We start from the raw sequence: 908,548 nt of genomic DNA on the forward strand, positions 1-908,548 counted from the left end.
CCCGCCGCGCTACAACATCGCGCCGACCCAGCCGATCGCGATCGTCGCCGGCGAGGGCGGGACGCCGCACTTCCTCCTCGCCCGCTGGGGCTTCGTCCCGTCCTGGGTCGAGGACCCGAAGTCCTTCTCGCTGATCATCAACGCCCGCGCCGAGACGGCCCCGGAGAAGCCCTCCTTCCGGGCCGCCATGCGCCACCGGCGCTGCCTCGTGCCCGCCTCCGGCTTCTACGAGTGGCGGCGCACGCCGGCCGGCAAGCAGCCCTTCTTCATCCGCCCCCGCCACGGCGGCGCGGTCGCCTTCGCGGGGCTGTGGGAGACCTGGTCGGGCAAGGACGGGTCCGAGATCGACACCGCCGCCGTCCTGACCGTGCCCGCCAACCGCCTGGTCGGCCGCATCCATGACCGCATGCCCGCCGTCGTGCTGCCGGAGAATTTCGACCGCTGGCTCGATTGCCGCGGCGTCGACGTGCGCGAGGCCATGACCCTGATCGAGCCGGTTCCGGACGACTTCTTCGAATGCGTGCCGGTGTCCGAGCGGGTCAACAAGGTCGCCAACGACGACCTGCGCTGCATCGAAGGCCTCGCCGAGCCGCTGTCGCCGGACGAGCCGCAGACCGCCGAGGCGGTCGTCGAGGCGGCCGCGGAGCCCGCCCCCCGCCCCGCGCGTCCGCGCCGCGCGAAGGCCTCCAGCGGACAGATGGACCTCTTCTGACCGGCGGAGCCCCGCTCAGATGACCCGGCCCGGGTTCAGGATGCCGGCCGGGTCGAGCGTCGCCTTCAGCCGGCGCATCAGGGCGATCTCGACCGGGCTGCGCACCCCGGGCAGCAGGTCCCGCTTCAGCCGCCCGACCCCGTGCTCCGCCGCGATCGACCCGCCCATCCGGGTCGCGATGCCGTGCACGACGGCGTTCATCTCGTCCCAGCGCGCCAGGAACGCCGCCTTGTCGCCGCCGACGGGCTGGCTGACGTTGAAGTGGATGTTGCCGTCGCCGAGATGGCCGAAGGGCACCGGCCGGCAGCCCGGCACCAGCGCGCCGACCGCCGCCTCCGCCTCCGCGATGAAGGCCGGAACCGCGGCGAGCGGCACGGAGACGTCGTGCTTGATCGACCCGCCCTCGTATTTCTGCACCTCCGACAGCCCGTGCCGCAGCCGCCAGAAGTCGCGCGCCTGCGCCAGCGAGCCCGCGATCGTGGCGTCGAGCACCAGCCCGGCCGTGAGCCCGTCCTCCAGGATCGTCTCCATCAGGGCGCGCGCCTCCGCGTCCGTCGTCCCCACCGAGACCTCCACGAGGAGGTACCAGGGCGGCGCGGAGGGGAGGGGGTCGCGAGTGCCCGGCAGGTGCCTGAGGGCGAAGTCGACCAGCATCCGCGGCATGGCCTCGAAGGCGGTCAGTTGCGTCCCGGCCCGGCCCTTGGCGAGCGCCAGGAGGCTCAGCGCCGCCTCCGGCGCCTCGACCCCGACGACGGCCACCTCCTGCGCCTTCGGCTTGGCGAAGAGCTTCAGCACTGCCGCCGTGATGACGCCGAGCGTGCCCTCCGTGCCGAGGAACAGCCCCTTCATGTCGTAGCCGGCATTGTCCTTGCGCAGCGCCCGGAGCCCGTCCAGCACCTCCCCGGTCGGCAGCACGACCTCCAGCCCGAGCACGAGATCCTTGGCGTTGCCGTAGGCGAGCACGCCCGTGCCCCCCGCGTTGGTCGAGAGATTGCCGCCGATCGTGCAGCTTCCCTGGCTCCCGAGGCTCAGCGGGAACAGGCGGTCCGCCGCCTCGGCGGCGGCCTGCACGCGCTCCAGCACGACGCCGGCTTCCGCCACCAGCGTGTCGCTCGCCGGATCGACGGCCCGGATCCGGTCGAGACGGCCGAGCGACAGCACGATCTCGGCGCCGGACCGGTCCGGCACCTGCGCCCCGACCAGCCCCGTGTTCCCGCCCTGCGGCACCACCGCCGTCCCGGTCTCGCTGGCGAGCGCCAGGATGGCGGCCACCTCGGCGGTCGAGCCCGGCCGCAGCACCATGGGGGAGACGCCCTCGTAGAGGTCGCGCCACTCCACGAGATACGGCCTCATGGCGTCGGGCTCGGTCACCACGTGGCGAGGCCCGACGATCGCGGCGAAGCGCTCCAGGAGGGCGGGGGAGGGCGGGGTGCGGGTGGACTCGGTCATGGTCGGATCTTAGGAGGCCGGACCCGCCTCGTCGATGCCCGCACGGACTGCAAGATTTCGGTTACAAGACGTGATCCCGCCCTCGCCTTGCGAGGGAGCGCGGCCCTATGTCATAGGAACCCCTCGATCGGCGGCGTTGGAACGGGAACGGGGATCTGAATCGATGGCGGACGCGAAGGGTCTGATGGCGGGCAAGCGTGGCCTCGTGATGGGGGTCGCGAACAACCGTTCGATCGCCTGGGGCATCGCCAAGGCCGTCGCCAACGCGGGCGCCGAAGTGGCGCTGACCTACCAGGGGGATGCGCTCAGGAAGCGCGTCGAGCCGCTCGCCGACGAGATCGGCGCCATCGTGGTCGGCCATTGCGACGTCACGGATCCCGCGACGGTCGACGCCGTCTTCGCCGAGGTCGAGCGCCGCTGGGGCAAGCTCGACTTCGTGGTCCACGCCATCGCGTTCTCCGACAAGGACCAGCTGACCGGCCGCTACGTCGACACCACCGAGGACAACTTCGCCAAGACGATGCTGATCTCGGTCTACAGCTTCACGGCCGTCGCCCAGCGCGCCGAGCGGCTGATGACGGACGGCGGCTCGCTCCTGACGCTGACCTACTACGGCGCCGAGAAGGTCATGCCGCACTACAACGTGATGGGCGTCGCCAAGGCCGCGCTCGAGGCGTCCGTGCGCTACCTCGCGGTCGACCTCGGCAGCCGCAACATCCGCGTCAACGCCATCTCGGCCGGGCCGATCAAGACGCTCGCCGCCTCCGGCATCGGCGACTTCCGCTACATCCTGAAGTGGAACGAATACAACGCGCCGCTGAAGCGCACCGTGACCATCGAGGAGGTCGGCGACACCGGCCTCTACCTCCTCTCCGACCTCTCGCGCGGCATGACCGGCGAGATCTCCCATGTCGACGCCGGCTACCACGTGGTCGGCATGAAGGCGGTCGACGCCCCCGACATCTCGGTCGTCAAGGATTGACGGCCGCTCTCAGGCCGTCCCGCCGCCCTTGCGCGCGCTGGCGATCCGGAGCACGGGCGACTCCAGGCTGACCGCGTCCGCCCAGTCGATCTCGTCCGGCTGCACGATCTGGTCCGGCTGCAGCCCCGCGAAGGCGACCCGGTTGCGCCCCTCGCGCTTCGCCCGGTAGAGCGCCCGGTCGGCCCGCCCGTAGAGGCAGCGGAACGTCGTCTCGCCCGCCCGCGCCGTGGCGACCCCGGCGCTGACCGTGATCCGCAAGTCCGGGAAGGCCTCGAAGGCGAGGTCGGCCGCCGCCGCCCGGATCCGTTCGGCGAGATAGTCGGCAGCCACCGCGTTCGTCTCCGGCACGAAGACGAGGAACTCCTCCCCGCCGTACCGCCCCGCGATCACGCCCGCCTCCGCCAGGGCGGCGAGCATCTGCCCGACCGCCGCCAGGGCCGCGTCCCCGGCGAGGTGACCGTAGCCGTCGTTCACGCGCTTGAAGTGGTCGATGTCGACCACGATCAGCGCGATGTCGCTCTCCGGAGGACACCGCTCGAGCGTCCGCTCCAACGCCTCGTCGAAACCGCGGCGGTTGCGCAAGCCCGTCAGCGGATCGAGAATCGCCGCCTCCTCCTGGCGGATCAGCAGCCCCTCGACCGTGCGGGTCAGGGCGTCCACCGACCGGAGCAGCCGCCCCGCCTCGTCCCCGAAGCCGAGGGGGAGGGACGTCAACTCCCGCCCCGATTCGTAGGCCGCCAGGGCCTCGGTGGCCGCCGACACGGGCTTCAGGACCGCGCGGATGCCGGCGATGGTCAGGATGGTCGCGACCGCGGTGGCGGCGAGGACGACCGCCCCGAGGGTGGCGGGCGACGGGGTACCCTCGGTGTGGCCGAGGGTGGAGGCGAGCAGGGCGATGAAGGGCAGGTGCACGCCCACGAAGGCGACAGCGAAGAGCTTCAGCTTGAAGCTGCCGGGGAAGAACCGGTCCAAAAGCCCGTAGAACGTGAAATCCGCCATGTCGGCCCCGTGTCCCTGACCGCGCGATGAAACACGAAACGATTTGGAGAATCGTCAAGCGGCCGTCTAAAATTTTAGATGGCTGCCATGGGCCGGTGCCCCGACGAAATCGCGGGTGCGGGCGACGAAAGGCCGTCTGGCGGGGCGGCGCGCGTCCTGGCATACAAGGCCGATCGTCATTCGAGAAAGCCCGATGGCCGACCGCCACTTCGTTCATATCCGCCACGGCCAGACCGACTGGAACGCCGCCGGTCGCCTCCAGGGCTCCCAGGACATCCCGCTGAACGACCTCGGCCGCAGCCAGGCCGCCCGCAACGGCCGCACGCTCGCCGCCCACCTCGTCGAGATCGGCCGCGCCCCGGGGGACTACCGCTATGTGGCGAGCCCGCTCGGCCGGGCGCGCGCCACCATGGAGATCGTCCGCGCCGAACTCGGCCTCGATCCGGCCGGCTACGAGACCGACCCGCGCCTGAGCGAAGTCTCCTTCGGCAGCTACGAGGGCTACACCTACGACGACATCGCCGCCGAGGCGCCGGAGACCTACCGGTCGCTGCGCGCCGACAAGTGGCACTTCCTGCCGCCCGGCGGCGAGAGCTACGCCATGCTGCGCGTGCGGGTGGGCCGCTTCTTCGAGAGCCTCGACGGCGACGTCGTGGTGGTCTCGCACGGCGGGGTCTACCGGGCCCTGAAGTCGCTGCTCCTCGCCGTGCAGGACCCGGCGCTCGCGGAGGCCTTCGTGCCCCAGGACAGGATCTCGGTCTGGCGCAACGGCGCGGAGACCTGGATGTGAGCCGGGTACGATCCGCGGGCCTGTCAGGCATCCTTGCCCCTTGGCGCACCTGCGGCAAGGGCGATATGGTCGATCGGGGAAGAGGTCGGGAAGCGACCCGGAACGCGAAAAGGCGCGACTGAGATGTGCACCTTGGACGGATGCGGCAGCCACCGGCACATGCCGCCGATCATGGTACCCGACGATCTCCGCCGGGCGTTCCTGCGCGGCGTCGCGAGCCTGCCGCTCGCCGCCGTGCTGGCCGACCGCGCCCTCGCCCAGGCGGCCGCCCAGACTCTCGCGCCCATCTCGATTCCCGTCGCGCCGGGCAAGGCCCTCAACGGCGCCCTCGGCATCCCGGCGCAGCCGAAGGCGCCCGCCGTGATTCTGATCCACGAATGGTGGGGCCTGAACGACCAGATCAAGGCCGTGGCCGCCGAACTCACCGCCAAGGGCTACCTGACCTTCGCGGTCGATCTCCTGGGCAAGGTGGCCACCGACGCCGAGACCGCGCGCGCCCTCGTCCAGGCGATGGACCCGCAGGCTGCCACCGCCGGCCTCGCCGCCGCCGTCTCCTGGCTGCGCGGCCACGACCGCTCCAACGGCAAGGTCGCCGCCATGGGCTGGTGCTTCGGCGGCGGCTGGGCCCTCAACGCCGCCCTCGCCACCCCGGTCGATGCCACCGTGATCTACTACGGCAACGTCAAGAAGACCCCGGACCAGCTGAAGGCGCTTAAGGGGCCGGTGCTCGGCCACTTCGGCACGCTCGACAAATCCATCAACGGCGACATGGTCATGGGCTTCGAGAAGGCCATGAAGGACGCCGGCAAGGCCGACCTCCTGTCGGTCTACTGGTACGAGGCCGACCACGCCTTCGCCAATCCGACCGGCGCCCGCTACGATGCCGACGACGCCGCCCTCGCGTGGGAGCGTACCCTGTTCTTCCTGAAGAAGCATGTCGGCTGACGGGGCCGGGCCCAGGGCACGATCTTCGCGCTGACGCGTTTTCCTCTTCGTCCGGCATCCGGTGCGGCGCTCCGGTCCCGTGTCCGTCTCCCCGCTTCCGACCAGCGAATCCGGTCCCCCGCATGAGCACCGTCGACACCATCGCCGCTGAAGCCCTGGACATCCTCGGGTCCGGCCGCCAGGTCCCGCCCTTCACCGCCTCGATCGCCCCCGGGCTCGATCTCGACGCGGCCTATCGGGTCACCGCCGCCGTGAGAGCCCTCAGGGAGGCGCGCGGCGAGCGCGTGGTCGGCCGCAAGATCGGCTTCACCAACCGCACGATCTGGGCCGAGTACGGCGTCTATGCCCCGATCTGGGGCTATGTCTGGGACACCACCGTCACCGATCTCGCCGACACGCCAGTCCTGCCGCTCGCCGGCCTCGCCGAGCCGCGCTTCGAGCCGGAGATCATGTTCGGCATCGGCCGCGCCCCGCGCGTCGGCATGGACGAGGAGCAGCTGATCGGCTGCCTCGACTGGGTCGCGCACGGCTTCGAGATCGTCCAGTCGATCTTCCCCAACTGGAAGTTCGCCGCCGCCGACACGGTCGCCGCCTACGGCCTTCACGGCCGCCTCGTGGTCGGCCCGCGCGTGCCCCTGGCGCCCGGCACCGACTGGCTGCGCGCCCTTTCGGGCTTCCGCGTGGAGCTCTACCGCGACGGCGTACTCCAGGACACCGGCCACGCCCGCAACGTCCTCGACGGCCCCGTCTCCGCGCTGCGCCATCTGGTCGGCCTCCTGGCCCAGGACCCGCACAACCCTCCCCTGGCCGCCGGCGAGATCGTCTCGACCGGCACGCTCACCCGCGCCCTGCCGGTGGCGCCGGGCGAGGAATGGTCGACGCGGCTGGACGGCGTGCCCCTCGAGGGCGTCAAGGTCCGGTTCGCCTGAGCGGCGCGCGCGCCGGGACCGGGGCCCCTGGACCGAACATGTCCCTTGGACGCGCCGTCCAGACAGCTCCACGTATCCTGGAAGTCGGATCGGCAGTTACCGAACCAGCCGTCCGTGCCGTTGAGCAGCAGACCTGTTGTCTTGTTCGGATATTCAACTTCGGATAATTTCGGATGATTTAGCGTAACGCAAGCATCGATATTCATACTGACTGGATTGAATGTGATTGGGTGTGATCTTGTCCCGGGGATGAACTCGGGAGGTGACTTTCATGGCCCGCTTTTCAATTATTTCAATCACTGCTTCGTTGGTGCTATCGGTTGTCTCCGCGTTGCCCGCCGCGGCGCAGGATGTGGTGACGGTCAAGTCTGGCAAGGAAGAAGTCATCTTCAATGTCTATGTGTATGGCGAGGACTGCGCCTCGAGCGGCGGCGAGCGCATCACCATCCGCACCCCGCCGGCGAACGGCGTCGCCAGGGTGGCCCGGATCCCCATAAGGATCCCGCCCGGCAGAGCTTGTGCAGGCCAGACCGTCAAGATCGGCGTCGTCCTTTACCGGTCGCGTCCCGGCTTCCGCGGCACCGACCGCGTCGGCGTCGACGCCTACATGGACACCTACACGAACGGGATCGGCGAGACCTTCATTGGCGGAACGGTGACCGTGCAGGTGCAGTGAGGCTTTGACGGCCGCGTGGCGCTCGAGCGTAAGGGCGTCCGTCCGGGACGGTGGCCACGACGGGCTTGGCGCGGTGCGCCCGGCGTCGGCGACCCTGTCGGGGCAATCCATGGCCCGGCGAACTGGTAGTTGCTCCCGACCTGTGCTCTAGTTCGGATCGGGAGTTCCGGAGGGCGCTGGCGATGACCAGATCCGCGATCCTTGAGAAGTCTGCTTGGCTGGTCCTTGCAAGTATTTTCGCGATGCCCGCCGCGGCGCAGGATGTCTCGACCGTCAAGTCGGGCGTCGAAGGGGTCGTCTACAGCTTTTATGTGTACGGGGACGGCTGCGCCTCCAGCGGCGGTCAGCGCATGTCCATCCGCACCCCGCCGGCGAACGGCGTCGCCAAGGTCGCCCGGATCCCCGTGAAGATCCCGCCCGGCAAGCCTTGTGCGGGCCAGACGATCAAGGTCGGCGTCGTGACCTACAAGTCGCGTCCCGGCTTCCGGGGCACCGACCAGGTCGGCATCGACACCTACATGAATACCTACAGCAACGGGGTCGCCGAGACCTACTTCGGCAAGACCGTCACCGTGCAGGTGCAGTGAGGCTTTGACGGCGCCGCCGCTTTGGCCTAGGACCCGGATCCCGAACACGCCTCGACGGGCCGGCCCTCCATGTCCCACAACACCTTCGGCCATCTCTTCCGCGTCACCACCTGGGGCGAGAGCCACGGGCCGGCGCTCGGCTGCGTGGTCGACGGCTGCCCGCCGGGGCTGCCCCTGACCGCGGCGGACCTGCAGGTCTGGCTCGATCGCCGCAAGCCCGGCCAGTCCCGCTTCGTCACCCAGCGCAGGGAGCCCGACGAGGTCGAGATCCTGTCCGGCGTCTTCGAGGACGAGCGCACCGGCGGCCCGCGCACGACCGGCACGCCGATTTCACTGATGATCCGCAACGTCGATCAGCGCTCGAAGGACTACAACGACATCCGGGACAAATTCCGCCCAGGCCATGCCGACTACACCTACGACGCCAAGTACGGCATCCGCGACTACCGCGGCGGCGGCCGGTCCTCCGCGCGCGAGACGGCGGCGCGCGTCGCCGCCGGCGGGGTCGCCCGCAAGGTGCTGGACGCCGCCGTCCCAGGCGGGGTCGTAGTCCGCGGCGCTCTCGTCCAGATGGGCCCCCACAAGGTCGACCGGGCGCGCTGGGACTGGGCCGAGGTCGACCGCAATCCCTTCTTCTGCCCCGACGCCGAGGCCGCGGCGCTCTGGGAGGACTACCTGGACGGCATCCGCAAGGCCGGCTCTTCGATCGGTGCCGTCATCGAGGTGGTCGCCGAGAACGTGCCCGCCGGCTGGGGCGCGCCCATCTACGGCAAACTCGATCAGGACATCGCCGCCGCGCTCATGTCCATCAACGCCGTGAAGGGCGTCGAGATCGGTGCCGGCTTCGCCGCTGCGGAACTCTCCGGCGAGGAGAATGCCGACGAGATCTACCGGCGCCAGGACGGCACGCCCGAGTTCCGCTCCAACCACGCCGGCGGGATCCTGGGCGGCATCTCCTCCGGCCAGCCGGTCGTCGCCCGCTTCGCCGTCAAGCCGACCTCCTCGATCCTCACCCCGCGCCGCACCATCGACCGGGCCGGCAATCCGGCCGAGATCCTGACCAAGGGCCGCCACGACCCTTGCGTCGGCATTCGCGCCGTGCCGGTCGGCGAGGCCATGCTGGCGATCGTGCTCGCCGATCATTACCTTCGCCACCGCGGTCAGGTCGGCTGAGGTCTGCGCGGCGCGGATTTCAGTATTGCTGAAACGCAAGTGCTCCATTCATTGCGGCTGAATTTGCCCTGGGGTAGCCTCCGGGAATGCGTCTCGACGATTTCCTCAGCCGGACGAACGAGACCCGCTCGGCCTTCGCCCGCCGCGCCGGCCTGTCACCCGCGTCCGTGACGGCCCTCTGCAACGATCCGGACGTCTGGATCTCCCGCGAGATGGCCGCCCGGATCGCCGAGGCGACCGGCGGCGCCGTGACCCCCAACGACTTTCTCGGGCTCTCCCGGCGGGATGCCCAGACGGAGTTCTCCATGTTCCAGTCCCGTGTCGCCGAAGCCCTGCGTGCCTTCGAGAGGGGCGAGATCGTCGTGGTCACCGACGACGACGACCGCGAGAACGAGGGAGACCTGATCCTCGCCGCCGTCCACGCCACCCCGGAGAAGATGGCCTTCGTCATTCGCCACACTTCGGGCATCGTCTGCACGCCGATCACCCGCGACGAGGCGCGGCGGCTGCACCTGGAACCGATGGTGGCCGTCAACGACGCGCCCCATTCGACCGCATTCACGGTGTCGATCGACTATCGCCACGGCACGACCACCGGCATCTCGGCCGAGGAGCGCACCGCCACCGTGCGGGCGCTCGCCAACCCGAACGTCGGGGCCGGCGACTTCGTCCGCCCCGGCCACATCTTCCCCCTGGTCGCCAAGGACGGCGGCGTCCTCATGCGCTCCGGCCACACCGAGGCCGCCGTCGACCTCTGTCGCCTCGCCGGCCTGCCGCAGGTCGGCGTCATCTCCGAGCTCGTCAACGACGACGGCACGGTGAAGCGCGGCCCCCAGGTCGCCGAGTTCGCCCGCGCGCATGGCCTGAAGACCGTCTCGGTCGCCGACCTGATCGCCTACCGGCAGCGCAACGAACGCCTCGTCGAGCGCGTCGAGACCTTCGAGATCGACACCCCGGCTGGCCGCGCCCAGGCGGTCACCTTCCGCACGCCCTACGACCCCATGCACCACCTCGCCGTCGTCTTCGGCGACATCCGCGACGGCCGCGGCGTGCCGGTGCGCCTGCATCTCGAATCCGTGGTCGCCGACGTCTTCGGACCCGACCGGCGCCTGGAGGGCCTGATGCGCCGCTTCGCCGAGGGCGGCCGCGGCGTGGTCGTCTACCTGCGCGAGGGCGCCGTCGGCGTCGCCGCGAGCCCGAGCCGTCCGCGCGACGGCCTCAAGGGCGAGGGCGCCACACTCAGCCCGGAGGACCCGGAGCGCCACGGCTCCGCCGCCGCCCGGGCCGAGGAGTGGCGCGAGGTCGGCCTGGGCGCCCAGATCCTCAAGGCCCTCGGCGTCTCCTCCATCCACCTGCTCTCGTCGAAGCCGCGCCGCTACATCGGCCTGGAAGGCTTCGGCATCGAGATCGAGGGCACCGAGATGGCCTGAGCCCCGCGGGGCGGTCCGGGCGCGGCGCGGCCCTCGGCGAGCCTGGTCTCGGGGGCCCGCCGCCCGCCCGCCCACCAGTAATTCAAATTTCAGAATGTGATGGCAGTTTTGCCGGAGCTTCGTCGCGGACGGGCCCGGCGCGTTCGGCTGCGCCGGGGGATCGCCCGTTCGACGATCCCGTCCCGGAGACCGGATGTCCGCCGCCCCGTCCCGCGTCGCCTACCTGGACGGCCTGCGGGGCCTCGCCGCGCTGGGAGTAGCCCTCGGCTACCATGTCCACTACCTCTCGGCCGGCCACGGTCCCGGGTGGCTGCCGATGGCCTCCGTGCCCCTCCACGGCACCTGGATCGGCACGGCCCTCTACGAAAAGGGCTGGGCGCTCGTCGACGTCTTCTTCGTGCTCTCCGGCGTCGTCTTCTCGATCACCTACCGCGAGCGGATCGCCCGCCGGGAGATCTGCGCGGCGCGCTTCGCCGCCCTGCGCTTCAGCCGCCTCTACCCCGTGCATGCCGCCGCCTGGCTCCTGGTCCTGGCGCTCGCCTGCCTTCCCGGCACCGCGCCGGTCTATCCCGCGGGCTCGCCCCTCGACGCGCTCGCCGGCCTCCTCCTCTTGGTGCCCGTCGAGACGCTGAACTACCCGGCCTGGTCGATCACCGTGGAGGCCGTGATGTACGGCCTCTTCTTCGTCGCCGTCCGCTGGCCGCGGCGCCTGCCGACCGCCCTCCTCGCCGCGCTCGGCCTCGGCCTCATCGTGCTCGGCCCGCTGGGTGCGCTCGGCGCGGCGGGCACCCACCCCTACGTCCCCTTGATCGGTCGCGGGCTCCTGGGCTTCTTCGCCGCCGCGGCCTTCTGGCCCGCCTGGCAGGCCGGTGGCGAAGCCCGCCGCCGCGCCCTCGCGGTCCTCGCCGCCGCCGCGGTCGCCTCGCTGCCGCTCGCCCGGGCCGGGCTGATCTACCCGGCGGTCGCGGCCTGGACCCTGGCGCTGCTCGCCCTCCTCGACGCCGTGCCGCGCCTGCGCGCGCCCCTGGAGAGCCGGCCGCTCCTCCATCTCGGCCGCATCAGCCTGTCGCTCTACCTGATGCAGTTGGTCGTCTACACCCTGGCGCGCACCGCCTTCGCCGGCGCCGGGGCGACCCCTCCGATCGACGAGCCGTGGTTCCTGCTCGCGCTCGGGCTCGCCCTGGTCCTCGCCGGAGACCTTACCCACCGCCTTGTCGAGGAGCCCGCCCGCGCCTGGTTGCGCGGCCGTGACCGGCCCCCGGCGGTCACACCGGCAGCGACGTCGTCCGCTTGACAGTCCTGAGCGACATGGTCGACTGCACCCGGACGACACCGGGCAGCCGGGTCAGCACCTCCGAATGCAGGCGCTCCAGGTCCGCCATGTCGCGGAACACGACGCGCAGCAGATAGTCGGACTGGCCGGCCAGCAGGTAGCATTCCTGGATCTCGGCCACGTGCCGGACCTTCCCCTCGAAGGCGTCGAGCTTCTCCCGCTCCTGGCCGTCGAGCGTGATGGAGACATAGGCCGTGCCCTCGAACCCGGCCGTCTTCTGGTCGAGCACGAGGTGCGTTCCGGCGACGAGCCCGCTCTCCATCAGGAGCTGCACGCGCCTGAGGCAGGCCGAGGGTGACAGGTGCACCCGCTCGGCCAGCTCCGCGTTGGAGAGCCGGCCGTCCGCCTGGAGCTCCTTGAGGATCTTGCGATCCCGGTCGTCGACGTCGAGCTGTCGCATAGAATTCGAAGTTTACCCTTGGTCATCGAATTTTCAAGCACGACTAATCGTTTGAATCCCTCCGAAAGGCGGGAAATTGCGCTGATTTTGCCGGATACTTCGCACATCGTTCGAACGGGGCCGGGCCCCGAACCCGAGGAGGTTCCCATGCGCGTCGGTGTGCCGAAGGAGATCAAGGACCACGAGGATCGCGTCGGGCTGATCCCGTCGTCCGTGCGCGAGCTGGTGGCCCACGGCCACGAGGTCTGGGTCGAGAAAGGCGCCGGCAAGGGCGCCGGCATCGCCGACCGCGACTATGTCGCCGCGGGCGCGAAGATCGTCGCCGAGACGGACGCGATCTGGGCCGGCACCGACATGATCGTCAAGGTCAAGGAGCCGCTCGCGATCGAGCGCAAGAAGCTCCGCGCCGACCAGATCCTCTTCACCTATCTGCACCTCGCGCCCGATCCGGACCAGGCCCGCGACCTCATGGCCTCCGGCGCGACCTGCATCGCCTACGAGACCGTGACCAGCCCGCTGGGCACGCTGCCGCTGCTGACCCCGATGTCCGAGGTCGCCGGCCGCATGTCGGTCCAGGTCGGCGCCCACGCCCTCGAAAATCACTCGAAGGGCCGCGGCATCCTGCTCGGCGGCGTCCCGGGCGTGGCCCCCGCCAAGGTGCTGATCCTCGGCGGCGGCGTCTCCGGCACCCACGCGACCACCATCGCGGTGGGGATGGGCGCCGACGTGACGGTCGTCGACCGCTCCCCCGAGGCGCTGCGCCGCCTCGTCGCCCAGTTCGGCAGCCGCATCAAGACCGTCTTCTCCACCAGGGATTCGGTCGCCGACCTCGTCGCCAAGGCCGACCTCGTGATCGGCACGGTGCTGGTCCCCGGCGCCGCCGCGCCGAAGATGATCACCCGCCCGATGCTGAAGACCATGAAGCGTGGCTCGGTCATCGTCGACGTCTCGATCGACCAGGGCGGCTGCACCGAGACTTCGCGTCCGACCACCCACTCCCGGCCCACCTACGTGGTCGACGGCGTGGTCCACTACTGCGTCGCCAACATGCCCGGCGGCGTCGCCCGCACCTCGACCTTCGCGCTCAACAACGCGACGCTGCCCTTCACGCTCGCCCTCGCCGACAAGGGCTGGCGCAAGGCCCTCGCGGAGGATCCGCACCTCAAGAACGGCCTCAACGTCCACGCCGGCCGCATCACCCATCCGGCGGTCGCCGAGGCCCTCGGCTTCTCGCTGCTCGCCGCCGAGAAGGCGCTCGCCGCCTGACGGGACCGGGTCCGATTCCGGACCAAGCTCGAACGGAACCGGGAGGGCGGGACGGACGTTGTCCTGGCGATGGACGCGGCCGCTCTCCTCCCCGGCCGCAGCGAAATCCCACTGGCCCGGCCCGCGTAAGCGCGGCCGGGCCTTTTTCCGTCCGCCCGGTCCGCGCCGCGCCGCTTCTCAGATCCCCGCCGCCCGGAACGCCACCACGGCGGCGGCCCCCGCCGCCACGGTCGCGAGCAGGGGCAGCCGCGCCGCCGCCACGCAGGTGACGAGCGCCGCCAGCGTCTCGGCCGGGCCCGTCGCGAGGGCGGTCGGGGCGATGACGGCGGTCAGGACCGCGGCCGGGATGGCGTCGAAGGCCGCGCGGGCGCGACCCTCCAGGCGGAGCCGGGCAGCGAGCAGCAGCCCCGCCGTCCGCGTCGCGTAGGTGACGGCCGCCATCGCCAGGATGGCCGCCAGGGCGCCCGGGTCGAGTTTCATGCCCGCTGCCCGGCTTCCTGCGGCTCCGCGGCGAGGAACGCCGCCCCGATCCCCGCGAGCGCCCCCGCCGCCACGTGCCAGGGCGGGCCGACGAGGACATGGACCAGGGCCGCCGCCCCGGCGCTCGCCGCCACGGTGATCAGCGTCGCGCGACCCTTCCAGAAGCCGGCGACCAGGCCGATGAACAGCGCCGTGAAGGCGAAGTCGGCCCCGATCGCCTTCGGGTCGCCGAGGAACGACCCCGCATAGGCCCCGACCGTCGTCACGATCACCCAGTTCGCCCAGAACGGCGCACCCATGCCCGCGTAGTAGGCCCAGGTCAGCGGCCGGACGGCGGCGCGCCGCTCCGACAGCGCCCAGTTCTCGTCCGCCAGCACCGCGAAGCCGAGGAGGCGGCCGAGCCGCCCGAAGGCGCCGGTCTTCGGCCCGAGCGAGGCGCTCATCAGCACATGGCGGGCGTTGATGAGGAGCGTCGAGAAGGCGAGGGCGGCGACCGGCACCGGCCAGGTCCAGACCTCCACGGCCGCGAATTGCGCGCCGCCGGCGAAGACCAGCGCCGACATGAGGAAGACCTCGAGCGGGGAGAGCCCCTTGGCGGCGCAGAGCGCGCCGAAGAGGAGCCCGATCGGCATCGCGGCGATCAGCGGTGGCAGGATGTCGCGTAAGCCGTCGCGGGCCTCCCGCCAGGAACGATCTGTCATGGGGGTCTCTCGTCAGCGCCGGAACGCGGCCCGGAACGCGCCGGGCGTCACGCCGAGGCGGGCCTTGAAGGCGCGGGTGAGGTGGGCCTGGTCGGCGAAACCGACCGCGCCGGCCACGTCGGCCGGGCTCTCCCCACGGCGCAGCCGGTCGCGCGCGGCGCGTACGCGCCGGTCGATCAGGAAGGCGTGCGGGGTCAGTCCCGTCTCGCGCCGGAAGGCGCGGATGAAGTGATGCCGCGACAGCCCGGCCGCCGTCGCGAGGTCCGCGAGCGCGTGGTCCCGCGCCGGATCCCCCTCCATGATCACCCGCGCCCGGGCGACCCCCGCGCTTTCCCGACCGAGCGCGGCCGGCGGGATCGCGGCATGCCGGACGAGGCACCGGGCGAGCGCGCGCAGGTAGAGCTCCTCGGCGGCGAGCCGGTCGGCCCCGGCCTGCAGCGCCCGGTGCGCCGCGTCGAAGAGGGCCGCGCCTTCGGGGTCGCGCGCGGCCGGGGCGGGGAAGCAGGGCGTTCCCCGGGCCCGTCCGTCCGAGACCTCCTCGGCGATGGCCCGCACCGTCGCGACGCTCGGATAGGTCATGCGGTAGCTGTAGCCCTCGCCGAGCGGCGCGCCATCATGCACCACCTCCGGATCGTTGAAGGCGAAGTCCCCCGGCCCCGCATAGTGGCGCGCGCCTCGGGCGACCCAGGTTTCGCACCCCGCCGAGATGGTGCCGATGACGTAGGTCTCGTGCCGATGCGGCGGATAGGCGTGGGTCGTGAAGGTCGCGGTCAGGCATTCGAGCGCGTCGAAGCGGGGCGCGACGAAGAAGCGGGCGCGCTCGCCCTGGCCGAGGGGCATGTCGATGTCGCTCTGCGGGATCGCGTCCATGGCTGGTCTCTTGCCGATGCGCCGATCCAGGATTCTACCGATCCGGGTGGCTCCGTCTTGAAGAAAAATGCGATCCCGACCATCTCGGGGCCTTCACTAAGCGCGACAGGCCGGGCGCGACCCGGTAGGAGAGGTCCGGCGGGGGCCGGCGAGGGGACGTGTGGTGCAGGACGCGGCGATCGAGACGGTGACGGTCGGGACGATCGGGCACAAGGGCGACGGCGTCGCGGAGACGCCGGGGGGCAAGGTCTTCGTGCCGCTTTCGCTGCCCGGCGAGACTCTCAGCGTCGCCCGCGAGGGCGACCGCGCGCGCATCGTCGAGATCCTCGCGCCGAGCCCGGATCGCGTACCGGCGCCCTGTCCGCATTTCGGCCGCTGCGGCGGTTGCAGCCTGCAACACTGGGACCGCGCCGCCTACCTGGAGTTCAAGCGCCGTGCCGTCGCCGAGGCGCTCGCCGACCGCGGCCTCGCCGTCGAGGTCCTGCCCGCCCGCGCCCTCGAGCCCGGCACGCGCCGGCGGGCCGTGATCGCGGTCCAGCGCAGGGCCGACGGCAGCCTGGTGGCGGGCTTTCGCGAGCGGCTGTCCCACACGGTCGCGGATGCGACCGGCTGCCTGGTCGTCACCCCCGCGATCCGCGAAGCCATGCCCCGGCTGGTCCGCCTCGCCGACCTCCTGACCTTCGACCGCAAGGGCGCCGTCTTCACGATCATCGACACCGAGACCGGTCTGGACGTGTCGGTCCAGGACGGCAAGCTGCCGGACGCGCGCCGGCAGGACGCCATCGCCACGGCCCTGAAGCTCGGCTTCGGCCGCGTCTCGATCGGCGCCGAGACGCTGGTCGAGGCCCGCGCCCCGATCGTCCGTTTCGGCGGCGTGCCGGTCACGCTGCCGTCCGGCGGCTTCCTGCAGGCTGCCGCCGCCGCGGAGGCGACCCTGACGGATCTGGTCACGACGGCGGTCGCCGGGGCGAAGCGGATCGCCGACCTCTTCTCCGGTGCCGGCACCTTCACGCTGCCCATGGCCCGCTTCGCCCATGTCCACGCGGTCGAGGGAGAGGCGCGGGCGCTCGACGCGCTGACCCGCGCGGCCCGCCAGGCCAAGGGCCTGAAGCCCGTCTCGGTCGAGGTCCGCGATCTCAACCGTCGCCCGCTGATGGCGAAGGAACTGGCGCGCTTCGACGCCGTGGTGTTCGACCCGCCGCGGGAGGGCGCGGCCCCGCAGGCCAAGGAGCTCGCCAAATCGGCCGTGCCGCTGATCGTGGCCGTCTCGTGCAACCCCGCGACGCTCGCCCGCGACGCCCGCTATCTGGTCGATGCCGGCTGGCGCCTGGATCCCGTGACCCCCGTCGACCAGTTCCTGTGGTCCCATCACGTCGAGGCGGTGGCCGTCTTCCGCAGGCGCTGACCCGCGGCCGGGTCCTTGCCGGCGCGCGCCGGCCGGTGACAGATGGTGCCGACGACCGCCCTCCCGATTCTCCGGACCGCCCATGACCTTCGCCGCCCTTCTCGCCTCCGCGCTCGCGGGCGCCCTCTACATCCTCTCGCCCGGCCCGGCCGTGCTGGCCCTGATCGGCATCGGCGCCGCGGGCGGCCGCATGCCGGCCGCGAAATTCGTCATCGGCCATCTCGCCGGCGACACGCTCTGGTGCGGGCTCGCCATCTTCGCCCTGGTCGGCGCGCAGGTCATCGACCAGCGCGTCTTCGACGCCGTGGCGCTCGTCTGCGCCGGCTATCTCGGCTGGCTGGGACTGAAGGGCGTGACCGCCACCTCCGCCCGCGCCGCCGACGACGTGATCAGCACCCGCCCCTTGCGGCGTGGCGTCCTCTTCGGCCTCACCAACCCGAAGAGCTACCCGGTGGCGCTCGCCATGTTCACGGCGCTCTTCGCCGGCCAGGCCGGGTCGCTCTCCTTCGAGGCCCTGCCGGCCCTGCTCGCGGCAGCCTTCGCGGGGTTCCTCATCGCCGACGTGATCCTGGTCTGGATCGTCGGCACCAGGCTGCTGCGCGCGCTCTATCTGCGCCACGCGGTCTGGATCGTCCGCGCCACGGGGGCGCTGTTCCTGCTCTTCTCCGTGAGGACCGCCTGGGAGGCGCTGCCGCGTCTGGTCCGGCGCTGAGGGGCGGCCGCCGGCTCAGGCGCCCTTGCGGGCCGCCAGTAGGAATTCCCGGTTGCCGTCGCCCCCGAGCAGGGGAGACTCGGTGCGCCCGAGCACCGTCCAGCCGCTCGTCGCCAGCAGGGCCTCGATCCCCGCGACGGCCGCCTCGGCCGCCTCCGGGTCGCGGACGAGCCCGCCCTTGCCGAGCCCTTCGCGCCCGACCTCGAACTGCGGCTTGACCAGCAGCACGGCCTCGGCCCCAGGCGCCGCGAGCCGCAGGGCCGGCGGCAGGGCGAGCCTGAGCGAGATGAAGCTCACGTCGGCGGTGACGAACTCCGGCGCGACGGAGAGGTCGGCGACCGTCAGATCGCGGGCATTGAGCCCCTCCACGGCGCGTACGCGCGGGTCCGCCGCGAGCCGCGGATGCAACTGGCCGTGACCGACGTCGATCGCCTCGACGACCCGCGCGCCGCGCTCCAGGAGAACCTGCGTGAACCCGCCCGTGGACGCGCCGATGTCGAGGCACGCCTTGCCGGCCGGCGAGAGCCCAAAGGCGTCGAGCGCCGCCGCCAGCTTCAGGGCCGCGCGCGAGACGTAGCGGGCCGCCGGATCCGAGGAGGCCAGGGCCGCGTCCTCGGCGACGAGCGCCCCCGGCTTGGTCTCGACGCGGCCTTCCACCCGCACCTCGCCGCGACCGATCGCGTCGCGCGCCCGCGCCCGGGTCGGGTGCAGGCCGCGGGCGACGAGGAGCTGGTCGAGACGAACGCGCTGCGCCATGGAGGGGGGGAGGACGGGAACTCAGAGGCAGTTGGCGATCGCAGAGACCGCCGCATCGAAGTAGACGCCGAGCCCGAACTTCGCCCAGAGCCACAGGGAGGCGGCGAGGAGGGCGAGAGTCACGGGCGCGGCGACCGCGATCGCCTTCAGGGTCGATGCATCCTGCATAATCTTATTATAGCGACGGCCCGGGCCCGCCGGAAGGGCGGCTCAGCCATTGCCGATCAACTGGCGGAGCTTGGCGAGCGCCTTGTCGGTCGGCTCCTGGTAGTTGATCGTCCCGACGAAGCGCTGGTCGGCGTTCATGAGATAGACCGCGGCGGTATGGTCCATCACGTAGCTCGACCCGCTCTGCACCTTGCGGGCATAGACCCGGTAGGCCTTGATCACCCGGTCGACCGCCTCCTGGGAGCCGGTCAGCCCCCGGATCCGCTCGTCGAAGGCCGAAAGATACTGCTTCAGCGCCTCCGGCGTGTCGCGCTCCGGATCGACGCTGACGAACACGAACTGCAACTTTCCGGCGTCCGGCCCGAGCGCGGCGAGCCACTGCCCGGCCTCGGCGAGCGTCGTCGGACAGACGTCCGGGCAATGGGTGAAGCCGAAGAACATCGCCGCCGGCCGGCCCTTCAGGGCCTCGCGCGTAACCGGCTTGCCGTCCTGGTCGACGAGCGCGAAGTCGCCGCCGATCGCGTCGGACGGCGCCAGAAGGTCGCCGAGGGCGGCCACCTGCGGGCCGCGCAGGGTCGTCCAGGCAAAGAGGCCGCCGACCGCCACGACGGCGAGGCCGACGAGCGCCCAGAGCACGAGGCGGATGGTACTGATCGACATGAAGTCCCCGTTCAGGCCCGTAAGCCCGCAGCCACCGCCGCCTCGCTGCGGCCGAGCGCCTCGAACACCTTGCGGACGATCCCGGCCGCGTCGAGGCCGGCCGAGGCATAGAGCTTCTCCGGGCTGCCCTGGTCGATGAAGACGTCGGGCAGGCAGAGCGGCCGCACCTTCAGGCCCCGGTCGAGCAGCCCGTCCTCGGCGAGCGCGTGCAGGACATGACTCGCGAAGCCGCCGACGGAGCCCTCCTCGACGGTCACCAGCACCTCGTGTTCCCGGGCGAGCCGGCGGATGAGGTCGCGGTCGAGGGGCTTCATAAAGCGCGCGTCCGCCACCGTGGCGGAGAGGCCGTAGCCGTCGAGCGTCTCGGCCGCCTCCAGCGCCGCGGCGAGCCGGGTGCCGAGCGACAGGATCGCGATGGTGGTGCCTTCGCGCAGCACGCGCCCGCGCCCGATTTCCAGCGGCGTGCCGCGGACCGGCATCTCCACGCCGACGCCCTCGCCGCGCGGATACCGGAACGCCGAGGGGGCGTCGTCGATCGTCACCGAGGTCGCGATCATGTGGCGGAGCTCGGCCTCGTCGGCCGGCGCCATGATGACGAAATGCGGCAGGCAGCCGAGATAGGCGAGGTCGAAGCTGCCCGCATGGGTCGGGCCGTCGGCGCCAACGAGGCCCGCGCGGTCGATCGGGAAGCGAACCGGAAGCCGCTGGATCGCCACGTCGTGGACGACCTGGTCGTAGCCGCGCTGCAGGAAGGTCGAGTAGAGCGCGCAATAGGGCCGGAAGCCCTCGGCGGCGAGCCCCGCCGCGAAGGTGACCGCGTGCTGCTCGGCGATGCCGACGTCGAACATCCGCGTCGGATAGGCCTCGCCGAAGAGGTCGAGTCCCGTGCCCGACGGCATCGCGGCCGTGACGCCGACAATCCGCTCGTCCCGGCTCGCCTCGTCCACCAGCGTGTCGGCGAAGACGCGCGTGTAGCTCGGCGCGTTCGCCTTCGGCTTCGCCTGCTTGCCGGTGATGACGTCGAACTTGTTGACGCCGTGGTACTTGTCGGCCGACTGCTCGGCCGGCCCGTAGCCCTTGCCCTTCTGGGTCACCACGTGGATCAGGATCGGGCCCTGCCCGGCGTCGCGGACGTTCTTCAGGACCGGCAGCAGGTGGTCGAGATTGTGCCCGTCGATCGGGCCGACATAGTAGAAGCCGAGTTCCTCGAAGAGCGTGCCGCCCATCGCGAAGCCGCGGGCGAACTCCTCGGCCCGCTTGGCGCCGACCTCGACGAAGCGCGGCAGGTGCCGGACGATGCCCTTGCCGATGTCGCGCAGCGTCATGAACGTGCGGCTGGAGACGAGGCGGGCCAGATAGGCGCTCATCGCCCCGGTCGGCGGCGCGATCGACATGTCGTTATCGTTGAGGATGACGATCAGCCGCGAGCCGAGCGCCCCGGCGTTGTTCATCGCCTCGTAGGCCATGCCGGCCGACATCGAGCCGTCGCCGATCACCGCCACCACGTTATTGTCCGCGCCCTTCAGGTCGCGCCCGACCGCGAAGCCGAGCGCGGCCGAGATGGACGTGGAGGAGTGGGCCGCCCCGAAGGGATCGTAGGGGCTCTCCTCGCGCTTGGTGAAGCCCGAAAGCCCGCCCGCCTGCCGGAGCGTGCGAATGCGGTCGCGCCGGCCGGTCAGGATCTTGTGCGGATAGGCCTGGTGGCCGACGTCCCAGATCAGGATGTCGCGCGGCGTCTCGAACACGTGATGCAGCGCGACCGTCAGCTCGACCACGCCGAGGCCGGCGCCGAGATGGCCGCCCGTCACCGAGACCGCGTCGATCGTCTCGGTGCGGAGCTCGTCCGCCACCTGCCGGAGGCTCGTCTCCGGCAGCCGACGGAGATCCTCCGGGTTGCGGATCGTGTCGAGGAGCGGCGTTTTCGAGGTCAACTTGCGCGAGCCTGTCTGTCCGGCGGGAGCCGCCTGCGGTCTCCATATAGGTCGCCGGCGGCCAGTTTCGAACGGGAAGCCTTACAGGACCACCCCCGCCCGCGCAAATCTGCTTCGCCCGGGCGAGACCGTCGGCGGACGCGCCTCAGTCCACGTCCAGCGGCTCGGTCCCGGCCGGCTGGCCGTCCGCCCCGAGCCTGATCTTCTCCACCCGCGCCTCGGCCGCCGAGAGCAGCCGGCTGCAATGGGCCTTGAGGGCCTCCCCGCGCTCGTAGGCCGCGATCGACTCCTCGAGCGGCACGTCGCCGCGCTCGAGCTTGGTGACGATCTGCTCCAGTTCCGCGAGCGCCTTCTCGAAGGTGAGGCTCTTCACGTCGGCATGGGGGCTGGCGGGCTGGTCGGTCACGGGCGGTCCTCCTTCGGGGCCGAGAGGGAAGCGCGGGCCGGCGGGGGTGTCAACCTTGGCGATCGTGCGTTGGCCACGACCTCTGCTACACTGGAAACCACGAGCTGGATGGAGCTATTATGTCAGCATACGCGAAGCAGCTCGAGTTCCCGATGCTCATCGACGAGTTCGTCGAATGGATGAAGACCTGGACGGACACCGAGAAGTACGAGCTTCTCGACGGTGAACCTGTCGCCATGGCGGGCGGGACAGTCGACAATGAAATCGTGACCGCGAACATCGCCGGATTTCTGTACGCCCGCATGCGCGATCGTGGTTGCCGGCCTTACCGCGACCTCCTCCTGTGCAGCCCGGTCTCAGACCGCTTCGGCGTCTTCCCGGACGTCTACGTCCGCTGCGGGCCGCCCGGAGACGGCCGCCGGACCTGGGTCGACGACGCGGTGGCCGTCTTCGAGGTGCTCTCGCCGTCGACCATCGCGATCGATCGCGGCTACAAGCAGGAGCAGTACCTGCGCATGCCGACCCTGCAGCATTATGTGCTGGTCCACCCCCGCGAGTTCCGGGTGGAGGTCTGGTCGCGCGACGCCGAGGGCGGCTGGAGCGAGTTCCCGGCGTCGGCGAACCGCCTCGACGAGACGGTCGCCCTGCCGGCCCTCGACCTCACGATCCCGATGACGGACATCTACGCCGACACCGAGCTCGTCCGCGCCGCCTCCTGAGCCCTGCGCCCGGCGGGGCGCTCAGGCCTTCATGAGCGTCATCACATGGGCGGCGACCGACTTGGCGAGACCCTCCAGGTCGTAGCCGCCCTCGAGCACCGACACGACCCGGCCGTTGGCGCTCCGGTCCGCGATGTCCATCAGCTTGGCGGTCACCCAGGCATAGTCCGCCTCGACCAGGTTGATCTGCCCGAGCGGGTCGCGGTGATGCGCGTCGAAGCCGGCCGAGATGATGACGAGGTCCGGCCGGAAATCCTCGATGCGCGGCAGGATGGCGACCTCCATGGCTTCGCGGAACTCCGCCCCGCCGTCGCCGGCCCGCAGCGGCGCGTTGACGATGGTGTTGCCGGCCCCGGTCTCGTTGACGGCGCCCGTGCCGGGATAGAGCGGCATCTGGTGCGTCGACGTGTACATCACCGAGGTGTCGGACCAGAAGATGTCCTGCGTGCCGTTCCCGTGGTGGACGTCGAAGTCCATGATGGCGACGCGCTCGACGCCGTGCTGCTTCTTCGCCCAGCGCGCCGCGACGGCCACGTTGTTGAAGAGGCAGAAGCCCATCGCCCGGTCCTTCTCGGCATGGTGCCCGGGCGGCCGGATCGCGCAGAAGGCGTTCTTGACCTTGCCGGCCATCACCTCGTCGACAGCCTGGCAGACCCCGCCGACCCCGCGCATGGCCGCCTTCCAGGACCCGGGCGAGATCACCGTGTCGGCGTCGATGCGGGTCAGCCCCGTCTCCGGCACGGCGTCCTTGATCTCCTGCACGAAGGCCTCCGGATGGGCCAGCGCGGCCTGCTCGATCGTGCCGACCGGCGCCTGCTCGCGCTCCAGGGCCTGGAAGCGCTCGTGCTCGAGGATCCGGTCGATCGCCCGGATCCGGTCGGGGCGCTCCGGATGCCCGATCGGCGTGACGTGCTCCAGGAAGCTCGGGTGATGGATCAGCAGCGTCGACATGCGGCACGTCCTCCCATGGGCGACCGGCGCCCGGCGGAGGCCGCCGGCGCGGCTCTCCGCAGTGTTCTGATCCGCCCGCGGCCGGGCGGGACGGCGTTGCCGGCCATAGGACGGCTCCGACCGCACCCCTGTCAATCCCGACGTGGCATTACGCATGCCAACGCGGCGGTTATCGGAATTGTGAACCGATGGCCCGCGACCGCCGTGACGGAAATCAAAATGCGACTCAGCCCTTTGGCTAGGTCGCCGGCCGCGGCGCCGCCGCCCGCGCCAGCCGGTCCCGAATGGCCTCGCCCAGGCCCTCCGCCGGGATCGGGACGACCGCGATCCCGGCCGCTCCCGCGGCGTCGAGCTCGCGCAGGTGCCGGAACAGGTTGGCGGCCGCCTCCGCGAGGTCGCCCGACGGGCTGAGATTGCGCATCGCCACGGGCTCGCCCGGAGGCGGCGCCGGCCCGAACGCGAGGAGCGCCTCCCCGGGCTCGACCCCGGTCGCGTCGAGCCGCACCCTTGCGTGCGGGGCGTAGTGGGACGCCAGCAGCCCCGGCGCCAAGGGACGCTCCGGATCCGCTCCGGCGCTCCCCGACAAGAGCGGCATCCCGGCGACCCGCTCCAGGTCGGCCCGCGCCACGCCCCCGGGCCGGAGCAGCTGCAGGTCGTCCCCCAGGCAGGCCACGATGGCGGATTCCACCCCGACCGGCGTCGGCCCGTCGTCGAGCACCACGTCGACCCGCTCGCCGAGCTCGGCCACCACGTCCTCCGCCGAGGTCGGGCTGATGCGTCCGGATCGGTTGGCGCTCGGAGCCGCGACCGGCCGGCCGAAGCGGGCGAGGAGCGCCCGCGCGACCTGGTTCCCCGGCACCCGCAACCCCACCGTATCGAGCCCCGCGGTCGCCAGGTCCGCGATCGGCGAGCCCGGGCGCCGCGGCACCACCAGCGTCAGAGGCCCGGGCCAGAAGGCCTCCGCCAGCCGACGCGCCGCAGGGCCGAAGACGCCGTGCCGTTCGGCGGCCTCCAGGCTCTCCACATGCGAGATCAGCGGATTGAAGCTCGGCCGCCCCTTGGCGTCGTAAATCCGCGCCACCGCCCGCCCGCTGGTCGCGTCGGCGGCGAGGCCGTAGACCGTCTCGGTCGGCAGCCCGACGAGCCCGCCGGCGGCCAGCGCCGCCACGGCGGCTTCGATCCCCGCCTCCCGCTCGGCCGGCTCCCTCATCCGAAAGACGCGTGTCGCCATGCCGTCTCGGACCCTTCGGGCCATTGACCTGCCGGGGCCGACGCCTATCGTGCGGCCCGGGTCGGGGCGAGGCCTAGGGTTCCGGCCGCCCCGCGTCAAGCCGCAGCCCCGAGGAAGCCATGCCCTATCGCGCGCCGGTCGCCGACATCGCCTTCACGCTCCGCCATGTCGCGGGTCTCGGAACCGCCATCGGGGCGGGCCTCTTCGGCGACCTGACCCCCGATCTCGTCCAGCAGATCCTGGAGGAGGCGGGCCGCTTCGCCACGGAACGCGTCGCGCCGCTCTTGGCGGTCGGTGATCGCGAGGGAGCGAAGCTGGCGGATGGCGCCGTGACCATGCCGCCGGGCTGGCGCGACACCTACCGGGCCTGGTGCGAGGCGGGCTGGAACGGCTTGACCGGCCCGGCCGAATACGGCGGGCAGGCGCTGCCGACGATGCTCTCGGTCGCCACCCAGGAGATGTGGAACGGCGGGTCCATGGCCTTCGGCATCGGGCCGACCCTGACCATCGGCGCCATCGAGGCGATCTCGACCCATGGCTCGGACGACCTCAAGGCCCGCTACCTTGAAAAGCTCGTCACCGGCGAGTGGACCGGCACCATGAACCTGACCGAGCCCCAGGCCGGCTCGGACCTGAACGCCCTCAAGGCCCGGGCGGAGCGCCGGCCGGACGGCACCTACCGCATCTTCGGCCAGAAGATCTTCATCACCTACGGCGACCACGATCTGACCGACAACATCGTCCACCTCGTCCTCGCCCGCCTTCCAGACGCCCCGCCCGGCACCCGCGGCATCTCGCTCTTCCTGGTGCCGAAGATCCTCGTGAACGAAGACGGTACGCTCGGCGCCCGCAACGACGTCCGCTGCGCCGGCGTCGAACACAAGCTCGGCATCCACGCCTCGCCGACCTGCACCATGGTGTACGGCGACGAGGGCGGGGCCGTCGGCTACCTGGTCGGCGAGGAGAACCGCGGGCTGGCCTGCATGTTCACGATGATGAACAACGCCCGCCTGATGGTCGGCATCCAGGGTGTCGCGGTGGCCGAGGCCGCCTTCCAGCACGCGCTCGCCTACGCGCAGGAGCGCCGGCAGGGCAGGGCGCCGGGCTGGCGCGGCGAGGGCATGAGCCCGATCGCGGCCCACCCCGACGTCGCCCGCATGCTCCTGACCCAGAAGGCCCTGACCGCCGCGGCCCGCTCGATCTGCTACGCCTGTGCGGCCGCCATCGACATGGCGCATGTGACAGAGGGGGACGACGGCCGGCGCTGGCAGGAGCGCGCGGGCCTGATCACCCCGCTCGCCAAGGCCTTCTCCACCGACGTGGGCGTCGAGGTCGCCTCGCTGGGCATCCAGGTGCACGGCGGCATGGGCTACGTCGAGGAGACCGGCGCCGCCCGCTTCCTCCGCGACGCCCGCATCGCCCCGATCTACGAAGGCACGAACGGCATCCAGGCGATCGACCTCGTCGCCCGCAAGCTGCCGCTCTCCGGCGGCCGGGCCCTCGCCGACTACCTGGCCGAGCTGAGGGCGGACGCGGTCCGGGCCCGGGACGCGAACCGTCCCGACTTCGGCCGCATGGGCGAGGCCGTGCTGGCCGCCCTCGGCGACGTCGACGCCGCCACGGCCTGGATCGAGGCCAAGCGGGAGGCCGATCCCCAGGCCGTCCTGGCTGCCGCGGCGTCCTATCTCCGCCTTCTCAGCCTCGCCGCCGGCGGGGCCTACCTGGCGCGCGGCGCGGTCGCGGCCGCGGGCGAGGCGGACGGCGACGGCCGGGTCGCACTGGCGCGCTTCTACGCGGAGCACCTCCTCGGCGAGACCTCGTCCCTGCGGGCGCGCGTCGTGAACGGCTCGGAGGTCGTCGGCGCGGCGTCCGCAGCGCTCGCCTCCTGAGGCCGCGCGCGGTCCCTTGACCCGGAATTTACGCTAGGTCCGCATCATGGCCGGGCGTCGCCGGAGATCGTCCTCCCGCGGACGTGCCGACGGTTCTGCCTCGTTCCCGGGTGCGCCCGCGCCCGGCCCGGTTTCGGCGCCAATTCCGCCCGCATCGGCCGCTATCCCGGCCCGCGTCGAACGATCGGATCGCACCCTGCCGATGATCTCCCGCCGTCGCTTCCTCCAGGGCCTCGCCACCTCGACGACCGCCTTCCTGTCCCTCGGCGGCTATGCGGTCGGCTGGGAGCCGCGCCATCGACTCGAGGTCACCCGATACGACCTGCGCCTGCCGCGCTGGCCGGCCGACGCCCCGCCTCTGACCGTCGCCCTGATCGCCGACCTGCACGCCGTCGACCCCTGGATGCCGGTGTCCCGCATCGCCGAGATCGTCCGCGTCACCAACGAGCTGAAGCCCGACCTCATCCTGCTCCTCGGCGACTATGTCGGCACCATGCGCTTCGCCAACCGGGTCCTGGAGCCGCGCGAGTGGGCGGCACCGCTCGCCGCCCTCCGGGCCCCGCTCGGCGCCTACGCGATCCTGGGCAACCACGACTGGTGGTGGCTCGGCAATCCCGAGCCCGTCCGCCGCGCCCTCGAGCACGTGGGCATCCCGGTGCTGGTCAACCGGGCCCTGCGCCTCCGCAAGGGGCCGCACGACCTGTGGGTCTCCGGCACCGACAGCATGATCGCGGAGGTCGGCGCGGGCGGTTTCCTGTCGCGGGCTGATCTGGACAAGGCCCTCTCCGGCATCGACGGCGGCGCCCCCGTCATCCACATGGCGCACGAGCCGGATCTCTTCGTCGGCATACCGGACCGCGTCGCCCTGACGGTGTCGGGCCACACCCACGGCGGCCAGGTGCGGATGCCGGTCGTCGGCCCCCTCGTGGTCCCCTCGTCCTACGGCCGGCGCTTCGCCTACGGGCACGTGCGGGAAGGCGGGCGCCACCTCCTGGTCTCCGGCGGCCTCGGCTGCTCGACCCTTCCGATCCGCTTCCTCGCCCCGCCCGAGGTGGTGCTGGCGCGGCTTTCGTCGGACATAACGCCGCAGACACCGGTCGTTGGTTAACCGGTTGCTAAGATTGTAGGCTTAGCGCTCTTTTCATGGGCAAATTTTTCATGAACATTCCTGCATGCGGCCGACGAAAAAACACGAGAAGGCCCCATTCGGAGACGAACTCTAGGGAACCTGAGGTCAGCTGGCTGTCAGGTTGAGCCCGCCCGAGGAACGAGTTCGGGACCGGATGCGTAGGGAGAGAGGGTCCGCGGCTCGTGGCGGACCCGCGACAGACCGAGGATCATCATGTCTGGCAAGGAAGCACAGAGTCAGGATCGCCAATTCACCCAGGAGGTGCCGTCCCGACGGGAGACCGTCGTGCTCGACAAGCAGTACAAGTCGATCGGCATTTCCGCCGTGAGCGCGGCCGCGGCCTTCAAGGCGCGCAAGCCGAAGCGCCCGGCCTCCGACCAGATGTCCTGACGACGCCCCGGCCGCGCCCCGGCGGGCTTCCCGCCCGCGGGGCCGCGCCGTCCGCGAGGCCGCGTCCGGAGGTCCGCCCCGCGGCGCCTTCGCGCATCGTCGTCCTGCGCGTTTCCGGCTCGACAGCCGCGCCCCCGGCCGGCTACTGACGGGCGCATGCTGACGCTCTACACCGGCCGCGACACCTGCCTCGTCCACACCGAACCCGTCGCCGGGAGCGCATGCGACGGCGTGGTCTGGTTCGACCTCGTCTCCCCGACCGCCGAGGAGGACCGCTTCGTCGAGCGGCAGATGGGCGTCTCGATCCCGACCCGCGACGAGGCCCTGGAGATCGAGACCTCGAGCCGCCTCTACGAGGAGGGCGGCGCCCTCTACATGACCGCCGTCACGCTCTGCCAGGCGGACAGCGAGCGTCCGGGCACCACGACCGTCACCTTCATCCTCGCGGCCAACCGCCTCGCCACCGTCCGCTACGAGGACACCCGGCCCTTCTCCCATTTCGAAGGCCGCGCCCTCAAGCCCGGCTCGGGCGTCCTCGACGGCACCGACGTGCTGCTCGGCCTCACCGATTCGGTCGTCGACCGGGTCGCCGACGTCCTGGAGCGGGTCGGCGCCGAGGTCGACCAGATCTCCTCCCAGATCTTCGCCCACGACATCGGCTCGCGCGACGCCCGCTCGCGCGACTATGGCCGGCTCATCCGCGCCATCGCCCGCCAGGGCCATACGATCGGCAAGACGCAGGAGAGCCTGGTCTCCTTCAGCCGCCTCCTCGGCTTCTTCGCCGAGCAGGGTCCGCAGAGCGGCCTTACCGTCGAGGAGAAGGGCCACATCACGACGCTCCAGCAGGACATCAAGTCGATCAGCGACTACGCCACCGCCCTCGACAACAAGGTGGTGTTCCTGCTCGACGCCACGCTCGGCCTCGTCGGCCTGGAGCAGAACACCATCGTCAAGATCTTCTCGGTGCTCGCCGTCGTGTTCATGCCGCCGACCCTCATCGCCTCGATCTATGGCATGAACTTCCGCCTCATGCCCGAACTCGACTGGACCTTCGGCTACCCGATGGCCCTCGGCATGATGCTCGCCTCGGTGCTCGTCACCTACACGGTCTTCAAGTGGCGCGGCTGGCTCTGAGCCGGTCCCGCCTCACGGGTAGAGCCGGTCCTTCGCCCAGGCCTCGCCGGGAGCCGCCCGGCGGAACGTGATCCGGTCGTGCAGCCGGAACGGCCCGTCCTGCCAGAACTCGAAGGCCACCGGCACGATCCGGAACCCGGACCAGTAGGGCGGCCGCGGCACCTCCCCGATCGCGTATTTCAGGCCAAATTCGGCGACCGCCTTTTCCAGCGCGAAGCGGCTCTCCAGGGGGCGGGACTGCTTGGACGCCCAGGCGCCGATCCGGCTCGTCCGCGCCCGACTGGCGAAATAGGCATCCGCCTCCGCTTCCCCGACGAGCTCGACCGGTCCGCGCACCCGGACCTGCCGGCGCAGGCTCTTCCAGTGGAATAGCAGCGCCGCCTTCCGGCTCGCCAGGATCTCCCGTCCCTTCTGGCTCTCGTAGTTGGTGTAGAACACGAAGCCCTGCTCGTCGGCGCCCTTCAGCAGGACCATCCTCACGTTCGGCAGGCCGGTCTCGTCCACGGTCGCGAGCGCCATGGCGTTGGGATCGTTCGGCTCCTTCTCGGAGGCCTCCCGCATCCACTCGGCGAACAGCCGGAACGGCTCCTCGGCGCTCGTGAAGTCACCGGTCGTTAACGCAGGTCGGACATTGTCGGGGATATCGGTCATCGCGTGGAGGGTTCCGTGGCCGGGCTGGTCCGAAGTTTGTATCGCGTCGAGGGCCAGGTCCGCCAGCGGCACCCTGCATGGCCGGTCTTCTGGATGCTGGTCGCCTCCGCGAGCCTCGGCGCCTGCAGCAGCCTCGGCACCGTGGAGACCACCGGCTCCGTCCAGACCGCCGTTCCCGCCCCCGAGCCCGAGCCGAAATCGGCCGACGCGCAGGGTGCGGAGAGCGACTGGGCGACCGTCGGCAAGACGCTCGCCAGGGCGGCGCCGGTCCGCGAGACCCGGGTCGAGTGGTCGAACCGCGAGACCGGCAACTCCGGCACCATCTCGGACGTGATCGCCGCGGCCCCGCGCGCCGGCACGCCCTGCCGCTCCTTCGCCACCACCTTCGCGTCGCTCGACGGCGTCCGCCTCTACCACGGCGAGGCCTGCCGCTCCGGCCCCGACGCCTGGGAGGTTGTCACGGTCCGCCCCGCCGAAGCCAAGGGGCAGGCCGGCGGACGCACCTGACGGCCCCAAGTCCGGCTGCTTTTCGCGTCCCGCCCGCCGCCACCCCTGGCATCGTTCCCCTGCGCTCCCCACATCACGCCCGTGTTACAGTCCGGACGGCGGCCCGAATCGCGTCCGGGCAGGGGGTATGACCGACCATGCGTGATCCTTACGATGTGCTCGGCGTGGCGCGGGGCGCGAGCGAGGACGAGATCAAGAAGGCCTTCCGCAAGGCCGCCAAGAAGCATCATCCCGACCAGAACCGCGAGAACCCGAAGGCCAAGGACGCCTTCTCGGAGATCAACGCCGCCTACGAGATCCTGGGCGACAAGGAGAAGCGCGCCCAGTTCGACCGCGGCGAGATCGACGCGGAGGGCAAGCCCCGCTTCCAGGGCTTCGGCGGCCGCGGCTTCGAGGGGTTCGGCCGCGGCGCCGGCCCCGGCGCCGGGGCGCGCGGTGGCGGCCAGGGAATCTTCGACGACTTCCTGACCGACATCCTCGGCCAGGCCATGGGCGGCGGCCGGGGCACCGGCGGCTTCCGGCGCACGAGCTTCGACTTCGGTGGCGCCGGCCCAGGCTCCGAACATGGCACAGAGCGCCACCGGGGCGAGGACGTGGCCGCCACCGTCGAGGTCGCTCTGGAGGACCTGGTCGACGGCGAGAAGGTCCGCGTCACGCTGCCGAGCGGCAAGGTGCTCGACGTCTCGCTCCCCGAGGGCGTCACCAACGGCCACAAGATGCGCCTCAAGGGCCAGGGCCATCCCGGCTCCGGCGGCGCCGCGGCCGGCGACGCGATCCTGACCGTCCTGTTCCAGAAGCATCCGGTCTGGACCGTCGACGGCTTCGACCTGCGCGGCGACGTGCCCGTCGCCCTCGAGGACGCGGCGCTCGGTGGCAAGGTGCGGGTCAACACCCTCGACGGGCCTGTTGAGATGACGATCCCGCCGAAGTCCACGGGCGCCCGGGCGTTGCGCCTGCGCGGCAAGGGCCTCCCCAACAAGTCCGGCGGCCGCGGCGACCTCTACGTCTCGCCCCGCATCGTTCTGCCCGAGGGCGGCGATGCCGAGCTCGAGGGCTTCCTGCGCGCCCGCCGCAGCCGTTGATCCGCAAGGCCGGGCCGCGTCACCACGGTTTCGCCGCCAAGCGCGTCCATTCTGCCCTCGTTCATCTTGGATGCGCTAGACCGGTGCCGTCGGATACGACGAGCGTGATCCGGTCGGGCCGGCAGGCCCGGTCCGGATCTCGCGTTCCCCAGCCGGGGCGGTGGGCCCCGACCCGGGCCCCGACCCGTTCCTGAGCAGGCTCCGAGTGGAATGATGAAGAAGATCCTCGTGATGGCGATGATGTTCGTCGTGACCGGCACCACGCTCGCAGAGGCGCAGTTCCGCCCCCGCCCCTCCGCACCGCGTCCGCCCTGGCAGGACGTCTGCTGCGGCGGGCCCTGCTGTCCGAAGCCCATCCGTCCGGGACGCTGACCGACTCGATGACCTCCAGGCCCGCGGACATCAGCAAGACCGAGCAGCCGCTCCGTCCGGGGCGGGTGGCCGGTCTGAGGCGTCCCGCGGCCGTCCTCGGCCTGACCCTGTTCGCCACCGCCGGCTGGGGCTGGGCGGCCTACGAGCGCTTCGTCGAGGTCCCCCACGCCGCCGCCCGCCAGCGCGTCGCCACCAGCCTCGACCTCCTCGACAAGTGGGCCGACGGCGAGGCCCAGCGCGCCTACGTCAAGCTTTCCGAGGAGCTCAAGCCCTGGTGGACCATGATCCAGGACCAGCAGCGCCGCATCATGGCGGCCCGCTCGGACCAGGAGCGGGATGCCCTGATCGCGAGCCGGGACGATCTCCTTTTGGCCTTTATTCGTGAGCACGATCTCGCCGCCTCGGTCGAACTGCTCGTCGACGCCTTCGACCAGTTCGACCGCTGCATCACCCTCGACGCCTGCGACGAGGAGATCATCCGAAAGTCCATAGCCATCGACGTGAAGCGGATCTACCGCACCTTCAAGCCCTTCATCCAGGCCCGCCGGGATACCGACAACACCGGCGAGCGAGACAAGGATTTCGGCAAGGGTCTCGAGGATCTTTTCTTCCGCTTCCTGAGTTGACTGGTCCCCCTCTGCGCGGCGACCGACTCCCGCGTCGAATCGGCATGACGCTCAATCTGATTGGAACGGAGAACCCCATGGTCAGCACCAACGATAACGTTTCGGTAACTTTACTCAACCGTGAGCGGAGCCTTGTGGCTTACCGTGGCTGAGTGGTACCATCCGGCATCTGTGCGTCCAGCGAGAGTTGCCAGTCGATGAGAGAGCTGGATATGGTTGTGGCGGCCGATGCGTCGGCGGCCGAATCCCTGGCATTCGAGCCGCGGATCCGCTGGTCTCGGGAAGCCCTCATCGGCGGCATCCTGACGATCGACGTCCTCATCATCGCGATCTCGGCGCTCCTGGCCGACCTGTCCTACAAGTCGTTCCTCACGCAATCCGGCCCCGAACTCGGCGAGTCCATCCGGATCGGGCTGTTCGCCACGGCCATCTTCTCCGGGTTCGTGGCCTGGCGCGGCGGATTCGACGTCGAGGCCATCGCGGACGCGCGCCGGCAGAGCCGGCTGGCCGCCCAGGGCTGGATCTTCGTCTTCTTCATGATCGGCTGGGGCGCCTTCCTCACCAAGATGACGGCGAGCTACTCGCGCGGTGCGATCCTCACCTGGTTCGTGTTCGGCGGCCTCGCGCTGCAGGCCTTCCATTATTTCGGCAGCGTCTGGCTGTCGCGCCGCCTGTCCCGCCGCGAGCTCTCGCTCAGTCGCGTCCATGTCGTCGCGGTCGCCGAGGCCGACCGCTACCACGCCATGTCGGGCCGCCTGGCCGAACTCGGCATCGAGCCCGTCGGCGTCACCACCATTCCGACCTCGAAGCTCGGCCGGCCCGACTTCTACCGCGCCTGTGTCACGGCCGCCGACGACGCCCGCCGCTCGCTCGCCCAGTCCGGCGTCGACGCCGTCCATGTTTTCGTGCCCTGGAACAACCGGCGCGCCTTCGACGAGCTGCGCGCGGTCCTGTCGACCCTGCCCGTGCCGGTCCTGCTCTTCGCCGACGACAACGCCCAGCATCTTCTCGCCCATCGCCGCCAGACCTTCGGCGACCTGGACGCCTTCGAGGTGCAGCGCGCGCCGCTCTCCTTCGCGGAGCGCGCCGTCAAGCGTCTGCTCGACATCGCGGTCGCCGGGACGGCCCTCGTCCTCCTATCGCCGCTGATGCTCATGACCGCCCTGGCGATCATGGTCGAGACCGGGCGGCCCATCTTCTTCCTGCAGGATCGCAAGGGCTTCGGCGGCCGTCTCTTCCGCATCCTGAAGTTCCGCACCATGACGGTGCAGGAGAACGGCCCGCAGGTCGAACAGGCCCGCCGCGGCGACCCGCGCATCACCCCGCTTGGCCGCATCCTGCGCCGGACCAGCCTCGACGAGCTGCCCCAGCTCGTGAACGTCCTGCGGGGCGAGATGTCGATCGTCGGCCCGCGGCCGCATGCGGTCGCGCACGACAACCTGTACGACCGCCGGATCGGCACCTACGCGCTCCGCCATCACGTCAAGCCGGGCATCACCGGCTGGGCCCAGGTGCACGGCTTCCGCGGCGAGACCCGCGAGGACTCGCAGATGGAGGCCCGCGTCGAACTTGACCTCTGGTACATCAACAACTGGTCGTTCTGGCTCGACCTGCGCATCATCATGCGCACCGCCGTCATGGTCCTGGTCGACCGCAACGCCTACTGACGGGCGCCCGGCGGCTCACTCTACGGGAGGATACCGGCCGGGCCCGGCGTGGCGCGGGCCGGCCTGCGGCTCCGGACCGGCGATCTCGAGCACCAGCTTGCGCCGGACCGCCTCGGGAAAGCTCGTCGTCTCGTCCACCGTCACGATGAAGGCCCCGGGCCCGCCGATCACGTCACGGCGGAAATGCTCGGTCAGCGGCTCCCCCTGCACCCGCCGCACGACGCCGCCGGGGCGCGAGATCACCAGCCCGTTGATGGTGACTCCCTTCGCCACCGCGTCGTCCCGCGCCGCCGTGATCTCCCGCCCCCCGATGTTCGGCCCGTCGGCCGAGACGTCGATCACCTTCTGGGTGCCCTCGAAGGCGTTGCGCTCGATCAGGCCCACGGAGAAGTCGATCGCGTTGGAGATCGAGTTGTAGCCGTAGGCCGCGCGCGGCCGTGTCACGAGCTTCTCCCCGAAAGCCGCGGCGCTCGCCAGGTCGTGCACCACCGCCCAGTCGACGATCACGTGCTGCGACGTCGGCCCGCCCCACTCGATGTAGGTGAGCGCGATCTTCCCCGTCAGGCCGGACCGGATCGCCCGCTGCACCTCGGGGGAGACGAGCGCGTCCGCGTATCCCTTGCGCTGGAGCGCCAGTTCGTCGGCATCGATCGACCCCGACCCGTCCGCCGCGAGCACCAGCTCCAGGTCGACCTCCTCGGCCACGGCCGGCAGAGCAGGGACGGCGAGACAGGCGAGGACGGCAAGCATGCGGGCGACAGTCATCGAGGCACCTCCGCTCGGCTGCCATACGCCCGGGAGGATAGGGCGGATCTCCCCCGAGGTCTCCCCGTGCCTGCGCCGATCCGCCCTCCGCCGGAGCCGGGGAGAGCGCCCGGCCGGCGAGGCCTTCAGAGGCCGACGGCTGCGCCGTCGCTGCGCGGGTCCGCGGCGCCTTCGATCAGGCCGCCCGGATGGAGCACGATCGCGCCGGCATGCCCCATCATCTCCTCGAACGGCCCGACCACCTGGATCTCGTGGCCGGCCGCGCGCAGCCGCTCCACCAGCGCCGCGTCGAGCCGCGATTCGATCTTGAGGTTCGAGGTCGCCGCGCCCCAGGTCCGGCCGAGGAGCCAGCGCGGCGCGGTCACGGCCGCCTGAAGGTCGGAGCCGAACAGGGCGTAGCGGCTGAAGACCGCCGCCTGCGTCTGCGGCTGGCCCTCGCCGCCCATCGTCCCGTAGACCATCCGCCGCCCGTCGCCGAGCTCCGCGAAGGCGGGCTGGATGGTGTGGAACGGCCGCCGGAACGGCTTCAGCCCGTTGAAGTGCCCGGGCGTGAGCGAGAAGGAGGTGCCCCGGTTCTGCCAGGTGACCCCCGAGCCGGGCAGGACGAGGCCGGAGCCGAACTCCCAATAGACGCTCTGGATGAAGCTCACGGCGCGGCCCTCGCGGTCGATCGCGCCGAGCCAGACCGTGTCGCCCGGCGCCGCCGGCTGCGGCCAGGGCAGGGCGCGCCCGCGGTCGATGCGCGCCGCCGCGGCGTCGAGCACGTCGTCAGCCAGGAATTCGATGGCGGCGCGCGTCATGTAGGCGGGGTCGCAGACGTGCCGGTCGCGCACCAGGAAGGCCTGCTTGGTCGCCTCCACGAGCCCGTGCACATGCTCGATGCCCTCCGCGGTCGTGACGCCCAGCCGTGCGAAGATCCCGAGGATCATCAGCGAGGCGAGGCCCTGGGTGGGCGGCGGCAGGTTATAGGCCCGGTGCGGCCCGACCGCGACCGACAGCGGCTCGACGTCCAGCGCCCGGTGGCGCTCGAGGTCCGCGAGCCGCAGCGGCGAGCCGGCCGCCTCGAGGTCGCCGGCGAGGCTGCGGGCGAGGTCGCCGCGGTAGAAGTCGTCGAGGCCGGCCCGCGCCAGATGCTCCAGCGTATCGGCCACCTTGACCTGACGCAGACGGTCGCCGGCCGCCACGAGCCGCCCCTCCGGCGCGTAGGTCGCCCGGAAGCCCGGCACCGGGTCCAGCTCCGGCGCCTTCTCGGCCGCATTGCGCGCCAGCGTCCGCGTCACCGCGACGCCGTCCCGGGCGAGCCGGATCGCGTCCTCGAAGAGCCGCGCGAGCGGCATCGGCCGGCTCGTCAGGGTGGCGTTGAGGGCAAGCGCCCGCGCCCAGCCCGAGACGGCGCCCGCGACGGTGAGCGCCGCGCGCGCCCCGCGCGCCGGGATGGCGGTCTCGCCGGCATAGAAGTCCGGGCTCGCCAGCCCGGCGGCCGCCCCGCAGGCGTCGATGCCGGCGGGAGCCCGGCCCGGCACGGAGACGATCCAGAAATTGTCGCCGCCGAGCCCGTTCATGTGCGGATACGCCACCGCGATCGCGGCGGCCGCCGCCACCATGGCCTCGATGGCCGTGCCCCCATCCTCGAGCACCCGCGCCCCGGCGCGGGCCGCCAGATCGTGGGGTGCCGTCACCATGCCGCCGTGGCTACGCTTCGTCTCGAGCATGCGATGTCGCCCTCCGCTGCCCCGACCATAAGCCATTGCGCCCCCGCCTCCGCAAGGGATGGCCGCCCCCGCTCCGGCCCGGGAGGGGCCCGGCGGGCGGTTCGCACCGGCCTCCTGTGGCTCTACGGAACAGAAGCTCGTCATTATGCACAGTGACGGACAGATTACACATTCCGTATGGGTAATTTATGCAATAGGTTGCAGATAAAATCAGGTGGGGAGGCTGCGGTGGAGCGAGTGGCACTGGACGAATTCGTGGCCCGGCTGCGCAGCCTCGGCGTGCGTGAAGTCACCATAGAACACCACGATGTGGAGTCGGGCTCCCCGCAAAGCATCGCCTGCAAGTTCCACTTCATGACCGGCACGTTCAATGACAGCGGCGAGTGGGAGATGCAGATCATCGAGCCCGAGGGGTGGGCCGGCTCCGGGGACCCCGACTAGATCGAGATGGGGCGGCAGGATTCGAACCTGCGGATGGCGGAATCAAAATCCGCTGCCTTACCACTTGGCGACGCCCCAGCAATGCCGCTGACGGCGGCGCGGGGCCGCGGTCGGGCCGGGATGCTATAGCGGCTTCGCGGCGGGGTCGCAACCGACCGGAGGACCGGGGACGGCACGGTCCGGAGCCCCGGTGCAAACCGAAATTCACCGCTTGCGGTGCCGGATCGCGGTCGCTATAAGACCGGCCTGCGACGGCGGAGTGTAGCGCAGCCTGGTAGCGCACCTCGTTCGGGACGAGGGGGTCGTGTGTTCGAATCACACCACTCCGACCAATCGCATCAAGGACTTGGCGTCCCGGGCCAGGTCGACGGAAAGATGGACCCCGGCCGCGAGGCGGGGTTTTTTCATGTCCGTTCGACGCGCCGGCGGATGACCCCATGAGCCTCGGACCGCCCCGCTTCGACCGCGCCTTCGACCCCCGCCACGGCGAGGCCGTGCGCCTGTCACCGCTCGTCCGCCGCGTGACCGTCCGCAACCCCGGCCCCTTCACGTTCCACGGCACCAACACCTATCTGGTCGGCGACCGCGACCTCGCCGTAATCGACCCCGGGCCGGACTATCCCGCCCACCGGGAGGCCCTCCTCGACGCGATCGGGCCCGCCCGCGTCGCCGCGATCCTGGTCACCCATACCCACCGGGACCACTCCCCCGGCGCCCGCGCGCTCGCCGCCCTGACCGGCGCGCCGGTCTACGGGGAGGGGCCGCACCGGCCCGCCCGGCCGCTGAACCTCGGCGAGATCAACCCGCTCGACGCCTCCGGCGACAAGGACTTCGTGCCCGACCGCAAGCTCTCCGACGGCCAGTCCGTCGCCGGGCAGGGCTGGACGCTGACGGCTCTGGCCACGCCCGGCCACTGCGCCACCCACCTCGCCTTCGCATTCCCCGAGGAGGAGGCCCTCTTCTCCGGCGACCATGTAATGGCTTGGTCGACCTCCATTGTCGCCCCGCCGGACGGCGCCATGCGCGACTACATGGCCTCGCTGGAACGCCTCGTCGGCCGGTCCGAGACGGTCTACTGGCCGGGCCACGGCGGGCCGGTCCGCGACCCGCAGGACTTCGTCGCCGCGCTGAAGGCCCACCGGCTGGGCCGCGAGAAGGCCGTGCTCGACCGGGTGGCCGCCGGCGACGACACGATCCCCGCCATGGTCTCGGTCATCTATGCCGACGTCGACCGCGCCCTGCACGGCGCCGCCGCCCTGTCCGTGCTCGCCCATGTGGAGGACCTGGCCGAGCGCGGGCTGATCCGCGCCGACGGACCGGTCTCGCTCCAAGCCACCTACCGGCTCGCCCGCGACTGACCTCAGCCGAAACTCTCCGCCACCAGCGCATCGAGGTCGGAGAGGAAGCCGCGGATGCGCCGCACGTTGGCGCCGAAGTCGTGCTCGCCCCAGCGCGAGGAGGAGCGGATGTCGATCTTCGAGCCGCCGTTCCCCTCGGCGTAGATGCGGATGACCACGTCGTCCTCGAAGCCGAACACCAGGGTCCGGGCGACCGCCTCGATGCGCGCCCGGTCGCCCTCCTCGCGCGCCGGCAGATCCTCGGTGACCCGCCACCCGGCCTTCTCAACCACCCGCCGCGCCGCCGCGTAGAGCTGCTCGGAGCCGATGTCGAAGTGGCGCGTCTCGATGTCGGGAAACAGGATGCGCTGGCGCTCCAGCTCGGCCGGGGCCGGCGGCCGGGTCGGGTTCATGGCGCCGATCCGCGCGAAGGCGGCCGCCTTGTAGAGCGGCGGGTCGGCGGTGTCGGTCGAGACGTCGTTGATCCGCGGGTAGCTGTAGATGCCCCAGGCCGCATAGCCCGCCGGAACGAGCGCGATGAAGCCGTAGATCAGCCCCCGCGCGGCCTGGCTCGCGCCCAGGAAGCCCTTGTCCCAGATGATCTTGGCGCCCGCCGCCGAGAGCACCACGGCGATCCAGCCGAGGATCGTCGCCACACTCGTGATGCCGACCGCGTGGTCGGCGCGCAGGCCGAAGAAGCGGTGCCCGGCGACCGCGATGATCAGCACGGGGAGCGCCAGCGCGCCGAACCGGCGGCCCCACTCGGCGGCACGGGATCGACGCTGGATCGGACGGTAGAGCATGCGGATCGGGCGCTCGGCTCGGGGACCTCCCCTTCGCGATACCACAGCCCGCCCGATCCCGACAGCGATTCTCGGGCTGCCGCCGGGCCCCTCAGCTGCAGATCGCCCGGAGGCTCGCCCAGCCGGCCGCGTCGAGCAGGGCGGGGCCCTTCGCCCGGCCGGCGCCCGCCTTGCGCAAGGCCTCCGCGCGTGCCGCCGTGTCCGGATGGGTGGACAGCCAGGAGAGCGCGCCGTCGAGCTTCGGCCCGTCCGCGGTGATCCGCTCCAGTGCGGTGCCGAGCGCGCCGCCGTCGCGGCCGACCCGCCCCATGAGGTCGACCGCGAAGTCGTCCGCCATGGTCTCCGCGCCGCGCGAATAGCTCGCGTCGATCAGCGTCCGCCCGACCGCCACCGCGATGGTCGAGCCCGTGAAGTCGCCGACCACGACGCCGACCAGGATCGACAATCCGGCCGACTTCAGCACCCCGCGCATCGCGTCCCGGTGCACCACGTGGCCGAACTCGTGGGCCAGCACGCCGGCGAGCTCGTCCGGACCCTGCATCCGGTCGATCAGCCCGCGCATGACCAGGACATGGCCGCCCGGCAGCGCGAAGGCGTTCGGGACCGGCACGTCGACCACCTCGATCGTGATCGGCATCGGTGCGCGCGCCGCCGCGACGAGCGGCGCGGTCAGGCGCTCGAGCGCCGCCTTGCCGGCCGGCGCGGCGCAGAGGCGCGGGGCTTGGCCCCGGTTCAGCGCGGCGAGGATCTGCGGCTTGACGCTGCCGCCGAGCTTCTGCTCGACCGGCACCGGCACCAGCGGCGCAAGCTTGTCGGCCGCCGCCGGGATGCCGATCCACACCAGCCCCACCAGGGAAGCGACCGCCGCCGCGAACCAGGCCCCGACCTTCGCGACCCCGGCCCAGGAGGTGCCGTCCCGGTCAGGGAGGGCCCGGAGCGCGGGGCCGACGTCGCGGAGCGCATCGGCGTCGGAGATCTCCAGGCGGGCATCCTCCGCCGCCGTGCTGGCGAGCCGGAGCAGGCCTGGCCCCGAGTCCGCCCTCCGCACGCTGCCGAGCGGCCAGGCGGCGATCGCGCCACCCTCGGCCGACAGGATGGTGACGCCGGCGAGGTCGAGGACGAAGCGGACGGCGGAGCCGCGGGAGCTCCGTCCGTCGTAGTAGAGCGCGGGGCCCTCGATGCGCATCAGATTGCCCCGAAGTCGTAGGAGCTGGCGAAGTCGTCGCCGACGCCCGAGGCCTGGTCGCGCCGCGCCCCGATCCCCGACAGATGCTCGATACCGTCGACCACCACCGACGTCACCACCTTGCCCCACAGCGCGGCGGTGACCAGCCGGGTCTTGAGCGTGCCGATGAGCCAGACCGCGACGAGGTAGACCCCCGCGAAGGCCACGATGCCGGCGGGCGACATGTCGTCGAAGCCGCCGACCGCCGCGAGCACGCCCGCCGTGACGGCCGCCAGGCCCGCGAAGGTGAGGGCCGCGACCAGCATGAAGAGGAGATAGCTGCCGTAGATCGACAGTGCCGAGAAGTCGGAGCGGAACGTGGTGCCGCCGAGGGAGGTGCGGCCCATGAAGCTGCGGATCTCACGGGCGCGGTAGACCGGCCAGAGCAGGATGGGCGCCACAAAGAGCCACACGGCGGCCCCGATCGCCACGCCGATCGCCGCGGTGAGCGCCGCCGGGGCATTCGGGCCTAGCGTGAGCTTCGGCATGCCGTCCGCGCCGGCGGTCGTCTGGATGTAGCCCGCGAGCGTGTCGATCGGGGCGATCGAGAGGACGTGGACGACCGCGAAGACGAGCGGCAGCACGGCGGCGGCGATGAAGAGGATCCAGGGCAGCAGCATCGCGAGGCCGCTCGCCCGGCATTCGAACTTGCGGTCGCCATACCAGGTGTTGTTGACGCGATAGCGCTCCTGGCTCGCCCGGTAGAACGGGAAGGCGAGCGTCGCGGTCAGCATGGTGAGGAAGCCCCACCCCATGGCGCGCAGCGCATAGGCCGCGGCCGAGCCGGTCTGCCCGAAGCGGACGCCGCGCCACAGCGTGCGGGTCAGCCGGTAGCGGCGCGCCCGGAACATGGCGAAGCCGATGAAGAAGAAGAGGCCGAAGATGAAGACCAGGTTGGCGATCGTGCCGAACACGCCGCCGACGTCGAGCTGCGCCAGGAAGGACAGGAGGTAGAGCGGCGCCAGGATGGCGAGCATGATCAGGAAGCCGATGAAGATCTCCTTCGCGGTCCCCGTGTACTCGAAGTTCGACCCGCCGAGGGCGGAGCGGCGCCAGAGCTGGCGGCGCAGGTCGGTGATGTACCAGAAGCGGTAGATCCCGAGCGTCAGGATGGAGAAGAGCCCGCCCAGGAAGGCGAGGCGCATGATCCCCGGCGAGGTGGCGTCGTAGTAGGCGCGCACGGCGCCCGTGCCGAGGCGCGGCGTCTCGGCGCGCGGCGCGGCCGGTGCGGCGGCGGCGAAGCGGTCGTCGAAGGGGATGTCGGTCATGGGCTGGGCTCCCGTCGGCCCGGCGGGTCCGTCCCGCCGGCTTTGTGGCCCAATCAAGGCAGACCGAAGGTGAGCCCCCCGTGAACGGCGCGTCAAGCCGGCTGTCAGGAACGCGGCTTGTGTACCGGGACGCTCGCTGGATCGGCCGGCCGGCCGGCGCGGTCGTTGCTGGTGACCACTGGCTCTGCAGGCTTGCCATGATGGAGGAAGATGAGACGTAGAGTCAACAAATGAGCCACAAGGCTTGACGAAAGGTAATGTACTGCTAGTTTCTAGGTGTGGGATGATTCCGGAGGCTTCCATAATGAACCCCGATGCGTTATTCGAATATCAAGTGGATTTCCGAAACTACGTCGAGGCGGCCAGGGTACCATATAATATTCTTGCATCTAACGTTAAGGAGCATCTGGGCGGCTTCGGGGGGAAGCTAATTCTCGATCTAGGCGTTGGCTTCCAGCTAACGCACGGCGGCCTCACTCTCGCACTTGCTCTGCTGGATGGCGCGCGACAATGCTATGGCATCGACATCGCCCATCCCGACCTTCACGCGGCAGACCCGAACAAGGTCGCATTCTGGAAACAAGCAAGGGACTTGCTCGGGATCGAAGTACAAGGCCTCGAAGGGGGGCGAGTTGTATTTGCATCGACCGACATTTTACACTTTGACGATTTCTATTCGAAGATTACATTGCTACAGATGTCCGCATCAGAAATTTATTTTAAGGACAACATGTTTGATATAGTGATTTCCAATGCTGTGTTTGAGCATGTCCAAAATCCTAAGAGGGTGCTCACTGAACTTTATCGCGTGCTGAAGCCGGGTGGTGGAGCAGCGATCAATTGGAACCCCTACGCGGGCTTCCGGATGGGCGGGCACGATATCGGAATGCCATATCACTATCCTTGGGCGCACTTGCGGCTACCGGAAGACCGGCACGTAGAGATGCTAGGCCAAGTCTTCAGCAACCCTGCTCTCTATTCGACAGCCTTTCCGCCGCAGCACACTCCCACCCCTGAGAGGGCTGCAATCTATGCAAAAGATCCAGCCTTGTTCCGAAAGCAGATTTCATACGATCTGAACAAGATGCGAATCCCAGAGTTCTTGGACTACGCGCACTCGGCAGGTTTCGAGCTCCTTAGCTCCGTCCCCCATATCCCAGATGAGGATAGGAGATTCCTGACTCCGGAGATACTCGCGGAGCTTAGTCAGTACGGGGAGGATGAACTCCTTCAGCTCTTCCACACGGCGGTGTTGCGCAAGCCTGCTGGGTGACTATGCATTTCGAGCATACCAAGAATCAGACTGACCGGTTCCTCCGCTTGACGACGTCTGCGGCATACAGAGTCTGTGGGATGCCGGGCCTTCTTTCAGCGGCCCGTGCAAAGGAACCGGACGGACCAACTCCAGCGTGCCGGTATGAGGGAACGGCGACGGCCGCAGGGTCGTAACTCTGCGACCTTGCCTGCAATTCTTGTCGAAAGCCTCAGTAGGCCTCCTCGCCCGTCCCCACCAGGTTGCCCTCCGCGTCGAGGCCCATCTCGCAGACGAGCGCCACGAGTGCGACGGCCGAGGCGGTCGGCACGGGGGCGTCGGGACGGCCGGCCGCCGTGCCGGGCCGCTCCAGGAGGGCGCGCGGGTAGGTCTCGCCGCCGAAGCGCGAGGCGTAGCGCAGGAGGTCGTAGGCATGCGCGTAATAGGCGCGGCGGCGGTCGAGATACTCGAAGAGGATGACCGAGCGCGTCTCGATGAGGCACATGTGGATGATCTCGATCGCCTTCATCTCCTCGCGGCTGAGGCTCTCGAAGTCCGGCCACGGGTGGCTCTGGCTCGGGATGCCGTCGCTGCGCACCACCGCGACCGCATAGGGCATCAGGAAATTGAGCCCGCGCTCGGGCCCGCCGAGCGGGGCGCGCTCGTCGGGGCGGAACCAGCCGGGACGATAGAGGGCGTCGCTCCTCAGGTCGGCGAGGCCCAGGTCGTAGGCGGTCCGGATCAGGTCACGTTCGGCAGTCATCGTGGTTCTCCGTTCATGATACCGGCCCCCCGGTGGTGATGGCGTCCTCTCTGTCAACTCGTCCCCGGGAAGCGATAGTCCCGGAACTGCTCCCTCAGCGTGGTCTTCTGGATCTTCCCCGTCGCGGTGTGCGGGATCTCGGGCACGACCACGACGTCGTCCGGCATCCACCACCGGGCGATCTTGCCTTCCATGAAGCCGAGGATCGACTCCTTCGACGGCTCCCGGTCCTTGCGCGGCACCACCACCAGGAGCGGCCTTTCGTCCCACTTCGGATGGGCGATCCCGATCACCGCCGCCTCAGCGACGTCCGGATGGCCGACCGCCAGGTTCTCCAGGTCGATCGACGAGATCCACTCGCCGCCCGACTTGATGACGTCCTTCGCCCGGTCGGTGATCTGCATGTAGCCGTAGGGATCGATCGTCGCGACGTCGCCGGTATCGAACCAGTGCTCGGCATCGAAGGACTCCGCGCCCGTCCCCTTGAAGTAGGACTCCGCCACGGCCGGCCCGCGCACCTTCAGCCGCCCGAAGGTCTTGCCGTCGTGCGGCAGCGGGCGGTCCTCGTCGTCCGTGATCTTCATCTCCACGCCGAAGGGCGGCGACCCCTGCTTCACCTGCAGGTCGAGCCAGGCTTCGTCGTCCGCCGGCCGGGTCTCCGGCTTGGGCGTGCAGATGGTGCCGAGCGGGCTCATCTCCGTCATGCCCCACGCGTGCCGGACCTCCACCCCGTAGCGCTTCAGGAACTTCTCCGTGATGGCGCGCGGGCAGGCCGATCCCCCGATCACGACGCGCTTGAGGCTGGTCAGGTTCCCGCCGGTCGCCTCCAGGTGCTGCAGCAGCATCAGCCAGACGGTCGGCACCGCAGCCGTGAAGGTCACGCCGTAGGCCTCGAGCATCTCGTGCACGGCGGCGCCGTCGAGCCGCCCCCCGGGCAGCACCAGGCCGGCCCCGGTCAGCGGCGCCGTGAAGGCGAGGGACCAGCAGTTGGCGTGGAACATCGGAACCACGGGCATGACCACGTCGGCCGCCCCGATCCCCATCATGTCGGGCGTCGCGGCCATCCAGGCGTGCAGCACGTTGGAACGGTGCGAGTAGACGACGCCCTTGGGGTGGCCGGTCGTGCCGGAGGTGTAGCACATGCCCGCCGCGGTGTTCTCGTCGAACGCACGCCACGCGAAATCGCCGTCCGCCTCGGCCAGCCAGTCCTCGTACGCCACTGCGTTGGCAAGCGAGGTCGCCGGCATGTGGGCGGCGTCGGTCAGCACGACGATCCGCTCCACCGTCGGGAGGGCGGCGGCGATCTTCTCCACGATCGGCAAGAAGGTGAGGTCGACGAAGAGGAGCCGGTCGGCCGCGTCGTTGATGATCCAGGCGATCTGGTCGGGGAAGAGCCGCGGGTTGACCGTATGGTAGACGGCCCCGATCCCCAGGAGCCCGTACCAGACCTCCAGGTGCCGCCAGGTGTTCCAGGCCAGCGTCGCGCAGCGGTCGCCGAGGCGGATCCCGTGCCGGTCGAGGCGCTGGGCAGCCCGCAACGCGCGGGCCCGCAGGTCGGCGTAGGTCGTGTGGTGGATCGGCCCCTCGCAGGATCGGCTGACGATCGGCCTGCCCCCGTGCTGGAGCGCCGCGTGGTCCAGGATCTTGGTGCACAGGAGCGGCCAGTGCTGCATCGTGCCGAGCATTGGAGCGTTTCTCCGGTCGTTTCTTGGTTCGGGGTCCGGCCTTCGGGTGAGGATCGCGGGTCGAGGCCGCGCTGTCCAGTCGGCACCTTACGGGACGGCCGGCTCCCGGACGGCAGGCTCGGCCGAAGGACCCCGCGGGTCGGGGGCCGGGCGGGCCAGCGGCCCGCCAGGGCGATGAACGATCTCGGCAAGGGCCCCCGGGCCGCTCCCGCCGGCCGCGCCGCCTGCTGGCACGACCGTCCGGAGGCGAACCCGTATTGTTCCGAAACGGAACAACCGTACTCCATCCGCACAGCATACACCGGCGGCGCATGTCCGGTTGCGGGCCTGCGTTCCTTAACGAAAGATTGATGAGTACCCCCTCCCGCGGGCCGCCGTTTACGTCTGATCGGAAAACGCCTTTCCGATCAGAGCGGCGCGGTCTGGCACGGCGGGGGCGGGGGGCGCTGGCACGCGGGTTGCGATGGGAAGGCCAGACCGCCTTCCGAGGACCGACCCCATGACCCGCAGCCTCTTCCCCGCCCTCACCGACTTCGCCCGCGACGAGCGCGGCTCGATCGCGGCGACCTTCGGCGGCGCGCTCCTCGGCATCATGGTGACCACCGGAGTCGCCGTCGACTACAGCCGCGCCGCGGCGGTCCGCAGCGAAATGCAGGGCGCCGCGGACGCCGCCTCGCTCGCCACCGCCCGGGCGATCGCCGCCGGCGAGAGCGACACCAAGAAGCTCCAGGCCGTCGCCCGCTCCATCTTCGACGCCAACATGCGGGCCGACATCGCCGAGACCGTGAAGTCGGCGGACTTCAAGGTCGTCACCGACCTGAAGACCAAGACCGCGAGCGTCAAGGCGACCGCGCACATGAAGACGGTCCTCATCGGCATTGCCGGCGTCGACGTGGTCGACCTCGGCGTGTCCTCCGACTCGACCGTCGACGGCACGAAGTTCGAGATCGCCATGATGGTCGACATGACCGGCTCGATGGCGTCCAAGCCGAAGGCCGGCGGCCCGACCAAGATCGCCTCCCTGAAGTCCGCCTCGACGGACTTCATCAACACGCTCCTGCCGGCGAACGGCGCCAACAAGGAGGTGGTGCGGATCGGCGTCGTCCCCTTCGCGGCCTCCGTCAACGCCGGCGCCTACGCGGCCGCGGTGAGCGGCGGCAAGAGCACCGCCTGCGTCACCGAGCGCTACCTGTCCGGCGTCATCGACAGCTCGGACGCGAGCGGCAAGGTCTCCCCCGTCGGCGTGTCCGCCGCCGCCGACTGCCCGGCCAACAAGGTCCGTCCGCTCACCAACGACCGCACCGCCCTGCTCGCCGACGTCTCCGCCTTCACGGCGAGCGGCACCACCGCCGGCCACCTCGGCACGATCTGGGCCCGCTACGTCCTCTCCGCCAAGTGGAGCGACGTCTGGACCGGCGCGGCCGCCTCCGCCACCGGCGCCAAGGGCGTCCGGAAGGTGGCGATCCTCATGACCGACGGCCTCTACAACACCTCCTACGGCACGACCGGCAAGCAGACCGTCGTGGAGCCCAACCCGGCCTCCATGGACGCCGCGCTCGCCGCCTGCGGGGCCATGAACAAGGAAGGCATCACGGTCTACACCATCGGCTTCGACTTGACCGGCGCCTCCGGCACCTGGGCCAAGAAGATGCTCGAGGATTGCGCCTCGACCATCACGGACCAGAACGGCGTCAAGCGGAAGGCCTTCTACGACGCCGCCGACGGCGCCGCCCTCAAGGCCGCCTACGACGAGATCGCCGCCCAGATTCTCAAGATCCGCCTCTCCTCCTGATCGCGGCGGAGACGGAATTTAAGCAGACCTTTTCACCAGTGGTTCTTGCAGGAAAACCAGGGGAGCTCCCGATCAGGGGCTCCCCTTTTTCACGAGGACGGCCCGCCCGGCATGCCCGACGGGCATGACCGTCGTGCGGCCCCGCACCTGACGGGCGGCTCCGCCTCGGCTATGGTCCGCGCTTCCGCCGCGCACGGCGCGCCGCCTTCGTGAGAGACGACCATGACCCAGCTCACCAACATGCAGGTCCGCGACATCGAGGCCCTGGTGCATCCCTACACGCCGCAGCATCGGCTGCGCGAGATCGGGCCCCTGGTCCTGGAGCGCGGCCATGGTGTCTTCGTCGTCGACACGCAGGGCAAGGAATACATCGAGGGCATGTCCGGCCTCTGGTGCGCCGGGCTCGGCTTCTCGGACGAGGAGATGATCGAGGCGGGGACGGAGCAGCTGAAGAAGCTGCCCTACTACCACCTCTTCGGCGCCAAGGGCTACGAGGTCGCCATCGAGCTGGCCGAGAAGCTCAAGGAGATCGCGCCGGTGCCGATCTCCAAGGTGCTGTTCTCCTCCTCCGGCTCGGAGGCGAACGACACGCAGATCAAGCTGGCCTGGTACTACAACAACGCCCTCGGCCGCCCCGACAAGAAGAAGATCATCAGTCGCATCAAGGCCTACCACGGCGTCACCGTGATGACCGCCTCGCTCACCGGCCTGCCCAACAACCACATCGACTTCGACCTGCCGGTCGCGCGCGTCGTCCACGCCGACTGCCCGCAATACTACCGCTTCGCCCAGGAGGGCGAGACCGAGGCCGAGTTCGTCGCCCGCCTCGCCGCCAGCCTCGAGGCGCTCATCCTGCGCGAGGGTCCCGAGACCGTGGCGGCCTTCATCGCCGAGCCGATCATGGGGGCCGGCGGCGTGGTCGTGCCCCCCGACAGCTACTTCCCGGCCATCCAGCCGATCCTGGCGAAATACGACATCCTCTGCATCTCCGACGAGGTGATCTGCGGATTCGGTCGCACCGGAAACTGGTTCGGCTGCGAGACCATGGACTTCGTGCCGCACACGATCTCGGTGGCCAAGCAGCTCACCGCCTCCTACGCACCGCTCTCGGCCGTCCTCCTGCCCCAGTTCATGATCGACGCGCTGGAGAGCCAGTCCGCCAAGATCGGCACCTTCGGGCACGGCTTCACCTATGGCGGCCACCCGCTCGGCTGCGCCCTCGGCATCAAGGCGATCGAGATCTACAAGAAGCGCGACATCCTCGGCCGCGTGCGCGGGCTCGCGCCCCGCTTCGCCGAGCGCATCAAGCGCCTGGAGGACCATCCGCTCGTCGGCAACGGCCGCTCCAAGGGCCTCGTCGGCGGCGTCGAGCTCGTCGCCGACAAGGCGACCCGCCGGCCCTTCGACCCCAAGAAGGGCGTCGCGGCCCAGTGCGTCGCCTTCCTGCAGGCACGCGGCGCGATCCTGCGCGCGATCGGCGACACCATCGCGATCTGCCCGCCGATGATCATCGCCGAGGCCGAACTCGACGAGCTCTTCGACCGGCTCGAAAAGGCGCTCGACGACGGCGAGGCCTGGGTCCGCAAGGAGGGCCTGCGCGGCTGAGGGCAGGGGCCCCGGCGGGATCGCGGCAACCCCATGTGCCGCGGTCCCGGGTCACGGGCTCTTGCGTCTGCGGTGAATATGTCTATACATTATCCGGGTGCTTCCCGCTCCCGGATGATGCGTCATGGCGCCTTCACTCGAGCCCGCCCGCCTCTATACAGACTGCCGCCTCGCCACCATGCGCCCGGACCGCCCCGGGCTCGGGGTGGTCGAGGCCGCCGCCCTCCTGACGCGCGGCGGGCGCATCGTCTATGCCGGCCCGGCCGCCGACCTGCCGGCCGCCGAGGCCCGCGATGCCGAACGCGTCGTCTGCGACGGCCGCTGGATCACCCCCGGCCTGATCGACTGCCACACCCACCTGGTCCATGCCGGCGACCGCGCCCACGAGTTCGAACTGCGCCTGCAGGGCGCCAGCTACGAGGAGATTGCCCGCGCTGGTGGCGGCATCGTGTCGACCGTCCGGGCGACCCGAGCGGCGAGCGAGGACGACCTCGTCCGCCAGACCCTGCCGCGCCTCGACGCCCTGATCGCCGAAGGCGTCACGACCGTCGAGGTGAAATCGGGCTACGGCCTCGACCGCGAGACCGAGCTCCGGCAGCTCCGCGCCGCCCGCCGCCTCGGCCGCGAACGGGATGTCGACATCGTCACCACCTTCCTGGGCGCTCACGCGCTGCCGCCCGAGGCGCAGGGCGACAAGGCCGCCTACATCGCGCGCGTCGTCGACGACATGCTGCCGGCCGTCGCCGCCGAAGGCCTCGCCGATGCGGTCGATGGCTTCTGCGAGGGGATCGCCTTCTCGTCCGACGAGATCGCCCGCGTCTTCGAGGCCGCCCGCCGGCTGGGCCTGCCCGTCAAGCTCCACGCCGACCAGCTCTCGAACCTCGGCGGGGCCGCCCTGGCGGCGCGATACGGCGCTCTCTCGGCCGACCACCTCGAGCACACCGACGAGGCCGGCGCCGCCGCCATGGCGGCGGCCGGCACCGTCGCGGTGATCCTGCCCGGCGCCTTCTATTTCATCCGCGAGACGAAGCGCCCGCCGATCGACCTCTTCCGCGCCGCCGGGGTTCGGATGGCGGTCGCCACCGACTGCAACCCGGGCACCTCGCCGATGACGTCGCTGCTCCTCGCCTTGAACATGGCCGCGACGCTCTTCCGCATGACGGTCGACGAGTGCCTGCTGGGCGTCACCCGCGAGGCCGCCCGCGCCCTCGGCCGGCTGTCCGACGTGGGCACGCTGGAGCCCGGCAAGGCCGCCGACCTCGCGGTCTGGACCGTCGAGCGCCCGGCCGAACTCGTCTACCGTCTCGGCTTCAACCCGCTTCACGCCCGCATCCGGAGGGGTCGATGATCACGCTTGCGCCCGGCGACGTCCGCCTCGCCGACTGGCGCGCCGTCTGGCGCGGCGCCCCGGCCTCCCTCGACCCCGCCTGCCGCCCGCAGGTCGCCGCCGCCGCCGCCGCGGTCGCCCGCATCCTGGCGGCCGGCGAGCCGGTCTACGGCATCAACACCGGCTTCGGGAAGCTCGCCAGCGTCCGCATCGACACCGCCGACCTGGAGACCCTCCAGCGCAACATCGTCCTCTCCCATGCCGCCGGGGTCGGCGAGCCGATGCCGAAGCCGGTCGCCCGGCTGATGATGGCGCTGAAGCTCGCCAGCCTCGCGCAAGGGGCCTCGGGCGTGCGGCTGGAGACCCTCGACCTGCTCGAGGCCATGCTGGAGCGCGATCTCGTGCCCGTGGTGCCGGCGCAGGGCTCGGTCGGCGCCTCCGGCGACCTCGCCCCGCTCGCCCACATGACCGCCGCGATGATCGGGGTCGGCGAGATCCTCGTGCCGGAGGGCCGCGTCCCGGCCGCCGACGCCCTGGCGCGCGCCGGGCTGAAGCCGGTGGTCCTCGGCGCCAAGGAGGGCCTTGCGCTCCTGAACGGCACCCAGTTCTCGACCGCCCATGCGCTCGCCGGGCTCTTCGAGGCCGAGACGGTCTTCTGGGCGGCGCTGGTCGCCGGCGCCCTGTCGACCGACGCCGCGCGCGGCTCCGACACGCCGTTCGACCCGCGCATCCACCGCCTGCGCCGCCACCGCGGCCAGATCGAGACCGCCGACGCGCTCCGCGCCCTGATGGCCGGCAGCCCGATCCGCGCGTCCCACCGTACCGGCGACCCGCGCGTGCAGGATCCCTACTGCCTGCGCTGCCAGCCGCAGGTCATGGGCGCCGTGCTCGACCTCCTGCGCCAGGCCGCCGCCACGCTAGCCGCCGAGGCGAACGGCGTCTCCGACAATCCGCTGATCTTCCCCGAGGCGGACGAGGCCCTTTCGGGCGGCAACTTCCACGCCGAGCCGGTCGCCTTCGCGGCCGACATGATCGCGCTGGCGATCTGCGAGATCGGCTCGCTGGCCGAGCGCCGAATCGCCATGCTGGTCGACCCGGCGCTGTCCGGCCTGCCCGCGTTCCTGACCCCGAAGCCCGGCCTCAACTCCGGCTTCATGATCCCCCAGGTCACCGCCGCCGCGCTCGTCTCGGAGAACAAGCAGCGGGCGCACCCGGCAAGCGTCGATTCCATCCCGACCTCGGCCAACCAGGAGGACCACGTCTCCATGGCGGCCCACGGCGCCCGCCGGCTCCTGCCGATGGCGGCCAACGCCGCCGCCGTGGTTGCCATCGAACTCCTCGCCGCCGCCCAGGGCCTCGATTTCCACGCGCCCCTCGCGTCCAGCGAACCCCTGGAGCGCGCGCGCGCCGTCCTGCGCGGCGCCGTGCCCCATCTCGACGACGACCGCTACATGCACCCGGATATCGAGGCCGCCCTGACGCTGGTCCGATCGGGAGCCCTGGCGGAGGCCCCGGGCATCGCCCTGCCCGGCATCGCCGGGGAGGCGGCGTGATGACCCGCCCCTGCGCGAGCGCTCGCCGCACTGCGGGCAGCGCGGCTCGCCCCTTCCCTGACTGCACGCCTGGCCCGATGGTTCGGCCCTGCTCGGGCCAGTCCCCGGGTGTCATCCCGGCCACCGAGCCGGGACCCATTGGCCGTGCCGCGCTACACGAGTGTGCCCTTGAGAAAGGCCATCCCCATTGCCCCGCCGATAGGCCCCGGCGCGATGGCCGGGGTGACACCCGTGGGGTGGGCCTTGCCGCATCCGCCCCGCCGCCGCGGTGGTCCGGTCATGCTGCGGCCCTCCCTCCCGCACTCCCGGCCGGAGCGCAGCGGAGAGCCGGGATCCAGCGCCGTCCGCCTGCCGCACCGTTGCGGCCCGGGTCCGGCGCTGGCCCCAGGATCTGCGGCGCTCACGCGCCTTGGCCGGGGATGCGGGGCCTCGCCGGCATCCTCCCCCGCGGCGCCTCCGCATGCCCCGCGCCGGGGCCCGATCCCGCCCCCGGAGCCCGCGACCATGCCTGAGACGCCCTCCTGGCTGACGGTCACCCGCGGCGACGCTCCGCTGCTGGTCTCCATCCCGCACACCGGCACCGAGATCCCTGCCGCCGTTGAGGCCGGCCTCGTCTCCCCCTGGCTCGCCCGCAAGGACGCCGACTGGTGGATCGAGCGGCTTTACGATTTCGCCGCCGGCCTCGGGGCGACAGTCGTCCGCACCGCCGTCTCGCGCACCGTGATCGACGTCAACCGCGACCCGTCCGGCGCCTCGCTCTATCCCGGGCAGGCCACCACCGGGCTCTGCCCGACCACCACCTTCGACGGCGAGCCCCTCTACCGCCCCGGCGCCGAGCCCGGCCCCGCCGAGATCGCCGACCGCCGCCGCGCCTTCTTCGAGCCGTACCACGCGGCGCTCGAGGCCGAGATCGCGCGACTCGGCGCCGCCCACCCCCGGATCGTGCTCTACGACTGCCACTCCATCCGATCCGTCGTCCCGCGCCTCTTCGACGGCGTCCTGCCCCACTTCAACCTGGGCACCAATTCGGGCGCGAGCTGCGCCCCCGACCTCGCCGCCCGCATCGAGGCGATCTGCGACGCCACCGGCCTCTCGCGCGTGACCAACGGCCGCTTCAAGGGCGGCTGGATCACCCGCCGCCACGGCCGCCCCCGGGAGGGCGTCCACGCCGTCCAGATGGAGCTCGCCTGCCGCGGCTACATGGCCGACCCCGAGGGGCCGCTCGACGAGACCACCTGGCCGGCGCCCTACGACCCCGACTTCGCGGCCCCGATGCGCGCCGCACTCACCGCCATCCTGGAAGCCTGCAAGAACTTCGCCCTGGAGGGACCCCGCCCATGAACCGCCCCGCCGGCCGCCTCGACAACGCCCGCGTCATCCGCGCCCCGCGCGGACCCGAATTGACCGCCAGGAGCTGGATGACCGAAGCCCCGCTCCGCATGCTGATGAACAACCTCGACCCGGAGGTCGCCGAGAGGCCGGGCGAGCTCGTCGTCTACGGCGGCATCGGCCGGGCCGCGCGCGACTGGGAGAGCTTCGACCGCATCGTCGCCGCGCTGAAGCGGCTCGAGGAGGACCAGACCCTCCTGGTCCAGTCCGGCAAGCCGGTCGGCGTCTTCCGCACCCACGCCGACGCACCGCGCGTGCTTCTCGCCAATTCCAACCTGGTGCCCCACTGGGCGACCTGGGACCATTTCCACGAGCTCGACCGCAAGGGCCTCATGATGTACGGCCAGATGACGGCCGGCTCCTGGATCTACATCGGCAGCCAGGGCATCGTGCAGGGCACCTACGAGACCTTCGTGGAGGTCGGCCGGCGCCACTACGGCGGCAGCCTCGCGGGCCGCTGGATCCTGACCGCCGGCCTCGGCGGCATGGGCGGCGCCCAGCCGCTCGCCGCCACCCTGGCGGGCGCCTCCTGCCTGGCCGTCGAGTGCCAGCCCTCGCGCATCGAGATGCGGCTCAGGACCCGCTACCTCGACGTCCAGGCGAAGGACCTCGACGAGGCCCTGGCGATCATCGAGCGGTCCTGCCGGGAGCGGAAGCCCGTCTCCGTCGGCCTCCTCGGCAACGCCGCCGACATCTTCCCCGAACTCGTCCGCCGCGGCGTCCGCCCGGACGTCGTCACCGACCAGACCTCCGCGCACGATCCGGTCAACGGCTACCTGCCGAAGGGCTGGACGCTGGCCGAGTGGGAGGCGAAGCGCGAGGCCGACCCCAAGGCCGTGGACCGCGCCGCGCGCGCCTCCATGGCGACCCACGTCCGCGCCATGCTGGACTTCCACCATGCCGGCGTGCCGACCCTCGACTACGGCAACAACATCCGCCAGATGGCCAAGGAGGAGGGCGTCGCCGACGCCTTCGACTTCCCCGGCTTCGTCCCGGCCTACATCCGCCCGCTCTTCTGCCGCGGCATCGGCCCCTTCCGCTGGGCCGCTCTCTCCGGGGACCCGGAGGACATCTGGAGGACGGACGAGAAGGTGAAGGAGCTCCTGCCCGACAACCGGCACCTCCATCACTGGCTCGACATGGCGCGGGACCGGATCGCGTTCCAGGGCCTGCCCGCGCGCATCTGCTGGGTCGGCCTCGGCGACCGTCACCGGCTCGGCCTCGCCTTCAACGAGATGGTGGCCCGGGGCGAGCTGAAGGCGCCGGTCGTGATCGGCCGCGACCACCTGGACTCCGGCTCCGTCGCCTCGCCCAACCGCGAGACCGAGGCCATGCGCGACGGCTCGGACGCCGTCTCCGACTGGCCGCTCCTCAACGCGCTGCTCAACTGCGCCTCCGGGGCGACCTGGGTCTCGCTCCACCACGGCGGCGGCGTCGGCATGGGCTTCTCCCAGCACTCCGGCGTCGTGATCTGCTGCGACGGCTCCGAGGCAGCGGCCAGGCGCATCGCCCGCGTGCTCTGGAACGATCCGGCGACCGGCGTCATGCGCCATGCGGACGCGGGCTACGAGATCGCGCTCGACTGCGCCCGCGAGCAGGGCCTCGACCTGCCCGGCATCCTCGGATGATGCGCCTGCTGCGCGCCGCCGACCGGACGCCGCAGCCCTGGAGGAACGGCGGCGGGGTGACCGCCGACGTGTTCGTCTCCCCGGCCGGGGCCGGGCTCGACGCCTTTGCGGTCCGCCTGAGCCTCGCCCGCATCGAGGCCGCCGGGCCCTTCTCGCCCTTCCCGGGCATCGACCGGACGCTGACGGTGGTCGCCGGCGACCTCGAGCTGGCGGTCGGCGGGGCTCCGGCCGTCCTGCTCACGCCCGCTTCGGCGCCGTTCCGCTTCTCTGGCGACGCTCCCGTCGCCGCCCGGCCCACGGGGAGCCCCGTCCTCGCCTTCAACGTGATGACCCGCCGCGGCGAGGCATGCCACCGGGTCGAGCGCATCCGCCTCGCACCGGGCCAGGCGATGGCCCGCGACCTGCGCGGCGCGCTCCTGCTCTGGGTGGAGGGCGACGGGGTCGTCGAGGTCGGGGACGAAACGCTGGCCCCCGGCCCCCTCGACGCGCTCGCCTGCCCGGACCCGTGCCGCCTGACCTTGAGCGCTGGCGGGACCCTGCATCTGGTGCTCGCCGAGTTCGACGGAGCTTGCTGACCATTGCGGGCAGGACATCCTGTTGGCGGCCCGATCGCTCCACTCGTCTTCCTTGGCCTCTGCGTGCCGACACCGTCAGTCTAGCGCGTTGATGTTACGGCGGCGCGGCAGACGATTGACTGGACGCTATCGTCGGGCACCATTACAGTCCTGCGGTCAGTCGACCGATATGGACCGTAATTGAAGTATTTGAATGATTACGAAGCTCGCGATTTCTGGCTACCGATCACTTCGGAACATCACGTTAGGCCTTGGGCCGGTCAACGTCGTCACGGGACCGAACGGTTCCGGTAAGTCGAGTCTCTATCGCGCGCTCCGGCTCTTGGCAGATGTTGCACAGGGGCGGATCATCCAGGCGCTTGCCGCGGAGGGTGGTTTGGACTCGACCCTTTGGGCCGGTCCCGAGACCCTCTCCCGCGCCATGAAACGTGGCGAGCACCCCGTCCAAGGAACGGTTAGGAAGGGGCCGATTTCGCTGAAGCTCGGGTTCGCAGGCGAGGACTATGGCTATGCCATCGACCTCGGGCTGCCGATCCCTCAACATCGGCCGTCCGCCTTCAAAAGCGATCCGGCCATAAAGACGGAAACCATTTGGACCGCCGAAACACTTGGAAGATCGAACGCTTTCGCGATCCGGCAAGGTCCGGGTGTACGCATTCGCGACAGCAGCGGGTCATAGCGGCAGGCGTACGATAGTCTGGCTCCATTCGACAGCATGATGACGCACTGCAGTGATCCGAGAGATGGCCTCGAACTGCTGCTGTTGCGCGAACGTCTGCGCGGCTGGCGCTTCTACGATCACTTCAGGACGGACGTTGAAGCGCCCGCGCGGCGCCCGCAGGTAGGCACTTACACTCCTGTCCTTGCCAGCGATGGAGCCGATCTGGCGGCGGCAATTCAGACGATCAGGGAGATTGGGGACAGCGATGCCCTCGATGAAGCCGTCGCTGACGCCTTCGACGGCGCCCGTGTGGATGTCAGCGGTGACCGGGGCTATTTCGAAATCGAAGTGCGGCAGCATGGTCTGCTGCGACCGTTGAAGGCCGCTGAGTTGTCGGATGGAACACTGCGTTATTTGCTCCTGACTTCTGCTTTGCTATCGCCGCGCCCGCCGACATTGATGATTTTGAACGAGCCCGAGACTAGTCTCCATGCGGATCTGCTTGCCCCACTTGCTCGCCTCATCGCCGCAGTCGCGTCGACATCGCAGATTTTCGTGGTTACCCACTCGAAGCCGCTGGCCGAGGCATTGTTGGCCCAGTCGGACTGTCGCTCGTTCGAACTCGGCAAGGAACTCGGCGAGACCGTGGTCGCCGATAACGATCGGCCAGCCTGGACTTGGCCCTCCCGCTGACAGCACCGGCCGTCGTCGGACCGGCATTGCCGGACGGCACCGAAAGCCCGTCGTCTTCCGACGAAGTCCAGCTACCGTCCAGCCGTCATCGTCGGCGTGAACCGCGCCACGAGGCGCTGGCGGTCGCCCGGGTACCAGAGCTTCACCGCGGTGATCGGCAGGCCGGACTTCCAGGTGTGGCGTTCCACCACGAGGCAGGCCGTGCCGGAGGGCACGTCGAGGAGCGCCGCCGTCCGCGGGTCGGCGGCCGTCGCCCCGATGGCATGCTCGGCCTCGTGCCACGGAACGTGCTCGAGCAGCCAGGTGCCCGGCAGCGCGCGTTCGAAATCCACGGCCTCGGCATGGGGGGCCGCCTCCAGGGAGACCAGTCTCTGCTCCAGAGCATGCGGCCGGCCGTCCCCGAAATGGCGGCATTGCAGCGCGAGGACCGGCGTGCCCGGGGCGACCCCGAGCCAGCCCGCGTCCTCCGGCGTCGCCTTGCGGACCGTGCGCGCGAGGAGCTCGTACCGGTACGGTTCGCCGCGCGCCGTCACCTCCGCCTCGACGTCCGGGATCTCCAGCACGGCGGACAGGGCCGTCGGGCGCCGCACGAAGCTGCCGGCCCGCCGCCGCCGCTCGATCAGCCCCGCCTCGACCAGGGAGGAGAGCACCTTGCTGACCGTCATGCGCGCGCAACCGTACTCGTCCATGAGCTCGTGCTCGAACGGGATCCGGTGCCCGGGCGGCCATTCGCCCGACAGGATCTTGCCCTCGATATCCGATCGGATCCGCTGATTGAGCGAGGGAACGCCGGCCGTCCGGTGGCCGCGCCGCCGCTCGCCCGTCTTGCCGACTGCCAAGCCCGTCACTCCCGTCCAGCATGCGGGGAAGGGGTGGACTCGCCCGCATGCCCGGAATGCATAGCGCAGAACGGGCCGCCGCGCCCGTTCGGAAGGCGGCAGCCGCGCGGGAGGACGTCGGGTCTTCCCGCGGGCGGCCACCTTCCGGATGTAGCTCCCGCAACGGGAGAAGCTCCGATCGAAAAGGCCTGCTCAAATGACGTCGCGACCGCCGCGGCCCAATGGCCGGGCATCGACCCGTCCGGCTGCCCCCCAGGGACTGGAGCAAGGGCCGGCTGCCGTGGCTCCGCAGTGCGGGCGGACCAGGGCTCGACCGGCGAGCAGGCCGGAAATCCCAAAACCGGCGGCTCGCCGACCGGTTGGTTCCGGGCGACGTATCGCAGTCTGCGCATTCACCGTGAGTTCAGCGTGAGGCACGGCAGAATTGCGGCGAAGCGCGTGCGGTTGTATGCATGCAGAGCTGCACCGGAGCCGCACGGACGACCTGCCGCCCTCATGATCGAACCCATCCCCCTGGCCGCCGTTCCCGGAATGCTGGATGGTGCCGCCGTTCGGCTGGCCGCCGTCGCGGGCCACCTGGAGGACCTGTTCCGGATCGTGCCGCCGGCCGCGCCGCAAGCGTGGTTCTTCGGGGCACGGCTCCGGCCCGGGCCCGGGGTCCCCGCATTCGGCGTCGCAGGGCTCGGTACGAGCCCGGCCGAGGCGCTCGCCAAGTGCCTCGGCGAGGCCGTGGAGGTCGCATCCCTGTTCGAGCGGGGCGACGAGGCGCTCTCGGACGAGTTGGCCTCCCGTCTTCCGGACGCGGGGCTGGGAGCCGACGTCGCGCCGCCCGCGCGCCTCTGGGCGGCGGTGCGGCGTGAGCCCGACGGTGCGCCGTTCCGGATTCCGCTCGCGCTTCGGGTGCGCACATGTCCGCCGGACCGGCACGGCGTGCCGAGCGCGCCCCTCGGGCTCGGCACCGGAGCCGGCCCGACCGCCGGGGACGCACTCCGCCACGGCCTCCTGGAACTGATCGAGCGGGACGCCGTCGCCCTCTGGTGGCGGGCGGGGCGGCCCGCCCGCCGCCTGGCCGCCGATGCCGTCGAGGCCACGGCCGCCTTCGCCGAACTGGCGGCCCTGCGCGGCACGATGCCGCACCGGCCCGTCACCGTCGTCGACCTTGCCACCGACCTGCCCGTGACGGCGCTGGCCGTCTTCTCGACGGGGCCGGACGGCCGCGGCTTCGCGTTCGGCGCGGCGGCGCGGCCGACCTTCGCGGAGGCGCTGCGGGCGTCCCTCCTGGAACTCCTGCAGATGGAACTCGCCCAGGATCTCGCCGCCTGGAAGGCCGATACCCTCGGTGACGGCACCCTGACGGATCTCGATCGCCGCCACCTCGCCCGGCGACAAGGCCCCCCGCCCGCCGAGCTTCCCCAGGTCGCCGCCATGCCGCGCGCCGACATCGGCCCGGACGAAGATCTGGCCGGCAAGACGCTCCCGGCATCGGCAACTGAAATTTTAGAAGGTTGTGCAACCATGGGTCACACAATCTACTCGGCCGACTGTACCCGGGCGGACCTGCAGCTGCCTGTAATTCGAGTGTATGGACCAGAAATGCAACCGGAGCCTTGTCGTATCGTCAAATTTCGCATGGTTTCCTGGAGAGCAAGAACCGGGTTCACCTGGGATAGCCCCCTTTTCTAGTCTAGACTGAAACCGGCGGCCGCCTGGCTGCATGCCGTCACGGACCTTGGCCTTTGCAGACGATCGACGAACGCCTGGAGACGAGGCCTGGTAGCCCGGCCGCCCCTGGACAGGGCGGCATGCTGTTCTTCGACCTCGTCGGCGGCTGCCAGATCCACTTCGACGGCCGCCCCGTCGAGTTGCGCGGGCGCAAGGGGCGCGCGCTGCTCGCCTATCTGGCCCTGCACCCCGGGCAGCCGCAGCCCCGGGAGCGGATCGTCGGCCTGCTCTGGAGCGAGACCGAGGAGGAGAAGGCGCGGGCATCGCTGCGCCAGACCCTGAAGGAGGTCCGCCAGGCCTTCCTGGCCGTCGGCTACGACGGCTTCGCGGCCGAGCGCTTCGACGTGGCCCTCGGGACGGGCGGCGTGCGGCACGACCTGGGTGCCGTGGTCGAGGCGCTGGACGAGGGCAGGGTGCCGGCCGCACTGCTCGAACGCCGCCGCCTGGGCGAGGCCGTCCTGGCCGGCTACGAGGAGATCGATCCCGCCTTCCGGGTCTGGCTCCTCGCCTACAGGCAGCAGATCTCCGACCGGCTCACGCGGCTGCTCGAGGCGGGCATGACCGTCGCCGAGCGGCTCGACGACCGCGACCGGCTCAAGCTGCGCGCCGAGGCCCTCATCAACCTCGACCCGACCCATGAGGTGGCCTGCCGCCATCTGATGCGCCTCAAGGCCCAGGCCGGCGACGTTGCCGGTGCCCACAAGCACTACAAGACCCTCTGGGATCTGCTCGACGAGGACTACGGCACCGAGCCGGCCGACGAGACCCAGGCCCTCATGGTCGCCATCAAGATGGGGCAGGTCGGCGAGGCTCCCGCCCCCGCGGCCCGCCTGCCCGCCGCGCCGGAACCGCCCGAGGCGCTGCCGCGCCCGGTGATCGTGGTAGCCCAGCTCCGCGCCATCGAAGTCTCGGCGCTCAACGCCGACAAGCTCCTCTGCTTCCGGCACGAACTGGTCGCGAGCCTCGTCCGCTTCCGCGAATGGCGGGTGGGCGACCAGATCCCGGCCGGCAAGCCGCCCGCCACGGAGGGCAACCACTACCTGGTCGAGATGACAGCCTATGAGGCTGGCGACGAGACCAAGCTCGTCATGACACTCCAGGACCTCAGCGCCTCGGCGTATATCTGGAGCGAGCAGTACACCCTCTCGCCGTCCAACTGGTTCGCCGTCCAGCGCAACATCGTGCGCGCCATCGGCATGGCCCTGCGGGTGCATCTCTCGACGGAGCGCCTGAACCGCCTCGCCGGCCGCGCGCCCGTCTCCATGGCGCTGCACGACCGCTGGCTGCAGGGCCAGGTCTCCATCATCGGATTCCGCTCGGAGGAATGGCGGCAGGCGGAGGCCATCTTCCGCGAGATGACCGGGCTCGACGAGAATTTCTCGCCGGCCTTCTCGAGCCTCGCCCAGCTGCACAACGGCCGCCATCTCGCCTTCCCGGGGCTGACGCGCGACCCCGTCACCGAGGCCGAATCGCTTCGGGTCGCCCGCAGGGCCGTGCAGATCGACCCGATCGACTCGCGCGCCCACCTCTGCCTCGCCTGGTCGCAGGCGCTCGCGGGCCAGTACGCCCTGTCGGCGGAAAGCTTCCGCCTCGCCCATTCCCTGAACGATTCGGATCCCTGGACCTTGATCTCCGCCGCCCACGGCCTCGCCTTCATGGGCGAGATGGCCGAGGCCGCCCGGCTCGAGGCCCAGATGGTGGCCCTCGTCACGACCCCGACGCGCAGCCAGTGGGGCTACCTGGTCGGCACCCGCTTCCTTTGCGGCGACTACGAGGGATCGATTTCCGCAGGGATATCGGCGGTCGACGTCATCTCCAACCTCCCGGGCTGGATGGCCGCCGCCTACCACCATCTCGGCCGCCGACGCGAGGCCGAGGCCGAGATGACGCGCTTCCTCGACCTCGTGCGCGCGCACTGGTCCGGCGCCGATCCGCCGACGGACCTGGCCATCACCCGCTGGTTCCTGCACAATTTCCCGATCCGCCGCCGCGCGGACTGGGAACGGCTGCGCGACGGGGTCCACGGCGCGGGTGCCCCTCACGTGCCCTGGGCCGACCGCAGCCCCTCGCAGGTGGCCAGCGAGTGACCCTCCCGCCCGTGACGGCGCTTCTCTATGCCGCCGCAGCGGCCGCCGAGATCGCGGGGTGCTTCGCGGTCTGGTCGTGGTGGCGTCTCGGCCGGTCGGCCCTGTGGCTCGTCCCCGGCCTCGCGGCCCTGGCGCTCTTCGCCTGGCTGCTCGCCCTGGTGCCGGTCAGCCACGCCGGACGCGCCTTCGCGGCCTATGGCGGGGTCTATATCGCCGCCTCGCTGGTCTGGATGCGGCTCGTCGAGAACAAGGCGCCGGACGCGTTCGACCTCGGCGGCGCCGCGCTCTGCCTGCTGGGCGCCTTGGTGATCCTCATGGGCCCGCGCGGCTGAGCGGCCGCGGGGGCCTGATCGCCCCGCCGGACGTGCCGGGCACCTCCGGGGAGCGCGCGGCTCCCCGAAGCGAACCGCGGTCGGTCAGACGCACTGCGCGATGGTGTAGTCGCCGATCCGTTCCGCGTGGAGCCGCATGGCCTCGCCCGGTCCCTGCTTCGGCTCCTCCGGCGCGCCGTCGAAGAAGTCCGGCGAATAGAAGCCCGGGAGCTTGTAGTAGCCGCCCTCCTCGAGCCACTTCTCGGACTCCTTCAGCATGCGCGCCATGGGCAGCCGCACCACGAGCGTCGACTCGGTCGACTGGACGAAGCGGATCTTCTTCATCTTGCCCTGGAACGAGGCCAGCCACGCGTCGCAGTTGGCCTTCGTGGTCGCCCCGGCCTTCACCAGCATGGCGAGGAACTCCTCGAGCGTCTTCGGCTTCGGCAGGTAGACGCCGCCGTTCTGGACGCGGTCCTGCTTCAGGGCCCAGGTCTTGGTTAGCTTGCCGAGCTGTTCGTAGTTGGTGATCTCGAGTCTCTTCAAAGCCATGGTCGAACTCCAGCCCTTGCGCGGCGATCAAGAGGCCCCGCCGCTTGGCCATTTCGCGAGGACGGTCAGAGGAAGGAGGGTCCCGGGATCCCGCCCTTCACGAGGCGGGGCAGAGCCTGCAACAACTTGGGGACGCTGTCGATCTCATTTGCACCCGTGCCGGTGAGCTCCGGCAGGCACCCCGCCGCCCGGGCCCCGAGCCGCGCCACCAGCGCCGCCCGGATCGAGGTCGCGAGCGGCCCCCCCGCGGTCTCGCTCGGCGGAATCGTGGCGGCGAGGCCGCCGAAGATGGTCTCGGCGACGATCAGCGAGCCGAGGATGCCGAGGTGGCGGCCGTGGTCGCCGCCGCCCTCCGCGGCCCCGGCCATCCCGGCCTCGAAGCGCAGGAAGAAGGGCAGGGGCGGATCGTCCGCGAGCGCGCTGGCGATCGCGGCCGGCACCGGCCGCAGCGAATCGGCCAGGAAGGCGCCCACCAGGCCGGACCGGTAGGCCTTGTCGGCCAGCATCCGGTGGCCCGACACCCAGTCCGGCGCCAGGGCGGAGAGCCGGGCGACGAGCGGTTCGAGCCGCCATAGACGGGCGAGCCCGGCGCTGATCAGGTCCCGGTAGTCGAGCCCGACCGCCCCGGTGCCGTCCGTCGCCGGGAACAGGGAGGCGTCGAAGAGCGGGCCCGTGGAGGTCGGCCCGATGCGCCGCGCGAGGTCGGGCCGCCGCCTCGGGTCGACCTCGAAGAATCGCGACCAGGTCGCCAGCCAGTGAGCGTTGGGCGGGATCCGCACGCCGCCGGCCTCCGAGCTCTGGCTGAGGATGGCGGCGAGCGAGACGCTCTGCCCGGTCCGTGCGGCCGCGTCGCTGAACCCGTATTCGTCGCGCACCAGGCTGTGTCCGGTCCGGAACGCCGCATAGGCGAACTCGAAAACCGGCGGCGCCTCGGGCCGGCAGGAGAGCGGATCGAGAAAGGTCGGCTTGTCGCGGTCGTAGGCGGCGAGGACCGCCGGATGCAGCAGCCGCCCCATGGCGTCCCGGCGCAGGATGCGACGGTACACGAGCGTCACCACCTCGCGCGCCGCATGGTATTGGTCGAGCCGCATCTCGTCGTCCGTGGCGGCGTATTCCGTGCCGAGCCCGAGGCCGTCGAGCCGGTCCACGACCGCGTTGTGGAGGAGCGAGAAGGCGACGACGAGCTGCGAAAGCGTCGCGTTGTCGTCGTTGCGCGCGTCCGCGATCAGGACCTCGGTCGGACGGTTGATCTCGATCGGACCCGGGGCGGCCGGCGGCGCCTCGAACAGGCGCTGGCGCGGAATGTCGCGCGCCGGGGTGGAGCCGTCGTCGAGCAGAGCCGGTCCGATCCGCAGGTAGCGGCGCGGCCGGCCCAGCCGCTCGAACCGGTAGGCGCGGCTCCCCTGCACCGGGCCGTCGCCGTAGAGCGTCTCCAGCACCAGCGGCTGCCGGCGCAGGTTGCCCTGCGAGACCCCGCCGTCCCCGGCCTCCGAGAGCGGGACCGCGGACTGGACGAGATCGTGGGCGACGAACTGCAGGAGATAGGTGTAGCCGGCCGGGAAGCCGGGATTGTCATGCGGGTGCAGGCCGGGCGCGAGCGGCGTCGTGAAGCCGGGATCGGCCAGGAGCCGGTCCGAGAGGGCCTGCATGGCCCGCCGGAAGCGGTCCTCGGTCGGCCGCGACGCCTGCGGGGGCTGGCCGTCGAAAAGGGTCTTCTCGTCCGACCCCGGCTCCCCGAGGAAATGGCGGAACCCCGGGACCGACCCGGCCGCATGCGGGCAGACCGGCTGGACGCCTGCGCCCTTGCGCGAGCCGAATTGGGCGCCCGATCCGGGAATGCCGAGCCCGAGCCCGTTGGCGCCGGTGCCGACCGCGCTTCCGGCCGGCGTCGCCGACCTGCCGCGGCCGATCCTGTGTCCTCCCAAGCGCGCTCCTCCCGCTCCCGCCGGACCGGTCTCGCCACGGCCCGGGTCGCCGAAGGCGGCTCCGGCGCGGGTCGCACGTCGGAACCGAAGGGGGACGCGGTCTCGGCAGGAGCCGATCTTCGAACGGCTCGAGAGTGCCCGAGAAGCGTGAGACTATCGTGAAGCCGAACCCGCCGGAATGCGCCGTCCTGGCGCCCCGAAGGCGACCTGCGCCTCGGTCTTCAGAAGGTCGGCATAGCGGGCGAGGCGGCTCTCCATCATGGCCACAAGCCGGCCATAGACCTCGGCCGTGGTGAGGGCGCGGAACTTTCGGCCCTGCCGCGCGTAGAAGAGCGAGCGGTTCGCCCGCGCGGCGGCGGGGAAGCGGGCGTTCGCGGCCATCGTCGGCTTGTCCGCCTTGAGCTTCAGGAGCCGCTCGGCGCCCGCCGACCCGAGCAGGTGCGAGAAGTAGAATTCGCGCGTCTCCAGCGGACGGCCGAGTTCGGCCTCGAGCGCCGCACGGTCGCGCTTCAGGAGCGCGGCGGCGAGGAGACCGGACACATAGGGATCGCGCCGCAGCCCCAACACCCGCTCGCGCGCGGCCGGGTCCTTCACGGTCCAGCGGTCTCCGTCCCGTTCGACGAGCGCGGCCTCCGCGGCGAGCCCGTAGGCGGGCCCGTCCCGCCGGACGCTGTCCAGCCAGGTCTGGTCGATGAACTGGAAGAGGCCCTCCGCCGAGGAGGTCCGGGCCCGGATCGTCGGATCGAGGCTCGACTCCTTGTCGGCCAGCGCGACCAGGTAGACGGCATCGACCCCCGTCTCCGCCGCGACCCGCTGCAGGATGCGCGTGACCGCCTGCCGTCCCGGGTTCGGCTGGAAGCGCGTCGGAAGCGTGATCAGGTCCGCCGTCTCCTCGCCCTCCTCGGCCCGGCATGTCCGCTCCGGTTCCGCGGGGGGAACGGCTGCGCCGGAGCTTTCGGCCCCCGCAGCCTCCGGCGCCGGCAGCACGCTGCCCGGGATCATTGCTTCGGGCGGCAGGAAGAGCGGATCGACGCCGCCCAACCCTCCGGCCGGCTCCTCCCGGAGCGAAATCTGTTCGAACCTGACGACGGGAACCTCGTCGGTCTGTCCGTTCGCAGCGGGCGCCGTGGCGATCATCGAGCCGAACAGGACCGCCGCGGCGACCGGTGAAGCGCTCCGCGGAGCGCCGAAGACGAGTCGCGAAAAGCCATGAAGAACCGTTTCGCCCTTGGCGAGAATCGTGAGCGCCATCCAGTCCAGTCCGAGGCTATTGCCAAGCTTGTTTCCGCCCGGCAGTTGTCGTTGCCTCGTTCAATGGCCGGATGATGTGACCAAAATGAGCAAGCACGACCGTTGCCGTGCCGAAAAACTGCCAAGAGCCGCAGCATCATCTTTGAATTTCAACGCAGTTCCGGCTCGCGCCACACCTCTTAAAATTCCGTTGCCGCCGTCTTGCGGACGTCGCCGAGCCCCCTCGGAACGGTTCCGGACGACCTTCAGGGCATGACCGGGCCGGCCGTAGCCGGCGCGCTGACGGTCTGCGCCCGCGCCGGCGGTGCGCTGGCGCTCGCCTGGTGGAACGCCCTGTTCTTCTCGTAGCGTTCGCGATCCATGACCATCAGCGTGTAGGAGAGCACCTTCCCGTCCGCCACATCGAGCAGCATCAGCGCCGCGGTCCGCGCGGTGCCCTTCGACAGGAGGTCGATCTTGCCCGAATAGGTCTCGAGCTGGCCGGAGCCCTCCGGCACGCGCCCCCACAGGAGGCGGACCACCTGGCGGCTGCCCTTGCCCTTCTCGGCCGCTGCCGGCAACGCTTGGCGCTTCGTCTCCCGCCCGTACTGGCGCTTCACGGGATCGAGGACGCGCGACAGGGAGGTCGGCGTGGCGAAGCGCGTCCGGATCGTCAGGAGATAGGCCTCCTCGCCGAGCGCGGTGGCGGTGAAGTCCACGTCCGCCGAGCTGCAGATCCGGCCCTTGTCGCTGCAGGCGGTCGGGAACGAGAGTTCCGGGTCGCCGCCGGCGTTGCGGTCGGCCTCGCCGGAGGAGCCGAGACTGTCCAGTCCCACCTGCTCCATGTCGGCGAGCGTCAGGCCGAGCTTGAGGTCACCCAGGGCTTCCGGTCCGAACGCCGCCGCGGGCACGGGCGCGAGGGCGGCGGCGATCATCGCGGCGGCGGCCGCGGTGCGGCGGGTTCTGGTCATGACTCGTCTCCCGGAAGATCCCGCCGGGCTATCGCGGGACTCCACCAAGGACGATCGAGCGGCCGGATCGTTCCCGCCCGGCCGCGCATCCCTGTTCCGCGCCCGTGGAGTCCTCAGGCCTCCGGCACGAAGGTCAGCGCCACGCCGTTGATGCAGTAGCGCAGGTGCGTCGGCGGCGGACCGTCCGGGAAGACGTGGCCGAGATGGCTGCCGCAGCGGCTGCAGTGCACCTCCGTGCGGACCATGCCGTAGCTGCGGTCCTCTGTGGTCTCGATCGACCCGTCGACCGGGTCGTTGAAGCTCGGCCATCCCGTCCCGCTCTCGAACTTGCGCTGGGAGCGGAAGAGCGGCTGGTCGCAGCCCGCGCACACGAACGTGCCGGCCCGCTTTTCATGCAGGAGCGCGCAGCTCCCCGGCCGTTCCGTCCCATGGCCGCGCATGACGGCATACTGTTCGGGCGTCAGCCGCTCGCGCCATTCCTTGTCGGTGCGGGTCACGGGGAAATGGGTGCCGTGCATGGGCGGTCTCCTTCTGGTGCGGCGGCCTCCTATTGTGGGGGCGCGCCCGCCCGCAGGGTAGGGGGCGCGGCGATCACGATGCGGTGGCCGTCTTTGCCGCAAGGCGGGTACCGCTCCGGCGGGCTTGCCCCGGAGCCCTTGCCGGGGCACACGAGGCGTGACCAACGGAGATCCAGTCGTGAGCGCATCCTACGACCCCGCCGCAGACGGCTGGGACAGAATCGATCAAGGCGGCTTCGAGAGCTTCATCGGCCCCTTCTGGCAGAAGCGCGAGCCGGACGGCCGCATCGCCGTGGGGCTCATGACCCGGGCCGACCACATGAACCGCAACGGGGTCGTCCACGGCGGCGTCACCCTCGCCATGGCCGACCAGGCGCTCGGCCTCGCCGCCTACGACGACACCGGCGGCCTGAAGCAGGCGACGATCCAGCTCGACGTCCACTTCACCGCCCCCGTCCGCATCGGCAGCTTCCTGGAATGCCGCGCCGTCGTCACCCGGCGCGCCAAGGGGGTGATGTTCATGGCCGGCACCTTGACGGCCGGCGGTCGCCCGGTCGCCACCGCGCAGGGCATCTGGAAGATCGCCGAAGGCTGACGACGGTCAGAGCCGCTCGATCGGATGGGCCCGGATCACGATCGCCTCCTGGCGGAAGCGCCGCTCCAACTCGGTCCGGTAGCTGCTCCACCAGCCCCGGTCGAGGCTCCCGACCATCACCTCGATCACCACCACGTCCTCCGAGACCGTCGCATGCGCGCCCGCCCAGACCCCCTGGGCCGGCGCCCGCAGATGGGCCGTCACCCCACCATGGCGCGCCACCAGTTCGTCGCGGACACGCGCGAAGGCTTCCGCCGGAAAGGCCTGCCCCTCGTTGTCCGCGGTCGGCAGTAGAATTTCGACCAATTGCATCCCGGTCCGCCCTCCCTGGCGTCTCAACGCGGCGAGCGTGGTTGCAGTTCTGCCGATGTCGGCGACGCCACGTCCCGCCATCTCTTCCTGGGCTGCAAGTTCTTGCCAAGGCCCTGGCGATTAACCCATTTTCCGGACCTTTAACCTTCCTTTCGTCTTGCCGGATCCCCATCTCGGGCGTTAGGAGCGTGTCAGACCGCTTCCCGCCCTACGCCTTTTCAGGAGACCCTTCATGCCGCTCGTGTCCATGCGCCAGCTTCTCGACCACGCCGCCGAGAACGGCTACGGCCTGCCCGCGTTCAACGTGAACAACCTCGAGCAGGTCCGCGCCATCATGGAGGCGGCCGAGAAGACCAAGTCCCCCGTCATCCTGCAGGCTTCCGCGGGCGCCCGGAAGTATGCCGGCGACAACTTCCTGCGCCACATGATCCAGGGCGCCCTCGAGACCCATCCGACCATTCCGATCGTCATGCATCTCGACCACGGCGCCGCCCCGCCGGTCTGCTACTCGGCCATCGAGAACGGCTTCACCTCGGTGATGATGGACGGCTCGCTGCAGGCCGACGGCAAGACCGTGGCCGACTACGAGTACAACGTCGACGTGACCCGGTCCGTCGTCGAAAAGGCCCACGCGCTCGGCGTCTCGGTCGAGGGCGAACTCGGCGTGCTCGGCTCGCTCGAGACCATGAAGGGCGACAAGGAGGACGGTCACGGCGCCGAGGGCACCATGACCCGCGAGCAGCTCCTGACCGACGTCGACCAGGCCGCCGACTTCGTCGCCAAGACCCAGTGCGACGCCCTCGCCATCGCGATCGGCACCTCGCACGGCGCCTACAAGTTCACCCGCAAGCCGACGGGCGAGATCCTCGCCATCTCCCGCATCAAGGAGATCCACGCCCGCATCCCCAACACCCACCTCGTCATGCACGGCTCCTCCTCCGTGCCCCAGGAACTCCTCGCCGAGATCCGCCAGTATGGCGGCGAGCTCAAGGAGACCTACGGCGTGCCCGTGGAGGAGATCCAGGAAGGCATCAAGCACGGCGTCCGCAAGGTCAACATCGATACCGACCTGCGCCTCGCCATGACGGGCGCGATCCGCCGCGTGATGTTCACCAACAAGGGCGAGTTCGATCCCCGCAAGTATCTCGGCGAGGGCGTGAAGGCCATGTCGGCCGTCTGCGCCGCCCGCTTCGAGGCCTTTGGCACGGCCGGCCAGGCCGAGAAGATCAAGCCGCTGCCGCTCTCCGAGATGGCGAAGCGCTATGCGAGCGGCGAGCTGAAGCAGGTCGTCCGCTGACGCTGCGGGCCGCTCGGCACGGATGAGAGGGGGCGGGCTGGCGGGTCCCATGGGTGCAACATCCCCGGGGCGATGGCGTCCCGCCCCGACCTTGCCACGGGTGTCACCCCGGCCATCGAGCCGGGGCCCATTGGCGGTGCGCCGCGGCACGACCGCACGGTGAGGCTCCCGCAGGGCAGGAGGAGAGGCCAGTGGATCCCGGCTCGATGGCCGGGATGACAGTCGTGGAGAGGCCGTGGCGGGACAGCGGCGCCTCGACTGCTTTCCCGCGCCGCGTCGGCCTAGCCCCGACCCCACCGGACCGTTAGAACCGGTCCCGAGCCATCAACGCCTGCGAGTCTCCGCCATGCTCCCCGCCGTCATCGCCCCGTCGATCCTCTCCGCCGACTTCGCACGCCTCGGCGAGGAGGTGAGGGCCGTCATCGACGCCGGCGCGGACTGGATCCATTTCGACGTCATGGACAACCACTACGTCCCGAACCTCACCATCGGCCCGATGATCTGCAAGGCGATCCGCCCCGTGACGCCCGCGCCGATCGACGTCCACCTGATGGTGAAGCCGGTGGACGCCATGATCGAGGCCTTCGCGGATGCAGGGGCCGACTGGATCAGCTTCCACCCGGAAGCCTCCGAGCATGTCGACCGCTCGCTCGACCTGATCCGGCGCCGGGGCTGCAAGGCCGGCCTGGTCCTCAACCCGGCGACCCCGGTCGACTGCCTGGAATGGGTCATGGACCGCCTCGACCTGGTCCTCCTCATGTCGGTCAATCCGGGCTTCGGCGGGCAGGCCTTCATCCCCTCGGCGCTCAGGAAGGCCGAGCGCGTCCGCCGCCTGATCGAGGCCTCCGGACGCGAGATCCGGCTCGAGATCGACGGCGGCGTGAAGACCGACAACATCGCCGCGGTGGCGGCCGCCGGCGTCGACACCTTCGTGGCCGGCAGCGCCATCTACGGGGCGCCCGACTACCGGGCCGTGATCGACGCCATGCGTGCCGAGATCGCCAAGGCGCGCGACGGATTGCCGCGCTGAGCCGTTCCTAAGGACGAGGCACGGCCCACGGCCCCGCCCGCGCCGCCGAACCGGCCGCGCGACGCTATCTCTTAGAAAGAGCTTATCGTTTCGCCCGTGCAAGGTCCGCGAAAGCACGGCAATCTCCCTCCGACTGGAGCCGGTGCAACGGCCCGCCCGGCAGGCCTGTCCTCGCCCCCCGCAGGACGGCCCGCCGGTCTTTTCGCGAAAGGGAGACCGCCTTGAAGCGCTTCGCCGTCCCGTTCCTCGCCGCCGCCCTCGCCCTCGGAGCGGCCGCCCCGGCCTTCGCCGCCGGGGACCTCATGAAGGGCCGCACCCCCCTCGACGAGATCAAGCTCGGCGACGGCCAGCAGAACGACTATGCGGTCACCAATCCGGAGATCACGCTGGAGACCGGCAAGGGCTACCGCCTGCCGATCACCTCCTCGGGCGGCAAGGAGTACAAGTTCGTAGCCCCGAACTTCTTCCGCCACATCTGGGTCGACCAGATCGTCATCAACGACCTCGAGGTCCACATGGCCGGCCCGCCGGCCTGGCTCGAGTTCGACGCCGAGGGGACGATCGAGGTCCACTTCACGCCGGTGAAGACCGGCACCTACGAGTGGTACATCGAGGGCCTCGCCGACAAGGGCATGAAGGGCAAGTTCATCGTCAAGTGACGGGGGGAGGGGACGTCGTGAAACAGGCCATCATCACAGCCCTGGCGCTCGCGCTCTCGGCCGGCGCCGCAGCCGCCGACGACAGGGCCGAGTGCGAGAAGGGCATCGCCTTCATCAAGGCCGAGATCGGCAAGAACCCGGCCGAGCCGGTCATGACCAAGCTCAAGAAGGCGCTCAAGGACGCGAACCGCGAGCTCGGCGAGACCGAGTACGACGAGTGCATGGACGCCGTGAAGGACGCCCAGAAGGCCCTGGGGAAGAAGAGCTAGGCCGCGGGGCCTGACCCCAGGGACGCCTCACTGCCGACCCCGGGGGCAGTCGTCGCCCGACCTCTCCCCGGCAGGCCGCCCTCGCCACCCGCAACGGCCTCCCGCGGCCGATGCCGGGACCCACCCCTCCACCCGCAACCCCGGACAAGGCGCGGCACGCGCCGCCGATCCGGGGGCCAGCGCGGGCGGCGATCCGCAGCGCTGCGGCCGACGGAGGGCGCTGGCCCCCGGCTCTCCGCTTCGCTCCGGCCGGGGATGCGGGGAGGGGGTGACCGGGGCCTCTCTGCTGGGTGCCGTGCGAGGGCGCCGCCTTCCGGCGCCGGCCTTCCCACGGATGTCATCCCGGCCATCGAGCCGGGACCCATTGGCCTTTCCGCCTGCAGAGCGGGTACCTTCCAGCACGCTCGTGCCGCGCCGAGCCGCCAATAGGCCCCGGCTCGATGGCCGGGGTGACACTTGTGGGGGAGGCTTTCCCGCGACGGCACCGTGGCGGCGTTCGGCGCGGGCGGAGCAATGGCATAAGCGTAACGGTGCCGGGTCCCCGCAGCGCTCCGGCCGTGGATGCCGCAAGGGAGGCGCGGGTCTCGCGACGTGGGGCGTTTCCGCTACTGGCCCGGGAGCTTCACGCTCACCTCGATGGACGAGTACCAGGCGGCGAGGTCGGCGATGTCCTGGTCGCTCAGGGCCTTGGCGACCACGGTCATGTTCTCGTCCTTGCGCTCGCCGGCACGGAAGGCTTTCAACTGCTTGTCCAGGTAGAACACGGTCTCGCCCGCCAGGTTGGCCGCGTTGGGGAGCTTGGCGAGACCGTCGATGCCGTGGCACGGCGCGCAGGCCTGGGCCTTCTTGCGGCCGGCGGCGGCGTTGCCGTCCGCGAAGGCGGGGCCGGCGGCCACGGGCAGGACGAGCGATGCGGCAAGGCTCAGGGCGGCACCTCGGCGGAGCCGGGCTCGGAGGGTCATGGGCATGTCCGGGTCGTGTGCGACTGAGGGGAGGAGGGAGGCGGCCCGCCCCACGGGGGGCGGGCCGGTTCGGCAGGCTCAGCGGCCCTCGTACCAGATCCGGTAGAGAGCGCCGGCGAGGTCGTCGGAGACCAGGATCGAGCCGTCCTTGAGCTGGGCGACGTCGACCGGGCGGCCCCAGTACTCGCCGTTTTCCGTCAGCCAACCCGAGGCGAAGACCTCGGTCTTGTCCGCGGAGCCGTCGGGCTTCAGCGAGGTGAACATCACCCGGGCGCCGACCGGGTCGGTCCGGTTCCAGGACCCGTGCTGGGCGGAGAAGATGCCGCCCTGGTATTTCGCCGGGAACATGCGGCCCGAGTAGAAGCTGAGGCCGAGGTCGGCCGCGTGGGCGTCCATCTCGACTTCCGGGAAGACCACGTTGGCGGGCGGCGTGTCCTCCTTGTACTCGACGGTGCGGATCTTGCCGCCGCCGTACCAGGGGAAGCCGAAGTGCTGGCCGGCCTGCGTGGCGCGGTTCAGTTCGCCCGGCGGGATGGTGTCGCCCATGCCGTCGACCTGGTTGTCGGTGAACCAGAGCTGGCCGTTCTTCGGATTGAAGTCGATTCCGACCGAGTTGCGGATGCCGCGCGCGTAGACCTCGCGGCCCTTGCCCTCGCGGTCGACCCGGATGATGCCGCCGATGCCGAGCTTGTCGAACTCCTCGACCTTGTCCTTGGCCTGCACGTTGAAGGGCTGGCCGAGCGCGATATAGAGCTTGTTGTCCGGTCCGACGCGGCAGACGCGGGCGGTATGGTTGTAGCTCTCGTGCTCCTTCGGGATCAGGTCGCCCTTCTTCAGGACGTTGAAGGCGGCGACGTCCGGGCTCTCATAGAAGAACTCGGCCGCCGGGAAGGTCAGGACGCGGTTCTGTTCGGCGATGAACAGGAATCCGTCCTTCGAGAAGCACGGTCCGTTCGGGATCGAGAAGCTGATCGACGGCGCGAACTCCTTCACCTCCTCGGCGAATCCGGCCTTGCCGCGATCGGTGACCGCATAGACCTTGGTCTTGCGGGTGCCCACGAAGGTCACGATGCCCTGCGGCCCGACCGCCATGTGACGGGCGTCGGGGACGAGGGCATAGAGGCTGATCTTGAAGCCGTTCGGCATCTTGATCTTGGACAGGTTACGCTTGATCGCATCGGCCTTCGGGCCGGTCTGCGGCACCATCGGGATTTCCGTCATCCCGGTGGTCTTGAATTCTCCGAGGCGTTCCAGGTTGTCCACGGTGGGCTGCTGGGCCAGGGCGGCCGTCACCGACGCAGCGACCATCGCGGCGGCAGAAGCCGCGGCGAGCATGAGGCGTTTCATTAAATCCCTCCAAATTTATCGTTACTTGGCGTCTTCCCCCGCGCGCTCTCCGGCGCGTCCTCTCCCTCCCCCGAGGGACCGGGGACCGACACCTTTGCCGGAAACCCGCATTCGTTCAATCGATTTATTGAATGCACCGCAAAAGGCCGTCTGTCGCTCGGCCGGCGCCCCTGGATCAGAACTGCGCATCCCCCAAGGCGGCCGCAGCCCTCACGGAGCCGACCGGCCAGCGGTTTCGGTTGAGGAGGGCGGGCTCGACGAAGGGCCGCATCTCGGGGCTCTCCTCGAGGCCGAGCAGCCGTGCCGCGAGCGTGGCGAGAATCACCTCGGCGGCCCGCCCGGCACCGTCGTCGCACTTGACCGCGATGCCCAGGCCCTGCTCGGGCAGGGCCGCGCAGAAGACGCCTTCGGCCCCGGTCTTGGCGTAGAGGCGCCCGGGGAAGGCGGACATGAAGCGCGTGCAGAACCGGTTGGTGCCGGCCACCATGTAGGGCTCGGCCATGCCGGCCTCGAGGATGCGGCGGGCGGCGGCGGCGCGTCCGGGCGTCAGGCCGACCCCGGTGGCGAGCCGGGCAAAGCCGGCGGCGAGCCGCTCCAGCGGGATCGCCCAGGTCGGAATCGAGCAGCCGTCGATGCCCTGGACCTCGGGGCCCAGCGGCGTGCGGAAGACGTTCTCCATCGTGGTCCGGATCTCGCGCTGGACCGGGTGCTCGGGGGCGACGTAGCCGGCCGGGTCGAGGCCGGCGTGGCAGGCGAAGCAGACGAAGCCGGCATGCTTGCCCGAGCAGTTGTTGTGCAAGGCCCCCGGCTTCAGCCCGGCGATGTGCAGCCGGCCGATGTCGTCCTGCCGCTCGGGCCATTGCGGGCCGCATTCGAGGTCGGCCTCGGTGCGCCCGACCCTCGCCAGCATGGCCGCCGCGGTGGCCACGTGCCGGGGCTCGCCGTTGTGGGAGGCGCCCGCCAGCGCCAGTTCGGCCGGACCGAAGCCGAGCGCGTCGGCCGCGCCCGATTCGACCAGCGGGATCGCCTGCACGGCCTTGACGGCCGAGCGGGGGAAGATCGGCCGGGCGACGTCGCCGAGCGCCAGCAGGAGCTTTCCGTCGGCGTCCGAAATCGCCGCCGCGCCCCTGTGCCAGCTCTCGACCAGCGGCCCGCGCGTGACTTCGACCAGGACGGGATTGGCGGACATGGGAGTCTCCGGCGGAATTACGAAGGCGGATTGAGCCGCATCAAGGCGGCCCGGAGGAGAGAGGGAATAGATCCGGTTCTGTCAACAGGAGGCGCTCATGATCTCGAAGGAGGACATCATCGGTCTCTGCGGGCTGGAGCCGGAGGAGGTCGAGGCGATCGCCGAGCACGAGCACATCCCCGATGTGGCCGCGGCCGCGCTCGCCGACTACCTGCTGCACCGCGCGCACGGCACCGACCGGATCCGCGACATGATCGTGGAGGACCTGCGTGCGGCTCTCGGCCGCGGCGAGAGCGAGCACGCCTCCAGGCTCTTCATGGCGCTGAGGCACTTTCTGGCGGAGCACCCGGACGCGGCCTGATCACGGGGGACGTGGGTACCCTTGAAACGGAGGCCTTTTGCCGCCAAACAGGCGGCATCAGGGCAGGCCGCCGCGGACCTGCGCTTCAACCGGGACCCGGCGTTGCTCTCCCTCCTTCGTCGCCTCAGGCGCAACTTGGTGCTGGTCCACCTGCCGAAGACCGGCGGCACCTCCGCCCGGGTCGCCCTGATGAAGCACGAGCGGAAGCGCCAATTCATCCTGGATTACGGGCCTGACCAGAAGGACACGTCGAGCGCGTTCAGGGACATCCTGGCAGATCCCGTCCGGTTCGGGTCCCTCGGCGACCGGCTCGACCGCGAGCGCGGCACCTTCGTGCTCGGCCATTTCCGCGGCATCAAGTACAGGCGCTACTTCGCGCTCGAGGACTTTGCCACCTTCCTGCGCGAGCCCTATGCGAGGCTCCTGTCCGAGTACAACCATCACGTCGTGCGCGGCCGGATCGAATGCAGCTTCGGCGACTTCCTGGCGATGCCCCGCTTCCGCAACACCATGAGCCGCGGCCTGGACGGGCTCGACGTCGAGCGCTTCGGTTTCCTCGGCGTGACCGAATCCTTCGAACGGGACTTCCCGCGCTTCCTCGCCTTCGTCGGGATCGGCGGTGCCGTCGAGCGCGCCAACAGCGGCCGATACGGGCCGGAAATCGCCGCCCTGAGGCGGGATGCGGAGTTCCAGGCGCTGGCGCGCCGCCTGAACGAGGACGATTTCGCGCTGTACGACTTCGTGGCCGGCCGGCTCGCCGGCCGGGACCTCGCCACGCCCTCCTGGCTGGAGGCCGCGCGGGCCGGCATCCGCGGGGAGGCGGCCATCGCGCCGGACGGGACCGTGCACGGCTGGGTCGCGCGCGGGCAGGACGAGCCCCCGCGCCGCCTGCGCCTCGTCGCCGAGGGCCGGGAGATCGGATCGACCGAAGCCGCCATGGAGCGGGACGACATCCGCCGCCATTTCCTTAGCGAGCATCCGGACTGCGGATTCGGCTTCGCGCCAGACCTGCTGCGCGGTCCCGGCGTGGTTCCCTCGCGCGTCTGGGTGGTCGACGTCGAGACCGGGGCAACCATCCCCGGCTGCCCGCTCCACGTCCCGCCTCTCAGTCCGCCCGCGGCATGAAGTTGCCGTTGCCCCGGTCGAAGTGCCGCGAATAGAACGGGTCCGCCTCGAGCGCGGCTCCCCAGGTCCGCGCCATGTGGTCGACCTCCTTGAGGAACCGCGCCTTCTTGTCCGGCGCCATGTCGTCGCCGCGCGACACGGACTCGTGGTGGACCAGTTCGGCGTATGGGGTCCAGACCACGCGGTATCCCGCGCGCCGCAGCCGCAGGCAGAAGTCCACGTCGTTGAAGGCGACTGCCAGGTTCTCGGCGTCGAGGCCGCCGACTTCGGCGTAGACCGCCGACCGGACGGCCAGGCAGGCGGCCGTCACCGCACTGAGGTCCTGGGGGAGGAGCAGCCGATCCTGGTAGCCGCGGGCGTTCCCCGGTTCGCCGAGGTGCAGGTGCCCGGCGACGCCGCGGCGCGAAAGGAGGCCGACGCCCCCGTGCTGCACCGTTCCGCCCGGATAGAGGAGCTTGGCCCCGACCGCGCCGACATCGGGCTGCATGACCCAGCCGGCGAGCTCCCGAAGCCATTCCGGGTCGCGGACCTCGGTGTCGTTGTTCAGGAGGACCAGGATCTCTCCGCGCGCCGCCGCGGCTGCCGCATTGTTGATGGCCGAGAAGTTGAAGGCTCCGGGCCACTCAAGGATGCGGACCCGCGGATCCCTTGCGAGTTCGGCGAAGAGGTCCCGCGTCGCCGGCTCCACGGACCCGTTGTCGACGACGAGGATCTCGTAGGCCGGATAGTCTGTCTTGCCGAGCACCGACCCGATGCAGACGGCGAGGAGATCGGCGCGGTCGCGCGTCGGGACGACAAGCGTGACGAGGGGGACCGGATCGGGCAGCCGCCAACGGACCCGGTTCCCCTGTCGCACCGGATCGTAGGCGACGGTTGCCCGGCCCGACAGCGCCTCGGCGACCGCCGGCGTCCGCGCCGCCGGATCCTCCCAGGCAATCGGTTGCGCCCGCCCGGTCCGATGGACGAGCACGGAATCCACATGCACGATCGCGCCGGGCGTGCCGGCGTGGCGAAGCACCAGCCGCGTCAACGGGGCCGACCCCGGACCGGTCGGGCCGGCGTCCCGCAGGGCGGATGCGCGGACCGCCAGCACGGCGCCGAGATAGTCCCGGGCATGGTAGAGCGCCTCTGACCATGCGGGGCGGAACACCGGATCGCAGCGATGGCCGTCTTCTCCGATCCGATCCTCGTCGCAGTAGGCGAGGACCGCCTCCCGGTGGCCGGCGACGGCGTGCGCGAAGGCCACCAGCGCGTGGCGGGCGAAGCGGGCGTCCGGCGGGGCGAGGAGAACCCAGTCGCCTGCGTCCGCCGGCAGGGATCGCGCGGCGGCCAGCAGGGCGGCAGCCGGTGAGCCCCCCGATCCCGGATCCGCCTCGTGCAGACTCCAGTGAGGGTAGGGCTGGGCCTCCAGGGTCCCGCGCAGCGCCATTGCGGTCGCGGGGCCGCCGCCGGCCGTCGCCGGCAGGACGACGGCGAAGGAGGGCGGAGGACCGGCGATCCCGAGCCTGCCCTCTCGGTAGCCGGCGAGGAGGCGAACGGCCGAGACCTCCTCGATGCCCGCCCAGCGCCGGTAGCGTTCCTGGACCGTCAAGGGCGGGGGAGGGGCGCTGCCGCCCTCGTCGAAGCTGTCGAAATCCCTCTTCGCCAGAGTCCCGGCGGCCCCCGCCAGGAACCGGAGCAGCCCGGAGGGTCCCTTGCGGAGGCTCGCGCGCCCAGCCCGCAGGCCGGCGAGCGCCAGCTCGAGCGCGGATAGCCGCCGGAGCCGGCAGTTTTCGACCTGGAGCTCGAGGCGGACGCGGGAAAGCTGGAGCCGCAAGGCCAGCGCGGGACGCGGCAGGCGGAAGAAGGCCGAATAGGACCCGCGCGCGCCGGCCTTTAGGTTGAAGGCGTAGCGCTCCTCGAAACGTCCGTCGAGGTCGACATACAGGCGCGGCTTCACCGGGATCGGGGCCCTGATGCGCAGGTCCAGCGCATACCATCCCGGCGCCAGCCCCCGCTCCGACGCGAAGTCCAGGGCGGCGGCATCCTCGAGAAGCACGAGCCGCTCGTCCTCGGCGATCACCGCATCGGCGGCGCTGAGGCGCGCCGGCAGGTCCCAGCCGGCCACCAGCGCCGCCACGGCCGCCGGCACCGGCCCGGCACCCCCTGGCACCGGGGCAGCGCCCGGCGCCGGATGCGTGTCTTCCCGCAGTGCCATGGCCGAGCCCACCCCCTGTCGTCCCGACCTATACGATCGCTCCGGCCCGGGCAACCGGCCCGGCCCGCCCCTCCCATGAGGCTACCCCCGACAGCCCGAGCCACCGCGGCGGACACGCGGCGGTAGACCCGGTGCGGGAGTCCTGGCACGGTCCGGATCGAACGATTCCGGCCGGGAACAGGTCGGGCAGCGCCGCGACGGCGCGCTCGCCGGCCGTCTGTCGGCTGACCCCGATCGGCGGGGCGGAGACGCGGGAGTATCATGCGCAAGCGCAGGCAGGCCATCATCGTCCTCGGCATGCACCGGAGCGGCACGTCGGCCCTGACCCGCGTCGCCTCGCTGCTCGGCGGCGTCGCACCGCGCCACACCCTCGCCGCCAATCCCGCGAACGAGAAGGGCTACTGGGAGTCCGGCGTGCTCGTCGGGATCAACGACGAGATCCTGGCGTCCGCCGGGCTGTCCTGGTCCGACTGGAAGCCCTTTCCAGACGCCTGGTACGCGTCGCCGGTGGCCACCGAGGCGCGATCGAGGCTCGCGGAGGCCGTCACCGCCGAGTTCGGATCCGCTCGGAGCTTCGTCCTCAAGGACCCGCGGATGTGCCGGCTGATGCCGCTGTGGCTCGACGTGCTGGCCGAGTTGGAGATCGAGCCACGCATCCTCCTCTCGGTCCGCCATCCGCTCGAGGTCGTCGAGTCGCTCGGCAAGCGCGACGGCCTGTCGACCCAACACGCTCTTTCGCTCTGGCTCCGGTACAACCTCGACGCCGAACGCGGCAGTCGGGGGCAGCCCCGGGGCGTCGTCCGCTACGACAGGTTGATCGAGGACTGGCGCGACGAGGTGGCGCAGGCGGGGGCCGTGGCAGGCATTCCGTGGCCGCGGCTGGGGTCAGGTGTCGATCGCGAAGTGGACGAATTCCTGGTCGACGATCTGCGCCACCATAAGGCCGGTGCGAAGGCGGCGCGGAAGCTCGCCTCGCTGTCGCCCTGGGCCGCCGACCTCTACGGCGCCCTGCTGGACCTCCAGGCTGATCCGGCCCGGCGCGACCTTTGCGAAAGGGTCGATGCGGTCCGGCTCGCCTTCGACGAGGCCGACCGGCTGTTCGGGCGGGAACTCGGGCGGGTCCGGGCCGACCTCGAAGCCGAGAAGACCGCGAAGAGCGAGGCCGAACGGACGCTTTCGGCCGAATTGGAGTCCCTGCGCGCCGCGCTCCGTGACGTCGAGGCCACCTCCGCCGAGCAGCGCCGCGAAGCGGAGGCCCGGATCGCCGAGGCGCAGGCGGAACGGGAAAGGCAGGTGGAGGCCCGCCTCGTCAACAGCGCCGCGGCGCTCGCCGACGCCGAGGAGCGCGCCGGCCGAGCCGCGGAGGCCCTCGCGGAGGCGGAGGAGCGGGCCGCCCGTTCGGCGGCTGCGCTTTCGGAACTGCAGGCGCGGGCGGAGCGGTCGGCGACGGCGCTCGCGGTCGCCGAGGATCAGCACCGGGCGGCGACGGCGCGCGAAGCGGCCGTGCGGTTCCGGCTCGCCGAGGTGGAGCGGGATCTCGCGGTGGCGCGGGCCGAGAACGGGCGGGTTTCCGAGGTCAATGCCGCCTTGACCCGGAGCCTCGCGGACATCGGCGCCGCCATGGGGCAGAACCAGGCGGCCCTGGCGTCGCTCGAGCAGCGGCTCGGCCAGATGCAGGCGGAGGCGCGCGCCGCGGAGGCTCTGCCGACCCTCAAGGCCGAGCGGGACGAGGCGCGCGAGAAGGCCGCCGCCGCCGAACTGGCGATCACCCGGCTGCACCGCGACCTGGCCCAGCGTTCGTCCTCGATCGCCGTTCTGGAGGCGGAGGTCGCCGCGCTCCGTGCGGAGGTGGCGGCCGCCCTGGACCGGTCCGCGCGACTGGAGCAGGAATCGCGCGCAACCGCTCGGGTCGTCGACACGGACCGCACGGCGCTCGGCGAACTCCACGAGGAGGTGGCGACCCTGGGGCAGCAGGCGCTCCAGATCAGCGCCGCCGCCCAGAAGCGGGCCGCCGAGCAGGCCGCCTTGCGGGAGCAACTCCGAAACGCGGGAAAGACCTACGGATCGATCTTCGGGCTGCTCGGCGGCAAGCTCAGGGCCGACCTGTTCGGAAAGCGGGCGCCCCGCGCCGAGCCGCCCGCGAAGCCGCGCGTCTCGGAGACCAGCGTCGCGCTGGTCGGCGCCAGCCCCCTGTTCGACGCCGCCTACTACCTGACCCGCAACCCGGACGTGGCCAAGGCCGGCTGGGACCCCGCGCGCCACTACCTGGTTCACGGCTGGCGGGAGGGCCGAGATCCGCATCCGCTGTTCGCCACCCGCTGGTATCTCGCCGCCAACCCGGACGTGGCCTCGTCGGACCGCAATCCGCTGATCCACTTCCTGCGTGTCGGGGGGCGCGAGTTCCGCGACCCGAATCCGCTCTTCTCCTCCGGCGACTATGCCGCCCGGAAGGGCATGGCGCGGGACGGCGGCGAGATCCCGGTCCTGCACTACCTCGCAGCGCGGCCCGGCGCGGAACCGGAGATCCTCGCGCTGTTCGACGAGCCCGCCTATGTCGCCCTGTGCCCGGCAGCCGCCCACGACCGGCACGGCGCGCTGGGGCACTACCTGCGCGTCGGCAGGGCGTCGGGTGTCGCCGTGACGCTTTCCCCGGAGGCCGAGGACCGGCTGCGGGCGGCTGCCGGGCCCGTTCCCATATCCGATTGACGTAACGGAACGAATCGCAGCTTTGGATGGAGAATGACGAGCGGCGGGTATGGACGCGCGGGAGCTTTCGGGGAACGGCTTTTCATGGGGATCTGGCACGCCATCACGGGTCATAGCCGGCAGCGCCGGGCCGTGCTCGGCAGCGGGCTCTTCGACGCCGCCTACTACCTGTCGCAGTTCAAGGATTCCAGGGAGATCCCGGCGGATCCGCTCGCGCACTTCCTCGCTGCCGGGTGGAAGCAGGGCCGGCAGCCGAACCCAGTGTTCCACACCGCGTGGTACCGGTCCCGGCATCTCGGGACGCGGCGCAAGGTCAATCCACTCCTCCACTACATCGCGAGCGGCTGGAAGGCGGGCCTCGCGCCGCACCCGCTCTTCGACCCCCGCTGGTACCTAGCCCGTTACCCCGACCTCCAGAAGAAGCCCCTGGACCCGCTGCTGCACTTCCTGCGGCATGGCTCGGCGGAATTGCGCGACCCGAACCCGCTCTTCGATGCGGCACACTACGTCGCACGGCACCGGACCCCGGAGCCGACCTCCCTCTCGGCCTTGGCCCACTACATCTCGGCCAACGGCGACCCGGCGGCGGTGAGCCTGCCGCTCTTCGACGCGGGGGCCTATCTCTGGAACAACCCCGACGTCGAACAGAGCACGCTGACGCCGCTCGGACACTACCTGCAGCATGGGCGCCACGAGAACCGCCGCATGGTGCTGAACGGGGCCGCGCGATCCCGCATGGACCTGGCGGAGGGCCGCCCGACGGCGGGCCCGATTCCGCTCGCGATGGGGTTGCCCGCCGCGACTGCGGTGGCGCCTCCGCCGCCCGCCGGCGCGATAGCGGAACCGGCGCCCCCGGCCGCCGCGGCGCCGGCCGGCGCACCCGCGCCGTTCCGGTCGATCCTCGTGGTCAGCCAGTACTGCCCCTCTCGCGCGCATGCGGGCGGGCTGCGTATCCTGGACCTTTACCGCTTCATCAAGTCCCGCTGGCCGGGCCTGCGCGTCGACCTCTACACGCATCCCCGCCCGGGGATCGACTGGAGCTATGCGGACGCCGAGGCTCTGTTCGACGCGGTCCACTACGCCGCGACCGAGGACCTGACGGCCGCCGAGATCACGAGGCTCGCCGGCGGCCGCCACTACGACGTGGTCGACTACCAGTTCGTCCATGCCGGGCGCGATCACCGCGCCATGCGGGCGATCGGCGACCGGTTCCTCTTCACGCCCATGGAGGTCCTCACCCGGTCGCTCCACATCGCCGCCCAGTCGGCGGACCGACGCAAGGTGTTCAACCGCATACCCCATTTCGCCACCACGCTGGCGGCCGCGGCGGCCGAGGTGGACCTGACCCATGCGGTCGACTGGACCGTCTGCGTCAGCCGCTCGGATGCGGCGTTCCTCCGGGCCATAACGGGCCGTCGCACGATTCAGCCGATCGAGACGGGGCTCTCGGGTCTGGAGTTCGACCTCGACCGGCTGGCGCGCGAGACACCGCCGGCGCCCTCGGGCAAGCGGAACGTGATCGTCTACGTCGCCTATTTCGGCTCCGACACCAACGTGCAGGCCTTGGACTGGCTGCTCCGGGAGGTGCACCCGCGCATCCGCGACGCCGTTCCCGACTACCGACTGGACGTGGTCGGCCGCGGGGACCTGGAGCCGTTCCGGGCCCTGGCGGACGAGGCCGTCGAGCTCGTCGGCGAGGTGCCCGATCTCGCGCCCTTCATCGCACGCGCCAAGGTGGGCATCGCCCCCGCCCTCGGCGGCGCGGGGTTCCGGGGCAAGGTCAACCAGTATGCCCTCTTCGGCGTGCCGAGCGTGGTCTCCCGGCTCGCCGCCAAGGGCCTCGCCTATCGCGACGGGTCCGACATCCTCGTCGCCGATGGCCCGGAAGACTTCGCGCGGGGCTGCATCCGGCTTCTCCAGGACGGCCCCTATGCCGACCACATGGCGCGCCGCGCCAAGGAGACCTGCCTCGCCCGCTACACCTGGGCCGGACAGGCCGACCGCATCGCCAAGGTCTATGGGCTTCCCCGATGACGACGCAACCGCCCAAGGTGACCGTTGTGGTCCCCTCCTACAATCACGGCGCCTATATCGGGCAGCGTCTCGAATCGATCCTGAACCAGACCTACCGGGACTTCGAGCTCGTCGTCATCGACGACCGGTCGCCCGACCACTCGGACGACGTGATCCGGTCCTACCTGGACAGCCACCAGTTCCGATACATCCGCAACGAGAAGAACAGCGGGACACCCTTCGCGGCCTGGGAATATGCCGCGCGGACCGCACGCGGCACCTACCTGTGGATCTGCGAATCCGACGACGTCGCCGATCCGCAGTTCCTGTCGGTCGCCGTGCCGGCCATGGACGCCAACCCCGACGCCGCCCTGTTCTACACCGACAGCTGGATCATCGACGCGAAGGGCGAGCGCATCGATTCCACCGACAGCTACTTCCACGACATCTGGCAGGAATCGCGCTGGGACGCCGACTTCAAGGCGGACGGCTTGCAGGAGCTGAAGCACTTCCAATTGCGCGGCCAGACGGTGCCGAACATGAGCTCGGCCCTGATCCGCACCGACGCCTTCCGGGCCGCCTACACGCCCATCCTCAAGCGATTCCGGCTTTGCGGCGACTGGGTCTTCATCGGGCTCGTCATGCTGCAGGGGGCCGTCCTGTTCCGGAACGAGGCGCTGAGCCACTTCCGGCGGCACGAATCGACCGCGCGGGTCCGCGTCAAGTCGGCGCTGTCGCAGGCGGAGTTCGTGCTGACCAAGTACCTGCTCTACCGGGCCGGAGGCTACCCGCCGCGGGACTTCGCCCACGCGGTCCGCCTCGACGGCATCCGGTTCATCTACGAGCCGGCGAGCGCCTGGGACGTCGTCAAGGCGATGCTGTCGGTGTCGCCGGTCAAGACGATCGGGGCCGGATTGATGCTGGCCTACTCGCTCGCCCACCATCGGGACTACGTCGCCCGCTACCGCGCCCGGCGGCGCCAGCAGGCCCTCGCCGCCCGAGGATCGTGAAGCCGCGTCATGCCGGCCCCACGAAGATCCGACCTTTCGATCTGTCTTTTGCCGGGCTTGTCCCGGCAATCGACGCCACCAGGACCGAACGCCCGTCCTGGATGCCCGGCATGACAGAAGAAAAGACGCTACAAGGGGACTAGATCACTTCCTGGCGACGAACTGCAGCTGGTAGCCGCCGAGGTAGCCGAATTCCAGCGAGTACATGCAGAGCGCATAGACGTCGCGGAAGCCGAGGCGCCGGACGTCGTCGAGCATCTCCCAGCCGAAATGGGTGAAGCACAGGCAGCCTTCAGTGGTCAGCGGGTCGCCGTGATACTCGGGCGGCAGGATGTGCTCGATGCCGGTCTCGGTGAGGCGGGCCCGGATCGTGTTGCGCGGATTGCCGGACACGAACGGAACGGACCAGAAGAGGTGGCCGTCGGGCCGCAGGACCCGGTGGCATTCCCGGAAGGCTGCCATGAAGTCCGGAATGTGCTCGAGCACGTCGAGCGACACGACCGCATCGAAGCTGTCGTCCGCGAAGGTGAGCGCGGTAAGGTCCTCGTTGCGCACCCCGGCCGCGTTGGCGGCGCCCCGCGGGACCGCCGCGCCCAGATATTCGCTGCCGACCGTCGCCGGGTAGGCTCCCGCGAAATAGGCGTACATGGGGGTGACCTGTTCGGTCGCATAGATCGTGCTGTCGTCGTGCAGCCCGAGCTCCATGTCGACCGCGTGGATGGTCGCCCGCATGCGGTTGTTGAAGTAGGTCAGCGGGCAGAGCACCCGCTCCCGCCAGTTCACCACCGGCGGACCGGGCGAATGCTGGAAGTCGACCAGGAAATCGACCTGCCGGCCTGCCGTGTAGGAATAGCCGGGCACCGTGAAGGACCGGTTGTCCGGCGGGACAAGCGCCTGGATGGCGTCCATGTGCCGCGCCAGGTTGCCGGCCTCGCGCGCCGAATAGCGCAGGAAGTCCTCGTAGGTCCGCAGTCTCGCCACGCGCAGCGACATGCCCGTCTCCCTGCCGCGGGCAGGAGCGGGCCGATTTCGGCGCGCCTGCCCGAGCTCGATGATTCTGTCATTCCGGCACCGGCGGCACGGCCGCCCGGCGCCACGACCGCAGGCTCCGGATCGCTCCGGCCAGGTGATAGAGCGTGCTGGCCGGCATCGTCCGGCTGACGGGGCGGTCGACCTCGTCGAGCTGGTCGATCCAGCCGCCGCCGAGTTCCGCGACGGCATAGCAGCGCCTCAGCCGCTCCGCCATCGCTTCGACGAGGGCCGCCCGGGCCATGCCGCCGGCGGCGGCCTCGGCGACAAGGGCCTTGAGGGCTTCGCAGTGGGGCCAGAGGCGGCTCGATCGCTTGCGGACGGCCCCGTCCTCGCCCGTCTCGTCGACGACCCGCCCGGTCGCCGGATCGACGCCAGTCGCCAGCGCTGCGGCGACCAGCCGCCCCGGCAGGCCGGGGCACGCGCGCCCGGTGATCGCCGCATGGCGGTCCAGGAGCCAAGCCCACTCCATCTGGTGTCCCGGCTCCACGCTGCCCAGGCCCGGCGCGGGCGCGACGGTCCAATCTTCGTGGAACAGCTCCCGCACGGTGCCGGCCTCGGGGTCGACGAAGCGCGCGAGCGCCAGGTCGAGCACCTCGTCCCGGAGGCGGGCGATCCGCTCGTCGGGAAGGACCACCGAGAGCTCGAGGAGAGCCTCGAAGAGGTGCATGTGCGGGTTCTGCCGGCGCAACCCGTCGGGCCGCGGCAGGGCGTCCCAGAAGCCGCCGTGCCGCGGGTCCCGGAAGTCGCGCTCCAGATGGTCGAGGCTCCGATCGACGGCCGACCGGAAGGGCCCCGGCACGCCGAGGCGCAGGAGCCAGGCGAGGGCGTAGAGGACGAAGGCATGGGCGTAGAGATCGCTCGTGGCGACGCTGCGGCCGGGCTCGGGACCGATCGAGAAGAGCCACCCGGGGGCATCGCCCGCCGGCCGCCAACGGGCGAGCAAGGTGCGTCCGGCCAAGGCGGCCAGGTCGGCGCCGGGCGGAAACGTGCCGTCGAGCCCGGCCTCGGCGAAGACGCTGATCTGGCGCGCCTGCACCATGACGCGCCGCGGCGCCGTCGCGACGGGCAGGCGGTCGAACCCGAGCTGCTCGTGGAAGGCGCCGGTGTCCCGGTCGAAGCCGGCGCCGGCCCAGAGCGGCAGCGCCTCCGCGGCGTACCAGTCCAGAAGGGAGTCCACGGCCGCGGCGCTCATGCCTTTGCGTCCCGGTTCGGCGAGGGTCAGATGAACCCGACGGCGCGAAGGCCGTCCTCGATATGGGCGCAGAGCGCGTGTTCGAGGAACACATGCGCTTCCTGGATGACCGAGTTCGCGTCCGACGGCACCACCAGCGGTACCGTCGCCAGGCCGGCGGCCTGTCCGCCGCCCTTGCCGAGGAGACCGATGCTGGCGATGCCGAGCCGGGACGCGACCTCCAGCGCGCGCAGGATGTTCTCCGAGTTGCCGGAGGTGGAGACGGCGACCAGAACGTCGCCGCGCCGTCCGAGCGCCTCGACCTGTCGGGAGAAGATCTCCGCGAAGGAGAAGTCGTTGGCGATCAGCGTCAGGGCCGAGCTGTCCGTCGTCAGCGCCAGCGCCGCGAGCGGCCGCCGGTTGGTCGAGTAGCGGCCCGTGATCTCGGAGGCGAAATGCTGGCAGTCCCCGGCCGAGCCGCCGTTGCCGCAGATCATCAGCTTGCCCCCCGACGCCAGTGCCTCCACCGCGAGGCCGGCGGCACGGGCGAGATCCGGTCCGAGCCCGCGCATCGTCGCGAAGGCCTCGAGATGCCGGTTCAGCATGTCCTCGAACAGAGCCACGTCCCCTCCAGAGCCGATCAGGCGTTCAGGCGTTCAGGCCGTACCAATCCCAGGTCTCCCGGAGGCCGACCTCGATCGGGTAGACGCATTCAAATCCGATGGAGGCGAGCCGGCCGAGGTCGTAGGCGCGATAGTCCTGGCCGTTCGGCTTGCTCGCGTCCCAGACGATGCGGTCGGAAAGGCCCGAGATGCGGCCGAGCGCCTCCACGATCTCGGCGATTCTGTAGACGCGGCCGCTGCCGATGTTCACCGGCCCGCTCAGCCGCTCCATGATCGCCAGCCCGACCCGGGCGGCGTCCTTCACGTACATGAAGTCCCGCCGCGCCGAGCCGTCGCCCCAGACCACCACCTCTCCGCCGGTCCGGCCAGCGTCGTGGAACTTCTTGACGAGCGAGGGCACGACGTGGCCGCCGACCGTGTCGAACTTGTCCCGGGGACCGAAGAGGTTGCAGGAGACGATGTAGGCCCAGTCGAGCCCGTAGCTGTCCGTGTAGGCCTCCAGCATGGCCAGCATGGCCCGCTTGGCGTGCGCGTAGGCGTTCTCGGACGGGTGCGGGCGGCCCGCGAAGATGTCGTCCTCCTTGAGCGGCAGCGACGGCGGCGGATAGGGATAGACCGCTCCCGTGCCCATCACGGTGATCTTGCGCACCCCGGCGCGCCGGCTCGCCTCGACCACGTTGGTGTTGATGGTGACGTTGTCGAGGAACGACAGGCCCTGGTTCATCATGTTGCCGAGGATGCCGTAGACCCGCGCCGCCGCATGGAACACATAGGCCGGCCGATGCGCCTCGAAGAACGCGAAGGTCGCCGCCCGGTCGGTGAGGTCGCAGTCCTCCCGGCCCAGCGGGACCACGTGGCCGAAGCCTTCCCCGGCGAGGAGTTCCACGAGAGCTGAGCCGACCAGCCCCCTGGCTCCGGTGACGAGAATGACGGCGTCCCTATCCATGGTCTCGCTCCCGCGGGTTCAGCGCGTCAGGAAATACTCGTGCTTGTCGACGCGCTGGCGCCAGTAGTCGAGGAGGTCCCGCATGGTGGTCTCGAACGGGATCTCGGGCTGCCAGCCCGTGTGGTTGCGGAATTTGGTCGTGTCGGGGACCTGCAGGTCGGCGTCGATAGGGCGCAGGCGTGCCGGGTCGGTCTCGACCGCGATGGCGTCCATGGTGGAATAGCCGATGAGCGTGTCGAGCATCGTCCGGATGCTGCAAGTGTGCGAGCCGCCGATGTTGTAGTAGGCGCCCGCGGTCGGGTTGACGGTGACCAGCATGTGGTAGGCGCGCACAGCGTCGCGCACGTCCGCCCATGTGCGCAGGCTGTCGAGGTTGCCCACCTTCACGACGGGCGGAAGCTTGTTGCGCTCGATCATCGCGATCTGCTTGGCAAAGGTGGATTCGGCGAAGACGTCCCCCCGGCGGGGGCCCGTATGGGTGAACATGCGCGTCGTCATCACGCACATGCCGTAGGCCTCGGCGTAGTAGCGGCCGACCAGGTCCGTGCCGACCTTCGAGATGGCGTAGGGCGACGCCGGATGGAACGTGCATTCCTCGTCGATCGGCAGCTTCTCCTTCGGCACGCGGCCGAACACCTCCGAGGACGCGCAGACGTGGATGACCGCCTCGGGCGCATGGGTCCGCAAGGCGCCGAGCAGGCGTTCGGTGCCCTGGATGTTGGTGTCGAGCGTGTCCAGCGGCGCCGTGAAGGAGGTCTGCGGATAGCTTTGCGCGGCCAGATGGAAGACGTAGTGCGGCTTGGCGGCGGCGACGCAGGCCTGGATCGCCATCGTGTCGCGCAGGTCGGCATAGTGGAGCATGATCCGGTCGCCGCGGTTGATGCGGTCGAGGTGCGCGGCGATGTTGTCGAGCGGGCTGCGCCAGCGAAGCATGCCGTGGATCTCCCAGTCGGTCCGCTCCAGGAGGAAGTCCAGGAGGTGGGAGCCGACCATCCCGGTCACGCCGGTGATGAGTGCGCGTGTGGCCATCGCGTTCGCCTGTCCTTGGTGCCTGTTCGGGCCGAAGCCGTCCCGCCTTATCAGCGGGTGACGATCCGGGCGCCCTCGTCCTCGGTCTCGATCTTGACGAAATTCTGCGGCCCGAACGCCTCGGCCAGACGCTTCTGGCATTCGGGCGGAGCCAGGAACATGAAGAAGCCCCCGCCGCCGGCCCCGCACAGCTTGCCCCCGTAGGCGCCGAGCTTCATGCCGACCTCGTAGATCTCGTCGACCCGCGGCGTCGTGATGGCCGAGGAGAGCTTGCGCTTCGTCTCCCAGCCCTCGCTGAGCAGCCGGCCGAAATCGGCGAGGAGCCGCTCGGCGTCGTCGTTCTCCAGGATGCGCAGGCCCTCCCGGCAGAGGTCGACGAGGTGGCGCAGCTCGGTCCGGATCTTCCCCTCCGCGGTGCGCCGCACCTGCTCGTCCAGGGTCTGTGACGCCGAGCGCTGCAGGCCGGTATAGACGAGGCAGAGGCTCTCATTCAGCGCGTCCCGGTTCTCGGTCTTCATGCGGATCGGCTGGATCGCGAAATCGTCGCCCTGGAAGGTGTAGAGGCTGAGCCCGCCGAAGGCCGCATGGGTCTGGTCCTGGATCCCGACGTTTTCCTGCAGCAGGTCGTGCTCGATCCTGACCGCCTTCCGCATCAGGTCGTACTTGGTGATCTTGCGCCCCGACAGGTGCTCGATCAGCCGCACGAACCCCACCGTGAAGGCGGACGAGCTGCCCAGCCCGGAATTGCCCGGCAGGTCGGAGATGATGGCGATGTTGAGCGGCTCGTCGTAGCCGCAGTCCTGCAGGGTCGCCCGGATCGCGTTGTGCTTGATGTCCTCGATGCGGTCGACCGTCTCGACCATCCGGTAGGTGACCCGGAATCGCGTCTCGGCATAGCCGACCATCGGCAGCGTGACGATGTAGATGTATTTGTTGATCGACGAGCCCAGCACCGCGCCCGGGAACTCCCGGAAATAGGCCGGATAGTCGGTTCCGCCGCCGAAGAAGCTGACGCGGAGCGGGGATCGGGCGATGGTCAGCATGGCGCGGCGGCCCGTCGGTGTTGCGGGGAGGAGAGGATCCGGCCGACGACGGCGGCGAGATCGCCGACGTTCGGCTCGATGGCGAAGCCGGGGATGCCCGCGGCCTCGGCGGCCTGCAGGTCGGTCGGCCGGTCGCCGACGAGGAAGCTCGCGCTGCGGTCGAGCGGCCAGTCGGCGAAGGCCCGCTCGATCATGCCTGATCCGGGCTTGCGGTCCGGATGGTCGCCGATGTAGCCGGGGACCTTTCCTTCCGGATGGAAGGGGCAGTGGTAGAAGGCGTCGATCCGGGCGCCCGCCTCCAGAAGACGCGCCCGCATGGCCCTGTGGAAGTCGGCCACGTCGCCCTCGGTATAGTAGCCGTGGCTGACGCCGGCCTGGTTCGTGACCACGACGACCCGGTATCCGGCCCGGTTCAGGAGGCGGACGGCTTCGACGGCGGTCGGGGTGAAGCGCAGGTCGTCGACGCGGTGGGTGTAGCCGCCGTCAATATTGAGGACGCCGTCGCGGTCCAGGAAGGCGGCCGGGCGGCGAAGCGCCGCGTCCAGGCTGCGTTCGCCGCTCGCCAGGCTCTCCGGCGTTCCGATATCCAGGAAGAAGCCATCGGCGGTGATGCCGTCCAGCGCGCCGCAGCCGACCAGGGCCGGGAAGACGTCCTGCTCGATCGAGGACGGCGTCCGGTCGATCGTCGACAGGACGGCCTCGCGCCGCAGCAGATAGAGGCCGGCGTTGATGAGGCCGGGTCCCGCGACCGCGGCCTTTTCCCGAAAGGCCGCGATCCGGCCGTCGTCCGAGAGCTCCACGCGGCCATACCGGGCGGTGTCCTCGATCCGGCGCAGGAGCAGGCGCCCGGCCCGGCCGGCGACGAGCGGAGGGGCGAGCAGGGGCGCCAGATCGGCGAGAAAGAGGGAATCGCCGTTGGTCATCAGGAAGGTGTCGTCGAGCCGGTCCGCGACCTGCGTCAGGGCGCCGGCCGTCCCGAGCGGCGCCGGCTCCACGGAGACCTCCACGTCGACGCCGTGGACGGACCGCCCGCGGAAGTGCGCCTCCACGAGGTCGCCCCGGTATCCGGCGAGGAGGAGCACACGGTCGATGCCGTAGGCGCTGAGCTCCCGGATCACGTGCTCGACGAAAGGCCGGCCGGCGACCTCCAGCATGGGCTTCGGGCGGTCGATCCCGAGGGCCCGCAGACGCGTCCCCAGTCCTCCCACCAGAACGACGGCCTGCCTGGTCATCCCGCTCCATCCCATCCGGCAGTCGCACCTGAATCGGCCGCTCGGCCCCTGCCAATCGTGCAAGGCCGCCGACGGCCTGGTCGAATCGCCAGCCGGAGCGCTTGCCGTCCCGACGTTGATCGGCTGCGTATCACGTTACGTCAACAACCAGGGCACGCGCACGCGTCCCGCCATCACGAGACGAGAGCGAGCAGGTAGCGCCCATAGGCGGTCTTCTCGAGCACCCGCCCCCGCGCGCGCACCTGGTCGGCGCCGATGAAGCCGTTCACGTAGGCGATCTCCTCCAGGCAGGCGACCTGCAGGCCCTGGCGCTTCTGGATCACACGCACGAACTCGGACGCCTCCACCAGGCTGTCATGGGTGCCGGTGTCCAGCCAGGCATAGCCGCGGGACAGGACTTCGACGAAGAGTTCGCCGAGTTCCATGTAGATCCTGTTCAGGTCGGTGATCTCGAACTCCCCGCGTGCCGACGGCTTCAGGTTACGCGCAAAGTCGAGGACGCGGTTGTCGTAGAAGTAGAGCCCGGTCACCGCGAAGCTGGACTTGGGCCGCTCAGGCTTTTCCTCGATCGACAGGGCGCGCCCGGTCGGGTCGAGCTCCACCACGCCGTACCGCTGCGGGTCCTCGACATGATAGGCGAACACCGTGGCGCCGCGTCGTCGCTCGGTGGCCCGTCGCAGCAGCTCGCGCATGCCGGCGCCGAAGTAGATGTTGTCGCCCAGGATCAGCGCCGCCTGGTCGTCGCCCACGAAGTCGCGCCCGATCGTGAAGGCCTGCGCGAGCCCTTCCGGCCGCGGCTGCACCGCGTAGCGGATGTCCAGGCCGAGGTCCGACCCGTCGCCGAACAGGCGGCGGTAGTTGTCCAGGAACTCGGGCGAGGAGATGATCAGGATCTCCCGGATGTGGGCCAACATCAGGGTCGACAGCGGATAGTAGATCATCGGCTTGTCGTAGACCGGCAGAAGCTGCTTGTTGACCGCGAGGGTCGCCGGATGCAGCCGGGTCCCGGAGCCGCCCGCGAGCACGATGCCTTTCATGGGGAGGTCCCTTGCTGGCCCGGCTCCGCCAGCAGCCGCTCGACGAGCGAGTCGATGCCGGCCTGCCACGGGCGGGGCGTGATGCCATAGTCGTTGCGGAGGCGCTCGAGCGAGAGGCGGGAATTCGCCGGCCGCCGCGCCGGGGTCGGGTAGTCGGCCGTCGCGATCGCCTGCACGTCGGGCGCCGGCCCGCCGTGGCGTCGCGACGCCTCGAAGACGGCCCGGGCCAGTCCGCACCACGTGGTCTCGCCGCTGCTGGTGAAGTGGAAGGTCCCGGTCGGCGCCGCCGGGTCGCGGACGAGACGGATCATCATGGTCTGCAGCACCGCCGCCACGTCCGCCGCCAGGGCGGGGGCGCCCCACTGGTCGTCGACCACGCGCAGCACCGGCCGCTCGCGGCCGAGCCGGAGCATGGTCCGGACGAAGTTCGCGCCATGCGCGCCCACCACCCAGGATGTGCGCAGGATGGCGTGGCGCGCGCGCGCAGTGCGCACGGCCTGCTCACCCCCCTCCTTGGAGGCGCCGTAGACGCCGAGGGGACGCACCGGATCGTCGACGTCGTAGGGCCCGGCTTTCGACCCGTCGAAAACGTAGTCGGTCGAGACCTGCACGATCGGGATGCCGCGCCGGGCCGCATGGGCCGCCAGGACGGCCGGCGCGAGCGCGTTGACGCTCCAGGCCTCGGCGACCTCGCTCTCGGCTTTGTCGACCGCCGTGTAGGCGCCGACGGAGAGGATGCCGGCGAGATCTCGCGACATGAGCCAGTGCTCGATCGAGGCCCGGTCCGCGAGGTCGAGTTCGGCCCGCGCCGGCGCGATCGGCGTCAGGCCCTCCGGCCAGTCGAGCGCCGCCAGCTCCGCTCCGACCTGGCCCGTGCTGCCCGTGAGGAGGATGCCGGCCATCGGGTCAGGCCGACTTCAGGCCGAGGCGCTGGCCGACATAGCCCCGCTCCTGGACCGCCCGCCACCAGGCCTCGTTGTCGAGATACCAGCGCACCGTCCGCTCCAGTCCGCTCTCAAAGGTCTCGAGCGGCTGCCAGCCGAGCTCCCGGCGGATCTTCTCCGCGTCGATCGCATAGCGCGCGTCGTGCCCGGGACGGTCCGCCACGAAGGTCACCTGCTCGCCGTAGGACCGGCCGTCGGCCCTCGGGCGCAGGCGGTCCAGGATCCCGCAGACGGACGTCACCACGTCGATGTTGCGGCGCTCGGCGTTCCCGCCGATGTTGTAGGTCTCGCCCGGCCGCCCCGCCTCGAACACGCGCGTCAGGGCGCGCACGTGATCCTCCACGAAGAGCCAGTCCCGGACGTTCTCGCCCTTGCCGTAGACCGGCAGCGGCTCCCCGGACAGGCACTTGATGATCATCAGCGGAATGAGCTTCTCGGGAAAATGGTAGGGCCCGTAGTTGTTCGAGCAGTTGGTGACGAGGGTCGGCAGGCCGTAGGTGTGATGCCAGGCCCTGACGAGATGGTCGGACGAAGCCTTCGAGGCCGAGTAAGGCGAGCGCGGGTCGTAGGGGCTCGCTTCGGTGAAGAGCCCGTCTGGCCCGAGCGAACCGAAGACCTCGTCGGTCGAGACGTGATGGAAGCGGAACCCCACCGCTGCCTCCTGAGGCAGTCGGCGCCAGTAGTCGAGGGCCGCCGCCAGCATCGTGTAGGTGCCGACCACGTTGGTCTCGATGAAGGCGCCCGGGCCGTCGATCGAGCGGTCCACATGCGATTCGGCCGCCAGATGGGTCACGACATCCGGCCGGAACGCGTCCAGGATCTCGGCGACCTTGGCGGCGTCGCATACGTCGGCCCGGACGAATCGGTAGCGGGGCGACCCGGCCACCGGCTCCACGGAGGCGAGGCTGCCCGCATAGGTGAGCTTGTCGAGGTTGAGGACCTCGTGGCCGGTCTCCCGGATGAGGTGGCGCACCAGCGCCGATCCGATGAACCCGGCGCCACCCGTGACCAGCACCCGCATGCCCCGTCCTCCCTTCAGCTCTCGATCGGCGCGAGCGGCCGTCCGTCGTAGGGGAACGGACTCTCGAAGGCCCGCAGCCCCGGCAGGACGGCGTCCTTGGACGAGGTCACCGGGTCGATGCCGGCCGGGATGGGCCAGGGCAGCGCAAGGTCCGGATCGTTCCAGCGCAGGCCCCCGTCGCAGTCCGGGGCATAGAAGTCCGAGACCTTGTAGGTCACTTCCGTGTCCGGCTCCAGCGTCAGGAACCCGTGGGCGAAGCCGACCGGGATATAGAGCTGGCGGCCGTTCGCGGCGGACAGCTCGGCCGCCGCCCAGCGGCCGTAGGTCGGAGACCCGCGCCTGATGTCGACCGCCACGTCCCAGATCCGTCCGCGGATGCAGCGGACCAGCTTGGCCTGAGCCCGGGGCGGCCTCTGGAAATGCAGGCCCCGGAGGACGCCGGCCGGACGTGACAAGGAATGGTTGTCCTGCACGAAGCGGACGTCGATGCCCCGCCTGCTGAAGTCCGCCTCGCTGTAGACCTCGGTGAACCAGCCCCGGTCGTCGCCGAAACGCCGTGGTTCGATGAGAAGAACGGGCACGGTGAGCGGCTCCGAAATGCGTCGAGCCCGGGCATGGTGACGCTGGGACGCGTTAACAGATCCGGCCCCGGCTGACAATGCCGGCCTGGGTTCGGCCGCCCGCCGTCGACCTCGCCCTCGAAGCCTCGATTGACGGCGGCCGGGGCCTGTGCAATCCCGATCGGACACTCCCGCGAGCGCTCATGTTCCCCCGTCCCCGCCCCTTCCTCACGCCGAACACCTTCGCGTACGAGTCCGAGCCCATGGTCAAGCCGACCGGGTTCCGGGAGTACGATGCTCGGTGGCTGTTCGGGACGGAGCTCAACCTCATGGGCGTGCAGGCCCTGGGGATGGGCCTCGGGACGCTGCTGGGCGAACGCGGCGTGGCGCGCGAGATCGTCACCGGCCATGATTTCCGGAGCTACTCGGCCGCGATCAAGATGGCGCTCGTCTCCGGGCTGATGGCCGCGGGATGCCGCGTCCACGACATCGGGCTCGCGCTGACGCCGATGTGCTACTTCGCGCAGTTCGCGCTCGACGTCCCGGCCTGCGCCATGGTCACCGCCTCCCACAACGAGAACGGCTGGACCGGGGTGAAGATGGGCGCGGGCCGGCCGCTCACCTTCGGGCCGGACGAGATGGGCCGGCTGAAGGAGATCGTCCTGTCCGCCGCGTTCGACCTCTGCGGCGGCGGGTCCTACGTCTTCGTGCCGGATTTCGCCGAGGCCTACATCGCCGACCTGACCCGCCGGCCGCGCTTCGCCCGCCGGCTCAAGGTCGTCGCCGCCTGCGGCAACGGCACGGCCGGCGCCTTCGCGCCGCGGGTCCTGGAGGCGCTCGGCTGCGACGTGGTGCCGCTCGACGCGGAGCTCGACCACACCTTCCCGCGCTACAACCCCAATCCCGAAGACCTCCGGATGCTGCACGCGATCCGCGACGCCGTCCTGGAGCACGGGGCCGACGTGGGCCTCGGCTTCGACGGCGACGGCGACCGCTGCGGCGTCATCGACGACAGCGGCGAGGAGATCTTCGCCGACAAGGTCGGGGTCATGCTGGCGCGCGACCTTTCCGCGCTGCATCCGGGGGCGACCTTCGTGGTGGACGTCAAGTCGACCGGGCTCTACGCCACCGACCCGGTGCTGAAGGCCCGCGGCGCGGTGACCGACTACTGGAAGACCGGCCACTCCTATATCAAGCGGCGCGTGCAGGAGCTCGGGGCCGTCGCCGGATTCGAGAAGTCCGGACACTACTTCTTCAACCCCCCCGTGGGTCGCGGCTACGACGACGGGCTCGTGTCGGCCATCGCCGTGCTGGACATGCTCGACCGCAACCCGGGGCGGTCCATGTCCGATCTGAGGCGGACGCTGCCGCGCACATGGTCCTCGCCCACCATGTCGCCCCACTGCGCCGACGAGGTGAAATACGACGTCGTCGAGCGCGTCGTGGCGCGTTTCCGGGCGATGCGGGCCGCCGGGGACGCCGTGGCCGGCCAGCCGATCACCGAGCTCGTCACCGTGAACGGCGTCCGGGTCACGACCGCGGACGGGACCTGGGGCCTGGTCCGGGCCTCGTCCAACAAGCCGGAACTGGTCGTGGTCGTCGAGAGCCCGGTCTCCGAAGCACGCATGCACGAAATCTTCCGGGCCGTCGATACCGTGCTCCGGGAGAACCCGGAGGTCGGCGCCTACAACCAGTCGCTCTGAGGGCGGGGAGCCCACCCATGGCCGAGATCATTCCCGTGGTGCTCTGCGGCGGTTCGGGGTCGCGGCTCTGGCCGGCCTCGCGCGACAGCTATCCCAAGCAGTTCCTGGCGCTGTCGGGGCCGGACTCGCTTTTCCAGGCGACGCTCCGGCGCGTCGCCGGCGTGGGGTTCGGCCCGCCGGTCGTGGTGACCGGGGCCGACTACCGCTTCCTGGTCGCCGAGCAGATGCGCGCGATCGGCGCGGAGGGCGATATCGTGCTCGAGCCGCTCAGGCGGGATTCCTGTGCGGCCATCGCGGCGGCGGCCGAGATCGCCGCCCGTCGGGATCCGGCCGCCCTCGTGCTGGTCCTGGCTGCCGACCACGCCATCCCGGACCGGGACGCGTTCCTGGCCCATGTCGAGCGCGGCCGGGCGGCCGCGGAGGCGGGACGCATCGTGACCTTCGGCATCCGCCCCGACCGGCCCGCGACCGGATACGGCTACATCCGCCCGGGTGCGGAACTCGCCGGCGCGCCCGGCGTGCACGCGATCGCAGCCTTCGTCGAAAAGCCGGATGCGGCGACGGCCGAGCGCTACCTCGCCGACGGCTATCTCTGGAACTCCGGCAACTTCCTCTTCGCCGCCCGCGTCTTCCTCGACGAACTGGCGCGGCTCGCCCCCGGCATCGCCGGCCCGGTCGGCGAGGCGGTGGCCGGCGCGGCGCGCGACCTCGACTTCCTGCGGCTCGAGCCCGCGGCCTTCGCGCGCTCGGTCGCGAAGTCGGTCGACTACGCGGTGATGGAGAAGACCGAGCGGGCCGCCGTCGTGCCCTCCGACTTCGGCTGGTCCGACATCGGCTCGTGGTCGTCTCTCTGGGACCTCGCCGCCAAGGACGCCGACGGCAACGCGGCGGTCGGCGAGGCGGTCTTCGTCGGCGCGCGGAACTGCTACGTCTCCTCGCCCGACATGCTGACCGCGGTGATCGGTCTGGAGGACACCGTGGTGGTCACCACCAAGGACGCCGTGCTGGTCTCGGCGCGCGGCCGGGCCGAGGAGGTAAAGACCGTGGTGGCGCGGCTCGCGGCCGAGCACCGCGAGGAAGCGACGCAGCACCGGATGTCGTACCGGCCCTGGGGCTCCTTCGAGTCCATCGACCGCGGCCTGCGCTATCAGGTGAAGCGGATCACGGTCAGGCCGGGCGGCAAGCTGTCGCTGCAGAGCCACGTGCACCGGTCCGAGCACTGGGTCGTGGTTTCGGGAACGGCGCGCGTGACGGTCGGCGACGAGGTCCGGCTCCTGACCGAGAACCAGTCGATCTACATCCCGCTCGGCGCGCTGCACCGGCTCGAGAACCCGGGCCACATCCCGCTCGAGATCATCGAGGTGCAATCCGGCAGCTACCTTGCCGAGGACGACATCGTCCGCCACGAGGACATCTACCACCGGACCTGAGCAGATCAGGAATCCGCGGTCAGCTTCTGGCGGGCGAAGCGCTCCAGCGAGAAGGCGACGACCCCCAGCGCCAGCAGGCTCCCGTAGAAGTACGGGAGATCCATCGACTTGCTCTCATAGTAGGGATAGAAGCCGGAGCGAGCCAATTCGATCGGGTGCATCAGGGGGTTCCAGTAGATGACCTCCCGGACCGTCGTGGGCGCGTAGTCCACTACGAACATCTTGCCCGAAAAGATGTATTGGCCGCGGCGAACCCACGAGAAGATGTTCTCCCAAACCGGCCAGAACTGCTCGATGGAGGCATTCAGGATCCCCAGGACGAAGCCGTACATGGCTGCCATGATGATCGCTTCGTAGATCCTCAGGATATCCTCCGGCCAGAGCACCTGGTTCGGGTAGATGGCAATCATGATGAAGTTATGCGCCAGCAATATGAAATGATATAGGAAGAACATGCTGACGAACACATAGAGCATCTGTGAGAGGTAGAGGTCCATCGGGACGATGACTGAGAAGTTCAGCAGTTGCTGGTTTTTCCCCATCGTGTTGGAGACGTAGGCTTCGACCTTGTTGAAGACGTAGAACACCACCACGCCGTTGAGGAAGAACAAGGGCATGCTCGGGCCGAGCGGCGGGATCGGGTTCAACTCGTAGCGCAGCGCGGACAGCCCGACGACGAGGGCCAGGGGCTCGGCGATCAGCGCGAGATACCCCATGACGCCGCTGCCCTTGCGGGCCGCCTCGCGCTGGAGCAGGGCGTGGATCACGCGCACCCGGGTGGCGAGGATTCCGCCCCGATCTTGTTTCGCCTTGGCCATGGAATCTTGCACCCCGATGATCCGGCATTGCGGTCACCATGCTCCTATCCCGCAGGAAAATGTCCAGATGGTGTTGTGGCGCGGATCTGCCGATCGGGGGGTGACGCAGCGGCCGGCCCTGTTCGCTGGCGTACCCCCGGCCGGAGAGCGCGATGCGCGACGGGGCCTGCCCGGCCGGGTCGCGCCAGATCGCGAAGCCTCCTCGGTGTGATCTGGACGTCACCGGCCGGGACGATCGGGCCGCTTGCCCTTGCTGGCCGCCGCAGGATGCCGCTGGAGACGGCGCGGGTCGGATGGAAGAGGCAAGCCCGATCGACCTCGAAATTCTTGCAAGGACATCGGGTCAGTTCCGGCATTCACGAGAGATCCTATACGTAAATCGACCCGAAGTAGGCTCACGCTTTTGAGTATGACAGCTTCGAGCATTACTCGGAGAATTGTCTCGGTATCCGTGACAGAGCCAGAGCACGACACTATATTGGTGATCTCTATTGCATTCTGGCTGCTATAGGATTTGCACAAGGCCAGGAAGCTCAGGAACCATTTCATGTCCGCTCACGAAGACGGTACCCTCTCTCGCGTGAACGGGGCCGGACAGGCTCAGGCTGCCGTGCCGGAGCCGCCGGGCCGGTTCGAAGCGGATGGGACCGATCCCGCCTTGGCGGTGCTGCTCGCCGCCCTGCAGGCCATGAAGGGCGGCGACTTCTCGGTCCGCATGCCCGGGCACCTGACCGGCGTGATGGGCAAGATCGCCGACACCTTCAACGAGATCGTCGGCGCCAACGAACGCATGGCGAGCCAGCTCGAGGAGGTCGGCGACGTGGTCGGGCGGGAGGGCCGGACCCGCACGCGCGTCCGCCTGGCCCTCTCCAACGGCGCCTGGGGCGAGATGGAGGATTCCATCAACACCCTGATCGACGACCTCCTCTGGCCGACCACCGCGGTGACCCGCACCATCACGGCGGTCGCCCGCGGCGATCTCCTGCAGACGATGCCGCTCGACGTCGACGGGCGGCCGCTCAAGGGCGAGTTCCTGCGCTCCGCCAACATCGTCAACGCCATGATCGAGCAGCTCGGGGTGTTCACCTCCGAGGTGACTCGCGTCGCCCGCGAGGTCGGCACGGACGGCAAGCTCGGCGGCCAGGCGCAGGTGCGCGAAGTCACGGGCGTCTGGAAGGACCTGACCGAGTCGGTGAACTCGATGGCGTCCAACCTCACCGCCCAGGTCCGCAACATCGCCGAGGTGACCATCGCGGTCGCCAACGGCGACCTCTCCAAGAAGATCACGGTCGACGTGCGCGGCGAGATCCTTCAGCTGAAGGAAGCCATCAACACCATGGTGGACCAGCTCCGCTCCTTCGCCTCCGAGGTGACCCGCGTCGCCCGGGAGGTCGGCACGGAGGGCAAGCTCGGCGGCCAGGCCATCGTTCCCGGCGTCGCCGGCACCTGGAAGGACCTGACCGATTCGGTCAACGCCATGTGCGGCAATCTCACGGCCCAGGTCCGCAACATCGCGCAAGTGACGACCGCCGTCGCCCGCGGCGACCTCTCGCGCAAGATCACCGTCGACGTCTCGGGCGAGATCCTGGAACTGAAGGAGACCATCAACACGATGGTCGACCAGCTCAACGCCTTCGCGGGCGAGGTCACCCGCGTCGCCCGCGAGGTCGGCACCGAGGGCCGGCTCGGCGGCCAGGCCCAGGTGCCCGGCGTCGCCGGCACCTGGAAGGACCTGACCGATAACGTCAACTCGATGGCGTCGAACCTGACCGCCCAGGTCCGCAACATCGCCGACGTCTCGACCGCCATCGCGTCCGGCGACCTCTCCAAGAAGATCACCGTCAACGTCTCGGGCGAGATCCTGGAGCTGAAGAACACCATCAACACGATGGTCGACCAGCTGAACGCCTTCGCGGGCGAAGTCACCCGCGTCGCCCGCGAGGTCGGCACCGAGGGCAAGCTCGGCGGCCAGGCTCAGGTGCCGGGCGTCGCGGGCACCTGGAAGGACCTCACCGACTCGGTCAACTCCATGGCCGGCAACCTGACCGCCCAGGTCCGCAACATCGCCGAGGTGTCGACCGCTATCGCCAACGGCGACCTTTCCAAGAAGATCACCGTCAACGTCTCGGGCGAGATCCTGGAGCTGAAGGAGACCATCAACACGATGGTCGACCAGCTCAACGCTTTCGCGTCGGAGGTGACGCGTGTCGCCCGCGAGGTCGGTACCGAAGGCCGGCTCGGCGGCCAGGCGCAGCTGCGCGGCGTCGCCGGCACCTGGAAGGACTTGACCGACTCGGTCAACTCCATGGCCTCGAACCTCACCGGCCAGGTCCGCAACATCGCCGAGGTGGCGACCGCGGTCGCCCAGGGCGACCTCTCCAAGAAGATCACTGTCAACGTCTCGGGCGAGATCCTCCAGCTAAAGGAGACCATCAACACGATGGTCGACCAGTTGCGATCCTTCGCCGGCGAGGTGACGCGCGTCGCCCGAGAGGTCGGCACGGAAGGGCGGCTCGGCGGCCAGGCGCAGGTGCCCGGCGTCGCCGGCACCTGGAAGGACCTCACCGACAGCGTGAACTCGATGGCCGGCAACCTCACCGCCCAGGTGCGCAACATCGCGGAGGTCTCGACCGCCATCGCCAACGGCGACTTGAGCCGCAAGATCACCGTCGACGTGAAGGGCGAGATCCTGGAGCTGAAGGAGACCCTCAACACGATGGTCGACCAGCTCAACCGCTTCGCCTCGGAGGTGACCCGCGTCGCCCGCGAGGTCGGCACGGAGGGCAAGCTCGGCGGCCAGGCGCAGGTGCCCGGCGTCGCCGGCACCTGGAAGGACCTCACCGAGAACGTCAACTCGATGGCGTCGAACCTCACCGGCCAGGTGAGAAACATCGCCGAAGTGACGACCGCGGTGGCGCGCGGCGACCTGAGCCGCAAGATCACGGTGGACGTGAAGGGCGAGATCCTCGAGCTCAAGAACACCATCAACACCATGGTTGACCAGCTCAACGCCTTTGCGGGCGAGGTGACGCGCGTCGCCCGCGAGGTCGGCACGGAGGGCAAGCTCGGCGGCCAGGCCCAGGTCTCCGGCGTCGCGGGCACCTGGAAGGACCTGACCGACAGCGTCAACTCCATGGCCGGCAACCTGACCGCCCAGGTCCGCAACATCGCCGAGGTGGCGACCGCCATCGCCAACGGCGACCTCTCCCGCAAGATCACCGTCGACGTCCGCGGCGAGATCCTGCTCCTGAAGGAGACGCTCAACACCATGGTCGACCAGCTCCGCGCCTTCGCGGGCGAGGTCACGCGCGTGGCGCGCGAGGTCGGCACGGAAGGCAAGCTCGGCGGCCAGGCGGTCGTGCCCGGCGTGGCGGGCACCTGGAAGGACCTGACCGACAACGTCAACCTGCTCGCCGCCAACCTGACCACGCAGGTGCGCAACATCGCCGAGGTGACGACCGCCGTGGCGCGCGGCGACCTCAGCCGCAAGATCACCGTCGACGTGAAGGGCGAGATCCTCGAGCTCAAGAACACCATCAACACCATGGTGGACCAGCTCAACGCCTTTGCGGGCGAGGTGACGCGCGTCGCCCGCGAGGTCGGCACCGAGGGCAAGCTCGGCGGCCAGGCTCAGGTGCCGGGCGTCGCGGGCACCTGGAAGGACCTCACCGACACCGTCAACGTCATGGCCGCCAACCTGACCGAGCAGGTGCGCGGCATCGTCAAGGTGGTGACCGCGGTCGCCAACGGCGACCTCAAGCAGAACCTCACCGTCGCTTCGAAGGGCGAGGTCGCGGCGCTCGCCGAGACCATCAACAACATGACCAACACCTTGGCGACCTTCGCCGATCAGGTCACGACGGTGGCCCGCGAGGTCGGCGTCGAGGGCCGCCTCGGCGGCCAGGCCAACGTGCCCGGCGCCTCGGGGACCTGGAAGGACCTCACCGGCAACGTGAACCTGCTCGCCGCCAACCTGACCACCCAGGTGCGCGCCATCGCCGAGGTGGCGACCGCGGTGACCAAGGGCGACCTCACGCGCTTCATCCAGGTCGACGCGCGCGGCGAGGTGGCGGAGCTGAAGGACAACATCAACACGATGATCGGCAACCTCCGTCTGACGACGGACCGGAACACCGAGCAGGACTGGCTGAAGACCAACCTCGCCCGCTTCACCAACATGCTGCAGGGACAGCGCGATCTGTCGACCGTCGGCCGCACGCTGCTGTCCGAGCTCGCGCCGCTCGTCGAGGCCCAGCACGGGGTGATCTATCAGGTCGAGACGGACGAGCCGGGGGTGCTGTCGCTCCTGGCCGCCTATGCGGACGACGAGTCGAGCGGCCACCCGGCCCGCATCCGGACCGGGCAGGGCCTCGTCGGCCAGTGCGCCCGCGACGGCCGGCCGCTCTTCATCACCGACATGCCGGACAACGTCGTGCCGATCGGCTCGGGCCTCTTCCGGGCGATCCCGCGCAACGTCGTGGTGCTGCCGATCCTCTTCGAGGGACAGGTGAAGGCCGTCATCGAACTCGCCTCGCTCGGCGCCTTCACGGAACTCCAGCTCTCCTTCCTGGAGCAGCTCACCGCCTCGATCGGCATCGTCCTCAACTCCATCGAGGCGACCATGCAGACCGAGGGTCTGCTGAAGCAGTCCCAGCAGCTCGCCATCGAGCTGCAGACCCGCCAGCGCGAGCTGCAGCAGACCAACGAGCAGTTCGAGCAGAAGGCCCAGCAGCTGGCCGAGCGCAACGTCGAGGTGGAGGCCAAGAACCAGGAGCTGGAGCGGGCCCGCCGCGCGCTCGAGGAGAAGGCGACCGAGCTCGCACTCACCTCCAAGTACAAGTCCGAGTTCCTGGCCAACATGAGCCACGAGCTCAGGACGCCGCTCAACTCCATCCTGATCCTCGGGCAGCAGCTCGCCGACAACCCGGACGCCAACCTGACGCCCAAGCAGGTGGAGTTCGCCCGAACCATCCACGGCGCAGGCACGGACCTCCTGAACCTCATCTCCGACATCCTCGATCTTTCGAAGATCGAGTCCGGCACCGTCTCGGTGGAGGCGGAGGAACTCGCCTTCTCGAGCCTCCTCGACGTCATCGCGCGGCCGTTCCGCCACGAGGCGGAGAACCGCAAGATCGGCTTCGAGGTGGAGACCGGCCCCGAGCTTCCGCGCGCCATCACGACCGACGCCAAGCGCGTCCAGCAGATCCTCAAGAACCTTCTGTCGAACGCCTTCAAGTTCACCGAGAGCGGGTCGGTCCGGCTGCGCGTCGGCCCGGCGGCTTCGGGATGGAGCCCGGACCACCCGGTACTGAAGCACGCCCACGGGGTGATCGCCTTCGAGGTGCAGGACACCGGCATCGGCATCCCGCCCGACAAGCAGAAGATCATCTTCGAGGCCTTCCAGCAGGCGGACGCCTCCACGAGCCGCAAGTACGGCGGCACCGGCCTCGGCCTCGCCATCAGCCGCGAGCTCGCCAACCTGCTCGGCGGCGAGATCCAGCTGAGGTCGACCCCCGGCGTCGGCTCGACCTTCACGCTCTACCTGCCGCAGCACTACACGGGCCTGCCCGCCTCCGCGGCGCTGCCCGGCACCGACCATGTCGCCCGGCCGACCCTGCCCCAGCAGCGCATCCAGATCGCCCGGCTCGGCGCCGACCGGCCGGTCGAGATCGTGCCGGACGACCGCGAGACCATCGTGGACGGCGACCCGGTCCTGCTCGTGGTCGAGGACGATCCGCACTACGCCCGGGTGCTCGTCGACGTTGCGCACCAGAACGGCTTCAAGGTGCTGGCCGCCCCGCGCGGTGCCGACGCGCTGGCGCTGGCGCGCCGGTTCAAGCTCGCCGCCATCTCGCTCGACGTCTTCCTGCCCGACATGCTCGGCTGGAACGTGCTCGCCCAGTTGAAGCAGGATCCGGCGACCCGCCACATCCCGGTCCAGATCGTCACCATCGACGAGGACCGGCAGCACGGCCTCGCCCGCGGGGCCTTCGCGTTCCTCGACAAGACGACGAGCGCCGACCGGCTGTCGGACGCGATCGCGCGGATCAGGACCTACGCCGAGCCCCAGCGCCGGCGGCTGTTGATCGTGGAGGACAACCCGGCCGAGCAGATGAGCGTGCGCGAGCTCCTCGAGCACGACGACATCGACATCGTTGCGGTCGACACGGGCGCCGCGGCGCTCGCCCGGTTGCGCGTGGGCGGCATCGACTGCGTGGTGCTCGACCTCAAGCTCCCCGACATGTCCGGCTTCGACGTGCTGCAGGCCATGAAGACGGACCCGAAGATCGGCGACGTGCCCGTCGTCGTCTTCACCGGCCGGGAGCTCTCGCCGGAGGAGGATGCGCGGCTGCACACGATGGCGCGCAGCGTCGTCGTCAAGGGTGTGGAGAGTCCTGAACGGCTTCTCGACGAGACGGCGCTGTTTCTGCACCGGATCGTCACGGATCTGCCGGAGAAGAAGCGCCTGATGCTGGAGCGCCTGCACGGGTCGGACGAGGACCTTCAGGGCCGCACCGTGCTCATCGTCGACGATGACGCCCGAAACATCTTCGCGCTGTCGAGCGTTCTCGAACGCCGCGGCCTCGACGTTCTGACCGCGACCGCCGGCAACGAAGCCATCGCGGCGCTCGAGGCGAGGCCGGACGTCGCCATCGTGCTCATGGACATCATGATGCCGGGGATGGACGGCTACGAGACCATCGAGACCATCCGGCAGAACCCGGCCCACCGGCGCCTGCCGATCATCGCCCTGACCGCCAAGGCCATGAAGGGCGACCGGGAGAAGTGCCTGGAGGCCGGCGCGTCGGACTATCTCGCCAAGCCCGTCAACACCGAGCAGCTCCTGTCGGCACTCAGGATGTGGCTGCACCGCTGACGGGGTCTTCATTGGACAAGGAATCGACCCGCATGGCCGGGGACAAGGTCAATATCCTGCTCGTCGACGACCAGCCGGCGAAGCTGCTGTCCTACGAGGTGATCCTCGGCGAGCTCGGCGAGACGCTTGTGACGGCGTCCTCCGCCCGGGAGGCGCTCGAGCACCTGCTGAAGTCGGACTTCGCCGTCGTGCTCATCGACGTGTGCATGCCGGAGCTCGACGGCTTCGAGCTCGCCGCGATGATCCGCGAGCATCCCCGCTTCGAGCAGACCGCCATCATCTTCGTCTCGGCGATCATGATGACCGACCTCGACCGGCTGCGCGGCTATGCGGCCGGGGCGGTCGACTACGTCCCCGTGCCGGTCGTGCCGGAGGTGTTGCGCGCCAAGGTCCGGGTCTTCGCGGAACTGCACCGCAAGACCCGCCAGCTCGAACGGCTGAACGACGAGCTCGAACGGCGCGTCGCGGAGCGGACGGCGGAGCTCGAGGCGTCCAACGCCCGTCTTATCGACAGCGAGCGGCGGCGCACCCTGGCGCTCGCAGCGGGGCGGATGGGCTCCTGGGACTGGGACATCGCCGCCGGCGAGATGACCTGGGACGAAGGCCAGCACCGGATCTTCGGCACCTTCCCGCTCGGCTTCAAGCCGACGCCGCAGAGCGCCTGGCACTTCGTCCATCCCGACGACCGCCCGCACCTGGAGGCGTTCATCGAGCACGCGCTGCGGGACGCCACCCCCTTCGACGTGGAGGTGAGGATCCGGCTCCTGTCGGGAGAGACGCGCTGGATCATGATCTCGGCCGCGCCGACCTTCGACGGCGAGGGCCGGCCGCAGCGGCTCAGCGGTGTCATCCTCGACATCACCACGCGCAAGACCGCCGAGGAGGAGCTACAGCGGCTCAACGAGGATCTGGAGCACCGCATCGAGGAGCGCACGCGCGAACGCGAGGAGGCGCTCGCCAAGCTGTTCGAGGCGCAGAAGCTCGACACCATCGGCCAGCTCACCGGCGGCGTCGCGCACGATTTCAACAACCTGCTGATGGCGATCCTCGGCAGCCTCGAGCTGATGCGCAAGCGCACGCCGGAGGACTCGCCGATCTCCCGCCTGATCGAGAACGCCACCCGCGGCGCCGAGCGCGGGCGCACCCTGACCCAGCGGCTCCTCGCCTTCGCGCGCCGGCAGGAGCTGAAGCCGGAGGCGGTCGACCTCAAGGGCCTGATCCTCGGCATGGAGGAACTCCTGAAGCGCGCGCTTGGCCCTGTGATCACGGTTGATCGTCAGATCCCGGACGGCCTCGCCCCGGCGCGGGTCGACGCCAACCAGCTCGAACTCTCGCTCCTGAACCTCGCCCTCAACGCCCGCGACGCCATGCCGAACGGCGGCACCCTGACGATTCGGGCCGCCAGCGAGACCGTGTCCGGGCAGGACGGGCGGGACGGGCTGGCCCCGGGCGAATACCTGCGAATCTGCGTTCACGACACGGGGCTCGGCATGGACGAGGCGACGCTCGCCCGCGCCACCGAACCCTTCTTCACCACGAAGGGGCTCGGCAAGGGGACCGGCCTCGGTCTCTCCATGGTCCACGGGCTCGCCGCCCAGTCCGGCGGCAAGCTGGTGCTGTCGAGCCGGGCCGGCGAGGGCACGACCGTGAACCTGTGGCTTCCGCGGGCGGAGCCTGCCGCAGCGAGCCCGCGTCCGCAGGCGTCTACCGCCGCGGCTCCGAACTTCCAGGAGCGCCGGACCGTGCTTCTCGTCGACGACGACCCCCTGGTGCTGTCGGGCACCAGCGCCATGCTGGAGGACCTCGGCCACGAGGTGATCGAGAGCGAATCGGGTCAGTCGGCGCTGGCCATCCTGAGCGAGGGGCGCCCGGTCGACCTCGTCATCACCGACCATGCCATGCCGGGGATGACCGGGGTCGACCTGGCCCGCAGGATACGGCAGTCGCGGCCGGACCTCGCCATCGTGCTCGCCACCGGCTACGCGGAGATTCCAGCCGACTCCGGCGAGGACGCCTCCGACATCGCCAAGCTCGCCAAGCCCTACCGCCTCGAGGAACTGGCGGCCGCCATCGACGCCGCCTGGCGCGCCCGCGCCGAGATCCGCGCGGCCGTCTGAGAGGACGAGCGGGGCGGCCCCCGAGCGTCCCGTTCACGCCGCCAGTTCGGCGGCGCGCATCAGGTCCTCGGTGAAGCGGCGGCGCTCCGCCTCCTGGGCCATGTGGTCGGGAATGCGCAGGATGTAGGAGGGGTGCACGGTCGGCAGGAGCGGGACCCCGGCGGCCGTTTCGACGAGCCGCCCGCGGATCTGCGTGATCTTCACCGGCCGCTGCAGGATGGCCTGCACGGCGGACCCGCCGAGCCCGACCAGCAGCTTCGGGCCCACGATCCCGATCTCCTTGTCGAGCCACCAGCGGCAGGCCTCGATCTCCCCGGCCGTCGGGTTCTTGTGCAGCCGCCGCTTGCCGCGCGGCTCGAACTTGAAGTGCTTCACCGCATTGGTGACGTAGACGGACGAGCGGTCGATCCCGGCCTCGGCGAGCGCCGCGTCGAGCACCTGCCCGGCCGGCCCCACGAAAGGCTCGCCGGTGAGGTCCTCCCGGTCGCCCGGCTGCTCGCCGACGAACATGAGCCGCGCCGCCGCCGGACCTCGCCCCGGAACCGCCTGCGTGGCGTCGCGCCAGAGGGGGCAGCGCCGGCAGGCGGGCAACTCCGCCGCGACACTCGCGAGATCCTCCGCCATCGTGGCCCCTCCGCCCGCGCAAGCCGCCTCCGGCGTGCCGGCCCGCGCCTGTGAACGGAGATGCCGGACCGGCGGTTCCGTGGGCGCCGCCGCGATCATGGCACGCTCCCGGTCGACCGCGTCGGCGATGAGGTCCGGGATCAGCGCCGCCTCCGGCAGGTTGCGCCAGTAGCGCTTCGGCATCTCCGCCGACATCGCCTTCACCTTCAGCCGCGCCGGATTGAAGATCGAGGCGAAGTAGGTGAGCCACAGCGCTTCCTCGGCATCCTCCGCCGGCACGTCGCTCTTGCGTGCCCCGGGCCCGAAGGTCAGCCGCTCGGTGTCCCAATGGATCGAGCGGCGCGGCGTCAGGATCGACCAGCGCATCGGCGCGAAGCGGCGCTGGAAGAACCCGGCATTGCGCTCCTCGATGAAATGCTCCGGTTCGAACCACGCGGCGAAGTGCGGCCCGTCCGCCGTCGCCACCTCCCGGAAGCGCACGAAGGCGCGCATCTTATGGACGTCCCGGTCGACCGCCTTGGCGAGCCGGGCGGCGAGCGCCACGTCCGGATCGGACGCGACCTCCAGGAGCTTCGGCAGGGTACGCAGGCGGAACAGCAGCCGGTAGAGGAGATCGTAGCGCCCCGGGTCCCGGTGGCAGGCGACCCGCTCGGCGAGGTCCAGGAAAGCCCGCGGCACCCGCAGGGCACCGGCCGGCGGGGCTGAGCCTGCCGCGGACGGTCCCGGCGGCCGCACCAGCGCGGCGAAGAGCTCGTCCTGCCCGGCACCGACCGCGAAGCGCACCGCGGCGGGCTCGACGCCATCGGCCGCGAGCCCCCGCGCCGCGGCGCGGAAGCCGTCCAGGTCCGTCTCGTGCCCGAGTTCGATCCGGCGCATGGGGGTCAGAAGAGCGAGAGCTGCACCGGCCGGGCCGGCTTGGCGAGGGTGGGGCCGAGGGCGGAGCGGTCGAGGAGCCCGCCCGGATGCCAGTCCTCCGCCACCACGAAGGGCCTGACCGGCTCCAGGGACCGGCAGACCCGCGCGAGGTCGGCGAGCCTGAGCCGCGTATGCCGCCGCGCCCGGCAGATCCGGTCGACCGACTTCACCCCGAGCCCGGGCACGCGCAGGAGCCGCTCCCGGTCTGCCCGGTTGACGTCCACGGGGAACAGGTCCCGGTGCGCCAGCGCCCAGGCGAGCTTGGGGTCCATGTCGAGCGGCAGCATACCGTCCGGCAGGCCGGCGGCGATCTCGGACAACTCGAATCCGTAGAAGCGCATCAGCCAGTCGGCCTGGTAGAGCCGGTGCTCGCGCATGAGCGGGGGCTTCGTGGCCGGCAGAGCGGACGTCGTGTCGGGGATCGGGCTGAAGGCGGAGTAGTAGACACGCTTCAGACCGTAGCTGCCGTAGAGCGTCGCGCTCTTGGTGAGGATGGTGGCGTCCGTCGCCGCGTCCGCCCCGACGATCATCTGCGTCGACTGGCCCGCCGGCACGAAGGTCCGTTCCTTCGGGTCCGCGCCCCGGTCCTTGGCCTCTTCGATCCGCGCCCTGAGCGCCCCCATGGTGCGCCGGATGACGGCCGGCTTCTTCTCCGGCGCGAGCCGCTCCACGCTGGCGTCGACGGGCAGTTCGATGTTGACGGAGAGCCGGTCGGCATGGCGCCCGGCCTCCTCGATCAGCCGCTGGTCCGCCCCGGGGATCGCCTTGAGGTGGATGTAGCCGCGGAAGTCGTGCGTCTCCCGCAGGCTGCGCGCCACCCGCAGGATCTCCTCCATGGTGTGGTCCGGCGAGCGGATGATCCCCGAGGAGAGGAAGAGCCCCTCGATGTAGTTTCGGCGGTAGAAGGAGAGCGTGAGCCGCACCACCTCCTCGACCGTGAAGCGCGCCCGCTCGACGTTGCTGGAGGAGCGGTTCACGCAATAGGCGCAGTCGAAGACGCAGAAGTTGGTGAGCAGGATCTTCAGGAGCGAGATGCAGCGCCCATCCGGCGCATAGGCGTGGCAGATGCCCGACCCCTCGGTCGACCCGATGCCGGTCCCCTTGGCCGATTGCCGCCGTTTGGTGCCCGACGAGGCGCAGGACGCGTCGTATTTCGCCGCGTCGCTCAGCACCGCCAGTTTCTCGCCGATCGTCTTCGCCGCCATCGCGCCATGTTCCTGATCTGTTCTGAGATATGAGGTTGGCGGCCTCCCGACAATGCGCGCCGTGTTGATAATGGCCTTGCACCTTCACGGCCGAGCCCGAGCCACAGTCGGACCAGTTCGCGCTTGCGGGCGCGCCGCTCATTCCCGATGAAGGAGGAGAATCGAGGGGAGGGACGAGCGCATGTCGGCACTGGACGAAGCGGCCGGGCGGGCCCGGCGGTGGCTCGTCGGCGAGGCGGCGCCGCTCTGGTGGGCGAACGGTCGCGACCCGGCCGGCGGCTTCGTGGAGCGGATCGGCCTCGACGGCGTGGCGCTGCGGGAACGGCGTCGCGCCCGGGTGAGCGCCCGGCAGGTCTACGCCTTCGCGGTCGCCGCCCGGCTCGGCTGGGACGGCCCCGTCGCGGCGGCGCTCCGCCACGGGCTCGACTTCCTGCAGGGTCCGGCCGCCCGTTCCGACGGCGGCATCGTCGCCACCGTCGCCCCGGACGGCACCATCCCGGACGCCGGCCCGGACCTCTACGACCAGGCCTTCTGGCTGCTGGCGCTCGCCGAGGCGCGGGCGAGCCTCGACGACCCGGCGCTCGAGGACGCCGGCCTGCGGGTGCTCGACCTCATGGAGGCGCGCATGCGCCACCCCGTCGCCGGCTACGAGGAGCGCGACCGCCGCGTCCTGCCGCTCCGGGCCAATCCGCACATGCACCTGCTCGAGGCCGCGGCCGCTTGGGTGCCGCGCGGCCGCAGCCCGCGCTGGCGCGCGCTCGGCGCCGAGATGGCCGGCATGGCCCTTCGCTTCTTCCGCGATCCGGCGACCGGCGCGCTCCTGGAGTTCTTCGACGGCGACTGGCGCCCGCTGCCGGGCGCGGCGGGCGACGTGGTGGAGCCCGGGCACCTCTATGAATGGACGTGGCTGCTCTGGCGCTGGCAGACGCTGACCGGCGAGGACGTCCGTCCGGTGGCGCTGCGTTTCGCCGAGATCGCCCGCCAGCACGGCCTCGACCCGTCGCGCGGTGTCGCCATCGACGAGATCGGCCGCGACCTGGCCCCCCGGCGCCGCACGGCCCGTCTCTGGCCGCAGACGGAGCGACTCAAGGCCGGCCTGGCGCTCAGGGCCTGGGGTCCCCCCGGCTCGGACCTCGCCCGCATCGGCGAAGCCGAGGCGCTCGCCGCCTGGGAAGCGCTCGAGCGGTACCTGGACGTTCCCGTCCGCGGCCTCTGGCGCGACCGACTGGACGAGGACGGCCGCTTCGCCGAGGAACCCGCCCCCGCCTCGAGTTTCTACCATCTCGCCTGCGCGATCGGCGAACTCGCCGGCGCGGTCGCCTGACGCCGCCGCGCCGTCCTCCCACGCTCCGCGAACTCCCCGGCGCGGGCCGTCAGCCCGCCACCCGGTTCCGCTCGATGGTCAGGAACGGGAAGGCCTCGACCCCGCCGCGCGCGAGGTCCCCGGTCGCGGCGTCCGCGCCCCGGAAGCCGACGATCGCGCCCGAGCGGGCGCCCCGGATCAGGTTGTCGGCGACGAGCGCCGGGCCGGCTCCGTCCGCCACCGACACGGAGATCCCGATCCCCGCGTTGCGGACGACGTTCCCGGTCGCCGTGACGTCCCGCTGCCAGCGCCCGAACCCGATCGCGATTCCGACGAGCGGCGCACCCTCGACCACATTGCCCGTCACCGCCGTGTCGGCTTCCACCGCGATGCCGCTGCCGAAGCCGGGCGGATCGGCCCGGTAGGGCCCCTCCCGGCGGAGATTGCGGACGATGTTGCCGGACACCACCGCCAGCCGGCCCCCCTCGTTGAAGTTCGTCACCGAAATGCCGACCGCCGCGCCGTCCACCAGGTTGTTGGCGATCAGCGCGCCCTCGAAGGCGAACTCCGCGTAGAGCGCGGTCTCGCCCGAGCGCAGGCACTGGTTCCCGGTCATCTGCACATTGGAGGCGCTGTTGGCGCGGATGGCCGTGAAGGCGCAGTCGGCGATCCGGTTGTCGGCCGCGATCACCCCGCCGGCCCGGAAGAAGTTGATGCCGTTGCCGTTCTGGCCCGTGCCGCCGGCATCGGCGCGGATCCGCGCGATCCGGTTGCCGGACACGAGGGTGCCGTCCTCGCCGGGCGCCGAGCGCCAGACGAGGATCCCCCCGTTGCCGCAGTGCTCGACCCGATTGTCCCGCACCACGAGGCCGCTCGCGTCCAGGGAGAAGAGCCCCGCCTGCCCGGCGAGGGTGAAGGACGAGCGCTCGACCCGCCCCGCGCAGGCCTGGAGCCGCAACCCGTGCCCGGTCGTGCGCGTGAAGGCGCAACTGTCGACGTGGAGGTCGGCGACGCCCGCGAGCGCCACGATCCCCTCTGCGGCTCCGAGGGTCTGAAAGCCGCCGTCGAAGGTGAGGCCGGTGAGGTGGAGGGAGGCGGCGCCTTCGGCGATCGCGATCGGCCGCGGCGCCGCCGCCACGAGTCGCGTCCGGCCCGGCACGCCGACCAGCCGCGTCCCGTCGGGAAGTTTCAGCCCGGTCGCCGCGAAGGTACCCGGCCCGAGCGTCACGGGCTCCCCCGCTCGCGCCGCTCGATCGATCGCCTCCTGTAGGTCGCCCCCCGGCGCGAGGGCGGGGGTGGCTGCGCCGGCCGCAGGGCCGGCAGCCGCGACGGACAGCAGGTGGATGACGAACTGCCGCCTCTGCAGCATGGCGATGGTCGATCTCCGACGTGTGGAACCGGGCGAGCCGGATGCGACCCCGACCGCCCGCCCGCGCCCGAATCGGCGAGGGCCTTCACCGAGAAAGATACGTCCGCTGGATCCGCTTCGCGATCTGGGCGAAGACCTCGTCGATGTCCTTCTTCGCCGAGTAGTACGAATTGTCCGGATTGCCCGCACAGGTCTTCAAGGGCGGGTCTTTCTTGGTCTCTTCGTCATAGTTGATCGCATAGATGGTAATGCCATCGGCTCGCATCTTGTCGCAGATCTCGTTCAGGATCTTCTTTGCCTCGGCCTTGTTAATTTCGTCGAACCAGGCGCCGGAGCTGTCGGGGTTGCCCTTGTCTCTCGTGTTCATCTGGCCGTCGGTCATGATCACCATCAGCTTCGGAATGGCGTCCGATTTCTTGTGGGGCAGCGACGCGGTACCCCACTGGCCCTGCCACTTCTCCGAGAGGCTCATCCAGCCCCAGAAGGCTCCCTGGTCGATGCGGGTCGTGCCCTGCGACGTCAGCGCCTTGATGCTGTCGATCAGGAGCGTCCGCCGGTTCGTGAGCGGAACGACGGGCTTCGGGCAGTATTTCTTGAGTTTTGCCGCCTCGGGCCTCGTGTCGCTGGCGATGAACTTCACGAGGGGAGGGGGCGTGTCGCTCGTCGCGGCCGCACCTTCCTTGGGCTCCACGCAACCGGAGAAGCTCCCCGGATCGCTGTCCAGCCAGGATGTCCGGGTCGGCCCGATGTTGACCCGCGTGTCGAAGGGGACGAGCGCCATGTAGGTGGCGCCGGTCTCTCCCTTGACCAGGCTGTCGACGAAGGAGAGCGCCGCGGACCGCATCGGCTCCATGCGGCCCTCCTCGATCATGGACGAGGTCACGTCGAGGACGAGCGCGACTTCGAGACCCGGGGAACTGAGGCTGACCGAGTTGTCGACCACCGTGTCGAGCGTCTGGAGTCCCACCAGGGGCAGAAAGGCCGTCCTGACCTGCACCTTGGCGGTGCCGTCCAGGGCGCCGTTCCTGGATGTCAGCCGGTAGTCCTTCACCGCCATCGCGTCGGCTGCCTCCGAGGCGAAGTCGGTCATCAGCGTCTTGAACAGCTTTTGCTGCCCGTCCGCGTCGGTCAGCTTCGAGGCCGCGAGCACCGCCCTGTCGAGCGCGTCGGCGGTGCGGACCTTGGCGGTCGACAGGCGGGCGAAGTCGAGCGAACCTCCGACCAGAACCGCAAAGACGAAGATCAGTCCGCATACGATGAGGCTGACGTTTCCGCTCTCCGACTGTTTCAGGTCGCGCATGCTCGGGGTCCCGTTGGATCACGGGCACAAAGATTAGGTCTGAAGTATTAAACGAGATGGAAGAGGAACGACTTACATTCCCTTACGTCGGAAGGATAGTCGAAATTTCCTGAATGGCGAGCTCGGCGGCGCGCAGCAGGTCGGAGATCGTGAACGTCGGGCGCGGCGCCGGCCCCCGTGGCCGGCGGGGCATGCTCTCGACCGTCACCGGCAGGTGCAGGAACCCGGTCGGTCGGGCCGATCCGTCCCGGTCGGCGAGGGCCAGCGAGTGCCAGAGGCAGGCGTTGCAGAGATAGCGCCCGGCACTGCCGGAGAGCCGTGCGGGCAGCCCGGCTCCGGCGATTCGGTCGCGGATCCGCCGCACCGGGATGGTGGATCCGCGGAACCGTCCGGCTCCGGGCTCGATCATCCCCTGGTCGGGCGCGAGGCCTTCGGCATCGGGCAGGAAGGGGGCGGCGAAGTTGGTGGCCCGCGTTTCGATCCGCATGAAGCGCGACCGCGCCGCGATCCCGAGATGCAGGCAGGCGTCGGGCTCGAAGGCCGCCACCACGGCCGGCAAGTCGGCGAGCGCCCTGTAGGTGGTCGGGAACACGTGCGCGGCGATCCGGATGCCGAGCCGGCGCCCCAGCGACCCCTCGGCGAGCCGGCGGGCGACCACGGCGGACGGGTTGACGGGCGCCCCCGGGAAGGGACTGAAGCCGGTGACGAGAACCAGGGGAGGGCTAGCGAGGGTCACCGTCCCGGTCCCCCGGTCCGGGGCCGCCCGGCCCTCATCGCGGCGCGTGGTTGACTCCGCCGCCGCTCGCGGTCGCCCCGCACGCGAGCCTCTGCGCGAGCAACCCCTCCGGCGTCTCCGTCCGGCTGCGGACGCGATCCGGACCGTTGAGTTGGCGCTCCTGCAGCCATGGGTCGAAGAAGAACTCCGTCAGGGAGACCCAGAGGCTCCCGACGCCCCGCATCCGCAGGTAGAGACCGCGGCGGTCTGCATGCAGATCGAAGAGGCGGTCGGGTTCCAAGCGCAGTCTCCCCACGGCCCATCTTGCGCGACTCATGCAGGGTAAACCACTTGATTCCGCTATGGCAACCTGGAAGCACTGTTATTTTTCCCACCAAGCTCAAAGGCCCATCAGTCCGGCGATCTCCTCGACCGCCAGGGCCGCCGAGATCGTGCCCTCGCGCACGCCCGCCTCGAGCCCGCCCAGGCGCGCCTTGACCCTGGGGTTGCGCTCCAGGGCGCCGAGGAGCCGCTCCTCCAGGAGCGTCCACATCCACTTGACCTGCTGCTGGCGCCGGCGCTCCGCGAACTCCCCGGTGGCCGTGAGCTTGGCCCTGTGCAGTTCGACCTGCGCCCACATGGCCTCGAGCCCCTGGTTGGCGAGGCCGGAGACCAGCACCACCGGCGGCGTCCAGGTCGGGGTCTTCGGCGCCAGGATGTGGAGCGCGTGGCGGTACTCGGTGGCGGCGAGCCGGGCCCGCGTCGCATTGTCGCCGTCCGACTTGTTCACCGCGATGAGGTCGGCGATCTCCAGGACGCCCTTCTTGATGCCCTGCAGCTCGTCCCCCGCGCCGGGCAGCATCAGGACGAGGAAGAAGTCGACCATGTCGGCGACCGTCGTCTCCGACTGGCCGACCCCGACCGTCTCGACGAGGATCACGTCGAAGCCGGCGGCCTCGCAGAGCAGCATGGTCTCGCGCGTCTTGGCCGCGACCCCCCCGAGCGTGCCGGAGGACGGCGACGGGCGGATGAAGGCCCGCTCGTCGACGGCGAGGCGCGCCATGCGGGTCTTGTCGCCGAGGATCGACCCGCCCGTCCGCGTCGACGACGGGTCGACCGCCAGCACGGCGACCCGGTGTCCGGCCGCCGTCAGGTTGGAGCCGAGCGTGTCGATGGTGGTCGACTTGCCGACGCCGGGGACGCCCGTGATGCCGACCCTGTGCGCCCGCCCCGTGTCGGGAAGCAGCGCCTGGACCAGCCGGTGGGCCTTCTCCTGGTGCTCCGGCTTGCGCGATTCGACGAGCGTGATGGCCCGCGCCAGCGTCGCCCGGTCCCCGGCCCGGATCCGGTCGGCGAGGGCGTCGAGGGAGAGGTCGCGGGCGAGCGGAGCGGTCGGCGATGACATGCCCCCGGGATGGCCGAATTCGCCGCCCGGTTCAAGGGGTCGCCCGGCTTCAGGGGCCGAAGGCCGCGGCCCGCTCAGCCCGGCGGCGTCCAGATGATGCGCTGCAACTCGCCGGCCGCCAGCACCGCGCCGGTCGGCAACGTGGTGGAGGTCGCCGCCTCGCCCTTGAACGAGAAGGTGAGGAGAACGTTCGGCGCGCCTCGGGAGGTGCAGATCGCCATGCCGAGCCAGAGATTGCCGCCCATCCGGCACGACGACGGGGACACGCCCACCTGCGCGAAGGTCATGCCCGGCCGCTCCCCGGCGGGGCCGGAGACGTGGTGCGTGACCCCGTGGATCTGCCCGATCCGGCCTCCCGTCCCGGGCAGGATCTGCAGGGCCTGGACCTGCCCGCCGTAGATCTTGCGGAACAGAACGGTGGCGTTGGTGGTGTTGTTCTCCAGCCCGATCAGCACCGTGCCGGTCGTGTAGCCCGGCATCAGGCCCTCGATCGTCTTCGCGTCGTAGCGGGTCGAGCCGTCGAGCGGGCCGGCGCCGGCCGCGGTGATCTGCAGGAAGGTGTCGACCGAGGCCGTCGAACTGTCGAGCCGGTCCATCTGGGTCTCGCACCCGGCGAGGAGGACGGCGAGGATCGAGGAGGCGAGGGGGATCGCACGACGCGCTGGAAACAAATGGGAGATCCCGATTCGGAAGGCCGCGAGTGCCCGAGGCCTTACACCGGCTCCGCGGCGAAAGAAAGTTCCCGCCGCGAGGCCCGCGCTTCAGGCGGCCCGCCGACCCGCCCCCTGCCTCGCCCGCGCGACCGCCCAGGCGCCCACCGGCCAGAGCAGCGCCGCGAAGGTCATGAAGGCCAGGATGGAGGCGACGGGCCGGCTGAAGAAGGGCCAGATGCTGCCGTCCGACTTGATCAGCGAGGTGACGAAATTCTGCTCCACCATGGTGCCCATGACGATGCCCAGCACGAGCGCCGCCACCGGGTAGCCGTTCTCCTCCATGACGTAGCCGACCACCCCGAAACAGGCCACCGTCAGGACGAGGAAGAGGTTGTTGCCCGTCGCGAAGGAGCCGACCGCGCAGAGCAGCACGATGACCGGCATGATGGCGGACCGCGGCACGTGCAGGATGAAGGTGGCCAGCCGGATCATCGCGATGCCGAGCGGGATCATGATGATGTTGGCCAGGATGAAGATGATGTAGAGCGCGTACATGCTCGACGCCTTCTCGGTGAAGAGCGTCGGGCCCGGGTTGAGCCCCTTCATGTAGAGCACCCCGATGGCGATCGCCGTGATCGTGTCGCCCGGGATGCCGAAGAGGAGCGACGGCACCCAGCCAGAGGCGAGGCTGGCGTTGTTGCTGGCCCCCGCCTCGATCAGGCCCTCCGGGTGGCCCGTGCCGAACTTCTCCGGCGTCTTGGAGAAGCGCTTCGACATCGCGTAGGAGACCCAGGCGGCCATGTCGGCCCCGGCCCCGGGCAGCACCCCGATGATGATGCCGACGATGTTCCCGCGGATCTGCTGCTTGGGGTATTCCTTGGTGAGCCGCCACTGGCCCGCCATGATGCTCCCGAACTTGCGCCGGGCGAGCGGCGGCGGATCCGCGAGCGTCATCGCCCGCATCACCTCCGCGACCGCGAAGACCCCGACCAGCGCCGGGATGACCTCGATTCCGCCGAGCAGGTCCGTCGACCCGAAGGTGAAGCGCGGCGTGCCGGCCGGGTTCTCGATCCCGACGCAGGAGACCAGCAGGCCGAGAAACATGGACGCGACGGCTTTTACGGGGCTCGAGCGGGCCACGATCGTCGCGCACATAAGCCCCAGGAAGGCCAGCCAGAAATACTCGTAGGTGGAGAACTGGAAGGCCATCTCGGCGAGCGCCGGCGCCATCAGGATCAGCGACAGGGTGCCGATGATGCCGCCAAGCGCGCTGAACCAGACGCAGATGCCGAGCGCCAGCTCCGCCTGGCCCTTGCGCGTCATCGCGTAGGCCTCGTCCGTGTAGGCGGCCGAGGCCGGCGTGCCGGGGATGCGCAGGAGGCAGCCCGGGATGTCGCCCGAGAAGATCGCCATCGCGGAGGCCGAGATGATCGTCGCCACCGCGGCGATCGGCGAGAGGTAGAAGGTGACCGGCACCAGCAGCGCCGTCGCCATGGTGGCGGAGAGGCCCGGCAGCGAGCCGATCACCAGGCCGTAGATCGAGGAGGCCAGGATCGCCAGCAGGACCTCGGGCTGGAGGACGAGCAGCAGGGCGTCGACGAAGGTCTGCAAGGGCGTCACCACGGCATGGGGAGGAGCCCCGCCGGCAGCGGAACCCTGAGGAGCTTCAGGAAGATCAGGTGGACGCCGACCGGCGCCAGGAGCGCCACCCCGAGCGCCAGCCGCCACCGCGCCCCGAGCGCCAGCGCGGTCGTCAGCACCATGACGAAGCCGGTCGGCACGAAGCCGAGGCGGTCGACCATGAAGTAGTAAAAGAGCAGGAGCCCGGGCGGGATCAGGACCGACAGTCGCCGGGCGGGCGACATTCGCCGCTCGGCTTCCGCCTCGGATATGACCGTGCCGTCCTCCGCGGCGACCACCTCGTGCTCCTCCTCGAAGCTCGACCCGACCTTGAGCGCGATCAGGAGCCCGCAGACGACGAGCCCCGCGCCGATCACCATCGGAAACACGTTCGGCCCGACCTGCTGGCCGGGCACCGGCGGCAGTCTGGACCCGCCCGCGAAGGCGGCGGCGCCGAGCACGGCGAGCGCCGTCCCGGTCAGTCGGTCGGAGAGATGCATCCGGAAGGTCCCCAGGCGGTCGCGGGGCCGCCGCCGGACGGCGCCGGCGGGGCGGGTGCGGGGAGGGGGAACGCGCGGACCCGCCCGCGCGCCCCGGAGCTTCGGATGGGCGTCAGGTCTTGGCGAGACCCGCGGCCTTCATGCTCTCGCCCATCTGGGCGTCGCCCTCGGCCATGAACTTGGCGAAGGCCTGCGGATCGGCCCACACGGTGCCGAAGCCGCGGTTCTTCATGAAGTCCTGGAACTCGGCCGACTTGTAGGCCTTGTCGAGGGCGGCCACGAGCCGGGCCTGGACCGGCTGCGGCAGGCCCTTGGGCCCGGCGATGCCGCGCCAGGCGCCGATCGTGAAGTCGATCCCGAGCGCCTCCTTGAGCGTCGGCACGTCCGGGAACTGCGGATTGCGCGCGGGCGCCATGATGGCGAGGCTCCGGGCCTTGCCGGCGTCGATCATCGCGCGCCCTTCCGGCACCGAGCAGGTGACGATGTCGAGCCCGCCCGCCGCCAGGTCCTGCATGGCCGGCGCCGCCCCGTTCGAGGGCACCCACGGCACCGCGTTCGCGTCGAGGCCCATGGCCTTCAGCCAGCCGACCAGCGCCAGGTGCCAGATGCCGCCTTGGCCGGTGCCGGAGGCCTTGAGCTTGCCCGGGTTCGCCTTGATGTGGTCGGCGAGTTCCTTGACGGTCTTCCAGGGCGCGTCGCCCTTCACCTGGACGCCGGGCGGGTCCGAGTTCATCAGCGCCAGCGGCGTGTAGCTTTTCGGGTCGAGCTCCGTCAGCCCCTGCCAGTGCATCATGGAGATCTCGACCGTGATCATCCCGATCGTGTAGCCGTCCGGCGCCGCGGTGGCGATCGCCGAGTGCCCGACCACGCCCGACCCGCCGGTCCGGTTCACGACGTTGAAGGGCTGCCCGAGGTCCCTCTCCAGGAGCGAGGCGACGATCCGCGCCGTCGCGTCCGTGCCGCCCCCCGCGCCCCACGGCACCACCAGGGTGACCGGGCGGTTCGGGTAGGTCTCCTGTGCGCCGGCCGCGCGGAGCCCGAGCCCCGCGGTGGCACCGGTCGCGGCGGCGGTCGCCATGAAGCTGCGTCGGCTGATCCTGGACATGGATGACCTCTCCTCGTTTCGTTTCCTGCCGGCGGCGGGTCCGTGCCCGCCGCTCGTGTTGTGACCCGGGGAGGCTAAGCGCTCGCCAGTTGTCTGACAAGGACCTGAGCGAAGGGCGTCCGTTAGGCGGGGCTCGCTTTCGCTGCGTCGTCGTGGTCTTGTTTGTGTCGGCGGTGCGGCGTAGAACCACGCGCCCATCGAGCCGGGGTCGCCGGTGACCCCCGGTGCGGCAGCAGGTTTCGGATGACGGACGAAGCGACCTCCGAGAAGCCGGCGCTCCCGCCCGGCTCAGACCACCCCGCCGCGCCGGCTCCCGGCAAGGACGCCCACGGCGGCCAAGGGTCCCATGGCTCCCTCTTCACCCTGATGCTCGGCTCGATCGGCGTCGTCTACGGCGACATCGGCACCAGCCCGCTCTACGCGCTGCGCGAGTCCCTCGTCCATGCGGCGGCCGACGGGCTGACCCGGGAGGAGGTGCTCGGCGTCGTCTCGCTGCTCCTCTGGGCGCTGATCGTCATCGTGACGATCAAGTACGTCCTCTTCCTCATGCGCGCCGACAACAAGGGCGAGGGCGGCATCCTCTCGCTCCTCGCCCTGGTGCAGGGCGCGGTCGGACGCGACTCGATCTTCATCCTCGTTCTCGCCGCCCTCGGCGCCTCGCTGTTCTACGGCGATTCGATCATCACCCCGGCCATCTCGGTGCTCTCGGCCGTGGAGGGCCTGAAGCTCGTCACCCCGGTCTTCGAGCCCTACGTGCTGCCCATCACCATTGTGATCCTGGTCGGCCTCTTCGCCGTGCAGCCGCGCGGGACCGGCGCGGTCGCGGTCTTCTTCGGCCCGATCACCGCCGTCTGGTTCTTCGCGATGGCGGCGGCCGGCCTGTCGCACATCTCCGACGACCCGGCCATCTTCCTCGCCTTCGACCCGCGCCACGCCCTCTTCTTCCTGCTCGACCACGGCATCATCGGCTTCGTCGTCCTCGGCTCGGTCTTCCTGGCCGTCACGGGGGCCGAGGCGCTCTATGCCGACATGGGCCATTTCGGCCGCAAGCCGATCCAGTTCGCCTGGTTCGGCCTGGTCTTCCCGTCGCTCGCGCTCAACTACCTCGGCCAGGGCGCGCTCGTGCTCGCCCACCCGGAGGCGATGGAGAACCCGTTCTTCCTGCTCGTCCCCGGCTGGCTGACGTTGCCCTTCGTGATCCTGGCCACGGTGGCGACCGTCATCGCCAGCCAGGCCGTCATCTCCGGCGCCTTCTCGGTCACCCGGCAGGCCGTCCAGCTCGGCCTCCTGCCGCGCTTCGAGATCCGCCACACCTCGGAGACCCAGGCCGGCCAGATCTACATGCCGCGCGTCAACTGGATGCTCCTGACCGGCGTGCTCCTGCTCGTGGTCCTCTTCAAGAACTCGTCGAGCCTGGCCTCCGCCTACGGCATCGCCGTCACGGGGGACATGGTCATCACGAGCTGCCTCGCCACCTTCGTCCTCTGGAAGGTCTGGCGCTGGCCGCTGGCGATCGTCGGCGCGGTCGTGGCGCCCTTCCTCGTCATCGAGCTGACCTTCCTGGCCGCCAACCTGCTGAAGCTGTTCGACGGGGCCTGGCTCCCGCTCTGCCTGGCCGCCTTCCTGGTCACCTGCATGTGGACCTGGGTGCGCGGCACCCGCATCGTCTTCGAGAAGTCCCGCCGCGACAGCGTCCCCCTCACCAACGTAGTGCGCATGCTGGAGCGCTCGAAACCGTTCCGGCCGCCCGGCACCGCAGTGTTCCTGACGAGCGACCCGGAGACCGCCCCGCCGGCTCTCCTCCACAACCTGAAGCACAACAACGTGCTGCACGCCAAGAACATCATCCTGACGGTCAGGACCGCGACCACGCCGACGGTGCCCGACGAGGGCCGCATCACCATCGACAAGCTGACCGACGACTTCACGCGCCTCCTGCTCACCTACGGCTACATGGAGCAGCCCAACATCCCCAAGGCGCTCGCCCAGTGCCGCAAGCTCGGCCTGAAGTTCGACATCATGGCGACCACCTTCTTCGTCGCCCGCCGCACCTTCCGCATCTCGGCGACCTCCGGCATGCCCGTCTGGCAGGACCGGATCTTCATCTCCATGTCCAAGGACGCCGCCAACGCCACCGACTTCTACGCCATCCCGTCCGGCCGCGTCGTCGAGTTGGGCCAGCAGATCACCGTGTGAGCCCCGGCTCGCGAAGTCCCGACCTCTTTCACGACCTCGGTTTCTGTCATGCCCGGACTTGTTCCGGGCATCCACGGCGAGGGCTCGGCCTCGTGAAGCGGATTGCCGGAACAAGTCCGGCAATGACAGATCGAGAGGTGGGGACTTCTGGCGACGGGTATGACCGCCCCGCGCGTGCAGGCGTCCCGTCTACCGCTCGCCGCCGACGAAGAGGCCCCGCATCTCCGGCCGGATGAAGCGGACGAACGCCCCGGTCGGGACCACGACCGAGTAGGTGCCTTCCGCATAGGACCCGACGAGGTAGTGCTCGATGGCGAATCGCAGTCCGGTCGCCTTGCCGGCCTTACCAGCCGGCTCCAGCGTGAAGGGCGGGAGTTCCGAGGCGTCGGCCGGCAAGGCGGCCGCGATGTCCTCCTCCCGGCCGGCGGTCTCGACGCCGCGCTCGGCCTTCTCCGCCATCACCGCCTTGCGCAGCCCGGCCGCCAGCGCCGTGAGCGCGGGGCCGCCCGACCGGGTCTCGGTGAGGATCTCGCCGAGCCCGAAGCGCGTCTCCCGGGCCTTGTCCCAGTTTATGGCCTCAAAGGCGGTCGCGCCGTGCGCACCGCCCGTGTAGGCCTCCGTGGTGACGCCGACCGAAACCCAGCGGGTCGAGGCGAAGCGGAGGCGGTAGCTCTGCTCGAAGCTCCAGCGCCGGCCGTCCCGGAACGCCTCCGGGTTGTTCGCCCGCTCGGCCTCCGCCTCTGCCTTCCAGGCCGCGACGGACCGCGTCACCTCGCGACGGATGCGAGTCGAAAGCTTGGGGACCTGCAGGATCGCCGGGTCGACCTCGACCAGAATGGTGGCGGCCGCCGTCGCCTCCCGGATCGTTTCGGGGGCCTCGTCGCCGCGCGCCGGCGGCCCCACAACGGCTCCGGCGAGGAGGATGGCCCCCAGCCGGACCCGGTACGTCGTTGTCATAGGGCGCTCTTCACATCCGTCAGCCCGAAGTCGTCCCCCTTGTAGAGAAGAGGCTCGCCGGTCGCCTTGGCAAGAGCGTAGGCGAAACAGTCTCCGAAATTCAGACGAGCCGGGTGCTGCCCGCGGCCGTAGGTCAGGTAGGCGGAGCGGGCGAGCGCAGCCTGTTCCACCGTGACGGGCTCGATGACGAGGCGCAGGTCGTTCAGCACCCCGGCGACATGGTCCCAGGCGATCGGACGGTCTCGGCGCGTCACTGTGACGACAAGTTCGACGTGATTGCCGGCCGACATGCGGGGATGCGCATCGTTTGCCACCAGCTCCGCGAAGGCGACGGCCTCCTTCTCATTGAGCAGGATCGCCATGATCGCCGAGGTGTCGACGATCATCGGGGCAAGCCGTCCTCGTCATAGATCTGCGCATCGATCTCTTCGCGTGTCGGCAGGTCCGGCCCCATCGCCTCGCGCCACAGCCTCGCATGCTCGAGGAGACTCGCGACCCTTTTCTTGATGTCCCGCTCTTTGTCGTCTTCCAGGGTCTTCAGCTTGTCCCTCAGCGCCTCGGTGACGGCGTCGGTCAGCGACTGGCCGGTGCGTTCCGCGACCGCCTTCGCCAGTTCGTAGGTCTCGGGACGCTTGATGTTCAGCATGGTAGAGGCCTCGTTCGGTATCTACCATCATAGGCCCGCCGGCACCCACCGACAACGGCGAGCCGCCGCGGTCACTCCGCGGCCTGGCGCTCCGCATAGCCGAGCCGGGCGTTCAGCTCGTGCACCAGCTTCTCGGCGGCGTCTGCGACCACTGTCCCGGGGGGGAAGATTGCGCTCGCCCCGGCGGCCAGGAGCGTGTCGTAGTCCTGCGGCGGGATCACGCCGCCGACCACGATCATGATGTCGCCGCGCCCGCGCGCCTCCAGGGCCGCCTTAAGGGCCGGCACCAGCGTCAGGTGGCCGGCCGCGAGCGACGAGACGCCGACGATGTGGACGTCGTTCTCGACCGCCTGCCGCGCCGCCTCCTCGGGGGTGGCGAAGAGGGGCCCGATGTCGACGTCGAAGCCCAGGTCCGCGAACGCGGAGGCGATCACCTTCTGGCCGCGGTCGTGCCCGTCCTGGCCCATCTTGGCGACCAGGATGCGCGGCCGCCGTCCGTCGTTCTCCTCGAAGGCCTCGACCCGCTTCAGGACCCGATCGACCGCGTCGCTCATCTTGGCGACCTCCCGCTTGTAGACGCCCTGGATCGACCGGATCTCCGCCTTGTGCCGGCCGAAGACCTTCTCCATCGCCAGGCTGATCTCCCCGACGGTCGCCTTGGCGCGCGCCGCCTGGACCGAAAGATCGAGGAGGTTCCCGGTTCCCGATGCGGCCGCGGCCGTCAGGGCGTCGAGCGCCGCTTGCGTCCGCGCCTCGTCCCGCTCGGCCCTGAGCCGCTTCAGCTTTTCGATCTGAGTCGCCCGCACGGCGGAGTTGTCCACCTTGAGCACGTCGATCGGCTGCTCGGTGTCGGGCTTGTACTTGTTGACGCCGACCACGGTCTGCGCGCCGGAATCGATGCGCGCCTGCGTCTTCGCGGCCGCCTCCTCGATCCGCAGCTTCGGGATGCCGGCCTCGATGGCCTTCGCCATGCCGCCGAGCCCCTCGACCTCCTCGATGTGCTGGAGGGCCTTCAGGGCGAGTTCGCCGGTCAACCGCTCCACGTAGAAGGAGCCGCCCCACGGGTCGATCGTCCGCGTCGTCCCGCTCTCCTGCTGCAACACGATCTGCGTGTTGCGGGCGATCCGGGCCGAGAAGTCGGTCGGCAGCGCCAGGGCTTCGTCGAGTGCGTTGGTATGCAACGACTGGGTGTGGCCTTGTGTCGCTGCCATCGCCTCGACACAGGTGCGTACGACGTTGTTGTACACGTCCTGGGCGGTGAGCGACCAGCCGGACGTCTGCGAATGGGTCCTGAGCGACAGCGAGCGCTCGTCCTTCGGATCGAAATGCTGCTTCACGAGCTTCGCCCAGAGCAGGCGCGCGGCGCGCAGCTTGGCGACCTCCATGAAGAAGTTCATGCCGATCGCCCAGAAGAACGACAGGCGCGGCGCGAAGCTGTCGACCGGCATGCCGGCCGCGATGCCGGCGCGAATGTATTCGATTCCGTCCGCCAGCGTGTAGGCGAGCTCCAGGTCCGCCGTCGCCCCGGCCTCCTGCATGTGGTAGCCGGAGATCGAGATCGAGTTGAACTTCGGCATTGTCTTCGACGTGTAGGCGAAGATGTCCGAGATGATGCGCATCGAGGGCGCCGGCGGATAGATGTAGGTGTTGCGGACCATGAACTCCTTCAGGATGTCGTTCTGGATGGTCCCCGAAAGCTTCTCCTGCGGGACACCCTGTTCCTCAGCCGCCACGATGAAGAGCGCCAGGATCGGCAGCACCGCGCCGTTCATGGTCATCGACACGCTCATCTGGTCGAGCGGGATTCCCGAGAAGAGTGTGCGCATGTCGTAGATCGAGTCGATCGCCACGCCCGCCATGCCGACGTCGCCCGTCACCCGCGGGTGGTCGGAATCGTAGCCCCGGTGAGTGGCGAGGTCGAAGGCGACCGACAGTCCCTTCTGGCCGGCCGCCAGGTTGCGCCGGTAGAAGGCGTTGGAGTCCTCCGCCGTCGAGAAGCCGGCATACTGCCGGATCGTCCAGGGCTGGTTCACGTACATGGTCGGGTACGGCCCGCGCAGGAACGGCGGCAGCCCCGGCCAGGTGTCGACGAAGTCGAGCCCGGCGATGTCCTCCGGGCCGTACACGGGCGCCACGGGGATCCCTTCCGGCGTCATCCACGCCTCCGCGGAGCCGGCTCCGGCCGCGAGCGTGGCCGCGGCAGGGTCGAAGGGGATCTGGCTGAAGTCCGGGATCCGGCTCATGCGGACATCCTCGTGGATCGCGTTCTGAAGGGGCAGCGCCACCGGGCGGCCCACTCGACCAAGCCTGCATTCTAGCACCGCCGCCGCCGCGCCGGGACCGCCGGTTGCTCTAGCTCTTCGTCGCGGGGGCCGCGGCGGCGAGCCGCTCCTGGAGCGTGCCGAGCGCGGCGAGAACGTCCATCCCCGCCTGCACGAAGCCGTCGATCCCGGACGCCGCGTAGGCCGCCTCCGCGGCCGCGTCCGCTGGTCGTCCGGCGAGGAGCAGGGGACCGGCTCCTGCCGCCCGGAGCGCGGCGGCAGCCTCGGCGGCCGCTTGCCCGTAGACCGCGTCGGAGGAGCACAGGCAGGCGCCCGGCGTGCCCGCGGCACGGAACGCGGCCACAAGCTCGTCCAGGGATGCAAATCCGTCGTTCGTCACGGCCTCGATCCCCCCGGCCTCGAACAGGTTCCGCGCCCAGGTCGATCGCGTGTTGAAGTCGGCGATCCGCCCGAGGTTGGCGAGGAAGATGCGCGGCCGCCGCCCGGTCTCCGCGAGGGTCCGGTCGCTCGCCGCGCGCAAGGCCTCGAACGGTTCGGACAGCCGCCGGGGCGGAAGCGGACGGACGATCGCGGCCGGCGTCGCGACCGCCGGGGCCGCCGGGGCCGGCGCCTCCTCCAGGATCGGGACGGCCTGTTCGGCGATGTCGGGGAACTCGCTGGCGCCGGTCAGCGGCTGCTTGCGGCGCGCGACCGCCTTGGCGCGGTCGGCGGCCGCGGACGCGACCCGCTCCTGCCAGCGGCCGCTCGCGAGCGCCGCCGCCATGCCGCCCTCCGCCTCGATCTCCTGGAAGAGGCTCCAGGCCCGCGCCGCGAGACCGTCGGTTTCCGCCTCGACGAGGCCGGATCCGGCGGCCGGATCGGCGACGCGCGCGAGGTTGGATTCCTCCAGCAGGATCGACTGCGTGTTGCGCGCGAGCCGCCGGGCGAAGCCGTCCGGCAATCCGTTCGCCGACGTGAAGGGCAGGACGGTAACCGAATCGGCGCCGCCGATGCCGGCCGCGAATCCCGCGATGGTGCTCCTCAGCAGGTTCACGTGCGGTCCGACCCGGCTCATGGACCGCCACGACGTCTGGGCGTGGAGCCGCACGGGGGCGGGGTCGATGCCGGCGGCCTGCTGCAGGCGCGTCCAGAGCTTCCGCAGGGCCCGGAACTTAGCGATGGTCCGGAACTGGTCCTGATCGGCCGCGAGCGTCACGCCCACCAGCCGGATCGCCGCCTCCGGGGCGATCCCCTCGGCCTCCAGGCCGCGCCAATAGGCGGTCGCGGTGGCCAGCACGGCCGCGAGTTCCTGCGCCTCGGTGGCGCCGGCATCGTGCCAATGGCGTCCGTCCGCCTCCAGCACGGTCCCCCGTCCGCGGTTCGCGAGCCGAGCCGCGCCGATCCGCCCGGCGTGCCGAACATGCTCCGCCGGCGCGGTCGCGATCGCGCCCGAGGCCGCCAGGAAGCCGAGCGGGTCGAAGGCCAGGGCGAGGTCCAGGGCGCCGGCGCCGACGCCGCGTGCGGCCGCCACGGCCTCGATGCTTGCCGCGACCGCCGCCGTGCTTTCGCCGCTGTCGACGCGCAGGCTGACGATATCGAGGTAGACGCCGTCCAGGAGGGCGCCGAGGGAGTCCGCATCCGTCGCCGCGATGGCATGCGGGCGCGCCGTCGCGGAGCCGGCGAAGACCAGTTCGAGACCGCCCGCACCGCCCTCCAGGTCAGCGAGAATCACCGCATTCGCTTGGCCCGGGTCCGGAATCTCGATCCGCTGCACGATCGTCCAGGGGGCTCCGGCGGGTCGCCCTTCGAGGGCGAGGGCGTGGCGGGCTGACGCATAGAGGGGTTCCACGGATAGGCCATCCGGAGAAATGCTCCGCAATTTTTCTAATGATACATTCTTCAGGGTCCGGAGAACGGCGGAGTGCCAGGCCGCTTCGTCGCGCACCAAGAAGTCTTGAGCAAGAGGAGGGAACTGACGGGTCAAGGCGCTTCTCCGGTCACTGGCGGATGTGCAGGGGTGTGGATATGCCTATGGGTAGGTGGTCGTCAACAATACTTTGAGCCAATCCGCTATACACTAAGGTACGCTCCTCATTCCATTTTGCTGCCTGAGATTATTTGAGTTTTCTGAGTAACGTCAGATTGTGGCGAGCGAATACGCACTGGTTGAACCGAGTGCCGGGGGGGCTCCCCTCTGATGGCAGCACGGTTTTAGAGCTTTGAGTCGGAAGGCAAAACTGATCGATGGTCGCAGGCCCCCTCTCCAGCCTGACACCGTCACTTTCGACAATTGAACATCGCGAGAATGTAGCTTCAGTTGGGCGTGCGGCGGAAGACACGAGAACTGTGCGATATGAACGATATAGAACGATGTGAGGGTATCTTCGAAGAAGCGAGAACCCTCGCCGACATACGCGAGTCGGACAGGGTATTGGACCTGCTGGAACGCAGGCTCCGGCAGTTCGGCGCGACCCATGTGGTGCTCACCGGCCTCCCGCTGCCCCATCGTCCGGTGAACAAGCTCATTCTTCGGATATCCTGGCCCGATCTGCGCAACGACGGCTATCTGCTCGGACTCGAGTCGGGCGACGCCGTGCTGACACGGTGCCTGGCTGCGCGCCGCTCCTTCGTCATCCGCGGGGGGCTCGTCATCGACGACGACTCGGAAGGGACCGGCAGGCCGAATCGAATCGGTCCCTCCGAACTGATCGACGCGGCCGGCTCCGCCGCCACCGTCGTCGCGATCCCGATCCACGACCTTCACCCCTTCCAGGGCTGCATCGTCATCGCCGGTCCGGCGATCGAACTCACGGCGGTCGAGCGCATGGCCCTGGAGTATTATTGCGTGGCCGCCTTCAAGCGCCTGCAGGTTACCGGGCGCATCAACGGAGGCCGTCCGGGCGACCTGTCGGAGCGCGAGCGGCGGGTCCTCGAACTGACCGCCATCGGCAAGACGGCCAGCGAGATCGCCGAACTGCTCGAGATCTCCCAGCGGACCGTCCACGCCCACCTTCAGAACGCGAGCGAGAAGCTCAACGCCTCCAACAAGACGCATACGGTCGTCGAGGCGCTCCGCTACGGCCAGATCGCCATCTGATAGCCGGCTCACGAAATCTCAATCCCTTGCAGGGTCTGAGTGTCTGCCCTGTCCGGGCGTGCCCCGGGCATCCAGGACGGGCGTTCGGTCTTGGTGAAGTGGGGCGCCGGTACAAGCCCGGCGATGACAGATCCGAAAGTCGGGACCTTCGCGGGTCCGGTATGACGTCTACCGTTCCCGAACGCGTCGGGACTCTCGTCTCACGACGGCGGCCGACCGCGGCGGGCCGGCGCAACTGGTTATCTCCAGCCGAAGGCACAATCGCCCGGCATGCCCCGCGGCTTTTCGCGTTGGGCCATCTCCGAGCCGATCCCGATCTATCCGGTGTTTCGTCCGAGCGCGCGGACGGCACGCTCCTCTTCGCGACGGACCTTTCCGCCGCGACGTCGCGACCGCCGCGCCGCCAACTCTCGCCGCAGGCTCGACCGCTGCCTCGCCCCTGCGGGCGTCCGGGCGGTTGGCGGTCCGCCCGGAGGAACAACCGACAGCTTCAGTAGGTCATCATGGCCGGCAGGGACTTGGCCTGCTCGACCCAGTCGGCGACCTGCTTGGCGCTGGGCACCAGCCGGACGAGCTTCTTCGCCTCGTTCACCTCGACCATCTTGGCATGCAGGTTCTCGGGCTTGCGGGTCTTGAGTTCCTTGACCGTGTCCACGCCGGCGGCCTCGAGCAGCTCGGAATACTCCTCGGCCACGCCCTTGATCCGCATCAGGTCGCACATGTTGGCCCATTTCAGGATGCGGCTCTCGTCGATGCCGGTCTCGGCGGCGACGGTCTTGCGCCCCTTGGGATCCTTGGCGCGATCGAGCAGCGTCCCGGTGTTGGTGATTCCCGCGGTCTTCAGCTTCTCCGCGTAGGCCGGACCCACGCCCTCGATGCTCGCAATCGGATAGCTCGACATCGACATTCTCCCTCTCAGCCGAATCGGCGGAGGCTCCCGGCTCCGCTCGCCTATAACGTGCCGTCAACCGGCGAATTGCGCCAGTCCCGGGATCGACCCGAGCACCGCGTCCACCGGCGCGTCCCCGGCCCGCTCCCGCGCGAAGGCGATCACCTCGCGGGTCACCCCCTGCACCTGATCCATGTCCAGGCCCGCGTCCGTGAGCATCGTGAAGGCCGCCATGACGCCGCCCATCCCGCCGCCGACGAGGCCGCCGAGCAGCCCCCCGATCGTCGACAGCATCCCGCCGCGCCCGCCCTCCTCGGCGACCGCCGGCGCGGCCATCAGGGCGTCGGCCTCCGGGATCTTGGCGAGGATCTCGGCCATGACCTCCGGCGGCGCTTCCGCCCGCAGGAAGTTGAGGATGATCGAGACGGCGCGCGTCGCGGTGTCCTCGTCGAGCCCCACGCCGGTTCTGATCCGCTCGACGAGTTCCTGCACCGCACGCGACTCCGCTTCCATTTCGGCCGGGGTATGTGACATGGAGCGCGGGGCCGACTCAAGGTGCCCCGGCCACCGGCGTTTCCAGGGCCGTCCGGCTCCCCTATAAAGACCTCACGAGAGGGGCGGGCGCGCGTCGGCGGATGCGGCGGTCCCCAGCAGGCGAGGGATCGCGCATGGCGGCCGACGGCAAGATTTACCTGGGGCAGAGCGTCAAGCCCGAGTATCTGGAGTTGCGGCTCGCCAACCGGCACGGGCTCGTCACCGGAGCGACCGGCACCGGCAAGACGGTGTCGCTGCAGGTCATGGCCGAGGCCTTCTCGGAGGCCGGCGTCCCCGTCTTCGCGGCCGACATCAAGGGCGACCTGTCAGGCGTCGCTGCGCCCGGCGAGGCCAAGGACTGGGTGGTCAAGCGCTGCGAGCTGATCGGCCTCGCCGACTGGGAGCCGCGCAAGTACCCGGTCGTCTTCTGGGACCTCTTCGGCGAGCAGGGCCATCCGATTCGCGCCACCGTCACCGAGATGGGGCCGCTTCTGCTCGCCCGCCTGATGGGCCTCAACGAGACTCAGGAGGGCGTCCTCAACATCGCCTTCAAGCTCGCCGACGACGAGGGACTGCTGCTCCTCGACATGAAGGACCTGCGGGCGCTCCTCTCCCACGTGGCCGAGCGCGCCGGCGAGCTGACGACCGATTACGGCAACGTCTCCAAGGCGACCGTGGGCGCCATCCAGCGCCAGCTCCTCGTGCTCGAGCAGCAGGGCGGCGAGGCCTTCTTCGGCGAGCCCGCCCTCGCCATTGCCGACCTCATGCTGAAGGCGCCGGATGGCCGGGGCACCGTCAACGTCCTCGCCGCCGACAAGCTGATGGCGAACCCGCGCCTCTACGCCACCTTCCTGCTCTGGCTCCTCTCCGAGCTCTTCGAGGAACTGCCGGAGGTGGGCGACCTCGACAAGCCCAAGCTCGTCTTCTTCTTCGACGAGGCGCACCTGCTGTTCGACGAGGCGCCGCCGGTCCTGATCGACAAGGTCGAGCAGGTCGTCCGCCTGATCCGCTCCAAGGGCGTCGGGGTCTATTTCGTCACCCAGAACCCGCTCGACGTGCCCGACAAGGTCTCGGCCCAGCTCGGCAACCGCATCCAGCACGCGCTCCGCGCCTTCACGCCCCGCGAGCAGAAGGCCGTGCGCGCCGCTGCGGAGACTTTTCGACAGAACCCGAAGATCGACACGGCCCAGGCCATCACCGAACTCGGCGTCGGCGAGGCCCTGGTCTCCACGCTGGAGGGCCGCGGCACGCCCTCGATGGTCGAGCGCACCTTCATCCGCCCGCCCTCCGCGCGCGTCGGGCCTCTGAACCCGACCGAGCGCGCCACCGTGGTCAACACCGGGCCGCTCGCCGGCAAGTACGACGACGTCGTCGACCGCGTCTCCGCCTACGAGAAGCTGCGCGGCAAGGCGGAGGCCGGCGCCGGCCCGACCGCCTCCGCCGGCCCGGGCGGCGGCGGCCTCCTCGGCGGCATCCTGGACGGCATCTTCAACACGGGAGGCGGCGGCACCCCGGCGCCGCGGTCCGGCGGCCGCCAGCGCGACACCCTGGCCGAATCGGTCATCAAGTCCGCCGCCCGCTCCGCCGCCTCCTCGGCCGGCCGCCAGATCACCCAGGCGATCGTCCGCGGCGTCCTCGGCGGGTTGTTCAAGGGGCGTTAGGCAAGCGCGCGGTCAGGGGACGCCGAAGCGGGCCGAAGAACGGAAGAATTGGCCCGATGGATTGCACGGCGTCCCTCCGACTGACTAGGCTCGAAAGCCAGGATACCCATTGGAGGCCGACGGATGCCGAAAAGGCAACCGTGGTCGACTTTACATGATGTGAACATTTTCAGAGGTGACTCCCCGCATGAACACCGAATCCGTCCTCGCCCGCATCGATGCCGATTTCGAGGCCTCCCTGTCGCGGCTCTTCGACCTCGTGAAGATCCCCTCGATCTCCACCGACCCGGCCTTTTCGGGCGAGGTCCGCCGCGCCGCCGAATGGTGCCGGGCCGAGCTCGCCGCGATCGGCTTCGAGGCCTCGGTGCGCCCCACGCCCGGCCACCCGATGGTGGTCGCGCACTGGACCGGCAAGGTGGAGCGCGAGGGGCCGCACGTGCTGTTCTACGGCCACTACGACGTGCAGCCCGTCGACCCGCTGTCGTTGTGGGAGACACCGCCCTTCGAGCCGCGCATCGCCGAGAAGCCGGACGGCACGCGCATGATCGTCGGCCGCGGCGCCGCCGACGACAAGGGCCAGCTCCTCACCTTCCTGGAGGCCGCCCGCGCCACCGTGGCCGAGACCGGGGCGCTGCCCTGCCGGGTGACCGTCCTGCTCGAGGGCGAGGAGGAGTCCGGCTCGCCCTCGCTCGCCGGCTTCCTGGACGCCAACAGGGCCGAACTCGCCCGCGACCTTGCGCTCGTCTGCGACACCAACATGTGGAACCCCTCGACCCCGGCCATCACCGCCACCCTGCGCGGCCTGGTCGGCGAAGAGGTCGTCGTCCAGTGCGCCGACCGGGACCTGCATTCCGGCCTCTTCGGCGGGCCCGCCGCCAACCCGATCCGGATCCTGGCCCGCATTCTCGCCGGGCTTCACGACGACGCCGGAAGGGTCACGCTGCCGGGCTTCTACGACGGCGTCGCCGACCTGCCGGCCGACGTGGCCGCCCAGTGGAACGCCCTCGGGCTCACGGCGGAGAGCTTCCTCGGCCCGGTCGGGCTGTCCACGCCCGCCGGCGAGAAGGGGCGCTCCGTGCTCGAGCAGGTCTGGGCGCGGCCGACCTGCGAGTTCAACGGGATCGTCGGAGGCTATACGGGCGAGGGCTTCAAGACGGTGCTGCCTGCCCGGGCCTCCGCCAAGGTCTCGTTCCGCCTCGTGGTCGGCCAGGACCCGGCGCGGATCCGCGACGGTTTCCGCGCCTATGTCCGGTCCTGCCTGCCCCCGGACGCCAAGGTCGAATTCCACCCGCACGGCGGCAGCCCTGGCCTTGCCCTGAGCTTCGACAGCCCGGCCCTGGCCCGCGCCCGCGAGGCGCTCACCGCCGAATGGGGCAAGCCCGCCGTCCTGATCGGCGGCGGCGGCTCGATCCCGGTCGTCGGCAACTTCAAGCGCCAGCTCGGCATGGAAAGCCTGATGATCGGCTTCGGCCTCGACGACGACCGCATCCATTCGCCGAACGAGAAGTACGACGTCACCTCCTACCACAAGGGCATCCGCTCCTGGGCACGGGTCCTGGACTCGCTGGCGCGGGCCTGAAGGCGGGAAACAGCGGCCGCCCCCGGGGAGCGGCCGCGCCTGCATGGGATCGGGTGCCGGGGACTCGCCGCGGCGCCCCGACCCGATCAGATCGATTGCGACAGATGCAGCGCCAGATCGACGAAGGCCTCCTTGCGCGGATGCAGCTCGTCGTGCCATCGGCCCTTGACCATGCCCCTGAAGTCGACGTGGACGAGCTTCGGCCAGTAGCGGCGCAGGTCCGCCAGCCTCTCGTTGAAGTGGTCGATCATGTACTTCACGAGCGCGTCTTGCAGCTTGGGATGGTACTCGTCGATTCCCTGCATCGCCATCGGCTCCCCGATCCAGCCGAGCTTCATCGGCTTGGCGTAGTCGTAGCCGTGGACGATGACGGTCACGTCCCGGAATTCGGGACGGTCGTAGACGTCGTGCAGAATCAGCTTGTAAGTGTCCATGACATCGTCGAGGGCCTTGTAGAACCCGGGCTTGAAATAGTCCTCCGTCTTCCTGCCCTTTTCGTAGAGCCGCAGGAAAGTCTGCAGGCGGCCTTCGCCGAGAAGGTCGTTGCCGCCTCCGCCCAGGAGGAAATGCTTGGCGCCCGTGTCGCGCAGCGCCCTCCGGTAGTCCTTGATCCGCCAGATCTCCGCGATGGTGTCGCCCCAGTAGGCGATGTTCTCGACCGGGTAGCCGAGATCCTCCAGTCCGCGGCCCAGGTCGTAGCCGGTTCCGCCGACGATGGGCAGCGACTTGGCCCCGAAATTGGGCAGGCGCTCCCACGAATCTCCTTCGATCACGATCAGAGGTTTAGACATGAAGTATCTCCCGTTCAGCAATTGCAGATCGCAACGGAAGGTGACGACGCAACCAGAAATATAGATCCCCCGTCGCGCTGCACACCTGAGATTTTACCGGGCGCGACCAGACGTCAAGTCCGGGGGGCTGCCGACGCATGGCGGGCGCCCGCGCGAGTGCGTATAAGACCTCTGCGAGCCAGGAGAGAGACATGGCGACTGTCGTCCCCTTGAAGGCGGCCGATCGGCCGCAAGGTGCCCGGCCCGCCATCCGGCTGACGGACGTGCGCGTCGAGTTCCGGATGAAGGGCAAGCCGGCCTTCAAGGCGGTCGCGCCGACGAGCTTCGCGGTGGCCGAGAACGAGTTCGTCGCCATCGTGGGCCCGACCGGCTGCGGCAAGTCCACGCTTCTCAACGCCGTCGCGGGCCTGTTGAAGCCGGCCGGTGGCGCGGTCGAGGTCTTCGGCAAGCCGCTCGCGGGCCTCAACCCCGAGGCCGGCTATCTCTTCCAGCAGGACGCCGTCATGCCGTGGAAGACCGCGCTCGACAACGTCGCGCTCGGGCTGGAGATCCGCGGCGTCGCTCGCGCGGAGGCGCTCGCCGAAGCGAAGTCCTGGCTGACCCGGGTCGGGCTCGCCCGCTTCCTCGACCGCTATCCCCACGAGCTCTCGGGCGGTCAGCGCAAGCGCGTCGGCCTGGCGCAGGTTCTGATCCGCCACCCCAAGATCCTGCTCATGGACGAGCCCTTCGGCCCCCTCGACGCCCAGACCCGCCAGATCATGGGCAGCCTGCTCCTCGACCTCTGGGCTGCCGACCGCAAGGCCGTGCTCTTCGTCACCCACGACCTCGAGGAGGCGATCGCGCTCTCCGACCGGGTGCTCATCATGTCCGCCGGCCCCGAGGCGCGCGTGATCGGCGACCACCGGATCGATCTCGCCCGCCCCCGCGACGCCGCCGACATCCGCACGGATCCGCGGTTCCATCAGATCCACAAGGCGATCTGGTCCGAGCTCAAGGCCGAAGTCGTGAAGACCTACGGGGAGAACGCCTGATGACCCGAGAGAAGCTGCAACTCCTCGGCCTCCAGGTCCTGGTCGGCCTCGCCGGGCTCCTCGTCTGGCACGTCGGCTCCACGGTGAAGATCGGCGGCGTCCATCTCCTGCCGCCCTTCTTCTTCTCCACCCCGCTCGACGTGATCGGCCGGGTCTACACGATGTTCGCCTCCGGCAAGATCTGGGGCCACCTCTACATCACGCTCCTGGAGACCATCCTGGCCTTCGCCATCGGCGCGCTCGGCGGCATCATGGTCGGCTTCTGGTTCGCCCGGAAGCCGCTCGTCGCGGCCGTCTTCGACCCCTACCTCAAGATGGTCAACGCCCTGCCGCGCGTGGTCCTGGCCCCGATCTTCATGCTCTGGCTCGGCCTCGGCATCTGGTCCAAGGTGGCGCTCGGCGTCACGCTGGTCTTCTTCATCGTGTTCTTCAACGTCTACCAGGGCGTCAAGGAGGTGAGCCCGGTGGTGCTGTCGAACGCGCGCATGATGGGCATGTCGGAGCGCCAGCTCTTCCGGCATGTCTACTGGCCCTCGGCGCTGTCCTGGATGTTCTCCTCGCTCCACACCTCGGTCGGCTTCGCGCTGGTCGGCGCGGTGGTGGGCGAATATCTCGGCTCCTCGGCCGGCCTCGGCTACCTGATCCACCAGGCCGAGGGCGTCTTCGACACCACGGGTGTCTTCGCCGGCATGGTCGTGCTGGCCATCTTCGTCCTGGCGGTCGACTGGGTCGTCACGATCGTCGAGAACCGCCTCCTCGTCTGGCGCCCGCAGAGCGCCGCCGCGACCGCCTGACGGCGCCCCGCCCTCAGCCGAGCGCCAGCAGCCCGCCGAGGTTCGGCAGCACCGCGGCCGGCTTGAACTCGGCATACTCGTCCGGCAGCCCGTTGCGGTTCACCCACACGGTGCGGAACCCGAAGGCGGCCGCGCCCGCCGCGTCCCACCGGTTCGACGACTGGAACGACACCGCCTCGGGGAAGACCCGGTAGCGCGTCGTGATCAGGTCGTAGACTCGCGGATCGGGCTTGTAGACCCGGATCTCGTCGACCGAGACGACGTCGTCGAAGAGATCGCCGATCCCCGCCGACTGGCAGGCGGCGGCCAGCATCTTGGGCGAGCCGTTCGACAGGATCGCGAGCCGCGCCCCGCGCATCTTGAGCTGCTTCAGGAGCTCGGGCACTTCCGCATAGGTGTCGCAGGTCCAGTAGGCGTCGAGCAGCGCGGCGCGCGTCGCGCGGTTGGCGGTCGGGACCCGCTGCAGGGCATAGTCGAGCGCCTCCTCGGTCAGCGACCAGAAGTCGCGGTAGCGGCCCATCATGGTCAGCAGCCAGGAATATTCCAGCTGCTTGGCCCGCCAGAGCTCGGACAGGAACTGCGCCTCCGGCCCGACCTCGGCCGCATGCTTGCGCACCGCGGCGTGCACGTCGAACAGCGTCCCGTAGGCGTCGAACACGAAGGTGGAATAGGCCATCGCCGGAAAGTCCTGTGATTTTGCACTGCAGAATGACCCATCCCCGACCGGAAGGGAACCCGTTCCCGGCGAAGCGCCGCGGTACCCCTGGCCGGAAATCCCACTTCCCCTCCGCGCGCCGCTGGGGTCGAATGCACCGACCGCTTCGCGGCAACGAACAAGACGACGGAGGACGCCATGGCCGGCCCGCAATTCTCCCGCACCTGGACCTGGCTCGACGGCCAGTGGCTGGAAGGCAACCCGGGCATCATGGGCCCGCGCACCCATGCCGCCTGGCTCGGCTCCTGCGTCTTCGACGGCGCCCGCGCCTTCGAGGGCGTCGCCCCCGACCTCGATCGCCACTGCCGCCGGGTGAACGCCTCCGCGACCGCCCTCGGCCTGAAGCCGACCATGGCCGCCGAGGCGATCGAGGAACTGGCGCGCGAGGGCATGGCGCTCTTCGACGACGAGGCGGCGCTCTACATCCGGCCGATGTATTGGGCCGAGGAGGGCGGCTACATGGCGGTCCCGGCCGACCCGGAGTCGACCCGCTTCTGCCTTTGCCTCTACGAGACGCCCATGCCGGCCCCGACCGGCTTCACGGTCACGCTCTCCCGCTTCCGCCGTCCGACCCGCGAGACCATGCCGCTCGACGCCAAGGCCGGCTGCCTCTATCCGAACAACGCCCGCGCCCTGATGGAGGCCCGCAACAAGGGCTACGACAACGCGGTCGTCCTGGACATGCTCGGCAACGTGGCCGAACTCGCCACCGCCAACCTGTTCCACGTCAAGGACGGCGTGGTCCACACGCCGGCCCCGAACGGCACGTTCCTGAACGGCATCACCCGCCAGCGCACGATCGACCTCCTGCGCGGTGCCGGCGTGACGGTCGTCGAGGCGATGGTCTCCTACCAGGACCTGCTCGAGGCCGACGAACTCTTCTCCACCGGCAACTACTCCAAGGTCGTGCCGATCGTCGGCATCGACGGCCGCTCCCTGCAGCCCGGCCCGCTGTACCAGACCGCCCGCCGCCTCTACTGGGACTTCGCCCACGGCTGATCGCCGTCCGCCCCGGGCGGCTCGACCGTGCGTGTCGGATCGCCGCCCCGCGGACCCTCCGGCGGGCGCACCAGCCCGTCGCGCTTGTCGTCGGGCAGGTCCATCAGCCGCCAGCCCCCGTTCCACGCGCCGGCCACGGCCTCGCGCGCCTGCTCGGCGATCGCCTGGTAGGTTCCGCCGAGGCCCGGCTCGGGAAGGGCGAGGCCGGCGCGGATCTGGTGCGCGGCGATGTCCGTGCCGTTGACGAAGCACTGCGCCACGAGCGTGCCGTCGCCCGCGGTGCCGAGCGGGTGGCAGGTCACCGGGCTGGACCGGATCAGGTTGGCGAGCGAGGCCCGCCCCATGAGGCCGCAGGCGAACCGCAGCCCGTCCGCCCCGAAGCAGACGTCGCCCCGCCGCACCCCCTTGGCGAGGCCGAGCCGGATCCGCCGCTCGCCGGCCCGGAACGTCATGGAATCGACGATCTCGTAAGGCGCCGACAGGGTGAAAGGCGCCAGGAAGGCGCGATCCGTCTCCTCCGGCTCCGAAAGGACGTCGAAGGCGGCCGTCGACCAAGCGGAGGCCGGGACCCTGGCCGCCGGCCTCGGGTCCGGGCGGGCCGGGCGCGGCTCGCTGCCGATCACCACGCGCGGCGCTGGCATGCGGTTGTCGCCGAGCCGCCAGACCAGGACGGCGCCGATCGCAAGGACCACCGCGACCGTCCCGATGGCGACCCGCCTGGCCGAGCGCGCGCGCAACGCGGCCGTTTCGGCTTCGATCGTCCTCGGGATCTCTCTCGCCTGCTCTGTCACGGGTCCGTCGGTCGGCAAGGGGTCCGGGCGTGCTCCCGGGGCAACGTCCTATCCCGGCCCGGTGCCGCTGTCACGGGTGGTTGCCGGTCCGGGCGGCGGGGCCTATGTTCCACCGCGACACGGCGATTTCGCGGCGGCCCGCCTTCCGGTCCGGCCGACGCGCCCCACGAGAAGGAGCTCTCCCATGGCGTTCGAACTTCCCCCGCTCCCCTATGCGTACGATGCGCTCGGCCCCTACATGTCGAAGGAGACGCTCGAGTATCATCACGATAAGCACCATCAGGCCTATGTCACCAACGGCAACAACCTGCTGAAGGACTCCGGCCTGGAAGGCAAGTCGCTGGAGGAGGTCGTCAAGGAGAGCTACGGCAAGAATGCCGGCCTCTTCAACAACGCCGGCCAGCACTACAACCACATCCACTTCTGGAAGTGGATGAAGCCGAACGGCGGCGGCAAGAGCCTGCCCGGCAAGTTGCAGTCGAAGATCGACTCCGATCTCGGCGGCTACGACAAGTTCCGCACCGACTTCATCCAGGCCGGCGTGACGCAGTTCGGCTCCGGCTGGGCCTGGCTGGCGCTGAAGGACGGCAAGTTCGTCATCACCAAGACCCCGAACGGCGAGAACCCGCTGGTCCATGGCGGCGTGCCGCTGCTCGGCGTCGACGTGTGGGAACATTCCTACTACATCGACTACCGCAACCTGCGTCCGAAGTACCTGGAGGCCTTCGTCGACAGCCTCGTCAACTGGGACTACGTCCTGGAGCTCTACGAAGCCGCGGCCTGACCCCGGCCCCACCGCACGACCCGGCGGCCGTCCCGAAGGGGGCGGCCGTTTCCGTCTGGCGACCCGTGGGTTCGCCTGACGTAAAGGAACGGCTTCTTTACAAGTCCGCTCCAGTGTGGCGCCAGAGTGCCGCCCATGCCGACCCACCTCGACTTCTCCGCCTACCGCGTCCTCGTCATGGACGACAACCGGAACTTCCAGAACATGCTGCGCACCATGCTGCGCACGTTCGGGTTCCGCCGCGTGGACGTCCTCTCCGAGGCCGCCAAGGTGCTCCTTCACCTGGAGCAGAACGCGATCGACCTCGTCTTCCTGGATCTCGTCATGACCGGGACCGGCGGATCGCGCGAGAGCGGCCTCGATCTCATCGACGACATCCGCCACGACGGCTCCCTCGCCAATCCGATGATGCCGATCGTGCTGGTCACCGGCCATGCCAGCCGTCCGGTGGTCGAGCGCGCCATGTCGTCGGGTGCCGACTACGTCCTGGCCAAGCCGGTGAGCCCCCGGACCGTGCAGGCCGCCGTCACCGCCATGCTCGGCCGCAACCTCGGCTACGTGCGCGGCAGGAACGGCTACTTCGGGCCGGACCTGGAGGCCGTCCGGCGACGACTGAAGGGCGTTGCGGACGTATCGCTGCGTCGCCGGAAGGGACCCGCCCCGGGGCCGGCCCAGCCGGTGCGCACGCAATTGCCGGGCATGAACGTTCCCCGGCGCATGGACGATGTCAGCTTCCTCGATTGACGACGTGCGGCCCGACGACTTGGGTCGGTACACCGATGCCGCTATCGTGCCGGCAGGGCGGGGGAGATGCGCGATGGCCGACGGAACCTGGATGCGCGGCTTCGAGGGACTGCAGGACCTCGCGCCCGAGGACGCGGCCGCACTCGCCCGTCAGGTCCAGGCTGTGACGCTCGCCGCCGGCACGGTCGTGTTCCGCCCCGGCTCGCCCTGCACGGCCTATCTGCTCGTGGTGGACGGGTCCGTCCGCGTCCAGATGACGGCCGACACGGGCCGGGAGATCGTGCTCTACCGGGTGCGGGCGGGCGAAAGCTGCGTGCTGACCACATCCTGCCTGCTCGGCGGCGCGCTCTACGCGGCCGAGGGAATCGTCGAGACCGCCACCGCCGCCGTCGCGCTGCCGCTCGGAGCCTTCCAGGGTCTGGTGGCGCGGTCGGAGCCGTTCCGCCGATTCGTCTTCCACAATTTCGGCCGGCGCCTCGCCGACCTGCTGGCCACCATGCAGGACGCGGTCTTCCACCGGCTCGACGGGCGCCTCGCCCGCATTCTGCTCGACCGCGCGGAGGGCGGCGCCGTCGAGGCGACGCACCACGTCCTGGCGGTCGAGCTCGGCTCCGCCCGGGAGGTGGTCAGCCGTCAGCTCAAGGCGTTCGAGCGCGACGGCCTCGTCCGTCTCCAGCGCGGCGAGGTCCGTATCGTCGACCGGGCGGGCCTCCAGGCCGTGGCCGAGCGCGAAAGCTGAGCGCTCCCGCGCACCGGCTCCCTCCGCACGATTACGCATGAGGGGCGCCAGGGTGACCAAATCACCGACCCGCGCCCGCGTCCGCGCTTGAATGCATCATCGGATCGGTCCAGCCCGGGCCGGCTGCAACGAGGAGTGACGGACATGACGGCCAATGTCGGCGGAATGGACAAGATGCTGCGGATCGTGGTGGGCCTCGCCCTGCTGGCCTTCGCGCTCTTCGGCCCGGCCACGATCACCTGGAAGTGGGTCGGCTTCATCGGCATCATGCCGATCCTGACGGCCCTGATGGGCTGGTGCCCGGCCTACACCCTGGTCGGCGTGAACACCTGCCCGACCCGCAAGGCCTGACGACGGGGCCTCGCGCCCGGCGGCCGCCCGCCGTTCAAGGGGGCGTCCTGGTCTTCCGCCCCGCGGTCGAACATCGTGGCGAAGCCGACCGGGACGAGCCCCCGGGGGCCGGAGGGCCTTCCCGGTAAGCCCCCGAATTTGAGGCACCCCCTCTCCCCCGCATCCCCGGCCGGAGCGAAGCGGAGAGCCGGGGTCCAGCGCCGTCCACCGGCCGCAGCGCTGCGGATCGTCGCCCGCGCTGGATCCCGGATCTGCGGCGCGTGCCGCGCCTTGTCCGGGAATGCGGTGGAAGGGATGAGGGTCGAATGAGCCCCCGACCTTGAGGCACCCCCCACTCCCCCGCATCCCCGGCGGGAGCGCCGCGCGGATCCGGGAGGCTCAGGTCCCTGCCTTGCCGACCGCCAGAAGGGCGAAGGCCTGGATCAGCGCGACCTCCTTGAGCCTGTCGAACCGTCCCGCCGCGCCGCCGTGGCCGGCGTCCATGTTGGTCTTCAGGATCAGCAGGCTGTCGTTCGTCTTCGTCGCGCGCAGCCGGGCGACCCACTTGGCGGGCTCCCAGTAGGTGACGCGCGGATCGGTGAGGCCGCCGAGCGCCAGGATGGCGGGATAGGGCTTGGCCTCGACGTTGTCGTAGGGCGAATAGCTCCGGATCCGGTCGAAGGCCTCGGGGTCCTCGATCGGATTGCCCCATTCGGGCCATTCGGGCGGGGTGAGCGGTAGCGTGTCGTCCAGCATCGTGGCGAGCACGTCCACGAAGGGCACCTCCGCCACGATGGCCCCGAACAGGTCTGCGCTCCGGTTCGCGACGGCGCCCATCAGCATGCCGCCCGCCGAGCCGCCCTGGGCGACGATGCGGCCCTTGGCCGTGTAGCCGCGATCGACGAGCGCCCGCGCGGCCGCCGCGAAGTCGTCGAAGGTGTTGGTCTTGTATTCGCGCCGGCCGCGGGCGTACCAGCGGTAGCCCTTCTCCTTGCCGCCCCGGATATGCGCGATCGCGTAGACGAAGCCGCGGTCGACGAGCGACAGGGCGTTGGTCGAGAAGGCGGCCGGGATCGCGATGCCGTAGGCGCCGTAGCCGTAGAGCAGGCAGGGCGCCGACCCGTCGAGCGGCGTGTCGGCGCGGTAGAGCAGGGACACCGGCACCAGTTCCCCGTCGGCCGCCGGCGCCTGGATGCGGCGCGTCACGTAGGCCGCGGGGTCATGGCCGCTCGGCACCTCCTGCTCCTTGCGGAGCACCCTTGCGCGCGTCTCCATGTCGTAGTCGTAGACCCGCTGGGGTGTCGTCATCGAGGAATAGGTGAAGCGCAGCTCGTTCGTGTCGAACTCGTAGCCGCCCGACATGCCCAGCGAATAGGCTTCCTCCTCGAAGGCGATCGCGTGTTCGGCGCCGTCGGCCAGCCGCCGCACCACGATGCGCGGCAGCCCCTCCACGCGTTCGAGCCACACGAGGTGCCGCTTCAGAACGACATGCGAGATCATCAGCCGGCCGGGCACATGAGGCACGAGGTCGCGCCAGGTCTCCGGCCCGGACGCCGCCGCCGGCGCCGTCACGATTTTGAAGTCCTCGGCGCCGTCGCGGTTGGTCCGGATGTAGAGCGTGTCGCCGCCGTGGTCGACGTCGTACTCGACCGCCGTCTGCCGCGCCGCCACGAGCCGGGGCGCCGAGGTCGGCCGGTCGGCGTCGATCAGCCAGGCCTCGGACGTCTCGTGGTCGTGTGCGCCGATCAACACGAAGGCGTTCGATTGGGTCTTCGAGAGCCCGATGAAGAACCCGGGATCGGCTTCCTCGTAGACCACCGCGTCGTCGCTGCGCGGGGTGCCGACCACGTGCCGGAAAACTTTGGAAGGCCGGTGATTCTCGTCGAGCCAAACGTAGAAGAACGTGCGTCCGTCGTTCGCCCAGACGACTCCGCCCGATGTTTCCGGGATCTCGTCGGCGAGATCCGCCCCGCTCTCCAGGTCGATCAGGCGGACCGTGAAGAACTCGGAGCCCTTGTCGTCCGACGTCCAGGCCAGGAGCCTGTGGTCGGTCGAGTGCGCCGCGCCGGCGAGCCGGAAGTAGGCCTTGCCCTGCGCCCTCGCGTTGGCGTCGAGCAGGATCCGCTCCTCGCCGCCCTGGCGCGGCGTCCGCACCACCATCGGGTGCTGGGCCCCCTCGACGTAGCGGGTCGCATACGCGTAGGGCCCGTCCGCCGCCGGTACCGAGGAGTCGTCTTGCTTGATGCGCCCCTTCATCTCGGCGAAGAGCGTCTGCTGCAGGGCCGCCGTCGGGGCGAGCACCGCCTCCGCGTAGGCGTTCTCGGCCTCCAGGTAGGCGCGGATCTCCGGCGCCAGCACGGCCGGGTCGCGCATCACCTCCTGCCAGTTGTCCGCCCGGAGCCAGTGGTAGTCGTCGACGATCTCGCGCCCGTGGAAGCGCCTCGCCAGGGGCTTCGGGGCGGCGCGGGGAGGTGTGACGACTCCGGTTCCGTCGGCGGTCATGCGGGTCTGCTCCAGGACGATGCACCAAGCGGGCGGCCCGCCGGCTCGGCGGCAACCCGCCCTGACATAGGCGCCCGGGGCGGGGCGGGCAATCGCTTCGTTCAGGACTCCCTCGCGGAACCGCGCCGGTGTCCAGTCGAGCTACTTTCCGGCGCCTCGGCGGGCCGGCCGGCCGCGACGGCAGGCCGACCTGCGCGGATCGACGAGTGCCGCGCCCGGCCGGCCGGGCGCGGCGATGTCTTTTCCATATGCTTGCGATACAGCGGCGCGAGCCGAGGCCGACACCTGCAATCGACCGCTTTTTTGTGGTGACATCGCTCGAATGGCCGATTCTGACGGCCAGGACATCTTGTTTTTCTGCAAAAGAGGTCTTATACGAAGATCGAAACCGATCCGCCGGCCGATTCACTTTGGAGCGCCTCGGTTTGACGGAACGATAGCAAGCTCGGTTCAGCAAGATAGCTGGGGCGATGAAATCCAGGGCCGCACTCAACCGCCCGGGTTTCGGGTTCGATAGGTGAAAAATGAGCGACTCTTCTGCCAATTCCAATCTGATCGACTTGGCCGCCGATATCGTGTCGGCCTATGTCAGCAACAATACCGTGAATTCGACGGACCTTCCGAACCTGATCGGCGAGGTCTATGCCGCCCTGCAGAGGACCTCTTCGGGTGTCGCGCCCGAACCGCAGCCGGAGCCCCTGAAGCCTGCCGTGCCGGTGAAGAAGTCGGTCACCCCCGACTACATCATCTGTCTCGAGGACGGAAAGAAGTTCAAGTCGCTGAAGCGCCACCTGCGCACGCAGTACAACATGACCCCCGAGGAGTACCGCGAGAAGTGGGGCCTCCCGGCCGACTACCCGATGGTCGCCCCCAACTACGCGCAGGCCCGCTCGGACCTCGCCAAGAAGATGGGCCTCGGCCAGCAGCGTCGCCGCTCTCGCTGAGTCTTCCCGCCTTCCAAATCTTGCGAAAGCCGCCGCACGGCCCCGTGCGGCGGCTTTCGTCGTTCCGGAGCCGGCCCAGCCGGTCGCACCCGGAAGACGCCCCGGTTCGCACGCCAGAGCGGGTCCGATGAACTGCCGGCCGGCCTGGCCCGTCGCCCGCCGCCCGAAGCTCGTGGGCCGCAGCCTGCCGGCGATCGGCCGCCGCCCTGCACCTGTCGGCCCCTCTATGTGAATTCGGCCCCCGCCCTGTGTCCCCGGGCGAACGCACCGCCGCGGACGCCAGCTGTCGGCCCCGGTGCGATGCCGATCGAAGGGAACTCTAGGCCGTCGGGCAACGCCGGGGGCGAAGCGGCTCGCCCGCCTTCTGGACGAACCCCGCCGGTTCAGCGCAGAGGCCTCGCCCGCCGGCGCTCCGCCCTCTGGGCGTCCCGCTCGGCGCGGAAGGCCTGGAGCAGGCCGATATGCCGGTCGAGGCTGTAGGTCCAATGCCCGGCGCGGCCGCGGGCGCGCTCGCCCCGGAGCGCCCGCGCCAGCATGCGGATCACCCGGTCGCGCGCGTCCGCCTCCTTGGAGGCGATCAGCCCGGGATCGATCGGGATCAGCCGCGGCAGCATGACCTCGCGCCGGTAGAGCTCGGCCCCGCGCGCCACCATGATCCCGATCCCCGCCGAGACGGCAGTCCCCCGGAATTCCCGCTGACTTGCGATCATGACTGTCCTCCGCTCAAGGAGGATCAGCTTCGGTCCGCTGCGACAGGAGAGGACAAGTTTCCCACGATGCGAGCAGGTTTGGCAGGCATTCACCATAAGTAGCCCGAGTTATCCCCGCTCCGCGGCACCGTACAACAATGGAAAGGGAATAAGTTCCTAGTATGCACGGATCGGAGGTCACCCATTATGGCCACGTTCGAACATCGCGTCGGCACGGGCCCGGGCGGGCCGCGGCGCGCCGGATCGTCCACCCCGCTTCTCTGCCTCGTCGAGGCCGCCGTGACCGCCTCCTACGGCCTCCCGGCCCGCAGCCTGAGGCGGGCGACCCGAGGCTCCGCCCGCGTGGCGCTCGCCCGGCAGGTCGCCATGTATCTCTGCCATGTCCGGCTCGGCATGAGCCTGACCGACATCGGGTCCGCCTTCGGGCGCGACCGGACCACCGTGGCGCATGCCTGCCGCCTGATCGAGGATCGCCGCGACGACCCCTATACCGAGGCCGCCATCGGCGTGATCGAGGAGGCGATCGACGGCTTTCGCGACATCGTCCTCGCGGGCTGCGCGCCGTGACCCCGCCGCCCGTCCGCCACGCCGATCCGGCGACGAGCCGGGTCCTCGCCTTCCTGGGCCGCGGTCCCGCCGTGCGGGAGCCGGGCGCCGCCCCGGCCCTGCGGCGGATCGGCCCGGCCTCGATCGAACGCCTGCGCGTCGCCCGCGGGGTGCTCGAGGCGCTCGAGGGGGCCGGCCTGACGGCCCGCCTGCCGGGCGGCGAGATCGCCCTGACCCCGGCCGGACGCGCGGCCCTGGACGAGCCCGCCGACGCCGGCCGGCCCGACCGCCCGCTGGAGCGCGCCGCCGCCCGCACGCTGGATCCCCTCGACCCGTCCTCTCCCGTCGTCCTGGTCGACGAGGGCGAGAGCCCGCTCGCATGGCTGCGCCGACGGCGCGACCGGCATGGGGAGCCCTTCATCGGCGAGGCCGCCTTCGCGGCCGGCGAACGCCTGCGCCGGGATTTCACGCGCGGCGGCCTCATGCCCGGCCTCACCTCCAACTGGCGGCCGGGCTCGTCGGGCGGAGGGCGGCGGGGCGGCCCCGGCGATCTCGCCGACGCCGCCATCGCGGCCCGCGACCGCGTGTCCGGCGCCGTCCGCGCGGTCGGCCCGGACCTCGGCGGCCTGCTCCTCGACGTCTGCTGATTTCTGAAGGGGCTCGAAGCCGTGGAGACGGAGCGGCGCTGGCCCGCCCGCTCGGCCAAGGTGGTCCTGCGCATCGCCCTCGAACGCCTCGCCGTGCACTACGGTCTGGCGGAAGCCGCGCAGGGCCCGGCGAGCGCCGCCCTCCGGCACTGGGGAACGGAGGACTATCGCCCGCGGGTCGGAGCCGGATCTTGAGCGGCCGTCAGGCCGCGGCGGCGGCCCGCGCGTCCCGGCGGATCCGCTCCACCATGGAGTTGACCCCGTTCGAGCGTTGCGGGGTCAGGTGTTCCCGCAAGGAGAGCGCCCTGAAGACGGGCTCCGGGTCGAGGCCGGCGATCTCGGAGGCCGTGCGGCCGGAATAGAGCGCGACGATGATGGCGACGAGTCCCTTGACGATATGGGCGTCCGAATCGCCCCGGAAGTCGAGGATGGTCCGGCCCTCGGCGTCGCGGCCGATGCGCGTCTCCAGCCAGACCTGGCTCGCGCAGCCGCGCACCTTGTTGGCATCCGAGCGGGCCGCCTCCGGCAGGGGCTCGAGCGCACGGCCGAGCTCGATGAGGAAGCGGTAGCGCTCCTCCCAGTCGTCGATGAAGGCGAAGTCGGCCAGGATGTCGTCGATGCGCGCCACGAAGGATGCTCCGGATGCGGTCCGGTCCCCGATCCGCCGGCCGAGCCCGATATAGGGCGTCCGGCCGCCCGTGGGAATGCGGTCAGGCCGCATTCCAGCCGAGAGAAGCGGCGGCGCGAGGCCCGGCGTGAGAAAGCACCGCGGCCGGCGTGCATGGGGCACGCCGGCCGCGGCGGAGACCGGCGCAGGGGGTGGGCGCCGGGCGGCTTACGGTCCGGATGGGTCGCGACGGACCGGGGCCGCACTTCAGCTTGTCGTGACAGGCCGATCCGGCTTGGGTTTCGGCACGGGCACGACGATCTCCTTGGGTTCCGGCTTCGCCTTGACGGTCCCGGTCGCGATCGGGTCGCCGGCGATGGCGGCATGGGCGGTGGGCACCGGGGCGGCGCCGGCGGGGGGGACGGGCGCCGCCGGGGCGGGGGCCGGGGCTGAGGCCTGGCGGGTCGTCTCCGGGGCGAGCGTCGTGTAGACCCACTTGGCGGCCGTCCGGGCCTTGGCGTTGAAGCCGTCCGCAAGCGCCGAGCCCGTTTCGCAGGCGTCCGGGTTGCGCCCGCAGAAGCCGCGAAGGTCGTCGAGGGCGGCTTTCGCGAAGCTCAGCGTGGACAGCGCGGTCGCCTTCTGGGCGTCGCCCGAGCGGGCGATTTCATCTTGGTCGGCGGGAATGAGCAGGATCCCGATGCCGACCAGAAGCCCTGCGCGAATGAAAAATCCCATGAGCCCTCGTCCCCCGGCCCGATCCGGAGCTCCCGGCCCCGATGTCCGAGACACTAGCGCAAGCGCTTGAAAACACGGTTCGATCCGATCCGGACCTTTGAATCGAATTTGATGACAATTTGAACGATCGCCGCGCCGCACCCGAACCGGCCCGGTGTAAGGCTTGGTTAACGCTGATCGCAAAGTCAGCCGCCGCCGCAGCGGAACGCACCGGCCCGGACCCGGCGCAGGGGAGGCTTCCGGTCGATGCGCTTAGCCGTTCCTTAAACCCCGCCGTGACACGATCCCTCCGTCGGAGAGACCGACAGGGCCGCCTGCGGCCCCTGAGCTCTGGTGACGGTTTTGCGTAAGCTCGATCTCTTCCCGGCCTTCCGCCGGTTCATCGACGGTCTCGTCCATGCCTCGGCATCGGGCGATCCGATCGAGCTGCACCGGCACCGGTCCTTCATCGCCGTCAACCTGGTCGGCGGCCTGCTGGCCCTCGCCGCGCTGCCCATCCATCTGGTCGTCGTCGGTCCCACGGGGCTGGCCGAGGCGGGCTCCCTGCTCTGGCTCGCCGCCCCGGCGCCGATCGCGCTCGCCGTTTCGCAGACCGGCCGCCTCCAGCTCGGGCATCTCCTGCTGGCCGTCTCGATCGGGGCCCTCATCGCCTGGGTCGCGCTCTTCACCGGCGGCACGAAGTCCCTGGCCCTGATCTGGCTCGCCGTACTGCCCGTCGAGGCCGCGCTGTCGGGCTCGCGCCGGGTGGTCGAGGGCGTGCTGATGATCGGCCTCGCCGCCGTCGGCTGCGTGTCCCTCGCCGGCTCCATGGGGCTCCTGCCCACGCCGACCGAGCCCGCCAACGAGCGCCTCCTCTTCGCCCTCTCGGCCGCCGGAATCGCCTACATGGGCCTGCTCGCCTTTCGCCTGGACGCCCTGTCGCGGATTTCCAGCGAGGTCGCGCGCAATCGCGAAGCCCACTTCCGCCTGATGGCCGAGAACATCGGCGACATGGTCACCGGCCACGGCCCGAACGGCGACGTGATCTTCGTGTCGGCCGCCATCGAGCGGGTGATGGGCATGTCGCCCGGCGAGGCCCACGGTGACGGCCTGTTCCGGCGCGTGCACGTCGCCGACCGTCCGGCCTATCTGACCGCCATCCTGGACGCCGCCACCGTCGGCGGGGCGGGCACCGTCGAGTTCCGCGCCCGCGCCACCGCGCCGGACGGCAAGCCGCGCCACGTCTGGCTGGAGATGCGCTGCCGCCAGCTGAGCGAGGACGATCCGCTCGCCCGCGAGGCTCGCGTTTTTGCGGTGATGCGGGACGTCACCGAGCGCAAGACCCAGGAGGAGGAACTCCTGCGCGCCCGCGAGCAGGCCGAGATGGCCTCGGCCTCCAAGACCCGCTTCCTGGCGAACGTCAGCCACGAGCTGCGCACGCCCCTCAACGCCATCATCGGCTTCTCCGAGCTCCTGCGGACGGGCACGGTCGGAACGCTGCCGGATGCGCGCCAGCGCGAATACGTGCAGCTGATCCACGACTCCGGCTCGCACCTCCTGCAGGTCGTCAACGACATCCTGGACATGTCCAAGATCGAGTCCGGCGCCTTCGACATCTGCCCCGAGCCCTTCGACCTGCCCCAGCTTCTGGAGAACACCCGGCACATGATGGCCCATCAGGCCAACGAGCGCGGCCTCAGGATCAACGCGTCGATCGCCCCCGGCCTGCCCGAGGTCACGGCGGACCGGCGCGCCTGCCGCCAGATCCTCATCAACCTCCTGTCGAACGCGATCAAGTTCACCAACCCCGGCGGTTCCGTGACGCTGGGCGCCCGGCCGGAGGGCGACCGCGTCGCGATCTTTGTACGGGACACGGGCATCGGCATCTCGGAGCGCGACATCGCGCGGCTCGGCACCCCCTTCATGCAGGCCGACTCCGGCTATGACCGCAAGCACGAGGGAACCGGGCTGGGACTGTCGGTGGTCAAGGGTCTCGCGGCCCTGCACGGCGGCACCGTGGAGATCGAGAGCCGCCTGGGCGAGGGCACCTGCGTGACGGTGCGCATCCCCGTGGTGGCCGAGGCCGGCCACCTCGCCAAGTCGTCGCCGGTCCGGATCGTCCCGCTGACCGCCCCCGAGCGCGCCGCCGAGGCGCAGGAATCCAGGCAGAGGCGCGCATGAGCCGGGTCCAGGGTGCCGCATCCTACCAGTCCGCGCCGCGCGTCGGTGCGCCGGCCCGCCCCGGGCCCGCGCGCGGCGGCGACTCCACCATGCGCCGGCCGCCGGTGTCCGACCTCGAGGCACGGCTCGCTCTCGACCCGCCGGGCGGACTGCCGTACCGCATGGCCATGCTGGCGCTCCAGAATCCGGTCAAGTCCGGCGGCGTCCTGGTCTCCGCGCTCGCCGCGCTGATGATCGTCTCCAACGCGGTCGGCAGCCAGCCGCGCCGCCACCCCGCACCGCTTTTCGAGACGCGGCCCTTCGCGACCGCGCCGGCCCCCGGTCCGCGCACGCCCGACCGGTCCCAGGCCGGCGACGCCCCGGTGCGCCCGGCCACGCCCCCGCCGCCGCGGCCGGCGGCGAGCGCCGAGCCCCCGGTCCGCACCGCGGCCGCCCCGGAGCCCGCGCCCGCGGCCCCGCAGACCGCGGCGTCCGGCGCCAACCCCGCCGCGACCGCGAAGCCGAAGCCCCGGACCGAACCCTCCACCCTGGTCCACGACGTCCAGGTCGTCCTCAAGGACCGCGGCCTCTACACGGGGCCGCTCGACGGCATCGCCGGGCCCGCGACCGCGGATTCGATCCGGGTGCTGGAGCGCCAGCTCGGCCTGCAGCCGACCGGCGAGCCCAGCGAACGGCTGATCGCCGCCGTCCAGCCCCGCAGCCAGGCCCCGATCCCGGTACGGACCACGACGGTGATGCCGCCGCCCGCGCCCCTCGGCCGCTACAGCGGACCCGAGCCCCTCGCCGCGGGCGGCGACGAACGCCTGCAGAAGGTCCAGCGCGCCCTGCTGGCCACCGGGTTCGGCCCCGTCCGCACGGACGGCAAGATGGACGAGCGCACCCAGGACGCGATCCGCCGCTACGAGCTCGACCGCGGCTGGCCCGTGACCGGCAAGCTCTCCGACCGCCTGGTCCTCGACACCATGATGGCCGCCAACACCCGCTGAGGCGGGCAAAGGCGGCCGCCCGGGCGTCCGCAGCCGGTCCGCCGGGGCCTTCGGGCTTTACAGCCCCGCCCCCGCGCCATACCTCCGGGCACGGAGGATCCCGAATGCAGAGGCTCAAGTCCGGACTGTGGGTGGCCGCGTACATCCGCCGGCTCGCCCACGAGGGCGTCACCGCCGTCGTGCTCCGCCACGGGGCGGACGACGCCGGCGCCATCTTCGTGAAGGTCGCCCGGCTGGACGGGACGGCCGACCTCTACGGGCCGGCCCCGCAAGCCTTCTTCGACGCCGACGACAGCGGCGAGCGCCGCTTCGAGCGGATCTTCCAGGGTGTGCCGGAGTCCGACGCGGAGGCACGGATCGGGCGCGAGCGGGGCTTCGATCCCGATCTCTGGGCCGTGGAGGTGGAGGACCGGCACGGCCGGCATTTCCTCGAACTCGCCGGCGAGCCGCGCCCCGACCCCTTCGCGGGCCTGTTCCGCCGCTGACTCTCGGGGCCGTTCGGCGGCGGCTCAGCCCCGGCCGGACTTGCGGTCCCGCATCGCCGCGCGGCGGGGCGCCCGTTGGCGGGCCTCCGGCTCGCCGGTGTCCTGGAGCTGGCGGAGCGCCGTGCCCTTCCGGGCCGGACGGCCGCGCCAGTGATCGAGAAGCACCCCGGCCGTATCGGCGTCCAGGCTGCCGATGAGCAGCGTCAGGGCCCGGGTCTGCCAGTAGCTGCGCGAGGCGGCCCGATCGGCCAGGATGAGGAGCCCGGTCGCCGCGGCGGGCTCGAGGGCGAGCGCGGCCAGGCCGACCGCCAGGGCCTCGCCCGTCGGGTCCGCGCAGACGCGCGCCGCCAGGGGGGCGGGCAGGGCGAGGGCCTCGGCGACGAGCGCCTCGAACCCGGCGTGGTCCCGCGCCGCCAGGAGCTTGTGCGCCCGTGCCTCGAAACCGGACGGGGGCTCGTTCGGAGGTCTCGGGCGGGCCTTGAGCCGGCCCCGGGCGGCCTCGGCGGCGGCGGTCCGCAGCGCGATGGCGCGCCCGTCGGCGTCGAGGTCCAGAAAGGCTGCCATGGCGAGGTCGGCCGGCGCCTCCGGCCGGCGCGCCAGCCGGCGCAGGATCTCGGGCGACCCGGCCTCCCGCCGCAGGGCCTGCACCGCGCCCGGCTCCAGCACCACGCCGCGATTGTCCAGGAGGCGCGCCAGGACCTCCACGTCGCCGGTGTGGATCAGCGCCTCGACCACGCTCCCGTCGAGGCCGGGCCGGCCCGCCACGAGGGCGCGGATCTCCGGGCCGCTCCGCCCGACGATCCGGACCAGGTCCACCGGAGCGAGCGCCGGGCTCGTTCCGACGAAGCGCCCGGCGACGGCCGGCACGTCGAGCCCGATCGCGGCGGCGACGCGAACCGGCAGGTCGGGGCGCCCGGCGAGCCGGGCCGCCACCTCGGCGCGGTCCGCCTCCGGCGCGTCGGCCGAGATGGAGAGATAGAGCTCTTCGAACAGCGCCAGGTCGTCGCGGCGATGGGCCGGGTGGCTCAGGAACAGGTCCGCCAGCGCCCTCAGCAGCGTCGACGATCGATCCGCCTGACCGAGCGACGAGAAGCGCAGGAAGCCTTCGGACGGGAACATGGACAAGCCCGGACTCGAAACGCGGCACGGAAGGCGCCGCGGCCTTCGCCGCGGCCGGCACCCCGGCGCCGCTCCCCTTCGCGACGCCGCCCCGGAGCCCGGAAGACGGGTCTGGGTGGGCATCGAAGTCACAGGGGAACGGGCGCGAGATCCCGTAAGGGATCGTGCACCGAACTCGTTAAGGCTGCGTTAACCTCGAAAGGCGTCAGATCCGGTCGAAGGCGGTTCCGAACCGTCCGAGTGGTGAGGAATTCGTATCCGGGGCGTATCCTTCCGGCTCGGCCTTCGGGCGTACCGCAAGCATTGTGGAGAGCCCTCATGGGTACCATTCTCGTCTTCGATCCGGCGCGGCGCCGGACGGACCGCAAGGATCCGTCCACCGGTCCCGCCCAGTTGCTCTTCTTCACCGGCATCCGCTACGAACGTCACGCCGACGCGGCCGCCCCGGAGATCCGACCGGCGCGGGGACCGCGGGGCAACGGACGCACGGGCCGCAGGCGCCGGGCGTGAGCGGCCGCAAAGCCACGACCCTGGCGGCCTTCGCGCTCGCCGCGCTCGCTTCGGGCTGCGACCGGCCGCCCGGCGGCTGGGGGCGCACGACCGGAGACTTCGGTCGTGCCGAGCCGTCCGTCATGAACGATACGATCCTGCCCGCCGCCGGCAGCCTCGTCGCCGAATATGTCCGAGGCGAACCGGTCTCCGGCTTCAACCGCACTGACCGCGAGGACACGCTGCGCGACCGCGCCTGGACCCTCGTCGTCCCGCCCCACGCCAACGACTGGATCGGCGACCTGCTGGTCGAAGGCCAGCGCACCCGCCTGCTGCCGGAGATCGACCACCGCTACAACACGCAGGCCTACTACAATTTCCTCCGCTCCGAGCGTTTCGCCTCCAGCGAGGCGCGCTGGTCGCGGGTGCTGGACGACATGGGCAAGGACGGTGAGCTCGTCGGCCCCTTCTGGCGCCTCGCCTGCCGGGTCGCCGCCGACGACCGTGCCCGCATGGTCTCCCTGGACGGCCGGGCCGACCCCGCTGTCCGCGAGCTGGCCAACGCCACGGCCCGGGTCGACGAGAACGCCCGCGTGGTGGATTGGGTCTGGCGCGCCATGCGCTTCCGCCTCGCCTCCTACCGGTCCGCCATCGACCGCATGGCCGTCGAGACCCCGACGGACCGACTCTACCAGGTCAACGTCGGATGGAGCGGCCTGCAGGCCGCCATAGCGGCCGCCGAGGCGCAGGACTGCGTGCGCAAGGCCATGGCGGTGGCCGCACCGGTGCGGCCCTCGCGCCTGCGCGATCCGGCCTCGGTCAACGAAGTCGTGCCGCAGAAGTGACCGCGGCTCAGCCGAGCGGGTAGGGCGCGCAGGTCGCCTTCTGGATCGCCAGCTCCGCGTCGCGCGTGTCCGCCGGCGTCGGCGCGAAGACGCGGATGATGGCGAAGCCGCGCGCCGAGGCCCAGTCGACGATGATGGTGTCGTTGAAGTCGGCCGGCGGATTGTCCCGGATGTCGGCGATTTGGTCCTGGCTGGCGATCAGGATGTCGACCGGCTTCTGGCCGACCGACCGGTCGTTGAGGTTGTAGGCGTTCACACCGCGTCCGTTGAAGACCGCGATCGACCAGTAGAGGTCCGGCAGCGTCGCCCGGATCCGCACCGGGTTGTCGTCGAGGCGGAACCGGCAGGCGAATTCCGCGAAGGCCGGATCGATCAGCGGCAGCGTGTCGACGCCCGGCCCGGGGCGTGGGATCGGGTTGAACGCCTGGTCCGGCCCGAGCGCCGCGATGCGCGCCCAGGCGTCGTTCTCCGCGACGCGCGGCAGGCCGAGCACTGCCACGATGTGGATGACCCCGCCCAGCACGAGTCCGAACAGGATCGCGTAGAGCACGCGCGTCATCGGCAGCCCCGCGGCAGGACCCGGGGCATCTCGATCTGCCCGGCGGTCGCGGGAATCGCGGCCGGGCTGTCGTAGAGCCGCAGGATCAGGGTCAAGGCGCCGCTGTCCGGCAGCGGCAGCCAGTTGCCGGGCCGCGCCTGCGGGGAGAGTGCCACCTCGATGTGCCCGTCCGGCCGGCGCAGCACCTCGCGGCTGGTGAAGAAGGTCCGGCCCGACCGGTGCGCCGGCGGGTCCCCCTTGGCGTCGACCACCCCGAGCGTCCAAAGGCGCGCCGGCGGCGTCTCGCCCGAGAGGAGATACTCGCAGCCGCCGCGGATCGGCTGCCCGTTCGAATCGCGCGTGGCGAAGAACGCGATTCCCTCGCCGGCCCCGAGCGGTACCTGGGCCGTCCTGGCGATCAGGGCGCGCGCATAGGGATCCGGCGCCGTGCTCCCGCCCTCCGGCCACGCGGTCCATTCCCCGGCCCGGTAGGTGCGGAACAGCCATCCCTCGCCCACGGCCAGATAGGTCGAGCCGAGCCCGGCGACGACCGCCACGATGACCGCGAGGAGGATTTCGAGGGCGAAACGCAAGAGAACGATCCGGCTGCCGCATGGGGGTCGCGCGGGTCATCCTTCGGGGACGACTCGGCTGCCGTCAATGGGTCGCGCGCCGGGCCAAGGCCGATCGTCGCCGACCGCGACCCGCCTGCGACGGTCCCTTGCTCAGTTGACCGCGGCGAGCCGCCCGGCCGGGCCGCCGACCGGCGTCACCGACCCCGAGGCGCCGCCGACCGGCTGCAGCCCGCCGTCCCGGGCCGGGGCGGCCGGGGCCTTGCCGGGTTCGAGCGCACCCTGCCGGCCGACCGGAGCCAGTCCGCCCTGGCGTCCGACCGGCGGCGCCGACTTCATCAGGCTCTCGATGTCGGTCAGGACGCCGATCGTGCGCACCGAGAGCTGCCGGGGCCTCTCGGCCGGCTGCCCGCCAGCGACCTCGGTCAGCCCGGGCTTGCCCGGCTGTCCCGCCTGGCCCGGGGCGCCCGGCTTGGCACCCGCCACCGCGGCCGGCTCCGAACCCTTGCGCACCGGCGGCGGCGCGCCCGGCATCTGCTTCAGCTCGACGTTCTGATGCGCGAAGGCCATGATGTCCTTCCACATCTGCGCCGGGATGAGCCCGCCCGTGACCTTCTCCATCGGGCGGTAGTCGTCGTTGCCGACCCAGACCGCCGTCACGTAGTTGCCCGTGTAGCCGATGAACCACGCGTCCCGGTAGGACTGGGTCGTGCCGGTCTTGCCGGCCGCCGGGATGCCCTCCAGGATCGCCCGCCGGGCCGTGCCGTTCTCGACGACCTGCAGCATCATCTGGTTCATCTCCATCGCCTTGTCGACCGGCATGATCTGCTCCGGCGGCTTCACCTGGGTCTTGTGATCCCAGATCACGGTCCCGGACGTCGTCAGGATCTGATCGATCGCGTAGGGGTGCACCCGCCGGCCGCCGTTGGCGAAGGCGGCGTAGCCGGCCGCCTGGTCCAACACTGTCAGTTCCATCGCGCCGAGCACGAAGGGCCAGTCCGGCTTGTCGGGAAGGGTGATGCCGAAGCGCCGCGTGGTCGCCACGACCCGGTCGCGGCCGATGTCGCGGGCGAGCTGCACCGGGATCGAGTTGATCGACTTGGCGAGCGCGGTCGTCAGCGTCATCGCGCCCGAGAAGCCGCCCGAGTAGTTCTTCGGGCACCAGTCGCCGATGCAGGTCGGCTGGTCGACCACCCGCGAATTGGGGTTGCGGCCGGCCAGCAGTGCGGTCGCGTACACGTAGGGCTTGAACGACGAGCCCGGCTGCCGCTTCGCCCGGACCGCGCGATTGAACTGGCTGGCGCCGTAGTCTCGCCCGCCCACGATGCCGCGCACGGCGCCGTCGGGCTCCATCACCACGGTCGCGCTCTGACCGATGTCGAGCTCCTGGCCGAATTGCCGGAGCGTGTTCTCGGTCACCTCCTCGGCCTTCTTCTGGATGCCGATGTCGATCGTCGACTTCACCACGATGGTGTGGTCGGCCGGCGAGAGCGCCTGGACCTCGTCGAAGGCGTAGTCGAGGAAGTAGTCCGGCGTGTAGTCCCGCCGCCGGTCGACCGCCTTGGCGGGATTGCGCCGCGCCGCCAGCACCTGGCCCTCGGTCAGGAACCCGGCCTGGACCATGTTGGTCAGCACCTCGTTGGCGCGTGCCCGGGCGTTCGGCAGGTTGACGTGCGGCGCGTACTTGGTCGGGGCCTTGTAGAGCCCGGACAGCATCGCGGCCTCGGCGAGGTTGATGTCGCGCACGCTCTTGCCGAAGTAGAACTCGGACGCCGCCGCCACTCCGAACGTGCCGCCGCCCATGTAGGCGCGGTCGAGGTAGAGCTTCAGGATCTCGCGCTTCGTGAGGTTCGCCTCGAGCCAGAAGGCGAGATAGGCCTCCTTGATCTTGCGCTCGAGCGACCGCTCGTTGGTGAGGAAGAGGTTCTTGGCGAGCTGCTGGGTGAGCGACGAGCCGCCCTGCGTCACGCCCTTGTGGCGGATGTTCTCCACCAGCGCCCGGGCCGTGCCGAAGAAGTCGATGCCGAAATGGTCGAAGAACCGGCGATCCTCGGTGGCGAGCGTCGCCTTGATCAGGTGGTCCGGGATGTCGTCGAGCGGCACCGTGTCGTTGAGCAGGATGCCGCGCCGTCCGATCTCGACCCCGTTCCGGTCCAGGAAGGTCACCGAGTAGTCGACCTCCTTGCGCCAGTCCTTCTTGGTCGCCTCGAAGGCGGGCAGCGCGAAGGCGACGAGCAGCACGGTGCCGGCCGCCCCGAAGGTCATGCCGTCGTCCAGGATCTCGACCAGGCCCCGCTTCCAGCCGGTGACGGTGAACCGGCGCATGAAGGTGTTGAAGGCGATGTAGCTCTCGCCGAGTCCCTGGGTGAAGCGGTAGATGGAGGAATCGATCCAGGCGTCGACTTCCAGGAAGCCGAAGCGCCGCCGCCGGGGGGGCGGCGGGGCCTTGCCGGAGTCGCTCGCCGGGGTGTCGGGCCGTCTCGGATCGGTGTCGCTCACGCGTGGTCTGTCCTGTCGCGGCACGCCCCTGGGGCGGCATTGTCCCTGGTCGGGACCGGTTCGGTCCGTTAAGGAGAGTTTAATGCATGCCCCGTGCCGGGGTCGAGGGGCGCTGCTCCCGGTCCGGCAAACTGTCGACCGCCGAGCGAGTTCCATGACCGGACAGGACCGGCCCTTCTGGCGCGCCAAGCGCCTCGACGAGATGACGCCGGCGGAGTGGGAGTCCCTCTGCGACGGCTGCGGCCGCTGCTGCCTGCACAAGCTCGAGGAGGAGGAAACGGGCGACATCTACTGGACGGACGTCGCCTGCCGCCTGCTCGACAGCGGATCCTGCCGCTGTTCCTCCTACGAGGATCGCCACGACTTCGTCCCCGACTGCGTGGTGCTGGACCCCCGCGAGGTGGTCGAGCAGACCTACACCTGGCTCCCCCCGACCTGCGCCTACCGCCTGCTCGCCAACGGCGACGACCTCTATTGGTGGCACCCCCTCGTCAGCGGCGACCCGGAAACCGTGCACGCCGCCGGCATCTCGGTCCGCGACCGCGTCGTCAGCGAGGAGGACTACGGCGTCGAAGACCTCGAGGACCGCGTGGTCGACTGGCCCGGCGAGATCCCGGTGGTCCCGCCGCCGCCTCCCGTCGGCAAGCGGAGGAGGTAGGAAAATTTGTCTGTCACAGGAAAATCGTCTTGACAGCATGAGCTGCGTCAGTAGGGTTCAACTACGGTCCACGAGGTGTGGCCGGCACGCCTCCAGAGGCTCGCCCATGGCGAGTATCGGCGTTACCGGCCGCCCCGGACATCTACGCCGCCGAGCGATCCCGACACCCCGTTTCGACCCCTTCGCCCGCGCGGCTTCAGGCCGTCGCGGCGCATCCTCGTGACCGCGGGCTCCCTCGCATCCGCCCTGCGCCCCCGCCTTTCGTTCGGCGATCGAACGGCGGCGCCACCACACGATCGTCGTCGCCGGCCTGTCCGGATCGTCGCTCGCTCCGATCCCTCGCGGCTGCCGCCATGCCGCGCCGGCTTGCGGGGCGATGACGCGGCCCACCATGGTTCCGGTCCTGTCCGGCCCTTTCGCGCCGACCCCGACGACCCCGGAGTTCCGATGCCTCATTCGACCCAGCCGGCCGCCGGTGGCGGCCCCGATCCGCTGCCCTCGCCCACGGAGGTCGACTGGCCCGCCGTGCGCCTCGCCTACGAGGAGTCGGCGCTGGCGGTCGGCGAGATTCTCCAGCGCTTCCGCATCCCCGCGGGCGAGCTCTACCGCCGCGCCGGAGCCGAGGGCTGGCGCCTCCGCCAGCCCAGGACAGGGAAGCCCCGAGGCGGGCGCCGGACCGCGGCCGCCAAGCCCGGCCGCGCCCGGCCGATCGACCGGGCGGCGCTGGTCGACCGGCTCTTCCAGGTGGTCGAGCGCCAGATCGGCGACATCGAGGCCCGCCTCGCCCGCGCCCCAGACGCGGAGACGGCGCCGGCCGACGAGAAGGACGCCCGCACGCTCGCCGCCCTCGCCCGCACCCTGGAGCTGCTCATCGGGCTCGAGAAGATCGCGGTGCCCCCCGCCGAGACCGCGGAGGTCGACATCGATGCATTCCGTGCCGATATTGCGCGCCGCCTTGCGGGCCTGCGCGGGGAACCCTGACCAGCAGCGCTTTCTGGCCGGCCTCTCCCCCGAGGAGGCGGCCCGCCTCGGCGACGACTGGATCCTCTGGGCGCGCGACGACCAGCTGCCGCCGCCCGGGCCCTGGACCACATGGCTGATCCTGGGCGGCCGCGGCGCCGGCAAGACGCGGGCGGGCGCCGAGTGGGTGAAGGCCCTGGCCCTCGGGCGCCGGCCCTTCGCGGCCCTGCCGGTCGGCCGCATCGCCCTTGTCGGCGAGACCTTCGCGGACGTCCGCGACGTCATGATCGAGGGCGTGTCCGGTCTTCTGAGGGTCCACCGCCGCGCCGACCGGCCCGTGTGGAAGCCGTCGCTGCGCCGGCTCGAATGGCCGAACGGCGCGGTCGCGCAAGCCTTTTCGTCGGAGGACCCGGAGGCGCTCCGCGGTCCGCAATTCGAGGCCGCCTGGGGCGACGAGGTCGCCAAGTGGCGCCATGCCGAGGAGTCCTGGGACATGCTGCAATTCGGATTGCGCCTCGGCGAGACCCCGCGCCAGCTGGCGACGACCACGCCCCGCCCCGTGCCGCTCATGCGCCGGCTCCTCGCCGAGGCGGGCACCGTGGTCACCCGCGCCTCCACGCGCGCCAATGCCTTCCACCTGGCGCCGCGGTTCCTGGATGCTGTGGTCGGCCGCTATCGCGGCACGCGCCTCGGCCGCCAGGAGCTCGACGGCGAGATGATCGAGGATCGGGCCGACGCCCTCTTCCGCCGTGAGGACCTGGAGCGCCTTCGCGTCGAGCAGGCCCCGCCGCTCGCCCGCATCGTGGTCGCTATCGACCCGCCGGCCAGCGCGGCCAAGGGCGCCGACGCCTGCGGAATCGTGGCCGCCGGCCGCGCCGAGGACGGCACCGCCTACGTGCTCGCCGACCTCTCCGCCGCCGGCCTGCGCCCCGCCGACTGGGCCGCCCGCGCCATCGGCCTCTACCGCTCGCTCGACGCCGATGCCCTGGTGGCCGAGGTGAACCAGGGCGGCGACATGGTGGCGGCGGTCCTGCGCGAGGTCGATCCCGGCGTGCCCGTCAAGTCCGTGCGCGCCACCCGCGGCAAGTACGTCCGCGCCGAACCGGTCGCCGCCCTCTACGCCCAGAACCGGGTCCGCCACGCCGGCGTCTTCCCCGAACTGGAAGATGAGATGGCGGATTTCGGCCCGGGCGGCCTCTCCGACGGCCGCTCCCCCGACCGCCTCGACGCCCTCGTCTGGGCCCTCACCCACCTGATGCTGGAGGGCCGGGGAAGCCCGAAGGTGAGGGCCGTCTAGGACGGAGCCGAAATCCGGCGCCGTCCCGGCGAGGCGACGTCAGTTCGCCACGTTCCACGTGTGCGCCCGGCTCTTCCAGGAGCCGTCGGCTTGCTTCTCCAGCACGCTGATGAGGCTGCCCGTGTAGGTCGCGCGGGTGCCGCCCTGGGCGGGGCCGGTGGCGGTCCAGCGGCCGGCCTGGTAGGCGAGGTTGCCCTCGACCTTGAGGTCGACGATCTCGATCTTGTGGTCGGCGAAGCCGCCTTCGAGAATGCTCTTGAAGAACTTCTCGATCTCCGCGGGGCCGCTGACCACCACCTTGGCGGGTGGCAGCAGCTTGGCGTCGGCCGCATAGAGGGCCGCGATCCCGGCGGCGTCCTTCTTGTTGAACGCCGCATCCCACTTGGCGTTGCCGGCCTCGATGGTTGCTCGTATGTCTTGAGCATGAGCCAAAGACGTCCCCAGGCCGACGGCGAGCGCCGTGGCCATCAATACAATTCGATCCATGTGAAATACCTCCCGAACCCCGCCGCGGCGCTCCGGTCGTAAGGTGCCGGTCTGTGAACACTGCGGCAGGAGCCTGCATCATCTTGTCCAAAGTTCGTAATGTCAATGCCGCAGCAACGTCCGGACGTGCCGGCGCGAGCTGACACGGCCGTCCCGGCGCGCGCTCCGCCCCAAGTGCCTTTCCGGCTCGGGTGGAGACCTCCGAGCCCTGCGCGATGGTCCCGGATTGAGCAGGCGCGAGCGTGTCCCGATCGAAGGGAGAGCCACCCCATGCCCACAGTCCCCTGGTGGCGCGCCCTGGCGCGCCGGCCGCGCCCCACCATGCCCGAGGCCAAGGCCTCGCTGGCGGCGCCCCTGATCGCCTTCCAGTCGCACGGACGTCCCGTGTGGACCCCGCGCGACTACGCGGCGCTCGCCCGCGAGGGCTATGCCCGCAACCCGGTCGTGCACCGTGCCGTGCGGCTGATCTCCGAATGCGCCGCCTCTCTGCGCTGGCTCGCCTTCGAGAACGAGCGCGAGCTCGACCGGCATCCCCTGCTCGCCCTGCTGTCCGCCCCCGGCGCGGGCCGTTCGGGACGGGCCCTGATGGAGGCCGCCTACGGCCACCTGCTCGTCTCCGGCAATGCCTACCTGGAGCTCGTCCGGGTGGACGGGGTCCCGCGCGAACTCCACGTCCTGCGCCCGGACCGGATGAAGGTGGTGCCGGGTGCGGAGGGCTGGCCGGAGGGGTGGGACTACACGGTCGGGGACCGCACATTGCGGTTCCGCCCCGGCCCCGACGGCATCTCCCCGGTCCTGCAGCTGACGCTCTTCCACCCGCTCTCCGACCACTACGGCTTCTCCCCGCTCGAGGCCGCGCAGGTCTCGCTCGACGTCCACAACGCGGCCTCCGCCTGGTCGAAGGCCCTCCTCGACAACTCCGCCCGGCCCTCCGGCGCGCTGGTCTACCAGTCCAAGGAGGGCGGCAACCTCACGGACGATCAGTTCGAGCGGCTGAAGCGGGAGCTCGAGGACGGCTTCCAGGGCGCCCGCAACGCCGGCCGCCCCCTGCTCCTGGAGGGCGGGCTCGACTGGAAGAGCATGGGCTACTCGCCGAAGGACATGGACTTCATCGAGGCCAAGCGCGAGGCCGCCCGCGAGATCGCCCTCGCGTTCGGGGTGCCGCCGATGCTGCTCGGCATCCCGGGCGACAACACCTACGCCAACTACCAGGAGGCCAACCGCGCCTTCTGGCGCCAGACCGTGCTGCCCCTCGCCGAGCGCACCGCCGAGGCCCTGTCCGCCTGGCTCGGGCCCCTCTGGAACGCCGGCCTGCGGCTCTCGCTCGACACCGACCAGGCCCCCGCGCTCTCGGCCGACCGGGACGCCCTCTGGTCGCGCGTCGGGGCGGCCGAGTTCCTGAGCGAGGACGAGAAGCGCATCGCGGTCGGCTACGGCCCCCGCGAGGACCGGCCGTGACCGACCTCGTCCGCACCTTCGCCGACCGCGGCGACCTCGCCCATCTGGCGCTCTTCCTCTGGGCCTCCGGGGCGAGCGCGCTGCTCGTCTGGACCACCAAGGAACTCGCCGCCTCCAACCGCCGCTTCGAGGACTTCGTCTCCGAGATCGCCCGCCTGACCCGCCTTTTCGACGACGACTGAGGTTCACCGCCATGACCGCCCTGATCGCGCTCCTTCGCGCCACGGCTCCGCTCGCCCCGACGGGGACCGCCACGCCCGACCACCGCCGGGTCTTCGCCCGCTTCGCCGGCCGCCTCGCCGCGGCCGCGGTACGCCGCGGAGCACGCCGATGACCGCCCCCGCCGCCGCCCCGGAGATCAAGCGCGCCGCCGCCGCGCTCTCGTCGGTCGACGCCGACGGCACCTTCGTCGGCTACGCGAGCCTCTTCGGCGCCGTCGACCTCGCCCGCGACGTGGTCGAGCCCGGCGCCTTCGCGGCCTCGCTCGCCCGGCGCGGCGCGAGCGGCGTCAAGATGCTCTGGCATCACGATCCCGCCGAGCCGATCGGCCGCTGGCTCGAGATCCGCGAGGACGCCCGCGGCCTCAAGGTGCGCGGCCGGCTCCTGACCGAGGTGGCCCGCGCCCGCGAGGCGCTCGCCCTGATGCGAGCCGGTGTCCTCGACGGCCTGTCGATCGGCTTCAGGACCGTCAAGGGCCGCGCCGAGCCGAAGGCCGGCGTCCGCCGCCTGATCGAGATCGACCTCTGGGAGATCTCCCTGGTCACCTTCCCGATGCTCCCCGCCGCCCGGGTCTCCGCGGTCAAGACCGCGCCGGCCGCGCGCCGGCCCGAGCCGCCGCTCGCCGACCGGATCCGCCGGGCGGCCGCCCTTCTCGAACCCCGAACCCCGCGAGGTCTCCATGACCGCTGAGATCGCATCCGCCCCCGAACGGAAGTCCGCCGCCCGCCCTCTCCGGACCGACGCCGACGTCGCCTCCGCCTTCGAGGACCTCATGTCCACCTTCGCGGCGTTCCGCGAGGAGAACGACCGCCGTCTGGACGACCTCGAGCGCCGCGGCGCCGCCGACGTGCTCACCGTGGAGAAGCTCGACCGCATCGACCGGGCGCTCGAGGAGCAGAAGCGCCTGACCGACGACCTCGCCCTGAAGGCCGCCCGTCCCCGGCTCGGCGACCCGCGCGACCGCGGCGAGGCGCGCCCGAGCGAGCACAAGCGGGCCTTCGACGCCTATGTGCGCGGCGGGGTGGAAATGAACCTGAAGCGGCTGGAGGAGAAGGCCCTCTCGGTCGGCTCCGGCCAGGACGGCGGCTACCTCGTCCCGGCCGAGCTGGAGCGCGAGATCACCCGGCGCCTCTCCGACATCTCGCCGATCCGCGCCATCGCGGGCAACCGCCAGGTCTCCGCCTCCGTCTACAACAAGCCCTTCTCGGCGACCGGCCCGGCCGCCGGCTGGGTGGCCGAGACGGGCGCCCGGCCCGAGACCTCGAGCCCCGTCCTGCAACTCCTCGCCTTCCCGACCATGGAGCTCTACGCCATGCCGTCGGCGACGGGCGCGCTCCTGGACGACGCCGCGGTCGACATCGACCGCTGGATCGCCGAGGAGGTCGAGCAGGTCTTCGCCGAGCAGGAGGGCATCGCCTTCGTGACCGGCGACGGCATCAACAAGCCGAAGGGCTTCCTCGCCTACGCCAAGGTCGCCAACGCCTCCTGGTCCTGGAACAACCTCGGCTACCTGACGACCGGCGTCTCCGGCGCCTTCCCGGCCACCAACCCTTCCGACAAACTCGTCGACCTCGTCTACGCGCTGCGCGCCGGCTACCGGCAGAACGCCACCTGGGTGATGAGCCGGCGCACCCAGGCCGAGATCCGCAAGCTGAAGGACAGCCAGGGCAGCTATCTCTGGCAGCCCCCCGCCAGCCCGGGCGCGCAGGCGACCCTCATGAACTTCCCGGTCGCGGAGTCCGAGAGCATGCCGGCGATCGCGGCCGACAGCTACTCGATCGCCTTCGGCGACTTCCGCCGCGGCTACCTGGTCGTCGACCGGGTCGGCGTCCGCGTCCTGCGCGATCCCTACTCGGCCAAGCCCTACGTGCTCTTCTACACCACCAAGCGCGTCGGCGGCGGCATCCAGGACTTCGACGCCATCAAGCTCCTGAAGTTCGGCACCGTCTGACGCCGGCCCGCCCGGCTCGCCGGGCCCACCCTCCGACCCCCTCCGGGCCGGCCTGCCAACCCTTGCGGTCGGCATTCGACCGGCAGGTCGACACGTCCCCTCCTGCGTGTGCCGGCCCGCCGCGGCCCGCCGCCGCCGCCCGTCGCGCGGCGGGCCGCCCCCTTCCTTCCGCGAGGCCCCATGACCGTCGCCCTCATCACGCCGCCTGCGGCCGAGCCCGTGACGCTCGCCGAGGCCAAGGCGCACCTGCGCGTCGACGTCGCCGACGACGACGCCGCTATCGCCGCCCTCGTCGCCGCCGCCCGGCGGCATGTGGAGAGCCTGACCGGCCTCAAGCTGATCGACCAGGTCTGGCGGCTCTATCGCGACGGCTGGCCGGCCGACGGGCTCGTGCCGATCCCGCTCTTCCCCGTCTCCGCCATCGGCCCCGTGGTCGTCTACGACGCCGCCGGGACCCCGGCGACCCTTGCCCCGGCCGCCTACCGGCTCGACACCCGCAGCCGCCCGCCGCGGCTCCGCCTGGAGGCGGGCGCCGCGGGTCCGGGCATCGGCCTGAACGGCATCGAGATCGACGTCACCGCCGGCTTCGGCGCCTCGGCGGCGGCGGTGCCGGCCGGCCTGCGCCAGGCCGTCCTGATGCTGACGGCCCGCTGGTACGAGGATCGCGACGGCGCCGCGCTCGGCGTGGTGGCGCCCGAGGCCGCCGACCGGCTGAGCGATCTCCTCGCCCCCTTCCGCTCCCCGAGGCTCGCATGAGCGGCCCCCCGGTCCCCCTCGGGCGGCTGCGGCACCGCCTGGTGCTGCAATCGTCCTCGGTCGGCAGTGGCGGCGACACCGTCTGGACGACGGTCGCCACCCTCTGGGCCGCCGTCGTGCCCACCGGCGCCGAGGAGCGCGAGAGCGCCGGCCGCGGTGCCGGCGTCGTGACCCACCGCATCACCCTGCGCTTCCGCGCCGGCCTGTCCAGCGCCCACCGGCTCGTCCAGGGCAGCCGCGTCTTCCGCATCCTCGCCGTCCAGGACCACGACGAGCGGCACCGCTACCACCTGGTCCTGGCCGAGGAGGAGCCCGCATGAGCGACGCGGCCTCGCGGCTCCTGGCCGCCGTCAAGGCGTCCCTGGCCGCCGACCCGACCCTGGAGGCGCTTCTCGGCGGCCCAGGGCGGATCCACGACATGGCGCCCCGCAACGCGCCCCTGCCGTATCTCGCCGTCGACCCGGTCGCCTCCCGCCCGATCGGCGGCGTCGAGGCCGAGGTGGAGGAGCACGACCTCACCCTGACGGCCTGGTCGCGCGCCGGCGGCAAGCGCGAGGCCCTGGCCATCACGGACCGCGCCGACGCCCGGCTGGCCGCCGCCGCGCCGGCCCCCGTTGGCCACGCGCTCGCCTCCATGAGGCTCGTCCGCCGCGAGGCGCGTATCGCCCGCGACCGCATCACCGCGACCGCGACGCTCGTCTACCGGGCCGTCACCGAGCCGGTCTGATCCCTCTTGTTCGGAGTAACCCCATGGCCGTCCAGCGAGGCAAGGACCTCCTACTCAAGGTCGATTCCACCGGGTCCGGCGCCTACCTGAGCGTCGCCGGCCTGCGCACCCGCCGCCTGGCCTTCTCGACCGGCACCGTCGACGTCACCAATGCCGATTCGCCCGGCGAGTGGCGCGAGCTGCTGGCCGGCGCCGCGCCGAAGCGCGCCAGCATGTCCGGCACGGGCATCTTCCGGGACGTCCAGTCGGACACCATCGTGCGCCAGATCTTCTTCGACGCCGCGATCCGCAACTGGCAGGTGGTCATCCCGAGCTTCGGCATCGTGGAAGGCCCGTTCCAGATCGCGGCCCTGGAGTTCATCGGCGAGCACGACGGCGAGGTCGTCTACGATCTCGCCCTCGAATCCGCCGGCCTCCTCACCTTCACGGCGATCTGACATGGCGAACCCCCGCCGCGGCGAGGTCGAGGCCGTGATCGACGGCCGTCCGCGCACGCTCTGCCTCACCCTCGGCGCCCTCGCCGAGCTGGAGGCCGCCTTCGGGGTCGACGACCTCGCCGCCCTGGCGGCCCGCTTCGGCTCGGGCCGGCTCTCGGCCCGGGACATCATGCGCATCCTCGCCGCCGGCCTGCGCGGCGCCGGCGAGGCGGTCGGCGATGAGGACGCCGGGCGCCTGCGGGTCGAGGGCGGTCTTCTCGGCGCGGCCGATCTCGCCGGCCGCCTCCTGGTCGCCACCTTCGGCCGGGCGGAGGATCCGGCCCGCGGCCCTTTCGACCCGAGCCCTTCCCCTGGGACGCCGCCCTGACGCTCTGCGTCGCCCGCTTCGGCATGGCCCCGGCGGCCTTCTGGGCGCTGACCCCACGCGAACTCGCCGCGCTCCTCGCGCCCCTCGCCGTGCCGGGCGGCCCCGGCCGCGACGGCCTGGCGGCGCTGCTGCGCGACTATCCGGACGGCCGGCCGCCCGGGGATGCGCGCCCCGGGGCCGCCTCCCTGCCCAAGGAGATCCCATGACGGACGGCCTCGACCCGGGCTTCGACATGACGGCCCGCCTCTCCGGCTCGCTCGCCGAACTGACCCAGCTCTCGACCGGCTTCGGAACGGCGCTCACCTCCGCGTTCCGCGGCGCGGTGCTGCAGGGCCGGGAGCTCGATTCGGTGCTGCGCGGGATCGGCTACTCGATCTCCAGCGCCTCCCTCGACCGCGCCCTGGCGCCGATCTCCTCGGGCATCGCCTCGGGCCTGGAGACGGCGGTCGCGGGGGCCTTCAGGTCGGTGCTCGGCTTCCGGCTCGGCGGCGCCATCGGGGAGGGCAGGGTGATGCCCTTCGCGGACGGCGGCGTCGTCTCGCGTCCGACCTTCTTTCCGATGGCGGGCGGCCGGACGGGCCTGATGGGCGAGGCCGGCGCCGAGGCGATCCTGCCCTTGCGGCGCGGAGCAGACGGCAAGCTCGGCGTCGCCGCCGCCTCCGGCGGCCCGCAGACCGTCAACGTGACCTTCAACGTGACCACGCCGGACGCGGAGAGCTTCCGCCGCTCCGAGGCGCAGATCCAGACGAAGTTAGCCCGCGCCGTCGGACGGGGACGGCGCGGGCTTTGACACCGGGCCTAACGAGGAGGGGCTCAGGCTCCGGTGCGTTCGTCTCGGCGGACGGGGATCCTCACAGACCCTCTTCCGCCTTCCCGAACCTCGATGACGGGGCGCCCGGCCGGCGCCCGGATACTTCGGCCTCAGGCGGCCCTGGCCAGGATCGCGCGGATCTGGTCCAGCAGCCGGAGGCGAGTCTTCTTGGCGACTTCGATCGCCTCGTCGGAGGCGGGCTCGACGTTGGTCTCCATCCGGTGAACCTGCCGGTTGATCTCGTGGTACTCGTCGGCGAGCCGCGCGAAATGACTGTCCGACATCTTCAGCTTGTGAATGTCGTCTGCGTATTCGGGCATCAGCTCGGCGAGTTCGTGATGGGTATGCGTCATCGTCTCTCCCTTGCGGGCGACCGGACCCGACCCGGCCGATGCGCCCGCGGCTCTTCCCTGTGCCTCGGCTCCGTTCCGGCTCGCGCCTCTCCGGGCGGCACCCTTGCGATCTTGGATAAGGCAGGGGTCGGCAACCTTCGTTGAGACAGATCAAAACTCAGGGGAGTTCTTGCGATGCCGGCACTTGCTGCGTTCCACGAGGTTCTCTTTCCCGTCGAAGTGGCGTTCGGGGCAACCGGCGGCCCGGAGCGGCGGACCGAAATCGTCGCGCTCGGCTCCGGCCGCGAAGTCCGCAACGCCCGCTGGGCCGATTCGCGTCGGCGCTTCGATGCCGGCACGGGCCTGCGCACCCTCGACGACCTCGCCGCCGTCGTCGCCTTCTTCGAGGAGCGCCGAGGCCGGCTCCACGGCTTCCGCTACCGCGACCCCGCCGACCATCGATCCTGCCTGCCTTCCGGGACGCCCGGGCCGCTCGACCAGCCGATCGGCACGGGCGACGGCGTGACCGCGGCCTTCCAGCTCGTCCGCCGCTACGGCGCCGGCACAACGGCCTGGACGCGCACCATCGCCAAGCCGGTCGCCGGCACGGTCCGGGTGGCGGTCGCCGGGGTCGAGAAGGTCGCCGGCACCGACTTCACGGTCGACACGACCACGGGCCTCGTCACCTTCCTGCCCGGCCGCATCCCGCCGGCGGGTGCCGAAGTGACCGCCGGCTACCGCTTCGACGTTCCCGTCCGGTTCGACACCGACGAGATCCGCGTCGATCTCGCCGCTTTCCGGGCCGGCGAGATCCCGGCCGTTCCGCTCGTGGAGATCCGCCCGTGAAGACGCTTCCGCCCGGGCTCGCCGCCCATGTCGCCGGCCAGGCCACCACGCTTGCGACCTGCTGGATCCTGACCCGCCTGGACGGCGTGGTCCTCGGCTTCACGGACCACGACCGCCCGATCCTGCTCGACGGCGTCTCCTGCGAGGCGGCCTCCGGCCTTCGCGCCAGCGAGGACGTGGCCCAGGCCGGCCTGGCGGTCGGCGGGGTCGAGGTCGCCGGGGCCCTCGCCTCGGCTGCCGTGACCGCTGCCGACATCGCCGCGGGCCTCTATGACGGGGCTCGGATCGACGTCCACCTCGTCAACTGGTCCGACGTCTCTGAGCGTCTTCACCTCAGGAGCGGCACGATCGGCGAGGTCGTCGCGGCCGAGGGAGCCTTCCGGGCCGAGCTGCGCTCCGCCGCGCTCGCCCTCGACGAGGAGCGCGGCCGCCTGTTCCAGCACCGCTGCGACGCCGATCTCGGCGACGCCCGCTGCCGGGTCGACCTCGCCGCGCCGACCCGCCGCGGTCTCGGCACGGTCCTGTCGGGCAGCGACCGGCGGACCCTGCGGCTCTCCGGCCTCGCCGCCTTCGCGCCGGCCCTCTTCGAGCGCGGCCGGCTGCAGGTCACCTCCGGCGTCCTCGCCGGCCGCGCCTCGGAGGTGAAGAGCCACGTCCTCTCGGCGTCCGTCGCCGAGGTCGAGCTCTGGCAGGCGCTCCCCGCCGCCCCGGCCCCCGGCGACGTCGTCTCGGTGACCGCCGGCTGCGAAAAGCTCTTCGCCACCTGCCGCGACCGCTTCGCCAACGCGGAGAACTTCCGCGGCTTTCCCCATCTGCCGGGACCGGACTTCGTCCTCGCCCACCCGAGTCGCAGCCGCCACGAGAACGACGGATCGGCGGTGGTGCCGTGACGGGCGTCCGTGAGGCGGTCGTCGCCGAGGCGCGGGCCTGGATCGGCACGCCCTACCGCCACCAGGCGTCGTTGCGCGGCGCGGGCGCCGACTGCCTCGGCCTCCTGCGCGGCGTCTGGCGCGCGGTGCTCGGCCCCGAGCCGGAGGTCCCGCCGCCCTACACGCGCGACTGGGCCGAGGCTTCCCGCGTGGACGCCTTCGCGGCCGCCGCCGCCCGCCACTTGCGTCCCCTCGAGCCCGCCGCCGCGCAGCCCGGCGACGTCCTCCTCTTCCGCTGGCGCGACGGCCTGCCGGCCAAGCACGCCGGCATCCTCACGGCGCCCGGCCGGTTCGTCCACGCCTACGAGGGGTCGGGCGTGGTCGAAAGCCCGCTCGTGCCCGCCTGGCGCCGCCGCCTCGCCGGTGCCTACGCGTTTCCCGGAGCCGACGACTGATGGCCACCATCCTGCTCTCCGCCGCCGGAGCCGCCCTCGGCGGCGCGATCGGCGGCCCTGTCGGCGCGCTCGCCGGGCGCGCCGTCGGCGCCTCGGTCGGCTACATGATCGACCGCGCACTCATCCGCTCGACCCTGCCGGACACGAAGGGCCCGCGCCTCTCCGACCTCGACATCCAGACGGCCACCGAGGGCAAGGCGATTCCGCGCGTCTACGGCCGTGTCCGGCTCGCCGGCCAGGTGATCTGGGCGACCCGGCACGAGGAGACGGTCAAGAAGAAGGAGACCTCCGGCGGCAAGGGTGGGCCGACCACCTCCACCTACCGCTACCACGCCAACGTGGCGGTCGGGATCTGCGAGGGCCCCGTCGCCCGCATCGGGCGGATCTGGGCCGACGGCGTCGAGCTCGACCGGACCGACCATCAGATCCGCTTCCACCTCGGCGACGAGGACCAGGCGCCCGACCCGCTCATCCTCGCCCGCCAGCCCGGCGGCGCGCCGGCCTATCGCGGGCTCGCCTACGTGGTCTTCGAGCATTTCCCGCTGAAGGCCTACGGCAACCGCCTGCCGCAATTCTCCTTCGAGGTGATCCGGGTCGTCGACCGCCTGGAGCCGCTGGTTCGCGCCGTCACCCTGATCCCCGGGGCGACCGAGTTCGGCTACGCGACGGCGCCGGTCTCGGGCGGCTCCGCGGCCGGCGGCTGGAGGTCCGAGAACGTCCACCAGACCACGGCCCCGACCGACCTCGAGGCCTCGCTGGACGAGCTGCAGGCCCTCTGCCCGAACCTCGAGCGCGTGTCGCTGGTGGTCTCCTGGTTCGGCGACGACCTCAGGGCCGGCGTCTGCCGGCTGAGGCCCGGCGTCGAATCCAACGCCAAGACCACGACGCAGGACTGGTCGGTCGCCGGGGTCGACCGCGCCGCGGCGCGGGCCGTCAGCACGGCCTCCGGGTCGCCGGCCTATGGCGGCACGCCCTCGGACGCCACGGTGGCGGCCGCGATCCGGGCCATCCGGGCCCGCGGCCTGAAGGTGGTGCTCTATCCCTTCGTGATGATGGACGTGCCCGCGGGCAACGGCCTGCCCGACCCCTACGGCGCCGCCGAGCAGGCCGCCTATCCCTGGCGCGGCCGCATCACCTGCCACCCGGCACCCGGCCGCCCCGGCAGCCCGGACAAGTCCGCCGCCGCCGGCACCCAGGTGCAGGCCTTCGTCGGCACCGCCCTGCCGGCCCACTACACGGTCGACGTCGACCAGGTCGCCTATACGGGGCCGGCCGAGTGGACCTTCCGCCGCATGGTCCTCCACTATGCCGCGCTGGCCGCGGCGGCCGGCGGCGTCGACGGCTTCCTGATCGGGTCGGAGCTGCGCGGGCTGACCACCGTCCGGTCCTCCGCCTCGGCCTATCCCTTCGTGGCCGCGCTCGCGACGCTGGCGGCCGACGTCCGCAGCCTGGTCGGCCCGGCCGCGACCCTCACCTATGCGGCGGACTGGACGGAGTGGTTCGGCCACCAGCCGCAGGACGGCACCGGCGACGTCTTCTTCCACCTCGACCCGCTCTGGGCCCACCCGGCCGTCGACGTCGTCGGCATCGACGCCTACTGGCCGCTATCGGACTGGCGCTACGGCGACCATGCCGACCGCAGCCTGGCCGACGGCCCCTGGGACGTGGCGTATCTGCGCGCCAATCTGGAGGCCGGGGAGGGCTACGACTGGTTCTACGCGAACGCCGCCGCCCGCAGCGCCGGCCTGCGCAGCCCGATCACCGACGGCGCGCGCGCAAAGCCCTGGGTGTTCCGCAACAAAGACCTCCGCTCCTGGTGGTCGAACCAGCATTTCGATCGTCCGGGGGGCATCGAGAGCGCCACCCCGACCGCCTGGGTGCCGCAGTCCAAGCCCTTCTGGCTGACCGAGGCCGGCGCGCCCGCCGTCGACCTCGGCTCCAACCAGCCGAACCTCTTCCCGGACGCCAAGTCGTCGGAATCGGGCGTGCCCTGGTTCTCGCGCGGTGCCCGCGACGACCTCGTCCCGCGCCGCCACGCCGAGGCGGTGATCTCCCGTTTCGACCCGGCCGCTCCCGGGTTCCAGCCGGCCTGGAACCCGGTCTCCACGCTGACCGGCAAGCGCATGGTGGACCCCTCCGGGATTCATCTCTGGACCTGGGACGCCCGGCCCTTTCCGGCCTTTCCGGCCCTCGGCGCGACCTGGGCCGACGCCCCCGCCTGGTCGACCGGGCACTGGCTGACCGGCCGGCTCGGCGGCACCTCCCTGCAGGGCCTGCTGGCCGCGCTCCTCGCCGAGGCCGGTGTGGTGGCGGTCGCCTGGCGCGGCGTCGGCGGCCATCTCGACGGCTACGTGGTCGACGACCGCATGTCCGCCCGCCAGGCGATCGAGCCGCTTCTCGCGGCCTTCCAGGTCGACGCCCTCGACCTCGGCACCGGCATCGCCTTCGCGGGCCGCGGCCGGTCGCCCGGGCTGAGTCTCGGTCTCGACGATCTGGCCGAGGCCGGCGAGGACGCCCGTTTCGAGATCCGGCGCGCCGAGGAGGCCGAGCTGCCCCGTTCTGTCGCCGTGACGGTTTCCGACCCGCTGCGCGACTTCCGAAGGACCACGGTCGAATCCGCCCGCCTGGTCGGCTCGTCCCGACGGGAGACCCGCGCCGATCTGCCCGTGGTGGCGGCCATCGAGACCATGGCGTCGCGGGCGGAGATCTGGCTCCAGGACGTCTGGGCCGGCCGCGAGACCGTCGCCTTCTCGCTGCCGCCCTCGCGCCTCGCCGTCGAGCCCGGCGACGTCCTCGCCCTCGACCTCGGGAGCCGGGCCCTGACCGTGCAGGTCGAACGGGTCGAAGCGGCCGGCCGCCTCGCCGTGGAGGCCCGCAGCCTCGACCCGGACCTCTACGCCCCCGTCCGCGCCCGCGGCGGCCCGGCCACCGTCGCGGCGACCGCCGCGCTCGGCGCTCCCCTGGTCCACGTGCTCGACGTGGCACGCCCCGACGCCGGGGCGCCGCTGCACCGGCCCTGGATCGCCGCCCACGTGCGGCCCTGGCCGGGCGGCCTTGCGGTCTGGCAGCGGCAGCCCGACGGCAGCTACGATCTCGCCGCGACCCTCGACGGCAGCGCCGCCATGGGGGAACTCCTCGCCTCGATGCCTCCCGGACCGACCGCACGGTGGGACCGGGGCACGGCGGTCGACGTCCGCCTCTACGGCGGCCACCTGGTCTCGGCGACGCCCGACGCGGTGCTCGCCGGCGCCAACCTCGCGGCGGTGCGCCACACGGCCGGCCAGTGGGAGCTGTTCCGCTTCTGCGACGCGACCTTGACCGCGCCCTCCACCTACCGGCTGACCCGCCTCTTGCGGGCCGAGTCCGGCAGCGAGGACGCCTGGGCGGCGCCGGCCCCGGCCGGCAGTCCGTTCGTTCTGCTCGACGACGCGCTGGCCGACCTGCCGATCGGCATCGACGCGCTCGACCGTGCGCTCGATCTCCGGGTCGGGCCTGCGTCCAAGCCCTACGACCATCCCGCCTACGCCCCGGTCTCGGCGACGCCGGCGGGCAGGGGCCTCCTGCCCTGGAGCCCCGTCCACCCGCGCGCCCGGCGCGACCGGGCGACCGGCGCTGTCGCCCTCTCCTGGATCCGACGCAGCCGGGTGGAAGGGGGCGACGGCTGGGGCGCGGGCGACGTGCCCCTCGGCGAGGAGACCGAGGCCTACCGGCTCGAGATCCTGCTCGGCTCGACCGTCATGCGGCGGGTCGAGACGACCGCGCCCGGTCACCTCTATGCCGCACCCGACCAGATCGCCGACTTCGGCGCGCCACCCTCGAGCCTCACCGTCCGGATCGCGCAAGTGAGCGCGACCCGTGGCCCCGGCGTCCCGCGGACGGCGACGCTCGCCCTCTGACCCCGTTCCTTCGAGGTTCCCATGACCGTCACGCCGAGGCTGGCGCTGCCGCTGATCGAGGCTGCGCAGGCGCAGAAGCACGTCACCCACAACGAGGCGCTCGACGCCCTCGACGCGCTCGTCCAGGCGGTGGTGCAGGACCGCGACCTGGCGGCGCCGCCGTCGAGCCCGGCGGAGGGCAACGCCTGGATCGTCGCCGCCGCGCCGACGGGCGCCTGGGCGGGACGCGCCGGCCAGATCGCGGTCTGGCTCGCCGGCGCCTGGACCTTCCTTCCGCCCGGCACCGGCTGGCGCGTCTGGGTTGCCGACGAGGCACGCCTGTTCGTCTGGACCGGCAGCGTCTGGCAGGACCTGGTCGCCGCCGCGCTGGCCGCCACGACGGCCCTGCAGAACGTCGCCCTGCTCGGCATCGGCACCACCGCCGACGCCACCAATCCGCTCGCCGCCAAGATCAACAAGGCGCTCTTCAGCGCCCGGCGCATCGCCGAGGGCGGCACCGGCGACCTCCGCGCCACCATCGACAAGGAAGCGGCCACCCGGACCGGCTCGATCCTCTTCCAGACCAACTTCTCCGGACGGGGCGAGATCGGCCTCGTCGGGACCGACGACCTGAGCCTGCGCGTCAGCCCGGACGGCTCGACCTGGACGGAGGCGCTGCGCTGCGTCGCCGCGACCGGCGAGGCGGTCACCCGGATGCACCGGCCCGACACAGACAACGCCCGCACGCTGGGGACGGCCTCGTTCCGCTGGTCGCAGGTCTATGCCGCGACCGCCACCATCAACACCTCCGACGCGCGCGACAAGCTCGACGTCGCCGACCTCGCGCTCGGCCTCGACTTCGTCCGGCGGCTCCGCCCCGTCTCGTTCCGCTATCGCGTCGCCGAGACCGGTCCGGAGGGCCCCCGCGAGGGCCGGCGCCGCCACGCCGGCTTCCTGGCGCAGGAGGTCCGCGCGGCGCTCGGTCCCGAGGACAGCGCACTCTGGACGGAGGACGCCGCCAGCGGGCGCCAGGGGCTCCGCTACGAGGAGCTCGTCCCCGTCCTCGCCCGCGCCGTCCAGGAACTCGACGCCCGGCTGTCCGCACTCGCCCGCCGTCCCTGAGCCCGCCCTCCGTCATCGAGGAGACCCCCATGCCCACCGAATCCAACACCGTCACCGGCCAGCGCATGGTCGTCCTGGACGACGGCCGCAATGTTCCCGTCGTCGCCCTCGACGGGACCGTGGGGTTGCCCGGCTACGACGCCGACTTCGACAAGCTCGTCGTCGGCACCACGCGAGACAAGTTCCGCGACGAGTTCTTCAGCTTCGACACCGTGTCGGTCTGGGAGCTGGTGCAGACCGGTTCCGGCATGACCATCGCCCCTCAGGGCGCGAGCTTCGGATCCCGCTACCTCGCGGTCGCCACGGGCACCGACGCGAACAGCGAGACGATCATCCTGTCGCGTCGAAGCTTCAGGATGCCCTTCAAGCTCGGTTTCGGCCTGACGATGTCCCAGCGCATCGCCAACCAGGAGGTCGTGGTCGAACTCGTCTCCGTCAACGCCGCCGGCCAGGTGGAGACCGACGCGACCTTTGCGTCCCCCGCCTTCGCCAATGCCCTCAACGGCATGGCGTTCCGCTTCGACGGCACGACGCCGACCTCCGTGACCGCGCTGCACCGCGGCTTCGGCGTCACCGCCGGCTCGGTCTCGATGACGTCCCAGGCCACCACCGTCGGGGTCGGCTCGGGCGCGGCGGACCTGATGCCCGCCGGCGTCTACGAGATCCATGCCGACATGGAGAGCCTCTACTTCCAGTCCATGGCGATGGATGCTCTCACGGCGCCCAACACGCCCGCCGTGCGCCAGAACAGCCTGCCCGACCCCGCCAAGCTCTACAAGCTCCGCGTCCGGATCCGGAATCTCTCTACCGCCCCGGCCTCCTCGACCGATGTCGGCCTGCATTTCGTCCGCCTGCTCGACACGGCGCGGATGACCGTCGACTTCCGCCAGGCCGGCCGGCCGACCGACATCCGCAGCGCCGTCCCGGTTCTGGTCGCCGGGGGTCAGGCCGTGACGGTCCAGGGGATGACGGCCTCGGGCTCCACCCAGACCGGCAACGTGGTCCCCGCCGGGGTGCTCGCCAAGACGACGCAACCGAGCACCCGCAACGACAACGCGGCGACCGGGCTCGTGTCCGACAAGCTCGGTCGCCCCGTCGTGGTCCTCGGCCATATCCGCGAACTGGTCGACACGAACGCGGCCGTGACCCTTTCGGGCACGACCGAGACCACGATCGTCTCCGCCGCCGCCTCCACGTTCAACGACCTCCACGCCCTGGAGGCCTCCAACACCTCGACAACCGGTGTCCGGGTCGACGTGCGCGACAGCGTCGCCGGAACAGTCCGGCTGAGCTTCTGGCTCGCCGGCGGATCGAGCGCGGTCTTCGAATGGTCCGTGCCCAAGAAGCAGGCCTCGGCCAACGCGGCCTGGACCGCGCAGCTCTCCGCCGTCCCGACCGGCGGCGACGTCCGCATCTCCTCCACCACCGTCCGCAACATCTGAGGCCGAGCCCATGGCGACGCGCACCATCACCCTCGCCTACACCTGCGAGGAAACCGTCGAGACAGTCGAACGGGACGGGCAGGCGGCCGAGACCGGCAACCTCCTGGTCACAGTGCCGACGGCGGGCACCCCGCAGGGTTACACGGTCGCGGTTCCCGCGGGCATCACCGATTGGCAACTCGCCGCGACCATCGAGGGCCTCTGGGCGAACCTGGGCCGTCCGGACTGACGGGCCTGCCCCCGCCGCGCCCGCGCCGCTTCCCGTCCCGCCAGCCCCCGGAGGCTTCCCATGAGTCCCCTCGTGCCCTGGCACGACCGCCTGTCGGCCGAACTCGGCCTCGCCGAGATCCCCGGCCCCGGCTCCCGTCCCCGCATCCTGGAAATGGCGGCCGCCGTCGCCCGCTCGCATCCGCGTCTCGAATGGATCGCCGCCTTCTACGAGGACGACGACATCCCGTGGTGCGGGCTCGCCGTGGCCTGGGCGATGGTCGCCTCGGGGCTGACGCCGCCGCTGCCCAACCCCCTCTCGGCCCGCGCCTGGGCGGAGTGGGGGCGCCCCCTGTCCACCCCGGTCCCGGGCGCGGTCCTCGTCTTCGCCCGCCAGGGGGGCGGCCATGTCGGGCTCTACGAGGGCGAGGACAAGGCCCGCTACCTGGTGCTCGGCGGCAATCAGGGCAACCGGGTCGGCCGCGACCCCGTCGCCAGGTCCCGCCTCCTCGCCGACGCCGCCGGGCGGCCGATCGGCATCCGCTGGCCGGCGACGGTCCCCGTGCCGGCCGGGGCGGGGCCGGTTCGCCTCGACCTCTCGGCCGGCGCCGCCTCCCGCGACGAACGTTGACCCCGAACCCGAAGGATCAGCCATGGAACAGACCAAGACCCTCCTCGCCTCCCGCACCGTCTGGGGCGCCGCGATCGCGGTGCTCGCCGCCGTGGCGGGCCTCTTCGGCTACGTCGTCGCCCCCGACGACCAGGCCCGGGCCGCGGACCTCGCGGGCGAGATCCTCGGCCTCTGGGACCGCCTCGCGGTGGTGGCCGGCGGCGCCCTGGCGATCTGGGGCCGGGTGAAGGCCTCCAAGAGGATCGCCTGACCCCCATGGGCTGGTTCTCGCTCGCCCGCAGCCTCGTCGGCCTCGCCCTCGCCGTCCTGGCCTGGGCGAACCGGCGGGGCGCCCCGGAGGCCGCCGCCTCCGCCGCGGCCCGCTCGCGATTGAAGGAGGCGCTCGATGCCCTGGATCACGCCGAGGCGGCCCGCCGCCGTCTCGATCGCGATCTGTCTCGCGATCCCGGCCGGCTGCGCGCCGACGACGGCCATCGTCGCGACTGATCTGCCCGCCGACCCGATTCCGGCTCGCGGTGTCGTGTGCCGTGCGATGCGCCCGATCGACTGGTCGACGCGCGACACCGACGAGACGATCCGGGCTGTGAAGAGCCACAACGCCGCCTGGGCGGCCCTCTGCCCGTCGGCCCCCTGACCGAGCCGGCCTGGACCTTTCGATCACGGGCGTTCACATTGCCGTTCATCGGCGGTTCAGTGCCGCTCGGGTAAGGAGGGGCGATGGTCAGGAAGCTCGCCCCCCTCTGTCTGGCGTTCGCCACGACGGTCGCCGCCCTCGCGCCCGCGCTGGCGGCCCTTGCCCCACAGCCCTCGATCGCGCAGTCGGCGGCCGGGGAGTGCCTGACCTTCGGCGCCATGCAGGAGGCCCTCCTGGACGGCAGGGCCCGCCGCCTCGCCGAGATCCGTCGGATGCTGGAGGGCGACATCGTCAAGGCCGACCTCTGCCTCGACGAGGGCAAGCTCTCCTACCGGGTGACGGTGCTGACGCGCGACGGCCAGGTGAAGAAGGTCGTCCTCGATGCGAGCTCCGGCCAATTCATGTACGATAAGCGCTGACATCCATTTGAGTCCGGCGCACGAGGGGATTTGCGGTGAGACTGCTCGTTGTCGAAGACGATCCGAATTTGAACCAGCAGCTGGTCGATGCCCTGAAGGACGCGGGCTATGCCGTCGATACGGCCCGTGACGGCGAGGACGGCCACTTCCTCGGCGACACCGAGCCCTACGACGCCGTGATCCTCGACATCGGCCTGCCCAAGATGGACGGCATCTCGGTGCTCGAGCAGTGGCGGCGCGACGGGCGCAAGATGCCCGTTCTGCTGCTGACCGCCCGCGACCGCTGGAGCGACAAGGTGGCGGGCATCGACGCCGGCGCCGACGACTACGTGGCCAAGCCCTTCCACATGGAAGAGGTGCTCGCCCGTGTCCGCGCCCTGGTGCGTCGCTCCGCCGGGCACGCCTCCAACGAGATCGAATGCGGCCCCGTGCGCCTGGACGCCCGTTCCGGCCGCGTCACGGTCTCGGGCCACATGGTCAAGCTGACCTCCCACGAGTACCGGCTCCTCAGCTACATGATGCTGCACCAGGGCCGGGTCGTCTCGCGCACCGAGCTGGTCGAGCATCTCTACGACCAGGACTTCGACCGCGACTCCAACACCATCGAGGTCTTCATCGGGCGCCTCAGGAAGAAGCTGGGCGTCGACATCATCCAGACCATCCGCGGGCTCGGCTACACCGTGGGCATGACGGGCGATGCAGGGTAGTTCACTCGCCCTACGCCTCTTCGTCCTCGCCGCGATCTGGAGTGCCCTGTCCCTGGCGGCCGCCGGGCTGGTGCTGATTTCGGTCTACCGGACGTCGGTCGAACGCGGCTTCGACGAGCGTCTCGGGGTCTACCTCAAGACGCTGGTCGGCGCCATCGCGGCCCAGTCGGACAACGCGGGCAGCTTCCGCGAGCCCGACAACATCGGCGAACCCCGGTTCGAGCTGCCGCTCTCCGGCTGGTACTGGGTCGTGCGGCGCGTGTCGGACCACAAGGTCATGCTGACCTCCAACTCGCTGGTCGGCGACGTCCTGGTGCTGCCGAGCGACGTCGGCGTCGCCCCGGGGCCCGACAAGATCGCCAAGGCCTATATCCAGGGCCCGGACCGGCAGGACCTGCGCGTCATCGAGCGGGAGATCAGCTTCGACGACGTGACCGCCTACAAGCTTGCCGTCGCGGGCGACGCGGGCGACGTCAACGAGGACATCAACGTCTTCTCCACCCGCACGGCGCTGATCCTCGCGCTTGTCGGCTTCGGCCTCGTCATCACCACCTACTTCCAGGTGCGCCTCGGCCTCTTTCCGATCGAGCGCATGCGCCGCGCCCTCTTCGCGATCCGGGCCGGCGAGGCCGAGCGGCTGGAGGGGACCTTCCCGTCCGAGATCACCCCGCTCGCCCAGGAGCTGAACGCCCTGATCGAGTCCAACCGCGAGACCATGGAGCGCGCCCGGACCCACGTCGGCAACCTGGCCCACGCCCTGAAGACCCCGCTTTCGGTGATAACCAACGAGGCCCGCTCGGCCGACGGCCCCTTCGCGTCCCGGATCGCCGAGCAGTCCGCGCTGATGCGCGAGTACATCGACACCCATCTCGAACGCGCCCGCATGGCCGCCCAGCGGCGCGTAATCGGTGCGGTCACCGAGGTCGAGCCCGTGATCGACCGCCTCGCCCGGGCCATGCGCAAGATCCACGAGCGCAAGGGCGTCGTCGTCGACGTCGAGGTCCAGCCCGGGCTGCGCTTCCGCGGCGAACGGCAGGACCTGGAGGAGGCGCTCGGCAACCTCATGGACAACGCCGCCAAGTGGTCCGGCGGGCATGTCGTGGTCACCGCCAGGATCGAGGGCCAGCAGAAGTCCGACGAGCGCCGCTTCCTGAGCATCTGCGTCGACGACGACGGGCCCGGCCTCGCCCCCGAGGAGCGCTCCCAGGCCCTCAAGCGCGGGCAGCGGCTCGACGAGACCGTCCCGGGCACCGGGCTCGGCCTCGCCATCGTGGCGGACCTAGCCAAGCTCTACGGCGGCCGCTTCCAGCTTCTCGAAGCTCCTATCGGAGGCCTGCGGGCCGAACTGGTCCTGCCCGCCCTGTGACGGCGGCATGGCGCCTCCGTCGGATCGGAACACCTGCCGGTCTGGACCTCTCCCGCCTTCGCCGCTAGAACCTCACCCGGTCCGCCGGCCGAACGCCGGCGGCCGCGCGACGACCGAGGTTCAGCAGAAGACGAGGCGGCATGCCCCCTATCCGGATCGCAGTCCTGTGCGCCGCCGCCCTGGTCGCGGCCTGCACCACGACCGAGCCGGTGGAGACCGCCGGAACCCCGAAGAAGCCGGGCCTGACCGAGCGGATCGGCCTCGGGTCCACCCTCGGCGCCATTCTCGGCAGCGACGCCGGCCGGGGCCTGGACGAGCGGGACCGCTCCCTCTCGGCGGATGCCGAGTACGACGCCCTCCAGTACGGCGCCGCGGGCGCCGCCAAGGAATGGAAGAACACCCTGAGCGGCCATTCCGGCATCGTCACGCCGGGACCGGCCTACTCGGTCAACCAGTACACCTGCCGTGACTACACCCACCGGATCGTGGTCGGACCGAAGGAGGAGGTGGTCCGTTCCACCGCCTGCCGGCAGCCCGACGGCAGCTGGCGTCCGCTCGGCTGACCTCCTGGCGAGGCAGCGACGGATTCTTAACCAGCCCTGAGGGAAGATAGGGATAGCACCTATCGTTCCGGACGAGGCCGACTCATGCCCGACAGCGGGCACCTGAACGCCAAGATGAAGGCCTACATGGACGCGCTGTCGCCGGCGGCACGCGCGATGCTGGTCCGTACCGTCAAGGCCGCCGAGGCGCGGGGCGAGGGGCCGCCGCCCATGAAGGCCCTCATGGCCGCCGTCGCCAGGCTCGAGGCCGGCTCCTCGCTGTCCGACCTGAACCTGCTCGGCAGGAGCGATGAAGGCGCGCGCCCCCTTCGCACTGACCCCATGCCCGACCCGGCGCCCTGGTCGGACAGGCTGCGCCAGGCCGTGCTTCAGCCGGTCGGAGCCATCGCGGCCGACGGCGACGTGCCGGTCAAGCAGGTCGGCCGGATCCGCCGCGCCTCGCTCGCCCCCCTCTGGACCTGGATCACCCGCGATCTGCTGCCGGGCCCTCACGCCGAGGCCCTGCGAGCCGAGGGCGCAGGGGATCTCGCCGGCACTGCCCGCGCCTTCCGCCGCGAGATCGCGCGCGCCGTCGTCGAGGCGCTCCGGGCGGCCGAGACGGACCCCCGCGCCTGGCAGAAGCTCGCCCTGCACGCCGGTGGCGACATGGTCGCGCGGGACCTGCGGGACGTCGTCTACGTGCTGCAGCGCGACACGCAGTTCGCTGCCCTCGTCCAGCAGTTGCCGCGTCAGATCGGCCCCGCCGAAGTCGGCGACGCCGGCCTTCTCCAGATCCTGCGCGGCGTCGTCGAGCAATCCGTGATCTCCGCCGCCTTCGTGGGCGCGGTCCTTCTCCAGCGCACCGCCTCGCCCTGGCTCCTGGCCCAGCTCGCCGTCAAGCTCACCGGCACCTCCGACGCCCGCCTGCTGCACACCGGGCGCTACGGTGCCTTCATCGACGTCGTCATCTCCGAGGCCGAGCGGCAGGTGGAAATCCTCCGCCAGTCCACCGCGACCCGTCCGGAACGGGCCCAGGCGCGGGCGGCGCTCCGGGAGTTCCACGACATCCTGCGCAACCTGCGCTTCGGCATCGAGGTCGACGACGTACCGGTCTGGTTCAAGCGCATCGCGGCCGCGCGCCGGGACATCTCCGAGGTGGTCGGCCGCGAAGTCGAGAACACGTCCGGGCTGGTCCGCCGCGCCCTAAGGGTCGAGACGCTCAACGGCGGCTTCGGCGGCGGCTGGGATGCCGACGCCTTCGAGGACGCCGAGTTCGCCGTCAGGCTGCTGGTCGAGGCGCGCGCCTGCCAGGACAGCCTCGCCCTCAACGATCTCCTCGTCCGCACCCGCAAGCAGCTGGAACCGACCCTCCAGGTCCTGTCCGACAAGCTGATGGCCGATCTGAAGTCGAATGCCGCGCTCGATCGGGACGCCATGCTGGCCGCCGTCGATGGCTCGATCCGCCTGACCGCCATCGTGTTCGGCGAGGAACTGGCCGCGATCCAGCGCAAGAGCCGCGACCTGGCCCTGCAGCGTCCGGCCGGCCGGGCGCACGGCTGACGGCCTACGGCAGGCCGCGCGCCCCTTGACGGCGATCAAACCCTTGCCATCTTGGCCGGGCTAAGGAGGGTCCGCCATTGCGGTGGTGCCCCGGGAAGGATACCTGAGGCGGCAGGAGTCCGGTCCGTCGATCCGGCCGCAGGGCTCCCCCGGAAGATCTGGTCGCCCGAAAGCCCGGCAACATGCTCCTTTGGATCGTCTTCGCTGCCATGACTGCCCTTGCGGCGCTCGCCGTCCTGGCGCCCGCCTCGCGGGCCGCCCGGCGGGCCGCGGGGGCGGAGGCGAACGACGTCCACGTCTACAAGGACCAGCTCGCCGAAGTCGACCGCGACCTGGATCGTGGCCTGATCGCTCCGGCGGAGGCCGATGCCGCCCGTACCGAGATCGCCCGGCGGCTGCTGAAGTCGGCGCGCAACGCCGAGGAGACCGCCGGCGGTTCCGCCGGCCGACGCGGGTGGGTTGCCGCGGGCGCCGGGGTGGTGGCCGTCCCGGCCGTCGCCCTCGGCCTCTACCTCTCCCTCGGCCAGCCCGACCTGCCGGACCAGCCGCTCGCCACGCGGCTCGCGCGGGCCCCCGACCAGCAGACCATCGACGACCTGGTCGCCCGTGTCGAGGCGCACCTCGCCCAGAAGCCCGAGGACGGGCAGGGCTGGGAGGTGCTCGCCCCGGTCTACATGCGCCTGAACCGGCCAGCCGACGCCGCCCGCGCCTACGGCAACGCCATCCGGCTGCTCGGGTCCGATGCGCGCCGGCAGTTCGGCCACGGCATGGCCCTGACGGCCGCCGCCGGCGGCGTCGTCACCGCGGAGGCCCGCGACGCCTTCCAGAGGTCGGTCGAGGCCGACCCCGGCCAGGTCCCGTCCCGGATGTATCTCGCCCTCGCCCTCACCCAGGAAGGTCGCCACGCCGACGCGGTCGCGGCCTGGAAGGCGATCGTCGATGCCGCCAAGGGAGACGAGCCTTGGCTCGAACCCGCCCGGCGCGAGCTCGCTGCCGCGGAGAGCGCGGCCGGCCTGCCGCCCTCCGCGCCCAAGGCCCCGCCGTCCGCCCAGGCGCCGGGTCCCGGAGCCGACGAGGTCGCGGCCGCCGAGTCCATGCCGCCGGCCGACCGCAAGGCCATGATCGAGGGCATGGTCGCCCGCCTCGGCGAGCGGCTCGCCGCCGGCGGCGGCAGCGTCGAGGAATGGACCCGCCTGATCCGCTCGCTCGCCGTCCTCGGCCGTACCGAGGAGGCCCGCGACGCCGCCCGCAAGGCGCTGGCGGCCGTGGGGGCGAACGCCACGGACCGGGCGCGCATCGAGGAAGTGTCGAAGGGGCTGGGGCTGGCCCTGTGAGGAGCGGGACGGGTCCGGGCGTCGGCCCGGGCGGACGGTCCCGCATGGAGACGAGGGGAGGGGAGCCGCTGCCGGCGCCGCCGGACGGCCCCTGCGAGGAGCGATGACGAGGAAGCAGAGACGCCTGACCCTGATCGGAACCGCCGGCGCCGTCCTGACGCTCGCCGCGGGGCTCGTCGCCTACGCGCTGACCGACCGGATCGTGTTCTTCAACAGCCCGAGCGACGTGCTCGCCAAGACCCTGCCGCCCGACCAGCGCATCCGCCTTGGCGGCCTCGTCAAGGAAGGGTCGGTGAAGCGCGGAGACGGCACCACGGTCCGCTTCGAGGTGACCGACACGGTCGCCTCGATCCCGGTCACCTACACCGGCATCCTTCCGGACCTCTTCCGCGAGGGCCAGGGCGTGGTCACCGAGGGCAAGGTCGGGCCGGACGGCTTGTTCCGGGCCGACAGCGTGCTCGCCAAGCACGACGAGAACTACATGCCGAAGGAAGTCGCCGAGAGCCTCAAGAAACAGGGGCACTGGCAAGGCGAGACCCAGGCGAAGAAGTGAGGCGTCCTGGCGGCCGAGGGGGCCGCGGGACGCGCAAGGGGCCGCCGGCCCCGCTCGAGGACGGACGGAAGCCATGCTGGTCGAGATCGGACATTACGCCCTGGTGCTGGCCTTCGCGCTGGCCGTCGTCCAATCGGTCCTGCCGATCTGGGGGGCCCGCACCCGGGACGCTCAGCTGATGGCGGTCGCCGCGCCCGCCGCCCTGGCGCAATTCCTCTTCGTCGGCATCGCCTTCGGCCTGCTGACCCATGCCTACCTGGTCTCGGACTTCTCGGTCCTGAACGTCGCCGAGAATTCCCACTCCCTGAAGCCCTTGATCTTCAAGGTGAGCGGCGTCTGGGGGAACCACGAGGGCTCCATGCTCCTGTGGGTGCTGATCCTCGCCCTCTTCGGCGCCCTGGTCGCCGCCTTCGGCCGCAACCTGCCGGAGTCCCTGAAGGCCAATGTCCTCGCCGTCCAGGCCTGGGTGGCGAGCGCCTTCCTGCTCTTCATCCTGACGACGTCCAATCCCTTTGCCCGCCTCGACCCGGCGCCCCTCGAGGGCCGGGACCTCAATCCGATCCTGCAGGATTTCGGCCTCGCCGTTCACCCGCCGCTCCTCTACCTCGGCTATGTCGGCTTCTCGATCTCCTTCGCCTTCGCGGTCGCGGCCCTGATCGACGGGCGCATCGACGCCGCCTGGGCCCGCTGGGTCCGGCCCTGGACGCTCGCCGCCTGGATCTTCCTGACGCTCGGCATCGCGATGGGCTCCTACTGGGCCTACTACGAGCTCGGCTGGGGCGGCTGGTGGTTCTGGGACCCGGTCGAGAACGCCAGCTTCATGCCCTGGCTGGCCGGCACGGCGCTGCTGCACTCCGCCATCGTCATGGAGAAGCGCAACGCCCTGAAGGTCTGGACGATCCTGCTGGCGATCCTGACCTTCTCGCTCTCGCTGCTCGGAACCTTCCTGGTCCGCTCCGGCGTGCTCACCTCCGTGCATGCCTTCGCGACGGACCCGGCCCGGGGCGTCTTCATCCTCGCCATCCTGGTCCTCTTCATCGGCGGGTCGCTGGCGCTCTTCGCCTGGCGCGCCTCGACCCTGACGCAGGGCGGCATCTTCGCCCCGATCAGCCGCGAAGGCGCGCTCGTCTTCAACAACCTGTTCCTGACCGCCTCCTGCGCCGCCGTGCTGATCGGCACGCTCTACCCGCTCGCCCTCGAGGCCATCAACGGCGACAAGATCTCGGTCGGAGCGCCCTTCTTCAACCTGACCTTCGGGCCCCTGATCCTGCCGCTCCTGCTCGCCGTCCCGATCGGGCCCTTCCTGGCCTGGAAGCGCGGCGACCTGCTCGCCGCCGCCCAGCGGCTGTCCGTCGCCTTCGCGCTCGCCGCCGCCGCCATCGTGGCGACCTGGTGGGCGACGCGCGGCGGGCCGGTCCTGGCGGCCTTCGGGGTCGGTCTCGCAGTTTGGCTCATAGCCGGCGCGCTCGCCGAGACGGCCTATCGCGTCAAGCTCTTCGCCGAGCCGCTCGATGTCTCGCTCCGCCGGGCCAGGGGCCTGCCGGGCTCCGCCTGGGGCATGATGATCGCCCACATCGGCATCGGCCTCACCGTCCTCGGCGTCGTCGCCGAGAGCGCCTGGAAGGTGGAGAGCATCGTCGCCCTGAAGCCGGGCGAGACGGTCTCGATCGCCCGCTACCAGGTCACCTACGAGGGCACCAGCCCCCGCCAGATGGAGAACTACCAGGAGCAGAGCGGCCTCTTCACGGTCCGGGACGGCAACCGGGTCGTCGCCGTGATGCGCCCCGCCAAGCGCTTCTACCCGGCCCGCCAGATGCCGACGACCGAAGCCGCCATCGCCCAATTCGACCTCTACACCTCCAACCTCTACATCTCGCTCGGCGACGCCCAGCAGGACGGCGGCGTGGCAGTGCGCATATACTGGAAGCCGCTCGTCAATTTCATCTGGTACGGCTGCGTCGTGATGGCCTTCGGCGGCCTCCTGTCGCTCGCCGACCGCCGCCTGCGCGTCGGCGCCCCGACCCCGGCGCGGCCGGCGCCGAGGATCGCCGCCGGAGCCGCCGAATGACGGCCCTCCTCAGCCGCATCGTCCTCGCCGCCGCGCTCGCCGCCGCCGCGGCGGGGCCGGTCCGGGCCGTCCAGCCCGACGAAATCCTCCCCGATCCGGCCCTCGAGAGGCGGGCCCGCGAGATTTCGGCGGAACTCCGCTGCATGGTCTGCCAGAACCAGTCCATCGACGATTCGGACGCCCCGCTCGCCAAGGACCTGCGGGTGCTGGTGCGCGATCGCCTCAAGGCCGGCGACAGCAACGAGGCCGTCAAGGAGTTCCTGGTCGACCGCTACGGCCAGTTCGTGCTCCTGAAGCCCCGCTTCGAATGGGAGACCGCCGTCCTCTGGCTGACCCCCTTCGTCGTCCTCGGCCTCGGCGCCCTCGCGGTTGTGACCGCCTCCCGCCGCCGCCGTCCGGCCCAGGGGGCCGATGCGGTCCTATCGGAGGACGAGAGGAAGCGGCTCGACGATCTCCTGTCCGGATCCTGAGCTGTCGACCGCATACGGGACATTACGAAGATTTAATCCGCCCGACAGTGCACGTTAAGGCGGCGACCTCCATCTTGTCGGTCATCAGCGGCACGCCCAGGCCAAGAGGGCGCCGGCCGCGTCAGAGATGAACCCCGATTGGACGGAGTGACTCCGCAATGATCGACCAAGTGAAATCCGCCGCCGGCATTCTCGCCGGCAAGCGCAAGGCCCTCCTCGCCGGCGTGCTGTCGCTCGGCATGGTCGGCGCTCTCGCCGCCGAGGGCGTCCTCACCGCCGTTCCCCCGGCGAGCGCCCAGGCCGTCACGGCCCCGACCGCCCCGCAGAACGGGCACGCCATCAACACCTTCTCGTTCGCCGACGTGGTCGACCGGGTCGCCCCGGCCGTGGTCTCGATCCGCGTGCAGGGCGAGCAGGAGGCCCCCAACATGGTCCAGGGCCTGCCGGACCTCCCGGAGGGCAACCCGCTCGAGCGCTTCTTCCGCGAATACGGCGAGCGCAACATGCCCGGTCAGCGCGGCCGCAACGAGCGACCCCCGATGCAGCGCGTGATGTCCCAAGGCTCGGGCTTCATCATCGCCCCGGAGGGCAAGATCGTCACCAACTTCCACGTCGTGAAGGGCGCCAAGGAGGTGACCGTCGTCACCAACGACGGCAACGAGTACCGCGCCAAGGTGATCGGCTCCGACGAGAAGACCGACGTCGCGGTCGTCCAGATCGACGAGAAGGGCCGGACCTTCCCGACCGTCTCCTTCGCCCGTACCGACATCCGTGTCGGCGACTGGGTCCTCGCCGTCGGCAATCCCTTCGGGCTCGGCGGCAGCGTGACGGCCGGCATCGTCTCGGCCCGCGGACGCGAGATCGGCGCCGGTCCCTACGACGACTTCCTGCAGATCGACGCCCCGATCAACCGCGGCAACTCCGGCGGGCCGACCTTCAATCTCGCCGGCGAGGTGGTGGGCGTGAACACGGCCATCTTTTCGCCCTCCGGCGGTTCGGTCGGCATCGGCTTCGCCATCCCGACCGCGACGGTGGAGCGGGTGATCGCCCAGCTCGAGCGCAACGGCGAGGTGGTGCGCGGCTGGCTCGGCGTCCAGATCCAGCCGATCAACCGCGACATCGCGGACGGCCTGGGCCTGAAGGACGCCCGCGGCGCCCTCGTCTCCGAGCCGCAGCCGGACTCGCCCGCCGCCAAGGCCGGCATCCGCTCCGGCGACGCCATCCTGGCCGTCGACGGCAAGGCCGTGCGCAACCCGCGCGATCTCGCCCGCACCATCGCCGACTACGACCCGGGCGCCTCCGTGCGCATCACGGTCCTGCGCGGCGGCAAGGAGCAGGATGTCACCGTCGTGCTCGGCAAGCTGCCGGCCGAGACCCCGCGGGAGGCGAACAACCGCCGCGGCGGCGGCACGGACGGCGCCCCCGCGTCGCTCGCCGACCTCGGCCTCGCGGTCGCGCCGGCCGGCGACGTCGGCTCCGGCGACCGCGGCGTCGCGGTCGTCCGCGTCGACCCGAACGGGCCGGCGGCGAGCCGCGGCATCGAGGTGGGCGACGTCATCCTGGAGGTCCAGGGCCGCACCGTCGCGACGCCGCGCGACATGACGGATGCGATCCGCTCCGCCCGCACCGACGGCCGCAAGACGGTCCTCGCCCGGGTCAAGCGCGGCGAGCAGACCCGCTTCGTGCCGTTGCCGGTCGCCGGCTGATCTTCCGCTCCCGTCCCGCGGATGGCGCGGGACGGCACGCCCCCGGCGCTTTTCCGCCCCCACCCCCGGCGCCGGGGTCCGGCGCGGCGGCGGACACACCCGGTCCGCCGCCGCAGCCTTCCTCCCGCATGCCCTTGGAGGAGGGCGCCGGTCCGCCTAGAGTCTCCCCCATGCGGATTCTCATCATCGAAGACGACCGCGAGGCGGCCGCCTACCTGGTCAAGGCCCTGAAGGAGGCCGGCCACGTCGCCGACCATGCGGCGGACGGCGAGGACGGCTGGCACATGGCCCGCAACGAGGACTACGACGTCCTCGTCGTCGACCGCATGCTGCCGAAGCGGGACGGCCTCTCCATCGTGGAGGGCCTGCGGCGCGACGGGCGCGACACGCCGGTGCTCATCCTCTCCGCCCTCGGCCAGGTCGACGACCGCGTGAAGGGCCTGCGGGCCGGCGGCGACGACTACCTCGCCAAGCCCTACGCCTTCACCGAACTCCTCGCCCGCGTGGAGGCCCTCGGCCGCCGCCGCCGTCCCGGCGACGTGGAGACCACGCTGAAGGTCGCCGACCTCGTCCTCGACCGCCTGTCCCACGCCGTCACCCGCGCCGGCATCGAGGTGCCCCTCCAGCCCCGCGAGTTCAGGCTGCTCGAGTATCTGATGAAGCACGCCGGGCAGGTCGTCACCCGCACGATGCTGCTCGAGAACGTCTGGGACTACCATTTCGACCCGCAGACCAATGTCATCGACGTCCACATGTCCCGCCTGCGCGCGAAGGTCGACAAGGGCCAGGAGAGGACGCTGCTGCACACGGTGCGCGGCGCCGGCTACATGATCCGCGATCCCGGCCGATGACCCGCTTCGGCCCCCTCGGCCGCTTCCTCCGGACGACGGCCTTCCGGCTCTCGCTCGTCTATCTCGTCGTCTTCTCGGTCGCGACCGTCTTCCTGGTCGCCTACATCACCCGCTCGACCTCCGACCTGCTCACGCGACAGATCCGCGACACCATCGACGAGGAGATCCAGGAGCTCGACTACGAGTTCCAGGTCGGCGGCATCCGGCGGCTCCTGACCACGATCGACCAGAAGAGCCGCTCGCCCGGAGCCAGCCTGTACCTCCTCAGCGACTTCTCGGGCAACATCCTCGCCGGCAACATCGCCGACATTCCGCCCGCCATCCTGGACGACGCGTCCGCGGCCGCCCGGCCGATCCGCTACTCGCGCGTCGACGGCGACCGCGCGGGCCGGCACGTCGCCCTTGTGCGAGTGATGACGCTCGACGGCGGCTTCCGCGCCCTGGTCGGCCGCGACCTCGGCGAACGCGAGCAGTTCCGCGAGATCTTCGGCCGCGCCGTGCGGGCCATCATGATCGTCATGGTCGTGTTGGCGGTCGTCACCTGGTGGTTCGTCTCGCGCCGCGTCCTGCGCCGGATCGACCAGGTCTCGGCGACGAGCGCGAAGATCATCGCCGGCGACCTCTCCGGCCGCCTCGCCGTGACCGGCACGGGCGACGAGTTCGACCGCCTGGCCCAGAGCCTCAACGGCATGCTGGAGCGGATCGACGACCTCATGCGCGGCCTGAAGGAGGTCTCCGACAACATCGCGCACGACCTCAAGACCCCGCTGACACGGCTGCGCAACCGCGTCGAGGAGGCGCTCTCCGGCCCCGACGACCCCGCGCGTGCCCGCGCCGCCCTGGAGGCGACGATCGAGGAATCCGACGCCCTCATCCGCACCTTCAACGCCCTCCTGATGATTGCCCGCGTCGAGTCCGGCAGCCAGCAGGCCGAGATGGACCCGGTCGACCTGGCCGCCATCGCCCGCGAGGTCGCCGAACTCTACGAGCCTCTGGCCGACGAGCAGGGCTTCGCCCTCTCGGTTGCCGCTGACCGGCCCGCCATGGTGGTCGGCAATCGCGAACTCCTCGCGCAGGCACTCAGCAACCTGATCGATAACGCCCTGAAATACGGCCGCGCGGAAGGTCGCGCCCCAACCGTTCGCATCGCGGTGGAGGAGAGCGGCGGCACCGTGGTGGCGAGCGTGGCGGACAACGGCGAAGGAATCCCGGCGGCGGACCGGACCCGGGTGCTGGGCCGCTTCGTGCGCCTGGAGACCAGCCGATCCGCCCCCGGGTCCGGCCTGGGCCTGTCCCTCGTCGCGGCGATCACGAGACACCATCGCGGAACGCTGGCTCTCGCCGATGCGGGCCCGGGTCTCCGCGTCGAACTACGTTTTGGAACCACAAATTCCTAAAACGTAATTCGATGTAATTCTTCGATCGCGACCGTTGCTCCTTTGAGGTGCGACCTATATGGGGCGTCAGTGGACTGTCAGGTTCGGGTCCGCTGCAGACGACAGACATTCTGAGGAGGGAATTCCTGCATGTGTGAGACGTGTCGAAGCGCTCTGGGACGCCGGTCGTTCCTGCAAATGGCGGGCGTGGGGCTCGCGGCAGTCGCGGCCGGCGTCGGCCTTTCCTTGGGGCCCGCCGCCGCCGCGGACGGCGCTGGCACGAGCCTGACCCCCGATCAGGCGCTCACCAGGCTGCAGGACGGCAACGCGCGCTTCGTCGCCAACGCCCAGCTCTGCGCGGCTGATCTGAACGCTCAACGGGGAGCCGTCGCCAAGGGGCAGGCCCCCTGGGCGACGATCGTCTCCTGCGCGGACAGCCGTGTCCCGCCCGAACTGGTGTTCGGCGGCCTCGGGCTCGGCGAACTGTTCATCACGCGCAACGCCGGCAATCTGGTCGACACCGCCGTGCTGGGCACCATCGAGTATGGGGCCGCGGTCCTCGGCTCGCCCCTGATCGTCGTGCTCGGACATTCCAAATGCGGGGCCGTCGCGGCGGCCTGCGACGTCGTCGTCAAGAACGCGACATTCCCGGGCTCCATCGGCCCGATGATCGAGCCGATCGTTCCCGCGGCCCTGGCAGTCAGGGACAAGGGCGGGGACTTCGTCGACGCCGCCGTTCGCGAAAGTGCGATCCGGACGGCCGCTCGGCTCCCGGCACGCAGCTCCGTGGTGGCCGACCTGGTCGCCAAGGGCAAGGTCAAGATCGTGTCGGCCCGGTACGACCTGGACAGCGGAAAGGTCGAGTTCCTCGGCTGAAGCGAGCGATAGGCGCCCCGGACCCGCCAGCGCCTGACGGCGGTCGGGGCGCTCGCAGTTGCCGCCGGACCCGGAGGGTTCCGGATCCGTCCACCCTTGACCTGCCCGCGCCCGCCCGGTTCTTTGCATGGGAACCGGGCAGTCGGGCGGGAGTCGGGGTGTGGTCAGGTCGTCGAAAACGGAAGAACCCGGTGGCCCGACGGGCCGCCTGATGGACCGCATCGCCACAGTCTTCGCCCCCGATTCGAAGAAATCCGCCAAGCTGGCCCTCGACCGCCTCGCCGCCCGGGCCAGGGACGAGGACGGCGGTGCCGATCTTCTCCGTGTCCTCGAGGACCGGCGTGTCCGCGATTTCCTCGCCGGCGTGCTCGGCTCCTCGCCCTACCTGACCGAACTGGCGGTCCGCGACCCGGAACGGCTCGCCCGCATCCTGGAGGCGCCGCCCGAGGCCGGGGTCGAGCGGCTGATCGCCGCCGCCGGCCAGGCCGTGGAGGACGAGCCGGCGCTCATGCGGCACCTCAGGCTTCTCAAGCAGGAGGCCGCGCTGACCCTCGCCCTGGCGGACCTCGCCGGCGCGCTGCCGACCCTGGCGGTGACCCGCGCCCTGACCCGCTTCGCCGACGCCGCCATCTCGGCCGCCCTGCGCGCCGCCCTCGCCGACGTCGCCGCCCGCGGCAAGATGCGACTTCTGGACGAGGCCGACCCCGAGAAGGGCTCGGGCCTGATCGTCCTCGCCATGGGCAAGCAGGGCGCCTACGAGCTGAACTACTCCTCCGACTGCGATCTCATCGTCTTCTTCGACCATGCCCGCGTGAAGGACCGCCTCGCCGACCCGGACGAGGCGGTCGACCTCTTCGTGCGCGTGGTCAAGCGGATGGTGAAGATCCTGCAGGAGCGCACGCCCGACGGCTACGTCTTCCGCGTCGACCTGCGGCTTCGGCCCGATCCCGGCGCGACGCCCGTCGCCATGTCGGTCGACGCCGCGCTCCAGTATTACGAGAGCATGGGCCAGAACTGGGAGCGCGCGGCGCTCATCAAGGCCCGGCCCTGCGCCGGCGACCCCGAGGCCGGCGAGGCCTTCCTGGCCGAGATCCGTCCCTACGTGTGGCGCAAGTATTTCGACTACGCGGCGATCGCCGACGTCCACTCGATCAAGCGCCAGATCCACGCCCACAAGGGTCACGGCGACATCGCCGTGCTCGGCCACAACGTGAAGCTTGGCCGCGGCGGGATCCGCGAGATCGAGTTCTTCGTGCAGACCCAGCAGCTCATCGCCGGCGGTCGCAATCCCCGGCTCCGCGGCCGGGAGACGCTGGGCATGCTCGACGAGCTGGTCGACCAGGGCTGGATCGGACAGGACGTGCGCGACGCGCTGCGCGAGGCTTACCTGTTCCTGCGCAACGTCGAGCACCGCATCCAGATGGTCGCCGACGAGCAGACCCACACCCTGCCCGAGGACGTGGCCGGCGCCACCCGCATTGCCCGGATGATGGGCTTCCGCACCCTCGACGACTTCTCCGCCGCGCTCCGGCGCCGGCTGGAGACTGTCCAGCGCCACTACGCGCGCCTCTTCGAGAGCGCCCCCCAGCTCTCCTCGGGCAAGGGCAACCTCGTCTTCACCGGCGACGACGACGACCCGGGCACGATCGAGACCCTGTCGCGCATGGGCTATGCGAGGCCCTCCGAGGTCACGGCGGCGATCCGCGCCTGGCACTTCGGCCGCTATCCCGCCACCCGCTCGACCGTCGCCCGCGAGCGCCTGACGGAGCTGACCCCGGCGCTCCTCGAGGTGCTGGCCGCGACCGCCAACGCCGACGCTGCCTTCCTGGCCTTCGACCGCTTCGTCGCGCGGCTGCCCGCCGGGATCCAGATCTTCTCCATCCTGGTCTCCAACCCGCGGCTCCTGCACCTCCTGGCGGAGATCATGGGCGCCGCCCCGAAGCTCGCCGAGATCCTGTCGCGGCGGCCCCGGGTCATCGATGCGGTGCTCGAACCGGCCTTCTTCGACACCCTGCCCGGCGAGGCCGAGCTTCGTGCCCGCCTCGACACCTACCTCGCCGAGGCCTCCGGCTACGAGGAGGTTCTGGACCGGATCCGGATCTTCGGCCAGGAACAGGTCTTCCTCATCGGCGTGCGCATCCTGACCGGCACCCTCTCGGTCACCCAGGCGGGTGTCGCCTACGCGACCCTGGCGGGCCTCCTGGTCGCCACGGTGCTCCGCGTCGTCGAGGCCGAGATGGAGCGCGTCCACGGCCGCGTCCCCGGCGGCGCGGCGGCGGTCGTCGCCATGGGCAAGCTCGGCGGACGGGAAATGACTGCCGCCTCCGACCTCGACCTCATGCTCCTCTACGACTACGACCCCGCCTCGGACATGTCGGACGGGCCGAAGCCGCTGATGGCCGGACAGTACTACGCCCGCCTGACCCAGCGCCTGATCGCCGCCATCTCCGCCCCGACCGCGGAGGGCACCCTCTACGCCGTCGACTTCCGTCTCCGCCCCTCAGGCAACAAGGGCCCGGTCGCGACCCGGCTCTCCGGCTTCCGCGACTACCACGCGAGCGAGGCCTGGACCTGGGAGCACATGGCGCTGACGCGCGCGAGGGTGATCGCCGGCCCGCCCGCCTTCGCCGCCTCGGTCGAGACCGCCATCCGGGCGGCGCTCGTCCGCCCCCGCGATCTCCGGAAGCTCAAGGCGGACGTCCTGGAGATGCGCGGGCTGATCGAGGCCGAGAAGGGCACCCGCGACGTCTGGGACATCAAGCAGGCGCCGGGCGGGCTGGTCGACGTCGAGTTCGTCGCGCAGTACCTCATGCTGGCGGCGGCGGCCCGACACCCCGACGTACTCTCCACCAACACGGCCCTGGCCCTGGCCCACCTCGCCGACCGCGGGCTCCTGGACAGGGGTGAGGCCGAGGTCCTGATCCCCGCCGTCCGGCTCTACCACCACCTCACCCAGGTGCTCCGCCTGGCGCTCGACGGCCCCTTCGAGCCCGCCAAGGCCCCGCGCGGCCTCCTGGACCTCCTGGCCCGCTCGAACGACATGCCGGACTTCAAGGTCCTGGCCGCCACGCTGACGGATACCGAGGCCGCCGTCCGGGCCGCTTTCGAACGCCTGATCGGTCGCGTGCCCAACCGGTGAGAGGCGTCCCCGCATTACCGAAGTTTAATGCTGCCGAATGCCGGCCGTAAGGTCCGGACGCCTAAGCTCCATCTCGACGGTCGGGCCTCGGCGCGGCCCGCGGACCAGGAGGGCACCCGGGGGGCGCCCGAGGCCGCCGAGATGGAGATTGCGATGAAGACCTGGACGATGGTGGTTCTGGGCGCGGGCGCCCTGGCGGTCGTGGCCGGCGGCGTCGCTGTCGCCGAGGGGCGGCACATGATGGGGCACGGCTGGGGCCCGGAGGGCGGCGGCCCGGGATACGGGCACGGCGAGATGATGGGCCGGATGTTCAACCGGCTCGACGCCAACAAGGACGGCACGGTCACCACCGAGGAGGCCCTGGCCATGCCCGACGCCCGCTTCGCGGACATCGACAAGAACAAGGACGGCTTCGTCGACAGGAGCGAGATCGATGCCATGATCAAGCAGCGTCGTGAGGCGATGATCGACCGCTGGATCAAGCGCTTCGACGTCGACGGCGACGGCAAGATCTCCAAGGAGGAGGCCGAGAAGCCGTTCCGCAAGCGCTTCGCCCTGTTCGACCGCAACGACGACGGCAAGGTTACCGAGGAGGAGGCCCGCGACGCCATGCCCATGTGGGGCTTCGGCGAGGGCCGCGGTCGCGAAGGCTGGCATGGCCGCATGGGCCACGGCGGCATGGGCCCCTGGCATGGCCCCGACCGCATGTGAGTTCGGTTCGTCCGCCGCGCCCCCGCGGCGGACCGATCCCGGGACTGGCTCGTCCCCGACTGGGGCTGCCCGCGAGGGCGGCCCCATTTTTCGGTCTCCGCACGCCGCTCCGGCCCCGGTTCACCATGGCCGCGGAACGCCTTCGAGACGCTGGCGTTTTTCTGCAGTCTGGCGATAATTGCGCCGAACTTCCGTCACGAACAGCGCCTAGATCAAGTCTCGGCCGGACGGATACGGCGCCAGGCGGCGCGAGGACCTTCGGCCGGTCGCCGCACTCCCGCGGCTGCCGTTCCGCCGGCCCCGAACCGATCCACCCCGGCATCCGGGAACGCGGAACAGAGGAAGCGAAACGATGAATAGGCTTTCGAAAGTCCTGGTCTCCTCGGCCGCGATCGCGGCGCTCGGCATCGGCGCGGCCTTTGCGGCCACCAGCCACAAGACTCCGGAAGAGAAGGCGGACCGCATCATGAAGCGGCTCGACGCCAACAAGGACGGCGCGGTCAGCCGCGACGAGATCGCCGCCAAGGCGATGGAACGCTTCGCCAAGGGCGACCTGAACAAGGACGGCCGAATCACCAAGGACGAGATCGACGCGACGATGCCGAAGGCGAAGCCGGAGAAGCGGGCGAAGCTGTTCCGCCGCTACGACGCCAACGGCGACGGCGCGATCACGCAGGCCGAGGTCGAAGCCAAGATCCAGAAGCGCATGGCCAAGATGGACTCCGACAAGGACGGCAAGATAACCCGCGCCGAGTACATCGCCTTCCGGGCCGCCAAGGCGGCCAAGAAGCACGGCTGAGCCCGGGCCGAACCCGGCCCGCCACGGACTCCGGCGCCGCCCTTCGGGGCGGCGCTTTTGTATTTCTTGCCAGTGGCAACGCCCGGATCCCTCCGTCACGCCGCCGCGCTGGTCCGCAGATCCGCTCCGGCCGGCTCCTCGTCGAGCCAGATCAGATCGTCGCTCCGGTCCGGCGCGTGGCGGCCGGCGACTTCGATCCGGTTCCTCCCGGACGTCTTGGCCTGGTAGAGCGCCATGTCCGCGACCCCGTAGAGCTGTTCGGCCTCGAAGTCCTGCCGAAAGGCGAGACCGACCGAGATCGTGACCGGGATTGCTCCAGTCGTGGTGGCGATCGGCGTCGCGGCGATCGCGGCGCGGGCCGCCTCCAACTGCCGTGCGATGTCGTCCGCCGTGCCGGGACCGCCAAGGAAGGCGAACTCCTCGCCGCCGATGCGCGCCAGCATCCCGAACGGCTCCAGCGTCGCGCCGAGACGTGCAGCCACCGCCTCCAGCACCTGGTCGCCGGCCGGGTGGCCGTGCCGGTCGTTGATCCGCTTGAACAGGTCGATGTCCAGGATGGCGAAGGCCGAGGCGGCATCGCCATGGCTCGCGACGCGCTCCATGAAGGCGCGGCGGTTTGCCAATCCCGTGAGGGTATCGACTCTGCTGAGACGTTCTACCTGCTGATTGGCCCGGTGGAGCTGAGCGAACATGGTTACAAAGATGTAAACCACCGGTCCGATCACGGCCAGCGTGATGGCTAATGTGAACGCCAGTGATCGGAAGAACACGGGCCAGCCGGCAAAGAACAGTGCTTGCAGGAGGATATCGGCTGCGATCGTCGAAAACAAGATGACCGCATTGATCTTCAGGACCCCCCGCAGAAGGTCCCGACGGCAGTCCACGCTGAACGTAAGGAGACGCCGCATGCCCCAAGTCCCGGGTTTCAGGCGCATGACCCTACGTCAACTCGATTAAGACATCCTTCCCATCGTGAGAAGCAGGCGGAGTGTCGTCCGGGTTCCTGTTCAGGCCGCGTGGCGGCCGATGCGGGCGACGGGCGCCTTCGGCAGGCGGATCGAGACCACGGTCCCGACCCCGACCGTCGAGGCGATCTTCATGGAGCCGCCGTGCAGCTCGACCAGCGAGCGTGCGATGGCGAGGCCGAGCCCCGAGCCCTTGTGGGTCTTGGTGAACTGGTTGGCGACCTGCACGAAGGGACGGCCGAGCGTCCGGATGTGCTCGCGCGGGATGCCGATGCCGGAATCCAGGATCGACACCGTGATGGCGTCCCCGACCGAGCGCGCCCGGATCGTGACCTTGCCGCCCGGGCCGGTGAACTTCATGGCGTTCGAGAGCAGGTTCAGGAGGATCTGCTTCACGGCCCGGCGGTCCGCGGTGAACACCAGACCCGCCTCCAGTTCCGTCTCCACCCGGATCCGCTTCTCGTCCGCCTGCGGCGTGAGCACCCGCGTCGCCTCCGACACGATCTCGTCCATGGCGAACTCCTCGGGGTCGAGCGCCAGCGCGCCGGCCTCGATGCGCGACATGTCGAGGATGTCGTTGATGACGCGGAGCAGGAAGGTGCCGCTCGCATGGATGTCGCGGGCGTATTCGGCGAATTTGTCCGGCCCGAAGGCTCCGTACATGCCGCTGCGCATGATGTCCGAGAAGCCGATGATGGCGTTGAGCGGCGTGCGGAGCTCGTGGCTCATGTTAGCGAGGAAGTCCGACTTGATGCGGTTCGCCTCCTCGGCCTTCTGCTTCTCGCCCGCATATTTCTCGGCCATCTCGACGAGTTCCTGCGTCTGACGCTCGAGCGCCTGGCGCGACTGGCGCAGGTCCATGACCGTGCCCATCAGGCGCTTCTCGCTCTCCGTCAGTCGCTCCTCGTGCCGTTTCAGCTGTGTGATGTCGGTGCCGACCGACACGAAGCCGCCGTCCTTGGTCCGGCGCTCGTTGATCTGCAGCCAGCGGCCGTCCTGGATCTGCGCCTCGTAGGTGCGCGCACCCGCCTCCGGCTTTCCCTCGTGCGGGATCGGGGTGTGCACGATCGGCTGCCGCGCGGCCCGCATGACCTCCGCGTAGGGCGTCCCCGCCGTCACCGCCTCGTCGTCGAGGTTGTGGAGCTGCTGGTACTTGCTGTTGCACATGACCAGCCGGTTGTCGGCGTCCCACAGCACGAAGGCCTCCGAGATCGTCTCGATGGCGTCGCGCAGCCGCAGGTCCGCCGTCGCGGTGCGCTCCGCGATCACGCGCTGCTCGGTGATGTCGGTCGCGATGCCGATGAGGTGCCGCGCCCCGCTCTCGTGCCGCTCGGCCACTTCGGCACGGATCCGGAACCACAGCCAGTCCCCGTCCGACCGGCGCATCCGGAAGGCCTTGTCGACTGTCACGGTGCGACCCGACAGGCAGCGCGCGACCATGGCCGAGAGGTCGATGTCGTCGGGGTGGACCAGGTCGCGGAGGCGCGCCGCGGTGATCAGCCCGTCTCCTGGCTCGAGTCCGAGCATCTCGTACATGGACGAGGCCCAGAAGATCCGGCCGCCGGCGAGGTCCCAGTCCCACAGCCCGCAGCGCCCGCGCCGGAACGCCGTCTCGGCCCGCGCGGTGGTGTCCCGGTGCAGGTCGTCGGCGGCGGCGGCGCGCTCGATCTGGGCGAAGTAGGCGTAGGTCAGCACGAGCAGGATGAGCGCCATGAAGGTGAACATCACCACGTTGGCGCCGAGGCTCGTCCGCCAGTCTGCGAAGATGGCGTCGAAGGTCTGCACAACCGCGACGGAACCAGCCCGGTTGTCCAGGTGCATGACGGCCGCGAAGGCGGTGTCGCCGGTCGTGAGGGCGACCTCCATGACCCCGGCCCGCGCGCCGAGCGTCGTCAGCGGCTGGCTGACACCCAGCAGGTCCGTGAGCGGCCGGTTCTCCCAGGTGGGCGTTTCCGGCAAGGTCTCGACCACACGGCCCCGTGCGTCCGAGACCAGGATCAGGCGCCGCCCGCCCCCGATGGAGGGCAGGATCGTGTCGGCGAGGATCTGCAGCTCCCGCCGGGCGGCCTCGGCATGGGCCTGGGGACGCGACAGGACCGAGGCGACGCTCGCCGCCGTCATGACGATCTCGTCACGGGCATGGGACCGCCGCATATGGTATTCTTCGAGCAGTCCCGCCGCCCGGAACACCGCCACGGACGAGATGAACGCGATGATCAGGATCGGGATCGAGCGTTTCAGGATGGGCTCTGCCTTGACGAGCTGGCAATAGGCAGGTTCCGCCAGAAGGCGGATGTGCCCGCGCAGCCGGGTATCACCACGGAACATGCCCTCAAGCCTCGCGCGAATCCGCGACAAAGCCTGGGCAGCGTCCGCCCATGCCATCGAAGGACCCTTCATTTTCTAGATTGTTGGGTGGTCCGGGCTACCGACAACGTCCCGAATCACCGCGATTTGAATCCAGGCCCGGACTCTTGTCCAGGGTGCCGAACCCCCATCAGGAACAGGGCGTTGGGGCGTGACTCGAAAGCCTCACTGAAGACAGCGGCCGACGATGTCCGAGACGTCGCGGGAGAGCCCGGGCTTGGCGGCGATGCGCTTCAACTCGACCTCCGCATGGGCCCGGCGCCGGCTTTCCAGCGCCCGCCAGGAGCGGAAGGCGGAGAGGAGGCGCGCCGCCACCTGCGGGTTCTTGTCGTCCAGGTCGAGGACCACGTCGGCCACGAACGAGAAGCCGGCCCCGTCCGCTCGGGCGAACTGCGTCTGGTTTCCGGTCGCGAAGGTGGTGACCAGGGACCGCAGACGGTTGGGGTTGGAGAACGAGAAGGCGGGGTGGCGCGTCAGGCCCTTGACCCGGTCGAGCGTGGAGGGGAGCGGCGCCATGGCCTGCACGGCGAACCACTTGTCGATCACCAGCGGGTCGCCCTCGAAGCGGGCATAGAAGTCGGCGAGCGCCGCCTCGGCCTCCGGCGCGCCGAGCGACACCAGGGTCGCGAGCGCGGCGAAGCGGTCGGTCATGTTGTCGGCCGCCCGGTAGTGCGCCGCCACGCGGCCGGTCGCATCCGGGTCGGGCGCGTGCGCCAGGTAGTCGAGCGCCGCATTGCGTAGGGTCCGCCGGCCCGCGGAGGCCGCATCGGGGCTGTAGGGGCCCGTGCTCGCGAGGTCGCGGTAGAGCGCCCCGAAGGCGTCAGCCGCCCCGGCGGCGACCGCCCGCTTCAGCCGATCGCGCGCCGCGAACACCATGTCGGGGTCGACGTCGGACCCGATCTCCCGCGCGATGTCGGCCTCTCCGGGCAATCCGAGTACGAGGGCCCGGAACGCATGGTCGAGCCGGTCGTCTGCGGCCACGGTCCGATACGCCTCGACGAAGCGCGGGTCGATCTCCATCGCGCGGCCGGCCCTGAGCGCGGCCGTGCCATCGACGAGGAGGCGGGTGGCCAGCGTCTGGGCGGATTGCCAGCGGTTGAAGCTGTCCGGGTCGTGGGCGAGCAGGAACAGGTGGTCGGCCGTGTCCAGGTTCGCGGTCAGGCGCACGGGCGCCGAGAATCCCCGCAGCAGCGAGGCGACCGGGCGGGCGCCGACGCCCGTGATCGTGACCTCGTGCCGTGCCGCGGTCGCCACCATGACGTCGCCGGCCGCCTCGATTCCCTCGATCCCCTCGTAGGCCATGTCCTCGCCGTTCGGGCCGACGAGGCCGAAGCGGATCGGGATCACCATGGGCTGCTTGGCCGGCTGGCCCGGCGTCGGCGGACAGGACTGCTCGATCACGAGCGTCACCGTCTTGGCGGCTTCGTCCCAACGGGAGGTGACGGAGAGCTCCGGCGTCCCGGACTGGCTGTACCAGAGCATGAAGTCGTCGAGATCGTGCCCGTTCGCCTCCGCGAAGCAGGCCACGAAGTCCTCGATCGTCGCCGCGTCGCCGTCGTGGCGCGCGAAGTAGAGGTCCATGCCCGCCCGGAACCCCTCCGGCCCGAGCAGGGTCTTCAGCATGCGGACGACCTCGGCGCCCTTCTCGTAGACGGTCGCCGTGTAGAAGTTGTTGATCTCCTGATAGACCTCGGGCCGCACCGGATGCGCCAGCGGGCCGGCATCCTCCGGGAACTGGTGGCTCTTCAGCAGCTTGACGTCCGAGATCCGCTTGACCGCCCGGGAGCGCTGGTCGGAGGAGAATTCCTGGTCGCGGAAGACCGTCAGGCCCTCCTTCAGGCAGAGCTGGAACCAGTTCCGGCAGGTGATCCGGTTGCCGGTCCAGTTGTGGAAATACTCGTGGGCGATGATGCCCTCGATATTGGCGAAGTCGGTGTCGGTGGCGGTGTCGGGCCTGGCGAGCACGTACTTGTCGTTGAAGATGTTGAGGCCCTTGTTCTCCATCGCCCCCATGTTGAAGTCGCTGACCGCGACGATCATGAAGACGTCGAGGTCGTACTCGAGCCCGAACGCCTCCTCGTCCCAGCGCATGGAGCGCTTCAGCGAATCCATCGCGTAGGCGGCGCGCTCCGCCTTGCCGTGCTCGACATAGATCTCGAGCTTCACCGCCCGGCCCGAGCGGGTCGTGAAGCTGTCCCGCAGCACGTCGAAGTCGCCGCCGACCAGCGCGAAGAGGTAGCTCGGCTTGGGGAAGGGGTCGTGCCAGACCGCGAAATGCCGGTCCGTGCCCGGCACTTCGCCGGCCTCGACCAGGTTGCCGTTGGAGAGCAGGTACGGCGCCTCCGCCCGCCGCGCCTCGATCCGCGTGCGGTAGACGGCGAGAACGTCCGGACGGTCGAGGAAATAGGTGATCCGCCGGAAGCCCTCCGCCTCGCACTGGGTGCAGTAGTTGCCGCCCGAGCGGTAGAGACCCATGAGCTTGGTGTTCGACTCGGGCGCGATGCGGGTGACGACGCGGAGCGTGAAGGGTCCGGCCGGCGGCTCCAGGATCGTCAGTTGCGCCGGGCTCGCCTCGAAGGCGTCCGGCTTCAGCCGCGCCCCGTCGATCTCGACCGCCAGGAGTTCCAGGTCGTCGCCGTCGAGCATGAGGGCCGTTCCCGCCGGCGTGCCCTCCCGGCGCTCCAGGCGCAGGTCGGCCGTGACCTCGGTTGCGGTGGGATTCAGCACGAAATCGAGGTCGACGGTGCGGATCGCATAGGGGGTCGGCTGGTAGTCGGCGAGGCGGATCGGCTCGGCAGGCCGTACGAGGGGCGTGTTCATGGTCGATCCGTCTCCGTTCCCGATGGACCTCTCCGAACCGCCGAAGCAGCCGGAAGGTCTCGCCGCCCCCGTTCTAGGGATGCCGGCCCGCTTCGCCAAGCGCCTACCTTACCGGTCCGCGGCGATGCGGAACTGATCTCGGTCATGCCGCGCGAACATTCGAGAGTGTTCAGAAGGCGAGATGCGTCTCCATTGGGCCGCCGGGTGCCAGGAGCTCGGCGCTCGACCCGGACCAGACCACCGTCCCCTTCTCCAGGATCGCGTGCCGGTCGGCGAATCGGGCGAGCGCCTCGACATTCTTGTCGATGACCAGGATCGCCAGGCCCTCCCGCTTCAGGGCTTCGAGCGCCGCCCAGATCTCCGCCCGCACCACCGGCGCCAGTCCCTCCGTCGCCTCGTCCAGCACCAGGAGCGAAGGATTGGTCATCAACGCCCGCCCGATCGCCAGCATCTGCTGCTCGCCGCCGGAGAGCTGCGTCCCCAGGTTGGCCCGCCGTTCCCTGAGCCGCGGGAAGAGTGCATAGACCCGGTCCAGCGTCCAGCCGCCCGCGCCGCGGACCGCCGCGGTGGCCACCAGGTTCTCCTCGACCCCGAGCCGCGGGAAGATCTGCCGGCCCTCCGGCACCAGGCCCAGCCCGGCTTGCGCGATCCGGTAGGGCGGCGCGCCCGCCAGGTCCCGCCCGGCGACGCGCACGCGTCCCGCGCTTGGCCTCAGGAGCCCGAAGACGGCTCGGACCGTGGTGGTCTTCCCCATCCCGTTGCGGCCCATGAGGGTGACGACCTCGCCGGCCCGGATCGACAGCGTGACGCCGAACAGCACCTGGGCCTCGCCGTAGCCGGCATGCAGGTCCTCGATCTCCAGGAACGCCGTCATGCCGCGTCCTCGCCCAGGTAGGCACGCCGCACGGCCGGGTCGCGGCGGATCGCCTCCGGCTCACCGCTCGCCGCGACGGCCCCCTCCACCAGCACCGTAACCCGGTCGGCGAGCGCGAAGACGGTCGTCATGTCGTGTTCGATCAGGAGCATGGGCAGGCTGCCCTTGAGCCCGGCGAGCAGCGCCGTCAGCCGCTCCGTCTCCTGCTTGCCCGTGCCCGCCATCGGCTCGTCGAGGAGCACGAGCCTGGGCTTCTGGACGAGCGCCATCGCGAGTTCGAGCGCGCGCTTCTCGCCATGGGACAGCCGCGCGGAGGGGATGTCGGCGCGCCGCGCGAGGCCGACGTCGGCGATCGCCCGCTCGGCCCGCTCCGCGACGGCGCGGTCCGCATCCGCCGGCCGGAAGAAGCGGAAGGAGCTGCCCGCGGTCGCCTGCGCGGCGAGCGCCACGTTCTCGCGTGCGGTGAAGCCCGCCACCACGCTGGTGATCTGGAAGATGCGCGCGAGCCCGAGCCGCGCCCGCGCCGCCACCCCGAGGTCGGTGATGTCGCGCCCCGCGAAGTGGACGCGCCCCCGGCTCGGCTTGAGGACGCCGGCGATCTGGTTGACGAGCGTCGTCTTGCCGGCGCCGTTCGGCCCGATGATCGCATGGATCTCGCCCGGCATGACCTCGAGCGAGACGTTCCGCGTCACCGCCAGCGCGCCGAAGCTCTTCGACAGGTTGTCGAGCTGCAGGACCGGGTCAGCCATGCCGGCCTCCGAGCAGCCGGCGCAGCCCTCCGCCGCGCAGGAGCACGATCAGGATCAGCATCGGCCCGAAGATCGCCTTCCAGTGCTCCGTCCAGTGCGACAGGATCTCCTCGATGACGATCACGGCCGCCGCCCCCACGATGGCCCCGTGGAGCTGCCCGAGCCCGCCGAGCACCACCATGACGATGAGCTCGCCCGACCGCTGCCAGGACATGAGGGCCGGCGAGACGAACTCGGTCTGGTTCGCCAGCAGCGCGCCGGCGATCGCCGCAGCCCCGCCCGAGAGCGCATAGGCGGCGAGCCGGTACGGGTAGGCGTCATAGCCGAGCGCCGCGAGCCGCCCCTCGTTCTCCTTCAGCCCGCGGAACACCCGGCCGAATCGCGAGGCGACGGCGCGCTGGCCGAGGAAGAGGAAGACGCCGAGGGTCAGGATCGCCGCATAGGCCATGCCCATGTCCCCCTTCAGCCAGGCCTGGCCCGCGACGGTCGTCCGCGACCACAGCGTCATGCCGTCGTCGCCGCCGTAGGCGGAGAGGCTCGTGAAGGTGAAGAAGCCCATCTGGGCGAAGGCCAGGGTGATCATGATGAAGTAGACGCCCCGCGTGCGGAGCGCGATCGCCCCCGTCAGCGCCGAGAAGAGCGCCCCGGCCGCGAAGGCGAGCGGCAGGACCGCGAACGCGTCGGTGAGGCCGAGGTCCGCCCCGATCAGCACCGCATAGGCGCCGATGCCGAAGGGCGCCGCCTGCCCGAAGCTGACGAGCCCGCCCTGGCCGAGAACGAAGGAGAGCGACAGCGCGGCCAGGCCGAAGATGGCGACCCGCGTCGCCATGGTGGTCCAGAACGGCTGCCCGGCCGCCTGCGCCAGGAGCGGCACGGCCGCGAGGGCGGCGACGAGCACCAGCCCCATGGCGGGCGAGCGGAGGAGGAGGCCCAGCCGGTTCGGCCCGGCATTGTCGTTGGCGGCCAGCATCGCCATCAGCGCCGCTCCGCCGGGAAGAGGCCCTGCGGGCGCACCGTGAGGACGAGCGCCATCAGGACGTAGATGAGCATGGAGGCGAGCGCCGGGCCGGCCTTGGCGGCGGCCGAGTTGGAGACGGCGAGCTTCAGGATGTCGGTCATGAAGGCCCGGCCGAGCGTGTCGACGAGGCCGACCATCAGGGCCGCGATGAAGGCCCCGCGGATCGATCCGATGCCGCCGATGACGATCACCACGAAGGCGAGGATCAGGACCGTGTCGCCCATGTTGGGCTCCACCGACAGGATCGGCGCCGCCATCGCCCCCGCGAAGCCGGCCAGCATCGCCCCGAAGGCGAAGACGATCATGAAGAGCCGGTCGATGTCGACGCCGAGCGCGGAGACCATGGGGGCATGGGTCGAGCCTGCCCGGACCAGCATGCCGATCCTGGTCCGCGCCACCAGCACCCAGAGCAGGACCGCGACCGCGATCCCGGAGACGATGATGGCGATCCGCCACACCGGATAGAGCAGTCCCGGCATGATCGCCACCGAGCCCGACAGGATCTCGGGCGTCCGCATCCCGATCGGCGAGGCCCCGAACACCATCTTGACGGCCTCGGTGGTGAACAGGATCAGCCCGAAGGTCGCCAGCACCTGCTCCAGGTGGTCCCGCCCGGTCAGGTGCCGGAAGACCAGGATCTCCAGCACGAAGCCGATGACGAGCGTGCCGAGGAGCCCGAGGGCCAGCCCCAGCCCGAAATGGCCCGTGAAGGCGACGGCGGTGGCGGCGAGATAGGCCCCGAGCATGTACTGCACGCCATGCGCCAGGTTGATGAAGTCCATGACGCCGAACACCAGCGTCAGCCCGGCCGCCACCAGGAAGAGGATCACGCCGAGCTGCAGCCCGTTGAGAACCTGGATGGTGAGGAGGGCGGTGTTCATGCGGGGGCTGAGACCTCACGCTGTCGCGCGGCGCCGCGCGCCCTCTGCGGGCGCGGCGGGACGGGGAGGGGGATCGGGTTATGGGATGTTGTGCGGCGCTCGCCCGGACGGGCGGGCGCCGCCGGCACGTCACTTCAGCGGGCACTCGCCCGCATAGGCGTCCTTGAAGTCGTCGAAGACCTTGGTGACGATCTCGGTCTGGAACTTGCCGTCCGCGCGCTTGACCGCCTTGACGACATAGACGTCCTGCGACGGGAAGCCGTTGGCGTTGAACTTGAAGTCGCCGCGGATCGACTTGAACGGGGCGGACGCGAGGGCCTTCCGGAAGGCGGCCTTGTCGGAGACCTTGCCGCCGGTCGCCTTCAGGGCCCCGTCGATCAGCTTCGCGGCCTCGTAGCCCTGCGAGGCGTAGATGGACGGCACCACGCCGTATTCCTTCTCGTAGGCCGCCACGAAGGCCTTGTTCTCCGGCGTGTCGAGGGTCGGCGCCCATTGCGCGCCCGACAGGAGCCCGATGGCGGCGTCCTGGACGGCCGGCAGGGTAGTCTCGTCGATCGTGAAGGCCGACAGGAACGGGATCTGCCCCGCGAGCCCGGCCTGGGCATACTGCTTCACCAGGTTCACGCCCATGCCGCCCGGCATGAAGGTGAAGACCGCGTCCGGCTTGGCGGAGGCGATCTTGGCGAGCTCCGCCGCGAAGTCGAGCTGGCCGAGCTGGGTGAAGATCTCCTCTACCACCTCGCCCTTGAAGTGGCGCTTGAAGCCGGCCATCGAGTCCTTGCCGGCCTGGTAGTTCGGGGTCATCAGGATGACGCGCTTGTAGCCCTTGTCCTGGGCGTACTTGCCCATGACCTCGTGGTTCTGGTCGTTCTGGTAGGACGCCGAGAAGAAGAACGGCGAGCACGCCTTGCCGGCGAGCGGGGAGGGGCCCGCGTTGCCGGAGATCAGGAAGGTCTCGGCGTCGAAGACGGGCTTGGCCACCGCCATCATGACGTTCGAGAAGACCACGCCGGCAACGATGTCGACCTTGTCGCGCTCGATCAGCGCCTTGACCTTGGTGACGGCCACGTCCGGCTTCAGCTCGTCGTCGACGACCACCACCTCGGTCGGCTGCCCGCCGAGCTTGCCGCCGAGCTCCTTCACGGCGAGCTGGAAGCCGTCGCGCATGTGGACGCCGAGCGCCGCGGACGGCCCGCTCAGCGTGGAGACGAGGCCGATCTTGACCGGGTCCGCGAGAGCGGGAGCCGCCACCATGAGGGCGCCGAGCGCGACCGCGCCAGCCAGTTTCTTCTGCATACCGAACTCCTCCCGAACCGAATGACCGCCGCCTGACCCTGCGGCGACGCCGGAGCTTAGCCGAAATCCGCGGCCGCGCACGGGCTGCCGGGGCGGCCATACGGGAGAATACCTGCCGGACTAGAAAGTTCAAGCTTAAAACATCTGCCCGAAGCTGGCGAAAATGTCGCGAAAGAGCCCGCGACCCGGCGGCGCCCGAAAAGGTCGGGGCCCCGGCGATCGACACCCTGTGGGCGGCCCGGTCCGGCGTTCGGACCGCGGCCTACCGTCAGAGCGCCCCGGCCGCCAGGCCGGCGCCGAGCGCCGCGATGGCGTATCCCGCAGTCGCCGGCAGCGAGCGCGACAGGCGCCCGAGGCCGAGTCCGCCGGCGTAGCCGAGCCCATGGAGGGCGGCGGTGGCGAGCGCGAAACCGGCGAAGTAGCCGAGGAGGCTGCCCTCGGCGGGGGCTTCCGCGCCGTGCGCGGCGCCGTGGAGAACGGCGAAGACGGCGACGAGAGCGAGCGCGGCGCCGGCCGGCACCAGACGGCCCGCGCCGGCCGCGATCCCGAGAACGACAACGGAGGCGAGCACGCCGGTCTCGACCAGCGGCATCCCGGGCAGCATCGCCTCAAGCGCCCCGCCCGCGAGCATGATCGTAACGAAAGCTGCCGGCAGCGCGACCGCCGCGAGCCCGCCGAGCCGCTGGCCGAGCAGGCCGACCGCCACCATCGCCAGCACGTGGTCGAGGCCGAGGACCGGATGGGAAAGCCCGGCCACGAGACCGCCGGCGCCCTCGTGACCGGGATGCGCTCCGGCGGACCCGGCGACGACGACAAGGATGGCGGCGAGGGGAAGGGCACGGAAACGCTTCATGTCTGGACCTCGTTGTCTGATCCCGCAGGCGCCGGACCGACGGGCCGACCGGCGTCCCCCGGGAATCCTAACGGCAGGCCGGACCCGGGTCATGCCCGTTCGGGCGGCGCAGGCCGCCGAAAAAACAGGCAACCACGACCCCGCCCGATCGGCTGAATTGACAAGCGTTCGGCGCCGGCCTTTCTCCACAGCAGGAAGCGCTGTCGAAAACCGGGAGTCATGGCCATGCGCATGTCGGACTTGAAGGCGGCCGTCGTGACCGGAGGGGCCTCCGGTCTCGGCGAGGCGACGGCCCGCATGCTGGCGGCCGAAGGCGTCAAGGTCGCGCTCTTCGACCTCGACCGCGAGCGGGGCGGCGCCATCGCGGCAGATATCGGCGGCCTCTATGTGCCGGTCGACGTGACCAGCGAGGAGAGTGTCGCCGCCGGCTTCGCCGCCGCCCGCGCGGCGCACGGGGTCGAGCGCATCCTGGTCTGCTGCGCCGGCATCGCGCCCGCCGCCAAGGTGACCTCAAAGGGCGCCCCGCACCCGATGGCGCTCTACGAGAAGGTCATCGCCGTCAACCTGATCGGCACCTTCCGGGCGATCGCCCACGCGGCGACCGGCATGGCGGCCCTCGATCCGGTCGGCGAGGACCACGAACGCGGCGTCGTCGTCTCGACGGCCTCGGTCGCCGCCTATGACGGCCAGGTCGGCCAGGCCGCCTATGCGGCCTCCAAGGCCGGCGTCGCCGGCATGACCCTGCCGATCGCCCGCGACCTCGCCTCCCTGGGCATCCGCGCCGTCGCCATCGCGCCCGGCCTGTTCGAGACGCCGATGCTCAAGGGCCTGCCCCAGGAGGTGCAGGACAGCCTCGGCCGGCAGGCGCCGTTCCCGTCCCGCCTCGGCCGCCCGGCCGAATATGCCCGGCTGGTCCGGGCGATCGTCGAGACCCCCATGCTGAACGGCGAGGTCATCCGCCTCGACGGCGCGATCCGCATGGCCCCGCGCTGACGCCCTTACCGCTTCCGGGAGCGATCTGCCGACGCCTGGGCACACGCCCCGCACGATACGGGCAGGTTATGCGTGGCACCGCACGAGGTGCCATGAGCCATGACCATGCATCATGGCTGGAATAATCATAAATCCAGGCGCGCCCCCCGGCGCGAGCCGCTATTCTCCCCCTGACGGCGACCCGGGCCGGGAGCCGGCGACCTTGTGCTTGCCTCAATCTGAGGCAATTATACCAGATACCAGGCAAGCTCGCCCGGGTGGCCCGGAGCGCCCTGCCGTGGCGGCGGAAACCCGACGCGGCCGGACGCCATCTTCCTAGGGGGAAGCAGTGGATATTCAGCGGAAGACCAGCGGCCGTCCCGGCAAGGGCCGCGACCTCGCCAAGCCCAAGGGCCGGCCGATCGACGAGGCGGCGTTGGCCGAGGTCAGGGCGCTGCTCGGCGACCGCTCCCGCCGCCGCGACCTGTTGATCGAGCATCTCCACCTGATCCAGGACGCCTACGGCTGCCTGCAGGCCCGTCATCTCGCCGCCCTCGCGCTCGAGATGCGCCTGGCCCAGGCCGAGGTGTTCGAGGTCGCGAGCTTCTACCACCATTTCGACGTCGTCCGCGAAGGCGAGCCGCTGCCCGCGAAGCTCACGATCCGCGTCTGCGATTCGCTCTCCTGCGCGCTCGCCGGTGCCGAGCAGCTGACCGAGGCGCTGAAGAAGGGCATGGACCCGGCTGAGGTGCGCGTCGTCCACGCCCCCTGCATCGGCCGCTGCGCCGAGGCCCCCGCCGTCATCGTCGGGCGCAACGCCTTCGGCAATGCCACGCCCGAGACCGTGGCCGCCGCGGTCGCCGCTCACCGGACGAAGCCCGACGTTCCCCACTACCGCTCCTTCCACGACTACCGCGCCGACGGCGGCTACCGCCTGCTCGAGGCGTGCCTGAAGGGCGAGAAGACCCCCGAGGACCTGATCGCGATCCTGTCCGATGCGGGCCTGCGCGGCCTCGGCGGCGCCGGCTTCCCGGCCGGCCGCAAGTGGCAGTTCGTGCGGGGCTACCAGGGCCCGCGCCTGATGACCGTCAACGGCGACGAGGGCGAGCCCGGCACCTTCAAGGACCGGCACTACCTCGAGTCCGACCCGCACCGCATGCTCGAGGGCGCGTTGATCGCCGCCTGGGCGGTCGGCGCCGACAAGATCTACGTCTACATGCGCGACGAGTACCCCTCCGTGCTCGAAATCCTCGTCAAGGAAATCGAGGCCATCGAGCTCTCCGGCCTCGCCGCCCACGCCCCGATCGAGCTCCGCCGCGGCGCCGGCGCCTACATCTGCGGCGAAGAATCCGCGATGATCGAGAGCATCGAGGGCAAGCGCGGCCTGCCGCGCCATCGTCCGCCCTACATCGCCGAAGTCGGCCTCTTTGGCCGCCCGACGCTGAACCACAATGTCGAGACCCTCTACTGGATCCGCGACATCGTCGAGAAGGGCGCCGCTTGGTTCTCGGGCCAGGGTAAGGAGGGCCACAAGGGCTTCCGCTCCTATTCGGTCTCCGGCCGCGTAAAGATCCCGGGCGTCAAGGTCGCCCCCGCCGGCATCTCCGTGAAGGAGCTGATCGACGTCCATTGCGGAGGCATGCAGGACGGCCACACGTTCCACGGCTTCCTGCCCGGCGGCGCCTCGGGCGGCATCTTCCCGGCCTCGATGGGCGACCTGCCGCTCGACTTCGGCACCTTCGAGAAGTTCGGCGGCTTCGTGGGCTCCCACGCGGTCGTGATCCTCTCCGACAAGGACGACGTCAAGGCCGCCGCGCTCAACCTCGTGTCCTTCTTCAAGGATGAGAGCTGCGGCCAGTGCACGCCCTGCCGGGTCGGCACGGAGAAGATGGTCGATCTCCTGAAGGCGCCAGGCCCCGTCGATCCGGACATGATCAAGGACCTCATGCAGGTGATGCGCGACGCCTCGATCTGCGGTCTCGGACAGGCCGCGTCGAACCCGGTCAATCACTGGCTGACGTATTTCGCGGAGGAAACGCGATGACCGACACGATCAAGTTCATCCTCGACGGCCGCGAGGTCGAGGCTCAGCCGGGCGAGTCGATCTGGGAGGTCGCCAACCGCCTCGGGACCGAGATCCCGCACCTCTGCTGGCTGCCGGAGCCCGGCTACCGCGCCGACGGCAATTGCCGCGCCTGCATGGTCGAGATCGAGGGCGAGCGCGTCCTCGCCGCCTCCTGCGTGCGCAAGCCGACCAACGGCATGGTGGTGAAATCCGCTTCCGAGCGGGCCAAGAAGTCGCGCGAGATGGTCTTCGAGCTGCTGCTCGCCGACCAGCCCGCGCGCGAGGGCCACCGCGACCCTGACGCTTCGTTCTGGAAGTGGGTCGACGCGATGGGGGTCGAGGCCTCCCGCTACCCGGCGGGCCAGGCCCCCAGCCAGGACATCTCGCACCCCGCCATCGCGGTGAACCTCGACGCCTGCATCTCCTGCGGCCTCTGCGTGCGCGCCTGCCGCGAGGTCCAGGTCAACGACGTCATCGGCATGGCCTACCGCGGCCACGCGATGAAGCCGGTCTTCGACATCGACGACCCGATGGGGGATTCCACCTGCGTGGCCTGCGGAGAGTGCGTCCAGGCCTGCCCGACCGGCGCGCTCTACGAAAAGTCGCTGATGGACGCGGAATACAAGAGCCGCACCGTCTGGGCCGACAAGGCCGTGGACAGCGTCTGCCCCTACTGCGGCGTCGGCTGCCAGACCAAGGTCTACGTCAAGGACGACCGGATCGTTCAGGTCGACGGACGCGACGGTCCGGCCAACGAGAACCGGCTCTGCGTCAAGGGCCGCTTCGGCTTCGACTACGTCCGCCATCCGCAGCGGCTGACGAAGCCCCTCATCCGCAAGGAGGGGGTCGGAAAGTCCCTGACCGACGTGCCCGATCCTTCGAACCCCTGGACGCATTTCCGAGAGGCGACCTGGGAGGAGGCGCTCGCGAAGGCCGCCTCCGGCATCGCCCGCATCCGCGACCAGCATGGCCCCCACGCGCTCGCGGGCTTCGGCTCGGCCAAGGGCACCAACGAGGAGGCCTACCTTTTCCAGAAGCTGGTGCGCGTCGGCTTCGGCTCCAACAATGTCGACCACTGCACGCGCCTCTGCCACGCCTCGTCGGTGGCGGCCCTCATGGAAGGGGTCGGCTCTGGTGCGGTCTCGGCGCCCTTCACGGCCGCCAACGACGCCGACTGCATCATCGTCATCGGGGCGCGGCCCGAGCAGAACCACCCGGTCGCCAACACCTACTTCAAGCAGGCCGCCAAGGCCGGCAAGAAGATCGTGGTGATGGACCCCCGTGCCCAGGGTCTCTCGCGCTTCGCCTGGCGCTCGCTCCAGTTCAAGCCGGGCGCGGACGTCGCCATGCTGAACGCGATGCTGAACGTCATCGTGACCGAGAAGCTCTATGACGAGCAGTACATCCAGGCGAACGTCGACGGCTTCGCGGCCCTCAAGGCCAAGGTCGCCCAGTTCACCCCTGAGGCCATGGAGCCGGTCTGCGGCATCAAGGCCGAGGTCCTGCGCGAGGTCGCCCGCACCTACGCCACCTCCGAACGATCGATCATCTTCTGGGGCATGGGCGTCTCCCAGCACACCCACGGCACCGACAACGCCCGCTGCCTGATCGCTCTGGCGCTGATCACCGGCCAGGTCGGCCGGCCCGGCACGGGCCTCCACCCGCTGCGCGGCCAAAACAACGTGCAGGGCGCGTCGGACGCCGGCCTGATTCCGATGGTCTTCCCGGACTACCAGTCCGTGGAGGACCCGGACGTGCGCGGCCGGTTCGAGGATCTCTGGGGACGCACCCTGGATCCGAAGCGCGGCCTGACCGTCGTGGAGATCATCGACGAGGCCTACGAGGGCAAGATCAAGGGTATGTACGTGCAGGGCGAGAACCCCGCCATGTCCGACCCGGACCAGAACCACGCCCGCGCGGCCCTGGTCAATCTCGAACACCTCGTCGTGCAGGACATCTTCCTGACCGAGACGGCGCTCTATGCCGACGTGGTCCTGCCGGCCTCCGCGCATGCCGAGAAGCTCGGCACCTACACCAACACGAACCGCCAGGTGCAGATGGGCCGCCCGGCCCTGAAGCTCCCCGGCGAGGCGCGCCAGGACTGGGAGATCATCTACGACATCGGCCGCCGGATCGGCGTCGGCTGGGAGTACGAGACCGTTGCCGACATCTATACCGAGATGGCCTCGACCATGCCGTCCCTGGCGAACATCACCTGGGACCGTGTGATGCGCGAGGAGAGCGTCACCTACCCGGCGGACGCTCCCGACCGGCCCGGCCACGAGATCATCTTCGCCCAGGGCTTCCCGACCAAGGACGGCCGGGCGCGGATCGTGCCGGCGGAAGTCCTGCCGCCCGACGAGATGCCGGACGTCGAGTTCCCGCTGGTCCTCTCCACGGGCCGCATGCTGGAGCACTGGCACACCGGCTCGATGACCCGGCGCGCCGGCGTTCTCGACGCCATCGAGCCGGAGCCGGTCGCCCTCATGAACCCGCGCGAAATCCTGCGCCGGGAGATGAAGGCGGGCGAGCTGGTCAAGGTCGCGACGCGCCGCGGCGAGATCGAAGTGACCCTTCGCGCCGATCGGGACTGCCCGGAGGGCTACATCTTCGTGCCCTTCTGCTTCAACGAGGCCGCCGCCAACTTCCTGACCAACCCGCAGCTCGATCCCTTCGGCAAGATCCCGGAGTTCAAGTACTGCGCGGCGCGGGTCGAGAAGACCGACGTCCTGCGCGAGGCCGCGGAATAGCTCTCCGGCGATCGGAGTTGCGAGCGGCGCCGCCCGGCAAGGGCGGCGCCGCTTTTCTTTCGCGGGAAACGTTACGGTAGGGGCGGGTTCGCCGCCCGGGATACAATGGGGCGTCAGGCACGGGTTTTGCATCCAGAACTCGTTCCTTTCGACGCGAGCTGACCCATGCCCAAGCCCCGCATCGCCCACATGGCCGGCCCGACGGCCACGATCCAGAACACGCCGCCCCTCGTCACCTCCAACAAGGCCCGCGCCAAGGCGGGGCTGCCTCTCCGCGCAGCGGCGACTGGCGCGGAATTGCGCTTCGACGCCCTGCGGGCCCAGCGCCTGGCCGCCCCCGCCCGGATCCACGTCGAGCAGTTCTCCGCCCATCCCCTCGAGGCCGACGCGGCCGACCTCTACGGTCCGCCGGACGGCTACGTCGGTGCCGACGGGGTCTTCTCGAAGGAGCGCCGCGCATCCGGCGACAAGCCCGTCTACGAGGTCGAACTCCGCCCCGAGGACGGCCTCTACCCCTTGCCCTACATGGCGCTCCAGTCCGACGGGCGGCCCTGGGATGACGAGTGCGCCGACCCGGGCGCACCCGATGCCCGCGCCCGCCAGGGCTTCTTCCCGGACGGCTCGCGCAGCTTCGAGGAGATCGACCGCCTGTCCGTCGACGAGAGCGGCCTCGCCGGCGTCCTCTCGAGCGTCGCCGACATCGACTTCTTCCGCGTCCTGCCGCCCTCGGGATTCCGCAAGGGCCTCCCGCAAGCCGGCCGCGCCGATCTCGGCGAGGGCGACATCCCGCCGGAGCGCCGCGGATACGACTTCTTCCCCTACCGGCCCTACCAGCTCGCCAGCGCGCCGCCGCGGCCGGCGCTCGCCAAGGTCACCAACGACGTCGCCGCGCTCGCCGCCGATCCGCGCTACGACGGCCTGATCTGGACCCAGGGGAGCCCCCAGGTCGAGGAATGCGCCTACTGGTTCAACCTCCTGATCGACACCACGAAGCCGATCGCCTGCAACTCCGCCCAGCGCCCGCAGGGCCAGATCTCCAACGACGGCCCGCACAACATCCGCGACAGCGTCCGCTACATCGCGTCGCGCGTCTGGGACGACGGCGAGGGCCGCAACCGCATGGGCACCCTCGTCATCCAGGAGCAGCAGTTCTTCGCGGCCCGCGAAGTCGCCAAGGCCGACGCGCGGCCCGGCGGCTACGTGGCGACCGGCGGCCACGGCGGCATCCTCGGCCAGATCAGCCATCTCGGCCGGATCGCCGTCACCTACCTTCCGGCCTACAGGCACACCTGGCGCTCCGACGTGCGCCTGACCGTGCTGCCCGACAGCGTCGAAGCCGTGCGCGCCGGGCCGGGCGGGATCGAGCGCTTCCCCGTCAGGGTGAAGGAGGCCGGCAGGCTCCTGCCCGACGCCATCCCGTCGGTCTCCATCATCAAGGACGGCAGCTTCGCGGCCGCCGACTTCGGCGACGACCCGGAGATCGAGACCGACCTCAAGGCCCTCATCGCCGACCGCCTCGCCCTCGGCCGCCTCGCCGGCTTCGTCGTCGAGGGGCTCGTGCCCTACGGCAAGTTCACCTCCGCGGCCCGCACCGCGCTCGGATTTCGGGCCGTCTTCTCCGGCTTGCCGCTGGTGATGGTCGGACGCGGCTATCCCGAGGGCTTCGCCGATCCGCACCCCCTGACAATCGCGGGCGCCAACCTCACCGCCACCAAGGCCCGCCTCCTGCTCATGGCCTGCCTGATGAAGTTCGGCAGCCTGCCGCCGGCCCGCGACCCCGCCGCCCCGACCCCCGAGGAGGTCACGGCCACCCGCGAGGCCGTCGCCCGCTACCAGGCGGTCTTCGACACCCACTGAGCCCCGCGCCCGCCGCCGCTCGGCGGGTCGCCGGCCCGCCCGGTGGAACCCGCTTCCCGGTCGCGCGGGTTTCCGTCACGCTGTCCCGGATCGCCACCGCCGCCCCGAGTCGCCCCCACGGATTGACGGGCGGACGAGGCGGGTCTATATGAGTGACGAATTTCAAAATTCGTCAGCGCTCATCGGCTGGCGGAAACGGACCGGACCATGACCGCGCATCCCGCCGAGGACATCCGCCAGGACACCAGGACCCGCATCCTGGACGAGGCCGAGCGGCTGTTCCGGCACTACGGCTACGCCAAGACGACCGTCGCCGACATCGCCCGCGAACTCGGCATGTCGCCCGCCAACGTCTACCGCTTCTTCCCCTCCAAGGCGGCCATCAACGAGGCGATCGCCGAGCGGATGCTGGCCGAGCGGGTGACCGAATCCCGCCGGATCGCGCGCGGCCCGGGGACCCCGACCGAGCGCATGCGCGAGCTGCTCCTCGCCAATCACAGGATGACTCTCGACGCCTTTATCGCCGAGAAGAAGGTGCACGAGATGGTCTCCGTGGCGATCCACGAGCAGTGGGAGGTGGTCCAGCGCTTCATCCACGCCACCACCGAGATCTTCGCCGAGGTGATCCGGCAGGGGATGGAGGCCGGCGAGTTCGCCGAAGGCGACGCGCACCGGATCGCCCGCTGCGCCCACCAGTGCTACGTCACCTACATCCACCCCGAACTCGTCGTGCAGTGCCTGACCGACCCCGAGCGGGCGCAGCCCGAGGTGCTGGCCGACTTCATCCTTCGCGCCCTGCGCGCCTGAACCCGAGCGAACGCGGCGCTCCCGGCGGCCGCGTTCTTTTTTGCCTGTGGACTGAGGAAAATCGGAAAATGTCAGCGATCATTCATTCCCCAAAGCTCGTCACGGTACCGGTCCTCGTCGCGCTCGGCCTCTCCCTCGCGGGCTGCAAGGAGGAGGTCTCGGTCGCCCCCGAGCCGCCCCGCCCGGTGAAGACCCTGACGGTCGCCGCCGCCGCCGCCGAGCGGACGCTGACCTATTCCGGCGCCGTCGAGGCCCGCGTCTCCGCCGCGCTCGGCTTCCGCGTCCCCGGCAAGATCGTGGAGCGCAGCGTCGACGTCGGCGACCGGGTGACCGCCGGCCAGGTGGTCGCCAGGATCGATCCCGCCGACCTGGGTCTCGCCCTGCAGGCCGCCGAGGCGAATGTCGAGGGCGCCAAGGCGCGCGTCGAGGTCGCCCAGGACGCCCTGGCCCGGACCCGGACGCTCTTCGACAAGGGCCACGTCGCCAAGGCCGCGCTCGACAAGGCCGCACTCGAGGCCGACCAGGCCGCGGCGGCGCTGGACGCCGCGCGCTCCGCCCGTGACCAGGCCCGCAACCAGAGTCTCTATGCCGAACTGAAGGCCGACGGCCCCGGGATCGTCACCGAGGTGCGCGCCGAGGCCGGCCAGGTGGTCCTCGCCGGGACACCCGTGGTCGTCGTCGCGCGCGACGGCGAGAAGGAGGTGCGGGTCGCCGTGCCCGAGCAGGAGATCCGCCATCTCGCCCCCGGCCAGTCTGTCGCGGTCGGCTACTGGGCCGACCCTGCGCTCCGTCAGGAGGGCCGCGTCCGCGAGGTCGCCGGCAGCGCCGATCCCGCCTCGCGCACCTTCTCGGTGCGGGTGACCCTGCCGGACGACCCGGGCATCCGCCTCGGCCAGACCGCCACGGTGTCCGTCGCGGTCCCGACCGCCGCCGCGGGCGTGGCCGTTCCCCTCTCGGCCCTCGCCGAGGCGAACGGCCGGCCGGTCGTCTGGGTCGTCGACCCGGCGACCGCCACGGTCCGCTCCCGCGTCGTGGAGGTCGGTCCGGTGACGCCGGACGGCACCCGCGTGACCGCAGGGCTCGTGCCCGGCGACAAGGTCGTGACCGCCGGCACCCAGTTCATGGTCGAAGGCCGCAAGGTCCGCCTCGACGGGCCGCTCGCCACCGCCGCGCTCGCCCCCTGAACCGGGGACCATTCCGATCCGCCACCCCCGCACGGGCGCAAGTCCCCGCGCGGGCGACAGCCAGTCTTTCCCCGGAGGCCGCCATGGCCCGCGCCGCATCCCCGCAAGGCTTCAACCTCTCGCGCTGGGCCATCGAGCATCCCGGCCTGACCCGCTTCCTCTTCGTCGTCACGCTGCTGGCCGGCGTGCTCGGCTTCGTCGAGATGGGGCGCAAGGAAGATCCGGACTTCACCTTCCGCGTCATGGTCGTGCAGGCGGTCTGGCCGGGCGCGTCCCTGCAGGACATGCAGGACCAGGTGGTCGACAAGATCGAGCGCAAGCTCCAGGAGACGCCGAGCCTCGACTTCCTGAAGTCCTACACGCGCGCCGGCAGCGCCGTGATCATGGTCAACATCAAGGGTTCCGCGGTCGGCCGCGAGGTGGCGGACGCCTTCTACCAGGTGCGCAAGAAGGTCTCTGACATCGCCGACACGCTCCCGGAGGGCGTCCTCGGCCCCTACTTCAACGACGAGTTCGGCGACACCTATATCGCGCTCTACGCCTTCACGGGCCGCGGCTTCTCGGCGCCCGAGCTGGAGGATGCGGCCAAGCGCGCCCGCGACGTGGTGCTGCGCATCCCCGGCATCGAGAAGGCCCAGATCCTCGGCGCCCAGGACGAACGCGTCTACATCGACATCGCCTCGCGGACGCTGGCCGAGCGCGGACTGACCGTCCCCATGATCCGCGACGCGCTTGCTGCGCAGGCCTCCGTCGATCCCGCCGGCCGCGTCGAGACCGGCTTGCGCTCCGTGCGCATCAGCGTCGACGGCACGCTGAAGTCCGTCGAGGACATCCGCGAGCTGCGCCTCAGGGTCGGCGCCCAGGTCATCCGCCTCGGCGACGTCGCCACCGTCACCCGCGGCCTGATCGACCCGGCCGATCGCACGTTCCGCTTCGGCGGCGAGGAGGCGGTCATGCTCGGCGTCGTCATGGGCAAGGGCGGCAACGTCACGACGGTCGGCGAGCAGCTGCGGGCGACCCTGAAGGGCTTCGAGCGGACCCTTCCCGTCGGCATCCGGCTCGGCCAGGTCTCCGACCAGCCGGCGGTGGTGGAGGAGAGCATCGGCGAGTTCACCAAGGCCCTCGTCGAGGCGCTCGTCATCGTCCTCGTCGTCTCCTTCCTGTCGATCGGCTGGCGCGCCGGCCTCGTCGTCGCCATCACGATCCCGCTCGTGCTGGCCGCCACCTTCGCGATCATGGACCGGCTCGGCATCGACCTGCAGCGCATCTCCCTCGGCGCCCTGATCATCGCGCTCGGCCTCCTGGTCGACGACGCCATGATCGCGGTCGAGATGATGGAACGGAAGCTCGAGGAGGGGCGCGACAAGCTCTCCGCGGCGAGCTTCGCCTACACCTCCACCGCCTTCCCCATGCTGACCGGCACCCTGATCACCACGGCCGGCTTCATCCCGGTCGGCTTCGCGGCCTCGACCGCCGGCGAATATGTCAGCTCGCTCTTCTGGGTCGTCGGCATCTCGCTGATCGTGTCCTGGATCGCCGCCGTGTACTTCACCCCCTGGCTGGGTACGCTGCTCCTGAAGGAGCGCCGGCACGACGGGGAGGGCGAGCACGATGTCTACGCGACCCGCTTCTACCGGTCGCTCCGGGCCGCGGTCGGCTGGGCCGTCCGCCATCGCGCGATCGTCCTCGTCCTGACGGCCGCCACCTTCGCGGGCAGCCTCTACGGCCTCCGCTACGTGCCGAAGAGCTTCTTCCCTGAATCGACGCGCCTGGAAATCCTCGTCGACATGTGGCTGCCCGAGGGCAGCGGTATCGCCGAGACGAAGGCCCAGGCGGCCGCGCTCGAGAAGCGGCTCATCGCCGACCCGGACCAGGCCACGGTCGCCACCTTCGTGGGCGAGGGCGCGCCGCGCTTCTACCTGCCGCTCGACCAGCAGCTGCGCAACCCGAACTACGCCCAGATCCTGGTCGTCGCCAAGGACCTCGCCGCGCGCGAGCGGCTGGTCGCCCGCACCCGGTCCTGGCTCGCCGAGGACTTCCCGACCGTGCGCGGCAAGGTCGACCGCCTCTTCAACGGCCCGCCCGTGGGCTGGGCCGTGCAGATGCGAGTCACCGGCCCCGACCGGGCCGAGGTCCGGCGCATCGCCGACGAGGTCGAGACCGCCTTCCGGGCCGACCCGCGCGTCTCCACCGTGCACGACGACTGGCTGGAGCCGGTCCCGACGCTCCGCCTGGTCATCGACCAGGACCGCGCCCGGGCGCTCGGCGTCTCCTCCCAGGCGATCCGCCGCACCCTGCAGGCGACCCTGTCGGGCGCCCCGATCGGCGCCTTCCGGGACGGCGAGAAGACCGTCTCGATCCTGGTTCGCGAGCCCGGCGAGAGCCGCACCCTGCTGACCGCCGTCGCCGATACCTACGTGGCGAGCGACCGCGGCGGCTCCGTGCCGATCGCCCAGGTCGCCAAGGTCGAGACCGTGCTCGAGCCCGGCATCGAATGGCGCCGCAACCGCCTGCCGACCGTCACCGTGCGCGGCGTCATCCCGGACGGCATCCAGGGCAACGACGTCACCCCGGCGCTCTACGCCAGGTTGAAGCCGCTGCGCGACAGTCTGGCCCCCGGTTACGCCATCGAGATGCAGGGCGGCATCGAGGAGAGCGCCAAGAGCCAGGATTCCATCAACGCCAAGGCCCCCTTGATGATCTTCGTCATGATGGTCCTGCTGATGGTTCAGCTTCAGCACTTCGGCAAGACCATGCTGGTCTTCCTGACCGCGCCCCTCGGCCTGATCGGCGCCTCCGCGGCCCTGCTCGCCACCAACTCCGCCTTCGGCTTCGTGGCGATCCTCGGCGTCATCGCGCTCGCGGGCATCATCATGCGCAACTCGGTCATCCTGATCGACCAGATCGGCCAGGACATCGCCGCCGGCCACGATCCCTGGGAGGCGACGATCGGCGCCGCCGTCCGCCGCTTCCGGCCGATCATGCTCACCGCCGCGGCGGCCGTGCTGGCCCTGATCCCGATCGCCCAGTCGGCCTTCTGGGGTCCTATGGCCTACGCCATGATGGGCGGCATCCTCGCCGCCACGGTGCTGACCATCTTTGTCCTGCCCGCCTCCTACGCCCTCGTGTTCCGCGTCCGCCGCCCGGAGGCGGCCGCCCGTCCGGCCGCGCCCGAACCGGTCGCGGCCGTCCTGCCGATGACGGCCGCCCCGCTCGGCCTCCGCAAGCTTGACCTGGATCGTTCCGCGCCGCTCGATCATGCGGCAGAGTGAGGGGATCGAGGGCTTCCGGAGGATCGCATGCCGACCGTCGCCGAGATCAGGACGCTGAGCGCGGAACTCGGCCGCATCGCCGCTCAGCGGCGGTCCGAGCCCGCCGAACCCGAGTCGCCGGCGAGCGGCTCGGAAGAGGTGCCTGGCGTCGACGCCGAACGGCTCGCCGCGGCGGCGGAAGACTTGATGGACCGCTTCGAGGCCGAGATCCGGGATCATCCCCGGGCGGCCGTCGCGGCGGCCTTCGGCATCGGCCTGGTCCTCGGCCTCGCGATGCGGCGGTGAGGGGGAAACGCATGAGCACGCTCGGCACCACGACCAAACTCTACCTGCGGGTCGCCTATCTGCGCCGCCGCGTCCTGCTCCGGGAGGCCCTCCTGCGTAGCGCGCTGGCGGTCGTCGCCGGCATCCTGCTCGTCGTCGGGCTGGGGCTCCTCGACTACGCCGTCTTCCTGGCCCTGCGGGAGCGGCTCGGCGACGTCTCCGCCGCCCTCGCGATCGGGGCAGCCCACATCCTGGCCGCGGTGCTGCTCGCGATCCTCGCCTTCCGCGACCATGTCTCGCCCGAGTCCGCGGCGCTGGCGGAGGCGGAGGCGGCCGCCCTCGACGCCGTCGCGGCCGAGGCGGAGGGGCTGATGCAGGGCCTCGCCAAGGTGGAGCGCGCCGTGGAGCGGCTCGGCGGCAACCTGTCGACCGGCTTCGCGGCGGTCTCCGCTCTGACCGGCCTCCTGGGCCGCTCGCGGGAGAAGTCCTAGGGCATGGACGGCGCGTCCTGCGGGCTGCCGAAGCCTCAGGCCGCGCCGGCCAGGGCCGTTGTCGCGTCCGTCCCGGGGGCCGGTCCTGTCGACGCCCTGACGGCGAGTTCCGTGTCCCACAGCTCCTTCACCGGCCGGCGGATCCCGTCCCTGAGGTCGATCAGGATCTCCACCGCATGCTCCGCCATCTGCTGGGTCGGGATGCGGATCGCCGTGATCGGCGGATTGGAGAACTGCACCACCGGGTTGTCGCCGAAGGTGATCAGCGACATGTCGCGCCCGGGCACCAGCCCGCTCTCCAGGATGGTCTGCAGGGCCCCGACTCCCATCCGGTCGGTCACCGCCACGGCCGCGGTCGGGCGATCGTCCTGGGCGATCAACCGGGCCATGGCGAGCCGCCCGCCGTCCTCGTCGAGCGAGCCGGGCATGAACAGCGGCTCCATCCCGAACCGTTGCGCCGCCGCCGCGAAGGCGTCCGCCCGCGCCTGCGAGAACCGATAAGGCTTCTCCGCCGTCAGGCAGGCGATCCGGCGGTGTCCGAACGCGGCGAGATGCTCCACCGCGAGGCCCAGCGCCTGGCCGCAGTCGATCTCGACGGAGACGACCGGATCGTCGCCGTCCGGCCGCCCGCCGAAGGCCACGTAGGGAAAGCCGACGCTGTTCAGGTAGGCGATCCGCGGGTCGTCCGCCCGGATGCGGGGAACGATCACCCCGTCCACCCGCCGGCCTTCCACGATGCGCCGGTAGGCCGCGACCTCGCCCGGTCCCTCTGGAGCCGACATGACCAGGAGGTCGAATTCCGTCCCGCTGAGCCGCGACCACGCGCCCTCGATGATGTTGAGGAAATAGCGGTCGTCGAAGCCGCGCGCCTGGTCGGGAATGACGAAGCCGATGACGTCGCTGCGCCCGCTCTGCAACCGGCGCGCGACTTCGTTCGGCACGTAACCGATCCGGTCCGCCTCGGCGCGCACCCGATCTCGCGTCAGTTGCGCCACGTCCGAGTATCCCGCGAGGGCGCGCGAGACGGTCGTGATACTCAGTCCGAGCGTCTGTGCGATGAGCCGGAGCGACATGGCACGACCTTCAATGTTGAATTTGTCGATATCTCTACATACGAGATCACTGTTCTTCTCCTAAGGAAATACCCTGGGGGAGTCATAAGTATTTCACATGAGGCACGGCCCTGCACCGGGGAGCATTTTCCAGTTCGCTGTGCTAATGGTCCGAGGAATGAACGAGGAGGTAAGCCTCCCGCAGCCTGAGGAGCCGACCATGCCGAACGCCGAACCCGTGCTCGACCTCTCCCCCGCCGCGATTCTCCCTGCCGACCACGCCCACGCGACCCTGGTCGGCCGGGTCTGGCGCCCGGGTCTCGGCCCGAGCTTGGTCACCCTCCGCGGCGACGACGTGATCGACATCACCAGCCGACTCGCACCGACCGTGCGGGACCTCGCGGAACAGCCGGATCCGGCCGCCGTCGTGGCCGCCGCCGCCGGCGAGCGGGTGGGCCCGGTCGCCGACATCCTCGCCAATTCGGATGAGGACCGCCGCGATCCCTCGCGGCCCTGGTTCCTCGCGCCGATCGATCTCCAGGCCGTCAAGGCGGCCGGCGTCACCTTCGTGATCAGCCTCCTGGAGCGGGTCATCGAGGAGCAGGCGCGCGGCGCCCCCGAAAAGGCCGCCTCGACCCGCGCCGCCATCGACAAGATCATCGGCCACGACCTGCGCGCCCTGGAACCGGGCTCCCCGCAGGCGCTGAAGGTGAAGGAGGTGCTGATCGAGCGCGGCGTTTGGTCGCAATATCTCGAGGTCGGCATCGGCACCGACGCCGAGATCTTCACCAAGGGCCAGCCCCTGTCGCAGGTCGGGCCCGGCGCCGCCGTGGGCCTCCACCCGGTCTCGACGTGGAACAACCCGGAGCCCGAGGTGGTCGTCGTCTCCAATTCCAAGGGGCGGATCGTCGGCGCGACCCTTGGCAACGACGTGAACCTGCGCGACGTGGAGGGCCGGTCCGCGCTCCTGCTCGGCAAGGCGAAGGACAACAACGCCTCCGGAGCCATCGGGCCTTTCGTCCGGTTATTCGACGCCCGTTTCGGCCTCGACGACGTCAAGCGCGCCGAGGTCACCCTGGAGGTCGTCGGCCCCGACGGCTTCCGCCTCGACGGCCGCTCCAACATGGCCGAGATCGCCCGTTCTCCCGAGGCCTTGGTCGCGGCTGCGATCGGCCGGCACCATCAATACCCGGACGGCTTCGTCCTCTATCTCGGCACCATGTTCGCCCCGATCGAGGATCGCGACGCCCCCGGCAAGGGCTTCACACACAAGGTCGGCGACGTCGTCCGCATCGCCACCCCGACCCTCGGCGCCCTGGTCAACCGCGTCCGCCTCTCCACGGAGGCCGAACCCTGGACCTTCGGCTTCGCCGACCTGATGCGCAACCTGGCGGGGAGGGGGCTGCTCTGACCGGGACCGGCGGGATTGGCCGGGCGTGTTTGGCGCGGGGCCGCGAGCCCTGATGGGGGTCCCCTGAAGTCCGACCTTTCGGTCTGATATTGCCGGGCTTATCCCGGCAATCCACACCACGAAGACCGCAAGCCGGTCATGGATGCCCGGGACAAGCCCGGGCATGACAGAAACAGAGACCGGAGAAGGGTGTAAGACTTCGTGAGCCGGGTATGACGCATCAGTTCGTCAGCGTCCCCGGATAGGACAGCACCGCGCGCCGGGTCTCGGCGGAATAGACGCCGTCGACCTGGCCGCGGTAGAGGCCGCGGCGCTGCAGGATGCGCTGGACGCCCTTGCGCGTCTCCTCCGAGAAGGCCGACATGTCGCCCGAGAGCGCGTCGACCGAGTTCGCCTCGCGCCGGGCGAAGCCGTTGAGGAGAAGGGTCGCGGCCTTCTCGCCGTCGGCCTGCACGCCCCGCCCGGCATCGAAGAGCAGAGCCGCGTTCCACATCGCCGCCGTCGAGCCCGCCGCCGCGGCTCGCTCGTACCAGCCGGCGGCCTCCGCGTCGTTGCGCGGCCGGCCGAAGCCGTTCTCGGCGAGCCAGCCGAGCTGGTTGAGCGCGTTGCCGTCCCCGAGGTCGGCCGCCCGCTGGTACCACTCGGCCGCGCGCGCATAGTCGACCGGCCGCCCGCGGCCCGTCTCGTAGTGCCAGCCGATCTGGTGCATGCTCGGCGCGTAGCCGAGCCCCGCGGCGCGGTTGTACCAGTCGAAGGCGCGGGCGTAGTCGACCGGCCGCCCGAGCCCGTTCTCGTAGAGCCAGCCGATCTGGTGGATGCTGCGCGGGTCGTTCGCGCGGGCGCCCTTCTGGTACCACTCGAAGGCCTTCGCGTAGTCTTGCGGCACGCCGGTGCCGTTCTGGTAGACGAGGCCGAGCCGGAACATGCTGTCGGTGCGGCCGAGCGCGGCCGAGCGCTCGAACCACGAGATCGCCGCGGCCGGGTCGCGCCGCCGGCCGAGCCCTTCCAGGTTGATGGCGCCGAGCTGGTACATCGCCGCCGAGGAGCCCGCCGCGGCGGCCTTCTCGAACCAGTCGACCGCCTTGTCGTAGTCGATCGGCCGGCCCACGCCCTCGAGGTGGAAGGTGCCGAGCACCGTCATGCTTTCCGCCCGCCCGAGCCGCGCCGCGCGCTCGTACCACTCGTAGGCCTTGGCGAGGTCGACGGGCCGCCCCAGCCCGTTCTGGTTCATGAAGCCGAGCTGGTGCATCGCCAGCGTCGAGCCGAGCTTGGCGCCCCGCTCGTAGCTGTCTGCCGCCCGCGCGTAGTCGACCTTGCGGCCGAGGCCGTTCTGGGCCAGCCAGCCGAGCTGCGCGTAGCTCTCCGCGCTGCCGAGCGCCGCCGCCTTCTGGTACCACTCCGCCGCCTTGACCGGGTCGACGGGCCGTCCCAGCCCGTTCTCGAACATCCAGCCGATCGCGTGCGTCGCGCTGGCGTTCCCGAGTGCCGCGGCGCGGTTGTAGAGGTCGAAGGCCTGGCCGAGGTCCTGCGGCGCGCCGAGGCCCTCCCGGTAGGCGCCGGCCAGCAGGCTCAGCGCGACCGGATCGTCAGCCTCGGCGGCCCGCCGGTATTCGCGCACCGCGTCCGCGCTCTGGCCCCGCTTTTGCAGCGCGAAGCCGAGAGCGGTGAAGAAACGCCGGACGTTCGGATAGGTCTGGGTCGCCGACTGGCAGGCCGGCACCGCCCGGGCGGCATCGACCTGCGCGAGCTCCACCCCGGCCTCGCCCTGCGGCCTGTCCGGATGGTCGTTGGGCAGAGCGAGCCGGTCGCAATCCTGGGCCGGCACGTCCGCGCGCGAGCCGATCGTCACCCGGGACACCGAGAAGCCGCGCGGCAGGGCCGCCCGCGCCGCGTCCTTGAGCGGCTTCAGGTCGTCGATGGTCTTGACCGTGCCGTCGATCGCGATCGCCCCGTCGTCGAACGAGACGCGGCCGGCCGCCAGCCGCCCCGCCTGCCCGAGGCCGAACCGGACGGCCGCCACGAATCCTTCGGCCGCGCCGTCCGCGATCTGGGTCTCGTCCGTGACCTTCACCCCCGGCAGGCTCGCCTGGACCGCCGCCGCGATGTCCTTGCGCGCCGCGTCCGAGGGCACGAAGCCCGTCAGGCGCACGAGCCCGGACCCGACCGACACCGTGAACGGGTAGGGCGAGATCCTCGGCGCGTTGACGGCGTTCTGGGTCACCCGGAAGTTCGGCGGCAGCGCGGTGCCGGGCGTCCGCGTCAGGGTCGCGAAGTCGGCCGGGTTGCGCGCCGCCCCCTCGATCGTGATGGCGTCGCCCGAGATGGCGATGCGCCCCCGCGCGAGCTTCGGGACCACGTCGAGCGCGAAGCGCGCCGCGCGGGCGAAGTCCGGCGGGGCGCCGTCGGCGATCTGCGTCTCGTCGCGCGCGCCGACGCCCGGCAGGGCCTGGTTCGCCGCCGCGATCAGGTCCCGCCGCACCTCCCTCGAGGGGCTGTAGCCGCGCAGCACCACCGACTGGCCGTCGTAGGTCGCCGACCATTCGAAGGGCGAGACGGCGGGCGGCACCACGTTGACGCTGACCCGCGGCGACCCCGGCACCGTGGCCGGGTCGAGCGTCGAGGCCCGCTCGTAGGCCTCCGCATTCCGCGCCCGCCCCTCGATCGTGACGGTCTGCCCGGACAGAAGGATGCGGCCCTCGCCGAGGTCGGCGAGCCGCGGCAGCAGGAACGCGACCGTGTCCGCGAAGCCCGCCGGCTCGCCGTCGGCGATGCGGCTGTCGTCGCGCAGGGCCGTACCCGGCACGGCGCGCTCGGCGGCGCTCCGCAGCCTGGCGCGGGCCTCGCCGTTCGGCACGTAGCCTGTGAGGGAGACCCCATCCCGGCCGGTCTGCGCCTGGAACACGTAAGGGGCCACCGCGGCCGGGCGCACCTGGGCGTCGACCCGGCCGCCGCCCGGCAGCGTCGCCGCCAGGTCCTGCTCCAGCGCCTGCCAGGCCTCCGGGCTCGCCGCCGTCCCCTCGAGCGCCACTTGGTCGCCCTCGATCTTCACCGACCCGCGCGCCAGCCGCCCGAGCCGCCCGGCCGCGAAGGCCGCCCGCTCCGAGAAGGCCGGGGGCGCGCCGTTGGCGACCTCCAGGCGGTTGTCGACCCGCAGGTCCGGCGCCCCGCGCTGCGCGGCCTCGCCGATCGCCGCACGGGCCGCATCGCTCGGTGCGAAACCGGTCAGCACGATCGTCCGTCCGTCGACATTCGCCGCCATGGTGAAGGGCGAGACCGTGCGCGGCCCGCCGATCTCCGTCATCGTGCGCATCAGCATCGGCCACGCGACCGCGAGGCCGCCCGCCCCGATCGCCACCGCGGCGACGCCCGCCACCAGCCACTTGCGCCCGCCCCCCGCCTTGGGCGGCGCGACCTCCGCCGGACCGGGCACGGGCGCCTGCGGGCGGTAGCCCTGCGGCGGACCCGAGGTCTCGCGCGTCGGCGCCGTGACCGCGGCCTCGACGGGGCCGAGCGGCTGGGTCGTGGTGGCCTGGTAGGCCGGCCTGTGCACCGCCACGGTCGCCCCGTAGGGGACCGCCTGGGAGGGCGCGAGCGGGCTCGACGGCTGCGCCGGCGGCGCGGGCGGCCGGTCCTGGGCCGCCAGGAGGCGCGTTCCCTCGCCGGTGATCACCATCGTCGGCTGCTCGTACGGGACCGGCGCGGGCCGGGCGCCCTCGAACGGCGGCGCCCAGCCGAGGTCCGACCGAAGTTCCGCGATCGATTGCGGCCGCTCCTCCTCGTCGAGCCTGAGACACTTGTCGACGCCGAGAAGGAATTTCTCAGAGAAGAGCGTCGGGTCCGGCACGGCCTCGGCGGTCGGTACGTGCGGATCGGAATTGTCCCCGCTCCGCCGCGCGATGCGGGTGAGCCGCGTCGTCGGCGGCACGGGCAGGCGCCCGGTCACGGTCCGGTAGAGCACGCCGCCGAGCGAAAAGAGGTCGGTATAGCGGCCGTGCACGCCCGGCCCGCTCTCGTCGGTCTGCTCCGGCGGAGCGTAGCGCATCTGCGCCACCATCTTGGACGAACGGCCGCGGTCGATGCCGTGGCCCGCCGCGCCGAAGTCGATCAGCACCGGCTCGCCGTTGATTCGCACCATGATGTTCCGGGGCGTGATGTCCCGGTGCATGGTGTTCTGGCTGTGCACGTAGTCGATCGCGGTAAAGAGCTTCTCGAAGAAGGGCCGGATCTCCTCCTCGCCGGGCGGCGCCGCGCGCTGGGTCAGCCACTCCTCCAGGCTGACGCCGTCGACGTATTCCATGATCATGTACGAGGTGTTGTTCGCCTTGATGAAGTTCTCGCCCCGAATGATGTACGGGTGCGCGAAGCGCGACACGACGGCCAGCGCCTCGTCCTGGAACTTCTTCAGTGCGTACTCGTAGGTGCCCTCCGAGATATCCTTGTCGACGATCACCGTCTGGCCGGCCCGCGAGGAGATGTCGCGGACGTAGAACTCCTTGATGGCCACGGTCTTGTGGGTGACTTCGTTGAACGCGCGATAGGTGATCCCGAAGCCGCCGGCTCCGAGAACGCTCTCGATCCTATAGCCGCCCACCTCGCTGCCGAGGTCGAGGGCGAAAGGATAGCGCGGGTCTTTCATCGAACTCCCCGAGGCCGGCACCCGGCCCTGCGTCGGCGGAGGTCGAGACCGGGCTCCGCAGCCGCTCCACAACACGACTTCGGCAGCGGCGGATTCGCCGTCCGGCAACGTCGGCGCATCATGACGGGCATGGTCGCGCGCGACAAGCATCGGCCGTGCCACGGCCGCCGAAACTCGCCCGATTCATAGGCCAGTGAACTGAACTCCCGCTGAACACGGCGTTTTTCCGGCATTCCCATGTCGCCGACGGTCGGACAGCGTTGACCGACCGTGAACCTCAAGCCTCGAATTCGACCCGACAGGCCTGCCCGGTCAGCGCCGCCCAGGCCTCCGCGATGGCGGCGGCGGCGCGGTCAACGTCCTCCGCACTCGTCCAGCGGCCGAGCCCGATCCGGATCGAGGCGAGCGCCTCCTCGTCCGAAAGGCCGATTGCTCGCAGGACCGGGGAGGGCTCCAGGCTGGCCGACGCGCAGGCCGACCCGGCCGAGATCGCCACCCGGTCCTTCAGCGCGTGGATCAGGTCCACGGCGACGACCCCCGGCAGGCGGAGGTCGAGATTGTGCGGCAGGCGCGCCGTCAGGCTGCCGTTGACCGCGACCCCCGGGATCGCCGCCGAAAGCCTGTCGAGGAGGCGGTCCCGCAGGCCGCGCAGCCGATCCGCCTCCTCCGCCATCTCGGCCCGCGCGATCCGGGCCGCCGCGCCGAAGCCGACGGCCAGCGGCGCCGGAACGGTTCCCGACCTGAGGCCCCGTTCCTGGCCGCCCCCCGCGAAGAGCGGCTCCAGGCCCACCCCGCGCCGGACGTAGAGCGCCCCGATTCCCTTCGGCCCGTACATCTTGTGCGCGGAGAGCGAGAGGAGGTCGACGCCCGCCGGCTCGACCGCCAGGGGAACCTTGCCCGCCGCCTGGGCGGCGTCCGAGTGGAAGACGATGCCGCGCGGCCGTGTCACGGCCCCGATGTCGCCGATCGGCTGCAGGGTGCCGATCTCGTGGTTCGCCGCCATCACGCTGACGAGCCCGGTCTCCGGCCGGATCGCCGCCGCGACCGCCTCCGCCGAGACGATGCCGTCCCGGTCCGGCATCACCCGGGTCACCGGGAAGCCCCGGCCTTCGAGCAGGTCCATCACGGCGGCCACGCAAGGGTGCTCGATCGCGCTCGCGACCAGGTGCCGCCGTCCCTCGGGCAGCCGCGCCGCCGCCCCGCGGATCGCCAGGTTGTTCGATTCCGTCGCCCCGGAGGTGAAGACGATCTCCCCCGGCCGGGCGCCGATCAGCGCCGCGACGTCCCGCCGCGCCGCCTCGACCGCCGCCTCCGCCTCCCACCCGTAGGCGTGGTCGGCCGAATGCGGATTGCCGAAGGCCGCCTCGAAGAAGGGCCGCATCGCCTCGAAGGCGCGCGGGTCGAGCGGGGTCGTGGAGTGGTGGTCGAGGAAGAGCGGGCGCGTCATCGTCTGAATATCGGGTCTCGGCCCTGCCGGGTCCAGCCGCCCCATTGATCCCCGCCGCCGCGGCACTAGGATCACGCCCGAAGGAGATCGCCTTGGACGCTGTCCCGAGCCCCCGCCGCATCCGAAGCCTCGCACCGCTCGAGACCGCGCTCGCCGCCCTCGCTCCTCGCCTCGCGCCCGTCGTGCCGGAGCGCGTGCCGCTCGCCGGCGCGGCCGGCTTCGTCCTCGCCGAACCGCTGTCGCCGCCGGGCCCGTGCCCGCCCTGGCCGGTGGCGTCCCGCGACGGCTACGCGGTGCCGGCCGATGCCGCCCTGGGGGCGGCGCCGTCGTCCCCGGTGTTCTTCCCCGAGCGCCCGGCCGCCGTGGAGGCCGGCGAGCGCATGCCGGCCGGCGCCGACGCCGTGCTGCCGCCCGAGGCGGTCGAGGAGATCGCCGGCCTCGTCGAGGTGACCGGATCGGCCGCCCGGGGCGACGGCGTCCGCGAGCGCGGCTACGACGCCGAGGAGTATGCCCCGATCCTGCCCGCCGGCGTCCGTCTGGCCCCGCTGGCGCTCGCCGCGGCTCGCGCCTGCGGCATCGACTTCGCCGCTGTTCGGCGGCCGAGCGCCCGGATCGTCACCACCGGAGACGGGGAGGGGCCGGAGGCCGCCGCCGACCTGATCGCCGCCCACGCGGCCCGGGCGGGCCTCTCGCTCGCCGCGCGCCGCCACGTGCCCGACGATCCCGACGCCATCGCGGCCGCCGTCGCCGACGCGGCGGTGGATCTCGTCGTCACCATCGGCGGCACCGGCCTCGGCACCACCGACCGCACCGTCGACGGCGTGGCGCGCGCCGCCGAGGTCCTGGCCCACGGCGTCGCGCTCTCTCCCGGCGAGACGGCCGCGATCGCCGCCGCGCCCGACATGGCGGTCCTGATGCTGCCCGGCCGGCTCGACGCCGCGCTCGCGGCCTGGCTCGCCCTCGGCCGCCCGATCGCGGCCCGCCTCGCCGGCGCCCGCGAGGCACCGCCGCCGCCGCTCCTGCCGCTCGCCCGCAAGGTGGTCTCCACCATCGGCATGACCGAGATCGTCTTCGTCGTCCTCGCCGACGGCCGGCTGGAGCCTCTCGGCGGCGCCGGCCTGCCGCTCGGGCGCCTCGCCCGCGCGGACGGCTTCGTGACCGTCCCGCCGAACCTCGAGGGCTACCAGGCCGGCGCCCTCGTGGCCTTCGAGGCCCTCGCCGGAGCCGCGCCGTGACCGTGGCCGCCGACCCGCTCGCCGCCGGCCGCCTCGCAGCGGTGGCCCGCCAGGAGCAGTTCCTCGAGGTGGTCGACGGCGACGAGGCGATGCGGCGCTTCCTGGCCGCCGTCGAACCGGCTCCGCTCGGCGCCGAGGACGTCGACCTGCTCGACGCCCTCGGCCGCGTCCTCGCCGGCGACCTGCACGCGCCGGTCGACGCGCCGCCCTTCGACAGGGCCGTCGTCGACGGCTTCGCGCTGCGGGCCGTCGACACGGAGGGCGCCTCGGAGGGGAGCCCGCGGCGCCTCGCGCTCAATCCGGAGGTCCTCGCCTGCGGAACGCCGTCCCGCATCGAGGTCGCCGAAGGGACCGCCACCGTCATCGCCACCGGCGCCAACCTGCCGCGCGGCGCCGACGCGGTCGTGCTGGTCGAGGCGACCGAGGTCGAGGAGACGCCGGACGGCCCCGTCGTCGTGCTCCGCCGCCCGGCGGCGCCCGGCCAGTTCATCGGTTCGGCCGGCTCCGACATCGCCCGCGGCGAACTGATGCTCAGGACCGGCACCCTCGTCGGCGCCCGCGAGATCGCCCAGATGGCCGCGGTCGGGATCGCGGTGGTGCCGGTGGTGCGGCGCCCCGTCGTCGCCGTCCTGTCGACCGGCGACGAACTCGTTCCGCCGGGCGAGCCGCTTCGGCCGGGCGCCATCTACGACGCCAACGGCGCCGTCATCGCCGCCACCGTGGCCGAGAACGGCGGCGACCCGCGCCCCTTCGGAATCGTGCGCGACGACCTGGACGCCCTGACGGACGCCATGGAGCGCGCCCTGGCGACGGCCGACATGGTCGTCCTCTCGGGCGGCACCTCGAAGGGGGCCGGCGACCTCTCCACCCGCGTCATCGCCCGCCTGGGCGAACCCGGCATCCTGGTCCACGGCGTCGCGCTGAAGCCCGGCAAGCCGCTCTGCCTCGCCAAGGTGCGGGGCCGTCCGCTCGTCGTCCTGCCCGGTTTCCCGACCTCGGCCATGTTCACCTTCCACAGCTTCGCCGTGCCGGTGATCCGCCGGATGGCGGGGCTCGGGCCGCGCCGCGAGGCGGAGGTCGACGCGATCCTGCCGACGCGCCTCGCCTCGGAGCGGGGACGCACCGAATACGTCATGGTCAGTCTGGTGGAGCGGCCCGACGGTGCGCTCGCCGCGGTCCCGACCGCCAAGGGATCGGGCGCCGTCACGGCCTTCACCCAGGCCGACGGCTTCGTCGAGGTGCCGGCGCTGACCGACGCCGTCGACGCCGGCTCGCCCGTCCGCGTCCACCTGTTCGGCGGCGCCGTGGAGGCCCCCGACCTGATCGTCGCCGGCAGCCACGACCTTGGTCTCGACGTGGTCGCCTCCCGGGTCGCGGACCGCGGCTTCCGGCTCCGCATCCTGGCGCTCGGCTCCGCGGCCGGCCTCGCCGCCGCCCGTCGCGGCGAGTGCGACATCGCCCCCGTGCACCTCTTCGACCCGCGCTCCGGCACCTACAACGAGCCCTTCCTGGTCCCGGGCCTCCGCCTCGTTCCCGGCTGGCGACGCATGCAGGGCGTGGTCTTCCGCCCCGGCGACCCCCGCTTCGAGGGTCGGCCGGCGATGGAGGCGATCGCCGCGGCGGCCGCCGACCCGGACCTCGTCATGGTCAACCGCAATGTCGGCTCCGGCACGCGCGCCCTGATGGACCGCGAGCTCGGCGGCCTGCGCCCGAAGGGCTGGTGGAACCAGCCGAAGTCCCACAACGCGGTCGCCGCCGCCGTCGCCCGCGGCTCCGCCGACTGGGGCCTGTCGATCTCCACTGTCGCCGGCCTCTACGGCCTCGGCTTCCTGCCGCTCGTGGAGGAGGAATACGACTTCGTCCTGGTCGACGCGCGCCGGGAGCGTCCCGCCGTCCGCGCCTTCCTGGAGGCGCTCGCCGACCCGCGGGTGCGCGCGCGCCTCGGCGCGCTCGGCCTGGAGCCGAAATGAGGGCGGCGGCCGTCGCCGCGGCCCTGGCCGCCGGCCTCCTCGCCGCCGCCCCCGCTGCCGCGGTCTACCGGGGCCACGGCGGCCCGGTGCGCGCCATCGTCGAGCCGGCGCTGCCGGACGCGCTGGTCACGGCCGGCTTCGACAGCTCCGTGATCCGCTGGGCCCAGAAGGACGAGACCGCGGCGGCCGTGCTGCGCATCCACGAGGGTCCCGTCCACGCCCTGGCGGCCCTGCCGGACGGCCGCTTCGCCTCGGCGGGCGAGGACGGGCGGGTGGTCGTCTGGTCGGCGGGCTCCGCCGAGCCGCAGCGCGTCCTCACCGGGCACCAGGGCCCGGTGGTCGCCCTGGCGGCCTCGCCCGACGGAGCCCTGCTGGCTTCCGCCGCCTGGGACCGCACGGTGCGCGTCTGGCGCCTCGCCGACGGCGCCGAGATCCGCCGCTTCGAAGGCCACCAGGACAACGTCAACGGCGTCGCCTTCACGCCCGACGGGCGCGCCGTCGTCTCCGCCGGCTACGACGCCACGCTCCGCACCTGGCCGCTCGACGGCACGGGGGCCGGAACGGTACTGACGCTTCCCGCCCCCCTCAACGGCCTCGTGCTCGCCCCCGACGGGGAGGCGATCGCGGCCGGGGCGGACGGCAGGCTCCATGTCGTGACCCCGGGCGGTGGCGCTCCGCTGGACCTGGAGGTCATGCAGACGCCCGTCACCTCCCTGGCGATCTCGCCCGACGGGACCCGTCTGGCCGCCGCGGGCCTGCGCGGCACCGTCGCCATCGTCGACCGGGCCACCCGAACCCCGACCGCCACCCTGGTCGGCCCGGGCCTGCCGGTCTGGTCTCTCGCCTTCGCGCGCGACGGCCGAACCCTCTTCACCGGCGGCGCCGACCGTCTCGTCCGCCGCTGGAACCCGGTGACCGGCCGGCCCCTCGACCCGGTGTTGCCCGAGCCGCGCGACGCCGCCCCGGACGCCGTCGCCGAGCGTGGCGAGCGCGTTTTCCGCGCCTGCCGGGCCTGCCACACGCTGACCCCCGAGGACGGCAACCGCGCCGGGCCGACCCTGCACGGCCTCTTCGGCCGCCGCATCGCCTCGGTGCCCGGCTATCTCTATTCCGAGGCGCTGAAGTCCATGGACATCGTGTGGACGCCCGAGACCGTCGCGAAGCTCTTCGAGGTGGGCCCCTCCGCCTACACGCCCGGGACCAAGATGCCCGAGCAGACGATCGGCGATGCCGCCGACCGCAAGGCGCTCGTGGATTGGCTCGAGAAGGCGACCCGCTGAGCCGCGCCGGTCAGCTCTCGCCCTCCGCCGCCTCGGCGGCCCGCCGCCCCGCCTCGCGCTCGCGGATGTAGTCCTCGGTGGTCCTGACCGGCGGTCGCTCCTTGGCCGCATAGGGGTCGACCGCGGCGTTTGTGGCGGCCTGCACGCGGCAGTCCTCGCACATCTTCAGGAACGCGAGCCGCGAGGCGTTCGCGCCGGAGAACATCCAGTGCCGGCCCTCGAGCTTCGCCACCACCCGGTCGATGGCCGATTTCGTGCCGAACGGCTTGCCGCATTCGGTGCAGCAGAAGGGCTCCTCCTCCTTGATCGTCACCGGAGGCGCCCCGAAGGCGGGGAAATTGATCCGCGGCTCGAGCGTGATCACCTTCTCGGGGCAGGTCGCCGCGCAGAGCCCGCACTGCACGCAGGCGGCCTCGTCGAAGCGCAGCATCGGCCGGTCCGGATTGTCCTTGAGGGCGCCCGTCGGGCAGGCCGACACGCAGGCGAGGCAGAGCGTGCAGCCGTCGACCCGGACGTCGACCCGGCCGAACGGCGCCCCGGCCGGCAGCGCCACGAGGTCGGCCGGCTCGGGCGCGACCCTGTGCATCTCCCGGAACGAGAGCGCCAGGATCTCGCGCTTGCCCCCCGCGGCCGCGAAGGCCGAGGGGCGCGGCGCGGTCGCCCCGAGGGGCAGGGACGCGAGTGCGGCCGTCAGCGCGTCCGGATCGTCCGTCGCCAGGATGCCGACGCCGCCCGTGCCGTAGCCGAGGGCGCCGGCCAGGATCGCGCCGAGCTCCGCCGTCCGCTCCAGGCCCGAGACGTCGTGCTTCGGCCGGGCGCGGGTGAGGAAGCGAACGCCCGCCGCCCCGTACGCGAAGGCGGCCGCCGCGAACTCCGGCCCGACCTGGGTCACTTCGTTGACCCCGAGCGGCAGTACGTTCGCGGGCAGGCCCGCGCCGAAGCGCGCCGCCGCGTCGATCAGGTCGTCGCCGTGGTCGCCGTCGTGGACCAGCACGACCGGCCATTCCCCGCCGGCCGCCCGGTAGGCGGTCAAGAGGGCGCGGAGCCGGGCGAGCGTGACGTCCGCGGCCGGGTGGTCGTAGCTCGCCGCCCCGGTCGGGCAGGCCGCCGCACAGGCCCCGCAGCCCGCGCAGATCTGCGGATCGATCGCCACATGCGGGCCGGCCGGCGTGATGGCGCCCGTCGGACACAGGTCCAGGCAGCGGCGGCAGCCGACGATGCGCGAGCGGGAGTGGGCGCAGAGATCCTCCCGGAAGGCGATGTATCTCGGCTTCTCGAAGGTCCCGACCAGCGCCGCCGCCTTCAGGCAGGCCTCCGCCACCGCCGCGGGGCTGCCCGGGTCGGCCTTGATGTAGCCGTCGCGCAGGTCGGCGGCGGGGACCAGCGACGGCCCGCCCGAGAGGTCGAGGAGGATGTCGGCCTTGGAAACCGCCCCGTTCCGGCCGGGCGGAAAGGCGAGCGCGCCGCGCGAGGACGGGGACGGGGGGGCGTAGTCGTCGAGGGTGATCTCGAACCCGCCGAGGACGCCGCGCAGGGTGCGGACCGTCCCCTTGTGGACCGGGAAGTCCGTCCGCCGCGGCGGCGGCACGTCGCGTGGGCGCGTGAGAATCACGGTCACGTCGAGCACGTCCGCCAGGCGTCGTCCCGCCTCGATCGCGACCTCGTCGCGCCCGTAGACGAGGACCACGCCTTCGCTCGTGAGTTCGACCCCCTTGGCGGGCGGCACCTCGACGGCCGCCGCCGCCAGAAGCGCCGCCATCTTCGGCCCCGCCCGCGCCGCGTCCGCGGACCAGCCCGCCGTCTCGCGGATGTTGGCGAAGGCGAGGGGGGCGGAGAAGCCCATGTCCTCTGCGGTCTCGCGGAAGAGCGGCGCCTCCTGGGTGCAGCCGACCATGAGCGGCGCGCCGCGCCCCGCCTCGGCGCGGAAGAGGTCGATCTCCGCCCGGCAGAGCTGCTGCGCCGTCTTGACGCGCCCCGCCCCGCATCCGCGCGCGATGGTCCCCGCATCGGGGTCCATCGTGTCCTCGCACGAGCAGACGATCACCGTCCCGCGGCCGATATCCATGTTCGACGTCCCTGACCCGGGCGCGATCTTGTGCTATCGCCGCGCCTTACGATGCGCCTATATATCCTGCGCCAGGAGGAAGCCCAGCGCCAGCGCGGCCAAAAAGCCGTCGGCCAGCGCCGGGCTCGAATGCAACCTCGAAGATCCGGAGCGCCGCGCCCGTGACCCGCGCCATCGCGGAGCCGCCCCTCGACCTGCCGCCCGTCTTCCGAACCGTCACGCTCCGTGAGCTCGGCGACGCCTTCGCGCACGCCATGGCGATCGGCGCCGAAGCCGGGGCTGGCACGCTCGTCTGGGTCCGCCGCTTCGACCTCGTCGAGATCGCCGTCGTGCTGGAGCCCGACGAGCCCCTCGCCGGCGCCCGCCGCGTCCTCTATCTCGGCCTGAACGCGCTCGCCGACGCGCTGGCCGCCCATTGCCCGCCCGAGAAGTCGATCGAGATGCGCTGGCCGGACGCCCTGCTGCTCGACCGAGGCCTGGTCGGCGGTGGCCGCATCGGCTGGCCGGAGGGCGCCCCCGAGGACGCCCCGCCGCCCTTCATGGTCTTCGGCGCCATGGTCCGCACCTTCGTCAGCGCGCGCGCCGAGGCCGGCGACTGGCTGGTCGGCACGAGCCTGGAGACCGAGGGCTTCGAGGAGATCGACACCAAGGCGCTGGTGGAGAGCTTCGCCCGCCATCTCATGGTCCACGTGCACGAATGGCAGGACCGCGGCTTCCGTCGCATCGGCGAGCGCTGGCTCGCCCGCCTGCCTCGCCAGGGCGCCGAGCGCCGCGGCCTGGACGTCAACGGGGACCTGCTCGTGCATCGCCCGCGCGCCGCCGGCGAGGGCGCCGCGGCCGAGCGCAGCGCCCTCCTGCCCCTCCTCGCCCGGCCGACATGGCTCGATCCGGAGACCGGCCTGCCATGGCTCTGAAGCTCCTGCGCACCATCCGGCTGGACCCCTCGGACACCTTCGTGTTCGACCGGGCGGCCGAGCCCGGCGAGTGGGCGGTTCCCGGCGGCTTCCGCTTCTGGGACTGCGATCCCGCGCGCCTCGACGGCAAGGCCCGCCAGGCCTTCCGCGCCGGCTTCCTCGGCCTGTCCTCCTTCGGTTCCTCCACCCTCGCCATCGTCACCGAGGCGCGCGAGGACGAGCGGGAGGCCGCGGTCGAGGCCCTCGCCCGCCATCTTCTCGAGGCTCACGGCGCTCCGTCCCCGCAGGCCGCTCGCGCCGCCGCCGAGGAGGAGATCGCCTTCACGGCCTCGCTCTGCGACCACCCGCCCGAGACCCTGGTCGCCCTGCACCGGACCGTCGAGGACGGCGCGCTGCGCGAACGCTACCGCACCCTGAAGCCCGGCCGCCGCGATCCGGACATCCAGAACGGCGCCTTCCGCGCCTTCGAGTTTGTCGAGGTGGAGGGCGAGGACGTGGAGGAGCAGGTCGACCTCATGGCGCTGGGAAAGAGCCCCTGATGCACGCCCACGACTTCTGGATCTCCTCGGGCCACCACCTGCTCGACCGCACCGAGGGGGGCGGCCTCGCGGTCACGGACGAGTTCCTCAAGGCCTATCTGGCGCGTCCCGAGGTGGTCCCGCCGCCCGAGGCCTGCGACGCCGAGCGCCTGCTCTGGGCCCGCCTGAAGATCGCGCCGCGCGACCCGGTCGCACCGGAGGACATCGCCGCGATGGCCGATGCGGACGCGCGCGAGAACTGGCGCTTCCTGGTCGGCTTCCGCGACCGGCTGGTCGCCGCGCCGACCCTGGAGGCCGCCTACCGGCGCATCGTCGAGGGCGGCGCCGCAGGCATCCCGCCTCTCTTCCTGAACCAGCTCGTCCACGCCATCCTGCGCAACGCCCTCGACGACGAGGCCGACCCCTTCGTGCTGCGCGCGGCCGAGATGTTCTTCCGCCCCCAACGGCTGACCCTTCACGAGGGCACGCTCCTCCTCGCCGACGAAGAACTGGTCGACGGCGACGACGTCCTGGACCACAATTCTCCCCTCGTCGCCATGTTCGGCGAGGCCCGGGCCAAGGAGCTCGACGTGATGACCGTCGAGAACGCGCACGGCTGGTACGACCGCTCCGACGCCTTCGACATGGTCCAGGACTTCCGCCACGGCGGCCCGGCCCGCGCCGGCCTTGCCCGCGCCGTCGAGCGCTGGGTGCGCCACCTGCTCGACCTGGAAGTGGCGGTCGAGCCGGTCGAGCGGGTGGAGGACCCGTCCTGGGTCTGGTTCGTCGGCCTCGACGCCGAGGCGACCCGCATCGGCAACGCCCTCTGGACCGGCGCCGCCATTCCGGAGGAGGACCGCAACCGCGTGGTCGCCCTCTTCCGCATGGAGATCCTCGACCGCGCACGGGTCCGCCCCGACCTGGCCGGCCGGCCCGTCTGGCTCATCCTCGCCGCGGACCGCAACCGCATCGTCCGCATGAAGCCGCAGAACCTCGTCACCGGCCTGCCGCTGGCCGCCGCGACGGTCGCCTGAGGAGCACCGCCATGCAGGACGCCCCGACCCCGGCCGACCCCCGCGTCGTCCTCCTCGCCGGCCTCGTGGTCGGCCGCGTCCAGCCGACCAGCCGCTGGGGCGAGGTGCTGTGGCGCCCGGTCGCCCTGTTGCCGGCACCCGCCGAGGCGGCCCCGTGGACGCCCCTCGGCATCGAGGGCCTGACCGAACGATTCTACGCCGGCCCGGTCTCCCTCTCTCTGCACCGCACCGAGACCGCCTACTACCGCGACAACCTGGAGAGCGGCGCCCCGCGGATCTGGGTCGCGCTCCGTCCCGACGGCGCCGAGCCGCCCGTCGAGGTGGTGGCGGTGACGCTCGACCCGGCCGAGGGCGAGGCCCTCACGGAGGCCGGCGACCAGGTGGTCGACGTCGTGCCCATGCCGGCCGAGATCGCCGCGGCCCTCGCCGCCTACGTGGCCGAGCACCATGTCGAGCGCGCCTTCGTGAAACGCCGCCGGGACCGGGCCGACCCGGAGGCGCTGGCGCTGCGCACGCCCGCCACGCCGGCCTGCGGGATCGACGGCGAATGACCGACGAACCCGGCTTCCTCTCCCGTTGGTCGCGGCTGAAGCGCAAGGCCGGCGCCGAGGCCGCCCCGGACCTGGCCGCCCCTGTGGAGCCCGTGGACGCCGCCCCGGCGTCGGGCACGCCCGCGGCCGCGCCGGCCGGGGAGGAGGAGCCCTTCGATCTCGCCAGGCTGCCGTCGCTCGACGAGATCACGGCCGAGACCGACGTCACGGACTTCCTCCGGCGCGAGGTGCCGCCGGACCTGCGGAATGCGGCGTTGCGCCGCGCCTGGGCGGCCGACCCCGTGATCCGGGATTTCGTCGGCCTCGCCGACTACGACTGGGATTTCAATGCCCCGGGCGGCAACCAGGTGTTCGGCCCACTCGACCCGACCACCGACGTCGTCCGCATGGCCGCCCGCATCCTGGGGGGAGGCAGCGAGGCCGACGTCGAAGCCAACGAAAGTCTGACCGAACCGTCAGCCGCGCAGGACGAAAGTCTGCATCGTGAAGACGGTGCCCTCGAACGTAGTGTCGAAGGAACCTTATCGGAAAATTCAATAGAACCGCCCCTGCAGGCGGGCGCCGCTGCCTCTTGCCGCGCTGCACAAAGCACGACGTCGTCCGACAAAAGTCTAGCGAGGCCAGATAAGGACGCGATTCCCATGCTTCAGGCATTTGAGACGGCCGTCTCCGATGCCCGGACCCAGGAAACGACAACTCGACGACGGCGCCGACACGGAAATGCGTTGCCCGGTCAGGAAAAGATAGCCTGAGGCTATTGCCTCGCGCAGGCGTAGCCGCGTAATCTCCCGCGACCTAGAACGACTCCAGAGAACCGGGTCAGGGGTGCAAAGGTTCCATGCGGGCGGTCTATGCGTGACGAGGGCCTGAAGCAGGCGATCGAGGCGGCCGGCGGCGTCGGAATGCTCGCGCGCGCCCTCGGCATCGCGCAGCCCTCCGTGTCGAACTGGTCCCGTGTGCCGGCCGAGCGCGTCATCTCGGTCGAACTCGTCTCCGGCATCGACCGCTCCGTCCTGCGGCCCGACCTCTACCCCGTCTTATCGGAGGCCAGCGAAGCCCGCGGCATGGAACCGGATCCCGACGTCGACCCCCTCGATCGCGCCCGCGGCGAAGAATACCTGCTCCTGGCCACCCTCCTGCGCGCCGCGCCCTCCGCCTCGCTGCTGCGGCGTCTCGCCCGGCTCGCGGGCGACGACACCGCGCTCGGCCGCGCCCACGCCGTCCTGGCAGACGCTGCGGCACGGGCCGACGCGGACGACGTGGAGACGGAGTATTTCGACCTCTTCATCGGCGTCGGCCGCGGCGAGGTGCTGCCCTACGCCTCCTACTATCTGACCGGCTTCCTGAACGAGCGGCCGCTAGCCAAGGTGCGGGCCGACATGACGCGCCTCGGCATCGTCCGCTCGGGGCAGGGCATGGATCCCGAGGACCACGCGGCCACGCTCTGCGAGATCATGTCGGGCCTCCTCCTGGGCTTGTTCCAGGGCGGCCCCGTCGAGGCGGAGGCCTTCCGGGCGCGCCACCTGGCGCCCTGGGCGCCGCGCCTCTTCGCCGACATAGCCCGCGCCCCGTCGGCCCGCTTCTACAAGGCGGTGGCCGAGGTGGCTCGGGTCTTCTTCGAAATCGAGGCGGAGGCGAGCGGGCTCGACTGAGCCCCGGCCTTTCCGGGGAACAAAGGATTGCGGGCCCCGCTCGCACTGAACTGGGTAGGACGGGTCTCGACGACCCGCCGGAATACGGGGAGGAGGAAATCCCATGGCTGACAAGACCGAGGGTGTGGATCGCCGCGGCTTCCTGGCCTCGATCGGGCTCGGCGCCGGCGCCGCAGCGGCCGGCGCGGCCGCCGTCGTCACCGGCGCGGCGCCCGCCAGGGCCGCCGAAACCGAGGACGAGAAGGTCAAGGCCCGCTACAAGGTCACCGACCATGTGAAGGCCTTCTACCGCGTCAACAAGTACTGAGGGGGGCCGCCATGCTGACACGTCGCAAGGACGCCGAGAAGCGCACGACCCGGCTCGGGGAGGTGTTCGCCGCCGCCGCCGCCGCCGGCACCATGGACCGCCGCGCCTTCCTGCGCCGCTCCGGCCTGACCGCCGGCGGACTGGCCGCCGTGGGCTCGCTGGGGCTCGGCACGGTCCGCAAGGCCGAGGCCGGGCCGATGACGCCCGGCGCGCCCGTCGAGCTGAAGAAGAATATCTGCACCCACTGCTCGGTCGGCTGCACTGTCATCGCCGAGGTCCAGAACGGCGTCTGGGTCGGCCAGGAGCCGGCCTGGGACAGCCCGATCAACCGCGGCTCGCACTGCGCCAAGGGCGCCTCGGTGCGTGAACTCGTCCACGGCGACCGGCGTCTGAAATACCCGCTCAAGCTGGTCGACGGCCAGTGGAAGCGCATGGAGTGGAAGGACGCCATCAGCGAGATCGGCGACAAGATGCTCGCGATCCGCGAGAAGTCTGGCCCGGACTCGATGTTCCTTCTCGGCTCCGCCAAGTTCTCCAACGAGGGCGCCTACCTGTTCCGCAAGTTCGCCGCCTTCTGGGGCACGAACTCGGTCGACCACCAGGCTCGCATCTGCCACTCGACGACCGTGGCCGGCGTCGCCAACACCTGGGGCTACGGCGCCCAGACGAACTCCTACAACGACATTCGCAATGCCAAGACCATGATCATCATGGGCGGCAACCCGGCGGAGGCGCATCCGGTCTCGCTCCAGCACGTGCTCACCGGCAAGGAGCTGAACCGCGCCAACATGATCGTCATCGACCCGCGCCTGACGCGCACGGCCGCCCATGCGACCGAGTACGTCCGCATCCGCCCGGGCACCGACATCCCGGTGATGTGGGGCATCCTCTGGCACGTCTTCAAGAACGGCTGGGAGGACAAGGACTTCATCGCCAAGCGCGTCTACGGCATGGACGACGTCCGCAAGGAGGTCGAGAAGTGGACGCCCGACGAGGTCGAGCGGGTCACCGGCGTCCCCGGCGCGCAGCTCGAGAAGGTCGCCAAGATGTTCGCGACCGAGAAGCCCTCGACGCTCATCTGGTGCATGGGTGCCACGCAGAAGACGGTCGGCACCGCCAACGTGCGCGCCTACTGCACGCTCCTCCTGGCCACCGGCAACGTCGGCGCCTACGGCACCGGCGCCAACATCTTCCGCGGCCACTGCAACGTCCAGGGCGCGACCGATCTCGGCCTCGACGTCACCAGTCTGCCGCTCTACTACGGCCTGACCGAGGGCGCCTGGAAGCACTGGTCGCGGGTCTGGGAGGTGGAGTACGACTGGCTGGCGAGCCGCTTCGACGTCATCAAGGGCGCCGACGGCAAGGACGTGAAGCAGATGGAGCAGTCGGGCATCCCGACGACCCGCTGGTTCGACGCCGTCACCATGCCCAAGGACAAGCTCGCCCAGCGCGACAACATCAAGGGCATGTTCGTCATGGGCCACGGCGGTAACACCGTGACCCGCATGCCCGAGATGGTGAAGGGCCTCGAGGCGCTCGACCTGCTGGTGGTCTGCGACCCGCACCCGACCACCTTCGCGGCCGTCTCCAACCGCAAGAACGGCACCTACCTGCTGCCGATCTCGACCCAGTTCGAGTGCGCCGGCTCGCGCACCGCGTCCAACCGCTCCATCCAGTGGGGCGAAAAGGTCGTCGACCCGATCTTCGAGAGCGCCAACGACTACTGGGTCATCTACGAGTTCGCCAAGAAGCTCGGCTTCGCCGACCGGATGTTCAAGAACATCAAGACGGTGAAGGGCAAGTTCGGCGAAGAGCCGGAACCCGAGTCGATCCTGCGCGAGATCAACCGGGGCGGCTGGTCGACCGGCTACTGCGGCCAGTCGCCGGAGCGCCTGAAGGCCCACATGGCCAACCAGGGCGACTTCGACCTCGTCACCCTGCGCGCCAAGTCCGGCCCGAACGCCGGCGACTACTACGGCCTGCCCTGGCCCTGCTGGGGCCCGCCGGAGATGAAGCATCCCGGCACCCACACCCTCTACAACACGAACCTGCACGTGAAGGACGGCGGCGGCACCTTCCGCGCCCGCTTCGGCGTCGAGCGCGTCCTCAAGGTGAAGGAGAAGGACGCCACGGGCGCCGAGGTGGAGAAGGAGGTCAAGCACAACATCCTCGCCGAAGGCTCCTGGTCGCTCGGCTCGGAGATCCAGGACGGCTACCCCGAGTTCACCATGGGGGTCCTGAAGAAGCTCGGCTGGGACAAGGACCTCACGGAACAGGAACTGGCCGTGATCCAGCGCGTCGGCGGCAATGCGATCGACTCGGTGAGCTGGGCGACCGACCTGTCCGGCGGCATCCAGCGCGTCGCCATCGCGCATGGCTGCCTGCCCTACGGCAACGCCAAGGCGCGCGCCAACGCCTGGAACCTGCCGGACCCGATCCCGGTGCACCGCGAGCCGATCTACACGGTGCGTCCCGATCTCGTCGCCAAGTATCCGACCCGGCCGGACTTCGCGTCCTTCCGCATGCAGAACATTGGCGGGACCTTGCAGAAGGCCGCTGTCGACAAGAAGGTCTCGCTGGAGTTCCCGATCATCCTCACCTCCGGCCGTCTCGTGGAATACGAGGGTGGCGGCGAGGAGACCCGGTCCAACAAGTGGCTGGCCGAACTGCAGCAGGACATGTTCGTCGAGATCAACCCGGCCGACGCCAACGACCGGGGCATCAAGGACGGGCAGTGGGTCTGGGTCACCGGCCCGGAGAGCGGCTCGAAGGCGCGCGTCAAGGCGCTCGTCACCGAGCGGGTCGGCAAGGGCGTGGCCTTCATGCCCTTCCACTTCGCCGGCTGGTTCTTGGGTGAGGACCAGCGCAAGAACTATCCCGCCGGCACCGACCCGATCGTGCTCGGCGAGAGCGTCAACGCGCTGACCACCTACGGCTACGACCCCGTCACCGCCATGCAAGAGACGAAGGTCACGCTCTGCCAGATCCGGGCGGCGTGAGGGAGGCAACGATGGCTCGAATGAAGTTCCTTTGCGACGCCGACCGTTGCATCGAGTGCAACGCCTGCGTCACGGCCTGCAAGAACGAGCACGAGGTGCCCTGGGGCATCAACCGCCGGCGCGTCGTCACCATCAGCGACGGCAAGCCGGGCGAGCGCTCGATCTCCATGGCCTGCATGCACTGCACGGACGCGCCCTGCAAGGCGGTCTGCCCCGTCGACTGCTTCTACACCACGGCCGACGCCGTGGTGCTGCACTCGAAGGACATCTGCATCGGCTGCGGATACTGCTTCTACGCCTGCCCCTTCGGCGCCCCGCAGTACCCGAAGGTCGGCAACTTCGGCTCCCGCGGCAAGATGGACAAGTGCACCTATTGCGCCGGCGGTCCCGAGGCGGACGGCTCCAAGGAGGAGTACGTCAAGTACGGCGCCAACCGCCTCGCGGAGGGCAAGCTGCCGCTCTGCGCGGAGATGTGCTCGACGAAGTCGCTCCTGGCGGGTGACGGCGACATCATCGCCGAGATCTACAAGGAGCGCGTCATGAAGCGCGGCTACGGCTCCGGCGCCTGGGGCTGGAAGACGGCCTACAAGGAGACGATCTCGGTCTGACGGCCGGCGTCGCCAAGCCCATGCCCCCCGGGAGCCCGGTCCCAGCGGACCGCGCTCCCGCCGCCCCGGACCTCGGGAGACTTCGGACCATGATCCCCATCCTCCATCGTCTGCGCGCCGCCGCCGCCGGCCTCCTTCTCGCCGCCGGCCTCGCCACGCTCGCCGCCGCACCCGCCGCCGCCCAGAGCGTCAACCCGACCGCCTCGGCCGTGAAGGAGGAGCAGCTCCTCCAGGAACTCCAGAAGGCGCAGGGCCGGGTCTCGATCCCGGATGCCAAGTCGGGCACGCTGATCCAGCCGCAGGGCCGGGAATGGCGGGCCTTCCACGAGGAGACCCTGCCCAAGGTCGCCGGCGCGGCCATCCTGGGCGGCCTGGCGCTCTGCGTCCTCTTCTACCTCGTGCGCGGCAAGATCCGCATCGACTCCGGCCGCTCCGACCGCACGATCACACGCTTCGGCGGCTTCGAGCGCTTCGTCCACTGGCTGACCGCGAGTTCCTTCCTCGTCCTCGCCCTGTCGGGGCTCAACGTCACCTTCGGCAAGCACCTGCTCCTGCCGATCGTCGGCCCGCAGGGCTTCCACATCGTCTCCGAGATGGCGAAGACGGCGCACAACTACCTGAGCTTCCCCTTCGCGCTCGGCGTGGTACTGATGCTGCTCATCTGGATCAAGGACAACATCCCGAACGGCACCGACCTCGGCTGGTTCGCCAAGGGCGGCGGGATCCTGTCCAAGGGCCATCCCCCGGCGGGGCGTTTCAACGGCGGCCAGAAGGTCATCTTCTGGACGGTCGTCCTCGGCGGCGGCGCCATCGCGGCCTCCGGCTACATGCTGATGTTCCCCTTCTACGTCACCGACATGGCCGGGATGCAGCTCTCCCAGATGGTCCACGGCATCCTGGCCGGCGTCGTGACCGCCGTCATCATCGGCCATATCTACATCGGCTCTGTCGGCATGGAGGGCGCGTTCGACGCCATGGGCTCCGGCGAAGTCGACCTCAACTGGGCCCGCGAGCACCACTCGCTCTGGGTCGAGGAGATCACCCGCAAGGACCCCACCATCGTCCACCCCGGCGGACGCATGGCCCCGGCGGAGTAAGGACTTCAGATCAGGCCTTCGAAGCCTACGATCGGCAGGAAGGCGGGCGATTGCCCGCCTTTCCTTTTCGGAAGGACACGTATATGATGGTTGAGTTCGTTTAATAGTACCTTGGATTGAGTAAATATGACAAAAGAGGCTTTGTCTGCCGTACCTGGTCAGGCTCGCTTCGAGCAAATGATTCGACAGTTATCCCGGATCGAGTTGGTTTCGATCGCGAGCCTGATCGTTCTGGCGGCAGTAATAGTTCTTTACTCGACCTTTGTGGGTATCTGGTCTTCGTCGACGGCTTTCTTTTTCGCGACTATGGGGCTGTCTGCCGGAGTATCCGCCGCTTGGCTGACAATTGGCGGTTTCCTTGGCTTTCTCTTCGGTGTGCCACGACTGGTCCAAAGGGCGCCCTCGGAGCCGGAGACCGAGAGTGCCTCTTACAGGACTGCTCTGCTAAACAGTAACAGTAACCTTGAGCAGATATCGGACTGGCTTACAAAAATATTTGTTGGTCTTGGGCTTGTAAATTTGCAGCGCCTGCCAGACGCGCTCGAGCGGTACTCTAGAATATTTGATGATGCCCAAATGCTCAGAAGTGGTATGGCGCTCGCCGCCAGCCAATACTATGTTTCGATCACGGCTGTAGCTCTCGGCATCGGCTTCATGATCGTCTATATCGAAACGAGAACGCGAATAACAGCTCTGTTGATGGTACAGGAAGGGTATAACAAGGAAGCCACGGTCAGCGACGAGCAGTTTCAGCAGGCGGCTTCTGCGCCCCAGTTCCTAGCCGCAGAAGGTAACGGTGACATCCGTCCAGTGCTGTCGATCAGTACGATTCGGAATCAGCCAATTCCGGCCGACAAGGCTGTCCTGAGCGCGTCCGCCAGCGAAATCGACACACTCAAGAAGAGGGTTGCTCGAGCGGCCGCCTTCGCCAGGTCGGGAAACTATATGGCGGCAGAAAGCGAATGGCTCCAAGTTATAGCGGATCCCGAAGGGTCGAAAGAGTTGGACTATTACCTCCGTCTGGCGGAGGTGAGGAGTGCGCAGGGCCGTCCGCGGGACGCCCTGTCCACGCTGATTCAGGCGCGCACGAAGTTTGGCGACGACTATGAAATTCTCAGACGATCCATCTTCACAGCCTTGTACATCCAGCAACCCGATAGTTTCGATCAAGCGTTGAAGGCAGCCGCGGCGATCACGTCTCAATCGGGCCACGTCGTCGATGCGATGGTGTACGTCTGGATAGCTGCCGCCTATGGACAAAAGGCAGACTGGCTTAAGAAGAACAATGCGGACCAAACTCTCGTTGAAGAGTGCCGCTTGGGGGTTATCAATGCCGTGCAGAAGGTACGGGAACTGACACCCGAAAAGCATCGAAATCCACGGATCCGACTGCGACAGATGCTCTATCCTGGGTCGGAAAACGGTTCGATCTCCGAAAATGACCTTGCTGTATTTCAGAAAGACCCGGTCATCGAGGACCTCATCATGAACTAGGGCGGTCGATCAAGGATCCGAGGTCCCCCGCCAGGTCCAACCAGCAGGCCTGCCGAAAGTCGGCAAGGAGGCGTCGATCTAGGCGAACTCCCTTCAGTTCGTCGCCGTGGAGGCGTTCGGGTAGAAGAGCTGTTCGCCGCCGATTTTGTAGGAGGCGATCGCGGCCTGGCCCTCCTTGGAGAGGAGCCAGTCGATGAACTGCTGGCCGAGGCCCGCCTTCACGCGCGGGTGGCGCGCCGGGTTCACCAGCATTACGCCATACTGGTTGAAGAGCTTCGGATCGCCCTCGACCGCCACCTTGAACGTGCCCTTGTTGCCGAAGGCCGCCCAGGACGCACGGTCGGCGAGCACGTAGGCCCCCATGCCCACGCCGGTGTTGAGGGTGGCGCCCATGCCGGAGCCGGTCTCCCGGTACCAGCCGCCGCTCGCCGCCTTCACGTCGACGCCGGCTTGCTTCCAGATGTCGAGTTCGGCCTTGTGGGTCCCGGAGTCGTCGGCGCGTGACGCGAAGGATGCCTTCGCCTGGGCAATTCTGCGGAAGGCCTCGACCACGTCCTTCGAGCCTGCGATGCCGGCCGGGTCGGCCGCCGGGCCGACCACCACGAAGTCGTTGTACATGACGTCGAAGCGCTTCACGGCGCCGCCCTCCGCCACGAACTTCTCCTCGTCCGCCTTGGCGTGCACGAACAGGACGTCGCCGTCGCCGTTGGCGGCGTTCTTGATCGCCTGGCCGGTCCCGACCGCGACCACCCGAACCTCGATCCCCGTCTTGGCGGTGAAGATCGGCAGGAGATGCTTGAAGAGCCCTGAATTCTCGGTCGACGTCGTCGATTGCACGAGGATGAACTTGTCCTGCGCGCCGGCGGGCCCCGCCGACAGTCCTGCGAGCGCCGCGAGCCCGGCGGCGAGGAAGGTGCGTCTCAGCATGGCGTTCCGTCTCTTGATGGGGGCCGGGGATCCAGGTGGATCCGCCCCTCCAGGTAGGCGCGCGCGGCCTCCGTGCGGGGGGCGATGAAGAAGATGTCGGCGGGGCCGGTCTCGACGATCCGGCCTGCCTGCATGAAGACGATCTCGTCTGCGTGGCGCCGGGCCTGCCCCTTGTCGTGGGTGACGAGGACGATGCGGGTCCCCGCGGCGGCCGCCCCGGCGATCAACTCCTCGACCGCCAGCGTGGACGCCGGGTCGAGGCTGGCGGTAGGCTCGTCGAGATAGAGCACCTCCGGCGCGAGCGCGAGGGCGCGCGCCAGCGCCAGCCGCTGCTGCTCGCCCCCCGAGAGGAGCCGGGCCGGCATGGCGGCCAGCGGTGACAGCCGCGCGGCCGCCAGCGCCGCCCGGGCCAGTTCGCGCCGCTCCCGCCGCCCGACGCCCTTGGCCGCCAGCGCGTGCTCGATGTTGGCGAGCGCCGAGCGGCGCAGCAGGACCGGCCGCTGCTGGACGTAGGCCTGGCGAAGCCGGCGACGCTCGTCGGGCAGACGCCCCGCCCAGGTGACCGTTCCGGCCGTGGGCCTCACGAGCGCCTGCAGGACGCCGAGCAGCAGCGTCTTGCCCGCGCCGTTGGGGCCCAGAACGACGGTCCGCCGCCCCGGCTCGAGCACGAGGTCGATGCCCTCGAGGAGCGCCCGCCCGCCCGCCTCGACCCGCACCCCGGCCGCCCGCAAGGGCAGCACCGGGTCGTCGGAGCCGGCAGCCACCGGCCAGGCCCGCGCGGTGTCAAGCATAGGCCGACCTCGCCGCCGTGGCCCTCAGCGCCATGACGGCCGCGTTCACGGCGACCGCCACCAGGATCAGGACGAGCCCGAGGCCGAGCGCCAGGGCGATGTTGCCCTTGGACGTCTCCAGCGCGATCGCGGTCGTCATCACGCGGGTGACGCGGTCGATGTTGCCGCCCACGATCATGACCGCCCCCACCTCCGCGATGGCGCGCCCGAAGCCCGCCAGCACCGTGGTGAGCAGGCTGTAGCGCGCGTCCACGAGGAGCGTCGTCAGGCGGCCCGCGCCCCCGAGCCCGAGCGAGCGCAGGTAGACGTCGTATTCGGCGTCCAGGTCCTCGATCACCTGCCGGGATAGCCCGGCCACGATCGGCGCCACAAGCAGGGTCTGCGCGACGATCATGGCCGTCGGGGTGTAGAGCAGTTGCAAGGCTCCGAGCGGTCCCGCATTGGACAGGACCAGATAGACGAGGAGGCCGATCACGACGGGCGGCATTCCCATGCAGCTGTTCAGCGCGACGAGCACGGCGGGCCGGCCCCGGAAGCGCGTCACCGCCAGCCACGCCCCGAACGGGAGGCCGATAAGGCAAGCGATCGCGACCGCGCTGAGGCTGACCTTCAGCGACAGCGCGACGATGGCAACCAGGGCCGGATCCGCCCTCAGGACGAGATCGGCCGCGATCAGGAATGCGCTTCCAAGATCCTGCATATTTTCCGAGATCCTGTGTGAATTACGGCATAGCCGGAATCCGTGCAGGCGCGCAAGCGCGCTTCCGGTTTTCTTGCCCGATAGGGCAGCCAAAATGCTGAAGCCAGCGACGTGGACAGGAGACCGCTCTGGCAGTCAGTATCAATACTATCTCGGCCTGTCTGAAATTCTGCAAATACAATGATCATGAAAGTAATGTACAAAAATTGATTGGATTGATATTCACCATCACGATTTGATGATCGGAAAGGGCGTCTCTCCTGACCAGTCACTTTTATACGCTGAGGAAACGTTGCGTTAAAACTTGAAGCTTACCTTGGCCCCAACGGAAATGCGTAGAGGAACGCAGTCATGCTCGCGTCGTTCCGGCAAGCCCGCGGCGGCAACGTCGCCATGACCTTCTCGCTGATGCTTGCCCCGCTGATGCTTCTCGGCGGCGCCACCATCGACCTGGGCCTGGTCTTTTCGGAAAGGTCCCGGGCCCAGAACGCCCTCGACCGCGCCACGCTGGCTGCCGGTGCCGATCTCGGCCTCGTCCCCAACGAGCAGGTGATCGCCAAGCTCAAGGCGATCTATGACGAGACATTCGTGGCCCCGCCGAGTTCGACGACGACCATCAAGTCCGTGTCGATCAACAGTGAGAAGGGCGAGATCACGGCCGTGGCCGAGGTCAAGACCCGGACGACCTTTCTGCGCTTCGCCAGTATCGACGAGATGACGAGCCAGTTCTCGGCGACCGTCGCCCTCGGCATCAACGACTTCGACGTCGTCATGGTGTTGGATAATTCGGGATCCATGGCCGGTTCTAAGATCGCGTCGCTGAAGACGGCGGCCAAGGACCTCGTCTCCACGCTCCTCAGCATCAACACGGTCGGCAGCCGCACCGACCGGGTGCAGATCGGCGTCGTGCCCTTCGCCGCTTCGGTGAACGTCGGCGCGAGCTTCGGACCCACATACTCGGGCACCACGCGGACCGGCAACGGGACGGGTTCGGCCTGGCTCGACGTGAACGGGGTATCGTCGGTCCACCAGGAGAACTTCAATACCGGCCTGACCGACAACCGCTTCGATCTTTTCGCCCGCCTCGCCGCGGCTCGGCCGACCTCCGCCGCCGCGCTGTCCTGGGGCGGCTGTGTCGAGGTCCGTCCGCAGCCCTACGACGTGACCGACGACGCGCCGGACGCGTCCAAGCCCGACACCTTTTACGTGCCGATGTTCGCGCCCGACGAGCCGGGCTACAAGCCCGCGACCTCGTCCTCCTGGACCAACCCCTCCGGCTTCAGCAACAATTACCTGGACGACAATGGCGGCAGTTGCACCACGGCGGCGTCTTCGTCGAGCAACACCGCCCTCCTGGAGGCGCAGGGCCGGACCTGCAAGTACCGGGCTCCGACCTCCGCGAATTTCCGCAACGCCTCGTCGCTCGGCGATGCCTTCGGCCCGAACTTCTCCTGCACCACCAAGCCGGTCCAGCCGATGTCGCGGACCAAGGCGACCCTCGACACCTTCATCGATAGCCTCGCGGCCAACGGCAACACCAACATTCATGAAGGCGTCATGTGGGGCTGGCATGCCCTGTCGCCCGCCGCGCCCTTCACCGAAGGGCGGACCGGAACCATGGAGCGCCCGCTCAAGAAGTTCATGATCGTCATGACGGACGGCGAGAACACCTACGGCACCAACACGTCCGTCAACAAATCGACCTACGCCGCCTACGGTTTCGTCTCCAAGAACCGTCTCGGCACGACGAACACCTCCAGCGTCAAGACCAAGCAGGACGAGCGGACCGCGCTCGCCTGCCAGAACGCGAAGAACGACGGAGGCATCACGGTCTACACCATCGCGTTCCAGGTCAGCGCGACCGCGACCCAGACACTGCTGCGCAACTGCGCCACCAGCCCGGGCTACTACTACCCGGCCGAGAGCAACAGCCAGCTTATCGCCGTCTTCCAGCAGATCGCCCGCGAGATCTCTCAGCTCCGCGTCGCGAAGTAGCGGCCGCAGCGGCCCTGCATCCCTGGCGCCGCCCCGGGAGAACGCCGGGCGGGGCTACTCGATGACGATCCGCGGTGCCGGCTTGCCGGCGACGCCCGTGGCGAGCTGGCGCCAGACCTTGTCGGCGATCTCGCGGTAGGTCCGGGCATGGATGCCGTCCGGGTCGACGACCTGCACGGGCATGCCGGCGTCCGCCTTCTCGCGGATCTCCATGGTGAGCGGCACCTCGCCGAGGAAGGGCACGCCGACTCGCTCCGCCTCGTGCCGGGCGCCGCCGTGGGCGAAGATGTCGTGACGCGTTCCGCAGTTCGGGCAGACGAAGTAGCTCATGTTCTCCACGATGCCGAGGATCGGCACGTCGACCTTCTGGAACATGGCGACCCCGCGCCGGGCATCGAGCAGCGCCAGGTCCTGCGGCGTCGAGACGATGACAGCCCCCGACAGGGGCACCTGCTGCGCCATGGTCAACTGCGCGTCGCCCGTGCCGGGCGGCATGTCGACGACCAGCACATCCAACTCGCCCCAGTCCACCTCGCGCAGCATCTGGGTGATCGCCGAGATCACCATCGGTCCGCGCCAGATCATCGGCGTCTCCTCGTCGACCAGGAAGCCGATCGACATGACCGCGACGCCGTAGCCATCGAGCGGCTCCAGCACGCGTCCCGTCTTCAGCCGCGGCCGGCCCTTGAGGGCGAAGAGCTTGGGCATCGACGGCCCGTAGATGTCGGCGTCGAGCACTCCCACCCGGAGCCCGAGCGCCTTGAGCGCGAGCGCGAGGTTGCAGGCCGTCGTCGACTTGCCGACGCCGCCCTTGCCTGAGGCGACCGCGATGATGTGCCGGACCCCCGGGAGGGCCCGCCCCTGTCCCGAACGCCCGGCGCCGGCCCCCTGGATCGCGGGGCCGCCCTGGGCCCCGGGGGAGGGCGCCTTCGCAGCGCCGCCCTTCGGCGCCTCCGCGGTCAGCGACACGGTCGCGCCGGCGACGCCCGGGATCCCCTTGACGGCCTCCTCGGCCTGCCGCCGGAGGCCCTCCATCGCCTGCGCCCGCGCTGGATCGACCCCGATCGAGAAGTAGACCTTGCCGTTGTGGATGATGATCTCCGACAGGGCGCCGGAGGCCGGCAGCGGCGTCGCGCCATCGGGCCCGGCGAGGCCGGCGAGGCGGGCGAGGACGGTTTCGCGGGTGACGCTCATCGCTGCGATGCTCTCCGGGTCGGTCTGGCGCCGGGCTTCTCCCGGCCGGGCCTTCAAGGCCGGTTAGATACCCTGGCGGGCGCCGCCGTCAACCGCCGGCCGGGTCGCGCGCGACCGCACGCGCCGGGCGCCCTTGCGGCCCAGCCCACGATCCATTATGCAATTGTAATCAGAACGAAATCGGAGGGAGCGTCATGAAGTCGTTCATCTCGGCGGTGGTCGTCGCGATCGCCATGGCGGTCGGCGCCGCGGTGGTGCTGGAAGGCTACCAGCAGCCGGCCGACTCCGCTTACAAGACGCAGGGCGTCCGCTACTGACGGCAAGCCAACCGATGCGCGCATCCTGAAGCGGGCGGCCCTCCGGCCGCCCTTTTCGCATGCCTCAGCCGAGCGCAGCGAAGGGCACGAAGCCCAGGGGCTCGCCGGGCGCGACGGCCGCGACCTCCTCGCCGAGCACCACGAGGCCGGCAGCCTCCGTCAGCGACGAGATGATCCCCGCGCCCTCCCTCTCGAACTTCCGCGCCACGGGCGCCCCGTCGGTCCGCGCGTCCAGGTGCACCCGGACGAACTCGGTGCGCCCCGTCCGCTTGGCGTAGGAGAAGCCGGAGACGACCGGCACGGGCACGGGCGGCGCCCAGGTCTCCCCCGACAGCGCCGCGACGAGACCGCGTACCACATACGCGAAGGTCACGTAGACCGCGACCGGATTGCCCGGCAGGCCCATGAAGGCCGCGCCGCCGAGCGTCCCGAGCGCGAGCGGCCGGCCCGGCTTGATGGCGAAGCGCCAGACGTCGAGCCGCCCGACCGCCTCGACGGCGTCCTTCACATGGTCCGCCTCGCCGGTCGAGACCCCACCGGTGGTCAGCACGAGGTCGTGGCCGGCCCCCGCGCGGGCGAGCGCCTCGGCGAGCGGCCCGGGCTCGTCGCGCAGGATCCCGAGGTCGGTTACCTGGACCCCGAGCCGGCCGAGGAGCCCGGCGAGCATCAGCCGGTTGGTGTCGAAGACCTGCGCGGGCCCGCGCGCCGCGCCCGGCTCGACCACCTCGTTGCCGGTCGAGAACACCGCCACCCGTAGCCGTCGCCGAACGACCACCTCCGCCTGGCCGACGCCGGCCGCGAGCGCCAGGTCCTGCGGCCTGAGGCGCCGTCCCGCCGGCAGCGCCGGCGACCCGGCCTCGATCTCCTCGCCCGCCGGCCGGCTGTTGGCGCCGCGCTTCAGGCCCGGCGGCAGCAGGACGGCGCCGCCCTCCGCCCGCGTGTCCTCCTGCATGTAGACCGTGTCGGCGCCCGGGGGCATCGGCGCGCCGGTGAAGATGCGCGCCGCCTCGCCGGGCCCGACGGGACGCAGCGCCCTGTCCCCGGCCTGAAGGCGGTCGACTACCGCCAGGCGAGTCATGCCCTCGGGGGCGATGTCGGCATGCCGGACCGCGTAGCCGTCGACCGCCGAATTGGCGAAGGCCGGCAGGGCCACCGCGGCACGGATCGCCTCCGCCAGCACGCGGCCGTCGGCGAGCCCGAGCGGTACCCGTTCGGTCCCGTCGACGGCCCCGACGCGCGCGCGGAACAGATCCAGCGCCGCCTCGATGGACATCATCCCGCCGCCATGGGCGAAACAGTCGTCGGTCAACTGCGGCATGCCGGTCTCCGCTGCGGCTTGGAAGGCGCGTGCCGCGCCCTTCTAGCGCCTCGGGCCCCGGCCGTCACCGCAACAGGATAGCGCGGCCGCCCGGCGCGGCGAGCCGCCCGGCGCTACGCCAGGGACTTCTTCAGGAAGGCCACCGTGCGGCCCCAGGCGAGGTCCGCCGCCGCCTTGTCGTAACGGGCCGCGTTGGTGTCGTTGTTGAAGGCGTGGTTGACGCCCTCGTACAGGAACAGCTCGTAGCTCTTGCCCGCCGCCTTCAGGGCCGCCTCATAGGCCGCGATGCCGGCGTTGATGCCCTGGTCGAGCCCGGCATAGTGGAGCATCAGCGGCGCCTTGATGCTCGCCACCTCCTCGGCCTTCGGCTGCCGCCCGTAATAGGCGACCCCGGCGCCGAGGTCCGGCTCGGCGACCGCCAGCGCGTTCACGACCCCGCCGCCCCAGCAGAAGCCGATCGAGCCGACCTTCCCGTTCGTGTCCGGCCGGGCCTTCAGGCCGGCGACGACACCTCGGCCCCAGGCCACCACGTCGGGCACCTTGAGGGACTGGAACATGTCGCGCGCCTTGTCCTCGTCGGTCGGCGTGCCGCCGAGCGGGGACAGGAAATCCACCCCGAAGGCCGTGAAGCCCTCGACCGCCATGCGCCGGGTCACGTCGCGGATGTGCGGATTGAGGCCGCGGTTCTCGTGGATGACGATCACGGCGGGATACCGGCCGGCCGCCTTCGGCTTGACGAGATAGCCGGAAACCTGGGCCGCGCCGGCCGGGAACGAGACGGTCTCGGCGGTGATCCGAGGATCGCTCTCCGGGACGGTCTGGGCCTGCGCGTAGTTGTTCTCGAGGAGCGGCAGGAGCGCGGTGGCCGCCGCCGTCCCGCCCGCCAGGCTGGCCAGCCGGTCGAGGAAGGCCCGGCGGTTCATGCCTCCGTGCGTGAAGTCGTCGTAGAGATCGATGATCTTCTGGTCCATGCTATGGCGCTCCCCGGCTGACCGTCAGCCGCGCGACATGAAAGCCGATGCGGGTCAGTCAGCTAAATCACGGCGCTTCACGAATGCGTGAGGCCCCACGCCCTGCGCCGGCGTGCCGCCCGGCCGCGGTTCCCCCTCGCGCGAACGGCCCCGCCCGTCCTATATACGGGCGGCAAGGAGCCGGCCCATGAACCGCCCCGTCACCGCCGTCGAGCCCGAGGCCCCCGTGGGGGCGCGCATCGTCCAGGCCCTGCGCGTCGCGGGAGGCCGCGCCGAGCCGCGCGCCGAGGCGATCGCCGAGGAGGAGCCCGTCGCGCTCGTCTACAACGGCCTCTCCTACGCGGTCATGATGGCGACGCCGAAGGACCTCGAGGACTTCGCCCTCGGCTTCTCGCTGACCGAGGGCATCCTCGGCTCCCCCGACGAGCTCTACGACGTCGAGGTCGAGCGCTTCGCCCGCGGCGCCGAGGTCCGCCTCCGCGTCGCCTCGGCCCGCTTCGCCGCCTTGCGCAGCCGCCAGCGCAACCTCGCCGGCCGCACCGGCTGCGGGCTCTGCGGGGTGGATTCGATCGCCGAGGCGCTGCGTCCGGTGGCCCGCGTCGCCTCCACCCTGGCGATCCGGCCCGAGGCGATCTACGCCGCCATGCAGGCCTTCCCGGCGCTGCAGGCGCTGAACCGCGACGTCGGCGCCGTCCATGCCGCCGCCTTCTGCCGGCCGGACGGGTCGATCCTGGCCGTGCGCGAGGATGTCGGCCGCCACAACGCGCTCGACAAGCTCGCCGGCCACATGGCCCGCGCCGGCCTGGACGGCGGGGCCGGCTTCGTGGCGGTGTCGAGCCGCTGCTCCTACGAGATGGTCCACAAGACGGCCGCCGCCGGCGTGCCGCTGATCGCCTCGGTCTCGGCCCCGACGGCGCTGGCGGTCGAGTTCGCCCGCGAGGCCGGCGTCGGCCTGTGCGCCTTCGCGCGCGAGGGCCGCTTCACCGTCTATGCCTGCCCGGAGCGCGTCGAGACGTGACGGGCGGCGGGCCGAACCCGGTCTTCGGCGTGACCGGCTGGAAGAATTCGGGCAAGACCACCATGGTCGAGCGGCTGGTCGCGGAGCTGACGCGGCGGGGCCGTCGCGTCTCCACTGTCAAGCACGCCCATCACCTCGTCGACGTCGACCAGAAGGGCCGCGACAGCTGGCGCCACCGGGAGGCGGGCGCCGTCGAGGTGGCGCTGGTCGGCGGCCAGCGCTGGGCGCTGATGCACGAACTGCGCGGCGCCGAGGAGCCGGGCCTCGCCGAGATCCTGGCGCGGCTCTCCCCCTGCGACCTCGTCATCGTCGAGGGCTACAAGCGCGAGGGCCATCCGAAGCTGGAGGTCCGCCGCCGCGAGGCGGTGCGCCACGACCGCCTCTCCGCCGTCGACCCGACCGTCGTCGCCGTCGCCGCCGACCACCCGCAGGAGGGCGAGACGATCCCGGTCTTCGGCCTCGACGACATCGCCGCCATCGCGGACCTGATCGAGCGGACCGTCCTGCGGTCCGCACCGGGCGGCGCCCGCTGATGCGCTGCCTGATCATCCTCGCCCATCCGCTGGAGACGAGCTACGCCGCGAGTCTCGCCGCCACCGCGAAGGCCGCCCTCGAGGCCCGGGGCCACGACGTCGACCTCCTCGACCTCTACCGCGAGGGCTTCGACCCGCGCCTGACCCCGTCCGAGCGCGCCGGCTACTTCGACGTTCCCTACGACGTCTCCGCGGTCGCCGCCGAGGTCGCCCGCCTGCAGGCCGCCGAGGCCCTGGTGCTGGTCTTCCCGCAATGGTGGTTCAACGTCCCGGCCATCCTGAAGGGCTGGTTCGACCGCGTGCTGGCCCCGGGCGTCGCCTTCGAGCACGACAAGGCCGGCGGCCGCATCGTCCCCCGCCTCGCCAACATCCGCCACCTCTGGGTCCTGACCACCACCGGCTCGCCCTGGTGGGTCGTCAAGCTCTACATGGGCGACCCCGTCCGCCGCCTCCTCAAACGCGGCATCGCCAACGTCTGCGCCCCGCGCTGCCGCTTCCGCATGCTGACCCTCCACGACATGGACCGCGCCACGCCGGAACGGCTGGCGGCGCATCTGGAGCGGGTGCGGGGAGAGATGGGGCAGCTTTGATACCGGCCACCGGAGGTTCCCCAACTCTCCGTCGGTCTTTGCCGGGCTCGTCCCGGCGATCCATCCGAATCGGCGGAGGGCCTGTCCTGGATGCCCGGGACAAGCCCGGGCAGGACGGAAGCAAAGGCTGTAGGAAGGGGCCGCGACCTCAGGACCTGCCCCTGATACCCGTCCCAAGAAGTCTCGGCCTCTCGGTCTGTCATTGCCGGACTTGTTCCGGCAATCCACGCCACGAGGCCGAGCCGTCGTCGTGGATGCCCGGAACAAGTCCGGGCATGACAGAAACCGAGGTCGTGCAAGGGGGCGAGACTCAATGAGCCGGGTATGACACGCGCTCAGCGGATGACCTGGATCGGAACGCCGAGGTCGAGGCTACCCCACGCCCGGTCCGCCGTCATGATCGGCAGCCCTTCCCGTTGGGCGAGCGCAATGCAGGCCCGGTCGCCGAGCGAGAGGCCCTGCCGGCGCGTGGTGGACCGGAGCAGGCCCGCCCGGAACCCGAGTTCGGCGTCGAAGCCGCGCACGGAATAGTTCAGATAGGCGAGCCGGCCCTGGATCGCGGGCTCGTCCAATCCGCGGTCGACCAGCTTGGAGACGATCTCCACCTGATTGACGGAGCACACCACGGCGTCGTCGAGCACGGCATCGACCGCCGCCGCGCCGGGCTCGTCGAACACGATCGCGAGGACCGCCGAGGTGTCCAGGACGATCGCGTTCACTCCTCGCCCCACATGGCACGGCGTTCGGCCAGGAACTCGTCCACCACGCTCTGCCCCGGCTTCTTGAACTGCCGGGCGAACTCCTGCACGCGCCGAACGGCCTCCGCGCGGGTCAGCACATGCCACTCGTTGTTCTCGTACCGCGTGTAGAGCACCTGCCCCTCTTCGATGCCCATCGCCCGCCGCACCTCGGCGGGAATGACCACCCGCCCGCCGGGACCTACGGTGACCTTGAAGTGCTGGGCGGGCGGGGGCTGGGGCTTGGCCTCGGGATCCGCCTCGTACGGCGTTGTCGCCTCGTCGAAGCCGGCCGGGGGAGTGGGTTTCGGCATGTCACGATCTTCATGTCTGGATCAGAACGTCAAGTCTGCCAGATTGCCGAGATCGTGACAAATTCAGAAGAGCGCGACAGTGCCCGTGGAAGCTTGAGCCCCCGACATGGACACCGGCGATCAATCCCGCGCCGCAACGGGGGGCCTCACTTCGTCCGTTCGAACAACTGCCGCCCGATCAGCATGCGGCGGATCTCGCTCGTGCCCGCGCCGATCTCGTAGAGCTTGGCGTCGCGCAGGAGCCGGCCCGTCGGGTAGTCGTTGATATAGCCGTTGCCGCCGAGGAGCTGGATGGCGTCGAGGGCGACCTTCGTGGCCTTCTCGGCGGCGTACAGGATCGCCCCGGCGGCGTCCTCGCGGGTGGTCTTGCCCTGGTCGCAGGCCTTGGCGACCGCGTACACATAGGCCCGGCAGGCATTGAGGCCGACATACATGTCGGCGACCTTGCCCTGTACGAGCTGGAAGGTGCCGATCGGCTGGCCGAACTGCTCGCGCTCGTGGACGTACGGGATCACGATGTCGAGGGCCGCCTGCATCAGGCCGAGCGGACCCGCCGCCAGTACCGCGCGCTCGTAGTCGAGGCCGGACATCAGCACGTTCACGCCCTTGCCGAGGCCGCCGACGATATTCTCCTCCGGCACCTCGCAGTCCTGGAAGACGAGTTCGCCCGTCTCGGACCCGCGCATGCCGAGCTTGTCGAGCTTCTGGGCGATGGAGAAGCCTTTGAAGCCCTTCTCGATCAGGAAGGCGGTGATGCCCTTGGGGCCGGCGGACGGGTCCGTCTTGGCGTAGACGATCAGCGTGTCGGCGGACGGCCCGTTGGTGATCCACATCTTCGAGCCGTTGAGGACGTAGCGGTCGCCGGTCTTCTCCGCGCGGAGCTTCATGGAGACGACGTCCGAGCCGGCGCCCGGCTCCGACATGGCGAGCGCGCCGAGATGCTCGCCGGAGATCAGCTTCGGCAGGTAGCGCCGCTTCTGCTCCTCCGTGCCCCAGCGCCTGAGCTGGTTGACGCAGAGATTCGAGTGCGCCCCGTAGGAGAGCCCGATCGACCCGGATGCCCGGGAGATCTCCTCCATGGCGATGCAGTGCTCCAGGTAGCCCAGCCCCGCGCCGCCCCACTCCTCCTCGACCGTGATGCCGTGCAGCCCCAGGGCGCCCATCTCGGGCCAGAGCTCGCGCGGGAACCAGTCCTCCCGGTCGATCCGGTCGGCGAGCGGCGCGATCCGGTCGGCCGCGAAGCTGGCGACCGTGTCGCGCAGCATGTCGGCCGTCTCGCCGAGATCGAAGTCGAAGCCCTTGAAACTGTTGGGGAGCATGATCGGCAACCTCTCTGGAATTCGCTGCAGCGGGGCGGTCCGGCGGCTCAGTCCTCGGCCAGGACGACCAGTTCCACCCCTTCGGCGACGAGATCGCCCGCCGCCGCGTTGACCTTGGCGACGCGTCCGTCGCGGGGCGCCCGGAGCGTATGCTCCATCTTCATCGCCTCGACGATGATGAGCGCCTGCCCCTTCTCGACCCGGTCGCCCGGGGCCACGGAAACCGCCACGACCGCGCCCGGCATCGGGGCCACCACCCGCCCGCCGCCGCCGCCCTCGCGGGCCTCGACCGCACGCGGATCGACGATGTCGAGCGCCGTCTCGCGCCCGCCCGCGAAGAGCGTCAGCCGCGCGCCCGTGAAGATCGCACGGGCCTGGAAGCGCCGTCCATCGACCCGGACGGCCATGCCGCCGTCGTCCGAGAGCGCGCCGTCGACGCTGTGCCGCCCGCCGGCCGCCTCCACCACGTAGCCGTCCCCCTCCGCGTGGACCCTCACCGCATGGCGGGTCTCGCCTTCGGCGAAGACGAGGTCGACGAAACGCGGCCGGTTGAGCCGGAACGCATCCGCCCGCGTCCAGGGCGACCAAGGGTCGGCCGGATCCGCCGCGGCGGCCGCCCGGGCGGCCTCGCCCCGCATCACCGCGAGCGCGGCGAGCGCCAGGGTCGGCCCATCGGCGGGCCGGGGAGGGGGCAGCAGGTCGGCCTCGTGCCGGCCGATGAAGCCGGTGTCGAGCTCGGCGGCCGCGAAGGCGGGATGCCGCGCGATGGCCGCCAGGAAGGCCCGGTTGGTCGCGAGCCCGACCACCTCGGTCCGCTCCAGCGCGCCCGCGAGCCGCGCCAGCGCTTCCCCGCGGTCCCGGCCCTCCGCGATGATCTTGGCGATCATCGGGTCGTAGTGGATCGACACCGCGTCGCCGGCCCGGACGCCCGCGTCGACGCGGATACCGGGGAGGTCGGAGGGCAGCTTCAGGTGCGCGAGCCGCCCCGTCTGCGGCAGGAAGCCCTTGGCCGGGTCCTCCGCGTAGAGCCGGACCTCGATGGCGTGGCCGCGGAGCGGTATCTCCTCCTGGCGCAGGGGGAGGGGCTCGCCGCGGGCGACCCGGATCTGCCATTCCACCAGGTCCTGCCCGGTGATCGCCTCGGTCACCGGATGCTCCACCTGGAGCCGGGTGTTCATCTCCATGAAGTAGAAGCCGTCGCCCTCGGCGATGAACTCGACCGTCCCGGCGCCCACGTAGCCGACCGCCTTGGCGGCGTCGACCGCCGCCTTGCCCATGGCGGCGCGCCGCTCCGGCGTCATGCCGGGAGCCGGCGCCTCCTCGACGACCTTCTGGTGCCGCCGCTGAATCGAGCAGTCGCGCTCGTGCAGGAAAACCGTGTTGCGGAACGTGTCGGCAAAGACCTGGATCTCGATGTGGCGCGGCCGGGTCAGGTACTTCTCGACCAGCACCCGGTCGTCCCCGAAGGCCGCCGCCGCCTCGCGCTTGGCCGAGGCGAGCGCCTCCGCGAAGTCGCCGCCCCCGCCGACCACCTTCATGCCCTTGCCGCCGCCGCCCGCCGAGGCCTTGATCAGCACGGGGTACCCGATCGCCGCCGCGGCTTCGGCGAGGAAGGACGGATCCTGCTCGTCGCCGTGGTAGCCCGGCACGAGCGGCACGCCGGCCTCCTCCATCAGCTGCTTCGCCGCGGACTTCGAGCCCATGGCCCGAATGGCGCTCGCCGGCGGCCCCACGAAGGCGATGCCGGCCGCCGCGCAGGCCTCCGCGAAGGCCGCGTTCTCCGACAGGAAGCCGTAGCCGGGATGGATCGCGTCCGCCCCGGTCAGCCGCGCCGCCTCCAGGATCGCCTCGATCCGCAAATAGCTCTCGCGCGCCGGCGCCGGCCCGATCCGCACCGCCTCGTCCGCGGCGGCCACATGCGCGGCCTCCGCGTCGGCGTCCGAATAGACCGCGACGGTCCTGAGCCCCATGCGCCGGGCGGTCCGCATGACCCGGACCGCGATCTCGCCCCGGTTGGCGACGAGGAGGGTGGAGAGAGAGCGGGTCATGGCGGGCCTCACATCCGGAACACGCCGAAGCGCGTCGTCTCTTCGGGGGCGTTCATTGCCGCCGACAGGCCGAGCGCCAGGACCATGCGGGTGTCGAGCGGGTCGATGATGCCGTCGTCCCACAGCCGGGCTGACGAGTAGTAGGGGTGGCCCTGCTGCTCGTACTGTGCCCGGATCGGCGCCTTGAAGGCCTCCTCCGCCTCGGCCGGCCAGGACTGGCCGCGCGCCTCGAGCCCGTCGCGACGCACCTGCGCCAGCACGTTCGCGGCCTGATCGCCGCCCATCACGGAGATCCGGGCGTTGGGCCACATCCACAGGAAGCGGGGGTCGTAGCCCCGCCCGCACATGCCGTAGTTCCCGGCCCCGAAGGAATTGCCGATGATGACGGTGAACTTCGGGACCCGCGCCGTCGACACCGCGGTGACCATCTTGGCCCCGTCCTTGGCGATGCCGCCCGCCTCGTACTTGCGGCCGACCATGAAGCCCGTGATGTTCTGCAGGAAGACGAGCGGCGTGCCGGACTGGGCGCAGAGCTCGATGAAGTGAGCCCCCTTCAGCGCTGATTCCGAAAAGAGAATCCCGTTGTTGGCGATGATCCCGACCGGATAGCCCCAGATCCGCGCGAAGCCGGTGATGAGCGTCGTCCCGTAGAGCGGCTTGAACTCGTCGAACTCCGAGCCGTCCACGATCCGCCCGATGATCTGCCGCACGTCGAAGGGCTTCTTGGGATCGGCCGAGACGATGCCGTAGAGGTCGGCGGGATCGAGCCGGGGCTCGCGCGGCGCCCGAAGCTCCTGGCCGTGGCGCTTGCCGCGGTTGAGCGTCTTCACGATGTCCCGCGCGATCGCGAGCGCATGGGCGTCGGTCTCGGCCATGTGGTCCGAAACGCCGGAGATCCGGGTATGCACGTCAGCCCCGCCCAGGTCCTCCGCCGAGACGACCTCCCCCGTCGCCGCCTTCACGAGCGGCGGGCCGCCGAGGAAGATGGTCGCCTGGTTGCGCACCATGATGGACTGGTCCGCCATGGCCGGCACATAGGCGCCGCCCGCCGTGCAGGAGCCCATGACGACGGCGATCTGCGGGATGCCCTTGGCCGACATGGTCGCCTGATTGAAGAAGATCCGGCCGAAATGCTCGCGGTCCGGGAAGACCTCGTCCTGGTTCGGCAGGTTGGCGCCGCCGGAATCGACGAGGTAGAGGCAGGGCAGGTGGTTCTCCTCCGCGATCCGCTGCGCGCGCAGGTGCTTCTTCACCGTCATCGGGAAGTAGGTGCCGCCCTTCACGGTCGCATCGTTGGCGACGATCACGCATTCGCGGCCGGCCACCCGGCCGATGCCGGTGATGAGGCCCGCCGCCGGCACCTCGTCGCCGTACATCCCGTGGGCCGCGAGCTGCGAGAACTCCAGGAAGGGCGAGCCGACGTCGATCAGCGTCCGGATGCGGTCGCGCGGCAGGAGCTTGCCGCGGCCGAGGTGCTTCTCCCGGGCCGCCTGGCCGCCGCCCTCGCCGATCCGGTCCACCACGGCCCGGAGATCCGCCACTGCGCCGGCGAGCGCGTCCCGGTTGGCGCCGTATTCGGCCGATCGGCGATCCACCGCATCTTCGATCAGGGGCATCGGGGCCTCTCTCGGTTGGGGCCAGGGCCGGCCGGCCGCCGCGCCTCTGCCGTCACGCATCCACGTCGGAGGGGCCCGGGAGACGATCCTTCTCGAGCCAGGAAACGATCGTACGTTTTTTTCCGGGAAAAGCAATGGGCCGAAGGGCGGGTCCCTCGCTCCGGAGGCCTGCAAGCGCCGAAGGCGAGCGTCGCCGTCCGAGCTGCGCTCCGATCAGACGACGGTCACGAGGTCCGAATAGCCGGCGAGCGCAGCGTCCCCGGTCAGCAACCGCAAGGGTTCGCAGATCGCCTGGGCGACCAGGATCCGATCGAATGGATCCCGATGGATCGGCGGCAGCGCCCGCACCGCCATGGCGTGTTCCCAGGTCACCGGGAGCCCGGCAAAATCATTGGCCCGCAGGTTCGCTACGAAGGTGCCGAGTTCGATGTCGAGTTTGCCCGAAGAGACCTTGATCGCGATTTCCCAGAGTGAGGCGGAGCTCACGAAGACGGCGCTCGCCTGCCGAATTTGGTTTCGAGCGGCCTCCGGCGGCCGCGTGTTGCCCTCCGCGAACCAGATCGCGACATCCATGTCGAGCAGCAGGTTCACTCGGACGACTTTCCCTCGAACAGGTCCGGGAGATCGTCCGGCAGGGGCGCGTCGAAATCCTCGGCCATCCGGATCTCGCCCTTCATGAAGCCGAACTTGCGCTGGGGCCGCGTCTCGAGCGCGACGAGCCGCGCCACAGGCTTGCCCGCCTTGGCGATGACGATCTCCTCCCCGCCGGCCGCCTGCTCGACCAGATCGGAGAGGTGGGTCTTGGCCTCGTAGAGGTTGACTTGCTTCATGGCTGCGGACTCCCTGCCGCTCAAGATGCGCCTCTGACCAGGCTTGGTCGAACACATTCGCGGCAGGCAGATCGGCGGCGCTGCGGCTCAGGTCTTCACGCCCTCGAGCACCAGGCCCGTATGGATCCGGATCAGGTCCTCCTGGCCGAGCCGCCCGTCCGGCCGGTACCACTGGGAGATCCCGGTCAGCATGGCGATCAGCGCGAAGGTGGTGACGCGCACGTCCTCGACCCGGAAGACGCCCGCCGCCTTGCCGTCCGCCAGGATGGCGGAGAGCCGCGCCTCGTAGCCGTCACGCAGCGCCACGATCCGGGCTCGGTTCTCCGGCTCCAGGCTGCGAAGCTCCATGTTGGCGACGACGACCTCGGCCCGGCGCGTCATGTGATAGGCGAGGTGCAGGCGGCAGAAGGCGCGGAGCCGGTCGACCGGGTCCGTAAGACCGGCGAGCGCGGCTTGCGCATGCGCCGTCAGGTCTTCCATGTGGGCGAGCACGATCTCGAATAGGAGCGCCTGCTTGGACGCGATGTGGTTGTAGAGCGACCCCGACTGGAGTCCCACCTCCTGGCCGAGTTGGCGCAGGCTCATCGCCTCGTAGCCGTGCTCGTAAATGAGCCGGAGCCCCGCCTCGCGGATCGACTGGGCGGTCTTCGGCCCGCTGGACCCGACGGTTCTGGCCATGCGTTCCCCTGCCTTCGCGTTCGAACGGCACTGGACAGGGTAGCAGAGCGCCGATTAAAAATACGAGCGCTCTTTTGTTTCGGCTCCAGCGTCGGGGCGATCGGGCCTTTGGCATGCGTTTCCCTCATGGCCCGCGATGACGTGCCCGCCTCGGCATGGTATCGAGGGATCGCCCACCGCCCCAGATTCCAAAGAGCGCCATGGCCCGAAACCGTCGCGATGAAGAGCTGATCCTGCGCATCGCGCGCATGCGCTACGATCAGAAGCTCGCCCAGCACGAGATCGCCAAGCAGCTCGCCGTCTCCGAATCGACCATCAGCCGCGCCCTCAAGGCCGCGATGGATCTCGGCTTCGTCGAAATCCAGATCACGCCCTACGCGATGCGCGACTTCGAGCTGGAGCGCCGGCTGGTCCAGCGCTTCGGGCTGGAGTTCGCGGTCGTCGTCCAGCCCCGCGCCGGCGCCCAGAACGCCTACGAGATCCTCGGCCGCGCCATCGCGCGCACCGTCGAGGACCGCCTGACCCCCGGCACCGTGCTGGGCGTCTCAGACGGCGACACCGTGGCCGCCGTCGCGGCCGCCATCCGCCGCGGCAAGTCCTCGGACGTGGACGTCGTCTCCCTGATCGGCGGTGTCGGGGCGCCGCAGATCCCTAGCCATTCGAGCGAGGTCTGCCGCATGCTGGCCGCCGGCCTCGGCGCCCGCGCCTGGCAGCTGCCCGTCCCCGCCATCGTCGACGACGTGGTCGCCGCCCGCGGCCTGCTCGAGACCGCGTCCGTGAAGGCGGTGTTCGATCTCGTCCGACGCATGACCGTGGCGCTGGTCGGCATCGGCTCGATCTCGCCGCGCGCCACCGTGTTCCGCCACGGCGTGATCGACAACGCCTATATCGAGACGATCGCCGCCCGCGGCGCCGTGGGCACCATCTGCGGCCGCTTCTTCGGTCCCGATGGCAAGCCGGTCGCCTCCGAATTCGACGAGCGCACCCTGTCGGTGACCCTCGAGGACCTCGCCCGCGCGCCCCTCGGCATCGCCGCCGCCCTCGGCCCCAACAAGGCCCCCGCCATCCGCGCCGCCATCCAGGGCCGCATTGTCAACGCCCTCGGCACCGACAGCGACACGGCGAGGGCTCTGCTGGAGGGGTGACGCCCCGCTCTCCCCTCACTCCACGTCGAACTTCACCCCCTGCGCCAGCGGCAGCGTGGTGCCGTAGTTCACGGTGTTGGTGGTCCGGCGCATGTAGGCCTTCCAGGAGTCCGAGCCGGCTTCGCGGCCGCCGCCCGTCTCCTTCTCGCCCCCGAACGCGCCGCCGATTTCCGCGCCCGAGGGGCCGATGTTGACGTTGGCGATGCCGCAGTCGGAGCCCTCCGCCGAGACGAAGCGCTCGGCCTCCCGCAGGTCGTTCGTGAAGATCGACGAGGAAAGGCCCTGCGGCACGGCGTTGTGGAGCGCGATCGCCTCGTCGAGCGTGCGGTAGCGCATCACGTAGAGGATCGGCGCGAAGGTTTCCTCGACGACCGGCCCGCACTGGGACGGCATCTCCACGAGGGCCGGCGCCGCATATGCGCCGCCGAGCCCGGGCACCGCGGCGCGGCCGCCGCCCGTCACCACCCCGCCCTCCGCCTTCGCGGCGGCGAGCGCCGCGTCCATGCGGGCGAGCGCCGCCTCGTCGATCAGCGGTCCGATCAGGGTGCCCGCCTCCAGCGGGTTGCCGATCCGGACCGAACCGTAGGCCTTCTTCAGCCGCGGCACGAGCCGGTCGTAGATGCTTTCATGCACGAAGAGGCGGCGCAGCGTCGTGCAGCGCTGGCCCGCGGTCCCCATCGCCGCGAAGGCGACCGCCCGAAGAACCAGGTCGAGATCCGCCGAGGGGCAGACGATCGCCGCGTTGTTGCCGCCGAGCTCCAGGATCGCGCGGGCGAAGCGCTTGGCGAGCCGGGGGCCGACGGCCCGCCCCATCGCGGTCGAGCCCGTCGCCGAGACGACCGGCACCCGGGGGTCGTCCACCAGCGCCTCGCCGACCGCCCGCCCACCGATGAGCACCTCCACGAGCCCGTCCGGGGCCGCGCCGCCCTCGGCATTGAAGCGGGCCGCGGCGCGCCCGTAGATCGCCGCCGTGGCGAGCGCCGTCAGCGGCGTCTTCTCGGAGGGCTTCCAGACGACCGGATTGCCGCAGACCAGCGCCAGCGCCGCGTTCCAGGACCAGACCGCGACGGGGAAGTTGAAGGCCGAGATGACGCCCGTCACGCCGAGCGGGTGCCAGGTCTCCATCATCCGGTGGTTCGGCCGCTCGGTCGCGATCGTCAGTCCGTAGAGCTGGCGCGACAGTCCCACCGCGAAGTCGCAGATGTCGATCATCTCCTGGACCTCGCCGAGGCCTTCCGAGACGATCTTGCCAGCCTCGATCGAGACCAGCCGGCCGAGGGCCGCCTTGTCGCGGCGCAGCTCCTCGCCGAGAAGGCGCACCAGTTCGCCGCGCTTCGGCGCCGGCACGGCCCGCCAGGCCCGGAACGCCGCCTCGGCGCGACCGATCGCGGCCGCCGCGCCGGCGGCGTCCGTTTCCGGCAGGGATGCGAGCGTCTCCCCCGTGATCGGCGACCGCGCGGGAAGCGTCCCGCCGGTCAGGGCCTCGCGCCGGACACCCAGCCCCTGGAGGAGCTCGAGCGTTTCGCCGGCGAGCGACAGGGGCTTGGCTTCCTGGGTCATGACGGGGTCCTTCCTGTTTGCGACGGCCGGCGTCTTAGCACTTCGCGCGGGCCTGCGCCTCTCCCGAATGCGGCCTTCGGCGTCGCCGCCAGGCGCCTTCAACGCAGATAGGTCCGCAAGACCTCGATCAGCTCCTCCGCCGCCCGGGCCCGATCCGAGCCGGCCGGCTCGTCCGGATCGAGGACGTGGGAGCGGAGGTGATGCTCCATCAGCTCGGCCGTGAGCCCGTTGACCGCGCCGCGCACGGCGGCGGTGAGCTGGAGCACGTCCGCGCAGCCGAGCTCCGCCTCGAGCGCCCGCTCCACCGCTTCGACCTGCCCTTTCAGCCGGCGCACCCGGGCGAGCAGCTTTCCCTTGTCGCGAATCGTGTGGGACACGTTGTCCTCCGATACCCCAGGGGGTATATCATGCCCGTCCTGACCGAAACTTGGAAGCCGGCCGAGCCATGCCCGACATCGCCGCCCTGATCCAGGCCGGAGCCGCCAATCCCTGGCTCTATCTGCCCCTCGCCGTCCTGCTCGGGGCGTTGCATGCGCTCGAGCCGGGCCATTCCAAGACCATGATGGCCGGCTTCATCATCGCGGTCCGCGGCACCCCGGCGCAAGCCGTCCTGCTCGGCGTCTCGGCGGCCGTGGGCCACACGCTGGTCGTCTGGGCGCTCGCCCTGATCGGCCTGTGGCTGGGCGACCGCGACATCCTGCGGACGGCGGAGCCCTGGCTGGTGCTGGTCTCCGGCCTGCTGGTGATGGGCCTCGCGATGCGCATCTTCCTGCTGCTGCGGCCCCGCCGGGCCGCCCATGGCCACCATCATGCGCAAGATGGCGAACAGGGGCAGGGCGCCGGCCCGCTCCATCGGCACCATCACGACCATGACCATGACCACGAGCACGAGCACGGCCATCGCCATGGTCATGATCACGGTGACCCCCACCACCACGGTCACGCCCATGCGGCGGACCACCACGGTGCCGCCCATCGGCATCCCCACCGGCACGCCCCTGCCGTCGCCTCACCGGACGGCCCCACGCCCGACCCGGCGCCGCATGCTCCAGAGGACGCCCATGCGGCCGCCCACGCGCGCGCGATCCGGACGCGCTATGCCGGCCGGACCGTCACGGCGGTCGAGGTCGTCTGGTTCGGCTTCACCGGCGGGCTCCTGCCGTGCCCCGCCGCCATCGCGGTGCTGTTCATCTGCCTGCAGCTCAAGGAGGTGACGCTCGGCATCGGGATGGTGGCGGCCTTCAGCCTGGGGCTCGCCGTGACCCTCGTCGCGGTCGGCCTCGCGGCGGCCTGGGGCACCCGCGTCGCCGGAGCGCGCTTCGGGCACCGCTTCGAAGGATGGTCCGAGCGGCTGCCCTATGTCTCGGCCTCGCTGGTGTTCCTGGTCGGTCTGGCGATCGCGATCCGCGGCCTGGTGGAGCTCGGACAGGCCTGATCGGCATCGGGTCGAACCGGTTCGAACGCGCTAGCGAAAAAACCGAAACCGAGAAAATGCGCGATGCGGCGTTTTGGACCTTGCATTGCTGCGACGCAGCATTAAATTGAACCACGTTAGAGCCTTGCTCTGGCAGCCCTCCTTGGGCGTTTCCTCCCTAGACTTGGGCCGCTGACAGTCGTCGGCGGCCTTTTTTCTGCCCGGACGCCGGGGGATCGTTCCCGAACGTCCGTCGGTGCGGGAGGCTCGGGTGTCCACACGATCGTTGTCTCGGCGCGGCCTGATGGCCGGTGGTCTCGGCGCGGCGCCTTCCTGGCCCTGTCCCGCTCCGCGTTCGGCCAAACGGACGCCGACCTCGCGCTCACGCCGGCCTGCGGCCCGGACCCGGCCACGACGGCCCGGCAGACCGAAGGCCCCTACTTCAAGCCCCGCTCGCCGGAGCGGCAGGACTTGCGGGGCGGCGAGCGGGGCGAGGCCTTCGCGCTGGTCGGGCTCGTCCTGACGCGCGGCTGCCGTCCGGTGTCCCGGGCGCTCGTCGATCTCTGGCACGCCGATTCGGCCGGCGCCTACGACAACGCCGGCTTCCGTCTCCGCGGCCACCAGTACACCGACGACCGCGGCCGGTTCCGCTTCCTGACCGTCGTTCCGGGCCTCTATCCCGGCCGCACGCGCCATTTTCACGTCAAGGTGCAGGCCCCGGGCGGATCGGTGCTGACGACGCAGCTCTATTTCCCGGACGAACCCGGCAATGCCCGCGACGGCATCTTCGACGCGGCGCTCGTGATGCAGGTCCGGCCCGGCGATGGCGGACGCGTCGGGCGCTACGACCTCGTGCTCGCCGGCTGAGGTCAGCGGCTCGCGGTTTTCAGGACGGGCGTCCTGGTCAGCGTCGTGGTGGCGATCTCCGGCGCGCGCTGGGCGACCGTGACCGTCTCGACGACCGGCCGCACGGCCGAAACCCGCTCCAGGCAGGACGGCGCGATGTAGGGCCAGGTCTGGCGCTCGCAGGCTGCGTCGAGGCGCGCCTCCTTGGCGGCACGGACCGGCGCCTCGACCGGCATCGGCTCGGCCTTGGCCGGCCCCTCGGCGCTGTCGCCGAGACGATCGGCCAGCACCATGCCGGCGCCGAGGCCGGTGGCGATGGCGGCGGTCAGGAACAGAATGGCGCGGGTCACGGTCATGGCGGGCTCCTCTTGCGCCCGCCCGGGCTCCCGGTCGGGGTCGCGCCGCGCGCCCTGGGCTCCCGGCGCCGTCGCGACGACGCGCTTATGCCCGACCCGTGTTTCCGCCGGATTCCGTCCCGCCGGAATCGTGTTTCGGTTTCTTTTCGTTTCGCACTGCAAACCGCAACGAACGATCAGAAAGCCGCCTCGTCGAAGCTCATCATGGTCCGCGACCCGGCCATGAGGCTCGACAGCAGCGCCCCCGTCTGCGGCAGGATGCGCTCCATGTAGAAGCGCGCCGTGACGGTCTTGGCCCGGTAGAACCCGTCCGGGTCGTCCCCCGCCCGGGCCAGGGCGACCTCCGCGCTCCGTGCCCAGAGGTAGCCGAGGGCGACCAGCCCGAAGAGCCGGAGATATTCGCTCGCCGCCGCCCCCGCCTCCTCGGGCCGCGACAGCCCGCGCTGCGCGATGGTCGCGGTCGCCGTCTGGAGCCGCCCGAAGGCCTTGGCGACCGGCGGCACGTAAGGCTCGAGCGCCGGGTCGTTCATCCGCGCGTCCAGCCACGCCGAAACCGGGTGGAAGAAGCGCCGGAGGTAGCGCCCCGTATGGGCGGGCATCTTGCGGCCGACGAGATCGAGCGCCTGGATGCCGTTCGTTCCCTCGTAGAGCTGCGCGATCCGGCAATCGCGCACGTATTGCTCCTGGCCGTGGTCGCGGATGAAGCCGTGTCCGCCGAACACCTGGACGCCGATGTTGGTCGTCTCGAAGCCGAGGTCGGTAAGGAGCGCCTTCACCACCGGTGTGATCAGCTGGACGAAGTCGTCCGCCTCCTGCCGCACCGCAGGGTCCGGATGGTACTTCGCCGTGTCGACGGACCGTGCCACCCAGCAGGCCAGGGCTCGCGACCCCTCCGTATAGGCGCGCGCGGTCAGGAGCATGCGCCGGACGTCCGGGTGCACCACGATCGGGTCCGCCGGCTTTTCGGGATGCTTCGCGCCCGTGAGCGAGCGGCCCTGCAGCCGCTCCCGCGCATACAGCACGGCGTTCTGATAGCTGACCTCGGCGAGCCCGAGCCCCTGCACCCCGACCGCCAGCCGCTCGGCATTCATCATGGCGAACATGGCGCGCATGCCCTTGTGGGGCTCGCCGACCAGCCAGCCCGTGGCGCCGTCGAAATTCATCACGCAGGTGGCCGAGGCCTTGATCCCCATCTTGTGCTCGATGGCGCCGCATGAGACGCCGTTGCGCGCGCCCGGCCGGCCGTCCTCGGTCGGCATGAACTTCGGCACCAGGAAGAGGCTGATCCCGGCCGTCCCCTTCGGCGCCCCCGGCAGCCGCGCCAGCACGAGGTGGACGATGTTTTCGGTCAGGTCGTGCTCGCCCGCCGAAATGAAGATCTTCGTCCCCGTGATCCGGTAGCCGCCGTCCTCCGCCGGGGTGGCCGTCGTCCGGATCAGCCCGAGATCCGTTCCGCACTGCGGCTCGGTGAGGCACATGGTGCCCGACCAGGTGCCGTCCACGAGTTTCGGCAGGAAGCGGGCCTTCAGGTCGTCCGAGGCGTAGCCGTGCAGGGCCACGTAGGCGCCGTGGCTGAGGCCCGGGTAGATGCCGAAGGAGAGGTTGGCCGAGCACATCATCTCCTGGAAGAGCGTGGCCACCGTCGTCGGCGCGCCCTGGCCGCCATAGGCCGGATCGCAGGAGAGCGCGGTCCAGCCGCCCTCCCGGAACGTCCGGTAGGCCTCCGGGAACCCGGCCGGCGCGCGCACCACGCCGTTCTCGAACCGGCAGCCCTCCTCGTCCCCCGACCGGTTCAGCGGGAATAGCACCTGTTCGGAGAGCCTGGCGGCCTCCTCCAGGATGGGATCGACGAGGTCGCGCCCGAATTCCTCCAGGCCCGGCAGGGCAGAAAGCCCGTCGCCGTCCATGAGCTCGTAGAGCACGAAGCGCATGTCGCGCAGCGGGGCCTTGTAGACGGGCATGCCTTCGCTCTCCTCCGCCGTCAGTTCCGCAAGGGTTTCCCGGTCTCCAGCATGTGCTCGACCCGCGCCAGCGTGCCGGGCGTCCGGATCAGCCGCATGAAGGCCCGGCGCTCCAGGGCGAGCACGTCCTCCTCCCCGATCGCCTCGGTCGGGTCGGCGTCCCCGCCCGAAAGGACCTCGGCAAGCGCCCCGGAGACCACGATGTCGTGCGCCGTCGCCTTGCCGAGCCGGGCGAACTGCGCCACCGCCATGTCGAGCGCAACCTTGCCGCTCGGGCCCGGCAGCACGTAGGTCGCCGGCGCCGGCGCCTTGTGGCCGGCCACCATGGCGAGCGCCCGGGCCTTGGCGTCGGCGAGGAGGCGGTAGCGGTTCATGGTCACCCCGTCCGTCGGCCGCAGGAACAGGAGGTCCTTCGCCTCCGCGGCCGACTTGGAGACGGTGGCGACCGACACGGTCTCGAACACCTTCGAGACCCCGGGCATCGGCCCCTTCGGCAGCGTCGGCGCCGCCTGCCAGCGCGCCAGCATCTCCTTGCAGCCGCCCCAGCCGGGAATGACCCCGACCCCGACCTCGACGAGCCCCATGTAGGTCTCCGCATGGGCCTGCACGGCGTGGCAATGCAGCAGGATCTCGCAGCCGCCGCCGAGGGCCATGCCGGCCGGCGCCCCGACCACCGGGAAGGGCGCGTATTTCACCGCCGAATAGGCCCTCTGCCCGGCTTCGACCAATTGCTCAATCTGCCCCCAGGCGGCGATGTTCGCGGCGAAGAGGGCGAGCCCCAGGTTCGCTCCGACCGAGAAGTTGGAGCCCTCGTTGTAGACGACCAGTGCCTTGTGGCCGGCCTTCACGACCTCGAGCGATTTCTGAAGCAGGTCGAGCACGTCGGGATCGAGCGCGTTCATCTTCGACGTGAACTCGAAGCAGCAGACCCCGTCGCCGATGTCCCAGAGAGCCGCCGAGCCGTTCTTCATCAAGGGCTTGGACGCGAGTTTCAGGTCCGCGAGCAGGATCACGCCGTCCGGACGCACGAGGTCGCGGTAGGTGCCGTCGAGCGTCAGCGCCTGCCGGCGCCCGCCCTCGACCCGATAAAAGCTCCGCCCCGCGGCCGTCTTCAGGATCGGCGCCACCGGCAGGCCGTCCTCCTCCGCGAGGGCCGTGAAGCGGTCGACCCCGATCCCGTCGATCAGCTCGAACGGGCCTTGCTTCCAGTTGTAGCCGAGGCGCATGGCCTCGTCGATCGCGTCGATGTCGTCCGAGGCGTCGCCGGCCAGCATCGCCGCGTAGGCGAGGGTGGAGGCCATCACGGCACGGGCGTAGCGCCCCTCCGGACTCGGGTGGCGCATCAGCGCCTCCATCGAGCGTCCCGCGTCCTCGATCGCCTGGACGGCCGGCTTCGCCTGCGGCCGGTACGCCCCGGTCGCGAGGTCGACGGCCTCGCGGGCGCGGCCCTTCTCCCGGTTCAGCCGGTAGAAGCCGCCCTTGCCCTTCCGCCCCGTGTAGCCCTCGCGGATCATCCGGTCGACGACCGGTACCGGCCGGTTGACCGCATGGAAGAGGTCGCCCGCGGGCAGCGCGCCCGCCATGCTGCCGATCACGTGGGGCATCAGGTCGAGGCCGACGAGGTCGATCAGGCCGAAGATGCCCGTCTTCGGGATGCCGAAGGGCCGGCCGATCAGCGCGTCCGCGGCCTCCACCGGGATGCCGCGCTCGGCCGCCTCCACGACGCCGGCCGCGAGCCAGTGGATGCCGAGCCGGTTGGCGATGAACCCCGGCCGGTCGGCGCAGTGGACCACGCTCTTGCCGAGCCGCACGTCCGCGAAGCGCGCCACCGCCGCGGTGGCCTCCGGGCGCGTCGCCGGCCCGGAGACGATCTCCAGCAGCCGCATGTAGCGGGGCGGATTGAAGAAATGGGTGATCAGGAAGTCGCTCTTGAATCGATCCGTGAGGCCCTCGACGAGACGGCCGAGCGGAATCGTCGAAGTGTTTGAGGAAACGACGCTTCCCGGCTTCCGCACGGCCTCGATCCGGGCATAGAGCCCCTGCTTGACCTCGAGCTTCTCGACGACCGCCTCGACGATCCAGTCGCAATCGGCGAGCCTGCCGAGATCGTCCTCGATGTTGCCCGTCTCGACGAGCTTCGCCGCCGCCGCCGACATGAACGGCGCCGGCTCGGTCTTCAGCATCTTCTCGACCGCCCCCTTGGCGATGGCGCTGCGGTCGGCCGCGCCGGCCGGCACGATGTCGAGGAGCAGAACCGGCACGCCGGCATTGGCCACATGGGCGGCGATGCCCGCCCCCATCACGCCGGCGCCGATGACCGCGACCCGTCCGATCTCCGCCATCAGATCGCCTCCAGCACCGTGGCGATCCCCTGGCCGCCGCCGACGCATTGGGTGGCGAGCGCATAGCGCCCGCCCTCCCGCTTCAGGAGCTGAGCGGCCTTGCCGACGATCCGCGCCCCCGTCGCCCCGAGCGGATGGCCGAGCGCGATCGCCCCGCCGTCCAGGTTGACCCGCGCCCGGTCGAGCCCGAGGTCGCCGATGCAGGCGAGCGACTGCGACGCGAAGGCCTCGTTGAGCTCGATCACGTCGAGGTCCGAGACCTTCAGCCCAGCCCGGCCGAGCGCCTTGCGGGTCGCCTCCACCGGCCCCATGCCCATGATCTCCGGCGCGCAGCCCGAGACCGCGATCGACCGGATGGCCGCGAGCGGCGCGAGCCCGTGCTTCTGCGCGAAGGCCTCCGTGCAGACGAGGACCGCGGCCGCGCCGTCCGTCAGGGGCGACGACGTGCCGGCCGTCACGGTGCCATCCGCGTCGAAGGCGGGCTTCAGGGCCGCGAGCGTCCCGGCCGTCGTGTCGGGCCGGATGCAGCCGTCCGCCGAGACGGTCCCGCGCTTGCCCCGGATCGGCACGATCTCGGCCTCGAAGCGACCCTCCGCCTGGGCGCGCGCCGCCTTGGCGTGGCTCTCCGCCGCGAAGGCCTCCTGCGCGTCCCGCGGGATCTGCCAGCGCCGGGCGACATTCTCGGCCGTCTCGCCCATGCTCATGTAGGCCCCGGGCTGTTCGGCCGCGATGGTCGGGTTCGGCATGGGGTTGAAGCCCATGATGGGCACGCGGGTCATGCTCTCCACCCCGCCGCACACGAAGGCCTCTCCCGCGTCCATCCGGATCGCGCCCGCGGCCGCGTGGACGGACTGCATGGAGGAGCCGCAGAAGCGGTTGATGGTCGCCCCCGCCACCGTGTTCGGCAGGCCGGCGAGCAGGGCCGACAGGCGCGCGATGTTGAGCCCCTGCTCGCCCTCCGGGAAGGCGCAGCCGACGAACACGTCCTCGATCGCTTCCCCGGGCACCCCGGTCCGCTCCATGAGCGCCCGGATCACCTGCGCGGCGAGGTCGTCCGGTCGGACCGGGGCGAGTTCGCCCCGCTTGGCCGGGGTGAAGGGCGAGCGCGCGTAGCCCGCGACGACGATCCGCGTCATGCAGTCTCTCCCTGTCGGGCTTGCGCGCCCTGTCCGGCCTTGGCCGCCTCCTCGGCGACCAGTTCCTTCTTGGACAGCTTGCCGATCATGGTTTTCGGAAGTGTGTCGCGGATCTCGATCTCTTTCGGCATCTCGATGCGCGACAGGTAGCCGGCGAGGAAGGCCATCAGGTCCTCGGGCCTGGCGCTGGCGTCGGCCCGCAACGTGACGAAGGCCTTGGGCGCCTGGCCGCGATAGGGGTCCGGCACCCCGATCGCCACCGCCTCGGAGACCGCCGGGTGCTGGTAGAGCGCCTCCTCGATCACCCGGGGATAGACGTTGAACCCGGAGCACAGGATCAAGTCCTTGATCCGGTCGACGATGAAGATGAACCCGTCCGGGTCGCGGTAGCCGACGTCCCCGGTCCTGAGCGCCGGCCCGCGGAAGACCGCCTTCGTCTCCTCCGGCCGGTTCCAGTAGCCCGCCATCACCTGCGGCCCGAGGATGCAGAGTTCGCCCTTCTCGCCCTCCGGCACGAGGCTGCCGTCGTCGGGCGAGCGGATCTCGATGGTCGTGCCCGGCACGGGCTTGCCGATCGACCCCGCCTTGCCGGGCGCGTCGAGCGGGTTGACGGCGACCACGGGCGAGCACTCGGTGAGCCCGTAGCCCTCGACCAGCCGGCAGCCGGACCGCGCCTCGAAGGCCTTCAGGATCTCTGCCGGCAGCGGCGCCCCGCCCGAGATGCAGTATTTGAGGCTGGTCAGGTCGACCGGGGCGTTCTCCATGGCGGTGTTGATCGCCGCGTAGAGGGTCGGCACGCCGGGGAACAGGGTCGGCCGCTTCCGGGCGACCACGTCGATCACCTGCGCGAGTTCGAAGCGCGGCAGCAGGATCAGCTCCGCCCCGAGCTTCAGCCCCAGGAACATGCCGACCGACATGGCGAAGACATGGAAGAGCGGCAGCACGCAGAGGAGCTTCTCGTAGCCGGGCTCGGCCTTCGGGATCACCCGGCGCATCTGCTCGAGCTGGGCCGAGAGGTTGCCGTGGGTCAGCATCGCCCCCTTGGGCACCCCGGTGGTCCCGCCCGTGTATTGCAGAACCGCCACGTCCCGGTCCGGATCGACCGTGACCGGCCGGGCGCCCTTCGCGGCGAGGAGGCGGTCCCACTTCACGTGGCGGGCGTCGTCCGGGATCGCCGCCAGCTCCTTGCGCCTCAGGATCGGGAAGAGCTGGCGCTTGGGGAAGGGCAGGACCGCCGCCATCGGGCAGACGACGATCGTCTTCAGGCTCGTCCGTCCGAGGAGGCCCGCGACCTTCGGGTAGATCAGCGCCAGGTCCATCGTCACCATGATCGAGGTCCCCGAATCCTCGATCTGGTTCGCGAGTTCCCGCTCCACATAGAGCGGGTTGTAGTTCACCACCGTCCCGCCCGCCTTCAGCACCCCGAAGAAGGCCACGATCGCGTAGGGCGTATTGGGCAGGCAGAGGCCGACCCGCACCCCCGGCCCGACGCCCAGGTCCTGGAACCCCTTGGCGGCCCGCTCGACGAGATCGCCGATCTCCGCATAGGTCCAGCGCTTGCCGAGGAAGTCGATGCAGGGCCGCGACGCGAAGGCGGCGACGGCCTCGTCCAGGACGGCCCAGGCCGGCCCCTTCGGCAGGCCCGCCGCAGACAGGTCCCGGGCGTTCGGCTCCATCGCGTCCCTCCCCGCCGATTCCTCTTCTTTCACATAGGACAACACCGATCCCCGGCGAGGTCCACCTTGCGCCGCGGGAGGAGCCCACACGATTGCGGGAGGAAGCGCTCAGGCGACCCGGACCGGTACGGCGAGGAAGCCGCGGAACCGGGCCCGCCCGCCGCGGACGGGCGCCCCGTCGAAGCGGTAGCCGGGGAAGCGGGCGAGGAAGCGCCCGATCGCGACGGCGCCTTCCAGGCGCGCGAGGCTCATGCCCGCGCACTGGTGAATGCCGGACGCGAAGGCGAGATGCGGATTCGGGCTGCGTCCGACGTCCAGCCGCTCCGGATCGGGGAAGACCTCCGGGTCCCGGTTGGCCCCGCCGATGCAGAGCGTGATGAGCGTGCCCGCCGGCAGCGCCGTCCCGCCGATCTCCACCGGCGCGGTCGTGATCCGGTTGCCGAGCTGGTTGGAGCTCTCGTAGCGCAGGAACTCCTCGACGGCCCGCTTCAGGAGCGACGGGTCGGCGAGCAGCCGCGCCTTCTCGCTCGCGTGCTCCAGCAGGGTGACGAGCCCGTTGCCGATCAGGTTGGTGGTCGTCTCGTGCCCGGCGTTGAGGAGGAAGATGCAGTTCTGCAGGAGCTCCGCGTGGGTCAGCCGCTCCCCGTCCGCCTCGCCCTGGACGAGCCGGGTGAGCACGTCCGTCTCCGGGTTGCCCGGCCGCGCCCGCCGGTCGGCCACCAGGCCCTCCAGGTAGGCCAGGAACTCGGTCACGGCCCGGTTGCCGCGCTCGGCCGCCGCCGGCGTCAGCACCGGCTCGAGCGCGCCCAGGATCGCGAGCGACCAGTCCCTGAGCGGCCCCCGGTCCGCGTGCGGCACGCCGAGCAGGTTGCCGATCACCTCGACCGGGATCGCCGCCGCGAAGTCCTCGATCAGGTCGGCCCGGCCCTTCTCGGCCATGCGGTCGAGAAGCCGGTCGACGAGCGCGACCAGCGCCGGCTCCATGCCCGCGACCGCCCGCGGCGTCAGGGCGCCCGCGATCAGGCGGCGGACCCGCGTGTGCAGGGGCGGGTCGTTGAAGACGAGGCTCGTCGTGTGGTGCTCGTAGAGCGGGCTGTCGCCGTACTTCGGCTTGAACTCGACCTTCTTGTCCGACGAGAAGACCTTCGGGTCCTTGTAGACCTGTAGCACGTCGCGGTAGCGCGACAGGAAGACCGCCCCGTTCGGCAGCCGCTTCACCGGCTCGTGCTCCCGCAGCGCCCGGTAGGTGGGGTAGGGGTCCTCGTAGAAGCTCGGCGGCAGTCGGGTCAGGTCGAAGGAGGCGGCGAGATCCCGTCCCCCGGCAGCCCCAAGGCTTTCGCTCCGGTCCAAGTCCGATCCTCCCTGGCGCGCCCGTCCGGCGGTTTCCGGTCGCCCCGATCGTATCAAATGCAACGGACGCCGGCCAACCCGGCCTCCGCAGATCTGTCGAGCGGCGGGCCGGGCGGTCGCAGACCCGCAAGGCCGGAACCTTCCCGCCCGCGCCGCGCTTCCGACGGGATCATAGCCCCGCCACCAGAGTCCCGCGCCCCATGCTGACCCGTCCGCCCGCCCTGCCGTGGATCCATGTGGCTCCCGGCGCGCCCTATTTCGTCGACGAGACCGGTGCCGCCTTCACCCCGATCGGCCACAACGAGGCGATCAGCTGGGTCGACCTGCGCGGCCTCGCCGGCCGGCGCGACCTGCCGGGCGTCGAGGCCCACCTCGCCGGCCTCGCCGCCGAGGGCGTCACCGTCATCCGCCTCATGCTCGAATGCGCCCACCAGCGCGGCTGGGCGATCGAGCGTCCGGCCGGCCGCTTCGTTCCCCGCATCGTCGCCATCTGGGACGACCTCTTCGCGCTTTGCGCCCGCCACGGCCTGCGCATCCTGCTGACCCCGGTCGACACCTTCTGGACCTGGATCCGCTGGCCCCATCACCCCTGGAACCGGGCGAACGGCGGCCCGCTCGACCACCCCTCGCGCCTGCTCCTCTGCCCCGAGACCCGCGCCGCCATCAAGCGCCGGCTGGAATTCGCCGCCGTCCGCTGGGGCGGCAGCGGCGCCCTCTTCGCCTGGGACCTGTGGAACGAGATCCACCCCGCCCAGGCCGAGGACACCGCCGAGCCCTTCGCCGCCTTCATGGCCGACCTCGCCGCCCATGTCCGCGCCGTGGAGCGCCGGGTGCACGGCCGGACCCATCCGGTCACCGTCTCGCTCTTCGGGCCGGAGCTGCGCTGGCGCCCGCACCTCGGCCTGGAGGAGCCGATCTTCCGCCACCCCGACATGGACTTCGCTTCGATCCACATCTACCGCGAAGGCTCGATCGACGACCCGCGCGACACCGTCGCGGCGGCGGTCGACACGGGCGAGATCGTGCGCGTCGCGCTCGCCGAAATCCGCGATACGCGGCCCTTCCTGGACACCGAGCACGGGCCCATCCACGCCTTCAAGGACAAGCACCGGACCCTGCCGGAGCCCTTCGACGACGAGTACTTCCGCCACATGCAGTGGGCGCACCTCGCCTCCGGGGCGGCCGGCGGCGGCATGCGCTGGCCGAACCGCAAGGTGCATCGCCTGACCCCGGGCATGCGCCGGGCCCAGCGCGGGCTCGCCGACTTCCTGCCGCTGATCGACTGGCCGGCGTTCCGCCGCCGCAACCTCAACGCCGAGATCGCCCTCTCCCGGCGCAGCCTCGCCGCCTTCGCGTGCGGCGACGACCGGCAGGCGGTCGTCTGGCTCCTGCGTCGCGACACGATCCGCCCCGACGGGACGCTCGATCCCGCCGCGGAGCCCGTCTCCACACGCCTCGCCGTGCCGGGACTCGCGCCCGGCCGCTACAGCGTCCGCGCCTGGGACACGCGGGAGGGCCGGCCGGCGGGCGAGCGGGCCGCCGAGGCCGGCCCCTACGGTCTCGCGGTCGAGACGCCGCCCTTCGCGGCCGATCTCGCCCTGGCGATCACGCCCGCCTGAGCCTCTCGCGGGAGGCCCCGTCAGGCCGCCGCGACGTTGACGATCCCGGCGGAGAGCTCAGGCCGCTTGTTGATCGTCTGGAAGACGACGCAATAGCGCTCCGTGAGCTTCAGGAGCGTGTCGATCTTCTCCTGCGGCGCATCGGTGTCGACCTCGAACCGGAGCCGGATCGCCTCGAACCCGACCGCCGCGTCCTTGGCGACGCCGAGCGTGCCGCGGAAGTCGAGATCGCCCTCGGCGAAGACATGGGCGGAGCGGAGCGGGATCTCCAGCGCGGTCGCCACCGCCTTGAGGGTGACGCCCGCGCAGGCGACCAGCGCCTCCAGGAGCATGTCCCCCGAGCAGAGCTCCTGCCCGCTGCCGCCCGTCGCCGGATGCAGCCCCGCGATCGCGAGCGCCCGCCCGGTCTCGACCTTGCAGGCGAGATGCTGGTCGTCGACCGAGCCTTTGGCCCTGAGGGTGATCTTCGCCGCGTCCGGCGCGGTCTTGTACTTGTCCTTGATCGGCGCCTGCATGGCCCGGAGTTCGTTGGCGTCCATGGTTTCCTCCTCGTGGATCTCGGCAGGGCAGGGGCGCCCCGGTCGGTGGCGCCCGGGCCTAGATGGCGGCGGCGGGCGCGAGTTCCTCGCCGCGCGGGCGCGGGCTCAGGGTCTCGTCGAGCGAGCGCAGGACGCGCCGCTTCATCTCCTCGAACTCCGGCGCCAGCCGGTCGCGCGGGCGGGACAGCTCGACCGGGAACTCCGCCGCGATCCGCCCCGGCTTCGGCCGCATCACGACGACCCGGTCGGCCAGCACCAGCGCCTCCTCTATGTCGTGGGTGACGAGCACGAGCGTCGGCCGCGAGTCGGCCCAGAGGTCGAGCAGGTGGTCCTGCAGGTCGGCCCGCGTGAAGGCGTCGAGCGCCGAGAAGGGCTCGTCGAGGAGCAGCACCGTTGGCCGTGCGACGAGCGCCCGCGCGATGGCGACGCGCTGCGCCTGCCCGCCCGAGAGTTCCCGCGGCCAGCGCCGGGCATGCTCGGCGAGGCCGACCTTGCCGAGCGCGGCGGCGACGCGCGCCTCCCGCTCCTCCCGCGGCAGATCGGCGAGGCCGAAGCCGACGTTGTCGGCGACCGTCAGCCAGGGCAGGAGCCGCGGTTCCTGGAAGACCAGCCCAACGGCCGGATGCGGCTCGGCGATGACGGTGCCGTCGACCACGATCCGCCCCTCGGTCGCGTGGTCGAGGCCGGAGACAAGCCGCAGCATGGTGCTCTTGCCGCAGCCCGAGCCGCCCACGACCGCCACGATCTCGCCGGGGCCGACGGTGAGCGTCACGCGCTCCAGCGCCCGCGTCCCGTTCGGGTAGATGCGGCCGACGCTCTCGATGGCAAGCATGTCAGTCTCCCCGCCGGAAGCTGTCCTGCCAGCGCAGGAACGGCGCGGAGCCGGCCGCCAGGAGCCCGTCCGTCACCTTGCCGAGCACGGCGAAGCACAGGATCGCGGCGACGATCTGGTCCGGCTTGCCGAGCTGCTGGCCGTCGACCAAGAGATAGCCGAGCCCTTCCGACGCACCCATGAACTCGGCCGCGACCACGAACATCCACCCGAGCCCCAGCCCCGAGCGCAGCGCCAGCACGTAGGCGGGCAGGATGGCGGGCAACAGGATGCGCCGGACCAGCGCCGGCCCGGAGAGCCGGAAGATCCGGCCGACCTCGACGATCTTGCGGTCGACCGACAGGATCGCGCCCATGACCCCGAGATAGACCGGGAAGAACACCCCGACGGCGATCAGCGCGACCTTGGATTCCTCGAAGATCCCGAGCCACAGGATGAAGAGGGGCACCCAGGCGATCGACGGGATGGAGCGCAGCCCCTGCAGCGTCGGGTCGAGGAGCCGCCGGGCGATGCCTGAATAGCCCGTGACGGCGCCGGCGAGCGTGCCGGCCAGGACGCCGAGCCCGAAGCCGGCCGCCACCCTGAGGGTGGTCGCGGCGATGTGGCGCGTCAGCTCGCCCGAGCCCCACAGCTCCGCCAGGGTGGCGAAGATGCGGCTCGGCGGCGGCATCAGGCGACCGCTCGACCAGCCGAGGCGGACCGCGGCCTCCCAGCCGATCGCCAGCAGGACCGGCAGCACGAGCCCGGCGACGAGCCGCGGGGAGGGGAGGAGACGGGGCCCGCGCGGGGCGGCGGCGGCCGGCGACGAGGTCTCGGCCACCGTCACGGCGTCCTCCCCGTCCGGAGACCCGGACCGCGCTCGCCCACCCGACCTCGCATCGAACCCCCGACGACCTCGCCGAACCCCTTACTGTCCGGCGCCGCCGAAGCGTTCGTCGATCAGGTCGGCGACCGTCTTCCGGACGTCGACGTCCGTCTTTATAACGCCGGCCTCCTGCAGGGCCAGCCCCGCCGCGACGATGGAGTCGCGCTGCGCGGCGCCGATCCGGGAATGCGTGAGCTCGGTCCGCTCCAATTGGCGGGCGATCACGGTATCGGGGAGCTTGGTGGCGGCGACCAGCGAGGCGGTCAGGGTCGCCTTGTCGGCGAGCGCGATCGCCCGGGCCTTCTCGTAGCCGGCGATCACCCGGGCCACGATCTCCGGATGGTCCTTGGCGAACTCCTCGCGCGTGTTGAGGATGCCCCAGGTGTTCGCCTCGGGCTTGCGGTAGAAGAGCTTGGCGCCGTTCTCGACCTCCGCGGAGGCCATGATCGGGTCGAGCCCCGCCCAGGCGTCGACGTCGCCGCGCTGCAGGGCGAGGCGGCCGTCCGCGTGCTGCAGGAGCACCAGCTTCACGTCCTTCTCGGTCAGCCCCGCCTCCGCGAGCGCGCGCACCAGGAAGATGTGCGGGTCCGTGCCGCGGGTGACCGCCACGGACTTGCCCTTGAGGTCCGCCGGCTTGGCGATCCCTGTCTCCGGGCGCGTCACCAGCGCGGTCCATTCCGGGCGCGAATAGACGTAGATGGACTTGATCGGATTGCCGTTGATCTTGCCGAGCAGGGCCGCGGCGCCCGCCGTCGAGCCGAAGTCGAGCGACCCGGCGTTCAGGAACTCGAGCGCCTTGTTGGAGCCGGCCGACTGCACCCAGCGGATCGTGATGCCGTCCTTGGCGAATTCCTGCTCGAGGATCTTCTTGTCCTTGAGGATCAGCGAGACCGGGTTGTAGGTCGCCCAGTCGATGCGGATCTCCTTCGGCGCCTCCGCGGCGGAGACCGGCGCGGCGGCGAGAAGGCCGGCCGCCAGGCCGGCGGCGATGAGAATGCGACGGGTGATCGACATGGGCGGGCTCCCTGAACCAAGATTTGGCCCAGACCATGCCGGCCGGCGCCTCTCCGGTCGAGGCATCACGCGGTCGTGACGACGGCCTCCCGGGGAAAATGCGTCCCCGTCCGGCCCCCGGGGCGCCGCTCTCGTTTCAAGCGGGTCCGGCGGGCGTGATCGGGGCGGGTCGCGCCGCGCTGCGGGGGAAAGTTCAGGCCACGGCCGTTCCCCACGACCGGATCGAAGCGGAGAAAGGTCGGCGCCGGAAGGCACCGCCCCCCTCCGGTGCAGCGCCCGGGCCGGCGGCACCCTTACTTCAGCCCGTCCCAGAGGAGCTTGAGGGAGACGAGGAGGAGGCCGATCTCGATCAGGCGGTAGAAGGGGCCCTCGGGAATCATGCGAACGAGGCGGGCGCCCACGAAGGTGGCCGCGATGGCGACGGGGAAGAGGGTCACGGAGGTGGCGAGATTGTCCGGGTTGAGCTGGCCGAGCGCCCAGTAGGGGATGAGCTTGACCGCGTTGATCACCGCGAAGGCGATGGTGGACGTGCCGGCGTAGACGAGCTTGTCGAGGCGCTGTGGCAGCACGTACCACTGGTAGGGCGGCGCGCCGGCGTGGGAGACGAAGCTCGTGAAGCCGGTGAGCGCGCCCCAGAAGACGCCGCGCGGCACGTCGGCCGGCTTCTTCTCCTGCGCGGCAGGACGGAACCAGCGGTCGAGGCAGAAGGCGAGGCCGATGAGGCCGACCATCAGGGTGACGGCCTTGTCGGTGACGAAGGACGCGGTCGCCCAGCCGATCATGATGCCGAGGATCGCCGAGGGGACCAGGATCGCGAGATTCCGCCGGTCGAAATGACGGCGGTAGACGTAGAGGCCGAAGATGTCGGAGACCACGTAGATCGGCAGGAGCAGGCCGGCCGCCTGCACGGGCGAGATCGCCAGCGCCAGCACGGGCACGCCGAGCAGCCCGACCATCGGAAGGCCCCCCTTGGAGGCGCCGACCATGAAGGCGGACGGGATCGCGGCCAGGTAGAAGAGGGCGGATTCGGTCACGGCGCGGCCCGGAATGATCGACGACGCGCTGATCACTACCCGTCCTCACCCTTGTTAACAATCCGAGCCTAGCACCTTGTCTGCTTTTCAATGATCCTGCGAGGCAGAGTTCAACTGAACCCAGGCTGTGAAAATGGAAATCTTCGGCGACCACCATCGAGCAGAGTCTACGCGGGTCTCACGAGAGTTTTATGAATGCTATGGGCGCGCGATGATGGCCTGGGCAAACGTTGAAGATCGCTTGTCCGACTGGTTTGCTTATGTAACGGGATTAAAGGTAAATGCAGCTCGTTCGATCTTTTTCTCATCCCGGTCATTCAATGGGAGACTCGATATGCTGAGAGCTGGATTCGAGTCATCAGATTGTGCGCCGACCATTCTCAAATTTGTGAGGTCCGGACACAGTAAGGCGAAGAAGTACTCTTCAGCTCGCAATCGATTGGCTCACGGAACGCCCCGAATCAATGCGTCCGATCCTCATGTGTTCTTTTTCGAACTGGTAGAAGGCAAGAACATAGTCCCATCAGATGCGCTTAAGCTAGTACACGTTAACGAAATTGGAGATAGTTTTTCAGCATTGGCTTCTGTCTTGACTCGTGGATGGATAGGAATGGCACAAGGAGCGCCGGACCACGAGGCATTTATCATGTCCCTTACTGTGGAACTCGAAAGCCTCCCGTCGATCCGCGCCACCCCCTAATGAACCGCGGCTTCCCTTACTTCTAACGTCGGATTGCGGGCGCCGGGCTGGAAGCGGAGAAGTGTGGCGGTTACCGTCGTCCCCAAGAAGGCGATCACCAGGGAGGATCCGATGACGAGCCGCTACGCCGAGGTCTATGGCGCGTGGAAATCGGACCCGGAAGGGTTCTGGGCGGATGCCGCGAAGGCGATCGACTGGTCGAAGCCCTGGGACAAGGTGTTCGACCCGGCCGCCGGCGTGTACGGGCGGTGGTTCGTCGGGGCGGAGTGCAACACCTGCTACAACGCGGTCGACCGGCACGTCGAGCGGGGCCGGGGCGAGCAGGCCGCGATCGTCTACGACAGCCCGGTGACGGGCGTGAAGGCGCGGATCACCTATGCGGAGCTGCTCGGCAAGGTGCAGGCGCTCGCCGGCGCGCTCGCCGACGTCGGGGTGGGCAAGGGCGACGTCGTCATCGTCTACATGCCGATGGTGCCGGAGGCGGTGGTCGCGATGCTCGCCTGTGCCCGGCTCGGCGCCATCCACTCGGTGGTGTTCGGCGGCTTCGCGCCGCGCGAACTCGCCACCCGGATCGACGACGCCAAGCCGAAGGCTATCGTGTCCGCCTCCTGCGGCATCGAGCCGTCGCGCGTCATCGCCTACAAGCCGCTCCTCGACGAGGCGATCGAGATCGCTGCCCACAAGCCGTCGAGCGTCTTCGTGCTGCAGCGGCCGCAGGTCGCCGCCACGCTCCAGCCCGGCCGGGACCATGACCTCGGCCAGGCCATGGAGGCGCGCGCCGGGCGCAGCGTCCCCTGCGTGCCCGTCAAGGCGACCGACCCGCTCTACATCCTCTACACGTCCGGCACGACCGGGCAGCCGAAGGGCGTGGTGCGCGACAACGGCGGCCACATGGTGGCGCTCGCCTGGTCGATGAAGAACCTCTACGGGGTCGAGCCGGGCGAGGTCTACTGGGCGGCCTCGGACGTCGGCTGGGTGGTCGGGCACAGCTACATCGTGTACGGGCCGCTGCTCCACGGCGCCACCACGATCGTGTTCGAGGGCAAGCCGGTCGGCACGCCCGACCCGGGGACCTTCTGGCGGGTCATCTCGGAAAACAAGGTCGCGGCCTTCTTCACGGCGCCCACGGCCTTCCGGGCGATCAAGAAGGAGGACCCGAACGGCACCTTCATCGGCAAGTACGATCTCTCCGCGCTGCGCACGCTGTTCCTCGCCGGCGAGCGGGCGGACCCGGACACGGTGCAGTGGGCCGAGCGCATGCTGAAGGTGCCGGTCGTCGACCACTGGTGGCAGACCGAGACCGCCTGGGCGATCGCCGGCAATCCGGTCGGGCTCGGCATCCTGCCGGTCAAGTACGGCTCGCCGACGGTCGCCATGCCGGGCTACGACGTGCAGATCCTGGACGACGCCGGCCATGCGGTGGCGCCGGGCACGCTCGGCAATGTGGTCGTCAAGCTGCCGCTGCCGCCGGCCTGCCTGCCGACGCTGTGGCATGCGGACGAGCGCTTCCGCTCCTCCTACCTCGCCGAGTTCCCCGGCTACTACAAGACCGCCGACGCCGGCATCATGGACGAGGACGGCTACCTCTTCATCATGGCGCGCACCGACGACATCATCAACGTCGCCGGGCACCGGCTCTCGACCGGCGGCATGGAGGAGGTGCTCGCCTCCCATCCGGACGTGGCCGAATGCGCGGTGATCGGCATCCACGACGCGATGAAGGGGCAGAGCCCCTGTGGCTTCGTGGTCCTGAAGGCGGGCGTCACCAAGGACCACGCCACGATCGAGAAGGAACTGATCGGGCTGGTGCGCGAGAAGATCGGCGCGGTCGCGGCCTTCAAGCTCGCCATCACGGTCGACCGGCTGCCGAAGACGCGCTCGGGCAAGATCCTGCGCGGCACCATGCAGAAGATCGCCGACCACGAGACCTGGAACATGCCGGCCACCATCGACGACCCGGCGATCCTGGATGAGATCGAGCAGGCGATCCGGGCGCGCGGGATCGGGGTCTAGGGGCCGGGACGGCCCGTCCCCTCAGCCGAACAGCGTGTCGCGGACGAGGCGCCAGCTCGCCTCGTCGGGGGCGAGCAGCAGGCTGCCGTCCGTGCGGGCGGGGTCGTAGGGCCGGCCGTCCGCGGTGGCGGAGTAGCCGCCCGCCTCCTGGTGGATCAGCCAGCCGGGGACGTGATCCCAGGGCATCAGCTTGCCGTAGAGCGCGAGATGGCCGCCGCCCGAGGCGATCAGGCGATATTCGTGGGCGGCGCAGCGGTAGCCGTAGCTGCCCCAGAGCCTGGGCATGCGCGCGGCGACCCGGCTGCGCTGCGGCTCGGAGAGATAGTTCCAGGACAGCGCGCCGTGCATCAGGCCGAGTTCGGCGGGCGCGGCCACGCGCATCGGCCGGGTGCGGCCCGACTCGTCCTCGAACCAGGCGCCGCCGCCCGCGAGCGCATAGGCGAAGTCCCGGCCGAAGGGATCGTAGATGGCGCCGGCGACGATCCGGCCGCCGATCACCACCCCGGCCATGACGCCGAAGAGCGGCACGCCGTTGGCGTAGTTGAAGGTCCCGTCGATCGGGTCGACCGTGATGGCGAAGTCCGAGCCGCCGAGGCGGGCGGGCAGGTCCGGGTCGAGCGCGGCGCTCTCCTCGCCCACCATCAGGGCGGCCGGGAAGCGGTCGGCGAGGCGGGCGGCGATCAGGCGCTCGGCGGCCTGGTCGGCGATCGTGACGAGGTCGTGCGGGCCGGCCTTGGTGGAGACGTCGGCGGTCTCCAGCCGGCGGAAGCGGGGCAGGATCTCGACGTCGGCCGCCTCGCGCAGGATGGCGCCCAGGTCGGCGAGGTCGGCGCGGGTGAAGGTCGGCATGCTCTGCTCCTCGGAACGGCGGGCGGATGGCCGCCGTCATACCGGGAAGGCGGGCCGGCGCGCCATCCCTTCCGGCGCGCGGCTGGCCGGCGCCCCGCCCGTCAGGCGCAGCGCTCGAGGAGCTGGTCGAGGGCGACGCGGCGGGTCGCCATGGATTCGTTGAACGCGTGGGCGACCGGCAGGGTCTGGACCTCGATGCGCTTGCCGCCGACGAGGTCGACCGAGATCTCGCCGACGTCCTCGACAGAAACGGTGCGGACGCTCGGCAGCTTGGCGACCCGCTCGGCGACGATCTCGGTGATCTCGCCGACGGTCAGCTTGGACTTGGCGAGAAGTTCATCGGTGCGGGCGGAGGCGGGGCTCATGGGAAACACTCGTCCGGTTGTGGGGCTCGACAGGCAGACTATTCAAATTCGGCTTTATTCCGCCTTAAGCCGACGTTCAGGCCGCGTTCATGCCGGTGCGGTAGCGCGGGACCGTTAACGGCTCGTGGCGGGATCGGCGGCGGGGCGGGCCGCCTGTCCCGATTCGGGGCAGGTCGGCCCCGGTCGGGACGCGTGTTAACCGGTCGTTAAGGTTTCCGTGGCAGGTTCGGGGCGTCCAGTCTCCTGGACCCGAGTGGCTCCTATCCACTCTTTTGACGCCTCCCTGTACTTTCTCGCCGAGCCGTGCCCGTCACGGCTCGTTTTTTTCCGGCGGCCCTCTCGTTGGGGAACGCTGCGGGGCGGTTCGTTAACCCTGCCGTGGATTATGGTGGACGACGACGCGGGCGGTCTCCGGTCCTGGCACCGGTCCTGCTAAGTCCCCCTGGAACCGCCCGTGTTGCGAAACGCGGCGACGCGTTACAGAATGCCACCGGAGGCGCCGAATGACCCGCGACGGACAGTCCGAACGAGACGAGACACCCGACACGATCGATTTCGCGGCGCGCTTCGCCGGGTCGGAGACGTTCCGGACCCTCTTCCGGGAAGGCATGGGGCTCGTCGAGGAGACAGCGGCCTATCTGGACGGACCGGGCCGCGCCGAATCACGCGAGCTGACCCGGACGGGATCGCTGGTCTACGCCACGGAATCGATGCGGCTGACGACCCGCCTGATGCAGCTCGCCTCCTGGCTCCTGCTCCAGCGTGCCGTCAACGAGGGCGAGATGACCCAGGCGCAGGCGGGCCAGGAAAAGTCCAAGGTGCGCATCGACGGCCCCGCGTCGACCCGCTCGGGCCCGGGCTGGGAGGAGATGCCGGAGCTTCTCAAGGCCCTGATCGAGCGCTCCATCCGCCTCCAGGAGCGCATCCGCAAGCTGGACGCCGCCATCTACGGCCGCGAAGAGAGGCCGGTCGAGACCCCGGTCAACCCCGTCGCCGCTCAGCTCGGCAAGCTCAACCAGGTTTTCGGCTCGGGAAGCTGACGGTTCGGCCGGACTGGACGTCTCAGGGACGGCCAGACCGAATTTGGCACGTTTCTCCCCGCGCGTGTCACCCCGGATATCGAGCCGGGGACAGGGGTCGTGCACACCCCCTGCGGCCGTACACGTGGACGGTGACCGCCCAACCCGCATCCCCGGACAAGGCGCGAAGGCGCCGCAGATCCGGGCCCAGCGCGGGCCTCGATCCGCAGCACTGCGGCCGGTTGAGGGCGCTGGATCCCGGCCTTCCGCTTCGCTCCGGCCGGGAACGCGGAGGAGAGGGCGCGCCTCGGCTACAGTTGCCGGCTCGATGGCCGGGATGACAACCGCGGGACAGCTCGGCGGAAAAGCAGCGAGCCCGCGCCGGGGCGGCACGGGCTCGAGACGCTGTTCCGTCGCCGCGCCCGTCGGGGGCGGCGGCGCAAGGCTAGATCAGAGGCCGAAGCCCTTGAACTTGTCCTTGAACTTGGAGATGCGTCCACCGCGGTCGAGGAGCTGCTGGTTTCCGCCGGTCCAGGCCGGGTGCGACTTGGGGTCGATGTCGAGGTTGAGCGTGTCGCCGGCCTTGCCGTAGGTCGAGCGGGTCTCGTACTCGGTGCCATCGGTCATGACGACCTTGATGACGTGGTAATCGGGGTGGATGTTCGCTTTCATGGCCTTGTCCCTCGCGCGGGGCCGGATGCCGCGGCCCGCCTGATCCTCGCCGGACCGTCCGAGGGAAGTGCCCTCCCCTCAAGTGACCAGGGCCGCGCGCCGTCCGGCCCGCAGCCCCTCGATCCTGTCGGGCGTCCCTATAGCGGAAGCCGTCCGCGGGGGCAAGACGGACGGCGCGGCGGAAAACGGGCGCGGGCGCGGACCTTTGCGGGGGCGCCCCCACGTCATACGCAACATCGCCGAGCCGGACGCGACTTGATCCGGCGGCCGGTTCGCGCCAAGACGTCACCGGCGAGAGGGAGAGAGACTTTGGCACGCAGGACGACGGCCGCCGACGTGGAAGCAGGCAAGGGTCCGGGGCGCACGCGCACCGTCCGCCCGCTCGCCGCGCTCGTCCCCTATCTCGGCCGCTACAGGGGACGCGTCGCCGCGGCCCTCATCGCCCTCGTGGCCGCCGCGACCGCGACGCTCGCCGTGCCGCTCGCCGTCCGCCGGATGATCGACCACGGCTTCACCGGCTCGGACGCCGGCCTGATCGACCGCTACTTCCTGATGCTGGTCGCCGTCGCGGCCGCCCTGGCGCTGGCGAGCTCGGCCCGCTACTACCTCGTCACCTGGATCGGCGAGCGCGTCGTCGCGGATCTGCGCGGCGACGTCTACGCCCATGTGATGCGGCTCTCGGCCGACTTCTTCGACCGGTCGCTCTCCGGCGAGATCGTGTCGCGCCTGACCGCCGACACCACGCAGGTGAAGTCGGCGGTCGGCTCCTCGGCGTCGGTGGCGCTGCGCAATCTCGTCCTCTTCCTCGGGGCGACCGCCATGATGGTGGTGACGAGCCCGCGCCTGTCCGGCCTCGTCCTCCTGGCCATTCCGTTCATCGTCCTGCCGCTCGTCGCCTTCGGCCGCCAGGTGCGCCGCAAGTCGCGGCTCGCCCAGGACACGCTCGCCGACGCCTCCGCGTACGCCTCGGAATCGATCGGGGCGATCCGCCAGGTCCAGGCCTTCACCAACGAGGACCAGGCGGTCGGCCGCTACCGCTCCGGCGTGGAACGCGCATTCGAGGCGGCCCGGTCGTCGACGGCCGCCCGCTCGCTCCTGACCGCGATCGCCATCTTCATGGTGTTCGGCAGCGTCGTGACCGTGCTCTGGATCGGCGCCACCGACGTTCTCGAAGGACGGCTGACGCCGGGGGCGCTGTCGCAGTTCGTGCTCTACTCCGTGTTCGCGGCGGGCGCGCTCGGGGAGCTCAGCCAGGTCTGGGGCGAGATCAGCCAAGCCTCCGGGGCCGCCGAGCGGCTGACCGAGCTCCTGGCCATCGAGCCGAGCGTCAAGGCGCCGGCGAACCCCGTGCCCCTGCCGCAGATCCGGCGCGGCGCGGTCGCGTTCGAGGATGTGGCCTTCGCGTATCCGGGCGCCCCGGACCGGCCGGTCCTCTCCGGCTTCTCGGTCGCGGTCGCCCCGGGCGAGAAGGTGGCGCTGGTCGGCCCCTCGGGCGCCGGCAAGTCGACCGTCTTCCACCTGCTCCTGCGCTTCTACGACCCGACCGCCGGCCGGGTCCTGCTCGACGGGGTGGACGTGCGTGAGGCCGACCCGCTCGAGGTCCGCCGGCACGTGGCGATCGTGCCGCAGGACACGGTGATCCTCGCCGGCACCGTCATGGAGAACATCCGCTTCGGCCGGCCGGACGCGACCGACGAGGAGGTCGTGGCAGCCGCGCGCGCGGCCCTGGTCGACGACTTCGTGGCCGGCCTGCCGGACCGCTACGGCACGCTCGTCGGCGAGCGAGGCGTCACCCTGTCGGGCGGCCAGCGGCAGCGCATCGCGATCGCGCGGGCGATCCTCAAGGACGCGCCCGTGCTGCTCCTCGACGAGGCGACGAGCGCGCTCGACGCGGAATCCGAGACGCTGGTGCAGACCGCGCTGGAGCACCTGATGGAGGGACGGACCACCATCGTGATCGCCCACCGGCTCGCGACCGTCCTGGAATGCGACCGGATCCTGGTGCTCGACCAGGGCCGGCTCGTCGAGGAGGGCACGCACGACGTGCTCGTGCGCCGCGGCGGCCTCTACGGGCGCCTCGCCCGCCTGCAGTTCGAGACGGGCGCGCTGGCGCTGGGCGCGGTCGGGTCCTGACCGGTCACGGCAGGACCAGGACCGGCACCAGCATGCCCTTGGCCTGCAGGAGGTCGACGAACTCGAAGAGCGGCACCACCAGGAAGAACACCAGTCCGTCCCGCAGCGTGTGCCACAGGAGCCGGGGCTGCACGGTCACGGTCTCCATGTCGCGCCAGAGCGAGAAGGCCGGGCCGAAGCGGGGCACGCGCCGGCAGTAGTCCGCGTAGGCCGGGCCGAAGAGCGCGGCGAGCGACCGCTCCTCGCCCTTCACCACCACGGTGAAGACGGCGACGACCATGGCGGTCACCAGGACGGCGGCCACGAGGCTGCCGGTGGCGGCGCCGATGCCGAAGGAGCCCACGAAGGAGAACAGGTAGAGCGGGTTCCGGCTGATCGAGTAGGGGCCCGTGTCGACCACCTCGGCGGCCTTGCGCCCGCCGATGTAGAGCGTGCACCAGACCCGCCCCACGATGGCGACGCCGATCAGGACCAGGCCGAGGAGTTCCACGCCCTCGTGCCAGAGGCCGCCGAACCAGTCCGGCGAGCTCACGAAGGCGAGGAGCCCGAACAGCAGGACGGACGCGAGGGCCAGGGCGAGCTTGCGCCGCTTCTGCAGCCGCCTCAGGCGTGCGTGCTCGTCGGGCGGGGCGATCGCGGGTCGGTCGGTGGTCGCGGTCTGCTGCATCGGCGCCCTCGTGGGTCTCGGCGGCGCCGGCGGGGCGCAGCGGCTCGATACCCGAAACCGGCTGACGAATCGGTGACGGAGGGACTGCGGTGGCCGCGGCCCGGTCAGTCCCAGATCGCGGGCAGGGCCGGCGCGAGCCGGCCGCCGATCCGGATCGGCGCGACCGCGGCGGCGAGGCCGGTCATCTCGTCGATGTCCACGCAGATGCCCGACAGCGTCGCCTCGCCGCCGGCCGGCTCGAAGCGGCCGCGCGGAATCTTGGTGGTGAAGCGCTGCAGCGGCTCCTCCTTGTCCATGCCGAGCACGGAGTCGTAGTCGCCGCACATGCCGGCGTCGCTCATGTAGGCGGTGCCGCCCGGCAGGATCATCCAGTCGGCGGTCGGCACGTGGGTGTGGGTGCCGACGACCAGGCTGGCGCGACCGTCGAAGAAGTGGCCGACGGCCTGCTTCTCGCTCGTCGCCTCCGCGTGGAAGTCGATCACGACGGCATCGCACTGCTCGCCGAGGGGACAGGCGTCGAGTTCGCGGGCGATCGCCGCGAAGGGGTCGTCGAGCGCGTCCATGAAGACGCGCCCCATGACGTTCATGACGAGCACGCGGGCGCCGTTGCGCGCCACGTAGAGATTGGCGCCGCGGCCGGGCGTGCCCGGCGGATAGTTGAGGGGCCTGAGCAGCCGGGGCTGCCGCTCGATGAAGACGAGGGCCTCGCGCTGGTCCCAGGAATGGTTGCCGAGCGTGACAACGTCCGCGCCGGCGTCGAGCACGTCCTGGCAGATCTCCTCGGTGATCCCGAAGCCGCCGGCGCTGTTCTCGCCGTTGATGACCACGAAGTCGAGGCGGTAGCGCTCGACGAGGCCCGGCAGCCGGGCCGTGACGGCGGCCCGGCCCGTGCGGCCGACGATGTCGCCGAGGAACAGGAGCCTCATGCGTCCCTCCTGCAGGGGATCGCGCCCTCCTCGGTGACGACGACCTGCATGGGCCGGTCGTGCGGCTCGGCCGGCACGTGCTCGATCTCCTGGCACGCGAAGGCGATGCCGATCTCCAGAAGGGGTCCGCGCCCGGCGAGCCGCTCGATGGCGCGGTCGTAGTGGCCCTTGCCGTAGCCGATGCGGTAGCCGCGCCGATCGAAGGCGGCGAGCGGGACCAGCATCACGGACGGCTCGACCACGGGCGCCTCCGGGACCGGCACCGACAGCCCGAAGCTCGACGGCACCAGGGCGTCCCCGGGCTTCCAGGCGCGGAACACCATGGTGGTCCTGTCCTCCAGGACGACCGGCAGGCAGAGCGGGTGGTGGCGCGCGGCGAGTCGCTCCAGCGCCGGCCGCGGATCGACCTCGCCGCGGATCGGCAGGAAGCCGGAGACGAGGGCCCCGGCCGGCAACGGCAGCCCCTCGATGGCGGCCGCGATGCGCTCGGCGGCGGCCGTCTTCTCGGCATCAGCGATCGCGCCGCGTCGCGCCAGCGCCCCGGCTCTGAGATCGGCCTTCACGCTCTGGGCCGAGGAATTCCGCATGTCGTCCGCATCTCCGATTATGGCCGCTCCCGTTGGGCGCGGCGCGAAGCGGCTGTCCCGGCTTGTAGCCCGGAGCACCCCTCCATTGGAAGCCGGCCCGCCTCCCGGCCCCCATGGTCCCCAAGGTCTAGGGCCGCGACATACATATCAGGAGATTGAATACATTGGAATACAACCTAAGATTCACTCGATTGCAAGGCCTGCCGCCGAGGATCGGCTCCCGAAAGGGAACGCGGCCATGCACGCCTTCGGATCGATACGGGTCTCTCTGCTCATCGTCATGGTCACGGGTCTCGCGTCCATGGCCGTCGATCTTGCCGTTTTCAAGCGCTTCGACTTCATGCCCGGCTACTTCCTGATCGCCGCCTACCTGTTCATCGCCCGCACGGTGGCTGCGCTCGTCGCGCCCGGGGTGCCGCGGCTGGTCGGAGCCGCCGACTGCCTCGTGATGACCTACATGGCCCTGATCGTCGTTCTCTATGTCAGCCACCAGGCCATTGCCGTATCGTCGGACCCGATCGACGCGATGCTCCTGGCCGCCGACCGGTCGCTGGGGTTCGACCCTGCGGCCTTCCTGTCCTGGGTCAACGGGGAAGCCTGGGCGGAGGCGGCTTTCCGCTACGCCTACCAGACCTACCGGTTCCAACTGATCGGGACGGCCTTCGTTCTGCTGATCTGGGCCCGGCCCGCCGATGTGGACCGCTTCTTCCTGGCCTTCCTGCTCTGCTGCCTGGTGGCCTCCGCCATCTGCGCCGCCTTCCCGGCCTTCGGCATTGCCGTATCCCTCGACTTCGCGCGCGACTACCCGAACATCGACCCGGTCGGCCTCACGCCGGTCGATGCGATGCGGCGCATGCACGGCGATCCCGCGGTCCGGATCGGGGGCGAGCAGTTCCGCGGCATGATCAGCTTTCCGTCCATGCACGCGGCCGGCGGCGTGCTGGTCAGCATCGCGTTGCGCCACCTGCCGCTGCTCTTCTGGCCCGTTCTCCTGATCAATCTCTGCATGATTCCCGCGACCATCCCGATGGGCGGCCACTATCTGGTCGACGCGCTGGCGGGGGTCGTGCTCGCGCCGATCGCCTTCGTGGCCGCGGAGGCGCTCCGTTCGAGGCTCGATCCGGTGGCGGCCCGGGTGTTCGACTTCGCCCCCTTCGCAGGTCTACGCCGGCCGAAGCCAGCGAACCGGCGTGGCGCAACCTGACCGGAGGCCGGGTCGGGCATGGAACGTGCCATGGAGCGGGGGAGATTGGCGAAGCCGCATCGGCCGATGGATGTAACGATCCCGGGAACCTACAGCGTAGGTGGGCGCCGTGTGCAGGGACCCACGGGTCCGAGCAGGGACAGCTCCCGTTGAGATCGTTAAGGCCCCGGGGATTCAGTATCCTGTCGCGCCGCGCAGCCTCGCCAGAACCGAATATAGGGGGCGCCGGCGCGGCTGCATAGGGCGCGTTTGGCGGATTGTACGGCGCCGGCAGCGGAGCGGCCTTCGGCGCCGTCCGTTCAGTTGGAGGGCCGGCCGGAGACGAGCGTGGCCGCGATGGTCTCGATGCGCTTCGCCGCGAGGTCGAGCTTGTCGGCGACCGCCCGGTCGACCTCAGCGCGCCGGGCCTCGCCATCGCCGACCGACTGGCGGAGCCGCTCGATCTCACCCTCGAGGCCCGCGACCTTGCGCTTGGCCTCCCCGGCCTCGTCCATGGCCATGATGGCGGCCATGACGATCAGGCGCTGCTCGCCGATTTCGCCGAAGGTTTCCTTCAGGTGCGTGATGGTCCGGTCCAGCCGGTCCGCGAGCCCGTGCAGATGGGCCTCCTGTCCGTCCTCGCAAGCCATCCTGTAGACCCGGCCGCTGATCGTGACGTTGACTTGGGCCACTCTCGCCTCTCCCCGCGGCGGCCGGTCAGCCACCGTTCGCCTCCAGGACCGACCTGATCGACTCCATCGCGGCGACCAGGCGGCGCGACACCTCCCGGTTGGTGTCCTCCAGCCGTCCGGCCCGCGCCCGCTCCTGGTCGAGGTCCTGGGCGAGCCGCGACCGGTCCTCGCCGGTGCGCGACAGTTCGTCCTCGAGGCCGGCCAGGGACCGGTCCTCGTCGAGCCTGCGCTCGACCGCCGCCTCCAGGACCGAGAGGGCGAGTTCGAGCCGCCTCAGCGCCGCGTCTGCGGCCGGCGCCGCCGGATCCCTCGTCGTCACGCCACTCATGGCCCACTCACTCTCGGATCACCGCCCCCTGAACCCGCGCCCGGCTCCCCCGCCCCCGAAAGGCACCGGACCGGCCTGCCTCTCGACTCGATCCGGCAGGCCCGACGCCAATCTAGGTGCCGGCCGGAGTCGCGGTCAATGCCGCAGATCCGATGCGCGCCTACGTTCCTTCCGCTGCGGCGCCCGTCCGGAGCCGGGGTCTCGCTCTCTTAATGCAATGCAGCAATTTGATCGGTGCCATCAGGGAAACCTGATTGACTTGCCGGTCCCCCCTGTTATCAGGGGTCCGGCTTCCGCCCGCGCCGGTATACGGGCTGCAAAGACCTTCGAAGGAGAAAGAAATGGCGGTTCGCGTTGCCATCAACGGATTTGGTCGGATCGGTCGCAACGTCCTGCGCGCCATCGTCGAGTCCGGCCGCACCGACATCGACGTCGTCGCGATCAACGACCTCGGCCCGGTCGAAACCAACGCGCATCTGGTGCGCTACGACTCGGTGCACGGCCGCTTCCCCGGCACGGTGACGGTGTCCGGAGACACGATCGACGTCGGCCGCGGGCCGATCAAGGTCACCGCCATCAAGGATCCGGCGACCCTGCCGCACAAGGACCTCGGCGTCGACATCGCGCTGGAGTGCACGGGCATCTTCACGTCGCGCGAGAAGGCCTCCGCGCATCTCGCCGCCGGCGCCAAGCGCGTGATCGTCTCCGCCCCGGCGGACGGCGCCGACATGACGGTCGTCTACGGCGTCAACCACGAAAAGCTGACGAAGGACCACGTCGTCATCTCGAACGCGTCCTGCACGACCAACTGCCTCGCCCCGGTCGCCTGGGTGCTGAACGAGGCCGTCGGCATCGAGAAGGGCTTCATGACGACGATCCACTCCTACACGGGCGACCAGCCGACGCTCGACACCATGCACAAGGACCTCTACCGCGCCCGCGCCGCGGCCATGTCCATGATCCCGACCTCGACCGGCGCCGCCAAGGCGGTCGGCCTCGTCCTGCCCGAACTCAAGGGCAAGCTCGACGGCGTGGCGATCCGCGTGCCGACCCCGAACGTCTCCGTGGTCGACCTGAAGTTCGTCGCCAAGCGCGCGACCACGGTCCAGGAGATCAACGAGGCCATCAAGGCCGCCGCCCAGGGCAAGCTCAAGGGCATCCTCGGCTACACGACGGACCCGAACGTCTCGATCGACTTCAACCACGACCCGCACTCGTCGATCTTCCACATGGACCAGACCAAGGTCATGGACGGCACGCTCGTGCGCATCATGTCCTGGTACGACAACGAGTGGGGCTTCTCGAACCGCATGTCGGACACCGCGGTGGCGATGGGCAAGCTGCTCTGAGCCGACCGCGTCCCGCATAGCCAACTTCGGGGGCGGCCGGCTCTTCGCGAGCGGGGCCGCCCTCTTCGGATCCGTTCACGCCTTCGGGGACCGACCCATGAGCGCCTTCAAGACCCTCGACGACGCGGCCGTGGCCGGCAAGCGCGTCCTGACCCGCGTCGACCTGAACGTGCCCATGGAGGGCGGCGCGGTCTCGGACGACACGCGCATCCGGGCGGTCGTGCCGACGATCCGGGAGATCGCCGACAAGGGCGGCAAGGTGATCCTGCTCGCCCATTTCGGCCGCCCCAAGGACGGGCCGGAGGCGAAGTACTCGCTGCAGCAGATCGTCGGCGATGTCGCGGCGCGGGTCGGCCGGCCCGTTGCCTTCGCGCCGGACTGCGTGGGTGCCGTCGCGGAGGCCGCGGTGGCGGGCATGAAGGACGGCGACGTCCTGCTTCTGGAGAACACCCGCTTCCACAAGGGCGAGGAGAAGAACGACCCTGCCTTCACGGCCGCGTTGGCCAAGCTCGGCGACCTCTACGTCAACGACGCCTTCGCGACGGCCCACCGCGCGCATGCCTCCACGGAGGGCCTCGCCCGGGTGCTGCCGGCCTACGCGGGCCGTTGCATGCAGCAGGAGATCGAGGCGCTCGAGTCGGCGCTGGGCAAGCCGCAGCGCCCTGTCCTGGCGGTCGTCGGCGGCGCCAAGGTGTCGTCCAAGATCGACCTCCTGGAGAACCTCGTCACCAAGGTCGACATCCTGGTGATCGGCGGCGGCATGGCCAACACGTTCCTGGCCGCCCAGGGGACGGACGTGGGGAAGTCGCTGTGCGAGCACGACCTCGCCGACACGGCCCGGCGGATCATCACCAAGGCCCGGCAGGCGCGCTGCGAGATCGTGCTGCCGGTCGACGCGGTGGTGGCGCGCGCGTTCAAGGCCGGGGCGGAGAGCGAGATCGTGCCGGTCGACCGGATCCCGTCCGACGCCATGATCCTGGACGTCGGGCCGAAGACGGTCGCCACCATCGCCAACCGGATCGACGGCGCCCGGACACTCGTCTGGAACGGACCGCTCGGGGCCTTCGAAATCGAGCCCTTCGACCGTGCCACCGTGGCGGCGGCGAAACACGCGGCCGGGCGGACGAAGTCGGCGGGCCTCCTGACGGTCGCGGGCGGCGGCGACACGGTCGCGGCGCTGAACCATGCCGGGGTGGCGGGCGACTTCACCTACGTGTCGACCGCGGGCGGCGCCTTCCTGGAGTGGCTGGAGGGCAAGCCGCTGCCGGGCGTCGAGATCCTGCGCAAGTGACCCGGGCGGCCGGGGCCTTGCGGCCCGGCCCGGCCCGTGGCATCCGACCCGTCACAGCCCCGCCCGAATTGCGGCTCACATCCCGGGCGCCCCGCCCGGACGCGTCCGGCGCGGGCGAAGGCCGTCGGAGAGACCCTTGTCCCGCCTGTACCTGGTGACGCCCGCCGCGATCGACCTCGCGACATTCCCGGCCCTGCTCGACGAGGCGCTCGGCGCCGTGCCGGTGGCTTCGCTGCTCGTGGCGCCGCTCGGCCTCTCCGACATGGCGCTGCAACGGGTCGCCGAGGTGCTGACCCCGATCGGCCAGCGCCACGACGCCGCCGTGCTCGTCCGCAACGACACCCGCGCGGCGGGCCGGGCCAAGGCCGACGGCGTCCATGTGGACGGCTCGCTCGCCGAACTGAAGCAGGCGGTCGAGGCTTTCCGGCCGCGCAGCATCGTCGGCGCCGGCGGCCTGAAGACACGCCACGACGCCATGGCGGCGGCGGAGACCGGGGCCGACTACGTCTTCTTCGGCATGATCGATCGCCCCGAGGATCCGGAGGCCCATCCGAAGTCGCTGGAACTCGCCGGGTGGTGGATGCCGCTGTTCGAGACGCCCTGCGTCTGCCTGGCCGGCGCCGACCTCGCCTCGGTGGCGGAGGTCGCCCGCACGGGGGCGGACTTCGTGGGGTTGCGGGACGCGGTCTGGGCGCATGAGGCCGGGCCCGCCGCCGCGCTCGTCGAGGCGGCGCGGCTGATCGAGGCCCACACGCCGGAGCGGCTCGCGTGAGGCCGGGTCCGGCACCGCTCCGCACGGCCCGCGCCTCGGCCCTCGCGGCCGGGCTGGCTGTCCTCGCGGGCGTGAGCGCGGCCGTCGCGGTCGAGCCGGCCGGGCGCTCCGATCCGGCCGCCGTGCCGGCGATGCGCGGATTCGAGGGGCCGGGGCTTTCGGTCGACCCGGCGACGGTTCCCGTCGAGCCGGTCGCGCCGGAGGACATGAGCGGGCCGGACGCCATGTTCTCCGCCTACCAGCGCGGCCTCTACCTACTCACCTTCGACCTCGCCACCCGTCTCGCCGGCACGGGCGATCCGGCCGCCATGACCATGCTCGGCCACCTGCTCGAGAATGGCACCGGCATGGCGATGGACCTGCCGAAGGCGGCGGAGTGGTACCGGCTCGCGGCCGAGCGCGGCGACCGGGAGGCGATGACGGCCCTCGGGCTGATGGCCGCGACCGGGCGCGGCGTGGCGAAGGACAAACGCCAGGCCGCCGAGTGGTTCGAGAAGGCTGCCGCCAAGGACCAGGCCGTCGCGCTCTACAACCTCGCGCTGCTGGTGCTGGAGGGCGATGCCGTCCGCCGCGACCCGCCGCGCGCCGCCGCCCTTCTCGAGCGCGCCGCCAAGCTCGGCAACGTGGAGGCGCAGTACGGCCTCGCCGTGATGCTGAAGGAGGGGGACGGCATCCCCGCAGACCTGATGGCCGCCGCCCGCTGGATGGGCGACGCGGCGCGGGCGCGCAACACGGACGCGGAGATCGAATACGCCATCATGCTGGCCAACGGGCGCGGCGTGGCCCGCGACCTGCCGCTCGCGCTCAAGTATTTCCTGCGCGCCGCCTGGAAGGGCAACCCGATCGCGCAGAACCGGCTCGCCCGCCTGCACGCCACCGGGCTCGCCGGCAAGGTCGACCTGATCGAGGCCGCCAAGTGGCACTACCTGGCGCGCGCCCGCGGCCTCTCCGACTTTTGGCTCGACGGCGTCCTGTCGGGCCTGTCGGACGGCGAGGTGAAGCTTGCCCATCGCATGGCCGACCGGTTCCGGGCCGGCGAGACGGACGCGGCCCCGGGGGCACTGTCGCCGGTTCCGGCGGCTGTCCAGCTGCCGCTGGTGCCCGAGCCCAACATGCTGCGCCCCGTCCTGGGCCGGCCGCTCCCGCTGCCGGCGCCCGCCGCCGCGGCGCTCCCCGCCGAGCCGACCCCCGAGGCGCCCCCCGGGACGCCGCGGACCGCCGAACCGGCCGCGGCCGCCCTGCCGCCGCCGCCGGCGCCCCGGCCCGTCCAGCCGGGAAGCGCGGCCCCGGCGGTCCAGCCCGAAGCCCTGCCGCTGCCGCGTCCCGCCCCGCGCCCGCCGGTGGCGGCCGCCGAGCCGGTCCCGCCCCAGCCGGCGCCCGCCGTGGCGGCCCCACCCCCGGCGGGGTCTTCCGATTCCGCGCCGCCCGCCCCCCTGCCGCCGCCGCCGATCCCCGCCCTGCCGGCGCCCGCGCCGCCGAAATCTCCTTGAACTCCCGCCCGGGATGTGGTGACCAGAGGCCGAACGAAGTCCGGCGGGCCCGCGCTACCCCGGTCGTCCGGACCCGACCCGCATCCCGACCCGGCATTCCTGACGCCGGCCCGCTGCGCCCCCTGCGCCGGGCCGGCCCGACGAGGCACCCCCGATGGCACGTTCCGCGCTCCTCAACGTCATGGTCGAGGCCGTCCGCAAGGCCGGGCGCTCGCTCGCCCGCGATTTCGGCGAGGTCGAGAACCTCCAGGTGTCGATCAAGGGCCCGGGCGACTTCGTCTCCGCCGCCGACCGCAAGTCGGAGGAGATCCTGCAGCAGGAGTTGGCCCGCGCCCGGCCCGGCTTCGGATTCCTGATGGAGGAGGGCGGCACCATCGAGGGCACGGACGGCCAGCACCGCTGGCTGATCGACCCGCTCGACGGCACCACCAACTTCCTGCACGGCATCCCGGTCTTCGCCATCTCGGTCGCCCTGGAGCGGCAGGGCACGATCGTGGCTGGGGTCGTCTACAACCCGGTCATGGACGAGCTCTACGTCGCCGAGCGCGGCGGCGGCGCCTTCGTCAACGACCGCCGCCTGCGGGTCTCCCGCCGGGCCAACCTGCACGACTGCGTCATCGGCACCGGCGTGCCCACCCTCGGCCGCCCGAACCATCCGGCCTACCTTAAGGAACTCGAGGCCGTGATGGCCGAAACCGCCGGCGTCCGGCGGGTCGGCGCCGCCGCCATCGACCTCTGCTGGGTGGCGGCGGGTCGCTTCGACGGCTTCTTCGAGCACGACCTCAACCCGTGGGACGTGGCGGCCGGCATGCTGATCATCCGCGAGGCGGGCGGCTTCGTCTCCGACTTCGACGGACGGGACAAGATCTTCGAGACCGGTGGCATCGTGGCCGGCAACGAGGACGTCCACCGTCGCCTGCTGGCGATCCTCAAGAACGCGCGCTGAGCGCGGGACCCGGCCGCCGCTTCCCCTCGTGCCGTCGCGCCGTCGCAATTCGGCGTTTTGATGATGCCGGAAAGCGGGGTAGAAGAGTCGGGACCGGAGGCTTCAGAGAAGGCGGCTCATGGCGCGCGATTTCGATCCTCATCGGCTCTCGAGCCCGCAGGTTTTCCTCTGGCGCATGATCATCTTCCTGGTCATCGCCTCCTTCGTGGTCGTCATCCTCTACCGCCAGATCCTCGTCGCCTTCATGGCGAACCCGGGCCTCAACGGCCTGATCGTCGGGGTGCTGACGCTCGGCTCGCTGCTCGCCATCCGGCAGGTGATCCGTCTCTTTCCCGAGGTCCGCTGGGTCAATTCCTTCCGCATCGCCGACCCGGGGGTCGAGGTGAAGGTGCAGCCGCGCCTCCTCGGGCCGATGGCGGCGCTGCTTCGCGACCGCTCGGGCAAGGTCGAGATCAGCCCGGACATCATGCGCTCGATCCTCGATTCGATCTCGATGCGCCTCGACGAGACCCGCGACATCACCCGCTACATCGGCGGCCTTCTCGTCTTCCTCGGCCTCCTCGGCACCTTCTGGGGCCTGACAGAGACGGTCTCGTCGGTCGGCCGCACGATCCAGAACCTGTCCGTCGGCGCCTCCGACCTCGGCGTCATCTTCGAGGACCTGAAGACCGGCCTCGCCGCGCCGCTTGGCGGCATGGGGACGGCCTTCTCGTCCTCGCTCTTCGGCCTGTCCGGCTCGCTCGTGATCGGCTTCCTGGACCTGCAGGCGAGCCAGGCGCAGAACCGCTTCTATACCCAGCTCGAGGACTGGCTCTCCAACGTGACCCAGCTCGACATCCGCAGCGATCTCGCCCGCGAGGGTCCGCTCGGCACCGTGGAGAGCCTCAGGGTCGCCATCGAGCGGCTGAACCGCACCGTCCAGGAGACCGGCTCGAACCGGACCGCGACCACCGCCATGGTCAACCTCGCGGAAGGCATCCAGGGCCTCGTCACCCACATGCGCACCGAGCAGCAGATGATCCGCGCCTGGGTCGAGGAGCAGACCGAGGAGGCCCGCACCATGCGGCAGGTGCTGATGCGTCTCTCCGACCCGGCCGACCTGCCGGACTCCTGGCGGCGCACCGCCGAGGCGGCCGCGCGGGAGGAGACGACCGAGTTCGTGCCCCAGCGGCCCGTCCGTCACCCCGCGGACCGGACCGAGGCGGCGTCCGGGCCCGGCCGGCCGCTCGGGGAATAGGCCATGCCGGCCGCGCGCGCCCGCCGGCGGGAAAGCCGCATCGACTACTGGCCCGGCTTCGTCGACGCGATGGCGACGCTGCTGCTGGTAATCATCTTCCTGCTGACCGTCTTCATGCTCTCGCAGTTCTTCCTGACCCGCGAGATCAGCGGCAAGGACACGGCGCTCCAGAAGCTGAACGCGCAGGTCGCCGAGCTGACCGAGCTCCTCGCCCTGGAGCGAACGGGCAAGCGGGAGCTCGAGGATCAGCTCGACACGGTGCGCTCCGGGCTGGCGCTGCTTGAGCTCGAGAAGCAGAAGCTGCTGGGCCAGGTCGACGAGAAGGCCGGGGCGGCCACCTCGGCGAGCGGCACCGTCCAGGCGCTGACCGGCAAGCTCGACGAGGAGAAGCAGATCTCCAACCGGGCGCTCAGCCAGGTCGAGCTCCTGAACCAGCAGATCGCCGCGCTCCGTCGCCAGATCGCCGCCCTCGAATCCGCCCTCGACGTCTCCGAGACCCGCGACCGAGAGAGCCAGAACAAGATCGCCGACCTCGGCAAGCGCCTGAACGTCGCCCTCGCGCAGCGCGTCCAGGAGTTGCAGCGCTACAGGTCCGACTTCTTCGGCCGCCTGCGCGAGATCCTGGGCAACCGGTCGGACATCCGGGTGGTCGGCGACCGCTTCGTCTTCCAGTCCGAGGTGCTGTTCCAGGCCGGCCAGGAAACCATCAACGACGCCGGCCGCGCCGACCTCGACAAGCTCGCCTCCGCGATCCTGGAGCTCGATCGGCAGATCCCGCCGGAGGTCAACTGGACACTCCGGGTCGACGGGCATACCGACATCCGCCCGACCTCCGGCGCCAGCCGATTCCGCTCCAACTGGGAACTCTCCGCCGCCCGCGCCATTTCGGTGGTGCGCTACCTCATCGACCGGGGCGTCTCCCCGAAGCGGCTCGTGGCAGCCGGCTTCGGCGAGTTCCAACCCATCGAGGAGGGCGCGACCGAGGATGCCTACGCCAAGAACCGCCGGATCGAGATCCGGATGACGGACCGCTGATGGACCCGAGCCTCACCCTGCGCGAAATCCTGCCCTTCGGGACGGGGCACATGCCGGAGATCGTCGACCTCTGGGTCGAGACCTGGAGCAAGACCCTGCCCGCCATCGACTTCGAGGCGCGGCGGGGCTGGTTCGTCGACCATCTGGTCGCCGCGCGCGACGACGGGCAGGCGATCCGGGTCGCCTTCACGCAGACCGGCGACGCCGCCGGATTCCTGATGATCGACCCCGCGACCGGCTATCTCGACCAGATCGCGGTCGGCTCCCGCTGGTGGGGAAAGGGCATCGCGGAGGCGCTGCTCGAAGAGGCCCGCCGGCTCTGCCCGGACCGCATCGAGCTCGACGTCAACCAGGACAACCCGCGCGCCGTCGCCTTCTACCGCCGTAACGGCTTCGTCGAGATCGGCGAGGGCGTGAACCCGCGCTCCGGCCTCGCCACGCTCAAGCTCGAGTGGCGCGCCTCAATGCCCGCCGCCCTCAAGGCATGACCGCCGCCCTCGTCCGGCCTTTCGCCCGCGACGACCTGGAGCCGTCGATGGACATCTGGGCCGCTGCCTGGACGGCGGCGCTGCCGGATCGCGACATGGCCTCGAGCCTGCCGGCCTGGCGCACGCAGTTCATTCAGGAGCTGCTGCCGGCCCGCACGGTCCTGGCCGGCACGGTCGGGGGCCGGCTGGCCGGCTTCGCGGTCGTCGACCTCAAACGCGGGTGGCTCGACATGCTCTGCGTCGACCCCGCGGTTCACGGCGCGGGACTCGGCCGGCTCCTCCTCGACACCGCCTGCGCGCTCGCCGAAGACGACCTGCGTTTCCGGGTGCTGAAGGACAACGAGAGCGCCATCGGCTTCTACGAGCACCTCGGCTGCGAACGGGAATCGGAGGGCACCGCCCCGGTCTCGGGCTGGGCCTGCTGGCACTATGTCCGGCGCCGGGCGCCGCGCGCCTGAGGCCCGGGGCTCAGGAGCCGATGCGCCGCCGGCCCCACCAGGGCGCCCTGACCTTGGTCTGCCCGTCCGCCCACCAGTAGCCCTCGAAACGCTGCAGGCCCTCCTCGAAGGTCAGCGCCAGCGAGCCGGTCCCGTAGCGGTCGCGCCACCGGCAGAGCAGGACGCGGGGCTTCGGCGAGGTGCAGCGCTCCAGCGTGCCCTCGATCGCCTCCGCGCCCGGCTCCGTGAAGGCGTAGCGGCCGGACAGGCCGTCGGGACCCGCCTGGAACTCGGTCGCGCCCGGCATGAAGGCTTTGCCGGAATAGATCTCGCCGTCATAGGCGTCCGGCACGAGCCGGAGCCAGTCGCCCGCCTCCTCGGCGCGGACGGGGGCCGGGGCGGCGGCAAGAGCGAGCGCGACGAGGACGGCGGACCGGTTCATGGGCAGGCATTCTCCCGTAAGGGCGGCGCGGCGGCGCCGGTCTGGATTCTCGGCGCGCCCCGGCCTATAAGCCTCGCGCCTTCAGACGTGAAAGACATCGCGTCCGCCCCGCGCGCGCCGAAACCGGCGCCCCGGGGCGGGCGCCGACGACCAAGAGGCGAACATGGCCGGGCATTCACAGTTCAAGAACATCATGCACCGGAAGGGCAAGCAGGACGCGGTGCGCTCCAAGCTCTTCTCCAAGCTCGCGCGCGAAATCACGGTCGCGGCGAAGGACGGTGTGCCCGATCCCACCATGAATTCCAAGCTGCGGCTCGCGATCCAGAATGCGCGCGCCGAGAACATGCCGAAGGACAACATCGAGCGCGCCATCAAGAAGGCGGCGGGTGCGGAGGGCGAGAGCTACGAGAACGTCCGCTACGAGGGCTACGGCCCGGGCGGCGTGGCCGTCATCGTCGAGACCCTGACCGACAACCGCAACCGCACCGGCGGCGCGGTGCGGGCCGCCTTCACCAAGCACGGCGGCGCCCTCGGCGAGACCGGCTCGGTCTCCTTCTCGTTCGACCATGTCGGCGAGATCGTCTACCCGGCGGCGGTCGGCTCCGCGGACGCGGTGCTCGAGGCGGCCATCGAGGCGGGCGCGGACGACGTGCAGTCCGACGAGGAGACGCACACCATCCTGTGCGGCTTCGAAGCCATGGGCGAGGTCTCCAAGGCGCTGGAGACGACCCTCGGTCCGGCCAAGTCCGTCAAGGCGATCTGGAAGCCGCAGAACACGATTCCGGTCGACGAGGAGAAGGCCCAGACGCTCATGAAGCTGGTCGGCCAGCTCGAGGACGACGACGACGTGCAGAACGTCTACTCGAACTTCGACGTGTCGGAAGAGGTCCTGGCCAAGCTGACGGCGGCGTGACGCGGCCGGGCCCCTAGCCGCGGCGGCGCCGTGCCGCTACCACAGTGCGGCATGGCAGAGATCATCCGAATCATCGGCATCGACCCGGGGCTGCAGCGCACCGGCTGGGGCATTGTGGACGTGGCCGGCAACCGGCTCTCCTTCGTGGCGGCCGGCCTCGTCAAGTCGACCGCCGACGAGAGCCTGGCGGCGCGGCTGGTCGAACTGCACGACGGGCTCGCGGAGGTGATCCGGGCCTTTACGCCCGACGAGGCGGCGGTCGAGCAGACCTTCGTCAACGTCAACCCGACCTCGACCCTCAAGCTCGGCCAGGCGCGCGGCATCGCCATGCTGGTGCCCGCCAAGGCGGGGCTCAGGGTCGCCGAATACGCCCCGAACGCGATCAAGAAGGCGATCGTCGGCGCGGGCCACGCCGAGAAGCGGCAGATCCACCACATGGTCCGGATCCTGCTGCCCAAGGCCGAGTTCGAGGGCGACGACCCGGCCGACGCGCTCGCGATCGCCATCTGCCACGCCCACCACCGGCCGTCGCTGCAGACGGCCATGCGGCTCGCGGGGATGCGATGATCGGCAAGCTCAAGGGCGTGATCGACAGCTACGGGGAAGACTTCGTGATCCTCGACGTGCATGGTGTCGGCTACGTCTGCCACTGCTCCTCGCGCACCCTGCATAGCCTGCCCCCGCCCGGCGAGGCGGCCATCCTGACCATCGAGACCTATGTCCGCGAGGACCAGATCCGCCTGTTCGGCTTCGCCTCCGAGGAGGAGAAGGAGTGGTTCCGCGTCCTCGGGACCGTCCAGGGCGTCGGCGTCAAGGTCGCCCTCTCGATCCTCTCGGTGCTGCGTCCCGCGGAACTCGCGACCGCCATCGCGCTGAAGGACACGACCGCGGTCAGCCGCGCCAACGGGGTCGGCAAGAAGCTCGCCGAGCGGATCTGCCAGGAACTGAAGGACAAGTCGCCCGGCTTCGCGAGCGTCGACCCGGCCGTGGTGCGCCTGACCGCCGACGCCGGATCCGCCAAGGGCGCGCCGAAGCCGATGGCGGACGCCGTCTCGGCCCTGGTCAACCTGGGCTACCCGCAGCTCCAGGCGGCCGCCGCCGTGGCAGCCGCCGCCCGCAGCCTCGGCGAGGACGCCACGACCGAGCGGCTGATCCGCGCCGGCCTCAAGGAACTGGCCCGCTGAGGCGGGCTCAGCCGGTGAGCACGTCTTCGTAAACGGCCGCCAGCGGCATCGAGAAGTCGATGGCGGGGAGCGAGAGAGAGCGGTCGAGGCCTTCGAGCCAATCGATCCGCCACTCGGCGCCGTTGCGGTTCCTCACTTCGATCAACGGCTTGTCGCGATGAACCATGACGTAATGGACGAGACTCGGCAGCTTCTTGTAGCCGTCCCACTTCTCGTAGCGGTCGCGAGCCTCCGTTCCCGGCGACAGCACCTCCACGACGACCATTGGATCCTGGATCGAGGTCGCCCCCGGCTCCAGTCTGCCACATTGGACCATGACGTCCGGCAGGACCGCGAAGTCGAGCTCGCGGCGCTTGAGGTAGAAGGCCTCCTGGAAGACGTGACAAGGGCGCTTCGTCGCCTTGATGTGCTGCCTCAGCGCCACCATCACGTTTTGCGAGATCAGATGATGTTCCCACCGCGCCCCGACCATGCCGCGGATGACGCGGCCGCCGATCAGCTCCCAGCGCTCGTTCTCCGGCTTGTCGAGGAGGAGTTCCTCGAAGTCGTCGAAGCTCATGGTTTCGAACTGCGATACTGCGCCGGCCATCGGCTCGTCTCCCGGAATTTGGCCCCCGGATGCTACATCATGTAGGCAGGCCCGCCAAAGGCTACAGTGTCGCCGTATCCGAATCGTTCCGCCTCTCGCGCCGAGGACCGTCGCCCCGATGACCACGCCCAAACGGCTCGTTTCCGGCGAGAAGCGCGAGGAGGACTTCGACGCCACCCTGCGCCCGCAGACGCTCGGCGACTTCGTCGGCCAGGCCCAGGCGCGCGAGAACATGAAGGTCTTCATCGAGGCCGCCAAGGCGCGGCGCGAGGCGCTCGACCACGTGCTCTTCGTCGGCCCGCCCGGCCTCGGCAAGACGACGCTCGCCCAGATCGTCTCGCGCGAGCTCGGCGTCAACTTCCGGGCCACCTCCGGACCCGTCATCGCCAAGGCGGGCGACCTCGCCGCGCTCCTCACCAACCTGGAGGAGCGCGACGTCCTCTTCATCGACGAGATCCACCGCCTGAACCCGGCCGTCGAGGAGATCCTCTACCCGGCCATGGAGGACTACCAGCTCGACCTCATCATCGGGGAGGGCCCGGCGGCCCGCTCGGTCCGCATCGACCTCGCCAAGTTCACGCTCGTGGGGGCCACGACCCGCCTCGGGCTCCTGACGACGCCGCTGCGCGACCGGTTCGGCATCCCGATCCGCCTCAACTTCTACACCGTGCAGGAACTCGAGCTGATCGTCACCCGCGGTGCCCGCATCATGGGCATCGGCATCACGCCGGAAGGCGCCAACGAGGTGGCGCGCCGGTCGCGCGGCACGCCCCGGATCGCCGGCCGGCTCCTGCGCCGGGTGCGCGACTTCACGGTGGTGGGCGGGAAGGACCGCATCGACCGCCAATCCGCCGACGTGGCGCTCCGCCGCCTCGAGGTGGACGAGGCCGGGCTCGACCAGCTGGACCGGCGATACCTGACCGTCATCGCCGTCTCGTTCGCGGGCGGACCGGTGGGGATCGAGACGATCGCTGCCGCGCTCTCCGAGCCGCGCGACGCGATCGAGGAGATCGTCGAGCCATACCTGATCCAGCAGGGCTTCGTCATGCGCACGCCGCGCGGCCGCGTCCTGACGCCCGCCGCCTTCCGGCACATGGGCCTGCCCGTTCCGACCGGCCGGCCGGAGCAGATGCCGCTGTTCGGCGCCGAGGAGGACTGAGGGCGCGGGAGGCGACGAGGGGCCGGCCGGTCGCTATACTCATCGACCCTCCTCGTCCCGGTGCTCCTTCATGCTGACCCTCATCTTCGACCTCGACGGCACCGTCTCGGACACCGAGGAGGTCCATCGGCGCGCCTACAACGAGGCCTTCGAGGCCGAGAAGCTCGGCTGGAACTGGACGCCGGAGCTCTACGGCCGGCTCCTCGCCGTGACGGGGGGCAAGGACCGGATCCGCCACTACGTCGAACGCTACGATGCGGCGGGCGGACCGCGCATGCTGGCGCGGATCGACCGGATCTACGAGACCAAGACCGCGCGATACCAGGCGCTCGTCGAGGCCGGCGAGGCGAAGCTTCGCCCGGGCGTGGCCCGTCTCGTCCGCGAGGCCGGCGCGGCAGGCGTCCGGCTCGCCCTGGCGGCCTCGGCGAGCCTGCCCAACGCGGTCTCGATCCTGCGTTCCGGCTTCGGGCCGAGCGGCGACGACCTCTTCGCCGAGATCGTCACGGGCGAGCAGGTCCGGCGCAAGAAGCCGGCCCCGGACGTCTACGCGCTCGCGCTCGAACGGCTCGGGGTCGACCCGGACGCCGCGGTCGCCATCGAGGATTCGCTGAACGGCCTCAAGGCGGCGACCGCCGCCGGCATCCGGACCGTCGTCACGCCGTCCACCTATACGCGGGACGAGCCCTTCTTCGGCGCCCTGGCGGTGCTCTCCGACCTGGGCGAGCCCGGGCGGCCCTACCGCCACATCGCCGGCGCGGGGGGCGGCGAGGCGATGGTGACCCTCGCGGCGCTCGACCGGTGGCGGAAGGGCTGAGCCGTCCGGCCGCCTTGACCGGCCCGCGCGGGAGCCGCATGACTTCGGGCCATGACCGCCCCGCATGACCCCGAGTCCCTGGTCGCCGGCCGCCTCGGCCCCGACGGGCACTGCCTGCCCGTCCGCATCTACTACGAGGACACCGACGCCGGGGGGATCGTCTACCACGCCGCCTACGTGCGCTTCATGGAGCGCGGCCGCACCGATTTCCTGCGCCACCTCGGCGTCCGCCAATCGGAGGCGTCCGCAGGGCCCGAGGGGGTCTTCTTCGCCGTCCGCCACATGGAGATCGACTTCCTGAAGCCGGCCCGGCTCGACGACCTCGTCGAGGTGCGCACGGCGCTCCGGGAGATCGGCGGCGCCCGCCTCGTACTCGCGCAGAGCGTCCGGATCGGGGCGGAGATCCTGGTGTCCGCCAAGGTGACGATCGCGGCGCTGGGCAAGACGGGACGCCCCCGACGTATTCCCGAGGCCGTGCGGGCCGCCTTCGCCAGGTTCGCCTCGGTCTGAGCGCCAAGGCCGATGCGGGGACCGAGATCCCCGCCGTCATGGCGGCGATCCGACACTCGCGAACCGTGACGCCGGGTGAGGACCGAATCCGTACGAATCTTCGCAAGCTGCGCAGCCTGCTTCTTTTTTGCTCGAATTTCAGATGTATAGATTCTCCCCGGGCGCAGGATCGGACGCGCCCGCGACGGAGAGAGAAGCATGAAGGCCATCGACTGGCTGAAGTCGCCGCTCTACGCGGCCGAGATCCTCGGGTCGGCCAAGTCCTTCCGGCACAATCCCATCCTGGGCAATGCCCGGCTGAACGAGATGGGGCTGCACAAGCGCCGGGTCGAGCTCGCCGCCCGCATGGCCGAGCGCCGCCGCGCCGCGCTGGCCGCGGCCGTGCCCGCCGAGGACCGGGCGGCCTTCGATCGCGACGGCTTCCTGATCAAGCCCGATTTCCTGCCCGCCGACGCCTTCGCGCGCCTGAAGGACCGGCTGTACAATCAGGAATTCGAGGCCCGTGAGATGCGCCAGGGCCAGACCGTGACGCGGATGATCCCGCTCGATGCGCGGACGCTGCCGCAGATCCCCGAGGCCGCCCATGTGGTGCGCAACGATCTGGTCCGGTCGACCATGCGCTACGTCGCCTCGACGGGCGGCACGCCGGTCTACCACCTGCAGACCGTCATCGCCGAGCCCGAGCGCGGCAAGGCCGACCCGCAGACAGAGCTCCACTCCGACACCTTCCACCCCACCGCCAAGGTCTGGCTCTTCCTGCAGGACGTCGGCCCGGAGGACGGTCCGTTCCTGTACGCCCCCGGGTCCCACCGCCTGACGCCGGAGCGGCTCGCCTGGGAGTACGAGCAGAGCCTGACCGCCGGCCGCGACAAGCGGGCCCACCATGCGCTCGGCTCGTTCCGGGTCCGGCCGGAGGACTTCGCCCGCTTCGACTACGCGCCGCCGCGTCAGGTCACCGTGGCCGCCAACACGCTCGTCTATGCCGACACCTACGGTTTCCACGCCCGCTCGGTCAGCACCCGGCCGACGCTGCGCATGGAGATCCACGGCTACCTGCGCCGCAATCCCTTCCTGCCCTTCGTAGGGCTCGACCCGCTCGGCATCCCGGGTGTCGCCGAGCGCCAGCTCGACATCTATCTCGCCTGGTGCGACCTGCGCGAGAAGGTGACGGGTCGGCGCAATGTCTGGCGCCCGGTCGGCAAGGTGACGCCGGCCTCGCCGGCCCATGTCTGAGGGCAAGGGCATCCGTCTTCGGGAGGATTGAACTCCGGCGCGCTCTCCGGTCTATTCGCCGCCGATTGGCCCGGACAGACCACAGGGGACCGCCATGCCCGCCTCGCCGAACTGGTATTCGATCGATCTCGACAAGAACCCGGCCAACCACCAGCCCCTGACGCCGCTCACCTTCCTGGAGCGCGCCGCCAAGGTCTTCCCGGATCGGGTCGCGATCCTGCACGGGCAGTCCCGGACGACCTACGCCGAGATGTACGCGCGCGCCCGCCGCCTCGCCTCGGCGCTGGAACGGCGCGGCATCGGCACCGGCGACACCGTCTCGGTGATGCTCTCCAACACGCCCCCGATGCTCGAGGCGCACTACGGCGTGCCGATGTGCGGCGCGGTCCTGAACACGCTCAACACCCGGCTCGACGCGGCCATCATCGCCTTCTCGCTCGACCACGCCGACACCAAGGTCCTCATCACCGACCGCGAGTATGCCAAGACGGTCAAGGAGGCGCTCGCGCTCTGCCAGGCGAAGCCGATCGTCATCGACTACGACGATCCGGAGTTCCCGCAGACGGGGGAGTGGCTCGGCGACATCGAGTACGAGGCCTTCCTGGCGACCGGCGATCCGGACTACGCCTGGAAGATGCCCGGGGACGAGTGGGACGCCATCTCGCTCAACTACACCTCCGGCACGACCGGCAACCCGAAGGGCGTCGTCTATCACCACCGCGGCGCCTCCCTGCTCGCCCAGGGCAACGTCATCACGGCGTCGATGAAGAAGCATCCGGTCTATCTCTGGACCCTGCCGATGTTCCACTGCAACGGCTGGTGCTTCACCTGGTCGATCTCGGTCGTCGCCGGCACCCACGTGTGCCTGCGCTGGGTCCGCTCCAAGGCGATCTGGGAGGCGCTGGCCGAGCACGGCGTCACCCACCTCTGCGGCGCCCCGATCGTCATGTCGACCATCCTCAACGCCCCCGCCGAGGAGAAGCGGGCGCTTCCCCAGACGGTGGAGTTCTTCACCGCCGCGGCGCCGCCCCCCGAGGCCGTGCTCGCCGCGATGGCGGCGTCCGGTTTCAACGTCACCCACCTCTACGGCCTGACCGAGACCTACGGCCCCGCCGTGGTCAACGACTGGAAGGCCGAATGGGACGCGCTCGAGCCCGCCGCGCGCGCCGGCCGGAAGGCCCGGCAGGGCGTGCGCTACGGGGCTCTCGAGGCCCTGACGGTGATGAACCCCGAGACCATGGAACCGGTGCCCCACGACGGGGAGACCATGGGCGAGGTCATGTTCCGCGGCAACGTGGTCATGAAGGGCTACCTGAAGAACCGCAAGGCCACCGAGGAGGCGTTCCGGGGCGGCTGGTTCCACTCCGGCGACCTCGGCGTCATGCATCCCGACGGCTACATCCAGCTCAAGGACCGCTCCAAGGACATCATCATCTCGGGCGGCGAGAACATCTCCTCCATCGAGGTGGAGGACACGCTCTACAAGCACCCGGCCGTCCAGGCCGCCGCCGTCGTCGCCAAGCCGGACGAGAAGTGGGGCGAGACGCCCTGCGCCTTCGTCGAGCTGAAGCCCGGCCAGGAGGCGAGCGCCGACGACATCATCCACTGGTGCCGCCAGCACCTCGCCGCTTTCAAGTGCCCGCGCACCGTCGTCTTCTCGGAGTTGCCGAAGACCTCGACCGGCAAGATCCAGAAGTTCAAGCTGCGCGAGTTGGCCAAGGAGGTGTGAGGCGGGTCCGGGCTCGGTGCTGTGCCGGTGTGGACCTCGGGTCGCGGGCCCTGCGCCCCGTGGTGTGGACCCCGTTCAGTCCCCATCCCTTTCACGCGCATCCCCGGACAAGGTGCGGGACGCGCCGCAGATCCGGGCCCCAGCGCCGGCCGCGATCCGCAGCGCTGCGGAGCATGGAGAACGCTGGCCCCCGGCTCTCCGCTGCGCTCCGGCCGGGGATGCGGGGGAGTGATCGTGCCGGGGATGCGGGGTAGGGGGCGTGCCGCTCGCCCCTGCGGCCGTGTACGGGGGTGTGACCGTTCCTCCTCATCCCCGGACAGGGCGCGGATGCGCCGCCGATCCGGGCCGGCGCGGGCCGCGATCCGCGGCTGCCCCGTGCTGCGATGCAACACCTTCACTCTTCTTTAACCTTGACAAGGGCTTGCTGCGGGTAAGCGGACTTTACGAGTCCTTGTTTGGCCATATTCGCCGGGCAGGAAAGTCGGCGCGCGACGTAGGGTTTTCGAGGGCTGCCGCCCGCCCGCTGCCGCTCGCCCCTTCCCCTCCGGACCACGAGGGACGCGCCGCCCGCGGCGGCTCCAGGAGATCCATGTCCATGCCAGAGGTTACCCAGGTCGCCCTGACGGCCCCGAGCGCCTCGATCTCGCTGCTCGCGCTCTTCCTCAACGCCCATCTGGTGGTGAAGGTGGTGATGCTGGGCCTCCTCTCCGCCTCGGTCTGGTGCTGGGCCATCGTCATCGACAAGATCCTGCTCTACGGCCGCACCCGCCGGCAGATGGACGCCTTCGAGCAGGTCTTCTGGTCGGGCCAGAGCCTCGAGGAGCTCTACCGCACCCTCTCCACCCGCACGTCCAACGGCATGGCCGGCATCTTCGTCGCCGCCATGCGCGAGTGGAAGCGCAGCCACGAGGGCGGCCGCGCCGCGATCGGCTCGCTGGAGACCCGCATCGACAAGGTCATGGACGTGACCATCATGCGCGAACTGGAGCGGCTGCAGTCGAAGCTGCTGGTGCTCGCGACGATCGGCTCCGCCTCGCCCTTCATCGGCCTCTTCGGCACGGTCTGGGGCATCATGACGGCCTTCCAGGGCATCGCCGCCTCCAAGAACACGTCGCTCGCGGTCGTCGCCCCCGGCATCGCGGAGGCGCTCTTCGCCACCGCCATCGGCCTCGTCGCCGCGATTCCCGCGGTCATCGCCTACAACAAGCTCTCCTCCGATTCGGCGGCGCTCGGCGCCCGGCTCGAGACCTTCGCGGACGAGTTCTCCGCGATCCTCTCGCGCCAGATCGATGAGCGGCAGGCGGCCTGAGGAGCGCACCCCATGGGCATGTCGGTCGGATCGGGCGGCGAGAAGGGCGGGCGGCGTCGCCGCCGCACCGCGCGCGCCAACGTCATGAGCGAGATCAACATGACGCCGTTCATCGACGTCATGCTGGTGCTGCTCATCATCTTCATGGTCGCCGCCCCGCTGATGACGACGGGCGTGCCGATCGACCTGCCGGAGAGCAAGGCCAAGCCGCTCGAGGGCCTGACCCAGCCGATCATGATCTCGGTCGACGCCAAGGGGCAGATCTACCTGCAGGACAAGCCGATGAAGATCGAGGACCTGATCCCGACCCTGCAGGCCGCCGCCAAGAACGGCGCCGACGAACGGATCTACGTGCGCGGCGACAAGGCCGCCGACTACGGCGCCGTGATCAAGGTCATGGGCCGCCTGAACCAGGCCGGCTTCAAGAAGATCGGCCTCGTCTCGACCGAGGAGGTGGCGGCGCGGTGAAGGTCGGGCTCCCCGCATCGGTCGCGCTTCACGCGGCGTTGCTCGCCTGGGCGGTGCTGTCGCTCCCGGGCCGGGACGACATGGCCAAGCCCGTGGTGGACGCCCTGCCGGTCGAGTTCGTGCCCCTCTCGGAGGCGACCAGCCTGCGGCTCGGCGACAAGACCGCCAAGCCGAAGGAGGAGATCGTCGAGAAGACCACGGCGCAAGCCTCCAAGGACAGGGACGGCAAGCGCGAGGGCACCTCCAAGCAGGAGGAGCCGCCGCCCGCCCCGCCCGAGCAGAAGCCCCAGGAGGTCGCCGCCCTCCCCAAGGAGGAGCCGAAGCCGCCCGCGCCGAAGCCCCCCGAGACGAAGCCCGTCGCCAGGCCCGAGCCGCCGAAGGAGCCGGAGCCCGACAAGCCGAAGGAGGCCGAGAAGGCCAAGGACCTCGGCGAGGGCAAGAAACCCGACGTCAAGGAGCCGCCGAAGGACCAGAAGGCGCTCGAGAAGGCCATCGAGAAGGCCGAGAAGGAACCGCCGAAGAAGGAACCGGAGAAGAAGCCGGAGCCTCCGAAGCCGGTCGAGAAGAAGCCCGAGCCGGTCAAGACCGCCGCCGTGCAGCCCGCTCAGCCCTCCCAGACCAAGAGCCAGTTCGACTCCCGCGAGATCTCCGACATTCTCAACCGCAACAAGACCGGCACCGCCGCCTCGACCACCCCGCGGACCGCCTCGCTCGGCACCGCCACGGGACAGAATTCGGCCGTGAAGATGACGCAGAACGAGGTCGACGCCCTGGTCGCGCAGATCAAGAAGTGCTGGAACCCGCCGATCGGCGCCTCCGAGGCCAACCTCAAGGTCACCATGCGCTTCGCCCTCAATCAGGACGGCTCCGTCAGCGGCCGCCCGCAACCCATCGAGGCCCCGGCTCACCCGCTGGGGGTCAGCCTCGCCCGGAGCGCCGAACGCGCCATCCTGCAATGCGGCCCCTACAAGCTGCCCGCCGACAAGTACCAGGCCTGGGCCGACGTCGCCGCGACCTTCGATCCCAAGGACCTATGACGGCCGCCCCTGGTTCGGCCGCGTGACCCACGACGAGGACATCCGATGATGCCTGATCCCGACGACATGCTCCGACGGCCGCTCCCGGCCCTCGCCGCCCTGCCCGCGAACCGCCGCGTCGTTCTCCGCGCGCTCGGCGCCATGCTCGCCACCACGGGCATCGCAGCGGGCCTGTCGGTCGCCCCGACCCCGGCGAGCGCCCAGTTGCGCATCACCATCACGCCTGGACAGCCCTTCTCGCCCATGCCGATCGCCGTGCCGATCTTCTCCGGCGACAGCCAGCTCGGCGCCGAGGTCGCCCGCATCGTCGCCGCCGACCTGAAGACCTCCGGCTACTTCGCCCCCGTCGACCCGGCCGGCCACATCGACAAGGTTGTCGGCGCTGGCGAGATGCCGAACTTCAACAACTGGCGCCCCCTCAACATTCAGGCCCTGATCGCCGGTACGGTGACCGACCAGGGCGGCCAGGTGACCGCGCAGGTTCGCGTCTGGGACGTCGCCACCGGCCAGCAGCTCGTCGGCCAGCAATTCGCCACCTCGCGCGACAACGTCCGCCGCCTCGCCCACATCGTCGCCGACGCCGCCTATTCGCAGCTCACCGGCTTCAAGGGCATGTTCGACAGCCGCGTCGTCTTCGTCGACGAATCCGGCCCCAAGAACAACCGGGTGAAGCGCCTTGCCATCATGGACTGGGACGGGCAGGGGGTCCGCTACCTGACCCGCGGCCAGGAACTCGTCCTGACCCCGCGCTTCTCCCCCTCGGCCCAGCAGATCGCGTACATGGCCTACGGCCAGGGCGACCCCAAGGTGTTCCTGCTCAACGTCGCCAACGGGGCGCGCCAGCTCGTCGGCGACTTCCCGTCAATGACCTTCTCGCCGCGCTTCTCGCCCGACGGCGGCCGCCTCGTCCTCTCCCTGCAGAAGGACGGCGACGCCAACGTCTACGTCATGGACCTCGGCAGCCGGCAGGTGCGTGCGCTGACCCAGGGCGCCTCCATCGACACCTCGCCGTCCTTCTCGCCGGACGGCGGCCAGATCGTCTTCGAATCGGACCGCGGCGGCTCCCAGCAGCTCTACGTGATGGGCGCCGACGGCTCCAACGTCCGCCGCATCTCCTTCGGCTCCGGGCGCTACTCCACGCCCGTCTGGTCGCCCGACCCGGACAACAGCTACATCGCCTTCACCAAGCAGGAGGGCGGCTCCTTCAAGATCGGCGTGATGAAGCCGGACGGCTCCGGCGAGCGGACCCTGACCGAGGGCTACCACAACGAGGGCCCGACCTGGTCTCCGAACGGGCGCTACGTGATGTTCTTCCGCGAGTCGGGCGGCCCCTCAGGCGGCCCCGGCCTGTGGCTCGCCGACGTCACCGGCAACGTGCTCAGCCAGATCCGCACCCCCGCCTTCGCCTCCGATCCGGCCTGGTCCCCGCTCCTCAGGTGACGGCGGCCCTGCGGCCGGGCCACGACTGCGCGGACGCGCCCTGGGCTGGCCCGCCCCGCGCCCTGTGCTGATCCGGCAACACCCGGATTCGGTCCCCGGAGCGGCCCGGAACCGCCCCGCGCCTGTCACCATTCGAACACAGTCCAGGATCATCCAAGATCAGGACCAAGAGAGATTCCGGTGAAGTTAAAGTAACCTTTCGTTCACCACGTCTCTCTACACAGGGTTAACCAGGGTGCGTTAGGGATACTGAAAAGTATCCGACCGATCGAAGGAGTTAACACATCATGTCGACCGCGAAGCGCCAGGGCCGCGCCATCAGGTTCGCGACCGTCATCGCCGCCGCCATCGCGCTGTCCGCCTGCGCCAGCCAGAACCCGTCCGAGATCGGCGCGGGCGCCGGCGGGGCGGCCACGCCGGGCAGCCAGCAGGACTTCGTGGTCAACGTCGGCGACCGCGTCTTCTTCACGGTCGATTCGTCCGACCTCACTCCCGAGGCGCGCGGCACGCTCGACCGCCAGTCCACCTGGCTCGGCCGCTATCCGCGCTACACGATCACCATCGAGGGCCATGCCGACGAGCGCGGCACGCGCGAGTACAACATCTCGCTCGGCGCCCGCCGCGCCGCCGTCACCCGCGACTACCTGATCTCCCGCGGCGTCGCCCCGACCCGCCTGCGCACCATCTCGTACGGCAAGGAGCGCCCCGTCGCGGTCTGCGACGCCGACACCTGCTGGAACCAGAACCGCCGCGCCGTCACGGTCCTGAACGGCGCCGGCAGCTGACGCCGAACGCCGGCGCACCCCCCGAATCGGAAACGGCGGCCCTCGGGCCGCCGTTCGCGTCTGCGCAGGCGGGATGCGGGTCGAGAGTTCAGCCGCCCCGCACCGGCACCAGCATCCGCCGGACCACGCCGTCGCGGTCGACCACGAGGTGCTTCAACGCGCCGAGCACATGCAGCCCGACCAGCACCAGGATGACCTTTGCGGCAATGCTGTGGACGATCTCCAGGCCCTCCTTGAGGGCGTTCATCTTGGGCAGCGGCGAGCCCAGCGACACGATCCCGAAGACCTCGATCGGCCGCCCCGACGCCCAGATCGACAGCGGGCCCGAGACGATCAGGATCGCGATCGTGGCGAGCATCGCCACCTGGACGAGCCGCGCCAGCCGGTCGAGCGCGGCCGGCTGGCCGGTCGGGAGGGGCGGCACCGGATTGGCGGCCCGCCACGCGATTCGGAAGGCCAGGAGCGCGAAGGCCAGCATGCCGACGCCAATGTGCAGCGACTTCGCGGCCGCGAGTTCCGGCCCGCGCGGCAGGTCCTCCATGCGGTTGCCGAGGATGAACAGCGCCACGACCAGCGCGCCGCCGATCCAGTGGAGCGCGATCGACAGCGGCCCGTAGCCCTGGTCCGTGTCCCTGACGGTCATCGAAGCTTCCCCCGTTTCCAGCGTTTCGGATACCGCGACACTGCTCCGCCGACGCCTACTGGGACCAGTCCGGAACATTATCTTTCGGTAATGTACAGACCCCGCCTGTGGCGATTCTGCATCGGTCGCGAGGCTGTCGAAGATCCGCCCCGATCCCCGGAAATCCAGCCAAACTTTGGCCGAAACCCAAGCGTCATGCTAAGCACCGCGCTCCGGGGGAGGCCGCCCGCCGGGCGGTCGTCGCCTCCGTCGAAGGGGCTCTCAACTCGATGGCATTCCGTTCCCGTCCGAAACGCAATTCCGCCGGTCCGCCGGGGGCCGTGCCGCGCCTCCTCCTCGCCCTCGCGCTCCTCCTGCCCGCCTCGCTCGCCGCGGTCGGGGCGGCCCGTGCCCAGGATCTCTTTGGCTTCGGCAACAACGCCGACCAGGCTCAGCGCCGCCAGGCCGAGCTGAACCTGAAGATCCAGCAACTCGAGGGCCAGATGCGCCAGCTGAACGGCCAGCTGGAGCAGCTCACCTTCTCGATCCGCCAACTTCAGGAGACCATGGGGCGGATGCAGAAGGACTACGAGTTCCGCATCCAGGAGCTCGAGAACGCCGGTGCCGGTGCCGGCCGCGCCAAGGCCGCGCCGCCGAAGCGCACCGAACTCCAGCCCGCGCCGTCGCCCCCGTCCGGCGGGGTGCCGGTCGCGGCTCCGCCCGGCCAGGCCACGCTGGAGGACGACGACGATGGGCCGCTTGCTGCCCCCGGACCGGGGCCGTCTCCGCCCCGGCCGATCGGCCCGGCGCAGGCGGCCGGCGTCGCCCCGGGCGGCTACCCGCGCGCCGGTCCCGGCGCGCCCCCCGCCGTGATCGGACAGATCCCGGCTTCGGAGGATCCGATCGGGGGCGTCATCGGCCGCGGCGGCCCGCTCGACCTCTCGGCCCGGCCAGGTGTCCCGCCGCCCGCCTCGGATCTGCCCCCCGGCGTCAACCTCGGTCCCGCCGCGCCGCAGCGCTCCGCCGGCGTCCCGACGGTTCCGCCGCGCTACCAGAACGTCCCCCCCGTCGCGAGCCCGCGCGACGAATACGACGCCGCCTACGGCTACATCCTGAACGGCGAGTACGAGCTCGCCGAGACGAGCTTCCGTACCTTCCTGGCCAACCACCCGACCGACCGGCGGATCGGCAACGCCCAGTACTGGCTGGGCGAGAGCTTCTATGCCCGGAGCATGTTCCGCGAAGCCGCGGATGCCTTCCTGAAGAGCTACACCCAGTTTCCCGACGGCGCGAAGGCCCCCGACAGCCTCCTGAAGCTCGGCCTCAGCCTGCAGGGCCTCGGCGAGCGCAAGGCCGCCTGCGCCACCTACGATGAGCTCGTCGTCAAGTACCCCAAGGCCTCCAAGCAGCTGCGCGACCGCGCCCAGGCCGAGAAAGTCCGTGCCAAGTGCTGAGCCGCTCGGCGATGCCGAAGTCGATCGCCTCCTCGCTCCCTTCCGCACCGCGCGCGCTCTCGCGCTCGCCGTCTCAGGCGGCCCCGATTCCACGGCCCTGATGGTCCTCGCCGCAGGCTGGCGCGACCGGACCCCCGCCGCCCCGCCGCTCCGCGTCCTCACCGTCGACCACGCGCTCCGCCCCGCCTCCGCCGCCGAGGCCGCCGCCGTCGCGACCCGTGCCGCCGCCCTCCGCCTGCCGCACGAGACCCTCACATGGGCCGGCCCCAAGCCCGCCGCCGGCCTCCAGGCCGCCGCCCGCCAGGCCCGCTACCGCCTCCTCGCCGAGGCCGCCCGGCGGGCCGGCTGCGACCGGCTTCTCACCGCCCACACCCTGGACGACCAGGCCGAGACCGTCCTGATGGCGCTCGCCCGCGGCAGCGGTGTCTACGGCCTCGCCGCCATGCCGCCGAGCCGGCCCCTCGGCGGGCTGGCGCTCGATCGCCCGTTCCTGGACGTGCCCAAGGCGCGCCTCGTCGCCACCCTGGAGGCGCGGGGCGAGACCTGGGCCGAAGACCCGTCGAACCGGGACCCGCGCTTCCGCCGGGCTGAGACCCGCCGCATCCTCGCCGCCCTCGCGCCCCTCGGCCTCGACGTCCGCGCGCTGTCGGAGACCGCCGCCCGCATGGCCCGCGCGGCTGCGGCGATCGACGCGACCGTCGACGCCCTCCTGGCCGGGGCGGCCTCCCTCCGGCCGGGCGGCTATGTCCGGCTCGACCACGAGGCCTGGATGGCCGCTCCCGCCGAGGTCCGCCTGCGCGCGCTGGCGCGCCTCATCCGCACCGTCGCCCCGGGGCCCTATCCGCCGCGGCTCGCGCGCCTGGAGGAGCTGGAGCAGGCGCTGCGCGCCGCGGGTGACCTTCCGGGCCGGACCCTCGGCGGCGCCCGGGTGGTCGGCGAGGGCGGCGCCGTATGGCTCTTCCGCGAGTTCGGACGGGGCGGCGCGCCGGCCCTGGACCTCGCGCCCGGCGCATCGGCGCTCTGGGACGGCCGCTTCGATCTCGTTCTTTCGTCCGAGGCGCCCGAACCGGTCCACGTCGCCCCGGCGCCTCCCGCGCTGGTCCGCCGGCTCCGCCCCGCGATCCGCGGCCCGGAGCGGCTCGCGCTCGCCACCCTCCCGGCTTTCTTCCGAAACGGTGCGGTTGCGGCCGTTCCTGCGCTCGGGCACTGGACGAACGCCCTTTCACCTGCGCATCTGAGCGTCCGCCCCGCCGCCGTCGCGGGCGGTCCGGCCTTCCCGGCAGGCGGCCATTTCGAGGCCGGACCGGAACACGGGTCCGGCGGGTAACGTTTCCGTCAGGCGATCCGTGCACAGTCGGCGTCTCGGCTTGGCTTTCCGTGACCCGCGACCTATTTTAGGGTCCAAGACGAGGTGTGCCGGTCCGGGGCTCCGGGCAACTGCCGACGCCCGCCCGTCGAGATGGGAACTCCAATGAACGCCAATTTCCGGAACTTCGCCCTCTGGGTGGTCATCGGCCTCCTTCTGATCGCACTCTTCCAGCTGTTCCAGAATCCGGGCCGCGGATCGAGCGCGAACGAGATTCCCTTCTCGCAATTCCTGGACGAAGTCGAGAACGGTCGCGTCAAACAGGTGACCATCACCGACCAGCAGGTGAGCGGCGTCTACGCCAATTCCGGCGGCTCCTTCCAGACCTACGCGCCGCGCGACAGCCAATACGTGGACCTGTTGCGCCGCAAGGAGGTCGTCATCCAGGCCCGCCCGGCCGGCGAGAACTTCAGCCTCGTGAGCGCGCTCATCTCCTGGTTCCCGATGCTGCTCATCATCGGCATCTGGCTCTTCGTCATGCGGCAGATGCAAGGATCCGGCGGCAAGGCCATGGGCTTCGGCAAGTCCAAGGCCAAGCTCCTGACCGAGGCCCACGGCCGGGTCACCTTCGACGACGTCGCCGGCATCGACGAGGCCAAGGAGGACCTGCAGGAGATCGTGGAGTTCCTTCGCGACCCCCAGAAATTCCAGCGCCTCGGCGGCCGCATCCCGCGCGGCGTGCTCCTCGTCGGCCCGCCCGGCACCGGCAAGACCCTGACCGCCCGCGCGGTCGCCGGCGAGGCGAACGTGCCCTTCTTCACCATCTCGGGCTCCGACTTCGTCGAGATGTTCGTCGGTGTGGGCGCCAGCCGCGTGCGCGACATGTTCGAGCAGGCGAAGAAGAACGCCCCCTGCATCATCTTCATCGACGAGATCGACGCGGTCGGCCGCCATCGCGGCGCCGGCCTGGGCGGCGGCAACGACGAGCGCGAGCAGACCCTGAACCAGCTCCTTGTCGAGATGGACGGCTTCGAGCCGAACGAGGGGATCATCATCATCGCGGCCACCAACCGGCCGGACGTGCTGGACCCCGCGCTCCTGCGTCCGGGCCGCTTCGACCGGCAAATCGTGGTGTCCAACCCGGACGTGATCGGCCGCGAGAAGATCCTCAAGGTCCACGTCCGCAAGGTCCCGCTCGCTCCCGACGTCGACCTGAAGGTCCTCGCCCGCGGCACCCCCGGCTTCTCCGGCGCCGACCTGATGAACCTCGTCAACGAGGCCGCCCTCCTGGCCGCCCGCCGCTCCAAGCGGATCGTGACCATGCAGGAGTTCGAGGACGCCAAGGACAAGATCATGATGGGCGCCGAGCGCCGCTCCTCCGTGATGACCCAGGAGGAGAAGGAGCTCACCGCCTATCACGAGGCCGGCCACGCCATCCTGGCGCTGAACGTCCCCTCGGCCGATCCGCTCCACAAGGCGACCATCATCCCGCGCGGTCGTGCGCTCGGCATGGTCATGCAGCTGCCCGAGGGCGACCGCTATTCCTACCGCTACAAGTGGATGACCTCGCGCCTCGCCATCATGATGGGTGGCCGCGTCGCCGAGGAGATCACCTTCGGCAAGGAGAACATCACCTCCGGCGCCCAGTCCGACATCGAGCAGGCGACCAAGCTCGCCCGCGCGATGGTGACCCGCTGGGGCTTCTCCGACGAGCTCGGAACGGTGGCCTACGGCGAGAACCAGGAGGAGGTGTTCCTCGGCTACTCCATGGGCCGCACCCAGAACATCTCCGAGGCGACCTCGCAGACAATCGACCGCGAGGTGCGCCGCCTGATCGACCAGGCCTACTCGGAGGCCCGCCGCATCCTGACGGAGAAGCACGACGACTTTGTCGCGCTCGCCAAGGGCCTGCTCGAGTACGAGACCCTGTCGGGCGACGAGATCAAGGAGCTGATCGCCGGCAACCCGCCGCACCGCGACTCTGGCGACAAGCAGCCGACCTCGCGCGCCTCGGCCGTGCCGACCGCCGGCGCCAAGCCGCGCGACCAGAAGGGCGGCGAGCCGGAAGGCGGCGTCGCGCCCCAGCCGAGCTGACCTGACCCTCCGCCCTCGGCCCCGAGACCCGGAATGCCCGCCGCCCGGCGGGCATTTTCCGTCGTGACGCCGCTCGACGCCGCCGCGGTACAGATCTGGACGGAGCGGGTGCGACGCCCGCCGCGATCACGCAAGGTTTCGCTTCTCTCACGATTTTTGAACGATGGCTCCGTAGGATCTGAGATATGAACGGCGCGACCGGTCCTTGGGCCATGTTCGGGATCCTGCAGGCATGACCAGAAAGTATTTCGGCACGGACGGCATCCGCGGCACGGCCAACCGTTGGCCCATCACGCCCGAGATCGCCATGAAGACCGCCATGAGCGTCGGCCTCGCCTTCCGGCACGGGCGGCACCGGCACCGCGCGGTGATCGGCAAGGATACCCGCCTCTCCGGCTACATGATCGAATACGCCATGGTGGCCGGCTTCACGGCCGTCGGTGTCGACGTTTTCATGACCGGCCCGATTCCGACCCCGGCCGTCGCGATGCTGACACGCTCCCTCCGCTGCGACTTCGGCGTCATGATCTCGGCCTCGCACAACGGCTACGCCGACAACGGCATCAAGCTCTTCGGCCGCGACGGCTACAAGCTCTCCGACGAGATCGAGGCCGAGATCGAGCACCTCATCGAGCAGGACCTGAGCTCCAAGCTCGCCGGCTCGGCCGACCTCGGCCGCACCAAGCGAATCGACGGCGTCCAGGACCGCTACATCGAGTTCGCCAAGCGCACGCTGCCGCGCAATCTCTCCCTGGACGAGCTCCGCGTGGTCATCGACTGCGGCAACGGCGCCGCCTACAAGGTGGCGCCCGAGGCACTCTGGGAACTCGGGGCGGACGTCGTGCGCGTCGGCGTCGAGCCGGACGGCTTCAACATCAACCGGGATTGCGGCTCGACCGCCCCGGAGGCCTGCGCCCGCAAGGTCCACGAGACCCGCGCCGACATCGGCATCTGCCTGGACGGCGACGCCGACCGGGTCATCATCATCGACGAGAAGGGCCAGGTGGTCGACGGCGACCAGCTGATGGCTGTGGTGGCCGAATCCTTCCACGAAGACGGTCGCCTCGCCCAGCCCGGCATCGTCGCCACCGTCATGTCGAACCTGGGCCTCGAGCGCCACCTGCAGGGCAGGGGCCTCACCCTCGAGCGCACCAAGGTGGGCGACCGCTACGTGGTCGAGTGCATGCGCGAGCGCGGCTTCAATGTCGGCGGCGAGCAGTCCGGCCACATCGTGCTGTCCGACTACACCACCACGGGCGACGGCCTGGTGGCCGCCCTGCAGGTGCTCTCCGTCGTGAAGCGCCTCGGCCGGCCCGTCTCGGAGGTCTGCCACCGCTTCGACCCGGTCCCGCAGATCCTCAAGAACATCCGCATCCGCGGCGGCCGTCCCCTCGACGACGACAGCGTCAAGGCGACCATCGAGGACGCGACGCGGCGCCTCGGCAACTATGGCCGCCTGGTGATCCGCCCGTCCGGCACCGAGCCGCTGATCCGCGTGATGGGCGAGGGGGACGACGAGACGCTCGTCCGCCGCGTGGTCGACGACATCGCCGACAGCATCGGCCGCGCCGCCGCCTGACCGCTCCCGACCCCGTCCTTGCCGCGAGGCCCGCGCCCGGCTGCAGCCCGGCCGCGGGCCTTTTCTCGTGCGCGTCCGCCCTCGTCGGGGCGGACGGCGGGTGCGCTCCGGGGCGTCAAGACTTCGTTAACCTTAACCAACGTGGTTAAGAAACACGGTTAAACAACGCTTAAGACTTCTCGGCCATGATCCTTCCCAAGGAGAAGCGATCCGGACCTCGGCTCGGATCGAACAGGGAACCAGGATCATGCGTAGGCCCGCCCACATCGCCGCCGTCCTCGCCACTGCGCTGATCGCCGCTCCGGCGTTCGCGGCCGACTACGCCGCGCCTCGGATCGACGCGCCCTCCGTCATCCCGCCGGAGGAGATCGGCACCGGCTGGTACCTGCGCGGCGACATCAGCTACGACAAGATGACGGTCGGCTCGATCTCCGCCGGCTTCCCGGGAACGACGATCAAGTCGCCGCACGCCAACTCGGAATTCTCCTTTGGCGGCGGCTTCGGCTTCAAGTTCAACGACTGGCTCCGGGTGGACCTGACCGCCGACTACTCGAAGCGCTCCGTCGACTGGCGCCGGACGGGCGGCTGCTACGGCTTCACCTGCCCGGGCGGATCGGTGAACCGCGGCGACCTGACCATGATCCCGATCCTCGCCAACGTCTACGCGGACCTCGGTAACTGGGGCGGCATCACTCCCTATATCGGCGGCGGCCTCGGCTTCGCGGTGATGAGCCTCGCCCATCAGGGCGGGTCCTGGTCGACCGGCGTGACCACCGTGCCGGGCGCCTCCTACAGCAACTATTCCATCGGCTTCGACAGCTACAGCCGCTCGACGCTGGCGGCGGCCGGCATGGCCGGCCTCTCCTACGACATGGGCAGCGGCCTGCAGTTCGACCTCGGCTACCGTTATCTCTGGGTCAAGGACGCCAAGGGCGGCACCTCGCACTACGAGGGCACGACCGTCACCAACCCGGTCGGCGGCGTCGGCGGCGGCACGACGAACCTCAATGTCCGCTCCGGCTCGAACAACGGCGTCACCATGAAGGACATCGGCGTCCAGCAGATCCGACTCGGCATGCGCTACTTCGTATACTGATCACAAGAGAGTTGTTTCTAAAAAGCTCCTGCGCCAATAAATCAAGCGCGGGGGCTTTTTTATATTTTGAATGTTTTATGTTTTCCAAGAGAAAGACTGAGTGATATCTGTGCTGACGCGCAAATTTAACGCGACTTTAACCATACGGGACCTAGTCTGGATCAGGAATCGAATTCGCTGCTCGGCGCCTCACGCGTCGAGGCCCAACACGGATGAAGACCATGCGTAAGATCTCGACCATCTGGGTGGCCGCCGTGCTCCTTGCCCCGGCCTCGGCCGCCGGCGCCGCCGACTTCGGCATGCCCTATACGCCGCCTCCGATCGTCGAGCCCCTCATGGCCGGCAACTGGTACCTGCGCGGCGACGTCGGCGCCGGCTGGAGCGGAGGCTGGATGCGCGAGAAGGAGTTCGCCGGCTCCACCGGCCGCTGGCACGAGCGCAACGTCGGTGATTCGACCAGCATTGGCGGCGGCGTCGGCTACCAGTTCTCCAACTTCCTGCGCGGCGACATCACGGCCGAGTGGCGGACCGGCATCTCGCTGCGCGGCAGCGGCCAGGAAAGCTACATGGTGGGGGCGTTCCGCTACACCGGCACCGCCCAGGTGCAGGGCACCGTGCGCGTCGCCACCGTGCTGGCCAACGGCTATGTCGACCTCGGGTCCTACTGGGGCGTGACGCCCTATGTCGGCGCCGGCATCGGCGCGGCCTACCGGCAGATTTCCGGCACGCAGTCTTCGGTCAACCCGATCCCTGACGGCTTCGGCGGCGTCCTGCGCTACGACAGCGTCCAGTCCTCCTACAAGAAGACCTCGGGGGTCGACCTCGCCTGGGCCCTCTATGCGGGCGCCAGCTTCGACGTCAACGAGCACCTGAAGATCGACGCCGGCTACCGCTACCTGAACGTCGGCAGCCCGACCACCGGCGCCCTCATCGTCCATCCGGGCGGCGCGCGCGTGAAGACCCCGCTGTCCGTGGACGACCTGAGCGCCCACGACTTCCGCATCGGCGCCCGCTGGCTCCTGCCGGCGCCCGCCCCGATGGCGCCGGTCATCGCCAAGAACTGACCTGATCGCCTCATGCGGCGATCCGAGGGCGCGGGACCCCTGTCCCGCGCCCTTCTGCCGTGCGCTTCGCCGGCCGGTCTCCGTCTTTGTCCCCATTGCATTTCGCAGTCGCCTCCTGTAGCCACGGCAGCGGGACACCCCTCCCCAACGAGGGGCGCCCATCTGAGAGGATGGATACATGACCGCGACAGTACGCCCGGGCTCCAGGCCCGCGATCCCCCATTTCTCGTCTGGTCCCTGCGCCAAGCGCCCCGGCTGGTCCGTGGCGGCGCTGAAGGACGCCCTGGTCGGCCGTTCGCACCGGTCCAAGCCCGGCAAGGCCAGGCTCCAGCAGGCGATCGACCTCACCCGCGAGATCCTCGGCGTCCCCGCCGACTACCGGATCGGCATCGTGCCCGCCTCCGACACCGGTGCGGTCGAGATGGCGATGTGGTCCATGCTCGGCGCCCGCGGCGTCGACATGCTGGCCTGGGAGTCCTTCGGCGAGGGCTGGGTCACCGACGTGCAGAAGCAGCTGAAGCTCGCCGACTGCCGCATCTTCACGGCCCCCTACGGCGAACTGCCCGACCTCGCCAAGGTCGACACGCGCACCCGCGACGTCGTCTTCACCTGGAACGGCACCACCTCGGGAGTCCGCGTCCCGAACGCCGACTGGATCGCTGCCGACCGCGAGGGTCTCACAATCTGCGACGCCACCTCGGCGGCCTTCGCTCAGGACCTCGACTGGGCCAAGCTCGACGTCGTCACCTTCTCCTGGCAGAAGGTCCTCGGCGGCGAAGCCGCGCACGGCATGATCGTGCTCTCCCCGCGCGCGGTCGAGCGTCTCCTCACCTACAAGCCCGCCTGGCCGCTGCCCAAGATCTTCCGCCTGACGTCCGGCGGCAAGCTGATCGAGGGCGTCTTCGTCGGCGAGACCATCAACACGCCCTCCATGCTGGCCGTCGAGGACTACATCGACGCGCTCCTCTGGGCGAAGTCGGTCGGCGGCCTGAAGGGCTTGATGGCCCGCGCCGACGCCAACGCCGGTGTCATCGCGGACTGGGTCGCCCGCACGCCCTGGGTCGGCCACCTCGCCAAGGTCGAGGCCGAGCGGTCGAACACCTCCGTGTGCCTCGTCGTGACCGATCCCGACGTCGTCTCGCGCGGGGCCGATGCCGTGGCGGCGGTCGCCAAGGGCATCGTCACCGTCCTCGAGGCCGAGAAGGTCGGCTTCGACTTCGGCGCCTACCGGGACGCCCCCGCGGGCCTTCGCATCTGGTGCGGCGCGACCGTCGAGGCGGCGGACCTGAAGGTCTTCACCGAATGGCTCGACTGGGCCTTCGCGGAGGCCAAGGCCGCCCTCCCCAAGGCGGCGTGACGGGAGGCGATCCCATGATCGTGCGCATCTGGTTCGGCTGGACCACCCCGGAGAATGCCGACCTCTACGAAGGCCTGCTCCGCGCGGAGATCTTCCCCGGCATCCTGGCCCGCAAGGTGCCGGGCTTCCGGTCGATCGAACTCCTGCGCCGCGAGGCCGGAGACGAGGTCGAGTTCGCCACGATCATGCGGTTCGACTCCTTCGAGGCCGTGAAGGCCTTCTCGGGAGAGGACTACGAGGCCGCGGTGGTGCCCCCGAAGGCGCGCGCCGTCCTGAAGCGCTTCGACGCCCGCTCCCGCCATTTCGACGCGGTCACGGCGCTCGACGCCTGACCGCCGGTCGTCCCCGTTCCAAGCTCCACCGCTCTTCGACAGGAGGCAGCCCATGGCTCCCCGCGTTCTGATCTCGGATTCCCTTTCGCCCACCGCCGTGCAGATCTTCCGCGACCACGGCGTCGAGGTCGACTACCAGCCGGATCTCGGCAAGGACAAGGACCGCCTCGCCGAGATCATCGGCGACTATGACGGCCTCGCCATCCGCTCCGCCACCAAGGTGACGGGGAAGCTCCTCGAGAAGGCGACCCGCCTCAAGGTCGTCGGCCGGGCCGGCATCGGCGTCGACAATGTCGACATCCCGGCCGCCACCGCCCGCGGCGTGATCGTCATGAACACGCCCTTCGGCAACTCGATCACCACCGCCGAGCACGCCATCGCGCTGATGTTCGCCACCGCCCGCGACATCCCGGCCGCCGACGCCTCCACGCAAGGAGGCAAGTGGGAGAAGAACCGCTTCATGGGCGTCGAGATCACCGGCAAGGTGCTCGGCATCGTCGGCTGCGGCAACATCGGCTCGATCGTCGCCGACCGCGGCATCGGCCTGCGCATGCGCGTGATCGCCTACGACCCCTTCCTGACCCCGGAGCGCGCCATCGAGATCGGCGCCGAGAAGGTCGACCTCGACGAGCTCCTTCGCCGCGCCGACTTCATCACCCTGCACACGCCGCTCACCGAGAAGACCCGCAACATCCTGTCCGCCGAGGCGATCGCGAAGACCAAGAAGGGCGTCCGCATCATCAATTGCGCGCGCGGCGGCCTCCTCGACGAAGTGGCGCTCAGGGCCGCGCTCGATGCCGGCCACGTCGCCGGCGCCGGCATCGACGTCTTCGCCGAGGAGCCCGCCACCGCCAACCCGCTTTTCGGCCATCCCAACGTGGTCTGCACGCCCCATCTCGGCGCCTCCACCACCGAGGCCCAGGAGAACGTCGCCCTGCAGGTCGCCGAGCAGATGTCGGACTACCTGACCAAGGGCGCCGTCCAGAACGCGCTCAACATGCCCTCGATCACCGCCGAGGAGGCGCCGAAGCTGACGCCCTTCGTCAAGCTCGCCGAACTGCTCGGCTCCTTCGCGGGCCAGCTGACCGAGACCGGCCTCGTCGGCGTGCGCCTCGAATACGAGGGCGAGGTCGCACTCATGAACACGCGCGCGCTCACCGCCGCGGCCCTCTCCGGCCTCATGAAGCCGCAGATGGACAGCGTGAACATGGTCTCCGCCCCGGCGGTCGCCAAGGACCGCGGCATCGCGGTCGAGGAGGTCCGCCGCGACGACCAGAAGACCTACGACAGCCTCCTGCGCCTGACGGTCACCACCGAGCGCCAGTCCCGTGCCGTCGCCGGCACCGTCTTCTCGGACGGCAAACCGCGGATCGTCGAGATCAAGGGCATCCAGATGGAGGCGGAATTCCAGCCCTCGATGCTCTACGTCACCAACAAGGACAAGCCGGGCTTCATCGGCAACCTCGGCACGCTGCTCGGCAACAACGACATCAACATCGCCACCTTCGCGGTCGGCCGCACCGGGCGGGGCGAGGACGCCATCGCGCTGATCGGCATCGACGGTCGGGCGAGCGACGACGTGATCGCCGCGGTGCGCAGGCTGCCGAACGTGCTGCAGGCGAAGCCGCTCAGCTTCTGAGCGGATAGGCGAGGGGGGGGGGGGGGGGTGCGAGCTCCCTCTCTCCCGTCCTCGTCAGCCGGGGGATCGGGGCCCCGACGGCTTCCGATCTCCAGCCTGCCTTGTCTTCGTTCCCGGCCGGAGCGGAGGGCCGGGATCCAGCGCCGTCCACCGGCCGCAGCGCTGTGGCGCGCCACCCGCGCCGGTTCCCGGACCTGCGGCGCGTGCCGCGCCTTGTCCGGAACTGCGGATCGAAAGGTCGTGGGTTCACCGGGCTCCCGATCCGGACGCTTCCGCCCGTCACGCCCGCCCGAGCCGCCGGCCGAGCGCCCGCGGCAGGCGGCCGTCGATGGCGAGGAGCCCGAGCGCGATGACCGCCATGCCGGCGAAGTGCTGTGGCGCGAGCCGCTCGCCGAGAAAAACCGTCCCGAACAGGATCGCGAAGACGGGCACGAGCAGCGTGACCAGCACCGCCGAGGTCGGGCCCGCGAGCGTGATGATCCGGAAGAACAGGATGTAGGCGAGCGCCGTCGAGACGATCGCCAGCGCGGCGACCGCTGCCAGGACGCGCGGCGAGGGCAGGGGCAGCGACCAGGGCGCGTCGACGGCGAGCGAAAGCGGCAGCAGGATCAGGGCCGAAGCGCTCAGCTGCCACGCCGCCGTCGGCAAGGACGGGCGGCCCCGGAACCGGCGGCCCCAGACGCTGGAGAGGCCGTAGAAGAAGGCCGCCGCCAGGCAGGCGAGCTCGCCGAGGAGCGCCGCCGACGCCGTGTCGAACCGGTCCGGCCCGACCAGGATCGCGACGCCCAGGAGCCCGAGCCCGACCCCGGCGAACTTCAGGAGCCCGGCCTTCTCGCTGGTCAGCAGATGTGTGAGCAGAACCGCGAAGATCGGCGTCGTCGCGTTGACGATCGCGGCGAGCCCGGAGGCGATGTGCTTCTGCCCCCAGACGATTAGCACGAAGGGCACCACGTTGTTGAGGAGCCCCATCACGGCCGCGTCGCGCGCCTCGGCCATGGTCGGCCGGACCCGCTCGCCCCGGGCTCCGAGCACCGCCACCAGCACCGCGGCCGCCAGCGCGACGCGCAGGAACACGAGGGTCACCGGCGGCAGTTCGGCGACCGCCACCCCGTTGAACAGGAACGAGCCGCCCCAGAGGAACGACAACAGGAACAGCAGGCCCCAGGCCTCGGCCGACATCGCATCGATCTCCCCGTCAATCCAGCCGATCTCTAGACGCGGTCGTCCGGCCCGGCGACCCGAAAAGTCACGCGCGCTGGGCCCACACGATGCCGCCGACCACAAGCGCCACGCCGGCGGCGTGGTACCAGCCGAAGGGCTCGCCCAGGAAGGCGACCGCCATCGCGGCCCCGAAGATCGGCACGAGGTTGGCGAAGATGCCCGCCCGGCCCGGCCCGATCATCGCGACGCCGCGCATGTAGGTGAGCTGCGACAGGAGCGAGGGGAAGAGCGCGATCCAGAGCGTCACGGCCCAGCCCCAGGGCGTCGGCATCATGAGCTTGCCCTGCGCCCATTCGAGCGCCACCAGCGGCAGGGACGTGAGGAAGGCCGCTGTCGCCATCACGGTGAAGAAGGCGAGGTCGGAGACCTGCGGACGGCTCCGGAGCGCGGCCGTGTAGCCGCCGTAGAGCGCGCAGGCGAACAGCATGATGAGGTCGCCGACGTTGAAGTCGAGCGCCGCCAGGGTGGCGAAGCTGCCCTTGGCGGCGACGAGCACGATCCCGACCAGCGTCGTGGCCATGCCGGCGAGCTGCGCCCCCCGGATCCGCGTTCCGTGGGCGAGATAGGCGAAGATGAAGACGAACATCGGGATCGCGCCCTGCAGGATCGCGATGTTGACCCCGCGGGTATAGTGGGCGGCGAGGTAGAAGAGCGCGTTGAAGCCCGTGTAGCCGAGCACGCCCATGGCCGCGATGCTTGCGAGTCGCGGCTTGAGCCGCGGCCAGTCCCCCGCCACCTTGCCGCGCGCGAAGGCGAGCAGCGCGACGCAGACGAAGAGCCACCGCAGCGAGGTCAGCAGCAGCGGCGAGACCTGCCCGACCGCGAGCTGGCCCGCGACGGCGTTGCCGCCCCACACCAGGGTGGTGATGACGAGAAACAGATAGGCGCGGGCCGCGCCAGCCGGGGCGACCGCGTTTTCGAGGACCATGGGCGATGTCTCTTCCGAGCGGTTCCTGCCCATGGAATAGGCGGAACGCACGCCCTTGGATAGGCGCATCCGGCGATTGCCGCCATGCGCGCGCGGCTCAGATCAGGACGACGCTGCGCTCCCGAGCCTCGTTCGCACCGATGCCCGAGGCCGACGGCAGGCCCAGCAGATCGCCGGCCTCGACCTGGTTGCGCCCCTTCGCCTTCGCGCTGTAGAGGGCCTCGTCGGCTTCGCGCAGCCCCTCCGAAAGGGCCATGCCGCCCACGCAGAGCGCGATGCCGATCGACACGGTGACGGGGATGGGGCCGCTGCGGGTGGAAACCGGGCGGCCGGCGATCGTCGTCCGCAAGCCCTCCGCCAGCGCGAGGAGGCCGTCGGCGTCCCGTCCGGGTGCAACGACGGCGAACTCCTCGCCGCCGAGCCGGCCCGCCACGGCCTTCAGCGCCGCAATGTCCCGGGCCACCGAGCGGATCACGTCGTCGCCGGCCTCGTGCCCGTAGGTGTCGTTGACGCGCTTGAAGAAATCGATGTCGATCATCAGGAGCCCGAGCGGCGCGCCCCGCGCGCCCGCGAGCGCATCGCCGGCGGCGGCCAGGAAGGCACGCCGGTTCAGCAGGTCCGTGAGGGAGTCGTGGTTGGCGAGGCGGATCAGCTCCGCCTGGGCGTTGCGGATTCTCTCGGCGGCACGCAGTCGCGCGGACAGCTCTTCGGCATGCGGCGGCTTGTTGATGAAGTCGTCCGCGCCGCTGTCGAGCGCCTCGGCCAGCCGCTCGTGCCCCGCATGGGACGACATGGCGAGGATGTGGATGGGATGGCTGTTCCGGTCGACGAGGCGGACGTTCCAGCACAGCTCGAACCCGCTCATCCGCGGCAATTCGAGGCTGGTGATCAGCACGTCCACATCGTCGTGGCCCACAATCCAATCGAGTGCGCTCTCGCCGTCCGTGAACCCCGTCGCGTCGTGGCCGCAAGTAGCCAGCAGATTGCGCATGATCTTGAGGACCACGCGACTGGAATCGACCACGACGACCTTCATGGCTTTTCCGAATGCCCTGAGAACAACTGGGATATTGACGTCAAGGTGACCCTAATCGGAAATCACGACAGAAGTCCTAACGGGGACAGAGGCTCCGGATGTGCGGGTTACTGTGTGAATTCGCAATTCCGGCGATGACCGCGACCTCTGGACTCGCTGCAGGGGTTTGCAGGTTGCCGCAGGGGGCGCCGGCCGAAGGCGCGTCCGAAAGCCCGCATCGGCGCCGAAGCCTCGGGGCAGCCCGGGGGATCCTCGTGTGCGGGGTCGCCCCTGTCGCGCCGGGGTCGCATCAGGACGCCAATCCGTCTATAGTCCGCCTCGCCGCCGCAGCCCGTCCGGGCCGGCGCGGAGGCGCAGGGCCGTGGGCTCGCGCCGGGAATTTCTCGCAAACCGCGCCCCGGATCGGCCCGGCCGATTCGGACGGCGCGGTGTTGTTCATGGCAGTCGGTCGATCGGGTGGGGAAGCGGAGTATGGCCAACGTCGTCGTCGTGGGTTCGCAGTGGGGTGACGAGGGCAAGGGCAAGATCGTCGACTGGCTCTCGGAACGGGCCGACGTGGTGGTCCGCTTCCAGGGCGGCCACAATGCCGGCCACACCCTCGTGATCGACGGCACGTCCTACAAGCTCTCGCTGCTCCCCTCCGGCGTGGTCCGCCCCGGCAAGCTCGCCGTCATCGGCAACGGCGTTGTGCTCGACCCCCACGCCTTGATCGCCGAGATCGCCAAGCTGAAGGGCCAGGGCGTCGTGGTGACGCCCGAGAACCTGCGCATCGCCGACAACACCACCATCATCCTGTCGCTCCACCGCGAGCTTGACCAGAAGCGGGAGAGCGCCAACGCCGGCACGCGCATCGGGACGACCGGGCGCGGCATCGGCCCGGCCTACGAGGACAAGGTCGGCCGGCGCGCCATCCGCCTGATGGATCTCGCCGACCTGCCTGCCCTGCGTGGCAAGATCGAGCGTCTCCTCGCCCACCACAACGCCCTGCGCCGCGGCCTCGGCCAGCCCGAGATCGCCGTCGAGACCATCTACGACGAACTGACCTCGGTCTCCGGCGAGGTGCTCCCCTACATGGACACCGTGTGGCGCCTGCTCGACCAGCGCCGGCGGGCCGGCGATCGCATCCTGTTCGAGGGGGCCCAGGGGGCCCTTCTCGACATCGACCACGGCACCTATCCCTTCGTGACCTCCTCCAACACGGTGGCGGGCCAGGCCGCGACGGGGTCCGGCCTCGGGCCGGGTGCCGTCGGCTACGTCCTCGGCATCACCAAGGCCTACACGACCCGCGTCGGCGAGGGCCCCTTCCCGACCGAGGACACCGGCGAGGTGGGCGAATTCCTCGGCACCCGCGGCCACGAGTTCGGCACCGTCACCGGCCGCAAGCGCCGCTGCGGCTGGTTCGACTCGGTACTCGTGCGCCAGACCTGTCAGGTCTCCGGGATCAAGGGCATCGCGCTCACCAAGCTCGATGTCCTGGACGGCCTTCAAGAGATCAAGATCTGCGTGAAATATCGGCTCGACGGCGAGGAGATCGATTATCTTCCCGCCGCGCAGGGCGCCCAGCGTCGGGTCGAGCCGATCTACGAGACCCTGGAGGGCTGGCAAGGCTCCACCCGAGGGGCGCGGAGCTGGGCGGACCTGCCCGCACAGGCCGTCAAGTACGTGCGGCACATCGAGGAACTGATCGGCGTGCCGGTCGCGATGCTGTCGACGAGTCCCGAACGGGAGGATACGATCCTGGTGCAGGATCCCTTCCAGGATTGACGATCGCGATGGCCGGCCCCGCACGGCGCCGGCCAGGCCGCCCGGGTCGGGCGGAGACGGGGGAGGGGAGCCGAGAGGCGCAGATGGCGGATTATCATGCGATCCTGAAACGGGCGATCGGGGCGCTTCCGGAACCGACCGGAGAGGCGCGCCGGGCCGTCTACGAGAAGGCTCGCACGGCGCTCGTCAACCAGCTGAAGTCCTTCGATCCGCCGCTCTCCGCCTCCGAGATCACCCAGCAGCGCCTGCAGCTCGAGGACGCGATCCGCCGCGTCGAGGGCGAGGCCGCCAAGAGCATCCTGAGCCAGGCCCTGGCGCGCCCGACCGGCAACACCGCCCCGCCGCCGGCCGCCCCCGCATCCGCCAAGGCGGACGCCGCCGCGACGCCCGTCCCGCCCGCATCCGTCCCGCCGGCCTCGCCCGCGCCCGCCGCCGCGTCGCCGCCCGCTCCCGTGGTCGAGCGCCCGCGCGCCACCGCGCCCACTGCCTGGCCCAAGTCTCCCCCAAAGCCGCCCGAGGCGAGCGCCACGGACGCCGGCAAGCCCGCCCCGGTCGTGGAGCGCAAGCCGACGGCTCCGCCCGCCCGGACGCCGCCGGCCGCCCCGCCGCCTCAAGCCCCCACGGCCGCCCCGCCGCCCTCGATGGATGCGCTCCGCCAGGCGGTGGACGAGGTCGACCGGCTCGGCGCCGCGACCGCCGCCACGGCCCGCCAGGCCCGCGAGGTGCTGGCCCCCGCGGTGGGCGCGACCGTCGAGGATGCCGGCGCCCCGGAGGCTCCGGCGCGCGACCGCAAGCCGACCCGCAAGGAAAAGGCCGCATCCCGCCGCGCCGAGAAGGCCGAGCCCTCGGTCCTGCCGGACGAGCCGCGCCCCTCGCGCTGGCCTCTCGCGATAGGGCTGGCCGCGGCGGGTCTCGTCCTCGCCGTCGGCGTGACCGCGCTCTGGACCAAGCGGGACGAGCTCGCCGCCTATTTCGGGGCGAGCCCGAATGCGCTCGGCGGCATCGCCCGGGCCGGCAACGAGAAGACGCTCGCCCCCAAGGTGACCGACCGGCTCCTCCCGGAGCCGCTTCCGGGCACGAAGCCGCAATCCTCCGCGAATCCGGGGTCGGGCAAGGTGGTTTCCACCCAGCCGATCGTCACCAGCCCGTCCGTGCAGCCGGCTCCGGGCCAGACGCCCTCCCAGGTGGCGACCATCGCGCCTCCTCCGTCGTCCGGAACGCCCGCCTTGCCGTCCGGAATGCCCGCATTGCCGCCCGGACCGCCCGCCTTGCCGCCCGGACCCGCCGCCGGCGCGCCGACCGCCACCCAGCCGGCCCTGCCGACCCCGGCCCTGCCGCCCGTGGCCGGCGACGCCGGCCAGAGTGTCGCCGCTGCGACGCCGGCCCAACCCGCCGCGGACCAGCCGCCCACGCCGGCCGGCCCGGTTCCGCCGGTGGCCCAGAAGGCTTCGCTGCTGGAGGAAGGCCCGCCCAATACGGCCCAGAGCTCGGTGTCCCCCGGCACTGTCGTCTGGCAGACCGTTCGCGAGCCGCCCCAGCCCGGCAAGGCGCCCGTGATGCTGGTCCGCGCCCGGGTCGAGATTCCGGAGCGCAAGCTCGCCCTGACCCTGACGATCCAGCCCAACACCGACCAGTCCTTCCCGGCCAGTCACCTGATCGAGCTGCGCTTCGAGGTCCCCCCCGACTTCGACCGCAAGGGGGTCGCCAACGTGCCGGGGCTGATCATGAAGACGACCGAGCAGGTGCGCGGCGACCCGCTGGTGGGTGCGGCGGCGCGGATCTCGAGCGGCTTCTTCTGGATCGCGTTGTCGTCACCGGATGCCGACCGGGCCCGCAACCTCAACCTGCTGAAGGAGCGGGGCTGGATCGACATCCCGATCCTCTACGACGACGGCCGGCGGGCGATCCTGATCCTGGAGAAGGCCGGTGCCGGCGACCGCGTCATCGCCGATGCGGTCGCGGCCTGGCAGCAGGGCGGCTGACCTTCTGCGCCCCGGCCGTCGGAAGTCCCAAGGCGGCCCGCACTGGGTCGCCCCGCTGTCGGGCGTGACCTATGCCCCTGTTGGCGGTCGCGCCGCCCGAGAGGAGCGGCCGATCGCCGACCCGCCGCTCCCGCCGGTTGGTAGCCCTTAAATCCGCGGCGCCGTGCTCCGGCTGGAGATCATGCCCCAGACCAGGAGCACGATCAGCGCGCCCACCACGGCGCCGATCAGTCCGGCACCCTCGCCTGGCCGGTACCATCCGAGAGCCTGGCCGAGGAACGTCGCCACGAGCGCCCCGACGATGCCGAGGATCGTGGTCAGGATGAAACCCGCCGGCTCGTTGCGGCCGGGCATCAGAAACTTGGCGATCACGCCGGCGACGAACCCGATGATGATGGTCCAGATGAGTCCCATGGCGAAGCCTCCAGCTCGTTGACTGCCAAGGAAAGGCTCTCGCCTGGATTTTGGTTCCACCAGCGGAAAACACGAGCATTTTTAGCCCGTCGGCCGTCAGCCACGTGTCATCGCCAGCCGCCCGGCCGCCACGAAGGCGGCGATCGCCAGCAGCCCCGTGCTCGCCATGGCGAGGAGCGCGGCGGTCGATCCCCAGGCCTCCATGAGGAGCGCCAGCACGAAGGGAGCGACGGACGTGAAGGCGAGCCGGACCATGGCCATCCGGCCGAGCCGCTCGCCGTAGGAGGCGCTGCCGAACAGGGCGAGCGGCAACGTGCCGCGGACGATCGAGGTCAGCCCCGACCCGAAGCCGAGCATCACCGCGAAGAGCGCCGCCCCGGCGACGTTCGGCGCCGTCGCCGCCAGCACGACCGCCGCCGCCGTCAGCATGGCGACCGAGAAGAGGGTCAGGGTGAGCGGATGCCGGCCCGCCCCGAACAGCATGTTAACCAGCCGGACGAGCACCTGCGAAGGCCCGAACAGGGTGCCGACCAGCACCGCCGAGCCGCCGAGGCCGACCGCGCCGAGCAGCGGCACGAGCTGCGCCAGGACGCCGGACAGCATGAAGCCGCCGAGCGCGAAGCCGAAGGTGACGAGCAGCAGGACGCGCCGCGCCGTCTCCGGGTCGAGCCCGAGGCCGGCCGCCGGCGGCGGCGATCCGCTCTCCCGGGCGTTCGCCGACACCCCGTCTCCGGCCCGCGCCAGCATGCGCGCGAGGACCAGATGGGCCGGCGCGCAGAGGACCAGGTTCATCGCCGCGTAGAGGGCCACCACCGCCCGCCAGTCCAGGAAGCCGTGCAGCCAGGTCGTCAGCGGCCAGAAGAGGGTCGAGGCGAAGCCGGCGATCAGCGTCAGGTGCGTGATGCGCCGCCGCGCCTCCGATCCGGCGAGCTGGACGAGCCCCGCGAAGGCCGCGTCGTACTGCACCACCGTCGAGACCACCTCGACCGCGATCAGCGCCGCCACGAAGGCCGCCAGGTTCGGCGCCGCCGCCAGCGCCGCCATCGCGGCGGCGGCGAGCACCGATCCGATCGCCATCACGGTGCCGGCTCCGTGCCGGTCGATCCGCCGCCCCGCGACCGGCGCCGCGAGCCCGCCGGCCAGCAGCGCCGCCGACAGGGCCCCGAAGATCCAGGCCGACGAGACCCCGAAGGACGCGCCCATGTCGGCGGCCAGGATCGCCATGGCGTAGTAGAGGGTCCCGTAGCCGACGTTCTGCGTCAGGCCGAGCAGCCACACGGCGGCGGCGATCGACGGGGCTCGCGGGGAGGAGACGGAATCGGCGTGCATCGGGGTGGTCCGGCGGATGCGGAACCCTAGACGACCGGTCCGGCCCGGTCGATCCACTCCGGCGCGCGGCGGATCTGCGGGTCGTCAGCGCCGAGGTGGGGCGCGGCCACGGGATCCGACGGCCGTGCCCGATGCCTCATGTCCCCATGCCGCAGCTCTGGCCCCCGTCGACCGGCAGGCAGACGCCCGTGATGAACTTCGCCTCGTCGGAGGCGAGGAACACCGCCGCGGCGGCCACGTCCCAGGCCGTTCCCATCCGGCCCATCGGCACCATCGCGTTCCGCGCCGCCACCATCGCGTCCGTCGAGGCGTACTGGGAGGAGATCTGCTTGTAGATGAGCGGCGTGTCGATCATCCCCGGCATGACCGCGTTCGCCCGGATGCCGTTGCGCGCATACTGGAGCGCGAGCGCCACCGTCGCCTGGTTCACAGCCGCCTTCGCGGCGTAGTAGGCGAAGTAGGGATAGCCGGTCCACCGGACGGCGGCGAGCGACGAGATGTTGACGACGACGCCCGAGCCCTGCCGGAGGAAATGCGGCAGCACGGCCTTCGCGGTCCGGAAGACCGAGCCGACGTTGATGTCGAGGTTCCGGCGGAAGGCCTCCTCGTCGAGCTCCACCGGCCCGCCGTGCACCACGACCCCGACATTGTTGTGCAGGATGTCGACCCGCCCGAAGCGGGCGAGCGCGGCGTCCACGGCGGCCTGCACGGAGGCGAGGCTGGTGACGTCGGCCGCGACCGCCAGGGCTTCCCCGCCCTCCTCGGCGATGATGCCGGCCGTCTCCTCGGCCGCCTCGCCCGAGACGTCGACGGCGACCACCTTCGCGCCCTCCCGCGCATATGCGACGGCGGCGGCCTTGCCGTTGCCCCAGCCCGGACCGGACGAGCCGGCGCCGAACACGAGCGCGATGCGTCTGGTCAGTCTCATGGGACCCCCGGGGGAAGGATGGAAGGGCGGACGCGCGGACCCGCGGACGGTCAGAGGAAGCCGGTCGAGAACCAGGGAACGGCCGCCACGACCAGGAGCCCGACGAGCAGCGCCCCCATGTAGGCCCAGATCGGCCGGATGCCCTCGTCGGGATTGACCTTGCCGATTGCGCAGGCCGCGTAGTAGCCGACCCCGAAGGGCGGCGCGAACAGGCCGAGGCCCATCGCCAGCACCACCACCATGGCGTAGTGGACCTCGTGGATGCCGACCTGCCGGGCGATCGGGAAGAGCAGGGGCCCGAACAGCACGATCGCCGGGATGCCCTCCAGCACGCTGCCGAGGACGATGAAGGCGACGATCGACACCGCCATGAAGCCGACCGCCCCGCCGGGCAGGTGCGTCATGAACTCGGTCAGCGTGCGCGAGAAGCCGGACTGGGTGAGCCCCCAGGCCATCGCGGACGCCGCGCCGATGATGATGAGGATCGAGCCCGATAGCGAAGCGGTCTCCACCAGGATGGCCCCGAGCCGCTTCAGGTCGAACTGCCGGTAGATCAGGATGCCGACCACGATCGAGTAGACGATGCCGATGGTCGAGACCTCCGTGGCGGTGGAGATCCCCTCCACCACGGCCGCGCGGATCACGAAGGGCAGCGCCAGCGCGGGGAAGGCGATCACGAAGGCCTTCAGGATATCGCCCGCCGAGGCGCGCGTCACGTGGCTGAGGTCGTCGTTGCGGTAGCGCCGCGCGACCACGAAGCAGAGCCCGACGGCGAGCACGACGCCCGGCAGCAGCCCGCCCGTGAAGAGCGCCGCGATCGACACACCGGTGACCGACCCGATGGTGATGAGCACGATCGACGGCGGGATGGTCTCCGTCTGCGCCCCCGTGGCGGACAGCAGGGCGACGAGGTCGCCCGGCTTGGCGCCGCGCGCCTTCATCTCCGGGAAGAGCGCCGGGGCGACCGCCGCCATGTCGGCCGCCTTGGAGCCGGAGATGCCGGAGACCAGGTACATCGCCCCGATCAGCACGTAGGAGAGGCCGCCGCGCACGTGCCCGAGCAGGCTCGCCAGGAAGCGGACCATCGCGGCCGCCATGCCGGCCATCTCGATGAGAAGTCCGAGAAAGACGAAGAGCGGCACGGCCAGCAGGATCAGGTGGCTCATCCCCTCGTCCATGCGGCCGACCATCGTCATGGTCGGGACCCGGGTGGTGAGCGCCAGGTAGCCGAAGGTGGCGAGCGCGAAGGAGAACACGATCGGCACGCCCGCGAAGACCGAGAGCCCGACGACCCCGACGAAGAAGACGATGAGATTGAGGTTGCCGAGCGTCTTCAGCGTCGGCCCCATCCACCAGAAGCCGGCCACCACGGCGGCCACCAGGGCGAGCGCGAGGAGAACCCGGCCGCGCCCGATCCCCACCGCCAGGAGCGCCAGGAACAGCGCGGCGAGCTTCACCGCGTCGATCTCGCCGGGAAGTCCGGGTACGAGCCCCTGCGCGGCCGCGACGGTGGCCGCCGCCGCGACCGCGGCCGCGACGGCCGCCTGCGCGGCGCTCGTTCCGCGGGCCAGCCGCAGGAGCGAGAAGACGATCATGAGCGTCACGCCGGTCGGGAAGGCCGCCGCCCGCCAGGCCGCGGAGATCTCCATGGCGGGCGTGGTGATGAAGGCCTCCTCCTCCGCCCAGTGGACGGCGGGCGTGGCGATCAGGAGCAGGAAGGCGAGGCCCGCCGCCACCGCGAGCGCGTCGACGAAGGCCCGCAGCGAAGGATCGAGCCGAGACACCAGCGCCGTCATGCGCATGTGCTCGCCGCGCCGCAGCGCCACGACGGCCCCCAGCATGGCGAGCCAGAGGAACAGGATCGAGGCGAGCTCGTCCGACCAGACCAGAGGCTTGTGGAACACCGAGCGGGCCACGATGCCGGAGAACAGCACGACCACCTCGGCGACGACCAGGATCGCCGCCGGGATCTCCACCAGGGTGCCGATGAGCCGGTCGAGGCGCAGGGCCCAGGACGGGTCGACCCTCACCCCCGAGTTGGCGGGAGGCGCGAATTCGGAGGTGGCGTGCATCGGCCCGCTCCGTCAGCCGAGCGAGCCGACGGCGGACTCCAGGGTGGACCAGGCCGTGTCGCCGAACTTGCCCTTCCACTCGGTGTAGAAGCCGGCCGCTTTCAGCTTGTCGCGGAAGGGCGCCGGGTCGACGGCGTTGAACTTCATGCCCTTGGCGGTGAGCGACTCCTGCAGCCCCTTGGTGAGCTCGGCGATGTCGGCGCGCTCCTGCACGGCGGCGGCGTTGATGTGCTTGGTGACGACCGCCTGGATGTCCTTCGGCAGCTGGTCCCAGTTCGCCTTGTTGGCCAGGAACCAGAAGCCGTCCCACATGTGGTTGGTGAGCGAGCAGTACTGCTGCACCTCGTAGAGCTTCGCCGTCTCCAGGATGGCGAGCGGGTTCTCCTGGCCCTCGACGACCTTCGACTGCAAGGCCGAGTAGACCTCGTTGAAGTTGATCGTCGCCGGCGCGGAGCCGAAGGCCTTGAACATGGAGGTCCACAGCGGCGCCGGGGGGACGCGGATCTTCATGTTGACGAAGTCGTCCGGCGAGGTGATCGGCTTGGTCGAGGAGGTCGTCTGGCGGAAGCCGTTATCCCAGGGCTTCTCGAAGGCGAAGATCGACCGCGCCTTGACGATCTCGCCGCGGATGTACTCGCCGAGCTTGCCGTCCATCGCCTTCCAGACCGTGTCGTAGTCCTTGAAGGCGAAGCCGACGCCGTTGATCGCCGCGGCGGGCACCAGGGTCGACAGGATCAGGCCGGAGAGGGTGAAGAAGTCGACCGCGCCGGAGCGGATCTGCCCGAGCGTATCGGTGTCGGAGCCGAGCTGGCTCGACGGGAAGATCTGCAGCTCGAACCGGCCGCCCGTCTCCTCCTTGATCTTGCCGGCGGCCTCCTGGGCGCGCTTGTTGAGCGGATGCGTCAGCGCCAGGTTGTTGGCGAACTTGTAGGTGAACTCGGCGGCCCGGGCGCGGCCGATCGAGAAGGTCGTGACGCCGAGCGCGGCGGTGCCGGTCGCGAAGGTGCGGCGGGTGAGGCTGGTCATCGGGGTTTCCTCCAGTCGAGTCTTCGGTCCGCGACGGCGCCGAGCGCCACGACGGCCGGATCACAGCCCCCGTCGCGCATCGCCGCTGCCTGCAGCGGGTCCATATTGTGGATCTTCCGCTGCCATCATGCGATTTTCGGGTTGACGCTTGGCCTGAAATCGTCCAACTGTCAACCGCGATCCTCACATTACGGGTCCATCATATGGACATATCTGTTTCCGGGCGGAGCGAGACCGCCGGCGAAGCGACCGGTACCCAGGCCATAGGCCGGGCCGTCGGCCTGCTGCGCCTGCTCGCCTCGACCCGGAACCGGGGTGCCAGCCTCGGCGAGATGGTGGAGGCCTCCGGTCTCGCCAAGCCGACCTGCCGGCGCATCCTCCTCGCCCTGATCGACGCGGGCCTGGCCGAGCAGGACGAGGCGAGCCGCCGATACTATCTCGGTCCGGAGGCCTATGTGCTCGGCACCGTCGCGGCCGAGCGCTTCGGCATCCACCGCCTCGCCCGCGAGCATGTCCTGCGCCTCGCCCGGGAGACCGGCGACGCCGCCTTCCTGCAGATCCGGCGCGACCACGCGGTCGTCTGCCTGCAGCGCGAGGACGGCGACTACCCGCTCCGCTCCCACGTGCTCGCCGCCGGCGACCGGCACCCCCTCGGCGCCGGCGCAGGCGGCATCACCCTTCTCGCCGCGCTGCCGGACGCCGAGGTCGAGGCCGTGCTCGCCGCCAACGCGACCGTCTACGCCGAGCGCTATCCCGTCCTGACCCGCGAGGTCCTCCTCGGTCTCGTCACCGAGGCGCGCGCGACCGGCTACGGCATCAACCGCGGCCTGCTCTTCCCCGGTTCCTGGGGAATGGGCGTGGTCGTCCGCGACGCGGAGGGGCGTCCCGACGCCTGCCTGTCGCTCGCCGCCGTCGAGAGCCGCATGCAGCCCGACCGCCAGCCGGAGCTTTACCGGCTCCTGCGCCAGGAGGCCGACCGGCTCGAAGCTCGGCTGAGGGCCTTCGCCGTTCCCGCCGACGACCGCCTCTCGGCGCTCGCCCCGGCCCCCGTCCAGCGCCGCAGAGCCGGCGAGAGGAGATCCGCATGACCCGTGCCGCCATCGTGGGCTGGGCCCATACGCCCTTCGGCAAGCTCGAGGACCCGGACGTGGAGAGCCTGATCGGCCGCGTCGCCGCCGACGCGCTCGCGCACGCGGGCGTGGCGCCGGCGGACGTCGATGCCGTCACGGTCGGCGTCTACAACAACGGCTTCGCCCGCCAGGGCTTCGAGGCCGCGCTGGTCGCCCTCGCGGTGCCGGACCTCGCCTACGTTCCGGCCACCCATGTGGAGAACGCCTGCGCGACCGGCTCCGCCGCCCTCTATGCGGCCCTCGACTTCGTCGAGAGCGGCCGCGGCCGCATCGCCCTCGTGGTCGGCGCCGAGAAGATGACCGCCACCCCGACCGCCGAGGTCGGCGACATCCTGCTGACCGCCTGCTACCGCAAGGAGGAGAGCCAGGTCGACGCCGGCTTCGCCGGCATCTTCGGCCGCATCGCCCAGCACTATTTCCAGCGCTACGGCGACCGATCCGAGGAACTCGCCATGATCGCGGCGAAGAACCATGCGCACGGGCTCTCGAACCCGCTCGCCCACATGCGCAAGGATTTCGGCTTCGACTTCTGCAACACGGTCTCCGAGAAGAACCCGCGCGTCGCCGGCCCGCTACGCCGCACCGACTGCTCGCTCGTCTCCGACGGCGCCGCCGCCCTGGTGGTCGCCGACGAGGAGACCGCCGCGACCCTCGGCCGCGCGATCTCGTTCCGCGCCCGCCGCCACGTCAACGACTTCCTGCCCCTGTCGCGCCGGGACCCGATCGCCTTCGAGGGCGCCCGCCGCGCCTGGACCAGGGCGCGCGAGGACGCCGGCATCACCCTCGACGACCTCGACCTCGTCGAGACCCACGACTGCTTCACGGTCGCCGAGATGATCGAGTACGAGGCCATGGGCCTCGCGGCTCCGGGGGAAGGCTGGAAAGTGGCGCGCGACGGCGTCACGAGCCGCGGCGGCCGGCTGCCGGTCAACCTGTCGGGCGGCCTGAAGTCCCGCGGCCACCCGATCGGCGCGACCGGGGTCTCCCAGCACGTCATGGCCGCCATGCAGCTCATGGGCGAGGCCGGCGACATGCAGCAGCCGGGCGCCAAGCTCGCCGGCGTCTTCAACATGGGCGGCGCGGCGGTCGCCAACTACGTCTCGATCCTGGAGCGGACCAAGTGACGACCGGTGATGCCCCGAGCGGCGGGGTGGCGCGCGTCTCCCGGCGCGTGATGAACCTCGCCCACATGCTGACCCAGAATGCCCGGCGTTTCCCGGACCGCCCCGGTTTCGTCTGGGCCGGCCGCCGGTGGACCTGGGCCGAGATCGAGGCCCGGGTCTCCGCCTTCGCGGCCGCGCTCGCGGCGCGCGGCATCCGCAAGGGCGACCGCATTCTCGTGCACTCGAAGAACTCGGAGGAGATGTTCTTCTCCATGTTCGCGACCTTCCGGATCGGCGCGGTCTGGGTCCCGACCAACTTCCGCCTGATGCCGGCCGAGGTCGCCGACCTCGCCGAATACGCCGGCGCCCGGGCCTTCCTGTGCCACGGCGACTTCCCCGACCACGCCCGCGCCGTGGAGGACCACATGCGTCCGCGCGGTCTCGCCTTCGTGATGCGCCTCGGCCCCGGCACGCTCGGCGACGGCTCCGCAGCCGAGGCCATGGCGGCCCACGCCGGCGCGACCGTCAAGGACGCGCCCGTCGAGTACGACGACCCCTGCTGGTTCTTCTTCACCTCCGGCACGACCGGCCGCTCCAAGGCGTCGGTCCTGACCCACGGCCAGATGGCCTTCGTGGTCACCAACCACCTCTGCGACCTGCTCCCGGGCACGACGGAGGACGACGCCTCCCTGGTCGTCGCGCCGCTCAGCCATGGCGCGGGCGTCCACCAGCTGACCCAGGTCTCGCGCGGGGCCCCGACCATCCTCCTGCCCACCGAGCGCTTCGACATCGACGAGGCGTTCCGGCTGATCGCCGAGCACCGCGTGACCAACATGTTCACCGTGCCGACCATCCTGAAGATGCTGGTCGAGCACCCGGCGGTCGACGCCCACGACCATTCGTCCCTGCGCTACGTGATCTACGCCGGCGCGCCGATGTACCGCGAGGACCAGAAGACGGCCCTGCGCAAGCTCGGCAAGGTCATCGTCCAGTATTTCGGCCTCGGCGAGGTGACCGGCAACATCACCGTGCTGCCGCCCTCTCTGCACCAGGAGGAGGACGGCCCGGAGGCGCGCGTCGGCACCTGCGGGTACGAGCGCACGGGCATGCAGGTCTCCATCCAGGACGACGAGGGCCGCGAGCTGGAGCCGTTCCAGACAGGCGAGATCTGCGTCATCGGCCCGGCCGTCTTCGCCGGCTACTACGACAATCCGGACGCCAACGCGAAGGCCTTCCGCAACGGCTGGTTCCGAACCGGCGACCTCGGCCACATGGACGAGCAGGGCTTCGTCTACATCACCGGCCGCGCCTCAGACATGTTCATCTCGGGCGGCTCCAACATCTACCCGCGCGAGATCGAGGAGAAGATCCTGACCCACCCCGCCATCGCCGAGGTCGCGGTGCTGGGGGTTCCCGATCCGCTCTGGGGCGAGGTCGGCGTGGCGGTCTGCGTGGCCCGGCCCGGCGCGCGCGTCGAGGAGGCCGAACTCTCCGAGTTCCTCGCCCCGAAGATCGCCAAGTACAAGATGCCGAAGCGCTTCTACCTCTGGGACGCCCTGCCGAAGTCCGGCTACGGCAAGGTCCCGAAGCGCCTCGTCAGGGACGAGCTGGAGGCGCGCGGCCTCCTGCCCAAGCCGCAGCCCAAGGTGTCCGCGTGACCGGGCGCCGGATCGCGCAGCCGGGCCCCGCCCTGGAGCCCCGCGTCCTCGCGGTCGACTGCCGGGGCACCGAACTCGCCTTCACGCTCGAACCGGGCGTGAAGCTCCTCGCCGGCGTGGCCGCGGCCTTCGGCGCCGCGGGCTTCACGAGCGCGGCGGTCGAACTCGAGGGCGGCGCCTTCGGGCCCTTCACCTACGTGATCCCGGCCCTGTCGGAGACCCCGGAGCACGCGGCCTTCTACAGCGAAATGCGCCGCCCGGGCGGCGCCACGCCCCTGACGACCGCCCGCCTGACCCTCGGCACCCGGAACGGCGAGCCCTGGTTCCACTGCCACGGATTCTGGACGGCCGAGGGCCGGCTGACCGGCGGTCACGTGATCCCTGAGGAGACGGTCGTCGCCGAGCCGATCCGCTGCCGCGCGCTGGGCCTGCGCGGCGCCGCCTTCACGGTCCGCAAGGATCCCGAGACCAACTTCTCGATCTTCCATCCGGTCCCCGACGGCCGCCCGGAAGGCGACGTCGAGGCCGTCGCGATCAGGATTCGTCCCCATGAGGACGTGGCGGCGACGTTCGAGGCGCTCTGCGCCGCGCGCGGCTGGGAGCGGGCCGTCATCCGGGGCGGCGTGGCGTCGACCATCGGGGCCCGCTTCGAAAGCGGTGCGGACGTCGACAACTTCGCGACCGAGGTCTTCGTGGTGGCGGGCCGCGTCGAGCCGGGGCCCGACGGCCGTCCCGTCGCGGCGGTGGACGCCGCCCTGATCGACTATACCGGCGCCCTCGCGATGGGCCGCTACGTGCGCGGCGACAACCCCGTCCTGATGACCTTCGAGGCGGTCCTGCAGCGGGCCTGAGCCGCCGCTCAGCGCGCCCCGGCCTTGCGCGCCAGGTAGTCGAGGCGCCGTGTCAGCTGCCAGGCCGTGCCCGCGAGCCCGAGGCCGAAGAGGCCGAGGCAGCCGAGCGTGGTCGGCCCGAGCGAGGCCGCCGTCTCGAGCGGGACCAGCAGGGCGAGCACCATGAACCCCGCCCACATCACCAGGAAGCCGACGAGCGCCCGGTCGGAGACCGGCGGACGCGCCTCCATCGTCTCGCGGATCTCCTCGGGCGAGGGCGGCGCCGCGGCGCGGGGGCAATCCCTCAGGATCCAGCCCTGGGCCCCGAGCCACAGGGCCGCGATCACCCCGCCGAGCAGGAGCGAGCCGCCCATCAGGAACGCGAAGGCCGCGAAGCTGTCCTGCTCCTTGAGGGTGGGCACCAGGACCAGCACCACGGCCAGGATCGCCCCCGTGGTCAGCCAGTCGAAGCGGCGGGCGGCCGTCATGAGGCGCGCGCGCGCCGGCGCGTCCAGCCGGTAGGTCGGCCCGAAGCGCCCGAAGGGGCTGTGCAGGGTCTCGCCGTTCCGCTCGACGAGGACGGAGTCCAGGAGGTTGGACTGGAAGCGAAGGAAGCGCATGGCTCGTCTCCCCAAGGGAAGGTCGTGTCTTGCGCCAGGATCGCGGCAGGCCCTTGAACGGGGCCTGAACGGGCCGGCGGCCGTCACGCCGAAGCGGCGCCGGCCGCCTTCCGCCGCTCGTAGGCCGCGACCGCTTCCGCCCGGGTCGGCAGGTCGGCCCCCTGCCGCGTGCAGGTGATGGCGGCGGCCGACACGGCGAAGAGCGTCAGGTCCTGGATCGTCTGCGTGTCGAGCCCCCGGAGCGCGGCCTTGTCGAGCAGGCCGCGCTCGTCCAGGAAGGCGAGCACGGCGGCCTGGAACGTATCGCCCGCCCCGATCGTGTCGGCGACCGCGACCCGCTCCGCCGGAACGAAGCGGGCCTGTCCCTTCGCGGCCACCACCGCCCCGCGACCGCCGTCGGTCACGAAGGCGAGGGCGGGACCGGCGAGCGACCACGCGCGCGCCACCGCCTCGAGGTCCGGCTTGCCCCCGAGCATCCACTCGAGATCCTCCGCCGACGCCTTGACGATGTCGGCCAGGCCGAGCATCCGCGCGAAGCGCTCCAGGTAGAGCGCCCGGTCTGGGATGATCGACGGCCGGATGTTCGGGTCGAGGGTCACGACGCGGGTCGGCGCGACCCGTTCCATGAAGCCGAGGAGCGTCGTGGCGGTCGGCTCCTGGGCGAGTGAGATCGACCCGAAATGGACCGCCGCGAGGTCGTCCGGCAGCGCCGCCGGCAGGTCGTCCGGCGTCATGCTGCGGTCCGCCGCCCCCGTCCCGTAGAACGAGTACTCCGGCTGGCCGTCCTCACCGAGCGCCACGAAGGCGAGCGTCGTCTGCATGCCCGGCGCCCGCACCAGGAAGCGCCGGCCGATCGCCTCGCGCTCCATGAAGCCGTCGAGGCGGCTGCCGAACCAGTCGGTCGACAGCTTGGACAGGAATTCGACCTCCCGGCCGAGCCGCCGCGCGCCCATCGCGACGTTGAGCGGCGAGCCGCCCACCACGGGCAGGAACGCCTGGCCGGCCTCCGTCCGGGTGCCCATCATGTCGAAGAGCGCTTCGCCGCAGACGATGATCATCCGATGTCTCCCCGGCCCGTCGGGCCTGCTCGTGGCTCTCAGGACGGCCGCACGACGCCCTTGCGCAGGACGAGGTTGCCGTAGAGCCGTTCCTCCCCGGTCGCCACCAGCGCATAGGCGCTGCGGACGCGGTCGTAGAAGGCTTCGCCCATGAGCGGCACCACCCGGCAGGCCGGCTCGTGGCGCCGGACGATCGCCTCGAACTCCAGCATGACCGGCTCGCGGTGCTCCGCGTTCCCCTTGATGCCGGGCCGAAAGGCCGTGTCGGGCACGAAGTCGTCGAGGGGCATGACGGACAGGATCGCGTCCGCGATCCGGGTCGCCGAATGGCCGTCCATGCGCACGAGCCGCCGGGCATGGGCGACCGCCGGATAGTTGCCGTCCACGATCGCGATCTCGTCGCCGTGGCCCATCTCGCGCAAGACCTTGAGCAGGTCCGGGCCGAGCACCGGATCAATCCCTTTGAGCATCGGCGGCCTCCTTGAACAGGACTTCCCGGTTGCGGGCGAAGTTGGCGAGGATCGGCAGGGCCGCCGCCCCGATGGCGCGTGCGTCGGCGCCGACGCTACCCTCCCGGATCTCGCAGGGGGTGAGGCCCTGCCGGTCGATCAGCTCCAGCCCGGCGCGGGTCGCCTCGGCGAGCCTGCGGCGGATCTCGGGCGGGAAGGCGCCGTCCAGGATCACGGCCTCGAAGTCGAGGATCGCGGTGGCGCCGGCGACCAGCACGGCGAGCGCCCGTCCCGCCTCCTCGAGCCAGGCGTCGAGGTGGGCGCCGTAGTCCGGCCAGCTCCGCGGCTCGCGCCAGAGGTCGGAGGCGTCGACCCCCGCGGCCCTGAGCCGGTCCTCCAGCACGTAGAGCGAGGCGGCCCGGATCAACTGCTCGGTCACCACCTTGCCGCCAGGGGCGGCGCGCGGGACGGGCATCGAGCCGATGGCGCCGGCGTTGCCGGTCCGGCCCGGCACCACGTTGCCGGACACCACGATGCCGCCGCCCACGAAGGAGCCGACGAACACGTAGACGAAGTCGCGCGCCGCCTGGGCGTTGCCGAACAGGTTCTCGGCCGCGCAGGCCGCCGTGCCGTCGTTCATGACGTGCACCGGCCAGGGCAGGACGGCCGTGAGCGCCTGCCGGGCGTCGAAGCCGCGCCAGGCCTGCATGACCGCGGGCGGCGCGCCGACCTCGGGCTCCCAGTTCCAGAGTTCGAAGGGCGTCGCCACCCCGAAGCCGACGATGCGCGCGCGCTGAGTCTCGCTGAGCCGGGCCGTCAGGTCCGCGGTGCCCTCCCGCACATGGGCGAGCAGGCTGTCGGGGAGAGGGTAGGGGTGGGTCCAGTGCCGCCGGGCGATGACCCGGCCGAGGAAGTCGACCACGACGAGGTCCGTCGAGCGGCGGCCGATCTTCAGGCCGAACGACACCGCCCCGTCCGGGTTGAGCATGTACGGAATGGCCGGCTGCCCGATCCGGCCGCGCTGCGGCTCGCCCCGGCGGATCAGCCCCTCCTGCTCCAGGCGGTTCATGATTACCGTCGTGGTCTGCGGCGAGAGGCCGGTCAGCCGTGCGATCTCGGCCTTGGGCAGCCCGCCGCCGCGCCGGATCAGCGACAGCACCAGCCGCTCGTTGTAGAGGCGCACGCCCGCCTGGTCTGTCCCGCGGCGCAGGTCGGCCGCCGGCAGGCCCTCGCGCAGGGCGGGCTCCGCGCGCCCGACGTCGCGCTGTCCGATCTCGGGCAGGTCGTCCACCGATTCTCCTCCCGGCGAGGCTCTCGTTTCACGTGCCGCAAGGCGATCCGCCTAGGCAAGGCCCGGCCTCGCATCGCCGCGGATGATGGCCCTCGGCACCCGTGCTGTCAATAAGTTCATCCAGTGGATTTATTTATTGACAGGCTTCCCGGCTTCATGCGAGAACCGCCCTACCGGATGGCGGCCGCCGTCCCCGCACCGCGCGTCGAAGCGCCCGGCGGGGGCAGGGCGGTCAGCCGGGAGACCTCGCCGGGGGCTTGCCCGGACGAGGCTGCAAGGCGCCCCGACAGGGGCTTTCGGGAGGAAGAAACCGATGAAATCCTTCAAGGCTTCGCTCACCATGACGGTCGCCGCTGCGGCCCTCGGGCTCGCCTTCGCGGCCGGCCCCGCCGCCGCACAGGGCAAGGTCGTGGTCGGCCTGATCACCAAGACCAACACCAACCCCTTCTTCGTGAAGATGCGCGAGGGCGCCGAGGCCAAGGCCAAGGAACTCGGCATGGAGCTGCGCTCCTTCGCGGGCAAATACGACGGCGACCATGACAGTCAGGTCCAGGCGATCGAGAACCTGATCGCCGGCGGCGCCAAGGGCATCCTGCTGGTGCCGTCCGACTCCAAGGCCATCGTGCCGGTCATCAAGAAGGCGCGCCAGGCGGGCGTGCTCGTCATCGCCCTCGACACCCCGACGGAGCCGGCCGACGCCGCCGACGCGACCTTCGCCACCGACAACTTCGAGGCCGGCAAGCTGATCGGCCAGTGGGCCAAGGCGACCCTCGGCGACAAGGCCGCCACCGCCAAGATCGCCCTGCTCGACCTCTCCAAGAACATGCCGACCGTCGACTACCTGCGCGACCAGGGCTTCCTCACCGGCTTCGGCGTGGACGTGAAGGACCCGAAGAAGAACGGCGACGAGACCGACAAGCGCATCGTCGGCAACGACGTGACCGCCGGCTCGGAGGAGGGCGGCCGCAAGGCCATGGAGAACCTGCTCCAGAAGGACCCCGGCGTGAACGTCGTCTACACCATCAACGAGCCGGCCGCGGCCGGTGCCTACGAGGCCCTGAAGGCCGTCGGCAAGACCAAGGACGTGCTCATCGTCTCGGTCGACGGCGGCTGCCCGGGCGTCAAGAACGTCAAGGCCGGTATCATCGGCGCGACCTCCCAGCAGTACCCGCTGCTGATGGCCTCCAAGGGCATCGAGGCGATCGCCGAGTTCGCCAAGACTGGCAAGAAGCCGGCCCCGACCCCGGGCCTCGACTTCTTCAACACCGGCGTCAGCCTGATCACCGACAAGCCGGCTTCCGGTGTGCCCTCGATCAACACCGAGGAAGGCCTGAAGAAGTGCTGGGGCTGATGCCCCTGCGGGGCCGGCCGTCCGTCTGACGGCGGCTCCGATCTGCGATAGGGAAACCCGCGGCGGCCAGCCGCCGCGGGTCTCCGGCCAGGGCCCGGGGAAGCGCCGGTCGTCCCCCACCCACCCCCGCCTGCCCGTGGCAGGCGGACCGCCTCGCCGGCGCGCCCGGCAGGTCCGAGGACACCGGGGCGGAGGCCCCTGCGGCAGGCTCGCGGCGACGGCGCCGGGGCGCCCGGTCCCTCTTCAAACGATTTGCATTCCTCGGCGGACGGGCGGACCATGGCGTCCTCCCGCGCGGCAGAACGCGGGCCCGATGCGAGCGCCCGTCGAGGCTAGGTCGAGCGAAACTCCAGGAGGAAGCCCATGTCGGCAACGGACGAGTCGCCCTCGAAGGCGGCGGAATTCGAGCGCGTGGCCGCCCAGGTGCAAACCGGCGTGGCCAACTTCGCGGAGGACAGGCCGACGCTCGTCAAGCGTCTGCAACACCTCCTCCACATGCATCCGACACTCATCCCGGCGATCGTTCTCCTGATCGGCGTGGCGATCTTCTCGACCATTGTCGGCGAGCGCTTCCTGCACCCCTTCAACTTCTCGCTGGTCCTCCAGCAGGTGACGATCATCGGCGTCATCGGCGTCGCCCAGACGATCATCATCCTGACCGCCGGCATCGACCTCTCGGTCGGCGCCATCATGGTCCTCTGCTCGGTGGTGATGGGCAAGCTCGCCGTCGGCGCCGGCCTGCCGGCCCCGGTCGCGATCCTGGCCGGCCTCGGCGTCGGCGCGATCTGCGGCGGCATCAACGGCCTGCTCGTCACCCGCTTCCGTCTGCCGCCCTTCATCGTCACCCTCGGCACCTGGAACATCTTCTTCGCGCTCAACCTCTGGTACTCCGAGAGCGAGACGATCCGCGCCGCCGACGTGGAGGCGGAGGCGCCGCTCCTGCAGGTCTTCGCCACCTCGATCGACTTCTTCGGCATGCGGCTGACCGCCGGCTCTGTGGCCATGATCCTGCTCGTGCTGCTGTTCTGGTACGTGCTCAACCACACCCCCTGGGGCCGCCACGTGCATGCCGTCGGCGACGACCCCGACGCCGCCCGCCTCGCCGGTATCCGCACCGACCGGGTCCTGATGTCGGTCTATGTGGTCGCCGGCGTCGTCTGCGCCTTCGCGGCCTGGGTCCTGATCGGCCGCATCGGCTCGGTCAGCCCGCAGGCCGGCCAGACCGCCAACCTCGACTCGATCACCGCCGTGGTGATCGGCGGCACCTCGCTCTTCGGCGGACGCGGATCGATCATCGGCACGCTCTTCGGCGCGCTCATCGTCGGCATCTTCCGCAACGGCCTGGCGCTCTCGGGCGTCAACGTGCTCTGGCAGGAATTCGCCGTCGGCGTCCTCATCATCGTCGCCGTCGCTCTCGACCAGTGGCTCCGGAGGGTTTCCCAGTGACCAGCTCGGCCCCCATTCTCCAGGCCCGCGGCCTCGTCAAGCGCTACGGCCGCGTCACCGCCCTCGACCATGCCGACTTCGACCTCTACCCGGGCGAGATCCTCGCGGTCATCGGCGACAACGGCGCGGGCAAGTCGTCGCTCATCAAGGCCCTGACCGGCGCCATCACGCCCGACCACGGCGAGATCACCTTCGACGGCGAGGCCGTCCAGTTCACCAACCCGCTCGACGCCCGCAAGGCGGGCATCGAGACCGTCTACCAGAACCTCGCGCTGTCCCCCGCGCTGTCGATCGCCGACAACCTGTTCCTCGGCCGCGAGCCGCTGGCGCCGGGCGTGCTCGGCCAGTGGTTCCACAAGCTCGACCGCTCGCGCATGCGGCGGGAGGCCCGCCAGGCGCTCTCCTCCCTCGGCCTGATGACCATCCAGAACATCGACCAGCCGGTCGAAACCCTGTCGGGCGGTCAGCGCCAGGGCGTCGCCATCGCGCGCGCCGCCGCCTTCGGCAGCCGTGTGGTCATCATGGACGAGCCGACCGCCGCCCTCGGCGTCAAGGAGAGCCGCAAGGTGCTGGAACTGATCCTGGACGTGAAGCGCAAGGGCCTGCCGATCGTCCTGATCAGCCACAACATGCCGCATGTCTTCGAGGTCGCCGACCGGATCCACATCCACCGCCTGGGCCGCCGCCACGCCGTGGTCGACCCCAAGGCGATCTCCATGTCGGACGCCGTCGCCATCATGACCGGCGCCATGGCGCCGCCGGCGGGTGCCACGCTGCAGTGACCGTCGGGGAGGGGAGGGCGGCCACCGCCCTCACTCCACCCAGGCCCGCTCCGCGTCGACCGCGGCGCAATACTGCGCGGCGCTGAGCCGTGCCTGCTCCACCGCCAGCGCCACCACCTCGGTGTTGGTGGTCGCCTGGTAGGTGGCGATGATCGGCATCGCGGCGAGCCGCTTGGCGGTCCTCAGCACGGTCAGTAGCCCGAGGCCGATCTCGCGCTCCACCGTCACGGTCGGCAGCGCGCCGATGCCGAACCCCTCGATCACCAGGTTGATGATGGAAAAGAGCGAGTTGTTGCTGGTCAGCTTGGAGGCCAGCACCTGCTCGTCCTGGAAATAGGGTGCGATCATGCGGAACGGGGGCGTACCCCGCGGAAAGGTCACGATCGGCATCGCCGCCAGGTCCTCGACCGTATAGACCCGCTCCGGGTCCACCGACCGCGCCGACCCGACCCAGCTCATCTCGAACACGCAGGAGACGAAGCTGCGGTAGCTCTCGCCGATCACCGGGTCGAGCGCGAAGATGAGGTCGTAGGCGCCGCGCTCCATACCCTCCACGAGGTTCTTGGTGCTCTCGATGGTGAGCTCCACCTTGAGCCGCGGCGACCGCCGGTGCAGCGCCTCGACGAGCGGCGGCATCCAGGTTGACGACACCGTGTCGATCGCGCCGATCCGAACCACATCGAGCGCCGCCGCCGGCTGGCCGGAGAGGTCGCTCTTCAGCACGTCCAGGCTGTGCAGCACGCCCTCGAAGGTCTTCAGCGCCCGTTCCCCCTCGGGCGTCAGCGCGAAGTCCCCGCCGCGCCGGCGCACGAGCGTGCAGCCGAGCTCGGCCTCGAGCGCCGCCAACCGCATGGAGACGGCCGGCTGGGTCGTGTTGAGCTCCCGGGCGGCACGCGCGAAGTGGCGCACGCGCGCGAGCACGACGAAGCTGGCCATGTCGACGATCCGCATGGCCGCGCTTGTACCACGCCGCCTCTCAGTCCGGGGAGACGGTCCTGACCCGCCGCGGATCGATCACCAGGCGCACCGCGTCGCCGGCCGCGAAGGGGGCGTCGTTGCCGGCGAGCACCCGCAGGTCCGCCCCGGCGGTCGCCACCACGTAGCGGGTGCGCGCGCCGAGGTAGACCCGGGCCTTCACGGTCCCGGCGAGCCCTTCGCCGGGCCCGGGCGGTGTCAGGACCAGGTCCTCCTGCCGCAGCACCAGCCGCGCCCGCCCGCGCCGCGGCTCGTCGGGGGAGAGCCGGACCCGGCCGCCGTCGCCGAGCCGCGCCTCGGGCCCCTCCGGACCGTCCACGATCTCGGCCGGCACCAGGTTGGCGGAGCCCAGGAAGTCCGACGCGAAACCCGTCTCCGGCCGCGCGTAGAGCGCCTCCGGCGCCCCCTGCTGCTCGATCCGGCCGGCGTTGATCAGCACCACCCGGTCTGACAGGCTGAGCGCCTCCTCCTGGTCGTGGGTGACGAACAGCGTGGTGAGCCCGGTCTTCTGGTGGATTTCGATCAGCTCCACCTGCATGTCCTCGCGCAGCCGCGCGTCGAGGTTCGAGAGCGGCTCGTCGAGGAGCAGCACCTTCGGTTTCGACACGATGGCACGGGCCAGCGCGACCCGCTGCTGCTGTCCGCCGGAGAGCTGGCGCGGACGCCGTTCCGCCAGCGCGCCGAGTTGCACCGTCTCGAGCGCGGCCCGAACGCGGGCCTCCTGCTCCTCCCGGCTGCCGATGCGCCGCATGCGCAGCGGGAAGCGCACGTTCTCGGCGACGGACAGGTGCGGCAGGAGCGCGTAGGACTGGAACATCATGGCGATGTCCCGCCGCTCCGGCGGCAGCCGGGTCACGTCGCGCCCGCCGATCGTCACCGTCCCGGCGCTCGGCGCCTCCAGGCCGGCCACGATCCGGAGCAGGGTCGTCTTCCCGCAGCCGGACGGCCCGAGCAGGCTGACGAACTCGCCGTCCGCGACCGACAGCGAGATCCCGCCGAGCACCTCCGTCGTCCCGAAGGCCTTCCGAAGTCCGGTGAGTTCGACGGCGCCGGTCATGCCGCGACCTTTCCGAGGCCGAGGATCCGGTCGATCAGCACCATCAGCAGCACCGTCACGCCGATCATGATGGTCGAGACCGCCGCCACCGACGGGTCCGGGCTGAACTCGAGCTGCCCGTAGATCTGCACCGGCAGGGTGGTCAGCGTCGGGGTCCTGAGGAAGAGCGACAGGACGGCCTCGTCGAACGAGATGTTGAAGGCGAAGAAGGCGCCCGCCGCCAGCCCGGGCAGCGCCTGCGGCACCACCACCAGCAGGAGCCGCTGCAGCCGGCCCGCCCCCATGGTGCGCGCCGCCTCCTCCAGGAACGGGTCGGCATCGGCCAGCACCGCCAGGGTAGTGCGCACCACGTAGGGGATCGCAACAACCGTATGGCCGACGAGGAGCGTCGCGGTCGAGACCGGCCCGAAGGTCCGGCTCCAGAACATCAGCATGCCGATCGCGTAGATGATGGTGGGCAGCACGAGCGGCGACAGGAAGGCCGTCGCCAGGACGCCCGAGCCCGGCAGCGCACGCCGGTTGAGCGCGATCGCGGCCGCTCCGCCCACCACCGTGGCGAGCACCATCACGCCGAGCGCGATCTGAAGGCTCGTCAGCGCCGCGGCCGTGTAGGTGCCGGAGGTCAGCACCGCCTCGTACCATTGCAGGCTGAAGCCCTGCGGCGGGAAGGCGATGAACTGGCTCTCCGACACGGAGGCCCCCGCCACGACCGCGAGCGGCCCGAGGAGGACGAGCCCCGCCAGGAGCACGAGCGCGCCCCCCGCGATCCGCCAGCCGAGCGGCACCGCCCTAACCATGCCGCGCCCCCGTCAGCCGCACGTAGGGCACCAGCACCAGGAGCACGCCCGCGAAGAGGACGACCGCCTGCGCGGCCGCGAAGGGCCATTCGAGCGTCTGCGTGACCGCCCCGTAGATCGACGCCGCCAGCACCTGCAGCCGGCTGCCGCCGAGGAGGTTGGGCGTCACGAAGGAACTCGCCGAGAGGGTGAAGCAGAGGAGCGAGCCCGCGACGATCCCCGGCATCGCGAGCGGCAGGACGACCGTCCGGAGCGTCTGCCCGAAGCTCGCCCCCATGGTCCGGGCCGCCTCCTCGAGCCGCCGGTCGAGGCGCGTCAGCACGCCGAGGATCGATAGCACCATGAAGGGCAGCAGCACCTGCGTGAGCCCGAGCACGATCGCGGTCTCGGTCTGCATCAGCGAGAAGGACCGGTTGGCGAGGCCGAGGTCGCGCATGACCTGGGGTACGAGGCCGCTCCGGGCGAGCAGGACCATCCAGCCGAAGGTGCGCACCACCACGCTCGTCATCAGCGGCAGCACGACCATGATGACGAGCGCCAGCCGCAGCCCCGGGCCGGAGCGCGCCGTGATGTAGGCGAGCGGGAAGCCGATCGCCGCGCAGAGGGCCGTGATGATCAGCGACAGCCGCACGGTGCGCCACAGGATGCCGAGGTAGAACGGGTCTCCGAGCACCCGGGCGAGATGGGCGGTCGTCGCCGTCCCGCCCGGCCCCTCGACGCTGAGGGCGAGCATCTCGAAGATCGGCAGGACGAAGGCGAGGGCCAGGAGCGCGAGCCCCGGCAGGAGCAGGGCCAGGGTCTCGGCCCGGTCGCGCGCCCCCGCCATCGCCGGCCTACTTGGCGATGGCCTTGTTCCAGGCCTCCACCCAGCTCGCCCGCTTCGCCTCGATGACCGTCGGGTCGAAGCGCAGGAGCCCGGACGCCGCCTTCTCGCCGTAGGCGATGTCGGCCGCGACCTCGTCGGAGACCTTCACCTTGGCGTTGGTCGGGGTGTAGCGGAGCGCCTCCGCGAAACAGCCCTGCGCCTCCGCCGAGATGGTCATGTCGATGAACTTCGAGGCGAGGTCGCCGTTCGGCCGGTTCGCCACCAAGTTGGCGGTGATGAAGCTCGCCGGCGTGCCTTCCTTCGCCTGGATGAACTTCGCCGGCATGTTGGCCTTCTTGAGCGTGAAGGCGTAGTCGGAGGCGTAAGGGGCGATCCAGGCGTCGTTCTGCGCGAAGGCCTGCTGGATCTCCGGCGAGGTCTTCACCACCACGGCGCCGGCCTTGAGCAGGGTCTTCACCGCGTCCAGGCCGGGCTGGATGTTGTCGAGGTTGCCGCCCATCACCGCGTTGAGCTGCAGGAAGCCGAGCATTCCGTAGCCGTTGGAGATGTCGGTCAGGACCACGTGGTCGCCGAAGGAAGGATCCATCAGGTTCTTCCAGCTCGTCGGTTCCTTCGGCACCTTCTTCGAATTGACCACGAGCCCGATCGCCGCGATCGAGTAGGCCGGGCCCTCGCCCTTGGCGACGTTCTTCTTGGCGAAGTCATAGAGGTTGGCGAGGTTCGGCACCTTGGCGGGATCGAGCGGCGAGATCAGCCCCTCGGAGGCCGCCACGATCTCCTGCCCGCCCGAGAAGTGGATCACGTCGAACTGCGGCGCGGCCTTCTGGGCGCGCACCTGCGCGAAGGCGTCGGCCGAGTAGGCGGTGACGATCTTGACGCTCGCCCCCGTCGTCTTCTCGAAGGGCTCGATCACGCATTTCCGGTGCGCCTGCTCGTAGGCGCCGCCGAAGGAGTTGATGACGAGCGTGTTGGACTGCGCCAGCGCGGTGCCGCCCATGAGAGCGGCGAAGGTCAGCGCTGCGGATGCTGTCACGAGCTTCATGGTCGCTCCCCCTTGCAGTCTCGGCGCGCGGCACGGCGCGCAACTCGGTCCGGTCGGCGCCCGACCCGGGCGCCCGGCGGTCACAGGCGTCCGATCTCCACCCACTTCGCCCCCTCCTGACGGATCAGGCGGCACTGCTCGGCGATGGCGTCGAGCCCCTCGGTCATTTTGCCGAAGTACGTGCAGGGGATCCAGCCGGTCGGCCCGAAGGTCCGCCCGCCGAAGGCGTAGAAGAGGCCGATCTCCCAGAACTCGCTCGGATCGATCTTGAAGAAGTTGGGCGGCTGGTAGAACCACAGGAGTTCGCCGGCCTCCGGGATGATCGTCTGGTTCTCCGGCGGCAGCTTGGTCGGGTCGAAGTTACGCGCCGTCTCCGGCAAGCCCATCATGATCTCCGGCCCGGAGAACATGGCATGCGTCGCCTTCCAGCGGATCGGCTCGAAGAGGGCGCCCCACAGCGCCGCGCAGGTCTGCGGCGCCACGTCCCAGTACATCGTCACGATGCCGGTCACGTCCGCATCCACGAACTTCAGATAGAGCTTCCTCTCGTCCGCCATTCGCCTTGCTCCTCCGGGATTTGAACCTTATTCGACCGGGGGGTGGCGCGGGTGTCAAATCGTCAATCAAAATCGGGTCGATCAGAGTTTCTTATCAGCCGCGCCGCCTGTCGCGGCCCCCACGGGATAGGACGGACTGGCCGTCAATGTCGCAGAACTCCGCCGTTCTTCGCGCGTAGCTGTTTGCTGTTGTACTGATTGTCGTACCCCAACTTGCGTAAGCTTGGCTGGCTCCCTACTTATCCGAGTAGTCATTCCCTGTTACCCTTGGGGGTCGCATGAAGCCTGGAACTAGAGCCTGCATCGCTGCGGCAGCCATTTGCGCCGCGAATGGCAAATCGGCCAGCAGCATTTACGACCATCGTGAAGGCTGCCGACATACGATCAGCGGGAAGGTGGATGGAAACAAGGTAAAGTTGTACGATCATGAACGGGGCTGCCATTTCTCAGGAAGCTTTAGGAGTATATACGACTACGGAGAGCAGCGGCACGTTCAGGTCAAAATGAACGGCAACTCGTTCAGCGGCTACGACTACGCCACGAGCAACCATTTCCACGGTACGGTCACCGGGAGACAGGTTCGTATCTACGATTACGCTACTGGTCAATACTACTGGTACTCAATGTGAAAAACCTGAAAGGGAGCGGCGGCAAATAGCCTCCGCTCGGTTCAAGGATACGGGCTACCAGGTACCCAAAGGCGTACCATGCGGCGCTGTTGATGGATTCTCGCCGAAATCCATTATGTAGAGCCGAAACCCGAGCCCCGGACCCGAGCCGCCCGTGACGTTCCCCGACCCCCGCTTCTCCGTCGCGCCTATGATGGACTGGACCGACCGGCATTGCCGGGTCTTCCATCGCCTGCTGACGCGGCGCGCGCTGCTCTATACGGAGATGGTCACGTCGGCTGCGGTGGTGCACGGGGACAAGCCGCGGCTGCTCGGCTTCTCGGCGGCGGAGCACCCGGTGGCGCTGCAGCTCGGCGGGTCGGACCCGCGCGAGCTGGCGGCGGCGGCGCGGATCGGGGCGGACTTCGGCTACGACGAGATCAACCTGAACGTCGGCTGCCCGTCCGACCGGGTCCAGTCCGGCCGCTTCGGCGCCTGCCTGATGGCCGAGCCGGACCTCGTCGGCGCGTGCGTGGCGGCCATGAAGGCGGCGGTCGCCGTCCCGGTCACGGTCAAGTGCCGCATCGGCATCGACGACCAGGACCCCGAGGCGGCGCTGCCCCGCCTCGTCGCGGCGGTCCGCGCGGCCGGCGTCGACGGGCTCGTGGTGCATGCCCGCAAGGCCTGGCTCCAGGGCCTGTCGCCGAAGGAGAACCGCACCGTCCCGCCGCTCGACTATCCCCTGGTCCACCGCCTGAAGGCCGCCAACCCGGACCTGCCGGTCGCGATCAACGGCGGCATCGCGAGCCTCGACGAGGCCCTCGGCCACCTGGAGCACGTCGACGGCGTCATGCTCGGCCGCGCCGCCTACGAGCATCCGCGCCTGCTGGCCGCGGTCGATCGCCGCCTCTTCGGCGAGCCCGGCCCCGACCCGGACCCCTTCGACGTGGTCGAGCGACTGATCCCCTACGCGGCGGCGCATGTGGAGGCCGGCGGCCGGCTGTCCAACGTGACCCGCCACGTCCTCGGCCTGTTCAACGGATGGCCCGGGGCGCGCTCCTGGCGGCGCCTGCTGACCGTCGGGGCGACCCGTCCCGGCGCCGGGGTCGAGGTGGTTCGCGAGGCGCTGGCGGCGGTGCGCCGGCCCGAGGTCGAGGACGCGGCGGCCTGACCCTCAGCGCCTGAGGATCAACCGGTCGCCCTGGATCGTGAAGGAGTGCAGCCGGTCCAGGAACGAATTGCCGAGGAGGCTCATCTCGAGCTGGCCCGGGCGGGCAACCAGCGCGTGCACGCGAAGTTCGGTGATGTCCCCGATGCTGAGCGACTCGAGGACCACGGGCGCCGCCGTGGTGCCGCCGTTGGCGGTCGACACATTCACGTCGTAGCTGAGCGTCGAGGTGTCGATGCCGACGTCCCGCGCGTCCCGGTCGGAGAGCACGACGGAACTCGCGCCCGTGTCGACCACGAGCCGGATCGGCTGGCCGTTCGCCTCCGCGCGGACGCGGAAATGCCCGTCGCGGGACTTCGCCACCATGACGGACCCTCCCTCGCCCGTACTGACCGCGAGGCCCGGGATCAGCGAACCGGCCATCCGCCGTCCGGCGATCTCCAGTTCGGTGCGGTAGGAATAGCCGGTCATCAGCACCGCCACGATGGCGAGCCACAGCACGCCCGCCCGCAGCGCCTCGGAGAACCGTCCCTCGAAGCGGCGCAGCACGCCCGCGCCGATCACGAGCGCGAAGGCGGAGAGGATCACGAGCCGGGAGAAGTCGCCGCTCTCCAGGCCGAACACCCGTCCCGCGTCGTTGTTGAGCATGAGGAGGCCGAGGGCCACGCCGAGGCCGAGCAGGATCAAGCCGAAGACCATCACGCCCTCACTGCTGCTGCTGCGCCGCCATCGCCGCCTCCCGTCGCCGCCGGCGTCCCGGAAGCTCGGCCATGATGCGCGCCCGTTCCGCCTCCGCATAGCCGGCCCAGCCGCCGATCTCCTCGAGCGTGCGCTCGCAGCCGACGCAGGTGCGGCCCGCCGGATCGACCCTGCAGATCTTCACGCAAGGGGTGAGGATGGGTCTGGAAGACGGCACGCGCGTGGCAATCCGGATTTGAAACGTCCTCCTCACGAGATAGGCGAGGATGTTCGCCTCGGCAAGCGCGGGGCGCGACGGCGCAGCGCCTCAGCCGACCGCGGCGGCGGCGACGCTCAGGAAGGCGATCTCGGCGACCTGCTGTCCGGCGCCGACCACGTCGCCCGTCTGCCCGCCGATCTGCCGCACCGCCAGGAGCCCGAGCCCGGCCACCGCGGCGCCGGCGGCCGCCGCGGCCCCGAGCACCGCATCGCCCCCGATCGGCGCCGCCGCGATGAGGAGCGCCGTTCCCGCCGCGATCGCGAATCCGGCGCCCGCCGCCCCGGCCGTCACCGTCCCGGCCGCCCGGCCGGCCCCGTCGATCCGTGCCGGGGGCAGGGCGGCGACGAGGCAGATGGCCGTCGAGCGGGAGACCGCCGCCGCGGCCAGCAGCCCGAGCGCGGCCCCCTGCGCCCCGGCGTCTTCCACCAGCGCGGCCAGGAGGACGGTGCGGATCAGCAGCGACAGCGCGAGCGCCGCCGCCCCGTAGCTTCCGATCCGGCTGTCCTTCATGATCTCCAGCTTGCGCGCCCGGCTCGCGCCCCCGCCGAAGCCGTCCGCCGTGTCGGCGAGCCCGTCCTCGTGCAGCGCCCCCGTCGCCAGGAGCCCCGCCGCGAGCGCCAGGGCCGCGGCCGCGGGCGCGGGGAGGGACGTCGAGCCGAGGAGCCAGAGCAGTGCCGCGGCCGGCCCCGCGATGACGAGGCTCGCGAAGGGCAGGACGACCACCGCCCGCCCGAAGTCCGGCATCGCGGCCGGGTCGTCGGCCGGGCCGATCCGCGGCACGGGCAGGCGCGAAAAGAAGCGCACCATCCCGGCGAGGTCGGCCGCCAGCCGCGCCGCCGCCCCGGCATTTTGGTCACGCTGCGCCATTCCCCGCCCCGCCCCGCTTGCTACGGCGTCCCCGCCTCTCTAAACCGCATCGCCGAGAGCGCATGCCCCGAGAGGTTCCATGGCCGAGTCCGCCCTTCCCTTCGACGACTTCCGGGATCTCGTCAATCTGCTGCCGCCGCCCGACGAGGCGGCCGTCGCGGCCGTGCGCGAGCGCGACCGGCAGCTCACCAAGCCCCCCGGCTCCCTCGGCCGCCTGGAGGAGATCGTCGAGTGGCTCGCCGCCTGGCAGGGCAAGCCGCAGCCGGAGGTGCTGCGCCCGCTCGTCGCCGTCTTCGCCGCCAACCACGGCGTCACCGCCAAGGGCGTCTCCGCCTACCCGGCATCCGTCACCCGCAGCATGGTGGAGAACTTCGCCGCCGGCGGCGCGGCCATCAACCAGATCTGCGTCGCCGAGGACATCGGCCTCAAGGTCTTCGAACTCGCCCTCGACCTGCCCACCCCCGACATCTCCGAGGCCGACGCCTTCGACGAGGCCGGCTGCGCCGCCACCATGGCCTTCGGCATGGAGGCGCTGGTCGGCGGTCCGGATCTCCTCTGCGTCGGCGAGATGGGCATCGGCAACACGACCGTCGCCGCGGCGATCTTCCACGCCCTCTTCGGCGGGAGAGCCGAGGATTGGGTAGGCCCGGGCACCGGCGTCGCCGGCGACGCGCTCGCCAACAAGATCGCGGTCGTGCGCGCCGCCGTGGAGCGTCTCGACGGCCGCACGTCGGACCCCTTCGAGGTGCTGCGCCGCATCGGCGGGCGCGAGATCGCCGCCATTGCGGGCGCGATCCTGGCGGCCCGTCACCAGAAGGTCCCGGTCATCGTCGACGGCTTCGTGACGACCGCCGCCGCCGCCGTCCTGCACGCCGCCAACCCGGGCGCGCTCGACCACTGCCGTTTCGGCCATCTCTCCGCCGAGCCGGCCCATGCCCGCGCCCTGGCGCTGATGGGCAAGCGCCCGCTTCTCGACCTCGACATGCGCCTCGGCGAGGGTACGGGCGCGGCGCTCGCCGCCGGCCTCGTGCGCACCGCCGCCCGCATCCATGCCGGCATGGCGACCTTCGCGCAGGCCGGAGTGGCGAACCGGGACGGTGCCTGACCGGCCCTGCCGGCGCCTGCTTCGAACTTTGCAGAAAAACTGAATGAAACTGTGCATTCACCTCTTCACGTCTGGAAAACCGTCAGAATATCAGATGTGTTGGGGCGGCATGCTCAAATATTGACCAGGAAGGCGCGCGGCACTTACATGGCCTCCTCACCGGAGGACATCGGATCATGAAAGTCGTTCAGCTCGCCGCCCTCGCTTCCCTCGTCGCCGTCCCGGCCGAGGCCGCCTGCAGCCTGCCGAACCTCGCCGGCCGCTGGACCGCCACCGTCTTCGCCCAGAACGGCACCACGGTGACGACTACCGGCTGCGACCTCGCCATCTCGTCGACGGGCGCCGTCACCGGGACCTGCGCCGATTCGGCCGCGGCCCAGCCGGTGCCGACCGGCACCGCCACCGTCCTCAACGCCCAGAAGTGCATGTTCAACGGCACGCTGACGCTCGGCACCGTGGTCCACACCATCAACCTCGCCGCCATGACCAACGACAAGCAGATGGTCGCCGGCATCGGCACGATCGACGCGGGCACTAGCACGACGCCGCCGACGACCCCGCCCACCACCCCGCCCACGGCGGCCGGTGGCTTCCAGCTCACCATGGTCAAGCAGGCCGGCGGCAACAGCGGCACGGGCGGCGCCGGCGTCGGCGGTGGCAGCGGCAGCGGCAGCGGCAAGAAGTAAGACCTTCGCCGGCCCGGGTCCCGTTCCGGTCCGGCCTCGAAACCCTGGCTCGCGCCCGCGAGGGCGTGCGCTATTCCTCCAGGACGTAGCCGCCCGGCGCGTCGCAGAGCACCGGCAGGCCCTTGTCCGGGGCCCCGATCGGGGGCGGCGCGCCCGGCGCGCCGGAGTGCTGGCCGAGCCAGGCGAACCAGGCCGGCCACCAGGAACCGTCCTGCGGCGCGTGGGCGGCGAGCCAGCCGTCCGGATCGACGTAGACGTCGTCGCGCCCTTTCGTGCCGATCCTGTAGCGCCGCTCGCGGCCGCTGCGGCCGACATGGCCCGGCTCCGAGACGATTCCGGCGTTGTGGCCTCCGGAGGTCAGCAGGAACGTCACCTCCGTGTCGGTCAGGAGACTGATCTTGTAGACGGAGCGCCACGGCGCCACGTGGTCCGTCTCGGTGCCGACCGCGAAGAGCGGCACATGCACGTCCTCGAGCGCGACTGCGCGGCCGTCCACCTTGTACCGGCCCTCCGCCAGGTCGTTCTTCAGGAACAGCCCCTTCAGGTACTCGGTGTGCATGCGGAAGGGCATGCGCGTCGCATCCGCGTTCCACGCCATCAGGTCGTTCGCCGGCGGCCGCTCGCCGAGCAGGTACTCGCGCAGGATCCGCGACCAGACGAGGTCGGTCGACCGCAGCATCTGGAAGGCGCCGGCCATCTGCTTGGTGTCGAGGAAGCCGCGCTCCCACATCATGTCTTCCAGGAACGCGAGCTGGCTGTCGTCGATGAAGAGCGTCAGCTCGCCGGCCTCGTGGAAGTCGGTTTGCGACGCGAAGAGCGTGAGGGAGGCGAACCGGCCCCGCCCGTTCTGCGGCTCCGCCGCCGCCGCCGTGGCGAGCAGCGTGCCGCCGATGCAATAGCCGGTCGCGTGCACCTTCACGTTCGGCACGATCGCCGCGACGGCCCCCATGGCGGCCTCGATGCCGAGCTTGCGATAGTCGTCGAAGCCGATGTCGCGGTCGTCCTCGGTCGGGTTCTTCCACGAGATCATGAAGACCGTGAAGCCCTCCGCGACCAGGTGACGGACCAGCGAGTTCTCCGGCGAGAGGTCGAGGATGTAGTATTTCATGATCCAGGCCGGCACGATCAGCACCGGCTCGGGCCTGACCGACGCGGTCGTCGGCTCGTACTGGATGAGCTCCATCAGCCGGTTGCGGAACACCACCTTGCCGGGCGTCACCGCCACGTCGCGCCCGGGCACGAAGGCCTCGCCCGCGCCCTCGCGCCGTCCCGAGAAGGCCGCGGTCGCGTCCTCGCTCCAGTTCCGGAAGCCGCGCACCAGGTTGGCGCCGCCCTCTTCCGCCGTGCGCCGGATGACCTCCGGGTTCAGGGCCGGCACGTTGGAAGGCGCCGCCATGTCGAGGATCTGGCGCGCCGCGAACTCGACGACCCGCTCATGGTGCGGCGAGACCCCGCGCACGTTCGTGGTCGCTTCCTTCCACCACTGCTCCGTCAGCAGGAACCCTTGCGCGGCGAGGCTGAACGGCAGGTGCTTCCAGTCGTCGGCGGCGAAGCGGCGGTCGTTCGGGGCCGGCTCGACGCAGACCGGGCAGGGGGCTCCGCCGTTCAGGGCCGACGACAGGGCGAAGCGGCCGAACTCGGCCCATTTCCGCAGGGCGGATTCGGCGAGCAGGATCGACTTGCCCGGCGAGGTCGCCAGATGCAGCGCCCAGTCCATGTAGGCGAGCGTGACGGCCGCCGGCGACAGCCCCTGAGTCACCCGCGCCGCCGCCGCATGGGAGGCCCGGTCGACGACGTCCGCCACGGTTCGTGCCGCATGGCTTTCCACCCGCGGGAAGGGCAGGTGCAGGGCCGAGGGGGCCGGCACGCCCCAGGCACCCGGGCCTCCCGCCGAGGCCGGCGCCGGCGCGGCCGGATCCGCCGACCGCCCGACGGCCTCGCCGCCCACCAGCTTGAGGGCGGGCTTCGCCGCCTTCGGCCTGCGGCCTGTGGAGATCCGATCGGTCATGTCCGCTCCCTATCCAAGCTCCGATGGATTGGTATTCTAGCCCATCGGACGCGACGGATTCGTGATCCCGATCAATCGCGCCACGGTTCGGCGCCTTCGTGGCGATCGAGGAAGTCCTCGACGCCGAGGCTGCGGAAGTCGTCGAGCGCCGCCCGGAGCCGCTTGTGGCTCCAGTCCCACCAGCCGAGCCGTATCAGCCGTTCGGCGACGGCGGCCGGGAAGCGGGCCCGGATGGGCTTCGCCGGATTGCCCCCGACGATCGTGTAGGGCTCGACGTCGCGGGTGACGACCGCCCCGGCCGCCACCACGGCGCCCGTCCCGACCGTCCGCCCGGGCAGAACGATCGCACCCCGCCCGATCCAGACGTCGTGCCCGATCGAGACGCGCGCCTGCCGGCGCCGGTCGAACAGCTCCGGCTCGTCCTCGGCATCCTCGAAATACTGCCAGGACCGATAGGTGAAATGCGACTGGCTCGCCCGCTCCATCGGGTGGTTTCCGGGGTTGATCCCGACCAGCGCCCCGATGGAGACGAACTTGCCGATGTCCGCGTAGACGATCTCGCAGTCGCTCGTCGCATAGGAATAGTCGCCGAAGACGGACTCGATCACCGTGGTGCGGGCGCCGAGCTTGCAGAACTTGCCGAAGGTCGAGGCCCGCGCGATCGCGGTCTCGTGGATGAGGGGCTTTGCGCCGAGCCGCTTCTTGCGGACATGCGCGGGCAGGGACTTGTCGTCGAGCGCGGCCATGGGGGTCTCCGGGGGTCCGGTCCCGGGTTAGTCCGCCGGCCATCCGGGCGCAAGCGCGGCGGCCGAAACGCGCCTTGACTTCGCCTCCGGCCCCCCTCTATACCCGTGCCGACCGGGCGGTTAGCTCAGCGGGAGAGCATTCGCTTCACACGCGAAGGGTCACAGGTTCAATCCCTGTACCGCCCACCACCGTATTCTCGTTACAGCATGCAAGCCGTTGATGGGATTGATCAACGGGCGCGATGAATTGACCGTTGCGTGACCCCGAGGGAAGGGGCACGATGCCTCCTGACACCTGCTGCCGCCCCCGGCGGCCGGAACGACAGGAGGCTTCCCATGACGGTCCCCGGCTGGAAACTCGGCGCTTTCGCGCTGGTCGCGGCCTTCGCCACCCCCATGCTGGCGCCCGCCGCCCTCGCCGAGACCGTCTACCACCGCGGCAATTCCGGCGAGCCCGAGACCCTCGACCCCCACAAGACGTCGACCGTCGCCGAAGGCGACATCCTGCGCGACGTCTACGAGGGCCTCGTGGCCTACAGCGCCAAGGCCGAGGTGATCCCGGGCGCCGCCGAGTCCTGGACGGTCAGCCCGGACGGCCTGACCTACACGTTCAAGATCCGCGCGAATGCCGCCTGGTCCAACGGCGACCCGGTCAAGGCCTCCGACTTCGCCTTCTCGTTCCGCCGCCTGATGGATCCGGCCACGGGCGCCAAGTACGCGACCGTGCTCTACTGCCTGAAGAACGCCGAGAAGATCAACAAGGGCCAGATGAAGCCCGAGGAGCTCGGCGTCAAGGCGGTCGACGACCGCACCCTCGAGGTCACGCTCGAGAGCCCGACGCCCTACTTCATCCAGCTCCTCACCCATACGACCGGCCTGCCGGTCCACCCGGGATCGGTGGCCAAGTTCGGCAAGGACTTCGTCAAGGCCGAGAACTTCGTCTCGAACGGCGCCTACGTGCCGAAGGAGGTCGTGCCCGCCTCGCACATCCGGCTCGAGAGGAACCCGAAGTTCCACGACGCCGCCAACGTGAAGATCGACGCCGTCGTCTTCTACCCGACCGAGGACCGCTCCGCCGCGCTCCGCCGCTTCCAGGCCGGCGAGTTGCACTCCAACAACGACGTCCCGGCCGACCAGGTCGACTTCATCAAGAAGACCTTCGGCAAGCAGTTCCGCACCGCCCCCTACCTCGGCACCTACTACTTCGCCTTCAACACCACCAAGGGCCCGCTCGGCGACGCGCGGGTGCGCCAGGCCCTGTCCATGGTGGTCGACCGCGAGTTCCTCGCCGACCAGATCTGGGGCGGCACCATGCTGCCCGGCTACTCCTTCGTGCCCCCCGGCGTCGCCAACTACGAGGGCGGCCCCGCCTACGCGACCTGGAAGGACATGGCCCCGCTCGACCGGGAGGAGGCGGCCCTGAAGCTCATGAAGGAGGCCGGCTACGGACCGGCCAAGCCGATCAAGCTCGAGATCCGCTACAACACCTCCGAGAACCACAAGAAGACCTCGGTCGCGCTCGCCGAGATGTGGAAGCCGCTCGGCGTCGAGGTGACCTACGTCAACACCGACCTGAAGACCCACTACGCGCACCTGCGCGACGGCGGCGACTTCGACATCGCCCGCGCCGGCTGGATCGCCGACTATTCCGACCCGCAGAACTTCCTGTTCCTGGTCGAGAGCGACAATGCCGGCTTCAACTACGCGCGCTACAAGAACCCCGAGTATGATGGCCTTATGAAGAAGGCCGCCGCCGAGACGGACCTCGTCAAGCGCGCCGCCGTGCTGAAGCAGGCCGAGACGATCTTCATGCGCGACCTGCCCTTCGTGCCGCTCCTCTACTACGCCTCCAAGAACCTCGTCTCCGACAAGCTCGCGGGCTGGGAGGACAACACCCGCGACGCCCATCCGACCCGCTTCCTGTCGCTGAAGTGAGGACGGACGGGCAGCGCGCCGAAAGGCGGGCGGCGGCTCCGGTGGCGGGCCGCGCCCCATGCTGAGCTATGCGCTCCGCCGGCTGCTGGGCGCGGTCCCGACCGTCTTCGTCATCGTGACGATCTCGTTCTTCCTGATCCGGGTCGCCCCGGGCGGACCGTTCGACCTGGAGCGGCCGCTCGAGGCGAAGGTGATGGAGAATCTCCGGCGCATCTACCAGATGGACCGGCCGCTCGCCGAGCAGTACTGGACCTACCTGAAGAACGTCGTCGTCGGCGACTTCGGCCCGAGCTTCTACTGGCGGGACTTCACGGTCGCCGAGCTCTTCGCCGGCGCCCTGCCGATCTCCGTCCGTCTCGGCGTCCTGGCGCTCGTCCTCGCCGTCCTGGTCGGCGGCACCCTCGGCACCGTCGCGGCCTTCCGGCAGAACCGCGCCGAGGACTTCGCCGTGATGACGGTCGCCACCGCCGGGATCACCATCCCGACCTTCGTGGTCGCGCCCCTGCTGCAGATCGTCTTCGGCATCTGGCTCGCCTGGCTTCCCGTGGCCGGCTGGGGCGGCGGCGCCCTGCGCAACACGATCCTGCCGGTCCTCGTCCTCGCGCTGCCGCAGACCGCCATCGTGGCGCGGCTGACCCGCGCGAGCCTGATCGAGATCCTGCGCTCCAACCCGATCCGCACCCTGAAGGCCGCGGGCCTGCCCCCGACGGTCGTCGTCCGCCACGCGCTCCGCGCCGCCGCCCTGCCGGTCGTCTCCTATCTCGGGCCCGCCTCGGCCGCGCTGCTGACCGGCTCGGTCGTGGTCGAGACGATCTTCGGCATCCCGGGCGTCGGCCGCTTCTTCGTCGAGGGCGCGCTGAACCGCGACTACACGCTGGTGATGGGCACGGTCGTGCTCATCGCCGTCTTCATCATCGTCTTCAACCTCGTCGTCGACCTCGTCTACGCGCTGGTCGACCCGCGCGTGAGGCTCGATTGAGCGCCGCCGCGGCCGTGGGCCGCTCCCTCTGGGCCGACGCCCGCGCGCGCCTCTTCGCCAACCGGGCCGCGGTGACGAGCCTCGTCCTCCTCGGCCTCGTCGCGTTCTTCGCGCTCGCCGGCCCGAGCCTCGCCCCCAACCCCTACGACCGCGTCTACCCCGACTTCGTCCGCACGCCCCCCTCGCTCGCCGCCCATCCGGACCCGGCCCGCGCGGAGGACATCGCCCGCCGCCTCGCCGCCCGCGTCCGCGCCACGGTCGCCGCCGCCGAGCATCGCGGCGACAGCCTTCGGCTCACCCTGACGGCGCCCCGCGCCATAGACCCGCGCCTGCCCTCCGTGTTCGACCGCTCCGACCTCTTCGAAGCCGCGACGGTGGTGGAGACGACGGACGAGGGCCGGCGCATGGTCCTGGACATGCGCGTCGAGCGCGTCCGCTTCCTCTTCGGCACGGACGGCAACGGCCGCGACCTGCTCGCCCGCGCCATGATCGCCACCCGCGTCTCCCTCGCCATCGGCCTCCTGGCGAGCGCCGTCGCGCTCGTGGTCGGGGTCGCCTGGGGCGCCACGGCCGGCTATCTCGGCGGCCGCGTCGACGCGCTGATGATGCGCGCCGTCGACGTGCTCTATTCGCTGCCCTTCATCTTCTTCGTCATCATGCTGGTGGTCTTCTTCGGCCGGAACTTCGTCCTGATGTTCCTAGCCGTCGGCGCGGTCGAATGGCTCGACATGGCCCGCATCGTCCGCGGCCAGACCCTGTCGCTGAAACGGCAGGAGTTCGTGCAGGCCGCCGAGGCGCTCGGCGTCTCCACGCCCGGCATCCTGATGCGCCACATCGTGCCGAACACGCTCGGCACCGTGGTGGTCTTCCTGACCCTCCTTGTCCCCCGCGTCATCCTGATCGAGAGCTTCCTGTCCTTCCTCGGCCTCGGCGTGCAGGAGCCGCTGACGAGCCTCGGGGTGCTGATCTCCGAGGGCGCCAAGTCGATCCAGGACTCCACCTACCTGCTGGTCTTCCCCTCCATCGTCCTGGTCCTCACGCTTGGCTGCCTCAACTTCCTGGGCGACGGCCTGCGCGACGCCCTCGACCCGCGGGACCGCTGAGATGGACGCTCCCGTCCTGTCCGTCCGCGGCCTCCATGTCCGGTTCCGCACCGCGACCGGCGAGATTCACGCCGTGAAGGGGCTCGACCTCGACGTCGCCCGCGGCGAGACGGTGGCGATCGTCGGCGAGTCCGGCTCGGGCAAGAGCCAGTCCATGATGGCCGTCATGGGCCTCCTCGCCCAGAACGGCCGGGCGGCGGGCAGCGTCCGGGTCGACGGTGCCGAGATCCTCGGCCTGCCCCCGCGCGCGCTCGACCGGGTGCGCGGCCGCAAGATCGGCATGATCTTCCAGGAGCCGATGACCTGCCTCGACCCGCTCTGGCGCATCGGCGACCAGATCGCCGAGCCCCTGATCCACCACGAGGGGCTGACTCGCGAGGCGGCCCTGAAGCGGGCGCGCGAACTCCTGGAGCTCGTCCGCATCCCCGAACCGGACCGGCGCCTGCGCACCTATCCGCACGAGCTCTCCGGCGGCATGCGCCAGCGCGTCATGATCGCCATCGCGCTCGCCTGCCGGCCGGACCTGCTCATCGCCGACGAGCCCACGACCGCCCTGGACGTGACCATCCAGGCCGAGATCCTCGCCCTGGTCGAGGACCTGCAGCGCCGCCTCGGCATGGGGATGGTCTTCATCACCCACGACCTCGCGCTCGTCCGGCGCATCGCCTCACGCGTCCTCGTCATGAAGTCCGGGGAGGTGGTCGAGGCCGGCCCGGTCGACCGCCTCTTCGCCGCGCCCGCGCACCCCTACACCCGCATGCTGATCGCCGCCGAGCCCGAGGGCCGCAAGGCCCCCGTCGCCGACGCGGCTCCCATCGTGCTCGAAGCCGCCAACGTGTCGGTGTCCTTCAAGCTGCCGACTGGCCTCTTCCGCGCCCCGATGCTGTTCCGTGCCGTCGAGGACGTCTCCCTGTCGATCCGCCGCGGCGAGACGATCGGGGTCGTGGGCGAGTCCGGCTCCGGAAAGTCGACGCTCGGCCGCGCCCTCCTGAAGCTCCTGCCGGCCGCCGGCCTCGTCCGCTTCGAGGACCGCGACCTCGGCCCGCTCGACCGCGCCGCCATGCGGCCCCTGCGCCGGTCCCTGCAGCTCGTCTTCCAGGACCCCTTCGGGTCGCTGTCGCCGCGCATGACCGTCGGCGAGATCGTCGCCGAGGGCCTGCGCGTGCACGAGCCCGCCCTGACCCGGGCCGACCGGGACGCCCGCGCGGCCGCCGCGCTCGAGGAGGTGCAGATCGACGCGGCCGCCCGCAACCGCTTCCCCCACGAATTCTCCGGCGGCCAGCGCCAGCGCATCGCCATCGCGCGCGCCCTGATCCTGAAGCCGCGCCTGGTGGTCCTCGACGAGCCCACCTCCGCCCTCGACCGCTCGGTCCAGAAGGCCGTCGTGGACCTGCTGCGCGGCCTGCAGGCCAAGTACGACCTCGCCTACCTCTTCATCAGCCACGACCTCAGGATCGTGCGCGCCATGTCGGACGACGTCCTCGTCATGAAGGACGGCCGCGTCGTCGAACGCGGCCCCGCCGACCGTCTCTTCCGCGAGCCGAGCCACCCCTACACGGCCCGCCTCCTCGCCGCCGCGATGCTCGACGCCGTCGGCTAACCGGCCGCCGAAGTCGCCGCCTCCCGCCTGTCCGGCCCCTGTGCTAGTCTGGTTCGGGCATCTCGGTGCGAAGGTTCTGTTCCTCGACCGGCAGGGGCCCCCATGGGCGGGCGACCATGAAGCGGCGGCTGAGCGCGGTCCTTGCGCTGGACGTGGTGGGCTCGTCGCGCCTGATCCAGGCTGACGAAAGCGGCGCGTTGCGCGCGATCAGGGCGGTCTTCGACACGATCGTCGGTCCGGCGGTGACCCGGCATTCCGGTCGCACGGTGAAGACGATGGGCGACGGGGCGCTGATCGAGTTCGGGAGCCCCGTCGAAGCCGTGCTTGCGGCCGTAGAAACCCAGACCACGATGGCGACGTGGGGCGGCACCCCGGCGATCGTGCTGCGCATCGGCATCAACATGGGCGACGTGGCGGTCGACGACGACGGCGACATCTTCGGCGACAGCGTCAACGTTGCGGCGAGACTTCAGGAAGTCGCCGATCCCGGCGGCCTGTGCGTCTCCGACAAGGTCTTCAATGAACTGGAGGGCAAGCTGGCGCTCCCCTTCGAGGACGGCGGCGAACGGCAGCTCAAGAACATCGCGCGGCAGATCCGGGTCTACCGCCTGAAACCCGGGGCCGCCTCCACGGACGAGCCGAAGTCGGTCCGGCCGAGCCTCGACAGGGGCGACCGCCCGTCCATCGCCGTCCTGCCTTTCGCCAATCTGAGCGGGGACCCGGAGCAGGAATATCTGGCCGACGGCATCGCGGACGATGTCACCACCGCACTCGCCCGGTCACGCTGGCTCTTCGTGATGTCGCGGAATTCGTCCTTCGCCTTCAGGGGCCGCGCGATGCTGACCGACGAGATCGCCCGTCTCCTCGGTGTCCGCTACGTCCTGACCGGAAGTCTGCGGCGCAGCGGCTCGCGCCTGCGCATTTCGGCCCAGCTCATCGAGGCCGAGACCGGCGGCTCGATCTGGGCGGAGCGCTACGACCGCGACATGGGCGACCTGTTCGCCTTGCAGGACGAGATCACGGAGGCGGTGGCGGGGGCCATCGAGCCGGAACTCCTGAAGAAGGAGGGCCAGCGCGGCGCCGACCGTCCGCGCAGCCTGACGGCCTGGGACCTGGTGCGCCGCGGCATGTGGGAGTTCCACAAGATCCGGCCTGAGACGCACTGGACGGCACTGGACCTGTTCCGCGAGGCGACCCGCAGCGCCCCCGAATTCGCCGACGGCTTCTTTTGGGCGAGCCGCGCCGCCACCGGCATCGCCGCCTACGGTTGGACCGAGAAGCCCGGCCTCCTGCTGGACGAAGCCTTGGCGACTGCAACGCGCGCGATCCAGTTGGACGAGCGGAATCCGTATGCCCACTACGCCCTGGGCATAGCCGAGCTCTTCAGGGGGGCCACCGACAAGGGCCTTGCGGCCGCCCGCCGCGCCGTCGCGCTGAACCCGAGCTTCGCCCTCGGCTATTTCGTCCTGGGCATGGCCGAACTCCAGTCGGGTCGCGCTCTCGAGGGGGCACACGCCCTGGAACACGGGTTGAGGCTATCGCCCTTCGATCCGCAGAACTTCACCTGGTCGGTGTTTCTCGCGCTCGCCTACTGCTTCTCGGGCGACCCCGCCAAGGGGCTGGACGATGCCCGACGGGCGCTCGTGCTGCGACCGGGGTGGCCCGCCGCACTCGCCGCCGTCGCCCTCTGCTCGTCCGCCCTGGAGGATCGGGAGGGCGCGCGGACGGCCGCGAAGGCGCTGCGAAACACCTCCGAGGCCGAGATCAACCCGGTGCGCTCCATTGTCCGTTGCCTGCCCGACTGGTCGGCTGCCCTCGACAGGGCGCTGAACGTCGATTGACGGGACGCACCCGCCCGCCCCGGGCGGCCGGCAGGAGTGTCGTCGGCGCCCGATCGGCCGGCGAGCCGGCCCCAGTCTCAGTCGAGCAGGCGCTGGACGATCCCCAGGAGGCCCGGCGACCGAAGGGCCTGCTTGATCGCGTCGGCCCAGATCGGGCCGATGGCGCGCTCGTCGAGATGATGGTCGAGCGGGTTGGCGGGCCTCACCGCGTCCCTGACCGCGCCGGTCGCCGGATCGGTCCAATGCGGTCGCAGGTCGAGGAAGTCGTAGCCCCGGGTCCGGCAGCCCTCGGCCATCCGGGCGTTGAAGCGCTCGGTGAGGTCCAGGCGGTCGGGGTAGGGGACGGTCAGCCAGCGCCGCTCCGCGGCCAGCGCCCGGCCTAGATCCTCCGTCACGACGGTCGGCGGCGGCGCCGAGCCGACCAGGATGCGGCGGTACCCCGCCGCCGCGACCGACTCCAGGAACGCGAGATAGCGGCCGACCGACCGGGCGAGCGCATCCTCTACCGTCATGCCGCCTTGATGGGCCTTGAGCCAGATCGTACTGCCGCAGTCGACCTCGCCCATCAGGAAGAACGGCACCCTGCGCGGCCGGAAGGGCAGGAGCGCCGCGCGGAACCGGGCGGCCGCCTGCGTGCGCGAACCGGAATTGGCGAGGCCCATGCAGGAGGCGCTGGTCACCACCGTGGCACGGCAGGTCCGGTAGCCGAAGTGGCCGGCCTTGTAGGCCTTCCAAACCGATGCCACGTGGCTGTCGCCGCAGATGACCACCTCGTCCAGGAGCGGCGGCAGCAGCCGCCCGACACGCTGCCGCCAGGGGTGCTTTCCCTTGACCTGCCAGCGGACCCGCTCCGCGTGCTCGGGCGGCGGCTGCCCGGACCGTTCCGCCGTCGACATGCGTCCTGCTCCTCGCCCCGGCGGCTCGGCCGGGGGCTCTACACCAAGCGGCCAGCGCTCAGCAGCGGCTCGCCGCGCAGTTGGACGTGGGGTTGTTGTAGGCCGGGGGCGGCGGCTGCCGGACGACGCGCGGCTCCACCGGCGCCACCGGCGCGGTCCGCACGGTCGTGGTCGGCGGGGGCCGGATCACGGCCGGCGGCTCCTCGTCGGGCGGCCGCACGCGGCGCGTCCGGGCCGGCGGCTCGCGCGTCGCAGGCGGCTCGCGCGTCGCCGGCCGATCGGCCTTGTCGCCGCGATCGGTCTTGTCCGGCCGGTCCACGGGCGTCTTCACGATCGGCGCGTCGACGGCCTTGGGCGGGTCCACCTCGTGGTCGACCGACAGCCCCGGCGGCAGCGCCGCCACCTCGAGGGCGTCCTGCAGCCGCTTGTAGGTGTCCGGGCTCCGCGCCACGCCGGTCACCTTGAGCGTGCCGTCGCTGACCACCACGGAGCCTTCCGAGAGCTCCGCCACCCGCTCGGCCGCGAAGGTCGCCGCCGCCCGGAAGTCGAAGCCGGCGCCGGCGGCGATGCGCGTCTCGTCGTTGAGATCGAAGCCCTTCGGCAGGGCGGCGCGCAGCACGTCGGCGACGCGCCGCCGCTCGTCCTCGCTCGGGACGTAGCCGGTCAGACGCAGCCGGTTGCGCTCGAGCCTGGCGGTCCAGGTGAAGGGGGCGACCGTCGCCGGCTTCACGTCGAGCCGCGCCTTGGCCCCGCCCGGCAGCGATCCGCCGAGGTCCTGGAGCAGCGCCTGGTGGGCCTCGGGGGTCGCCGCGGTGCCGTCGAGGGCCACGCTGCCGTCCACGATCGAGACCGTGCCGCTTTCCAGCCGCTGGGCCTGGGTGACCGCGATGCGGACGATGTCGCCGAAGCGGTCGGGCGCCCCGTCCCCGACGAGCAACTCGTCGCTGACCTTCCAGCCGCCGACCGCGCCCGCCGAGGCGAGGAGGTCGCGCCGGGCCTGCTCGGAGGGCATGTAGCCGGAGATCTTCACCTCGCCGCCGCGCTTCACCAGTTGCCACGTGTAGGGCGCCACCACGGGTGCGTTGGCGCTGAAGCGGGAGACCCGGAAGGTGCCCGGCAGGGCCGCCTGCAGGGTCGCGCGCTTCAGCCCGTCGAAGCTGTCGGGCGCCGCACCCTGGCCCTCCAGCGTCACGGACCGGTCGGACAGCACGATGCGCCCGCGCGCCAGCCGCGGCACCTGGTCGAGCGCCACCTTGGCGGCGGCCACGAAATCGGCCGGCGCCCCGTCCGCGATCCGGCTGTCGTCCCGGACGGTCCGTCCCGCGGCGGCCGTGCCGGCCGCGGCCGCGATCTCCCGCCGCGCCTCCTCGGAGGGCACCACGCCCGTGAGCGTGACCGTCCCGCCATCGACCAGCACCGACCAGTCGAAGGGCGAGACCACCGGGGGCTTCAGCGCGAAGGCCATGCGGGCGCCGCCCGGCACCGCGTCCCGGCTCGCCGCCGCCGCCCCCGCATAGGCCTCCGTGCTGCGCGCGCGGCCCTCGATCCTGAGGTCCGCATCCGCGATCGAGACCCGCCCCTCCGCCATCTCGGCGAGCCGCTGCAGGCCGAAGCGGGCGGTCTCCGCAAAGCCGGCCGGGGCGCCGCGCGCCACCTTCAGGTCGTCCGAAACCGAAGCGTTGGCGCCGGCGCGCCGCGCCTGGTCGATAAGGGGCTGGCGCAGGTCCTCGCTCGGGATGTAGCCCGCGAGGCGGACCCGGTTGCCGGTCACGTCGGCGCTGAACACGTAGGGGGCCACCGTCGCGGGCGTGATCACGCTGCGCGCCACGCTCGTGCCCGCCGCCGGCTTGCCGAGGTCCCGCTGCAGGGCGATGTGCATGTCGGGCGTGGCCGCCGTGCCCTCGATCGAGAGCGCCGTGTCCTCGTAGGCCGCCGTGCCGGTCGTCAGCCGTGCCGCCTGGGTCAGCGCGTAGCGGATCATGGGAAGGAAGGCGTCCGGGGCGCCGTCGCCGATCATCAGCTCGTCGCGCACCGCCGTCGCGCCGAAGACGCCGGCCGCCGCCTGCATGACGTCCCGCCGCGCCTGGTCGTTCGGTGCGAAGCCGGCGATCCGCGCCTGGCCCCGGTCGACCGTGACGGACCAGGCGTAGGGCGAGATGCGCGGCGGGTCGACCGCGATCCGGGCGAGGCGGTAGCCGGCCGGCAGCGTGCCGGCCGCGGCGCGGCGCAGGTCGTCGTAGTCGACCGGACCCGCCGCCAGGCCCTCCACCGACAGCCCCTGGTCGCGCAGCAGCGCACGGCCGCGCTGCAGGTGCCGCGCCTGATCGGCGAGGTGGCGCACGGCGGCTGCGAAGTCCGCCGGCGCGCCGTCGGCCACCCGCGTCTCGTCCTTCAGCGTGCGCCCGGCGATTGCCTGCCCGGCGATCCGCGCCGCCTCCGCCTTCGCCTCCGCGCTCGGCGCGAAGCCGGAGAGCACCACCGACTGCGGGTCCACGACGATCGCCCATTCGAAGGGGCTCGCGACCGCGGGCCGAACCTCCGAGACGAGGCTGCCGCCCGCCGGCACCGGGTCCCGGTCGCGCGCCACGACCTGCTGGTAGGCCTCGTGGCTGCGGGCGCGGCCTTCGAGCCGCAGCGCCGCGCCGTTCAACGTGGCGCGGCCTTCGGCAAGGTCGGTCAGGCGGCCGGCCGCATAGCCGGCGAGGTCGGCGAAACCGGATGGCGCCCCCGCCGCCACGAGGCTCTGGTCGGTGACCGTGGCGGCCGGCTGGGCGCGCTTCAGCGCCTCGACGACCTGGCTGCGCACCTCTTCGCTCGGCACGTATCCGCCGATCCGGATCCGTCCCTGGCCGAATTCGGCCGACCAGCCATAGGGCGCCACGGTCGCGGGCACGAAGGCGGCGAGCCGCGGGGCCACCCCGGGGGCGAGCTTGCCGAGATCGCGCAGGGTCGCCGCATAGGCCTCCGGATTGGCCGCGGTGCCCTCAAGCGCGAGGCTGGCATCCTCGATCGCCACCCGCCCGCCCGCGAGCCGCGGGATCTGGCCGAGCGCGAGTCGCGCGGTCTGCAGGAAGCCGGCGGGCGCGCCCTCGCCGATCATCATCTCGTCTTCGATCTTGAGCCCGGGCGCGGCCTCGCGCGCGGCGGCGACCACCTCCTGCCGCGCCGCCTCGCCCGGCACGAAGCCGGTCAGCCGCAGGCTGCCCATGGCCGAGGTCGCCACCCAGGGATAGGGCGAGATGCGCGGTGCCCCGATCGTGTTGCGCTCGACGACGAAGCCCGGCGGCAGCTTGTCGGGCGCGAGTGCCGCCGTCAGGGCCATGAAGGATTCCGGGCTCGCGATCTGGCCGTCGAAGGCGAGCGTCCGGCCCGACAGCGAGACGCGACCCCGAGCGATGTGCGGCACCTGCTCGAGCGCGAAACGCGCCGCGCGACGGAATTCCGGCGGCTCGCCATCCGCGATGCGGGTGTCGTCCCGCAACGCCCGCCCGCCCGCCACCTGGCCGGCGGCGGTCGCGAGGTCGGACTTCGCCTCGTCGGAGGGCACGAACCCGGTCAGCGCGACCGTGTCCCCGTCGATCGTAATCGCGAAGTCGAACGGCTGCACCAGCGGCGCCCGGATCTGGGCCGTGACCTGTCCGCCCTGGACCGTCGCCGCCTTCAGCGCCGCGAAGCTCTCCGGGCTGCGGGCCCTGCCTTCGATCGCGACGGTCGTCCCGGACACGGACACGCGGCCGAGGGACAGGCCGGCGAGCCGGTCGATCGCGAAGCCGGCGAGGTCCTCGAAGCCGGCCGGCGCGCCGCCTGCCACGCGCGTGTCGTCCTGGACGGACTGGCCCGCGAAGGCACGCCGGGCCGTATCGATGAGCCGCGTCCGCGTGCCGTCGTCCGGGACGTAGCCGCCGAGCACGACCCGGCCGGGCTCCAGCTCGGCCACGAAGGTGAACGGCACGATCTCGGCCGGCCGGACCGCGAGGCGGTTGCGCCAGTTGCCGGGCAGGGGGCGTCCGAAGTCGCGTTGCAGCGCCCGGTAGCTCTCCGGCGTCGCCGCCGTCCCCTCGATGGCGACGTCCGGTCCCTCGATCTTGACCGAACCGCTGGCGAGGCCCGCGAGGCCGCCGGTCGCCAGGCGGACCATCTCGACATAGTCGGGCGGGGCGCCGTCGGCGACCCGGATCTGGTTGACGATCTGGGCGCCGGGAAGAGCGCGCGCGATGCTCTCCTGGATGAGCTGGCGGTCGCCTTCGGACGGGGCGAAGCCGGAGAGCTTGACGCTGCTCCCGTCCCGAACCGCCTGGAGGCCGTAGGCGCCCGGGGCCGGTCCCGCATCCGGCGCGGGCCCGCGCGGGGCGACCATCGCCCAGTAGACGGCGCCCGCGGCGACGATGAGTGCCACCAGGACGGCCGCGATCGCCGCGAACGATCCGCGCCGCGGCGCCCCCTCGGACGCCCCGGCGGCGGCCGGCGCGGCGGACGGCCGGGCGCCGCCGGTGACCACGGAGCCCGTGTCCGCGCGGCCGGCCCCGGTCATCTGGCTCGGCCGTTCGACCCGCGAAGCGGTCACGGCCCGGGCAGAACTGACCGAGAAGCTGATCGTGCGGCTCGGATCGTCCGGCGCCGGGAGGCTCTCAACCGCCGGTTCGGCGGCCCAGCCCAGCGCGGCCCTCAGTTCGCCGATCGACTGCGGCCGTTCCTCCTCGTCGAGACGGAGCGCGCGGTCGATCCCGTCGAGGAAGCGTGCCGAATATCGGTTCGGCTGCAGCGCCGCGTCCGCGGCCGGGACATAGGGGTCGGTCCCTGTCCCGGCGCGCCGCCCGAGGCGCATCACCCGGGTCACGGACGCGATCGGCGGGCTGCCCGCGACCGCCCGGTACAGGACGGCCCCGAGCGAGTAGATGTCGGTGTAGCGCCCGTGCTGCCCCGGACCGTCCGAATCGGTCTGCTCCGGCGGGGCGTAGCGCATCTGCGCGACCATCTTGGACGAGCGGTCCCGATCGATTCCCTGGCCGGCCGCGCCGAAATCGATGAGCACCGGGTCGCCGCTCGGCCGGATCATGATGTTGCGGGGCGTCAGGTCCCGGTGCATCGTGTTCCGGTCGTGGACATAGTCCACGGCCTCGAAGACCTTCTCGAACAGGAAGCGCAGCTCGTCCTCGGACGGCGGTGTCCCCCGCGCCGTGAGCCACTGCTCGAAATTCGCCCCCTCGACATACTCCATGACGAGGTAGCAGGTGTTGTTCCAGCGGATGAAGTTCTCGCCGCGGATGATGTACGGATGCTGGAAGCGGTTGACGACCGCCTTCGCCTCTTCCTGGAACTTCTGCAGCGCGTACTCGTAGGTCCCTTCGCTGACGGCGGTGTCGACCACCACGGTCGCGCCCGTGCGCGAGGAGATGTCGCGGACGTAGAATTCCTTGATCGCCACCGTCTTGTGGGTGACGTCATTGAACCCCTTGTAAGTGATGCCGAATCCGCCCGCGCCCAGGATCTCCGTGATCCTGTAGCCGGCCACCTCCGTTCCGATGTCGAGGGCGTAGGGGTACCGCGGGTCTTTCATTCAAAATCCTGATCAGAACCGGGCCCACTATGCCAGCAAAGGCCGCCCGTCGCCACACTGCCAGGGGTGTGCGCGCCAATCCAGACCGCCGCCGCTGAACCGGCGGTGAACGAATTCTCCGTCCGTCCTGGCCGGCCCGCCGCCCGGGAGTGCCGGCCCGTCCGGAGCAAAAAAGAAGGGACCGCGCGGGGCGGTCCCTTCGGGATCTCGTGCGGTCGGCGGCTCAGAAGCGGCGGTCGACCCGCAAAAGGAACGAAAGCCGGTCTGTGTCGCGGAGGTTGAACTTGTCGCCGGTCGCCGGGTTCTTGACCACGTAGGACGAGGACCCGCGCGTGAAGTCGATCATCGCGTAGCCGAGTTCGGCACCGATGCGGAAGTTCTGGGTCGGCGACCATTCGACCAGCGCGAGCGTCTTGTACAGGTCGTAGTCCGCGCGCGGGCCGACCCCGAAGAGGAGCGTGCGGAAGTCGTCCTCGACCTTGGCGTAGCCGATGCTGCCGGCCAGCCTGATGGTGTCGGTCACGCCGTAGCCGGCGCCGATATGGCTGGACAGGATCTTGGTGGGCAGGAACTTGCCGCTCGTGATCCGGCTGAACCCGTCTGTCGTGGCGAAGCCGGTGCCGCCGCCGAGACGGTCGTCATCGGCGCCGACGCCGGAGAACTGGCTTGCCCCGTTGGTATAGGCGAGGCCGGCGTAGACGCTGCCCCGCGGCGTGAAGCGCCACTCGCCGCCCACCTGGGCGGCATAGCCCCAGTCGTCCGCCCCGCCGACGTTGACGTTGGCGGGCGCCCTGTTGACCCCGTTGACGATGACGTTTCCGGTCGCGAGCACGAAGGGCGAGCGGATGACGTGATGGGCCGCCGCCGACGCCTGCACGGTAAAGGTCGGGCTGGTGAACTTCACCGTCCCGATCACGTCCGGATACTTGAAGCCCGCGTAGTTGGACCCGGCCGGCGAGTTGACCCCGTAGGGGCCGATGAAGCCGCGCCGTGCGATCGTCGGATCCTCGAGGGCCAGGGTGGCCGAGAACCCGCCCTGGCTGACCGTGTAGGCCAGCATGTTGGTGCGCTGGTCGGCCGTCAGCGGGTTCGAATAGGTCAGGAAGAAGGGCAGGTTGAAGTACGAGTAGGTAATGCCGGCCGTCAGCCCGCCCCACTGCACGTAGCCCTCGCGCAGGATGGTGCGGTTGAAGCTCAGGTTCCGGGCCGCGAGCGTGACGGGGTCGAAGGTCTCGTGGAACGTGCCGTTCTCGAACTCGATGCGCGCGACGCTGCGCAGCAGGCCGTACTCGGTGCCCGTGCGGGCCTCGAAGTCAATGCGGGCGCGGGCCAGCGTCGAGATCGCGTTCCAGTTCCGGTAGGGGTAGGGCGTGACATAGCGGTTCGCCTGCTGGACGAAGCGCTCCTGCGCGTAGTCCGCGTCGAACCGGACGCCGCCGCCGATCCTGAGGCAGGTCTCCGTCCCCGGAATGTAGAAGAAGCCGGACCCGTACGCGTCGCAGACCTTGACGTAGTCGACCGCGGCCGGAGCCGGGCGCCCGAGATCGGCCGCGCCTGCCGGGGACCCGACCCAGCCGGCCATCGCCGCACCCATCAGTGACACCAGTACGCGCCGCATCGCACACATCCCCTGAGGCAATCGTCTGTCAGCTTATAGACCGATTCCGTCCAAGACCACGTTACCGGCGGCCGCGGAGCACCGTATCCTGCGGTTTCGCCGCCACCAGTTGCGCACCTGCAACAAGGCCGGGTCCAGGCCGTAACGTCAGGTCGGCCGCGGGGGCGCGGGCAGGTAGCCCTGGCCGTGTTCGCGCAGGAAGGCCGCGAGCGCGCTCGGGGCCGGCAGCAGCCGCCGGTGCCGCAATTGGACCACGTACCAGGCCCTGAGGATGGGGAGACCCCTGACGTCGAGCACGACCAGTCGCCCGTCCCCGATCTCCGCCGCGATGGTATGGGCCGAGATGAACGCGATGCCGAGACCGGCCATCACCGCCTGCTTGATGGTCTCGTTCGATCCCATCTCCAGGCCGACCCGCGGCTGCAGCCCGTGGCCGGCGAAGAACCGCTCCATCAGGATCCGCGTCCCGGAGCCGGATTCGCGCAAGAGGAAGGTCTCGTCCGCCAGCGCCTCGGGCGCGAGGTCCCGGGCCGCCGCGAGCGGGTGGTCGGGCGGGGCGATGACCACGTGCGGATGCGGCCCGATCTCCGACAGCTCGACCTCCAGCTCGTCCGGCGGCCGTCCCATGATCGCCACGTCGACCGCGCCCTCCTTGAGCGCCGCGATGATCTCGCCCCGGTTGCCGATCGTGAGCTTCAGCTCCAGGCCCGGATGCGCCTTGAGGAAGTCGGCGAGCGCCCGCGGGGCGTAGTACTTGGCCGTCGAGATGACCCCGACCGAAACGACCCCGCGGCCGGCACTGCGCAGCGCCTCGAGCGCCCGCGTGCAGTCGGCCAGCGCCAGCTCGATCCGCTCCACGGTCGCCAGCACCTCCCGGCCGGCCTCTGTCAGCCGCAGCCCGTCGGCGAGCCGCTCGACCAGCGGCAGCCCGGCCGCCTCCTCGAGCTGGCGCATCTGGACGGTCACCGCCGGGGGGGTGAGATGCAGCGCCTCCGCCGCGCCCGCGAAGGAGCCGCTCCGCATCACGGCAGCCAGCGCGCGCAGCTGCTTGAGGGTGACGTGCCGCATGGCTCTCCGCTCCAGCCTCGGAATTTCAGGAAATTTAATGCTTGGCCAAAATATCCCAAATTTACTTAAGCCGCACCGCGGCAGATGATCCTGGTTGCGGACAGCGTGTCGTCCGGGTGAGCGCCGCTCCCCGGCCCGGCCGGTCCGCAAGGGAGCGAAACATGAAAATCACCCAGGGCCTGTTCACCTTCCTGCCGGAGCTCACGGAGGACCAGATCCGCCGACAGGTCGAATACTGCCTCGCCAACGACTGGGTCATCAGCATCGACATGACCGACGAGATCGAGTCCCGCGCCACCTACTGGGAGTCCTGGGGCGACCACGACGTCGCCGCCGGAGGTGTGGCGGGCGTCATGGAGGCGATCCGGGTCTGCCGCAACGCCAACCCGCGCCACCACGTCCGCATCAGCGCCCATGATTCGAGCCGCGGCTTCGAGGAGGTCCGCCTCTCCTTCATCATCAACCGCCCGCGCGAGGCCTCGGTGTTCCGCATGGAGCGGCCCGAATTCGCCAACCGCGCGCCGCGCTACCGCGTCCAGCCGCCCGCCATGGAGCGCCGCTTCGGCGGCATGCGCGGCTGAGGTCCGACTGACGCGCGAAGGCGACGGCCGCCCGTGAGCCCGGCGCGGACCGGCTCGGGGCAGCCGAGCGTGGAAATGCGCCGCATGGCCGGCGCCGCCCCGATCGACTAGGATCCGCCTCCTGACGGATCCTCGCCCCATGATGTCCGATTCCTTGCCCGGTCCGGATCCGGCGCCCTCCGGGACGCTGGACCTGAAGGCGCTCTATGCGGAAACCGAGATCGGCGCGCTCCTCGCCGAGCTCGATCGCGACCTCGTGGGCCTCGAGCCCGTCAAGCGGCGGATCCGCGAGATCGCGGCTTTCCTGCTGGTGGTCCGGGCGCGCCAGCGTCTCGGCGTTCCGACCCAGCCGCCGACCCTCCACATGTGTTTCACCGGCAACCCGGGCACCGGCAAGACGACCGTCGCCTCCCGAATGGCCGGCATCCTGCACCGCCTCGGCTACATCCGGCGCGGACACCTGGTCGCCGTCACGCGCGACGACCTCGTCGGCCAGTACATCGGCCACACGGCTCCGAAAACCAAGGAAGTCCTGAAGCGGGCGCTGGGCGGCGTCCTGTTCATCGACGAGGCCTACTACCTCTACCGGCCCGAGAACGAGAAGGACTACGGCCAGGAGGCGATCGAAATCCTCCTCCAGGTCATGGAGAACCAGCGCGACGACCTGGTCGTCATCCTGGCGGGCTACAGGGAGCGGATGGAGGTCTTCTTCGCCGCCAACCCGGGCATCCGCTCGCGCGTCGCCCACCATGTCGAGTTCCCGGACTACTCCAACGAGGAGCTCTTCGAGATCGCCGGCCGCATCGCCGCCCGCGAGGGCTACCGCTTCTCCGCGGAGGCCGAGGCGGCGCTCGCCGACTACGTCGCCCGCCGCCGCACCCAGCCGAACTTCGCCAACGCCCGCTCGATCCGCAACGCCGTCGATCGCGCGCGCCTGCGCCAGGCCAACAGGCTCTTCCAGGGATCCGGCATCGTCGATCGGGACATGTTGATTACCATCGAGGCTTCGGACATACGAGCAAGTCGTGTCTTCAGGGACTAGTCCGGCCGGGGAGCCTCCGCGCGTGATGATGAAGCCGTCGCTCGACGACGTGCTCGCCGACTGGGCGGCGGGCGTGCCCGCCCGTGCCGAGATCGCCCGGACGGTGGCGGCGCTCGCCGCCGCCGCCGCCGAGATCGCCGGCCTGGTCGCCGACGGCCCGCTGGCCGGCGCGCTCGGCGCCGCCGTCGCCGAGAACGTCCAGGGCGAGGTCCAGAAGGAGCTCGACCGGATCGCCGACGATCGCTTCCTCGCCGCCGCCGCGGCCTCGCCCGTCGCCGCCTTCGCGTCCGAGGAGCGTGACCACCCGGTCGTGCTCGATCCCCGCGCGCCGCTGCTCCTGGCCGTCGACCCCCTCGACGGCTCGTCCAACATCGACACCAACGTCTCGATCGGCACGATCTTCTCGATCCTGCCCGCCCCGCCGGACTTCCCCGCGCTCGCCGCCGAGGCCGGCGCGGCCCTCGAGCATGGCCCGTTCCTGCAGCCCGGCCGCGGCCAGCTCGCCGCCGGCTACGTGATCTACGGACCGCAGACCGCCCTTGCCCTGACGCTCCGCGCCGGCACCATGCTGTTCACGCTCGACCGCCGGTCCGGCACCTTCCGCCTGACCACGCCCTCCGTCCGGGTCCCGGAGCGCACGCACGAGTTCGCCATCAACACCGCGAATTCCCGTCACTGGGACGATCCCATCCGCGTCTACGTCGAGGACTGCCTCGCCGGCGAGGAGGGACCGCGCGGCGAGAACTTCAACATGCGCTGGATCGCCTCGCTGGTCGCCGAGTGCCACCGGATCCTGGTGCGTGGCGGCGTCTTCCTCTACCCCTCCGACCGCCGCCGGGGATACCACGAGGGCCGGCTGCGCCTCGTCTACGAGGCGAACCCGATATCGCTGCTCGTCGAGGAGGCCGGGGGTGCCTCGACCACGGGCGAGGTCTCGATCCTCCACGTCGAGCCGCGCCACCTGCACCAGCGGGTGCCCTTCATCTTCGGCTCCAAGACCGAGATCGAGCGGATCGAGCATCACCATGCCGATCCGCATCCCCACTCCGAGCGCTCCCCGCTGTTCGGCCGCCGCGGCCTGTTCCGGGCCTGACGGAGATCATCGCATGTCGGTCCGCCACCCGATCATCTCCGTCACGGGCTCCTCCGGCGCCGGCACCACCTCGGTCAAGAAGATCTTCGAGCAGATCTTCCGGCGCGAGGGCATTGAGGCCGCCTATATCGAGGGCGACGCCTTCCACCGCTACGACCGCGCCACGATGCAGCGCGTGATGGCCGAGGAGGCCGCCAGGGGCAACAACAACTTCAGTCACTTCGGCCCGGACGCCAACCTTCTCGAGGAACTGCAGGAGGTGTTGCGGACCTATGCCGAGCACGGCCGCGGCCGCACCCGGCTCTACATGCACGACCGCGAGACCGCCGAGGCCCACGGCCTGCCCGAGGGCACCTTCAGCGACTGGGAGGATTTCCCGGCCGGAACCGACATCCTGTTCTACGAGGGCCTGCACGGCGCGACGATCACCGACAGGATCGACATCGCCCGCGTCGCCGACCTGAAGATCGGGGTCGTCCCGGTGCTGAACCTCGAGTGGATTCAGAAGATCCACCGCGACCGGCAAACCCGCGGCTATTCGACGGAAGCCGTCATGGATACAATTCTCCGCCGCATGCCGGACTACGTCCACTACATCTGCCCGCAGTTCACTGAGACCGACATCAACTTCCAGCGCGTGCCCACGGTCGACACGTCCAACCCCTTCGTGGCGCGCTGGATCCCGACGCCGGACGAAAGCCTCGTCGTGATCCGCTTCAAGAGCCCGCGGGGGATCGATTTCCCGTACCTGATCTCCATGATCAAGGACAGCTTCATGAGCCGCGCGAACTCGATCGTCATCCCCGGCTCGAAGCTCGACATCGCCATGCAGCTGATTCTGACGCCCATGATCCTTCAGCTGATGGACCGGAAGCGCCGGGCGCTGTAGAAGCGGCGCCGCCGGCCCGGCTCGGGCCTGCCTCTTGCCGATGCAGAGCCCCTGAAGATCCGATGTCGAGCGACCGGCCGCCGTACGGCCGGCCGGAGGAGCGATACGATGACCGTCCCCGCCCGCGATCTGACCTGGCCCGTGACCGCGGCGATCCGCGCGCTCGCCATGGACGCCGTCGAGCAGGCGAAGTCCGGCCACCCGGGCGCCCCGATGGGCATGGCCGAGATCGCCGCCGCGCTCTGGCTGAAGCACCTGAAGCACAACCCGGCCAACCCGCACTGGCACGACCGCGACCGCTTCGTCATGTCGAACGGCCACGGCTCCATGCTGGTCTACGCGCTCCTGCACCTGTCGGGCTACGACCTGCCGATCGACGAGCTGAAGCGCTTCCGCCAGCTCCATTCCAGGACCCCCGGCCATCCCGAATGGGGCTACACGCCCGGCGTCGAGACGACCACCGGCCCCCTCGGCCAGGGCCTCGCCAACGCGGTAGGCATGGCGATCGCCGAGAAGACGCTCGCCGCCCAGTTCAACCGCCCCGGCCACACGATCGTCGACCACCGGACCTACGTGACCGTCGGCGACGGCTGCCTGATGGAGGGCATCAGCCACGAGGTCTGCTCGCTCGCCGGCCGCCTCGGCCTCGGCAAGCTGATCGCCCTCTACGACGACAACGGCATCTCGATCGACGGCAAGGTCGGCGACTGGTTCGCCGACGACACGCCCGCCCGCTTCGAGGCCTACGGCTGGCACGTGATCCGGGCCGTCGACGGCCACGATTTCGATGCCGTCGACGCCGCCATCGCGGCCGCCCGCGCGGTCGCCGACAAGCCCTCCCTGATCTGCTGCAAGACGGTCATCGGCAAGGGCTCGCCCAAGAAGCAGGGCCACCAGGACAGCCACGGCGCGCCGCTCGGCGCCGACGAGATCGCCGCCGTGCGCGCCGCCATGAACTGGCCGCACGCCCCCTTCGAGGTGCCCGCCGCGGTCTACGCGACCTGGAACGCGCGCCAGAAGGGTGCCGAGGCCGAGGACGCCTGGACGGCCCGTTTCGCCGCCTACCGGTCGGCCCACCCGGAGCTCGCCGCCGAGTTCGAGCGTCGCATGGCCGGCGACCTGCCGGCCGACTTCGCGACCTTCGCCGAGGCCGCGCTCGCCGAGACCCAGGCTAAGACCGAGGTGATCGCCACCCGCAAGGCGAGCCAGAACGCCCTCAACTTGCTCGCCCCGAAGCTCCCCGAGTTCCTCGGCGGCTCGGCGGACCTGACCCACTCCAACCTGACGAACTTCAAGGGCACGCTGCCGATCACCTCCGACCCGGCGGGCAACACGATCCTGTACGGCGTGCGCGAGTTCGGCATGACCGCGATCGCCAACGGCATCGCGCTGCACGGCGGCTTCCTGCCCTTCGTGGCGACCTTCCTGGTCTTCTCGGACTACGCCCGCAACGCCGTGCGCATGTCGGCGCTGATGCGCCAGCGCGTCGTGCACGTCTACACCCACGACTCGATCGGCCTCGGCGAGGACGGTCCGACCCACCAGCCCGTCGAGCACGCCGAATCCCTGCGCCTGATCCCCAACCTGCAGGTCTGGCGCCCGGCCGACCCGGCCGAGACGGTGGCGGCCTGGACGGCGGCGGTCGCCCGCAAGGACGGGCCGAGCGCGCTGCTCCTGTCCCGCCAGGGCCTGCCGGTGCAGCCGCGCGACGCCGACGGCCTCGCCGCCATCGCGCGCGGCGGCTATGTCCTGCGCGAGGCGGCCGGCGCCCGCGTCACCCTGCTCGCCACCGGCTCCGAGGTGAAACTCGCCACCGAGGCGGCGGACAGTCTGGCCGCCGAGGGCATCCCCGCGCGGGTCGTCTCGATGCCTTGCACCGAGCGCTTCGACGCCCAGGACGCGGCCTGGCAGGCGGCCGTGCTGCCGCCCGCGATCCCCGTCGTCGCCGTCGAGGCCGGCTGCACCCGCGGCTGGTGGAAGTATGTGGGCCGCACCGGCAAGGTCGTCGGCATCGACCGCTTCGGCGAATCCGCCCCCGAGAAGGCCGTCTACGCCTATCTCGGGGTCACCGCGGACGCGGTGGCCGAGGCCGCGCGGTCGGTGGCAGCCAAGGGTTAGGCAGTCGGGATGAGACAGTCGGCAGTCTGGATTGGGCAGTCGGCCGTTGGATCCTGCCGCCTACTGCCTACTGCCCACCCTTCTCACTTGCCCGGCATGCCCGGCCATTTGCCGAAGGCGGCGGTCAGGTTCTTGCCCGCCTCCTCGGCCATCTTCATGGCCTGCCGGTTGTAGTCGGTGACGAGGCCCTGGAAGAACTCCATCTGGATTCGCCCGACATCCATGGGGGTCTTGGCCTCCGTGAGGGCCCGGACCGTCTCCATGTCCTTCCGCATGCGCTCCTCGACGAAGCCCATCGTCTCGCGCGACAGCTTCTGGATCCGCTCGATCATCTCCGTGTTGCCGCCCGGCACGCCCTTCGGCGCCTGCGACCAGAAGGACGCGAGGTCCTTGGTCCAGTCCATGTTGGGCCAGCCCTCGAAGGGGTTCTTAGGTTCGTTTGCCATGGTGTCGTCCTCCCTGCTCCGATCACCGAGGTAAGACGGATACTCCGCGAGAGTCCAGCAGGTTCCGAGGCGCAGGCGGGAGCTGCCGATCGCGGGCGACCTCCCTGGCGAGCCACGCGGCTGCTGCGAAGCACACGGCGCCACCGATGACGTCGACGAAATAGTGGCCGCCGATCGGGAGGACTCCGCCCAACGCCGCTGCCGCGAAGAGGATCGTGGGCCACCTTACCCAAGGAATGCCCCGAACGCTCCAGGCCAGCATCAGCGCCATGGCCGTATGGAACGATGGAAAGGTGACCACGCCGGGAAGGCGTCCGAGATCCAGCGTCCTCACCGCGCCGGAGCGCCAGGCGTCCAGGACGCCGAGATGATAGACGCCCGAACCTGCCGGCAGGGCGCGCTTCATCTCCTCGGAGATCGGCAAATGGAGGAAGGCGCCCTGAGCGGGCAAGACGATCGACACCGTGCAGGCGAAAGCGAGGGTGACGACATAGATCAGGCAAAGTTCCCTCACCCGATCCGATCGCCCAAGACCGGCCAGACCGACGACAGCCAGAATGAGAGCTCGGTCGATCTTGTCATAGCCGAAGAAGATCGTCGGAATCGCGTACGGGACACGTTTGAGTCCAAGGACGAGGGCTTCCGGATCGTATCCGAGAGTGCGGTCGGCCTGGGCCAGCCACGGGTCTATGAAGGGAAGCTCCAGCCCGAGCGCCACGATCGCGGTCGCACCGCCCATGATCGTGGTGAAAAGCATGGCTGCGAGGCACTGGACGGCGAGCCGGACTTGCGGGCGGTCGACCACCGTGCGGTAGCCGATATGGATCGTGGCCAGAAACCCGAACACGAAAGCGAAGTGGGGCCCACTCGCGAAATCTACCGATGCCGAAGTCAGCAGAAGAAGAAAAGAAAAAACACAGATCTGAAATCCCAATGTGCTCAGGATAACGACATTCATTATTCGGAATTGATAACGGGACATGGACTATACTCCAGGTAAGGAGCAGACTATGCCGGTGTCACGTTGAAAGGAGGTTATGAGACTCAGGCACAACTGGAATTCGACTGCGATCATCCGTTCGGACATCAGCCGAAGGACGACTTGTCGCCGTTGAAGGGGTCGACTAATCCAGAACCGGGTCGGCGCCGGGCCGGCTCCCTTGAAATCGCGAGTGCGACCCGTGACGCTCCACAACACGCCGCCCTACGTGCACATGCCGCTCTTCCCGCTCTCGCAGGACGACACGCCCTACCGCAAGCTGACGGGCGACTTCGTGTCGTTGGAGCGATTCCAGGGCCGCGAGATCCTGGTGGTGGCGCGCGAGGGGCTGCGGCTTCTCGCCGAGGCGGCGATGGTCGACATCAACCACCTGCTGCGCCCTGGCCACCTCGCCCAGCTCGCCCGGATCCTGGACGACCCGGAGGCGACCGACAACGACCGCTTTGTCGCCCACGACCTCCTGAAGAACGCCAACATCGCGGCCGGCGGCATCCTGCCCATGTGCCAGGATACCGGCACGGCGATCGTGATGGGCAAGAAGGGCCGGCACGTCTGGACCGACGGCACCGACGAGAGCGCGATAGCCGAAGGCATCCGCGACGCCTATCTCAAGAAGAACCTCCGCTACTCGCAGCTCTCGCCCGTCTCGATGTTCGAGGAGAAGAACACCCGCAACAACCTGCCGGCGCAGATCGAGCTCTACGCGGAAGGCGAGGACGCCTACAAGTTCCTCTTCGTCGCCAAGGGCGGCGGGTCTGCCAACAAGACCTTCCTCTACCAGGCGACGCCGTCGGTCCTGACCGAGGACCGGCTGATGGCCTTCCTCAAGGAGAAGATCCTGACCCTCGGCACCGCGGCCTGTCCGCCCTACCACCTCGCGGTGGTGATCGGCGGCACCTCGGCCGAACTGACCCTCAAGACCGTGAAGCTCGCCTCAGTCCGCTACCTGGACGGCCTGCCCACGCAGGGCTCCGACCAGGGTCACGCCTTCCGCGACCTGGAGATGGAGGAGAAGATCCACAAGCTGACCCAGAGCCTCGGCGTCGGCGCCCAGTTCGGTGGCAAGTACTTCTGCCACGACGTCCGCGTGGTCCGGCTGCCCCGCCACGGCGCCTCGCTGCCGATCGGCCTCGGCGTCTCCTGCTCCGCCGATCGCCAGGCCCTCGGCAAGATCACCCGCGACGGCATCTACCTCGAGGAGCTCGAGCACAATCCGGCGCGGTTCATGCCCGAGGTCGACGAGGCGCGGCTCGGCGGCCATGTCGTGAAGGTCGACCTCAACCGGCCGATGCCGGACATCCTCGCCGAACTCTCCCGCCACCCGATCAGGACGCGCCTGTCCCTGACCGGCCCGCTGATCGTCGCCCGCGACCTGGCGCATGCCAAGATCCGGGAGCGGCTCGAGCGCGGGGAGGGCATGCCCGAGTATTTCCGCAACCACCCCGTCTACTATGCCGGTCCGGCCAAGACGCCGGAGGGCTACGCCTCGGGCTCCTTCGGGCCGACCACCGCCGGCCGCATGGACTCCTACGTCGACCAGTTCCAGTCCTTCGGCGGCTCGATGGTCATGCTCGCCAAGGGCAACCGCTCCGCCGCGGTCCGCCAGGCCTGCAAGGCCCACGGCGGTTTCTACCTCGGCTCGATCGGCGGCCCGGCGGCCCGCCTCGCGCAGGACTGCATCAAGAAGGTCGAGGTGCTCGAGTATCCCGAGCTCGGCATGGAGGCGATCTGGCGCATCGAGGTCGTCGACTTCCCGGCCTTCATCGTCGTCGACGACAAGGGCAACGACTTCTTCCAGGAACTGAACCTCGGCTGAGGGCCCGCGCCGCTCAGCTCGCCTGCCGACGGTGCGCGAACTGGGCGAGCGTCTGCTTCGCCTTGGCGGGCGCCAGCTTGGCGAAGTCCTCGCGCTCGAATCGCGCCTGCGTGTCGGAGAAGCGCAGCCGCCGCTGGCGCAGCTTGACCACCTGCGCCCAGGTCGCCTCCTCTATGTCGAGCGCCCTCAAAACGTTGACGATGCCGTTGGCGTCCGAGCGCACCAGCACTTTCAAGATCGACAGCTCGTCGATGTGCGTGATGGCCGTGAGCAGGGTGGCGAGGTCGTTGTAGCGGTCCGCGGCCGCCAGGGCGAGGACCGCCGAATCGAGGGTCCTCTCCTTCGCGGCGACCTCCTGGATGAGCTTGCCGATCTCCACCGGCCGCGTCGCCTCGGGGAACGCGATGGCCACCGGCGGCGGTGTCGCCGGGGCGGCCTCGATCGGCGCGGGCCGTGCCATCCGGCCCCTGAGGCGCTTGGCGACCAGCATGACCAGCCGCTCCGCATCACCCTCCGGCAGATCGTTGCGCAGCGCCAGGATGCGGCAGAGTTCCTCGTCGTCCGCGGCCCGGTCCACCAGCTTGTGGGCCGAGGCGTCCGAGATCTCCGAACTGGTGTTCTCCGCCACAGCGCGCAGAACCAGGACGTTGCCGCGCGAGACCAGCACGTCGGTCACGCGGAAGCTCAGGTTCTCGCGGCCCGCGATTGCGATCCGGTGCCCGTCGTCGAGGCGGAACGCGAGGTCGGCGAGGTCGTCGTCGGTGAGATCCGGATTGCCGGCCAGGATCGGCGAGGCCACCAGCAGCACGTCGGAGGCGAGGGCGAGCACCAGTCCCTTCGGCAGGCCGGCCTTCGACCCCAGCCGCGCCGACACCACCGAGCGGGCCTCCTCGCCCGTATGGGGCAGGAGCTTGTGGGCGATGTCGGCGAACAGCGACACTTCCTGGGCGGTCGGCTGCCGCCCGTCGAACAGCATGGACGACAGCATGGTGAGCAGCGCGTCGCGTCCGGCTTCGGAGCGATCCGCCAAGACTGACTGCAACTGTTCAAGCATGCGCCAGTGCCTTCTCGCCAAACGCCATCTGCCCCTCGGCCCTGTCCGCCGGCAGAACTGTAAGAACAAGGGATAGCACAGACCAGTAAGCCGTCCGTTAAATACCTGCGGCTGGGTTCGGCATCTAAACTATTCACTTAACCGCATGTGTAGGCCGCATACCCGGCCGGCGCCCCTCTGGCCGCGCATCCCGGCCGAGCCCGCAAGTCCCTTGCGTGACCCTCAGATCACAGCGCACGCGAATGTGACCCTCCGGCGGCGGTTTCGCGGCCGGCGGCCTTGCCTCGCCATCGGGCCGTCAACAATATGGCAACCGGAAAACCTGCAGATTTGCTCCGCAGAGCGCTTTTTCGCGCGGGTTGTTGTCCGAAGGCTTGGAGAAATTCGGTATGCGCGCAGGCATGACGGCGGCGGTGACCCTGGCGGCGGGTCTCCTGGCTGCGGTGACGGTGGTCAAGGCGGAATACAATCCCGGAGTTCAGGTGCGCTACGACGCCATGGGCAACGCGGTCGAGGGGCCCGGCATCACGCCGACGACCTCATCCTCGGCCGGCCCCAGGTACACGCCCATCCCGCGCGAAGTCGTCGACTTCAAGGGCCCGAACCTCGGCAGAGGCAACATCCTGATCAATACCGCCGAGCGGCGCCTCTACCTGATGCTCGGCGACGGCAAGGCCCTGAAATACGGCATCGGCGTCGGCCGGCCCGGCTTCACCTGGGGCGGCACCCATTCGGTGACCCGCAAGGCCGAGTGGCCCGGCTGGACCCCGCCGCCGCAGATGCGCAAGCGCGTCCCGAACCTGCCGGCCTATATGCCCGGCGGCCCGGACAACCCGCTCGGCGCCCGCGCCATGTATCTGGGCTCGACCTTCTACCGCATCCACGGCTCCAACGAGCCCTGGAGCATCGGCCAGGCGGTCTCGTCGGGCTGCTTCCGCATGACCAACGATGACGTTACGGACCTCTACGAGCGCGTCAAGGTCGGCGCGCGGGTGACCGTCGTCCACGATTGACGCGTTCGGGCCGGGGGGCCTCGGGGGCTGACGGGTTGCGGGGCCGGCGAGCGTATCGCCGGCCTCGTCCGTTCCGGACGACGCCCGCGGCGGGCCTCAGCGGCGCGCGTCGCGGCCCAGGCCCTTGGCGTCGAGCTCGGCGAGATACTCCCCCCAGATCCGCTCGCGGTCGCGGCCGAGCGTCAGAAGGTAGTCCCAGCCGTAGATCCCGGACGAGTGCAGGTCGTCGAAGGTGAGGCGGACCGCGTAGTTCCCCACAGGCTCGACCGCCAGGATGCGCACGTCGCGCTTGCCCGGCACGGTCTTTCGCTCCGCCGGAGAGTGGCCCTGCACCTCGGCGGACGGGCTCGTCACCCGCAGGTACTCGGCGGCGAGCGGGTGGGATTCGCCGGTGTCGAACGACACCGTCAGGGTCCGCTTGTCGGCGGCGAGCCGCAGTTCCGTCGGCCAGGGAGTAGCGGCAGTCATCGACAGGATCCTCGGGGTTCGCGTCGGCCCTTCAGATACGGCGCCCCGGGGCGTGGAGCAAGCCTTCACCAGACCGGCAGAGGACGCCGGCCCGCCCGTTGATTTCGCCGCGCGAGGGCCTATGGTTTGCGCCCGTCCTGGCGGCGGCAGGCTCGGGAACCCATATGAGCACGGCAAGAGGTGCGGAGGATGGATCGATGACGGCACAGAGCGCGGCCCCCGCGCCGGCGGCCCCGCTGGTGGACCCGTTCGGACGGGCCATCTCGTATTTGCGGGTTTCCGTGACCGACCGCTGCGACTTCCGCTGCGTCTACTGCATGGCGGAGGACATGACCTTCCTGCCGAAGCGCGACGTGCTGAGCCTCGAGGAACTCGACCGGCTCTGCTCGGCCTTCGTGACGCGCGGCACGCGCAAGCTGCGCCTGACGGGCGGCGAGCCGCTCGTTCGCAAGGACATCATGACCCTCTTCCGCTCGCTGTCGCGCCACCTGGAGTCCGGAGCCCTCGACGAGCTGACCGTCACCACCAACGGTTCGCAGCTCGCCCGCTACGCCGCCGAGATGAAGGCCCTCGGCGTGCGTCGCATCAACGTGTCGCTCGACACGCTCGACCCCGTGAAGTTCAAGGCCATCACCCGCTGGGGCGACCTCGCGCGCGTCCAGGCCGGGATCGACGCCGCGCTCGCCGCCGGCCTGGAGGTCAAGATCAACGCGGTCGCGCTGAAGGGCGTCAACGAGCATGAGGTCGACGACCTGATCCGCTACGCGCACGGCTCGGGCATGGACCTGACCCTGATCGAGACCATGCCGCTCGGCGAGATCGACGGCGACCGCACGGAACAGTACCTCCCGCTCTCGCGCGTCCGCGCCGATTTGATGGACCGCTGGACCCTCGACGAGATCGACTACCGCACCGGCGGCCCGGCCCGCTACGTGCGCGTCCGCGAGACCGGCGGCCGGCTCGGATTCATCACGCCGCTGACCCACAACTTCTGCGAATCGTGCAACCGCGTGCGCGTCACCTGCACGGGCATGCTCTACATGTGCCTCGGCCAGGAGGACTCCGCGGATCTGCGCGCGCCCTTGCGCCAGTCCGAGAGCGACGCCCTGCTGCACGCCGCCATCGACGAGGCGATCGGCCGCAAGCCGAAGGGCCACGACTTCGTCATCGACCGCCGCCACAGCCGCCCCGCCGTCTCCCGCCACATGAGCGTCACCGGCGGTTAGGCCAACGGACGTCCGCCCTCCGACGTCCCGCCCCGCAGCCCCGTAGCCCCGGATAAGTCGCGTCACCGCCGATCCGGCGGCGGCATCGAACGCATCACGCTGATGCCGCCGGTCCGCCCGCGCCGAACGTCACAGCGCTGCAGCAATGGGAAGGCCTCGCCCACGGTTGTCACCCCGGCCACCGAGCCGGGGGCCAGCGCTCTCCACCCGCCGCAGCGCCGCGGAGCGCGGCCCGCCCTGGATCCCGGATCTGCGGCGCGTGCCGCGCCTTGTCCGGGAATGCGGCGGAGGGGTGGGGGTTCGCAAGATCCCCCGACCTTGGGGCACCCCCTCTCCACCCGCATCCCCGGCCGGAGCGCAGCGCAGGGCCGGGGTCCAGCGCTCCCCACCGGCCGCAGCGCTGCGGATCGGGGTCAGCGCCGGGTCCCGGATCGGCGGCGCGTGCCGCGCCTTGTCCGGGGATGCGGGTGGAGAACTGGGGGTCGAATGAGCCCTCGACCTCGAGGCTCCCCCTCTCCCCCGCATACCCCGCCGCAGCGCAGCGGAGAGCCGCCAACGGCATTGAACGCGTCGACCGTCACGCCCATGCCGCCGGTCCGCCCGCGCCGAACGTCACCGCGCTGCAGCCGTGGGAAGGTCGGGATCGGACCCGGCACCGCGCCTGGATCCGGCCCAGACGCGAACAGGCTCGGGGCGAGCCCGGGCCTGGCAATCCGAAGCGGACGGAGGAAGCGGATCAGAAGCCGAAGCCGATTCCGCCGCGGCGGCCGAGGCCGATGCCGATGCTGATCGGGGGCACGAACACCTTGGGCTGCTTGACGACCACGCCGGCCGGCTCTTCCTCGACCACGACGGTCCGCTTCTTCGGACGGACCACCACGGCCGGCTCATCTTCGACCGGCACGGCCCGGGCCACCGGCGTGGCCGGACGGGTCCGCGTGGTCGCCGGGCGTTCGCGGGTGGTCGTGGCCGCCTTGGTGACCGGCACCTTGGCCTTGCGCAATTCGCTCGTCGACTTCTCGGGCTCGGGCGTGACCGAGGCCGACTGGGACTTCGTGGCCGGACGCTTGGTCTCCGGCTGCTTGACGGGCTCCAGCGACCGGCCCGCCGTCGCCGCCGTGGCGGCGGCCGCGGCCGCCGCTGCACCCGCGGTCGCGGCCGACGGGGCCGCGTCGGAGGTGACCGCCGAGGTCGTGCTTGCCAGCGCGAGCTGCAGGCAGGGGCCGGTGGAGACGCCGACGCGGCTCACCATGCTGCCGAGCAGGGCGGCCGCGATGCGGTCGTCGTCGCCGTTCCGCTCGACCCCGAAGTCGGGAGCCGCCGAGGCGAGGACGACGCGCGTGCCGTCCGCGAAGCGACCGTCGATCGCGCCGGTCCGATAGCCGTAGTCGGCGAGCACCGCCTGCAGCACGCGCACGCGGTCGGGATCGGTGGTCGGCCGCCCGTCGGCCGTCTGGCGCATCGTCCGGGTGCAGAACTTGGCCTCGTCGCCCGTGCCCGCGCCCTGGATGCGCCAGGTCAGCCGCGATTCGACAGGGGCGCCGGCCTTCAGCTCCGAGAGCTTGGCGAGGCACACCGCCCCGCCCACCATGGCGTAGCATTTCCAGGTGTCGCCGGAGCGCACGAAGGTGCCGGCCGCCGAGGGGAGGTCGATCAGCACGGCCACGCGCCGGTCGTCCGTGGCGGGACGGCGCGTCTCGGAGATGAGGCGGATCTCGCAGTCGGTGTCCTTGGCGCAGGACCCGGTCTGGGCGAGCTTGACGTCGATCGCCGGCTCGGCGTTGGCCGGCGCCTGGGCGGTCGCGGCGCCCGAGACGCTCGGCGCGGCCTGGCGGACGTCGAGGCCCTGGCCTTCGCGGACGAGGCAGTCCCGGGTGGTCAGGCGCCGGGCGTCCTCGCGGTAGCCTTGCGCGTCGCGAACCCGGCGCAGCGTCTCGCGCAGCTCCTCGCGGGTGGTCTCCGCGCCGCGCGCGGCGCTCGGGTCGCGGTCGACCGCGAGCTCCAGCTCGATCACCTTCTTGGAGAGGTCCTCGGCGCGCGCCGTGGTGCGGGCGATGAACTGCTCGGCTTCGACCAGCATCCAGTCGCGGTCCTTGGCGCAGACCGGGCCGTCGGGGAGGCGCGGCAGCTCGGCGAGCTGCGCGCGGGTCGAGGCGGGCGCCTGGGGCGAATCGGCGGTCTGCGCCGAGGCCGAAAGCGCACCGGCGGCGAGAAGCCCGGCTCCGAGCGCGATCGAGACAACCGACGCGGATGCGGGTTGCCGGTCCGACCGGGCCGCGATCCTGAACTTGGACATGTCAACCTCCTGGCCGCCGCGGGCGGCTCCGCCCGTCAACGGATGGCCGCACCGAAAGGCACGGCACCGAATGGACCTACGATAGCGCCGGGACCTGAACCGTCGCTGAACATCCCATCCGGGGCGAAAGCAGTCCATCACCATGGCGGATCCATGGCGGATCAGGCGTCTCGCGACGATCACGATTGCGCCAGCACGGTCTTCACGCGTCCCTCGCGAGCGCCTAGGGTGGCCGCCCGCCGTCCGCCCCCCTGAAGCCCACCCAGCATGGATCGACGATGCCGGCCCAGAGCGACAATGCCCGCGGCATCCTTGCCATGAACGTCGCCATGTTCGCCTTCGTGGTGAACGACAGCTTCGTCAAGGCCGTCTCGGCCACGCTGCCGCTCGGCGAGATCATGCTGCTCCGCGGCCTCGTGGCGACGGCCGGCCTCCTGCTGCTCTGCCGCCTGACCGGGGCCTTCGCGGCCTGGCGGGCGCTGCGCGACCGCATGCTGGTCTTCCGCCTCGTCGGCGAGATCGGTGCCACCTTCTTCTTCGTCGCCGGCCTCACGCGCCTGCCGATCGGCAACGTCTCGGCCATCTTCCAGGTGACCCCGCTCGCCGCGACCGCGGCCGCCGCCCTGTTCCTGGGCGAGCGCGTCGGCTGGCGCCGCTGGACCGCGATCCTCGTCGGCTTCCTGGGCGTGCTCGTCATCATCCGCCCCGGCCTCACCGGCTTCGACCACTCCGCGCTCCTGATCCTCGCCTCGGTCGGCTTCGTGGTGCTGCGCGACCTCGCCACCTCGCGCATGCCGGCCGCCATCCCGACCTTTCTCGCCGCCCTGTCGAGTTCGGTGACGATCATGCTCTTCGGGCTCTGCCTCTATCCCGTCGACGGGGCGATCTCCCTGGTCGGCGAGTGGCGTCCGCCCCGTGCCGGCGAGATGGCCATGCTGACCGGCGCCGGCGCGGGCCTGCTGGCCGGATACGTGCTGCTGACGATCGCCATGCGGACCGGCGAGATGGGGGTCGTCGCGCCCTTCCGCTACGCGCTGCTGCTCTGGGCCTTCCTGATCGGCGTGATCTTCTTCGGCGAGCGACCGGACGGCTTCACCCTGCTCGGCGCCGCGATCGTGGTGGCGACCGGCCTCTACACGGTCCAGCGGGAACGCCGCCGAGCCCGCAGCGCCGACCGGGAGGCCCCGGCGCCCGTCCGCGCCGGCTGACCGCCGCGCCCGCTCCGAACACCGTCCGACTTCGTATAGGCTCGTGCCATGACCGTTATCGCCGCCACCGGCCCGGCCCCGGCCCGCCGCCCCCCGCTTCTCGTGCTGATCGCCGCCTCGGCCGTCAACCCGCTGGCGCTCAACATGTTCGTGCCCTCCATGCCCGGCATGGAGGCCGCCTTCCACACCACCTACGCAAAGGTCCAGCTCGCCCTCTCGCTCTATCTCGCCGCCGTCGCGGTCGCCCAGCTGGTGCTCGGCCCCCTGTCGGACCGGTTCGGCCGGCGCCCGGTGATGATCGCCGGGCTCACCCTCTTCGTCGTCGGCACGCTGGTCTGCCGCTTCGCCCCCACCATCGAGATGCTGATCGCCGGCCGCGTCGTCCAGGGCGCCGGCAGCTGCACCGGCCTCGTCCTGACCCGTGCCATCGTCCGCGACCTCTATGACCGCAACCAGGCGGCCAGCATGATCGGCCTCGTCACCATGGGGATGGCCGTCGCCCCCGCCCTCGGCCCCGCCATCGGCGGCTACCTGGACGAGCTGCACGGCTGGACGGCGACCTTCGACCTCCTGCTCGGCTTCGGCCTCCTCGTCACGCTGGCGTCCTGGCGCTACCTCACCGAGACCAACCGCGACCCGCAGTCCGGGGGCGGCATCGGGGCGCTCGCAGGCAGCATCGTCACCCTGATGCGCATCCCGATGTTCCGGGTCTTCGCCTTCACCTGCACCTTCTCGAGCGCGATCTTCTTCACCTACATCGGCGGCGCGCCCTACGTGGCGCAGAAGCTGATGGGCGTCGGCACGCGCGAGATCGGCTTCTGGTTCATGCTGATCGCGGTCGGCTACGTCATCGGCAACTTCGGTTCGGCCCGCTATGCCGGCCGCTTCGGCGTGCTGCGCATGATGCTCGTCGGCAACCTCGGGGGCGTCGCCGCCTGCGCCGCGATGGCGCTCCTATTCTGGGTCGGCGTCATGCACCCCATCGCCATCTTCGGCCCGGTCTTCGTCCTCGGCATCGCCAACGGCATCGCGCTGCCCTCCACCATGTCGAGCGGCGTCAGCGTGCGCCCGGACCTCGCCGGGGCGGCCTCGGGGCTGATCGGCTCCATGCAGGTGGGCGGCGGCGCGCTGGCGACCGTCGTGGTCGGGGCCCTGCTCGAGGACACGCCCTGGCCCCTCGTCCTCGCCATGCTGACGCTTTCGGTCCTGGCGTTGCTGACCGGCCTCCTGGCGCGACGCGACCGGAGCTGAGGCCGAAATCGGGTGCAGTGGTGAAACCTATTGCTTGTCAGGGACTTGACACCGACCCGAAAGGACCGGGGGAGTGCTGCCGCTGAGGACTTGACGTGCGCGCCACGCATGCCCTTTATGCGTAACCAGGAGGCCGCGGCGCGGCAAGAACTCTCCCCGGGGGAACCATGAGCGGACTGCTGCGCTTCAGCTCGAGCATAGACGGCCTGAATACCTTGATCGGCAAGCTCGTGTCCTGGCTGATCTTGATGGCCGTGCTGGTCAGTTCCATCAACGCCATCATCCGCAAGGTGTTCGACCAGAGCTCCAATGCCTGGCTCGAATTGCAGTGGTATCTCTTCGGTGCGGTCTTCATGCTCGGCGCGGCCTGGACGCTGCTCCGGCGCGAGCACATCCGCATCGATATCTTGTTCAATACGTTTCCGCGCCGGGTGCGGCTGTGGATCGAGCTCCTCGGCCACATCCTGTTTCTGATGCCCTTCGTCATGCTGATGGTCTACGAGTCCACGGACTTCGTCATACGCTCCATCCAGCTTCAGGAAATGTCCTTCAATGCCGGCGGCCTGATCGTCTGGCCCGCGAAGGCGCTGGTGCTGGTTGGTTTCTTCCTGCTCTTCCTTCAGGGGATCTCGGAGATCATCAAGCAGGTCGCGGTGATCCGAGGCATCCTGCCCGAGCCGGAAACGGGCTCGTCGCACGGCCAGAACTCGCACGAATCCTGAACCCACCCACGCACGGCGTCGCAAGAAAATCACGAGGACCGCGGGGAAGCGGGTTCCGGGAGGCAGAGATGGTCGCGTTCCTCATCCACAACATCGCACCGATCATGTTCCTGAGCCTGATCGTGTTCCTGTTGCTGGGCTATCCGGTCGCCTTCTCGCTGGCGGCGCTCGGGCTCTTCTACGGCTGGGTCGGCATCGAGCTCGGGCTCCTGTCGCCCAACCTCTTGCAGGCCTTGCCGGAACGCGTCTACGGCACGATGGCGAACGACACGCTCCTCGCCATCCCGTTCTTCACATTCATGGGCCTGATCCTCGAACGATCCGGCATGGCCGAGAAGCTGCTCGACACGGTCGGCAAGCTGTTCGGCCCGGTGCGCGGCGGTGTCGCCTACGCGGTCATCTTCGTCGGCGCGCTGCTCGCCGCGACGACGGGCGTGGTCGCCGCCTCGGTGATCGCCATGGGCCTGATCTCGCTGCCCATCATGCTGCGCTACGGCTACGACCGCCGCCTCGCCTCCGGCGTCATCGCCGCCTCCGGCACCCTCGCTCAGATCATCCCGCCGAGCCTGGTCCTCATCGTCCTGGCCGACCAGCTCGGCCGCTCCGTCGGCGACATGTATCTCGGCGCCTTCGTGCCCGGCATCGTGCTGACGATCCTCTACATGCTCTACGTCTTCGTGCGCACGCTCGTGCAGCCCGACAGCGCCCCGGCGCTGCCCGCGGAGGCCCGCTCCTTCGGCGAGGGCGCGCCCTACGAGAAGGTCATGAAGGCCTCGCTCCTGCCGCTGGCACTCGTGATCTGGGGCATGATCCTGCTCTTCGACCCCGAATGGGGCATCTCCCTCTTCGAGCGCTACCTGCCCTTCGTCCCGGCCTACGTGAAGAGCGCCGGCCTGCAGGAGCCCTGGATCTCGATCGTCAAGATCGGCGCGTTGATCGGCGTCTACGCCCTCTATGTCGCCGCGATCCGCTTCGTGCCCACCGCCCTCGGCAAGGTCGTCGGCCTCGTGCTCTTCGCGCTCGCGGCCTTCGTCGTCTACCGGGCCGCGGTCGAGATCGGCACCGGCGCCCTGGCGGTCGAGGCCGCGACCCTCCAGGGCCGCCTCGGCGGGATGGCCCTGGTCGTGCTCCGCCACTGGCCGGACATCCTCGCCGCCGTCGCCCTCGTGCTCGCCGGCCTCTCCATCATGGAATCGCCCAGCCGGCCCGTCGCCGCCGCAGCGCACCGGGTCGTCGCCGACCTCCTGCCGCCGCTGATCCTGATCTTCCTCGTGCTCGGCACCATCTTCCGCGGCATCGCCACCCCCACGGAGGGCGGCGCCATGGGCGCGGCCGGCGCCATCGTGCTCGCCGTCCTCAACCGCAAGCTCGACTGGAGCCTGATCCGCCAGGCCGGCGAATCGACCGCCAAGCTGTCCGCCTTCGTGCTCTTCATCCTGGTCGGCGCGCGCGTCTTCTCGCTGACCTTCTACGGGGTCAACGGCCACATCTGGGTCGAGGAGATCCTGAAGGAGATGCCGGGCGGCATGTACGGCTTCCTGATCATCGTCAACGCGCTGATCTTCTTCCTGGCCTTCTTCCTCGACTTCTTCGAGCTCGCCTTCATCGCCGTGCCCCTCCTGGTCAAGGCGGCCGAGACCATCTTCTCGACCGACCCCCATGCGGTCGCGATTGCACAGGACATCGGCCTGCGGGTCATCGACGGCAAGGTCGCCGACGTCGGCCCCTTCATGATCTGGTTCGGCGTGCTGCTCGGCGTGAACATGCAGACGAGCTTCATGCACCCGCCCTTCGGCTTCGCGCTCTTCTACTTGCGCTCCGTCGCCCCCACGAAGCCGTATCTCGATACCGTGACCAAACGGACCATGCAGCCGGTCACGACCGGGCAGATCTATTGGGGCGCCGTGCCCTTCGTCCTCATCCAGGTGGTGATGGTGGCGGTCGTGCTGTTCTTCCCGCGGATCGTCATGTGGTACAATGATACCGCAAACACGGTCGACCCGACCAAGTTCGAGATCCAGCTGCAGGGCCCGCTCGGCGGCGGCATGCCGGGACTGCCCGGCCTTCCCGGCCAGGATTCCGGCCTGGGCGGTCCGCCCGCCGGCCTGGGCGGTCCCCCGGCCGGCCTCGGCGGCCCACCCCCGGGCCTCGGCAGTCCCCCGCCCGGCCTCGGCGGCCCGCCCCCGGGCCTCGGCAACCCCCCGGATCTCGGCGCTCCGCCCCCGGGGCTCGGCACACCGCCCGCCGAGCCGCCCAAGCAGAACTGATCGACCGGCCGCCCGTCCCTTGCGACGGGCGGTTCGCATTCGCGGTCTTGCATGCGGGCTTCAGGGGTTGTTCAGGGATCGAGGCGCAGACTTCCACCGTCTCGCCGACGAGAACAGGACCGCTTCGCCATGTGCCGCTGGGTGGCCTACGCTGGCCCGCCGATCTTTCTCTCCGACCTCGTGACCGACCCGGAGCATTCCCTCATCGCCCAGAGCCTCGGCGCCGAGGAGGCGAAGGTCGAGGTGAACGGCGACGGCTTCGGCATCGGCTGGTACGGCGAGCGGACGGAACCCGGCCTCTACCGCGAGATCCTGCCGGCCTGGTCGGACGACAACCTGCGCCACCTCGCCCGGCAGGTTCGTTCCCGCCTCTTCTTCGCCCATGTCCGCGCCGCGACCGGGACCGCCACGAGCCGCGCCAACTGCCACCCCTTCGCGAACGGCCGCTGGCTCTTCATGCATAACGGTCAGATCGGCGGCTATGCGGGCCTGCGCCGCACCATCGAGGCGATGATCGGCGACGCCCATTACGGCGCCCGCGCCGGCACCAAGGATTCCGAGGCCCTCTTCCTGATCGCGCATTCGCGCGGCCTCGACCGCGACCCGGTCGGCGCCGTCGCTTCCACGCTCCGGGACGTCGTCGCCGCCATGCGCGTCGCCCGCGTCGAGGCCCCGCTACGCGTGACCGCCGCCCTCTCGGACGGCCAGCGCCTCTTCGCGTTCCGATATGCCTCCGACCGCCGCCCGCCGAGCCTCTACTGGCGACGCGACGGCGGCGCCATCCAGGTCGTCTCGGAGCCCCTCGACCGCCGCCGTGAGGCATGGAACGCCGTGCCGGACGGCCATGCCCTCGTGTGCTGCGGCGCCGGCGGCTGCGACGTCGTCCCGCTCGCGGTCGAGGCGGTGGAGGCGGCCTGAGCCCGGTCGGGCGGCCCCGCCCGTCCTGCGCCGCGCCGGCCTGCGAAACGAATGAGGCGGCCGGAAAAGAAATGCCCGGGGCAAGCCCGGGCATGACAGAGTCGATCGATCGACTGTGGGTCTAAACTCTCAGAGCGTCTTCTTGCGCTGCTGGATCATCATGAAGGTGTCGAAGGTGTACTCCGAGATCTGGAACCAGAGGTACTGGTCGGCCCGGAACGCCTTCTGGGCCTCGTAGATCTTCTTGAAGTCGGCATTCTTGGCCATGGTCTCGTCGTAGAGCTGGTTGGCCGCGTTGAAGCAGGCCTCCATGATCTCATTCGAGAAGGGGCGGAGCTGCGCGCCGTTGGCGGCGAGCCGCTTGAGGGCGCCCGGGTTGAGCGCGTCGTACTTCGCCTGCATGTGGACGTTGGCGAGGCCCGCCGCGGTCGTGACGAGCGACTGGTAATTCTTCGGCAGCTCGGCCCACTTCGTCGTGTTGATGAAGAAGTCGAGCATCGCGCCGCCTTCCCACCAGCCCGGGTAGTAGTAGAAGGGCGCGACCTTGTAGAAGCCAAGCTTCTCGTCGTCGTAGGGACCGACCCACTCGGCCGCGTCGATGGTGCCCTTTTCGAGCGCCGGGTAGATGTCGCCGCCGGCGATCTGCTGCGGCACCGAGCCGAGCTTGGCGAGCACCTGGCCGGCGAAGCCGCCGATGCGCATCTTCAGGCCCTTGAAGTCCTCCACGGACTTCATCTCCTTGCGGAACCAGCCGCCCATCTGGGCGCCCGTGTTGCCGCCGGGCATGCCGACGATGTTGAACTTCTTGTAGAACTCGTTCATCAGCTCGTTGCCGCCGCCGTAGTAGCGCCACGCGCTGGTCTGGCGGGAGTTGAGCCCGAACGGAACGGCGGTGCCGAACGCGAAGGTCGGGTCCTTGCCCACATAGTAGTACGGCGCGGTGTGGCACATCTCGACCGTGCCGTTGGACACGGCGTCGGCGGCCTGCAGGCCGGGGACGAGCTCGCCCGCCGCGAAGACCTGGATCTGGAAGGCGTTGTCGGTCGCCTCGGCGACAGCCTTGGAGAGCACCTCCGCGGCGCCGTAGATGGTGTCGAGCGACTTCGGGAAGCTCGAGGTCAGGCGCCACTTGATCTGCGGATTGGACTGCGCGATGGCCGGCATCGGCAGGGTGGCGGCGGCAGCCGTGCCGACCGCTGCGGTCTTCAGGAAATTGCGACGCTGCATAGACGTGTTCCTCCACGCGTTTTGTTGACCGCTCCCGCCCGTCTCCTCCCGGCCGCGCGCGATCGATGGCACCGTTAGACTAAATGCAAGTCTGCCATGCAAGTGAAAAAAGGAGGCAGATCAGTTCGATACGCGACGCTTGCTGAAGGATCGGCCGACCCTGGCAAGACACGCGCGCATGCCGGGAGAGGTAAGACCAGTAGATCCTGCATATCTCTGGCAAACGAGACCCGGAATGAGAAAGAGTCGAGAAGCGGTTGCGGTGCGTGAGCTCAGATGGTTGCCTTCGGCGACGATGAACTTGCAAGCGCTTCCGCCCGCGACAGATCCTCCGGTGTATTGGCGTTGAAGAACGGGTCCACCCCGCCCTCGCTTGCGAAGGGTACGACGGCTGTCGGATGCCGCTCGATCCAGGCCATCACCTTCCGGGCCTCGCCCGACAGGAGCCCCTCCTCGAGCTCGTCGGCGAGCGAGACCGGGAAGAGGCCGAACACCTGATGGGTGCCGCTCTCGCTCGACGGGATCGCGATGGCCTCCTCGGGCCGGCCCTCGAGCGCCGCGGCGAGGCACCGGACCACGTCCAGCGGCAGGAACGGCGTGTCGCCCGCCGCCGTCGCCACCCATCGCGCGCCCGGCCGGTGGGTCTCTGCCCACCGCATGCCAGCCAGCACACCGGCGAGGGGCCCCGGATGTCCCGGCAGGGTATCGGGGACGACCGGCAGGTCGGTGACGCCGAAGCGAGACGGGTCGCCGTTGGCGTTCAGGACCAGGGCGTCGACCTGGGGACGGAAGCGCTCGACCACGTGCGCCAGCATCGGCCGCCCGCCGAGCGCCAGCAGCGGCTTGTCGCCCCCGCCCATGCGCCGCGACAGGCCGCCCGCCAGGATCACCCCCACGATCTCGCTCATGCCCCGAGCGTCGGCCGGCCGGCGATCGCCGTCAAGGGTGGCGGTCAGCGGGCCAGGCGGAGCCGCCCGATGCGCTGGGCGATCTTGTCGAAGATCGGCGACAGCTGGGCGACCTCGACCGCATCGTAGAAGTGTCCGGAATCCGTCGCACAGGCCGCCAGCAGATCCTTGGCGGTCGTGTCGGTCCCGAGTTCCAGGCCGATCGTGAAGATCTCGATGCCCTTGGCCTTGATGTTGCTGCAAACCTCTAGGGCCTTGGCGTCGAGGTTGGTGCGCAGGTTCTTTCCGCGGGTCGGACCCGTATAGTCGTGGTACGGATAGTCCACCGATGAATATTGGCCAGCCGTGCCCGTCCCGTAGGTGGAGATCGAGTTGGCCCCGTCCGTCATCAGGACGATGATCTTCTGGTTGTCCTTGGTCCCGTAGCTGCGTCCCTCGGTGAACGGCATCTCGGGCGAGAGCATCCGCCACCCCCAGGCCAGGCCCTCCGGGATGTTCGTCGACCCGAAGGCCTTCATGGCGTCGAGCGCGGTCTTCACCGTCGGGATGCTGGCGGTGAGCGGGGTCACCGGCGTGATGTCGCAGCCGAAGTCCGGGCCCTTGGGGCGGCGATAGTTGGAGAAGAAGGTCGAGTTCGAGCGGTCGATGGTGGTCGCGAGGTTGTACTTGGACGCATTGATCAGCCGGGCGATGTCGCCGCCGCCGATGTGGTCGGGAATGTAGTCGTTCGGATAGGAGTATCCGGCGCTGCGGTCCGGCTCGTCGGGCCAGAAGGAGGGGACGAAGAGCGTGTCGGGCTTCGCCGCATCGGGCACCGCGTCGGTCGTGTCGTAGGGCGAGGGCCGGGTCTCGACGCAGCCCGGCCACGCGATCGCGAACTTGTCGTAGAGCGAGAAGCGGTTCAGCGCTGCGTTGAAATTGGAATTGGCCCTGTTGCTTCGGGCGTCGTTGTCGATCCACGGCGCGCCGCGGTATTTCGGCCCGACATTCACGAAGGCCGAGAAGGGCACCACGGCGAACTTCAGCCGGTCCTCGCCGACCACCTGCCGGGCGAGTTGGTCCACGAAGGCGTTCGACGCCGATTTCAGCGTCGCCATCCGGGTCCCATCCATGGAGCCCGTGTTGTCGAGCGTCAGGGCGATCTCCAGCGTGGTCGTGCTGACCTGGGACTCGCTACGGACGCTCTGCTCCATGGTGGCGATGCCCAGGATGCCGAGGAACAGCATCTTGACCTCGACCGTCGCGTCGACCGTCACCTGCGTCTTGTCGGCCGCAACCGCGAACCTGGTGATCTTGGCGTCGCGATGCGTGAAGTTCGCCTCGAAGGACTGGCGTGCCGCCGTCGCCGGGTCGCCGCCGACGGTCCGGCCGAGTTCGATGGCGCGGGCACCCGCGATCGTCGCCGCGTCCGCGGCGTCCTGCAGGGTGACGCGGGCCGCGGTCACGCGATTGTAGTCGACCGCCCCTCCGGCGACGCCCATCAGCGGCACCAGCATCACCGCGAAGGTCACCATCGTGTTGCCGCGCGTATCGCCCCACAAGCCGCCGAGCATGCCCGCCTCCTTTTTCTGGAGACGAGATGAAATTCTAGCTGCTTGCAGACCGGTTAAGGGCCCGGGAGGTGATCCGAACCGTTCGGAAACCAAGAAAACTCATTAAAATGAGAGTGTTAGACCCAAAGCCGCGGCCTTTTGCGGAACTTGCGCGGCCTCACGGGGGAGCCTGAACTTCGCGATACCGTTACTGATCCATATAGGAAAACGAATATGTAGCCCCGCGCGACGCGATGGCGGGCGCGGGGCCGGTCGCTCAGCGGTCGAGGCGGGCGATGAGGCTCGACGTGTCCCAGCGACGCCCGCCCATCTTCTGCACCTCGCTGTAGAACTGGTCGACCAGCGCGGTCACGGGCAGGTTGGCGCCGTTGCGCCGCGCCTCGCCGAGCACGATGCCGAGGTCCTTGCGCATCCAGTCGACCGCGAAGCCGAAGTCGAACTTGCCGGCCGCCATGGTCTTGTACCGGTTCTCCATCTGCCAGGACTGCGCCGCCCCCTTGGAGATGGTCTCGATCACCGTCTCGACGTCCAGGCCCGCGGCCTTGGCGAAGTGGATGCCCTCGGCGAGCCCCTGGACGAGCCCGGCGATGCAGATCTGGTTGACCATCTTGGTGAGCTGGCCCGATCCCGCCGGGCCGAGCAGGTTGACCATGCGCGCGAAGGCCCGGATCACCGGCTCGGCCCGCTCGAACGGGGCCCGGTCGCCGCCGACCATCACGGTCAGGACCCCGTTCTCGGCGCCCGCCTGCCCCCCCGAAACCGGCGCGTCCAGCGCGTCGAAGCCGCCGATGCGGGCCGCGTCGTAGAGCTCCCGCGCGACGTCGGCCGAGGCCGTCGTGTTGTCGATGTAGACCGCCCCGGCGGCCATCGACTTGAAGCAGCCGTCCGGTCCGAGGGTGACCTCGCGCAGGTCGTCGTCGTTGCCGACGCAGGAGAAGACGAAGTCGCAGCCCTCCGCCGCCTTCGCGGGCGTCAGCCCCAGGCTGCCGCCGAACTGCGCGACCCACTTCTCCGCCTTCGCGGTGGTCCGGTTGTAGACCGCCACGTCGTGGCCGCCCTTGGTCCTGAGATGCCCGGCCATGGGGTAGCCCATGACGCCGAGCCCGATGAAAGCCACCTTCGCCATCCCGTCACCCTTCTTGTTTCAGTCTGGTGCCGATCGCCTGCGCGTCCGGCCCTCCGATGGCCGCGAGACTAGCCCGCGCCGCGGCGGATCGCACCGGCGACTTCCGTCGGTCCGTCCGAAACCGCCCGCGCTGTGCCGCCGCCGCCACGTCCGCCGCGGCCGGGGCCCGTTCAGGCGCGCCGGCGCAGATGCCGGGTGAGCAGTCGCTCGAGCCAGTCCCAGATCCGGCGCAGCGTCTCCACCAGGGTCAGGTAGACGACGGCGGCGTACATGTAGACGGAGATGTCGTAGGTCCGGCTATAGGCGAGCTTGGTCTCGCCCATCAGCTCGAAGAGCGTCACCACCGAGGCCACCGCCGATCCCTTGATCATCAGGATCACCTCGTTGCCGAGGGGGCGGAGTGCGGTGATCATGGCCTGCGGCAGGATCACCTTCCAGAAGGCGATGCGCTCGGTGAGCCCGAGCGCGAAGGCCCCCTCCCACTGGCCGCGCGGCACCGCCTTGATGGCGCCGGCCAGGATCTCGGCCTGATAGGCGGCCGTGTTGAGCGAGAAGGTCAGCAGGACGTACCAGTAGGCGTCCTTGTAGAAGGTCCCCAGGTTCAGGGGCGCGAGATACTCCGAGAACTGACCCGCCCCGTAATAGGCGAGGTAGGTCTGGGCGAGCAGCGGCGTGCCCCGGAAGAAGTAGATGTAGCCGAACGCGAACCGCGCCCACAGGCCGCGCTGGCGCAGCCGGGCGAGCGCGAGCGGCAGGGCCAGGAGCCCTCCGAAGACGAGCGAGATCGCCACGAGCTGCAGGGTCACCCCGAGCCCGGTCGCGAGCCGGGGCCAGTATTTGACGAAGACCTCGGCATCCAGCATCCGCCCGACCGCCACCGGCCAGTCGGACACCAGCACGCTCGCGATCAGCGCGAGCAGAAGGAGCGCGACCACGTCGCCGGGCCGCGTCACCGGGCGAGGCCGATCCGCCGTCGCATCGGCCACGGGCCCGAGGCTGCCGGGAGCCGCCTCCGCGCTCATCAGCCGATCCTCCGCTCGCCGCGCGCCGACCACGCCTCGATCCGGCCGATCCCGACCGACGAGATCATCGACAGGACGAGATAGATGAGGCAGGCCACGAGGTAGAAGAGGAAATGCTGCTTGGTCACGCCGGCCGCCACGAAGGACATGCGCAGCAGGTCCGGCAGGGCGATCACCGAGACCAGGGACGTGTCCTTGAGCAGGATCAGCCACAGGTTGGACACGCCGGGCAGCGCGAAGCGCCAGAGCTGGGGCAGGACCACGAGCCGGAACGCCAGGCCGCGGCTGAGACCGAGCGAGCGGGCCGCCTCGACCTGCCCGCTCGAGATGCCCCGAAAGGCGCCGAGAAAGACCTCGCTCGAATAGGCGGAGAACACGACCCCGAGCGCGAACATGCCGGCCACGAAGCCGTTGACCTGCACGGCCTCGCCGCCGTCCGTCCAGGCCTCGATGGTCTCGGCCTCGAAGCCGGCGCCCCAGTCGGTCAGGAGCTGCAGGACCGCGCCGACGCCCTGGTTGAAGCTCTCGACCGCGCTCTGCAGCAGCATCTGGCCGCCGTAGTAGACGATGAAGATGGTGAGCAGCTCCGGCAGGCCGCGGAAGACCGTCGTATAGCCGTCCCCGATGGCGCGCAGCAGCCACGAGGACGAGTTCTTCGCGATCGCCACCAGGAGCCCGAGAAGCAGCCCGAAGGGCAGGGTCGCCAGCGCCAGCGTGACCGTCACGAGGACGCCCTCGGCGATCTCGTCCCCCCATCCGTTCGCCCCCCACGCGAGGAGGCCGAGAGTCTCCATGGTCCGGCCCGTGGTCTCGGGTCAATCGAAGGGGTTGCCGGCGAAGCCGCCGGGCCCGGCGGGCGAACCGGACCGGAGGACGAGGCCCCCGGTCCGGCGGCCGCTCAGTAGATCGAGAAGGGGAAGTACTTCTTGTTGATCTTCTCGTAGGTGCCGTCCTTGATGATCTCGGCCAGCGCCTTGTTGATCTGCGCCTTGAGGTCCTTGTCCTCCTTGCGCACCGCGATGCCGGCGCCCTCGCCGAAATACTTGACGTCCTTGATGTCGCCGCCGACGAACTGGCAGCACTTGTTGCCGTCGCCCTTCTCCAGCCATTCGTAGAGGACCACGGAATCTGCCAGGATGCCGTCCAGCCGGCCGGCGACCAGATCGGCGTTGGCCTCGTCCTGCGTGCCGTAGAGCTTCACGTTGACGCCCTTGGCCTTGTACTGGTCCTCCAGGTACGTGGCGTGCGTCGTCGAGGACTGCGCCCCGAGCGTCTTGCCCTTCAGGGCCTCCGGCTTCGTGTCCGTGATGCCGTTGGTCTTCGAGGTCACGAAGCGCGCCGGCGTGTTGTAGTACTTGTCGGTGAAGTCGACCTGCTTCTTGCGCTCCTCGGTGATCGACATCGAGGCCACGATCGCGTCGAACTTCTTGGCCTTCAGGGCGGGAATGATGCCGTCCCAGTCCTGGGCGACGAAGTCGCACTTGGCCTTCATCTTGTCGCACAGCGCCTTGGCGATCTCGATGTCGAAACCCTGCAGCTGCTTGTTCGAGTCGACGAAGTTGAAGGGCGGGTAGGCCCCTTCCGTGCCGATCTTGATCGCCTTCCATTCCTTCGCTTCGACCGCGCCGACCGCCGCCAGCATGGCGAAAGCGGCGACTGCGTACTGCATCAGACGCATGATGGGACCCTTTTCTGCCTCCCGGACGCCGTTGCGCCCGTGCGGGCGGAGATCCGCCCGCGATACGCCGACTTTGGCCTGTTCCCCGCGCTTCCGCAACGGGCGCCGGCATGTCCTGCGCCCCCTCGGCCCATGGGCGCCGGCCGGCTCACCTACCGTCACTCGACAATCGTCGAGTCGGCGCCGAAGTAAAGCCTAAACCATGATCACGCACGCCGCGTCCGCTACATGCCTTTCTTCAGATTTGACCGAAAAGGATGAGGCTCGCGAAACCGGCCCGTGACAAGGGTCCGGAGACAGTCTCCTCCACCACCCGGCACGCCACCCGTCAGACGGCGCCGCCGACAAGGGATGCAGGTGCATGCAACTGGGCAGGCTCCCCGGGCTCTCCCGCGGGCCGCGCGAGGCATCCGACGCAGCCGCGGCGGAGGAGCCGGCGCCGGCCCGGCCCGCCGTCGCCCCCCGCGTCCGCGCCTCCGGCGCGGGTGCCCTGGTGCGCTCCTACCAGTTCAAGTTCGTCCTTGCGGTCGTCCCCGCGCTCTTCCTCCTGAACCTCGCCGCCAACCTGCTGCTCGAGTGGTACTCGACCGCCGAGGCCGAGCGCGATCTCGGCGCCCGCCAGCGGCTCGTCCTCCACCGCGAGGCCCGCGCGGCCGCGGATGCGCTGCAGAGCGGCTCCTTCGACCGCCTGGCCGGGGTGGCCGAGCGGATCGCCAGGGCCCCCGACGTCGTCGGCGTGCGTATCGTCGGCCCGGGCGGCGACGCCGTCACCAGCCTCGGCCCTGTCTCCGCGCCGGACCTCGTGCGCCGGGAGATCGTTCTCGACGCCGGCAGGCCCGGCGACCGCACCGTGTTCGGCGGCGTGCTTGAGGGCTATTTCCGGCGCGGCGAGGCGGACCAGATGATCGCCACGGCGGCCGTGCAGGCCTTCGCCCGCACGCTGATCGCCTCGCTGGCCCTGGTCGGGATCGTGATCCTCACCAACCGCCGTCTCGTCAATGAGCCGCTCCGGCGTGTCACCCAGGCGATCCGGGCGAGCCAGATCGACGGGTCGCGCCAGGCGGTCGACTGGGAATCCGACGACGAGTTCGGTGAACTCGCCGCCAGCTTCAACGAGATGCAATCGCGCCTGCAGGATGCCGAGCAGCGCCGCCGCTCCTTCAACGAGCGCCTCGCCCGGCTCTACAACCGCACCCCCGCGATGCTCCATTGCGTGGACCGCGAGGGCTTCCTGATCCACGTATCCGACCATTGGCTCGTCGCCACGGGCTACTCGCGCCAGGAGGTCATCGGGCGCAAGCTCTCAGAGTTCCTGACCCCCGACAGCGCCGCCGCCTACCTGAACGAGATCCTGCCCGCCTTCTCGACCCGGGGCGAGACCCCCGAGACCCCGCTGCGCCTGCGCCGCTGGGACGGGACGGTGCTGGACGTCGTGCTGTCGGAGACGGTCGACCAGTGGATCGGCGGCAAGTACCCGCTGAGCCTTTCGGTGATGTCCGACATCTCCCGCATGAAGGCGGCGGAACGGGAGCTGGTGCGCCTCGCCCTGACCGACCCGGTGACCGGCCTCGCCAACCGCCGGGGTTTCTCAGAGGCGGTCGACCAGGCGGCCGCCCAGCTCGGCCGCGGCAGCGGGCGGGCCCTGGCGGTCTTCATCGACCTCGACCGCTTCAAGCGCATCAACGACACCTACGGCCACGCCGCCGGCGACCGTCTCCTCACCACGATCGCCGGGCGCCTCGCCGAGGCGGCCGGCGAGCGCGCCATCGTGGGCCGGCTCGGCGGCGACGAGTTCGCCGTCTTCGTGCCGTGCTCCGCCGCGGATGCCGCCTCCGCCGCCCCGGCCGAACGCCTGCTCGACGTCATGCGCCGCCCGATCGACCTCGGCGCCGCCGTGGTCGAGGCCTCCGGGAGCGTCGGGGTCGCCCGCTTCCCCGAGGACGGCACCACCGGATCCGACCTCCTGATGGCCGCCGACCTCGCCGTCTACCGCGCCAAGCAGAGCGGCCGCAACCGCATCGAGGTCTTCGACCGCAAGCTCGCCGAAGCCCGCACGGAACGCCACCGGCAGGAGCAGGACGTCCGGGCCGGTCTCGCCCACGGCTGGTTCGAGGCGCATCTCCAGCCGATCGTGCGCCTTTCCGACGGCGGCATCACGGGCGGAGAGCTTCTCCTCCGTCTCCGGCATCCGGAAAAGGGGCTGATCTACCCCGGCCAGTTCATCGCGGCCGCCGAGGAATGCGGCCTGATCGAGGAACTCGGGCGATTCGTTCTCGAGACCGCGGCCCGCATCGGCCCGGACCTGATCGCGCTCTCCGGCGACGAGGGCTTCTATCTTTCGGTCAATCTCTCCGGCGCGCAGGTCACCCCGGACCTGCCCGATTTGATCCGGAGCCTCCTCGCCCGCCACGGCCTGAAGCCGCAGAATCTCGTGCTCGAGATCATGGAGACCGCCCTGCTCGACGACGCCGACGCGGTCGACCGGATCCTCACCGAGATCGCCGGCCTCGGCGTGCGCTTCGCCCTGGACGACTTCGGGACGGGCTATTCCTCGCTCAACTACGTCGACCGCTTCCCCGTCAGCGTCATCAAGATCGACCGCAGCTTCACCCGGGCGCTCGGCGAGGACGGCGAGGCGGAGCGCCGCACCCAGGCCCTGGTCCGCACCACCATCACGCTCGGCGCCGAATTGGGCCTGCCCATCGTGGCCGAGGGCATCGAGCGCAACGAGGAGATGGAGCGGATGGTCGAGCTCGGCGTCGAGTACGGCCAGGGCTACCTCTTCGCCCCGCCCATGCCCCACCGCGAGTTCCGGCAGCTCCTAGCCGCGAGTGCCCGCACGAGCCAGCACCGCGGCGACGAAGAGACCCGCCTCATCGCCTGAAGGCCGTTCGGCGCGACGGCTCAGCCCGCCTTCTCGGTCGGCTTCTCAACCGCGACGAACTGAAGCGGCAGGGCGGTCGTGTACTTGATCCGCTCCATCGCGAAGGTGGTCGAGACGTCGGCGATCTCGATCTTGGCGATCAGCTTCTTGTAGAAGACGTCGTAAGCCTCGATGTCCGGCACAACCACGCGCAGCAGGTAGTCGACCTGCCCGGCCATCCGGTAGAACTCGACCACCTCCGGCATCACGCTGACCACCTCGGCGAAGCGCTTCAGCCACTCCTCCGAATGCTGGTTGGTCGTGATGGCCACGAAGGCGGTGACCTTGGCGTTGACCTGGCGCGGATCGAGGACCGCGACGCGGCGCTGGATCACCCCGTCCTCCTCGAGCTTCTGGATCCGCCGCCAGCACGGCGTCGTCGACAGGCCAACCCGCCGGCCGATCTCGGCGACCGGAACGGTGCAGTCCTCCTGCAGGATTTGCAGGATCTTGCGGTCGATACGGTCGATCACGAATGCCTCCCGGAGCCTGGGGCGCTGGAACGACGAGTACTGCATTCCTCCAGACAAGAAAAGTCCCGCGCGCTTTTGCGTCCGAGCGTCGCATCACCCCCCGAAAGGGAACATCATTCCGTGTCCCCGACCAGCCCTCGGATCTCCGCCCTGAGCGCCGGCAGGAGTTCGGCTTCGAACCAGGGGTTCCGCTTCAGCCAGCCGCTGTTGCGCCAGGACGGGTGGGGGAGGGGGAGGATGCGCGGCCGGCGCGACGCCTCCAGGATCGCGCGCCAGGCCCTGACGGTCGCGGTCATGCCGGCGGGCCGCTCGCGGCCGAGATGCCAAGCTTGTGCATACTGCCCGACGGCGAGCACCAGCTCGACCTGAGGCATGGCCGCCACCGCCCGCGCGCGCCACGCCCCGGCGCATTCCCGGCGCGGCGGCAGGTCGCCGCCGGCCTCGTCCTGGCCCGGGAAGCAGAAGCCCATGGGCAGGAAGGCGAGGCGGGCCTGATCGTAGAAGAGGTCCCGGCCGATCCCCATCCAGGCGCGCAGGCGGTCGCCCGAGGCGTCGTCGAACGGCAGGCCGGAGGCATGGACCTTGGTGCCCGGCGCCTGCCCGGCGACCAGGACCCGGGCGGTCGCGGACAGGTGCGCGACCGGGCGCGGCTCGTGCGGCAGCGGCGCACCAGCCGGCCGGTCGCGGCAGATCCGGCAGGCGGCGATATCGCGGGCGAGGGCGGCAAGGTCTTCGGGCGGGACGGCGAGCATGGGCGCAATCTGGCGATCGCGGCCCGGTCCGTAAAGCCGCCGCTCAGCTTTCCCCGCGGCGGTGTGCCCGCCGCCACAGGTCGGGGGACTCGAACTCGCCGCTCCACAGGCCCCGCCGCGCCCGCCGGGCCTCGTTCTCCTCACGGCCATAGCCGCCCCAGTCGAGCGCCCACCCCTCCCGCACGAGCCGCGCCCCGACGTCTTCCGCCCCGGCCCGGCAGCGCACGAGAAGGCGCCCGTAGCGGTCGTCCTCGGCCCCCGCGCAGTCGAGCGCGCCGGTCCCGACGATGTCGGCGAGCCGTTGCCGCGCCGCCCGGCCGCACGGGTAGGGAGCGTCGGCGCGCCGGCAGACCTGGTTGAGCTCCGGCGCGTCGATCCCCTTCAGCCGCAGCCGGCGCCCGTCGATCTCCAGGCTGTCGCCGTCCACCACCCTCGCCCGGCCGGCGACCCGCTCCGGCGGGATCAGGTGCTCTTTAAGTCCCCAGGCCCCCGCCGCCAGGGCGACGAGGACGAGCGCCTGGGCGAGGCGGGCGAAGCGCGACGTCGGCGATCTCACGGCAGTCCCGGTCCGCTCCCGGCCGATTCGTTAACCAGTTCCCTGAGCCCGATCTTAAGCTTTCCGAGGGCAAAATTTGCAGCGTTCCCTGAGGGCTGACGGACCCCGCGATGATCGACGGCACGGCACTCACCAGTGCTGACAAGACGACGCTGAATGCCCGCCGGGCCGAACGGCGGCGTCAGGTCACGCGCACCGTCCGGGAACTCCGGGACCAGCTGTCGATGACGCGCGGCCTGAGGCCGGCCTTCGACTACGAGCTCCTCGTCGCCCACGCCCGCAGCCGCCTGGCCGCCGCCTACGGCATTCCGCTCCTGATGGCCCTGGTGGCGATCGTCGGCGTGCTCTGGACGGACCGCACCCTGATCGCCTCGTGGGCCGGCATCGCCATCGCGACCCACCTGACGGCGCTGGTCTTCTGCCGCCGCCTGCTCGGCATGGAGCAGCGCGAGGTGAACCTCGACGGCTGGCGCCGCCGCTTCGTCGCCCTCGACGGCATGGTCGGCCTCGCCTGGGCGCTTCTCTTCCTGCTCCCCTCCGAGCGCGTCACCGCCTCCGACGCCTACCATTTTTCCGCGATGCTGATCGTCGTGGCGGTCTCCGCGCTCCTCGCCGCCCACATCCGCGCTGCGATCTTCGCCTCCACCCTCCCGCTGACGCTGACGCTCGGTCTGGCCTTCGCGCTGCGCAGCCTCGACAGCGGCGGCGAACCGGTCACCTACCTTGTCGTGCTGGCCGCGATGGCCTTCGCCGCGCAGGTCTTCTTCTCCTTCCTCGGCTACCGGCTCTACCGTTCCGCGCTCCGTGAGATCGAGGCGCGCGCCGAGAAGGATTCGCTGATCGCCGAGCTCGAGCAGGCCAAGGCCATCTCCGACGAGTCGCGCCGCAAGGCCGAGGAGGCGAACCTCGCGAAGAGCCGCTTCCTCGCCACCATGAGCCACGAGCTTCGCACCCCGCTCAACGCCATCCTGGGCTTCTCGGAGGTCATGCAGAACGAGTTGCTCGGCCCCATGGAGAACGCCACCTACAAGGGCTACGTCACCGACATCAACGACTCCGGCCGCCACCTCCTGAACCTCATCAATGAGATCCTCGACATCAGCCGCATCGAGGCGGGCCGCTACACCCTCAACGAGGAGGCGGTGACGCTGCCCTACATCGTCGAGGACTGCGTGCACATGATGAACCTCCGCGCGCGCAACAAGGGCCTGATCATTGAGGAGCAGTACGAGGACAAGCTGCCGAAGGTCTGGGGCGACGAGCGCGCCATCCGCCAGATCACCCTGAACCTCCTCTCGAACGCCGTGAAGTTCACCCCCCAGGGCGGCAAGGTCGCCGTCAAGGTCGGCTGGACGGCCGGCGGCGGCCAGTACGTGTCGGTCCGCGACACCGGCCCGGGCATCCCCGAGGAGGAGATCCCGATCGTCCTCTCTGCCTTCGGCCAGGGCTCGATCGCCATCAAGTCGGCCGAGCAGGGCACCGGCCTCGGCCTCAACATCGTCCAGGCGCTCGTCGCCATGCACGGCGGCACCTTCGACCTGAAGTCCAAGCTGCGCGAGGGCACGGAAGTCACCTTCACCCTGCCCAAGGCCCGCGTGATGGAAATCATGCCGGCCGTCAGCGACCGCCCGGCCCGCCGCAACCGGCTCGGCACCCCGGTCGCCTCGCTCGCCGCCCTGGACAGCCTGCGCCGCCAGACCGCGCGGCGCTGAGCGTCAGAACAGCCTCATCTTCATGCCCGGCTGGGGCGTGAAGTCGTCGAAGGACGACTCGGCGCGCCACAGAAGCAGGACCTTGCGCATCTCGGCGACCTCGCCCGTCGGCATCCCCGGCCGCCAGTCGATGCCCATGTAGTTCCACCTCCGGATCCGGGCATCGATCGCGCCCCCGAGCCGCGCCTCCGTCACCGCGTTCTGGGCCCGCCGCTCGGCGAGCGCGTGGTTGTCGAAGGCGGGGCCGCCGGTATTGGAGTGGAACCCGTAGGCGTTGACGAAGGTGAAGTCCTTGTCGAAGGCCTTGAGCTTCGCGTCGAAGATCGCGTTGCGGTGCCGGATCTTGAGCTGGTCGCCGCCGATGTCGAAGTTCCACATCTCCACCAGGATGGACCGGTGGCTCGGGTTCATGACGCTGGCGAACTCGGGATAGGCGGCCAGAATGGCATCCGAGCCGACGATGACGCGCGCCTCGCCGTGCAGGTCCTCGGCGAGCTCGTTCATCTTCTTCAGCGTGTTGCCGTCCGGGTCGACCACCCCGTCGATCACCTTGAACACGCCGCGGTTCTTCCAGAAGAGCTGGAATTGCCAGATCGCCTCGGCGACGTCGCGGGGGATCGCGCCGTCCGCCCCGGCCTGCGGGCGCATCGGGCCGAGCGCGATCCAGCGGGCCCGGAACCCGCCCTTGTCCTCGGGGATCTCGGCGAGCAGGCCGAGCACCTTGGCCTGGTCGGCCTGCATGTTCCGGACGGGCGTCTTCCGGTCGCGCAGCCCGACCGGGAAATCGATCTGGACGACCATGGCGGCGCTCCCGGTCCGAGGTCGGGTCCGGCCCGCTCGGGTCGGGCCCGGCGCCAAGTCTGCCCGACGGCGCGGGCCCGGAAAAGGCCGGATCGCGCGCCCGCCCTGGACTTCACGCAGATTTGGAAGGCCTCAGGCCGCGACGCATCCGGGGCGCCGCCAGCGGTCCGCCAGGGAGGCGGCCGCATCGACGAGCTGGTCGAAATGATCGATGACGCGGTCCGGCCCGAAGCTCTCGACCGGCTCGTCCGTGTAGCCGAACGTCACCGCCACGACCGGAATGCCGGCCCGCTGGGCGGCGAGAATGTCCGCCTTGCTGTCGCCCACCATGATGGTGCGGCAGGCCGCGCCGCCCGCCTTGTCGATGGTCCCGAGCAGGTGCCCCGGGTCGGGCTTGCGGACCGCGAACGTGTCGCCGCCGCACACCGCCGCGAAGCGCGGCGTCAGCCCGAGTTCGTCGAGCAGCCGTCGCGACAGCCCCTCGAGCTTGTTGGTGCAGACGGCGAAGCGCCAGCCGGCGGCGGAAAGCCGGTCGAGCGCGGCGATCACGCCGGGAAACGGCCGGCTCCGCGCCGCAATGTTGGCGCCGTAGTGCTGGATGAAATCGCCGAGGAGCGCGTCCACGCGCCCCTGGGCGAGGCCCGCGCCGTTCGCGCTGAAGCCCCGCTCGATCATCGCCCGCGCCCCTGCCCCGACCAGCGAGCCCACCGCCGAGTAGGGGAGGGCGGCGAGGCCTTCGCGCACCATGAGGACGTTGAGCGTGTCGAGGAGATCGCCTGCCGTGTCGACCAGCGTGCCGTCGAGGTCGAAGACCATGAGTGGATCAGCCGCCGAATCGGTCATGATGGTTCACCTCGTGCCCGGTTCGGAACCTATGCGTCATATCGGCAGGTCGGTCACCCGTGGCGAGCGCCCGGCCCGGCATTTGCGCAAGGCCTGTTGGGAATGCGCCACAGATCGGCGCCCGTGGCGGCCGTCCAGGGAGGCTCCGATGTCGGTCCCGTCCATCTCCGCCCGCCTCGTCCTGGCCGCCGCCCTCGCCCTCGCGGCCCCGCTGCCGGCGGCCGCCGAGTTCCTGTTCGTCTCGCCGAGCGCCGACAAGCAGAACCGCGTCTACTGGGTCGACCGCTTCACCGGATCCGTCGGCGCCTGCCAGTACCAGACCTCGGGCGGCCCCAACGGCTCGATGCTGTGCTTCCCCCCGGGCGAGGGCGCCCAGGCCATGCCGTCCGGCGACTACGACCTGAAGGCCTCGACCTGGAAGGACGAATGGGGCGTCTTCCGCCTGAACCGGCTGACCGGCGAGATGAGCCTCTGCTTCGTCCGCGAGGACAAGGTCGTCTGCACCCCGCAGGCCATCGCCCGGTGAACGGGGGGCTGGCGCGCTGCGGCCTCGCTGGAGTATGGAGTGCCGCGCCGGAAAACCCGTCGCGCCGTGTCCGAACGCAGGATTCTGAATGAGTGCCGCACTGAAGAGGCGTGCCGCCGAGGCGGCCCTCGCGCATGTCGAGCCCGGGATGCGGCTCGGACTCGGCACCGGCTCGACCGCCGACGAGTTCGTCAAGCTGCTCGGCGCCGCCCGCCTCGACGTGCTCGGGGTGCCGACCTCGGAGCGCACCGCCGACCTCGCCCGCTCCCTCGGAATCCGGCTCTCCACCCTCGACGAGACCCCCGAACTGGACCTCACCGTCGACGGCGCCGACGAGATCGGCCCGCGCCTCGCCCTGGTCAAGGGCGGCGGCGGCGCGCTCCTGCGCGAGAAGATCGTGGCGGCCGCCTCGCGCCGCATGGTCGTGATCGCGGACGCCTCGAAGGTCGTGGACGAACTCGGCGCCTTCCCTCTCCCCATCGAGGTCGTGCCCTTCGGCCTGGAGGCGACGCGCCGGGCCATCCGCGCCCGCGCCGCGGCCCTCGGTCTGGACGGCCCGCTCGACACGCGCAGGGCGCCCGGAGGCGGGCTCTACGTGACCGACGGCGGCCACTACATCGTCGATGCATCTTTTCGCCGGATTCCCGATCCAGAAGCGCTCGCCCGGTCGCTCTCGGAGATTCCCGGGGTGGTCGAGCACGGCCTGTTCCTGGGTCTCGCCTCCGCGGCCGTCGTGGCGCGGGACGACGGCGTCGTAACGCTCACACCCTGACCCCGAGCCGGTCCCTACGAACCCGGAGTGACGCATGATCCGTTCGATCGCCAAGACCCTCCTCGCCGCCGGCGTCTGCGCCGTGCTCGCGACCGGCGCGCTCGCCCAGCAGGCGCCGCAGCCCGAGCCGTCCAAGGAGCATCTGGCGTCGGCTCGCGCCGCCATCGAGGCCTCCCGGGTGACCGAGGGCTTCGACAACATCCTGCTCGGGGTGGCCCAGCAGACCAAGGCGCTCTTCCAGCGCTCCGGCCCCTCGATCGCCCAGGACATCGAGGACGTGACCAACAAGGTCGCCCTCGAACTGGCCCCCCGCCGCATCGACCTCGACCGGCAGATCCAGATCGCCTGGGCGTCCAAGTTCACCAAGCCCGAACTCGACGAGATCGCCAAGTTCTACACCTCGCCGACCGGCAAGAAGCTGGCCGCCGAGACCCAGAGCATGGTCCGCGCCGCCACCGAGGCGGTGGTCGAATGGCAGCAGAAGCTGTCCACCGACATGGTCGCCAAGGTCCGCGACGAGCTCCGCAAGAAGGGCCACAAGCTCTGACGATCCGACCGCTTCCCCGCCGGAGGCCGCGATGACGTACGACTACGACCTCTTCGTCATCGGCGCGGGATCGGGCGGCGTGCGCGCCGCCCGCGTGGCGGCGAACCACGGGGCCCGCGTCGCGATCGCGGAGGAGGACCGCATCGGCGGCACCTGCGTGATCCGCGGCTGCGTGCCGAAGAAGCTGATGGTCTACGCCTCGCGCTTCGCCGACGACTTCGCGGATGCGGCGGGCTACGGCTGGACGGTCGGCGCGACCCGCTTCGACTGGCCGACCCTGATCGCCAACAAGGACCGCGAGATCGCCCGGCTCGAGGGCCTCTACCGTGCCAATCTCGAGAAGGCCGGCGTGCGCATCCTGGCGACGCGCGCCGTCGTCGAGGGCTCGAACGCGGTCCGCCTCGCGGGCGACGGGCGGGTCGTCACCGCGCGGGTGATCCTGGTCGCGACCGGCGGCTGGCCGACCACCGACGAGCGCCTGCCGGGCCGCGAGCACGTCATCACCTCCAACGAGGTCTTCCACCTGAAGGAGCAGCCGCGTCGGCTCGTGGTGGCCGGCGGCGGCTATATCGCGGTCGAGTTCGCCTGCCTGTTCGCCGGCCTCGGCACCGAGACGACGCTCGTCTACCGCGGCGAGGAGATCCTGCGCGGCTTCGACCGGGAGGTGCGCGGCCACGTCCGCCACGAGCTCGAGAAGCGCGGGGTGACGGTCCGCCTCGGCGACGTCTTCGCCCGCATTGACCGTGGGCCGGCGGGGCTGTCGATCGCGACCCGCTCCGGCGCGACCCTCGCCGCCGACCAGGTCCTGATGGCGATCGGCCGCGCCCCCAACACGCGCAACCTCGGCCTGGAGGCCGCCGGCGTCGTCCTCGACGACAAGGGCGCGATCGTGGTGGACGAGGAGAGCCGCTCCTCCGTCTCCTCGATCTACGCGGTCGGCGACGTCACCAACCGGGTCAACCTGACCCCCGTCGCCATCCGCGAGGGGCACGCCTTCGCGGACACGGTCTTCGGCGGCCGGCGTGTCACTGTCGATCACCGCATGGTCCCGACCGCCGTCTTCACGACCCCAGAGGTGGGCACGGTCGGCCTCATCGAGGACGAGGTGGCGGCCCTCGGCCGCGCCTACGACGTCTATCGGTCGACCTTTCGGCCCATGCGCCATACCCTGTCGGGCCGCGACGAGCGGATGCTCATGAAGCTCCTCGTCGACGCCGAGACCGACCGCGTGCTCGGCTGCCACATCGTCGGCCCCGACGCCGGCGAGATGGTGCAGCTCGTCGGCATCGCCATGGGCATGGGCGCCACCAAAGCCGATTTCGACCGCACCATGGCGGTGCACCCGACCGCCGCGGAGGAGCTCGTCACCATGCGCAGCCCGACCGCCCGGATTCCGGCCCGCAACGCCGCAAGCTGACCGCAACCTGCCAGACCTCGACCGAAGGCTGAGCCGCCCCCCGTTGTCATCTGGGGCCGTCCCTGCTATCCACGCGGCCGAACGAGACGAGCCTCAGGAAGGCTGAAGAGGGGGACGCCGAGGCGTCCCGACCCGGCGCGACGAGGCGCCGGCCGCGCGGCCCGCAGGGGTGCCGGACATCCGATCACCGAACCCGCAAGACCCGGCCGATGTCGGGCCGCCATGCCGGCGGCCCGGCCGCGCAACCGGCCGCGAGACCGAATGCGCTTCTCGCGCGTTGGTGCGACGGCGAAGGAGACAGCGCCCATGGCGCAGACCGACATTCAAGACCTCGCGAGCCCCGCGGCGCCGGCCCCCTCGGCCGCCCCGCTGTCGAGCGCGGCAGCCCCGCACGGGCACCACGCGGGCGCGCTCGCGGCGCTCGGCATCGTCTTCGGCGACATCGGCACGAGCCCGATCTACACCCTCGACACGGCGCTCAAGATCGGCGTCGTCGCGCCGGTCGCACCGGATGTTCTGGGCTTCCTGTCGCTGGCGATCTGGTCCCTCGTGATCGTGGTCGGCGTCTGGTACGCAATCTTCATCATGCGCGCCGACAACCGCGGCGAGGGCGGGATCTTCGCCCTCATGGCGCTCGCCCACAAGTCGGCCCCGGCGATGGGCGGCTTCATCGCCGTGCTCGGCATCATCGGCGCCTCGCTCTTTTACGGCGACGCGGTGATCACGCCGGCGATCTCGGTCCTCTCCGCCGTCGAGGGTCTCGCCGTCACCGCGCCCGCGCTGGAAAGCCTGGTCCTGCCCGCCGCGCTCGTCATCCTGACGACCCTCTTCGCCGTCCAGAAGAGCGGCGCCTCCAAGGTGGGCCGCTTCTTCGGACCCATCATGCTGCTCTGGTTCGGCACGCTGGCGGCGCTCGGCCTCTGGCAGATCGTGAAGCACCCGGCTGTGCTCGCCGCCTTCGATCCGCGGCTCGGCCTCGGCTTCCTGGCGCGCTCCGGTCCGGGCGCCTTCGCGGTCCTCGCCGTGGTGGTGCTGGCCGTCACGGGCGCCGAGGCGCTCTACGCCGACATGGGCCATGTCGGCCGCGGCGCGGTCCGCAAGGCCTTCGCCTTCATCGTCGCCCCGTCGCTGATCATCAACTACCTCGGCCAGGGCGCCCACGTGCTGGCCGACCCGGTCAACGGCATCCACGACACCTTCTTCCACCTCGTGCCGCCCGCCCTGCAGCCGGCCCTCGTCGTGCTCGCGACGGCCGCGACCGTCATCGCCAGCCAGGCCGTGATCTCCGGCGCCTTCGCGGTTACCCATCAGGCTTCTCACCTGGGTTTCTGGCCGCGCACCGAGACGCGTCACACCTCCGCGGCCGAGCGCGGTCAGGTCTACGTCCCCTCCGTGAATCTCGTGCTGTTCGTCGCGGTGATCGCCGTCGTGCTCGTCTTCCAGAAGTCCGAGAAGCTCGCCGAGGCCTATGGCTTCGCGGTGACCGGCACGATGGTGGTGACCTCGATGCTCGCCTACCTGGTCGCTCGCGGCGTCTGGGGCTGGCCCGTCTGGAAGGCGGCGCCGGTCGTCGCCTTCTTCATGATCTTCGACGTCTCCTTCTTCCTCTCCTGCGCCACCAAGCTCCTGCACGGGGCGTGGCTGCCGCTGGTGCTGGGCGTCGGCCTCGTCCTGGTCATGACGGCCTGGCGCATGGGCCGCACGCGCCTCGCCGCCCGCCGGCGCCACGAAGGCGTGCCCGTCAAGATCGCGCTCTCGGCCCTGCGCAGCCCGCGCGTCGAGCACGTGCGCGGCACGGCCGTCTACCTGATGGAGGACCGCACGCTCGCCCCGCGCGCCTTTCTGCACAACCTGAAGCACAACAAGTCCTGCCACCAGCAGATCGTTTTCCTGTCGATCCAGACGGCGGACACGCCCTGGAACGACGATACCTGCCGGGCGATCGTGGAGCCTCTGGGAGAGGGGATCGCGCTCGTTCAGGTCCGGTTCGGCTTCATGGAGCCGCCGGACATTCCCGGCATCCTGAAGACGACCGAACAGATGGGCATCCACATCGACCGGAAGGACCTCAGCTACTTCGTCAGCCGGGCCCATCTGGTCGAGGGCGACGAAGGCGGTCTCTGGGCCTGGCTGCGCGGCCTCTTCATCTTCCTCTACCGCAACCAGGCCGACCCGGCGGAGTACTACAACATCCCGCCCGGCCGCGTCGTCGACCTCGGCGCGCAGATCACCGTCTGATCGACCGGGCTCGCGGCCCGGCGCCTGGGTCGATGCGAGGTGTCGGCGGGGCGGCGACGTATCTCTGGATCGGGAGAGCGTGATCGGGCTCGCCAAGTCGCCGGCGGGGCCGGGACGCTGGCCGGCCGGGACGGAGCGCCGCCGTGAGGGGAGGGCGACCTTTCTCGTGGCCCTCGGCCGCCGTTTCGGGCGGCGGGCCTCAGCGCACGAAGATCTCGGGCCGCTGCTTGGCGAGATCCTGGATCCATCCCGCATACTTCTCGGCGTGGGCCAAGGTCAGCCGGCGTGCCGCGGCATCGTCACCCGCCGCGAGCGCGGCGCAGATGGCCCGGTGGTCCTCCACCTCGTCCCGCGTGAGGGCCTGTCCTTGGATCGCCCGGGTCGTGCGCGCCATCGCGGCGAGCCCGATGTCGACCTGTTCCAGCAGGCGCGGCAGACCGGCAGCGGCGGCGAGCCGCTGGTGGAACTGGCCGTCCACCTTGGCGCAGCCGATCGCGTCCCCGGCCGCGTGCCGCGCCGCCTGCGCGTCCGTCAGGTCGTTGAGCTCCGCGATCAGGGCGGGATCGCGTTCGTGGGCGGCTCGTCCGGCCGCATAGGATTCCAGCGCCGCCCGGATCAGCAGGGTCTCGACCAGGGTGCCGAGGCTCAGGCGCGAGACGTAGCTCCCGCGCTGCGGCAGGATCTCGACCAGCCCCTCGCGCTCCAGTCTCGACAGCGCCGATGTCACTGGCTGACGGGAAACTTTCAGAAGAGTACAGAGTTCGACCTTGTCGATGAAGGCGCCCGGAAGAAGTTTGAAATCGACGATCATGGTTCTGATCATGCGATAGCAGGTATCGGACTTCCGCTCTTGCCGTTCGTCATACATAGAAGAAAATCTAACTGACATCGTTCCGTCCATGACAGCGCCCCGTATGTCCTGGAAACTGATATGACGTAACGTCACAATGACACCGATGTCAATCTCCGGTAGTCGATTTGTGAAATCAGGGAATGCGAAGCCGATATCGCAAGAACCACTGAGTGTGCTTGCAATCACGAGTCGTGGTTTCGGCAATCACAGCAGGAATCCGTAATTTCAGACCTGCGCATGTGCAAATTGCATTCGCATTCCCGCGGGTCGATTCGGGGCGGGGCGCCTAGTGGTCAAGCCTCGATCCGGCGTGTATAACGCCGCCTCTCGCAAGGAAGGGGATCGCCGGAAGAGCCGGCGACGGGAGTGTCGGGACATGAACGAGATGCGGATCGGCGCCGACGAATTGGCCGGCGGCAAGGCCGGCGTCTGGCGGCCGGAGACCTGGCGGACCAAGCCGATCGTCCAGGTGCCGGACTACCCCGACAAGCAGCTCCTGGCCGCCGTCGAGGAGGACCTGCGGACCTGGCCCCCGCTCGCCATCGCGGACGAGGCCCGCAAACTTGAGACCGCGCTCGCGCGCGTGAGCGAGCGGCGCGCCTTCCTGCTCCAGGGCGGCGACTGCGCGGAGAGCTTCTCCGAGCACTCGGCCAACAACATCCGCGACTTCTTCAAGGTCTTCCTGTCGATGGCCGTGGTGCTCCACTACTCGGCGGGCCTGCCGGTGGTGAAGGTCGGCCGCATCGCCGGCCAGTTCGCCAAGCCGCGCTCGTCGAATGTCGAGAAGCGCGGCGACGTCGAACTGCCGGCCTACCGCGGCGACATCATCAACGGCTTCGACTTCACGCCGGAGAGCCGCATCCCCGATCCCGCGCGCATGCGCATGGTCTACCGCCAGTCGGCCGCCACCCTGAACCTGCTGCGCGGCTTCGCCACCGGCGGCTACGCCAAGCTCGAGCGCGTCAACCGCTGGATGCTCGATTTCCTGGCCGACAGCCCGGTCGCCGAGCAGTACCAGGAGGTCGCGGAGCGCATCTCCGAGGCGCTCGAGTTCATGGCCTCCTGCGGCCTGACCGCCGAGAACACCCCGCAGCTCAACGGCGTCCATTTCTACACCAGCCACGAGGCCCTGCTCCTCCCCTACGAGGAGGCGCTGACGCGCGAGGACTCCGTCGAGGGCGGCTTCTACGACACCGCGGCGCACATGCTCTGGATCGGCGACCGCACCCGCCAGCCGGACCACGCCCATGTCGAATTCATGCGCGGCATCGGCAACCCGATCGGCCTGAAGTGCGGCCCCTCGCTGACGCCCGACGGCCTCCTGGAGCTCATCGACATCCTGAACCCGGAGAACCGTCCCGGCCGCCTGACCCTGATCGCCCGCTTCGGCTCCGACAAGATCGGCAAGCACCTCGCCCCGCTGATCCGCGCCGTCGAGCGCGAGGGCCGCGCGGTCATCTGGTCCTGCGACCCGATGCACGGCAACACGATCACGTCCGGCTCCGGCCACAAGACCCGTCCCTTCGGCCGGATCCTGGAGGAGGTGCGCGCCTTCTTCGACATCCACCGCCAGGAGGGCACCTATGCCGGCGGCGTGCACCTGGAGATGACGGGCAAGAACGTCACCGAGTGCACCGGCGGCGCCGTGGCGATCCAGGAGGCCGATCTCGCCAGCCAGTACGATACCCTCTGCGACCCGCGCCTGAACGCCCGCCAGAGCCTCGAACTCGCTTTCCTGATCGCCGCCGAACTCCGCAAGGACCGCGCCAACCGCCCGAGCGTCCTGCCCGTCGCCGCCGAGTGAGGGGCTGAAGCCCTTCGGCTTAGCCGTACAAGGGCCGGTCGGCCATGCCGCCCGGCCCATTGTCGCCCCCGCCGCCGCGCGCTAAACCCGGGGGCATGACCGACACGCTCCTGATCGCGATCGCGCAGCTGAACCCGACCGTCGGCGATGTCGCCGGAAACCTCGCCAAGGCCCGGGCGGCGCGTGCGGAGGCTGCGCGGCTCGGGGCGGACCTCGTGGTCTATCCGGAGCTCTTCATCTCCGGCTACCCGCCCGAGGACCTGGTCCTGAAGCCCGCCTTCCAGGCCGCCTGCATGCGCGCCGTCGAGGATCTCGCGGCCGATACGGCGGACGGCGGGCCGGCCGCGCTCGTGGGGTCCCCCTGGCGCGACGGCGAGCGGCTGCACAACGCGGTGGCGCTTGTCGCCGGCGGCAAGGTCGAGACCGTCCGCTTCAAGGTCGACCTGCCCAACTACGGCCCCTTCGACGAGAAGCGCGTCTTCTCCGCCGGTCCGTTGCCGGGCCCCGTGATGGTCAAGGGCGTGCGCCTCGGCGTGCCGATCTGCGAGGACATCTGGACCGACGAGGTCACCGAGTGCCTGATGGAGACCGGTGCCGAGATCCTGCTCGTGCCCAACGGGTCTCCCTACTGGCGCGACAAGCCCGACGAGCGCGTGGGCGTGGCGGTCGCCCGCGTGGTGGAGACCCACCTTCCGCTCGTCTACGTCAACCAGGTCGGCGGCCAGGACGAACTCGTGTTCGACGGCGCCTCCTTCGGGCTCGACGCCGACCGGCGCCTCGCCTTCCAGATGCCGGCCTTCCGGGAGGACGTGGCCCTCGTCGAATATGTGCGCGACGGCGACGGCTGGCGTTGCGCCCGCGGCCCCATGGCGAGCGTGCCGGTCGCCGACGAGGCCGACTGGCAGGCCTGCGTGCTGGGCCTGCGCGACTATGTCGGCAAGAACCGCTTCCCCGGCGTGGTGCTCGGCCTCTCCGGCGGCATCGACAGCGCGGTCGTCGCCGCCATGGCGGTCGACGCCCTCGGCCCGGCCCGAGTCCACTGCATCATGCTGCCCTACCGCTACACCTCCTCGGAGAGTCTGTCGGACGCCGAGGCCTGCGCCAGGGCGCTCGGGGTACGCTACGACGTCGTCCCGATCGCCCCAGCGGTCGAGGGCTTCGAGGCCCTGCTCGCCCCGCTCTTCGCCGGCACCAATCGCGACATCACCGAGGAGAACTTGCAGTCCCGGACCCGCGGCACGATCCTGATGGCCGTGTCCAACAAGTACGGCGCCATGGTGCTGACCACCGGCAACAAGTCGGAGATGTCGGTCGGCTACGCCACCCTCTACGGCGACATGAACGGGGGATTCAACCCCATCAAGGACCTCTATAAGATGCAGGTCTTCGCGCTCGCCCGCTGGCGCAACGCGAACCGGCCCGACGGGATGCTCGGCCCGTCCGGGGAGGTGATCCCGCACAACATCATCGCCAAGGCGCCTTCCGCGGAACTGCGCGAGAACCAGCGCGACGAGGACTCCCTGCCCCCCTATCCGGTCCTCGACGCCGTGCTGGAGCGCCTCGTCGAACACGAGCGGCCGATCGCCGACATCGTCGCCGAGGGCTACCCGGCCGACATCGTCCGCCGCGTCGAGAGCCTGCTGCGGGTCGCCGAGTACAAGCGGCGCCAGGCGGCTCCCGGCGTGAAGATCACCCGCAAGAACTTCGGCCGGGACCGGCGCTACCCGATCACCAACGGCTTCCGCGACCCCGGCGTCCCCGTCGTCTTCGGCAAGAGCGCCAAGGCGCGGCTGCCGCAGGGCGACCGGGGCGATTTCTGAAGAAGGCGCCATCCCCGTGTTCGGCCTCTCCGCCTGCGCCTCGTCCCTGATCGTGCTCTTCGTCATCGCGGTGCTGACGGGGTTCGGGATGCTGATCGTGGTCATGGGCTACCTGAGGCTCCTGCGCGAATCCGGGAAGATGTCCTTCTGGGCCGTCGCGACCTCCTTCCCGCTCTTCGCCCGCGGACATTTCGGCGAACGCCTCGAAGTCCCGCGGCGCCGGCTCGCCACCATCGCCTCCGTGGTCTTCCTGCTTTTCGCCGTCCTCCTCCTGTCGATCGCCGCCCGTACGGTCACCTGCTGACCCGCCCCGCCCCCCGCCCGGATCCGCGCCCCGTGACCGTCACCGTCCGCTTCGCCCCGTCCCCGACCGGCCTGATCCACATCGGCAACGTCCGGTCGGCGTTGCACAACTGGCTCTTCGCCCTGCAGCATGGCGGCCGCTTCGTGCTGCGCTTCGATGACACCGACCGGGAACGCTCGCGCGTCGAGTACATGGAGGCGATCGAGCGCGACCTGCGCTGGCTCGGCGTCGAGCCGCACCGGATCGTCCGCCAGTCCGACCGCGACGGCATCTATGCGGCCGCCGCGGACCGCCTGAAGGCCATGGGCCGGCTCTATCCCTGCTACGAGACGGCCGACGAACTGGAGCGCCGGCGCAAGCGCCAGCTCGCCCGCGGCCTGCCGCCGATCTACGACCGCGCGGCCCTGTCGCTGACCGACGAGGACCGGGTCCACCTGGAGGCGGAGGGCCGGCATCCACACTGGCGCTTCCGCCTGGATGGCCGCCCGGTGACCTGGATCGACCTCGTCCGCGGCGAGCAGACCGTCGACACCGCGTCCCTGTCCGACCCGGTGCTGATCCGCGCCGACGGCACCTGGCTCTATACGCTCCCCTCGGTGGTCGACGACATCGACCTCGGCATCACCCACGTGATCCGCGGCGAGGACCACGTCACCAACACCGGGGCGCAGATCGAGATCTTCGAGGCCCTCGGCGGACCAGTCCCGACCTTCGCGCACACCAACCTCATTGCCACGACGACCGGCGAGGCGCTCTCGAAGCGCCTCGGGTCCCTGTCGGTGGCTTCGCTGCGCGAAGCCGGCTACGAGCCGATGACGGTCGCCTCCCTGGCGGTCCTGATCGGCACCTCGGACGAGATCCACCCCTGGCCGGACCTCCCCGGCCTCGCCGCCCACATGGACCTGGCCCACGTGTCCGGCTCGACCGCCAGGTTCGATCCCCACGAGCTCGACGTCCTGAACGCCCGCCTGGTCCACGCCCTGGACTACGCAGCGGTCGAGGACCGCCTGGCCGCGTTGGGCGTGAACGCGGGCGCCGGGGTCGATCCGGCCGTCTTCTGGGAGGTGGTCCGCCCGAACCTGACCCGCGTCGCCGAGGCGGCCGACTGGTGGCGGATCGTCGTCGAAGGGCCGGACCGGTCCCCGGCCGGCCGAGAGGCCGCCGACCCGGCGTTCCTGGCCGAGGCCCGGAGGCTGCTCCCGCCTGAACCCTGGGACGAGACCACCTGGGCCGCCTGGACGAAGGCCGTGGGGATCGCGACGGGCCGGAAGGGGCGCGAGCTGTTCCTGCCCCTGCGCCTCGCCCTCACGGGCCGGGATCACGGACCGGAGCTGAAGCGGCTCCTGCCGCTCATCGGGTGGCGAAGAACTTCGGCCCGACTACCCTGACGCTGCGCGGTGCGGACGGGTCCGTCTTGGCGGCCGCCTCGCCGGGGGCCGTCTTCTCGACCGCGACCGGCGTGAAGTTCGCGGCCGCGTTGAAGAGCGTGTCCGGGTCCTCGTCCCACTCGGGCTTGGCCTGCGGCACCGGCAGGTCGGCCCGGATGTCGCCCACCTTCACCGTGGCGGATGCCGAGGTGGCGCCTTCCTCCGAGCTGAGATTGACGGGCAGCAGGGTCGGATCCGGCCGGCCGCATCCGCAGCCCGAGACGTACTGGGTCCGGTACCGCATCGCGTTGGGGATCTTGGTGTAGGGCTGCTGGCTGTCGTCGGCCGAGACCGCGGTCTCGCTGTCGGTGCCGGTCGGATGCGCGAAGAGGCGGGTCTCCGCGCCCGGGCAGCGGGCCCGGCAGATGTCCGAATCGGTGGCGAAGCGCGACCGGCTCGTCGAGTAGGAGATCGGGAAGTAGTAGCCGTCGCACATGCGCACGCACAGCGTCCGGTAGCCGCCGGAGCCGTCCGCGCTGCCCCCTTCACCCTCGAGTTCGCCCGAACCGGGGCGGTCCGACATCTCGTCCGGGTCGACGACGCCCGGCGGGCGTTCGCCGAAGAGGGTGCCGAAGAGCCCGCCCTGGCGGGGCGGGGGCGCCACCGCCACCCGGGTGGGCGGGGCCGGGGACTCCAGGCGGACGATCCGCCCCGACTCGTCCTCGAAGTAGGTGACCGGTCCGCCCGGACCGTTCAACGTGAAGTAGCGCCCGCCGCGGGCGCCGGGGCCGGCGACGATCGGGGCGGTGCCGTTCTGCACCGGCTTCGCCGGGCCGGCCACGATGCTGGACCCGTCAGGGCCGCAGCCGTTCTGGCGGAGGGCGGCGATGATGCGCGCGCGATCGGCCGCCGTCGTCTCGAAGGAGGCGTTTCCGGCGCGTCGCGTCCGGGCCTCGAGGGTGGCCAGGTTGCCCTGCATCTCGGCGAGGCGGGCCTGGATGGCGGGGCATTGCGGCGACACGGTCCCGAACAGCGTGGGCTGGCACCGCTGGCGGTAGTCGGCCATGCCGCGCGCCAGCGCGTCGCGCTGCCGGATCAGCGCATCCGACAGGCTGTCGACCGGGGCGCCGCTGCGCTCGATGCGCTGGAGTTGCTGGACGAGCTGTTGGCAGAGCGGACTTTGCGCCTCGGCCGTGCCGGCGGCGGATCCCGCCAGCATGGTGACCAGCACGATTGCTAGGTACCGCCGCATTCGCTCTGCACTCCCGATTGCCCGAGGCCCGGCATTCCGCCCGCAGCATAGCGCGTTCCGGCGCACGCCGTCACCTCGCCGGCCCCGTCCGTGCTTCGAACGCCGAAAGGGACCCGGAAGATCCAGAGCATCCGTGGCGTGGATTGACAATCCGTTCACCCTGGACTCTGCCGTCAAGGGCGCTGCGCGCCGGCTTAACCCGGCGTTCGGCCATCGCGGGTAGCCTGCGGGGAGAACGGGAGTGAAGTCATGGACGGGGTTTTCGTGCAGGACGTCGCGGGCCGCCTGCACAAGACGCAGAACCGCCGTCTGCTCGCGCTCTGGGAGGCGAAGGCCGAGGGCGCCGGCGGCCCGCCCCCCTACGCCGCCTTCAGCCCGAACGAACTGGACGTCTTCGCGGATCACCTCGCGGTCGCGCAGCGCACCCCCGGGGGAGATTGGGCCTACCTCGCCTACGGGCGCGAACTCGTCCGCTACGCCAGGATGGACTGCACCGGCCGCACGCTGGCCGAGATCGGCCACCCCGTCGCCGGCCAGATCCGGACGGCCTACGACGAGGCTTCCGGCGGCCGAACTCCCGTTCTGGTAGTGCACGAGTCCATCAAGAGCCATTACGTGCACAGCTTCGAACGGCTGGTCCTCCCGGTCGCCGGACCTTGCGGCCCGACACTGGTGGTCCAGTCCGTGCCCCTGGTGCTGCGGCAGGACCTCCTGGAGTCCATCCTGCAGTCCGGCACGGCCGCCCTCTTCGCCTGCTCGCCGGTACTCGGCCCCGACGGCACGCTCGTCGACCTGGCGATCGTGGTCTCCAACGGCGCCGCCGCCACGCTGGTCGGCGCGGGGGCGGGCGAACCCGTCCGCGGATCCCTGTCCGGCCTGATCGGCAATCACGCCGACCACGACCTCCTCGACTACTGCGCGCTGGTGCTCGCCAACGGGACGCCCGCCCGCATCGAGTGCGAGTGCGACATCGGCGGACTGCGCAGCCTGTTCGAGATCGCCATCTCCCGCTTCGACGGCGGCCTGACGCTAATGCTGTCCGACCTCGGCGAGCTCCGCCGGGCCTACAAGGAACTGGAGCGGCAGAAGGCCGAACTCGTCTCCGCCAACCGTCTCCTGGAAACCCAGGCCACCAGCCTCGCCGTCCTGGCCCGCGACATGGAGACGGCGCGCCTCGCCCTGGACGAGGAGATCGCCCAGAAGAACGCCCTTGAGGCGGAGCTGCGCCGGCTCGCCAGCACGGACGACCTGACCGGCACCATGAACCGCCGCGCCTTCCTGGAGGAGGTCCGCCGCGAGGTGGCCCGGTCGGCGCGCTACGGCAACCCCGTCTCCCTGGTCGCCCTCGACCTCGACCGCTTCAAGCAGATCAACGACGGCTTCGGCCATGCCGCCGGCGACGAGGTCCTGCGCCTGGTGGCCGGCGCCCTCTCGGCCACGATTCGGGTCGGCATCGACGAGATCGGCCGCCTCGGTGGCGAGGAATTCGGCGTCATCCTGCCCGAGACCGGACAGGAGGGGGCCCTGCAGGCGGCCGAACGCATGCGCCAGGCGGTCGAGGACATCGCCCTCGAACTGGGAGGCCGTCCGATCCCGGTCTCGGCGAGCTTCGGCGTCGCCGGATGGCGCCCGGACGAGACCATCGAGGGCTGGATGGGCCGGGCCGACGCCGCGCTCTACCGGGCCAAGTCCGAAGGCCGCAACCGCGTGATCCGCGCCGAGGATCCGCCGCTTCCTGCCCCGCGCGCCGCCTGAGGCCTCGCAGCAGCCGGGCCCGCACCCCATATTGGCTCCGTCGACCACCGGAGCCCGCCCCATGCCGAAGCCGTACCTGTCAGCCCTCCTCGGCGCCGCCGCCCTCGCGATGGCGGGCCTCCTCGCGACGTCGCCGGCCCGCGCGGCCGACGAGCCGGACCTCATCTTCAAGAAGTCCACCGTCTTCAAGCTCCTGACGCCGGACCACAAGCTCGCCGTCTACGGCATCGACGACCCGGACGTGGACGGCGTGGCCTGCCACTACACCGTCCCCGAGAAGGGCGGCGTGGAAGGCCTCTTCGGCGTGGCCGAGGAGGTTTCGGACATCTCTCTCGCCTGCCGCCAGATCGGCCCAATCAAGTTCAAGGCCAAGACCGAGCAGGGTGCCGAGGTCTTCCGAGCCCGCCGTTCCCTGATCTTCAAGAAGATGCAGATCGTCCGCGGCTGCGACGCCAAGCGCAACGTGCTCGTCTACATGGTCTACACCGACAAGATCATCGAGGGCAGCCCCAAGAACTCCACGAGCTCCGTCCCCCTCATGCCCTGGGGCGACGAGGCCCCGCCCCGCTGTGGCGACTGGGTGAAGTGACTCCCCCCCAAGGGCTCGACCGCCGCCACGCCGAGCGCCCGCGCGCAGTCGGCCATGCGGCGGTCGAAGGCGCGTGTCCCGGCACTCAAGGGGGTAGCCGTAGCCGGAGTAGTGGGAGAATTAGGATCCGAATGCCGTCATACCTCAATAATGGACCCCGTCGAAGACGTTGATATCAGGAAAGGAAGCGCTGTATTCACCTTTGGTTGTCTTCATGGGTCTAGCAAATAATTTTAAATCTCTTCGAATCTTGAGTGCGGTATCCAGATCTTCACCGCTCCTTCTCAGATCACCGCTTTCGCGGAATGCGTGACTGCGATAGTAGTAGGCGAGCGCAAAGTCAGGCTTAAGCTCGATTGCGGCTGTAAAGTCCGCGATGGCCCGCTTGTACTCATGTTTCCATGCGAAATGATTGGCACGATTGTAGTATGTCACGGCAAAGCCGGGATCTAATTTTATAGCCGTCTCGTAGTCCATGAAAGCAAGGTCATCCCGATCCAGAGAATGCCAGACGCCAGCGCGGTTGACGTAAGGGATCGCTGATTCGGGCATAAGACTAATCGCCTTGTTGAAATCGTCGAGGGACCGACGGATCTTATCAAGACCGTAATTCATGCCCCGATTGTTATAGGCGGCTGCGTATGTGGGCATAAGTTTGATGGCAGAACTATAGTCATTAATTGCCAGGTCATCATCTCCAAACGAACCCGTATGCTGCCGTCTTTCACTCAATGCGTTCCCGCGGTTAAATAGCGCAACGAAATTATGAGGATCTATTTCAATGACGGTGCTGTAATTTGTGACAGCTAAATTGTACTCTGCAATCATGCTATACGTGAGGGCTTGGCCAATCAGTGCTTTGATGTGCTTACTATCTATTTTCAACGCCTTCTTGTAGTACGAAATCGACCCCCGATAGTATTCTTTGTTTCTATATGAACGCCCAAGATTTGTGAACACTTCTTTCAAGGTCGACCTGGGAATTGTTCTGCTTTTGAGGGCTGCAGTGCAGGCCGGGATAGAAATTTCAGGGTCGGAGTTCATGCAGTCATCAAGTTCGGCGCCGGAGGCCTCCGAAATCATGGCGCTGCCACAGCAAACCAGCACTAGGGCATGAACGAGGATGAGGAGAATCTTCATGGCGGACCTAGATCCGAGCAGTTGAACCACTGAAAGTCTCGTCCCGCATCTGCCGAACCCGTTCGACGACGTCGATGTCGATCCTCGGTCCGCTCGCGAGAATCGTGTCGAGCAACGCTCGTGCCTTCGCCTGTTCGTGAGGAGCGGCCTCCTGAATGTCGGCAGGAGACGCGAACGGCACCGCGGAGAGTTCCGCGACCGGCCGTCCGTCCCGCGTGATGACGACCGCCTCGCCCGAGAGCATGAGGTCGACCAGTTCCGAGACCGTCGTCTCGCCTTCCGCGACGATGTGCATGCCCACACGCGAACTCTACCATTTCCCCCGGATCCGGTCGACCGCGCCCCTTGACGCCGCTCCCGAATTCCATCACACCCGTGACCATGACGACCGACATCGGCGCATACGCGATCGTCACGATCGCCGACATCATTTGCGGCTAGCTGAAACGCTGGCCCGGTTCCGTCTGACCTCGCGAAAGCCCAGATGAGACCCCGGCCGGCCGGCATGGGAGTTCTCGACGTGGTCCTCAGGCTCTACAACACGCTGACGCGCGACAAGGCGGAGTTCCGCCCGCTCGATCCCTCGCACGTGCGCATGTATGTCTGCGGGCCGACGGTCTACGACTTCGCCCATATCGGCAACGCCCGGCCCGTCATCGTCTTCGACGTGCTCTACCGGCTCCTGAAGCAACTCTACGAACCGGCCGCGCGCGTCACCTACGTGCGAAACGTCACGGACGTCGACGACAAGATCAACGCGCGCGCCGTCCAGGACTTCCCCGAGATGAAGCCGGTCGACGCCATCCGGCACCTGACCGAAAAGACCTACGCGCAGTTCTCCGCCGACGTGGCCGCGCTCGGCTGCCTGCCGCCGACCGTGGAGCCGCGCGCGACCGAGCACATCGCCGAGATGATCGCCATCATGGAGCGCCTGGTGGCGAGCGGCCACGCCTACGCAGCCGAGGGCCACGTGCTCTTCCACGTGCCCTCCATGGCCGACTACGGCGCGCTCGCCCGCCGCTCCCTCGACGACATGATCGCCGGCGCCCGCGTCGACATCGCGCCCTACAAGCGCGACCCGATGGACTTCGTGCTCTGGAAGCCGTCGACCGACGACGAGCCGGGCTGGGCCTCCCCCTGGGGCCGCGGCCGTCCGGGCTGGCACCTCGAATGCTCCGCCATGTCCTGGAAGCACCTCGGCGAGACCTTCGACATCCACGGCGGCGGCATCGACCTCGTCTTCCCGCACCACGAGAACGAGATCGCCCAGTCGCGCTGCGCCTTCCACACGCCCGTCATGGCCCAGGTGTGGATGCACAACGGCTTCCTGCAGGTCGAAGGCGAGAAGATGTCGAAGTCGCTCGGCAACTTCTTCACCATCCGCGAGCTGCTCGACGACTGGCCGGGCGAGGTCCTGCGCCTGACGATGCTGAAGACCCACTATCGCCAGCCCATCGACTGGACCCTGAAGAGCGTCGAGGAGAGCGCGCGCACGCTCGACGACTGGTACTGGCTCGCCCGCGACCTGCCCGCCGCCGAGCCCGACCCCGCCGTGATCGAGGCCCTGTCGGACGACCTCAACACCCCGAAGGCCATCGCCGAGCTGCACGGTCTGCGCAACGCCGCCCAGCGCTCGGGGAGCGAGGGGGATCTCGCCAGGTTCGTCGGATCCCTGCGCTTCCTCGGCTTCCTCGGCGAGACCGCCGAGGCCTGGGCCTCGCGCAAGAAGGCGGCCGCCGGCGTCGACCAGGCGGCCGTCGAGGCCCTCGTGCAGGCCCGTCTCGCCGCCCGCAAGGCCAGGAACTTCGCCGAATCCGACCGCCTCCGCGACGAACTCGCCGCCATGGGGGTGGTTCTGAAGGACTCGAAGGACCCGAAGACCGGCGAGATCCGAACGGAATGGGAGGTCGGACGGTGAGCACGAAGGCGCTGTTCGACGGCGACCCTACTCGCCGGAACTGGCCCGATTGGCCGGCGCGGATCACGCCCGAAGTGATCGCGGGCGCGATCGGAATGTACTCCGACCTTTTGCGCAGCGCGTTCCCGAATGTGGTGGCCGCAGTCCACCCTGTCGAACCGTCCCTGCGGGAGGACGAGCCGACCCCGGACGATCTGGAGGTGGCTGTCGTCTTCGAGGACGGAGGCTGGTCCCACACGAGCCGGATCGTCGCGTTGGGCGAACTGGCCTTCGACGTCCTGATGGTGTTCGGGGTCCGGCTTCACGGCAGGCCCTATACCCGATCGGAGTGGGATCGCGGGGTCGACGGCTTTGGCAATCCGATTCGGCCTCTTCCGATCGGTGGGTAGACCAGATGATGATCCGGGTTCTGCTCGACAAGGCGGGCCAATCGCTCCGTTCGGCCGAACATCTGATGGAGGCGGCGCTCCTGGAGGGCGCGGCCAACCGAGCGTACTTCGCCATGTTCCATGCCGCCCGCGCCAGCCTTCTGAGCCTCGATCCTGCCGGGGCCGGGCGCGTTCGCAAGCATCGCTCGGTCATCGCCGGTTTCGGTCTCCTCGTCGTCCGCCCGGGCCTCGTCGGAGTGCATCTGGGGCGCTGGCTGAACGCGGCCGAGGAACTCAGGACCGAAGCGGATTACGATCCCAGGCCCCTGGACGACGCCGAACGGGTTCAGGATGCGATCGAACGGGCACGTCACTTCCTCGGCGAGGTCGCCGTTCTGCTCGAACACCGTACCACCCAGGACGCCCCATGACGGCCACCCCCCTGACCGGCGGATGCCAGTGCGGCGCGGTGCGCTTCCGTGCCGCCTCCCTCGGCCGCGCCTCGATCTGCCACTGCCGCATGTGCCAGAAGGCCTTCGGCTCCTTCTTCGGTCCGCTCGTGACCGCCCACGGCCTCGTCTGGACGCGCGGCGAGCCGGCCTGCTTCCGCTCGTCCAACAAGGTCCGGCGCGGCTTCTGCGCGGCCTGCGGCACGCCGCTGACCTACGAGCCGGACGGCTTCGACGCCGTCGAGATCGCCATCGGCGCCTTCGACGACCCGGCCGCGATCCGTCCGGCCATCCAGCTCGGCACGGAGAGCCGCGTGCCGTGGTTCCACGAACTCGCCGACCTGCCCGGCCGACCGCCCGGGAATGCCGCCGCGATCGAGGCCTTCTTCGCCGGCCTCGTCTCCTTCCAGCACCCCGACCACGACACGGCCAGTCCGCCGGCCCCGACCGGAGAAAAAGAGCCATGACCGCCCGCGCCCGCGTCCATCTTTTCGACACCACGCTCCGGGACGGAGCCCAGACGTCAGGCGTCGACTTCGGCCTCGAGGACAAGATCGTGGTCGCGAAGTGGCTGGACGATTTCGGCATCGACTATGTCGAGGGCGGCTATCCGGGCGCCAACCCGCTCGACACCGCCTTCTTCGCCGAGAAGCGCACGAAGCGCGCCCGCTTCACCGCCTTCGGCATGACCCGCCGCGCCGGCGTCTCGGTCTCCAACGATCCCGGCGTGGTCGCGCTCCTGGAGGCGAAGGCCGACGCGATCTGCTTCGTCGCGAAATCCTGGGACTACCACGTCCACGTGGCGCTCGGCACGACGCTCGAGGAGAACCTGGAGGGCATCCGCCAGTCCGTCGCCGCCGCCCGCGCGCGGGGTCGCGAGGTGATGGTCGACTGCGAGCACTTCTTCGACGGCTTCAAGGCGAACCCCGCCTACGCGCTCGCCTGCGCCCGCGCCGCCCACGAGGCCGGCGCCCGCTGGGTCGTGCTCTGCGACACCAACGGCGGCACGCTGCCCCACGAGGTCGAGCGCATCGTCGGCCAGGTCGCCCGCGCCGTGCCGGGCGACAGCCTCGGCATCCACGCCCATGACGACACCGGCCAGGCGGTCGCCAATTCCCTCGCCGCGCTGAGGGCCGGGGTCCGCCAGATCCAGGGCACCCTCAACGGCATCGGCGAGCGCTGCGGCAACGCCAATCTCGTCACCCTGATCGCCACCCTGGCCCTGAAGCCCGAGTTCGCCGAGCGCTACGAGACCGGCGTGCCCGAGGGCAAGCTGCGCGAACTCACGCACCTGTCGCGCGCCTTCGACGAGCTCCTGAACCGCGCGCCCAACCGCCACGCGCCCTATGTCGGCGCCTCCGCCTTCGCCACCAAGGCCGGCATCCACGCCTCCGCGCTCGTCAAGGACCCGAAGACCTACGAGCACGTCGAGCCCGAGGTGGTCGGCAACCGCCGCCGCGTGCTCGTCTCCGACCAGGCCGGCAAGTCGAACCTCCTCGCCGAGCTCGCCCGCTTCGGCCTCGAGGTCGACCGCAACGACCCCAAGCTCGACCGCCTTCTCGCCGAGGTGAAGGACCGGGAGGCCCGCGGCTTCGCCTACGAGGCGGCCGACGCCTCCCTGGAACTCCTCGCCCGCCGCACCCTCGGCGCCGTGCCGAACTTCTTCGAGGTGCAGAGCTTCCGCGTCATGGTCGAGCGCCGCTACAACGCCATCGGCGAACTCGTCACCGTCTCGGAGGCGACCGTCAAGGTGAAGGTCGGCGATCAGATCGTCTTCTCCGCCGCCGAAGGCAACGGCCCCGTCAACGCGCTGGACGGCGCGCTCCGCAAGGATCTCGGCCAGTACCAGCCCCTCATCGCCGACCTCGAACTCGTCGACTTCAAGGTCCGCATCCTCAACGGCGGCACCGGCGCCACCACCCGCGTCCTGATCGAATCGAAGGACGGCGAGGACAACCGCTGGTTCACCATCGGGGTGAGCGAGAACATCATCGACGCGAGCTTCCAGGCGCTGATGGACAGTATCGTTTACAAGTTGGTGAGGAGCGGGACGAGGAGTGCGTGAGCCTCGGCTTGCCGAATTATGGACAAATGAGGGTCCATTCTGTACATAATGGCGGGCCTGCCGGAGCCCGCCCATGCGCAGCTACCCCATTCACGAAGCCCGTGCCGCCTTCTCCAAGCTGATCGACCTGGCCCTCGCCGGGGAGCCCCAGCGAGTGACTCGGCACGGCAAGGAGGCGGTGGTCATCGTCTCTGAGGCGGAGTGGAACGCGAGGCCGAAGGCGGCACCGACGCTCGCGGACCTCATGCTGCTGACCGTCGGGGCGGGGGAGGGCGGCGACCTCGGGGACAGGCCCTGGAACGAGCGGCATCGGCCGCTCGGCTCCGATTTCGCCGATTGAGCGGGCCTTGTATCTCCTCGACACCAACATCGTCTCGCTCTTCGAACCGCGGCGGATTGCGCGGTCGGCGGGGCTCGTCGACTGGATGCGCCGCAACGATGCCCGGATCCGCCTGAGCGCCATGACGGTCGCGGAGGTCGAGGCCGGCATCCTGAAACTCATCCGTGACGGCAAGCCGGACCGCGCCGCCCAACTCGCTGCGTTCCGGGACGGTCTCCTCACAGACTTCGCGGACCGGATCCTGCCCATGGACGCGGCTGTGGCGCTGGCTGTCGCTCGTCTCGCCGAGAAGGCGCGCCCGACCGTCCCTGAACTCGCCGACCTGATTATCGCCGCCACCGCGTCGGTGCACGGCCTGACCATCCTCACCCGCAACCTCCGGCACTTCGCGCCGACAGGCATTCCGGCGCTGGATCCCGAAGAGTCGCTGCCGGGCTAGGACGCTGGCCTCGGCCCGCGCTCCGCCCTTCCGCGCCCCGCCCCTGCGATACTCAGCCCATGTAGTCTCGTCTCCTAGTCGAGCATTCGTTTCTGTCCTTCCCGGGCCTGTCCCGGGCATCCGGGACGCGCCGTCCGCCTTCGTGGCCTAGATTGTCGGGACAAGCCCAGCAAAGGCAGAGAAAATGGTCGGAACTGCGTGGGAGCGGCTTCACTCCCCCAGAAACGCCTTCGCCACGCCCCTCAGGCTAGTCCCCTCGCGCCCGCGAATATCCTCGACGCGCCAGACGCCCTTCTCCCGGCGGAACTCGAAGGTGACCGTCAGCGTCTCGTCGAAGCTCTTGAAGGTCGCCGTCACGGTCGCCTTGTCGGTCGTCGCCGCGGTCGTGGCGACGGTGAGGCCTTTCACCTCGCCGTCCTGCCCGTCGATCAGCGGCTCGTAGTCGATGCCCGGCTCGTCGAGCTTCTTCGACTTGGCGAAGGCCCGGGCGAGGAGGCCGGCGGTGGCGGCCGTGAAGGTGCGGGCGGCGAGGCGCCGGTCGGTCATGTAGTCGAAGGCGCCGGCCGCGTAGCGGTCGTAGAGGTTGCGCACCACGGCTTCCGGCGAAGCCCCGGCGGGTGCCGGGGGAGGGGCCTTGCCGGCGGCCCGGGCGGGACCGGCGGGCCACGCCGTGGCGAGAGCGGCGCCCGCCAGGGCGGCCGCGAAGGCGCGAAGAAGACGGCGGCGAGTCATGCGGGGCACCTTCCGTTCCGGGGCTCGCCTCGCGATAGCCGGCCGGCCGCGGCCCGGCAAGTCCGGCGGCAGGGGTTTGGGGCGGAGCCGGCTATGCGCGCCCGGCCGCCGATCCGCGACGCTCGAAGCGCGTCTCGCCAGCCCGCGCGTCCGGCCGTCAATGCGCCGGCAACGTCCGCTCGCTCGCCCGGATCAGCAGGGCCGAGACGATCCCGAACACCGTCAGGATCAGTGCCAGCGCCTGGAACAGCGTGACATAGCCCACGACCCCGACGGCTTGCTTCATCAGGAAGGGCCCCGTGCCGTTGCCGAGGAACAGGCAGCAGGCGAAGACCGCAACCGAGGAGCCGCGCGCCTGGGGGGCGAGCTCGGTGGCGCGGGTCTGCAGGTTGTTGTGGATGAGCGTGAAGGCCATGCCGACCGCTCCGGACTGCACCATGTAGGCCCAGAGCGGCATCGGCTGGGACAGGAACGCGATGGCGATCCCGCCCATCAGGCTGCCGCCGACGATCATGCCGGTGGTGCCGAGCCGGGTCACGAAGAACCGCGCCGTGACCCCGAACAGCATGCCGCCGATCCCGTAGGCCGCGATGACGGTGCCGATCTCGCCCGACGACAGCCCGCGCATCTCCGACAGGTAGGCCGGCGCGAAGGACAGGAAACCGAAGAAGATCCCGCCCTCGATGAAGACGGTCGGCAGCAGCACGCGTGCCTTCTCGCTCGAGACGATGCCGGCGTAGCGGCGCACCACCCCGCCGAACGTCAGCGGCTCCGGCCGGCCGGCCGCGACCGCCGGCATGGTGAAGAGCGCGACCGCGATGATCCCCGACAACACCGCATAGGCGAGGTAGACGGTGCGCCAGTCCAGGAACTCGGCGAGCACGCCGGTCAGGAACGAGCCGGTGATCTGCCCCGCGATCGTCCCCATCATGAAGCGCGACAGCATGATCTGCCGCTCGGGCAGCGCGAAGCGGTCGCCGATCGTGGCGAGGCCGAGCGGGATGATGCCGCCGCCGAACATGCCCGAGAAGAAGCGGATCGCCAGCATGGACCGGTAGTCCGGCGCCAGCGCGGAAGCCACGATCGTCAGCGTCAGCACCGTGAGGGCGATGCGGATCACCCGGGTCTTGCCGTAGCGGTCGCCGAAAGGGCCGAAGACCAGCTGGAACAAGGCATAGGGCACCGCATACGCGGTGGCGAAGACCGCGATGTCGGCCGGCGCGACGCCGAAGGCCTGCGACAGCGGTCCGACCACCGGGTCGGTCATGCGCATGACGACGGTCGACATGAAGGCCGCGGCGGCGATCGCCAGGAGTACGGGCATGGGCTCCCTCGCTCGAAGCCGCGGAAAGTGCCGATGCGGCCCGGCGCGGTCAAGCGCACCCGCGCGCATGGCCGCGATGCCTGCCGGGACGTCCATCCCGCCGGGGACGATGTCGCCCGCGCCTCAGAGCTTGTCGAGGCCGACGGGAAGGGCGGCCGCGGCCGGACGCGCCGCGTCTGCCGTGGCCCGGACGGCCGGCAGCACATCCGCGATGCTCGCCGCCACCGCGTAGCTCACCTCGAACCCCGGCCGGATGAAGCCCGTCGCGGTCATGTGCTGCAGGAGGCCGGCGAGGGGCGCCCAGAAGCCGGCGATGTCGACGAGCACGATCGGCTTGGCATGCTGCCCGAGCTGCACCCAGGTCATCTGCTCGACGACCTCCTCCAGGGTCCCGATGCCGCCCGGCAGGGCCACGAAGGCGTCCGCCTGCTCGAACATGATGCGCTTGCGCTGGTGCATGTCCTGCGTGACGATCAGCTCCGTCACCTCCGGCAGCATCACCTCGCGGTCGACCAGGAACTGCGGGATGACGCCGAGCACCGTGCCCCCCGCCGCCAGCACCTCGCGCGCTACCGTGCCCATCAGCCCGATCGAGCCGCCGCCGTAGACGAGCCGGATCCCCGCCGCCGCCAGGGCGCGCCCGAGCGCGCGGGCGGCCTCCGCGAAGGCGGGGTCGTTGCCGTTGGCCGAGCCGCAGAACACGCAGATGGATCGAATCTCGCTCATGCCCGCTTCTGTTGCCCGACCGGTCCGGCCCGTCAAGCGCCAGGCCACCGCCGGCGCCGCGACGGTGCCGCGCATCGGCCGAATTCGCGATCCGGCCCTTACGTTCCCCCGGGGACGGCGTCTATATACGGGCGCGGACGCCCCCGCAGCATCGGAACGCCAGGCTCATGAACCCACACGGCTCGACCGCCGCCAACTCGTCGCGGATCTCGGCGGACAAGGGGCGCACCCTCGACTCCCTGCGGGCCCTGTGGCCCCACATCTGGCCCCACCACCGCGCCGACCTGAAGCGCCGAGTCGTGATCGCGCTCGCCGCGCTCCTCGCCGGCAAGCTCCTGACGGTGATGCTGCCCTACATCTACAAATGGGCGACCGACGGCCTCGCTGCGCCCGGCTCGGGTCCGACCACCGTCCAGCTCCTGGCCGCGCCCGTCATGCTGGTCGTCGCCTACGGCGTCGTCCGCGTCCTGTTCAACGGCTTCAACCAGCTGCGCGACGCCATCTTCGCCGCCGTCGGCCAGCATGCGGTGCGCGAGCTCGCCAACACCACCTTCCGCCACCTGCACGACCTCTCGCTGCGCTTCCACCTGCAGAGGCGCACGGGCGGCCTGTCCCGCATCATCGAGCGCGGCGCCAACGGCATCGAGACGATCGTCCGCATGACGATCCTCGCCGGCATCCCCACGATCATCGAATTCGCCCTGATGGCGGCCGTCATCGCCTACCAGTTCGACTGGACCTACGTGCTGGTCATGGCGGTCACGGTCTGGCTCTACGTGTGGTTCTCCGTCAAGGCCTCCGACTGGCGCATCAAGATCCGCCGCGACATGAACGAGGCCGACACGGACTCCATGTCCAAGGCCGTCGACAGCCTCCTGAACTTCGAGACGGTGAAATACTTCAACGCCGAGAAGCTCGAGGCCGACCGCTACGACCGCGCCACCGCCAAGTACGAGATCGCCGCCACCAAGACCTACACCTCGCTCGCCTGGCTGAACTTCGGCCAGGCCGTGATCTTCACGGTCGGCATGGTCATCGTCATGGTGATGTCGGCGCGCGCCGTGCTCGCCGGCGAGCAGACGGTCGGCGACTTCGTCATGATCAACGCGCTCATGACGCAGCTTTCCATGCCGCTCAACTTCATCGGCACGCTCTACCGCGAGATCACCCAGGGCATCGCCGACATGGAGGCGATGTTCCGCGTCCTCGACGTGCCCGCCGAGGTGGTCGACAAGCCGGGCGCGCCGGCCCTGAAGGTCAGCGCCGGCACGGTCCGCTTCGAGGACGTGCATTTCCACTACGACGCCGACCGCAAGATCCTGAAGGGCGTCTCCTTCGAGGTCCCGGCCGGCCGGACCGTCGCCATCGTCGGCCCGTCCGGCGCCGGCAAGTCGACCATCTCGCGGCTGCTGTTCCGCTTCTACGACGCCAGTTCCGGCCGCATCCTGATCGACGGCCAGGACATCCGCGACGTCACGCAGGCGAGCCTGCGCCGCCAGATCGGCATGGTCCCGCAGGATACGGTGCTGTTCAACGACACCATCGCGTACAACGTCCGCTACGGCCGCCCGGACGCCAGCGACGAGGAGGTCCGCGAGGCCGCCCGCATGGCCCAGATCTCCGACTTCATCGCACGCCTGCCCAAGGGGTTCGACACCGAGGTCGGCGAGCGCGGGCTGAAGCTCTCCGGCGGCGAGAAGCAGCGCGTCGCGATCGCGCGGACGATCCTGAAGGCGCCGCCGATCCTCATGCTCGACGAGGCGACGAGCGCCCTCGACACGCACACGGAGCGGGAGATCCAGGCCGCCCTCGACCAGGTCTCGAAGAACCGCACGACCCTGGTGATCGCCCACCGCCTGTCGACTGTCGTCAACGCCGACGAGATCCTGGTCCTCGACCAGGGCGTCGTCGTCGAGCGCGGCCATCACGACGACCTCCTCGCCCGCGGCGGCCTCTACGCGTCCATGTGGGAGCGCCAGCGCGCCGTCGACGAGGCGCGCGAGCGCCTGCGCGAGACCGAGGAGAGCGACACGCTCGGCCTCGCCGTCAAGGCCCGCAAGACGGAAGCCGCGGAGTAGGGCGGCGCAGCTGCGGCACGCGTAGTCCGCAAACGCGAAGGGCGGGCCCGCCTTGCCGCGAAGCCCGCCCCCTCGAAGTCCGCCGCTGACGCGTGTCAGGCTGCGCGGATGCGCTGCAGACGTCCTCGATGCGGGCCGGGCCGTCCGCGCTCTTGAACTCGAACGCAGCCGTCAGGTTGACCCCGGAGGCGACCGGGCGGGAGGGGGACGATCCGCGCCGGAGGACCGTGACTGCGCGCCGCAGCGCGGCACAGCGGAGGCTTCTCGGGGGAGGCCGGGGTAGGACCGCGTCCCCGCTATGGAACCGAGCGAACCAATCCGCTATGATCGTTATTAAGTGACAAGGGCCGTGCACCGGTCGAAAAGGGAGAACCAGGTGAGCGCCATGTCAGGGTGCACAGCGTCCGGGGTGTTCGTGGCCCGTCCGCGCGCCGCGGCTCGAGGACCGATCGGGGCGAGGGGGCTCCCGTGAACATCGCCTCCGCCGTGGCCAAGCGCCAGAACGTCCTGATCGCGCTCGCCGTGCATGCCTTCACGGCGTCCGGCATCGTTCTCGCCATGCTGGCCGCCGTCGCGGCCTACCGCCTCGACTGGCAGGCCTTCTTCGCCTGGCTGGGCATCGCCCTCGTGGTGGACGGCATCGACGGTCCGATCGCCCGCAAGTTCCACGTCGAACGCAACCTGCCGACCATCTCCGGCGCCGCGCTCGACTTCGTCGTCGACTACGTCACCTACGTGTTCCTGCCCGCCTTCGCGCTGGCGACCGGCGGCTTCGCCTCCGCGCCCGTCGCGCTCGGCCTGGCGGGCGTCATCGTCTTCACGAGCGCGCTCTATTTCGCCGACACGCGCATGAAGATGAAGAACAACGCCTTCCGCGGCTTCCCGGCCGTGTGGAACGGCGTGGTCTTCCTCTTCTTCGTCTTCCGGCCGGATCCGCTCGTCGTGTCCGCCGTGACGATCGCCCTCGCGGTCACCACCTTCCTGCCGATCGCCTTCGTGCATCCGGTCCGGGTGGAGCGCTGGCGGCCCCTGACGCTCGCCGTCACGCTCGCCTGGTTCGTGTTCGCCGGGATCGCGCTCGCCGAGCAGCTCGATCCTCCCCACAGCGTGCGTACCGGCCTGCTCGTCACCACCATCTACCTGGCGCTTGTCGCCGGCGTGCAGCAGCTCCTGGAAGCGGTCGGCCGCGCGCGCCGCGGGCTCTGACCAGGGGCGCCGTCCGGAGCCATTTTCTCCCGTGACATCCGGATCCCGATGGGCGACGGTGCCGCTCCCCGGACCGGAGTCGATCATGCACACGCTCTACTACTCGCCCGCCGCCTGCTCCCTCGCCCCCCACATCGTCCTCGAGGAGATCGGCAAGCCCTACGGCCTCGAATGGGTCCAGGCCGGCGTGAAGACGGTCACCCCCGAGTGGAAGGCCATGAACCCGAAGGGCCGCGTGCCCGCGCTCTCGGGTGTGCCCGGCCGCATCGGCGGCGGCACGGACCTCCTCACCGAGGCCAACGCCATCATGATCTATCTCGGCCGGACCAATCCCGAGGCAGGCCTGATCCCGGCCGACCCGGCGCGCGAGGCGCGCATGATCGAGTGGATGAACTGGCTGACATCGTCCTTCCATGCCGCCGCCTACGCCTCCGTGCGCCGCCCCGCGCGCTTCGTCGACGACCCCGCCCTCTTCCCGGCCCTGCAGGCGAAGGGCATGAAGACGGTCCTGGAGCAGTGCGCCTACATCGACGGCCTGCTCGGCGACGGCCGGGACTGGGCCGTGGACGGCGGCTACACCCTCGCCGATCCCTACCTCTTCACCTTCTGGGTCTTCCTCTACCGCCTGGACGGCTTCGACCTCGGCCCCTTCCCGGCCTGGACCGCGCACGCCCGCAAGGTGCTCGCCCGCCCGGCGACCCGCCGCGCGCTGGAGCAGGAAAAGATCGAGGTCTCGGTCTGACCGGCCCGGCGGGCGGACCCGGGCCATGAACCTCAAGCTCCGCATCCGGGACCTGTACGAGGGCGACGGCGAGGCTGCGCACCGCTTCCGGCTCGGCATCGTGCTCTTCGACTTCTCCACGATCGCCTTCATCGTGGCGACGTCCTTCCTGCCGCGCGGCCCGTGGATCGAGGTCGTCGACCTCGCCATCGGCTTGCTCATCCTCCTGGAGGTCGCGGCCCGCCTCTGGATCTCGCAGAACCGTCTGCGCGACCTGCTGCACCCGCTCGGCCTCGTCGACATGGTGGTCGTCGTTTCGCTTCTGGCGCCGCTCGCCGGGGAGGGACTGGCCTTCCTGCGGATCGCCCGGACCCTCCGGCTCTTCCGCTCCTACAAGCTGATCGAGCGCTTGCGCGGCGATTTCGCCTTCGTGCGCGACAACCGCGCCGCCCTCATGAGCGGCCTCGACCTCCTGGTCTTCATCTTCCTGATGACCGCGATCGTGTACGAGACCCAGCACCGCTCCAACCCGAAGATCGAGAACTACGCCGACGCGCTCTACTTCACGGTCACGACCCTGACCACGACCGGCTTCGGCGACATCACCCTGGAGGGGACCGGCGGCCGTCTTCTCTCCGTGGTCATCATGATCTTCGGCGTGTCGCTCTTCGTGCGCCTCGCCCAGGTGATGTTCCGCCCCAACAAGGTCGACTTCGAATGCCCCGACTGCGGGTTGCTGCAGCACGACATCGACGCCGTGCACTGCAAGCACTGCGGCCGGCTCCTGAAGATCCCCAACGAGGGCTTCGAGTAAAGCGCCGGCGCCTCGCCTTCCCATCCCGCCGGATCCGTGCGAAACGTCACCCGCCCCGGCGCGTTGAGGGCAGGCGCCCCGCCGGGCCGCGTCCCGTTCCGAACAGAGGACCCGCACCCTCCGATGAGCTCCGTCCTGAAGTCGATCGCAACCGCCGTCCCGAAGGTGAACCGGGAAGGCTATCCCTTCGTGGCCGGCTCCGCCCTGGCGACCGTGGTCGCCGCCTTCGTCTGGTCCCCGCTCGCCTGGGTCCTGTTCGGGCTCACCATCTGGGTGGTCGCCTTCTTCCGCGATCCGCCGCGCGTCACGCCGGTCTCGCCGGGCCTCGTCGTCGCGCCCGCCGATGGGCGCGTCTCGCAGGTCGGCCCCGCCGTGCCGCCGCGCGAACTCGACCTTGGCGACGAGGGCTGGATCCGCGTCTCGATCTTCATGAACGTCTTCAATTGTCACGTGAACCGCGCGCCGGTGGGCGGCCGCATCCTGCGCATCGCCTACAAGCCCGGCAAGTTCGTCAATGCCGAGCTCGACAAGGCGAGCGAGGACAACGAGCGCAACGGCCTCGTCATCGAGACCGGCGAGCGCCCCGGCGCCGGCCACACGATCGGCTGCGTGCAGATCGCCGGGCTCGTCGCACGCCGCATCGTCTCCTGGGTGAAGGAGGGCGAGACCATCCAGGCCGGCGACCGCTTCGGCATGATCCGTTTCGGGTCCCGCCTGGACGTCTACCTGCCCGCCGGCACGGTGCCGCTCGTCGCCGTCGGCCAGACGACCGTCGCGGGCGAGACCGTCCTCGCCGACCTGTCGCGCCCGGGCTCGGGCTACACGGTGGTCCGCGTCAGCTGAGGAGGCCTCGTCCCATGAGCGATCTCTTCCCGCCCGTCGTCCATCAGTCGACCCGCACGGGCCGGCGCTTCATCCGGCTCCGCGCCGTGCCGTTCCGCATCGTCCTGCCCAATCTGGTGACGCTGCTCGCGCTCTGCGCCGGCCTGACGGCCATCCGCATGGCCCTCGAGGAGCGCTGGGAATGGGCGGTCGGCGCAGTCGTCCTCGCCGCGCTCCTCGACGCCGTAGACGGGCGCGTCGCCCGCTGGGTGAAGGGGACCTCCAAGTTCGGCGCCGAACTCGACAGCCTCGCCGATTTCGTCAACTTCGGCGTCGTCCCGGGCCTCCTGCTCTACATCTGGATGCTCGAAGAGATCCGCTCGCTGGGCTGGCTCGCCGTCCTGGCCTTCGCCATTGCGGGCGCCCTGCGGCTCGCCCGCTTCAACGTCATGATCGACAAGCCCAAGCCCGACTGGCAGGCCAACTACTTCACCGGCATGCCGGCCCCCGCCGGTGCCGTCACGGTGCTGCTGCCGCTCTACCTCAACGACTTCATAACCATCCCCCACAACCGGGCGATCGCGACCGTCATCGCCGTCTACGCCCTCTTCGTCGCCTTCATGATGGTGTCGACGATCCCGACCTTCTCGGGCAAGAAGATGGGCACCCGCGTCCCGCGCGAGCGCGTGATCCCGGTCTCGGTCCTGCTCGTGCTCTTCGTTGCCGCCCTGGTGGCCTATCCGTTCCCGATCCTGGCCCTCCTCGCCATCGCGTATCTCGCGTTCATCCCGGTCGGCTGGTCCTGGTATCGGGCCCGCCAGCGCGAGGACCTGGAAAGCAAGACGACCCGGGAGCCGCCCGACGACGGCGAGGACGGTCGCGAGCCGACCGTCTGATTCTCAGTCGTCCGCGCCGGGCTCCAGCGCCGCGACGCGATCGGCCAGCGAGGCATCCGGGAAGGCGTCGCGCAAGATCCTCAGCACGTCCGAGGTCGTGCCGGCGCCGGAGGCCGCCACCACGGCCCGCATGGCCGCGATCCGGCGGTCGAGGGCGTCAGCGGGCCGGCTCGACGGGGGCCCCCGCCGGGCGGATGATGGACCGGAAAGCGGACGCAGCGACACGGGCGGTGCCCTCCGCGGCAACGAATCGAGTGCCCTCAGGGTACGGTCAAGTCTCACAGGAGGTAAAGCGTCGCAGAATCCATTATGGTGATCCGCAGGAATGGAGTCTCCGTAGTCCTGCCTAGATCGGAAGGCCGAGTTACCACTGGCTCGGACGGATCGTACGGGACTAGGATCCGGTTGGCGGCGGCGCCAAGGGGCATTGCCCGGTGGCGTGACGAGGAGAGGGTCGGTCGCCCCCGCGAGAAGCGACCAGACGGGAGAGGATGCGCCATGACGAGGGGCCCCGAACTGCCGAACCCGCGCACCGGCCGCGACTCCGAGCCTCTGCTCCGCCTGCTCGCCTGGAACATGCTGGCCGGCGGTGCGGTCGCGATCGTGCTGAGCGGCGCCGTGATCGCCTTCGACGTCGGCAACCTGCGCAGCCTCATCGTCACCGCCGAGGAGCGCCTCGTTCCCATTCTGCTCCTCGTGTTCGGGTTCCTGGTGACCTTCTGTAGCGTCGCCATGGGAACGGCCGTGATGGGATTGGGGGCCGATCCCTCCGGCCGCTCGGGCGGCGGCGGAGGGCATCCCGATTTCCGCTTGGTCCCCCTGTCCTCGCGGCGGCAGTCCGGCGGCGGACGCTGAGCCACCTCGCAATTCCGGGTGCCCGTCCGGCGGATATCGGATCCCCGCGCGTGGAGCCTTGAAACCGGACCGGATCGGGTCCAGCCTCCCGCCGTTCCTTTCGGCAAGCGAGGCGTCATGACCGACCCCAAGTACCCCCGCGACATGGCGGGCTACGGCCGCAACCCGCCGGACCCGAAATGGCCCGGGGGCGCCCGTATCGCGGTCCAATTCGTGATCAACTACGAGGAGGGCGGCGAGAACGCCATCATCCACGGCGATGCCGCCAGCGAGGCCTTTCTGTCCGAGATCGTCGGCGCGGCCGCCTGGCCGGGCAAGCGTCACATGAACATGGAGTCGATCTACGAGTACGGCTCCCGGGTCGGCTTCTGGCGCCTCTGGCGCCTGTTCACGGAACGGCAGATCCCGGTCACGGTCTACGGCGTCGCCCATGCCTTGATGCGCAACCCAGACGCGGTCGCGGCCATGAAGGAGGCCGACTGGGAGATCGCCTCCCACGGCCTGAAGTGGATCGACTACAAGGACTTCACCGAGGCCGAGGAGCGTGCCCACATGGCCGAGGCGATCCGCATCCACACGGAGGTCACCGGGTCGCGGCCGCTCGGCTGGTACACCGGCCGGTCCTCCGTCCACACCCGCAAGCTGGTCATGGAGGAGGGCGGGTTCCTGTACGATTCGGATTCCTACGCCGACGAGCTGCCCTACTGGGTCGACGGCGGGCGCGAGCCGCATCTCGTGATCCCCTACACCCTCGACGCCAACGACATGCGGTTTGCCACCCCGCAGGGCTTCAACGCCGGGGACCAGTTCTTCACCTACCTGAAGGACAGCTTCGACGTCCTCTACCAGGAAGGCGCCACCAGCCCCAGGATGCTCTCTGTGGGCCTCCATTGCCGGCTGGTAGGCCGGCCGGGCCGCGCCGCCGCGCTCGCCCGGTTCCTCGACTATGTCGCCGGTCACGACGCCGTCTGGTGCGCCCGCCGGATCGACATCGCCTGGCATTGGCATGCCCACCACAAGCCCGGCTAGGGCGTTGCATTTATGTCATCGAGCCGGCAAAAAAGTCACGGACCGGGTGATCCGGCGACGGCGTCGCCCGCGCACCACATTTCCGGCCCGATCGCCCGGCAACGTGCCGCCCGCTGGGGACCCGCGCCCCATCGTTAACCGAGGGTTATCGGTTGGATGACAAGCTCTTGCGCGGCGTCGTGCAAGCGGATGTTTACCGTCCGACGGCCCTTGTCGTAGGCTCGGGGCCTGAGGATCGGGTGAAAGTCGAGGACCGATGAACGTCGCGGTGAGGCCAGCGATCCGTTCCATCGTCAGCCTGCGCGGCGTGACGAAGGAATATGGCGGCAAGAGAGGTGCGAAGGTCGTCCTGAACGACGTCAACTTCGACATCCCGGCCGGCCGGAGCCTCGGCCTCATGGGTCCGAACGGCGCCGGCAAGTCGACGCTGCTCAAGCTGATCGCCGGCACCGAGCTTCCGACCCGGGGCGAGATCCGCCGCCGCGGCCGGATCTCCTGGCCGCTCGGCTTCAACGGCGGCTACGACAAGCAGATGACCGGCCGCGACAACGCGGTCTTCGTCGCCCGCGTGTACGGCGAGGACCCCGACGAGATCTGCCGCTACGTGCTCGATTTCTCGGAGCTCGGCCGCTATTTCGAAATGCCGATGCAGACCTATTCGTCCGGCATGAAGCAGAAGCTCGCCTTCGGACTCTGCATGGCCCTGGACTTCGATTGCTATCTGGTGGACGAAGTCACGGCGGTCGGCGACGACCGATTCAGGGAGAAGTGCCAGCGTGCCTTCGCCGAGCGCAGGGCCCAGTCGGGGCTGATCATGGTGTCGCACAGCTTCGCCACGATCCGGGCCTATTGCGACTGCGCGGCGGTCCTCGTCGACGGCCACCTCTTCTATTTCGAAAGCCTGGAAGAGGGTATCGCCGAGTTCAAGTGCCTGCTGCGCTCGCTGGAGAATGCCTAGTGGTCGATCTGGTCAATTCGCCCGAGGACATGAAGGCTCGTCGCCTGGAAGCGCGCCGCCGCCGTGCGGAGCGCGAGGGGCTGACGGTCGCCGACATCCCCGAGGACGTCGACCCTGCGGCGATCGAGACGCCCGGCACCCGGCAGGAGGCCAAGCCGGCCGAACCGGTCGGCAACCTCGTCGAGATCGGAAACCGCAAGGGACGCGTCAAGGAAGGCGGGGCAAACCCGCGGCCGGACCAGGACAATTCCCCCGATGCCCTGCCGATCCCGGAGATCGCCTCGAGCCGTCTCCTCGCCCGCCTCGGCGAGGTCAAGGCCAAGAAGGTCGCGGCCGGCAAGGCCGACAAGGGTACGCGGACCCGCAGCGCCGCATTCTGGTCCTTCGTCCTGATGGTCATCCTCCCGGCGATCGGCATCTCTGCCTACCTCTATCTGTGGGCGATCGACCAGTACCACTCCGAATTCCGCTTCGCGGTCCGCAATGCGCAGACCTCCAGCGCCAGCGCCGGTGCGCTGGCCGGCATGGTCGCCTCGCCGGCCGCCTCGCTGCCCGACCTCGCCGATAGCTACATCGTGACCGAGTATCTGCAATCGCGCGAATTCGTAGAGGACCTGAACAAGGCTGTCGACCTGCGCAGCGTCTACAGCATCGGGCGCGCGGACTACTGGTACCGCATGGACAACGACGTGTCGGTCGAGAAGATGACCAAGTACATGAATTCCATGATGGCGGTCACCTTCGACATGTACACGGGCATCGTCAGCGTCCGCGTCCGCGCCTTCTCGGCCGAGGACGCCCGCCGCGTCGGCCAGCAGATCCTGAAGATGACCGAGGCCCTGGTGAACAACATCACCCAGCGCGCCCGGCGAGACCTCGTCCGCGACAGCGAGCGCGAGGTGGAGAATGCCGAGAACCGCCTGCGCAATGCGCGCCTCGCCGTGGAGAAGTATCAGAGCGAGATCGGGGCGGTCGACCCGACGGCGGTCGCCACGGCCAACCAGGTCAACATCAACGCCCTGGAGGCGGAGGCGACGCGGCTCAAGGCGGAGCTGAAGCAGCTCCTGCAGACGATGAGCCCCCAGTCGCCGCGCGTGGTGGTGCAGCAGAGCCGCGTCGACGCGATCGAGAAGCAGATCACCGACGAGAAGGCCAAGGTGGCGGTGAGCAAGCGTGCCGGCCCGGCCCTGTCCGCCCAGCTCATGCGCTACCAGGAACTCGTCACCGAGCGCGAATTCGCCCAGACCGCCTACGTCACCGCACTCTCGGCGCTGGAGCGGAGCCGGATCGACAGCGAGCGCAATCAGCGTTATCTGGCTTTGTTCGTGTCGCCCCGCGAGGCTCAGGATTCGGAGTATCCGGAGCGCGGACGCTATGCGTTCATCGCCTTCCTGGCGCTGTTCGCCATCTGGGCCATCAGCTTCATGGTGACGGGTTCGATCAGGGATCACATGCGCTAGCGGGTTCGGTTCGGGGCGGCGGACCGCCGCGGGTCGGGGCAGACGGAAACGGCCGGACGGCCGTCGGGGGCATCGGTGACGACATCCAGTATTGCGTTCAGGTCGTTTCGCGGCTTTTCGGCCGCCGCCGGGCTCGCTTGCGCGCTCGCCGGGTGCTCGACGCTTCCCTCGGACGGCCCGTCCGCCAACGTGATCACCAGCGCCGCGGTCGAGCAGGGCCTCGCCGTCGAGAACTACCTGATCCTGCCGCTCGACGAGCCCGTCGTGAAGGTCGTCGGCCCCTGGCGGCCGCGCGTCTTCGCCGACCGCTTCTCGATTCGCTCGGGCCCCCGCCGGCTGCCGCTCGGCATCGGCGACGTGGTCGACATCCGGATCATGGAGGCCGGCGACAACGGCCTCTTCGCCAACACCCAGACGCGCGGCGCCCAATTCCAGGTCCAGATCGACGAGACCGGCAATCTCTTCGTGCCCTATGTCGGCCGCACCAAGGGCGCCGGCAAGACCGCCGAGCAGTTGCGCGCCTCGATCCAGGAAGGCCTCGCCGACAAGGCGATCCAGCCGCAGGTCCTCGTCAACGTCGTCAACAGCCAGGCGAACTCGACCACCGTGGTGGGCGACGTCGCCAAGCCCGGCCGCTATCCGGTCAACGTCGGCGGCACCAAGCTCCTCGACGCGGTCGCGCTGGCCGGCGGCTCGCGCTTCACCACCTACGAGACGACCGTCACCCTGAAGCGCGGACACGACACCGCCTCGATCCTTCTCGAGGACCTGGTCCTGGTGCCGGAGAACAACGTCTACCTGCAGGCCGACGACGAGATCCTGCTCTCCTTCGCGCCGCAGACCTACACGCTGCTCGGCGCCGTGCCCGAGCCCCGCGAGATCAAGTTCGAGACCAAGACCGTCACCCTCGCCGAGGCCATCGGCCGGGGCGGGGGCCTCAACACGCTCGCCGCGGACGCCACCGGCGTCTTCGTGTTCCGCTTCGAGGAGCCGAGCCTCGTCCGCCGCATCCGGCCCGACCAGCCCTGGACGGGACCCGCCAAGGTGCCGACGGTCTATCGGCTGAACCTGTCGGATCCCAAGGGCTTCTTCATCGCCAAGTCCATGTGGGTCCGCGACAAGGACATCATCTACGTGGCCACGGCGCCCTCGGTGGAGTTCGCCAAGTTCGTCGACATCGTCAACCGGACGACGGGCGGCGCCCGCGGCGTCCTCGGCGTGGCGACCGACCTCAGAGTTCTCGGCAAGGGCAAGTAGCCCGGTGCCGGGCCGGCGCGCCGTTGCGGGCGGCCGGCGCGCTCTGTAGGGTCCGCGCATGCTGTCCAGACCGTCCCCGGCCCCCGCTGAGGCGCCCGCGGCCCTCCCGCGGGCCGGGACCCGCTCGTTCCTCTTCCTCCTCGGCCCCTGCTCGCCGTTCCAGGCTCGCCTCGCCCCCGCGCTTGAGGCCGAGGGCCACCGCGTCGTGAAGGTTCTGCTCCACGCCGGCGACGCGCTCTTCTGGCGCCGCCCGGCGCTGCACTATCGCGGTGGCCTCGACGCCTGGCAGGACCATGTCGGCCGCCTCATGGACGAGCACGGCACCACCGACCTGGTCGTCCACAACGAGAGCCGGGAGTATCACCGCCTCGCCATCCTTGAGGCGCGCCGGCGCGGCATCAGGGTGCTGGTCTTCGAGATGGGCTACTTCCGGCCCGACTGGATCACCTTCGAGCGCGACGGCCTGTCGGCCCTCTCCCATTTTCCGCGCGACCCGGCCCTCGTCCGAGCCCTCGCCGCCGAGGCGCCTGAGCCCGACTTCTCCGTCCGCTTCCGCACGCCGTTCCTCAGGTTCGCGCTGAACGACCTTGCCTACCATCTGGGCGAGGTGTTCGGCACGCCCCTCTATCCGCGCTACCGGCGCTACGCGATCGACAACCCGGTCGTCGAATACCTGCTCTGGGGCAGGAAGCTGCTGACCCGCCGGCGCCCCGAGGCCGCGGCCGCGGCGGTCGTCGAGAAGCTGGAGGCCGGGGCCGCGCCCTGGTACGTCCTGCCCCTCCAACTCTCCGGCGACTTCCAGATCCGCGCCCACTCGCCCTTCCCGGACATGCCGGCGGCCATGCGCGCCGTCGTCGCCTCCTTCGGTCGCCACGCCCCCGCCGCCGCGCGCCTCGTCGTCAAGCTGCACCCCCTCGACAACCTGCGGACCCCTTGGGCGAAGCTCGTCGCGGAAGCGGCCGCGGAGGCCGGCGCGGCCGGCCGGGTCGACTGCATCGACGGCGGTGACCTCGCCCGCCTGATCGCCGGGTCGGAGGGCGTCGTCACGGTCAATTCCACGGTCGGCATCGCCGCGATCCAGGCCGGCCGCCCGACGATCGCGCTCGGCGGCGCCGTCTTCGACATCCCCGGCCTGACCTTCCAGGACGGCCTCGACCGCTTCTGGGCCGGCCGCCGCCCGCCGGACCGCGATCTGGCGTCCGCCTTCGTCCGCGCGCTCGTCCACACCACCCAGATCCGCGGCGACTACTACACCGAGCCCGGCATGGCCGCCGCCGTCCAGGGCGTCGTCGAGCGCCTGAAGGCGGGGCTGCCGGACCTGCCCGAACGCATCGCCCGCATGAGGAGCGCATGAACCCCTCCGCCGACCCCCGCACCGTCGTCGTGACCGGTGCCTCCAGCGGCATCGGCGCCGCCCTGGCGCTGGCGCATGCCCGCCCCGGAGTGGCTCTGGCGCTGACCGGCCGCGACCCCGTCCGCCTCGCCGCCGTGGCCGCCGGGGCTCGCGCCAAGGGCGCGACGGTGCGCGAGGGCATCTTCGACGTCCGCGAGTTGGACCGCCTCGCCGCCTTCCTGGCCGACGTCGACGATACCGGCCCCATCGATGTCCTCTATGCCAATGCCGGCGTCGCCGCCGGCCTCGGTCCCGACCGCTCCGCCGAGCCGCTCGACACCGCCATGCGTCTCGTCGACGTGAACCTGAAGGGCGTGATCGCCACCGTCTCGGCGGTGGTGGAGCGCATGCGCGCGCGCCGCCGCGGCCATATCGTGCTGGTCTCCTCGCTCGCCGGCCTCCAGGCCCATCCGGACATGCCGACCTATTCGGCCAGCAAGGCGGCGGTGCGCTTCTACGGCGACTCGCTCCGCCAGTGGCTGCGCCCCGCCGGCGTGGCCGTGACGGTCGTCTGCCCCGGCTTCGTCACCTCCCCGATGGCGAACCGCCACAAGGGGGCCAAGCCCTTCGAGATCTCGGCCGACCGCGCCGCCGCCCTGATCGTCCGCGGGGTCGCCCGCCGACGCCCGCTGATCGCCTTCCCGTGGCCGCTGGTCCTGTCGATCTGGCTCTCCAACCTGGTCCCGACCGTCATCGCCGACCTCGGCATGCGCGGCTTCGCCGCCGTGGTCGACCCCGACGACGAGACCGCTCGCGAGCGCGAGAGGCGCCGGCAGGCCCCGTGACGAGCCCGACCGAACCCGGCCGCCGCCCCGCCGGGCGAGAGCCCGCCCCGGCCCCGGGCCCCGGGCTCCGGCCCGCCCCGGTCCGCGCCGCCGTCTTCCTGCCGGAGCCTTGGGCCGCGGCCGCCTGGCTGCCCGCCCTCTGCGACGCCGACGAGGTGGTCCCCTCGCCGGGCGACGACGAGGGCGGCAGGGTGGATCGCGTGATCGGCGGCCTGGACCCGCGGCTCGAGGCACGCGGGCGCGATCATGCGCGCCGGTTCCGCCTGCCGTTCCTCCGCCTAGAGCCGCTGCCCCTCGGCCCCGCCTCGCCGCCCTCGCTCGGGATCGCCCACATCGCCGCCAGGCTGTGCGCAGAGCCGATTCCCGGCGAGCCCGTGCCGGCCGGCGCACGGACCCGGGCAGGGCAGGGCGCCGCCGTCCCCTCGGCGGCCGTCCTGCAGGGCATCCTCGACCTCGTGCTCGGCGACCGCCTGCTCGCCGCCTCGGCCGCCGCCCTGGACGACCCGGCCGAGGCCCACAGCCCGGTGACCGCGCTGGTCGCCGACGCCGCGGACGACGGCACCGCCGACCCCGACCGTCTGCTCGGCCTGCTCGCCGAGGCCCGCGCCCGCCACGGCGACGGCGCGGTCGCGGTCGTGCCCGTGGATCCGAGGGCTGCGGCCGGCCGACCCCCCATCCTCGCCGCCCTCGCGGTTCGGGAGGGACTGCGCCTGCGCCCCGACCGCGGCCGGCCGGACCTCCTCGCCGGCATCGACACGGTCTATGCCGCCGGCGGCCTCCTAGGGCTCGAGGCCCTGCTCGCCGGCCGCCGCGCCGTGCTGGCCGCGGCGCCCGACTGGCTCGCCCCCTTCGCGGGCCGGCGCCTCGCGCCCGCCGAGCGGCTCGACCTCGCACGGATCGCCTTCGTGGACGACGCCCGCTATGCCGACCCGTTCACGGGCGCCGCCGTCGACGCCGAAGCCGGCCTGGGCCTCCTCGCCTGGCTCCGCCGGCGCTACGCCGGACGCCGCGCGAACCGGATCGCCTACGGCTTCTCGGCCCAGAAGGCCCGGACCGCCCGCACCTTCCTGGAGGGATGGGAGGCCTCCGTCGCCGTGGCGTCGCGTCCGGCCTCCGCGATCCGCGCGGCGGCCCGGAGCGGCGCGCGGCTGACCGTCTGGGGCACCCGCGGCGGCGCCGCCCTCGACGAGGCCGCGGCTCGGGCCGGCCTCCGGATCGACCGCCTGGAGGACGGCTTCATCCGATCGGTCGGCCTCGGCACGATGCAGACCATCCCGGCCTCCCTCGCCCTCGACGACGAGGGCCTCTACTACGACGCCCGGCGCCCCTCCCGCTTCGAGCGGCTCGCCGAGACGGCCGTCTTCGACGAGGCCCTGCTGATGCGCGCCCGCGCCTTGCGCGAGGCGATCGTCGCCGCCCGGGTGACCAAGTACAACCTCGCCGCCGAGGCGCTCGACTTCCGCGCCCGGTCCGGCGGGCGGCCGGTCATCCTGGCGCCCGGGCAGGTGCCCGACGATGCCGCCATCCGTACCGGCACCTTCGCGGTCACCGGCAACCTGGCGCTCCTCGCCGCGATCCGGAAGGAGCGGCCCGACGCCTACATCGTCTACAAGGAGCATCCCGACCTGGTGACCCGGAGCCGCGCCGGCTGGCTCCCCGACCGGCTCGTGCTGGAGCACGCCGATGAGGTGCTCCGGCGCGGCGACGCCATCGCGGCCATCGAGGCCGCCGACGAGGTCCACACGATGACCTCGCTCGCCGGCTTCGAGGCGCTCCTGCGCGGCGTGCCGGTGACCACCTGGGGGCTGCCCTTCTACGCCGGATGGGGGCTCACCGCGGACCGCGAGCACACGCCGCGCCGCCGCCGCCGCCTCTCCCTCGACGAACTGGTCGCCGTCGCGCTGATTCTCTATCCGGCCTATGTCGACCCGGTCTCGCGCCTGCCCTGCGAGGTGGAGGACATCGTCCGCCGCATCGCCCAGATCCGCGAGGGACGGGTCGCGCCGCCCCCGGCCACCCGCTTCCGGGCCCTGGTGCGCGCGAGCGTGGTGGCCGAGGCCTGGATCCGACACCTTCTCGGGCACCGTCTGACGCCGCGCTGACGAACTTCGCGGAAACACTCGGAAAATTGACCCGTCCGACCCGCGTCGCTATAGGAGGGGCGCCCGGTCCCAGGACCACACCTCCCGCCGAATCCGGGCTCGGTTCCGAGATCCGCCCCTGGCCGCCGCGCGCCTCGCGCTTCCGCCCGGTGCGACGCGAACGGAGCGCCGGCCCGGGGGCGGAGCACCAGTGATCGATGTCCGAACGCCGCGTCTTTCTCTTCCTGCAAGGGCCGCCGTCCCGCTTCTGGTACGAGCTCGCCGAAGCGCTCGACGCCGCCGGTCACAAGACGTTGCGGGTCAACCTGTCGGCCGGGGACTGGCTCTACTGGCGCAAGCGCGGGGCGATCAACTACCGCGGCAGCTTCAAGGCCTGGCGGTCCTGGCTCGAAGCCCTGATCGAGCGCGAGGGCGTGACCGACATCCTCTACTACGCCGACCGGCTGCCCTACCACGTCGTCGCCAACGAGATTGCGCGCCAGCGGGGCATCTACGTGACGGCGGTGGAGTTCGGCTACCTGCGCCCGGACTGGATCACCGTCGAACGGGACGGCATGTCCACCTACTCGCATTTTCCGAACGATCCGGAGATCATCCGCCGGATCGCCGACCATGCGCCGGACCCGGACTTCGAGATCAAGTACCCCTATACCTTCTTCCAGGAGGCCTCGAACGAGGTCATCTACAACCTCGCCAGCCTGTTCCTGTCCTGGATGAGCTTTCCGCGCTACCACGCGGACAAGTACTACAACCCGCTGAAGGACTATCTGAGCACCCTCTGGCGCCTCATCCGCGACCGCTGGCAACGCAAATACGCCAAGCGCGTCATGCGCGAGGTGATCCTGGGCCCGCGGCCCTTCTACATCTTCGCCCTTCAGCTCCAGTCGGACTACCAGATCCGCGACAACTCCCCCTACAGCCGCCTGCACGAGGCGATCGACCAGACCATTGCTTCCTTCGCCCGCAACGCCCCGCTCGGCACCGTGCTGGTCTTCAAGGTGCACCCGCTCGACAACGGCCTGGAGCGCTGGCAGAAGGTCGTCATGGCCTCGGCCCGCCGCCACGACGTGCGCCCCCGCGTCCGCGTCATCGACGGCGGCAATCTCAATCGCCTAGTCGAGACGGCGCTCGGCACCATCCTGGTCAACTCGACGGTCGGCCTCTACGCCATCCGGGCCGGCTGTCCGCTGATGGTCCTGGGCGTCGCCGTGTTCGACATCCCCGGACTGACCTTCCAGGGCACGCTGGACGAGTTCTGGACCGAGGCCGAGCCCCCGGACGAGGAACTGCGCCTGAAGTTCATCCGCGCCCTGGCGGCCACCACCCAGGTCAAGGGCAGCTTTTACAACCGCGAGGGGCGCAAGGTCGCCATCGCCGAGATGGTCCGCCGCCTCGAGGCGCGCACCGTCAACGAGCCGGGCGCCTTCATCGACCCGCCCCCTCGCCTGGAAAAGGCCCGCCGCCTCGGCATGCGCGTCTGACGCAGCATCGCCGCGCCGCTCCCCCACGGCTCCGTTCGAACCCGTCCGGTCCCCGCGCGTTGACCCTCCGACAATGGAGGTGAAGCATGGGACTTCTCGACTCGTTTCTGAACCGCGGCGCCGGCCCCGCCATGGGCGGCGGCAGCGCGACCTCGCCGATGGTGAAGGCGCTCATGCTGCTGCTCGCCGCGAAGGCCTTCCAGAGCTACCGCTCTGGCGGCTCCACCCCTGACGCCACCCGCCAGGGCGGCGGGCTCGGCGGCATGCTGGGCGGCCTCTTCGGCGGCGGCCAGCAGGCCGGCGGCGGTCTCTTCGGCGGCTCCTCGGGAGGCGGGCTCGGCGGCGGCCTCGGCGGGCTCCTGGGCGGCCTCGCCGGCGGCGGCTCGGGTGGCCTCGGCGGCCTTTTCGACCAGTTCCGCCGCAACGGCTACGGCGACCACGTCGACAGCTGGGTCGGTACCGGCCAGAACCGCCGGATGGCTCCGGAGGAACTGGCCCGCGTGCTCGGGCCCGAGGCCATCGAGGAACTCGAGCGGCGCACCGGCATGCCGCGTAAGCAGCTCCTCGCCGAACTGGCGGACGAGCTGCCCGACGCCGTCGACCAGGTAACCCCCGACGGACGCTTCCCGACCGAGCAGGAACTCGCCTCGCGCTTCCATTGAGGCGAGCTCGCCGGCCGTGCCCCCCGGGGCACGGCCGCCGGCCTCACGCGGCCTTCGGCAGGAACCGCTCGGCCAGATGCACCCAGTAGCTCGCGCCGCGGGTCAGGATCGCGTCGTTGAAGTCGAACTTCGGGTGGTGCAGCATCGGCCCGTCGCCGGCGCCCAGCATGAAGTAGCAGCCCGGCTTCTCCTGCAGCATGAAGGCGAAGTCCTCGCTGCCCGGCGTCGGCCGGACCACGTCCCGGACGCGCCCCTCGCCGGCGACCTCCACCGCGACCGCGCGCGCGAAGGCCGTCTCGGCCTCGGCGTTGACCAGCACCGGATAAATGCGGCGATAGTCGACCTCGGCGGTGCAGCCGTAGCTCAGCGCCTGCGCCATGGCGATCTCGGTGATTCGCCGTTCGAGCTGGTCGTGGATCTTCTCGTCGAAGCTCCGCACGCTGAGCTTCAGGAGCGCGGTCTCGGGGATGACGTTCGAGGCCTGTCCCGCCTGGAAGGCGCCGACCGTCACCACCGCGGGATCCTGCGGATCGATGTTGCGCGACACGACGGACTGCAGGGCCATCACGGTCGAGGCGCCGGCGACGACCGGGTCGAGCGTCTGCTCCGGATGCGCCCCATGGCCGCCCTTGCCGCGAATGGTGATCTCGACGTGGTCGGCGGCGGCCATCAGCACGCCGGGCTTGAACAGGAAGTCTCCGGCCGGCCGGTTCGGCCAGTTGTGGAGCGCGAAGACGGCATCGCAGGGAAAGAGCTCGAAGAGCCCGTCGTCCATCATCCGCCGCGCCCCCGCGAGGCCCTCCTCGGCCGGCTGGAAGAGCAGGTGGACGGTCCCGTCGAAGCGGCGCGAGCGGGCGAGCTGGCGCGCCGCCGCGAGCAGGATCGTCGTGTGCCCGTCATGCCCGCAGGCATGCATCTTGCCCGGTGTCTGGCTGCGGTAGGGGAGGCCGGTCTCCTCCTCGATCGGCAACGCGTCCATGTCGGCGCGGATGCCCAGGCTGCGCCCCCCGGTGCCGGACCGGAGCGTCCCGACCACGCCCGTGCCGCCGAGTCCGCGCCGCACCTCGTAGCCCCATTCGCCGAGCAGTCGCGCCACCAGGTCGCTCGTCTCGAACTCCTCGTAGCCGAGTTCCGGGCGGGTGTGCAGGTGGCGGCGCAGCGACACGAACTCGTGCTCGTCCGCGGCGATTTCAGGAAGGATCATCGAGGCTGCTCCGAAAGAACGCCGCACCCTGCCTCGCCTGCGCACCCGCTGGCAAGGGCCGGGTGATCGCGCCAGGCCTGCGCGCGCCGCACGGGGGGCGTTCGGGCAAAAAAAAGGGCCGTCTATGCGGCGGCCCAAGTCATGGGAGGAGACGCCCCGGAGGGCAAGGCCGAACCGAGAATCGATCCGACCGAGGATCAGTATGCATGAGGGAGGTTAACAAACAATTAACGCCACGTTCGGGCGACCGTCTTTCCACAATATGTTCAAGCATTGGTGACTTGCTCACGTAAGGTCATCAGCAAACCGTACCCGATGGCATTCCGGTCCGGTCCCTCCCGCCCGCTCATGGCGCCAGTATCGGATGCTGGTGTAACAGGGCGAATACTGACCGGACTCGGCCCGTACCGGGGCTCCGCCCTGACATCTCAACGTATTGGCAAGTCGCAGGAATCGCCTCGGCGCCTGCCCGCTTGCCGAGCCCGCCCCGAGCCGCTAGGGTTGCGGCTATTCTCGTTTCGTTCTCGCATACCGGGAGGGAGTGTCCGTGGACTGGTCGAGCGAGCAGGATGCAGCCCTCAAGGCCGTCGCCGACTGGCTCAAGGACAAGCGCCAGCAGGTCTTCCGCCTGTTCGGCTACGCCGGCACCGGCAAGACGACGCTCGCCCGGCACGTGGCCGGGGGAATCGACGGGGACGTCGCCTTCGGCGCCTTCACCGGCAAGGCCGCCATGGTGATGCGCTCGAAGGGCTGCGAGGGTGCCACCACGATCCACAGCATGATCTACCGGCCGCGCCGCGCCGCGGGCGAGGACGAGGAGGAGGAGACCTTCTCCTTCGCTCTCAACCGCCAGAGCGATGTCACCAAGGCGAAGCTGATCGTCATCGACGAATGCTCGATGGTCGACGAGGAGCTCGGCCGCGACCTGCTCTCCTTCGGCAAGCCGACCCTGGTCCTCGGCGACCCGGCCCAGCTTCCGCCCATCAAGGGCGGCGGCTTCTTCACCGAGGCCGAGCCCGACGTGATGCTGACCGAGGTCCACCGGCAGGCGGCCGACAACCCGATCGTCCGCATGTCCATGGACATCCGCGAGGGGCGCCGCCTGGAGATCGGCACCTACGGGCAGAGCCGCGTCATTCCCCGCCGCGCGATCGACGCAGAGACCATCCTGGCCGCCGACCAGGTGCTGGTCGGCCTCAATCGCACCCGCCACAACTACAACAAGCGGATCCGCGAGTTGCGCGGCTACACCAGCCCCCATCCGGAAGTCGGCGAGAAGCTCGTCTGCCTGCGCAACGACAAGTCCAAGGGGCTGCAGAACGGCGGCATCTTTCGCGTCACGCGCCGCAAGGACCCCAAGAGCGGCTACTTGAAATACGACGTCGCCCCCGACGAGGCCGGCGGCAAGGCGCGGATCCACGTCTCCGTCCTGCCCGACTTCTTCGAGGGCACCGAGGGCGACCTGTCCTGGCAGATGCGCCGCTCATCCGACGAGTTCGACTTCGGCTACGCCCTGACGGTCCACAAGGCCCAGGGCTCCCAATGGGACGACGTCGTCCTGTTCGACGAGGCCTTCGCATTCCGGGAACATCGCGAGCGCTGGCTCTACACCGGCGTCACCCGCGCGGCGGAGCGGCTGACGATCGTCGTGTGAACGACCGGCCGGCGCGCCGGGGCCCCTGTCGTCAGGCCCCGTGGCGCTCGTCCAGCCGGATCCGGATCGCCTGCCGCGCCCGCGAGGCGATCTGCAGGATCCGCCCGAGAAGCCCGGGGGGCCGGTGGCTGCGGAATCGGCCCCGGCGCAGGGTCTCTATCCGCGCGAAATAGTCCTCCGCCTCGCACGGGATCCCCGAGACGGGGTCGATGTAGCGCGTGTAGAGCGCGAAGGTTACCGCCGCCAGCTGATCCGCGTCGAGCCGGCGTGCGCGCCGCGGGATCGGCTCCCGGTCCTCCGTGAGACCCCAGCCGGCGTAGAACGGGGCGCCCCAGGCGACGACCCGCATTCCGGCCATCACGGCGTCGAAGCCGTGCTGCGAGGTCATGACGTGAACCTCCTCGGCGAGGTCGAGGAGACCGGCCAGACGGTCGTCGCGGATCAGGTGGTCGGCCCCCTCGCGCAGCACCGCGGCGGGCAGCCAGCCGCCCCGGCGCCGGCTCGCGTCCTCCGCCGCCTCGAAATAGACCAGGAAGGCGTCCGGCCGTTCGGCCCTCACCGCCGCCAGGAGGCTCTTTGTGTTCGCGACGCGCGTGGTGCCGAGGCGCACGGCCGGGCTCCCGGCCGGCTCCCCGACCACGAGCACGACCGGGCGCTGCCCCGCCTTGCCGGCGATGTCGCGCCGGACGGTCCCGAGGTCGACGGCGGCGCGGGCCTCGATCGCGAGATAGCGCTCGCGCAACGCCCGCCCGCGCGCGACGAGCAGTGGGGAGAAATCGGTCGAGGCGACCAGCGCCTCGAAGCGAGAGGGACGCGAGGCGTCGAGATGCAGGCCGACGTCGTCGACCGCCACGGCGGGCAGGGGAACGAACGGCGTCTCCAGCCCGTACGGCTTCAGCACGCTCTTGGCGAACCGGACCACGCCGACGTCCCGCCGCTGCGCCTCCGCCTCCAGGGCGGCCGGGATCCGGTCCGTCCAGACCAGGAGCGATGCCGCGGCCTTCTCGGCGACCGCCAGGGCGGAGTCCGCCTTGGCGAAGACGAGCCGCCCGGGCCCGCCGCCGAAGATCGATTGGGCGATCCGCCGCTTCTCTGGCCCGAGGCCGACGCCGACGAGATCGCGCGGGTTGCGCGACTTCTCGCGCCATTCCGCCAGCCGGTCCATGGCGGTGAGGACGTGGAGGGGCTCGAATCGCACCGGGTCACCGTAGCGGGGATAGGCGACGAGCGCGGCCGCCGCCAGGCTGTCGGCGTTGGCGCCCGGGCTTCGCCGCTTCAGCCAGGCCTGCGCGCGCGGCTCCACGCCGCTGTCGTCCGTGATGCCCCACCCGGCATAGAAGGGCGCGCCGAAGCAGCGCACCGGCTTGCCCACGAGGATCGCCTCGAAGCCGAGCCCGCTCGACACGGTCCAGACCTCGTCGACGAAGTCGAGCAGGTCGTAGGGATCGACGTTCTCCGCGACCACCGCCACCCCGCGCGCCCGCGCCTCCGCCTCCAGGTAGCCGCGCGTCCGGCCCGCCACCACGTCGGGGTGGGACTTCACCACGATGTCCGCCGCCGCGAATCGCTCCAGCGCCGTGTCGAGCATGCGCCGGAAGCTGCGCGCGCCGGCGCCGGCTCCCGTGACCGCCTGATCGTTGAAGGTCTGGTCGACGAGGATCACCCGCCGCCGGCGGCCGAGCACCGCCTCCGCGGTCGCGGTCGCCGCGACGTTGTACTTGGAGAGACGGAGGGCGATCATCTTCGCCCGCGCCTCGCGTCCGGTCGCGATCAGCCCCGGGTCGTTCCCGGCCCGGCCGATCAGCCATTCGAGTCGCGACGGCTGGCGGGCCTCGTAGTAGATGCCGAGGTCGTCCAGCACGATGGAAATCGGCGGCAGCTTGAAGGCGGCCCCGACGGAGCGCAGGAACCCGTCCTCGAGCGCCACGTAGGGAACGTGATGACGGGCGGCGAAGATTCGGGCGCGGGTCGCGGTCGCCTTGTAGCCCCAGCCGACCACCGCATCGAGCACCTGCGGCTCCAGTTTCGCCTTGGCGCGCGGCACGAACTCTTCAGTGCCGAGAAGGGTTCCGAGATGCGGAATCCCGATGATTCCCTTCGAAAACGCCGTCACGCGACGCAAATCGAGCTTCTCGCGCGCCGCAACCACCCGAATCATGCTCCCCTGATCGCGCCTCAGCTCTAACGCTGTACTGTAATGTCAATCGGTGATTTCAGGTGCCTGCCCTGACCGTCGGCCTACATAAGCCGCGGTCCCTCGGGAAGTCTACCTTCAATCCGCTCCGGCGCCATGGTTACAAAACCGATAGAAGACGTGATCACGGCGGTGTTGCGGCCCCGTCGCACGATGGGGTATCACGCAACAGGTGTTGTACGGGTGGGGAAAAGCCCCGTAAGGGGTACACGGCAGCGGTTCTTTTCGTCGCAAACCGCCGTGTGGCAGAGATCGAAGGGGCAGGGACGCTGCGCTCGACACCCGGTCGGTCGATTCCGGATCCTTCGCCCCCGATCATCACGCCGCGGTGCGCGGTGCGGGAAAAGCAGAGCGAATGACGACGATCCGACAGAATACCGCCGAACGCGACAGCGAAATCTCCATCGTCGGCACGGCGTGCCGACTGCCTTCGGCGCCCGACGTCTCTTCGTTCTGGAGGCTCCTCGAGGAGAGGCGCTGCGCGGTCGGCCGAATCGGCCGGGACCGATTCGCCACCGAGCGCTACCTGCACCCGGACAAGTCGGTCCCGGGCAAGACCTACACCTTCAGCGCCGGCCTCCTCGACGACGTCTTCGGCTTCGACCCGGGCTTCTTCGGCATCAGCCCGCGCGAGGCGATGCAGATGGATCCGCAGCAGCGAATCCTGCTGCAGGTCACTTACGAGGCGCTCGAGAATGCCGGCCTGAAGCCCTCGAAGCTCGCCGGCGAGAAGGTCGGCGTCTTCGTCGGCGCCTCCTCGTCCGACTACATGATGCGCTTCTTCGCCGACCTGTCGGCGATCGACGCCCAGATGATGACCGGCAACACCCTGTCGATCATCTCCAACCGCATCTCCTACATCTTCGACCTGCGCGGCCCGAGCTTCACGGTCGACACCGCCTGCTCGTCGTCCCTCGTCGCCCTCCATGAGGCCGCCGAGGCGATTCGCGCCGGCCGCATCGACACCGCCATCGTGGCCGGCGTCAACGTGCTCGCCTCGCCGACCCCCTTCATCGGCTTCGCGCGCGCCTCCATGCTGTCGCCGACCGGCCTCTGCCGGGCGTTCGACGCCAACGGCGACGGCTACGTCCGCTCAGAGGGCGCGGTCTCGCTCGTCCTGAAGTCCGCGGCCCGGGCCCGCGCCGACGGAGACGAGGTGCTCGCCACCATCGTCGGCACCGGCATCAATTCCGACGGCCGGACCGTCGGCCTGTCGCTGCCCTCCTCGGAGATGCAGGCGGCCCTCCTCGAGGAGGTCTATGGCCGATTCGGCATCGACCCGGACTGCCTCGCCTTCGTGGAGGCGCACGGCACCGGTACCCGCGTCGGCGACCCGGCGGAGGCCGGCGCCCTCGGCCGCGTGCTCGGCCAGAAGCGGTCCGCCCCGCTGCCGATCGGCTCCGTGAAGACCAACGTCGGTCACCTGGAGCCGGCCTCCGGCGTCACCGGCGTGCTGAAGTCGATCCTGGCCCTCCGCCACGAGGTCCTGCCGGCCTCGCTGCATTTCGAAACGCCGAACCCCGAGATCCCCTTCGCCGAGCTCAACCTCGCGGTCGCCCGCGACCCGGTCGCGATCCCGCGCGGTGTGCGTCCGCGGCACGCCGGCATCAACTCCTTCGGCTTCGGCGGCGCCAACGCCCACGTGGTGATCCGCGAGGGCGAGCCTGTCCGCCCGTCCGTGACGTCCGTGGCGCCGGTCCCCCTCGTCATCAGCGCCCGCTCCCGCGAGGCCCTGAAGGCGCTCGCGACCGCCTACCGCGACCGCCTCGCCGCGGCGCGGCCCGTCGACGCCCAGGCCCTGGTCGCCCGCGCCGCCCACGGCCGCGACCGCTACGAGCACCGCCTCGTCACCCTGCCGGCCGGCCGCGACCAGACCGTCGCGGCCCTGGACGAATGGCTCGCCGGCAACCGCTCGCCCCAACTCGTCGACGCCCGCGCCCCGGTCCGCGAGGGCGGCCTCGCCTTCGTGTTCTCCGGGAACGGCTCGCAGTGGGCCGGCATGGGCCGGGTCGCCTACCGGGTCAACGCCGATTTCCGTCGCTCCTTCGAGCGCGTCGACCGCGTCTTCATGGGCCGCGCCGGCTGGTCGCTGCTCACCACCATGTTCTCCGAGGAGATCGACAACGAGATCGAGCGGACCGAGGTCGCCCAGCCCCTGCTGTTCGGCATCCAGGTGGCGCTGGTCGAGGCCCTGGCGATCCGCGGCATCGAGCCGAGGGCCGTCGTCGGCCACAGCGTGGGCGAGGTCGCCGCCGCCTGGGCCGCGGGAGCGCTGGACCTGGCCGACGCGGTCAAGGTCATCCACGCCCGCTCCACCCACCAGGAGATCACCCGTCACCTCGGCGGGATGGCGGCCCTGCTGATGCCGGCTGCGGAGGCCCGCAAGGCGATCGCGGAGGCCGGCTTCCCCGGCATCGAGATCGCGGCGGTCAACAGCCCGCGCGGCGTCACCATCTCGGGCGCGATCGAATCGCTCGAGCAGTTCCTCAAGCATGCCCGCTCCAAGCGCTGGGCCTTCAAGCGCCTCGACCTGGACTACCCCTTCCATTGCGCGCTGGTGGACCCGATCCGCGAGCCCCTGATGGCGACGCTCGCCGGCATCGAGCCGCGCGGCTCGCGCATCCCCTTCGTGTCGACCGTCAAGGGCGCCGTCGTGCCCGGCGGGGCGCTGGACGCCCAGTACTGGTGGGACAACGTCCGCCAGCCGGTGGCCTTCGAGCCCGGCCTGCGCAGCCTCGCCGAGTCCGGCTACCGGGTCTTCCTGGAGATCGGGCCTCGTCCCGTCCTCGGCGCCTACGTGAACGACATCCTGAAGGACCTGAACCTCACCGGCGCGGTCCTCTCCAGCCTCGACCGCGCCGACGCCGAGGCGGTCGATCCGATCGCCCGCATCGCCTCCGCGGCGGTTGCCAACGGCGCCGCCGTGGCGGACGAGAAGCTCTTCGGCCCGCACGTGCGCGGCGGGGCCGGCCTGCCCAGCTACCCCTGGCAGAACCAGCCCTACCGGATCGCGTCGACGGACGAGGCCGCCACCACCTTCGCGCCCACGGCCCACCCGCTCCTCGGCGTGCAAGACCGCGCCGGCTCGCCCGCCTTCTTCAACCACCTGGACGTCGAGCTCCAGCCCTGGCTGGCGGATCACAAGGTCGACGGCGCGGTCGTGGTGCCCGCGGCGGGTCTCGCCGAGATGGCGCTCGCCGCCGGCCGCGAGATCCTCGGTGCCGACCATCTCGAGCTCAAGGACTTCGACATCGTCCGCGCCCTCGTGCTCGAGGCGGGCGAGCCGCGCGAGGTCCAGGTCCGGATCTCGCAGGAGACGATGGGCGTCGACATCCTGAGCCGCCACCGCCTGGCCGGTGACGACTGGAGCCTGCACGCAAGAGGCGCCCTGACCCGTCCGCCGGTCGAGAGCGTGCCGGCCCCGGCCACCGCGCTGCCTGCGGCCCGGCGGACCCTGTCGGCCGCCGACCTCTACACCCTGACCCGCGGCTTCGGCCTCGACTATGGCCCCGCGTTCCGCCGCGCCGCCGCCGTCGAGGTGGCCGACGGGCGCACAGCCTTCGTCCGCTTCGCCGGCCCGCAGGCGCCGCTCGACGAGACCGGCTACCTGCTGCACCCGACGATCCTCGATTCGGCCTTCCACGGCCTCTTCGCCCTCCTGGCTGAGCGCGGCGACGCCGGCGGCCGGCTGAGCTTCCTGCCGACCCGGCTCGGCTCGCTGCGCGTCTATGCGCCCGGCGCCGCCATCGCCCGTGCCCGCATCGAGCTGACAAAGGGCTCGTCGAAGTCGATCGAGGCGGCCTTCACGCTTCTCACGCCCGACGGCTCCGTCGCCGCGACCCTGACCGGGGCCCGCTTCTCCGCCGTCCAGCTCCAGCGCGAGAGCGCGATGGACGACTTCGTCTACCGCACCCTGCCGGTTCGCCTGCCGCTGGTCGGTGTGCCGAGCGCCGCCGAGGCGGCTTGGCCGGAAGGCCCCGCCGCCGCCGCGCTGCGCCTCGCCATCGCGGCCGACCAGGGCGACGTCGAGCCGACCGAGGGCCGGTTCCTCGTCGACGCCTCCGCGACCTACGTGGCGGCCGCCACCATCGGCACGATCGTCGGCCCCGACCGCGACGCCTTCCGGATCGAGGATCTCGTGGCCTCCGGCCGGCTGCATGCCGACATGGCCCCGCTCTTCGCCCGCATGCTCGCCGCCCTGGCGGAGGACGAGCAAGCGGTGGAGGCGGACGGCGGCTGGCGCCTCGCCGACGACAGCGAGCACCCGACGCTCGAGAGCCTCGTGCGGACCGTCGTGGCCGACCACCCGGCCTGGATCGCCGAGGCGACCCTCCTGTCGCGCCTCGCCGACGCCCTGCCGCGCCGCCTCGCCGAGGGCGGGACCGATCCGCTCGGCTCCGATGCCATGCGCGAGCACCTCGCCACCGGCTCGCCGAGCTTCGCCCCGCTCGCCGCCGCCGCCGTCGCGCTCGTCCGCGATCTCGCCGCCGCCGCACCCAAGGACCGCCCCCTGTCGCTCCTGGTGCTCGGCGCCGAGAATCACGGCTTCGTCCGCCGGCTGCTCGCCGCCGTCGACGCCGAGACCGCGACCGTCACGCTGACCGACCCCGATCCGCATGTGCTCGAGCGTGCCCGCCTGCTCATCGGCGACCACCCGCTCCTGCGCACGGCGGAATGGGCCTCCTTCGACGGCTCCGACGGCCATCGCTACGACGCGGCCGTGTCCGCCGATTCCGCCCACCGCTGGCCCGACGTGGGCGCCACCCTGGCGCTCCTGGCCCGCGGCATGGCCGGCGGCGGTGCCCTGATCCTGTCCGAGCCCGAGCCGACCCTCTTCCTGGAGATGCTCCGCGGCGCCTCCGCCGACTGGTGGCGCGGCACGGTGGAGGCCGGCCGGCCGGTCGGTCGCCTGCCGGACCGCCGGGCCCGCTGGGCCCAGCTCGTCGGCCAGGCCGGCTTCCGCAAGGCCGAGGTCCTGTCCCCCGCCGACGGCTCCGCCTCCGCCTTCCTGGTCGCCGCCGTGGCGCCCGAGCCGGTGCCCGAGCCGGAGGTGGCGCGGGCGCCCGGAAAGGTTCCGCTCGTCCTCGTGGCCAACGGGGAAGGCCGCGGCCGCGCCCTGTCGGATGCCCTGGTCGCCCAGCTCAACGGCGGCCGGCGTCCCGTCCGCATCCTCATCGACGCCCGTCCCGGCGACATGGCCCACGCCACCGCCGCCTACTCGACGACCGTGGTGCCGCTCGACGGCGGGCCGGAGTCCGACGCAGCGCTCCGGGCCGCGCTCCCGGACGGCGAGATCGAGGTCTGCTTCGCCTACGGCGCCTCCGCGGCCGAGGATGACCCCGAAGCCGCACTCCTCGCCCGCACGGCGGCCTTCGCGTCGCTCGCCCGGGCGCTCGGGGAGCGCGAGGTGCGCGTCTGGACGATCGCGCCCGGGGCCGTGCAGTCGATCGTCGGCGTGCCGACGCACCGGCCGGTCCAGGCCGGCCTGTGGGGCTTCGCCCGGGTGGTCGCCAACGAGTACCCCAACCTCGACATCCGCCTGATCGACCCGGCCCCGACGCTCGCCCCGTCCGAGGCCGCCATCCGCATCGCCCACGAGATCGCCCATGCCGGTCCGGAGCGCGAGATCGTGGTCGATACCGACCGCCGCTCCGCGTTGCGCATCCGCCGCGGCAGCCTCCTGCGCGAAACGGCGCTGAAGGGGGCCGCCGGCCCGGTCACGCGCCGCCTCGAGATCGCCGGCCAGGGCTCGCTCGACCGCCTCGTCTGGGACACGGTCCCGCGCCGGGCGCCGGGCGAGGGCGAGGTCGAGATCGAGATCAGGGCCACCGGCCTCAACTTCCGCGACGTGATGTGGGCCATGGGCCTGCTCCCGCCGGAGGCTCTGGAGGACGGCTTCGCCGGCCCGACCCTCGGCATGGAATGCTCCGGCGTCGTCACCGCCGTCGGCCCGGGCGTCGCCGGCCTGTCGGTCGGGGACACCTGCGTCGCCTTCGCGGCCGCGGCCTTCGCGGGCCACGTGACCGTGCCGGCCCACGCCGTCGCGCCGCTCTCCGCCGCCATGAGCCCCGAGGCGGCGGCGACCATCCCGGTCGCGTTCCTCACCTCCTACTACGCGCTGGTGCATCTCGCCCGCATCGAGGAGGGCGAGACCGTCCTCGTCCACGGCGGCGCCGGCGGCGTCGGCCTCGCGGCCCTGCAGATCGCCAAGACCCGCGGCGCCACCGTCATCGCCACTGCGGGCAGCCGCGAGAAGCGGGCACTCCTGGAGATGCTCGGCGCCGACCACGTGCTCGACTCGCGCAGCCTCGCCTTCGCGGACGAGGTGCTGCGGATCACCGGCGGGGAGGGCGTCGACGTCGTCCTGAACTCGCTCGCCGGCGAGGCCATGGAGCGCTCCGTCCAGGTGCTGAAGCCCTTCGGGCGCTTCCTGGAACTCGGCAAGCGCGACTTCTACGCGAACACCAAGTTGGGCCTCCGGCCGTTCCGGCAGAACCTGTCCTACTTCGGCATCGACGCCGACCAGCTCCTCACCAAGCAGCGCAAGCTCGCCGAGCGGCTGTTCCGCGAGCTGATGAGCCTCTTCGACACCGGGGCCCTGACGGCGCTGCCGTTCCGCGCCTTCGCGGCCGACGAGGCGACGGCGGCCTTCCGCCTGATGCAGCAGGCCGGCCATGTCGGCAAGATCGTCATCACGCCGCCGGCCACGGCCGAGGCGGCCGCCGCCCCGGAAGGCTTCCGCGTGACGGGCGACGGTCGCTACCTGATCGTCGGCGGCCTGGGCGGCTTCGGCCTCGCCCTCGCCCGGCGCCTCGCCCAGCGCGGGGCGCGGCACCTGGTCCTGATCGGCCGTCGCGGCCGGCTCGACCCGGACGGCCTCGACCTCGTCCGCGAGATCGAGGCCATGGGCGCCTCCGTCGAGGTGGCCGCCGTCGACGCGGCCGATCCGGCCGCCGTCGAGGCCTTCCTCGGGCGGCTCCAGGCGTCCGGCCCGAAGCTGAAGGGTATCTTCCACACCGCCATGGTGCTGGACGACGCGCTCGTCGCGAACCTCACGCCGGAGCGGATCCGCACGGTCCTGCATCCGAAAGTGGCCTCCGCGGCGCTCCTCGACCGCCTGACCCGCGGCATGGACCTGGACTGCTTCGTGCTCTTCTCCTCGGCCACGACCCTCGTCGGAAATCCGGGGCAGGCGAACTACGTCGCCGCCAACGCCTACCTGGAGGCGCTCGCCCGCAAGCGGCGCTCCGAGGGCCTGGCCGGCCTCGCCGTCGCCTGGGGGGCCATCGCGGATGCCGGATACCTGGCGCGCAACACGCAGGTGAACGACATCCTCGCCCGCAAGCTCGGCAAGAGCGCCCTCAAGGTCGACGAGGCCCTCGATGGCCTCGAGGCCCTGATGGCCCTCGACCCGGCCGACATGGCGCTCGCGGCGATCGGCTACGCCCGTATCGACTGGGCGTCGGCCGGCAAGGAACTGGCGCTCGTGAAGACGCCGCTCTTCGGCGCGCTCGGCTCGGCCGCGACCGCGGAGGCGGCCGAGGCCGGCGACATGGCGGTGCGCGAGGAGATCATGGCGCTCGCCCCTGCCGAGGCCCTGGAGCGGGTCGTCAAGCTGCTCGGCGGCGAGATCGGCCGTATCCTGCGCATGCCGGCGGACGACATCGACCGCCACAAGCCCCTCTCGGAGATCGGTATGGACTCCCTGATGGCGCTCGAGCTGCGCATGGCGGCGGAAAGCCGGCTCGGGGTCGAGATCCCGCTCATGTCGCTGGCCAACGGTGCTACCCTCAACGACATCGCGACCCGCATGGTCGCGCGCATCCAGGGCGGCGACGCCATGTCGGCGACCAGCGACACCGAGACTCTCGCCAACAGCCACACGGACCTGCAGGGGTCCACCGCCGAGGATCTGGCGGCCGTCGTCGAGGCGATCGAACGCCGCGGACAGGAAATCAGGAAGGTACTGTAAATGACCACCAGCCGCGGTATCGAGGGCCTCGCCAAGACGGAGAAGTCCAAGCTCCTCGCAGACCTGAAGGCCAAGGCTCAAAACCGGCGCGATCGCGAGGGGCCCGAGGAGGCCCCCGTGGTCGAGCTCACGCCGGCCGGCGCGGGCCCCAAGGCCTTCGACTTCGCCCAGCTGCCCCAGCACAAGCAGTTGCGCATGATGGCGGCCGCCGCGGAGTTGTCCGGCATCGCCAACCCCTTCTTCCACATCCACGAGGGCCGGGCGGGCGCCACCACGCTCTGCGGCAACCGCACGCTCCTCAACTTCGCCTCCTACAACTACCTCGGCCTCAACGGCCACCCGGAGGTCTCCGCCGCCGCCAAGGCCGCCATCGACCGCTATGGCACGACCGTCTCGGCGAGCCGGCTCGTCGCCGGCGAACGGCCCTTCCATGGGGAGCTGGAGCAAGCGCTGGCGCGACTGCACGGCACCGAGGCGGCCGTCGTCTTCGTCAGCGGCCACGCCACCAACGTCTCCACCATCGGCCACCTAATGGGCGCCAAGGACCTGATCCTGTGCGACGCCCTCAGCCACAACTCAATCGTCGAGGGCGCCCGCATGTCCGGCGCCGCCCGGCTCATGTTCCCGCACAACGACCTCGACGCGCTCGAGGACCTGCTGACCCGCAACCGCTCGCGCTACGAGCGCTGCCTGATCGCGGTCGAAGGCCTCTACAGCATGGACGGCGACGTGCCGGACCTGAGGCGGCTCGTCTCCATCAAGCGCCGGCACGACGCCTGGCTCCTGGTCGACGAGGCCCATTCGGCCGGCGTCCTCGGCACCCACGGCCGCGGCATCGCGGAGGAGCAGGGGATCGACCCGGCCGATATCGAGATCTGGATGGGCACCCTGTCCAAGTCCTTCGCGGCCGCCGGCGGCTACATCGCCGGGTCGCGCGCCCTGATCGAGATCCTGAAGGCCGGCGCCCCCGGCTTCGTCTTCTCGGTCGGCTTCTCGCCCTCGCTCGCCGGCGCCGCCCTGAAGACGCTCGAGATCCTGGAGCGCGAGCCGGAGCGCGTCGCCCGCATCCGCTCGAACGCCCGGCTCTTCCTGGACCTCTGCCACCAGGAGGGCCTCGATACCGGCACGGCCACGAACGCCTCCGTGGTCCCCGTCATCATCGGCGAGTCCACCTCCGCCGTGATGCTCTCGAACCGCCTCTACGAGCGCGGCGTCAACGTCCTGCCGATCATCTTCCCGGCCGTGCCCGAGAAGCAGGCGCGCCTGCGCTTCTTCATCACCGCCGAGCACACCGAGGCGCAGATCCGCGAGGCGGTCGCCATCGTGGCCGACGAGGTCCGCCAGATGCGGACCGAGATGCCGGCCTGGCGGAAGCTCGCCGGCAAGCAGTAGCCGGTCCTGAAAAACGCGGCCTGTTCCCTGGGGAACCGGCCGCCCGTCACGTCTCCGCTACAGAGGGGTCGTCGCCGAACGGATCGGCGCCGCACTCCGGGGGGAGACCATGACGAGCAAGCCGCGCAACACCGTCAGCACCACCGCCCAGCGGAACGCCATCGCGCCGACGCCCATCACCGTCTCCAAGCTCGACCCGGTCGTCGCGGAGCTGAAGCGCACCATGGGCAAGATCGGCAACCTCGCCCCACTGGCGATGATCGCCCGCCTATTTCCGAATGCCACGCCCGAGCAGATCGCCAGGGCGGTCCTCTACTGCCTGGCCCGGTCCGGCACGATCGGGACCGTCGTGGCGCCGGGAGGGGGCCTGTCCAAGGACGCCGAGCGGGCGCTGCACGTCGAGGTCGCCGCCAAGTCGATGGCCGACGTCATCGCATCCATGCAGGTCGTGCTGAAGGATCATCACATGCAGGCCCGGATGGCGATCTTCGGCATTCTGGCCGAAAGCACGATCGCCAGGATGTCGGCCGTCGAGCAGGCGAGGGCCGAATGCATCAAAATCATGGAGGCGGACCCGTTGATAGGCGACGCCCAGGGGTTCTGCGCCGCGATCCGCTGAATGCCCCGCGGCTCGCAGGCCGCCCCTACGCCGTGTCGCGTCCCTCCTCGACCGCGTGGCAGGCGACGCGCGCCGTCCCCGTGGCCGTGTAACCCGGCACCTCGCGCCGGCAGCGATCGTTGGCCAGCGGGCAGCGCGGGTGGAAGGTGCAGCCGGGCGGCGGGTCGATCGGGTTCGGGATCTCGCCCGTCACGGGCCGCCGCTGCCGCCCCTCGTGGGTGAGGTCCGGGACCGCATCGAGAAGCATGCGCGTGTAGGGATGCAGCGGCGCCTCGAACAGCGCGTCCGTCGGCGCCACCTCGGCGAGCCGGCCGAGATAGAGGACGCCGACGTCGTCGGCCATGTGCCGGACGACCGCCAGGTTGTGGGTGATCAGCAGGTAGGTGAGCCCGAACTCGTCCTGGAGGTCGCGCATCAGGTTCAGCACCTGCGCCTGCACGGAGACGTCCAGCGCCGAGGTCGGCTCGTCGCAGACGATGAAGTCCGGATTGGCCGCCAGCGCCCGCGCGATGGCAATGCGCTGCCGCTGCCCGCCGGAGAACTCGTGCGGGAACTTGCGCCCGTCCGCCGGGTCGAGCCGGACGAGCCGCAGCAGGTCCGCCACCCGCGCCTCGATCTCGGCCCGGTCCGACATCAGCCCGAAGGCGGTCAGCGGCTCCGCGATGATGGCGTCGACCCGGAAGCGCGGGTTGAGGCTCGCGAAGGGGTCCTGGAAGATCATCTGGAAGCGTCGCCGCAGCCGCTGCACGTCCGCCGTCCGCGCTGGATCGGCGAGGTCGACGCCGTCGAACAGGATGCGCCCCCGCGTCGGCGCGATCAGGCCGACGATCATCCGCGCGATGGTCGACTTGCCCGACCCGGATTCGCCGACGAGCGCGAAAGTCTCGCCCTTGCGGATCTCGAAGCTGACCCCGTCGACGGCCTTCACGAACCGCCGCGGCTCGCGCTCGATCACCCGGTTGAGCCAGGGCTTCGACACGTCGAAGACGCGCGCGAGGTCGCGCACTTCCAGGAGCGGCCGCTCCCCGGCGGAGGCGAGGGGCCGGAGGTCCGGGCGCTGGGCGGCGACGCTCATCAGAGCCCTCCGTCCGGTGCGGCGAGAAAGCAGGCCACCCGCGACGGCCCGGCCTCGATCGGCTCCGGCCGCTCCAGGTGGCAGCGCGCGAAGGCGTGCTGGCAGCGGGGGTTGAAGGCGCAGCCGGCGGGAATCGCGTTGAGGCGTGGCATCGAGCCCGGGATCTGCTGCAGCCGGTCCCGCCCGCCCGCCAGCGACGGGATCGAGCCCATCAGCCCGCGCGTATAGGGATGGCGGGGCGACCGGATCACCTCGTGCACCGGCCCGATCTCGGCGAGGCGCCCGGCATAGAGCACCGCCACCCGGTCGGCCGTCTCGGCGATCACGCCCATGTCGTGGGTGATCAGGATGACGGCCGTCCCCTTCTCCCGGCACAACCGCTTGATGACGCCGATGATCTGCGCCTGCACCGAGACGTCGAGGGCGGTCGTCGGCTCGTCCGCGATGACGAGCTCGGGGCCGGCCGCCAGCGCCAGGGCGATGACGACCCGCTGGCGCATGCCGCCCGAGAATTCGTGCGGGTAGGAATCGATGCGCGCCCGCGCCGCCGGGATGCCGACCTCGTCGAGCAGCGCGACGGCATGCTCGCGGGCTTCCGACCGCGTGCGTTCGGTGTGGGTCAGGATCGTCTCTGTGAGCTGGTCGCCGATGCGCAGGAGCGGGTTGAGCGAGGTCAGCGGGTCCTGGAAGATCATGCCGATCCGCTTGCCGCGCACCCGCCGCATCGCCTCCGGACGCAGGTTGTCGATCCGCTCGCCCGCGAGCCGGATCTCGCCGCCGGCGATCCGCCCGGGCGGGTCGATCAGCCCGATGATGGCGGAGCCGGTCATCGACTTGCCCGCCCCGGATTCGCCCACGAGCCCCAGCACCTCGCCGGGCGCGACGTCGAACGAGATCCGGTCGACGGCGGTCAGGAGCCCGCGGCGCGTCGGGAACTGCACGACCAGGTCGCGCACGGAGAGGAGGGGAGGGGAGGCCGGCCCGCTCATCTGAGCCTCGGGTTCAGCGCATCCCGCAGCCAGTCACCGAGGAGGTTGACCGAGAGCGCGATGGCGACGAGCGCCAGGGCCGGGAAGAACAGGATCCACCATTCGCCCGACGCGATGTACTCCTGCCCGATGCGGATCAGGGTGCCGAGCGAGGGCTTGGTCGGCGGCGCGCCGACGCCGAGGAACGACAGCGTCGCCTCAGTAATGATGGCGAGCGACAGGCCCAGCGTGCCGATGACGAGCACCGGCCCGAGCACGTTCGGCAGGATGTGGCGGATCATGATCTTGCCCGGTGCCAGCCCGACCACGCGCGCCGCCTGTACGTAGTCCTTGCCGCGCTCCACCATGGTGACGCTGCGCACGGTGCGCGCGTACTGGGGCCACTTGGAGATGCCGATCGACAGGATCAGGACCGGGATCGCCACGCTCTCCTGCGCGGTCACCGGCAGGGCGCCGCGCGCGATGCCGAAGATCATGAGGGCGACCAGAATGTCCGGGAAGGTGAGCTGCACGTCGGCGACCCGCATGATCACGCTGTCGACCCACCCGCCCTTGTAGCCGGCCAGGAGCCCGAGCCCGACCCCGATCGCCATCGACACGAAGACGGCCGCGAAGCCGACGAGGAGCGAGATGCGCGACCCGAACAGGATGGTCGAGAAGATGTCGCGGCCCTGGTCGTCGGTTCCCATCAGGAAGCTGTTGCCCGTGAAGGCGTTCGGGGTCAGGGGCGGCGTCTTGCCGTCCATGAGGTTGAGCGACGAGGGGTCGAACGGGTTGGACGGCGCGATCCAGGGGGCGAGCACGGCCGCGACCGCGATCACCGCGACCACCAGGGCGGCGAGCATCACCACGGGCGACCGCCGGAACGAATAGGCGATGTCGGAATCCCAGGCCTTGCGGAAGGATCCGGCGTCGGCGCGAGCCGGCAGGGCGTCCGCCATGTCAGTGCCCTCCTGCCCGTTCGACCCGGAGCCGCGGGTCGACGGCGAAGTAGAGCATGTCGACCACGAAGTTCACGAAGACGAAGAAGGCCGCGACGAAGAGCAGGTAGGTGGCCATCACGGGCACGTCGACCGCCTGCACCGAGGAGATGAAGAGCGACCCCACCCCCGGCCACTGGAAGACGGTCTCGGTGATGATCGCGAAGGCGACGATCGAACCGAGCTGCAGGCCCGTGACGGTGATGACCGGCACCAGCGTGTTCTTGAGCGCATGGCCGAAGTGGATGGCCCGGTTGGAGAGGCCGCGGGCGCGCGCGAAGCGGATGTAGTCGGTTCGCAGCACTTCCAGCATCTCGGCGCGGACGAGCCGCATGATCAGGGTCATCTGGAAGAGCCCGAGCGTGATCGAGGGCAGGATCAGCGAGGTCAGGCCTGAATGGGTCAGGAACCCGGTCGTCCAGCCGCCGATCCGCACCACGTCGCCGCGCCCGAAGCTCGGCAGGAGACGGAGCTCGACCGCGAAGAGGTAGATGAGCGCGATGCCGATCAGGAACGTCGGCAGCGAGACCCCGACGAGCGACACCGCCATGATCAGGCGGGACAGCACCCCGTCGCGCCGCAGCGCGGTGTAGACTCCGAACCCGATCCCCGCGAAAAGCGCGAAGAGGCCGGAAACCAGCGCGAGTTCCAGCGTCGCCGGGAGCCGCTCCTTGAGGAGGTCGACGACCGGCCGGCCGACCCGGAACGAGACCCCGAAATCCCCCTGCGCGACGTTGGACACGAACTGCGCGAACTGGACCGGAAAGGGCCGGTCGAGCCCGAGCCGCTGGGTCATGGCCTCGCGGTCCGCGATGGTGGCGTCCGGCCCCATCATGTTGGCGACCGGATCCCCCATGAAGCGGAACATCGAGAAGGCGACGAAGGCCACCACCACCATGACCACGAAGGCCTCGGCGATGCGTCGGATCAGGAAGGCGAGCATGGATCGGACCTGGTCGGCATTCCGGAGTGCGGTCGGGCTGAGGTGCGGGGCGCAACGGGAGCGGGCATTGCGGCTCCGCGACCGTTGCGATCAGGTGGTGTTCGACGGCGTCCGGGCGGTTTCGCGCGCGGAGGAGCGGGTCCGGCGCGGTGCCGATCGGCCGCCCAGGTTGGCATCATATGCGGACGGCCTGCAACTCCGATTTGACGTGCCTGCGATCTCAGCCCGATCGGACCGCCGGGACCAGGCCCGGCGGTCGGGACGGAGGTGGCGGGTTCCGGCCGGCCCCGGGCCGTCCGGGCGTCGCCCTCAGTCGATCTTGACGTACTTCACGTAGAGCTGATTCTCCGGCTGCACCTTGACGTCGACGGTCTTCTTCATCCCCCAGGCGAGCAGCTGGTTGTGGATCGGGATGAACAGCGCCTCGTCCTTGGCCCAGGCGAGGATCTCGGCCAGCGAAGCGTCGCGCTTCTTGGTGTCGGTCTCGGTCGCCAGCGCCTCCATCTTCTTGTCCCACTCGGGATAGACGGTCTGGGTGGCGTTGTAGGTTCCGTAGACCTTGTCGCGGCTGTGGTAGATGCTGTCGAGCGTATAGGCCGCGTCGAACGAGGCGACGCCCCAGCCGAGCATGTAGAAGTCGGTCTCGTTCTTCAGGATCGTCGGCGTGTGCTGCGCCATCGGGCGGGCGTCGAGCGTGACCTTGATTCCGATCTGGCCGAGGAAGCCGACCGTCGCCTGGCAGATCTTCTCGTCGTTGATGTAGCGGTTGTTCGGGCAGTTGAGCTTGACCGAGAAGCCGTTCGGATAGCCGGCCTCCGCCATCAGCGCCTTGGCCTTGGGGATGTCCCAGGCCGGGTACTTGTCGAGTTCCTTGGAGTAGCCGTTGACGCCCGGCGGGATCAGGGTTCCGGAGGGGGCCGACTGGCCGCCCATGACCACCTTCTGGATCGCCTCGCGGTTGATCGCCATCTCGACGGCCTTGCGCACGCGCTTGTCCGCGAAGGGGTTCTTGCCCTTGACGTCGGACGAGGCGAGCTCCGGGGCGCCCGCGTTGAGGCCGTAGAAGATCGAGCGCACCTCCGCGCCGGTGTTGATCTTCAGGTTCGGCGTCTGCGCCACCCGGTCGATGTCCTGCACCGGCATGTCCTGGACGAAGTCCACCTCGCCGGACAGGAGGGCCGCGACCCGGGTCGGCGCGGAGGTGATCACCGAATAGATGACCTCCTCGGCCGCCATCGGCACCTCGCCCTTGCCCCAGTAGGCGTCGTTCCGCTTCATGACCGTACGCGAGTCCGGCTCGCGCGCGACGAGGATGTAGGGCCCCGTACCGTTGGCGTTGCGGACCGCGAAGGTCTCTTCCTTGTTCTTGAAGTCCTGCGGACGCGTGACCTTGTTGTCCTCGGACCACTTCTGGTCCATGATGAAGATGTTGGTCAGCTGATTGACCAGCAGCGGCATCGGCGCCGCAGTCTTCACGTGGACAGTCAGGTCGTCGATCTTGATGATGTCGGTCACGCCGGCCAGGGTCGTGCGCACGCCGGCGAGCGGATCCATGGCGCGCTTCAGCGAGAACACGACGTCGTCGGCGTTCATCGCCTCGCCGTTGTGGAACTTGACGTTCGGCCGGAGCTTGAATTCCCAGGTCTTCGGGTCGGTCTCGAGCAGCCCCCACTTCGTTGCGAGCGCCGGCACGATCTTGCCGTCCTGGTCGCGGTGGATGAGCGGCTCGTAGATCTGGTGGAGAAGCCCGAACACCTGGTTCGAGTTCTCGGTATGCGGATCGAGCGTCGGCGCATCCTGGCCGCGCGCCCATCGGAAGGTCTTGGCGTCGGCGGCGCCGGCGAGCATCGTGCCGGAAAGGGCGGCGACCACGAGCGTGGCGAAGATCCGGGTCATCGGGGAAGTCTCCTGCAGGCAGATCGGCGGGCGTGGCCGCGCGCATGCACTCAAGCTAGACTGACGCGAACCTGATACGCAATACCCCGGAGTTATTCCGCGACGGTTCGTCTTCGCAATCACTGCGCTGATCCTGGACCTCGGCGGATCGCGGGCCGGTCCTGCAATCCTGGATCGTGGCCGCGTCTCGATTTCTTACCTGCGGCTCAGCCTCTCCGCGCCGATCTGCCGTCCGCCCGTGTAGGTCCACACGCCGATCCAATCGTCTCCCTCGCGCCCGTAGGCGGCGATTCCCGTGGAGTTGCCCGACCGGTAGGCGACCGCGAAGAAGTCGTCGTTGCCGACGGCGGTCCCGACGAACTTATCCTTGCCGATCAGCCAGGTCACGCGGAAGCTCTCGCCGGTGCGCTCGATCGTGGCGGTGCCCGAATAGGTGCTCCCGTCCGGCGACTTGCCTTCGACGTCGTAGCGCCCGACCGGGTCGGCGAGGACCGGCGAGGCGGCGAGCGAGAAGGCGAGGGCGAGTCCGGCGAGCTTCATGGCAGTGGTCCTGTGAGGGAGAAAGCCTGCTGTCTATAGCCGATCCACCTTACCCGACTGCAAACGGGAGGCTTGCGGACCTGCCGCACTTTCGGCTTGGATGACGCTTCCTTGGGCAGTCATCCCCCGCGAGGTCCCGGCCATGAGCGACTATATCGTCCTCGATCCCCGCTTCGAGCGCCTCATCATTGGCCACGCGCGGGTGGAGAAGCTGTTCACGGGCTGCCGCTGGGCCGAGGGACCCGTCTACGTGCCGGCGGCCCGCCACGTGATCTGGTCGGACATTCCCAACGACCGGCTGATGCGCTTCGACGAGGGCGACGGCTCGGTCTCGGTCTTCGAGCACCCCTGCGGCTACCACAACGGCCACACGCTCGATCGCGAGGGCCGCATCGTCGCCTGCGAGCATGGCGGACGGCGGGTCTCCCGCCTGGAGCACGACGGCCGCTGGACCGCGCTCGCCACCCATGCGGACGGCAAAAGGCTCAATTCGCCCAACGACGTGGTGGTGAAGTCCGACGGATCGATCTGGTTCACCGATCCGTCCTACGGCATCGACACCAACTACGAAGGCTTCAGGGCCGAGCCCGAGATCGGCGCCTGCAACGTCTACCGCATCGACCCCGCCTCGGGCGCTGTCGCGGCCGTCGTCACCGACATGGTCCGCCCGAACGGCCTCGCCTTCTCGCCCGACGAGCGGATCCTCTACGTCGCCGACACCGGCGTCACCCACGTGCCCGGGACCCCGGCCGCCATCCGCGCCTACGACGTCGCCGCCGACGGCCGCTCGGTCGTGCCGGGCAGCGGCCGCCAGTTCTCCCTGTGCGACGCCGGTCTCTACGACGGCTTCCGGGTCGACTGGCGCGGCAACATCTGGACCTCCACCGGCAACGGCGTCCATGCCTACGCGCCCGACGGCACGCTCCTCGGCAAGATCCCGATCCCCGAACTGGTGTCGAACGTCTGCTTCGGCGGGCGCAAGATGAACCGCCTCTACATCACCGCCCAGACCTCCCTCTACTCCATCTTCCTCGCCACCCATCCGGCCGGCTACCCCGGCTGATCCGCCGCCGCCTTTGCGCAACACGGCCCGGCTTTCGCCGGCGGTCGGGTCGAAAACATTCGGTTTATACGATAGAAGCCGACCATGAGCGGGCGGGCCGACGACGAGGCATCGATGACGGGCGAGGCCGGGCCGGAGGTGCAGGCCGCCCCGCGGGCCATGCGCAGCTGGTCGGTCCAGGCCCACCTCGCGCTGCTGGTGGCGGGCCTGCTCGTTCCCGTCCTCGTCTTCGCGGGCCTCATTCTCCTGCAGTTCGCCGCGACCGAGCGCCTCCGCTACCAGGCCTCTGCGCTGGAAGTCGCCCGTCGCATCTCCGGCGCGGTCGACCGCGAGGTCGCCACCGTCCAGAATGCCCTCCAGACCCTCGCCACCTCGCGCAACATCGACGTCTACGACCTGCCGGCCTTCCACGCCCAGGCGACCCAGGTCCGGTCGCTGGTCAACGCCGACGTGGTCCTCGCCGACCCGGCGCGGCAGCGCCTCGTCGACACGCGCCGGCCCCTCGGCGAGCCTCTGCCGGTCGATGCCTCCGACGCCGCCCGCCGCGTGGTGGAGGAGCGCCGGCCCGTCGTTTCCGACCTGATCGCCGGCCCGACCTCCGGAACCCTGCTGGTCACCATCAACGTGCCGGTGCTGCGCGACGGTCAGATGCGGTACCTGCTGACGGCCACGATGGAACCGATCCGCATCGCCGAGGTGCTCGCCACCCAGGCGCTGCCCAACGACTGGACGGCGGCGATCGTCGACGGCAACGGCCGCATCGTCGCCCGCAGCCGCCAGCACGAACGGTTCCTCGGCGCGACCGCCACCGAGGACCTCCGCCGCAACGCGGTCGGCCGGGAGGGAAGCTGGACCGGGACGACCGCGGAGGGCACGCCCGTGCTCTCGGCCTATGTCCGCTCCGCCGCCACTGGCTGGCGGGCGGCGGTCGGCGTCCCGGTCAGCGCGGTCGAGAAGCCCCTCCAGGACTCCCTCCAATGGCTCCTCGGCATGGGCCTCGCCGCCCTCCTGACCTCCGGCGTCCTCGCCTATTCGGTCGGGCGCCGCATCGCCCTGCCGATGGACAGGCTGCGTCTCGCCGCCCTGAGGATCGACCGCGAGCCGGTCGGCGACGTCGGCGGTTCGGGCGTCACAGAGATCGACGAGGTCCAACGCGCGCTCGCCCGCGCCTCCGCGGACCTGGAGCGCCGGGCCGAGGAACGCGACCGGGCGGAGGCCGAGCTGAAGACGCTCGCCGATTCCCTGGATGGGCAGGTGCGCAACCGGACCCGCGACCTGACGGAGGCGAACGCCCGGCTCATGGAGGAGATGGCCGAGCGCCGCAAAGTCGAAGACCAGCTCCGCCAATCGCAGAAGATGGAGGCGGTCGGCCAGTTGACCGGCGGCATCGCCCACGACTTCAACAACCTCCTCGCCATCATCACCGGTTCCCTTCATCTCCTGAAGCGCCGGCTGGATCGCGGCGACCACGAGGCCGTCTCGCGCTACCTCGAGGCGGCCATGGAGGGAGCCGGGCGGGCCGCCACACTCACCCAGCGGCTGCTCGCCTTCGCCCGCCGCCAGCCGCTCGCTCCCGAGGCGGTCGATCCGAACCGGCTGATCGCCGGCATGTCCGAACTCCTGCGCCGCACCCTCGGCGAGGCGATCCGGGTCGAGACGGTGCTCGGCGGCGGTCTCTGGCGGACATGGTCGGACCCGAACCAGCTGGAGAACGCCCTCCTCAACCTCGCCGTCAACGCCCGCGACGCCATGCCGGAGGGCGGCCGCCTGACGATCGAGACCGCCAATTTCGACCTCGACCGGCGCTATGCCGCGGACAACCCCGGCGTGACCCCGGGCCAGTACGTGATGATCGCGGTCACCGACACCGGTACCGGCATGCCGCCGGAGGTGGCCGAGAAGGCCTTCGATCCCTTCTTCACCACCAAGCCGACCGGACAGGGGACCGGCCTCGGCCTGTCCCAGGTCTACGGTTTCATCCGCCAGACCGGCGGCCACGTGAAGATCTACAGCGAGCCCGGGGACGGCACGACCGTCCGCCTGTACCTGCCCCGCCACTTCGGCGCCGCCGAGGTGGAGACGCCCGTCGAGCCCCGGCCGGTCGAGGGCGCGCGCGGGACCGAGACCGTCCTGGTTGTCGAGGACGAGGCCCAGGTGCGCCGGGTCAGCGTCGATGCGCTGCGTGAACTCGGTTACCGGGTCCACGAGGCCGCCGACGCCGAAGCCGGCCTGCGCCAGCTCGAGGCGCATCCGGAGATCGGGGTCCTCTTCACCGACGTCGTCATGCCGGGTCTCAACGGCCGGCGTCTCGCCGACGAGGCCCTGAAGCGCCGGCCGGACCTGAAGGTGCTGTTCACCACCGGCTATACCCGCAACGCCGTGATCCACAACGGCGTGCTCGACCCGGGACTCCATCTCCTGATCAAGCCCTACTCCATCGACCAGCTCGCCCTGAAGCTCCGCGAGGTACTGGATTCCTGACGCGGACGGGCCCCGGCGGCCGTATTGCTTTCCGCGCCGGTGCCGCGCAGAATTCGAGGAGCCCGGCCACCGATTTCAGGCCTCGCGACCGGCCGGCCGCCCCCGGGCGAACGGCGCCGGTGTTCTTTCCCGGGCCGTGCCTGAGCCGGCCTCCTCCATTGCGAGGACACCATGGCCTTCACCATGCAGGAGATCACCATCGTCGGCTCCTCGGAGCTGGCGATCGACGCTTCGGTCGGCGACGGCGGCGTCAACGACATCGCGGACGTTCTGACCATCCAGACCCTCCTGAACGGGATCCCGGTGAGCCTCGGCGGCTCAGACGGCGGCCTCACGCTCGAACCGGAGGACATCGTCGGCCCGCAGCGCCTCATCAAGCTCGAGCCGCTCATCCAGGCCATCGTGCGCTTCCAGGCCATGCAACCCGGCCTCGTGCAGGACGGTCGCGTCGATCCGGAAAAGAACACCATCAAGCGCATGCGCGCCCTGTTCCGCACGCGCCGGGGCGGCGGCGTCGACTCGGACCTTGTGATCCGGCCGGCCGGGCCGATTGCGGGCCCGTGCAACGGCCAGGGCTTCAGCGCAGCTCGTCTCAAGAAGGGCGCCAAGGATTGGGACGCCATCGACCGTCGCGCCCCGATCCGCCAGTTCCTTCCCGTCGGAGGCCGTCGCACACTGGTCGCCACCTCGGCCGCGGGCGGCGCCGTCTCGGCCTCGATTTCCGGGCCCAAGGCCGTGGTCGAGAGCGTCAAGGACGGCAAGATCACCATCGTCGGGCGGCTCGCCGGCGAAGAGACCCTGGAGATCCGGCACGCCGGCCACGTCCATACGGTGAAGCTGACGGTCCGCGACGTCCTGCCCATGGCGTTCGACATCGTCCTCCTGGGCGACGACCCGACCTCCAACCAGAGCAGGATCGCCGACTTCGTGTCGGTCATGAGCGGGATCGTGGCCCCGATCTACCTCAACCAGGCGAACGTCGTGTTCTCCCACGGCAACGACCGTGTGGTCGACAAGATCTCCCGGTCCGCGAGCCCCTTCACCATCGATCCCTTTCGCAAACTCACCCTGGTGGGCACCGGAGAACCCGTGGGCGACCACATCGTCAGCGATGCGGACCTGATCGCCCTGATCCGGGATCGGACCCGCCTGACCATCTTCCTGGGCAAGATAGTCTTGAAGCGGAACCCCAGGACGGTCGGCCAGGGCGTCATCGGCGGCGCCTGGGCCTGGTTCAACGACACCATCCTGGACACCGGCCAGCGCGGAATCCTGCCCGCCCACGAGATCGGCCACACGCTCGGCTTCAACCACGTCACCGCGCTGACGCCGGGCTTCCTGATGAACGAGTTCATCATGCCGGCGAACGTCATCATCCCCTGCGAAACCCTGGCCGACCTGCCCTGACGCTCGCGACGGGTCCAGGGCGGTCGGGCTCTGTTTGGCATGAAATGGCAATCGACGGCCCGCCCTCGACGCTAAGCTCCCGCTTCATCGACCATTCGGGAGTTGAGCATCGGGATGAGCCAGGATTCCACCACGCGAAGCGGCCGCAACGGCCATCTCGCTCGCCGCGACGTCCTTCTCGGCGGCACCGCGATCGCCGCCGCCGGCGCGCTGATCGGCCTCGACGGCCTCGTGACCCCCGCCCGCGCCCAGGCGGCCCCCCGGCCGAACATCGTCTACATCGTGTCCGACGACCAGGGCTGGCGGGATGCCGGGTTCAACGGCTCGACCGAAATCCGCACCCCCAATCTCGACCGCCTGGCCAAGACCGGCACCGTGTTCGAGCAGTTCTATGCCCTGCCCATGTGCACCCCGAGCCGGGCCACGCTGATGACCGGGCGCTATCCCTTCCGTTACGGGCTGCAGACCGGCGTCATCCCGAGCGGCGGGGCCTATGGCCTGTCGCTCGACGAGTACCTGCTGCCGCAGGCGCTCAAGGATGCGGGCTACCGGACCGCGATGGTGGGCAAGTGGCACCTCGGTCACGCCAGGCGGGAGTTCTGGCCCCGCCAGCGCGGCTTCGACTCCTACTACGGGCCGCTCGTCGGCGAGATCGACCACTTCAAGCACACCGCTCACGGCGTGGTGGACTGGTATCGCGAGAACAGCGTCCTGCAGGAGGAGGGCTACGACACCGACCTCTTCGGCGCCGAGGCCGTCAGGATCATCCAGGGCCACGACAAGCAGAAGCCGCTGTTCCTGTACCTGGCCTTCACGGCCCCGCACACGCCCTATCAGGCGCCCGCGGCCTACTTGGAGACCTACAAGCACATCGCCGACGAGTCGAAGCGCAACTATGCCGGCCAGATCACCGCGATGGACGACGCCATTGGCAAGGTGGTGGCCGCGCTCGACGCCGCGGGGCTGCGCGACAATACCCTGATCGTCTTCCATTCGGACAACGGCGGGACCCGATCGGCGATCTTCACCGGCGAATCCGCAGTCAAGGGCGAACTGCCGCCCAACAACGGCGTCTATCGGGACGGCAAGGGAACTCTCTACGAGGGCGGCACGCGCGTCTGCGGCTTCGCGAACTGGCCCGGCAAGGTCCCGGCGGGCCGCGCCAAGGGTCTCGTCCACATCGCCGACATGTATCCGACACTCACCGGGCTCGCCGGCGCCAGGACCGGCAAGGCCAAGCCGCTCGACGGCTACGACATGTGGGGCCACATCGCGAGGGGGGAGAAGTCACCCCGCACCGAACTCGTCTACAACGTCGAGCCGTTCCGGGTCGCCGTCCGCCAGGGCGACCTGAAGCTGCTCTGGGTGCCGATCCTGCCCTCCCGCGTCGAGCTCTACGACCTTGCGAAGGATCCCTCAGAGAAGACCAACATCGCCGAGAAGAGCGCCAGGCAGGTCGAGAAGCTCAAGCGCCGCGCCGAGGAACTCGCCAAGGCCGCCGTCCCGCCGCTGCTGATGGGCGAGATGATCAAGACCACCTTCAGCCAGCCTCCCTCGACACCCAAGGGCGACGAGCCGCCGGCCCCCTCCGCGAACGGCGCTGCGCACACCAAGGACTTCGTGACCGACATGGAGTCGGGCACCGATTGAGCCTACGGCGCGGACCGGGCGCCTCGTGCGCCCCGTTCCCGGAGATGGCCCCGACGCGGCCCGCCCCGCCCCGAGGTGGCGGGCCCGCGATCGAGGCCTGTCGGGTCAGCCGGAGAGGCTCCGCAGGTAGGCGGAGGGCGTCCTGCCGGTCCATCGCCGGAACGCCCGGACGAAATGGGCGGAATCCGAGTAGCCCAGGTTCATCGCGATGGCCGTGAGGCTGGCGTTCCCGGCCGACACGAGGGCTTCCGCACGCTGCCGGCGATGCTGGTCCAGCAGGCTCTCGAAGGTGTGGCTGTGATCGGCCAGCCGCCGCTGCACCGACCGCAGGGGAATCCCCAGCGTCTGCGAGATCTGTGACAGGCTGAGCGAATCGTCGCCGAGCCTGCCGTCGATCATGGTGCGGACGGCTGCGACGATCCGTTCGCCGGCGGTCTCGACCGCCTCCAGGACATGATCGAAGGCCGGCCCCCCGCCCGGGGCAGAAGGGGCGATCGGGGCGACCTGCCGGCCCAGGAGCATGGCGGGGAAGAGGATGTCCGCCCCCGTGCCCGTCCCGAACCGGACGGGCGCCTGGAAGAAGTCCTCATAAGCCGCGGCCTTGCCCCGGCAGGGATGCGGGAACCGGAGGAGCGTCGGCCGCCAGTCGGCACCCGCGAGCGCTCGGATCGTCTTGCACATGAAGGCCGCCGCCCCTTCGTAGAGCAGGTCGAGGCCTTCGCCCGGCGCGGCGCGCCGCATGGTATGGGTCCAGACCGCCGTATCCCCGTCGATGCGGATCGTGAGATCGACGTCGCTGTGGATCGCCGTGATGTGCCGCGCGTGCTGCCGCAGGCACTCGACCAGGGTCCTGCCTTGCAGCAGCGCGTACCCCGAGGCGCCGAGCTTCGCCGGATCGGTGAGGGCGCCGATCTGCAAGCCGAGACAGGGATCCCCGAGATTGCGGGCCGAATGGGCGAGCGCGGCGCAGAGCTGGGCGCGGCTCACGACCGCACCCTCCGCGACCTCCGAAAGGCTCGCCACGCCCACGCCGCGGAAGATCTTCTCGGGTGCCACCCCGTGCCGTTCCAGATAGTCCGGCAGGCCGTGCACCATGCTGAGGCGCGCCGCCGCGTAACGACCCATGTGCGCCCCTCGCCCTGGCAACGCAAACTACAAAAATTCTAGCATGGACCGTAGAGTAAGCAAACACACTTAGGCTGTTAGGTCGTGAATGCTGTCTAGCCGACGGTCTTGTCCTGCACGATCCGGAGCTATGCGAGCGTCGCAAGTCACGCCGCGACGGCCCGGTTTCGGCTGCGACGGCACGTGATCCGGGTCAGGCGCGCTGTCGCGGGATCCGGGCCCCGGCGGCATCTCCGGCAGGTCAGGCCGACATCGACGGCAGCCTTTGCCGTCACGCGGCCGGCAGGGCCGAGGCCGCGGCAGCCCTCGCCGCCGCGCCAGCCGCCGCGGTCGAAGTGTCGATCCCGCCCGTCGAGGACTGGACCGTCACGGTCGCGCTGGCGAACTCGATGCCGTTCTCCTGGAAGGCCTTGTAGAGCCGCTTCAGGCCCTCGCGCTGGATCAGGCTCGGCGTCCCCGGCCGTGCGGTGAACTTGAAGCGCACGATGAGCGCGTTCTCGGCCACGTCCGCCACGCCCTGAAGCTTCAGCGGCGAGATGAACTGGCCCTTGAACGCCGGGTCGTCCGCGAGCGCGATGCCGACCTTCTTGGTCGTCTTGCGCAGCTTCTCGAGATCCGTCGACCGGGCCATGCGCAGGTTGAACTTCACGGTCGTCCAGTCCCGGCTGTAGTTGGTGACGAGGCCGAGCTGCCCGTACGGGATCGTGTGCACCATGCCGTTCTGATGGCGCAGGCGCAGGGAGCGCACCGTGAAGCCCTCGACCGTCCCCTTCGCGTGGCCGCACTCGATGTATTCGCCGACCCGGAAGGCGTCGTCCGCCAGGAAGAACACGCCCGACACCACGTCCTTGACCAGGGACTGGCTCCCGAACGAGATCGCCAGGCCCGCCACCGAGGCCCCGGCGATCAGCGGTGTCGTGTTGACCCCCAGCTCCGACAGGATGAGCAGCAGGCCGACGACGATCGTGAAGATATAGATCGCCACGCGCAGGAGGGGCATCAGGGTGGCCATGCGGGAGGGCGGGGCGAGGGCGACATCCTCGTCGACCCCGGGCATGAGCATCGGCGACCGGCGGTAGCGCGCCGAGAAGTACTCGACGATTTCCCAGATCAGGTATCCGCCCGCCAGGACGAAGCCGGAAGTCGTGCAGGCGCGCAGGACGCCCAGCCACGCGGAGCGGTCCACCAGGGCCAGCACGTCGACCACCCAGGCCTGGGCGATCACGATGCCGGCCGTGATGTAGACCACCACGCGCAGGCACCGGATCGCCACCGCCATCTTGAGCGGCAGGGCCAGGACCGCCTCGGCGACGGCCTCGGGCGTGGCGGGTGCCGGTGGCGGCACCTCCGGCGGCAGTTCGGTCTCGAGCGTGAAGAGCTGCTCGGCGCTCTGGCCCGGCAGGGGGTACGGCATGTCGAGCGCGTCGCTCGCCTCCGCTCTGGCGACGGCGTCGGTGCGGGGTGCCTCCGACCGGGCGGCGGCCGCGGCGATCGCGGCCGCGCGGGCCGCCTCCCGGGCGCGCGAGGCGACCGACCGGCGCAGCACCCAGCGCAGGAGCGTCTCGAACAGGACCAGTCCCACCAGGATGGCGAGCGTCATGACGAGGACGCGACCCGCGGTCGCCACGCGCGTCACCGCGCCGTGGATCTGGGCGATCAGCAGCACCGCCAGGGTCGCCTGGCCGATGGCGAACCAGTGGTCGGCCAGGAAGCGGCCGACGGACGCTCCGACGCGGTCCGAGGCCGCCAGGCCGGCGAACCAGCGTCCGATCTCGGCGCGGTTGGCGTGGAGGCACCATTGCAGCAGGCCGAAGGCCACAAGGCCGTTGAGCAGCCGGGCCGCCGCCAGGACCTCCGGGCGGGTCTCGATCGCGGCCGTGACCAGGTAGAGGAGTTGGAGGACCGAGAGGCCGAGGGCGACGGCCGAGATGAGCCGATAGAGCCGGCTGGCGTCCGCGTCGCCGAGCGGAGCGATCCGGGCCACGGGGATTCCGGGACGCAGGATCACCCGGAAGACCATCGCCACGATACGCCACTGGAGCAGCGTCTCCAGGACGCCGGCGGCAAGGCGGTCCTGCGGGGTCTTGCCGGGAAAGAAGGTGCCGATGGCCCCTTGGGATACGATCCAGAGCGCAGCCACCGCGGCAATGTCCATCGCCAGGCGCGCCAGGACGAGGCGCCCCGCGCCGGTGCCCGGCGGCATGAATCGGGCCGCGGCGGCGGCGAGGCCGGCGCGCACGAGCCGCTCGGCGAGGAACGACACGGCGACCGCGAAGGCGAGCAGGAGCAGGTAGGCGCCCACCCCCGAGCCGCCGCGCGCGCGCTCGTCGAGGCGGCCCGGGATCGATCCGTAGACCGCCCCCAGGTCCGGCAGCGCCGTCACGGCTGCCGCCGCGCTCCGGACGAAGCGGCTGATGCGCTCGTAGCGCGCGTCCTCCAGAGCCTGGAGCTTCGCCGGATCGGTCGTCCCCGCCTTCGCGGCTTCGCCCTCGGCCCCTGCGTCGCCGGCGAGCCGACCGGCCATCGCCCGGGAAACCCGGTCCACCAGGAGGTCGAACTGCTTGTCGCTGAGCCCCGTACCGGCCGCCTGCGGCGCCGCTGTCGCGGCCCCCGCGGCGGCGCCCGGCGCGGGGGCGAGCAGGGCCGCGAGGCCGAAGAGGAGGGCCGCGACGAGCGCGTCCCGCCAGAAGCGGATCCCGGTCCCGGCATCGCGGGCGGTCGCAGGCCGGGCCCTCTTCGGCGGTGCGATCCGGGGGCTCGCGCCACAAGATGGAACGTTCATCCTCGTCCTTCCGGCATGCCGCCACGATCGGGCGGGCACGCGCGCAGCATCGCGCGTCTATAAGTTCAGAAATTCATATATCACGCTAAGGAAATGAACAGCCCGGCGGTGTTCGTATTCCCGGTTGCCCACAGGCCGCGGCGGCCGTTCCGGCGCATCCGGGCCGCCGGCCCTCGACCGACGCGCTCGTGGCCCGGACGCCCGTGTCCTCCGGCGGTCACCGCACGGCCAGGACCGCTGCCGCGAAGCGCTCCACCTGGTCGAGCCGAAGGCCCGCCACGTTGATGCGGCCGTCCTCGACGACGTAGATCGCGTGCTCGTCGCGCAGACGCCGCGCCTTCTCGGCCGTCACGCCGATCAGCGAGAACATGCCCTTGTCGCGCGACAGGAAGGCGTAGTCCGACCCGTTGGTGAGGCGCGCGAAGGCGGCCGCCAGGGCCTGCCGGAGCGCCTCGATGGTGACCCTCATGGCCTCCAGCTCGGCGCGCCAGTCCGCGGCGAGCACGGGATCCTGCAGCACCGTCCTCACCACGGCCGCGCCGTGGTCGGGCGGCATGGAATAGAGGATGCGGTTCCTGACCACCATGTGGCCTTGCGCGACCGCGGCCGTCCCGGCGTCGGCGGCGAGCGCGAAGGCGGCACCGGTCCGCTCGCGGTAGAGGCCGAAGTTCTTCGAGCACGAGACCGCCACCAGGAGCTCCGGCACCGTCCGCGCCAGGAGCCGCACCGCGAAGGCGTCGTCCTCCAGCCCGTCGCCGAAGCCGAGATAGGCGAGGTCGACGAAGGGCAGCAGCCGGCGCTCGGCGAGGAGGGCCGCGAGCCGGCGCCACTGGTCGCCGTCGAGGTCGGCGCCGGACGGGTTGTGGCAGCAGCCGTGCAGGAGGACCACGTCGCCCGGCGCAGCCCCCGCGAGATGGGCGAGCATGCCCTCGAAGTCGACGCGCTCGGGCCCCTCCCCGAGATACCGGTAGGGCGCGAGACGCAGCCGGTTGTCCGTCAGGATGGCGACGTGGTTGATCCAGGTCGGGTCGGGCACATGCACGGTCACCCCCGGCCGCGCCGCGGCGACGAGCCCGGCCAGCACCGAGAGCGCGCCGGCGCCGCCCGCCGTCTGCACGCCCCGGATCCGCTCGCGCGGCAGCTCCGGGCCGAAGACGAGCGGGGCGACCAGGTCGCAGAAGACCGGATCGCCGGCGGGCCCCACATAGGTCTTGGTCGTCTCCGACGCGAGGAGCCGCCGTTCGGCTTCCTTGACGGCGCGCGGGATCGGCGTCCGTCCGTCCGCGTCCCGGTAGACCCCGACGCCGAGGTCGATCTTCTCCGGCCGTGGATCCTCGCGGAAGATCGCCATGAGCGACAGGATCTTGTCCGGTGGAGGCATCCGCAGGTCTTCGAACATCGCCGTCCTCCCGTCGGTGGGCATCGTCCCGCGGCCCGTCAGGCCAGCGCGCCCACGGCCGCCTCGACCGTATCCAGGATCGCACCGGACCGCACCGCTTCAAGGGCCGGCCGGATCTGCAATTGCATGTAGCCGTCCTCCTGCTGGAACGGGATCGCGGCGCGGAGCGCGTCGTAGACCGCCTGGCTGCCGGCACCGAGCCGGAAGCCGCCGAGCACCGGCTCGGTCAGGTAGATCGCCCGGGCGGAGAGAAGGGCCTCGACGCCGAGGATCTTGGGCATGTTGTCGATCACCTGCCGCGCCTTCCGGCAGGACCAGGGCGCCATCGAGACATGGTCCTCCTGGCTGCTCTTGGTCGGGATCGTGTCGACGACCGACGGGAAGGCGAGCGTCTTGTTCTCGGAGGCGACCGCCGCCGCCGAGGTGGAGATGATGCCGTAGCCGTAGTTGAGGCCGATCGGCTTGCCGGCGAGGTTGGGCGGCAGGCCATAGTTGAGGGTGGTGTCGCAGAGGGCGAAGAGCCGGCGCTCCGAGATGTTGCCGATCTCCACCATCGCGATGGCGAGGATGTCCATCGCGAAGGCGATCGGCTCGCAATGGAAGTTGCCGCCCGACAGGAATTCCAAAGCCCCCAGCTCGTTCCAGAAGACGAGCGGGTTGTCGGTCGCCGCGTTGAGCTCGCGCGTGACGATGACCTTGGCGTGGTCGAGTTGGTCCCGGCAGCTCCCGTGCACCTGGGGGAGGCAGCGGAACGAATACTGGTCCTGCACGCGGGCCGAATGCTTGGGATGCAGGACGTCGTCCTCCAGGTGCACCGCTCGGGCGGCCTCGGTGGTGCGCCGGCTGCCCTCCGTGATGCGGCGGACGTTCGAGGCCGTGGCGATCTGGCCGGGCTGCTTGCGAACGGCGTGGATGCGCGGGTCGAAGGCCGCCTGCTCGCCGCGGATCGCCTCCAGGCTGAGCGCGCCGGTCGTGTCGGCGATCTTCATCAGCCGCTCGGCATCGGCGAGATTGAGAACCGCCATCGCGGCGCACAGGCTGTTGCCGTTGATCAGGGCCAGGCAGTCCTTGGCGCGCAGGTCGAAGCGGACGGGCGCGATGCCGGCCCTTGCGAGCGCGTCCGGGGCCCTCATCCGCTCGCCCTCGTACCAGGCCTCCGCGTCCTCGTGGCCGATCAGCACCGAGACCATGTGGGCGAGCGGCGCGAGGTCGCCGGAGGCACCGACCGACCCCTGGATCGGCACCACCGGATGGACGCCGCGGTTGAGCATCTCGACCAGCCGGTCGACCACCGCCATGCGCAGGCCCGAGACGCCGAGGCAGAAGGCGTTGATGCGCACGGCCATCATGGCGCGCACGATCTCCTCCGACGCGGGCTCGCCCATGCCCGAGCAATGGGACAGGACGATGTTGCGCTGGAAGCGATCGTTGTCGGCCTGGTCGATGGCGTAGTCCTTGAGCTTGCCCACCCCGGTGTTGAAGCCGTAGGTCGGCGGCGCGTTCTCGGTCAGCCAGTTCTCCTCGATGTAGGCGCGCACCCTCACGATCTCGGCGCGGGCGGCGTCCGCGATGGCGACCGGCGCGCGCTCGCGCGCGATGCGGACGACGTCCTCGATCGTGAGGCTGTCGCCGTCGAGAATGATGGGCTGCATGGCTGGTCCTCTGCTCGGTCCGGCCGGCGACTCGGGCGCGCCGGGATGGTTCGGGTCTTCGTCGGTCGGTCAGGCGGGCGGCGCGAAGGCGGCGTCCCGCAGCATCAGGGTGCCGAGCAGCACGTCGGCCGCGTCGGCGAGCGCATCCGGGTCGGTCCACTCCTCCGGACAGTGGCTCTTGCCGACGCGGGACGGCGCGAACAGCATCGCCGAGGGCGCGACCCGCGCCAGGAAGGCCGCGTCGTGGCCGGCGCCCGACGCGAGCGGGCGCGTGCCGAGGCCGAGACGGCGCGCCGCCTCGGCGATGTCGGCGCCGAGGCCCGGGTCGCAGACCGCCGCGGTGGTCCGGCTGACGACCTCGAAGGCCTCGACGCGGCATCCTTCCGCCTCCGCGGCCGCGGCCGCCATGGCGGACAGCGCCTCGATGAAGCGGGTCATGGCCCCGTCAATTTCGGCCCGGATGTCGACGATCGCCTCCGCGGCGCCCGGCAGCACGTTGGCGCCGCCCGGCTCCAGGCGCAGGACACCCACGGTCGCGGTGAAGTGGCCGTTGCCCGGATGGGCGCGGGCGCCGTCGCGAACCGCCAGCAGGAGGCGCGCGACCGCGAGGCCGGCGTCCCGGCGCCCCGCCATCGGGACCGTTCCCGCGTGGCCGGCGACGCCCGCGAAGCGGACGCGCACCCGGCCGATGCCGACGATGCCGCTGACGATTCCGATCGGAATCCCTTCCGTCTCGAGCACCGGTCCCTGCTCGATGTGCAACTCCACGAAGGCGGCCACGTCGCTCCGCTTCGCACTCCCCAGGTCCGCCACCGAGCCGCCGATCCGGTCGATCGCCGCGGCGAGCGGCTCACCGCCGGGACCCGCCATGGCCAGTTCGCGGGGGCCCAGCGCCCCGGCCATGCCGCGGCTGCCGATGCAGGAGAGGCCCCACTCGCTCGGTTCCTCGGCCAGGAAGTCGACGACCTCGACCGTGTGCCGCGGCCGGTAGCCGGCCGCCCGCATGGCGCGGACCGCCGCCAGGCTCGCCGCCACCCCCGCGATGCCGTCAAAGCGGCCGCCGTCCGGGACCGTGTCGCTGTGCGACCCGGTCATTAGTACCGGCGCGGCCGGATCCTCCGCCGCCCAGCGGCCGATCAGGTTGCCGGCCGGGTCGATCCGGACGTCCAGCCCGGCCTCCGCGAAGCGCCGGGCGAGATAGGCCCGGCCCTCCAGGAAAAGCGGCGAGAAGGACCGCCGGGTCCAGGGGCGTGCCGGATCGGTGATCGCCGCGAGCGCGTCGATGTCGGCGCGGAACGCCGCCCGGTCGATGGTGAGCAGGGGAGGCACGGCGCTCATGCCCCCGGCGCCGGGACCGTGGCCGCGAAGGGCCGCGCGGCCTTGACGAAGCGGCCCGAACCCGGCTCGGCCAGCACGTCCGTGCCGTCGTAGATCATCCGGCCGCGCAGGAACGTGGCGATCGGCCGATGCCGGATCAGCCGCCCCTCGTAGGGGCTCCAGTGGACGATGTTGTGCCCGCTCGCGGCCGGGTCGTAGTGGCGCGGCCGCTCGGCGAGGACCGCGACGTCGGCGTCGAGGCCGACCTGCAGCGCGCCCTTGCGGTCGGAGATCCGGAAGAGCCGCGCCGGATTGCCGGCGAGCAGCCGCGCCGCATGGGTGAGCGGCAGGCCGCGCTCCGTCAGGCCGTCCACCAGGAGGCTCGCCAGCACCTCGAGGCTCGGCATGCCCGACGCGTTCTCCAGCATGACCGGCGAGGACTTGCGCGACAGGCTCCAGGAGACGTGGTCGGTCGACACGATCGTCACGTTGCCGGCCCCGAGGTGAGCCCAGATCGCCTCGCGCTCGGCGCGGCTGCGGACCGGCGGATTGCACTTCGCCTTGCCCAGCAGGCGCGAGACGTCGTCCTCCTCCGAGAGGACCAGATAGTGGATGCAGGCCTCGATGGTCGCCTCGAAGCCCTGGTCGCGATAGGCCTCCGCGATCTCGTAGCCGCGGCCGACCGAGCAATGGACGATGTGGGAGCGGCAACCGGTATCGGCGCCGATCTCGTAGACCTCGGCGATCGCCAGGGTCTCGGAGATCGCCGGCCGGGACGCGCCGTGGGCCCGCCAGTCGGTCACGCCGCTCGCCGCCACCGCCCTGGACCAGGCCCGGACGCATTCGTCGTTCTCGTTGTGGACGCCGGCGACGAGACCGGTCTTCGCCACCTCGGCGAAGGCTTCGTGGAGGAGCGGCGTGGCGATGCGCGGGAAGCGGTCGGGGTGGGTCTCGAAGGTCGAGAACTTGAAGCCGATCGCCCCGGCCTCCGCCATCGCGGCGATGTGGGCGGTGCCGTCGGAGGGGCGGATCGTGCCGTAGAGTGCGAAATCGACGCGCGCCTGCGCGGCGGCGCTCTCGGCCTTGCCGGTGACGAGCTCCGCCGTGCAGATCAGGCTGCCGTCGTCGTAGGGCATGTCGACGATGGTGGTCACCCCGCCGGCCGCGGCCGAGCGGGTCGACCAGACGAAGTCCTCCTGGCCCGCCTGCGAGCGGGAATGCACCTGCCCGTCGATGACGCCGGGCATCACGTAGGCGTCGCCGAAGTCGAAGGTCTCCCGCGCGGTGGGCGCCGGGCCTGACCCGACCGCCGCGATCCTCTCGCCCGCGACGGCGACGAAGCCCCGTTCGGTGACGCCCTCCTCGGTGACGAGGGTTCCGATGATGATGCTGTCGAAATCGGCCATGGTGTCCTCGATGGCTCAGGCGGGTCTGGGGGCGGCGGCGCGGCGGAGGTCGACGAGCGCCGCTTCGGCGCGGGCGGTCGGAGCGCCGAGGTCGGCAAGATAGGGGGCTGCGAGGCCGACCGGCCCCGAGAGCGGTCCGAAGATGGCCGCGAGGCGCTCCACCTCGATGCGCTCGGCCTCCAGTTCGGCGGCCTTCACCATCCGCCGGAAGGCCTCCTCGGCGGGCGAGGTCGTGCGCCCCTTGAGAGCCCGGCGCAGCCCGCGCAGCGGGACCACGGCGAGCGCGCGCCAGTCCGCGGCGGCGGCGTGGAGTGTGGCACGGCCGGCGGCGTCCAGGCCTTCGCCCGCCGCATCGGCCAGGACGAGGAAGAGGAGGAGCGGCACGTCCGCGTCGAACGCGTCCTGCAGGGCGAGGCAGAGGTCGCCGACGCCGGGCGCCCCGTAGAGGGCGACCATGTCGGTCCAGACCTTCCGGCAGAAGGCGGCGCGGGGGCTCACGGGGCCGTCTCCTGGTGCGCGGCGAGCCCTGGTGCCGGCTCGTCATGGGGGAAGTGGCAGGCGACCTCCTGGCCGCGCGGGCCGGGGGCGAGCTTCGGTTCCTCGGCAGCGCAGACGCTCTGGGCGCGCGGACAGCGGGTGCGGAAGCGGCAGCCGCTCGGCGGGGTCAGCCGAGACGGCATCTCGCTGGCGGCGCGGACGGCGGGAACAGGGCGGAACGCCGGATCCGGCACCGGCACGGCTTCCAACAGCATGCGCGTGTAGGGATGGGCCGGCCGCGCATAGAGGGCGTCGCCCGGCCCGATCTCGACGATGCGGCCCATGTAGAGCACCGCGACGCGGTCGCTGACGTTCCGCACCACCGCGAGGTCGTGCGAGATGAAGATCAGCGCCAGCCTGCGGGTCTCGCGGATGTCCTGCAGAAGGTTGAGGACCTGGGCCTGCACCGAGACGTCGAGCGACGCCACCGGTTCGTCGCAGACGATCAGCCGCGGCCCGACCGCCAGGGCGCGCGCGATCGCGATGCGCTGGCACTGGCCCCCGGAGAACTGGTGCGGCCGGCGCCCCTCCACGCTCGCGAGCTTGAACCCCACGTCGGCGAGCGCCGCCTCCACGAGGCGCCGCCGCTCCGCCTTCGGCACGCCCCGGATCTCCAGCCCCTCGCCGACGATGTCCTGCACCTGGCGGCGCGGGTTGAAGGACGACACGGGGTCCTGGAAGATCATCTGCAGTTCGCCGCGCTTGGCGCGCAGGGCGCCCTCGCCGAGGGCGAGCAGGTCCTGCCCGTCGTACACGATCGACCCGCCGACGTCGCCGCCGCCGCGCGGCAGGAGCCGCAGCAGCGCGCGGCCGATCGTGGTCTTGCCGCTGCCGGATTCGCCGACGAGGCCGAGCGTCTCGCCCGGCTCGACGTCGAAGTCCACGTCCTCGACCGCCTTGAAGGCGCGCCCGCCGCGCCGGAACGTCACCGTCAGGCCGCGAACGGAGAGGAGCGGCGCCTTGGCGGGCGGCGGAGCCATGGCGTTCATTGCGTCGCCTCCGCCAGGGCCGGCCGCGGCGCCTCGACGGGCACGAAGCAGGCGAAGCCGTGCCGGCCGTCCGCCTCGAGGGTCATCGGCGGCATCGCCACTCGGCAGCGCGCCTCGGCGGCCGGGCAGCGCGGCGCGAAGGGGCATCCGCCGGCGCGGTCGTGAAGGTCGGGCGGCGGGCCGGGAATGGTTCTCAACCGGGTATGGGCGGGCTGGTCCATCCGCGGCACGGCGGACAGCAGGGCCTCCGTGTAGCGGTGCCGCGGCGCCGCGAAGACGAGGGCGGTCGGCCCATGCTCCACCACCCGGCCGCCATAGAGCACGAGGATCTCGTCGGTGCGGTTGGCGACCACCGCGAGGTTGTGGGTGACCAGGATCATCGACATGCGCCGCTCGCGCTGGATCGCCTGCAGGAGGTCGAGGATGTCCTTCTGTACCGTGACGTCGAGCGCGGTCGTCGCCTCGTCGGCGATCAGCAGGTCCGGCCGGCAGGCGAGCGCGGTGGCGATCATGATCCGCTGCTTCATGCCCCCCGAGAAACGATGCGGGAACTCGCCATGACACTCGGCCGGGTCCGGGATGCCGACCTGCGCCAGGAGGTCGATCGCCCGCGCCCGCGCCTCGGCCCGGCCGAGCCCGAGATGCCGGCGGCTCCCCTCCTCGATCTGCCGGCCGACGCGCACGAAGGGGTTGAGGGAGGTCATCGGGTTCTGGAAGACCATGCCCACCTTGCGGCCGAGGAGGGCGCGCTTGGCGGCCTCAGGCATGCCGACGAGCTCCGTGCCGTCGAGGGCGATTCGGCCCTCCACGCGGATCGCCGACGGAGCGAGGCCCATGATGGCCTTGATCAGCATCGACTTGCCGGCGCCGGATTCGCCCACGATGCCGAGCGTGCTGCGCCGCGCGAGCCGGAACCTCACGTCGTCCAGGATCCGCAACATGCCGCCGCGCGCCGGCAGCGACGCTGTCACGCCCTCGCAGTCGAGCAGGATGTCCCCGGGAGCCTTCACGTCAGAGCTCCCTGTCCCGGTTGTTGAGGCGCCGCGCCAGGCCGTCCCCGATGGTGTTGAGCGAATAGACCGTGAGCACGATGGCCAGGATCGGACCGACGACCAGGACGGGGAAGCGGCTCAGGAGGTCGGTCGAGCTGGCGATCATCCCGCCCCAGCTCGGCGCCGGCTGCGGGATGCCGTAGCCCAGGAAGCTCAGCGAGCCCTCGGTCACGATGAGGCCCGCCATCAGCGGCGGCACGATGGCGGTGAGCGCCGGCACGAGGTTCGGCAGGATCTCGCGGACCAGGATGCGCCCGTCGCTCGCCCCCATGGCGCGCGCCGCCAGCACGTAGTCCCGGTCGTTCTGCGCGATGACGCCGCCCTTGGCGATGCGGGCGTAGACCCCGATGTCCTGGATCCCGAGCGCCAGCATCATGGTCAGCACCGAATTGCCGACCACCGAAATGAGCGCCAGCATGACCAGGATCGGCGGCAGGGACGCCATGGTGTTGGCGTAGAGGTCGACCAGGCGCTCGATGGGACCGCGGTAGAAGCCGGCGAGCATGCCGAGGGTCATGCCGATCCCGAGCGAGATCGCGCTCGCCACCGCCACGATGCTGAGCGTGGTGCGCGCGCCGTGGAGCACGCGCGACAGGATGCTGCGGCCGAGCGGATCGGTGCCGAGCAGGCCGTTCAGCGACCAGTCCGGCGGCTGCGAGAAGTCGCCATAGGGGAAGTTCGGCCGCGCCAGGCCCGGAATCACGTCCACGAGCACGGCCGCGGCGACGAGGGTCAGCATGAAGGCGAGGGCGAACCACTCCACGGGCCGCAGCCGGGGCCGGCCGGGCCACGCGGTGGCCGGCACGGGGATGGTGCCGCCGTCGGAGGTCTCGGACAGCATACCGCTCATGTTACGTCCACCCGAGGGTCGACGAGCGCATAGCCGAGGTCGACCAGCATGAAGACCACGACGAAGATCACCACGGTGAGCGACAGGATCGCCTGCATGACGGGGAAATCGTGGCTGTTGACGGCGCTGAGCACCGTCCAGCCGATGCCGGGCACCGCGAAGTAGCTCTCCACGATGAAGGAGCCGCCCAGGAGGTACGTCATGGAGAGGCCCATGACGGTCAGGATCTGCGGCAGCGCCGGGCGGAACACGTGAAACAGCATGATGAAGGACGTCGGCAGTCCCTTCGCGCGGGCTACCACCACGTAGTCCTCCTGCAGCACCGCGACGAATTCCGAGCGGGCCACCCGGTAGAAGGACGCGGCCTGGTGCACGCTGAGACACAGGACCGGGAGCGCCGCAGCCCGGAGATTGCCGAGCGGATCCTCCCCGAACGCGACCCAGCCCGTCGCGGGCAGCCAGCGCAACACGATCGCGAAGAGGAAGCCGAGCAGCACGACGATGACGAAGGTCGGCACCGAGAGCATGACCGAGCTGACCGCGACCAGCGCCTTGTCGGCGCTCCCGCCCGGCCGCGTCGCCGTCAGCATGGCGAGCGGCACCCCGACCAGGAGCGACAGCCCCATGGCCAGGAAGGCGATCTCGAACGTGACCGCGGCGCGGTCGAAGAGAAGCGCGGCCACGGACTGCTGGCTGTAGAGCGTGACGCCCAGGTCGCCCCGCAGGAGATGGCCGAGCCAGCGCAGGTAGCGCTCGATCACCGGCAGGTCGTAGCCGTACTGCGCGTTGAGCGCGGCGATCTGCTCGGGCGTCGCGTTCTCGCCGAGGATCAGCTGGGCGGCCGAGCCCGGCGCCAGGCTCGACAGCGCGGTCGCCGTGAAGGTCACGACGACGAAGACCGGAATGCCGGCCAGCAGGCGCTTCCCGGCGGCCTTCAGGTAGGGCGAGGCGGCTGCCTTCACGATCCCGGTCTCCACGACGCGGCGCCGAGGCGGGGCGCCCTCAGAGCTTCTTCCATTCCTCCTCGGCGGCGAGCCACCCGCGGTCGCGCTCGAGCGCCGCCTTCTGCTCGGCCTTGGTGAGGCCGCCCATCGTGTGCTCGTCGGCGTAGCGGGTGCTGCGGTCCGCGAAGACGTGGCGGCCGTAGTCCATCATGCCGTACATCGAGCCCTTTTCGAGGTAGTGCATGGTGACGAGGTTGAACCCGAGCGCGGCGATGTCCTCGAGCTCCACGAAGGGCACGCCGTTCACGGTCGCCACGTCGCCGAACATCTTCCAGCCCGGCAGCACAGCCGCCACCTTCTTGCATTCGTCGAGCGTCCGCAGGGCGTGCACGTAGGTCATCTCGCAGCCGAGCTCCGCCGCCCGGACGCAGCGCTCGATGGCGTCGTCCAGGCCCTTCTCGAGCTTCGACTCGGTCCGCGCGATCACCACGCAGTCGGTGCCCGCGCAGGCATCGAGCGCGGCCTTGATCTTGGCGAGCCAGAGCTCCTGCGACACGACCGCATGCGGGACGTTGCCGTCGACCTTGCCCGCGAGCGTCGCCGCCTCCATGGCCCGGCCGAAGCGGGCGTAGCCGCGCTCGTTCGGCGTGTCCTCCAGCAGGATCGCGCCCGCGCCGGCCTTGGCGAGGCGACGGCAGGTCCGATAGGCCTGGACCACGTCGCCGAAGCAGTCGTCGGCGTCGATGACCAGCGGCAGGGGCGAATAGTCGGAGATCCGGTCGGTCGCCCAGACCAGCTCCTCCTGATTGTGCAGGCCGAGGTCGGGCACGCCGGACATGCTGAAGCCGAGCGACGCGCCGCTGAGCAGGATGGCCTTGAAGCCGGCCATCTCCGCGGCCTTGGCCGAGTAGCAGTCCCACACGCAGGGCGTGAAGACCTGCCCCTCCGAGACCACTTCGCGGAACGTCGCCTTGCGCTGTCGATCGAACATCGGACCCTCGTGATCGCCGCCGTCCTGCGGCCATGCCTAGCCTTCCGGGGATCGCCGACCGGGCCGGGGCCCGGCCGGCGCCTCGTCTCACTTCACGCAAACGTCCGGGCAGACGAACAGGAACTGCTTCTGCAGGATGCCGCCGTTCGAGGGCACGACGCCGCCGGTGTTGTTGCGGACGAGAAGGAAGCGGGTCTCCTCGCCGAAGATGTAGAAGGGGAATTCGGTGGCCACGAGCTTCTGCACCTTCGAATAGGCGGCCTTGATGGCGGCCGGGTCGACGGTGGAGTTCGCCTCTGCCAGGGCCGCGTCCATGGCCTCGCTCTTGTACTGGCCCCAGTTGAACGTGCCCTTGGAGCTCATCAGGTTGGAGATGACGGGCTCCGGACCGTTCGACACGATGACGCCGCCCTCGAAGCAGACGTCGAAGTCGAGCTGGACCTTGCAGCGCGGGTTGAGATTGGCCTGGTCGACCTCGACGAGCGTCGCCTTGACGTTCTCGTAGCCGCTCAGCACCTGCTGGACGTAGGATCCGAGACGCTTCACGTCGGAGTTGGTATAGATGACGATCTTGATGTCGAACGGCTTGCCGTCGGCCTTGAGCGCGTCGAATAGCGCCTGGGCCTTCTTGGGGTCGTAGGCCGGCAGCGCATAGGCCGGGTCGAACCAGGGCGAGGCCTCGCCGAAGAAGTTCTTCGGGGGCTTGTAGCCGCCGGTCTGGGTCAGGGCCTGCATGAGCCGGGCGCGGTCGATCGCGGTGTAGAAGGCCTCGCGGGCGCGAACGTCGGTGAAGGAGCCCTTCACCTGGTTGAAGTAGCCGCGGTAGATGCCCCGCATGGGCACCTTCACGGTGCCGACCCCGGGCGCCGTGGCGTTCGAGCCGAACTGGTGGATGTAGCCCGCCATCATGGTGGCCCCGCCCTGCACCACCGTGGCGATGCGGCTGTTGGTCTCCGGGATGACGGCGAACTTCAGGGTCTCCAGGTAGGGGCGCGGCTGGTCCCAGTATTTCGGATTGCGCGTCAGCGTCATGCCGATGCCCTGGTTCCAGGTCTGCAGCACGAAGGCGCCCGCGCCGACCGGCTTGATGTCGGTCTTCTTCTCGGCCGCCTTGAGCGCTGCCGGGGAGGCGACGAAGGGCGCGAGCTCGGCCACCTGGGCGGCGAAGTTCGCGTTCGGGGTCGGCAGCTTGACGGTCAGCGTCAGCGGGTCGACGACCGTGATGCCCTTGTTCCAGGACGCGATCCAGGCCTGCGTGGGGGCGAGCGTCGCCGGATCGGCGGCGCGGTCCCAGTTGAACTTCACCGCTTCGGCGTCGTAGGCCGCGCCGTCCGTGAAGGTGACGCCCGGGCGCAGCTTCAGCGTCCAGGTCACGGCGTCGGTGCTGGTCAGGCTCTCCGCCATGCCGCCCGTCACCTTGCCCTCGGTGTTGATGTAGACGAGGAAGCCGTAGACGGCGTCCAGCACGTCCATCGGCCCGCCCGGGAAGGTGCCGGCCGTCAGCGACGGGTCCCAGCTCGTGATGTCGGAGCCGTTGATGATGGTCATGGTGCCGCCGCTGACCGGGGCCGGCGTCTGGGCGACGGCGACGGTCGGGAGCGCCGGTGCGGCCGCCAGGGCCAGCGCGAGGGCGAAGCCGCCGAGGATGCTGCGGCGCGGATGGCGTGAGGTCTGCAGTCGGGACATCGGGCCAGGTCTCCTTGTCGCTGCGCCCTCCCGGGCGAACGGCTGTTCGGGCGGCCGGGGCGAGGCGTCCCGGCCGGGGATGCTCAGTCGGGCTCCGGCTCCGTCCATCGCTTGACGGCGGGGTGGCGGAGTCCGAACTGATCGAGGGCGCGTCCGACGGTCTGGTCGACCAGTTCGGCGATGGTGCGCGGAAGGGTGTAGAAGGACGGCACCGGGGGCATGATCACGGCGCCCGAGCGCGTCGCCCGGTCCATGAGGTCGATGTGCCCGGCATGGAGCGGCGTCTCGCGCACCATGAGCACCAGGCGGCGCCGCTCCTTGAGGCAGACGTCGGCGGCCCGGACGATGAGATCGTCCGCATAGCAGTTCGCGATGCCGCTCAGCGTCTTGATGGAGCAGGGCGCGACCAGCATGCCGTCGCACAGGAACGAGCCCGAGGCGATCGAGGCGCCGATGTCCTTGTGGCTGTAGACCCGGGTGGCGAGCGCGCGGATCTCCTCCGCGCCCCGGCCGACCTCCTCGGCCGCCGCCGTGCGCAGCGCCGAGGGGGACATGACGAGATGCGTCTCCACGTCGCCGAGGTCGCGCAGCATCTCCAGGGCGCGGATGCCGTAGATGACGCCGGAGGCCCCGGTGATGGCGACGATCAGGCGCCTCACGGCAGGAACTCCGGCTTGAGGCGCCCGAGGAGATCGCGCATCCGCCGCGACGCGTCGGGCGGCGGCAGGGCGCGGTCGAAGCCTTCCTTGCGGTCGCCGGCCTTGCAGGTCGCGTCGTAGCCGACCTTGGCCACCATGCCGCCGGCCTCCTGCGGCTCGGAGCGGTCGGCCGGCAGGTCCTCGACGATCAGGATGTCGCGTGCCGCCCTGAGCCGGGAGAGTTTCGCCCAGGCCACCACCGCCGGGTCCCAGGGGTCGATGTCGGCGTCGACCACCGTGACGTTCTTGACGATGCTGACGGCCCCCCAGCAGAGCGCCATGACGCGGCGCGCCTGTCCGGGGCGGGGATGGGCGAGCTGAACCACCACGTCCGTCCGCCCCGAGCCGGCGAGCGTCACCGCGACCTCGCCGACATTCGGGATCGAGCGCCCGATCGCCGCCCGCAGGCCCGCCGCGATCGGCACCGCGCCGAGCCAGAGATGCTCCATGTGGTAGCCCGGCTCGATGACCTGCAGCATCGCGTCCCGGCGCTGGGTCATGCACTGGAATCGGGCAATCACCCCGGAGCCGTAGTCCTCGTACATGCCGTGATATTCGGAGACGAGGCCCTCCACGACCGGCTCGTCGCCATGGATGTGGCCTTCGAGCACGATCTCCGCCTCGGCCGGGACGGCGAGGTCGACGGTGCGGCAGCGCGCGAGGCGGACCGGTTCGCCGAGCAGCGCCCCGGCATTGTGCATCTCGTCGTCGCCGAGACCCAGGTAGAGGCAGGCGGCGAGCTGGATGACCGGGTGGGCGCCGATGACCACCGCGAAGGGCAGGGGACGCCCCATCGCGGCCGCCTTGCGGGACAGGATGCCGAGGTGGTGGTTGGGCGCGATGCCGATCATCACCGTGTCGGGACCGAGCACCTTCATGCGCGCATAGGAGGCGTTGCCGAGCCCCGTCTCCGGATCGCGCGCCACGATCAGGCCGGCCGTGAGGTAGGGCCCGGTCTCCTTGGCGAAGAAGGTCGGGACGGGCAGGCGCGCCAGGATCCGGTCGCGCCACTCGAGCGCCTGCACCGGCGCGTCGTCGACGAGAACGGGGGCGATCGGCCGCGCGATGGCGCCGAGGAGCCGCGCCTGGATCTCGCCCTTCGGGACGCCGAGCGCGTCGGCGATGCGCTCGCGGCTGGAGAGCAGCCCGCCGAAGACCGGCATGGCATGGCCCTTGACCCGGTCGAAGCGCACGGCCGCCCTGGCGTCGACGAGCGACAGCATGGCCGACAGGTCGTGGACCGGATCGATCTCCTCGCCGACCACCAGGAGTTCGCCGCGCCGTTCGAGGCGGGCGAGCATGCCGCGGCAGGATTGGTCTTCGACGCCGGCCTTCAGCATCAAGGGATCCTTGTGGCCGCAGGACCGCGATCCCGCCGGCCATGGGTCGGGGGGCTCGTCCGGAGCGGGATCTGTGCGGTTCGAGGCGGCCGGCATGCGGCCCGGGAGGGGCCGGTCGGCGGCCGGTTTCGTTCCGGAAACTATCGGGCACGCCGACACCGACCGGAAGATCGGAATCGCTCAAACGGCCCATAGGAAAAATCGAATGCTCAATCCCCGGTTCGGCCGAAGGCCGCCACCAGCGCGGCGATGATGGCGCGCTCGGCGACCGACAGGCTCCGCTCGGGCGAGAAGATCACCGCGAGCTTGCCCGGGACCAGGTCCTCGGCGATCGGGGTGGCGGTCAGCCGCCCGTCGCGCACGTCCTGCTCGACCGAGGAGAGCGGCAGCACGGTGCAGATCGGCGCGCGCCGGACCATCGCGATGGCGAGCGGCAGGGATCCGACCTCCATCACGGTGGAGACCGGTAGGTGGCGGGCCTCGGCGGCGTCCATGAAGAGGCGATGGATGCTGAGCTGGCGGGTGCCGAGCACGAGCGGCAGCGCGCAGGCCTCGGCCAACGGGATCGCCTGACGCGCCCCGAGGCCGAGCGCCGGGTTGGCGACGAGGCTCAGCCGTTCGCTGCGGCCGAGCAGGATGCGCGCCATGCGCGGCTGGACGGAGCCGACCAGCGCCAGGTTCAGCTCGCCGGCTCGCACGCTCTCGTGCAGCGCGGCGTTCGTCGCCTCCACCACGTTGAGCCGCCAGTCCGGATGGGCGAGCCGCACGGCCGTCAGCGCCTCGGCGATCCGGGCCGTGAGGGCGCTGTCGTGACCCGAGCTCGGCAGGGTGCCGAGCGAGACGGCCGACTGGGTGTGGGCGGCGATGTCGCGGGCGCGGCGGACGATGCCGTCCAGAGCCTCCTCGAGCGCCGCCGTCAGGGGGAAGAGGCGGCGGCCGGCCTCGGTCGCGGTGGCGCCGTCGCGCCGCCGGTCGAGCAGCGGCCGGCCGAGCGCGGCCTCCATTCTCTGGATCTGCGAGGAGATCGAGGGCTGCGTCACCCGCGCCATCCGCCCCGCCGCCGAGACCCCGCCCGTGTGGTGGACCAGATTGAAGTAGCGGATCTGCCGGGCCGTGAGCCGCGGCGCGAACAGCGCGTTGACCTCCGCGCCGTCGAGCGCCGCGCCGAGATGGTCGAGGAAGCGATGCCCGGCCGCCGCGGCGGGACCGGTGACCCGGGCCGTGAGCGGGCTCGCCAGCGCGGGCACAAGCGGGCTCGCCCGGAGCCGGAAGAGGCCGAGCCGGTCGGCGATCATGCTGCGCGGCATCAGGAAGCGGGCGTGCGGGGCCGCGCCCAGGAGCCGCGCCAGATCGGACGGGCGTCCCGCCCCGTAGACGAGCCGGGCGGCGAAGCCGTGCGCCTCCGCATGGGCGCCGATCGCCGCCATCAGGGGCGGCCGCATGTCGAGGACGAAGAGCGGCCCGCCGGCGTCGTCTGGCTCAGGCTCGCCGGCACCGACGGAGAGCCAGACGTCGTCGTGGAGCAGGCCGCCGGCCTCCGCGCCGGCCTGCGACGACCCGTAGCCGACGTCGACGCGGGTGGCCGCGTCGAAGGCCGCATCGCACGGGCTCTCGGGCAGCGCCGCGTCCTCGTCGAGAAAGACCGGCCGGAACCGGACGCCCGGTTCCTCCTCCGCCATCGCCGCCATGGCGCGATGGATCGCCTTGGAGATCCGCCCGATGGTGAAGCTGAGGTCCAGGCGCACCTCGATCCGCCGGGTCCGCTCGTCCGCGCGGCCGAGTTCTCGGTCCAGAGCCGCCTCGGCGCGGAGCACGTCCGTCGCCCGCCGGAACAGCCAGAAGGCGGCGGGGAGCGGCGCCAGGTGACTGCCCATGCGCAGGAACAGGCCGAGCTTCAGCTCCGCCTCGAGCGTGCGCAGGCTGGTGCTCAGCGCCGAAGGCGTGATGGCGAGCGCGCGTGCCGTTTCCGAGATGGTCGGGTACTGGCAGGCGGCGACGAAATGGGCGAGCTGCCGGAGTTCGACGCGATGAGCGCTCATGGGCGAGAGTTACCACGGCGGGGGCGATCCCGTCCCGCGCGCCCCTTGTCCGATCGCTTGCGTCGCGAGCCCGAAGGGGCCGAACGCGTCCGGCGGGATGCCTGCGATCCCGCCGCAGGCCAAGGCCCGATCGCGTCCGTCTGGACGCGATCGGAAAGCTTCGGGCCGTAGCCCCGAGGGCCGGGCAGGCCCCCCTCAGTTCGCCGCGAAGCAGTAGAACAGGCCGGCGCCGCCCGTGCTCTTCAGCGCATCCTGGCTGCACCCGCCACGCGATGCGTGCGAGGTGTTCCAGCTCTTCGCGGCCGCCGATTCGTCGAGGCCGGTGCGGTCGTGATGGCCGAGCATCGCCCCGCCGTCCGCCCCGCTCTTCGTCCAGTTGCCGCAGGTCCGGTCCTCGCCGGCCGGGAAGGCGGTGCCGTCCGCCTGGCTGCCGGTCAGCACGTCGTGCATGTTCGGCTGGTCGCCGCGGCCCTTGACGATCTCGCCCTTCTCGGTGAGCGCGGTCTGCTTGGTGAGGTTGTTGGACGCCCCATGCAGGTCGTCGACGCTCTTGGCGACGACCTCGCCCTTGGCGTTCACCCACGGCCCCTTGCCGATCCGGTCGCGCGCGTTCACGGCCCCGGTCCCCTGGGTCGACAGGTAGGCGCGCCAGACCTTCCCCTTCGAACCGGCCGCCTCGGCGAGCGTCTGGCAGTGCCGGTCGGCGCCCTCGAGGCCTCCGAGGTCGGCGCCCTTGCCCGACCCGACGCTCGTCACGAAGAAGCTCATGTCCGCCTGCTGCGCCGCGGCTGGCGCGACGGAGGCGAGAAGCGCGGCGGCGCCCGCCAGGGCGAGCGTCTTGAATGCCATCATGGATAGTCCTCCCTTGCGGTCGACGTCTCGCGGCCAAAGAACCGGGTCGACCTCAACGCAGGCTAAGCGGCCATCCTTCGCGATACAATGTACAGCTTGGTGATCGGCGGATCCGCGAAGCGCCCGAAACGTTGTCGGAGGACACCATCTACTCTGGAGGGGACGCCCTTGTCCGACAGGACGCACGACGAGGCCGCTCCGCGCTTCGGGGCCGATGAGGAGGGGCTCACCCCGCTGCTCGAGCGAAACATCGAGATCCTGGCGAAGCGCCGCCGCCGGCAGCTCGCGGAGGCGGGCTTCCCCGACCGCCTGGCGGAGGCCGTGACGCGCTTCACCGGCAGCATGATCTTCGTCGGGGCCCAAGCGCTGGCGATCTGCCTCTGGGTCGCCGTGAATCTCGGCTGGCTCCCCGTCCTGCCCCGCTTCGACGAGACCTTCGTGATCCTCGCCACGGTCGCCTCCGTGGAGGCCCTGTTCCTGTCCACCTTCGTCCTGATCAGCCAGAACCGCGCCGCCGCCGAGGCCGACCGGCGCGCCGACCTCGACCTGCAGATCAACCTCCTGGCCGAGCACGAGGTGACCCGCCTGATCACGCTCGTCCGCGCCATCGCGGACCGGCTCGGGGTCGAGGAAGCGCGCGACCCGGCGCTGGAGCGGCTGGAGGACCATGTCGTGCCCGAGAAGGTGCTGGACGAGCTCGAGGCCCGGCAGGCCCAGGACGGCGAGAACCCCTGACCTCAGCCGAGCTCGAAGGTCGTGATGCCCCAGGTCCGCCCGAGAGGCAGGTGCGGAGCCGGCCCCCGGTACATGCGCGCGGTCTCGAAGACCGGGGCCATCCCGTGCTGTTCGGCGAGCCGGGTCGCCGCGCCGTTCGGCACCGGCGGGTCGATGAAGAGCTCGGCCCCGTTCGCCTCTGCCGCGAGCGCCCGGAACAGGGCCTCGGCGATCCCCTCGTCGAGCGCGAAGAGCGGGCCGATCTTGTAGCCGACCCGGCACGGCCGGATGACGCCGTAGCCGAGCACGTCCCCGTCGTCGACGAACGCCAGGGCGAGCCGGCGCCCGCCCCCGGAGATCCAGGCCGACGTGAAGGCGTCCCGCGGGGCCGGGAAGAAGCGCCGGTCGAAGGCGATCACGGCCGGCGCGAGGGCGGGGTCGACCGGCCGGATGCGGGGATCGGCTGGGGCCTGGACCATCACCCGCCCGGCATAACGGACATTGCGGTGGGCGAGCGCGAAACCTGACTTCCGATAGTTCTCCCGCTGCGCGGGGACACCGTCGAGCCCCACCGTGCGGTCCCCCATCCGCGCCATCCCGGCCTGCCAGACCGCCCAGCCGTGGCCCTTGCCCCGGAACTCCGGCCGGCAGATGTAGAAGCCCAGGAACCCGAAGTCCTCGCCGTAGCTGACGACCGACACCGAGGCGACCGCCTCGCCGTCCACCCGCGCCACAAGGAAACCGCCCGGATCGGCGGCCAGGAACGCCTCCGCGTCGCCGAGGCCCGGGTTCCACCCCTCCGCCGCCGCCCAGTCGAGCATGGCGGCGACCTCTTCGGCGCTGGCGTGACCGATCGTGTCCTTCATGGCGGCGTCCCCGGGCGGCTCGGGACAGGTCTAGCACGCTCCGTGCCGGCACGGACCGGGCCAGAACGCCGCTCGCCCGGCCTGTCAGGATTCGGATATCCACACTAGGAAAACGGCCTCGGTCCGAGTACTCGTCGAGACTGGGGCGGGATCGCGAAAGGTCTCTGCCGGGCGCGGCGACAAGACCGCGGAATCGATGTTGGGGGGTGGCGCATGAACGACGCGGGCGGCGGATCCCGTCACTGGAATCAGAGCACCTGGGGCGGCATCGTCCTGGTCGCCGTGGCGCTGGTCGGCTGGTTCGGCACGGGCGGCCTCGCGATCGGCACACTCGGGGCCATGGGTCCCGGCCTGCTGCCGCGCGCCCTGGCCGCCATGGTCGGCGTCTGTGGCGTCGCCCTGTTGGCGATCGGCCTCGTCCGGCTCGGCGAGCAGATCTCCGGCTTCGCCCTTCGAGGCGCCGTCATGGTGCCTCTGGCGATCGTCGCCTTCGCGCTGACCATCCGGTCCGTCGACGTCGCCGGCTTCAAGACGCCCGGGCTCGGCCTCGCGGTGGCCGGGCCGCTCGCCGTCCTGATCGGCGGCCACGCGACCCCGGAGGCGAAGCTCGGGGAACTGCTGCCTCTCTCGCTCATCCTGACCGCCTTCTGCCTCGTTCTCTTCGGCGACGCACTCAACCTGCCGATCCCGATCTTCCCCGAGGAGGCGCGGCCCTATTTCGCCGGCTGGACGCAGCGCGGCATCCTGCGCGCCATCGCGGCCGCCATGGCGGCGGCCGGGCTCCTCCTTGCCCTGCCGAAGCTGATCGGGCTCTTCGGGAGGCGCGCATGAGCGAACTCGTCGCCAACCTCGGGCTCGGCTTCGGCGTCGCCCTGACGCTGCAGAACATCGCCCTCTGCTTCCTCGGCTGCCTCGTCGGCACGCTCATCGGCGTGCTGCCGGGCGTCGGCCCGATCGCCACCATCGCGATGCTGCTGCCGATCACCTTCGGCCTCGACCCGACCGGCGCGCTCATCATGCTCGCGGGCATCTACTACGGGGCGCAGTATGGCGGCTCGACGACGGCCATCCTGGTCAACATCCCCGGCGAGGCGACCTCGGTCGTCACCGCCATCGACGGCCACGAGATGGCCAAGCAGGGCAAGGCCGGCATCGCGCTCGGCGTCGCCGCCATCGGCTCCTTTTTCGCCGGCACCGTCGCGACCCTCCTGATCGCCGCCCTCGGCGCGCCGCTCTCCAAGCTCGCCCTGATCTTCACCCCGACCGAATACTTCTCGCTCATGGTCATGGGCCTCGTCTTCGCCGTGGTGCTGGCGCGCGGCTCGATCCTGAAGGCGGTCGCCATGATCGTCCTCGGCGTGCTGCTCTCCACCGTCGGCACGGACCTGGAGACCGGCGACGAGCGGCTGACCTTCGGCCTGCAGTTCCTGTCCGACGGCGTCGACTTCGCGGTCCTCGCCATGGGCCTCTTCGGCATCGCCGAGATCCTGAGAAACCTGGATGCTCCCGAGGAGCGCGACGTCGTGCGTGCACCCATCGGCCGCCTGCTCCCGAGCCTCGACGACCTGCGGCAGTGCGTGGCCCCCGTACTGCGCGGCACCGTGGTCGGCGCCGTCCTGGGCATCCTGCCCGGAAACGGCGCGGTCCTCGGCCCCTTCGCCTCCTACGCCATGGAGAAGAAGATCGCCCGCGACGGCTCCCGCTTCGGCCGCGGCGCCATCGAGGGCGTCGCCGGGCCGGAGAGCGCCAACAACGCCGGCGCCCAGACCTCCTTCATCCCGCTCCTGACCCTCGGCATCCCGCCGAACGCCGTCATGGCCCTGATGGTCGGCGCGATGACCATCCACGGGGTCATCCCGGGCCCGCAGGTGATGACCAAGAATCCGAACCTCTTCTGGGGCATGATCGCCTCGATGTGGGTCGGCAACCTGATGCTGCTGATCATCAACCTGCCGCTCGTCGGCCTGTGGGTCCGGCTCCTCAAGGTGCCCTACCGTCTGCTCTTCCCGTCGATCCTGCTCTTCTGCTGCATCGGCATCTACTCGATCAACTCGCTGCCGACCGACGTCATGATGATCGGGCTCTTCGGCCTCGTCGGCTACGCCTTCATCAAGATCGGCTTCGAGCCCGCCCCCCTGCTGCTCGGCTTCGTGCTCGGCAAGCTCCTGGAGGAGAAGCTCCGCCAGGCGCTCACCTTCTCGCGCGGATCCTTCGCGGTCTTCGTCGAGCGTCCGGTGAGCGCGGCCCTGCTGCTCGTCGCCCTCGTGGTCCTCGTCATGGCGCTCCTGCCCGCGGCGCGGCGCAGCCGCGAGGAAGTCTTCACCGAATGAGCCCCGTGCCTTGCCGGCCGGTCGGGCCGCGTTACCTGACAGTCATCCTCAGGGAGGTAATCGAATGAAGAAAGTCGCTTTGGCCCTTGCCGCGCTTCTCGGTTTCGCGGGCACTGCCGCCGCCCAGGACTATCCCCAGCGCCCGGTCACCATGGTGGTGCCCTTCGCGGCGGGCGGTCCGACCGACGTGGTGGCCCGCATCGTCGCCGAGCACATGTCCCGCACGCTCGGCCAGCAGATCGTCATCGAGAACGTCGCCGGCGCCGGCGGCACGACCGGCATCACCCGCGCCGGCCAGTCCGCGCCGGACGGCTACACGATCATGATGGGCCACATGGGCACCCACGGCGCCGCCCCGGCGCTCTACCCGAACCTCAAGTACGATCCGGCCAAGGACTTCGCCCCGATCGGGCTGGCGGCCGGAACGCCCATCATCATCGTCGCCAAGAAGGACTTCCCGGCCAAGGACCTGAAGGAGTTCATGGCCTACGTGAAGGCCAACGAGGCCAAGATGAACATGGCGCATGCGGGCGTCGGCTCCGTGTCGCACACGGTCGGCGTGCTCCTGAACAGCCAGCTCGGCATCAAGCCCGCCATGGTCGCCTACCGCGGCACCGGCCCGGCGCTCAACGACCTGATGGCCAACACCGTCGACTACATGGCCGACCAGATCGTCAACGTCGCCCCGCAGATCTCCGCGGGCACCATCAAGGCCTTCGCCATCGCCACCCCCGAGCGCTCGCCCGCGCTCCCCGACCTGCCGACCACCAAGGAAGCCGGCATGCCCGACTACCAGGTCTCGGCCTGGAACGCGATCTTCGCCCCCAAGGCGACGCCCGCCCCCATCGTCGCCAAGCTCAACGACGCCCTCGTCAAGGCACTCGACGACGACAACACCCGCAAGCGCCTCCTCGAACTCGGCGGCGTCATCCCCGACAAGGCCGGCCGCACCCCCGAGGCCCTGCAGAAGCTGGTCGAGGCCGAGGTCGCCCGCTGGACCCCGATCCTGAAGGCCGCCGGCGCCGTCGCGCAGTAAGGCGCCCCGAACGTCTGGGTGACGCGAAAAGGCCCGGGCCGAGAGGCTCCGGGCCCTTTTTGTTGTTCAGCTTTCGATCGCAATCCTCGGTAGATTTTTCAAGGTTTACAGAGGCACACCTTCTGATAACGCAGCGTAAGGCGGAGGCGCGATAAACCATTGGCGCCAAAGTCGCAGCGTGATATCGTGGGTGATACCATATGGGTCGAATAGACAAGCTGATCGAGGCGATCCGTAACAACCCACGGGACGTCCGCTTCGAAGACGCTTGCAGGTGGCCGAGTTGATCGGCTTCGAGCACAAGGGCGGCTCTGGAAGCCAGCCGTGCTTACTCAAGGTCGGGTGAGCCGGTAGGGCTCAACTTCCAGAGTAGGAACGGCAAGATCCCAACCTACCAAGCTAAGCAACTCATTCAGATGTTGGACCAGTACTGGGTGGAGCGATGAGTGGGACAAAGGGCTACGCTAAGAAAATATTCTACAGTGAGGAAGACGGCGGATTCATTGCGGTCGCTCCCGACCTGCCCGGTTGCTCCGCGTTCGGTGAAACGGAAGCGGAGGCTCTTTCCGAGCTTTCCCATGCTATGGAGGCCTGGCTCCAGGCGATGAGAGCCGCGGGCAATCCTATTCCCCTCCCCAGTAAAGAAGTGGAACCCGACCTGAGTGGCAGGGTACTACTTCGGATTCCGAAGTCTCTACACGGGCGATTGGCCTATCGAGCCAGAACCGAGGGCGTAAGTCTCAATCAGTACATGGTCGCTCTGCTGTCGGGTGCCTACATGTCGCATTCGTTCGAGTGCTTCTACGAGCGTCGAGCGTATACGGTGGAAGGGCCAATTTACGCCTCATCAACTAATTATCGCCAAATCGTGCTTGGAGCATCAACATCGTTTAGTCCAACTCCGAAGTATTCAGAGCGGAACTATGTCTGAGATCTCTCAGCTTTCATTTACCTTGCGGGATGTGACGGTGGCACTCTTGCGAGAACAGAATATCAAGGAAGGTGTATGGGTGCTCGGCGTGGAAATGAGCATCGTCGTTGGGAACATGGGCCCCGAGCCCCAGTCTGCCCTGCCAACCGCCATGCTGCAAATTCCGAAGTTCACTCTGGTCCGCCACGAGGGGGAAGAAGCTGCCGTGGGATTTGCTGTTAATGCGGCAACCATAGCTTGATGAGCTACGACAAGCGAGGTTGCCCGGTATGGCCGGACCACACCGGGCATGATGCCCTACTCTAGTGCCGCGTCTGGTTGAGCGGCCGTAGCAGGTCGGGGGTTCGCATGTCGTTCGGGATCTCGAAGTCGCTGGCCGCGCCGCGGGCGGCGTGGGCGCCCTGCGGGAAGCCGCTCCGCCGGGCGTAGTCGACCCGCCGGGGCGGGGTCGTTGCCGGCCGCGTCTCCTGCAGCGCCTCCGCGCAGACCCAGTCGACCACCGCGATCCCCGCGACTGTCGCCATCGCAACCCCGACGTGGCTGCGCTGCGGGTTGTCGGCATGGGCCCCGCCGGCGAGCGAGAAGAGGTCGAGCGCGTCGCCGCCGACCCGTCCCCACAGCCACGGCCCCGGGTTCTCGGAGGCCAGGATGCCAATGCCGGTGACGATCTCTCGCACCCCGTAGAGCGCCACCGTCTCTTCCTTGCCCTCCATCCCGAGCGCCCGCGTGACCGTGCGCGGGGCGAAGAGCTCGAGCGCCCCGAGCCCGATCGAGAACCACCCGAGCGCCTCGGCGAGGCCGAGCGCGCGGTCACGCGACAGCCGTCCTTCGTGATGCATGGAACCCTCCCTTACGGCTTGAGCACGACCTTGATGCAGCCGTCCTGCTTGTCCCTGAAGGTCTTGTACATCTCGGGCCCCTTCTCCAGCCCCACCGTGTGGGTGATGACGAAGCTCGGGTCGATCTGGCCCTCCTGGATCCGCCTCAGGAGGTCGTCGGTCCAGCGGTTCACATGGGTCTGGCCGGTCCGGATGGTCAGGCCCTTGTTCATCACCATCCCGAACGGAATCTTGTCGACCACGCCGCCGTAGACGCCGGGAACCGAGACCGTGCCGGCCGGGCGGCAGACGTAGAAGATCTCGCGCAGCACATGCGGCCGGTCGGTCTCCAGCATGGTCGCCTGCTTGACCCGGTCGACCATGGAATCGATCGTGCCGCTGGCGTGCGCCTCCAGCCCGACCGCGTCGACGCATTTTTCCGGTCCCTTGCCGCCGGTCAGCTCGTTCAGCCGTTCGACCACGCTCTCCTCGTCGAAGTTGATGGTGATCGCGCCGCCCGCCTGCGCCATGGCGAGGCGCTCCGGGACGTTGTCGATCGAGATGACCTGCTTCACACCGAGCAGCACGGCGCTGCGCACACAGAACTGGCCGACCGGCCCGGCGCCCCAGATCGCCACCGTGTCGGTCGGCTGCGGGTCGAGCTGCACGATCGCCTGCCAGCCGGTCGGAAAGATGTCGCCGAGGAAGAGCACCTGCTCGTCCGTCAATCCGTCCGGAATTTTGACGGGCCCCACGTCCGCATAGGGCACCCGCACATACTCGGCCTGGCCGCCCGCGTAGCCGCCGGTCAGGTGCGTGTAGCCGAACAGGCCGGCCGTGCTGTGCCCGAAGGCCGTTTCGGCCATCTCGCGATTGCGGTTGGTACGTTCGCAGACTGAGAAATTGCCGCGGCGGCACTGGTCGCACTCTCCGCACACGATCGTGAACGGCACCACCACACGATCGCCGACCTTGAGCTTCTTGTTCTCGGAGCCGACCTCGACGACCTCGCCCATGAATTCATGACCGACGATGTCGCCGTTTTTCATCCCCGGCATGAAGCCGTCGTAGAGGTGCAGGTCCGAACCGCAGATCGCGCAGGAGGTTACCCGGATGATCGCGTCGCGCGGATGTTCGATTTCCGGGTCCGGCACCGTGTCGCAGCGGATGTCGTGTTTGCCGTGATAGCGGAGCGCGCGCATGACTCTCTCCTGTAACGGCCGCGCCGCCGCGGCCCCGTGGTCGGGCAGAACGACCACCCGCCCGCTCTGTTCCCCGGCTCCCGCGCCGCAATGACCATGCTGCAGTACGGAACCGAACCCGTCCGAAGGGGTTCACTCTCCGGGAAGCAGAGATCGGGTCCGCAATTCCGGCCTGCAGCAATTTTCGGAGACGGGACATGAGGATCGCGCAGGTTGCGCCGTTGGCGGAAGCGGTTCCGCCGAAGCTCTACGGCGGGACGGAAAGAGTGGTGTCTTGGCTGACCGAGGCCCTGGTCGAGGCCGGTCACGACGTGACGCTGTTCGCATCGGGCGACAGCGAGACCTCCGCGCGCCTGGTCGCCTGCAGCGAGAGCGGCCTGCGCCTCGCGGGCTTCCGCGATCACCTCGCCGCCACCCTCGTGATGCTGGACGAGGTCCGCCGGCGGGAAGCCGAGTTCGACGTCATCCATTTCCACACCGACCTTGCGCAGTTCGCCCTCTTCAAGGACATCGCGCACAAGTGCGTGACGACGCTGCACGGCCGCCTCGACCTGCCGGACTACATGCCCGTCTTCCGACACTTCCGGGAAATGCCGCTCGTCTCCATCTCCGACGACCAGCGCCGGCCGCTTCCCCCGGACACCAACTGGGCCGGCACCGTCCACCACGGCCTGCCCGCGCAGAATTGCCCGTTCTCGCCCAGGGGCGGCCAGTACCTCGCCTTCCTCGGCCGGATCAGCCCCGAGAAGCGGCCCGATCGGGCCATCGAGATCGCGGTGCGCGCCGGCCTGCCGCTCAAGATGGCCGCCAAGGTCGACAAGGCCGACCAGGACTATTTCGAGGAGGTGATCGAGCCGCTCCTCGCCCATCCGCTCGTCGAGTTCGTCGGCGAGATCAACGAGGAGGAGAAGAGTGACTTCCTCGGCAATGCCCTGGCGCTCCTCTTCCCGATCGACTGGTGCGAGCCCTTCGGCCTCGTCATGATCGAGGCCATGTCGGCCGGCACGCCGGTGATCGCCTGGAACATGGGCTCGGTGCCCGAGGTCGTCACCCACGGCGAATCCGGCTACGTCGTCGCCTCGATCGAGGAGGCCGTCGCGGCGGTCGAGAAGGCGAAGCACCTGGAGCGCACACGGGTCCGGCGCACCTTCGAGAGCCGGTTCACCGCACGCCGGATGGCCGAGGACTACGTGGACCTGTACGAGAGCCTCGTGAAGCCCCTCGCCCTTCCCGCCGTCAAGGTGGCAGCCACGCGTCCGCTCCTGGGCACCGCCCCGGCCACCTGGGGGACCACCGCCACCCCGATCGCCGCGAAGCCCATCGCCGCAGCGGGCAAGCCGCTCGGCACGCCGATCCGCACGAACGGCGGCGGGCTCTACCGGGCCTGACCGGACCGCGCGGGGCAGCGGACAGACCGACCGAAACCAAGGCGCGTCCGCCCCCCTCAGGGGTGGCCGCGCCCTTATCGCGATTCCAGGGGGACCCGAGACATGGCGACCGTGCACCAGATCCACGGACCCACCGAGCCGCCCGAGGCGGAACTGCCCGAACACTACATCGAGGCGCAGACCTCGCTGGTCGAACGCTCGCTGCGCACGTTGAAGCAGGGCGACGCCTTCGGGGTTCTCGACGGCTACGGCGACATCGGCTCCGTGCCGGACACGCCGGAGGGCCTCTTCTTCCGCGACACCCGCTACCTCTCCCGCTTCGAGCTCCGCGTCGAAGGCAAGCGCCCGCTTCTCCTCGGCTCCGTGATCCAGGACGACAACGCGGCGCTGACGGTCGACCTGACCAACCCGGACATCCGGCTCGACACCGAAGACTCCATCCCGCGCGACACGATCTCGATCGACCGCACGAAATTCCTGTGGTCCGACAGCGCCCACGAGCGCATCGGCCTCAGGAACTACGACCAGCGCACCCGCCGCTTCCGCCTGGACCTGGTCTTCGACGCCGACTTCCGCGACCTCTTCGAGGTGCGTGGCACCGATCGGGCCCGCCGGGGCCGGGTCACCTCGGCGGTTGTCGGCCCCGATACCATGGAGTTCCGCTACGAGGGTCTCGACGGCGTGCACCGGGCGACCCGCCTCGTCTTCGAGCCCACGCCGGAGCGGCTGGAGCAGAACCGGGCCGTGTTCGTCATGGACCTCGCCGCCCAGGCGCGCTGCTCGCTCCTGGTCCGCATCGACTTCATCGAGGGCGAGGCGGCGGCGCCGATCGACTTCCTCACCGCATTCCGCGACAAGCGGCGGGCGATCCGGGCCGCCACCCGGGGCATCGCGACGGTGGAGACCGACAACGAGCTCTTCAACGAGGTCGTGTGCCGGTCCACCTCGGACCTCTACATGCTGATGACCCGCACCGGCCAGGGCCTCTACCCCTATGCGGGCATTCCCTGGTATTCGACCGTCTTCGGCCGCGACGGCATCATCACCGCCATGATGATGCTCTGGCTCGACCCCTCGGTCGCCGCGGGCGTGCTGCGCCACCTCGCCGAGACCCAGGCCACCGAGATCGATCCGGCCGCCGACGCCGAGCCCGGCAAGATCCTGCATGAGCGCCGCCACGGCGAGATGGCCCGCCTCGGCGAGGTGCCCTTCCGGCGCTACTACGGCACCGTGGACGCGACGCCCCTCTTCATCATGCTGGCCGGCATGTACTACCGGCGCACCGGCGACCGGGCGATGATCGAGCGGATCTGGCCCTCTATCGAGGCAGCGCTCGCCTGGATCGACCGCTACGGCGACCGCGACGGGGACGGCTTCGTCGAGTACCACCGGGAAACCGAGCAAGGCCTGGCGAACCAGGGCTGGAAGGACAGCTACGACTCGATCTTCCACGCCGACGGCAGCGCCGCGGAAGGCCCGATCGCCCTGGTGGAGGTGCAGGCCTATGTCTGGGCCGCGCGCAAGCACGCGGAGGCGCTCGCCACCGCCCTCGGCTATGCGGAGACCGCCCATCGCCAGCGGGATGCCGCCGAACGCCTGCGGCGCCGCTTCGAGGAGGCGTTCTGGTGCGAGGAGATCGGCACCTACGCGCTCGCCCTCGACGGGCGCAAGAACCCCTGCCGGGTGCGGACCTCCAATGCCGGCCATGCCCTCTTCGCCGGCATCGCGTCGCCCGACCGGGCCGTCCGGGTCGCGCGCACGCTCCTCGCCCAGGACAGCTTCTCGGGCTGGGGCATCCGCACGGTCGCGCGCGGCGAGCCGCGCTACAACCCGATGTCGTACCACAACGGCTCGATCTGGCCTCACGACAACGCCATGATCGCGCTCGGCTTCGGCCGCTACGGGCTGAAGCAGGAGGCCGCCGCGGTGTTCGAGGCGATCTTCGGCGCCGCCCTCTACCAGGAGGGCCGCCGGCTGCCGGAGCTCTATTGCGGCTTCATCCGCAAGCGCCGGCGCGGGCCGGTCGCCTATCCGGTCGCCTGCTCGCCGCAGGCCTGGGCGGCGGCCGCGCCCTTCGCCTTCCTGGAGGCCTGCCTGGGGCTCGATCTGCCGGCGGGCGCCGGCGAGGTCCGCTTCAGCGACCCGGTCCTGCCGTCCTTCCTGGACGAGGCCGTGATCCGCGGCCTGAGCCTCGGCGGCACCCGGGTCGACCTGAGGCTCCATCGCCACGGCGAGGACGTGACGCTGAACGTGCTGCGCCGGACCGGCGCCGCCAAGGTGATCGTCTCGAAATAGGGGAGGGCGGGGCCGGCCGCGAGCGACCGGCCAAACCCGCTTCGACGGCCTACTGCCTGTTGCCCGCCCTTCAGTGCGCGTACAGGTACGCCGCCACGTCGCGGGCCTCGCCTTCCGAGATCCCGGTCACCGGCATGGCGGTCTTCGGGTCGTGGCCGCGCGGGTCGACGATCCATCCGACCAGGTTTTCGGGCGTGTGCTCGAGGACGCCGCCGATGTAGACGCGCCGGGAGATCCCGGCGAGCGACGGCCCGACCCGGCCGCCCGGCGCCGACAGGCCGGGGATCTCGTGGCAGCCTGCGCAGCCGTAGCGCACCATGTGGGCGGGCGCGCGGGCCGGATCGCCGGCCGCGAGCGCCGTCACCCGGGCGGCCCGCTCGGCCGCCCGGCGCGTGCCCATCACGGCGGCGGTCAGGCCGGCCGCGACCAGGATGACGAGGATCGCCGCCATCATCCAGAAGAAGCGCGTGTGTTCGCCGGCGGGCGGCGTGCCGGCCGCGAAGTCGAGCCGGTCGGGATCGACAGTGGCCGGTCGGGCCGGTGCCGCCCGCGCGGGCGCCGGTCTGCGGGCCCCGAGCGCCGCGGAGGCCAGCCCACCCGCGGCTGCGAGCCCGACGAGGCCCAGGAACACTTTCCCCCAGCGCCTCATCGTTCGCAGCCTCCGAGGAAGAGCCCCGCCAGGCCCTGCGTTAGGGTGACGAGCGCGAAGAGCCCGGCCATGGCCATCCCGGCGAGCGCCATGAAGGGCAGCGGGCGGGGCATCTCGCCCGGCCCGTCCTCGTCGAGCCCGGGCCCGGCCTGGAACGCCCGCCAGGAGAGCCAGCCGCCGGCCCCCGCCACCAGCGCGAGGAGGACGGCCACCAGGGGCGTCGGGTCGATCCCGTTCCGGCATGCCCAGGGGGCCAGCGCCAGGCCGAGCTGCGTGTTGGCCCCCCACGCGAAGGGACCCGCCAGGACGCCTGCGAAGGGCGCACCCCGGTCCGTCAGCCGCCCGGCCATAGCCGCGGCCCTCCCTGGATGAGCACGTAGAGGGGCACCCAGCTCGCCACGACGAAGTCCCAGTAGAAGGCATTGTCGGACACGTCGCTGAAGCGCTTGCCGTGGCCGTGCCGGGTGAACATCAGGGCCGTCAGCACCAGCGTATCGCCCACGTCCGTGATGATGTGCAGCGTATGCAGCCCGAGGATCGCCCACAGGATCGACCCGTAGGCGTTCTGGTCCCACCGCACGTTGAGGGTCGTGAACTCCAGGAACCGGATCCCGATCAGCACGAGCCCGACCGCCGACATGACCAGGAGATTCCGACGCGTCCGGCCCAGGTCCTCCTGCTCCGCGTCCTGCTTCGCCATCCGGTTCGGCCAGAGACTCGCGAGCAGGACGGCCAGGATCAGCGTCGACCACAGGAGCCCCGGCGGTGGCGTGGCGAGCGGCCAGTCCGGGTTGACGGCGGCGAGATAAAGGTAGGTGCCCGCGGCCAGCAGGAAGCCGGTGCTCTCGAGCACGATGAACCCGAGCGTCCCCCACCAGATCGGACTTGCCGGACCGTAGCCGTAGCTCGGCAGGTGCGAGACGTCGAGGATCGGCCGGTGTTTCATCGCTCGTCCTCCCTCGAGCCCTTGGGCCAGAACCAGCCGATCAGCGCGACCGCCACGATCGCGCCGCCCCACACCACCGCCCAGGGCGTGAAGATCGAGCCGATGAAGGCGATGGTCGTCGCGATCGCCGACAGGAGCGGCCAGATCGACGGCTCCGGCGACATCTCGCGGAGCGAGGCCTTGGCCTCCACGGGGGAGGTCGCCACCACCTCCCGGTCGTCGACCGCGAGCCCGACCACGACCGGCAGGCTCTCCCGCTCCGCCCAGAGCGGTTCCCGGTGGGTGACGACCGGGATGCGCTCGAAATTGTAGGCCGGCGGCGGCGACCCGGTCGCCCATTCGAGCGTGCCCACCCCCCAGGGGTTCGGCCCGGCGAGGGCTCCGCGCCGCACGGCCGCAACCGCGTTGGCGGCGAGCACCACGAAGGAGAGCGCGAAGAGCAGCGCCCCGAACGAGACGAGCAGATTGAGCGACCCCCAGCCCGTTTCCGGCAGGTAGGTGTAGACCCGCCGCGGCATCCCCTGCAGCCCGAGCACGTGCATGGGGAAGAAGGCGAGGTTGAAGCCCAGGAAGGCCAGCGCGAAGTGCCAGCGGCCGGCCCGCTCGCTCATCATCCGGCCGGTGATCTTGGGGAACCAGTAGTAGATCGCCCCGAGCAGCGGGAAGACCGCCCCGCCGATCAGCACGTAGTGGAAGTGGGCGACGACGAAGTAGCTGTCGTGCAGCTGGAAGTCGAGCGGCACCGAGGCGAGCATGAGCCCGGAGAGCCCGCCCGCCACGAAGATGAAGAAGAAGCCGAGCACGAAAAGGAGCGGCGTGGCGAAGACCGGCCGCCCGGTCCACAGCGTGGCGATCCAGCAGAAGATCTGCAGCCCGTTCGGGATCCCGATCAGCATCGAGGAGGCGGTGAAGAAGCTCGCCCCGAGCTGTGGCAGCCCGGTCGCGAACATGTGGTGTACCCAGAGCCCGAAGGACAGGAAGCCGACCGAGACGAGCGCGAGCACCAGCGCCAGGTACCCGAAGGCGGGCCGGCGCGAGAAGGCGACCACGATCTGCGACACCATCCCGGTCGCCGGCAGGAAGATGATGTAGACCTCCGGATGGCCGAAGAACCAGAAGAGGTGCTGCCACAGCAGCGGCTGGCCGCCCTCCGCCGGGTTGAAGAACTGCGTCCCGATCAGCCGGTCCATGATCAGGAAGGTCGAGGCCAGCATCACGGCCGGCATGGCGAGGCAGATCATCACCGAGGTGACCAGCATCGACCAGACGAAGAGCGGGATCCGGTCGAGCGACATGCCCGGGGCGCGCTGCTTCAGCGTCGTCACGATGATCTCGACCGCCACCGCCTGCGCCGACACCTCCGTGAAGGTGATCATCTGGGCCCAGAAGTCGACCCGCTTGCCGGGCGAGTATTCCGGCCCGGCGAGCGGCACGTAGGCGAACCACCCGGCGTCGGCCCCGACGTTCAGCATGAAGGCGAACCAGATCATCAGCCCGCCGAACAGGTAGACCCAGTACGAGAAGGCGTTGAGGCGCGGGAAGGCGATGTTGCGGGTACCGAGCATGAGCGGCACAAGATAGACCCCGAAGGCCTCCATCACGGGCACCGCGAAGAGGAACATCATCGTCGTGCCGTGCATCGTGAAGAGCTGGTTGTAGAGGTCCGGCCCGATCAGCCTCGACTCCGGCCGGGCGAGTTGCAGCCGCATGGCGACGGCCGAGAGACCGGCGAGGCCGAGGAACAGGAAGGCTGTCAGGATATAGCGGCGGCCGACGATCTTGTGGTCGACGGTGGTCAGCCGGTCCCACAGCCCCGCCCCCGTGCCCCAGGTGGCCGCGAGCCGGCGCCGGACCTCCGCGTCGGCCATGTCCTTGTCGGTCTTCGCGTCCGGCCAGGTGCGGAACGCCTCCGACCGCCCGCGCCCGATCGCCGTGTCCTCCGCCGCCACCTGTGTCATTGCAGCCCCTCCAGGTAGGCGGCGACCGCGTTGAGCTCGTCGGCCGAGAGCTTCACGAGGGGCATCTGGTTGCCCGGCTTGATCCCCTGTGGGTCGGCGATCCAGGCCGCGATCGTGCCGCGGCTCGTCGGCAGCGTGCCGGCCGCGAGCGTCTGCCGGCCGCCCAGATGCGTCAGGTCCGGGCCGGTCCGCCCGCCCGCGTCCGTGCCCCGGATCCCGTGGCACATGACGCAGGCCTTGCCCTGGAACACGTCGCGTCCGCGCTTCGCCTCCTCTGTCACGGGCTCGTCCGCCGGGGCGATCTGCTTCTCGACCCACTTGTCGTAGTCGGCGCGCGGCTCGGCGACGAGCAGGAGACCCATATGGGCGTGCTGCAGGCCGCAGAACTCGGCGCACTGGCCGCGATAGACGCCCGGCCGCTCGACGGTCAGGCGCATGCGGTTGGCCTGGCCGGGAATGAGGTCCTTCTTGCCCATGACGGCCGGCACCCAGAAGGAATGGATGACGTCCGAGGCGCGCAGTTCGAGCACCACCGGTTCGCCGACCGGCACGTGGATCTCGTTGGCGGTCGTGAACTGCCGGGACGGCGTCTCGGAGTCGTAGCGCAGCTCCCACCACCACTGGTGTCCGGTCACCCGGATGACGATTCCGCTCTCCTCCGCATGCAGGGCCCGCTGCACCGCGTAGCTGACCCCCGTCAGCCCGAGCACGGTCAGCCCCGTCGCGACCGCCAGGGCGCCGACCAGCCGGTGCCCGCGCCGTTCCCGCGTGGGATCGACGAGCAGCGGGTCGCTGCGCACCCCCGGGTGGCGCTTCACCACGACGACGACGAGCGCCAGCATGACCGCTACCCAGACCACGCCGGAGACGATCATGAAGACGTCGAACAGCCGTTTCAGCGACCGCGCCTCCGGCCCCTGCGGGTCGAGGACGGAGGGGAGGCGGGAGCAGCCGGCGAGGCCGGCGGCGAGCACGCAGGCGCCGGCCGCGCGCACCGCCGCGGCCGATCTCCCGCACCGGACGTGGTTGAGGCTCCCCATGCCCCGCCCCCTCATTGCGGCTGCGTCGCCGCGGGCGGGGTGGAGCCGCCCGGCTTCGGTTCGACCGCCGGCAGGCGGTTCTCCGAGGGCCGCGCATGCAGGTCGTCCCGCCGCGACGGAGCCACGTCCTTCGGCAGGTTGCCGCCCATGGAACGGATGTAGGCCGCGATTTCCCAGATCTGGTCGTCGGGGATCCGACCCCGGAAGGACGGCATGCCGTTCGGCCGCCCCTCCCGGATGGTCGCCACGATGTTCTCGATTGCCCCGCCGTAGATCCAGGTGTCGTCCATCAGGGCCGGCCCGGAATCGCCGCCGCCGTTGGCGTGGCAGCCGTTGCAGTTGAACCAGGCGAAGTACTTCTGCCCCTGCGAGACGTGGTACGCGTTCTGCTCGAAGTCCTTGCCCTTGCCGGTCGTGTAGATCTCGGGCGTCGTCGGCCCCGCGGTCAGCGACGTCATCGCGATCCGCTCCTCCGTCTCCGTGGCGACCGGGTTCGGCCGGTACTCCCGGTCCTCCCGCTCGCAGGCCGCGAGCCCCAGGAAAAGAAGGGCGGCCGGCCCGAAGACGCGGGACGGAAGTCCGCGCGGGCATCGCGCCCGCCGCTCACGGCAGCCGGAAGACATGCAGCGTGCCTCCCTTGGTGGTGGCGTCCTTGAGGTCCCGCATGGCGTTGACGAAGCCCTTGGCGGCCGTCCCGTCGCGCGGGTCGAGGTCGCCCGCCACGATGGCCCCGGCCCAGCCCCCGACGCCGGAGAGGATCGCGACATACTGGTGCCCATCCGGCCCCTTGAACGTGGTGGGCTGGCCGATGATCCCGGACCCGGTCTTGAACTGCCACAGGACCGCTCCGGTGGTCGCGTCCACCGCCTTGAACCAGCCCTCCATGGTCCCGTAGAAGACGACGTTCCCGGCGGTCGCCAGCGCCCCACTCCAGACCGGGAAGGTCTCCTTGATGGTCCAGGCCGCCTTGCCCTGGCGCACGTCCCAGGCCGTGAAGGCGCCCCGGTGGCCGCCCGGCCCGGGCTTCATGCGCACCTCCGCGCCGACATAGGGCGTGCCGGCAATGTAGTTCACCTCCGTGGTCTCCCAGTCCATGCAGAGGTTCACGTGCGGGATGTAGAGATAGCCGGTGCGTTCCGAGTAGGCCGACGGGTTCCAGTCCTTCGCGCCCGGCGCCGTCGGGCAGACGTCGCGCACGACCTTGCCGGTCTCCGGCGCCTTCTCGGGCACGTATTGGAGACGGCCGGTCTTGAGGTCGACACCCTTGGTGGCGGTCATGACGTGGAACGGATTGGCGTAGAGAACCTCGCCCGTTGTCCGGTCCATCAGGTACACGTAGCCGTTGCGTTCCGGCCGGACCAGGACCTTGCGCGGCTGGCCCTTCCAGGTCATGTCGAGCAGGATCTGCTCGTTGATGCCGTCCCAGTCGTAGAGATCGTGCGGGCTCCATTGGTAGAACCAGCGGGCCGCCCCCGAATCCGGATCGCGCGCGAAGATCCCCGCCGTCCACTTGTTGTCGCCCTGGCGCAGGTCGTGGTTCCACGGGCCCGGGTTGCCGGTGCCGTGGTAGAGCAGGTTGAGGTCCGGGTCGTAGGCGAGCCAGCCCCAGACGGTCCCGCCGCCCTGCTTCCAGGCGTCCGGCGGCCAGGTGCTGACCCCGAGGTCCTTGCCCTTGTCCTGGTCGTAGAAGGGCTTGAAGTCCGGCCCGATCTTCACGTCCGCGTCCGGCCCGGTGTTGAAGGCGGTCCAGAGCGACTTGCCCGAGGCCGCGTCCAGCGCCTGCACCCAGCCGCGCACGCCGTATTCGCCCCCCGAGTTGCCGACGAAGACCTTGCCGCGCGCGACCAGCGGCGCCATCGTCAGGGTCTCGCCCTTGTTGATGTCGCCGACCTTGGTCTTCCACAGCTCCTTGCCGGTCTCCGCGTCGACACCGACCACGTTGCCGTCGAGGGTGACGAAGTGGATGCGCCCGTCTGCGAAGGTCGGCCCCCGATTGACCACGTCGCAGCAGGCGACCCCCTGCGAGGCCGCCTCGGGCTTCGGCTCGTACTTCCACTTGAGCGGCGCGCCGGGCTTGGTCAGGTCGAGGGCGTAGAGGATGTTGGGGTAGGGCGAGAGGACGTAGAGGGTCGTGCCGACCATCAGCGGCGCGGACTCCTGGCCGCGGTTCACGCCGGTCGAGAAGGTGAAGGCGACCTGCAGCTTGCCGACATTGCCGCTGTTGATCTCGTCGAGGCCGCTGAAGCGCGTGTTCGCCCAGTTCTTGGCGGGCTGGGTCCACTGCCCGTCCTCGGGCGGGGCGGCGCTCGCCGGCGGCTTCGGCGGATTGCCGGCTGCATCCGGAGCTTGTGCCGGGGCCGGGGAGGCGGCGAGGACGATGGCGAGACCCGTCGACGCGATCAGAAGCCTCCACATGGGCCTCGATCCTCCTGCGGATACTTGACGAGGGCGACAAGGACAGCCGCCCGGGCCTCAACAACTTGGGGGAACGCTCGCGTGTTCCCGTCGCGCCGAAGATGATCGGACCCTGACGACCGCTTCCGTGACGCGAACGCACCTCGACGGGGAATCGAATACTGCTGCTTCGGTCGTTTTTGTGCGGTACCGAACTTGCCGAACCGGCATCCATGACGGATGTTGCTGCAAGCCCGAACGGAGGGATGGACCATGCAGCCGGCCGAGGTGATCGATTTCTGGCGCGATGCGGGCCCGGAGCGCTGGTTCGACTCCACCCCCGACTTCGACGCCGCCTGCCGGGACGGCTTCGCCGCCGCCTGGGCGGTCGCCCGCGGCGGTGCGCTCGCCGCCTGGGAGGAGACCCCCGAAGGCGCCCTGGCTCTCGTGATCCTGCTCGACCAGATGCCGCGCAACATGTTCCGCGGCGAGGCGCGCACCTACGCCTCCGACCCCGAGGCGCGCGAGGTCGCCCGCCGGGCCCTCGCGCGCGGCTTCGACACGCAGGTCTCCGACGACCTGCGGCGCTTCTTCTACCTGCCCTTCATGCACTCCGAGGATATCGAGGACCAGCGCCGGTCGGTGCTCCTGTTCGATGCGCTCGGCGACGCGGATTCCGCCAAGTGGGCCCGGCATCACCACGACATCGTGGCCCGCTTCGGCCGGTTCCCCCATCGCAACGCCCTGCTGGGCCGGTCCTCGACGGCCGACGAGGTCGCCTTCCTGGCCGAGCCCGGCGCCTTCGCGGGCTCGGGCGCGATCTCGGGGGGCGGTCAGGGCCGATAGGTGCCGAAGCTCCAGAGGTGACCGTCGAGGTCGCGGGCCGAATATTCCCGTGCCCCGTAGCTCGTCGCGGCGAGCGGCCGGACGATCTCCGCCCCGGCCGCCATCGCCCGGGCGTAGTGCGCGTCGATGTCGTCCACCGCGACGTAGATGCCCATGTCGGCCGTGCTCCAGGGGTCCGCCGGGTCGGCCGGGCGTGTCGAGCCGAACATGACGACCCCGTTGCCGAGGGCCAGCTCCGCATGGGCGATCCCGCCGCCTCCGTCCGGATGGACCGCCCGTCTCGCGAACCCGAAGGCCCGCTCGAGCCAGTCGACGGCCGCAGGCGCGTCCCGGAACTTGAGGGCGGGGAAGATGGTGGCGGTGATGCTGGGCCGGTCGCTCATGCCGATCTCCTCTGCGGGCACGTGCAAAGGAGAAAATCTAGAACAAAAAACGAACATGGCCAAGCGAGACCGGAGCCTTGCGACGCCCCTCTGCGCCCTCAGGGCTGTTCAGAGCAGGCTGTCGAGCCCGCGCGTCAGGCCCGTGAAGCCCACCACCTTGCGGGCCGCCAGCAGCGTGCCGGCCACGTAGGGCGCCGCCGACGACCCGGCGTCGTGGCGGATCACGAGCCGCTCGTCCGGCGCGCCGAACACGGCCTCGCAGGACAGCACGAAGGACGGCATGCGCAGCGAATGCACCTGCACGGGGCGCGGCGCCCCGACCGCCGCCCCGCGCGTCGCCGGGATGCCGCCGAGCTCCGCGACGGGCTTCGACGTTCCCTTCAGGCGGACCCCCGCCAGGGTCTCGGCGAGCTCGCGCGCCGTCCCGGACGGCGTGTCCGGCTTCGACGCGGAGGCGTAGTCGATGATCTCCACGTCCGGCACGTAGCGCGCCGCCTCCAGGGCGAAGCGCTTCAGGAGCGTCGCCGTGATCGAGAAGTTGCCGGCCGCCAGCACGCCCCGGCCGGCCGCCAGCGCCTCGGCCTCGATCTCCGAGAAGTCCTCCGCGCCGAGCCCCGACGTGCCGATGACCACGGCCCGGCCCGCCCCCAGCGCCGCCAGCGCATGCCCCTTCACGACGTGCGGCTTGGTGTAGTCGATCACCACGTCCGAGGGCACGGCCAGCGCCGCCTCGAGCGTGGGCGAGACCGTCACCCCGTTCGGCGCCCCGCCGGCCGCCTCGCCGGCATCCCGCCCGGCCGCGGAGCGCGACACCGCGGCGACGAGCGACAGATCCTCCGCCGCCCCGATGGCGGCGACGAGGGCGCGGCCGACCCAGCCGGTGGACCCGACGAGCGTGATGCGAAGCGTCATGGACGGTGCCTCCAGGCGGGACGTGGACGGGATCAGGGGGCGAGCGCCTTGCGCACCGCCGGCGCCACCACCGTGCCGTAGAGCTCGATGGCGCGCATGAGGTCGCGGTGGGGCAGGGTGCCGACGCTGAACTGCATCAGGAACCGGTCGTGCCGGAACAGCTCGTGCTCGAACAGGATCTTGTCGACGACCTGCTGCGGAGAGCCGACGAGGAGCGCCCCGCGCGGCCCGATCTGAGCCTCGTACTGAGCGCGGGTGGTCGGCGGCCAGCCGCGCTCGCGGCCGATGCGGGTCATCGTGTCGGCATAGGCCGGATACCAGATGTCCGCCGCCCGTCCGCTGTCGTCTGCGACGAAGCCGTGCGAGTTGATCGAGACCGGAAAGGCCGCCGGGTCCCGCCCGGACCGGCGCAGCACCTCCCGGTAGAGCTCGACCAGCGGCCTGAAGCGCTCCGGCATGCCGCCGATGATCGCGATCGCCAGCGGCAGCCCGAGCGTGGCCGCGCGCGCCACCGACTGCGGCGTGCCACCGACCGCGATCCAGACCGGCAGCGGGTCCTGCACGGGGCGCGGATAGACCGCCTGGTTGGTCAGGGCCGGCCGGTGCCGGCCCTCCCAGGTCACCCTTTCGCTCGCCCTCAGCGCCAGCAGCAGCTCCAGCTTCTCGGCGAAGAGCTCGTCGTAGTCCTGCAGGTCGTAGCCGAAGAGCGGGAAGGACTCGATGAACGAGCCGCGCCCCGCCATGATCTCGGCGCGCCCGCCGGAGATCAGGTCGAGCGTCGCGAAGTCCTGGAACACCCGCACCGGATCGTCGGAACTCAGCACCGTCACGGCGCTCGTCAGCCGGATCCTCCGGGTGATCGCGGCCGCCGCCGCCAGCACCACGGCGGGCGCCGAGACCACGTAGTCGGCCCGGTGGTGCTCGCCGATCCCGAACACGTCGAGCCCGACCTCGTCGGCGAGCCGGATCTCCTCCATCAGGTTGGCGAGCCGGTCGCGCGGGGAGATCGTGGCGCCCGTCGTCGGGTCCGGCGTCGCCTCCACGAAGCTGTAGATGCCGAGTTCCATGCCGCCTCCCGTCCGCGCCGGCCTCAGGTGAGGCGGCCGCGCGCCTCCGCGGCGACCGACCCGACGATCTCCCCGCCACGCACCAGCACCATCTCGCCGACCACGTTCACCGTGACGCAGACGTGGTTGGGGATCACCTGCACGATCTCGCCGACGACGGGCCGCTCGTTGGAGCGGGCGAGGTCCAGCATCCCGTGCTCCTCCGAGAAGCGCGCCAGCCGGGCGGCCGGATACTCGATCAGCTGGCCGTACCCGTCGAGGCCCCAGCCCGTGTCGCTCGTGAAGACCTTGGAGCCGGCATCCAGGATGCCGCGCTCCGGCGCAGCGCGGCTGACGACCGTGGTCAGCACGGTCAGCGCGCAGTCCTCGAGCCCCGCCCAGCCGACCGCCATCATCATCCGGTCGTTGAAGATGGACGTCCCCGCCCGGTGCTCGGTCACGCCCCGGAGGGTGCCGAGGGTCAGCAGGTTGGGCGTGCCCCCGGTCGAGACGATGCGCGGCGCTAGGCCGTGGGCGGCCAGGCCCTCGACCGTCTCATCCAGGAACCGCTGCGTCTCGGCGAGCCGGTCCTCGGGCGGGTAGAGCATCAGCCCAGCGAATTCGAGCGCGGGCCGGGCCGCGATGTCGCGAGCGAGCGCCACGGCCTCGCCCGGCGAAACCACCCCGGCGCGCTCCCGCCCCGTGTCGCATTCGACCACCACCGGCAGCGGCCGGCCTGCGATCTCGCCGGCGCGCACGAGCCCCGCCACCGTGACCGGATTGTCGGCCGCGACCGTCACGTCGGTCCGCGCGAGCAGCGCGCCCAGCCGCTCCGTCTTCTCCTCGCCGAGGATGTTGTAGCTGATCAGGATGTCCGACAGGCCGCCGTCCGCCATCACCTCGGCCTCGCCGAGCTTCTGGCACGTGATGCCACGCGCCCCGGAGCGGACCTGGAGACGGGCCAGTTCTACGCATTTGTGGGTCTTCACGTGCGGCCGGTTGGCGACCCTTTTGGCGTCGCAGAGCGCCTGCACCCGCCCGATGTTGCGCTCGACCACGTCCATGTCGACGACGAGCGCGGGCGTCCCGAAGGTCCTGGCGATCTCCTGCTTCAGCGACCCGTTCATGTGCCCCCCGCGCGTTGCCGTCCGGGCTCGGGTCTATCGCATTCGCCGGCGGAACGGGAGACCTCGCATCGCGGGGCAGGGGCCATCCGCGCCGTCCCCACGCCTGCTTCAGGGTATCGGAGGGCTTTTCGGCGAAAAGCGCCCGGTAGGCCGTCGCGAAACGGCCGAGATGGAAGAAGCCCCAGGCAAAAGACGCGGGCGATTGCGAAAAGAGGATAGACCGACTTCGGGCCCCGCCGTACCCTCTTATCCGTGGTTGACGGGCTCAGGCGAGGGGACCATGGCACATCGAATGCGGCTCCATCACTCCATCCCGGCTCTTCTGGCCGTCGCGCTGCTTCCGGCCGCCGGGTCGGCCCAGGAGATCAAGGTCGAGAAGGTCGCCGTCGCGAAGCTCGATCCCGCCCAGCCGCGCCTCTATGCGGTCGACATCGCCATCAACCACATCGTCGACGGGCGCGCCTATGTGCTCAACCCCGAGACGCTCGAGATGATGGGCCTGATCGGCACCGGCTTCGCCGGGCTCTTCTACGCGCCCAAGGACCGCGGCGAGGTCTATGTCGCCACGACCTATTATCCCAAGCTCACCCGCGGCGACCGCTCCGACTGGCTGGAGGTCTACGACACCGCGACGCTCGAGCTGAAGCGCGAGATCCGCCTGACCCCGAAGCGCGCCCAGGCGCTCAACTACCGCCCGCTCATGCAGGGCTCCGCGGACGGCCGCTTCGTCTTCGTCCAGAACGCCACGCCCGCCACCTCGATCTCGGTCGTCGACCTCAAGACGAACCGGCAGTCCGGCGAGATCCCGAACCCCGGCTGCTACGGCATCTATCCGTCCGCCACGAACCCGTCCGTCTTCTCGACCCTCTGCGGCGACGGCGCGATGCGCACCTACGTGCTCGACAAGTCGGCCGGCAAGGCCACCCAGAAGGCGAGCGCGAAGTTCTTCGACGCCGACAAGGACGCGCTCTTCTCCCATGCCGAGCGCGACGGCGACACGCTGTGGTTCGCCTCCTTCACCGGCAACCTCTACCGCGTCTCGATCGCCGGGGAGACGGCCGCCCTCGAGGAGAAGATCCCGCTGGCCGACGGCATCGAGGGAGACTGGCGCCCCGGCGGCTATCAGACCCACGCCTTCGACGCCAAGGCGGGGATCATGTACCTGCTGATGCACAAGGGCGGCGCCGAAGGCAGCCACAAGAACCCCGGCGAGGAGATCTGGGCCTTCGACGTCAAGGCCAAGAAGCTGCTCGGCCGCTCGCCGACCCCGCCCGCGACGTCGCTGACGATCCTCGGAGGCGACAAGCCCGCGCTCTTCGCCGTCAACCCGGTCGAGGCCACGGTCATCCGCTTCGACGTCGAGGCCGGTGGAACCGTTAGGGAAGCGAAGTCGGCCAAGGTCGGCGAGGCCGTCCTGCAACTCGAGGCGAAGTGAGATGGCGGGGCTGTCGGTCCCCCTCGACCCCCTGGCGACCGCGGCCGCGGTCGGGCTCCTCGTCCTCGTCTTCGCCCGCGCGCTCCTGCACAAGGCGGCCGACTTCGCCGCCTTCCGCCAGTCCGTGGAGGACTACCGGGTCGTCCCGGCATCCGTCGCCGGCCCCGCCGCCCTGGCGCTCGGGGCCGCCGAGCTCGCCGTCACGCTCGGCCTGCTCCTGCCCGCCACCCGGGTCCCGGCCGCCCTCGGCGCGATCGGGCTCCTCGCCCTCTATGCCGGGGCGATGGCGGCGAACCTGCTGCGCGGCCGCACCGCCATCGACTGCGGCTGCGGCGGCCCCGGCCAGCCGATCGGCTGGATCCTGGTCGGCCGCAACGCGGTCCTGGCCGCGGCCGCCGCGCTGGTGCTGCTGCCCGTCGCGCCCCGGTCGCTCGGGATCCTGGACATGATCGCCGTGCCCGTCATGGTGCTCGCCACCTGGCTGGTCATCCTCGCCGTCGAACAGCTCGCCCGCAGCTTCGCCCATATCCGCCACATGCGCGAAAGCGGTATCGAATGACCGGACCCTCGAGGGAGTTCGCGTGATGGAAGGTCTCGTCGTCGCCGTCGCCCTCCTGTGGGTGCTCGTCATCGTGCTGGCGGTGGTGGTCTTCGCCCTTGCCCGCCAGGTCGGCGTCCTGTTCGAGCGCGTCGCCCCGATGGGCGCGCTGATGACCGACGCCGGCCCGAAGGTCGGCGAGGCAGCTCCGCGGCTGGACCTGCTGACGCTCACCGGAGGCCATGTCCACCTCGGCAGCCCGTCGGCGCGCTCCACCCTGGTCTTCTTCCTGTCGCCGACCTGCCCGGTCTGCAAGAAGCTGCTGCCCGTCCTGAAGTCGGCGCGCGCCGCCGAGGCGCCCTGGCTCGACATCGTGCTGGCGAGCGACGGCGACCGTCCGGCCCACGACGTCTTCGTGCGCGAGAAGGGCCTGGAGTCCTTCCCCTATGTGCTCTCCACCGAGCTCGGCATGGCCTTCCGCGTCAGCCGGCTCCCCTTCGCCATCCTGGTCGACGGCGGCGGCGTGGTCCGCGCCAAGGGCCTGATCAACAACCGCGAACAGCTCGAGAGCCTGTTCAACGCCAAGGAACTCGCCGTCCCGTCCATCCAGGACTACCTGGATCGCCCGGCCGTCTCCTGACCCGTCCTCACCGCCCGCACCGCCCGGAGGCCCGCTCCATGCTCGGTATCTTCGATCGTCTCCTCTCCGCTCTCGACGGCGCCTCCGAGATCGTGGTGCGCCGCTCCGCCCAGGTGCACGGCCGGCGCAGCGCGCTCGCCCAGATCGGCAAGGTGCTGGTCGGCGGCGCCGCCCTGCCGATGCTGCCCTTCGATCGCTCCGACGGCCTGCGCGCCCATGCGGCGGATGCCGAGCCGACCGACCAGGCCTGCGAATACTGGCGCTACTGCGCCCTCGACGGCTTCCTCTGCACCTGCTGCGGCGGGTCGGTGTCGAGCTGTCCGCCCGGCGCCTCGGTCTCCAAGGTGACCTGGGTCGGCACCTGCCAGAACCCGAAGGACAACAAGTCCTACCTGATCAGCTACAACGACTGTTGCGGCAAGACCTCCTGCGGCCGCTGCCTCTGTAACTTCAACCTGCGCGAACGGCCCGGCTACCGCATGGGCGTCCACAACGACATCAACTGGTGCATGGCCGAGAAGCACGGCATGTACCACTGCACCGTCGCGGCCGTGGTCGGGATCTCCCAGAGTGGCTGACCGTCGCATCCCCGCGTCCGCGGCCGGCCTCGTTCTCGCCGCCATGGCCGCCGGTCCCGCGGCCGGCGCCGACGGCAAGGCCCTCTATGCGGAGATCTGCCAGGCCTGCCACCAGGAGGGCGGCAAGGGCGCGCTCGGCGTCGCCCCGCCCGTCGCCTCGCGGCTCGTCAAGGCCGCGGCCCGGCAGGCGAAGGACTACGTCCCCCTCGTGCTGCTGAACGGCCTGAACGGCGCGATCGAGATCGAAGGCCAGACCTTCCAGTCGGTCATGCCGGCGCAGGCGCATCTCTCCGATGCCGACCTCGCCGCGGTGGCCACCTACGTGTACGGCGTCCTCAACGGCGAGCGCGGCGCGAAGGTCGACGCCAAGGCCGTGGCGGCCCTGCGCGCAACGCCGAAGTCGGCCCCCGAACTCCTCGACCTGCGCAAGAGGATCTCACCATGACCCGCCGGGCGATGGCCGTCGCCGCGCTCCTGGCCGGCCTGGCCCCGGGCCTCCCGGCGGCGGCCGGCGAGGACCCGCCGCGGACACTCTTCCTGCTGCACTGCTCGGGCTGCCACCTGCCGGACGGCACCGGCTCGAAGATCGGCGGCATCCCGCCCTTCCCGAACACGGTCGGCAAGCACCTGCGCCACCCCGACGGCCGCCGCTACCTCGCCAACGTTCCCGGCGTGATTAATTCCGGCCTCGGCGACGCCGACACGGCCCGGCTCCTGAACTGGATCCTCGACACCTGGGGCGCCGCCGACCGCCCGCCCGGAGCCCCGCCCTTCACCGCCGAGGAGATCGGCCGCCTGCGCGGCAAGACCGTCGACGACATCTTCGCGCTGCGCACCCGCATCTCAGCCGACCTCCGCCGCAAGGGGATCGACGTCGGCCGCTACCCGTAGCGACGCGCGGAGCGGGGAGGGTCGCCCATCACGCGGCCTCGGTCCGCCAGACCGGCTGCGCGTCGCGGCGCATCCATTCGGCGAGCGCCGCGGCCGGCATGGGCGTGGCGAACAGGTAACCCTGGCCCTTCGTGCAGCCCGTCGCCATGACCAGCGCCGCCTGGCGCTCGGTCTCGATCCCTTCGGCGACGACCGAGAGGCCGAGGCTGCGGCCGAGGCTCACGATCGTCTGCACGATCGCGGCGCTCTCCAGTTCCTCGTCGAGCCCGAGCACGAAGGACCGGTCGATCTTCAGTTCGTCGAAGCCGAAGCCGCGCAGGTAGGAGAGCGACGAATAGCCGGTCCCGAAGTCGTCGAGCGAGACCCGGACGCCCATCTGGCGCAACTGGGCGACCAGCTGCCGGCTGCGCGCCTCGTCGCGCATCATGACCGATTCCGTGATCTCCAGCTTGAGCCGGCTCGGCGGAATGCCCGCGGCGGCGAGGCTCTCCGACACGAGGCGCGGCACGTCGGTCCGGATCAACTGGACGGTCGAGAGGTTGACCGCCACCGGCACGGGCAGCGCGAACGCGGCGGCGTCGCGGCAGGCCTTCTCGAGCACGATCCGGCCGATGTCGACGATCCGCCCCGAACTCTCCGCCGCCGGGATGAACTGGCCGGGAAGGACGATGCCGCGCGTCGGGTGGCACCAGCGCGCCAGGGCCTCCACCCCGACGATCTCACCGGACACCAGGTCGACCACCGGCTGGTAGAACGGCTCGAATTCGCCGCGTGTGACAGCCACGGCGAGCTCCGCCTCCAGCCGCCGCCGCGCTTCGATCTCCGCGCTCATGTCCGGCTCGTAGACGGCGATCATGCCCTTGCCGGCGACCTTGGCACGGTTGAGGGCGAGGTCCGCCTGCATCAGGAGGTTCTCGGCCCGGTCCGTCTCCGGGCCCCACAGAGCGAGCCCGATGGTGGCGTCCACCACCATGCGCTGGCCGTCGAGATCGTGCGGCCGGCGCAGCGCGTCGAGCACCGCCGCGGCGCGCTCCCGGGCGTCCTCGAGCCCCGTGACGTCGGCGAGCAGGACGAAGAATTCGTCGCCGCCGAACCGGGAGGCGACATTGCCCGGATGGCTGGCGATGGCGGCCGCCAGCCGCTGGCCGACGGACATCAGGAGCGCGTCGCCCATCAGGTGGCCGAGGGTGTCGTTGATCGGCTTGAAGCCGTCGAGGTCGATCGCCAGCACCGCGACGTGTCCCCCTTGCGCGGCCGCGAGCCGGGCGCGGAACGTCGCCCGGTTGGGCAACTGGGTCAGGATGTCGTGGGCGGCCACGAAGGCGTAGCGGTCCGACACGGCCTTCTGGTCGGCGTTGGACTGGCGCAACATCCGATTCTGCACCACCAGGAGCGCGACGAGAAGGAAGCCGCAGCTGAGCAGGCCGAAGATCAGCACCTGCTGAAGTCTCTGGAGCTGCAGAAGGTCCGCCCGGGTCTTTGCGATCTCGTCGTTGCTGTACGAGAAGGCGTCTGTGGCGACGCGGTCCACCAGGATTTCGGCTTCAGCCAGGAGCGGGCGCAACCCTTCGACGGCTCCCGGCTTCGCCAGGTCGGAGACCGGCGCCTCCATCGCGTCCACGAGGGTGGAAAGGCGCTCGACGGCGGCCGCGCGCTTTGGACCGGCCCTGACGAAGCTGCCGAAACTTCCGGTCCGCCAGGTCGTCACGCGGCTGACCAGGATCTGGTGGAACAGGGAGGCGGCCTCCTGGTCCGCGGGATTGCCGTCGAGAGCGAAGCCGAGGACATGGGCCCTGAGCGCGGACAGCTCCTCCCGCCCATGCGCGCCGGTCCAGGCCACGTCGTGACGGGTCGTCCGTTCCACCACGGCCTCGCTGCGCACCAGCACGGCCGGGACCGCCATTGCGGCGACCCCGAGAAACGGGATCAGGACCGCAAGGACGAACCGCAGCACGAACAGGCGGCTGTTCGGTTCCAAAAAGCGCCGCATCGCCGCACCCGTTCGGGCTGGAGGATCTGCCGGGGGCCTGTCGGCTCACTCCACGGTGATGCTGCGCACCTGCCAGACCGCGCGGCCATAGTATTGCTCGGTCTTCAGCTCGGGGCGGTCGTCGAAGGGATAGATGACGAAGAGCGGTCCCTTGTCCTTGACCTGCAGGTATTCCCCGCCGCGCTTGAGCGCCAGGATCGGCCGGAACTGCTCGAAATCGGCGACCGGGATTGCGCTCCGGTAGCGGTTGAGCGCCGTCACCTCGACGGTCTCGCCGCGGGCCTTGGCGACTTGCATGAGTCGGCTGAGCTCGACGCCCTCGAACACCTGGACGCCGTCGTGCCAGGGGGTTGCGGTCCGGATCGTGGTGAGCCCGAGCTTCTCCAGGTCGGCACGGCTGAACTCCAGCCTGCCTCCCTCGAGCTTGCCGTCGATCTGCAGGATGATGCGCCCGTCACCTTCGGCCGCGCCGGACGGGCCGGCGAGCGGGAGGAGGGCGAGGGCGGCCCCGGCAAGGAGAAGGCGGCGAGAGATCATGTCCGGTTCCATACGTTTCTGGTGTGGAGCCCATGATCTTCAGGAAGTGACAAGGTCCGGTTGGGATGACGGCTAAAATTTTAGAGACCGCTCCGAATCCCGCTGTTGCTCAAGCCGAATCGGCCTCGGCCCCGCGGTCGTCCGCCCTCACTCGTCGTTGGAGGCGTTGAGCTGGTCGGGCCGAAGCCCCTCCGCGCGGGCGAGCGGGCCGGCGAGGCGTACCCCGGGACCGTTGCCGTCCTCGTCGAGGAAGACGATCCCCGCCTTCTCGAGCGCGCCCAAGATCCGCTCGGCCGATCCAGCGGACGGCGTTCCCGGTCCCTCGGCGTCCTTCACCGCCCCTTCGTCGAGACCCGCGGCGGCGGCGAGGTCGCCCTCCGACCAGCCGAGGAGGGCGCGGGCGGCGGCGATGCGGCGGGGTTCTGTGCGGCTTCTGTTCATGGCGCTCTCCTGCATCTTCATCGAGTGACAACGCGCTGGCACGGCAGAGGTTTCGCTTCGTCCCGCTGCGGACGCTTCATCCCGCCGCGGCGAGGAACAGCCGTGGCGACCATGCGTTCTTGCTGCAGTCGAACACCCGAGGAGGAACCCCATGATCACTCTGAAGACCACCCTGGCCGGCGCCGCCATCGCGCTTCTCACCACCACCGCTGCCATGGCCGAATGCATGGACAAGAGCGCCTCCGGCAGCACCGGCTCGGGCTCCGTGACCATGAACGCCCCCCATGGTGGCACTGGCAGTGTCGGCGGCACCCGCGCAGACGGCAGCGCCGCCGGGACGAACCGGGTGTCGAAGGACGGTACCATGGCGCCGCTGCAGACCGACAAGTCCGGCTCGACCACGATGGGCGCCACCGGATCCGGCAGCGCGGCCACCGGCGCGACCGGCACCGGCAGTGCGCAGGGCCGCGTCGCCAAGGACGGCTCGAACATGCCGCTCGCCGGCCAGAACGGCGGAAGCCCGGACGTGGCGACCTCCGGCCAGGACGTCCAGTCCCAGCAGCATGGCGGCAAGACCGCCGCCCAGGCCGGCCGAACCGACTGCTGACCATCAATGCCGACGGCGGGACCGGGCGACCCCCGGGCCCGCCGCGCGAAAGCACCGCGCCCGCCGCCGAGGCTGGCCGGGGCGGAACGCTGTGCTAGGATCGGGCGCACCAGCGGAGGCGCCCCATGAAGACGATCCTTGTCCCCGTCGAACCGAATCCCGCCGTCTATCCGCTGCTCGACGTGGCCCTCATTCTCGCCGAGACCCTGGGCGCCTATGTCGAGGGCCGGCTGTCCACCTTCGACATGCCCGCCGTCGTCACCGAGATCGCCGGCACCTGGCCGATCCCCGAAGAGGTGCTGACGACCGGCCAGGTCGAGGGCGCCCGCAACCTCTTCACCACCTACATGAGTTCGCGCGGCCTCGCCGAGGCGACCGATACGTCGGAGGGCGCCGGCTGGCGCTGGGGCGGCGACAAGCCGCTGCGCGACGGAGAGGTCGGCGCCCTCGGGCGCATCTTCGACGCGATCGTGGTCGGCCGGCCCGACCCGGCCGGCGGCTACCCGCGCAACCTCACTTTCGAATCGGCCCTGTTCGAGAGCGGCCGCCCGCTCTTCGTGGCGCCGCCCATCCCGCCCACGACGATCGGCCGCACCATCACGATCGCCTGGAACGGCTCGACCGAGACCGCCCGCGCCGTCGCCTTCGCGATGCCGCTCCTCGCCAAGGCCGATCGCGTCATGGTGCTGACCGTGGAGGGCGCAACGGTGGACGGGCCGTCCGGCCGGCAGCTCGCTCGCATGCTCCGGCGCAACGGCATCCCCGCCGAGCCGGTAAGCCGCGAGGGCACGGCCCGCAGCAATGGCGAGATCATCCTCGACTACGCCATGAGCACGAACACCGACCTGCTCATCAAGGGTGCCTACACGCAGAGCCGCCTGCGCCAGATGATCTTCGGCGGCGCCACGCGCCACATCCTGGAAAACGCCCGCCTCGTGGTCTTCATGGCCCACTGAGAGCGCGGGCTCTCGGCCCACTGCGACCCTGCCGCAACACGCAATTCCTCTTGCCGCAGCTGACCCGCGCGCCGTGCGCGGCAGCCTTGCAGGATATTGCGTTGCGATCTCGCACCGCAGCATCCTAAATAGCCCTTGTGCGGTTCGCCGCACATGCCCTCCTTGGGCGTTTCCTCCCTATAGACTTGGACCGTCGGTTTGCCGGCGGTCTTTTTTTTGGCCGGACGGGTTCAGACGTCGAAGAACACCGTCTCGTCGTCGCCCTGCATGGCGATGTCGAAGTGGTAGAGCCCGCCCCCGAGCGCCCGGGCGACGAGGGTGCCGCGCCGCTCCTCCGGCACCAGCGCCAGCACCGGGTCCGCGGCGTTCGCCTCCTCCTCGTCCGCGAAGTAGATGCGCGTGTAGGCATGCAGGAGCAGCCCCCGCATCATCACGCAGACGTTGAGGTGCGGCGCCTCGCCGTCGTGGCCGCCGGGCTTGATGGTGTCGAAGACGAAGCGGAGGCTCGGGTCCGCGCCGGTCCCGCAGCGGCCGACCCCATGAAAGGCACCGCGGTCGGCGAAGTCGGCCTCATCGGGGTAGCGCCCGCTGGCGTCGGCCTGCCAGATCTCGATCATGGCGTCGTCGACGGGCGCGCCCGCTCCGTCGAAGACCTGGCCGAAGACGCGGATGCGTGGCCCCGGCGTGTCGTCGCGCGCAATCCGCCCGTCGGCGAGCTGGTCCCAGTCGTAGCCGTACTGGCGCGCCGTCAGTCCGTAGGCGAAATAGGGGCCGACGGTCTGCGACGGCGTCTGCGGCATGCGGTTGGTCATCGGGTCAGTCCTCCATCGGCGTGGCGTCGCGCCCGCGCAGCACGATGTCCCAACGATAGCCGAGCGCCCATTCCGGCTCGGTCGTGTCGATGTCGAAGTCGGCGATCATCAGCTCCCGCGAGCCGGGCGGCGCGCTGTTGTAGATCGGGTCGAGCGCCAGCAGCGGATCGCCGGGGAAGTACATCTGAGTGACCAGCCGGCTCGCGAAGCCCGGGCCGAAGAGCGAGAAGTGGATGTGATTCGGCCGCCAGGCATTGTGGTGGTTCCGCCAGGGATAGGCCCCGGGCTTGACCGACAGGAACCGGTAGCGGCCCTCATCGTCGGTCACGCAGCGTCCCGATCCCCGGAAGTTCGGATCGATCGGCGCGTCGTGCTGGTCGCGCTTGTGGATGTAGCGGCCGGCCGCGTTCGCCTGCCAGACCTCCACCACCGTGTTGCGCACCGGACGGCCGAAATCGTCGAGCACCCGTCCGGTGACGATGATCCGCTCGCCCAGCGGCTCGCCGTTGACCCGGCCGTTCCGGGTCAGGTCCGTATCGAGCGGCCCGACCCAGTCCTGCCCGAACCGTGGCCCGGCCAGTTCGCCCCGGCCGAGCGGAATGCGGACGAGCGGCTTCGTCGGCCCGCGCAGCCCCGTCGACTTGTAGCCCTCGTCGATCCATTTCGGCTGGCCCGCATAGTCCCTGGGCGTGAACGTCATGGCGTGTCCCCTCCCTCCGGCCAAGTCCGGCCGAGATCCGCATAGACCTTCTTGGCGATCTTGATGGCCGTGTTCGCCGCCGGCACGCCCGCGTAGATCGCCACGTGCAAGAGCGCCTCGCGCACGTCCTCCGGCGTCGCGCCCGTGTTGGCCGTGGCGCGGACATGCATGGCGAGCTCGTCATGGTGGCCGAGCGCGGCCAGGAGCGCGATGGTGACGATCGACCGCTCACGCAGGGTGAACTCCGGCCGGCTCCAGACCGTCCCCCAGGCCGCGCGCGTGATCAGGGTCTGGAACGGCTCGTCGAAGGCAGTCGTCGATGCCTGCGCCCGGTCCACGTGCGCGTCGCCCAGCACGCGGCGGCGGACCGCTTCTCCCGTCTTCTCGAGCGCACCCGGCGGGTCGTCCCCCATGCCGATCCTCCCATTGTTTTCGGGCACTGTGCGGCCCGGGACGGTGATCTGCAATGCCTCTCCCGGCGGCACTGCCACGCTACGCAATATTGCGGGCGCTCACGCGACGGACCCCGTGCAGTCGCGCCCGGTTTCGGGTTATGGCTTCGGCAAGAGCCGGGTCCGGACGAGCGTCGGCCGGCAGCGACGGGGGGGAGCATGACGACGGACAGGGTGGACGCCGGCCGGCGCGTGTCGATGGAGGCCTCCTTCGACAGCATGGAGGGCGTGTTCTACCAGGCCCCGCCGCCGTCGCGCGCGACCTGGCTGGACAGGCTGCCCCGGGCGGCCCTCCTCCGCGCCGTCTACCCGGGCGTCCTGACGGCCGGCACCATCGCGCTCGCCGCGACATGGCTCTCCCAGCACTACGCCACGCCCGTGATGCTCTTCGCCCTCCTGATCGGCATGGCCTTCCACTTCCTGCACGAGGAGGGGCGCTGCGTCGCGGGCATCGAGTTCTCGTCCCGCACGATCCTTCGCCTCGGCGTCGCGCTCCTCGGCGTGCGCGTCACCTTCGGCGAGATCGCCAGCCTCGGCCTGCAGCCGGTCCTGACGGTCGTGGTCGGCGTGGCGTCGACGATCCTGATCGGCCTGGCGGTCGCCCGCGCCTTCGGGCTCCGGCCCTGGTTCGGCATCCTCTCCGGCGGCTCGGTCGCCATCTGCGGCGCCTCCGCGGCGCTCGCCGTTGCCTCCGTTCTGCCCGACCGGGAGCGCGACGACCGGGACACGATCCTGACCGTCGTCACCGTCACGGCGCTCTCGACCATCGCCATGGTGGTCTACCCGGCCATCGTGGCCGCGCTCGGCTTCAACCACACGCAGGCCGGCATCTTCCTCGGGGGCACGATCCACGACGTCGCCCAGGTGGTCGGCGCCGGCTACATGGTGTCCAACGAGACCGGCGACGTGGCGACCTACGTGAAGCTCCTGCGGGTCGCCATGCTGCTGCCCGTCGTCTTCGCCATCGGCCTCTACGTCGCCCGCACCGGGGCCGGCGGCGGGACCGGACGGGCACCCCTCCCGACCTTCCTGTTCGGCTTCGCGGCCCTGATGGTGGTCAACTCCTTCGGCTTCATCCCGCCGGTCCTGGGGGCGATCATCACCGAGCTCTCCCGCTGGTGCCTGGTCGTCGCCATCGCGGCGCTCGGCATGAAGACCTCCTTCAAGAAGCTCCTCGCCGTCGGCTGGCGGCCGATCGGCCTCATGGTCATCGAGACCGTCTGGATCGCCGTCCTGGTCTTCGCCTCGGTCGCGCTGTTCACCTGACGTCCTGTCCGATTTCGGTCATTTGAACGAGCGCTCTTGCTATGTAACCGGTTTCATGGCATCGATGTAACCGGTTACATCGGGGGAGACGATGGCTGGCCTCAGGGACCTCGCACGTTCGCTCGGATTGTCGGTCGCGACCGTGTCGCGGGCGCTCGACGGGCAGGACACCGTCGCGCCGGCCACGCGCGAGCGGGTGCTCGCCGCCGCCCGGGCCGCCAACTACAGCCCGAACGCCGCCGCCCGGCGCCTGTCCAAGGGGCGCAGCGAAGTCGTCTCGCTCGTCCTGCCCACGGCCGTCGGCCAGTTCAACGAGCCGCTCTACATCCAGCTCCTGTCGCTGATCGGCCTCGCCCTGTCGAAACGCGGCTACGACCTCAGCCTCTTCGCCGCCCCGCCGGGGGAGGAGGAGGCCGCCCTCTACCGCCGCATCGTCGAGAGCCGCCGGGCCGACGGGCTCATCATCGTCCGCACCCGGCGCGACGACCCGCGCGTCCGCTACCTCCAGGACGTCGGATTCCCCTTCGTCTGCATGGGGCGCACGGACAGCGACCGTCCCTACGCCTATGTCGACGCCGACGGCGAGAAGGCGCTCCACGACGCCACCCGCCGGGTGATCGCGCTGGGCCACCGGCGCATCCTGCATCTCGCCGCGCCCTCCGCCTTCTCCTTCGCGGGCCATCGCCGGCGCGGCTACCTGCGCGCCATGGCGGAGGCGGGCCTGGAGCCGCAGGTCGTCGAATGCGTCGCCGACGAGGCGCACGGCCACGACGCCGCCCGCTCGAGTCTTGCCGGCCCCGGCCGCCCGACCGCCATCCTGGCCGCCACCGACCGGCAGGCGCACGGCGTCCTCCACGCCGCCCGGGAGGCGGGGCTCGTGGTTCCGCGCGACCTCTCGGTGCTCGGCTACGACAACCTGACGGCCTCCGCCTACACCGATCCGCCGCTCTCCAGTCTCGAGCTGCCGCTGGCCGACGCCTCGCGCAAGCTCGCCGACTTCGTCCTCGCCCGCATCGACGGCGTGCCGGCCGAGGATCTCCAGGCCGTCCTCGACGTCGTCGCGATCGACCGCGGCAGCGTCGGCCCGCCCCCTTCAGAGGGCGCTTGAAGACCCGGAATCGAAGCATCGAAAACAAGGAGGAAAGCCATGGGAGTCCACACGAATTTCCGTATCGCCGCGCTCGGTGCGGCCGCCTTCGCCGGCCTCCTGGCGGCAACCGCCGCGCCGGTCCGCGCCCAGGAGGTGGTCTTCCTGTCCACCCAGCTCCGCCCGATCGAGGAGGCCCAGAAGGTCCGCGGCGCGATCCTCAAGGGCGGCCCGAAGACCGCCTACGTCACCGAGGAGCCCGCGCCCTTCGTGGTCCGCGCCCGCGCCGAGCAGCAGGCCGGCAAGGTGTCGGCGAGCCTCTACGGCGCCGGCCACGGCGAGATGGCCCCGCTCGCCGGCACGCTCGAGCCGCTCGACGACGTGGTCGCCAAGCTCAAGGACCGTGGCTTCCCGCAGGGCCTGGTCGACGCCGGCAAGTTCGGCACCGGCAACGTCCTGATGATCCCCTGGATGCAGGCGAGCTACGTGCTCGTCGTCAACAAGCAGGCGCTGCCCTTCCTGCCCGCCGGCGCCAACGTCGAGGCGCTGACCTTCGACCAGCTCGCCCAGTGGGGCAAGGCGATCCAGGAGAAGACCGGCAAGCGCATGCTGGGCTTCCCGGCCGGCCCCAAGGGCCTGATGAATCGCTTCCTGCAGGGCAGCCTCGTGCCCGCCTACGCCGCCTCGACCGTCACCGAGTTCCGCTCCGCCGAGGCCGAGAAGGGCTGGACCGACCTGAAGGCGCTCTGGGCCTCCGTGAACCCGAACTCGACCTCCTACGACTTCATGCAGGAGCCGCTGCTCGCCGGCGACGTGTGGATCGCCTGGGACCACGTCGCCCGCGTCAAGGAGGCGCTGACGGCCGCCCCCAACGACTACGTGGTCGTGCCGAGCCCGGCCGGACCGAAGGGCCGCGGCGCCATGGTGGTGCTCGCCGGCCTCTCGATCCCCAAGGGCGCTCCGGACCGCGCCGGCGCGGTCGCCCTGATCGAGCACCTGACCAAGCCCGAGACCCAGGCGATCACGGCCGCCGAGGTCGGCTTCTTCCCCGTGGTCTCCGCCAAGCTCCCCGGCGACCTGCCTCCGGGCGTCAAGCTGATCGCCGACGGCCTCGCCAAGACGCAGGCCTCCAAGGACCTCGTCAACGTGCTGCTCCCGGTCGGCCTCGGCGACAAGGGCGGCGAGTTCAACAAGGTCTACATCGACACCTTCCAGCGCGTCGTCCTCAAGGGCGAGCCGGTCCGCGCCGTGCTCGACAGCCAGGCGGAGGCCCTCAAGGCCGTCATCGCCGCCTCCAAGGCGCCCTGCTGGGCCCCCGACGCCGCCTCGGACGGTCCCTGCCCGGTGAAGTGACGGCAGGTGCAGGGAGGGGCACACCCTCTCCCTGCCAGACGAAGGGAGAGGGCACCCCTCTCCCCGGCATCCCCGGACAAGGGCGCCTTGCGCCCGCAGATCCAGGGTCCAGCGCTGGCCACAGGGGCACGCCTGTGCCCCGACCCCCGCGCTGGCTCCCGGCTCTCCGCTCCGCTTCGGCCGGGAATGCGGGCGGCGGGTTCGGAGCAGCAGGGGAGGGGCCAGGTTTCTGCGTGGCGAGAACCCGGAGGAGAGGGCATCCCCTCTCCCCCACACCGAGGGAGCGGCACCCCTCTCCTAACGGGGAGCTAAAAGGCACTCCCTCTCCCCGCATCCCCGGACAAGGGCGCCTTGCGCCCGCAGATCCGGGGTCCAGCGCTGGCCGCAGGGGCACGCTCGTGCCCCGACCCCCGCGCTGGCTCCCGGCTCTCCGCTCCGCTCCGGCCGCGAATGCGGGCGGAGAGGGTGTGCCGTGACCCGAGCCCAAGTTCCAGACCGCGTCACCCGCCGTCAACCCGGAGGCATGACCTTCCGATGACCACGTCCCGCTTTCTGCCCTACGTGCTGATCGGCCCCGCCGTTCTGTTCCTGGCGGTGCTGTTCCTCGTGCCGCTGGTCCAGACCTTCGTGCTGTCGCTGACCGCCGAGGGCGGCGGCGTGTCGCTGGAGGCGTACCGGCGCATGGTGACGGACCTCAACTTCGCGGCCGCCGTGCGCAACACCTTCCTGCTCGTGGCCGTGGTGGTCCCCCTGCAGATCGCGCTCGCCCTCGGCATGGGGCTGATGCTGCAGAAGATGAGCGTCGGCCGCGACGTCGTCCTCTGGATCTGGACCATCCCGCTCGGCGTCTCCGACCTGGCGGCCGGGCTCGTCTGGCTCGCCATCCTGTCCGACGCCGGCTACCTGAACAGCGCGCTCGCGGCCCTCGGCGTGATCGAGGGGCGCACCTCCTGGCTCTCCTACGAGACGCCCGCCACCCTCTTCCTCGGCGTCGTGCTCGCGGAGGTCTGGCGGGCGACCGCGCTCGTCCTGGTGGTCCTGGTCGCCGGCCTCCAGCTCATCCCAAAGGAATACGCCGAGGCCGCCGAGGTCTTCGGAGCCGGCCCCTGGACGCGCTTCCGCCGGATCACCCTGCCGCTCCTGAAGCCGAGCCTGCAGTCGGCCCTGATCCTGCGCACGGTTCTCGCCTTCGAGGTCTTCGGCGTCGTCTACGCGCTCGGCGGCAAGAACCTGCCGGTGCTCGTCGGCGAGGCCTACCTCTGGCAGAACGAGAACCAGAACTACGCCGTGGCGGCCGCCTACGCGGTCCTGATCATGGCGATCTCGCTCACCGCCACCGCCGTCTACATCCGTCTCCTGCGCACGCCCCCGGAGGCCCGGCCATGACCGCCGCCCGCCGTCTCGTCTACGTCACCGGCGTCCTGACCCTCTGCGTCTGGATCCTGCTGCCCATCTACATGATCGGCCTCGGCGCCCTCGGGGGCCGGGCCGGCGCCTTCCGCTGGCCGAAGACGCTCTGGCCCGCGAACCTCTCCTTCGCCCAGTTGCAGACCTTCCTGGAGATCGAGGGGGTCTGGAACGCCGCGCTCAACTCGGTGATCGCCGCCGGGCTCACCATGCTGTTCTCGATCGCGCTCGGCGCCCCCGCCGGATACGCGCTCGCCCGCTACGACTTCCGCGGCCAGAACGCCTTCCGGCTCCTCGTCCTGATGACGCGCGCCTTCCCGCTCGCCATCCTGGCCCTGCCGCTGACGGTGAGCTTCATCCGCGTCGGCCTCTACGACACGCCGCTCGGCGTCTCGCTGATCCACACCGCGCTGGCGCTGCCCTTCGCGGTCCTGGTGCTGGCGAGCCTCTTCCAGGGCATCCCGCGCGAGCTCGAGGAGGCCGCCTGGGTGTTCGGCGCCTCGCGCTGGCAGGCCATCCTCAAGGTGGTGGTCCCGCTCGCCGCCCCGGGCCTCGCGGCGGCCGGCATCTTCGCCTTCGTGATCTCCTGGAACGAGGTCTTCGCCGCCAGCGTGCTGACCGTGCGCGAGCGGACGCTGACCGCCTACTTGCTCTCGGTCCTCTCCGAGAGCCCGCTCCACTACCGATTTGCCGGCGGCTTCGTGCTGATCGTGCCGTCGGTCGTCTTCATCTTCGCCGTGCGTCGCTACCTTTTCGCGATGTGGGGCATCGGCAACCGCTGAGGGATCCAACATGGCAGGCATCGTCATCGACCGGATCGCAAAGAACTTCGGCGCCGCCGTGGCGCTGGAGGAGATCAGCCTGGAGATCGCCGACGGCGAGTTCGTCGCCCTGCTCGGGCCCTCCGGCTGCGGCAAGACCACGCTTCTGCGCATCATCGCGGGCCTGGAGACCCGCTCCTCGGGCCGGGTCCTGATCGGCGGGCGCGACGTCTCCGACCTGAAGCCCATGCACCGCGGCCTCGCCATGGTGTTCCAGAACTACGCGGTGTTCCCGCACATGACGGTCTACGAGAACGTCGCCTTCGGGCTGCGGATGCAGAAACAGCCCGACGAGGTGGTCCGCCGCCAGGTCGACAAGGCGGCGCGGCTCCTGCACATCGAGCCCTACCTCGACCGCTACCCCGCCAAGCTTTCCGGCGGCCAGCGCCAGCGCGTCGCCGTCGCCCGTGCGCTCGCGGTCGAGCCGGCGGTGCTCCTGATGGACGAGCCGCTCTCCAACCTCGACGCCCTCCTGCGCCTCGAAATGCGCTCGGAGCTGAAGGCCGTCCTGCGCGAGGCCGGCACCACGACCGTCTACGTCACCCACGACCAGACCGAGGCCATGGGTCTCGCCGACCGCATCGCCGTGATGCACAAGGGCCGCATCGTCCAGTGCGAGCCGCCGACATCGGTCTACACCACGCCCGCCACCCGCTTCGTCGGCGGCTTCGTCGGCTCGCCGCCCATGAACTTCGTCGCCGCCGAGGCGCGCGGCGGGCGCGTCCGCCTGGGGGCCGCCGAGTTCGCCGCCCCGCGCGACGGCGCCATCGTGGTCGGCTTCCGCGGCGAGGACGCCGGTCTGCTGCCGGCCGGAGAGGGGGTTCCGTTCCGGGTCCGCGTCGCCGAGCCGATGGGCTCCCACCTGCTCCTGACGGGCACCGTCGGCGACGACCTCGCCCGCGTGGTCGCTCCGCCGACCGCCGCCGTGCGCGGCGGCGAGGTGATCGGCCTCGCGCTCGATCCCGCCCGACTGGTCTTCATCGATCCCGCCACCGAGGTGGCGATCCGGAGTGCAGCCTGATGCCCGCCCAGACCGTCCGCGCCATCCTCGCCGCCAATGACCGCGGCGGCTACACGGTCCCCAACAACCGGGTCTACCCGTTCCAGTGGAACTGGGATTCCGCCTTCGTCGCCATGGGCTTCGCCCTTCTCGACGAGGACCGCGCCTTCACCGAGCTCGAGCGCCTGTTCGAGGCCCAGTGGCCGGACGGCATGGTCCCGCACATCGTCTTCCACGTCGACGCCGAGGGCTACTACCCGGGCCCGGAGCACTGGGGCACGCCCGCCACCGCGCCGCGCAGCTCCGGCATCACCCAGCCCCCGGTCGCCGCCTCCGCGGCCTGGCGCATTGTCGAAGCGGCGCGCGACCGCGTCGCCGCCGAGGCGCGCGCGCGGGCGCTGCTGCCGAAGCTGTTCGCCTCCCATGCCTGGTGGCACGAGGTGCGCGACCCGGACGGCTCCGGCCTCGTCCGCGTCGTCAACCCGTGGGAGACCGGGCGCGACAACTCCCCCGAATGGGACGCCCCGCTCGCCGCCGTGGTGCCCACGGTGAGCGTCGGCCACCTCCGCCAGGACAACAAGCGCGTCGACCCGAAGGAACGTCCGACCGACGACTTCTACAATCGCGTCATGACCCTGGTGACCGCCGCCCGCGCGACCGGCTGGGACAACCGCCGCATCGCCGTGGAGTCCGCCTTCCGGGTCTGCGACATCGGCATCCAGTCGATCCTGATCCGCGCCGACCGGGACCTCGCCGCGCTCGCCCGCGCGCTCGCAGAGCCCGGGATGGCGGCGCGCCTGGAGGCCTGGGCGGACCGATCCGCCGCCGCCCTCGCGGGCCTCGTCGCCCCGGACGGGAGCTGGCGCTCGAAGGACCTCGTCTCCGGCCGCCTCGCCGACGCCTCCGTCTCGGCGGGCTTCCTCCCGCTCTACGCGCGGGCCGCGAGCCAGGCCGAGGCGGACGCGGCGGCGGCGCGCTTCCGCGCCTGGGCCGGCCGGGTCGCCCGCATGGTCCCGTCGACCGATCCCGGCGACCCGCGCTTCGACCCCCACCGCTACTGGCGCGGGCCGGTCTGGTCCGTCGTGAACTTCATGATCGCGGACGGCTTCGCCCACTACGGGCATGACGACATCGCCGCGCGCATCCGCCGCGATACCGGGCAACTCACCACCCGGCACGGCTTCGCCGAGTATTTCGATCCGGTCACCGGGGCGCCGCTCGGCGGTCGCGACTTCTCCTGGACGGCCGCGATCGCGCTGCTCTGGAACCTGGTCGGCGTCGACCAGCCGGTCGGCGGAGAGTCGGATCCGCCCGCGGCCTGAGCCGCGGACGGACCTGCGCGTCGGCGGCCCTCGGGGCGGGCCGCCGACATGCCGTCTTCGGCCACTTGCGGGTCAGTAGAGCGTCAGGGCCGGCACGTAGCTGAGCGCCGCCAGCAGGGCGAGCGCCACGAAGAAGAAGGGCCAGAGCTCGCGCGTCGTGTCGCTGAGACTGGATTTCGCGATCGAGGCGGAGATGAAGAGCGTGGTCCCGATCGGCGGCGTGTAGAGCCCGATGCCCAGGTTCAGCACCATGACCAGGCCGAGCTGGACCGGGTCCATGCCGATCTGCTGGGCGATCGGCACGAAGATCGGCCCGAGCAGCAGGATCGCGGGCGGCAGGTCGAGCGGCATGCCGACGACCAGCATGAGCACGTTCATCGCCATGATGATCGCCCAGGGGTTCGTGATCGTCTCGGCCACCCAGGTCGAGAAGCGCAGCGGGATCTGGTCGAAGGTCAGGATCCAGCCGCACACGGCGCTGCCCATGATGACCAGCATCACCACCCCGGTCGCCTGTCCGGCCTCGATCATGGCCTCGACGAAGCGGCCCGGGGTGAGGTCGCGGTAGAGGAAGACGCTGAGCACGATGGCGTAGAGGACCGCCAGCACTGCCATCTCGGTCGGCGTCGCGAAGCCGAAGCGCAGGCCCACCAGGATCAGGACCGGCATGGCGAGGGCGGGCGACGAGCGGAGCGCCAGGCGCCCGAGGTCGGCCCGGCTGACGATCGTTTCGCTGTGCCGGTAGCCCCGCTTCTTGGAGATGAACCAGCAGACCGCGATGAACCCCGCCGCCATGAGGATGCCGGGCAGCACGCCGGCGACGAAGAGGTCGGCGACGCTCGTCCCGCTGACGAGCGAGTAGAGGATCATCGGGATCGACGGCGGGATCAGGATGTCGATCACCGCCGAGGTCGAGTTGTTGGCCGCGCAGAGGGGCGCCGGATAGCCGCGCTTGACCTGCCAGGGGATCAGCACCGAGCCGAGCGCCGAGGCGTTGGCGACGGCACTGCCCGAGACCCCGCCGAACACGCAGGAGGCGACCACGGTGGTGGAGAGCTCGCCGCCCGTCCAGCGCTTCATGCCCTCCGAGGCGAAGTGCAGAAGGTCCTGCCCGAGCCGCCCGCCCATCATGAGGCTGCCGGCGAGCATGAAGAAGGGCAGCGCCAGCATGGGGAAGGACTGGGTCTGCTGGAACATCTGCTGGACGACGATCAGGGGCGGCAGCGTGCCGTCCCACAGGATGGCGGCCGCGGACGCGATGACGAGCCCGTGCCCGACCGGGACGGCCAGGACCATGAGCACGCAGAAGGCCAGGACCAGGATCGTGCTCACGGGTCAGACGTCCCTGTAGGTGAGGGAATAGCGCGCCTCCAGGCCGCGGGCCCGGATGCGCAGGCTCGAGGCGATCGCCACGACGGCGAGCAGGACGCAGCCGGCCGCGATCGCCCAGTAGCCGTGGCTGCCCGGGAGCTCGAGAACGGGGCTCTTTTCGATGGCGGCAATGTCGGCGAGCTTGAGCGCCTCGCCCGCCAGGAACAGGTAGGAGCCGGCCACGATCGCATGCACGACGTGGATGAGGATCTCCTTTCCCCGGATCCCGAGCCGGTCGAGCAAACTGTCGACCGACATGTGCCCGCCGCCCTGAGCGGCAAGAACGATTCCGGCCACGATGAACCAGGGGAACAGCCGTTCCGGCAGCTCGTCGAAGGCCTTGATGCTCCCGCTCGCCAGCACGTAGCGGGCGAGCACGTTGACCGACAGAATGACGGTCAGCGCGATCCCGGTCGCCACGACCACGAGCTTGCAGATGCCGCTGATCGCCCGGTCCGCCAGGGTGGCGGCGCCGAGCAGGGCGGAACGGCCTTCCGCCGTCCCGCCGCCGTTGCCGCCTCCCGCGGCCGAAGCTCCGGACATGGGACCCGTCCGGCTCAGGCCGCGGCCGAGGCGATGCGGCCGACGAAATCGCCGAACGGCTTCTTCTTCCAGCTCTCGACGACGCCCTCGGTCGCCTTGCGGAAGGACGCCAAGTCGGCCTGGTTCACGGCCACGGCCGGGTTGGCCTTGTAGGCCTCGAGCAGCTTGACGTCGGACTCCAGCATGAGCTGGCGTTGCAGCACGCCGGCCTCCTTGGCGGCCGCCTTCACGACCGCGAGGTCGGCCCCGACCTTGCCGACCGAGATCTTCGACATCAGGAAGGGCGTCGATTCCCACTTGTGGCCCGACAGGGTGATGAACTTGTTCACTTCGTGCAGCTTGGCCGACGAGATGTTGGCCAGCGGGTTCTCCTGCCCGTCCACCACACCCTGCTGCAGCGCCACGTAGAGCTCGCCGAAGGCGATCTGGGCCGTCGAGGCGCCGAGCGCGGTGAAGATGTCGACCGTCATCGGATCGGCCGGCGTGCGCATCTTCAGGCCCTTCAGGTCGTCCGGCACGTTGATGGCGCGCTTGGAGTTGGTGATGTGCCGGATGCCGTTGTCCCACCAGTCGAGCGGGACGATGCCGACCGCGTCGAGCCGCTTCTCGAGCTCCGCGCCGATGTCGCCCTGCATCACCTTGTTGGCCGCCACGTTGTCCTTGAACAGGAACGGCAGCCCGAGCGCGGCCAATTCCGGCAGTACCGCCGAGGTGGCGCCCTGGCTGTTGGCCGTGAGGTCGAGCGCCCCGGTGCGCAGCAAGGTCAGCATCGCGCTGTCGTTGCCGAGTTGCTCGGACCCGGCGATCTTGACCGTGATGCGGCCGGCGGTCTTGTCCGCCACCGCCTTGGCGAAGGCCTCGGCCGCGACGGTGCGCGGGTTGCCGGGCGCGGCGCCGTGGCCGAGGGTCAGCGACACGGCCGCGAAGGCCGAGCGCACGATGGCGGGCGTGGCCAGCACGGCGCCGGAGCCGGCGAGGAGCGTGCGACGGGTAAGGCTGAGGGTCATGAGGGGTCCTCCCGAGGGTTCGTGGGCTTGCGCGACTTCTTGTCCGCCGCTTGTGGGTGTGCGGCGGTTGCGGCATTCCGGGCAGGGTGGCTCGTTCAGAGCCAGCCCTTGACGCTGTGCACGACCGCGCGTGTCGACAGGCCGTAGCGATCGTGCAGGGTGGGCAGGGCGCCGGCGTCCAGGAAGGCGTCGGGCAGGCCGATCTGCCGGAAGCGCGGGGCGACGCCGGCCCGGAGCAGGGCCGCCGCTGTGGCCTCGCCGAGGCCGCCGACGATCGTGTGGTTCTCGGCGACGACCACCAGCCGCCCGCCCTTCCCGCATTCGCGCACGATCGTCTCGGCGTCGAAGGGCTTCAGCGTCGGCACGTGCAGGATGCCGGCGTCGATGCCGTCCGCCTTCAGCGCGTCGGCCGCCTCGATGGCCCGCATCGTCATCAGGCCGGTCGAGACGAAGAGCACGTCCTTCCCGTCCTGCAGGAGCTTGGCCTTGCCGATCTCGAAGCGATAGTCCGGGTAGCGGTCGAGCACGAGGGGCACGTTCCCGCGCAGGAGCCGCATGTAGACCGGGCCCTCGTGGGCCGCGATCGCCGGCGTCGCCTGCGCGATGTCGAGCGCGTCGCAGGGGTCGATCACGGTCATGTTCGGCAGGCCGCGGAAGATCGCCAGGTCCTCGGTGGCCTGGTGCGAGGGGCCGTAGCCGGTCGTCAGCCCCGGCAGCGCACAGACGATCTTGACGTTGAGCGCCTCCTCGGCGATCGCCATGCAGATGAAGTCGTAGGCGCGTCGGGAGGCGAAGACCGCGTAGGTGGTGACGAAGGGCAGGAAGCCCTCCCGCGCCATGCCGGCCGCCGCGCTCATCAGCACCTGCTCGGCCATGCCCATCTGGTAGAAGCGGTCCGGGAAGGCCTGCGCGAAGACGTAGAGGTCGGTGTACTTGGAGAGGTCGGCCGTCATGCCGACGATCTCGGGCCGAGTCTTCGCCAGCTCGACCAGCGCATGGCCGAACGGCGCCGGCCGGGTCGCCTGGCCCTCGGCGGCGATCGAGGCGATCATCGCGGAGGTCTTGAGCCGCGTCCGCTCCTCGCCGGGCGCGAGCGGCTTCGGCTTCAGGGCTTCGTGGCGGAATTTCCCATGGGCGGTCATGCGGGCCTCCCGGCGTCCAGGACCTCGAGGGCGAGCGACCACTCGTGCGGCTCGACGCGGATGAAGTGGGTGATGTCGCGGGTCTCCAGGAACGGCACGCCCTTGCACATCCGGGTGTCGCAGACGATGACGCGCGGTTGCGGCCAAGGATGAGCCTTCGCGGCGTCGAAAGCCCGGACGAGCGCGTCGATGTCGTTGCCGTCGACCCGCTGGGCGAACCAGCCGAACGCCTCCCACTTCGGCACCAGCGGCTCGAAGCTCAACATCTTGGTGGACGGCCCGTCGGCCTGCTGGTTGTTGACGTCGACCACCGTGATCAGGTTGTCGAGCTTCCAGTGGGCAGCCGACATTGCGGCCTCCCAGGTCGAGCCCTCGTCGAGCTCGCCGTCCGACATCATGTTGTAGACCCAGGCCTTCGAGCCCTTGCGCTTCAGCCCGAGCGCCATCCCGACCGTGACGCCGAGCCCCTGGCCGAGCGAGCCGCCCGTGATCTCCATGCCGGGCGTGTAGGCCGCCATGCCGGACATCGGCAGCCGGCTGTCGTCGCCGCCGTAGGTCATCATCTCGTCCTCCGGGATGATCCCGGCCTCGACGAGGGCGGCGTAGAGCGCGATGGCGTAGTGGCCGATCGACAGGCAGAAGCGGTCGCGGCCCTCCCAGTAGGGATCGTCCGGCCGATAGGTGAGCGCGTGGAAATAGGATACGGCGAGCACGTCGGCGACGCCGAGCGCCTGGCCGATGTAGCCCTGTCCCTGGACCTCGCCCATCCTCAGGGCGTTGCGGCGGATCCGGTAGGCCCGTTCCGCGAGGCTGACGTTGGTGAGGGCCTGAGCCCCGATGGCGTTCATCGTTTTCGATCTTCCTTCGGCCGCCGGCCCGGCCCGCGGAGCGCTGGGTCGGGGGAGGAACGCGGAGCGGGTCCGGCGGCGGTGTGCGGGATGGACGTCAGTGGATCAGCATGCCGCCGTTCACGTCGATGACGGCGCCGGTCACGTAGGCGGAGAGATCGGAGGCGAGGAACGTGTAGATGCCCGCCACGTCCTCGGCCGTGCCGAGGCGCGCGAGGGGGATCCCCTCGATGATCTTGGCCTTCAGCTCGTCGGTGAGCTTGCCGCCCGTGATGTCGGTGGCGATCAGGCCCGGGGTCACGCAGTTGACCCGGATCCCGTCCGGCCCGAGCTCGCGCGCCATCGCCTTGGCGAGGCCGAGCACGCCGGCCTTGGCCGAGGAATAGTGCGGGCCGCCGAAGATGCCGCCGCCGCGCTGCGCCGAGACCGAGGACATGCAGGCGATCGAGCCGGACTTCCGCGCCCGCATGTGTGGCACGAAGGCCTGCGACAGGTAGAGCACGCCGTCGAGGTTCACGGCCTGGATCCGCCGCCAGTCCTCAGGGGTGATCTCCATGAACTTGACCGGCTGCGTGATGCCGGCGTTGTTGATCAGCACGTCGACATGCCCGAAGGCTTCCAGCACCCGCGCCGCGGCCGCCTCGCAGGAGGCCTTGTCGGCGACGTTGCAGGCGAGGCCGATGTGGCTCGGCCCGAGCGACGCCGCGGCCTCCGCGGCCGCCGGCCCGTCGATGTCCAGGATGGCGATCCGCGCGCCCTCGGCGGCGAAGCGCCGGGCCGTGGCGAGGCCGATGCCCCGCTTCGACGCGGCTCCCGAAATGACCGCGGTCTTGCCCTGCAGCAGCATCGTGCGACTTCCTCCCGATGACATCGTCCGTTGCCGGGACGATGCCTGCGTGAGGGACCCGGCACAAACGCGGATTTGTCACGGACCGGTGAATCTGGTTCACTCAACCCATGTTGGAGACTGTCCCGATTTCCTCGATCCGCGCCTTCGAGGCGGCTGCGCGCACCGGCTCCTTTCGCGGTGCAGCAAACGAGCTTCACCTGACGCCGAGTGCGGTCAGCCATGCCATCCGCAAGCTGGAGGCTTCCCTCGGCACGCCGCTCTTCGAGCGAGGCGCGCGCACCGTCCACCTGACGCCGGCGGGGGAGGGACTGATGCGCCATGTCGGGCTCGCCTTCGAGGAACTGCGCCGCGGCCTGGAGGGCGTGGCCCGCCGGGGCCGTCACGTGCTTCGCCTGCACTGCGCGCCGAGCTTCGCGGCCCAATGGCTCGCCCCGCGCCTGCCGCGCTTCCTGGCCGCCGAGGCCGGCGTGGAGGTGCGGCTCGCGGCCGGGACCGACTACGCGCGCTTCACCAACGACGACTTCGACGCCGACATCGTCTACGGCCAGCCGCGCGGCGACGGCGTGGAGGTGGTGCCCCTCGGCGAGGAGACCGTGACGCCGCTCTGCGCGCCGGCCCTGGCCGGTTCGATCCGCACGCCCGCCGACCTCTTCGGCCAGGTCCTCATCCAGAGCGACAGCAAGCAGGTGCGTTGGCGCGACTGGTTCGCCGTCAACGGCCTGACCGCCCCGCCGCCGCACGGCATGAGCTTCGACCGGTCCTTCCTGGCGATCGCGACCGCCGCGGACGGTTTGGGCGTCGCGCTGGAATCGACCCGCCTCGCCGAGCGCGAGATCGCCGGGGGACGACTGGTCGCGCCACTCGCGGGCCGGGCGGCCGACGTCCGCTATGTCGGCCACCGCCTCGTCTTTCCACGAACCTCTCGACAGAGACGGGTCGTGCGGGCCTTCGCGGACTGGATCCTGGCCGAACTCGGCGTCGCCGGGCGGGTCGACGGCGGCTGACCCTCAGACGAGGAGCCGGCCCCAGACGTCCTTGGCCACCGCATAGGCCTCCGCGGCCGCCTTGCTGCCGCGGTCGGATTCCAGAACGGTCAGGCCCGAGCCCATGCTCGCCGCGAAGGCGACCCGGTTGCCGAGCCGCGGCTCCGCCAGGGTGGCGCCGAACTGCGCGATGGCGTCCGTCATCTCGGCCGTCAGGGAGGTGCGCGGGGGCACGCGGTTCAGAACCAGCAGGGCAGGGCGGCCTTCCTTCGCAGCCATCTCCAGCGTCGCCCGCGTCGCCCACAGGTCGAGCGGGCTCGGCTGGATCGGCACCACCACGAGGGTTGCCTCCTCCAGGCTGTAGCGCGTGTCGGAATCGGCTTTCGGCGGCGTGTCGACGACCACCACGTCGTAATCCCTGGCGAGCGCGCGCGCCTCTCGCTTGGCGCCCCAGCCGCTCGCGGTGGTGAAGCGCAGGCCCGTCGCCTGCTCGCCGAGCGTCCGTTCGCGCCGCTCGTACCACTCCCCGAGGCTACCCTGCGGATCGACGTCCAGGATCGCCACCTTGAGCCCGGGCGAGAGCGCCACGGCGAGGTGCGCCGCGAGGGTCGTCTTTCCCGACCCGCCCTTCTGCTGACTGACGGTGACGATCTTCCCGCTCATGCTCCGGCTCCGTCGTCGACGAGGGGCGTATTGAGCCGAACCCGGTGCCGGCAGGCTCGACCGCCATATTCAATATCGAAGTTGTCGCAGTGCCACCAGCGATTTTGCACTGCAACATGCGGTTCCGACGGAAGTCTGAGGCCGGAGGACCTGTCGGGAACGGCCGGCGCCCGGCGTCCTTGTCCTGCAACCGAACAGGAGGAGAGCCCATGTCCTACATCGACGGTTTCGTGCTCGCGGTCCCCAAGGCGCGGCTCGAGGACTACAAGACCCTCGCCCGCACGGCCTCGCAGGTCTGGCGGGAACACGGGGCGCTCGAATACCTGGAAGCCGTCGCGGACGACGTGCCGGTCGGCGAGCTGACCTCCTTCCCGCGCGCCGTCCAGCTGAAGGACGACGAGGTCGTCGTCTTTGCCTGGGTGATCTACGCCTCCCGCGCCGATCGCGACGCGACCATGGCCAAGGTGATGGCCGACCCGCGCATCGAGATGGAGCCTGCCGCCCTGCCTTTCGACGGCAAGCGCATGATCTGGGGCGGGTTCGTCCCCTTCGTGCACGCGCGGTAGCGGGCCTCAGCCGGCCGGCCCGGCCTCGATGCGGGCGAGCAGGCCGCCGAGCTCCGACCGGGCGAGCACCAGCCGGTGGCCGTAGAGCCCGGCGACGTCCCGCACGATGGCGAGCCCGAGGCCCGACCCGGGCCCCGTCTCGTCGAGGCGGCCGCCGCGCTCGAGCGCCTTGGCGCGGTCCGCCTCGGCGATGCCGGGCCCGTCGTCCTCGACCGTGAGCGCCCCGCCGCCGGGGCCCGGCGCATAGCGGATCCGCACCATGCCGGCCGCGTGCCGGGCGGCGTTCTCGACGAGGTTGCCGGTCATCTCGATGAGGTCGTCCCGCTCGAACGGGGCGACCGCGTCGGCCGGGATGTCCACCGCGAAGTCGACGCGCTCCCCGTCCGGCGTCCGCCGCAGCGTGTCGATCAGCGGCGCGAGGGTGGCGGCCACCGGGGTACCCGCCGCTCGGCCCCGACGCACCGGCCGGGGCCGGGCCCGCGCGAGCTCGCGGTCGACGTGCCGCCGCATGGCGACAGCCACCGCCTCGATCTGGTCGGCGATCAGGGTCTGCCCCATGCCGCGCAGCCGCTCCGCGTCGCCGGTGAGGGCGGACAGGGGCGTCTTCAGGCCGTGGGCCAGATCGGCTGCGCGCCGTTGCGCCTCCTCGACCTCGCGGTCGCGCAGGGCGATCAGTCCGTTCAGCTCCTCCACGAGCGGGCCGACCTCCTCGACGACCTCCCCCTCGACGAGCCTGGCCTCGCCGGCGCGCACCCTGGCGATGGCGTCCCGCAGCCAGGCGAGCGGCTTCAGCCCGAGCGCGATCTGCGCCCAGCCCGCCGCCGCGAGCACGAGCCCCAGGAGCCCCAGTCCGGGAACGAGGTCGGCGATGAAGGCGTCGCGGTCCTCCTGGACGGTCCGTTTGTCCGCCGCCACCGCCGCGCGGAAGCGGAGCCGGCCCTCGGGCCCGAGCCGCAGGAGACGCTCGGCCACGATCAGCCGCGCGCCGTCCGGCCCCGATACCTCGTGATGGTCGACCGACCCCTCCGCCGGCGTGTCGTCGGGAAGATCGAGCTGCTGGTCCCACAGGGATCGCGAACGCATCAGCTCCCCCGCCGGCGTGCCGATCTGCCAGTAGAGGCCGGAGAGCGGGGTCCCGAAGCGCGGGTCGGCCGGCGGGCGCTCCAGGGTGGCGGTGCCGTCCGGCGCCACCACGAGACCGCCCGCGATCTGGCGCAGGGTAACGTCCAGGTCTTCGGCGAGCCGCCGGGCGGCGTGCCGTTCGAAAAGCAGTCCCATCCCCAGGCCCGCCACCGCCAGCGCGACCAGGATCGCGAAGGTCCCGCCCGCCGCGAGCCGGAGGCGGAGCGACCGGATCGTCAACCCTCCTCCTCCTCCTCCTCGGGAACGATGTACCCGAAGCCGCGCCGGGTCTCGATGGCGTCGTTGCCGATCTTGCGCCGGATCCGGCCGACCAGGACCTCGATCGCGTTCGACTCGCGCTCCCAGTCCTGCGAATAGACGTGCTCGGTCAGCTCGTGCTGCGAGACGACGCGCCCGCGGTTGCGGGCGAGGTGGCTGAAAAGCCGGTATTCCAGCGGCGTCAGCGCGATCGGGACGCCGTTGCGCATGACCCGCATCTGGCGCTCGTCCAGCACGAGCCCGCCGATCCGCATCACCGAGGAGGCCTGCCCGGAGGCGCGGCGCACGATCGCGCGCAGCCGCGCCAGCAGCTCCTCCGTCCGGAACGGCTTCGGCAGGTAGTCGTCCGCCCCCGCGTCGATTCCCTCCACCCGCTCCGGCCAGGAGCCGCGTGCGGTCAGAATCAGAACCGGCGTCTTCCGCCCCGCCTCGCGCAGGCGCTTCAGCACCGACAGCCCGTCGAGCTTGGGCAGGCCGAGGTCGAGCACGATCGCGTCGTAGTCCTCCGTCTCGCCCCGGTACCAGGCTTCCTCGCCGTCGCTGACCGCCTCGACGAGGTTCCCGGCGGTCTCCAGGGTGCGCCCGATGTCCGCGGAGAGCCGCGGATCGTCTTCGACGAGCAGGATGCGCATCACTCGCCCTTCCGTTTCAGGATCCGGCCGTCGCGGGCATCGACATAGATCTCGCGCCGTCGGCCGACCGGGTCGAGGACCCGGATCTCGTAGACCCACCGGCCGTCCTCGCGTTCGAACTCGACGCCCACAATCTCCCCGCCGGCCTGCGCGGCCACGGCCGGCAGGATCTCGGCGAGCGGCTTCGCCTCGCCGCGCTCCACCGCCCGCCGCGCTGTCTCGTGGTCGGCATGCCGCTCGGCGGCCGCCGCGGCCGGGCCGGCGACGCCGATCAGCAGCGCCAGGAGGGCGCCGGTCGGGAACGCGGGGGGGATAGGGCGGGGGTTGTGCATGACTGTCTCAGCAGGGTCCGCGCACGGAGACCAAAGTCAAGTCTCGACCCGCGCAGCTGAAGAAACGCTGACGCCGCCCGACCGGAGTTCGTCAGCGGCACCAGGGCAGGATGCGCTTCGTCAGACGGGCCGACCTGACCGGCCCCTCCGGAACAGAAGGACTTCCGATGTCGAAAGCCGTCGCCTCCGCCGCCTTCGCGGCCCTCGTGCTCGCCGCCGCCCCCGCCCTCGCCGCGGAAGCCTGCACCAAGGAACCCAAGTCCGCCTGGATGACCCAGGACGCCGCGAAGGCCAAGGCCGTTGCCCTCGGCTACACGCCCTCCAAGGTCAAGGAGGAGGACGCCTGCTGGGAGGTCTACGCCAAGGACGCCAAGGGCGACCGCTGGGAGCTGTTCCTCAATCCCGTTTCCGGAGAGCTCGTCCGCAAGAAGGCGAACTGAGCCCCGTCCAAGACCCGCCGACGGCTCCGTGGCTTTCCGCCCATTGACACGGATCCTGACGCGGCCCGGACCGGCGTCCTCGCGGGCGCCGGTCCGGATTTCGTTCGGCCGCCCCCATCATCGGAGCTTCCCCCCGTGACCGATATCGCCGATGTCTCCCTGCCGGTCCAGGAGACCGTGAAGGTCTGGGATCCCTTCGTCCGCGTCTTCCACTGGAGTGTCGTCGCCGGATTCGCGGCCGCCTTCGCCACGGGCGACGAGCTGACCCGCCTCCACATCGCCGTCGGCTACGCGGTCGCGGCCCTCGTCGCCCTGCGGGTCGTCTGGGGCTTCGTCGGTCCGCTCCACGCCCGCTTCTCCGACTTTGTCCGCGGGCCCCGTACGGTGCTCGCCTACATCACCGCCGCGCTCGCCTTCCGCGCCCCCCGCTTCCTCGGCCACAACCCGGCCGGCGGCGCCATGGTGGTGGTGCTCCTCGTGATGCTCTCGGCCGTCTCGCTGTCCGGCTGGGCGCTGACGCTCGACGCCTTCTGGGGCGACGAGGCCATGGAGGAACTTCACGAACTGCTGGTCTACATGGCCCTCGGCATGGTGGTCCTGCACGTCGCCGGCGTCCTCTTCGCCTCCGTCGAGCATGGCGAGAACCTGATCCGCGCCATGGTCACCGGGATGAAGCGCGCCCGCTGACGTCCCCTGGCACATCGGTTGCTAAGATACGGCCGCCGCCTTCTCCCGGGGGTGGCCGTCCCGGGCTCCGCTCCCCGGGCGGAGCCGCCAGCCATGAACGAGCGCGTCCGCCTCGACCTCGACATCCGCCTCCTGCGGACCCTGCACCTGCTCCTGACCGAGAGCAGCGTCTCGCGTGTCGCCCGCATCCTCGGCCAGACCCAGCCCGCCGTCAGCGCCTCCCTGAAGCGCCTGCGCGAGACCTTCGGCGACCCGCTGCTCGTCCGCTCCGTTGCGGTGATGACCCCTATCAGCGGCCGGGCATTCCCAAGGTGAGCCGCCTCCGGCAGACTGCGTATGAGGCCGGAACAGGCAGCTCTAATTTTGCCTGTTCCCTGCGCAGTTGCCCTGCTCGCCGGCAGGCCGCCGAGGGATGTCGCACGCCATGCTGATGCACCAGCTGCTTCTCGACGGAGCCGACCGCACCCCCGACAAGCTCTGCTTCCGCTGGGTCGACCGTGATCGCACGCTCACCTACGCCGAGGCGGTGGTCCAGATGGAGCGCATGGCCGGCGCGCTCCATCATCTCGGGGTTCGCAAGGGCGACCGGGTCGGCCTCTTCGCCCACAACGGGATGGACTACCTCGCCGCCATGCTGGGCGCCTGGCGCCTCGGCGCCATCGCGGCGCTGGTCAACGTGAAGTTCGCCGACGAGCTCGAATATTATTGGGGCGACCACGAGCCGAAGGTGGTCGTCTACACCCACGACATGCTGCCGGCCGTGGCCCGCGCCCGCGCCGCCTGCCCCTCGGTCGAGCACATCGTCTGCATGGACGGACCCCAGGAAGGCGCCCACTCGCTACCCGAACTGATGGCCGCCGCCCTGCCGCCGCCGCCCGACCCCTGGGACGAGCGCGCGACCGCTCACCTGTCCTACACCTCCGGCACGACCGGCAAGCCCAAGGGCGCCTGCCTCGCCCACGAGCCGACCGTGACCGCCGCCCGCTGCATCGGCGAACGGCTGCGCATCGGTCCGGCGGACGCCTCCTTCGGGCCCACGGCGCTGTCGAGCTCCTACCAGCTGGTCGCCAACCTGCTGCCGCCGCTCGCCCGCATGGCGACCATCAACGTCATGGGCCGCTGGACGCAAGCCACCGGCTGGGACGCCATCGACCGGACCGGCGCCACCGTCTTCGTCGGCAACCCGACCGTGCTCGACGAGATCCTGGTCGAGAGCCGCGCCCGCGGCCGGTCGCCGGGCCGGATCCGCCTGGCGCTGACGGGCGGCGGCCCGCTGCCCCCGACCCTGAAGGCCGCCTGGCGCGACGAACTCGGCCTGCCGATCGTGGAGAGCTACGGCCAGAGCGAGCTCGGCGGCTTCGTCGCGCTCGGCTTTCCCGAATTGGTCCCGCCCGGCGCGGACCTTGTCCGCATCGGCCCGGCGCTGCCCGACAAGGAGGTCCGCATCGTCGGCCCCGACGATCGGCCTCTGCCGCTCGGAGAGGTCGGCGATATCGTGCTGCGCGGCGGCTTCATGGCCGGCTACTGGGGCAAGCCCGAGAAGACCGCCGAGGCCACCCGCGGCGGCTGGCTGAGGACCGGCGACCTCGGCGTCATGGACGCCGACGGCTTCGTCACACTGCGCAGCCGCAAGGCCGAGCTCCTCACCGTGGCGGGCGTCGACTGGTATCCGCGCGACGTGGAGGAGGCGCTCTGCCGGCAGCCCGGTATCCGCCAGGCCGCCCTGATCGGCCTTGCCCACCCCGATCTCGGCCAGACCCCGACCGCCTTCGTCACCCTGCATCCCGGCGCCGCCGTGGACCCCGCGACGCTGGCCGCCGCGATCCGCCCGGAGGTGCCCTACGACCTCGCCCCGCTCGTCGTGAAGGCGGTGCCCGAACTCCCCATGACGCCGACCGGCAAGATCTCGAAGGGCGACCTCGCCGCCCTCGTCGCCGCCGGCCGGATCTGAATCGAACGACAAGGACTTGCGCCATGAGCCTCGGACGTCTCCTGAAGGGCTTCACGGCCGGCTTCATCGCCGCCGCCCTCGCCGCCGCCCCGTCGGCGGCCGCCGACAAGATCGCCTTCCTGACCAGCTTGTTCGCCCAGGCCGAGCAAGGCGGCTACTACCAGGCCAAGGCGACCGGCCTCTACGAGAAGGCCGGCCCGGACGTGACCATCCGCATGGGCGGCCCGGAGGTGAACGGCATGCAGCGCCTGCTCGCCAGCGAGGTCGTCGTCATGGTCGGCTACGCAAGGACAAGTTCGTGAAGGGCCTGAAGATCGGCACGTGAAGGGTAGGGCAGGGCGGCCGGGGCTGCCGGTCGCAGGTCGCCCCCGGAGCCTCCGCGCCCACGCGCCCGACGAGGGAAGGACCGCCGTCTCCATGAATGCTGTCCCGCAAGGCCTCACCCCCGCCGACCCGGTCGTCGAGGTCCTTTCGGCCGACAAGGTCTTCCCTGGCGGAACGCGCGCGCTCGCGCCCATCGACCTGACCATCCGCGGGGGCGAGTTCCTGACCCTGATCGGCCCCTCGGGCCGCGGCAAGTCCACGCTCCTGAAGCTCGTCGCCAACCTGATCGAGCCCACGGACGGGCGGCACTCGTCATGATCCCGCAATTCCCATTCGAGCAACCGGTCCCGGACGGCAACGCGAAGGCGTTCCGCCCCCAGGCGAAGTACGGCTCCGTCCGGGTCGCCCTGGAGGAGCCGATCTCCGACTTCCCCCACTTCCGCGTTCCCGGCCGGAGCGAAGCGGAGGGCCGGGATCCAGCGCCCTCCATCCTCCGCAGGACTGCGGATCGTCGCCCGCGCTGGCACCCGGATCGGCGGCGCGTGCCGCGCCTTGTCCGGGGTTGCGGGGGAAGGGGCTGTGCCCGGCATCCGCGCGGGTGCCGGCGGCGCCCTTTGGCTCCCGGATCGGGGGCGCGTTCCGCAAGACGTCCGCCGTGGCGACCGCATTCGGGCGACGAAAGGTCCCGGCACCCGATACCCCTCCGCATCCATGTGATTTCAGCGTAGCGTGATCCGACCGAACCCGACGAGGCTCTCCCGATGACCGCCGCCGCCCCAAAGCTCCGTGATCCGTCCGCCCTCGACGCCTTCCTGGCCGAGATCGACGGGGTCCCGACCGTCCTCGACCCCGTGGTGGTCCGCCGCCGCTCGCGCGACTTCTTCTGGTACAGCCCCGTCCTCAACGCCGAGCTGAAGGACAAGGCCGCCGACGTCATGGTCTCGCCCAGGGACGAGGCGGAGGTGATCCGCGTGGCCGCCGCCGCGGCCCGCCACCGGATCCCGATCACCCCGCGCGGCGGCGCGACGGGCAACTACGGCCAGGCCGTGCCGCTCGCCGGCGGCATCCTCCTCGACATGCTCGCCCTCGACCGCATCGCATGGTCGAAGCCGGGCATCGTCCGCGTCGAGCCCGGCGCCAAGATGCACGACATCGACGCCGCCCTGCGCCCCACCGGCTGGGAACTGCGCATGCACCCCTCGACCAAGCGCACCGCCACCATCGGCGGCTTCGTCGCGGGCGGATCGGGCGGGGTCGGGTCGGTGACCTACGGCGGCCTGCGCGAGCCCGGCAACATCCTGGCGGCGCGGGTGGTGACCGTGGAGGAGACCCCGCGCGTGATCGAACTGCGCGGCGACGCCGCCCAGAAGATCAACCGCGCCTACGGGACCACCGGCATCATCACCATGCTGGAGATGCCGCTCGCCCCGGCCTGGCCCTGGGTGGACGTGATCCTCGCCTGCGACACCTTCGAGGCCGCCTTCGCGGCGGGCAAGGCAGTGGCCCGCGCGGACGGGGTCGTCAAGAAGCTGCTGACCCCCATCGACACCCCGATCCCGGACTATTTCGGGCCGCTGAAGCCCGCCTGTCCGGCCGGCAAGGCCGTGCTCCTGGCCATGATCGCCGAGCCGTCGCTCGAGGTCTTCCGCGACATCGTCGCCCCCTTCGGCACCATCACCCACGAGGAGCCGACCGACGAGGGCGCCGGCAAGGTGCCGCTCTACGAATATGCCTGGAACCACACCACCCTCCAGTGGCTGAAGGCCGACCGCTCCGTCACCTATCTGCAGTGCCTCTTCCCGCCGGACCGGCTGGAGGAGACCGTCTTCGCCATGCGCGAGCGCTTCGCCGAGGATCTCGTCGCCCATTGCGAATTCATCCGCTTTGCCGGCAGCGTGACCTGCTCGGCGCTGCCGGTCGTCCGCTACACCACGAAGGAGCGCCTCGACGAGATGATCGCCGTCCACGAGGCGAACGGTGTGCTGATCGCCAACCCGCACGTGGTGACGCTGGAGGACGGCAGCCGCCACAAGCGCGCCGACGCCGACCAGATCGGCTTCAAGGCCGAGGTCGACCCCTACGGCCTGCTCAACCCCGGCAAGATGCGGACCTACGTGCCGCGGGCGGGGTAGCGGCCCCGCCTGAATCGATCGGTGAGCCTCCGAGGAAAGGCCCCTGACATGACTCGCAAATCACGCTTCTGGTGGGACTGGTCCGTCCGAGACTTCGCCGAGGCGGACATGGGCGCCATGGTGGCGATCCAGCCGGTCGGCGCCGTCGAGAGCCACGGGCCTCACCTGCCGGTGCGTGTCGACGCGGCCATCAACGCCGGGGTCGTCGCGCGCGCGCTCGACCACCTGCCGGACGACGTGCCGGCCCTGGTCCTGCCCATGATGCCGGTCGGAAAGTCGAACGAGCACAACGCCTTCCCGGGAACTCTGACCTTCACGTACGAGACGCTGGCCCGTATGTGGATCGAGCTCGGCGAGAGCGTCCTGCGCGCCGGCTGCCGCCGGATCCTCTACCTCAACTCCCACGGCGGCCAGCCGCAGGTGATGGAGATCGTCTGCCGCGAATTGCGGGTCCGGCACGGGATGTTCGCGGTCGGCGCCTCCTGGTTCCGCATGACGAAGAAGGACGACCTCTTCTCCGCCGCCGAGCTGAAGCACGGCATCCACGGCGGCGAGGTCGAGACCAGCGTCATGCTGCATCTCCACCCGGAGCTGGTGGCCATGGAGCATGCGGCCGACTTCGCGCCGCTCTCCATCGAGTTGGAACGCTCCGGCGGCATCCTCGTCCCCGAGGGCGGCGTCGGCTTCGGCTGGCAGACGCAGGACCTGCATCCCTCCGGCGCCTGCGGCAACGCGGCGGCGGCCGACGGCGCTCGCGGCGCCGAGGTCGTCGACCGCGCCGGCCGGTCGCTCGCGCGGCTGATCGCGGAGATCGCCGCCTATCCGCTCGACCGGATCACGCAACGGACGCTCTATGACCGCATCTGACGGGACGGGCAGGGACCTTTTCGCCGCCGCGCCGCCCCGGCCCGCGCGCGAGCTTCTGCCCGTGTCCAGGCCGCAGGAGGCCGTCCTCCGCCTTGCCGACGGGGTCCGGCTGGTCGCCGACGTCTACCGCCCCGAGGCCCCGGGCCGCTTCCCCGTCCTCCTCATGCGCCAGCCCTACGGCCGCCGCATCGCCTCCACGGTGGTGCTCGCCCACCCCGCCTGGTACGCGGCCCACGGCTACGTCGTGGTGGTCCAGGACGTGCGCGGCCGCGGGGACTCGGAGGGCCGCTTCGCCCCGCTCGAGGCCGAGGAGGCGGACGGCGTCGCGACGCTCGACTGGGCGGCCGACCTGTCCGGCTCGGACGGCCGGGTCGCCACCTACGGCTTCAGCTACCAGGCCATGACCCAGCTCCTGGCGCTCGCCGGCGCCGGCCGGGCCGGCTCGAAGCGCCCGGACGCCGTCGTGCCGATCATGGGCGCCTGGGACGTCCGCGACCACTGGGTCTTCGAGGGGGACGCCTTCCGGCTCGGCCTCAATCAGCTCTGGGCCGCCCAGATGGCCGCCGAGCAGGCGCGGCTCGCCGGCGACGCCGAGGCCCACGCCGCGCTTGCCGCCGCGGCCCAGCAGGGCATGGCGGGCGGCTTGCGCCCCTCGCGCCCCGACGTGCTGGCCCGGCACGGAACCTACGGCCACTACGACGCTTGGCTCGCCGACGATCCGGCGCTCTGGGCCCGCCTCTCGCCCGCCCGCCGCCTCGCCGGCCGGCGCCTCGACGTCCCGGGCCTCTTCGTCGGCGGCTGGCTGGACATCATGGTCGAGGGCACCCTCGCCATGCACCGCGCCTTCGCGGCCGGGCCGGCGCCGCAGCGCCTCGTCATGACCCCCTGGCCGCACATCCCCTGGGGCCGGCGCGCGGCCGGCACGGATCTCGGCCCCGCGGCGGCCTTCGACGTCGACCGCGCCACGATCGCCGTCCTGGACGAGGCCCTCCACGGTCGCCCCGACCCGTCGCCCCGGGTCCGGCTCTTCGACGTCGGCCTGCGCGCCTGGCGCGGCTTCGACGCCTGGCCGGAGACCGCGCCGCTGACGCTCCATCTCGCCTCGGGCGGCCTTGCCGCGACCACCGCCACGGACGGTGCCCTCGTGCCCGACCCCGGCGTGCCGGCGGTCGACCGGATCGTCCACGATCCCTGGCGCCCGGCACCCGCCGTCGGCGGCGCCCTCGGAACCCCGACGGGCTACGTCGACCGCGCCGCCGTGGACGACCGCTCGGACGTCGCCGTCTACACCTCCGCGCCGCTCGCCCGCCCGCTCACCCTGTGCGGCGCCCCCGAGGTCGCCCTCGATCTCGCCTGCGACCGGCTGGGCCACGGCCTCGCCGCGGTCCTGTCGATCGTCCACCCCGACGGTCGCGCCATCCACCTCACCGACGCCTATCGGCGCAGGGCCGGCCCGGTCGAATCGCCACTCCGCCTGCGCCTCAAGACGACCTTCGCGACGGTCCCGCCCGGCTGCGCCCTTCGCCTGTCGATCCAGGCCGCCGCCTGGCCGGCCTTCGCGGTCGAGCCCGGCGACGGCCGCGACCCCGCGCAGGCGACCCGCGCCGACGCGCTGGTGACCACCCTTGCGATCCGCCACGGCGGCGCATGGCCCTCCACCATCACCCTCCCGATCCTTCCCGGCCAGGAGCCCGCATGACGGAGCGCGCCCCCCACCTCGTCTTGGAGAAGGTCTCCGCCACCTACGGCGACACCGTCGCGGTCACCGACCTCGACCTGACGGTCGGCCGCGGCGAACTGGTCGCCCTGCTCGGACCCTCCGGCTGCGGCAAGACCACGACCCTTCGGATGGTGGCCGGCTTCGTCGCCCCGAGCGCCGGCCGCATCCGCCTCGACGGCAAGGATCTCGTCCGCCTGCCGGCCCACCGCCGCAACATCGGCGTCGTCTTCCAGTCCTACGCGCTCTTCCCGCACCTGACCGTGCTCGAGAATGTCGGCTTCGGCCTGCGCATGCGCCATGTCGCGCGCGAGGAACGGGCCGGCCGCGCCCGCGCGGCGCTCGCCATGGTGGGCCTCGACAAGCTCGCCGACCGCTACCCCGGCCAGCTCTCCGGCGGCCAGCAGCAGCGCGTCGCGCTCGCCCGCGCCCTCGTCATCGAACCCGCCGTCCTGCTCCTCGACGAGCCCCTGTCGAACCTCGATGCGGGGCTGCGCGCCGACATGCGCGCCGAGATCCGCGCCCTGCAGCAGCGCCTGTCCATCACCACGCTGTTCGTCACCCACGACCAGCAGGAGGCCCTCGCCATGTCGGACCGGGTTGCCGTCATGGACCACGGCCGCCTGGTGGAGGTGGGCACGCCGCTCGCGCTCTGCGATCGCCCCGCCCACGCGCACACGGCCGCCTTTCTCGGCGCCCGCACCGTCATCGAGGGGACCAGCGCGGACGGCACCTTCCGCGCCCCCGGCCTCGCCTGCGCGGGCGCGCCGGACGGGGCCACGCGCCTCGTCCTGCGTGCCGCCCGCCTTCGCTTCTCGACGAGCGGGGAGGGCGGTCTCGATCTTGCAGGGACCGTCACCGCGACCGCCTTCCTTGACGACGTTTACGAGGCCGAGGTCGCGACGCCGGCCGGCCCCGTCCGCGTCGTCGTGCCGTCCGATCTGCCGCCGCCTCCGCCCGGCTCCGCCTGCCGCCTCGCCGCGCTGCCCGGCGCCGCTCATTTCATCGCCTGACGCCCCTCAAGAAGGAGACCAGCCATGACCCTCTCCCGTCGCACCTTCGGCAAGCTCGTGCTCGGCGCCGGCGCCGTCGCGCCCTTCGGCTTCGTCCGCACCGCGATCGCCCAGCCGAAAGCGGGCGACGAGTTGGTGGTCGGGATCTGGGGCGGCGCGCAGGAGCGCATCGTCAAGGAATTCGTCGAGAAGCCGCTCCTCGCCAAGTACCCGGGCGTGAAGGTCTCCTACGTGCTCGGCGGCACCACCGAGCGCCGCGCCCGCGCCTACCAGGAGCGCGGCCGGCCGAGCTTCGACGTCCTCTACCTGAACATCTTCGAGAGCCGGCAGGCCGTGAAGGACGGCGTCACCCAGGCTCCGACCGATGCCGTCCCGCAGTTCGCCAACCTCTACGATCTCGCCAAGCTCGGCGGCTACGGCGTCGCCTTCAACCCGGTCACCATCATCTACGACAAGCGCAAGGCCTCGAAGCCGGTCACCAGCTGGAAGGACATCTGGAACCCCGAGTGGAAGGGCCGGATCGCCTGGCCGGTCTACCCCGGCGCCCAGGGCACCGCCGGTCTCCTGATGGCCGCCAAGGTCTGGGGCGGGTCCGAGAAGGCGATCGACATCGGCTTCGAGAAGGTCAAGGAACTGAAGCCCTTCGCGGCCATCCAGGGCAGCCAGGACCAGGTCTTCCAGATGTTCGACCAGGGCGTCTGCGACCTGTCGATCGAGTTCGGCAGCTTCTCGCGAAAGTATGCCGAGACCCGCAACCCGAACCTCGAGATCGCCGCGCCGGTCGAGGGCCAGGCCGCGGCCATGAACGTCGCCTGTATCACGGTCGGCACCAAGAACCAGAAGCTCGCCGAGGAGTGGGTGAACCTGCACCTCTCCGAGCCCTGCATGCTCGCCTACGCCAACGAGATCTACTACGCCCCGACCGTGAAGAACCTCAACATCCCCGCCGAGCTGAAGTCCAAGCTCGTGCTCGGCGAGGACGTCGGCAGGATGGTCGACTTCGACTGGGACCATGTCATCAAGAGCCAGCCCGCCTGGACCAGCCGGTTCAACCGCGAGATCGCCGGCTGACGCGCTGATCCGCGCAGCCTGCCTCACGGGCGGAGCGGCGGGCCGACCCGCCGCCCGCCCCCTAACGGCCCTCCGGCAGTCCTCATGGTATGATCCGCACCGTCTCAGCCCGTCTCGCCGGACCCGCGCTGGCCGCGCCCGTGACCCTCTGGCTCCTCGCGACCTTCGCGGCGCCCTTCCTCGTCGTCGTGCTCCTCTCCTGGCAGGAGTTCGCCGACCCCTTCGCGGAGCTTTCCCTCGTCCCGGACGCGACGCAGTTCCGCACCCTGCTCGGCGACCCCTTCTACATCCGCGTCATCCTGGAGACCCTGGCGCTCGGCGCGGGCGTCACGCTGCTGACCGTCCTCCTCGGCTTCCCCGTCGCGCTGTGGCTCGTCCGCCTGCCGGCGCGCTGGCGGCCCATCGGCTTCGCGGTCGTCCTCATCCCGCTCCTGACGAACGTCGTCGTCCGCTCGCTCGGCATCGTGCTCCTCATCGCGCCGGACGGGCTCGTCAACCAGGTCCTGGCCCTGTTCGGCCTGCCCAGGATCCAGGGCATGCTCTACACACACGGCGCGGTCGCGCTCGCGCTCGCCCAGGTCTTCATGCCCTTCATGGTGCTCGCCCTCTTCGACGTCCTGCAGGCGACCTCGCCGCGCGTCCACGAGGCCGCCGCGAGCCTCGGCGCCTCGCCCGCCTTGCGCTTCCTGGCCGTCCAGCTCCCGCTGGCGATCCCCGGGCTCAGGTCGGGCATCGTGATCGTCTTCCTGATGTCCTCGACCGCCTATGTGTCGGCGACCCTGCTCGGCGGCCGCAAGGTCTGGACCACCGGCATGCTGGTCTGGCAGGAGGCGCTGCAGAACCTCAACGCCCCACTCGCCTCCGCGCTCGCCCTGATCATGACGCTCGCGAGCACGCTCTTTGCCGTCCTCGCCTGGTGGATCGCCCGCCGGGCCATGCCCTGGTCGACCGGCCGCCCCGCGGGGACGATCGACCTGCCGGCCGTCGTCGTCCGCGTCGCCGACCTCGTCGGTCCCTGGCTCGGCCGGCTGCTCCTGGCCGCCGCGATCCTGCTCCTGCTCCTGCCCCTCGTGCTCGTCGCCGTCCAGAGTTTCAACGACGTGCCTCAGGCGACCGTCGCCGGCTTCCGCGCCTTCACGACGAAGTGGTACGGGGCGGTTCTCCTCGGGGGCGCCTACGGCCAGTCCTTCTGGGTCTCGGTGCAACTGGCCCTCGCCGCCGCCGCGACCGCCATCGCGCTGGCGCTGCCCGCCGCCTTCGCACTCGCCCGCCACCGCTTCCCCGGCCTGCCCGCCGTCGCGGCCTTCTGGATGCTGCCCCTGTCGCTCCCCCATGTGGCGATCGGCGTCGGCATGCTCCGCCTCCTGCAGGTCTACACGGCGCTGCCGCCCTTCCTGGGGCTCATGATGGTGCACGTGGTGCTGATCCTGCCCTTCGCCGTCAACCTGCTGCACGCCTCCGTGGAGGGCCTCGACCGGGCGCAGGAGGAGGCCGCCCAGAGCCTCGGCGCCGGACCGGTGCGCCGCTTCCTGCTGGTCGTCCTGCCCGGCCTCGCCCCGGGCATGGTCGCCGCCGCCATCATGAGTTTCCTGATCAGCTTCGGCGAGGTCACGGTGACGAGCTTCCTCACCACCGCGCGCATGACCACCCTGCCGGTCCGCATCTACGCCGAGGCGACCTTCAGCCTGGAGCCGACCGTCCACGCGGTCTCGACCCTGCTGATCGCCGCCACGATCCTGGCGCTCCTCGCGGTGAACCGCCTCGTCCGCCTCGACCGGCTCTATGCCCGCTGATCCGGGCCGTCCGCAATCTCCCGCTCCATCCGGCGGGAGAGGAGGAAGAGGATCGCCAGGTTGCACCAGGCCGCCGCCGAGGTGGCGAGCGCCAGGCCCTGCACGTCGATGACGCCCGTCAGCGCGATCTTCAGCCCGACGTTGACGATCAGCACCCCGAGCGCGACGAGCATCGGCGTGCGCGTGTCGCCGCGCGCGTGGAAGCCGGCCACCACCGGCCGCAGCATGACGACCGCCATCAGCCCGAGCCCGTAGGCCTGCAGCGTGTCGCCGGCCCGGTCCGCCGCCTCCTTCCGGAACGCGCCGTGCGCGAAGACGAGGCGGATGAGCTCGTCGCCGAACAGCGTGAAGACCGCCACGAAGGGCAGGGTGACGACCGCCGCCGCGATCAGCGCCCGCCGCCGCGCCGCCCGCGCCCCCGACACGTCGCCCTTGGCGAAGCGCTCGGAGAGCTCCGGCAGCAGCACGGTCCCGAGCGCGACCGCGATGACCCCCACGGGCAGCTGGTAGAGCCGGTCCGCGTAGTAGAGCGCCGAGACCGCGCCGACCGGCAGGGACGCCGCCAGGATGGTGTCCGCCAGCATGGCGATCTGCGACGCGCCCGACCCGATCACCGCCGGCCCGACGCGCCTGAGGAAGGTTCGGACCGCCGGGTCGAGCGCGGGGGCGACCGGCCGCGGCATGATCCCGGCCCGGGCCGCCGCGACCCATACGAGCGCGATTTCGGCGAGCCCCGCCACCGCCACGCCCGTCGCCGCGGCATGGGCGGGCGTCGGGAAATAGGGGGCGGCGAACAGCCCCGCCACGATCCCGGCGTTGAAGAGGATCGGCGCCGCCGCCACCGCCGCGAAGCGCTGGTGCGCGTTGAGCACCGCCCCGATCGCCGTCACCAGCGTCACGGCGGCGAGGTACGGGAAAGTAATCCGGGTGAGCGTGACGGTGGTCGTCGCGATGTCGCCGGCCTTGGCGAAGTCCGGCGTGAGCAGGACCAGGAACTCCCGCGTCCAGACCTCCGCGGCGACGAGGATGACGAGTTGCAGCACCATCAGGGCCGCGATGATCCGTCCCGCCGCCGCCTGCGCGGAGGGGAAGCCCTCCCGCGCCAGCGTCCCCGCATAGGTCGGCACGAAGGCGGCGTTGAAGGCCCCTTCCGCGAAGATCGCCCGGAAGTGGTTCGGCAGGCGGAGCGCGATGAAGAAGGCATCCGCCAGCACGCCGTTGCCGAGCACGCCCGCGATGACGATGTCGCGCAGGAACCCGGTGACGCGCGACAGGAGCGTCATGCCGGACACGATCCCGACCCGGCCCAGAAAGGCGGCGGCCCGTCCCTTCGGCAGCTTCGACAGCATTCGGCCCTCGCTCGCCCGTTGCGCCGGCTCTCCTTTACGGGAGTCGGCGCCCTGGCGAAAGCGACGGCTCAGCCGGGCACCCCGATACGGCCGCGTTCCGCCTTTCCGGCGCCCTGCCGGCGGCTCGGCGGCCCGGTCCGGTCGGCAGCCCCGCGGCCGCGAGCGCCAGGAGACCGCCGCGCACGGTTCGACGGTTCACGTCTGACATGTCTTCCCCCTGGCCGGGTTCCCGTGCAGAATTCTGTCGCTGCTCCGCGACGTGTCACTGGCGGCCACGTCGTGCAACCGGGAACACATTCATGCAGTCTGAACTTTTCACCACCGCCGAGGCGGCCGACTACCTTCGCCTGAAGGAGCGCAAGCTCTACGAACTCGTCTCCGAGGGCGCCATCCCCTGCACGAAGGTGACGGGCAAGTGGCTCTTCCCGAAGGCCGACCTGGACCGCTGGCTCGCCCGCGGCCTCGTGCGCCCGGCCGGCGTGGCGCGGCCGGAGCCGCCGCCCATCCTCGGTGGCAGCCACGATCCGCTGATCGAATGGGCGCTGCGCGAATCCGGATCGGGGCTCGCGAGCCTGCCGGAGGGCAGCGAGCGCGGCCTCGTCCGCTTCGAGGCCGGCGAGGTGGCGGCCGCGGCGATCCACCTGCACGCGCTAGGCGACGTCGAGGACGCCAACGTGGCGACGGTGGCGTCGAAGCCGGGCTACATCGACGCCGTGATGATCGGCCTCGTGCGGCGCGAGCAGGGCCTGCTGGTCGCGGAGGGCAACCCGCTCCGGATCGCCGACCTGCCCGGCGCGATCCAGGCCGGCGCTACCTTCGCGCTCCGGCCGGCCGGCGCCGGCGCCCAGCTCCTCCTGCTCAAGCTCCTCGCCGCCGCCGGATCGCGCTTCGACGACCTCCGCCGTCTGCAGCCGCTGTGCCCGACCGGCCCCGACCTCGCCCAGGCGATCCGCAGCGGCCGGGCCGACGTCGGCATCGCCACCCGTTCGGTCGCGGTGGCCGCCGGTCTCGGCTTCGTGCCGTTGATCTGGGAGGATTTCGACCTCGTGCTGCGCCAGCGCCAGTATTTCACCCCGCCGTTCCAGGCGCTCGCCGCCTTCCTGGCCAGCGGGCGCTTCCGCGAGCGCGCCGCCGAGATGACCGGCTACGATACGTCCATGACCGGCCGCGTCCGCTGGCTCGGCTGAGGCCGGCCGCTCACATCCCCCAGCGCAAGGCGGCGGTGTGGACCCGGGCGTCCCAGAGCCGCGACATCTCGTCGTCGAGCAGCGTCAGCGTGATCGAGCAGCCCGCCATGTCGAGCGAGGTCACGTAGTTGCCGACCGCCGAGCGGGCGATGCGCACGCCCTCCCGCTCCAGCACGCGCGCGGCGTTGTCGTACATCAGGTAGAGCTCCATGGCGGGCGTCCCGCCGAAGCCGTTGACGAGTAGCAGCGCGGGACGGCCCGACGCATTGCCGAGGTCGCGCAAGATCGCGCCCGTCATCTCCTCGGCGATCTCCATGGCGGGCGCGAGCTTCACGCGTCGCCGGCCGGGCTCCCCGTGGATGCCGACGCCCATCTCCATCTCGTCCTCGCCGATGGCGAAGGTCGGCCGGCCCGCGGCCGGGACCGTGCAACTCGTCAGCGCCACGCCCATCGACCGCGTCTCGGCATTGACCCGGTCGCCGAGCGCCTTGCAGGCCTCGAGGTCGTAGCCGGCCTCAGCGGCGGCGCCGACGATCTTCTCGACCACCAGGGTGCCGGCCACCCCGCGCCGCCCGGTCGACCAGGTCGAGCTCTCCACCGCCACGTCGTCGTCCGTCAGCACGCGGGCGACCGGTCCGGCGGCCATCTCGGCCGCCATCTCGAAGTTCATGACGTCGCCCTCATAGTTCTTCACGATGAAGAGGGTACCGGCCCCGCCGTCGACCGCCTCGGCGGCCGCGAGCATCTGGTCGGGCGTCGGCGACGTGAAGACCTGCCCGGGGCAGGCCGCGTCCAGCATGCCGTGCCCGACGAAGCCCGCATGCAGCGGCTCGTGGCCGGCGCCGCCGCCGGAGATCAGCGCAACCTTGCCCTTCTGGACATGCCGCCGCCGGACGAACTTGCCCTCGTCCCCCAGGACGACGATGTCCGCATGGGCGCGGACGAAGCCCGAGAGGCTCTCGGACAGGACGGTATCGACGCTGTTGATCAGCTTCTTCATGAACATCCTCCCTGGAGCGGTTGCCGGCCGGGCCGGCGCCGCCTCCTTCCTAGTCTTCCGCCAGTCCCGCGACGCGGGCCGCCAGATCGTGCAGCAGGTCGTCGAGAGCCTTGTTCTTCGCCGGGTCGCCGAGGTCCGGCACGCGCAGGCTGACGAGCCGGGTCTTCGGCGCATGATGGGCGAGCCGCGCCCGCCGCGGGTGCGCGGCCTCGTAGGCGGCCAGGAAGCGCGCCTTCTCGGCCGCCGAGAAATGGCAGATCTCCAGGATCGTCTCGATGTGGGCGACCGGGATCGGCGTCGGGTAGGCGGGGTTGGTGATCTGGCTGACGAAGCTCGGGTTGCGGCCGAGCGCCTCGGCGAGGCGCCGGCGCATGCCTGAGGGCCGCCGCTCCAGCACCTCGCGCAGCACGGTCTTGTAGGCCGCCACGCCGGTCGGGACCGGATCCTCCGCCTTGCGCCCGATGCCGTCCGTCATCGCCCGCCCCAGGCTCGCACGGCCGCCTTGGCGCGCGGCACCGAGGCCGCCCCCATGGAGAAGGAGCGCAACCCGGCCTCGAGCAGGGCGGGAATCGCGGTCGGGTCGCCGCCTGCGTCGCCGCAGAGGCTGAGCGGCACCTCCAACTCGTCCGCCGCCTCCGCGACGATCCGGATCAGGCGCAGAACGGCCGGCGCGAGCGGGTCGGCGAGGTCGGCGACCGCCGCGGTGTCCCGTCCGGCCGCCATCAGGTACTGGACCAGGTCGTTGGAGCCGATGGAGACGAAATCCGCGTCGAAGAGATCGAGCGCGAGGGCCGCCGCCGGGACCTCCACCATCATGCCGAGCCGGGGCTGGCCGCGCGGCACCCCGGCCCGGTCGAGCGCCTGCGCCTCCTCCTCCAGGAGCCGCCGGCATGCGTCGAGCTCGGCCGGGACGGTCACCATCGGGATCATGACCTGCAGCGGCCCGAGCGCCGCGGCGCGCAGCAGCGCGCGCAGCTGGACGCGGAACACCTCCGGGTGCGCCAGCGAGAGCCGGACGCCGCGCAGGCCGAGGAACGGATTGGTCTCGCGATCCGGGGTGTAGCCGGGAATCGGCTTGTCGCCGCCCGCGTCCAGCGTCCGGATGGTCACCGGGCGCCCGTCAGCCCATTCCAGGATGCGCGAATAGGCGTCGAACTGGGCCTCCTCGTCCGGCAGGGTGGCGAGCGTCCGCCCCTGCGCGAGGAACTCGGTCCGGACCAGCCCGATGCCGTCGGCGAGCCGGGGGTCGAGGCCGTTCAGGTCGTCCGGTCCGGCGATGTTGAGGAGGATCGACACCGGCTCGCCCGTTCGGGTGGACGCCGGTTCGAGCGCCAGCGTCCGGGCCTCCCGTTCCTCCTCGGTCCGGTGCGCGCGCAGCGAGGCGAAGCGCGAGCGCGCCGAGGAGTCCGGTCCGACCACGACCGTGCCGGCCTCCGCATCGAGCAGGACCTCCACCCCCTCCGGAACGCGGTCGACCGCGACACCGACCAGCATCGGGATCCCCCGCGCCCGGGCGAGGATCGCCGCATGCCCCGTGTGGCTGCCCTCCGCCAGGACGATGCCCTGGCCGATCCGCCAGGGGATTTCCAGAAATCGCGAGGGCGGCAGGTCGCGTGCGACCACGACCGCGTCGGCCGGCAGGTCCGTGGGGTCGTGCCTGGCCCCCGCCAGGTGCCGGAGCACGCGCACCCTGAGATCGTCGAGATCGGCGGACCGGGCGCGGAAATAATCGTCCTCGGCGGCCCGGTACCCCGCGATCTCGGCATCGAGCCGGTCGTTCCAGGCCCGGTCGGCCGGCCTGCCGGCCGCGACGGCGTCGAAGACCGGCCCGGTCAGCTCGTAGTCCTCCAGCAGGGCGATCTGGAATTCGAGGATCGCGACGGCCTCTTCGTCGTCCTGCGTCGAGGCGAGCCCGGCGAGGGCCAGGCCCGCGGCCGCGATGGCCGCCCGGAGCGCCTCGATCTCCTCCGCCTGCGTGCCCGGGACGCGGTCCTCCGTCCCGCCGTCGTGGAGGCGGACGGCCCAGCCCGCCGCATAGCCCGGCGCGGCGACGCGGCCCCTCAGCACGACCGGTCTCGGGTCTCCCATGGCCTCAGGCGTCCTCCTCGGCGAAGTCCGTCTCGACGAGCCGCACGAGCGCCGCCACCGCGGCCTCCGCGTCGTCGCCACGGGCTCGGAAATGCAGCACCGTGTCCTTCGGCGCCTTGGTGGCCATCACCCGGACGATGCTCTTGGCGTCGATCCACGGCCCCTCGGCGCTGGTGGCGAGCTCGATCTGTGCCGCGAAGCCCTTGGCGAGCTTGGTCAGCTTGACCGACGGGCGCGCGTGCAGCCCGACGTCGTGGAAGAGCAGGACGGAGGCGGAGGCAGTGGTCATCGGGTCCTCCTCAGGCGGGCGAGAGCTCTTCGGCGGTGCGGCGCACCTCCTCGAGGCTCGCGCCGCCCCAGGCTTCGGTCGCCGCCATCACGGCGCCCTCGACGATCGGCGCGTTGCATACCACCACGCGGTCGCGCCGCTCCTCGGGCAGGAGCTCGATCGCCATCTCGCTGTTCGATTCCGCGCCCCCGAGGTCGACCAGGATCGCGACGCCCCGGTCCGACCAGGCGTCGCCGATGGCGGCCATGATCCGCTCCACACTGGTCCCGAGCCCGCCGCCCGGGTCGCCGCCGGTCCAGGCGAGCGGCACGTCCGTGCCGACCATCTGGCGGACCATGTCCGCGGTGCCGCGCGCCACGTCGGGCGAATGGGACACGATGACGATCCCCACCTTGTCGTTCATGCCTTCGCCTCCAGGACGTCCAGGACCGCCTCGATCATGATCAGCGACGAGCGGGCGCCCGGGTCCATGTGCCCGATCGACCGGTCGCCCAGGAAGGAGGCCCGCCCGCGGATCGCCTTCATGGGAACCGTCGCCGCGGCGGCCTCCGCGGCGATCCGGCGGAGCTCGGCGAGCGGAGCGCCGGCCGAGAGCGCGTCGGAGACCGGCATCAGCACGTCCAGCATGGTCTTCTGCCCCCGATCCGACTTGCCGCGCGCCCGGACGGCTTCGATCGCCCGCGCGAAGGCCCGCGCGGCGACCGCCCGGTCCACGGGCCCGGGCAGTTCCTTGCCGAGCGTGATGAAGAGCGTCCCGTAGAGCGGGCCCGAGGCGCCGCCGACCTTCATGACGAGCTGCATGCCGGCCGCCTTGAGCGCCTCCCCCGGCGCCTGCGCGGCGATCTTGGGGAGTTCGGCCGCCACCGCCTCCATGCCGCGCTTCATGTTGACGCCGTGGTCGCCGTCGCCGATCGCCTGGTCGAGCGTGGTCAGTTCGTCCGCGGCCGCGACGATCCGGCTGGTGACGGCCTTGATCAGGGTCTCGAGAGTGTCGGACATTCTATTGCCTCTTCACACGAGTCGTCGGCCGTCGGCGCCGAAGCAGAGCGGGTCGACGAGCGCGACGTCGACCGCGTCGTCGCGGCCGAGTTCGGTGTCGGGGTCGACGAGCGCCACCAGCGTGTGGGCGCCGACCTCGACATGGATGTGGCTCTGGTCGCCCAGGTGCTCGATGCGCGCCACCCGGCCGCGCGCCTCACCGTTCGCCGCCGTCACCCGGATGTGCTCGGTGCGCGCCCCGATGGTGCGGGTCCCCTCGCTGAGGCGGTTGGCGGGCAGCAGGTCGGCCGGCAGCAGGTTGATGGACGGCTGGCCGAGGCGCTGGGCGACGTAGGTGTCCACGGGGCTTTCGTAGATCTCACGCGGCGTTCCGACCTGGACGAGACGACCCCGGTCGATCACGCCGATTCGGGTGGCGAGGGTCATGGCTTCGATCTGGTCGTGGGTCACGTAGAGGATCGTGGCGCCGAGGTCCATCTGGATCCGCTTCAGTTCGAGCCGCAGGTCGGCACGCAGCTTCGCGTCGAGCGACGACAGCGGCTCGTCCATCAGATAGACGGCCGGCCGCCGCACGAGCGCGCGGCCGATCGCCACGCGCTGCATCTGTCCGCCCGAGAGCTGCGTGGCGCGGTTGCCGAGCTTGTCCTCGATCTGCAGGAGGCGCGCCAGGTCCTTGACAATGCGCTCGATCTCCGGCTCCGGCACTCGCCGGGTCGGCGAGCGGAGCGGGAAGGCGAGGTTGTCGTAGACGGAGAGATGCGGATAGAGCGAGTATTGCTGGAACACGAAGGTCACGTCCCGCGTGGCCGGCGGTTCCGCCGTCACGTCGCGCCCCGCGATGGAAATCCGCCCGGCATCCGGCCGCTCCAGCCCGGCCACGAGCCGGAGCAGCGTGGTCTTGCCGGCCCCCGTCGGGCCGAGGATCACGACGAATTCCCCGTCCCCGACCGTCAGCGACAGGTCCGCCACCGCCTGCGTCGCACCGAACCGCTTGGAGACGCCCTCGAGCCGCACCTCAGCCATGCCGACGCCCTCCCGTGCCGGCGACCGTCCAGGCCGTCCTGAGCGCCCGCCCGCTCGCCCTGTCGAACACCGACAGCCGCTCGGGCCTGAAGGTCAGCCGCACCGCCTCGCCGACCGTCGCCCGCGCCGAGGCCGGCAGCCGCGCCCTGACCTTGCCGACCCGCGTCGTCACGGTGACGATCTGGGTGGTGCCGAGGTATTCCGAGCCGAACACCTCGCCGGCCAAACCCTCGCCGTCCGACAGGACGACCTGCTCCGGCCGGACCCCGAGCACGAGGTCCCGGCTCGCGCTGCCGTCGAGGAGCGCCGGGATCGCCACGGACACGCCGTCGACGACGAGGCGCGTGGCGCCCGCCGCCGCCGGACCCGCCGCGGGCAGCAGGTTCATGGGCGGCGAGCCGATGAAGTCGGCGACGAAGAGCGTCGCCGGGCGGCCGTAGATCTCGTGCGGCGTGTCGAACTGCTCGATCAGGCCGCGGTTCATGACGGCGATCTTGTCGGCCATCGCCATCGCCTCGAGCTGGTCGTGGGTGACGTAGATGGTCGTCGCCCCGAGCCGGTCGTGGAGGGCGCGCAGCTCCGTGATCATCGCCTCCCGCAATTCGGTGTCGAGCGCGCCGAGGGGCTCGTCCATCAGGAAGGCCTTGGGATCGCGGACGATCGCCCGGCCGAGCGCCACCCGCTGGCGGTCGCCGCCCGACAGGCCCGAGACCGACCGGTCGAGCAGGTCGGCGATGCGCAGCGTGCGCGCCGCCTCCTCCACGCGCGCCTTGATCTCGGCCTTCGGCACGCCCTGGTTCTTCAAGGGGTAGGCGATGTTCTGGCGCACGTTCATGTGCGGGTAGAGCGCGAAGAGCTGGAACACGAAGGCGATGTCGCGCGCCGAGGCCCTGAGCTGCGTGACCGTCTCGCCCCCGAGCCGGATCGCCCCGGAGGTCGGCAGTTCCAGGCCGGCGATCATCCTGAGCGTGGTGGTCTTGCCGCAGCCCGACGGCCCGAGCATGACGAAGAACTCGCCGTTCTCCACCGTGAAGGTCGAATCCTTCACGGCGACGAAGTCGCCGAAGGACTTGTGCAGGTTCTCCACGCGGATCTCGGCCACCGTGCCACTCCCCCTTAGGCCGGGAACTTCGAGCCGACCACGAACAGCGCCGTACCGGCGAGCGTGACCGCGAAGGAATAGGTGTAGAGCGTGAGCGAGAACGGCTGCATCAGCATGAACACGCCCGCGACGATCAGGATTGTGGCGAGGGTCTCGGCGACCCCGCGCGGCGAGACGCGGCGGCGGGGCGGGCGAGGTGACGGGTTCGGGCTCATTTGCGGACCGCCCCGAAGGTGATGCCGCGCAGCAGGTGCTTCCGGAGCAGGATCGTGAAGACCACGATCGGGATCAGGAAGATGGTCGTGCCTGCCGCGACGGCGGGCCAGTCCTGGCCGCCCTCGCCGATGATGATGGGGATGAAGGGCGGCGCGGTCTGCGCCTCGCCGGAGGTGAGCAGCACCGCGAAGGCGTATTCGTTCCAGGCGAAGATCATGCAGAAGATCGCGGTGGCGGCGATGCCGGTGGCCGCCTGCGGCAGCACCACCTTGGCGAAGGCCTGCAGCCGCGTGTAGCCGTCGATCATGGCCGCCTCCTCGTACTCGCGCGGGATCTCGTCGATGAAGCCCTTGAGGAGCCAGACGGCGAGCGACACGTTGACGGCCGTGTAGAGCAGGATCATGCCGAGCCGCGTGTCGGACAGGCCGAGCTCGCGGTACATGAGGTAGATCGGGATCGCCACCGCGATCGGCGGCATCATCCGGGTCGACAGGATGAAGAAGAGCAGGTCGTCGGCGAGCGGCACCCGGAAGCGCGAGAAGCCGTAGGCCGCCATCGTGCCCAGCGCCACCGCGAGCACCGTCGAGCCGAACGCGATCACCACCGAGTTCCAGAAGCGCGGCAGGTAGTTGGACGGCCCGGCCACCGCCATGTTGCGCTCCCGCGCGATCTCCTCGCAGCGCCCCTGCGCCGGCGGCAGCGAGCGGATGTACTCCTCCGTCTGCCGCGAGCGCGTGGTGAAGAGGTTGCAGAAGCCCTCGAGCGACGGCGTGAACACGATCTTGGGCGGATACGAGATCGAATCCGGCGGCGTCTTGAGCGCGGTCAGGAAGATCCAGACGAGCGGGATCATGGTGAGGAGCGCGTAGGCGACGACCAGCGTCCCGGCGATCGCCTTGGTGCGCGCCGTGGGCTCGACGACGGAATGGGCGGACGTGCTCATCGGCTCTTCACCCGGTTGAGCGCCTTCACGTAGATGTTGGCGAGGCCGAAGACGGTGACGAAGAGGATGATGGCGAAGGCCGAGGAATAGCCCGTCCGCCACTTCTCGAAGGCTTCCCGCTTCAAGGTGATCGAGGCGACCTCCGTGGTCGAGCCCGGCCCGCCCGAGGTGAGCAGGTTGACCATGTCGAACATCTTGAAGTTCTCGATGCCGCGGAACAGCACCGCCAGCATGATGAAGGGCAACGCCATCGGCAGCGTGATCGTCCAGAACTGGCGCCACGGCGAGGCGCGGTCCACCTCGGCCGCCTCGTAGATGTAGTCGGGGATCGAGCGCAGCCCGGCGAGGCAGATCAGGATCACGTAGGGCGTCCACATCCAGGTGTCGACGACGACGATGGACCAGGGCGCCAGGCTGACCGAGCCGAGCATCTCGAAGGAGGAGGGCGGCACGCCGGTCACGGCCGAGATGCCGTAGTTGAACAGCCCGATCTGCGGCTGGTACAGGAAGCGCCAGAAGTTCCCGACGACCGCCGGCGACAGCATCATCGGAACCAGGATCACGGTCGTCCAGAAGCCGTGCCCGCGGAACTTGCGGTCGATCAGCCAGGCGAGCGAGAAGCCGAGCACCGTCTGGATCAGGATCGTCCAGATGACGAAATGCGCCGTCGCCTGCATGGGCTGCCAGACTTCCGGGTCGGTCAGGATCGACACGTAGTTGTCGATGCCGACGTCGCGGACCAGCGCATTCGGCCGATTGGCGCGGTAGTTCGTGAAGGACAGCCGGATCGTCCAGATCAGCGGAAAGATGTTGATCGCGAGCAGGAGCAGGATGGTCGGCGCGATGAAGATCCAGGCGATCGCCCGGTCCGACAGGCCGCGCACGCGGCGAGCGAGGCCCGCGGGTGTGGCAACAGCCGCGCGGTCGATGAGGTTCGGCTGCAGGGATTGGTTCATGGCACGCCGATCCGAAATTCGGTGAGGCGAAGGCGGTCCGGAATTCCGGCCGCCCCCCATCCGCATCCCCGGACAAGGCCGCGCAGCGGCCGCAGATCCTGGGCCCAGGCCGTGCCGGCCGCGAGGCGGTGCCGCCCCGGAGGCGCCGGCTCCCGGCTCTCCGCTCCGCTTCGGCCGGGACTGCGGGGGGAGGGGTATCGCTCTATTGGGGCGCCGGGCACGCGGGCGCCTCCCGCGGCGGCTCGGCAGAGGTGCGGTCCCCACATCGTCGCTGACCGGAGTTGGAAGGGCTGCAGGATGGCCCGGATGTATCGGACCCGCCCGCGGCTGGGAGACCGCGGGCGGGCGCGGGCGACGTCAGAGCTTGCCGTCGTCCTTGAAGACCTTGGTCCAGTCCTTGACGAGCGCGTCGAGGGCCTCCTTGGCGGTGCCCTTGTCGGCGACCACGTAGTCATGGACGCGCTTCTGCTGGGCGAGCAGCAGCTGCGCGTAGGACGGGTCGGCCCAGAAGTCCTTGACCTCGCCCATGGCCTTCAGGAAGTCGGCCGCGAAGGGGGCGGAGGCGGCGAAGGACGGATCGTTCAGAACGCCCTTGTGGCACGTGTAGCCGCCGAGGGCCCACCACTTCTTCTGGACGTCCAGCGAAGCGAACCACTTGATGTACTGCAGCGCCTCGGTCTTGTTCGGCGAGTAGCTGACCACCGAGATGCCCTGGCCGCCGAGCTGAGAGGCCGAGACCTTCTCGCCCGGGTTCACGAAAAAGCCGATCTTCGAGCCGCCGACCTTCTCGTCCTTGTAGAGGCCCGGGAAGAAGGCGAACCAGTTCATCTGCATGGCGACCTGGCCGGACTTGAAGGCGTCGAGACCCTCCTGCATGTAGGCGTCCGTGTAGCCCGGCGGCGTGCAGCACTTGTAGAGCGACTTGTAGAACTCCAGGCCCTTGACCGCGTCGGGCCCGTTGACGAAGCCTTCCATCGCGTAGGGCTTCTTCGGATCCTGGTACTGGAAGCCGAAGGTGTAGAGCGCGTTGTTGACGCCCATCGTGATGCCTTCCGAGCCGCGCTCGGTGAAGATCGCGGCGCCATAGACCTTCTTGCCGTCGATCTCGCGGCCCTGGAAGAACTCGGCGATCTGCTTCAGCTCGGTCTGCGTCTTCGGCGGCGCGAGGTCGCGATCGTACTTCTGCTTGAACGCGGCCTTGATCTCCGGCTTCTCGAACCAGTCCTTGCGGTAGGTCCAGCCGAGCGCGTCGCCCATGGCCGGCAGCGCCCAGTAGTTCGGCGTGCCCTTGGGCCATTCCGCGTAGCCGGTCACGGTCGCCGGCATGAAGTCGTCGATCTTGATGCCTTCCTTGGCGAAGAAGTCGTTGAGCTTCACATAGTGGCCGTTTTCGGCCGACCCGCCGATCCACTGGCTGTCGCCGATCAGCAGGTCGCAGAGGCGGCCCTTGGAATTGAGCTCGTTCAGCATGCGGTCGGCGAAGTTCGGCCAGGGCACGAACTCGAACTTCATGTTGACGCCGCTCTTGGCGGTGAAGTCCTTGGACAGCTCGACGAGCGCGTTGGCCGGGTCCCAGGCCGCCCAGCAGAGGGTGATCGTCTTGCCCTGGGCGGTGGCCGGCGCCGTCGAGAGCGTGGTAGCGGCCAGCAGGGCGGCGGTCGCGAGACCCGCCGAGGCGAAGAACTTCCGCATGCGATGTCCTCCCTTGTTCGCGTGCTCCATCGTCCCGCGCGGCCGGGCCGTCAGCCCTCCGCCGGTCGACAGACACGCACCGTCCCGTCGCGCTTCTCCTCCCGAGAAGCCCGTGGAATCCGCCGAATTGTGTTGGAGGCGAGCGCCTCCTCCCGTGCCGCCCTCGTGTCGGGGCGTTTAGTGATCGAGTTTAGTGAAACCCACTTCGCTAAACTTTGCAAGCGTGGATTCGTGACCACGCGATTGCTGCCTCCGCGCGCTTTCGGGGGAACGACGGCGCCGCCCGGGCGTTCAGGAAGGAGCCGCCGGACGACGCTCCGGCACGATCCCCCATGAAACAGAGAGGAGGAGCCGATGGGTCTCTTCGCCAAGGACATCGCCACGATGGACGACCTCTTCGTCCACCAGCTCAAGGACATCTACTACGCCGAGAAGCGCATCACGAAGTCGCTTCCGACGATGATCGAGAAGGCCACCTCGCCCGAGCTGAAGCAGGGCTTCCAGAAGCATCTCGGCGAGACGGAGAACCACGTCCGCCGCCTCGAGCAGGTCTTCCGCATGCACGGCGTCGAGCCGGCCGCGGTCACCTGCGCGGCGATCGACGGCATCCTCGAGGAGGCCGACGAGGTCGCCGGCGAGGTGAAGGACAAGGAGGTCCTGGACGCCGCGCTGGCGGCGGCCGCGCAGGCCGTGGAGCACTACGAGATCACCCGCTACGGCACCCTGATCGCCTGGGCGCGCGAACTCGGCCGCAGCGATTGCGCGGACGTGCTGAAGCAGACCCTCGACGAGGAAAAGGCGACCGACGCCAAGCTGACCCAGCTCGCCGAGAGCCGGATCAACCGCAAGGCCGCCGCCTGACCTCATGACGCGCGCGGGGCGCGCCCCATCCGGGGTGCCCCCGTCCGCCGCGTGACGGCCCGTCCCGCCCGCGCTTCCCGGCGCGCCGCCCCGGACCCCCGATGCCATGAACGTCGCCGAAGCCATCCAGCCGGCCCTCGACAAGATCGAGGCGATGATCCGGGGCTTCTTCTGGGTCCTGCCCAACCTCGCCATCGCGGCGGTGGTGCTGGCCGCCTTCTGGGGCGCGTCCTGGGTGGCGCGCCGGTCCGTGGCAGGCGTGTTGCACCGGCGCGGGCGCGAGGACTTCGGCCTCCTCCTCGGCGGTTTCGCCCGCTGGGGCATGATCCTGTTCGGCGTGCTGGTCGCCGCCACCGTCGTCTTCCCCTCGATCAGCCCCGCGAACCTCCTGTCGACGCTCGGCATCGGCTCGGTCGCGCTCGGCTTCGCCTTCAAGGACATTTTGCAGAACTGGCTGTCGGGCCTCCTGATCCTCTACCGCCAGCCCTTCCGGGCCGGAGACCAGATCCGCTCCGGCGAGTTCGAGGGCACGGTCGAGCACATCGAGGCGCGCGCCACCCTGATCCGCACCTACGACGGCCAGCGCGTCGTCATCCCCAACGCCGACATCTACACCCGGGCCGTCACGGTCCGCACCGCCTTCGAGACGCGCCGCAGCGAGATCGAGGTCGGCATCGGCTATGGCGACGACGTGGAACGCGCCCGGCAGGTGATCCTGGACGCGATCGGCCGGGTCGACGGCGTCGAGCCCAAGCCGGCGCCGGACGCCATTCCCTGGGAGCTCTCCGGCTCGACCGTCAACCTGCGGGTCCGCTGGTGGTCCCGGTCCAAGCGGTCGGACGTGGTCGCCTCGCGCGGCCGGGTGCTCGCCGCCGTAAAGGCAGCCCTGACCGAGGCCGGAATCGACCTGCCGTTCCCGACCCGCACCGTCCTGCTCCACGACCAGACCGAGCCCGCCGACCGCGACCGCCGCCGCCACCGCGAGGGCTGGCCGCCGGCCGCCGGGTCGCCGCCGGAGCCCGGCCCCGAGGCGCACCGGGCCGACGACCGCGTCACGGCATCAGCTGCCCGCCGTTGACCTCCAGCACCTGGCCCGTCACGTAGCTCGACAGCATCGGCGAGGCGAGGAACAGGTAAGCGCCGACGCAGTCCTCCGGCACGCCCGCCCGCCCCATCGGCACGCTCGCCACCATGGCCTTCATGTGCTCCGGGGTCGAGTAGCGCTCGTGGAACGGGGTCGTGATCACGCCCGGCGCGACCGCGTTCACCCGGATCCCGGAGCCGACCAGTTCCTTGGCGAGCCCGCGCGTCAGATTGCTCACGAAGGCCTTGGCGGCCGCGTAGAACACCGCCCCGTTGCCGCCGCCGTTGCGGGCCGCGATCGACGAGGTGTTGATGATCGACCCGCCGCCGCGCGCCCGGATGTGGGGGATCGCCGCCCGGCTGGCCGCCACCACCTGGCGAACGTTGAGGTCCATCACCGCGTCGTAGATAGCCTCGTCGGAGTCCGCGATCGGCACCCGCTTCACGAGCGCGCCCGCGTTGTTGACGAGGATGTCGAGGCCGCCGAACTGCGCCGCCGCCGCCTCCACCACCCGCGCCGCCTCGCCCGTCCGCCCGAGGTCCCCGTGGATCGCCACGGCCTCGCCCCCGGCGCCGCGGATGTCCGCGACGATCGCCGAGGCGGCCTCCGCGCTCGCGTTGTAGTGGACGCCCACGCGCGCGCCCTGCGCCGCGAAGGCCCGCGCCACGGCGGCGCCGATGCCGGTGGAGGCCCCGGTGACGAGACATGCCCGGCCGGCGAGGTCGGGGATCTTCAGGCCGTCGAAACTCATGGTCGCCCTCATGCTCGAATTCGGATGCGTAGCCCGGCAGTCTAGCCGCCCCGCTCCCATTTGTCCGAGGTTTCCGCAACCGCAGGCGATCCCATGCCGGGGCGAGATCGATAAAATTTGAGCGGTCTCTACGCAATCATAGTTGTTGGAGAGATATTGGATCGTTTTAGCTCGCGCATCCTAAGTGCGACTACATATTCATCGTGTCACAGAGTCTTAAACCGACGTCCGTATTGTCGAGCCTCAAGAAGAGCAGAGCAAAGCCAGTGGGGACGTCATGACACTGTTCGACCTTTCGGGCCGGCGCGCCCTCGTCGTCGGCATCGCCAACGATCATTCCATAGCGTACGGCGTGGCGCGGGCGTTGCGGCAGGCCGGCGCGGACCTCGCCGTGACATATCTCAACGCCCGGGCGGAGCCGCACGTGCGCCCGCTCGCCGAGGCGCTCGGCGCCGGGATCGTGATGCCGCTCGACGTGGCGGACGCGGAGCAGGAGGCGGCCCTCTTCGGCCGCATCGCCGACCAGTGGGGCCGCCTCGACGTCTTCGTCCACTCGATCGCCTTCGCGCCCCGCGACGACCTGCACGGCCGCGTGGTCGACACGACCGCGGCCGGCTTCGGCCAGGCCATGGACGTCTCCGTCCATTCCTTCCTGCGCCTGGCACGCCGGGCCGAGCCGCTGATGACCGAGGGCGGCACCTGCATGACGATGAGCTTCTACGGCGCCGAGAAGGTCGTCTCGACCTACAACGTGATGGGCCCCGTGAAGGCCGCCCTCGAGGCGACCGTCCGGGAGCTCGCCACCGAGCTCGGCCCGAAGGACATCACGGTCAACACGCTGTCGCCGGGCACGATCGCGACCCGCGCCGCCGGCGGCCTCGACCACTTCGACGAGATGCTGCAGGAGGCCGCCGCGCGCGCGCCCATGCGCCGCCTCGCCACCATCGACGACGTCGGCGCCGCCGCGGTGTTCCTCGCCGGCCCGGGCGCCCGCAACATCACCGGCTCGACGCTCCACATCGACGCCGGCTTCCACGTCACGGCCTGACGAACCCCGGGGGATTCTCAATGTCCGATCTCATCCGCAACACCACCTGGGACGACCTGCGCGTCGGCGCCTGGGCCGCTCTCGACCGGGTCTGCACGCCGCAGGACCTGCTCCTCTTCGCCCATGTCTCCGGCAACCTGAACCCGCTCGTCGTCCCGTCCGACGGCGAGCCCAAGGATCCGACCGTGGTGGCGCCCTCCATGTGGGTCGGCTCGATCATCTCCTCGGTGCTCGGCAACGTCCTGCCCGGCCCCGGCACCCTCTACCGGATGCAGACACTGCGCTTCTCGCGCCGGGTCGCGATCGGCGAGCGGCTGATGGTGATGGTCACCTGCGTCGCCAAGGGCGACTGCCCCAAGGCGGTCTTCGAGACCCTCGTCGTCGACGCCGAGGGCGCGACCGTCTGCGAGGGCCTCGCGGAAGTGGACGCCCCGACCGTGCCGGTCGCGATGCCGGCCCGCGAGCTGCCGCACTTCCATCTCGACCACAAGGACCATTTCGCCCGACTGCTCGCCGCCGCGAAGGCGCGCCCCGCGATGCCGACCGCCGTGGTCTGCCCCGACGACCGCAACGCCCTCGGCGGCGCGCTCCTCGCCCGCGACGAGGGCCTGATCGAGCCCGTGCTGATCGGCGACCTCGAGGCGATCCGCCGGGCCGCGGCCGAGCGGGGCACCGACCTCGCCGGCATCCGCCTCGTCGCCGCCGAGGACCACCGCGACGCTGCCCGCCGGGCCGTCGCCATGGCGGCCGCCGGCGAGGTCGCCGCCATCATGAAGGGCAACCTTCATTCCGACGAGCTGCTCGCCGAGGTCGTCCGCAAGGACGCGGGCCTGCGCGGGACGCGGCGCCTCAGCCACGTCTTCGTCATGAGCGTGCCCTCGCTCGACCACCCGCTCTTCATCTCGGACGCTGCGCTCAACATCGCCCCGGACCTCGTCACCAAGGTCGACATCGTCCAGAACGCCATCGACCTGGCGATCGCCTGCGGGGTCGAGCGCCCGCGCGTCGGCGTCCTCGCCGCGGTCGAGACGGTCAACGTCAACATGCCGTCGACCCTCGATGCCGCGGCCCTCTCCAAGATGGCCGAGCGCGGCCAGATCCGGGGCGGCCTCGTCGACGGCCCGCTCGCCATGGACAACGCTGTCGACCTGGAGGCCGCCCGCACCAAGGGCATCGCCTCGCTGGTCGCCGGCCGGGCCGACGTGCTGGTGGTGCCGAACCTCGAGGCCGGCAACATGCTCGCCAAGGAGCTGACCTTCGTGGCCCGGGCGGACGCCGCCGGCCTCGTCGTCGGGGCGCGCGTGCCGATCATCCTGACGAGCCGCGCCGACAACGACCGCGCCCGGGTCGCCTCCTGTGCGCTCGCCCAGCTCCACGACGCCTGGCGGCGGTCCGGCACGAGCCTGTTCGCCGCCGCGCCCCTCCTGGCCGCCGCGGAGTGACGACCGTAGCCGAGTGCCTCCTGACCCTCAACGCGGGCTCCTCCTCGATCAAGTTCGCGCTCTTCGCCGCCGCCGGCGGGGAGCCCGCGCCGCTCGCGGCCGGCCAGGTCGAGGGGCTCGGCACCGCCCCCGTCTTCAAGGTTCGCCGGTCCGCCGCCCCCGGGCCGGTCGCGGTGCCGCTCCAGGCGGAGGGGCCGATGTCCCACCGGGCCGCGCTCTCCGTGATCCTCGCCTGGATCGAGGCCACCTGCCCGGACGCTCGGATCGGCGCCGTCGGCCACCGGGTGGTTCACGGCGGCAGCCGCTTCGAGGCGCCGGTGGCCGTGGACGAGGGCGTCCTGGCCGCGCTCGAGGCCTATGTCCCGCTCGCCCCCCTGCATCAGCCGCACAACCTGTCGGGCATCCGCGCCGCCCAGGCGGCCTTTCCGGCTGCCCTGCAGGTCGCCTGCTTCGACACGGCGTTCCATCGCGGCCACCCCTACGTGGCCGATACCTTCGCGCTGCCGCGCTCGCTCTACGACGAGGGCCTGCGCCGCTACGGCTTCCACGGGCTCTCCTACGAGTATGTCGCCCGCCGTCTCGCCGAGGACCACCCCGCCCTCGCGGCCGGCAAGGTGGTCGTCGCCCATCTCGGCAATGGCGCCTCCATGTGCGCCCTGAACGCAGGGCGCTCGGTCGCCTCCACGATGGGCTTCACGGCCCTCGACGGCCTGCCCATGGGCACCCGCTGCGGCCAGCTCGACCCGGGCGCCGTCCTCTACCTCATGCAGGAGAAGGGGATGACCGCCCAGGAGATCTCCGACCTCCTCTACAACCGCTCCGGCCTCAAGGGCCTGTCGGGCGTGTCGAGCGACATGCGCGACCTCGAGGCCTGCGACCGCCCCCAGGCCCGCCGGGCCATCGCCTATTTCGTCGACCGTATCCGCCACGAGCTCGGCGGCCTCGCCGCCGCGCTGTCCGGCCTGGACGCGCTCGTCTTCACCGGCGGCATCGGCGAGAACGCCTTCCGGGTGCGCGAGGCGGTGACCGCCGGCATGGACTGGCTCGGCATCGTCGTCGACCGCGACGCCAACGCCGGGAACGCCACCGTCGTCTCCACCCCCTGGAGCCGGGTCCAGGTCCTCGTCCTGCCGACCGACGAGGAGGCCATGATCGCCCGCCATACCCTCGCGGCGGTCGCCGCCCGCAGTCCTGTCGCCGCCTGAGATCCGCGCGGGCGCTCGACGCTCCCTGCCAACCAAGCGAGAGTCCCCATGACGCCGTCCTTCTTCACCGCTCCCTCGGATCAGGCGGTCGCCGGGGCCACGGCCCTGTCCGACCAGATGGACCTGATGGGCCAGGCGGCCGCCCGGCACGCCGAACGCCTCGGCCATGGCCATGCGGAACGGGCCCGGGAGTGGTTCCGGCGCGGGCAGGCGGTCATGGCGCGGCTCGGCGGCGCGGCCGCGGCCGGCACCCTGCCGGACCTCATCGCCGCCTATGCCCGCGACGCCGCCGAGCGCGGGGTCCTCACCCTCGATGCGCTGCGCGAGCGCGGCAACAACGACATCGCCCACCAGGCCGAGGGCACGCCGCCGGTGCTGGTCTACGACTACGAGACGGTCGTGGACGGCGCCGGGCTCCGCCGGCCGGTCAACTACATGCTGCTGCGGATCCTGCCGCCGGCGGGCGTCGAGGTGAACGACCGCAAGCGGCCCTACGTCATCATCGACCCACGCGCCGGTCACGGCGCCGGCATCGGCGGCTTCAAGGCCGACAGCCAGGTGGGAGTGGCGCTCCACGCCGGCCACCCGGTCTATTTCGTCGCCTTCCGGCCCCATCCGGAGCCCGGCCAGACGCTCGCCGACGTGACCTTCGCGGAGGGCGAGTTCATCCGCACCATCGCGCGCCGCCACCCGGATTCGCCCAAGCCCATCGTGGTCGGCAATTGCCAGGGCGGCTGGGCGACCCTGCTCCTGGCCGCCACCAACCCGGACCTCACCGGGCCGCTGGTCATCAACGGCGCCCCTGTGGCGACATGGTCGGGCCGCATCGGCGAGAGCCCGATGCGATACAACGGCGGCCTGCTCGGCGGCGTGCTGCCGGCGCTCGTGCTGTCCGACCTTGGTGGCGGCGAGTTCGACGGCGCCCACCTCGTCTCGAACTTCGAGATGCTGAACCCCGCCCGAAACTACTTCGGGAAGTACTACGACCTCTATGCCGACGTCGACGGCGCGCGCGAGAAATTCCTGGAGTTCGAGCGCTGGTGGGGCGGCTACCACTTCATGAACGAGGCCGAGATCCACTGGATCGTCGAACAGCTCTTCGTCGGCAACCGGCTCGCCCGCGGCGAGGCCCGGCTCGAGCGCGGCCGCCCGGTCGACATCCGGCAGATCCGCTCGCCCATCATCGTCTTCGCCAGCCGCGGCGACAACATCACCCCGCCCCAGCAGGCCCTGAACTGGATCGCCGACGCCTACGCGGACGAGCACGAGATCAAGATCCGCGGCCAGCGCATTGTCTACATGGTGCACGACAAGGTCGGTCACCTCGGCATCTTCGTCTCCTCGTCGATCGCCCGGCGCGAGCACACCGAGGTGACGTCGACCCTGCAGACCATCGAGGCGCTCGCCCCCGGCCTTTACGAGATGCGCATCGACGACCAGGTCGGCGAGGGGATCCACGCGCATTTCACGGTCAGCTTCCACGAGCGCCGCATGGAGGACGTCCGGCACATCGACGGAAGCCATCGCCGCGAGGAGGTCGCCTTCGCGGCGGTCGACCGGCTGAGCCGGCTCGGCGCGGAGGTCTACGACATGGCGCTGCGCCCGGCGCGGCGCGCCGCCGTCACCCCGGTCTCCGTCGAGGCCTTCCGCGAACTGCATCCCGGCCGCGTCGGGCGACTCGCCTTCTCGGACCGCAACCCGCTCGTCGGCCCGGTGGCGGCGGCGGCCGACCGGATCCGGGCGGAGCGCAAGCCCGTGCCGGCCGACCATCCCGTCCGCCAGATGGAACGGCTCTGGGCCGACGCCGTCGAGCAGTCGCTCGACCTCATGAGGGACGTCCGCGATGCGTGGTTCGAACTCGCCTTCCTCGGCCTGCACATGTCGCCCGTCATGCAGATGCTCGGCCGCTCGCACAATCTCGAACGCACCCGTGCGGATTCGCGTGAGCTCCACCGCCTGCCCGAGGTCCAGACCATCCTCGCCGGCATCGAGCGCGGCGGCCTCGCGGAAGGCGTGATCCGCATGCTGGTCCTGCTGGCGCACGCCCGCGGATCGGTCCGTCGCGACCGGCTGGAGCGCTCCTCCGAGGTCATGAGCCGGCAGGAGCCCTTCACCACGCTGGGACCCCAGGAGCGGGTCATGATCATCCACGAGCAGACCGTCATCGTGGAGTTCGAGCGCGCCCGGGCGATCGAGACCCTGCCGAAGCTCATCCGCACCCCGGCCGAGCGGCGGCGCGCCCTCCAGCTCGTGGACTACATCGCCGGGCCGGCGGCCGAGATGGAGCCGCACACGGTCGAGACCCTGGCGGCCATGCGCGAGGCGCTGAAGCGCAAGACGCTGGAGGTGGTCGCGCCCCCGGCCGGCAAAACCGGAACTGCCGCCTGATGTTCCTGAACGGCCGGGTCAGAAGCCGACCCGGTCGCCGCCCTTGAGCTCGAGGATGCCGCGGGCCTCCGCCGGCGTGGCGACCTCGAGCCCCAGCCCCTCGATGATCTGGCGCACCTGGCGCACCTGGGCGGCGTTGGACCCGGCGAGGCGGCCCGGGCCGAGCCAGAGCGAGTCCTCGAGCCCCACCCGCACGTTGCCCCCCATCGAAGCCGCCATGGCGGCAATCGGCAGCTGGTGCCGCCCCGCGCCGAGCACCGACCAGCGGTAGTTCGAGCCGAACAGCCGGTCCGCCGTCCGCTTCATGTGGGCGACGTCCTCGGGGTGCGGGCCGATCCCGCCCAGGATGCCGAACACGCTCTGCACGAAGAAGGGCGGCTTCACGACCCCGCGGTCGGCGAAATGGGCGAGTGTGTAGAGATGGCCGATGTCGTAGCACTCGATCTCGAAGCGGGTGCCGTTCTCCGCGCAGGTGGTCAGGATGTACTCGATGTCCGTAAAGGTGTTCTTGAAGATCCGCTCGCGCGAGGTCTCCAGATACTCCCGCTCCCAGGCGTGCCGGAAGTCATTGAAGCGCTCGAGCATCGGATAGAGCCCGAAGTTCATCGAACCCATGTTGAGCGAGGCCACCTCCGGCTTGAAGGTCGCCGCCGGCCGCACCCGCTCCTCGATCGTCATGGTGGCGGCGCCGCCCGTCGTCAGGTTCACGACCACGTCGCTCGCCTGCTTGATGCGCGACAGGAACGGCGCAAAGGCCTCAGGGGTCTGGTCGGGTCGCCCGTCGACCGGGTTGCGCGCATGCAGGTGCACGATCGCGGCGCCGGCCTCCGCGGCCCCGATCGCGGCCTCGGCGATCTCCTCGGGCGTCACCGGCAGGTGCGGCGACATGGATGGCGTGTGGATCGACCCCGTGACGGCGCAGGTGATGACGACTTTGCGGGACATGGCAGCTCCTCGTCGGCTCGCCCGTTGTTAGCGCGGCCGGGCGGCGAGCGCGAGACGGCGTCGGCCCGCCCTCCAGCGCGGTTTCGGCGGATGAAACAGCGGGCCGCTAGCCGGCCCTCGCCCCGTGCGCCGCTGTCCTGAGCCGCTCGGCGTAGACGTTGATGACGAGTGCGGCGAGCAGGATCAGGCCGCGGATCAGGATCTTCAGGAAGCTGTCGATGTTGACGTGGTCGAGGCCGTTGTTGAGGACGCCGAGCACGAAGAGCCCCACGATCGTGTTGCCGATTCCGCCGCGCCCGCCGAAGAGGCTCGTTCCGCCGACCACCACCGCCGCGATGGCGTCGAGCAGGTAGCTGTCGAACTCGTTCTGCTGCGCGCTGCCGAAATAGGCGACGCCCAGCATGCCGGCGAGCCCGGAGCACATGGCCGAGATGACCATCACGGCGCCGATGATCAGACGCACGTTGACACCCGAATACTCCGCCGCCTCGCGGTTCCCGCCTACCATGTAGACGTAGCGGCCGAAGCGCGTGTAGGTCAGCACGAGGTGCGCCACCAGGAGCGTCGTCGCCGCCACGATCACGATCCACGGCACGCCGCCGATCGAGCGCGATCCGAGCGTGACGATGATGTCCGGCACCGAGTAGGCGATCTGGCCGCGCACCAGGAGCGCGCAGACGCCCGCCGCGATCTGCATCATGGCGAGGGTCATGATGAAGGACGGGATGCCGATCCGGGTCACGCCCACCGCCGTGACGAGGCCGAGCGCCCCGCAGGTCATCAGCGCGAGCAGCACCGCGGCCGGGCCGGGCAGCGGCAGGTTCGCGATGTTCACGCTCGCGTCCTGGAGCGTGAAGAAGGCGACCACGATCCCGGTCGCGTTGGCGACCGCAGCGACCGACAGGTCGATCTCGGCCGTCAGGATCACGAAGGTGAGGCCGACCGCGATGATGGCCGTGACCGAGATCTGCTGGAGGATGTTCCAGACGTTGCCGACCGTGGCGAAGGAGGGGCTCGCGAAGGAGAAGAAGACGACGAGCGCGAGGAGGGTCAGGAAGGGCGCGATGTTGCGCAGCTGGTTCTTCAGGAAGAAGCCGAGCCCGCGGGGGGCCGAGGGGCGGTCGAGTGTGGTCTCGGTCGAGCTCATGGGCGGGTCCCGTGGTGGTCTCAGGCGGCTGCGAGGAGCTGGTCCTTGGTGATCTTGGTGTCGGTGAACTCCTCGGCGATCGTGCCACGGCGCAGGACCAGGATCCGGTCCGCCATCGACAGCACGGTTTCCGGCTCGGTCGACACCACCACGACCGCGATGCCGCGCTCCTTGAGCGAGCGGACGATGTGCACGACGTCCTCCTTGGCGCCGACATCCATGCCGCGCGTCGGCTCCGACAGGATGAGGACACGCGGCGGACGGGTCAGCCAGCGGGCGAGCGCCACCTTCTGCTGGTTGCCGCCCGACAGGGAGCCGAGCCGCGTGTCCGGTCCGGGCGCCTTGATGGACAGGGTGCGGATGTGGCCGGCCGCGATCTCGCGCTCCCGGGCCGGCTTCAGGAACAGCCGCGACAGGTGCTCCAGGATCGAGATCGAGATGTTCTTGTAGATAGGCAGGTCGGCGAACAGCATGTCGCGCCGGCTCTCCGGCACGTAGGCGATGCCGGCCCGCTTGGCCGTCGCCGTGTTGGCGAGCCGCGTCGGCGCGCCCTCGACGAGGATGCGGCCCCGGTCGGGCGCGATCTTGCCGAAGAGCGAGCGGGCGAGCTCGATCTGCCCGCAGCCCATGAAGCCGTAGATGCCCAGCACCTCGCCGCCCCTGACCTTGAGCGAGATGTCGTCGAAGGCGGTCCCGAAGCCGAGCGCCTCCGTCTCCATGACGACCGGCGCTTCCTTCGGCGACGTCAGGGTGATCTCGCTGAGCCAGCTCTCCTCAAGGTCCTCGCGGCCCGACCCGATCATCCGCTCGATGATCCAGCCCTTGTCGGTCTCCGCCGTGACCGGCGCGGTGACGACCTTCCGGCCGTTGCGGAAGATCGTGATCGTGTCGGAGATCCGGAGGATGTCGTCCAGGAAGTGCGAGATGAAGACGATCGAACGCCCGCTCTCGCGCAGCTTGCGCAGGACGGCGAAGAGTCGCTCGGTCTCCGGCGGCGACAGCGCCGAGGTCGGCTCGTCGAGGATGATGATCCGCGCGCCCGAGAAGAGCACCCGCGACAGTTCGACGAGCTGCTGGATGCCGATCGGCAGGCTCCCGGCCGGCATGCGGGTGTCGATGTCGAGGCCGAGGTTGACGAGCTGCTCGCGCGCCGCCTTGTGCATGCCCGCCCAGTCGACCACCCCGAAGCGGTTGACCGGCTGCGCGCCCAGGAAGACGTTCTCGGCGACCGTCAGGTCCGGCGCGATCGAAAGCTCCTGGTGCACCATCCCGATCCCGGCCGCGAGCGCGTCGCGCGTGGAGCGGAACTGCACCGGCTTCCCGTCGATCGCCATGGTGCCCGTATAGCTCGCATGCACCCCGGCGATGATCTTCATGAGCGTGCTCTTGCCCGCCCCATTCTCGCCGATCAGCCCATGGATCTCCCCGGCCCGCAGTGTGAAGTCGACGTCCTTCAGCGCCTGCACGCCGCCGAAGGACTTGGAGACGCCGGTGAGCGACAGGAGGGGAGGGGAATCCGTCATGCGGCCGTCCTGGTTCGACTGTCGTTCGCGTCCTGTGGACTCGGGAGGCCGGTCCGTGGCCGGGCGCCCCCGCCCCCTGCAGCCCTGCCGGTCCGGACGCGCGCCGGAGGCGGACGGACGTGGAGACCGCCCGCCCCGAAAGGCCCGCCCGGGATGCGGGGCGGGTGGCCCCGCCGCCGGTCCCGGACGCATGTGCCGCGTCAGATGAGGAACTGCTCCTCCATCCAGGCCATGCCGGGGGCGTTGGCCTTGGTCACCACGGGGCCGTCCGTGATGATGTGCTTGGGGATGTCGGTGCCGGTCTTGGCGCCGTGGATGACGGCCGCCACGCCCGCCACGATCGCGCCGCCGTGGATGCGGCAGGACGGATTGCGGACGGTGGCGAACATGCGCCCGTCCGAGACCGCCGCGATGGCCGGCGGCATGGCGTCGACGCCGCCGATCTTGATCTCGGTCCGGCCCTTGGCCTTCATGACGTTGTAGGCGGCGAGCGCCATGTCGTCGTTGTGGAAGAAGGCCGCGTCGATCTTCGGGTGCTTGGTGAGATAGGACTCCCAGAGTCGCACCGCCTTGGTGACGTCCCAGTCCGCCGGCTGCGTCTCCAGCACCTCGATCTTCGGGAACTTCTTGACGACGCTGTCGAAGCCGCGCGCGCGGCCCTGCGCGCCGGTGTGCCCGAGGGCGCCCTGCGTCATGATGATCTTGCCCTCGCCGCCGATCGCGTCGACGAGCGCCTGGGTCACCGAGGCGCCCATGAACTCGTTATCGGGGGCCAGGAACGTGTGCACGCCGATGGAATCGAGCGGCGCGATCAGCGTGTCCATGTCGATGACCGGGATGCCGGACTCGATCATCTTGTTGACCGGCGCCGTCAGCGTGCCGATGCCGAAGGCCTGGATGGCGACGAAGTCCCACTTCTGCGAGGCCATGTTGTCGATGGCCGAGCGCTGCTTGACGGCGTCGAGCTGCCCGTCGAACCAGGTCACCTCCACGTTGAAGAGCTTGCCCCAGTACTCGGCCGCCTGCTTGCCCTGGGCGCACCAGGTCGCCTGCAGGCCGGCATTCGAAAAGGCCGCCTTGAGCGGACGGGTCGCGCGGCCGGCCTCCTTGGCCATGGCCTGCGCCACGAACGGGTCGAAGCCGAAGCCGGCGAGCGCGGCCGCCCCGGCCGCCAGGGACGCATTCCGGATCAGGCCGCGGCGCGAGAGCCCGGCATCATTGTCCTCGGACATGGGTCTTCCTCCACCTTTATTGGCTCGGGACGCCGGTCCTTGCCGGGCCCGTACCGAAACAGGCTGCCACGGGATTCAAATCGGTTCAATCCGTCGCGGCATAATTCCTCGGACATTTTCGCAAGGCAGGTCCGCGCCCCGGGGCCTTGCGGGAGGCCGCTACTTGCCGAGCGTCAGCAACGGGTTATGCTTCGCCGCAACAAGCAGGGACTGCGGGAGGAACACCTCGATGGACGACGCCCAGCGCGTGGCGGCGGGCTACCGCCCGCTGTCCGAAGCCGATCTGCCACGCTACCTCGCCGGCCTCCCCGGCATGGCCGACCGGCTCGGCGGACCGCCCGCAGGCTGGACGGTGCGCGAAGTCGGCGACGGAAACCTGAACCTCGTCTTCATCGTCAAGGGACCGGCCGGCGGCGTCGCGGTCAAGCAGGCGCTCCCCTACGTCCGGCTCGTGGGCGAATCCTGGCCGCTGCCGCTGTCCCGTGCCCATTACGAGCAGATGGCCCTCGCCGAGCAGGCCCGCCTCGTGCCCGGCCGCACCCCCGCGATCCGCCACTACGACGAGCGCCTCGCCCTCATCGTCATGGAGCTCCTGGAGCCGCACGTGATCATGCGCCGCGGCATGATCGCCGGCACGCGCTACCCGGCCTTCGCGGCCGAGATCGCCGACTTCATGGCCCGCACCCTCTACTTCACCTCCGATCTCGCGCTGACGGCCGCGGCCAAGAAGGACCGCGTCGGCGCCTTCGCGGGCAATCACGCCCTCTGCAAGATCACCGAGGACCTGATCTTCACCGACCCCTACCGGGTCGCCGCCAACAACCGCTGGACCAGCCCCGAGCTCGACGACATCGCCGCCGCCTTCCGCGAGGATCTCGACCTCCACGTCGCCGTCTCGCGCCTGAAGCTGAAGTTCCTGAGCGCCGCGGAGGCCATGCTGCACGGCGACCTGCACACCGGGTCGATCATGGTGACCGAGGCCGAAACCCGTGTCATCGATCCGGAATTCGCCTTCTACGGCCCGATGGGCTTCGACATCGGCGCCGTGATCGCCAATCTGCTCCTCAACTATCTCTCGCAGCCCGGCCACGAGACCGAGCCGGGCGGCCGGCGCGCCTACCAGCGCTGGGTCCTGGACACAGTGGGCGAGGTGTGGTCCCGCTTCCGCGACGACTTCCTCGCCCTCTGGCGCGCGAACCCGACCGGCGACGCCTATCCGCCCGACCTCTTCCAGGGCATGGCCGGCGCCGCCCGTCTCGAGGAAGAGCGTCAGGCCTTCATGGACCGGCTGTGGCGCGACACGGTCGGCTTCGCGGCCGCCAAGATGATCCGCCGCATCCTCGGCCTCGCCCACAACCTCGACCTGGAGAGCATCCCCGACCGCCGCCTCAAGGCGGCCGCCGAGACGGCCGCGCTCGGGATGGCGCGCACGATGATGGTCGAGACCGAGCGCTTCCCCTCGGTCGACGCCATCCTGGCGCGGGCCGAGGCCGCCGGCGCGAGCGTCCGCGCCTGAGCCTCCCGCCGCCCGCCCGCGGCAGACCAGACCCGCACCGGCCCGGCCGGTCGGCCCTGGCCTCCGCAACGGGCTTGGCGTAGGAGTGTGTGCCCATTTCGGCGCCAGTTCCCGATCGAAAGATTTCACGATGTTCGACGACAACTCCCATCCGGCCGCCGCCGGACCCGCGCAGACCCGGTCCACCCCCGTCGCCCTCGCGCGCGGCCGCGAGTTCCTGTCCATCCCCGGTCCGACCAACGTCCCGGAGGTCGTCCTCGCCGCCATGAACCGGCCGGCGGTCGACATCTACGCCGAGGAACTCCTGGAGACGACCGGCCGCTGCCTGGAGGATCTGAAGACCGTCTTCCGCACCAAGGCCGCCGACACCTACATCTACATCGCCAACGGCCACGGCGGCTGGGAGGCGGCGCTGACCAACACCCTGTCGCGCGGCGACCGCGTGCTGGTGCTGGAGAGCGGGCGCTTCGCCAAGGGCTGGGGCGAAATGGGCGCGCTCATGGGCATCGACGTGGAGATCCTGCCGGGCGACTGGCGCCGCGCCGTCGACCCCGCCGCCGTCGAGGCGCGCCTGCGCGCCGACCGCGAGCACCGCATCAAGGCCGTTCTGGTGGTCCAGGTCGACACCGCCTCCGGCGTCGTCAACGACATCCCGGCGATCCGGGCCGCCATGGACGCCGCCGGCCACCCGGCGCTCTACATGGTCGACGGCATCGCCTCCGTCGGCTGCATGCCCTTCGAGACCGATGCCTGGCGCATCGACGTCGCGGTCACGGCCTCCCAGAAGGGGCTGATGATGATCCCGGGCCTGGCCTTCCTGGCCGCGAGCCCGAAGGCGAAGGCGGCCCATGCGAAGGCGGACCTGCGCACCGCCTACTGGGACTGGACGGCGCGCGACGGCATCGAGAACTACCGCAAGTTCTGCGGCACCGCTCCGGAGCACCTTCTGTTCGGCCTCACGACCGCCCTCGACCTCCTCTTCGCGGAGGGTCTCGAGGCCGCCTGGGCGCGGCACCGGGCGCTCGCCCGCGCCGTCCAGGCCGCGGTCTCGGTCTGGGCCAGGGGCGGCGCGCTCGAGTTCAACGTCGCGAACCCGGCCGAACGGTCCCCGTCGGTGACCACGATCCTGACCCCCGGCTTCGATCCGGAGGCGCTGCGCGGCTTCGCCCGGGTGAACCTGGGCGTCATCCTCGGCTCCGGCATCGGCGACCTGTCCGGCAAGGCCTTCCGCATCGCCCATATGGGCTACGCCAACGCCCCCATGGTGCTCGGTACCCTCGGGGCGGCCGAGACGGCACTGCGCGCCCTCGGCATCCCGCACGGGACGGGCGGCCTGCAGGCCGCCGCCGACGCGCTCGCCGGCCATTTCGGGTGACGGGCCCGCCCGGTCGATCCGGTACCGGCCGCGCTCGGTCCGCTGCGCGACCCTCGTCTCTGTCCTGCCCGGGCTTGTCCCGGGCATCCAGGACGAAGGCGCGGACCTCGTGGCGCGGGTTGCCGGGACAAGCCCGGCGATGACGGACCGGGAGGCCGAGACTTCACGCCGCCCTCAGGGCAGGACCTTGCCCGGATTGAGGATTCCGGCCGGGTCGAGCGCCGCCTTCACCCGCCGCATGACCGCGATCGCGGCGTCCGAGCGGGCGAGCGGCAGGTACGGGCGCTTCAGCGTGCCGATGCCGTGCTCGGCCGAGATGGTGCCGCCGAAGCCCCGCGTGGCGGCGAACACGACGACGTCCATCTCGTCGTGCGGCTGGTGCCCGCCGGCCGAGGGCACGTTGACGACCACGTGCAGGTTGCCGTCGCCGACATGCCCGTAGCAGAGCACGCGCGCATCCGGCCAGCGCGCCTCGATGTCCCGGTGCAGCGCCTCCACGAGCGCCCCCATCGCGCCGATCGGGACGCCGAGGTCGTAGCCGATGATGCGGCCGAGGATGCGCCCGTATTCGGATACGCCCTCGCGCACGGCCCAGAGGTCGCGCACGTCGCGCTCCGAGGCGGCCACGACCACGTCCTCCACGGTGCCGGCCTCGATCAGGCCGGAGAGCGCCGCCTCCAGCCGCGCCTGCACGTCGTCCTCGGCGAAGCCGCTCGCCTCGACCAGCACATAGGCCCCGTGCGTCCGCCCGAAGGGCTTGCGCACCGTCCCGAGCCGGTCGGCCATGAAGTCGTAGTAGCAGGGCCACATGCCCTCGAAGACGGTGAGCGCCGGCCCGAGCCGCCCGCGCAGGCTCTTCAAAAGCTCGGTCATCGCCGGGAAGCCCGGGAGCGCGCAGAGCGCGGTCGCCACCCGGGCGGGCTTCGGCTGCAGGCGCAGCACCGCGCGCGTCACGATCCCGAGCGTCCCCTCAGCGCCGATCAGGAGCTGCTTCAGGTCGTAGCCGGCGTTGTTCTTCAGCATCGTGTTGAGCGCGTCGACGATGGTCCCGTCCGCCAGCACGAACTCGACGCCGAGCACGTTCTCGCGCGTCATGCCGTAGCGGATCACCCGCACGCCGCCCGCGTTGGTCGAGAGGTTGCCCCCGATGGTGCAGGATCCGCGCGCCCCGAGGTCGACCGGGTATTGCAGCCCGACCGCCTCGGCCGCCGCCTGCACGGCGGCGAGCGGCGTCCCGGCCATCACCGTCATGGTGGACCCGACCTCGTCGACGGCCTCGACCCCGTTCATCCGCTCGAGCGACAGCACGACCGCGCCCGCGATCGGATGAGCCCCGCCGGCGAGCCCCGTCAGCCCCCCCTGCGGCACGACCGCGACGCCGAGCCGGTTGCAGGCCGCGAGCGCCGCGGCGACCTCGGCGGTCGAGCGCGGCCGCAGGAGCGCCAGCGGCTCGGTCGGGTCCTGGTCGCTCCAGTCGTGGCGGTAGCGGGGCTCCACCGCGGGCCCGGGCGTCAGCACGCCCTTGGGCAGGGCGGCCGCGAGGGCCGCGAGGGCTTCGGCCGTGTCGGTCGGCATCGGTCCGGTCTCCGTCAGAGAAGGCGCGGCAGCAGGAGCGCGATCGAAGGGAAGAAGACGATCAGCACGATGAGCAGCATCGTGCAGAGGATGTAGGGAAGGGCGGCGAGCGACACGGTCTTCAGCGTCGTCCCCGGGGGCGCGACGCCGAGCATGATGAAGAGCAAGAGCCCGAAGGGCGGCGTGGTGAAGCCGACCTCGTAGGACAGCAGGAGCAGGAGTCCGAACCACACCTGGTCGAAGCCGAGCTGCTTGGCGATCGGGATGAAGACCGGCAGTGTGATCAGCATCATGGAGAGCTGGTCCATGAACATCCCGAGCAGCAGGATGATGCCGATCATCACGAACAGCATGGCGTAGGGCGACAGGTCGAAGGACAGGAACCACTGGATCATGCCGTTCGACGCCCCCGAGAAGGCGAGCGCCTGCGCGAAGGTGGTCGAGGCGGCGATGATCAGGAAGGTCATGCCCGAGACCTTCATGGCGTCGTCGAGCGACCGCCATACGACCCACCACGAGAAGCGCCGGTAGGCGAGGAGCAGGCCCGTCACACCGAGGCAGCCGAGCGCGGCCGACTCGGTCGGCGACGCGATGCCGAGGATGATCGAGCCGATCACCAGCAAGACTATCACGCCCATCGGGATCACGTTCGCCGCCACCGCGGAGAGCTTCTCGGCGAGCGAGGCCTCCGGCGTGTCGTAGTTCGGCGCCGCATCCGGGTCGATGGCGGCCTGCACGGTGATCAGCGCCATGTAGAAGGCGGTGAGCAGCAGCCCCGGCAGGAAGCCGGCGATCAGCAGCGCACCGACGTCGATCTGCGCGAGCGACCCGAGCAGCACGGCGAGCGAGGAGGGCGGGATGATCACCGCGAGCCCGCCCGCCCCGAGGATCGGCCCGAAGCTCATGTGCGGCTTGTAGCCCCGCTTCAGCATCTCCGGCACCATCGCGGAGCCCATCATGCCGGTGTTGGCGATGCTGGACCCCGAAAGTGCCGCGAAGACCGCGCCGGACAGGACGACGATGTAGGAGAGCCGCGCCTTCACGCGCCCGATGCAGAGGTCGACCGCGTGGAAGACGTTGTCGCCGAGCCCCGACCGGAAGAACAGGCTCCCCATCACCAGGAACAGCGGCAGCGGGGTCAGCGCGTAGATCGACACCGCCTCGCCGAAATTGGCGACCATCTGGCGGATGCCCAGCCCGCCGCCCATGAACAGGAAGATCGACACGATGTTGGTCGCGAAGAACGCGAAGGCGACCGGCACCCCGAAGCCCATCAGCATCAGGATGAGGCCGATCATCACCGCGAGCGCCGTGTACCACTCCATGGCTCAGAACCCCTCGATGTCGCGCACGTCGACCGCGTAGAGCGAGTCCTCGCCGAAGAGGAAGCGAAGGAATTCCACCGCCGACAGCCACATCCCGACGACCATCGGCAGGTAGATCGACCAGCGCGGCACGTCGAAGGAGCGCACATCGTAGGCGCCCGTCCGGACATTCTCGGCGAAGAGCTCGAAGGCGATGCCGCCGAGGTAGAGGCAGATGCCGATCGCGAGCAGGCAGACGAGCTTCTCCGCCGCCCGCCGCGCCCCCGGCGGCAGGGCGTGGCGCAGGAAGTCCGCGCAGACGTGCCCCTTCTGCCGCACGAGCCAGGGCATGGGCAGGAAGGCGACGTAGATCAGCAGGATCTCGATGAAGGACGCCGTCCAGGCGACCGGCCGCGCCAGGTTGCGCATCGCCACGTCGTAGAGGACGAGGAGCACGATGGCCCCGAGGATGAGGCGGGTCACCACCGCCAGGGCACTGGAGACGAGCCCGCTGAGGCCGAAGACTTTCTGCACCGTGGCCTCCGGGAAAGGCGGCAGGGAGGAGGGGAGGGGCATGCGCCCGCACCGGTCCGGGCCCCGTCCGCCGGAGCGGACCGGGAGCCGGCCGGGCCGGGCGGCGTCGCCTAGCCGAACTTCGCGCGGAGCGCGGCGACGTTGGTCGGGTCGCGCTTCTCGAGCCGCGCCCAGCTCTCTTTCGCCGCGGTCTCCAGGAACAGCTTCCTCTGCGCCTCCGGCATCTCCACCACCTTCATGCCGGCGTCGAGCATGGCCTTGCCCTCGTCGGCGGTGATCTTGAGGTTGGCCGCGACGCTCTCCTTCTCGTGCTCGATCGCCACCTCCTGCAGGATCTTCTTCGCGTCGTCGGGCAGAGAGTCCCACTTGGCCTTGTTGACGCTGATCAGCACGTCGGTCTGGAAGAAGCTCGGGTCGATCCGGAACTTGGTGAACTTGTTCCAGCCGAAGCCCGAGTAGCCGGCGATCGAATAGGCGTTGGCGTTGACGAGGCCGCGTTCCAGCGACGTGTAGACCTCGCCCGGCCCCTGCACGACCACGCTCGCCCCGAGCTTCTCCAGGAAGTCGCGGTAGAGGGCGGAGCTGCGGATCTTCAGCTTGGAGAAGTCGATCGTGCCGTCGGCGGCGCGCGGCGGCTCGTCGACCGTGAAGATGTGGAAGCCCGCCCCGCCGTCCACATGGGCGAGCACGAAGGCGTTGCCCTTCTTCCCGTAGATCTCGTTGATCAGCGCGAAGCCGCCGTTGGCCCGAAGCTCCGCCGGGGTCTTCGACGTCGCCGAGAAGACCTCGCCTTCGGGCACCAGGTTGAGATAGGGCCCCGCCGGGCAGTTGATCATGTCGACGAGGCCGGACTTCTGCGCGTCGCCGAGCTGGCCGAGCGGCAGGATCTCCGGCCCGCCGCGCACCTTGATCTGCACGACGCCCTTGCCGCGCTCGTTGAGCTTCGCCACGAAGGCCAGGAAGCTCCGCGCGTAGCTCACCTGCGCGGGCGTGAAATGCACCGCGTTGAGCGTGACCTCGGCGGCGCGCGCCGGCCGCGCGAGGCCGACGCCGGCGAGCGCCAGCGCCGAGGTGGTGAAGGTTCGCCTGCTGATGCCCATCGGTTCGTCCCCCTTGTCCCGGTGCCCGGGTCTCAATCCTCGTCTTCGTCCTCGACCAGCGCGAGCACGCGCAGCGGGCTGCCCGAGCCGTTCTCGATCTTCAGCGGCGCGGTGACGAGCACCGCGCCCGTGGGCGGCAGCTGGTCGAGGTTGCAGAGGCTCGCGAGCCCGAACTTGTTCGCCCCGTGCATCAGCGCATGCGCCGGGAAGGGCGGCTCGAACGCGAAGGCCTGGCCGGCGTCCGTGCCGACCGCCTCGACGCCCCAGCCCTGCACGTCGCACTCCTCGACCAGGTAGCGCACCGCGTCCGGGCTCGGCCCGGGCACGTGCGGCCCGTCCTCCTTCATGTTCAGAAAGGCGGCCGGGTCGGTCCGCTTCGACCAGTCCGACCGCATCAGCGCCCAGGCTCCCTTCGGGATGCGGCCATGCTCCTTCTCCCAGGCCTTGACGTGGCCGGGCGTCACGAGGAAGCGCTCGTCGCGGGCGCAGTCCCGGGAGAAGTCGAGCACGCAGGCCGGCGCGATGAAGCGCTGCGGGTCGATCGTGTGGGTCGCCCCGTCGGCGAGGTGCCGGCCCGAGATCCAGTGGATCGGCGCGTCGAAATGCGTGCCGGTGTGCTCGCCGCAGGCGATGTTGTTCCAGTACCAGGCCGGCCCGCGGTCGTCGTAGCGGGAGATCTCCGAGATCGAGAAGGGGGACGAGGGCGCGAAGTTCGGCGGCAGCTGGATGACCGGCGTCGACGGCTTCAGCACCTGCGTCAGGTCGACGACCCGGATCCGGCGCTTGGCGATGGCCTTGGCGAATTTCTCGAGGCTGCTCTTGCCCATGACACTCCCTCCGCTTTCGTTTCGTTTCAGTCCGCCCCCGGCCCGCCCGCCGGGCGCGCCTCGAACCGGCAGTCCGGCGCCCCCATGGCGGCGCAGGCCGTCTCCACCACCGTCACCGGCCGGTCGAGCACCATCTCGCCGACCGCCGTCATCATGCCCCGGATCGGATGGCAGACCGGCGCGTCGGACGCGCCGTAGCCGGCCGCGAAGGGACTGTTCGAGACGGTGAGGCGCAACAGGTCGGGCTCGAGCGAGAAAGTCCAGCGCCCCCATCCGAGCTGCGGCGCGGTCGCCGCCACGATGTCGAGGAGCCCCGGCCCCGCCCCGCCCATAGCCCGGTAGGCGCGCGCGCTGTCCGCGCCCTGGCGGGTGATCGAGCGGGCGAGCGCCTCGAAGGCCTCCGCCCGCCGCTCCGCCGGGAGGTTCAGGAAGAGGCCCATCAGCGCGTCGGGCCTGATCAGCATGTAGCGCCGGCCCTGGTCCCACCAGGCCCCCTCCGCCTCGTCGAGCCGCAGCCGGTCCTTGAAGGAGGTGGGGGCGTCCGTCATGGCTCAGGCCTTCGACTTCTGCTCGATGGCGGGGGCGCGGGCGGCGCGCGGCAAGGCGGGCTCGGCGGCCGGCGGCGGCACGGGCGCCGGCGGGTCGCGGAAGCGCCGCGTCACCTCGGCGAAGCCGCGCTGCACGATGTCGATGTCGTTCGCCGTGGTCACCATCCGGTAGCCCTGGCTGCGCGCCATGGCGGCCATCTCGGGCCGGCCGGTGAAGACCCCGCAGGGCATGTAGGCCGCCCGGCAGATCCGGTGGATGTCCGCGCAGGCGACCGTGTGGTCGTGCCGGTGCGCCGGGAAGGTGCCGAGCGACAGCGACAGGTCGCCCGTCCCGATGAAGATCATGTCGACGCCCTCGACCGCCGCGATCTCCTCGGCCGCCTGGAGCCCCGCGTCGGTCTCGATCATCACGATGACCGCGATGCTGTCCGCCCCCGCCACATAGGGCACGAAGTCCTTGAGCGGCCGCACGCCGCCGCCCGAGCGGTGGCCCTTCGGCGGGTACATCGCATGCCGGACCGCCGCCCGCGCCTGCTTGGCGGATTCGACGAGCGGCACGATCACGCCCTCCGCACCCGCGTCGAGCGCCGTCCCGATGGCGAGCGCCGAGTTCTCCGCGACCCGCACGATGACCGGGATCCGGCTCGGCACCGCGCCGATCACCGCCTCCAGCTCCCGCCGGTCCCACAGCCCGTGCTGCATGTCGATGACGACGGCGTCCGGCCCGGACGCGACCGCCAGCTCGACGATCGCCGCCGAGCCGAGCGAGAACCAGGCCGCCCCGATGCAGCGCCCGGAGTGGATCATGGACTTCAGCGTCGGCCGCTTCGGATCGAACATGGCTCAGGCGTCTCCCGGCAGCGGAACGACCGACCGGTAGCCGCCGTCGCAATAGGCGAGGGGGCCGGCCTCCGCGTCGAAGAAGTGGATGTCGCGCACCGTGCCGATGACCACGTGGTGGGTGGCCCAGTCGTGCACATGCGCGACGGTGCAGTCGAACGCGACCCGACAGCCGACGAGGAGGGGCACCTCGCTCTCCGCCGAGCGCATCCAGTTGCCGAAGGCGAAGCGGCTCGTCCCGCGCACGTCCATCTGCCCGCCGAAGGCGCGCGCCACGTCGGTCTGCCGGTCGGTCAGCACGTTGACCGAGAAGGCCGCGTCCTCCCCGAGGGCCGAGGCGATCGTGCTCTGCCGGTTGACGCAGACGAGGAGCGAGGGCGGGTCGGCGGTCAGCGACGTCACGGCGGTCGCGGTCAGGCCGACCGGGTGGCCGTCCGGACCGTGGGCGCCGATCACCGTCACCCCGCCGACGAGCGACCGCATGCCGAGCTTGAAGCGCGCGCCTCCCGAGGTCCTGCCGGTCGGCCGGGTCATGACGGTCATCCCCCTTGCTCCTCAGACCACCCGGAGCCCGGCCTGCTTCATCAGCGGCAGGACCCGGTCGCAGAAGAAGGGCAGCTCGTAGGCGTAGTTGACGAAGGTCAGCGCCGCGCCCGCGTAGCCCTCGTTGGAGATCTTCAGCATCTCCTCGACGATGAACTCCGGCGTGCCGACCAGCGGGTAGGAGCCCGCTCCGCCGGCGAAGCGCTTGCGGTAGAGGTCGAAGGCGCGCTTGTCGTGGGAGTTGGCGAACTCCGCCTTCTGGCTCATGTGCAGGTCGACGGCGGCGTGGTCCGCCTCGGTGACCGCGTAGCGCTGGTAATAGTCCTCCGCCTCCTTCTGCGTCTCGCGCGCCACCACATGGCAGACCGTGTAGACGCCGACCTCGCGCTGGTAGGCCTTCGACCGCTCGCGCATGTCGGTGACGTGCCGGCGGCCGTCCTCGATGTCCGTGAAGGTGGAGAACAGGAAGTCGCAGTAGCGCGCCGCGTAGTCCCGCCCCGGCGGGCCGAAGGCGGCGTTCATGGTGACGGGCCGCGGGACCTGCACGCTCGCCGGCCGCGAGACGACCTGCTTCAGCTTGTAGTACTTGCCGTCGAAGTCGAAGGGCTGCTGGGTCCCGTAGCAGCGGTCGATGACGTCGATCCACTCGCCCGCCCGGCCGTAGCCGTCGTCGCCGAGTTCGATCCCGAACATGCCGAACTCGGCCGGGTTCCAGCCGCACACGATGTTGAGCCCGGCCCGCCCGCCCGAGATGTGGTCGACGGTCGCCAGCGCCTTGGCGGCGTAGACCGGATGCACGATCGGCACGTGGACCGTCATGAAGAGGCCGATCCGTTCGGTGGAGGCCGCCAGCCCCGCCGCCCACGTGAAGGTCTCGAAGGACCACTCCCGCACCCGGTTCTTGCCGCCGAAGCCCTTCCAGCGCGCGATCGGCAGGAAGAACTCCAGGCCTGCCCGGTCCGCGATGCCGACGGCCGCCAGGTTGTCGTCCCAGCTCGCCCGCCAGCGCTCCGGCACGTCCGTGATGGCGAGCCCCCCGTCCGCGTTGGCGGAGAAGACGCCGAGCTTGAACTTGTTGGGGCCCTTGAGGGGATGCGGCTTGATCACGACGGTCTCCCTGTCGCGCGGGCTCTGGGCGCCGCCGGTTCGTCCTCGTGCCCCTCGGCTCCGGCGGCTCGGAAGAAGGCGGCTCGCGCATGGTCCACGAAGCCCCGCATGCGGGTCTCGGAGAGCGCGGGGTCGCGCGCCCGGAAGGCGTCGAAGATGCCCGCCAGTCCCTCGACCACGATCCGGCGGGTTTCCCGGTCCTGCAGCGTGGCGAGCCGGACCGTCTGCACGTGGTCGACGAAGCGTCCGATCGTCTCGGCGAGCCGCCGGTTGGCGACCGCCCCGAGCCAGGCCGACCGGAACGCCACGTTGGAGAGGATCATCCCGTCGATGTCGTCGGCCGCATGCGCCCGCCGGCATTCCGCCAGCGCCTCGGCGAGCTTCGCCTCCGTGCCGGCATCCATGTCGCGCGCGGCGTTGGCGGCGGCCTGCGGCTCGAGCAGGCGCCGGATTTCGAAGATGTCGCGGATATCCTGGAGCGAGAGCGCCGGCACCGTGAAGCCGCGAGTCGTGCCGATGAGGTAGCCTTCGGCGACGAGCCTCAGCAGCGCCTCCCGGACCGGCATGCGCGACAGGCCGTATCCGCGCGCGAGCTCGACGTCGACGAGCCGTTCCTCCGGCCCGATCCGCCCGCGCTGGAGCTTGCCCAGGAGGTCGGCATAGACCTGCTCGCCGAGGCTGTCGCGCCGGGTCACGCTTCTGACGGACGCGATGCTGCCCCGGGCCATCCCATGCCTCGCCGGCTAACCGTATACTGTATACGGTTGAGGCTACGCCTGCCGCCGACGGCTTGTCAACGGGGCGCGTTCCCTGCGGCGGAGGGCACGCCAAGGGTCGGGAGTAGCGAGCCCGGCAGTCGCCGAGCGCACGACGGCACCGTTCCGGCAAAGCCCCCACACGTGTCACCCCGGCCATCGAGCCGGCCTATTCGGCGGTCCCGCGGGGCACGTCCGTGCCACCGGACGCCGGCTTGCAGGACGAACGGCCATTAGGTCCCGGCTCGATGGCCGGGATGACACCGGGGGGACGGTCGGGGCAGGAAGGCACCGTCCCGGCGAACGGTGAGGGGCCAAAGGGCGCGGGAGATGGTCCTCGAATGCGCCGAGACTCGGAGCGCCCCGTCCGGTCAGCTCGCCGGGTCGTACATGAACTCGCGGAGCTCCTGCGGGCAGCGGCACGCGGCCGCGAGCTTCCGGGCCCATTCCACGGCCTCCGCGCGGGTCGGCAGTTCGAGCACGGTGAACCCGCCGGTGAGGCGGCTGCCGGGGTATGTGTCGGGGGACACCGACCCGTCGGCGGAGACCAGCACCGGGGAGATTCGCTCCGCGATGCCGCCGCCGAAGACATAGACCCCGGCGGCCTTGGCTTCTTCGATCACCGCATGGGAGTCGACGTCGGCGAGCGCGAGGTCCTCGGCCGAAAGCGCCATGGCCTCGCTGGGGAAGGAGATCAGATATTTGGTCATGTCTCGCTTTATGGGTTGCTAGGCGGTGGAGGGCAAGGGACGGCGAGCCCAGGCCTGCTGCTCCACATCCACCATCCGCTGTCGAGATCCTTGCCGTTTGGACGTCCCTCTCCCGGCGAACGCCGATCAAGAGGACTCCCAGCCTCTCCCCCGCATTCCCGGACAAGGCGCGGAACGCGCCGCCGATCCGGGATCCAGCGCGGGGGGCAGATCGCAGCGCTGCGGCGGGGGGAATGCGCCGGGCCCCGGCGCTTCGGCCGGGGATGCGGGCTGAGGGGTGGGTGCACGCCGACGGCGTCGGATGCGGGTGGAGGGGTGGGTATACCGCTATGCCCGGCGCACCCCGCGGGGGCCGGACCGGATCAAGCAAGCCCGACCCCACCTCACATCAGTTCGTTCCCGACCAGCCGCTCCATCACCCGGAAGCAGTCCTGCAGGTCCGCCTCGGCGATGAACTCGTCCGGCTGGTGCGCCTGCGCGACGTCGCCGGGGCCGCAGACCACGGACGGCACGCCGGCCTTCTGGAAGATCCCGGCCTCGGTGCCGTACGCGACCTTGCGGGGCACCGGGCTGTCGAGGAGCCGGGCCAGCGGGGCGAGGTTCGCCGCCGGCTCGGGCTTCAGCGCGGGAATGCGCGACAGGATCTCGAAGGCAATGCCCGTGCCCGGATCGACGGCCTTCATGGCGGGCTCGACCTCGCGCGCGGCGAAGTCGCGGAACCGTTCGAACACGGCCCAGTCGTCCGCGCCCGGAACCACCCGCATCTCCCAGAAGAAGCGGCAGCTCTCGGCGACGATGTTGCCGTGCAGGCCGCCCTTGATGGTGTTCACCTGGATCGTGCTGTAGGGCGGGTCGAACCCGTCCGCGCGCGGCCCGGTCTCGCGCATCTCCGCCCGGATCCGGGAGATGAACGAGATCACCTCGGCGGCCGCCATCACGGCGTTGACGTAGCGGTCCGGCTGGGATGAGTGGCCCGGCTTGCCCGTCACCACGCCCCAGCCGATCAGTCCGCCCTTGTGGCCGTCGATGAGCCGCATGGACGAGGCCTCGCCGATGACCGCGAGCCGCGGCGCGAGGCCGGACGCTCCGACCCATTCCGCCATGCAGCCGACCCCCGTGCAGCCGACCTCCTCGTCGTAGCTGAAGGCGAGGTGGAGAGGCCGCGTCAGGCGGCCGGGGTCGAGCGACTGGGCCAGCGCCATCATGACCGCCAGGAAGCCCTTCATGTCGGTCGCCCCACGCCCGACGAGGCGGCCGTCCGCCCGCCGCATCGCGAAGGGATCGCCCGTCCAGGCCTGCCCCTCGGTCGGCACGATGTCGGTGTGGCCGGAGAGCAGGAGCCCCCCGGGCGCCTCGGGTCCGATCGTGACAAGCAGGTTCGCCTTCGTGCCGTCCTCGTTCGGGAAGCGGCGGAAGGTGGTGTTCGGGCCGGCGAGTTCCGCCTCGATCCAGCCGAGGCAGTCGAGGTTGGACGCGCTGGAGACCGTCGGGAAGGCGATCAGGCGGGCGAGCAGGTCGGCGATCATGGCGTCCCCCGTCAGCCGAGCGCGCCGGCGATGCGGTCGACCGCGACCTCGACCACCGCCGGGTCGCGGAAGACGCACATGCGGATGAACGGCCGTCCGACCGCGCCGAAGAGGTTGCCGGGCGCCAGCCCCACATGGGCCTCCTCCAGGATCCGCATGCAGGCCGCCGCCGAGTCCGGCTCGCCCTTGAGCCGGAAGAAGGCGTACATGCCGCCGCGCGGCTTGTCGGGCAGCTCCACGCTGTTCAGCCGCCCGAGCCGGTCGTAGGCGATGTCGAGCCCCGTCCGGATCCGCGCCTTGACCTCCTGAACGAAGGGCTCGCCTTCCCGGATCGCCACCTCCGCTCCCGCCTGCACGAAGGGGGACACGCCCGAGTTGACGTATTGCGTCATGGCGGCGAGCTGCGGCGCGACCGAGACGGGATGGGTCAGCCAGCCGATCCGCCAGCCCGTCATGGCCCAGGCCTTGGAGAAGCTGTTGACCGCCATCACCCGGTCGTCCTCCTCGGCGAATTCCAGGATCGACGGCGCCGCCTCGGCCTCGAACCAGAGCCGGCCGTAGACCTCGTCGGAGATGATCCAGATCCCCGTCCGGCGGCTGAAGTCGAGGAGCGCCTTCATCTCCTCCCGGGTCACCGTGAAGCCGCAGGGGTTCGACGGCGAGGAGAACATGATCGCCTTGGTGCGCGCGTCGCAGGCCGCGAACAGCCGGTCGAGGTCGAGCCGCCAGTCGGTGTCGAAGCCGAGCGCCACCGGCCTCGGCTCGGCGCCGACCAGGTGGATGGCCGCCGCGATGTTCGGCCACTGCGGTTCGACGAAGACGACGTTCGCGCCCGGCTCGGCGACGAGCGACAGGGCCATGAACACCGCCTGCATGCCGCCCGGCATGACCGTCGACCGGCTCGGCGCGATCGGCCGCCCGTAGAGCCGCGTCTGATACTCCGACAGCGCCGCGACGAGCCCGGCCGCCCCGCGCATGTTGGGCTCGTAGAAGGTCTTGCCCGCATCCATCGCCGCCTTCGCGGCCTCCCGGATGAAGGCCGGGGTGACGATGTCGCCCTCGCCGTACCAGAGCGGAATCACGTCCGGAATCGACTGCGCGCGGACCGCGAGAAGGGCGATGTTCTCGGTTTTCAGGTCGCGAATCTGCGGGCGGATTCCGGAGAAGGCGAAGGGGTCGTCGGGACGGGGGACCGGCATGGCTGTCCTTATGGTCGGGTCCGGCGGACGGTCGCCCGCTCGGCCGCGATGATGCGGACGCCCCGCGGGAACTTCAAGCTTCAACATTTTATGGCTGCCGCGCGCCGGGGAGCATCCCTGCGCGCCGCGACCCCCTTGCGCCCGGGTCCTTCAAGCTTAAAGTGACTCCCCGGCCGACCGGCCCAAGGGAAACCACCGCCATCGCGGGAGACGCCGATGTTCAGGAAAGCCGCCGCCCTCACACGCTCTCTCGCGGTCGCCGGCCTGGCCGCCGCCGCCCTTGCCGGCCCGGCCGGCGCGGCGAACTTCAAGTTCGCCGGCCCCCTCGACGCCTACACGCTCGACCCGCACGCCGTCTCCAACACCCTCATCTTCGCGGTGCTCTCCAACGTCTACGAGCCGCTCGTCCGCCGCGGCGCTGACCTGAAGCTCGAGCCCGCGCTCGCCACCGAGTGGAAGCAGGTCGACGACCTGACGTGGGAGTTCACGCTCCGCCAGGGCGTCAAGTTCTCGAACGGCAACGCCTTCGACGCCGACGACGTGGTCTTCTCGCTGAACCGCGCCAAGGCCGGCGGCGTCAAGGCCAACCTCGCCGCCATCGCGTCGATCGAGAAGGCGGGGGACCACAAGGTCGTCGTGAAGACCGGCGCGCCGACGCCGATCCTGCCCGCCATGATCGTCAACTGGTTCATCATGGACAAGGAATGGGCGGAGGCGAACGGCGCCGTCCAGCCCGGCTCGGCCAACAACCAGACCGAGACCTTCGCCAACCGCAACGCCATGGGCACCGGCCCCTACGTGATCAAGGAGCGCGACCCCGGGGTGAAGACGGTCTTCGCCGCCAATCCCGGCTGGTGGGACAAGATCACCGGCAACATCGACCAGGCGACCTTCTTCGTCATCGCCAACCCGGCCACCCGCGTCTCCGCCCTCGTCACCGGCGAGGTCGACATGGTCGACGGCCTGCCGCCCCAGGACGTGCAGCGCATCGAGGAGACCAAGGGCCTGCGCGTCCAGGCCGGCTCCGACCTGCGCACCATCTACATGCAGCCCGACATCGCCCGCGACAATCTCCTGCACGGCAGCGAGAAGTCGAAGAACCCGTTCAAGGACGTCCGCGTCCGCAGGGCCATGACGCTCGCCATCGACACGACCGCCATCCAGAACCGCGTCATGCGCAAGCTCTCCACCCCGGTCGGCCTGCCGATCGGCAAGGAGGTCGAGGGCTTCGACGCGGAGCTCGGCAAGCCCGTGGTGGCCGACGTCGACAAGGCCAAGGCCCTGATGGCCGAGGCCGGCTGGGAGAAGGGCTTCACGGTCAACCTGGACTGCACCAACGACCGCTTCATGAACGACGAGGCGACCTGCCTCGCCATCGCGGCCTCCCTCCAGCGCATCGGCATCACGGTCGAGCCGCGCATCGCCCCGACCGCCCGCTGGGCGAAGCAGATCAACCCGCCGGACTACGACACCAGCCTCGTCCTCGTCGGCTATTCGCCCGCCACCTACGACGCCCACCTGTTCTTCACCTCGATCGTCGCCACCCGCGACCCGAAGTCCGGCCTCGGCGCCTTCAACATCGGCGGCTATTCCAACCCCGAGGTGGACCGCCTGATCGCCGACATCGGCAAGGAGCGCGACCGCACCAAGCGCCTCGGCCAGATCCGCCAGGCTTTCGCGCTGATGAAGGAGGATGCGGCCTACATCCCGATCCACCAGTTGAAGATCCTGTGGGGCGTGAAGGACAGCGTGACGGTCGTCCAGCCCGCCGACCTCGGCTATCCGCTCCGCTACTTCGTCGTGAAGTAGAGGCCGACCGGCGATCGAGACACGGGCGGGGCGGATCGGACGCCGCTCCGCCCGCACCGTCCGCCCGCCTGCAGCGAAGGACCCGGCCGTGCTCCTCTATCTCGCATCCCGCGTCGGCCAGACCCTCGTCGTGCTCCTCGTCATCAGCCTGATCGCCTTCCTGCTCGTCGCCAACCTGGGCGATCCGCTCGCCGCGCTCCTCTCCGCCGACGCCAGCCAGGCCGAGCGCGCCGCCCTGGTGCGCGAACTCCAGCTCGACCAGCCCCTCGCGGCCCGCTTCGTCGGCTTTCTCGGCAAGCTCCTCCAGGGCGACTTCGGGCTCTCCTACCGCACCCAGGAGCCGGTCGCGAAGCTGATCGCCGAGCGCCTGCCAGCCACCCTGGAACTCGCCTTCGTCAGCCTGCTGATCACCCTCTTCGTCGGCGTGCCGCTCGGCATCCTCTGCGGCGTCGCCCCCCGCTCCATCCCCGCCCGCCTGGTCATGTTCGCCAGCGCGGCCGGCGTCACCCTGCCGAATTTCGTCGTCGGCATCGCCCTGATCGCGATCTTCTCGGTGCAGATGAAGCTGCTGCCCTCCTTCGGGCGCGGCGAGACGGTCCAGGTCGGCGCCTGGACCACGGGCCTGCTGACCGCCTCCGGCTGGCGCGCCATCGTGCTCCCGGCGATCACGCTCGCCACCTTCCAGTCGACCTTCGTGATCCGCCTGATCCGGACCCAGCTGATGGAGGTCGGCCTTGCCGAGCACATCCGCTTCGCCCGCGCCCGCGGCCTCTCGGAGGCGCGGATCTGGGGCCTTTACGCCCTGAAGAACACCGCGCTGCCGGTCATCACCATGCTGGGCCTGCAGCTCGGCAACATCATCGCCTTCTCGGTCGTCACCGAGAACGTCTTCGCCTGGCCGGGCCTCGGCACCCTGTTCCTGCAATCCGTGCAGGCCGCCGACGTGCCGGTCATCGCCGTCTACCTGATCTTCGTCGGGGCCGTCTTCATGGTCATCAACCTCGCGGTCGAGATCGCCTATCCGCTGATCGACCCGCGCGTGCTCGGCCGGTGACGCCATGACGGACGCCGCCGTCGCCGCCCCGCGCCCCGGCCCGCTGCGCCGCCTCGCCGGCACGGTCGCGGCCGCCCCGGGCCCGAGCCTCGCGGCCGTGATGCTCGTCCTCCTGCTCGCCTACGTGATCGTCGTTCCCCTGGTCACCCCCAACCCCTTCTCGTTCGCCGGCATGTCCGTGCTCGACGCGCTGACGCCGCCGATCTGGAAGCCGGACGGCGACCCGCGCTTCCCGCTCGGCACCGACGACCAGGGCCGCGACCTCGTCGCCGCGATGGCCTACGGCCTCCGGACCTCCATCGTGGTCGGCGTCCTGTCGGTGCTGATCGGCCTCGTCCTCGGCGGCGGCCTCGGCCTCCTCGCCGGCTTCACGGGCGGCAAGACCGACGCGCTCATCATGCGCGTCGCCGACGTCCAGCTCGCTTACCCGGCGCTGCTCCTGGCGATGATCATCGACGGCGCCGCCCGGGCGCTCGGCCTCCACGGCGGCAACGCCGGCACCGTCATCGTGGTCGTGTCCATCGGCATCGCCTTCTGGGTCCAGTACGCCCGCACGATCCGCGCCTCGGTGCTCGTCGAGCGTGACCAGGATTACGTCTCCGCCGCCCGCGTCACCGGCCGCGGTACGCCCGCGATCCTGCTCCTGCACATCCTCCCGAACGTGATGGCGCCGGTGCTCGTGGTCGCCACCGTCAACCTCGGCGTCGCCATCATCACCGAGGCGACGCTGAGCTTCCTCGGCATCGGCATCCCGGTCACCCAGCCCTCGCTCGGCACCCTGATCCGCAACGGCAACAACTTCCTGCAATCGGGCGAGTGGTGGATCTCGATCTTCCCCTGCATCCTGCTGGTGCTCTTCGTGGTCTCGGTCAACGTGCTCGGCGACCACCTGCGCGACGTCTACAACCCGCGGCTGAGGACCCGGTCGTGAGCGCCGCCCCGCTGCTCGCCGCTCCGCTTCTCGCCGTCGAGGGCCTGACGGTCGAGATCCGCCGCGGGTCGCTGCGCCTGAAGGCGCTGGACGGCATCTCCTTCGCGGTCGGCCGCGGCGAGGTGCTCGGCATCGTGGGCGAATCCGGCGCCGGCAAGTCCGTGACCGGTGCGGCGGTCGTCGACCTCCTGGTCCCGCCGCTGCGCCGCACCGCGGGCACGATCACGCTCGCCGGCGAGCGCATCGACGGCCTGCCGCCGGCCGCGCTGCGCAAGGTCCGGGGCGGCCGGGTCGGCTGCGTCTTCCAGGACCCGATGACGAGCCTCAACCCGGTCCTGACCGTCGGCCGCCAGCTCGCCGATACCATGCGGGCGCATCTCGACCTCGGCCCCGACGAGATCCGCCGCCGTGCCGCGGGCTGGATCGCCCGCGTCGGCCTGCCCAACCCCGAGGCGACCCTCGCCCGCTATCCGCACCAGCTCTCCGGCGGCCAGCGCCAGCGCATCGTCATCGCGCTCGCCCTCTGTGCCGAGCCGGTCCTGGTCATCGCCGACGAGCCGACCACCGCCCTCGACGTCTCCGTCCAGGCCCACATCCTCGAGCTCCTGAAGGACCTGCGCGCCGAGACCGGCGTCGCCATGATGCTGATCACCCACGATCTCGGCGTGATCGCCAAGATGGCGGACCGGGTTGCCGTCTTCTACGCCGGGCGGATCGTCGAGGAGGGTCCGGTCGCCGACATCGTGCATGCCCCGCGCCACCCCTATACGGCCGGCCTGATCGGCGCGACACCCGCCGTGCAGGCCGACGGCACGGTGCGGCTCGAGCAGATCCCCGGCGCCATGCCGGGTCTCGGCGCGACGCCCCCGGGCTGCGCCTTCCACCCCCGCTGCCCGCGCGCCGGCGAGCCCTGCCGGTCCGTCGTGCCCGCCCTCGGTGGCGAAGGTCCGACCCGGCACGCCTGCTTCTTCCCGCTCGGGAGGGCCGCCTCGTGACCGCCGCGCCGGACCTCCTGGTGCTCGACCGGGTCAGCAAGGTCTACGCCCAGAGGTCGGGCCTGCTGGAGCGCCTGGCCGGCCGCGCCCGCCCGGGCATTCGCGCCGTCGACGGCGTGAGCCTCGCCATCCGGGAGGGCGAGACCTTCGGCCTCGTCGGCGAGAGCGGCTGCGGCAAGACCACGCTCGGCCGCATCGTCGCCGGCCTGGTCCCCCCGACCGCCGGCCGCGTCGACCTGCGCCCCCGCGACCATGGCGGCCGGCCGCGCCTGCAGATGATCTTCCAGGACCCCTTTTCGTCGCTCAACGGCCGCTGGCGCATCGCCGACATCGTCGCCGAGCCGATCGTCGTCAACGACCTCCGGCAGGGCAGGGCGGCGGTCCGGGAGCGCGTCGCGGAACTCCTGGTCCAGGTCGGCCTGTCGCCCGCCGACGCGGACAAGATCCCGCAGCAGTTCTCCGGCGGGCAGCGGCAGCGCATCAGCATCGCCCGCGCACTCGCGGGCGAGCCGGAGTTCCTCATCCTCGACGAGCCGACGAGCGCGCTCGACGTCTCCGTCCAGGCCCAGATCCTGAACCTCCTGCGCGACCTGGAGACCCGGCTGGGCCTCACCAGCCTCTTCATCACCCACAACCTGGCGGTCGTGCGCGTCATGGCCGACCGCATCGGGGTCATGTATCTCGGCGAACTGGTCGAGACCGCCGATGCCGAGACCCTGTTCCGCGCCCCGCGGCACCCCTACACGCGCCTCCTGATCGACGCCGCCCCCGACCTCGACGTCGCCGACCGCAGCCTGCACCCGATCCGCGGCGAACTGCCGAGCCCGGCCGCGCCGCCGCCCGGCTGCCGCTTCCACCCGCGCTGCCCCTTCGCCGAGGACCGCTGCCGCCGCGAGGCGCCGGCCGAGCGGGCGGTGCCGGGCGGCACCGTCCGTTGCCATTTCGACCTCGATCTCTCCCTGCCTCGGCGCCTGGCGCCGGCCCTGGAAAGGACCTCCCCATGACCGCCGCCCCGTCCCGCGCCGAGGCCGTCGCGGCGGCCGTCCGCATGCTCGACGACGGCCGCTTCGAGGCGGACCTGCGCCGGCGCGTGGCGATCCCGACCGTCAGCCGCATGGCCGAGCATGCCGGCGACCTCGCCCGCTACCTGACCGATGAGATGGTCCCGACCTTCCGGCGCCTGGGCTTCACGACCGCGATCTGGGAACATCCGGCCGCGCCCGGGCCCTTCCTGCTCGCCGAGCGGATCGAGGACCCGGCGCTCGTCACCGTGCTCCAGTACGGCCACGGCGACGTGGTCGCCGGCCTCGACACCCTGTGGGAGCCGGGCCTCGCGCCCTTCGTCCTGACGGAGCGCGACGGCCGCTGGTACGGCCGCGGCACCGCGGACAACAAGGGCCAGCACGGCGTCAACATCGCGGCCCTCGAAGCGGTGCTGGCCTTGCGCGGCCGCCTCGGCTTCAACGTCAAGTATCTGATCGAGATGGGCGAGGAATGCGGGTCCCTCGGCCTCGACGAGGTCTGCGCCGCGCACGCCGCCGACCTCGCCGCGGACGTCCTCGTCGCCTCCGACGGTCCGCGCCTCGCGCTCGACCGGCCGACCCTCTTCCTCGGCGCCCGCGGCGGCATCTCGTTCGAGCTCTCGATCGAGGCCCGCAAGGACTTCCAGCATTCCGGCAACTGGGGCGGCATCCTGGCGAACCCGGGCATCGAGCTCTGCCACGCCATCACGGATCTCGTCGACTGCACCGGCCGGATCAAGGTTCCGGCGCTGACCCCCGGCACCATCCCCGACAACGTCCGCCGCGCGCTGCAGTCCTGCCGGATCGCGCCCGAGCCGGGCGACCCGCCGATCGACGCGTGGTGGGGCGAGCCGGGCCTGACCCCGGAGGAGAAGGTGTATGCCTGGAGCTCCTTCGAGGTGATGGAGTTCGAGTGCGGCAACCTCGCCCGGCCCCTCTATGCCATCCCGCCGCGCGCCCGCGCCCGCGTCCAGCTGCGCTTCCCCGTCGGCGTCGACCCGGACGGCATCGTTCCGGCCGTGCGCGAGGCCCTGGCCGCCGCGGGCCACCATCGGGTCGTGGTGAAGGACCCGACCGACGCCGTCTTCCTGGCGAGCCGGCTCGATCCGGACCATCCCTGGGTCCGCCGGGTCGCCGCCTCGCTCGCCGCCACCCTCGGCGCCGAGCCCGCCATTCTCCCCAACCTCGGCGGCTCGCTGCCCAACTCCATCTTCTCCGACCGCCTTGGCCTGCCGACCGTCTGGATCCCGCATTCCTACCCCGGCTGCCTCCAGCACGCCCCGAACGAGCACCTGCCGATCGCCATCGCGCGCGAGGGCCTGGCCATCATGGCCGGGCTCTATTGGGACCTCGGCGAGCGCGCGGGCGGCTGAACGGAGCCCCGTCCTCTTTTCGCCAATCCGCCGCGCCTGCTCCCGATCGCCTCTTGCCGCCTCCGCGCGTCGTGCCAAACTGGTCTCCGGGGGCCTTGGAGGTCGGACGATGCGGCAGTCTCTCGCGACCCTGCTATCCCTTGGTCTCGTCGCGGCCGTCGCCTGCGGAGCGGTGGCCGCCGAGGGCGGAAAGGAAGTCGACCTGGCGCTCGTCCTGGCGGTCGACGTCTCGCGCTCCATGGATCCCGACGAGCAGCAGCTCCAGCGCGAGGGCTACGTCGAGGCCCTGCGCTCCCCGGCCGTGCACGCCGCCATCCGCAAGGGCGCGATCGGTCGAATCGCCGTGGCCTACGTGGAGTGGTCGGGGGTCGCCGAGCAGAAGGTCGTCATGCCCTGGACCGTGATCGAGGGGGCGGCCAGCGCCAACGCCTTCGCGGACCAGCTCGCCGAGGCGCCGATCGGCCGCGTCTACTCGACCTCGATCTCGGCCGCCATCGACTTCTCGGTCCGTCTCCTCGAGCAGAGCGGCTTCGACGCCGAGCGGCGGGTCATCGACATCTCGGGCGACGGCCCGAACAACACCGGGCGCGCCGTCAACCGCGCCCGCGACGAGGCGGTCGCGGCCGACATCATCATCAACGGCCTGCCCTTCATGCTGAAGCGCCCGAACGGCTTCGGCGACATGGAGAACCTGGACCGCTACTACGAGGATTGCGTCATCGGCGGGGTCGGCGCCTTCGTGGTCCCGATCCGCAGCCGGACCGAGATCATCGAGGCCACACGCACGAAGCTCATCCGCGAGATCAGCGCCGCCCCGGACCCCGAGCCGGCGGTCGTGCCGGCCCAGGGACGCGAGTCCGTCAACTGCATGATCGGCGAGATGCGCCGGCAGCAGCAGTGGGGGCCGTGAGCCGGCCGGTCACTCCGCCGCGGCGCGGTGCCCGGCGAGCCCGCCGAGATGCCCGATCACCTCGTCGACCTTCATGACGTCCGCGTACTTGTGGTGGAGGTCGAACAGGTTGACCTTGTGGATCAGGTCCGACCGGTCGAACGTGCATTCCTCGACGAGCGTCACGTGGTAGCCGCTCGAGTAGCCGTCGACGCAGCTCGCCCGGACGCAGCCCGAGGTGCTCTCCCCGCAGACGATCAGGCTCCTGACCCCGAGCACCGTCAGGTGCGAGACGAGCGGCGTGCCGGCGAAGATGGAGGCCCGCTGCTTGGTGATGACTACGTCCTCCGGCGCCGGCGCGAGCTCCGGATGGATGACGAAGTCGTCCGGGAAGGACGTCGTCCGCTGCCGCCGCGTGGCGTTGACGCGGATCGACGGCCGGCTCTGCGGCCGCGTCTCCGACGTGCAGTAGAAGATCGGCACCCCGGCGAGCCGCGCCGCCGCGAAGAGCCGCCTGGTCGGCTCCAGCGCCGCCCAGGCGTTGATCCCGCAGGAGCTCGGGAACTCGGCCTGCAGTTCCACCGGCGGCCTGGGTCCGCCCCGGTAGGCGGAATTGTAGAGGTCGATCGCGATGACGGCCGGGTTCGGCCCCACGAAGGTCTCCCGCGCGTAGGCCGAATAGACCTTCAGGGTGTCCGCGTCGATCGTGTCCTTCCAGCAATGCTCTTCGAAGTCTTCCCTGCGGGCCATGGGCGGCTCCCCGGTTCGGCGGTGGACGGCGGCGACGGCGACCGCTGACGGCCGCCGTCCCCGGGACCGGCGGCGCTCAGGCCGCCTTGCCCTTGGGCAGGTCGAACATCCCGGCCGGCAGGGTGTCGATGAAGGCCAGCACCTCCTCGGTCTTCACCACGTCGGCATACTTGGCGTGCATGTCCGCGAGGTTGATGGCGTGGTTCGCCTGCACCCGGTCGAAGCACCCCTCCTCGATCACCGCGACGCGGATGTTGTTGGAGAAGGCGTCGATGACGGTCGCACGCACGCAGCCGGACGTGGTCGTTCCGACCACGAAGACGCTGTCGCAGCCGAGCAGCTGCAGGTAGGCGAGGAGGTTGGTGCCGTAGAAGCCGGAGGGCTTCTGCTTCAGGACCACGATGTCCTGCGGCTCCGGCGCGATATCCGAGACGATCTCGTTGCCGTCGGGCAGGTTGACGCGCGCCTTGGCCGATGCGGTCGCCGCATCCTCGCTCACGCGGGAGTTCTTGAAGCCCCAGCTGCCGATGTCCCACTTGTCCTCGCGGACGACGCCGGTCGTGTAGATGACGGGCAGGCCCTTGGCGCGGCAGGCGTCGGCCACCTTGGCGATGTAGGGGATCGCCACCCAGGCGTCCTCGCCGCAGCTGTTCGGCCATTTCTTGATGGAGTCGAGGATCGGCTCCGACTTCTCCCCGCAGAAGGCCCAGGAGACGTCGATGATCAGGAAGGCAGGCCGCTTGCCGAAGCCGCCCTTGGCGCCGAAGCCGCCGGCCGCGAAGACCTGGCGGTCGCGCTCGGTGAGGAAGGGATCCCAGATGTCGGACATGGGGAGAGTCTCCTGTCGGATGAGGGGGGTCAGTACCAGACGTTCGCGGGGTTGACGCCGGAGCCCGACGGCAGGTCGAACATCCCCTGCGGCAGCTCGCGCAGGTGGGCGAGCACCGTCTCGGAGTCGAGCACGTTGGCGTATTTGGCGTTCATGTCGCAGAGGTTGATCGCGTGGCTCGCCTGCGAACGGTCGAAGCAGCCGTCCTCGACGACGGTGACCCGGAAGTTCTGCGAGAAGGCGTCGATGACGGTCGCCCGCACGCAGCCCGAGGTCGTCGTGCCGGTGACGATCACGCTGTCGCAGCCGAGGATCTGCAGGTAGCTGCCGAGCGGCGTGCCGAAGAAGCCCGACGGCTTCTCCTTGCGCACCACGATGTCGCGCGGCCCCGGCGCGATCTCGTCCACGATGGTGTTGCCGTCGAGGCCCGTGGCGTCGACCTTCGGGCGCTCGCCGCCGCGCTTCGACTTCCACAGCCAGGACCCGCCGTTCCACCCGTCCGGCCGGCGGATGCCGGTGGTGTAGATGACCGGGATGCCCTTGGCGCGGCAGAGGTCGATCAGCCGCTGCAGCACCGGGATCGCCTCCCAGGCGTCCTCCCCGCAGGAGGTGCGCCACTTCTTGATGGACTCCAGGATCGGCTCCGGCTTGTCGCCGCAGAAGGCGTAGTTGACGTCCACGACGATCAGCGCGGGGCGCTCGCCCCAGGCGCCGAGCGCGCCGTAGCCGGCGGCGGCCAGCACCGCCTTGTCGCGTTCGGTCAGGAACTGGTCCCAGATGCGGGGCTTCGCTTCGCTCATGGTCGAGGTCTCCGGTCAGTCGGATGGGGAGGGGAGGGGGTGTCGCCGGCCGAAGGCCAGGAACAGGCCGGCCGACAGGGCCATCAGGCCCGCATTGAGCAGGATCGCGCCGCCGTAGCCGATGGGCGTCAGGTCGATGGCCGTCCCGAGCAGGAGCGGCCCGGCCACGAAGCCGACGTCGCCGGCGAAGCGCATGAGGCCCATGGCGGGCCCGAAGCGGCCGCCGGGCGCGTGGTCCACCGCGTAGGTGGCGACCGCCGGCCCCTGCAGGCCCGTGGCCGCGCCGAGCCCCGCCATCGCCACCCAGAACATCCAGGCCTGCCCGCCGAGCGCGGCGAGGACGAGCGCCGCCGTGGTCGCGAGCGTCGCCGCCACCACGCAGGCGACCGTCCCGTGCCGCTCGATCAGCCGCCCCGTGAACGGCAGCACCGCCAGGTTGGCGACGGTCATCAGCGTGATGGCGAGGCCGATCCGGCTCGTGTCGAAGCCGAAGCGCTCGTGCGCCGCCAGCGGCAGCATCTGCCACTGCCCAGCCGCGCGGGTCAGGAAGGTGCCGAAGTTGACGAGCAGCGCCACCGCCATGACCGGGTTGCGCGCGATCGGCACGAAGGCCCGGAACGAGTGATCGTGGTGCGACCCGCCGGCGTTCGGCCGCCGCGTCTCGTCGAAGCACAGGAAGGCGTAGAGCGCCGCCCCCATGCCGATCGCGAGGCTCAGCCAGAACGGTGCCGCGTAGCCGAAATGGCCCGCGAGATAGCCGCCGACGACCGGCCCGAACCCGGCCCCGACAAGCATGGCGGTCTGGTAGAGCGCCATGATGCGGCCGCGCTGCCCAGGCTTGGCAAGGTCGGCGCAGACCACGCTCGCCGCCGTCATGTAGATGCCCGAGCCGAGCCCCTGCACGAAGCGGAAGCCGACCAGCAGCCAGAAGTCCGTGGCGAGCGCGGCGCCGAGCGAGGCCACGCCGACGATCGCCGGACCGAGCCAGACCAGGAGCCGCCGCCCGTAGCGCTCGGCCATCAGCCCGGCCGGCAGGTCCATCAGGAGCCGCCCGACCCCGAAGGCCGTGATGATCAGCCCGACCGCCCATTCGGCCACGCCGAAGCTCTTCGAATAGAGCGACAGCACGGGCGCCAGCATGCCCATCATCATCATGTGGCCCGCGACGGTGCCCATGATGACGACGAGCGCCGGCTGGGCCGCCAGGATCGCCCAGGTGGAGGCCCTTGCGGCGGGCGTCGTTGCCGAGAGCGTCTCGATCGTCATGCCGGCCCCGGCCCCGGCGCGACCGCCTCTGTCCGCTCGGCCCCGGCCGCCGGCGTCCGCGCGGCCTTGGTCCGGTTCGCATAGGCCGAGAACCCGGTCATCACCCCGAGCAGGAAGATCCCGCCCCCCGCGAGCGCCGCCGAGAGCCCGAGGGCATGGCCGAGGAGCCCGAACAGGGCTGGGCTGAGGATCTGGGCGAAGCGGTTGGCGAGCAGTCTCAGCCCCATCAGCTTGCCGCGCTCGCCCTCGCCGACGGCATCCACCATGACCATGATGCTGACCGGCAGGTTGACCCCGACCGCGCCGCCCATGACGGTGACGACAAGCAGCATCGGCACCACGTGCTGGCCCGCGAGCGGCGTCACCGCCACGCAGGCCGCGGCCGTGAAGCCGGCGACGGTCAGGATGTGCTCCGGCGCCATCCGGTTCATGAGACCGCCGAGCACGTAGCGGGTCAGCATGGCCGAGAGCCCGTTCATGGCGAGCGCCGTGGAGATGATCAGGGTCGTGAAGCCGACAGAGTCCATGTAGAGCGGCAGAAAGCCGTTATAGAGCGACTGGATGTACATGATCAGGAACGTCGCCGTCAGCCCGAATTGCACCGGCCGGTGACGGGTCAGGTCGATCCCCTTCTTGTAGCTCTTCAGGACGCCGGCGGGACTGATCATGCTGCGGAGGTCGAGGTCGGCCTCCTCCGGCTTCGGATGCGCGTAGCTCCGGCCCATCCAGACGAGCGCGACCATCAGCCCGGCTGACGACAGGGCCGCCGCCATGAAGGCCGCCCGGTAGCCGTCCATCGGTACGGGAAAGAGCGAGGCGACCAGGCCGCCGATGAGTGGCCCCAGCATGCCGCCGCCGGACATCCACATGGAGTAGCGCTGGATGTATTCGTTGCGGATCGCCTGGTCGCCCGTCGAGACGAGCACCTGGAAGGACGACGCCATGATGATGATGCTGGACCCCAGGAAGAACTGCGAGAGGATCAGCGACACGAGGCTTGACGCGGTGGCGTTGAGGACGAGCGAGGTCAGCAGGCAGGCGTTTCCGACCACGAGCATCTTCATCGGCCCGATCGTGTCGATCAGCTGGCCCGACGGCATGGCGATGAAGATCGGCAGCACGGCCCGCAACGTGACGAGCAGGCCGATCGTCAGCGTCGACGCCCCGAGCTCCTGCGCATAGAGCGCGAAGAACTGCCCGGCGAGCCCGGTGATCGTGAAGAACAGGCCGCCGCCCAGGACCCCGAACCGGCGGAACCGGTCATCCTGCATGATGGCACGCCTCCAGGCGGTCGCCGGCGCGGCTCTTGAGGACGGGCTTGTCGGTCCGGCACAGCGCGGTGGCCTTCGGGCAGCGCGACGCGAAGGCGCAGCCGGGCGGGATGGCGAGCGGGCTCGGCAGTTCGCCGGCGATCACCTGGATGGTCCGGTCGGCCTCGGCCTCCGGGTCCAGCACCGGCACGGCATCGAGCAGGGCGCGGGTGTAGGGATGCGCCGGCGCGGAGAAGACCGCCTCGGCCGGCCCGTATTCGACGACCTCGCCCAGGTACATGACGGCGATCCAGTCCGAGATGTAGCGGACCGTCGAGAGGTCGTGCGAGATGAACACGAAGCTGACGCCGAGCTCCGCCTTCAGGTCGGACAGGAGGTTGATGATCTGCGCCCTGACCGACACGTCGAGCGCCGAGGTCGGCTCGTCGGCGACCACCACGGACGGGTTGAGGGCGAGAGCGCGGGCGACCGCGATGCGCTGCCGCTGCCCGCCGGACAACTGGTTCGGGTAGCGCTCCAGATAGCTCTCCTCGAGCCCGACCTGGCGGATCAGGCCGCGCACCGCCTCGGCCCGTTCCGCCCGGTTGCCGCGGCGTGCCACGACCAGCGGCTCCTCGATGATGTCGAAGACGCGCATCTTCGGATTGAACGAGGAATAGGGGTCCTGGAAGACCATCTGTCCCGTTCCGGCGATGAAGATGTCGCCGCTCGTCGGCTCGTCGAGCGCCAGGAGCAGCCGGGCGACCGTGCTCTTGCCGCAGCCGCTCTCGCCCACGATACCGAGAGTCTCGCCCCGCCGCACCCGGAGACTGACGCCATTGACCGCCTTGACGACCGGCGGCTTCACCCAGGGGAGCAGCGACGATCCGACGAAGTGCTTCGTGAGATTGTTGATTTCGAGCACGTCCTGCTTCGGCAGGCTCTTCCAGGCCGGCGGCTCGGCCTGCGCCTGCGCGGGGCCCGCGACGGGCGCCTCCGGCAGGTCCCCGAGGCCGTTCGGCAGAAGGCAGGCGGCGCTGTGCAGCGGCCCGCGCGGCGCGAGTGCCGGCACGGCCTCCGCGCAGCGCGCCTCGGCGGCGGGGCAGCGCTCCTTGAAGGCGCAGCCGGCGACCGGCATGCGCATGTCCGGCGGGAAGCCCGGGATCTGCGCCAGCCGCTCGCGCGCCCCGCCCGACACCCGCGGGACGGTCCTGAGCAGGCTCTGCGTGTAGGGATGCTTCGGCCGCCCGAAGACCGCCGCGGTCGGACCCGTCTCGACGATCCGGCCCGCATACATCACCGCCACCGAGCGGGCGAAGCGCGACACCAGCCCGAGGTCGTGGGTGATGAACAGCATGGCGGTGCCGGTCTCTGCCGTCAGCCGCTTCAGGAGCTCGACGATCTGCGCCTGGATGGTGACGTCGAGCGCCGTCGTCGGCTCGTCGGCGATGATGAGCCGCGGGTTGCACGAGAGCGCCATGGCGATCATCACCCGCTGCCGCATGCCGCCGCTCATCTCGAACGGGAAGGCGTCGATGCGGCGGCCCGCGTCCGGGATGCCGACCTTGTCGAGCCACCCGATCGCCGCGTCCCGAGCGGCCTTCTCCTTGAGCTTGAGGTGGCGGGCGATCGGCGGCACCATCTGATCGGCGACCCGCATCACCGGGTCGAGTGACGACATCGGGTCCTGGAAGATCGTGCCGACCCTGGCGCCGCGGATCTCGTTGAGGCGCCGTTCCGAGGCCTTCAGCAGGTTCTCGCCGTCGAGCCAGACCTCGCCGCCGGCCACGTGCCCGGGATGGGCGAGCAGCCGGATCAGCGACATCGCCATGGCGCTCTTGCCCGACCCGCTCTCCCCGACGATCGCCATCCGCTCGCCCGGCCGCAGCGTGAAGGAGACGCCGTTGACCGCCTTGACCACGCCGGTCTCAGTGCGGAACTCGGTCCGGAGATCGCGGACGTCCAGCACGGTGTCGGTGACGGGTCTCGCATACGTCATGGCTTGGCTCCGCTTTGCGCCGTCATTGGCGCGAGCGCGGATCGAGCACCTCGCGGATGCCGTCCGACAGGAAATGGAGGCTGAAGGCGATGAGCAGGATGACGAGGCCGGGCAGGGTGGAGATCCACCAGGCCTGCTCCAGGTAGGTCTGGCCGTCCCGGATCAGGTTTCCGAGCGAGGGCTCGGGCGGCATGATGCCGAGGCCGAGGAAGCTGAGGCTCGCCTCCACCAGGATCGCGTTCGCGGCCGCGATGCTGGCCGCCACCAGGAGCGGCGCGATCGTGTTGGGCACGATGTGGCGCGTCAGGATCCAGCGCTGGGAGGCCTTCACGGTGCGCGCCGCGTCGATGTAGGCGCGCGTCCGCAGGCTCAGCACCAGGGACCGCTGCAGACGCACGAAACGAGGGATGTCGGCGAGCGAGATCGCCATGATGACCGGCACGATTCCGGTCCCGATGGTCGACACGAGGCCGATGGCGAGGAGGAGCGAAGGGAAAGCGAGGAAGATGTCGACGACCGTCATGATCGCCCGGTCGACGACCTTCCCGAAGAAGCCCGAGATCGTGCCCAGCACCACGCCGAAGACCAGGGACACCGTGGCGACGCTGAAGCCGACCAGCAGGGACATCTTCACGCCCTCGAGCGTGCGGCTGAGCACGTCGCGGCCCATGCGGTCGGTCCCGAACGGGAAGGTTAGCGACGGCGGCTTCATCATGGCGCGCAGGTTGGTCTGCAGCGGGGCCTGGAGGGGCAGCCAGGGGAGGAGGATGACCAGGAGCAGGATCGGCACCAGGATGGCGAGCGCGACCTGCGTGCGTCGGTTCGCCAGGATTGCCTTAAGCGTCCGCAGCCGGGGTGCCCCGCGCGGGACGGGCCCGGAGCTCCTAGGCGTCTCGGGAACGCCGGCCGGGCCGCCCGTCATGGCCGTCGCGGGGCGGCGGGCCGGGGGGGCGTCGCCGGCCGGAGGCGCGCGGTCGAGGGATACGGCGTCCGTCATGGTTCGCGTCCCGTCAGAACGTCACCCGCGGATCGAGCTTGCGATAGACGAGGTCAGTCGCGAAGTTGATCGTCACGAAGATGAGGGCGTAGAAGATGATCAGGTTCTGCACCATCTGGTAGTCGCGGCTGTTGATGCCGTTGACCAGGAGGCTGCCGATCCCAGGGATGTTGAAGATGAACTCGACGATGACCGTGCCGTTGAGGAGGCTGCCGAAGCTCAGGCCCACCACGGTGACGATCGGCAGCGCCGCGTTCTTGAGCGCGTGGCGGAACAGCACCCGGAGTTCCGACCAGCCGAGCGAGCGGGCCGTGCGGATGTAGTCCTCGCCCAGGACCTCCAGCACCGACGTGCGCGTGATCCGCGCCATGGTGGCGATCTGGGTCACGGAGAGGACCAGGACCGGCAGGGCGATCCGCTTCAGGAAGTTCGCCGGGTCGGCGATGTCGACGTCGCCGCTCGCCGGGAAGAGCTTCAGCGTCAGCGAGAAGAAGAGCAGGAAGACGAGGCCCGTCCAGAAACCGGGCATCAGGTCGAGCACCATCGCGGCGCCGGTGATCAGGTTGTCGAGCGCCCGCCGGCCCTTGTGCGCCATGAAGGCGGCGAGCGTCCCGAGCGGGATCGCGACCGCGACCGTCAGCACGATGGTCGAGAAGGCGATCGACAGGGTGATCGGCATGGCGCTCCGCATCAGCCCGGCGACCGAGAGCCCGGTCGTGATCGTCTCGCCGAAGTCGAACACCGCCAGCGCCCGCAGGTAGTCGAAATATTGGACGATCAGGGGCTTGGTCAGGCCCATCTGCTCGCGCAGCCGCTGCAGCGCCTCGCCCGAGAGCGTGTCCCCGGCCATGGCCGAGGCCGCGTCGCCCGGAATGAGGCGGAGCGTGAAGAACACCAGCGTCACCACGCCGAAGGTCGTCACGACGAGCTGCAGGGCCTTCTTCACGACGTAGGCCAGCATGGCCGTGGCCCCTCGCTCACTTCACGTCGACTTCGTAGAAATTGACTTGCGCCAGGTAGTTGATCTTGACGCCGGTCACCTTCTGCTTGCTCGGCCAGATCACGTTGTTGGCGTATTGCGGCATGTAGTAGAGGTCCGTCATGGCGATCTTCTGGACCTCGGCGTACATCGCCTTGCGCTTCTTCGGATCGACCTCGGCACGGGCGCCCTCGAGCAGGGCGGTGAGCTTCGGGTTGTCGTAGCGCGCCCCGTTCAGGCCCTTGGGCGAGATGTTGCTCGGGTGCAGGTAGCTGAACAGGATCATGTCCGGGTTGACGGCCGGCAGCAGCCGCGTCGCCGTCTCGAAGTCGCCGGCGTTGCGCCGCTGGTTGAAGGTCGGCGTGTCGACCAGCTCCATCTTCATGGTGACGCCGACCTGGGCCAGGTAGTCGATCTCGAACTGCTGCAGCTCGGTGACGCCCTGCGCGGAGGTGCTGAGCTGCTTGATCGTCAGGCCCTTGGCGTAGCCCGCCTCGGCGAGCAGCTTCTTGGCCTTCTCGGGATCGTACTTGTACTTCGGGATGTCGTCCGAATAGACGTCCATCCAGGGCATCAGCATCGAATAGGCGGCGAACTGCAGGCTCGGCGCCACCGCCTTGTTGATCGTCTCGTAGTCGATCGCGTAGGCGAGCGCCTGCCGCACCCGCACGTCGGCGAGCGGCTTCACGGCGGTGTTGTAGACCTTCAGGGCGACCGCGTAGTTCTCGACCTTGTTCATCTTGAAGCCCTCCTTCTGGAGGGTGGCGAGATGCTCCTCGCGGTTCGCGCGCATCACGAGGTCGATCTCGCCGTTCCTGAGCGCGATCGTCGAGGTGTTCTCGTCCTTGATGATCTGGAACAGGATCGTGTCGATCGGCGCCGGTCCCTTGTAGTATTCCTTGTGGCTCTTCAGGATGATGCGCGCGTTCACGTCGATGAAGTCGAGCGCATAGGGACCGGTTCCGACCGGGTTCCAGCGCACCTTGTCGCCCGCGTCCTCGATCGCCTTCTTGTTGACGATCTGGCCCTGGTGGTAGTTGGCGACCTGATGCAGGAAGTTGCCGTCCGGCGACTTCAGCTCGATCAGCACGGTGTAGGGATCCGGCGCCTCGATCTTGGCGATGTTGGCGAGCTCGGCGGCGTAGGGCGACGCGGTCTTCGGATCGCGGATTCGGCCGTAGCTGTAGAGCACGTCGGCGGCCGTGAACTCGCCGTAGCCCTTCTGCCACTTCACCCCTTTGCGCAGGTTAAACTTCCAGTGGAGGTTGTCCTCCGTCTCCCAGGACTCGGCGAGGTCGGGGATGATCTTGCCCGTCGCGCCGTCGTAGGTGGTCAGCCCACTGAAGATGTTGAACGCAATGTTCTCGTTCTCGATGCGGAAGATGCTGGCCGGGTCGAAGCCCGCCGGATCGTCGTAGAAGCGCACCTTCAGCGTCTTCTCCTGGGCGGCCGCCGGGCCGGGCGCCGCGGCGGCGAAGCCGAGGAGCGCCGCGCCCGCGGCGAGGAGGGACAGGACCTGGCGCCTGGAGATTGTCATCGGTCGACCTCTTGGGAAGGCGGGGACGGGGCGCGCGGGCGCGCCGGCAGGAAGAGGCCGGCGGCACCCACGCGCCGCCGGAGGATGGAGAGGCCTCGGTTCAGCGCGCCTTGCTGCGCAGGTAGTCCTTGGCCATGTCGAGCGTGATCACGTCGGCGTACTTCTGGTGCATGTCGTAGAGGTTCATGAAGTGCGACGCCTCCGTGCGGTCGAAGACGCATTCGCTCACGACGCCCATCCGGAACCGGTTCGTCGCCCCGTCCACCACGGTCGCGCGCACGCAGCCGCTCGTCGTCTCGCCGCAGCAGATCAGCGTGTCGATGCCGAGGCTGGTCAGGTGGAAGGCGAGCGGCGTGCCCTGGAAGCCGCTCGGCGCGGTCTTCTCGATCACCACCTCGCCCTCGACCGGGGCCACCTCGGCGACGATCTCCATGCCCTTCTTGCGCATTTCGGGCGAGAGCTTCGAGGGTTCGCGGTGCCGGTGCACCCAGGGCGCGATGTTGGTGTCGAGCCCCTTGATGTGGACGACCGGGATGCCGGCCTTGCGCGCCACCGCGAGGAGCTCGGCCGTCTTGTCGACCGCCTCCCAGCCCTCGAGGCCCGTGCTGCTCGGCCACATCTTCATGGACTCGAAGATGGGCTCCCGCTTCAGCCCGAGGACGCTGTAGTAGATGTCGATCAGCAGCAGCGCCGGCCGGCCGCCGAAGCCGAACAGGGCCTTCTTGCCCCACTGCTCGTCGTGCTTCCTGTCGCGCTCGCTCAGATAGCTTTCCCAGCCGTACATCCCGCATCTCCCTGGTCGACCGATGGCAAAAGTCTCCGGCGGTCGCATGCGGGTCCATGAATTGCTTCGGGCCCGCCGCCAACCGTCCGTAGACCGGGTCGCTGCGTCATCAGCAATCGGCGTGCCATCTGATCCACTGGGCCTGACGATAAGCTTTCTGCAGGAATTCCGTTGCGGGAGGAGTCGGGTATGGGACGCGGATGCACAGTCGATACACAGATCACTAAAATTGTGCACAAAAAATGGGTTCCAGCAGCTTCTGATAATGGAAAAAGCGATGATTTGGATACAAAACTGCGGAGACGGTCTGATTGGCGTCGCCTAATTCCACGGCAAACCGCCCCCCGGCACGAGGCGGCAATCTCGATAGAACAGTGGGATGGCTCCACAAACGCACCTTCCGGCCGCGCCCCGTACGCGTCAGGGCGATCGTATCCAAGACAGGGACAGTCTGGTGATGGGTGCCGGAACCCGATCCCGGCCACCTGCACGTGGCGCGATGTTTGCTTTCCCCGCCGGCATCCCCGCCGGGCCCCCGGCGCGCCTGACCGCGTGCCGAGGCCCGGGACCCAAGCCCCGCGAGGAACGCCATGACGACGAGAACGGACTTTTCCGAGATCACCATTTCGCGCCTGATCGCCGGCTACGAGGCGGGCGAGTGGACCGCCGCCGAGGTGGTGGCCTGGTATCTGGACCGGATCCGCCGCCTAGACCGCGCCGGCCCGCGCATCAACGCGGTGATCAGCGTGAACGCCGAGGTCGAGGCGCAAGCCGCCGAGCTCGACCGCAAGCTGAAGGAGAGCGGCCCCGTCGGTCCCCTGCACGGCGTGCCGATCCTCGTCAAGGACCAGATCGACGTCCGCGAGATGCCGACCACCTGCGGCTCGATCCTCTTTCGCGACAACTGGCCGAAGCGCGACGCCTTTCTGATCGCGCGCCTGCGCGCCGCCGGCGCGCTCATGCTCGGCAAGACGACGCTGGGCGAGATGGGCGCCGGCGACACCCACGGGTCCCTCTTCGGCTCCACGCGCAACGTCTACGCCGTCGACCGCACGGCCGGCGGCTCCTCCGGCGGCTCCGGCGCGGCCGTCTCGGCGAACTTCTGCACGGTGGCGCTCGGCCAGGAGGGCTTCGCCTCCATCCGTCGTCCCTCGATCTGGAACGGCGTCGTCGGCATGCGCCCGTCCGTCGGCCTCGTCAGCCGCGGCGGCGTCTATGACGGCTGGCCCTCGGTCCTCGGTTCGGTCGGCCCGATGGCGCGCACGGTCGAGGACGCCGCCCGCATCCTCGACGTGCTCGTTGGCTACGATCCGGTCGACCCGGTGACCGCCCACGGCGTCGGCAAGCTGAAGGGCTCCTTCGTCGACGGCATCGCCCCCGGTGGCCTCCAGGGCGTCCGCCTCGGCGTGCTGCGCACCTCGATCGGTGTCGACGCGGAGCCGGACTCCGAGGATTTCAAGCGCGTGCGGGCCGTCTTCGACGCCAGCCTTGGCGCCCTCACGGCGGCCGGCGCCACGCTGGTCGATCCGATCGAGATCCCTGAGCTGAAGGAACTGCTGGCCTTGCGCGCGGGCCATCCGACCCACGGTTCGGAAGCCTTCGAATACTACGTCGCGGACCTGCCGGACGCCCCCTACCGGTCGAAGGCCGATGCCATGGCCTCGCCGCAGTATCCGGGCGTCTCGCCGCAGATGAAGACCCGCTGGGCCCGCGAGGGGACGCCGGAAGCCTACGCTCGCTATCTGGAGGCCCGCGACCTCCTGATGACCCGGTTCCTCAAGGTGATGGCCGACCACGACCTGGACGCGATCGTGCACACCGCCATCGAGCACGAGCCGACGCTGATCGCCGACGGCATCAATCCGCCCTGGGTCAACCACAAGGGCGCGCCGCACATCAACACCTTCCTGGGGCCGGTGCCGACCATCGTCGTTCCGGCGGGCTACACCTCGATCGGTCTGCCGGCCGGCATCGCCTTCCTGGGCCGCCCCTACGACGACCTCGCCATGGTGCGCTACGCCTACGCCTTCGAGCAGCAGACCAAGGCCCGGCGCGTGCCGGACCTCGACGCGGCCGCGCAAGCGGCTGTCGCCTGACGGGAGGTGCGCCGCGAGGCGGGGCGGTCCTCGGACCCCGCCGCCCGCGGCGGTCCCGCGGCGATGCGCAGCCGACTACCGTAGCACCCACGCGCCGTCGGCCTTGCGATAGAGCCGCTTCACCGCCGCCCAGGCGATCCGGAACGCCCGCGCCTCGCGGTCCGCTTCGCCCGCGTGGGACGCGTAGGCGCTGTTGAAGGCGGCGACGAAGATGTCCTGGGCGTGAGCGGGCAGGTGCCGGCGCACCGAGTCGGGGAGATCGTCTGCGCTCGCATAGGGCATGGGCCCGCCTGCCCGGCTCCTGCCGGCTGCTGCGTGAGGGAACTGCCGGAAAAAAGGAAGCCCCGCCGCCCGCGGGGCCAGTTTCGGGTCCTCTCGCCGCCGCGATGGCACACAGCGACACTAAAATATTAATGGTACAGCCCAAGCCGTTGCAGCCGTGAGACTACGGACGGCCGGCAACCGGACCGTCTGCGCAAGCGGCTGCCGAGCGCTCCGCCGGACGTCCCGCCCGAATTCCGATGCCGCCGCGAGCCCCGGTCGTCGCGCCGGAGCGCCGGCCCGCCCTGCACGGCGGCCTCAATCCGGGCGGGCCCCCGCCGCCGTGCCGGCCGGCGGGAGCGGGAGAAGCGGCACGTGGTAGTCTTCGAGGATTGCCTCGATGTCCGCGCGGCGCTGGACCAGGACATGGTCCAGACGGTCGCGCAGGTCCCGGTCGCCGCGCCGGACTCCCATGGCGATGTCGAACTGGAAGCGAAAGGGACCGCTCCGCCCCCCGCCTGCGATCGGCATGACGGTCAGCGGCTCGGCTGCGCGCGCGGCGAAATAGCCCGCCTGCGGCCCCCAGACGGCGGCGACGTCGACCTCTCCGGCCGCGACCGCGTCGACGATGGCGGCGCCCGGCGCCGGGGTGCCGTAGTCGCCGGTCACCATGTAGCCGCGCAGGTTGCCGCCGAGCCCGAGGGCGGCGAGCGCGTGGGCGGGCGGCGTATTGGCCCCGTCGTCGCCCACCAGCTGAACGCCGATGCGCAGCGAGTCCAGCCGCGGATCGTCGAGCGAGGCCGCGTCGAGCTTGTCCCGGCTGCGCGAGACGAGGACGTAGGTCGACCGGTAGTAGGGCCGCGTGGTCGCGACCGGGTCGTAGCCGGCCGGCACCCCGATCGCCACGTCGCAGAGCCCGGCCGCGAGCGTGTTGCGGACGAAGCCGCGTCGCTGGGCCCACCAGGTGAACGCCAGCTCCCGGCCGAGCGCCTCGGCGACCACCGCCGCGATACGGTTCTCGAATCCTTCCCGGGCCTCGTTCGAGAAGGGCAGGTTGTTGGGGTCGGCGCACACGCGCAGGGCCTCGGCCCGGGCCGGGGCCGCGAGCGGACCGGCGAGGAGGATGGCGGCGGCTCGGCTGCGGCGCATGGCGATGTCCCGGACAGGGACTTCCAAAGCCGGGCCTCCCGGCATTGTTCCCCGTGCCGCCCGCGCCTGCCCCCGGGGCCCTCCGGCGTCGGGGCGGCCCGGCTTCTGGGCTCCGGGTCAGCGCTCGGCTGGACCCGCGGCGAGCGTCACCGTCCCTCGGAGCGTTGCGCCGGGTTCGAGCACCACCAGGCCGGCCGCCTCCGGAGCGGCGAGGCCAAGGGCCGCGAGGTTGAATCCGTCGGCGAGATGGCTGACCGGCTCGAGGCAGGCATAGCGGCCGCCCGGCGGCCGCCAGACGATGAAGTGGAGGAAGTTCGGGTCGGCGGTCAGCGTCACGGTCCAGCCGTCCGGCTCAGCGAGGCGCGCCCGGCGCCAGACAGAGAGGTGCGCGGAGGCGGGCGACGGTCCTGCCGGGGCCGGCCCCGATGCCCCAGTGGGCAGGCCGCTGGCGTCGAGCACCCAGGCGGTCCCGGCGTCGACCGTGACGGTCGCGTCCGGTCCGGCCGGCACGAAGGGGTGCCAGCCGATGCCGGCGGGAAAGGCCTCCGTGCCGGTGTTGCGCAACGCGATGTCGACCGCGATCCCGTCCCCGGTCAGCGTAAAGTCCTGACGCGCCTCGAAGGCCCAGGGCCAATGCTCGTCGGGCTCGTGACGCAGGACGAGGCTCGCCGCTCCCTCGCGCGCGGCCTCCGTCGCCCAGGGCCGGAGGTGTCCGGTCCCGTGCAGGGTGGAGGGCGCCGCATCGGGATGGGGCGTGAGCCGGTAGGAGCGGTCGCGGAAGCGCAGGAGCCCGTCGCGGATCCTGTTCGAATAGGGGACGAGCGGGTAGGCACCGGTCTTCGGCCAGATCCGCGGGTCCGGCCCCCAGCCGTCCATCGGCGCCACGACGTCCCGGCCGGCGACCGTCAGCCGCGCGAGCCGCCCGCCGCGCGCCGGCGCGAGCGTCGCCGAGACCGCCCCGCGGACGAGGTCCACGGTCGGTCCGATCGAACCCCCTGCCGCTGCCGTCGATCCGTCCGGATCCATCCCGGCTCCCGCTCCACCGTTCATCCTCGCCCCCCGCGCGCCGAAGCGTCGGACCGGGCCGCCGGACCCTACACGGAGGGTGCGCGTCGGTCACGCCCCGGTGGTCGGGCCCCCGGCCGATCCGCTAGGATGCCGCCAGAGGAGGAGCCCGATGAGCCACACGAGCTTCGGCAAGGACGACTTCGCCGCCTTCGAGCGCGCCGACCGGCCCGGCCCCATCCACATGCTGAACCTGATCGCGCTGCGCGCCGAGGCTGTCTACCCGGACGGCCGCGTCGCGACCGGGGAGGAGGCCTATGCGGCCTACGGGCGCGAGAGCCGGCCGGTGTTCGAGGGGCTCGGCGGCCGGATCGTCTGGCGGGGCCGGCCCGAACTGATGCTGATCGGACCGAAGACGGAACGCTGGGACCTCGCCTTCATCGCCGAGTATCCGAGCGTGGCGGCCTTCGCGGCCATGATCCGGGACCCGCGCTACCGGGCCGCCATGGTGCATCGGCAGGCGGGCGTGGCCGACTCCCGGCTCCTCCGCCTCGCCCCGCTCGCCCCGGGGGCGGATTTCGCCGCTCCCGGGGTGGACTGACCCGAACGTCGGGACGGTGCGGCGGCCGGCGCGCGACGGACGCGCGCGGCCGCCGGACCGGTTACTTGCGGCTGCCGGAGGCGCGGCGCTTCTGCGGCTGCGCGTCCTGCTCCTCGCCTTCGCCCTCGTCGGCCTGGACGTTGATGGTCTCGGCGATCTGGGTCAGGAGCTCGTCGGTCTTCTTCTCCTCCGCGAGCGTCTCCTCGAGAAGCCGCGCCGCATCCTGGTAGCCGAGCTGGGCGGCCCAGGTCTTCAGCGTGCCGTAGCGCGAGATCTCGTAGTGCTCGATCGCCTGTGCGCCGGCGATCAGCACCGCGTCGGCGGCCGGGGACCCCTGGAAGTCCTCCAGGTGCTCGTCCATCTCGCTGCTCAGCCCCTGCATCGCCTCGCAGGTCTTGCCGCGCGCCGGCTTGCCGATCGACTCGAACACCTGCACGAGCCGCTCGACCTGGTTCTGGCTTTCCTCGGCATGGGTCTCGAAGGCGGACTTGAGCTCGTCCGCCTGCGCCGACTTGGCGGCTTTCCGGAGCGCGCGCACGGAGTTGCGCTCCGCGTAGTACACGTCCTTGAGGGTCTCGTAGAAAGCGTCCTGGAGGGTCTTCTGCTTCGCGGCCATGGATGATTCTCCTGTCTTGGGCTCCGGAAACCTGCGGACAGCCATGCCGGTTCCCCCGGGCCGCGCGTATGGCGGCCGGATCGCGTCGACGGGGCTCGGGGCAGGAGCGCGGACGGCGGCCCGGCCGCGGCGGGATCTTGCCGGGGGCCGGTCCCGCGCGTAGCGTCCGCTCCTGCCCGTGACCCTGACGGATCGCATCGTCCCATGATCATCCGCATCGCCCGGACCGCACTCGCCCTCGTTCTGGCCATGGCGTGCCTGCAGCCCGCGGCCGGGCAGGAGAGGCGGCCGGTCCTCGTCTTCGCGGCGGCCAGCCTGCAGACCGCGCTGCAGGCCGTCGCGGCCCGGTGGACGGCGGAGACCGGCAGGGCCGTGACCTTCTCGTTCGCGGCCTCCTCGGCGCTCGCCCGGCAGCTCGACCAGGGGGCGCCCGCCGACCTCTTCGCCTCCGCCGATCTCGACTGGATGGACTGGGCCGAGAAGCGCGGCCTGATCCGCAAGGAGACGCGCCGCACCCTGCTCGGCAACAGCCTCGTCCTCGTCACCAGGGCCGACACGCCGGCGGACCTGACGATCGCCCCCGGCTTCCCGCTCGCCGCCGCCATCGGCGAGTCGCGCCTGGCGACCGGGATCCCCGAGTCGGTGCCCGCCGGAAAATATGCCCGGGAGGCGCTGACCGCCCTCGGGGTCTGGGCCGAGGTCGCGCCCCGCATCGCCGGGGCCGAGAACGTCCGCGCCGCCCTCGCCCTGGTCGCGCGCGGCGAGGCGCGCTTCGGCATCGTCTACGCCACGGACGCCCGCAGCGAACCGCGGGTGCGCGTCGTCGGGGTCTTCCCCGCCTCCACCCACGCCCCCATCGTCTACCCCTTCGCGCTGACCGCCGCCTCCGCCAACCCCGACGCCGCTGCCTTTCTGGAGTACCTCGCCTCTCCGGCCGCCCGGCCGGTCTTCGAGGCGGAGGGCTTCGTGGTCCTGAAGTGAGGCGGGCCCCTCGCGGCGTTCCCGGCGCCGGGGGAGGGCCCGGGCGTCAGCCCCGCCCCGCGGCCCCCGTTCCGCCGCGCCGGAGCGACCGGCCCGTTTCCGCGTCGAAGAGATGCGCGGCCTCGGCCCGCACCCCGAGCCGGACCGCCTGGCCGCGCGGGGCCTCGAAGGTGCGCGGCGCCCGCACGCAGACGAGCCCCGTCCGCCCCCCGTCGCAATAGGTGTAGCTCTCCGGCCCCAGGTGCTCGACGAGCTGCACCGTCGAGCCGATCGGTCCGGCCTCGCCGATCGACAGGTGTTCGGGCCGCACCCCCAGCACGGCCGGCCGCGACGCGGCGGCGGGCGCCTCGACGGCGGGGAGGGGGAGGGACCATCCCTCGCGTGCCCGGAAGAGCCCGCCGGGCTCCAGGGTGCCGTCGAACAGGTTCATGGCGGGCGAGCCGATGAATTCGGCGACGAACAGCGTGGCGGGCCGGTCGTAGAGCTCCAGCGGGCTGCCGACCTGCTCGATCTCGCCCTTGTTCATGACCACGATCCGGTCCGCCATGGTCATCGCCTCGACCTGGTCGTGGGTCACGTAGATCGACGTCGCGGCGAGCTGCAGGTGCAGCTTGCGGATCTCGGCCCGCATCTGCACCCGGAGCTTGGCGTCCAGGTTGGAGAGCGGCTCGTCGAACAGGAACACCTTCGGGTGCCGCACGATGGCACGCCCCATGGCGACCCGCTGGCGCTGTCCGCCCGAAAGCTGGCGCGGGAAGCGCTCGAGCAGGCTGCCGAGCCCGAGGATGCCGGCCGCCGACTGCACCGCCCCTGCGATCTCGTCCTTCGGCCGCTTGCGCAGCCGCATGTTGAAACTGAGGTTCTGGTCGACGCGCATGTGCGGGTAGAGCGCGTAGGACTGGAACACCATCGCTATGTCGCGGTCGCGCGGCTCCAGGTCGTTGACCCGCTGGCCGCCGACCACGATGTCCCCCGCGGTCGTCTCCTCCAGCCCGGCGATCATGCGCAGCAGCGTGGACTTGCCGCATCCCGACGGGCCGACCAGCACGATGAACTCCCCGTCCGCGATCGCGAGGTCGAGCCGCCGGATCACGTCGACGGGGCCGAAGGACTTGGCGACGCCGCGGATGTCGACTGAGGCCATGGGGGTTCTCCCGTCACTTGACCGAGCCGAGCGTCAGTCCGCGGACGACGAAGCGCTGGCCGAAGAACATGATGAGGACCGCCGGAATGGTGGCGACCACCGAGGCCGCCGCCATCTGGGCGTGCTGGATCTCGTAGTCCTGCGCGAATCGGGCGACGCCGACCGGCACCGTCGCGGTCGCCCGCGAGGTGAGGTTGAGGGCGATCGCGAACTCGTTCCAGCTGAAGATGAAGGCGAGCACGCCAGAGGCGATGAGGCCGGGCACGACCAGGGGCAGGACCACATACAGGAAGGCCTGGATCCGCCGGCAGCCGTCCATCTGCGCCGCCTCCTCGATCTCCCGCGGGATCTCGCGGAAGAAGGCCATCATCAGCCAGACCGTCATGGGCAGGTTGATGGTGACGTGGGTGACGATCAGGCCCGTGTAGCTGTTGTAGAGGCCGATCTCGCGGAAGATCAGGTACCAGGGCCCGACCAGCGTCATCACCGGGATCATATGGAAGAACAGCATCCAGGCGAGGAGCCCGCGGCTGATCCACGGCGACCAGCGGAAACGGTGCAGCGAATAGGCCGCGAGCGTGCCCACGACGAGCACGATCGTGGTCGACACGGTGGCCACCACCATGCTGTTCCACAGCACGCTGGTGAATTTCGACCGCCGCGAGAAGAGCACGTCCTCGTAGTTAGAGAGCGTCGGCTCGAAGATCCAGTTGCCCTGGTAGATGTCGATCTGGAACTTGAACGAGGTCATCAGGATCCACAGGAACGGCCCGACGATCAGGACCGTCGAGACGACCAGGAACACCGAGCCGAGCCAGGTGGCGCGCGTCATGGCCGGTCCCCCGCGCCCGACGCGGTCGCCTGTCGGGCGACCAGCAGGAAGGCCACCACCATGAGGATCATGGTTATCGACAGCATCGCGCCGTAGCCGACGTTGTTCTGGACGAAGAAGATCTTGTAGAGGTGCAGGCTGATCAGCTCGCTCGACGTACCGGGTCCGCCGCCGGTCAGCAGGAAGACCTCGTCGAAGGCCTTGAAGGCCAGGATCGCCCGGAAGATGAAGGCGACCGAGATGGCGGGCTTGAGGAGCGGCAGCATCACGTGCCAGGTCACCTGCCGGTCCGTCGCCCCGTCTATCTTCGCCGCCTCCATGACGTCGACCGGAAGTCCTTCGACCGCGGCGAACAGGATCAGGAAGATGAACGGCACCCAGTGCCAGACGTCCACGATGATCACCGAGACGAGCGCCAGCGTCTGGTCGCCGAGCCAGTTGACCGGCCCGAGCCCGACCAGCGCCAGGCCCTGGTTCAGGACGCCGAAGTCGTAGTTGAGGATCAGCTTCCACATGCTGCCGATGGCGACCGGCGGCACCAGGATGGGCAGGATCATGAGCGTGCGGATCAGCCCCTTGCCGCGCCTGAGCCGGGCGACCTGGATCGCCAGCGCAAGCCCGATCAGGAGCTCGATCGCGACCGAGACGGCGACGAAGATCAGCGTGTTGACGATCGCCGCCTTCAGCACCGGGTCGGTCGCGAAAAAGCGCAGGTTGGCGAGCGGATCGAAGGTCGCCCGGTCCACCCCGTCCACCGTCCGGAACGTGGAGACGCTCATGTGGAGGAGGTTGAGGATCGGATAGACCGAGAGGACGATGAAGATGATCGCCGCCGGCGCCAGGCTCCAGGTGGGAAAGGTCCGATCGAGGAATTCGCCGGCGCGCGACCGCATCCAGTGTCTCCGGAGGGATCCGACAAAAGAGCGGCGCGCCGCGGCGGGCGCGCCGGAGGTGCTGGGAGGCTCGGGGCCGGAACCGGCCGGCGCACCGGGCGGCTCGCCGGGTCGGGAGAGCCCGGGCCGAAGGCCCGGGCCCCGTCTCTCACTCCGGCAGCGGCGGGAGTTTGCCGGTCTTGCGGCCCGTGCGGGTGAAGATCGCCGCGATCTCGTCGGCTGCGAGGTTCAGGGCCTTCGCGGGAGCCAGTTCGCCGATCAGCGCCTGGTTGAGGCGCAGGCCCATGACCTGCTCCACCTCGGCGCTCTCGGCGAAGCCGAGCGTGGGCTGGCCGATCTCGATGGAGGCGAGATAGGCGGGCATCCAGCTGAACTGCGGCTTCTGGGCGAGGTCGGACTTCAGCGTGTCGACGCGAACCGGGATGCCGCCGGCCTCCGCGTAGGCGCGCTGGGCCTCGCCCGTCAGGAACCACTTCATGAAGGCGACCGCCGCCTTCTGCCGGTCGGCCGGCGTGTTCTTCGGCACCGTGAAATTCCAGTTGCCGATGGCGACGCCCGCCTTCTGGCCGGGCACCGCTTGCGGCACCGGCGCGGCCGCGACCTTGCCGGCGACCGCCGACTTGGTCTTGTCCTCGTAGTTGCCCCAGGCGGCGATCACCGTCTGCACCATGGCGGCCTTGCCGCTCGACATGAGCTGGATCACGTCGGCCTGCCCGAGGGAACCGGCATTGGTGGGCGCGCAGGTCTTCATGAGCGTGATGAACTGGTTGAGCGCCGCCAGCACCTTGGGGCTGTTCATCGTCACCGTGTAGTCGCCGCCCGACGCGTCCGCCACCACGTCGACCCCGTGTCCGAGCATGAAGGTGGAGAAGTCGTAGCGGATGCCGTTGCCGCGCTCGCCGCGGGTCACGAAGCCGTACAGGCCCGGCGGGTTCTGCACCTTCTTGCAGGCGGCCAGCACGTCGTCATAGGTCTTCGGCGCCTCGATCCCCGCCTGCTTGAAGAGGTCGGCCCGGTAGGCGACGATATGGATGTTGCAGTTCGGCGGCACGCCCATCAGCTTGCCGCCCGCCGGGGTCCGGTAGCGCTTGTCGGCGTTCCACCAGAAGGTGTTGCCGCATTCCAGGACTTCCTCGGGCAGCTTGATCGAGGCGTCGATCTCGCCGAGCGGCTTCAGGAACCCGGCCTCGTAGAACTCGATGGTCCAGCCCGAGTCCAGGTTGAGGATGTCGTAGGGGCTCGTCGAGCCGCGCACGGCGTTGCGCGCCTTCTCGAGCATGCCGCCATAGGGCGTCACATCGAGGTTCACCTCGTTGCCGGTCTGCTTGACGTAGAGGTCGACCGCCTTCTCGAAGCCGGCGTACCAGGGCGAAGCGTTGATCAGGATGGTGATCGGCGCCTGCTTGCCGACGTCCAGGAACTTGCCCTGGGCGGCGGCCGGCGCCGGGGCCGCGGCCGCGAGGCCCACCAGGGTGGCGCCGGCGACGGCCCGGCGCAGCGCAGCCATGGGATCCAGCATTCTCGTCCTCCCCTTGTCCGGCCGGTCCAGGACCGTCCGTCGGACATCCCGTCCGCCTGTCGTCGGCCAGGCACGCACCCGACCGCCCGGGCCTGATCCGACCCGGTCTCTTCTTGTCCGAGGTATGCTAGGGGCGTTTGACATTCCGAAGAAATGAAAATTGGATCGGCTTCCCATGCACGGAGGCTATCGATGGACCGCAAGATCCGCGCCTTCCTCGCCATCGTCGAGGAGGGCACCCTGACGGCGGCCGCCGAACGCGTGGCGCTCGCCCAGCCGTCCCTGACCAAGCTCCTGAAACGCCTGGAGGCCGAACTCGGCGCGCCGCTCTTCGAGCGCCTGCCGCGCGGCGTGGTGCTCACCCCCTTCGGCGAGCGCTTCCACGAGCGCGCCCGCCGTATCGAGGCGGAATACCGCTTCGCCGTTGAGGAGCTGAGGGCCCTGAAGAACGGCCACCTGCCGGTCCTGAACATCGGGGCGGGCCCGCTCTACCACATGCTGCACATCCCGATCGTCTGCGAGGCGCTCACCCGCGAGTTCCCGCGCACGCGCCTCAACGTCGTCGCCGCCATCAACCGGGTCACTATGCCGATGCTCGCACGCGGCGAGCTGGACGTGGTCTGCGGCGAGCTGAGCCCCGAGGAGCAGATCTACGGCGTCGATTCCATTCCCCTCATGGAGGCCGAGCAGGGCATCATCATGCGCCGCGGCCACCGGCTCGCCGATGCGCCCATGGACGCCGACCATCTGGCCGGCGAGACCTGGGTGCTCTTCCAGCACGACGACCGTGTGCTGCGGGCGCTCGAACGCTTCATGGGCGCCGGCCGCCACGCCTTCACGGTCGCGGTCACCACGTCCTCCCACGCGACCGGGCTTCGGATCGTCTCGGGCTCCGACTACCTGATGCTCGGTCCCGCCCAGCTCGCGCCCGTGATCGAGGAGGCGGGCCTGCTGGTGCGCCGGCCCATTACCCCCATCCGCCGCTTCGAGACCGGCGTCTCGTTGCGCCACTCCGCCCGCTCCATCCCGATCGTCGCCCGCCTCGTCGAACTCGTCGCCGCCTCGACGGCCCGCCAGACGGAGCACCTCGGCGTCCCCATGCCCTGAGGCTATGGCGGGCGGCCCCGAAATCATTTGTCAGGCGCCGGACCGCTTCCCACCCTGCGCCCTCCGCACGATGCGCGAGGGCGCCGCGAGAGCGCCGCCGCGCCTGGAGGAGGCCCGGGGGCCCATGAAAGTCGTCTTCCTGCTGTTCGATTCGCTCAATCGCCACATGCTCGGCCCCTATGGCGGCACGCGCATCCCGACCCCCAACTTCGACCGCCTAGCCCGCCGCTGCGTGACCTTCGACGGCCACCATGTGGGCAGCCTGCCCTGCATGCCGGCGCGGCGCGACCTGCAGACCGGCCGCCTGTCCTTCCTGCACCGGAGCTGGGGCCCGCTGGAGCCCTTCGACAATTCCTTCCCCGAACTGCTCGCCCGCGCGGGCGCCTACAGCCATCTCGTCACCGACCACTACCACTACTTCGAGGACGGAGGTGCCACGTACCACAATCGCTACGACACGTGGGATTTCATCCGCGGCCAGGAGGGCGATCCCTGGAAGGCGATGGTCCAGCCCCACTGGGAGCGGCTGCGCGAGATGTATCACGAGCGCCAGTTCTTCACAGACCGGCGCCACTACAAGGCCCAGGACATTATCAACCGCGAGTTCATCCGGGAGGAGGCCGAGTTTCCGCAGGTGAAGTGCTTCGACGCCGGGCTCGACTTCCTGGAGCTGAACCGCGACGCCGACGGCTGGCTCCTGCAGATCGAGACCTTCGACCCGCACGAGCCCTTCATGGCGCCGGCCCGGTTCAAGGAGGCCTTCAAGACGGGCTGGAACGGCCCGATCCGCGACTGGCCGCGCTACGGCCGCGTCGACGAGCTGCCCGAGGAATGCGAGGAGCTGCGCGCCAACTACTACGCGGTCGTGTCGCTCTGCGACTGGCAGCTCGGCCGGGTGCTCGACGCCTTCGACGCCCACGACCTCTGGAAGGACACGGCCCTGATCCTCACCACCGACCACGGCTTCCTGCTCGGCGAGCACGACTTCTGGGCCAAGAACCGCATGAACATGTACGAGGAGGTGGCCCACATCCCCTTCTTCTTCTACCACCCGACCCGCGGGACCCCGGGCACCCGCCGCCGCGGCCTCACCCAGAACATCGACCTCGCCGCCACCTTCCTGGAGATGTTCGGCGCCGAGCGGCCCGCCGAGATGCAGGGCTTGTCGGTCCTGCCCATGCTGGACGACGACGTCGCGCTGCGCGAGGCGGCGCTCTTCGGCTATTTCGGCGGCGCCATCAACGTCGTCGACGGCCGCTACACCTACCACCGCTTCCCGCTCGATATCGCCACCCAGGAGATCTACCAGTACACCGTGATGCCGACCCACATCCGGTCGATGTTCACGCCCGAGGAGATGCAGGCGACGACGCTCGCCCCGCCGCGGAGCTTCACCAAGGGGGTGCCGCTCCTGAAGGTGCCGGTCATCCACCGCTCGCCCTTCTACGACAACTACGGCCCGGGCTGCCTCCTGGAGAAGGAGACCCGCCTCTACGACCTCGCGGCCGACCCCGGCCAGGACACGCCGCTCGCCGACCCGAACGCGGAGGCCCGCATGGTGTCGCTCATGCGGCGCCTGATGGCCGAGACCGATGCGCCCCCGGAAGCCTACGCCCGCGTCGGCCTGGAGCCTGCGGGCGCATCGTAGGCGATGCGGAAACCCGTGTGTCCGGTGGAGGTGTCGGGCGATCGTCCCATGCGGGCGGCGATCCGGTACCGGTAGCAATAGGAGATGTGGCAGAGATAGGAGCCGCCCTTCATCAGGCGCTCCTTCTCGGCGACCGCCGCCCGGTCCCGGACCCGCGCGTCGCGCGCCATCGAGCGGATGCGGAACGGGTCCTCGCACCACTCCCAGACGTTGCCGACCATGTTGAAGAGCCCGGCCGGCCCGGGCGCGAAGGACTCCGCCGGCGCCGTCCCGAGATATCCGTCGACGGCGGTGTTGAGGTCCGGGAAGCGCCCCTGCCAGATGTTGCAGAGGATGGTGCGGTCGCTCGGCTCCTCGTCGCCCCACGGGTAGCGCCGGTCCTCGGGCCCGCCCCGCGCCGCATGCTCCCACTCCGCCTCCGTGGGCAGCCGCCCTCCGCACCAGGCCGCGAAGGCCCGCGCATCGTTCCAGGTGACGTGCACGACCGGATGTTCCAGACGGTCCTCGATCGAGGACCCCGGACCCTCCGGGGCCGCCCAGGTCGCCCCGTCGATGGCCCGCCACCAGGGCACCTCGTTCGGCGCCGGGGCCGTGACGGTCGGGTCGACGAAGAGCTGGAACACGAAGCTCCAGCCGAACCGCTCCGCCTCGGTGACGTAGCCCGTCGCCGCCACGAAGTCGCGGAAGCGCCCGTTCGTCACCGTGCTGCGCTCCAGGCCGTAGGGCCGGAGCTGCACCTTGCGGCGCGGCCCTTCGCCGTCCGGCTTGAGCATCGGCCGGTCCGTGCCCACGAAGCTCGGCCCCCCCTCGAACCACACCACGTCGCCGGGCGCGCCGCCGCCCGTCCGGGCCTCAGGCAGGGGCGCCGCCTCGGCCGCCCCGCCCCGCGCGAGCCCGCCGCAGCATCCCGATGTCGCGTCCGTCATGCCGCCTCCGCCGCCGTTCCCGGCGCAGCATCGGCCAGCCCCGCGCCGCGCGCAAATGCTTCCTCGGTCCGCCGCCATGCCGCCCGGCTATGGCGAGGCGCACGCAATATCATTTTTTCGCCTGCCGCCCGCACACGATAGTGCCGACACGAACGGGCCCGATCGAGGCCGGACCGCGGGGGGTGGCGGCATGCGGAAGCCGAACGTCATCGTGTTCTTCACGGACCAGCAGCGCCACGACACATCGGGCCTGCACGGCAACCCCATGAACCTCACGCCGAACTTCGACCGCTGCGCGCGGGAGGGCACCCACCTCTTCAACTCCTTCACCTGCCAGCCCCTCTGCGGACCCGCCCGGTCCTCCATGCAGACCGGCCGCTTCGCCACCGAGACCGGCTGCTGGCGCAACCACATCCCGCTCCCGCAGGACGCCGAGACGCTCGCCAAGGTCTTCGGCCGGAACGGCTGGCACACCGGCTACATCGGCAAGTGGCACCTCGGCACCGACGACCCCGTGCCCGGCCCCGAGCGCGGCGGCTACCGGGAATGGCTCGGCGCCAACCTCCTGGAATTCACCTCCGACGCCTACGACACGCGCGTTTTCGACGGCGACGGCCGGCGCGTCAAGCTGCCTGGATATCGGGTCGACGCCCTGACGGACGCGGCCATCCGCTTCGTCGACCGCCACCAGGACGAGCCCTTCTTCCTCTTCCTCTCCTTCTTGGAGCCGCACCACCAGAACTCGATCGACAACTACCCGGCGCCCTACGGCCACACCGTCCTGTCGAACCTGTGGATGCCGCCCGACCTCGACACCCTGCGCGGCTCCGCGCCCTACCACATCGGCGGCTACTACGGCATGGTCCGCCGTCTCGACGAGGCCTTCGGCCGCCTGATGGACGCCCTGCGCAGCCTCGGCCTCCTCGACGACACGGTGGTGATGTTCACCTCCGACCACGCCTGCCACTTCAAGACCCGCAACGACGAGTACAAGCGCTCCTGCCACGAGAGCTCGATCCGGGTGCCCACGCTGATCACCGGTCCCGGCTTCAAGGGGGGCGGCGAGGTGAGGGCGCTCTTCTCCACCGTCGACGTCGCCCCGACCCTCCTCGACGCCGCCGGCCTGGCCGTTCCCGACGGCATGGCCGGCCGCTCGATCCTGCCCGTCCTGCGCGACCCGAAGGCGCCCTGGCGCGACGACGTCTTCTTCCAGATCAGCGAGACCGAGACGGGCCGCGGCGTCCGGACCGCCAAGTGGAAATACGCCGTCACGGCCCCGTACGACCCCGACCGGCCGGACTCCGACGTCTACCGCGAAGCCTTCCTGTACGACCTCGAGAACGATCCCTACGAGCTCGTCAACCTCTCCGGCATGTCCACCTTCCGGCCGGTCGCCGACGACATGCAGGGCCGCCTCCTGCGCTGGATCGAGGCCGTCGAAGGCAAGCGCCCGTCCATCGAGCCTCATGTCGGGGTCGACCCCTTCCAGCGCATCCCTTGGCCCGGCGCCGGGCAGGACCCCGCCCGCCACGCCATCGACCCCTACCGCAGCCCGCTCGCGGTGTGAGCCGGAGGCAGACCCCATGCCCGATCGCGGTCCGCTCGGCACCTTGCTCCGCCTCCTGCGCCGGCTGGTCGGCGCGGGCTACGAGCCGTCGCGCCACTACATGCGCGGTCCCGGTCCGGCGACGCGGGCCCGGCTCGACCGCGAGGCCGGCGACGGCGGAGCCCGGCCCGGCCCAGTCTCCCGGCGCCGCCGCCGCCCGCGCTGACGCTCCGCCACCCCTGGCGAAGGCTTTCGACCCGTGCCATGTGAAGGTCGACCAACCAGGAGACCTCCCATGGCCATCGAGTTCAAGCGCCTCGCCGACGACTTCGCGGTCGCCGAGCAGATCGGCGTCGAAGACGTCCCCGCCATCGCGGCGGCGGGATACCGGGTCATCGTCGGCAACCGCCCCGATCGCGAGGCCCCGGCCGGCCAGCCCGATTTCGTCGAGGTCGCCCGCGCCGCCGGCGCGGCGGGCCTGAAGGCCGAGCACATTCCGTTCCGCGGCGCCGACGTCCGCCCCGACCAGGTCCGCGCGCTCGCCGACCTGATCGAGGCCGGGGAGGGGCCCATCCTCGCCTACTGCCGGTCGGGCACGCGCTCGACCATCCTCTGGGCGGCGGCGAGCGCCGCCCTCGGCCGGGACCTCGGCGAGATCGTCGCCGCCGCGGCCGAGGCCGGCTACGACCTGCGCCCCTATGCCGAGCCGATCACGCTTCTCGGCCGCGCCGCCCGCGGTTGAGCCCGTCCCGCTCCTCCCGCATGCCGGCTGCGGCGGCCGCGCCGGGCCGGTCCGTGCTAGACAGGCTCCCTGTCTGAAGGACGGAGGAGGACACCATGGAGTATCGCACGCTGGGCGGGTCGGGCCTGATGGTCCCGGCCCTCGTCTTCGGCACCGCCACCTTCGGCGGCGCCAGCGAGTTCCTGCGCAAGTGGGGCGCCACCGACGTCGCGGAGGCGACCGAAATGGTCGACATCTGCCTCGATGCCGGCTGCAATGTCTTCGACACGGCCGACAGTTATTCGAGCGGCCTCTCCGAGGAGATCCTCGGCCAGGCCGTCAAGGGCCGCCGCGACCGGCTGCTGATCGCCACCAAGACCGGCATGCCCATGGGCCCGGGGGTCAACGAGCGCGGCACCTCGCGCGAGAAGATCGTCCGCTCCTGCGAGGCGAGCCTGAAGCGGCTCGGCACCGATGTCATCGACCTCTACCAGTTGCACGCCTTCGACGCCCTGACCCCGATCGAGGAGATGCTGCGTGCCCTCGACAGCCTGATGCGGGCCGGCAAGATCCGCTACTACGGCGTCTCCAACTATTCCGGCTGGCACCTGATGAAGATGATCGCGCTCGCCGACCGTCACGGCTTCCCGCGTCCGGTCACCCACCAGGTCTACTATTCTCTGGTCGCCCGCGAGTTCGAATGGGAGCTCATGCCGCTCGGTCTCGACCAGAATGTCGGCACGCTGGTGTGGAGCCCGCTCTCCGGCTCCAAGCTCTCCGGCAAGGTCGGCCGCAACCGCCGTCCGCCGGAAGACAGCCGCGCCGCCACCGACGCCAGCTGGCCCGTGCCCGACGATCAGCTCTTCGCGGTCACCGACGTGCTCGAGGCCGTCTCCGCCGAAGTGGGGCGCTCGATCCCCCAGGTCGCGCTCGCCTGGCTCCTCGCCCGGCCCACCGTCTCGGGCATCGCCATCGGCGCCCGCAACGCGGCGCAGCTGAAGGACAACCTCGCCGCGGCCGACCTGAAGCTCTCCGCCGACCAGATCGCCCGCCTGGACGCGGCGAGCGCCGTCCGGCCGGTCTACCCCTACTGGCACCAGCGCCGCACGTCCCCGGACCGCAACCCGCCGCCGGTAGGCTGAGGGCGACACCCGGGGGGTCTCCCCTCCGCGGCACCGGAAACCCGTGCGAGAGCGGCCCGCGGGCACGGCGCCGCCGTCCCGCCCCGGCCTCTCCACCCTGTCATCCCGGCCTTCGCGCCGGGACCCATTGGCCGATCCTCCTGCACCTCCGCTGGTCGATCGCAAGGCCGAGCCGCGCGGCGCGGCCAATGGGCCCCGGCGCGATGGCCGGGGTGACACCCGTGGGTGTGGTCTTGCCGAAATGGCACTTTTGGGCGCTCGGGGCGGCCGATGGGCATGGGCGCGTCCCTGACCCCTCATGGGCACCGCGCCAGATCCGGCTACCCCAACCGCCCGTACGCGGTCACCAGCCCGGCGATGTGGTCGGTGTCGTCGCCCGCGAGGACGTCGATCAGACCGTGGCCGAGCGCCTCGCGGATCGGACCTTCGATGTCGAGGCCGTAGGCGAGCCGCGCCGCGATCCGGTCCGGCCGCGGCAGGGTGACCCGCACCGCCACCCCGGCGTCATGCAGGGCGCGGCCGTCGTCCGGATGGAACATGTCCGCCTCGATGGCGACCGACGCCGCCCCGGCGCGCTCCGCCACGGCGCGGATGTCCACGTGTCGGGCATGGGTGATGAGCTCGGTCCGGGCCTCGGGCAGGCGCCGGCGCATCTCCACCAGCGAGACGTGGTCGAAGGAGATCACGAGCACGTCGCCGGCCGCCCGCTCCGCCGTCAGGACCGCCGCCAGCCGCTCGATCATGCGGGCCGCACGCTGCCGCTCCTTGATCTCGACGAGGAGTCCCATCCCGTGCCGCCGCGCTTCGGCGAGCGCCTCGGCCAGCGTCGGCACCCGCGTCCCCGCGAAGGCGGGCGAGAACCAGGCCCCGGCGTCGAGCGCCCGGATCTCTGCGAGCGTCAGGGCCGCGGCGCGGCCCTTTCCGGACGTCGTGCGGTCGAGGATCTCGTCGTGCAGGAGCACGACCTCGTCGTCGGCCGTCAGCACTACGTCGATCTCGGCGACCGTCGCGCCGCGCTTCGCCGCCTCGACGAGCGCCGGCAGCGTGTTTTCCGGCGCGCCGATCGAGTGGCCCCGGTGCGCGCAGACATGGACCCGGCCGGCCGCGGAGGCGAGGGGGACGTAGCTCATGGCCGCCGCCCCGGCCGGACCGTGACGGCCAGTCCCTCGTGGTCCGAGATCGCCACCCCTTCGGCGTCGACCGCCGGGATCACCGCCGGATCCCGGCAGTCGAGCCCCCGCGAGAACAGCCAGTCGATCTTGCCGAAGGGCGGCTTGGGCGTGCCGTCCGGCCGCGTCCGCATGGTCGGCGCCATCACGTTGCAGCCCTCCCAGTCGTAGCCGCGCCGGGCCAAGAGGTCGAACATCGGCTCGTAGGGCATCACGCGCACGAGTCGGTCCGGGTCGCGCGCCAGGGCCGGACCGACGACGGCAGGATCGTGCTTCTCGTCCCGGTCGAAGGTCGCCGTGTTGAAGTCGCCGCCGATCAGGACCGGCCGGCCGGGCGCATAGGCGTCGATGGCGTCGAGCATCACCTCGGTCTGCGCCAGCCGGTCGGGGGCGTCCGTGTGGCTCTCGTAGTGCGCCGTGACCAGGACCACCGTCTCGCCCGCCACCTCGACCTCGGTCAGAAGGATGATGCGCCCGCCGACCCGCCGTTCGTGGAAGGCGCCGTCGAACCAGCGTCCGGACGTCTCCAGCCGCGCCAGGGCCGGCCGGCCGAGCGGCAGGCGCGACACGAAGGCCGCCCCGTGCAGTCCGTCCCGGTTCGTCTCGCCCGCGTGCCAGGAGCGCTCGCGCAGGTCCCCGAGCCCGAGCTCGACGAACTCCACCCCGAAGACGTAGCCCGCCTCCAGCGTCGCGGCGAGATCCTCGACCGTGTGCCGCTGCCCGGACCGGGCCATGCCGACGTCCACCTCGCAGAGGATCAGCACGTCCGCTTGCGCCCCGGCCAGCATGGCGGCCGACGCCTCGGCGAATTTCAGCCGCTCGGCGTTCCAGAAGACGAGCCTGAGCGAGTCCCCCGCGGTCGCCGGCCGCGGCGAGGGCCGCTGCTCGACCACGTGCAGCACCTCGAGATCCGCGAAGGCCGCCCCGAATGCGTCCGGGGTCACGGGCCCGTCGACGATCGCCTGCCGGGCGGCGAGGCTCGGCCCCTCGATGCGGGGCACGGTGCGGGTCACGAGCAAGGGTGGAACTCCTCGATGAGGGGCGCGAGCGCCAGGGGGTCGTTGGTCGTGATCTGCCGGCAGCCCGCCCCGATCAGCCGCCGGAGCACGGCCAGGAGGTCCGGGCGGTCCGCGTCGACCGTCCAGGCGTCGACCTCCGCGCCCGCGCGGCCCACGCGGTCGACCAGGTTCACGCCCGCGTCGAGCCCCGCCAGCACGAGCCGGGCCTCCAGGTAGAAGATCGCGGCGTCCGGCGCCGTCCGCAGCGTGAAGGTGCCGAGCGCCTCGAACCAGGCCGGGTCGGCGGGCAGGCGCCGGGTGTAGAAGGCGAGCGGGTCGAAGCCCTTACGGAGTCCCGGGGCGGCCTCCGCCAGGTCCTCGATCGCCTCCCACTCTGCCCCGCCGGCGACGAAGCGGGGCGCGAGGTCGCCCAGCACGGCGCCGATCGCGCGCCGGGCCGCGGCGTCGAGCCGGAACGCCGGCTCCTTCACGTCGAGTTGCACCAGCCCGCCGTCGGGGCGGCCGTGGGCGGCGACCGCGGCCACGACCTCGTCCAGGAACAGGGGCGGGCTGTCGAGGAGGCGGCCGTCCGGCCCGCGCTGCCGCAGCCGCTCGATGTCGGCGCGCGCTGCCGCCGCGACCGGCCCGGTGCCCGACGTCTCCCGGTCGAGCGTCCGGTCGTGCAGGCAGAGGGCATGCCCGTCGCGGGTCAGGACCACGTCGACTTCGCAGGCGGCGCCCGCCTCCAGCGCGGCCCGGAGCGAGTCCCGCTGGTGGGCCGGCTCCGTCTTGCGCCGCCGGAGCATGTGCCACTTGAGGCGGGGCAGCGGCCCCGTCATGCGGCCAGGCTCGTCCTGGCGCCCTCGATCCGCCGGCCGGTCGCCTTGTCGAACAGGAGCGTCTGGGCGAGGCGGAACGGCAGCACGTCCCCGACCGCGTGCCGCGCGAGCGCTCCGGCCTCCAGCGCCCGGACCGGGCCATAGGGGGTCTCGAGGTGGTAGATGGTCTCGCGTCCGTGCGGCTCCAGGTCGACGATCCGCCCGCGCTCCTCGCCGGCGCCGAGCACGACCGCCTCCGGCCGCACGCCCAGCACGGCCTCGCCGTCCGGCATCCCCTCGGCGGCGAGGGTCGCATCCCCGAGCCTGAGCCGTCCGCCCGCCGCCGTGCCGGCCAGGAGGTTGATCGGCGGCGATCCGATGAAGCCGGCGACGAACAGGCTGTCCGGCCGGTGGTAGAGGTCCTCGGCCGTGCCGATCTGCTCGATCCGGCCCTTCGACATGCAGATGATCCGGTCGGCCATCGTGGTCGCCTCCACTTGGTCGTGAGTGACCAGGATGGTGGTGACCCCGAGCTTGCGCTGCAGCCCGCGGATCTCGCTGCGCATGGTGAGGCGGAGCGAGGCGTCCAGGTTGGAGAGCGGCTCGTCGAGGAGAAGGAGTTGCGGCTCCTTGACGAGCGCGCGGGCGAGCGCGACGCGCTGCTGCTGGCCGCCGGACATCTGGCTCGGCTTGCGGTCGAGCAGCTCCTCCACCTGGACGAGCCGCGCGGCCTGGTCCGCCCGGCGGCGCGCCTCCTCCTTCGCCATCGTCTTGAAGCGGAGCGGAAAGAGGATGTTGTCGCGCGCCGTCATGTGCGGGTAGAGCGCGTAGGACTGGAATACGATGCCGACGTTGCGGTCGCGCGCCTCCACGTCGTTGACCACCGCGTCGTCGAACCGGATCTCCCCCTCGCTCGGCGTGTAGAGCCCGGCCAGCATGAAGAGGGTGGTCGACTTCCCGCAGCCCGAGGGCCCGAGGATCGCCACGAATTCGCCGTCGCGGATGTGGAGGTCGGTCGGCTGCACCGCCGTGACCGGACCCCAGTGCTTGGCGACAGATTTCAGCTCGATGCGCGCCATGGCCTAGCCCTTGATGCCGCCGATCGTCATCTGCGCCAAGTAGCGCTGCGAGATCGTGTAGAGCACGATGGAGGGGAGAACGTAGAAGACGCCGATCGCCGAGACGAGAGCATAGTCGGTGCCCATCACGTCCTCGTACATCCAGAAGAGATAGAGGCTCATCGTCCAGTTCGACTTCTCGAACAGGAGCGTGCGGACGAAGACGTATTCCTCCCAGCCGCGCAGGAAGGCGAAGACCGCGACCGCGATGATGCCGACCTTGACCTGCGGCAGGACCACCATCCAGAAGGCCTGTCGCCGCGAGGCCCCGTCCGTCATGGCGCTCATCTCGATGTCCCACGGCACCGCGTCGAAGAAGCCCTTCATGACGAAGATCGCGAAGGGAAGTTCGAGCGCGACCACCACGAGGATAACGCCCGTGAGCGTGTCGAGGAGCCCGATCCAATACATGATCAGGAAGATCGGGATGATCAGCGTCATCGCCGGGAAGGCGTGCAGGACCAGGAGCCCCTTCAGGTAGCCGCCGCGGCCGGGGAAGTCGAAGCGCGACAGGTAGTAGCCCGCCAGCGTCGAGACCGCGACCACGAGGACCATCTGGGTGATCGCGAGCGCCAGCGAGTTGCGGAAGGCGAGCCAGACCGAAGGGTAGGTGTTGCCGACCCCCGCCGAGCCCTTCAGCGTGTCGGCGATGTTGGGGTTCCACAGGAAGCGCCAGTTGGCCGGGTTGAGGTGCGGCCCGGCGACGATCGCCACCCCGGCGACCGTGGCGGCGAGGAGCAGGATCTCGAGCAGGCGCGCCCGCCGCCCGTCGTCGATCGCGACCCGCAGCACCGACCAGATCACGAGCGCCGGCAGCACGATCGCCAGCACCCGCCAGAGCACCACCGTGTCGGCCCCGGTCCGCCCCGAGAAGGCGACGCTGAAGAGCCACAGATACGGCACCACGATGGGCATCGACCCGAGCACCAGCACGCCGTACAGGAAGGCCGTCGACACGGCCCGCCGCCGGCGGGCGCGCGCGGCCAGCGCCGGCCAGTCGGGCGTGTCGGCGGCGGGGCGGGCGAGGGCGGCGTCCATCACTTCACCTCGATCCGCGGGCGCTGCAGCAGGGCGCGCATGTCGAAGAAGCGCCAGAGCACCATCGAGACCGCGATCCCGACCACCACGAGGCCGAGCGCCAGCGCCGCCCCGTAGGCGTACTGGCCGTTCTCGAAGGCGCGCCGGTAGACGTAGAGGGCGTACACGGTGGTGTCGAAGAACGGCCCGCCGTTGGTGATGAGCCAGATGTACTCGAAGCTGACGAGCAGGGAGAGCGCCTGGTAGATCGTCACGAAGGAGAGCTGCCAGCGGATCGCCGGCAGCGTCACGTGCCGCACGATCGAGAGCCCGCCCGCCCCGTCGACCCTTGCGGCGTGGAACAGGTGCTCGGGGATCGAGCGGATCGCGCTCGTGAAGATGATCATCCCGAACGACGCCCCGATGAAGCCGTTGGCGAGCACCACGACGAGCATCGGCGCGTCGCTCTTGGCGTCGACGGGGGGAAACCCGACGGCGCCGAGGATCTGGTTGAGGAGCCCGAAGTTCGTCGGCGCCACCACCCAGCTCCACAGGAGCGCGTAGACCACCGAGGGACTCATGCGCGGCAGGAACCAGATCGCCCGGAAGAAGCCGCCCGCCCGGTCGGGCAGGGCGGTCGTCATCAGGGCGAGCAGGAGCCCGTAGCCGACGTTGAAGATGGCGAGCGTCGCCAGGACGTAGACGAGCGTGACGCCGATGACCCCGGTGAGCCGGGCGTCGCCGCCGAGCATGCGCGCCACGTTGTCGGTCGTGAAGCCGGTCACCTTCAGGTTCCGGCCCATGTCCGTGAAGGCGATCGCGACGTCGACCACCACGGGCAGGGCGAAGAACAGGAACAGCAGCAGGGTGGCCGGACCCAGGAACAGGATCCGGTCGACCCATTGCCGACGTCCGGGCGAGGCCCGGCCGGCCGACGCCGACGTCATGACGCGCCTCGCCCGGCCCGGTTCAGTTGAGCTTCTCGACGACCTTGACCGAGCCCTTCAGCTCGTTGGTCATCTCGTCCTCGAGGAAGAGCACCGCCTTGTCGGGCGTCAGCCGCCCCGTCTCGACGCCCTGCAGCGCCTTGAACAGGATGCCGTTGTAGCGGCCGAAGTCCGGGTGGTTCGGGATGAAGGTCGACCGCGCCAGCATCGGCGTGGCGGCTTCCAGGTACCAGGCGTTCTGGTAGGCCGGCATGCTCTTCTGCCCGTTGGTCACCGCCGTGTGGGCGGTCGTCACCGCATGCTTGGTGTTGTAGTAGGGCAGGGTCGCGTAGGCCACGAGCTGCGCGGCGAGCTCGGCGCGCGGCGACTTGGGGTTCACCACGTAGACGATCGGGTGCGAGAGGTTGGCGGGCTGCCCGCCCTTCACCGCCGCCGGCGCGTGGAACCAGCCGACCTTCTTCTGGAAGAAGGCCTTGTCGTTCGGCCAGTTGGCGCCCTTGGCGTCGCCCAGCATCCACTCCGTCACGGCCCAGACGCCCTGGTGATACGCGAAGGCCTTCTCGGTCTTGAAGGCGCCCTGGATCTCGTCCCAGGACATCGACGTGTTGTTCTTCGGCGTCACGCCGCTGGCCGCGTTCGAGGCGTACCACTCCAGGCCCTTTTTGATCTCGGCCTTGGGCAGGAGCAGCTGTCCGGTCTCCGGATCGACCCACTTGGCGCCGAAGGCGGCGAAGACCATCAGGTAGTCGGGGCCCGGGTTCGGCCGGTGCACGATGCCCATCGTCGCGGCGCCCTTGTCGATCACCTCCTTGGTGAGGGCCGACAGGTCCTGCATCGTGAACTCGCCCTTCTCGACCGCCGCCGGCAGGCCCTCGATGAAGGCCTCGTCCTTGCCGATCTTGCGCAGCATGTCCTTGTTGTAGAAGAACATGCGGATCTCGGAATCCTGCGGGACGGCGTGGATGCGGCCCTTGTACTTCGTCGATTCCCAGAGAATCGGGATGACGTCCGAGAAGGCCCAGGGGTTGCGCTTGACGAAATCCTCCAGGTCCATCGCGTAGCCGGACTTGGCGAACTCGCCGACCCACTCGTGCGCGGCCACGTAGACGTCGGGGCCCTTGTCGACCGCGAAGGCCTTGAGGATGTCGAGCGCGTCGGCGTCGTAGCCGGCGGCGGGTCCCTCGAACACCTCGACCTTGACGGTCTTGTCGGAGCCCGCGGCCTTGAGGCCCGCGTTGAGCGCCTCGGCGGCCGCCACGATGTTGCCGGCCCGCAGCGGTCCGGAGCGGTCGGCGCGTGCCCACAGCTTGACCACGACCTCTTCGGCGGAAGCCGGTACGTGGAAGGAAAGCAAGGTGGTTCCTGCAAGCAATGCGGCGGCTGCGAGCTTCGACATGCTCATTGATAGTCCTCCCGTTGCATGGGCCTCGCTGTGCGCGGGTGCCCTGCCGACACGTGCGACGCGATGTCGGCACGTGATGGCATTTTTGTGTGACAGTTAGGTGCCGGCCCCATCCCCTTGTCAAGCTTGCGGGTGTTTGTCCCCGGGCGGCCTTGGCGCAGGCCAAGCCCTTGCCGTAAAGGGAGGATCGCGACCTTGCGACAAGGCCGGGACCCGCGCGCGACTGGCACGCCGGTTGCTGCGGGAGATCGGGACCGGGCGTCTCGAACCCCCCGCAAGACCGCCCGCCGGAGGAACGCATGAAAATCCTGGTCGCCAACCCGAACACCACGGAAGCTGTCACGGAGCGCCTGCTCGCCGTCGGCCGGGCCGCGGCCGCCCCCGGAACCGAACTCGTCGGCTCCACCGCGCCGCACGGGGTGCCCTACATCTCGAGCCGCGCCGAGGCACAGATCGCCGGCGCGGTGCTGCTGGAGACGCTGGTCGAGTGCGAATCGTCCGTCGATGCCGCCATCGTCGCGGCCTTCGGCGACCCGGGCCTCGGCGGCGCTCGCGAACTGCTCGACATCCCGGTCGTCGGCTACGCGGAGGCGGCCATGGTCACCGCCCTCATGCTCGGCCGCCGATTCGCAGTGGTGACCTTCGCCGAGGCCATGGAGGCCTGGTACCGGGAGACGATCGAGGCCTATGGCCTGACCGAGCGGTCCACGGGCGTACGCTGCGCCGACCGCGGCTTCTCGACCCTGACGGCCGTGCAGGACGAGATGGAGGACTACCTGGTGGAACTCGCGCTCTGCGCCGTGCGCGAGGACGGAGCGGACGTCATCGTCCTCGGCGGCGCGCCGCTCGCCGGCCTCGCCGGCCGGGTCAAGGCCCGCATTCCCGTCCCCTGCGTCGACGCCATGGTGGCCGCCGTCAAGCAGGCCGAGGCCCTCGTCGCGATCGGCCCCGCGAAGCCCACCGCCGGCACCTTCCGTCGTCCGCTGAAGAAGCCGAGCACCGGCCTCGCCCCCGCGCTCGCGGCCCGCATCGCCGGGGAGCATTGAACCGTCAGGCCCGGCGGCGTGCGCCGGGTCAGGCAGGCTCGCCTGCTTGCTTGCCCTTTGCCCGAAACATGAGCATAGGTTGCCTTCTTGACCTTAGGGCAGGTGCAAGGCTCGGCGGGCGTGTACGCGGCGGTGCGTCGAGCCGTGGCCGGAAGGCCCGCAGGTAAATCCGTTTCATGGTCCACCCGCCGCCGAAGAAGGTGCCGCTGATGCCCAAGACGACGCTCGTTCCGCCGAACCTCTCCTTCCAGCCCCGCCCGTCCTACCCGTATTCGCCCGGCGCCGCGGCCGCGGGCTTCGTCTATACGGCCGGCCAGGTCGCCTGGAATCACGAGGGCAAGCTGGTCGGGCACGGCGACGTCGCCGCGCAGACCCGCCAGGTCCTCTCCAACATCCGCTCGATCCTGGCGGAGGCCGGCGCCGGCATGGAGGACGTCCTCAAGTGCACGGTGTACCTCGCCGACATCCGGACCTTCGCGGCCATGAACGCCGTCTTCGCCGAGGTCTTCCCGCATCAGCCGCCGGCACGCACCACCGTCCAGGCCGCCCTTGCCGAGCCTGAGATGCTGGTCGAGATCGAGGCGATCGCCTACCGCGCTCCCTAGCCTTCCGAGGCCCCCCGCGCGAGGGCGCCGCCGCTGCAGCGTGACGCCCGCTTCCACCATGATCGTATCCGTGACCGGATCGATCGCGCGCAGCCGATCGAGGCGGGTCGGCGGCAGCGCGATCTCGTCGCCGTAGAGTCGCGGTAGAACGGACTTTTTCCCCCCCGCCAATCCGGTGTTGCCCCCTGGGCCACGACGGGGACGCGCTGCGCCGAGGCGAGCCGCATCACCCCCGCGACATCCGCCCTGCTGCCCGGACGCACCGCCCATTCTGACCCCGCCCGAGTCCGCGCCATCCGACGAGGAGAGGCGCCATCCCGCCGTGGTCGGTCACCGCGCGGCGGCTGCCGACGATCGCGGCGGCCCTTCGAGGAGGGACCCGTTCCCGGGAAACGCGAAGGGAGGTGTCAGGGACGGTTCCTGCCGATCGCTCCGGTGGAGCGCCATGGCCGATATCAAGTGGAAGTTCGAAAATCCATATGTTGCTTCCGACCAGATACGATTGTATGGGAATGACCGGGAGACGCGAAGCCGGACGTCCGCCGGAGAGACCGGACGCCGAGCTCCAGGGACCGGGATCATGAGCCGAGCGCTGTTCATCCACGGACCGCACGAAGCGCGCGTGGCGCCCTTCAATCTGCGGGAGGGCAGGCCCGGCGAGGTGCTGCTCGACGTCGCCTCGGTCGGTCTCTGCGGCAGCGACCTGCACTATTTCAAGGACGGCGGCATCGGCGCCGCGGTCATCAAGGCCCCCTTCGTCCCCGGCCACGAGTTCGGCGGCTTTCTTTGCGAGGATCTCGAGGACCGCGGCCTCGCCCGGGGCACCCTCGTCGCCGTCGATCCCAACAAGGCCTGCGGGCACTGCGAGTGGTGCCGCGAGAACCACCCGAACCTCTGCCCGAACGTCGAGTTCATCGGGGCGCCGCCCTTCGACGGGGCCATGACGGACCGCATCTGGGTGCCGGCGTCGCAGATCGTCCCGCTGCCCCCGGCCTTCGACCCGCTCGATGCCGTCATGCTCGAACCGCTCGGCGTCGCCATCCATGCGGTCGACCTCGCCAAGCCCCGGCTCCTGGAGCGGGTCGGCGTGCTCGGCTGCGGTCCGATCGGCCTGCTCGTGATCCAGGTGCTCAAGGCCGCCGGCGCGGGCGAGATCTTCGCCTGCGATCCCCTCCCGCACCGCCGTGCCATGGCCGAGCGGGTCGGCGCCGACCGGGTCGGTGAGGCCGTGGCCGATATCGTCGCATGGTCCGGCGGCGGCTGCCCGCTCGTGCTCGAGGCGACCAATTCGCCGAACGGCTTCCGCGAGGCCGTCCTCGCCACCCGCATCGGGGGGCGCATCGTGTTGGTCGGCATCCCCGACGGCGACACCTACACGCTGCCCGCCGCCGACGCGCGGCGGCGCGGCCTCAAGATCAAGTTCGCCCGCCGGATGGGGGAGGTCTATCCGCGGGCCATCGAACTCGTCGCGACGGGGAAGGTCGACGTCCGCTCGATCGTCACCCACCGCGTCGGGCTGGAAGAGGCGCCGCGAGTGTTCGAAGCGCTCGCCGCGAACCAACCGGGCTACGTCAAGGCCCTGATCGACCCGAGGCCCTGACCGGCCGCAGCGGGTCAAGCCGGCGCGCGCGGCGTGCCGTTCGAAACGGGAGGAATGAAAATGAGAAAATGGCTTCTGGCATCCCTGAGCGCGCTGGCCATCACCGCCGGCGCGTCGCTGACGGCTCCCGCCCCCGCCTCGGCGCAGTGGGCGATCGAGAAGGCCGCGGCGCCCTTCAAGGGCACGCAGATCAACGTCATCTTCCTCGACCGGCCCGGCTATCGCGCGGTCATCAAGCTGCTGCCGGAATTCGAGAAGAAGACCGGCATCAAGGTCAACTACGAGATCGTCCCCTACGAGAACACCCGCGAGAAGCAGGTGCTGAACTTCAACTCCAAGGGCGATCTGACGATGGCCCTGGTCGACCTGGTCTGGATCGGCGAGTTCGCCGAGAACGGCTGGATCGAGCCGATCGAGAAATTCTCGGGCGACGCCTCGATCACCGACCCGAACCTCAACCTCAAGGGCTTCTTCCCGCTCCTGCTCGACGCCTTCGGCTCCTGGGGCGGCAAGGTCTACGGCCTGCCCTTCGACAACTATTCGGGGCTGCTCTTCTACAACCAGTGCATGCTGAAGGCGGCCGGCTTCGACAAGCCGCCGGCGACCTGGGACGAGGTGCTGAACGTCTACGGCCCGAAGCTGACCGACCCGGCCAAGAAGCAGTATGCCTTCGCGCTGCAGTCGCTGCGCGGCGAGACCCAGTCGGCCGACAGCTTCATGCGCGTGCTGTGGCCCTTCGGCGGCTCGCTGCTCGACAAGAACTTCAAGTCGAACCTGCTCTCCAAGGAGAGCCAGGCCGGCCTCAAGTTCCGCCAGGACCTCATGAAGATCATGCCTCCGGGCGTCGCCGCCTACGACCATTCGGAGGCCGTCAACGCCCTGGCCCAGGGGCAGGTGGCGATGATCACCGAGTGGTCGGCCTTCTACGGCACGCTGACCGACCCGAAGACCTCCAAGCTCGGCGACTGCCTCGGCGTCGCGCCCGAGCCGGCGGGTCCGGCCGGCCGCCTGCCGGCGCTCGGCGGCTTCTCCCTCGCGGTCGCCTCGCAGGCCACCGACGCGCAGAAGAAGGCGTCCTGGATCTTCATCCAGTGGGCCACCTCCGAGGAGATCGCCCGCGCCTATGTCGAGGCCGGCGGCGTCTCGGGCCGCACCTCGATCTACGAGCAGCCCGACATCAAGGCGAAGTACAAGTTCGTCGAGCCGATGGTCGCCTCCTGGCAGAAGGGCGTTCCCGAGTTCCGCCCGCGCTTCCCGGCCTGGCCGGCGATCTCCGAGATCGTCGCGGAGTTCGGCTCCAAGATGATGCTCGGCGAGGTCTCCACGGAGGAGGGCGCCAAGCAGATCGGCGCCCGCATGGAAGACATCCTCAAGAAGGAAGGCTACTACGACGGCAAGAAGGCGCTGCGTCAGTGACGTGATCGCCCGGGCGGCGGGCGGCCCCGCGCCGTCTCCGCCCGGGCCTCGCGCCGAACCCCGTCCGGGCGGCCTCCGCCCGGACGGCGCCGTCCGGCCCGCCCCGCGGGCGGGTCCGAGCCGATGTCTTCTCTCCGGGGGAAGCCCATGAAGACCCTCTACCATGCCGCGCTCGACGATCTCGCGCGCGTGTTCGACCGCATCGACGAGGCGGCCGTCGACCGGGCCGTCGAGGAGATCGCCCGCGCCGGCCGCATCGCGCTCTACGGCGTCGGCCGCGAGGGCCTGCAGATCAAGGGCTTCTGCATGCGCCTCTTCCACCTCGGCCGTAAGGCCGCGATGGTGGGCGACATGACGACCCCGCATCTCGGCACCGGCGACCTCCTCGTCGTCTCCGCCGGTCCCGGCCATTTCTCGACCGTCGAGGCCCTGATGGGCGTCGCCCGGCGCGACGGCGCGCGCACCCTGGTGGTCACCGCCCAGCCCGCGGGCGCCTGCGCCCGGGCCGCCGACCTGGTGCTCCCCGTCCCGGCCCAGACCATGGCGGACGATTCCGGTCCCGCCGTCTCGGTGCTGCCGATGGGCTCGCTCTACGAGGGCGCGCAGTGCATCCTGTTCGAGGTGATGATCCTGAAGCTGCGCGACCGGCTCGGCGTGACCGCCGAGGCGATGCGCGCCAATCACACGAACCTGGAATGAGGCCATGACGGCGACCGCGGTCGATCCCGAGGCGAAGCCCGCACCGAGCGCCTCGCCGCGCCACCATCCCGGCTACGGCCGCTGGACGCCGTTCCTGTTCCTCGCGCCGGCGGTGCTGGCGCTCCTCGCCATCGGCATCTACCCGACCATTTTCGCGGTGGTCACGTCCTTCCGCCGCTACAACATCACCCGCCGCGCCGACCAGCTCGACGGCTTTCCCTTCGTCGGCCTCGACAACTACCTCTCGGTGCTGCGCGACCAGAGCTTCTGGGACAGCCTCCTGCTCACCGGCAAGTTCTACCTGACGGTGGTGCCGCTCCAGATCGTCCTCGGCCTGCTGATCGCGCTCATGCTGCACAAGCCCGGCTGGGGCTTCCTGCGGGCGATCACCCGCGTGTCCCTGGTCGTGCCGCTGGCGACCACCTACGCGGTCGTCGGCCTGATCGGGCGGCTGATCTTCAACCGCGACTTCGGGGTCGCCAACCAGTTCATGGACTGGCTCGGCATCGCCTCGTCCGACTGGCTGGGCAACCCCACCGGCGCCTTCGTGGCGATCGTCGTCATGGACGTCTGGCAGTGGACGCCCTTCGTCGCCCTCATCTTCCTCGCCGGCCTCTCGATGGTGCCCGTCGAGATCGAGGAGGCGGCGCGGCTGGAAACCAAGAGCCACTGGGCGCTGCTGCGCCATGTGCAGCTTCCCTACATGCTGCCCGGCCTCACCGCGGTCCTCATCCTGCGCTCGGCCGACGTGCTGAAACTTTTCGACATGGTCTTCGTGATGACCCGGGGCGGCCCGGGAGCGGCGACCGACCTGATCTCGATCTACGTCCAGCGCACCGGCTTCAAGGTCTTCGACCTTGGCGTCGCCTCCGCGCAGGCGATCCTGCTGCTCGTGCTGACCATCGTGCTGAGCCGCATCTACATCCGCATCTTCTACCGGGAGATCGAGTGATGAGCCATTCGCGCCTCGGCTCGGCCCTGCACGCCCTCGGTCTCCTGATCGTGCTCGCGGTCGCGCTCTTCCCCTTCTACTGGATGGTGACGTCCAGCCTGAAGGATCAGACCGAGCTGCTCGCCTCGCCGCCGCACTGGCTCTTCGTGCCGACCCTGGCCAACTACGAGGACATCTTCGCCGACACCAAGGTGACGACCGCCGTCCTCAACTCCCTGATCGTCGCGTCCTCCACCACGGTGCTCTCCATCCTGCTCGGCACGCCCGCCGCCTACGCCCTGGCGCGCTTCGAGTTCCGCGGCAAGGCGGACCTGTGGTTCTGGTTCATCTCCAACCGGATGATCAGCCCGATCGTGCTGGCCCTGCCGGTCTACCTCCTCTCCCGGCAGGTCGGGCTTCTCAACACCCATGCGGTGCTGGTCCTCATCTACCTGACCTTCAACCTGCCGATCGTGGTCTGGATCTGCACCGACCAGTTCCGCTCGATCCCGCGCGACCTGGAGCAGTCGGCGCGGCTGGAGGGGGCCAACCAGTTCGACATCTTCTGGCGGATCTACCTGCCGCTCGGCCTGCCGGGCGTGGCCGTCTCCGCCATCTTCGCCTTCATCTTCTCCTGGAACGAACTCCTCTATGCCCTTGTGCTGATCACCAGCCAGGGCCTGAAGACGGCGCCGGTCGTGGCGACGAACTTCATGTCTGGCTACGAGCTACCCTGGGGAAAGATCATGGCGACCGGCACCGTCATCGTGCTGCCGGTCACCGTCTTCGCGCTGCTGGTCAGCCGCCACATGGTGCGTGGCCTGACCATGGGCGCGACCAAGTGAGGCCAACGAGCGGGGAGGGGTCCGTGGGGATACCGTTCGGCATCAATCTGTCCTTCTGCGTCAAGCGCTGGGTCACGCCGGCGCTCTGGGCCCCGCTCGTCGCCGAGGACCTCGGCCTCGACCTCGTCCAGCTCTCCTTCGACCTCGTCGACCCGGCCTGGCCGGACGGCCTCCTCGACCGCCTGGCGGGCGACATCCGCCGCGAGACGGCGCGGGCGGGCGTGACCGTCCACAGCGCCTTCATCGGCCTCGCCCACTACACCTTCAACCAGATGCTCCATCCGGACCCCGAGGTGCGCGACGTCGCCGAAGCCTGGCTGAAGCGCGCCTACCGGGTCGCCGCCGCGGCCGGCATCACCCGGGTCGGCGGGCCGCTCGGCGCCGTCGCGTCCCGCCGCGACGGACGCGAGGCGGAGAGCCTCGACCCGGCCGACTACGCCGACCTGATCGCCCGCATGCACCGCCTCGCCGAGGCTGCGCGCGCCGAGGGCCTGACCGAGCTCTACGTCGAGCCGACGCCGATGCGCCGCGAATGGCCCTGGACGGTCGCCCAGGCGCTGCGCATGGCCGAGGACACGGCCGGCGCCGCCGTCCCCTGGAAGTTCTGCGTCGACTGGGGGCACGGCACCTTCGAGCCGCTCTACGGTCGCTATCGGGCCGGCATGGCGGAGTGGTATCGCGCGCTCGGCGCCCGCATCGGCGCGATCCACATCCAGCAGACCGACTTCCAGCTCGACCGCCACTGGGACTTCACCGAGCCCGGCGCCGTCGATCCGGCTGCCGCCGCGGCGCTTCAGCGTGCGAACGGGCTTGATGACGTGCCCGTCTTCCTGGAGGTTTTCTATCCCTTCGAACGCGACGACGCGTCGATCCTCGACGCGGTCCGGCGCTCGGCGGCGATCCTGAAGCCCGCTTTCGCCTGAGGTCCTCCTTGGAAGACGCGACCCACCGGCCGACCATCCTGCCCGGCCTCTCGGCCGCCGACCTGGCCGAGGCGCAGATCCAGGCGCGCGCCTGCTGGTACTACTATGTCGGCGCCATGACCCAGCAGCAGATCGCCGACCAGCTCGGCCTGACCCGCCTGCGCGTCAACAAGATCGTCGGCCAGGCCCGCTCCGACGGCCTCGTCAACATCGAGATCAAGCTGCCGCTCGCCAACTGCGTGGCCCTGGAAGAGCGGCTGAAGGCGCGCTTCGCCCTCGACGATGCGTCCGTGGTGCCGACCCTTCCCGAACCCGACATTCTCCAGCAGGTGATCGGCGAGGCGGCCGGCGTCATGCTCGATCCGCTCCTCGTCGACGGCGTCGGCCTCGGCGTCGGCTGGGGCCGCACGCTGCGCGCCGCGGTGCGCCGCGTCACCCCGCGTCGGCGGGCGAGGTCCTGGGTGACCTCCCTGATGGGCGGCCTGACGCGGGGCTCGGGCACCAACACCTTCGAGGTGTCGACCGAGTTCGCCCGCGCCCTGGACGCGGAGTGCTACTACGTCGCCGCGCCGATCTACGTGCCCTCCGTCGAGAGCCGCTCGACCCTGCTCACCCACTACGGCCTCGCGGAGGTCATGCGCCGGGCGCGCGAGGGGTCGGTCGCCCTGGTCTCCTGCGGCGACTTCACCACCCGGTCCCTGCTCGCCACGACCCACATCGTCAGCGAGGTGCTCGACGACCTGAAGGCGGCGGGCGCGGTCGGCGACCTTCTCGGCACGTTCCTCGACGAATACGGGCGCCCGATCTCCCATCCCCTGAACGACCGCGTGATGGCCCTGAACCCGCAGGACCTGAAGGCCTACCCGGTCTCGATCCTGGCCTCCGGAGGCATGACCAAGGTGCCCGTCATCCGCGGCATCCTCAACGCACGCTACGTGCGCCGGCTCGTGACCGACGAGGCCGCGGCGGAGGCGCTCTTGGCATGACGGGCAACCTCGCCACCGGTCCCGGGAGCGGCCGATGATCCATCTTCTCGCGATCGATGTCGGCACGCTGTCGGCCCGCGCCGGCGTGTTCGACGCGGCCGGCACCCTGCTGGCTGCGCGGGCGGCGTCCTTCGAGCTGATGCGGCCCGCCGAGAACCACGCGGTCTACCGCATGGACGAGGTCTGGGACGCGGTCGTCTCGGCCGTCCGCGCGGCCGTCGCCGACGTCCCCGGCGCGGCCGCCACGATCGCCGGCATCGCGGTCGATGCCACCTCCTCGACCGTCTTCGAGGCCCGGGGCCCCCGCCCGCTCGAGGGCGATGCCGACGTCATCTGCTGGATGGACCATCGCGGCGAGCGCGAGGCCGAGGAGATCGCGGCGACCGGCGACCGATACGTGGCCTATGTGGGCGGCACCGTCTCGCCGGAGATGTACCTGCCGAAGATCCTCTGGGTGAAGCGGCACACGCCCGAGGCCTGGGCGCGCGTCACCGCCGTGCGCGACCTCTCCGACGACATCGCCGTCCGCCTCACCGGCGTCGACCGCGCCTCCGCCTGCGCGCTCGCCTGCAAGTTCCCCTACCTGCCGGACGATCCCGAACCCTGGCGGGTCGGCCTCCTCGCCGAACTCGGGATCGCCGACCTCCTCGACCGGGGCGCGCTCCGCGAGCCGCCCGGCCGGGTCGGCGAGGTGCATGGCCGGCTGTCCGCCGAGGCCGCGGCCCGGCTGGGCCTGCCCGCCGGCGTGCCGGTCGCGGTCGGGCTCATCGACGCGGAAGCCGGATCCCTCGGCGTGCTCGGCCGCGGCTTCGGCGAGGCCATGAACCGCACCCTCGCCCTGATCGGCGGCACCTCCACCTGCACCATGAGCTGGGCGCCCGACGAGCGGCGCATCCCGGGCGTCTGGGGCCCGTTCAAGGACGCCGTCTTCCCGGGCTACTGGATGCACGAGGCCGGCCAGAGCATCTCCGGCGCGGCCCTCGACGCCGTGCTCGACCAGCATCCGGCGAGCCCCGGCAAGGCGAGCCCCGAGCGCCACGCGGAGACGGTCCGCGACATCCTCGCGCTTCTGGATGCCGAGGGACCCGCCTTCGGCGCCCGCCGCCATGTGGTGCCCGACTGGCTCGGCAACCGGGCTCCTCTCGGCGACGGCGGGGTCCGGGCGCTCCTGACCGGCATCGGCCTGGAGGTGACGCGCCGCTCCTTCCTGGAGCAGTATTACGCCACCGCCCGCGCGCTCGCGCTGCAGGCCCGCCACATCCGCGACCACCTGAACCGCCACGCCTACGCGATCGACCGCGTCAGCCTCTCCGGCGGCCACACCCGCAACCCGCTCCTGGTCCGCCTCTACCGCGACGCCCTCGGCGCCGACCTGGTGATCTCCGAGGCGCCCGAGCCGGTGCTCCTCGGCACCGCCATGGTGGCCGCGGTCGCCGCCGGCCTGCATCCCGACCTCTTCGCCGCCCTGGACGCCATGGCGCCGCGCCAGACGGTGCATCGGGCCGACCCCGGCTGGGCCGCCGCCCACGAGGCCGCCTATGCGACCTACCTGAAGCTCTTCGCGATCCGCAACGACATCGAGGCCGAGGCCCGCCGCGTCCCGCGCGGCCCGGCCGCGCCCCCCGGAGTGTGAGCATGGCCTTCCTGGAACTCGACAAGGTGGTGAAGCGCTACGGCGCCGCGACGGTGGTGCAGGGCGTCAGCCTGACCGCCGAGAAGGGCGAGTTCGTCGTCTTCGTCGGACCGTCCGGCTGCGGCAAGTCCACCCTCTTGCGGATGATCGCCGGCCTGGAGGAGATCACCGCCGGCGACGTCTCCATCGACGGGCGGGTCGTGACCGGCGTCGCGCCGGCCGACCGCGAGGTCTCGATGGTCTTCCAGTCCTACGCGCTCTACCCGCATATGAGCGTGTTCGAGAACATCGCCTTCGGCCTCAAGATGGCGCGCATGCCGAAGGACCAGATCCGCGCCCGCGTCGACGAGGCCGCGCGCATCCTGCAGATCGAGTCCCTGCTCGACCGCAAGCCGCGCCAGCTCTCCGGCGGCCAGCGCCAGCGCGTCGCCATCGGCCGCGCCATCGTCCGGCACCCGAAGCTCTTCCTCTTCGACGAGCCGCTTTCGAACCTCGACGCCGAGCTCCGCACCCAGATGCGGGTCGAGATCGCCAAGCTCCACCGCGACCTCGGCGTCACGATGATCTACGTCACCCACGACCAGGTCGAGGCGATGACGCTGGCGGACCGGATCGTCGTCCTGCGCGGCGGGCTCATCGAGCAAGTCGGCACGCCCTCCGAGCTCTACGACCACCCCGCCAACCGGTTCGTCGCCGGGTTCATCGGCTCCCCGAAAATGAACTTCCTCGAGACCCGCGTCGAGGCGGCCGGGCCTTCCTCGGTCACGGTCGCCCACCCCGCCTTCGCGGGCGGCCGGCTGACGATCGACCGGGCACCGAAGCGCCCCGTCGCGGCGGGCGACGCCGTCACGGTCGGCCTCCGGCCGGACAACCTGGAGATCGGCGCCGCCCGTCCGATCCTCGATCTCCGCGCCGACTTCACCGAGAACCTCGGCGGCCAGACCCAGGTCTACGCGGTCGGGCCGGACGCCCCCGCGATCGCCATCCTGGTCAACGGCCGCCCGGTGATCGCGCGCGGCGACCCGGTCCGGGCCGGCCTCGCCTCCGGCCACATCCACATGTTCGACGCCGCCGGCCTCGCGCTCTGAAGGGGCCGGCCCGGCGCCGCACCGTTCGGGGGAGACCCATGAGCCATCTCGGAATCGACATCGGCACCTCGTCGGTGAAGGCCGTCCTGCTCGACGGGGACCAGCGCCTCGTCGCCGAGGGCTCCGCGCCGCTCGCCGTCGACCGGCCGCGGCCGCTCTGGTCCGAGCAGGACCCGGACGCCTGGTGGACCGCCACGGAGGCGGCCGTCGCCGCGGTCCGCGCCGCCGCCCCGGAGGCCTGGTCGGGGCTAGCCTCCATCGGCCTTTCCGGCCAGCAGCACGGCGCGACGCTCCTCGACCGCGCCGGCCGGCCGCTGCGGCCCTGCATCCTCTGGAACGACGGCCGCTCCGGCGCCGAGTGCGCCGAGTTGACCGCCCGGGTCCCCGACTTCACCCGCCGCGCCTCCAACATCGCCATGCCGGGCTTCACGGCGCCGAAGCTCCTGTGGGTCGCCCGCCACGAGCCGGAAATCTTCGCTGCGACCGCGATGGTGCTGCTGCCGAAGGACTACGTCCGCTTCCGCCTCTCCGGCGACTTCGTGTCGGAGATGTCCGACAGCGCCGGCACCCTCTGGCTCGACATCCCCGGCCGGCGCTGGGACCCCGTCCTGCTCGAGGCCTGCGACCTGTCCGAGAGCCGGATGCCGCGCCTGGTCGAGGGCTCCGAGGTCTCCGGCGTCCTGTGCGAGGCGGTCGCGGCCGCCTGGGGCCTCTCCGGCCGCCGCATCCCGATCGCCGGCGGGGGTGGCGACAACGCCGCCTCGGCGGTCGGCATCGGGGCGACGCGCGGCGGCGACGGCTTCCTCTCGCTCGGGACGTCGGGTGTCATCTTCGTGGCGACCGACCGCCCGGTGGCGCTGCCCGAGCGCACCTTGCACGGCTTCTGCCATGCGCTGCCGGGCCGCTGGCACGGCATGGTCGTCGCCCTGTCGGCCGCCTCGGCGCTCTCCTGGATCGCCGCCATCGTGGGCGCGGCCGGCGACATCGGCGGGCTCCTGGCGCGCGCCGAGGCCTTCGCGTCGGATCCGGTGCGACGCGCGCACGCACCGGTCTTCCTGCCCTACCTGACCGGCGAGCGCACCCCCCACAACGACCCCCACGCGACCGCCGGCTTCGCCGGCCTGACCGCCGAGCACGGCGCCGACGCGATGGCCTATGCGGTGGTCGAGGGCGTCTCCTTCGCACTCGCCGACTGCCTCGCCGTGCTGGTCGAGGCCGGCGCGGCGCCGGCCTCCTGCATGCTCGTCGGCGGCGGCTCGCGCAGCCCCTTCTGGGCGCAACTCCTCGCCGACGCCACGGGCCTGACGCTCGATCTGCCCCAGGGCGCCGAACTGGGCGCCGCCTTCGGGGCGGCCCGCCTCGGCATGCTCGCCGCCGGCGGCCGGGAGGACGCGGTCTGCACCAAGCCGGCCGTCCGGCGCAGCTTCGCGCCCGACCGGTCCGTGGAGAGCCTCCTGGCCGGACGTGCCGCGCGGATGCACGCCCTCTACCGGCCGGCGGCGCCCGCCGGGTCCTGACACGCATCGCTCACCCGCGCTTATTCCTTGATCCTCCCGGCGCCGGAGGCGTTAGGCTTCTGGCGACCGGGCGGCGAGGACGGACGGCATGACGGGAAGCGCGATGCGGACACGATTCAAGGTGGAGGGCATGGACTGCGCCTCCTGCGCCACCAAGGTCGAGACGGCGGTCCGTAGGCAGCCGGGCGTGTCCGATGTCTCCGTGTCCGTGACCGCCGAATCCATGACGGTCACCCACGGCCCGGACCTCGATGTCCGCGCCCTGGCCAGGGTCATCGGCGGGCTCGGCTACCCGACCGCGCCGCTGGTCGACGCCCCGCGCCCGGTCGAGACCCCGCATCCCCGGGGCGAGGCCGGCCATCGCGACCACGACCACGACCACGGATCCGCGGCGGACGACCGGCCCTGGTGGCGGACCCCGAAAGTCCGCCTGACCCTCGGCAGCGGCTGCGCCCTGGTGGCGGCCTACGGCCTCGGCCACCTTGTCCCGGCCCTGGGCTCCGTCCTGTTCCTGGCGGCCCTGGCGGTGGGCCTTCTCCCCATCGCGCGGCGCGCCGTGCTGGCGGCCGGGCAGGGGACGCCCTTCTCCATCGAGATGCTCATGACGATCGCCGCCGGCGGCGCGGTGGTGATCGGGGCGGTCGAGGAGGCCGCCATGGTGGTGTTCCTGTTCCTGGTCGGCGAACTCCTCGAGGGCGTCGCGGCCGCGCGGGCGAGGGCGAGCATCCGCGGGCTGTCCGCGCTGGTCCCGAGCCTCGCGCGGCTGGAGCGCGGCGGCCTGATCGAGGAGGTCCCCGCCGCGTCCCTCCTGGTCGGCTCGATCATCCTGGTCCGCCCGGGCGATCGCATCCCGGCCGACGGCGACATCGTCAAGGGCGAGAGTGCGGTCGACGAGGCCCCCGTCACCGGCGAGAGCGTGCCGAAGCGAAAGTCCGAGGGGGACACCGTCTACGCCGGCACCGTCAACGGCGACGGCCTGCTGAGGGTCAGGGTCACGGCGGCGGCCGGGGACAACACGATCGCCCGCGTGGTCCGCCTCGTCGAGGAGGCGCAGGAGAGCAAGGCTCCGACCGAGCGCTTCATCGACCGCTTCTCGCGTGCCTATACGCCGGCCGTCGTGGCCGCCGCCGCGCTGGTGGCCGTGGTTCCCCCGCTCCTCGCCGGCGCCCCCTGGACGGACTGGATCTACAAGGGGCTCGCGCTGCTGCTGATCGGATGCCCTTGCGCACTCGTCATCTCCACGCCCGCCGCGATCGCGGCGGGGTTGTCGGCAGGCGCGCGCCGCGGGCTCCTGATGAAGGGCGGCGCCGTGCTGGAGGGCGTCGGGCGGATCACCACCGTGGCCCTGGACAAGACCGGGACCCTCACCAGCGGCAAGCCCCAGGTGACCGACGTCGTCGGCCTGCGGGGCTTCGACGAGCGGTCCGTCCTGTCGCTCGCCGCCGCGCTGGAGTTCGGATCGAGCCACCCGCTCGCCCAGGCCGTGACGGCGCGGGCCAAGGCCGACCGGGTGCCCGTGCCGCCCGCGATCGCGGTCGCCGCTGTGCCCGGCAGGGGCGTGGAGGGCCGGGTCGGCGGCCATGCCCTGTTCCTCGGCTCGGCCGCCGCGGCCGCGGCCATGGACGCCCTGTCGGAGCCCGAGGCCGGGATCCTCGACACCCTCGCCGGGGAGGGCAAGTCCGTCGCCGTGCTGGTGCGCGACGGGCAGGCGGTCGGCCTCCTGGCCCTGCGGGACGAACCGCGCGAGGACGCGAGGCGCGGCCTCGACGCGCTCAAGGCCGCGGGCATCACCCCGATCATGCTCACCGGCGACAACCGCCGGACGGCCGAGGCCGTAGCCGGCAGCCTCGGCATCGAGCCCCGGGCCGAACTCCTGCCGCAGGACAAGCAGCGCATCGTCAGGGAGCTCCAGGCCCAAGGCCATCGTGTCGGCAAGGTCGGTGACGGCATCAACGACGCCCCCGCGCTGGCCGCCGCCCACGTGGGCATCGCCATGGGCGGCGGCACCGACGTGGCCCTGGAGACGGCCGACGCCGCCGTCCTCCACGGACGGGTCATGGACGTCGCCCGCATGGTGGCGCTGTCCCGGGCCGTGATGGCCAACATCCGGCAGAACATCGCCATCGCGCTCGGGCTCAAGGCGGTGTTCCTGGTGACCACCATCCTGGGCCTGACGGGGCTCTGGCCCGCCATCCTGGCCGACACCGGCGCCACCGTCCTGGTGACCGCCAACGCCATGCGGCTCCTGGCCTGGCGGCCGGCCGCGTGAAGGAGAGGCGGCGGGGCAGCGCACGATTGACAAGGATTCGGCGCGGTGCCACCATTTCGTAATAATGAAATATCTTCCACAATAATGGAAGTTAAAGACGGAGAGCTCGGATGCTGCGACTTGCGCTTGGTCTCCTCTGTTCCGCCGCCGTTCTGACGCCCGCCGCCAGCTGGGCCGCACCGGCGAAAGGCGGCGTGATCGACGTGGCGACCATCGGCGAACCGCCGACGCTCGACCCGGTCACCTCGACGGCCGATCTCGTCGGGATCATCTCCCAGCACATCTTCGAGACGCTCTACACCTTCGACAAGAACTGGGCCGTCACGCCGCTCCTGGCCGAGGCGCTTCCCGAGGTGTCCGCGGACGGCAAGACCTACGTCATCCGCCTGCGCAAGGGCGTGAAGTTCCACGACGGCGGCACGATGACGTCCAAGGACGTGGTCGCCTCCCTAAACCGCTGGGGCAAGGTGGCCTCGCGCGGCAAGCAGGTGGCGCAGAACATCGCCTCCATCGCGGCCGAGGGCGACGACGCCGTCAAGATCGTGCTGAAGGAGCCCTACGCGCCCCTGACGGCCTTCCTGGCCTTCAACAACGCCGCCGCCATCGTGGTGCCCGCCGCCAACAACGAGGACACCCTGACCAAGATGGTCGGCACCGGCCCCTACATGCTGAAGGACCGCAAGCCGGACCAGTACATCCAGCTCGTCCGCTTCGACGGCTACGCCTCGCGCGCCGGCGAACCGGACGGCTACGGCGGCGCGCGCAAACAGTATCTCGACGAGATCCGCTTCGTGCCCGTGCCGGATGCCAACACCCGCGCGGAGGGCGCGGTGGCGGGCCAGTTCGCCTACGTGGACAGCCTGCCGGTCGAGTCCTTCGACAAGATCGCCGCCGGCAAGGCCAAGCCGATGATCCAGAAGCCCTTCGGCTGGCCGGTCTTCGTGATGAACACCAAGCAGGGCGTCAACACCAGCCTGGACGTCCGCAAGGCGATCCAGGCCGCGCTCGCCCCCGAGGACATGCTGACCGCCGCCTTCGGCTCGAAGGACTTCTTCGCCGTCGACGGCGCCTTCTACCCCCAGGGCTTCGTCTGGAGCACGCCGGCCGGCACCGAGCCCTACAAGCCGCAGGGCGCCACCGAGGCCGCCGCCGCGCTCCTCAAGAAGGCCGGTTACGACGGCAAGCCGCTCCGCATCCTGACGAGCCGGCAGTACGAGTTCCACTACAAGATGGCGCTCGTCGCCCAGGAGTACCTGAAGGCCGCCGGATTCCAGGTCCAGCTCGACGTCGTCGAATGGGCGACCCTCGTCCAGCGCCGCGCCGACCCGGCGCTCTGGGACATCTACATCACCCACTCGCCGTTCCTGCCCGAGCCCGCGCTGATCGGCATCATGTCGGACGCCTCGCCGGGCTGGTGGACCTCGCCGGCCAAGACCGCCGCCGTCCAGGCCTTCAACACCGAGACCGACCCGAAGAAGCGCGTCGCCCTGTGGGCGGAGGTTCAGAAGGTGATCTACGCCGAGGTCCCGGCCTACAAGGTCGGCAACTTCAACGCCCTGTCGGCCAAGCTGCCGAACCTCGAGGGCGTGGCCGCGGCGCCCTGGCCCTATTTCTGGAACGCCTGGATCGAGAAGTGACCCGGTCCGGCGTCGCCGCCGCGACTTCTCGGGCCGCCGCGACCCCCCGGGCCGCCGCACCGCGGCGGTCCGCCTGCCGTCCCTGAAGGCTCAGCGATGCTCCGTCTCGTCTTCGACCGCCTCGTCGGCATGCTGGTCGTGATGGCCCTGGTGGTGACGATCGTCTTCGTCATCGTCCGCGTCACGCCCGGCGACCCGGCGGCGGTCATGCTCGGCCCGGAAGCGACGGCCAGGGACATCGCGGAGCTGCGGACGCGCCTCGGGCTGGACCGGTCCCTGCCGGTGCAGTACGTCGCCTATGTGGCCGCCCTTCTGCAGGGCGACCTCGGCCAGTCGATCTTCCTCAACCGCCCCGTCCTCCAGGCGCTCGGCGAGAGGGCGGAGCCGACCTTCTTCCTCACCCTCATGTCGATCGCCATTGCGTGCGGCATCGCTCTCCCGGTCGGCATCTACTCGGCGGTCCGCCGCGGCACCGTCTTCGACCAGGCCGCCTCGACGCTCGCCATGCTGGCCGCCTCGATCCCGAGCTTCTGGCTCGGCCTCGTCCTCATGCAGGTCTTCGCCGTCCGGCTCGGCTGGTTCGACCCGTCCGGCTACGGCGGGCCGGGCGCGAGCCTCGGCGAGCGGCTGAACCACCTCGTCCTGCCCGCCGTCGCGCTCGGGATCGTCTCCTCCGCCCTGATCGCCCGCTTCACCCGCGCCGCGATGCTGGACGTGCTCGGGGACGACTTCGTCCGCACCGCGCGCGCCAAGGGCATGAGTGAGTGGCGGGTCGTCATGCAGCACGCCTTCAAGAACGCGCTCATTCCGATCCTGACCGTCGTCGGCCTGACCGCCGCGCTGCTTGTCTCCGGCGCCATCGTGACCGAGACCGTCTTCGGCCTTCCCGGGGTGGGCAGCCTCGTCGTCTCCGCCGTGCTGCGCCGCGACTACCCCGTCATCCAGGGCGCCCTGCTGGTCGTCGCCGGCCTCTACGTCCTGATCAACTTCGTCATCGACATGCTCTACCTCGCCGTCGACCCCCGGGTGCGCTACTGATGGCCGCCGTCGCCGCCGCCCCGATCGCCGAGCCGCACGTCCTCGCCGGGCTGATCCGGCGCCCGACCGCGCTCGCCGGCCTCGTCGTGCTCGTGGTGATCGCCGGCCTCGCCATCGCCGCGCCCTGGGTCGCGCCCTTCTCGCCGCTCAAGCTCTCGATCGCCAACCGCCTGAAGCCGCCGTCCGACGTCTTCCTGTTCGGCACCGACGAGTTCGGCCGCGACGTCCTCTCGCGCACCCTGCATGCCGGCCGCGTCTCGCTCATGGTCGGGGCGGCGGTGGTCGTGGTCTCCCTCGCCATCGGGGTGACGCTCGGCCTCGTCGCCGGCTACTTCCGAAGGCTCGACGCCCCGGTCTCGCGCCTCATCGACGCCATGATGGCCTTCCCGGACATCCTGCTCGCCATCGCGCTCGTCGCCGCGCTCGGCCCCTCGGCCGCCAACGTCGTGCTGGCGCTCGGCATCGTCTACGCCCCGCGGGCCGCCCGGGTGGTGCGCGCCTCGACGCTGGTCATCCGCGAACTCGCCTACGTGGAGGCCGCCCGGGCGCTCGGCACCCCGACCCGCGTGATCCTGACCCGCCACATCCTGCGCAACCTCGCCTCGCCGGTCATGGTCCAGGGCACCTTCATCTTCGCCGCCGCCATCCTGGCCGAAGCCGGCCTGTCCTTCCTCGGCGTCGGCGTCTCGCCGGACATCCCGACCTGGGGGACGATGATCGCCATGGGCCGCCAGTTCATCGACAAGGCCTGGTGGATCATGGTCTTTCCCGGCATCGCCATCGTCGCCTCGGTCCTCTCGCTGCAACTCCTCGGCGACGGCCTGCGCGACCTGCTCGACCCGCGCCTCGCGCGCTCGACCTGACGGAGAGAAGAAGGTCGCCAGGCATGCTCGACACTCTGTTCAAGGCCCGTCCCGTCGCCATCGAAGGCGTCCGTCCCGTCGGCTTCGAGCCCGGCCTGCCGGCCGGCGCCGAGGCGATCGACATCGTGATCGACACGGAGGGCCGCATCGCCGGGGTCGGGCGGGGCCTCGCCGCCTCCGCGCCCGAGGGGGCCCTCCGGGTCGCCGGCGCGGGCTGGGTCTCGCCAGGCTGGGCGGACCTGCACACCCATCTCTGGTACGGCGGCACCGACATCTCGATCCGTCCCGAACAGGCCGGCCTCGGCCGCGGCGTCACCACGCTGGTCGATGCGGGCTCGGCCGGCGAGGCCAATTTCCACGGCTTCCGCGAGTTCATCGTCGAGCCGGCGCGGGAGAAGATCGTCGCCTTCCTGAACGTCGGCTCGATCGGCCTCGTCGCCTGCAACCGGGTGAGCGAGCTGATCGACATGCGCTCGATCGACATCGACCGGACGCTCGCCTGCGTGGAGGCCAACCGGGACGTCGTCGTCGGCCTCAAGGTGAGGGCGAGCGCCGTGATCCTCGGGGCCTGGGGGCTGACGCCCGTGCGGCTCGCCAAGAAGCTGTCGCGCATCACGAAGCTGCCGCTCATGGTCCATGTCGGCGAGCCGCCGCCGCTCTACGACGACATCGTCGCGCTGCTCGGCCCAGGCGACATCGTCACCCATTGCTTCAACGGCAAGGCGGGCGGCTCGCTCGTCGAGGACGAGGATCTCTACCGGCTGGTCGAGACGGCGGCCGAGCGCGGCGTCCTGCTCGACGTCGGCCATGGCGGCGCCTCCTATTCCTTCGAGGTCGGCGAGGCGGCGATCGCGCGCGGGCTCCTGCCGCACACCATCTCCACCGACCTGCACAACCGGTCCCTCGACGGCGCGGTCTGGGACCTCGCCACGACGATGTCGAAGCTGCTCGCCGCCGGCATGCCCTTCGAGGCCGTCGTCGACGCGTCCACGACGCGGCCTCGCAGCGCCGTCGCCCTGCCGTCGTCCGGCTTCCTGGAGGTGGGGCGCACGGCGGACCTCACGGTCTTCGATCTCGTCGACGGCGAGACGGTCGTGAAGGATTCCCAGGGCCGCCGGGCGACGCTCCACCGCATGTTCGAGCCGCGCTTCGCGGTCCTCGGCCGTCACGCAACCGAGGCGCACCGCCATACCCCGCCGGCCGGCCAGGGCGGCCCGGCGCCCTGTCCCCATTGCGGATGGGTCGCATGACCTCCGCCCCGGCCGCCCTCGCGCCCGACGCCATCCTGTCCGTGGAGGACCTCGCGGTCCATTTCCCCGGCCGGCGCGGCGTGGCGCGGGCGGTGGACGGGGTGACGCTCACCCTGAGGCGCGGCGAGACCCTGGCGGTCGTGGGCGAGTCCGGCTCGGGCAAGTCGGTCACGAGCCTCGCGGTGATGGGGCTGCTGGCCCCGCCGGGGCGCATCGCGGCCGGCCGCATCCTCCACCGCGACCGCACGGGCGAGGTGCGCGACCTGGCGCGCGTCTCCAACCGGGGCTACCGGCGCATCCGTGGCCGGGAGATCGCGATGATCTTCCAGGAGCCGATGACGAGCCTCAATCCGCTGATGACGGTCGGCGAGCAGATCGCCGAGATGATCCTGCTTCACGAGCCGATCGGTCGCGCCGCGGTCCGCGCCCGGGTGGTCGAGCTTCTGGAGCGGGTCGAGATCCCCGCCGCCGCGACCCGGCTCGACGACCATCCGCACCAGATGTCGGGCGGCATGCGCCAGCGCGTGATGATCGCCATGGCGCTCGCCTGCTCGCCGGGCCTCCTCATCGCCGACGAGCCGACGACGGCGCTCGACGTCACCATCCAGGCCCAGATCCTCGACCTGATGCGCCGCCTGCAACGCGAGCTCGGCATGAGCATCCTGTTCATCACCCACAATCTCGGCGTCGTCGCCGAGATCGCCCGCGAGGTGGCGGTGATGTATGCCGGACGGGTCGTCGAGCAGGCCCCCGTCGACACCGTCTTCGCGCGGCCGGCGCATCCCTACACCCGCGCGCTGCTGGCCTCCACGCCCGACCCGCGGCGCGACATCGGCGCGGACGGCAGCCGCCGCCGGCTGCAGGCGATCCCCGGCACCGTCCCGTCCATCCTGGACCTGCCTCCCGGCTGCACCTTCGCGCCGCGGTGCCGTCTGGCGATCGAGGACTGCACCCGCGCCGTCCCCGCGCTCGCACCGCACGGCCCCGACCACCGGGTGCGCTGCATAAGGGCGTCTGAGTTCGCGGCGGTGCCGGTCCGCGAGGCGGTGCCGTCATGACCGCCGGCTCCCTCCTGTCGGTCCGGGGGTTGGTGAAGCACTTTCCCGCCGCCGGCACCCGGGTGGTCCATGCGGTCGAGCATGTCGACCTGGAGATCGCCCGCGGCCGCATCGTCGGCCTCGTCGGCGAGTCCGGATCCGGCAAGACGACCGTCGGGCGCACCATCCTGCGGCTGACCGAGCCGACAGCCGGCAAGGCCGTCTTCGACGGTACCGACCTGTTCGCGCTGTCCGAGCGCGACCTGCGGCCCTGGCGCCGCCGCCTGCAGATCATGTTCCAGGATCCCTATTCGAGCCTGAACCCGCGCCTCGACGTGGCCGCCATCCTCGGCGAGGCGCTCGACGCCCGCGGCTATCCGGGCGGCGGGCGCGGCCGGGCCCGCCGGCGCGAGCGGGTCGCCGAACTCCTCGCCATGGTGGGGCTCCGGCCGGAGCATGCCGGACGCTATCCGCACGAGTTCTCCGGTGGCCAGCGCCAGCGGATCGGCATCGCCCGGGCGCTCGCGGTCGAGCCGGACTTCATCGTCGCCGACGAGCCCGTCTCCGCCCTCGACGTCTCCGTCCAGGCGCAGATCCTGAACCTCCTGCAGGACCTGCGCGCCGCCCTCGGACTGACGATGCTCTTCATCAGCCACGACCTCGGCGTCGTCGAGTATCTCTGCGACGAGGTCGTCGTCATGTATCTCGGCCGGGTGATGGAGCGCGGGCCCAGCCATGCGGTCCACAACGACCCGCGGCACCCCTACACGCGCGCCCTCGTCGCCGCCGCGCCCGTGCCCGATCCGACCGCGCGCCGCGCCCGCGTGCCGCTCGCCGGCGATATTCCGAGCCCGATCGCGCCGCCCTCCGGCTGCGTCTTCCGGACCCGCTGCCCGATCGCCGTCGAGGCCTGCGCCGAGGTCGTGCCGCCGCTCGAGGAGATCGGCGGCGGTCGCGCGGTCGCCTGCATCCGCCGGTCCGAGACCGCTCTCGTCCCCGCAACAGAGGAATCCCCCGCGCCATGACTCCCGAAGCACGGCTGGCCCGCCTGGGCCTGGTCCTCCCCGAGCCGCCGAAGCCGGTCGCCAGCTATGTCACTCATGTCATCGAGGGCGGGTTCCTGTATCTCTCCGGCCAGGGGCCGCGCGATGCTTCGGGCAGGCTGCAGACCGGCAAGGTCGGCCGGGACGTCTCCGTCGAGACCGCCTACGGCCACGCGAGGCTGACCGGCCTCGGCCTCCTCGCGGTCGCCAAGGGCGCGCTCGGCGAACTGTCCCGGGTGAAGCGCGTGGTGAAGCTCCTCGGCATGGTCAACGCGGAGCCCGACTTCGCCGACCACCCGGCCGTCGTCAACGGCTGCTCGGACCTCTTTCTGGAGGTCTTCGGCGAGCGCGGCGCCCATGCCCGCTCGGCCGTCGGCATGGGGTCGCTGCCGGGCGGCATCAGCGTCGAGATCGAAGCCATCCTGGCGGTCGAAGCCTGAGGAGCGAGCCATGACGACCAGGAACGACCCCCGCCCGGCCCTCGGCCTCCGCCCCGTCATCAACGTCTCCGGCACCATGACCTCGCTCGGCGCCTCGATCGTGGTGCCCGAGGCGCGTGCCGCCGTCGCCGGCATCCTGCCGGAATTCGTCGAGATCGCCAACCTGCACCGCCGCGCGAGCCGCGTGATCGCCGAGGCTACGGGGGGCGAGGCGGGCTTCGTCACCGCCTCCTGCGCCGCCGGCATCACGCTCGCCGTCGCAGCCGCGATGACCGGCTCCGACCTCGCCGCCATCGAGCGCCTGCCCGACGCCGCCGGGCTCCGCAACGAGGTGGTCATGCTCGCCGGCCACATGGTCGACTACGGAGCCCCGGTCGAGCAGGGCGTGCGCCTCGCCGGCGCCAAAGTCGTGCCGGTCGGCCAGGCGACCTCGAGCCGCATCCACCAGCTGGCCGGCGTCATCACGGAGCGCACAGCGGCCGCGCTCTTCGTCGTCTCCCACCACGTGGCGTCCTACGGCATGGTGCCGTTCTCCCTGTTCGTCGAGGCCGCCCACGCGCGCGGCGTGCCGGTGATCGTCGACGCGGCCTCCGAGTACGACCTGACCGGCTTCCTCGCCGCCGGCGCCGACGTCGCCATCTACTCGGCCCACAAGTTCCTCGGCGGGCCGACCGCCGGCATCGTCGCCGGCCGCAAGGACCTGGTCCGCGCCACCTACCTGCAGAACCGGGGCATCGGCCGCGGCATGAAGGTCGGCAAGGAGAGCATCCTGGGCACCATGGCGGCGCTCGAGGCCTGGGCCCGCCGCGACCACGCCGCCGTCCGCCGCCGCGAGCGCGCGGCGCTCGACCACTGGGTCGGCGCCTTCGAGGGGCGTCCGGGCGTGCGGGCCGAGATCGTGCCGGACCCGACCGACAATCCGCTCGACCGCCTCCAGCTCTTCGTCGACCCGGCGGTCGCGCGCATCACCGCCTGGGACCTCGCCGATTCCCTCGCCGCCGGCGCGCCGCCCGTCATCGTCCGCGACCACGAGGTCGAGCACGGCTACTTCTTCCTGGATCCCTGCAATCTCCACGAGGGCGAGGAATTCGTCGTTGGACGCCGTATCGCGGAGGAACTCGAGGCCGCGCTCGGGTCCAACGGCCGCATCACCGATTTCGCCGAACGCACCAGGCGCCGCGACGCCGCGATCCTCGACTGGCCCGACTGATCGCCCCGCCCGGAGGAACCGCATGACCGAAGGCCGCGTCGAGTCCGCCTCACCCCCACCCATGCAGGGCGACGCCGGCCGGGACGGCGAGCCCCGGCCCCGCCGCGGTGCCCGGACGGGCGCGGTCGACCGCATGGTCCAGATCTTCGACCACCTGCAGGAGACCGGCAGGCCGGCCACCGGCTACGAGATCGCGCGCGCCATCGGGGCGCCGGTCTCCACCGTCTACGCGCTGACCGAGGAACTGGTCGAGAAGCGCCTGCTCGACCGGACGGCGGGCGGCGCCCTCTGGCTCGGGTCGCGCCTCTTCCACTACGGGCTCGCCTACGCGCGCGACCTGGATCTTCTGACCGTGGCGACCCACGAAATGCACGAACTCTGCCGCAAGGTCGGCGAGACGGTGCAGATCTGCGGCCGCGACGGCGACGACATGGTCGTGCTCGCCATGGCGGAGGGGCCGGGCCATTTCCAGATCACCTCGCGGGTCGGCACCCGCGTGCCGCTCAACTGGACGGCCTCCGGGCGGCTCCTCGTCGGCCATCTCCCGCCCGCCGAGCGGACCGCGCTCTTCCGGCGCGCCAGGCCCTCGCCGACGGGCCGCGCCGAGACCCGCGCCGACGTCCTGTCCGATGCCGCCGCGGCCACCCTCGCCGAGGGGCTGTCGATCCAATGCGGCGAATCCGACTTCGCGGTCGCCTGCATCGCCGCCCCGATCCTGGACGCCGGAGGCGCCTGCCGGGCGACCATCTCGATCGTCGTCCCCGAAGGCAAGGCGCTGTCCGCCCGCGCCGACTACGTCGCGGCGGTCCAGGCCTCCGCACGCCGGATCGCCGACACCCTCGGCTGGTAGCCGGGGCGCCGCCGCGCAGGCGGGCCGCCGCGCCTGCCGCCGCAGCGCATGGAGATGCCGGACAGGATCCGGGCCCTCGTGGAGACGCCCGCGGTCGACGGGGGCTCGGCGGCGCTCCCGATCAAGGGCGAGGTCCTACGGCTCGACCGACCACCCGGCCGGACGCCTCGGAGGACTGCTGCCCTGGACAACTCCCTCGATGAACTCACGCCGTCTCACTCGATTACATCGTCGGCGCGAACAACCAGCGACGACGCTATAGTGAGGCCGATCTCCTTTGCGGTCTTTAGGTTGATGGCCAGCGCAAATTTAGTGGGCTGATGAATTGGGTGGTTGGCTGGACTGGCTCCGCCTAGTATTTCGACGATCTGGTGTCCCAGTTGCCGCATGACGTCGTCGAGGCGCGGTCCATATCCCAGCAAACCACCCTCGTGCGCAGTCTCCGGCCACTGGTAAATGACGGGAATCTTCAGTACGGCGGTCTTCCGAATGATGACTTCGCGGTAGGCGTGTAGAAGCGGAGAGGCGAGGACGTTGAGCGCGGCAGCTGCCTCGGCTTTCGCCATGTCGATCGCGGGTCCGATCTCTTCGCCCTTTTCCACGCGGTGGATCAAAAGGATGACGCCCCGGCTTCGCGCGGCTTCGGCGAGGGCTTGAAGCCGTTGAGGGCCCGTCGTCCGTGTATCGGCCAGAATCGCGATTCGAGGTGCGCCTGAAGTGAATTCGATCAGCAGCTCCTGACGTTTGCCGTCGAGGTCCGCTGCGAGCAGGCTGATGCCCGTCGTATTGCCTCCCGGTTGCGCCAGGGAGCGGGCCAGGCCTTCACCGACCATGTCGTCGGTGATGGCAACAATCGGGACGCTCCTCGTCGCTGCTTGGGCTGCACGGGTTGCCTCGGGACCGGCGGTAACGATGGCGTCCGGGCTGGTTCGAACCAGCTCCAGGGCGGCGGCCGCAAGCTGCTGGTATCCGGCATTCTGGTCACGCCGATCGGTGGTGAGATTTCGGCCTTCGACGAACCCGTGCCGGCGCAGTTCGTCGAACACCGGATTGACTGGAGCAAGCTCGCCGGGGGAGAGGAAACCGATCCGATAAGTGCGAGATGCCCACTGTCCAGCCGCGCGCCATGGAGCGGCCAAAGCGAGCGCGCCACTGGCAAACCCAATGAACTCCCGCCTTCTCATGAGCTTTCCTTGCGTCTCGCGCAGCTATCTGCCCCGCTTCACCACCGAAAGCACCGTCCACGTTGCATTCTAACATGATTGACGGCTTTGTGCCTCAATGCCACACCGGCCGGCCAGTGGCCGTGCTAGGGATTTGAGGTGCGACGACACCGCGTCGCCCTCGGACGAACCTCGGTGCTCGACTAAGCATGATCAAGGTCCAGCAGCTTAACGGGTGGGCCCGACAATGCCTTGATTTCGCGCGCGCTGCCGGCGATTCCGATCGCCACTCGGGAGGGCGGGCGAAACTCGAGAAGACTTGGAAACTAACGACGCCTTGACGCTACGGCAGTCCCGTCTCCACCATTTCCGGTGGAGATTCGCGGATGTTCTACGCACATTCCTTGGCCGGCAAGCTGCATGAGGATTGGCAGCCGCTGCATGTGCACCTCGCGGGCGTCGCCGATAGGGCGGCGCGCGGCGCTGCGCCGTTCGGGGCGGAGAAAGCGGCCGCCCTTGCTGCCTGGCTCCACGACCTCGGCAAGTACTCGCGGGCATTCCAAGCCCGGCTCGACGGGTCTGTGGAGCGGGTCGACCATTCGACGGCCGGCGCGCGGGTGGCGATCGGGCACACGGACACCTCGGGTCTCGCCAGCGGGGACCGCTTGGTCCTCGAACTGATCGCGTATGCGGTCGCCGGTCACCATGCCGGCCTGCCCGACAAGACCGACCGGGACGGCGGCACGGCGTCCCTGGCGTTCCGGCTGAGGGATGCAAGGATCGACACGCTCGATCCCGTGTGGCGCGACACGGTCCCCCTGGACGCGAGCGATCTCATGCCGGCCGGGTTCCGGTTCGTGAAGGATCCTCGTCAGGGGAGCCGCCAACTCGCCTTTCTCGGACGGATGATCTTCTCCTGCCTGGTGGATGCCGATTTCCGGGACACGGAGGCCTTCTACGCCGCGAACGAGGGCGTCGCTCCGGACCGCGACTGGCCGGGGCTACCCGACATCCTCGAGCGGCTCCGGGCGACCTTCGACGCACACATGGCCGGCCTCGCGGCCACGGCTTCGGACGGGCCGGTCAACCGACTGCGCGCCGACATCCTCGCTCATGTCAGAGGCAACGCGGGGCTGCCGAAGGGGGTGTTCACCCTGGACGTTCCGACCGGAGGCGGCAAGACGCTCGCCTCGCTCGCCTTCGCGCTCGACCATGCGGCTCACCACGGTCAGCGCCGCATCATTACCGCGATCCCGTTCACGTCGATCATCGATCAGACGGCGGCCATCTACCGCGGCATTTTCGGCGAGAACATCGTCCTCGAACATCATTCGGCGATCGAACCCGCGCAGGCTTCCGAAAGCGACGAGCCCCAGGGCCGCAATAAGCTCCGCCTCGCCATGGAGGACTGGGCGGCGCCGGTCGTCGTCACCACGAACGTGCAGCTCTTCGAGAGCCTCCACGCGAACCGGGTCTCGCGCTGCCGCAAGCTGCACAATATCGCCGGGTCGATCATCATCCTCGACGAAGCCCAGACAATACCACTGCACGTCCTCCGTCCCGCGGTGGACGTCCTGCAGGAGCTCTGCCGCAACTACGGCTGCAGCGTGGTGCTCTGCACCGCGACCCAGCCGGCCTTGCGGGCGCCAGACTTCGTCGGCGGCTTCGACTTGACGCCGGACCGCGAACTCGCTCCGGACCCGCCGGCACTGCATCGGGCGCTTCGGCGGACGACGATCAGGATGGCGGGCCGGATGGAAGACGCCGATCTCCTCGACGCGCTCGCCGAAGCTGCCCAGGGGCTCGTGATCGTCAACAGCCGGGCCCATGCGCTGGCGCTCTACCGGGCGGGCCGGGATGCCGGGATCCAAGACCTCGTGCATCTCACCACCCGCCAGATCGCGCTCGATCGCCGGACCATCCTGGCGGCGGTTCGGCGCCGGCTCGCGGACGGCATTCCCTGCCGCCTGATTGCCACCTCGCTCGTCGAAGCCGGCGTGGATCTCGATTTCGAGCGGGTCTGGCGGGCCGTCGCCGGGCTCGAGCAGATCGCGCAGGCCGCCGGACGGTGCAACCGCGAGGGCCGGCGACCGACGGAGGCGAGCCTCGTGACGGTGTTCGAGCCGGCAGAGGCCAAGGCTCCCCGCGAGCTGGCGGCCTTGGCCGAGGCGACGATGCGGGTGGCGCGCGACCATCCCGACCTCCTCTCTCCCGCGGCTATCGAACGGTACTTCCGGGAGATCTACTGGGCGAAGGGTGATGGGCTCGACCGCGACAAGGTGCTCGGCGCCTTCCGGATCAGCGCGCCCGTGCCGGGCATCGGCGCGACGGACTTCGCCTATCGCACCGTGGCGGAGACATTCCGGCTGGTCGAGAGCGGCATGCTGCCGGTCATCGTACCGATCGACGCCGAGGCCCGTTCCTTTGTCCACCGCCTTAAGGCAGGCCAACTGCCGCCCGGTGCCGCCGCCCGCGCGCTGCAGACCCGGATCGTGCAGGTTCCGCCGAAGGCGCGCGACGTGCTGATCCGGAACCAGCATGTCCGCTTCGTCGACGGCTTCGCGGATCAGTTCGCGGTGCTGGTCGAACCGTCGCTCTACACGGCCGAATGCGGGCTCCTGTGGGAGGAGGCGGAGTATCTCGCCGCCGACGACATGATCATTTGAGGATCGCCATGCCCTACGGAGTTCGCCTGCACGTCTCAGGCCCCCATGCCTGCTTCACGCGGCCGGAGATGAAGGTCGAGCGGGTTTCCTACGACGTCATGACGCCGTCGGCCGCGCGCGGGATCCTCGAGGCCATTCATTGGAAGCCGGCGATCCGGTGGGTCGTCGACGATATCCATGTGCTGAAGCCGATCCGGTTCCAGTCGATCCGGCGCAACGAGGTCGCGATCAAGGCCCCCGCGGGGAAGATCCGGACAGCCATGAACGCCGGTAGCCTCGAAGGGCTCTCGCTGGTCGTCGAGGAGCACCGGCAGCAGCGGGCCGCCTCCGTGCTGGCGGACGTCGCCTACGTGATCGTCGCCCATTTCGAGATGACGGGGAGGGCGGGGGCCGAGGACAGCGAGGCCAAGCATCTGGAGATGTTCGTCCGACGCGCTCGCAAGGGGCAGTGCTTCCATCAGCCCTGCCTCGGCACGCGCGAGTTCCCCGCCCGCTTCAGTCTGATCGAGCCCGAGGCCGCCCTGCCGGCCGCGATCCCAGAGACACGCGATCTCGGCTTCATGCTCTACGACATCGACCATGCCGGCGACCGTGCCTCGCTGTTCTTCCGCGCCCGCCTGGAGAACGGGGTTCTGAAGGTCCCCGCGCCGAGCTCGCCGGAGATCCGCCGATGAGCGCGCTCGCCTCTCTCGTCCGCGCCTACGACCGGCTCTATACACGCAGCGAGGTCCCGGCCTTCGGGTTCAGTCAGGAAAAGATCGGGTTTCTGATCTCGCTTCGCGATGACGGTACTGCCGCCGGCTCGCCAATTGATCTCAGGTCTGGTGAAGGCAAGAAACGACAACCCAGGACGATGGCCGTTCCCGCCTCTTTCAAGCGGCCCGGAGTGACACCGCGTGCCTTTTTCCTCTGGGACAACACAGCGTTCGCTCTCGGCATTACCGCGTCCGAGGGGAAGGACGGAACATCACGCCTTGAAGCCTTCAGACGGCGCCACCTGCAAGAGCTGTCGGACACAAGCGACGTTGGACTTTTGGCTTTTCGGCGGTTTGTTGAAGCTTGGCGCCCCGAGCATTTCGCCGAACTCGGCTGGCCCGAGGACATGAAGGACCAGAACGTCGTCTTCGGCCTCGAAAGCGAGCGCATCGGCCCGGGCGGCTCAATGGTCTGCATCCACGACCGCCCTGCCGCGCGCGAACTCTGGGCGAAGGTCTCCGGCGAGGCCGACCGGACCGAGGCCGTCTGCCTCGTCAGCGGCGTCCGCGGGCCGATCGCACGCCTGCATCCCTCCATCAAGGGCGTATGGGGCGCACAGACGGCCGGAGCCTCGATCGTCTCGTTCAACCTCGACGCCTTCACGTCCTACGGCCACGAGCAGGGCGACAACGCCCCGGTCTCGGAGGCCGCGGCCTTCGCCTACACGACCGCGCTCAACCACTTCCTCGCCCGCGACAGCGGCCACCGCGTCCAGATCGGCGACGCCTCGACGGTCTTCTGGGCGGACGCGTCGGCGGCGGAGGCTGCAGGCGAGGCGGAGGACGTCTTCGCGGGCCTGATGCAACCGGACGAGACCGTCGAGGCCGGCAAGGTCGGGGCGATCCTGGAGGCGATCCGCCAGGGTTTGCCCATCGAGACGGTCAGGCCGCTACTGCCGCCCGACGTCCGCTTCTTCGTGCTCGGCCTCGCCCCGAACGCCGCCCGGCTCTCGATCCGCTTCTACCTCGAGGACGATTTCGGCGAGATCGCCAAACGCTGGCTCGAGCACGTCGGCCGATTGAGGCTCGATCCGCCGCCGAAGGACCCGATACCGCCGATGTGGCGGCTGCTCGTCGAGACCGCGCCGCAGCGAAAGTCGGAAAACGTCATCCCCAATCTCGCCGGCGAGTGGATGCGCGCGATCCTGACCGGCGCGCCCTATCCCCTGAGCCTCATCGCGATCCTGCTCGGCCGGCTCCGCGCCGACCACGACGTCAACGCGCACCGCGTCGCGATCATCAAGTCCGTCCTTCTCAGCCACGATCCGAAACGGGAGGTCCCGGTGTCGCTCGATCCGAACTCAATCGAGCCGGGCTATCTGCTCGGCCGCCTCTTCGCCATGCTGGAACAGATCCAGGCCGCCGCGCTCGGCCGCAGCCTGAACGCGACGATCAAGGACAAGTTCTACGGCGCGGCGAGCGCTCAGCCCCGCAAGGTGTTCCCGCAGCTCCTGAAAGGCGCGCAGCCCCACCTCTCCAAGGTCGGCAAGGACAAGCCCGGCTACCGGGTGAACCTCGAAAGGCAGGTCGCCGAGCTCATGGAGATGATGTCGCCCGACGGCGACCCGTTCCCCGCCCATCTGCCGGATCGGCAGCAAGGCCTGTTCGCGCTCGGCTACTACCACCAGCGCTCGAGCTTCTTCAAATCCGCCGCCGAGTCCCCCACGGCCGAAACCCCCGCCCTGGAGCCCGCCTGATGACCGCGCTCGAAAACCGCTACGACATCGTCTTCTACTTCGACGTCACCAACGGCAACCCGAACGGCGACCCGGACGCCGGCAACCTGCCGCGGCTCGATCCCGACACCGCGATCGGCCTCGTCTCGGACGTCTGCCTGAAGCGCAAGATCCGCAACTACGTCGAGGTCGCGCGCGCCGGCGACCCGGGCTACGGCATCTACGTCCAGGAGGGCGCGATCCTCAACGAGAAGCACCGTGAGGCCTACATCGCCAAGCGCGGCGACGACGAGAAAGTCAGGAAGGCCAAGTCGCTCAATCCGCAGAACGACGAGGAGGCGAGGGCGCTCACCAAGTTCATGTGCGACAATTTCTTCGACGTGCGCAGCTTCGGCGCGGTCATGTCGACCGGCATCAACTGCGGCCAGGTACGCGGGCCCGTGCAGGTCGCCTTCGCCCGCTCGCTCGATCCGATCATGCCGCTCGAGATCTCCATCACCCGCATGGCGGCGACAAACGAGAAGGAGAAGGCCGACCGCGACAAGGCGACCGAAGGCGACGAGCGAACGGACAACCGGACCATGGGCCGCAAGCACATCGTGCCCTATGGCCTCTACCGCGCCCACGTCTTCGTCAACGCCAACCTGGCGCGCCGCACCGGCTTCGGCGACGCCGATCTCGCGATCCTGTTCGAGGCTCTCGGCTCTATGTTCGAGCACGACCGCTCGGCCGCGCGCGGCGAGATGGCGACGCGCCGGGTGATCGCGTTCAAGCACGCCTCGGCCCTTGGCAACGCCCCGGCCCATAGCCTGTTCGACCGCGTCGTCGCCAAGCGGCGGATCGGGGAGGATCTCTACGACATCGGCAGCGACCGGCTCGACAACAAGCCGCCCGCCCGCCGTTTCGCGGACTACGAGATCCTCGTCGACCGCACCGGCATGCCCGACGAGATCGAGATCCTCGACGTCGTCTGAAGGGTCCGTCCGCCATGGACGAGGCCGACCTCGACGAGCCGATCCCGATCTCGGCGCTCCAGCACGCGGTCTGTTGCCTGCGGCAGGCCGCGCTCATCCACGTCGAGCGGATCTGGGAGGAGAACCGCTTCACCGCGGAGGGCCGCGTCCTGCACGAGGCGGCCGACGAACCCGGACAGCGCCGGCGCCGCGACGTCCGGCGCGTCACCGCGCTGCCCCTGGCCCACCGGCGCCTGCAACTCGCAGGCGTCGCCGATCTCGTCGAATTCCGAAAGGACGGCGCGGGCGAGACGGCCTACCCGGCCGAGTTCAAGCGCGGCAAGCCGAAGTTCCACCGCGCCGACGAGGTCCAGCTCTGCGCGCAGGCGCTGTGTCTGGAGGAGATGACCGGCCGGCCCGTGCCGCAGGGCTCGCTCTTCTACGCCGAGACCCGCCGGCGGCAGGAGGTCTCCTTCGACGCCGAGCTCAGGGCCTTGACCGAAGAGACCGCGACCGAGCGGGCGCGGGTCCCGCTCCACCGCCTCGGGTCTGTCGTCGTCTTCGGCGCGATCTTCGTCTCGCCGCCGCTCATGCAGGCGCTCGCGGCCGGCGGCATCACCCTCGTCCTCCTCGACCGGGCGGGCCGGTTCCAGGCGCGCGTCGAGGGGCCGGCCGCCGGCAACGTCCTGCTTCGCCGGGCCCAGTACCGGGCGTCCGAGACGGCGCCCACCGAGATCGTCCGCAGCATCGTCGCCGCCAAGATCGCGAACTAGCGCGCCGTACTCCAGCGGGCTGTCCGCGACCACGGCGGCGAGTTCGGTGACGCCGACGGCGCGGCCATGCAGGCGGCGGTCGACCGGCTCGCGCGCATCCTCAGGAGCCTCGACCGACCGGAGCTCGACGTCGACGCCCTGCGCGGCGCGGAAGGGGAGGGGGCGCAACTCTATTTCGGGGTCTTCGAGTACATGCTGCGGTCTCCCGACCCCGAGATCCGCTTTCGCGGCCGCTCGCGCCGCCCGCCGCTCGACCCGGTCAACGCCGTCCTGTCGTTCGTCTACACGCTCTTGACGCATGACTGCCGGAGCGCGGCGGAGGGCGTCGGCCTCGACCCGGCGGTTGGGTTCCTGCATCGCGATCGCCCCGGGCGCCCGAGCCTCGCGCTCGATCTGATGGAGGAACTCCGCCCCGTACTCGCCGACCGGCTCGTCCTCTCGCTCATCAACCGCCGGCAGCTTCGCGCGAGCGACTTCGAGACGCGCGACGGCGGGGCAGTCACGCTCTCGGAGGACGGCCGCCGGACGGTCCTGACCGCGTGGACCGAGCGCTAGAAGGAGGAGCGGCGGCATCCGTTCCTCGACGAGACTGCGCCCCTCGGGCTCGTGCCACACCTGCAGGCTCTGCTGCTGGCGCGGCATCTCAGGGGAGATCTCGACGCCTACCCGCCGTGGTTCTGGAAGTGAGCGAAACCCACAGTCCGACAGCTTTGGTCGCGGTGGCTCCTGCGCGCGCTGCCCTGCCCCCTGCCGGGCGATCCCCTCGCCGGATAGACCGAGCCGTTCGCGTCGTGAAGGGTTGGCAGAAGCGGCTCGACCGGGCGCGTTCCCCGGTGGGACGCGCCCGATCGCCGAAATCTCTCGGCGGACGCGCCCGGGTCCGGTCCTTGCGGTGTCGATCGAACTGGGTGGCACCATCGATCCCGACGCATCCTGGTAGTCCGACCGCGCATCTCCCGGAGGGCCCATGCTCGTGCTCGTGACCTACGATGTCGCCACCACCGATCCGGGCGGCCACCGGCGTCTGCGACGCGTCGCCAAGGCCTGCCGCGATTACGGCCAGCGCGTCCAATTCTCCGTCTTCGAGATCGAGGTCGAGCCGGCCGTCTGGACCCGCCTCAAGGCGACCCTGGAGGCCACCATCGAGCCGGACAAGGACAGCCTGCGCTACTACTATCTCGGCGCCAACTGGCAGCGCCGCGTCGAGCACGTCGGGGCCAAGCCGGCGACCGATCTCGACGGCCCGCTCATCGTATGAAGCGATGTGTGCGCGAGCCGGGATCCGCGCGAACCTCGAGCGAACCCGATCCGCCAGGACGGTTCGCGCCAAGGCTTTCTCATTGCCCGGACACGCAAATCTTACCTCCCGCCGTCGACCCGTTCTCCTCCCCCGCCCCGAGTCAGGCCGGTTCGCGCGGACGCGGCTGATTTACGCAAACGACCAGTGAGCTATGATTGAGGGGTCGCCCCTTCACGGGGGCGTGGATCGAAACGTCGCGTTACCCTCCCGCTTGGGAGGACGCCACGTCGCCCCTTCACGGGGGCGTGGATCGAAACTTTGGCTTCCACCACAACCGCGACCACGGCCAGTAGTCGCCCCTTCACGGGGGCGTGGATCGAAACGGGGGCGCGAGATCAGGCCGTCTCGCGGGCGGCGTGTCGCCCCTTCACGGGGGCGTGGATCGAAACACGATCGGGGATGACTTGGTCATTGCCGGCGGATGTCGCCCCTTCACGGGGGCGTGGATCGAAACACGTCGCTGTCCGTCGCCGTCATGTCCGGCACGACGTCGCCCCTTCACGGGGGCGTGGATCGAAACCGCCCATTCCGGCGCCCTCGCCGGGATCCGTCGCGGTCGCCCCTTCACGGGGGCGTGGATCGAAACGGGTCCGGCCTGACCGGCACGGTCCGCCGCCCGGTCGCCCCTTCACGGGGGCGTGGATCGAAACCATTGGGCGCCGCACCAGACAGCGCATCGCGCCGAGTCGCCCCTTCACGGGGGCGTGGATCGAAACCACATGGCCGTGGCAAAGCCGGACCCGCAGGGCATGTCGCCCCTTCACGGGGGCGTGGATCGAAACTGCGCCGCCTGGTCGGCCCTGCCCGCCGAGGCGACGTCGCCCCTTCACGGGGGCGTGGATCGAAACAGAAGAAGTCCGTGCTTCTCGACATGGCGAACCGGTCGCCCCTTCACGGGGGCGTGGATCGAAACGCACTGATCGCCAGCCACTACGGCATCAACCCGGGTCGCCCCTTCACGGGGGCGTGGATCGAAACATCTCGAAGCTTTGGCGCTCGCGGTCGGCCTGCTGTCGCCCCTTCACGGGGGCGTGGATCGAAACACGCCACGTTCGAACACCACGACGCAGCCGACCGCGTCGCCCCTTCACGGGGGCGTGGATCGAAACGCCTCGACGGCCGCGCAGACGGCCCCCATCGAGCCGGTCGCCCCTTCACGGGGGCGTGGATCGAAACAAATCGGTGGACGGGCTCGGCTACGTGGTCGACCCGTCGCCCCTTCACGGGGGCGTGGATTCAAACAGGAGCCTGTAGCCGTACCTGGGGTCGTAGAGGACGTCGCCCCTTCACGGGGGCGTGGATCGAAACGAGAGGTCGGCATACCGGGCGGCCACGGAGACGTGTCGCCCCTTCACGGGGGCGTGGATCGAAACTGGTTCAGCTCGGCGACCGGGTAACGCAGCACCGTCGCCCCTTCACGGGGGGCGTGGATCGAAACCAGCTCGGATAGGCGACGCCCCGGACCTCGACCGTCGCCCCTTCACGGGGGCGTGGATCGAAACGGCGAGCCCGGCGGCCGGCCAGGCCCGCGCTTGCGTCGCCCCTTCACGGGGGCGTGGATCGAAACGACCACGGCCAGTAGTCAGGCCGGTTGATCGCGTGTCGCCCCTTCACGGGGGCGTGGATAGCCTGAACCGCCAGGCGTCCCCTCGCTTTTGAACATAGGATCCGACAGCCATGTGGGCTCGCTTGTGGACCACGGTTGTGGACCCAAGGCGCCTTGCTGCCGCCTGTGCGGCCAAGCTGGTGGTTCTATTCGTCTTTCGGGAATGTGGCTGGGGGACCTGGATTCGAACCAAGATTAACGGAGTCAGAGTCCGCTGTTCTACCGTTGAACTATCCCCCAAGGGAGCTTGCGGGATCCGGTCGGCAGGAAGGCCGGGATCGCCGAAGCGGGGGTTTGGTATCATCGGCCTCGGGGCATTTCAAGCGCTGTCTGGCCGGTGTCGCATCCGGCGCGCGGTGCGGGGGAGGGACGCGCGCGGGAGGACGGGGCCGGGTCGGGCGGACCGTGGGGGCCAGCCGGCGGACCGGCCTCCCACGGCGTCCCGGCCCGCGGCTGCCGGTCGGACGGCGACCGTCCCCGCCCGGCGGGAGCCCCGGTGGCGGTGCGTCGCCGGGCGATTCGATGGCGGGGCGGGCCGTCCCTGGTCGATGGAGCGGAGCGGCCGGGTCGGTCCGATGTGCAGCGGCCGTAGCGTCTGGTGGTCTTTCAGGGCGCCCGGGTCGATCCGGCCCGAGCCCCAGCGGAAGCGTCGACGGGAGGCAGGACGAAGTCACGCTAGCCTCAGAGATGGCTTTCGGAGGCAGAGAAATCAGCCGCGGAACAACATGGCTGGGGCAGGGAACATGACTGGGGGATGAACGGGCAGTTCAGAAACGGGCGGAGTGTCGTCTTGTCCGGCCTCAATTTCTGTTGACGGGGTACTGGCGTGCGCGCGCCTTGACAGGGCAGGGTGGCCGTGCACACTGACCCGGAAATCCTAGTCTCGCCATAGTGATCCGATGCCGACCGTCGCCATTGCCGTCGTCAACGAACGCAACTCCGAGGAGATGCGGCAGGGCTACGTGTTGCCGGTCCGGATCGGCCGCGGCGCTGCCTGCAATATCCAGCTCGATCCGGAGAACCGGGCGATCTCGCGCCTCCACGTCGAGATCCTGGAGGAGAACGGCCGCATCGTCCTCCTCAACCGCGCGCTGAACCAGAACGCCACCATGTTCCACGGCCGCTCGCTCGCCGCCAACGAGAAGGTGGCCCTCGAGATCGGCGACAGCTTCCGGATCTTCGACTACGAGCTCAAGGTTCTCGCCCCCTCGACCCTCGGCCTGCTCCACGTCGACAAGGGCTCGCTCCGCCCGCGCGCCGAGCATCCTCTCGTCCCCGGCGGCGCCATCCTGGCCTACGGCGACGCCCATCATCTCACCGTCGAGCCCGTGGCGCGCCTCGACCGGATCGATACGCAGAAGATCGCGGGCCGCCTCGCGCTCCTCTTCTACTTCGACGGCGACCAGCCGACCTTCGCGGTCCTGTCGAACCCGGAGGGCCTGCAGGTCTTCCTCGACCGCGGCCTGGTCCAGCAGGACGCCCTCTACATCCAGGCGCTCGACACCATCGAGATCGGCGACCACCGCTTCGAGATCCATCCGGTCGGCGAGCCGGCGATCGTCTGCGAAAACCCGAGCTGCCAGGTGCTCAACCACTACGACCGCGGCGAGAACTGCCGACTGTGCGGCACGCGGCTCTTCGGCGCGACCCGCATCGTGCGCGGGAAGATCTGACTGATGGAACCGATCGAGATCCATGTCCGCGACGCCGAGGCGCGTATCGTCGCCCGCTTTCAGCTGACCGACGACGGCGAATACACCCTGGGCCGCGACCAGGGCAGCGTCGAGATCCCGCTCGTCGATCCGAGCGTCTCGCGCCGGCACGCCGCCATCCGCCTCGCCGCCCGGCGCCTCTTCGTCACCGACCGGGGCTCCACCAACGGCACGCGCCTCGGCGAGGCCGTGGTCGACACTCACTGGTACGAGTGGTTGCCGGGCGTCACGCTCCATGTCGGCATCTTCACCCTCGTCCAGGAGGCGAGCGATTTCGCCGACGAGGACCCGGCCGTCGAGGACGACGACGACAGGACGGCCGCCATCGGCCGCGGGTCCCCGCGCGCGGCCGCCCACGACGCGCCCTATATCGAGCCCGAGTTCCCGGGCCGCCTGTTCGCCCGCGACGTCGTGCCCATGGCCGAGCTGCGCGCCTCCGGCAAGCTCGCCGGCGAGAGCGCGTATCTCGCCGTGGGCGGCGGGATCGGCTCCTTCGTGTGGGTCGACCACCTGAGGATCTTCGGCGTTCCCGAAGAGCAGATCCGTGTCATCGGCATCAGCGACGTCTGCTACGAGAAGTGGAAGGAATACTGCGAGAATTCGCAGATCCCGAGCCACGAGCGCATCCGCTCCAATTCGATCTCCACGCCGGACAACATCTGGGGCTTTCCCGGCTACGCCCTGCGCGAATCCTGGCGCGACCTGAAGAACGGCAAGGTCCAGGGCCTGAAGCACGTCCTCCAGGTCTTCGGCGAGCCGACGCTCGCGGAGAGCTTCACCCCGCGTGCCGAGGACGTCCACGCCTCGCTCGACCGCGAGCAGACCCGCATCGGCTGGTCGCGCATGATCACCTTCGGCCGCGCCCTGTCGCTGCGCAAGACCGACGACGGCCGCTACGTGCTCGCCTACAAGGTCCCCGCCGACCACGCCGACGGCGACCGCGACCGCTTCTGGGTCGGCCGCTTCGTTCATGTCGCGACCGGCTACCCGACCACGCGCTATCTGGACGACCTGCAGACCTTCAAGCGCCAGAACCGCGGCTCCAATCGCGTCGTCAACGCCTATGAGCACCACGAGGCGGTCTACCGGGCGCTCGCCGAGAAGGGCGGGACGGTGGTGGTCCGCGGCCGCGGCATCGTCGCTTCCCGCGTCATCCAGCGTCTGTGGGAAACGCGCGCCCGCAACAAGCAGATCGGCATCCTGCACCTGATGCGCGGGCCGGTGCCGCAGGGCACCAAGTTCGACCTCGCCCGCCGCGCCGTTCAGTTCGACGTCGAGCTGCAACCCTTCAACTGGCCGAAGTCCTGCTGGGGAGGCCACTTCCGCAAGATGCTCGAGGAGGCCTCGCCCGAGAAGCGCAGCGAGCTTCTGTCGATCTGGGGCGGCACCACCACGGCCGAGCGCTCCGACTGGCACGACCTCATGGCCGCCGGCACCCGCGAGGGCTGGTACCGCATCTACTTCGGCGAGGTGAAGAAGATGCGGCTGAAGAACGACAAGGTCGTCACCGAGATCGTCGCCAAGGGCCAGTTCAACGAGACGCTCGACCTCGTCGCCGACTACGTCATCGACTGCACCGGCCTGATCGCCGACGTGACCTCCTCGCCCTTCCTGAAGGACGTCATCGCCCGCTACAACCTGCCGCGCAACAAGGCCTCGGGCGCCGGCCCGGAGAACCGGCTCGCCGGCATCACGGTCACCAACCAGTTCGAGATCAAGGCCCTGCGCAACGGCGAGGGCCGCGTCTACGCGGCCGGCGTGGTCACCCAGAACGGGCCCTACGCGGCGGTCGACAGCTTCCTCGGCCTGCAATACGCCGCGCTGCGCAGCGTCGACCACCTGCACGCCCTCAAGGCCCCCGGATTGCGCCGGATGGGCGCCCTGCAGTCGGCCGCCCAGTGGCTGAAGTGGTGCGCGGGGGCCCGCCCATGACCCGCCCCGCCGCCTGCCCCCCGCGAGGCGAACGCCGTCCGGAGATCCGCCCATGATCCCGACCCTGCTCGGCCGCTGGCAGACCCGCATCCTGCTTTTCGCGGTGATCGGCCTGCCGGTCACCTTCGTGGTGGCGCTCGCCTTCGCGGGCTGGAGCTGGCCGCCGCTCTGGGAGCCTTTCCTGTTCCTCGGCACGCTGCTCGCGGTCGGCCTCATCCTGGACGTGGTCTACTTCAACATGCAGCGCTTCCGCTGGGACCACGACTGGCCCTTCGCGTTCTTTACCTTCTTTTCCTTCGTGGAGTTCTTCATCGTCTTCGGGCTGATGCGGCTGAACTGGCTGCCCTACCTGCCCGCCTGCCAGTTCGAGGGCCGCAACCCGGCGACCCGCGAGCTCGTCTGTCAGGTCTATACGATCAGCTTCGCGGACGCGCTCACCCACTTCCTGCTCGTCTTCCTCCCCATGCTCCTCGCCGTCCTGGCGGCCGTCCAGGTCTTCGCGATCCGCTGGCGGTTCAAGGGTGGCGAACTCGGCCGGTTTCCCGTCACCGAATGAGCGCCGCCGCGATGAGCGACAAGACCGGCTCCCCCGCCGTCGGCATCTGGATCGCGAGAGGCCTGCTGGTGGCGCTCTTCGCGGCCCTGGTCGCCTGGCGCTGGAACGCCGGGGCGCTGGTATCCGGCGACATCGCCCGCTCCGGCCCGCTCGTCTTCGTGACCGGCTTTCTCGGCGCCCTCGTCGCCACCGCGACCGGGTCGGGCGGCGGCTTCGTCTACGTGCCCGTCTTCGAGCTCCTGCAGGACCTCTCGCTGGTCCGCATGACCTTCCACCAGAACGTGGCGACTGCCTACGTCATCCAGGTCTTCGGGATGACCATGGGCGCGCTCGGCTGGATCGGTCACCTCTACCGCCACGGCGATCCGGAGAACGGCTACGAGCTGACTTCCAACGACCTGATCTCGATCGTCTTCACCACGCTCTGCGCCGCCGTCCCGGCCATCCTGGTCACCCAGGTCAACGTGCCGCTCTCCGACCGGACGCTGCAGACCGCCTTCGTCATCTTCGGGCTCGCGCTCGGCGGCGCCCTCCTGGTCTTCGCCTGGGCCTTCCGGCGCGCCGAGGTCGTGCGGACCCGCCCCGAGCGCTTCGACCTCTACATGTTCCTCGTCCTCGGCGTGGCGGGCGGCTACGTAACGGCCTTCTTCTCGGTCGGGGTCGGGGTCTTCCTGGTGATCTATCTCGTTTTCCGCAAGTTCCCGGTTTACGGTGCGGTCACGGCGGCCGTGACCGTCTCGGCGGTGACCGTCGCGGCGGGGTCCGTCTATAATCTCGTCGCAGGCCGGGTCGTCTGGGAGGTGGCGCTCGCCGCCGCGCCGGGCGCGCTCCTCGGCGGCTACGTGGCGCACTGGGTCGGTGCCGCCGTCGGCCCGCTCTGGCTGAAGACCTTCGCGGCGTTGTGGATCACGCTGTCGAGCCTGTACTTGATCGTGAGGGCATTGGCATGATTGCGAAAGCCGCCGTGGCGGGGACGGCCGCGCAGCCCGGGGGCGCCCCGGCCGGGAGGACGGCCCGGGGCGACGGAACGCCGGGGCGGGCGCGCCCGTCTGGCTGGACCCGACTCCGCGCCAAGATCGCGGCCGTTGCAGTCGCGGCCTTCGCCGCCGCGGCTCTTGCCGCCCCGGCCCTGGTGCTGCCCGCGGCCGCCCAGGAGCCGACCACCTTCCAGCCCCGCTGCCTGGTCGCCACGCTCGACAACGCCCCCCACGCGATCTGCGAGACCGGCGCGATCGCCGGGGGCCGCATCACCCACGTCCGCTTCCAGAAGGACGGAGCGACCGGCACCGCCGAGGCGAACTTCCTGTCCTTCACCACGGTCGGCAAGTCCGCCGCCGTCCTGGCGCTCGTCGACCGGGGCGACCGCCGCCGCACCCGCACGGTCGGGCTCGCGGCCGCCGACCTGCCGCGCCTCGTCGAGGCGGCCCGGGCCGCCGGCCCGAACAACCGCTTCGGCGTCGGCCTCCTGGCCGACCGCTTCGAGCTGTCGGCCCAGATCGGCGCTCTGCGCGACGAGGTCGCCCGTGTAGCCGCCGCCATCCGCCCGGACTTCACCATCGGCGATCCGAGCCGGCTCGTCCCCGACGCCATCCGGCAGCTCACCCTCGCCCAGGCGGAGCGCTACGTGCTGGTCCTCTTCTCGGACGGCAAGACCGAGGACCGCGGCTACGGGCGCGACGACGTCATCAAGGCCGCCCGCGACGCCAAGGTGATCGTGGTCGCGCTCGCCTACCGCGAGCGCCCCGAGGCGCCGGGCCCCGAGACCGGGTCCCTGCGCCGCCTCGCCGAGGAGACCGGCGGGCTCTTCTTCGACGTCGGCGGCGCCACCGGGCGCCTGGACGACGCCGCGGTCGCCCGCTTCGCCCAGTTCGTCGGCTCCGGCGGCACCGCGACCTTCCCGCTGAACCGCAACGACCCGCGCGGCCGCTACCTGATCACGCTGGAGTTCGAATCCGGCCGCAGCGTCTCGGGCGCCTTCTTCGCCGACGTCGCCGCCACCCCGCCGCCGCCCCCGCCACCGGCGCAGACCGCCACGCCGCCGGCGCAGACCGGCACGCCGCCCGCGCGGACCGTGCAGGGCCCGCAGACCGTGGGGGGCAACGCCCCGCCGAGCGGGCAGCAGACCGCCCAGGCCCCGCCGCCGAGACCCGCGACGCCGCCGCCCCCCGCCGACGCGCCCGGGCTCGCCGAGCGCAGCGGCCTCGACAACATCAAGGACTGGCTCGCCGCCGAATGGCGCGCCCGGCCCGCCGTGCTGGTCGGCATCCCGCTCGTCCTGCTCCTCGCCCTCGGCGGCGTCGGTTTCCTGCAATGGCGGCGTCGCAAGCGCACGCCGGTCCTCGCCTGGCTGGAACTCGCCGACGACGCACGCACCCGCGTGCCGGTGACAGGCGTCGGCGTGCGCATCGGCCGGCACTCCGACAACGACATCCGCTTCGAGAACAGCACCGTCCACCGCTTCCACGCGGTGCTCGGGCGGGACGTCGGGACCGGCCAGTACGTCATCTCGGACGTCTCGCGCGACCAGGAGCGTTCCAACGGCGTCCTGGTCAACGGCGAGCTGGTCACCAAGGCGACGCTCGCCAACGGCGACGTCATCGAGCTCGGCGAGGTGAAATTCAGGTTCCTCTACGCGTGAGGGGGCCGAGGACGGCGAGGCCGTCCCCGGCCGCCGCGACGATCGACCATGTGCCAGGAAACGGCCGTCCGCCGACGGGACAGGGGCGGCAGACGGCGAAGGAGGCTCAGATGCCCGACAAACGTCCGGAAGACCAGGATAACGAGCCGACACGGATCGTGCAGCGGCCGGGTCCGAAGAACATCCCCGTCCAGCTCGGCGGCGGCGGCCAGCCGCCGGCCGCGCCCACGCCGGTGTCCCCCCGCTCGCCACTCGAGCCCCCGCCGATCCCCGGCGGGCCCTTCGATCCGGTGGGGTCGAACCTCGAGGCGACCCAGCTCGCCCCGAAGCCGCGGATGGAGCCGCCCCGGCGGCCGGTCGCGCCCGGCGCGCCGCCCGTGCCCCCGGTGCCCGTCAGCCCCTTCCAGGCCGCCCCGCCGCCCCCCCAACCCGTCGCCCCGCCGCCGGTCGCGGTCCAACCCGGGCAGCCCCCCTACGTGCCCCCGGCGCCCTCCGTGCCGCCGCTGCCGGCCGGCACGGTCGTGCAGCCCGGCGGCTACCCGCCCCACGGCCAGCCTCGCCAGCCGACCCATCCGCCCATGATGGAGAGGCCCATGGCGGACATGCCCATGGCCGAGAAGCCCATGATGGCGGAGCGGCCGATGCCGGCGGAACGGCCCATGATGGCCGAGAAGCCCGCCCCGGCCGCTCCGGCCCCGGCGCCCCGGCGCCCGCCGGCGCCGGTCGATCCGGTCGTCGGCTGGGTGGTGGTGATCAAGGGTCCCGGCCGCGGCGCCTCGCGCGAGATCTATTCGGGGCGAAACGCCATGGGCGCCGACCCCGAGCAGCTGATCCCGCTCGACTTCGGCGACCCGGCGATCGCGCCGCGCGGCCATGCCTTCATCGTTTACGACAACGAGGGCCGCGAATTCCTGATCGAGGACGGCAAGCAGAAGGAGCTGGTCCGCCTCAACGGCAGCGTCCTCTCGACCACCCGGCCGATCCGCCATGGCGACGAGATCCGCATCGGCGCGACGACCCTGAAGTTCGTCGCCCTCTGCGGCCCCGACTTCGACTGGGCCGACCAGGCCGCCGCCCCCCCGGCCTCCCGACCGGCGCCGTCCTCCGATCCCTTCGCGACCCCGGACCCCTTCATGGCGAAGGAGACGACCGGCGTTCGAGACGCCATGCCGCCCAAGGACATACCGCCCAAGGACATGGCGCCGGCCCGGGAGCCCGTGATGGAGAAGCCCGCGGCCGAGATGCCCATGATGGACACGCCCGCCCCGGCCCACGACCGCGGCGCCGACGAGCCGCACGCCATGGAGCCGAAGCCCATGGAGCGCAAGCCCGCCGAGCCGGGACCCGTGGACCCGACACGCATGTGGGACGACCCCTCGGGCGAGTGACCGGGCCGCCGCGCCCCTGCCTCCGTCCTTCCCGGGCCCGTCCCGGGCAGGACGGCCGCACGATCCTGAGGCGCGGCCGGGCGTCGGCCCCGGGCCTCAGCCTCGGTCGCTGAACAGCACGCCGCCGCGCGCCTTGCTGTCGCGCGTGCTCTCTACGATCTGCACGACCACGTTCTCGGCCGGAACCTGCAGGTTCCGCGTGACCGCCTCCGTGATGTCCTTCACGAGGCCGCGCTTCTGGTCGATCGTTCGACCCTCGACCAGGTAGACGACGATCTCCGGCATCACGTCCTCCTGCTGCAGGCCGCAAGGCTGGGCCCGCCCGCCACCGGCCACAAGCGGACGGGGGACCCGCCCCGGCTCGAGGGACGGACCGGCCCGTCCAGGTCCGCGCCTCACGTCCGGATCGACAGCCAGCGTTCCATGGCCTCGCGGCTGCGCCCGCCGATGATGCCGTCGACCACGTCGTCAAAGCCCGCGACCTGACGCAGGAATTGCTGGAAGGCCTTGCGGGTGTCGAGGCTCCATTCCTCCAGCCCGACGTCGCCGATCGCGCCGCGGCGGCGGACGACGAGGTTGTCGGGCCCGTAGGCGATCTGGAGATACTGGGTCAGGTAGCGGACAGCGAGGTCGACATTGCGCGGGACCCCGCGGCCGCCGTCGTAGAGAAGGCTCAGGAACCGCATCGCCGTCGGGTCGCGCTGCTCGGCGTCCCGCGAGAAGGCCTGGAACGCCTTTCCGTACCAGAGCGAGGCCTGCGCCGGGTCGGGATTGATGAAGCGGCGGTTGAGCTTGCCCCGCTCCAGCGCCTCGCCGAGCCGGTACATGGCGGGCGCATGGCCGCGGTTCGCCGCGTCGGTCAGGAGGCCGAGGATCTCCTGGTCGTTGTTGGTCGTGGCCTTCTCCGAATAGGTGTAGAGCAGCGCCAGTGCCGTCCCGGCCGCGGTCACGCCGCGCGACCGCGCCAGCTTGTAGGCCCGCTCCGCCTCCAGGTCGTCCTCGGGGCCGCCCTGGCCCTTGTCGGCCATGATCCCGTAAAGGAACGCCGCCGCCCCGCTGCCGCCCTCGGCCGCCTCCCGATAGGCCGCCCGGGCCTCCGCCTCGCGCCCGTCCCGCTCGAGCGCCCGCCCGAGCGCGAGGCGCCAGCGCGCCGTCCCCGGCGAGTTGGCCAGCACGGCGAGGCAGGCCGGCACCGCCCGCGACGGGTCGATATGCTCGAACTGCTTGGGCGCGACCCCCTTCGGCAGGTCGGAATCGTAGAGATAGCCGGCGAGCCGGTCGCAGTCCGTCGCCGCCGCGGCCCCGCCGCCGATCGCCGCCGGCGGCACCGGGCCGCAGGCCCGCGCGATGTCGCTCGCCCGCCTGCCGGTCGGATCGAAGAGGCCCGCCACGGAATTCGGCAGCGCGGTCGCGCCCGTCACGGACGCCAGGAGCTGGCACGACCGGTCCGCCCGCGAATAGACCCAGCCCTGGCAGCTCTGCCCGGAGCGGCACAGGAAGGCGCATTGCTCGGGGTTCGGCTGGCTGCCGAGCGCCACCGTGCTGCCCTGGCCCTCCGGCGCGCAGTTCGGCGGCAGGTCGCGATAGTTGGGCCGGGCCTGCTCGGACTGGACGAGCCGTCGCCGCGCCAGGTCGACCACCGGCTGCGCCACGCCCCGGTAGACCCCCGATACGCGCGACTGGTCGGGCACCACGTCGACCGCGCTGGCGAGGATCTGGCAGCGCCGATCGCCGCCCGAGAAGCTGTAGGCGACGCAGCCGTTCGTGTCGGTGCAGACGGCCTGGCAGTCCTCCGGGGTCGCGGCGCTGCGCGCCCGGTCGCTCGGCAGCACCGCCCCGATCACGTCGAAGCCGGCGAAGAACTCGGCCTGCCCGCGATTGGCCTCGGTCGGCGGCACCCGCTCGCGCAGCGCGCTGTCGATGCGCCCGACCAGCGCCGTCTGGCGCACGTCGACGAAGACTTCCGCGTCGGCGCGCCGCCGGATGTCGTCGACCTGCCCGAGGAGCTGGCACTCGCCTTCCGCCTGGACGGCGGCGATGCAGCTCTGGTTCGACAGGCACGACTGCCGGCACGCGTTGCCGTCCGCCGAGCGCTCGCGCGCGATCACCCGGCCGACGAGGTCGGCGCCCAGGAAGGCCTGCGCGGTGCGCGTCTTGGCCGTCACGGTGCGCCGGATTGCCTCGGAGAGCTTGCCGTCCGGATCCTCGACCCCGGTGACGAAGCCGACGCCCGGTCCCGCCGCCGCCGCGTCCACCTCGCGCACCAGCCGGCAGGCGTTGACGAGGCTCATGTAGGTCCAGGCCTTGCACTGGGCGTCGGACTGGCACGCATAGGCGCATTGGGCCTGGTTGGCGACCGCCCGCGGGCTGCCGGCGCCGATCAGGGTCATGCCCTCCAGGGTCCGGAACTGGCCGCGCCGCCGGCTCTCCGTCTCGATCGCGCCGCGCACCGTCCCCACCGCGGCCGTGCCGGAGCGGACCGCCGAGGTCGCCCCGCTTTCCGGCTGCACGCCCGCCACGTCCGCCACGAGGCGGCACTGCCCGCCGGCCAGCGTGAAGCCGTCGCAGGCCTGGTCGGCCCGGCAGGCGGCCTTGCAGGCCTCCGTGCCGCCGCCCGTCGCCGCCACCGTGGAAAGGTCGCGCCCGGCCAGCGCCACGTGGCCGAACTCGGTCCAGTTGGCCGGCGGCGGCGGCGGGGCGCCGCCCGACCCGCCCGCGCCCGCATCGGCCGGCCGGGGCGGGGCGTCCGTGGTTCGTCCGGCCCCGCCCGCCGGCGGATCGGTGCGCTCCGCGAGGGGGCGCTCCGTGACGGGCCGCTCCGCGACGGGCCGCTGGACGACCGTCTTCGGCCCCGGACCCGGCCCGACGACGCCGGCCAGATAGGCCCAGACCCCGCCTGCGGTCAGCACGAGAACCAGGAGCGCGGCGACGAGCCGGCCCCAGCCGCGCGCGGCCGGCCGCAGCTCGTCGGGCGCGAGCACGATCGCGGGGGCGGCGCTGGTCGCCGCGTCGTCGAGATGCTCCATGCGCGGCACGATGCCGACGCTCTCCCCGCCGCCCGTCGGTCCGGTCGGCCGGCGCGGCGGCGGCAGGGCCATGTCATGGACGTCGATTAGCCGCGTCGCGTCCTCGGCCCCGTCGCCGGCCGCCACGGGCCGGGACGGAACCACCATCGTGGCGTCGTCGAGCCAGCCGAGCGTGGCGCGGAATTCGGCGATGGTCGCCGGCCGGTCCCGCGGGTCGAGCTTAAGGGCATGGTCGATGCCCTCCAGGAACACCGCGCTGTAGAGGAGCGGCTCGCGGGCGGCCTCTCCGGCCGGGACGTAGGGGTCGTGGTCGCGGCCGTTGAGGGCCACGTCGTGGGAGCGCTTCAGGGGCTTGACGGGCGGCCGGCCGACCACGGCCCTGTAGAGCACGCCGCCGAGGGAGAAGATGTCCGTATGCCGCCCCTGCATGCGGCTGTCCTCGGCCGCGAGCTGCTCGGGCGGCGCGTAGTTCGGCTGCGCGAAGGCGGTCGAGTTGAACCGGTCGGTGTCGAGGCCTTCGCCGGCGGCGCCGAAGTCGACCAGGATCGGTTCCCCGATGTCGCTGATCATGATGTTGCGGGGCGTGAGGTCGCGGTGCATCCCGTTGTTGGCGTGGATGTAGTCGACCGCGTCGAGCACCTTGTCGAAGATCGGCCGGAGCTCCGCCTCGCCCGGCGGGGAGGACCGCTCGAGGAGCCACTGGTCGAAGCTCTTGCCCTCGATGAAGTCCATGATGAAGTAGGCGGTGTTGTTCATCCGCAGGAAGTTGAGCCCCCTGACGATGTGCGGATGCCGGTACCGCCCGGTCAGCTTCGCGGCCTCCTGCTCGAACTTCTTCAGCGCCGTCTCGTAGGAGCCGCTCGACACGTCCGAATGCAGGATGACCGTGTTGTTCTGCCGGCTGGCGAAGCCCTGCGGATAGAACTCCTTGACGGCGACCGTGACCCCCGTGACCGGGTTGGTCGCCCGGTACGTGATGCCGAAGCCGCCCGCCCCGATGACCTTGTCGATCACGTAGCCGCTGATGTCCGTCCCGAGGGGCAGGGCGTAGGGGTAGGCCCGGTCGTTCATGACCATCCTTGTGTGTCGCGCCGCCGAGTGTGGCGCGATGGCAGCTTGATCTCAACCGATTCCGGCCGCGGCGGGAGCGGCGGACGACCGACCGGAGCCGCGCCCTCTTGACCGTGCCTGAAGGCATGCGATGGTTGACCGGTCGATCGCGTGGCGCGCGCCGGGTCACGAATAGCCGGAACCATGGCGGGCATAGGGCGGCGGCGGCCCGCGATGGCGGGGGGAGGCTTGCGCGGAGCGGATCAGGGTCCGTTGCGCGGAATCTTCCGGGGGGCAACGGAGGACGGTTGAGCAAGGTGCCGTTCGGGGCCGTCAGGGTCCCGGGCGAAGACTGGGTCGCCCGTACGGTCATCCGCTCGCCTCGGCAGCGGGCCTCGGCCGACGGGACCCGCACCGACGCGACCGGCCGTCCTTTTCGTCATGGGGTCCGTCTTGCTGTTCGAATTCGCCTCCGGCCAGACCCAGGGAAAGCGAGCGGCGCAGGAGGACACGGTCGACGTGCTCCTGCCGTCCGAATCGGCCGACAAGCCAGGGGAGCTCGCCCGGTCCGGGTCGGCCGGCGCCCTGGTCGTCGTCGTCGCCGACGGGATGGGGGGCCATGTCGGCGGCCGTATCGCCTCCAACCTCTCCTCGAAATACTTCCTGGACGCGGTCAACAAGGGCACCGGGTCCTGGGCCGACCGCATGGACCAGGCCCTCGTCCAGGCCAACGAGACCCTTCGCACCGCCACCGAGAAGCGCCCCGAGTTGGACGGCATGGGGTCGACCCTCGTCGGCGCCATCCTCAACGAGTTCGGGCTCGGCTGGGTGTCGATCGGCGATTCGGGCCTCTACCTCGCCCGCGGCGGCGAACTGACGCGCCTCAATGAGGACCATTCCTTCGGCGCCTATCTGGACGAGCAGGTCAAGCAGGGCCTCCTGACCCCCGAGCAGGCCGCCCAGGACCGCCGGCGCAACCAGCTCTTCCACGCCCTCCTGGGCGACCCGATCGACCACTACGAGCGCTTCGCGGGCTTCCGCGAACTCGCCCCCGGCGACTGCGTCCTGCTGGCGAGCGACGGGTTGAAGACGCTGACCGACGAGCAGGTCGGCCAGCTCATCGCCGACCACAGGAACGAATCCGCCGAGACCCTCGTGACCCGCCTTCTCGACGCCGTCGACCGCGAGAACAAGGAACGCCAGGACAACACCTCGGTGATCCTGGTGCGGGTGCAGGAGGGCGATGCCCCGACCCGGACCGACCGGCCCGAGGGCCGCACCACCACGGTGCCGCTCTCGGCCGTCCCGGTCGACGCCGACGAGCCCGTCTCCACGGAGGTTGACAAGGGCGAGGGCGTCTCCTCCAAGGTCGACGCCGCCGCCCGCGCCCCCGTGGCGGCACCGGCCGGAACCTTCGCGCCGGTGACGCCCGCCGCGCCCGCCGCCTCCGCGGACACCAAGCCGGAACGCGCCGGCACGGTCGTGTCCCTGCTGCTCGGGCTGATCGTCGGCCTCGTGCTGACCTTCTGGTTCCTGAAGCCGGACATGCTCCGGATGTTCATGCCCTGAGCCGGTCCCGCCGCCCTCGGCGGTGGAGATCCCTTACCGAACGGCGTCGCGTGCTTGCAACGCGTCCTCCCCCTGCTACACTCATCTCCAACACGAACGCGAACGGCGCCGCGCGCCCGGCTCGAGGGCCGCATGCGGCGCGGAGACATACGAGTGGGGCCGCAAGGCGACGACCCGCCGGTCGCGGGCCGTCCATCCCCCGCCGGCAGGACCGATGCGCTCGGCAAACGTCGCCGACGCAGACGGCGGGGCAAACGCTCCCGGTGGCCCTACGCGGCCTCGCGGGACGGGGATCCGCGCGTCCAGGCTCAAACCCCCGAGTCGCCCCCGGCGCTGACCGGCGCCGAGCCCGGGTCGCTCCCGGCCAGGGCCGATGCGGATCGGGTCCCCAATCCCGCCGAGCCCTCCGGCCGCCCTGGACAAGTCCATCCCGCCGCGCTCCCGTCCCTGATCGCGCTTGCCGCGACGGCGACGCTCGACCTCTCCGAAGCCGTCCCGCGGATGCGCGGGGCCGGCCGCGACGATCCCGAGGACAGCCCCTCCGACGCCGCCCTCGGCCTGGCCGCCGCGGTGCTCTTCGGCGACCCCACGGCTCCCACGACGGCTTTCGGGCTTGATCCGCTCCCGCCGCGGCAGGCCCCCGACGGGCCCTACCCGCCGCGCCACCATCCGGCCGAGCGTCGCCCCGACTCCACGCACCACCATCCGCATGCGCGCGGCGGTGCGCCACGCCGCAGCCGCCAGGGGTCCTACTACGCGGCGCTCGACCTCGGCACGAACAACTGCCGTCTGCTGATCGCCGAGCCGCAGCGCGTCGGGTTCCGGGTCGTCGACGCCTTCTCGCGCATCGTGCGCCTCGGCGAGGGGATCTCGACCTCGCGCCGGCTCTCCGAGGCGGCCCAGGACCGGGCCATCGAGGCGCTGCAGATCTGCCGCATGAAGCTCGACGCGCGCGGGGTCGGCCGGGCGCGCCTGGTGGCCACCGAGGCCTGCCGGATCGCCGAGAACGGCGCGGACTTCCTGGGCCGCGTCGCTGACGAGACCGGGCTCGATCTGGAGATCGTGTCCCGCGAGACGGAGGCGCGGCTGGCCGTCGCCGGCTGCGCCAGCCTCGTCGATTGGGACTCCGACGGCGTGATCCTGTTCGACATCGGCGGCGGATCGTCCGAACTCGTCTGGCTCGACCTCGCCCGGAACGGCCGGGCCGGCGACCTGACGCGCCACATCCGCGCCTGGACGTCGCTGCCCGTGGGCGTCGTGACGTTGTCGGAGCGCCACGGCGGCGTGGTCGTCGACGATGAGGTCTTCGAGGCGATGGTCGACCACGTCGAGTCCATGCTCGATCCGCTCGATCGCGACGGCCAGCTCGGCCGGGCGCTGGCCCGCGGCCGCTTCCACATGCTCGGCACCTCCGGGACCGTGACGACGCTCGCGGGCGTCCACCTCGGCCTCAAGCGCTACGACCGCCGGCGCGTCGACGGCACGTGGCTCGACGACGACAGCGTCAGCCGCATGATCGACCACCTGCGCGCCATGTCGTACGAGGAGCGCGTCCAGAACCCTTGCATCGGCGCCGATCGTGCCGATCTGGTGCTGGCGGGCTGCGCGATTCTGGATGCGATCCGCCGGCGCTGGCCCTGCGACCGCCTGCGGGTCGCAGACCGCGGCCTGCGCGAGGGCATCCTGACCGAGATGATGGCCGCCGACGGCGTCTGGCGCCGCTGACGAACGGAAGGCATTCATGACCGACAAGCCGACCGGCCCCGGCGGCGCGCCCCGCGCCCTGAAGGTGAAGGTGAAGACCGCCCACCGGCGCACCCAGTCGTCGAACCGCTGGCTGCAGCGCCAGCTCAACGACCCCTACGTGGTCCGCGCCAAGCGCGAGGGCTACCGCTCGCGCGCCGCCTACAAGCTCATCGAGATCGACGACAAGCACCACCTGCTCGCGCCGGGCCGCCGGGTCGTGGACCTCGGCTGCGCCCCCGGCGGCTGGTGCCAGGTCGCCGCCGATCGGGTCAGGTCGACCGACGAGGCCCCCCGCGTGGTCGGCATCGACTACCTCGACATGGACGCCGTCCCGGGGGCGGTCTTCCTGAAGAAGGACTTCCTCGACGCCGACGCCCCGGACGCCCTGGTCGCCGCCCTCGGGGGCGAGAAGGCCGACGTGGTGCTCTCCGACATGGCCGCCCCGGCGACCGGCCACAAGAAGACCGACCACCTGAAGATCATGCATCTCTGCGAGGTTGCCATCGAGTTCGCCCGCCAGGTGTTGAAGCCCGGCGGCCACTTCCTCGCCAAGGTGCTGCGCGGCGGCACCGAGAACCAGCTCCTCGCCGACCTGAAGCGCGACTTCGCCACGGTCAGCCACATCAAGCCCCCCGCCAGCCGCGCCGACTCCGCCGAACTCTACGTCCTGGCGAAGGGGTTCAGAGGCGGTCCGGCGCAGCCGGACGAAGAGCAAAGCTCTTCGAGCCTCTGAACGCGGGCGAGCCATAGCGAGCCGCCGGAACGGGAGGCGGTCCGGCGCAGCCGGACGAAGAGCAAAGCTCTTCGAGCCTCTGAACGCGGGCGAGCCATAGCGAGCCGCCGGAACGGGAGGCGGCCCGGCGCAGCCGGACGAAGAGCATCGCTCTTCGAGCCTCTGAACGCGTCGAGCCATAGCGAGCCGCCGGAACGGGAGGCGGCCCGGCGCAGCCGGACGAAGAGCATCGCTCTTCGAGCCTCTGAACGCGTCGAGCCATAGCGAGCCGCCGGAACGGCGGGCGGTCCGGCGCAGCTCTTCCAGCCTCTGAACATGGGCCGAGCCCGAGCGAGCCGCCGGACGGAGCCGCCGGCGGAGACCGGCGCGTTCGGCGCCGAACTTCCGATCTGCACGAATTTTGGCTTCCAAGCCGCAGATTGCACTCATTTTGCGAGAATCGTGCCGGCCGACTTGTGGTAACCAGCCCCAGGGCACGGAGCGCGGGAGATCACGCGTGTTGGTCGTGAGGGGTACGGCCCTTGTGAAAGTATTTGCGGCGATCGTCCTCGCGCTCGCCGTCGGGATCGCGCCGGCCCGAGCCGAGGCGGATGCGGGCGGGACCGGGCCCGCCGACGCGCCGATCCGGCTGACGCTCAACGACTGGACCGGCCAGCGGATCAGCGCCCGCATCATGGGCGAGGTGCTGCGGCGGGGCGGGTTCCCGGTCGAGTATGTCGAGGCCGACTATCTCGGCCAGTTCGAGCAGCTGGCGACCGGCGAATACCATCTCGCCATGGAGATGTGGGCGACGACCGGCAAGGCCGACATGGACCGCTGGACGGCGACGGGGCGGGTCGTCAGCTTCGGCGAGACTGGAATGATGTCCCGCGAGGAGTGGTGGTACCCGGCCTACATGGCCGAGCTCTGCCCGGGCCTGCCTGACTGGAAGGCGCTCGCCCGGTGCGCATCCCTCTTCGCGACGCCCGCGACCGCCCCGAAGGGCCGCTATCTCGGCGCGCCGCGCACCTGGGGCGGCCATGACGAGGAGCGGGTGAAGTCGCTCGGCCTGGACTTCGTGGTCCAGCACGCCGAGACCGACGCGCAGCTCTATCGCGAACTCGGCGAGGCCTACGATGCCCGCCGGCCGATCGTCCTCTGGGTCTTCGCGCCGCATTGGGTGCAGACCGTCTTCGACGGCGAGTGGGTCAGCTTCCCGCCCTATACCGAGGAGTGCTACGCGTCGGGCCGCTATGATTGCGCCAAACCGGCAGGGCCGATCTGGAAGGTCGCCTGGTCGGGCTTCGAGGCGCGCTGGCCGGCCGCCGCCCGCGCCGCCCGCGCTTTCCGGATCGAGAACGACGAGATGAGCCGCCTCATCGGCCGCGTCGAACTGGGCGGCCGGCCCATCGAGGAGGTGGTCGACGCCTGGCTCGCCACCAACGAGCCGCGCTGGCGGGGCTGGCTGGAATAGCGGTCCGGCCCCCGAGGGAATCGCTTTCCCGCCCGGGAGAACCGTGGTACTGACCGCCGCCAACTCACATCGAAGAACCTTGCCGCCGGCGTCGGAGTCCTCAGGTCCGACGGGCGGCTTCGCTCATTCTCGAAAGGATGTTGGCCATGGCGGTCTTCTACGAACCCGCTCAGGGGCGCGAGGCGCTCACCTTCGACGACGTGCTGCTGCTGCCCGGTCATTCCGAGGTCATGCCCGGCGAGGTCGACATCCGCACCCGCGTGACCCGCGAGATCGAGCTGAACCTGCCGATCCTCTCCGCCGCCATGGACACCGTGACCGACAGCCGCCTCGCTATCGCGATGGCGCAGGCCGGCGGCATGGGCGTCATCCACCGCAACTACACGGTCCAGGAACAGGCCGAGGAGGTCCGGCGGGTGAAGAAGTTCGAAAGCGGCATGGTCGTCAACCCGATCGTCATCGGGCCGGACGCCACGCTCCAGGACGCGCTCGACCTCATGAGGGCCTACCGGATCTCCGGCATCCCGGTCGTGGAGAACGGCGGCGCGGGCGGCAACAAGCTCGGCCGGCTGGTCGGCATCCTGACCAACCGCGACGTCCGCTTCGCCTCCAACCCGAAGCAGCGCGTCTACGAGCTGATGACGCGCGAGGGCCTGATCACGGTTCGCGAGGGCGTCGGCCAGGACGAGGCCAAGCGGCTCCTGCACAAGCACCGGATCGAGAAGCTCCTGGTCGTCGACGCCGACTACCGTTGCATTGGCCTCGTCACCGTGAAGGACATCGAGAAGGCCCAGCTCCATCCCAACGCCGCCAAGGACGCCCAGGGCCGCCTCAGGGTCGCCGCCGCGACCACGGTCGGTGAGAGCGGCTTCGAACGTGCCGAGGCCCTGATCGAGGCCGGGGTCGACATGGTCGTGGTCGACACGGCGCACGGCCATTCCCAGCGCGTGCTCGACATGGTCGGCCGGGTCAAGAAGCTCTCCAACGCGGTGCAGGTGGTCGCCGGCAACGTGGCGACCGCGGACGGCACCAAGGCGCTGATCGACGCCGGCGCCGACGCCGTCAAGGTCGGCATCGGCCCGGGCTCGATCTGCACCACGCGGGTCGTCGCCGGCGTCGGCGTGCCCCAGCTGACCGCCATCATGGACGCCGTCTCGGTCGCCCGCGATCAGGGCGTCCCGGTCATCGCCGACGGCGGAATCAAATACTCCGGAGATCTCGCCAAGGCTCTGGCGGCAGGCGCCAATTGCGCAATGGTCGGCTCCCTTCTCGCCGGCACCGAGGAGAGCCCGGGCGAGGTCTACCTGCACCAGGGCCGCAGCTTCAAGGCCTACCGGGGCATGGGCTCGATCGGCGCCATGGCGCGCGGCTCGGCGGACCGCTACTTCCAGGCCGAGGTGCGCGACGCCCTGAAGCTCGTGCCCGAGGGCATCGAGGGTCAGGTTCCCTACAAGGGGCCGCTCGGCGCCGTGCTGCACCAGCTGGCCGGGGGCTTGCGCGCCGCCATGGGCTATGTCGGCGCCCCGACGCTCGCCGACTTCACCGAGCGGGCCCGCTTCGTCCGCATCTCCGGCGCCGGCCTGCGCGAGAGCCACGTCCACGACGTCACCATCACCCGCGAGAGCCCGAACTATCCGTCCAACGTGTGAGCGAAGGGGTGGTTTGGGCGAGCGGCCGCCCGATGACGCCCTGCACGCGTTCGGATCGGAGTGGCACATGATGGGTTTCGATCGGATCACGCGCGACCCGCTCGTGATGGGCGGGAAGCCGACCATCAGGGGCATGCGGGTGACCTTGGGTATGATCGTCGGTCAGATCGGGGCGGGCGGTCGATGGACGACCTCCTTGCGGACTACCCCTATCTGGAGCGCGAGGACGTCCTTCAGGCCTTGCGCTGCGCGGCATGGCTCGCCCAAGAGCGCGAATTCGATGTCGGCGCATGAAGCTGATCCTCGACATGAACCGGCCCAAGCGGTTGCCGTCCTCTTGAATGACCATGGATTGCAGCACGTGCGGATCCTGCCTTTCCCCAAGACCGGAGCCCTGGCCCCTTGACCCTTGCCGAAACCCTTCTCGCCCTGGCCATCCTCGCCCAGGTGTTCTGGACCGTCTTCGTCATGGTCCGTGCCGGCCGCGCGCGCCTGCGCTCCGTCCGGGAGGGGACCGCCCCGAAGGACGGCCTGATCTATCCCTACGGCTGGCCGACGGACGTTCAGCAGGTCTCGAACAACATGAACAACCAGTTCGAGACCCCGACGATCTTCTACGCCCTCGGGCTGCTCGCCTTCGCGGTGAAGCACGTGTCCCTGGCCTTCGCGCTCGTCGCGTGGCTTTACGTCCTGACCCGCATCGTCCATACCCACGTCCACACGGGCACCAACGACCTCCGCCACCGTTTTCCCGTCTTCCTGGCTGGCGTCGGGGTCTTGATGGTGATGGCCGCGATGCTGGCCGCCTCGATCCTCCTCGGCCGCCTCGCCTGACCGGCCCGAACCGACACGGAACTCGCAGATGAAAACCGGCGGACGCCTGGAAGCCGCGATCGAAGTCCTCGCCGAGATCGAGACCCGCCACCGCCCTGCCGCCGACGCGCTGAAGGACTGGGGCAGTGCCCATCGCTTCGCCGGCTCCGGCGACCGCGCCGCGATCGGCAACCTCGTCTACGATGCCCTGCGCCACCGCGCCTCCGTCGCCTGGCGCATGGGCGAGGCGACCCCGCGCGCCGTCGTGCTCGGCACCCTGGCCTGGACCTGGGGGCAGGGCCTCGCCGGCGTCGAGGCGGCGCTCGCCGACCCGCACGCCCCCGCCGCCCTGTCGGACGCCGAGCGCGAGCGCCTGGCGAACGCCACCCTGGACGGCGCCCCGGCCGACGTCCGCGGCGACTACCCGGCCTGGCTGGACACGGCCTTCGAACGCGTCTTCGGCGACCGCGCGGCCGAGGAGGGCAGGGCGCTCGCCGAGCGCGCCCCCGTCGACCTGCGCTGCAATACGCTGAAAACGAATCCCGACAAGGCCCTGAAGGGATTCGCGGAGTTCGGGGCGAAGCCGGGCGCGCTCTCGCCGCTGGCGATCCGCATTCCCTTGCCCGGCGGCCCCGGCCGCGCGCCCCATGTGGAAAGCGAGCCCGCCTACCTGAAGGGCCAGGTCGAGATCCAGGACGAAGGCTCCCAGCTCGCCGCCCTGGTGGCCGCGGCCCATGCCGGCAGTCAGGTCCTCGACCTCTGCGCCGGCGGCGGCGGCAAGACGCTCGCCCTCGCCGCCGCCATGGCCAACAAGGGCCAGATCTACGCCTACGACGCCGACAAGCGGCGCATGCGCGACATCTTCGAACGCTCCAAGCGCGCCGGCGCGCACAACATCCAGGTCCGCACCCCCGGCCGGGCCGACGTGCTCGCCGACCTCGCCGGCCGCATGGACCTCGTGCTGGTCGACAGCCCCTGCACCGGGACCGGCACCTGGCGCCGCCGCCCCGACGCCAAGTGGCGCCTCACCGAGGCCCAGCTCGACGCCCGCATGCAGGAGCAGGACGCCGTCCTGGACCAGGCGGCCGCCTATGTGAAGCCCGGCGGGCACCTGGTCTACGTGACCTGCTCGCTGCTGGCGGAGGAGAACGAGGACCGCGTGGCGGCCTTCCTCGCCCGCGTGCCGGATTTCGACCTGATCGAGCCGCTCGCCGCCATGGAGCGCACCGACCCGGCCACTGCCGCCCGCCTCGCCCCCTTCGTCCGCCGCGGCGAGCGCGCCTCCCCGGTCCTGCGCCTCTCGCCGGCGAGCGCCGGAACGGACGGATTCTTCGTGGCCGTCCTGCGGCGCGAGGCCCGATAGGGGCGGGTGCTGTTCTCCGGGGGACGTCCATGGCGGCGGCGCCGCCGCGCGCTGGCCCGGCGCCGTCCGGATCCCGGCCGCCAGCCGGCTTGACGACCTGGCCTTCCACCCCTTGTACGATCGCGCGATCCGCGCCATCGCCCGATTCGGACCCGTCGCTCTTGACCCTGCCCGCGCTCCGCGTCCCGACCCGCACCCGCTTCGTGATCGCCGTCGCCGCCGTGCTGACGCTGGTCAACGCCGCGGTGCTGGCGGAGCGCGCGGGCAGGGCGGCCGAGGCCGGCGGGCCGGCGCTCGCCCTGTGGGCCGGAGCCATCGATCTGCTCTGGCTCTTCGCCGTGAACGTCGCGCTCCTCGTCCCCGCCATGGTTTCGGCGCGACTTTTGAAGCTGTGGAGCTTCCTGCTCCTGGTCGCGGGTGCCGGCGCCGCCTGGGCGGTCGCGCAGTACGGGATCAGCTTCACCCGCGAAATGGGCTACGCCATCGTCGGCACCAACCCCGGCGAGATCCGCGAGTTGCTGCGCCCCTGGACGCTGGCGCTGGCCGTCTGCGCCTTCGGCCCGCCGGCCCTGCTGCTCGCCCGCCTCCGGCTGCCGCGGCTCACCTTCGCGCCCCATGGGCGGGCCCTGGCGGGCGCGGGTCTGGTGGTCCTCCTCTTCGGCGGGGCCTTCCTGGCCGACCAGGGGCGTGTGCGCGCGACCATCCGCGAGGCGACGGAGGTCTTCGCCCCGGTCGGCCTCGTCTCGGCCGTCGTCGATGTCGCCCGCCGCGAGTGGCTGGCCCGCAACGTGGCCAAGGCCGACATCGCGCAGACCTTCGTCCTCCCGGGCCCGCGCGAGGACGCCCCGACCGTGGTCCTCGTCGTCGGCGAGAGCACCCGTGCGCAGAACTTCGGCCTCGGCGGCTACGCGCGCCAGACCACGCCGCGATTGGCGGTCCGCGACGGCGTCGTCTACTTCCCTGAGGCGACCGCCTGCTCGACCACCACCGCCGTCGCCGTCCCCTGCATGCTGTCCCGCCTGGAAGGGCACGAATTCGCGCTGCCCCCGCGTGAAACGTCGCTGGTCGGCGTCTTCGCCGCCCTCGGCTACGACGCCCACTGGTACTCGGTCCAGCGCGGCAACAACCGCGCCATCCTGAGCGCCTGCGCCGAGGCGCCGACCTGTCGCGTGAACTTGCCGGGTCACGACGAGGTCCTGATCCCGCCCCTCGAGGCGGCGCTCGCGGCGCCGGGCCCGGCGCCGCGCTTCGTCCTTCTGCACACGCTCGGCGCTCATGCGAACTTCCACGAACGCTACCCGGCGGCCTTCGCCCGGTTCCGCCCCGAGTGCCGTGACGTCCCCTACGCCTGCGATCGGCAGGCCGCGATCAACGCCTACGACAACGCGATCCTCTACGTGGATCATGTGCTCGACGAGGTGATCGCGCGCCTCGAAGGGCGGGACGCGGTCCTGATCTACGCGTCCGACCACGGTGAATCGATCGGGGAGGGCTTCCGCTACGGTCATGCGGCAGCTTTGGCGCTCGCGCCCGAGGAGCAGACGCGGATCCCCTTCCTGGTCTGGACCTCGAGGATCTTCCGCGAGAAGCGGCCCGACTTCGCCGCCCGGATCGCGGCACGGCGCGGGCAGCGGGTCTCGCACGACCACATCTTCCACACCGCACTGGGATGCGCCGGCGCCCGCTCGGCCCTGATCCGACCGAGCCTCGATCTCTGCGCGGATTCGCCCGCGGGCGCCCTGGCCGGGCGCTGACCGTCACGCCTTGGCGACGGGGTTCAGATTCGGAGCCTCGGCTTCCGCCTCGGACTTGGGCGGCGTCATCGACAGGAACTCGCCGAAGGTCGCCCAGGCCGGCAGGTGGTCGCCGAGGGTCTTCAGGACCACCATCAGGGGCACCGCGATGAGCACGCCCGCCAGCCCCCAGACCCAGCCCCAGAAGGTCACGCCGACGAAAAGGGCGACGGTGTTCAGCTCCAGCCGTCGCCCGAGGATCAGCGGCGTGACGACATTGCCCTCGATCGTGGTCAGGATCAGGTAGCCGGCCGGAACCATCAGCGCGTGCCCGACCGTGTCCATCGACACGAAGGCGACGATGCCGGTCAGCACGATGCCGGTCAGCGCGCCGAGATAGGGCAGGAAGTTCAATACCGTCCCGGCGAGCCCCCATAGCGCCGGCGACGGCATCCCGAGCGCCCAGAGCATGCAAGCGATGGCGACGCCGAGCCCGCAATTGATCAGCGTGATGGTGAGCAGGTAGCGGGAGATCGAGCGCTCCACATCGTGCACGATCCGCAGCGCCGTCTTCTTGTCCGAGAGGCGCGGCAGCACGCGGATGATCTTCTCGTAGACCATGTCGCCCGAGGCGAGCAGGAACAGCACCAGGAAGAGCGCGATTCCGAGCCGGGTCGTGGCCGTCCAGAGCGTCGTCGTCGCCGAGGACAGGAAGCCGGGCTCCTTGACGACGACCTCCTGGACGCTCGGGTCCTTGGCGGATCGGGAGAGATCCTCAACGGTCTTCGAGGCCTCCGCGAGGCTGTCGACCGAGCCGCGCAGGCTGGCGAGCTTGCGCTCGATGACGTGGCCGAGCGTCGGGGCCCGTGTGATCCAGTCGGCGACGGGCCCGCTGGCGAGCCAGGCGCCCGCGCCCAGCGCCACCCCCAGGGCGAGCACGATGGCGATCGCCGAGAGGGCGGTCGGGATCCCGCGCCGGTCGAGCCACCGCACGATCGGGATCAGCGTCAGCGCCCCCAGGATGCCGAGGGCGATCGGCAGGAAGAATTCCTTGCCGAAGTAGAGCGCCGCCGAGCCGAGCACCAGCGCGCAGACATGCAGCGAGACGCGCAAGGCCGGGTCGAGCGCGGCCGTTCCGCCGGCCTCCGGCGGCATATCGGCGGCCGGCGCCCCGCGGTCCGGATCCTCCGGATCGATTCCGTCCTGTCCCATGCTGCGCTCCCGCTTCCGCGGTTCAACGTTCCGGACCGGATCCCGGTTCCGAGCCCGCGGCCGGCAGGTCCGCCGACAGGCGGGGGTGGGTCTGATAAGATGCATAAAAGTACAAATGATGAAATAACAAAACTGGATCTGGTTCTGTATGCAAAAACAGGGGCACGAGCAGGTCGCAAGAGGTCTTGCACGGCGTCGAAAAGCAGGTGAATTCGCCCGCGCGGCATGGAGTTGCTGGGAAAGAACGATACGTCGGCAGATCTCCAGGGCATCTGGCACGCCCATTGCTGTGGTCCCCGTAATCCCGGCCCCGTCGGCCGGCCGACCCTCAACGGAGCCCGACCATGTCCGCACCGAACTGTCTCTCCCCCTCCCGTCGTCGCGTCCTCGGGCTCGGCGCCAGCCTGGCCGCGACCCTCGCCACGCCGGCGGTCGTCCGGGCGCAGTCCACCAAGATCCGTATCGGCTTCTGGCCGATCGCAGGCGGCTTGCCGCTCTTCGCGGGCGTCGAGGCGGGCGTGTTCAAGCGGGCGGGGCTCGACGTCGAGGCGGTCAAGTTCGCGAGCGCCGCGCAGGTGGTCGAGGCGCTGATCGCCGGCCGGCTCGAAGGCTCCGCCAATGGCACCGCCTCCGCGGCCCTGGCGCTCGGGGACATCACCTCCCCGGGCCTCCTGAAGATCATCTGCGCCAATCCGAGCAACAAGGAATTCGTGCTCGACGAAATGCTGGTGGCCGAGGGGAGCCCGATCAAGACGATCGCCGATCTGGACGGCAAGAAGGTCGCCTGCGGCCCGGGCATCCAGAACGTCACGCTCGCCAAGATCATCCTGGAAAAGAACGGCATCAAGGATCCCAAGCCGATCGAACTGCCGATCGGCCAGCATGTCGCGGCGCTCGCCGCAGGGCAGGTGGACGCGGTCTACACGCTCGAGCCGAACGGCACCCTCGGCCGCCTGAAGAAACTCGCCCGCATCCTCGAGACCGGCGTGATCTCCACCTACGTCCTGGGCGAGACCAAGGCTCCGTGGTTCGGGGGCAGCGCCTCCGTGACGACCGCGTTCCTGTCGGCCCAGCCCGCCCTGGCGAAGGCCTACATCGCCGCCTACGGCGACGCCGTGAGGCTCGTCCGCGACAAGCCCGACGAAGCGCGCAAGTTCCTCTCGGGCTATACCAGCATCGAGCCGGAGCTCGTCGGCGAGGTCCCGCTGCCCGGGTTCACGCTCTACAACGAGTTTTCCCCGAGCGACATCGGCTACTTCCAGAAGTTCTTCGACGTCTTCACCGATCGCGGCATCTTCACCCGCAAGGTCGACCTCCCCGGCATCCTCTACAAGGCCTGACGCCATGCCGGTCTTCGACGCCCGCAGGCTGCTGCCCTTCATCGGGCCGGTCCTGTTCTTCGCCTTGTGGTACGTGGTCGTCGCCAACGGCCTCGTCAACAAGATCCTGTTCCCGTCGCCGGTCGATACCGTCGCGCATCTGTTCGGCGCCTTCGGCAAGGCCAACATGCAGGGCGACATCTGGGCCACCTTCGCCCGGACCGCGACCGCCTTCGCCTTCGCGGCGGCGGTCGGGGTCCCGATCGGGGTGGCGCTCGGCAGCTCGGAGGCGGCCTACAGGAGCGTCGAGTTCCTGATCGACTTCTTCCGGTCGACCCCGTCGAGCGCCCTGATCCCCCTGTTCCTGCTCTTGTTCGGCATCACGGACGCCAACAAGATCGCCATCGCGGCCTTCGCGGCTTTCCTGGTGATCCTGTTCAACAGCGCCTACGGCGTCATGAACGCGCGCAAGACCCGCATCCTGGCCGCGCGCGTCATGGGGGCGAACGCCTGGCAGATCTTCAAGGACGTGCTGATCTGGGAGAGCCTGTCGCAGACCTTCGTGGGTCTGCGCACGGGCGTTTCGATCGCCCTCGTGATCGTGATCGTCGCCGAGATGTTCATCGGCTCGGAAAACGGCCTCGGCCACCGGATCATCGACGCCCAGCAGGTGCTGAACGTGAAGGACATGTACGCCTCGATCCTGGTGACCGGCGCGCTCGGCTATCTCCTCAACCTCGCGTTCCTCCTGGTCGAGAAGCGCTTCATCCACTGGAGCGGAAAATGACCGTCGCCGCACCGGCCCCAGACCTGCCCGTCCAGCTCCGCCGCGACCGTCCGCACATCACGGTGCGCGGGCTCTGCAAGGCGTTCCAGGGCTCGCCCCTCTACGAGAACTTCGACCTCGATCTGCCCGAGGGCCGCATCGTCTCGATCTTCGGGCCGAACGGCTGCGGCAAGTCGACGATCATGAACATGATCGCCGGCCTCGTGCCCATGGACCGGGGCAAGATCCTGTTCGACGGCAAGAGCCTCAAGGAGACCCGGATCGGCTACGTCTTCCAGCAGTACCGCGAGGCGCTCTTCCCCTGGATCCGCGCGGTCGACAACATCGCCTATCCGCTGCGCCGCGCGGGGCTCGGGGAGGCGGCCGTCAAGGCCCGGGTCGACGAACTCGTCTCGTCCTTCGAGATCCGCTTCGACCTCAACCGCTATCCCTACGAGTTGTCGGGCGGCCAGCAGCAGACCGTCTGCATCATGCGGGCCCTCGCGCCCCGTCCCGAGGTCCTCTTCCTCGACGAACCCTTCTCGGCGCTCGACTACGAGATGACGCTCTTCATCCGCGAGAAGCTCCAGGAGATCTACATGAAGTCGGGGGTCACGATGGTGATCGTCTCCCACGACCTGGAGGATGCGGTGTACCTCGCCGACAAGGTCCTGCTGCTGACCCGGCGCCCCGCCCGCATCGCCGAATACATGACCGTCGACATCCCCCGTCCGCGGACCCCAGGGACCATGTCCGAGCCGGCCTTCGTGGCGGCCAGGGCTCGCGCACTGGAGATCTTCCAACGCGAAGTCAGGGCCTGACGCGGTGAAAAAGCGTGACATTACGGGGGATTGCCTCCGCGCGATGTTGCGCGGTCCCGCCGGGCTGGTACTGTCGCCGACCTGACCAACCCCCGACCGTTCCGGCGAAAAGACCGGAGGAGTACGAACCATGACCGTGTCGAAATCCATGAAGCGGATCGTTGCGGCCGGCCTCGCGGCCGCCGTCGTGGCAGGAGCGGGCCTCGCGACAGCCCAGCAGATGGCCTTCTTCCGGATCGGGACCGGCGGTACCGCCGGCACCTATTTCCCGATCGGCGGCCTCGTCGCCAACGCCATCTCGAACCCGCCCGGCAGCCGCCCCTGCGCGGATGGCGGCTCCTGCGGCGTGCCCGGCCTGATCGCCACCGCCGTCGCGTCGAACGGCTCCGTCGCCAACATCAACGGCATCGCGTCCGGCTCTCTCGAATCCGGCTTCACCCAGTCCGACGTCGCCTATTGGGCCTACACGGGCACGGGCGTCTACGAGGGCAAGCCGAAGGTCGAGAGCCTGCGCTCGATCGCCAATCTCTACCCGGAGACCATCCACCTCGTCGCCCGCAAGGGCGCCGGCATCAAGTCTCCCGCCGACCTGAAGGGCAAGCGGGTCTCCCTCGACGAGCCCGGCTCCGGCACCCTGATCGACGCCCGCATCGTGCTCGCTGCCTACGGCCTCTCCGAGAAGGATGTCTCGCCCGAGTACCTGAAGCCGAACGCCGCCGGCGACCGGCTGCGCGACGGCGCGCTGGATGCCTTCTTCTTCGTCGGCGGCTATCCGGCCGGCGCCATCTCCGAGCTCGCCACCTCGGCCGGCGTCGAACTCGTGCCGATTTCCGGCCCGCAGGCCGAGAAGATCCTGGCCGAGTACAAGTTCTTCGCCAAGGACAGCGTCCCGGCCGGCGTCTACAAGGACGTCGGCGCGCTCGAGACCATCTCGGTCAACGCCCAGTGGGTGACGAGCGCCAAGGTCGCCGACGACCTCGTCTACGGCGTTACCAAGGCCCTGTGGAACGAGAACTCGCGCAAGCTCCTCGACTCCGGCCATGCCAAGGGCAAGGCCATCAGGAAGGAGACCGCCCTGGACGGCCTCGGCGTGCCGCTGCATCCCGGCGCCGAGAAGTTCTACCGGGAAGCCGGCCTGATGAAGTGAGGGCGCCTTAACGCCGGACCCCACACCTCACTTCTTCTTTTTTTGGTCCGCAGCTTGGGTCAACGCTGAACCAGCTGCGGACTTTGCCTCCTTACTCGCTCGAGGGTCCCTAAGGACCTTGGAAGCAGCAGACGCCGCTTTCGAGCTCGTCACTTCCGGCTTCTTTGCCATTTGATTCGCCTCTATAGGTGGCCATCAAGGTTCTAAAGCATACCATATGTTGGGAGCAGCGCAACCTGTTGCGGTGCTGGTGATTAATGCAAGTGACTGGTGGCTCATGACCCATCTCGAACTCGACGAAGCCAAGGCCCGGGAGCTCGAGGAGAAGTTCGATCCCGAGATGCGCTTCCGGCCGCTCGGGTCCTGGGCGGGGCGGATCGTCGGCGGCGCCCTCGTGGCGCTCTCGCTGTTCCACTACTACACCGCCGGCTTCGGCCTCCTGCCGGAGATGATCCACCGCGGCATCCATCTCTCCTTCGTGCTGGGCCTCGTCTTCCTGGTCTTCCCCGCGAGCCCGCGAGGCTACGAAGAGCCGGCCGCGGCCGGCATCCTGCGCCCGCTCGGCATCCCGCTCCTCGACTGGATCCTCTTCGCCGCCGCGCTCGTCTCGGTCCTGCACGTCCCCCTGATCCCGCTCGACGACCTCGCCTTCCGGGTCGGCAATCCGTCGAGCACCGACGTCGCGCTCGGCGCCGTCCTGATCGTCCTGCTGCTCGAGGCCAACCGGCGGACCATCGGCTGGCCGCTCCCCCTCATCGCCATCGCCTTCATGGCCTACGCGATCTGGGGTCGGTGGATGCCCGGCATCTTCGTCCACCCCGGCGCGACCGTCTCCCAGCTCGTCAACCACCTCTACCTGACCACCCAGGGCATCTACGGCGTCGCCCTCGGCGTCGTGGCCACCTACGTCTTCCATTTCGTGCTCTTCGGCGTCTTCGCGACCCGCATAGGCCTCGGCCAGCTCTTCCTCGACTGTGCCGCCTGGGTCGCCGGTCGCTATGCCGGCGGTCCCGCCAAGGTCTCCATCTTCGGCTCCGCCCTGTTCGGCATGCTGTCCGGCTCCTCGGTCGCCAACACGGTGACGGTCGGTTCGCTGACGATCCCGATGATGATCCGCCTCGGCTACAAGAAGCACTTCGCGGCCGCGGTCGAATCAACCGCCTCCACCGGAGGCCAGATCACCCCGCCGATCCTCGGCGCCGCCGCCTTCCTGATGATCGAGTTCCTGAACCTGCCCTACACGACCATCATCCTGGCCTCGATCATCCCCGCCTTCATGCACTTCTTCGGCGTCTTCATGCAGGTCCATTTCGAGGCCAAGCGCGACGGCCTCCGGGGGCTGCGCGACGACGAGATGCCCGACCTCAAGGAAGCCTTCCGGCGCGACTGGCCGACCGTGATCCCGCTGATCGGCCTCATCTACATGCTGTTCTCGGGCTACACGCCCTATCTCGCGGCCTTCACGGGCATCACGCTCTGCATCCTCGTCGGCCTCCTCAATCCGATGCGCCGCATGCACCCGATCGAGATCCTGGAGGGCCTGCGCGACGGCGCCAAATACGCCCTCGCGGTGGGCGTCGCCTCCGCGTGCGTCGGCATCGTGGTCGGTGTCGTGACGCTGACCGGCGTCGGCTTCAAGATCTCCTTCATCGTCACGAGCTTCGCCAACGACCTCGCGGCCGGCCTCGCCGCCGTCCTGCCGGCCTGGGTGATGACGCAGCAGACCCTGACGCTGCTCTTCACCCTGATCCTGACCGGGGTCGTCTGCATCCTGATGGGCTGCGGCATCCCGACCACGGCCACCTACATCATCATGGTGACGGTCGCCGCCCCGGCGCTCGGCCTCCTGGGTGTCGAGCCGATCGTCGCCCACTTCTTCGTCTTCTACTACGGTGTCCTCGCCGACATCACGCCGCCCGTCGCCATCGCCGCCTACGCAGCCGCCGGCATGGCCGGGGCGGACCCGTTCAGGACCGGCAACACCGCGTTCCGCCTGGCCCTCGGCAAGGTCCTGGTCCCCTTCGTGTTCGTCTTCTCGCCCTCGCTCCTCCTGGTCATCAAGGGCTTCAACTGGCCCGACTTCGCCACCGCGTTCCTGGGCTGCCTGATCGGCATCACGTTCCTGTCCGCCGCCTTCTCGGGCTACATGCTGACCCGCTGCCGTGTCTGGGAGCGGCTGGTCCTCGCCGCCGCGGCGCTCCTCCTGATCGCGCCGGAGATCACCTCGTCCCTGGTCGGCCTCGTCCTCGCCGCCCCGGTGATCCTGGTTCAGGTGGCACGGCGAAGGGAGGAGGCGGCCTAGAAGGGAAAGGGAACAGGGCAAGGACGATTCTTCGCTTCGTTCCGGACGGTGCTACACTGAGCGCTCACCTTCCGGGATCATCACGGATTGGCGCCATGAACGAGATCCGCATCAGGAACCTGAGCGACCGGCAGTTCGCGGACCTCGAGGCCCGTGCGCAACGGCTCGGGCTGTCTGTCGACCAATATGCGCGCCGCGTAATGGATGAACTTCCCCTATCGGGACGTGACCGCCTACGCGAGTCAGCAAGGCGTGTTCGTCGCAAGGAGGGTGGGAAACCCCACTCCGACAGTGCGCTCCTCCAGCGGGCCATCAGGGACGAATGACATGCTCGTCACGGACGCTTGCGTCGTGGTGAAGATGTTCGTCCCGGAAACCGATTCAGCGAAAGCCGAAGCTCTCGCCGAATCCGATATGCCTCTTGCATTGCCCGAGCATGGTCTGGGGGAAGTCCTGGAGATTCTGCGTCGGAAGGTCGGGGCGGGGGAACTGGAGGCGTCGTCCTATTGGGAGGTTGTCGGCGCGCTTGCGCCTGGGTTCCAGAAATCGCCCTTGACGCCGCTCCTGAACGATGCCGCCGAGATTTCGTTGGAGACCGGAGTGTCGGTCTATGATGCGCTCTACCTCGCGCAGGCTGCCTCACTCGGGACACGCGTCCTGACGAGCGACGTGAAGATGCTGCGCAAGCTGAGGGGCAGCCGGTTCGAACGGCTGGCCATCGACCTGGCTTCCTGGGACCCGCCACGGGCCTCCGCCTTCCCCTGAACCGTCCTTGCCTCCCGCCGTCGACTCCCCTAAACCCTGTCCATGCACACCAACTCCGTCCTGATCGTCGATTTCGGCTCCCAGTTGACGCAGCTGATCGCGCGTCGCGTGCGCGAGGCCGGAGTCTATTCCGAGATCGTGCCCTACCAGAAGGCGGGCGACGCCCTCGCGGCCATGCGCCCGAAGGCCGTGATCCTGTCCGGCGGCCCGGCCTCGACGACCGAGGAGAACAGTCCGCGCGCGCCGCAGGCCGTCTTCGAGGCGGGAGTCCCGGTCCTCGGCATCTGCTACGGCCAGATGTGCATGGCCGAGCAGCTCGGCGGCCGGGTCGAGAGCGGCCATCATCGGGAATTCGGCCGCGCCCTGGTGGACGTCAAGCGCCCCTCCGCCCTGTTCGACGGCCTCTGGGGCGCCGAGGAGCGGCACACCGTCTGGATGAGCCACGGCGACCGGATCGTGTCCCTTCCGCCCGGCTTCGAGGTCGCCGGCACGTCCGAGAACGCGCCCTTCGCGATCATCCAGGACGAGGCGCGCAAGTTCTACGGCTTCATGTTCCACCCCGAGGTGGTCCATACCCCGGACGGCGCCAAACTCCTGTCCAACTTCGTGCACCGGATCGCCGGACTGCCGGGCGACTGGACCATGGCGGCGTTCCGGCAGGAGATGATCGCCAAGATCCGCGCCCAGGTCGGTCAGGGCAAGGTGATCTGCGGCCTCTCCGGCGGCGTCGATTCCGCCGTCGCGGCCGTCCTGATCCACGAGGCGATCGGCGACCAGCTCACCTGCATCTTCGTCGACCACGGCCTGATGCGATTGAACGAGGCCGAGGAGGTCGTCCGCCTCTTCCGCGGCCACTACAACATCCCGCTCGTGCATGTCGATGCGAGCGAGACCTTCCTGGGCGCGCTCGCCGGCGTCTCCGACCCGGAGCAGAAGCGCAAGATCATCGGCCGCCTGTTCATCGAGACCTTCGACGCCGAAGCCGCGAAGATCGGCGGCGCCGAATTCCTGGCCCAGGGCACGCTCTACCCGGACGTCATCGAGAGCGTCTCGGCGGTCGGCGGCCCGTCGGTGACGATCAAGTCCCACCACAACGTCGGCGGCCTGCCCGAGCGCATGAGGATGAAGCTCGTCGAGCCGTTGCGCGAGCTCTTCAAGGACGAGGTCAGGGCGCTCGGCCGCGAACTCGGCCTGCCCGAGGCCTTCGTCGGCCGCCATCCCTTCCCGGGCCCCGGCCTCGCCATCCGCTGTCCCGGCGGGATCACGCGGGAGAAGCTCGACGTGCTGCGCCGGGCCGACGCGATCTATCTCGACGAGATCCGCAAGGCCGGGCTCTACGACGCCATCTGGCAGGCCTTCGCGGTCCTGCTGCCCGTCCAGACCGTCGGCGTCATGGGCGACGGCCGCACCTACGAGCACGTGCTGGCGCTGCGTGCCGTCACCTCCGTCGACGGCATGACCGCCGATTTCTTCCACTTCGACATGGCCTTCCTCGGCCGCGCCGCGACCCGCATCATCAACGAGGTCCGCGGCGTCAACCGCGTGGTCTACGACGTGACCTCGAAGCCGCCGGGCACGATCGAGTGGGAATGATCCGATCGTCGCGCCGGACACGCCTAGAGCGCTCCGTCCTCCCCGGTTAGTCCGGGTGTCGGCGCCAGGATCGCCTGACCAGCATCTCCACGAAGGACCCGACCTTCGCTGGACGAAATCGGGCGGCCCGATAGACCGCGTGGATGCGGCCGGACGGCAGGGTGTCGGGCAGGACCGACGGCCCGCCGCCGGCGAGGGTCGCGGCCAGGACCGCCGGTATCGTGTCGATGGTCATCGTCAGGTTCATGCGCACCGTGCGACGATCGGCATTGCCCCCGGTGAAGTTTTAGACCGCAGGCTCCCTGAGTGCTCCGGGTGAGGCCGTCCGGCTCCTCGGCATCCGTATCGGCGCCGACAGGCCTCCCAGACTGGTCGCCATCGCCCGTTTCGACGCCGGATCGTCACCCGTCCGGCATCGGCAGCGCCACCCTCGTCGAGTTCCTGCACCCTCCTTCGAATGTGACCCGTCCTCCTCCGAGGCCTCGGATCGGATCGGGCCCGGATGCCTCCTGAGCGCAATTTCCCGGTGAACCGGGACCGAACCGGCGACTGCAGGCATGTTTCTCGGGATAACAACCGGTGGGTGCTCGAATTATATGGACACTCAGAGAGACTCATCCTAAGCACACTTGCAGATGACGAACTTCCTGGGGAGATCATGGTGTTTAAGAGCTCGTTTCAAAAAGGACTTTCGGTAATTCTGGTAGCCTTGGTCCTGGCTGGCTGCGCCTCCCGAGCCGACAATATTTCGGCCGCCTACGTGTCCCCGACCGGCTACATGAGCTACACCTGCCCGCAACTCAGGGAAGAAGCGGCGCGTGTATCAGCCCGGGCCACACAGCTGACCGGGGCTCAGAACGACAAGGCGACGAGTGATGCGGTCGCGACGACGGTCGGAGTCGTCCTGTTCTGGCCGGCGCTCTTCTTCATCAAGGGTGACAGCACGACTGCCGCGGAGCTGTCCCGGCTCAAGGGCGAAATGGAGGCCATCGAGCAGGCGAACATCAAGCTGAATTGCGGCATTCGCTTCGCTCGCCCGTCCTGAACGGTTCGGCGTCGGGCGGGAGCCTTGCTGGCTGCCAAAGCTCTCGATTGGCGGTGCGCGCCGGCTCCTCTAACCGTTCTGGAGCGCGCTCGGGTGCCGGGAGCCCCCCGCGAACTCACTGGAGCAGCATGGCGCCAAGGTGCTCTCTGTTCCGAGGTGCCCGCCGATCCCCGGCCCGCGCCGTCGTGTCCGCCCACGCCCGAGCCCGGTTGAATGCCGGCCCCCGCTCGTGCGACAACCGCCGTCACGTCACCCACCGGACCGGATCCGCGATGCTCCTCCTCGTCCTCGGCCTCTTCCTGTTCCTCGGCGCCCACACGCTGCCCATGTCCCGCGACCGCCGCGCCGGCCTGGTCGCGCGGCTCGGGGAGGGCGGTTACAAGGGGCTCTTCACGGCCCTCTCGCTCGCCGGCCTCGTGCTGATCGTCTGGGGCTACGGGCAGGCCCGCGCCGAGGGGGCGCTCCTTCTATGGGACCCGCCGCGCTGGACCCGCCACCTCGCGGCCCTGCTGCTCGTGCCGGTCTTTCCGCTCCTCGCGGTCGGCAAGCGTGACGGCTTCATCCGGGGCACGGTCAAGCACCCGATGCTGACCGCCGTGAAGCTCTGGGCGGCCGCCCACCTGATCGCCAACGGCACCCTGCCGGACGTCCTCCTGTTCGGCAGCTTCCTGGCCTGGGCGGTGGTGGACCGGATCTCCGTCAAGCGCCGCGGCGAGCCGAACCCGCCCCGTTCGCCCTGGACCCGCGGCGACACGATCGCGGTGGTCGCCGGCCTCGCGCTCTATGCCGCCTTCGCGTGGCGCCTGCACCTGTGGCTGATCGGCGTCAGTCCCTTCGGCTGAGCCGCCTCGCGGCCGGGCCGTCACCGCTTCGCCACGAAAAGGCGCGATTCCCGCGCCAGTGACGTTGCGCTCCGCGGCCGCGGTGTTTGCGGCCGGGGAGGGTTGCGGCTATGGTGCCGCCGCCTCGCGAGGGGCCGGCTGTGCCGCCGCCCGAATCCCGGAGATTCGGTGCGGTCGCCGATCCGTCTGGACGGGCCGACAAGACGAAGACGACAACTGCCCGGTGGGGATCGATGGCGGATATCTTCAATGAGATCGACGAGGACCTGAGGCGCGACCAGCTGAAGAGGCTGTGGGACCGCTACTCGACCCTGATTCTCGCCGTCGCCTTCCTGATCGTCGCCGGCGTCGCCGGCTGGCGCGGCTATGAATACTATCAGGCCCAGCAGGCGCGCGAAGTCGGCGAACGCTACTTCGCAGCCCTGAAGCTCTCCACCGACGGCGACCACAAGGGCGCCGAGGAAGCCTTCCGCCAGCTCGGCCGCACCGGCCACGGCGGCTATCCGCTCCTCTCCGCCCTGCGCGAGGCCGCCGAATCCGCCATGCAGGGCGAGACCGCCGCGGCCCTCAAGGCCTACGACGCCATCGCGGCGAGCCCCTCGACGCCGCCGACCTTCGCGGGCCTCGCCCGCATCCGCGCCGCCTACCTCGCCCTCGACGTCGAGGAGCGCCCGGCCGTGGAGGCGCGCGCCACCCCGCTCGTCGTCGGCGGCAATCCGTGGCGCCATTCCGCCCGGGAGGTCCTGGCGCTCGCGGCCTGGAAGGCCGGCGACGCCGAGGCCGCCAAGAAGCGGATCGACGAACTCCTGAACGATGCCGAAGTCCCGCGCGCCTTCACGGCCCGCGCCGAAATCCTGATGGCCCTGATCCGGGCCGCTGCCGGTCCGGCCAAGGCCGCGACCGCGCAGACCCAGTGAGGTGCACCAGATGCGGAAGTCCCTGCGCCTCGTCGTCCTGTCCGGTCTGGCCGCAGCCCTGTTGTCCGGCTGCACGTCGTCGGACGATATCTCCGACGCCATGATGGCGATCAATCCCTTCTCCGAGAAGGAGAAGATCCTCCCGGGAACGCGCATCCCCGTCCTGCCGGACCAGCAGCCCTCGCAACTCGTCACCCGCAAGCCGGTCTCCGTGCCGGGCCCGCGCGCCACCGGAAACTGGGGACAGGCCGGCGGCCCGCCCGGCAACAATCCGGGCCATGCCGCCCTCGAGGGCTCCGGCGGCACCCGCGTCTGGGCCGCATCCGCCGCCGACGTCGCCGCCGGCGGCCTGACGCGCGAGACGATCCGCGTCTTCGCGCGCCCCGTGGCCGCGGACGGCCGCATCTTCGTCTACGACCCGAACGGCAACGTCTCGGCCCACTCCGCCTCGGGCGGCGGCCGGCTCTGGCGCGTCTCGGTCCAGCGCGAGGGCGTGTCCGACGACCCGACCACGGGCGGCGGCGTCGCCTCCGACGGTCCGCGTGTCTATGCCGCCACCGGCTACGGCACGGTCGTCGCCCTCGACGCGTCGTCCGGCGGCAAGGTCTGGGAGAAGCGGATCGGCGAACCGGCCCGCAGCGCGCCGACCGTCGCGGACGGGAAGATCTTCGTCGTCAGCCAGGGCAACGTCGTCTACGCGCTCAACGCCTCGGACGGCAGCGAGGCCTGGTCGTTCCGCGGCGTGCCGGAATCCGGCGGTCTGCTCGCCTCCGCCAACCCGGCGGTGTCGGGCGGCAAGGTGGTGGTTCCCTTCACGTCCGGCGAACTGGTCGCCATCGACATCAAGACCGGCCAGGCCGCCTGGAGCGACGCCCTCGCCCGCGCCAGCCGGAACTATGCGGTGAGCGGATTGTCGGACATCGCCGCGAGCCCGGTCGTCGACGACGGCGTGGTCTACGCCACCGGGGTCGGCAGCCGCACCGTGGCCATCCAGCTGAAGGACGGCAACCGGATCTGGGAGAAGGCGATCGGCTCCGCCCACACGCCCGCGGTCGCCGGCAACGCCGTCTTCGTCGTCGACCTCGACGACAACCTCATCGCCATCGAGCGCAAGACGGGCGACGTCCTGTGGACGAACCGGCTGCCGGTGACCCGCGAGAAGAAGAAGCGGACCAACTGGGCCGGCCCGGTTCTGGCCGGTGGCAGCCTCTGGCTCGTCTCCAACGAGGGCGGCCTGATCGCGCTGAACCCGACCAACGGGCAGGTTGTCAACACCCTCTCCACGGGCGAGCCCGCGATGATCGCCCCCGTCGTGGCGGGCGGCAAGCTGATCGTCCTGACCGGCAGCGGAACGCTCGCCGCCTACAACTGATCGGAACCCGATGCGCCCGACCGTCGCCATCGTCGGCCGGCCGAACGTCGGCAAGTCGACGCTGTTCAACCGCCTCGTGGGCAAGCGCCTCGCGCTCGTCGACGACACTCCCGGCGTCACGCGCGATCGCCGCGAGGGTGACGCGCGCCTCGGCGACCTCGACTTCACGGTGGTCGATACCGCCGGGCTGGAGGAGGCCGAGGCGGAAAGCCTGACCGGCCGCATGCGGCTGCAGACCGAGGCGGCGATCCGGGACGCCGACGTCGTCCTCTTCCTGGTCGATTCGCGCGTCGGCGTGACCCCCATCGACGGCCATTTCGCCGAACTGGTGCGCCGCTCCGACACGCCCGTGATCCTGGTCGCCAACAAGGCCGAGGGCCGGGCCGGGGAGGCGGGCGCCTACGAGGCCTTCGGCCTCGGCTTCGGCGATCCCGTGCCGCTCTCCGCCGAGCACGGCGAGGGCATGGCCGACCTCTACGAGGCGCTGAGGCCCTATATCGACGCCGTCGCGCCGCCCCGGGACGAGACCGAGCCCGAGCCGGACGGGGAAGACGAGACCCCCGAGGCGCGCGCCGCCAAGCCACTGCGGATCGCCGTGGTCGGGCGGCCGAACGCCGGCAAGTCCACGCTCGTCAACGCCCTGATCGGCGAGGACCGGATGCTTACCGGCCCGGAGGCCGGCATCACCCGCGATTCCGTCTCGGTCGACTGGGAATGGCGCGGGCGGCGCATCAAGCTCTTCGATACCGCCGGCATGCGCCGCAAGGCGCGCGTCCAGGACAAGCTCGAGAAGCTCTCCGTCGCCGACACCCTGCGGGCGATCCGCTTCGCCGAAGTGGTGGTGCTCTGCCTCGACGCCACCACGCCCTTCGAGAAGCAGGATTTGCAGATCGCCGACCTGGTCGTCCGCGAGGGTCGTGCGATCGTGATCGCGCTGGACAAGTGGGATCTGGTCGAGGACCGCGTGAAGGCCTGGAAGGACTTGCGCGAGACCTGCGAACGCCTGCTGCCGCAGATCCGCGGCGTGCCCCTCGTGCGCCTGTCCGGCCTGACCGGGGAGGGGCTCGACGAACTCATGAAGGCGGTCATCAAGGTCGAGGAGGTCTGGACCCGCCGCGTCTCCACCGCTCAGGTGAACCGCTGGCTGGAGCACGTCCTGCAGCGCCATCCGCCGCCGGCCGTCTCCGGCCGCCGCATCAAGATCCGCTACGCCACCCAGGCGAAGACCCGTCCGCCGACCTTCGCGATCTTCTGCTCGCGGCCCGACGCCCTGCCGGACAGCTACACCCGCTACCTCGCCAACGACCTGCGCGAGACCTTCGACCTCGCCGGCATCCCGCTGCGGCTCAACATCCGCGGCGGCGGCGAAAATCCCTACGACAAGAAGAAGGACGGCTGACGGCCCCGGCGCCCGGGAGGCCGGGCCCCTTCGTCAGACCCAGGCCTGGTCCCGGTGTTCCCATATCCGGCCGCTCTCCGCGAGGTCGGGGGCGAGCAGGCGCAGGAGGGCCGGCACGAGGACCTCCGGCGGATCCAGGGTGTCGGGATCCTCGCCAGGCATGGCCTTGGCGCGCATGGCCGTCCGGATCGGCCCGGGGCTCAACAGGTTGGCCTTCACCCCGGCGATCTCCCCCTCCTGGGCGTAGGTGACCACCATCGCCTCCAGGGCCGCCTTCGACACCGAGTAGAGGCCCCAGAAGGCGCGCAGCCGGCGCGCTGCGCCGGAGGTGAGGAACACACAGCGGCCGCTGCCGGACCGCCGCAGGAGCGGGTCGAGCGAACGCAGCAGCCGCCAGTTGGCCGTGACGTTGACGGTCATCACCTCGTCCCACACCTTCTGGTCGAGATGGGCGAGCGGCGACAGCACGCCGAGCACGCCGGCATTGCCGACCAGCCCGTCCACCTGGCCGAAACGCTCGAACAGCGCCGCGCCGAGCCGGTCGATGCCGTCGAGATCCTTGAGGTCGAGGGGGACCAGCGTGGCGGCGCCGCCGAAGCCGCGGATCTCGTCGTCGAGCTCCTCGAGGCCCCCGACGGTCCGGGCGACGGCGACCACGTGGGCACCCGCCCGCGCCACCTCGCGCGCGAACACGCGTCCGATGCCCCGGGAGGCGCCGGTGACGACGACGATGCGTCCGGAGAGGGAGGGCTCGGCCATGAACGGTTCCACCTCGGAAAAAGTCCGGCGGGGTCCCGCCGGCCGGTTTCCAGTGGCCTATCGGCGGCCGCCGGTCAACTCGCTTCGGCGATCAGGTTGAGCTGCCGCACGTTGCTGGTCTGCGTCCGGTCGGTCAGCCGCGTCGGATACTCGCCCGTGAAGCAGGCGTCGCAATACTGCGGGATCTCGTTGTTGCGGCGCGCCTCGCCGACCGCCCGGTAGAGCCCGTCGATGCTCAGGAACGCCAGGCTGTCCACGTTGATGAAGCGCGCCAGCTCCTCGACCGACATCCTGGAGGCGATCAGCTTCGACTTCTCGGGCGTGTCGACCCCGTAGAAGCAGGGGTCGGTCGTCGGCGGCGAGGCGATGCGCATGTGCACCTCGGTCGCGCCGGCGTCCCGCACCATCTGGACGATCTTCTGCGAGGTGGTCCCGCGCACGATGGAATCGTCGACGAGCACCACCCGCTTGCCTTCGATCACCGCCCGGTTCGGATTGTGCTTGAGCTTGACGCCCATGTGGCGGATGGAATCGGTCGGCTGGATGAAGGTCCGCCCCACATAGTGGTTGCGGATGATGCCGAGGTCGAAGGGCAGGCCCGAGGCCTCCGCGAAGCCCATGGCGGCCGGCGTCCCCGAATCCGGGACGGGGATGACGACGTCGGCGGCCGCCGGCGTCTCGCGAGCCAGCTCGTGCCCGATCCGCTTGCGCACCGAGTAGATGCTCGTGCCGGCGATGAGCGAGTCGGGCCTCGCGAAATACACGTACTCGAAGATGCAGAAGCGTGACGGAACGGCCGCGAAGGGCTTCGAGCTCTCCACGCCCTCCTCGGTGATCACCACCATTTCCCCCGGCTCGATCTCCCGGATCACGCGCCCGCCGATGATGTCGAGCGCGCAGGTCTCCGAGGCCAGCACGAAGGCGCCGTCCACGTGGCCGAGCACGAGCGGCCGCACCCCGAGGGGATCGCGCACGCCGATCATCTTCTTCTCGGACAGCGCCACGAAGGCGTAGGCGCCTTCGATCTGCCGGAGCGCGTCGACGAAACGGTCGACCAGATGCGCCTTGTCGGAGGTCGCCGTCAGGTGGATGACCGTCTCCGTGTCGGAGGTCGACTGGAAGATGGAGCCGCGCTTCTGCAACTGCCGCTGCAACGTCATGGCGTTGGTGATGTTGCCGTTGTGCGCCACCGAGAAGCCGCCGCCGTGGAACTCCGCGAACATCGGCTGCACGTTGCGCAGGATCTGGCCGCCCGTCGTGGCGTAGCGCGTATGGCCGATCGCCCGGTTGCCCTTCAGCCGGTCGATCACGCTGGGCTTGGCGAAGTTGTCGCCCACCAAGCCGATATGCCGCTCCACGTGGAACTGCTGGCCGTCGTAGGAGACGATGCCGGCTGCCTCCTGGCCGCGGTGCTGGAGGGCGTGCAGCCCGAGCGCCGTCAGCGCACCGGCCTCCGGGTGCCCGAACACGCCGAACACCCCACATTCCTCGTGCAGCGTGTCGTCGTCGGCCTGGAAGGGAAATCCGATGTCCATCACGCCCGCTCCGCTCTCGTCCGTTCCCGATCCGCCTCGCCGGGGCATCCGCCCCCGCCGGGGCATCCGCCCCCACCCGGCACCGCACCGGGTGCCGATCGGCCGGCAGGCCGCGCGCCGCGCGGTCGGCCGGAGGGGCCGTGAGGTGGCCGCCTTCGGGCAGCGGTCCCGCAAGGCACCGCCCCCCTTCGGTCTCGTCCGGTCCGGGCCTGACGGGTTCCTGGTTCGCCCCGCCGCCGACACCGGCCGTCGCGTGACGGTGGACCCCCGCCGGGGTCTCGGAAAGTCAAAGCGCCGGCCGCCCGCTATATCGGACGCCCGGGGATGGATTTCCAGTCCCGAACCCTCATGGCACCTGCGCGTCGTCGCCGCGGGTACCTGCGCCTCACTGGCGCGTTGTGCCGGTGATCAGCTGGTCGAGCGACTTGCGCTCGCCGGTGTTGTAGGTGCCGGTCCGGTTGTCGGTCCGCTGCTGCGGAACTGGACGGGGATCCGCGTCCGGCTCGGCCGGGACGGTGTCGTTCCGGCCGCGGTTGCGCAGCTTGTTGAGGATCTGTTCCTCGGCGTTCTCCGGCAGCGCCGCGACCAGCTGCTGCCCGAGATAGTCGAGCACCGGCTTCGACTTGGCGCTCGACACCCATTTCGGCTGCTGCGCGGAGGGCACGAACCAGTTGAAGAACAGCATCGCGACGACCAGGAGCAGGAGGCCGCGCGCGGCGCCGAACAGGAACCCGGCGGACCGGTCGAGCGCCCCGAAGGCCGAATCGAGCACGAAGTCGGACATCTTCATGGTGATGTAGCTGACCACGATCAGCGTCACCACGAAGATGCCGCCGATGGTCACGCCCAGCGCCACGTACTCGTTGTTGATGTACTGCTTGGCATAGGGCAGGAGCGGCTTGTGGAAATAGTAGGCGGCGCCTGCGGCCGCTGCCCATGAGGCGATCGAGAACACCTCGCGGATGAGGCCTCGATACATGGCGAGGAGCGCGGAAACGAGCACGACGACGAGCACGATGCCGTCGAGAACCGTCAGGAAATCCATTGCGCCAAACCCGCCGCTCAGTATGACCCGCCGGCCTGCCGGCCCGGGAGCCTCTCGATACCACGATTCCCTGCCGCCCGGCGATCCCGGTCGAAGGCCACCGCGCCCCGGTCGGCCGGCGGCTGCCCGCCGGTGCCCGTCCCCGCGGCGATGCGGGCGACGAGGTCGACCAACGCGTCGACGCCCCCGACCCCCATCGTGGTCCCGGCGTCGCCGAGCGACGCTGCGGGGACCAGGCCGCCCGTGAAGCCGAGCCGCTCGGCCTCCTTCAGCCGCTGCTCGGCCCGCGCCACGGGCCGCACGGACCCGGACAGGCTGACCTCGCCGAAATAGACACTATTCCGCGGAAGAGCAACCCCGGTGGCCGAGGACACCAGCGCCGCCGCGACCGCCAGGTCGGCGGCCGGTTCCTGGATGCGCAGCCCGCCGGCGACGTTCAGGTAGACGTCGTGGCTCGAAAGCCGCACCCCGCAATGGGCGTCGAGCACGGCCAGGATCATGGACAGCCGGCTGCCGTCCCAGCCGACCACCGCGCGGCGCGGGGTACCGAGCGAGGTCGGCGCCACCAGGGCCTGGATCTCGACCAGGAGGGGCCGTGACCCTTCCATGCCGGCGAACACCGCCGCGCCCGGCGCCTTGCCGTCGCGCTCGCCCAAGAAGAGCTCGGAAGGGTTGGCGACCTCCTCGAGCCCGCGTCCCGTCATCTCGAAGACGCCGATCTCGTCCGTCGCCCCGAATCGGTTCTTCACGGCCCGGAGCACGCGGAACCGGTCGCCGCCGTCCCCCTCGAAGTAGAGCACCGCGTCGACCATGTGCTCGACCACCCTCGGTCCGGCGATCTGGCCGTCCTTAGTGACGTGCCCGACCAGCACGACCGCTGCGCCGCTCGCCTTGGCATAGCGGATCAGGGCCTGCGCCGCAGCCCGCACCTGCGTCACGGTGCCGGGCGCCGATTCGGCCGTCTCGGTCCACAGGGTCTGGATCGAATCGACCACCACCAGCGCCGGTGTCTCGCCCGCCTGCAGGGTCGCGAGGATGTCCTCCACGCTCGTCTCGGCGGCGAGCGCTACCGGAGCCCCGCCGAGGCCCAGCCGCTCGGCCCTGAGCCGCACCTGCGCGACCGCCTCCTCGCCCGACACGTAGACCACCCGATGCCCGCCGGCGGCGAGGCGTGCCGCCGCCTGGATCAGGAGCGTGGACTTTCCGATCCCCGGGTCGCCGCCGATCAGCACCGCCGATCCGCGCACGAAGCCGCCGCCGGTCACCCGGTCGAGCTCCGGCATGTGGCTGACGATCCGGGGCGCCTCCTTGGCCTCCCCCGAGAGGCCGACGAGGGGGAAGACCCGGCCCTTGCGCGCCGTCACCGCGATGCTGCGCGGGCCCGCGCCGACGCCCGAGCCGCCGTCGTCCTCCTCCGAGACCGTGTTCCACTCGCCGCAGCCGTCGCATCGGCCCGCCCAGCGTGCGGTCACCGTGCCGCAGTTCTGGCATACGAAGCGGCTTGAACGTTTCGCCATGGAATCGCCTCTCGGGAACGGATCGGGATGCTGCCCGATTGTTCTCGTTTTGTACAGGGGTTATCGGCGCCATTTGAGTAGGCTGGCGAATCCGTTCACGTCTCGTCGAGATAGGCACGTTGAAAGCGAAGGCCGAGGCCCGTGAGCACCTCGTAGTCGATGGTCCCCATGGCCGCCGCGACGTCCCCCAGCCCGACATGGTCGCCGATCAGTTCGACCGCCGTCCCGCGGCAGGCCCCCGGCACGTCGGTGACGTCGACGGCCATCAGGTCCATCGAGATCCGCCCGAGAATGGGGACGACCCGGCCGCCGATCGCCACCCGGCCGCCCGGCCGGCCGTCCTCGGCGGATGCGGCCCGGCGGTAGCCGTCCGCATAGCCGACGGACAGGATCGCGACCCGGGAATCCCGGCGCAGCGTCTCCGCCGCCCCGTAGCCGACCGTCTCCCCCGCCGCGACCCGGCGGATCCGGAGGATCGGCGCGGAGAGATGCAGGACGGGCATCATCGGCGAGGGCCGTCCGCTGCGCACCGCGCCGCCGTAGAGCGCCACGCCGGGCCGGACGAGCCCCGCCTGGTAGTCCGCCCCGAGGAAGATCCCCGCCGAGTTGGCGAGCGAGGCCGGCAGGCCGGGAAAGAGCGCCGCCGCGGCCCGGAACCGCTCGAGCTGCCGCCCGTTCAGCGGGTGCTCCGGCTCGTCCGCGCAAGCGAGATGGCTCATCACGAGATGCGGGTCCGCGGCCGCCAGCAGGTCCGCCCGGCCCGCGAGCGCCCGCGCCTCCTCGAGGTCGAGCCCGAGCCGGTTCATGCCCGTGTCGACATGCAGCGCGGAGGGGAGGGGGCGCCCCCGGGCGCGCCCGGCCGCCGCCCAGGCCTCGACCTCGTCGGGCGACCCGAGCACCGGCCGCAGCCCGGCGTCCGCCAGCACGTCGACGGCACCCGGAAAGAGCCCGTTGAGGACGTAGATCACCGCGTCGGGCGCCACCGTGCGGGCGCGCAGCCCTTCCTCCGGATGGGCCACGAAGAAGGTGAGGCAGCCGGCGTCGTGGAGCCGGCGCACGGCGGGGCCGATCCCGATCCCGTAGGCGTCGGCCTTGACCACCGCTGCGCATTCCGCCGGCGCCGCGCGCGCGGCGAGGTCGCGCCAGTTGGCCTCCAGGGCGGCGAGGTCGATGGTCAGGCGCGCCCCCGCGAGCCCGGTGTCGAGGGATTCGAGCGTCATGCCCGGAGTGGGCCCCCGGGTCGCAGCGGTGTCAAGGCGAGGCGCGCCCGCCCCTTGCCCCGCGCCGAGGCTCCGTGGGATCGTTCTTGCATCGTCAACCGCGGGCCGATTCCGATGCCGGAGAGCATATCCGCCTGGGCCCGGGGCCGGGTCGTCCGCTGGAACGACCCGGAGGGCTACGGCTTCCTGGCGCCCGACGCGGGCGGCCCGGACCTGTTCTTCCATGTCACCGCGCTCCCCTTCGGCGGCCGCCGGCCGGCGCCGGGCGAGACGGTGGAGTTCCAGCCCGGCCTCGACGAGCGGGGCCGCCCGCGCGCGGTGGCGGTCCGCTTCGAGGGCGGCTGGCTCGCCTTCCGCCCGCCGAGCCTGCCGACCGGCGTCGTGCTCGCCTTCCTGGCCCTCGTCCTCGCGGCGAGCCTCTGGCGCGGCCTGCCCTGGTGGACGCCGGCCGTCTACCTAGTCATGAGCGCCCTGTCGGGCCTCGCCTATACGGTCGACAAGGGCCGCGCCGAGCGCTTCGAGCGCCGCGTCTCGGAACGGACCCTGCACGCGCTCGATCTCCTCGGCGGCTGGCCGGGAGGCCTGATCGTCAGCCAGTCGCTCCGCCACAAGACCGCCAAGCTGTCCTTCCGGGTGATCTTCTGGGTGATCGCCGCCGCCCACGTGGCCTTCTGGCTGACGGTGCTCGGCGGCGCCCGCGTCTGGACCTACCTCTGACGCCGCTTCAGTGGACGGCGGGCCCCGTCCCCGCCACCGGGGCGCCGCGCCGCGTGACGAACGGAATGGCGGCGAGGCCTGCGAAGGTGACGGCCGCGAGCATCAGCCAGGCCTCGTCGACCGCGAGCGTCAGCCCGCCCTTCTCGATCAGCGGCCTCAGGTAGGCCATCGCCATCGGGTCGAGCGGCCCGGGCGCGCGGCCCTGTACGAGGCCCTCGGGGATGCCCAGGAAACGGGCGGCGTCGAGGTCCCCGGCCGTCAGCCGGTCGAGCAGCCGGCGTCCGTGCTCCTCCGCGCGGCCGAACAGCAGCGTGTCGACCAGCGCGATGCCGATCGCGCCGCCGAGGTTTCGCATCAGGTTGAAGAGCCCGCTCGCGTCCGGCACCCGCTCGGCCGGCAGGTGCCCGAGCGCGAGGCGGGTCGGCGGCAGCAGGCAGAGCATGATCGCTGCGCCGCGGACCACCTGGGGCAGGACCATCTCCCGCCCGTCCGTCTGCGGCGTGTCGAAGCCGGAGAGCGCCAGGCCGGCCCCGAACAGCGCGAAGCCGACCGCAGTCAGGATCCGCGGATCGAACCGCCGCTCGAGCTCCACCGCGACCGGGGCGCCGACCAGCTGGGCGAGGCCGGTCGCCAGCATGATCGTGCCGATCGCGAAGGCCCCGTGCCCGCGCACGAGGCCGAGGAAGACCGGCATCAGGTAGACCGAGCCGTAGAGGCCCATGCCGAGCACGAAGCTGAGCGCGCAGCCGATCGCGAAGTCCCGGTCTCGGAAGGTCGAGAGATCGACCACCGGTTTCGCCCGCCGCAGCGTCCGCAGCACGAAGACGAGGCCGGCAGCCACGAAGCCGACGAGGAGCCCGAGCACGACCGGCGATGTCCAGCCGCGGCCCGGCGCCTCCTTGAGCCCGATCTCGAGCGCGGCCAGGGACAGCGCCATGAGGGCCAGCGAGACGATGTCGAGCTCGGCCGCCACCCGCCGCTCCAGCGGCTCGCGCGGCAGGAGCGCCGCCCCGGCGAGCGCCGACAGCACCCCCGGCGCGACGTTCACCAGGAAGAGCCAGTGCCAGGAGGCGGTGTCGGTGATCCATCCCCCCGCCACCGGGCCGGCCGTCGGAGCGAGTACCGCCAGGAGGCCGGCGATCGTGGTTGCTCGCCCCTGCGTGGCGAAGGGGAAGAGCAGGAAGACGGCCGAGAAGACGGCCGGGATCAGCGTGCCGCCCGCGAAGCCCTGGAGCACCCGCCAGGCGACGAGCTGGCCGAAGCCGCTCGAGGCCGCGCAGCCGATCGACGCCAGGGTGAAGACCGAGACCGCCGCGATGAACAGCCGGCGCATGCCGAGCAGCCGCGTCAGCCAGCCGGTGAGCGGGATCGCGATCACCTCGGCGATCAGGTAGGCGGTCTGGATCCAGCTCATCCGGTCCGCCGGGATGTCCAGCGCACCGCGGATCGCCGGCAGCGACGTGGCCACGATCTGGATGTCCAGGATGGCCATGAACATGCCGACGCACATGGCGCCGAACCCGCCCCACAGGCGCAGGCCCGAGGGCGGCGTCATCGACCCTCGCTCCGGGCCCCGGCCAGCGCCGCGTCCTCGGCGCGGATCCGCACGACGAGGATCCCGGCGTTGAGGAGCGAGAACAGCGCCGCCGTCCCGGGCAGCCCGAAGGCGAGGGGCAGGAGCGCGATCTCGAGGACCACCACCACGTAGTTGGGATGGCGCAGGTAGCGGTAGGGCCCGCGCGCCACGAGCGGCGCGCCCGGTACCACGATGATCCGCGTCGTCCAGCGCTCCCCGAGGCTCGCCAGCGTCCAGACCCGGAGCGCCTGCACGGCCGCATAGGCCCCGACGAGGGGCCAGGACAGGGTGACGGGCCCCGGGGGCAGCCCCAAGGCCGCCAGCCAGAGGACGACGAGCCATAGGCCGTGCACCGCCACCATCGCCGGGTAGTGCGCGCCGCCCACCTCGTAGGCCCCGCGTGCGGCGAGCCGCCGCTCGTGCCGGGCCGACAGCACGAGCTCCCCGAGGCGTTGTAGCGTCACCAGCGCGAGGACGAGAACCGCTGCGCTCATGCGGCCGCCCGCGTCAGCGACACGCAGGTCGTGGTGAAGCCCGGCCCCATGGCGAGCATAGCGGTGCGCTCCGGCAAGGCGCCGTCCGCCATCACGCGCTCCAGGATGAACCAGACCGTCGGGGCCGACATGTTGCCGTAGTCGACCAGCACTCCGCGCTCGTGGTCGAGCGAGCCCTGGTCGAGGCCGAGCGTCCGCTCGATCGCGGCGACCACCTTCACGCTGCCGGGGTGGCAGACGAAGCGGCCGACGTCGTCGGGGACGAGGCCGAGCCGGTCGAGCATGCCGCGCACCGCCGGGCCGAGGTTCTTCTCGGCGAAGTCCGGCACGTTCGGGGCGAGGATCACGCCGAGGCCCACCGTGTCCATGCGCCAGCCCATCACGCCGAGCGTGTCGGGCCACATATGCTCGGCCGAGCCCTCGATCGCCGCGATCCCGCCGCCGTCGCCGGCGCGCAGCACGCAGGCCGCCGCCCCGTCGCCGAAGAGCGCGGAGGAGACGATGTTGGCCTTGTCGAAGCGGTCCGGCTGGAAGCCGAGCGAGCAGCACTCGATGGCGACCATCAGCACCGTCGACCCCGGGTCCGCGGCGGCGAGCCGCCCCGCGATGGAGAGCCCCGACACGCCGCCCGCGCAGCCGAGCCCGAAGATCGGCACGCGCCGCACGTCCGGGCGGAACCCCATGCGCGCCGCGACCCGGGCCTCGAGCGTCGGCGTAGCCACGCCGGTCGCCGTCAGGGTGACGACCGTGTCGACGTCCGCGGCGGTCAGGCCCGCCCGGTCGAGCGCCCGCCCCGCGGCCTCGATGAAGAGATCGCCCGCGCCGTCCAGGAAGGCCTGGCTCTTCTCCGGCCAGCCTTGCGGCTCCAGGTACCAGGCGGCCGGCTTGATCGTGTGCCGCTGGCGCGTGCCCGCCGTCGCGAAGACGCCCCTCAGGGCGTCGAAGGACCCGGGCCGGCGGCTGAAGATCCGCTCCACCGCCTCGGCCGCCTCCGCCTGTGTAACGACGTGGGGCGGCAGCGCCGTCCCGAAGGAAACCAACCTGGCCCGCTCGCCCCCCTCGGTCGACCGGTTCCGATTACGCTGTTCCATCCGAATGCCTCCGGACGGCCCCGGCGCCCCCGGACCCGCCGTCCTGGAGCCGACTGTTCCACGCCGAACCCGTCATGAAGATTACGCCCGGGACGTCCCGTTCGGACGCAGGCCCGGGATCACGAGATCGTGTCACCGGCATCGCCCTGGACGTGCGGTGCCTCCCAAATCCGGCGGGCCCCACGGTCTCGCCTGGAGGCCGTGGCGCCTCCCGCGCGACCGCAGGTCGCAGCCTGGGGCGTTCGGATAGGGCCGCGACCGATCCCTGACGCTCCCAATCGCCCCAACAAGCATCGGTAATCTTTGCGAGGCATTAGCAAAGATGACGTAGCGTTACCTGCCGCGCGACTCAACACTCGGAGACAGGCGCACGTGACGGACTCGGATTGGCAAGTCAGACTCGTCGGCAAGAACTACGCGATTGCGATTGCGATTCTTGCTGGCATTTCGCTCGCCAGCTTCCTGTCCATACACGCCTCGCTGGTGGCTCAGGCGGTCCACGTCGAGCTCGGCATACGGTCGAGCGAACAGTCGCAGAATTTCAATCGTGTCCAGACGGCGACGCGCGCCCTGATGAGCTACGTTGAGCGCCCGGACACCTCGGACGCGCAGATCCGTCGCCTGGGCCGGCAGCTGAAGGAACGGATCGAGGATTTCGACCGGGTCAATGCCCGCATCATCGAGATCATCCAGACCGGAGACAGATCCCTGTGGTTCTCGGTGCCGGACTCGATCCGCAGGGTCTATTTCGAGGAGCCTTACAAGCTGCAGGACGGCCTCCGCGCCATGAGCGAGCGGTCGACCGTCCTGGCGACGATGGAGCCGGGCGAATTGCGCCGGGCGGTCGTTCACTGGAGCCTGATGGATTTCACCCTCTCGTCGGGCACGACCATCCTGAAGGGTTTCGACGGGGCCCTGGAGAAGATCCACGCCGGCTCGCTCGAGCACGTCGCGCGCGTCGAACGCATCCACATCGCGATCACGCTGTTGACCTTGGTCGTCCTCGGCGGCGAGGTCCTCTTGATCTTCGGTCCGATGGTCCGTCGGCTGGGTGCCTACAACCGCGCGGTAGCCGAGGCCCGCAACGAGCTGGACCGGATCGCCTACTCGGATCCGCTGACCGGCACCGGCAACCGGGCGCGCTTCACGAAGGCGCTCGCGGTCGCGATCGAACGCGTTCCCCAGGACGGCGGCTTCGCCCTGATCCTCTGCGATCTCGATCGCTTCAAGGCCGTCAACGATGCGTTCGGACACCAGGTCGGAGACCGGCTCCTGGCCGAAATGTGTCGCCGGATCCAGTCGGTCATCGAGCCGACGGCCATGCTGGCGCGGCTCGGCGGCGACGAGTTCGCGATCCTGGTTCCCGGGATGACGGAGGTCGACCGTCTCGCCGGCCTCATCGCCCGCATCCGCGCGGCCACGTCCCGCACGTGGAACTGGAACGGCTCGGAGATCGACGTCTCGTCGAGCGTCGGAGGCGCGCTTTGCCCGCTGCATTCCGATGATCCCGACCGTCTCCTCGCCTATGCCGACAAGGCCCTCTACGCGGCCAAGCAGCCGGGGCCGCATCATCAGGTCTTCGACCAGACGCTCCGCCGCGAAAGCGACGAGGAGGCGACGCTGCTCCGGGAATTCGGACGTGCCTTCGCGGACCGGGAGTTCGAGGTCCACTACCAGCCGAAGGTGCGCACCGCGGATGGGTCCATCGTCGGGCTCGAGGCCCTGGTCCGCTGGCGTCATCCCGAGCGCGGACTGCTCGCCCCGGCCGCCTTCCTGACCGCCCTGCACCGGGCCGGCCGATCGGTGGACCTCACCAAGGTCGTTCTCGACCTCAGTTTGCGCGACGTGGAGAGCCTTCGCGGGCATGGCCTGCACGTCGGCCCCGTGGCGGTCAACATGCCGGAGGCCATGCTGGCCGGGAACCTGGCCTGTTCGGAGATCCTGGAGGCGCTCGAGCGTCACGGCATTTCGCCCGACGCGTTGTCGATCGAGATCACCGAGGACGTCCTCATGAGCCGGGCCGCCGAAACGATCCAGGCGTCCGTCAAGGCCATCTCGGACCTCGGCATTCGGGTGGCGTTCGACGACTTCGGCACGGGCTTCGCCTCCCTCAGCCACCTCCGCGACTTCACCTTCGACGAACTCAAGATCGACCGCAGCTTCGTGGCCGAAATCGGAACCAACCCCATGAGCGAGCAGATCATCCGCTCCATCGTGTCGCTGGGCCGCTCCCTCGGCAAGGCGGTGGTCGCCGAAGGCGTCGAGACCGAGGCACAGCGTCGGTTCCTGGTCGGTGAGGGTTGCCTGACCGCACAGGGCTACCTCTTCGCCGCGCCCATGCCCTTCGAAGCCCTCACGGGCTGGCTCACAGCCCTGCGGGCCCCCGAGTTGCGCAGGGTCGCGGACCGCCGCCCCCGCCCGACGGCCAGTCGCCTGAAGCATGTCCCCTGAACAGGAAAGAACGTCCGCATGTCGCGCCCTCGTTCCGCCGCTCCGGCTGCCGCCCGCGCCGCTCTCTGGGGCAACCTGTGCGTCGTCCTCTCCGGCGGCCCCGCCCTGGCGGCCGAGATCGAGGTGCTCCACTATTGGATCTCGCCCAGCGAGCGTGCCGCCCTCGACACCATCCGCGAGGCCTTCGAACGGCGCGGCGGTCAATGGATCGACGAGCCGGCGGCGCGCTCGATCGACCTGAGGCGGCGGCTGGTCGAGCGCGCCGCCGACGGCCTCCCGGTGCCTGCCTTCCAGTGGATGGGCGGTGAGGTCGAGGAACTTCGGCGCCTTGACGCAGCCGTACCGGTCCCCGGGGCGGCGGCGTGGATCGACAAGCTGCCGGAGAGCGTTCGCGCTCAGATCATGTCCGACCAGCAGCCCTACATGGCCCCGGTTGGCATCCACATCGAGAACAAGCTCTGGCTCAGTGCCCGCCTGCTCGCCGAGAACGGGCTGCCCGTCCCGCGCAGTTGGGACGAGGTCGTCGCGATCGGGACAACGCTCGCCGCCAAGGGCGTCGCGCCGGTCGTGACGGGCGGCGAGATCTGGCAGCAATCGCTGATCGTCCGTGCGGTCCTGGCCGAGTCGCAGTCCGACGAGCCGAACCGCACCGACGCCCAGACGCACTGGCGGCGCTACGTCACGTCTGCGTCCTTCCGCAGGGCCGTCCACCACCTGGCCGCCCTCAAGCCTCTGGTCAGGCCTCCGAGCCGGGGGGACGGCTGGGTGGACGCCCTGGTCGACGTCGGGGAGGGCCGTGCCGCCATGACCTTCATGGGCGACTGGGCGAAGGGCGAATACGCAAGGCACGGAATGAAGGTCGACAAGGATGTCTTGTGTGCAGTGCCGCCCGGCAATGAAAAAGTCATGACCCTGGTCGTCGACGGCTTCGCCTTCTCGGCTGCCGACGACAGGGAGACCCTGGAGGCCCAGCGGCTCCTGGCCGACACCCTGATGGATCCGGAGGTGCAGCTCGCCTTCGCGCTCGACAAGGGCTCAGCGCCGACCCGCAAGGACGTGCCGCCGAACCGGCTCGATTCCTGCTCGGTGGCGGACCGGGCGAAGCTGGAGGATCCGCGCGTCCGCAAGGACCAGATCCGCATCGACGCCCGCAGGGGCGTCGGCGCCCTGCGGGTCTGGGACCTCCTGATCCGCCTGCTCGTCGACCCGGCCTTGAGCGAGGAGGAAGTGCTCGCCCGCATCGACCGGCTGGCGGCCGAAGCGGAGTAGGAAGCGGCGCGACGGGCCTAGTCCATCCGGGCCGGCAACTGGTCGTCGCGGATGAGGTCGGAGAAGCGGGTGTACTCGCCGGCGAAGTGGAGTTCGACCGTTCCCGTCGGGCCATGGCGCTGCTTGCCGACGATGACCTCCGCGACGCCGCGCATCTTCGCCATGTCGGCTTCCCACTTGAACCAGGCCTCCGAGCCCTTGTCGGACGGCTCCTTGCCCTTCAGGTAGTATTCCTCGCGATAGATGAACATGACCACGTCGGCGTCCTGCTCGATCGAGCCGGACTCGCGCAGGTCGGCGAGCTGCGGACGCTTGTCGTCGCGGTTCTCCACCTGGCGGGAGAGCTGGGACAGGGCCAGGATCGGGACGTTGAGCTCCTTGGCGAGCGCCTTCAGGCCCGTGGTGATCTCGGTGATCTCCTGGACACGGTTCTCCCCGGCCTTCTTGGAGCCGGTGAGGAGCTGCAGGTAGTCGACGATCAGCACGTCGAGCCCCCGCTGCCGCTTCAGCCGCCGCGCGCGCGCCGCGAGCTGGGCGATGGAGATGCCGCCCGTCTGGTCCACGTAGAGCGGGATCGACTGCATCATCTGCGAGGCCGCGACGAGCTTCTCGAACTCCATGTCGGTGATGTCGCCGCGCCGGATCTTGTGCGAGGGGATCTCCGTCTGCTCCGACATCACGCGCGTGGCGAGCTGCTCGGACGACATCTCCAGCGAGAAGAAGCCGACGATGCCGCCGTCGACCGTCTTGAACGACCCGTCCGGCTGCTCCTCGGAGCGGTACGCCGCCGCGATGTTGAAGGCGATATTGGTCGCGAGCGACGTCTTGCCCATAGCCGGACGCGCCGCGAGGATGATCAGGTCCGAATGCTGCAGCCCGCCCATCATGCGGTCGAGGCTGGAGATTCCGGTCGAGACCCCGGACAGCCGCCCCTGCCTCTGGAAGGCGGCCGCCGCCATGTCGATCGAGCCCTTGAGGGCGTCCGAGAAGCTGACGAAGCCGCCGTCGTAGCGGCCGGTCTCGGCGAGTTCGAAGAGCCGCCGCTCGGCGTCCTCGATCTGCGCCCGCGGCGGCATGTCGACCGGCGCGTCGAAGGCGATGTTGACCATGTCCTCGCCGATGCGGATCAGGTTCCGCCGCATCGCGAGGTCGCGCACCACGCGCCCGTAGTCCTCCGCGTTGATGATGGTCGTCGCGTCGGAGGCGAGGCGCAGGAGGTACTGAGTCACCGACAGGTCGGCGATCTGGTGGTCGGCCGGGAAGAAGGTCTTGACCGTGATCGGCGAGGCGACCTTGCCGGCCCGGATCAGCTGGCCGACCTTCTCGTAGATCTGCCGGTGCGGCTCCAGGAAGAAATGCGCGGGCTCGAGGAAGTCCGAGACCCGGTAGTAGGTCTCGTTGTTCACAAGAACCGCGCCGAGGAGCTGGCGCTCGGCCTCCGCGTTGTGCGGGGCGTGGCGCTCCAGGGCGGGTTCCTGCTCGACACGGCGGATCGGGGCTTTCATCGGGCGTCCTTCGAGGGTCGTCCCGTTCTAGGACGACGGCCCCCGAGTCGAAAGCGGAGCCGGAGTTATCCCAGCCTGTCCACAGCTATTTCACCGCCGTCCCGGAGACCGCTTGAGCGTGGCCGGCCGGCCACGCACGGACGAAAAAGGCCGGGCCGACGGGCGGCCCGGCCTTTCGGACGGCGATCGGCCGGGATCACTCCTCGGCGTAGCCCTCTTCGTCCGTGATCGGGCCGACCTCGCGCTCGAAGATGTCCTCGTTCTCGCGGGTGATGACGGCCTCGCCGCGCGCCTGGCGCTCGGCCTCGTCGGCGGAGCGGGCGACGTTGACCGTCACCTTGGCCTCGACCTCGCCGTGCAGCGCGATGGCGACCGTGTGCAGGCCGATGCCCTTGATCGGGGTGTTGAGGACGACCTGGTCGCGGCCGACCGTGAAGCCGCCGGCGGTCAGCAGGTCGGCGACGTCGCGCGCCGACACGGAGCCGTAGAGCTGGCCCATCTCGCCGGCCTGGCGGACGACCACGAAGCTCTTTCCGTCGAGCTTCTCGGCGACGGCCTGCGCCTCGCTCTTGAGCTCGAGGTTGCGCGCCTCGAGTTGGGCGCGCTGGCCCTCGAAGCGCTCCTTGTTGGCCTTGGTGGCGCGCAGCGCCTTGTTGCGCGGCAGGAGGAAGTTGCGCGCAAAGCCGTCGCGGACCTTGACGACGTCGCCCATCTGGCCGAGGCGGCCGATGCGCTCGAGGAGGATGACTTCCATGGGTTTGCTCCTTCTTGGGTCTTGCGGGGCGCGCCGGCCGCGGCGGGCGGGGCGCCGGAATGGCGGGGCAGGTTGAGATCAGACGACGCCCGGCGGCCCCCCTTTGCGCCGCCGGTCGCGAAAGCGGAGGAAGCGCTCGAGGAAGCCCACGAGGGCCACCAGCAGCGCCGGGAAGGTGAACAGGAAGACGAGGCCGTAGACGGTCGCCAGCACGATCGGCCGCGCCCCGGAGCCGCGCGTCACGTGGTGCAGGACCGCGAAGCCCATCAGCGTGTAGGCCGACAGGAAGGCGCCCAGGAACGGCGAGGCGACGAGTCCGGCCGGCGCCGGCAGGAAGCTGAGGACGAGCGCCCCGGCGAAGCCGAGGTCGGCCCCGCGGGGCAGGCTGATGGCCGAGAGGTCCTCCCAGGGCCGGGCCAGCCGGTCCGATTTCGCCACCACCTTGGCGCCGAGCCAGAGGTTGAGGACGAGGATCATGGTCCAGATCGCCGGGAACAGGATCGGCATGAGCCGGACGGAGAGGCGCACGAAGGGCTCGACCTCCGCCCGCACCTGCTCGAGGCCGCCGGGCACGCGCGCCGGGTCCATCATGCCCGCGAAGGCGTCGCGCACTTGGCGCGTGGTCGCCTCCTGGTCGTACCCGATGGCGATGCCGCCCACCACCGTGGCGGCGGCGATCAGGATGGCCGCGGCGGCGAGCACCCGCCCGAGCGGATACCACTCGACCCGCCCCGCCTCGTCCTGCCGGGCGAGGCCGACGAGGTGGGAGAGGACCAGGACGGGACCGGCCACGGTGAGGAGATAGGAGCCGGCCGCCGGGGCCGACAGCGCGAACGTGATGGCGACGCCGCCGATGACGACCGCGATGGCCCCCGCGAGCGTCCCCCAGCCGAGCGCCGCGATGGCGATCGGCAGCCCCGTCAGCGCGAAGAGCGGCACGGCCAGCGAGGTCCCGCCGATCAGCGACGCGAACAGCACCGCCGACGCGAGGCCGGAGCCGAGCGCCATCAGGAAGGCCGACGGAGAGACGACGAAGGGCATCGTCCAGCTGTCCCGCTTCGCGAGCGGTTAGAGGCGGCGAGGCGCCCCAACCCGACAGAGATGGCAGCCTGTTGAAAGGGCCGGCTGCGGCGCCCCCGGGGATCCCGGGTGGATCGGCCCCGCCCTGAGGCGAGGCCGGCGTGTCGTCAGCGCCGCGCGGTCGCGCGGCGGGCGATCACTTGATGACGAAGGGCAGGAAGCCGAGGAAGCGGGCGCGCTTGATGGCCTGGGCCAGCTCGCGCTGCTTCTTGGTCGAGACCGCCGTGATGCGGCTCGGCACGATCTTGCCGCGCTCGGAGATGAAGCGCTGCAGGAGCTTGACGTCCTTGTAGTCGATCTTCGGGGCGTTGGCGCCGGAGAACGGGCAGGTCTTGCGCCGGCGGAAGAAGGGCCGGCGGGTGGGCAGCTGGTTGATGTCGACCATCACTCTTCCTCGCTCTCCGCGGTCGCCGCCTGGAAGGGCGTGGCGAAGTCGTCACGGCGCGGGCGGTCGCCGCGCGGCGGTCCGCGGCGGTCGCCGCGATCCCGGTCGCGCCCGCCGCCCGGACGGTCGTCGCGGTCGCGACGGTCGTCGCGGTCGCGCTTCTGCATCATGGCCGAGGGGCCTTCCTCCAGCGCGTCGACCCGGATGGTCATGAAGCGGAGGATGTCCTCGTTGATGCGCATCTGTCGCTCCATCTCGGCCACGGCGGCCGAGGGGGCGTCGATGTTCATCAGCGCATAGAAGGCCTTGCGGTTCTTCTTGATGCGGTAGGCGAGCGACTTCAGGCCCCAGTTCTCGACCTTGGCGATCTTGCCGCCGTTGGTCTCGATCACGGCCTTGTACTGCTCGATCAGCGCGTCGACCTGCTGGGGCGACGCGTCCTGGCGGGCCAGGAATACGTGCTCGTAGAGCGCCATCGTGGTGCTATGCCTTTCCTCGTCTCGCGATCGGACACCGGCGCCAAGCCCCTCCCGCGGCCCCTGACGAGGACGACGGGTAGAAAATTCAGCTGTCGGAGAGCGGAGACACGGGACGACGGACCTTCGTCTGGTCCTGCCCTGCCTTCCGAAAAAGGCAAAGCCGTCCGTTCAGCCCCCGGCCGGGTGCCCGACGGAATGGGCGGGGTCTAAAGGAGATCGGGGAGGATTGCAAGCCCGGAGAGGGCGCGCCTGGTCCGCGACCGGGCGCCGCCGAATGGCGAGCCCACCCCTCACCGCCGCGTGAGCTGATCCACGTCCCGCACCGCTCCCTTGGCCGCGCTGGTGGCCATGGCCGCGTAGGCCTTCAGGGCGGTCGTGACCTTGCGCGGACGGGGCGCTGCGGGGTGCCAGCCCGCCGCCTCGCGGGCCGCCCGGCGGGCGGCCAGCACGTCCTCGGCGACCGCGAGCCGGATCGAGCGGTTGGGGATGTCGATCTCGACCCTGTCGCCGTCTTCGACGAGGCCGATCAGCCCGCCCTCGGCCGCCTCCGGCGAGACGTGGCCGATCGACAGGCCCGAGGTGCCGCCCGAGAAGCGCCCGTCCGTCACCAGCGCGCAGGCCTTCCCCAGCCCCTTCGACTTGATGTAGCTGGTCGGATACAGCATCTCCTGCATGCCCGGCCCGCCGCGCGGCCCCTCGTAGCGGATCACCACCACGTCCCCGGCCCCGACCTTGCCGCCGAGGATGCCCTTCACGGCGTCGTCCTGGCTCTCGAAGATCCGCGCCGGCCCGGTGAATGTCAGGATTGAGGCGTCGACGCCCGCCGTCTTCACGATGCAGCCGTCCTGGGCGAGGTTGCCGTAGAGCACAGCCAGGCCGCCGTCCTTCGAGAAGGCGTGCTCGACCGAGCGGATCGCCCCCTTCTCGCGGTCGGTGTCGACCTCCCAGCGCCGGTCCTGGCTGAAGGCCACCTGGGTCGGGACGCCGCCCGGCGCCGCCGAGTAGAAGCTGCGCGCCGTCTCCGACGTGGTGCGCGTGATGTCCCAGCGCCCGATCGCCTCCCCGAGGCTCGGCGCGTGGACGGTCGGCACCGAGGTGTCGACGAGCCCCGCCTTCTCCAGCTCGCCGAGGATCGCCATGATGCCGCCCGCGCGGTGCACGTCCTCCATGTGGACGTCCGGCACCGAGGGCGCGACCTTGCACAGAACCGGCACCCGCCGGGACAGCCGGTCGATGTCCGCCATGGTGAAGTTCACCTCCGCCTCGTGGGCGGCGGCGAGCAGGTGCAGCACCGTGTTGGTCGACCCGCCCATGGCGATGTCGAGCGTCATGGCGTTCTCGAAGGCCGTGAAGCTCGCGATGTTGCGCGGCAGCACGCTCGCGTCGTCCTGCTCGTAGTAGCGCCGCGCGAGGTCGACCACGAGGTGCCCGGCCTCGACGAACAGGCGGCGCCGGTCGGCGTGGGTGGCGAGCACGGAGCCGTTGCCCGGTAACGACAGGCCGAGCGCCTCCGTCAGGCAGTTCATCGAATTGGCCGTGAACATCCCCGAGCAGGAGCCGCAGGTCGGGCAGGCCGACCGCTCGATGACCTTCACCTCCTCGTCCGTGTAGGTCTCGTCCGCCGCCGCCACCATGGCGTCGACGAGGTCGAGCGCCTTGGCCTTGCCGCCGAGGATCACCTTGCCGGCCTCCATCGGCCCGCCCGAGACGAACACGCAGGGGATGTTCAGCCGCATCGCGGCCATCAGCATCCCGGGCGTGATCTTGTCGCAATTGGAGATGCACACCATGGCGTCCGCGCAATGCGCGTTGACCATGTACTCCACGCTGTCGGCGATGAGTTCGCGCGAGGGGAGGGAATAGAGCATCCCGTCATGGCCCATCGCGATCCCGTCGTCGACCGCGATGGTGTTGAACTCCTTCGCGACCCCGCCGGCGGCCTCGATCTCGCGGGCGACGAGCTGGCCGAGGTCCTTCAGGTGCACGTGCCCGGGCACGAACTGCGTGAAGGAGTTGACGACCGCAATGATCGGCTTGCCGAAGTCCGCGTCCTTCATGCCCGTGGCGCGCCACAGCCCGCGCGCTCCGGCCATGTTGCGTCCGTGGGTGGTCGTGCGCGAGCGGTAGGCGGGCATGGGCGTTCCTCGGGACCGGTGTCGTTGGCGGCGGCGGACGTGATAGCAGATCGCACGCGCGAGGGGGAACCCCGCATCCGGCGCGTCTGGGCCGCAATCGGCAAAGATCGAGCACGGACGCGGCCCTTGCGGGGCGTTCCGGAATCGATACCTTCGCTTTCCCTGACAGCGAGCTTGCGAGGAGAAGCCCGTGACCGACATCCGCCCGACCCGCCGCGGCCTCATGGCCGGCGCCGCCGCGATCGCCGCCGCCGCCTGGACGCCGCGGGCCTTCGCGCAGGCGCCCGCCGGCCCCTTCAAGCTCGATCCGCTGCCCTACGCACCGGCCGCCAACGAGCCGCACGTCGATGCGCAGACCATGGAGATCCACCACGGGCGCCACCACGCCGCCTACGTGGCCAACCTCAACACGGCCGTCGCCCCGCACGACGCGGTGGCGAAGATGCCCCTCCACGAGATGCTGGCGAAACTCGGCGAGCTGCCGGAAGGCATCCGCACGGCGGTGCGCAACAACGGCGGCGGGCACGCGAACCACACCATGTTCTGGCAGATCATGGGCGGCAAGGGCGGCGCGCCGGCCGGCGACCTCGCCGCCGCCATCGACCGCGACCTCGGCGGCCTCGAGAAGCTGCAGAACGACTTCAACGGCGCCGGCACCCGCGTCTTCGGCTCCGGCTGGGTCTTCGTCACGGTGGCGCCGGACGGCAAGCTCGCCCTGGTCTCGAAGCCCAACCAGGACACCCCGCTCATGGACGGCGGCCGTGTCCTCATGGGCAACGACGTCTGGGAACACGCCTATTACCTGAAGTACCAGAACCGCCGCGCCGACTACCTGAAGGCCTGGTGGAACGTCGTGAACTGGGACAAGGTCGCCCAGCGCTACGCCGCCGCCAAGGCGGGCACGCTGACGATCTGACGGCGGGGGATGCGGGCCCCCGCGGCCGGTGTTATTCTGGCGCCGTCCCCCGGCCAGGAGGCTGCCATGCCGATCGAGACCCCCCGGTTGAGTGCCGAACTCCACGCAAGGATGTCCGTCGAACTGGCCTCCTCCTCCGCATCCGCCGAGGAGGACGACACCGAGGCCGAGGAGACCGCGCCGGCGGCGGGCGTGCCGGGCTCGGGCATCGCGGGCCTCATGAGCCTTTTCCGTCCGGCGAGCGCCGCGCCGGAGGAGACCGGTCCCGTCGAGCCGGTCCCCTCGACCGACGGCCGGGCCTGGCTCGGCGAGGTGGTGGTGCCGCGCTGGGGCGACCAGAACGCCGACCGCGACGAGGACTGACCCGCCCGCCGCCGATCCAGGCGGTCCGGGCGCCACCCGCCTTGACTTCGGCCTTCATCCGCGCTCAATCGCCCGCCAACGCATTCAAGCGGCGGGACACGGGGCCATGACCAGCGCATTCACCTTTCCCGGGCAGGGCAGCCAGGCGGTCGGCATGGGCAAGGCGCTCGCCGATGCCTTCCCGGAGGCCCGCGCGGTGTTCGCGGAGGTGGACGACGCGCTGGGGCAGAGGCTCTCGGCGATCATGTGGGAGGGGCCCGAGGCCGACCTTACCCTGACCGAGAACGCCCAGCCGGCCCTGATGGCCGTGAGCCTCGCCACCATGCGGGTGCTGGAGGCCCGCGGCGTTCGGCTCGGCGGCGAGATTGCCTACGTGGCCGGCCACTCGCTCGGGGAATATTCGGCCCTCGCCGCGGCCGGCACCGTCTCGATCGCGGACGCCGCCCGGCTCCTGAAGATCCGTGGCCGCGCCATGCAGGCCGCCGTCCCGGTCGGGGAGGGCGCCATGGCGGCCCTCCTCGGGCTCGACGTCGCGGCGGCCGTCGAGGTCGCCGCCGCGGCGGCTCAAGGCGAGGTCTGCCAGGCCGCCAACGACAATGCCGACGGCCAAGTGGTCGTGTCGGGATCGAAGGCCGCGGTCGAGCGTGCCGTCCTGCTCGCCAAGGAGCGCGGCGCCAGGCGCGCCATGCTGCTCAACGTCTCCGCCCCCTTCCACTGCGCGCTGATGCAGCCGGCCGCCGATGCCATGGCGGAGGCGCTCGCGGCCGTCGCCATGCGGGCGCCTTCCGTGCCGGTCGTCGTCAACGTACTGGCGGCCCCCGTCACCGACCCGGCCGAGATTCGCCGCCGCCTGGTCGAGCAGGTCACCGGCACCGTGCGCTGGCGCGAGAGCGTCCGCTGGCTCGCCGACCACGGGGTGACCCGGCTCTTCGAGGTCGGCTCCGGCAAGGTCCTGACCGGCCTCGTCAAGCGCATCGCAGAGGGTGTCGAGGGCGTCGCCGTCAACACGCCCGACGACGTCGAAAAGGCCGCGGCCGCGCTCGCCTGACGGCAGATTGTTCTTTCTACCCCGAGGAGTCCGAGATCATGTTCGACCTGAGCGGCAAGACCGCGCTCGTCACCGGCGCGACCGGCGGCATCGGCGGCGCCATCGCCAAGGCCCTCCACGCCCAGGGCGCCGCGGTCGCCCTGTCGGGAACGCGCCGGGAGGTGCTCGAGACCATCGCGCACGAGCTCGGCGAGCGCGTCCAGATCCACGTCGCGAACCTCGCCGACCGGGCCTCCGTGGACGCCCTGGTGCCCGCCGTCGAGGCGGGCCTCGGCAAGCTCGACATCCTCGTCAACAACGCCGGGATCACCCGCGACAACCTCTTCATGCGCATGAAGGACGAGGAGTGGGACCAGGTCATCGAGGTGAACCTCACCGCCGGCTTCCGCCTCGCCCGCGCCGCCCTGAGAGGCATGATGAAGCGCCGCCACGGCCGCATCGTCGGCATCACCTCGGTGGTCGGGATCACGGGCAACCCCGGGCAGGGCAACTATGCCGCCGCCAAGGCCGGCATGATCGGCATGTCGAAGTCGCTCGCCCAGGAGGTTGCCAGCCGCTCGATCACGGTCAACTGCATTGCGCCGGGCTTCATCGAGACGCCGATGACCGACGCGCTGAACGACAAGCAGAAGGAATCGATTCTCGGCGCCGTGCCCGCCGGCCGCCTCGGCACCGGGTCCGAGATCGCCGCCGCGGTCGTCTACCTGGCGAGCGATGAGGCCGCCTACGTCACCGGCCAGACCCTTCACGTGAACGGCGGGATGGCCATGATCTGAGGGCGTCCGGACCGGCTCCGGAGCTTGGATTTCCGCGCTCCGCGACGGTCTGCCGGCCGCTGGTCAAGCCAAATAAAGTGTGCTAGCACGACCGCCATCTCTTCGGTAACGGGGTGAGAACGCGTGCGGTCCTGCGGCCGAGCGCGGTCAGAATCGGGGGGGCGAGCCAGCGACGGAACACGGGGCTCCGGCGACACCGATGGTGTCATCCGAGACGGCCCCGGACCGGATCCGAGCCGCTTTCGACGATCGGATGGTTCGAGGCAGCGGGCAGGAACCGGCCCGCGGCTTCTTGGGTCGAAAAATCTTCAAGGATTCGAGGAAGAAAGAAATGAGCGATATCGCTGAGCGCGTGAAGAAGATCGTGGTCGAGCACCTGGGCGTCGACGCCGAGAAGGTGACCGAGAACGCGAGCTTCATCGACGACCTCGGATCCGACTCTCTCGACGTGGTCGAGCTCGTGATGGCCTTCGAGGAGGAGTTCGGCGTCGAGATCCCGGACGACGCAGCCGAGACGATCCTGACCGTCGGCGACGCCGTGAAGTTCCTCGAGAAGAACGCGGGCTGACCGCTCGCCTTCCCGGATATCGTGACCATATTCGGAAGACCGGGCGCCCAGCGCCCGGTCGGATTTTTGTGGAACGGGCTCGTTCGGACTGATGGATAAGATGCGCAGGGTCGTCATCACGGGGTTGGGCATGGTCACGCCGCTCGGGTGCGGCGTCGAGGAGACCTGGGCCGGCATCCGGGCCGGCCGCAGCGGCGCCGGTCCCGTGACCCGCGTCGAGGTCGACGACCTGGCCTGCCGCATTGCCTGCCAGGTCCCCCGCGGCGACGGCACCAACGGCACCTTCGACGCCGACCAGTGGCTCGAGCCGAAGGAGCAGCGCAAGGTCGACGACTTCATCATCTTCGCCGTCGCGGCCGCCACCCAGGCCCTCGACGACGCCGGCTGGCACCCGAAGACCTACGAGGAGCAGATCTCCTCGGGCGTCCTGATCGGGTCGGGCATCGGCGGCATCGGCGGCATCTACGAGGCCTCCCTGACGCTCAAGGAGCGCGGGCCCCGGCGCGTCTCGCCCTTCTTCATCCCCGGCCGCCTGATCAATCTCGCGGGTGGCTACGTCTCCATCCAGCATGGCCTCAAGGGCCCCAACCACGCGGTCGTCACCGCCTGCTCGACGGGCGCACACGCGATCGGCGACGCCGCCCGCCTCGTCGCCCTGGGCGACGCCGAGGTGATGGTCGCCGGCGGCACCGAGTCGCCGATCAATCGCATCTCCATCGCCGGCTTCGCGGCCTGCCGCGCCCTCTCCACCGGCTTCAACGACCAGCCGACCCGCGCCTCCCGGCCCTACGACAAGGACCGCGACGGCTTCGTGATGGGCGAGGGCGCCGGCTGCGTGGTCGTCGAGAGCCTGGAGCACGCCAAGGCGCGCGGCGCCAAGATCTACGCCGAGGTCGTCGGCTACGGCATGTCGGGCGACGCCTACCACATCACCGCCCCGGCCGAGGACGGCGACGGCGCCTTCCGCTGCATGTCCGCCGCCATGAAGCGCGCCGGCATCACGGCCGCCGACATCGACTACATCAACGCCCACGGCACATCGACTCCGCTCGGCGACGAAATCGAGCTCGGCGCCGTGCAGCGGCTGGTCGGCAATGCCGCGGCGGGCATCTCGATGTCCTCCACCAAGTCTATGACCGGCCATCTCCTGGGCGCCGCTGGCGCCGTCGAGGCGATCTTCTCCACCCTCGCCATCCGCGACCAGATCGCACCGCCGACCATCAATCTCGAGAACCCGTCCGTCGAGACCCCGATCGACCTCGTGCCGCTGGTCGCCCGCGAGCGCCGGATCGACACCGTGCTCTCCAACTCCTTCGGCTTCGGCGGCACCAACGCGACGCTGATTCTCCGCCGCGCCGCCTGACACCCTCGCAGGAGCGCCGCCGCGGCGCTCCGACGCGGGCGGGAAGTGCCCGCCCCGACAGGGTTTTTCCACTCCTTCTTTTGCCGTATTCCCCGCGCTTGATCTGCCGTCTGGCTTTTGCGTGCCGAAGACGGTTAACTCCTGACGCGCGGTCGCCGACGCGGCCGGAAGAATCGCCGGGCCCATGGTCCGCCGCGTCCCCGCGTCGGGACGCTGCCGGGGAGTTCGAGGCTGTCCATGTCCAATGTCGAGCCGACGCCGGCCGCGCCGCCGCCGCCCGCATCGCCGAACGCGTCGGCCGTGCTCGTGGCCGACCGGGCGGACCAGATCGCGCCGCGCGCCGCGCCGAAGTCGCCCAAGGAAGCCATCGTGCCCGTCGAAGTGCCGGCGCCGCCGCCCAAGAAGCGGTCCAAGGCCGCGCGCAACTCCCTCATCGTCTTCCTGAGCGGCCTCTTCACCTTCCTGACCCTGCTGCTGCTAGCCGCCGGCGGCATCGTCTACGCCGGCAAGGGCGAGTATGAGGGCGCCGGCCCGCTCGGCGAGACCAAGACCGTGGTTATCCCGGCGCGCTCGGGCCTCAACGAGATCGCCGACCTGCTCCAGCGCTCGGGCGTCATTTCCAACGACTGGGTCTTCACCTGGGGTGCGCGCCTGACCGGCCAGTCGGATCAGCTCAAGGCCGGCGAGTACGAGTTCCGCCCGCAGGTCAGCATGCGCGACGTCGCCCGCCAGCTGAGCGAGGGCCGCGTCGTGCAGCACTCGATCACCTTCCCGGAGGGCTGGACCAGCGAGCAGATCGTCCAGAAGCTGATCGACGATCCGGTCCTGGTCGGCAAGATCGCCGCCATTCCGGAAGAGGGCTCCCTCAGCCCCGATACCTACAAGTTCGAGCGCGGACGCACCCGCGAGAGCCTGATCGCCCAGATGCGGGCGACGCAGGAGAAGCGCCTCGCCGACGCCTGGGCGAAGCGCAGCGCCGATCTGCCGCTCTCCAGCCCGCGCGAGCTCCTGATCCTCGCCTCCATCGTCGAGAAGGAGACCGCCAAGGCGGACGAGCGCCCGCGCGTCGCCGGCGTCTTCGTCAACCGGCTGAAGCGCAACATGCGCCTGGAGACCGACCCGACGATCCTCTACGGCCTCTACGGCGGCAAGGCCTGGACCGAGAGCCGCACGATCACGCGCGCCGAGCTGAACGCGCCCAACGCCTACAACACCTACAAGATCAACGGGCTGCCGCCCGGCCCGATCGGAAATCCCGGCAAGGCGGCGATCGAGGCGGTGGCCAACCCCTCGCGCACCAACGAGATCTTCTTCGTCGCCGACGGCACGGGCGGCCACGCCTTCGCGGAGACGATCGAGGACCACAACCGCAACGTCCAGCGCTGGCGCCAGCTCGAGGCCGCCCGCCGCGGCGCCGCCGCGGGGGCCGACGCGGACAGCCCCGTCCAGGGCCAGGCCGTCGCGCCGGCGGGCGCCCCGGCCGGCCGCACCCCGCCCGCCGGCCAGCGCCAGCCCGGCGCTCCGGCCGGAACCGGCGCGGCCGCCGCCCCGCCCCCGGCGGGAGCCGCGACACCCCCGGCCACGGGAACCGCTCCCTCCGCCCGCACGCCGCCTCCCGCTGCCGCGACCGGGCCCCAGCCCGCCGGCCCGGCGCGCGCGCCGGCCCAGACCGGGTCGACCGGCACGCAGCCTCCTGGCGCCACCGCGCCCGCCCGTCCCGCCGCACCGCCCCCGCAGGTGCCGCCGCGGGCCAACTGACCGCGTGCCGCCTGGTTGAGCCGGTCGGCACGCCCCGCTATTCTCCGCCCGCGCCGGCCCCGGCGTTCCTGAACCGCCTGCCGCGGAGCCCCGCATGGCCCTCAACAGCATGACCGGATTCGCCCGCGAGGACGGCGCCGCGGCCGGTCAGCGCTGGACCTGGGAGCTCCGGAGCGTCAACGGCAAGGGCCTGGATGTCCGCCTGCGCCTGCCGCCCGGCCTGGAGCGGCTGGAAATCCCCGTGCGCGAACGCGCCGGAAAGCGGCTGACCCGGGGCAATTGCAGCTTCACCCTGACGGTCCACCGCGACCAGGCCGGTGTGGGCCTGAAGATCAACGAGGCCGCGCTCGCCGCCGTGGTCGAGGCCATGAAGATGGTCGCCGCCCGCATCGACGCCGCCCCGCCGACCCTCGACGGCATCCTGGCCGTCAAGGGCGTTGTCGAGACCGCCGACCTGGAGGAGGACGAGGCCACGCGTACCGCCTTCGACGCCGCCGTGCTCGCCGGCCTCGACAAGGCCCTCGGCGGCCTCGCCACCGCCCGCGGCCGCGAGGGGCGGTCGATCGCCGATGTCCTCAACGGTCACATCGACACGATCGAGCGCCTCGCCCGCGCCGCCGAGGCCTGCCCGGCGCGCAGGCCCGAGGCGATCCGCGACCGGCTCGCCGAGCAGGTGAGGGCGCTCCTCGACAGCGTCCCGTCGCTCGACCCGCAGCGGCTGCACCAGGAGGCCGTGCTGATCGCCACCCGCGCGGACATCCGCGAGGAGCTGGACCGCCTCTTCGCCCATGTCGAAGAGGGCCGCCGCCTCCTGCGCGACGGCGGTCCCGTCGGCCGCCGGCTCGACTTCCTCGCCCAGGAATTCAACCGCGAGGCCAACACGCTCTGCTCCAAGGCCAACGACCGGGAGCTGACCGCCATCGGCCTCGACCTCAAGACCGTGGTGGATCAGCTGCGCGAGCAGATCCAGAACATCGAGTGACCCCCATGCCCGCCGCCGAGACCTCCGCGAGCAACGGCCGCCAGCGCACTGAGATCGCGCGGCGCGGCGTGATGCTCGTGCTGTCCTCCCCCTCGGGGGCCGGCAAGGGCACCCTCTCGCGTCTCGTCCTCGACACCGACCGCGGCATCGACCTGTCCGTCTCGGTCACCACGCGCCAGCGCCGTCCGAGCGAGGTCAACGGCGTCCACTACCACTTCATCTCGATTCCCGAGTTCGAGTCGCTGCGCGACCGCAACGGCCTCCTGGAATGGGCCGAGGTGCACGGCAACTACTACGGCACGCCGCTCGCGCCCGTGGAGAGGGCCATCGCGGCCGGCCGGGACGTCCTCTTCGACATCGACTGGCAGGGCGCCGCGCAACTCATCGATCGCATGCCCGACGACGTCGTCACCGTCTTCATCCTGCCGCCCAGCATGACCGAGCTGCGCCAGCGCCTGCAGCGCCGGGCCGAGGACGCGACCGACGTGATCGAGAAGCGGCTCAAGAATTCCCCGCGCGAGATCTCTGAGTGGAAGCGCTTCGACTACGTGATCGTCAACGACGACCTCGATGGCGCCTTCGCGGACGTGACCGCCATCCTGCGCGCCGAACGCCTGAAGCGGGCCCGCCGCACCGGCATCCCTGCTTTCGTCGAGACCTTGCTCGGCTGAGCCGGCGCGAGGCCGCCCGGCGCACGCGTCCCCGACCTCCGCTCGCCGGGACCCCCGACGAGGGGACACACCGCCACACCCCACGCGGCTGCCCGCGCTCTGCCGCAAGCGCCGGCCGCCGACACCGTCATGGACGGCTGCGGGGATCATCGAGGCCCCGGATTGATCTTGATCATAGCCGTCCCCGCTATATGACGACAAGCTGACATTCTAGATGATGGTGGCTCCGCCCTGTGGGCCGGCCCATCCGTCGCGAAAAGAAGAACCGGGAGGAGTCGCTTCCATGTCTACCGATCTATTGCTGGCCCTGTCGACCTACCCGGATCCGACCGGCGAGGCGGTCCTTCCGCTGGCGGTCGCGTTCGCCCGCCACCTGGACGCGGACGTCACGGCGCTCGCCTTGGAGGTCGACATCCCGGACGTGGAGAATCCCCTCGCGGTCGCGGTCCTCAAGGTCCGCGAACTGATCGAGTCCACTGAGCGGCGGAGCCATCAGTCCGCCGAAGCCTTGCTCGGGCGATGGGCCCGCCTTGCCGCGGAGGCGAACGTACGTCACGGGCTCCATCGAGTCCGGGCCGCGCCGGCCCGCATGGGCGAGACCGCCGTCCATTCGGCTCGGTTCCATCAGATGGTCGCGCTGCCGGTTGCGCCCGGCGATCCGGCCGAGCGGGGGCTCGCCGAAATCCTGGTCTTCGAGTCCGGCCGCCCGGTGGTCCTGCTGCCGGAGGGGCGCACCGTGGCGGGGGGCTTCGACCGGGTGGTGGTCGCGACGGATTTCGGCCGTGCGGCGACCCGAGCGCTGTTCGATGCCGATCCTCTCCTGAGGCGTGCCCGCATGGTCCATGTCGTGACAGCCAGCGACGAGAAGGATGTCGGTCACGGCAACCGGGCGGCGCTCGCCGCCCATCTCGACCGCTGCGGCCTCCGGCACGAGTTCGGCGAGGTGGAGACCGGGGGGCGTCCGGTCGGGGAGGTGCTGCAGGACCATGCGATCGCGCTCGGCGCGGGGCTCCTCGTGATGGGTGCCTACGGCCATTCGCGCCTCCGACAGTTCGTGCTAGGCGGTGCGACCGCCACGGTTCTGCACGACCTGCGCCTGCCCGTGCTCATGTCGCATTGATCGATCCCACCCCAGCCGCGGAGCCGTCACATGTTTGCGGAGTTCCTCGTCCATACACCGGCCGACGCCGAGCCTCCCGTCACGCCGGCCTTCCGGTATGCCTTGGGAGCCGCTTCGGCCTTCGGAGCCCACCTGACCGCCCTCGTCTACCAGATCGACGTCGAGACGCCGGTCGCACTGCGGGACAGGCCGCCGTCGCCTCGCACCGAGGAGGAGCATACCGCTGTCACCGCAAGCGCCCTGACGGCGGCGGCGGAGCGGGCGGGGGTCCCCCTCGAGGTCGTGACCGACCGGTCCTACGCCTACGGGGTCGGCGAGACCCTGGCCGACTTCGCCCACCTGCGCGACGTCACGATCCTCGACCACGACCCTCGGCCGGGCCCCGGTTCACGCCTGCTCGCCCAGGCGGCTCTCTTCGATTCGGGCCGGCCCGTGATCCTGGTGCCCCCCACGGTGTCGTCCTTCGCCATGCGCACCGTCCTGATCGCCTGGGACTCGAGCAGGGCTTCGGTGCGGGCGGTGCACGACGCCATGCCGTTCCTGCAACGGGCCGAGCGCGTGGTGGTCACGCGCGTCACCGACGACGGCTATCTGCGGCAGGGACATTCCGGCCTCGAACTCTGCCGCCATCTCGCGCGGCACGGGGTCACCGCGGAGTTCAACCCGGTCGATCGCGGCTCTGCCTCCGTCTCGGAGGCCCTCGCGGGCGCGGCGGGCCTGCTCGCCGTCGACCTGCTGGTCATGGGCGGCGCGGTCCATTCCCGCATCCACGACCTCCTCTTCGGCAGCGTGACACGCCGCGTTCTCGAGGGGGACATCGGCGTCCCGGTGCTGCTGTCGAATTGAGCCGGCTCGGCCGTCAGGGCGTCAGCACGACGCGTCCCATGACACGTCCGGCCCTCAGGTCGTCGAGCGCCGCATTGGCGGCCTCGAGGGGCCGCGTCTCGATCGGCAGGGGCGGGACCTTGCCGCCCCGGACGAGTTCGATCATCTCGTGCGCCTCGTCGAGGCGGCCCACGTAGCTGCCCTCGATCGCGATGGCGCGCATGGGCAGGAAGGGCAGGGGCATCGAGAAGGAGCCGCCGATCAGCCCCGCCACCACCACCTTGCCCCCCTTGCGCAGCGCACCCTGCGCGAAGGCGAAGCTCGACTCGGCGCCGGCGAAGTCCACCGCGCCCCAGACCCCGCCCGTTGCCTTCATGAAGGCGCGCCGCGCCTCCGCGTCCGTCGGGTCCCAGGCCGAAGCCGCGCCGGCCGCGAGGGCCGCCTCGCGCTTGGCCGCCGACACGTCCGCCACCACGGGCGCGTGCGGGAAGAGGGTGCGCGCGAAGGCGAGCCCCATCATGCCGACACCGCCGAGGCCGACGATCAGCACCGGCCCGCGCTCGGCCAGCGCGCCGAGGCGCTTCAGCGCCGAATAGGCGGTCAGCCCGGAGCACATCAGGCTGCCGGCCCGCTCCTCGGCGATTCCCGCCGCCTCGACCAGGTAGCGCGGGTGCGGCACCACGAGGTGCGTGGCGTAGCCGCCGTCGACCTGGATGCCGATCTGTCGCGGCCGGGCGCAGATCTGCTCGTCCCCCGCCCGGCAGGTCTCGCAATGCCCGCAGCCGATCCAGGGATAGACGACCCGCCGCGCCCCGACCGCCACGAGGCCGGCCGCCTCCGGCCCGACCGCCTCGACCTCGCCCTCGATCTCGTGTCCGAGCGTGAAGGGCAACTCCCGCCCGGCGCGCACGTCGAGCGTCTTGCCGCCGCCGAGGTCGAAATGGCCCTCGAGCAGGTGCAGGTCCGAATGGCAGACGCCGCAGTGGCGGACGCGGAGCAGGACCTCGCTGCCGCGCGGTTCCGGGGTCGGCTCCACCGCCTCGCAGAGCGGTTGGCCGTAGTCGACGATGGCCTGGCGTTTCATGGCCGCGAGCCTATCAAGCCCGGACGAGCCCCCGCAATGGGGAGAGGCCCCGGATGGCTCAGGCGCCCTGCAGTGCGTTGGCCAGCGCCACGAAGCCCGGGATGCCGATCTCCTCCGCCCGCCGGGTCGGGTCGATGCCCGCCCGCGCCAGCAAGGCCTCGCTGTCGGGCGTCACGCCCCGCAGGCTCGAACGCAGCATCTTGCGCCGCTGCCCGAAGGCCGCCGCGACGACCCGCTCCAGCGCCTCCGGCGGGCAGGGCAGGGGCGCGGGCCGGGGCACCAGGTGGACCACCGACGAGGTCACCTTGGGCGGCGGCACGAAGGCCTTCGGGCTCACGTCGAAGGCGATCCGGGCCTCGGTGCGCCAGCCGGCGAGCACCCCGAGGCGCCCGTAGGCGTCGGAGCTCTCGTCCGCCACGATCCGCTCCGCCACCTCGCGCTGGAACATCAGGGTCGCGCTCGTCCACCATGGCGGCCAGGGCTCCGTCTTCAGCCAGCCGACCAGGAGCGCGGTTCCGACGTTGTAGGGGAGGTTGGCGACGATGCGCGCCGGCCCGCCCGCGAGCGCCGCGAAGTCGACCGTCAGCGCGTCCGCCGAGACGACCTCGAGCCGCCCCGGATAATGGGCCTGGATCTCCGCCAGCGCGCCGAGGCACCGCTCGTCCCGCTCGATCGCCACCACCCGGCCCGCGCCGGCGGCCAGGAGCGCGCGCGTGAGCCCGCCCGGCCCTGGGCCGACCTCGACGACGGTCGCGCCCGCGAGGTCGCCGGCCGTGCGCGCGATCCGGGAGGTGAGATTGAGGTCGAGCAGGAAGTTCTGGCCGAGCGACTTGCGGGCGTCGAGGCCGAAGCGGGCGATGACGTCCCGCAGAGGCGGCAGCTCGTCGATCTGCGCCATCGCGCCGGCCCGCTCAGGCGTGGCCGGCCGCGAGCCGGCCCGCCAGCCGGATCGCCGCCATCAGGCTGTCCGGCCGCGCCACGCCCTGGCCGGCGATGTCGAGCGCCGTCCCGTGGTCAGGCGAGGTGCGCACGAAGGGCAGGCCGAGCGTCACGTTCACGGTCTCGTCGAACGCGATGGTCTTGACCGGGATGAGCGCCTGGTCGTGGGTCATCAGGAGCGCCGCGTCGTAGGTGGCGCGCGCCCGCGGATGGAACATGGTGTCGGACGGCAGCGGCCCGCGCGCGTCGATCCCCTCAGCCACGAGCGCCGCCACGGCGGGCGCCACGACCGCGTCGTCCTCGCTCCCCATGGTGCCGTTCTCGCCCGCATGCGGATTGAGCCCGCCGATGGCGAGCCGGGGCCTTGCGATGCCGAAGCGGGCCGTCAGGTCGCGGGCGACGATCCGTGCCGTCTCCACGATGAGCGCCTGCGTCAGGAGCCCCGGCACGGCCGCTAGCGCCACGTGCACGGTGACCGGCACCGTCCGGAGTTCCGGCCCCGCGAGCATCATCACCGGGTGCCACGCCCCGTCCGGCCCCGGTCCCTTCCCGAAGGCACGGGCGAGCTCGCCGAGGAATTCGGTGTGGCCGGGAAAGCGGAAGCCGGCGCCGTAGAGCGCGTGCTTGTTGATCGGGTTGGTGACCACGGCCGCCGCCCGGCCCGCGCGGACATCGTCGACCGCCCGCTCGATCGCGGCGATGACGGCCGGCGCGTCGCCGGGCACGAGCCGCCCCGGCTCCGCCGCGACCGGCAGGCCGAGGTCGACGACCGGCAGCGCCCGGGCGAACACCTCGACCGCCCCGGCCGGGCTGGTCGCCTCCACCGGCACGTCGAGGCCGAGGAGCGCGGCTCGCCGCCTCGCGGCCTCCGGATCGCCGAGGAGATAGAACGGCGGGAGCCCGTCGTGCGCCGCCCAGGCTGCCAGTGTGATGTCGAGGCCGATGCCGCCCGGCTCGCCCATGGTGAGCGCCAGCGGCAGGGGAGCGCCGGGGCTCATTTGTAGTCGATCACCGCGATGCGGCGCAGCTCGCTGATATACTGGCGCGCCAGGAGCTGGCCCTCCTGCTCGCGCAGGTCGTTCTCGACCTTGCCGCGGTCCTGGATGTCGGTCTGTACCTCGCGCTTCTCGCAGACGGCCAGCAGTTCGACCCCCGCGCCCCCCGCCTGCGGCTTGGTCGCCTTGCCCACGGGCGTTTCCGTGAGCGGCTTGCGGAAGCCCTCCGGCAGTTCCTCGGCGGTGCGCCGCCCGACGTTCTTGATGACGACCTCCTTGTAGGAGCGCGCCAGCTCGTTGAGCCCGTCGCAGCCGTTGAGCCGCGCCCGGAAGGCCTCGGCCTCCTTGAGCCGCGCCGCCGCGCCGCCCGGGGTCGACTTGGCGACCACGAAGGTGATCTGGGAGATCAGGAACTCGTCCGTCTTGGTGGGCTTCACCAGGTCGGCGCGGTTCGCGCCCTTCTTCTCGAGGGCGGCGATGATCTGGCTGTCCGTGATGGTGACGGACTTGGAGAAGCGGTTCAGCACGAGCTGCTGCCAGGTGAGCTGTCCTCGCAGGCGCGCCCTCAGCGTGCGGGCGTCGATCCCCTGCTGGGCGAGGGCCTGGCCGAGCTGGGAAGGCGCCAGCTTCACCCGCTCAGCGATCCCCGCGAAGGCGGCGTCGACCTGCGCTTCCGTGATCGTGACCTTGACGCGCTTCGCCTCGGCGGCCTTCAGCTTCTCGTCGATCAGCTCCTCCATGGCCTGCTTCTGCAGGGCCGGGCCGGAGAGTTCCTTGGCGACGAGCCGGAGGAAGCGGGCGCGCTGGTTGATCTCGTTGGAGGTGATCGGCTCGCCGTTGACGACGACCTTGATCGCCGTCTGCGCGCTCGCCGGACGGGTTCCCGGCCCGGCTACCGCGAGGAGCGCCAGGACCGCGGTTGCGGCGAGGATCGCGGGTCGACGGATGGGCATGCGGATCGAACCTCCCTGGTGCCGGCCGCGGGGCCGGCCGGCCCGTCCTATCGGGGACGGACATGGCGAAACCGTGTTGTCAGCGGACGAGATTGTTGGAGATGGCGCCATCGCCGAGCGTTCTCAGCCCGAAGCGGAAGTAGACCACCCGATCGGTCAGGATGCGGGTCCCCCGGCTCTTCGTCAGCGCCCGGTCCGTGTCCTCAGTGTAGGCGACGGACGAGGAGAACTGGTCGTTGTCGAAGCCGAGCCCGACCGTGTTGTTGACCACGAACGAGTTGTGGATGTCGTAACGGATGCTGCCGAAGGCGCGCCAGTTCTCGCCGAGCCGCATGTTCAGCGCGCTCTGCAGTTCCGACCGCTCCGGTTCGACGAGGCTGTCATACTTGGTCGGCAGCAGCTTGTAGAGGTAGTCCGGCGTCCTGAGATAGGCGTAGACCACCGAGGCCGTGATCGGCCCGGCGAAACCGGTGGCCTGCAGCTCGGCGCGGTTGATCGTCATGTCGCGGTCGTCGAACCGGGCGCTGGCGCCGAAGCGCAACCCGCGGCCGGTGTCGAGGAGGACGCTCGTCACGTAGTCCGAACTGGTGCTGTCGAGGCCGGACCCGTAGGCGGTCAGGGGCCGCGGATTCATCAGCACGAACTTGGCGAAGCGCGGGTCCGCGAAGGAGTTCACGCCGGCGATCTGGTAGGACTGCCCGAACAGTGCCGAGACCGACCCGCCGCCATTGGCCTGGAAGGTGTAGCGCATGCCGGCGTTCGCCCGCGTGCCGCCCTCGGCCCGGTCGAAGCCGGAGAACTTGTCCATGTCGAACAGGTTGGTCGCGTCGAACACGAGGCTCTGCGCGTCCTCGTTCGGCAGATGCCCGACATAGCGCTCCGACGGCCGCGTGATCAGCTGCAGGATCGGCTCCAGGACATGGCTGCCCATCAGGCTCGAGCCGATCCAGGGATAGCGGTACTCGATGCCGGCCATCGGGGTCACCCGCGCCAGTACCCCGTCGGACACCCAGCCGACGTTGTTGTTGGTGTTGGAATTGAAGAAGATGTCGCCGCGCAAGCCGAGCATCGGCGTGAACACCTGCCCGAAGCTGTCGATGAACTGCCGCCGCCACTGCGCGTCGACCGAGAAGCGGCTGTAGTTGCCCTGCAGACCATAGACCTGCCGGGCCAGGTCGACGTCCGTCTTCAGCCGGCTGAGGCTCGTGAAGTTGGCGTGCGCGGAAAGTTCGCCGCCGAGGACGGGATCCGGGTGGTAGTAGTCGTAGTCGATCACCGGATGGACGACGGGCTGCTTCAACTGCAGCCCCTTGCCGACGCCCTGGGGCTTGGTCGGGTCGTCGTCCTCGAAGATCTGGAACTGGTAGACGCGCATGTCGAACCAGTTCCGCTCACCCTGGCCGGTGAGGTAGACGGTCGACGTGGCCTCCTGACGGTCCTTTGGATAGAGCCGGTAGTCCTGGATGAACTTCCGGTCCGACATCAGGACGCCGTCCCAGCCCCACTTCCACTGCTCGTTGATGTTGAACTCGCCCTTCGTGAAGATGGCGCCGCGCCAGACCCGGTCGCCGCTCGTGCCGAAGAACACGTCCGGGTTCTGCTGGTTGATGCCGACGGCCCGGAACGACCAGCCGCCGGTCTCCATCCGGTGCCGCACCTCGACGTCGCCGAGGAGGCCCTGCCGGGACAGCAGCACCGGCGAGAAGGTGACGTCCCAGTTCGCCGCCGGGGCCCAGAAGAAGGGCACCTGCGCGCCGAAGCCGAGCTGGTTTGAGGCGATGAAGCCGGGCGCCAGGAAGCCGGTCTTGCGGGTCACCGTCGGGTCGGGATGCTTGAAGTAGGGCACGTAGGCGATCGGCACGCCGAGGAACTCGAGCCGCGCGTCCTCGTAGCTGATCGTCCGCTCCTGCTGGTCGTGGATGATCTTGGCCGCCCGGATCTCCCAGAAGGGCGGCCGGCCCGGGTCGGCCTCGCACAGCTGGCAGGCGTTGTAGGCGCCGTTCTCGAAGACCGTGACGTTGCCTTCCCGCCGCGTGGCGCTCTCCGCAGAGAAGCGTGACCGCTCCGTGGTCGACACGCTGAGCGCCTGGACGAAGCCCTCCCGGAAGTTCTCCGTCACGTCCATCCGGGCCGCCGTGACGACATTCCCGCCCGGCTCCACGAGCCGCGCGTCACCCTCCGCGACGACCCGCTTGGCCTTGCGCAGGAACGTCACCTTGGCCGCCGACAGCGTGTATCCGTTGTAGCGGATCTGGACCTTGCCGAGCGCCGTGACCGTCTGGCCGTCGTTGTCGTAGACGACCTGGTCCGCTTCCAGGACCATCGGCGTCTGCTGCCCTCCGCGCGGCTTGGCGAGCTTGGCCAAGAGCGGGTCGGTCTGCGCCAGGGCGGTGGTGGGAGCGGCGGCCGCGACCGCTGCGAGGAGGCCGGCGATGAGCCTGGCCCGGGTTCGGAGGACGGCGCCGGGAACGCAAATCCCCGTCCGCGGAGTCGCAGACCTCCGCGCCGACGGCTGGCCACTCAAGGGGACGCGGCGGGCCATGCCTAGCCGTCCTCCCGGTACAACAGGATCGTGAACCCCATCAAGGACGCCACGAGGGCCGGTGTCCAAGCCGCGAGGACCGGGGGAACCAGCCCGACGCCGCCCAGATCCCGGGCCACCTCACCGACGACATAAAGCACGAAGCCCGCGGTCACGCCACCGAGAATGAGCCGCCCGACGTTGCCGAAACGAAACACGTGGAGCGAAACCGTCCCTGCGATCAACACCATGGCTGCGAGGAGCAGCGGCCGCGCGACCAGCGTCTGGTACTGCAGTTCGTACCGGAAGGCGGGCAGGCCGGCGTTGCGGGCGAGCTCGATATAGTCGTCGAGCGCCCAGAACGGGACCGTGTCCGGGTCCGCGGCCCGCTCCCGAATCTGCTCGAGCGTCAGGTAGGTCGGCAAGGTGACGACCGGCTGGTCCAGCGGTGCCGCCCCCTCCCGACGCACGCGTGCGTCCGAGAGGATCCAGACCCCGTCCGCGAAGCGCGCCTCCGCGGCGTCGATGCGCGACTGGAAGCGGCCGGTCTTGTCGAAGCTCATCACCGTGACGTCACCGAGTCTGGCGCCCTGGTCGAGCGCGCGCCGCGCGTGCAGGATCGATTCCCCCTGCGGCCCGTCCTGGCGCAGCCACGTGTCGGTCGCCGCCATCGCCTCGAGCCGCGGATCGCGGCCGAAGATGCGCATCGCGATCTCGTCCGCCCGCTCCTTCGCGTAGGCGGCGAGCGGATTGTAGGCGACCGTCCCGACCACCCCGATGCCCAGCGCGACCAGCAGCGCCGGCATGGTGAACTGCCACACCGAAACCCCCGCGGCCCGAGCCACCACGAGCTCCAGGCTCCGGGACAGGCCCAGGAAGGCCGCCATCGAGCCGAACAGGGTCGCAAAGGGCAGGGTCTGCTCGGCGATCCAGGGCACCCGCAGGAGCGAGCCCGCCACCACGAGCCCCGTGGTGACTCCGGGCCGGTCGACGGACCGGCGGAACAGCTCCAGGAAGTCGAAGAGGAAGATGATCGCGGCGGAGAACAGGAAGAGGAGCAGGATCGAGCGCGCGAAGCGCCGGGCGATGTAGAAGCCGAGAGTGCGTCCGATCATCGGGCGCCCCGCCGGCTCGGCGCGAAGCGGTCGGCGATCCGCTCTGACGCCCAGGCGAGCGCCTCCACGGCGCGCTCGATCGGGCGGGGCAGGGCGAACTGCCGATCGCGAAGGATCGTGAGGAGCCCCCAGCCCAAGGTGGCGAGCGGAATCCCATAGGCGAGCGCCGCCATGGCGGGCGACGTGCCCGCCCGGCTCACCGCCGCGAAGTGCAGCCCGCGCACCGCCGCCGCGCCGAGGATCGCCGCCGCCACCGCGAAGCCGCGGCCCTGACGCGTCGTGCGCGCGTCGCCGAGGCAGAGGAAGACGACCACCGCGAAGGCCATCGGCACCAGGGGTTGGGACAGTCGGTCGTGCAGCTCCGCGCCGAATCGGCCGATGTTCTTCTGCACGTAGTCGTCCGAGAGGTCGGGCGCGAGCAGTTCGGCGGTCGTCCGCTCGCTCGGCTTGTAGACCGGCGCGCTGTTCTGCGGCGTGAGGTCCGACAGGTCGAACGCATAGGCCTCGAACTGGACGATCGACAGCGCGTCGTCCGCCCGGTTGAGCCGCTGCAGCGACCCGTCGCGCATGACCAGCAGGGTCCGGCCGGGCACCTCCAGCACCACCGCCTGCTCGGCCATGTAGGTATAGCCGATCGCCGGGTCGCGCTGGTCGTCGACCAGCAGCCCCGCCAGGGACCCGTCCCCGGCGCGGTTCCGGATGTGGAAGGTGAGGCCCGGCTCGATCTCCGTGAAGAGCCCCGGCCGGACGATGTTGGCGATAAGGTCGACGTTGACCTTCGTCACCTCGGTGCGGAGCTGGCGCTGGGCCAGTGGGGCGAGCGTGGTTCCGGCGATCGCCATCGTGGCCGACACGACCGCCGCGAGGAGCAGCATGGGCCGGAGCACCAGCAGGCGCGACCCGCCGCTCGCGTTGACGACCACCAGCTCGCTGTCCGCGTTGAGTCGGTTGAGCGTGACGATCGCCGCCGTCAGGTACGCGAAGGGCGCGATCACGAGCGTCAGGAAGGGGAGGGCGAGGCCGGAGATCTCCAGGAAGGTCAGGAGCGTCTGCCCCTTGGCGGTGACGAGGTTGAGCTGCCGGAGCGCCTGCGTGACCCAGACGACCCCGGCGAGCGCCAGGAGCGTGCCCAGGAAGGCGCCGGCCATGCGCCGGAACACGTAGCGCTCGATCAGTCCCATATCCGCCGTCCGCCCGGCAACCCGCTTCACTCGAACCCATCGGACCGGTCCGGAAGGAACTCTTTACCCTATTCCGATGGAAGCCCAGAAGCGTGAATGTGACGCCAAGAAAGATGGTCAACGAGTCCTGAACGTCGCTCCGGCTTGCCCTGGCGCCTGCATCGCGCCATGTTCCTGCCCCGTCCGCGGTTTTCCCCCGCCTCGTTTCCCGTCCTTCTCGGCGCCCCCGAGCCGTTCCGGAGCCCGTTCCCATGCCTCTCGCTACGATCGCCTTCCAGAAGCCCGTCCGCCCCGAGACCGGCACCCTCGTCCTCCTCGCCGAGGACGGCGGCGCGCTCGGCGCGGCCGCGAAGGCGCTGGACGAGGCGACCGGCGGCACCCTGGCCCGCGCGCTGTCGGCCTCGGCCTTCAAGGGCAAGCAGTTCGCCACCCTCGAGATCCTGGCGCCCGCCGGCTCCGCGCTCGACCGGATTCTCGTCGTCGGGCTCGGCAAGCCGGCCGAGATGAAGGAGAACGACTGGTCCCGCCTCGGCGGCACCGTGCTCGGCAAGCTCGCGGACCTAAAGGTCGAGGAGGCGGTCCTGATGCTCGACCGCGCCGACGGCGGCGCCTTCGAGCCCGCCGTCGCCGCCGAGGTCGCCCTCGGCGCCGTGCTCCGCAGCTACCGCTTCGATCGCTACAAGACGAAGAAGAAGGACGACGAGGCGAACGGCGGCAAGAGCGTCCGCCTCACCCTCGCGCTCGAGGGCCATGCCGCCGCCAAGAAGGCCTGGAGCCGGCTCCAGGGCGTGGCCGAGGGCGTCGTCGTCGCGCGCGATCTCGTCATCGAGCCGCCGAACGTCCTCTCCCCGGAGGAGTTCGCCCGCCGCGCCCGCGAGCTGGAGAAGCTCGGCGTGGAGGTCGAGGTCCTCAACGAGAAGGAGATGAAGAAGCTCGGCATGGGCGCCTTCCTGGGCGTCGGCCAGGGCTCCTCCCGCCCGCCGCGTCTGGTCGTGATGCGCTGGAACGGCGGCAAGGACAAGGACAAGCCGGTGGCCTTCATCGGCAAGGGCGTCGTCTTCGACACCGGCGGCATCTCCATCAAGCCCGCCCAGGGCATGGAGGACATGAAGGGCGACATGGCCGGCGCCGCCTGCGTGACCGGCCTGATGCACGCCCTCGCGGCCCGCAAGGCCAAGGTCAACGTGATCGGCGCGATCGGCGTGGTGGAGAACATGCCCGACGGCAACGCCCAGCGCCCCGGCGACATCGTCAAGTCCATGTCCGGCCAGACCATCGAGATCATCAACACCGACGCCGAGGGCCGCCTCGTCCTGGCTGACGTGCTCTGGTACGTGAAGGAGACCTACCAGCCCCGCTTCATGCTCGACCTCGCGACCCTCACAGGCGCCATCATGGTCGCCCTCGGCAAGGTCTACGCCGGCATGTTCTCCACCTCCGACGACCTCGCCGCCCAGCTCTCCGCCGCCGGCGACGCGACGGGCGAGCGAGTCTGGCGCATGCCGCTCGCCGCCGACTACGACAAGATGATCGACAGTCAGTTCGCCGACATGAAGAACACCGGCGGCCGCTTCGGCGGCTCGATCACCGCGGCCCAGTTCCTGAAGCGCTTCGTCGGCGACACCCCCTGGGTGCATCTCGACATCGCCGGCACCGGCATGGACTCCACCCACACCGAGACCAGCAAGGCCTGGGCGTCCGGCTGGGGCGTCCGCCTCCTCGACCGCCTCGTGGCGGAGAACTACGAGAAGTGAGGGCATGGCCGAGGCCTGGTTCTATCACCTGGTGGGCAAGCGCCTCGAGGACGTCCTCCCGGGACTGATCGAGCGCAGCCTGGAGCGCGGCTGGCGCGTGGTGGTGCAGGCCGGCTCCGAGGAGCGGCGCGACGCACTCGACGCGCACCTGTGGACCTACGCCGAGGAGTCCTTCCTGCCCCACGGCACCCGCCGCGACGGCGATCCGTCGCGGCAGCCCGTCTACCTGACCGCCGAGGGCGACAACCCGAACGGTGCCGCGGTCCGGTTCCTGGTCGACCGGGCGGAGCCGCCCGACCTCGCCGTCTACGAACGCGCGGTCTACATCTTCGACGGCGGCGACCCGGAGGCCCTGCAGGACGCCCGCCGGCGCTGGCGCGACGCCAAGGCGGCGGGGCTCGACGTCACCTATTGGCAACAGGACGACCGCGGCCGCTGGGTGAAGAAAGCCTGAGCCGCGGCCGCGTCGCGCGGCCGCCCTTGCCGTGCTGAACAATGCTCATATGCTCCCTGGCGGGACAGCACGGGAGATCCGATTGCCGAGGCGCATGGAGAAGTCGCACGACGATCTTCGCCGGGACGCGGTCGCGGCGGCGCGCGCCGTCGTCGACGCCCATGGCGTCGGGGGCCTGACGGTGCGCCGGGTCTCAGAGGCGATCGGCTGCTCGGTGGGCACGATCTACAACCTGTTCGCCGATCTCGACGACCTGATCGTCCACGTGGCCTCCGGCATTCTCGACGACATGCACGAGGCGCTGTTCGGCCCCCCGGGCCCCGCCGACCCGGTCGAGCGCCTGCGCGACCTCGCCCAGCGCTACCTCGCCTTCGCGGTCGCCAACCCGCGGCTCTGGTCCATGCTCTTCGAATATTCGACCGCCGACGACCGCCCGCTGCCGGACTGGCACGTCGCCCGCATCGACCGGCTGGTCCGCGCCGTGCAGGAGACCGCCGCCGCGGCGATTCCCGGCGGCCCGGAGGACGTGAAGGCCTCGGTCGACGTGCTCTGGGCCTCCGTGCACGGCATCGCCGCCCTGGCGCTGCGCGGCAAGCTCGGCATCGTCACCGCCGATTCGGCCGGCAGCCTCGCCGACCGGCTGGTCGTCACCTTCCTGGCCGGCGCCCGGCAGGCGGCCGGGGCCCGCGTCCCGTGACGCGCCGGCCCGCCCGCGGCCTGCTGGCGCTGGCGGTCCTGGCGGTCGCGCTGCCCGGCCGGCCCGGCCCCGCCCGCGCCGCGGAAGGCCTGCCGGACGGCTTCGTGCGGCTCGCCGACGTCGACCCGACCATCCGCCAGGACATGCGCTACGCCGGACCCCGCAACTTCACGGGCCGTCCCGTGGCGGGCTACCGGCGGCCGGTCTGCATCCTGACGCGGCGGGCCGCCGAGGCGCTCGCCCGCGTTCAGGCCGAGCTCGCGCCCCGCGGACTCTCGCTCAAGGTCTACGACTGCTACCGGCCCGCCGCCGCCGTCGCCGACTTCCTGCGCTGGTCGCGCGAGCCCGACCTCTCCACCAAGGCCGAATACTACCCGCGCGAGGACAAGGGCCGCCTGTTCGCCCGCGGCTACATCGCCACCCGGTCCGGCCACTCCCGCGGCTCCACCGTGGACCTGACGATCGTCCCGCGCGACCCGACGCCGCAGGCCGGCACGCCCGGCGGGCCCTGCACCGCGCCGCCACCTGCCCGCGCCCCCGACGACGGCCTCGACATGGGCACCGCCTTCGACTGCTTCGACGACCGCGCGGCCACCGCCGCCCCAGTCCCGGCGGGCCCGCGCGCCAACCGCCTCCTCCTTTTCGACGCCATGCGCCGCGGCGGCTTCGCCAACTACGCGCGCGAGTGGTGGCACTACGGCCTGCTCGACGAGCCCTACCCGGACCGGACCTTCGACTTCCCCGTCGAGTGACGCCCGGGCGAGACGGGGATCACGCATTTTACCGGAACGGCTCCGCTCACGATTCCCATTGACGCCCGAATGTAAGAGACTTATGACATGACGGCGTGTCAGCATAAGTTGACAACGGCTTCCGAGTCCGGAATGCGGCAGTCCGCCGCGGCGTCTACCGTCGGGTTCTGGGCCCGCACGGCCGCCGCTTCTCGGGCCCTGCAGTCCCGTGCGAGCGCCTGGCGGGGGATGCGTCTCCGACGATCAACCGCCGACAAAGGGGTAGGCCCTCCTCGAGACCGGTGAGGACACTGGTGAATGGCGCGGACAACGGTTTCCGCGTCAATTTGGGGAGTATGGGAACCATGGACAGTCTGGACGATCCCAACAGAGTCTGGCCCACCGGCCTGACCATCAAGGAATCGGAGGCGCTGCACCAGCACGTGATCGACGGCGCGCGGATCTTCTTCGCGATCGCGCTCTTCGCCCACGTCCTGGCCTACGTCTACTCGCCTTGGCTGCATTGACGGAGCACCACCATGAACAACGGACGTATCTGGTGCGTCGTCAACCCGACGATCGGCCTCCCGGCCTTCCTCGGCAGCGTGGCGCTGATGGCCTTCACGGTCCACTTCGCGGTCCTGAACCACACCACGTGGTTCGGTGACTATTGGCAGGGCAAGGCCAAGAAGACGGCCGCCGCCGACGTCAAGTCGCCCGGCAGCGCGGTGGTGCAGGCGAACGACGGGACATCCTTCGTCGTGAGCGTGACCCCGACCGCCACTCCGGACGGCAACGGCGGCACCGCTTTCGTGGTCTCGGTCACCCCGCGGGCGGGCGCCCCGGTGGTGTCCAGCGCGGCGCCTCCGGGCACCGGCAAGCCGCCCCTCGAGGTGGCGGGCGTGGCGCGTCAGTTGAACTGACCAGCCAGCCGATGTCGTCCGGCCGGATGCTCCTCGCCTGAGCGCCGGCCGCGACCGGGCGGGGAGGCTTCGCGCCGCCCCGCCGTCATCTTCGCATGCCCTGCCGGGGATTGCGCTCATGAACCGCGTCAGCCAGCGCTACATGGCGGCCTGGGTCCGTCTCGGCCCGCGTTTCCTGCCCTTCGCCGATGCGGCGTCCCCCGACCTGCCGCTGTCGCGGCTGATCCGCCTGTCGCTCGTGCAGGTGGCGGTCGGCATGTCCCTGGTCCTGCTCGTCGGGACGCTCAACCGGGTCATGATCGTCGAGCTCGACATCCCGGCCTCGCTCGTTTCCACCATGATCGCCCTGCCGGTCCTCTTCGCGCCCTTCCGCGCGCTGATCGGCCATCGGTCGGACACCTACCGCTCCGTGCTCGGATGGCGGCGCGTGCCGTTCCTGTTCCGCGGCACCATGATCCAGTTCGGCGGCCTCGCCATCATGCCCTTCGCCATCCTGGTCCTGTCCGGCGGCGGCGAATCGGCGCGCTTCCCCGTCTGGATCGGGCATGTCGGCGCGGCCGTCGCCTTCCTGCTCGTCGGCGCCGGGATCCACACGACCCAGACCGTCGGCCTCGCGCTCGCCACCGACCTGTCGCGCCCAGAGCAGCGGCCGAACGTGGTCGGCCTCATGTACGTGATGCTCCTCCTCGGCTCCATCGCGAGCGCGCTCGCCTTCGGCTGGGCGCTGGAGGACTTCAGCCCCGGCCGCCTCGTCCAGGTCATCCAGGCATCGGCGGTCGTCACCATCGTGCTCAACGCCGTCGCCCTGTGGAAGCAGGAATCCCGTCGGCGCGGGGAGGCGGACCGGCCGTCCGACGAACCCGGCTTCTCCGACGCCCTGGCGCTCTACATGAACGCCGGCCAGGCCCTCCGCCGTCTTGTCGCCGTCGGCCTCGGCACCATGGCGTTCGGCATGCAGGACGTGCTCCTGGAGCCCTACGGGGCGACCGTGCTCGGCCAGTCCGTGAGCGAGACGACCCGGCTCACCGCGACGCTCGCCGCCGGCGGCCTCCTCGGCTTCAGCCTGGCGTCCCACGTGCTCTCGCGCGGCGCCGACCCGATCCGCATGGCCGCCTCGGGCGCCGCGGCCGGGGCACTCGCCTTCGCGGGCGTGATGGCGGCCGGCCCGGCCGGCTCGACCTGGCTCTTCGTCGCCAGCGTCGGCTTGATCGGCTTTGGCGGCGGCCTCTTCGGCCACGGCACGCTCACCGCCACCATGAACCTCGCCCCGCCTGCGCAGGCCGGCCTGGCGCTGGGCGCCTGGGGCGCCGTCCAGGCGACCGCCGCCGGCGTGGGAATCGCGGTCGGCGGGCTTCTGCGTGATCTTCTCGGCGCTCCCGCGCGTACCCTCTTCGGTCCGGCGGGGGATTTCACCGCCGTGTTCGCCCTGGAGTTCGCGCTCCTGGCGGCGACCCTCCTCATCATGCTGCCGCTCCTGCCGGGGTCCGCCACGGACCTGCGTCGGGGCGGCCCCGGGCGGCAGGGGCCCCGGTTCACGCCCCAGACCAGAACGGAGTAAGGCCATGGTCCAGACCCTCTGCCGCATGTACCCGACCAACGCCGAGGCGGAAGCCGCCTTCGCCGAGCTCGGCCGCTACACCGACTACGAGGACAAGTTCCTCTTCTCCGCGACCGACCCGGCCACCGGCTCGGCGCTGACCCGCGACGCCGTCGAGAAGGCCATGATGGGCGCCTTCATCCCGCGCGCCGAGGCGCAGGTCTACGCCGCCCGCGTCGCGGCCGGCCACAGCCTCGTGGCCGTGCATGCCCCCTTCGGCACCGCCCTGACGGCGACCACCATCCTGGACCGCCACGGCCCCATCGACTCGGGCATCCCCGCGCCGGCCTACGAGCCCTACCAGTACGATCCGCGCACGCCCTTCTCGAGCGTCCTGTGGCTGCCGACCCTGTCGAAGACCCGCCTGCCGTTCCAGAAGGTGACGGGCCTCCCGACCCTCACCGAGGGCCCCGCCCTGATGACGCGCCTGCTCGGCCCGCTGCTCACCGGCACCAAGGTCTTCACCACCTTCATGCCGATGCTGACGCGCGACCGCACCCCCTTCTCCAACCTCCTCAACCTGCCGACGCTCACCGAGAAGAAGTTCTTCGTCCGGCCATGAGCCGCCGCGGCGGCGCGTGCCGCGCCTCGTCCGGGGTTGCGGGGGAGGGGTGGGGGCTGGGACGAAACGCCGGGCCGCCTCAGGTCACCGACGCGATGGCCTCGCGGATGCGTGGGGCGCCCCAGGCCTTGACCTCGCTCGGGGGAGCGCCCGGGGAGGGGATATCGACGCCCTGACCCGATCCGAGGACCCGGCGCTGGCCGCCAGCCTCGACGGCGACCTCGCCGCGCTCGACGAAGACTCCGAAGACCCCCCGGCTCGGGCCTGCGAAGAAGCGGGTGCCGCGCACGGCGATCAGGCCGAATGTCGAGCGGATGCGGACGTCCGTCTTCGGCGCCGACTCCGGCCGGTCGAACAGCAGGGCACCCTGGCCGAGGTCGAGGACGCCGCCTCGCTCGGCGACGAACCGGTCGATGCGCAGCTTCGCCTCCGCGCCGAGCCGGACCGTCGTGGCGCTGCCGAGCTTCATGGAGACGCGGGCCTGGACGCCGGTGGACACAAGGTCTCCGTCGAACACGTCCGCGGCCTGCTCCAGACGGCGGCGTTCGGCCGCGAGCTCCGCGAAGGCGTCGCCGATCGCCTCCCCGACATGGCCGACCCGGAGCGCCGCCCGGGCCCGGCCAGCGGGTTGCACCAGCGCGACCGCGCCGGCCGCCAGGCCCGCGGCGGCGATGAAGAGGCTGCGGCGAGAAAATCCCGCGTCCATGGTCCTGTCGTCTCCGGGATACCCGACACACCCGACGTCGGGCGAAGTCTACACCCGATCGATGCCCGCCCGCATTCAAACCCGCGTCAGGCGCCCCGATCCGACGGCCGGCGCCGGAACTCGAGCCCGCGCTCCCGGTCGAGGTCGTCGATGACCATGTTCTGCAACTCCCAGCAGGGGCAGGCGGGCCGGGGCCCGGAAGACGACGGAGTCAGATCTGATTGCGCGTCTTCAGGTGCCGTTCCCAGGCGAGCGCATGGCCCACGATGGTGTCTAGGTCGTCCCATTGCGGCGTCCAGCCGAGCGTCTCGCGGACGCGGTCGGACTGGGCGACCACCTTCGGGCTGTCGCCCGGGCGGCGGGGGGCGTACCGGACCGGCAGCGTGACGCCGGCGACGCGCTCGACGGACTTCAGTACCTCCAGCACCGAGAAGCCCTTGGCGTAGCCGCAGTTGGCCACGAGGCTGGGATTGCCGGCCCTCAGGTGGTCGAGCGCCAGCGCATGCGCGGCGATGAGGTCGGACACGTGGATGTAGTCGCGCACCCCGGTGCCGTCCGGCGTGTCGTAGTCGGTGCCGAAGACCTGGATCTCCGGGCGGTCGCCGAGCGCGGTCTCGCAGGCGACCTTGATGAGGTGCGTGGCGCCCTTGGTCGACTGTCCGGTCCGCCCGCGCGGGTCCGCGCCGGCGACGTTGAAGTAGCGCAGCGCCGCGTAGCGGAAGTCGTGCGCCTTGGCGACGTCGGCGAGCATCATCTCGGTCATCAGCTTGGACGTGCCGTAGGGCGACAGCGGCTTCAGCGGCTCGTCCTCGGAGACCGGGATGCGCTCGGGATCCCCGTAGACGGCGGCCGTCGAGGAGAACACGAAATTGCGCACCCCGTTGCGGACCGCCGCGGCGATCAGGGCCCGACTCTTGACCGTGTTGTTCAGATAATAGGCGAGGGGATCGGCCACCGATTCCGGGACGATGATCGACCCGGCGAAGTGGATGACCGCATCGACGGCGTGCCGCGCCATCAACTCGTCGAGGAGCGCGTCGTCGGCGATGTCGCCCTGGACGAAGGTCGCCTCCGGGGCGACGGCCCAGCGGAAGCCCGTCCGGAGGCTGTCCAGCACCACCACGTCTTCGCCCCGGTCCACCAGGGCCCACACCATGTGGCTGCCGATATAGCCGGCCCCGCCCGTCACCAGTACCGCCATGAGTCCCGCCGTTCCTTCGTTCGCCCGGCAGACCATAGCCGACGACGGTTGCCGAAGCCCTAGCGCCGATCGCCGCCCGTCAGCGGCCCGCGCCGAGCCCGCAGGCCTCCTCGCAAGCGGCGTACCAGATCCGGACGGGATCGTCCGGCGCGAGGAGCTCGAGGCTGCTGACCGTCAGGGGCCAGTGCAGCGTCCCGCATACGGCGTAGTCGGCGTAGGTCGGCCCGGCGCCGCCGATGAACGGCTGGCTGCGCAGCATGAGCCGGAGCGGCAGGAGGGCTTCCCGGAACGCCGGGATGCGCGCCTCCCGGTCGGCGCAGACCGCCTCCAGGCTGCGGCCGAACCGGGCCTCACGGCTCGCGCGGAAGTAGGCCTGGTCCTCCGGCGCCAGGAGGGCGTGGATGTCCGTCAGCACGATGGGCGAGATCTGGGGCAGCAGCGCGTTGGCCCAGGCCTCGACGAAACGCGCCGCCGATTGGCCCGCCGGGCCGCCGAAGAGGCTCGGCCGGTCCGGATAGGCCTCTTCCAGATACTCGGCGATCGCCCAGCTGTCGCGCACGAGCCGCCCCCCGTCGTCGATGACCGGGACCGTCTTCTGGCCGCCCCCCGCGATGCGGGGAATGGCCGTGAACGGCGTCGGCACGGTCTCGACCGGAAGCCCCTTGTGGGCGAGGGCGAGCCGGATCCGACGGCAGTAGGGGCTCAGCCGGCGGTCGTCGGCCGTGCAGAGGTCGTAGAGAACGACGGGCTTCATGGCGTGGCGGCCGGCTCCTGTGGCGGGGGCGCCATGAGGCACGCTCCGCGCCCGCCGGGCAACCTCCGGCCGCGGGATGCTGCCCGTCAGGTGCGGATGCGGCCCTTCTCGGTCCAGACCACCTTGCCGGTCTCGTCGACGAAGAAGACCAGCACCGATGTGGCGTCGGGCCGGGCGGGCACCTCCAGGCTGGCCCGGACCGGCGGCACCGGCCCCGTGCAGGGCTCGCCCGAGCGGTCCAGCGACACGGTCACCGCGACCGTGCCGGCGCCGGTTCTGGCGCCCTCGGGCTTGCCCTCCCGGGCGGTGTCCACCGACCAGCAGGCCAGCGCCGGCTGGAAGACCGCGTCGACCGCGATGGTGTCGCCGGAGAGGCGCGCGTTGACGCCGGAGAGCTGCGCCTGCGGATGGTCGAAGGTGACGAAGCCGAGGGCGACGACGCCCGCGAGGACGACCCGGAGATCGAGGGAGCGGAACATGGGCAACGGTCCTTCATGAAATCCCGGCCGGAGCGGACGGGCGCGCATCCGCCGCTCCGGACAGGCTCGAGGTTGGATGTGGCATCGGGCGGAAATCGGGCCCGATCGGGGCCATTCGCTGGCCCCATCGGGACTGCCCCCGTTCAAAAAGCCTCAACCTTGACAGACCGTTAACATCCACCGCCGTCCACAGGCGGGGCGGACCGGGTCCGACGCCCGGATCCGGTCCCTCTGCCGGCCCCCCGACCCCGCCGGCGCCCTCGGTTCACACCAGCGCCAGGATGCGGCTCGGGCCGCCGGTGGCGTCGCGGATCTTCGGCTGGCCGATCACGATCGTCGCCCCGACCGGCGGGACCGCGCCGAGGTTGGCTACGCATTCAAGGCCGAAGCGGCCGGACGGCAGCCACATGTAGTGGACCTTGAAGTCCTTCGAGGGGCCATGGTCGAGCGAGGCGGAATCGACCGCCAGGCCGCGCACGCTGCGGGTCTTCATGAGGTACTCGGCCGCCTCGGCCGAGAAGCCGGGGAAGTGCAGCACGCCGTTCGCGTCCTTGCCCATGAACTTGGCCGTGGTGACGTGCTTGTCCCAGCCGGAGTTCATGGCGACCACAGCGCCGTCGGGGATCTTGCCGTTCTTGCCCTCCCAGGCCTCGATGTCCGCGACGGTCACCTGGGCGTCCACGTCCTTCTCCGCCTTGGCGGCGATGTCGACGACGGCGAGCGGGGCGACCAGGGCATCCGCCGCGATCTTGTCGATCGTGGCCCCGGCCTCGGAGAAGTGGATCGGGGCGTCCATGTGGGTGCCGGCATGCTCGATGATGCGCCACCAGTAGAGATTGAAGCCGTCCTTCTTGAAGTCGAACTGCTTCTGCATCTCGATTCCCGGTACGCCGAAGAAGGTCGGGAACTCCGGGCTCATCGTGTGGGTGAGATCGACCACCTTGGAGAAGCTGCGCGCCTGAGCGGCGGCGACGCCGGGCAGCGCCGTGGCGGCGAAGCCGGCCGCGGTGGCGGCGGTGGCACCCCTGAACAGGCCGCGGCGGGTCAGTCGCTTGAGGACCGCTTCCTCGCATCCGGGAACACACATCTCGTCTTCTCCCTGCGCTGTTTCTTCGGGCCGTCCCGGCCCCGTCCGGAGAGTAAGGCGGCGGTGCGGGCCCGGTCACCCCGTTACGATGTAACAGTCACGCCCAGCCCCGAGCGGCGCCGCCCTCTCGACGCGGACCGGTTCCGCGGCTAAGTCCCTTGGCGCCATGATCACCGTCTCGGACCTCACCTACCGCATCGCGGGCCGCACCCTCCTGGAGCAGGCCTCCGTCACCATTCCGGCGGGCGCCAAGGCCGGGCTCGTCGGCAAGAACGGAACCGGCAAGACGACGCTCTTCAAGCTCGTCACCGGCGACATCGCCGCCGAGAGCGGGTCGATCGCGGTCCCGCGCGGGGCCCGCATCGGCGGCGTGGCGCAGGAGGCGCCGGGCAGCGCGATCGCGCTGATCGACTTCGTGCTCGCCGCCGACACCGAGCGCGCCGCGCTGCTGGCCGAAGCCGAGACCGCCACGGACCCGCACCGCATCGCCGAGATCCATACCCGCCTCGCCGACATCCGCGCCCATTCGGCCGAGGCGCGCGCGGCGACGATCCTCGCCGGCCTCGGCTTCGACCACGAGGCCCAGCGCCGGCCCTGCTCGGACTTCTCGGGCGGCTGGCGCATGCGGGTGGCGCTGGCGGCCGTCCTCTTCGCCGAGCCGGACCTGCTCCTCCTCGACGAGCCGACCAACTACCTCGACCTCGAGGGCACGCTCTGGCTGGAGACCTATCTCGCCCGCTATCCCCACACCGTCATCGTCATCAGCCACGACCGCGACCTGCTCAACAACGCGGTCGAGATGATCGTGCACCTCGACCAGGGCAAGCTCGTCGCCTACCGGGGCGGTTACGACAGCTTCGAGCGGCAGCGCCGGGAGAAGATGATCCTGACGCAGAAGATGCGCGAGAAGCAGGAGGCGCAGCGGGCGCACATGCAGGCCTTCATCGACCGCTTCAAGGCCAAGGCGACGAAGGCGCGCCAGGCCCAGAGCCGGATGAAGGCGCTCGCCCGGATGGAGCCGATCGCCGCGCTCGCCGCCGACGAGGTGATGCCCTTCTCGTTCCAGGCCCCGGCCGGCCGCCTCGCGCCGCCGATCCTCGCGCTCGACAAGGTCGCCGTCGGCTACGAACCGGGCAAGCCGATCCTGCGCAACATCTCGCTCCGGATCGACACCGAGGACCGGATCGGCCTGCTGGGGGCGAACGGCAACGGCAAGTCCACCTTCGCCAAGCTGCTGGCCGGCCGGCTCCCGGCCATGCAGGGCGAGGTCAAGCGGGCCAACAAGCTCGGCATCGGCTTCTTCGCCCAGCACCAGCTCGACGACCTCCTGCCGGGGGAGAGTCCGGTCCAGCATGTCTGGCCGCTGATGAAGGGCGAGCCCGAGGCGAAGGTCCGGTCGCGCGTCGCCCAGATGGGCCTGCCGACGAGCCGCATGGACACCCCCGCCAAGGACCTCTCGGGCGGCGAGAAGGCACGGCTCCTCATGGGCCTCGCCACCTTCGCGGGCCCGAACCTGATGATCCTCGACGAGCCGACCAACCACCTCGACATCGACAGCCGCGAGGCCCTGGTCCAGGCGCTCGCCGAATACGACGGCGCCGTCATCCTGATCAGTCACGACCGCCATCTGGTCGAGGCGACCGTCGACCGCCTTCTGCTCGTCGCGGACGGCACGGTCTCGTCCTTCGACGGCGACATGGACGACTACAAGAAGCTGATCCTGGAGCGCGCCAACCGCGAGGGCCGCACCGACCGGGACACCGAGACCCCGAAAACCTCGGCGCAGGACCGCCGCCGCCTCGCCGCGCAGATCCGCGAGCAACTCGCGCCGCTGCGCAAGGAGATCCGCGCCGCCGAGACCCGGCTCGAAAAGCTGCAGGCCGACCTCGCCCGCCTCGACCGCGACCTCGCCGACCCGGCCCTCTTCACCCGCGACCCGGCGAAGGGCACCCGCCTCTCCAAGGAGCGGGCCGACACGGAACGGGCCATCGCCGCGGTCGAGGAGCGCTGGCTCGCCCTCTCCTCCGAATACGAGGACGCCGAGAAGGCCGCCGCCGAGGGCTGAGCCGCCCCTCTGTCCAGGGCGTTGCCGCCCTCCGTCGGGGTGCTGCCCCTCATGGGCGGGCAAGTGATGTCCCGGCATCCGCATTCCCGGACAAGGCGCGGCACGCGCCGCAGATCCGGGACCCAGCGCGACCCCCGATCCGCAGCACTGCGGCGGGTGGAGGGCATTGGACCCCGGCCCTCCGCTGCGCTCCGGCCGGGGATGCGGGGAGAGGGGGTGCCCCAAGGTCGGGGGATCTTGCGAACCCCACCCCTCCATCCGCATTCCCGGACAAGGCGCGGCACGCGCCGCAGATCCGGGACCCAGCGCGAGCCCCGATCCGCAGAGCTGCGGCCAGTGGAGAGCGCTGGACCCCGGCCCTTCGCTACGCCCCGGCCGGGGATGCGGGGGAAAGGGTGTGCCCCAAGGTCGGGGGATCTTGCGAACCCCCACCCCTCCATCCGCATTCCCGGACAAGGCGCGGCACGCGCCGCAGATCCGGGACCCAGCGCGGGCCGCCATCCGCAGCGCTGCGGCCGGTGGAAGGCGCTGGACCCCGGCCCTTCGCTCCGCTCCGGCCGGGGATGCGATCGGGGAAGGGGCCCGGACGTCGGAAGCAGCCGGCCGCTCCCGCACCGCGACCGGCGCCACCGCCTCCGCCATGCGGTTGGACCACTAGGCCCCTAGGAACCCGTATTCCATGGAGCCCCCGGAACCCGCGTTCACGCCTCCGCCGACAGCCGCTCCGCGACCGGGTCGCCCGGGAGCTTCGAGGCGAGTGCCGCGAAGGCCTTGCGCCCGGCCGGCGGGTCTTCCGCCATGAGCGCCGCCGCCGTCTCCCACGCCTCGGCGATCGCGGGCTCGACCGGATGGGGCCAGGGCTCGACCACGACGGTGTCCGACCCGCGTCCGCGCAGCCGGATGGTGCCGAGGCTGCGGAACGCGATTCCGGGCACGCGCGCCCGGGTGCCCGGCCCGACCGCGATCGCCGAGCCGAACAGCTTGTTGGACGCCTCCAGCCGCGCGGCGGAGTTCACCGCGTCGCCATGTGCCGTGTAATCGAGCTTCCGCCCGCCCCCGACGTCGCCGACGATCGCCCGGCCGGTCTCGATGCCGACCCGCGTCCGGCCGAGCCCGAGCGCCCGCGCCTCCGCACCCTGGCGGAACGCCTCCGCGAAGGCGACGACCGCGAGCCCCGCCTCGACGGCGCGGCGGGCATGGTCCGGCACATCCAGGGGTGCGTTGAAGAAGGCGTGCACCGCGTCGCCGACCACCTTGTCGATGGTGGCCCCGTGGTCGACCAGGATTCCGATCAGCCCCTCGAAGTAGCGGTCGAGCAGGGCGACCAGCACCGCCGGCTCGGCCCGCTCCGTCATGCTCGTGAAGCCCTCGATGTCGGTGAAGAGCGTGGTGATCTCCCGGATCTCGCCCTCGAGCCGGACGAGGCCCGGGTTCTCGACGATGCGGCGGACCACATCCGGGGCGAGATGCTGTTCGAACCGCCGCCGCAGCGCCGCCTCCCGCCGCCTCGTCGCCGCGAAGGCCGCCAGCGCGGTGGTCGCGAAGGTCGCCGCCGCCACGAGCGCCGGGGTCGCCGGATCGAGGATCGTGTCGGCCGCCAGCGTCGCCGCCGCTGCCGTTCCCGACCAGGCCGCCGTCACGAGCCCCGTGGCGAGAAGGCCGCCCGCGGGGCCGAGCCGCAGCGCCGCCGCGAGCGCCGCGAGGCCCAGGACACCTGCCGCGAGCCGCTCGGCGAGCGCCGCCCAGGCCGGCCGGACGGGCGACCGCCCGTCCAGGATCTGCCCGGCCGCCTCCGCCTGGATCCTGACCGACGGCGCGAGCGGGTCCGCCACCGTCGCCCGGAGCCCGCCCGCCTCCGGCGCGCTCGACCCCACGAAGACGATCCGGCCCGCCAGGCCCGCCCCGTCGAACCCGTCCGCCAGCACGCGCGCCGCCGGCACGACCCTGCCGGCCCAGGCCGCGCCCGAAGCCGGCCGCAGCCGCATCGTGGCGTCCGCCCCGAGCCGGACCGGCCGGTCGCCGATGGTCAGCGTCGGCGGCGCGGGCGCGAGCATGAAGAGCCCGGCCCCGAGCCCCGCCCGCACCGCCTCCGCGGCGAGCCCCGCATAGGGCCGCCCGTCCGCCAGCGCGAGCATCGGCACGGACCGGACCGTGCCGTCCGAGCCGGCCGGCAGGGACAGAACCCCGACCGCGCGCACCGCGCCCGCCACGCCCGGCGGCGGCGAGAGCGCCCCCGGCGCGGCCCAGGGATCGAGCGCCGCCGGCCCGCCCGTGACGGCGATCGACGCCGGGGGCGGCAGGTCCGCGCCCGGCTCCGGCGCCAGCACCAGGCCCGCGACGGTCGGCGCGAGCGCCGCCGCGGCCGCCAGCCGCTCGTCCGCGTCCGGGACCTCCCGGCCGAGATCGGCGAGCTCGGGCCGTCCCAGGCGCTCCGCGAGCAGCCGGCCGGCGGATCGGACGGAGAGCCGGTCCGGCCCGTCGAGGAGCACGTCCAGCGCCACCGCCGCCGGCTTGGCCGCCGCGATCCGCTCCAGGAGCGCGGCCAAACGCTCCCGCGGCCACGGCCAGGGTCCGAGCGCCGCGAGGCTGTCCCGGTCGATGTCGACGATCCGCACCCGGTCGTCCGCCGGCTGCCGGGGAAAGGCCGCGAACAGCGCGTCGACGGCCGCCTCGCCGAGCCGGTCGCCCGTCGCCCCCGGCGCAAGGCTCCAGGCCCCGAGCGCGAGGGCGAGGACGGCGAACCCGGCCGCCGCCGCGCCGGGCCGCCGGATCCGGGCGAGCCTCACGAGCCGCCCTCGGGCTCCTCGGCGACCGCCGTGAGCCGGTCGAGCCGGCAGACGAGGTCCGCCCCCTTGCGCTGGATGGCACCCGCCTCCTGCATGGCGAGGAGCGCCCGGTTCACCTTCGGCCGGCTCGCCCCGACGATGTCGGCGAGGTCGCTCTGGCTGAGGTCGAGGTGGAGGCGGACGCTCGCCCCCGCGTTCGGGTCGACCTGGCGGGCGAGGGAGAGCAGCAGCCGGGCGAGCCGGGCCTCGATCCGGTGCAGCGCGATCGATTCGAGTTGGTCCGTCGTGTCCCTGAGGCGGCGGCACAGCATGGCGACCACCGCCCGCGAGAGGGCGGGCGAGGCCTCCATCAGCCGGCCGAACTCCGCCCGCGACAGGATCTGAGCGGCAACGTCCGTCATCGCCGAGGCGTCCGCGGTTCGCGCCCCGCCGTCGAGGAGCGCGATCTCGCCCACGAGCGTGCCGGGCCCGGCGATCCGGAGCGAAAGTTCGCGGCCCTCGCCGGACATCACCGAAATCCGCACGCGCCCCTCCTCGACGAGCAGCGCGAAGTCGCCCGGGTCCCCGCGCGAGAAGATCAGCGTCCCGGCCGGATAGCGGCGTGACTTCAGGGCCCGCGCGACCCGCCCCAGGTCCTCCGCGCCGAGCCCCGCGAAGGGCTCCGCCTGCGCCAGCAGCCCCGCCGTCCCCTGCCGTCCCGCCCCCGCCGCAGGGGGCCCCCCGCCGTCGTGATCCATCGCCCCGTCCTCCGCCGAGGCGCCGAGCATAGCGCCCCCGGCCGAATCGAAAAACGCCAGATCCGACCCGGATTTACCCATCGTGAACCATGGTGCGCCGCGGCCGGCTGGCTGCCCGACCGGTCCACGGCTGCGAGGGAGCGCGGGCCGACCTATCAATTCACATAACAGCATGTAATTAAATAACAGGTCTGAGAAAAGCCTTAGTGTAGGATTCACATAAGAAATAACAGTGTGAGAAATGATCGAAACAAACATATGACATGCAGAATACGTTATGTAAATCGTGGCGTCTTTGCAACGTAAGCTCCGCAAATCTATTCGAGCGGCCGCTCAGATCGACTCAGGACTTCATTTCGGGAGCTTCACGGGTATGGTCGTGTCGATCGGTGACGCAAGGTAAGCCGGCCGCGAGGTCGATGCCTTCAATCGGGTCAGGATTGGTCGCCGGCAGTCACGAACCAACAGGGGGTTCACCAATGAAGTTCAAGTACGCCACCATGGCTGCGGCCATGCTCGCCGCGACGGGGGCCTCGGCCGCCGATCTCGGCCGGCCGGCTCCGGCTGCCGTGGACTACGTCAAGGTCTGCGACGCCTACGGCACCGGCTTCTTCTACATCCCGGGCACCGAGACCTGCCTCAAGATCGACGGCTACGTCCGCGCCGACTACCGCTACCAGAGCACGACGCCGTACCTGATCAAGAGGGCTGGCGGTGCGGTCACCAACCGCTACTACTTCGGTGGTTTCGGTGCGACTCCGACCGCCACGACCCGCAACCGCAACGACATCTTCACCCGCGCTCGTGCGCTGTTGCACTTCGACGCCCGCACCAACACCGAGTTCGGTCTGCTGCGGTCCTACGCCGAGGTGTTCTTTACCACGAACAGCGGCGACAACGGCGGCGTCGCGACGTCCCTCGATCAGGCCTTTATTCAGTTCGGCGGCCTGACCGCCGGTCGTGCCCAGTCGTTCTTCGACTTCATCACCGGCTACGCCTACGGCATGCACTACCATGAGACCTGGCCGGACTCGAAGACCAACCTGCTCGCCTACACCTTCTCCTTCGGCAACGGCGTGTCCGCGTCGCTGTCGCTCGAAGATCCGTCGACGAGCGGCCGTCGTCGCGGCACTGCCAACTTCGGCACACCCGTCCCCGCGTTCACTCGCAACACGATCGGCGGAGCCGGTGTCCTCGCTCCCTTCTTCTCGACCTACGACTTCGGCTACCAGGGCGTGAAGGTTCCGGACGTCGTCGGCCAGCTGGCGATCGCCCAGGCCTGGGGCAAGGCGCAGCTCAGCGTCGCCGCCCACCACGTCTACGGCACCGGCACCGCCGTCGGCGGCCCGGCGGCCGCCCCGGTCTTCGGCACCGTCTACAACAAGGACGATTGGGGATACGCGGTCGGCGCTGGCGTCGAAGTGAACCTGCCCATGATCGCGCCCGGCGACAAGATCTTCGCCGAGGCGTTCTACGGCAAGGGCGCGATGAGCTACGTCTGCGTCAACTGCTTCAACGCCTACGGTCACCTGGGCGCCGACGCCGTGATCGGCACCCGCGGCAAGCTCGGCCTGACCGAGGCCTGGTCGCTCAGCGGCGGTTTCTACCACGCCTTCTCGGCTCAGTGGGACTTCTCGGTCAGCGGCGGCTATGCCGCTGTCGACGGCCTCGGCGCCAACGACTACGACCAGTACGAAGTCGCCGGCACCCTGCGCTGGAAGCCGGTCGCCGGTCTCCAGATCGGCGCCACCGCCGAATACCGGAACCTCGAGTTCTCGAACGCCACCCGCGCCTACTACAGCGCGCCGGGCGTCGCTGCGCTCAAGAACAACGACTCCTACGTGTTCGGCCTCCGCGTCCAGCGGAACTTCTGATCCACCGAAGGATCGTTCTCGATCAAGGGCCCGGCGGGAAACCGCCGGGCCTTCTTCGTTCGGTCTCACCCGAACCGATGGAGAGCGCGGCGCCGCCGGCCTCCCTTATGCGAGTCGGAGAGCATTCGGGCCATCGAATCCCCGCGGTGCCCCGATCCCCCGCACGTCCCGCGACATCCCCGCGCCGGTCGCCGCCAGGCCACCGGCCGACTCGATTCCCGCAGGACGGACCCGCTCGCGGCCGATTCGTGCGCCGCGCGGGTCTCCCGGCGGCCCTCGGCAAGCCCCGGGCGCGCCATCGGGCCGCCAGCGGGCGGCACGCCGCGGCACCGGGCCGATGCCCCGGGCCGGCGCCCTCGTTAATCCTGTCAGGCGCCTGCAAGGGTGTCGGGCCCTGCCGTCCGGCCCGGCTCCGGCCGCCCTTCACAAGGCGGTGAAGTGTCGGAAATCGGGCACTTTTCCGGCCTCTTGCCGAAGTTCAGGGCCCCCTCTCGCCACCACCCCGAGGCGCCCGGGCCTCCCCTTCGGACAGGGTTAACGGCCACGCTCCCGCACTGTGGCGTCCCGGCAACGCACGGATCGGAATGTTGAAATGTCTAGGAAACTGCATGCGCTGGCACTTCAAAATATTCAGGCCCGGAGTATGGTCACGGTCGAACGGCGACGCGAGGTCAGTGGGTGAACCCATCGAGGCCTCTTCGGTCGGGTCAGGACCAGGGTCGCCGTGAGACACGAACCAACAGGGGGTTCACCAATGAAGTTCAAGTACGCAACCATGGCTGCGGCCATGCTCGCCGCGACGGGGGCCTCGGCCGCCGACCTCGGCCGGCCGGCTCCGGCTGCCGTGGACTACGTCAAGGTCTGCGACGCCTACGGCACGGGCTTCTTCTACATCCCGGGCACCGAGACCTGCCTCAAGATCGACGGCTACGTCCGCGCCGACTACCGCTACGGCGACACCACGTCGTACCTGCGCACCACCACCAACTCCCGTACGCTTCTGCGTGCCGCAGATCCCAACGCCGTTCCGCCGATCCCGGCCCTCTACACCCGCTTCAGCCGGGTTGGCACGACGGATGCCTACTTCGGCCGTCTCGGTGGCGACCGCACTCGTGACGACATGTTCACCCGCGCTCGCGCCCTCCTGCACTTCGATGCCCGCACCAACACCGAGTTCGGTCTGCTGCGCTCCTACATCGAAGCCTACTGGTCGCTCAACTCGCGTTCGGGCGGCAGCGTCGTCGCGACCGAGCTCGACCAGGCCTTCGTGCAGTTCGGTGGCCTGACCGCCGGCCGCGCCCAGTCGTTCTACGACTACGTCACCGGCGTCGCCTACGGCATGGACTACCACTCGATGTGGGGTGACGCGAAGACCAACCTCTTCGCTTACACCTTCTCCTTCGGCAACGGCATCTCCGCGTCGCTGTCGCTGGAAGACCCGTCGACCTCGAACCGTCGTCGCGGCAGCCTGAACGCCACTTACGTGGACAACTTCACCTTCCGCACCATCACGAACATTCGCGACTTCTACGGCTTCGCCTACCAGGGCATGAAGTACCCGGACGTCGTGGGTCAGCTCCGCATCTCTCAGGCCTGGGGTTCGGCCCAGCTGATGGCGGTCGCTCACAACATCTACGGTGCCGCGGCTACGGGCGCGGGCAGCCAGACCCGGCTCACGGGCACCGCCAACAAGGACGATTGGGGCTACTCCGTCGGCGCCGGCGTCCTCGTGAACCTGCCGATGCTCGCCGCCGGCGACCAGTTCTTCTTGCAGGGGAACTACTCGGATGGCGCCATCGGTTATGCCTGCGCGAACTGCTTCACCGGCTTTGGCGCCCTCGGTGCCGACGCTGTCCTGACTCGCCGCGGTGGCTTCAAGACCACCGAGGCCTGGACCGTCAGCGCCGGCTTCAAGCATAACTTCTCGGCCCAGTGGGAGTTCAACATCGACGGCGGCTACGGCTCGGTCGATGGCTACGGCGCGAACGACTACGACCAGTACGAAGTGGCTGCGGACGTCCGCTGGAAGCCGGTCGCCGGTCTCCAGATCGGTCTCGCCGCCGAGTACCGCAACGTCGAGTTCACGAACGCGACCCGTGCGGCCTACTCCGGCTCGACCTTCGGCGCTGCGCCGACCGCGGTCGGCGGCACGCAGACCCGCACGGACTATCGTCTGCGCAACAACGACGCCTTCATCCTCGGCCTCCGCGTTCAGCGCAACTTCTGATCGGATCTCCGATCGCGAACTCGGGGCCTGGCGGGAAACCGCCGGGCCCTTTCCTTTTTGCGCGCCGGCCCTTGCGGGCGCACGCATGGTCGTAAGCCCCGGCCTCGCCGGCCGCGCTTCGTGCCCCAACGGGAAGGAAAGCTGGTCTCAGCCGGCGGACGTCCCCCGGTGCTCGGCCCTGTCCAGGAAGGCGCCGATTCGCGCTAGCGTCGCCTCGTCCTCGAGCAGCGGCGCGTGCCCCTGCCGCGGGACCGTATGGGCCTCGAGCCCCGCATGCCGCGCCGCCATGGCGGTGACCGTCATCTCCGAGAGAATGTCCGAGAGCGCCCCCCGGATCACCAGGACGGGAACGTCCTTCAGCGCCTCGAACGGCGCCCAGAGGTCGGGGAGGGGGGACTCGGGCGTGAGCTCGTCGAGCCCGCGCGACAAGGCGGGGTCGTAGTCGGGGACCGGCCGTCCGTCGGCCTCGCGATAGAGCCGCCGCGCCATCCGGGCCATCGCCGCCCGGTCGAGATCCGGAAACTGGCCGCCCCCCAGCCGCGCGACCGCCGCCTCCGCCTCCGTCCAGTCCGCCGGCGCCGGACCGACGCCCACGTAGTCCTTGATGCGCAGCAGCCCGTCGCGCTCCAGCACGGCCCCGACGTCGTTGAGGATCGCCGCTTTCAGGAGCCAGGGCCGCAGTGCGGCCAGGATCATCCCGACGATGCCGCCGCGCGAGGTGCCGAGCAGCGCCACCTGCGGCAGCCCGAGCGCCGCCAGCCCGACGATCACGTCCTGCGCCTCGATCAACGGCGAGTAGCGGTCCGGATAGGGATCGCGGTCCGATTGCCCGCGCCCGCGGAAGTCCAGGGTCACGACCGGACGCCGTCCCGCCAGGAAGGCCGCCACCGGCTCGAAGTCCCGCCCGTTGCGCGTCAGGCCCGGCAGGCAGAGGAGGGGCAGGGGGGCGTCATCGAGCTCCCCGTAGATCCGGCCAGCGATGCCGAGCCCGTCCGGCACCTCGTAGCGGAACGGCCGGAACGGCGTCGCGAGGGCGTCGATCTCCGGCGGGCCGATCTGGATGGGCGGGGCCGGGGCAGGGGCGGGCGCGCGCGAGGGGACCGCAGCATCCGACATCGCTTGCCTCTCCTTCACCCGGCGCGATCGCCCCGGGGCCGTCCTCGTCGGGTCCTCAGTTGGCCGAAGCCGCGGCGGCTGGGCTCACGATGGACCCGGTCATCGACGACCGCGCGCCGACGCCGCGCCGGAGATCCTCGGCGATCTGCAGCCGCTGGCCCTCCAGCCGGAAGCGGTAGACCTGCAGGTTCTCCAGCACTCGGTGCACGTAGTTGCGCGTCTCCGAGAAGGGAATCCGCTCCATCCAGTCGATGATGTCGACGTCGCCCGTGCGCGGGTCGCCGTAGGCCTGCACCCATTCGCGGATCCGGCCCGGCCCGGCATTGTAGCCGGCGATCGCCATCACGTAGTTGCCGTCGTAGTTGGAGACGAGATTCGCCACGTAGGCGGCGCCCAGCTTGACGTTGTAGCGGATGTCGTTCCGCCAGCCGTTGGCGTCGAACGGAATGCCGAGCTTCTTGGCCGCTTCCCGCCCGGTGACCGGCATCACCTGGAAGATACCGACCGCCCCGGCGCTCGACACGATCGCCTGGTTGAACTCGCTCTCCTGCCGGGTGATCGAGAAGGCCAGCGCCTTTTCGAGCCCGCTGGTGTCGATGTCGGGCGGCAGCCCGCGCAGCGGGAAGGCGAGCACCTCCATGTCCAGCCCGCGCTGTGCCGCCGCCTTGCCGGCCATCACCGCGTAGTTGTGCCAGCCCTGCCGCTCGGCGAGATCGATGAGGATCGCGACCTGACCGGGCGTCTGCAGGGTCTCGGCCATGTGCTTGTAGAAGGACGAGGCGAGGTCCTTGCGCCCGATCCGCTGCAGCTTGACGAGGGCGGCGAAGCGGTCGTCGCGTTCGGCCGCCGCCTTGTCGGCACTCGACGGGGCCACGGTGCGCTGCAGGCCGAGGTCGGTCATGCCGAGCTTCGCCCGCGACACCTGGCCGTAGAAGGTGAAGCCGTGCTGCGCGGAGCGCGTGTAGTAGTCCCGCGCCGTGCCGCCCGCCCCGGCCTCGGACGCGCGCCCCATCCAGTAGTAGGCGCGCGCCTGCGTGACCGGCTTGTTCGAGGCCTCCGCCACCTTGGCGAAGTAGCTCATCGCCGTCCGCGGATCGTTGAGGAAGCGCAGCGCCACCCAGCCCGTATGGAAGTCCGCGTCGGCCTGGACGGCGGGGCTCGATCCCGTATGGCCGGCGATCAGCCGGAACGCACCCTTGGCGTCGCCCGAATCGAGCAGCTTGCGGGCGACGATCCGCTTCTCCTCCCACCACTCGTCGGGGACCACCATGGCGCGCGGATCCTTCGGCGCCTGCATGAGTAGCGCCGCCGCCTCCTGGTACTTGTCCGTCCGCCGCGCCCACTGGGCCCGGCCGAAAAGATAGCTGATCTGCGACTTGATCGAGGCCGGCAGGTCGTCGAGGAGCTTGCCGGCGTTGGCCGCCTTCTTCTCCACCGCGAGGCGCGCGGCCGCGAGCTTCTGGTAGTCCGGGCTCATGCGGCGGGCGATGCGGACGGCGTCCGAGGCGCGGCCCTTGAGGAGGGCGATCTCCAGCCGCGCCCGATGGTCCTCGGCCGTCAGGATGGCGGGGAATTCCGAGAGGATCAGTGCCTCGTCGTTCTCCGTCAGGGTCGGGTCGCGCCAGGCCGCCCGGATCAGCGCCGCCGCGTCGGCGTGGCGCCCCTTCTCGATATAGGCGCGCGCGAGCATGATCTGCCCGCGGTTGGAATAGGGCCGGCTGCCCTGGAAGGCCTGGATGACGAGATCCGGCCCCGGCTGCTCGCGCTCGAGCGCCTGTTCGGCCCGGCGCCGGAACGTCTCCGGGTCCGGCCAGTGCAGGTTGGCGACGGCGAACTGCGTGATGAACTGCGAGGAGAGGCCCGGATTGCCGAAGCGGATCATCAGCCAGTCGGCGATCTTCGCCTCGACCGGATCGAGGCTCGGCCTGAGCTGGTTCAGGGCCGCCACGTCCCCGCGCCGGACGATCTCCAGCGCCTGCGTCAGCTCGGCGTCGCCCGCCGCCGCCGTCCCGGCCGCCATGGCGCCGAGACCAGCCGCGAGGGCCAAGGCCGCGACCCGCCGTCCCAGCGCCTCGAGCATACCCGAACTCCCCGACTGCACACGCCAAACCCATCCGCGTCCTGCGGACCGACCGACCATCACCGACGAGGGTGAACAAAGGGTTGACTGCGTGTGTCCGATTGCCACGCTCCTCGCCCGAGGCGGGCCCTGACCCCGGCCCGGCGCGCGCCCGGTCTTGTCTTGCCGATGCTGCCGCCAGCCACTATTGTCGGCGCCCACGTCCGCGAGCGGCGCCGAATGACGACCGGATGACGGCGCATTGCGACGAAATCACGACCGCGCACCCGAGAATGCCGGACGAACCGGCCGAGAGGAAGCAGAAATGTTCAAGGGATCGATCACCGCCCTCGTCACCCCCTTCCGGGACGGAGCGGTCGACGAGAAAGCCCTGGCGGGGTTCGTGGATTGGCAGATCCGGGAAGGCACCAACGGCCTGGTCCCCTGCGGCACCACCGGCGAGAGCCCGACGCTCAGCCATGACGAGCACAAGCGGGTCGTCGAGATCGTCGTCGAGGTGGCCGCCGGACGCGTGCCCGTCATCGCCGGCGCGGGCTCCAACAACACCGCCGAGGCGATCGACCTCGCCCGTCATGCCGAGAAGGCGGGGGCGCAGGGCCTGCTGGTGGTCGCGCCCTACTACAACAAGCCGAGCCAGGAAGGCCTCTACCAGCACTTCCACGCCATCGACGCGGCGGTCGGCATCCCGATCATCGTCTACAACATCCCGCCGCGCAGCGTCGTCGACATCTCGGTCGAGACGATGGCGCGCATCAAGCGGGATTGCCGCAACGTGGTCGGCGTCAAGGACGCCACCATGAACCTGAACCGGCCGTCACTGGAACGCATGGCGATCGGCCCCGAATGGGTGCTGCTTTCCGGCGAGGACGGCACGGCGCTCGGCTACATGGCGCATGGCGGCTCGGGCTGCATCTCGGTCACCGCCAACGTCGCCCCGAAGCTCTGCTCGGAGTTCCAGGGCGCCTGCCTGCGCGGCGACTACAAGACCGCGCTCGCCTATCAGGACCGGCTGATGCCACTCCACCGCGCGCTCTTCCTGGAGCCGAACCCGGCCGGCCCGAAATTCGCGCTGTCGGTGCTCGGCCGCATGCAGAACGAGCTGCGCCTGCCGCTGGTCGGCATGTCGTCCGGCCCGCGTGCCGAGGTCGAGGCGGCCATGCGGCACGCCGGCCTGCTGAACTGAGCAGGGGCGCGCGATCATGTCCGCCGACAAGGGCGGCGGGCGCCGTCCCGCCGCCGAGAACCGGAAGGCCCGCTTTTCCTACGAGATCCTGGACACCGTCGAGGCCGGCATCGCGCTGACCGGCACCGAGGTGAAGTCGCTGCGCGGCGGCAAGTCCAACATCACGGACGCCTACGCCTCCGCGCACGACGGCAGCCTGTTCCTCTACAACGCCTATATTCCCGAATATCTGCAGGCGAACCGCTTCAACCACGAGACCCGCCGTCCGCGCCGCCTCCTGCTGCACCGGCGCGAGATCGACAGGCTCTCCGCCGCGGTGGAGCGCGAGGGCCTGGCCCTGGTCCCGCTGGAGATCTTCTGGAACGACCGCGGCCGCGCCAAGGTCCGCCTTGCCCTCGGCCGCGGCAAGAAGGCCCATGACAAGCGCGAGAGCGAGAAGGAACGCGACTGGAAGCGCGAGCAGGGCCGGCTCCTCAAGCAGCGGGACTGATCGCCCGTCTGGGAGGCTGCCCCGCGCGGGCTGGACGGGCAACGCGGCGCTGCCGGTCCGCCGGGGCCGGGCAGGCCGGACGATACCGGAGAGGCTCATGGCGCGAACACCGGAGGCCGATGGCACGTCCACACCCCGCTACCGCATCCGCCCGGCGGTCGACGCCGATCGCGACGGGTTGCGCCGGGTGTTGCGCGCCGCCTACGAGACCCGCTTCCCGACCGCCTACGAAGGGGCCGTGCTCGCCGTGGCGCTGCCCCTGATGACGGAGCCGCAGCCGGTGCTCGTGGCGAGCGGCCGCTACTTCCTGGCCGAGACCGACGAGGCCGGCATCGTCGGCTGCGGGGGCTGGAGCGCGGAGCGGCCGGGTTCGGGCGAGGTCGTCCCCGGCCTCGCCCATGTCCGCCATTTTGCCGTCGACCCCGCCTGGGAAGGACGCGGCATCGGCCGGGCCCTCTTCGCCGCGAGCGCCGAGGGCGCCGCCCGCGATGGTCGCCTGGAGTTCGAGTGCTACGCGAGCCTCAACGCCGAAGCCTTCTACCGGACTCTCGGTTTCGTGCCCGAGGCCCGCGTCGAGATCCCCCTGGGCCCCGGCGTGCGCTTCGCGGCCCTGCTCATGCGGCGGGCGGAGTGAAGGGGCGGCGCCGGCCGCTCAGCCGCAGGCGAAGCGGAACAGGGCGGCGAGATCGAACTTGGGCATCCCGTCCTGAATCCGGGGATCCGGCCTGAAGTCGCGGCCGGCGATCGAGGAGGCGTCCATCCGCAGGATGCCCGCGAAGGTCTCCGCCAGGATCAGGCTCCCGAGGGGTCCGAGGTGGTGTCCGCCCAGGGCGAGCAACGGGTCCGGCTTGCCGTCGGCCGTCGTTCCGTGGATCCCGAAGACCTCGGCCTCGCGCAGGATGTAGTACCAGAGCGGCGTGTTGAAGCGCAGGGACTCGTCATGGCCCAGGATGAAGCGCTCGCGCAGCGAGGCGCGGGCCGCCTTCAGCGTCCCGAGTTCCTCCTTGGCCTTCTCCTCGATGGGCAACGCCTCGATGGTCCCGTCGAAGACCTTCGACCCGATGCCCCAGAGGGTCTCGTCGTTCATCGGATCGAGGCCGACATGCCGGGCCAGCCTTTCGCCGCTCGGCAGGCCGTTCATCTGTCCGCGGACGAGGTTGCGGTAGGCCAGGTTGGCCTTGATCCCCTGGTCCTTGAATTCGGGCAGTTGCGCCAGCGGGTCGACGAGCAGCGCGTCGATTCGGTACGAGGGCTGCGGCACGACGAAATCCGCGGGTGTGCCGGGTGAGGCGGTCAGGCCGGGCAGGAAGAAGTGCCAGTCCGCCCCCCAGTCCGGCAGCAGCGTGCCAGGAAACCCGTTGAGGTTCGCGAAGAGCTCCTCGGATCCGGAAAAGACCGGGATGCGTGGCCCGGCGCCCACCTCGAAGATGGCGCTGTTCAGCGAATAGCTCGGCCGGACCATCGAATGGCCGAACCGGAACGCGGCCACGGAGAACTCCAGGGGCATGTAGGAATAGCGGGAGCCCAGGGCCTCGTAGTAGCGCGTCTTCGCGATCCCCTTCTCGAAGTAGCGGGTCCAGACCTTGGGGTGCAGGATCCGCTTCAGGTAGTCGTGGACGACCACGTACTGATAGTGCCAGCGCACGATGTCGACCGTCTCGGCAAAGCGCTCGTCCGATCCCCGCGGCCCGGTTGCGATCTGGTCGTAGACGCGGTTGTGGAACTGGATGATCGTCGCGTGGATCTGGTTGACGATCTTGTTCTCGTCGTTTCGCTTGTCGCCGAGGATCGCGAAGTCGTCGCGCGGGCCGCCGTCCGTCGATGCCGCCAGCCGCAGCACGTCGGACTGGTTGCCGACCACCGCGTCCGCGGCGCCGGGCCGGGCGCCGAGCCGAAGGTGACCGGCCTTCGCGGGGCGTTGCTCGTAGAGATAGGGCTGGTCGCCCGGCCCTCGGCCGTAGACGCAATCGAGATCCAGCGCCGGCGAGCGGAAGTCCGTCACCGCGGCCTCGTCCTTGACCTTCGCGTTCAGCGCCGTCGTGTCGAGCGTCACGTCGTGGTCGACGAACTGGCCGAAATAGGTATAGCCCGCCGTGATGGTCGGATTTTCGTCGACCGGTTCCGGTTCGGTGATCGGCGCGCCCTTGTCGTCCTTGATCATCGCCTCGGCGATCGCCTTGAAAACCTCCGGTTCCACCGAGCGCGCGGGGCGCAGGTCGAACATCCGGATGAATCGGCCTGAAAAGACCTGGTCGCGCGCGCTGTCGCTCGCGGCGAATTCCAGGCCGCGATTGCCGCCGCCATGCGACCGCACTGCCCCGAGATGAACGGACATGAAAGCCTCCCTGAAATCATGCTTCTGAATGCGACCTCTGGTAGGTCGTTCAGAACGGTACCCCAGGGGAAGGCGTGCGGCAATCAGAGCGAGACATGCCACAAGATCATACAATCGTGATTAGGTGCCCTTGCGGAGCCCCTCGAACACCGCCCGGAACATCGGCTCGGTCAGCACGCCCGTGTTCGTGTTGTAGCGGGAGCAGTGATAGCTGTCGTGAAGGGTGATCCGGTCGGAGAGCCGGTGGACGGCGCCGTGGCCGAAGGGGAGGCGGCTTGCCGGCAGGCCGAAGGCGCGCACCACGCTGTCGTGGGCGATGCGGCCGAGGGCGAGGATGCGGTCGAGCGCCGGCAGGCCCGCGATGGCGGCCGAGAGATAGGGCCGGCAGTTCCCGATCTCCTGCGGCGTCGGCTTGTTTTCCGGCGGCACGCAGCGCACGGCGTTGACGATCGCCGCCCCGACGAGCGCGATGCCGTCGTCCGGGCTCGCCCGGTAGGTGCCCGTCGCCCAGCCGAAGTCGAGAAGCGTGGCGTAGAGAAGGTCGCCCGCATAGTCGCCCGTGAAGGGGCGGCCGGTGCGGTTCGCCCCCCGCAGCCCCGGCGCGAGGCCGACGATCAGGAGGCGCGCGCCGGGATCCCCGAAGAGCGGCACCGGCGCGTTGTGCCAGGCCGGCTCCCGCTCGGCCCAATGGGACCGGAACGCGGCGAGCCGCGGGCAGATCGGGCAGTCGCGCGGGGGATCGGCAGCCGGGTTCATGCCGGCCGAGCCGGGCGGCAGCCGGCCGTTGCCGTACCCGGATCGGGCAGGCCAACGGCCCCGCGGAGGCCCGCCGCTAATCGCGCGCGCCGTGGCCGGCGGGCCGGAGCGTCCATGGACAGGGCAGGTCGTCGCGAACCGGGAAGCATCGGGCGGGGTGGTCTCTTCGGTCGGACGCGACGGCGGGCGAGGCGCGTGCGCCTGCGCCCGGCGGTCCGGAAGGGGGAGCGGCGGGAAGGCCCCGGCGGCGGGGCCGGTCCGTCAGACGTCGTCGAACTCGTCCTCGAAGTCGGCCGGCGCGTGCTGGCGGCGCTGGGCCTCACGTTCCGCCATGCGGGCGGCGCGCTCGGCCGGGTCGCGTCCGATCCGGCTCTGCAGGGTGGCGAGATCGATGAAGTGGTCCGCCTGCCGCCGGAGGTCGTCGGCGATCATCGGCGGCTGGGTCTGCAGGGTCGAGACCACCGAGACCTTCTTGCCTTTGCGCTGGACCGCCTCGACTAGGCGGCGGAAGTCCCCGTCCCCGGAGAAGAGCACCATGTGGTCGATCCTGTCGGCGATCTCCATGGCGTCGACGACCAGCTCGATATCCATGTTGGCCTTGATCTTGCGGCGGCCCGAGGAGTCGTAGAACTCCTTCGTGGGCTTCGTCACGACCTTGTAGCCGTTGTAATCGAGCCAATCGATCAAGGGTCGGATCGACGAGTATTCCTGGTCCTCGATCAGCGCTGTGTAGTAATAGGCACGAAGAAGGTAGGCCTTCGACTGGAACTCCTGAAGCAGTCTTTTGTAGTCGATATCGAAGCCGAGAGACTTCGAGGTTGCGTACAAGTTCGCGCCGTCGATGAACAACGCGATTCGGTCCCTGGTATCGAACATTGTGTGGTTCTTCTTTGCGGCCTGTGAAACCGGGTCAGGCGAAGGCACCAACATGAATTCGTCTTGTGCCGCCGTCCGCTCACAACCTCGCGGCCATCACGCGAGGCGATTCCCGTCTCCCTCAATGGAAGACAGTGTCCATAATACAGCAGCCCGGAGGAAAAGCCACAATGACCTGACGACACCACAGAAAACCACCGAGACCGGACCCAAGTACCGGCGCTGCGGTTTGACATGCATTCTTTGATCGAAGCTTCTCTCCAAACATGCCTTTCCGTGCATCGGGCGAAATCTCTCCGGCGCATCACGGTTGCATTCCGTCTCCGTTGGCCCTATGTACCGCGTTCGATTTCCCAGGAGACCTGACCATGGCGCGTGTCACCGTCGAGGACTGCATCGACAAGGTGGAGAACCGGTTCGAGCTGGTCCTTCTCGCCAGCCACCGGGCGCGGATGATCTCGTCCGGCACCCAGATCACCATCGATCGCGACAACGACAAGAATCCCGTCGTGGCGTTGCGCGAGATCGCCGAAGAGAAGATCAGCCCCGAGGACCTGAAGGAGGAGTTCATCCACTCCCTCCAGAAGTTCGTCGAGGTCGACGAGCCCGAGCCCGAGGCCGTCCCGCTCATCGCGTCCGGCGCCGGCGAGGACGACAGCGAGATCCAGTTCGACCGCATCTCCGAGGAGGAACTGCTCAAGGGCATGGAAGGGCTGGTGCCGCCCGACAAGGAGGAGGAGGACTGAGCCTCCGCTCGTCTCCTCTCGCCTGCGTTCAAAGGCCGGTCCCGCGACCGGCCTTTTTTGCTGTCCGCCCGCCCCCCGGCCGCATCCTTAACGCGATGCAAAGGCGCCGATGCTGATATTCCGGTTGCGGGTCATCCTGCCCCGTTGCCGCGGCCCGGGTCTGTGACAAGATGAAAGGCTGCGCCGCCGCTCCGGAAGGCGCCGCCGTCTCCGGCCGGCGCGCGGACGGCCGGGCACGTCGAGGGAGGTGAGCGGATCCAGCTCGCGAGACCGAAGTCATGATGCGTCAATACGAACTGGTCGAGCGGGTGAAGCGCTACAACCCCAATGCCGACGAGGCCCTGCTCGACAAGGCCTACGTCTACGGCATGATGAAGCACGGCAGCCAGAAGCGCGCCTCCGGCGATCCCTACTTCTCCCATCCCCTCGAAGTCGCCGCCATCCTGACAGACCTGCGCTTCGACGACGCCTCGATCGCGGTCGCCCTGCTGCACGACACCATCGAGGACACCGACGCCACCCGCGCCGAGATCGACGGGCTCTTCGGCGAGGAGATCGGCAACCTCGTCGAGAGCCTGACCAAGCTCAAGAAGCTCGACTTCGTCTCCAAGAAGACCGAGCAGGCGGAGAACTTCCGTCGCCTCCTGCTGGCGGTCGCCGACGACGTGCGCGTGCTCATCGTCAAGCTCGCCGATCGTCTCCACAACATGCGCACGCTGCACTTCGTCCCCGAGGCGAAGCGCTTCCGCGTCGCCGAGGAGACGATGGAGATCTACGCCCCGCTGGCCGGCCGGCTCGGCATGCAGGGGATGCGCGAGGAGCTCGAGGATCTCGCCTTCCGGCACATGAACCCGGAGGCCTACCGCACCATCGCCCAGCGCCTGGAGGCGCTCTCCGCCGAGAACCGCGACCTCGCCCTCGTCATCGAGCAGGCCCTGACCGAGAAGCTCGGCGCCAGCCAGATCACCGCCAAGGTCAAGGGGCGCCTGAAGCGGCCCTATTCGATCTTCGTCAAGATGCAGCGCAAGGGCGTCAGCTTCGAGCAGCTCTCGGACATCTACGGCTTCCGCGTCACCGTCGCGACCCTGGAGGAATGCTACCGCACGCTCGGCATCGTCCATTCGACCTGGCCGATGGTGCCCGGCCGCTTCAAGGACTACATCTCGACGCCCAAGCAGAACGACTACCGCTCCATCCACACGACCGTCGTCGGGCCCGGCCGCCAGCGAGTCGAGCTGCAGATCCGCACCGACGAGATGCACCGCATCGCGGAGTACGGCATCGCCGCCCACGCCCTCTACAAGGACGGCGACCGCATCGCGGGCGGGCGCAACATCGCCAACCTGTCCGAGGCCTCGGGCGCCTACGCCTGGCTGCGCGAGACGATCGAGCGGCTGAACGACCCGAACCTCAACCCGGAGGAATTCCTCGAGAACACCAAGCTCGAGCTCTTCCACGACCAGGTCTTCTGCTTCACCCCGAAGGGCAAGATCATCGCCCTGCCGCGCGGTGCGACCCCGATCGACTTCGCCTACGCGGTCCACACGGACGTCGGCAACACCTGCGTCGGCGCCAAGATCAACGGCCGCATCATGCCGCTCATGACCGAGCTCGCCAACGGCGACGAGGTCGACATCATCCGCTCCAAGGCACAGGTGCCGCCCCCCGCCTGGGAGCAGATCGCCGTCACCGGCAAGGCCCGCGCCGCCATCCGCCGCGCCACCCGCGAGGCGGTCCGCAAGCAGTTCGGCGGGCTCGGCCGCCAGATCCTGGTGCGCGCCTTCGACCGCGCCGGCAAGCCCTTCGCGGACCAGACGCTGGAGGCCGTCCGGCACCGTCTCGGCCATTCCTCCGTGCAGGACCTGCTCGCCGCGGTCGGCCGGGGCGAGCTCACCTCCGGGGCCGTGGTCAAGGCCGTGTACCCGGACTACCAGGACGACCGCGTCGGCGCCTCGCCGCGCGCCGGGGCGGGGGAGGGCTGGTTCGGCCTCGGGCAGGGCGGCAAGATGAAGTTCCGCGTCCCGGGGGCGACGGCGGTGCCCGACGACGAGCGCCCGATCCCCATCCGCGGCCTCTCCGGCGACCTCCCCGTCCGCTTCGCCCCGAACGGCGGCGCGGTCCCGGGCGACCGCATCGTCGGCATCCTGACCCCCGGCGAGGGCGTCACCATCTACCCGATCCAGTCCCCCGACCTGAAGGAGTTCGACGACCAGCCCGCCCGCTGGCTCGACGTCCGCTGGGACATCGACCCGGACGACCCGGTCCGCTTCCCGGCCCAGATCGCCCTGACCTCCCTCAACGAGCCCGGCTCCCTCGCCCAGATCGCCCAGGTCATCGCCGACAACGACGGCAACATCGACAACCTCAAGATGATCCGCAAGGGCGCCGACTTCCACGAGATGCTGATCGACCTGGAAGTCTGGGACCTCAAGCACCTCGCCCGCATCATCAACCAGCTCCGCACCAAGCCGATCATCTCGGCGGTGGACCGGGTGAACGGGTGAGGGGATGCCGGGGTCAGTCGTCCGATGCGGGATGACGCGTCGGGGAGGGAGGGAGTTAGTCCCCGCTGCCCACTGACCACGTCCCACCGCCCCCCAACTGGCCACGGCCTAGGCTCCGCCGCTACCCTGCTCCTTGCAGCCGCGCCGCTTGCGCGGCGTTGCCTTGAGGGGAAAACCTTCCCCCAGGTGTCACCCCGGCCATCGAGCCGGGGCCCATTGGCCCTTCGGCGCGGCGAGGCCCTCCGAACCGAAACTCCTCCCACCCGGCGCCGCCAATGGATCCCGGCGCGATGGCCGGGATGACACGCTGGGAGGGCTCGGAGATCTCTCCACTGCCCACTGCCCACTGCCCACTGCTCCCTGCCCACCAGTCTCCATGGCCCGCCGACCACGGTCCCGGCTCCGCCGCCACCCTGCTCCTTGCAGCCGGCGCCGCTTGCGAGGCCGTGCCGCAGGAGGAAAGCCTTCCCCCAAGGTGTCACCCCTGCGCCATGGCCGGGATGACATGCGGGGAGGGCCGTGCTTCAGGTCTCCTGGCCGGGAAACCAGTCCGCGGCGAGGTCGTGCCAGTCGGGGTTCTCCGCTTCGATCATCTGGACCTTCCAGGCGCGCAGCCACCGCTTGATCGCCTTCTCGCGCCAGATCGCCTCCTCGATGTCGTGGTGCATCTCGAACCAGACCAGGCGCCGGCAGCCGTACAGCCAGGCGAAGCCTTTGGTCTGCCCGGTCCGATGCTGGTGCATGCGGGCTTCGAGATCGTTGGAGACGCCGACATAAAGCGTCCCCCGCTTCCGGCTGGCGAGGATGTATACCCAGTAACTCTTGTCCATAAGTGCGCTCCCCCGGCAAGGGACCAGAGGGACGGCGCTTTCGCAAAGCTATTCGCTCGAAGGCATGAATGCTCGATCGGGTGCCCGCGCCCACCCCCTTCACCCTCGACATCCCCCCGCCCACCCCCTATACCGGCGCCCCGGACCCAACCTCCGGAGCCTCCCATGACCCGCGACGAAGTGCTCGACGTCTTCCGTTCCTGCGGGGCGATCCTGGAGGGGCATTTCATCCTGTCGTCGGGCCGGCGCTCGCCCGTCTTCATCCAGAAGGCCCGGGTCTTCCAGTATCCCGACAAGACCGAGATCGTCTGCCGGGCGCTCGCCGAGAAGATCCGCGAGCGGGTCGAGGGGCCGATCGACTTCATCGTCTCGCCGGCGCTGGGCGGCATCGTGCCCGGCTACGAGACGGCCCGCGCACTCGGCGTCCCGGCGGTCTGGGTCGAGCGGGAAGGGGGCGAGATGCGCCTGCGCCGCTTCGAGATCCCGGTCGGCGCTCGCGTGGTCATCGTCGAGGACATCGTCACCACCGGCCTCTCCTCGCGCGAGACGATCGCGGCCCTGCAGGCGGTCGGCGCCGAGGTCGTCGCCTGCGCCTGCCTCATCGACCGCTCCGACGGGGAAGCCTCGGTCGGCGTGCCGCTGATCGCGCTCGCCGGCTACAAGGTGCCCGACTACCCCGCCGACGCGCTCCCGCCCGAACTCGCCGCGCTCCCGCCCGTGAAGCCCGGCAGCCGCAACATCTGACCGTCCGGCCCGGCGCGGCGGTTGCGCCGGTCCGGGGCCTTCCGCGAATCGCACCCGCCCGGCCCGCGGTCCGCGCCAGGATCGCCCGCCGGTTCACGCTTCGATACCAAGTTGCGAAAATCCTGATGGATGACGCCGCCGGACCCCTCCCGGCAGGGAAAGTCCTGTGCCACCATGACCTCATGTCGCGTACCTCGCCCGCCGCATCAGCACTCGGCCGCCTCCGTCGCCTCGTCTTCCCGCCCTGCGGATGGCGCCGCGCGGCCCTCTACCACTGGAAGCGGCTGATCCGCCTGGACGGCACGGCCCACTCGGTCGCCTTCGGCGCCGCGATCGGCGTCTTCGTCAGCTTCACGCCGCTGCTCGGCGGGCGCATCTTCATCGCCGGGGCGATGGCGGCGGGCCTGCGCGCCAGCGTGCTGGCCGCCGTCGCCGGAACCCAATTCGGCAATCCGCTCGTCTACCCCGCCCTCTTCGTCGCCTGTGTCGAGTTCGGGGCCTGGATGCTGGGCGTCGAGGGATTGGGTGCCGCCGACCTGGCCCATCTGCGCAGCGTCCTGGGCCCCGCGCTCCTCGGCATAGCCGTGGCCGGAGGTCTCACCAGCCTTGCCGCCTACGTCCTTGTCCTGAGGGGCGTTCGTGCCTATCAGAGGAAGCGGCGCGCGCGCATCGGGTCGGCGCGCCGGCTCGAGAGGACGGTCCCATGCGCGACGGCGGAGGCGAAGCCCATCTGAGGCTCGGGGTCAACATCGACCACGTCGCCACCATCCGCAACGCCCGCGGGGGCCGCGTCCCCGATCCCGTCCGCGCGGCCCGCCTGGCGGCGGCCGCCGGCGCCGACGGCATCACGGCGCACCTGCGCGAGGACCGCCGGCACATCCGCGACGAGGACATCGCGCGCCTGATGTCGGAGATCGACCTGCCGCTCAACCTCGAGATGGCGGCCACCGAGGAGATGCTGGCGATCGCGCTGCGCCACAAGCCGCACGCCGCCTGCATCGTGCCGGAGCGCCGCGAGGAGCGGACCACCGAGGGCGGCCTCGACGCCGCCGGCCAGTTCGCCCACCTCGCCCCCATCGTCGGCCGCCTGGGCGAGGCCGGCATCCGCGTCTCCCTCTTCATCGAGGCCGATCCGCGCCAGTTCGACGCCGCCCGCGCGCTCGGCGCCCCCGTGGTCGAGATCCACACCGGCCGCTACTGCGACCTCCACAACGACGGGGAGTTCGGGCCGCGCGATCGCGAACTCGTCCGCATCGCGGAAGCCGCGCGCTACGGCCGGTCCATCGGCCTGGAGGTCCATGCCGGCCACGGCCTCGCCTTCGACACTGTCGAGCCGGTCGCCGCCATCCCCGAGCTGAAGGAGCTGAACATCGGCCACTTCCTCATCGGTGAGGCGATCTTCGTCGGGCTGGAGGCCTCCATCCGCGAGATGCGCCGCTGCATGGACGTCGGCCGCGCCGCGGTCCGGGCCTGACCCGCGGGGACATCCCATGATCATCGGCATCGGCTCCGACCTGATCGACATCCGCCGCATCGAGAAGACCCTCGCCCGCTTCGGCGACCGCTTCACCCACCGGGTCTTCACCGAGCTGGAGCGGGCGAAGTCCGACCGCCGCGAGGCGCGCGCCGCCTCCTACGCCAAGCGCTTCGCCGCCAAGGAAGCCTGCTCCAAGGCCCTCGGCACGGGCATCCGCATGGGCGTGAACTGGCGCGAGATGGGGGTCGTGAACCTGCCCTCCGGCAAGCCGACCATCGAGCTGAAGGGCAGCGCCGCCGAGCGGCTCGCGTCCCTGACGCCGGAGGGCTTCGAGGCCCGCATCGACGTCACCATCACGGACGACTTCCCGCTCGCCCAGGCCTTCGTGGTGATCTCCGCCGTCCCGGTCGGGTGGCCGCGCGCAGGCTGAAGGGCCGGGGTCCGGGCCATCGTGGCGCCTCAATCGCCACGTTGGTTGCGGCGCACCGTTACCCGGGCTATTGACGAGCCGACCCCACGAGGTTCCAAGAGGCGCATGAGCGTGTCCACCACCGACAAAAAAGAGCAGGCCGGCGGATTCGGCGAAACCGTCAAGGTCATCATCCACGCGCTCATCCTCGCCCTCCTGGTCCGGACCTTCCTGTTCCAGCCCTTCAACATCCCCTCCGGCTCGATGAAGTCGACCCTGCTGGTGGGCGACTATCTCTTCGTCTCGAAGTATTCGTACGGCTACAGCCGGTATTCGTTCCCCTTCGGCATCGTGCCCTTCTCCGGCCGCGTCTGGTCGGCGGAGCCGAAGCGCGGCGACGTCATCGTCTTCAAGCAGCCCCACGACGGCCAGGACTTCATCAAGCGCCTGATCGGCCTGCCGGGCGACCGGATCCAGATGAAGGCCGGCCGGCTCTACATCAACGGGGAGGCGGTCAAGCGCGAGCCCGCGCCCGACTTTACAGAGACCAACGCGTTCGGGGCCCAGTTCCGCGTCAAGCGCTGGCACGAGACCCTGCCCAACGGCGTCACCTACGACACGCTGGACCTCTACGACAACGGTCCCGCCGACAACACGCCGGAATACCTCGTGCCCGCCGGCCACTACTTCATGATGGGCGACAACCGCGACAACTCCACGGACAGTCGCGTGCTGGACGCGGTCGGCTACGTGCCCTTCGAGAACCTGATCGGCCGCGCCGAGATCCTGTTCTTCTCCATCGAGGAAGGCTCGGCGGTCTGGCAGGTGTGGAAGTGGCCGTGGTCGATCCGCTGGTCCCGCATCTTCGGGACTCTCTGAGGATCCCGCCGCCGATGGATCACCCCCGATGAGCGCCGCCCCGGACGGCCTGGCCGATCTCGAATCGCGCATTGGCTACGCCTTCAAGGACCGCCGGCTCCTGAAGCGTGCGCTGACCCATACCAGCGCCGTCTCGGCCGCCGCCGAGAGCTACCAGCGCCTGGAGTTCCTGGGCGACCGGGTCCTGGCCCTCGCGGTGGCCGACATGGCCTTCGCGGCCTTCCCGAAGGCGGACGAGGGCGAACTCGCCCGCCGCCTGAACGCCCTCGTCAAGCGGGAGACCTGCGCCGAGATCGGCCGCCGGCTCGGCTTCGGCGACATGGTCAGGCTCGGCGCCGGCGAGGCGCAGACCGGCGGACGCAACCGCGCCGCCATCCTCGGCGACGTGGCCGAGGCCGTGATCGCGGCGATCTACCTCGACGGCGGCTTCACGCCCGCCTACGACTTCGTGGTCCGCAACTGGCGCGACTCCATGATGTCGGCCCGCGGCCCCCTGCGCGACGCCAAGACCACGCTGCAGGAATGGGTGCAGGGCCGCGGCCTCGCCGCGCCCGTCTATCGCGAGGTCGGCCGCACCGGTCCCGACCACGACCCGGAATTCACCATCGCGGTCGAGATCGCGGGCGTCGCCGGCGGCGAGGGCCGCGGCCGGTCGAAGCGCGAGGCCGAGCAGAACGCCGCGACCGCCATCCTGGTGCGCGAAGGTCTGTGGACCGACGCCGAGGCCGCGGGGCAGGGCGGCTGACCCCGCCCGCCGCCGCCCTCGCGCCCCGCCGCTCCAGCCTGTAGACTGCCCTCATGTCCCAGCCCACCGCCCAACCGACCCGCGCCGGCTTCGTCGCCCTCATCGGCGCCCCCAACGCCGGCAAGTCCACGCTCCTGAACCAGCTCGTCGGGTCCAAGGTCTCGATCGTCACCCACAAGGTCCAGACGACCCGCAACCTGATCCGCGGCATCGCCCTCCACGACGGCGCGCAGATCATCTACGTCGACACGCCCGGCATCTTCCGCCCGCGCCGGCGGCTCGACCGGGCGATGGTCTCGACCGCCTGGGGCGGGGCCGCCGACGCCGATCTGGTCGCCGTCCTGGTGGACGCCAAGAAGGGCCTCGACGACGGCGCGCTCGGCGTGCTGGAGAGGCTCGGCGATGTGCGTCAGCCCAAGGTGCTGATCCTCAACAAGGTCGACCTCGTCCGCCGCGACACCCTGCTGGCGCTCGCCGCGGAGGCGAGCCGGCACGCCACCTTCGAGGCGGTTTTCATGGTCTCCGCCCTGACCGGCGACGGCGTCCCGGACGTCACCGCCTGGTTCGCCGCCCATGTCCCGGCCGGCCCCTGGCTCTACCCGGAGGACCAGATCTCCGACCTGCCGATCCGCCAGCTCGCCGCGGAGATCACCCGCGAGAAGGTGTTCCTCCGCCTCCACGACGAACTCCCCTACGAGTCCACCGTCGAGACCGAGCAGTGGAAGGAGCTGAAGGACGGCTCCGTCCGCGTCGAGCAGGTCATCTACGTCACCCGCGACAGCCAGAAGCGCATCGTCCTCGGCGAGAAGGGCCAGACCGTCAAGGCGATCTCCATGGCGGCGCGCAAGGAGATCGCCGAGATGGCCGAGAAGCCGGTCCACCTCTTCCTTTTCGTCAAGGTGCGCGAGAACTGGTCCGACGATCCGGAGCGCTACCGCGAGATGGGGCTCGAGTTCCCGAAGGCCTGAGCCGCAGGCGGTTGCGGCGGCAGTGCGACTCGTGCAGTTCTGCTGGCCGAAGGCCCCGGTTTCGCGATGCCCCTGTCGGTCCTCTTCGTCCACAACAACTTCCCCGGCCAGTTCGGCTTCATCGCCCGGGCCCTGCAGGCGCGCGGCGACAAGGTCGCGGCCATCGGGGCGCACACGGCGCCGTTCCTGCCCGGCTTCCCGAGCGCGCGCTGGGAGAACCGGCGCGGCACCACCCCCGGCATCCTGCCCAACGCGGTCCGCGCCGAAGCCGACATGATCCGGGCCGCCGCGGCCGCCAAGGCGGCCCTGGCCCTGAAGGCGTCCGGCTTCGCCCCTGACGTCGTCGTCGGGCACCCGGGCTGGGGCGAGACGCTCTATCTGCGCGAGGTCTGGCCGCAGGCGCGCTTCGTCGAGTACGCGGAGTTCTACTACCGCCTGCGCGGCGGCGATGTCGGCTTCGACCCGGAATTCGAGGTCGACGACCCGGACCGCCCCTTCCGCGTCCACGCCAAGAACGCCACCCTGGCGCTCGCCTACGCGGAGGCCGACCGCATCGTCGCGCCGAGCCGCTTCCAGGCTTCCATGCTGCCCGCGAGCCTGATGGGAAACGTGAGGATCATCCACGAAGGCGTGGACGTGACTCGCATACGCCCGTCCGGCAACCCGACCTTCACGCTCCCCGACGGTCGCGTCCTCGACCGCTCCCGCCCCGTCGTCACCTTCATCAACCGCCGCTTCGAGCCGCTCCGCGGCGCCCATGTCTTCTTCCGCGCGCTGCCCGCCCTCCTCGCCGCCGTGCCCGACGCGGAGGTGGTGCTGATCGGCAGCGAGCAGGGCAGCGGCTACGGCCGCCCGCCGCCGGAGGGCAAGACCTGGAAGCAGGTGCTGTGGGCCGAGGTCGAGGACCGGGTCGACCCGCGCCGCGTGCATTTCGTCGGCCACGTGCCGCACGACCGCATGCTTGCGGCCGTCGATCTCGGTGCCGCCCATGTCTACTTCACCTATCCCTTCGTCGCGTCCTGGTCCCTCTTCGAGGCCATGGCGCTCGAGGCCCTGGTGATCGGCTCGGATACCGCGCCGGTCCGCGAACTGGTCGAGAACGGCCGCAACGGCATCCTGCTCGACTTCTTCGACGTCGACGGCCTCTCCCGCGCCATGATGGACGCCTGCCGCCATCCCGAGGTCTACCTGCCGCTCCGCCGCGCCGCCCGCGAAACCGTCCTGGCCGGCTACGACCGCGCGAAGATCGGCGTCACGCCCTGGCTGGACCTGATCGACGAGGTCGCCGCCCTCGGCCCGCGCTGACCGCCAGCCGCCTGGGAGCGGCGCCGCGGCTGGGCTAGACTGCGCCGATGGAGTGGACCGACGATGCGATCGTGCTCTCGACCCGTCGCCACGGCGAGGCGAATGCCGTCCTGGAGGCGATGACCCGCAGCCACGGCCGCCATCTGGGCCTCGTCCGCGGCGGACGCTCGCGCAAGCTCGCCGCGAGCCTGCAGCCGGGCAATGTCGTGTCGCTCACCTGGCGCGCCCGCCTGGACGAGCATCTCGGTTACTTCACGGTCGAGCCGCTGCGCCATCGCGCGGCTGTCCTGATGACGTCCGCGGTCGGCCTCCATGCGGTCCAGACGCTCGCCGCCCATCTCCGCCTGCTGCCCGAGCGCGACCCGCACCCGGCCCTTCACGATGCCGTCGACGAGGTGCTCGATCGACTCCAGGATCCCGCCGAGGCGGGCGCCCTCATGGTCGTCTTCGAACTGCAGCTGCTCGATGAGCTGGGCGTCGGCCTCGACCTCGGGGCTTGCGCCCTGACCGGCGCACGCGACGACCTCGCCTGGGTCAGCCCGAAGACCGGCCGCGCCGCCGCCCGCGAGGCCGGGGCGCCCTATGCGGACCGCCTCATCCCGCTGCCCCCCTATCTCGCCGCCCGCCCCGGCACCAACTACCCGCCGCCCTCGGCGGCCGACCTCGAGGCCGGCTTCCGGCTGGCCGGCCATTTCCTGGAGAGCCGCGTATGGCACGCGCGCGGCCTCGATCCGCCGCTCTCCCGCGACATGCTGATCCGCGCCATCCGGACTGCCGCTGGCGGGGAGGAATCCTAGGGAGGGTCGGGGCCCGCGCGACGGGGAAGCCTCAAGCCGCCGCCATCGGGGTCTCTCGAGGCTCGACGCCTATCTCAGGGAGACGGCTTGAAGCTCTGGTTGCTGAACGGGGACCGGGTCGGCACCTGGACGACGATGAAGCCCGTGCCGGCCGCCTTATGGCAGGCATTGCATTCCTCGGTGAGGCGCCGGTACGAGGCCTCGAAGGTTTTCGCATCGGCGTTGTCGACCGCCGTGCGAAGATCCGAGAGCACCTGACCCGTCTTGTCGCGGGTGAGCGCGTCCTGGGCGACGGCCGCGGCGTCCGGATAGAGCTTCGCGGCCCGCCCGAGCGTGTCGGACATGCGCTCGAGCTCGTAGGAGGCGAGCTTCCAGTTGCCCAGCCGCTGAGCATACCAGAGCTTGAAATGCCGAAGCTGTGTGATGGTCATGAGGTCGGCCAGGGAGGGCTTCAAGACGTCCTCAGCGGCGGCCGCCGTATGGCCCGGAGCCACGGCGATCGAGACCGCGACAGCGGCAAAGAAGATCCGCCGGTATGTCCCTTGCCAGACCATGGAAGCGCGCCTCCGCTAGAATTTGAATGTGAAGTTGTAAGACCCGGGTTGGCTCGGGTCTACCCGCATTGTCCCGTAGTAACGCGCGGCTTGCCGCGGTCACCGTCCGTCCGCCCCGGCCGGCCCTTGGGGCCTTCGTGGGACGATCGGCTCGACCCGCTTGCGTCTTCCGGCCATCTCCGCTAACGAGAACATATGGGAAACAGGGTGATTCCGCCCGGGGACGGCGACGGGGACGGCGATAAGCCCGGCGGCGAGGTGCTGCCGGTCAATCTGCGCGAGGCGCTCGAGGAGCGCTACCTCGCCTATGCCCTGTCGACCATCATGCACCGGGCGCTGCCTGACGTGCGTGACGGCCTGAAGCCGGTGCACCGGCGGCTGCTTTACGCCATGCGGGCGCTGCGGCTCGATCCGGGCTCGGGTTTCAAGAAATGCGCCCGCGTCGTCGGCGACGTCATCGGCAAGTTCCACCCGCACGGCGACCAGGCGGTCTACGACGCCATGGTCCGCCTCGCCCAGGACTTCGCCCAGCGCTACCCCCTCGTCGACGGCCAGGGCAACTTCGGCAACATCGACGGCGACAACCCGGCGGCCATGCGCTACACGGAGGCGCGCCTGACCGAAGTGGCGGCCCTCCTGCTCGAGGGCATCGACGAGGACGCCGTCGACTTCCGCCCCACCTACGACGGCTCCGAGGAGGAGCCGGTCGTCCTGCCGGGCGCTTTCCCGAACCTGCTCGCCAACGGCTCCTCCGGCATCGCCGTGGGCATGGCGACGTCCATTCCGCCCCACAACGCCTTCGAAATCTGCCAGGCCGCGCTGACGCTGATCGGCCGGCCCGAGGCGACCGTCGAGGAACTGGTCGAGCTGGTGCCCGGCCCGGACTTCCCGACCGGCGGCGTCATCGTGGAGAGCCGTGCCTCGATCCTGGAATCCTACCGCACGGGCCGCGGCGCCTTCCGGGTGCGTGCCCGCTGGACGACCGAGGACCTCGGCCGCGGCACATGGGTCGTGGTGATCACTGAGATTCCCTACCAGGTCGCCAAGAGCCGGCTGATCGAGAAGCTCGCCGAGCTCGTCAACGAGCGCAAGCTGCCGCTCGTCGACGACGTGCGCGACGAGTCGGCCGAGGACGTCCGCATCGTCATCGTGCCGAAGAGCCGCAACGTCGAGCCCGGCCTGATGATGGAATCCATATTCCGCCTGACCGAGCTGGAGAGCCGGATCCCGCTCAACATGAACGTCCTCTCCGGCGGCCTCGTCCCGAAGGTCATGGGCCTGAAGGACGTCGTGCGGGAATGGCTGGATCACCGCAAGGACGTCCTCGTCCGCCGCTCCCGCCACCGCCTCGGGGTCATCGAGAAGCGCCTGGAGATCCTCGGCGGCCTCCTGATCGCCTACCTCAACATCGACGAGGTGATCCGCATCATCCGCGAGGAGGACGAGCCCAAGCAGGTGCTGATGGCGCGCTTCTCGCTGACCGACGTGCAGGCGAACGCCATCCTGGACATGCGCCTGCGCAATTTGCGCAAGCTCGAGGAGTTCGAGATCCGCAAGGAGCACGAGGACCTGACGCGGGAGGCCGCCCAGATCCGCGAGCTGCTCGCCTCCGACGTGCTGCAGTGGAAGCTCGTCGCCCACGAGATCCGCGACGTCGCGAAGACCTTTGGTCCGGAGACGAAGCTCGGCCGCCGCCGCACGACCTTCGCGGAGGCCCCCGGCCACGCCCACGAGGATATCAACCAGGCCATGATCGAGCGCGAGCCGATCACCGTGGTGGTCTCCGAGAAGGGCTGGATCCGCGCCCTCAAGGGCCACGCGGACGACCTGGCGCGCCTCGAGTTCAAGCAGGGCGACAAGCTCAAGATCGGCTTCAAGGCCGAGACCACGGACAAGCTCGTCCTGTTCACCACCGGCGGCCGCGTCTTCACTCTCGACGCCTCCAAGCTTCCCGGTGGCCGCGGGCACGGCGAGCCGATCCGCATCCAGGTCGACATGGACCAGGACCAGGACGTCCTCGACATCTTCGTCCACCGGCCGGACCGGAAGCTCCTCGTCGCTACCCGGGAGGGCAAGGGCTTCGTTTTGCCCGAGGCCGAGGTCGTGGCGCAGACCCGCAAGGGGCGGCAGGTCGTCAACCTCGGCGCCAAGGACGAGGTCCGGCTGGTCCGCCCCGTGCCGCCCGGCGCGACCCACGTCGCCGTGATCGGCGACAACCGCAAGTTCCTGGTCTTCCCGCTGGACCAGGTGGCCGAGATGGCGCGCGGATCCGGCGTGCGCCTGCAGCGCTACAAGGACGGCGGCATCGCCGATCTCAAGTGCTTCGCCGGCGCCCAGGGCCTGACCTGGACGACCTCCGGCGGCTCGACCTTCACGCGATCGCTCGACGAGCTGAAGGAATGGCTCGGCAACCGCGCCGACACAGGCCGCCTGCCGCCGCGCGGATTCCCGGCGACGAACCGCTTCGATCCCTGAGCGTTACCGGTCTAGTCACTTACAACAATATGCATGTGACTGGACGGGCCCCATGCTGCCCGGCTGCGGCACGGCTCCGCCGGCCGCGATCGAGAGGAGACGACGCATGTCGATTTTGAAGCGCGGGCTCAAGGGCGAGCCGGTTCGTATCCTGCAGGGGCGACTCGGCGTGCCCGCCGACGGCGATTTCGGCCCAGCGACCGAGAAGGCCCTGAAGGCGTTCCAGTCCGCCCACGGCCTCTCCGCCGACGGCATCGCCGGCCCGGACACCTTCGCGGCACTCGGCCTGAACGAATTGGTGCTCCTGCGCCAGGGATCGCGCGGCGAGACCGTGAAGAAGCTCCAGCAGGCGCTCGGGCTCCAGGCCGACGGCGCCTTCGGCCCGGCGACCCGCAAGGCCGTCATGGAGTTCCAGGCTTCGAAGGGCCTGGAGGCGGACGGCATGGCCGGCCCCGACACGCTTGCGGCCCTGCCGGCCTTCGCGTCGACCTTCACGGCCGAGACGGTGAAGAAGGCGGAACTCCCGCCCGACCTCAGGGTCGAGATCCCCGAGCCGCTGCCGCCGCTCTCCGGCGCCGACATCGCCGCCGCCGGAGCGGCCGCGTCGCCCGCCGCGCCGAGCGAGGAGCGCCCACCGAAGAAGTCCGTCTGGGCCACGGTCAAGGGTTGGTTCGGCTGAGCCGGCCGGTTCGGCGCGGTCGGAAAGAGTGCCCAAATCGTCCTGTGGATAAGCCGGGTCCGACGCCCGGGACGCAGCGGAAAGTCCTACCCTGGCGTGACTCGGCGGCGCGCGGCGGCGCCGGGTCCAGGGAGGCTCCTGCGATGCCGACGATCGAGATCGTGCTGGGCGACTTCGCGCCCGGCCCCCTGGCGCTCGACCACACCCTCGTCGGGCGCCCCGTCCTGCGGTCTCAGCGGCCCGACGGCTCCGTCGAGACCATCCACCTGCGTGGCCAGGTCGCCGGCTGTGCCGAGCACGACGAGGGCAGCATCTCGGGCTATCTCGCCCGCTGGATGGCGCAGGGCGGCCTGTCGCTCGACGCCGTCGTGGCGGACATGTTCCGTCACGAGCGGCTCTTCGTGGTCGTGCTGGCCGATGGCCGCAAGTTCGTGGCCCGCGCCACGCCCGAGATCGTCGCCGAGTTGAAGACCTGCGCCCGCCCGCCCAGGCGACCCGACGCCGCCCGGCCTTCCGGTCCCGGCACCGCGGCGGTCTCCGCCCCGCCGGTCCCGCCCCGCGCCTCCGGCCTCGCCGCCTGGTGGCGCGCCCGCCCGCCCCAGACCGGCGCCCCGAAGTAGCATCGCGACCGGCGGATGTCCCGGCCGGCCCCATGGTCGACCCCGGGGTGGCGGTCCCTGGAGATATCGCGCCGCTAAGGGCCGTCGGGGCGAAGCGACGTGGATGGGTTCCCGCCAGCCCGTGCGATCTCGGGACGGCTTACCGAGCGGAGAACATCAGCGGCGCGACCAGCCCTGCGGGCTCAGATATTCAAGCGGCTGGAAACGGCGCTTGTAGTCCATCTTGCGGGAGCCGGAGACCCAGTATCCGAGATAGACATATTGGAGCTTGTGGGCCTTCGCGCGGCGCACATGGTCGAGGATCATATAGGTGCCGAGGCCGCGCCAGTCGGGCTCCGGGTCGTAGAAGGAATAGACCATCGAGAGCCCGTCGGAGAGGACGTCCGACAGCGCGGTTCCGAGGAGAGGGCCGGTGCCGCGCCCGTTAATGGCGGTGTCCGGCCCGCGGCGGCGGTACTCGACCACCATCGTGTCGACATGGGTGTCCTCGATCATCATGGCGTAGTCGAGCACCGTCATGTCGGCCATGCCGCCGTCGCCGTGGCGGGCGTCCAGGTAGCGCCGGAACAGGCCGTACTGTTCGGAGGTCGGGGTGGCCGGCATCTCGGCGCCCACCAGGTCCTCGTTCAACCGCATCGAGCGGCGGAAGGACTTGTTCCAGTCGAAGTCCTCGACGCAGATCCGGACCGACACGCAGGACCGGCACCCCTCGCAGGCCGGCCGGTAGGCGATGTTCTGGGAGCGCCGGAAGCCGCCCTGGGTCAGCACGTCGTTGAGCTGCGCCGCCCGTTCCCCGACCAGATGCGTGAATACCTTCCGCTCCTGCCGGCCAGCGAGGTACGGGCAGGAGGCCGGTGCCGTCAGGTAGAATTGCGGTGCATCGACGGGATGTTGCGTCATCGCGGGGCGCGTCGGGTCCAGGCTCGGCGGGCCGCATCCTCCACGCGGCGCACGCGAGGCCCATAATACATGGCCCGATCCGTCGAGGAAGGGATCTTGGCGCCCGTCGGTCTGCCATGCGGGCCTTGAAATCGGACCGTCCCGGGCCACGCCCGCCTCAGCCGTCGAGGTCCGGGCTCTCGCTGCGCTCCACCGTGAAGCCGCGGCCTTCCAGCGCCGCGATGATCTCGTTGGCGTGCCCCCCGTCCCGCGTCTCGAAGACGACGTCGAGCGTCGCCCCCTTGGCCGGCACCTTCAGGAACGTGCGGTGGTGCTCCACCTCCAGGATGTTGCCCCCGAGGTCGCCGATGATCGTCGAGATCTCCCCGAGCACGCCCGGCCGGTCCGGGATGATCATCCGGATGCCGACGATCTTCTCCTCGCGCGCCAGCTCGCGCACCATGATGGAGGAGAGGATGCGCGGATCGATGTTGCCGCCGCACAGGACCAGCCCGACCTTGCGCCCGTGGAACCGCTCCGGCGAGGTCGTCAGCGCGGCCAGCCCGGCCCCGGCCGCGCCCTCCGCCATGGTCTTCTGCAGGGTCAGGTAGGCGTTGACGGCCCGCTCGATATGCACCTCGTCGACGAGCAGCACGTCGTCCACGGCCGCCCGGCAGATCTCGAGCGTCAGCGCCCCGACGTTGCGCACCGCGATGCCCTCGGCGAGCGTCGTGCCGCCCACGTGCACCGGCCGGCCGTTGAGCGCGCACCACATCGCCGGGTAGAGCCGCGTCTCCACCCCGACCACCTCGATCCCGGGCTTCAGCGCCTTCGCGGCGATCGCCATGCCGGCGATCAGGCCGCCGCCGCCGACCGGCACGACCAGCACGTCCAGGCCCGGCTCGGCCGCCAGCATCTCGAGCGCGATCGTGCCCTGGCCGCGCACCACGTGGAAGTCGTCGTAAGGATGGACGAAGACGAGCCCCTTCTCGGCCGCGATCCGCTCCGCGCCCACCTGCGCGTCCGCCACCGACTCGCCCTCGAGCACCACGTGCGCGCCAAACCCGCGGGTCGCCGACACCTTCACGTGCGGCGTCGTCTTCGGCATCACGATCGTCGACGGGATGCCGAGCCGGGTGGCGTGGTAGGCGACCGCTTGCGCGTGGTTGCCGGCCGACATGGCGATGACGCCGCGGCGCCGCTCCTCCGCCGTCAGCGACAGCAGCTTGACGAGCGCGCCCCGCTCCTTGAAGGCGGCCGTCACCTGCAGGTTCTCGTACTTGACCCAGACATCGGCGCCGGTTAGCTCCGACAGCCGCGGCGCCGGCAGGCAGGGGGTACGCATCACGGCGCCTTCGATGAGCCTTGCGGCATCCTCGATGTCGGCGAGGGTCGGGTGGATCATCGGAGGACTCCGCTGGCCGGGGGGCTCGCGGGGTTCTACGCCGGCCGGGCGCCTTGTCAAATGCGGGGCCCGCGCTCCTCGAGCGCCGCGCGCGTGCCGAGGAACCCCTCCGGCTTCAGGACGAGCAGCGCCGCCAGCAGGGAGAACACCGCCGCGTCCCGCCAGACGATCTCGTTATAGGCGGACCAGAAGGTCTCCACGAGCCCGATCGCGATCCCGCCCAGGACCGCGCCGGCAGGCGACCCGATGCCCCCCAGGATCGCGGCGACCAGCGCCTTGAGGCCGATCACCGTGCCCATGTGGAAGCTCGTGCCGCCGTAGTGGGTGGTCAGGATGGCGCCCGCGAGCCCGGCGAGCAGCCCCGACAGCGCGAAGGTGGTGACCAGCACCCGGTCGGTGTCGACGCCGAGGAGCCGCGCCATCCCCGGATCGTCCGACACCGCCCGCCAGTCCCGCCCGAAGCGCGACCGGGAGAGCCACAGGAGCAGGCCGGCGACGAGCACCGAGGACCCGGCCCCCACGAGGAGCTGCATGGTCGTGGCGACCACCTCGAAGGCGCCCTCGGCGAGGAGGTGCGGCTCGCCCAGGATCGGCGGCAGGAAGCGCTCCTTGACCCCCTGCGCGCGCGCCACGAACTCCTGGTAGGCGATCGAGAGGCCGATCGTGGCGACCAGCACGGGCTGCGCCCCGCGGCCGGCCAGCGGCAGGAAGACGAATCGCCCGCCGAAGCGGCTCCACGTCTCCCCGACCGCCGCCGCCACCATGAGCGCGAGCGGGAGCGCCACGGCGGGCGTCCCCAGCCCCGCCGTCACCGCCGCCGCGACCCCGATGAGGCTCCCGTAGGCGCCCAGCATGGCGACGTCGCCGAAGACGAAGTTGATGCGCCCTGTCAGTCCGTAGACGAGCGCGTACGCGATGGCGAGGAGGGCATAGAGGGCCGAGGGCGCGATGGCGTTGACGAGCTGCTGCAGGAAGTAGCCGGTCGCCGGGTCGGCGGCGAAGAGGCCGGTCGGCTGCGCCTCCGGCCCGCGCGCCACGCCTCGCATCGCCTGCCGGACCGCCAGCGGGTCGCCGAGCCAGAAGCGGCGCAGGAGATGGAGCTGCAGCTCCGAGACGAGGCCCTGCGGCGTCTCCACACCGACCAGCGTCTCCTTGCCCGCCTCGAAGCCGACGCCCCCGAACGCGCAGGCGATCGAGGCTTCCACCGGATCGGGCGAGATCCCGTCCGGGTCCGGCCGCAGCGACCGGTAGCGGACGAGCACGTTGCCGGCCCGGCGCGGGTCCGGCTCGACCTTCAGGATCGTGATCGCCGCGCCCGGCGGCTCGATCACCGGCAGCAGGCTCTCGCAGGTCCGCCGCTGCGCGACCTCCACGTCCGCGCATCCCGCGAGGCCGAGGCCGGCGAGCGTGACGAGCCCCGCCGCGCCGAACCGCGTCCGCCGTACCCCGGCAGGACTCACGCCCCGGCCTTCAGCCTCTCGGCGACGACCGGCGCGAAATAGGTGAGGATGCCGTCGGCCCCGGCGCGTTTGAAGGAGGTCAGGCTCTCCATCATGGCGCGGTCGAGGTCGAGCCAGCCGTTCTGCGCGGCGGCATGGATCATCGCGTATTCGCCGGAGACCTGGTAGGCGAAGGTCGGCACCGAGAAGGCGTCCTTCAGCCGGCGGACGATGTCGAGATAAGGCATCCCGGGCTTGACCATGATCATGTCGGCGCCCTCCGCGATGTCGAGCTCGGCCTCCCGGATCGCCTCGTTGGTGTTGCCCGGGTCCATCTGGTAGGTGCGCTTGTCGCCCTTCAGCGTCTTGTTGGTGCCGACCGCGTCGCGGAACGGTCCGTAGAAGGCGGAGGCGTACTTGGCCGTGTAGGCCATGATCTGCACGTCCTGGTGCCCGGAGGCGTCGAGCCCCGCCCGGATCGCGCCGATCCGGCCGTCCATCATGTCGGACGGCCCGATGATGTCCGTGCCGGCCTCCGCCTGGACGAGCGACTGGTGGACGAGCTGGGCCACCGTCTCGTCGTTGACGATTGTCTCCCCGTTCATCAGGCCGTCGTGTCCGTGGCTGGTGTAGGGGTCGAGCGCCACGTCGGTCATGAGCCCGATATGGGGCACCGCCCGCTTGATTGACCGCAGGCCGCGGCAGACCAGGTTCTCAGGGTTCAGGGCCTCGGAGCCGGTCTCGTCGCGCAGGTCCGGGTCCGTGTAGGGGAAGAGCGCCAGGACCGGGATCTTCAGCGCCGCCGCCCGCTCGGCCTCGGCGACTGCGAGGTCGACGGACAGCCGGAACACGCCCGGCATCGAGGCGACCGGCTCGCGCCGGTTCTCGCCGTCGATGAGGAAGATCGGCCATATCAGGTCGTCGACCGTCAGGTTCGTCTCGCGCACGAGGCGGCGCGACCAGTCGGTCCTGCGGTTCCGCCGCATCCGCCGCCCGGCCAGGATGGGTTCGAGGTCGACGGCGAGGCGGGAACGGTGCTCGAAGTTCATGACGGGCGTCCATTTGGCTTGGCTGCGGCGGACTCTAGAGGGTTTCGCGCCGGTCGGAAACGGGACGATTCGCGATGCGGACCGCCGCACGCCGTGCCCGGCGCCGGCATTCCCCGCGGCGTCATCGCAGCGCCAGGGCGGCGGCGAACATCCCCAGTCCGAACACGGTGTGTCCGAGGATGTTAAGGATCCGCACCCGCAGGGCGTCCGGCCGGCGCGACGCGGCGATGCCGGCGCCCATCCCGGGCTGCAGGATGAACCAGCCGCAGCCGATCGTGACCCACCCGACCACGAGGGGCCAGAACGGCGTCGGCGCCTTGATCCAGGCGGAGCCGGCGAGCGCCAAGGTGACGGCCGCGAACAGGATTCCGATCAGGTAGTGCATCGTCCAGCCGACGGCCCTTTCCTGCTCGAAAGGTGCCGCGGCGCCGATGTCCGCATGCGCATAGGTGCCTTGGGCCACATGGCAGAACCAGCGGCCGATCAGTCCCCAGTTCGCCATCGGGATGCCGAGCGTGCGGTTGAGCAGGACCCCCCAGAGATCGAGCGCCGCGGTCGCGACGATGCCCATGGTGGCGGCCCGCAGAAGAAAGTCGGCCATCGGTGTCTCCCCCTCGGCGCGTCTGCAGCGCGCCCGGCCCGACTGTCCGACGCTTTCGCCGGACAATCAATTGCGGAGCGATCCGGAGGCGCCGCTCGCCGTGCCCGCCCTATCCCCCCGGCCAATTGACCCTGCGCCCGCACCTCCCTAGCCTCCGGCGCGACGAGTGGTCAGGCCGGGAGTGCGCCCCCCGTGGATTTCGAGCTGTCCGAAGAGACCCGCGCCATCCGCGACATGGCGGCGAGCTTCGCCGCGGCCGAGATGGCGCCCCATGCGGATGCCTGGGACGAGGGCTCGGTCTTCCCCGTCGAGACGCTCCGCAAGGCCGCGAGCCTCGGCTTCGGCGGAATCTATATCGCCGAGGACGTCGGCGGCTCCGGCCTCGGCCGGCTTGACGCGGCGGTCATCTTCGAAGAACTCGCCCGGGCCTGCCCGTCGACCACCGCCTATGTGTCGATCCACAACATGGCCTGCTGGATGATCGACCGCTTCGGCGCGCCGGAGCTGCGGGCCCGTCTGCTGCCGAAGTTGACCGCCATGGAGCACTTCGCCAGCTATTGCCTGACCGAGCCGAACGCCGGCTCCGACGCCGCCTCGCTGCGCACCCGCGCGGTCCGCGAGGGCGACCACTACGTGGTGACCGGCGCCAAGGCCTTCATCTCCGGCGGCGGCGCCGCCGACGTCTACGTCACCATGCTGCGCACGGGCGGGGAGGGGCCGAAGGGCATCACCTGCCTGGCGATCCCGAAGGACACACCCGGGGTCTCCTTCGGCGCCCAGGAGAAGAAGCTCGGCTGGAAGTCGCAGCCGACTGCCATGGTGAACTTCGACAGCGCCCGCGTGCCGGTCGCCAACCGCGTCGGCGAGGAGGGGGAGGGCTTCCGAATCGCCATGGCGGGCCTCGACGGCGGCCGCATCAACATCGCCGCCTGCTCGCTCGGCGGCGCGGCCGAATGCCTCGATCGGGCCGTGCGTTATACGAAGGAGCGGACTCAGTTCGGCAAGAGGCTAGCCGAGTTCCAGGCCCTGCAGTTCCGCCTGGCCGACATGGCGACCGAGCTCGAGGCCGCCCGCCTGATGGTGCATCGCGCCGCCGCCGCCCTCGACGCCAAGGCTCCCGAGGCGACCCGCCTCGCCGCCATGGCGAAGCGCTTCGCCACCGACGCCGGCTTCGAGGTCGTGAACCAGGCCTTGCAGCTTCACGGCGGCTACGGCTACCTCCGGGACTATGGGATCGAGCGCTACTTGCGTGACCTGCGGGTCCACCAGATCCTGGAAGGCACCAACGAGATCATGCGCCTCATCGTGGCGCGCGACCTGATCGGACGGAGCTGATGAACGAGACGGCCGAGATCCGCTTCGAGCGGCAAGGCAGGGCGGGGGTCGTCACCCTCGACCGCCCGCATGCGCTCAATGCCGTCACGCACGGCATGGTCCGCGCCCTGGACGCGCAGCTGCGCGCCTGGGCGGCCGATCCCGCCGTGGCCCACGTGCTGATTCGGGCGGCCGGCGATAAGGCCTTCTCGGCCGGCGGCGACATCCGCCACCTCTACGACCTCGGCAAGGCCGGCGACCCGACGCAGATCGACTTCTTCCGCGACGAATACCGCCTCAACGTCCTGATCCACCGTTACCCCAAGCCCTTCACGGCGCTGATCGACGGCATCGTCATGGGTGGGGGCGTCGGCATCTCCGTCAACGGCCGCTACCGGGTCGGCACCGAGCGGATCATCTTCGCCATGCCGGAGGTCGGCATCGGCTTCTTCCCGGATGTCGGCGGCACCTGGATCCTGCCCCGCGCGCCGGGCGAGCTCGGCATGTACCTGGCGCTGACCGGGGCGCGGCTGCGCCAGGCCGACGCCCGCTACGCCGGGATCGTGACTCACACCGTCCCGCGCGACCGCCTCGGCGACTTGGCCGCCGACCTCCTGGAGGTCGACGACCCCGCGCCGCTGCTGGCCGCCTTCGACACCGATCCCGGCCCGCCCCCGATCGCCGCGCGCCAGGCGACCATCGACGCCCTCTTCTCCGGGGTCTCGGTGGGCGAGATCCTCAAGCGCCTCGACGAGACCGCCGGGGCGGAGGCCGACTGGGCCGCCGCCACCGCGCGCGAGATCCGCGCCAAGTCGCCGACCTCCCTGGAGATCGCCTTCCGGCAGATGCGCTTCGGCCGCGGCGCCTCCTTCGAGGACTGCATGCGGCTGGAATACCGCATCGTCTCGCAGGTCCTGCAGGGCGCGGACTTCTACGAAGGCATCCGGGCCGTCATCGTCGACAAGGACATGAAGCCGCGTTGGCGGCCGGCCGAGCTCGAGGATCTCGAAATGGCCGACATCGAGGCGCATTTCCTCGCCCCGGACGGCGGCGATCTGGAGGTCGACTGAATGGCGGGCGCAGGCGGGACGGGCGCGATGCGCGGCGGGGGACAGGCTGCGCAGGAGCCGCGGGCGCGCTTCACGTGGCGACTGGGCCTGACCGTCTTCCAGCGGGTCGTCGCCCTCGGGCTGCTCGCCCTCGGGATCGTCCAATGGGGCTACGTGATGGGCGCGGTCGACATCGGCCCGGCGCCCTTCCTGGAACTCCGGCCGCCGGTGCGCAACGCCATCGCGGTGCTGGCCGCCGCCGACCTGGTGGCGGCGATCGGCCTGTGGTTCTGCGCCGCCTGGGGCGCGGCCTTCTGGTTCATCATCGCCATGACGCGCACGGCCCTGCACACGGCCTTCGCGGAGGTCCATGGCGCACAGCCGGTCGAGGTCGGCATCGAGGTCGCCCTGCTCGCCGTCTTCCTGGTCCTGCAGGTCCTCAGCCGTCGCGAGGCGCGGGCCGAGGAGAAGGCGAGCCGTCAGCGCCGGCGCCAGACCCAGTCCGCAGCGCCGCCCGTGGCCGGGGAGCCCGCAGCCGGCCGGTGACGTCAGTCCGTCCGGGTCGAGCGCCCGGGCCTATTCTCTGGGGGAGTTCCCGTCATGGCACGCATCGGTTTCGTCGGCCTCGGCAACATGGGTGGCCCCATGGCCGCCAACCTGGTGAAGGGCGGCCACGCCGTCACCGGCTTCGATCTGTCGGACGCCGCGCTGGCGCGGCTCGAGGAGGCCGGCGGGGCCCGGGCCGGCAGCGCCGCCGCGGCCGTGAACGATGCCGAGGTGGTCGTCACCATGCTGCCGGAGGGCCGCCACGTGGAGGCGGTCTACCTCGCCGACGGCGGGCTCGCCGACGCCGCGCCCGCCGGCACGCTCTTCATCGACTCCTCAACCATCGAAGTGGCGACCGCCCGGCGCGTGATCGCCGCCATGGAGGCGCGCGGCCACGCCATGGTCGACGCCCCGGTGTCCGGCGGCACCGGCGGCGCCACCGCCGGCACGCTCACCTTCATGGTGGGTGGCGCCGAGGCCGCCTTCGAGCGCGCTCGCCCGGTTCTGGAACTGATGGGCCGGACGATCGTCCATGCCGGCGGCCCGGGCAACGGCCAGGCGGCGAAGATCTGCAACAACATGGTCCTCGGCATTTCGATGATCGCCGTGTCCGAGGCCTTCGTGCTCGCCGAGAAGCTCGGCCTCGACGCCCAGAAACTCTTCGACATCGCGTCGAAGTCCTCCGGCCAATGCTGGTCGCTGACGACCTACTGCCCTGTCCCGGGCCCGGTCCCGACCAGCCCGGCCAACCGCGACTACGCCCCCGGCTTCACCGCGGCGATGATGCTGAAGGACCTGAAGCTCGCCCAGGATGCCGCCGGCACGGCGGGCGCCGCGACCCCTCTCGGCGCGGAAGCCGCGCAGCTTTACCGTTTGTTTGTCCAATCGGGGAACGCGAGTCTCGACTTCTCGGGCATCGTGCGCATGCTCCGCGGCAGCTGACACCCGGGCGACGGCAGCGCTCGTAAGCGCTTGCCGGACAAAGGCTTTTCGATCTGGATCCGGATCCCCGGCAGGCGCCTCCCCGCCGGGTATCAACAGTAATTTCACCAGCGCCGTTCATGTGTGATTCAGCAACCGAGCGTATCGGGCGATTTTACGGAAATTTTAGCCTGCGATTTAAGCCCATCTTAGACGCCGCCTCGTACGTTGCTGCCATAGATGGATAAGAACCATCAGCAGAACGAACGAAATAGCGAGGCGAAAACCCATGCTCAATGCCAAGCGCGCAGTAGAGACGCTGGCGCAGGCCGATGAGGACGTGGCGCTGAAGCCGCTCTACCTCGAGGCCTTGACCCTTGTCGAACGCCTGCATCGTCGGCTCCTCGACGTGATCAAGGACGAGTTCGACCGCATGGGCCGCGACGACGTCAACTCGGTCCAGGCGCTCCTCCTCTTCAACATCGGCGGCGCCGAACTGACGGCCGGCGAGCTGCGGACGAGGGGCTACTACCTGGGCTCCAACGTGTCCTACAATCTCAAGAAGTTGGTCGAGGGCGGCTACGTCAAGCACGAGCGCTCCCGCATCGACCGCCGCTCGGTCCGCGTGAGCCTGACCGAGAAGGGCCAGGCGGTCGCGACCGTCATCGACAAGCTCTACGACCGGCACATCCGGTCCATCGAGCAGGTCGGCGGCATCGGCCCCGGCGAGTTCAAGGCGCTGAACAAGTCGCTGCACCGGCTGGAGCGCTTCTGGACCGACCAGATCCTCTACCGGCTCTGATCCCGGCCCCCGCCGGCGTCTCCCGTCTTCGTGCCCGGGCCCGCCCGGGCACCCGTCTTTCCGGGGCCTCTTCCCCGCCGGGGGCGGCCCTGTCACGGCCGACGATCCACGTCCAAATTTTTTCGATCAATGTCTGGAACCGGACGACCGGTTCCGCGTTGGTGACCCGATGCAAGGATCAAGCGAGTGGTCCCTGCAGGCGGTTTGGACGACGCCGAACCCCCGCGTCGTTCGTCGCGCCACTCAGGCTCGACATGTCCGAGGCACCCCCACTTGGGCTCCGGCTGCACGCCGGAGCCCTTTTTCTTTCGCGCGGCGTCACTCCGCCCCTTCGCGCGGCACCGCCAGGCGCCGGGCCGGCGGCAGCGGCACGAAAGCGCTGGTGGAGGCCCGGTAGGCCGCCCAGCCCGGCCTCTTCTGCAACTCCGCCTCGAGTGGGGGAATTCCCGAGACCTTCAGCAGGAGCAGCGTCAAGAGCGCGGGCGCCGCGAGCACCCACCAGAGGCCGCCGGCCGCCGCCGCCGCGGCGAGACCGAGGCCCCACCACACGAGCGTCTCGCCGAAATAGTTCGGGTGGCGGCTCCAGGCCCAGAGCCCCGTCGTGCAGAGACGCCCGCGCGTCCCCGGGAGGCGCCGGAACGCCGTCAACTGAGCGTCCGCCGCCCATTCGATCGCGAACCCCGCTGCGAAGAGCGCGATCCCGAGCGCGAACACGGCCCCGCCGGGGCCCGTCGGCAGGTCCCCCGGCGCAACCAGCAAGGCGACGTGCACCGGCGCGGCGATGATCCACTGCAGGACCGCCTGCAGCCAGAAGATCGTCACCAGGTTGCGCCGCGGCCAATCCGGCCCTCCGGCCTCCCGCATCCGGGCGTAGCGGACGTCCTCGACGGCCCCCTTCTCGATGTGTCGCTGCACCATGTGAAGGGTGAGGCGGGTGGCCCATAGCGTCACGGAGACCGTCACGAGAATTTGTACCGGTCCCGCCCGGCCGGCGAGCGCGAGTTCGAGCCATGCCATGGCGGCAAAACCCGCGCCCCACCAATAGTCTACGATGCTGGCGTCCTTGAGCCGACCATGAATCAGCCACAAAAGACTGAAAACCACGAGGGTGAGCGCGAGCGTCGCCGCCAGCGCCGTTCCGTGTATCGTGACCGTGTCAGTCATGCGTTCCTTCGCTCTCGCATTTCCGCCGGTTTGGTGGCATAGGGGCGGAGGGCCGCGTTAACGGTTCGGTTTCCATGTTCTGCGTTCCTAGGGACGTCCCGGACGCCCCGGCCCCGAGCCCCTCGGCCTGACGGGCCTCACGATGGAGCTTACGAAGTGCCTGTACGCGCCAAGCCCTCGCACGGATTTGAGGTCAGCCGTCGCGCCCTGCTGACGGGCATCGCGGCCCTCGGTGCCGCCCGCGCGGTTCCGGCCGCCGCGGAGGAGTCGCCGGTCGACGTGCTGCTGCGCTCCCAGGCCGTGCGGGAATGGCAGGACAAGTTCGACGGCGGCGCCTCGACCCCTGTGGCGCAGCTGAAGTCGGACGTGCCGCTGCTGTCGCCCGACACCGTCGCCAACATGGAATATACCCTGCCGGTGATGCAGGACATCGTCGCGCGCGGCGGCTGGGTGCGCGTGCCGGACCGTCAGCGCCTGCGCATCGGCACCCGGGCCGACGCGGTCGTCCAACTGCGCCAGCGCCTCGCCGTCTCGGGCGACCTGCAGCAGTCCCAGTTCGGCTATGGGGACACCTTCGATTCCTACGTGGACGCCGCCGTGCGCCGCTTCCAGGTGCGCCACGGCCTGAAGCCCAACGGCCTCGTCGACAAGGCCGTCTTCGACGTGATGAACGTCCCGGCCGACGTGCGGCTCAGGCAGATGGAGACGAACCTCGTCCGCGTCCGCTCCATGTCGGGCTTCCTCGGCGACCGCTTCGTCTTCGTGAACATCCCCGCCGCCGAGCTCGAGGCGGTGGAGGGAGGCCGTGTCGTCGCTCGCCACAACGCCGTCGTCGGCAAGATCGACCGCCAGACCCCGGTGCTCTCCTCCAAGATCACCGAGATCAACTTCAACCCCTACTGGCATGTCCCGGTCTCGATCATCCGCAAGGACCTGATCCCGAAGATGCGGGCCGATCCGGAGTACCTGACCAAGAACCGGATCCGGATCTACGACAACAAGGGCCGCGAGATTCCGCCCGAGGCGATCAACTGGGACACCGACCAGGCGACCCAGCTCTCGTTCCGCCAGGACCCGGGCGAGATCAACGCGATGGCGACGGTGAAGATCACCTTCCCGAACCCGCACGACGTCTACATGCACGACACGCCCTTCAAGGACCTGTTCGGCGACAACAACCGGTTCTACTCGTCTGGCTGCATGCGCATCCAGAACGTCCGCGAACTGGTCGCCTGGATCCTGCGCGACGTGCCGAACTGGGGCCCCGCCCAGATCGACGAGGCGATCCGCTCCGGCACCCGCGTGGACGCCAAGCTGAAGGCCCCGATCCCGGTCTACACCAATTACATCACCGCCTGGGCGACCCGTGACCGGGTCATCCACTTCCGCGACGACATCTACGGCCGCGACGGCATCGGCGAACTCGCTCAGTTGCCGGGGATCATGCAGTAATCGAGACGCACCGCACGTGCCCGGGAAGGCCGGCCGCCGCCAGGTGTGCCGGCCTTTTTCGTGCGCGCGGTGAGCCGGGAGGGGCCGGGATGCCGGACGACCGCACCGTCTACTTCGAGTTCACCCAGGTCGGCCCCCAGGTCCGCGTCGCCGCCATCGATGGCGCGACCGGGGTCGAGGTGGTGATCGTGGGGCCCGCCACCGCCGCCCGTGCCGACCTGGAGGCGCTCGCCTTGCGCAAGCTCGAGCGGCGTCTGGCAAAGGAGCTTTGACGGGAACGAGGGCAATCATGCCGAAGGGGCGGGCCTGCCGGCCTTTTCCGACGTTTCGCCGCGTGTTATTCGCTCCCCTCATGGCTCGATGAGCCCCGCTGCGGTCGGAGCGTCCGAGTGCCGCACGACCGGCGGGGTGGGATTCCAGGCGGTCTCCAGTAGATTCGCCGGACGATCCCAGTCGTGGCGAGGCAGGGCCGTCCGGACGCATCCGGACAACCGGCCGCCGCGGCGAGAAGAACGATCGACGGGGGCCGCGACGGCGCCCGGATCAAAGTAGTCCGGCCCCGGCCGGCGCCACTTCAGGGACACGCTCCGAGAGGCTCCTCCCATGTCCATGACCGACGTTTCCAAGACCCAGCCGCTCTTCCCGGGTTTCTTCACCGAGAGCCTCGCCGCGTCCGATCCCGAGATCTTCGGCGCCATCAAGGACGAATTCGCCCGCCAGGCCGACGAAATCGAGCTCATCGCCTCCGAGAACATCGTCTCCAAGGCGGTTCTCGAGGCCCAGGGCTCGGTGATGACCAACAAGTACGCCGAGGGCTATCCCGGCAAGCGCTACTACGGCGGCTGCGAATATGTCGACGTCGCCGAGCAGCTCGCCATCGACCGCGCCAAGGCGATCTTCGGCGCCGAGTACGCCAACGTGCAGCCCCACTCGGGCGCGCAGGCCAACCAGGCCGTCTTCTTCACGCTCCTGCAGCCCGGCGACACCTTCATGGGCCTGGACCTCGCCTGCGGCGGTCACCTGACCCACGGTTCCCCGGTCAACCAGTCGGGCAAGTGGTTCAAGCCGGTGCCCTACAAGGTCCGTCCGGACACCCACCGCATCGACATGGACGAGGTGCGCGACCTCGCCCGCACCCACCGGCCGAAGGTCATCATCGCCGGCGGCTCGGGCTACCCGCGCATCATCGATTTCAAGGCCTTCCGCGAGATCGCCGACGAGGTCGGGGCGATCTTCATGGTCGACATGGCCCATTTCGCGGGCCTCGTGGCCGGCGGCGTGCACCCGAACCCGCTCGACCACGCCCATGTGGTCACCACGACCACCCACAAGACGCTCCGCGGCCCGCGCGGCGGCATGATCCTCAGCCGCGACCCCGATCTCGGCAAGAAGATCAACTCGGCCGTCTTCCCGGGCCTCCAGGGCGGCCCGCTGATGCACGTCATCGCCGCCAAGGCGGTCGCCTTCGGCGAGGCGCTGCGGCCCGAGTTCAAGGCCTACGCGGGGCAGATCGTGGAGAACGCCAAGGCGCTCGCCGCCAGCCTCGTAGAGGAGGGCCTGGACCTCGTCTCCGGCGGCACCGACACGCACCTGATGCTGGTCGACCTCCGCCCGAAGAACACCTTCGGCAACGTCACCGAGAAGGCGCTGAAGCGCGCCCACATCACCTGCAACAAGAACGGCATCCCGTTCGACCCGGCGAAGCCGATGGTGACCTCGGGCGTCCGCCTCGGCACCCCGGCCGGCACCACCCGCGGCTTCGGCCCGGCCGAGTTCCGCGAGGTCGGCAAGATGATCGCCGCGGTCGTCGACGGCCTCATGAAGAACGGCGAGGCGGGCGACGCCCAGGTCGAGCAGCGTGTCAAGGAGCAGGCGACCGCCCTCTGCCGCCGCTTCCCGATCTATCGCTGAGCGGATCGCCGACGTATCCGGAGAAGGGGCCCGCACGGGCCCCTTTTTCGTGCCCGGCCGCCGTGGCCGGACCCGCTCAGGCGCCCCGGCGCGCTACCGACCACACGAGGTGGACAGACCAGGCCAGGAAGCCGAAGGCGCAGAAGCCGGCGAGCCATCCCGGCAGGGCGCGCCAGTCGGCGAGGTGCCCGTCGTGGGCGGCGGCCGCCACCAGCACCGTGGCGACGGCGAACATGACGAAGGCCCGCGTGCTCTGCCGGCGGCCCTCGGCCTCGGGCGGGTCGTCCGGGTCGAGCCAGCGCGGCGAGACGACGAAGAGGTAGAGGGCCTGCTGCAGCGTCGCGAAGGCGAACAGCCACGCGGCCGCCTCCGCCAGCATGACGAGGGCGAGCCCGCTCGCCGCGGTCGTCACGGCGCCCGCCGCCAGCCACCAGGTCCGGATCCGCTCCGCCCGACTCGTCGAGAGGCCGAGCGCTTCGGCCATCCGGTCGGTCGCCGCGCCGAACCGGACGGCCCGCCCCACCATGGCGCCGCCCGCGAGATAGAACACGCCCACGGCGCGCAGAAGCAGGGGTACGGCCTCGTCCATCGCTCCCTCGAGACATCGGTCGGTCGGACCCTGTCCATAGGGCAGGACCGCCGGGCCCGCCAGCCGTCCCCGGCGCGCCGTGGCCGCCCGAGTCCCACCGGCGCGTGCTTTGCGCTAATCATCGGGTCCGAATCGGGCCTCTCCGATTCTCGCGGGAGAACTGCATGCGCTGTCCCTATTGCGGAGGCGAGGACACCCAGGTGAAGGACTCCCGCCCGACGGAGGACGGCGCGGCGATCCGTCGCCGGCGCGTCTGCTCCTCCTGCGGCGGCCGCTTCACCACCTTCGAACGGGTCCAGCTCCGCGAACTGACCGTCATCAAGAAGTCCGGCCGGCGCGTGCCCTTCGACCGCGACAAGCTGATGCGCTCGGTGCAGATCGCGCTCCGCAAGCGGCCGGTCGAGCCCGAGCGGATCGAGCGCATGGTGTCCGGCATCGTCCGCCAGTTGGAGAGCCTCGGCGAGCCCGAGGTCACCTCCGGGCAGATAGGCGAGTTGCTGATGGAAGGCTTGAAAAGCCTGGACGACGTGGCTTATGTCCGGTTCGCCTCGGTGTACAAGGACTTCCGCGAGGCGAAGGACTTCGAAGCCGTGCTCGACGAGCTGAGCCAGGACGAGGACGACCGGCCCCGGTGACCGGCGTCCGGGCCCGGGCCGGACCCGCCGACGACCGCCCCGGTGCCCCTGTGGACGAACCTCGCGCCAAGACGCCCGCCCCGAAGGTCAGCGACCTGGACCGCCGCTTCATGGATGCGGCCATCCGGATCGGCCGACGCCATCTCGGCCTGACGCGCCCCAACCCGTCGGTCGGCGCCATCGTGGTGCGCCAGGGCCCCGACGGCCCCGAGGTGGTCGGCCGTGGCACCACGTCCCGCGGCGGCCGCCCGCATGCCGAGCGCAACGCCCTGGCGGAGGCCGGCGAACGCGCCCGCGGGGCGACCCTCTACGTCACGCTCGAGCCCTGTTCGCAGCACGGCAAGCCAACGCCCGGCTGTTCCGAGGCAATCCTGGAGGCCGGCATCGCCCGCGTGGTCACCGCCCAGGAGGATCCGGACAGCCGCGTCGCCGGCCGCGGCCATGCCATGCTGCGCGCCGCCGGCGTCGAGGTCGTGGTCGGGGTCGGCGCGGCCGAGGCCGAACGCGGCCTCGCCAACCACTTCACCCGCATGCGCCGCGGCCGCCCGCGCATCCTCCTGAAGCTCGCCGTCTCGGCCGACGGCATGGTCGGCCGCCGCCGCGAGGGCAGGGTGCCGATCACCGGCGAGGAGGCGCGCGCCTTCGCGCAGGTCATGCGCTCCGAGCTCGACGCCGTCATGGTCGGCATCGGCACCGCGCTGCTCGACGACCCGAGCCTGACGGTGCGCCTGCCCGGCATGGAGGCCGCCTCGCCGACCCGCATCGTGATCGACAGCCGCGCCCGCCTGCCGCTCGCCTCGCGCCTGGCGCGGACGGCCCGGGAGGTGCCCGTCTACCTGGTCGCCACCGAAGCCGCCCCGCGCGCCCGCGTCGAGGCCCTGCGGGAGGCGGGCGTCGAGGTGCTGGTGGTCCCCACCGCGCCGGACGGTCATGTCGACCTCGTCAAGGCGCTGACCACCCTGTCGTGGAAGGGCGTGCCGTCCGTCCTGGTCGAGGGCGGGTCAGAACTTGCCGCGAGCCTCCTCGCCCAGGATCTGGTCGACGACCTCGCCGTCTTCCGCTCGGCCGTCCGGGTCGAGACCGACGGCGTGCCGGCCCCGGCCGCGCTCGCCCGCATCGAGACCGGCGCCGACGACCGGTACCTTCCCGTCGACCGCCGCCGCGTCGGGGCGGACCGCCTCACTCTCTACCGCCGCGACGGACGCTGAGGAGACGCCCATGTTCACCGGCATCGTCACCGACCTCGGCGAGGTCCTCTCGGTCGCCCCCCGGGAGAGCGGCCTTCGGCTCCGCATCGCCACCGCCTACGACCCCGACCGCATCGACCTCGGCGCCTCCATCGCCTGCGCAGGGATCTGCCTCACCGTCGTGGAGCGAGGCCGGACCGGCAACCGCGGCTGGTTCGACGCGGAGGCCTCGACCGAGACGATCGCGCTGACCACCCTCGGCACCTGGACGGCCGGCACGCGCCTTAACCTCGAGCGCTCGCTGACCCTCGGCCAGGAGATGGGCGGCCACCTCGTCACCGGCCACGTCGACGGCACGGCGGAGCTCCTGGAGCGCGCCGACGAGGGCGGCATGGCGGTCCTGACCTTCCGGGCCCCCGCCGCGCTCGCGCGCTTCATCGCCCGCAAGGGCTCGGTCGCGCTCGACGGCACGTCCCTTACCGTCAACCGGGTCGAGCACGACCGCTTTTCGGTCATGCTCATCCCCCATACCCTGGCGGTCACCACCTGGGGCGGGCGGGCGCCGGGCGACCGGGTGAACCTGGAGGTCGACCTCATGGCCCGCTACGCCGCCCGCCTCGCCGAAGCCGAGCACGCCGCCCGCACCGGCTGAGCCGCCCCCTCACCAAATCACGCCCAAGCGGCTATCCTGCCCGCGCCGTCCGCCGGCCCGCCGCACCCGAAGGAACCGTCGATGTCCACCAAGTCCCACTATGCCGACTACGATGCCGAACTGGTGCGCGGGTCGAACGTGCTGATCGTCGAGGCGCGCTTCTACGACGGCATCCAGGACGCGCTCCTCGCCGGCGCCGAGGCCGCGCTCCGGAAGGCCGGCGTCGAGTGGGGGACCGTGACCGTGCCGGGTGCGCTGGAGATCCCGGCCGTGATCTCCATCGCCGCCGAACAGGCGCGCATTGCGGGACGCCTCTACCACGGCTTCGTCGCGCTCGGCTGCGTCATCCGGGGCGAGACGTCCCACTACGACATCGTCGCCGGCGAATCCTCTCGGGCCCTGATGGATCTCGCCGTGCGCCACCAGCTCGCCATCGGCAACGGCATCCTGACGGTGGAGAACGAGGAGCAGGCCTGGGAGCGCGCCCGGGCCGACCGGCTCGACAAGGGCGGCGGCGCCGCCGCGGCCTGCCTGGCCATGATGGCCATCAAGCGGAGGTTCGGACTGTGAGCGAGCGTCAGGAGGGCAGGGCGGAGGCCCGCCCCGCCAACAAGCGCGGCGCGGCCCGCCTCGCCGCCGTCCAGGCGCTCTACCAGATGGACATCGCCGGCTCCGAACTGGGCGACGTGCTCGCCGAGTTCGAGGCGTTCCGGCTCGGCAAGGAGATCGACGGCCTGGAATTCCGCGAGGCCGACCCGGTCTGGTTCCGGGAGGTCGTCTCCGGCGTCGTGCGCGACCAGCGCGAAATCGACCCGAAGATCCACAAGGCCCTGGCGGAGGGCTGGCCCCTGAAGCGCATCGACGTGACGCTGCGCGCCGTCCTGCGCGCCGGCACCTGGGAGCTGACGGCCCGACGCGACGTGCCCGCGCGCGTGATCATCTCCGAGTACATCGACGTGGCGAAGGCCTTCTTCGTCGAGGACGAGCCGCGCATCGTCAACGGCGTCCTCGACCGCCTCGCCCGCGACATCCGCGCCGGCGAATTCGGGTGAGGCGCGTCCACGGAGCCCGGGGATGAGCGCGCGCCCGTCCGAAGACGGCCTGATCGCCCGCTGGTTCGCGCCGCTCGCGACCGATCCCGGCAGCTTCCGTCTCGGTGACGATTGCGCGAGCCTGTCCCCGCCGCCCGGCCACGACCTGGTGCTGAAGACCGACGCCGTGGCGGCCGGGATCCACTTCTTCCCCGAGGATCCCTGGGACGCCGTCGCCCGCAAGGCCCTGCGGGTGAACCTCTCGGACCTCGCCGCCAAGGGCGCGCGCCCGCTCGGCTATCTCCTGTCCCTGGCGCTGCCGGCCGACTGGCGGCCCGACCAGATGGACGCCCTCTCGGCCGGGCTCGCCGCCGACCAGGCCCTCTACGGCGTCGCCCTCTGGGGCGGTGACACCATCCGCTCCCCCGCCGGCCTCGTGCTCTCCGTCACCGCCATCGGCGCCGTGCCGCAGGGCCGCATGGTCCGCCGCGGCGGCGCCCGTCCGGGCGACCGCATCTACGTCTCCGGCACCATCGGCGACGCTGCGCTCGGCCTGATGTTGCGGCGCGAGCCCGGGCTGGCCGCAGCCTGGGGCCTTGCGGAGCACGAGCGCGACCATCTGCTCGCCCGCTACCTCCTCCCGGAGCCGCGCCTGCCCCTCGCCCCCGCGATCCTCGCCCACGCCGCCGGGTCGATGGACCTGTCGGACGGCCTCGCCATCGACCTCGGCCGCATGGCCCGCGTCTCCGGGGTCTCGGCTGAGGTCCGGCTCGCCCAGGTGCCCCTTTCCCCGGCCGCCCGGACCGCCCTGCGCGCCGACCCGGCGCTCGCCGCCACCCTGATCTCCGGCGGCGACGACTACGAGATCCTGGCTGCGGTAGGGGAAGCGTTCGCGCCCGATTTCGAAGCCGCTGCGCGACGCGCCGGCGTGCCCGTCGCCATGATCGGCACGATCCGGCCCGACCCGGGCACCCCCGTCTTCCTGCAACCGGACGGCACGCGCCTCGCCCTGCCCAACGCCGGCTTCGAGCACTTCTGACCCGCGCGGATCGGATCTGCGGCGCGTGCCGCGCCTTGTCCGGGGTTGCGGGGAGAGGGTCGCGATGCCGGGGGAGAGGTACGGCGAAAGCAGGACAGACCCGATCCCCGTCCTCTTGCCAAGTCGACGACGGCCCCGCAAAGAAAGCGCTTCAGGAGCGCGATCCCATGAACGCCAGCGACTCGCACGTCGACGACCGGCTCGCCCGGCGCAACGCCCTCGTCCTGGCGGTCGCGCAGGCGATCGGCGGGTCGGCCGCGCCGATCGTCATCGGCACCGGCGGCCTCGCCGGCGACTACCTGCTCGGCCTCGCCGGCCTGCCGCGGTCCTACGCGACCGTCCCGGTGACCATGTTCGTGCTCGGCACCGCCGCCGCGTCGATCCCCGCCAACCTCCTGATGAAGCGGATCGGCCGGCGCGCCGGCTTCATGCTCGGCGCCTTCGCGTCCGGGCTCGGCTCGCTCCTCGCCTGCTGGGCGCTGGTCGTCGGCAGCTTCCCCGTCTTCGTCCTCGCCACCGGGCTCGCGGGCGCCGCGGCCGCCTTCGTGCAGGCCTACCGCTATGCCGCCGCCGACACGGCGAGTGACGACTTCCGGCCACGCGCCATCTCGTGGGTGATGGCGGGCGGCGTCATGGCCGGCGTGGTCGGCCCCCAGACGGTGATCTGGACCAAGGACCTCTTCTCCCCGATCCTCTTCGCCGGCGCCTTCCTGGGCGCGGCCATGCTGCAGGTCGTCAACCTCGCGGTTCTCGCCTTCGTGCGCATCCCGCAACTCCCCGCCGCGGTTGCCGCCCGCGCGGGCCGGCCGCTCGGCGAGATCATGCGCAGCCGCACCTTCGTCGTTGCAGCGCTCTGCGGCGTCGCCTCCTACGCCATGATGAGCCTCGTCATGACCGCGACGCCGCTCGCCATGGTGGCCTGCGGCCTGTCGCAGACCGAGGCGGCGCTCGGCATCCAGTGGCACGTCATCGCCATGTTCGGCCCGAGCTTCTTCACCGGTACGCTGCTGACCCGCTTCGGCAAGCCCGCCGTGGTGGCGGCCGGCATGGCGCTCCTGGCCGCCGCCGGCGTCACCGCTCTCTCGGGCCTCTCGGTCGCCCACTTCTGGACGGCCCTCGTCCTCCTCGGCGTCGGCTGGAACTTCGGCTTCGTCGGCGCGACCGCCATGGTGACGGACAGCTACCGCCCCGAGGAGCGCGCCAAGGTGCAGGCCGCCAACGAGTTCCTGATTTTCGCCACGGTCGCGCTCGCCTCCTTCTCCTCGGGCAAGCTCCTGACGCTGGCCGGGTGGGACACGATCAACATGATGATCTTCCCCGTCGTGGCTCTCTGCGTCGCCCTGCTGGCCTGGTTCGTGACGGCCGGCGTCCGGCCGCGCGCGGCCGTCTGAGCCGCGCCCTTTCGACCGAAGGACACCTTGACGCGGGCAAGTCTGCGGGTAGGGTATGGCGCCTTTTCGAGGGGGGCGGCGGTGGGGCGCCCAACTCCCTAGCAAAGCGAACGAATTGAACAGATCCGAGCGAGGAATCGGGCCCGCTCCGCATGCCCGCCGAGGGCGCTGCGGAGGTCACCTGGAGGCGTCATGTCCATCTTCATCGTCATCGTCTGCGGACTTTTGTCCATCGCCTACGGCGTATGGGCCATCAAATCGGTGATGGCCGCGGACGCGGGTTCGGCCCGCATGCAGGAAATCGCCGGCTACATCGCCGAGGGCGCGCAGGCCTACCTGAAGCGCCAGTACACCACCATCGGCATCGTGGGCGTGGTCATCTTCGTGCTCGTCGGCGTGCTGCTCGGCTGGCTGGTCGCCGTCGGCTTCCTGATCGGCGCGGTCCTGTCGGGCGTGGCGGGCTTCATCGGCATGAACGTCTCCGTCCGGGCCAACGTCCGCACCGCCCAGGCCGCGACCCAGTCACTCGCCGGCGGTCTCGACATCGCCTTCAAGGCCGGCGCCGTCACGGGCCTCCTCGTCGCCGGCCTCGCGCTCCTCGGCGTCTCGGTCTACTACGCGATCCTGACCGGCGCGATGGGCATCTCCCCGACCAGCCGCACGGTGGTCGACAGCCTCGTCGCCCTCGGCTTCGGCGCTTCGCTGATCTCCATCTTCGCCCGTCTCGGCGGCGGCATCTTCACCAAGGGCGCCGACGTCGGCGGCGACCTCGTCGGCAAGGTCGAGGCCGGCATCCCCGAGGACGATCCGCGCAACCCGGCCACCATCGCCGACAACGTCGGCGACAACGTCGGCGACTGCGCCGGCATGGCGGCCGACCTGTTCGAGACCTACGCGGTGACGGTCGTCGCCACCATGGTGCTCGCGGCCATCTTCTTCGGCGGCCAGGCCATCGTCGGCTCCGCGATGCTCTACCCGCTGATGATCTGCGGCGTCTGCATCGTCACCTCGATCGCCGGCACCTTCTTCGTGAAGCTCGGCGCCAACAACTCCATCATGGGCGCCCTCTATAAGGGCCTCTGGGTCACCTCGATCCTCTCCGTCGTCGGCCTCGCGCTCGCCACCTCGCTGACGGTCGGCTGGGGCCCGATCGGCAACCCCATCGGCGGCGTCCAGATCGTCGGCACCAACCTCTTCTTCTGCGGCATCCTCGGCCTCGTGGTGACCGGCCTGATCGTCTGGATCACCGAGTACTACACGGGCACGGACTTCCGCCCGGTGAAGTCGATCGCCCAGGCCTCCGTCTCCGGCCACGGCACGAACGTCATCCAGGGCCTCGCCGTCTCCCTCGAGGCGACCGCGCTCCCGACCCTGGTCATCGTCGTCGGCATCGTGGCGACCTTCCAGCTCGCCGGCCTTTTCGGCACCGCCATCGCGGTCACCACCATGCTCGGCCTCGCCGGCATGATCGTGGCGCTCGACGCCTTCGGCCCGGTCACCGACAACGCCGGCGGCATCGCCGAGATGGCGGGCCTGCCCAAGGAGGTCCGCCACACCACCGACGCCCTCGACGCCGTCGGCAACACCACGAAGGCCGTCACCAAGGGCTATGCGATCGGCTCCGCCGGCCTCGGCGCCCTGGTGCTCTTCGCCGCCTACAACTACGACCTCCAGTACTTCATCGCGGAGGCCAACAAGGCCGGGTCCACCACGTTCCAGTACTTCAAGGGCGTGACCCCGGACTTCTCCCTGTCGAACCCATACGTGGTCGTCGGCCTGCTCTTCGGCGGCCTGATCCCCTACCTCTTCGGCGGCATCGCCATGACGGCCGTCGGCCGTGCGGCGGGCGCGGTCGTCGAGGAGGTGCGCCGGCAGTTCAAGGAGAAGCCGGGCATCATGGCCGGCACCGACAAGCCGGATTACGGCCGCGCGGTCGACATGCTGACCCGCGCCGCCATCAAGGAGATGATCATCCCCTCGCTCCTGCCCGTCCTCGCCCCGATCGTGACCTACTTCTTGGTCTACGCCATCGCGGGCAAGAGCCAGGCCTTCTCGGCGGTGGGCGCGATGCTCCTCGGCGTGATCGTCACCGGCCTCTTCGTCGCCATCTCGATGACCTCGGGCGGCGGCGCCTGGGATAACGCCAAGAAGTCCTTCGAGGACGGCTTCATCGACAAGGATGGCGTCAAGCACCTCAAGGGCTCCGACGCGCACAAGGCCTCGGTCACCGGCGACACCGTCGGCGACCCCTACAAGGACACGGCCGGCCCGGCCGTGAACCCCGCCATCAAGATCACCAACATCGTGGCGCTCCTGCTCCTGGCGATCCTCGCTCACTGAGGACGACGGGCGGTAGCCCCGAGGAATCGAAAGCCCCGCGCGAGCGATCGCGCGGGGCTTTTCCGTTTCGGGTGGGCGGCGGCCGGCCCTTCGCGCGAGGAGGCTTGCTGCTCGTGCAGGCCTTAGGCGGCTTTCATCTCGGCCAGGAAGGCCTCGACGTCGTGCCGGAGCGCGCCGGCCTGCGACGTCATGGTCTGCGACAGGCCCATGAGCTGCGTCGCGGCCGCACCGGTGATCTCCGCCGCCCGCCCCACGCCCGTGATGGACCCGGTGACGCCCTCAGTCCCTTGCGCGGCGAGCTGCGTGTTGGCGGCGATCTCCCGCGTCGCCACGCCCTGCTGCTCGATCGCGGCGGAGATGGCCGTCGAGATCGACTGGATCTCCTCCACGGTGCCGACGATGCGCCCGATCGACCCGACCGTTCGGCCCGTGGCCTGCTGGATGTCTCCGACCTTGGCGCTGATCTCTTCCGTGGCGCGGGCGGTCTGGGCGGCGAGCTGCTTGACTTCCTGCGCCACCACGGCGAATCCGCGCCCCGCGTCCCCCGCCCGCGCCGCCTCGATCGTGGCGTTGAGGGCGAGCAGGTTGGTCTGGGCGGCGATAGAAGCGATCAGGTCGACCACCTCGCCGATCTTCTGGGCCGCATCCGACAAGGCACGGACCTCCGCTTCGGTCTGGCCGGCCTCGCGGCCGGCGAGTGCGGCGACATCGGTGGCCTTCGTCACCCGCAGCGCGATCTCGCGGATGGAGGCCTCCATCTCCTCCGTCGACGCCGCCACGGTCTGGACGTTGGCCGAGGCCTCCTCGGCCGCGCCCGAAGCCGCGAGGGCCTGCCGAGACGTCTCCTCCGCCGTATCGGCGAGGCTGCGGGCGGCGGTGGACACCTCCTCGGACCCGTTGGCGAAATCTCCCGCGAGGCTCTGCATCTGTGCGGCGAAGCGGTCCGCCGCCGCCGAGCGCCGGGCATTCCGCTTCTGCTCGGCCCCCTCGGTCTCGCGGGCCGCCTGCGCCGCCAGCATGGACCCCCTGAACACGTCGAGCGCCCGTCCGATCTCGCCGAACTCGTTGCGGGCGTCGGTGGCGGGCGGCACGGCCTGGAGGTCGCCTCCCGCGAGGCGGTTGATGCATTCCATCAGCTCACGGAGGGTACCCGTCTGGTAGCGCCAGATCATCCGCACCACGACGGCGACTCCGACCAGAATCGTGGCGAAGACAAGGAGGCTGACGAGCTTGCTCCAGGACCGCCCTGCATCGACCTTCGCCCGCGCAGCCTGCCCCGACGCGACCTCCCGCTCGACGATCCTGTCGAGGGCGGGCTCGACCTCTGCGTAGGCCGCCGACAGCTTCTTCTCGGCCGCCTGCGCACGCTCCACGGCCGCCACATAGGCGTCGAAGCCGGCCAGGTAGGCGGCGACCAGCGTGGCGCCCTTGGACGAAACCCCGGCGGGCACTCCGGGGGCGGCGATCGCGGCATTCAGCTTGGCCGCGGTCTGGCGCGTCAGCTCGACGTATTTCGAGTCCCGGCGCAGCATGAAGTCTTTCTCGTGCCGCCGAAGCTGCAGCACCAGGATCGATACTTCGTGAGCCGAAGCCTCGTCCGCGACCGCTTCCAAGTCCTGGGCGGCCTTGCGGAGAACCTTCTGGGCTCCATCCTCGGCCGTCAGGCCCATCGCGACCCGGGCCTCGACGATTTTCGCGAAGCTTTCGCGATAGGTCGAGAGCCCTTCGGCGACGGTCGTGAACTCGGCCCTGTCCTCCGGGGGGACGCGCGCCGCCATGGCGCCGGTCCGGACCGCTAGAGATTCCAGCGTCGCTCTGGCCTTGTCGGCGTACTTGATTTCCGCCCGGAGCAGGAAATCCTTCTCGGACCGCCGCAGGAGGAGAGCGGTCGAGCCCAACTCGCTGGCACCCAGGGCGTTTTCGGTGCTGGTGGCGAGTTCGGCGTCGAGGCCGGCCCGGTAAAGGTCGCCGACCACGCCGACGGCCGCCATCAGGAGCAGGCCGGCGATGCCCAGGCCGCCGAGCATGAAGAGCTGTCGTCCGATGCTGATTCGTGCGAGGTTCATGACAAAGTCCTCTCTGGTTGAGGGTACTTTGTCCCGCATCAAGTAAAAGATGGTTGAATGACGATTATCTGATCAGATAAGAAGATGCAAATACCAGACTATATCACAAGTATATTAAAATGACGCTACGTAAACTAAAAGAAAACTTCCGTAATAACTCAAAAAGGACTAGAATGTTAGTATAAAACTCAAGATGAAAAAAAATGCGTACAGATGTTCATAGTCTCTTTGACGAGAGCTCGACATCCATGGCTGGCGAGCAGCCCGCTTTGGGTTGCGGCGACCTGCAGGATATACGTATGTAATTTACGACATTCTCGACTAGACTTGATGCAGGCTGGCGCCTGCATCGTGAGCCCCCGGGTGCCGCAGCTACTGCCCCATCCCCAGGGCCGGGCCGGCGCGCAGGAGCTGGCTCAGGAAGCCGTAGTCCTGGCCGGCCGTCTTGGTGCGCCGGGAGATGAAGTCGAACACCTTGCCGTCCTGCAGGCCGTAGTTGGCGACCTCGCGCACGCGGCTCTTGTCGTCGAAGTAGACCGCCAGCACCCGCTGGTCCTTGACCGTTGGCTCCATGAAGGCGACCGGCCGGGAGGTCTTCTGCGAGATGTAGTAGAAGGCCTCGCCGCCGACCGTCGCCGTGGTCGAGGGCGAACCGAGCACCAGCAGCACCTGTTCGCGGCTCGATCCGGTCTGGACCTGGCTGACCGCCTGCTCCGACACCACATAGCCGTGGAACGTTTCCTCCGCGCAGGCCGTCAGGAGGAGTGGGAAGGCGGCCGTGCACGCGATCGCCACCCGGCGGGCCAGACCCGCGGCGGTGCAGCGGCGCGCGTCCTTCGGTCCCTGAGACTGCATGAAAGGAACTCCCGTGAGGCCTGACGACAAGAGGCGCCCGCCTCGCCGGGACCGCGTCGCTTGGCATCTTCCCTAGCCTGCGCTAGGTCGGATGACAACGGGGCCGGCCAGGCGCGGACCGAAACCTCGACGACGGAGGTCTGGAGACACCCCATGCTGTTCGGATGGTTCCGATCCCGAATCGCCGATTCGAGCTATGCCGTCTATGGCTCGATCGTGGCACAGGCACGGCAGCCGGCCTTCTACCTGGACTATGCCGTGCCCGATACCGTCGAGGGCCGCTTCGAGATGATCCTGGTCCACATCGCGCTGCTCTTCGACCGGCTGAAGGACGAGGACGCGCCGATCCGCGCCGGCGCCCAGGAGGTGCTCGACCTCTTCTTCGCCGACATGGACCGGTCGCTACGCGAGATGGGCGTCGGCGACCTCTCGATGAAGAAGAAGATGACGAAGCTCGGCCAGGCCTACAACGGCCGCGCGCTCGCCTACGGCCGCGCCGCCGGGGAGGGGGCTCCGGCCCTCGCCGCGGCCTTCCTGAAGAACGTGTGGGCCGGCCGGTCCGGCCCCGCAGAGGCGGCCGGTGCCGCGCGCCTGGCCCGCTATGCCCTCGCGACCGCCGCCAGCCTGAAGGCGAGTCCGCCCCGCACCCTGCTCGACGCCGCCATCCCCTGGCCGGACCCCGCCGATGTCCGCCCCGAAGGAGCCGAACCATGACCGCCCATCCGAGTCCCGCGCCCATCCTGAGCCGGCCGCTCGCCATTTCGGACGTCTCGCCCGACGGCACCACGGTGCGCGTGGTGGCGACCGAGGCCGAGCGCCGGGCGCTCGCCCGCGACATCGACATCCCCTCGATCGAGAGCCTGGAGGCGGAGCTGACCGTCCGGCCCTGGGCACGCACCGGCTTCCGCATGACCGGCCGGGTTCGGGCTTCCGTGACGCAGACCTGCGTGGTGACCCTCGAGCCGGTCGCGCAAGTCGTCGACGAGCCGGTCGACGTCAAGTTCGTCCCGCCCTCCGAGGCCGCCAAGTATGCGGCCGCCCGCGACGAGGACGGCGAGGTGGTCCTCGATGCCGAGGCGGAGGACCCGCCCGACGTCTTCGAGGGCGGCACCCTCGATCCGGGCGCCGTCGCGGAGGAGTACATGGTGCTCGGCCTCGACCCCTATCCGCGCAAGCCGGGCGTCGCCTTCGAGCCGGTCGCGGAGAGCCGCGGCGGCGCCGAGGCGCCCGCGTCCCCCTTCGCGGCCCTGGCCAAGCTGAAGCGCGACTGACCGAGCGTCCGCCCCGCTCCCGCGGGTCGGTCCGATACCGAGATTAGAGTTGTCTCCCCGTGCGAAACCGCTATTGTCCGGCCTCCCGAACGGGCACCGCCGTCTCAGCGCCGCCCCACCGAAAGAAGCTTCGCGCCCCGAGATGGTGAAGCCCATCATCATATCGCTCGACGCCATGGGCGGCGACGCCGGTCCGCGGGTGATCATCCCCGGGGCCGACCTCGTTCTCGAGCGGCGCCCCGACATCCGCTTCCTGATCTACGGTGACACCGCCGTTGTCGCGCCGCTGGTCGAATCCCATCCGCGCCTGAAGGCCGCCTCCAAGCTGGTGCACACCGACGTCGTCGTGCGCATGGACGACAAGCCGAGCCAGGCCCTACGTGCCGGCCGCTGGAAGTCGAGCATGTGGAAGGCGATCGAGGCCGTGAAGGCCGGCGAGGCCCAGGCCTGCGTCTCCGCCGGCAATACCGGTGCCCTCATGGCCATGGCGCGCTTCTGCCTCCGCGGCCTCCCCGAGATCGAGCGCCCCGCCATCGCCGCCATCTGGCCGACGCTCAGGGGCGAGTCGATCGTGCTCGACGTGGGCGCGACCGTGGGCGCGGACGCCCGCCAGCTCGTCGACTACGCCGTCATGGGCAGCGCCATGGCGAGCGCCGTCTTCGAGGTGGAGCGCCCGACCGTCGGCCTCCTCAATGTCGGCGTAGAGGAGGTCAAGGGCAACGAGGAGGTCAAGACCGCCGGCCGGCTCCTGAAGGAGGCCGACCTGCCCGGGCTCGACTACCAGGGCTTCGTCGAGGGCGACGACATCGGCCGGGGCACCGTCGACGTGGTCGTCACCGAGGGCTTCGCCGGCAACATCGCGCTGAAGACCGCCGAGGGGACCGCCAAGCAGATCGCCCAGTACCTGCGCCAGGCGATGTCCCGGTCCTGGCTCGCCAAGATCGGCTACGTCCTCGCCCGCGGCGCCTTCGATGCCCTGAAGGAGAAGATGGATCCGCGCAAGGTGAACGGCGGCGTCTTCCTCGGCCTCAACGGCATCGTCATCAAGAGCCACGGCGGCACGGACGCAGAGGGCTTCGCAGCCGCCATCGAACTCGGCTACGACATGGTGGTCAACGACCTGATGGCGAAGATCGGACAGGGTCTCGCCTCGTATCGCCGCGCCGGGGTGCTCGCCCGCACCGCCGGAGCGGGAGCAGGGGACGCGTGATGGTGAACCGGACCGTGGTCCGCGGCGTCGGCTCCTATCTGCCCGCCGAAGTCCTGACCAACGACGACCTCTCGCGGATCGTCGACACCTCCGACGACTGGATCGTCGAGCGCACCGGCATCCGCGAGCGCCGCCGCGCCGCCCCGGCCGAGACGACCTCCGTGCTCGCCACGCGCGCCGCCGAGGCCGCGCTCGCCGACGCGGGGCTCGTCCCCGCCGACGTCGACCTCGTGCTCGTCGCCACCGCGACGCCGGACTACACCTTCCCGGCGACCGCCGTGCAGGTCCAGGCCAATCTCGGCATCACCCGCGGCTTCGCCTACGACCTGCAGGCGGTCTGCTCCGGCTTCGTCTTCGCCCTCGCCACGGCCGACGCGCAGATCAAGGCCGGCCTCGCCCGGCGCGCCCTGGTGATCGGCGCCGAGACCTTCACCCGCATCCTGGACTGGACCGATCGCGGCACCTGCGTGCTGTTCGGTGACGGCGCCGGCGCCGTGGTTCTCGAAGCCGCCGCGGCCGGGGAGGAGCGTGGCGTGCTCACCTGCCACCTGCGCTCCGACGGCCGCCACCGCGATAAGCTCTACGTCGACGGCGGCCCCTCCACGACCCAGACCGCGGGCCACCTGCGCATGGAAGGCCGCGAGGTCTTCAAGCATGCGGTCGGGATGATCACCGACGTGATCCGCGACTCCTTCGCGTCGACCGGGGCCTCCGCCGAGACCATCGACTGGTTCGTGCCCCATCAGGCCAACCGGCGCATCATAGAGGCGAGCGCCAGGAAGCTCGGGATCCCGATCGAGAAGGTGGTGATCACCGTCGACCGCCACGGCAACACCTCGGCCGCCTCCATCCCGCTCGCCCTCGACACCGCCGTCAAGGACGGGCGGATCCGCCGCGGCGACCTGGTCCTTCTGGAGGCCATGGGCGGCGGATTCACCTGGGGTGCGGTGCTCGTCCGCTGGTAGGCGGGCGCGCGCCCCGGTTGCGGGCCCCCGTTTGTCACCCTGTAGCCCGCGTCCAAGCCACGCACCCGCCCCCCTCCTTCCAGGCCATTGACCAAGAAGGCGAAGTTACAATACCGTTCTTGCGTTTCAGGTTGCGTACAGGAAGGACCTGCGGCGGCGGCCGAAGCCGCGGGCCGGAACCAACGAAGGGGCTGTACGATGGGGGGGAAGACCGTCACGCGGGCCGATCTATGCGAAGCCGTCTACCAGAAGGTGGGGCTCTCGCGTACGGAGTCCGCCGATCTTGTCGAGATGGTCCTCGACGAGATTTCCGATTGCCTCGTACGGGGCGAGTCGGTGAAACTCTCCTCGTTCGGGTCCTTCATGGTTCGCCAGAAGGGCGAACGCATCGGACGGAATCCGAAGACGGGCGAGGAGGTGCCGATCTCTCCACGCCGCGTCATGGTCTTCAAGCCGTCGAACGTCTTGAAGCAGAAGATCAACGAAGCGCTGGGCGAAGCCTGACGGTCGGCAGTCGGGACTTGAGCCGGCGCGGATCGAGCACACCGTGGACAAGAGCCCTGACGCGTTCCGCACCATCAGCGAAGTGGCGTCCGACCTGGACCTGCCGCAGCACGTGCTCCGGTTCTGGGAGACGAAATTCTCCCAGATAAAGCCCCTGAAGCGGGGTGGCGGCCGCCGTTACTACCGCCCCGACGACGTGGAGCTCCTCAAGGGCATCCGCCACCTGCTCTATGGCGAGGGCTACACCATCCGCGGGGTCCAGCGGATCCTGAAGGAGAACGGCGTCCGCTTCGTCATGAACGTCTGGCGCGAGGGGGCTCCCCAGCCGAACGCCGCCGGCCCCGCCGCCGACGCACATGATATCGGCGCCTACGAGCCGGCCTATGCGGATGCCTATCCGGGCGAGGGCGACCTCGACGAGGCCTACGAGGCGGAGGACGCGGCGGCGGCCGACTTGCCGGCCCATGCGGACCCCTCGGCTGCCGCCATTGCCCAGCGCTTCGCTCCCCGCGGGCCGGCGGACGACATGGACCGGGTCGTCGGCCAACCGCGCGACCTGGCCGAAGCTCCGGCCGCTCGCGCGGTCGGCTTCCATCCCGTGGCCCCCATGGCGTCCCCCCTGCGGGCCGCGCGCGCCGCCCAGGGCGGACTCGCCGAGCACGAGACGGGCGAGCACCGCTCAGCGCTGGGCAGCCTCATCGACCGCTTCCGCGGCGCCGGCCGTGGCGAGCACGACCCCTCCGCGCCGCCGCCCCTCAACAAGAGCCTGAGCCGGGAGGAGATCCGGCGCCTGCAGGCGACCCTCTTCGAACTCCTCGAGTGCAAGCGCCTGCTCGACCAGGCGCGCTGACCGGCTCTCGCCGGCCGGGCACCATCCGGCTGGGGACCAAGCGACAATCCGGGTTGCGCGTTCAGCCGAAACCGTCTATTCCGGCCCGGTTCGGAGCGTAGCGCAGCCTGGTAGCGCACCTGACTGGGGGTCAGGGGGTCGTCAGTTCGAATCTGGCCGCTCCGACCATTCGCTTATCGTCCGTGCCGCCTGGATCTCGAGGCCTCTCCCGGCCGGCGGACGGCAGAGATTATGATCGTCATCGAAACTATGCATTGAGGCACCGGTGCGGCCGGACGCGCCCCTCATGCTATGCTGAATGCCCGTTTGCGCCCGTGGGGAACTGGGCGGGAACCGAAGTCGGTCCCGCGTCATCCCAACGGTCGGAAGCTCGGGATGGGGGCAATCTTGTCAGTTCGGAAGACCCTGAGATCGCTGTTCCGATCCAGATGGATGGCTGACGATCTTTCCGGCACCGTGATCGACATTCCTGGTTTCGGATTGCAGTACTTCGCCATTCCGAAGGTGGCTTGTTCCAGCGTGATGGCGGCAATGGCCGATCTCCTGGATATCGAGTTTCCGGACCAAGAGTGGAAGCCAGAGCTATTCCAGACCCATAAGTGGGACGGACTCTATGACCGGAGCAAAGTCGTTCTGACCAAGAGGCAAGCATTTGGGGTCAAGCAGAAGAGGGTTAGGTTCGCACTAGTCCGAAATCCCTGGGACCGTCTGGTGTCGTGCTACAGTGAGAAGATCAGGGAAGACGGTGACCCGGAAAACTTCGCGGACGGGGTCAGCCGAGTCCTGCTGCCATACGGCATCTTTCGAAAGAATATGGACTTTGCCGATTTCGTGGAAGCAGTTGTCTCCATCCCGGAGTTCAAATCGGAGCCCCACTGGAGGTCGCAATTCACCTTCCTGATTGATGACTTCGGCAGGATGAGGATGGATTTCCTGGGGCGTTTCGAGAATGTGCGCGACCTGGAGGTTTTCTTGTGCTCATGCACGGCTCGAGAGGTCAAGCTTCCTCATCTTCTCGCGAGCAGTAGGACACACTACAGGGACTATTACACACCGAGGCTTCGCAATTTGGTCGCCGAGCGGTATGCGCGCGATATTCGGTCTTTCAAGTACGCCTACTGACCCGAAGCTTTGCGCGCGTACGGATCCGAGCTGCGGGGAGGCAAAATGCGCCGCTGCCGCCTTCCGGGCTGCATCGCGCGTCTTGATATGGAATCATCCGCGCCTGAACGAGAATCGTGTGCAAGCGGCTGACCAATCTTCCGATCCGCGAGACTTCGCCGCCGTCGCCGGCCCACCGGAGCCCAGTCGTGAGCCAAGACCCGACCGAACCCGCCCGGGGCCCTCGTGGCTCCGCCCCGATCCTCCCCACCCACGGCCGCTACCGCTACAGCCCGATCGCGGGCCGGCCGACCTGGGAGTGGCCCGGCGGCCGGCGGCTCGCCGTCTATATCGGCCTTAATCTGGAGCACTTCGCCTTCGGGGAGGGCCTCGGGGCCGAACTCGCTCCCGGCGGCCCGCAGCCGGACGTGCTGAACTTCGCCTGGCGCGACTACGGCAACCGGGTCGGCGCCTGGCGGCTCCTCGACCTCTTCGACGCCCTGTCGCTGCCCGCCTCCGTGCTCGTCAACAGCGCCATCTACGGCTATTGCCCGGAGCTCATGGACGCCGTCCGCGCCCGCGGCGACGAGGTGGTGGGCCACGGCCGCACCAATTCCGAGCGGCAGGGCGTGCTCGCGGAGCCGGAGGAGCGGACCCTCATCGAGGAGACCACGGCCGTCATCGAGGCCCATGAGGGCCGGCGGCCGCGCGGGTGGCTGGGGCCCTGGATCTCGCAGTCGCACCGGACGCCCGACCTCCTCGCGGAGGCCGGATACGACTATCTCCTCGACTGGTGCATGGACGACCAGCCGGTCTGGTTCTCCGCCCGCGGCGGCCGTCGCATCCTGTCCGTGCCCTATCCGCAGGAGCTCAACGACATCCCGGCCATCGTCGGCCGCAAGGATTCGGCCGAACAGTTCGCCGACACGATCATCGACACTTTCGACGAGCAGTTGGAGCAGTCCGCCAAGGGCCCTCTCGTCATGGGCATCGCCCTGCACCCCTATCTGGTCGGCCAGCCCCACCGGCTCCGCCATCTGCGCCGCGCCCTCCGGCACATCGCCGAGCGGCGCGACGAGATCTGGTTCACGACCGCCGGCGCCGTCGCCGAGCATGCGCGCAGCCTGCCGGACGGCGTGATCCCCTGAGGGTCACGCTCCGTGGGCCGGATCGCCCGGCCGGGCTATGAGCCGGTCGGCGAAGGGCAGGTCGGGGCCGAGCGGGACGATGCCCTTCGGGTTCAGCGCCTTGATCGAGTAGTAGCCGCGCTTGATATGCGCGATCGACACCGTGCCGGCGACACCGGGCACGTCCAGCATCGCCTCGATGTGGCGCGACAGGGCCGGGTAGTCGGCGATCCGTCGCCGGTTGCACTTGAAGAGCCCGTGATAGGCCGCGTCGAAACGGACGAGGGTGACGAAGAGCCGGATGTCCGCCTCGGTCAGCCGGTCGCCGAAGAGGAACGGCCCGCCCCCCGCAAGCCGCGCCTCGAGCTCGTCCAGCATGGCGAAGACCTCGCCATAGGCCTCCTCGTAGGCGTCTTGCGTGGTGGCGAAGCCGGCCCGGTAGACCCCGTTGTTGAGCGCCGGGTACATCCGCTCCCCGAGCGCGTCCACCTCGCCGGCGATGTCGGCGGGCCGCAGCGGCGGACCGCTCGCCAGCGCGCCGAAGCCCTCGTCGAGGATGCGCAGGATGTCGGCCGACTCGTTGTTGACGATCGTCCCCGTCGCCTTGTCCCACAAGATCGGCACGGTGGCGCGGCCCGTGAAGGCCGGGTCGGCGCGGGTGTAGAGTTCGTGCAGGTGAGTGACGCCGTTTACGTGGTCCCCGCCCGGCGGAAAGCGCCAGCCCTGGTCGGACAGCGCCGGCTCGACCACGTCGACCGAGACGGCGGCCTCCAGGCCCTTCAGCCGGCGGGCGATCAGGGTCCGCGACGCCCAGGGGCAGATCAGCGCCACGTAGAGATGGTAGCGCCCCGCCTCGGCCGGAAAGCCGGTCTCTCCGCCGGGTGTGACCCGGTGCCGGAAGCTCGAGGTCTGCCGCACGAAGCCGCCCTTCGCGTCCGTCCCCTGGACCGGCTGCCAGTCCGCCGCCCACTTGCCCTTCACCAGCATCGCCGGTTCTCCTGATTTTCGGCAATCCTGCGCCGGCGCGCCGCGTAGCGGAACCCCGCCCGACCGAGACGGACCGTTCGCGCTCCCGAAACCGCGGCTTCGCGGCGGACGTTCCCGCGATCCCGGGGCGGGGGGAATCGACGACCGGCCGCAGCCCCCGGAATGGCACCTCTGCGGCGGGGGGCCTGACGGCTCGCCCGAAACATGACATTGTCCGCCCCGTTCCGGATCGAAGGGGAGGACGACGATGACCGGCAAGGTGGCGCTGATCACGGGGGCGAGCTCGGGCATCGGCCGCGCGACAGCGGTGACGTTCCTGAAGGCGGGCTACCGCGTGGTGCTGGTCGGCCGGCGCGAGGCGGAACTCGCCGCGACCCTCGCCATGTCCGGCGCCCCCGCCGAGGCCGCCCTCCTGTCGCCGACCGACGTCACCGATCCCGCCGCCGTCGACGCCCTCTTCGCCGCCATCGAGTCCCGCTTCGGCCGCCTGGACGTCGTCTTCAACAACGCCGGGGTCGCCATCCTCTCCACCCTCGTCGGCGACACGACCTGGGAGCAGTGGAAGAAGGTCGTCGACGTGAACCTGAACGGCGCCTTCCTGGTCGCGCGCGGCGCCTTCAACCTGATGCGCCGCCAGTCGCCGCAGGGCGGCCGGATCATCAACAACGGCTCGATCTCGGCCCACGTGCCGCGTCCCGGCTCCGTCGCCTACACGGCTACCAAGCATGCCATCACGGGCCTCACCCGCTCGATCTCGCTCGACGGCCGCCCCTTCTCGATCGCCTGCGGCCAGATCGACATCGGCAACGCCGCCTCCGACATGACCGCCGCCATGCAGAAGGGCGTGCCCCAGGCGAACGGGACGCTCGCCCCCGAGCCGACCATGCACGTCCAGAACGTCGCCGACGCGGTGCTGCACATGGCCGCCCTGCCTCTCGAAGCGAACATCCAGTTCATGACCATCATGGCCACGAACATGCCCTTCATCGGCCGCGGGTGAGGGGAGGGCGCCCGGTCCCGGTCCGCCCGGACAGGCCCTCGGCGCCGATCCGCCAGATCGCCCGTCCGTCGCCCGACGAAGGGTTGGGGACGCCGCCGAACCAGGCGGCCAGGCGGTTGGCGGCGCGATTGCCGGGTGTCGTGACCCCGACCACGTCCCTCAGCCCGAGCGGTCCGAAGCCGAAGGCGAGCAGGGCCGCGGCAATCTCCACCGCATAGCCGTACCGGCCCCGGAAGGCTGGCACGATCTCGAGCCCGAGTTCGGCGACGCGCGGCGGCCAGCCCGCACCGCGCAGACCCGCGCAGCCCACATAGGCCCCGTCCCGCCGGCGCACGACCGCGAGCTGCCGGTTGGTCCGCGGCTCCTCCCGCGCCCAGTCGCGGAAGCGGTCGACGAGGCCGTCGGCGTCGACCGCCGGGTCCGTCTCCGCCGCCCCCGGACCCGCAGCCCCCCAATAGGCTCGAAAGGCGGCTTCGTCCGCCGCCGTGAAATCGCGCAGGATGAATCGCCGGCTCTCGATCATCACTCCCCCTCTTCGCCTCTCACGCGCGGACCGTTCCGGTCTCGCGAATTCCGGTACTTTCTCAACCCTTTCGCGCCTGCCCCCGGAACAATTCGCAAGGCCCCGCAGTTCGAAAAACCGACAGCTTTACCGTCCGCTGTCGTTTTCGGAGAGCATGAATGGCGGCCAGATATCTCGTTACCGGGGGGCTCGGGTTCATCGGGCGCTACCTTTGTCGCGAACTCCTCGACCAGGGCGCCGAGGTTCGCGTCCTCGACGGCCTCGTCGACCAGGTGCACGGCGGCTCGCATCCGGAGCCTGAGCCCGGCGTCGAGGCGATCGTGGCCGACGTGCGCGATGCCGAGGCCGTCCGGGCCGCCCTCGACGGCGTCGACGGCGTCTTCCACCTCGCCGCCGAAGTCGGTGTCGGCCAGAGCATGTACGAGATCGGCCGCTATGTCGGGGCGAACGACCTCGGCACCGCCGTGCTTCTCGAACAGATGATCGCCCGTCCGGTTCCCCGCATCGTGGTCGCCTCCTCGATGAGCGTCTACGGCGAGGGCCTCTACCGCACCGCGGACGGGCGCCGCGTGGATCGTGCCCGCCGGAAAGCCGCCCGCGTCAGGGCCGGCCTCTGGGAGCCGGTCGGGCCGGGAGGCGAGGCCCTCGAGCCGATCCCCACCGACGAGGAGAAGCCCGTCGACCTCGCCTCCATCTACGCCCTGACCAAATACGCGCAGGAACGCGCCTGCCTCATCTTCGGCGATGCCTACGGGGTCGACGCCGTGGCGCTGCGCCTCTTCAACGTCTTCGGCGCCGGGCAGGCCCTGTCCAACCCCTACACCGGCGTCCTGGCCAACTTCGCCTCCCGCCTCCTCAACGGCGAACGGCCCCTCATCTTCGAGGACGGCGCCCAGAAGCGCGACTTCGTCGACGTCCGCGACGTCGCCCGCGCCTTCCGCCTCGCCATGACCGAGCCGCGCGCCGCCGGCGAGGTCATCAACGTCGGCTCCGGCCGGGCCTATTCGGTCGCCGACGTCGCCCGCATCGTCGCCCGCGCGCTCGGCAAGGACATCCCCCCGGAGATCCTCCTGAAGGCGCGCAGCGGCGACATCCGCAACTGCTTCGCCGACATCGGCAAGGCCCGCGATCTCCTCGGCTTCGAGCCGCGGCACCGCCTGGAGAACTCCCTCGACGGCTTCGCCGAATGGGTGCTCGCCTCCACGGCGACCGACCGCGCCGCCGAGATGCGCCGCGAGCTGGAACGCCGGGGGCTCGTAACGTGACCCGGTCCGTGCCCGCCCGCCCCGCCCTCTCCGGCGCGGTGCGGCCGGTCGCCGTGGTCGGCGGGGCCGGCTTCATCGGCTGCAACATCGCCGAAAGCTTCCTGGCCGAGGGCCGCGACGTGATCGTCGCCGACACGCTGGCCCGCCCCGGTGTGGAGCGCAACCTCGCCTGGCTGACGGCCCGCCACGGGGCCCGTGTCCACCATGTCGCCGCCGACGTCCGGGATCCGTCGGCCATATCGGCCGCGCTGGAGGATGCGGGCGCCGTCGTCCACCTCGCCGCCCAGGTGGCGGTGACGACCAGCCTCGAGGACCCGGTCGCCGACTTCGAGGTCAACGCCCGCGGCACCCTCAACGTGCTCGAGGCCGTGCGCCGCACCGGACGGCGGGTTCCCGTCGTCTTCGCCTCGACCAACAAGGTCTACGGCAGCCTGGAGGACCTCGGCTTCGAGGACGTCGGCGAGGCGACCCTGCCGCGGGATCCGGCGAAGCGTGCCCACGGCGTGCCCGAGGCCCGCAACCTCGACTTCTGTACGCCCTACGGCTGCTCCAAGGGCGTCGCCGACCAGTATGTCCTCGACTGGGCGAAGTCCTATGGCCTGCCCACCGCCGTGCTGCGCATGAGCTGCATCTACGGCCCTCACCAGTTCGGCACCGAGGATCAGGGCTGGCTCGCCCACTTCCTGATCCGGGCGCTCCGCGGCGAGCCGATCACCATCTACGGCACCGGCCGTCAGGTCCGCGACGTCCTGCATGTCTCCGATGCCGTCGCCGCCTACCGGGCCGTCCTCGCCGGCATCGAGGGCGTCAAGGGCCGCGCCTTCAACCTCGGCGGCGGGCCGGCCAACGCGGTCAGCCTGAATGCCGCCCTCGCCGAGATCGCCCGCCTGGCAGGCCGCGAGATCCGCCTCGACGGCAGCGACTGGCGCCGCGGCGACCAGCCCTGGTTCGTGGCGGACACCCGCGCCCTGCAGGCCGCGCTCGGCTGGACGACCCGGGTCGGCTGGCGCGACGGCCTCGCCGACCTCGCCGATTGGCTGCGCCGCGAGAGCGGCCTGATCCTGGAAGACCGGAGGCTCAGCGCATGAGGGTGGCTCTCGTCAACCCGGCCTGGCACTACGACGGAAGCGTCTATTTCGGTTGCCGCCACGAGCATCTCCCCCTCGAACTCGGCTACACGGCCGCGCTCCTGGAGAAGGACGGCCACGAGACGCTGATGGTCGACGGCCAGTTGCAGAACCTCGACAACGGCGCGCTCGCCGAGACGGTCGCGGTGTTCGGGCCGGACATGACCGTCGTCACCACCGCGCCGACCTACCTGTTCTGGCGCTGCGCCCCGCCGGAGTTGCGCGTTCCCGCCGAATTCCTCGCCGAGCTCCGCGGTCGCGGCGGCCTGACCGTCGCGGTCGGCCCGCACGGCTCGGCCACGCCCGGCGCGGCGCTCGCCAAGCTCGGCACCGATGTCGTCGTGCGCGGCGAGTGCGAGGAGGTCGTGGCGGCCCTCGCGCGCGCCATCGGCGACCGGGGCGACTGGCGGTCCCTGCCGGGCACCGCCCGCCTCGAAGCCGGCCGAGTGGTCGTCAACGGCGCCCCGGCCGCGAGCCCCTTCGTCGACCACGGGCCGCTGCGCTGGCCCACCGAGTGGATCGCCAATCACCGCCATCACCACCACCGCTTCGACGGCGCCGGCCGGGGCTATGGCGCCGAGGTCGAAGCCTCGCGGGGCTGTCCCTACGATTGCAGCTTCTGCGCCAAGATCGACTACCGCGACAAGTATCGCCGCCGGAGCCTCGACCACGTACTCGCCGAGATCGACGGCCTGATCTCGCAGGGCGTCGGCTACGTCTACTTCGTCGACGAGATCTTCCTGCCGCAGAAGCCGCTCCTCGAGGCCCTCGTGGATCGCCGTGTCGAGTTCGGCGTGCAGACCCGCATCGACCTCTGGAAGCCGGACCTCCTGGAGCTTCTGGGCCGCGCCGGCTGCGTCTCGATCGAGGCCGGCATCGAGAGCCTGACCGTCGAGGGGCGGGCGGCTCTCGCCAAGCGCTGCAAGCTTTCGACCGACGAGCTCGCCGACCTCCTGGTCAAGGCCCGCCGCCACGTGCCCTTCGTGCAGGCGAACCTGATCGGCATGGAGGAGGACGAGGCGGACCTGGTGCGGTCCTGGCGCGAGCGCCTCATTGCCGCCGGGGTCTGGGCCAACGAGCCGGTGCCGCTCTACCCCTACCCGAGCTCGCCCACCTACCGCCAGCTCTGGGGCGAGCCCGACGACCGCGCCTGGGAGCGCGCACACGAGCACTACCTTACCGCCTTCGACCGCTTCAGCGACATCCAGGACGCCCGTCCGCTGCCGCTCGCCGCCCTGGAGGACGCATGCTGCAAGGGACACTGATCCGTTTCCCCGCCTGGCGCGCGCGCCCCTCGGCGGAGGCGATCCGCCCGCCGGCGCCGCAGGGCCACGTCCCGGCCCGCGACCGCCCCCGCCGCATCCTGATGACCCTCGACGCAGTCGGAGGCGTATGGCGCTATGCCGTCGACCTCGCCGGGGCCCTGAACCGCCGGGGCGTCCGCGTCATCCTGGTCGGCTTGGGCCCCGAGCCGCTCGACGGCCAGATCGCCGAGGTAGAGGCGATGGCGGACACGGAGCTCGCCTGGCTCGACCTGCCGCTCGACTGGATGGCGGGCTCGGTCGAGGAGGTCGGCCCGGTGGCGGCCCGCATCGGCGACATCGCCCGCGCGCACGACGTCGATCTCGTCCACCTCGACCTGCCGTCCCAGGCCGTCGGCCTGGACGTGCACTGCCCGATCGTCGTCGCCTCCCATTCCTGCGTGGTGACCTGGTGGGCGGCGGTACGCGGCGGACGCGTGCCCGACGCCTGGACCTGGCAGGAGATCGCCAACCGGCGCGGCTTCGACCTCGCCGACCTTGTGCTCGCCCCCTCGCGCAGCCACGCCGCGGCACTGGTCAAGGCCTACGGTCCGATCGACCGTCTGCACGTCGTGCCGAACGCGGCCGATCCGGGCCCGCAGCCGGCCGCCAAGCAGTGCTTCGCCCTGTCGGCCGGCCGCTGGTGGGACGAGGGCAAGAACGGCCGCGTCCTCGACGAGGCGGCGGCGCTCGCCGATACCCCCGTCCTGATGGCCGGCGCGCTCCGGGGGCCGAACGGCGAGACGGCCGTCTTCTCCCACGCGGAGACCACCGGCGAGATGGCCTCCTACGCCCTGCGCGCCCTGATGGCCCGGGCCGCCGTCTTCGCGGCCCCCTCGCTCTACGAGCCCTTCGGCCTGGCGGTGCTCGAGGCGGCGCTCGCCGAATGCGCCCTGGTCGTCTCCGAGATCCCGACCTTCGCGGAATTCTGGGACGGTGCGGCCCTCTTCGCCGATCCGCGCGACCCGGCCGACTTCGCGCGCATGATCGACCGCTTCGCCGCCGACCAGGGTCTTGCCCGCGAGTACGGCCAGCGGGCCCGTCGTCGCGCCCGCAAGTTCACGCTCGACCGCCAGGCCGACGCGGTGCTCGCCGCCTATGCCCGCGTGCTGCGCACCGCCGGTGCCCCGCTGAGCGTCGGGGGCTGACCATGCGCGTGCTTCTCTACACCCATTCCCTCGTCTCGGATTGGAACCACGGCAACGCCCACTTTCTGCGCGGGGTCGCCCGCGACCTGATCTCCCGCGGCCACGAGGTAGTGGCGCTGGAGCCGGAAGGCGGCTGGAGCCGGACCAACCTGGAGGCCGAGCAGGGGACCGGCATCGCCGACCGCTTCGCCGAGGTCTTTCCCGAACTCGCCTCCTTCCAGTACGACATCGACTTCAACCACGAGGCCGCCGTCGCCGAGGCCGACCTCGTGCTCGTCCACGAATGGACCGAGCCCTCCCTCGTCGCCCGCCTCGGCCGCGCCCGGCGCAACGGCGGCACGTTCACGCTCCTCTTTCACGACACCCACCATCGGGCTGTTTCGGAAGAGAAATCCATCGCCGACCTCGATCTCTCCGACTACGACGCGGTGCTCGCCTTCGGAGAGACGCTGTCGGAGCGCTACCGCAAGGCGGGTTGGGGACGCCGGGTCTTCACCTGGCACGAGGCAGCCGACACGCGCCTGTTCCGGCCGCGCGCGGCCGCCCGCGGCACCGATGTCGTGTGGATCGGCAACTGGGGCGACGGCGAGCGCTCCGCCGAGATCGACGCCTTCCTGATCGAGCCCGTGAAGCGCCTCGGCCTCTCCGCCACGGTGCGCGGCGTCCGCTATCCCCTGGATGCGCTGGAGCGGCTGGCCGCCGCCAGGATCGATTTCGGCGGCTGGATCGCCAACGCCGACGTGCCCGCCGTCTTCGCCCGCGCCCGCTCCACCGTCCACATCCCGCGCCGCCCCTATGTGGAGGCGCTGCCCGGCATTCCGACCATCCGGGTCTTCGAGGCGCTCGCCTGCGGCGTGCCGCTCGTCTCCGCGCCCTGGGACGACGCGGAGGGCCTCTTCCGGCCCGGCACCGACTACCTCGTCGCCCGCGACACGAACGAGATGGCGAAGCATCTGAAGGCCGTCGTCTCCGACCCGGACCTCGCCCGCGCGCTGCGCATCGCCGGCCTCGACACCATCACCCGCCGCCACACCTGCCACCATCGCGTCGCCGAACTCCTCGGCATCCTCGCCGAGGTCGGGACCGCCCGCGTCCGCGCCGCGCTGCCGGAGACCGTCGCATGAAGATCGCCTTCTACGGATCGAGCCTGCTCTCGAGCTACTGGAACGGCGCGGCGACCTACTATCGCGGCATCATCCGGGCGCTCGCCGCGCGCGGCTACCGGGTCACCTTCTACGAGCCCGACGTCTGGGATCGGCAGAAGAACCGAGACATCGACCCCCCGGACTGGTGCGAGGTGGTCGTCTACGAAGGCACCCTGGAGGCGTTGCGCCGGGCGACCGACCGGGCCCACGACGCTGACATCGTGGTCAAGACGAGTGGCGTCGGCTTCGAGGACGACGCGCTCCTCGGCGCGGCCCTCGGCGCCGCCCGCCCGGGCGCGCTCAAGGTCTTCTGGGATGTCGACGCGCCCGCGACCCTCGCCGAGGTGCGCGCCGGGCCCGACCACCCGCTCCGCTTCGCCCTCGAGGAGATCCACGTCGTCCTGACCTACGGCGGCGGCCCGCCCGTCGTCGAGGGCTACCGCAAGCTCGGCGCGCGCGAGTGCATTCCCATCTACAACGCGCTCGACCCGCAGACCCACCACCCGGTGCCCCCCGAGCCGCGCTTCGCCGCAGACCTCACCTTCCTGGGCAACCGCCTCCCCGACCGGGAGGCGCGCGTCGAACAGTTCTTCCTCGACCCCGCCGCCCGGCTGCCCGGCCAGAAGTTCCTCCTGGGCGGCTCCGGCTGGGGCGACCGGCCGCTGCCGCCCAATGTCGGCTACATCGGCCACGTGCCGACGCGCGACCACAACGCCCTCAACGTGAGCGCCAAGGCGGTCCTCAACATCAACCGCGAGTCCATGGCCGAGATCGGCTTCTCGCCGCCGACCCGGGTCTTCGAGGCGGCCGGCGCCGGCGCCTGCCTGATCACCGACGCCTGGCCCGGCCTCGGCCTCTTCCTCGACCCCGGCGAGGAGGTCATTCCCGTCCGCGACGGCCAGGACCTCGCCGAACTCCTGCCCGGCCTCACCCCGGAGCGCGCCCGCGAGATCGGCCGCAAGGCCCTCCACCGCGTCCTCGCCGAGCACACCTACGACCGCCGCGCCGAGGAGGTCGACAGGATCTTCCGCCGCCTGATCGACACCCGCGCCGCCGAGGTCGCCGCATGACCGCCGCCCCGTACGACCTCGTCGTCCTCGGCCTGTCGCTGTCCTCCTCCTGGGGCAACGGCCACGCGACCACGTTCCGCGCTCTCCTCGCGGGGCTGGAGCGGCTCGGCAAGCGCATCCTCTTCCTGGAGCGCGACGTGCCCTGGTACGCGGAGAACCGCGACCTGCCGGACCCGCCCTTCTGCCGGCTGGCCTTCTACGCGAGCCTCGAGGATCTCGACCGGTACCGCCCCGAGATCGCCGCGGCCGAGATGGTCCTGATCGGCTCCTACGTGCCCGATGGCATCGCGGTGATCGACAAGGTGCTGGCGGCCGCCACCGGCCGGGTCGCCTTCTACGACATCGACACCCCGGTCACGCTGGCCGCGCTGGACGAGGAGGGCGCGCCCTTTCTCGACCGTCGCCAGATTCCCGCCTTCGATCTCTACTTCTCCTTCACGGGCGGCCCGACGCTCGACCGGCTGGAGCGCGCCTACGGCGCCCGCCGGGCCGTCGCGCTCTACTGCTCGGTCGAGGAGGCCCGCTACCGGCCGACCGGGGAGCCCTACGACTGGGACCTCGGCTACCTCGGCACCTACAGTCCCGACCGCCAGCCCACCCTCGAGGCGCTGCTGATCGAGCCCGCCCGGCGCCTGCCGGATCGTCGCTTCGTGGTCGCCGGCCCGCAGTATCCCGACCACATCGACTGGCCCGCCAATGTCGAGCGCATCGAGCACCTCGCCCCCGCCGACCACGCCAGCTTCTACAGCCGCCAGCGCTTCACCCTGAACGTCACGCGCGCCGACATGATCCGGGCCGGCTGGTCGCCCAGCGTCCGCCTCTTCGAGGCCGCGGCCTGCGCCGTGCCCATCATTTCAGACCGCTGGGCGGGGCTCGGCGACGTCCTGCCGGAGGGCCGGGCCATCCTGCCGGTCGACGACGGCGACGCGGTCGTCGAGCACCTGACCCGCATGGCGGAGGACCAGCGCCGCCGGGTCGGTGCCCGCGGCAGGGCGGCCGTGCTGGCTTCCCACACGGGCCTCGCCCGGGCCGTCGAGTTCATCCGGGCCCTGGCTTCCCTGGACCGGGAGACGCGCCGGCAAAGCTCGGCCGATGCCGCATGACCCCGAACCGGCCCCGCGTCCCCCAGCCGACAGGAAGGCCTTCATGACCCGTCCGCTCGAAATCCCGTCCCGGCGCCGGCGCGTCCTGGTCGCCGGCGGGGCCGGCTTCCTGGGGTCCCACCTGTGCGATCACCTGGTGGCCCGCGGCCACGAGGTGGTCGCGCTCGACAACTTCCTGACCGGCTCTCCGGCCAATTGCGCCCACCTGCAGGGGCACCCGCGCTTCCGCCTCGTCCGCCACGACGTCTGCGACCCGCTGCCCGCCGACCTCGCCGCGGACGTGGTCTTCAACCTCGCCTGCGCTGCCTCGCCGCCCCGCTACCAGGCCGATCCCGTCCACACCATGATGACCAGCGTGCTCGGCACGCGCCACCTCCTCGACCTCGCCGCGCGCCACGACGCCGTCTTCGTCCAGGCCTCGACCTCGGAAGTCTACGGCGACCCGGATCAGCATCCGCAGCGCGAGGCCTATTGGGGCAACGTCAACCCGACGGGCCCGCGCGCCTGCTACGACGAGGGCAAGCGCGCTGGCGAGACGCTCTGCTTCGACTACCTGCGCCTCGGCCTCGCCGACGTGCGCGTCGCCCGCATCTTCAACACCTACGGCCCGCGCATGCAGCCCGACGACGGCCGCATCGTCTCCAATTTCGTGGTCCAGGCCCTGACCGGCCGCCCGCTCACCGTCTACGGCACCGGCGAGCAGACCCGCTCCTTCTGCTACGTCTCCGACCTGGTCGCGGGCCTCGTCGCGCTCGCCGCCCTCGACCGGACTCCCGACGGCCCCGTCAATCTCGGCAATCCCGGCGAGTTCACGGTCATCGAGCTCGCCCGCATGGTGCTGGAGCGAACCGGCGCCGCGAGCGGCATCGCCTATCGCCCGCTGCCGGAGGACGACCCCCGCCGCCGCCGCCCCGACATCGCGCTGGCCCGCCGCCTCCTCGGCTGGACCCCGCGCGTGCTGCTGGCGGAAGGCCTCGGCCCCACCATCGACTGGTTCGCCCGGACATTGGAGACCCGCCCCGCCGCGGCTCGCCGCCCGCGCCGCCCCCTGGAGTCCGGCGCGAGCCTGTGAGGGCAAGCGCTGCGGCCGGGGGAACGCGCTGGCCCCCGGCGCTCCGCTTCGCTCCGGCCGGGGATGCGGCGGAGGGGGCGGTCGAGGGAGCAAGCGATCCGGACCTGCCGCCTGGCGATGCCGATGGCGGCTCCGACCGCCCCACGGGTGTCATCCCGGCCATCGCGCCGGGACCCATTGGCCTCGCCACCCGTCACGGCGCTGCGGAAAGACTCCCGACCGCGCGCCTTGGCCCGGCATCTCACCATCGAGCCCTGGCGTCGCGGCCCGGCCAAGGGGCCCCGGCGCGATGGCCGGGCTGACATTCGCGGGACGTCTTTCCCGGAAGGGCCGGCCGTCGTCGTGACGCACTCGCACCACGGCCGACGGTCGTCGGCCCCGACAGCGCCCGTCACCCCCCGATGCGCGAGAAGTCCGCCACCGCGTGGCAGGCGGTGCGGATGTCGTTGAGCAGGCGCAGGCGGTTTTCGCGGAGCGCCGGATCGGGGGCGTTGACCAGGATCGTGTCGAAGAAGGCGTCGACGGGCCGGCGCAGGCGGGCGAGGGCCTGCATGGCGCGGCCGAAGTCCTCCGCCTCCACGGCGGCGCGCGCGGCCGGGACGGCCTCGGCGACGGCGGCCGCCAGGGTCTTCTCTTCGGCCTCGGCGAGGCGCGCCGGGTCGTGGCTGCCCTCGATCGGGGCGCCGGCCTTCTTCTCCTCGGCCCGCAGGATGTTGACCGCGCGCCGGTAGCCGGCAAGCAGGTTCTGCCCGTCCTCGCTGGCCAGAAACGCGCCCAGTGCCTCGACCCGCTTGACGATCAGCACGATGTCGTCCTGTCCGCCGAGCGCGAAGACCGCGTCGACCAGGTCGTGCCGCGCCCCCTGCTCGCGCAGTTGCACCTTCAGCCGGTCGGCGAAGAAGGCGAGGAGGTCCAGGCTCTTCGTCCAGGCGTCCCGCACCGTCGCCTGCGCGTAGGCCTCGACCTCGTCCGGGCTGGCGACCGGGGCGAGGAGCCGCTCGCGCAGCGCCACCATGACGGGTTCCGGCACCCCTGCCGAGGCGAGCTCGTCGGCGATGTCCATCTGCCGGTCCACCGCCACCAGCCGCTTGTCGAGCATGATCTGCCCGAAGGGCGCGGGCATCGCAGCCAGTAGCGGCAGCCGCACCCCGTTCGCCAGCACGATCCGGATCACGCCCAGCGCCGCGCGGCGGAGCTGGTACGGGTCCTTCGAACCCGTCGGCTTCTCGTCGATGGCCCAGAAGCCGATCAGCGTGTCCAGCTTGTCGGCGAGCGCCACTGCGACCGCGACCGGATCGGTCGGCACGCGGTCGGATGGTCCCTGCGGCTTGTAGTGGTCCTCGATCGCGGTGGCGACCGACGGGTCCTCGCCCTGCAGGAGCGCGTAGGTGCGCCCCATCAGGCCCTGCACCTCGGGGAATTCGCCCACCACTTCGGTGAGGAGATCCGCCTTGGCGAGCTCCGCCGCGCGCACCGCCTTCTCGGGATCGGCCCCGACCGCCGGGGCGAGCTCGCGCGCGAGCCGCATGATCCGCTCGATCCGCTCCCATTGCGTGCCGAGCTTCTCGTGGAAGACGATCTCCAGGTCCTTGAGCTTGGCGAGGCGCTGGTCGAGGAACTTGCCGGGCGGCGCGCGGTCGGCGTAGCCGGGCAGGTCCCGCTGGTCGGTGTCCCAGAAATGGCGGGCATCGGACAGGCGCGCCCGCACGACCCGGCCGTTGCCGGCCACGATCTCCGCCCCGCCGTCCGTGGCGATGATGTTGGAGACCAGCAGGAAGCGGTTGGAGAGCGTCTGGTCGACGTGGTGCGAGCGCAGCACGAAGCATTTCTGGTTGGCCCGGATGGTCGCCCGGATCACCTCGCCCGGCACCTCCAGGAAGCGCTCCTCGAAGGACCCCATCAGCACCACCGGCCATTCGACGAGGCCGGCGACCTCCTCGAGCAGGCCGTCGTCCTCCACCAGTTCCAGGCCATGGGCCAGCGCCAGGTCCTTGGCGTCGTGCAGGATGATGTCCTTGCGCCGGTCCGCGTCCAGGATCACGTAGGCCGCCTGCAGCTTCGCCGCGTAGTCGTCGAAGCGCTTCACCGTGAGGGCGCCCGGGGCCATGAAGCGATGGCCGTAGGTGACGTTGCCGGCGTGGATGCCGTCGATCTCGAAGGGAACGATGTCGGGCTCCTCGGTCTCCGGACCGAAAGTGCAGACGATCGAATGCAGCGGCCGGACCCAGCGCAGCGTGCCGGAGCCCCAGCGCTGCGACTTCGGCCAGGGGAAGCCGCGCACCACGGACGGCACCAGCTCGGCGATCACCTCGATGGCGGCGCGCCCGGGCCTCGTCAGGTGCGCGACATAGAACTCGCCCTTCTTCGGGTCGGAGACGACGGTCGCCTCGGCCAGCGAGGCGAGCCCGGCCGACTTCAGGAAGCCCTGCACGGCGGCCTCCGGCGCGCCGACGCGCGGGCCCTTCTTCTCCTCCTTGAGGTCCGGCGAGCGGGCGGGCACCCCGGTGACATGGAGCGTCAACCGCCGCGGGGTCGCATAGGCCTTGGCGCCTTCGTAGTAGAGGCCGGCCTCCACGAGCCCGTCGGTCACCATTTTCCTCAGGTCCTCGGACGCCTTGCGCTGCATCCGGGCCGGGATTTCTTCGGAGAAGAGTTCGAGCAGGAGATCGGGCATCGCGTCGCGCTTCCGGAGGGCCGAGGAGGTGGCGAGGGCTTAACAAGCCCCGGCGCCTTTGTCAGCCCCGCCGGCCGGCAATTCGCCCGGACGGGCGGGCGGGAACCGGTCGGCTTAACCGCCCCTTCACCTTCCTCGGTAACCATGACGGGCATCAGTCACCCGCGTATCCGGGGTTCGCCGCGTCATGAGTTTCCGAGCCGAGGGGGCCGCCCGCGGGCGCGCCCGGTCCGACCGCACCGCCTCTCCGACCGAACCCTGGCTCGACAGGATCCACATCGGCGATTGCGTGGCCGCCATGGCGGCGTTGCCGGCGGCGAGCGTCGACCTGGTCTTCGCCGACCCGCCCTACAACCTGCAGCTCGAAGGCGCCCTGCACCGGCCGGACCAGAGCCTGGTCGACGCGGTCGACGACGCCTGGGACCGCTTCGACAGCTTCGAGGCCTACGACGCCTTCACGCGCGCCTGGCTGCTGGCCTGCCGGCGCCTCCTGAAGCCGACCGGCTCCCTCTGGGTGATCGGCTCCTACCACAACATCTTCCGGGTCGGCACGATCCTCCAGGACCTCGGCTTCTGGATCCTCAACGACGTGGTCTGGCGCAAGACCAACCCGATGCCGAACTTCAAGGGCCGCCGCTTCCAGAACGCCCACGAGACCCTGATCTGGGCCGCCCGCTCGCAGGACGCGCGCCGCTACACCTTCAACTACGACGCCCTGAAGGCCTTCAACGAGGACCTGCAGATGCGCTCCGACTGGCTGCTGCCGATCTGCGCGGGCGGCGAGCGGCTGAAGGACGAGGCCGGCGACAAGGTCCATCCGACCCAGAAGCCGGAGGCGCTGCTGCACCGCGTCCTGCTGTCGTCCTCCAACCCGGGCGACGTGGTCCTCGACCCCTTCTTCGGCACCGGCACCACCGGCGCCGTCGCCCGCCGCCTCGGCCGCCGCTTCGTCGGCATGGAGCGCGACCCGGCCTACGCGGCCGCCGCCGAGGCCCGCATCGCGGCCGTCAGCCCGATCCCCGCCGAGGCGCTGGAGGTGGTCCGCGGCAAAAAGGCGGAGGTCCGCATCCCCTTCGGCACCCTCGTCGAGCAGGGCCTGGTCCGCCCCGGCGAGGTCGTGACCGACGCCCGCGGCCGGCTCGCCGCCACCGTCCGGCTCGACGGATCACTGGTCTCAGGCGCGGCCGAGGGGTCCATCCACCGTGTCGGCGCGGTCCTCCAGGGCCTCGACGCCTGCAACGGCTGGACCTTCTGGCACGTCGAGCGCGACGGCGTCCTCGTCCCTATCGACGACCTCCGCAAGGCCGTCCGCCAAAGCCTCGCCTCAGCCGCGGAATAAGCCCTGCGGAACCCTCCGCTCCGCTCCGGCCGGGGATGCGGCTCGGCGTTCCTTCGCCCGGATCTCTGCCCTGCCGGTCCAGTGAGCGCGGCCGTCCTCAGACCAGGACCGCCTCGGCGGGCGGCGTCACGCCGGCGAGGAGGCTCTTCACCGGGTCGAAGCTGCGGCGGTGGTGGGCCGAGGGGCCGAGGGTGAGAATGGCGGCCCGGTGCGCCTCCGTGCCGTAGCCCTTGTGCTCCTCGAAGCCGTAACCGGGGCAACTGGCGGCGAGGCGGATCATCAGCCGGTCGCGGGTGACCTTGGCGACGATCGAGGCCGCCGCGATGGAGAGCGAGGTGGCGTCGCCCTTGACCACGGCCTCCCCGGGGCAGGGCAGGCCGGGCGGCACGTCGAGACCGTCGACGAGGGCGTGCGCCGGGCATTCGGGCAGCCCGCGGACGGCCCGGGCCATCGCCCAGAGGGTCGCGCCGCGGATGTTCAGGGCGTCGATGCGCTCCACCGACGCGAAGGCGAGCGCGGTGTGGTGATGCGCGCAGATCTCGGCGAAGAGGCGCTCCCGCTCGGCCGGGGTCAGCTTCTTGGAGTCGTCCAGGCCCTCCGGGACGCGGCGCGGGTCGAGCACCACCGCAGCGACCACGACCGGGCCGGCGAGCGGCCCGCGGCCCGCCTCGTCGACGCCGCAGACCGGCACCTTCGCCTTCAGCCGCCGCAGCACGCGCCTTTCGATCGACAGGTCGGGACCGGTCGGCAGGTCGAAGAGGGCGGGCGATTCGGGGCGGCGGGCCATGGCGTCGATCCTGCCGCCCGCCGGCCCCCGCCGCAATCGGTCGCGAAGGCGTCGTCCCCGCTGTCCCCGGAGCGTCTCAGTCCGGCAGACGGACCATGCCGCTCTCGTCGAAGCGCCAGTGCGGATTGTGGGCGACCTCCCAGAGATGCCCGTCGGGATCGGCGAAATAGGCCGTGAAGCCGCCCCAGAAGGCCTTCTCGGGCGCGCGCACGAGCCGCGCCCCGGCCGCAACGGCCGTCTCCACAAGGGCGATCACCGCCTCGGGAGACTCCACGTTGTTGGCGAGCGTCACGCCCGAGAAGCCGGGCCGGCTGTCCGCCACCTGCGCGTCGGCCGCCAGGTCCGCGCGGCCGAAGACCGACAGGACCATCGGCCCGACCTGGAAGAAGGCGACGGACCCCGGGACGCTCTGCGTCGAGCGGAGGAGGCCGAGACGTTCGTAGAAGGCCGCACTCGCCTCGACGTCGGCAACGCCCAGGGTGACGAGGTGAAGGGCGAGGGCCATGGTCTCTCTCCGTGTTTCGCCATGCGGTGCGCACCGTCCGTCAGAACAGGCTGAGCTGCACCCCGTTCGGCCGCGGCGGCTCGAACAGGTCGGCGCGCAGCCGGGCCCGGGCGGTCTTCTCGATGCCGAGGCGCTTCAGCGCGAGCTCGAAGCGCCGGCCGATGGTCCAGGCGTAGGGGCCTGTGCCGCGCATGCGCGTGCCCCAGTTGGCGTCGTAGTCCTTGCCGTCCCGCATCGAGCGGATCAGCGACAGCACGTGCCGGTAGCTGTCCGGCCGGTGCGTGAGCAGCCACTGCTTGAAGAGCTCCGAGACCTCGAGCGGCAGACGCAGAAGGACATAGCCGGCTTCCCGCGCCCCCGCCTGGTGGGACGCCTCGAGGATCCGCTCGATCTCGTGGTCGTTCAGCCCCGGGATCACCGGCGCCACCATGACGGCCGTCGGCACGCCCGCCTCGGCGAGCTCCCGGATCGCCGCCAGCCGCCGGTGCGGCGCCGCCGCCCGCGGCTCGAGCGACCGGGCGAGCCCCCCGTCGAGGGTCGTCACCGACAGGGCGACCTTGGCGAGTCCCTTGCGCCCCATCCGCCCCAGGATGTCCTTGTCGCGCGTGACGAGGTGCGACTTGGTGACGATCGCGACCGGGTGGTTCGTCCGTTCCAGCACCTCCAGCACGGCCCGCATCACCCCATGGGTGCGCTCGATCGGCTGGTAGGGGTCGGTGTTGGTGCCGATCGCCAGCGTCCGGCACTGGTAGGCCGGGTCGGCCAGCTCGCGCTCCAGGAGTTCGGCGGCATTGGGCTTGACGAAGAGCCGCGTCTCGAAATCGAGCCCGGGCGACAAACCCATGTAGGCGTGCGACGGCCGCGCGAAGCAGTAGACGCAGCCGTGCTCGCAGCCGCGATAGGGGTTGATCGACCGGTCGAAGGAGATGTCGGGTGACTGGTTGCGGGTGATGATCTTCTTCGGCTTCTCGACCTGCACCTCCGTCCGCAGCGGCGGCAGGTCCTCGAGGCTCGACCAGCCGTCGTCGACCAGGACCCTCGTCTCCGGCTCGTAGCGGCCCGAGGCGTTGCTGACCGCGCCCCGGCCCCGCCGGAGCTCGGCTGGAATCGCCACGGCACCCGCCCCGTATCCGTCGGCGGATCCCCCGTCGGGCAGGCCCTCGGGTCCCGGGGGCGCTTGCCCGGCTGCGGCAGTCCGTCGCAGAGCGGCCATACTGTCGCTGCCCGGCCCCTCCACGGCACGCGGCCCCGGACGGGGCTTCGGCGCGGCCCGTACCGGTGACCTTACGGTATCGTCGGAGCTTGCGAGGGTTCGGTTCTTCGCTCTGGTCATGCGGGGACTCTAGCGCAGGGCGCGAACAAAGCAAGAACTTCCCTCGATCTAGGGCAAGGCCGGGGCGATTTGGCGACTCCCGCGGGCGTCGAATCCCTGCTATGGAGCCGAAATGCTGTCCGTCGTCATCCCCACCCTGGATGCCGAGGAGGGTCTGATCAGGACTCTGGCCTCACTCGTGCCGGCCGCCGCCGAAGGCGTGATCCGAGAAGTGGTGGTCGTGGACGGCGGGTCGCAGGATGGCACCGAGAAGGTGGCCGAAGCGGCTGGTTGTCAACTCCTGCATGTGTCCGGCTGCTGGGGCGAGAAGGTCGCGACCGGCATCGCCGCCGCCCGGCGTTCCCCTTGGCTGATGGTCCTGCAACCGAACATCCTGCTCGAGGGCGAGTGGTTCCGCGAGGTCGCCGCCTTCGCCGACCGCGCCGAGCGGACAGGCGGGGCGGACCGGCGCGCGGCGACCTTCCGCATCGCCTTCGACGCCTTCGGCTGGCAGGCCCGCCTGGCGGAGAGCACGATCGGGGTGGCGAGTTCGGTGTTCGGCCTGCCGCTCCCGCAGCAGGGTCTGGTGGTCTCGCGCCGGCTGTGGGACCGGGCCCGCCGCGACGGGCCGCTGCGCGACCATCGTCATCTCGTCTCCCGCATCGGCCGCCGCTCGATCCACGTCCTGCGCGCCCGCGCCATCGCGATCTCGACCGTCACTGACGGCCAGAGCCTGCCGCCGGGCGGCGCCATCGCACGCCATGCCCTGGCGGCCCTGGGCCTGCCGCTGCGGGTCACAGGCTGAACGGCCGGCCCGCGCCCTCTCAGCCGCGCGCCATCCGGCGGATCCATCCGGCGACGGCCGACGCCCGCCGTCGCGCCTCCCGCGCCCACCGGGCGGCCACCGGCCGGATCCGATCCCGCAGCCGGGCGGCCGCCTCCCGGAGCCGCCCGAGCAGGCGCCGCGCCGCCTGCCATGCGCTGGTCTCCTCCAGGATGCCGAGCGCCCAGTCCCGGAGCCGCACGACGAGGCCGTGTGCGCGCGCGAACCACGGGATCATGAGGAGCTTGTCCCGGGTCACGTGGAAGAGCCGCTCGACGAGCACGATCGACAGGAGGTGCGAGACGATCAGCAGAATGAGGCCCGTGCGGAATCGCCCGGTTGCCATGAGGTAGAGCGAGATCAGCTTCGGCGGCTCGAGAACCGCGAAGGGCACGGCGAAGAGGAGCAGGGTGGGGTAGGGCGGCAGCCCGTGGATGAAGGCGGCCACCCGCGCGAACAGCCGCAGCGCTTCGAGGCGGCGCACCACAGGCCGGATCGCCGCCAGGACGACGTCGTCCAGGATGAAGTAGAGCGCCACCAGGACGGCGACCGGCGCGCGCAGGATGCGGCGGGCGAGGCCGCGGGACGGCCGGTCGGGCGGCGGGTTCGGAGGAGACAAGGGGCGCGCAAACCTCGGATTGGCAGCGCCGCCACGGGAACGGCGCGCCGAGAGAAAAGCCGCCATGTCGCCGGAAGGCAAGCGCCACGGTTGACGGTCGGGCAAATCGGGGTACTCGTCTCACCCGATCGCGTCCCGACCCGAGGCCCCATGACCCGCTCCGCCCTCGACGCCCTGCTCGCCGAACGCCCCGTCCTCCTCGCCGACGGGGCGACCGGGACCAACCTATTCGCCATGGGCCTCCTCTCCGGAGATGCCCCGGAACTCTGGAACGACGAGCATCCGGACCGGATCCGCGCCCTCCACCAGGGCTTTGTCGACGCCGGCGCCGATATCGTCCTGACCAACACCTTCGGCTGCAACCGCCGCCGCCTTGCCCTCCACAAGGCCGAGGACCGCACCCGCGAACTGAACGAGAAGGCCGCCCGCATCGCCCGCGACGTGGCCGACGCGGCCCCGCGCCCGGTCGTGGTCGCCGGCTCCGTCGGCCCGACCGGCGACCTCTTCGCGCCCCTCGGCCCCATGACCGAAGACGAGGCGGTCGAGGTCTTCGCCGAGCAGATCGAGGGCCTGAAGGCCGGCGGCGCCGACGTCGCCTGGATCGAGACCATGTCGGCGCCCGAGGAGATCCGCGCCGCGGCCCTCGCCGCCATCCGGGTCGGCATGCCCTATACCTTCACGGCGAGCTTCGACACCGCCGGCCGCACCATGATGGGCCTGACCCCGGCCGCCGTCGCCGACATCGCCGCCACCCTGCCGGTCCCGCCCGTTGCGGTCGGCGCCAATTGCGGCGTCGGCGCCTCCGACCTCCTCGCCTCGGTCGGTGCGATGACGGAGGCCCACCCCGAGCTCGCCGTCGTCGCCAAGGCGAACTGCGGCATCCCGAAGGTGGAGGGCGACGCCGTCGTCTATACCGGCACGCCCGAGCTGATGGCCGACTACGCCCGGCTCGCCGTCGACACCGGCTGCCGCATCGTCGGCGGCTGCTGCGGCACGTCCGCCGGCCACCTCGCCGCCATGCGCGCCGCCGTCGACGCCCACATCCGCTGCGCCCGCCCCACCCTCGAGGCCATCGTCGAGACGGTCGGCCCCCTGCAGAGCCCACCCGCGACCGCCCAGGCCCGCGAGCGCAGCGGCCGCCGGCGCGGCTAGACCGTCCGCCGGTGCCGGGCGCCGGTCAGCGCTGCGCGGTTTGCCAGGCCGGGTGGACGAAGTAGGGGGCGTTGGAGCGCGGCAGGGGCGGGCGACCCAGGATGTGGTCGGCCATCTTCTCGCCGATCATGATCGTCGGCGCGTTGAGATTGCCGGTGGTGATCGACGGCATGACCGACGAATCCACGACCCGCAGGCCCTCGACCCCGTAGACGCGCCCCTCCGGATCGACCACGGCGAGACGGTCGTCCTTGCGGCCCATGCGGGCCGAGCAGCTCGGATGGTAGGCGCTCTCGACGTTCTCGGCGATCCAGGCGTCGATCGCCTCGTCGCTCGTCACGTCGGCCCCCGGCTGGATCTCCTCGCCGCGATAGGGGTCGAAGGGCGCCTGCGCGAAGATTTCGCGCGTCAGCCGCACGCAGGCGCGCATCTCCTCCCAGTCGTCCGGGTGGCTCATGTAGTTGAAGCGGATCGACGGCTTGTCGCGCGGATCGGGCGAGGCGAGCCGGACGAAGCCGTGCGACTTCGACCGCATCGGCCCCACATGGGCCTGGAAGCCGTGCCGGTCGACATGGGCGGCGCCGTCGTAGCGGACCGCGGCGGGCAGGAAGTGATATTGGATGTCCGGATAGCGGACCCCGGCGCGCGAGCGGATGAAGCCGCAGGTCTCGAAGTGGTTGGTCGCCCCGAGCCCGTCCTCGAACACGATCCAGCGCGCCCCGATCATCCCCTTGGCGACCGGGCTCATGTGCGAATAGAGCGTGATCGGCTGGGTGCAGGCCACCTGGAAATAGAATTCGAGGTGGTCCTGCAGGTTCTCGCCGACGCCGGGCCGGTCGGCCACGACCGGGATGCCGAGGCCGCGCAGCTCCTCCGCGGGCCCCACGCCGGACAGCTTCAGGATCTGCGGCGTGCCGATCGGCCCCGCCGACAGGATCACCTCCCGCCGGGCGCGAACGATCTCGGTCCGCCCCCGCCGCTCGATCTCGGCGCCCACCGCCCGGCCCCCCTCGAAGAGGATGCGCCGCACGAGCACGTTGGTGAGAAGGTCCAGGTTCTCCCGCTTCAAGGCCGGCTTCAGGTAGGCGTTGGCGGTCGACCAGCGGCGGCCCTTGTGGACCGTCATGTCCATCCGGCCGAAACCTTCCTGCCGGTAGCCGTTGACGTCCGGCGTCTCCGCGTATCCGGCCGCCACCCCCGCCTCCACGAAGGCGCTGTAGAGCGGGTTCCGGCAGGGGCCGTAGGAGGTGTGCAGCGGCCCGCTGTCGCCCCGGTAGGCGTCGCCCCCCTCCGCGCGCGTCTCGGCGCGCCGGAAATAGGGGAGCACGTCCGCGTAGGACCACCCGTCCGCGCCCTCCTCCTCCCAGCGGTCGAAGTCGGCCGGGTTGCCGCGGATGTAGACCATGCCGTTGATCGAGGAGGAGCCGCCGATCACGCGCCCGCGCGGGCAGTGCAGGCGACGGCCACCGAGATGCGGCTCCGGCTCGGTCTCGTAGAACCAGTTGTACTTCTCGCTGTTCATCGGGATCGACAGCGCCGTCGGCATCTGGATGAAGATCGACCGGTCCGACCCGCCGCGTTCGAGCACGAGCACGCTGTGGCGGCTGTCCTCGCTGAGCCGTGCAGCCAGCACCGACCCCGCCGATCCGGCCCCGACGATGAGGAAATCGACTTCCCGCGTCATGGTTCGTCCCTTCAGTACGGGCTGTCGATCGGCTGCAGCGCCACGTAGACGCTCTTCGCCTGCGTGTAGTGCTCGACCGCCGCCTTGGAGTTCTCGCGGCCGAGCCCCGACTGCTTGAACCCGCCGAAGGGGAGCTCGATCGGCGTCAGGTTGTAGTGGTTGATCCAGCAGGTCCCGGCCTGCAGCGCGGCGATCGCCCGGTGCGCGCGGGTCAGGTCGCGCGTGAAGACCGCGGCGGAGAGGCCGAACTCCGTGGCGTTCGCCCGCGCCACCGCCTCGTCCTCGGTATCGAACTCGAGCACCGTCATCACCGGCCCGAAGATCTCCTCGCGGACGATCCGCATGCCGTCCGAGCAGCCGTCGAAGACGGTGGGCTCGACGAAGAAGCCGCGGTCGAGGCCGTCCCGCGTGACGCGCCTGCCGCCTGTCACGATTCGCGCCCCCTCGGCGACCCCGGCCGCGATGTAGCCGAGCACCTTCTCCATGTGCTCCTCGGAGATCAGCGCGCCGACCTGGGTGGCCGGGTCGAGCGGATCGCCGACGACCATGCGCTCGACCCGCAGGGTCAGCCGCCGCAGGAACTCCGCCTTGATCGAGCGATGGACGAAGACGCGGGTCCCGTTCGAGCAGACCTCGCCGGCCGAATAGAAGTTGCCGAGCATCGCTCCCGAGACCGCGTTGTCGATGTCGGCGTCCTCGAAGACCAGGATCGGCGACTTGCCGCCGAGCTCGAGGGTGACGTGCTTCAGGGTGTCCGCCGCCGCGGCCATGACCCGCTTGCCGGTACCGACCTCCCCCGTCAGCGACACCTTGGCGATGCCCGGATGCGCCACGAGCGCCTTGCCGGTCGCCGCGTCGCCCTGCACCACGTTGAACACCCCGTCCGGCAGGCCGGCCTCGGCGAAGATGTCGGCGAGCGGCCCGGCGGTCATCGGCGTCAGCTCGGCCGGCTTGAAGATCATCGCGTTCCCGCAGGCGAGCGCCGGGGCGGCCTTCCAGCAGGCGATCTGCAGCGGATAGTTCCAGGCCCCGATGCCGGCCACGACGCCGAGCGGCTCGCGCCGGACATAGCCGAAGCCGGCCGGGCCGAGGTCGACATGCTCGCCCGTCAGCGTCGCGGCGACGCCGGCGAAATAGTCGAGGCAGTCCGCGCCCGAGAGCACGTCGACCACGCTCGTCTCCTGGATCGGCTTGCCCGTGTCGCGCGTCTCCAGCGCGGCGAGTTCGTCGTTGCGGGCGCGGAGGAGATCGGCCGCGCGGCGCAGCACCCGGGCCCGCTCGGCGCCGGTCATGCGCGACCAGACGCGGAAGCCCGCCTGCGCCGCGTCCACGGCCCGTTCGATCTCCGCCGGACCGGCGACCTCGATGCCGGCGAGGACCTCGCCGCGCGCCGGGTCGATGCTGGTGAAGAGCTCGCCGGACGTGCTGCGCACCGGCCGGCCGCCGATTCGGTTCCTCTGGACGGGAAAGCGGGCGCTCAAGGGCTGGTCCTCTTCAGGAGGGCGAGGTCGAGGAGGGCGATCTGGGTGTCCACGAAGCCCTGCACGATGGAGCGGGCCTCGGCCGCGTCGGGCGGGTCGGACGACAGGGTGGCCCGCAGCCACAGCCCGTCGATCAGCGCGGCGGTGGCCCGGGCGAGCCGCAGCGCCTCGGGCCGCGACACCAGGGCCGCGAAAGCATGGGTGAGGGTCGACAGCATGCGCCGCTCGTAGGCCCGCTGCACGCGGCGGAAGCGCGGGGTGGCCGGCACCTGGCCCCAGAAGGCGAGCCATACGGTCGCGATCCGCCGCTCGAACTGGGCGTCGCCGAGCGCGCTGTCGATCACGGCGGCGATCCGGTCGCGCGGCGTCCGGGCCGCCGCGAGTCGCGCGACTGAGACATCCCGCAACTGGCCTGCGAGGTGCCGGAGGGTGGCCTCCAGCACGCCGTCCTTGTCGCCGAAATAGAACGCCACGAGCCCGACCGAGACGCCGGCGCGTCCCGCGATCGCGGCGACCGTGGTGGCCTGGAAGCCGACGTCCGCGATCGACCCGATGGTCGCCTCGATCAGTTCGGCGCGGCGCCGGTCGAGCCGGGCATTGGGTCGCGGTCGCCCCGGGCGGGCATCGAGGATGGCTTCCGGCATGGGCGCGCTCCGTAGGACGGCGCGATCATGGAGTTTGAATGCTCATTCAGTCAAGGGCGCTCCGGCCACCCAGCCCTGCCCGACGGAGCGACGGGCGAATCTCTCCGACCGGCAATGGAATTGGCTGACTCCAGCTAGAATTACAGGATCTGGCGGAGCGCATGACGCATCTGGAGCGGCGAATGTCGCATTCGGGCGAAGCGGCTCCGTTGAGCGGATATTCAATCCAATGAACCTGTTGGATCCGTAGGCGCCGGGACGCTAGGATCCGGGCGAGCCGTCGGCAGGTGTGCCGGATGCGCGCCGGCAGGCCGCGTTGGTGCCGCGGGCCGGACCGGCCAAGGGAGATCGGTCAGATGACATTGAAGACGTTCGCCGCCGTTTCGCTGATCGCGCTGTCGCTCGCCGGGGGGGCGATCGCCGCGGAGCCCGCCTCCTGCAAGACGGTGCGCTTCTCTGACGTCGGCTGGACGGACATCACGGCGACCACCGGCCTCGCCTCGCGCGTCCTGACCGGCCTCGGCTACACGCCGAAGGCCGAGGTGCTGTCCGTCCCGGTCACCTACACGTCGATGAAGAACAAGGACATCGACGTCTTCCTCGGCAACTGGATGCCGACCATGGAGGCGGACCGGAAGCCCTATGTGGAGGACAAGTCGATCGAGGTGCTCGACGCCAACCTGGAGGGCGCGAAGTACACGCTCGCCGTCCTGCAGACCACCTACGACGCCGGCCTGAAGACCTTCGCCGACATCGTCAAGTTCAAGGACAAGCTCAAGGGCAAGATCGTCGGCATCGAGCCGGGCAACGACGGCAACCGGCTGATCCTCGACATGATCAAGGACGACAAGTTCGGCCTCAAGGGCTGGGAACTGGTCGAGTCCTCCGAGCAGGGCATGATCGCCGAGGTCGAGCGCGCCTCCAGGAAGAAGGAGCACGTGGTGTTCCTCGGCTGGGAGCCGCATCCGATGAACACCAAGTTCAAGATGAAGTACCTCGAGGGCGGCGACGACGTCTTCGGGCCCAACCTCGGCGGCGCCACCATCTACACCAACGTCCGCACCGGCTACACGACCGAGTGCCCGAACGTCGGCCAGCTGGTCAAGAACCTCAAGTTCTCCCTCAAGATGGAGAACGAGGTGATGGGCCTGATCCTCGACGAGGGCCTGGACGGACCCAAGGCCGCGGAGAAGTGGCTGAAGAAGAACCCCGCCGTGCTCGACGCCTGGCTGAAGAACGTGACCACGATCGACGGCAAGCCCGGGCTGCCGGCGGTCAAGAAGAGCCTCGGCCTCTGACCGGCCCCCGCCGCTGACGAAACCGCTGCGCGGCCGGCCGGGCCGCGCAGGCTCCATCGTCCCTCCACGAGCCCCCGGGCGTCGCCGCCTGCGGGCCGGAGCCGGGAGCGGCGCCGCCGGACGGGCGGCCTCCGCGCACGGCGCCTCACGGAGGGACCCGGTCCCGCGCCCCGCCCCTCGGAGGCCCCGTCATGGAAGAGTGGATCACGTCCAACAAGATCCCCTTCGGGGCCTGGATGAAGGCGGTCATCGACTTCATCCAGGAGCATTTCGGCGACGCCATCGACCTCGTCTCGACGGGCCTCGCCTTCTTGATCGAGGGCACCACCTGGCTCCTCCTCCAGCCCCCGGCGCTGTTGTTGGTGGCGCTCTTCACCGGGCTCACCTGGTACTTCCACCGCAACCCGCGCCTGACCATCGGGGTGGCGGCCTCGCTGCTGCTGATCATGAACTTCGGCTATTGGGACGCGACGATGGAGACGCTCTCCCTCGTCGGCTTCGCCACCCTGGTCTCCGTCCTGATCGGCGTGCCCCTCGGCGTCGCAGCCGGCCACCGGCCCTGGCTCTTCGAGGCGATGCGGCCCGTGCTCGACCTCATGCAGACCCTGCCGACCTTCGTCTACCTGATCCCGACGCTGGTCCTCTTCGGCCTCGGCGTGGTCCCCGGCATGATCTCCACGGTGATCTTCGCCGTCCCCGCGCCGATCCGCCTGACCCACCTCGGCATCACCTCCGTGCCGAAGCCGTTGATCGAGGCCGGCGAGGCCTTCGGCGCCACGCGCAGCCAGCTCCTCTGGAAGGTCGAGCTGCCGCATGCCCTGCCGACCATCATGGCGGGGGTCAACCAGTGCATCATGCTCAGCCTCTCCATGGTGGTCATCGCCGCCCTGGTCGGCGCCGGCGGGCTCGGCAAGCCGGTGGTGCGCGCGCTCAACACGGTCAACATCCCGATGGGCTTCGAGGCGGGCCTCGCCATCGTGCTGCTCGCCATCGTGCTCGACCGCGTCTGCAAGCGGCCGGAGAAGCGCGGAGGGGCCGCATGACCGCCGGGGCCACGGATACCGACACCGCCATCCGCATCCGCGACGTCGACATCGTCTTCGCCAAGGATCCGGCGCCCGCGCTGCGCCTGCTCGACAAGGGCGGCACCCGCGAGGAGATCCTCGCCGCCACCGGCGCGGTGCTCGGTGCGGCGGGCGTCTCCATGGAGGTGAAGCGCGGCGAGATCTGCGTGCTGATGGGCCTGTCCGGGTCCGGAAAGTCGACGATCCTGCGCGCCATCAACCGCCTCAACACGGTCAGCCGCGGCGAGATCCTGCTCGCCGACGACGGCCGCATGGTCGACGTGGCGAGCTGCGACGCCGAGACGCTGCGCCGCATCCGCCAGCGCCGCGTCACCATGGTGTTCCAGCAATTCGCCCTGCTGCCCTGGCGCACCGTGCGCGAGAACGTCGGCTTCGGGCTGGAGCTGCGCGGCACCGACAAGGCCGAGCGCGACCGCATCGTCGACCAGAAGCTCGCCATGGTGGGCCTCTCCAAGTGGGCCGACAAATATGCCAACGAGCTGTCAGGCGGCATGCAGCAGCGCGTCGGCCTCGCCCGCGCCTTCGCAACCGACGCCGACATCCTGCTGATGGACGAGCCCTTCTCGGCCCTCGATCCGCTGATCCGCACCAAGCTGCAGGACGAGTTGCTGCTGCTGCAGAAGGATCTCCGCAAGACCATCGTCTTCGTCAGCCACGACCTGGACGAGGCGCTCAAGATCGGCAACCACATCGCCATCATGGAGGGCGGCCGCGTCGCCCAGTACGGCCGGCCGGAGGACATCGTGCTCCGCCCCGCCAACGCCTATGTGCGCGAGTTCGTCGCCAACGTGAACCCGCTCAACGTCCTGACCGCCTACAACGTCATGCGCGACGCGCGCGACCTCGAGCCGGCCGGCCCCGACTGGGTCTGGCTCGACCGCCGCCGCACCACTCGCTTCCGGCTCGACCCGGCCCGCAAGGTCTGCCAGGCCGCGACCGCCGGCGGCGCCGCCACCTGGGTCGCCACCGAGGATGCCGAGAAGCCGTTCCCGGACGGCGCCAACGTCGCCTTCTGGGCCCGCCTTTCGACCCCGCTGCGCCACGTCATGCTGGCCATGCAGCGCGACGCCGGCCCGGTCGCCGTCTTCGACGACGAGGACCGCCTCGTCGGCGCCATCGGCGTGCGCGACGTGCTCGGCGCGGTGCTGCGGCGGGAGCGGACCGGCGGGTAGGACCGTCAGGGCGGCGGGCGCTGCGCTGCGGACGGTGGAGGGGGCAGGGCCCCGGCCCTCCGCTCCGCTCCGGCCGGGGATGCGGGGGAGGGGCGGTGCCCCGAAGTCCGGGTGCCGTTCGGCCCTCATCCCTTCCACCGCAGTCCAGGACAAGGCGCGGCACGGGCCGCCGATCCGGGATCCAGCGCTTGCCTCGGTCCGAGGACCTGCGGCGGGTGGAGGGCGCTGGGCCCCGGCCCTCCGCTGCGCTCCGGCCGGGGGATGCGGGGGAGGGGCGGTGCCCCGGGCCGAATGGGCCGGCCAGACCGGACCGTCATGGCAGGGGGGCGATCACCCTCCCGCCCGGCGCCGGCCCTTGAACATTCGCCTCAGCTTGTGGCGCAGGAAGCCGAGGGCGTCGCGGGCTCGGTCGAGGAGGGGCGCGAGGCGGCCGCGGGCGTATTTCCGGCTGATCTTCCGGCCCTTGGTCTTCGCCACCAGGGCGTCGCAGAGCCGGTCGATGGCTTTCGGTCGCTCGGCGGCCGGCAGGGCGGCGATGTCCGGCACGGGCGCGCCGACGATCGCCTCGAGCGCCGCGCGCGTCTCCGCCGGCCATGCGGCCTCCACCGCCGCCTTCGCCGGGTCGACGCCTTCGAAAAAGCGCCGGCCCGTGACGCTTTCGAGCCAGGCGATCTCCGCCTCGCTCGCCCGCCAGACTGCCTCGAGGACGTCGCGCGGCAGGGCGAAGCGCGAGCCGGGGACTTCCTCGATCATATCGCGCAAGGGCCCGAAGGCCGGCCGGTCGCCCTTGCGGCTGCGCTCCAGGTAGCGGTCCAGGATCAGCACCGTCTCGGCATTGCGCGCCGTCTTGGTCCAGCCGCCGGCCATGGCGGGGCGCAGGTCCTCGGGCACGCCGACCAGGGCCGCGAAGTCGGTCACGAGGTCGCCGCCCAGGAAGGCCTTGCGGTCGAACTCGCGGATCTCCAGCGCGTCGCGGCCGAAGACGCCCATCCAGGTCTCCAGCGCCTCCCGGTAGTGCGGCACGAGCGCGCTCCGGCCGGAACGGATCGCCTTCAGGTCGGCCATGGCCGAGAGCGTTTCGCGCCCGCCCTTGACGTTCTGCTGCGCTCGGCTGTTGGCGAGCCCGATCGGCTCGCGCAGGTAGGCGACGATGCGGATCTCGGAGAAGTGCGGGTCCAGGAAGGCCTTGAGGTCGCGGCACTGGCGCGCGCTGAAACGGAACAGCATCTCCCCCGACGAGACCGTCACGGGAGCGTTCCCGAAGGTCAGTTCGGCGGCGAGCACGCGCTCGAGTTCGCCGAGGTCGTAGTCCTCCAGCGCCTCGTCGGCCCCGAGATGCTTCGTCACCCGCGTCCTGAGCTTCAGCTTCTTGGCCGAGAAGAGCGCCAGATAGACCTTGGAGTGGCTGGGCCCCAGGTCCGGGTAGTTGATGCCATGCGCCCGCAGCGCCGCGCGATGGGCGTCGAAGGCCTCCTGGATCGAGGTCGATCCGGCCTTCGGCATGCCGATATGGAGGAAGAGCTTCGCCACCTGTCTGTCCCGAACGCCTCAGGGGAGGCGGACCGTAGCATGGTGCCCCTCCGCCGCAAGGGGCTCGGGTCAAGCCTCGGCGGTCCGGGAGCGCGGCGCCGAGGGCCAGAGCTGCACCAGCAAGATCGCCCCGAAGATCAGCACGCAGCCCATGAAGCCGGCCGTCGTCAGCCGCTCGCCGAGCACGATCGCCCCGGTCAGCGCCGCGAAGGGGGCCTCGGCGGAGAGGATGATGGCCGCGTCCGTCGCCCGCGTGTGCCGCTGCCCGATGGCCTGGAACGTGTAGGCGATTCCGCCCGACAGGAACCCCGTCAGCACGATCGGCCAGAAGGCCGCCTGCACGGCCTCGATAGAGAGCGGCGCGAGCGGCAGGGCGAGCGCGATGGCGCCGACCGCCGTCGCGAGGTTCTGGACGAACGCCAGTCCGACAGGGTGCCCGACGGTCTGCACCAGCCGGCCGATCAGCACGATCAGCAGCGCCCAGCCCATGGCGGTGACGACGATCAGCCCGTCCCCGTGCCCGAAGCCGTGCACCCCGCCCGACAGGAGCCACGTGCCCCCGAGCCCGACCAGGGCCCCGACCCACACGATGCCGCGCGGCCGCTCGCGATACACGAGATAGCCGACGATCGGCGTGAAGAGGACGTAGAGGCTCGTCAGGAACCCGGCGTTGGTGGCGCTCGTCGTCTTCATGGCGAACTGCTGGATGATCGAGGACGACATCATCACCAGCGACACCAGCGCGATCACCGGCCAGGTCTTGCGCGGGATCGGGACCGCCTCCCGCCGCCGCTCGGCGAGCGCGAAGGGCAGGAGCAGGAGCGCCGAGAGCAGGAACCGCAGCCCCGTGAACCAGAACGGGTCGAGGTGCCGCATCGCGATCGCCTGGGGCACGAAGGCGGAACCCCAGATCGCGGCGGAGGTGAGGAGCATGAGGTTGGCGGTGGCGCGGCGCATGGGCTCGGGCTTAGCAGGCCGGCCCCGCAGGCGGCAAGGCGCCGCCGGCATCCGGGGAGGGGGCCGCGCCGCCGCCCCGCAGGAAGGGCGTGATCAGGCCGAACCCGGTCTCCCGCCGCTCGAAGGCGAGCCCGAGGCGCTCCGCCGCCGCCCGGGCCTTCGCCTCGGTCTCTGGGTCGGGCACCTGCTGCAGGTGGACGAGGCGGCGATAGTGGCCGAAATAGGCGGGCAGCAGCTCCGGGTGCCGGTCGAGCCCGAGGCCGCGCACGACCAGCGTCTCGAACTGCCGGGCGAGGTAGTCGGTCAGGTAGAAGGTACCGACCTCCTCGGCTTGCAGCGCCTCGAAGGCGTCGGGCCCGGCATAGAAGGCGTAGCAGTGGTCGCCCGCGATGCGCTCGACGCCCTCCTCGGCCAGCACCCGGTCGAGCGCGCCCCCCGTCCCGCAATCGCCGTAGAGGACGAGCACGCGGCCGTATCCCTCCCGTCGGCGCGCCGCCCGGATCCGGCAACGGACCGCGTTCGGGATCTTCTCCGGCCGGTTGTGCAGCTTGGCCGGGAGGCACGCGACGGCGATCCGGTCGAGCCCGTTCAGGCGGATGACGGCGAGGAGCTCCTGGGCGAGCGCCCCGCAGGCGATGACGAGCGTCCGCTCCGCGTTCGGTCCGAAGGGCTCCGTCGAGCCGGCGTCCGCGCAGGCCTCCGCGGGCCGGGCCGGGGCGTGCCGGTCCGGCGCCAGCCGGGCGAGCCTCGCCGCCCGGCCGCCGCGCCGTCCACCGCCGCTCCTGCCGCCGTCCGTCATGGCATCGGTTCCGTCCGGGGCGGTCAGCCGCGCGACTGCACGGACCCCTGCCGCTTCGCCATCCAGGTCTTGGCCGTCTCCACCGCGATCGCCGCGTCCCGGCAATAGGCGTCCGCCCCGATGGCCTCCGCGAAGGCCTCGTTGAGCGGCGCGCCGCCGACCAGGACGATGTGATCGTTGCGGATGCCCTTCTCCTTCATCGTGTCGATGACGACCTTCATGTAGGGCATCGTGGTCGTCAGCAGGGCCGACATGCCGAGGATGTCCGGCTGGTGCTCGTCGATGGCCTTCAGGTAGTTCTCGACCGGGTTGTTGATGCCGAGGTCGATCACCTCGAAGCCGGCGCCTTCCATCATCATGCAGACGAGGTTCTTGCCGATGTCGTGGATGTCGCCCTTGACGGTGCCGATCACCATCTTGCCGATCTTCGGGGCACCCGTCTCGACGAGCAGCGGCCGCAGGATCGCCATGCCGGCTTTCATCGAATTGGCCGACATCAGCACCTCGGGCACGAACAGGATCCCGTCCCGGAAGTCGACGCCGACGATGCGCATGCCCTCGACCAGCGCCTTCGTCAGGATGTCATAGGGCGTCCAGCCGCGATCGAGCAGGATCCGCACCCCGTCCTCGATCTCGCCCGCCAGCCCGTCGTAGAGGTCGTCCCACATCTGCTCGACGAGTTCGTCGTCCGAGAGCGAATTGAGGTCGAGTTCGTCGTCGGCCATGGGTCCTCTGGTCCCTCGTCGGGCGGGCGCGCGCCCGCTGTCCTTCGGCGCGTCCGTGGAACCACGGACGACGTCGGTCAGGATGCACCCTGCCCGGGGTGGCCGCCAGGGGCTGTCCCGCGGCGGACTTCACGTGTCGGGCGCGCGACATGCGCCGGGTCGAGCCGGCCGGGTCGGGCGCGAGGGGGCGCTCGGAGGTCAGGCCGCCTTGTCGAGGGTCGAGCCCGTCGCGGCCGGGTCCTCCGCATAGGCGCCCGTGGCGGCGATCCGCAGCGACAGCGAACTCGACCGGGCCGAGAAGGCCTGCAGGACGCTCTCGCCGTCGTCGATCGCGGCCGAGAATCCCTGAACCATCTCGCTGCTGAACTCGAACTCGGCCGACATCGTCCCCTGGTCCGTCACCACCTGGAACGCGCCCTTGATGGAGATCGACAGGCTTTCGACTTGCGACACGGAGGCGGACCCGCTTGTCTCCGCCTCGCCCCCCGCCGGCGGCTCCGGCAGGGTCGCGAACTTGCCCAGGAGCTCGCGGTAGTCGTCCTTGCGGCCCTCCGGCCAGCGACGCCGGTCGAGGACGTCGCTCATCGCGGCCCCGAAGGCCTTCTTGGCGTCCTCGGAGGGCTCCTGGCCGTTCGCCACGTTGGAGAGGTAGGAGAGGAGGGCCAGCTTGTCGTCTCCGCCGAGCGACCGGTCCTTCAGGATCAGGTTCAGCGAATCGAGCAGGAACTTGAGCTTGTCGAGCTTGTCCGCTTCCGGAGTGGAGGGCTCGGGCTGCTCGGTGCCTTGCGCGAGGAGCCGGTCGAGAGCCTTGTCGGCGGAGGCGAGCCGGCCGGCGAGACGCCCGCGCGGGCTGTCCGATGCCTCGACCTGCAGGCTGGTGGCGGAACTGCGCGTGATCGCAACCGAGATCGACGCCTGTTCGGCGGTGCCGGACGTCTCTGCGCCCGCCGACCCTGCCTCCGCGGCGCCGGTGGATCGGCGGCTGGCGAAGAGGGCGGCCGAGCTCTTCTCGAACGAGGATGCGGCGGCGGCGAGCGACATCATGGGGCGCGTACTCCTGTACGGCTGCGGGCGCACTCCTGTGCTTCTCCCCAGACTATCGCCGAGAGGGTGACCGGGAGGTTAAGCGGGGGCGGGAGGCGCGGCCCGACCTCTGCCCCGCATCCCCGGAGGCGCGCCAGCGCCGGCTTCAACCCCTGAGCCGCGCATTTTCCGGATCGTAGGGGCTCTCCCCGATCACCACCGCCCGATGCGGCTTGCCGAGGATGACCACCTCGAGCTCCGTCCCGGCCTCCCCGAGGTCCGGGCGCACCATGGCCAGCGCGAGCGACTTGCCGACCCGCCAGCCGTAGCCGCCGGAGGTGCAGCGGCCGACGATCTCGCCGCCCTTCAGGATCGCCTCGCTGCCGCGCGCGTCCGCGTCGGTCACGTCCAGGAGCTCGAGAGTCACGAAGCGGTTCGCCTGCCCCCGCTCGCGCCAGGCGACCAGGGCGTCGCGCCCGATGAAGTCCCCCTTGTTCGGATGCACGAAGCGGTCGAGCCCGCTCTCGTAGGCCGAGTACTCGATCGACAGCTCCCGCCCGACGTTCCGGTAGGACTTCTCGAGCGCCATCGACATCATGGCGCGCACGCCGAACGGCCTGATGCCGAAGCGTGCCCCGGCCTGCATCAGGAGGTCGAAGATCGTGGTCTGCATCTCGATCGGATGGTGCAGCTCGAAGCCGAGTTCGCCGACGAAGTTGACCCGGAGCGCCATGGCGGTCGCCGGGCCGACCGAGATCGTCCGGCCCGTCAGCCAAGGGAAGGCGGCGTTCGAGAGGTCCGTGTCGGTGAGCGCCTGCAGCACCTCGCGCGAGCGCGGTCCCGCCAGGCCGAGCACGCCCCAGGCTTGCGTGACCGGCGTCAGCGTGACGCTGCCGTCCGTGGGCAGGAGCTTGCGCAGCACATCGTGGTCGTGCCGCTCCAGGCTGCCGGCGGAGACGAGGTAGAACGCGTCCGGCGCCCGCTCGAACAACGTGAACTCGGCCCGGACCCCGCCGCGCGGCGTCAGCAGGTGGCAGAGCGCGATCCGCCCCGGCTTGGGGATGCGGTTCGCGAGGATCGAGTCGAGCCAGGTCCGCGCCCCGGGACCGGCGACGAGGCATTTCGCGAAGGCCGAGAGATCCTGCAGGCCGACGCCGCCCGAGACGGCCTTCACCTCGTTGCCGACATGCTCGAAATAGTTGGAACGCCGGAACGACCAGAGCTCCCGCACCTTGCCCTCGGCGTCCGGGGTCGGGTGGTTGTGGTTGGTGAGCACGTCCGGCTTGTCGAGGCTGGCGACGTCGATGCCGTAGCCCGCAGGGGCGAACCAGTTCGGCCGCTCCCAGCCGTAGACCGACCCGAACACCGCCCCGAGCCCCTTCATGCGGTCGTAGCAGGGCGTCGTCTTCAAGGGCCGTGCCGCCTCGCGCTCCTCGTCCGGGTAGTGCGGCGTGAAGACGTTGCGGTAGGCCTCCTCGTTCTTGGCCTTGAGATAGCCGCGCGTCGCGTAGGGACCGAAGCGGCGCGGATCGACGCCCATCATGTCGATCGACGGCTCGCCCTCCACGATCCACTCGGCGAGCTGCCAGCCCGCCCCGCCCGAGGCCGTGACCCCGAAGGAGTGGCCTTCGTTGAGCCAGAAGTTCCTGAGATCCCAGGCCGGCCCGACGATCGGCGAGCCGTCCGGCGTATAGGCGATGGCCCCGTTGTAGACCTTCTTGACGCCGACCTCGCCGAAGGCGGGCACGCGCGCGATGGCCGTCTCGATATGCGGCGCCAGCCGGTCGAGGTCCTCCTGGAAGAGCTCGTACTCGCTCTCGGGGGAGGGGCCGTCCACGTAGCAGCAGGGCGCGCCGTGCTCGTAGGGGCCGAGGATCAGGCCGCCGGCCTCCTCGCGCATGTACCAGGCGCTGTCGGACTCGCGCAGCACGCCCATCTCGGGCAGCCCCTGCCGGTGCCGCTCCTGGATCGCCGGATGCGGTTCCGTGACGATGTACTGGTGCTCCACCGGGATGACCGGGATGTCGAGCCCGACCATCGCGCCGGTCTGCCGGGCGAAGTTGCCGGTCGCCGAGACCACGTGCTCGCAGGTGATGTCGCCCTTGTCGGTCTTCACGAGCCACTCGCCGTTCGGCTTCAGCTCGATGCCCGTGACCGTCGTGAACCGGTGGATCTCCGCGCCGCGCGCCCGCGCCCCCTTGGCGAGCGCCTGGGTCAGGTCGGCCGGCTGGATGTAGCCGTCGTCGGGATGCCGGATCGCGCCGAGAAGCCCGTCCGTCTCGCAGAGCGGCCAGATCTCCTTCACCTGCGCGGGCGTCAGGATCTCGACCCGGACCCCGATCGTGTCCGCGATCCCCTTGTAGTACATGTACTCGTCCCAGCGGTCCCTGGTCCGGGCGAGGCGGATGTTGGAGACCTTGCGGAAGCCCACGTGCTGGCCCGTCTCCGCTTCCAGGCTCTCGTAGAGCTTGACCGAATATTTGTGGAGCTGGCCGACCGAGTAGGAAAGATTGAAAAGCGGCAGGAGGCCGGCCGCGTGCCAGGTCGAGCCGGAGGTCAGCTCCTTGCGCTCGATCAGGCAGACGTCGGTCCAACCCTTCCGGGCGAGATGGTAGAGCGTGCCGACGCCGACGACGCCACCGCCGATCACCACCACGCGCGCATGACTTCTCATCGGTCGACCTCGCTCTGGATCCGCCCCCGGCCGGCGGGAGCGCGGCGATTGTCGGTCCGGCCCCGGCCGCTTTCTGTCGCGCGCCCGACCTCGCCGGTCGCTCCGCCGACAGGACTGGCGGGTCGGCCCCGGCCCGCGCGCCGGTCCTGCGGGCGGGCGCCGGAGCCTGCCCGGACCGTGGCGCCGCGCAGTCCCGACGGCTGCCCGCCCCGCTAGCCTCCCGGCGAAGCCACGGGCCGGCATCGGGAATCGCGCCGCAGGCGGCGCATTGCCTCTTCCCTTGCGCGGTCGATCCGTGTGAGCTTGCGGTCACAATATCCGGGCCGCCTCGGCGAGCCCGGATGAGAACCGGGAGGTTTCAGAGTATGCGGACGCGCTTCACCCGACTGACCGCCGCCATGGTCGCAACCGGCCTGGCCCTCGCGCCGATCGCCGCCAAGGCCGACGAGTTCATCAACGTGCTGACCGGCGGCACCTCGGGCGTCTACTACCCGCTCGGCGTCGCCGTCTCCAAGATCCTGACCGACAAGATGCCGGGCGCTCGGCCGTCCGTGCAGGCCACCAAGGCCTCGGTCGAGAACCTCAACCTCGTGCAGTCCGGCAAGGGCGAGATCGCCTTCGTGCTCGGCGACGCGGTCCAGGGCGCGCTCGCGGGCGACACCGAGATGGGCTTCAAGGGCAAGCTCGACAAGATTCGCACCATCGCGGCGATCTACCCGAACTATGTGCAGATCGTCGCCTCCGCCGAGAGCGGCATCAAGACGCTCGCGGACCTGAAGGGCAAGCGCCTCTCCGTCGGCGCGCCGAAGTCCGGCACCGAGCTCAACGCCCGCGCCATCCTGAATGCCGCCGGCATCCAGTATTCCGACCTCGGCAAGGTCGAGTATCTCGACTTCGCCCAGTCGGTCGAGCTCATCAAGAACCGCCAGCTCGACGCCACCCTGCAGTCCGCGGGCCTGGGCGTCGCCTCGATCCGCGACCTCGCCACCTCGGTCCCGGTCAACGTCGTCGAGGTCCCCGCCGCCGTCATCCAGAAGGTCGGCGCGCCCTTCGTCTCCGCCACCATCCCGGCCAAGACCTACCAGGGCCAGGACGCCGACGTCGCCACCGCGGCCATCGTGAACTTCCTGGTCACCCGGTCGGACCTCTCCGAGGAGACGGTCTACGCCATGACCAAGGCGATCTTCGACAACCTCGACAGCATGTACGCCGCCCACGCGGCCGCCAAGGTGATCAAGGTCGAGACAGGCGCCAAGAACCCGATCGCCCCCATGCATCCCGGCGCCCTCAAGTACTTCAAGGAGAAGGGCGCGAGCTGAGCGGCGCGGACCGCCGAGACGAGGGGCCCCGGCATCCGGGGCTCTCTCCGCCCCTCCCTCCAGACCACGCCGCACCCAGCCCATGACCGAGCCCCTCGCCGACGATCTCGTCCGCCCGACGCCCGAAGGCGACGTGGAGACCCATCTGCCGGAGGATTTCGGCCCCGGCTTCCCCGGCACGGTCGTGTTCTGGATCGCGGTCACCTTCTCGGTCTTCCAGATCGTCACCGCCTTCGGCATCCCGCTCGACGTGCCCCTCGTCGCCGGCCTCGACGCGATCCGCCTGTCGCTCGGCGGGCTGGCGGTCTGGATCGCCGTGACGGCGCTGAAGGCGGCCAAAGGCCGCGACTGGACGGGCGACGTCGTCGGCCTCGTGGCGCTCGCCGGCGTCTGGGTGATCCTCGCCCGCTATCCGGGCGGCGTGCCGAGCCAGGTGCTGCGGACCCTGCACGTCGGCTTCCTCGGTCTCGTCGCCGCCGGGATGCTGGCGAACCACCGGGCCGGCTCGCTGCCCCTGAAGGCGCTCTACTGGATCGCCGGCATCGCCGCCTTCCTGATCGGCCTGTACCAGTGGTACGAGTACCATGGTCTCGTGCAGCGCTCGGGCGACCTGCTTCCGCGCGACTTCGCGATCGGCGGCGCCGCCGTGGTGCTGCTGATCTTCCTCGTCTGGCGCGTCATGGGGCCGGCCCTGCCCATCGTCGCCCTGGTGTTTCTGGCCTACACGCTCTTCGGCCAGCACCTGCCGCGCGGCCTCGACCATCGCGGCTACGACCTCGAGCAGGTCATCGAGCATATGGTCTTCGGCACGGAGGGGATCTACGGCACGCCGACCCTCGTTTCCGCGACCTACATCTTCCTCTTCATCCTGTTCGGCTCCTTCATGGAGCAGGCCGGCGTCATCCGCTTCTTCAACGAGGTCTCCATGGCGCTGTTCGGCGGCGCCCGCGGCGGGCCCGCCAAGGTCTGCGTCGCCTCCTCGGCGCTGATGGGCACGGTCTCGGGCTCCGGCGTCGCCAACGTGGTGGCCTCCGGCCAGTTCACCATCCCGCTGATGAAGCGCTACGGCTTCAACTCCGCCTTCGCGGGCGGCGTCGAGGCGACGTCCTCGATGGGCGGCCAGATCATGCCGCCGGTGATGGGCGCCGTCGCCTTCATCATGGCCGAGACGATCGACGTGCCCTATTCGGACATCGTCCAGGCCGCCATCATTCCCGCCTGCCTCTACTTCGGGGCCTGCTTCTGGTCGGTGCACCTGGAGGCCGGCCGCCTCGGCCTCGAGGGTCTGCCGCGCGACCAGCTCCCGAGCCTGGTCGCCGAGGTGCGCGACAACTGGTTCCTGATCCTGCCGCTGGCGATCCTCGTCTGGCTGCTCTTCGCGGGCTTCACGCCCCTCTTCGCCGGCGCCGTCGGCGTGGCCCTGACGGTCATCATGATCCTCGGCACCGCAGTCGCCTTCGGCTTCGGCCCGAACGTCGTGCGCCTGGCCTTCTGGCTGGCGCTCGCGCTCCTGTCCGCCGCCTCGCTGTGGTATTCGGTCGCCGCCGTCACCCTCGTCATGCTCGGCACGGCGGTGCTCGCCGTCTTGACCGGCCGCGGCCGGCAGACCCTGCACGACTGCCGCGCCGCGCTCGCCGACGGCGCTCGCCAGGCCCTGCCGGTCGGCCTCGCCTGCGCGCTCGTCGGCATCGTGATCGGCACCATGACGCTGACCGGCCTCGGCACCACGGTCGGCAACGCCCTGATCTCCATCGGCAAGGACAACCTCTTCCTCACCCTCGTCCTGACGATGATCTTCAGCCTGATCCTCGGCATGGGCATCCCGACTATCCCGAACTACATCATCACCTCGTCGCTCGCCGCCCCGATCCTGCTCGCGCTCGGCATACCGCTGATCGTGAGCCACATGTTCGTCTTCTATTTCGGCATCATGGCCGACCTGACCCCGCCCGTGGCGCTCGCCGCCTTCGCGGCCGCGCCGATGGCCAAGGAATCCGGCATGAAGATCGGCTTCCAGGCCGTGCGCATCGCCCTGCCGGGCTTCATCATTCCCTATCTGGCGATCTACGATCCGACCCTGATGCTCCAGCCCGTGCCGGGCCTCGAGGGCGGAGCCTGGCTGGCCTCCGTCGTCTACGTGACGGTCAAGGCCGTGGTGGCCATGGCGCTTTGGGGTGTCGCCGCCTTCGGCTGGGCGGACTCGCGCGTCTCCTGGCCGGAGCGGATCTTCGTCTTCCTGGCCGCCGGCTTCCTGATCTTCCCCGGCATCGTGTCCGACGTCGTCGGCTTCGCGGGCGCCGCCGCCTTCCTGATTTGGCGACGCCTCAAGGGGAGCGGAGCCCCGGCGGGAGCGCGCTGAGCCGGGGCGCCGCCGGTCAGGCCGCCAGCTCCGCCACGAACCGGGTGATCCGGTCCGACAGGCTGCGCGTCGCGGTCGCGACCGAGCCCGACGACCCGAGCACCGTCTCCGCCGCCCGGGCCGTCTCGCCCGCCGCCTCATTGGAGCGCTGCGACAGGTCGGCGACCTCGCCGGTGCCGATGGCCGCGCGCTGCACGTTGACCGAGATCTCCCGCGTGACCGCCTGCTGCTGCTCCATCGAGGCCGCGATGGAGCCCGTGTAGGACGCCACGTCCTCGATCGTCCCCGCGATCGTGCGGATCGCCTCGACCGACTTGCGGGTCGAGTCCGAGATGCCCGCCACGCGCTGCGCGATGTCCTCGGTCGCCCGGGTGGTCTGGTTGGCGAGGTTCTTGACCTCCGCTGCGACCACCGCGAAGCCGCGGCCTGCCTCGCCGGCCCGCGCCGCCTCGATGGTGGCGTTGAGCGCGAGCAGGTTGGTCTGCTCGGCGATCGACTGGATGATGTTGACCACCTCGCCGATCCGCTCGGCCTCGGTGGCCAGCGTGGCGACGTTGTCGGTCGTGGCGCTGACGGTCGACTTGGCGTGATCGACCACGGCCTTCGTCCGGGCGATGTGGCTGCCGATCTCGCCGATCGAGGTCGCCATCTCCTCCGCCGCCGCCGCCACGGTCTGCACGCTGCCGGACGCCTCGTTGGAGCGGCTCGCCGCCGCCGTCGCATTGCCGGATGCGGTCGCGGCGATCGACGTTAGCCGGCTCGCGATCGTGGACAGCGAATCCATTTCGCCACGCACCTGGGCGAGGAGTTCGGCGACCTCGTGCTGGAACGCGGCCACCTTGACCCGCACGGCGTCGCGCGCCCGCACTTCGGCATCCGCCTTGTTGCGCTGCTCGGCAAGCAGTTGCGATGCCGAGTCCTTGGCGTGGTTGGCTTCCGACAGCGCCGTCGCGGAGGTGGTCAGGGCCCCTTCGAGGTTGATGGTGAGCCAGACCAGGATCGCCGTCTGCGCCACCACGATGGCGGCATGGATCAGCACCCGGACGATGTCCGCCCCGCCCGGGAACACGGCGGCCGGAAGCGCGAAGTTGAACGTCAGGTGATGCACGGCCGTGACCGCCGCACAGGCCAGGATGGCGCGCCAGTCGCACCAGCCGGCCACGATCGCCAGCGTGGCGAAGAAGTACATGTGCAAGTCGATCTGGTAGGCGTGCCCGGAGAAGGCGTAGACCAGCATGGCGACCAGCGCGGCGGACGCCATCGAGGTCACGATCCGGGTGGTCGGGCCCGACCGGTCCGCCATCCATGTCGCCGTGGCGGCACCCGCGATGGCGACCGAGCCGACCATCGCGACGAGCGCCGAGCCGCCGCCGACGAAGACCGACGCGAGGCCGATGATGCCGACGTTGCCCCACAGGAAGATCAGGATTGGAAGGGCGAACCGGTCGCGAAGGCTGTCCAGGCGGTTCATGATGGGACGTCTCCTTTGAAGCGGAAGCAAGTGCCGGTGGCGCGGGCGTCGAGCACCAGGCCGGCGCCGGCGCGGTAGAGGCGGCCGACGAGGCCGGGCTCGTCGCTCCGCGCCAGGATCACGAAGGGCCGCGTGCCGGTCCCGACGATCTGCCCCCCGGCCTCCGCGACGGCGCGGAGCGCCGCGGCCGGATCGGCCCATGGCATGGCGATGACGAGCACGTCCCGGCCCTCGCCGGGCGCCACGGCGGTTCCCGCGAGGACAAGGCCGATCATCGAAGCGTTTAGGGCGACGATGCGGGCCGCGGGGCGGCGGTCACGTGGGGGCAAGAGTTCAACCGGTTCGATGGGTTTGCCGATACCCCAAGTAATGATTTCCAAATACTGAAGATGCAGTTAAAAATGATGCCATAACCGAAGAACAGAGCTGTAATTACAGCTCGCAGAGGCGTCAATAATCGGCAATTGTGACGAGCAACATTTTGGTGGTGCCGACGTGCGCCGGTCTGGCCGGTCGACGCGCCGTCTGCGGAGCCGGGCCGCGCCGAAGGGGACCGTCGAACGATCCCGCGCGGGGAGGGGTTTCGTGCCCCGGCCGGACTGCCGGCGATCGCCCGGAACGCGAAAGGGCCCGGACGTGCCGGACCCTCGAACGCGACGGTGAGGATGTAGGTGGTGCCCGCTCAGGCCACCCGGTCGCGCGGCGGCTGGCCGGCGAAGAAGGCCTGGAGGTTCTCAAGCACGCGCCAGCCCATCGCCTCGCGGGTCGACTGGGTGGCCGAGCCGAGATGCGGCAGCAGCACGGCATTCTCGCACTCGAAGAGCGACGGATCGATCTTCGGCTCACCCTCGAACACGTCGAGGCCGGCGCCCTTGATGGTGCCCGCCTTGAGCGCGGCCGACAGGGCCTTGGCGTCGACCACCTCGCCGCGCGCGGTGTTGACCAGGATCGCGGTCGGCTTCATCAGCTTCAGCCGCTCGGCGTTGATCAGGTGGTAGTTCTCCTTGCCGCCCGGCATGTGCAGCGAGACCACGTCCGCCTCCCGCAGCACTTCCTCGATCGTGTCCCGCTTCTCGGCCTTGGTCTCCGCCGCCAGCTCCGGCTTGACCGGGAAGGGGTCGAAGTAGATGACCTTCATGCCGAAGCCGCCATGGGCACGCTTCGCGGCCTCCCGCCCGATCCGCCCGAAGCCGAGCACGCCGAAGACGCCGCCCGACACCTTCGTGCCGATCATGTGGGTCGGCCGCCAGCCGGTCCACTGCCCCGCCCGCACCTCGCGCTCGCCCTCGCCCGCGCGCCGGGCGGCCATCAGCATGAGGGTGATGGCGAGGTCCGCCGTGCAGTCCGACAGGACTTCGGGCGTGTTGGTGACGACGATGCCGGCCTTCTTGGCCGCCTCCGTGTCGATGTGGCTGTAGCCGACGCCATACGAGCCCATGATCTTGCAGCGCGGGTTGGTGACGTCCAGCACCGCGGCGTCGACCTTGTCGGAGACGGTCGGGCAGACCGCGTCGTAGTCGAGGAGCGCCTGCCGCATCGCGGCTCCCGTCATCGGCGTGTCGCTCTCGTTGAGCGTCACGTCGTAGAGCTCCTTCAGCTTCGCCTCGACGGCCTCGGGCCAGCGACGCGTGACGAGAACCTTGGGCTTGGACACGGGGATGCTTCCTCTTCTTCTCTAGGCCTCCGGACCCCGCCGGGGTCCGGATTCGACTTTAGACGCAGGCCGGTCTGGGATGCCAGACCGTGCAGGCGTACGATTTGTCGCGGGCCGCCGCTGAATACGACGGCCCGGCAACGCCGGGACCGGGCCGCCTCACTCCGCCGCGACGGCCGAGATCCCGCGCTCGGCGAGCATCTTCTGCACGGTCGGGGCGAACTCGGACGGGGTCGGCACGATGGTGACGCCGCAAGCCTTGAGGATCTCGACCTTCTCGGCCGCGCTCTCCCCGAAGGCCGACACGATGGCGCCGGCATGGCCCATCTTGCGGCCCTTCGGCGCGGAAAGCCCCGCGATATAGGCGCAGACCGGCTTCGTCATGTGGTCGCGGGCATACTCGCCGGCCTCGGCCTCCTGCGGACCGCCGATCTCGCCGATCATGATGACCGCGTCCGTGTCCGGGTCTTTCTCGAACATCTCGAGCACGTCCCGGTGCGAGCAGCCGTTGATCGGATCGCCGCCGATGCCGACCGAGGTCGACACGCCGAGGCCCACGGCCTTGAGCTGCGACGCCGCCTCGTAGCCGAGCGTCCCGGACCGGCCCACGATGCCGATACGGCCGGGCAGGTAGATGTGGCCGGGCATGATGCCGACCAGCGCCTCGCCGGGGGTGATCACGCCGGCGCAGTTGGGGCCGAGGAGCCGCATCCGGTTCTCGGCCTTGTAGCGCTTCATGTAGCGCTTCACGCGCATCATATCCTGGGCCGGGATGCCGTCCGTGATGCAGACGCAGACCTTGATGCCCGCGTCTGCCGCTTCCATGATCGAGTCGGCCGCGAAGGGCGGCGGCACGAAGACGATCGAGGTGTCCGCCCCGGTCGCCGCCACGGCGGCCTTGACGGTGTCGAAGACCGGCTTGCCGTGGACGGTGGTGCCGCCCTTGCCGGGCGTGACGCCGCCGACGACCGGCGAGCCGTACTTGATCATGTCCTCGGCGTGGAACGAGCCGATCTTGCCGGTGATGCCCTGGACGAGGATCTTGGAGTTCTTGTTGATCAGAACCGACATGGGAAATCCTCCTCTCAGGCCGCGGCCTTGACGGCCTTGGCGGCCGCCACGGACTTCTCGGCGGCTTCCGCCAGCGTGTCCGCGGTGATGACGTTGATGCCGCTCTCCTGCAGGATCTTCTGCCCGAGTTCGACATTGGTGCCGGCGAGCCGCACCACGAGGGGCAGCTGCAGGTTGGTCATCTCGACCGCCTTGACGACGCCCTGAGCGACCCAGTCGCAGCGGTTGATGCCGGCGAAAATGTTGACCAGCACGCACTTGACGTTCTGGTCCTGGGTGACCAGCCGGAACGCCTTGGCGACCCGCTCGGGCGTCGCGCCGCCGCCGATGTCCAGGAAGTTGGCGGGCGAGCCGCCGGCGAGCAGGATCATGTCCATGGTCGCCATCGCCAGGCCCGCGCCATTGACGATGCAGCCGACCTCGCCCTCGAGGCCCACGTAGGAGAGCCCGCGGTCGGCGGCCTGCGTCTCGCGCGGATCCTCCTGGCTCTTGTCGCGCAGCTCCGAGATGTCCGGGTGGCGGAACAGGGCGTTGTCGTCGAAGCTCATCTTGGCGTCGAGCGCGACGAGATGGCCTTCCTGGGTCAGCACCAGCGGATTGATCTCCAGCATCGTGCCGTCCTTGTCGCGGAAGGCGCGATAGGCGCGCAGGAACAGCTGCGATGCCTCGGTGACGGACGCCGCCGGAATGCCGAGCGCGAAGGCGAGCTCGCGGGCCTGGAAGGCCTGCATGCCGACCGCCGGCTCTACGGGCATACGGATGATGGACTCCGGCTTGGTGGCCGCCACCTCCTCGATGTCCATGCCGCCTTCCGTCGAGGCGATCACCATCACGCGCTGCTCGGCGCGGTCGAGCACGTAGCCGAGGTAGAGTTCCTTGGCGATGTTGACGCCGCCCTCGACGTAGAGCCGGCCGACCAGCTTGCCCGCCGGGCCCGTCTGGTGGGTGACGAGCTTGCGGCCGAGCATCCGGTCCGCCGCCTCCTCCACCTCGTGCTCGGACTTGCAGACCTTGACGCCGCCGGCCTTGCCGCGCCCGCCCGTGTGCACCTGGGCCTTCACCACCCAGATCGAGCCGCCGATCTCGCGCGCCCGGTAGGCCGCCTGCTCGGGAGAATAGGCGAGGCCGCCCTTGGGGATCGGCACGCCGAACTTCGAGAGGATCTCTTTCGCCTGGTATTCGTGGATGTCCATGGGACTGCTCCGTTGGCGTCGAGCCCGGGGGTGGGGAGTTCCGGCTCGCCGCGGGGACGCAGCGCGGGGCTCCGTCTCCGAGGCGGGGACTCTCGGCTCCTTCCCCTTCTCCCCGCGTGGGGGAGAAGGTGCCCTATGGGCGGATGGTGGGGTGGGCGGCCTGGTGCGTCAGGCCGCCTGCTTCCGGGCGATCGCCTCCGCGACCGTCACGACGTTCTGCGCCATGCGCGCCGAGGCCGCGTCGATCATGCGGCCGTCGAGCGAGGCCGCGCCCTTGCCCTGGGCGGCCGCCTCGTCGAGCGCGATCAGGATGCGCTTGGCGCGGTCGACCTCGGCGGGCGGCGGCGAGAACACCTCGTTGGCGAGCGCGATCTGGGAGGGATGGATCGCCCACTTGCCCTCGCAGCCGAGCACGGCGGCACGCTTGGCGCCCGCGATGTAGTCCTGCGGCGCCGAGAAGTCGCCGAAGGGCCCGTCGATGGCGCGCAGGCCGAAGGCGCGGCAGGCGGTGACCATCCGGTCGATCGCGGCGTGCCACTGGTCGCCCGGATAGTCCGGGTTGAGACCGCCGATGACCACCGTGCGCGAGCGGCGCGAGGCGGCGAAGTCGGCGACGCCGAAATGCAGGGCCTCCAGGCGCTTGGTGTAGTGCTGGCGCGCGATGTCCTCGACGTTGGCCATGCCGATCGCGGTCTCGATCAGCGCCTCGAGGCCGATCCGATTGGTGAGCCCCTTCGCCTCCTCGATCTGGGAGACCATCGCCTCCACCATGTAGACGTCGTGCGGGGTCCCGACCTTGGGGATCAGGATCGTGTGCAGCCGGTGCCCGGCCTGCTCCACCACGTCCACCACGTCTCGGTACATGTAGTGGGTATCGAGGCCGTTGATGCGCACCGACACCGTCTTGCCCTTGGCGGCCCAATCGATGTCGTTCAGCGCCTGGATGACGTTCTTGCGGGCCTGCTCCTTGTCGCCCGGCGCCACCGCGTCCTCCAGGTCGAGGAACACGTAGTCGGCGGCCGACTCGGCCGCCTTGTCGATCATGGTCGGGTTGGACCCCGGGCAGGCGAGTTCGGAGCGCTGCAGGCGCGTCGCAACGGGCTTGTACTGGGTATGGCTCATCGTTCCCTCCCCCTCCATCAGGGGCCGGTTGTTTGGGCGCGGGACGCGCGCCGGGTCAGCGGAGTTGCGTCGGAGTGTCCGGGCCGCCACCGGCGGTCGCCGTCGAGCTCTGCGGCTCGTCCTCCCTCGGCGGGGAGCGGGGAGGGGACCGGCGGGCCCCCTCCGGGATTCCGGATCAGGCCGCCTTGGCGAGATCGATCGTCTTCTTCGTGTACACCGCCTGGGCCGCCGCGACGCCCGAGCCGAGCTGGATCTTGGCGCCGCAGTCGACGAGCGACATCTCGGCGACCGAGATCGCGCCGAGCAGCATCAGCTCGTTCATCGCGCCGAGGTGGCCGATGCGGAAGACCTTGCCGGCGAGCTTGTTGAGGCCCGAGCCGAAGGAGGTCGTGTAGCGGTCGTAGGCGTGGCGGATCACCTTCACGGCATCGACGCCCTGCGGCACGTAGATGGCCGACACGGTGTCGGAATGCCACTTCGGCGCCTTGGCGACGAGCCGGCAGCCGTCCCACGCCTCGACCGCCGCGCGCACGCCGTTGGCGACGTGGTGGTGGCGGGCGAAGATGTTCTCGAGGCCTTCCTCGAACATCAGGTCGAGCGAGGCGCGCAGGCCGCGCAGCAGCGTCGTGGCCGGGGTGTAGGGGAAGTAGCCGTCCTTGTTGAACTTGGACATGTCCTCGAAGGAGAAGAAGCAGCGGTGCATCTTCGAGGACTTGTGAGCCTCGAGCGCCTTCTGGCTGACCGCGATGATCGCGAGGCCGGTCGGCAGCATGAAGCCCTTTTGAGAGCCGGACACGATCGCGTCGACGCCCCACTCGTCCATGCGGAAGTCGATCGAGCCGACCGACGACACGCCGTCGACGAAGAGCAGAGCCGGATGGCCGGCCGCGTCGAGCGCCTTGCGGACGCCGGCGATGTCGGAGGT

The 908,548-nt window shown here is 70.7% G+C and carries 810 protein-coding genes, 5 tRNA genes, 1 other RNA gene, 7 pseudogenes and 1 CRISPR repeat array (2 of these 824 only partly in view); of the genes and pseudogenes, 458 read left to right on the forward strand and 365 right to left on the reverse strand.

Annotation, left to right across the window (positions count from 1 at the left end; translation table 11 throughout):
- Positions 1-712 carry the 3' portion of an SOS response-associated peptidase gene (locus WBG79_RS06115; RefSeq protein ID WP_337356220.1) on the forward strand. It extends 77 nt beyond the left edge of the window, so the window shows 712 of its 789 coding nt (coding positions 78-789); the start codon falls outside the window, past its left edge; the stop codon is at positions 710-712.
- A 15-nt stretch (positions 713-727) separates the two neighbouring features.
- On the opposite strand, the gene WBG79_RS06120 is transcribed toward WBG79_RS06115, so the two are convergent.
- Positions 728-2,161 (reverse strand): FAD-binding oxidoreductase, encoded by a 1,434-nt coding sequence (locus tag WBG79_RS06120; RefSeq protein ID WP_337356221.1) that lies wholly within the window; start codon positions 2,159-2,161, stop codon positions 728-730.
- Between the two features lie 163 nt (positions 2,162-2,324).
- On the opposite strand from WBG79_RS06120, the gene fabI (WBG79_RS06125) reads away from it, so the two are divergent.
- Positions 2,325-3,143 carry an enoyl-ACP reductase FabI gene (gene fabI / locus WBG79_RS06125; RefSeq protein ID WP_337356222.1) on the forward strand — a complete coding sequence of 273 codons (819 nt, stop codon included), beginning with the start codon at positions 2,325-2,327 and terminating at the stop codon, positions 3,141-3,143.
- 9 nt (positions 3,144-3,152) lie between these two features.
- Here fabI (WBG79_RS06125) and WBG79_RS06130 read toward each other — a convergent pair whose 3' ends face one another.
- Positions 3,153-4,142: a GGDEF domain-containing protein gene (locus WBG79_RS06130; RefSeq protein ID WP_337356223.1), complete on the reverse strand. Its 990-nt coding sequence runs from the start codon at positions 4,140-4,142 to the stop codon at positions 3,153-3,155.
- Between the two features lie 193 nt (positions 4,143-4,335).
- Between WBG79_RS06130 and WBG79_RS06135 the strand changes: the two genes are divergently transcribed.
- The 8 genes from WBG79_RS06135 to WBG79_RS06170 all read left to right on the forward strand — a co-directional run bounded on the left by WBG79_RS06135 (position 4,336) and on the right by WBG79_RS06170 (position 11,966).
- Positions 4,336-4,932 (forward strand): histidine phosphatase family protein, encoded by a 597-nt coding sequence (locus tag WBG79_RS06135; protein WP_337356224.1) that lies wholly within the window; start codon positions 4,336-4,338, stop codon positions 4,930-4,932.
- Positions 4,933-5,091: 159 nt separating this feature from the next.
- Entirely contained in the window at positions 5,092-5,877 is a 786-nt protein-coding gene (locus WBG79_RS06140; RefSeq protein ID WP_337356225.1) for a dienelactone hydrolase family protein, read from the forward strand.
- Between the two features lie 122 nt (positions 5,878-5,999).
- The gene (locus WBG79_RS06145) at positions 6,000-6,806 is read left to right on the forward strand and encodes a 2-keto-4-pentenoate hydratase (protein WP_337356226.1); all 807 of its coding nucleotides are present in this window, start codon (positions 6,000-6,002) and stop codon (positions 6,804-6,806) included.
- A gap of 271 nt (positions 6,807-7,077) precedes the next feature.
- Positions 7,078-7,482, forward strand: coding sequence for a hypothetical protein (locus WBG79_RS06150; RefSeq protein WP_337356227.1), 405 nt, complete (start codon positions 7,078-7,080; stop codon positions 7,480-7,482).
- Between the two features lie 182 nt (positions 7,483-7,664).
- Positions 7,665-8,069 (forward strand): hypothetical protein, encoded by a 405-nt coding sequence (locus WBG79_RS06155; protein ID WP_337356228.1) that lies wholly within the window; start codon positions 7,665-7,667, stop codon positions 8,067-8,069.
- Positions 8,070-8,138: 69 nt separating this feature from the next.
- A complete protein-coding gene (aroC, locus tag WBG79_RS06160; RefSeq protein ID WP_337356229.1) occupies positions 8,139-9,242 on the forward strand; it encodes a chorismate synthase in 1,104 nt (367 codons plus the stop codon).
- Between the two features lie 86 nt (positions 9,243-9,328).
- Positions 9,329-10,672 carry a 3,4-dihydroxy-2-butanone-4-phosphate synthase gene (ribB, locus tag WBG79_RS06165; RefSeq protein WP_337356230.1) on the forward strand — a complete coding sequence of 448 codons (1,344 nt, stop codon included), beginning with the start codon at positions 9,329-9,331 and terminating at the stop codon, positions 10,670-10,672.
- Between the two features lie 193 nt (positions 10,673-10,865).
- Complete coding sequence (locus tag WBG79_RS06170; RefSeq protein WP_337356231.1) at positions 10,866-11,966, forward strand: acyltransferase family protein; 1,101 nt, start codon at positions 10,866-10,868, stop codon at positions 11,964-11,966.
- On the opposite strand, the gene WBG79_RS06175 is transcribed toward WBG79_RS06170, so the two are convergent.
- Entirely contained in the window at positions 11,938-12,405 is a 468-nt protein-coding gene (locus WBG79_RS06175; RefSeq protein ID WP_337356232.1) for an Lrp/AsnC family transcriptional regulator, read from the reverse strand. The two genes, WBG79_RS06170 and WBG79_RS06175, sit on opposite strands and share 29 nt — an antisense overlap.
- A gap of 147 nt (positions 12,406-12,552) precedes the next feature.
- Between WBG79_RS06175 and ald the strand changes: the two genes are divergently transcribed.
- Positions 12,553-13,671, forward strand: a complete 1,119-nt coding sequence (ald, locus tag WBG79_RS06180; protein WP_337356233.1) for an alanine dehydrogenase — start codon at positions 12,553-12,555, stop codon at positions 13,669-13,671.
- 177 nt (positions 13,672-13,848) lie between these two features.
- On the opposite strand, the gene WBG79_RS06185 is transcribed toward ald, so the two are convergent.
- The 3 genes from WBG79_RS06185 to WBG79_RS06195 are packed head-to-tail and all read right to left on the reverse strand — an operon-like array spanning position 13,849 to position 15,722.
- Positions 13,849-14,151 (reverse strand): AzlD domain-containing protein, encoded by a 303-nt coding sequence (locus WBG79_RS06185; RefSeq protein ID WP_337356234.1) that lies wholly within the window; start codon positions 14,149-14,151, stop codon positions 13,849-13,851.
- The gene (locus tag WBG79_RS06190) at positions 14,148-14,852 is read right to left on the reverse strand and encodes an AzlC family ABC transporter permease (protein ID WP_337356235.1); all 705 of its coding nucleotides are present in this window, start codon (positions 14,850-14,852) and stop codon (positions 14,148-14,150) included. Before WBG79_RS06190 ends, WBG79_RS06185 begins: the two co-directional genes overlap by 4 nt.
- Before the next feature lie 12 nt (positions 14,853-14,864).
- Positions 14,865-15,722, reverse strand: a complete 858-nt coding sequence (locus WBG79_RS06195) for an AraC family transcriptional regulator (RefSeq protein WP_337356236.1) — start codon at positions 15,720-15,722, stop codon at positions 14,865-14,867.
- A gap of 163 nt (positions 15,723-15,885) precedes the next feature.
- Between WBG79_RS06195 and WBG79_RS06200 the strand changes: the two genes are divergently transcribed.
- The gene (locus WBG79_RS06200; RefSeq protein ID WP_337356237.1) at positions 15,886-17,127 is read left to right on the forward strand and encodes a class I SAM-dependent RNA methyltransferase; all 1,242 of its coding nucleotides are present in this window, start codon (positions 15,886-15,888) and stop codon (positions 17,125-17,127) included.
- 82 nt (positions 17,128-17,209) lie between these two features.
- Complete coding sequence (locus WBG79_RS06205) at positions 17,210-17,839, forward strand: LysE family translocator (protein WP_337356238.1); 630 nt, start codon at positions 17,210-17,212, stop codon at positions 17,837-17,839.
- A 15-nt stretch (positions 17,840-17,854) separates the two neighbouring features.
- On the opposite strand, the gene WBG79_RS06210 is transcribed toward WBG79_RS06205, so the two are convergent.
- From WBG79_RS06210 to WBG79_RS06230, 5 genes are all read right to left on the reverse strand, one after another.
- Positions 17,855-18,595, reverse strand: coding sequence for a TlyA family RNA methyltransferase (locus WBG79_RS06210; RefSeq protein WP_337356239.1), 741 nt, complete (start codon positions 18,593-18,595; stop codon positions 17,855-17,857).
- A gap of 21 nt (positions 18,596-18,616) precedes the next feature.
- Complete coding sequence (locus WBG79_RS06215) at positions 18,617-18,763, reverse strand: hypothetical protein (RefSeq protein ID WP_337356240.1); 147 nt, start codon at positions 18,761-18,763, stop codon at positions 18,617-18,619.
- 42 nt (positions 18,764-18,805) lie between these two features.
- Positions 18,806-19,423 carry an SCO family protein gene (locus tag WBG79_RS06220; protein ID WP_337356241.1) on the reverse strand — a complete coding sequence of 206 codons (618 nt, stop codon included), beginning with the start codon at positions 19,421-19,423 and terminating at the stop codon, positions 18,806-18,808.
- Between the two features lie 11 nt (positions 19,424-19,434).
- Positions 19,435-21,354, reverse strand: a complete 1,920-nt coding sequence (dxs, locus tag WBG79_RS06225; protein ID WP_337356242.1) for a 1-deoxy-D-xylulose-5-phosphate synthase — start codon at positions 21,352-21,354, stop codon at positions 19,435-19,437.
- Positions 21,355-21,499: 145 nt separating this feature from the next.
- Positions 21,500-21,760 (reverse strand): exodeoxyribonuclease VII small subunit, encoded by a 261-nt coding sequence (locus WBG79_RS06230; protein WP_337356243.1) that lies wholly within the window; start codon positions 21,758-21,760, stop codon positions 21,500-21,502.
- A 119-nt stretch (positions 21,761-21,879) separates the two neighbouring features.
- Between WBG79_RS06230 and WBG79_RS06235 the strand changes: the two genes are divergently transcribed.
- Positions 21,880-22,479, forward strand: coding sequence for a Uma2 family endonuclease (locus tag WBG79_RS06235; RefSeq protein WP_337356244.1), 600 nt, complete (start codon positions 21,880-21,882; stop codon positions 22,477-22,479).
- A 21-nt stretch (positions 22,480-22,500) separates the two neighbouring features.
- Here WBG79_RS06235 and WBG79_RS06240 read toward each other — a convergent pair whose 3' ends face one another.
- Together WBG79_RS06240 and WBG79_RS06245 are read right to left on the reverse strand one after the other, a co-directional pair.
- Entirely contained in the window at positions 22,501-23,430 is a 930-nt protein-coding gene (locus WBG79_RS06240; RefSeq protein ID WP_337356245.1) for a histone deacetylase family protein, read from the reverse strand.
- Between the two features lie 238 nt (positions 23,431-23,668).
- A complete protein-coding gene (locus WBG79_RS06245; RefSeq protein WP_337356246.1) occupies positions 23,669-24,661 on the reverse strand; it encodes an L-threonylcarbamoyladenylate synthase in 993 nt (330 codons plus the stop codon).
- Positions 24,662-24,780: 119 nt separating this feature from the next.
- Between WBG79_RS06245 and WBG79_RS06250 the strand changes: the two genes are divergently transcribed.
- The 4 genes from WBG79_RS06250 (at position 24,781) to WBG79_RS06265 (ending at position 29,203) form a co-directional block, all read left to right on the forward strand.
- Positions 24,781-26,550: an acyl-CoA dehydrogenase gene (locus WBG79_RS06250; protein ID WP_337356247.1), complete on the forward strand. Its 1,770-nt coding sequence runs from the start codon at positions 24,781-24,783 to the stop codon at positions 26,548-26,550.
- 202 nt (positions 26,551-26,752) lie between these two features.
- Positions 26,753-27,658, forward strand: coding sequence for a metallophosphoesterase (locus WBG79_RS06255; RefSeq protein ID WP_337356248.1), 906 nt, complete (start codon positions 26,753-26,755; stop codon positions 27,656-27,658).
- A 234-nt stretch (positions 27,659-27,892) separates the two neighbouring features.
- Complete coding sequence (locus WBG79_RS06260) at positions 27,893-28,069, forward strand: hypothetical protein (RefSeq protein ID WP_337356249.1); 177 nt, start codon at positions 27,893-27,895, stop codon at positions 28,067-28,069.
- Positions 28,070-28,225: 156 nt separating this feature from the next.
- On the forward strand, positions 28,226-29,203 hold the full coding sequence (locus WBG79_RS06265) for a magnesium transporter CorA family protein (RefSeq protein ID WP_337356250.1): 978 nt from the start codon (positions 28,226-28,228) through the stop codon (positions 29,201-29,203).
- Positions 29,204-29,215: 12 nt separating this feature from the next.
- Here the strand turns inward: WBG79_RS06265 and pdxH are convergent, their stop codons facing one another.
- Positions 29,216-29,854: a pyridoxamine 5'-phosphate oxidase gene (gene pdxH / locus WBG79_RS06270; protein WP_337356251.1), complete on the reverse strand. Its 639-nt coding sequence runs from the start codon at positions 29,852-29,854 to the stop codon at positions 29,216-29,218.
- Positions 29,855-29,869: 15 nt separating this feature from the next.
- Here pdxH and WBG79_RS06275 point away from each other — a divergent pair, with 15 nt between their 5' ends.
- The 5 genes from WBG79_RS06275 (at position 29,870) to WBG79_RS06295 (ending at position 34,108) form a co-directional block, all read left to right on the forward strand.
- Positions 29,870-30,361, forward strand: coding sequence for an RT0821/Lpp0805 family surface protein (locus tag WBG79_RS06275; RefSeq protein WP_337356252.1), 492 nt, complete (start codon positions 29,870-29,872; stop codon positions 30,359-30,361).
- A gap of 137 nt (positions 30,362-30,498) precedes the next feature.
- On the forward strand, positions 30,499-31,443 hold the full coding sequence (locus WBG79_RS06280; RefSeq protein WP_337356253.1) for a DnaJ C-terminal domain-containing protein: 945 nt from the start codon (positions 30,499-30,501) through the stop codon (positions 31,441-31,443).
- Between the two features lie 213 nt (positions 31,444-31,656).
- Entirely contained in the window at positions 31,657-31,815 is a 159-nt protein-coding gene (locus tag WBG79_RS06285) for a hypothetical protein (RefSeq protein WP_337356254.1), read from the forward strand.
- 8 nt (positions 31,816-31,823) lie between these two features.
- The gene (locus WBG79_RS06290; protein ID WP_337356255.1) at positions 31,824-32,441 is read left to right on the forward strand and encodes a DUF4760 domain-containing protein; all 618 of its coding nucleotides are present in this window, start codon (positions 31,824-31,826) and stop codon (positions 32,439-32,441) included.
- Between the two features lie 197 nt (positions 32,442-32,638).
- Positions 32,639-34,108 carry an undecaprenyl-phosphate glucose phosphotransferase gene (locus WBG79_RS06295; protein ID WP_337356256.1) on the forward strand — a complete coding sequence of 490 codons (1,470 nt, stop codon included), beginning with the start codon at positions 32,639-32,641 and terminating at the stop codon, positions 34,106-34,108.
- 15 nt (positions 34,109-34,123) lie between these two features.
- Here WBG79_RS06295 and WBG79_RS06300 read toward each other — a convergent pair whose 3' ends face one another.
- Entirely contained in the window at positions 34,124-34,873 is a 750-nt protein-coding gene (locus WBG79_RS06300) for a DUF1194 domain-containing protein (protein ID WP_337356257.1), read from the reverse strand.
- A gap of 125 nt (positions 34,874-34,998) precedes the next feature.
- Positions 34,999-36,585, reverse strand: coding sequence for a gamma-glutamyltransferase family protein (locus WBG79_RS06305; RefSeq protein ID WP_337356258.1), 1,587 nt, complete (start codon positions 36,583-36,585; stop codon positions 34,999-35,001).
- Between the two features lie 237 nt (positions 36,586-36,822).
- On the opposite strand from WBG79_RS06305, the gene WBG79_RS06310 reads away from it, so the two are divergent.
- The gene (locus WBG79_RS06310; protein ID WP_337356259.1) at positions 36,823-37,026 is read left to right on the forward strand and encodes a hypothetical protein; all 204 of its coding nucleotides are present in this window, start codon (positions 36,823-36,825) and stop codon (positions 37,024-37,026) included.
- Between the two features lie 6 nt (positions 37,027-37,032).
- Here WBG79_RS06310 and WBG79_RS06315 read toward each other — a convergent pair.
- Positions 37,033-37,104, reverse strand: a tRNA-Gln gene (locus WBG79_RS06315).
- 177 nt (positions 37,105-37,281) lie between these two features.
- Here WBG79_RS06315 and WBG79_RS06320 point away from each other — a divergent pair.
- Positions 37,282-37,358 (forward strand) — tRNA-Pro (locus tag WBG79_RS06320).
- 105 nt (positions 37,359-37,463) lie between these two features.
- Positions 37,464-38,384 carry an MBL fold metallo-hydrolase gene (locus WBG79_RS06325; RefSeq protein ID WP_337356260.1) on the forward strand — a complete coding sequence of 307 codons (921 nt, stop codon included), beginning with the start codon at positions 37,464-37,466 and terminating at the stop codon, positions 38,382-38,384.
- A gap of 2 nt (positions 38,385-38,386) precedes the next feature.
- Here WBG79_RS06325 and WBG79_RS06330 read toward each other — a convergent pair whose 3' ends face one another.
- From WBG79_RS06330 to WBG79_RS06340, 3 genes are all read right to left on the reverse strand, one after another.
- The gene (locus WBG79_RS06330) at positions 38,387-39,166 is read right to left on the reverse strand and encodes a DUF1499 domain-containing protein (RefSeq protein WP_337356261.1); all 780 of its coding nucleotides are present in this window, start codon (positions 39,164-39,166) and stop codon (positions 38,387-38,389) included.
- A 91-nt stretch (positions 39,167-39,257) separates the two neighbouring features.
- Positions 39,258-40,352, reverse strand: coding sequence for a M48 family metallopeptidase (locus WBG79_RS06335; RefSeq protein WP_337356262.1), 1,095 nt, complete (start codon positions 40,350-40,352; stop codon positions 39,258-39,260).
- On the reverse strand, positions 40,352-41,659 hold the full coding sequence (locus tag WBG79_RS06340; RefSeq protein ID WP_337356263.1) for a YjgN family protein: 1,308 nt from the start codon (positions 41,657-41,659) through the stop codon (positions 40,352-40,354). The genes WBG79_RS06335 and WBG79_RS06340 overlap by 1 nt, the downstream gene beginning before the upstream one ends.
- A gap of 304 nt (positions 41,660-41,963) precedes the next feature.
- On the opposite strand from WBG79_RS06340, the gene WBG79_RS06345 reads away from it, so the two are divergent.
- Positions 41,964-42,932, forward strand: a complete 969-nt coding sequence (locus tag WBG79_RS06345; RefSeq protein WP_337356264.1) for a class I SAM-dependent methyltransferase — start codon at positions 41,964-41,966, stop codon at positions 42,930-42,932.
- A 211-nt stretch (positions 42,933-43,143) separates the two neighbouring features.
- On the opposite strand, the gene WBG79_RS06350 is transcribed toward WBG79_RS06345, so the two are convergent.
- Together WBG79_RS06350 and WBG79_RS06355 are read right to left on the reverse strand one after the other, a co-directional pair.
- Positions 43,144-43,674, reverse strand: a complete 531-nt coding sequence (locus tag WBG79_RS06350; RefSeq protein ID WP_337356265.1) for a hypothetical protein — start codon at positions 43,672-43,674, stop codon at positions 43,144-43,146.
- A gap of 53 nt (positions 43,675-43,727) precedes the next feature.
- Entirely contained in the window at positions 43,728-45,359 is a 1,632-nt protein-coding gene (locus WBG79_RS06355; RefSeq protein ID WP_337356266.1) for a long-chain-fatty-acid--CoA ligase, read from the reverse strand.
- 499 nt (positions 45,360-45,858) lie between these two features.
- On the opposite strand from WBG79_RS06355, the gene WBG79_RS06360 reads away from it, so the two are divergent.
- The 8 genes and pseudogenes from WBG79_RS06360 (at position 45,859) to WBG79_RS06395 (ending at position 56,582) form a co-directional block, all read left to right on the forward strand.
- The gene (locus WBG79_RS06360; RefSeq protein ID WP_337356267.1) at positions 45,859-47,151 is read left to right on the forward strand and encodes a pilus assembly protein TadG-related protein; all 1,293 of its coding nucleotides are present in this window, start codon (positions 45,859-45,861) and stop codon (positions 47,149-47,151) included.
- A gap of 222 nt (positions 47,152-47,373) precedes the next feature.
- On the forward strand, positions 47,374-48,756 hold the full coding sequence (locus tag WBG79_RS06365) for an aminotransferase (RefSeq protein ID WP_337356268.1): 1,383 nt from the start codon (positions 47,374-47,376) through the stop codon (positions 48,754-48,756).
- Between the two features lie 124 nt (positions 48,757-48,880).
- Positions 48,881-50,104 (forward strand): imidazolonepropionase, encoded by a 1,224-nt coding sequence (gene hutI / locus WBG79_RS06370; protein ID WP_337356269.1) that lies wholly within the window; start codon positions 48,881-48,883, stop codon positions 50,102-50,104.
- On the forward strand, positions 50,101-51,636 hold the full coding sequence (hutH, locus tag WBG79_RS06375) for a histidine ammonia-lyase (protein WP_337356270.1): 1,536 nt from the start codon (positions 50,101-50,103) through the stop codon (positions 51,634-51,636). Before hutI ends, hutH (WBG79_RS06375) begins: the two co-directional genes overlap by 4 nt.
- Positions 51,637-52,140: 504 nt before the next feature.
- Positions 52,141-52,977 (forward strand): N-formylglutamate deformylase, encoded by an 837-nt coding sequence (gene hutG / locus WBG79_RS06380; RefSeq protein WP_337356271.1) that lies wholly within the window; start codon positions 52,141-52,143, stop codon positions 52,975-52,977.
- Complete coding sequence (gene hutU / locus WBG79_RS06385; protein WP_337356272.1) at positions 52,974-54,653, forward strand: urocanate hydratase; 1,680 nt, start codon at positions 52,974-52,976, stop codon at positions 54,651-54,653. The genes hutG and hutU overlap by 4 nt, the downstream gene beginning before the upstream one ends.
- The gene (locus WBG79_RS06390; protein ID WP_337356273.1) at positions 54,650-55,228 is read left to right on the forward strand and encodes a HutD/Ves family protein; all 579 of its coding nucleotides are present in this window, start codon (positions 54,650-54,652) and stop codon (positions 55,226-55,228) included. The genes hutU and WBG79_RS06390 overlap by 4 nt, the downstream gene beginning before the upstream one ends.
- A 193-nt stretch (positions 55,229-55,421) precedes the next feature.
- Positions 55,422-56,582 (forward strand): annotated as a pseudogene (locus WBG79_RS06395) (AAA family ATPase).
- A gap of 71 nt (positions 56,583-56,653) precedes the next feature.
- Here WBG79_RS06395 and hutC read toward each other — a convergent pair.
- Positions 56,654-57,421: a histidine utilization repressor gene (gene hutC, locus WBG79_RS06400; RefSeq protein ID WP_337356274.1), complete on the reverse strand. Its 768-nt coding sequence runs from the start codon at positions 57,419-57,421 to the stop codon at positions 56,654-56,656.
- Between the two features lie 291 nt (positions 57,422-57,712).
- Between hutC and WBG79_RS06405 the strand changes: the two genes are divergently transcribed.
- The 3 genes from WBG79_RS06405 to WBG79_RS06415 all read left to right on the forward strand — a co-directional run bounded on the left by WBG79_RS06405 (position 57,713) and on the right by WBG79_RS06415 (position 61,562).
- Positions 57,713-59,104 (forward strand): YcaO-like family protein, encoded by a 1,392-nt coding sequence (locus WBG79_RS06405; RefSeq protein WP_337356275.1) that lies wholly within the window; start codon positions 57,713-57,715, stop codon positions 59,102-59,104.
- 119 nt (positions 59,105-59,223) lie between these two features.
- A complete protein-coding gene (locus WBG79_RS06410; protein WP_337356276.1) occupies positions 59,224-61,230 on the forward strand; it encodes a BTAD domain-containing putative transcriptional regulator in 2,007 nt (668 codons plus the stop codon).
- Positions 61,231-61,241: 11 nt separating this feature from the next.
- A complete protein-coding gene (locus WBG79_RS06415) occupies positions 61,242-61,562 on the forward strand; it encodes a YnfA family protein (RefSeq protein WP_337357895.1) in 321 nt (106 codons plus the stop codon).
- An 84-nt stretch (positions 61,563-61,646) separates the two neighbouring features.
- Here WBG79_RS06415 and WBG79_RS06420 read toward each other — a convergent pair whose 3' ends face one another.
- The 5 genes from WBG79_RS06420 to msrB all read right to left on the reverse strand — a co-directional run bounded on the left by WBG79_RS06420 (position 61,647) and on the right by msrB (position 66,737).
- Positions 61,647-62,093 (reverse strand): hypothetical protein, encoded by a 447-nt coding sequence (locus WBG79_RS06420; protein WP_337356277.1) that lies wholly within the window; start codon positions 62,091-62,093, stop codon positions 61,647-61,649.
- A 65-nt stretch (positions 62,094-62,158) separates the two neighbouring features.
- Entirely contained in the window at positions 62,159-64,018 is a 1,860-nt protein-coding gene (locus WBG79_RS06425) for a peroxidase family protein (RefSeq protein WP_337356278.1), read from the reverse strand.
- 153 nt (positions 64,019-64,171) lie between these two features.
- Positions 64,172-65,269, reverse strand: coding sequence for a lytic transglycosylase domain-containing protein (locus WBG79_RS06430; protein ID WP_337356279.1), 1,098 nt, complete (start codon positions 65,267-65,269; stop codon positions 64,172-64,174).
- A 245-nt stretch (positions 65,270-65,514) separates the two neighbouring features.
- Entirely contained in the window at positions 65,515-66,219 is a 705-nt protein-coding gene (locus WBG79_RS06435) for a hypothetical protein (protein WP_337356280.1), read from the reverse strand.
- Positions 66,220-66,332: 113 nt separating this feature from the next.
- The gene (gene msrB / locus WBG79_RS06440) at positions 66,333-66,737 is read right to left on the reverse strand and encodes a peptide-methionine (R)-S-oxide reductase MsrB (protein ID WP_337356281.1); all 405 of its coding nucleotides are present in this window, start codon (positions 66,735-66,737) and stop codon (positions 66,333-66,335) included.
- 178 nt (positions 66,738-66,915) lie between these two features.
- On the opposite strand from msrB, the gene WBG79_RS06445 reads away from it, so the two are divergent.
- Positions 66,916-67,332, forward strand: a complete 417-nt coding sequence (locus tag WBG79_RS06445) for a PaaI family thioesterase (RefSeq protein WP_337356282.1) — start codon at positions 66,916-66,918, stop codon at positions 67,330-67,332.
- A 6-nt stretch (positions 67,333-67,338) separates the two neighbouring features.
- Here the strand turns inward: WBG79_RS06445 and WBG79_RS06450 are convergent, their stop codons facing one another.
- Positions 67,339-67,644, reverse strand: a complete 306-nt coding sequence (locus tag WBG79_RS06450) for a hypothetical protein (protein ID WP_337356283.1) — start codon at positions 67,642-67,644, stop codon at positions 67,339-67,341.
- A 232-nt stretch (positions 67,645-67,876) separates the two neighbouring features.
- On the opposite strand from WBG79_RS06450, the gene fba reads away from it, so the two are divergent.
- The 4 genes from fba (at position 67,877) to WBG79_RS06470 (ending at position 70,899) form a co-directional block, all read left to right on the forward strand.
- Positions 67,877-68,941 (forward strand): class II fructose-bisphosphate aldolase, encoded by a 1,065-nt coding sequence (gene fba, locus WBG79_RS06455; RefSeq protein ID WP_337356284.1) that lies wholly within the window; start codon positions 67,877-67,879, stop codon positions 68,939-68,941.
- A 346-nt stretch (positions 68,942-69,287) separates the two neighbouring features.
- Positions 69,288-69,971, forward strand: a complete 684-nt coding sequence (gene rpe / locus WBG79_RS06460) for a ribulose-phosphate 3-epimerase (protein ID WP_337356285.1) — start codon at positions 69,288-69,290, stop codon at positions 69,969-69,971.
- A gap of 221 nt (positions 69,972-70,192) precedes the next feature.
- Positions 70,193-70,630, forward strand: coding sequence for a hypothetical protein (locus WBG79_RS06465; RefSeq protein WP_337356286.1), 438 nt, complete (start codon positions 70,193-70,195; stop codon positions 70,628-70,630).
- Positions 70,631-70,647: 17 nt separating this feature from the next.
- Positions 70,648-70,899, forward strand: coding sequence for a hypothetical protein (locus WBG79_RS06470; protein WP_337356287.1), 252 nt, complete (start codon positions 70,648-70,650; stop codon positions 70,897-70,899).
- 605 nt (positions 70,900-71,504) lie between these two features.
- Here WBG79_RS06470 and WBG79_RS06475 read toward each other — a convergent pair.
- From WBG79_RS06475 to WBG79_RS06485, 3 genes are all read right to left on the reverse strand, one after another.
- Positions 71,505-71,861 carry a c-type cytochrome gene (locus WBG79_RS06475; protein ID WP_337356288.1) on the reverse strand — a complete coding sequence of 119 codons (357 nt, stop codon included), beginning with the start codon at positions 71,859-71,861 and terminating at the stop codon, positions 71,505-71,507.
- Between the two features lie 78 nt (positions 71,862-71,939).
- Entirely contained in the window at positions 71,940-73,208 is a 1,269-nt protein-coding gene (locus WBG79_RS06480) for a PQQ-dependent sugar dehydrogenase (RefSeq protein WP_337356289.1), read from the reverse strand.
- 175 nt (positions 73,209-73,383) lie between these two features.
- Positions 73,384-74,397 (reverse strand): asparaginase, encoded by a 1,014-nt coding sequence (locus tag WBG79_RS06485; protein ID WP_337356290.1) that lies wholly within the window; start codon positions 74,395-74,397, stop codon positions 73,384-73,386.
- Positions 74,398-74,494: 97 nt separating this feature from the next.
- Here WBG79_RS06485 and WBG79_RS06490 point away from each other — a divergent pair, with 97 nt between their 5' ends.
- Both WBG79_RS06490 and WBG79_RS06495 read left to right on the forward strand, forming a co-directional pair.
- Complete coding sequence (locus tag WBG79_RS06490; protein WP_337356291.1) at positions 74,495-74,758, forward strand: hypothetical protein; 264 nt, start codon at positions 74,495-74,497, stop codon at positions 74,756-74,758.
- A gap of 102 nt (positions 74,759-74,860) precedes the next feature.
- Positions 74,861-75,883, forward strand: a complete 1,023-nt coding sequence (locus tag WBG79_RS06495; RefSeq protein ID WP_337356292.1) for a sulfotransferase family 2 domain-containing protein — start codon at positions 74,861-74,863, stop codon at positions 75,881-75,883.
- On the opposite strand, the gene WBG79_RS06500 is transcribed toward WBG79_RS06495, so the two are convergent.
- Positions 75,864-78,080: a glycosyltransferase gene (locus tag WBG79_RS06500; RefSeq protein ID WP_337356293.1), complete on the reverse strand. Its 2,217-nt coding sequence runs from the start codon at positions 78,078-78,080 to the stop codon at positions 75,864-75,866. The two genes, WBG79_RS06495 and WBG79_RS06500, sit on opposite strands and share 20 nt — an antisense overlap.
- A gap of 261 nt (positions 78,081-78,341) precedes the next feature.
- Between WBG79_RS06500 and WBG79_RS06505 the strand changes: the two genes are divergently transcribed.
- The 3 genes from WBG79_RS06505 to WBG79_RS06515 all read left to right on the forward strand — a co-directional run bounded on the left by WBG79_RS06505 (position 78,342) and on the right by WBG79_RS06515 (position 83,809).
- Entirely contained in the window at positions 78,342-80,786 is a 2,445-nt protein-coding gene (locus WBG79_RS06505; RefSeq protein ID WP_337356294.1) for a hypothetical protein, read from the forward strand.
- An 84-nt stretch (positions 80,787-80,870) separates the two neighbouring features.
- A complete protein-coding gene (locus WBG79_RS06510) occupies positions 80,871-82,820 on the forward strand; it encodes a glycosyltransferase family 4 protein (protein WP_337356295.1) in 1,950 nt (649 codons plus the stop codon).
- Entirely contained in the window at positions 82,817-83,809 is a 993-nt protein-coding gene (locus WBG79_RS06515; protein ID WP_337356296.1) for a glycosyltransferase family 2 protein, read from the forward strand. Before WBG79_RS06510 ends, WBG79_RS06515 begins: the two co-directional genes overlap by 4 nt.
- Before the next feature lie 144 nt (positions 83,810-83,953).
- Here the strand turns inward: WBG79_RS06515 and WBG79_RS06520 are convergent, their stop codons facing one another.
- The 11 genes from WBG79_RS06520 to rfbC form a co-directional block, all read right to left on the reverse strand.
- Positions 83,954-84,802 carry a class I SAM-dependent methyltransferase gene (locus WBG79_RS06520; protein ID WP_337356297.1) on the reverse strand — a complete coding sequence of 283 codons (849 nt, stop codon included), beginning with the start codon at positions 84,800-84,802 and terminating at the stop codon, positions 83,954-83,956.
- A 67-nt stretch (positions 84,803-84,869) separates the two neighbouring features.
- Complete coding sequence (locus tag WBG79_RS06525) at positions 84,870-86,033, reverse strand: AGE family epimerase/isomerase (RefSeq protein ID WP_337356298.1); 1,164 nt, start codon at positions 86,031-86,033, stop codon at positions 84,870-84,872.
- 26 nt (positions 86,034-86,059) lie between these two features.
- A complete protein-coding gene (locus tag WBG79_RS06530; RefSeq protein WP_337356299.1) occupies positions 86,060-86,635 on the reverse strand; it encodes a D-sedoheptulose-7-phosphate isomerase in 576 nt (191 codons plus the stop codon).
- 25 nt (positions 86,636-86,660) lie between these two features.
- On the reverse strand, positions 86,661-87,581 hold the full coding sequence (locus WBG79_RS06535; protein WP_337356300.1) for an NAD-dependent epimerase/dehydratase family protein: 921 nt from the start codon (positions 87,579-87,581) through the stop codon (positions 86,661-86,663).
- Between the two features lie 18 nt (positions 87,582-87,599).
- Positions 87,600-88,610: a GDP-mannose 4,6-dehydratase gene (locus WBG79_RS06540; RefSeq protein ID WP_337356301.1), complete on the reverse strand. Its 1,011-nt coding sequence runs from the start codon at positions 88,608-88,610 to the stop codon at positions 87,600-87,602.
- Between the two features lie 50 nt (positions 88,611-88,660).
- Entirely contained in the window at positions 88,661-89,653 is a 993-nt protein-coding gene (locus tag WBG79_RS06545) for a GHMP family kinase ATP-binding protein (RefSeq protein ID WP_337356302.1), read from the reverse strand.
- A complete protein-coding gene (locus tag WBG79_RS06550) occupies positions 89,647-90,885 on the reverse strand; it encodes an HAD-IIIA family hydrolase (protein ID WP_337356303.1) in 1,239 nt (412 codons plus the stop codon). The genes WBG79_RS06545 and WBG79_RS06550 overlap by 7 nt, the downstream gene beginning before the upstream one ends.
- A 173-nt stretch (positions 90,886-91,058) precedes the next feature.
- Positions 91,059-91,922: a glucose-1-phosphate thymidylyltransferase RfbA gene (rfbA, locus tag WBG79_RS06555; protein ID WP_337356304.1), complete on the reverse strand. Its 864-nt coding sequence runs from the start codon at positions 91,920-91,922 to the stop codon at positions 91,059-91,061.
- The gene (gene rfbD / locus WBG79_RS06560; RefSeq protein ID WP_337356305.1) at positions 91,919-92,824 is read right to left on the reverse strand and encodes a dTDP-4-dehydrorhamnose reductase; all 906 of its coding nucleotides are present in this window, start codon (positions 92,822-92,824) and stop codon (positions 91,919-91,921) included. Before rfbD ends, rfbA begins: the two co-directional genes overlap by 4 nt.
- Positions 92,825-92,828: 4 nt before the next feature.
- On the reverse strand, positions 92,829-93,887 hold the full coding sequence (gene rfbB / locus WBG79_RS06565; RefSeq protein WP_337356306.1) for a dTDP-glucose 4,6-dehydratase: 1,059 nt from the start codon (positions 93,885-93,887) through the stop codon (positions 92,829-92,831).
- A gap of 14 nt (positions 93,888-93,901) precedes the next feature.
- Positions 93,902-94,468, reverse strand: a complete 567-nt coding sequence (gene rfbC / locus WBG79_RS06570) for a dTDP-4-dehydrorhamnose 3,5-epimerase (protein WP_337356307.1) — start codon at positions 94,466-94,468, stop codon at positions 93,902-93,904.
- Between the two features lie 182 nt (positions 94,469-94,650).
- Here rfbC and WBG79_RS06575 point away from each other — a divergent pair, with 182 nt between their 5' ends.
- Positions 94,651-96,150, forward strand: coding sequence for a phosphomannomutase/phosphoglucomutase (locus WBG79_RS06575; protein WP_337356308.1), 1,500 nt, complete (start codon positions 94,651-94,653; stop codon positions 96,148-96,150).
- Positions 96,151-96,167: 17 nt separating this feature from the next.
- Positions 96,168-97,580, forward strand: coding sequence for a mannose-1-phosphate guanylyltransferase/mannose-6-phosphate isomerase (locus tag WBG79_RS06580; protein ID WP_337356309.1), 1,413 nt, complete (start codon positions 96,168-96,170; stop codon positions 97,578-97,580).
- Positions 97,581-97,585: 5 nt separating this feature from the next.
- On the opposite strand, the gene WBG79_RS06585 is transcribed toward WBG79_RS06580, so the two are convergent.
- Positions 97,586-98,398: an ABC transporter permease gene (locus tag WBG79_RS06585; protein WP_337356310.1), complete on the reverse strand. Its 813-nt coding sequence runs from the start codon at positions 98,396-98,398 to the stop codon at positions 97,586-97,588.
- A 661-nt stretch (positions 98,399-99,059) separates the two neighbouring features.
- Here WBG79_RS06585 and WBG79_RS06590 point away from each other — a divergent pair.
- A pseudogene (locus WBG79_RS06590) lies at positions 99,060-105,275 on the forward strand (HAMP domain-containing protein); the annotation flags it as partial.
- A gap of 32 nt (positions 105,276-105,307) precedes the next feature.
- Positions 105,308-107,392: a response regulator gene (locus WBG79_RS06595; RefSeq protein WP_337356311.1), complete on the forward strand. Its 2,085-nt coding sequence runs from the start codon at positions 105,308-105,310 to the stop codon at positions 107,390-107,392.
- A 33-nt stretch (positions 107,393-107,425) separates the two neighbouring features.
- On the opposite strand, the gene WBG79_RS06600 is transcribed toward WBG79_RS06595, so the two are convergent.
- Both WBG79_RS06600 and WBG79_RS06605 read right to left on the reverse strand, forming a co-directional pair.
- On the reverse strand, positions 107,426-108,892 hold the full coding sequence (locus WBG79_RS06600; protein WP_337356312.1) for a UdgX family uracil-DNA binding protein: 1,467 nt from the start codon (positions 108,890-108,892) through the stop codon (positions 107,426-107,428).
- Positions 108,893-108,897: 5 nt separating this feature from the next.
- The gene (locus tag WBG79_RS06605) at positions 108,898-110,136 is read right to left on the reverse strand and encodes a putative DNA modification/repair radical SAM protein (protein WP_337356313.1); all 1,239 of its coding nucleotides are present in this window, start codon (positions 110,134-110,136) and stop codon (positions 108,898-108,900) included.
- A gap of 181 nt (positions 110,137-110,317) precedes the next feature.
- Here WBG79_RS06605 and WBG79_RS06610 point away from each other — a divergent pair, with 181 nt between their 5' ends.
- A complete protein-coding gene (locus WBG79_RS06610) occupies positions 110,318-111,460 on the forward strand; it encodes an AGE family epimerase/isomerase (protein ID WP_337356314.1) in 1,143 nt (380 codons plus the stop codon).
- Positions 111,461-111,509: 49 nt separating this feature from the next.
- Here WBG79_RS06610 and WBG79_RS06615 read toward each other — a convergent pair whose 3' ends face one another.
- From WBG79_RS06615 to WBG79_RS06655, 9 genes are all read right to left on the reverse strand, one after another.
- Positions 111,510-112,808: a TIGR03808 family TAT-translocated repetitive protein gene (locus WBG79_RS06615; protein WP_337356315.1), complete on the reverse strand. Its 1,299-nt coding sequence runs from the start codon at positions 112,806-112,808 to the stop codon at positions 111,510-111,512.
- An 85-nt stretch (positions 112,809-112,893) separates the two neighbouring features.
- Complete coding sequence (locus WBG79_RS06620) at positions 112,894-114,108, reverse strand: TadE/TadG family type IV pilus assembly protein (RefSeq protein ID WP_337356316.1); 1,215 nt, start codon at positions 114,106-114,108, stop codon at positions 112,894-112,896.
- An 82-nt stretch (positions 114,109-114,190) separates the two neighbouring features.
- Positions 114,191-114,844 carry a pyroglutamyl-peptidase I gene (locus WBG79_RS06625; RefSeq protein ID WP_337356317.1) on the reverse strand — a complete coding sequence of 218 codons (654 nt, stop codon included), beginning with the start codon at positions 114,842-114,844 and terminating at the stop codon, positions 114,191-114,193.
- 34 nt (positions 114,845-114,878) lie between these two features.
- Complete coding sequence (locus tag WBG79_RS06630; protein ID WP_337356318.1) at positions 114,879-115,124, reverse strand: hypothetical protein; 246 nt, start codon at positions 115,122-115,124, stop codon at positions 114,879-114,881.
- Between the two features lie 99 nt (positions 115,125-115,223).
- Positions 115,224-116,228 carry a methylmalonyl Co-A mutase-associated GTPase MeaB gene (gene meaB, locus WBG79_RS06635; RefSeq protein WP_337356319.1) on the reverse strand — a complete coding sequence of 335 codons (1,005 nt, stop codon included), beginning with the start codon at positions 116,226-116,228 and terminating at the stop codon, positions 115,224-115,226.
- Between the two features lie 74 nt (positions 116,229-116,302).
- Positions 116,303-116,899, reverse strand: coding sequence for a DUF1131 domain-containing protein (locus WBG79_RS06640; protein ID WP_337356320.1), 597 nt, complete (start codon positions 116,897-116,899; stop codon positions 116,303-116,305).
- A 90-nt stretch (positions 116,900-116,989) separates the two neighbouring features.
- Complete coding sequence (locus tag WBG79_RS06645) at positions 116,990-118,492, reverse strand: tripartite tricarboxylate transporter permease (protein ID WP_337356321.1); 1,503 nt, start codon at positions 118,490-118,492, stop codon at positions 116,990-116,992.
- Positions 118,493-118,497: 5 nt separating this feature from the next.
- Entirely contained in the window at positions 118,498-119,001 is a 504-nt protein-coding gene (locus tag WBG79_RS06650) for a tripartite tricarboxylate transporter TctB family protein (protein ID WP_337356322.1), read from the reverse strand.
- 112 nt (positions 119,002-119,113) lie between these two features.
- The gene (locus WBG79_RS06655) at positions 119,114-120,106 is read right to left on the reverse strand and encodes a tripartite tricarboxylate transporter substrate binding protein (RefSeq protein WP_337356323.1); all 993 of its coding nucleotides are present in this window, start codon (positions 120,104-120,106) and stop codon (positions 119,114-119,116) included.
- A gap of 243 nt (positions 120,107-120,349) precedes the next feature.
- Between WBG79_RS06655 and WBG79_RS06660 the strand changes: the two genes are divergently transcribed.
- Positions 120,350-122,302, forward strand: a complete 1,953-nt coding sequence (locus WBG79_RS06660) for a potassium transporter Kup (protein ID WP_443147409.1) — start codon at positions 120,350-120,352, stop codon at positions 122,300-122,302.
- A gap of 189 nt (positions 122,303-122,491) precedes the next feature.
- On the opposite strand, the gene WBG79_RS06665 is transcribed toward WBG79_RS06660, so the two are convergent.
- The 5 genes from WBG79_RS06665 to WBG79_RS06685 form a co-directional block, all read right to left on the reverse strand.
- Positions 122,492-123,259, reverse strand: a complete 768-nt coding sequence (locus WBG79_RS06665) for a PdaC/SigV domain-containing protein (protein WP_337356324.1) — start codon at positions 123,257-123,259, stop codon at positions 122,492-122,494.
- On the reverse strand, positions 123,256-123,645 hold the full coding sequence (locus WBG79_RS06670) for a type II toxin-antitoxin system VapC family toxin (RefSeq protein ID WP_337356325.1): 390 nt from the start codon (positions 123,643-123,645) through the stop codon (positions 123,256-123,258). Before WBG79_RS06670 ends, WBG79_RS06665 begins: the two co-directional genes overlap by 4 nt.
- Positions 123,642-123,905: a type II toxin-antitoxin system VapB family antitoxin gene (locus WBG79_RS06675; RefSeq protein WP_337356326.1), complete on the reverse strand. Its 264-nt coding sequence runs from the start codon at positions 123,903-123,905 to the stop codon at positions 123,642-123,644. Before WBG79_RS06675 ends, WBG79_RS06670 begins: the two co-directional genes overlap by 4 nt.
- 71 nt (positions 123,906-123,976) lie before the next feature.
- Positions 123,977-126,148 carry a methylmalonyl-CoA mutase gene (scpA, locus tag WBG79_RS06680; RefSeq protein WP_337356327.1) on the reverse strand — a complete coding sequence of 724 codons (2,172 nt, stop codon included), beginning with the start codon at positions 126,146-126,148 and terminating at the stop codon, positions 123,977-123,979.
- Between the two features lie 109 nt (positions 126,149-126,257).
- Complete coding sequence (locus WBG79_RS06685; protein WP_337356328.1) at positions 126,258-128,015, reverse strand: methylmalonyl-CoA mutase family protein; 1,758 nt, start codon at positions 128,013-128,015, stop codon at positions 126,258-126,260.
- Positions 128,016-128,597: 582 nt separating this feature from the next.
- Here WBG79_RS06685 and WBG79_RS06690 point away from each other — a divergent pair.
- Positions 128,598-129,263, forward strand: coding sequence for a helix-turn-helix transcriptional regulator (locus tag WBG79_RS06690; RefSeq protein ID WP_337356329.1), 666 nt, complete (start codon positions 128,598-128,600; stop codon positions 129,261-129,263).
- Between the two features lie 490 nt (positions 129,264-129,753).
- Here the strand turns inward: WBG79_RS06690 and WBG79_RS06695 are convergent, their stop codons facing one another.
- Both WBG79_RS06695 and WBG79_RS06700 read right to left on the reverse strand, forming a co-directional pair.
- A complete protein-coding gene (locus WBG79_RS06695) occupies positions 129,754-130,164 on the reverse strand; it encodes a DUF4332 domain-containing protein (RefSeq protein ID WP_337356330.1) in 411 nt (136 codons plus the stop codon).
- Positions 130,165-130,227: 63 nt separating this feature from the next.
- Positions 130,228-130,686 carry a DUF2780 domain-containing protein gene (locus tag WBG79_RS06700; protein WP_337356331.1) on the reverse strand — a complete coding sequence of 153 codons (459 nt, stop codon included), beginning with the start codon at positions 130,684-130,686 and terminating at the stop codon, positions 130,228-130,230.
- Between the two features lie 134 nt (positions 130,687-130,820).
- On the opposite strand from WBG79_RS06700, the gene WBG79_RS06705 reads away from it, so the two are divergent.
- Positions 130,821-132,347 (forward strand): helicase HerA-like domain-containing protein, encoded by a 1,527-nt coding sequence (locus tag WBG79_RS06705; RefSeq protein WP_337356332.1) that lies wholly within the window; start codon positions 130,821-130,823, stop codon positions 132,345-132,347.
- Positions 132,348-132,534: 187 nt separating this feature from the next.
- Positions 132,535-133,926: a M20/M25/M40 family metallo-hydrolase gene (locus WBG79_RS06710; protein WP_337356333.1), complete on the forward strand. Its 1,392-nt coding sequence runs from the start codon at positions 132,535-132,537 to the stop codon at positions 133,924-133,926.
- An 86-nt stretch (positions 133,927-134,012) separates the two neighbouring features.
- On the opposite strand, the gene WBG79_RS06715 is transcribed toward WBG79_RS06710, so the two are convergent.
- Positions 134,013-134,717 carry a hypothetical protein gene (locus tag WBG79_RS06715; RefSeq protein ID WP_337356334.1) on the reverse strand — a complete coding sequence of 235 codons (705 nt, stop codon included), beginning with the start codon at positions 134,715-134,717 and terminating at the stop codon, positions 134,013-134,015.
- A 191-nt stretch (positions 134,718-134,908) separates the two neighbouring features.
- Here WBG79_RS06715 and WBG79_RS06720 point away from each other — a divergent pair, with 191 nt between their 5' ends.
- Both WBG79_RS06720 and WBG79_RS06725 read left to right on the forward strand, forming a co-directional pair.
- Entirely contained in the window at positions 134,909-135,748 is an 840-nt protein-coding gene (locus WBG79_RS06720) for an ABC transporter ATP-binding protein (RefSeq protein ID WP_337356335.1), read from the forward strand.
- Positions 135,748-136,542, forward strand: a complete 795-nt coding sequence (locus tag WBG79_RS06725) for an ABC transporter permease (RefSeq protein WP_337356336.1) — start codon at positions 135,748-135,750, stop codon at positions 136,540-136,542. Before WBG79_RS06720 ends, WBG79_RS06725 begins: the two co-directional genes overlap by 1 nt.
- Before the next feature lie 13 nt (positions 136,543-136,555).
- Here WBG79_RS06725 and WBG79_RS06730 read toward each other — a convergent pair whose 3' ends face one another.
- Entirely contained in the window at positions 136,556-137,218 is a 663-nt protein-coding gene (locus tag WBG79_RS06730) for a haloacid dehalogenase type II (RefSeq protein ID WP_337356337.1), read from the reverse strand.
- 177 nt (positions 137,219-137,395) lie between these two features.
- Here WBG79_RS06730 and WBG79_RS06735 point away from each other — a divergent pair, with 177 nt between their 5' ends.
- Positions 137,396-138,256: a branched-chain amino acid aminotransferase gene (locus WBG79_RS06735; RefSeq protein ID WP_337356338.1), complete on the forward strand. Its 861-nt coding sequence runs from the start codon at positions 137,396-137,398 to the stop codon at positions 138,254-138,256.
- On the opposite strand, the gene WBG79_RS06740 is transcribed toward WBG79_RS06735, so the two are convergent.
- A complete protein-coding gene (locus WBG79_RS06740) occupies positions 138,232-138,993 on the reverse strand; it encodes a thermonuclease family protein (RefSeq protein ID WP_337356339.1) in 762 nt (253 codons plus the stop codon). The genes WBG79_RS06735 and WBG79_RS06740 overlap by 25 nt on opposite strands.
- Positions 138,994-139,231: 238 nt before the next feature.
- On the opposite strand from WBG79_RS06740, the gene WBG79_RS06745 reads away from it, so the two are divergent.
- The 4 genes from WBG79_RS06745 to WBG79_RS06760 all read left to right on the forward strand — a co-directional run bounded on the left by WBG79_RS06745 (position 139,232) and on the right by WBG79_RS06760 (position 141,665).
- Positions 139,232-139,831: a superoxide dismutase gene (locus WBG79_RS06745; protein ID WP_337356340.1), complete on the forward strand. Its 600-nt coding sequence runs from the start codon at positions 139,232-139,234 to the stop codon at positions 139,829-139,831.
- A gap of 135 nt (positions 139,832-139,966) precedes the next feature.
- A complete protein-coding gene (locus WBG79_RS06750; protein ID WP_337356341.1) occupies positions 139,967-140,575 on the forward strand; it encodes a response regulator in 609 nt (202 codons plus the stop codon).
- Positions 140,576-140,648: 73 nt separating this feature from the next.
- Positions 140,649-141,314: a Crp/Fnr family transcriptional regulator gene (locus WBG79_RS06755; RefSeq protein WP_337356342.1), complete on the forward strand. Its 666-nt coding sequence runs from the start codon at positions 140,649-140,651 to the stop codon at positions 141,312-141,314.
- Positions 141,315-141,458: 144 nt separating this feature from the next.
- Entirely contained in the window at positions 141,459-141,665 is a 207-nt protein-coding gene (locus WBG79_RS06760; protein WP_337356343.1) for a YgaP family membrane protein, read from the forward strand.
- Positions 141,666-142,043: 378 nt separating this feature from the next.
- On the opposite strand, the gene WBG79_RS06765 is transcribed toward WBG79_RS06760, so the two are convergent.
- Positions 142,044-144,146: a S9 family peptidase gene (locus WBG79_RS06765; RefSeq protein WP_337356344.1), complete on the reverse strand. Its 2,103-nt coding sequence runs from the start codon at positions 144,144-144,146 to the stop codon at positions 142,044-142,046.
- Positions 144,147-144,670: 524 nt separating this feature from the next.
- Between WBG79_RS06765 and WBG79_RS06770 the strand changes: the two genes are divergently transcribed.
- Positions 144,671-145,090 (forward strand): MucR family transcriptional regulator, encoded by a 420-nt coding sequence (locus WBG79_RS06770; RefSeq protein ID WP_337356345.1) that lies wholly within the window; start codon positions 144,671-144,673, stop codon positions 145,088-145,090.
- A 383-nt stretch (positions 145,091-145,473) separates the two neighbouring features.
- Here the strand turns inward: WBG79_RS06770 and WBG79_RS06775 are convergent, their stop codons facing one another.
- Positions 145,474-145,800 carry a DUF6477 family protein gene (locus WBG79_RS06775; protein WP_337356346.1) on the reverse strand — a complete coding sequence of 109 codons (327 nt, stop codon included), beginning with the start codon at positions 145,798-145,800 and terminating at the stop codon, positions 145,474-145,476.
- 186 nt (positions 145,801-145,986) lie between these two features.
- On the opposite strand from WBG79_RS06775, the gene WBG79_RS06780 reads away from it, so the two are divergent.
- Complete coding sequence (locus tag WBG79_RS06780) at positions 145,987-146,367, forward strand: helix-turn-helix domain-containing protein (protein WP_337356347.1); 381 nt, start codon at positions 145,987-145,989, stop codon at positions 146,365-146,367.
- A 149-nt stretch (positions 146,368-146,516) separates the two neighbouring features.
- Positions 146,517-147,188, forward strand: a pseudogene (locus tag WBG79_RS06785) (DUF6456 domain-containing protein).
- A 7-nt stretch (positions 147,189-147,195) separates the two neighbouring features.
- Here WBG79_RS06785 and WBG79_RS06790 read toward each other — a convergent pair.
- Entirely contained in the window at positions 147,196-147,621 is a 426-nt protein-coding gene (locus tag WBG79_RS06790) for a SufE family protein (protein ID WP_337356348.1), read from the reverse strand.
- Between the two features lie 246 nt (positions 147,622-147,867).
- The gene (locus WBG79_RS06795) at positions 147,868-148,335 is read right to left on the reverse strand and encodes a DUF5330 domain-containing protein (protein ID WP_337356349.1); all 468 of its coding nucleotides are present in this window, start codon (positions 148,333-148,335) and stop codon (positions 147,868-147,870) included.
- 333 nt (positions 148,336-148,668) lie between these two features.
- On the opposite strand from WBG79_RS06795, the gene WBG79_RS06800 reads away from it, so the two are divergent.
- From WBG79_RS06800 to WBG79_RS06810, 3 genes are all read left to right on the forward strand, one after another.
- Positions 148,669-150,495 carry a sensor histidine kinase gene (locus WBG79_RS06800; RefSeq protein WP_337356350.1) on the forward strand — a complete coding sequence of 609 codons (1,827 nt, stop codon included), beginning with the start codon at positions 148,669-148,671 and terminating at the stop codon, positions 150,493-150,495.
- Positions 150,492-151,481 (forward strand): peptidoglycan-binding domain-containing protein, encoded by a 990-nt coding sequence (locus tag WBG79_RS06805; RefSeq protein WP_337356351.1) that lies wholly within the window; start codon positions 150,492-150,494, stop codon positions 151,479-151,481. The genes WBG79_RS06800 and WBG79_RS06805 overlap by 4 nt, the downstream gene beginning before the upstream one ends.
- Before the next feature lie 104 nt (positions 151,482-151,585).
- Positions 151,586-151,966 (forward strand): DUF1491 family protein, encoded by a 381-nt coding sequence (locus tag WBG79_RS06810; RefSeq protein WP_337356352.1) that lies wholly within the window; start codon positions 151,586-151,588, stop codon positions 151,964-151,966.
- 24 nt (positions 151,967-151,990) lie between these two features.
- Here WBG79_RS06810 and WBG79_RS06815 read toward each other — a convergent pair whose 3' ends face one another.
- Positions 151,991-153,085 (reverse strand): DUF2336 domain-containing protein, encoded by a 1,095-nt coding sequence (locus tag WBG79_RS06815; protein WP_337356353.1) that lies wholly within the window; start codon positions 153,083-153,085, stop codon positions 151,991-151,993.
- A gap of 318 nt (positions 153,086-153,403) precedes the next feature.
- Here WBG79_RS06815 and WBG79_RS06820 point away from each other — a divergent pair, with 318 nt between their 5' ends.
- Together WBG79_RS06820 and WBG79_RS06825 are read left to right on the forward strand one after the other, a co-directional pair.
- The gene (locus WBG79_RS06820; RefSeq protein WP_337356354.1) at positions 153,404-153,595 is read left to right on the forward strand and encodes a hypothetical protein; all 192 of its coding nucleotides are present in this window, start codon (positions 153,404-153,406) and stop codon (positions 153,593-153,595) included.
- Positions 153,592-154,419, forward strand: a complete 828-nt coding sequence (locus WBG79_RS06825) for a hypothetical protein (RefSeq protein WP_337356355.1) — start codon at positions 153,592-153,594, stop codon at positions 154,417-154,419. The genes WBG79_RS06820 and WBG79_RS06825 overlap by 4 nt, the downstream gene beginning before the upstream one ends.
- Positions 154,420-154,426: 7 nt before the next feature.
- On the opposite strand, the gene WBG79_RS06830 is transcribed toward WBG79_RS06825, so the two are convergent.
- The 3 genes from WBG79_RS06830 to WBG79_RS06840 all read right to left on the reverse strand — a co-directional run bounded on the left by WBG79_RS06830 (position 154,427) and on the right by WBG79_RS06840 (position 157,938).
- Positions 154,427-154,978: a DUF1254 domain-containing protein gene (locus tag WBG79_RS06830; protein WP_337356356.1), complete on the reverse strand. Its 552-nt coding sequence runs from the start codon at positions 154,976-154,978 to the stop codon at positions 154,427-154,429.
- Positions 154,975-155,550 carry a DUF1214 domain-containing protein gene (locus WBG79_RS06835; protein ID WP_337356357.1) on the reverse strand — a complete coding sequence of 192 codons (576 nt, stop codon included), beginning with the start codon at positions 155,548-155,550 and terminating at the stop codon, positions 154,975-154,977. The genes WBG79_RS06830 and WBG79_RS06835 overlap by 4 nt, the downstream gene beginning before the upstream one ends.
- A 132-nt stretch (positions 155,551-155,682) precedes the next feature.
- Positions 155,683-157,938 carry a transglycosylase domain-containing protein gene (locus WBG79_RS06840; protein WP_337357898.1) on the reverse strand — a complete coding sequence of 752 codons (2,256 nt, stop codon included), beginning with the start codon at positions 157,936-157,938 and terminating at the stop codon, positions 155,683-155,685.
- Positions 157,939-158,182: 244 nt separating this feature from the next.
- Between WBG79_RS06840 and WBG79_RS06845 the strand changes: the two genes are divergently transcribed.
- From WBG79_RS06845 to WBG79_RS06855, 3 genes are all read left to right on the forward strand, one after another.
- The gene (locus tag WBG79_RS06845) at positions 158,183-158,686 is read left to right on the forward strand and encodes a YcgN family cysteine cluster protein (RefSeq protein ID WP_337356358.1); all 504 of its coding nucleotides are present in this window, start codon (positions 158,183-158,185) and stop codon (positions 158,684-158,686) included.
- 447 nt (positions 158,687-159,133) lie between these two features.
- Positions 159,134-159,667 (forward strand): hypothetical protein, encoded by a 534-nt coding sequence (locus WBG79_RS06850; protein ID WP_337356359.1) that lies wholly within the window; start codon positions 159,134-159,136, stop codon positions 159,665-159,667.
- A gap of 13 nt (positions 159,668-159,680) precedes the next feature.
- Complete coding sequence (locus WBG79_RS06855; protein ID WP_443147442.1) at positions 159,681-160,943, forward strand: DNA-packaging protein; 1,263 nt, start codon at positions 159,681-159,683, stop codon at positions 160,941-160,943.
- A 39-nt stretch (positions 160,944-160,982) separates the two neighbouring features.
- Here the strand turns inward: WBG79_RS06855 and WBG79_RS06860 are convergent, their stop codons facing one another.
- The gene (locus tag WBG79_RS06860) at positions 160,983-161,429 is read right to left on the reverse strand and encodes a YybH family protein (RefSeq protein WP_337356361.1); all 447 of its coding nucleotides are present in this window, start codon (positions 161,427-161,429) and stop codon (positions 160,983-160,985) included.
- 270 nt (positions 161,430-161,699) lie between these two features.
- Between WBG79_RS06860 and WBG79_RS06865 the strand changes: the two genes are divergently transcribed.
- The 12 genes from WBG79_RS06865 (at position 161,700) to WBG79_RS06920 (ending at position 168,134) form a co-directional block, all read left to right on the forward strand.
- Positions 161,700-162,887 (forward strand): phage portal protein, encoded by a 1,188-nt coding sequence (locus tag WBG79_RS06865; RefSeq protein ID WP_337356362.1) that lies wholly within the window; start codon positions 161,700-161,702, stop codon positions 162,885-162,887.
- Positions 162,884-163,069 (forward strand): hypothetical protein, encoded by a 186-nt coding sequence (locus WBG79_RS06870; protein WP_337356363.1) that lies wholly within the window; start codon positions 162,884-162,886, stop codon positions 163,067-163,069. The genes WBG79_RS06865 and WBG79_RS06870 overlap by 4 nt, the downstream gene beginning before the upstream one ends.
- A gap of 11 nt (positions 163,070-163,080) precedes the next feature.
- The gene (locus WBG79_RS06875) at positions 163,081-163,221 is read left to right on the forward strand and encodes a hypothetical protein (protein WP_337356364.1); all 141 of its coding nucleotides are present in this window, start codon (positions 163,081-163,083) and stop codon (positions 163,219-163,221) included.
- Positions 163,218-163,796 (forward strand): HK97 family phage prohead protease, encoded by a 579-nt coding sequence (locus WBG79_RS06880; protein WP_337356365.1) that lies wholly within the window; start codon positions 163,218-163,220, stop codon positions 163,794-163,796. Before WBG79_RS06875 ends, WBG79_RS06880 begins: the two co-directional genes overlap by 4 nt.
- Entirely contained in the window at positions 163,786-165,057 is a 1,272-nt protein-coding gene (locus WBG79_RS06885; protein ID WP_337356366.1) for a phage major capsid protein, read from the forward strand. The genes WBG79_RS06880 and WBG79_RS06885 overlap by 11 nt, the downstream gene beginning before the upstream one ends.
- A 180-nt stretch (positions 165,058-165,237) precedes the next feature.
- Positions 165,238-165,813, forward strand: coding sequence for a head-tail connector protein (locus WBG79_RS06890; protein ID WP_337356367.1), 576 nt, complete (start codon positions 165,238-165,240; stop codon positions 165,811-165,813).
- A complete protein-coding gene (locus tag WBG79_RS06895) occupies positions 165,810-166,133 on the forward strand; it encodes a phage head closure protein (RefSeq protein WP_337356368.1) in 324 nt (107 codons plus the stop codon). Before WBG79_RS06890 ends, WBG79_RS06895 begins: the two co-directional genes overlap by 4 nt.
- Entirely contained in the window at positions 166,130-166,540 is a 411-nt protein-coding gene (locus WBG79_RS06900; RefSeq protein WP_337356369.1) for a DUF3168 domain-containing protein, read from the forward strand. Before WBG79_RS06895 ends, WBG79_RS06900 begins: the two co-directional genes overlap by 4 nt.
- Before the next feature lie 23 nt (positions 166,541-166,563).
- Positions 166,564-166,977, forward strand: a complete 414-nt coding sequence (locus WBG79_RS06905) for a phage major tail protein, TP901-1 family (RefSeq protein WP_337356370.1) — start codon at positions 166,564-166,566, stop codon at positions 166,975-166,977.
- Between the two features lies 1 nt (position 166,978).
- Positions 166,979-167,344, forward strand: coding sequence for a gene transfer agent family protein (locus WBG79_RS06910; RefSeq protein ID WP_337356371.1), 366 nt, complete (start codon positions 166,979-166,981; stop codon positions 167,342-167,344).
- 23 nt (positions 167,345-167,367) lie between these two features.
- Entirely contained in the window at positions 167,368-167,550 is a 183-nt protein-coding gene (locus WBG79_RS06915; RefSeq protein ID WP_337356373.1) for a phage tail assembly chaperone, read from the forward strand.
- Positions 167,547-168,134, forward strand: coding sequence for a phage tail tape measure protein (locus WBG79_RS06920; protein WP_337356374.1), 588 nt, complete (start codon positions 167,547-167,549; stop codon positions 168,132-168,134). The genes WBG79_RS06915 and WBG79_RS06920 overlap by 4 nt, the downstream gene beginning before the upstream one ends.
- Positions 168,135-168,265: 131 nt before the next feature.
- Here the strand turns inward: WBG79_RS06920 and WBG79_RS06925 are convergent, their stop codons facing one another.
- Positions 168,266-168,508 carry a YdcH family protein gene (locus WBG79_RS06925; protein ID WP_337356375.1) on the reverse strand — a complete coding sequence of 81 codons (243 nt, stop codon included), beginning with the start codon at positions 168,506-168,508 and terminating at the stop codon, positions 168,266-168,268.
- A 174-nt stretch (positions 168,509-168,682) separates the two neighbouring features.
- Here WBG79_RS06925 and WBG79_RS06930 point away from each other — a divergent pair, with 174 nt between their 5' ends.
- From WBG79_RS06930 to WBG79_RS07055, 26 genes are all read left to right on the forward strand, one after another.
- Positions 168,683-169,333: a DUF2460 domain-containing protein gene (locus WBG79_RS06930; protein ID WP_337356376.1), complete on the forward strand. Its 651-nt coding sequence runs from the start codon at positions 168,683-168,685 to the stop codon at positions 169,331-169,333.
- Complete coding sequence (locus WBG79_RS06935) at positions 169,330-170,223, forward strand: DUF2163 domain-containing protein (RefSeq protein ID WP_337356377.1); 894 nt, start codon at positions 169,330-169,332, stop codon at positions 170,221-170,223. Before WBG79_RS06930 ends, WBG79_RS06935 begins: the two co-directional genes overlap by 4 nt.
- Positions 170,220-170,657, forward strand: a complete 438-nt coding sequence (locus tag WBG79_RS06940) for a DUF6950 family protein (protein WP_337356378.1) — start codon at positions 170,220-170,222, stop codon at positions 170,655-170,657. Before WBG79_RS06935 ends, WBG79_RS06940 begins: the two co-directional genes overlap by 4 nt.
- Complete coding sequence (locus WBG79_RS06945) at positions 170,657-174,553, forward strand: baseplate multidomain protein megatron (protein WP_337356379.1); 3,897 nt, start codon at positions 170,657-170,659, stop codon at positions 174,551-174,553. Before WBG79_RS06940 ends, WBG79_RS06945 begins: the two co-directional genes overlap by 1 nt.
- Positions 174,554-174,574: 21 nt before the next feature.
- Complete coding sequence (locus WBG79_RS06950) at positions 174,575-175,654, forward strand: DUF2793 domain-containing protein (protein ID WP_337356380.1); 1,080 nt, start codon at positions 174,575-174,577, stop codon at positions 175,652-175,654.
- A 29-nt stretch (positions 175,655-175,683) separates the two neighbouring features.
- Positions 175,684-177,096, forward strand: a complete 1,413-nt coding sequence (locus WBG79_RS06955; protein WP_337356381.1) for a hypothetical protein — start codon at positions 175,684-175,686, stop codon at positions 177,094-177,096.
- A 10-nt stretch (positions 177,097-177,106) separates the two neighbouring features.
- A complete protein-coding gene (locus WBG79_RS06960) occupies positions 177,107-177,325 on the forward strand; it encodes a hypothetical protein (protein ID WP_337356382.1) in 219 nt (72 codons plus the stop codon).
- Positions 177,326-177,385: 60 nt separating this feature from the next.
- Positions 177,386-177,934: a TIGR02594 family protein gene (locus WBG79_RS06965; protein WP_337356383.1), complete on the forward strand. Its 549-nt coding sequence runs from the start codon at positions 177,386-177,388 to the stop codon at positions 177,932-177,934.
- 22 nt (positions 177,935-177,956) lie between these two features.
- Entirely contained in the window at positions 177,957-178,184 is a 228-nt protein-coding gene (locus tag WBG79_RS06970; RefSeq protein ID WP_337356384.1) for a hypothetical protein, read from the forward strand.
- Positions 178,185-178,189: 5 nt separating this feature from the next.
- On the forward strand, positions 178,190-178,420 hold the full coding sequence (locus WBG79_RS06975; RefSeq protein ID WP_337356385.1) for a hypothetical protein: 231 nt from the start codon (positions 178,190-178,192) through the stop codon (positions 178,418-178,420).
- Positions 178,421-178,651: 231 nt separating this feature from the next.
- On the forward strand, positions 178,652-178,987 hold the full coding sequence (locus WBG79_RS06980) for a PepSY domain-containing protein (protein ID WP_337356386.1): 336 nt from the start codon (positions 178,652-178,654) through the stop codon (positions 178,985-178,987).
- Between the two features lie 35 nt (positions 178,988-179,022).
- Entirely contained in the window at positions 179,023-179,694 is a 672-nt protein-coding gene (locus WBG79_RS06985; protein WP_337356387.1) for a response regulator transcription factor, read from the forward strand.
- On the forward strand, positions 179,684-181,060 hold the full coding sequence (locus WBG79_RS06990; protein WP_337356388.1) for an ATP-binding protein: 1,377 nt from the start codon (positions 179,684-179,686) through the stop codon (positions 181,058-181,060). Before WBG79_RS06985 ends, WBG79_RS06990 begins: the two co-directional genes overlap by 11 nt.
- A 140-nt stretch (positions 181,061-181,200) precedes the next feature.
- Positions 181,201-181,623: an RT0821/Lpp0805 family surface protein gene (locus WBG79_RS06995; protein WP_337356389.1), complete on the forward strand. Its 423-nt coding sequence runs from the start codon at positions 181,201-181,203 to the stop codon at positions 181,621-181,623.
- Positions 181,624-181,707: 84 nt separating this feature from the next.
- Entirely contained in the window at positions 181,708-183,162 is a 1,455-nt protein-coding gene (locus tag WBG79_RS07000) for a hypothetical protein (protein ID WP_337356390.1), read from the forward strand.
- Between the two features lie 182 nt (positions 183,163-183,344).
- The gene (gene ccmI / locus WBG79_RS07005; protein WP_337356391.1) at positions 183,345-184,496 is read left to right on the forward strand and encodes a c-type cytochrome biogenesis protein CcmI; all 1,152 of its coding nucleotides are present in this window, start codon (positions 183,345-183,347) and stop codon (positions 184,494-184,496) included.
- 103 nt (positions 184,497-184,599) lie between these two features.
- Positions 184,600-185,049, forward strand: a complete 450-nt coding sequence (gene ccmE, locus WBG79_RS07010; protein ID WP_337356392.1) for a cytochrome c maturation protein CcmE — start codon at positions 184,600-184,602, stop codon at positions 185,047-185,049.
- A 73-nt stretch (positions 185,050-185,122) separates the two neighbouring features.
- Complete coding sequence (locus WBG79_RS07015; protein ID WP_337356393.1) at positions 185,123-187,117, forward strand: heme lyase CcmF/NrfE family subunit; 1,995 nt, start codon at positions 185,123-185,125, stop codon at positions 187,115-187,117.
- Positions 187,114-187,587, forward strand: coding sequence for a cytochrome c-type biogenesis protein (locus WBG79_RS07020; RefSeq protein ID WP_337356394.1), 474 nt, complete (start codon positions 187,114-187,116; stop codon positions 187,585-187,587). The genes WBG79_RS07015 and WBG79_RS07020 overlap by 4 nt, the downstream gene beginning before the upstream one ends.
- 158 nt (positions 187,588-187,745) lie before the next feature.
- On the forward strand, positions 187,746-189,293 hold the full coding sequence (locus WBG79_RS07025) for a Do family serine endopeptidase (protein WP_337356395.1): 1,548 nt from the start codon (positions 187,746-187,748) through the stop codon (positions 189,291-189,293).
- 170 nt (positions 189,294-189,463) lie between these two features.
- Positions 189,464-190,144, forward strand: coding sequence for a response regulator transcription factor (locus WBG79_RS07030; protein ID WP_337356396.1), 681 nt, complete (start codon positions 189,464-189,466; stop codon positions 190,142-190,144).
- Positions 190,141-191,541 (forward strand): ATP-binding protein, encoded by a 1,401-nt coding sequence (locus WBG79_RS07035; RefSeq protein WP_337356397.1) that lies wholly within the window; start codon positions 190,141-190,143, stop codon positions 191,539-191,541. Before WBG79_RS07030 ends, WBG79_RS07035 begins: the two co-directional genes overlap by 4 nt.
- A gap of 177 nt (positions 191,542-191,718) precedes the next feature.
- Complete coding sequence (locus tag WBG79_RS07040) at positions 191,719-192,396, forward strand: carbonic anhydrase (RefSeq protein ID WP_337356398.1); 678 nt, start codon at positions 191,719-191,721, stop codon at positions 192,394-192,396.
- A 211-nt stretch (positions 192,397-192,607) separates the two neighbouring features.
- Entirely contained in the window at positions 192,608-195,535 is a 2,928-nt protein-coding gene (locus WBG79_RS07045) for a bifunctional [glutamine synthetase] adenylyltransferase/[glutamine synthetase]-adenylyl-L-tyrosine phosphorylase (protein ID WP_337356399.1), read from the forward strand.
- A gap of 153 nt (positions 195,536-195,688) precedes the next feature.
- Complete coding sequence (locus WBG79_RS07050; protein WP_337356400.1) at positions 195,689-196,246, forward strand: EF-hand domain-containing protein; 558 nt, start codon at positions 195,689-195,691, stop codon at positions 196,244-196,246.
- A 352-nt stretch (positions 196,247-196,598) separates the two neighbouring features.
- The gene (locus WBG79_RS07055; RefSeq protein ID WP_337356401.1) at positions 196,599-197,045 is read left to right on the forward strand and encodes an EF-hand domain-containing protein; all 447 of its coding nucleotides are present in this window, start codon (positions 196,599-196,601) and stop codon (positions 197,043-197,045) included.
- Between the two features lie 95 nt (positions 197,046-197,140).
- On the opposite strand, the gene WBG79_RS07060 is transcribed toward WBG79_RS07055, so the two are convergent.
- The 9 genes from WBG79_RS07060 to WBG79_RS07100 all read right to left on the reverse strand — a co-directional run bounded on the left by WBG79_RS07060 (position 197,141) and on the right by WBG79_RS07100 (position 208,868).
- Entirely contained in the window at positions 197,141-197,953 is an 813-nt protein-coding gene (locus tag WBG79_RS07060; RefSeq protein WP_337356402.1) for a GGDEF domain-containing protein, read from the reverse strand.
- Between the two features lie 99 nt (positions 197,954-198,052).
- On the reverse strand, positions 198,053-200,338 hold the full coding sequence (locus tag WBG79_RS07065) for a sensor histidine kinase (RefSeq protein WP_337356403.1): 2,286 nt from the start codon (positions 200,336-200,338) through the stop codon (positions 198,053-198,055).
- Between the two features lie 204 nt (positions 200,339-200,542).
- A complete protein-coding gene (gene pepN / locus WBG79_RS07070) occupies positions 200,543-203,197 on the reverse strand; it encodes an aminopeptidase N (protein ID WP_337356404.1) in 2,655 nt (884 codons plus the stop codon).
- 169 nt (positions 203,198-203,366) lie between these two features.
- Positions 203,367-204,071: an ABC transporter ATP-binding protein gene (locus tag WBG79_RS07075; protein WP_337356405.1), complete on the reverse strand. Its 705-nt coding sequence runs from the start codon at positions 204,069-204,071 to the stop codon at positions 203,367-203,369.
- Positions 204,068-204,820 (reverse strand): ABC transporter ATP-binding protein, encoded by a 753-nt coding sequence (locus WBG79_RS07080; protein WP_337356406.1) that lies wholly within the window; start codon positions 204,818-204,820, stop codon positions 204,068-204,070. Before WBG79_RS07080 ends, WBG79_RS07075 begins: the two co-directional genes overlap by 4 nt.
- Positions 204,813-205,796 (reverse strand): branched-chain amino acid ABC transporter permease, encoded by a 984-nt coding sequence (locus tag WBG79_RS07085; RefSeq protein WP_337356407.1) that lies wholly within the window; start codon positions 205,794-205,796, stop codon positions 204,813-204,815. Before WBG79_RS07085 ends, WBG79_RS07080 begins: the two co-directional genes overlap by 8 nt.
- Complete coding sequence (locus WBG79_RS07090; RefSeq protein ID WP_337356408.1) at positions 205,796-206,719, reverse strand: branched-chain amino acid ABC transporter permease; 924 nt, start codon at positions 206,717-206,719, stop codon at positions 205,796-205,798. Before WBG79_RS07090 ends, WBG79_RS07085 begins: the two co-directional genes overlap by 1 nt.
- 129 nt (positions 206,720-206,848) lie before the next feature.
- A complete protein-coding gene (locus tag WBG79_RS07095; RefSeq protein ID WP_337356409.1) occupies positions 206,849-208,015 on the reverse strand; it encodes an ABC transporter substrate-binding protein in 1,167 nt (388 codons plus the stop codon).
- 268 nt (positions 208,016-208,283) lie between these two features.
- Positions 208,284-208,868, reverse strand: a complete 585-nt coding sequence (locus tag WBG79_RS07100) for a HupE/UreJ family protein (protein WP_337356410.1) — start codon at positions 208,866-208,868, stop codon at positions 208,284-208,286.
- Between the two features lie 225 nt (positions 208,869-209,093).
- On the opposite strand from WBG79_RS07100, the gene WBG79_RS07105 reads away from it, so the two are divergent.
- From WBG79_RS07105 to WBG79_RS07145, 9 genes are all read left to right on the forward strand, one after another.
- Positions 209,094-209,861: an SDR family NAD(P)-dependent oxidoreductase gene (locus WBG79_RS07105; RefSeq protein ID WP_337356411.1), complete on the forward strand. Its 768-nt coding sequence runs from the start codon at positions 209,094-209,096 to the stop codon at positions 209,859-209,861.
- Positions 209,862-210,189: 328 nt separating this feature from the next.
- A complete protein-coding gene (locus WBG79_RS07110; protein WP_337356412.1) occupies positions 210,190-211,884 on the forward strand; it encodes an NAD(P)H-dependent oxidoreductase subunit E in 1,695 nt (564 codons plus the stop codon).
- Positions 211,881-214,655: a formate dehydrogenase subunit alpha gene (gene fdhF, locus WBG79_RS07115; RefSeq protein WP_337356413.1), complete on the forward strand. Its 2,775-nt coding sequence runs from the start codon at positions 211,881-211,883 to the stop codon at positions 214,653-214,655. The genes WBG79_RS07110 and fdhF overlap by 4 nt, the downstream gene beginning before the upstream one ends.
- A 165-nt stretch (positions 214,656-214,820) precedes the next feature.
- Complete coding sequence (locus WBG79_RS07120; protein WP_337356414.1) at positions 214,821-216,512, forward strand: asparaginase domain-containing protein; 1,692 nt, start codon at positions 214,821-214,823, stop codon at positions 216,510-216,512.
- Positions 216,513-216,719: 207 nt separating this feature from the next.
- The gene (locus WBG79_RS07125; protein ID WP_337356415.1) at positions 216,720-217,319 is read left to right on the forward strand and encodes a TetR/AcrR family transcriptional regulator; all 600 of its coding nucleotides are present in this window, start codon (positions 216,720-216,722) and stop codon (positions 217,317-217,319) included.
- Positions 217,320-217,387: 68 nt separating this feature from the next.
- Positions 217,388-218,503: an efflux RND transporter periplasmic adaptor subunit gene (locus WBG79_RS07130; protein WP_337356416.1), complete on the forward strand. Its 1,116-nt coding sequence runs from the start codon at positions 217,388-217,390 to the stop codon at positions 218,501-218,503.
- A gap of 83 nt (positions 218,504-218,586) precedes the next feature.
- A complete protein-coding gene (locus WBG79_RS07135; protein WP_337356417.1) occupies positions 218,587-221,775 on the forward strand; it encodes an efflux RND transporter permease subunit in 3,189 nt (1,062 codons plus the stop codon).
- Between the two features lie 27 nt (positions 221,776-221,802).
- Positions 221,803-222,060, forward strand: a complete 258-nt coding sequence (locus WBG79_RS07140; protein WP_337356418.1) for a hypothetical protein — start codon at positions 221,803-221,805, stop codon at positions 222,058-222,060.
- Positions 222,061-222,071: 11 nt separating this feature from the next.
- Complete coding sequence (locus WBG79_RS07145; protein ID WP_337356419.1) at positions 222,072-222,530, forward strand: hypothetical protein; 459 nt, start codon at positions 222,072-222,074, stop codon at positions 222,528-222,530.
- Between the two features lie 35 nt (positions 222,531-222,565).
- Here the strand turns inward: WBG79_RS07145 and WBG79_RS07150 are convergent, their stop codons facing one another.
- Positions 222,566-223,603, reverse strand: coding sequence for a LacI family DNA-binding transcriptional regulator (locus tag WBG79_RS07150; RefSeq protein ID WP_337356420.1), 1,038 nt, complete (start codon positions 223,601-223,603; stop codon positions 222,566-222,568).
- A gap of 199 nt (positions 223,604-223,802) precedes the next feature.
- Here WBG79_RS07150 and WBG79_RS07155 point away from each other — a divergent pair, with 199 nt between their 5' ends.
- Positions 223,803-224,993: a fumarylacetoacetate hydrolase family protein gene (locus WBG79_RS07155; protein ID WP_443147410.1), complete on the forward strand. Its 1,191-nt coding sequence runs from the start codon at positions 223,803-223,805 to the stop codon at positions 224,991-224,993.
- 220 nt (positions 224,994-225,213) lie between these two features.
- On the opposite strand, the gene WBG79_RS07160 is transcribed toward WBG79_RS07155, so the two are convergent.
- Together WBG79_RS07160 and WBG79_RS07165 are read right to left on the reverse strand one after the other, a co-directional pair.
- Positions 225,214-229,629, reverse strand: coding sequence for a protein kinase domain-containing protein (locus tag WBG79_RS07160; protein WP_337356421.1), 4,416 nt, complete (start codon positions 229,627-229,629; stop codon positions 225,214-225,216).
- A gap of 277 nt (positions 229,630-229,906) precedes the next feature.
- Positions 229,907-231,076 (reverse strand): cysteine desulfurase family protein, encoded by a 1,170-nt coding sequence (locus tag WBG79_RS07165; RefSeq protein WP_337356422.1) that lies wholly within the window; start codon positions 231,074-231,076, stop codon positions 229,907-229,909.
- A gap of 92 nt (positions 231,077-231,168) precedes the next feature.
- Here WBG79_RS07165 and WBG79_RS07170 point away from each other — a divergent pair, with 92 nt between their 5' ends.
- Genes WBG79_RS07170 through WBG79_RS07180 form a run of 3 tightly spaced genes read left to right on the forward strand, consistent with a single transcriptional unit; the run spans position 231,169 to position 235,561 of the window.
- Complete coding sequence (locus tag WBG79_RS07170; protein ID WP_337356423.1) at positions 231,169-232,311, forward strand: molybdopterin-binding protein; 1,143 nt, start codon at positions 231,169-231,171, stop codon at positions 232,309-232,311.
- 2 nt (positions 232,312-232,313) lie between these two features.
- Complete coding sequence (locus WBG79_RS07175; RefSeq protein ID WP_337357900.1) at positions 232,314-234,281, forward strand: molybdopterin biosynthesis protein; 1,968 nt, start codon at positions 232,314-232,316, stop codon at positions 234,279-234,281.
- Entirely contained in the window at positions 234,278-235,561 is a 1,284-nt protein-coding gene (locus WBG79_RS07180; protein ID WP_337356424.1) for a c-type cytochrome, read from the forward strand. The genes WBG79_RS07175 and WBG79_RS07180 overlap by 4 nt, the downstream gene beginning before the upstream one ends.
- 10 nt (positions 235,562-235,571) lie before the next feature.
- Here the strand turns inward: WBG79_RS07180 and WBG79_RS07185 are convergent, their stop codons facing one another.
- Complete coding sequence (locus WBG79_RS07185; RefSeq protein ID WP_337356425.1) at positions 235,572-237,626, reverse strand: 4Fe-4S binding protein; 2,055 nt, start codon at positions 237,624-237,626, stop codon at positions 235,572-235,574.
- A gap of 161 nt (positions 237,627-237,787) precedes the next feature.
- Here WBG79_RS07185 and WBG79_RS07190 point away from each other — a divergent pair, with 161 nt between their 5' ends.
- From WBG79_RS07190 to WBG79_RS07240, 11 genes are all read left to right on the forward strand, one after another.
- On the forward strand, positions 237,788-238,540 hold the full coding sequence (locus WBG79_RS07190) for a biotin/lipoate--protein ligase family protein (RefSeq protein ID WP_337356426.1): 753 nt from the start codon (positions 237,788-237,790) through the stop codon (positions 238,538-238,540).
- Positions 238,531-239,079, forward strand: a complete 549-nt coding sequence (locus tag WBG79_RS07195; RefSeq protein ID WP_337356427.1) for a DUF6505 family protein — start codon at positions 238,531-238,533, stop codon at positions 239,077-239,079. The genes WBG79_RS07190 and WBG79_RS07195 overlap by 10 nt, the downstream gene beginning before the upstream one ends.
- Positions 239,079-240,092, forward strand: a complete 1,014-nt coding sequence (locus WBG79_RS07200) for a DUF6352 family protein (protein WP_337356428.1) — start codon at positions 239,079-239,081, stop codon at positions 240,090-240,092. Before WBG79_RS07195 ends, WBG79_RS07200 begins: the two co-directional genes overlap by 1 nt.
- An 11-nt stretch (positions 240,093-240,103) precedes the next feature.
- Entirely contained in the window at positions 240,104-240,643 is a 540-nt protein-coding gene (locus tag WBG79_RS07205; protein ID WP_337356429.1) for a DUF3305 domain-containing protein, read from the forward strand.
- On the forward strand, positions 240,640-241,395 hold the full coding sequence (locus WBG79_RS07210; protein WP_337356430.1) for a DUF3306 domain-containing protein: 756 nt from the start codon (positions 240,640-240,642) through the stop codon (positions 241,393-241,395). Before WBG79_RS07205 ends, WBG79_RS07210 begins: the two co-directional genes overlap by 4 nt.
- A 99-nt stretch (positions 241,396-241,494) precedes the next feature.
- Positions 241,495-242,295, forward strand: a complete 801-nt coding sequence (locus WBG79_RS07215) for a molecular chaperone TorD family protein (RefSeq protein ID WP_337356431.1) — start codon at positions 241,495-241,497, stop codon at positions 242,293-242,295.
- Between the two features lie 103 nt (positions 242,296-242,398).
- Positions 242,399-242,602 carry a formate dehydrogenase gene (locus WBG79_RS07220; RefSeq protein ID WP_337356432.1) on the forward strand — a complete coding sequence of 68 codons (204 nt, stop codon included), beginning with the start codon at positions 242,399-242,401 and terminating at the stop codon, positions 242,600-242,602.
- A gap of 11 nt (positions 242,603-242,613) precedes the next feature.
- Positions 242,614-245,601, forward strand: coding sequence for a formate dehydrogenase subunit alpha (locus WBG79_RS07225; protein WP_337356433.1), 2,988 nt, complete (start codon positions 242,614-242,616; stop codon positions 245,599-245,601).
- 11 nt (positions 245,602-245,612) lie between these two features.
- Entirely contained in the window at positions 245,613-246,209 is a 597-nt protein-coding gene (fdh3B, locus tag WBG79_RS07230) for a formate dehydrogenase FDH3 subunit beta (protein ID WP_337356434.1), read from the forward strand.
- Positions 246,210-246,298: 89 nt separating this feature from the next.
- A complete protein-coding gene (locus WBG79_RS07235) occupies positions 246,299-247,306 on the forward strand; it encodes a formate dehydrogenase subunit gamma (protein WP_337356435.1) in 1,008 nt (335 codons plus the stop codon).
- A 126-nt stretch (positions 247,307-247,432) separates the two neighbouring features.
- On the forward strand, positions 247,433-248,800 hold the full coding sequence (locus tag WBG79_RS07240) for a hypothetical protein (protein WP_337356436.1): 1,368 nt from the start codon (positions 247,433-247,435) through the stop codon (positions 248,798-248,800).
- A gap of 93 nt (positions 248,801-248,893) precedes the next feature.
- Here WBG79_RS07240 and WBG79_RS07245 read toward each other — a convergent pair whose 3' ends face one another.
- From WBG79_RS07245 to WBG79_RS07255, 3 genes are read right to left on the reverse strand one after another with little or no spacing between them, the layout of a single operon-like run.
- A complete protein-coding gene (locus WBG79_RS07245; protein WP_337356437.1) occupies positions 248,894-249,727 on the reverse strand; it encodes a substrate-binding domain-containing protein in 834 nt (277 codons plus the stop codon).
- Positions 249,721-250,518, reverse strand: a complete 798-nt coding sequence (locus tag WBG79_RS07250; RefSeq protein ID WP_337356438.1) for an ATP-binding cassette domain-containing protein — start codon at positions 250,516-250,518, stop codon at positions 249,721-249,723. The genes WBG79_RS07245 and WBG79_RS07250 overlap by 7 nt, the downstream gene beginning before the upstream one ends.
- Positions 250,511-251,218 carry an ABC transporter permease gene (locus WBG79_RS07255; protein ID WP_337356439.1) on the reverse strand — a complete coding sequence of 236 codons (708 nt, stop codon included), beginning with the start codon at positions 251,216-251,218 and terminating at the stop codon, positions 250,511-250,513. The genes WBG79_RS07250 and WBG79_RS07255 overlap by 8 nt, the downstream gene beginning before the upstream one ends.
- 351 nt (positions 251,219-251,569) lie before the next feature.
- Between WBG79_RS07255 and WBG79_RS07260 the strand changes: the two genes are divergently transcribed.
- Positions 251,570-253,213: a TadE/TadG family type IV pilus assembly protein gene (locus tag WBG79_RS07260; protein ID WP_337356440.1), complete on the forward strand. Its 1,644-nt coding sequence runs from the start codon at positions 251,570-251,572 to the stop codon at positions 253,211-253,213.
- Positions 253,214-253,267: 54 nt separating this feature from the next.
- Here the strand turns inward: WBG79_RS07260 and WBG79_RS07265 are convergent, their stop codons facing one another.
- Positions 253,268-254,407, reverse strand: a complete 1,140-nt coding sequence (locus WBG79_RS07265; RefSeq protein ID WP_337356441.1) for an Mrp/NBP35 family ATP-binding protein — start codon at positions 254,405-254,407, stop codon at positions 253,268-253,270.
- Between the two features lie 194 nt (positions 254,408-254,601).
- Here WBG79_RS07265 and WBG79_RS07270 point away from each other — a divergent pair, with 194 nt between their 5' ends.
- Positions 254,602-254,724 carry a hypothetical protein gene (locus WBG79_RS07270; protein WP_337356442.1) on the forward strand — a complete coding sequence of 41 codons (123 nt, stop codon included), beginning with the start codon at positions 254,602-254,604 and terminating at the stop codon, positions 254,722-254,724.
- A gap of 64 nt (positions 254,725-254,788) precedes the next feature.
- Here WBG79_RS07270 and WBG79_RS07275 read toward each other — a convergent pair whose 3' ends face one another.
- Both WBG79_RS07275 and WBG79_RS07280 read right to left on the reverse strand, forming a co-directional pair.
- Positions 254,789-256,042: a molybdopterin molybdotransferase MoeA gene (locus WBG79_RS07275; protein ID WP_337356443.1), complete on the reverse strand. Its 1,254-nt coding sequence runs from the start codon at positions 256,040-256,042 to the stop codon at positions 254,789-254,791.
- 113 nt (positions 256,043-256,155) lie between these two features.
- The gene (locus WBG79_RS07280; RefSeq protein WP_337356444.1) at positions 256,156-257,013 is read right to left on the reverse strand and encodes a dienelactone hydrolase family protein; all 858 of its coding nucleotides are present in this window, start codon (positions 257,011-257,013) and stop codon (positions 256,156-256,158) included.
- A gap of 187 nt (positions 257,014-257,200) precedes the next feature.
- On the opposite strand from WBG79_RS07280, the gene fdhD reads away from it, so the two are divergent.
- Genes fdhD through WBG79_RS07295 form a run of 3 tightly spaced genes read left to right on the forward strand, consistent with a single transcriptional unit; the run spans position 257,201 to position 259,154 of the window.
- Complete coding sequence (fdhD, locus tag WBG79_RS07285) at positions 257,201-258,031, forward strand: formate dehydrogenase accessory sulfurtransferase FdhD (RefSeq protein WP_337356445.1); 831 nt, start codon at positions 257,201-257,203, stop codon at positions 258,029-258,031.
- On the forward strand, positions 258,028-258,564 hold the full coding sequence (gene mobB, locus WBG79_RS07290) for a molybdopterin-guanine dinucleotide biosynthesis protein B (RefSeq protein WP_337356446.1): 537 nt from the start codon (positions 258,028-258,030) through the stop codon (positions 258,562-258,564). The genes fdhD and mobB overlap by 4 nt, the downstream gene beginning before the upstream one ends.
- Positions 258,564-259,154 (forward strand): NAD(P)H-dependent oxidoreductase, encoded by a 591-nt coding sequence (locus tag WBG79_RS07295; RefSeq protein ID WP_337356447.1) that lies wholly within the window; start codon positions 258,564-258,566, stop codon positions 259,152-259,154. Before mobB ends, WBG79_RS07295 begins: the two co-directional genes overlap by 1 nt.
- A gap of 335 nt (positions 259,155-259,489) precedes the next feature.
- Here WBG79_RS07295 and WBG79_RS07300 read toward each other — a convergent pair whose 3' ends face one another.
- The 8 genes from WBG79_RS07300 to WBG79_RS07335 form a co-directional block, all read right to left on the reverse strand.
- Entirely contained in the window at positions 259,490-259,873 is a 384-nt protein-coding gene (locus tag WBG79_RS07300; protein ID WP_337356448.1) for a type II toxin-antitoxin system VapC family toxin, read from the reverse strand.
- Entirely contained in the window at positions 259,870-260,205 is a 336-nt protein-coding gene (locus tag WBG79_RS07305; RefSeq protein ID WP_337356449.1) for an AbrB/MazE/SpoVT family DNA-binding domain-containing protein, read from the reverse strand. The genes WBG79_RS07300 and WBG79_RS07305 overlap by 4 nt, the downstream gene beginning before the upstream one ends.
- A 146-nt stretch (positions 260,206-260,351) precedes the next feature.
- The gene (locus tag WBG79_RS07310) at positions 260,352-261,524 is read right to left on the reverse strand and encodes an isovaleryl-CoA dehydrogenase (RefSeq protein ID WP_337356450.1); all 1,173 of its coding nucleotides are present in this window, start codon (positions 261,522-261,524) and stop codon (positions 260,352-260,354) included.
- A 47-nt stretch (positions 261,525-261,571) separates the two neighbouring features.
- On the reverse strand, positions 261,572-263,572 hold the full coding sequence (locus tag WBG79_RS07315; protein ID WP_337356451.1) for an acetyl/propionyl/methylcrotonyl-CoA carboxylase subunit alpha: 2,001 nt from the start codon (positions 263,570-263,572) through the stop codon (positions 261,572-261,574).
- Between the two features lie 8 nt (positions 263,573-263,580).
- Positions 263,581-265,188: a carboxyl transferase domain-containing protein gene (locus WBG79_RS07320; RefSeq protein ID WP_337356452.1), complete on the reverse strand. Its 1,608-nt coding sequence runs from the start codon at positions 265,186-265,188 to the stop codon at positions 263,581-263,583.
- 213 nt (positions 265,189-265,401) lie between these two features.
- The gene (locus tag WBG79_RS07325; RefSeq protein WP_337356453.1) at positions 265,402-265,779 is read right to left on the reverse strand and encodes a type II toxin-antitoxin system VapC family toxin; all 378 of its coding nucleotides are present in this window, start codon (positions 265,777-265,779) and stop codon (positions 265,402-265,404) included.
- A complete protein-coding gene (locus WBG79_RS07330) occupies positions 265,776-266,018 on the reverse strand; it encodes a type II toxin-antitoxin system Phd/YefM family antitoxin (RefSeq protein WP_337356454.1) in 243 nt (80 codons plus the stop codon). The genes WBG79_RS07325 and WBG79_RS07330 overlap by 4 nt, the downstream gene beginning before the upstream one ends.
- Positions 266,019-266,105: 87 nt before the next feature.
- Positions 266,106-266,696: a TetR/AcrR family transcriptional regulator gene (locus WBG79_RS07335; protein ID WP_337356455.1), complete on the reverse strand. Its 591-nt coding sequence runs from the start codon at positions 266,694-266,696 to the stop codon at positions 266,106-266,108.
- A gap of 200 nt (positions 266,697-266,896) precedes the next feature.
- Here WBG79_RS07335 and WBG79_RS07340 point away from each other — a divergent pair, with 200 nt between their 5' ends.
- Positions 266,897-267,841, forward strand: coding sequence for a sugar-binding transcriptional regulator (locus tag WBG79_RS07340; protein ID WP_337356456.1), 945 nt, complete (start codon positions 266,897-266,899; stop codon positions 267,839-267,841).
- A gap of 15 nt (positions 267,842-267,856) precedes the next feature.
- On the opposite strand, the gene amaB is transcribed toward WBG79_RS07340, so the two are convergent.
- Positions 267,857-269,401, reverse strand: a complete 1,545-nt coding sequence (amaB, locus tag WBG79_RS07345) for an L-piperidine-6-carboxylate dehydrogenase (protein WP_337356457.1) — start codon at positions 269,399-269,401, stop codon at positions 267,857-267,859.
- 98 nt (positions 269,402-269,499) lie between these two features.
- On the reverse strand, positions 269,500-269,778 hold the full coding sequence (locus tag WBG79_RS07350; protein ID WP_337356458.1) for a metal/formaldehyde-sensitive transcriptional repressor: 279 nt from the start codon (positions 269,776-269,778) through the stop codon (positions 269,500-269,502).
- Between the two features lie 68 nt (positions 269,779-269,846).
- On the opposite strand from WBG79_RS07350, the gene WBG79_RS07355 reads away from it, so the two are divergent.
- On the forward strand, positions 269,847-270,836 hold the full coding sequence (locus tag WBG79_RS07355; protein WP_337356459.1) for a HoxN/HupN/NixA family nickel/cobalt transporter: 990 nt from the start codon (positions 269,847-269,849) through the stop codon (positions 270,834-270,836).
- 318 nt (positions 270,837-271,154) lie between these two features.
- Positions 271,155-271,682, forward strand: coding sequence for a dioxygenase family protein (locus tag WBG79_RS07360; protein WP_443147443.1), 528 nt, complete (start codon positions 271,155-271,157; stop codon positions 271,680-271,682).
- Between the two features lie 2 nt (positions 271,683-271,684).
- On the opposite strand, the gene WBG79_RS07365 is transcribed toward WBG79_RS07360, so the two are convergent.
- The 6 genes from WBG79_RS07365 to WBG79_RS07390 form a co-directional block, all read right to left on the reverse strand.
- Complete coding sequence (locus WBG79_RS07365) at positions 271,685-272,017, reverse strand: hypothetical protein (protein ID WP_337356461.1); 333 nt, start codon at positions 272,015-272,017, stop codon at positions 271,685-271,687.
- Between the two features lie 176 nt (positions 272,018-272,193).
- The gene (locus WBG79_RS07370) at positions 272,194-273,978 is read right to left on the reverse strand and encodes an acyl-CoA dehydrogenase C-terminal domain-containing protein (protein WP_337356462.1); all 1,785 of its coding nucleotides are present in this window, start codon (positions 273,976-273,978) and stop codon (positions 272,194-272,196) included.
- Between the two features lie 20 nt (positions 273,979-273,998).
- Positions 273,999-276,320 carry a 3-hydroxyacyl-CoA dehydrogenase/enoyl-CoA hydratase family protein gene (locus WBG79_RS07375; RefSeq protein WP_337356463.1) on the reverse strand — a complete coding sequence of 774 codons (2,322 nt, stop codon included), beginning with the start codon at positions 276,318-276,320 and terminating at the stop codon, positions 273,999-274,001.
- A complete protein-coding gene (locus WBG79_RS07380; protein WP_337356464.1) occupies positions 276,320-277,456 on the reverse strand; it encodes a thiolase family protein in 1,137 nt (378 codons plus the stop codon). Before WBG79_RS07380 ends, WBG79_RS07375 begins: the two co-directional genes overlap by 1 nt.
- Positions 277,453-279,132, reverse strand: a complete 1,680-nt coding sequence (locus tag WBG79_RS07385; protein ID WP_337356465.1) for a long-chain-fatty-acid--CoA ligase — start codon at positions 279,130-279,132, stop codon at positions 277,453-277,455. Before WBG79_RS07385 ends, WBG79_RS07380 begins: the two co-directional genes overlap by 4 nt.
- Before the next feature lie 108 nt (positions 279,133-279,240).
- Positions 279,241-280,482, reverse strand: coding sequence for a cytochrome P450 (locus tag WBG79_RS07390; protein ID WP_337356466.1), 1,242 nt, complete (start codon positions 280,480-280,482; stop codon positions 279,241-279,243).
- A 200-nt stretch (positions 280,483-280,682) separates the two neighbouring features.
- Here WBG79_RS07390 and WBG79_RS07395 point away from each other — a divergent pair, with 200 nt between their 5' ends.
- Positions 280,683-282,101: a hypothetical protein gene (locus WBG79_RS07395; RefSeq protein WP_337356467.1), complete on the forward strand. Its 1,419-nt coding sequence runs from the start codon at positions 280,683-280,685 to the stop codon at positions 282,099-282,101.
- Positions 282,102-282,121: 20 nt separating this feature from the next.
- Here the strand turns inward: WBG79_RS07395 and WBG79_RS07400 are convergent, their stop codons facing one another.
- The 5 genes from WBG79_RS07400 to WBG79_RS07420 all read right to left on the reverse strand — a co-directional run bounded on the left by WBG79_RS07400 (position 282,122) and on the right by WBG79_RS07420 (position 286,337).
- The gene (locus WBG79_RS07400) at positions 282,122-282,640 is read right to left on the reverse strand and encodes an OsmC family protein (protein ID WP_337356468.1); all 519 of its coding nucleotides are present in this window, start codon (positions 282,638-282,640) and stop codon (positions 282,122-282,124) included.
- A gap of 58 nt (positions 282,641-282,698) precedes the next feature.
- Positions 282,699-283,472, reverse strand: a complete 774-nt coding sequence (locus WBG79_RS07405) for an ABC transporter ATP-binding protein (protein ID WP_337356469.1) — start codon at positions 283,470-283,472, stop codon at positions 282,699-282,701.
- A 1-nt stretch (position 283,473) separates the two neighbouring features.
- The gene (locus tag WBG79_RS07410) at positions 283,474-284,298 is read right to left on the reverse strand and encodes an ABC transporter permease (RefSeq protein ID WP_337356470.1); all 825 of its coding nucleotides are present in this window, start codon (positions 284,296-284,298) and stop codon (positions 283,474-283,476) included.
- Positions 284,299-284,379: 81 nt separating this feature from the next.
- Positions 284,380-285,351, reverse strand: a complete 972-nt coding sequence (locus WBG79_RS07415; RefSeq protein WP_337356471.1) for an aliphatic sulfonate ABC transporter substrate-binding protein — start codon at positions 285,349-285,351, stop codon at positions 284,380-284,382.
- A 293-nt stretch (positions 285,352-285,644) separates the two neighbouring features.
- Positions 285,645-286,337 (reverse strand): sulfite exporter TauE/SafE family protein, encoded by a 693-nt coding sequence (locus tag WBG79_RS07420; protein ID WP_337357901.1) that lies wholly within the window; start codon positions 286,335-286,337, stop codon positions 285,645-285,647.
- 859 nt (positions 286,338-287,196) lie between these two features.
- On the opposite strand from WBG79_RS07420, the gene WBG79_RS07425 reads away from it, so the two are divergent.
- Positions 287,197-289,098: a propionyl-CoA synthetase gene (locus WBG79_RS07425; RefSeq protein ID WP_337356472.1), complete on the forward strand. Its 1,902-nt coding sequence runs from the start codon at positions 287,197-287,199 to the stop codon at positions 289,096-289,098.
- A 21-nt stretch (positions 289,099-289,119) separates the two neighbouring features.
- Here WBG79_RS07425 and WBG79_RS07430 read toward each other — a convergent pair whose 3' ends face one another.
- A complete protein-coding gene (locus WBG79_RS07430; protein ID WP_337356473.1) occupies positions 289,120-289,947 on the reverse strand; it encodes an inositol monophosphatase family protein in 828 nt (275 codons plus the stop codon).
- Between the two features lie 101 nt (positions 289,948-290,048).
- Positions 290,049-290,312 carry a hypothetical protein gene (locus tag WBG79_RS07435; RefSeq protein WP_337356474.1) on the reverse strand — a complete coding sequence of 88 codons (264 nt, stop codon included), beginning with the start codon at positions 290,310-290,312 and terminating at the stop codon, positions 290,049-290,051.
- Positions 290,313-290,815: 503 nt separating this feature from the next.
- Between WBG79_RS07435 and rcdA the strand changes: the two genes are divergently transcribed.
- Positions 290,816-291,352 carry a protease adaptor protein RcdA gene (rcdA, locus tag WBG79_RS07440; protein ID WP_337356475.1) on the forward strand — a complete coding sequence of 179 codons (537 nt, stop codon included), beginning with the start codon at positions 290,816-290,818 and terminating at the stop codon, positions 291,350-291,352.
- Between the two features lie 429 nt (positions 291,353-291,781).
- On the opposite strand, the gene rpmE is transcribed toward rcdA, so the two are convergent.
- Positions 291,782-292,003, reverse strand: coding sequence for a 50S ribosomal protein L31 (gene rpmE, locus WBG79_RS07445; protein ID WP_337356476.1), 222 nt, complete (start codon positions 292,001-292,003; stop codon positions 291,782-291,784).
- 309 nt (positions 292,004-292,312) lie between these two features.
- On the opposite strand from rpmE, the gene WBG79_RS07450 reads away from it, so the two are divergent.
- Positions 292,313-294,136: an ABC transporter transmembrane domain-containing protein gene (locus WBG79_RS07450; RefSeq protein WP_443147411.1), complete on the forward strand. Its 1,824-nt coding sequence runs from the start codon at positions 292,313-292,315 to the stop codon at positions 294,134-294,136.
- Between the two features lie 4 nt (positions 294,137-294,140).
- Here the strand turns inward: WBG79_RS07450 and WBG79_RS07455 are convergent, their stop codons facing one another.
- From WBG79_RS07455 to WBG79_RS07465, 3 genes are all read right to left on the reverse strand, one after another.
- On the reverse strand, positions 294,141-294,803 hold the full coding sequence (locus WBG79_RS07455; protein WP_337356477.1) for a methyltransferase family protein: 663 nt from the start codon (positions 294,801-294,803) through the stop codon (positions 294,141-294,143).
- Between the two features lie 104 nt (positions 294,804-294,907).
- Positions 294,908-295,729 (reverse strand): TIGR00282 family metallophosphoesterase, encoded by an 822-nt coding sequence (locus WBG79_RS07460; RefSeq protein WP_337356478.1) that lies wholly within the window; start codon positions 295,727-295,729, stop codon positions 294,908-294,910.
- Positions 295,726-296,316 carry a 5-formyltetrahydrofolate cyclo-ligase gene (locus WBG79_RS07465; RefSeq protein ID WP_337356479.1) on the reverse strand — a complete coding sequence of 197 codons (591 nt, stop codon included), beginning with the start codon at positions 296,314-296,316 and terminating at the stop codon, positions 295,726-295,728. The genes WBG79_RS07460 and WBG79_RS07465 overlap by 4 nt, the downstream gene beginning before the upstream one ends.
- Before the next feature lie 238 nt (positions 296,317-296,554).
- Here WBG79_RS07465 and WBG79_RS07470 point away from each other — a divergent pair, with 238 nt between their 5' ends.
- A complete protein-coding gene (locus tag WBG79_RS07470; RefSeq protein WP_337356480.1) occupies positions 296,555-297,520 on the forward strand; it encodes a phosphatase PAP2 family protein in 966 nt (321 codons plus the stop codon).
- Between the two features lie 47 nt (positions 297,521-297,567).
- Here the strand turns inward: WBG79_RS07470 and ssrS are convergent.
- The 3 genes from ssrS to WBG79_RS07485 form a co-directional block, all read right to left on the reverse strand.
- A non-coding RNA gene (gene ssrS, locus WBG79_RS07475) (6S RNA) lies at positions 297,568-297,724 on the reverse strand.
- Between the two features lie 95 nt (positions 297,725-297,819).
- On the reverse strand, positions 297,820-298,191 hold the full coding sequence (locus WBG79_RS07480; protein WP_337356481.1) for a cell division protein ZapA: 372 nt from the start codon (positions 298,189-298,191) through the stop codon (positions 297,820-297,822).
- A gap of 25 nt (positions 298,192-298,216) precedes the next feature.
- The gene (locus WBG79_RS07485; protein ID WP_337356482.1) at positions 298,217-298,519 is read right to left on the reverse strand and encodes a DUF4164 domain-containing protein; all 303 of its coding nucleotides are present in this window, start codon (positions 298,517-298,519) and stop codon (positions 298,217-298,219) included.
- Positions 298,520-298,860: 341 nt separating this feature from the next.
- Between WBG79_RS07485 and gap the strand changes: the two genes are divergently transcribed.
- The 9 genes from gap (at position 298,861) to WBG79_RS07530 (ending at position 307,585) form a co-directional block, all read left to right on the forward strand.
- Complete coding sequence (gene gap / locus WBG79_RS07490) at positions 298,861-299,868, forward strand: type I glyceraldehyde-3-phosphate dehydrogenase (RefSeq protein WP_337356483.1); 1,008 nt, start codon at positions 298,861-298,863, stop codon at positions 299,866-299,868.
- A gap of 97 nt (positions 299,869-299,965) precedes the next feature.
- On the forward strand, positions 299,966-301,159 hold the full coding sequence (locus tag WBG79_RS07495; protein ID WP_337356484.1) for a phosphoglycerate kinase: 1,194 nt from the start codon (positions 299,966-299,968) through the stop codon (positions 301,157-301,159).
- 136 nt (positions 301,160-301,295) lie between these two features.
- Positions 301,296-301,931, forward strand: coding sequence for a thiamine phosphate synthase (locus tag WBG79_RS07500; RefSeq protein WP_337356485.1), 636 nt, complete (start codon positions 301,296-301,298; stop codon positions 301,929-301,931).
- Positions 301,928-303,421, forward strand: a complete 1,494-nt coding sequence (locus tag WBG79_RS07505; RefSeq protein ID WP_337356486.1) for a tetratricopeptide repeat protein — start codon at positions 301,928-301,930, stop codon at positions 303,419-303,421. Before WBG79_RS07500 ends, WBG79_RS07505 begins: the two co-directional genes overlap by 4 nt.
- Positions 303,422-303,575: 154 nt before the next feature.
- Positions 303,576-304,367, forward strand: coding sequence for an inositol monophosphatase family protein (locus tag WBG79_RS07510; protein WP_337356487.1), 792 nt, complete (start codon positions 303,576-303,578; stop codon positions 304,365-304,367).
- Between the two features lie 118 nt (positions 304,368-304,485).
- Positions 304,486-305,604, forward strand: a complete 1,119-nt coding sequence (locus WBG79_RS07515; RefSeq protein ID WP_337356488.1) for a flagellar motor protein MotA — start codon at positions 304,486-304,488, stop codon at positions 305,602-305,604.
- 3 nt (positions 305,605-305,607) lie between these two features.
- Positions 305,608-306,639 carry a peptidoglycan -binding protein gene (locus tag WBG79_RS07520; RefSeq protein WP_337356489.1) on the forward strand — a complete coding sequence of 344 codons (1,032 nt, stop codon included), beginning with the start codon at positions 305,608-305,610 and terminating at the stop codon, positions 306,637-306,639.
- On the forward strand, positions 306,639-307,127 hold the full coding sequence (locus tag WBG79_RS07525; RefSeq protein ID WP_337356490.1) for a GNAT family N-acetyltransferase: 489 nt from the start codon (positions 306,639-306,641) through the stop codon (positions 307,125-307,127). The genes WBG79_RS07520 and WBG79_RS07525 overlap by 1 nt, the downstream gene beginning before the upstream one ends.
- Positions 307,124-307,585, forward strand: a complete 462-nt coding sequence (locus WBG79_RS07530; RefSeq protein WP_337356491.1) for a GNAT family N-acetyltransferase — start codon at positions 307,124-307,126, stop codon at positions 307,583-307,585. Before WBG79_RS07525 ends, WBG79_RS07530 begins: the two co-directional genes overlap by 4 nt.
- A gap of 10 nt (positions 307,586-307,595) precedes the next feature.
- Here the strand turns inward: WBG79_RS07530 and WBG79_RS07535 are convergent, their stop codons facing one another.
- Complete coding sequence (locus WBG79_RS07535; protein WP_337356492.1) at positions 307,596-308,006, reverse strand: hypothetical protein; 411 nt, start codon at positions 308,004-308,006, stop codon at positions 307,596-307,598.
- 163 nt (positions 308,007-308,169) lie between these two features.
- Between WBG79_RS07535 and WBG79_RS07540 the strand changes: the two genes are divergently transcribed.
- The 3 genes from WBG79_RS07540 to ruvA are packed head-to-tail and all read left to right on the forward strand — an operon-like array spanning position 308,170 to position 310,103.
- The gene (locus tag WBG79_RS07540; RefSeq protein ID WP_337356493.1) at positions 308,170-308,919 is read left to right on the forward strand and encodes a YebC/PmpR family DNA-binding transcriptional regulator; all 750 of its coding nucleotides are present in this window, start codon (positions 308,170-308,172) and stop codon (positions 308,917-308,919) included.
- A gap of 51 nt (positions 308,920-308,970) precedes the next feature.
- A complete protein-coding gene (gene ruvC, locus WBG79_RS07545; RefSeq protein WP_337356494.1) occupies positions 308,971-309,486 on the forward strand; it encodes a crossover junction endodeoxyribonuclease RuvC in 516 nt (171 codons plus the stop codon).
- Positions 309,483-310,103, forward strand: a complete 621-nt coding sequence (ruvA, locus tag WBG79_RS07550; RefSeq protein ID WP_337356495.1) for a Holliday junction branch migration protein RuvA — start codon at positions 309,483-309,485, stop codon at positions 310,101-310,103. The genes ruvC and ruvA overlap by 4 nt, the downstream gene beginning before the upstream one ends.
- Positions 310,104-310,110: 7 nt before the next feature.
- Here the strand turns inward: ruvA and WBG79_RS07555 are convergent, their stop codons facing one another.
- Positions 310,111-310,692 (reverse strand): Uma2 family endonuclease, encoded by a 582-nt coding sequence (locus WBG79_RS07555; protein WP_337356496.1) that lies wholly within the window; start codon positions 310,690-310,692, stop codon positions 310,111-310,113.
- Between the two features lie 118 nt (positions 310,693-310,810).
- Between WBG79_RS07555 and ruvB the strand changes: the two genes are divergently transcribed.
- The 10 genes from ruvB (at position 310,811) to pal (ending at position 321,176) form a co-directional block, all read left to right on the forward strand.
- A complete protein-coding gene (ruvB, locus tag WBG79_RS07560) occupies positions 310,811-311,851 on the forward strand; it encodes a Holliday junction branch migration DNA helicase RuvB (RefSeq protein ID WP_337356497.1) in 1,041 nt (346 codons plus the stop codon).
- 70 nt (positions 311,852-311,921) lie between these two features.
- The gene (locus tag WBG79_RS07565; RefSeq protein WP_337356498.1) at positions 311,922-312,665 is read left to right on the forward strand and encodes an HAD-IA family hydrolase; all 744 of its coding nucleotides are present in this window, start codon (positions 311,922-311,924) and stop codon (positions 312,663-312,665) included.
- Positions 312,666-312,716: 51 nt separating this feature from the next.
- Entirely contained in the window at positions 312,717-313,175 is a 459-nt protein-coding gene (ybgC, locus tag WBG79_RS07570; RefSeq protein ID WP_337356499.1) for a tol-pal system-associated acyl-CoA thioesterase, read from the forward strand.
- 198 nt (positions 313,176-313,373) lie between these two features.
- Positions 313,374-314,408 carry a phytanoyl-CoA dioxygenase family protein gene (locus tag WBG79_RS07575; protein WP_337356500.1) on the forward strand — a complete coding sequence of 345 codons (1,035 nt, stop codon included), beginning with the start codon at positions 313,374-313,376 and terminating at the stop codon, positions 314,406-314,408.
- Between the two features lie 94 nt (positions 314,409-314,502).
- Positions 314,503-316,137, forward strand: coding sequence for an acyl-CoA synthetase (locus WBG79_RS07580; protein ID WP_337356501.1), 1,635 nt, complete (start codon positions 314,503-314,505; stop codon positions 316,135-316,137).
- A 595-nt stretch (positions 316,138-316,732) separates the two neighbouring features.
- Positions 316,733-317,446 (forward strand): protein TolQ, encoded by a 714-nt coding sequence (gene tolQ, locus WBG79_RS07585; protein ID WP_337356502.1) that lies wholly within the window; start codon positions 316,733-316,735, stop codon positions 317,444-317,446.
- 12 nt (positions 317,447-317,458) lie between these two features.
- Positions 317,459-317,914 (forward strand): protein TolR, encoded by a 456-nt coding sequence (gene tolR / locus WBG79_RS07590; protein WP_337356503.1) that lies wholly within the window; start codon positions 317,459-317,461, stop codon positions 317,912-317,914.
- Positions 317,911-318,951: a hypothetical protein gene (locus WBG79_RS07595; protein ID WP_337356504.1), complete on the forward strand. Its 1,041-nt coding sequence runs from the start codon at positions 317,911-317,913 to the stop codon at positions 318,949-318,951. Before tolR ends, WBG79_RS07595 begins: the two co-directional genes overlap by 4 nt.
- Positions 318,952-318,999: 48 nt before the next feature.
- Positions 319,000-320,391: a Tol-Pal system beta propeller repeat protein TolB gene (tolB, locus tag WBG79_RS07600; RefSeq protein ID WP_443147412.1), complete on the forward strand. Its 1,392-nt coding sequence runs from the start codon at positions 319,000-319,002 to the stop codon at positions 320,389-320,391.
- Between the two features lie 287 nt (positions 320,392-320,678).
- Entirely contained in the window at positions 320,679-321,176 is a 498-nt protein-coding gene (gene pal / locus WBG79_RS07605; RefSeq protein WP_337356505.1) for a peptidoglycan-associated lipoprotein Pal, read from the forward strand.
- Positions 321,177-321,264: 88 nt separating this feature from the next.
- On the opposite strand, the gene WBG79_RS07610 is transcribed toward pal, so the two are convergent.
- On the reverse strand, positions 321,265-321,819 hold the full coding sequence (locus WBG79_RS07610) for a cytochrome b (protein ID WP_337356506.1): 555 nt from the start codon (positions 321,817-321,819) through the stop codon (positions 321,265-321,267).
- A 320-nt stretch (positions 321,820-322,139) separates the two neighbouring features.
- Between WBG79_RS07610 and ybgF the strand changes: the two genes are divergently transcribed.
- The 9 genes from ybgF to serA all read left to right on the forward strand — a co-directional run bounded on the left by ybgF (position 322,140) and on the right by serA (position 333,719).
- Entirely contained in the window at positions 322,140-323,252 is a 1,113-nt protein-coding gene (gene ybgF / locus WBG79_RS07615; protein WP_337356507.1) for a tol-pal system protein YbgF, read from the forward strand.
- A complete protein-coding gene (gene tilS / locus WBG79_RS07620) occupies positions 323,239-324,579 on the forward strand; it encodes a tRNA lysidine(34) synthetase TilS (protein WP_337356508.1) in 1,341 nt (446 codons plus the stop codon). Before ybgF ends, tilS begins: the two co-directional genes overlap by 14 nt.
- A 144-nt stretch (positions 324,580-324,723) precedes the next feature.
- On the forward strand, positions 324,724-326,652 hold the full coding sequence (ftsH, locus tag WBG79_RS07625) for an ATP-dependent zinc metalloprotease FtsH (protein WP_337356509.1): 1,929 nt from the start codon (positions 324,724-324,726) through the stop codon (positions 326,650-326,652).
- 232 nt (positions 326,653-326,884) lie between these two features.
- On the forward strand, positions 326,885-328,231 hold the full coding sequence (gene glmM, locus WBG79_RS07630) for a phosphoglucosamine mutase (protein WP_337356510.1): 1,347 nt from the start codon (positions 326,885-326,887) through the stop codon (positions 328,229-328,231).
- Between the two features lie 247 nt (positions 328,232-328,478).
- Complete coding sequence (locus tag WBG79_RS07635) at positions 328,479-329,327, forward strand: outer membrane protein (RefSeq protein ID WP_337356511.1); 849 nt, start codon at positions 328,479-328,481, stop codon at positions 329,325-329,327.
- A gap of 221 nt (positions 329,328-329,548) precedes the next feature.
- Positions 329,549-330,391, forward strand: coding sequence for an outer membrane protein (locus WBG79_RS07640; protein WP_337356512.1), 843 nt, complete (start codon positions 329,549-329,551; stop codon positions 330,389-330,391).
- Positions 330,392-330,569: 178 nt separating this feature from the next.
- A complete protein-coding gene (locus WBG79_RS07645) occupies positions 330,570-331,748 on the forward strand; it encodes a phosphoserine transaminase (RefSeq protein ID WP_337356513.1) in 1,179 nt (392 codons plus the stop codon).
- A 14-nt stretch (positions 331,749-331,762) separates the two neighbouring features.
- A complete protein-coding gene (locus WBG79_RS07650) occupies positions 331,763-332,080 on the forward strand; it encodes an antibiotic biosynthesis monooxygenase family protein (protein ID WP_337356514.1) in 318 nt (105 codons plus the stop codon).
- 52 nt (positions 332,081-332,132) lie between these two features.
- Positions 332,133-333,719: a phosphoglycerate dehydrogenase gene (gene serA / locus WBG79_RS07655; protein WP_337356515.1), complete on the forward strand. Its 1,587-nt coding sequence runs from the start codon at positions 332,133-332,135 to the stop codon at positions 333,717-333,719.
- A gap of 279 nt (positions 333,720-333,998) precedes the next feature.
- Here serA and WBG79_RS07660 read toward each other — a convergent pair whose 3' ends face one another.
- The 3 genes from WBG79_RS07660 to WBG79_RS07670 all read right to left on the reverse strand — a co-directional run bounded on the left by WBG79_RS07660 (position 333,999) and on the right by WBG79_RS07670 (position 336,904).
- Positions 333,999-334,898, reverse strand: coding sequence for a DMT family transporter (locus tag WBG79_RS07660; protein WP_337356516.1), 900 nt, complete (start codon positions 334,896-334,898; stop codon positions 333,999-334,001).
- Positions 334,899-334,965: 67 nt separating this feature from the next.
- Positions 334,966-335,868: a DMT family transporter gene (locus WBG79_RS07665; RefSeq protein WP_337356517.1), complete on the reverse strand. Its 903-nt coding sequence runs from the start codon at positions 335,866-335,868 to the stop codon at positions 334,966-334,968.
- A gap of 97 nt (positions 335,869-335,965) precedes the next feature.
- Positions 335,966-336,904 (reverse strand): GGDEF domain-containing response regulator, encoded by a 939-nt coding sequence (locus WBG79_RS07670; protein ID WP_337356518.1) that lies wholly within the window; start codon positions 336,902-336,904, stop codon positions 335,966-335,968.
- 471 nt (positions 336,905-337,375) lie between these two features.
- On the opposite strand from WBG79_RS07670, the gene WBG79_RS07675 reads away from it, so the two are divergent.
- Both WBG79_RS07675 and WBG79_RS07680 read left to right on the forward strand, forming a co-directional pair.
- Entirely contained in the window at positions 337,376-338,668 is a 1,293-nt protein-coding gene (locus WBG79_RS07675; RefSeq protein WP_337356519.1) for an adenylosuccinate synthase, read from the forward strand.
- An 83-nt stretch (positions 338,669-338,751) separates the two neighbouring features.
- A complete protein-coding gene (locus WBG79_RS07680) occupies positions 338,752-340,650 on the forward strand; it encodes a hypothetical protein (RefSeq protein WP_337356520.1) in 1,899 nt (632 codons plus the stop codon).
- Positions 340,651-340,797: 147 nt separating this feature from the next.
- Here WBG79_RS07680 and WBG79_RS07685 read toward each other — a convergent pair whose 3' ends face one another.
- The 5 genes from WBG79_RS07685 to WBG79_RS07705 all read right to left on the reverse strand — a co-directional run bounded on the left by WBG79_RS07685 (position 340,798) and on the right by WBG79_RS07705 (position 346,419).
- Entirely contained in the window at positions 340,798-341,064 is a 267-nt protein-coding gene (locus WBG79_RS07685) for a GlsB/YeaQ/YmgE family stress response membrane protein (RefSeq protein ID WP_337356521.1), read from the reverse strand.
- A gap of 96 nt (positions 341,065-341,160) precedes the next feature.
- The gene (gene arsK, locus WBG79_RS07690; protein ID WP_337356522.1) at positions 341,161-342,393 is read right to left on the reverse strand and encodes an arsenite efflux MFS transporter ArsK; all 1,233 of its coding nucleotides are present in this window, start codon (positions 342,391-342,393) and stop codon (positions 341,161-341,163) included.
- Positions 342,394-342,529: 136 nt separating this feature from the next.
- Entirely contained in the window at positions 342,530-343,321 is a 792-nt protein-coding gene (locus WBG79_RS07695; RefSeq protein WP_337356523.1) for an SDR family NAD(P)-dependent oxidoreductase, read from the reverse strand.
- Between the two features lie 50 nt (positions 343,322-343,371).
- The gene (locus WBG79_RS07700; RefSeq protein WP_337356524.1) at positions 343,372-345,393 is read right to left on the reverse strand and encodes a TRAP transporter large permease; all 2,022 of its coding nucleotides are present in this window, start codon (positions 345,391-345,393) and stop codon (positions 343,372-343,374) included.
- Positions 345,394-345,405: 12 nt separating this feature from the next.
- On the reverse strand, positions 345,406-346,419 hold the full coding sequence (locus WBG79_RS07705; RefSeq protein ID WP_337356525.1) for a TRAP transporter substrate-binding protein: 1,014 nt from the start codon (positions 346,417-346,419) through the stop codon (positions 345,406-345,408).
- 203 nt (positions 346,420-346,622) lie between these two features.
- Between WBG79_RS07705 and WBG79_RS07710 the strand changes: the two genes are divergently transcribed.
- Genes WBG79_RS07710 through WBG79_RS07725 form a run of 4 tightly spaced genes read left to right on the forward strand, consistent with a single transcriptional unit; the run spans position 346,623 to position 351,161 of the window.
- Complete coding sequence (locus WBG79_RS07710) at positions 346,623-347,507, forward strand: IclR family transcriptional regulator (RefSeq protein ID WP_337356526.1); 885 nt, start codon at positions 346,623-346,625, stop codon at positions 347,505-347,507.
- Positions 347,504-348,673, forward strand: a complete 1,170-nt coding sequence (locus WBG79_RS07715; protein ID WP_337356527.1) for an acetyl-CoA acetyltransferase — start codon at positions 347,504-347,506, stop codon at positions 348,671-348,673. Before WBG79_RS07710 ends, WBG79_RS07715 begins: the two co-directional genes overlap by 4 nt.
- A gap of 50 nt (positions 348,674-348,723) precedes the next feature.
- Positions 348,724-350,310, forward strand: a complete 1,587-nt coding sequence (locus WBG79_RS07720; protein WP_443147444.1) for an acyl-CoA synthetase — start codon at positions 348,724-348,726, stop codon at positions 350,308-350,310.
- Positions 350,307-351,161, forward strand: coding sequence for a DUF296 domain-containing protein (locus tag WBG79_RS07725; protein ID WP_337356529.1), 855 nt, complete (start codon positions 350,307-350,309; stop codon positions 351,159-351,161). The genes WBG79_RS07720 and WBG79_RS07725 overlap by 4 nt, the downstream gene beginning before the upstream one ends.
- 8 nt (positions 351,162-351,169) lie before the next feature.
- On the opposite strand, the gene WBG79_RS07730 is transcribed toward WBG79_RS07725, so the two are convergent.
- The 4 genes from WBG79_RS07730 to WBG79_RS07745 form a co-directional block, all read right to left on the reverse strand.
- Positions 351,170-351,760, reverse strand: coding sequence for a hypothetical protein (locus WBG79_RS07730; RefSeq protein ID WP_337356530.1), 591 nt, complete (start codon positions 351,758-351,760; stop codon positions 351,170-351,172).
- A gap of 83 nt (positions 351,761-351,843) precedes the next feature.
- Positions 351,844-352,818 carry a carbohydrate kinase family protein gene (locus WBG79_RS07735; protein WP_337356531.1) on the reverse strand — a complete coding sequence of 325 codons (975 nt, stop codon included), beginning with the start codon at positions 352,816-352,818 and terminating at the stop codon, positions 351,844-351,846.
- Between the two features lie 38 nt (positions 352,819-352,856).
- Positions 352,857-353,288 carry an RbsD/FucU family protein gene (locus tag WBG79_RS07740; protein ID WP_337356532.1) on the reverse strand — a complete coding sequence of 144 codons (432 nt, stop codon included), beginning with the start codon at positions 353,286-353,288 and terminating at the stop codon, positions 352,857-352,859.
- Positions 353,272-354,504, reverse strand: a complete 1,233-nt coding sequence (locus WBG79_RS07745) for an ROK family transcriptional regulator (protein ID WP_443147445.1) — start codon at positions 354,502-354,504, stop codon at positions 353,272-353,274. Before WBG79_RS07745 ends, WBG79_RS07740 begins: the two co-directional genes overlap by 17 nt.
- Before the next feature lie 367 nt (positions 354,505-354,871).
- Here WBG79_RS07745 and WBG79_RS07750 point away from each other — a divergent pair, with 367 nt between their 5' ends.
- From WBG79_RS07750 to WBG79_RS07760, 3 genes are all read left to right on the forward strand, one after another.
- Positions 354,872-355,909, forward strand: a complete 1,038-nt coding sequence (locus tag WBG79_RS07750) for a sugar ABC transporter substrate-binding protein (RefSeq protein ID WP_337356534.1) — start codon at positions 354,872-354,874, stop codon at positions 355,907-355,909.
- Between the two features lie 363 nt (positions 355,910-356,272).
- The gene (locus WBG79_RS07755) at positions 356,273-357,355 is read left to right on the forward strand and encodes an ABC transporter permease (protein ID WP_337356535.1); all 1,083 of its coding nucleotides are present in this window, start codon (positions 356,273-356,275) and stop codon (positions 357,353-357,355) included.
- Positions 357,352-358,137 carry an ATP-binding cassette domain-containing protein gene (locus tag WBG79_RS07760; protein WP_337356536.1) on the forward strand — a complete coding sequence of 262 codons (786 nt, stop codon included), beginning with the start codon at positions 357,352-357,354 and terminating at the stop codon, positions 358,135-358,137. Before WBG79_RS07755 ends, WBG79_RS07760 begins: the two co-directional genes overlap by 4 nt.
- A 30-nt stretch (positions 358,138-358,167) precedes the next feature.
- Here the strand turns inward: WBG79_RS07760 and WBG79_RS07765 are convergent, their stop codons facing one another.
- The 6 genes from WBG79_RS07765 to WBG79_RS07790 form a co-directional block, all read right to left on the reverse strand.
- On the reverse strand, positions 358,168-359,073 hold the full coding sequence (locus WBG79_RS07765) for a LysR family transcriptional regulator (protein WP_337356537.1): 906 nt from the start codon (positions 359,071-359,073) through the stop codon (positions 358,168-358,170).
- Positions 359,074-359,113: 40 nt separating this feature from the next.
- Complete coding sequence (gene ccmA / locus WBG79_RS07770) at positions 359,114-360,169, reverse strand: heme ABC exporter ATP-binding protein CcmA (RefSeq protein WP_337356538.1); 1,056 nt, start codon at positions 360,167-360,169, stop codon at positions 359,114-359,116.
- Positions 360,166-360,966, reverse strand: coding sequence for an ABC transporter permease (locus WBG79_RS07775; protein ID WP_337356539.1), 801 nt, complete (start codon positions 360,964-360,966; stop codon positions 360,166-360,168). The genes ccmA and WBG79_RS07775 overlap by 4 nt, the downstream gene beginning before the upstream one ends.
- Positions 360,959-361,792 (reverse strand): ABC transporter permease, encoded by an 834-nt coding sequence (locus WBG79_RS07780; RefSeq protein WP_337356540.1) that lies wholly within the window; start codon positions 361,790-361,792, stop codon positions 360,959-360,961. Before WBG79_RS07780 ends, WBG79_RS07775 begins: the two co-directional genes overlap by 8 nt.
- Positions 361,793-361,799: 7 nt before the next feature.
- Positions 361,800-362,834 carry an ABC transporter substrate-binding protein gene (locus WBG79_RS07785; protein ID WP_337356541.1) on the reverse strand — a complete coding sequence of 345 codons (1,035 nt, stop codon included), beginning with the start codon at positions 362,832-362,834 and terminating at the stop codon, positions 361,800-361,802.
- Between the two features lie 80 nt (positions 362,835-362,914).
- On the reverse strand, positions 362,915-363,391 hold the full coding sequence (locus WBG79_RS07790; protein WP_337356542.1) for a DUF3830 family protein: 477 nt from the start codon (positions 363,389-363,391) through the stop codon (positions 362,915-362,917).
- 783 nt (positions 363,392-364,174) lie between these two features.
- On the opposite strand from WBG79_RS07790, the gene dusA reads away from it, so the two are divergent.
- Positions 364,175-365,170, forward strand: coding sequence for a tRNA dihydrouridine(20/20a) synthase DusA (gene dusA / locus WBG79_RS07795; RefSeq protein ID WP_337356543.1), 996 nt, complete (start codon positions 364,175-364,177; stop codon positions 365,168-365,170).
- A gap of 3 nt (positions 365,171-365,173) precedes the next feature.
- Here the strand turns inward: dusA and WBG79_RS07800 are convergent, their stop codons facing one another.
- The 3 genes from WBG79_RS07800 to cobS all read right to left on the reverse strand — a co-directional run bounded on the left by WBG79_RS07800 (position 365,174) and on the right by cobS (position 366,992).
- Entirely contained in the window at positions 365,174-365,866 is a 693-nt protein-coding gene (locus WBG79_RS07800; RefSeq protein WP_337356544.1) for a retropepsin-like aspartic protease family protein, read from the reverse strand.
- Between the two features lie 7 nt (positions 365,867-365,873).
- Positions 365,874-366,083, reverse strand: coding sequence for a DUF1289 domain-containing protein (locus WBG79_RS07805; protein ID WP_337356545.1), 210 nt, complete (start codon positions 366,081-366,083; stop codon positions 365,874-365,876).
- A gap of 90 nt (positions 366,084-366,173) precedes the next feature.
- On the reverse strand, positions 366,174-366,992 hold the full coding sequence (gene cobS / locus WBG79_RS07810; protein ID WP_337356546.1) for an adenosylcobinamide-GDP ribazoletransferase: 819 nt from the start codon (positions 366,990-366,992) through the stop codon (positions 366,174-366,176).
- A gap of 79 nt (positions 366,993-367,071) precedes the next feature.
- Between cobS and cobT the strand changes: the two genes are divergently transcribed.
- Together cobT and WBG79_RS07820 are read left to right on the forward strand one after the other, a co-directional pair.
- Positions 367,072-368,097 carry a nicotinate-nucleotide--dimethylbenzimidazole phosphoribosyltransferase gene (cobT, locus tag WBG79_RS07815; RefSeq protein WP_337356547.1) on the forward strand — a complete coding sequence of 342 codons (1,026 nt, stop codon included), beginning with the start codon at positions 367,072-367,074 and terminating at the stop codon, positions 368,095-368,097.
- A gap of 176 nt (positions 368,098-368,273) precedes the next feature.
- The gene (locus WBG79_RS07820) at positions 368,274-368,783 is read left to right on the forward strand and encodes a hypothetical protein (RefSeq protein WP_337356548.1); all 510 of its coding nucleotides are present in this window, start codon (positions 368,274-368,276) and stop codon (positions 368,781-368,783) included.
- 70 nt (positions 368,784-368,853) lie between these two features.
- Here WBG79_RS07820 and WBG79_RS07825 read toward each other — a convergent pair whose 3' ends face one another.
- A complete protein-coding gene (locus WBG79_RS07825) occupies positions 368,854-370,791 on the reverse strand; it encodes a PHA/PHB synthase family protein (RefSeq protein ID WP_337356549.1) in 1,938 nt (645 codons plus the stop codon).
- A 71-nt stretch (positions 370,792-370,862) separates the two neighbouring features.
- On the reverse strand, positions 370,863-371,537 hold the full coding sequence (locus tag WBG79_RS07830; RefSeq protein WP_337356550.1) for a chloramphenicol acetyltransferase: 675 nt from the start codon (positions 371,535-371,537) through the stop codon (positions 370,863-370,865).
- A 114-nt stretch (positions 371,538-371,651) separates the two neighbouring features.
- Here WBG79_RS07830 and WBG79_RS07835 point away from each other — a divergent pair.
- From WBG79_RS07835 to WBG79_RS07860, 6 genes are all read left to right on the forward strand, one after another.
- Positions 371,652-371,726: transfer RNA gene (locus WBG79_RS07835), tRNA-Val, on the forward strand.
- Between the two features lie 147 nt (positions 371,727-371,873).
- Positions 371,874-373,472, forward strand: coding sequence for a peptide ABC transporter substrate-binding protein (locus WBG79_RS07840; protein ID WP_443147413.1), 1,599 nt, complete (start codon positions 371,874-371,876; stop codon positions 373,470-373,472).
- Positions 373,473-373,530: 58 nt separating this feature from the next.
- A complete protein-coding gene (locus WBG79_RS07845; RefSeq protein WP_337356551.1) occupies positions 373,531-374,451 on the forward strand; it encodes an ABC transporter permease subunit in 921 nt (306 codons plus the stop codon).
- Complete coding sequence (locus WBG79_RS07850; protein ID WP_337356552.1) at positions 374,448-375,554, forward strand: ABC transporter permease subunit; 1,107 nt, start codon at positions 374,448-374,450, stop codon at positions 375,552-375,554. The genes WBG79_RS07845 and WBG79_RS07850 overlap by 4 nt, the downstream gene beginning before the upstream one ends.
- A 1-nt stretch (position 375,555) precedes the next feature.
- A complete protein-coding gene (locus WBG79_RS07855) occupies positions 375,556-377,154 on the forward strand; it encodes an ABC transporter ATP-binding protein (RefSeq protein ID WP_337356553.1) in 1,599 nt (532 codons plus the stop codon).
- A gap of 116 nt (positions 377,155-377,270) precedes the next feature.
- Positions 377,271-378,995: an adenylate/guanylate cyclase domain-containing protein gene (locus WBG79_RS07860; RefSeq protein WP_337356554.1), complete on the forward strand. Its 1,725-nt coding sequence runs from the start codon at positions 377,271-377,273 to the stop codon at positions 378,993-378,995.
- Positions 378,996-379,072: 77 nt separating this feature from the next.
- Here the strand turns inward: WBG79_RS07860 and WBG79_RS07865 are convergent, their stop codons facing one another.
- The 4 genes from WBG79_RS07865 to WBG79_RS07880 form a co-directional block, all read right to left on the reverse strand.
- Complete coding sequence (locus tag WBG79_RS07865) at positions 379,073-379,891, reverse strand: hypothetical protein (RefSeq protein ID WP_337356555.1); 819 nt, start codon at positions 379,889-379,891, stop codon at positions 379,073-379,075.
- A 58-nt stretch (positions 379,892-379,949) separates the two neighbouring features.
- Positions 379,950-385,448, reverse strand: coding sequence for a BON domain-containing protein (locus WBG79_RS07870; protein ID WP_337356556.1), 5,499 nt, complete (start codon positions 385,446-385,448; stop codon positions 379,950-379,952).
- A 223-nt stretch (positions 385,449-385,671) separates the two neighbouring features.
- Positions 385,672-387,066, reverse strand: coding sequence for a porin (locus WBG79_RS07875; protein ID WP_337356557.1), 1,395 nt, complete (start codon positions 387,064-387,066; stop codon positions 385,672-385,674).
- Positions 387,067-387,213: 147 nt separating this feature from the next.
- Complete coding sequence (locus WBG79_RS07880) at positions 387,214-388,134, reverse strand: LysR family transcriptional regulator (protein ID WP_337356558.1); 921 nt, start codon at positions 388,132-388,134, stop codon at positions 387,214-387,216.
- 161 nt (positions 388,135-388,295) lie between these two features.
- On the opposite strand from WBG79_RS07880, the gene WBG79_RS07885 reads away from it, so the two are divergent.
- From WBG79_RS07885 to tkt, 5 genes are all read left to right on the forward strand, one after another.
- Positions 388,296-388,715 carry a ribulose bisphosphate carboxylase small subunit gene (locus WBG79_RS07885; RefSeq protein WP_337356559.1) on the forward strand — a complete coding sequence of 140 codons (420 nt, stop codon included), beginning with the start codon at positions 388,296-388,298 and terminating at the stop codon, positions 388,713-388,715.
- Between the two features lie 139 nt (positions 388,716-388,854).
- The gene (gene cbbX / locus WBG79_RS07890; RefSeq protein ID WP_337356560.1) at positions 388,855-389,757 is read left to right on the forward strand and encodes a CbbX protein; all 903 of its coding nucleotides are present in this window, start codon (positions 388,855-388,857) and stop codon (positions 389,755-389,757) included.
- 25 nt (positions 389,758-389,782) lie between these two features.
- Entirely contained in the window at positions 389,783-390,850 is a 1,068-nt protein-coding gene (locus WBG79_RS07895; RefSeq protein ID WP_337357905.1) for a class 1 fructose-bisphosphatase, read from the forward strand.
- Positions 390,851-390,863: 13 nt separating this feature from the next.
- Positions 390,864-391,739, forward strand: a complete 876-nt coding sequence (locus WBG79_RS07900; protein ID WP_337356561.1) for a phosphoribulokinase — start codon at positions 390,864-390,866, stop codon at positions 391,737-391,739.
- Between the two features lie 108 nt (positions 391,740-391,847).
- On the forward strand, positions 391,848-393,857 hold the full coding sequence (gene tkt, locus WBG79_RS07905; RefSeq protein WP_337356562.1) for a transketolase: 2,010 nt from the start codon (positions 391,848-391,850) through the stop codon (positions 393,855-393,857).
- Between the two features lie 83 nt (positions 393,858-393,940).
- Here tkt and WBG79_RS07910 read toward each other — a convergent pair whose 3' ends face one another.
- Together WBG79_RS07910 and WBG79_RS07915 are read right to left on the reverse strand one after the other, a co-directional pair.
- On the reverse strand, positions 393,941-394,303 hold the full coding sequence (locus tag WBG79_RS07910) for a phasin family protein (RefSeq protein WP_337356563.1): 363 nt from the start codon (positions 394,301-394,303) through the stop codon (positions 393,941-393,943).
- 22 nt (positions 394,304-394,325) lie between these two features.
- Positions 394,326-395,285: a phosphatase PAP2 family protein gene (locus tag WBG79_RS07915; protein ID WP_337356564.1), complete on the reverse strand. Its 960-nt coding sequence runs from the start codon at positions 395,283-395,285 to the stop codon at positions 394,326-394,328.
- Positions 395,286-395,517: 232 nt separating this feature from the next.
- Between WBG79_RS07915 and WBG79_RS07920 the strand changes: the two genes are divergently transcribed.
- The gene (locus tag WBG79_RS07920; RefSeq protein WP_337357906.1) at positions 395,518-397,119 is read left to right on the forward strand and encodes a fumarate hydratase; all 1,602 of its coding nucleotides are present in this window, start codon (positions 395,518-395,520) and stop codon (positions 397,117-397,119) included.
- A gap of 13 nt (positions 397,120-397,132) precedes the next feature.
- Here WBG79_RS07920 and WBG79_RS07925 read toward each other — a convergent pair whose 3' ends face one another.
- Positions 397,133-398,149, reverse strand: coding sequence for a DUF2336 domain-containing protein (locus tag WBG79_RS07925; protein ID WP_337356565.1), 1,017 nt, complete (start codon positions 398,147-398,149; stop codon positions 397,133-397,135).
- Between the two features lie 413 nt (positions 398,150-398,562).
- Here WBG79_RS07925 and WBG79_RS07930 point away from each other — a divergent pair, with 413 nt between their 5' ends.
- Positions 398,563-399,186: a L,D-transpeptidase gene (locus tag WBG79_RS07930; RefSeq protein WP_337356566.1), complete on the forward strand. Its 624-nt coding sequence runs from the start codon at positions 398,563-398,565 to the stop codon at positions 399,184-399,186.
- A 96-nt stretch (positions 399,187-399,282) separates the two neighbouring features.
- Here WBG79_RS07930 and WBG79_RS07935 read toward each other — a convergent pair whose 3' ends face one another.
- Positions 399,283-399,654 (reverse strand): DUF971 domain-containing protein, encoded by a 372-nt coding sequence (locus WBG79_RS07935; RefSeq protein WP_337356567.1) that lies wholly within the window; start codon positions 399,652-399,654, stop codon positions 399,283-399,285.
- Positions 399,655-399,851: 197 nt separating this feature from the next.
- On the opposite strand from WBG79_RS07935, the gene moaA reads away from it, so the two are divergent.
- The gene (moaA, locus tag WBG79_RS07940) at positions 399,852-400,880 is read left to right on the forward strand and encodes a GTP 3',8-cyclase MoaA (RefSeq protein WP_337356568.1); all 1,029 of its coding nucleotides are present in this window, start codon (positions 399,852-399,854) and stop codon (positions 400,878-400,880) included.
- A gap of 736 nt (positions 400,881-401,616) precedes the next feature.
- Here the strand turns inward: moaA and WBG79_RS07945 are convergent.
- Positions 401,617-403,176 carry a peptidoglycan-binding domain-containing protein gene (locus WBG79_RS07945; protein WP_337356569.1) on the reverse strand — a complete coding sequence of 520 codons (1,560 nt, stop codon included), beginning with the start codon at positions 403,174-403,176 and terminating at the stop codon, positions 401,617-401,619.
- Between the two features lie 278 nt (positions 403,177-403,454).
- On the opposite strand from WBG79_RS07945, the gene WBG79_RS07950 reads away from it, so the two are divergent.
- From WBG79_RS07950 to WBG79_RS07970, 5 genes are all read left to right on the forward strand, one after another.
- Complete coding sequence (locus WBG79_RS07950) at positions 403,455-404,384, forward strand: DMT family transporter (protein ID WP_337356570.1); 930 nt, start codon at positions 403,455-403,457, stop codon at positions 404,382-404,384.
- A gap of 48 nt (positions 404,385-404,432) precedes the next feature.
- A complete protein-coding gene (locus WBG79_RS07955; protein ID WP_337356571.1) occupies positions 404,433-405,635 on the forward strand; it encodes a multidrug effflux MFS transporter in 1,203 nt (400 codons plus the stop codon).
- Positions 405,636-405,802: 167 nt separating this feature from the next.
- Positions 405,803-406,357: a TRAP transporter small permease subunit gene (locus WBG79_RS07960; protein WP_337356572.1), complete on the forward strand. Its 555-nt coding sequence runs from the start codon at positions 405,803-405,805 to the stop codon at positions 406,355-406,357.
- A gap of 68 nt (positions 406,358-406,425) precedes the next feature.
- Positions 406,426-408,624 (forward strand): TRAP transporter large permease, encoded by a 2,199-nt coding sequence (locus WBG79_RS07965; RefSeq protein WP_337356573.1) that lies wholly within the window; start codon positions 406,426-406,428, stop codon positions 408,622-408,624.
- Positions 408,625-408,753: 129 nt separating this feature from the next.
- Positions 408,754-409,542, forward strand: a complete 789-nt coding sequence (locus WBG79_RS07970; RefSeq protein ID WP_337356574.1) for a class II glutamine amidotransferase — start codon at positions 408,754-408,756, stop codon at positions 409,540-409,542.
- Positions 409,543-409,671: 129 nt separating this feature from the next.
- Here WBG79_RS07970 and WBG79_RS07975 read toward each other — a convergent pair whose 3' ends face one another.
- The 7 genes from WBG79_RS07975 to WBG79_RS08005 all read right to left on the reverse strand — a co-directional run bounded on the left by WBG79_RS07975 (position 409,672) and on the right by WBG79_RS08005 (position 417,056).
- Positions 409,672-410,769 (reverse strand): TRAP transporter substrate-binding protein, encoded by a 1,098-nt coding sequence (locus WBG79_RS07975; protein WP_337356575.1) that lies wholly within the window; start codon positions 410,767-410,769, stop codon positions 409,672-409,674.
- A 272-nt stretch (positions 410,770-411,041) separates the two neighbouring features.
- The gene (gene mobA, locus WBG79_RS07980; protein WP_337356576.1) at positions 411,042-411,677 is read right to left on the reverse strand and encodes a molybdenum cofactor guanylyltransferase MobA; all 636 of its coding nucleotides are present in this window, start codon (positions 411,675-411,677) and stop codon (positions 411,042-411,044) included.
- Positions 411,678-411,721: 44 nt separating this feature from the next.
- Positions 411,722-413,230, reverse strand: coding sequence for a vWA domain-containing protein (locus tag WBG79_RS07985; protein ID WP_337356577.1), 1,509 nt, complete (start codon positions 413,228-413,230; stop codon positions 411,722-411,724).
- A gap of 256 nt (positions 413,231-413,486) precedes the next feature.
- A complete protein-coding gene (locus WBG79_RS07990) occupies positions 413,487-414,356 on the reverse strand; it encodes an NAD(P)-dependent oxidoreductase (protein ID WP_337356578.1) in 870 nt (289 codons plus the stop codon).
- 170 nt (positions 414,357-414,526) lie between these two features.
- Positions 414,527-415,378, reverse strand: a complete 852-nt coding sequence (locus tag WBG79_RS07995; RefSeq protein WP_443147414.1) for an ABC transporter permease — start codon at positions 415,376-415,378, stop codon at positions 414,527-414,529.
- Complete coding sequence (locus WBG79_RS08000) at positions 415,378-416,172, reverse strand: ABC transporter permease (protein ID WP_337356579.1); 795 nt, start codon at positions 416,170-416,172, stop codon at positions 415,378-415,380. Before WBG79_RS08000 ends, WBG79_RS07995 begins: the two co-directional genes overlap by 1 nt.
- A gap of 104 nt (positions 416,173-416,276) precedes the next feature.
- Positions 416,277-417,056: an ABC transporter substrate-binding protein gene (locus WBG79_RS08005; protein WP_337356580.1), complete on the reverse strand. Its 780-nt coding sequence runs from the start codon at positions 417,054-417,056 to the stop codon at positions 416,277-416,279.
- A 361-nt stretch (positions 417,057-417,417) separates the two neighbouring features.
- On the opposite strand from WBG79_RS08005, the gene WBG79_RS08010 reads away from it, so the two are divergent.
- Entirely contained in the window at positions 417,418-419,940 is a 2,523-nt protein-coding gene (locus WBG79_RS08010) for a putative bifunctional diguanylate cyclase/phosphodiesterase (protein WP_337356581.1), read from the forward strand.
- 20 nt (positions 419,941-419,960) lie between these two features.
- On the opposite strand, the gene WBG79_RS08015 is transcribed toward WBG79_RS08010, so the two are convergent.
- From WBG79_RS08015 to WBG79_RS08025, 3 genes are all read right to left on the reverse strand, one after another.
- On the reverse strand, positions 419,961-420,452 hold the full coding sequence (locus WBG79_RS08015) for an Lrp/AsnC family transcriptional regulator (RefSeq protein WP_337356582.1): 492 nt from the start codon (positions 420,450-420,452) through the stop codon (positions 419,961-419,963).
- Between the two features lie 113 nt (positions 420,453-420,565).
- Positions 420,566-421,204, reverse strand: a complete 639-nt coding sequence (locus tag WBG79_RS08020) for a uracil-DNA glycosylase family protein (RefSeq protein WP_337356583.1) — start codon at positions 421,202-421,204, stop codon at positions 420,566-420,568.
- A gap of 43 nt (positions 421,205-421,247) precedes the next feature.
- Positions 421,248-421,760 (reverse strand): thermonuclease family protein, encoded by a 513-nt coding sequence (locus tag WBG79_RS08025; RefSeq protein WP_337356584.1) that lies wholly within the window; start codon positions 421,758-421,760, stop codon positions 421,248-421,250.
- 110 nt (positions 421,761-421,870) lie between these two features.
- Here WBG79_RS08025 and WBG79_RS08030 point away from each other — a divergent pair, with 110 nt between their 5' ends.
- Positions 421,871-423,472: a sensor histidine kinase gene (locus WBG79_RS08030; protein ID WP_337356585.1), complete on the forward strand. Its 1,602-nt coding sequence runs from the start codon at positions 421,871-421,873 to the stop codon at positions 423,470-423,472.
- Between the two features lie 3 nt (positions 423,473-423,475).
- On the opposite strand, the gene WBG79_RS08035 is transcribed toward WBG79_RS08030, so the two are convergent.
- Both WBG79_RS08035 and gph read right to left on the reverse strand, forming a co-directional pair.
- Positions 423,476-424,273 (reverse strand): hypothetical protein, encoded by a 798-nt coding sequence (locus WBG79_RS08035; RefSeq protein ID WP_337356586.1) that lies wholly within the window; start codon positions 424,271-424,273, stop codon positions 423,476-423,478.
- Between the two features lie 132 nt (positions 424,274-424,405).
- Positions 424,406-425,116, reverse strand: a complete 711-nt coding sequence (gph, locus tag WBG79_RS08040; RefSeq protein WP_337356587.1) for a phosphoglycolate phosphatase — start codon at positions 425,114-425,116, stop codon at positions 424,406-424,408.
- A gap of 148 nt (positions 425,117-425,264) precedes the next feature.
- Here gph and WBG79_RS08045 point away from each other — a divergent pair, with 148 nt between their 5' ends.
- The 5 genes from WBG79_RS08045 (at position 425,265) to WBG79_RS08065 (ending at position 430,616) form a co-directional block, all read left to right on the forward strand.
- Positions 425,265-425,642: a hypothetical protein gene (locus WBG79_RS08045; protein WP_337356588.1), complete on the forward strand. Its 378-nt coding sequence runs from the start codon at positions 425,265-425,267 to the stop codon at positions 425,640-425,642.
- Positions 425,643-425,730: 88 nt separating this feature from the next.
- Positions 425,731-426,414: a ribose-5-phosphate isomerase RpiA gene (rpiA, locus tag WBG79_RS08050; RefSeq protein WP_337356589.1), complete on the forward strand. Its 684-nt coding sequence runs from the start codon at positions 425,731-425,733 to the stop codon at positions 426,412-426,414.
- Positions 426,415-426,448: 34 nt separating this feature from the next.
- Positions 426,449-426,961 (forward strand): DUF2059 domain-containing protein, encoded by a 513-nt coding sequence (locus WBG79_RS08055; RefSeq protein ID WP_337356590.1) that lies wholly within the window; start codon positions 426,449-426,451, stop codon positions 426,959-426,961.
- Positions 426,962-426,992: 31 nt separating this feature from the next.
- Positions 426,993-428,378, forward strand: coding sequence for a glutathione-disulfide reductase (gene gor / locus WBG79_RS08060; protein WP_337356591.1), 1,386 nt, complete (start codon positions 426,993-426,995; stop codon positions 428,376-428,378).
- A gap of 306 nt (positions 428,379-428,684) precedes the next feature.
- Positions 428,685-430,616, forward strand: a complete 1,932-nt coding sequence (locus WBG79_RS08065) for a potassium transporter Kup (RefSeq protein ID WP_337356592.1) — start codon at positions 428,685-428,687, stop codon at positions 430,614-430,616.
- A 199-nt stretch (positions 430,617-430,815) separates the two neighbouring features.
- On the opposite strand, the gene WBG79_RS08070 is transcribed toward WBG79_RS08065, so the two are convergent.
- On the reverse strand, positions 430,816-431,517 hold the full coding sequence (locus WBG79_RS08070) for a GntR family transcriptional regulator (protein ID WP_337357908.1): 702 nt from the start codon (positions 431,515-431,517) through the stop codon (positions 430,816-430,818).
- Positions 431,518-431,845: 328 nt separating this feature from the next.
- Between WBG79_RS08070 and WBG79_RS08075 the strand changes: the two genes are divergently transcribed.
- From WBG79_RS08075 to gltX, 4 genes are all read left to right on the forward strand, one after another.
- Entirely contained in the window at positions 431,846-433,273 is a 1,428-nt protein-coding gene (locus WBG79_RS08075; protein ID WP_337356593.1) for a class II 3-deoxy-7-phosphoheptulonate synthase, read from the forward strand.
- A 95-nt stretch (positions 433,274-433,368) separates the two neighbouring features.
- Positions 433,369-435,093 carry an NAD+ synthase gene (locus WBG79_RS08080; RefSeq protein ID WP_337356594.1) on the forward strand — a complete coding sequence of 575 codons (1,725 nt, stop codon included), beginning with the start codon at positions 433,369-433,371 and terminating at the stop codon, positions 435,091-435,093.
- A gap of 16 nt (positions 435,094-435,109) precedes the next feature.
- Complete coding sequence (locus tag WBG79_RS08085; RefSeq protein WP_337356595.1) at positions 435,110-435,397, forward strand: hypothetical protein; 288 nt, start codon at positions 435,110-435,112, stop codon at positions 435,395-435,397.
- Positions 435,398-435,429: 32 nt separating this feature from the next.
- The gene (gene gltX, locus WBG79_RS08090; RefSeq protein ID WP_337356596.1) at positions 435,430-436,785 is read left to right on the forward strand and encodes a glutamate--tRNA ligase; all 1,356 of its coding nucleotides are present in this window, start codon (positions 435,430-435,432) and stop codon (positions 436,783-436,785) included.
- On the opposite strand, the gene WBG79_RS08095 is transcribed toward gltX, so the two are convergent.
- Positions 436,748-438,016: a DUF2865 domain-containing protein gene (locus tag WBG79_RS08095; RefSeq protein WP_337356597.1), complete on the reverse strand. Its 1,269-nt coding sequence runs from the start codon at positions 438,014-438,016 to the stop codon at positions 436,748-436,750. The two genes, gltX and WBG79_RS08095, sit on opposite strands and share 38 nt — an antisense overlap.
- 249 nt (positions 438,017-438,265) lie before the next feature.
- Here WBG79_RS08095 and WBG79_RS08100 point away from each other — a divergent pair, with 249 nt between their 5' ends.
- Together WBG79_RS08100 and WBG79_RS08105 are read left to right on the forward strand one after the other, a co-directional pair.
- Positions 438,266-439,771 carry a GGDEF domain-containing protein gene (locus tag WBG79_RS08100; RefSeq protein WP_337356598.1) on the forward strand — a complete coding sequence of 502 codons (1,506 nt, stop codon included), beginning with the start codon at positions 438,266-438,268 and terminating at the stop codon, positions 439,769-439,771.
- Positions 439,772-439,832: 61 nt separating this feature from the next.
- Positions 439,833-440,360 (forward strand): CreA family protein, encoded by a 528-nt coding sequence (locus tag WBG79_RS08105; RefSeq protein WP_443147415.1) that lies wholly within the window; start codon positions 439,833-439,835, stop codon positions 440,358-440,360.
- Positions 440,361-440,504: 144 nt separating this feature from the next.
- On the opposite strand, the gene WBG79_RS08110 is transcribed toward WBG79_RS08105, so the two are convergent.
- Together WBG79_RS08110 and WBG79_RS08115 are read right to left on the reverse strand one after the other, a co-directional pair.
- The gene (locus WBG79_RS08110) at positions 440,505-441,500 is read right to left on the reverse strand and encodes a tetratricopeptide repeat protein (protein WP_337356599.1); all 996 of its coding nucleotides are present in this window, start codon (positions 441,498-441,500) and stop codon (positions 440,505-440,507) included.
- Between the two features lie 7 nt (positions 441,501-441,507).
- The gene (locus tag WBG79_RS08115) at positions 441,508-441,795 is read right to left on the reverse strand and encodes a type II toxin-antitoxin system Phd/YefM family antitoxin (protein WP_337356600.1); all 288 of its coding nucleotides are present in this window, start codon (positions 441,793-441,795) and stop codon (positions 441,508-441,510) included.
- A gap of 225 nt (positions 441,796-442,020) precedes the next feature.
- Here WBG79_RS08115 and cysS point away from each other — a divergent pair, with 225 nt between their 5' ends.
- The 7 genes from cysS to WBG79_RS08150 all read left to right on the forward strand — a co-directional run bounded on the left by cysS (position 442,021) and on the right by WBG79_RS08150 (position 447,079).
- Complete coding sequence (cysS, locus tag WBG79_RS08120) at positions 442,021-443,418, forward strand: cysteine--tRNA ligase (protein WP_337357910.1); 1,398 nt, start codon at positions 442,021-442,023, stop codon at positions 443,416-443,418.
- Positions 443,415-443,807 (forward strand): hypothetical protein, encoded by a 393-nt coding sequence (locus tag WBG79_RS08125; RefSeq protein ID WP_337356601.1) that lies wholly within the window; start codon positions 443,415-443,417, stop codon positions 443,805-443,807. The genes cysS and WBG79_RS08125 overlap by 4 nt, the downstream gene beginning before the upstream one ends.
- 5 nt (positions 443,808-443,812) lie before the next feature.
- Positions 443,813-444,217: a HEPN domain-containing protein gene (locus WBG79_RS08130; RefSeq protein ID WP_337356602.1), complete on the forward strand. Its 405-nt coding sequence runs from the start codon at positions 443,813-443,815 to the stop codon at positions 444,215-444,217.
- Positions 444,214-444,702: a GFA family protein gene (locus WBG79_RS08135; protein WP_337356603.1), complete on the forward strand. Its 489-nt coding sequence runs from the start codon at positions 444,214-444,216 to the stop codon at positions 444,700-444,702. The genes WBG79_RS08130 and WBG79_RS08135 overlap by 4 nt, the downstream gene beginning before the upstream one ends.
- A complete protein-coding gene (cimA, locus tag WBG79_RS08140) occupies positions 444,699-446,300 on the forward strand; it encodes a citramalate synthase (RefSeq protein WP_337356604.1) in 1,602 nt (533 codons plus the stop codon). The genes WBG79_RS08135 and cimA overlap by 4 nt, the downstream gene beginning before the upstream one ends.
- A gap of 73 nt (positions 446,301-446,373) precedes the next feature.
- The gene (locus tag WBG79_RS08145; RefSeq protein WP_337356605.1) at positions 446,374-446,640 is read left to right on the forward strand and encodes a type II toxin-antitoxin system Phd/YefM family antitoxin; all 267 of its coding nucleotides are present in this window, start codon (positions 446,374-446,376) and stop codon (positions 446,638-446,640) included.
- A 7-nt stretch (positions 446,641-446,647) separates the two neighbouring features.
- The gene (locus WBG79_RS08150) at positions 446,648-447,079 is read left to right on the forward strand and encodes a type II toxin-antitoxin system VapC family toxin (RefSeq protein WP_337356606.1); all 432 of its coding nucleotides are present in this window, start codon (positions 446,648-446,650) and stop codon (positions 447,077-447,079) included.
- 210 nt (positions 447,080-447,289) lie between these two features.
- Here WBG79_RS08150 and WBG79_RS08155 read toward each other — a convergent pair whose 3' ends face one another.
- The 3 genes from WBG79_RS08155 to WBG79_RS08165 all read right to left on the reverse strand — a co-directional run bounded on the left by WBG79_RS08155 (position 447,290) and on the right by WBG79_RS08165 (position 449,861).
- Positions 447,290-447,811: a DUF3828 domain-containing protein gene (locus WBG79_RS08155; protein ID WP_337356607.1), complete on the reverse strand. Its 522-nt coding sequence runs from the start codon at positions 447,809-447,811 to the stop codon at positions 447,290-447,292.
- A gap of 157 nt (positions 447,812-447,968) precedes the next feature.
- Complete coding sequence (locus WBG79_RS08160) at positions 447,969-449,135, reverse strand: MFS transporter (RefSeq protein WP_337356608.1); 1,167 nt, start codon at positions 449,133-449,135, stop codon at positions 447,969-447,971.
- Positions 449,136-449,258: 123 nt separating this feature from the next.
- Positions 449,259-449,861, reverse strand: a complete 603-nt coding sequence (locus WBG79_RS08165; RefSeq protein ID WP_337356609.1) for a TIGR00730 family Rossman fold protein — start codon at positions 449,859-449,861, stop codon at positions 449,259-449,261.
- Positions 449,862-450,028: 167 nt separating this feature from the next.
- Between WBG79_RS08165 and WBG79_RS08170 the strand changes: the two genes are divergently transcribed.
- From WBG79_RS08170 to pssA, 6 genes are all read left to right on the forward strand, one after another.
- A complete protein-coding gene (locus WBG79_RS08170; RefSeq protein WP_337356610.1) occupies positions 450,029-451,939 on the forward strand; it encodes an ABCB family ABC transporter ATP-binding protein/permease in 1,911 nt (636 codons plus the stop codon).
- A gap of 468 nt (positions 451,940-452,407) precedes the next feature.
- Complete coding sequence (locus tag WBG79_RS08175) at positions 452,408-453,145, forward strand: CDP-alcohol phosphatidyltransferase family protein (RefSeq protein ID WP_337356611.1); 738 nt, start codon at positions 452,408-452,410, stop codon at positions 453,143-453,145.
- Between the two features lie 85 nt (positions 453,146-453,230).
- A complete protein-coding gene (locus tag WBG79_RS08180) occupies positions 453,231-453,887 on the forward strand; it encodes a glutathione S-transferase family protein (RefSeq protein WP_337356612.1) in 657 nt (218 codons plus the stop codon).
- A gap of 25 nt (positions 453,888-453,912) precedes the next feature.
- The gene (locus WBG79_RS08185) at positions 453,913-454,680 is read left to right on the forward strand and encodes an ion channel (RefSeq protein WP_337356613.1); all 768 of its coding nucleotides are present in this window, start codon (positions 453,913-453,915) and stop codon (positions 454,678-454,680) included.
- 123 nt (positions 454,681-454,803) lie between these two features.
- Positions 454,804-455,523: a phosphatidylserine decarboxylase gene (locus tag WBG79_RS08190; protein WP_337356614.1), complete on the forward strand. Its 720-nt coding sequence runs from the start codon at positions 454,804-454,806 to the stop codon at positions 455,521-455,523.
- Positions 455,524-455,537: 14 nt separating this feature from the next.
- The gene (gene pssA, locus WBG79_RS08195) at positions 455,538-456,398 is read left to right on the forward strand and encodes a CDP-diacylglycerol--serine O-phosphatidyltransferase (protein ID WP_337356615.1); all 861 of its coding nucleotides are present in this window, start codon (positions 455,538-455,540) and stop codon (positions 456,396-456,398) included.
- Between the two features lie 3 nt (positions 456,399-456,401).
- Here pssA and WBG79_RS08200 read toward each other — a convergent pair whose 3' ends face one another.
- Entirely contained in the window at positions 456,402-456,530 is a 129-nt protein-coding gene (locus WBG79_RS08200; protein ID WP_337356616.1) for a hypothetical protein, read from the reverse strand.
- 366 nt (positions 456,531-456,896) lie between these two features.
- Here WBG79_RS08200 and WBG79_RS08205 point away from each other — a divergent pair, with 366 nt between their 5' ends.
- The 10 genes from WBG79_RS08205 (at position 456,897) to WBG79_RS08250 (ending at position 468,380) form a co-directional block, all read left to right on the forward strand.
- On the forward strand, positions 456,897-457,253 hold the full coding sequence (locus tag WBG79_RS08205) for a hypothetical protein (RefSeq protein WP_337356617.1): 357 nt from the start codon (positions 456,897-456,899) through the stop codon (positions 457,251-457,253).
- A 117-nt stretch (positions 457,254-457,370) separates the two neighbouring features.
- Positions 457,371-458,282, forward strand: coding sequence for an allantoinase PuuE (puuE, locus tag WBG79_RS08210; RefSeq protein ID WP_337356618.1), 912 nt, complete (start codon positions 457,371-457,373; stop codon positions 458,280-458,282).
- A 289-nt stretch (positions 458,283-458,571) separates the two neighbouring features.
- Positions 458,572-459,240, forward strand: coding sequence for an ABC transporter ATP-binding protein (locus WBG79_RS08215; RefSeq protein WP_443147446.1), 669 nt, complete (start codon positions 458,572-458,574; stop codon positions 459,238-459,240).
- On the forward strand, positions 459,240-460,700 hold the full coding sequence (locus WBG79_RS08220) for a hypothetical protein (protein WP_337356620.1): 1,461 nt from the start codon (positions 459,240-459,242) through the stop codon (positions 460,698-460,700). Before WBG79_RS08215 ends, WBG79_RS08220 begins: the two co-directional genes overlap by 1 nt.
- Positions 460,701-460,775: 75 nt before the next feature.
- Positions 460,776-461,957, forward strand: coding sequence for a polysaccharide biosynthesis/export family protein (locus tag WBG79_RS08225; protein ID WP_337356621.1), 1,182 nt, complete (start codon positions 460,776-460,778; stop codon positions 461,955-461,957).
- Between the two features lie 58 nt (positions 461,958-462,015).
- On the forward strand, positions 462,016-463,311 hold the full coding sequence (locus WBG79_RS08230; RefSeq protein WP_337356622.1) for a capsule biosynthesis protein: 1,296 nt from the start codon (positions 462,016-462,018) through the stop codon (positions 463,309-463,311).
- A complete protein-coding gene (locus WBG79_RS08235; protein ID WP_337356623.1) occupies positions 463,308-464,135 on the forward strand; it encodes an SDR family NAD(P)-dependent oxidoreductase in 828 nt (275 codons plus the stop codon). Before WBG79_RS08230 ends, WBG79_RS08235 begins: the two co-directional genes overlap by 4 nt.
- Positions 464,132-466,237, forward strand: a complete 2,106-nt coding sequence (locus WBG79_RS08240; protein ID WP_337356624.1) for a capsular polysaccharide export protein, LipB/KpsS family — start codon at positions 464,132-464,134, stop codon at positions 466,235-466,237. The genes WBG79_RS08235 and WBG79_RS08240 overlap by 4 nt, the downstream gene beginning before the upstream one ends.
- A 197-nt stretch (positions 466,238-466,434) precedes the next feature.
- On the forward strand, positions 466,435-467,718 hold the full coding sequence (locus WBG79_RS08245) for a capsule biosynthesis protein (RefSeq protein ID WP_337356625.1): 1,284 nt from the start codon (positions 466,435-466,437) through the stop codon (positions 467,716-467,718).
- A gap of 86 nt (positions 467,719-467,804) precedes the next feature.
- Positions 467,805-468,380 (forward strand): YidB family protein, encoded by a 576-nt coding sequence (locus WBG79_RS08250; RefSeq protein WP_337356626.1) that lies wholly within the window; start codon positions 467,805-467,807, stop codon positions 468,378-468,380.
- 43 nt (positions 468,381-468,423) lie between these two features.
- Here the strand turns inward: WBG79_RS08250 and WBG79_RS08255 are convergent, their stop codons facing one another.
- Positions 468,424-469,584, reverse strand: a complete 1,161-nt coding sequence (locus WBG79_RS08255; RefSeq protein WP_337356627.1) for a M20 aminoacylase family protein — start codon at positions 469,582-469,584, stop codon at positions 468,424-468,426.
- A gap of 547 nt (positions 469,585-470,131) precedes the next feature.
- Here WBG79_RS08255 and WBG79_RS08260 point away from each other — a divergent pair.
- Positions 470,132-471,238, forward strand: a complete 1,107-nt coding sequence (locus WBG79_RS08260) for an ATP-dependent DNA helicase (protein ID WP_337356628.1) — start codon at positions 470,132-470,134, stop codon at positions 471,236-471,238.
- A gap of 31 nt (positions 471,239-471,269) precedes the next feature.
- Here the strand turns inward: WBG79_RS08260 and WBG79_RS08265 are convergent, their stop codons facing one another.
- Positions 471,270-473,396, reverse strand: a complete 2,127-nt coding sequence (locus WBG79_RS08265; RefSeq protein ID WP_337356629.1) for a capsular polysaccharide export protein, LipB/KpsS family — start codon at positions 473,394-473,396, stop codon at positions 471,270-471,272.
- Between the two features lie 391 nt (positions 473,397-473,787).
- Between WBG79_RS08265 and WBG79_RS08270 the strand changes: the two genes are divergently transcribed.
- The 3 genes from WBG79_RS08270 (at position 473,788) to WBG79_RS08280 (ending at position 483,415) form a co-directional block, all read left to right on the forward strand.
- Positions 473,788-481,404: an SDR family NAD(P)-dependent oxidoreductase gene (locus WBG79_RS08270; protein WP_337356630.1), complete on the forward strand. Its 7,617-nt coding sequence runs from the start codon at positions 473,788-473,790 to the stop codon at positions 481,402-481,404.
- A complete protein-coding gene (locus WBG79_RS08275) occupies positions 481,405-482,796 on the forward strand; it encodes an aminotransferase class I/II-fold pyridoxal phosphate-dependent enzyme (protein ID WP_337356631.1) in 1,392 nt (463 codons plus the stop codon).
- Between the two features lie 109 nt (positions 482,797-482,905).
- On the forward strand, positions 482,906-483,415 hold the full coding sequence (locus tag WBG79_RS08280) for a hypothetical protein (RefSeq protein ID WP_337356632.1): 510 nt from the start codon (positions 482,906-482,908) through the stop codon (positions 483,413-483,415).
- A gap of 25 nt (positions 483,416-483,440) precedes the next feature.
- Here the strand turns inward: WBG79_RS08280 and WBG79_RS08285 are convergent, their stop codons facing one another.
- The 6 genes from WBG79_RS08285 to WBG79_RS08310 all read right to left on the reverse strand — a co-directional run bounded on the left by WBG79_RS08285 (position 483,441) and on the right by WBG79_RS08310 (position 489,838).
- Positions 483,441-484,490: an ABC transporter ATP-binding protein gene (locus WBG79_RS08285; RefSeq protein ID WP_337356633.1), complete on the reverse strand. Its 1,050-nt coding sequence runs from the start codon at positions 484,488-484,490 to the stop codon at positions 483,441-483,443.
- Positions 484,490-485,479, reverse strand: coding sequence for an ABC transporter ATP-binding protein (locus WBG79_RS08290; protein WP_337356634.1), 990 nt, complete (start codon positions 485,477-485,479; stop codon positions 484,490-484,492). Before WBG79_RS08290 ends, WBG79_RS08285 begins: the two co-directional genes overlap by 1 nt.
- A complete protein-coding gene (locus WBG79_RS08295; protein ID WP_337356635.1) occupies positions 485,476-486,420 on the reverse strand; it encodes an ABC transporter permease in 945 nt (314 codons plus the stop codon). Before WBG79_RS08295 ends, WBG79_RS08290 begins: the two co-directional genes overlap by 4 nt.
- Before the next feature lies 1 nt (position 486,421).
- Positions 486,422-487,402 (reverse strand): ABC transporter permease, encoded by a 981-nt coding sequence (locus WBG79_RS08300; RefSeq protein ID WP_337356636.1) that lies wholly within the window; start codon positions 487,400-487,402, stop codon positions 486,422-486,424.
- A gap of 309 nt (positions 487,403-487,711) precedes the next feature.
- A complete protein-coding gene (locus tag WBG79_RS08305; RefSeq protein ID WP_337356637.1) occupies positions 487,712-489,298 on the reverse strand; it encodes an ABC transporter substrate-binding protein in 1,587 nt (528 codons plus the stop codon).
- Positions 489,299-489,493: 195 nt separating this feature from the next.
- Complete coding sequence (locus tag WBG79_RS08310; RefSeq protein ID WP_337356638.1) at positions 489,494-489,838, reverse strand: hypothetical protein; 345 nt, start codon at positions 489,836-489,838, stop codon at positions 489,494-489,496.
- Between the two features lie 142 nt (positions 489,839-489,980).
- Between WBG79_RS08310 and WBG79_RS08315 the strand changes: the two genes are divergently transcribed.
- From WBG79_RS08315 to WBG79_RS08330, 4 genes are all read left to right on the forward strand, one after another.
- Positions 489,981-490,901, forward strand: coding sequence for an SMP-30/gluconolactonase/LRE family protein (locus tag WBG79_RS08315; RefSeq protein ID WP_337356639.1), 921 nt, complete (start codon positions 489,981-489,983; stop codon positions 490,899-490,901).
- 84 nt (positions 490,902-490,985) lie between these two features.
- On the forward strand, positions 490,986-493,382 hold the full coding sequence (locus WBG79_RS08320) for an ATP-binding protein (protein WP_337356640.1): 2,397 nt from the start codon (positions 490,986-490,988) through the stop codon (positions 493,380-493,382).
- Positions 493,383-493,553: 171 nt separating this feature from the next.
- Positions 493,554-494,789 (forward strand): hypothetical protein, encoded by a 1,236-nt coding sequence (locus WBG79_RS08325; protein WP_337356641.1) that lies wholly within the window; start codon positions 493,554-493,556, stop codon positions 494,787-494,789.
- Between the two features lie 114 nt (positions 494,790-494,903).
- Positions 494,904-496,439 (forward strand): arylsulfatase, encoded by a 1,536-nt coding sequence (locus tag WBG79_RS08330; RefSeq protein WP_337356642.1) that lies wholly within the window; start codon positions 494,904-494,906, stop codon positions 496,437-496,439.
- A gap of 105 nt (positions 496,440-496,544) precedes the next feature.
- Here the strand turns inward: WBG79_RS08330 and WBG79_RS08335 are convergent, their stop codons facing one another.
- The 17 genes from WBG79_RS08335 to WBG79_RS08415 form a co-directional block, all read right to left on the reverse strand.
- Entirely contained in the window at positions 496,545-497,564 is a 1,020-nt protein-coding gene (locus tag WBG79_RS08335; RefSeq protein WP_337356643.1) for an AraC family transcriptional regulator, read from the reverse strand.
- A 271-nt stretch (positions 497,565-497,835) separates the two neighbouring features.
- Positions 497,836-500,346 (reverse strand): mechanosensitive ion channel family protein, encoded by a 2,511-nt coding sequence (locus WBG79_RS08340; protein ID WP_337356644.1) that lies wholly within the window; start codon positions 500,344-500,346, stop codon positions 497,836-497,838.
- A gap of 217 nt (positions 500,347-500,563) precedes the next feature.
- Positions 500,564-501,745 (reverse strand): amino acid aminotransferase, encoded by a 1,182-nt coding sequence (locus tag WBG79_RS08345; protein ID WP_337356645.1) that lies wholly within the window; start codon positions 501,743-501,745, stop codon positions 500,564-500,566.
- A 38-nt stretch (positions 501,746-501,783) separates the two neighbouring features.
- On the reverse strand, positions 501,784-503,397 hold the full coding sequence (gene hutH / locus WBG79_RS08350; RefSeq protein WP_337356646.1) for a histidine ammonia-lyase: 1,614 nt from the start codon (positions 503,395-503,397) through the stop codon (positions 501,784-501,786).
- 69 nt (positions 503,398-503,466) lie between these two features.
- Positions 503,467-504,735: a Zn-dependent hydrolase gene (locus WBG79_RS08355; RefSeq protein ID WP_337356647.1), complete on the reverse strand. Its 1,269-nt coding sequence runs from the start codon at positions 504,733-504,735 to the stop codon at positions 503,467-503,469.
- Positions 504,732-506,120 carry a dihydroorotase gene (locus WBG79_RS08360; protein ID WP_337356648.1) on the reverse strand — a complete coding sequence of 463 codons (1,389 nt, stop codon included), beginning with the start codon at positions 506,118-506,120 and terminating at the stop codon, positions 504,732-504,734. Before WBG79_RS08360 ends, WBG79_RS08355 begins: the two co-directional genes overlap by 4 nt.
- 15 nt (positions 506,121-506,135) lie before the next feature.
- Positions 506,136-506,618 (reverse strand): TIGR02444 family protein, encoded by a 483-nt coding sequence (locus WBG79_RS08365; RefSeq protein WP_337356649.1) that lies wholly within the window; start codon positions 506,616-506,618, stop codon positions 506,136-506,138.
- Positions 506,615-507,646, reverse strand: coding sequence for an ABC transporter ATP-binding protein (locus WBG79_RS08370; protein ID WP_337356650.1), 1,032 nt, complete (start codon positions 507,644-507,646; stop codon positions 506,615-506,617). The genes WBG79_RS08365 and WBG79_RS08370 overlap by 4 nt, the downstream gene beginning before the upstream one ends.
- Positions 507,643-508,638, reverse strand: a complete 996-nt coding sequence (locus tag WBG79_RS08375; protein WP_337357911.1) for an ABC transporter ATP-binding protein — start codon at positions 508,636-508,638, stop codon at positions 507,643-507,645. The genes WBG79_RS08370 and WBG79_RS08375 overlap by 4 nt, the downstream gene beginning before the upstream one ends.
- A 19-nt stretch (positions 508,639-508,657) precedes the next feature.
- Entirely contained in the window at positions 508,658-509,548 is an 891-nt protein-coding gene (locus tag WBG79_RS08380; protein ID WP_337356651.1) for an ABC transporter permease, read from the reverse strand.
- Positions 509,545-510,510, reverse strand: a complete 966-nt coding sequence (locus tag WBG79_RS08385) for an ABC transporter permease (RefSeq protein ID WP_337356652.1) — start codon at positions 510,508-510,510, stop codon at positions 509,545-509,547. The genes WBG79_RS08380 and WBG79_RS08385 overlap by 4 nt, the downstream gene beginning before the upstream one ends.
- 40 nt (positions 510,511-510,550) lie before the next feature.
- Positions 510,551-511,483 (reverse strand): isocitrate lyase/PEP mutase family protein, encoded by a 933-nt coding sequence (locus WBG79_RS08390; RefSeq protein WP_337356653.1) that lies wholly within the window; start codon positions 511,481-511,483, stop codon positions 510,551-510,553.
- An 87-nt stretch (positions 511,484-511,570) separates the two neighbouring features.
- Complete coding sequence (locus WBG79_RS08395; protein WP_337356654.1) at positions 511,571-513,169, reverse strand: ABC transporter substrate-binding protein; 1,599 nt, start codon at positions 513,167-513,169, stop codon at positions 511,571-511,573.
- Between the two features lie 83 nt (positions 513,170-513,252).
- Positions 513,253-513,828 carry a UbiX family flavin prenyltransferase gene (locus tag WBG79_RS08400; protein WP_337356655.1) on the reverse strand — a complete coding sequence of 192 codons (576 nt, stop codon included), beginning with the start codon at positions 513,826-513,828 and terminating at the stop codon, positions 513,253-513,255.
- The gene (locus WBG79_RS08405; protein WP_443147416.1) at positions 513,825-515,303 is read right to left on the reverse strand and encodes a UbiD family decarboxylase; all 1,479 of its coding nucleotides are present in this window, start codon (positions 515,301-515,303) and stop codon (positions 513,825-513,827) included. The genes WBG79_RS08400 and WBG79_RS08405 overlap by 4 nt, the downstream gene beginning before the upstream one ends.
- 113 nt (positions 515,304-515,416) lie before the next feature.
- The gene (locus WBG79_RS08410; protein WP_337356657.1) at positions 515,417-517,246 is read right to left on the reverse strand and encodes a LysR family transcriptional regulator; all 1,830 of its coding nucleotides are present in this window, start codon (positions 517,244-517,246) and stop codon (positions 515,417-515,419) included.
- Between the two features lie 195 nt (positions 517,247-517,441).
- Positions 517,442-518,095 carry a hypothetical protein gene (locus WBG79_RS08415; RefSeq protein ID WP_443147447.1) on the reverse strand — a complete coding sequence of 218 codons (654 nt, stop codon included), beginning with the start codon at positions 518,093-518,095 and terminating at the stop codon, positions 517,442-517,444.
- A gap of 171 nt (positions 518,096-518,266) precedes the next feature.
- Between WBG79_RS08415 and WBG79_RS08420 the strand changes: the two genes are divergently transcribed.
- A complete protein-coding gene (locus WBG79_RS08420) occupies positions 518,267-518,833 on the forward strand; it encodes a DUF1003 domain-containing protein (protein WP_337356659.1) in 567 nt (188 codons plus the stop codon).
- A gap of 2 nt (positions 518,834-518,835) precedes the next feature.
- On the opposite strand, the gene WBG79_RS08425 is transcribed toward WBG79_RS08420, so the two are convergent.
- Positions 518,836-519,678 (reverse strand): GNAT family N-acetyltransferase, encoded by an 843-nt coding sequence (locus WBG79_RS08425; RefSeq protein WP_337356660.1) that lies wholly within the window; start codon positions 519,676-519,678, stop codon positions 518,836-518,838.
- 213 nt (positions 519,679-519,891) lie between these two features.
- Here WBG79_RS08425 and WBG79_RS08430 point away from each other — a divergent pair, with 213 nt between their 5' ends.
- From WBG79_RS08430 to WBG79_RS08450, 5 genes are all read left to right on the forward strand, one after another.
- Positions 519,892-520,509: a tripartite tricarboxylate transporter TctB family protein gene (locus WBG79_RS08430; protein ID WP_337356661.1), complete on the forward strand. Its 618-nt coding sequence runs from the start codon at positions 519,892-519,894 to the stop codon at positions 520,507-520,509.
- Positions 520,506-522,008: a tripartite tricarboxylate transporter permease gene (locus WBG79_RS08435; protein WP_337356662.1), complete on the forward strand. Its 1,503-nt coding sequence runs from the start codon at positions 520,506-520,508 to the stop codon at positions 522,006-522,008. Before WBG79_RS08430 ends, WBG79_RS08435 begins: the two co-directional genes overlap by 4 nt.
- Before the next feature lie 64 nt (positions 522,009-522,072).
- Positions 522,073-523,044: a tripartite tricarboxylate transporter substrate-binding protein gene (locus WBG79_RS08440; RefSeq protein ID WP_337356663.1), complete on the forward strand. Its 972-nt coding sequence runs from the start codon at positions 522,073-522,075 to the stop codon at positions 523,042-523,044.
- A 442-nt stretch (positions 523,045-523,486) separates the two neighbouring features.
- Positions 523,487-523,975, forward strand: coding sequence for a type II toxin-antitoxin system HicB family antitoxin (locus WBG79_RS08445; RefSeq protein WP_337356664.1), 489 nt, complete (start codon positions 523,487-523,489; stop codon positions 523,973-523,975).
- Positions 523,968-524,216 (forward strand): hypothetical protein, encoded by a 249-nt coding sequence (locus tag WBG79_RS08450; RefSeq protein ID WP_337356665.1) that lies wholly within the window; start codon positions 523,968-523,970, stop codon positions 524,214-524,216. Before WBG79_RS08445 ends, WBG79_RS08450 begins: the two co-directional genes overlap by 8 nt.
- 61 nt (positions 524,217-524,277) lie before the next feature.
- On the opposite strand, the gene WBG79_RS08455 is transcribed toward WBG79_RS08450, so the two are convergent.
- Both WBG79_RS08455 and WBG79_RS08460 read right to left on the reverse strand, forming a co-directional pair.
- Positions 524,278-524,814: a cyclase dehydrase gene (locus tag WBG79_RS08455; RefSeq protein ID WP_337356666.1), complete on the reverse strand. Its 537-nt coding sequence runs from the start codon at positions 524,812-524,814 to the stop codon at positions 524,278-524,280.
- An 11-nt stretch (positions 524,815-524,825) separates the two neighbouring features.
- Complete coding sequence (locus tag WBG79_RS08460) at positions 524,826-525,995, reverse strand: zinc-dependent alcohol dehydrogenase (RefSeq protein ID WP_337356667.1); 1,170 nt, start codon at positions 525,993-525,995, stop codon at positions 524,826-524,828.
- A gap of 197 nt (positions 525,996-526,192) precedes the next feature.
- Here WBG79_RS08460 and WBG79_RS08465 point away from each other — a divergent pair, with 197 nt between their 5' ends.
- Complete coding sequence (locus WBG79_RS08465; protein ID WP_337356668.1) at positions 526,193-527,383, forward strand: glycosyltransferase family 4 protein; 1,191 nt, start codon at positions 526,193-526,195, stop codon at positions 527,381-527,383.
- A gap of 102 nt (positions 527,384-527,485) precedes the next feature.
- Positions 527,486-529,678 carry an amylo-alpha-1,6-glucosidase gene (locus WBG79_RS08470; RefSeq protein WP_337356669.1) on the forward strand — a complete coding sequence of 731 codons (2,193 nt, stop codon included), beginning with the start codon at positions 527,486-527,488 and terminating at the stop codon, positions 529,676-529,678.
- Positions 529,679-529,748: 70 nt separating this feature from the next.
- Here WBG79_RS08470 and WBG79_RS27600 read toward each other — a convergent pair whose 3' ends face one another.
- The 7 genes from WBG79_RS27600 to WBG79_RS08505 form a co-directional block, all read right to left on the reverse strand.
- On the reverse strand, positions 529,749-530,327 hold the full coding sequence (locus WBG79_RS27600; protein WP_443147417.1) for a c-type cytochrome: 579 nt from the start codon (positions 530,325-530,327) through the stop codon (positions 529,749-529,751).
- On the reverse strand, positions 530,324-530,677 hold the full coding sequence (locus WBG79_RS08480; protein ID WP_337356670.1) for a hypothetical protein: 354 nt from the start codon (positions 530,675-530,677) through the stop codon (positions 530,324-530,326). The genes WBG79_RS27600 and WBG79_RS08480 overlap by 4 nt, the downstream gene beginning before the upstream one ends.
- Complete coding sequence (locus tag WBG79_RS08485; RefSeq protein ID WP_337356671.1) at positions 530,662-531,273, reverse strand: cytochrome c oxidase subunit 3; 612 nt, start codon at positions 531,271-531,273, stop codon at positions 530,662-530,664. Before WBG79_RS08485 ends, WBG79_RS08480 begins: the two co-directional genes overlap by 16 nt.
- The gene (ctaD, locus tag WBG79_RS08490) at positions 531,270-533,141 is read right to left on the reverse strand and encodes a cytochrome c oxidase subunit I (protein WP_337357913.1); all 1,872 of its coding nucleotides are present in this window, start codon (positions 533,139-533,141) and stop codon (positions 531,270-531,272) included. The genes WBG79_RS08485 and ctaD overlap by 4 nt, the downstream gene beginning before the upstream one ends.
- Positions 533,142-533,227: 86 nt before the next feature.
- Positions 533,228-534,226 carry a cytochrome c oxidase subunit II gene (gene coxB, locus WBG79_RS08495; RefSeq protein ID WP_337356672.1) on the reverse strand — a complete coding sequence of 333 codons (999 nt, stop codon included), beginning with the start codon at positions 534,224-534,226 and terminating at the stop codon, positions 533,228-533,230.
- 56 nt (positions 534,227-534,282) lie between these two features.
- Positions 534,283-534,894 (reverse strand): c-type cytochrome, encoded by a 612-nt coding sequence (locus tag WBG79_RS08500; RefSeq protein WP_337356673.1) that lies wholly within the window; start codon positions 534,892-534,894, stop codon positions 534,283-534,285.
- On the reverse strand, positions 534,875-536,686 hold the full coding sequence (locus tag WBG79_RS08505; RefSeq protein ID WP_337356674.1) for a methanol/ethanol family PQQ-dependent dehydrogenase: 1,812 nt from the start codon (positions 536,684-536,686) through the stop codon (positions 534,875-534,877). Before WBG79_RS08505 ends, WBG79_RS08500 begins: the two co-directional genes overlap by 20 nt.
- 252 nt (positions 536,687-536,938) lie before the next feature.
- On the opposite strand from WBG79_RS08505, the gene WBG79_RS08510 reads away from it, so the two are divergent.
- Positions 536,939-537,511, forward strand: coding sequence for a DUF924 family protein (locus tag WBG79_RS08510; RefSeq protein ID WP_337356675.1), 573 nt, complete (start codon positions 536,939-536,941; stop codon positions 537,509-537,511).
- Here the strand turns inward: WBG79_RS08510 and WBG79_RS08515 are convergent.
- From WBG79_RS08515 to WBG79_RS08530, 4 genes are all read right to left on the reverse strand, one after another.
- Positions 537,499-537,894: a VOC family protein gene (locus tag WBG79_RS08515; RefSeq protein WP_337356676.1), complete on the reverse strand. Its 396-nt coding sequence runs from the start codon at positions 537,892-537,894 to the stop codon at positions 537,499-537,501. The two genes, WBG79_RS08510 and WBG79_RS08515, sit on opposite strands and share 13 nt — an antisense overlap.
- Before the next feature lie 108 nt (positions 537,895-538,002).
- Positions 538,003-538,806, reverse strand: coding sequence for a 4-hydroxy-tetrahydrodipicolinate reductase (gene dapB, locus WBG79_RS08520; RefSeq protein WP_337356677.1), 804 nt, complete (start codon positions 538,804-538,806; stop codon positions 538,003-538,005).
- Positions 538,807-538,838: 32 nt separating this feature from the next.
- Positions 538,839-539,873, reverse strand: a complete 1,035-nt coding sequence (locus WBG79_RS08525; protein ID WP_337356678.1) for an LLM class flavin-dependent oxidoreductase — start codon at positions 539,871-539,873, stop codon at positions 538,839-538,841.
- 23 nt (positions 539,874-539,896) lie between these two features.
- The gene (locus WBG79_RS08530) at positions 539,897-540,979 is read right to left on the reverse strand and encodes an alanine racemase (protein WP_337356679.1); all 1,083 of its coding nucleotides are present in this window, start codon (positions 540,977-540,979) and stop codon (positions 539,897-539,899) included.
- 280 nt (positions 540,980-541,259) lie between these two features.
- Here WBG79_RS08530 and WBG79_RS08535 point away from each other — a divergent pair, with 280 nt between their 5' ends.
- The 6 genes from WBG79_RS08535 to WBG79_RS08560 are packed head-to-tail and all read left to right on the forward strand — an operon-like array spanning position 541,260 to position 545,061.
- Positions 541,260-542,414, forward strand: coding sequence for an amine dehydrogenase large subunit (locus tag WBG79_RS08535; protein WP_337356680.1), 1,155 nt, complete (start codon positions 541,260-541,262; stop codon positions 542,412-542,414).
- A 1-nt stretch (position 542,415) separates the two neighbouring features.
- Positions 542,416-542,973, forward strand: coding sequence for a MauE/DoxX family redox-associated membrane protein (locus WBG79_RS08540; RefSeq protein WP_337356681.1), 558 nt, complete (start codon positions 542,416-542,418; stop codon positions 542,971-542,973).
- Between the two features lie 25 nt (positions 542,974-542,998).
- Positions 542,999-543,592 carry a methylamine dehydrogenase accessory protein MauD gene (mauD, locus tag WBG79_RS08545; protein ID WP_337356682.1) on the forward strand — a complete coding sequence of 198 codons (594 nt, stop codon included), beginning with the start codon at positions 542,999-543,001 and terminating at the stop codon, positions 543,590-543,592.
- 38 nt (positions 543,593-543,630) lie between these two features.
- Complete coding sequence (locus WBG79_RS08550) at positions 543,631-544,170, forward strand: methylamine dehydrogenase light chain (RefSeq protein WP_337356683.1); 540 nt, start codon at positions 543,631-543,633, stop codon at positions 544,168-544,170.
- Positions 544,163-544,615, forward strand: coding sequence for a c-type cytochrome (locus WBG79_RS08555; RefSeq protein ID WP_337356684.1), 453 nt, complete (start codon positions 544,163-544,165; stop codon positions 544,613-544,615). Before WBG79_RS08550 ends, WBG79_RS08555 begins: the two co-directional genes overlap by 8 nt.
- Positions 544,612-545,061, forward strand: a complete 450-nt coding sequence (locus tag WBG79_RS08560) for a hypothetical protein (protein ID WP_337356685.1) — start codon at positions 544,612-544,614, stop codon at positions 545,059-545,061. Before WBG79_RS08555 ends, WBG79_RS08560 begins: the two co-directional genes overlap by 4 nt.
- Positions 545,062-545,089: 28 nt before the next feature.
- Here WBG79_RS08560 and WBG79_RS08565 read toward each other — a convergent pair whose 3' ends face one another.
- The 3 genes from WBG79_RS08565 to WBG79_RS08575 form a co-directional block, all read right to left on the reverse strand.
- The gene (locus WBG79_RS08565; protein WP_337356686.1) at positions 545,090-547,051 is read right to left on the reverse strand and encodes a putative bifunctional diguanylate cyclase/phosphodiesterase; all 1,962 of its coding nucleotides are present in this window, start codon (positions 547,049-547,051) and stop codon (positions 545,090-545,092) included.
- Between the two features lie 45 nt (positions 547,052-547,096).
- On the reverse strand, positions 547,097-547,588 hold the full coding sequence (locus WBG79_RS08570) for an oxidoreductase (protein WP_337356687.1): 492 nt from the start codon (positions 547,586-547,588) through the stop codon (positions 547,097-547,099).
- A gap of 147 nt (positions 547,589-547,735) precedes the next feature.
- Positions 547,736-548,029: a helix-turn-helix transcriptional regulator gene (locus WBG79_RS08575; protein WP_337356688.1), complete on the reverse strand. Its 294-nt coding sequence runs from the start codon at positions 548,027-548,029 to the stop codon at positions 547,736-547,738.
- Between the two features lie 151 nt (positions 548,030-548,180).
- Between WBG79_RS08575 and WBG79_RS08580 the strand changes: the two genes are divergently transcribed.
- Together WBG79_RS08580 and WBG79_RS08585 are read left to right on the forward strand one after the other, a co-directional pair.
- Complete coding sequence (locus WBG79_RS08580; protein ID WP_337356689.1) at positions 548,181-548,636, forward strand: hypothetical protein; 456 nt, start codon at positions 548,181-548,183, stop codon at positions 548,634-548,636.
- A gap of 125 nt (positions 548,637-548,761) precedes the next feature.
- Positions 548,762-549,592 carry a universal stress protein gene (locus tag WBG79_RS08585; protein ID WP_337356690.1) on the forward strand — a complete coding sequence of 277 codons (831 nt, stop codon included), beginning with the start codon at positions 548,762-548,764 and terminating at the stop codon, positions 549,590-549,592.
- A 230-nt stretch (positions 549,593-549,822) separates the two neighbouring features.
- Here WBG79_RS08585 and pcaG read toward each other — a convergent pair whose 3' ends face one another.
- Genes pcaG through pcaC form a run of 3 tightly spaced genes read right to left on the reverse strand, consistent with a single transcriptional unit; the run spans position 549,823 to position 551,517 of the window.
- Entirely contained in the window at positions 549,823-550,404 is a 582-nt protein-coding gene (pcaG, locus tag WBG79_RS08590; protein WP_337356691.1) for a protocatechuate 3,4-dioxygenase subunit alpha, read from the reverse strand.
- A 4-nt stretch (positions 550,405-550,408) separates the two neighbouring features.
- Positions 550,409-551,104, reverse strand: a complete 696-nt coding sequence (gene pcaH / locus WBG79_RS08595; protein ID WP_337356692.1) for a protocatechuate 3,4-dioxygenase subunit beta — start codon at positions 551,102-551,104, stop codon at positions 550,409-550,411.
- A complete protein-coding gene (pcaC, locus tag WBG79_RS08600) occupies positions 551,101-551,517 on the reverse strand; it encodes a 4-carboxymuconolactone decarboxylase (RefSeq protein WP_337356693.1) in 417 nt (138 codons plus the stop codon). The genes pcaH and pcaC overlap by 4 nt, the downstream gene beginning before the upstream one ends.
- Positions 551,518-551,715: 198 nt before the next feature.
- Here pcaC and WBG79_RS08605 point away from each other — a divergent pair, with 198 nt between their 5' ends.
- From WBG79_RS08605 to WBG79_RS08635, 7 genes are all read left to right on the forward strand, one after another.
- The gene (locus WBG79_RS08605; RefSeq protein WP_337356694.1) at positions 551,716-552,822 is read left to right on the forward strand and encodes a YeiH family protein; all 1,107 of its coding nucleotides are present in this window, start codon (positions 551,716-551,718) and stop codon (positions 552,820-552,822) included.
- Positions 552,823-552,913: 91 nt separating this feature from the next.
- Positions 552,914-553,930 (forward strand): LacI family DNA-binding transcriptional regulator, encoded by a 1,017-nt coding sequence (locus tag WBG79_RS08610; protein ID WP_337356695.1) that lies wholly within the window; start codon positions 552,914-552,916, stop codon positions 553,928-553,930.
- A gap of 39 nt (positions 553,931-553,969) precedes the next feature.
- Positions 553,970-555,262, forward strand: a complete 1,293-nt coding sequence (locus WBG79_RS08615) for an ABC transporter substrate-binding protein (protein WP_337356696.1) — start codon at positions 553,970-553,972, stop codon at positions 555,260-555,262.
- Between the two features lie 534 nt (positions 555,263-555,796).
- A complete protein-coding gene (locus WBG79_RS08620; RefSeq protein ID WP_337356697.1) occupies positions 555,797-556,648 on the forward strand; it encodes a carbohydrate ABC transporter permease in 852 nt (283 codons plus the stop codon).
- Positions 556,645-557,451: a carbohydrate ABC transporter permease gene (locus WBG79_RS08625; RefSeq protein ID WP_337356698.1), complete on the forward strand. Its 807-nt coding sequence runs from the start codon at positions 556,645-556,647 to the stop codon at positions 557,449-557,451. The genes WBG79_RS08620 and WBG79_RS08625 overlap by 4 nt, the downstream gene beginning before the upstream one ends.
- A gap of 10 nt (positions 557,452-557,461) precedes the next feature.
- Entirely contained in the window at positions 557,462-558,511 is a 1,050-nt protein-coding gene (locus WBG79_RS08630) for an ABC transporter ATP-binding protein (protein ID WP_337356699.1), read from the forward strand.
- On the forward strand, positions 558,511-559,812 hold the full coding sequence (locus tag WBG79_RS08635) for an MGH1-like glycoside hydrolase domain-containing protein (protein WP_337356700.1): 1,302 nt from the start codon (positions 558,511-558,513) through the stop codon (positions 559,810-559,812). The genes WBG79_RS08630 and WBG79_RS08635 overlap by 1 nt, the downstream gene beginning before the upstream one ends.
- A gap of 72 nt (positions 559,813-559,884) precedes the next feature.
- On the opposite strand, the gene WBG79_RS08640 is transcribed toward WBG79_RS08635, so the two are convergent.
- The 6 genes from WBG79_RS08640 to WBG79_RS08665 form a co-directional block, all read right to left on the reverse strand.
- A complete protein-coding gene (locus WBG79_RS08640) occupies positions 559,885-561,144 on the reverse strand; it encodes a TRAP transporter large permease (RefSeq protein ID WP_337356701.1) in 1,260 nt (419 codons plus the stop codon).
- Between the two features lie 3 nt (positions 561,145-561,147).
- On the reverse strand, positions 561,148-561,726 hold the full coding sequence (locus WBG79_RS08645; RefSeq protein WP_337356702.1) for a TRAP transporter small permease: 579 nt from the start codon (positions 561,724-561,726) through the stop codon (positions 561,148-561,150).
- 14 nt (positions 561,727-561,740) lie between these two features.
- Positions 561,741-562,733, reverse strand: a complete 993-nt coding sequence (locus WBG79_RS08650; RefSeq protein WP_337356703.1) for a TRAP transporter substrate-binding protein — start codon at positions 562,731-562,733, stop codon at positions 561,741-561,743.
- Between the two features lie 95 nt (positions 562,734-562,828).
- Entirely contained in the window at positions 562,829-563,875 is a 1,047-nt protein-coding gene (locus tag WBG79_RS08655; RefSeq protein ID WP_443147418.1) for a transketolase family protein, read from the reverse strand.
- Positions 563,872-564,723, reverse strand: coding sequence for a transketolase (locus WBG79_RS08660; RefSeq protein ID WP_337356704.1), 852 nt, complete (start codon positions 564,721-564,723; stop codon positions 563,872-563,874). Before WBG79_RS08660 ends, WBG79_RS08655 begins: the two co-directional genes overlap by 4 nt.
- A 97-nt stretch (positions 564,724-564,820) precedes the next feature.
- On the reverse strand, positions 564,821-565,570 hold the full coding sequence (locus WBG79_RS08665; protein ID WP_337356705.1) for an SDR family NAD(P)-dependent oxidoreductase: 750 nt from the start codon (positions 565,568-565,570) through the stop codon (positions 564,821-564,823).
- Between the two features lie 110 nt (positions 565,571-565,680).
- Here WBG79_RS08665 and WBG79_RS08670 point away from each other — a divergent pair, with 110 nt between their 5' ends.
- Positions 565,681-566,577: a LysR substrate-binding domain-containing protein gene (locus tag WBG79_RS08670; protein ID WP_337356706.1), complete on the forward strand. Its 897-nt coding sequence runs from the start codon at positions 565,681-565,683 to the stop codon at positions 566,575-566,577.
- A gap of 3 nt (positions 566,578-566,580) precedes the next feature.
- Here the strand turns inward: WBG79_RS08670 and parA are convergent, their stop codons facing one another.
- The gene (gene parA, locus WBG79_RS08675) at positions 566,581-567,219 is read right to left on the reverse strand and encodes a ParA family partition ATPase (protein WP_337356707.1); all 639 of its coding nucleotides are present in this window, start codon (positions 567,217-567,219) and stop codon (positions 566,581-566,583) included.
- A gap of 209 nt (positions 567,220-567,428) precedes the next feature.
- Between parA and WBG79_RS08680 the strand changes: the two genes are divergently transcribed.
- Positions 567,429-567,785, forward strand: a complete 357-nt coding sequence (locus tag WBG79_RS08680; RefSeq protein ID WP_337356708.1) for a DUF1428 domain-containing protein — start codon at positions 567,429-567,431, stop codon at positions 567,783-567,785.
- Between the two features lie 6 nt (positions 567,786-567,791).
- Here WBG79_RS08680 and WBG79_RS08685 read toward each other — a convergent pair whose 3' ends face one another.
- The 3 genes from WBG79_RS08685 to WBG79_RS08695 are packed head-to-tail and all read right to left on the reverse strand — an operon-like array spanning position 567,792 to position 570,150.
- Entirely contained in the window at positions 567,792-569,147 is a 1,356-nt protein-coding gene (locus tag WBG79_RS08685; protein WP_337356709.1) for a sensor histidine kinase, read from the reverse strand.
- Entirely contained in the window at positions 569,144-569,818 is a 675-nt protein-coding gene (locus WBG79_RS08690; protein WP_337356710.1) for a response regulator transcription factor, read from the reverse strand. Before WBG79_RS08690 ends, WBG79_RS08685 begins: the two co-directional genes overlap by 4 nt.
- On the reverse strand, positions 569,818-570,150 hold the full coding sequence (locus tag WBG79_RS08695) for a PepSY domain-containing protein (protein ID WP_337356711.1): 333 nt from the start codon (positions 570,148-570,150) through the stop codon (positions 569,818-569,820). The genes WBG79_RS08690 and WBG79_RS08695 overlap by 1 nt, the downstream gene beginning before the upstream one ends.
- Before the next feature lie 167 nt (positions 570,151-570,317).
- On the opposite strand from WBG79_RS08695, the gene WBG79_RS08700 reads away from it, so the two are divergent.
- The 12 genes and pseudogenes from WBG79_RS08700 to WBG79_RS08755 all read left to right on the forward strand — a co-directional run bounded on the left by WBG79_RS08700 (position 570,318) and on the right by WBG79_RS08755 (position 582,145).
- The gene (locus WBG79_RS08700) at positions 570,318-570,590 is read left to right on the forward strand and encodes a PepSY domain-containing protein (RefSeq protein WP_337356712.1); all 273 of its coding nucleotides are present in this window, start codon (positions 570,318-570,320) and stop codon (positions 570,588-570,590) included.
- A gap of 135 nt (positions 570,591-570,725) precedes the next feature.
- The gene (locus tag WBG79_RS08705) at positions 570,726-571,277 is read left to right on the forward strand and encodes a cytochrome b/b6 domain-containing protein (protein ID WP_337356713.1); all 552 of its coding nucleotides are present in this window, start codon (positions 570,726-570,728) and stop codon (positions 571,275-571,277) included.
- A 93-nt stretch (positions 571,278-571,370) separates the two neighbouring features.
- Positions 571,371-571,592, forward strand: a complete 222-nt coding sequence (locus WBG79_RS08710) for a helix-turn-helix domain-containing protein (RefSeq protein ID WP_337356714.1) — start codon at positions 571,371-571,373, stop codon at positions 571,590-571,592.
- Positions 571,593-571,701: 109 nt separating this feature from the next.
- The gene (locus WBG79_RS08715) at positions 571,702-573,228 is read left to right on the forward strand and encodes a class I adenylate-forming enzyme family protein (protein WP_337356715.1); all 1,527 of its coding nucleotides are present in this window, start codon (positions 571,702-571,704) and stop codon (positions 573,226-573,228) included.
- 23 nt (positions 573,229-573,251) lie between these two features.
- A complete protein-coding gene (locus WBG79_RS08720; RefSeq protein ID WP_337356716.1) occupies positions 573,252-573,530 on the forward strand; it encodes a hypothetical protein in 279 nt (92 codons plus the stop codon).
- A 115-nt stretch (positions 573,531-573,645) separates the two neighbouring features.
- A pseudogene (locus WBG79_RS08725) lies at positions 573,646-573,858 on the forward strand (ATP-binding cassette domain-containing protein); the annotation flags it as partial.
- 455 nt (positions 573,859-574,313) lie between these two features.
- On the forward strand, positions 574,314-575,684 hold the full coding sequence (locus tag WBG79_RS08730; RefSeq protein ID WP_337356717.1) for an FAD-binding oxidoreductase: 1,371 nt from the start codon (positions 574,314-574,316) through the stop codon (positions 575,682-575,684).
- 48 nt (positions 575,685-575,732) lie between these two features.
- Positions 575,733-576,551, forward strand: coding sequence for a creatininase family protein (locus WBG79_RS08735; protein ID WP_337356718.1), 819 nt, complete (start codon positions 575,733-575,735; stop codon positions 576,549-576,551).
- Positions 576,552-576,612: 61 nt separating this feature from the next.
- Entirely contained in the window at positions 576,613-578,250 is a 1,638-nt protein-coding gene (locus tag WBG79_RS08740; RefSeq protein ID WP_337356719.1) for a CocE/NonD family hydrolase, read from the forward strand.
- Complete coding sequence (locus tag WBG79_RS08745; protein WP_337356720.1) at positions 578,247-579,281, forward strand: ABC transporter ATP-binding protein; 1,035 nt, start codon at positions 578,247-578,249, stop codon at positions 579,279-579,281. Before WBG79_RS08740 ends, WBG79_RS08745 begins: the two co-directional genes overlap by 4 nt.
- Positions 579,282-579,305: 24 nt before the next feature.
- Positions 579,306-580,352, forward strand: coding sequence for an ABC transporter substrate-binding protein (locus tag WBG79_RS08750; RefSeq protein WP_337356721.1), 1,047 nt, complete (start codon positions 579,306-579,308; stop codon positions 580,350-580,352).
- A gap of 89 nt (positions 580,353-580,441) precedes the next feature.
- Positions 580,442-582,145 (forward strand): ABC transporter permease subunit, encoded by a 1,704-nt coding sequence (locus tag WBG79_RS08755; RefSeq protein WP_337356722.1) that lies wholly within the window; start codon positions 580,442-580,444, stop codon positions 582,143-582,145.
- Here the strand turns inward: WBG79_RS08755 and murJ are convergent.
- Complete coding sequence (gene murJ / locus WBG79_RS08760) at positions 582,133-583,494, reverse strand: murein biosynthesis integral membrane protein MurJ (RefSeq protein WP_337356723.1); 1,362 nt, start codon at positions 583,492-583,494, stop codon at positions 582,133-582,135. The genes WBG79_RS08755 and murJ overlap by 13 nt on opposite strands.
- Before the next feature lie 299 nt (positions 583,495-583,793).
- On the opposite strand from murJ, the gene WBG79_RS08765 reads away from it, so the two are divergent.
- Complete coding sequence (locus WBG79_RS08765; RefSeq protein ID WP_337356724.1) at positions 583,794-584,681, forward strand: helix-turn-helix transcriptional regulator; 888 nt, start codon at positions 583,794-583,796, stop codon at positions 584,679-584,681.
- A 10-nt stretch (positions 584,682-584,691) separates the two neighbouring features.
- On the opposite strand, the gene dhaK is transcribed toward WBG79_RS08765, so the two are convergent.
- From dhaK to WBG79_RS08825, 12 genes are all read right to left on the reverse strand, one after another.
- Positions 584,692-585,681, reverse strand: coding sequence for a dihydroxyacetone kinase subunit DhaK (gene dhaK, locus WBG79_RS08770; protein WP_337356725.1), 990 nt, complete (start codon positions 585,679-585,681; stop codon positions 584,692-584,694).
- A gap of 49 nt (positions 585,682-585,730) precedes the next feature.
- On the reverse strand, positions 585,731-586,156 hold the full coding sequence (locus tag WBG79_RS08775) for a hypothetical protein (protein WP_337356726.1): 426 nt from the start codon (positions 586,154-586,156) through the stop codon (positions 585,731-585,733).
- Complete coding sequence (gene ptsP / locus WBG79_RS08780; protein WP_337356727.1) at positions 586,153-587,769, reverse strand: phosphoenolpyruvate--protein phosphotransferase; 1,617 nt, start codon at positions 587,767-587,769, stop codon at positions 586,153-586,155. The genes WBG79_RS08775 and ptsP overlap by 4 nt, the downstream gene beginning before the upstream one ends.
- Before the next feature lie 4 nt (positions 587,770-587,773).
- Complete coding sequence (locus tag WBG79_RS08785; protein WP_337356728.1) at positions 587,774-588,058, reverse strand: HPr family phosphocarrier protein; 285 nt, start codon at positions 588,056-588,058, stop codon at positions 587,774-587,776.
- Positions 588,059-588,068: 10 nt separating this feature from the next.
- On the reverse strand, positions 588,069-588,461 hold the full coding sequence (gene dhaM / locus WBG79_RS08790) for a dihydroxyacetone kinase phosphoryl donor subunit DhaM (protein ID WP_337356729.1): 393 nt from the start codon (positions 588,459-588,461) through the stop codon (positions 588,069-588,071).
- On the reverse strand, positions 588,458-589,057 hold the full coding sequence (gene dhaL, locus WBG79_RS08795; RefSeq protein WP_337356730.1) for a dihydroxyacetone kinase subunit DhaL: 600 nt from the start codon (positions 589,055-589,057) through the stop codon (positions 588,458-588,460). Before dhaL ends, dhaM begins: the two co-directional genes overlap by 4 nt.
- A 12-nt stretch (positions 589,058-589,069) precedes the next feature.
- Positions 589,070-590,080, reverse strand: a complete 1,011-nt coding sequence (locus tag WBG79_RS08800) for an ABC transporter ATP-binding protein (RefSeq protein ID WP_337356731.1) — start codon at positions 590,078-590,080, stop codon at positions 589,070-589,072.
- Positions 590,073-591,182: an ABC transporter ATP-binding protein gene (locus WBG79_RS08805; protein WP_337356732.1), complete on the reverse strand. Its 1,110-nt coding sequence runs from the start codon at positions 591,180-591,182 to the stop codon at positions 590,073-590,075. The genes WBG79_RS08800 and WBG79_RS08805 overlap by 8 nt, the downstream gene beginning before the upstream one ends.
- Before the next feature lie 14 nt (positions 591,183-591,196).
- A complete protein-coding gene (locus WBG79_RS08810) occupies positions 591,197-591,397 on the reverse strand; it encodes a hypothetical protein (RefSeq protein ID WP_337356733.1) in 201 nt (66 codons plus the stop codon).
- Positions 591,394-592,341 carry a carbohydrate ABC transporter permease gene (locus tag WBG79_RS08815; protein ID WP_337356734.1) on the reverse strand — a complete coding sequence of 316 codons (948 nt, stop codon included), beginning with the start codon at positions 592,339-592,341 and terminating at the stop codon, positions 591,394-591,396. Before WBG79_RS08815 ends, WBG79_RS08810 begins: the two co-directional genes overlap by 4 nt.
- Positions 592,338-593,297 (reverse strand): carbohydrate ABC transporter permease, encoded by a 960-nt coding sequence (locus WBG79_RS08820; RefSeq protein WP_337356735.1) that lies wholly within the window; start codon positions 593,295-593,297, stop codon positions 592,338-592,340. The genes WBG79_RS08815 and WBG79_RS08820 overlap by 4 nt, the downstream gene beginning before the upstream one ends.
- Before the next feature lie 357 nt (positions 593,298-593,654).
- Positions 593,655-594,989, reverse strand: coding sequence for an ABC transporter substrate-binding protein (locus tag WBG79_RS08825; protein ID WP_337356736.1), 1,335 nt, complete (start codon positions 594,987-594,989; stop codon positions 593,655-593,657).
- A gap of 354 nt (positions 594,990-595,343) precedes the next feature.
- On the opposite strand from WBG79_RS08825, the gene WBG79_RS08830 reads away from it, so the two are divergent.
- The gene (locus WBG79_RS08830) at positions 595,344-595,850 is read left to right on the forward strand and encodes a YciE/YciF ferroxidase family protein (RefSeq protein WP_337356737.1); all 507 of its coding nucleotides are present in this window, start codon (positions 595,344-595,346) and stop codon (positions 595,848-595,850) included.
- A gap of 106 nt (positions 595,851-595,956) precedes the next feature.
- Positions 595,957-596,928, forward strand: a complete 972-nt coding sequence (locus WBG79_RS08835) for a mechanosensitive ion channel family protein (RefSeq protein ID WP_337356738.1) — start codon at positions 595,957-595,959, stop codon at positions 596,926-596,928.
- On the opposite strand, the gene WBG79_RS08840 is transcribed toward WBG79_RS08835, so the two are convergent.
- Positions 596,903-597,685, reverse strand: coding sequence for an SDR family NAD(P)-dependent oxidoreductase (locus tag WBG79_RS08840; RefSeq protein WP_337356739.1), 783 nt, complete (start codon positions 597,683-597,685; stop codon positions 596,903-596,905). The two genes, WBG79_RS08835 and WBG79_RS08840, sit on opposite strands and share 26 nt — an antisense overlap.
- 277 nt (positions 597,686-597,962) lie before the next feature.
- Between WBG79_RS08840 and fabI (WBG79_RS08845) the strand changes: the two genes are divergently transcribed.
- Genes fabI (WBG79_RS08845) through WBG79_RS08860 form a run of 4 tightly spaced genes read left to right on the forward strand, consistent with a single transcriptional unit; the run spans position 597,963 to position 603,768 of the window.
- Complete coding sequence (fabI, locus tag WBG79_RS08845) at positions 597,963-598,733, forward strand: enoyl-ACP reductase FabI (RefSeq protein ID WP_337356740.1); 771 nt, start codon at positions 597,963-597,965, stop codon at positions 598,731-598,733.
- A 20-nt stretch (positions 598,734-598,753) separates the two neighbouring features.
- Entirely contained in the window at positions 598,754-600,175 is a 1,422-nt protein-coding gene (locus tag WBG79_RS08850) for a bifunctional enoyl-CoA hydratase/phosphate acetyltransferase (protein WP_337356741.1), read from the forward strand.
- On the forward strand, positions 600,172-601,380 hold the full coding sequence (locus WBG79_RS08855) for an acetate/propionate family kinase (protein ID WP_337356742.1): 1,209 nt from the start codon (positions 600,172-600,174) through the stop codon (positions 601,378-601,380). Before WBG79_RS08850 ends, WBG79_RS08855 begins: the two co-directional genes overlap by 4 nt.
- A 48-nt stretch (positions 601,381-601,428) precedes the next feature.
- On the forward strand, positions 601,429-603,768 hold the full coding sequence (locus WBG79_RS08860) for a DUF3141 domain-containing protein (RefSeq protein ID WP_337356743.1): 2,340 nt from the start codon (positions 601,429-601,431) through the stop codon (positions 603,766-603,768).
- 18 nt (positions 603,769-603,786) lie between these two features.
- On the opposite strand, the gene WBG79_RS08865 is transcribed toward WBG79_RS08860, so the two are convergent.
- The 4 genes from WBG79_RS08865 to WBG79_RS08880 form a co-directional block, all read right to left on the reverse strand.
- On the reverse strand, positions 603,787-604,713 hold the full coding sequence (locus WBG79_RS08865) for a 3-keto-5-aminohexanoate cleavage protein (protein WP_337356744.1): 927 nt from the start codon (positions 604,711-604,713) through the stop codon (positions 603,787-603,789).
- A 106-nt stretch (positions 604,714-604,819) separates the two neighbouring features.
- Complete coding sequence (locus tag WBG79_RS08870) at positions 604,820-605,860, reverse strand: ABC transporter permease (protein WP_337356745.1); 1,041 nt, start codon at positions 605,858-605,860, stop codon at positions 604,820-604,822.
- Positions 605,861-605,880: 20 nt separating this feature from the next.
- Positions 605,881-607,383: a sugar ABC transporter ATP-binding protein gene (locus WBG79_RS08875; protein WP_337356746.1), complete on the reverse strand. Its 1,503-nt coding sequence runs from the start codon at positions 607,381-607,383 to the stop codon at positions 605,881-605,883.
- A gap of 200 nt (positions 607,384-607,583) precedes the next feature.
- Positions 607,584-608,615, reverse strand: a complete 1,032-nt coding sequence (locus WBG79_RS08880; protein WP_337356747.1) for a sugar ABC transporter substrate-binding protein — start codon at positions 608,613-608,615, stop codon at positions 607,584-607,586.
- A 229-nt stretch (positions 608,616-608,844) separates the two neighbouring features.
- On the opposite strand from WBG79_RS08880, the gene mtnK reads away from it, so the two are divergent.
- Together mtnK and WBG79_RS08890 are read left to right on the forward strand one after the other, a co-directional pair.
- Complete coding sequence (gene mtnK / locus WBG79_RS08885) at positions 608,845-610,131, forward strand: S-methyl-5-thioribose kinase (protein ID WP_337356748.1); 1,287 nt, start codon at positions 608,845-608,847, stop codon at positions 610,129-610,131.
- Between the two features lie 130 nt (positions 610,132-610,261).
- Positions 610,262-611,506 (forward strand): pyridoxal-phosphate-dependent aminotransferase family protein, encoded by a 1,245-nt coding sequence (locus tag WBG79_RS08890; protein WP_337356749.1) that lies wholly within the window; start codon positions 610,262-610,264, stop codon positions 611,504-611,506.
- A gap of 174 nt (positions 611,507-611,680) precedes the next feature.
- Here the strand turns inward: WBG79_RS08890 and WBG79_RS08895 are convergent, their stop codons facing one another.
- The 13 genes from WBG79_RS08895 to WBG79_RS08955 all read right to left on the reverse strand — a co-directional run bounded on the left by WBG79_RS08895 (position 611,681) and on the right by WBG79_RS08955 (position 624,074).
- On the reverse strand, positions 611,681-613,081 hold the full coding sequence (locus WBG79_RS08895) for an FAD-binding oxidoreductase (protein WP_337356750.1): 1,401 nt from the start codon (positions 613,079-613,081) through the stop codon (positions 611,681-611,683).
- 14 nt (positions 613,082-613,095) lie between these two features.
- Positions 613,096-614,406, reverse strand: a complete 1,311-nt coding sequence (locus WBG79_RS08900; RefSeq protein WP_337356751.1) for a TRAP transporter large permease — start codon at positions 614,404-614,406, stop codon at positions 613,096-613,098.
- 3 nt (positions 614,407-614,409) lie between these two features.
- Positions 614,410-614,919, reverse strand: coding sequence for a TRAP transporter small permease (locus tag WBG79_RS08905; protein WP_337356752.1), 510 nt, complete (start codon positions 614,917-614,919; stop codon positions 614,410-614,412).
- A 110-nt stretch (positions 614,920-615,029) separates the two neighbouring features.
- Entirely contained in the window at positions 615,030-616,019 is a 990-nt protein-coding gene (dctP, locus tag WBG79_RS08910; RefSeq protein WP_337356753.1) for a TRAP transporter substrate-binding protein DctP, read from the reverse strand.
- Positions 616,020-616,051: 32 nt separating this feature from the next.
- Complete coding sequence (locus WBG79_RS08915; RefSeq protein ID WP_337356754.1) at positions 616,052-616,846, reverse strand: cyclase family protein; 795 nt, start codon at positions 616,844-616,846, stop codon at positions 616,052-616,054.
- A 26-nt stretch (positions 616,847-616,872) separates the two neighbouring features.
- A complete protein-coding gene (locus WBG79_RS08920; RefSeq protein WP_337356755.1) occupies positions 616,873-617,394 on the reverse strand; it encodes a 4-vinyl reductase in 522 nt (173 codons plus the stop codon).
- 3 nt (positions 617,395-617,397) lie between these two features.
- Complete coding sequence (locus tag WBG79_RS08925) at positions 617,398-618,234, reverse strand: HpcH/HpaI aldolase family protein (protein WP_337356756.1); 837 nt, start codon at positions 618,232-618,234, stop codon at positions 617,398-617,400.
- 3 nt (positions 618,235-618,237) lie between these two features.
- A complete protein-coding gene (locus tag WBG79_RS08930; protein ID WP_337356757.1) occupies positions 618,238-618,777 on the reverse strand; it encodes a flavin reductase family protein in 540 nt (179 codons plus the stop codon).
- A gap of 12 nt (positions 618,778-618,789) precedes the next feature.
- Entirely contained in the window at positions 618,790-619,884 is a 1,095-nt protein-coding gene (locus WBG79_RS08935; protein ID WP_337356758.1) for an LLM class flavin-dependent oxidoreductase, read from the reverse strand.
- On the reverse strand, positions 619,881-620,612 hold the full coding sequence (locus tag WBG79_RS08940; RefSeq protein ID WP_337356759.1) for a GntR family transcriptional regulator: 732 nt from the start codon (positions 620,610-620,612) through the stop codon (positions 619,881-619,883). The genes WBG79_RS08935 and WBG79_RS08940 overlap by 4 nt, the downstream gene beginning before the upstream one ends.
- A 398-nt stretch (positions 620,613-621,010) precedes the next feature.
- On the reverse strand, positions 621,011-621,349 hold the full coding sequence (locus WBG79_RS08945) for a YciI family protein (RefSeq protein ID WP_337356760.1): 339 nt from the start codon (positions 621,347-621,349) through the stop codon (positions 621,011-621,013).
- 383 nt (positions 621,350-621,732) lie between these two features.
- A complete protein-coding gene (gene argE, locus WBG79_RS08950; protein ID WP_337356761.1) occupies positions 621,733-622,875 on the reverse strand; it encodes an acetylornithine deacetylase in 1,143 nt (380 codons plus the stop codon).
- 11 nt (positions 622,876-622,886) lie between these two features.
- Positions 622,887-624,074 (reverse strand): pyridoxal phosphate-dependent aminotransferase, encoded by a 1,188-nt coding sequence (locus WBG79_RS08955; protein WP_337356762.1) that lies wholly within the window; start codon positions 624,072-624,074, stop codon positions 622,887-622,889.
- A 216-nt stretch (positions 624,075-624,290) separates the two neighbouring features.
- Here WBG79_RS08955 and WBG79_RS08960 point away from each other — a divergent pair, with 216 nt between their 5' ends.
- The 7 genes from WBG79_RS08960 (at position 624,291) to WBG79_RS08990 (ending at position 632,168) form a co-directional block, all read left to right on the forward strand.
- Positions 624,291-625,883, forward strand: a complete 1,593-nt coding sequence (locus tag WBG79_RS08960; RefSeq protein WP_337356763.1) for an ABC transporter substrate-binding protein — start codon at positions 624,291-624,293, stop codon at positions 625,881-625,883.
- An 88-nt stretch (positions 625,884-625,971) separates the two neighbouring features.
- Positions 625,972-626,937, forward strand: coding sequence for an ABC transporter permease (locus tag WBG79_RS08965; RefSeq protein ID WP_337356764.1), 966 nt, complete (start codon positions 625,972-625,974; stop codon positions 626,935-626,937).
- Positions 626,938-626,941: 4 nt separating this feature from the next.
- Positions 626,942-627,868, forward strand: a complete 927-nt coding sequence (locus WBG79_RS08970) for an ABC transporter permease (RefSeq protein ID WP_337356765.1) — start codon at positions 626,942-626,944, stop codon at positions 627,866-627,868.
- Complete coding sequence (locus WBG79_RS08975) at positions 627,865-628,863, forward strand: ABC transporter ATP-binding protein (protein WP_337356766.1); 999 nt, start codon at positions 627,865-627,867, stop codon at positions 628,861-628,863. Before WBG79_RS08970 ends, WBG79_RS08975 begins: the two co-directional genes overlap by 4 nt.
- Entirely contained in the window at positions 628,860-629,867 is a 1,008-nt protein-coding gene (locus WBG79_RS08980) for an ABC transporter ATP-binding protein (protein WP_337356767.1), read from the forward strand. The genes WBG79_RS08975 and WBG79_RS08980 overlap by 4 nt, the downstream gene beginning before the upstream one ends.
- Positions 629,864-631,258 carry a M20/M25/M40 family metallo-hydrolase gene (locus tag WBG79_RS08985; RefSeq protein WP_337356768.1) on the forward strand — a complete coding sequence of 465 codons (1,395 nt, stop codon included), beginning with the start codon at positions 629,864-629,866 and terminating at the stop codon, positions 631,256-631,258. Before WBG79_RS08980 ends, WBG79_RS08985 begins: the two co-directional genes overlap by 4 nt.
- Before the next feature lie 109 nt (positions 631,259-631,367).
- On the forward strand, positions 631,368-632,168 hold the full coding sequence (locus WBG79_RS08990; RefSeq protein ID WP_337356769.1) for a DUF1194 domain-containing protein: 801 nt from the start codon (positions 631,368-631,370) through the stop codon (positions 632,166-632,168).
- Between the two features lie 9 nt (positions 632,169-632,177).
- On the opposite strand, the gene WBG79_RS08995 is transcribed toward WBG79_RS08990, so the two are convergent.
- From WBG79_RS08995 to WBG79_RS09040, 10 genes are all read right to left on the reverse strand, one after another.
- A complete protein-coding gene (locus tag WBG79_RS08995) occupies positions 632,178-632,897 on the reverse strand; it encodes an isochorismatase family protein (protein WP_337356770.1) in 720 nt (239 codons plus the stop codon).
- 76 nt (positions 632,898-632,973) lie between these two features.
- The gene (locus tag WBG79_RS09000; RefSeq protein WP_337356771.1) at positions 632,974-633,726 is read right to left on the reverse strand and encodes an isochorismatase family protein; all 753 of its coding nucleotides are present in this window, start codon (positions 633,724-633,726) and stop codon (positions 632,974-632,976) included.
- 29 nt (positions 633,727-633,755) lie between these two features.
- Positions 633,756-634,526 carry an isochorismatase family protein gene (locus tag WBG79_RS09005; RefSeq protein ID WP_337356772.1) on the reverse strand — a complete coding sequence of 257 codons (771 nt, stop codon included), beginning with the start codon at positions 634,524-634,526 and terminating at the stop codon, positions 633,756-633,758.
- A gap of 15 nt (positions 634,527-634,541) precedes the next feature.
- Positions 634,542-635,792: an MFS transporter gene (locus WBG79_RS09010; protein ID WP_337356773.1), complete on the reverse strand. Its 1,251-nt coding sequence runs from the start codon at positions 635,790-635,792 to the stop codon at positions 634,542-634,544.
- Complete coding sequence (locus WBG79_RS09015) at positions 635,789-637,063, reverse strand: MFS transporter (RefSeq protein WP_337356774.1); 1,275 nt, start codon at positions 637,061-637,063, stop codon at positions 635,789-635,791. Before WBG79_RS09015 ends, WBG79_RS09010 begins: the two co-directional genes overlap by 4 nt.
- Positions 637,053-639,041, reverse strand: coding sequence for an ABC transporter ATP-binding protein (locus WBG79_RS09020; protein WP_337356775.1), 1,989 nt, complete (start codon positions 639,039-639,041; stop codon positions 637,053-637,055). Before WBG79_RS09020 ends, WBG79_RS09015 begins: the two co-directional genes overlap by 11 nt.
- 22 nt (positions 639,042-639,063) lie before the next feature.
- Positions 639,064-640,038 carry an ABC transporter permease gene (locus tag WBG79_RS09025; RefSeq protein ID WP_337356776.1) on the reverse strand — a complete coding sequence of 325 codons (975 nt, stop codon included), beginning with the start codon at positions 640,036-640,038 and terminating at the stop codon, positions 639,064-639,066.
- A 13-nt stretch (positions 640,039-640,051) separates the two neighbouring features.
- Positions 640,052-640,999: an ABC transporter permease gene (locus WBG79_RS09030; protein ID WP_337356777.1), complete on the reverse strand. Its 948-nt coding sequence runs from the start codon at positions 640,997-640,999 to the stop codon at positions 640,052-640,054.
- Between the two features lie 16 nt (positions 641,000-641,015).
- On the reverse strand, positions 641,016-642,554 hold the full coding sequence (locus WBG79_RS09035; RefSeq protein WP_337356778.1) for an ABC transporter substrate-binding protein: 1,539 nt from the start codon (positions 642,552-642,554) through the stop codon (positions 641,016-641,018).
- 100 nt (positions 642,555-642,654) lie between these two features.
- Complete coding sequence (locus WBG79_RS09040) at positions 642,655-643,338, reverse strand: isochorismatase family protein (RefSeq protein ID WP_337356779.1); 684 nt, start codon at positions 643,336-643,338, stop codon at positions 642,655-642,657.
- Positions 643,339-643,928: 590 nt separating this feature from the next.
- Between WBG79_RS09040 and WBG79_RS09045 the strand changes: the two genes are divergently transcribed.
- A complete protein-coding gene (locus tag WBG79_RS09045; RefSeq protein ID WP_337356780.1) occupies positions 643,929-645,434 on the forward strand; it encodes an amidase in 1,506 nt (501 codons plus the stop codon).
- Between the two features lie 75 nt (positions 645,435-645,509).
- Here the strand turns inward: WBG79_RS09045 and WBG79_RS09050 are convergent, their stop codons facing one another.
- The 3 genes from WBG79_RS09050 to WBG79_RS09060 form a co-directional block, all read right to left on the reverse strand.
- The gene (locus WBG79_RS09050; RefSeq protein ID WP_337356781.1) at positions 645,510-645,716 is read right to left on the reverse strand and encodes a ChaB family protein; all 207 of its coding nucleotides are present in this window, start codon (positions 645,714-645,716) and stop codon (positions 645,510-645,512) included.
- Positions 645,717-646,013: 297 nt separating this feature from the next.
- Positions 646,014-646,844 carry a quinoprotein dehydrogenase-associated putative ABC transporter substrate-binding protein gene (locus tag WBG79_RS09055; RefSeq protein ID WP_337356782.1) on the reverse strand — a complete coding sequence of 277 codons (831 nt, stop codon included), beginning with the start codon at positions 646,842-646,844 and terminating at the stop codon, positions 646,014-646,016.
- Positions 646,845-646,961: 117 nt separating this feature from the next.
- Positions 646,962-647,819 (reverse strand): aldose epimerase family protein, encoded by an 858-nt coding sequence (locus WBG79_RS09060; RefSeq protein ID WP_337356783.1) that lies wholly within the window; start codon positions 647,817-647,819, stop codon positions 646,962-646,964.
- Between the two features lie 202 nt (positions 647,820-648,021).
- Between WBG79_RS09060 and WBG79_RS09065 the strand changes: the two genes are divergently transcribed.
- The gene (locus WBG79_RS09065; protein WP_337356784.1) at positions 648,022-648,450 is read left to right on the forward strand and encodes a DUF1330 domain-containing protein; all 429 of its coding nucleotides are present in this window, start codon (positions 648,022-648,024) and stop codon (positions 648,448-648,450) included.
- 61 nt (positions 648,451-648,511) lie between these two features.
- Here the strand turns inward: WBG79_RS09065 and WBG79_RS09070 are convergent, their stop codons facing one another.
- Positions 648,512-649,066, reverse strand: coding sequence for a YciE/YciF ferroxidase family protein (locus WBG79_RS09070; protein WP_337356785.1), 555 nt, complete (start codon positions 649,064-649,066; stop codon positions 648,512-648,514).
- Between the two features lie 204 nt (positions 649,067-649,270).
- Between WBG79_RS09070 and modA the strand changes: the two genes are divergently transcribed.
- Positions 649,271-650,047, forward strand: a complete 777-nt coding sequence (gene modA, locus WBG79_RS09075) for a molybdate ABC transporter substrate-binding protein (RefSeq protein ID WP_337356786.1) — start codon at positions 649,271-649,273, stop codon at positions 650,045-650,047.
- A 46-nt stretch (positions 650,048-650,093) separates the two neighbouring features.
- On the opposite strand, the gene WBG79_RS09080 is transcribed toward modA, so the two are convergent.
- The 4 genes from WBG79_RS09080 to WBG79_RS09095 form a co-directional block, all read right to left on the reverse strand.
- A complete protein-coding gene (locus WBG79_RS09080) occupies positions 650,094-651,191 on the reverse strand; it encodes an ABC transporter ATP-binding protein (protein ID WP_337356787.1) in 1,098 nt (365 codons plus the stop codon).
- Positions 651,192-651,204: 13 nt separating this feature from the next.
- Positions 651,205-652,023 carry a carbohydrate ABC transporter permease gene (locus WBG79_RS09085; protein ID WP_337356788.1) on the reverse strand — a complete coding sequence of 273 codons (819 nt, stop codon included), beginning with the start codon at positions 652,021-652,023 and terminating at the stop codon, positions 651,205-651,207.
- Positions 652,020-652,916, reverse strand: a complete 897-nt coding sequence (locus WBG79_RS09090) for a carbohydrate ABC transporter permease (RefSeq protein ID WP_337356789.1) — start codon at positions 652,914-652,916, stop codon at positions 652,020-652,022. The genes WBG79_RS09085 and WBG79_RS09090 overlap by 4 nt, the downstream gene beginning before the upstream one ends.
- Before the next feature lie 148 nt (positions 652,917-653,064).
- On the reverse strand, positions 653,065-654,435 hold the full coding sequence (locus WBG79_RS09095) for an ABC transporter substrate-binding protein (protein ID WP_337356790.1): 1,371 nt from the start codon (positions 654,433-654,435) through the stop codon (positions 653,065-653,067).
- 192 nt (positions 654,436-654,627) lie between these two features.
- On the opposite strand from WBG79_RS09095, the gene WBG79_RS09100 reads away from it, so the two are divergent.
- Together WBG79_RS09100 and WBG79_RS09105 are read left to right on the forward strand one after the other, a co-directional pair.
- Complete coding sequence (locus WBG79_RS09100) at positions 654,628-655,542, forward strand: LysR family transcriptional regulator (RefSeq protein WP_337356791.1); 915 nt, start codon at positions 654,628-654,630, stop codon at positions 655,540-655,542.
- Positions 655,543-655,666: 124 nt separating this feature from the next.
- The gene (locus WBG79_RS09105) at positions 655,667-657,190 is read left to right on the forward strand and encodes a sulfatase (protein WP_337356792.1); all 1,524 of its coding nucleotides are present in this window, start codon (positions 655,667-655,669) and stop codon (positions 657,188-657,190) included.
- On the opposite strand, the gene WBG79_RS09110 is transcribed toward WBG79_RS09105, so the two are convergent.
- Positions 657,151-658,116, reverse strand: a complete 966-nt coding sequence (locus WBG79_RS09110) for a formylglycine-generating enzyme family protein (RefSeq protein ID WP_337356793.1) — start codon at positions 658,114-658,116, stop codon at positions 657,151-657,153. The genes WBG79_RS09105 and WBG79_RS09110 overlap by 40 nt on opposite strands.
- 190 nt (positions 658,117-658,306) lie before the next feature.
- Here WBG79_RS09110 and WBG79_RS09115 point away from each other — a divergent pair, with 190 nt between their 5' ends.
- From WBG79_RS09115 to WBG79_RS09130, 4 genes are all read left to right on the forward strand, one after another.
- Positions 658,307-659,683, forward strand: coding sequence for a sulfatase-like hydrolase/transferase (locus WBG79_RS09115; protein WP_337356794.1), 1,377 nt, complete (start codon positions 658,307-658,309; stop codon positions 659,681-659,683).
- A gap of 16 nt (positions 659,684-659,699) precedes the next feature.
- Entirely contained in the window at positions 659,700-659,888 is a 189-nt protein-coding gene (locus WBG79_RS09120; protein WP_337356795.1) for a hypothetical protein, read from the forward strand.
- A gap of 69 nt (positions 659,889-659,957) precedes the next feature.
- On the forward strand, positions 659,958-660,404 hold the full coding sequence (locus WBG79_RS09125) for a TIGR01244 family sulfur transferase (RefSeq protein WP_337356796.1): 447 nt from the start codon (positions 659,958-659,960) through the stop codon (positions 660,402-660,404).
- Positions 660,405-660,499: 95 nt separating this feature from the next.
- Complete coding sequence (locus WBG79_RS09130; protein ID WP_337356797.1) at positions 660,500-661,525, forward strand: aldo/keto reductase; 1,026 nt, start codon at positions 660,500-660,502, stop codon at positions 661,523-661,525.
- 320 nt (positions 661,526-661,845) lie between these two features.
- Here the strand turns inward: WBG79_RS09130 and WBG79_RS09135 are convergent, their stop codons facing one another.
- From WBG79_RS09135 to WBG79_RS09165, 7 genes are read right to left on the reverse strand one after another with little or no spacing between them, the layout of a single operon-like run.
- On the reverse strand, positions 661,846-662,655 hold the full coding sequence (locus WBG79_RS09135; RefSeq protein WP_337356798.1) for a glycerophosphodiester phosphodiesterase: 810 nt from the start codon (positions 662,653-662,655) through the stop codon (positions 661,846-661,848).
- The gene (locus WBG79_RS09140; RefSeq protein ID WP_337357915.1) at positions 662,652-663,707 is read right to left on the reverse strand and encodes an endonuclease/exonuclease/phosphatase family protein; all 1,056 of its coding nucleotides are present in this window, start codon (positions 663,705-663,707) and stop codon (positions 662,652-662,654) included. Before WBG79_RS09140 ends, WBG79_RS09135 begins: the two co-directional genes overlap by 4 nt.
- On the reverse strand, positions 663,704-664,531 hold the full coding sequence (locus WBG79_RS09145; protein ID WP_337356799.1) for a glycerophosphodiester phosphodiesterase: 828 nt from the start codon (positions 664,529-664,531) through the stop codon (positions 663,704-663,706). The genes WBG79_RS09140 and WBG79_RS09145 overlap by 4 nt, the downstream gene beginning before the upstream one ends.
- Positions 664,528-665,589 (reverse strand): ABC transporter ATP-binding protein, encoded by a 1,062-nt coding sequence (locus WBG79_RS09150; protein WP_337356800.1) that lies wholly within the window; start codon positions 665,587-665,589, stop codon positions 664,528-664,530. The genes WBG79_RS09145 and WBG79_RS09150 overlap by 4 nt, the downstream gene beginning before the upstream one ends.
- Before the next feature lie 3 nt (positions 665,590-665,592).
- The gene (locus tag WBG79_RS09155) at positions 665,593-666,666 is read right to left on the reverse strand and encodes a carbohydrate ABC transporter permease (RefSeq protein ID WP_337356801.1); all 1,074 of its coding nucleotides are present in this window, start codon (positions 666,664-666,666) and stop codon (positions 665,593-665,595) included.
- On the reverse strand, positions 666,666-667,592 hold the full coding sequence (locus WBG79_RS09160; RefSeq protein ID WP_337356802.1) for a carbohydrate ABC transporter permease: 927 nt from the start codon (positions 667,590-667,592) through the stop codon (positions 666,666-666,668). The genes WBG79_RS09155 and WBG79_RS09160 overlap by 1 nt, the downstream gene beginning before the upstream one ends.
- Positions 667,593-667,614: 22 nt before the next feature.
- Positions 667,615-668,994 (reverse strand): ABC transporter substrate-binding protein, encoded by a 1,380-nt coding sequence (locus WBG79_RS09165; protein ID WP_337356803.1) that lies wholly within the window; start codon positions 668,992-668,994, stop codon positions 667,615-667,617.
- A gap of 299 nt (positions 668,995-669,293) precedes the next feature.
- Here WBG79_RS09165 and WBG79_RS09170 point away from each other — a divergent pair, with 299 nt between their 5' ends.
- From WBG79_RS09170 to WBG79_RS09275, 22 genes are all read left to right on the forward strand, one after another.
- On the forward strand, positions 669,294-670,040 hold the full coding sequence (locus tag WBG79_RS09170) for an aspartate/glutamate racemase family protein (RefSeq protein ID WP_337356804.1): 747 nt from the start codon (positions 669,294-669,296) through the stop codon (positions 670,038-670,040).
- A 209-nt stretch (positions 670,041-670,249) separates the two neighbouring features.
- Positions 670,250-670,645, forward strand: coding sequence for a RidA family protein (locus tag WBG79_RS09175; protein ID WP_337356805.1), 396 nt, complete (start codon positions 670,250-670,252; stop codon positions 670,643-670,645).
- Between the two features lie 580 nt (positions 670,646-671,225).
- Positions 671,226-672,245 (forward strand): zinc-dependent alcohol dehydrogenase, encoded by a 1,020-nt coding sequence (locus WBG79_RS09180; protein WP_337356806.1) that lies wholly within the window; start codon positions 671,226-671,228, stop codon positions 672,243-672,245.
- A gap of 60 nt (positions 672,246-672,305) precedes the next feature.
- Positions 672,306-673,661 carry an ABC transporter substrate-binding protein gene (locus WBG79_RS09185; RefSeq protein ID WP_337356807.1) on the forward strand — a complete coding sequence of 452 codons (1,356 nt, stop codon included), beginning with the start codon at positions 672,306-672,308 and terminating at the stop codon, positions 673,659-673,661.
- Positions 673,662-673,808: 147 nt separating this feature from the next.
- Positions 673,809-674,360, forward strand: a complete 552-nt coding sequence (locus WBG79_RS09190) for an SIS domain-containing protein (RefSeq protein ID WP_337356808.1) — start codon at positions 673,809-673,811, stop codon at positions 674,358-674,360.
- A 4-nt stretch (positions 674,361-674,364) separates the two neighbouring features.
- Entirely contained in the window at positions 674,365-675,312 is a 948-nt protein-coding gene (locus tag WBG79_RS09195; RefSeq protein WP_337356809.1) for a carbohydrate ABC transporter permease, read from the forward strand.
- Entirely contained in the window at positions 675,312-676,136 is an 825-nt protein-coding gene (locus tag WBG79_RS09200; protein ID WP_337356810.1) for a carbohydrate ABC transporter permease, read from the forward strand. Before WBG79_RS09195 ends, WBG79_RS09200 begins: the two co-directional genes overlap by 1 nt.
- A gap of 23 nt (positions 676,137-676,159) precedes the next feature.
- Entirely contained in the window at positions 676,160-677,059 is a 900-nt protein-coding gene (locus tag WBG79_RS09205; protein WP_337356811.1) for a sugar phosphate isomerase/epimerase family protein, read from the forward strand.
- Positions 677,060-677,067: 8 nt separating this feature from the next.
- The gene (locus WBG79_RS09210; protein WP_337356812.1) at positions 677,068-678,045 is read left to right on the forward strand and encodes a sugar-binding transcriptional regulator; all 978 of its coding nucleotides are present in this window, start codon (positions 677,068-677,070) and stop codon (positions 678,043-678,045) included.
- 34 nt (positions 678,046-678,079) lie between these two features.
- The gene (locus WBG79_RS09215; RefSeq protein WP_337356813.1) at positions 678,080-679,678 is read left to right on the forward strand and encodes an FGGY-family carbohydrate kinase; all 1,599 of its coding nucleotides are present in this window, start codon (positions 678,080-678,082) and stop codon (positions 679,676-679,678) included.
- 2 nt (positions 679,679-679,680) lie between these two features.
- Positions 679,681-680,766 carry an ABC transporter ATP-binding protein gene (locus WBG79_RS09220; protein ID WP_337356814.1) on the forward strand — a complete coding sequence of 362 codons (1,086 nt, stop codon included), beginning with the start codon at positions 679,681-679,683 and terminating at the stop codon, positions 680,764-680,766.
- Positions 680,767-680,804: 38 nt separating this feature from the next.
- A complete protein-coding gene (gene xylB, locus WBG79_RS09225; RefSeq protein WP_337356815.1) occupies positions 680,805-682,283 on the forward strand; it encodes a xylulokinase in 1,479 nt (492 codons plus the stop codon).
- Positions 682,284-682,371: 88 nt separating this feature from the next.
- Positions 682,372-684,552, forward strand: coding sequence for a heavy metal translocating P-type ATPase (locus WBG79_RS09230; RefSeq protein WP_337356816.1), 2,181 nt, complete (start codon positions 682,372-682,374; stop codon positions 684,550-684,552).
- 113 nt (positions 684,553-684,665) lie between these two features.
- The gene (locus WBG79_RS09235; RefSeq protein ID WP_443147448.1) at positions 684,666-686,189 is read left to right on the forward strand and encodes an ABC transporter substrate-binding protein; all 1,524 of its coding nucleotides are present in this window, start codon (positions 684,666-684,668) and stop codon (positions 686,187-686,189) included.
- A 96-nt stretch (positions 686,190-686,285) separates the two neighbouring features.
- On the forward strand, positions 686,286-687,227 hold the full coding sequence (locus WBG79_RS09240; RefSeq protein WP_337356818.1) for an ABC transporter permease: 942 nt from the start codon (positions 686,286-686,288) through the stop codon (positions 687,225-687,227).
- The gene (locus WBG79_RS09245; RefSeq protein WP_337356819.1) at positions 687,227-688,090 is read left to right on the forward strand and encodes an ABC transporter permease; all 864 of its coding nucleotides are present in this window, start codon (positions 687,227-687,229) and stop codon (positions 688,088-688,090) included. The genes WBG79_RS09240 and WBG79_RS09245 overlap by 1 nt, the downstream gene beginning before the upstream one ends.
- 23 nt (positions 688,091-688,113) lie before the next feature.
- On the forward strand, positions 688,114-689,340 hold the full coding sequence (locus tag WBG79_RS09250; protein WP_337356820.1) for an amidohydrolase/deacetylase family metallohydrolase: 1,227 nt from the start codon (positions 688,114-688,116) through the stop codon (positions 689,338-689,340).
- Complete coding sequence (locus tag WBG79_RS09255; protein ID WP_337356821.1) at positions 689,328-690,398, forward strand: ABC transporter ATP-binding protein; 1,071 nt, start codon at positions 689,328-689,330, stop codon at positions 690,396-690,398. Before WBG79_RS09250 ends, WBG79_RS09255 begins: the two co-directional genes overlap by 13 nt.
- Positions 690,395-691,402 (forward strand): ABC transporter ATP-binding protein, encoded by a 1,008-nt coding sequence (locus WBG79_RS09260; RefSeq protein WP_337356822.1) that lies wholly within the window; start codon positions 690,395-690,397, stop codon positions 691,400-691,402. Before WBG79_RS09255 ends, WBG79_RS09260 begins: the two co-directional genes overlap by 4 nt.
- Positions 691,399-691,860, forward strand: a complete 462-nt coding sequence (locus tag WBG79_RS09265) for a RidA family protein (protein WP_337356823.1) — start codon at positions 691,399-691,401, stop codon at positions 691,858-691,860. The genes WBG79_RS09260 and WBG79_RS09265 overlap by 4 nt, the downstream gene beginning before the upstream one ends.
- A 10-nt stretch (positions 691,861-691,870) precedes the next feature.
- Positions 691,871-693,070 carry an aminotransferase class V-fold PLP-dependent enzyme gene (locus WBG79_RS09270; RefSeq protein ID WP_337356824.1) on the forward strand — a complete coding sequence of 400 codons (1,200 nt, stop codon included), beginning with the start codon at positions 691,871-691,873 and terminating at the stop codon, positions 693,068-693,070.
- Between the two features lie 22 nt (positions 693,071-693,092).
- The gene (locus WBG79_RS09275; protein ID WP_443147419.1) at positions 693,093-693,920 is read left to right on the forward strand and encodes an IclR family transcriptional regulator; all 828 of its coding nucleotides are present in this window, start codon (positions 693,093-693,095) and stop codon (positions 693,918-693,920) included.
- A 215-nt stretch (positions 693,921-694,135) separates the two neighbouring features.
- Here the strand turns inward: WBG79_RS09275 and WBG79_RS09280 are convergent, their stop codons facing one another.
- A complete protein-coding gene (locus WBG79_RS09280) occupies positions 694,136-695,104 on the reverse strand; it encodes an ABC transporter substrate-binding protein (protein ID WP_337356825.1) in 969 nt (322 codons plus the stop codon).
- Positions 695,105-695,469: 365 nt separating this feature from the next.
- Here WBG79_RS09280 and cas3 point away from each other — a divergent pair, with 365 nt between their 5' ends.
- The 6 genes and pseudogenes from cas3 (at position 695,470) to cas2 (ending at position 703,164) form a co-directional block, all read left to right on the forward strand.
- Positions 695,470-697,749 (forward strand): CRISPR-associated helicase Cas3', encoded by a 2,280-nt coding sequence (cas3, locus tag WBG79_RS09285; RefSeq protein WP_337356826.1) that lies wholly within the window; start codon positions 695,470-695,472, stop codon positions 697,747-697,749.
- 8 nt (positions 697,750-697,757) lie between these two features.
- On the forward strand, positions 697,758-698,423 hold the full coding sequence (gene cas5c / locus WBG79_RS09290) for a type I-C CRISPR-associated protein Cas5c (protein WP_337356827.1): 666 nt from the start codon (positions 697,758-697,760) through the stop codon (positions 698,421-698,423).
- Positions 698,420-700,201: a type I-C CRISPR-associated protein Cas8c/Csd1 gene (cas8c, locus tag WBG79_RS09295; RefSeq protein ID WP_337356828.1), complete on the forward strand. Its 1,782-nt coding sequence runs from the start codon at positions 698,420-698,422 to the stop codon at positions 700,199-700,201. Before cas5c ends, cas8c begins: the two co-directional genes overlap by 4 nt.
- On the forward strand, positions 700,201-701,154 hold the full coding sequence (cas7c, locus tag WBG79_RS09300; RefSeq protein WP_337356829.1) for a type I-C CRISPR-associated protein Cas7/Csd2: 954 nt from the start codon (positions 700,201-700,203) through the stop codon (positions 701,152-701,154). The genes cas8c and cas7c overlap by 1 nt, the downstream gene beginning before the upstream one ends.
- A 14-nt stretch (positions 701,155-701,168) precedes the next feature.
- Positions 701,169-702,461: pseudogene (gene cas1c, locus WBG79_RS27605) on the forward strand (type I-C CRISPR-associated endonuclease Cas1c).
- Positions 702,462-702,873: 412 nt separating this feature from the next.
- A complete protein-coding gene (cas2, locus tag WBG79_RS09315; protein WP_337356830.1) occupies positions 702,874-703,164 on the forward strand; it encodes a CRISPR-associated endonuclease Cas2 in 291 nt (96 codons plus the stop codon).
- Between the two features lie 204 nt (positions 703,165-703,368).
- A CRISPR array of direct repeats spans positions 703,369-704,580; the repeat unit is 31 nt; unit sequence GTCGCCCCTTCACGGGGGCGTGGATCGAAAC.
- 398 nt (positions 704,581-704,978) lie between these two features.
- Here cas2 and WBG79_RS09320 read toward each other — a convergent pair.
- A tRNA-Gln gene (locus WBG79_RS09320) sits at positions 704,979-705,052 on the reverse strand.
- Positions 705,053-705,711: 659 nt separating this feature from the next.
- Between WBG79_RS09320 and WBG79_RS09325 the strand changes: the two genes are divergently transcribed.
- The 6 genes from WBG79_RS09325 (at position 705,712) to WBG79_RS09350 (ending at position 713,038) form a co-directional block, all read left to right on the forward strand.
- Entirely contained in the window at positions 705,712-706,485 is a 774-nt protein-coding gene (locus WBG79_RS09325) for an FHA domain-containing protein (RefSeq protein ID WP_337356831.1), read from the forward strand.
- 3 nt (positions 706,486-706,488) lie between these two features.
- Positions 706,489-708,456, forward strand: a complete 1,968-nt coding sequence (locus WBG79_RS09330) for an FHA domain-containing protein (protein ID WP_337356832.1) — start codon at positions 706,489-706,491, stop codon at positions 708,454-708,456.
- Positions 708,457-708,508: 52 nt separating this feature from the next.
- Complete coding sequence (locus WBG79_RS09335) at positions 708,509-709,012, forward strand: hypothetical protein (RefSeq protein ID WP_337356833.1); 504 nt, start codon at positions 708,509-708,511, stop codon at positions 709,010-709,012.
- An 11-nt stretch (positions 709,013-709,023) separates the two neighbouring features.
- A complete protein-coding gene (locus WBG79_RS09340) occupies positions 709,024-709,962 on the forward strand; it encodes a sulfite exporter TauE/SafE family protein (RefSeq protein ID WP_337356834.1) in 939 nt (312 codons plus the stop codon).
- Positions 709,959-711,650: an FHA domain-containing protein gene (locus tag WBG79_RS09345; RefSeq protein ID WP_337356835.1), complete on the forward strand. Its 1,692-nt coding sequence runs from the start codon at positions 709,959-709,961 to the stop codon at positions 711,648-711,650. The genes WBG79_RS09340 and WBG79_RS09345 overlap by 4 nt, the downstream gene beginning before the upstream one ends.
- A gap of 110 nt (positions 711,651-711,760) precedes the next feature.
- A complete protein-coding gene (locus WBG79_RS09350) occupies positions 711,761-713,038 on the forward strand; it encodes an FHA domain-containing protein (protein WP_337356836.1) in 1,278 nt (425 codons plus the stop codon).
- A 96-nt stretch (positions 713,039-713,134) separates the two neighbouring features.
- Here the strand turns inward: WBG79_RS09350 and WBG79_RS09355 are convergent, their stop codons facing one another.
- Both WBG79_RS09355 and WBG79_RS09360 read right to left on the reverse strand, forming a co-directional pair.
- Complete coding sequence (locus WBG79_RS09355) at positions 713,135-713,437, reverse strand: tautomerase family protein (protein ID WP_337356837.1); 303 nt, start codon at positions 713,435-713,437, stop codon at positions 713,135-713,137.
- Entirely contained in the window at positions 713,434-717,135 is a 3,702-nt protein-coding gene (locus WBG79_RS09360) for a protein kinase domain-containing protein (RefSeq protein ID WP_337356838.1), read from the reverse strand. The genes WBG79_RS09355 and WBG79_RS09360 overlap by 4 nt, the downstream gene beginning before the upstream one ends.
- Before the next feature lie 432 nt (positions 717,136-717,567).
- On the opposite strand from WBG79_RS09360, the gene WBG79_RS09365 reads away from it, so the two are divergent.
- From WBG79_RS09365 to WBG79_RS09405, 9 genes and pseudogenes are all read left to right on the forward strand, one after another.
- Entirely contained in the window at positions 717,568-718,683 is a 1,116-nt protein-coding gene (locus WBG79_RS09365; protein WP_337356839.1) for a PP2C family protein-serine/threonine phosphatase, read from the forward strand.
- Between the two features lie 501 nt (positions 718,684-719,184).
- A complete protein-coding gene (locus WBG79_RS09370) occupies positions 719,185-720,408 on the forward strand; it encodes a Ppx/GppA phosphatase family protein (protein WP_443147420.1) in 1,224 nt (407 codons plus the stop codon).
- Between the two features lie 16 nt (positions 720,409-720,424).
- The gene (locus WBG79_RS09375; protein ID WP_337356841.1) at positions 720,425-721,162 is read left to right on the forward strand and encodes an RlmE family RNA methyltransferase; all 738 of its coding nucleotides are present in this window, start codon (positions 720,425-720,427) and stop codon (positions 721,160-721,162) included.
- Positions 721,163-721,658: 496 nt separating this feature from the next.
- Entirely contained in the window at positions 721,659-722,615 is a 957-nt protein-coding gene (locus WBG79_RS09380) for an ABC transporter substrate-binding protein (protein ID WP_337356842.1), read from the forward strand.
- 146 nt (positions 722,616-722,761) lie between these two features.
- Positions 722,762-724,264, forward strand: coding sequence for an IMP dehydrogenase (gene guaB / locus WBG79_RS09385; protein WP_337356843.1), 1,503 nt, complete (start codon positions 722,762-722,764; stop codon positions 724,262-724,264).
- A 133-nt stretch (positions 724,265-724,397) separates the two neighbouring features.
- Positions 724,398-724,558 (forward strand): annotated as a pseudogene (locus WBG79_RS09390) (DUF433 domain-containing protein).
- 108 nt (positions 724,559-724,666) lie between these two features.
- Positions 724,667-725,098, forward strand: coding sequence for an MAPEG family protein (locus WBG79_RS09395; protein ID WP_337356844.1), 432 nt, complete (start codon positions 724,667-724,669; stop codon positions 725,096-725,098).
- 28 nt (positions 725,099-725,126) lie between these two features.
- Positions 725,127-726,440: an RsmB/NOP family class I SAM-dependent RNA methyltransferase gene (locus tag WBG79_RS09400; RefSeq protein WP_337356845.1), complete on the forward strand. Its 1,314-nt coding sequence runs from the start codon at positions 725,127-725,129 to the stop codon at positions 726,438-726,440.
- 161 nt (positions 726,441-726,601) lie between these two features.
- On the forward strand, positions 726,602-728,194 hold the full coding sequence (locus tag WBG79_RS09405; protein ID WP_337356846.1) for a phosphoethanolamine transferase: 1,593 nt from the start codon (positions 726,602-726,604) through the stop codon (positions 728,192-728,194).
- 3 nt (positions 728,195-728,197) lie between these two features.
- Here the strand turns inward: WBG79_RS09405 and WBG79_RS09410 are convergent, their stop codons facing one another.
- On the reverse strand, positions 728,198-729,385 hold the full coding sequence (locus WBG79_RS09410; RefSeq protein WP_337356847.1) for an AI-2E family transporter: 1,188 nt from the start codon (positions 729,383-729,385) through the stop codon (positions 728,198-728,200).
- Between the two features lie 344 nt (positions 729,386-729,729).
- Between WBG79_RS09410 and WBG79_RS09415 the strand changes: the two genes are divergently transcribed.
- From WBG79_RS09415 to guaA, 7 genes are all read left to right on the forward strand, one after another.
- Complete coding sequence (locus tag WBG79_RS09415; RefSeq protein WP_337356848.1) at positions 729,730-730,725, forward strand: ABC transporter substrate-binding protein; 996 nt, start codon at positions 729,730-729,732, stop codon at positions 730,723-730,725.
- Between the two features lie 4 nt (positions 730,726-730,729).
- Positions 730,730-731,491, forward strand: coding sequence for an ABC transporter permease (locus WBG79_RS09420; RefSeq protein WP_337356849.1), 762 nt, complete (start codon positions 730,730-730,732; stop codon positions 731,489-731,491).
- Positions 731,488-732,291 (forward strand): ABC transporter ATP-binding protein, encoded by an 804-nt coding sequence (locus tag WBG79_RS09425; protein WP_337356850.1) that lies wholly within the window; start codon positions 731,488-731,490, stop codon positions 732,289-732,291. Before WBG79_RS09420 ends, WBG79_RS09425 begins: the two co-directional genes overlap by 4 nt.
- A 130-nt stretch (positions 732,292-732,421) precedes the next feature.
- Positions 732,422-733,438, forward strand: coding sequence for a TAXI family TRAP transporter solute-binding subunit (locus tag WBG79_RS09430; protein WP_337356851.1), 1,017 nt, complete (start codon positions 732,422-732,424; stop codon positions 733,436-733,438).
- Between the two features lie 277 nt (positions 733,439-733,715).
- On the forward strand, positions 733,716-735,740 hold the full coding sequence (locus WBG79_RS09435) for a TRAP transporter permease (protein WP_337356852.1): 2,025 nt from the start codon (positions 733,716-733,718) through the stop codon (positions 735,738-735,740).
- A gap of 327 nt (positions 735,741-736,067) precedes the next feature.
- The gene (locus WBG79_RS09440) at positions 736,068-736,505 is read left to right on the forward strand and encodes a type II toxin-antitoxin system VapC family toxin (protein WP_337356853.1); all 438 of its coding nucleotides are present in this window, start codon (positions 736,068-736,070) and stop codon (positions 736,503-736,505) included.
- A gap of 42 nt (positions 736,506-736,547) precedes the next feature.
- A complete protein-coding gene (guaA, locus tag WBG79_RS09445) occupies positions 736,548-738,098 on the forward strand; it encodes a glutamine-hydrolyzing GMP synthase (protein WP_337356854.1) in 1,551 nt (516 codons plus the stop codon).
- Positions 738,099-738,144: 46 nt separating this feature from the next.
- Here the strand turns inward: guaA and WBG79_RS09450 are convergent, their stop codons facing one another.
- Positions 738,145-738,345: a hypothetical protein gene (locus tag WBG79_RS09450; RefSeq protein ID WP_443147421.1), complete on the reverse strand. Its 201-nt coding sequence runs from the start codon at positions 738,343-738,345 to the stop codon at positions 738,145-738,147.
- 411 nt (positions 738,346-738,756) lie between these two features.
- Here WBG79_RS09450 and WBG79_RS09455 point away from each other — a divergent pair, with 411 nt between their 5' ends.
- The 5 genes from WBG79_RS09455 (at position 738,757) to der (ending at position 743,673) form a co-directional block, all read left to right on the forward strand.
- Positions 738,757-739,143: a hypothetical protein gene (locus WBG79_RS09455; RefSeq protein ID WP_337356855.1), complete on the forward strand. Its 387-nt coding sequence runs from the start codon at positions 738,757-738,759 to the stop codon at positions 739,141-739,143.
- A gap of 272 nt (positions 739,144-739,415) precedes the next feature.
- Entirely contained in the window at positions 739,416-739,985 is a 570-nt protein-coding gene (locus tag WBG79_RS09460; RefSeq protein ID WP_337356856.1) for an NnrU family protein, read from the forward strand.
- Between the two features lie 233 nt (positions 739,986-740,218).
- On the forward strand, positions 740,219-740,902 hold the full coding sequence (locus WBG79_RS09465; protein WP_337356857.1) for a tetratricopeptide repeat protein: 684 nt from the start codon (positions 740,219-740,221) through the stop codon (positions 740,900-740,902).
- A gap of 10 nt (positions 740,903-740,912) precedes the next feature.
- Positions 740,913-742,274: an outer membrane protein assembly factor BamB family protein gene (locus WBG79_RS09470; protein WP_337356858.1), complete on the forward strand. Its 1,362-nt coding sequence runs from the start codon at positions 740,913-740,915 to the stop codon at positions 742,272-742,274.
- A gap of 10 nt (positions 742,275-742,284) precedes the next feature.
- The gene (gene der / locus WBG79_RS09475) at positions 742,285-743,673 is read left to right on the forward strand and encodes a ribosome biogenesis GTPase Der (protein ID WP_337356859.1); all 1,389 of its coding nucleotides are present in this window, start codon (positions 742,285-742,287) and stop codon (positions 743,671-743,673) included.
- A 33-nt stretch (positions 743,674-743,706) separates the two neighbouring features.
- Here der and WBG79_RS09480 read toward each other — a convergent pair whose 3' ends face one another.
- The 5 genes from WBG79_RS09480 to alr form a co-directional block, all read right to left on the reverse strand.
- A complete protein-coding gene (locus WBG79_RS09480) occupies positions 743,707-744,432 on the reverse strand; it encodes an SDR family NAD(P)-dependent oxidoreductase (protein ID WP_337356860.1) in 726 nt (241 codons plus the stop codon).
- A gap of 74 nt (positions 744,433-744,506) precedes the next feature.
- Entirely contained in the window at positions 744,507-745,967 is a 1,461-nt protein-coding gene (purF, locus tag WBG79_RS09485; RefSeq protein ID WP_337356861.1) for an amidophosphoribosyltransferase, read from the reverse strand.
- Positions 745,968-746,352: 385 nt separating this feature from the next.
- Entirely contained in the window at positions 746,353-747,012 is a 660-nt protein-coding gene (locus tag WBG79_RS09490; RefSeq protein ID WP_337356862.1) for a CvpA family protein, read from the reverse strand.
- Positions 747,013-747,029: 17 nt separating this feature from the next.
- A complete protein-coding gene (radA, locus tag WBG79_RS09495; RefSeq protein ID WP_337356863.1) occupies positions 747,030-748,529 on the reverse strand; it encodes a DNA repair protein RadA in 1,500 nt (499 codons plus the stop codon).
- Between the two features lie 95 nt (positions 748,530-748,624).
- Positions 748,625-749,749: an alanine racemase gene (gene alr / locus WBG79_RS09500; protein ID WP_337356864.1), complete on the reverse strand. Its 1,125-nt coding sequence runs from the start codon at positions 749,747-749,749 to the stop codon at positions 748,625-748,627.
- Between the two features lie 114 nt (positions 749,750-749,863).
- On the opposite strand from alr, the gene WBG79_RS09505 reads away from it, so the two are divergent.
- Positions 749,864-750,466 carry a cold shock and DUF1294 domain-containing protein gene (locus tag WBG79_RS09505; protein WP_337356865.1) on the forward strand — a complete coding sequence of 201 codons (603 nt, stop codon included), beginning with the start codon at positions 749,864-749,866 and terminating at the stop codon, positions 750,464-750,466.
- Between the two features lie 7 nt (positions 750,467-750,473).
- On the opposite strand, the gene WBG79_RS09510 is transcribed toward WBG79_RS09505, so the two are convergent.
- The 3 genes from WBG79_RS09510 to WBG79_RS09520 are packed head-to-tail and all read right to left on the reverse strand — an operon-like array spanning position 750,474 to position 753,627.
- Positions 750,474-752,021, reverse strand: coding sequence for a DHA2 family efflux MFS transporter permease subunit (locus tag WBG79_RS09510; protein ID WP_337356866.1), 1,548 nt, complete (start codon positions 752,019-752,021; stop codon positions 750,474-750,476).
- Positions 752,018-752,536 (reverse strand): isoprenylcysteine carboxyl methyltransferase family protein, encoded by a 519-nt coding sequence (locus WBG79_RS09515; protein WP_337356867.1) that lies wholly within the window; start codon positions 752,534-752,536, stop codon positions 752,018-752,020. Before WBG79_RS09515 ends, WBG79_RS09510 begins: the two co-directional genes overlap by 4 nt.
- A complete protein-coding gene (locus WBG79_RS09520) occupies positions 752,533-753,627 on the reverse strand; it encodes a type III polyketide synthase (RefSeq protein ID WP_337356868.1) in 1,095 nt (364 codons plus the stop codon). The genes WBG79_RS09515 and WBG79_RS09520 overlap by 4 nt, the downstream gene beginning before the upstream one ends.
- Positions 753,628-753,999: 372 nt before the next feature.
- On the opposite strand from WBG79_RS09520, the gene WBG79_RS09525 reads away from it, so the two are divergent.
- Both WBG79_RS09525 and WBG79_RS09530 read left to right on the forward strand, forming a co-directional pair.
- Complete coding sequence (locus WBG79_RS09525; RefSeq protein WP_337356869.1) at positions 754,000-756,078, forward strand: putative bifunctional diguanylate cyclase/phosphodiesterase; 2,079 nt, start codon at positions 754,000-754,002, stop codon at positions 756,076-756,078.
- Positions 756,079-756,096: 18 nt separating this feature from the next.
- Positions 756,097-757,347 carry an ABC transporter substrate-binding protein gene (locus WBG79_RS09530; protein ID WP_337356870.1) on the forward strand — a complete coding sequence of 417 codons (1,251 nt, stop codon included), beginning with the start codon at positions 756,097-756,099 and terminating at the stop codon, positions 757,345-757,347.
- Positions 757,348-757,364: 17 nt separating this feature from the next.
- Here the strand turns inward: WBG79_RS09530 and WBG79_RS09535 are convergent, their stop codons facing one another.
- The 6 genes from WBG79_RS09535 to ilvD form a co-directional block, all read right to left on the reverse strand.
- Entirely contained in the window at positions 757,365-758,852 is a 1,488-nt protein-coding gene (locus WBG79_RS09535; RefSeq protein WP_337356871.1) for a replicative DNA helicase, read from the reverse strand.
- A gap of 196 nt (positions 758,853-759,048) precedes the next feature.
- Positions 759,049-759,606, reverse strand: coding sequence for a 50S ribosomal protein L9 (rplI, locus tag WBG79_RS09540; RefSeq protein WP_337356872.1), 558 nt, complete (start codon positions 759,604-759,606; stop codon positions 759,049-759,051).
- A 78-nt stretch (positions 759,607-759,684) separates the two neighbouring features.
- A complete protein-coding gene (locus WBG79_RS09545; protein WP_337356873.1) occupies positions 759,685-760,647 on the reverse strand; it encodes a DUF2232 domain-containing protein in 963 nt (320 codons plus the stop codon).
- Between the two features lie 175 nt (positions 760,648-760,822).
- Positions 760,823-761,071, reverse strand: a complete 249-nt coding sequence (rpsR, locus tag WBG79_RS09550; protein WP_337356874.1) for a 30S ribosomal protein S18 — start codon at positions 761,069-761,071, stop codon at positions 760,823-760,825.
- Entirely contained in the window at positions 761,071-761,547 is a 477-nt protein-coding gene (rpsF, locus tag WBG79_RS09555) for a 30S ribosomal protein S6 (RefSeq protein WP_337356875.1), read from the reverse strand. Before rpsF ends, rpsR begins: the two co-directional genes overlap by 1 nt.
- A 293-nt stretch (positions 761,548-761,840) precedes the next feature.
- Positions 761,841-763,685, reverse strand: a complete 1,845-nt coding sequence (gene ilvD, locus WBG79_RS09560; RefSeq protein ID WP_337356876.1) for a dihydroxy-acid dehydratase — start codon at positions 763,683-763,685, stop codon at positions 761,841-761,843.
- Positions 763,686-763,908: 223 nt separating this feature from the next.
- Here ilvD and WBG79_RS09565 point away from each other — a divergent pair, with 223 nt between their 5' ends.
- The 11 genes from WBG79_RS09565 to WBG79_RS09615 all read left to right on the forward strand — a co-directional run bounded on the left by WBG79_RS09565 (position 763,909) and on the right by WBG79_RS09615 (position 774,096).
- Positions 763,909-764,601, forward strand: a complete 693-nt coding sequence (locus WBG79_RS09565; RefSeq protein ID WP_337357917.1) for a superoxide dismutase — start codon at positions 763,909-763,911, stop codon at positions 764,599-764,601.
- Positions 764,602-764,667: 66 nt separating this feature from the next.
- Entirely contained in the window at positions 764,668-764,964 is a 297-nt protein-coding gene (locus WBG79_RS09570) for a hypothetical protein (protein ID WP_337356877.1), read from the forward strand.
- A gap of 106 nt (positions 764,965-765,070) precedes the next feature.
- On the forward strand, positions 765,071-766,012 hold the full coding sequence (gene fabD / locus WBG79_RS09575; protein WP_337356878.1) for an ACP S-malonyltransferase: 942 nt from the start codon (positions 765,071-765,073) through the stop codon (positions 766,010-766,012).
- 38 nt (positions 766,013-766,050) lie between these two features.
- Complete coding sequence (gene fabG / locus WBG79_RS09580; protein WP_337356879.1) at positions 766,051-766,788, forward strand: 3-oxoacyl-[acyl-carrier-protein] reductase; 738 nt, start codon at positions 766,051-766,053, stop codon at positions 766,786-766,788.
- 331 nt (positions 766,789-767,119) lie between these two features.
- On the forward strand, positions 767,120-767,356 hold the full coding sequence (locus tag WBG79_RS09585; protein ID WP_337356880.1) for an acyl carrier protein: 237 nt from the start codon (positions 767,120-767,122) through the stop codon (positions 767,354-767,356).
- Between the two features lie 100 nt (positions 767,357-767,456).
- A complete protein-coding gene (fabF, locus tag WBG79_RS09590) occupies positions 767,457-768,719 on the forward strand; it encodes a beta-ketoacyl-ACP synthase II (RefSeq protein ID WP_337356881.1) in 1,263 nt (420 codons plus the stop codon).
- A gap of 237 nt (positions 768,720-768,956) precedes the next feature.
- Complete coding sequence (gene mltG / locus WBG79_RS09595) at positions 768,957-770,477, forward strand: endolytic transglycosylase MltG (protein ID WP_337356882.1); 1,521 nt, start codon at positions 768,957-768,959, stop codon at positions 770,475-770,477.
- Between the two features lie 94 nt (positions 770,478-770,571).
- Positions 770,572-771,459 (forward strand): YicC/YloC family endoribonuclease, encoded by an 888-nt coding sequence (locus WBG79_RS09600; protein ID WP_337356883.1) that lies wholly within the window; start codon positions 770,572-770,574, stop codon positions 771,457-771,459.
- Positions 771,460-771,464: 5 nt separating this feature from the next.
- Positions 771,465-772,130, forward strand: coding sequence for a guanylate kinase (gmk, locus tag WBG79_RS09605; protein WP_337356884.1), 666 nt, complete (start codon positions 771,465-771,467; stop codon positions 772,128-772,130).
- Positions 772,131-772,413: 283 nt separating this feature from the next.
- The gene (locus WBG79_RS09610; protein ID WP_337356885.1) at positions 772,414-773,250 is read left to right on the forward strand and encodes a universal stress protein; all 837 of its coding nucleotides are present in this window, start codon (positions 772,414-772,416) and stop codon (positions 773,248-773,250) included.
- A gap of 30 nt (positions 773,251-773,280) precedes the next feature.
- Entirely contained in the window at positions 773,281-774,096 is an 816-nt protein-coding gene (locus WBG79_RS09615) for a universal stress protein (protein WP_337356886.1), read from the forward strand.
- Positions 774,097-774,109: 13 nt separating this feature from the next.
- On the opposite strand, the gene WBG79_RS09620 is transcribed toward WBG79_RS09615, so the two are convergent.
- The 7 genes from WBG79_RS09620 to WBG79_RS09650 form a co-directional block, all read right to left on the reverse strand.
- Positions 774,110-775,159, reverse strand: coding sequence for an alcohol dehydrogenase (locus WBG79_RS09620; protein WP_337356887.1), 1,050 nt, complete (start codon positions 775,157-775,159; stop codon positions 774,110-774,112).
- A gap of 58 nt (positions 775,160-775,217) precedes the next feature.
- Positions 775,218-776,057 carry a 16S rRNA (adenine(1518)-N(6)/adenine(1519)-N(6))-dimethyltransferase RsmA gene (gene rsmA, locus WBG79_RS09625; RefSeq protein ID WP_337356888.1) on the reverse strand — a complete coding sequence of 280 codons (840 nt, stop codon included), beginning with the start codon at positions 776,055-776,057 and terminating at the stop codon, positions 775,218-775,220.
- 13 nt (positions 776,058-776,070) lie between these two features.
- Positions 776,071-777,096: a 4-hydroxythreonine-4-phosphate dehydrogenase PdxA gene (pdxA, locus tag WBG79_RS09630; protein ID WP_337356889.1), complete on the reverse strand. Its 1,026-nt coding sequence runs from the start codon at positions 777,094-777,096 to the stop codon at positions 776,071-776,073.
- Positions 777,093-778,046: a SurA N-terminal domain-containing protein gene (locus WBG79_RS09635; protein WP_337356890.1), complete on the reverse strand. Its 954-nt coding sequence runs from the start codon at positions 778,044-778,046 to the stop codon at positions 777,093-777,095. Before WBG79_RS09635 ends, pdxA begins: the two co-directional genes overlap by 4 nt.
- A 79-nt stretch (positions 778,047-778,125) precedes the next feature.
- Positions 778,126-780,411: an LPS-assembly protein LptD gene (locus WBG79_RS09640; protein ID WP_337356891.1), complete on the reverse strand. Its 2,286-nt coding sequence runs from the start codon at positions 780,409-780,411 to the stop codon at positions 778,126-778,128.
- A gap of 179 nt (positions 780,412-780,590) precedes the next feature.
- Positions 780,591-781,682 carry an LPS export ABC transporter permease LptG gene (lptG, locus tag WBG79_RS09645; RefSeq protein ID WP_337356892.1) on the reverse strand — a complete coding sequence of 364 codons (1,092 nt, stop codon included), beginning with the start codon at positions 781,680-781,682 and terminating at the stop codon, positions 780,591-780,593.
- Positions 781,679-782,863 (reverse strand): LptF/LptG family permease, encoded by a 1,185-nt coding sequence (locus WBG79_RS09650; RefSeq protein ID WP_337356893.1) that lies wholly within the window; start codon positions 782,861-782,863, stop codon positions 781,679-781,681. The genes lptG and WBG79_RS09650 overlap by 4 nt, the downstream gene beginning before the upstream one ends.
- A 251-nt stretch (positions 782,864-783,114) precedes the next feature.
- On the opposite strand from WBG79_RS09650, the gene WBG79_RS09655 reads away from it, so the two are divergent.
- The 8 genes and pseudogenes from WBG79_RS09655 to WBG79_RS09690 all read left to right on the forward strand — a co-directional run bounded on the left by WBG79_RS09655 (position 783,115) and on the right by WBG79_RS09690 (position 789,581).
- Positions 783,115-784,617 carry a leucyl aminopeptidase gene (locus WBG79_RS09655; protein WP_337356894.1) on the forward strand — a complete coding sequence of 501 codons (1,503 nt, stop codon included), beginning with the start codon at positions 783,115-783,117 and terminating at the stop codon, positions 784,615-784,617.
- Positions 784,618-784,621: 4 nt separating this feature from the next.
- Positions 784,622-785,071, forward strand: coding sequence for a DNA polymerase III subunit chi (locus tag WBG79_RS09660; protein ID WP_337356895.1), 450 nt, complete (start codon positions 784,622-784,624; stop codon positions 785,069-785,071).
- 82 nt (positions 785,072-785,153) lie between these two features.
- A complete protein-coding gene (locus WBG79_RS09665; protein ID WP_337356896.1) occupies positions 785,154-785,768 on the forward strand; it encodes a TetR/AcrR family transcriptional regulator in 615 nt (204 codons plus the stop codon).
- Complete coding sequence (locus WBG79_RS09670) at positions 785,765-786,520, forward strand: M15 family metallopeptidase (RefSeq protein ID WP_443147422.1); 756 nt, start codon at positions 785,765-785,767, stop codon at positions 786,518-786,520. Before WBG79_RS09665 ends, WBG79_RS09670 begins: the two co-directional genes overlap by 4 nt.
- Before the next feature lie 344 nt (positions 786,521-786,864).
- Positions 786,865-787,026 (forward strand): light-harvesting protein, encoded by a 162-nt coding sequence (locus tag WBG79_RS09675; protein ID WP_337356897.1) that lies wholly within the window; start codon positions 786,865-786,867, stop codon positions 787,024-787,026.
- A gap of 12 nt (positions 787,027-787,038) precedes the next feature.
- A pseudogene (locus WBG79_RS09680) lies at positions 787,039-787,185 on the forward strand (light-harvesting protein); the annotation flags it as partial.
- Between the two features lie 355 nt (positions 787,186-787,540).
- A complete protein-coding gene (locus WBG79_RS09685; RefSeq protein ID WP_337356898.1) occupies positions 787,541-788,980 on the forward strand; it encodes a PucC family protein in 1,440 nt (479 codons plus the stop codon).
- Between the two features lie 4 nt (positions 788,981-788,984).
- Positions 788,985-789,581 carry a hypothetical protein gene (locus tag WBG79_RS09690; protein ID WP_337356899.1) on the forward strand — a complete coding sequence of 199 codons (597 nt, stop codon included), beginning with the start codon at positions 788,985-788,987 and terminating at the stop codon, positions 789,579-789,581.
- Positions 789,582-789,660: 79 nt separating this feature from the next.
- On the opposite strand, the gene WBG79_RS09695 is transcribed toward WBG79_RS09690, so the two are convergent.
- The 5 genes from WBG79_RS09695 to WBG79_RS09715 form a co-directional block, all read right to left on the reverse strand.
- Complete coding sequence (locus WBG79_RS09695) at positions 789,661-790,287, reverse strand: FecR family protein (RefSeq protein WP_337356900.1); 627 nt, start codon at positions 790,285-790,287, stop codon at positions 789,661-789,663.
- 211 nt (positions 790,288-790,498) lie between these two features.
- Entirely contained in the window at positions 790,499-791,488 is a 990-nt protein-coding gene (gene galE, locus WBG79_RS09700) for a UDP-glucose 4-epimerase GalE (protein ID WP_337356901.1), read from the reverse strand.
- Between the two features lie 79 nt (positions 791,489-791,567).
- Positions 791,568-792,242, reverse strand: a complete 675-nt coding sequence (locus WBG79_RS09705; RefSeq protein ID WP_337356902.1) for a glutathione S-transferase family protein — start codon at positions 792,240-792,242, stop codon at positions 791,568-791,570.
- A gap of 86 nt (positions 792,243-792,328) precedes the next feature.
- Positions 792,329-792,721 (reverse strand): hypothetical protein, encoded by a 393-nt coding sequence (locus WBG79_RS09710; RefSeq protein WP_337356903.1) that lies wholly within the window; start codon positions 792,719-792,721, stop codon positions 792,329-792,331.
- A gap of 265 nt (positions 792,722-792,986) precedes the next feature.
- The gene (locus WBG79_RS09715) at positions 792,987-793,808 is read right to left on the reverse strand and encodes a cyclase family protein (RefSeq protein WP_337356904.1); all 822 of its coding nucleotides are present in this window, start codon (positions 793,806-793,808) and stop codon (positions 792,987-792,989) included.
- Between the two features lie 166 nt (positions 793,809-793,974).
- Between WBG79_RS09715 and WBG79_RS09720 the strand changes: the two genes are divergently transcribed.
- Positions 793,975-795,873 carry an ABC-F family ATP-binding cassette domain-containing protein gene (locus WBG79_RS09720; protein ID WP_337356905.1) on the forward strand — a complete coding sequence of 633 codons (1,899 nt, stop codon included), beginning with the start codon at positions 793,975-793,977 and terminating at the stop codon, positions 795,871-795,873.
- A gap of 701 nt (positions 795,874-796,574) precedes the next feature.
- On the opposite strand, the gene WBG79_RS09725 is transcribed toward WBG79_RS09720, so the two are convergent.
- Both WBG79_RS09725 and WBG79_RS09730 read right to left on the reverse strand, forming a co-directional pair.
- On the reverse strand, positions 796,575-798,659 hold the full coding sequence (locus WBG79_RS09725) for a CHASE2 domain-containing protein (protein ID WP_337356906.1): 2,085 nt from the start codon (positions 798,657-798,659) through the stop codon (positions 796,575-796,577).
- Entirely contained in the window at positions 798,656-799,396 is a 741-nt protein-coding gene (locus tag WBG79_RS09730; protein WP_337356907.1) for a Crp/Fnr family transcriptional regulator, read from the reverse strand. Before WBG79_RS09730 ends, WBG79_RS09725 begins: the two co-directional genes overlap by 4 nt.
- Positions 799,397-799,875: 479 nt before the next feature.
- On the opposite strand from WBG79_RS09730, the gene WBG79_RS09735 reads away from it, so the two are divergent.
- Together WBG79_RS09735 and WBG79_RS09740 are read left to right on the forward strand one after the other, a co-directional pair.
- Positions 799,876-801,270: a porin gene (locus tag WBG79_RS09735; protein ID WP_337356908.1), complete on the forward strand. Its 1,395-nt coding sequence runs from the start codon at positions 799,876-799,878 to the stop codon at positions 801,268-801,270.
- 754 nt (positions 801,271-802,024) lie between these two features.
- Positions 802,025-803,497 (forward strand): porin, encoded by a 1,473-nt coding sequence (locus tag WBG79_RS09740; protein ID WP_337356909.1) that lies wholly within the window; start codon positions 802,025-802,027, stop codon positions 803,495-803,497.
- Positions 803,498-803,644: 147 nt separating this feature from the next.
- Here the strand turns inward: WBG79_RS09740 and WBG79_RS09745 are convergent, their stop codons facing one another.
- Entirely contained in the window at positions 803,645-804,613 is a 969-nt protein-coding gene (locus tag WBG79_RS09745) for an alpha/beta fold hydrolase (RefSeq protein WP_337356910.1), read from the reverse strand.
- A 55-nt stretch (positions 804,614-804,668) separates the two neighbouring features.
- Positions 804,669-806,693, reverse strand: coding sequence for a lytic transglycosylase domain-containing protein (locus WBG79_RS09750; protein WP_337356911.1), 2,025 nt, complete (start codon positions 806,691-806,693; stop codon positions 804,669-804,671).
- Between the two features lie 304 nt (positions 806,694-806,997).
- On the opposite strand from WBG79_RS09750, the gene dapA reads away from it, so the two are divergent.
- From dapA to WBG79_RS09765, 3 genes are all read left to right on the forward strand, one after another.
- Positions 806,998-807,876, forward strand: a complete 879-nt coding sequence (gene dapA, locus WBG79_RS09755; RefSeq protein ID WP_337356912.1) for a 4-hydroxy-tetrahydrodipicolinate synthase — start codon at positions 806,998-807,000, stop codon at positions 807,874-807,876.
- A 16-nt stretch (positions 807,877-807,892) separates the two neighbouring features.
- A complete protein-coding gene (smpB, locus tag WBG79_RS09760; RefSeq protein WP_337356913.1) occupies positions 807,893-808,366 on the forward strand; it encodes an SsrA-binding protein SmpB in 474 nt (157 codons plus the stop codon).
- A 97-nt stretch (positions 808,367-808,463) separates the two neighbouring features.
- Positions 808,464-809,000, forward strand: coding sequence for a GNAT family N-acetyltransferase (locus WBG79_RS09765; RefSeq protein WP_337356914.1), 537 nt, complete (start codon positions 808,464-808,466; stop codon positions 808,998-809,000).
- An 18-nt stretch (positions 809,001-809,018) separates the two neighbouring features.
- Here the strand turns inward: WBG79_RS09765 and WBG79_RS09770 are convergent, their stop codons facing one another.
- The 3 genes from WBG79_RS09770 to WBG79_RS09780 all read right to left on the reverse strand — a co-directional run bounded on the left by WBG79_RS09770 (position 809,019) and on the right by WBG79_RS09780 (position 812,333).
- Complete coding sequence (locus WBG79_RS09770; RefSeq protein WP_337356915.1) at positions 809,019-810,701, reverse strand: peroxidase family protein; 1,683 nt, start codon at positions 810,699-810,701, stop codon at positions 809,019-809,021.
- 120 nt (positions 810,702-810,821) lie between these two features.
- The gene (locus WBG79_RS09775; protein WP_337356916.1) at positions 810,822-811,457 is read right to left on the reverse strand and encodes a uracil-DNA glycosylase; all 636 of its coding nucleotides are present in this window, start codon (positions 811,455-811,457) and stop codon (positions 810,822-810,824) included.
- A gap of 261 nt (positions 811,458-811,718) precedes the next feature.
- On the reverse strand, positions 811,719-812,333 hold the full coding sequence (locus WBG79_RS09780) for a LabA-like NYN domain-containing protein (protein WP_337356917.1): 615 nt from the start codon (positions 812,331-812,333) through the stop codon (positions 811,719-811,721).
- A 368-nt stretch (positions 812,334-812,701) separates the two neighbouring features.
- Between WBG79_RS09780 and rpoZ the strand changes: the two genes are divergently transcribed.
- Both rpoZ and WBG79_RS09790 read left to right on the forward strand, forming a co-directional pair.
- Positions 812,702-813,079, forward strand: coding sequence for a DNA-directed RNA polymerase subunit omega (gene rpoZ / locus WBG79_RS09785; RefSeq protein WP_337356918.1), 378 nt, complete (start codon positions 812,702-812,704; stop codon positions 813,077-813,079).
- A 278-nt stretch (positions 813,080-813,357) separates the two neighbouring features.
- Positions 813,358-815,583 (forward strand): RelA/SpoT family protein, encoded by a 2,226-nt coding sequence (locus WBG79_RS09790; RefSeq protein ID WP_337356919.1) that lies wholly within the window; start codon positions 813,358-813,360, stop codon positions 815,581-815,583.
- A gap of 524 nt (positions 815,584-816,107) precedes the next feature.
- On the opposite strand, the gene WBG79_RS09795 is transcribed toward WBG79_RS09790, so the two are convergent.
- Positions 816,108-816,413 carry a GIY-YIG nuclease family protein gene (locus WBG79_RS09795; RefSeq protein ID WP_337356920.1) on the reverse strand — a complete coding sequence of 102 codons (306 nt, stop codon included), beginning with the start codon at positions 816,411-816,413 and terminating at the stop codon, positions 816,108-816,110.
- A gap of 165 nt (positions 816,414-816,578) precedes the next feature.
- Between WBG79_RS09795 and pyrE the strand changes: the two genes are divergently transcribed.
- From pyrE to recO, 9 genes are all read left to right on the forward strand, one after another.
- Positions 816,579-817,157 (forward strand): orotate phosphoribosyltransferase, encoded by a 579-nt coding sequence (gene pyrE / locus WBG79_RS09800; RefSeq protein ID WP_337356921.1) that lies wholly within the window; start codon positions 816,579-816,581, stop codon positions 817,155-817,157.
- A gap of 182 nt (positions 817,158-817,339) precedes the next feature.
- Positions 817,340-817,891, forward strand: coding sequence for a DUF2062 domain-containing protein (locus WBG79_RS09805; protein ID WP_337356922.1), 552 nt, complete (start codon positions 817,340-817,342; stop codon positions 817,889-817,891).
- Positions 817,861-818,631 (forward strand): pyridoxine 5'-phosphate synthase, encoded by a 771-nt coding sequence (locus WBG79_RS09810; RefSeq protein ID WP_337356923.1) that lies wholly within the window; start codon positions 817,861-817,863, stop codon positions 818,629-818,631. The genes WBG79_RS09805 and WBG79_RS09810 overlap by 31 nt, the downstream gene beginning before the upstream one ends.
- A 16-nt stretch (positions 818,632-818,647) precedes the next feature.
- Positions 818,648-819,064: a holo-ACP synthase gene (gene acpS, locus WBG79_RS09815; protein WP_337356924.1), complete on the forward strand. Its 417-nt coding sequence runs from the start codon at positions 818,648-818,650 to the stop codon at positions 819,062-819,064.
- A 105-nt stretch (positions 819,065-819,169) separates the two neighbouring features.
- Positions 819,170-819,922, forward strand: a complete 753-nt coding sequence (gene lepB / locus WBG79_RS09820) for a signal peptidase I (protein ID WP_337356925.1) — start codon at positions 819,170-819,172, stop codon at positions 819,920-819,922.
- Between the two features lie 28 nt (positions 819,923-819,950).
- On the forward strand, positions 819,951-820,667 hold the full coding sequence (gene rnc, locus WBG79_RS09825; RefSeq protein ID WP_337356926.1) for a ribonuclease III: 717 nt from the start codon (positions 819,951-819,953) through the stop codon (positions 820,665-820,667).
- A gap of 53 nt (positions 820,668-820,720) precedes the next feature.
- Positions 820,721-821,635 (forward strand): GTPase Era, encoded by a 915-nt coding sequence (era, locus tag WBG79_RS09830; protein WP_337356927.1) that lies wholly within the window; start codon positions 820,721-820,723, stop codon positions 821,633-821,635.
- Between the two features lie 66 nt (positions 821,636-821,701).
- Positions 821,702-822,940, forward strand: a complete 1,239-nt coding sequence (locus tag WBG79_RS09835) for a glycosyltransferase (protein WP_337356928.1) — start codon at positions 821,702-821,704, stop codon at positions 822,938-822,940.
- Positions 822,941-822,987: 47 nt separating this feature from the next.
- Positions 822,988-823,737: a DNA repair protein RecO gene (gene recO, locus WBG79_RS09840; protein WP_337356929.1), complete on the forward strand. Its 750-nt coding sequence runs from the start codon at positions 822,988-822,990 to the stop codon at positions 823,735-823,737.
- Positions 823,738-823,811: 74 nt separating this feature from the next.
- Here the strand turns inward: recO and WBG79_RS09845 are convergent, their stop codons facing one another.
- A complete protein-coding gene (locus WBG79_RS09845; RefSeq protein ID WP_337356930.1) occupies positions 823,812-824,291 on the reverse strand; it encodes a hypothetical protein in 480 nt (159 codons plus the stop codon).
- Between the two features lie 195 nt (positions 824,292-824,486).
- On the opposite strand from WBG79_RS09845, the gene parC reads away from it, so the two are divergent.
- The 3 genes from parC to WBG79_RS09860 all read left to right on the forward strand — a co-directional run bounded on the left by parC (position 824,487) and on the right by WBG79_RS09860 (position 828,065).
- Positions 824,487-826,766 carry a DNA topoisomerase IV subunit A gene (parC, locus tag WBG79_RS09850; RefSeq protein WP_337356931.1) on the forward strand — a complete coding sequence of 760 codons (2,280 nt, stop codon included), beginning with the start codon at positions 824,487-824,489 and terminating at the stop codon, positions 826,764-826,766.
- 106 nt (positions 826,767-826,872) lie between these two features.
- Positions 826,873-827,445, forward strand: a complete 573-nt coding sequence (locus tag WBG79_RS09855; protein ID WP_337356932.1) for a peptidoglycan-binding domain-containing protein — start codon at positions 826,873-826,875, stop codon at positions 827,443-827,445.
- 143 nt (positions 827,446-827,588) lie between these two features.
- Positions 827,589-828,065: a hypothetical protein gene (locus tag WBG79_RS09860; protein ID WP_337356933.1), complete on the forward strand. Its 477-nt coding sequence runs from the start codon at positions 827,589-827,591 to the stop codon at positions 828,063-828,065.
- Between the two features lie 156 nt (positions 828,066-828,221).
- On the opposite strand, the gene WBG79_RS09865 is transcribed toward WBG79_RS09860, so the two are convergent.
- From WBG79_RS09865 to WBG79_RS09885, 5 genes are all read right to left on the reverse strand, one after another.
- On the reverse strand, positions 828,222-828,965 hold the full coding sequence (locus tag WBG79_RS09865) for an arginyltransferase (protein WP_337356934.1): 744 nt from the start codon (positions 828,963-828,965) through the stop codon (positions 828,222-828,224).
- Between the two features lie 157 nt (positions 828,966-829,122).
- Positions 829,123-830,349 (reverse strand): threonine ammonia-lyase, encoded by a 1,227-nt coding sequence (locus WBG79_RS09870; RefSeq protein ID WP_337356935.1) that lies wholly within the window; start codon positions 830,347-830,349, stop codon positions 829,123-829,125.
- Positions 830,350-830,405: 56 nt separating this feature from the next.
- The gene (locus WBG79_RS09875; protein WP_337356936.1) at positions 830,406-831,809 is read right to left on the reverse strand and encodes a branched-chain amino acid ABC transporter permease; all 1,404 of its coding nucleotides are present in this window, start codon (positions 831,807-831,809) and stop codon (positions 830,406-830,408) included.
- Complete coding sequence (gene hemB, locus WBG79_RS09880) at positions 831,806-832,837, reverse strand: porphobilinogen synthase (protein ID WP_337356937.1); 1,032 nt, start codon at positions 832,835-832,837, stop codon at positions 831,806-831,808. The genes WBG79_RS09875 and hemB overlap by 4 nt, the downstream gene beginning before the upstream one ends.
- Before the next feature lie 121 nt (positions 832,838-832,958).
- Positions 832,959-833,438 (reverse strand): DUF2938 family protein, encoded by a 480-nt coding sequence (locus WBG79_RS09885; protein WP_337356938.1) that lies wholly within the window; start codon positions 833,436-833,438, stop codon positions 832,959-832,961.
- Between the two features lie 192 nt (positions 833,439-833,630).
- Between WBG79_RS09885 and WBG79_RS09890 the strand changes: the two genes are divergently transcribed.
- From WBG79_RS09890 to ldtR, 5 genes are all read left to right on the forward strand, one after another.
- Positions 833,631-834,773, forward strand: coding sequence for an acyl-CoA dehydrogenase family protein (locus tag WBG79_RS09890; protein WP_337356939.1), 1,143 nt, complete (start codon positions 833,631-833,633; stop codon positions 834,771-834,773).
- Positions 834,773-835,822 (forward strand): enoyl-CoA hydratase/isomerase family protein, encoded by a 1,050-nt coding sequence (locus WBG79_RS09895; RefSeq protein ID WP_337356940.1) that lies wholly within the window; start codon positions 834,773-834,775, stop codon positions 835,820-835,822. Before WBG79_RS09890 ends, WBG79_RS09895 begins: the two co-directional genes overlap by 1 nt.
- Complete coding sequence (locus WBG79_RS09900; protein WP_337356941.1) at positions 835,823-836,347, forward strand: DUF6163 family protein; 525 nt, start codon at positions 835,823-835,825, stop codon at positions 836,345-836,347.
- A 54-nt stretch (positions 836,348-836,401) separates the two neighbouring features.
- On the forward strand, positions 836,402-837,289 hold the full coding sequence (gene mmsB / locus WBG79_RS09905; protein WP_337356942.1) for a 3-hydroxyisobutyrate dehydrogenase: 888 nt from the start codon (positions 836,402-836,404) through the stop codon (positions 837,287-837,289).
- Between the two features lie 268 nt (positions 837,290-837,557).
- Positions 837,558-838,070 carry a transcriptional regulator LdtR gene (gene ldtR / locus WBG79_RS09910; RefSeq protein WP_337356943.1) on the forward strand — a complete coding sequence of 171 codons (513 nt, stop codon included), beginning with the start codon at positions 837,558-837,560 and terminating at the stop codon, positions 838,068-838,070.
- A 318-nt stretch (positions 838,071-838,388) separates the two neighbouring features.
- Here ldtR and WBG79_RS09915 read toward each other — a convergent pair whose 3' ends face one another.
- Positions 838,389-839,234 carry a DUF1295 domain-containing protein gene (locus WBG79_RS09915; RefSeq protein ID WP_337356944.1) on the reverse strand — a complete coding sequence of 282 codons (846 nt, stop codon included), beginning with the start codon at positions 839,232-839,234 and terminating at the stop codon, positions 838,389-838,391.
- A 156-nt stretch (positions 839,235-839,390) separates the two neighbouring features.
- On the opposite strand from WBG79_RS09915, the gene WBG79_RS09920 reads away from it, so the two are divergent.
- The 3 genes from WBG79_RS09920 (at position 839,391) to glyA (ending at position 842,597) form a co-directional block, all read left to right on the forward strand.
- Positions 839,391-840,686, forward strand: a complete 1,296-nt coding sequence (locus WBG79_RS09920; protein WP_337356945.1) for a L,D-transpeptidase family protein — start codon at positions 839,391-839,393, stop codon at positions 840,684-840,686.
- Positions 840,687-840,775: 89 nt separating this feature from the next.
- On the forward strand, positions 840,776-840,958 hold the full coding sequence (locus tag WBG79_RS09925) for a DUF6898 family protein (protein ID WP_337356946.1): 183 nt from the start codon (positions 840,776-840,778) through the stop codon (positions 840,956-840,958).
- A 331-nt stretch (positions 840,959-841,289) separates the two neighbouring features.
- Positions 841,290-842,597, forward strand: a complete 1,308-nt coding sequence (gene glyA / locus WBG79_RS09930; protein WP_337356947.1) for a serine hydroxymethyltransferase — start codon at positions 841,290-841,292, stop codon at positions 842,595-842,597.
- Positions 842,598-842,673: 76 nt separating this feature from the next.
- On the opposite strand, the gene WBG79_RS09935 is transcribed toward glyA, so the two are convergent.
- Positions 842,674-843,186 carry a hypothetical protein gene (locus WBG79_RS09935; protein WP_337356948.1) on the reverse strand — a complete coding sequence of 171 codons (513 nt, stop codon included), beginning with the start codon at positions 843,184-843,186 and terminating at the stop codon, positions 842,674-842,676.
- A 164-nt stretch (positions 843,187-843,350) separates the two neighbouring features.
- On the opposite strand from WBG79_RS09935, the gene nrdR reads away from it, so the two are divergent.
- The 8 genes from nrdR (at position 843,351) to WBG79_RS09975 (ending at position 851,461) form a co-directional block, all read left to right on the forward strand.
- On the forward strand, positions 843,351-843,821 hold the full coding sequence (gene nrdR / locus WBG79_RS09940; protein WP_337356949.1) for a transcriptional regulator NrdR: 471 nt from the start codon (positions 843,351-843,353) through the stop codon (positions 843,819-843,821).
- Positions 843,818-845,029 carry a bifunctional diaminohydroxyphosphoribosylaminopyrimidine deaminase/5-amino-6-(5-phosphoribosylamino)uracil reductase RibD gene (gene ribD, locus WBG79_RS09945; protein WP_337356950.1) on the forward strand — a complete coding sequence of 404 codons (1,212 nt, stop codon included), beginning with the start codon at positions 843,818-843,820 and terminating at the stop codon, positions 845,027-845,029. The genes nrdR and ribD overlap by 4 nt, the downstream gene beginning before the upstream one ends.
- A 10-nt stretch (positions 845,030-845,039) precedes the next feature.
- Positions 845,040-845,660, forward strand: coding sequence for a riboflavin synthase (locus WBG79_RS09950; RefSeq protein ID WP_337356951.1), 621 nt, complete (start codon positions 845,040-845,042; stop codon positions 845,658-845,660).
- An 81-nt stretch (positions 845,661-845,741) separates the two neighbouring features.
- Positions 845,742-846,230: a 6,7-dimethyl-8-ribityllumazine synthase gene (ribH, locus tag WBG79_RS09955; RefSeq protein WP_337356952.1), complete on the forward strand. Its 489-nt coding sequence runs from the start codon at positions 845,742-845,744 to the stop codon at positions 846,228-846,230.
- Complete coding sequence (gene nusB, locus WBG79_RS09960) at positions 846,227-846,712, forward strand: transcription antitermination factor NusB (RefSeq protein ID WP_337356953.1); 486 nt, start codon at positions 846,227-846,229, stop codon at positions 846,710-846,712. The genes ribH and nusB overlap by 4 nt, the downstream gene beginning before the upstream one ends.
- Positions 846,713-846,734: 22 nt before the next feature.
- The gene (thiL, locus tag WBG79_RS09965; protein ID WP_337356954.1) at positions 846,735-847,730 is read left to right on the forward strand and encodes a thiamine-phosphate kinase; all 996 of its coding nucleotides are present in this window, start codon (positions 846,735-846,737) and stop codon (positions 847,728-847,730) included.
- Positions 847,731-847,897: 167 nt separating this feature from the next.
- Complete coding sequence (locus WBG79_RS09970) at positions 847,898-849,121, forward strand: MFS transporter (RefSeq protein ID WP_337356955.1); 1,224 nt, start codon at positions 847,898-847,900, stop codon at positions 849,119-849,121.
- Positions 849,122-849,313: 192 nt separating this feature from the next.
- Positions 849,314-851,461, forward strand: a complete 2,148-nt coding sequence (locus WBG79_RS09975; protein WP_337356956.1) for a sodium-translocating pyrophosphatase — start codon at positions 849,314-849,316, stop codon at positions 851,459-851,461.
- A 122-nt stretch (positions 851,462-851,583) separates the two neighbouring features.
- On the opposite strand, the gene WBG79_RS09980 is transcribed toward WBG79_RS09975, so the two are convergent.
- Together WBG79_RS09980 and WBG79_RS09985 are read right to left on the reverse strand one after the other, a co-directional pair.
- A complete protein-coding gene (locus WBG79_RS09980) occupies positions 851,584-853,527 on the reverse strand; it encodes a methyl-accepting chemotaxis protein (protein ID WP_337356957.1) in 1,944 nt (647 codons plus the stop codon).
- 372 nt (positions 853,528-853,899) lie between these two features.
- A complete protein-coding gene (locus WBG79_RS09985) occupies positions 853,900-854,382 on the reverse strand; it encodes an outer membrane protein assembly factor BamE (RefSeq protein WP_337356958.1) in 483 nt (160 codons plus the stop codon).
- Positions 854,383-854,535: 153 nt separating this feature from the next.
- Here WBG79_RS09985 and WBG79_RS09990 point away from each other — a divergent pair, with 153 nt between their 5' ends.
- The 9 genes from WBG79_RS09990 (at position 854,536) to WBG79_RS10030 (ending at position 861,431) form a co-directional block, all read left to right on the forward strand.
- Positions 854,536-855,096 carry a ubiquinol-cytochrome C chaperone family protein gene (locus WBG79_RS09990; protein ID WP_337356959.1) on the forward strand — a complete coding sequence of 187 codons (561 nt, stop codon included), beginning with the start codon at positions 854,536-854,538 and terminating at the stop codon, positions 855,094-855,096.
- Positions 855,093-855,653 (forward strand): YceD family protein, encoded by a 561-nt coding sequence (locus WBG79_RS09995; RefSeq protein WP_337356960.1) that lies wholly within the window; start codon positions 855,093-855,095, stop codon positions 855,651-855,653. Before WBG79_RS09990 ends, WBG79_RS09995 begins: the two co-directional genes overlap by 4 nt.
- Before the next feature lie 142 nt (positions 855,654-855,795).
- Positions 855,796-856,863 carry a phosphate acyltransferase PlsX gene (gene plsX / locus WBG79_RS10000; protein WP_337356961.1) on the forward strand — a complete coding sequence of 356 codons (1,068 nt, stop codon included), beginning with the start codon at positions 855,796-855,798 and terminating at the stop codon, positions 856,861-856,863.
- A gap of 2 nt (positions 856,864-856,865) precedes the next feature.
- The gene (locus WBG79_RS10005; RefSeq protein ID WP_337357919.1) at positions 856,866-857,828 is read left to right on the forward strand and encodes a beta-ketoacyl-ACP synthase III; all 963 of its coding nucleotides are present in this window, start codon (positions 856,866-856,868) and stop codon (positions 857,826-857,828) included.
- 198 nt (positions 857,829-858,026) lie between these two features.
- Complete coding sequence (locus WBG79_RS10010) at positions 858,027-858,332, forward strand: integration host factor subunit alpha (protein ID WP_337356962.1); 306 nt, start codon at positions 858,027-858,029, stop codon at positions 858,330-858,332.
- A gap of 43 nt (positions 858,333-858,375) precedes the next feature.
- Positions 858,376-859,182, forward strand: a complete 807-nt coding sequence (locus tag WBG79_RS10015) for a MerR family transcriptional regulator (protein WP_337356963.1) — start codon at positions 858,376-858,378, stop codon at positions 859,180-859,182.
- A 91-nt stretch (positions 859,183-859,273) separates the two neighbouring features.
- Positions 859,274-859,350: transfer RNA gene (locus WBG79_RS10020), tRNA-Pro, on the forward strand.
- Between the two features lie 264 nt (positions 859,351-859,614).
- Positions 859,615-860,304 (forward strand): sulfotransferase family 2 domain-containing protein, encoded by a 690-nt coding sequence (locus tag WBG79_RS10025; protein WP_337356964.1) that lies wholly within the window; start codon positions 859,615-859,617, stop codon positions 860,302-860,304.
- A 188-nt stretch (positions 860,305-860,492) separates the two neighbouring features.
- Positions 860,493-861,431 (forward strand): polysaccharide deacetylase family protein, encoded by a 939-nt coding sequence (locus tag WBG79_RS10030; RefSeq protein ID WP_443147423.1) that lies wholly within the window; start codon positions 860,493-860,495, stop codon positions 861,429-861,431.
- Between the two features lie 3 nt (positions 861,432-861,434).
- On the opposite strand, the gene WBG79_RS10035 is transcribed toward WBG79_RS10030, so the two are convergent.
- Entirely contained in the window at positions 861,435-862,397 is a 963-nt protein-coding gene (locus tag WBG79_RS10035; RefSeq protein ID WP_337356965.1) for a glutathione S-transferase family protein, read from the reverse strand.
- Positions 862,398-862,644: 247 nt separating this feature from the next.
- On the opposite strand from WBG79_RS10035, the gene WBG79_RS10040 reads away from it, so the two are divergent.
- A complete protein-coding gene (locus tag WBG79_RS10040; RefSeq protein ID WP_337356966.1) occupies positions 862,645-863,397 on the forward strand; it encodes an SDR family oxidoreductase in 753 nt (250 codons plus the stop codon).
- On the opposite strand, the gene WBG79_RS10045 is transcribed toward WBG79_RS10040, so the two are convergent.
- Positions 863,381-863,920 (reverse strand): GNAT family N-acetyltransferase, encoded by a 540-nt coding sequence (locus tag WBG79_RS10045; RefSeq protein WP_337356967.1) that lies wholly within the window; start codon positions 863,918-863,920, stop codon positions 863,381-863,383. The two genes, WBG79_RS10040 and WBG79_RS10045, sit on opposite strands and share 17 nt — an antisense overlap.
- A 158-nt stretch (positions 863,921-864,078) precedes the next feature.
- Between WBG79_RS10045 and WBG79_RS10050 the strand changes: the two genes are divergently transcribed.
- Genes WBG79_RS10050 through WBG79_RS10085 form a run of 8 tightly spaced genes read left to right on the forward strand, consistent with a single transcriptional unit; the run spans position 864,079 to position 873,151 of the window.
- Entirely contained in the window at positions 864,079-865,185 is a 1,107-nt protein-coding gene (locus tag WBG79_RS10050) for an NAD-dependent epimerase/dehydratase family protein (RefSeq protein WP_337356968.1), read from the forward strand.
- Positions 865,182-866,273 (forward strand): NAD-dependent epimerase/dehydratase family protein, encoded by a 1,092-nt coding sequence (locus WBG79_RS10055; RefSeq protein WP_337356969.1) that lies wholly within the window; start codon positions 865,182-865,184, stop codon positions 866,271-866,273. Before WBG79_RS10050 ends, WBG79_RS10055 begins: the two co-directional genes overlap by 4 nt.
- Positions 866,270-867,577, forward strand: coding sequence for a TIGR04295 family B12-binding domain-containing radical SAM protein (locus tag WBG79_RS10060; protein ID WP_337356970.1), 1,308 nt, complete (start codon positions 866,270-866,272; stop codon positions 867,575-867,577). The genes WBG79_RS10055 and WBG79_RS10060 overlap by 4 nt, the downstream gene beginning before the upstream one ends.
- Entirely contained in the window at positions 867,559-868,761 is a 1,203-nt protein-coding gene (locus WBG79_RS10065; protein ID WP_337356971.1) for a glycosyltransferase family 4 protein, read from the forward strand. The genes WBG79_RS10060 and WBG79_RS10065 overlap by 19 nt, the downstream gene beginning before the upstream one ends.
- 2 nt (positions 868,762-868,763) lie before the next feature.
- Positions 868,764-869,885, forward strand: a complete 1,122-nt coding sequence (locus WBG79_RS10070; RefSeq protein ID WP_337356972.1) for a CgeB family protein — start codon at positions 868,764-868,766, stop codon at positions 869,883-869,885.
- Entirely contained in the window at positions 869,882-870,976 is a 1,095-nt protein-coding gene (locus tag WBG79_RS10075) for a CgeB family protein (RefSeq protein ID WP_337356973.1), read from the forward strand. Before WBG79_RS10070 ends, WBG79_RS10075 begins: the two co-directional genes overlap by 4 nt.
- A complete protein-coding gene (locus WBG79_RS10080) occupies positions 870,973-872,079 on the forward strand; it encodes a CgeB family protein (RefSeq protein ID WP_337356974.1) in 1,107 nt (368 codons plus the stop codon). Before WBG79_RS10075 ends, WBG79_RS10080 begins: the two co-directional genes overlap by 4 nt.
- A gap of 43 nt (positions 872,080-872,122) precedes the next feature.
- Positions 872,123-873,151: a UDP-glucuronic acid decarboxylase family protein gene (locus tag WBG79_RS10085; RefSeq protein ID WP_337356975.1), complete on the forward strand. Its 1,029-nt coding sequence runs from the start codon at positions 872,123-872,125 to the stop codon at positions 873,149-873,151.
- Positions 873,152-873,542: 391 nt separating this feature from the next.
- Here the strand turns inward: WBG79_RS10085 and glyS are convergent, their stop codons facing one another.
- Positions 873,543-875,825: a glycine--tRNA ligase subunit beta gene (gene glyS / locus WBG79_RS10090; RefSeq protein ID WP_337356976.1), complete on the reverse strand. Its 2,283-nt coding sequence runs from the start codon at positions 875,823-875,825 to the stop codon at positions 873,543-873,545.
- Positions 875,826-876,012: 187 nt separating this feature from the next.
- Between glyS and WBG79_RS10095 the strand changes: the two genes are divergently transcribed.
- Positions 876,013-877,164 carry a site-specific DNA-methyltransferase gene (locus WBG79_RS10095; protein WP_337356977.1) on the forward strand — a complete coding sequence of 384 codons (1,152 nt, stop codon included), beginning with the start codon at positions 876,013-876,015 and terminating at the stop codon, positions 877,162-877,164.
- Between the two features lie 97 nt (positions 877,165-877,261).
- Here the strand turns inward: WBG79_RS10095 and WBG79_RS10100 are convergent, their stop codons facing one another.
- The 3 genes from WBG79_RS10100 to WBG79_RS10110 form a co-directional block, all read right to left on the reverse strand.
- Positions 877,262-877,951: a ribonuclease HII gene (locus WBG79_RS10100; protein WP_337356978.1), complete on the reverse strand. Its 690-nt coding sequence runs from the start codon at positions 877,949-877,951 to the stop codon at positions 877,262-877,264.
- 76 nt (positions 877,952-878,027) lie between these two features.
- On the reverse strand, positions 878,028-878,456 hold the full coding sequence (locus tag WBG79_RS10105) for a VOC family protein (RefSeq protein ID WP_337356979.1): 429 nt from the start codon (positions 878,454-878,456) through the stop codon (positions 878,028-878,030).
- A gap of 40 nt (positions 878,457-878,496) precedes the next feature.
- Entirely contained in the window at positions 878,497-879,660 is a 1,164-nt protein-coding gene (locus WBG79_RS10110; RefSeq protein WP_443147449.1) for a PA0069 family radical SAM protein, read from the reverse strand.
- 241 nt (positions 879,661-879,901) lie between these two features.
- Here WBG79_RS10110 and WBG79_RS10115 point away from each other — a divergent pair, with 241 nt between their 5' ends.
- Positions 879,902-880,573 carry a glycosyltransferase gene (locus WBG79_RS10115; RefSeq protein ID WP_337356980.1) on the forward strand — a complete coding sequence of 224 codons (672 nt, stop codon included), beginning with the start codon at positions 879,902-879,904 and terminating at the stop codon, positions 880,571-880,573.
- A 19-nt stretch (positions 880,574-880,592) separates the two neighbouring features.
- Here the strand turns inward: WBG79_RS10115 and WBG79_RS10120 are convergent, their stop codons facing one another.
- Positions 880,593-881,210: a hypothetical protein gene (locus WBG79_RS10120; RefSeq protein ID WP_337356981.1), complete on the reverse strand. Its 618-nt coding sequence runs from the start codon at positions 881,208-881,210 to the stop codon at positions 880,593-880,595.
- Positions 881,211-881,360: 150 nt separating this feature from the next.
- On the opposite strand from WBG79_RS10120, the gene bmt reads away from it, so the two are divergent.
- A complete protein-coding gene (gene bmt, locus WBG79_RS10125) occupies positions 881,361-882,362 on the forward strand; it encodes a betaine--homocysteine S-methyltransferase (protein ID WP_337356982.1) in 1,002 nt (333 codons plus the stop codon).
- Positions 882,363-882,387: 25 nt separating this feature from the next.
- On the opposite strand, the gene betA is transcribed toward bmt, so the two are convergent.
- The 3 genes from betA to betI are packed head-to-tail and all read right to left on the reverse strand — an operon-like array spanning position 882,388 to position 886,171.
- The gene (gene betA / locus WBG79_RS10130; protein ID WP_337356983.1) at positions 882,388-884,046 is read right to left on the reverse strand and encodes a choline dehydrogenase; all 1,659 of its coding nucleotides are present in this window, start codon (positions 884,044-884,046) and stop codon (positions 882,388-882,390) included.
- Between the two features lie 11 nt (positions 884,047-884,057).
- Positions 884,058-885,527 (reverse strand): betaine-aldehyde dehydrogenase, encoded by a 1,470-nt coding sequence (betB, locus tag WBG79_RS10135; protein ID WP_337356984.1) that lies wholly within the window; start codon positions 885,525-885,527, stop codon positions 884,058-884,060.
- Positions 885,524-886,171: a choline-binding transcriptional repressor BetI gene (gene betI / locus WBG79_RS10140; protein ID WP_337356985.1), complete on the reverse strand. Its 648-nt coding sequence runs from the start codon at positions 886,169-886,171 to the stop codon at positions 885,524-885,526. The genes betB and betI overlap by 4 nt, the downstream gene beginning before the upstream one ends.
- A 356-nt stretch (positions 886,172-886,527) precedes the next feature.
- Between betI and WBG79_RS10145 the strand changes: the two genes are divergently transcribed.
- The 3 genes from WBG79_RS10145 (at position 886,528) to choV (ending at position 889,726) form a co-directional block, all read left to right on the forward strand.
- Positions 886,528-887,469, forward strand: a complete 942-nt coding sequence (locus WBG79_RS10145; RefSeq protein ID WP_337356986.1) for a choline ABC transporter substrate-binding protein — start codon at positions 886,528-886,530, stop codon at positions 887,467-887,469.
- A 191-nt stretch (positions 887,470-887,660) separates the two neighbouring features.
- The gene (gene choW / locus WBG79_RS10150) at positions 887,661-888,512 is read left to right on the forward strand and encodes a choline ABC transporter permease subunit (protein WP_337356987.1); all 852 of its coding nucleotides are present in this window, start codon (positions 887,661-887,663) and stop codon (positions 888,510-888,512) included.
- Positions 888,509-889,726, forward strand: a complete 1,218-nt coding sequence (choV, locus tag WBG79_RS10155; RefSeq protein WP_337356988.1) for a choline ABC transporter ATP-binding protein — start codon at positions 888,509-888,511, stop codon at positions 889,724-889,726. Before choW ends, choV begins: the two co-directional genes overlap by 4 nt.
- Before the next feature lie 330 nt (positions 889,727-890,056).
- Here the strand turns inward: choV and WBG79_RS10160 are convergent, their stop codons facing one another.
- The 6 genes from WBG79_RS10160 to WBG79_RS10185 form a co-directional block, all read right to left on the reverse strand.
- A complete protein-coding gene (locus WBG79_RS10160) occupies positions 890,057-891,256 on the reverse strand; it encodes a hypothetical protein (RefSeq protein ID WP_337356989.1) in 1,200 nt (399 codons plus the stop codon).
- Between the two features lie 69 nt (positions 891,257-891,325).
- The gene (locus WBG79_RS10165; protein WP_337356990.1) at positions 891,326-892,213 is read right to left on the reverse strand and encodes a DMT family transporter; all 888 of its coding nucleotides are present in this window, start codon (positions 892,211-892,213) and stop codon (positions 891,326-891,328) included.
- A 10-nt stretch (positions 892,214-892,223) separates the two neighbouring features.
- Complete coding sequence (locus WBG79_RS10170) at positions 892,224-893,012, reverse strand: DUF1638 domain-containing protein (RefSeq protein WP_337356991.1); 789 nt, start codon at positions 893,010-893,012, stop codon at positions 892,224-892,226.
- A 23-nt stretch (positions 893,013-893,035) separates the two neighbouring features.
- Positions 893,036-893,737, reverse strand: coding sequence for a corrinoid protein (locus WBG79_RS10175; RefSeq protein ID WP_337356992.1), 702 nt, complete (start codon positions 893,735-893,737; stop codon positions 893,036-893,038).
- Between the two features lie 198 nt (positions 893,738-893,935).
- Entirely contained in the window at positions 893,936-894,781 is an 846-nt protein-coding gene (locus WBG79_RS10180; RefSeq protein ID WP_337356993.1) for a hypothetical protein, read from the reverse strand.
- 145 nt (positions 894,782-894,926) lie between these two features.
- A complete protein-coding gene (locus WBG79_RS10185; RefSeq protein WP_337356994.1) occupies positions 894,927-897,434 on the reverse strand; it encodes a GcvT family protein in 2,508 nt (835 codons plus the stop codon).
- Between the two features lie 365 nt (positions 897,435-897,799).
- Between WBG79_RS10185 and WBG79_RS10190 the strand changes: the two genes are divergently transcribed.
- Together WBG79_RS10190 and WBG79_RS10195 are read left to right on the forward strand one after the other, a co-directional pair.
- On the forward strand, positions 897,800-898,753 hold the full coding sequence (locus tag WBG79_RS10190; protein ID WP_337356995.1) for a TAXI family TRAP transporter solute-binding subunit: 954 nt from the start codon (positions 897,800-897,802) through the stop codon (positions 898,751-898,753).
- An 82-nt stretch (positions 898,754-898,835) separates the two neighbouring features.
- The gene (locus WBG79_RS10195) at positions 898,836-901,112 is read left to right on the forward strand and encodes a TRAP transporter permease (RefSeq protein WP_337356996.1); all 2,277 of its coding nucleotides are present in this window, start codon (positions 898,836-898,838) and stop codon (positions 901,110-901,112) included.
- A gap of 16 nt (positions 901,113-901,128) precedes the next feature.
- Here WBG79_RS10195 and WBG79_RS10200 read toward each other — a convergent pair whose 3' ends face one another.
- The 7 genes from WBG79_RS10200 to WBG79_RS10230 all read right to left on the reverse strand — a co-directional run.
- Entirely contained in the window at positions 901,129-902,583 is a 1,455-nt protein-coding gene (locus tag WBG79_RS10200) for a methyl-accepting chemotaxis protein (protein WP_337356997.1), read from the reverse strand.
- A complete protein-coding gene (locus WBG79_RS10205; protein WP_337356998.1) occupies positions 902,580-902,858 on the reverse strand; it encodes a hypothetical protein in 279 nt (92 codons plus the stop codon). Before WBG79_RS10205 ends, WBG79_RS10200 begins: the two co-directional genes overlap by 4 nt.
- A gap of 407 nt (positions 902,859-903,265) precedes the next feature.
- Positions 903,266-904,237 (reverse strand): 2-hydroxyacid dehydrogenase, encoded by a 972-nt coding sequence (locus WBG79_RS10210; protein ID WP_337356999.1) that lies wholly within the window; start codon positions 904,235-904,237, stop codon positions 903,266-903,268.
- 159 nt (positions 904,238-904,396) lie between these two features.
- On the reverse strand, positions 904,397-905,308 hold the full coding sequence (gene sucD / locus WBG79_RS10215) for a succinate--CoA ligase subunit alpha (protein ID WP_337357000.1): 912 nt from the start codon (positions 905,306-905,308) through the stop codon (positions 904,397-904,399).
- A gap of 14 nt (positions 905,309-905,322) precedes the next feature.
- Positions 905,323-906,501, reverse strand: coding sequence for a malate--CoA ligase subunit beta (locus WBG79_RS10220; RefSeq protein WP_337357001.1), 1,179 nt, complete (start codon positions 906,499-906,501; stop codon positions 905,323-905,325).
- A 168-nt stretch (positions 906,502-906,669) separates the two neighbouring features.
- Positions 906,670-907,623, reverse strand: a complete 954-nt coding sequence (locus WBG79_RS10225) for an HpcH/HpaI aldolase/citrate lyase family protein (protein ID WP_337357002.1) — start codon at positions 907,621-907,623, stop codon at positions 906,670-906,672.
- Positions 907,624-907,798: 175 nt separating this feature from the next.
- On the reverse strand, positions 907,799-908,548 hold the 3' portion of the coding sequence (locus WBG79_RS10230; RefSeq protein ID WP_337357003.1) for an aminotransferase class V-fold PLP-dependent enzyme. The gene runs 441 nt beyond the window's last position; the window shows 750 of its 1,191 coding nt (coding positions 442-1,191); its start codon lies off the right edge, out of view — the gene reads right to left on this strand; it ends in the stop codon at positions 907,799-907,801.

Source organism: Prosthecomicrobium sp. N25, assembly GCF_037203705.1.
GTDB lineage: Bacteria > Pseudomonadota > Alphaproteobacteria > Rhizobiales > Ancalomicrobiaceae > Prosthecodimorpha.

Coding starts and splice junctions, on each gene's coding strand:
- WBG79_RS06335 (WP_337356262.1), bottom strand. CDS start 40,352: ATGCGCATCGAGGGCCCCGCGCTCTACTACGACGGACGGAGCTCCCGC.
- WBG79_RS07705 (WP_337356525.1), bottom strand. CDS start 346,419: ATGACCAGCCTCACCCGCCGCACCTTCGCGACCGGCACCGCCGCGCTC.
- WBG79_RS09895 (WP_337356940.1), top strand. CDS start 834,773: ATGAACGAGACGGCCGAGATCCGCTTCGAGCGGCAAGGCAGGGCGGGG.
- WBG79_RS06435 (WP_337356280.1), bottom strand. CDS start 66,219: ATGACCAGAACCCGCCGCACCGCGGCCGCCGCCGCGATGATCGCCGCC.
- WBG79_RS07195 (WP_337356427.1), top strand. CDS start 238,531: ATGGCTCTGAAGCTCCTGCGCACCATCCGGCTGGACCCCTCGGACACC.
- WBG79_RS08830 (WP_337356737.1), top strand. CDS start 595,344: ATGGGTCTCTTCGCCAAGGACATCGCCACGATGGACGACCTCTTCGTC.
- WBG79_RS09115 (WP_337356794.1), top strand. CDS start 658,307: ATGCGGAAGCCGAACGTCATCGTGTTCTTCACGGACCAGCAGCGCCAC.
- WBG79_RS09515 (WP_337356867.1), bottom strand. CDS start 752,536: ATGAGCGCAGCGGTTCTCGTCCTCGCGCTGGTGACGCTACAACGCCTC.
- WBG79_RS06175 (WP_337356232.1), bottom strand. CDS start 12,405: ATGCGACAGCTCGACGTCGACGACCGGGATCGCAAGATCCTCAAGGAG.
- WBG79_RS07955 (WP_337356571.1), top strand. CDS start 404,433: ATGACCGTTATCGCCGCCACCGGCCCGGCCCCGGCCCGCCGCCCCCCG.
- WBG79_RS07305 (WP_337356449.1), bottom strand. CDS start 260,205: ATGCCGAAACCCACTCCCCCGGCCGGCTTCGACGAGGCGACAACGCCG.
- WBG79_RS09490 (WP_337356862.1), bottom strand. CDS start 747,012: ATGGATTTCCTGACGGTTCTCGACGGCATCGTGCTCGTCGTCGTGCTC.
- WBG79_RS09565 (WP_337357917.1), top strand. CDS start 763,909: ATGGCCGGCGCCGCCGCGATCGCCGCCGCCGCCTGGACGCCGCGGGCC.
- WBG79_RS07840 (WP_443147413.1), top strand. CDS start 371,874: ATGACGGTCCCCGGCTGGAAACTCGGCGCTTTCGCGCTGGTCGCGGCC.
- WBG79_RS08295 (WP_337356635.1), bottom strand. CDS start 486,420: ATGGCGGACGCCCTGCCGGCTCGCGCCGACGCCGGATCCTTCCGCAAG.
- WBG79_RS09160 (WP_337356802.1), bottom strand. CDS start 667,592: ATGACGTCGGCGTCGGCCGGCCGGGCCTCGCCCGGACGTCGGCAATGG.
- WBG79_RS10115 (WP_337356980.1), top strand. CDS start 879,902: ATGCTGTCCGTCGTCATCCCCACCCTGGATGCCGAGGAGGGTCTGATC.
- WBG79_RS07080 (WP_337356406.1), bottom strand. CDS start 204,820: ATGGCTGACCCGGTCCTGCAGCTCGACAACCTGTCGAAGAGCTTCGGC.
- WBG79_RS09635 (WP_337356890.1), bottom strand. CDS start 778,046: ATGCCCATCCGTCGACCCGCGATCCTCGCCGCAACCGCGGTCCTGGCG.
- era (WP_337356927.1), top strand. CDS start 820,721: ATGTCCCAGCCCACCGCCCAACCGACCCGCGCCGGCTTCGTCGCCCTC.
- pcaC (WP_337356693.1), bottom strand. CDS start 551,517: ATGGGGGACGACCCGCCGGGTGCGCTCGAGAAGACGGGAGAAGCGGTC.
- WBG79_RS06780 (WP_337356347.1), top strand. CDS start 145,987: ATGGCCACGTTCGAACATCGCGTCGGCACGGGCCCGGGCGGGCCGCGG.
- ruvB (WP_337356497.1), top strand. CDS start 310,811: ATGACCACGCCCAAACGGCTCGTTTCCGGCGAGAAGCGCGAGGAGGAC.
- WBG79_RS10025 (WP_337356964.1), top strand. CDS start 859,615: ATGGCTGACGATCTTTCCGGCACCGTGATCGACATTCCTGGTTTCGGA.
- WBG79_RS09990 (WP_337356959.1), top strand. CDS start 854,536: ATGCTGTTCGGATGGTTCCGATCCCGAATCGCCGATTCGAGCTATGCC.
- der (WP_337356859.1), top strand. CDS start 742,285: ATGCGCCCGACCGTCGCCATCGTCGGCCGGCCGAACGTCGGCAAGTCG.
- WBG79_RS09185 (WP_337356807.1), top strand. CDS start 672,306: ATGAGAAAATGGCTTCTGGCATCCCTGAGCGCGCTGGCCATCACCGCC.
- WBG79_RS08230 (WP_337356622.1), top strand. CDS start 462,016: ATGCTGTCCAGACCGTCCCCGGCCCCCGCTGAGGCGCCCGCGGCCCTC.
- WBG79_RS07240 (WP_337356436.1), top strand. CDS start 247,433: ATGACAAAAGAGGCTTTGTCTGCCGTACCTGGTCAGGCTCGCTTCGAG.
- WBG79_RS06745 (WP_337356340.1), top strand. CDS start 139,232: ATGGCGTTCGAACTTCCCCCGCTCCCCTATGCGTACGATGCGCTCGGC.
- WBG79_RS07040 (WP_337356398.1), top strand. CDS start 191,719: ATGGCGGGCGTGGGGCTCGCGGCAGTCGCGGCCGGCGTCGGCCTTTCC.
- WBG79_RS08410 (WP_337356657.1), bottom strand. CDS start 517,246: ATGAGCGCTCATCGCGTCGAACTCCGGCAGCTCGCCCATTTCGTCGCC.
- WBG79_RS06535 (WP_337356300.1), bottom strand. CDS start 87,581: ATGGATAGGGACGCCGTCATTCTCGTCACCGGAGCCAGGGGGCTGGTC.
- WBG79_RS08205 (WP_337356617.1), top strand. CDS start 456,897: ATGACGAGGGGCCCCGAACTGCCGAACCCGCGCACCGGCCGCGACTCC.
- WBG79_RS06815 (WP_337356353.1), bottom strand. CDS start 153,085: ATGTTCCCGTCCGAAGGCTTCCTGCGCTTCTCGTCGCTCGGTCAGGCG.
- WBG79_RS09150 (WP_337356800.1), bottom strand. CDS start 665,589: ATGGCGCGCATCGAGCTGAAATCTGTCGCCAAGCACTGGGGTCCGGTC.
- WBG79_RS07695 (WP_337356523.1), bottom strand. CDS start 343,321: ATGAGACTGACCAGACGCATCGCGCTCGTGTTCGGCGCCGGCTCGTCC.
- rcdA (WP_337356475.1), top strand. CDS start 290,816: ATGACCCGCGACGGACAGTCCGAACGAGACGAGACACCCGACACGATC.
- mauD (WP_337356682.1), top strand. CDS start 542,999: ATGGAAGGTCTCGTCGTCGCCGTCGCCCTCCTGTGGGTGCTCGTCATC.
- WBG79_RS07515 (WP_337356488.1), top strand. CDS start 304,486: ATGGCGCGCGATTTCGATCCTCATCGGCTCTCGAGCCCGCAGGTTTTC.
- WBG79_RS08530 (WP_337356679.1), bottom strand. CDS start 540,979: ATGAACGGGTCGCTGAAGCAGGAGATCGCCAGGACCTTCGGGACGCCC.
- WBG79_RS07960 (WP_337356572.1), top strand. CDS start 405,803: ATGAGCGGACTGCTGCGCTTCAGCTCGAGCATAGACGGCCTGAATACC.
- WBG79_RS07680 (WP_337356520.1), top strand. CDS start 338,752: ATGGCGGATTATCATGCGATCCTGAAACGGGCGATCGGGGCGCTTCCG.
- WBG79_RS09345 (WP_337356835.1), top strand. CDS start 709,959: ATGATTGCGAAAGCCGCCGTGGCGGGGACGGCCGCGCAGCCCGGGGGC.
- WBG79_RS08715 (WP_337356715.1), top strand. CDS start 571,702: ATGCTGATGCACCAGCTGCTTCTCGACGGAGCCGACCGCACCCCCGAC.
- WBG79_RS08540 (WP_337356681.1), top strand. CDS start 542,416: ATGGCGGGGCTGTCGGTCCCCCTCGACCCCCTGGCGACCGCGGCCGCG.
- WBG79_RS27600 (WP_443147417.1), bottom strand. CDS start 530,327: ATGAGGCGCTGGGGGAAAGTGTTCCTGGGCCTCGTCGGGCTCGCAGCC.
- WBG79_RS10205 (WP_337356998.1), bottom strand. CDS start 902,858: ATGATCGGCCTTGTCCTCGCGGGAACCGCCGTGGCGCCCGGCGAGGGC.
- WBG79_RS06795 (WP_337356349.1), bottom strand. CDS start 148,335: ATGGGATTTTTCATTCGCGCAGGGCTTCTGGTCGGCATCGGGATCCTG.
- WBG79_RS06210 (WP_337356239.1), bottom strand. CDS start 18,595: ATGGCGCAGCGCGTTCGTCTCGACCAGCTCCTCGTCGCCCGCGGCCTG.
- WBG79_RS09740 (WP_337356909.1), top strand. CDS start 802,025: ATGAAGTTCAAGTACGCAACCATGGCTGCGGCCATGCTCGCCGCGACG.
- pdxA (WP_337356889.1), bottom strand. CDS start 777,096: ATGAGCCCCGGCGCTCCCCTGCCGCTGGCGCTCACCATGGGCGAGCCG.
- WBG79_RS06205 (WP_337356238.1), top strand. CDS start 17,210: ATGACCTTCGCCGCCCTTCTCGCCTCCGCGCTCGCGGGCGCCCTCTAC.
- WBG79_RS08785 (WP_337356728.1), bottom strand. CDS start 588,058: ATGACCACTGCCTCCGCCTCCGTCCTGCTCTTCCACGACGTCGGGCTG.
- WBG79_RS08945 (WP_337356760.1), bottom strand. CDS start 621,349: ATGACCAAATATCTGATCTCCTTCCCCAGCGAGGCCATGGCGCTTTCG.
- thiL (WP_337356954.1), top strand. CDS start 846,735: ATGAGCGCGCGCCCGTCCGAAGACGGCCTGATCGCCCGCTGGTTCGCG.
- WBG79_RS08690 (WP_337356710.1), bottom strand. CDS start 569,818: ATGCGCATCCTGCTCGTCGAAGACGATCCGCGGCTCTCCGCGGACATC.
- WBG79_RS07485 (WP_337356482.1), bottom strand. CDS start 298,519: ATGAGTGGCGTGACGACGAGGGATCCGGCGGCGCCGGCCGCAGACGCG.
- WBG79_RS06660 (WP_443147409.1), top strand. CDS start 120,350: ATGACGGACGAAGCGACCTCCGAGAAGCCGGCGCTCCCGCCCGGCTCA.
- WBG79_RS07495 (WP_337356484.1), top strand. CDS start 299,966: ATGAGCGCCTTCAAGACCCTCGACGACGCGGCCGTGGCCGGCAAGCGC.
- WBG79_RS06195 (WP_337356236.1), bottom strand. CDS start 15,722: ATGGACGCGATCCCGCAGAGCGACATCGACATGCCCCTCGGCCAGGGC.
- WBG79_RS08775 (WP_337356726.1), bottom strand. CDS start 586,156: ATGACGGACGGCATCGGGCGCAAGGCGGAGGATCCGGTCCCGACCGGC.
- WBG79_RS09095 (WP_337356790.1), bottom strand. CDS start 654,435: ATGCTGGATCCCATGGCTGCGCTGCGCCGGGCCGTCGCCGGCGCCACC.
- WBG79_RS10065 (WP_337356971.1), top strand. CDS start 867,559: ATGCTGCAAGGGACACTGATCCGTTTCCCCGCCTGGCGCGCGCGCCCC.
- WBG79_RS06750 (WP_337356341.1), top strand. CDS start 139,967: ATGCCGACCCACCTCGACTTCTCCGCCTACCGCGTCCTCGTCATGGAC.
- WBG79_RS06150 (WP_337356227.1), top strand. CDS start 7,078: ATGGCCCGCTTTTCAATTATTTCAATCACTGCTTCGTTGGTGCTATCG.
- moaA (WP_337356568.1), top strand. CDS start 399,852: ATGACGGCACAGAGCGCGGCCCCCGCGCCGGCGGCCCCGCTGGTGGAC.
- WBG79_RS09765 (WP_337356914.1), top strand. CDS start 808,464: ATGGCGCGAACACCGGAGGCCGATGGCACGTCCACACCCCGCTACCGC.
- WBG79_RS07065 (WP_337356403.1), bottom strand. CDS start 200,338: ATGTTCCGTGGTGATACCCGGCTGCGCGGGCACATCCGCCTTCTGGCG.
- WBG79_RS09915 (WP_337356944.1), bottom strand. CDS start 839,234: ATGACTGACACGGTCACGATACACGGAACGGCGCTGGCGGCGACGCTC.
- WBG79_RS07375 (WP_337356463.1), bottom strand. CDS start 276,320: ATGGCGGAGATCGGACGGGTCGCGGTCATCGGCGCCGGCGTGATGGGG.
- WBG79_RS08290 (WP_337356634.1), bottom strand. CDS start 485,479: ATGAGCGGGCCGGCCTCCCCTCCCCTCCTCTCCGTGCGCGACCTGGTC.
- WBG79_RS08635 (WP_337356700.1), top strand. CDS start 558,511: ATGCCCGCCCAGACCGTCCGCGCCATCCTCGCCGCCAATGACCGCGGC.
- WBG79_RS09105 (WP_337356792.1), top strand. CDS start 655,667: ATGAAAGTCGTCTTCCTGCTGTTCGATTCGCTCAATCGCCACATGCTC.
- WBG79_RS09400 (WP_337356845.1), top strand. CDS start 725,127: ATGAAAACCGGCGGACGCCTGGAAGCCGCGATCGAAGTCCTCGCCGAG.
- WBG79_RS09130 (WP_337356797.1), top strand. CDS start 660,500: ATGGAGTATCGCACGCTGGGCGGGTCGGGCCTGATGGTCCCGGCCCTC.
- argE (WP_337356761.1), bottom strand. CDS start 622,875: ATGATCGCCGACCTGCTCGCCCGCCTGATCGCCTTCCCGACGGTCTCC.
- WBG79_RS09535 (WP_337356871.1), bottom strand. CDS start 758,852: ATGAAAGCCCCGATCCGCCGTGTCGAGCAGGAACCCGCCCTGGAGCGC.
- WBG79_RS09610 (WP_337356885.1), top strand. CDS start 772,414: ATGTCTACCGATCTATTGCTGGCCCTGTCGACCTACCCGGATCCGACC.
- pdxH (WP_337356251.1), bottom strand. CDS start 29,854: ATGACCGATATCCCCGACAATGTCCGACCTGCGTTAACGACCGGTGAC.
- WBG79_RS08680 (WP_337356708.1), top strand. CDS start 567,429: ATGTCCTACATCGACGGTTTCGTGCTCGCGGTCCCCAAGGCGCGGCTC.
- WBG79_RS07675 (WP_337356519.1), top strand. CDS start 337,376: ATGGCCAACGTCGTCGTCGTGGGTTCGCAGTGGGGTGACGAGGGCAAG.
- WBG79_RS08390 (WP_337356653.1), bottom strand. CDS start 511,483: ATGTTCGATCGACAGCGCAAGGCGACGTTCCGCGAAGTGGTCTCGGAG.
- WBG79_RS08820 (WP_337356735.1), bottom strand. CDS start 593,297: ATGAACCAATCCCTGCAGCCGAACCTCATCGACCGCGCGGCTGTTGCC.
- WBG79_RS07270 (WP_337356442.1), top strand. CDS start 254,602: ATGAAGTCGTTCATCTCGGCGGTGGTCGTCGCGATCGCCATGGCGGTC.
- WBG79_RS08505 (WP_337356674.1), bottom strand. CDS start 536,686: ATGTGGAGGCTTCTGATCGCGTCGACGGGTCTCGCCATCGTCCTCGCC.
- WBG79_RS08055 (WP_337356590.1), top strand. CDS start 426,449: ATGATCCGTTCGATCGCCAAGACCCTCCTCGCCGCCGGCGTCTGCGCC.
- choV (WP_337356988.1), top strand. CDS start 888,509: ATGACCGCCGGGGCCACGGATACCGACACCGCCATCCGCATCCGCGAC.
- WBG79_RS10010 (WP_337356962.1), top strand. CDS start 858,027: ATGGGGGGGAAGACCGTCACGCGGGCCGATCTATGCGAAGCCGTCTAC.
- WBG79_RS06965 (WP_337356383.1), top strand. CDS start 177,386: ATGAGTCCCCTCGTGCCCTGGCACGACCGCCTGTCGGCCGAACTCGGC.
- WBG79_RS09245 (WP_337356819.1), top strand. CDS start 687,227: ATGGCCGCCGTCGCCGCCGCCCCGATCGCCGAGCCGCACGTCCTCGCC.
- WBG79_RS06880 (WP_337356365.1), top strand. CDS start 163,218: ATGACCGCCCCCGCCGCCGCCCCGGAGATCAAGCGCGCCGCCGCCGCG.
- WBG79_RS07385 (WP_337356465.1), bottom strand. CDS start 279,132: ATGGAGCCGAACGCCCGGGACCTGTCTGCGGCGGGCCTGCCGAAGGGG.
- WBG79_RS10165 (WP_337356990.1), bottom strand. CDS start 892,213: ATGCGCCGCGCCACCGCCAACCTCATGCTCCTCACCTCCGCCGCGATC.
- WBG79_RS06420 (WP_337356277.1), bottom strand. CDS start 62,093: ATGGCTTTGAAGAGACTCGAGATCACCAACTACGAACAGCTCGGCAAG.
- WBG79_RS08030 (WP_337356585.1), top strand. CDS start 421,871: ATGATCGACGGCACGGCACTCACCAGTGCTGACAAGACGACGCTGAAT.
- glyS (WP_337356976.1), bottom strand. CDS start 875,825: ATGCCCGATCTCCTGCTCGAACTCTTCTCCGAAGAAATCCCGGCCCGG.
- WBG79_RS08445 (WP_337356664.1), top strand. CDS start 523,487: ATGAGTGGGACAAAGGGCTACGCTAAGAAAATATTCTACAGTGAGGAA.
- WBG79_RS08245 (WP_337356625.1), top strand. CDS start 466,435: ATGTCCGAACGCCGCGTCTTTCTCTTCCTGCAAGGGCCGCCGTCCCGC.
- WBG79_RS09480 (WP_337356860.1), bottom strand. CDS start 744,432: ATGGCCGAGCCCTCCCTCTCCGGACGCATCGTCGTCGTCACCGGCGCC.
- ftsH (WP_337356509.1), top strand. CDS start 324,724: ATGAACGCCAATTTCCGGAACTTCGCCCTCTGGGTGGTCATCGGCCTC.
- WBG79_RS08580 (WP_337356689.1), top strand. CDS start 548,181: ATGATCACTCTGAAGACCACCCTGGCCGGCGCCGCCATCGCGCTTCTC.
- WBG79_RS08200 (WP_337356616.1), bottom strand. CDS start 456,530: ATGCGGGCCGTGGTGGCGGCCTCCGGCGCCGGCACGACCTCGGACGTG.
- ptsP (WP_337356727.1), bottom strand. CDS start 587,769: ATGGGAGACCCGAGACCGGTCGTGCTGAGGGGCCGCGTCGCCGCGCCG.
- hemB (WP_337356937.1), bottom strand. CDS start 832,837: ATGAACTTCGAGCACCGTTCCCGCCTCGCCGTCGACCTCGAACCCATC.
- cas8c (WP_337356828.1), top strand. CDS start 698,420: ATGAGCGCGCTCGCCTCTCTCGTCCGCGCCTACGACCGGCTCTATACA.
- WBG79_RS08810 (WP_337356733.1), bottom strand. CDS start 591,397: ATGAGCCCGAACCCGTCACCTCGCCCGCCCCGCCGCCGCGTCTCGCCG.
- WBG79_RS06595 (WP_337356311.1), top strand. CDS start 105,308: ATGGCCGGGGACAAGGTCAATATCCTGCTCGTCGACGACCAGCCGGCG.
- WBG79_RS07855 (WP_337356553.1), top strand. CDS start 375,556: ATGGACGCTCCCGTCCTGTCCGTCCGCGGCCTCCATGTCCGGTTCCGC.
- WBG79_RS07645 (WP_337356513.1), top strand. CDS start 330,570: ATGACCGCGACAGTACGCCCGGGCTCCAGGCCCGCGATCCCCCATTTC.
- WBG79_RS06820 (WP_337356354.1), top strand. CDS start 153,404: ATGGGTACCATTCTCGTCTTCGATCCGGCGCGGCGCCGGACGGACCGC.
- WBG79_RS09685 (WP_337356898.1), top strand. CDS start 787,541: ATGAACCGCGTCAGCCAGCGCTACATGGCGGCCTGGGTCCGTCTCGGC.
- WBG79_RS08005 (WP_337356580.1), bottom strand. CDS start 417,056: ATGCGTCTGATGCAGTACGCAGTCGCCGCTTTCGCCATGCTGGCGGCG.
- WBG79_RS10085 (WP_337356975.1), top strand. CDS start 872,123: ATGACCCGTCCGCTCGAAATCCCGTCCCGGCGCCGGCGCGTCCTGGTC.
- WBG79_RS07145 (WP_337356419.1), top strand. CDS start 222,072: ATGAGCACGCTCGGCACCACGACCAAACTCTACCTGCGGGTCGCCTAT.
- WBG79_RS09215 (WP_337356813.1), top strand. CDS start 678,080: ATGATCCATCTTCTCGCGATCGATGTCGGCACGCTGTCGGCCCGCGCC.
- WBG79_RS08550 (WP_337356683.1), top strand. CDS start 543,631: ATGCTCGGTATCTTCGATCGTCTCCTCTCCGCTCTCGACGGCGCCTCC.
- WBG79_RS06705 (WP_337356332.1), top strand. CDS start 130,821: ATGGCGGCCGACGGCAAGATTTACCTGGGGCAGAGCGTCAAGCCCGAG.
- WBG79_RS09015 (WP_337356774.1), bottom strand. CDS start 637,063: ATGCAGGATGACCGGTTCCGCCGGTTCGGGGTCCTGGGCGGCGGCCTG.
- fabF (WP_337356881.1), top strand. CDS start 767,457: ATGCGCAGGGTCGTCATCACGGGGTTGGGCATGGTCACGCCGCTCGGG.
- WBG79_RS06730 (WP_337356337.1), bottom strand. CDS start 137,218: ATGGCCTATTCCACCTTCGTGTTCGACGCCTACGGGACGCTGTTCGAC.
- choW (WP_337356987.1), top strand. CDS start 887,661: ATGGAAGAGTGGATCACGTCCAACAAGATCCCCTTCGGGGCCTGGATG.
- tolQ (WP_337356502.1), top strand. CDS start 316,733: ATGCCAGAGGTTACCCAGGTCGCCCTGACGGCCCCGAGCGCCTCGATC.
- WBG79_RS06665 (WP_337356324.1), bottom strand. CDS start 123,259: ATGACAACGACGTACCGGGTCCGGCTGGGGGCCATCCTCCTCGCCGGA.
- WBG79_RS06490 (WP_337356291.1), top strand. CDS start 74,495: ATGATCTCGAAGGAGGACATCATCGGTCTCTGCGGGCTGGAGCCGGAG.
- WBG79_RS08565 (WP_337356686.1), bottom strand. CDS start 547,051: ATGCGGCGCTTTTTGGAACCGAACAGCCGCCTGTTCGTGCTGCGGTTC.
- WBG79_RS07565 (WP_337356498.1), top strand. CDS start 311,922: ATGCTGACCCTCATCTTCGACCTCGACGGCACCGTCTCGGACACCGAG.
- WBG79_RS06520 (WP_337356297.1), bottom strand. CDS start 84,802: ATGTCGCTGCGCGTGGCGAGACTGCGGACCTACGAGGACTTCCTGCGC.
- WBG79_RS06980 (WP_337356386.1), top strand. CDS start 178,652: ATGGTCAGGAAGCTCGCCCCCCTCTGTCTGGCGTTCGCCACGACGGTC.
- WBG79_RS09655 (WP_337356894.1), top strand. CDS start 783,115: ATGCCTCTCGCTACGATCGCCTTCCAGAAGCCCGTCCGCCCCGAGACC.
- WBG79_RS07085 (WP_337356407.1), bottom strand. CDS start 205,796: ATGGCGATGCTGGCCGCCAACGACAATGCCGGGCCGAACCGGCTGGGC.
- fabD (WP_337356878.1), top strand. CDS start 765,071: ATGACCAGCGCATTCACCTTTCCCGGGCAGGGCAGCCAGGCGGTCGGC.
- parC (WP_337356931.1), top strand. CDS start 824,487: ATGGGAAACAGGGTGATTCCGCCCGGGGACGGCGACGGGGACGGCGAT.
- WBG79_RS06845 (WP_337356358.1), top strand. CDS start 158,183: ATGACCGGACAGGACCGGCCCTTCTGGCGCGCCAAGCGCCTCGACGAG.
- WBG79_RS06960 (WP_337356382.1), top strand. CDS start 177,107: ATGGCGACGCGCACCATCACCCTCGCCTACACCTGCGAGGAAACCGTC.
- WBG79_RS06850 (WP_337356359.1), top strand. CDS start 159,134: ATGCCTCATTCGACCCAGCCGGCCGCCGGTGGCGGCCCCGATCCGCTG.
- ctaD (WP_337357913.1), bottom strand. CDS start 533,141: ATGGCCGACGCGGAGGTCCGGCGCCGGCTCGCGGCCACCTGGGGCACG.
- WBG79_RS09430 (WP_337356851.1), top strand. CDS start 732,422: ATGACCGTGTCGAAATCCATGAAGCGGATCGTTGCGGCCGGCCTCGCG.
- WBG79_RS08970 (WP_337356765.1), top strand. CDS start 626,942: ATGACGGACGCCGCCGTCGCCGCCCCGCGCCCCGGCCCGCTGCGCCGC.
- WBG79_RS06930 (WP_337356376.1), top strand. CDS start 168,683: ATGCCGGCACTTGCTGCGTTCCACGAGGTTCTCTTTCCCGTCGAAGTG.
- WBG79_RS06995 (WP_337356389.1), top strand. CDS start 181,201: ATGCCCCCTATCCGGATCGCAGTCCTGTGCGCCGCCGCCCTGGTCGCG.
- WBG79_RS06585 (WP_337356310.1), bottom strand. CDS start 98,398: ATGGCCAAGGCGAAACAAGATCGGGGCGGAATCCTCGCCACCCGGGTG.
- WBG79_RS06170 (WP_337356231.1), top strand. CDS start 10,866: ATGTCCGCCGCCCCGTCCCGCGTCGCCTACCTGGACGGCCTGCGGGGC.
- gmk (WP_337356884.1), top strand. CDS start 771,465: ATGCCCGCCGCCGAGACCTCCGCGAGCAACGGCCGCCAGCGCACTGAG.
- WBG79_RS08335 (WP_337356643.1), bottom strand. CDS start 497,564: ATGGGTCGTTACGCGGCGGCGCGCCTCAGCATGGTGCACGGCCTGCCG.
- WBG79_RS07985 (WP_337356577.1), bottom strand. CDS start 413,230: ATGCTCGGCGGCTTGTGGGGCGATACGCGCGGCAACACGATGGTGACC.
- WBG79_RS08865 (WP_337356744.1), bottom strand. CDS start 604,713: ATGTCCCGCAAAGTCGTCATCACCTGCGCCGTCACGGGGTCGATCCAC.
- WBG79_RS08235 (WP_337356623.1), top strand. CDS start 463,308: ATGAACCCCTCCGCCGACCCCCGCACCGTCGTCGTGACCGGTGCCTCC.
- rfbA (WP_337356304.1), bottom strand. CDS start 91,922: ATGAAAGGCATCGTGCTCGCGGGCGGCTCCGGGACCCGGCTGCATCCG.
- fdhD (WP_337356445.1), top strand. CDS start 257,201: ATGAACCGCCCCGTCACCGCCGTCGAGCCCGAGGCCCCCGTGGGGGCG.
- WBG79_RS07255 (WP_337356439.1), bottom strand. CDS start 251,218: ATGCAGGATCTTGGAAGCGCATTCCTGATCGCGGCCGATCTCGTCCTG.
- WBG79_RS10180 (WP_337356993.1), bottom strand. CDS start 894,781: ATGATGTCGCTCGCCGCCGCCGCATCCTCGTTCGAGAAGAGCTCGGCC.
- WBG79_RS08960 (WP_337356763.1), top strand. CDS start 624,291: ATGTTCAGGAAAGCCGCCGCCCTCACACGCTCTCTCGCGGTCGCCGGC.
- WBG79_RS06915 (WP_337356373.1), top strand. CDS start 167,368: ATGGCCCCGGCGGCCTTCTGGGCGCTGACCCCACGCGAACTCGCCGCG.
- dctP (WP_337356753.1), bottom strand. CDS start 616,019: ATGGGCATCAGCAGGCGAACCTTCACCACCTCGGCGCTGGCGCTCGCC.
- WBG79_RS07155 (WP_443147410.1), top strand. CDS start 223,803: ATGCCGAACGCCGAACCCGTGCTCGACCTCTCCCCCGCCGCGATTCTC.
- glmM (WP_337356510.1), top strand. CDS start 326,885: ATGACCAGAAAGTATTTCGGCACGGACGGCATCCGCGGCACGGCCAAC.
- WBG79_RS09455 (WP_337356855.1), top strand. CDS start 738,757: ATGGTGTTTAAGAGCTCGTTTCAAAAAGGACTTTCGGTAATTCTGGTA.
- WBG79_RS06130 (WP_337356223.1), bottom strand. CDS start 4,142: ATGGCGGATTTCACGTTCTACGGGCTTTTGGACCGGTTCTTCCCCGGC.
- WBG79_RS06330 (WP_337356261.1), bottom strand. CDS start 39,166: ATGCTCTACCGTCCGATCCAGCGTCGATCCCGTGCCGCCGAGTGGGGC.
- WBG79_RS07090 (WP_337356408.1), bottom strand. CDS start 206,719: ATGAACACCGCCCTCCTCACCATCCAGGTTCTCAACGGGCTGCAGCTC.
- WBG79_RS06605 (WP_337356313.1), bottom strand. CDS start 110,136: ATGGCGGCGAAGACGATCGGCGAGAAACTGGCGGTGCTGAGCGACGCG.
- WBG79_RS07710 (WP_337356526.1), top strand. CDS start 346,623: ATGGACATATCTGTTTCCGGGCGGAGCGAGACCGCCGGCGAAGCGACC.
- pepN (WP_337356404.1), bottom strand. CDS start 203,197: ATGAACACGCCCCTCGTACGGCCTGCCGAGCCGATCCGCCTCGCCGAC.
- WBG79_RS10225 (WP_337357002.1), bottom strand. CDS start 907,623: ATGAGCCATACCCAGTACAAGCCCGTTGCGACGCGCCTGCAGCGCTCC.
- WBG79_RS07060 (WP_337356402.1), bottom strand. CDS start 197,953: ATGCGGCGTCTCCTTACGTTCAGCGTGGACTGCCGTCGGGACCTTCTG.
- WBG79_RS07845 (WP_337356551.1), top strand. CDS start 373,531: ATGCTGAGCTATGCGCTCCGCCGGCTGCTGGGCGCGGTCCCGACCGTC.
- WBG79_RS07280 (WP_337356444.1), bottom strand. CDS start 257,013: ATGGACCAGAAGATCATCGATCTCTACGACGACTTCACGCACGGAGGC.
- WBG79_RS06575 (WP_337356308.1), top strand. CDS start 94,651: ATGTTCCCCCGTCCCCGCCCCTTCCTCACGCCGAACACCTTCGCGTAC.
- WBG79_RS09275 (WP_443147419.1), top strand. CDS start 693,093: ATGACCGAAGGCCGCGTCGAGTCCGCCTCACCCCCACCCATGCAGGGC.
- WBG79_RS08285 (WP_337356633.1), bottom strand. CDS start 484,490: ATGAGCGTCGCCGCCCAGCGCCCGGACCTCCGGCCCCTCGCCTCCGCC.
- WBG79_RS09705 (WP_337356902.1), bottom strand. CDS start 792,242: ATGAAGCCCGTCGTTCTCTACGACCTCTGCACGGCCGACGACCGCCGG.
- WBG79_RS07520 (WP_337356489.1), top strand. CDS start 305,608: ATGCCGGCCGCGCGCGCCCGCCGGCGGGAAAGCCGCATCGACTACTGG.
- WBG79_RS06885 (WP_337356366.1), top strand. CDS start 163,786: ATGACCGCTGAGATCGCATCCGCCCCCGAACGGAAGTCCGCCGCCCGC.
- WBG79_RS07945 (WP_337356569.1), bottom strand. CDS start 403,176: ATGTCCAAGTTCAGGATCGCGGCCCGGTCGGACCGGCAACCCGCATCC.
- WBG79_RS08800 (WP_337356731.1), bottom strand. CDS start 590,080: ATGGCTGAGGTGCGGCTCGAGGGCGTCTCCAAGCGGTTCGGTGCGACG.
- WBG79_RS07965 (WP_337356573.1), top strand. CDS start 406,426: ATGGTCGCGTTCCTCATCCACAACATCGCACCGATCATGTTCCTGAGC.
- WBG79_RS07910 (WP_337356563.1), bottom strand. CDS start 394,303: ATGGCAAACGAACCTAAGAACCCCTTCGAGGGCTGGCCCAACATGGAC.
- WBG79_RS09770 (WP_337356915.1), bottom strand. CDS start 810,701: ATGTCCGTTCATCTCGGGGCAGTGCGGTCGCATGGCGGCGGCAATCGC.
- WBG79_RS07800 (WP_337356544.1), bottom strand. CDS start 365,866: ATGGTCTTCGGCTTGATCCTGCTCGGCCTCGGCGTGGCCCTCGGCCTC.
- WBG79_RS06525 (WP_337356298.1), bottom strand. CDS start 86,033: ATGAGCGCCGCGGCCGTGGACTCCCTTCTGGACTGGTACGCCGCGGAG.
- rpmE (WP_337356476.1), bottom strand. CDS start 292,003: ATGAAAGCGAACATCCACCCCGATTACCACGTCATCAAGGTCGTCATG.
- meaB (WP_337356319.1), bottom strand. CDS start 116,228: ATGTCATCGCCGACCGCTCCGCTCGCCCGCGACCTCTCCCTCGACGCC.
- WBG79_RS09545 (WP_337356873.1), bottom strand. CDS start 760,647: ATGCCCTTCGTCGTCTCTCCGTCGGCCTTCCTGATGGCGCTCGGCTCC.
- cas2 (WP_337356830.1), top strand. CDS start 702,874: ATGCTCGTGCTCGTGACCTACGATGTCGCCACCACCGATCCGGGCGGC.
- WBG79_RS06350 (WP_337356265.1), bottom strand. CDS start 43,674: ATGACTGCCGAACGTGACCTGATCCGGACCGCCTACGACCTGGGCCTC.
- WBG79_RS07830 (WP_337356550.1), bottom strand. CDS start 371,537: ATGGCCGCGCTCGACGACAAGTCCCTGCCCGCGCATGTCCGCAAGAAG.
- WBG79_RS06990 (WP_337356388.1), top strand. CDS start 179,684: ATGCAGGGTAGTTCACTCGCCCTACGCCTCTTCGTCCTCGCCGCGATC.
- WBG79_RS08360 (WP_337356648.1), bottom strand. CDS start 506,120: ATGGCCGATTTCGACAGCATCATCATCGGAACCCTCGTCACCGAGGAG.
- WBG79_RS09360 (WP_337356838.1), bottom strand. CDS start 717,135: ATGAACGACCGGGCCTACCCCTACGCCCTGCCCCTCGGGACGGACATC.
- WBG79_RS09145 (WP_337356799.1), bottom strand. CDS start 664,531: ATGACGGGGCCGCTGCCCCGCCTCAAGTGGCACATGCTCCGGCGGCGC.
- WBG79_RS06355 (WP_337356266.1), bottom strand. CDS start 45,359: ATGCTCGGCACGATGCAGCACTGGCCGCTCCTGTGCACCAAGATCCTG.
- WBG79_RS08765 (WP_337356724.1), top strand. CDS start 583,794: ATGCAGTCTGAACTTTTCACCACCGCCGAGGCGGCCGACTACCTTCGC.
- WBG79_RS06865 (WP_337356362.1), top strand. CDS start 161,700: ATGCCCACAGTCCCCTGGTGGCGCGCCCTGGCGCGCCGGCCGCGCCCC.
- WBG79_RS09415 (WP_337356848.1), top strand. CDS start 729,730: ATGTCCGCACCGAACTGTCTCTCCCCCTCCCGTCGTCGCGTCCTCGGG.
- WBG79_RS09530 (WP_337356870.1), top strand. CDS start 756,097: ATGTCGCGCCCTCGTTCCGCCGCTCCGGCTGCCGCCCGCGCCGCTCTC.
- radA (WP_337356863.1), bottom strand. CDS start 748,529: ATGGCGAAACGTTCAAGCCGCTTCGTATGCCAGAACTGCGGCACGGTG.
- rpiA (WP_337356589.1), top strand. CDS start 425,731: ATGAGTGCCGCACTGAAGAGGCGTGCCGCCGAGGCGGCCCTCGCGCAT.
- WBG79_RS08000 (WP_337356579.1), bottom strand. CDS start 416,172: ATGGAGACTCTCGGCCTCCTCGCGTGGGGGGCGAACGGATGGGGGGAC.
- WBG79_RS09090 (WP_337356789.1), bottom strand. CDS start 652,916: ATGCGGTCGCGCGCCGGCGAATTCCTCGATCGGACCTTTCCCACCTGG.
- WBG79_RS08615 (WP_337356696.1), top strand. CDS start 553,970: ATGGGAGTCCACACGAATTTCCGTATCGCCGCGCTCGGTGCGGCCGCC.
- rnc (WP_337356926.1), top strand. CDS start 819,951: ATGAGCGCCGCCCCGGACGGCCTGGCCGATCTCGAATCGCGCATTGGC.
- WBG79_RS09175 (WP_337356805.1), top strand. CDS start 670,250: ATGCCCAAGACGACGCTCGTTCCGCCGAACCTCTCCTTCCAGCCCCGC.
- WBG79_RS09080 (WP_337356787.1), bottom strand. CDS start 651,191: ATGGCCTCAGTCGACATCCGCGGCGTCGCCAAGTCCTTCGGCCCCGTC.
- WBG79_RS09280 (WP_337356825.1), bottom strand. CDS start 695,104: ATGAGAAGGCGGGAGTTCATTGGGTTTGCCAGTGGCGCGCTCGCTTTG.
- WBG79_RS06890 (WP_337356367.1), top strand. CDS start 165,238: ATGACCGTCGCCCTCATCACGCCGCCTGCGGCCGAGCCCGTGACGCTC.
- WBG79_RS09050 (WP_337356781.1), bottom strand. CDS start 645,716: ATGCCCTATGCGAGCGCAGACGATCTCCCCGACTCGGTGCGCCGGCAC.
- WBG79_RS07635 (WP_337356511.1), top strand. CDS start 328,479: ATGCGTAGGCCCGCCCACATCGCCGCCGTCCTCGCCACTGCGCTGATC.
- WBG79_RS08465 (WP_337356668.1), top strand. CDS start 526,193: ATGAGGATCGCGCAGGTTGCGCCGTTGGCGGAAGCGGTTCCGCCGAAG.
- WBG79_RS08650 (WP_337356703.1), bottom strand. CDS start 562,733: ATGACCCTCAGCCTTACCCGTCGCACGCTCCTCGCCGGCTCCGGCGCC.
- WBG79_RS08340 (WP_337356644.1), bottom strand. CDS start 500,346: ATGAACGTTCCATCTTGTGGCGCGAGCCCCCGGATCGCACCGCCGAAG.
- WBG79_RS07455 (WP_337356477.1), bottom strand. CDS start 294,803: ATGCAGCAGACCGCGACCACCGACCGACCCGCGATCGCCCCGCCCGAC.
- msrB (WP_337356281.1), bottom strand. CDS start 66,737: ATGCACGGCACCCATTTCCCCGTGACCCGCACCGACAAGGAATGGCGC.
- WBG79_RS07225 (WP_337356433.1), top strand. CDS start 242,614: ATGCTGACACGTCGCAAGGACGCCGAGAAGCGCACGACCCGGCTCGGG.
- WBG79_RS08310 (WP_337356638.1), bottom strand. CDS start 489,838: ATGAAGCTCGCCGGACTCGCCCTCGCCTTCTCGCTCGCCGCCTCGCCG.
- WBG79_RS08840 (WP_337356739.1), bottom strand. CDS start 597,685: ATGAGTTTCGACGGCCTGAAGATCCCCGACCTCGCCGGCCGGGCATGT.
- WBG79_RS08165 (WP_337356609.1), bottom strand. CDS start 449,861: ATGAGCGAGATTCGATCCATCTGCGTGTTCTGCGGCTCGGCCAACGGC.
- WBG79_RS08010 (WP_337356581.1), top strand. CDS start 417,418: ATGCAACTGGGCAGGCTCCCCGGGCTCTCCCGCGGGCCGCGCGAGGCA.
- WBG79_RS08930 (WP_337356757.1), bottom strand. CDS start 618,777: ATGACCGTCATGACCCGGCCGACCGGCAGGACCTCGGGAGGCGCGCGC.
- WBG79_RS06925 (WP_337356375.1), bottom strand. CDS start 168,508: ATGACGCATACCCATCACGAACTCGCCGAGCTGATGCCCGAATACGCA.
- WBG79_RS09975 (WP_337356956.1), top strand. CDS start 849,314: ATGTCCATCTTCATCGTCATCGTCTGCGGACTTTTGTCCATCGCCTAC.
- WBG79_RS09325 (WP_337356831.1), top strand. CDS start 705,712: ATGCCGACCGTCGCCATTGCCGTCGTCAACGAACGCAACTCCGAGGAG.
- WBG79_RS08065 (WP_337356592.1), top strand. CDS start 428,685: ATGGCGCAGACCGACATTCAAGACCTCGCGAGCCCCGCGGCGCCGGCC.
- WBG79_RS09995 (WP_337356960.1), top strand. CDS start 855,093: ATGACCGCCCATCCGAGTCCCGCGCCCATCCTGAGCCGGCCGCTCGCC.
- glyA (WP_337356947.1), top strand. CDS start 841,290: ATGTCCATGACCGACGTTTCCAAGACCCAGCCGCTCTTCCCGGGTTTC.
- WBG79_RS06615 (WP_337356315.1), bottom strand. CDS start 112,808: ATGCTGCAGAGGCGGCAGTTCGTCATCCACCTGCTGTCCGTCGCGGCT.
- WBG79_RS07355 (WP_337356459.1), top strand. CDS start 269,847: ATGCCCGACATCGCCGCCCTGATCCAGGCCGGAGCCGCCAATCCCTGG.
- WBG79_RS08275 (WP_337356631.1), top strand. CDS start 481,405: ATGACCACCAGCCGCGGTATCGAGGGCCTCGCCAAGACGGAGAAGTCC.
- xylB (WP_337356815.1), top strand. CDS start 680,805: ATGAGCCATCTCGGAATCGACATCGGCACCTCGTCGGTGAAGGCCGTC.
- WBG79_RS07685 (WP_337356521.1), bottom strand. CDS start 341,064: ATGGGACTCATCTGGACCATCATCATCGGGTTCGTCGCCGGCGTGATC.
- WBG79_RS08645 (WP_337356702.1), bottom strand. CDS start 561,726: ATGTCCGGAGCTTCGGCCGCGGGAGGCGGCAACGGCGGCGGGACGGCG.
- dhaM (WP_337356729.1), bottom strand. CDS start 588,461: ATGAACGACAAGGTGGGGATCGTCATCGTGTCCCATTCGCCCGACGTG.
- WBG79_RS08380 (WP_337356651.1), bottom strand. CDS start 509,548: ATGAGCGGTATGCTGTCCGAGACCTCCGACGGCGGCACCATCCCCGTG.
- WBG79_RS09100 (WP_337356791.1), top strand. CDS start 654,628: ATGGACCGCAAGATCCGCGCCTTCCTCGCCATCGTCGAGGAGGGCACC.
- dapB (WP_337356677.1), bottom strand. CDS start 538,806: ATGACGCTTCGCATCACGCTCGTCGGGTCCACCGGCTGGGTCGGCCGC.
- WBG79_RS08330 (WP_337356642.1), top strand. CDS start 494,904: ATGAGCCAGGATTCCACCACGCGAAGCGGCCGCAACGGCCATCTCGCT.
- WBG79_RS07185 (WP_337356425.1), bottom strand. CDS start 237,626: ATGGATATCGGCCGCGGGACGGTGATCGTCTGCTCGTGCGAGGACACG.
- WBG79_RS09845 (WP_337356930.1), bottom strand. CDS start 824,291: ATGGTCTGGCAAGGGACATACCGGCGGATCTTCTTTGCCGCTGTCGCG.
- WBG79_RS09745 (WP_337356910.1), bottom strand. CDS start 804,613: ATGTCGGATGCTGCGGTCCCCTCGCGCGCGCCCGCCCCTGCCCCGGCC.
- WBG79_RS09425 (WP_337356850.1), top strand. CDS start 731,488: ATGACCGTCGCCGCACCGGCCCCAGACCTGCCCGTCCAGCTCCGCCGC.
- WBG79_RS09085 (WP_337356788.1), bottom strand. CDS start 652,023: ATGACGCGCGCCACCTGGCTCGGCTCGGTGTTCCTGGTCGTCTCGACG.
- WBG79_RS06670 (WP_337356325.1), bottom strand. CDS start 123,645: ATGATCGTCGACACCTCGGCGATCATGGCGATCCTGCTCAATGAGAAG.
- WBG79_RS06295 (WP_337356256.1), top strand. CDS start 32,639: ATGAGAGAGCTGGATATGGTTGTGGCGGCCGATGCGTCGGCGGCCGAA.
- WBG79_RS08355 (WP_337356647.1), bottom strand. CDS start 504,735: ATGAGCGCCGTGCCTCCCCTGCTCACCATCGACCGGGCGGCGTTCCGC.
- WBG79_RS08625 (WP_337356698.1), top strand. CDS start 556,645: ATGACCGCCGCCCGCCGTCTCGTCTACGTCACCGGCGTCCTGACCCTC.
- WBG79_RS08485 (WP_337356671.1), bottom strand. CDS start 531,273: ATGAAACACCGGCCGATCCTCGACGTCTCGCACCTGCCGAGCTACGGC.
- cas7c (WP_337356829.1), top strand. CDS start 700,201: ATGACCGCGCTCGAAAACCGCTACGACATCGTCTTCTACTTCGACGTC.
- WBG79_RS07780 (WP_337356540.1), bottom strand. CDS start 361,792: ATGGCGGGGGCGCGCGACCGGGCCGAGACCCTGGCCCTGCTCCTGCCG.
- WBG79_RS08095 (WP_337356597.1), bottom strand. CDS start 438,016: ATGCGGCGGTACCTAGCAATCGTGCTGGTCACCATGCTGGCGGGATCC.
- WBG79_RS09795 (WP_337356920.1), bottom strand. CDS start 816,413: ATGGACAAGAGTTACTGGGTATACATCCTCGCCAGCCGGAAGCGGGGG.
- WBG79_RS06240 (WP_337356245.1), bottom strand. CDS start 23,430: ATGTCGACGCTGCTGATCCATCACCCGAGCTTCCTGGAGCACGTCACG.
- WBG79_RS08130 (WP_337356602.1), top strand. CDS start 443,813: ATGATGATCCGGGTTCTGCTCGACAAGGCGGGCCAATCGCTCCGTTCG.
- fabI (WP_337356740.1), top strand. CDS start 597,963: ATGACACTGTTCGACCTTTCGGGCCGGCGCGCCCTCGTCGTCGGCATC.
- rpsF (WP_337356875.1), bottom strand. CDS start 761,547: ATGGCGCTCTACGAGCACGTATTCCTGGCCCGCCAGGACGCGTCGCCC.
- WBG79_RS06260 (WP_337356249.1), top strand. CDS start 27,893: ATGTCTGGCAAGGAAGCACAGAGTCAGGATCGCCAATTCACCCAGGAG.
- WBG79_RS09865 (WP_337356934.1), bottom strand. CDS start 828,965: ATGACGCAACATCCCGTCGATGCACCGCAATTCTACCTGACGGCACCG.
- WBG79_RS09690 (WP_337356899.1), top strand. CDS start 788,985: ATGGTCCAGACCCTCTGCCGCATGTACCCGACCAACGCCGAGGCGGAA.
- gap (WP_337356483.1), top strand. CDS start 298,861: ATGGCGGTTCGCGTTGCCATCAACGGATTTGGTCGGATCGGTCGCAAC.
- WBG79_RS07650 (WP_337356514.1), top strand. CDS start 331,763: ATGATCGTGCGCATCTGGTTCGGCTGGACCACCCCGGAGAATGCCGAC.
- WBG79_RS06500 (WP_337356293.1), bottom strand. CDS start 78,080: ATGGCACTGCGGGAAGACACGCATCCGGCGCCGGGCGCTGCCCCGGTG.
- WBG79_RS07295 (WP_337356447.1), top strand. CDS start 258,564: ATGCGCTGCCTGATCATCCTCGCCCATCCGCTGGAGACGAGCTACGCC.
- lptG (WP_337356892.1), bottom strand. CDS start 781,682: ATGATCGGACGCACTCTCGGCTTCTACATCGCCCGGCGCTTCGCGCGC.
- WBG79_RS09970 (WP_337356955.1), top strand. CDS start 847,898: ATGAACGCCAGCGACTCGCACGTCGACGACCGGCTCGCCCGGCGCAAC.
- WBG79_RS08440 (WP_337356663.1), top strand. CDS start 522,073: ATGAAGAAAGTCGCTTTGGCCCTTGCCGCGCTTCTCGGTTTCGCGGGC.
- WBG79_RS08755 (WP_337356722.1), top strand. CDS start 580,442: ATGATCCGCACCGTCTCAGCCCGTCTCGCCGGACCCGCGCTGGCCGCG.
- WBG79_RS08045 (WP_337356588.1), top strand. CDS start 425,265: ATGTCGGTCCCGTCCATCTCCGCCCGCCTCGTCCTGGCCGCCGCCCTC.
- smpB (WP_337356913.1), top strand. CDS start 807,893: ATGTCCGCCGACAAGGGCGGCGGGCGCCGTCCCGCCGCCGAGAACCGG.
- WBG79_RS08695 (WP_337356711.1), bottom strand. CDS start 570,150: ATGCACAACCCCCGCCCTATCCCCCCCGCGTTCCCGACCGGCGCCCTC.
- WBG79_RS06920 (WP_337356374.1), top strand. CDS start 167,547: ATGACGGACGGCCTCGACCCGGGCTTCGACATGACGGCCCGCCTCTCC.
- WBG79_RS06505 (WP_337356294.1), top strand. CDS start 78,342: ATGCGCAAGCGCAGGCAGGCCATCATCGTCCTCGGCATGCACCGGAGC.
- WBG79_RS07860 (WP_337356554.1), top strand. CDS start 377,271: ATGAAGCGGCGGCTGAGCGCGGTCCTTGCGCTGGACGTGGTGGGCTCG.
- ccmE (WP_337356392.1), top strand. CDS start 184,600: ATGACGAGGAAGCAGAGACGCCTGACCCTGATCGGAACCGCCGGCGCC.
- WBG79_RS07870 (WP_337356556.1), bottom strand. CDS start 385,448: ATGAAAGACCCGCGGTACCCCTACGCCCTCGACATCGGAACGGAGGTG.
- WBG79_RS09980 (WP_337356957.1), bottom strand. CDS start 853,527: ATGAACCTCGCACGAATCAGCATCGGACGACAGCTCTTCATGCTCGGC.
- WBG79_RS08990 (WP_337356769.1), top strand. CDS start 631,368: ATGCGGCAGTCTCTCGCGACCCTGCTATCCCTTGGTCTCGTCGCGGCC.
- WBG79_RS10145 (WP_337356986.1), top strand. CDS start 886,528: ATGACATTGAAGACGTTCGCCGCCGTTTCGCTGATCGCGCTGTCGCTC.
- WBG79_RS09045 (WP_337356780.1), top strand. CDS start 643,929: ATGACGACGAGAACGGACTTTTCCGAGATCACCATTTCGCGCCTGATC.
- WBG79_RS07215 (WP_337356431.1), top strand. CDS start 241,495: ATGCGTGACGAGGGCCTGAAGCAGGCGATCGAGGCGGCCGGCGGCGTC.
- WBG79_RS08655 (WP_443147418.1), bottom strand. CDS start 563,875: ATGACCGCCCATGGGAAATTCCGCCACGAAGCCCTGAAGCCGAAGCCG.
- WBG79_RS09070 (WP_337356785.1), bottom strand. CDS start 649,066: ATGGCCGCGAAGCAGAAGACCCTCCAGGACGCTTTCTACGAGACCCTC.
- WBG79_RS06905 (WP_337356370.1), top strand. CDS start 166,564: ATGGCCGTCCAGCGAGGCAAGGACCTCCTACTCAAGGTCGATTCCACC.
- mltG (WP_337356882.1), top strand. CDS start 768,957: ATGTCCAATGTCGAGCCGACGCCGGCCGCGCCGCCGCCGCCCGCATCG.
- ribH (WP_337356952.1), top strand. CDS start 845,742: ATGTCCACCAAGTCCCACTATGCCGACTACGATGCCGAACTGGTGCGC.
- hutG (WP_337356271.1), top strand. CDS start 52,141: ATGCCTGAGACGCCCTCCTGGCTGACGGTCACCCGCGGCGACGCTCCG.
- cas5c (WP_337356827.1), top strand. CDS start 697,758: ATGCCCTACGGAGTTCGCCTGCACGTCTCAGGCCCCCATGCCTGCTTC.
- WBG79_RS07140 (WP_337356418.1), top strand. CDS start 221,803: ATGCCGACCGTCGCCGAGATCAGGACGCTGAGCGCGGAACTCGGCCGC.
- WBG79_RS06185 (WP_337356234.1), bottom strand. CDS start 14,151: ATGAAACTCGACCCGGGCGCCCTGGCGGCCATCCTGGCGATGGCGGCC.
- WBG79_RS09650 (WP_337356893.1), bottom strand. CDS start 782,863: ATGGGACTGATCGAGCGCTACGTGTTCCGGCGCATGGCCGGCGCCTTC.
- WBG79_RS07245 (WP_337356437.1), bottom strand. CDS start 249,727: ATGCTGAGACGCACCTTCCTCGCCGCCGGGCTCGCGGCGCTCGCAGGA.
- mobA (WP_337356576.1), bottom strand. CDS start 411,677: ATGAGCGAGATCGTGGGGGTGATCCTGGCGGGCGGCCTGTCGCGGCGC.
- WBG79_RS09020 (WP_337356775.1), bottom strand. CDS start 639,041: ATGACGTATGCGAGACCCGTCACCGACACCGTGCTGGACGTCCGCGAT.
- WBG79_RS07720 (WP_443147444.1), top strand. CDS start 348,724: ATGAACCTCGCCCACATGCTGACCCAGAATGCCCGGCGTTTCCCGGAC.
- puuE (WP_337356618.1), top strand. CDS start 457,371: ATGACCGACCCCAAGTACCCCCGCGACATGGCGGGCTACGGCCGCAAC.
- cobT (WP_337356547.1), top strand. CDS start 367,072: ATGGCCGAGTCCGCCCTTCCCTTCGACGACTTCCGGGATCTCGTCAAT.
- WBG79_RS09600 (WP_337356883.1), top strand. CDS start 770,572: ATGGCCCTCAACAGCATGACCGGATTCGCCCGCGAGGACGGCGCCGCG.
- WBG79_RS09715 (WP_337356904.1), bottom strand. CDS start 793,808: ATGTGTGTTCCCGGATGCGAGGAAGCGGTCCTCAAGCGACTGACCCGC.
- WBG79_RS09155 (WP_337356801.1), bottom strand. CDS start 666,666: ATGGACGCCGCCCTCGCCCGCCCCGCCGCCGACACGCCCGACTGGCCG.
- WBG79_RS06145 (WP_337356226.1), top strand. CDS start 6,000: ATGAGCACCGTCGACACCATCGCCGCTGAAGCCCTGGACATCCTCGGG.
- WBG79_RS08880 (WP_337356747.1), bottom strand. CDS start 608,615: ATGTCCGAGGACAATGATGCCGGGCTCTCGCGCCGCGGCCTGATCCGG.
- WBG79_RS06510 (WP_337356295.1), top strand. CDS start 80,871: ATGGGGATCTGGCACGCCATCACGGGTCATAGCCGGCAGCGCCGGGCC.
- WBG79_RS08875 (WP_337356746.1), bottom strand. CDS start 607,383: ATGACGGATTCCCCTCCCCTCCTGTCGCTCACCGGCGTCTCCAAGTCC.
- WBG79_RS07765 (WP_337356537.1), bottom strand. CDS start 359,073: ATGGCCAGCTTCGTCGTGCTCGCGCGCGTGCGCCACTTCGCGCGTGCC.
- rfbB (WP_337356306.1), bottom strand. CDS start 93,887: ATGCGGGTGCTGGTCACGGGTGGCGCCGGGTTCATCGGATCGGCGCTG.
- WBG79_RS07510 (WP_337356487.1), top strand. CDS start 303,576: ATGGCACGTTCCGCGCTCCTCAACGTCATGGTCGAGGCCGTCCGCAAG.
- WBG79_RS06450 (WP_337356283.1), bottom strand. CDS start 67,644: ATGCAATTGGTCGAAATTCTACTGCCGACCGCGGACAACGAGGGGCAG.
- WBG79_RS09195 (WP_337356809.1), top strand. CDS start 674,365: ATGACGGCGACCGCGGTCGATCCCGAGGCGAAGCCCGCACCGAGCGCC.
- WBG79_RS09065 (WP_337356784.1), top strand. CDS start 648,022: ATGAGCCACACGAGCTTCGGCAAGGACGACTTCGCCGCCTTCGAGCGC.
- WBG79_RS08105 (WP_443147415.1), top strand. CDS start 439,833: ATGCCGAAGCCGTACCTGTCAGCCCTCCTCGGCGCCGCCGCCCTCGCG.
- WBG79_RS08605 (WP_337356694.1), top strand. CDS start 551,716: ATGACGACGGACAGGGTGGACGCCGGCCGGCGCGTGTCGATGGAGGCC.
- WBG79_RS08825 (WP_337356736.1), bottom strand. CDS start 594,989: ATGCGGAAGTTCTTCGCCTCGGCGGGTCTCGCGACCGCCGCCCTGCTG.
- WBG79_RS08425 (WP_337356660.1), bottom strand. CDS start 519,678: ATGAAGGACACGATCGGTCACGCCAGCGCCGAAGAGGTCGCCGCCATG.
- WBG79_RS07975 (WP_337356575.1), bottom strand. CDS start 410,769: ATGCAGCGTCGCAATTTCCTGAAGACCGCAGCGGTCGGCACGGCTGCC.
- WBG79_RS09675 (WP_337356897.1), top strand. CDS start 786,865: ATGGACAGTCTGGACGATCCCAACAGAGTCTGGCCCACCGGCCTGACC.
- cbbX (WP_337356560.1), top strand. CDS start 388,855: ATGATGTCCGATTCCTTGCCCGGTCCGGATCCGGCGCCCTCCGGGACG.
- WBG79_RS06545 (WP_337356302.1), bottom strand. CDS start 89,653: ATGCTGACCATCGCCCGATCCCCGCTCCGCGTCAGCTTCTTCGGCGGC.
- WBG79_RS09780 (WP_337356917.1), bottom strand. CDS start 812,333: ATGTTCGATACCAGGGACCGAATCGCGTTGTTCATCGACGGCGCGAAC.
- WBG79_RS06515 (WP_337356296.1), top strand. CDS start 82,817: ATGACGACGCAACCGCCCAAGGTGACCGTTGTGGTCCCCTCCTACAAT.
- WBG79_RS10070 (WP_337356972.1), top strand. CDS start 868,764: ATGCGCGTGCTTCTCTACACCCATTCCCTCGTCTCGGATTGGAACCAC.
- WBG79_RS09735 (WP_337356908.1), top strand. CDS start 799,876: ATGAAGTTCAAGTACGCCACCATGGCTGCGGCCATGCTCGCCGCGACG.
- serA (WP_337356515.1), top strand. CDS start 332,133: ATGGCTCCCCGCGTTCTGATCTCGGATTCCCTTTCGCCCACCGCCGTG.
- WBG79_RS07400 (WP_337356468.1), bottom strand. CDS start 282,640: ATGGACGCCAACGAACTCCGGGCCATGCAGGCGCCGATCAAGGACAAG.
- WBG79_RS07030 (WP_337356396.1), top strand. CDS start 189,464: ATGCGGATTCTCATCATCGAAGACGACCGCGAGGCGGCCGCCTACCTG.
- alr (WP_337356864.1), bottom strand. CDS start 749,749: ATGACGCTCGAATCCCTCGACACCGGGCTCGCGGGGGCGCGCCTGACC.
- WBG79_RS08135 (WP_337356603.1), top strand. CDS start 444,214: ATGACGGCCACCCCCCTGACCGGCGGATGCCAGTGCGGCGCGGTGCGC.
- WBG79_RS10220 (WP_337357001.1), bottom strand. CDS start 906,501: ATGGACATCCACGAATACCAGGCGAAAGAGATCCTCTCGAAGTTCGGC.
- WBG79_RS10170 (WP_337356991.1), bottom strand. CDS start 893,012: ATGACGGACGGCGGCAGGAGCGGCGGTGGACGGCGCGGCGGCCGGGCG.
- WBG79_RS08925 (WP_337356756.1), bottom strand. CDS start 618,234: ATGTTCGATCCGAAGCGGCCGACGCTGAAGTCCATGATCCACTCCGGG.
- WBG79_RS06975 (WP_337356385.1), top strand. CDS start 178,190: ATGGGCTGGTTCTCGCTCGCCCGCAGCCTCGTCGGCCTCGCCCTCGCC.
- WBG79_RS08070 (WP_337357908.1), bottom strand. CDS start 431,517: ATGGACGGAACGATGTCAGTTAGATTTTCTTCTATGTATGACGAACGG.
- WBG79_RS06285 (WP_337356254.1), top strand. CDS start 31,657: ATGAAGAAGATCCTCGTGATGGCGATGATGTTCGTCGTGACCGGCACC.
- WBG79_RS09040 (WP_337356779.1), bottom strand. CDS start 643,338: ATGTACGGCTGGGAAAGCTATCTGAGCGAGCGCGACAGGAAGCACGAC.
- WBG79_RS06280 (WP_337356253.1), top strand. CDS start 30,499: ATGCGTGATCCTTACGATGTGCTCGGCGTGGCGCGGGGCGCGAGCGAG.
- WBG79_RS06265 (WP_337356250.1), top strand. CDS start 28,226: ATGCTGACGCTCTACACCGGCCGCGACACCTGCCTCGTCCACACCGAA.
- WBG79_RS09410 (WP_337356847.1), bottom strand. CDS start 729,385: ATGGGACAGGACGGAATCGATCCGGAGGATCCGGACCGCGGGGCGCCG.
- WBG79_RS08405 (WP_443147416.1), bottom strand. CDS start 515,303: ATGCCGGCCGCCTCGAACCGCACAGATCCCGCTCCGGACGAGCCCCCC.
- ccmI (WP_337356391.1), top strand. CDS start 183,345: ATGCTCCTTTGGATCGTCTTCGCTGCCATGACTGCCCTTGCGGCGCTC.
- WBG79_RS07340 (WP_337356456.1), top strand. CDS start 266,897: ATGGCCCGAAACCGTCGCGATGAAGAGCTGATCCTGCGCATCGCGCGC.
- WBG79_RS08470 (WP_337356669.1), top strand. CDS start 527,486: ATGGCGACCGTGCACCAGATCCACGGACCCACCGAGCCGCCCGAGGCG.
- WBG79_RS09750 (WP_337356911.1), bottom strand. CDS start 806,693: ATGCTCGAGGCGCTGGGACGGCGGGTCGCGGCCTTGGCCCTCGCGGCT.
- WBG79_RS10100 (WP_337356978.1), bottom strand. CDS start 877,951: ATGGCCCGCCGCCCCGAATCGCCCGCCCTCTTCGACCTGCCGACCGGT.
- WBG79_RS07380 (WP_337356464.1), bottom strand. CDS start 277,456: ATGACGCGGATCGTCGTCGCGGGCTACGCGCGCTCGCCCTTCACCCCG.
- dapA (WP_337356912.1), top strand. CDS start 806,998: ATGTTCAAGGGATCGATCACCGCCCTCGTCACCCCCTTCCGGGACGGA.
- WBG79_RS08670 (WP_337356706.1), top strand. CDS start 565,681: ATGTTGGAGACTGTCCCGATTTCCTCGATCCGCGCCTTCGAGGCGGCT.
- WBG79_RS07330 (WP_337356454.1), bottom strand. CDS start 266,018: ATGAAGCAAGTCAACCTCTACGAGGCCAAGACCCACCTCTCCGATCTG.
- WBG79_RS06215 (WP_337356240.1), bottom strand. CDS start 18,763: ATGCAGGATGCATCGACCCTGAAGGCGATCGCGGTCGCCGCGCCCGTG.
- WBG79_RS07820 (WP_337356548.1), top strand. CDS start 368,274: ATGAAAGTCGTTCAGCTCGCCGCCCTCGCTTCCCTCGTCGCCGTCCCG.
- WBG79_RS06775 (WP_337356346.1), bottom strand. CDS start 145,800: ATGATCGCAAGTCAGCGGGAATTCCGGGGGACTGCCGTCTCGGCGGGG.
- WBG79_RS09000 (WP_337356771.1), bottom strand. CDS start 633,726: ATGTCCGACATCTGGGATCCCTTCCTCACCGAGCGCGACCGCCAGGTC.
- mtnK (WP_337356748.1), top strand. CDS start 608,845: ATGGACGACGCCCAGCGCGTGGCGGCGGGCTACCGCCCGCTGTCCGAA.
- WBG79_RS07310 (WP_337356450.1), bottom strand. CDS start 261,524: ATGCTCCCCAACAGTTTCAAGGGCTTCGACTTCGATCTCGGCGAGACG.
- WBG79_RS07220 (WP_337356432.1), top strand. CDS start 242,399: ATGGCTGACAAGACCGAGGGTGTGGATCGCCGCGGCTTCCTGGCCTCG.
- lepB (WP_337356925.1), top strand. CDS start 819,170: ATGAGCGTGTCCACCACCGACAAAAAAGAGCAGGCCGGCGGATTCGGC.
- WBG79_RS07235 (WP_337356435.1), top strand. CDS start 246,299: ATGATCCCCATCCTCCATCGTCTGCGCGCCGCCGCCGCCGGCCTCCTT.
- WBG79_RS09775 (WP_337356916.1), bottom strand. CDS start 811,457: ATGAACCCGGCTGCCGATCCCCCGCGCGACTGCCCGATCTGCCCGCGG.
- WBG79_RS08435 (WP_337356662.1), top strand. CDS start 520,506: ATGAGCGAACTCGTCGCCAACCTCGGGCTCGGCTTCGGCGTCGCCCTG.
- WBG79_RS08270 (WP_337356630.1), top strand. CDS start 473,788: ATGACGACGATCCGACAGAATACCGCCGAACGCGACAGCGAAATCTCC.
- WBG79_RS06770 (WP_337356345.1), top strand. CDS start 144,671: ATGAGCGACTCTTCTGCCAATTCCAATCTGATCGACTTGGCCGCCGAT.
- WBG79_RS08305 (WP_337356637.1), bottom strand. CDS start 489,298: ATGACCCGGATCTTCGCCACGCTCGTGGTCGCCGCCCTTTCCGGCACG.
- WBG79_RS07660 (WP_337356516.1), bottom strand. CDS start 334,898: ATGTCGGCCGAGGCCTGGGGCCTGCTGTTCCTGTTGTCGTTCCTCTGG.
- WBG79_RS06475 (WP_337356288.1), bottom strand. CDS start 71,861: ATGACCCTCCGAGCCCGGCTCCGCCGAGGTGCCGCCCTGAGCCTTGCC.
- WBG79_RS07670 (WP_337356518.1), bottom strand. CDS start 336,904: ATGAAGGTCGTCGTGGTCGATTCCAGTCGCGTGGTCCTCAAGATCATG.
- WBG79_RS07885 (WP_337356559.1), top strand. CDS start 388,296: ATGAAAATCACCCAGGGCCTGTTCACCTTCCTGCCGGAGCTCACGGAG.
- tkt (WP_337356562.1), top strand. CDS start 391,848: ATGACCGTCCCCGCCCGCGATCTGACCTGGCCCGTGACCGCGGCGATC.
- WBG79_RS09870 (WP_337356935.1), bottom strand. CDS start 830,349: ATGATCCACCCGACCCTCGCCGACATCGAGGATGCCGCAAGGCTCATC.
- WBG79_RS09440 (WP_337356853.1), top strand. CDS start 736,068: ATGCTCGTCACGGACGCTTGCGTCGTGGTGAAGATGTTCGTCCCGGAA.
- WBG79_RS10200 (WP_337356997.1), bottom strand. CDS start 902,583: ATGAACCGCCTGGACAGCCTTCGCGACCGGTTCGCCCTTCCAATCCTG.
- WBG79_RS08900 (WP_337356751.1), bottom strand. CDS start 614,406: ATGGAGTGGTACACGGCGCTCGCGGTGATGATCGGCCTCATCCTGATG.
- WBG79_RS08300 (WP_337356636.1), bottom strand. CDS start 487,402: ATGCTCGCCTTCCTGATCCGACGCATCGCCGAGGCCTTCGTGGTCATG.
- guaA (WP_337356854.1), top strand. CDS start 736,548: ATGCACACCAACTCCGTCCTGATCGTCGATTTCGGCTCCCAGTTGACG.
- sucD (WP_337357000.1), bottom strand. CDS start 905,308: ATGTCGGTTCTGATCAACAAGAACTCCAAGATCCTCGTCCAGGGCATC.
- WBG79_RS08145 (WP_337356605.1), top strand. CDS start 446,374: ATGCGCAGCTACCCCATTCACGAAGCCCGTGCCGCCTTCTCCAAGCTG.
- cimA (WP_337356604.1), top strand. CDS start 444,699: ATGACCGCCCGCGCCCGCGTCCATCTTTTCGACACCACGCTCCGGGAC.
- WBG79_RS08750 (WP_337356721.1), top strand. CDS start 579,306: ATGACCCTCTCCCGTCGCACCTTCGGCAAGCTCGTGCTCGGCGCCGGC.
- WBG79_RS10075 (WP_337356973.1), top strand. CDS start 869,882: ATGAAGATCGCCTTCTACGGATCGAGCCTGCTCTCGAGCTACTGGAAC.
- pssA (WP_337356615.1), top strand. CDS start 455,538: ATGAGCGATCTCTTCCCGCCCGTCGTCCATCAGTCGACCCGCACGGGC.
- WBG79_RS08190 (WP_337356614.1), top strand. CDS start 454,804: ATGAGCTCCGTCCTGAAGTCGATCGCAACCGCCGTCCCGAAGGTGAAC.
- WBG79_RS10045 (WP_337356967.1), bottom strand. CDS start 863,920: ATGATCGAGAGCCGGCGATTCATCCTGCGCGATTTCACGGCGGCGGAC.
- purF (WP_337356861.1), bottom strand. CDS start 745,967: ATGGACATCGGATTTCCCTTCCAGGCCGACGACGACACGCTGCACGAG.
- dhaK (WP_337356725.1), bottom strand. CDS start 585,681: ATGAAGAAGCTGATCAACAGCGTCGATACCGTCCTGTCCGAGAGCCTC.
- WBG79_RS06755 (WP_337356342.1), top strand. CDS start 140,649: ATGGCCGACGGAACCTGGATGCGCGGCTTCGAGGGACTGCAGGACCTC.
- WBG79_RS07935 (WP_337356567.1), bottom strand. CDS start 399,654: ATGACTGCCGCTACTCCCTGGCCGACGGAACTGCGGCTCGCCGCCGAC.
- WBG79_RS07930 (WP_337356566.1), top strand. CDS start 398,563: ATGCGCGCAGGCATGACGGCGGCGGTGACCCTGGCGGCGGGTCTCCTG.
- WBG79_RS07530 (WP_337356491.1), top strand. CDS start 307,124: ATGACCGCCGCCCTCGTCCGGCCTTTCGCCCGCGACGACCTGGAGCCG.
- WBG79_RS09695 (WP_337356900.1), bottom strand. CDS start 790,287: ATGGACGCGGGATTTTCTCGCCGCAGCCTCTTCATCGCCGCCGCGGGC.
- acpS (WP_337356924.1), top strand. CDS start 818,648: ATGATCATCGGCATCGGCTCCGACCTGATCGACATCCGCCGCATCGAG.
- WBG79_RS07900 (WP_337356561.1), top strand. CDS start 390,864: ATGTCGGTCCGCCACCCGATCATCTCCGTCACGGGCTCCTCCGGCGCC.
- WBG79_RS07135 (WP_337356417.1), top strand. CDS start 218,587: ATGGCCCGCGCCGCATCCCCGCAAGGCTTCAACCTCTCGCGCTGGGCC.
- WBG79_RS09520 (WP_337356868.1), bottom strand. CDS start 753,627: ATGGAACAGCGTAATCGGAACCGGTCGACCGAGGGGGGCGAGCGGGCC.
- WBG79_RS07950 (WP_337356570.1), top strand. CDS start 403,455: ATGCCGGCCCAGAGCGACAATGCCCGCGGCATCCTTGCCATGAACGTC.
- WBG79_RS07775 (WP_337356539.1), bottom strand. CDS start 360,966: ATGGTTAGGGCGGTGCCGCTCGGCTGGCGGATCGCGGGGGGCGCGCTC.
- WBG79_RS06290 (WP_337356255.1), top strand. CDS start 31,824: ATGACCTCCAGGCCCGCGGACATCAGCAAGACCGAGCAGCCGCTCCGT.
- rpe (WP_337356285.1), top strand. CDS start 69,288: ATGCTCCCCGCCGTCATCGCCCCGTCGATCCTCTCCGCCGACTTCGCA.
- WBG79_RS10175 (WP_337356992.1), bottom strand. CDS start 893,737: ATGGCCGACGACGAACTCGACCTCAATTCGCTCTCGGACGACGAACTC.
- WBG79_RS08250 (WP_337356626.1), top strand. CDS start 467,805: ATGGGACTTCTCGACTCGTTTCTGAACCGCGGCGCCGGCCCCGCCATG.
- WBG79_RS08610 (WP_337356695.1), top strand. CDS start 552,914: ATGGCTGGCCTCAGGGACCTCGCACGTTCGCTCGGATTGTCGGTCGCG.
- WBG79_RS07050 (WP_337356400.1), top strand. CDS start 195,689: ATGAAGACCTGGACGATGGTGGTTCTGGGCGCGGGCGCCCTGGCGGTC.
- WBG79_RS08720 (WP_337356716.1), top strand. CDS start 573,252: ATGAGCCTCGGACGTCTCCTGAAGGGCTTCACGGCCGGCTTCATCGCC.
- gor (WP_337356591.1), top strand. CDS start 426,993: ATGACGTACGACTACGACCTCTTCGTCATCGGCGCGGGATCGGGCGGC.
- WBG79_RS06675 (WP_337356326.1), bottom strand. CDS start 123,905: ATGCTGAACATCAAGCGTCCCGAGACCTACGAACTGGCGAAGGCGGTC.
- WBG79_RS10190 (WP_337356995.1), top strand. CDS start 897,800: ATGCGGACGCGCTTCACCCGACTGACCGCCGCCATGGTCGCAACCGGC.
- WBG79_RS08510 (WP_337356675.1), top strand. CDS start 536,939: ATGCAGCCGGCCGAGGTGATCGATTTCTGGCGCGATGCGGGCCCGGAG.
- WBG79_RS08185 (WP_337356613.1), top strand. CDS start 453,913: ATGAACCTCAAGCTCCGCATCCGGGACCTGTACGAGGGCGACGGCGAG.
- fabI (WP_337356222.1), top strand. CDS start 2,325: ATGGCGGACGCGAAGGGTCTGATGGCGGGCAAGCGTGGCCTCGTGATG.
- WBG79_RS08995 (WP_337356770.1), bottom strand. CDS start 632,897: ATGGCCCGCAGGGAAGACTTCGAAGAGCATTGCTGGAAGGACACGATC.
- WBG79_RS08500 (WP_337356673.1), bottom strand. CDS start 534,894: ATGTCTTCCGGCTGCCGTGAGCGGCGGGCGCGATGCCCGCGCGGACTT.
- WBG79_RS08560 (WP_337356685.1), top strand. CDS start 544,612: ATGACCCGCCGGGCGATGGCCGTCGCCGCGCTCCTGGCCGGCCTGGCC.
- WBG79_RS06220 (WP_337356241.1), bottom strand. CDS start 19,423: ATGTCGATCAGTACCATCCGCCTCGTGCTCTGGGCGCTCGTCGGCCTC.
- WBG79_RS07640 (WP_337356512.1), top strand. CDS start 329,549: ATGCGTAAGATCTCGACCATCTGGGTGGCCGCCGTGCTCCTTGCCCCG.
- WBG79_RS06430 (WP_337356279.1), bottom strand. CDS start 65,269: ATGGCGCTCACGATTCTCGCCAAGGGCGAAACGGTTCTTCATGGCTTT.
- WBG79_RS07205 (WP_337356429.1), top strand. CDS start 240,104: ATGCAGGACGCCCCGACCCCGGCCGACCCCCGCGTCGTCCTCCTCGCC.
- ybgC (WP_337356499.1), top strand. CDS start 312,717: ATGACCGCCCCGCATGACCCCGAGTCCCTGGTCGCCGGCCGCCTCGGC.
- WBG79_RS09730 (WP_337356907.1), bottom strand. CDS start 799,396: ATGGATCACGACGGCGGGGGGCCCCCTGCGGCGGGGGCGGGACGGCAG.
- WBG79_RS07210 (WP_337356430.1), top strand. CDS start 240,640: ATGACCGACGAACCCGGCTTCCTCTCCCGTTGGTCGCGGCTGAAGCGC.
- WBG79_RS06805 (WP_337356351.1), top strand. CDS start 150,492: ATGAGCCGGGTCCAGGGTGCCGCATCCTACCAGTCCGCGCCGCGCGTC.
- WBG79_RS07880 (WP_337356558.1), bottom strand. CDS start 388,134: ATGCGGCACGTCACCCTCAAGCAGCTGCGCGCGCTGGCTGCCGTGATG.
- WBG79_RS09985 (WP_337356958.1), bottom strand. CDS start 854,382: ATGCAGTCTCAGGGACCGAAGGACGCGCGCCGCTGCACCGCCGCGGGT.
- WBG79_RS08110 (WP_337356599.1), bottom strand. CDS start 441,500: ATGAAGATTCTCCTCATCCTCGTTCATGCCCTAGTGCTGGTTTGCTGT.
- WBG79_RS07535 (WP_337356492.1), bottom strand. CDS start 308,006: ATGAACCGGTCCGCCGTCCTCGTCGCGCTCGCTCTTGCCGCCGCCCCG.
- WBG79_RS08710 (WP_337356714.1), top strand. CDS start 571,371: ATGAACGAGCGCGTCCGCCTCGACCTCGACATCCGCCTCCTGCGGACC.
- WBG79_RS09420 (WP_337356849.1), top strand. CDS start 730,730: ATGCCGGTCTTCGACGCCCGCAGGCTGCTGCCCTTCATCGGGCCGGTC.
- WBG79_RS08265 (WP_337356629.1), bottom strand. CDS start 473,396: ATGATTCGGGTGGTTGCGGCGCGCGAGAAGCTCGATTTGCGTCGCGTG.
- WBG79_RS07365 (WP_337356461.1), bottom strand. CDS start 272,017: ATGACCGTGACCCGCGCCATTCTGTTCCTGACCGCCGCCATCGCCACC.
- WBG79_RS07405 (WP_337356469.1), bottom strand. CDS start 283,472: ATGCTTGCCATCGAGAGCGTCGGCCGCATCTACCCGAACGGGACGCGG.
- WBG79_RS08730 (WP_337356717.1), top strand. CDS start 574,314: ATGACCGCCGCCGCCCCAAAGCTCCGTGATCCGTCCGCCCTCGACGCC.
- WBG79_RS07025 (WP_337356395.1), top strand. CDS start 187,746: ATGATCGACCAAGTGAAATCCGCCGCCGGCATTCTCGCCGGCAAGCGC.
- ccmA (WP_337356538.1), bottom strand. CDS start 360,169: ATGACCGGCGCCGTCGAACTCACCGGACTTCGGAAGGCCTTCGGGACG.
- WBG79_RS09350 (WP_337356836.1), top strand. CDS start 711,761: ATGCCCGACAAACGTCCGGAAGACCAGGATAACGAGCCGACACGGATC.
- WBG79_RS07785 (WP_337356541.1), bottom strand. CDS start 362,834: ATGAAGCTCGTGACAGCATCCGCAGCGCTGACCTTCGCCGCTCTCATG.
- WBG79_RS08415 (WP_443147447.1), bottom strand. CDS start 518,095: ATGGCATTCAAGACGCTCGCCCTGGCGGGCGCCGCCGCGCTTCTCGCC.
- WBG79_RS08890 (WP_337356749.1), top strand. CDS start 610,262: ATGTTCGACGACAACTCCCATCCGGCCGCCGCCGGACCCGCGCAGACC.
- WBG79_RS07875 (WP_337356557.1), bottom strand. CDS start 387,066: ATGCGGCGCGTACTGGTGTCACTGATGGGTGCGGCGATGGCCGGCTGG.
- WBG79_RS08895 (WP_337356750.1), bottom strand. CDS start 613,081: ATGCCGACCGACACGGCCGAAGCCCTCGCGGCCCTCGCGGCCGCCCTG.
- WBG79_RS07580 (WP_337356501.1), top strand. CDS start 314,503: ATGCCCGCCTCGCCGAACTGGTATTCGATCGATCTCGACAAGAACCCG.
- WBG79_RS08450 (WP_337356665.1), top strand. CDS start 523,968: ATGTCTGAGATCTCTCAGCTTTCATTTACCTTGCGGGATGTGACGGTG.
- ruvC (WP_337356494.1), top strand. CDS start 308,971: ATGGCAGAGATCATCCGAATCATCGGCATCGACCCGGGGCTGCAGCGC.
- fdh3B (WP_337356434.1), top strand. CDS start 245,613: ATGGCTCGAATGAAGTTCCTTTGCGACGCCGACCGTTGCATCGAGTGC.
- WBG79_RS06765 (WP_337356344.1), bottom strand. CDS start 144,146: ATGACCGCCGACGGAACCGGAGTCGTCACACCTCCCCGCGCCGCCCCG.
- WBG79_RS07000 (WP_337356390.1), top strand. CDS start 181,708: ATGCCCGACAGCGGGCACCTGAACGCCAAGATGAAGGCCTACATGGAC.
- WBG79_RS08395 (WP_337356654.1), bottom strand. CDS start 513,169: ATGTCCCGACTGCAGACCTCACGCCATCCGCGCCGCAGCATCCTCGGC.
- hutH (WP_337356646.1), bottom strand. CDS start 503,397: ATGCAGCCCATCATTCTCGACGGCGACAGCCTCACGATCGAGGACGTC.
- WBG79_RS09270 (WP_337356824.1), top strand. CDS start 691,871: ATGACGACCAGGAACGACCCCCGCCCGGCCCTCGGCCTCCGCCCCGTC.
- WBG79_RS07995 (WP_443147414.1), bottom strand. CDS start 415,378: ATGAGCGCGGAGGCGGCTCCCGGCAGCCTCGGGCCCGTGGCCGATGCG.
- WBG79_RS09170 (WP_337356804.1), top strand. CDS start 669,294: ATGAAAATCCTGGTCGCCAACCCGAACACCACGGAAGCTGTCACGGAG.
- WBG79_RS06830 (WP_337356356.1), bottom strand. CDS start 154,978: ATGACGCGCGTGCTCTACGCGATCCTGTTCGGACTCGTGCTGGGCGGG.
- WBG79_RS06540 (WP_337356301.1), bottom strand. CDS start 88,610: ATGGCCACACGCGCACTCATCACCGGCGTGACCGGGATGGTCGGCTCC.
- WBG79_RS10040 (WP_337356966.1), top strand. CDS start 862,645: ATGACCGGCAAGGTGGCGCTGATCACGGGGGCGAGCTCGGGCATCGGC.
- WBG79_RS09710 (WP_337356903.1), bottom strand. CDS start 792,721: ATGTTCCGCTCCCTCGATCTCCGGGTCGTCCTCGCGGGCGTCGTCGCC.
- WBG79_RS06390 (WP_337356273.1), top strand. CDS start 54,650: ATGATGCGCCTGCTGCGCGCCGCCGACCGGACGCCGCAGCCCTGGAGG.
- WBG79_RS07970 (WP_337356574.1), top strand. CDS start 408,754: ATGTGCCGCTGGGTGGCCTACGCTGGCCCGCCGATCTTTCTCTCCGAC.
- WBG79_RS06190 (WP_337356235.1), bottom strand. CDS start 14,852: ATGACAGATCGTTCCTGGCGGGAGGCCCGCGACGGCTTACGCGACATC.
- WBG79_RS07470 (WP_337356480.1), top strand. CDS start 296,555: ATGCACGCCTTCGGATCGATACGGGTCTCTCTGCTCATCGTCATGGTC.
- WBG79_RS06875 (WP_337356364.1), top strand. CDS start 163,081: ATGACCGCCCTGATCGCGCTCCTTCGCGCCACGGCTCCGCTCGCCCCG.
- WBG79_RS07045 (WP_337356399.1), top strand. CDS start 192,608: ATGGACCGCATCGCCACAGTCTTCGCCCCCGATTCGAAGAAATCCGCC.
- WBG79_RS07730 (WP_337356530.1), bottom strand. CDS start 351,760: ATGCGCTTCCTTCGCTTCCAGTCCAACCTCCTGGACTCCGTCCTCGTC.
- WBG79_RS09370 (WP_443147420.1), top strand. CDS start 719,185: ATGCGCGGGGCCGGCCGCGACGATCCCGAGGACAGCCCCTCCGACGCC.
- WBG79_RS10080 (WP_337356974.1), top strand. CDS start 870,973: ATGACCGCCGCCCCGTACGACCTCGTCGTCCTCGGCCTGTCGCTGTCC.
- amaB (WP_337356457.1), bottom strand. CDS start 269,401: ATGACCCAGGAAGCCAAGCCCCTGTCGCTCGCCGGCGAAACGCTCGAG.
- WBG79_RS07105 (WP_337356411.1), top strand. CDS start 209,094: ATGCGCATGTCGGACTTGAAGGCGGCCGTCGTGACCGGAGGGGCCTCC.
- WBG79_RS07055 (WP_337356401.1), top strand. CDS start 196,599: ATGAATAGGCTTTCGAAAGTCCTGGTCTCCTCGGCCGCGATCGCGGCG.
- WBG79_RS06735 (WP_337356338.1), top strand. CDS start 137,396: ATGGCCGGCCCGCAATTCTCCCGCACCTGGACCTGGCTCGACGGCCAG.
- WBG79_RS06715 (WP_337356334.1), bottom strand. CDS start 134,717: ATGTCTAAACCTCTGATCGTGATCGAAGGAGATTCGTGGGAGCGCCTG.
- WBG79_RS07915 (WP_337356564.1), bottom strand. CDS start 395,285: ATGTCCCGTTATCAATTCCGAATAATGAATGTCGTTATCCTGAGCACA.
- WBG79_RS06810 (WP_337356352.1), top strand. CDS start 151,586: ATGCAGAGGCTCAAGTCCGGACTGTGGGTGGCCGCGTACATCCGCCGG.
- WBG79_RS06955 (WP_337356381.1), top strand. CDS start 175,684: ATGCCCACCGAATCCAACACCGTCACCGGCCAGCGCATGGTCGTCCTG.
- WBG79_RS06360 (WP_337356267.1), top strand. CDS start 45,859: ATGACCCGCAGCCTCTTCCCCGCCCTCACCGACTTCGCCCGCGACGAG.
- WBG79_RS08940 (WP_337356759.1), bottom strand. CDS start 620,612: ATGGCCCGGGGCAGCATCGCGTCCGTCAGAAGCGTGACCCGGCGCGAC.
- WBG79_RS07750 (WP_337356534.1), top strand. CDS start 354,872: ATGAAATCCTTCAAGGCTTCGCTCACCATGACGGTCGCCGCTGCGGCC.
- rfbD (WP_337356305.1), bottom strand. CDS start 92,824: ATGGCCGGCATCCTCCTCACGGGCAGCACGGGCCAGGTCGGAGCGGAG.
- WBG79_RS06945 (WP_337356379.1), top strand. CDS start 170,657: ATGGCCACCATCCTGCTCTCCGCCGCCGGAGCCGCCCTCGGCGGCGCG.
- WBG79_RS06970 (WP_337356384.1), top strand. CDS start 177,957: ATGGAACAGACCAAGACCCTCCTCGCCTCCCGCACCGTCTGGGGCGCC.
- WBG79_RS06480 (WP_337356289.1), bottom strand. CDS start 73,208: ATGAAACGCCTCATGCTCGCCGCGGCTTCTGCCGCCGCGATGGTCGCT.
- WBG79_RS09330 (WP_337356832.1), top strand. CDS start 706,489: ATGGAACCGATCGAGATCCATGTCCGCGACGCCGAGGCGCGTATCGTC.
- WBG79_RS09240 (WP_337356818.1), top strand. CDS start 686,286: ATGCTCCGTCTCGTCTTCGACCGCCTCGTCGGCATGCTGGTCGTGATG.
- fba (WP_337356284.1), top strand. CDS start 67,877: ATGCCGCTCGTGTCCATGCGCCAGCTTCTCGACCACGCCGCCGAGAAC.
- betI (WP_337356985.1), bottom strand. CDS start 886,171: ATGCCGGAAGCCATCCTCGATGCCCGCCCGGGGCGACCGCGACCCAAT.
- WBG79_RS08035 (WP_337356586.1), bottom strand. CDS start 424,273: ATGGTCGTCCAGATCGATTTCCCGGTCGGGCTGCGCGACCGGAAGACG.
- WBG79_RS07415 (WP_337356471.1), bottom strand. CDS start 285,351: ATGTCGATCACCCGTCGCATTCTCATCGCCGCCGGCCTGGCGGCCGGC.
- WBG79_RS09180 (WP_337356806.1), top strand. CDS start 671,226: ATGAGCCGAGCGCTGTTCATCCACGGACCGCACGAAGCGCGCGTGGCG.
- WBG79_RS07260 (WP_337356440.1), top strand. CDS start 251,570: ATGCTCGCGTCGTTCCGGCAAGCCCGCGGCGGCAACGTCGCCATGACC.
- WBG79_RS09900 (WP_337356941.1), top strand. CDS start 835,823: ATGGCGGGCGCAGGCGGGACGGGCGCGATGCGCGGCGGGGGACAGGCT.
- WBG79_RS08700 (WP_337356712.1), top strand. CDS start 570,318: ATGTCGAAAGCCGTCGCCTCCGCCGCCTTCGCGGCCCTCGTGCTCGCC.
- WBG79_RS09855 (WP_337356932.1), top strand. CDS start 826,873: ATGTCGATTTTGAAGCGCGGGCTCAAGGGCGAGCCGGTTCGTATCCTG.
- WBG79_RS07790 (WP_337356542.1), bottom strand. CDS start 363,391: ATGGCGGACGAGAGGAAGCTCTATCTGAAGTTCGTGGATGCGGACGTG.
- WBG79_RS09255 (WP_337356821.1), top strand. CDS start 689,328: ATGGGTCGCATGACCTCCGCCCCGGCCGCCCTCGCGCCCGACGCCATC.
- WBG79_RS06720 (WP_337356335.1), top strand. CDS start 134,909: ATGGCGACTGTCGTCCCCTTGAAGGCGGCCGATCGGCCGCAAGGTGCC.
- WBG79_RS08345 (WP_337356645.1), bottom strand. CDS start 501,745: ATGTTCGAAGACCTGCGGATGCCTCCACCGGACAAGATCCTGTCGCTC.
- WBG79_RS07425 (WP_337356472.1), top strand. CDS start 287,197: ATGACGAGCCGCTACGCCGAGGTCTATGGCGCGTGGAAATCGGACCCG.
- WBG79_RS07200 (WP_337356428.1), top strand. CDS start 239,079: ATGCACGCCCACGACTTCTGGATCTCCTCGGGCCACCACCTGCTCGAC.
- WBG79_RS09620 (WP_337356887.1), bottom strand. CDS start 775,159: ATGAAACGCCAGGCCATCGTCGACTACGGCCAACCGCTCTGCGAGGCG.
- WBG79_RS10095 (WP_337356977.1), top strand. CDS start 876,013: ATGAGTTTCCGAGCCGAGGGGGCCGCCCGCGGGCGCGCCCGGTCCGAC.
- WBG79_RS09615 (WP_337356886.1), top strand. CDS start 773,281: ATGTTTGCGGAGTTCCTCGTCCATACACCGGCCGACGCCGAGCCTCCC.
- WBG79_RS08115 (WP_337356600.1), bottom strand. CDS start 441,795: ATGCACATCGTCGCGGAAGGCGAGACGACGGTCTCGGAACTGGTCGAC.
- WBG79_RS07335 (WP_337356455.1), bottom strand. CDS start 266,696: ATGGCCAGAACCGTCGGGTCCAGCGGGCCGAAGACCGCCCAGTCGATC.
- WBG79_RS06305 (WP_337356258.1), bottom strand. CDS start 36,585: ATGCTCGAGACGAAGCGTAGCCACGGCGGCATGGTGACGGCACCCCAC.
- WBG79_RS09335 (WP_337356833.1), top strand. CDS start 708,509: ATGATCCCGACCCTGCTCGGCCGCTGGCAGACCCGCATCCTGCTTTTC.
- WBG79_RS10105 (WP_337356979.1), bottom strand. CDS start 878,456: ATGGCCCTCGCCCTTCACCTCGTCACCCTGGGCGTTGCCGACGTCGAG.
- WBG79_RS08180 (WP_337356612.1), top strand. CDS start 453,231: ATGCACACGCTCTACTACTCGCCCGCCGCCTGCTCCCTCGCCCCCCAC.
- WBG79_RS06245 (WP_337356246.1), bottom strand. CDS start 24,661: ATGGCGACACGCGTCTTTCGGATGAGGGAGCCGGCCGAGCGGGAGGCG.
- WBG79_RS07865 (WP_337356555.1), bottom strand. CDS start 379,891: ATGTCGACGGCGGAACGGTCCGGGCAGCCGCCGCCCGAGCACGCGGAG.
- recO (WP_337356929.1), top strand. CDS start 822,988: ATGGAGTGGACCGACGATGCGATCGTGCTCTCGACCCGTCGCCACGGC.
- WBG79_RS08325 (WP_337356641.1), top strand. CDS start 493,554: ATGGCCTTCACCATGCAGGAGATCACCATCGTCGGCTCCTCGGAGCTG.
- WBG79_RS06410 (WP_337356276.1), top strand. CDS start 59,224: ATGCTGTTCTTCGACCTCGTCGGCGGCTGCCAGATCCACTTCGACGGC.
- WBG79_RS08665 (WP_337356705.1), bottom strand. CDS start 565,570: ATGCTGCTGCAGGGCAAGACCGCGGTCATTTCGGGAGCCGCGTCGAAG.
- ldtR (WP_337356943.1), top strand. CDS start 837,558: ATGCTCAATGCCAAGCGCGCAGTAGAGACGCTGGCGCAGGCCGATGAG.
- WBG79_RS07180 (WP_337356424.1), top strand. CDS start 234,278: ATGAGGGCGGCGGCCGTCGCCGCGGCCCTGGCCGCCGGCCTCCTCGCC.
- WBG79_RS08255 (WP_337356627.1), bottom strand. CDS start 469,584: ATGATCCTTCCTGAAATCGCCGCGGACGAGCACGAGTTCGTGTCGCTG.
- WBG79_RS06135 (WP_337356224.1), top strand. CDS start 4,336: ATGGCCGACCGCCACTTCGTTCATATCCGCCACGGCCAGACCGACTGG.
- WBG79_RS06255 (WP_337356248.1), top strand. CDS start 26,753: ATGATCTCCCGCCGTCGCTTCCTCCAGGGCCTCGCCACCTCGACGACC.
- WBG79_RS09435 (WP_337356852.1), top strand. CDS start 733,716: ATGACCCATCTCGAACTCGACGAAGCCAAGGCCCGGGAGCTCGAGGAG.
- WBG79_RS06300 (WP_337356257.1), bottom strand. CDS start 34,873: ATGACTGTCGCCCGCATGCTTGCCGTCCTCGCCTGTCTCGCCGTCCCT.
- rplI (WP_337356872.1), bottom strand. CDS start 759,606: ATGGAAGTCATCCTCCTCGAGCGCATCGGCCGCCTCGGCCAGATGGGC.
- WBG79_RS07120 (WP_337356414.1), top strand. CDS start 214,821: ATGCCCAAGCCCCGCATCGCCCACATGGCCGGCCCGACGGCCACGATC.
- WBG79_RS09790 (WP_337356919.1), top strand. CDS start 813,358: ATGATGCGTCAATACGAACTGGTCGAGCGGGTGAAGCGCTACAACCCC.
- WBG79_RS09025 (WP_337356776.1), bottom strand. CDS start 640,038: ATGACGGACGCCGTATCCCTCGACCGCGCGCCTCCGGCCGGCGACGCC.
- WBG79_RS09460 (WP_337356856.1), top strand. CDS start 739,416: ATGCTCCTCCTCGTCCTCGGCCTCTTCCTGTTCCTCGGCGCCCACACG.
- ilvD (WP_337356876.1), bottom strand. CDS start 763,685: ATGCCCGCCTACCGCTCGCGCACGACCACCCACGGACGCAACATGGCC.
- WBG79_RS06700 (WP_337356331.1), bottom strand. CDS start 130,686: ATGTCACATACCCCGGCCGAAATGGAAGCGGAGTCGCGTGCGGTGCAG.
- WBG79_RS06345 (WP_337356264.1), top strand. CDS start 41,964: ATGAACCCCGATGCGTTATTCGAATATCAAGTGGATTTCCGAAACTAC.
- ribB (WP_337356230.1), top strand. CDS start 9,329: ATGCGTCTCGACGATTTCCTCAGCCGGACGAACGAGACCCGCTCGGCC.
- WBG79_RS08660 (WP_337356704.1), bottom strand. CDS start 564,723: ATGAACGCCATCGGGGCTCAGGCCCTCACCAACGTCAGCCTCGCGGAA.
- WBG79_RS07275 (WP_337356443.1), bottom strand. CDS start 256,042: ATGCCGCAGTTGACCGACGACTGTTTCGCCCATGGCGGCGGGATGATG.
- WBG79_RS07315 (WP_337356451.1), bottom strand. CDS start 263,572: ATGACCCGCTCTCTCTCCACCCTCCTCGTCGCCAACCGGGGCGAGATC.
- WBG79_RS07825 (WP_337356549.1), bottom strand. CDS start 370,791: ATGACCGATCGGATCTCCACAGGCCGCAGGCCGAAGGCGGCGAAGCCC.
- WBG79_RS08575 (WP_337356688.1), bottom strand. CDS start 548,029: ATGAACAGAAGCCGCACAGAACCCCGCCGCATCGCCGCCGCCCGCGCC.
- WBG79_RS06140 (WP_337356225.1), top strand. CDS start 5,092: ATGCCGCCGATCATGGTACCCGACGATCTCCGCCGGGCGTTCCTGCGC.
- WBG79_RS09510 (WP_337356866.1), bottom strand. CDS start 752,021: ATGACGCCGCCCTCGGGCCTGCGCCTGTGGGGCGGGTTCGGCGCCATG.
- WBG79_RS10195 (WP_337356996.1), top strand. CDS start 898,836: ATGACCGAGCCCCTCGCCGACGATCTCGTCCGCCCGACGCCCGAAGGC.
- WBG79_RS06155 (WP_337356228.1), top strand. CDS start 7,665: ATGACCAGATCCGCGATCCTTGAGAAGTCTGCTTGGCTGGTCCTTGCA.
- WBG79_RS09935 (WP_337356948.1), bottom strand. CDS start 843,186: ATGGACGAGGCCGTACCCCTGCTTCTGCGCGCCGTGGGCGTGTTCTAT.
- WBG79_RS07250 (WP_337356438.1), bottom strand. CDS start 250,518: ATGCTTGACACCGCGCGGGCCTGGCCGGTGGCTGCCGGCTCCGACGAC.
- WBG79_RS07465 (WP_337356479.1), bottom strand. CDS start 296,316: ATGCGGAATTCCTCGGCCCAGAGCGTGAAGGCCGATCTCAGAGCCGGG.
- rpsR (WP_337356874.1), bottom strand. CDS start 761,071: ATGGTCGACATCAACCAGCTGCCCACCCGCCGGCCCTTCTTCCGCCGG.
- WBG79_RS07015 (WP_337356393.1), top strand. CDS start 185,123: ATGCTGGTCGAGATCGGACATTACGCCCTGGTGCTGGCCTTCGCGCTG.
- gph (WP_337356587.1), bottom strand. CDS start 425,116: ATGACCGATTCGGCGGCTGATCCACTCATGGTCTTCGACCTCGACGGC.
- WBG79_RS09810 (WP_337356923.1), top strand. CDS start 817,861: ATGCGCGACGGCGGAGGCGAAGCCCATCTGAGGCTCGGGGTCAACATC.
- WBG79_RS08370 (WP_337356650.1), bottom strand. CDS start 507,646: ATGAACGCCATGGCTCCGCCGCCCGCCAAGGCGCCGCTCCTCTCCGTT.
- WBG79_RS09005 (WP_337356772.1), bottom strand. CDS start 634,526: ATGAGCGAAGCGAAGCCCCGCATCTGGGACCAGTTCCTGACCGAACGC.
- WBG79_RS10060 (WP_337356970.1), top strand. CDS start 866,270: ATGAGGGTGGCTCTCGTCAACCCGGCCTGGCACTACGACGGAAGCGTC.
- aroC (WP_337356229.1), top strand. CDS start 8,139: ATGTCCCACAACACCTTCGGCCATCTCTTCCGCGTCACCACCTGGGGC.
- WBG79_RS08815 (WP_337356734.1), bottom strand. CDS start 592,341: ATGAGCACGTCCGCCCATTCCGTCGTCGAGCCCACGGCGCGCACCAAG.
- ruvA (WP_337356495.1), top strand. CDS start 309,483: ATGATCGGCAAGCTCAAGGGCGTGATCGACAGCTACGGGGAAGACTTC.
- WBG79_RS08460 (WP_337356667.1), bottom strand. CDS start 525,995: ATGCGCGCGCTCCGCTATCACGGCAAACACGACATCCGCTGCGACACG.
- WBG79_RS08985 (WP_337356768.1), top strand. CDS start 629,864: ATGACCGCCGCCCCGTCCCGCGCCGAGGCCGTCGCGGCGGCCGTCCGC.
- dhaL (WP_337356730.1), bottom strand. CDS start 589,057: ATGTCCGACACTCTCGAGACCCTGATCAAGGCCGTCACCAGCCGGATC.
- WBG79_RS09250 (WP_337356820.1), top strand. CDS start 688,114: ATGCTCGACACTCTGTTCAAGGCCCGTCCCGTCGCCATCGAAGGCGTC.
- hutU (WP_337356272.1), top strand. CDS start 52,974: ATGAACCGCCCCGCCGGCCGCCTCGACAACGCCCGCGTCATCCGCGCC.
- WBG79_RS06610 (WP_337356314.1), top strand. CDS start 110,318: ATGTCGGCACTGGACGAAGCGGCCGGGCGGGCCCGGCGGTGGCTCGTC.
- WBG79_RS07130 (WP_337356416.1), top strand. CDS start 217,388: ATGTCAGCGATCATTCATTCCCCAAAGCTCGTCACGGTACCGGTCCTC.
- WBG79_RS06900 (WP_337356369.1), top strand. CDS start 166,130: ATGAGCGACGCGGCCTCGCGGCTCCTGGCCGCCGTCAAGGCGTCCCTG.
- WBG79_RS07420 (WP_337357901.1), bottom strand. CDS start 286,337: ATGGTCGGCGCCTCCAAGGGGGGCCTTCCGATGGTCGGGCTGCTCGGC.
- WBG79_RS09125 (WP_337356796.1), top strand. CDS start 659,958: ATGGCCATCGAGTTCAAGCGCCTCGCCGACGACTTCGCGGTCGCCGAG.
- WBG79_RS07395 (WP_337356467.1), top strand. CDS start 280,683: ATGCTGACCCGTCCGCCCGCCCTGCCGTGGATCCATGTGGCTCCCGGC.
- WBG79_RS07035 (WP_337356397.1), top strand. CDS start 190,141: ATGACCCGCTTCGGCCCCCTCGGCCGCTTCCTCCGGACGACGGCCTTC.
- guaB (WP_337356843.1), top strand. CDS start 722,762: ATGGCGGTCTTCTACGAACCCGCTCAGGGGCGCGAGGCGCTCACCTTC.
- WBG79_RS09265 (WP_337356823.1), top strand. CDS start 691,399: ATGACTCCCGAAGCACGGCTGGCCCGCCTGGGCCTGGTCCTCCCCGAG.
- pcaH (WP_337356692.1), bottom strand. CDS start 551,104: ATGACGTTCACGCCCAGGGACTATGCGGGCCAGCCGAAATGGATCGAC.
- mmsB (WP_337356942.1), top strand. CDS start 836,402: ATGGCACGCATCGGTTTCGTCGGCCTCGGCAACATGGGTGGCCCCATG.
- WBG79_RS08155 (WP_337356607.1), bottom strand. CDS start 447,811: ATGACTCGCCGCCGTCTTCTTCGCGCCTTCGCGGCCGCCCTGGCGGGC.
- WBG79_RS06725 (WP_337356336.1), top strand. CDS start 135,748: ATGACCCGAGAGAAGCTGCAACTCCTCGGCCTCCAGGTCCTGGTCGGC.
- WBG79_RS06365 (WP_337356268.1), top strand. CDS start 47,374: ATGACCCAGCTCACCAACATGCAGGTCCGCGACATCGAGGCCCTGGTG.
- WBG79_RS08280 (WP_337356632.1), top strand. CDS start 482,906: ATGACGAGCAAGCCGCGCAACACCGTCAGCACCACCGCCCAGCGGAAC.
- WBG79_RS08525 (WP_337356678.1), bottom strand. CDS start 539,873: ATGGAACTCGGCATCTACAGCTTCGTGGAGGCGACGCCGGACCCGACG.
- modA (WP_337356786.1), top strand. CDS start 649,271: ATGATCATCCGCATCGCCCGGACCGCACTCGCCCTCGTTCTGGCCATG.
- WBG79_RS07320 (WP_337356452.1), bottom strand. CDS start 265,188: ATGCCCCTGATCGAAGATGCGGTGGATCGCCGATCGGCCGAATACGGC.
- WBG79_RS06950 (WP_337356380.1), top strand. CDS start 174,575: ATGACCGTCACGCCGAGGCTGGCGCTGCCGCTGATCGAGGCTGCGCAG.
- WBG79_RS06910 (WP_337356371.1), top strand. CDS start 166,979: ATGGCGAACCCCCGCCGCGGCGAGGTCGAGGCCGTGATCGACGGCCGT.
- WBG79_RS08535 (WP_337356680.1), top strand. CDS start 541,260: ATGGCACATCGAATGCGGCTCCATCACTCCATCCCGGCTCTTCTGGCC.
- tolB (WP_443147412.1), top strand. CDS start 319,000: ATGCCTGATCCCGACGACATGCTCCGACGGCCGCTCCCGGCCCTCGCC.
- WBG79_RS09035 (WP_337356778.1), bottom strand. CDS start 642,554: ATGACAATCTCCAGGCGCCAGGTCCTGTCCCTCCTCGCCGCGGGCGCG.
- WBG79_RS07160 (WP_337356421.1), bottom strand. CDS start 229,629: ATGAAAGACCCGCGCTATCCTTTCGCCCTCGACCTCGGCAGCGAGGTG.
- WBG79_RS09835 (WP_337356928.1), top strand. CDS start 821,702: ATGCCCCTGTCGGTCCTCTTCGTCCACAACAACTTCCCCGGCCAGTTC.
- WBG79_RS09055 (WP_337356782.1), bottom strand. CDS start 646,844: ATGCGCCGCAGCCGAGCCGCCGCCATCCTCCTCGCCGGTCCGCTCGCG.
- WBG79_RS07370 (WP_337356462.1), bottom strand. CDS start 273,978: ATGCCCGTCTACAAGGCCCCGCTGCGCGACATGCGCTTCGTGCTCTAC.
- murJ (WP_337356723.1), bottom strand. CDS start 583,494: ATGCTGTCGAAGCTGCCGAAGGGACGGGCCGCCGCCTTTCTGGGCCGG.
- WBG79_RS09135 (WP_337356798.1), bottom strand. CDS start 662,655: ATGAGCTACGTCCCCCTCGCCTCCGCGGCCGGCCGGGTCCATGTCTGC.
- WBG79_RS07165 (WP_337356422.1), bottom strand. CDS start 231,076: ATGACGCGCCCGCTCTTCCTCGACCACCACTCCACGACCCCGCTCGAC.
- nrdR (WP_337356949.1), top strand. CDS start 843,351: ATGCGCTGTCCCTATTGCGGAGGCGAGGACACCCAGGTGAAGGACTCC.
- WBG79_RS07715 (WP_337356527.1), top strand. CDS start 347,504: ATGACCCGTGCCGCCATCGTGGGCTGGGCCCATACGCCCTTCGGCAAG.
- WBG79_RS09110 (WP_337356793.1), bottom strand. CDS start 658,116: ATGACGGACGCGACATCGGGATGCTGCGGCGGGCTCGCGCGGGGCGGG.
- WBG79_RS07100 (WP_337356410.1), bottom strand. CDS start 208,868: ATGAAGCGTTTCCGTGCCCTTCCCCTCGCCGCCATCCTTGTCGTCGTC.
- WBG79_RS07735 (WP_337356531.1), bottom strand. CDS start 352,818: ATGATCATCGTCTGCGGCGAAGCGCTCTTCGACATGATGGGCACCCGG.
- WBG79_RS06655 (WP_337356323.1), bottom strand. CDS start 120,106: ATGTCCAGGATCAGCCGACGCAGCTTCATGGCGACCGCCGCCGCGACC.
- WBG79_RS07610 (WP_337356506.1), bottom strand. CDS start 321,819: ATGACCGTCAGGGACACGGACCAGGGCTACGGGCCGCTGTCGATCGCG.
- ald (WP_337356233.1), top strand. CDS start 12,553: ATGCGCGTCGGTGTGCCGAAGGAGATCAAGGACCACGAGGATCGCGTC.
- WBG79_RS09925 (WP_337356946.1), top strand. CDS start 840,776: ATGCCGGACGACCGCACCGTCTACTTCGAGTTCACCCAGGTCGGCCCC.
- WBG79_RS08100 (WP_337356598.1), top strand. CDS start 438,266: ATGGACGGGGTTTTCGTGCAGGACGTCGCGGGCCGCCTGCACAAGACG.
- cobS (WP_337356546.1), bottom strand. CDS start 366,992: ATGGCGCAGCGTGACCAAAATGCCGGGGCGGCGGCGCGGCTGGCGGCC.
- WBG79_RS08835 (WP_337356738.1), top strand. CDS start 595,957: ATGAACGTCGCCGAAGCCATCCAGCCGGCCCTCGACAAGATCGAGGCG.
- WBG79_RS06235 (WP_337356244.1), top strand. CDS start 21,880: ATGTCAGCATACGCGAAGCAGCTCGAGTTCCCGATGCTCATCGACGAG.
- WBG79_RS09885 (WP_337356938.1), bottom strand. CDS start 833,438: ATGGCCGACTTTCTTCTGCGGGCCGCCACCATGGGCATCGTCGCGACC.
- WBG79_RS06120 (WP_337356221.1), bottom strand. CDS start 2,161: ATGACCGAGTCCACCCGCACCCCGCCCTCCCCCGCCCTCCTGGAGCGC.
- WBG79_RS07020 (WP_337356394.1), top strand. CDS start 187,114: ATGACGGCCCTCCTCAGCCGCATCGTCCTCGCCGCCGCGCTCGCCGCC.
- WBG79_RS08020 (WP_337356583.1), bottom strand. CDS start 421,204: ATGCTCGCCGTCCCGCCCGAAGACCTTGCCGCCCTCGCCCGCGATATC.
- WBG79_RS09660 (WP_337356895.1), top strand. CDS start 784,622: ATGGCCGAGGCCTGGTTCTATCACCTGGTGGGCAAGCGCCTCGAGGAC.
- WBG79_RS09375 (WP_337356841.1), top strand. CDS start 720,425: ATGACCGACAAGCCGACCGGCCCCGGCGGCGCGCCCCGCGCCCTGAAG.
- WBG79_RS08455 (WP_337356666.1), bottom strand. CDS start 524,814: ATGCATCACGAAGGACGGCTGTCGCGTGACCGCGCGCTCGGCCTCGCC.
- WBG79_RS06325 (WP_337356260.1), top strand. CDS start 37,464: ATGAGCCTCGGACCGCCCCGCTTCGACCGCGCCTTCGACCCCCGCCAC.
- WBG79_RS07540 (WP_337356493.1), top strand. CDS start 308,170: ATGGCCGGGCATTCACAGTTCAAGAACATCATGCACCGGAAGGGCAAG.
- rsmA (WP_337356888.1), bottom strand. CDS start 776,057: ATGGCGCAGATCGACGAGCTGCCGCCTCTGCGGGACGTCATCGCCCGC.
- WBG79_RS09950 (WP_337356951.1), top strand. CDS start 845,040: ATGTTCACCGGCATCGTCACCGACCTCGGCGAGGTCCTCTCGGTCGCC.
- betA (WP_337356983.1), bottom strand. CDS start 884,046: ATGACGCGGGAAGTCGATTTCCTCATCGTCGGGGCCGGATCGGCGGGG.
- WBG79_RS08920 (WP_337356755.1), bottom strand. CDS start 617,394: ATGACGGACGCCCCCACCTCCTTCAAGGACCGGCTGCGGCTCGACGAG.
- WBG79_RS07525 (WP_337356490.1), top strand. CDS start 306,639: ATGGACCCGAGCCTCACCCTGCGCGAAATCCTGCCCTTCGGGACGGGG.
- hutI (WP_337356269.1), top strand. CDS start 48,881: ATGGCGCCTTCACTCGAGCCCGCCCGCCTCTATACAGACTGCCGCCTC.
- WBG79_RS08915 (WP_337356754.1), bottom strand. CDS start 616,846: ATGGGCAAGAGCAGCCTCGAGAAATTCGCCAAGGCCATCGCCAAGCGC.
- WBG79_RS07430 (WP_337356473.1), bottom strand. CDS start 289,947: ATGCCGACCTTCACCCGCGCCGACCTCGCCGACCTGGGCGCCATCCTG.
- WBG79_RS08620 (WP_337356697.1), top strand. CDS start 555,797: ATGACCACGTCCCGCTTTCTGCCCTACGTGCTGATCGGCCCCGCCGTT.
- WBG79_RS06580 (WP_337356309.1), top strand. CDS start 96,168: ATGGCCGAGATCATTCCCGTGGTGCTCTGCGGCGGTTCGGGGTCGCGG.
- WBG79_RS07075 (WP_337356405.1), bottom strand. CDS start 204,071: ATGACGGCGTTCCTGGAGATCGAGGACCTGCATGCCGGCTACGGCGAG.
- WBG79_RS08585 (WP_337356690.1), top strand. CDS start 548,762: ATGAAGACGATCCTTGTCCCCGTCGAACCGAATCCCGCCGTCTATCCG.
- WBG79_RS09230 (WP_337356816.1), top strand. CDS start 682,372: ATGACGGGAAGCGCGATGCGGACACGATTCAAGGTGGAGGGCATGGAC.
- WBG79_RS09585 (WP_337356880.1), top strand. CDS start 767,120: ATGAGCGATATCGCTGAGCGCGTGAAGAAGATCGTGGTCGAGCACCTG.
- arsK (WP_337356522.1), bottom strand. CDS start 342,393: ATGCACGCCGATTCCGTCTCCTCCCCGCGAGCCCCGTCGATCGCCGCC.
- WBG79_RS07665 (WP_337356517.1), bottom strand. CDS start 335,868: ATGGTCCTCGAAAACGCGGTCGCCCCGGCTGGCGCGGCCCGCGCCTAT.
- WBG79_RS09505 (WP_337356865.1), top strand. CDS start 749,864: ATGCCGGAGAGCATATCCGCCTGGGCCCGGGGCCGGGTCGTCCGCTGG.
- WBG79_RS06760 (WP_337356343.1), top strand. CDS start 141,459: ATGACGGCCAATGTCGGCGGAATGGACAAGATGCTGCGGATCGTGGTG.
- WBG79_RS06340 (WP_337356263.1), bottom strand. CDS start 41,659: ATGACCGACATCCCCTTCGACGACCGCTTCGCCGCCGCCGCACCGGCC.
- WBG79_RS07575 (WP_337356500.1), top strand. CDS start 313,374: ATGAAGGCCATCGACTGGCTGAAGTCGCCGCTCTACGCGGCCGAGATC.
- pcaG (WP_337356691.1), bottom strand. CDS start 550,404: ATGACCAACCGCATGCCGCAGACGCCGTCGCAGACCGTCGGCCCCTAT.
- tolR (WP_337356503.1), top strand. CDS start 317,459: ATGGGCATGTCGGTCGGATCGGGCGGCGAGAAGGGCGGGCGGCGTCGC.
- WBG79_RS08315 (WP_337356639.1), top strand. CDS start 489,981: ATGAGCGACTATATCGTCCTCGATCCCCGCTTCGAGCGCCTCATCATT.
- pyrE (WP_337356921.1), top strand. CDS start 816,579: ATGACCCGCGACGAAGTGCTCGACGTCTTCCGTTCCTGCGGGGCGATC.
- cas3 (WP_337356826.1), top strand. CDS start 695,470: ATGTTCTACGCACATTCCTTGGCCGGCAAGCTGCATGAGGATTGGCAG.
- WBG79_RS06710 (WP_337356333.1), top strand. CDS start 132,535: ATGAACACCGAATCCGTCCTCGCCCGCATCGATGCCGATTTCGAGGCC.
- parA (WP_337356707.1), bottom strand. CDS start 567,219: ATGAGCGGGAAGATCGTCACCGTCAGTCAGCAGAAGGGCGGGTCGGGA.
- WBG79_RS09030 (WP_337356777.1), bottom strand. CDS start 640,999: ATGCTGGCCTACGTCGTGAAGAAGGCCCTGCAGCTCGTCGTGACGACC.
- galE (WP_337356901.1), bottom strand. CDS start 791,488: ATGGCGGTACTGGTGACGGGCGGGGCCGGCTATATCGGCAGCCACATG.
- WBG79_RS09470 (WP_337356858.1), top strand. CDS start 740,913: ATGCGGAAGTCCCTGCGCCTCGTCGTCCTGTCCGGTCTGGCCGCAGCC.
- WBG79_RS08480 (WP_337356670.1), bottom strand. CDS start 530,677: ATGGCCGGGCGGCTGACGGACCGGGGTGCGCCCTTCGCAGGCGTCCTG.
- WBG79_RS06485 (WP_337356290.1), bottom strand. CDS start 74,397: ATGTCCGCCAATCCCGTCCTGGTCGAAGTCACGCGCGGGCCGCTGGTC.
- WBG79_RS09165 (WP_337356803.1), bottom strand. CDS start 668,994: ATGAGCATGTCGAAGCTCGCAGCCGCCGCATTGCTTGCAGGAACCACC.
- rpoZ (WP_337356918.1), top strand. CDS start 812,702: ATGGCGCGTGTCACCGTCGAGGACTGCATCGACAAGGTGGAGAACCGG.
- fabG (WP_337356879.1), top strand. CDS start 766,051: ATGTTCGACCTGAGCGGCAAGACCGCGCTCGTCACCGGCGCGACCGGC.
- WBG79_RS07125 (WP_337356415.1), top strand. CDS start 216,720: ATGACCGCGCATCCCGCCGAGGACATCCGCCAGGACACCAGGACCCGC.
- WBG79_RS09720 (WP_337356905.1), top strand. CDS start 793,975: ATGATCACCGTCTCGGACCTCACCTACCGCATCGCGGGCCGCACCCTC.
- WBG79_RS07095 (WP_337356409.1), bottom strand. CDS start 208,015: ATGCAGAAGAAACTGGCTGGCGCGGTCGCGCTCGGCGCCCTCATGGTG.
- WBG79_RS09465 (WP_337356857.1), top strand. CDS start 740,219: ATGGCGGATATCTTCAATGAGATCGACGAGGACCTGAGGCGCGACCAG.
- WBG79_RS06250 (WP_337356247.1), top strand. CDS start 24,781: ATGCCCTATCGCGCGCCGGTCGCCGACATCGCCTTCACGCTCCGCCAT.
- WBG79_RS08850 (WP_337356741.1), top strand. CDS start 598,754: ATGTCCGATCTCATCCGCAACACCACCTGGGACGACCTGCGCGTCGGC.
- WBG79_RS08870 (WP_337356745.1), bottom strand. CDS start 605,860: ATGAGCTCGACCGAGACCACACTCGACCGCCCCTCGGCCCCCCGCGGG.
- WBG79_RS09570 (WP_337356877.1), top strand. CDS start 764,668: ATGCCGATCGAGACCCCCCGGTTGAGTGCCGAACTCCACGCAAGGATG.
- scpA (WP_337356327.1), bottom strand. CDS start 126,148: ATGAGCCGGATCCCGGACTTCAGCCAGATCCCCTTCGACCCTGCCGCG.
- fdhF (WP_337356413.1), top strand. CDS start 211,881: ATGACCGACACGATCAAGTTCATCCTCGACGGCCGCGAGGTCGAGGCT.
- WBG79_RS07920 (WP_337357906.1), top strand. CDS start 395,518: ATGCCGCTCTTCCCGCTCTCGCAGGACGACACGCCCTACCGCAAGCTG.
- WBG79_RS08955 (WP_337356762.1), bottom strand. CDS start 624,074: ATGCCGGTCCCCCGTCCCGACGACCCCTTCGCCTTCTCCGGAATCCGC.
- plsX (WP_337356961.1), top strand. CDS start 855,796: ATGGTGAAGCCCATCATCATATCGCTCGACGCCATGGGCGGCGACGCC.
- WBG79_RS08430 (WP_337356661.1), top strand. CDS start 519,892: ATGAACGACGCGGGCGGCGGATCCCGTCACTGGAATCAGAGCACCTGG.
- WBG79_RS06695 (WP_337356330.1), bottom strand. CDS start 130,164: ATGTCGAGCTATCCGATTGCGAGCATCGAGGGCGTGGGTCCGGCCTAC.
- WBG79_RS08735 (WP_337356718.1), top strand. CDS start 575,733: ATGACTCGCAAATCACGCTTCTGGTGGGACTGGTCCGTCCGAGACTTC.
- WBG79_RS07150 (WP_337356420.1), bottom strand. CDS start 223,603: ATGTCGCTCCGGCTCATCGCACAGACGCTCGGACTGAGTATCACGACC.
- WBG79_RS09450 (WP_443147421.1), bottom strand. CDS start 738,345: ATGAACCTGACGATGACCATCGACACGATACCGGCGGTCCTGGCCGCG.
- WBG79_RS09200 (WP_337356810.1), top strand. CDS start 675,312: ATGAGCCATTCGCGCCTCGGCTCGGCCCTGCACGCCCTCGGTCTCCTG.
- WBG79_RS10035 (WP_337356965.1), bottom strand. CDS start 862,397: ATGCTGGTGAAGGGCAAGTGGGCGGCGGACTGGCAGCCGGTCCAGGGG.
- WBG79_RS06620 (WP_337356316.1), bottom strand. CDS start 114,108: ATGCGCGACCTGAAACAGTCGGAGAGCGGAAACGTCAGCCTCATCGTA.
- WBG79_RS09860 (WP_337356933.1), top strand. CDS start 827,589: ATGCCGACGATCGAGATCGTGCTGGGCGACTTCGCGCCCGGCCCCCTG.
- WBG79_RS08080 (WP_337356594.1), top strand. CDS start 433,369: ATGACCGACACGCTCCTGATCGCGATCGCGCAGCTGAACCCGACCGTC.
- WBG79_RS08630 (WP_337356699.1), top strand. CDS start 557,462: ATGGCAGGCATCGTCATCGACCGGATCGCAAAGAACTTCGGCGCCGCC.
- WBG79_RS08570 (WP_337356687.1), bottom strand. CDS start 547,588: ATGATCTCTCGCCGCCTTCTCCTTGCCGGGGCCGCCCTCGCCCTCCTC.
- WBG79_RS08320 (WP_337356640.1), top strand. CDS start 490,986: ATGAGCGGGCGGGCCGACGACGAGGCATCGATGACGGGCGAGGCCGGG.
- WBG79_RS07265 (WP_337356441.1), bottom strand. CDS start 254,407: ATGAGCGTCACCCGCGAAACCGTCCTCGCCCGCCTCGCCGGCCTCGCC.
- bmt (WP_337356982.1), top strand. CDS start 881,361: ATGACCCGCTCCGCCCTCGACGCCCTGCTCGCCGAACGCCCCGTCCTC.
- WBG79_RS07755 (WP_337356535.1), top strand. CDS start 356,273: ATGTCGGCAACGGACGAGTCGCCCTCGAAGGCGGCGGAATTCGAGCGC.
- WBG79_RS07740 (WP_337356532.1), bottom strand. CDS start 353,288: ATGCTCAAAGGGATTGATCCGGTGCTCGGCCCGGACCTGCTCAAGGTC.
- WBG79_RS09190 (WP_337356808.1), top strand. CDS start 673,809: ATGAAGACCCTCTACCATGCCGCGCTCGACGATCTCGCGCGCGTGTTC.
- WBG79_RS08160 (WP_337356608.1), bottom strand. CDS start 449,135: ATGCCCGTACTCCTGGCGATCGCCGCCGCGGCCTTCATGTCGACCGTC.
- WBG79_RS08515 (WP_337356676.1), bottom strand. CDS start 537,894: ATGAGCGACCGGCCCAGCATCACCGCCACCATCTTCCCCGCCCTCAAG.
- WBG79_RS07990 (WP_337356578.1), bottom strand. CDS start 414,356: ATGGCGAAGGTGGCTTTCATCGGGCTCGGCGTCATGGGCTACCCCATG.
- WBG79_RS07555 (WP_337356496.1), bottom strand. CDS start 310,692: ATGGCCGGCGCAGTATCGCAGTTCGAAACCATGAGCTTCGACGACTTC.
- WBG79_RS08075 (WP_337356593.1), top strand. CDS start 431,846: ATGAACGAGATGCGGATCGGCGCCGACGAATTGGCCGGCGGCAAGGCC.
- WBG79_RS09120 (WP_337356795.1), top strand. CDS start 659,700: ATGCCCGATCGCGGTCCGCTCGGCACCTTGCTCCGCCTCCTGCGCCGG.
- WBG79_RS08745 (WP_337356720.1), top strand. CDS start 578,247: ATGACGGAGCGCGCCCCCCACCTCGTCTTGGAGAAGGTCTCCGCCACC.
- WBG79_RS07435 (WP_337356474.1), bottom strand. CDS start 290,312: ATGAGCCCCGCCTCCGCCCGCACCGATGAACTTCTCGCCAAGTCCAAG.
- WBG79_RS06600 (WP_337356312.1), bottom strand. CDS start 108,892: ATGCGCCGGATCGAACTCGGGCACGAGACGGACCTGGACGGCTTCCGC.
- WBG79_RS09260 (WP_337356822.1), top strand. CDS start 690,395: ATGACCGCCGGCTCCCTCCTGTCGGTCCGGGGGTTGGTGAAGCACTTT.
- WBG79_RS08860 (WP_337356743.1), top strand. CDS start 601,429: ATGACGCCGTCCTTCTTCACCGCTCCCTCGGATCAGGCGGTCGCCGGG.
- WBG79_RS06860 (WP_337356361.1), bottom strand. CDS start 161,429: ATGGATCGAATTGTATTGATGGCCACGGCGCTCGCCGTCGGCCTGGGG.
- hutH (WP_337356270.1), top strand. CDS start 50,101: ATGATCACGCTTGCGCCCGGCGACGTCCGCCTCGCCGACTGGCGCGCC.
- WBG79_RS08170 (WP_337356610.1), top strand. CDS start 450,029: ATGAACCCACACGGCTCGACCGCCGCCAACTCGTCGCGGATCTCGGCG.
- WBG79_RS09340 (WP_337356834.1), top strand. CDS start 709,024: ATGAGCGACAAGACCGGCTCCCCCGCCGTCGGCATCTGGATCGCGAGA.
- WBG79_RS07700 (WP_337356524.1), bottom strand. CDS start 345,393: ATGCACGCCACCTCCGAATTCGCGCCTCCCGCCAACTCGGGGGTGAGG.
- pal (WP_337356505.1), top strand. CDS start 320,679: ATGTCGACCGCGAAGCGCCAGGGCCGCGCCATCAGGTTCGCGACCGTC.
- WBG79_RS09010 (WP_337356773.1), bottom strand. CDS start 635,792: ATGACGATCGAGACGCTCTCGGCAACGACGCCCGCCGCAAGGGCCTCC.
- WBG79_RS10185 (WP_337356994.1), bottom strand. CDS start 897,434: ATGAGAAGTCATGCGCGCGTGGTGGTGATCGGCGGTGGCGTCGTCGGC.
- WBG79_RS09220 (WP_337356814.1), top strand. CDS start 679,681: ATGGCCTTCCTGGAACTCGACAAGGTGGTGAAGCGCTACGGCGCCGCG.
- WBG79_RS07460 (WP_337356478.1), bottom strand. CDS start 295,729: ATGAGGCTCCTGTTCCTCGGCGACATCGTCGGCCGCACGGGCCGGGCC.
- WBG79_RS06895 (WP_337356368.1), top strand. CDS start 165,810: ATGAGCGGCCCCCCGGTCCCCCTCGGGCGGCTGCGGCACCGCCTGGTG.
- WBG79_RS07895 (WP_337357905.1), top strand. CDS start 389,783: ATGATGAAGCCGTCGCTCGACGACGTGCTCGCCGACTGGGCGGCGGGC.
- WBG79_RS06550 (WP_337356303.1), bottom strand. CDS start 90,885: ATGACCAGGCAGGCCGTCGTTCTGGTGGGAGGACTGGGGACGCGTCTG.
- WBG79_RS10050 (WP_337356968.1), top strand. CDS start 864,079: ATGGCGGCCAGATATCTCGTTACCGGGGGGCTCGGGTTCATCGGGCGC.
- WBG79_RS09805 (WP_337356922.1), top strand. CDS start 817,340: ATGTCGCGTACCTCGCCCGCCGCATCAGCACTCGGCCGCCTCCGTCGC.
- WBG79_RS06650 (WP_337356322.1), bottom strand. CDS start 119,001: ATGCATCTCTCCGACCGACTGACCGGGACGGCGCTCGCCGTGCTCGGC.